Genomic DNA, 919,426 nt, shown 5'->3' with positions numbered 1-919,426 from the left:
ATCGTTCAAAACCCGTCCTAATGTTCTAGTCAAGGAGTCTGTCATGAAAGTCGTCAAAGCCGCCGCAGTCCAGATTAGCCCCGTGCTCTATAGCCGTGAGGGTACCGTTGCAAAAGTCGTGCAGAAGATCCATGAACTCGGTGAGAAGGGTGTGCAGTTCGCCACCTTCCCCGAAACGGTCGTGCCGTATTACCCGTACTTTTCAGCGGTGCAAACGGGCATCGAACTCCTGTCCGGCACCGAACATTTGCGACTGCTCGAACAGGCCGTGACCGTACCCTCTGCCGCAACCGACGCAATTGGCGATGCCGCGCGGAAGGCCGGTATGGTGGTGTCGATTGGTGTGAATGAGCGCGACGGTGGCACGCTGTACAACACGCAGTTGCTTTTCGATGCAGACGGTACGCTGATTCAGCGGCGGCGGAAGATTACGCCGACGCATTTCGAGCGCATGATTTGGGGCCAGGGAGACGGGTCAGGCTTGCGCGCCGTGGATAGTGCAGTGGGGCGTATCGGCCAGCTTGCGTGCTTCGAACACAACAACCCGCTCGCGCGCTACGCGCTGATTGCCGACGGCGAGCAAATCCACTCGGCGATGTACCCCGGTTCGGCATTCGGCGACGGCTTTGCGCAACGAATGGAAATCAACATTCGCCAGCATGCGCTCGAGTCCGGCGCATTTGTTGTCAACGCAACGGCGTGGCTCGATGCCGGGCAGCAGGCGCAGATCATGAAGGACACCGGCTGTGGAATTGGTCCGATCTCGGGCGGCTGTTTCACCGCCATCGTATCGCCAGACGGCACTCTGATGGCAGAGCCGTTGCGTTCTGGTGAAGGCGAAGTGATCGTCGATCTGGACTTCACGTTGATCGACCGCCGCAAGATGCTGATGGATTCCGCCGGCCACTACAACCGCCCTGAACTTCTGAGTCTGATGATCGACCGTACGCCTACGGCTCACGTTCACGAGCGCACTGTGCATCCGGTGGCGATCGACACGAAAAGTGCAGATGACGTTCACACACCGGTTGCATGACCGCCACCATTCTGACTGACCGTTCTATCGATGGTGGGACACGTTTCAACATTATCTGAGGTAAGTGCTATGACGACGAATGCGAGCCATGAACGGCCCATTCTTAAGCCCACGAGCATGTATGACTTCGTCAAGCTGTATGTCGCGGACTTCACGCGCGGCGCGACAATCTGAACGGAACCGGAGGCCGATACCATGTCGAACGACATCCCTCAATCCACATCTCGCCGGCACTTTGTCGGCATGACGGCTGCGGCGCTCGCCGCAGGCTCGCTAAGCCAGTTCGCTTTCGCCGACACGAATCAGGCCATAGGCAAGATCACGGAACCCGCGAATGGCGACAAGACAGCAATCCGCCCGTTCCGTGTTTACGTCCCCGAGTCGCAACTCGTCGACCTGCGGCGTCGCATCAACGCGACGCGCTGGCCGGATCGTGAGACGGTGCCCGACGAGTCGCAGGGCGTTCAACTCGCGACCATTCAGGGGCTCGCGCATTATTGGGCGACGGGCTATGACTGGCGCAAGTGCGAAGCACGGCTCAATTCGTATCCACAATTCATGACCGAGATCGACGGACTCGATATCCATTTCATCCACGTGCGATCAAAGCATGAAAACGCAATGCCGTTGATCGTGACGCACGGTTGGCCCGGCTCGGTGATTGAACAGTTCAAGATCATCGATCCGCTCGTCAATCCGACCGCATATGGCGCACCGGCGTCGGACGCGTTTCACCTCGTCATTCCGTCGTTGCCGGGCTATGGTTTTTCGGCGCGGCCTCAGACCACGGGCTGGGGACCGGAGCGTACCGCGCGCGCGTGGGTCGTCTTGATGAAGCGCCTCGGCTATCAGCGCTTTGCTTCGCAAGGCGGTGACCTCGGCGGAATTGTCTCGAACATCATGGCCAAGCAGGCACCACCCGAACTGATCGGCATTCACGTGAATTTCCCCGCATCAGTGCCGGCCGATATCCTGAAGTCAATCGCATCAGGCGATCCGATGCCAACGGGTCTTTCCGACGAAGAGAAACACGCATATGAACAATTGAGCGTCAACGCGAAGAAAAAGCGCGGCTACGCTTTCGAAATGGGTACCCGCCCGCAGACGTTGTACGGATTGGCCGACTCGCCCGTCGCGCTGGCTTCCTGGATGCTCGACCATGGCGACGGCTACGGTCAGCCCGCTGCGGCGTTGAGTGCGGCCGTGCTCGGTCATCCAGTCAACGGTCACTCTTCGGGGGCGCTGACGCGCGACGACCTGCTCGACGACATCACGCTCTACTGGTTGACCAATACTGGCGTGTCGGCGGCGCGCTTCTACTGGGAGTCGCGCGCCAACTTCTTTCTGGCGGCCGACGTCAACGTGCCTGCCGCGATCAGCGCGTTTCCGGGAGAAAACTACCAGGCACCGAAGAGCTGGACCGAAAAGGCGTATCACAATCTGATCTACTTCAATAAGCCCGAAACGGGCGGCCATTTTCCGGCATGGGAGGTGCCGACGATCCTGGCCAATGAAGTACGCACAGGGTTGAGGTCCTTGCGTACCTGAAACGCTTGGCGCGCATGTTGTCCGCGGCAACCGCGCGCTGTCTGAGAGAGCGGCGGCTTGCGACGCACTACGCGAACGACGCCGGGTCGGCGTTGCCACCGCAAATCACGACGGCGATCTTTTCACCGGGCGAGCGCACATAGGCGCCCGAGGTCAGCGCGGCGAAAAAGCGGTTGCGCCTCCGGGCTCCGCGGCGATCCTGAACTTTTGCCATAGCGCGATTTGCGATACGCGTTGGATGCGGAAGAACTGATCGCCGGTTTGACCTGCGTCGCGGGGCCGGTGGTGAGTGGAGGACAGGTTCGTGGCGCGCTATCCGTTGCGGGCCCAACGGCTCGCATTGGCAATCCAGCCGCCTTGGCGAAGATCCTGAAAGCGGCGGTTAACGCATTCGCGCAGTAAATGAGTAACAACGGATGCACCGGTACACCGCGATCGACAACGTGATATTCGTTGATCGGGCGCAAACCGGTGCGACAGGGGACCGCAGGGAAACGACCGGACGGAGCGTTAGCATCAATACGTCGTTGAACACAACACCTGTTGATCGCGTCGTGCACGCAAGAACAAAGCAGTGGTGTTGTAAACGTAATCGCGCTAACCGGGAGTATGAAATGTCTGCCACCTCTGTTCTCATCAGCATGATCCCTATGTGGGGAATCCTTCTAGTCGCATCCGGCACGGCTGTGTACCTGGTGTTCTGGCGCAAGGTCATCAAATAAGCGTGCCGTCCTGTCGGTCAGGTTCGTCTTTTGCTGCACATGACGCGCGCGAAAAGACAAGGCGCAAACTACTAACTTTTGACTGACTACGGCTGTTCCCCCTGCTAACCTTCAGATCAATGAACGTGCGCCGCTGGCCTGATGTCGAGCGCACTCGCTCAGGATGGCGAAACATTGATGCCGGAAAAAGGGGGTTCTATGACCGTTGCAGCGCTAGCGCGTGGCACGCGCGCACTCCATGATCGTCAGCGGTCGTTAGCCAAACGGTGGGCCGGGTTAGGGCTTGCCGCGGCGACGCTTCTCTACGGTCACGCGAGTGTCGCGGCAGGACCTCTACCGCAGGGCGGCAGTTTCGTCGGCACCACGGGCAGCATCGCGCAGAACGGCCGGAACCTGAACATCACACAAGCGGGCGGGCGCGGCATCATCAATTGGGACAGTTTTTCGATCGGTGCGGGGAACACCGTGTCGATCAACAACGGCACGGGCGCGACGCTCAACCGCGTGACCGGCAGCGATGTGTCCGCGATCTACGGCGCGCTCAACGCGACGGGCAGTGTGTATCTCATCAACCCAAATGGCGTGCTGATCGGTCGAACCGGCGTGATTTCGACGGGTGGCCGCTTTCTGGCATCGACCCTCGATGTTTCCGACGACAGCTTCCTCAATCCGCGCGCGATCGGCGGAACGGCCTACACCGGGAATTCCACGGCCAATGTCGTCAATCTCGGCAGGATTTCGTCGTCTGGCGGCGACGTTCTGCTTATATCGGCCAGCAAGGTCGTCAATGCAGGAAAGATAGATGCGCCCAACGGCAACGCGGAATCTGCCGTGGGGCGTCAGGTGCGCTTGTACGATAGCGCTTATCAGCAGCTTTCCGTCGATGTGGGAAGCGGCGGCACGATCAGGAACACGGGCACCGTCGAAGCGGCGACCATCAACCTTCAGGCGGCGGACGGCAACATCTTCGCGCTGGCCGGTCGCTCGGGTGCGCTGCGCGCGACGGGCACGGCGACGCGCGACGGACACGTCTGGCTTGTCGCGGACACCACCATAAACTACCGCGTCAACACAGGCAACATCGATGCACGCGGCGCTCAGATCAGCGCTCGCAACGCGGACGGCAGCCGCGGCGTAGTGGAGATGTCCGGCGGCAGCGTCAAGGTGGGCGGCGCAGACGTCCAGGCCAGACAGTGGAACATCACAACCGGAGATTTCACCGTCGATGCGCGCACCGCCGACACGCTCGGCGCCAGCCTGAGCCGCGGCGCGTCGGTCAACGTGCTGGCGAATGGCGCCGACGGCAAGCTGGGCGCGAACGGCAAAGGCAACATCGACGTGGAAGCGAGTCTGCGCTGGCGCGGTGACGCGTCGCTTAATCTCAATGCCGCGCACTCGCTGACCATCGCGCCGCGCGTCACAATCGCCAACATCGGCGCAGGCCCGCTGACGCTTTCCGCCGACAGCTATGGCTTCGACAGCGGCGGGAGCGTGATCAATCAGGGCACGCTCGACTGGTCGCGAAGCACCGGCATCATCACGGCGCTTTACGACATCAACGGCACTTTCACACGCGGCACGGTCGTCACGAATCCGTCATGGCAGGCCGCGCCGTTCAGTGGGCTGCTCACGCAATTCACGGCTTATCAGCTAATCGCGTCGCTGGACGACCTGCGCGCGGTGAACAACAATCTCGCGGGCAACTATGCGCTGGCTCCGCGCGGAATTGAATTCGTCGATGCGGGCGAGTTCGGCGGGATTGGCTCCGCCGACCATCCGTTCACCGGCCAGTTCGACGGCATGGGCCATCTGCCGGCAGATCTTCATCTCGCCGCTAATGCCGGAATGTTCAACGTGATCGGCAAAGATGGGGTGGTGCGCAACTTCACGCTGGCAGACGGCACGGGGACGTCGTCCTCGGGGCCTGTAGGTTTGCTCGCGGCAGTCAATTACGGGACGCTGATCAATGTCGGCGCGACAGGCATCATCACGTCCACGGGCAACGCGAACTCGGTGATCGGCGGGCTGGTTGGCGAGAATTTCGGCAACATCGAGCGGTCGTGGGCGGGTGTGAACATCACCGGCACGGGTGAACTGGGCGGGCTGGTCGGACGCAACGACGGGCACATCGATCGTTCGTATTCGCTCAACTCGATGACAGCCGGCGCGCCGAGCACTTTTGGCGGCCTGGTCGGCACGAACAATGGCGACATCGTGCGTTCTTACGCCTTCGCGTTCCAGATGAGCGGCGGCACGACGGTCGGCGGACTGGTTGGCAACAATACCGGCCGCATTGAGCAGTCGTACGCGTATGCGAAGCTCACGCCGGACGCCAACGCGACAGTGGGCGGCATCGCGGGCAACAATAGCGGCAGCATCGCCAACGACGTCTTCTGGAACAGTGAGTCGTCGGGCGCGCAAGCCGGCGTCGGTTCGGGCACGGCCGTGGCCAGTTCGAGCGGCCTCACCGACCTGGAATTGCGCGATCCTGCAAGCTTCGGACCGACATGGGACTTCGGTGCAAACGGCACTTGGGTGGCAGGCTATTTTGGGCCGTCGCTGAACCGGCTCGCGCAACCATGACGCGGTGTTACTTGCGAACTAGCTGTTGATGCGCGCGTCAGCCCGGCTACCTTAGTTTAGGAATTTCGGGCACCGCAGGTTTGTCCCGCTCGCGACGGTGAGCTTCCACCAAACGCATCCGGCTCATGATCGCCATCGTCATCTTGTATCTGGGACTTTGCCTTGATCTGCCTGGCGGCTCTTCACATGATCGATGAAGGCGCGCAGTTTCGGCATGACTTGCCGGCGGCTTGGATAGTACAGAAACACGCCTGGTATCACCGGCGCTAACGGCTTCAGCACTTCTACCAGTTTTCCGGTTCGCAGTCCTTCGGCGACCATCGGCTCAGGTAACTGGGCAAGGCCTATACCTTCCATTGCCGCACCCAGCATGGTGGGGAAATCATGGGCGATGAAAGGGCCGCTTACGGCGATCTCGATCGCATTGCCGCCGTTGTTGAATGACCATAGCGCGAGCGCGCCGCTGGATTTGCGCCACCGCAAGCATGCGTGTTGCCGCAGATCGTCGGTGTGCTCCGGCCGGCTGCGCGCCGCGAAGTAGGCTGGGCTGCCGACAACGACGAAACGAAGCGGCGGCGTCAACGGCACGGCGACCATGTCCGCCTCGACGAACTGACCCAGCCGGATACCGGCATCGAACCCTTCAGTTGCAAGGTCGACCAGATCGCTGCTTGCGGCGATCTCCACTTCGACCTCGGGATAAGCCTGGTGGAACGATGCGATCAGAGGATCGAGCAGCAGTGGCACCACCGCACGCGGCACCGAAAGACGCAGCAATCCGCTGGGCCGCTGGCCGAGGCCACGCGCAACGTCGCTGGCGGCGACGAGTTCCTCGAACGCAGGCTTTGCGCGCGAAAGAAACTGTTCGCCTGCTTCGGTCAGGCCGACGCTACGCGTGGTGCGTATGAAGAGCACTGCGCCAATGCGCTCTTCCAGCACACGCACCGCCTGACTGATCGCCGACGGCGTCACGCCGAGTTCCGCGGCTGCCCTGCGAAAACTGCGATGCCGGGCAACGCACAAGAACGCCTCCACGCCATCGAGCGCGCCCTGCCTGACTGTGAAGATCTGCTTCATAGCCCGTCAACATTGTGATGAATAGTCGCTCGCGAGAGACGATGGTACACCTATGCCTGTGGGCAAAGAGTCGTACCGATGTGGACTCGCAAGCTCTCGACAATGCGTCAGGACCGTGGAGGAACCTTGCAATGAAGGATGCACTTGATGGCGTGCGTGATCACTATCGTGCGACAGGACTGACCGAGCGGCTGAAGGTCGCGCTCGTGGCTTTCGGACCGGAAGATCAGCCGCTCACACCCGAGCAACTGGCCGCGCTCGACCAGTTTCACACCCGTGGTATTGCTGCCACCGCCGAGCTTGCCGCGCTGGCCGGCATCACCTCTGACATGTCGGTGCTGGACATCGGGTCGGGTGTTGGCGGGCCGGCCCGTTTTCTGGCTGCAACGTACGGCTGCCGCGTGACGGGTATCGATCTCAGCGAGCCGTTCGTGGATGCCGCACGCTATCTCAGCCGGCGCACCGGGCAGAGTGAACAGGTGTCGTTCCATGCCGGCAGCGCGCTGGATCTTCCCTTCGACGACAACTGTTTCGACGCCGTGTTGCTGCAGCACGTCGCAATGAACATTGCGGACCGCCCACGGCTGTACCAGGAGATCCGGCGCGTGCTGAAGCCGGGCGGCAGATTTGCGACGTTCGACGTCGTCGCAAACGGCGGCGAGCCGCACTATCCCGTTCCCTGGGCGCGGACGCCGGCAACGAGCTTTCTCCTCACGGCCGATGAAACGCACGCGGCGATCGAACAAGCAGGTTTCAGCACGCTGGCATCGCAAGACGACACCGGGACAGCGAAGGCCTGGTTTGTGCAGTTGCGTGCGTCAGGGCCGCCGTCCTCGCTCAATCTCGGCGTGGTGATGGGGTTGGACTTCGCCCAGCTCACCACCAACCTGGGCCGAAATCTCATGGAAGGCCGACTCGGCATCTTGACAGCGGTGTTCGAGAAAGCATCCGCGAAGACTGCAAATCACCTGGAGAACCGCTGATGACCGCCGTCCGCGTCCCCGTCGATATCGTCCCGCGCGCTCCCGCGTGGCGCAGCCTGTTTTGGCTCATCCCGTCGGTGGCGCTGTGGATCGTATTGATCTATTGGCAGCCGATCATCCCGACCAGCGGCGTACCGACCACTGCTCATCAGTTGACGGTTCATGCGTTAATCGCGGTGGGTTTGTGGCTAGGCCTCGAAAGCACGGACCTGACGCCGGGCGAACGGCGTACGACCTGGCTCGCGGTCATGATCCCAGACACGCTTTGGTTCGCTGTTGTCTGGAGCGCGGCGATCAATGGCGCCTTCCGCACGGATGCCTCGCCCTTGCCGATGTTGCCGTTGGCGATCTTCGTGCCGGTGATGGTCGGCGCTCCGCTGCTGCTGTTGTCAAAGCGGGTGGGACGGGTGCTCGATGCGATGCCGGCAAGCTGGCTTGTCGCTCTGCAGCTTTACCGGATATTCGGCAGTTGGGCGCTCGCTGCGTGGCTGCACGGGTTGCTGCCGGGCGTGTTCGCGTTACCGGCGGGAATCGGCGATGTGCTGACCGGTCTGCTTGCCGTGCCGGTGGCAATTGCTGTGGCCAGCGGTGCAGAACAAGGGCGGAAGGCGGCGATCGCCTGGAACGTGTTCGGCCTCGCCGACTTCGCCGTCGCGATTACCTTGGGGATGATCACTTCGCCCGGTCCATTCCAGTTGATCGTTCCAGCCGTGCCAAGCATCGGCGCCGGCGCTTATCCAGATGTGCTGACTCCTGCGTTCGTAGTGCCAGGGTCGATCCTGCTGCATGCACTGTCGCTGCGCCAACTGATGCGGCGACGCGCAGGCTGATCTGCATGACGCCCTTCAATGCGCCCGACGACACTTCGTGCCGGTCATTATTCCGCCGGGTGTCGTCAGTTTCGGACGTCTCAGACCGGGCTCGTGTCGGCGCTTGCCACGCAAGCGCATTCACAATGGAGTTTCTTTGCTAAGGGGAGCTGATTACTGACGGACGGAGTTGTCCGGTCACTCACAGATCGACTGCGAAGAGAAAAGCGGATCACACCAGCAAAGTAACGCCTGCCCAGACAATCAGCACGACGCCCAGCACGCGGCCGACTCGCTCTCCGCCGGGCAGGATTTTTTCCACGAATACGATCAGCGCCAGCGCGGCGATCCAGATGAGATTCATGATGCCGCCGACGAACAGCAATGCCATTAGCAGCCAACAACAGCCCACGCAGTAAATTCCATGACGCATTCCGAGCAGGAAGCTGCCTGCAACGCCAGGGCGCCAGTGCGCAGTGAGAAAGTTGACAGGTGAACGGCACTGCGCGAGGCAGGCGCGCTTAATCCGCGAGAACTGGTAGAGGCCCGCCGAGGCCAGAACAATCGCGGAAAGCGGAGCGCTCCTCGACCACAGCATCATTTCCGAAATGAGGCCGGTCGGTTGCAGCAGCTCCTGGAGCGATGCCGCGCAGATTGAGAAGGCCAGCCATGCGGTCAGGTAACCGGCCAGCAGAAACATCGACGGGACGGCCGAACTGGACTCGGTGGACGCGTGGTGCCGCAACACGCGTCGATATAACAGGATCAGCGGCGCCGCGCTGGGTGTCATCATTGCGATCATCATCACCCACCACATCAGGATCACGGTGGGCAACGACAGATCCATTCCCCCGCCGCCGTCTGCCAGTCGATGAGGGAACAGCGCGACGGCCGTCATCTCCAGCGCGGACATGCCGATTCCCGCGCCGGTCCACACGTAGGCCCACGAAAACGCGACAACGGCAACAATGCCGAGCGCGGTGATCACGCGCTCGCGCCCCACGGCAATTTCGAAGCTGCTCATGCCGCGGCGCGATGCCGGATCGGTCCTTTGTTATTCAGGTGAAGTTGCGCGAACTGCGCATAAGTCCCCTTGAGATCCAGTGCGATGTTTCCCTGCGAGCGGCTCGTGCCGGAGCCGATCTCGGCAAGTTCGTATTCGAACCCGTGAGGCAGGTCGATCCGGACGCGGTGCTCGTCGCCCGTTACTGGATTGCGAATCGGTTCGCCGACGACGTCGAATACGCCCTCGACATGAACCCGGCCGCGCCTGGCGTCGACATCGACGTCGAAGTCGATTTTCGTAAAGACCGGGTCGAATGCATGCTCGACCGTCGATGCAAAAACGGCGAACATCGTCGCGAACGGTTCGGTGTCCTGCCCCGTCATGATTTTCAGAATGGCTTCTCGTTGCGCGGGGCTAGCTCGTTCGTCGACGATCGGCTGGCACTTGCCCTTACCTTCGTGGATCGGCCCGGGCCACTGAAACACGACCGCAAGCTTGACGCCGTCTAGCGGCACGTCGCCGTAATAACCGTTGCTGATCGAGATGGCGCCCATTGCTTCGCAGAAGCCGTTGTTCGGCAGGGCGTTGAACTGGCAGGGGCAGCCGTATGAGCAATTGCAATTGACGAGTTCGGTGCCTTGAATTTCCCAGGGAGTCATGGTCGTCCTCCTTGTGCCCCGCGACGGGTCACGTGGCTCGAATCTAGTGTATGCAGGGGAAAAGGAAAGTTAAAGCCTGGGCTGAGGTGCGCGGTCTGTAAGTTGCTGCCGGCAACCGTTGTGCTCGACCGGTAGCGCAGCAAGTGATCCGTGCCGGACTCGGACAGCCAGACTTCTCCCGGGCGGCCCATCATCTGGCGTACGTTCGCATGTGAGCGAGGCAGCGCAAACGTCTCGAATCGTTCCGTTTGCGGGTCGAAGCGCACGAGCGCGTTAGCGCTCCATTCGCTGAGCCAGACGATGTCCTTGTCGTCGACGAATATTGCATACACATGCGGATCGGCGCCCGGCAGTTTCCATTCGCGCCACCGACGCGCCGCCGGGTCGAACACTCCCACCTTTCCCGCGTTCCACTCGCTGATCCAGACGCGACCTTTCGAATCGGACCATGCGCGGCGCGCTCCCTGTTCCGGTGTCGGCGGCTCGATGACTTGAGCCGTGCCGCTCACCGGGTCGATGCGGCCAAGGTAGTTGCCGGCCAGTGAAGCGAAGTACACGCTGCCGTCGGGGGTGACACAGATTCCATAGGCACCCGGCCCGCGCGGTGCATCGAACACGCGCATTTTGCCGGTTGCCGGGTCTAGCTCACCGTAGATTCCGCCTTGTCCTGTAAACCACAGATGCCCGCGTTTGTCGAAAACGGCGGTGTTCAGGTTGGCGTTCTGTCGGTCTTTGGGCAATGGGAAGCGCGTGACAGCGAGTGTCTTCGAATCGACACGTACGATCGCGTTCAACCCGCCATCGGTGATCCATGCGGCTCCGTCCGGACCGACGATCACGCCATGCGGCGCCGATCCGTTGCCGAGCGCAATCCGTTCCGTCTTGCCGCTGCGCGGGTCCAGCCTTCCGACCGCGCCTTGCCCCTGCGCGGTGTACCAGACGGCACCGCCAGGCTCTGGCGCGACATCGTGGGGTGCGCTACCGGACGGCACGGCAAACGAGTCGAACGAAGGGGACTGAGCCTGTACCGAAGCTGTGACTAACATCGCGCCAGCGAGTACCGACGCAAAGTATTGCGAGAAACGGAGCGCGTAGATTTTCTTCGCCGGTGCTCGCGCCGATGCGTTTGCGATGTGAATCACGTTTGCCTCCGTAACCAGAGTTGGCTTGCACATGCACGCCATGTTTATTGTGGCACTTACCGGAAGAATTCTCGGGTTCGTCACAGACGATGCGTGTGCAGACATTGGATTGCGGCACGCGCAATGACGCGACACGCGATGACAAAAACCGACCCGCCGCACACGTAAGGTGCACTGATCGACGAGACCTTTCCGGCGCTTCGACGAACGTAGATCTGGCTGGCGTTTGCGTCATACACACGTCATCAACTGGACACACGACCCATTGCGACGCATTCAACGTGGACAGTTTGATCCGTCCTTTGTAATTACGCACACACCTCTCGGCGACATCGGTCCCCGCAAGTACAAGAGAAAGCATCGGCCCGGCGCGCAACTTTGGCGTCGACGTTCGATGCCAGCGAACTGCTGCGTAAAGGTACGCTGCGATTGGCATGGGAAGCGCGAGGAGATGGCACGAAAATACACGTCGCGTCCGGCTCGCATCGCTTTCGTCTGGAATATCCATTGCTGCCCTAAACGACGTCTGTGCGAATCGACCAGCTGATCCGATGGAGAAAACCCTCCGCGGCTGGTTGCGTAGCATTGGGACGACGTCAAAGACGCTGGGAACCACGCGGTCGAACGGCCTGGCAACGCACAGGTATTCGAAACCGGTACGACGCCCGGGGGCATAAGCGGAGGGTCATGTGGTAGCGCTGCCCGCTCCGACTCACGACTTCCATCAATCGAGGGAGCAGGGTCGGGCAGGCTTGCGCGTAACCGGAGCAACCTGATGAAAGCTGTTGTCTATCGAGGGCCGCGCGATGTCAGCGTGGAGAACGTGCCCGATCCAAAAATCGAGCGTCCGACTGATGTGATCGTGCAGATCAGAAGCACCAATATCTGCGGTTCGGATCTGCATATGTTCGAAGGCAGGACCGACTTTGAAAAGGGGAGGGTTTTCGGGCATGAGAATCTCGGCCAGGTCACGGAAGTGGGGCAGGCCGTTGAACGTTTGAAAGTCGGTGACTGGGTGTGCATGCCGTTCAATATCAGCTGTGGGCATTGCAGGAATTGCGAAAAGGGATTGACCGCATTCTGCCTTGCTGCCAATCCTGAGCCCGGCATGGCAGGCGCTGCCTTCGGCTTCGCCGACATGGGACCCTATCAGGGCGGACAGGCGGAATACCTGCGCGTTCCTTGGGCCGATTTCAACTGCCTGAAGCTGCCTCCTGATGCCGAGGAAAAGCAGAACGACTATGTGATGGTGGCCGATATCTTCCCGACCGGATGGCATTGCACCGAGCTCGCCGGAATGAGGCCGGGCGATGCAGTCGTCATCTATGGCTCGGGTCCAGTCGGGCTGATGGCCGCGCATGCAGCGATGGTCAAGGGCGCCTGCAATGTGATGGTGGTCGATCGTCATCCCGACCGGCTCCGTTTGGCGGAATCAATCGGTGCAGTCGCCATCGACGATTCGAAGTGCAATCCAGTCGAGCGGATCAAGGAGCTCACTCATGGGCTGGGTGCCGATGTCGGCTGCGAGTGCGTCGGCTATCAATGCCATGATCCCGCCGGAAAGGAGGTTCCGAATCTGACCATGAATAATCTCGTCCAGTCGGTGAAGTTCACCGGCGGTATCGGTGTGGTCGGGGTATTCACACCGCAGGATCCCGGCGCACCCGATGACCTGGCCAAGAAGGGGCAGATTGCGTTCGACTGGGGAATGTGCTGGTTCAAGGGCCAGCATATCGCCACTGGGCAGTGCAACGTCAAAGCCTACAACCGCCAGTTGCGCGATCTGATTCATGCGGGTAGGGCGAAACCCTCTTTCATCGTTTCACACGAGCTCGAACTGAGCAGGGCGGCTGAGGCCTACCAGCACTTCGACTCGCGCGACCACGGTTGGACGAAAGTAGTCCTGAAGCCAGCGGGATGAGCGCGTTTTCTCATCAGTGAGTGCATGGCGGAGACCTGCATGCAAGCCGGGTTCGACGAAGGTCCAACCGGCCCGGTTTGCGCAGGTCGATCGCAGCCCGACCCGCGATTCGCGCGAGGAGCACGACTGCGCATTCGCGCGGCCACGCCTAATCATTTTCTTGTAGTGTGTTTGGGTTTGCGGTGCCAGAACAGTGTCTCTGTGCGTTCCCATCACAATCTGTTTTTGACTATTCAGATCCATCTACGCACTGCCGTAAACCCTGAGAGTAAGCGCCCGACCGCAGACCGCAACAGTGCCCGACACGATGCGCACGGTACGGTACCCACTCCTTCTCTCAGACTTGCATGAAACTCGCATTCAAGCTCCCCCTCGGTTTTGCCGCGGCACTCTTCCTGATGTTCGCCGGCGCGATGTACGGCCTGTACTCGATGCATCGCTCGCTTGGCGAGTACGACGAGCTTGTGCGCATACACGTCGCGAATGAGCGAATGGCCGCGAATATCCTTGTGAACTTCAAACTGCAAGTTCAGGAATGGAAAGACGTGCTGTTGCGTGGCAAGGACCCCGCGAAACTCGACAAGGGCTGGGCCGCCTTTGAAAAACAGGAACGCCTTGTCGACGAAGAAACGAAAGTGTTGCTTTCAGCGCTTGATGAACCTGGAACGCGTGCGTTGGTCGAGCGGTTTGGCAACGCGCATACAAGCATGGGCAACGGCTATCGCAAAGGACTGGAAGCGTTCAAGGCGAACGATTTCGAGCCGACAGTCGGGGACCGGGCCGTCGCCGGCGTCGATCGCGAACCGGCGCATTTGCTCGGTGAAGTGGTCGAGCAAATCGCGACGAAGACAGCGGCGATGTCGGCGCAAGCCGACCAAGACGCGCGTCGGGCCGGCGCAATCAGTCTGGTGTTGATGATGGGGGCCTTCGCCGCGGGATTGAGCGGTGCGATGCTGTTCAGCCGCTCAATCACGCGACCGCTTGCCACTGCGGTAGAGGTAGCGCGCACCGTTGCGCAGGGCGACCTCACTTCGAAGATAGATGTAGATCGCTCGGACGAACTCGGCGCTTTGCTGAGAGCACTCGCCGACATGCAATCCAGCTTGCTAAGCGTCGTGAGTACGGTGCGTCACAACGCGGACGGCGTTGCGATGGCGAGTTCGGAAATCGCGGCAGGCAATCTGAGTTTGTCCGCACGTACGGAAGAGCAGGCCGCCTCATTGGAGCAAACGGCCGCCAGTATGGAAGAACTGACAAGCACGGTGCGCCAGAATGCCGGGAACGCGGGACTCGCGTCGTCGCTTGCTGAAAAGGCATCTGACACTGCGAGCTCCGGCGGCACCGTGATGCTGAGCGTGGTCAGGACTATGGAAGGTATCAGCGAGAGCTCGTCGGAAGTGAGCGAGATCATCGCGGTCATCGAGGGTATTGCTTTTCAGACAAACATTCTGGCACTCAACGCGGCCGTTGAGGCGGCCCGCGCCGGCGAACAAGGGCGAGGTTTCGCAGTTGTCGCTGGCGAAGTGCGTGCGCTCGCTCAGCGAAGCGCGGCTGCCGCGAAGGAAGTAAAAGCATTGATCAGCCAGTCATCGCAGCGCGTGGCGGCGGGCGCTGAGCTTGTGCACAACGCTGGTGGAATCATCGACGACATCGTGCACTCAGTGCATCAGGTAAAGACAGTCATTGCTGACATCTCGGCCGCGTCGAGCGAGCAGAGTACCGGTATCGAACAGGTTAACCACGCCGTCGTACAGATGGACCAGGTGACCCAACAGAACGCTGCACTGGTCGAACAGGCGTCGGCGGCGGCTCAGGCGATGTCAGAGCAGGCGCGGTCTCTGCGCGACGCCGTCGCGGTGTTCCGCACGAACCATGCACCGCAGTTCGCTGCGCTCGTCTAGTGCGTACGAGGAAGGCCGGCGGCGCGGCGAACTACGGCCGACGCTGCCACCCCGGGCAAGTTTTATGAGTGGTGACTTCGTCGGCGCGCCTGGCGCGGCGAAAGACATACCCGGCGCCAAGCAGGTGAAGTCATCTTGAGCCGTATCCATTGATCCCCTGCATCTAGAGATGGCGGGCAATCCGTCAGCGACCGGCACGCGGCACTACGCCATCTGATATCGCCACCCGGCCCTGTGCTGGCGCTCGCGCGACACTCCTGCCATTCGCACACTGATTGCCAATGATCGGCCAGAACGGCCGTTCGACACTAGGGCCAACCTCCGGCCCCAAAACCGCACAGCCAACGCTCTCCCGCCTTTCCTCGGAAGAAAGGCGATTCTTCGTCTCTCGTCCCCCTTACAGCAAAATTCATACTATTCGCCGCAAACGCAGCAGTTCTCACATCTCAGGCCGATATAGAAAGTAGGAATTGCAGCCTGCAACACAGTGACCGGAAATAATTTCTGATTTCCTCCCTTCTTGAGGTCTGCGCCTAGTGCGTAGCGCAACGAAGGTCAATGTCAGCATCGCCAGGTCTTACGCGCTGAAGCAGGCCAAATCCGCAGTGGAGTTTGGGAAGCGATGTTCTTGATCGTTAGCAGCCCGAACGAAATTCAAAGCTATTTATCGATTGAGAAAATCACCATGGTTAAGCGGCGTCAATTTATTGGAGGGCTCGTTGCCCTCGGCGGAAGTTGTGTTCTTAGCGCCTGCGGCGGAGGTGGAGGTGAGGACAGCGAGGTTGCCGCGCGCACTGCGAGCGGCAATTCCGCCGCGCGTGCCACGGCGCGCACCACCGCCTCGCCTTCGGCAAACGGCACGGCCATGCCGCCCGCCAGCTCCATCATCGACAGCGCGGGCGCGGTCTGGACCATTACGGGCGGCGTGCTTTATAAGAACGGTGTAGTAGCGGGGAACAACTATAACGTTGCGCTCGCCATGTACTACACCGGAGCCGTCTACGCCGAAAACACATCCGGCGAGTTTTACCAATGGAACGGTACGGGCTGGATCAGGTGCGCCGATCCTCGGCTGACCGGCGGCACTTCGGCAGACGGCACCACGATGCCGTCCGCGCCTTACATCATCGACAGTACGGGCGCAAAGTGGACCCTGGTGAACGGCGTCGCGTATAAGAACGGCGTGGTGGCGGGAACGAACTACAACGTATCTCTCGCGCTGTGGTACGGCGGCAAAATCTACCTGCGCAATACCAGCGGTCAGTTCTATGTCAACGCTGAGGTCAAGGCTCAATGGCTCGCCTGCTCGGACCCGCGCGTCACTACCGCACCGGCCCCGGGTTCGTTCTACGGCATGAACGGTCACCACGACTACCTGTACACGCCCGCGCAACTCGTCACTATTCTCAAGACGATGGGCTGCACAATCTATCGTGTCGGCTGCACGGCGGACTCATCGCAACTCGGCCCAGTGACCGACATCGCGCGGACATTCCAGACGGCAGGGCTTCAGGTCTTCGCGTTGATCCAGCAAGGGATGTACGCCAACGACGGCACTCTCTATGCAAGCGAGTCGGCGGCTTACAACGCGGGCTTCAGTTCCGGCGCGACGGTAGCTCGCGCACTCATGCCATACGGCGTGACGATGTACGAATGCGGCAACGAACTGACCCGTGACAGAGCGATCATTCTCGACGACACCAACGCCGGCACCAAGGCTGCCGACTTCAACAACACCAACTGGCCGCTTCTGCGCGGCGTCTTGCGCGGCATGATAGACGGCGTGAAGTCAGTACAGCCATCGGCGAAATGCGGCGTCAATTTTTGCGTGAATGATATCGGCGCATCCGATGCATTGTGGGAAGGCAATCAGCCCGACAGCAGCACGGGTTACCCCAAGGTTCGTTGGGACATCACCACCTGGCATAACTACGAAGTTTATGGCGACATCTTCGCGATTCCCGCCGACGGCCAGAGTCCGGGGTTCGATCTGCCGACCTACTGCAAAGCGCGTTATGGCGTGCCGTTCATCATCAGCGAGTGGAACACGGGTCCGGAGCGGACGCAGGCCTATCGGGCAAATTACATCACGAGCCAGTTGAGCGAGTTCTATTCCGCGAGAAAGACTCACAGCATCCAGTCGGTCATGTTGTATGTGCTCGATAGCGGAAACGATACGTACGGCATCATGCTCGACGGTACGCCCATCACTCCGTCGTATAGCGCGTTCACCGGCTTTATAAAAAGCAATCCGGACGTGTGAGCGGGATCGACATTTAACGGATCAGCGCCGCTCGTTATCCTGCAATGCGCTTGAAACTGGCGTAGTAATCGTCGGTGTAATAGCAGTCGCTGGTTTGCTTGCGCGGTCCACCGCATACGATCCGGCGCGGCCCGCGATCCGTCGAGCCCGGGGTGCGAACCGTGTATGTGTGGTAGTAACCGCGCGGATGCTTGGGCAGCAAAAGCGCGCTGTTACGAAACAGCACACCGTCGTCCGCAAACGGGAAGGGACCGCCCGCTGCGATCAGCCGCAGTGTCTCGGCTGCTTCCCCCGGCAACTGCGCCTTGGTGACGGTGCCCAGTGCGCCCGTCGCCTGCGCGCCTGATGCGGTGAGTGTACCGCTCGCGCCCTGCGCTGGCTGAGCCGGTGATTGGCTCGCGGATGCGCTCGATGCCTCAGTGACGTTTTGCGAACCGCCCTTGCCGCATCCGCCGAGGATCGCGCTCATGGCGACGATGCATGAGAAAGCCCACGCGCTTTTCACGAAACGATCCTCCCTCGTTGACCAGCACTCGACGACCAGGACAGATGTAAAGGTATCGCTAATGGCGGAGCGAATCAACGTTCGACCGGAAGTCGGCATTCGGCACGCGACAACCATGCCCCCGCCATAAAGCGCCTTCAATTGTCAGTGGCCGGTTCGCGCCGGGCGCTCCTGCGCAGAATATCGGCGGGTACACCATACGTCCGCACGAACGCGCGGCGCATACGTTCGCGGTCCGCGAAACCTGTTTCCTGCGCCACCACGTTAATGGTGTGGCGGCCTTGCTCGATCATGAATCTGGCTGCTTCGAGGCGTAATTGTTCGACAGCTTTGGCGGGCGACTGACCGGTCTCGGTGGCGAAGGCGCGGCTGAACTGGCGCGGGCTGAGGTTTGCGACATTCGCAAGTTCCTCGATGGTGAGTGGATTGCGCAGGTTGCGGCGAATATGCGCGAGGACCAATTCGATCCGATCGGATTTCGGCGTCATGTCGAGCAGTGCTGAATGCTGCATCTGGCCACCCAATCGCCGCTGATTCATGACGAGAAGTCTGGCAACCATTTTTGCGGCGTCCGGGCCGAGGTCGTTGTCGAGCAAAGCCAGGGCGAGGTCGATCCCCGCCGTCATTCCCGCCGAAGTCCACAGTGGACCGTCGTTGACAAATATCCGGTCTTCTTCCGTGCGGACATTCGGGAAGCGCGCCCTGAATTCGGACGCGTGTGCCCAATGCATGGTTGCGCGTCTGCCATCCAGAAGTCCTGCCTCGCCGAGGACAAATGCCCCGCTGCAGATCGAGGCTACTCGTCTCGATGCTCTCGCTGCCTCTTTCACGAACGCAACCACGGGAGCATCGGCAGCGGGCATTTTCATTTCAGTAATAGAGCCCACGATGACCGTGTCGAATGCCGGATCGCCGAACGCTTCGGTTTCCAACGTCATACCGCCCGAAGATACAACCGGACCACCGTGTTCGGACAGCAGATGGACCTCGTAGCACGGGCCTCTCGGCGGCATGTTCGCGATCTCGAACACCGTAAGAGCCGCGAGGCTCAACATCTGAAATCTTCTTGGCACTACAAAGCCAATCCGGTGCATATCTGATTCCGCCGTACGCAGTATGAACGTGGTGTGAACGAACGCCGTCTGGGTCGAATTCCCCGATGGCGGACCTGTGAATCCAGATAGCCAGCTTACTGCGGTCGGGCCACGAATGTCTTGAATGGTGGCAACAACGACATGGATCGTAATGGCTCGCGACGTTAAGGTTCAAGCACTTCTCTTAATCGCATCGCAGCTAGCCAAAGGAACATCATCATGTCGAAAATCGTCCGCGCCGCAGCAGTCCAGATCGCGCCTGTCCTGTATAGCCGGGAAGGCACTGTCGACAAAGTCGTCAAAAAGATTCTCGAACTCGGCAAGCAGGGCGTCCAGTTCGCGACGTTCCCCGAAACCGTCGTTCCCTATTATCCGTACTTCTCGTTCATCGAATCGCCTTTTGCAATGGGCGCCGAGCATTACAAGCTGCTCGAACAGGCGGTGACCGTTCCGTCGGATACGATTCGCGCAATCGGCGAAGCGGCGCGCCAGGCCGGAATGGTCGTATCGATTGGCGTCAACGAACGCGACGGCGGCACGATCTACAACACGCAACTATTGTTCGACGCCGACGGCACGCTCGTGCAGCGGCGTCGCAAGCTCTCGCCGACCTACCACGAGCGAATGGTATGGGGAATGGGTGACGGCTCAGGCCTGCGTGCAGTTGATACCGCTGTGGGCCGGGTTGGTCAACTGGCGTGCTGGGAGCACTACAACCCGCTCGCGCGTTATGCGCTGATGGCCGACGGAGAGCAAATCCATTCGGCGATGTATCCGGGTTCGTTCGCCGGCGATCTTTTCTCAGAGCAGATCTCCGTGAACATCCGCCAGCACGCGCTGGAGGCGGGAGCCTTTGTGGTCAATGCGACCGCCTGGCTGACGCCCGAACAGCAACAGCAGATTCTGCACGATACCAATACAACCCAGATCGGCCCGATCTCGAGCGGCTGTTTCACCGCCATCGTTTCACCGGAGGGCGAGTACATGGGTGGCGCGCCGCTGCGTGAAGGAGAGGGCGAGATCATCGCCGATCTGGATTTCTGGCAGATCGACAAGCGCAAACGGATGATGGACTCGCGCGGTCATTACAGCCGTCCCGACGTGCTTGGGCTCGTAATCGATCGGACACCGAAGTTTCATGTCATCGAGCGCTCGGTGCGTGCAGCGGGAGAAGAGCCAGCCAGCGACCTGGAAGAGATCGCGTGAACCGCGTGTGCAATCGCGCAATACCGTCGTCGAATCCGCATCTCGCGAGTGCGATGCGCGAGACGCTTGTGAGTCAACCTGGCCACTTCGAGCCATCAACGCAGGAGTAAGCAAAAATGGACTTCAACGATGTCATGCTGGAGCGCAACGCCGACTTCGCAAACACCACGTTTGCGCCCGATCTGAAGATGATGCCGTCGACGGGAACGGTGGTGGTCGGCTGTGTCGATCCTCGCGTCGATCCCGCCAATGTATTGGGTTTGAAGCAGGGTGAGGCGGCCGTCATTCGCAATGTCGGTGGTCGGGTGAACAAACCGTTGCTTGAAACGCTTGCAGTGCTGAGCGTCGTCGCGAAAGCTGCAGGACGCCCGGACGGTGCGCGCAATCTCGTCCTGCTGCAACACACCGATTGCGGAATTATCGGCTGCTACAAGCACGCGCCCGCCTTGCTCGCGAAGCATCTCGATGTCGAGACGGACGCGCTCGATAAGCTCGCTGTCACGGAGCCATACGAGGCGGTGGCGCTCGATGTCGCCGCACTGCGCGCGAACAGCAACCTTCCCGATAACCTGATCGTGTCGGGACTGGTTTACGACGTCAAGACAGGCCTCGTCAAGGTCGTGGTTCCGCCTTCACCTCTGCGTGAGACGGCAGGCTGAAAGCCGCCTGGACGAAAGAGCCGGCACTTCGCCGAGCGAAGCGCGTCGCGCACGTGTTCACATTCCAATCTGGAGTATGAGATGAAGCATGATGTTTATCTGATTACGGGCGCTACCGGTGCAACGGGCGGTGCCGCTATCGAGGAGCTTTTGTCGAGCGGCGCACACGTGCGCGCACTGGTCCATCGCGACGACGAGCGCGCCGCATCGTTACGCACGAGCGACGTTGAAGTTGTTGTGGGCGATCTGCTCGACAGTCATGCGGTTCAGGCAGCGCTACGCGACGTGACAGGTGCCTATTTCGTGTACCCCATCATGCAACCGCAACTCGTCGATGCGACTGCGTATTTTGCTCACGCGGCGAAGCTTGCAGGGGTGCGCTCGATCGTCAATATGTCGCAGATTTCCGCGAGCGCCGACGCAAGGAGCCATGCATCGCTTGCGCACTGGTATGGCGAGCGAATATTCGATTGGTCCGGTGTTCCCGTTACTCATCTGCGGCCGACACTCTTCATGGAATGGCTGAGTTACGGATTTCAGCGCTCGGAGATCGCGAACCATAACGTGCTGCGCGTTCCCGCCGGTAGCGGCCGTCACGCACCGATCGCCGCCGCCGATCAGGGACGTGTGATTGCTCGCATCCTGCTAAACCTTGAGTCTCACGCGGGCAAGACATATCCGTTGTTCGGCGCGGAGGAACTGGATCACGATCAAATGGCGAGAATAGTCGGCGATGCGCTCGATCGCCCAATGCGTTATGAAGCAGAGAGCCTCGAATCGTTCGAGACGCGTCTCAACCAGTTTGGGTTGCCGCCGTATTTCATCCAGCACATTACGTCGGTGTATCGCGGCTATCAGGCGGGCGAGTTCGCCGGCACTAACGATCTGGTCGAACAGATAACGGGCCAAAAGCCGATTTCCGTCCACGATTACGTCATTGCTAACCGTGAGGCTTTCCAGCCGGGAACGCAACGTTAAGCGCCGCTGAGATGTTCGTTCGACGGTCGCCGCGGTTAAGGCGCCCGTGTGCGCCAGACTCGCGGACGAGTCCGGCGCAACGAAACCGAATCAAACGGCCAACCGCATCAGATCTTCGGATGCTGATCGCGCACGGGGCTCACGGATTCGAGCAATGACGCGATATGGAGGATGGTGGACTCCGCCTGCCAGCTGCCGACGATCTGCACATTGATAGGCAGTGCGTCCTTGCTCGTGCCGAATCGCATCGAAATGCCGGGCAAACCGGTCACGTTGAGCGGAACCGTTGCGCCCTGCAGATACCTGGCGTCGACGGTCTCACCGTTGATCGTGAACGTGTCGACGCCATGTTTGTGGGCAGGGATCGGCAGGACGTGGGTAATCAACGCGTCGTATCTCGTGAAGTATTCGGCGTAGCCGTCCCGCAGACGCTCGGCGGCCTGTTCGGCGTCGATATAGTCCTTCATGGACGTGTCAGGCAACGCGAGCATTGTTCTCGCCATCTTGTACAGTTCGTCCTGACCGTGGCCCGCCGTGGCTTCCGCGAACGCGGGCTTCATCTCCATAACGTGCAGGCGGTTGAACACATCCAGAGCGAAGTCACGTTCCAGCGCGGGAATACTGACGGGCTCGACGATGCAGCCCACGCTCCTGAGCGCTTCCGCCGCCGACTGCACAGTCGCGGCGACTTCGGGATCGACCGGTCCGAAGCCCGGCCCAACCATCCAGCCCACTCTCAACGGTCGATCATGCGAACGCACGACTCCGGCATCGAATTGCACGGTGCCGCTCGCAAAAGCGTCCTGCCCGTCGGGGCCCGCCAACTGCGAGAAGGCGAGTGCAAGGTCGCGGATGCTACGCGCCATGGGACCTACATGCCAGAAGCGGCGCGGTGCCCGCGGCCAGATGCCGGTCATTGGTACTCGCCCGTGCGTTGCCTTGAGCGAGACGATGCCGGTCTGCGCGGCCGGCCCACGCACCGAGATGGCGAGATCAGTGCCGAGTCCCAACGGCGACATACCTGCTGCAATGGCCGCCGATTCGCCGCCGCTTGATCCACCGGGTGTCCGGTCAAGGTCCCACGGATTGTTCGACCGACCGCTAAGCAGGTTGTCGCTCTCAATCCAATAAGAGAATTCGGGCAGATTGGTTTTTGCGAGGAGAATGCCGCCTGCCTTTTTCAGCCGCGGAACGCTCACTGCGTCGGCGTCAGGCACGCGCCCTTTGAAAATAGGCGAGCCGCGCTGCGTCGGCACACCGGCTGTGTCGATCGAGTCTTTGGCAGTGAAGGGCACACCGTGAAGCGGCCCGAGCGTTTGTCCGGATAGCACAGCCGCTTCGGCGGCTTTTGCGGCCTTTATTGCATCGTCTGCGACCGTAACAATGGCGTTGATCTTGGGATCGATCGCTTCAATCCGGTCAAGGTGCGCCTGCATGACTTCAACCGGGGAGATTTCGCGCTTGCGGATCAGTTCTGCCAGTCGCGTTGCATCCTGAAAAAAGATTTCCGAGCTCATAACTTCCTCTATCAGTGGTTGATTCAATGATGTGACTGACGTCCTACCTAACGTTCGATAGGCTGACGCCGCGTTAAAAAAGCCGACGGCTAGTCGGCCTCGAGTCGTTATACCTAACGTTTGTTAGATTGGACTTTAGGCGCTACAATCCGCGCAGTCAACAGTTTTTTTGCGGAGATTTGCCATGAAGAATCAGGCCGCCGGAAGTTCGAGCGACAGAATTGTCGTCGCGGCTACAAGAATGGCGCAGGCTCACGGGTACAGCGGACTGAACATTCGCGACCTTGCGCAGGACGTGGGGATCAAGGCTGCAAGCATCTACCATCACTTCGCAAGCAAGGCCGACCTCGCTGCGGCCGTTGCGAAGCGTTACTGGGAAGATTCCGCGGCGGTGCTGGAAGCGCTTGCGACCGAGTCGGCGGATCCGCTTGTTAGCCTGCGTCGATATCCGGAAACGTTTCGCAAGTCGCTCGAGAGCGACAACCGCATGTGCCTGAGCAGCTTCATGGCCGCAGAGTATGACGATCTCCCCGAAGGAGTGAAAAAGGAGGTTCAGGCCTTTGCAGACGTGAATGTCGCATGGCTGGAAAAAAATCTTCGAGAGGCGAAGATCGTCGACGCACAGCGGGCCCGCCAACGCGCCTGCGCCATCTATGCCGCAGTCGCCGGTGCGCAGCTCATGGCGCGTGGTCGCGCAGACATCGCGCTGTTTGACACGCTCATGGATAGTTATAGGCAGGCCGGGTTGTTGCCGAGCTGACGCTTTACCTCGGCGCGTCTAGACCCCAATGGCAGAATGCAGGCTGCCGGGAGCGAGCGGCGTCTGCATTTCCGTGCCATAACGTCGCCTGAGGACCCGCCCCATTATTGCCGTACGCAATGCGGCTATTAAAGCCATTGCATTGCCAGCATGTACGCGGAGCCGTATCTTCGTTTGCGTTCAAGGAGACGCATATGAAGATCGCATTTCTAGGGGCCGGAGCGCTGGGTTGCGCAATCGGCTCCGCGCTGACCGAAGGCGGCCATGAGACGTGGCTCGTCGACCGGTCCGCCGAGCACGTCGAAGCCATGTCCCGCGACGGTCTGCAAGTCGACGACGAGCGCGGCACGCGCCAGGTCAAGGTCCGGGCGACGATGAATCCGGCAGAAGCCGGTCCCGTCGACCTCGTTATCGTGCTGGTCAAGTCCTTTCACACCGATCAGGCGATGCGCGGCGCGCTCGCTCTCGTCGGTCCGGAAACGGTCGTGCTGTCGTTGCAGAACGGTCTCGGCCACGAAGACGTGTTGAGCGAGATCGTCGGACGCGAGCGCGTGCTCGCCGGCAAGACGTATGTCGGCGGCGTCCTGCGAGGGCCTGGCCATATCCAGGCCGGCGTGACGGGCAAGCTCACGATCATCGGAGAACTCGACGGCCGCATCACGGGCCGTGCGCAAGAAATCGCGGATGTGTTCAACGCCGCCGGTCTGACGACCACGGTCAGCGACAACATTCTCGGCACGATGTGGGACAAGCTGCTCATCAACGTCGCGACGGGCGCGATCACGGGCATCACGCAGCTCACCTATGGCCAGCTCTACGATGAACCTGTTCTGAAAGCGACGTCGCTCGCAGCCGTCGAAGAAGCAATGGCAGCGGCCCGGGCCGCCGGCATCACGCTTTCCATCACGAATGCCGAAGACGCCTGGAACATGGCCGCCGAAGGTCTTCCGCCCGCATTCAAGACATCGATGCTGCAAAGCCTCGAAAAGTCTTCCATCACCGAAATCGACTTTATCAACGGCGCGGTCGTGCGCTGGGGCGAGCGCCTCAACGTGCCGACTCCGGTGAACTCGACGCTCGTCGCCTGCATCAAGGGCATCGAACGGGCGATGACGGACCGCCAGAAACAAGGGGCCGCAGCATGAGCGCGACGAGAGCCTATCTGGAACACGTCGCCATCTGGGTGAAGGACATTCACTGGCACATCGGTTTCTTCGAAAATGTGCTCGGCATGACGATGCGAGAAGTCGACGGCACGCGCGAAGAGCCGCGTCAGTACTGGACGCTGGGCGGCCTGCAGTTCATCAGCGCGCCACAGCATGAGGGCCCCGAGGGACGGCTCGCGCATCTCGGCGTCATGTGCGAAGACCTCGAAGCCGCGCTTGCCGCCGCGCAAGCGTTCGGCGTCACAGAAATGCCGCAAGGCCGCAACTGGCTGCGTCTGCCCGACGGCCTCGCTGTCGAACTCATTCAGGCTAAACCTGCTACGTGCGTTGCGCAGGCGCTGGCGATCAACCCACGCGCGGAGGCGTGAGCATGAGCACCACTACCATCATTGAAAAATACTGGGACGATGCGCGGGAAGGCGACGAGTGCGTGAGCCCCAGCTATACCGTCACGAAAGAACGCATCCTCGCATACGCCGATCTCACAGGCGATCACACGCCGGTACATGTCGACGAGGAATACGCCAATGCGAGCCATTTCGGTTCGATCGTCGCGCATGGTCTGTTCGGATTGTCGATTGCCGACGGCCTGAAGACGCAAAGCGACTATCGCTTTCTGCCTGGCATGTCTCTCGGCTGGACGTGGGACTTTTTGCTGCCGATCAAGGCTAACGACGTACTGCATGTGAAGTTCCGCGTCGGCTCGATGCGCGCGAGCAAGAGCCGTCCGGACTGGGGCATCGTCGTGTTGCCGTCGGAGTTGATCAACCAGAACGGCGAAGTCGTTCAACGCGGCGAACATCGTCTGATGATCCCGCGCCGTCCGGGAGCGAAATGATGCAGGCGCGTCCACTCGAAGGTATCCGCGTTGTCGACTACAGCCACTTTCTCGCCGGTCCCTATGTCGGCCGATGCCTTGCGGCGCTCGGCGCGGAAGTCATCAAGGTCGAGCGTCCCGGCAGCGGCGACGCAGGCCGTCAGCACGCCACCGTCCTCGACGACCAGCAAAGCGCCTACTTCCTGCAGCTCAACATGGGCAAGCGCGGCGTGAGCGTCAACATGAAAGATCCGCGCGGCAAGGCGTTCATGCAGCGTCTGTGCGATTCCGCCGACGTGTTCATCGAGAACTACCGGCCGGGCGCGCTGGACAAGCTCGGGCTCGGATACGCCGCGTTGTCCGAGCGCAATCCGGGACTCGTCTACTGCTCGATTTCCGCGTATGGACATACCGGACCGGATGCGCATCGCGCGGGCTTCGGCCTGATTGCGGAAGCGAAGAGCGGCATCATGCAGATGATCGGCAACCCCGGTGAGCCGCCGCCGCTCATGCGTATTTCGCTCGGCGACATGTACACCGGCATTCATGCGGTCGCGGCTGTCAACGCCGCGCTGCTCGGCCGGGTGAAGAGCGGACGCGGCCAGCACATCGACATGGCGCTGTATGACGCACTATTTTCGATGCATGAATATGCGGTGCAGTGCTACACGATGCAAGGCGTGGTGCCGGAGCAAACGGGTCACGACATGCCGACATCGACGTTGTACGGCGTGTTTCGCGCGGCCGACGGCGATCTCGTCATCGCGGCGCAAGTGGACGATTCGTGGAGGCGCTTCGCCACACTCGTCGAGCAACACGGCGGTCCGGCTGGCTTCGGCAACGACGAGCGCTTCCATAGTCTGAACGGACGGAATGCGAATCGCGAGGCCATTCTCGCAGTCGTTCAACCGTGGGTAGCCGAGCGGCCTGTCGCGGAAGTGCTGGCCTTGCTCGACAGCGTCGATGTGCCGAGCGCGAAGGTTCAGCGCATCGATGAAGTTGTCGCCGATCCGCAGATCGTCGCCCGTGGCATGGTGATCGAGCAGGACCATCCGCGCTTCGGAAAACTGCGTCTGCCGAACCTTCCGTTCCGCTTCTCCGACTGCGATACGTCGATACGCGAAGTCGGCCCCGATCTCGGGCAGCACAACGAGGAAGTGGCTCAGTCGCTGGGCTTCAGCGCGGCAGAGATCGACGCGATGCAGACCGATGGCGTGCTCTTCTCGAAGCCGGGTGCGCAATGAGCGATCGATACGCGGTAATCGGCAATCCGATTGGACATACGAAATCGCCGCTGATCCACGGTCTTTTCGCAGAAGAGACCGGACAGGACATGACGTATGACGCCATCGAAGGGCCGCTGGAGCCGGCCAATGCCTTCGACGATACGGTGAGAACTTTCATCGCTGCGGGCGGCAAGGGCATGAACGTCACTGCGCCGTTCAAGCTACAGGCATTCGCCATGGCCGACGAGCGCAGCGAAAGGGCTGCCCTCGCGGGGGCCGTCAACGCGATGAAGTTCGAGAACGGGCGCATCGTGGCGGAGAACTTCGACGGCGTCGGACTCGTGCGTGACATTGAAATCAACCTGCATCAGCCGATGGCGGGCAAGCGCGTGCTGGTCCTGGGCGCGGGCGGAGCGGTGCGCGGCGCGCTGCTGCCGTTCATCGCGGCGCGGCCTGCACGACTCGTCATTGCTAACCGGCACGTGGACAAGGCGAAGGCGCTCGTCGAACAGGTTGCGGCTGACGCAACACTCGTCGCGTGCGGCTATGCGGAGCTTGAATCGATGGGACAGTTCGACCTCGTCGTCAACGCGACGTCCGCGAGCCTGACCGGGCAGCGGCCGCCTGTTCCGCCGAGCGTCTTCAGCGCGAGCGGCACGGCGTATGAACTCGCGTACGGGAAGGGTCTTACGCCGTTCCTGCGGCTAGCGCGTCACGCGGGCGTGCAAGGTGTCGCGGATGGCGTCGGCATGCTGGTCGAACAGGCCGCCGAAGCGTTCGCATGGTGGCGAGGTGTTCGTCCGCGCACGCACGCGATTATCGACCAACTGACCGTTCCGCTGGATTGACGCGACGAGAAAACGCCGCGTGCAAAGCGAGACATATGACGGAGTTTCGTTATCGCGAGTAGGCTGTGGCTTATAACCGGTCGTCGCGTTCGCTATCGTGTTCAATCTGATCTCGATGTGGGCGATTCACGCCGGCTCGGAAGACATGGAGAGTGATATGAAGAAAACGCGTATCGCCGTAGCGGGTGCCGGCTATATCGGTCTCGAGCATATTCGTGTCGTCCGGGAAAACGCGACTTGTGTCCTGTCGGCGGTGGTCGATCCGTCGGACGCCGCGGCCGACATTGCCGCGAAAGCACATGTGCCGCATTACCGCTCGCTCGATGAACTCTTCAGACAAGATCGTCCGGACGGTGTGGTTCTTGCAACGCCGAACACGCTTCACCTGGAACACGCGCGCTTGAGCATGCAGGCAGGTGTGCCGATGCTGCTGGAGAAGCCGATAGCGTCCACGGTGGACGAGGCAGAAGCACTCGTTGCCGATGCCGACCGCTATGGCGCAAGCGTGCTGATCGGTCATCACCGCGCGCACAGTCCGATCATGGCGCGCGCAAAGGCGATCATCGACGAAGGCAGGCTCGGCTCGATAGTCGCGGTTATGGGCAGCGCAATGTTCTTCAAGCCCGATCAGTATTTCGAGGACGCGCCATGGCGCAAGGAACCGGGCGCAGGCCCGATTCTGCTCAACATGATTCACGACATCCACAACCTGCGGATGCTATGCGGCGACATCGTGGCGGTCCAGGCGTTTTCGTCAAACGTGACGCGCGGCTATGCAGTCGAGGATACCGTCGCCGTCAATCTACGTTTCGCGAGCGGCGCACTGGGCACGTTCCTGTTATCGGATACGGCCGCCAGCGCGCGCAGTTGGGAACAGACCTCGCAAGAAAACAAGGCCTACGCGTCCTACGCTGACGAAGACTGTTATGTGATCGCCGGCACGTTTGGATCATTGTCGATTCCGACCATGCGCCTCAAGACCTACGGGAAAGCTGAGGATCGATCCTGGTGGAAGCCGTTCGATGTCGGCATGGAGGCCGTGATGCGCGACGATCCTCTCAAGTATCAGATGGAACACTTCGGGCAAGTCGTGCGAGGCGAGGCGAAACCCATCGTTACCGCGCGCGACGGCCTGCAAAATCTGCGCATTACCGAAGCGGTCGTGATGGCAGCGAAAACCGGCGCCGTTGTTGAAACGACGCCAGTCTAAACATCGTATGGATAACTCATGAAAACTTTCCTCATGCTGCACGGCATTAATCACAACATGTTCGGCAAGCGCGATCCGGTTCAATACGGAACTGCCACGCTCGCCGACATCGATGCTCAACTTCAGGCGCTGGCCACGGAGCTTGGCGTCACGGTGGAGAGCTACCAGACCAACAGCGAAGGGGACATGTGTGCGCGGATCCATCAGGCTTTCGTCGATAAAGTCGATGGCGTGCTGATCAATGCCGGTGCATGGACGCACTATAGCTATGGCATTCGGGACGCGCTCGCCATCCTGACCGTACCCATCGTCGAGATACATATGTCGAACATTCACGCCCGCGAAGCCTTTCGCCACCATTCGGTGTTCGCCGAAATCGTGAAGGGACAGATTTGCGGCTTTGGTATAGACAGCTACTCGCTCGGACTGCGGGCGGCAGTGTCGGCTGCCGCCTGATAGCTGATGCGCCGGGCGAGGCGCGGGGTGCAAGTTACAGGAATATGCGCTTAAGCATAATTCAATGAATACAATGGCGACATTACATTCGACAATATCGCCATGAATAGCCCCGAGCTACCTGATCTCAAGCTACTGCAGCTCTTCGACCTGCTGTACGACGTGCGGAGCGTCACGCGTGCTGCCGAGCAGCTTGGGCAGAGTCAGCCCACGGTCAGCATCTGGCTGGGGCGTCTACGGGAACACCTGCAGGACCCGCTGTTCGTCCGTACACCAGGCGGGATGACGCCGACGCCGCAGGCGGATGCGCTGATCGGACCGTGCAGGCAGATACTGGAGTCGCTTCGCCGGTTTTCGGCGTGGGAGATATCGTTCGACCCGAACACGGCAAAGCGCCGGTTTCGCATCTGCATGACGGATGCGAGTCACATCACGCTGCTTCCCAGGATGCTGGCACATGTGCGCGCCCACGCGCCGGGCATTCGGCTGGAAGCCGCGAGAATCGATGGGAACACGGAGCGCGCGCTCGAATCCGGCGAAGCCGATCTGGCGATCGGGCATATACCGTGGCTCGGCAGTGGCATGTATCAGCAACAGCTCTATATGCAGGACTGGGTCTGTCTCGCCAATCCTGACCATCCACGTGTGCGCACCAGGCTCAGCATCAAGCAGTACTGTCGCGAGGGGCACGTGACCATTGCCGCCGGGACGGGCGCGCAATTGCTCGAGCAGGCGCTGTTGCGCGAGAACATAGAACGGGATGTTGTGCTCGAGCTTCCGGGCATGCTCGGGCTCGGCTCGATCATCAAGTCGACCGATCTGATCGCCACGTTGCCACGAAACATCGGGGAGACATTGGCAAGAGTGAACGACATTGCAGTTCACTCCTGTCCGTTCCAGGTCGATAAATTCGCAGTCCGGCAGCATTGGCATGCGAAGTACCATCACGAGGCGGGCAATCGCTGGTTGCGCTCCGTTGTGGCCGACCTGTTTTCGAGCAGGAGTTAGCTCGTGTGAGCCGGCCGATATGAAATGACCTGAGCGCCGTGCGAGCCGACACACATCGCGCTCTCAGGTCACAGAGCTCTTGCCTGCAAGACGCAGCACATCTTCCAGATCGTCGAGACCGACCGGTTTGGTCAGATGCAAATCGAAGCCTGCTGCTGCGGTCCGCGCGCGGTCTTCGCTGGTGCCGAGTCCTGTCATCGCCGCGATCACCGCGCCGGGCTCCTGCAGGGCTGCGCGAATCTGCGGTAACGCATCGAAGCCGGTGATCTTCGGCATCGAAAGATCGAGAAGGACAAGCGCTGGTTGCCACTGTTTCGCGAGCTCGACGGCAGCGGCGCCGTCGTACACTGCGCGCGATTCATGGCCGAGCACTTCTACGAGCGCGGCCATGCTGTCCGCAGAGTCGTTGTTGTCGTCGACAACGAGTACGCGCAGGTTTGCTTGTTGCGGTGCGACGGGCGGATTCTCGCGTGTCTCTTCGTCGGCAACTTCGCTTTCGTACCCCGGCAGCCATACTGTGAACGAACTGCCTTTGCCGCGTCCTGCACTACGCGCGTCGATATGCCCGCCGTGCAGATCCACAATTGCACGCGCGAGCGTGAGTCCAATGCCAAGGCCGCTTTTATCGGCCTGTTCTTCGGTCGGCGTTTCCTGCACGAACAGATTGAACATCGCATCGATCGCATCGGGCTCGATGCCGCGGCCGGGGTCGTCAATACGAATGGCGAGTAGCCGTGCTGATCGAAATACCGTCAAGTCGATTGACGCACCAATGGGACTGAACTTCGATGCGTTGTTCAACAGGTTCTGCACGACCTGCACCAGACGCGTGAGGTCGCCGTTCACGCGCATCGGCTCTTCGGGCATCGACACGTTCAATGTCTGGTTGCGCGCTGCCAGAAGCGGCGCACTGCCTTCTATGCTGAGCTGAACGACTGCCTGCAACGTGCACGGCGTAGGCGTGATGTGTACGCGGCCGAGCGTCACGCGCCCGGCGTCGAGCAGATCGTCGACCAGACGGGTGAGGTGCGACAGCTGACGGTCTATAAGCTCGTGTTCTGGCAGAAATGCTTCGTGCCCCTTCGATTTGAGTTGCAGCATGCTAACGGCGTTGCGCAGTGGAGCGAGAGGATTACGCAATTCATGCCCCAGCAGGCCGAGGAACTGGCTCATACGCTGGCTTGATGCTTCGAGTTCTTCCATGCGCCGCCGCCGCGACATGTCGCGCGTGATCTTCGCAAAGCCTTGCAGCGCGCCGTTGGGATCGCGCAGCGCCGTGACGATGGTGTTGGCCCAGAAGTTCGTGCCGTTCTTGCGCACACGCCACTCTTCCATTTCGCTGCGGCCTTCGCGCGCGGCCTGGTCGAGGTCTTTCTGCGGCCTGCCCACTGACACGTCTTCGGGCGTGTAGAAAAGCGAGTGTGGCTTGCCGATTACTTCGTCGGCATGGTAGCCCATTACATGCACGGACCCGGCACTCCAGGTGGTGATGAGCCCGTCGGCGTCGAGCAACGTGATGGCGTAATCGCTGATCGCATCGACAAGCACACGAAAGCGCTTGTCGAGATCGCGCGCGTTAAAGCGCTCGGTGATGTCGCGAACGAAGTACGCGAGTTCTTTACTGCCGTCATATTGCACAGCGGCCACGGAAAGTTCTGCCGGGAATTCGCTGCCGTCGCTTCGCGCGGCAGTCAGTTCTGTGCGCGGACTGTGTCCGGGCTGCTTCCGGTCGAACTCGAAGATGTCCAACTGAGCGTACTCGGCCTTGCAGCGCTCGGGGAATAGCAGTGACAGCATGGGCTGGCCGATCACGGCGTCGCGTGAATAACCGAACGTGCGGTTCGCCGCATCGTTCCAGTCGATGATGATGCCGTTCGAGTCCGTGCAAATGAAAGCGTCATGCGTAGTGTCGAGCACGAGTCTGCGGCGGCGCAGGGAGGAAGCGAGTCTCTTGTCCGCGGCTTCGCGCAAACCGATTTCGGTACGCAGCTTTGCGATGGTGATCGCGTTTTCTTCGATCAGTGTCCGGTTCTCGGCAAATACGCGCTGATGCGCCATACCGGACGCGACGAGCGAAGTGATCCGCTCGAGAGTTTGAATGTCTTCGGCAGAGAACGCATCGTGAGTGTCGGCCATCAGCTTGACGACGCCTGCCACTTCCGCGTGGTAGGCAAGCGGCGCGACGATCATCGAAGCGGCTCCCACTCGCTCGCACGCCTGCCTGTCGACGCGAGGGTCGTTAGAAGTGTTGCGGCAATAGAGCAGCTTGTTCTCGACAGAGCACAGACCCGAGAGACTCCCCTCGCGCTTCAGGCGCAAACCGACGTGCCGCGCTATCGACCCGCTGCATGCGCGGTACACCATGTCGTCGCCGTCGACCCATTCCACTACCGATGCGTGGGCCGCGGGCACCAGATCGAGCAGCGCGTCGGTCACTACGGAAAAGAAGGTATCCAGATTCAGCTTGGTCGCCGCGATCTTCGAGTGGGCGTTAATGAGTTTGAGTAGCCGGGCGTTGGTAGAGCGCTCGGCTGCGAGTTGTACGGCGATATCGCTTTCGACTTGCGGATCTTGACTTGTGGTCATCTTCAATAACTCCATGCGAGTGTCGCTCGCGTGGCAGAGTAAAACACAGGCGATCTGAAATATTTATACACGTTTGCACGAGCAAGGTATGAGCCGAGCCGCAATTATGCTAAAGGCATGTCGTGACATGTCCACGTGCGGACTAAGGGACAATAGTAGCGGACCACTTTGATGGCAAGCCGACCGCGCGACTCCTTGCATGGTGCTGGAAGTTCGGAAAAACATGCGATCCGCACTCTCCTAAGTAGTCCTGATACGTAAATCGGATTTGTAGAGCGCACAGTGAATTACGTTGAAAGACGGGAGCGAGCGCACGAGCGCCTTGTAAGCGAGCACGCTTTCTTGCACGAGGTATTGACAATGGGAGAAAAAGCGAAATCGATGTTGATAGGCAACTTGCCGGTTTTCCATAGCGAGAATATTGCTGTCTATTGCCCGGCCGCTTGGTGCTGAGTTTGGATCTTGTTGAGGGTTACCAATGCAGTGGTTGCCGCGCTTGGGGACCGCGCCAATTCATGCACTCGCGCCCTTATCTTAACGGCACTCTGACGGCGGCGTCGAACATGGATCAGCGAACGCTCAGTCCGCTCTTTTTTCGGTACAAATTACGCGTACTTTTGTTCCATTTAGGTAAAAACAGGGTTTTTCTGGATACAAGGTAACGCGCCAGCGGACGATAGTGTGTACATGTTTAATTCGTCGGAGCAAAGCCGTGGCAGCGGGATTTCTTACTCATCAACAGATCTTCGATTCGAGCGTGGCGCATCTTATGAACCAGGGGAACGCCGCGCTGCTTCCGCGGGGCGGCGGCGCGTACCGCGGCCGTTGCGGCGGATGCCCGATCGGCGCAATGATCCGTCCGATTGATTACCGCACGTCGATGGAAGGAGTGCCGGTTCGCTATGTCCTCGCCGACGCGCTGCAGATTCCCACCTACATGGACGCAGGGGTCGCTGCACTGAAGCGCGCACTGTTGCGCGCACGCCTCAATATCTATTCGCCACAGACCGTCGAATTGTTGAGCTGTCTGCAGAACGTTCATGACGTCTTCGGCATCTGGGAATGGGATGAGCGGCTGCGCTCTATCGCGCGCAGATTCGGACTGTCGGCGAATAGCTTGCAGCGCGCTGCGTGAAGATGCGGAGCAGTTTCATGACAAGCCTCCAGCAGATCTTCACAACGGTGCGCTCGCATCTCCTCGCGCAAATGGCAGTGTCGGAAGACGACAGCGGCAGTTGTCGGTTGCGTGGGCGCGATGGCCGCCGCTGCGCGATCGGCGCGCTGATTCACGACGAGCACTACTCGCCCGCGTTGGAAGAATTCGGTATTGGGTACTACCAGGCGGGCGAGGGTGGTCCATTGCTTCACGCGTTGGCAATGTCGGGCGTCAATGCTTACGAACCACGCGTTATCGCGCTTCTGCAAGACCTGGAAGACGTCCATGATGGGGGCGACGTTGCACAGTGGCACGCACAGTTCGAGGACGTCGCGCGGCGACATCTGCACGAGCGTGCAGTCGAAACGGCAGCCTGGCCAGAGTTGGCAGAAGCCGCGTAAAGCTCGCTGCAATCGCGCCGGTCGTGCAGAGAGATCGTCATGCGCGGTTGAGGCCAATTCAGCGAAATTCACGCCTTCGGGTGGCCGTCTTAGCGCGTGATGCCAAGGGGTGCGAAATAACTGCATGCATGGTCGCTTTTGTCCGCGGGACGGCGAGGTCCGTCCAGTACTTCAGCGTACCGAAGATACTGCCGGCGGTACTTTGTCGGATCGTCCTTTCACCGTGCTCTCAATCGAGCCCACTACACGGCATTCCGGTGAGTTGCTTGATAAAGTCGGGCCCATTCATCGAGTGAGCTTGATATGCTTAGAGGAAAGCCATATTTCCTTGTATGGCATTCAGGTAATGGTCTATGCTTGAGCGACCAGACACCGACAATCCGTGTGAGATCAAGATGGCCACAGGTAGGGAAGCTACGGCGCGAGAGGCTGCAGAAGGGCAGGGTATGCGGCAGATCACCTCCGCGCCGGCAAAACTCGATGCGACAGATCGCAAACTGCTCAACCTGCTCGCAGACGATTCCACCCGAAGCTACGCCGAATTGGGAGCCCTGCTGTATCTGTCTGCGCCGGCGGTGCATGAGCGTGTCAAACGACTTAAGCGCGAAGGCGTCATCAAGAAGACAGCTTGTTCGCTCGACGGCTCTAAGCTGGGCAGGCCATTGCTTGCCTTCGTGCACGTCGACACGCCGAGTTATCTCGTCACGCGCCATCTCCTCAAGTTGAAAGAACTCCCCGATGTTGAAGAGATCCACACCGTGACGGGCGATAGTGCCATGCTGCTAAAGGTCCGTACGCGGGATACGCAGACGCTCGAGGATCTATTGGAGCGGATTCACTCTATCGAGGGTTTCACCGGCACACGAAGCTACATTGCGTTGTCTACCTATCTCGAGCGCGGGCCGAGCCCTGTCGAGTAACTTCGTGCGCGTGCTGCTTGGCACAAATGCGACATGACTGTCCAATGCGTCCTGCAGAAGCCTGCTGCTATCCATGCCACTCGGCAGTTGTAGCCAGACGAACATTCCGCTTTCCGGCCGAGTCCATTCCACACCTTCCGGCATAAACGCCTGTAGCGCGAGCAGCATATCGCGCAGTTAAGTTTGCGACGAGATCGGCTCAATTATGTGCCACCGTTTTTACGCGCGATGCGGCTTGTCGGTCCAATCGATGAATATCCATAAGCTGTTCGGCGGCGCGCCCACGGCTATGCTGTCTCTCGACCAATTCGATTAACGGTATCTGGTGGAACGCCGTTCGGAAGTTCTTATTGCCGCTTTGGCAAGGTGTCCTCTCGCATGAAGAGTGTCGGCCATATCTGCCATGAGCGAAAAAACGAATGGCATTCGAAAAAGAATCGATTCTCGCTGGCCGCCGAGCACTTTTTACTTCCGTACGGAGCTACAGATCACTTCCAGCTTAAAGCGATTAGTTTTGAGTAGCAGGTGTTGAAGACCGTTTAGCGCTTTCCGCCCGCCGTAGACATGCGGTGCTGTTTTCCTGAAGAAAGTCGAGTCCTATACTCGAACCCGGCTCGACTTCGGTCGATGAAAAAATACGGAAGGAGACGGCAATGAACAATCCGGTGATCGAAGTCGAGACAGCGCCAACTTCTGAGGTCAGCCTTGATGACAAGTATCGAAAGGAGCGGGGCTACGCGTACATGAGCGGCTCGCATGCGCTCATTCGCGTGATGATCAATCAGCGCATTCGCGACAATGACGCCGGACTGAGTACTGCCGGATTCGTTTCCGGCTATCGCGGCTCGCCGTTGGCGGGCTTCGACACCGCACTCTGGTCAGCCGAAGCTGTGCTCAAGCAGCATCAGATCAAGTTCCTTCCCGCTATCAACGAAGATCTCGCGGCGACCGCGGTGTGGGGCACCCAGCAACTAGCGCTCTTTCCGCAGGAGTCCACGGTCGAGGGTGTCTTTTCGATGTGGTACGGCAAAGGGCCGGGCGTAGATCGCAGCGGCGACGCCTTGAAGCATGGCAACGGTGCCGGCACATCGGCTCTCGGCGGTGTGCTGGTTGCGGCAGCGGACGATCACACTGCCAAGTCATCCACTTTTGGACATCAGAGCGAACAGGCATTGATTGCTGCGTTCATTCCGGTTCTCTATCCGGCGAGTGTGCAGGACTATCTCGACTTTGGTGTGCTCGGCATCGCAATGGGGCGATATTCTGGACTGTGGGTCGGATTGAAATGTGTGTCCGACGTGATCGAAACGTCCGCCGTTGCCGACGTCGATCCTCATCGCATCGACATTCGGTTGCCCGACAAAGAATTTGCCGCCGACGATGATCTTCACATCCGTTCGCCCGATGTATGGGCCGAACAGGAGCCGCGAATCGTACGCAAAAGGCTGCCTGCGGCGTTGGCGTTCTGCCGGGCGAATCGTCTCAATTCCATTCGGATCAAAGGGCCGAAATCGAAGCTGGGGATCGTGTGCGCCGGCAAGGCATACAACGACGTCATGGAGGCGCTCAGGTTACTGGGATTGAGTGACGACGATATCGAGAGAAATGGCCTGGCTGTGCTAAAAATCGGCATGGTGTGGCCTCTGGAGCCGACGATTCTCCGGGACTTCGCGGCAGGCCTCGATGAACTTCTTGTCGTCGAGGAAAAGCGTCCGATCATCGAACAGCAAATCAAGGACGAGCTCTATTCCGATGCATTGAATGGGCTTCCGCTGGTTCGCGTCTCCGGTAAGGGCAGTGGAGCGAGTGGTGGCGAATGGAATCGCTCTGGCGAAGCCTGCCTGTTGAGAAGCGACTATGAGTTGACGCCCGTGGAAGTTGCCAGCGCGATCGTCGCCCGGTTGCGAGCGCAAGCGGGCTGGACGGAAACGCGGAAGCGGGAGATCGAGGCGCGCTTAGCTGCGCTCGAGGCCGTTGGACGGGTACAGGCTGTCGCGGGCGCTATCAGAAAGCCTTTTTTCTGTTCCGGTTGTCCGCACAATACTTCTACTCGCGTCCCAGAGGGATCGCGTGCAACGGCTGGTATCGGCTGCCACTACATGGCGAGCTCGATGGACCGTCGTACCGAGTCGTACACGCATATGGGCGGTGAAGGTGTTCCTTGGGTCGCCCAGGCGCAGTTCTCTACGCGCAAACATATCTTCGCGAACATTGGCGACGGAACTTACTTCCATTCGGGTTCGCTCGCAATTCGTCAGGCGGTCGCGGCGCATGTATCGATGACCTTCAAGATACTCTATAACGACGCTGCTGCGATGACAGGCGGTCAGCCGGTCGATGGCGAATTAACCGTCGACGGCATCACGCGCCAGGTTGCCGCAGAGGGCGTGCGACGAATTGCCGTGGTCAGCGACGATATCGAACAATATCGCATACGTGGCACCACATTCGCGGCGGGGACCACCGTTCACGACCGTGCAGAACTCGACGCCGTGCAGCGCAACCTTCGTGATTACGAAGGGGTGTCAGTGCTCGTCTACGATCAAACCTGCGCTAGCGAGAAGAGGCGTCGCCGGAAGAAAGGCACTTATCCCGATCCGGCGAAGCGCGTTGCGATCAATAGCGAAGTTTGCGAAGGCTGCGGTGATTGCTCTGTCCAAAGCAATTGCCTCTCGGTCGAGCCGCTCGACACGCCGTTAGGGCGAAAGCGCCAGATCAATCAGTCGAGCTGTAATAAAGACTTCTCATGCGTGCAAGGTTTCTGCCCGAGTTTCGTCTCAGTCGAGGGTGGGGAGCTTCGATCGAGCCAAACGAAGAAATCGCCTGAAGCCACGATGGCAGACTGGCCTGAACTACCATATCCCGCTTCACCGCCAATGACCGACACCGTGGACATTTTGATCAACGGTGTCGGCGGAACAGGCGTCGTGACGATCGGCAATCTGCTCGGTATGGCGGCGCACCTGGAAGGACGTGGATGTACCGTTCTCGACATGGCAGGCCTCGCTCAGAAAGGTGGCGCTGTGTGGAGTCACGTGCGACTAGCATCGAAGCGGGAGCCCATGTACGCGTCGCGAATTCCATCGGGCTCAGCGGATGTCATCATTGGCTGCGATCTTGTCGTGACGGCGGCGCCCGACACGCTCTCGAGAATAAGAAAAGGCAAAACGCGCGTCGTTATCAATGGACAGACTTCCCCCACCTCAGCGTTTGTCGCCAACCGCGATTGGCAATTGCCTGAGGCGGAACTGAAATCGCATGTGGAGTCAGTGTGCGGTGACGACTTCGTCGACTGGGTCGACGCGCAGGATATTGCCAGACGACATTTGGGAGACACAGTATTTTCCAACGCGATCATGCTGGGTTTCGTGTGGCAGCAGGGTTTGATCCCATTGGCTCGCGAGTCGATAGAGCGCGCGATCGAACTCAACGGTCAAGCCGTCAAGAAGAACAAGCTGGCATTGCAGATCGGACGCTGGCTCGCGGTCAATCCTGCCCGCTTTGCCGCCGGTCAGGAAGTCGAATCGGTGATTGTCTGGCGCCAGAAGAAAAAGGTCGTGCTGGACGAACTGATCCAGTCGAGAGTGTCGTTGCTCGCTGCATATCAAAGCGAACGCTATGCGCGCGAGTATGAGACCTTTGTCAGTGAGATTGCGGCGCAAGTCGGATCGCACGGCAAGCGAGAGGCCTTTATCTTGGCTGTTGCCGAGGGCCTGTATAAGCTGATGGCCTATAAAGACGAGTATGAGGTAGCACGGTTGTACTCGTTGCCCGGATTCAAAAAATCCCTTGAAAACCAGTTCGAGGGAGACTTCAAGATTCGCTACTACCTTGCTCCGCCGTTGCTATCGCGCAAGAACGAGAAGGGCGAACTCATCAAGAAAGAGTTTGGGCCTTGGATCGGCCACGTTTTTCCATTGCTGGCACGACTGAAGATCTTGCGGGGAACACCATTCGACCCGTTCGGCCACACCGCGGAAAGGAGACAGGAGCGCGCGCTGGTCCGTGAGTACCGCTTGTGGATTAGAACCGCGCTAACGCATCTCGCCGATAAGCCGGACGTGTGCATCGAATTGGCAAAGCTTCCCGACTCGATTCGCGGTTACGGGCAAGTCAAAGAAAGAGCGATTGATGAAGCGATGGCAAAGCGGGATACGTTGTTGGCCGCTTTGTCGGCTCCTGCGCATCAATGGCGAGCGTCCGCATGAATAAACCAGGAGGAGGAAACGAATGAACCAGCATGTTTCCGTGCAGTGGCTCGACGGTGTCATGTCCATTAGCTTGAACCGACCTGAGAAGCGCAATGCGTTGGACGAGTCAATGTTCAGCGCGCTGGCCGACGCATTCGTCCAGGCCCGGTCCGACGACCGTGTTGCCTCCGTGCTGATCAAAGGAACGTCTGACTGTTTTTGTGCTGGGCATGATATCGGAGCTTTCGCGACGCTTTGGCCTCAGCCCGAAAATGGCGCGATCATACGGTGTATAACGGCGCTTCTCGGGCTCGATAAGCCGTTCACCGCGGCCGTGCGCGGTGCTGCGGTAGGGTTTGGCGCGACCTTGCTTCTGAGTGCCGACTACGTCGTCGCATCCCATTCCGCGACATTCTGTTTTCCCTTCGCTCGGCTAGGTATCGTCCCCGAGGCTGGCGCGAGCGCACTGCTTGCGCGACGGGTGGGAGATCTTCGTGCGCGCGACTGGCTTATGTCCGCGAGAGTGATCGGTGCAGAGGAAGCACTTTCAGCAGGATTTATATCGCGGCTGGCGGACTCTTCCGAGGTCGACGTCCTGGCGCAGGAATACGCCGCAGAAATCGCGGACAAACAGCCTCACGTCATGCGGCAAATACGGCGACTGATTGATGACGGTGCGCATCGGAGCGCAAAACAGGCAGCGTCGTTCGAACTCGAGGCGCTGAACGTTCTGATTCCAGAAGCGGCCAATCGTGTTCGCTATTCCGGTAAGCAATCTGGAGAGGTCGAATGAATAATGTCCTGATCGTCCATGCTCACCCGGAGCCGAAATCTTTCTGCACGGCCCTGGCTCACGCGGCTATCGAAGAGTTCGAAGGCCGGTCTTGCTCGGTGACGCTATCTGACCTCTATGCACAACGTTTCAATCCGGTCGCTTCAGCGAACGACTTCGAGTCGCGATCCGATCCCGACTACCTGGTCTACTCGCTGGAACAGCGCCACGGGCTGAAACAGGGCACTTTGAATGCCGAGATCGTGCGCGAAGTGGACCGGGTTCTCGCGGCCGATACAGTGGTATTCGTTTTCCCCGTCTACTGGTTCTCGACGCCGGCCATACTGAAAGGCTGGATCGACCGGGTGTTCCTATCCGGTGCGTTTTATGGCGGAAAGCGAATCTATGAGCGCGGCAGCATGGTTGGAAAGAGGGCGGTGACTGCGATTACACTGGGCGGCCGCGATCATATGTTCGGTCCACGCGCATTGCACGGCGAACTCGTGCGCGGCATGATGCGTCACTTCTTCCAAGGCACCCTTGGATATGTAGGATTCGATGTCGTCGAGCCGTTTGTGGGTTACCACGTTCCATATTGCCCGGACGCCGAGCGGGACCGCATCATGTCGGACTGGAGAGCGTATATCGCCACGCTCGATCAGCAGCCGCTTATGAAGATGCCCGATCTCTCGAAGTTCGATGATGTATTTCGTCCTTTGGAATGATGAGGTTTGCAAAGAAAGCGCTGAGTAGAGTTCGGCACGAATCAGTTCAAAAATCGCATTGGGCTATTTAAAGTCCGGGAAACGCAGTGCCTTACGCTGCGAGCCTTTTGCTCGTGGAATTTTCGCGGACTGAATCCGCGTGGCAGGGTCGGCTCGTTGAGAGAGGCTCCTTGAGGCATGTCGACCCACTTGGCGATGCCGGTAAACACTCGTTCGAGGTCGTCCGAGCGACCGTCGCACACCTGCTCATGAACGGCATGGCGCACGAGGTCGTTCTATTCGGCTGAATGCACGCCCCGGGGCCGCCTCCTCAGCGCACCTTCGCGCCGGACGTCTGCCCGAACGACGGATGCCTGCGCCGCACGTAGTACCACGCGACGATCGCGAGCGCCGTCGATACCGCGAACCAGAACTGGAAGCGCGATTCCGGGTTGAATGCCTGCGACCCGAGTACGGCGACCAGCGCAAGCAGCGCGACCCAGTTCGACACTGGATAAAACCACGCACGGAACGCAGCCGGGTCGCATTGCTCGTGCTTCGTCTGCCGGCGCATCGCGAAGTGCGCGACGATAATGAAGATCCACACGATCATGACGAACGCGCCGCTACTCTTCGCGAGCATCAGGAACAGGTCGCCGCCGCTCAGGAAGTGAATGCCGAGGATCGACACGCAAACCGCAAGGCACAGCACGAGCGCGTTCATCGGCACGCCTTTCGCGTTAGTGCGGCCGAACATCGCGGGCGCATGGCCGCGCTGGCTCAGCGAGAACAGCATGCGCGAATTGGAGAACAGGAACGAGTTCATCACCGACATGAACGACACGAAGAGTACGATCTTCATCGCAACGGCCGCGCCGGTGAAGCCCGCCATACTGAACAGCGAGACATACGGCGATTTCAGATTGGCCTTGTCGGTCCAAGGCATACACAGGATCAGGATCGACACCGAGCCGACGTAGAACACCATCACGCGTAAGATCACGCTCTTGATGGCGCGGACCACGTTCTTGCCCGGGTTCTCGGATTCACCTGCGGCCACTGCCGCGATTTCGCTGCCACCAAGCGAGAAGATCACGACCATCACGCCGGAGATCACGGGCGAAATGCCGTTGGGCATGAAGCCACCGTGGTCAGTCAGGTTCAGGAGCCCCGGCGCGGGGATGCCCGGCTGGAGGCCGAACAGGATCGACGCGCCGAGCACCATGAACACGATGATCGTTGCGACCTTCGCGAACGACAGCCAGTATTCGGCTTCGCCGAACGCGCGCACTGAATACGCGTTGGTCGCCATCAGCGCGATCAGCATGAACAGCGCGCCAGCCGGGACCGGTAGCCATGGCAGGAAGTCGTGGAGGATCGCGCCGAGCAGGATCGCCTCCACGGTGATCGTAATCATCGACTTGAACCAGTAAAGCCAGCCGACCGCGAAGCCGGCCCATTCGCCGAGATAGCTGTTCGCATACGTGGAGAACGAGCCGCTGTCAGGATTGCGGGACGCCATTTCGCCGAGCATGAACATGACCAGCGTCACCATCACGCCCCCGATCAGGTACGACAGAATCGCCGCGGGTCCGGCGGTTGCAATAATGGAGCCGGAGCCGACGAACAGGCCTGCGCCGATGACGCCGCCTAGCGCGATCATCGTGATGTGTCGTTGCTTGAGGCTCTTTTTTAATGAGTAATCCTGCATGTCTACCTCCACAGTGGATCTGGATTATTGGTGAAACGTGTTTGCACCTTGTCTTTTTGTGCTAGCGGGCCGAGATAGGCCGGATGTTAACGAGCGACGACGTGTGGGCGGAGATCCGCTTCACCGCATCAAACCTTCCTTTCCGGTTTCTTTACGACCCGGAGGATTGGACCGATGATGTGCCCGCTGCCAGTGCTGCTTCATACGCACGCTTCAGCCGCCTTGCGCCTTCCTGAATCTCCTCAACGCCGGGAGCAGCGAATGAAAGACGCAGTGATGCTGCGTCCAGCTTATCGGCGAAAAACGCCTTACCTGGGACGAAGATGACCTTATTTTCGATTGCGTGCGAGAGGAGTTCCGATGAATCGATACCTTCGATTCGCGCCCACACGAACATCCCGCCTTCGGGCTGATGAAACTGAATGGCATCGTCCAGTTGCCAGCGCAGTTCGTTGCACAGCGCGTCACACTTGCGTCGATACATCGTGGTGATGCGCGGCAGATGGCGCTCCAAAGCGCCGTCCGCCAGATACTCCGCCGCGATCGCCTGGGTCCATGGAGCGCTACACAGGTCCACCGTTTGCTTCGCGATGACGCAACGTCGCGTGATTTCAGTCGGCGCAATCGACCAGCCCACTCTCAGTCCCGGCGCGACAATCTTTGAGAGGCTTGCAAAATGAACCACCCAGTCGCGCGAACCCTCGACTTCCGCCGTCAACGCAAGAATTGATGGGACGGTGTCTCCCGAAAAACGCAGATCGCCGTATGGGTCGTCTTCAACGATAACGAACCGGTACTTGACAGCAAGCTTGAGCAACGCGATGCGTCGTTCTCGCGTGATGGTCGCGCCGGTCGGGTTCGCGAAAGTTGGCACCGTGTACAGCAGCTTCGGTCGCGGCACTGCTCCCGATTCAAGAAGCGCAGCGAGGTTGTCTACATCGAGGCCATGGCCATCTACTTGCGCCGTAACGATCTTGGCTTGTTGAAGCTTCAGAGCCTGCAACGTCGCGGGATAAGCTGGTTGTTCGGTGAGTACGACATCGCCTGGTGCGACGAGAACGCGCAACAGTAGATCCAGTCCTTGCTGGGAACCCGTCGTCACGAGCAGTTCGCCCGGACCGCAGGTTACGCCGCGACGGGCCATCAGATTTACCAGCTCACTCTTTAGCTCAGGCAGTCCGTCCGTCGGTCCGTACTGCAGACAGCGGTTCGAATTCCGGTAAGCGCGCTTTTGGGCAGATGCCAAACCGTCGACGTCAAAAAGATCGCTAGCTGGATAACCGCCTGCGAATGAAATCATCCCGGGTTCGGCAAGATACTTGAACAGCTCACGAATCGGTGAACCGGACGGGTCTTGAAAAGGGGCTGTAAACTCGTACATATCGTCGTTGGCTCGTCGCCGGTCAATTGCAGCATTTCCGCGTAGCAGGCATTGGACCGAATAATCCGATCGCAAGCGCTGTTGCTACGGCCCGATATCTATGCACGATGTAATGCGCTTCTATTACGCTCGTGTGCGCCTTGGCTCAAAAGATCCAGAGCCACGTCGACGATCATGTCTTCCTGTCCGCCAACCATCTTGCGCCGGCCGAGTTCCACGAGGATATCGACTGTTTTTAAACCATACTTGCTTGCAGCAAGTTCGGCGTGCCGCAGAAAGCTGGAGTACACGCCGGCATAGCCGAGCGCCAGCGTCTCCCGGTCAACGCGCACTGGACGATCTTGCAACGGACGCACCAGATCGTCGGCCGCGTCCATCAGGCGGTACAGGTCGCAGCCGTGATTCCAGCCCAGACGTTGCGCTGCGGCGATAAACACTTCAAGCGGTGCGTTTCCTGCGCCTGCACCCATCCCGGCAAGACTCGCGTCGATGCGATCGCAACCTTCTTCGACGGCGACCAGCGAGTTCGCGACGCCAAGGCTCAGGTTATGGTGTGCGTGCATACCGGTCTGGGTCTGCGGGTCCAATATGTCCTTGAAAGCGCGGAAACGGTCTCGGATGTCCGCCATGCCAAGTGCGCCGCCCGAATCCACGACATAGACGCAGGTCGCGCCGTAGCGCTCCATCAGCTTCGCCTGCATCGCAAGTTTCTGCGGCGTGGTCATGTGGCTCATCATCAGGAATCCGACGGAATCCATGCCGAGTTCGCGAGCAAATTCGAGATGTTGGCGGGACACGTCGGCTTCGGTGCAGTGCGTGGCGATGCGCACGACGCGTGCGCCTGCATCGTATGCGTTGCGAAGATCATGGATGGTGCCAATGCCGGGAATCAGCAGCGTCGCTATCTTCGCGGTTTTGACGCTTTCCGCCGCTGCAGCAATCCATTCGACATCACTGTGCGCACCAAAACCGTAGTTGAAACTCGACCCTTCGATGCCATCGCCGTGCGCGACCTCAATGCTGTCGACACCGGCCTCATCAAGCGCCCTCGCGATTGCCCGGACGTTGGCAATGCTGTACTGATGACGTACTGCGTGGCTGCCATCACGCAACGTTACGTCGGAGATATAGAGTTTCTTGTCGAGCGATGTCATTGAATAGGCTCCTTCTGGCCTCGGACCACGCCTGCGGCAAGGCGTCGGCGCGCCATCATGTCGCCGCACGCGAGCGCGGCCGACGTCATGATGTCGAGATTGCCCGCGTACGAGGGCAGGTAATGGGCGGCGCCTTCTACTTCAAGGAATACCGACGTCTTCAACCCGTGCTTTGCACCGAGACCCGGCACGTTCAGCGGCTTTTCCGGCGAGACGATGTCGAACTGAATCTTCTGTTTCAGGCGATAACCGGGAACATAAGCCTGCACGCTGGCAATCATCTGTGCGACGCTGTCCTCAACCGCGTTCACGTCTACCAGATCGGACAATACAAACACCGTGTCGCGCATGATCAATGGCGGCTCCGCTGGATTGAGCACGATGATTGCCTTGCCGCGAGTTGCCCCACCCAGCGTCTCGATTGCGCTACGCGTGGTCTCAGTGAATTCGTCGATGTTTGCCCGCGTGCCCGGCCCCGCAGATCTGCTCGAGATAGAGGCGACGATTTCCGCGTAGTGGACCTTCGCGACACGCGACACGGCTGCAACAATCGGAATCGTCGCCTGACCGCCGCACGTGACCATGTTCATGTTGGACGCATTTTCGGCCTCGAGATTGACTGCCGGAATCACATATGGACCAACCGCAGCCGGTGTCAGATCGATAACCTGCACGCCGTGTTTTTGCAGCACATCGTTGTGATGCTTGTGCGCACTGGCCGATGTGGCGTCGAAAACGATATCGATGTTCTTGAACACATCGAGTTTCAGCAGCCCGTCGATCCCCTCCGCTGTCGTCGCCACGCCCATCCGTTCAGCGCGCGCGAGCCCATCGGATTTCGGGTCTACACCCACCATCGCAGCCATTTCGAGGTGCTGGCTGTTGCGCATCACCTTTATCATCAGGTCGGTCCCGATGTTGCCGGGACCGATGATCGCAACTTTTACCTTTTCGTTCATATCCACTCCGAGATTTGGGGTCACGCCGCGACGTGAAATCCAACACTGCCGAGCTGCTCCATATCGACTGACGTGTACTGCCCTAGCTTGATCCACTCCGCCGGCGTAGCACCGCCCGCCATGACAATCCATCCGGCCTGAAGGGGCTCGCCAGCCTCCGCTGATAAACGGGCGGCGGCTACGAGCGAACGTAAAGGATGACCCAGCAGCGCTGCGGTGGATCCTACCTGGACGACCCGCCCGTCGATGCTTACTGTCAGCCCGAGGTTAGAAAAGTCGATCTTCGGATCGCACCAGGCGCCGATAACAAAACCGCTAGAGGACGCGTTGTCGGCAATCACTTCTGGCAGCGAGAACTTGAAATCCTTGTAGCGCGAATCGATGATCTCGATTGCCGGAGCGATCGCTTCCACCGCCGCGAGGGCTTGAGGTCCCGTGACATTCCCTTCGAGCGGCCGCTTCAGTATGAAAGCGATTTCCGGTTCGCAGCGGGCATGAATGAAGCGCGAAAGATCAATCGCTGTCCCTTCCTCGATCTGCATTGCATCGGTCAGTCGTCCCCAGATAACATCGGACAGGCCCATCTGGACCATCTTGGCCCGGCTGGTAAAACCCATCTTCACACCGACGCGGCGTTCACCGCGGTCGAGTCGACGGCGGATCGATTCGGCTTGAATACGGTATGCCTCATCAAGTGACAGACGGCCCTCGCGATCGAACCGCGTGACCTCCGTTGCGTTTAGCGCCGCATCGTCGAGCAGCTTGGCGAGTTCTGCAATGTTGCTCATGAGCGCACCTCGTTTTTTGATAGCGGTTCGAATACGGCACGCACGGACCCCAGTCCGTGGATGCGAGTTTCGAACACGTCTCCGGGAACGACGGGGACCATGGGTCCGAGGGCGCCTGACAGCACCAGGTCTCCGGCTTTCAAGGGTTGGCCTAGCGATGCCATCGTCCGGGCCAGCCAGACAACCGCATTGACAGGATTTCCCAGACAGGCGGCTCCTGCGCCGACCGATACTGGTTCGCCGCGTCGCTCCATCACCATGCCGCACAAGCGCAGGTCAAATTGAGACAATTTGCGTGGGATGGTGCCGAGCACATACGCCGACGAGGACGCGTTATCCGCAATCGTGTCGGTGATGCGAATATTCCAGTCCGCTATCCGGCTGCCGACAATCTCCAGCGCAGGCAGCGCGTACTCGATAGCGTTGAGCACGTCGACCTGAGTGGGGTTCTCCATTGTCATGTCACGTCCAATGACAAATGCGACTTCGGATTCGACCTTGGGCTGCGTGAGTATCGATGATGGAATCGGCTCTCCATCGCCATACCCCATATCGTCGAAGAGCATGCCGAAGTCGGGCTGGTCCACACCGAGCTGCCTCTGCACGGCGACCGATGTGAGGCCGATTTTGCATCCGACGACGCGGCGGCCTTCGGCCAGTCGACGCTCGGTGTTCACTCGCTGGATCGCGTATGCGTCGTCGATACTCAGTTGATCGTGCGTTTCGCGCAACGGCGCGAGGTATTTGCCGCTGCGCTGAGCAGTTGCAAGCGCAGCAGCTGCTTCCTCGATAAGGAGGGGCGTCATTTGCCGTTCTCCAGAGCGGGGGTGCCGAGTTCGTCCTTGGTACGCTCGCCTATTGCCCAGTGTGTCGAGGGCACCTCGTTTGCAAAGACTCGAATGCTGTCCAGGGGCACGCCGAGGGTTTCGTGCACGGTGCGGGCGATTGCCTTAAGGCACGCTTTGACGGCTTGGGCGTCGCGGCCCTCGACGAGCGAGATGTGGATGATTGGCATGACTCGTTTCCTGACGTGATATGAGCGAGGTCATGATGTACGATGCAAGCCATGACGGTCCAATACCGTTTGGACCCATATTGATACCGAATGGGTATCGGAGCCTGCGCAGTACGTGGAGGAAACATGGACCTGAAGCAGATGCGCTATTTCATGGCGCTGGCAGAGGAGGCGAACTTCGGACGGGCGGCGGAACGTCTGCACATGGCGCAACCACCGCTCACACGTAACATCCGTGCACTCGAACAGGAACTAGGTACGCAACTGTTCGTCCGAACCACGAAGGGCGCCGAGCTGACCGAGGCGGGGCGCGCGTTGATGGAAGAGGTGCCCAACATCCTGGCTCTTGCGCGGCGTGCGCAGGAACAGACTCAATTAGCTGGCCAGGGCTACCTGGGACGGCTCGACGTCGGCATTTTCAGTTCGGGGATTCTGAACGTCATTCCCCGGCTGCTCGCCGCGTTTCATACCGAACGGCCCGAGGTCAAAATTGGTTTGCACAATATGTCCAAGGCTGAGCAGATCAGTGCGCTGCGTGAGCGGCGCATCACGATCGGTTTCAATCGTCTCGTGCCCGACGAACCCGATATCGCGGTTGATTGGGTTCTAAGAGAACCGTTTCTGGTTGCGCTGTACGAAGGACATCGGCTGTGTGCGAAGAAGTCGGTGACGCTGCGGGATCTCGACAACGAGCGAATGATTCTTTATCCGAACGCGCCTGTGCATGGCCTCGCGCAGGAAGTGGCCGCTGCGTTTCGCGCCGAGAATGTGCAACTGCGTGTTGAGCAGGAAGTCGAGGACGTGGTGACGTGCATCGCATTGGTTGCGAGCCGTTTCGGCATTTGCGTGACCACGGAATCGGCAGTCAATCTTCGGCTGCCGGGCGTTGTGTACCGCCCGCTCAGATCGACACAGTTGCGGGAAATCGAGTTGTCCTGTCTTTATCGTCGTGGGGACAACTCCCCGATCCTGCAAGCCTTTTTAAAGTTGATACGGACTTCGCGAATCCACCGCGTTCGTGCCCAGCTTTGAGCGGCGGCCGCGAGTGATGCCGGGAGGTCGGGCAAGCGTCCGGTCGGCAGGGCAATACCTCGACGAAGCACGATCATCCGCAAGTTTGCCCAAGTCTATCCAGCATCGAGACTGGGGAAAGGAACTGCATCTCCGCGTGAGTCCGTCCGATGGTTCAGGATGCAAGCGGCCTTCGAAAGTACGGGGTTTCGACGGACCGCTTGAGCTCGTCAACCGGCAGTCGTGTCGGCGACTGTTGGCCCTGGTGACGCAGTAAGCGTGTCGCTGCCCGCATGACAAAGCGCAGCTGGCGCAAGGTCCGTTCAGCGACCGGTCGCGCCCTTCCACGCGCACGGCACGCGGTGAAAGTTGCGGTCGAAATAGATCAGGCTGTCACCGTCGCTGCGCACTCTGATCTCAGTCGTCTCCACGAACAGCACCGCATGCGAGCCGACATCCTTCGCTTCGACAATTCTTCCCTGCAAGCTCGCGAGCGCGCCGCGCAACACGGGCACGCCGTTGAGTCCTTCATACCACTCCGGCAGCTCGTCAATCGCCTCCGCACTGCGGCCGCTGCGTGATCGGGGGTTTTTCGCCTGACAGGGCGACGGCTGAATAGCCGGGCCGCATGCGCTCGTGCTGCTACGTCCTGTCAGACGTTCCAGTCAGCCGTCGCTTCGCCTGTCATTTCCGAGGCGGTCGGTCCGTGCGTTTAAATCTCGAGCCGGAGAGCAAGCTGACCAACAGTGCAGGGAACCTCACAGCAAGACGCGCAGGCAATCATGGACTCCGTAACGCCGCGCCTCAGCGGGACTTGCTGGAGTCGATGCCGAGGAAGGGAAACGCGGGTGCGCGTTGAAAGTCCTTGGAGACTTCGCCGCCGAATGTATTGCGCTGATCCTTGCCGAGGTCGAGACGTTTGACAGGCGCGCCGGCGGAGAAGTCGACCTTCTTGAGATCGACCCAGAAAGTACTCGGGGTGAGGGCCGATTCGAAGAAGTAAAGCATGCGTTTGTGATCCGCGACGGTGCGCCAACGTGTGGACGATATATTCGGCTCGCCGGGGGTAGTGATCCCGAACGGCACCGACGCGTTACGGATCACGCTAAAAACGCTGGCAAGTGCAATGGCAGGGTCTTCACTCTTAGGGATGGCGTTGACGTAGAACGAGGCGCGCGCGAACCGGTCAGCAGAGCGATTGGTGCCAGGCAGCCAGACGGTGCCTCCGATCTGTTTCCAGTATTCGTTCAGTGCAAGCTGCTCGTCGAAGGTCGGCGAGTTGGTCATCACCTGATACTGCCGACCATGATGGATGATCTGCTTACCGCCGATGTACTCGACGATGGCGCTGTCGCCAGTCGCGTCCGACATCGCGAGGTGCAGTGTGGTGAGGCGCTGTTCTCCGGGGACGTTGTCGGTGACGATTGTGAACGGCTCTTTCTCAAGCGCAGCTACGGCTTCCGAGACGGTCGCAAAGTTGTCCAGCACGTACTGCGCCCATGCGGCGATAGTGAGTCCCGGTTTCGAGTTTTTGTCGAAGGGAGGATATTGCGACTCGACAAGCCAGAGCAGTTGAGCGGCTAGCCCCTTTTCGTTCATGCCGTCGGTGGTGGAGACGTCATAACCGGTAGCCACGACGCTACCGTATTTTGCCGTCCATTTAAGAGAGTTCGGACCGGATTCACCGGTGCGGGCGATGCCACGCGGCAGGATGTAGAGATTGGTGGCGACGTCGAGCTTCCAGTCCATCGATCGGGCGGTGATAACGTCGTCGTTGTCGCCGAGATAGACGACGCGCGTGCAGGCTAGCGATGCAGCCGGATCGACAAGGAGGGTCGCTGCTGCGGCGAAACACGTCACAACTGCGGAAAAAGGGCGGCGCATGGCACTTCCTCACGCTGTGTTGGGAACTAATGCAGTTGTCGACGGGGCCGCTGCAGTCACCCGAACCAATCGCCTTATGCTTTATTCGCCAATCACCTCACGCACCGAAACCCCGCATAGACATACTGATAGTGCGGTTGAAACCAGTTTCGGAATGTCGGTCGTAACATGCACTGTGCGGTGCGCGCCGATCCGCCCTTCAGCACGTAATGCTTGCCGTCGAAGAAGTTGGCCGAATAACCCAGATAGAACGGAAACGGTTCGAACCCCGGCAATCCGTCGAACAAAGTGGAAGTCCACTCCCAGCCGTTGCCGTACTGGCCTTCAACGCCGAACTCGCTGACATTGTCCGGATAAGCGTCGACCGGACGCGGATCCCAACTGCGAAAGTCGAAGTTGCCGGAGCCCGCATGCGGCGCACCGTGTGCCGCGCGCTGCCATTGCGCTTCTGTCGGCAGCGCCTTCCCCGCCCAGCGCGCGTAGGCGTTCGCTTCCGCGTGGCTCACGTATGCCGGCCAGTCGGATGGAAGCGGTACTTCGTCGAACATGGTACGCAGCATCCATTCGCCACGTTCGCCGCTCGCCTCGCGTCGCGACCAGCACGCGGGATGCTCTATGCGCTCGGCTTCCTTCCAGGCCCAGTCTTCTTCCGTCCACCATTTCCGCTCGCGATAACCGCCGGCTTCGATGAACTCGCAAAACGCGGCGTTCGTGACCATATAGCGGTCGATCTCGAACGCAGGCACGTCCACGTGCAATTCACCGAACTCGTTGTCCCAGCCGAAGCGGCCGCTGTCGCGCGGCATGCCGATCACAGCCGGACCGGCGGGCACGCTGACCATCGGCGACAGGCTGTTCGCGCGCCCCGGACCGTGCACGACAGGCTCGCGCAAATCCGTCACCTTCTGCTCGATCGGCAATTGGTGAAGCATGTAGGCAAGCGTCTCGGCATGCATCAATCGATGCTCGATGGCCACGTTGAGCAATTGCCCGGACGCCTCGACTCGCGCGGAATCGGTAAGCGCCTGCAGTTCGCGGTCGATCTGTCGACGGGCGTTCAAACCGTATTGCCGCACGGTATCAAGCGAAGGCCAGTCGCCAGGCTGATCGGTCGGAAAACCGCCGTCTACGGGGTCGATACCGAATGCGAAAAGCTGATCGAGTTGCTCATCGAACGCGGGCAGATCGAACAGGCGCTTGTCGAACAGATTACGATCGAAAGCTTCGAGGTGTCCGATATAGAACACAATCCGGTGCCGTTCACGGATCGGTCTCTCGTACAGGAACTCAGGCTTGACGATGGAAAAGAGGGCGTCGGTAACTTGACGCGCGTCGCTCAAACGTTGAACGAGCGGATGATGTGGACCGGGGTCGCGGTTCATTTCGCCGGGTCTCCTTGCGGGGGGACGGACTAAACAAAGACTGTACCCGCTTGCAGATGCCATGCCAAGGCACGAACTCCACCGGAAAATCGTGGCAAACGACGCGGCCGCGCGGTCCGCGCCCTCGCGCCGAGCCTAAACCTGGCGCAATCCGTCCAGATCGACGATCCTAATGTGCTTGCCTTGCGTGTCGATCAGGCCGCGCTTTTGAAATCTTGACAGGGTGCGGCTCACGGTTTCGAGCGTCATGCCGAGGTAGCTGCCCATGTCTTCGCGGGTCATTCGCAGGTTGAACTCTGCCGACGAATAACCGCGTTGAGCGTTGCGCTCCGACACGTCGAGCAGAAAGGCCGCGACTCGTTCGTCCGCTGAAAGCGAGCCGAGCACCATCATCTGGGCTGCTTCGCGCACGATCTGCTCGCCCAACAGTTTGTGCAGGCGTTCCTGCATCGAGCCGATTTCGCGGCACAGTGACTTCAGCGCCGTGTAGGGAACGATGCACACCGTGCTGTCTTCGAGCGCCAGCGCGCTGCATGCGTGCCGGTCGTCGCTGATGCCGTCGAGGCCGAGCGCCTCGCCCGCAAGTCGCAATCCGGTGACCTGTTCGCGCCCGTCCCGATGCGCCATGACGGTTTTCATCGAGCCGGAACGCACCGCATAGATGTTGTCGAAACTGTCGCCGCTGCGGTACAGCGTGTCCCCGCGATGCACCGACCGCGCGGAGCAGATCAGCGTTTCGAGCTTGGACAACTCGTCGGGTGCCAACCCTTGTGGCATGCATAGCTGGCGCATCGCACAGCTGGAGCAGCGCGCGGCGCTGCGGGTGCCGGTGCGTCCAGCGGCCCGCGACGTGGCGCGGCGGCTGCGCTGCTGCGGCGGCGAACTGACGGCCGGGCCCGGCGAAGCAGCGGAGCCGGCGGCGAGGGCGGATTGTGCAGCGGTAGAGGTAAGCATGTCTGAGCCAATGTCAGGGGTAATGCACCAATTGTCCCACCGGCTCTGTCCCCTGTTTCGCGGCAAAATGACGCGCGTTCCCGCTTATGCCGTTTGAGCGTTGTCAGAGCCGACCGGCGCATAAAACCGTCCCCCCGCGTTCCGCAGACCGCATTCGCGCCTTCTCATCTTGTCGCTCCAACAGGGGCCTTTCCCGCGCCGACGCAAACGTTTGGCGAAATTTTCACTTTCTAGCGCAACCAGCTCTCAAGGTTTCCCAGAATGTGTCGTCATATTGTCTGAAGAAAGCGGCGGCAATGAGAAGGGGCGGATTACACGCGCCCGCGTCGGCGCGCGCCGGCGGTTCAAACGTCATCGAAATGAACCGCCTTGAGGCAGGGCGCACTTTTCAGGCTTAAGCAACGGCTGTTTCGCGACAACTTTTATCGTGCGGTAGGGCAAGGAATTAGACACATGAAGATTTCGAATTTGAAAATCGGGGTTAGGCTCGGCTCCGCCTTCGCGCTGATGGTCGCGCTGCTCGTCGGCACGGCTATCGTGGGTATCGAGCATCTCGAGTCCACGAACACGAAGATGGACGAGATCGTCAGTCATCGCTACACGCTCATTGCGCTCAGCAATCAGATCAAGAGCAACGGCTACAAGGCGAACGGCATTCTCAGCAATCTGCTGCTGACTACCTCGCCGGACAAGGCCAAGCAGTATATGGACGACTATGCGGCCATCCGCAAAGCCAATGCGCAAGCCTACGGGCAGCTCGAAAAGTTTCTGACGAGCGATGACACGAAGGCGTTGTTCAAGCAGCAGTTCGACGCGCGCTCGGCCTACGGGGTGAGCGTGAAAGCTTTCTTCGATCTGGTGAGCAAGAACCAGCAGCAGGAAGCGCGCGACGTCTATCAGGGCGACATGGCGCGGCTTCAGGACGCGTACTACCTGCTTGTCGACAAAATGGTCGACGTGCAGGCGGAGCGGATGGCGCACGACGTGGCCGATGCGGTTTCCGAAGCGCATCGCGCGAAAATCCAGATGATCCTGCTCGCACTGGTCGCGACGCTGATCGCAATCGCAACGGGCATCTTCATCACGCGCACCATCACGCGGCCGATCAACCGCGCGGTCAGCCTCGCGGAAGCGGTCGCGGCGGGCGACCTCACGCATCACCTGCATGTCGATACGACCGACGAAGTGGGGCGCTTGTTGACCGCGCTTGAACGCATGACCCGCAATTTGCACGGCATCGTCGCGCAAGTGCGTCAGGGCACGGACACGATCAGCCAGGCGACGCGCGAAGTGGCGAGCGGCAACATGGACCTGTCGAGCCGCACCGAGCATCAGGCGAGTTCGCTCGAAGAAACCGCGGCTGCCATGGAGCAACTTACGTCGACGGTCAAGCAGAACGCCGACAACGCCCGTGAAGCGAACCAGCTTGCGTCGAGCGCTTCGGACGTCGCAGTGAAGGGCGGCAACGCGGTGAATCAGGTCGTGAGCACGATGAGCGCGATCAACGAATCGTCGCGCAGGATCGTCGAGATCATCGGCGTGATCGACGGCATTGCATTCCAGACGAACATTCTTGCGCTCAACGCTGCGGTCGAAGCAGCGCGTGCAGGCGAGCACGGCCGCGGTTTCGCGGTGGTCGCGAGCGAAGTGCGCGGACTTGCGCAACGCAGCGCCGTCGCGGCGAAGGAAATCAAGGAACTGATCGCGGACTCGGTGAATCAGGTGGGTACCGGCGGCAAGATGGTCGAGGACGCGGGGCAGATCATCAGCGAAGTCGTCAAGAGCATTCGCCACGTGACCGAGATCGTGGCGGAGATCAGTTCCTCCAGCAAGGAACAAAGCGAAGGCATCGAGCAGATCAACCATGCGGTCACGCAAATGGACAAGGTGACGCAGGAAAATGCCGCGCTCGTCGAGCAAAGCGCCGCTGCCGCGCAAGCCTTGCAGGACCAGGCGCAACAGCTCACCGATACGGTCAGCACGTTCAAGCTGAACGGCGACACGGCGAAGCAATGGCGCGCCGCGAACGAACTGCACGCGCCTCGCACAAACGGCACGAGCGAAGCAGGCGCGTCAGGCGCGTGGCTCAACGCGCGCATGTCTCCGCAGTAGAAGTCGAGGCGGACAACGGACGGAGACACGAGCCGGTCGCACGGACCGGCTTGATAACAAATAGAAGACCGAGCGCTCTGCAAGCCTGCATCCGCAACGCGTTCCTTTCCGTTTCGCTGTCTGCCGAAGATCGCGGCCAACTGTCATGTTGCCGTGGAGGGCTTGCGCCCTGAGCATCGCAATGCGGACAGCGAAATCCGACTAACGGTTTCTTCCGCACGCTATCAAAACATGTCACACGTCTCTTCCGAATCGATTGTTCTTTCACGCTCGCCGGCCAGCGCGGTTATCGAACCGGCAGGCGACCTGTCGCCGGTAGCGCGGACGTTGCAGGTCCGGCGCTTCATCGACGCGTTCCGTCAACACGGTCATCGTCAGGCGTCGCTCGATCCGCTGCGCCTCACGCCCTTGCCCGACGTGCCCGAGCTCGACCCAGTGTTTCATGGACTGGACCCGGCGCAGCCGATTGGCGCAGAAAACCCGCTGCTGCCGCCGTCGGCGGCGGTGCATGAACTGGAGCGCCAACTGAGGCGCGTCTATTGCGGCGCGATCGGCCTCGATCTGACCGGCATTCGCGATCCGCAGCGTCGTGCGCGTTTATCCGCAATGCTCAAGTCGGAACAGCTTGCGCCGTTGCCAGGCCGCGAACAGCGTCGCGCTCTGTTGCGCCGCCTGATCTCCGCCGAAATGTGGGAGCGTCATGTGGCGGCGGTTTTCGAGCATGCGAAGCGCTTCTCACTCGAAGGTTGCGAAAGTCTCGTGCCGCTTCTCGAAGCAATTGTCGATCAGGCTGCCGCTCAAGGCGTTCAGCAGGTATTCGCGGGCATGCCGCATCGGGGGCGCCTCAATGTGCTCGTCAACGTGATGGGCTTCGATCCGGCGAAGCTCGTCGATTGCCTCGATCCGAATTCCGCTGTCGCGGCCACGCAGCGCGATCTGCCTTATCACCTCGGCGGCAGCACCGTCAGACAGACGCCCCATGGCGACACTGCGATTTTCCTTGCGCACAATCCGTCGCATCTGCAAAGCGTGTATCCGGTTGTGAGCGGAATGGCGCGTGCATACCAGGACGAACATCGCGGCTTTGGATGCCTGCCGGTGGTCGTGCATGGCGACGCGGCGTTCGCGGGCCAGGGCATCGTGATGGAAACGTTGAACATGACGCGTAAGGACGGTTACGCGTTGGGCGGCACGGTCCACGTCATCGTGAACAATCAGATCGGCTTCACTACGCCGAACCGGATGGACACCGAAGGCCATTCCTATTGCACGGACGTCGCGCGAATGATCGACGCGCCCGTGATCCGCGTGAACGCAGACCGTCCCGACGAGGTCCTGCGCGCCGCGAAGCTCGCATTGCAGTACCGGATGGAGTATGAAGCCGACGTCGTCATCGATCTGATCGGATATCGGCGCCTCGGTCATTCGGAACACGATATTCCTGCTCTGACGCAACCGTCGCAGCAGGCGGCAATCTCGGCGCATCAGACCGTCACCGAGCTTTATCACGCGGCCATCGGTGAGGAGACACCACTCGAGATGTTGCGCGCCGATGCATTGAAGGACCTTCTGACGCCGCCCACGCAAACGTTGTCGCAGCAACGCGCCGACCGGACGAGCGGTGCCGGACCCGCGCACCCCGCGAAACCGGCCAGGCGCACGAAGCGCACGCGGCCGTTGTCGCTCGCCCGCTTGCAGTCGCTGACTGCAGCGTTGACTCGCACGCCGCCGGGGTTGCGTCTACATGACTTCGTGCGCGACATCACGGCGAAGTGGCAGCGGAGCGTGGAAGCGGAAACCGCGACGGTCGACTGGTGTTTCGCGGAAAACCTCGCGTATGCAAGTCTGCTCGACGACGGGCACAGTGTGCGCATCTCCGGCATGGACGTGGGCCGCGGCACCTTCATGCATCGGCATGCGGTGTGGCACTCGCAAGGCGCAATTTCGGGCGCGGCTTCCGGCGCAACTGAGCCTTATGTGCCGCTGCAAAATCTGGGCGTGCATCAGGGCGAGTTCGACATCATCAATTCACCGCTGACCGAGGAGGCCGTGCTGGGTTTCGAGTACGGCTACAGCGTTCAGTCCACGTCGCACCTTGCTATCTGGGAAGCGCAGTTCGGCGACTTCGTGAACGGCGCGCAAGTGATCATCGATCAATATATCGCCGCGGGCGAGTACAAGTGGGATCAACCGTCCGGTCTGACGATGCTGCTGCCGCATGGTCATGAAGGCGTCGGTCCCGAGCATTCCAGTGCGTATCTCAGCCGCTTCCTGCAACTGTGCGCAGGCGGAAACATGAAGGTCGTGATGCCGTCGACGTCGTCGCAGTGGTTCCATATGCTGCGAGAACAGGCGCTGAGCGTCGAGCCGAAGCCGCTTGTCGTGATGTCGCCGAAGGGGCAGCTTCATGCCAATGCGCATTCGCATGCGCCGCTCGGCGAATTGATCGACGGTGCGTTTGCTCCGGTGCTGCAGGACAGTGGTGCTGCGTTGCCTGCAGACGTGACGCGCGTCGTACTGTGCAGCGGCAAGTTCTTCTACGACCTGCAGGCGGCGCGCGATGCTTCTCGCGAGACGCAGACTGCGCTCGTCCGGATAGAACAGCTGTACCCGTTTCCGACGAGCGAGCTTGCGCTTGCACTCGCCGCTTACCCGAATCTTGCGGAGGTGGTGTGGGCCCAGGAAGAGGAAAAGAAGCATGGCGCATGGCACTTCGTGCGCGATGACATAGAGGGAGCGGTTCCGGCGAACTGCCGCGTGTTCGACGTGTGCCGGCGCGAGAGTCCGTCGGGCGCGGATTCGTCGATACGCGCGCATCGCGTAGAACAGCAGCGCCTGGTGGCAGCCGCATTGGCGCGCGCCTGAAGTTGCGCCGTCAAGCAGTTTGCCCACCGGGTTGCAATTGAGTTGCTATTGTTAACAGCAACAGGCGAGGTGCTCGCGCGCGGCAATCAGTATGCTGCGACGCGACCGCTTCGCCATTTCCCGCTTCGCATGCATGTTGCGGCGCGTAAGCCGATTGGCGCGAATTGAGGAGCGCGTTGGCATGCGCGTTGCGACGCAGGTTGTCGAAGCGATAGGACAATTGCACATGGCAACCGTACTGCTGGTAGATGACGACGCCGAGGCGTTGGACGCATGGAGCGCGATTTGCTCCGCCGAGGGCTACGAAGTAAAAACTGCGCTGGACGGTAAGTCGGCGCTAGCTCAGTTCATGGCTTCGCCCGTCGATGTCGTGGTTGCCGACTGGCGCATGCCGACCATGTCGGGCAGTGAACTATGTCACCGCTTGCGCACACTGCCCGGGCTGGCCGACGTCGCTTTCATACTCGTTTCGGGAGAGCCGAGTCCTCCCGCCTTCGTCAGCTTCGACGGGTTTCTACGCAAGCCGGTGGACGGGCCCGCGTTGCTGGCCACGATGCGGCGCCTTCTCGACGACCACGTCACCCATCGCGCATTGCAGCGAGGCGGACCGACGTAGGATCGATCGTGCACGCGGCGCGGCTTGCCTCACTTACTTGCCACTTACTCTCTGGCGTGACGCTCGCGGCATCAGTCTGGCGTTTGCGCATCGCCGGACGATTTACTCGCCGCGGACGGGATCAGCAGCACCGGCAAGCGAGCCTGGCGCACACAACGCTCCGCGACGCTGCCGAGAATCAGGCGCTGAAATCCGCGCCGACCGTGCGTGCCCATGACGAGCAAGTCGGCGTTGAAGTCGGCGGCGGCTTTCAGCACGGCCGTGGAAACGTCGTCGAGCGACGGCGCTTCGGTCACGACGATCTCTCCCTTCACACCTTGCGCGTCCATTTCGCGTGCGAGCTCCACGCCGAGTTCCTTACCTTGTTCGATGAGACTATTGCGAAGCACTGAAGGGTCATAGCCCGGCGCTTCGAAATACATTGGCGTATTTTCGACGACGTACAAGGGCTGCAAAACAGCGCCGTTGGTTCGGGCGAGCGCGAGCGCTGCTTCGAAAGCACGGCGAGAAGTCTGGCTGCCGTCTACCGCCACAAGAATGCGTGTGTACATTTCCGCTCCAGGTCAGGTTGCGAGCTTTAATGATCGTTCAGAAACGCCGCTTCAGCCAGGATGTAAATCAACCGGTTCACAAATTTTGACGTTGCTCTCGCTAGACGGCCGCCGTTTCAAGACGCGTGGGCGCTCTTTTGCCCGATGCAGCGACCCCGAAGCGCGGCGATTGCCGCCGCGGTTTGCCTTACAATCGGGATCTACTCTGACAAGCTGCTGCGCCCGGCCGATGAATGAGCGAAAAACGACGGGCTTGCCCGACAAGATCTACGGCGACATCCTGAATCGCATTCTTGAAGGTGAATACAAGGAAGGCCAGCGGCTGCCTACCGAGCATGCGCTCGCCGAACGCTTCTCGACCTCGCGACCCACGGTGCGCGAGGCATTGGCGCGGCTGCGGGCTGACGGCATCATCGTGACGCGTCATGGCTCGGGTACGACAGTCGCGCGGCGACCCGACCCGGACGTGCGGCGTTTCGCGCCGCTCGAGACGCTGTCCGACATCCGCCGCTGCTACGAGTTTCGCATTGTCACGGAGACCGGCGCGGCCGAGCACGCGGCGCTCAAAGCGGACGCCGACGACATTGCGGCGATCGAGCACGCATGGGATCAACTCGAACGGATCATCGAGACGCGCGGCATTGGCGCGTCGGACGACTTCCTGTTTCATCTCGCGGTGGCGCGCGCGTCGAAGAACCCGTTTTTCATCACGGTCATGTCGTTCATCGAAGAACAGATAGTTTTCAGCATGAATTTGTCACGCAACCTGTCGCTCGTAAAAACGGTGGAGCGGCAGCGTCTCGTGCAGGCGGAACACCGGGCGGTGCTCGACGCGATCCGCCGCAAGGACCCGCAGGCAGCGGGGCAGGCAATGCGAGCGCACCTGGAAAACGCGCTCGAACGGATGTTTGGTTCGTGAGGCAAGCGTCGCGTGGCCCGCTGCGCGCCGTCTAACCGGCCGTTGCCAACACGGCGAAGCGCGGCCGGCGGCGAGCAGCGGACCAGCGAGGTGTAGCTAAGCGGCTGCGGCGATCGGCCCGAACAACGCCGTGCGGGTCTTCGGACTCACGGCGATATCCAGCGCCACCGCGCGTTCCACACCGATCTGCAGCGGTGAGCCGAGACGGCTTATCTCGATTCCGGTCTTGCGCAACAGCCGCTCGATGGGGGTGGTGGTCACCGTCACATAGCGCGTGATGCCCATGCGGTCGGCGAAAGTGACGAGCTCATGAATTGCCTGCATCGTCACGTCGGCGAAGCCGAACGACTTTTCCTCGCCGCTCGTGTCGATCGCGAAGCGGCTCAATTCCCAGATATGCCGCCCGACCGGCGCCGCAGCGCCATGCAGCAACTGAGGAAAGGTGTCCTTCAGCATGTTCGGTCCCTCGGTCGGCATCAGACGCCAACAGCCACGCACGCGCCGGTCGTCGGCCTGGATCAGCATGTAATGCGGTCCCAGCGCATCGTAGCCGTCGATTTCCATGCCCGCTATGGTCGGAATATCCCATCCGAGCCGTCCGTGAAACACCCGTGCCCGCAGGCGATACATCTCGTTGATGTCTTCGTTGTCGAACTCTTGACGCATTCCAATCCGGATCGCTGTTTGCATGACGTTCTCCTGAACGTGTTGGGGAAACCAATACGCAGGAAAACTTATGCATTCTGAATCGTTCCGCTACCTATCTACCTGGATAGGTGTGCATGCTTATCGGATATCGGAGAATTTGAGACAGGAAACAGCACTCAACCGACGGGACACAAAAATGGAACATCTCGACAATCACTGGCAACCGCAAACCGGTCTACAAACGCGCTCGGCGGAGCCGTCCACAGCGGTAGATCGGGTGTTGATCATTGCGTACCGCAAAAAGAAGAAAGAAAGCCAGCGCCGCTTCTGGGCTCGCTTCGGCGTCACGCAGTCGCGCGGCAGCCGCTTTGAGTCCGGTGCGGAAATCCCGGCGCCTGTCTCGATTCTGCTGGGCCTGTACTTCACGAAAACCGTTTCCGACGCCGACCTCGGCCGGGCTGAGCGGGTGCTTCACAGCCGCGACGCGGCGGCGTTGCTCAACCCGGGTCAATAAGCCCCAGTTGTGTCGCAATCACGGCTGCTGCGCGCCGCGAATTCACGCCGAGTTTGGTCCTGATGTTCTTCATGTGGAAGTTCACCACGGCTTCCGAACAGTTCAGGATATGGGAAATTTCCCACGTGGATTTGCCGCGCGCGGTCCATTGAAGGCACTCGCGTTCGCGCGGCGTCAGCTTGGGCAACAAACTTTGCGTGTGCGCATGCAAATGGCGCTGACTGGTATCGATCACCAGGTCGCGCAATAGCACGAGATTTGGCAATACCACGTCGATATGACGCCAGAAGGTATCCGTCGGATTGGCGTCGTTCACGAAGCACATCATGCCGGCCTCCTGATTCGGGCCGTGAATCGGCAGTGTCACGCCCGCGCGCAATCCGTGGGCGCGCGCTTCTTCGTACATGGACTGCTGCGGCGCGGTCGTGAAGATTTCCGGCGACCACACTAGCGGCGACGAGCGTGTCGCGCAATGTGCGACCGTTGGGTCTATATGAACCAGGCCTTGCTCATCGTAGGTGCGGCGCCACGCCGGCGCATAGGTGCTGCGAATGTAAGCGTCTTCAAGCCGAATGGTCGGGCGCGGAAGCATTGCGATCAGAAGCCGGTCGAATCCCCAGCTCTCCGCAAGACCGGTCACCGCGCTGAACCATTCCGCTTCGTCGGCGGCCTCCAGTAGCGGTGCCATCTGCTCGATAAAATGTAGCGCCAATTTCCACTCTCTCAGACTCGCAAATAGCCTGTATGGTTATTTGCGCAGGTTTTTATGTGCGACTGCTTTAGTGCGGACAATTTATCACTAAAAAATGTTTTGCAACCTGGAGCCGTCCGCTCTATACGCGGCCTTTAACTCACGTTTAACGGAACGCGAATAAACCTGCCTGCGCATTCGCCCTTCGTCGATTTGCGTGTATCGCGAATTTCGCTGCAATCCCCAAGCAGCAGGGTGTTGAGCTTCTGCCGGTCCATTCCTCTCATATCGCATTTCGCGAATGCCAAATAAACGGGCAAAACCGCTCCATTCGCCATGCCACGTCTTTGCTTGGCCCGGCCGCTTCTGCTGCGTGAATCACCGTTTCGCACTATGCAGTTCATTCCTTCTATTGTCATACGAAAGCGTGGTGAAGCGTCTTAACATTTTGCCGCACGCGACGATCGTGGAATCGTTGCGGACCAAGTTGTTTGACAACTTTTCGAAGCAGATGCTACCGTAGACGCTACGACTTTTCGGGTGTCCGCCTTATGAACGAATCTCCGTTTGACGACCGCGAATTCTCAGCCTCGGTCATGGCCGTGCCGCCGCTGGCACGCCGCGCAGACCTTGCGCTCGACGCCGACCAGAATGCCACGCTGATCCGCCATATCGAGGCAGGCGGCGTGCGCACACTGCTCTATGGCGGCAACGCGAACATCTATCACACAGCCGTGAGCGAATATCGCGATCTGCTCGACCTGCTGGCCGATGCGGCGAGCGCCGACACGCGCGTGATCCCCGCCATGGGGCCGGACTACGGAAAGATGCTCGACCAGGCGCGCATCCTCGCGCAGACCCGCTATCGCACGGCAATGGTGCTGCCGCTCGCCGGCTTTACGACGTCAGAGGGCGTCGAAGCAGGCCTGACGCGGATTGTCGACGCGGCAGGCATCCCGCTCACGCTGTACATCAAAAGCGAAGACTATGTGGAGGTGGAGACGCTCGCGCGCCTCGTCGAGCGGGGCACGCTGCTCGCCGTGAAGTATGCGATCGTGCGCCAGAATCCCGCCGACGATCCCTACCTGCGCCGCCTGCTGCAACATGTGCCGGCGGCCAAGATCGTGTCGGGCATGGGCGAGCGGCCTGCGCTCGTGCATGTGCGCGAGTTCGGCCTCGCGGCATGGACAACCGGCTCGGGCTGTATCGCGCCTCACATGGTGACGGCCCTGCTGCACGCAGTGAAAACCGGCGACAACGACGCCGCACAACGTCTCTACGACGCATTCCTGCCGCTCGAAACCTTGCGCGACGACATCTCGCTGATCCGCGTGCTGCACGACGCGGTGACGTTCTCGAAGATCGCCGACATGGGGCCGATCTTGCCGCTGCTCAGTTCGACGCCGCCCGAACATCATGCGAAGATCGCCGGCGCGGCGCATGCGTTGCTCGCGCTCGAAAGAGAGCACGCGCGCGTCCGGACCCATTGATCCAATCAGACAGAGGCAGCATGACCGACCACAGCCGACGCTATCCCGATCCTTCCGTACGCGTGCTCGATCCGCGCTTCAAGTCGCTGACCCTTGCGTCAGCGTCCGTCGAGTGTCTGTATCAAGGCGCGCGCTGGTCGGAAGGGCCGGTCTGGTTCGGCGACGGCCGCTATCTGCTCTGGAGCGATATCCCCAACGACCGCATCTTGCGTTGGGACGAGGCGAGCGGCGCGGTCAGCACGTTCCGTCAGTCGTCGAACAATGCCAACGGCCATACGCGCGACCGGCAAGGCCGCCTCGTGAGTTGCGAACATCTGACGCGCCGTGTCACCCGCACCGAATACGACGGCTCGATTACCGTGCTCGCCGATCGCTATCGCGGCAAGCGTTTCAATTCGCCGAACGACGTCGTCGTCAAATCCGACGGTTCGATCTGGTTCAGCGATCCGACGTTCGGGATAGACGGCTTCTACGAAGGCGAGCGGCAGGAGTCGGAGCTGCCTGCCTGCGTGTACCGCATCGACGGTCAGACGGGCGAGGTGAGCGTAGTCGCCGACGACATTCTCGGACCGAATGGCCTTGCGTTTTCGCTGGACGAGTCCGTGCTCTATATTGTCGAATCGCGAGGCGAGCCGCGCAAGATTCGCGCTTTCGACGTCGATTTAGACGGAAGCGGTGCGGCGCTGTCGAACAACCGAGTGTTGATCGACGCGGGCCCCGGCACGCCGGATGGCTTTCGCGTCGACGTCCACGGGAATTTATGGTGCGGTTGGGGCATGGGCACAGACGAACTCGACGGCGTGCGCGTCTTTACACCGCAAGGCGAGCCGATCGGCCATATTGCGCTGCCGGAGCGCTGTGCGAACGTGTGCTTCGGCGGACGTCATCGCAACCGCCTATTCATGGCGGCGAGCCACGGCCTGTACTCGCTCTATGTGAACACGCAAGGTGTACGCGGCGGCTGATCGCGTGCTTCTCCTACGGGCGGTCCGTTATAGTTGCCTGACAAGCCCTTCTACGCAGTCGCGCGGCTCGGGGTTTGCCCTCCTATACAAGCGCGCCAAATCATTGAGACCAAAGGCCTTCGGGCGAAAATGCGCGGAATGTCGGGGAAAACGCGAGCAATAGTATTTGCTTGACATCGGATGTGGCGCTTCGCTATGTTGCAGTGGTTGAACAAGACGCCCGGCGCAGTCGTCCGGCGGACTTCATACCAAGAAGCGAGGAGACGCAATGACTGTTCCGCACAGGTTGTCGCTCAGGCTGGTGTCGGTATGTCTCGCGGCGAGCGCCGCGTTCGGGTCGGCCGCCCACGCGGCTGATGCAGTCACACTCAATATCGTCGACGTCGCCGGCGATCTCCAACTTACGCGCGCCGGGTTCGAGGCGTTCAAAGCGAAGTACCCGAACCTCGTCGCGAATATCACCTACACCAACGCGCCCGCCCCGCAATTGCCCGGCAAGATCAAGGCTATGCAGGGCGCGGGCCGCTCGGACATAGATCTGGTATTGACGGGCACCGACGCCCTCGCAGCCGGCATCGAGCAGAACCTGTGGACCAAGCTGCTGCCCGACAACGCGGCGCAATTCCCCGGCGTGCTCGACAAATACGCGCCCGGCCCGCGCAAGATGCAGGATTTGGCGCAGGGCTATGGTCTTGAGGTCGCGTATATGCCGGCCGGGCCGCTACTCGAATACAACCCCGCCAAGGTCAGCGATCCGCCGAAAACGCCCGAGCAACTGCTGCAATGGTGCAAGGCTCATCCGGACAAGCTGATCTACGCGCGGCCCGCGAACTCGGGACCCGGCCGCACGTTTCTGATGGGCTTGCCCTATGTGCTGGGCGACAAGAATCCGCAAGACCCCATCAACGGCTGGGATAAGACCTGGGCGTTCCTCAAGCAGCTGAACGAATGCATTCCTTACTATCCGGGCGGCACGTCCGCGGTGATGAAAGAGCTGGGTGAAGGCACGCGCGACATGACCGTGACGGTAACGGGCTGGGACATCAATCCGCGCGCGCTCGGCATCGTGCCCGCCGATTTCCGCGTGCAGGCGTTCGACAACATGACATGGGTGAACGACGCGCACTACATGGTCGTCCCCAAAGGCGTACCGAAAGAAAAGCTGGACGTGCTCTACAAGCTGATGAACTTCATGCTCGAGCCTGCGCAGCAAGCCATGACTTACGACGACGGTTACTTCTATCCGGGGCCGGCGATCAAGGGCGTCACTGTTGAGCAGGCACCCGCGCATAGCCAGGAAGTCCTGAAGAAGTACGGGCGGCCCGAGTACGCGAAGCTGCTGGCGGAACGCCCGCACGTGTTGCCGCTCAATGCGGCTGCAATGGTGGCTGCCTTCAGGAAATGGGACACGGAAGTCGGCGCTCAAAAGACCAAATAACCGGGACCGGATAGCCGCGCCCACTCGTGCGAGTGCGATTCGCGCGTGACGCGTCACGCGCATCAGGGAACCGCCATGAAGCATCACTTCGAACAGTTGCGGCTCGACTCGGTGAGCCGCAGTTTCACGAATGCGGAAGGCCAGTCGATCGCCGCGCTCCAGGGGCTCGATCTGAACATCCGGCGCGGCGAATTCATTGCGTTGCTCGGGCCTTCGGGCTGCGGCAAGTCGACGGCGCTGAACTGCATCGCGGGTTTGCAGCCGCTGAGCGGCGGCGGCATCTGGCTCGACGACAAGCGTATCGATGTATTGCCGCCGGAAAAACGCGGCTTCGGCATGGTGTTTCAGAACTACGCGCTGTTTCCGCACATGAGCGTACTCGACAACGTCGGCTTCGGACTGAAGATGCGCGGCGTTGGCAAAAGCGAAATCATGCGGCGCGCGCGCGAGGCATTGCAACTCGTGCAACTGGTCGGCCACGAGCGCAAGCTGCCCGGGCAACTGTCGGGCGGTCAGCAACAGCGCGTGGCAATTGCGCGGGCGATCGTCATCGAGCCGCCGCTGATCCTGATGGACGAGCCGCTGTCGAATCTCGACACCAAGTTGCGCATCGAGATGCGCGCCGAAATCCGCCGCATTCATAGCCAACTCGAACGCGCGACGCTGTACGTCACGCACGATCAGGACGAAGCGCTTTCGATGGCCGACCGCATCGTCGTGATGAGAGAAGGCGTCGTGCAGCAGGTCGCCACGCCGAAAGAGGTCTATACGCGCCCGCAGAATCTGCATGTCGCGCGTTTCATGGGCTATCGCAACGTCGCTGAGTTCACGCTCGAAGGCATGCAAGGCGAAGGCGTCGCGGTGAGCGCGAACGGTGTCCGTCTGATCGGCACGCCGATGGCGGGTTTCAACGGCAAGCGTGTAAGCGTGGCGCTGCGCCCGGAGGACATGGAGCGCACGGCGCCCGGAACCGAAAATGCGTTCGACGCGTTGGTGACCGTCGTCGAATACGGCGGCAACAGTTCGCTGCTGCGCGTGAAGACCGCGTTCGGCGATCTGTGGGCACGCGTCGCGGGCGAGTTCGTCGAAGGACAACATATCAGCTTGCGTGTGCCGCCTTCGCGCACGCTTGTTTATGACGGCGAGGCGGCATGAGCACGCCCATGCCGTCGGCGCCTGTCGCGCCCGCCGCGCAGCGCGATAGCAAGGCGTGGCTGGTCACGCCGGCGTTGCTCGTCATCGTCGCGTTGTTTATCTATCCGTTTGCATACGGTCTCGCGCTGTCGTTCCGGCCGATGAACGGCGGCAGTGCATGGGCCAACTATCTGACGTTCTTCACCGACACGTCGATGTGGCCCACCATCATCGTCACGCTGAAGCTGGCCGTGCCGGCCACGCTGATCAACGTCGGCGTGTCGGTGCCCGTCGCATTCGCGTTGCGCCGGCATTCGCGGTATCAAAAGTTCGTGACCACGTTACTGGTGATTCCTGTCACGCTCGGCACGGTGCTGATCGCCGACGGCATGCTCACTTACTTCGGACCCAACGGCTGGTTTCCGCAGGCGCTGCACGGCATGCATCTCTATTCGAGCGAAGTGCGGCTCACGCATAACTTCTGGGGCGTGCTGATCTCGCTGATCGTGTCCGGATTTCCATTCGCGTTTCTGTTGACGCTGTCGTACGTGACCGGCATCGACCCGACGCTCGCGAGCGCCGCCGCGACGCTCGGCGCGAGTCCGTGGGAGCAGTTTCGTCGCATCTATTTGCCGCTGCTGGTTCCTGGTTTGACGATGGCCGCCTGCCTCTCGTTCGTGCAGGCGTTTTCGGTGTTTCCATCGGCAGTGCTGCTTGGCGCGCCCGCCGGGCCGACTCGCGTGATGTCGATTGCGGCAGCGGAGGCCGCGTTCGAAAGTTATGACTATTCGCTCGCGTCCGCGATTGCGATGGTGATGGGTTTCGTGCAATTACTGGTAGTGGCCGCGATGCTAGGGGCGCGCCGCTTCTTTTACAGCGGCCCTGCAACCGGAGGCAAAGGCTGATGACGACCGAGCGTGGCGGCGCGCCGGCTTCATGGTCCGCGTCCGAATCGAAACAGCAGGGCGACGACGCACGCGAGCCGAGGCGCGTAAAGCAGCAGCGTGCAAGCGTGCCAGGCCGCGTATGGCGCGTGATCGTGTGGGGCGCGATGGTGTTTTTCCTTGCCAACGTCGTGCTGCTGATCGCGACCGTGGCGGTCAATTCGATCGCGACCCGCTGGTTCGGCACGTTGCTTCCGCAGGGCTTCACGCTGCATTGGTATGCGCAGGCGTGGAGCGATTTCCAGCTGGCGAGCGTGCTGTGGGTGACGGTCGAGGTAGTCGGCGCGGTCGTGCTGCTGTCGGTGCTGCTCGGCGTGCCGGCAGCGTATGCGCTCGCGCGCGTGCAGTTTCGCGGCAAGCGCATTGCAATGCTGATTTTCCTCTTGCCGTTGATGGTGCCGCCGGTCACTTACGGCATTCCGATGGCGACCGCGATGTACAAGATCGGTCTGGCCGGCACGCTGAGCGGCGTGATACTTGCGAATCTCGTGCCCGCACTGCCGTTCGTGATTCTCGTGATGACGCCGTTCATCGAACAGATCGATCCGAACCTCGAAGCGGCCGCGCGGATTTTCGGCGCGAACACGTTCCGCTATTTCCGCTACGTGCTGCTGCCCCTGCTCGTGCCCGGCATGCTGGCGGCGGCGCTTCTGGTGCTGGTGCGCACCATCGGTATGTTCGAACTCACGTTCTTCACGGCGGGGCCCGGGACGCAAACGCTCGTGGTCGCCCTGTACTACGCGGTGTTCTCAACCGGCGTGCGCGCGCCGCAATCTATCGACGCCATGGCGATGATCTACATGGCGATCACGCTGGTCTGGGTGTTGATCGCGCTGCAGTTCGTGAGCCCCACCCAGATTGTCTCGCGCGTGAAGGAACAGAAGCATTGAGCGGCGCAACGCGTATCGCAAGCTGGGCGCTCAGTAGCCGACGCGATACACACGGCCCGTCTGCGCGCCTTCCACGCTGCGTAGGTACGCTTGTGCGGCGCGTTGCGCGGTGACCGGTTCGAAGCCGCGAAAGTACGGCGCATACGCGCCCATCGATTCGGTCAGCACTGTCGGACTTACGACGTTGATGCGGATACCGCGCGGCAGTTCGATCGCCGCGCCGCGCACGAACCCTTCGAGCGCGAGATTGACGGTCGTCGCATTCGCGCCCTCGCGAATCGGCTCGTCCCCCACGATGCCGCTCGTCAGCGTGAATGAGCCGCCGTCGTTCACGTAGTTCTGCGCCGCCAGCACGACATTGATCTGTCCCATGAGCTTGTCGCGCAGCCCGACCCAAAACTGTTCGATGCTCATTTGCTGGAGCGGGCCGAAATGCAGTTTGCCCGTTGTGGTGACGACGCCATCCACCTTGCCGAGTTCTCGGAAGAGCCGCTCGACGCTCGCCGGATCGGTGCTGTCCACCTGATACTGGCCGCGCGTCGCGCCTACTTCGATAACTTCATGGCGAGCCTTCAGCTCCGCAGTGACAGCCTGGCCCAGCGTGCCCGTGGCGCCAATCACGACGATCTTTTTCATCTACCGCTCCGTTGAGTTTGATGTGCCACGATTGTGCGCCGCGCCGGGTCGTACAAAAAGCCGCGACGGGGAGGAGGTCTTCGAACCGTCGGTTTCTAATCCACGCAAGGCGATAAAAAACGCGCATCGTTATTTAAACAATGCGCGCGTTGATATCCGCCGACAAATCGGCCTCTTCGCCCAGATTCAAACGCGAGTGCAAATCGGCAGATTATTTCACCCGCTGTATTTCGATCACCCGTGTAGGTCGCAAATGATTAAGGGCGTAATGGATACGGCCGCGTTCATGGCGGTTTTCGCCTGGGCGCGAATAGTCGAACAGATCATCGGTCGAATGAAGCGCCTGCGGCTCGAACATGCCTTTGTCGATCACCGTATAGCCCGGCTCGAGCGCGAGCAGCAGATGATTGCCGCCCACGCGGCTGTCGAACCCGGCCATGCCGTCGTGCGCTTCCGGCACGCTGTTGACGAGCGTCGCGTTGCTGGTCGTGATTTCGTCGACTGCTATCGGGCTCTGGCCCGCAATGCGCGCGGCTTCGTGATTCTTGCCGTCGGTGTCGACCGTGCTGTCGTGTGTCCGGTCATTGTGTGATTCGGCGGTACGCGGGCCGTTCGGGACAGTTGGCTTGCCGGCGTCTGCTGCCTTGTCGAAATGGGTGTTCATATGCATTCTCCTTTCAAGAAGTTGGGTTCAGAACTGCAAGGTCCGTTCCCTCACCAAGGCGATTGCGTGCGCGCGTCTTTCGTTTTTTTTAATGAACGCGCATTTTCTACAGAGTATGATCATACTCCGGCGAGCGGGGCGTGTTCTGCAACAGCGCTTAATCGGGTTCTCGCGAGATTCACATCGCTGTTTATCAACACCGGTGCAACGAGCGCGGGCTTACTCAAAACATTCTACGGGGCCGTCAGGGCGGGTGACACATGCACTTCGATGCTGCATTCACACATCGCGGCTATTTGTTAAATTGCGCACCGGCGCGCGCCGGCGACGGCACTTGGCAACCTTACGTCGTCATCTCGCGGTCGAGCGACGGTGAACTCGTCGCCAACCGTTTTTTCCCGACGGACCTGTGCTTTCGCGACGAGGCCGCCGCAATTGCTCATGCGCGCGACTGGGCGGTGCGCTGGATCGACGCGAGCAGTCTGACCATCTAAGCGCACCTTCGCCTTTGCCTTGCGCGCAACGCTGCGCGAGCCGCGTCAAAACGCGGTAATCTCTCGGGACACTCACTCGATACCGTGCTCCTCGCACGGCGCTGTCCCTCATGCCTAACGCGCCTACCCACAACTGGGGCCTTGAACAGATCGTCGCGGATCTGCGTGCGTCACGCGAAGAGTTGCATCGTACGCGGCATCCGCTCGGCATTCGCGAACTGCCGTCGCGCGAAGCGGTGGTCAACATCGTCGCGGGCCTGCGCGCGGCGCTATTTCCCACGCACTACGGCGCGCCGGATCTGACTGACGAAACCGTCGACTACTACGTCGGACACACGCTCGAAAGCACGCTGCGTTTGCTCGCGGAGCAGATCCGCCGCGCGCTGCGGTTTCTGCCGGAACACGCGCAAACGCCCGACACGGAACTGCGCGAGCGTGCCTTCGAGGTTGCGCGCCAGTTCGGCACGCAGTTGCCTGGCATTCGCGCGCTGCTCGTCAGCGACATTCAGGCGGCGTTCACGGGCGACCCGGCCGCGCAGCACATCACCGAAATCCTGCTCTGCTATCCCGGCGTATGGGCGATGACGCATCACCGCCTTGCACATGCGCTGCATCGTCTCGGCGTGCCGTTGCTCGCGCGCTTCATCAACGAGATCGCGCACTCGGCGACCGGCATCGACATTCACCCTGGCGCGACGATCGGTCCGAGCTTTTTCATCGACCACGGCACGGGCGTCGTGATCGGTGAAACGGCGATCATCGGTGAGCATGTGCGCGTTTATCAGGCGGTGACATTGGGCGCGAAGAGCTTTGCGGCGGATATCGACGGCGCGCTGATCAAGGGCAATGCGCGGCATCCAATCGTCGAAGACGACGTGGTGATCTACGCCGGCGCGACGATCCTCGGACGGGTAACAATTGGTCGCGGCTCGGTGATCGGCGGCAATGTGTGGCTCACGCATAGCGTCCCGCCGGGCAGCAGCGTGTCGCAAGGCAAGGTCCGCGAAGGGGAGCGGGGCGAAGAAGGGCGGCGTTGATGCGCGGGCGCGACGCGTCGCGTGGCCGCGTCCACATGCCTCGTTGCGCGATTGCAGGCGTTGAGGCGACGGTGGCGCAAACCGCGCATGCGTTTCCGCGTCATTCGCACGACCGCTTTGGGATCGGTGTGATTGTCAGTGGCGGGCATAAATCGGCGAGCGGTCGCGGCCCCGTCGAAGCGCGCGCCAACGACGCGATCATGGTGAACCCCGGCGAAGTGCATGACGGCAGTCCGCTCGATGAACGCGGCCGCGCGTGGCGCATGCTCTATTTCGAGCCTTCAATACTGGTGAGCGCGGCGGCGGAATTGAGCGGCACGGCGGCGCGCGAGATCGAACTCACGCAGCCCGTGGTGCACGACCCGCTGCTGAAACATCTTTTCGAACGATTATTCGCGGTGGCAGTAGAGGCGCCTGGCGCACCCGATGCGTTGGCGCGGGAACAGGCGTTGCTCGAACTGCTTGCGCATCTGCTTGACGCCCACGCAACCACGCAGGCGAGCAGTGAAACGCATGTTTTAGCGTTGCATCGCGCGGGGCCGATTGCACGCGCGAAAGCGCGCATCGACGACGATCCGTCAGCGCCGCTCACACTCGCCGATCTCGCCGGCGAAACCGGCATGAGCCGCTTCCAGTTGCTGCGAGCGTTTGCGCATGAAATCGGCTTGCCGCCGCACGCATACCGGATGCAGCGGCGCGTGGTGCTGGCGCGGCAATGGATAGCGCGCGGTGTGTCGCTCGCCGACGCGGCTGCCGCTGCGGGCTTTGCCGATCAGAGTCACATGACGCGCGCTTTTGTGCGCCTGCTCTGCGTCACGCCCGCGAACTACGCTGCGGCGATGCGTTGACGCGGACTCCACGCTGCGACCATACGAACGCGGGATTCACAAGCGCAGGTGCTGCCAGAGGTCTAGTCCGTGCATGCCGGGCAGTCCGACATGACGGCCGACAAACCAGGCCGCCGCCCACGAAGCCGCGACTACGATCAGGTCGCAATGTCCGCTATTCCATAGATTCAGCGAATGCCGTCCGGCGATCCACGGTACGCCGAGCGGGTTGGGCCAGTCGGCGAGCAGATGCATCAGGCCGCCGCATGCGAAGCCGAACGCGGGCGCCGCATAAATTGAATGCCCGAGCCCACGGTACGAAACGGCGAGTAGCGCGATCCAGCCAATGCCCCAATGCGTCAACGTGCGATGCGCGATCCACAGCCGGCGTGCGCGCGACCACCACGCGACTTCGAGCCAGTCCGGCGCGGTGCTTCCCGCTACGCCCGCGATAAAGCTCATCAGTACGCCGATATAAAACGCGCCGTCGTGACCGCCGCCGATGCGCGCCACAACCGCCGCGGCAATGACGCCCGCCGCGAAACCGGTTGCGTGATGTGCTTTGCTGGATGCCATCGGAATTCACGACGCAGCGCGTCGCGTGAAGAAGAGGGGCGGCTATGGTCGCAGATAGACGCGCAGAAAAATAGCCGGGACGTCGATAGAAACGTGTCGCGACATCGCGTGTCACGCATTAAACAACGGCGCATTCAACGCGGACCACGCGCGCCGGCTGCAATACTCAGGTCGCACAACGTGCGATATTGAAGCGCATTTCCGGTTCCGGCGGATCGTCGGGCGCGTTGGCCGGATGCATGACCTTGATCACGGAGCCCGCGTTCGACGGCGTCAACGTGACGAAATATGAATTGTTCGAGTCTGAGCCGACCGCGATCTCGGTCGCGCTGCCCACGCGCGACAGACGAACTCTCGACAAGCGGCTTTCCAGGCAACTGGCAATGTACGCGGGAGCACGTTGCGACGACACGTAGATCATGGGCTGCGACGCGTCGCGTGCGGAAGGCCCGTTAGAGGAACCGCAAGCCGCGAGAGTGGCGATCGCCACGGCGGCGGGAGCAAGCAGAAAAATTCGTTTCATGGTGAGGTCGTCGGCGTCCCCGAACTTTTTTGCGGGAACCTTGTGCGGGCGAAGCATAGCGCGGTCAATGCACCGAGTCATACAGCAATCAATGCAATGCGATGCTTCGCGACAAAGCCGCCTTTCACTTGCATTGAGCGCTCGCTGAAACCTCGCTGAAACCACACGCAGCGAACACCCCGATCGCGAAGAGAAATGCGGACGCCCGAGTATACCGAGCAGGCGCTCCCGCCGTCACTTTCGTTACAAGCTGAAACGTCGCGCCCACAAAAAAAACCCGCGACGTGATCGTGTCACGGGCGGGTCGGGAAGCAGCGCGAAACGGTAGGCTCGCGCTGCAAGCACTGCGTGGAGAGTTAGAAGCGGTGACGCAGGCCGACAGCGGCGGCAACCTGGTTACCCGTCGACGACGGCGCGAGCGTATTGATCGCCGCTACGTTCGAACCAAAGTTGCCGAGTTCGCCCGATGCATGCTGATACACGCCTTCAACGTAGACGTCGGTACGCTTGCTCAGCGAGTAGTCGCCTTGCAGCGAGACCGTATGCCACTTCGGATCGCCCGAGCCGTTGGAGCCCGACACTTTGCCGTCCGTGAACGTGTACGAAGCCGCGAGGCTCATTGCCGGCGTCAGCGCGTAGCGGCCGTTCACTTCGTAGTTGTCCATGTGCAGGTTGGTACCGGCGATGCCTGGCAGCGTTGCACCGCCGACGTCGATGCCGGTGATGCCGTCCAGTTGCGTATGCGTGTACACGAAGCCCGCGGTTGCCGGACCATATGTGTAGTTGATGCCCGCACCATACGTGCGCTGCAGGTTTGCCGCGATCTGCGCGGTGCCGTCGTCTTGCGAGACCGCGCCGCCCAGATTCGAGCTGCCGGACTTGTTCAGTTGCAAATATGCCGCCGCGACGCTCAACGGACCATCGTCATACGAAGCGCCCGCGCTCCATGCGCGATTGTTCGAGAACTGGCCGGCCGAATTGCTGAACCCGTACAGGCCGCCGAATTTCAGGCCCGCATAGTTCGCGCTCGTGTATTTGACCGCGTTCTTGATCGAGAACGAGTTGTCCAGGTTGTCGTTGTCGAACGGGTGGGCCGCGAGATTGTTGCCGTAGCCTGCGCCCGCTTCCGACAGCGGCGCGAGATAGTCGACCACCGAGTCGTATTGACGGCCAAGCGTGAGCGTGCCGTACTGGTCGCTCTTCAAGCCGACGAATGCCTGGCGGTTAAAGAGCGTGTTGCCTTCCGAGAACTGGCCGTTGTTCAGATTGAAGCCGCTCTCCAACGTGAAGATGGCGTGCAGACCGCCGCCCAGGTCTTCGCTGCCGCGCAAGCCGAAGTAGGTGTTCGACACCGAACCGCTACCTTGCTGCCAGTTGCTGTGGCCGCCCTGGTTGTTCGAATACACGAGGCCGGCGTCGAGTGTGCCGTACAACGTGACGCTGCTTTGTGCGTGTGCGTTGAGCGCGAATGCGCCCATGAGACCTGCTGCGATGAGGGTTCTTTTCATTTCATGACTCCAGGGACAATGCATCGAGAATCGCATTCGGGGTGGGGCCGTGGATCGCGCTGATTGCGTCGGCCACGTGCCGATCCGCTGCGAAGTGTATTCCCGCTATTCGCTTATCCAATTGCACAAATAGCGCAACACTCATTTCCAGAATCCGTAATGAACATATGCGAATGACGTAAGTGCGCAAAAATAAAGGAAAATAACAATGAACGTGATTATGGCTCCGCATTCAAGCTTATTGCATTGTTGCTGGCGCGCGACGGCTTTCAAAGTGTATTACTGCCAGAACTCTTGCTGAAGCTGCTGGCGTGAGGCCGAATTGCCGGCATTTCACGCAATAAAGTCTTCTTTGTCTGAAGCTCTATTCGACTCGTTGCAGGTTCTGATATCTGCATTGCCTTCCCATTACCTTCCATTAAAGGCCAACGTTTTATCGATTTTTATACGCGGCAAGACGCAAAATTTTTTCTATTTTTATAATGGGCTTATTAGTTCCGTTCAAATGGCGAAATGCAGTATTTCGACCGGCGAAACAACTGCCATGACTTGTCCGTTCGTCAGAGCGTGGCGGTCGGCGCGCCGGAGGCGGGTAGAATTGCATGCTCGATATGTGTTTCTAGTCCAGCGATAGTGAGTGAACCTGTAATGACCGACCCGACCCTTCCCTCGTCCGACCAAGCTGCTGATCCCACGACGGAAGGCGCGTCCGAACCCGATACCACACAGATCGAAGGTGAGCCCGAAACGCTGCACGAAGCGCGTCTTTGGCGCGACGACGGCTGGACCGCTCGCGTCATCAAGAATGAAGACGACGAAGGCTGGGCCGTCGAAATGATCAAGGACGGCGAAGCCGAGCCCGCGCTTGTCGGTCCATGGACAATGGGTCGCAACAAGAAAGACCCAAAGCCGCTCGACACGGGGGCGTTCAACACGCTCGTGAAAACCGCGTCTGAAGTGCTGCGCCGTCATGAGCAGCAACTGCGCGCGCAACTTCACAAGGAAGTACGCGTGTCGAGCGCGGACGGCAACAACGAACTCGACATCACGCTCGACATCGTGCCGGATGAAGACGAACCCTACGCGCTGCTGACAGCGCTCGACACATTCGGCGAGCAACTCGCGCAAGTGCAGGTCGCGCCTAACTTCAAGCTCAGCAAGGCGAGCGCTTCTGCGTGGGTCGAGAATGACTTCCGGCGTCCCGGCTAACACCAGTTGTTAACGTCGGTTGTTGTCGCGGCGAACATTACCAACGGCTGTCAATATACTTTCACATTCGCTTCATAGAATCCTCGCGTCATAGCGGCGCGAGCGCGAACCATGCGGTCTGAATCCGGGTCGTGCCGGCTGTGAGTTATCCACGCCACCCACAACCAGGATTACGACAACATGGCTGAGCCGTTCGACCCTTCCCGCCGCAAGGCCCTGAAACTATTCTCCGGCGTGCCGATGTTGCCGATGTTCCCGTTGGGCGGTCTCGCCACGGCTTCCATGCTGAGCGGGTGCGGCGGCAGCGACGACCTCGCTACGCCGGCCAAGCCGGTCGCCAATTTCGTGTCGGCGGCTTTCAGCGCAATGGCGGCGCCGACGCTGGCCGACCCCGCCGCAATGGCGAAAACCACGGTGGGCTCTTCGCTGACCGTACAGTTGAGCGACGGCAGCAGCCGCACGTTCAAGCTCTCATACCAGCCGTTCTTCGTTACCGGCGACATGGTGCCGAACATCAAGGGCGGGACGATTCTTGCCGGCGGCTACGTGGACATCAACAATCAGCCGATTATCGACAAATCGGTTGTGGGCAAGGAGCGTCAGTTCTACTCCGATTGCCCGGACGGCAGTTCGCTGATCCGTCTCGACAATCCGGCCGTGAAGGGCATCAAAGGCAACGCCGTGTTCGCAGTCGTGCAGTTCGAGTACGCGACGCGCGACCAGAGCCTCGTGTCGATGTACGGTCAGTTGCCGTCGCCGATCGCCGTGCTGACGCTCGACCAGGACCCAGCCACCGGCAAGCTCACGCTCGTCGGCTATCACAACGTCGATACGTCGAAGGTGCATGGCTTGTGGATCACCTGCGGCGCAAGCCTGTCGCCATGGAACACGCATTTGTCGAGCGAAGAGTACGAGCCGGACGCTGCGACTATCTCCTCCAATAGCCAGTTCAAGGGCTTCAGCCGCAACCTGTTCGGCAGCGAGACGACGGCGAATCCGTATCACTATGGCCATTTGCCCGAGGTCACCGTCAACCCGGACGGCACCGGCACGATCAAAAAGCACTATTGCCTTGGCCGCATTTCGCACGAACTGGTTCAGGTGATGCCGGACAAGCGCACCGTGCTGATGGGCGACGACGCCACCAACGGCGGGCTCTTCATGTTCGTTGCCGACCGCGAGGCCGACCTGTCGGCGGGCACGCTCTATGTCGCGAAGTGGACGCAGGTGTCGTCAAGCGGTGCGGGCGCGGCAACGCTTTCGTGGATCAACCTGGGCCATGCAACCAGCGACGAAATCGAGTCGCTCGCAAACACGCTGACCGCGGCCGACATCATGGACGTCAAGACCGCCGATCCGCTTGACACGTCGTACACGAAGATCAATTTCAACGGCACGTTCAACTGGATCCGCGTGAAGCCGGGCATGACCAAAGCCGCGACGTTCCTCGAGACGCATCGTTACGCGGCGCTCGTCGGCGGCAGCATGGGCTTCACGAAACTCGAAGGCACGACCGTCAATATCAAGGACAAGGTGCTGTATTCGGCGATGTCGCGTGTCGAAAAATCGATGGTGCGGGGCAATGCCGCGTCGACGGATGTGGCAGTCGACAAAGCCATCAGCGCGGGCGCGGTCTACGCGCTCAATATGAAAGGCGGCCAGACCGACCGCAGCGGCGGCGCGATCAATAGCAACTGGGTGCCGGTCGATATGGCGGCGCCCGCTGCGCTCGTCGGCGAAGACCTGTCAGCCGCCGACGCGCTCGGCAACACGGCGAACGCCGACCGTATCGCGAACCCGGACAACCTCAAGTTTTCGGAAAAGTTGCGAACCCTCTTCATCGGCGAAGACAGCAGCATGCACGTGAACAACTTCCTGTGGGCGTACAACGTCGACACGAAGACGCTCTCGCGCGTGCTGTCGTGTCCGGCAGGCGCGGAGTCGACGGGTCTGCACGCCGTCGACGAGATCAACGGCTGGACCTACGTGATGAGCAACTTCCAGCACGTGGGCGATTGGGAAAGCCCGTTGCACGACAAGGTCAAGGGCACGCTCGATCCGCTCGTGCGGGCCAACTATAAAGACCGCTTCGGCGCGACGGTCGGCTATCTGACGGCCGATCCGACGTCGATCAAGTTGTAATTTCGCGGGAGGCGGCGCGGATAGTGAAACGCCGCCTCAACTCCGCTTGCAGAAGATCGCCGTGATGAGCGGCGCTACGCGGTGCACGATTGCCGTGCCGCCGGTCGCCGTCACGGCGGCCCGTACCTTCGATTCGCTCCCGAACACGACCACGCCGTACGCCGAGCGTGCAACCGGCTCGCCTTCTCCAACGCGGAACATGGGATCGTCCTTCTCATACCCGACCACCGCGAAAATGTGAAATCCGAACGCGGTCAGGTCCGCCCCTTGCGCGGGAGAAAATGCGTTAATCGAGTTGCTTTCGACGCGGGTCGGCTTCGGGTCGATCAATTGATTGCCGGCAAGATCGGCGATGAATTGATGACCGCTTTCATTGCAGGCAAGCGGCGCGTCCAGCGCGGTCGCGCGAGCGGCTATCGGCATCGCGAGGGCGGCGGCAACGAGTGCGGCTATACAGAAGACGCGCGAAGCGGCAGATGGAAAAAAGCGTTTCATAGGCGAAAGGCGGCGAATTCGAGTACTGCGATGTGGTGCGCTGTAGTGCGTGCACAACGGGTCGCACGGATAAAAACAAATCCCGCGCAGAACGCGAAGACTGTCTGACATCGAGGCTATTCGCGGAGGCAGGCGCAACAGGATTCACACTTTATCGCGATTCGGCAAATCCTGCTTCATGTATGGGCAGTCGGCAAACCGTTCGCGAGTCCGATCAGGCACAAAGAAACGAACGCGAAGAAAGCAATCTTTCTCGATCCCGTATATATTTCCGGGTTATGAATTCGCGACCCCAGACTCCAATTAATGTTCCGCCGCCCCGAACCTGGGACGCGCGGTTAGCCCGCCGGCTCGTGACACCGCTTGTTAATACGCGTGTCGCGCCCAATCATCTGACCACGCTGCGTCTGCTGATCGGGGTCGCAGGCGCGCTGTGCCTCGCGCGCGGCGGTTTCGCGTGGTCCAATGCCGGCGCGATTCTGATCGTTCTGTCCAACTTCGTCGACCATACCGATGGAGAGCTCGCGCGCATCAGCGGCAAGTCAAGCCGGATCGGTCATTTTTACGACCTCGCTTGCGATGCACTCGTCACCGTCATGCTGTTTATCGGCATGGGTATGGGCATGAGCGCGTCGAATATCGGCGGGCTTACGGTTGCACCGGGTTGGTTGGGCGCGATTGCCGGCATTGCCGTCGCGCTGATTTTCTTCCTGCGCATGCGCATCGAGGAAATGGCCGGCAAGGCGGGTACGAAGCAGGCCGCCGTGGGCGGCTTCGAAACAGAAGACGTGTTGTATCTGCTGCCCATCGTCACGCTGACGAGCGTCGTGATGCCGTTCGTCGTGGCCGCCTCGATCGGCGCACCGCTCTTCGCCGTGTGGGTGATGATCGACTATTGGCGCGTCTCGCGCCGTACCGCGCAGCCGGCTGCAGCTGGCGCGGGTGCTTCTGAAACCCATCAAGTATTGGCTGGCAAATGAGTACACACGCCGAAGACGACGTGGCCGCATCGATTCACACAGAACATGCCGTGCCCGCGATGCAGGCGGCGCCCGCCGGGCCGGACGCCGACCGTGCGCTCGCGAGCCGCACGCGCACGTTCGACAATCCGCGCTTGCGCAAGGACTTCGCCGAGCAGGGCGCATTTCTCTATCTGGAAGATTTCCTCGCGCCGGAAGTCACTGCGCAACTGGTGCACAGTGCGCGTGCGCTGCTCGACGAGGTCAACCGCAACTACCTGCCGGGCCACAAGCAGGGCGGCAGCGTGAGCCGTCATACGATCGACCGTCTTGCGCCGTTCATCGCCGAACTGTATCGCTCGAAGGAACTGATCGGCTGGCTTGAACAGCTGAGCGGCGACAAGCTGCAAGTGTCGCCAGCGGACGATCCGCACGCGTACGCGCTGTATTACTACACGCGGCCAGGCGATCACATTGGCTGGCACTACGACACTTCGTACTATGACGGCCGCCGTTACACGCTTCTGCTCGGCGTAATCGACGAATCGTCCTGCCGTCTCGACTATGAATTGCACACGCGCAATCCGGATGTGCCGGATCAGCCCGGCTCGGTGCAGATTCCGCCTGGCGGCCTCGTGTTTTTCGACGGCGACAAGCTGCGTCATCGCATCACGCCGGCCGGCCCGAACGAGATGCGCGTGTCGCTCACTTTTGAATACGTCACCGATCCGAACATGCGTCCGTGGCGTCGTCTGATTTCCAACATGAAAGACGCCATTGCGTATTTCGGCTTCCGCCAGGTGTTTCGTCAAATGACTCAGGCGAAACCTCGCGACAAGGACCGCGCATGAGTCGCGCAGCCCTGATTCTGCTGTCGATCGGGACGGCGCTGTTTGTCGGCCTGCTCGCGTGGCAGGGTTTCGGTTCGGTGGTGTCGACGCTGCTCGCCGCCGGTTGGGGGCTCGCGCTCGTCGCCGCGTTTCACGTGGTGCCGCTCGCGCTCGACGCCGGCGCGATCTCGGTGCTATTGCCGCACGGCCTGGACGGCGGGCGTCACCATCTGTCGGTACGTGACGCGCTGTTCGCGCGCTGGATCGGCGAATCCGTGAACAGTCTGCTGCCGGCCGGCCAGATCGGCGGGCCGGTGGTGATGGTGCGGCAACTGTCGCAGCGCGGCATGCCGATGCGCGACGCGGCTGCGGCCATCACCGTGAGCACGACCGCCCAGGCGCTCGCGCAAATCATCTTCGCGCTCTTCGGGCTGCTGATGTTCGGCGCCTACGCGGCACATGGCGCGCTGCACGACCTGCAAACTGCCACGCTCATTGCAACGGCGGTGCTTGGCGGCATGATCGTCGGCTTTTATTATGCGCAACGGCGCGGGCTGTTCGGCCGGCTGCTCGGCGTGGCGTCGAAACTGTTCGGCAAACGCGACTGGTCCGGGCTGATGACACGCGCCGAAGCCGTCGACGCCGCCGTGCAGGCCATGTACCGCGAGCGGGCCCGCGTGGCCGCGAGCTTTGTGCTGAGTCTTGCTGGCTGGATCGTCGGTACCGTGGAAGTCTGGCTCGCGCTGCGTTTTCTCGGCCATCCGGTCGACTGGGTCGACGCGTTGCTGCTCGAAAGCGTCGGTCAGGCGATTCGTGGCGCGGCCTTCATGATTCCCGGCTCGCTCGGCGTGCAGGAAGGCGGCTACTTGCTGCTTGCGCCGCTGGTGGGTCTGCCGCCCGACGCGGCGCTCGCGTTGTCGCTGACCAAGCGCGCGCGCGAAATCCTGCTAGGCTTGCCGGGTCTGCTGGTCTTGCACTTCAGCGAACGAAGCTGGCAAAGGCGGCGCGCCCTTGGGCGCGTTCCCGCTGTCGATTAAACTCCGTATCTTTTCAAAGGACCGCGCATGCGTGCCATCATCCTCGCTGCGGGCCTCGGCCTGCGTCTCCAGCAACCGCCGGAAGCCCAGTTCCCGAAGTGCTTGTTGCAGTTCGACGGTATGAGCCTGCTCGAACGGCATCTGCAGATGCTCGAAACTGCCGGCGTAACAGAAGTCGTGCTGGCGCTCGGTTTCCAGCCCGAGTCGGTGCAGGCGGAACTGGCGCGCATCAACTGGCCGCACGAAGTTGAAACGGTGCTGAACACGCGGTACGACCTGGGCAGCGTGTTGACGGTGCACACGGTGGCCGAGGCGCTGACGCGCGGCGGCGACGTGCTGCTGATGGACGCCGACGTGCTGTACGACGAGCGCATCCTGAGCGCGCTGGTCGCGGGCGAGACGGTCAACCGTCTATTGATCGACCGCGATTTCGAAGCCGGCGACGAGCCCGTGAAGCTGTGCCTGAAAGACGGCGTGCCGGTCGAGTTGCGCAAGCAGCTGGCGGTCAATCTTGAGTACGACACCATCGGCGAGTCGGTCGGCTTTTTCCGCTTCCGTCAGGAAACGGCCGAGCGCTTTGCGCAGATCGTGGCGGGCTATATCGACAGCGGCCGGGCGAATCTGCCGCACGAAGAAGCTGTGCGCGACCTGCTGCTGGAGCGCAGCCAGGTGTTCGACACGGCCGACGTCACCGGCGCGCCGTGGATCGAAATCGACTTCCCGAACGACGTCGCCCGTGCGACCACGGAGATCTTGCCGCAGTTGCAGCCGCTCGTCAGCGCGTCGCGTTGATATCCGCTTGACGGCGAGACACTCAGCAAAAAGCCGGCTCAATGCCGGCTTTTTGTCGTTCAAGGGCTATCCAGCGCGCATCGCAACCTTCATTGCCGCTGCAATGCCATAATCGACGCTTTATATCGACGGCCTTGCCAACCGTCGCCCTGCCAATGCCTTTCGCTTTAGGCGCTTTCATTGTTCCGCTGATCGTCGCATGTGCGATGTTCATGGAAAACGTGGACGGCACGGTCATCGTGACGTCGCTGCCCGTTCTGGCGCGCGATCTCGGTCAGGACCCCATCACCCTCAAGCTGGCTGTCACCGCGTATGTGATCGGCCTCGGCGTCTTCATTCCGATCTGCGGCTGGGTTGCGGACCGCTTCGGTTCGCGCACGGTGTTTCGCACGGCCATCGGCATCTTCATGGCAGGCTCGCTGATGTGCGCGGCGTCCACCTCGCTCGGCATGTTCGTGGCCGCCCGCTTTGTGCAAGGCATTGGCGGCGCGATGATGGTGCCGGTTGGGCGCATCATCATCTTCCGTTCGGTGCCGAAATCGGACTTCATACGCGCGGTCAATTATCTGACGGTGCCCGCGCTGCTCGGGCCTGTGGTCGGGCCGCCGCTCGGAGGCTTCATCACCACGTATCTGCATTGGCGCCTGATTTTCTTCGTCAATATTCCGATTGGTCTGCTCGGCATCTGGCTCGCCAACAAGCACATCGCCAATGTGCGCGAAGCGCATCCAGGCCGGCTCGACTGGACCGGCTTCCTGTTGTCCGCGAGCGGCGCGTCGCTGTTCATGCTGGGGCTTTCGCTGGTGGGCGGCGAACTGGTGCCGAACATCGTATCGATCGGCATGTGTGCAGTGGGCGTCGTGTTGCTGGTGGGTTACGTGCTGTACGCGAATCGCGTCGAGTTGCCGGTGCTCGATCTGCGCCTTTTGCGTATTCCGAGTTTTCACGCAAGCGTGGCGGGCGGCTCGCTCTTTCGCATCGGTCTCGGCGCCGTGCCGTTCCTGTTGCCGCTCGCGTTGCAGGAAGGCCTCGGCATGACTCCGTTTCTGTCGGGTTCGATCACGTGCGCGTCCGCATTCGGTTCGATCTTCATGAAGGCGGCGACCTCGCGCATACTCGGACGCTTTGGTTTTCGCACGGTGCTGATGGTCAACGCAGGCTGCGCGGGCATTGCCATCGCGATATACGGACTGTTCTTTCCCGGCACGCCGCACTGGTTGATCTGGTGCGTCGTGCTGGTCGGCGGCTTCTTTCCGTCGCTACAGTTCACGTCGTTGAACACGTTGGCCTACGCCGATATTCCGAGCCGCGACGTGGGCCGCGCGACGAGCGTCGCAAGCGTGATCCAGCAGCTTTCACTTGGGTTGGGCGTGACGATCGCAGGCATCGTGCTGCAGATTTCGCACAACGTGCAGGGTCATTCGAGCATCGTGTTCTCGGACTTCTGGCCGGCGTTTGTCGTAGTCGGCCTGTTCTCATTTCTGTCCATTCCGATCACGGCACGCTTGCCGCACGACGCCGGCGACGAAATCGCCCGTGGCCGCCGCGGCACGGCTTGACGCAGACACGCGACTTACGTTTTTGTGTGCCGCAGCAGTGTTCCTACGGGCTACCGCTGCTTCGCAAAGAGCCTGTTCACATGTTATAAGCCCCAAGGGAACGGAAGTTATCGTCTGGTGAAACAGTCGTCTTGGGGGATATCAATGAAGTTGTTCCGCAACGCCAAATCGTCTGCTAGCGGATTCGCGCTGGCCGCACTGCTGTCTGTTTCGGTTGGATTTCTCGAGGCCACGCCGGCAGTCGCGAAGCCGCCCGCGAAAGCCCAGCCGGCTGTCCTGACCGCGTCCGCAATCGCGGTTGCCGACGAGTACAGCGCCGACGCCGCCGAACAGATCTTCAAGGAAGGCGGCAACGCCGTCGACGCCGCGGTCGCCATCGCCTTCACGCTTGCCGTGACTTATCCGGAAGCGGGCAACATCGGCGGCGGCGGTTTCATGACGCTGTACGTGGGCGGTAAGCCGTACTTCCTCGACTATCGCGAGCGCGCGCCGCTCGCGGCGACGAAGAACATGTATCTCGACGACAAGGGCGAGGTCATCAAGGGCATGAGCCTGTACGGCTACCGTGCCGTGGGCGTGCCCGGTACCGTCGACGGCATGTGGCAGGCGCAGCGCCGCTTCGGCAAGCTGAAATGGAAACAGGTACTCGCACCGGCCATCCACTATGCACGCGACGGCTTCACGGTCAGCGAGCAACTGCAGGAGCGTCGCGACGCGGCAGCGAAAGAATTCGCCGGCAAGACGAACTTCGACACCTACTTCGGCAACCTGAAGCAAGGCGTCAACTTCAAGCAACCCGATCTTGCCGCCGTTTTGCAGCGCATATCGGACCAGGGCGCGAAAGACTTCTACTCGGGCAAAACCGCCGACCTGATCGCGGAATCCATGCGCGGCCACGGCCTCATTACGAAGGCGGATCTGCAGCAGTACAAAGCCGTGTGGCGCCAGCCGATCCAGGCGGACTGGAAAGGCTACCGCGTGTACACCGCACCGCCTCCCAGCTCGGGCGGCATCGGCCTCGTGCAATTGTTGAAGATGAAGGCCGACCGCGAAGCCGACTTCAAGGACGTCCCGCTCAACTCGCCGCAATACATCCATCTGATTGCGGAAATTGAAAAGCGCGTGTTCGCCGACCGCGCGCAATATCTCGGTGACCCCGACTTCTACAAGGTGCCCGTCGCGCAATTGACCGACGACGCGTACCTCGCGAAGCGCGCCTCTGAGGTCAACCCGGAAACCCCGTCCGACACGAAGAGCGTGCAGCCCGGACTCGGCACGTCGATGCCGGAGAAAGCGGAAACCACGCATTTCTCGGTGGTCGACAAGTGGGGTAACGCAGTGTCCAACACCTACACGGTGAACGGTTACTTCGGTTCGGGCGTGGTCGCGGATCGCACGGGCATCGTGCTGAACGACGAGATGGACGACTTCTCCGCGAAGCCGGGCGTGGCCAACATGTTCGGCGTGGTGGGCAGCGACGCGAATTCGATCGAGCCCAAAAAGCGCCCGCTGTCGTCCATGAGCCCGACGATTCTCACGAAAGACGGCAAAGTCTCGCTCGTCATCGGCACGCCGGGCGGCTCGCGCATCTTCACGTCGATCTTCCAGGTGATCAACAACATCTACGACTTCAACATGCCGTTGCCGGCAGCGGTCGGCGCGATGCGTTTCCATCACCAGTTGTTGCCGCCGAATACGATTTTCTGGGAGCCGTACCAGCCGATCGACGGTGAACTCGCCAAGCAGGTCGAAGCAAAGGGCTATACGCTGAAGGCCCAGAACTTCAACGGTGACATTCAGGCCATCAAGATCAATGACGACACGCCGGAGCCCGCAGCCGACCCTCGCGGCCGTGGCGTCACGCGGATCATTCAGTAAGTGTTTTTCGAACGGTGTGGACGGCGTGTCGATCGCGATGCGCCGTTCACGAACACAAGACCTCGCGCTCGAAAGAGCCCGAGGTTTTTTTATGCGCGATCAGCTTGCCTGTTCCACCGGTGTCAGCGTCAGTTCGAGCCGCTGCGCACCCCGCAGCACCGTCACGTTGACGGGCTTGTCGATCCGCGAAGCGTCGAGTGTGCGTTGCAGCGCATCCACGTCCTGCACCGGCAGCGAGTCGATTGCGACGATGGTGTCGTCGGTGCGCAGACCGCCCGCCGCGGCAGGGCTGCCTTTCACGATTTCCATCACATGCACGGCGCTTTGCGCGCTCAAACCGAAGTAGTGCTGTACGCGGCGCGATATCGGCGTCGTCGTTCCCGCCACGCCGATATAAGCTCGCCGAACGCGGCCATGCGCGAAAATCTGCATGATGACCCACTTCGCCGTGTCGATTGCGGTGGCGAAGCAGATGGCCTGCGCGCCGGGAATGATCGCGGTGTTCACACCGATCACCTGGCCTGCCGAATTGATGAGCGGGCCACCGGAATTGCCGGGATTGAGCGCGGCGTCGGTCTGAATCACGTCGTAAATCATGCGGCCGGAATTGGAGCGCAGCGAGCGGCCGAGCGCCGATACGACACCCGTCGTCACCGTTTGCGCGAGGCCGAGCGGATTGCCGACCGCAATGGCGATCTGCCCGACGCGCAGCTTCGACGAGTCGCCGAGTTCCACATGCGGCAGCGGCTCGGGCGAGCCGATTCGCAGCACGGCCAGATCGCTGCCGGGGTCGTCGCCGACCAGATCGGCGTCGAACCTGGAGCCGTCGGCGAGCGTGACCTGGATGTGCGTCGCGCCATGCACGACGTGGCTATTGGTCAGCAGGTAGCCGTCGGGCGTGAAGATGAAGCCTGAGCCCGTGCCGCCGCGCGCGCCGCGTTCGCGCGTGGCGGTGCCCGCCAGCCGACGTTCGACGGAAATGAAGGCGACGGCCTGCTGCACGCGTTCCAGCGCGCCAATGACGGTGCGCGAATAGGCGTCGAGCAGGGCGTCGTCGGATAGAGAATTGAGGTGGTTTGGCCCGGGGGCGTCGGATGCGGCGCGCGACAGGTCATCGATGAAGCGTGGACGGCTTCCCATGGCGATGCTCCGGATAAACGGAATTGCAGATGCGGGGCGCGGCTGAGCTTTTCAAGTGCGAATCCGGCTGCGCCCGCGTGGCTCTCCTGGGCAGAGATCGACCGGAATCTGGCGTGGGCGGCCATCGCCGACGTCGAGCGAGCTTTCGGCGTGTGAGACACTGTGATGCCACCGCGAGCCGTCCGCGACCGCACGCCAAGGAGACCGCCGTCATGAACCTGCCCGCTCATCCATCCGGCGAGACCGATGCTTCGGCTTCGTCAGCTTCATCGTCCGGGGCCGAACCGGCCGAACCGCGGATCGAGTCGCTCAGCGCTATCACGCTCGCCACCGCCGACATGCGTGAAGCGGTGCGCTTCTACGAAGCCCTCGGTTTCCCACTCAAATTTGGCGGCGGGCAAGCCGAATTTACGTCGTTCGCGTTTGGCGGCACGTATCTGAACCTGATCGCCGATTCGCGTGCGCCGGTCAACTGGTGGGGCCGCGTGATCGTCTATGTCTCGGACGTCGATGCGATCTATCGCAAGGCGCTGGCAGCCGGATTCAAGCCCTCGCTCGAGCCCGCCGATGCGCCGTGGGGCGAGCGCTATTTTCACATCTCCGATCCGGACGGCCACGAGCTCAGCTTCGCAAAACCGTTGCGCTAGCGGGCGGCGTCGGCGTGAAACTCGCTATCATTAACAGGCTGCGGTAACACGGCTGACACCGGACGCACCGATAATCGGGCGCGCCCGCGTCGCTTTTGCCGCCGCGCGCCTGATCATTTTCGTCGCCAGGAGAGCCGCAATGAAAGAGCAGGATCCGAGACCTGAAGCTGAGTGGCTCGTGGAGCGGCAACGCCGTTTCGAGGAAGACCTCATCGACGCGTACGACGAGGAACTCGAGATGGAGGTCGACGACCGCATCCTCGACGGTGCGGAGAGCTTCACGCTTGAGCACCGCGAAGCACGCAAGATGTATTTTCGCGAACTGTTCCGCTTGCAGGGCGAACTGGTCAAATTGCAGGACTGGATCGTGCAGACGGGGCATCGTCTCGTGGTGATTTTCGAAGGGCGCGATGCTGCGGGCAAGGGTGGCGCGATCAAGCGCATCACGCAGCGGCTCAATCCGCGCGTATGCCGCGTTGCGGCATTGCCCGCACCGAATAACCGCGAGCGCACGCAATGGTATTTCCAGCGCTACGTGTCGCAGCTGCCCGCCGGCGGCGAGATGGTGCTGTTCGATCGCAGCTGGTACAACCGCGCGGGCGTCGAGCGCGTAATGAATTTTTGCACCGACGAAGAATACGAAGAGTTCTTTCGCTCGGTGCCCGAGTTCGAGAAGATGCTCGTGCGCAGCGGCGTGCAGATCGTCAAATACTGGTTCTCCATCACCGACGAAGAGCAGGAAATCCGCTTCCAGAACCGCATCCACGATCCGCTGAAGCAGTGGAAGCTCAGCCCAATGGACCTGGAAAGCCGGCGTCGCTGGGAGGCTTATACGCTCGCGAAAGAGGTGATGCTGCAACGCTCGCATATTCCCGAGGCGCCGTGGTGGGTCGTGCAGGCAGTGGACAAGAAGCGGGCGCGCCTGAACTGCATTCACCATCTGCTGAGCCAGGTGCCGTATCACGAGATCGAGCATCCGCGTGTCGAATTGCCGGCGCGTGTTTATCACGACGAGTACAGCCGTCAGCCCGTGCCGGCTTCGATGATCGTGCCCGAGGTGTATTGAGCGGTTCGACCGGGCCGATATCTGAAGTAGAAGAAACGAAAAAGCGCGGCATATGCCGCGCTTTTTTCGTTATGCCGGTCCATGCATGCAGATGCATGAACGACCGCGAACGGACTGCTTAAAACACGGCGCGGAAAACCCAGTACAAGCCGGCCGCGAGCGCGATAGAGGCGGGCAGGGTCAGCACCCACGCGAGCACGAGGCTGCGCACGGTCGCCCATTGCAAGCCCGAGCCGTTGGCTGCCATTGTGCCGGCCACGCCCGAAGACAGCACGTGAGTCGTGGACACGGGCAGGCCGTACATGTCGGCCGCGCCGATCGTCATCATCGCAACCAGTTCGGCCGACGCGCCCTGTCCATACGTCAGGTGTTGCTTGCCGATCTTTTCGCCGACGGTCACCACGATCCGCTTCCAGCCGACCATCGTGCCCAGGCCCAGCGCGATAGCCACAGCGACCTTCACCCACGTCGGGATGAACTTGGTGGCGTGATCGGTTTGCCCCTTGAAGTTGTTGATCGCCTTGGCGTCTTCCGGCGCAAAGGCGGGTTGCTTCGCCTTGTCCATCAGCCGAATCGCCTCCGACGCCACGTACATGTTGTTGCGCACGTTGTCGACGATGCCTTGCGGAACAGCCGCCATCGAACCGGATGTGCCGACCTGGTGCGCGATGATATCCGTGAGTTGCTTCAAGGCGGGCACCGTCGCGGGCGTCAGTTGATGCGTGCGCACATACGCTTCGACATCGGCGCGCGGATTGGCGGAAGGCGGCGCGCCGTTCGTGTAGCGCGCGAGGGCGCCCGACGTTTGCTCCGCGACCGCGACGAACGTCTGCGTCTGAGCTGGCGTCACCGCCTTGTTCAGCGCATACGCCGTCGGCACCGTGCCGATCAGGATCAGCATGATGAGGCCCATGCCTTTCTGGCCGTCGTTCGAACCGTGCGCAAACGAAACGCCGGTGCAGGTGAGGATCAGCAGACTGCGAATCCAGAACGGCGGCGGCTCTTTGCCCTTCGGTTCGGCATACAGCGCGGGAATGCGCACGACGGCTTTCAGGATCATCAGCAGCAGTCCGGCTGCGAGGAAACCTATCAGCGGCGAGAACAGCAACGACTTGCCCACGCCAAGCGCCTGGGTCCAGTCCACGCCACTCGTGCCGTTCACGCCGTGCATCAACTGATTCATCAGGCCGACGCCTATGATCGAGCCGATCAGCGTATGCGAGCTCGACGACGGCAAGCCGAAATACCAGGTCCCGAGATTCCAGATGATTGCCGCGATCAGCAGCGCGAACACCATCGCAAAGCCCGCGCTGCTGCCCACTTGCAGGATCAGCTCGACCGGCAGCAGTTGCAGGATGCCGAACGCGACCGCGCCGCTCGAGGTCAGCACGCCCAGGAAATTCCAGGCGCCGGACCACACGACCGCGAGATTCGGTGCAAGGGAATGCGTGTAGATTACGGTGGCCACGGCGTTCGCGGTGTCGTGAAAGCCGTTGACGAATTCGAATCCAAGTGCGATCAGCAGGGCGACGCCGAGCAGCAGATACGGCAGGATGGAACCCTCTCGCACGGGTTGGAGATCGCCCGCGAGCTGCACACCGCAATAGCCCACGCCGGCTACGATTACGGCGAGGAAGATCACGAGACCGAGATTGCGCCCCTTGCCACTGGCCGCGCTGGGTTGCGGGTACGAAAGTTCCGGCATGAGGTGTGCCCCTGGAGGAATGTCGGTGAATTGCCGATCCTGCGGGGCATATGTGTCTGTACGATGACATCTGCATCGGCGGACGCATATGAGCGGGCATCCACCGACATTTGGCGGGCGGCGCCTTGCCTCACGGCCCGAAGCCAGCTCTGCATAGCGCACAGGAATCGTTTTTGCTACGCTGAGGATGCGGGGTACACCTTTCGGGGGAAATTCGATGACGCGCGACAGTCGCAAGGAAAGCCGCAAGGCGGACGAAGGCGCGTCGGTCGCCGATCCGGTTGTGCAAGAGCCCACCGCGCACGCGGCGTTCGCGTCGTATGCGGCCCCGCTCGTGAACGACGCGATAGCGTTCGCGACTGCAGTACGTGAAGATCCATCGCCGGAAGCGCTGCACAAGCTGCGGGTTTCGCTCCGCCGCTTGCGGTCGTTGTGGTGGGCCTTCGCGCCGCTCCTCGAGAAGGGCGAAAACACGCGGCAGCGCGCGCTGTACAAGTATCTGGCCACTGCGGCCGGAAAAACCCGCGACTGGGACATCCTGATCGAACTGCTCGGCCAGGAAGATAGCGGTGCACGCAGCCTCGCGCCGAAGCTGGAGCAGGCGCGCGGCGATGCGCTTGCGACGAGCCGCGAAACGCTGTCGAACGCGGACGTCAAGCATCTGCTGCGCGAGGCTTTGACGAGCGCATCGACGGAAATCAACACGACGCACGAACGCGTTCCGCTGAGCAAGTTCGCGGGGAAACGGGTGGCAGCGTCGGAGCGTTCGTTGTTCAAGCGCGCGAGGCGCGCGCGCCGCGCAAAACCTTCTAATTACGCCGCTTTTCACGACGTCAGGAAAGCCGGCAAGAAGCTTCGCTATCTGCTCGAATTTTTTCAGCCGGTATTGAGCGGGAGCCACAAGCGCACGCTCAAGCGGCTCAAGCAGGTGCAAAAACGTTTCGGAACGCTAAACGATATTGTCGCGAGCGAAATGTTGCTGCGCGACAATGCGGCCTTGTTTGCCGGATCGGGCGACACCGACGCCGTGCTGCAGTGGTTGCACAAGGAGCGCAAACGCCGCATGCGTTCGGCGGCAGGACTGTTGCGCAAGCTATAGCGCGAACGCGGCCTGACACGCGGCAGGCAATGCACCCGCGCATAATTTCGAATGGCGGCCCGCACGCTCATGCGGCCCGCCTGCAATGGAGGCAACGCGCAGGTGGCAAATCGAGCGCATTTGCAGGGGCGACGCTGGCGCAGGACCTTCCGGCATGGAGCAGGCAGCGTCGCGCGTTATGTGGGCAATCGTCCGGTATTGGCGGGTGTGGCCGGTACGCTGGTCGCGGTGGCGATGGCGGCGCTCACGTTGCTGACGCTCCTTAGCGGCCGCACTGACGCGCTCGACCATGCGCGCGAAACGTCGCAGAACCTTGTGTCGATCATCTCCAGCGATCTGGAGAGGAACGTCGAAATCTATAACCTCTCGTTGCAGGCAATGGCTGATGGCGCGCAGCGTCACCTGGGCGCCGGGTTGCCTCCCGACGCGCAGCGAGCAGTGCTGTTCGACCGTGCTACGACGGCCGCGTATCTCGGCGGCGCGTATATCCTGGGCCCGCAGGGCGAGGTGATCGCTTCGCAAAGCGGCGATGTCAACCGGGACGCCCGCTTTACTGACCGCGACTATTTCATGGTCCATCGGCGCAACGCGGCCGCGGGTCTTTATCTGTCGCATCCGTTCCGCTCGCGCTTGCGCGACGGCAAGTTGTCGATCGGGCTCACACGGCGGATCAACGACGCCAATGGCAACTTTGCCGGCGTGGCGTTGCTTGCGATTCGCATCGAGTACTTCCAGCGCCTGCTCGAACGAATCAACATTGGCAAGCAGGGCTCGGTATTCATCGCGATGGACGACGGCACGCTCATCGCGCGCAAGCCGTACTCGCCGCAAGATATCGGCGCGAGCATTGCAAGGTCCCCGAGCTTCGTCCGCATGGCCGCGCACAACGCCGGTTCCTATGTTGCGCCGTCCGCGGTCGACGGTGTCGAGCGCATGTTCACCTACGCGCACGTGCCGGGCACCTCGCTGATTGCGGTTGTTGCGCCCGCCGTCGACGACGTGCTGGCGCCGTGGCGTCGTCGCGCGACGATTAGCGGCGCATTGACGCTCGCGTTCGGCGCAGTCTTCGTGGCGGTGTCGTGGCTGCTGGCGTTTGCGCTGCGCGGCAAGTTGCGCGCGCAGGCTGCGCTGACGCGCCTCGCCGCTACAGATCCGCTAACCGGGCTTAGCAACCGCCGTGTGCTCGATAACCGGCTCGACGAAGAGTGGCGTCGCGCACGGCGCACGGGCCAGCCGCTGTCGGCACTCTTTATCGACATCGATCATTTCAAGCACTTCAACGACACACACGGGCATGCAAGCGGCGATGAGGCACTGAGCGCGGTGGCCGAATGCATATCGACCGCGGTGCGCCGTTCAGTCGACGTGGTCGCGCGCTATGGCGGTGAGGAGTTTGCCGTGATACTGCCGGACACGTCGGCCGACGGAGCACTCACGGTCGCCGAAAAGATTCGCCGAAGAGTGCAGGCGCAAGACATTCTTCAAGGCGGCGACGACACAGTGGCGGTCACGGTGAGCGTCGGTTGCGCGACCTGCGTGCCCGCGCAAGGCGCAAACGCATTCGACCTGCTCGCCGCGGCCGACCGGCAGCTTTACGTGGCAAAAGCGGCGGGCCGCAATCGCGTCTCTGCCGCGCAGTCGCCCATGCGTTCGATGACTTAGCACGCGCTGCTATTGACTAGCTTGATGCACAAGAGGCGAGGTTAACCTGAACGGCGCAGCCAGCACTCATGCGCTTGCGCGGCTTCGCGGCGCGAAGCCGCGCAGTGTGACGGCGTTTCGTGCATCTCCATGTAGTCCGCCGCGCAATCCGCCAACTGACTGCGCTGGCCGGCTTGCGCCCTGCTCGTCGGCCAGCAGCAGGCCCACCGGGAAGCCGCGCCGCTGCCATGCATCCAGCCCTCCGCGAAGCGCACGAATCCGCGTATAGCCGTAGTTGCGCATGCGCACACTGATCTCGGCAGCCGTCGCGCTGTCCGGACACACGCAGTAAATCACCATGTCGTAAGCGCGCAGCGCGAAATCGATCTGTTCGGGCGAATGCGGGTCGAGGGCGAACGCGCCCGGAATCGGCGACGCTGCGTCGGGCGCCGCGCCCGGCGGACGTGCGTCGAGCACCTTAGGCGTCGGCTTGCGGGCCGCCGCGCGGCTCGACGCTTGCGGTTGCGCGCCTCCATCGGCAAGCGCCGATTGCCGGCGTGCCCGCCGCTGCAGAAAAAGGCGATAGGCGAGATACAGCAACGCGGCGCCCAGCAGCAAATCGATCACCGTGCCGCCTTGCGCTCTGACGAACTCGAACAGCATGTGCAGTTGCCGTTCCGCTGCCGCGCCGCCGAGCAGCCAGAAAGCGGCCCACGCCATTGCGCCAGTCAGGTCCCAGATCGCATAGATGCGGGCATCGACGGCCGTGGTGCCCATCAGCGGGGGCGTAATCAGCGCGAGGCCAGGGACGAACTTCGAGATCGACACCAGCGGCACGCCGAAGCGCTCGAACATTGAGCGCGCCTGTTCGACCCGGGCATCGAGAGCGGGCAGCAGTTGACCGAGTACGCCGATCAGCCTGCGGCCGTAGAGGCGGCCGGCCGTGAACCACAGGCCGTCGCCGATCAACGCGCCGAGCACTGCGGCGCATAGCACCGGCCAGAACGACAGCGTGCCCGCCGCGATTGCGGAGCCGGCAAACAGCAACACGGGGACGGCGGGAATCGGCACGCCGAGTCGCGTCAACAGCACGTTGCCGAAGACGACCGCGCCGCTCCAAGTGGATACCGCCGACGACGGAAACTCTACCAATTGAGCGGCTCCTGGGTTCTTGTTGGGAAGTTGAAAGCGCGCCTATTGTTGCCTGGCTCGACTGCCGATGCAAAGACCGTTCCCGTCGCGCTGTGGCTTCTCCCGTCGATCAGGATACTCGATCGATCTCCCGCAGGGCCACTGCGCGACCCGCTGCAATTTCGTTCAAGACCGCCTGCCGACGCATGTCTAAGCTGCGTGCTCGTCCCTTTGCCTCGGAGATGCCGGATGAACTCACGGTACATCGGTTATATGTGCTGCGCGCTGGCGATGGTCGGCGTCGGCAGCACCGTGGTGGTGAGCAAGTCGATCGCGGCGGGATTGCCGCCGTTCAGCGCAACCGCGCTGCGCTTCGCAATCGCATTCCCGTTGTTTGTGCTGATCATGCGCTGGCGCGGCGTTCGCTGGCCGCGTCTGGACCGGCGCGACGCCGCGCTCGTGGTCGCGCAGGCCGCGGCGGGCAGCGTCGGCTATACGGTGTTGCTCATCAGCGGGATGAAACTCGCCTCCGCCGGCGATGCTGGCGTGATCGCGGGCACGTTGCCCGCGGTGTCGGCGATAGTCGCGATGCTGGCGCTGGGCGAGCGGCCGTCGCCTTCGCTGCTCGGTGCGGTCTGTCTTGCCACGGCGGGCGTGCTTGCTTGCACCGTGCATCCCGGCGAAAGCGTTGCGTCCCATCCGGGCGGTTCTTCTATCGTGGGCAACGCGCTGGTGTTCGCGGCGATTGTCTGCGAGGCGCTCTTCATTCTGCTCAATCGCAAGCTGCGCACGCCGGTTGCGCCGCTGCCGTTGTCGGCGTTGATGTGCGGCATCGGCTTCGCGGTATCGATCGTGCCCGCGTACTTTGAAAGACCCTGGAGCTTGCCGCTCGACGCCGGCGCTCTGAGCGGCGTGCTGTATTACGCGCTCGTGCCGACCGTGGCCGGCTTCGTTCTCTGGTATGAAGGCGCCGCGCGCGTGAGCGGCGCGGAGGCCGGCTTGACGACCGCGCTCGTGCCGGTCAGTGCATTGGCGTTGGCCGCGCTGCTATTGCACGAGCCAGTTAGCGCGGCGCAACTCGCAGGCGTTGCCTGTGTGCTCGGCGCCGTGATGCTCGCGACATTCGGGCAACCGCGCAGCACGCGCAAGGCGGCGTGAGCCACGCGTGGTGTCGCGCGTTCGGCAGGAAACGTGCTCTTACGTGTTGGGCACCGCGACGGCGCCGGGATTGCCGACGATCGCCAGAAACTCGCGGCGCGTGGACGGGTCCGTGCGGAACGTGCCGAGCATGCGCGACGTGACCATTGTCACGCCGGCTTTGTGCACGCCGCGCGTCGACATGCACTGATGCGCGGCTTCGAGAATGACGCCGACGCCCGCCGGTTGCAGTACGTCGTTCAACGTATCGGCGATCTGCACGGTCATCTTTTCCTGGATCTGCAGCCGCTTCGCGAATGCGTCGACGAGACGAGCGAGCTTTGAAATGCCGACGACGCGGTGCTGCGGCAGATACGCGACATGCGCGCGGCCGATGATCGGCACCATGTGATGTTCGCAATAGCTTTCGAAGCGGATGTCCTTCAGCACGATCATCTCGTCGTAGCCGTCCACCTCGGAAAACGTGCGAGCGAGGATTTCGCGCGGATCGACCTGATAGCCCGCATAGAACTCTTCGTATGAGCGCACCACGCGCGCCGGTGTGTCGAGCAGGCCCTCGCGCTGCGGATCGTCGCCGGCCCAACGCAGCAGCACGCGCACGGCTGCTTCTGCTTCTTCACGGCTCGGACGGCCGTTCGTGGCCGCCGGTGTGGTTTGTTCTGTCTTGCTGCTGGTCATCCGTCGCTCCTCCGGGATCGCGCGTCGGGCCAGGATGGAGCGCGCGGGTTCATGAGTGGGGTCATTGTTCCATGTTTTAGGCCGGATCGTGCCGATGCCCCTTCCGACGTCGCGGGGCTGACGGTTTCATTTCGGCCACTCGTCCATTGCGTCGTTGAAGAGCTGCGCGACCACGCCGCGCAGCCAGCTTCCGCGCGGATCGTTATGAAACTTGCGATGCCAGTGCTGCCGCAAATCGAAACGCGGCAGCGGCAGAGGCGGCTCGACGAGCGTGATCGACGCATGTTCCGACACATAGGCGAAGCCGATCGCATGCGGCACGGTCGCGATCAGATCCGTGCGCGCGAGGATGAACGGCAGGCTCATGAAGTGGGGCGTCTCCAGCACCGCCCGTCGCTTGATGCGCTTTTTCACCAGATATTGTTCGAGGACTTCCTGGCTGCGCCCTTCGGCGCGCACCACCGCGTGCCCCGACGCGACGAATTGCGCGAGCGTGAGCGGCGCCTTTGAAAGCGGATGACCGGCGCGCATCAGGCAAATGAAGCGGTGCGTGAAGAGCCGCTGCTGGAAAAAGTTATTACCCGACAGGTCCGGAAAGTAGCCGACGGCCAGATCGACGTCGCCCGATTCGAGACCGCGTTCGACGTGCGCCGGCGACAGCGATACGGAGCGCAGGTTCGCATGCGGCGCGCGCTCGGCGAAGAGTTGCAAAAGCCGGGGCAAAAAGACGATCTCACCGACGTCGGAAAGCGCGATCGAGAACGTATGCGTGCTCGTGTCCGGGTCGAACTCCTGCGCGTCGAGCATGCCTTTCTCGATCCGCAGAAGCGCGTCGCGCGCGGCCGGGAGAATGGCGAGCGCGCGGGGCGTGGGCTCCATACCTTTGGAAGTGCGCACGAACAGCGGGTCGTCGAAATACTCGCGCAGCCTCCCGAGTGCCGTGCTCACGCGCGGCTGGCTCACACCGAGTTGCTCAGCCGCACGGCTGACGTTGCGGGTGTCCTCCATCGCGACGAGGTAGGGAATCAGATTCAGATCGAGGTTGGTGTCCGACATGCTTTTCGGCCAGCGGCCGTAGGTGCTATTCGATATAAGGATAAAGGGTAGCCGAATAATTGCCATGCGGGATAGTGGAGTTTCGTTTGCTGGCCGAGCCGCAAGAGTGCACGCGAGGCCAACAGGCGCGCACCTCGGACGTTGGCAACCTATGATTAAGGGAAAGTCCGTGCCTTGACAATGCAGTTAAAGCGCAACCATAATCGCCGAATCGTTCGCTAAACGAATCACTGTTCACTGTGCGAACAAAACGAGCGAGCTGGCAGATGATTCGTCGCACACAGAATCGCCGCGCGGACTCAATGGAACCAGGCGGCGGAGAACGGGCGAAAGCAGCCCCAAGGTTTGCACGGCCCGCATCTGTCTGGAGACCGCCCGCGTAGGCTGCCGTCACGGCGATGCCCAGCGTGCGTAGCGCCTCACAAGGAAATTCGACATGATCAACAAGATTTTCGAGTCACTTCAGTCGGCGGTCGCCGACGTCCACGACGGCGCGACTGTCATGATCGGCGGCTTCGGCACGGCCGGCATGCCGTCGGAGCTGATCGACGCGCTGATCGAGCAAGGCGCGCGCGAACTCACCATCGTCAACAACAACGCCGGTAACGGCGACATTGGCCTTGCGGCGCTGCTCAAGGCGAAGCGTGTCCGCAAAATCATCTGCTCATTTCCGCGCCAGACGGATTCGTATGTGTTCGACGCGCTGTATCGCGCCGGCGAAATCGAACTCGAACTCGTGCCGCAGGGCAATCTAGCCGAGCGCATCCGCGCAGCGGGCGCGGGCATCGGCGGATTTTTCACGCCGACCGGCTACGGCACGAAGCTCGCTGAAGGCAAGGAAACGCGTCTGATCGACGGCAGGCACTATGTGCTCGAGTCGCCGCTGCATGCGGATTTTGCGCTTATCAAGGCGTATAAGGGCGACCGCTGGGGCAACCTCGTTTATCGTAAGACGGCTCGCAACTTCGGGCCGATCATGGCAAGTGCGGCGAAAACCGCGATCGTGCAGGTGTCGGAAGTCGTGCCGCTCGGCGCGCTCGATCCGGAAAACATTGTGACGCCGGGCATTTTCGTGCAACGCGTGATCGAAGTGCCGCAAGCGGCACATGCTCCGCTGCCCAATCCCCGCGACGCTGCCGCCTGAACCGGAGACCGACATGAAGAAACTGACCCGCGATGAAATGGCCAAGCGCGTTGCACTGGATATTCCGGAAGGCGCGTATGTGAACCTCGGTATCGGCGTGCCGACGCTGGTGGCGAACCACCTCGCAGCCGACAAGGAAATCTTCCTGCACAGCGAAAACGGCCTGCTCGGCATGGGCCCCGCGCCCGCGAAGGGCGAGGAAGACGACGAACTGATCAACGCCGGCAAGCAGCATGTCACGCTGCTGACGGGCGGCGCGTTTTTCCACCACGCCGATTCGTTTGCGATGATGCGCGGCGGTCACCTCGACTTCTGCGTGCTCGGCGCGTTCCAGGTGTCGGCGAATGGCGACCTCGCGAACTGGCACACGGGCGCACCGGACGCGATTCCTGCTGTCGGCGGCGCGATGGATCTCGCCATCGGCGCGAAACAGGTCTACGTGATGATGGAGCACCTGACCAAGCAGGGCGAAAGCAAGATCGCCGCTGAATGCACGTACCCGGTGACGGGCGTCGGTTGCGTCGATCGCATTTACACGGACCTGGCCATGATCGACGTCACCGATCAGGGCCTCGTGGTGCGCGAGATTTTCTCGGATATCGACTTCGACGCGCTGCTCAAACTCACGGGTGTGCCGCTGATCGACGGTACGCAGGACGCGCGCGCCGCGTAATCATGGCGTGGGGGCGCGCGGCGGCACGCATGCTGCCGCGCGCCCCGCGTTTCGCCGAGCAGTGCTACATTCAATAAAATCATCCGATCATCCACGTCATCATGCTCGACTCCAGCGGTCGCCTCACCGGCCTTCTTTGCGGCACGCAGCCGATGAACGACATCTGGTCGCCGCGTGCCACGCTGCAACGCATGCTCGACGTAGAAGCGGCGCTCGCGCGGGCCTCGGCAGCGCACCATGTGATTCCTGAAACGGCGGTGCCGGCAATCGAAGCAGCGTGCCACGCCGATCAACTCGACGCCGACGCGCTAGCGCGCGACGCGGCGCTCGGCGGCAATCTCGCGATTCCTCTCGTCAAGCAACTCACAGCACGCGTGAAAGCGGCTGACGCCGAAGCGTCGAAATACGTGCATTGGGGCGCGACGAGCCAGGACATCATCGACACCGCAACGGTGCTGCAGCTACGCGATACCTTCAATCTGCTCGACAGCGGTTTGCAAGCCACTTGCGACGCAATCGCAAAACTTGCGGCCACTCATCGCGCGACGCCGATGATCGGCCGCACATGGTTGCAGCAGGCGTTGCCGATCACGCTCGGCCTGAAATTCGCGCAATGGCTCGATGCGTTGTTGCGTCACCGCGAGCGGCTCGATGCGCTGCGTGCGCGCGCGCTCGTGCTGCAATTCGGTGGCGCGGCCGGCACGCTGGCGAGCCTTCGCGATGCTGCGCCGCAAGTCACGCAAGCGCTCGCACAAGAACTCGGCCTCACGGTGCCCACATTGCCGTGGCATACGCAACGCGACCGGATCGCGGAGAGCGCATCGTTCTTCGGGATGTTGATCGGCACGCTCGGAAAGATTGCGCGCGACATCTCGCTGCAAATGCAAACCGAGATCGACGAACTCGCCGAGCCTGCCGCTGCGGGCAAAGGCGGATCGTCGACGATGCCGCACAAGCGCAATCCGGTTGGCTGCGCAGCGGTTCTCACGGCGGCCACGCGTGCGCCCGGACTCGTCGCCACGGTATTCGCGGGCATGGTGCAGGAACACGAGCGCGCGCTCGGCGGCTGGCAGGCCGAATGGGACGCGCTGCCCGATCTTGCACGGCTTGCTGGCGGCGCGCTCGCCAACATCGAACAGATCGCGGCCGGACTCAACGTGAACGTGCCGCGCCTTGCCGCGAATCTCGACGTCACGCACGGGCTGATTCTCGGCGAAGCGGTCATGCTTGCGCTCGGCGACAGCATCGGCCGGATGGACGCGCATCATCTCGTGGAGCGCGCGTCGAAAGCCGCGATTCGCGACGGCCAGACGCTTTTCGATGTGCTGTCCGCAGACGCGGCCGTGACCCAGCATCTTTCGGTCGAGCGCCTGAAACAACTGCTCGACCCCGCTCAATACGTTGGCCAGGCGCACGCATATGTGGACGCCGCGCTGGCGCTTCATACCGCGCGTTCAGAGCGCGCCCCTTCCAAGGAGTAACCGGCATGCCTTACGCCGCAGTCAACGGCACGGAGCTTCACTATCGGATCGACGGCGACCGTCACGGCAATGCACCGTGGATCGTGCTGTCGAATTCGCTCGGCAGCGACCTGTCCATGTGGACGCCGCAAGTCGCGGCGCTGTCGAAGCACTTCCGCGTGTTGCGTTACGACACGCGCGGCCACGGCCATTCCGAAGCGCCGAAAGGTCCGTACACGATCGAGCAACTGAGTGGCGACGTACTGGGCCTGATGGACACGCTCAAGATCGCGCGCGCGAATTTTTGCGGCGTGTCGATGGGCGGGCTGACAGGCGTTGCGCTGGCCGCTCGTCATGCGAATCGTTTTGAGCGCGTCGTGCTCGCGAATACGGCGGCGCGAATCGGCTCGCCTGAAGTGTGGGTGCCGCGCGCCGCGCGGGCGCGCACGGAGGGCATGCTGGCGCTGTCGGACGCGGTGTTGCCGCGCTGGTTCACCGCCGATTACATCGAGCGGGAGCCGGTGGTGCTCGCCATGATTCGCGACGTATTCGTGCACACGGACAAGGAAGGTTATGCATCCAATTGCGATGCGATCGACGCCACCGATCTTCGGCCCGAAACGCACGGCATCAAGCTGCCGGTGCTCGTGATCAGCGGCACGCACGACGTCGCGGCGACGCCTGCGCAAGGACGCGAACTCGCGCAGGCGATTCCAGGCGCGCGTTACGTCGAGCTGGACGCGTCGCATATTTCCAACATCGAGAAGGCCGATGCTTTCACGAAGACAGTCATCGACTTTTTGACGGAGCCGAAATGAACGACGAAGACCGATACGAAGCAGGAATGGGCGTGCGCCGTGCAGTGTTGGGCGATGCGCACGTGGACCGCTCGCTCGCGAATCGCACTGAGCTGACTGAAGAGTTTCAGAACTTCATTACGCGTTATGCGTGGGGCGAAATCTGGACGCGCGATGGCTTGCCGCGGCACACGCGCAGCCTGCTGACCATTGCAATGATGGTTGCGTTGAATCGCAGCGAAGAACTTGCGCTGCATTTGCGCGCGGCGAAAAACAACGGCGTGACGCGTGAACAGATCAAAGAGGTGTTGCTGCAAACCGCCATTTATTGCGGTGTGCCGGCGGCCAACTCCGCGTTTCATCTCGCCGACAAACTGTTCCGCGAGGACGACGCCGCAGCGAAGCAGTGAGTTGATTAGCTGCAGTCATGCTTTAACGATACGACGCGCGCCCGATACGGCGCGCGTTTTTACATGGCGCGCCGTGCGGGCTCGGTTCCGCGACGTGCATTGGCATCGACGTCAGTCCCGGCAGCTGCATCCGGGCGCACCTGAGCTACCGAGTCGATCCGGACAGCGCGCAATACGGTGTCCTTGATAACTTCGCGCCAATGCGCGAGCGCCGCCTTGTCCATTAGCGACTCGCCGAGAAACGCGCCCAACGTGTACTGGTTCGCGTTATAGAAATAGCCGAGCGATGCGATCAGCAGATACACGTCGCGCGCCTCTACGTCGGCGCGGAAAACGCGCTGTGCCTTGCCTGCATCCAACAGCTTTTGCACCACGGAGATCGCATAGCCCGAGATCTCCTTCAGCTTCGAAGACTTCTTGGCGTGCTTGCCTTGATGCAGATTTTCGCTCGACAGCAGCGTAACGAACTCGGGGTGGTCGAGGTAGTACTGCCAGACGAACTCGACCATCTGTTCGAGGCCGTGCACCGGATCGTCCAGGTCGAGATCGAGCTTGCTCTCCGCTTCGTTGAACTGCGTGTAGATCGTTTCCAGTACTTCGATAAACAACTGTTCCTTGCTGCCGAAGTAGTAGTAGATCATTCGGTCGTGCGAGCGCGCAGCCTTCGAAATACTTTCCACGCGCCCGCTCGCATAGCCTTGCTTCGCGAACACCTTGATTGCCGCTTTCAGTATCTTGGCGCGCGTGTCTTGCGCCTGTTTCGCACGAATGCCGGTGGCTCCCGGTTTGCGAGCGGCAGTGGAACTCATGGCGGTCCAATATCTCTTTTGGCGTCGTTAAACGGTTTGCACCTTGCGACCTTGCGTCTGCTGTTCGCCAGGGCAGATACCCGTCCTCATCATACAGCGGGCCTTGCATAGTGCGAGTGCTGCGGGTGTTATGAATGCTGCGAGTACCACGGCTTCGGCGCAAACTGGAAGATCGATCCAACCCGCGCTCTTTAAATGCCGCGTTGCACCATCCGCATACGCACGGGAAACACATTGCGCAGTCTATTTTGATCGAGTAGATTTGCAAGAACTTTGGTGTAGCGGATACTACACGAACGGTAAGTGATCGCAACATGAAATTCGCGAGTCACACGAAACGTCCCTTGAAACAAGGGCTATTCGTCAGCCGGGCAGGACCGATTGTAATGTCGTCGTATGGGAACCCCACCATGACAGAACATACGAAGGTCGATTTCGGTGCGGAGCGCGTCGACGGCGAAACCGCCTCGACGCCCGGCCCCACCGTGCTCGAGAAGGCGGCGCCGCGCAGCGAGCGAATGGCGTCGAACAAGATCGAATGCAATGCCTGTCCGGTGCTGTGTCAGATATCGGAAGGCCGTACCGGCGCATGCGATCGCTATGCGAATGCAAGCGGACGGCTGATTCGCGTCGACCCGGTGGTGTTTCTTTCCCGCGCAAACGGCGCGGACTCCACGGTCGAATTCGGTGCATCGTCAGATGCTCAAAATGATCCCGTCGAACAGGCGCTTTTCGTGACCGGTGTCGGCGCATCGTCCACTTACCCCGACTACAAACCCGCGCCTTTCATCGTTGCCTCGAAGCGCGACGACGTCGACATGATCACGGTCGTCACCGAAGGCATTTTCAGCTATTGCAGCTTCAAGGTAAAAATTGACACCGACCGTTTTCTCGGTCCGGAGCAGGCCAACGTGCGCTGTCAGGGTGAGATCGTCGGGCATGTGACGACGGCCGAATACGGCTCGCAAATGTTGAGCCTCGGCGGCGTGCATCATCTGACCGGCGGCAGCAAGAAAGAAGGCCGCGTGACTTGCGACATGATGCTCGCGCTCGGCAATAAACAGGCGGTGGAGTTGAGCATAGACGGCGGCGCGAGCCTCGCGATTCGCGCCGGTGCCGCGCCGGTTGTCGACGGTGTCGAAGAGCAGCGCATGCGCGTGGGTTGCGGGTCGGCGACTATCGGTATCTTCGCTAAACAATGGTTCGGACACGCGGACGAAGTCGTCGTGGTGGACGATCACATCACCGGCGTGCTGACCGAACATCAGGCGGGGCGCTGCCTCGGTATGACACGCTCGGGCATCAGGATTCGCGGACGCAAGTCGACGCCCGGCCGCTACTTTCAGGTGGCGAATCCCGGCATTGGCTGGGGCGGCACCGACATTCAGGACCCCCTTGCGATTATCGAAGGCTTCGATCCTGCAGTTGCGAAACCCGGCATGCGCCTGCTGATGGTGTCGACCACCGGCGAACACGCGCAGTGGTACGAGCTCGATCAGGATCTCGTTCCGCGCGTGGCCGGGATGCCCGATGCGGTGCGCAGAACAGTGGAGCGGATCGGCGAAAACTGCGAGCCGTCGCTTGCAACGGTGCTGTTTCTCGGCGGCGCGGGCGGCAGTCTGCGCGCGGGTGCGACCGAGAACCCTGTTTTGCTCACGCGCGCGATCAAGCAGAAGCTCGTCAACGTGACATGCGGCGGCGCGCCGGCTTATGTGTGGCCAGGCGGCGGCATTACCGTGATGGTCGACGTATCACGCATGCCTGACCGGTCGTTCGGTACTGTACCGACGCCTGCGATTGTCGCGCCGATCGAATTCACCATGACGTACGACGCCTATCGCGATCTCGGCGGCCATCTGGATGCAGTGCGTTCATTGGAAAACGTGTTGATCAATGGTCCGGAGCATACCGAAGGCGCGCCGCTTGCGCGCCGCATGGTGGCCGCCAATCCGGACAATCCGTGGCCACCCGTCATGCCGCCAATGCTCGGCTAACCGGACTGTCACGACAACGCTATGAGCCCAACCCGCATCCGCATCGACGCAACCCGCTGGCATTGGCAGCACGGGCCGATCGATCTGATCCTCGGCGCCGACGGAGAACCCGCCGCGCTGCAAGCTGCTTTTGATGCGTGCTGGACGCGTTTCGTGGACGTATTGCCTGAACTGGTCGGTGAATTGAAAATGCTTCGGCGGTCCATCAGCGCCGACGCGTCGCCTGATGATTGCGCGCTGCAAGGCCGCGTTGCGCGCCGCATGTGGTCCGCGTGCCATCCGCACCGCGCGCGTTTTATCACGCCAATGGCGGCCGTTGCGGGCAGTGTCGCCGACGAACTGATCGCTGCATTCGCGCGTGAAGGCATCTCTCGCGCGTTCATCAACAATGGCGGCGACATAGCGTTTTATTTGACGGAAGGCAGGCAATATCGCGTCGGTGTCTTTGCGGACGTCTCGCAAGCGCTCGCGAAGGTGCAGCGCCGAGGCGGCGAAGCGCTCGACGCCAATCTCACGCTCGACGCGAACGCGCCCATTCGCGGCATTGCCACGAGCGGTTGGCGCGGCCGCAGTTTCAGTCTCGGCATCGCGGACAGTGTGACCGTGCTCGCACGCAATGCGGCAAGCGCCGACGCTGCCGCGACGATGATCGCCAACGCCGTGAATCTCGATCATGCAGGCATCGTACGTGTACCGGCTTCGTCGCTGAAGGACGACACCGACCTGGGCGACCGGCTTGTTACCGCCAACGTGCCTTCGCTGCCACAGCCGCTCGTCGATTTCGCACTTGCACGCGGCGTTGAGGCCGCGCGGAGTTTGCTCGATAGCGGGATGATTGAAGGCGCCGCATTGTTCTTGCAAGGACGAGTGCGAGTCGCCGGTATGCACGGCACGAGCGGGTTGCTTTCGCATCGCGCTCAAACAACAAGGGAGGTTCCGTGTTCGAAATACGCCGCGTGCTGACGCACGTCGAAGACATCTTCCACGAGTTCGGCCCCGCGCCCGCACAGCCGTTGCGCCGCGGTGCCATTGCCGCTGTGATGACGAACCCGTTCGCCGGCCGCTATGAAGCGAACATCGAACACGCGATGGAAGCGCTCAAGCCTATCGGCGTCGACATGGCGCAACGGCTGCTCGCGGCGATGGCGGTCCCGCATGCGTCGATCGAAGGTTATGGCAAGGGCGCGATTGTCGGCTCGCGTGGCGAACTCGAACACGGCGCGTTGTGGCATGTGCCAGGCGGCTATGCGATGCGCGAGTTGCTGGAGAAAAACGGCGTGCCGACCAACGCAATCGTGCCGTCGACGAAAAAGGTCGGCGCGCCGTCCACCGCGCTCGACGTACCGCTTACGCATGTGAATGCGAGCTACGTGCGCAGTCATTTCGACGCGATCGAAGTACGCGTGCCAGGCGCACCGTCCGCCGACGAAGTGGTGTACATCCTCGCGATGAGCACCGGTCAGCGCGTGCATGCACGCGTCGGCGGACTGGCGAAAGAGGCGATTGTGGGCAAGGACGGCCTGCGCTAAACCACGGTGAAGATTGCAACGGGCGCACGCACAATACAGAGCAACACAGAGCAACGCAGGCATGGAAACACGGAGAGCGAAATGGCAATCAGGCTTCGCAAGCTAGTCGTGCAAGTGGACGAAACACGCATTGAAATGGGCCAGAACGTCGATCCGCCGGCACGCCGTGCGGTGGCGATCGCGGTAATCGACAACCCGTATGCGGGCCGCTTCGAAGCGAAGCTTGACGCACTGATCGAGGCCGGCGAGGAACTGGGCGCGCTGCTCGGCAAGAGGTGCGTCGATGCGCTCGGCATCGAACCGGGCGACGCGCAAAGTTACGGCAAGGCAGCGATTGTCGGCGAGGCGGGCGAACTCGAACACGCCGCCGCGATTCTGCACCCGAAGCTCGGCGCGCCGTTGCGCGCAGCGGTCGAAAAGGGCGCGGCGCTCGTGCCGTCGGCGAAAAAAATGGGCACGCTCGGCACCGCGATCGACGTGCCGCTCGGCCATAAAGACGCCGCTTTCGTGCGCAGTCATTTCGACGCGATCGAGGCGCGCGTGTCGGACGCGCCGCGCGCCAACGAGATCGTGGTCGCGGTGGCCGTGACCGCGTCGGGCCGGCCGTTGCCGCGTATCGGCGGTTTGCAGGCAAGTGAAATCAAGGGCGAGGACGGTTTGCGCTGACGCTTGCGCCGGGATTTGCATGCGATTTTTTCACGGCTTCCCGCAAGGGCTTTCTTTCAGGTAGTGTGCTGCCGTTGATGCGTGCGAGCACGGTGCCGTACGCGCCGCAACGTCTGCTGTTCGAGCCTCTTGCCGTTTGGCGCGTGGATCGTCAGCAAGCTGCCGAGGGTCTCGATGCTTTCGAATTTGCTGGTACAACTGGTCAACGGACTCGCCGATGCGTCGACGCTATTTCTCGTCGCCGCCGGCTTGTCGTTGATCTTTGGCGTAACGCGCATCGTCAACTTTGCGCACGGCTCGTTCTACATGTTCGGCATCTACGTGGCCTACAGCATCGCCAGCCGTTTCGGACACACCGCGGGCGGCTTCTGGCTTTCGGTGCTGGCCGCCGCGCTGGTCGTGGCGGTGCTCGGCGCGCTCGTCGAGGTGATCGTGCTCAGGCGCATTTATCAGGCGCCTGAGCTGTTCCATCTTCTTGCCACGTTTGCACTCGTACTGATCTTTCGCGACGCCGCGTTGTGGCTATGGGGACCGGAAGATCTGTTCGGACCGCGCGCGCCGCATCTTGCGGGCGCAGTCGATTTCCTCGGCCATCCGTTGCCGACGTATGACATCGCATTGATTGTCATCGGCCCGGTGGTTTTGCTCCTGCTCTGGTATGCGTTGACGCGCACGCGTTGGGGCACGCTCGTGCGCGCGGCCACTCATGATCGCGAGATGCTTGGCGCGCTCGGCATCAATCAGGCGTGGCTGTTTACAGGCGTGTTTTTCGTCGGCGCATTTCTCGCCGGATTGGGCGGTGCGCTGCAAGGGCCGCGTATGTCGGCAAACCTCTCGCTCGATCTGGAGACGATCGGCAATGCGTTCGTGGTCGTCGTGGTCGGCGGCATGGGGTCAATTCCGGGCGCGTTCGTCGCGGCGCTGATCATCGCCGAGATCAAGGCGTTGTGCATCGGGATCGGACATGTGACGTTATTCGGCGTCGGTCTCTCGTTGAGCCGCTTTACGCTGGTTGCGGAATTCGTCGTGATGGCCGTCGTACTCGTGGTGCGGCCCTGGGGTCTGCTCGGTCGCGCGAGTGCCGCGGCGCGGGGCATGGCCGCGCCGGAAGCGCCTCTGCGTCCTGCGGGAAAGCGGCTCAAATGGCTTGCCGTGATTGCACTGCTAGTCCTGTTGCTCGCGCCGCTCACGGCGAATGCGTTCCCGTATATGCCGGTGCTGCTCGTGGAAATTCTCATCGCCGTGCTGTTCGCGACGAGTCTGCATTTCATCATGGGGCCGGGCGGCATGCATTCGTTCGGTCATGCTGCGTATTTCGGGCTAGGTGCATATGGCGCCGCGCTCTTCCTCAAGGTGTTGAATCTGCCGATGGAAGCCGCCTTGATGCTCGGACCGCTTCTGGCCGTTGCAGGCGCGCTGGTGTTCGGCTGGTTCTGCGTGCGCCTTTCCGGCGTGTACCTCGCGATGCTGACCCTCGCGTTCGCACAGATCGTGTGGTCGGTCGTCTTTCAATGGGACGATGTGACGGGCGGCAGCAACGGCATTCTCGGCTTGTGGCCGTCTAACTGGCTGTCGTCGCCGGTGGCGTTTTATTACCTGACGCTTGCGTGTGCGGTGATCGGCGTATGGCTCCTGCGCCGCATGTTGTTCTCGCCGCTCGGTTATGCAATGCGCGCGTCGCGCGATTCGGTGCTGCGCGCGGAGGCGATCGGCATCGACGTGAAGCGCGTGCAATGGGCCGCTTTCGTGATCGCGTCGCTGTTCTGCGGTCTCGCAGGGTCGTTGTATGCGTTCTCCAAGGGCACGATTTCGCCGGAGGTGATCAGCGTGAGCCGTTCCGTCGACGGCCTCGTAATGGTGCTGCTCGGCGGCTTGCAGACACTCACCGGGCCGATAGTCGGCGCGGCTGTCTTCACGTGGCTGCAGGACACCGTCGCGCGGCAGACCGATTACTGGCAAGCGCTGCTGGGCTTCACGATTCTGTTGCTGGTGATCGCGTTTCCGCAGGGCATCGTCGGCTTTATCCGCGATCGTTTTGGCGATGACACGGCCGACAACGCTGAGAAGAGCGGCCCGCAACCGTCGCAACGCACGGCGATCAAGGAGGGGCTATGAGCTTGCTGCACGTATCCGGCCTCTGCAAATCGTTCGGCGGTCTGAAAGCGGTCGACGACGTTTCGTTCACGCTCGAAGCCGGACAGCTTCTCGCATTGCTCGGGCCTAACGGCGCGGGCAAGTCCACTTGCTTCAACATGGTCAACGGACAATTATCGCCCTCGTCAGGCTCTATCCGTTTCGACGGACACGAACTCGTCGGCATGCGTCCGCGCGACATCTGGCGGCTCGGCGTGGGCCGGACATTCCAGATCGCGGCGACCTTCAATTCAATGACGGTGCTCGAAAACGTGCAGATGGCCCTCGTCTCACGCGAACGAAAAACCTTCGGCGTGTGGAGGCCCGCGGCTTCGCGCTATGCGGACGAAGCGTTCGCGCTGCTCGAACAGGTCGGCATGGCCGCCGACGCGAACCGCGCATGCGGCGTTCTCGCGTATGGCGACGTGAAGCGTGTCGAGCTGGCCATTGCACTCGCGAACAGGCCGAAGCTTCTGTTGATGGACGAGCCCACTGCAGGTATGGCGCCGAAGGAGCGCAACGAACTGATGGCGCTGACCAAGCGGCTCGTCACGGAGCAGAAAATCGGTGTGCTGTTCACCGAGCACAGCATGGACGTGGTGTTCGCTTACGCCGACCGGATGATCGTGCTCGCGCGCGGCAAGCTGATCGCCGAGGGCGACGGTGACACGATCCGCAACGACCCGCGCGTGCAGGAAGTGTATTTCGGCACCGGCAAGACGTTTCAGCCGCACGCTGCGCTGCACGACATGGCGGCTGGCCATGCTGCAAGGGGAGCGCTGCAATGAGCGAGCCGATGCTGAAAGTAGCAGGCCTCAACGCGTTTTATGGGCGCGCTCACATTCTGTTCGATGTCGGCCTGGAAGTGGGCCGCGGCGAAGTCGTCGCGTTGATGGGCCGCAACGGCGCGGGCAAATCGACCACCATGAAAGCGGTAATGGGTCTGCTGCCGCGCCGCCAGGGAGAAGTCATCTTTCGCGGCCAGAACATTGCTGCGCTCGCGCCCTACAAGATCGCTCGCATGGGCATGGGCTTCGTCCCGGAAGACCGACGTGTCTTTGCCGATCTGACAGTGATGGAGAACCTCGACACTGGCCGCCAGCCGCCGCGCGAAGGCGCGCCGCAATGGACGCCGGAAAAGCTGTTCCGTCTGTTCCCCAATCTCGGCGAAATGCCGAAACGCCCCGGCGGCCAGATGAGCGGCGGCGAGCAGCAGATGCTCACCGTATCGCGCACGTTGATGGGTAACCCGTATCTCGTGTTGCTCGATGAACCGTCCGAGGGCGTGGCACCTGTGATCGTCGAGCAGATGGCCAATATGATTCTCGAACTCAAGCGCGAAGGGCTATCCATTCTGTTATCCGAACAGAACCTGCACTTCGCGGAGCTGGTCAGCGACCGCGCGTATGTGCTCGAAAAAGGGCAGATCCGTTTTAGCGGCACGATCGGCGAACTGGCAAGTAACGAAACAGTGAGGCGCGCTTATCTGAGCGTTTGATTCGCGCGTGATTAGGACAGTCGTTGCGAAAGGAGAGGCAGATGGCAGCAGAGACGTTGACAGGCTTGTCGGGCAAGGTCGCGGTAACGAACATCGGGCTGCTGTTATCCGGCGACATCGATCAGCCGATTCTCGACGCCGACACGCTGGTGATCGACGACGGCGTGATCGTTGCCGTTGGCAAAGAGAAAGACTGCGACCTTGAAGGCGCGCGCACCACGGTGGATTGCAAGGGTACGACCGTCGCGCCCGGCCTGATCGATTCGCATGTGCATCCGGTATTCGGCGACTGGACGCCGCGCCAGAACCAGATGGGCTGGATCGAATCGAATCTGAACGGCGGCGTGACAACAATGATCTCCGCTGGGGAAGTACATTTACCTGGTCGTCCGAAAGATGTGCTCGGCGTGAAGGCGCTGGCGATCACCGCGCAGCGTTCGTTCGAAGGCATGCGCGGCGCGGGTGTCGGCGGCGGCGTCAAGGTGATGGCGGGCGCGCCGGTCATCGAGAGAGGCATGGTCGAGGAGGATTTCAAGGAGTTGTCCGAAGCGGGCGTGAAGCTGCTCGGCGAAGTCGGTCTCGGCAGCGTGAAGGCCGGTGAGGAAGCCGCGCAGATGGTTGCGTGGGCGCGCAAGTACGGCATTCAGAGCACGATTCATACGGGCGGCCCTTCGATTCCCGGCTCCGGTCTGATCGACCGCGATGTGGTACTGGAAGCCGATGCCGACGTGATCGGCCATATCAACGGCGGGCATACGTCGCTGTCTTACCGGCATGTTTGCGATTTGTGCGAGCAGTCGAGCCGTGCGCTCGAGATAGTGCACAACGGCAACGAACGCATCGCATTGCTGACGGCTCGTCATGCGGTCGAACTGAAATGTCCGCACCGCATTATTCTCGGCACCGACAGTCCCGCTGGCTCCGGCGTGCAACCGCTGGGCATTCTGCGGATGATCGCGCTCATTTCCAGTCTCGCCGATGTGCCCGCTGAAATCGCGTTCTGCTTCGCGACCGGCAATACCGCGCGTCAGAGGAACTTGCGCCAGGGCTTGATCGAAGTGGGACGTCCCGCCGACCTCGTCTTCATGGACCGCGCACAACATACGGCGGCTGACACGCTGCTCGAAAGCGTGCAGCTCGGCGACATTCCGGGCGTGGGCATGGTGATGATCGACGGTTTGATCCGTTGCAGGCGCAGTCGTAATACGCCGCCCGCGACCGAAGTGCCGGTCGTGCTGTGAGCACGCAACGTTTAGCGCGCGCGGTGTGCTCGTGAACGGGCCGGCGCCGCTCGCGCTGAAAGTGAACGGCGCGACGCATCTTGTCAGCGCCGCCGCCGACACGCCGCTGCTTTATCTGTTGCGCAACGATCTCGCGCTCAACGGTCCAAAATTCGGCTGCGGACTGGGCGAATGCGGCGCATGCACGGTGCTGCTCGACGGCGTGCCGACGCGTGCGTGCGTGACGACCGCCAAAGTGGCATTGGGCCGCGAGATCACCACGCTCGAAGGATTAGGTACACGTGCCGCGCTGCATCCAGTGCAACAGGCTTTTATCGAAGAGCAGGCTGCGCAATGCGGCTATTGCCTGAGCGGGATGATCATGACGGCGAAGGCGTTGCTCGATCGCGATCCGCATCCCAGTGTGGAAACGATCCGGCGCGAGTTGTCGCGCAACCTGTGCCGCTGCGGCACACATGTGGAGATCGTGCGTGCTGTGCAGCGCGCCGCTGAACTACTCGCGTCGCAAAAGAATGCTTCCGAAGGGGCGCGCGCATGACAGGACCGGATATCAGCGTCGACCGCCGGACCACTGTGCCGTCGCGCAAGCAGTTGTATGACGCGCAGAGCGTGCTGATCGTCATGCGCGCGCCGCAAGCGCCGGTCAAGCCGGCTGTCGGGCAACCCGGCTCGCGGTCGTCGTTTGTTCCAGGCGAGCCCGATATGTTTCTCGCCGTCCGCGACGACGGCAGCGCAATCGCTTTCAACGGCCATGTCGATCTCGGCACGGGCATCGGCACCGCGCTGGCGCAGATCGTCGCAGAAGAACTGGATCTGCCTTTGACGCGCGTGTCGGTCGTGCTTGGCCATACGAACGAAACGCCGAATCAGGGGCCGACTATTGCAAGCGCCACGATGCAGATAACCGCAGTCCCGCTGCGGCATGCGGCGGCGCAGGCGCGTCAATGGCTCCTCGCGCAGGCGGCGGCGCGCTTCGGCGTGGATGTCGAAAAGCTCGCTGTACGCGACGGCATGGTGTTCGAACAAGACGGCGACAACGCGGTAGAGAAAGCAAGACGCATCGGCTACGGCGAGTTGATCGCAGGGCAGCGAGTCGAATTGCAGCTGACTACCGACGCGCCTTTGAAGTCGCCGCACGCCTACAAGATCGTCGGTAAGAGCGCGCCGCGCGTCGACATTCCAGCGAAGGCGACGGGCGAATTGAGCTTCGTGCACGACGTGCGTGTGCCCGGCATGATGCACGGCCGCGTTGTGCGCCCGCCGCATGCGGGAATCGCGCAGGGTGATTTTGTCGGCAACAGCCTGCTGCATGTCGACGAAGAATCGATTCGCGACTTGTCCGGCATCGTCAAAGTAGTCGTCATACGCGACTTTGTAGGCATCGTGGCTGAACGTGAAGAAGTCGCGCAGCAGGCCGCGAAGCGGCTCCATGTGCAGTGGAAAGCCGCCCAACCGTTGCCGCCGCTCGAAACCAGTGAAGAAGTAGAAGCCGCATTGCGTGCAAATCCGGCGAAACGGCGCGACCTCGTGATCGACGGCGATGTCGACGCGGCGCTTTCGCAGGACGCGAGCCGCACGCTCAATCGCACCTACGTGTGGCCGTTTCAGATGCACGCGTCGATCGGCCCTTCGTGCGCCGTCGCCGATTATCGCGAGGGCGCGCTGAAAGTGTGGTCGGGTACGCAGAATCCGCATTCGCTGCGCGCCGACCTTGCATTGCTGATGTCGATGGACGAGGCGCTCATCGACATCGTGCGGATGGATGCGGCCGGCTGCTACGGTCGCAATTGCGCGGATGATGTCGCCGCCGACGCCGCTCTGCTCTCGCGCGCGACCGGCGCCCCGGTGCGCGTGCAACTGTCGCGCGAGGACGAGCATGCGTGGGAGCCGAAGGGCGCGGCGCAATTGATGGATGTGCGCGGCGCGTTGAGCGCCGAAGGCGAACTGGCGGCTTACGACTTCGCGACGCGTTATCCGTCGAATGACGCACCTACGTTGGCGCTGCTGCTGACCGGCGTGCTGTCCGCGCAGCCGCAGGTCTTCGAAATGGGCGACCGAACGGCGGTGCCCCCATACGATTATCGGTCGATGCGCGTGGTCTGCGACGACACGCCGCCCATCGTGCGTGCGTCGTGGCTGCGCGGCGTGTCCGCGTTGCCGAACACGTTCGCGCACGAGTCGTTCATCGACGAACTCGCGGCCGAAGCGGGCGTCGATCCGGTCGAATTTCGCCTGAAGCATTTGAGCGACCCCCGTGCCGTCGACCTCGTGAAGGCGGTCGCCGAGCGTGCGGACTGGCAGCCGCGAGAGCCGCGGACCGACCAGCCGCGGGAGGAGGGCGACATCGCGCGCGGCCGCGGTATTGCTTACGCACGCTATGTGCACAGCAAGTTTCCCGGCTTCGGCGCGGCGTGGTGCGCGTGGGTCGCCGACGTCGAAGTGAACCGCCGAAGCGGCGAACTCGCGGTAACGCGCGTGGTGGTCGGCCAGGACACGGGCACCATGATCAATCCCGACGGCGTGCGTCATCAGATTCACGGCAACGTGATTCAGGCGACGAGCCGCGCACTGAAAGAGCGCGTGACGTTCGACCAGAACGCGGTGACGAGTCACGAGTGGGGTGCGTACCCGATCCTCACGTTCCGTGAAGTGCCCGTGATCGACGTCGTGATGATGCCGCGCCACGGCGAGCCGCCGATGGGCGCGGGCGAGTCCGCGTCGCTGCCCGGCGCGGCGGCGATTGCGAATGCGCTGTACGACGCGACCGGCGTGCGTTTTCGCAAGCCTCCTTTCACGCCCGAAACGATCCGCGCCGCGCTCGCCGATGCGCAGGCCGAAGACGCCGCGTCGCGCCGCAAGAAGCGCTGGCGCTTGGGTTTTCTCGGCGCATTTACCGCGGGCGCTGCGGGCTGGCTCGGTGCGTCGGCGTGGGCGCCGCCGCCCATTGCGCCGATCGCACCGCCGCTTGCCAGTGCGTTCGCGCCGGACCTCGTCGCGCGCGGCAAGCTGCTGGCCTCGCTCGGCAATTGTGCGGTGTGCCATACGGCGCGCAACGGTGTGCCGAACGCCGGCGGCAAGCCGCTCGAGACACCGTTCGGCACCGTCTACAGTACGAACATCACGCCCGATGCGCAGACGGGCATCGGCTCATGGTCGCTCGAAGCGTTCGTTCGCGCGATGCGCGAAGGCATTAGCCGGGACGGCCATCGGCTGTATCCGGCGTTTCCGTACACGTCGTTCAGGAACACTTCCGACGACGACCTCAAGGCGCTCTACGCGTACCTGATGTCGCAAACGCCGGTTCGCTTCCGTCCGCCGGAAACGAAGCTGCCGTTTCCGTTCAGCGCGCGTCCGCTGATGGCCGCATGGAATGGCTTGTTCCTCGGACGCAATACGTTCGTTGCGAGCGCGACGCAAAGCGCGCAGTGGAATCGCGGCGCGTATCTCGTCAACGGTCTCGGGCATTGCAGCGCATGCCACACGCCGCGCAACGCTTTCGGCGCCGAGAAGACCGGCGCGGCGTTCATGGGCGGGGGCAGCGCGGAAGGCTGGGAAGCGCCCGCGTTGTCGTCGCTCTCTAACTCTCCTGTGCCGTGGAGCGAAGACGAACTGTTCAGCTATCTGCGCTTCGGGCACGCGCCGCTGCATGGCGTTGCGGCTGGCCCGATGGCGCCGGTCGTCGCAGATCTCGCTGCGTTGCCCGACAGCGATATTCGCGCGATGGCAAACTACCTTGCGTCGCTCAATTCCGTTGAAGCGAATGTCGATACCGCCGCGATGGCGCGTCAATACGAACACGCAAGCGTGATTACCGGCACGCCGTCCGGCGTCGGCGCACGGCTTTTCGACGGTGCATGTGCCGCCTGTCATCACACGGGCAGCGGGCCGCAACTGTTCGGCGCGCATCCGTCGCTGGCGCTCAATACGAATTTGCACAGCGCGACACCCGATAATCTGATCCGCGTGATACTCGACGGCATCGGCTCGCCTGCACGGCCCGAACTCGGTACGATGCCGGCTTACCGCGACAGTTTCAACGACGCCCAGGTCGCCGAACTCGTGACGTATCTGCGGCAGCAGTTCGCGGGCGGCAAGCCGGCCTGGCAGGACGTTGCCGCAAGCGTCGCGCGGATTCGCGCAACGCCGGTCGCCGAGTGAGCGTGCCACGCAGCGACCGGTCGACCGTTCGCTCGATCGCCGCTGCAATGCCGGACAGAAAACCAACGCATTCCCGCAATCCCTTTGATACGGAGAAACGCATGACCACGCGCGCAAGATGGATCTCTCGCCTCACGCTATCGACGGTGCTGTCGTTCGCCGCCTTCGCCGCGAACGCACAGCAGACCATCAAGATCGGCGAAATCAACAGCTACAAGGCGCAGCCGGCCTTTCTCGGTCCTTACAAGAACGGCTGGAATCTTGCACTGGAACAGATCAACGCTGGCGGAGGCGTGCTCGGCAAAAAGCTCGAAGTCGTTTCGCGCGACGACAACGGCAACCCCGGCGACACGATCCGAGTCGCGCAGGAACTGATCGCGCGGGAACAGGTGCAACTGCTGTTCGGTGGTTTCCTGTCGAACACAGGGCTCGCGCTCACCGACTTCGCGAAGCAGAAGAAGATCTTTTTCCTTGCCGCCGAACCGCTGACCGACAAGATCGTTTGGGCGGACGGCAACAAGTATACGTATCGCCTGCGTCCTTCCACGTACATGCAGGTGGCGATGCTCGTGCCCGAAGCGGCCAAGCTGAAGAAGAAGCGCTGGGCGCTGGTCTATCCGAACTACGAGTACGGACAATCGGCGGTCGCGACTTTCAAGAAACTGTTGAGCGCCGCGCAACCTGACGTGCAGTTCGTTGCCGAGCAGGCCACGCCGCTTGGCAACGTGGACGCGGGCGCGGTCACGCAGGCAATCGCCGACGCCAAGCCCGATGCTATTTTCAACGTGCTGTTCGGCGCCGATCTCGGCAAGTTCGTGCGTGAGGGCAATACGCGCGGCCTGTTCAAGGACCGCAGCGTCGTTTCGCTGCTGACGGGCGAGCCGGATTATCTCGATCCGCTGGGTGCCGAAGCGCCGGCCGGCTGGATCGTGACGGGCTACCCGTGGTATTCGATCGATACGCCGGCCAACAAGAAATTTGTCGACGCGTATCAGGCGAAGTACCACGACTATCCGCGGCTCGGCTCGGTGGTCGGTTATTCGGCGCTCATGTCGATTGCGGCCGGCATCAAAAAGGCGGGTTCCGTCGATACCGACAAGCTCGCGGCGGCTTTCAAGGGCCTTGGCGTGGAAACGCCGTTCGGGCCGATCACCTATCGCGCGCAGGACAATCAGTCGACGATGGGTGCTTACGTCGGCGTGACCGGTCTGAAGGACGGCAAAGGCGTGATGACGTCGTATCGCTATGTCGACGGCGCGAGCGTTCAGCCGTCGGACGCCGAAGTGAAGAAGCTGCGGCCCGCCGAGTAAGCTTCCTGTGGCGGCGCGAGCGTGCCGCCACACCTGCGGCGGTCCATGCCGCAGGCGTCCATCCATGCCGGCGCCGATGAGGCGTGGATGAGGCGCCGGGCCGCCGGCCGATCTTCCGGCCGACTCGCTTGAGCCGAAGGCGCTATTCCTCGGCGTCGTGCTCGGCCACGAAGCGCCTCAGATACGCCAGCACGGCTGCCTCGGCCGCGCGATGATCCGCGGTACTCTTTGAGCCGGCGTTCTCCTCGTCGCCGAACAGCGACGAAGGCGCGTCGTGCACGTCGATTTCCTGCCCCTCGCGGAAGATGCGAATCTCGTGGACGTCTTCCGCGTATTCGGCAATCCAATGCACGCCTTCAATATGCGCACCCGCGCGCACGGTGGGGATCTTCATGGATGTCTCCCGTTCGAGCCGGTCAAGTGCCAACTCTTGATGACACCATACGCCGTCGACGTGAACGGCGCGAGTCCCGGCAGCTTGAATGACGACCCCGGCACACGCATTGCTCAGCGATGAGAGCCACATTCAACCGGAGAACCGTCATGCCCGAAAAGAAAACCGTGAAGCGTGCCGAAGCCGACAAACGCGCCGGCAAGTCAGCAAGCACGCAAGCTGGAGAGTTCGTCAAGGAGCAGGTGGACAAGGTGCGCGCCGGCAAGCACGGCGTGAGGTCGCCGAAGCAGGCGATCGCCATTGGCCTCTCGGAAGCGCGTCGCGCGGGCGTGGATCTGAAGGCGCCGAAGAAAGGTGCCGCAAGCGAGGCCACGCGCAAGAAAGCCGACAAGGACAGCGCTGCGGGGCAGAAGAAGAGCACCGCTAAAACGACGGCCAGCAAGGAGTCGACGGCGAAGCGCTCACGCGCCTCCACCAATGCGCTGAAGCGCGAGAGCAAGGCAGGCGCATCGCCTTCGGCGATGTCGAAGCAGGCAAAGACCGCCGCCGCGAAGCGTCCGGCGGCGAGCCGCTCGGCGGCCGCCAAGAAGGCTGCTGCGACCAAGGGTGCAGCCGGCCGTTCGGCGGCGGCCAAGAAGGCGGCTCAGACGCGCGCGGCTCGCGCGCATCATTGAGCCGGGGTGGACCTTACTGCACGGTGGCCAGTACGTCGCCGACAGTCTTGAAGATGTGCGCGATCTGCTCTTCGTTGATGATGAGCGGCGGCGAGAACGCAAGAATGTCGCCGGTGAAGCGCACCAGCACGCCCGCTTCGAAGCATTTGACGAATGCTTCGTAAGCGCGTGCGCCGGGCGCGCCGTCGCGCGGTTCGAGTTCGATGCCCGCAATCATCCCAAGGTTGCGGATGTCTTTCACGTGCTTCGCGCCGCGCAGCGAGTGAGCGGCGGCTTCGAACGTCGGCGCAAGCGACGCGGCGCGCTCGAAGAGTCCTTCGCGGCTATAGAGGTCGAGCGTAGCGATAGCCGCGGCGACGGCCGCCGGGTGCGCCGAATACGTGTAGCCGTGGAATAGCTCGATCGCGCCTTGCGCGCCCGCGTTGACGATCGTGTCGTGCACCGTGCGGCTTGCCGCAACCGCGCCCATCGGAATCGACGCGTTGTTGATCGCCTTGGCCATTGTGATGAGGTCCGGCGTCACGCCGAAATATTCACTTGCCGTGGCCTTGCCGACGCGGCCGAAGCCGGTGATCACTTCGTCGAAAATCAGCAGGATGCCGTGCTTCGTGCAGATTTCGCGCAGCTTCTGCAGATAGCCTTGCGGCGGAATCAGCACGCCCGTCGATCCGGCGACCGGTTCCACGATCACCGCGGCAATCGTCGACGCGTCGTGCAGCGTGACGATGCGCTCCAGTTCCTCTGCGAGATGCGCGCCCCAAGCCGGCTGGCCCTTCGAGAAAGCGTTGTGTTCCAGGTTGTGCGTGTGCGGCAGGTGATCGACCGCCGGCAGCAACGCGCCGGAGAAAGTCTTGCGATTAGGCGCGATGCCGCCGACCGAAATGCCGCCGAAACCCACGCCGTGATACCCGCGCTCGCGGCCGATCAGGCGCGTGCGCTGCCCTTCGCCGCGCGAGCGGTGGTAGGCGAGCGCGATCTTCAGCGCGGTGTCGACCGATTCGGAACCCGAGTTCGTGAAGAAGATGCGGTCGAGGCCCTCGGGCATCAGCTCGGCGACCTTCGTGGCCGCTTCGAACGCGAGCGGATGGCCCATCTGGAACGTCGGCGCGAAGTCGAGCGTGGAGAGTTGCTGCGTAATCGCGGCAACGATCTCGTCGCGGCTGTGTCCCGCGTTGACGCACCATAGACCCGCGCAGCCGTCGAGCACTTCGCGGCCGTCCGTGCTGCGGTAATACATGCCTTTCGCCGACTCCAGCAGGCGCGGCGCGGCCTTGAACTGGCGGTTGGCGGTGAAGGGCATCCAGAAAGACGACAGATCGTCGATGACGGGGCGCGAAGTCATGGGTTCTCCTCGAAGTGGTTTCCCGATAGGGACTTCCGTTGGGGCGCCCCTGACGCATTTCCGTCGAGGCACCCCGAGGGCACTTCCCGTGGGCATAGCCAAAACTGTAGCGTTCGCGGTTTAATGGCGGCATAAACAGTTGACGCAGTGTCGCGCTAACTGTGTTGGTGGATTCGCGGTAACTGTGTCGACGCGCATCGCGTGAATCTAGCGCGGATCGAGCGTCGAACGGCAGGCGGCCGCGCGCCGTTTCCCCTTCATTCACTTAGTGCCTGCCCGAGGCCGCCTTTTTCGTCCTGACCATGATCGAATTGAACCTCGAGCGCGACCGGCGCGCCGCTCCGACCCTGGTCGAACAGGTTGTGCAAGGCTTCACCCGGGCGATCGAGGCTCAATCGTTACGCGCGGGCGCGTTGCTGCCCTCCGTCCGGCAACTGGCCCAGAGTCACGAACTCAGTACGTTCACGGTGACAGAAGCGTACAACCGTCTCGTGTCGATGGGGCTCGTGGTCGCCCGGCGCGGCTCCGGGTATCGCGTGGCGGCGCGCCCGTCGTCCGCGCGGCCCGCGGTGACCGACTGGCAGCCGCCGAGCCTCACCGCGACCTGGCTCCTGTCCGACGTGTTCGCCGATCATTCGGTGCCGATCAAGGCGGGCGGCGGCTGGCTGCCGAACGAGTGGATCAACGAAACGGGTCTGCAGCACGCGCTGCGTGCGATGAGCCGCGTGCCTGCGGCGCGGTTCGGCGATTACGGGCATCCATACGGGTTCGCGCCGTTGCGCGAGCGCATCGCGGAGCAGCTCGACCGGCGCGGCTTGCCGGTCGACGTGTCGAACGTGTTGCTCACGCAAGGCGCGACGCAGGGGCTCGACCTGATCGTGCGTACCTTGCTGCGCGCGGGAGATTCGGTGATCGTCGAAGATCCGGGTTATTGCAACCTGCTGCAGATTCTCAAGCTGGCGGGACTGGTCGTGCATGGCGTGCCGCGCACGCCCGCCGGTGTCGATACCGATGTACTCGAAACGCTCGTCGCGCAGCACAAGCCCAAGGCCATTTTCGTCAACACGACGCTGCAGAATCCGACCGGCGCGACCTTCGGCATGTCAGCCGCGTTTCGCTTGCTGCAGATCGCCGAGCGTCAGCGCATGTGGGTGATCGAGGACGACGTGAGCCGCGAGCTGGCGCCGTCCGGTGCGCCGCTTTTCGCCGCAATGGAAGGCTTGCAGCGCGTGCTGTATGTCAGCGGTTTTTCGAAGACGGTAACGCCGGGGCTGCGCTGCGGCTATGTGGTCGCGGAGCGCGCGGTGTTGCGTGAGCTGGCGCGCACGAAGATGGCGGTGGGGCTGACGTCGTCGGAAGCGATCGAGCGGATCGTGGACAAAGTGCTGCTCGAAGGGCGCTACGCGCGCCACGTGGAAGCCGTGAACGAGCGGCTGAAGCTCGCGCACGCAACCGTCGAGGAGCGGCTGGATTCGCTCGGGCTCGAAGTGTTTCATCGCCCGCGCGCAGGGCTTTTTTTATGGGCGCGTTTGCCGATCGACGCCGCGCGCGCCGGCGACGTGGCGACCGCCGCGCTCACGCACGGCATCTGGCTTGCGCCCGGCTCCTACTTCCGTCCCGACGACGCGCCGAGCGCATGGTTCCGCTTCAACGCCCCGTATTCAACCGACGACGCGTTGTGGCGCTTCATCGAGCAGGTTGGGCGTGGCGTGATCTAGCCGCACGCAGGTGCCCGGATGAAAAGAGTGCCCACGCGCTCACGCGCGGATGGTGTCGATCAGCTTCAGTGCGATCGGATAGAGCGAGCAGACCAGCAGCAGCGCCATTGCGATATTGAAGACGCGCAGGCGCTTCGGGTCGGACAGCACGCGGCGCATAGCGGTGCCAAAACCGGCCCACAGGCAGATGCACGGAAAGCCGATCACATAGAACAGCGCCGCCATTGCTATCGCGTTCATGCTGTAGCTCTCGCTCAAATGGATCGTGGTGGCGGCGGTCAATACCATCATCCATGCCTTCGGATTGACCCACTGGAAAGCGATGGCTTCATAGAATTTCATTGGCCTGCGCTCGCCCTGCTTTACTTTCAATTCGCCGGACGTGCCGATTTTCCACGCGAGGTAAAGCAGGTACGCAACGCTCGCGACTTCGAGCACCGTGTAGAGCACCGGGAACTGAATGAAGGCTTCGCCGAGACCGATGCCCACCGACAGCATCAACAGCACCACGCCGGCGCTAATACCCGACAGATGCGGCAACGTGCGGCGAAAACCGAAGTTGACGCCCGAAGCCAGCAGCATGGTGTTGTTCGGACCTGGCGTGATCGTTGTGACGAGCGCGAACAGGATGCCGGCTGGCAGCGCGCTGAGCGTGAAGTAAGACATGGCGGACTCCAAAGGCTGGCAGAGGACTTTGGAGCATTCTAGCGAGCGTTGCCGGTACAGTACCTGTACGGATTTGAGGATGGTGTCCGGTACAGACGCCTGCGCACTGTTGGGACCGCACGTGACTACGGTAGAACGACGCGATTTACTTCCGGCCAGAACTGGACGTTCGTAACCGGATCATGGCAGACCGCAACCCATACTTGACTGGCCATTCGATATTGCCTCGCCAGTTCGCCGAAACAGCACTAGCGCGTGCCGGCGCGCTCGTGATTGCCTGTCAGTTCCACCACGAAGTCAAGAAAAGCACGGGTCTTTGCCGGCACGTGGTGCCGGGATGCGTAGTAGACGTATAACGGATACCGTTCGTCTACCCACTCGGGAAAGAGATTGACCAACCGGCCGTCGGCAATCAGGGGCTCGGCACCGAACAGCAACATCTGCGCAATCCCGGAACCGGCGAGACATGCGTTGAGCAAGGCACCCGGATCGTTGACCGTGAGTCGTCCCTGAGTGTCGACCACAATGCGTTTCCGCTTGCGATGAAATTCCCACTGGAACGGCTTGCCTGTCTCCGGGTTGCGGAATTCAAGGCATCTGTGGCTTCGACCTTGCAGGTCCTCGGGTTTTGCTGGCCGTCCCCAGCGAGCAACGTACGAGGGCGCTGCGACCGTCACGACGCGGGTGTCGAGCAGCTTTCTCGCGATCAGGGTAGACGCTTTGGGTTCGCCGAATCGCACGGCGAGGTCGAAGCCGTCCATGACGAGGTCGCCAAGACTGTCTCGCGCGATGAACTCGATTTCGAGTTCGGGGTGTGCGTCCATGAACGCATCGAGTTGTTGCCCGAGAATGGTCCGGTAGACGACAGGATCCAGATTGATTCTCAGCTTTCCACGCACAGCGGACGCGCCGCCTGCGGCAGCGGCCGCTGCTTCCTCAAGTCCGGCGAGATGGGGCATGACCTGCTCGTAAAAGCGGCGGCCCTCTTCAGTCAGGGAGACGGAGCGCGTTGTCCGGCTGAAGAGCCGGATGTTCAACCTTTTTTCCAGCCGCGCAATCGCCCGACTGACGCCCGGCGGCGTCATTCCTATTACCTCCGACGCGGCCACAAACGTTCCCGCATCCACTACGGCGGCGAACACGCTAATGCTGCCGGAAAGCTTCTCGCTACTGGATCTCATGGTTGCTCGAGTTAATACGTTTGGCGGAGCGCAATCGACCGCGTGAAATCGAACGCTGCGCCGCGCAGCAGTGGACGTGTCCGTTGATCATGCCAAATCGGTGACGCTCTGTCACTTATCTGATGACATCCATGTCATTTTGTTTCTTTAAGTGCTTGGCCAGAATACGTCTCACCGAAACATCCGCTGGACGCTTCAACGGAAACCGCTCGCGGCGCGCGTTTTCGCCCATCACTAAAGCACTGTAATGCCGCGATTCATTCATTCGGGAAGAAACGGAAAATGGCAGTTCAAACAGATCGTCGTCGTCTTCTGAAGGGTGCGTCGAGCCTGCTGGCTCTTGCGACACTTGGTGGCGTCGCAAGCCGCGACGCGCGGGCAGTATCGCCGCGCGCGAGTGGCGACGCCGCGCTGGCCCGTCACCCGGCCTACAGTTCGATCGATCAATGCCTGCAGCGGGCAGTGGACGATGGCACGGTTGCCGGTGTTGTCGCCATGGGCGCAACCGACCGCGGACTGGTTTACGAGGGAGCGTGTGGCCGGGCGAACGCCCGCACCGGCGAGGCCATTAGTCCCGACACAGTCTTCTGGCTCCTGTCGATGACAAAGGCGATTACCGCAACCGCGTGCATGCAACTCATCGAGCAGGGCAGACTGCGGCTGGATCAACCCGCGGGCGAAATCCTGCCGCAATTAAAGTCGCCTCAAATCCTCGACGGATTCGACGTCTCCGGGCAACCCAGGCTGCGTCCCGCTCGCAATGCGATCACGGTACGCCATCTCCTCACGCATACCTCCGGATTTACGTACAGCATCTGGAGCGACAAGCTCAGCCGGTACGAGACGGTGACGGGCATGCCGGACATCGGCTATTCGATGAACGGTGCATTCGCGGCGCCGCTCGAGTTCGAGCCGGGCGAGCGCTGGGAGTACGGCATCAGCATGGACTGGGTCGGCAAACTGGTCGAGGCCGTGACCGATCAGTCGCTGGAAGTCTACTTCCGTGAGCACATCTTCGATCCGCTGAGCATGCGCGACACGGGATTTCTCATCGGTAGCGAGCAGAAGCAGCGCGTCGCCACCATGCATAGGCGTCAGGCGGACGGCTCACTCGCGCCTGAGCCGTTCGAAACCAACCAGCGCCCCGAATTTTTCATGGGCGGAGGCGGACTCTTCAGCACGCCGCGCGACTACATGGCGTTCCTGCAGATGCTGTTGAACGGCGGCACGTATCGCGGCGAACGCGTGCTACGCGCCGACACCGTCGCGACGATGTTCCGCAATCACATTGGCGATCTGCAGGTCGCGGAAATGAAGACGGCGCAGCCGTCGTGGTCGAACAGCTTCGATCAGTTTCCTGGCACCGCGCACAAGTGGGGGCTGTCGTTCGACATCAATACAGAGCAAGGACCCCACGGACGAAGCGCAGGCAGTGTGAGTTGGGCCGGATTGTTGAACACCTACTTCTGGGTGGATCCGGTCAAGCGGGTCGCCGGATCGCTCTTTACGCAGATGCTGCCCTTCTACGATGCGCGCGTAGTGGACCTCTACGGACAGTTCGAGGAGGCGTTTTACGACGGTTTGCGTCGCGCCTGAGCGATTGACCGTCGGCACATTCACCCTGCGTCAACCGATATATCCACACATGGAGAACGAGCAATGTATGCAATCACAGGAATCACCGGCAAGGTGGGCGGCGCAGTGGCCCGCGAACTGCTGGCTGCTGGTCAGCCGCTCCGCGCAGTCGTGCGCGATGCGACGCGGGCAGAGGCGTGGGCAGAGCGAGGTTGCGAGATCGCGACGGCTTTCATGGAAGACCCTTCGTCGCTCGCTGCCGCATTCGAAGGCGCGACGGGCGTATTCATCCTGCCGCCTTCGGAGTTCGATCCGGAGCCCGGGTTTCCTGAAGCGCGCACAGTGATAGAGGCTGTGTGCGCAGCACTCCTGAAGGCGCGGCCCGACAAGGTCGTTTGCCTCTCGACGATCGGCGCACAGGCCGACGAGGTCAACCTGCTCACTCAACGCACGCTGATGGAGCAGGCGCTGCGCGAGATGCCGATGCCCGTGACGTTCCTGCGGCCTGGCTGGTTCATGGAGAACGCCGCGTGGGATGTTGCGTCTGCAAGCGACAATGGCGTCATTGCCAGTTACCTGCAGCCGCTCGACAAGCCTGTGCCGATGGTCGCCACCGCGGACGTGGGCCGCGTTGCTGCCGAACTGCTTCAGCAGACGTGGCGCGGTGTGCGCGTCGTCGAGCTTGAGGGTCCACGCCGGGCGAGTCCTAACGATCTCGCAGCGGCTTTCGCCAGTGTGTTGAGTCGTCCTGTACGTGCGGAAGCCGTCGAAAGGCAGACGTGGGAAGCGCTGTTCCGCACGCAGGGCATGAAACATCCTATGCCCCGCATGCGCATGCTGGACGGCTTCAACGAAGGCTGGATCGATTTCGAAAGCAGTTCTGACGAAATCTTGCGCGGCCACGTCGAACTGGAGACCGTTCTGGGCGAGCTTGTGTCGCGTCGCACCTGACCAGAGCCGATGCGGGATGCGTGGACTCAGGGTCTTACTTTACCGATACATCACGATTTCGTTTAAACCAGGAATACACGATGGAATACAGCACGCTTGGCAGAACTGGTCTACGGGTTTCACGGCTGAGCCTGGGCGCAATGACTTTTGGAGCTGGCTCGGGCATCTGGGGCAGTATTGCCGGCTTGGACAGCGATCAGGCCGCCCGGCTCGTCGCAATGGCCGTGGAACGCGGCGTTAACCTGATCGACACGGCGGACGCCTACTCGCAGGGTCGCTCAGAAGAGGTCGTGGGCCATGTCCTGAAAGCGCTGGGGCTGGACGAAGATCGAATGCTCGTCGCGACCAAGGTTCGGCTACGCACCGGCACCGGCCAGAACGAAGTAGGATTGGGCCGCTCACACATCATGCGCTCGGTCGAGACAAGCCTGAAGAGACTGGGTCGCGATCACATCGACCTGTTCCAGTTGCATGACCGTGACGCGCTGGTTCCGCTCGACGAGACGCTTCGCGTGCTCGACGACCTCGTCACCCAGGGCAAGGTCCGCCATATTGGTGTGTGCAATTTCAGTGCAGGCGATCTCGAGCGGGCCGTCGGCATAACGTCCCGTACCGATCGAGCTCATGTCGTCAGCAATCAGGTGCACTACTCGCTGACGAGCCGCGATATCGAACACGAAATCATGCCGGTTGCAGCGACAAACAGAATCGGCCTTTTTGTCTGGAGTCCGCTCGCAGGTGGCTACCTGAGCGGCAAGTACTCGCAGAATGACCAAGCCGCCGGGCGGCGTGCGAAGCTCGACTTTCCGCCGGTCGATACAGTCAGGGCGGAGCCGATCCTCGCAGTATTGCGTGAAGTCGCCGACGAACTGGGGGCCACGCCGGCTCAAGTCTCATTAGGCTGGTTGCTCGCGCGCGAGCAGATCACTTCTGTCATCGTCGGAGCCCGCACGTGTGAGCAACTCGCAGCTAATCTCGATGCACAGAATCTCGTACTAACCTCCGAGCAGTGCGCGCGGCTCGATAAAGTATCTGAACCATCAGTGCCGTTCCCCTATTGGATGCAACGCTTCCATGACCGGGATCGCGTGTTCGGATGAGTGGCGGGACGTTGGGAGTCTTGCCTGCGCGAGGCGGTTGAATGGGGAAAGTCTGTGGCACTGTCACGCCACTACTCTCGTCCTGATCGACATGCGGCAGATAGGCCACGTACCACCGGACACACAGCACAATCAGGGAATGTAGCGTTGCTCCCTGAGTTCGGTCAGCATCTCGATGTACATCTCCTCCGAATCGATGCAATCATGGAAGCCATGTTTGCGCGCCTTTATCGTGCTAGAGATGTTGTCAAAGGTCGTTTTGAAAATCATGTCGCCAAACTTCCACGACACGATCTGGTCGTACGGGTAGTGTCGAAGGTTGTGCTTCTCGACCAGACTGTTCCACAGCTCTGCCTTGTCGGCCATCATCTGTTGTAACAGCATGGGGAACGGCTCACCGGCCGACACATCGAAAAACTGCGCCAGACGCGGCCAAACGCGAGACCATCTGAAGTAATCGCCATTCGTGATGTTGTAAATCTCGCCTCGGCATGCGTCGGTCTCGCCCGCCCAATCGACGGCGCTCGCGAGAATTCGAGTATCGGTAATCTGGTAGAGCGCGTCGAAAGCGGCGCGGGGGCCGGGAAAAGACATTGGAACGCCCAGGGCCTTCGCTAACGTTCCATAGACTGCAATCACCATCAGCAGATTCATGGGATTGCCCACGGCAACCCCTGCAACACCCTCGGGACGCAATGCAGTCCAGGACCATGATTTGCCGACTGAACGTTCCCGAAGGAAATCCTCCTGGTCGTAATAGAAGTTCGGTGGCATATGGCGCGGATCGCTCTCCTTCGCGGGCGACGGAATCGGGCCAATATGCACGCCGTATGCCTTGCCTCCCTGCATCAGCGTGACGTGCTGCAGGTTCGGCGCGTGCTTCTCCATAACCTCAACCATGTTCTTCAGCATCCGCAGATTCACCTCGACCAGTTCCGCAGGCGTCGGCTTCTCCTGGTAGGCTGCGAACACGAGATGCGTCGCTTCCGGTACTTGTGCAAGTAGCGCCTCGCAGGACTCCCTGTCCAGCAGGTCGACCGCCAAATGCCTGGCGCGCGTCGGGAAATCAGGTGCGCGTCGGGAAACGGCGACCAGGCCGACGCCCCTCGGTTCATAGTGTGCGAGTACTCCGCGTCCGATAACTCCGACCGCGCCTGCTACGACCACTGTTTTCATGTTCGTCCGCTCTCCAGAGATTCGTCAATTGAATGCCGCGCGAGAGTATCGCGGTTCGCATCCTGGCCTTCTTCGGTCAGGTCTCGACCACCTGAGCGTGGGCTTCCCCGTGCGGTGCTTTCCAGCACCATGCCGGCTCATGTCGACATCACGAAGTCAGGTAGAACGAACTGACCGAGTTCCTCAATGACATCACCCGCGGAGCGTTGGCCGTATTTCAAATTGATGATCACATGGTTCACGCCGACCTCCTCCTGCAAGCTGTGCAGCAGCGCGGTCAGGTGATATCGCCCCAGTTGATAGCCCAGGTGGATCGGCCGTGGTGGTGTCTGCGGGTTATCTGTCAGGTCGATGTATAGCGACTGAGTGAAGGGTTTGAACTGTTCACCACATTCGGCACGAACCGCCGTGCGCCAGCGCTCGACAATCAGCTGCTGAGCCTTCGGTGCGCGCGGATAGGTGATCCAGCCATGACTGTAGCGGGCGATCCACTCAAGTGTCTGGCGGCTATGGCCGGTGACGAAAAAAGGAATTTCCGCCGTGGTCGGCTTGGGAATCAAATCTGCCCCCTCAAGCCTGCCGCCGGGCCAGGTCAAAGGCACGAAACTGGTGAGCTGAACCTCGCGAAACACCTTGAGGTATTCGCGGAACAGGCTGCCGCGTTGCTCCGGGTCGACACCGAATGCTGGAAACTCTACTGGACGGTCACCGGAAGCCACGCCGAGCAGCAGGCGGCCACCACTGAGCTGATCGACACTGGTTGCGGCCTTGGCTGTGTGTAGGGGATTGCGGATTGGCAGGATGACCGACGCGGTACCCAGCGCAATCGAGCGAGTGTGTGCCGTCATAAAACCCAGGTAGACCCAGGGATCGAAGACCTGGCCCGAATCACCGAAGCTGGGATCGCGTAACGGCACGTCGCGGAACCAGAGGGCAGAGAAACCCAGCTTTTCGGCACGTTGGGCCAAGCTCACCTGGTCCAACATACTCGGCGTATCGCCGGTGAAGGCTTCGAGGGGAAAGAAAAGACCCGGGCTCAGGCGGCCTTGGCGGTAGGTGCGCTGAAAGCCAGGTTGTTGCTGATAGGGAATGGAATTCGGAGTAAACATGCTCTGGCAGATAGACGATTTCGGGGAGCTAACGCCACCAGATCAGGACACCTTGTTGAGCAGCAGGACCAAATCCCAGGCGGTAGGCATGCTGGTATCTTTGAGGTACAGGCAATTCGGGCGAAATTGCCCCTTGCGAATGCGGTGCATCAACTCAATGCCCGCTACGGTGGTGGCCGCTTTCCTGAAACGTTTGAAGCTGGGCATCGCGTTTGTTCTGGACTTTACGTTGCGATGGTCCTGCTTGATCCGGTTGTTGAGACACTGAGCATCGAACCTTCGTGTCCTCGGGCAGCAGGGCTTTGCGCGAATACTTGCACCACCACCCTTCGGGTGACGGGATTAAGTCTAGGGGGAGAGGGCCGGCGTTTCTTTCCAGTTTCTGTCAAAACGTGTCGAAATCTTGCTTCATCGCGACTTGTCTGAAGTACTGAACCGATAAGAGGGACGGTCTTCGCGGGAGCACTGCACGATGTCGTTCACGACGCTGTCTAGCCGACGCTTCGCGTGCGGGCGTGAGTGAGCAGCATTTCGAAACAACTGTGGACGCGCATGGAGGTGGCGGCGCCGGAAACCGCGCCGCCAGATGTCTACGCGCCGTACAACGCGGCGCGGCCGGTTTGCAGATAAGCCGACATCTCAACCTCCGGCACCATGCCGCCGCCCGTCGCCCAGATGACGTGTGTCGCATTGCGCATGGCTGCGTCGCCTAGAGTCATGCGCGCGCGATAGCCCTGAGCTTCTTTCGATACCCGCGCGAAGCCCGGCGCGCCCGCAAGCGCGGACGGCTCCAGCCGAATGGCCTGAGTGTCCGCCATCAGTGCGAGAAGGGCGTACAACTCGCGGTCGTCGATCGTGTAGTAGCCGTCGATCATCCGCTGCATCGCGCGGCCGACGAAGCCCGATGGGCGACCGACCGCGAGTCCGTCGGCCGCCGTCAGGTTGTCGATACCGAAGTCTTGTACTGCGAGCTTCTCGTGCAAACCGGTAAGCACGCCCATCAACATGCATGGCGAGTGCGTCGGCTCCGCGAAGACGCAATGCACCGCATCGCCGAACGCGAGCTTCAGACCGAAAGCGACGCCGCCTGGACCGCCGCCGACGCCGCATGGCAAATAGACGAAAAGCGGATGCCCGGCATCGACAGCAACGTTCGCGAGATCGAGCTGGCGTTTGAGGCGTTCGCCCGCGACTGCGTAACCCAGAAACAGTGTGGTCGAATTCTCATCGTCGACGAAGTGGCACAGCGGATCGTTCGACGCGAGACGCCGGCCGCTCTCGATCGCTTCGCCGTAATCGCCCGCATATTCGATGACCGTTACGCCGTGCGCGCGCAGGCGGTCTTTCTTCCATTGACGTGCGTCGGCGGACATGTGCACGGTAGTTGTGAAGCCGAGCGTCGCGCTCGCGATGCCGATCGACATGCCCAGGTTACCCGTCGAGCCTACCGCGATGCTGTGCTTGCGAAAGAGCGCGCGGCACGCGTCGGTGGCGAGCACGCGGTAATCGTCGCCTTCATTCAGCAGGCCGTGGCGTATCGCGAGTTGCTCAGCATGAAAGAGCACTTCATAGATGCCGCCGCGCGCCTTGATCGAACCGGAAACGGGCAGATGACTATCCTGCTTGAGTAGCAGGCGACGAGGTGCCTCGACGGCGTAGCGCCGGCTCAATGCGTCCGCGAACAAGGGCACTTCGGTCAACGGCGATTCGATGATGCCGCCCGCTTCGCGCACATCGTCGAAGGTTTGCGCGAGCAGCGGTGCGAACCGTTGCAGGCGTGCGCTCGCATCGGCGACATCGGATGCATCGAGCGGAATGTCGTCAATCGCATCGACCAGCGGCGCGACAGCCGGGTTGAACCATTCAACAGGCTGAAGCTCCATGAGCGGTCGCAAGAGCGGATAGTCGCGAAGCCACGCGTCGAGCGGCTTCCCATAAATGGAATCGATCATGTTCGGTCAGACGGCGGACGTTGAAGAAGAAGCGGAATTGTTCGAAGGAGCCGCCGCATCGAACACGGGCGGGTGTGTGACGATGGACTTGAGATCGACATTCGATGTGCGCAGTTTCGCGGCATCGGGGATCGGACGGCGTGTTTCATCGGACGACGCGAAGAGCGTTTCGAATGCGCGCGCTGCATCGAGCAACGTGAGATCGCCGCGGAACGCCCCAATCATCTGAAGCCCGAACGGCATGCCGCGATGATCGACGCCGCATGGCAACGACAAGGCCGGGTTTGTCGCGAGCGTCACCACATAGGTCAACGCGAGCCAACGATAGTAGTTTTCCAGCTCGACGCCGTTCACGGACTTCAGATACGGCTGCGTCCAGGGGAACGGCGACACGGGCGTGGTTGGCGACAGGATCAGATCGTAGCGGTCGAACAGCGTCTGGAATTGGCGGAACAGCCGCGTTTGATCTGCGTGCGCGCGCACGCAATCGGCGAGTCCCATGCCGATGCCCATTTCGTAGTTCGCACGCGGATTCGGCCCGAGCAGTTCAGGATTGGTTTCGTAGGCCTTTTGCAGGCCCGCGACGAAAGCCTCCGCGCGCAGCACGTCGAAGCAGCGATGCGCGCCTTCGAAATCGACTTCGACCGGCTCGCAAACGGCGACATGGCCGCGCAGGAATTCGATCTTGCGGCGGAACACGGCGCGGATCTCATCATCGACTTCACAGACGCCGAAGTCTTCGGTGTAGCCGATACGCAGCTTCGACAGGTCGGTGAGCGCGCGGCCGTCCATCGTGGGCGCCATTGTGAACGGATAGCCGAGCGGATCGCTGTCCGATTGCCCGACCGTCGCCGCAAGTTGCAGCCACGTGTCTTCGACGTTGCGCCCCATCGGCCCGACAACGGCAATCGGTGTCCAGCCCAGCGGCTTGCGGTCGCTTGGCACGAGTCCCGGCGATGTGCGCAATCCGACCACACCGCACTTCGCAGCAGGAATGCGCAACGAGCCGCCCGTGTCGGATCCGCTTGCAAGCGGCACCATGTCGAGTGCGAGCGCAGCCGCCGATCCGCCCGACGATCCGCCGGCGTTCAGGCGCGGATCGAACGGGTTGCCTGTTGCGCCCCAAACGGGATTGAAACTGTTCGCGCCAGCGCCCAATTCGGGCACATTCGTCTTGCCGACGACGATCGCGCCCGCCGCGCGCAAACGCCGTACGAGCGTGTTGTCGCGTGCGGGCACGTTCGCCCGATACAGCGGCGAGCCGTACGTCGTCAGAATGCCTTCGGTCTCTTCGAGATCCTTGATGGCGATCGGCAGGCCGTGCAGCGGCCCCAGCGTGGCGCTACGCGCGAACGCGGCATCGGCGGCGCGCGCTTCGAGGCGAGCGCGCTCGAAGCTCGTTGCGGTGATCGCGTTCACATACGGATTGAGCGCTTCTATGCGCGCAATGCAGGCATCCAGCAATTCAACGGCGGAGATTTCGCGCGCCTGCAAGAGCGCACGCAGCGCGACGGCGCTATGACGCGTGAGTTCGTGACGGTCGGTCATCGAGCGATCCTTTGGCAATGATACAAAGAGTGCGCTCAATGTAGACGACGAGAAATTGAGCGGCTAGTGATGTTTATCGAACGCTGACTTCACTTTTGGACAACGCTCGCCGGCGGCGTTAGTTCGTCGCTCAAGCGCTCGACGAACGACTGCAGAAGCGGCGGCAATTCGCGCCGCGCGAGCGTTTGGATTTCGATGGCGCGTTCGCTTGTCGCGAACTCGGGCACAGGCAACGCGACCAGTTCCCCCGTCGCGAGACGCGGACGCACGAAGAGTTCGCCGCTGAACGTGACCGCGTCGCTTGCGAGCGTGAAGCCGAGCAGCGTTTCTAGCGTCGCGCTGCTCAGCACGCTCTTGCAAGCTACGCCTTCGCGGCTGCAATAGATATCGATGAGCGTATGCAGCGTCGAATGAGCGCCGGGCAACGCGAGCGGATAGGCGAGCAATTCGCGAAACGAAACCTGCGGCGATGACGCGAGCGGATGCGACGCCGCAACGATCGCGAACATGGGCGAAGGCGCTGAGAACGCGACATGAATGTCCTTCGCAGGACCGAAGCTGAAGGTCAGGCCGACATCGGCTCCGGCTTCGCGGACACGCTGGGTGACGCCAGCGGCGGTATCCACCACGACTTCGAACGATGCGGGCGCGACGGTGCGGCGGAAATCGGCCATTGCGCGCGGCAGAAAAGCTGCCGCGAAACCTTCGGTGCATGCAATGCGAATCCTGCGGGCCGCCTCGCCGCGAAGCGCGTCGATTTCGAGCGAAATCTGTTCGGCGTCCAGTTGCGAGCGCCGCGCATAGGCTGCGAGCATTTCTCCTGCTTTGCTCGGCACCATGCCGCGCGATTGCCGCACAAAGAGCGGCATGCCGAGTTCGCCTTCGAGCCGCGTGATTTGCCGGCTCACCGCCGACGGCACGACGTTCAGCCGATGCGCGGCGTCGGCGATGGACCCGGTATTGACGACTTCGAGAAAGTAACGGACAGCGGCTTCCTGAAGAATGCGGGCGTTCATGCTGGATCGATGTAGTGACGCGTAGTCCGCATCATAGCGCCCGCACACTGCGATCATGCAATCAGGCTTCTTCAGCGGTTCCCAGACGGCGCGCATCGTTTTCGCTTGCGAGTCCAATCGACAGGCTCGTGACCGCCGCGAGCGCCGTTGCCGCGATCAGGAAGCCGAACACGGCGTTGTAGTTGCCCGTCATGGACACGAGCAGCCCAATGACAGCCGGCGCGACGAAACCTGCTACCTGTCCGCCGAAGTTCACCATGCCTGCGCCCGTACCGATCAACTTCTGTGGGAGGAACTTCGTGGGCAGCGCGAAGACACCCGCGAATACGAAGGACTTGAAGAAATACACGATCGATTGATATGCGATCACGCCGGTCACGGTTTCAGCCGTATACATCTCGTAGAGGAAAAAGCCGGAGATCACGCAGCACGCGGCCATCAGCCATTTCTCGCGGCCATCGAACCAGCGTGTGAGAATCCAGCCGCCGAGCGCCGTCGAAATGCTCGCGGCGACGAAGGGCAGCGGCGTCAACATGCCGACCGCTTTCAGATCGAGATGACGTTCGGTCAGCAGATACGCGGGCATCCATGCATCCAGGCCTTTGTTGACGATGCCCATGCCGAACCACGTGAGCAGGATCTTCCACATCAGCGGCATCTTGAGGAGCGCGCGCGTCGCCGCACCGTCGATGCGCGTGGCACGGCCCGACGCATCGCGCTTCTGATGCGTGTCCTTGACGGCGAACAGGTAGAACAGCGCGAACACGACGCCGGCAATGCCCGCCACGACGAACGCGTGACGCCATCCCAGGTACAGAATGAGAGGCGCGATCGCAAGCGGAGCAATAAAGCTGCCCACGTAGTTCGACGACATCAGCAATGCGGACATTTTCGGGCGATCGGCACGCGCGCACGATTCGGTGACGCCCTTCACGGCGGCGCCGGGATAACCGCCTTCGCCGAGACCAAAGATAAAGCGGATCGCGATCAGCGAGGCGAGCGACCATGCGAGACCCGTCATCAGCGTGAACAGCGACCAGAATGCCACCGATACGACGATGACCTTTTTGCTGCCCCAGCGATCCGCGATCCAGCCGCCGGGTATCTGCATCGCGGCGTAGCTGATATAGAAGGTGCTCATGACGACGCCGAGCGCCGCCGATCCAACGTTGAATTCCTTGCCGATGGCGACGAGCGACAGCGCAATCGCCGCGCGATCTATGTACGAAATGCAGTAGCCGAGATAGAGCAGCGCGAATACCGCGATACTGGCGCGCCTGCTTTTATTGGGGTCGATCATCGTGAGAGTCTGTCTGAGAGGAAAGATCGGGCCCGCTCCGGCTGTACCGAGCGCTCCCACTGCGACTAGTCGGACTGATGCTAGGTAGCCACAAATGCATGGGCAAGTGACATATTCCGAACGCTTGCTTTCCGAAAAATCACGCATCGCGCATTGATCGGGCACGGGAATGACAGCCATCTAAATGGGCCGGAAACGGGTTGGGATAAAGTATCGAGGCCTTGATGCCGTTATCAGATAGCGGGTAGGCAAATTACAAAAGGCACGCGGACCGGGGCCGGTCGCTACCTGATTTAATGCATGCAGAATGAGAGATGCATGGAGCGTTGATGAATATTGTTTCCGGACACCGACGCGACTGGGGAAAAGGTCAGAGCGATAACCAGACCACCGATGTCGCAAATCCAGAGGCGGACCTGACTACGTCGGTAACGACGGCAGCGCGGATCGATACACTGCTTCAAGCCTCCCGCGATCGAATGCGCGGGCGGGACTGGGCATGGTATCGCGCGGGAGACAAGCTGCGCCTTGCGGCATATTCCGGGGCCGAAACGGTCTGGCCCGACGCCCTCGCGAACGACGCGTTAGTCCCGTTTTGCGAGTCGCAAGCATTACATTGCTGGCCGACCGGAACCGGCGACAAAGCGCTGGGCTGGCTGCTCGCGCCGCTAAAGGACGCGAACGACGAAGCGCTCGCGGCATTTGCCAACACATTGGGACTGCAACTGCTTGGCGACGCGCTCGTGCGCGCGCAACACACGCAGCGCGTGCTCCACGAAATCGCGTACCTGGCAAGTTCGACCGGCGAACGTTCCGCGTTCCTGCATGCCGTTCACCAGCAGCTGGCCACAATAATCGATGCAGAGAACTTTTATCTCGCGCTGTATGAACCGGAAAGCAGACGTATCACGTATCCGTATTATGTGGATGTGATCGACGTCGACGCACTCGAATCCGAAAGCTATGACATGCTCGATCCGGATCGTTTGTCGCTGACCGCGCAGGTCCTGACGACCGGACAGCCGTTATTGATCGACGCCGCCGGAATTCAGGAGGCGGAAGCGGCAGGCCGCTTCTTTTGCGTTGGAGATCGCCCCGAATTCTGGATGGGCGCGCCGTTGAAGAACGCGTCCGACGAAGTATTCGGCATGATCGCCATGCAGGTCTATGACGTATCGCGCATATACAGCGCCGACGACCGGGCGCTGTTTCTCGTGGTCGCGCGTCATGTGGCAATGGCGCTAGACCGCATTCTTCACCGGGCGAACCTCGAAAATATCGTAGCGCGCCGGACATCGGAACTCTCGGAACTGAATGACGCACTCCGGCAGGAAGTGGCCGAGCGAAAACGCGCGGAACATCTGCAAAGTGCGCTTTTCAGTATCGCGGAGTTGTCGAGCGCGTCGGGGGACATGGTCGAGTTCTTCCGCAGCCTGCATCGCATTCTGGGCGAGCTGCTGTACGTGCACAACTTCTATATCGCACTGTATGACGAGGCGACAGCAACGGTTTCTTTCCCCTATTACGTCGATGAACTGGTTGACGAGCAGCCGGCTCCGAGGCGCTATAAACGCGGCTTCACGGAATACGTTATTGCACAGCGTCGACCGTGTCTTTTCAATCGTACCGATGCGGAGCGCCTGATCCGCGACGGCAAGGTCGAACTCGACCACGACCACCTGAATCTGCGTTCGTGGCTAGGTGTGCCGCTTTTCGAAGCGGGTAAGGTGCGAGGCATGCTCGCGGTGCAGAGCTATTCGACCGACGTACAGTACACGCCCCGTGATCAGGAGTTGCTGACGTTCGTCTCGCGTCACATCGATACGGCATTGTCGCGACGAAGCGCCGCCGATGCACTGTATGCCGCGAACCTCGAACTGGAGGCGCGCGTGCAGGAGCGCACTCGCGAACTGGATAGGGCCAACGCGCAACTGTTGCATGAGAATTTTCACGACTCGTTAACCGGGCTGCCCAATCGCAGCCATCTTCTCGAGCGGCTCGGCGCGGAATGGATCCGGCATCTGGATTCCGGAAGACGGTTGGTCGTGATGTTCCTCGATCTGGACCGCTTCAAGGTAGTCAACGACAGTCTCGGCCATCATTTCGGCGATCAGCTGCTGGTGTCGGCGGCGAAACGGCTGCGCGACTGCCTGAGCAGAACCGATATGCTCGCGCGCCTCGGGGGAGACGAGTTTGCGATCCTCTCGCCCGAAGCGTCGCTCGAAGCGGCAGTCACCATCGCCGAGCGGATATTGTCGGTGTTCGACCTGCCGTTTCATATCGACGATCACGTCGTTTTCTCGTCATGCAGCATTGGCATCGTGACCGCCGAGCATGAATTCCATAGGGAACCGGCCGACCTGTTGCGCGACGCCGACACGGCGATGTATCGCGCGAAAAACGGTGGCCGCGATAGTTACGTGGTGTTCAATCAGGAGTTGCGCCATGAGGTCTCGGACCGGATGCGGCGCGAAGGCGCATTACGAAATGCGCTTAAACGCGACGACGAACTGATCCCGTTCTTCCAGCCGATCATCTGCACGATCACAGGCCGTCTGACCTCGCTCGAAGCATTGGTACGCTGGCGGCAGGAAGATGGCCGCCTGCTCGCGCCGGGAGAATTCCTGCCGGCGATGGAAGGACTGCGGCTGATCGGCCGGCTCGATCTCTACATGCTCAATTGCGTCGCGGCAATTCTCGCGCAGCCTGCGCACGCCGGCTGGCCTCCCGTCCATGTCAACTGTTCGAGCTACAGCATGACGCGCGCGGAGTTCGCCGGCGACGTACTCGCGCTGCTGCAACAGCACGGCGTCGCACCGTCGCGCGTGCGTCTGGAACTGACTGAAGGCGCGTTGATCGCGGAGCCGGAAGTCGCCCGGCAGACGATGCAGCATCTGATCGACAACGGCGTGTCGGTGGTGCTCGACGACTTCGGCACCGGCTTTTCATCGCTCAGCTATGTGCATCAGTATCACTTCAGTGCGCTGAAAGTCGACAAATCGTTCATCGTCGGCTTGACGTCGAGTCCGCGCACGCGCGCCATCGTCCGGGCGATCGTGCGGATGGCGGAATCGCTCGGTCTGGGCGTGGTGGCCGAAGGTGTCGAAGATGCGGTCGCTTTGGCTGCATTGCGGGACATCGGCGCAACCGAGGCGCAAGGCTACTACATCGGCAGACCCATGCCGCTCGCCGAACTGGTTGAGGCATTGAGCGCGGGCAAGGCGAGGCAATGGCTCGTACCCGCTGAGCAGCAGGTCAGCTAATCGCGCCGCGATCCAGCGGACCTTGTTGAGCCTTTCCGATACGTTGCCATGACGCGTGATGTCACGGCGCACGTCGGCTACGAACGGGCCATTGCCCTCGGCGGCAGCGTATTTATTGCGTCTTCAATGCGTCGACTCGAGATGCGCGTTAACGTGTTCCCGTCGCCCCGCTGCATAGCCGAACCATGCAGACACGACGCAGATACCCGCGCACAAAGCAGCGAGACTGTAAAGCGAGCCGGTTGCATGGAGCAGCGATCCGGCGATGAACGGCCCACACGACGCGATCAGATAGCCGATGCCCTGAGCCATGCTGGAGAGTTGCGCGGCCACGTGCGAATCGTACGAGCGCAAGCCGATGACGGTGAGCGCGAGCGTGAACGCCGCGCCTTGCGAGGCGCCGAGAAGCAGCGCCCAGATCCACATGGTTGACGCAGGCGCGAAGAAACAGCCCATCAGCCCCACGCCTGTCGACAGTAACGCCCCCACATTCACCGCGCGCTGATCGCGCAGTCGCGCCAGCAGAAACGGCAGCAGTAGCGACGACGCGGCCTGCGTGACCACGCTGAGCGACAGCATGAAACCGGCATCGACCGCACTCATGCCACGCGTGCGAAGCACCGTGGGCAGCCAGCCGAACACGATATACGCCAGCGACGATTGCAAACCCATGAACAGCGTGACCTTCCACGCAAGCGGATCCCGCCACAATCCGCGAACGACTTGCGCGTGTCTTCCTGCGTGGGTCGACTTCTTCGGCAGACGCACGCCCCAGACCAGCGTGGCCAACGCGACGGGCAACGCCCACAGCGCCAGTGCCCATGCCCAGGAGTTGCCGCTCGCGCCGCCCAGCAGGTATTCGATCGCATGGGCCGCGGGGACCGTCCCGGCCGCCGCCGCGGCGGCGCCGACGCACATTGCCGCGCTGTAGACTCCGGTCATCAGCGGAACGTGGTGCGTGAAGTCGCGCTTCACTACGCCCGGCAACAACACATTCATCAAGCCGATGGCGAAGCAGGCCACAATCTGGCCGAGATACAACGCCTCCCACACGGGAAAGACGCGCAACGCAGTACCCAGCGTGAGCAGCAACAGCAGCGCGAGCAATGCGCGTTCACTGCCGAGGCGCCGCGCGAGTAGCGGCGCGAGCGGTCCGAAAAGACCGAAGCATAGTGACGGCAATGTCGTCAGCACGCTCGCGCCCGTGCGCGAAAGGTTGGTGGCCCGCACTGCTTCGAGCAGGATCGGACCCACGCTCGTGATCGGCGTGCGCAGCGAAAAAGCGATCAAAGCGAGGCTCGCCGCGAGAGCGATGCTGCGAGCGCGCGAATCGTGCGGAGCGTGCGACCCATGCGGATCGTCCGGGTTGTGCGAATTGTGCGGTGCAATGGCGCCTGCGACCGGGCGTGCGATCTTGCCGCGGTCGGCCGCCGTGGGCTCAGCATTAGCAGACGTTTTGGGGACTTTCATCGATCACTGTGTTTTATACGGGCCGGTCGAAGCAACCCTTCTTCGTCTTGCATTGTATTCGGCGAAAGCTATGTCGAGCCCGGATGCGTCGTTGCACCTATGCAATGATGAACGTCTGTCCGGTTAGTCCACATGAAAACAGTTCAGCAGATCACTTCGGCCATCGCCACGACGGATCGGAAAGGTGTTCTGCGAAGTAGTCGGACAGCGCGCTCACTTTTGCGGGTCGGGCGCGCGCCGACGGCGTGACGAAGTAAAGGCCGCCTTTCGTCAAAGACCAGTCGGTGAGGATTGCTTCCAGGCGGCCATCGGCCAGATATTCGCCAGCGATGAACTCGGGCAACTCCGCAATCGCCAGACCATCGAGCAGCGTGGGCAACAGGGCGTCGGAGTTCGTCACGCGCAGTGGACCGATCGGCATGATCGGTTCCTCCTCGCCCGCTTCGTTCGTGAAGCGCCACACATCGCTGCGCGCGCGATACGCATACGAAAGGCAGGGGCGGTCCACCAGTTCGCGTGGATGCATAGGCCGTCCCTCACGCTTCAGATAGTCCGGTGACGCGACTACGTATTGCGTTACCGCGCATATCCGTCGCGCCACCAGCGACGAATCGGGCAGTGCCGCGATGCGCAGCGCGGCGTCGAAGCCGTCAGCAACCAGGTCGACCGGCGCATCGGACAGATGCAGGTCGATCGACACCTCCGGATAAGCGCGAAAAAATGCCGGCAGCAGCGGCGCGACCCAGCGCAGCCCGAACGACATCGGCACCGCCAGACGCACGAGCCCGCGCGGCTGCACCGACATCTCGCGGGCGGCACTTTCGGCTTCCTCGGCCTGCCGGTAAATCTGGCCAGCTTTCTCGCAGATTGTCCGACCGAACTCGGTGAGCGCCAGTTGACGCGATGTGCGATTGAAAAGCCGCGCGCCCAGCCGGTCTTCCAGGCGAGCGACGCCGCGCGACACCGTCGCAACGGACACACCCACTGCGCGCGCGGCGGCCGCGAACGATCCTTCCTCAGCGACCTTCGCGAACATCGCCAGTCCCTCGAAATCAGGCAGTTTCGCCATCTCGCCTCATCATTTCATTTTTGCAACGTTAGATTGCAATCAATTCTATTTCGAAAAGATGGCCGCGTCGATATTCTCCTTACATCGCAGCACGAAACACCTCACGTACTTTCCCGACGTAGTCATCATCCACTTATCGAATTGAAGGAGAAACACCATGGCACGCAAACTCGACAACAAGATTGCACTGGTCACCGGCGCAACGAGCGGCATTGGCCTCGCCACTGCTCAACGCTTTGCAGCAGAAGGCGCGCATGTCTATATCACCGGTCGCCGTCAGGCTGAACTCGACGCCGCAGTGAACGGAATTCGCGAAGCCGGCGGCAACGTGACCGGCGTGCGCGTCGATTCTGCGAAGCTCGATGAACTCGACGCGCTGTACGCGCAGATCAAGCAGGAGAAGGGGCGTCTCGATGTGCTGTTCGCCAATGCTGGTGGCGGTTCCATGCTGCCGCTGGGCAGCATCACCGAAGAACAGTTCGACGACACCTTCGACCGCAACGTGAAGGGCGTGCTGTTCACCGTGCAAAAAGCACTGCCGCTGCTCGCACAAGGTGCGTCGGTGATCCTCACGGGTTCGACGGCTGGCAGTTCGGGCACGGCTGCATTCAGCGTCTATTCAGCTTCGAAGGCCGCGGTGCGCGCCTTCGCACGCAGCTGGATTCTCGATCTCAAGGACCGCGGCATCCGCGTCAATACGCTTAGCCCCGGCGCAACCCGCACCCCTGGCCTGCTCGACCTCGCCGGCCCGGACGCGGCGCAGCAACAAGGCTTGGCCGATTACCTGGCCGCCCAGATCCCGATGGGCCGCCTCGGCGAGCCTGCCGAGATCGCGAGCGTGGCACTGTTCCTTGCCTCCGACGACGCGAGCTTCGTGAACGGCGCCGAGCTGTTCGTCGACGGCGGCCAGCAGCAGGTCTAAACGGTCCTTGAGCACGCGAGGGCGCGTCCGGTGCAGTCTTCGACGATTGCACCGGCGCGCACACGTATGCGCGCGATCCAACTCAGGCACATCATGATCGAACATCGTCCTTTTCTGTCGCTCGATGTAATCAGTCGCGACTGGCTGGAAGCGCGGCTGCATTTCCAGTTTGGCGGGTGCGGACGCGCCGGTCATGTGCCGCTCGGCGCGCTCTACGTGTGGAACGACGACGAGTTCGCGGCGCACTCGGGCTTCGGCCTTCATGCTCACCGCGAAGTCGAGATCGTGACGTGGGTGCGCTCAGGCGCAATTACGCACGAAGACGACGCCGGCAATCGGGCACGTCTGGTCGCCGACTCCGTGCAGGCAATGAGCGCGGGTTGCGCGGTACATCACGCCGAGCGCAACGAGGAGAGTTCGCCGGCGCGGCTGTTTCAGATCTGGTTGCACCCGCGCACGCTGGGTGGCACGCCGCGTTGGGCGACGCGTGTCTGTTCGCGCGAGTGTCGCGATGGCCGCTTCGTCACGCTGGCGAGCGGCGATCCGGACGACGTGCGTGCAGGCGCGTTGTCTATCAATGCCGACGCTCGCGTGCGCATCGCGACGATACGCGAAGGCGCAACGCTGCATCACGTGTTGCGTCCGCCAGGCCACGCGTATCTGGTTACCGATCACGGCCGCCTCGACGTGGGAGAGGTTCGGCTCGCACCACGCGATGGAGTCGTGGTTACCGGCGAATCGCAGCTTACGATGACAGCGCGAGACGACACCGACATCGTGATGGTCGAACTGGTTGGGTAACGACGCCGTTGCGATGCGTCCCGATTGATGTGTCCGCAGCGATGCGAAGCGTTATCACCGTCCTACTGCGGCCTGAGGTGTGTTCCGGAAGCTGATCGCCATGCGGTTATACGTGTTCATGAGTCCGATGGCGATCGTGAGGTCGACCAGTTCGCGCTCGTCGAACACTGCACGGGCTGCCTCGTAGGCTTCGTCGGGTACGCCGGTCTGTGCAACGCGTGTGACCGATTCGGCCCACGCAAGTGCGGCACGCTCACGTTCGTCGAACAGGTTGCCGGCTTCCGCCCAGGCCTGTACGAGCGCGAGCTTTTCGACTTTCACGCCTTTTTTCAGCAGATCGCGTGTATGCATGTCGAGGCAGTACGCACAGTTGTTGATCTGCGAAACGCGAAGGTAGACCAGATCCACGAGAACAGGCGAGAGGCCGCTCTGCAGAACATAGCCGTAAACACCACCGAGGGCTTTCGCGCCCGCAGGTGCGATGTGGTTGTAGTCCAGACGCATGCTCATACTTTTACTCCTTGATGTACTGATTACTCGACCGGGGTGGTCAGGGCCTTGTCGTTGCTGTCCACCACGAACACCGCCAGCAACTTCGCCGGCTTGGTTTTGCTTGCATTGCGGCTGACACGGTGAACCGCGCCGGGCTCCTCGAAGAAGCTTTCGCCGGCGTGGTAGATCCGCTTCGGGCCGTCGTCGACTTGCGACTCGATGGCGCCCGACACGACGTATGCATAGATAAAAGCCGACTTCGCATGCTCGTGTGCGTGCGACGCTGCGGCGGGCGCATAGTCGACAACGACCGCAATCAACGACTTGCCGGGGATGTTGGGAATCGCGTGCTGGAAGTTGGGCGTGACGGTCTCAGCCGTGTCATGCGCGGTAGCCGGTACGGCAATGGAAAGAGCAATGCCTGCGGCGACAGCACCGGCGATAGATCGAATGTTCATGATGTTGCATCTCCTTGGTGTTCTCGCATTGTGGGTCCGGGCTGGACCACAAGAAAGCACCAAGAATGAACATTCTTTATGTACCATTCAGCGGGCAGCAAGCCCGCATTGCCTGTCGCCTAGCTACCCTTGCGAACCACTTCCACCAGCCGGCGACAGTGTTCGACCATCTTGCGTTCATCCAGGTTGGTCACGCTCAGCAATAAGCCCTGTGGGCCAGAAGACTGGAGATACCAAGGCGACAAAGGCGCAGGCGCCAGGCGGGATTGCAGTGCTCGCATGGCAACGTCTACGTCAGATGTAGAGCGGGGAAGCGTGGTCACGATGGCCGTGCCCGCAGCCGCATGCACTCTTATCGAGTCCGGCGCCAACTCGTTGAGACAACGAAGCAGGCTATCGCGCCGCGTGGCGTAAAGGCGCTTCATATGCCGAAGGTGCCGAAGATAGTGCCCATCGCGCAGAAACTCTGCCACGGCGTGTTGCACGAACGACCCCGGTGCCGGCATCAGGCACGCTGCGATGTCGCCAAAACGGCGAACCATTTCAACCGGGACCACCAGAAAGCCAAGTCGGAGCGCCGGGCTAATAGTCTTGCTGAAGCTGCCGATATGCAACACCCGTCCGTCTGGATCCAGCGATGCCAAGGCCGGCGCTGCGCGACCCTTCAACTGGAGCTCACTGAGGTAATCGTCTTCGATGATCCATGCGCCGTTTCGTCGAGCCCATGCGAGCAACGCTAGCCGCCTGGGGAGCGACATGGCCATTCCGAGGGGCGCCTGCTGGCCCGGTGTTACGACCGCCAGAGCGGCTTCAGCAGAACTCCGGATGCCGGCTTCCACGTCGAGTCCGTCTGCATCGACTGGAATGGCTCTCACAGTCATTCCTGCCAGATCGAGCGCGGTACGCGTGAGCGGAAAACCCGGATCTTCCAGCCATGCTTCTTTGCCTTCAACACCGAGTCCCCTGATCGCGAGGCCGAGTGCTGCCGAGAATCCCGCAGTGACGAGAACCTGTGACGGACTGCACCGCAAGCCTCGTGCTACGCCCAGATAGGCTGCAATTTCCTTCCGGAAGTCCGGATCGCCCCGCGGATCAGGGTAGCCGACCGGCGCAGCCGCAGCCCGCCGCGCCGCGCGCGTGAGTACACGCGACCATAGCTTGAAAGGAAAGGCGTCCTCGGAAGGCACACCCATTTGAAAAGCCAATGGAGCCGCGCCGAATGCGTGGAACAGATCGGGAAACGGCGGCGCTTCCGGTGACCGCGCGGGCGATGCAGGCAAGGGCGGCCGCTCGGCAACCCGGGTGCCGGCCGCTCCACAAGCGACCGCGAACTGCTCATCGATCAGACGTTCATAGGCCACACGGACCGTGCCTCGCGAGACGCCGATCTGCGCGGCCAGATCCAGCCACGATGGCAGCCGTGCGCCGGCGGCAAGCTGCCCCGTCTCTATGGCGTGTCGAATCGCGCCGTAGATTTGTGTGGACAGCGATGTGCTCGCGGAGCGATCCAGGCCAATTGGGAGCGTCGTCATAGCCTTCAATGGTACATCCAGAATCGTCAATCTTGGGTCTGTATTGTGGCCCGATAGGAGCGTAACTTCCTCCCTATACAGCCGCTCGACAGTGGCGATTTCATTGAAGTACGCAGTCGGTGCGCGAGCCAGCGACAGGCAGCAGCCGTTGCCAGGTGCCCGTAAATGCAGGACCGAATGAATGGAGAAGAGCGATGCAGACGAACGGAAAATCCAGCGTGAAGATACCTGACAGTAAATTGGCGCGTGAGGTCACCGAGCTTGTTCGGGACACGGAAGATGAATTGCTGTTTATGCACTCCGCTCGCGTGTATCTCTGGGGCGCATTGCTCGGAGAACGCAAAGGCGTGATCTTCGATCCGGAGTTGCTTTATGTCGCCGCTATGTTCCACGACATTGGCCTGACGTCGATCTATCACGAGAGCCAGCTTCGCTTCGAAGTGGATGGCGCGAACGCCGCGCGGGATTTTCTGCGAAGCCACCGCATCGCCGAGGCGGATATCGACAAGGTCTGGAATGCCGTCGCCTTGCACACGACGCCTGGCATCCCGGAACACATGCACGGAGAAATTGCCCTGTTGCAGGCAGGCGCAGGAATGGACGTAGCGGGGCGCGGCTTTGAACAGTTCACCGACGAAGAGCGCGACGCGGTGATTGCTGCGTATCCCCGAGATCCCGGTTTTGCAAACAGCATCATCGATGCTTTCTATCACGGTATGAAGCATCGCCCGGGCAGCACGTTCGGCACATTCAACGACGACTTCCTCGCCTACAAGGACCCGGAATTCGTGCGAACGAACGTTTGCAGCATCATTCTCAACTCGAATTGGGAACAGCGAACTACCCGCTAAGGGTGCATTTCTTTGCGAGAAGGAGAACATCATGAAGTCCCGCAGTACTGTCGCTGCAATTTGCGCCGCTGTTGCTCTTGCGGTTGGGGGAATGGTCCCGACCCTCGACGCGCACGCGCAAGCGCAGCCCACGTTCAATCAATCCACGGCGAATGCCGGCGACGAGGTTTCTGGCGTAAAAATCCCCGACAGCAAATTGGCGCGCGACGCAGCAAAACTCATTCGCGAATCGGAGGGCGATTTTCTGTTTCAGCATTCCACGCGTGTCTATTATTGGGCTGCCCTGGCAGGAAAGCGCAAAGGTCTCGCGTTCGACCCGGAACTTCTCTACGTTGCGTCCATGTTCCATGATTTCGGCCTGACGGCCGGCTATGGGCAAAGCCACTTGCGCTATGAAGTGGATGGCGCGAACGCGGCACGTGACTTTTTGCGAAGTCACGGCGTTTCCGAGGCCAATAGCCAGATGGTCTGGCTTGCGATTGCATTGCACACGACCAATGGAATTTCCGCAAATCTGTTCCCCATGGCCGCACTGGTTGCCGAAGGCGCCAACATGGATCTCGTGGGCGCAGGCTATGACGACTTCACAGACGCTCAGCGGAGCGCCGTCGAGGCGGCTCATCCGCATCCGCCGCAATTCGCTGAGGACTTCATGCAGGCCCTCTACGATAGCCTCAAGCATCGTCCGGAGACCACGCAGGGAACAGGTCTGGCCGATGTCATGGCCTACAAGGACCCTGGTTTCGTCCGCAGAGACTTCAGCAAGCTGATGCGCAACTCGCATTGGGCTACTGGAAAATGACCGGCGCATTGTTGGTTGCGTTGGTTGCGTTGGTTGCGTTGGTTGCGGTCGTCGCGGTGGTCGCGGCACAGTTCGACCGCGACTTCCGTCGGCCCTTGATCATCGCCGGTTCCCGGCGGGCGCGTCGTCCGGTAACCCGTTTTCACCCAGTAGATCATGCCAACAGCAGATGCCGGGAAGTTCCACAGTCTTCTGCCAGGCATGCTTCCGCGCCTTTGGGCGTTCTCTATTCGCCTGTGCCGTAACCGGCATGACGCAGAGCGCGTACTTGAGCGCGCCTGTGCGCGGGGACTCGAGCGCGCCGAGCAGTTAGAGCCCGGCACTGCGCCGCTGAGCTGGATGTTCTTTGTTATTCATTCCACGTGGATCGAGGAACTGCGCACGCGCAAGCTGCCAAGCCGTTCGATCACGGAGTGCGATAACGACTTTCCAGTTACCGTGCGCGATTCCCGTGAGCGCGATCCGGGAGACGGCCTCGATCTGATTATCGCGGCCGTCGAGCGTTTGCCGGAAGCGCAACGGATCGTGATGCTACTGGTCGCGGTTGAAGGGCTCAGCTGTTCGCAAGCGGCCAAAGTGGTCGGCGTGCCGATCGGCACCGTCATGAGCCGGCTTTTGCGCGCGCGGCAGACCATTGGGGCTCAATTTATGCAAAGCTCGACTGCCGACGCTCGGTCATTCACGCCCGGGCGAGCGACGCGATGACGCGTAACGCGGTTGCGCCAGGCGCCACCATCGCGGATAAGCAATGCCAGTATGACGGACCGCCTGGCAGCGACGCTGTACGCCGAAGCACGATGCGATTTCATGGCATCATCGTACGCACCTTCCCACCAACGCAGGAGCGTATGTCATGGCCACATATATCGTCTTCACGAAGGAAAGCACGCAGGACCAGCAGGAACTCGACATTTATCAGAGCAAGGTCGGCGCCACTTTCAAAGGCCATCCCGTCAAGATTCTCGCTGCCTATGGACCTCAACAGGTTCTGGAAGGCGAAGCGCCAGAGGGTGTCGTGATCGTTGAGTTTCCGTCCACTGCGGAAGCGCGTGCCTGGTACGACGGTCCCGAATATCAGGAAGTCGCGCAGCACCGGTTCAAAGGCGCGCGCTATCGCGCCGTTCTCGTCGAAGGCGTGTAAGAAGGGCGACGATGCCCGGCCCATTGAATTGAGCGCGACCCCGCCCGCGAATGACGCGGGCACGCGGCAATTCCTCTTCGCGGCAGGACCGGGAGTCTCCGGTTAGCGCAATATTTGAAACATTGATGTCCAGCATCGAGCTTGGAGATATCTGACAATGCAGATATATTGCTCTCCAGGCAAGGAGCAAAGATGAACCACTACACGAGCGACAATTTCACCGTGACCGAGAGCGTGGGATTCGCCATCAACAAGGCGCGCAACCTTCTGGTGACGGAGATAGACGCAGAACTCAAGGATCTCGACATCACGGCCCAGCAAATGGGTATTCTTCTGTCCATGCGTCAGGACATTGCGAGCACTCCGTTCGAACTGTCCACGTTGCTCGGTATAGACACCGGCCTGATGACGCGCATGCTCGACAAACTCGAAACGAAAGGTTTGCTTCAGCGCTCCCGCAGTCTTGAAGATCGCCGGGTCGTCAACCTGAAGCTGACGAAGAAGGGCGAAGCAGTGGCAGACCACCTGCCCGACAGGGTGCCGGTCGTGCTGAACAAGCGGCTGAAGAAATTCACCAAGGCCGAATTCCGTGAGCTGCGCCGTCTGCTGTTCAAGTTTCTCGAAGATTGAGCGAAGCGTTCGCACAAAATTTTTTGTCCATATATCTGACAGGTCAGAAAATGAGTAGACAGTTAAATCGACGAATGATCGGAACGCGAATTGCGAAATCCGGCATGACGGTGATCTTCGCGGCAGTGCTATCGGCCTGCGCAAACTATGCAGGTATCTCGAGCGAGAAGCAGCTTGCGACGCCAGATACCTATGCGACGCAGCAAAGCATTCCTGCTGACAGCGGTCAGTGGCCCGCCGTCGACTGGGCCGATCAGTTCGGCGACGCCCAACTGAAGGCGCTGTTAGAGGAAGCATTGAAAGGCAACCCGTCGATCGAACAGGCGCGCGCACGCGTTGCCGCCGCCGCTGCTTACAGCGAGACGGCGAAGGCGAGCACGATGCCGCAAGTCGGGGCGACTTACTCGTTCACGCGGCAGCAGTATTCGAGCACGGCACTCGTGCCGCCTCCGTACGGCGGGTCATGGCAATCGGAGAACAAGGGTTTGCTGTCCGCATCGTATGACCTGGATTTGTGGGGCAAGAATCGCGAAGCCCTGAAAGCCTCGCTGTCGCAGTTGCAAGCAAGCAAGGCCGATGCGGAAGTCGTCAGACTCTCGCTGACATCCGCCACGGCGCGCGCGTATAACCAGCTTGCTCGTCTCTTTGCGTTGCGCGACATCGCGCAGCAGGAAGTGACGCAGCGCGAACAGATTGACCGAATTACGGCCGGCCGGATTGCAACTGGACTCGACACGCAGGTCGAGCGCAAGACCGCGCAGGCGAACCTCGCCAGCAGCCGGGCCGCGCTGGCGTCGCTGGACGGCAGCATTCTCACCACGCGATATCAACTTGCCGCATTGCTCGGCGCAGGACCTGACCGAGGTCTTGCAATTGCTCGCCCGTCGCTGGGTATCGGCGATGAAGTGCGTCTGCCGGCCAATCTGCCCGCTGACCTCGTCAGCCGGCGCCCGGATCTGGTCGCCGCTAAATGGCGTGTCGACGCGCTCGTGCACGACGTAAAGGAGGCCAAGGCCGAGTTCTATCCCGACATCAACCTGAGTGCAGCTATCGGCCTCGACGCGTTTGGCTTCGGCCGCTTCCTCACCGCGGCGAGCCGCACGGCATCGGTGGGTCCGGCGATCCATCTGCCGATTTTCGACGGCGGTCAGTTGCGGGCGCAACTTAAAGGCCGCTATGCCGATTTCGACTACGCCGTCGCTTCATATAACCAGACGCTCGTCACCGCGCTGTCCGAAGTTGCCACTCAACTCGCGCAGATCCGTTCCACCGACGAGCAGCTCGGCGACGCGCTAGCCGCGCAGGAAGCCGCCCGCAGCGCCGATCAACTGGCGCTTGTGCAATACAAGGCGGGACTCGCGAATCAACTCACGGTATTGAACGCCGATACCACAGCGCTTCAAGCCGACGAGCAGGTCGCGAATCTGAAGATGAACCGGCGTGATCAGCAGATCGCATTGGCAGCGGCGCTGGGCGGCGGCTATTCCGACAATGCCGGTGCCGATACCGACGCCGCTCGGCAGAGTGCCGGTGCCGCGCCTGCAGTCAAACCCAATCCAGTCGTCGCCGTGCGTTGAGCGCGACGTATTTCAGATCCTGTCAGGAGTCACACAATGAGCGATAGCATCAACGCCGACCGAGCGAAGGCGGACGCAGACCAACCCCAACAAACGCAAGGCACTATGCGGCGCAAGTTGCTGCTCGCGTTGCTGGCCGCCGCGATAGTGGCAGCCGGCGCAGCGTACGGCGTGTATTACGTGACGACCGGTCAGTATCACGAGGCTACCGACGATGCATACGTCAGCGGCAATCTCGTGCAACTGACGCCGCAGGTCAGCGGCACCGTCGTTGCAGTGAACGCCGACGATACTCAGATCGTCAAGCAAGGTGTGCCGGTCGTGACGCTCGACAACGCGGATGCCAGAGACGCGCTTGCCAATGCCGAAGCAACGCTGGGGCAGACCGTGCGGCAAGTCAGCGGTCTTTATGTGAACAACGACTACTACGCGGCAACGGTCGCGCAGCGCGAGTCCGATCTCGCGCGCGCCGTCAGTGATCTGAAGCGACGTCAGGCGGTCGCGGAAACCGGCGCGGTGTCCGGCGAGGACGTGGCACACGCGCGCGATGCGGTCAGCGCCGCGCAGGCCGCGCTCGACGCCGCGCGTCAGCAGGCCGAAGCAAACCATGCGCTGACCGACCGCACGTCGATCGAACAGCATCCGAACGTTCTGGCGGCGTCTTCCAAAGTACGCGACGCCTATCTGAACTACGCGCGCAACACCTTGCCTGCTCCGGTGACCGGCTATGTGGCACGACGTTCTGTACAGGTCGGTCAACGAGTCGCGCCCGGCACGCCGTTGATGGCGATCGTCCCCCTCAACGAGGTGTGGGTCGATGCGAACTTCAAGGAAAGCCAACTCAGGCGCATGCGTATCGGCCAGCCGGTCACGCTTTCCGCCGATGTCTATGGTTCGAGCGTCAAATACCACGGCCGCGTGGTCGGCTTATCTGCGGGAACAGGCTCGGCGTTCGCCGTACTGCCCGCACAGAATGCGACCGGCAACTGGATCAAAGTCGTACAGCGTCTGCCCGCGCGTATCCAGCTCGATCAGAAGGAACTGGACGCACATCCGCTGCGGATCGGATTGTCAATGCAGGTCGAAGTCGAAACTCGCGACCAGTCGGGAACCCAACTCGGTGCCGCGGTGAATACTACCTATCGCACCGATGTGTTTGCGCAGTACGGCGCGGATGCAGATGCGGAGATCGCCCGGATCATCGCGCAGAACATGCCGATGGCGCGCACAGCCGCAACGGCTGGCGTGCAAAAGAGTGCGACGCGCAAAGCAGGCTGAATACACGACGAGTGCTTTCCATTTTTTTTGTGCAATTAGCTGACGAGTCAGATATTAGCGACCTTCAACAGGTGATGAAATGAATCAATCGACGCGACCTGCAGCGCTTCCGCCTTTGACGGGCGGCAAGCTTGTGCTCGCAACGCTTGCCGTAGCGCTGGCCACGTTCATGAATGTGCTCGACTCCTCGATTGCGAACGTGGCTATCCCGACTATCGCGGGCAACCTCGGCGTATCGGTCGATGAAGGAACATGGGTGATCACGCTCTTCGCCGCAGCCAACGCAATTTCGATTCCGTTGACGGGTTGGCTCACGCAGCGTGTCGGGCAGATCAAGCTTTTCGTCTGGGCGATATTGTTGTTCGTCATGTCTTCGTGGCTATGTGGAATAGCACCGAATCTGCCGGTTCTGCTCGCCGCGCGCATTTTGCAAGGCGCGGTAGCGGGCCCGTTGATTCCGCTTTCGCAGGCCATTCTGCTGGGCTCGTATCCGAAGGAGAAGAGTTCGCATGCGTTGGCGCTGTGGGCAATGACAGCGACTGTCGGCCCGATTGCAGGGCCTGCGCTCGGTGGCTGGATTACGGACAGCTATTCGTGGTCGTGGATCTTCTACATCAACATTCCGGTTGGGCTTTTTGCTGCGGGTGTGACATGGGCGATCTACCGCACGCGCGAGTCCCCAACGAAGCGTTCGTCGATCGACAAGATCGGGCTGATCTCGTTGATCGCGTGGGTCGCTTCGCTGCAGATCATGCTCGACAAGGGTAAGGACCTCGACTGGTTCAATTCCCCGGTAATCGTGGCGTTGACTGTGTTTGCAGGGATCAGCTTTGCATTCTTCGTGATCTGGGAGCTGACCGAGAAGAACCCGGTCATCGATCTGAGGCTGTTCGGCGGCCGCAATTTTCTTGGCGGCACCGTTGCGATTTCGGTTGCGTATGCGGTGTTTTTCTCCAACCTCGTCTTGCTGCCGCAGTGGATGCAGGGTTACCTGAACTACCGGTCCGTCGATGCAGGTCTCGCCACGGCGCCGCTCGGGATATTCGCCGTGATCCTTGCCCCTGTGATGGCGAAGATCATGCCGCGCTCGGATGCGCGCGTTCTCGCAACGTTGGCCTTTGTCGGCTTTGCGGGCGTGTTTTTCATGCGTTCGCACTACACGACCGGCGTGGATACCTGGACGCTCGTATTGCCCACCTTGTTGCAGGGCATACCGACCGCATTGTTCTTCGTGCCGCTGACCGCCATCATTCTTTCCGGCCTCGCGCCTGAGAAGATTCCTGCCGCCGCGGGCTTGTCGAATTTCGTGCGGGTGTTTGCGGGCGCAGTGGGAACGTCTCTTGCCGCAACCGGCTGGAACGATCGCACCATCTTGCATCACGCGAGACTGGCTGAGCAGACGGGCGTCACCAACCCTGTTTTCACTACGGCACTGGATTCGGCGCAAGCTGCTTTGGGAGGAAGCCGGTCTCAAGCGATGGCTTTCTTCGAACACTCGATGAACACCCAAGCCGCCATGCTTGGACTCAACGACATTTTTTGGTTGTCGGCTGTGATCTTCGTACTGATCATTCCGTTGATCTGGGTGACGAAGCCGGGCAAGACGAATGCCGCGGCGGCCGCTGCAGCGGGGCACTAGGAACTGGCACGCCCACGCGCCATTCGTCGTGCCTAAGTCGACGAACTTCCCGCCAGGCAGTTTTGTCCAAATAACGTAGGCTGGAGTTGATCATGAAGCCCTTCTACGTTGCCGCTACTGCCGTTATTGCCGTCGCCACTATGCTGTTGGCCGGCTGTTCGTCGGCGTGGCCGCCGCCCGGCGAGCCAGTCGCCTCACACGTTTCGGCTACCACCGAAACTCGCACCTCGTCCGCTTATCAGGGCGCAAAGCCAGCCACGGCAGCCGCGCCGGTCGCAAGGCCGCCGGCGCTGAGCGTCGGTGTCACCGATCCCGGCACGCAGTTGATTCTTCCCTGGTTTCTGGCTGACATCGTCAATGCGGTCAATACGCGTCAGTCGTTCGGCGACTTGATGCACACGATGAAAAACGGGCTTTGATCTGCGGTTGGTCCGTCGCGTTGTCTCGCTGCTCGCAGGCGATTCCGGAGTTTCCGCGCACCACTTGTTCTCATACAGCGACGTGGCCGCGGCAGCGCATTACCTTCCGTCAAACGATAGCGACGCCGCATTCCTTGAACGCCCCGCGCAATCCCAATTGCGGGTACGCGCTCTCCAACGTGCGTAAATCGGCCCGCATTTCCTCGACGATCCAGTCGCGCACGTTCGCGACGATGGGCCGCAAAGGCCGGTTCGCGGGCGACACCAGACAGCAGCGCCTATTGGTCACGAGGATTTCTTCTTCAGCGGGGACGAGTGCGCGTTGCGACAGCCAGTGCGACACCACGTTCAGCCAGCCAAGCGCGATGCCCTGGCCGAGCAGTGCCGCCTGCACGACGATCGCGTAGTCGTTGAAGCTGAGCATGCTCGCCACGCGCCGGCCGTGCTGCTCGAACGCTCCGAAACGGTGGTGCCAGCCGCGCTCTTCGTCGTCCATCACGATGACCGTGTCGCCGTGCTCACGGCCGGCGTCTGTGAGCGACGTTTCCTGATAGCGTGGATTGCACACGGGCAACAGGGTTTCGGGCATAACCAGCACGCTGTTTTCGTCGATGTCGCCGGCGTGCATGAAGCGCATGCCCAGATCGACATCGACAAGCGGTCCACCAATGCGCCCGGAAATGAGCTGAAACCGCAGATCGATTGACGGGAACGCTTCGTTCAGGCGGCTCATGCGCGGCATCAGCCAGTGCGTCGTAAATCCCGTGGATACCGACAGCGTGACCGATTCCACGCCCGTAGCACGCGCTTCTATTTCACGTATCGCGCTTTCTATGCCGTTGAATCCTTCGGAGATCTTGGTGTACAGAATCCGCCCGCTTTCGGTGAGTTCAATGCCGCCGCGCACGCGCTCGAAGAGGCGCACTCCAATGTGATCTTCCATGCGGGCGAGCATACGGCTCACGGCAGGCTGGCTCACATAGAGTTCTTGCGCGGCACGCGTGAAGTTGCCGCAACGAGCGGCAGCCTCGAAGACGAACAGCGCATTCGCGCTCGGCAGTTTTTTGCGTAGATTCGGCATGACTTGATGTTATGCCCGATCCAACAATTTGGGAATTGCCGCCAAAAAGTTTGACACCTATATTTTCCCTAATGCAGGCCCTTCAGCGAGAGCAAACGCAATGGACGCACGAGCGAAAACAGGAGTCTCCATCCGGTCGGCAGCGAAGCGCTATGGACCCGTAATCGCGTTGGACGACGTCTCGCTCGACATCGAGCCAGGCGAGTTCGTGTCGCTGCTCGGACCGTCCGGGTCGGGCAAGACGACGCTGCTCGGCATCCTCGGCGGCTTTGTTCAGCCGAGTTCCGGCTCGGTGTGGGTCGGCGAGCGGGACATTACATTTGCGCCGCCGCACAAACGCAACATTGGCATCGTGTTCCAGAACTACGCGCTTTTTCCGCACATGACGGTGGGCGAGAACGTCGCGTTCCCGCTGCGCGCGCGCCGCGATCCGAAAGCGGGGTGGGCGGCGAAAGTGGCCGACGCGCTCGCGATGGTCGAACTGAGCGGCTATGAATCCCGCGGCATCAGCCAGCTTTCCGGCGGTCAACGTCAACGCGTCGCGCTTGCAAGAGCAATGGTCTTCGAGCCGCAACTGATCCTGATGGACGAGCCGCTTTCCGCGCTCGACAAGCAGCTGCGCGAAACGATGCAGATCGAGTTGCGGCGTCTGCATCGCAAGCTCGGCGCGACGATTGTCTACGTGACGCATGACCAGCGCGAAGCGCTGACCATGAGCGATCGCGTGGCCGTATTGAAGAACGGCAAGCTCGTGCAGATCGATACACCCGAGCGTCTTTATGACCGGCCTTGCGACGCGTTCGTCGCGAGCTTTATAGGCGAGGCGACGCTGCTCGATGTGCGCCGCGCAGGCGACGACGCCGTACGCCTCGGCGACGCGGTGTTGCGAACCGCGCACCCGTTGCCGCGCGGCGAGCGTTTGCTGCTTGCCGTGCAGACAGAAAAGCTCGTGATCGACGCCCGTCCGGCAGAGCCTGCCGCCAACCGGCTCTCGTGCCGCGTGACCGAAGTGCTGTACCAGGGAGAAAGCCTGCGCGTGTTCGCGACACTGGCTGACGGCACCTCGATCAGTCTGCGCCAGCCCGGCAATCACAACGCACGGAGCCGCATTCCGTCACCGGGCGAACAGATGACCGTTGTGCTCGATCCGCAGGACACGATCGTCGTGCCCGCCTGACTCTCCCCGCCCGCCCGGGCATACGTCTTACGAATTTAACGCAACCCGCAAAAGGATGATGCAATGAAGCTCACCGATTTCAAGGTCCTGACGTTCGACGTCGTCGGCACGCTGATCAACTTCGAACAGGGCGTGCTTACGTCCGTGCGGCGCCTTGGCGGCGCGGCGGCGAAAGATCTCACCGACGACCAGATCTTCGAGCCGTATATGCGCGGACGCGCGAAGTATCCGGGTCGTTCGAGCCACGAAATGGCGAACGTGTATCTGTATCTTGCCGGCGAGTTGGGCCTGCCCGACGACGCGCAATCCGCGGCGGCCTTCCAGCGCGACGTGCTGGAGTGGCCCGCGTTCGAAGACTCGGTCGAGGCCCTGAAGCGCCTGCGCAAACATTATCGCCTCGTCGCGATGACCAACGCGGACCGCGTCGCGTTGTCGGCCTACGCACATACCCTGGGCGACCCTTTCGACGACACCGTGTGCTGTGACGAAACGGGCGTCGCGAAACCTGACCCGCAGTTCTTTGCCTATAACCGCGGACGTCAGGCGGCATTCGGCTTCAAGTTCAACGAGATCCTTCACACCGCGCAGAGCCAGTATCACGACATCGGCATCGCGACGAAGCTGGGTTACTCGACCTGCTGGATCGAGCGACGCCAGGGCATGAAGGGTTTCGGCGCGACGCCGGTGCCCGAAGCCGTCACCGCGCCCACGTTCAAATTCGCAACGCTCGGCGCGCTCGCTGACGCGGTCGAAGCCGAAGCGCGCGCTGCTTAAGCCATGCTCGCGCCCGCCCTCCACAACGATTCGCAGCGGCCGCAGCCCGACTCGCTATGGCGGGCGATGGCCGCCCGCTCAGCGCAACGGCAGCCGCCCGTGAGCACGGGCGCGCCGCTCGCGCGCGATCTGGCGGTCGACGTGGCCGTGATCGGCGCGGGTTATTCGGGCCTGTCGGCCGCGTACGCGCTGCAAAAGCGCGGCGTCGATTGCGCCGTGTTCGATGCGAACCCGGTCGGTTGGGGCGCGAGCGGGCGCAACGGCGGGGTGGTGTCGTCGAAGTTCCGTTTGTCGTTTCCGCAGATCGACAAGCTGCACGGATTGGATACCGCGAAGCGCATGCACCGGCTCGCGCACGACGGCGTGCGAGTGGTCGAATCGTTCGTCGACGAGTTCAAGCTCGAACGAGCGCACTTCGAGCACACAGGCAGCCTGCGTTGCGCGCACACCGACCGCGCGTTCGCCGCGATCTGTGCGGAAGCCGACTGGGTGCGGACGCAGTTGGGCGACACGTCGATGACAGTGCAGTCGCCCGAAGAAGTGAGGCGCGAGACAGGATCGAGCGAGTTTGTGGGCGGCGTATTGAGCGCGGATGCAGGCACGATTTTGCCGCTCGAATACGTGTACGGGCTCGCGCGAGGCCTCACTGCGCGCGGCGTGCCGATTTACGAAGCCACGCCGGTTGTCGAAATGACGCGTTCGCAAGGCGGGCCTGCCGGCGTCGTGCTGCGAACGCCCGGCGGCACGGTGCGCGCGAGACAAGTCATTGTCGCGACCAACGCGTACTCCGATCTCACGTCCGCGACCGCTGCCTATCAGCGTGAACTCGTGCCGTTTCGCAGCGCGATGATTGCGACGGAACGCCTGCCCGCCGAACTCGATAATCGGCTCATGACGCAGCGCCGCAGCTATACGGAAACGCGGCGCATGATGAAGTGGTTTCGCAAGGTCGACGGCCGTATGCTGTTCGGCGGGCGCGACGCGTTCGGCAAGGAAGGCCAGGCGACCGGCTTCGACGCGTTGCAACGCGCGATGGTCGCGCTATTTCCCGATCTCGCGGATCTGCGTATCGAATATCAGTGGTCCGGCTATGTCGGCATGACGTTCAATGCGTTGCCGCATGTTGGCCGCAGCGACGACGCCACGACCTTTTGTCTGGGGTATAACGGAGCGGGCGTCGCGATGGCGAGCCTGCTTGGCCAGCATGCCGCAGCACTCGCACTCGGCGAGACGCCTGAGCTCGCGTTGCTCGGCCAGCAAGGCTTGCGGCCCGTGCCGTTCCATTCGCTGCGCGCGCCCGGCGTTCGCGTCGTTGCCGCGTGGTACCAGTTTCTCGACGCCGTGGGTGCATGATGACGACAGCCAAACGGATTCTCCAGGACCCCGCCCTGATGCAAACAGTTGCCACGGACCCGTCGGTGCGCCACCAGCAACGCGAAGACCGCGCGATGCTGCTGCTGCTCGCGCCCGCATTGTTCGTCGTGGTCGTGCTCCTGGTGGTGCCGCTTGCATGGCTGTCGTGGCAGTCCATCTGGCATGACGGCGGCTTTACGCTTGTCAATTACCGGCGCATTTTCACGGGCACCTATCTCGACACGTTCCTCATGACGTTCAAACTCAGCGTCATCGTGACGGGCGTGACGTTGCTGCTGGGCTATCCGGTTGCGTACTTTGCGGCGTCGGTATCGCCGCGATGGAGTGCGCTGATACTCGGCATGGTGATCCTGCCGTTCTGGACCAGCGTGCTCGTGCGTACTTATGCGTGGCTCGTGCTGCTGCAGCGCACCGGCCTCATCAACAAGGCGCTGCTTGCGACGGGTCTTGTCGATCGTCCGGTGCAACTTGCGTATAACCAGTTCGGCACCATTCTCGCGATGGTGCACATTCTGCTGCCTTTCATGGTGCTGCCGCTGTATTCGGCGATGCAGAAAATCCCCGCTAATCTTTCGCAGGCCGGCGCCAGTCTCGGCGGCTCGCCGCTGCACGTGTTCTGGCGCGTGTTCCTGCCGCTATCGATGAGCGGCGTCGTGGCAGGCGCGACGCTGGTATTCGTACTGTGCCTCGGTTTTTACATCACGCCCGAACTGATGGGCGGGGGCAAGTCCATCATGGTGTCGATGGTGGTGAGTCGCAACGTCGAGATTTATAACAGTTGGGGCGCTGCGAGCGCGGTCAGTGTCGTGCTGCTGCTCTGCGTGTTCGCGATTTTCTATGCCGCGAGCCGCGTGATTCCCCTGGAAAAGACCCTGGGCGCGAAATGAACAAGATCCCGTTCGGCAGAGTCGTGCTCGGCGTACTCGTCGTGCTGATTCTCGTGTTTCTAATGCTGCCGGTGCTGATCGTCGTGCCGCTGTCGTTCTCCGACACGCGCTTCATGACGTTCCCGCCGCCCGCCTATTCGTTGCGCTGGTATCACGCGTTCTTCGACAATCCCGCGTGGATCGACGCGGCTCGCACGACGCTCGTGGCGTCCGTATGCGCAGCGGTGCTCGCGACGCCGCTCGGCATCGCCGCGGCCTATGCGATCCAGCACGGCACGCACTGGTCGATGCGCTATCTGCGCACGCTGCTCATGTTGCCGCTGATGGTGCCGATCATCATCGTCGCGGTGGGCGTGTTTTTCGTATTCACGCAGGCCGGTTATGTGAATACGCTGGGCGGCCTGATCGTCGCCGATACGATGCTCGGCCTGCCCTATGTGCTGATTTCTGTGGGCGCCGATTTGCGCACGTTCGACCGCACGCAGGAGATGGTCGCGCGCAGCCTCGGAATGAATCGCCTGCGCAGCTTTCTTGCGGTGACGCTTCCGCAGATCAAGGCGAGCGTGATTTCGGGTGCGGTGTTCGTCTTCATTCAGGCGCTCGACGAAACAGTGGTTGCATTGTTCATCTCGGGCGGCACGAACCAGACGCTCACGCGCCGCATGTTCGTCACGCTGCGCGACGAGATCGATCCCACCATCGCCGCGATCAGTACGATGCTGACCGCGTTGACGTTGTGTCTCGTGATGATCGTCGTCGTGAGCCGCCGTTCTTCGGCGGCGCGGGCGTGATGTCTTTGAACTCTCTCTATGGGAAGCGGATGTCGAACGCACTGAAGTTTTATATCGACGGCGCCTGGGTCGAGCCGTCGGGCACCGCACGTCTGCCCGTGGTCGATCCTTGCACGGAAGAAGTCTTCGCTGAAGTCGCGCTAGGCAATGCAGACGATGTCGAGCGCGCCGTGGCCGCCGCGAAGCGCGCGTTCGAGTCGTTCTCGCAGATCGGGCCTACCGGGCGGATCGCGCTGATCCGCCGGATACTCGACGCCTATATGGCGCGCTACGACGACATGGCCGACATCATCTCGCGCGAGATTGGCGCGCCGAAAGCGCTTTCGCATGCGTGGCAGGCCGCGCTCGGCAAGCGTCACCTCGAAGAACTGCTCCGAACGTGCGAGACGTTCGCATGGCAGCGCAAGAAAGGGACGACGCTCGTCAATCATGAGCCGGTCGGCGTGGTCGCGTTGATCACGCCATGGAACTGGCCGATCAATCAGATAGTCTGCAAGGTTGCTCCCGCGATCGCGGCCGGCTGCACGATGGCGCTCAAGCCGAGCGAAGTGTCGCCGCTCAACGCCGTGCTGTTTGCCGAGATTCTCGACGCAGCCGGTGTGCCGCCCGGCGTGTTCAATCTCGTGAATGGCGATGGCCCGACTGTCGGCGCCGCGCTGTGCAGCCATCCGGACGTCGACATGGTGTCGTTCACAGGATCGACGCGGGCGGGCGTCGAAATCGCAAAGCTCGCCGCACCGTCCGTCAAGCGGGTGCATCAGGAGCTGGGCGGGAAGTCGGCGAACATTCTTCTCGACGATGTCGACTTCGAAGCGGCTGTGACGTCGGGCGTGAACTCGTGCTTCAGCAACAGCGGCCAGTCGTGCAACGCGCCGACGCGCATGCTCGTGCCGGCAGCGCGGCACGAAGAGGCCGTGCGCATTGCACAGCGCGCGGCGGCCGCGCATCGCGTGGGTCCCGCGGACGACGAAACGACGACGATGGGCCCGGTCGTCAGCCACGTGCAATATGCTCGCGTGCAACGGCTGATCGAAAAGGGCGTCGAGGAAGGCGCGCAACTGGCGGCGGGAGGCCCCGGGCGGCCCGACGGTTTGATGCGCGGCTACTACGTGCGGCCCACGGTGTTCGCGAACGTGGACCCGTCGATGACGATTGCGCGCGAGGAAATCTTCGGTCCCGTTCTCGCGATCATCCCGTATCGCGACGACGAAGATGCCATTGCAATCGCGAACGATACGCCATTCGGCCTCGCTGCCTACGTGCAGTCGGCGGACCTGGCGCGCGCCCGGCGTGTGGCGTTCCGTCTGCGCGCGGGCAGCGTCTATGTGAATTATCCGTCGTGGGACCCAGGCTCGCCGTTCGGCGGCTACAAGCAGTCAGGCAACGGCCGCGAGTACGGCGAGTGGGGCCTCGAGGCGTTTCTCGAAGTGAAGGGTATCGTCGGCTACGGCGATTAGGAGCCACTCGAACGGCCGCGCAGCAGGTCGGCAATGCGCTCGGCGATCATGATGGTTGGCACGTTCGTGTTGGCGCACGGAATCGACGGCATCAACGACGCGTCGCACACGTATAGATGTTCGACGCCGTAGACTGCGCCGCGCGCATCGGCGACAGCGAGCGGATCGTCGGCGGCGCCCATGCGGCAGGTCCCCGACGGATGCCAGGTGCCGCCCACGGAGCGCGTGACGAACTGCGTGAGCGCGGTGTCGTCGGCGAGCAGTTCGTTCAGCGTCACCCCTTGAGTCACCACGCGCCGCACGAGCGACGCCCGTAACGGGCCGGCGATATCGAGCAGCAAGCTCAGCGCGCCGCGCTGCAACGCGTTCCATGCGCCTGGCACTGCAACGGCTGCGACCCGCGGTGAATAGCTCGACGGGAATACTGTGCCGAGATGCGCGGCCATCGGCGGCGCGGACAGAGTGTGTGCGCCCAACCGCAGCGCGAGCTTCAGCCGTTCGAGATCGCGCGCATCGGACAGCATGGCGAAGTCGACCTCGGGTTCGTCGAACGCGCTCGACGATTTCAGTTTCAATCGTCCACGCGAATACGATTTGTTGACCCAGAAAAACATCGTGCCGAGACGGTAGCCGACCGAGTGCCAGCCCGAGCGCGACAGTATTGCGCCGTGCATGTCGCCCGGCACGGTGCCGGGCAAGCCCGACGAAAAGCGCACGATTGCCTGTTCGTGATGCTCGTGACGAAAGGGCGTGCGTGCCGCGCGAGGCAGATAGGCGGACACCGCAATAGACGGATGCTCCATCAGATTGCGGCCCACGCCTTCGCGATGTGCGAGCACGTCGATGCCCAGTGCGGCAAGCTCGTCAGCGGGACCGATACCGCTTCTCAGCAACAGCGCCGGCGAGTGAATGGCACCGGAGCACACGATCACGCAGCCGGCCCGAATGTCGTGATGCGTACCGTCCGGCCGGATCATGCGTGCGCCGACCGCACGCCGTCCGTCGAACAGAATGCGTTCGGCGGTCTCGTGGGTGCAAACGGCGAGGTTGGATCGCGCGCGCACGGCTTCGTCCAGATAGCAAACGGACGTGGGTATGCGTTCGCCGCCCGCGCTTACTGCGATCGACCCGATGAAGGTGCCGTCTTCCCACGCGCCGTTCTGATCGGCGCGCAACGGATAATCATGTTTCAACGTATCGAGCACGGCTTTCACGAACGGCGAGATGCGCGGCCACGCAGTGCGCTGAATGCGCAGCGGGCCGCTCGCGCCGTGCAGGGCGCTGATACTGACGTCGCTGGAATTGCCGAAATCGTGGTCCGTTTCGAGCTTGCGAAAGTAGGGTAGACACGTTTGCCAGTTCCAGCCCTGCGCGCCGAGTGCTTGCCATTCGTCGTAATCGGCGGGCGCGCCGCGGTTGGCCATTAATGCGTTGATCGCGGAGCCGCCACCGAGCAGCCGCGCCTGTTCATAGCGGCGCAATGCGGCAGGCGCGCTCATGCGCGCTTTCAATTGCTGCCAGATGTTCGTGCTGTCGAGGTAGGCGCGACCGGGATAGCGGCTGCGAATGTCGGCTGGCATTGTCGCCTGCGAGATGTCGCGACCCGCTTCGACGAGGCACACGGTCTTGCCGGCGTCTTCGGAAAGACGCGCAGCGAGCACGCAGCCCGCCGATCCGCCGCCAAGAATCAGATAATCGATCACGTTGGATAGATAAAGACTGTGGGGCTCGTGGCTGTAAATGCGATCGGTGCGATCCATGCGATGAATGCGCTGGATGCAATGAGCGCCGCAAGATACAAAACGCCCGCGATGAACCGTGTTCCCGCGGGCGCTTCAATCGTATGGGCGAGGAGTGCGCGAGCTATTGCATGAACTTCAGCCACCGCGCTTTTGCCTGGATGCCTGCATCCGACGCCCACCAATCTTCAGACATCAGTGCCTGTTTCGCGGCGTTCTCTGGCGAGCTTGGCAATTCGCTTGCGCGCTTGGCCGTGATCTTGCCGGTCTTGAACGCCGCGGGGTTCCCTGGACCGTAGTCGATGTAAAGCGGCAGGTTGGCCTGCAACTCGGGTGACATTGCAGCGTTCAGGAAGCGCATCGCGTCGGTCAGGTTCGGCGCATTCTTCAGCACGCACAACTGCGTGTTTTGCAGAATGCCGTCGTTGAATGTGAAATCGACATCGGAATTGTCCTTGCGCACAGCGCTCGCGCGGCCGTTCCAGATCATCGTCATGTCGACCTCGCCGTCGTGCAGCAATTGCGCGGACTGCCCACCGGAAGTCCACCACACGGTGATGTCGGGCTTGATCTGTTGCAGCTTCCTGAACGCGCGGTCGACGTCGAGCGGATACAGCTTGTCGCGCGGCACGCCGTCGGCGAGCAGGGCGGCTTCCAGTACCGTTTGCGGATCGTTGCGCAAGGCTCGGGTGCCTGGGAACGCCTTCACGTTCCAGAAATCGGCCCAGCTTTGCGGTGCCTTTTTCAGCGTTTTCTTGTTGTAGCCGATCACAGTCGAATAGAACTCATACGCGACCGAATACGGCGTGCGGTACTTTTCCGGCATCGCGGCAGCGTTGGGGATCTTCGAGAAGTCGAGCTTCTCGAGCAACCCCTCGCGGCCGCCGCGCAGACAGTTGGAGGTGGGCGTGTCCACTACGTCCCAGATCGGCTTGCCGGTAGCGGCCTGAGCCTTGATCTGCGGCCACGCGTCGGGAATGCTGTCCTGGTTGATGGTGATGCCCAGTTCCTTCGCAGCGGGGTCGAGAATCGCTTTGGTCTGGGCTTCCTGATACGTGCCGCCTTGCGACACGAAGGTGATTTTTCCTGCGGCGAGAGCAGGCGCCATGCTCATTGCGCTCAACACAAGAGTCATGGCAAACGGGCGCAACCTTGGCATGCTTATCACGACTTCTCCTCGATACGGTTGAAGCGAAAGACATCATCCAGGTCGGCGCGAATGCGCCTGCGGCTTGCGGCCGGAGGGGCAAATAGCGCTGGCTTGACTGGAAATATAGTGAGTCAATTTGACCGGGGCAACGCCGCAATTGTTGGAGCGGCCATGACATGGCGTTATGTCTGCCGGCGTCGCTTGCGGCGCATCAGCCGTCTAACTGTTTTCGCCGCGCGTGTCGATTCGCGACATCACATTCGCGACGATCCTGTCGCAGCGCGCGCCGGCGAACCCGAACAGTTCGCTCCCTGCGAGGTCGATGTCTCGCGCCAGTGATTCGCGCAGCAGGCTTTTCGCACGGAAATGCCTGCTACGCACAGTGGCTTCGGCAATGTCGAGGCATTGCGCGGTTTCCTCGACGCTCAGCTCTTCCACTGAACGGAGGACGAATACCGTGCGGAACGATTCTGGCAGCTCGTCGAGTTTGCGCTCGATCAGCGCACGCATTTCCGCGCGCGCCACGGCGCGGTCGGGGGATTCGGAGTCGGACGGATGCATGGCTTCGAGATCGAGGTCGGCAGTGTTCGAACTGACTATCGGAAAGACATTCTCGCGGCGCGCATGACGGCGCAGCCGGCCGTAGCACTCGTTGAGCACGAGGCGCGAAAGCCAGGTCGACAACGCGGAGTCGCCGCGAAACTGGCTCAGCGAACGATACGCGCGGAGGTACGCGTCCTGCAGGGCGTCTTCGGCTTCAGCGTCGTCGCGCAGCGTGGCGCGCGCGAGCCGGTAAAGCCGTCGATTATGGAGGCGCATCAACAACTCGAATGCGGGCCGATCCCCAGCGACGATGCGCCGTACGATCGCGAGATCGTCGTCGGCGCCGGATATCGACGGCACGGTGGCTGTCTCGGTCATTGCTAGCGGGCTCTCATCGAACGGTCAGTGCACCGTGCATGGTCGGGTGAAACGTGCATCCGTAGGGAAAAATGCCGGCCTTGCCCGGCTCGTACGACCATGATGCGCTCGCGGCAATGCTGCGCGAATCGAATGCACGAGTCTCGGCCGTCGCGGTATGGGGAAAGATGTCCTTGTTGATCCATACAACGCGGTCTCCTCGCTTCACGGTCAAATCCGGCGGATTGAATTGCATGTTCTCAATCGCGACCACATATGTCTTCGGCGCCGCAATCGCGTTTGCCGCAAGCAATGCCAGCATCGCGCAAGCGAGCGCCGTACATCCCCAAACGGCGGCGCCCCGCGCACACCGCCGCTTAACCACTGCTTTTCTCCAGCGACGCCTGCAGATGCTTCGCATGCTCGAGATGCGCGACGAAGGCGGGCCGGACCTTTGCGAGCAGCGCTTTCAGCTCTTCGTTCTTTGCGCTCGGAATCAGCGTTTTATCGAGCGCATCAAGCACGTTTTCATGGTAGGTCACTTCATGATCGATGTACGCGCGATCGAAGGCCGAGCCTTTCAGCTTCTTCAGAGCCGCGAGATTTGCATCGCCGCCTTGCTTCAGGCTTTGGCTCGTGCCGTTGTCCTCGGGCGTCACATTCAGCTTGTGCACGAGATCGCTGGCTGATTGATTGACCGCGCTGTGATCGGTGACCATCTGTTGCGCGAACGCCTTGACGTCGCTCGACTTCGAGCGCGACTCGGCGAGCTTGCCCGCGTCGATATCGACCTGATTGGCCGTGACGACAATCGCCGCGATCTGCGGATCGGTCGGACCGGCGCTTTGAGCCCAGCTAGCGAGACTGACGAGCGCCAGCGCGCCTAGCCAGTGAGGATGGATCAGTTTCATGCAGATTCTCCCGTTCGACCAACGTTTCGTTGCATACGACGTTGGATGTCACGACGGAGAATCCTGTTCCCAGTTCCCAGACGAGCGTATGCCGTCAGTGGCCGTGGCGCTCGCCGGCCGCCACCGGTGTCTGCTTCGACTGCCGGCTCAGCATCAGCGTGACGACAGCCGACAGAGCCAGCGTTGCGCCGACCACATAGAGGCCGGCCGAGTAGCCACCCGTTACGTTCTTGAGCCACCCGATCGCGAACGGACCGACGAATCCGCCGAGATTGCCGATCGAGTTGATCATGGCGATTCCTGCGGCCGCGCCGGCGCCCGACAGGAACATGCTCGGCATTGCCCACAGCGGCGCCTTCGCCGCGCTGATGCCGACGTTTACGATGACGAGGGCGAGCACGATCATCAGTGCTGTTGAGGCGTTACCTGCGAACACAAAGCCAAGGCAGGCCAGCGCGCACGGAATGACGACGTGCCACGTGCGCTCTTCGGTACGGTCCGAATGCCTCGCCCACAGGATCATTGCGACCACGGCGGCGATGCTGGGGATGCCGGCGAGCAGGCCCGTTTCGAACGAGCCGAAGCCGTACTGCTTGATGATTAACGGCGCCCATAGGCCGAGCGTGTACAAGCCCGCGGAGGTCCCGAAGTAGATCAGCGCCAGAGCGAGAACACGTGGATCGCGCAGTGCTCTCATTGCACCGGCCGTGTGGCCCGCGTGCGACTGGCGCGCGTCGGCTTCCGTCTTCAGTTTCGCGATCAGCCAGTCGCGCTCTTCCGGCGCAAGCCATTGCGCCTTCGACGGCGTGTCGGTCAGATACTTCAGCACGAAGAAGCCGAGTACGACGGCGGGCAGCGCTTCCAGGATGTAGAGCATCTGCCAGTCCGCGAAACCGGCTATCGATGGAAGCTTCATGATCGCGCCGGAAATCGGCGAGCCGATGGCGGTGGAAATCGGCGCGGCCGCCATGAACCATGCAGCGGCGACCGCGCGCTGACGCGTCGGAAACCACAAGCTCAGATACAGGATGATGCCGGGAAAGAAGCCCGCTTCGGCCACGCCCAGCAGAAAGCGCAGCGCATAGAAGCTGTTGGGTCCGACGACGAACGCGGAAGCCAGCGAGACGATGCCCCAGGACACCATGACGCGCGCAATCCAGCGGCGCGCGCCGACCTTGTGAAGAATCAGGTTCGACGGAACCTCGAACAGAAAGTAGCCGATGAAGAAGAGACCGCCGCCGAATCCGAATGCAGTCGGCGACAGACCGATGGCCTTGTTCATGGTCAGCGCGGCAAAACCCACGTTGACGCGGTCCAGAAAACTCACGAAGTACAGCAGCATTACAAACGGGATGATCCGCAGCATGAGCTTGCGGGACACCCGGCTTTCGAGGTCGGTCATCATTGTCTCCTCCTTGGAGGCGTGGGCTGTGCTCGCTTGCAAACGCAGCGCAGCGCCGCGCGCGCCGCAGCCGTCGGATGCGGCTGTTGGGCGGCTGTTGGGCGGCTGTCGTTAGGCGCTCGTGAAGCGCTTGCGGCGCGCGTTACACGGCGCGAACTGTGGTCGCGTGATCCAGACTTACGCGGCGTTGGCAGCGGGCGCTGCGGCCCGCTCGATGAACGCGCAGACGGCAGCGGTCACCTGCGCGGTAGTCGCCGTTCCGCCGAGGTCGCCGGTATGCAGCGACTTGTCGGCGGTGACGGCTTCCACTGCCTGCATCACGCGGTTTGCGGCATCGAGTTCGCCGAGATGTTCCAGCAGCATCACGACCGACCAGAAGGTGCCGACCGGATTGGCGAGACCCTTGCCCATGATGTCGAACGCGGAGCCGTGGATGGGTTCGAACATCGACGGAAAGCGGCGTTCCGGGTCGATGTTGCCGGTCGGCGCAATGCCGAGGCTGCCGGCGAGCGCGGCGGCGAGATCGCTGAGAATGTCCGCGTGCAGATTGGTGGCGACGATCGTATCGAGGCTCGCCGGACGATTGATCATGCGGGCCGTGGACGCATCCACCAGTTCCTTGTCCCATGTGACGTCGGGGAATTCCTTCGAGACCTGTAGCGCGATCTCGTCCCACATCACCATTGCGTGACGTTGCGCATTGCTTTTCGTAATCACCGTCAGCAGTTTGCGCGGACGCGACTGTGCGAGGCGGAAGGCGAAACGCATGATGCGCTCGACGCCGGCACGCGTCATGATCGACACGTCGGTGGCAGCTTCAATCGGGTGGCCCTGATGAACCCGGCCGCCCACGCCGGAATATTCGCCTTCCGAGTTCTCGCGCACGATCACCCAGTTCAGGTCTTCGGGCTTGCAGCGTTTCAACGGTGCGTCGATGCCGGGCAGGATGCGGGTCGGGCGCACGTTTGCGTACTGGTCGAAACCCTGGCAGATCTTCAGACGAAGTCCCCACAACGTTATGTGGTCCGCAATGTCCGGGTCGCCCGCCGAGCCGAACAGGATAGCGTCCTTGCCGCGAATCGCGTCGAGCCCATCCGCCGGCATCATCACGCCATGCTTGCGGTAATAGTCGCCGCCCCAGTCGAAGTTCTCGAATTCGAACGCGAACGACTTCGTGGTTCTGGCGAGCGCTTCGAGGACTTGCGCGCCTGCCGGCACGACTTCCTTGCCGATGCCGTCGCCGGGAATGGTTGCGATGCGATAGGTTTGCATGTCTCCGGTCCTTCAGATGTTGTAGATGTGAGTGACTCTATCGATATCTGGACGCAAAAACCGGTGCTAGACTCAAAGCATCTTTAACTCTAATTCACAAGTGACGCTGATGCGCGACACCGTCCAGCCGGCCGATTTGAGCTTTTTCTCTACGCTCGCCGCGTCCGGCAGCCTGAGCGCGGCGGCACGTGAGCTGGGGCTGACCGCAGCGGCCGTGAGCAAGCGGCTCACGCAGATGGAGAGCCGTGCCGGCGTGGCGCTCGTCAATCGCACCACTCGCCGGATGATGCTCACGCCCGAAGGCGAGTTGTATTTGCAGCATGCGCGCAGGATTCTCGACGAGATCGACGAACTCGCGGAGTTGCTCGGTTCGGCGAAGAAGAGTCCGAAAGGGCTGCTGCGCGTCAATGCGACGCTCGGGTTCGGGCGCAGCCACGTGGCGCCTGCTATCTCGCGTTTTGTCGCGAAGTATCCGCAGGTGTCGGTGCAGCTTCAGCTATCGGTCACGCCGCCGCCGCTCACAGACGATACATTCGACGTCTGTATCCGTTTTGGCGAGCCGCCCGATACGCGGGTCGTCGCGCGCCGCCTCGCAGGCAACCGGCGTCTGCTGTGCGCGGCGCCTTCGTATATCGCCTCGCACGGCTTGCCGATGACGCCGCACGATCTGACGCGGCACAACTGTATCGGCATTCGCCAGGGCGACGAAGCGTATGGCGTGTGGCGACTGACGTCGGGCAAGGGGGCGTCGCGCAAGACGGAAGCGGTGCGGATCAAGGGCACGCTGACCACCAACGACGGCGAGATCGCGGTGAAATGGGCGCTCGAAGGGCACGGCATTCTGCTGCGCGCGGAGTGGGACATCAAACAGTATCTGGCCGATGGCTCGCTCGTTGTGGTGCTGCCCGATCACGAGACGCCGAACGCGGATATCTTCGCCGTGTATTCGCAGCGGCATCAGATGTCGAACCGCATTCGCGCGTTTGTCGACTTCATAGCTCACGACTTGCAGGACGGAGCGGTTGGTTAATGAGGCTTCGACTATATTGATTCAATGCGTAGCTACCGGATGGAGGCGCAGCATGAGCGTGCAGCTAAACCATACTATTGTCTGGTGCCGGGACAAGCAGGCGTCGACACAGTTTCTGGGGGACATTCTCGGCCTTCCCGCTCCGATTCCGTTCGGGGAAATGCTGGTCGTGCAAATGGCTAATGACGTGTCGCTTGATTTCTATGAAAGCGATGATCCGATCGCCATGCAGCACTACGCATTTCTAATCAGCGAAGAAGAATTCGAGCGGGCGTTCGCGCGCATACGCGAGCGGGGGCTCGAATACTGGGCCGATCCCGGCAAACGGCGCGCTGGAGAAACGTACACGCACAACGGTGGCCGCGGACTTTATTTCGACGACCTCGATGGTCACTTTCTCGAGTTGATGACGCGGCCTTACAAGGTTGGCGCATAGGTTCTCTCGTAGCGTGGGTTAGATCGGCGACTGTTCTTCTCACTGCATCGGCATTGCCGGCATTGACTGCATTGCCGGTTGGCCGTCGACCGACGCGTTCTGCTGGGCCGCATGCATCGCGGCAACTTTTCGTTCTGCTTCCTGAATGCCGGCCGGATAGTTGGGGTCGTCGCCGACAGACGGGTTATATCCGGCGGCTTCGAGTTCTTCGAGTTCATGCATGACTTCAGCACGCGTAAGTTGATGCGAGCCGGGGGAGGGCGATGCTTGTGCGTGCGCCCATGTCGATGTGATCATCAACGCGGTGCTCGCCACCATCGTGATGAATGAGCGCGATACTGCGCGGTCTGCATACGTGCGTTTCATGGCAGTGCTCCTGGATTAAGAGCGTATCGACCGAACCCGGTTTGAGTTCGTTTTGACGTGCTCTGCATCGGTTAACCGGTGTAGCGGTAACTTATTCCCGGCTGCGAACGCCAATAACTCCGCCAGCTTAAGCAAGCGTTAACCTCGGGCGTTTAAATTGGCGTGCTTAATGCAGCTACGAAAAAAGGAGTGACTGATGAAAGACAGCGCCATGAACTTTGCAGACCAGGCCGTCAGCAAAGTGCCGCAAGTGACGTTGGGCTTCTGGGTGATCAAGGTCGCGGCCACCACGCTGGGTGAAACGGGCGGAGACTGGGTGTCGATGTCGCTGAAGCTCGGTTACCTGATTGGCTCGGCGATCTTCTTCGTATTCTTCGTCGCGCTCGTCTCCGCGCAGATCAAGGCGCGCGACTTCCATCCGTTCCTTTATTGGGCGACCATCATCGCGACCACGACGCTTGGCACGACAATGGCCGACTTCGCGGATAGATCGCTCGGCATCGGTTACCCCGGAGGCGTCGCGTTAGTCGTCGCACTGCTAGCGGCGAGTCTCGCCGCCTGGTATCGCTCGCAAGGCACGGTGTCAGTGGAAAGTATCGTCACGGCTAAAGCGGAGTGGTTTTACTGGGTCACCATCCTGTTCTCGCAAACGCTCGGCACCGCTCTTGGTGACTGGGTCGCGGGCGAAGATCGCGGCGGACTCGGCGTGGGTTACGAATACGGAGCAATGATTTTCGGCGCGGGCTTGCTCGTGGTGGCCGCCCTGTATTTCTGGTCGCGCGTGTCTCGCACGGCGCTTTTCTGGGCAGCGTTCATTCTGACGCGTCCCCTCGGCGCGACGCTTGGGGATCTACTCGACAAGCCTGTCGCGGAGGGCGGGTTGCACGTGAGCCGCTTATACGCGTCGGTGATTCTGCTCGTGTTTATCGTCGCCTGTATCGTGCTTCTGCCGCAGCGCCCCGCGAGACGTGCACCTGCTGTATAACGATGCGTCGATGCGTCGATGTGTCGATGCGAGGCGAACTGGAACGCCTCATGGCCATTCACTCGGATGGCAGCGAGCGCTACTCAACCTCGCTGTCGTCCGTGTCGGCAATTTGAGCACTCTGTTCATGACTCATGGCGGCACTCGCGAGCGCCGTTACGGTTGCCGGTGCCCGCTCCTTGCGCTCGCTGTAGCGGTCGGTCAGGTAATCGGAACGGTCGCGTACGAGCAGCGTGAACTTGAAGAGTTCTTCCATGACATCGACCACCCGATCGTAGTACGAGGACGGCTTCATCCGTCCGTTCTCGTCGAACTCCTGAAATGCCTTGGCGACCGAGCTCTGGTTCGGGATCGTCACCATGCGCATCCAGCGGCCCAGTAGGCGCAGCGCGTTGACTGCATTGAACGACTGCGAGCCGCCGGACACTTGCATGACTGCCAGCGTGCGCCCTTGTGTGGGACGGACGCTGCCGGAATCGAGCGGCAACCAGTCGATCTGATTCTTGAAAACGCCTGTGAGCGCGCCGTGACGCTCCGGGCTGCACCACACCTGACCCTCCGACCATATCGATAGTGCGCGCAGTTCCGCGACCTTCGGGTGGTCCGGCGGGACACTATCGGCAAGCGGAAGGCCGTGCGGATCGAACACCTTTGTCTCCGCGCCGAACTGCTGAAGAATCCGCTCTGCTTCCAGCGTCAGCAACCTGCTGTACGACGTTGGCCTGAGTGAGCCGTATAGAAGAAGAATGCGCGGCGGGTGTTGCGATAGCGCGCGTGGCTCGAGCTTCGTGAGATCGGGTATGTCGAGATGAAGAGGGCTGATGTTCGGCAGATCGGTCGGCATGGGCTATGGCGCTTAAAGGGTGATGGCACGCGAAAGCAGGACGGCGCTCGACGGACACAAGTCGGTAGCCTGACGTGTGGCCAGGATCGATGCGGGGGCCGCGTCGCGGCTGACCCGCTTGAAGCCGGACTTCTCGAAGAACGCCGATTCATTCGTGGTGAGCAGCCACCCGGTGCGGGCGCCCGCATCGAAAGCTTCGCGCAACAGAACGGCGAGCACGTTACGGCCGATGCCTTTGCCCCGCTGATCGGACACAACGACAAGCGACCGGATCAGTACATCGCGTGCGTATTGCTCGAATCCGCCATAACCAAGATGGACACCTGCCAGCGTCGAGAAGGTGAAGAACGAGCGGCCAGGCTCGCTCAGATCGTTGACGGGAAGTTCCGCATCGCGCAGTGCCTGCACAAACTCAGCGTTGTCACCTGCGATGCGCCGGGCCACGATAAAAGGCGCGCCTTCTTCCTTCAGAATTTCGCGGTCGGGCATGCTTGCAAGGAGGCCGGCCGCTGCATCGGAAGGGCGGCACAAGCGTGTGCCTTGCGGCGTCACGACGATCGGCCGGTTGATCAGAATCGGATGGGCGAGCATAGCGTCGACGAGTTCTGCGTCGCTCACTGCCGGATCGTCGAGTCCGAGTTCCTTGTATGGCGTGCCCTTCGTGCGCAGCATGTCCCGGACCGCCATTCCGCTGTCGGCTATCAGGTGTTCGAGCGTTGCGCGATCAGGCGGATTGTGCAGATACTCGATCACGAGCGGGTTTTCACCGGCTTCGCGCAGCAGCGCGAGCACGTTGCGTGACGTGCCGCAGTCGGGGTTGTGATAGATGGTCACGCGCATCGTTTGTCCTCAATATGTTCGGGTTTCGTACCAATGTTGCGTCCGGTTCACGACGCCGACGACCAGCAGCATGACGGGCACTTCGATGAGTACACCGACTACGGTGGCGAGTGCTGCGCCCGACTGGAATCCAAACACGCTGATGGCGGTTGCCACTGCCAGTTCGAAGAAGTTGCTCGCACCGATCAGGCTCGACGGACCGGCTACGCAGTGCGCGACACCGAGCTTGCGGTTGAGCAGATAGGCGAGGCCCGAGTTCAGCAACACCTGGATCAGGATCGGTACGGCCAGCATCACGATCACCAGCGGCTCGCTGACAATGGCCTGCCCCTGGAACGCGAATAACAGCACGAGCGTTGCGAGCAGCGCGCAGATCGAATAGGGGCCTAGTCGGGCGACCATGTGTTGAAAGCGCGCATCGCCATGCCGAAGCAGCCGGCGGCGCACGATCTGCGCAATGACAACAGGGATGATGATGTAAAGCCCCACTGAAGCGATAAGCGTGTCCCACGGGACTGCAATCGCGGACAGGCCGAGCAGCAGTGCAACGATTGGTGCAAAAGCGACGATCATGATGGCGTCGTTCAGTGCGACCTGCGAGAGCGTGAAGTACGGATCGCCCTTGCAAAGCTGCGACCAGACAAACACCATTGCCGTGCACGGCGCGGCGGCGAGCAGGATAAGTCCTGCGATGTAGCTGTCCAGCTGGCCCGACGGCAACCATGCGGCAAAGACATGGCGCACGAAGACCCAGCCGAGCAGCGCCATCGACAACGGTTTCACAAGCCAGTTGACGAACAGCGTGACACCGATGCCGCGCCAGTGCTCCTTCACCTGCGCCATCGCACCGAAGTCGATCTTGATGAGCATCGGCACGATCATGACCCAGATCAGCACGCCGACCGGAATGTTGACGTGCGCCACTTCCATGCGGGCAATTGCCTGAAACACCAGCGGTAGCCAATGCCCGAGCGCGATGCCTGTAACGATGCAAAGCGCGACCCACACCGTCAGATACCGCTCGAAGAAACCGATGCGAGGCGCCTGTGAATGACGTGCCGTTTGCTCGAGACTGCTCATGGGTGAATCCGTAATGGAATAGTGGCGGCTGCTGAGATGCGCTGCAAGATGGCGACGTTGGCAAAGTTCATGTCGCCGCTCCTTTACACTGCGGCGCGACTCCAACTCCACAGCCCGCACCCGCACAACAGTTCTCGGTGAGAAAACCGACGAGTCCGCTCATCGCGTCGAAGTTGGCCGAGTAATAGATAAAGCGCCCTTCCTGCTGACCTGTAACCAGCCCGGCGTGCGAAAGGTCTTTCAGATGGAATGACAGGCTCGACGGTGACAGTCCGACCTGCTGCGCAATGTCCCCTGCCGCCATGCCTTCGGGACCAGCTACCACCAGCGCCCGGAAAATGGCGAGTCGCGATTCATGAGCCAGCGCGCCGAGCGCGCGTACAACGAGGTTCGAGTCCATCGCAGCATGATAGGGCTGTCGATTCGATAATTCAAGTATTCTTGAAATGATAGGCGTGCGGACGCGGCTGAACGAATCGATATTGGTTGGCTTTGTACTGCGAGGGGAAGCGAAAACAGTAAGACGCCAGCGGCGCCGGCGTCTTACTGAGAGGAATAACTGCGTGATTGCGTAATGTCCAGCTGCAACGCCGGGCAATCGACTCCGCTACAACTTGTGGAACTGGTTCGAAAGCAGCGGCGTTTCAACACAGAGCGCCGGCGAGGCGCTGAGGCCTGCGCCGGCACGATTGCGCTTTAGAACTTGTGACGCACGCCCACGCGGAATGCCAACTGGTTGTCCGCACCCGTGCCCGACGTGTTGAAGTAGCTCGTGCTCGAACCGATCTGCGCCTGCAGATCCTGCGTGCCGTTGCGGCCCGCTGCGATCTGATAGATGCCCAGTGCGTACACGTCGGTGCGCTTGCTCAACGCATAGTCGACGCTCAGGTCGACCTGGTTCCAGTGACCGCGATTCGCGTTGCTCAGGTGCATGTACGTGTAGCCCGCGCCTGCCGTCAGTGCCGGCGTGAACGCGTACTTCGCGCCCGCTTCATACGCGGCGAAAGTCGTCGCACCGCCCGTGACCGTCTCGAGGCGCGTGTTCGTGTACAACGCCCACAGCGTCGCTGCGGCGATCGTGTAGCGGCCGCCCACGCCGAACGTGCGCAGATCGCGGATGTTGCCCGTCGTCACGTTTGCGATGGTCGTCGAGAATGCCGGCGTTGCCTGGCTCGGGTAGCGGATATCGGTGTATGCCGCGCCCACGCCGAACGGACCGTTAGCGTAGTTCAGGCCGAAGCTGTAAGCGCGCGACGAACCTGCGACCGGTGCTGCGGCCGTGCCCGTTGCGGGCGCGCCGGCGAATGCGCCAGCCTGGTTCGAGAAGCCATACATCGCGCCGAAGGTCAGGCCCGAAAAATTCGCGCTGCTGAACTTGACCGAGTTGTTGATACGGCTCGACGTCAACTGGTCGACGTCGTTGATGTGGTAAGCGTAGTTGCCCGCGACCGTTTGACCGCCGGTCGAGTAGCTGCCGCCGAGATAGTCGGTCGAGAACGAGTACTGGCGGCCGAACGTCAGCGAGCCGACATTGTTCTGCGACAGACCGACATACGCCTGACGGCCGAACAACGCGCCGCCCTGGCCGAGCGTGCCGTTACCGCTGTTGAAACCGTTTTCCAGCACGAACAGCGCCTTCAGGCCGCCACCCAGATCTTCGGTGCCGCGCAGGCCCCAACGGCTGCCTTGCGCCACGCCGTCGTCGTACTTGAAGAGATTGTCGTGACCGGTGGCGGTCTTCGAGTTGTTCACATAGCTGATACCGGCATCGATCACGCCATACAGCGTGACGCTGCTTTGTGCGTGTGCGACGCTGGCGAAGACTGCGAGGGTAGCGGCGGTCAATAGTTTTTTGTTCAAAGCGTTCTCCGATTAAAAATTAAGCGATCGCAATGCGATGCTCTTCGGCAAGGTCGTGCGACGGGCTGAAATTTAAGGGAACGCTGAGTAAGGTATGTGACAGACGCATTGATTTTGAAATCTGTCGCGCGCAAGCGACAGTCATGGCGATCTCGCGCATAAGCTTCTTCGCGCCCGTTCATATAAGCGTGTGAAAAACGATTGGTTTCGGGCGGCCGCTGCTGCATGCGACGATGCGCGCCTGTCAATCAAACCGCTTATGGGGAAACGCATGCAACGCCGCAATATCATCAGAAATGTGCTCGCGCTGGCCGGTGTCGCCGCTCTCTCGCTCACGACAACGTTTGCGCATGCAGACGGCCCGCAGCTCAAGGTCGGCACGATGAGCGGACCCGATGCACAGATCTGGTCGGTCGTGACGAAAGTGGCGGCGCGCGAGGGGCTCAACGTCAAGGTGATCGAGTTCAACGACTACGTGCAGCCGAATGCTGCGCTAGACGCCGGAGATCTCGACGCTAACGGTTTCCAACACCAGCCGTTTCTCGATAGCCAGATCAAACAGCGCGGCTACAAGATCGCTAATGTCGGCCTGACGTATGTGTCGCCAATGGGCTTTTATTCGAAGAAGTTCAAGTCGCTGAAGGACTTGCCCGAAGGGGCGAAAGTGGGCATCCAGAACGATCCGTCCAATGGCAACCGCGCATTGCTCCTGCTCCAGAAGTACGGGGTCATCAAACTGAAGCCGGGCGTCGGCACGAACGGCGTCAATGCGACTCCGCTCGACGTGGCTGAGAATCACAAGAAAATCCGGCTCGTGGAACTCGACGCCGCGCAATTGCCGCGCGCGCTCGATGACCTCGACGCGGCGTCGATCAATACCGACTATGCAGTAAAGGCAGGCTTGCAGCCCACCAAAGACGCGATTGCAATCGAAGACCTCAAGGGGCCTTACGCAAACCTCATCGCCGTGCGCGAGAAGGACCGCAATCAGCCTTGGGTGAAGAAACTGGTCGCGGCTTACGAGTCCGATGAAGTGCGCAAGTACATCGACACGCAGTTCAAAGGCGCGATCATCCCCGCGTTTTAAAGGACTCTTCCTTGCGTGTTGCGTGCCTCGCCGGCAGTGACTGGAACAGGAGCAGTAGCAATAAAAGCGAGGGCGCCTTCAGTGCGCCCTCGCTTTAGCGTCAAGCCGCGAATCAGTTGCTCAACAGCGAGCCGCTTCGAAACGCGGTCGCGCCGGCAATGCGCGCGAATTCGAGGCCGGCCGTGGCGAAACGCGTCAGATGCCGCGCATAGAGCACGCCGGCAACGTTGCTTTTGAGCGTCACGACGCGGTCAGTCAACGGATCGACGATGTCCGCGATTTCATGGCCCACGTCGACCCAGGTGCCCACTTCGCAGCGATACACCAGCACGCCGCTGATCGGCGCGACAATCGGCTCGGCGCCTGCGAGCGGCGTCGCAGCGAACTCGAGCGGCGGCAGCGGCGCGGCGGTGCCTTCGATGACGCCACGCGAGGTCAGATATTCGACGATCGCCTGCGCGTCGCGCTCCGCATACTCGTAAGACACTTCTCGCTGCCCGCGCAATTCGATCGTGACCGAAATCGAGCCGTTCGGAATCGGAAAACGCTCGCCGAAACGGCCACGCAAATCCGACCAGCAGAAGCTGTGAATTTCATCGAACGGATTGCCCACCGAATTAAGCGCAAGCAGCGACGCCTTTGCGTCGAGATAACGCGCGAGCGGCTCGACTTCGGGCCACAGGTCGGGGTTCGTGTACAGGTGCATGGCGGCTTCCCAGTCGCAATGCAGATCGAGCACGACGTCGGCGTCGTACGAAAGCTTTTGCAGCGCGAGACGTTGCGATTCGAGCTCGGTGGCCGGCGTCTGCGCGTCGAGCGCCTCGCGCATCGCGGTGCGGATCGCCGTGCGATTGGCGTCGATGTTATCCGTGAGGCGCCCTTCGATTACCGGTGCGACGAGTGCCGACAGATCATGGAAGTTACGGTTGAAGTTCTGCGCGGTGTTGGTTTCGAAGCGTCCGGTCAGGTGGCCGAGAAAGTGCTGGTTCAGGCCGATGGGATTGGCCACCGGCACGATGACCACTTCGCCGCGCAGCTTGCCGGCTGCTTCGAGTGCCGCAAGCTTGCGACGAAGTTCCCACGAGACGAGCATGCCCGGCAATTCGTCGGCATGCAGCGACGACTGGATGTAGATCTTCTGCCCGCCGCTGCGACCGTAATGGAAACTGGTCAGGTTGCGGGCGGTACCGAGCGTCGGGGCAATCAGCGGATGGGATTGGGTTTGCATGGTTGTCGAATTCGCGGGAAAGTGCGGCGCGCCGCTATCTCGTTGATTTGAGGGGAAAAGCCTGGATGACGCCAGCTGCCCGGCGCCATATCGATCGCACGATCTTAGCCGATACGGCGCGGGGCGTGGTCGTGGCGGCTTCAAAAACGAAACGGGCCCCGCGCATGGCGGGGCCCGTTTTTTCGAGCCGTTCAGCGCGCCGCTAGACGCGCGAGGCGGCCCTGGCTGACACAAGCCGGCCTATTAGCTGCCGTACACGTCGAAGTCGAAGTACTTCTTCTCGAGCTTCTTGTACGTGCCGTCCTTGATGATGTCGGCGATCGCCTTGTCGACCTTCGCCTTCAGATCCGTGTCTTCCTTGCGCATGCCGATGCCCGCGCCGTTGCCGAGGATCTTCGGATCGTCGAGGTTCTTGCCGACGAAGTCGAAGCCGGCGCCGCGCGGCGTCTTCAGGAAGCCGATTTCAGCTTGCACCGCATCTTGCAGCGCTGCGTCCAGACGGCCCGACAGCAAGTCGGCATACACCTGGTCCTGGTTCTGATACGGCACGACCTTCGCACCCTTCGGTTCCCAGTAGGTCTTCGCGTAGGTTTCCTGGATCGTGCCCTGTTCGACGCCGACCGTCTTGCCCTTCAGCGACTCAGCCGTCGGCAGGATGCCCGAACCCTTCTTTGCGACGAGGCGCGTCGGCGTATTGAACAGTTTCGACGAGAACGCGACCTGTTCGGCGCGTTGCGGCGTCATGGACATCGACGACAGCACGCCGTCGAACTTCTTCGCCTTCAGGGCCGGAATCATGCCGTCGAAGTCGTTTTCGACCCACACGCATTTGGCTTTCAGGCGCGCGCAGATTTCATTGCCGAGGTCGATGTCGAAGCCAACGAGCTTGCCGTCGGAGCCTTTGGACTCGAACGGGGGGTAGCTGGCATCGACGCCAAAACGGATGGTGGACCAATCTTTAGCGTGTGCGCCAATCGAGACGGTGGCAAGCAGAGCAACCGTCAAAGCCGCTAGCAGTTTTTTCACTGTTTTACTCCTCGGTGTAGTTCAAATACTCCCGCACGCGGTTGTGCCGCTGCGGGAAACCCGGCGCGACTCACGACCGGGCCTGGGTTGAAGCCGCCAGCCGGGGCGGCCAGCAGCGCGCGCCAAGCTTATCAGTTCAAAAATGTTGGGTAGTTAGTGAAATACCGGATGGCGCATGAGCGATGCCTTGGCAGTAGAGGTGCCCGGAGGAGCGCATTGTCGCGCGACGATGCGGGCGGCATCGAATGGCCGGCTGTCGGCGCATGTCGTAATAACGTCGTAACCCGGTCGTAATGCGAATCGTTAAATAGATTTAGCAATCACGCGTTCATTTAATTCGTCGAATTAATTAAAGAACGTTAAGCGCCTGCCGTTATCACGCGATGAATGCCCGTCGTGTCCCGCCGAGGGTCAGTTATTTCCAGGCATTGACGCGGTAATGAGACCAAAAACATATTGCTTGGGGCTATCATCGTTGCTCCTCGCGCTTCCACGCAGCGCACAGAGCAGTTCTGGTCAGAGGAAACGTCTCCAGTATTGATTCGCGAGTCATTTACGCGGGCTTCTGCTCGCGGGAACTGCCTTCTGCAAAACGGTGTTGCATATGCACATGATTTCGACGGCAGATGGAGTGCGCTGTTTTACGCAGCCCGGTCAGCAGCGAATTGCGCTTGCGTCCTCGCGCGCGCCATTAGCGCGTAGCGGGCGCGCGGTTTTCTTGCGACTCGTTGTGGGCGCGTTTCTCAGTTTCGGGCTGCTGTCGAGCGCGTCGGCCGAGGTCGCGAAAAAAGTCTTGCATGTGCTTGCGTGGCCCGGGTACGCCGATGCCGACGTCGTGAGGAACTTCGAGTTGCGTTACGACGTAAAAGTGGAAGTGACGCTCGTGGATTCCGACGAAGCGCTATGGGCCCAGCTGCATGCGAGGAACGCGCCGCGCTTCGACGTGCTCGCGGCGAACACCGCGGAAATCCAGCGCTATACGCACGCAAATCTGCTGGCGCCGCTCGATCTGCAAAGTCTGCCCAATACCGCAAGACAACTGCCGCGTTTTCAGGCGCGCTCGGCGATTGAAGGAATCATGTCGGACGGCAAGGTGTATGCGATTCCGTTTACCTATTCGTCGATGGGCCTCATTTACGATCGCAAGCAGGTCGCAGTCGCGCCGCGCTCGATGCGTGAACTGTGGAACCCGCGATACCGCGGCAAGGTGCTGGACTTCAATAGTGCGCAGCACAATTTCTCGTTCACGGCGCTCGCGTTGGGTTATCCCGATCCGTTCAATCTGAACGCCACGCAGATGCGCGCGATTGCGCACAAGCTCGTCGATCTGCGCCGCAACCTGCTGACCTATTACACGCTGCCTGAAGAGGCGACCGCGTTTTTCATCCAGCATAACGTTGCGCTGATGTTCGGCAACTACGGCACGCAGCAACTGGAATTACTGCGCCGCGCCGGCGCCGACGTGGGCTACGTGATTCCCGACGAAGGCGTGCTGGCCTGGCTCGATTGCTGGTCGATGACGCGTGCAGCCGCTGATCCGGCGCTCGCGCTCGCATGGATCAATTACATGCTCGAACCGGACGTGAGCCGGTTACTGACACAGCGGCAAGGACTCGCGAACACATTGACCGATCCGGCTGCGCATAGCGATAGCGCTCGCATCGTGTGGATCGGTCCGGTCGAAAACATTCAACGGCGCGAGGACCTGTGGATCAGAATCGTCTCCGGTGACCGCTCGGAGCGCTTCTGATGATCCGCCCCGGCCTCACCTTCAAGCTGTCTATTCTGCTCGCCTGCATTGGCGTGCTGGCATCGGGCGCGACCGGTTATTACGCGTATCACGCGAACCGCGCGATGCTCGTGAAGGAAGCCGGCCACAGTTTGCTGACGTCCACGGAATTGCTGGGTCAGCGTTTTTCCGCCTCCATCGACGACGTGGGCGCCGACGCACTCGTGCTCGCGAGCTTGCCTTCGTCGGCCGAGGTTCTGGCGACCGGCGACGGGTCTGCGGCGAGCGCGTCGCGCGAACGGCTCGCGCAGGTGTACTCGAGCTTCATGATCCATCACGCCGAATACCTGCAGATCCGGCTTATCAGCCGCGCGCATCACGGCCTCGAAATCATTCGCTTTGACCGCGACGCCGATGGACTGATGCGCGTGGACGGCGGCGATCTGCAGGAGAAAGGGCAGTTCCCGTATGTGTTCGAGCCACTCACATTTTCGCCCGGACGCATTTACACGTCGCCGATTGCCGTCAATCATGAGTACGGCGCTCACGCGGCGCAGGGTAAACCGACGTTGCGGGTCGGCACGCCCGTCGCGAACGCGCAAGGCTCGGTGATCGGCGTCGTCGTGATCGATATCAATCTCGCCGATTTGCTCAAACGCCTGCAAAGCGATTTGCCAAGCGACTATGAGGTCTATCTCGCCAACGAATGGGGTGACTTTCTGGTTCATCCCGATGCGTCGAAAACGTTCGGCTTCGATAACGGCCGCCGCGTGCTGATGCAGGATAGCTTTGCCGTCACCAAGCCGCTTTTCGAGCAGAAGGAAAGCGAAGTACTCGTGAATGGTCTCGCGCGACCGCGTCAGGCGGAGGGGCAAGTACTCGCCTTCGTGCGCCGGCCGTTCGGCGCGTCCGAGGGCAATCGCTTCATCGTGATCGGGCTTGGCAAGCCGCTTGAAGACGTGTTGTCGGGCGCGCAACTGCTGGGCGGCAGCATCATTCGCATGGTGTTGATCTTCAGCGCGCTCGCACTGCTTCTCGCAATTCTTTTTGCACGTGCGCTAACCAAGCCGTTGCATATCCTCGCGTATGCGGCCACGCATCTTTTCGCCGAACACGCGATGGAGACATTGCCCGTCAAACGCACGGACGAGATCGGCATACTCGCGCGCTGCTTCGATCGTTTGCGCCGCGAGATCAGATCGCAGATGGACGCGCTGCATGTAAAACAGCGCGAACTCGTGCATCTCGCCACTCACGACGTGCTCACCGGACTGCCGAACCGCATGCTGTTCATGGAGAAGCTCGAGCGTGCTATCGACGACGCGACGCGCCGCCGCGAAGGACTCGCGGTGTTGTTCGTGGACCTCGACCGCTTCAAGCAGATCAACGACCAGTTCGGCCATTCGGTCGGCGACAAGGTGCTCGTTGCGGTGGCGCTGCGGCTCAAGCAAGTGCTTCATTCGGCGGATGTCGTCGCGCGTCTCGGCGGCGACGAATTCATCGTGCTGATCGAGGGACCGCGCTCGGCGGAGGCGGCGCCGGGCATCGCCTCACGCATCATGACCACGCTCAACGAAGAGATCGTGATGGACGGCCAGGGCATGACGGTGGGCGCGAGCATCGGCATCAGCCAGTTCCCCGACGACAGCGGCACGGCGGAGGAACTGCTGCTGAACGCTGACGCCGCGATGTATGCGGCGAAATCGGGGGGACGTTGCGCATATCTGCGTTATCGCGACGTGCTCGAGGCACGCCGGCGCAAGCAGGCGGACCAGACCGAAGCCGTGCACTTGCAAGCCGGCGAAAATGCGACCGAGTGACACGAGGCCGAGCCCACGGCCTGGCTGACATATGAAATGCGGCGCGTTATTGCAATGCCGCTACCGCTGCGCGTGCGCCATTGTCTTGCAGCAACTGCAACGCATGAAGCAACGCCGCTCTGAACGCGGGCTGCGCGGCCAACTCCGCGGTGAATATTTCGCGCACGCCGAGCAGCGCATCCATCAGCGCCCGAGGATCGCCATTCGCAGATGCCGCGAGCGCCTTCAAATTTTCGGCGAGCGGGTCGCTGATGTCGTAGCGCGAACCGTCGTCTGCATAACCGCGCAAGAACGTCATCCATCCCGCGACCGCTAGTGCGAGGCGCGTGAACGGCTGCCCCGCGTCGATTCTCGCGGCGATGGTTCCAAGGAGGCGCGGCGGAATCTTCTGGCTGCCGTCCATCGCAATCTGCGCGCAGCGGTGCTTGAGCGCCGGGTTCGCATAGCGCGCGAGCAGTGCATCGCGATAGTTGGCGACATCGAATGACGCCGGCATGTTCAGCGTCGGCGCGATTTCTTCGGTCATCATCGCGTGGATGAGATTGCGCATGGCGGGGTCGGCGATCGCCTCGTCGATCGTGGCGAAGCCGCCAAGCATCGACAGATAGGCGAGGGTGGAATGCGTGCCGTTGAGCATGCGCAGCTTCGCCAGTTCGAACGGCGTGACGTCGTCGACGAGTTGTGCGCCCACCGCATGCCACGCCGGACGTCCCGCCGGAAAACGATCTTCGATCACCCATTGCCGGAACGGCTCGCAAGGCACGGGCGCGGCGTCACGATAGCCGAGCGCCGCTGCCACGGTGGCGTGCTCGGAGTCGGTCGTGGCCGGCACGATGCGATCGACCATGGTCGACGGGAACGCAACTTCCACTGCGATCCAGTCAGCGAGTGCCGGATCGAACTCGCGTGCAAAAGAACATACCACCTGGCGCAGAGCGGCGCCGTTGTGCGCGAGGTTGTCGCACGACAGCACTGTGAAGGGTTCTCTCGCTGCATCGCGGCGCTGGCGCAACGCGGCAACCAGAATGCCAGGCACGCTGCGTGGTGCGTGCGGATGCGATAGGTCGTGTACGACGGCGGGATTGTCGAGTGCGACATCGCCCGTCTTCGCATTGCGGCAATAGCCTTTTTCCGTGACCGTCAACGAAACGATCCGCACGGACGGATCAGCGAGCCGCTCGAACAATGCGTCGTGGTCGTGCGGCATTGCAAGCACTTCGCGCAATGCGCGCACAACCGTGACCTTTGCACCCTCGGGTCCACGTTCGACGACGCTGTACACACCTTCCTGCTCCATCAGCGCATTGCGCTTCGCCACGTCGCCTTGCAGCGTGACGCCGCAGATGCCCCAGTCGCCGCCTTCGGCGAGCATGGCTTCTTCCGTATAAAGCGCCTGATGCGCGCGATGAAAATTGCCGATGCCGAGATGCACGATGCCGATGGACGGCTCGCGCCACGCAGCATGCCCCGGTGACAACACGTGCCGACTCAGGGCGGACAACGCATGACGGGTAAGGCGAGGCAATGAAGCTGGCGTGCTCATGGTGTGAAGTCCCAATGACGTGACAGGCTTGAAACGCCGTGAATCAGCGGGAAAACCCTGATTTGACGTGTAAATATACTTGTATGGTAGCATCGTTCAAACGATTCGAGGCAAGCAGGCTGAAGCCGGATATGCAGTCGCATGCTTCGTTGAAAGCGCCATGACACCGCAGCCGTGAATTCAGTGTCAAGCTCGCGTTCGGTGTCACGCCAGACCTGATTGAAGCAAGGAAGGAAACATGAAAATCGTTCGCGCCGATGTGATCGTCACGTGCCCCGGCCGCAACTTCGTCACGCTCAAGATCGTCACCGATGAAGGCGTGCACGGTATCGGCGACGCCACGCTCAACGGTCGCGAACTGGCGGTTGCCTCGTATCTGAAAGATCACGTTTGTCCGCTACTGATCGGCCGCGACCCGGGCCGTATCGAAGACACCTGGCAGTATCTGTACAAAGGCGCGTACTGGCGCCGCGGTCCAGTCACGATGACGGCCATCGCCGCGGTCGACATGGCGCTATGGGACATTCTCGGCAAGGTCACGGGGATGCCGCTGTACAAGCTGCTCGGCGGGGCATCGCGCGAAGGCGTGATGGTGTACGGACACGCCACGGGTCGGGACATTCCAGAAGCGCTCGACCGTTACGCCGAGCACATCGAGGCCGGCTATCAGGCGATTCGCATCCAATGCGGTGTGCCGAACATGCGCTCGGTATATGGCGTATCGAAAGGCAGCGGCATGTACGAGCCGGCGACGAAGGGCGCTGTTGAAGAGCAAAGCTGGTCGTCGGAAAAGTATCTCGACTTCGTGCCGAAACTCTTCGAAGCGGTGCGCGACAAGTTCGGCTTCGACACGCATCTGCTGCACGACGTGCACCATCGCCTGACGCCGATCGAGGCGGCGCGCCTTGGCAAATCCGTTGAGCCGTATCGTCTGTTCTGGATGGAAGACCCCACGCCCGCCGAGAACCAGGCCGGCTTCCGGCTGATACGTGAGCATACGGTCACGCCCATTGCGGTCGGCGAAGTGTTCAACAGTATCTGGGACTGCAAGCAGTTGATCGAGGAGCAACTGATCGACTATATCCGCGCGACGTTGACGCACGCGGGCGGCATTACGCATCTTCGGCGCATTGCCGATTTTGCTTCGCTCTACCAGGTGCGCACGGGCTGTCATGGGCCGTCGGATCTCTCGCCGGTCTGCATGGGTGCGGCGCTGCATTTCGACCTGTGGGTGCCGAACTTCGGCGTGCAGGAATATATGGGCTTTCCCGAAGAGGCGCTCGAAGTGTTCCCTCATGCATGGCGCTTCGACCACGGCATGATGCATCCGGGCGATGCACCGGGTCATGGAGTCGACATCGACGAAGCCGCCGCTGCGCGGTTCCCCTACGATCCGGCTTATTTGCCCGTTGCACGTCTCGAGGACGGCACGCTATGGAACTGGTGACCAACGAGTGATGCAGCGCCGTCGCTGAGGTCTTATTTACCCCGCCTTTTTGCCGCGCTTAATCGAATTAATCGAATTCGCGCATCTGTCATACCGGAGTCCACCATGCTTGCAGCCGTGCTTCACGAACCCAAACTGATTCGCATCGACGAAGTCGATCCGCCGGAGCCGGGCCCCGGTCAGGTGCGAGTGCGCGTTCGCGCCGGCGGTATTTGCGGCTCCGATCTCTCGTATTACTTCAAGGGCAAGAGCGGCGATTTCGCGGTGCGCGAGCCGTTCGTGCTCGGGCACGAAGTGGCGGGCGAAATCGATTCGCTAGGTGAAGGCGTGAGCGTCGATGCACGCCTCGTGCCGGGTCAGCGCGTCGCCGTGAACCCAGGGCTCGCATGCGGAACATGCAAGTACTGTACGGTAGGGATGCCTAATCATTGTCTGAACATACGCTTCATGGGCAGCGCGTCCACGTTTCCTCACACGCAGGGCATGTTCCGCCAGTACATTGTCGTGGCGGCGCGCCAGTGCATTCCGGTCGCGAACAGCGTCGACTTCGCGCAGGCGTCGATGGCCGAGCCGCTCGCCGTCGCGCTGCATGCGGTGAAACGGGCAGGCTCGCTGGTCGGCGCAAGCGTGCTGTTGATCGGCTGCGGCCCGATCGGCTGCATCCTGCTTTCGGTGGCGCGGCGTGCAGGCGCACATCGGGTCGTCGCCGTCGATCTGTCGAGCCGGGCTTTGCAGGTTGCCGCTCAACTGGGCGCGGACCAGACGGTCAATGCCGCCGACAGCGCGACGATCGAGCAATGGTCTGCACAGCGCGGCACGTTCGACGTGGTGATCGAAGCGTCCGGCAGTCCCGCGGGACTCGAAACGGCTTTGCGGTCAGCGCGTGCGGGCGGCACGGTAATCCAGGTCGGCAATTTGCCTGCTGGACAGTCGCCGGTTGCGGCCAATCTTGTGATGTCGAAGGAGCTTCGCTATCAAGGTTCGTTTCGCTTCACCGACGAATATGCGATTGCCGCCGATGAAATCGCATCGGGCAAGGTCGACCTGCGTCCGCTAATGACGCACGCATTTGCGATGAGCGATGCAAACCAGGCATTCGAGGTCGCTCTGGACCGCTCGCAGTCCATGAAAGTACATCTGAATTTCGACTGAACCCGCACGCCCGCAGGCGCGTTGCAGACACGTTCCTCGATGGGCGCAACACATTCACAAGCCGTTCCAACGCCCGTCAAGAGGCGCAATGAAGGAGACATCGCATGATAAAGAGTCAACGCTGGTTTGTTGTCGCACTGCTCTTTCTGGCGGGCGTTATCAATTATCTCGACCGCTCGGCACTATCTATCGCCGCGCCGCTCATTCAGAAAGACCTGAACTTTTCGCACGCGCAAATGGGCGTTGTGTTCAGCAGTTTCTTCGTGGGCTATGCGTTGTTCAATTTCGTTGGCGGCGTGCTGTCGGACAAGGTCGGCGCGAAACGCGTGTTCGGCACTGCAATGGGCGTCTGGTCTTTGTTCTGCGGCGCCACGGCGCTCGCGACCGGCATCGGTTCGCTGATCGTGTTGCGTGTGCTGTTCGGCATGGGCGAGGGGCCGTTCAGCTCGTCGAACAGCAAGATGGTCAACAACTGGTTTCCTCGCAAGGAAGTGGCGAGCGCGATCGGCGTGATCAGTTCCGGCACGCCGCTCGGCGGCGCGCTGGCGGGCCCGGTGGTGGGTTTCATGGCGGTTCAGTTCGGCTGGCGTTGGGCGTTCGTCGCGATCATGTTACTCGGGCTGCTATGGCTCGTCTTTTGGGCCGCGACCACGACCGAGCATCCGCAACAGAATCCGCGCGTCACAAGCGACGAGATGCAATTGATTCTCGCCGGCCAGGCCGATGAACACGCGCTCGCGCATTCCGCCGACGGCTCGAAGCTCGGCCTCGGTCACTTTCTGCGCAAGCCGATTATTCTCGCAACTGCCTTTGCCTTCTTCTCGTACAACTACGTGCTGTTTTTCTTTCTCTCGTGGTTTCCTACCTATCTGACCGAGGCGCACCACCTGAGCCTGCATGACATGAGCATCGCCACGGTGATTCCATGGGTGCTCGGCAGCATCGGCCTCGCGGCCGGCGGCTTTATCTCTGACCTGATTCTGCGTTTGACGGGCAAGCCGCTGTTGTCGCGCAAGATCGTACTGGGGACATGTCTTGGCGCGGCGGCGGTGTGCGTTGCACTGGCGGGCCGCGTCGCCAGCACGGAAAGCGCGGTTGCGCTGATGTCGGTGTCCATCTTCTTCCTGTATGTGACGGGCGCCGTTTATTGGGCCGTCATTCAGGACACGGTTCCGCGTGAACACGTGGGCGGCGTCGGCGGCTTCGTGCATCTGCTGGCGAATCTTGCGGGCGTGATCGGGCCGGCTGTCACCGGCTTCATCGTTCAGGCGACCCACGGCGCGTATGGCAGCGCATTCGTGCTGGCGGGAGGGATCGCGGTACTCGGCGCGGTGTGCTCCCTCGTGTGGATTCGCGAGCCGCGCGCAAGCACGCTGGCGGTCGAACGTGCATGGTAGTATGGTGCACAGCTTCGCAGGGTGCATCACCGTGCATTTAGTAACGGCCAGGCACCGATGCGCCGAGGCAGCCATCCACTCGATGCTCTTTCGTAGTTTGCAAAATGTCGACCAGGAATCTCTCCGCCAGCAAGCCGCCCATTGGAGCGAACGCCACGCTCGCTGAACCCCGTGCGCGGCGTCGTGCGGGCGCGCAGGCTGGCGTGCATGTCCCACTGCCAGATCTAACCGAGAACGTATCGTTCGATTCGCACGAGCCCATCGGCAAGCAGATCTTCCGCGCTTTGCGACAGGCCATTTTCGTCGGCCAGATGGTACCCGGCACGCCGCTCTCGGAGAAGGAAGTGTCGGACATGTTCCAGGTGTCGCGGCAACCAGTGCGCGAGGCATTCATCAAACTGGTCGAAGCGGGCGTGCTGCAGGTCCTGCCGCAACGCGGCACCTTCGTGAAGCGCATCTCTCCGCGCCAGGTGCGCGAAGGGCGCTTTATCCGCGAAGCGATCGAGACGGCGGTAGTGCGCAAAGCAGCAGTGTCGATTACCGATGAGCAATTGCAGGCGCTCGCCGACAATCTGCGCGAACAGAAGCTCGCGGCAAAATCGAATGACACGGCCGCGTTCCTCGCGCTCGACGAAGCGTTCCACTACGCGATTTCGCAGGCGATAGACTGCACTGCCGCGTGGGAAACCATTCAGGACATCAAGGCGCAAATGGATCGCGTGCGCTACTTGAGTTTGCCGGACGTGTCGCCCCTCGATCTGCTGATCAAGCAACACGCGAAGATCCTGGCCGGTTTGCGCGCACACGATCCCATCGCCGCCGAAGACGCCATGCGCAGCCACCTGCGTGAAATCCTCGTGTCGCTCGGTCCCATCGCCGCGCGTAACCCCGCCTGGTTCGAGACCGACGAACCGGAGCGCGTGCCGCTTTCCACGTGAAAACGTCGCGCTGAGCGGGTCCCGCAAAGCGTCGCGTTGTGGCAAAGTGTGCCGTTTCAATGCCACGAGGTGAGGGGCCAATGACAGGTCGCCTGGTCTATGTGATGGGGCCGTCCGGCGCGGGTAAAGACGCGTTGCTGGGTTTCGCTCGCAAGCGCCTTGCGGGCGAGCCGATTCTCTTCGCGCATCGTTACATTACGCGGCCAAGCGGCAACGGCGAAGAACATATCGCGTTAAGCGTCGAGGAATTCGCCGCTCGTTCATTGCTGGGTCTCTTCGCGCTCGAATGGTCCAGTCATTCGCTGCGCTATGGCGTGGGTATCGAACTCGACGCATGGCTCGCGCGCGGTTGCACGGTAGTCGTCAATGGCTCGCGCCAGTACTTGCATCATGCGCTTGCGCGCTATCCTCGTACCGAAGTCGTGCATGTGGACGCTGCGCCTCATATTCTCGAAGCGCGTCTCGGTGCGCGGGCGCGGGAATCGGCGGAGCAAGTAGCCGCGCGGCTCGCACGGCACGCTCCTTTTTCTTTGCCCGACGGCGTTCGCTGCAAATCAATCGACAATTCAGGCGAGCTGGAAGAGGCCGGTCAGGCGCTGATCGCATTCCTCGAGGCTAAAGCCGGGCTATAGTTCTCGCCTTCGCTGCGTCAGCGGTAAGCAGGCGGCAGTCTTACTGCTGCCTTGGCATCCGCTTTCATACAGCTTCACTTCACGGAGTCTCTTGCAAATGAGCGAAAGCGCGCGTTACACCGAAGTAGCCGATCTGATCCCTGCCGCCGAAAGCCTGCGCGAAATTCGCCATCACATTCATCACCATCCCGAACTTGCCTACGAGGAGTTGCAAACCGGCGCGCTCGTCGCCGGGAAGCTCGAGGAATGGGGCTGGCAGGTCACGCGCGGTGTCGGTCAAACCGGTGTGGTCGGCACGCTCAAAGTAGGCGACGGCAAGCGCAGCATCGGCATTCGCGCCGACATGGACGCGCTGCCGATCATCGAGCAAACCGGTCTGCCTTACGCGAGCGGCACGCACGGCAAGATGCATGCGTGCGGCCACGACGGCCACACGACAATCCTGCTCGGTGCCGCGCAACGTCTCGCCGCCACGCGCAATTTCTCGGGCACGGTGCACTTGTACTTTCAGCCGGCCGAAGAAAGCGGCATCGACAGCGGCGCGAAGAAAATGATCGAAGACGGCCTGTTCGAGCGCTTTCCATGCGACGCCGTGTTCGGTCTGCACAATCATCCAGGCGCGGAACCGGGCGTGCTGCTGTTCCGCAAGGGGCCGTTCATGTCGGCGGGCGACAAGGCGATCATCACGGTAGAAGGCGTGGGCGGCCACGCGGCGCGCCCGCATCTGACGGTCGATCCGGTGGTGGTGGCGGCAAGCATCGTCATGGCGTTGCAGACCATCGTTGCGCGTAACGTCGATCCGTCGCAACCTGCGGTCGTGACAGTCGGCTCGATGCATGCGGGTACGGCAAACAACGTGATCGCGAGCACGGCGAGGCTCGAACTGAGCGTGCGTTCGTTCAGCCCTGAAGTGCGTGCGTTGCTTAAAAAGCGCATTACCGAACTCGCGCAAACGCAGGCCGCGAGTTATGGCGGCAAGGCCGTCGTCGAATATATCGAAGGTTATCCGGTCGTCGTTAATTCGGATGACGAAACAGATTTCGCGGTAGAAGTGGCGCGCGAACTGGTAGGCGACGACAAGGTCGTTGCGCAGACCGACATACTGATGGGTAGCGAGGACTTCGCTTTCATGCTGCAGAAGCGGCCGGGCACGTTTCTACGCATCGGCAACGGAGTGGGCGAGGACGGCTGCATGGTGCACAACCCGCATTACGACTTCAACGATCAGAACCTGCCGGTTGGTGCGGCATTCTGGACGCGGCTGGTGGAGCGGTACCTCACCCGCTGACCACAGTTGCGGGCGCGGGGCGTGAACATTCGAACAGCGGTGGCAAAACTGCCGCTGATTCAACCACGCCTTGCCACCATCTCCGATACGGTTTGCGCAGCCTGCTGCAGCGGCTCGAGAAACGCCTTGACCATCTGCCTGGCCGAATTGCGTTGCGCGTTGCCGCTGATATTCATTGCCGCGATCACGCGTCCCTGCCGATTGCGGATAGGCGCCGACAGCGAAATCAAACCGCCTTCCAGTTCCTGATCGACAATCGCCCATCCTTGGCGGCGCACCTGCGCGATCAGTTTCTTCAGCTCTTCTTTGTCCGTTACCGTGCGCGGCGTGTGGGCGTAAAGCGGCGACGAATTCAGCGTGGTTTCGAGCGTCTCGTCGTCGAGTGCGGAGAGCAGCACGCGGCCCATCGACGTGCAATACGCCGGCAGGCGGCTGCCGATCGACAGGTTGATCGTCATTATCTTGTGAGTCGGCACGCGCAACACGTAGACGATCTCCGTGCGGTCTAGCACGGCCGCCGAGCAGCTTTCGTGCACCTGTGCGGACAATTCTTCCATGACTGGCTCAGCCAGATTCCAGAACGGCATCGACGTCAGGTACGCGAACCCGAGGTCGAGAATTTTCGGCGTCAGCCGAAACAGGCGGCCCTCGGCTTCGACGTAGCCGAGCGTCTGCAATGTCAGCAGGATGCGCCGCGCACCCGCGCGCGTGAGGCCCGTGGCAGCGGCGACGTCGGTAAGCGTCTGCTCGGGGCGCGTCGCGTCGAACGCGCGAATCACCGCGAGGCCGCGCGCAAACGACTGCACGTACGAGTCGCCCGGTTTGTCCGGGGCCGGTTCGGCGCTGGCGGAAACGTCGGGGGACGGCGGCGGGGCTTTGCTCATGGACCTGGAAATGTGTGCGAAACGTGCGTTCGTAAGGCTTGGATACCGTCCGCGGTGACTCGATGGTCGCGACGGTGCGCAAAGGCGTGACGATAGCTTAAGCCTTCTGTTTCGCCAACTTCACGGGTCTTCGGACAAAAAACCCAGGGTTTGCGTGGATGTAACCGGCATCGAAAATTTGTATGATGACCCGATGACATGACAATCGAGAGATTCGATGTTCGACAAGATTCCAGCCCGCGCATTGAGCGACACCGTCGCGCAGCAGCTTCTCAAGCAGATCGACAAGGGCACCTTCGCACGCGGCGGCAAGCTGCCCACCGAGGCCGTGCTCGCGCAGCAATTCGGCGTGAGCCGCACGGTGATCCGCGAGGCGATTTCGCGGCTGAAGAACGAAGGTGTGGTCGAGCCGCGCCAGGGCAGCGGCGTCTTCATCGCGGCGCACGGCGCGATCCGGCCGCTGCGTATCGACTACGCCGAAGCGGTCGAGCCGGGGTCGGTCGTACAGATTCTCGCGCTGCGGCGGGCGATTGAAGCGGAAGTCGCATCCGAGGCCGCGATGCGTCGCACCGACGCCGACATGATGTCCATCGACGCGGCCCTCGCGAAGATCGACGAAGCCGTCGCGGAAGGCGAGGACGGCGTGACCGAAGACGTCGCGTTTCATCGCGCGATTGCGGGAGCAACCGGCAATCCGTATTTCCTCAAGACGCTGACGTTCCTGAATCAGTATCTCGAAGCCGGCACGGTTGTCACGCGCCGCAACGAAGCACTGCGCGAAGACTTCTCGCGTCAGGTGCGCGAAGAGCACGCGGCCATTGCAGCCGCAATTCGTGCCGGCGATCCCATGGCCGCGCGCAACGCGGCGCAAACGCACATGTACAACGCGGCAAGGCGGCTCGCGGAAGCGGGCATTCGCTGATGCCGAGATACGCCGGCGAGTGTTGCGAAGTCGGCGCACGCGATGCAATTCCCACAAGCGCGTAACAGATTCCATAGAGGTGCAGCATGTCCAGAAATGTCGGTGTCATCGGTCTCGGTGCAATGGGTTTGGGCGTCGCGCGTTCGTTGCTGCGTGCGGGCTTGCGGGTCCACGCGTGCGATCTGCGCAGCGAAGTCCTGCAGGCGTTCGTGAAAGAAGGCGGCGTGGGATGTGCGTCGCCAGCCGAACTCGGTGCGCAATGTGACGTGGTCATCACACTGGTCGTGAACGCCGCGCAAACCGAGGCGGTGTTGTTCGGCGAGCAGGGCGCGGTCGCGGCGATGAAGCCGGGCGGCGTCGTGATCGCGAGCGCGACGGTCGCGCCCGACTTCGCAATCGAACTTGGCAAGCGCATCGAGGCAGCAGGTTTGCAGATGCTCGATGCGCCGGTCTCGGGCGGGGCGGCGCGCGCCGCATCGGGCGAGATGACGATGATGACGTCCGGTCCCGCCGCCGCTTACGCGGCCTGTGAGGACGTGCTTGCCACGATGGCGGGCAAGGTTTATCGCCTGGGCTCCGCGCATGGCGCGGGATCGAAGGTCAAGATCATCAACCAGTTGCTGGCCGGCGTGCATATCGCCGTGGCCGCGGAGGCGATGGCGCTCGGCCTGCGCGAAGGCGTCGATCCGGACGCACTTTACGACGTGATCACGCACAGCGCCGGCAATTCGTGGATGTTCGAGAACCGCGTACCGCACATACTCAACGGCGATTACACGCCGCTGTCGGCCGTCGACATCTTCGTCAAGGATCTCGGCCTCGTGCTCGATACCGCGCGCCGTTCGAAATTTCCGCTGCCGCTATCGGCGGCGGCGCATCAGATGTTCATGATGGCGTCCACAGCCGGTCACGGCGGCGAAGACGACTCCGCGGTCATCAAGATTTTCCCCGGCATCGACGTGCCGGCGGCAAAGTGAACAGGAGCGCGTCATGACCGCTACGACACAACGCGCGCTGCTCGGCTGTATCGCCGACGATTTCACCGGCGCAACCGACCTCGCCAACATGCTGGTGCGCGGCGGAATGCGCACGGTGCAAACCATCGGCGTGCCGGAGAAGGGAGAAACGATCGAAGCCGACGCGCTCGTGGTCGCGCTGAAGTCGCGCACGATCCCCGCAGCTGACGCAGTCGCGCAATCGCTTGCCGCCCTCGACTGGCTGCGCGCCCAGGGCTGCCGCCAGTTCGTTTTCAAATATTGCTCGACCTTCGATTCGACTGACGCAGGCAACATTGGGCCGGTGACGGATGCGTTGCTGGATGCGCTATCCGCGCAAGGTTCTGCCAGTGCTTTCACGATTGCCTGCCCCGCGTTCCCCGAGAACGGCCGCACCATTTTTCGCGGTCATCTCTTTGTGGGCGATACGTTGCTCAACGAGTCGGGCATGGAGAACCATCCGCTCACGCCGATGCGCGACGCCAACCTCGTGCGCGTGTTGCAACGTCAGACGCAATCGAAAGTTGGGCTCGTGCGTTACGACGCGGTGGCCCAAGGTGTATCGGCCGTGCGCGAATCGTTCGACGCATTGCGTAACCAGGGCGTGCGCATGGCAATTGCCGACGCGGTCTCCGACGCCGACCTATACGTGCTTGGCGAAGCGTGCGCCGATCTGACATTGATCACAGGCGGCTCCGGTATTGCGTTGGGCTTGCCGGGTAACTTCCGTCGCGCGGGCCTGCTCGATTCGCAAGCTGATGCCGCGCAACTGCCCCACGTCGAAGGAACGTCCGCAGTGCTCGCCGGCAGCGCGTCGAAAGCGACCAATGCGCAAGTCGCCGCCTGGCGCGAAACACGGCCTGCGTTTCGCATCGACCCGCTTGCTGCTGCGCGCGGCGAAGCGGTTGTCGAACAGGCGCTGGCCTTCGCGCAAACATATCTCGACAAAGCCGAGCCCATGCTCATCTACGCGACCGCCACGCCCGACGAAGTGAAAGCGGTGCAACGCGAACTCGGTGTGGACCGGGCAGGACATCTGGTCGAATCGACGTTGGCGGCGATTGCCCGCGGCTTGCACGAGCGCGGTGTGCACAAGTTCGTCGTGGCGGGCGGCGAGACCTCGGGCGCGGTCGTGCAGGCGCTGAATGTCCGCACGTTGCGCATCGGCGCGCAGATCGATCCCGGCGTTCCGGCGACGGCAACCGTGGGCGCGCAACCGCTCGCGCTGGCACTGAAATCCGGCAACTTCGGCACGACGGATTTCTTCGAAAAAGCGCTGCGTCATCTGAACGGAGCCGCGCAATGAGCAACGCGCCCGCAGTCCACGCCACGAACGAAGCGCGCGTACGCGAGGAAATATGCGTGACTGGCGCGAGTCTTTATCAACGAGGCTATACGGTCGGCAGCGCAGGCAACATCAGCGCGCGGCTCGATGACGGCTGGCTGATCACGCCGACCGATGCGTGCCTCGGTCGGCTCGATCCGGCCGACATCGCCAAGGTCGACTTCGACGGCAATGCGGTGTCGGGCGGCAAGCCGTCGAAAACGCTCGCGCTGCATCGCGGCATCTATGCGCGCAACGGCGAAACGCGCGGCATCGTGCATACGCATTCGACGCATCTGGTCGCACTGACGCTCGCGGGCGTGTGGAGTGAGGCCGACGTACTGCCGCCGATCACGCCGTACTACGTGATGAAAGTGGGCCACGTGCCGCTGATTGGTTACCGCCGGCCCGGCGATCCGCAAGTGGCCGCGCAGATCGCCGCGCTCGCCGATAGCGTTCGCGCGGTGCTGCTCGAGCGTCTAGGCCCAGTGGTCTGGGAACGTTCGGTCGCGCATGCGTCATATGCACTTGAAGAACTCGAAGAGACCGCGCGTTTGTGGCTCATGACAAATCCTCGACCGGCGCCGCTCGACGAAGCGTCGCTCGAAGAACTGCGCAGCGCGTTCGGCGCGCGCTGGTAGCAACCGCTCACATCAATCAGATCGCCCAAGGCGACGCGTTATACAACCATCCCAGGAGACATTGCATGAGTTCGTATCAGGCCGTATCCAGCCAGCCGTTCGCGGCGGCCGCGGGTCAACCCGGCGCCGCGGAAGTCGAGCGTACATATAAGAAAGTGTTCTGGCGCATCGTGCCATTCTTGATGCTTTGCTACGTGGTCGCGTATCTGGATCGCGTGAACGTCGGCTTTGCAAAGCTGCAAATGTCGCAAGACCTCGCGTTCAGCGAAACGGTATTCGGCCTCGGTGCAGGCGTGTTCTTTATCGGCTACTTCCTGTTTGAATTGCCGAGCAACATTCTGATGCACAAGCTCGGCGCGCGCATCTGGATCGCACGGATCATGATTACCTGGGGTGTCATGTCAGCGCTATTCGTGTTCGTGAAGACGCCGACCCAGTTCTACATCCTGCGCTTTCTACTTGGTCTCGCCGAAGCAGGTTTTTATCCGGGCGTGATCCTGTATCTGACTTACTGGTTTCCGTCGCATCGGCGTGCAAAGATCATTGCGGTGTTCATGTCGGCGATTCCGGTGTCGGGCATCTTCGGCAATCCGCTGTCAGGCTGGATCATGCAGGCGTTCCATCACAGCTCGGGTCTCCAGGGCTGGCAATGGATGTTCCTGATCGAAGCAATTCCGGCGGTGGCGATCGGTATCGCCACGATCCTGTATCTCGACAACGGAATTGCGAGCGCAAAGTGGCTGAGCGAAAGCGAAAAGCGCCTGTTGACCGATGAAATCGCCGCATCGCAGCCGAAGGAAAAAGCAAACGCTCATTCGCTGCGCGCGGTGTTTCGCGATCCGCGTACATGGTGGATGTCGCTCATCTACTTCGCGTTCGTCACCGGGCAATACGGCCTGACGTTCTGGATGCCGACGCTCGTCAAATCCACGGGCGTGAGCGGCGCATTCAACATCGGTCTGCTGAGCGCGATTCCGTTTGTCTGCGCGATCGTCGTGATGAATCTGATGGGACATAGCGCGGACAAGCGCCGTGAGCGCCGCTGGCATCTGATCGTGCCGGCGTTGTTCGGCGCCGTGGGCTTCACGGTCGCGGCTTCGTTCGCGAGCAACACGGTGGTGTCCATCGCGTTTCTGTCGCTCGCCGCTGCCGGCGTGCTGACTTGCGCGCCGCTCTTCTGGTCGCTGCCGACGGCATTCATGTCGGGCGCGACCGCAGCGGCCGGCATCGCGATCATCAATTCGATCGGTAATCTCGCGGGTTTCGCGAGTCCCTACATGATCGGCTATCTGAAGGATCTCACGCACAGCACGCAGACCGGCATGTATGTGCTGGCCGGCATGCTGGTGATCGGCGCGATCGCTACGTGGCTCACGCCGGCCAGACTGGTCAATCGCTAAAAGCGCCGCGCGGCGCCTACGTTGCTGCTCCAGCTTCGGTTGCCGCGCGCTGAACACAGCTTCAAAGGAGTTGCCGCCATGCCTCGCTTCGCCGCCAATCTGTCGATGATGTACAACGAGCACGCTTTTCTGGACCGTTTCGCTGCTGCCGCAAAAGACGGTTTCAAAGCGGTCGAGTTTCTGTTTCCGTACGATTTTCGCGCCGCGGAGATCAAGGCGCGGCTCGACGCCAACGGTCTGACACAAGCGCTCTTCAACGCGCCGCCGGGCGACTGGGCGAGCGGCGAGCGCGGCATCGCAACGCTGCCCGGACGTGAAGACGAGTTCCGCCGCAGCATCGAAACGGCTCTCGACTACGCGCGTGTCATCGGCAACCGCAAGCTACATGTGATGGCGGGCCTGATCGGCGCAGATCAGCCGCGGGAGCGGCATCGCGAGGTGTATCTGCAAAACCTCGCGTACGCCGCGAAGGCCGCGCAAACCGAGGGCATCATGATTGTGATCGAACCGATCAATACACGCGACATGCCGGGCTTTTTCCTGAACCGGCAGGACGAGGCGCAAGCAATCTGTGCGGAAGTCGGCGAGCCGAATCTCAAGGTGCAGTTCGACTGTTACCACTGCCAGATCGTGGAAGGCGATCTCGCGGTGAAGCTCAAGCGCGATCACGCGGGCATCGGTCACATTCAGGTTGCAGGTGTACCGGAGCGGCACGAGCCGGATACGGGCGAGATCAATTATCCGTATCTCTTCGACGTCATCGACTCACTCGGCTACGACGGCTACATCGGCTGCGAATACCGGCCGCGCGCCGCGACTTCCGCGGGACTCGGCTGGCTCAAACCGTATCTGAACGCCGCTTGATCACAATATAACGAGGACACTAGCCAATCATGAAAGTACTGATAACCGGCGGCGCGGGATTTCTCGGCCAACGCCTTGCGCGCGAACTGCTCTCGCGCGGTTCGTTGAGCGACGCGCAAGGCGCGCCGCAAGCGATCACCGAACTCGTCTTGCTCGACGTCGTGCAAGCGAACGATTTCGGCGACAGCCGCGTGCGCACCGAAGTGGGCGATATCGCGGAGCGCAGCGTGCTCGAGCGTGCAATCGACAGCAACACCGCGGCGATCTTTCACCTTGCCGCGATCGTGAGCGGTCAGGCGGAAGCCGACTTCGATCTCGGCATGCGCATCAATCTCGACGCGTCGCGGCTGCTACTCGACGTTTCCCGCGAACGCGGACACCGGCCGCGCGTGGTGTTCACGAGTTCGGTCGCGGTGTACGGCGGCGACTTGCCCGACATCGTGCAGAACGATACTGCGCTGAATCCCCAATCGTCGTACGGCGCGCAAAAGGCAATTGCCGAGTTGCTCCTCAACGACTATTCGCGGCGCGGTTTCGTCGACGGACGCGTGCTGCGGCTGCCCACGATCAGCGTGCGGCCCGGCAAGCCGAATGCGGCGGCGTCGTCATTTGCGAGCGGCATCATCCGCGAGCCGTTGAACGGCGAAGAGGCTGTGTGCCCCGTCAACGGCGCCACGCGGCTGTGGCTGCTGTCGCCGCGCAAAGCGATCGAGTGCCTGATCGCCGGGCTCGAACTCGATGCCGCCGCGCTGGGCAATCAACGAGTGCTGAATCTGCCGGGCATCTCCGTGAGCGTCGACGAGATGGTGGCGGCGCTGCGCGAAGTGGCTGGCGACGAGGTCGCGAAGCGGATCGTCTGGCAGCCGGACGCGCGCATCGAAAAAATTGTCGGTAGCTGGCCGGGACGTTGGGACACATCGCGCGCCGAACAACTGGGCCTGCGCGGCGAGCAGACCTTTGCCGACGTGATCCGCGCCTATATCGCGGACGAGGGCGTGAAGGTTCGCTGAAGTTTCGCTGAAGGTCCATTAGAAGGTCACTAAAGCGCCCGCCGGACCTCGCGTTGCGGCCCCGCAGCGCGGCGGCGGCGCGGGCGCATCAATTGTCAGACGCTTGCCCGGCGCGGCTGACGCCTCTCACGTATTCCCTGATGACGGGCGGAGCGCGCTTGACAGCGTTTCCGCCACGCGCCTATTATCGAGCCTTGTTGTTCGATATATGACCGTATGTTCGCACAAAGAACAAAACGGCTGGCAACTCGAACGCATCGTTCACCATCCTGCGCTAAGCTGAATTCACGCGACGGCTGCCCGGCAGCCGCCCGGCCGATGCTCGACGCATCCGCCCGCGCCACGCATTCATGCTGACGGCACGGCGCGCGCAGCACATCACTGGAGACATGACATGACCGAAGCATTCCTGTGCGACGCGATTCGCACCCCCATCGGCCGCTATGCGGGCTCGCTGTCGTCGGTTCGCGCAGACGATCTGGGCGCGGTGCCGCTGAAGGCGCTGATGGAGCGCAACAAGAACGTCGACTGGAGCGTCATCGACGACGTCATCTACGGCTGCGCGAATCAGGCTGGCGAAGACAACCGCAACGTAGCGCGCATGTCGCTGCTGCTCGCAGGGCTGCCTAAAGACGTGCCGGGCTCGACCGTGAACCGCCTGTGCGGCTCCGGCATGGACGCGGTCGGGATCGCCGCGCGCGCAATCAAGTCCGGCGAGGCCGCGTTGATGGTGGCAGGCGGCGTCGAGAGCATGAGCCGCGCACCGTTTGTCATGGGCAAGGCAACGAGCGCGTTTTCGCGCCAGGCAGACATCTACGACACGACCATCGGCTGGCGTTTCGTCAATCCGTTGATGAAGCAGATGTACGGCGTCGACTCGATGCCGGAGACCGGCGAAAACGTCGCGACCGACTACAACATCAGCCGCGCCGATCAGGATGCGTTCGCACTTCGCAGTCAGCAGAAAGCCGCGCGCGCGCAGAAGGACGGCACGCTTGCGCAGGAAATCGTCGGCGTGACGATCGCCCAGAAGAAGGGTGATCCGATCACCGTGTCGCAAGACGAGCATCCGCGTGAGACGAGCCTGGAAACGCTCGCGAAACTGAAGGGCGTGGTGCGCCCGGACGGCACGGTAACGGCAGGCAACGCATCGGGCGTCAACGACGGCGCAGCGGCGCTGCTGCTGGCCAACGAAGAGACGGCCAAGCGGTTCGGCCTCACGCCGCGAGCCCGCGTTCTCGGCATCGCGACGGCGGGTGTCGCGCCGCGCATAATGGGCATGGGCCCGGCGCCCGCCGCACAAAAATTGATGGCGCGCCTGAACATGACCATCGATCAGTTCGACGTGATCGAGTTGAACGAGGCGTTTGCTTCTCAAGGTATTGCGGTGCTGCGCACGCTCGGCGTGGCAGACGACGACGCACGCGTGAACCCGAACGGCGGCGCAATCGCGCTGGGTCATCCGCTCGGCATGAGCGGCGCGCGCCTCGTGACGACCGCGATGTACCAGCTGCAACGCACGCAGGGACGCTTCGCACTGTGCACGATGTGTATCGGCGTGGGGCAGGGCATCGCAATCGCAATCGAACGCGTGTGATGGTCTAGCGCGCGTGCGTGCGTGCGCGTGTGTGCGTATGTGGCGCTTCGCGTTACCAAACAGCCTCTTCGCTGCCGCGAAGAGGCTGTTTCTTTTTGCGTCGCGCGTTTGCAAGCGTCGTACCGCCTCGCAATTGAAGCTTCCTGTAAGGCATGTACAATCGTTGCGCTACATCTTTAGTCAAGCGTCCTGAATATTTCCCATTGGACATTATGCGAAATGGGCAACATAGCCGGGACGATTTTTCAAGGAGAGCGTAAATGAATGCAGCGACGATAGGAGCAGCATTGACGGCAGCGGTGCTCGCCGCGGCTCAGCCGGCGTGGGCGCAAGAGCCCTTGGCGAGCGCCGCGCAAGGTGTCGTCAGTGCCGTGCAGCCTGTGCATATGAAGGCCACCATCGTGGGCATCGATCCTGGCAGCCGCTCGCTCACGCTGCAGGGGGCGAACGGCAACGTTGTGATCGTGCTCGTGGGCCAGCAAGTCGCCGGTTTCGAAAAACTGAAGGTGGGCGACCACGTGGATGCGCTGTATAAAAACGCGCTGCTGGTCAAGGCCGAGCGAGTGACAGGAAAAGGCAAGGGCATTCGTGAACGCGTCGATACGCAGGTCTACACACCTGCGTCGGGCGGCTTCGAATCGGCGCGTCAGGTCGAAGTGCTTGCCACCGTGCAAAAGATCGATCGCAAGCGGCGCCTTGTCACTCTGCGCGGCGCGTATCAGACCCAAACGCTCGAAGTCGGTCCGCAAGTCGATCTTGCAGACGTGAAGGTGGGCGACACGATTCACGCGGTATTCGTTTCGGCCGCAGCTGTACAAGTTACGCCGCAAGACGCAGCGCAAAGCACGCCTCAATGAAGCGTATGTCGTTGCGCGGCGCGAGGGCCTTCAGGCCATCGCGCCGTTGTTTTTTCAGGCTCGTGCTGCGCATGCAGCGAGTTCACGCGACATGCGCGGAGCCTGACAACGCATTTCAGCGCGGGCTCGGCGGCCCCAGGCTCAAACCGGCGAGCCGGCCGAGCCAGCGCGCGAGAATGCCTTTCGCGGGCAGCGCGGAGCTCAGCGAGACATGCGCTGTTCGTTCGCCGTCAGCGCTGAGCCATATGCGTTCGCCGCGCTGCAGGGTGAACGTTTGACCCGGCGCGATCCAGTGATCGTACGGAGAACTGATGCGGGTCAGCCAAAGGCGCGCCCCCTTCACCGTAAGCGTGCTGTCCGCCTCGATACGCCATGTCAGCGTGGCGCCTGGCACGACCGGGAAATGCACGACCACCTTCGGTAGACGCTCGTCCTGGTAATACGCATAACGATGTGCGTCGTCTTCCATGCACTGCGGGCTTGCCTGATCCATCTTGCTCTCCGGTTTGGAGCCGGCCGACAGAGGCGCCCACAAAACAAAAGGCCCCTTCCGTTACCGGCGGGGCCTTGGGGTCTTGCTTTGCAGATTCAGACTGCTAACGCAAACATGCTCCCATAGGCCAGCCGATGATGGCTCGCTTCGGGTGATTAATCGCTACGGCGATGGAGATGTGCGTCAACATGAACTGAGTGTGCCGTTTTGCCGCACACGTTGTCAACGGAAATCGGCCGCTATTTCCCGTAGCCACACTGCAGCCGCCTCGTCGCCTGGTCGCCCGGATAGCCATGCGGCACGATGCGTTTTCGCCGATGCAAAGTATGTCGGCGTATGTCACCGCCTCTGCAAAATGCTCGCGAAGCCTTGCCCAGAGGGCTTCTTTCGCGCTGAAACAGCGTGACATATCTTCACTGCTGACTGCCACGGCGCGTCCTCCTATAGTCCGTTCATCGCCACACAGCGCAGCAGCAGCAGTCGCACGACGTGGCCTGATTCCACGAAGGACATACCCGTGAAAACTCATTCGTTCGCAGTCCCGGTCAGCGGCGCTTCATCTGCGGCCGTCACTTCTTTTTCGCCTTCCGCTCGCCGCACACTGCGCAAGCTCGCGCTGACTGCGACAACGGCAATGCTCGCACTGGGCAGCGCGTCGGCATTCGCGTGGTCGCAGCACGGAACCGCCTACACGTCGCGCGGCGTCTATAGCGAAGGCCACTATGGCTCGTGCGGCGGCGGCAGCTGCTCGCATGCTGGCGGTGTCGTCGGACCTTATGGCGGTGCTGCGACCAACACCGGCACGGTCACCCGCAATTCGCCCGGTCAGTTTTCGAATTCGGGCACTGCGACGGGCCGCTACGGAAACTCGGTGCAGCACTCTGGCGACACCAGTTGCGCGGGCGGCACGTGTTCGCACACGGGCGCGCTCACCGGACCGGATGGCAAGACGGCGACCACCTCCGGCGAAGTAACGAAGACGGGCGCTGGGCAGTACTCGTCGTCGGGATCGGTGACGCGCTCCAACGGCGATACGGTAGATCACTCGGCGTCGACCAGCTGCGCCGGTTCTTCATGCTCGCGTTCGGGAACGGTCACTGGATCGGATGGAAACACGGTCGCACATTCCGGCACGGCGACGAGGGTAGCGCCCGGCGTAGTGACGACGTCCACCAGCGTGACCGGCACGCACGGCAATACGGTGAGTTCGAGTGGAACCGTGGTGAGCACGGGCGTTGTGGCGACGGGCGGCACGACGGTCGTCGTCGCGCCGAAACCGGTGGTGTATCCGCCGCCGGCCGTCGTCGTTGCACCCAAGCCGGTTGTCTATGTCGCGCCGCCGCCGCCCGCGCCCGCTGTCGTAGTGGCGCCGCCGCCCGTGGTTTATGCACCGCCGCCTGCGCCGGCTGTCGTCGTGACACCGAAGCCCGTGGTGTATGCACCGCCGCCGCCCCCGCCGGCTGTCGCGATCGCGCCGAAGCCCGTTGCTTATGTCGCTCCGCCAGTGGTCTATGCGCCGCCGCCGGTTGTCTACGTAGCGCCGCGCCGCGTTTATCTTGCGCCCGCGCCGCGTCCGGCAGTCTGGGTGCCGGGCCATTGGGTCGGCAATGTGTATGTACCGGCGCACTGGGCGTGAAGAGCGAACGCCATGCCATTAAGAATGCGCTTTACTCTAGCCAGCCGCGCCCGTCGGCCGAGCCGCGTCAAAGTCACACGAAGGATGCCGCCGGGCAGCGCGAACGCAGACGAGCAACGTGTTGCCGCGTCACGCCGGCGGCGCTTGCAGGTCTCGGATGCATCCACGGTTCGCAAAGCAAGCGTATGGGCGACGATCATCGTGGCGACCGCGCTGGTGATCGCCGTGCAGAGGTTCATGGCAAATCCGGAGTTGCCGCGCGAACTTCCTGAACTCGTTCCGTCTGCGGATTGCCCCGCGCGCTACGCCGCCTTGCTCGATCTAGCGGAACTGGCGCGCCGCGACGGGACATCTTCAGAGGTTGTGATGCATGGGTTGAACAACGGCGATGGCGCAATGAGCGCATGCCCGCGCATGACCAGCAGCGCAGCGACACGATGATCGCTGTCTGCCGCGTCTGCTGTTACGCCTCTTCTTCCGGTTCCGCGAGCGTCAACGGAAAGCGGATCGTGAAGGTGGTGCCCACGCCTTCGCGTGACGCGAAGTCGATGTGCCCGTCGAGCACGCGGCACAGTTCCTTGACGATGGCGAGACCCAACCCGGTGCCGGGAATTTCCTCGCCGGCGGCGCGTTCGAATTCGGCAAACACCCGGTCGGCATCGGCGGGCGCGATGCCCACGCCGGTGTCCGACACGCGGATCGACCAGTGCTGCGGACCGGCCGTCAGGAAGTACAGCTCGACCTGACCCGACTTGGTGTATTTGGTCGCATTGGTGAGCAGGTTGACGGCGATCTGCTTGATCTTCAGTCGGTTCGACGTGACGGCGGGCAGCGCCGGATCGAACGCCGCGCGCAGCGTCAGCCCCTTCTCTTCGATGGACGGCCGCGACGACGCCACAAGCTCCTCGTAGAGTTCATGCAGATCGACCTGTTCGAGCGTGAGCGGCGTACCGTCGCCGAGAATGACCGAGTACTCGACCATCTGCTCGACAAGCGCCTTCATGTCCGCCGCCTGCCGGTTCGCTAGCTGCAACGCGGTGTCGGCCTTGGCGGGTACGCGAGCGATTAGCTGCAGCGCCATTGAGAACGAATTCAGGAAGTTGCGCAAATCGTGCACGACACTGCGCGTGATGTGCATGCGCGACTCGTACAACTCGCTGACGAGCCCCTGTTTCAGCGTCAATTCGTGATTGGCGCGCTCCAGCCGACCGGTGTATTCGTCGATCTTGCGGTCGCGTTCGCTGACCACTTCCTTGATCGACGCAAGCGTGACCATGCTCAGCGCTTCTGCAATCAGGCGGCGCGCGCGCTTTTCGTGGCTGCGGGTGAATCCGTTGTCGCGCGTCGCGTACTCGTCGAGTACATCGGCGAGAACCAGGTGGAACAGATCCAGTTCGCGCACCAGTTCTTCGATCCGGTAGCCTTGACGCCAGCGCACTATGCCGTGCTTGCGCGCGTCGCGTTCGATCTCCGTTTCGACGTGTTCCAGATCGTCGACCTCCAGCGCCGCGCACAGGCCGTCGAGAATTTCGGGGAGGTGATCGGCGAGTTGCTGATACGTGAGCTTATCGGCTTCCACCAGATCGACGTCGCCAAAAACTGCGTTCATCCATTGTTCGGTCAAACGAACCCGCTCGGCGCGAACGAATTCGGCGAAGTTGCGCAGGGGGCTAACGCGTGTGTCGTTCTTCATGGTGCGGTGGATCTGAGTTCGAAAATGTGCGTGCGCTCCGGTGGCGGCAGCCCATTATCACAGCAAATCGCCCGCGCGGCGTCGAATTTGCGGCCCCGTCCACTCAACCGTTGCGGTCCTTCAAAAAATCGACGAACGCACGTAAGGGCGCGGGCACGTGACGGTGTCCGGGATAGTAGAGAAAGGGCCCCGAGAAGCTTTGCCACCAAGGTTCGAGAACAGGCTGCAATGCGCCGCTGTCGAGGTGCGGCTTCAGCATGTCTTCGAACAGGTGAATTACGCCCACGCCCGCGAGCGCTGCGCTGATCACGAGGTCGAGCGCTGCGCCGGGACGCACGAGCAACGGTCCCGACGGATTCAGTTGCACCACTTCGTCGTCGCGCTCGAAGATCCACGTCGGCGTCGCGCCGCCGGCAAACTGGACGCGCAGGCAAGCATGCTTAAGGAGGTCGCGCGGATGCTGCGGGCGTCCGCGTGCCTCCAAATACTCCGGCGCGGCGGCGGTGGCGACGCGTTCCACGCGCGGGCCGATCGGCACCGCGATCATGTCCTGCTCGAGCCGCTCGTCGTAACGGATGCCCGCGTCGCAGCCAATGGAAAGCACGTCGACAAAGCCGTCTTCGACGACCACTTCCACCCGTATGTCCGGATAGGCCTTTAGAAACGGCGCTATCACACCGGGCAATCCCATGCGCGCCGCGCTCGCCGGCACGTTCAGTTTGAGCGTGCCGCTCGGCCGGTCGCGAAACACGTTGAGCACGTCGAGCGCCGCTTCCATTTCGCTGAAGAGCGGCGTCAGTTTTTCGAGCAGACGCAGGCCGGCTTCGGTGGGCGCGACACTGCGGGTCGTACGGTTCAACAGGCGCAGACCGAGCTTCGTTTCGAGGCGGCGCACGGCAATGCTCAAGCTCGACGCGGAAACGCCGCTCGTGCGCGCGGCGTCGCGGAAGCCGCCCGCGCGCGCGACTGAAATGAAAGCGGTGAGGTCGTTTAGTTCCATGTCACTGTTCACAAAATTGAACAACCCGTGCACGTTAGCCCGCTTTATTAAACGGTGCAATCCCCGCCATACTGGGCTCACCTACAAAGACAGGAGAGCACCATGACAAACCTCGATATGACAAAGACATTTTTGCTCGGCGGCCGCGAGGTGCGACGCATGGGCTATGGCGCGATGCAACTCGCGGGACCCGGCGTGTTCGGGCCGCCGAAAGACCGCGACGCCGCAATCGCCGTGCTGCGTGAAGCGGTGGCTAGCGGCGTCAATCACATCGACACCAGCAATTTTTACGGCCCGCATATCACCAACCAGCTGATTCGCGAGGCGCTGCATCCGTATGCCGACGATCTCGTGATCGTCACGAAGCTCGGCGCGGTACGGGACAGCGACGGCGGTTGGCTGCCGGCGCAGGAGCCGGAGGATCTCGAGCGTGGCGTACACGACAATCTGCGCAACCTGGGGCTCGACGCGCTCGAAGTGGTGAATATGCGGATGATGGGCGACGTACACGCGCCGAGCGAAGGATCGGTCGAAAAGCAGATCACCGCGCTCGCCGAACTTCAACAGCGCGGCCTGATCCGGCATATCGGCCTGAGCAACGCCACGCCGGCGCAGATTGCCGAAGCACAGCGCATCGTTAACATCGTCTGCGTGCAGAACCACTACAACCTGGTGCACCGCGCCGACGACGCGCTGATCGACGAACTGGCGGCCAAGGGCATTGCTTATGTACCGTTCTTTCCTTTAGGCGGCTTTACGCCGATCCAGTCGTCCGCGCTGACCGACATCGCGGCAACGATCGGCGCAACGCCAATGCAAGTGGCGCTCGCATGGCTGCTGCAGCGCGCGCCCAATATCCTGCTGATCCCGGGCACGTCGTCCGTCGGGCATTTGCGCGAGAACCTGCACGCCGCACAAATCGAGCTGAACGACGAAATACTCGCGAAACTGGATGCCATTGGCCGCGCCAACGCTTAACGCAACGTGTCAACGTCACGTGTTAAGGCCGCGTCGCTTCAAACGGAATCTGCAATATGCGCTCGCAGCCACTGGTGAGCCGGATCCCGATGCGACCGTTCGTGCCACAGCATCGCCATTTCGTAGCCCGGCACCTCGACGGGCGGCTGGACCACGCATAGTGCAGCGTTGTCGCGGACCAGCCGCTCGGGCACCATCGCCACGAGGTCGGTGTGGGCAAGCGCGGAAATCATGAACAGAAAGTGCGGCACCGAGAGCACGACTCTGCGCGAGAGGCCGGCTTTGGCGAGCGCTTCGTCGGTCGCGCCGGCGAATCCGCCGCCGTCGGGCGACACGATCACGTGCTCGAACTTCGAGAATTGCGCGAGTGTCGGCCGCCGTTTCAGGCGCGGGTGACCGGCGCGGCCGGCGAGCACGTAACGCTCGGCGAACAGCACTCTTCGTCGCAAACCGGCGGGCGCTCCTTCGCTCGTGTGAAAGCCGAGGTCGATCTCGCCCTGTTCGGCCTGTCTCGCGATGCGGGGCGGCGCCGCCTCCACTATGGCGAGCCGTGTGCCTGGCGCCGCCGCGCGCAGGCCCAGCAACGCCGGCAAGACGATGGTCGATTCCGCGTAGTCCGTCGCGGCAACGCGCCAGGTGTGGGCAGCCTGCGCCGGGTCGAACGGACGCGCGGGCGCCACGGCTTGCTCTAATGCCTCCAGCGCTTGCCGCAACGGCTCGCGCAGCGCCTCGGCACGGGCCGTCGCACGCATGCCGCGCGGGCCAGGCAGCAGCAGGGGATCGCCCAGCAGATCGCGAAGCTTGGCCAGATGCACGCTCACGGAAGGTTGCGAAAAATTCAGCCGCTCAGCCGCGCGCGTGACGTTCAGCTCTGCCAGCAAAACGTCGAGCGTCACGAGAAGGTTCAGGTCCAGCTTGCGGAGATTATTCACGATAATACCTGTCATATCAGCAATTCATTTCTAATATACCGCGGCGACGCCTATTGTGTGTTCTTCCAGACATGAAAGAGGCAAGCGCAAATGAACGTTCTCATTGTTTATGCTCATCCAGAGCCACGGTCGCTGAATGGATCGCTGAAGGAGTTTTCCGTCAAGCGCCTGCGCGACGCGGGGCACGCTGTTCAGGTTTCCGATCTGTATGCGATGAACTGGAAGGCGGCGCTGGATGCAGGCGATAGCGTCGCTCACACAACCGGCGATCGCTTCGATCCTTCACGCGCGTCGAAATATGCGTTCGAAAACGGACTGCAAAGCGCGGACATCGCAGCGGAGCAGGCAAAGCTCAAATGGGCAGACGCGGTGATTCTGCAATTTCCGCTGTGGTGGTTTTCAATGCCCGCGATCATGAAGGGCTGGGTAGAGCGGGTCTACGCATACGGCTTGGCATACGGCGTGGGCGAGCACTCGGACGCGCGCTGGGGCGACCGCTACGGCGAGGGAAACTTCGCCGGGAAACGCGCGATGCTCGTAGTCACGACGGGCGGATGGGAATCGCACTATAGTCCGCGCGGCATCAACGGTCCGATCGACGACCTGTTGTTCCCGATCCAGCACGGCATACTGTATTACCCCGGCTTCGATGTACTGCCGCCGTTCGTGGTGCATCGCACGAGCCGCATCGACGAACAGAAATATGTCGAAGTGCGCAACGCGCTCGGCGAGCGCCTCGACAATCTCTGGAACACGGCGCCGATATCCTTCCGCGCGCAGAACGGCGGCGATTATCGGATTCCTGAGCTTACGTTGAAGGACGACATTGCGCCCGGTCGCGAGGGCTTCGGTGTCCACGTCAAATAGTTGCATTGCGCACGCATGCTTCGAAAGCATGCGCTGCGCATCGCGTGATACCAATCTTAGGGTTTACTGAAATTTGGCTGTAAGTCGCCGTTGCTAGAGTCGTCGCTGGATATTGCCGCCCCGTATGGCTTGCGTCGTTGGTATGCCCGCTGGGTTCCCGGACACATAGAAAGGGAGAGCGACAACATGAGTAAGGCGCGTCTTTGCTGGCTGATCGTGATGATGCTTGTCGCCGCTCCGGCGTGGGCCTTTCAGTCCCGTGTCGTGACGATTCCGAGCGCGGCCATGCACAAGTCGCTGGAAGCGACAGTCGTACTGCCCGACAGCTATGGGCGCGGCAACGCGGCTGACCGCTTTCCGGTCGTCTATCTGTTGCACGGCTCGGGCGGCGACTACACCGACTGGACCGCCAATTCGCCCATCGGCAAACTCGCCGACCATTACCACGTGATACTCGTGATGCCTGATGGCGGCCGCGAAAGCTGGTATATCGACAGTCCGGTCGACTCGCGCAGCCGTTACACGACTTACGTCGGTACCGAGGTTGTGGCGTACATCGACATGCATTTCCGCACCATTGCAACGAAAGAAGGGCGCGCGATCACCGGCTTGAGCATGGGCGGGTTCGGCGCGCTTCACATTGCGCTGGATCGGCCAGACGAGTTCGGGGCGGCGGGAAGCATGAGCGGCGCGGTGGATCCGCGCGGTTGCGAAGATGAACCGGGCATCGACCAGGTGTTCGGCGATCCTGCGAGGCATGCGGACTTCTGGAACGACGAGCCTATCGTCGAGCATGCGCGCAGCTTTGCGAGCGCGCATATTGCGCTGATGATCGACTGCGGAATGAACGATTCACTCGTGCAGTCGAACCGGATGCTGCATGCGCGGCTCATCGAACTGGGCGTGCCGCATCATTATGCGGAGCGGCCGGGCGGCCACACGTGGAAGTACTGGGCCAACGCGGTGCAGTATCAGGTGCAGTTCTTTGCAACTACCTTCAGGCGCAACGGCGGTACCACGATAGCCTGACGCTCATGCTTCGTGCCGCGTGTTTGCTCTAATTTTGCTTCGGTAACCGAACTAATGTTTTAGTTGCTTCAATCGATGCCGTGAAACACTGCATCATCGGGGCCGAGGTATGCGGGCGGACGCCATGCAGCGTCGCGCATGGAGTGCTGCACCAGTTTTTCGACGCCGAGCAGCACCGCAAAGATCGCCATCCGCACTGGAATGCCGTTATCGGTTTGCCGGAAAATGGCGAGCCGCGAGTCGTGATTGAGGTCGACGCTCAGATCGTTCGCTCCCGGCCGGCTGTCGCGCGGAAGCGGGTGCATGATGAGCGTATCGCTGCCGCACACGCTGTCTACCAAGGCCTGGTTGATCTGGAAGTCGGGCGTGTAGCCTTCGAACGATTCGTCGGTAAAGCGCTCTTTCTGAATGCGCGTGGCGTACACCACGTCGGCGCCGCGCAGTCCGGTTGGCAGATCGTGAGTCTGCTCGATCACATGCCCGTTACGCGAAATCTGCTCGATGATATAGCCCGGCATTTCCAGCATGGGCGGCGAAATCAGCGTGAACTTGATGCCGCGATATAGAGCCAGCAGCTTGACCAGCGAATGCACGGTGCGCCCGTATTTGAGGTCGCCGACGAGCGCGATGTGCGCCCCGTCGACGATCTTGCCGAGCCGCGAGAACTCGCGCTGAATGGTGTAGAGGTCGAGCAGCGCCTGGCTCGGATGTTCGCCGGGGCCGTCGCCGCCGTTGATCACAGGCACATTGGTCGCGCGCGCAAATTCGGCCACCGAGCCTTGCTCGGGGTGACGGATCACGAGTGCGTCGACGTAGCCGCTCATCACGCGGCTCGTGTCGTAGATCGACTCGCCCTTGGCCATGGAAGAGAACGTGAAGCCGGTGGTGTCGCACACCGAACCGCCGAGCCGGCAGAATGCCGCGCCGAAACTCACGCGAGTCCGCGTACTTGCCTCGAAGAACAGATTGCCGAGTACCGCGCCTTCGAGCACCCGCGAGATTTTGCGGCGCCGTGCGATGGGCTGCATGATGTCCGCGACGCGAAACAACGCCTCCACCGAGTCGCGCGAGAACTGGTCGACCGACAGCAACTGTGGCTTGCCTTCCCACAGCATCTGGCTCTCGAGCGACTGCGAATCTACGCTTTGCGTATATCTTTCGCCCGGCTCCCCATGCACGACGATTTCCGACACGAAGCGCTCGACGATCTCCGGCATGGCCCGCGATTCCTGGGAGTCGTCGGGCAACAACCACGTGTCCAGCGCCCGGCGGGAGACGCCGATGCGGCCCGCGAAGGTCTCGCGGGTCATGTTCAGGCGGCGCATGGCGTCGCGGAGAAAGGCTTGTTGCGGGACGCTCATGAAGGCACCTGTCGGAAAATGGCTGCGCCGGATATACGCGGTGCGTATATTAGTTCGCTTGTTGTAGAAGTCAAGCCATTTTGTCGGTAGGCGGGATTGGCTTGGTCTAGCGCGCGGTTTGTTGGCCAGGAAGGGGCGGGATTGCGTGGACTATCTGGAATCGGCAGCGACAGCTGGCAACACCAGCCGCTGTGGCGTGAGCGTTGGGTGGGCGGCTGGCGGTTCACGACCTGAAGAGACAGTCAATCCGCTCTATAGCTGTCAACGAGTATCACCATATCGGTGCTAATTCGCTCCACAAAGCACCGAAGACCCAGTCAGTTTTTTTTGGTTGTTCCCGACCTTTTGCGCCGATCAAGACGAGCGGGAGGCATTATGTCGAGTGCCCTCCACAACATCGGATGGACATTGATGGACGAGCTTTTTTTATAATGCCCCTCTGAAATGCCTCGATCATCGAGATGCGACCAGCTAACGCTCGAAGTTGCCTCTGGTTTTATCCCTATAATTGAAGTCGTGTACAGCACCTTCAAGATTTGAATAATGCACGCGTTTGCGGTTTTTTCATTGTTTAAATACTCTCTCGCAATTTTTCCCACTGGATCAGTCTCTGGGATTTCTGACCAGTGTTCTTGGATGCATTCCTGAAGCTGCTCCTCGGTGATCTCTGAGTATCTGAAGTGGGATTGCCGCCCTCTGAGCAACTCAGTACAAGCCGCAAGCGATGCATAGTGACTACTCCACTCATCCCGAAGCGAGCGCAGTCTGCCAGTTGAATATTTTCGTTCGGCGTCTTGCACGGTCGATGGAGGTACATACTCCTTTCCCTCGCACAATTCAATGCACTCGTTAACAAACGCAATCACGTCGCGTGGTCTTAGCAAGGTTCGGGTTAGCAGATATTCGAGTGCGGATTCTCCGCGCACGTCGCCACGAAAAACGTCATCGAACATAACTTTCTTCTGCGTGTACTGCTCACGAATTAATTTATCAACCCTTAGGTCGATCAATTGCTTGAGCTGCGCCTTACTCCAACGCAACCGTAGTATCAGTCCAGAAAATTTCTCTTCCTGAAAACCGGCATCACGTGTTTCCTCGAAAACCGATTGGAGCAGATCCTCCCTAATTGCGATCACCGTCTTAACGGCGCGAATCCGCTGGAAAGCCCGCACCGTCTCAATCAATGCGCGAATCAGTTTGTAACGAATTCGATCATCAACCCACGACTCGTCGAGCCGATCGATAACTAGATAGAATCGATTTTTAGGATCAGTAAAAATTTCATCCGCTAGAAGTGTGATTATTTCACCCAACTCCCGAACTTGATTTTCATTGACCACTGATTGTGCTTTGTGAAGAACCTCCGCTTTGACTTCGTCAGTGAGACTGCGCCCACCCGAAGCGTTTAACGTCACGCCATGAGCCTTCACATCTATCGCAGCAGATAGCTTCCTCTCAAGTTTCGACGTAAACTCTTTAACTCGTGTCTCGGTATCTTGCCAAAATTGATCGTTCCATTGCCTCAAATATTCGACAGCTCTTTTCTTTGCTGGGTCTCTGGAAAATAAATCTCTGAACTGTTCGAGAAAGCTCCATGGGTCGTCTCGGGATATACGATACCGTTTGCACAATAGTTCGACCACGAACACGTGCCGCCAAAGCAACTGGTAGAACAAGTCAAGCTTTACACCAGCGGATTCGAAAAACTGGATTACATCGGAGTTTGCAACGTAACTTAGCGACAACGCTTCTGCGCGAATCTCGATCGCATTTGATTGACTAGCAAGAAGTCGGCCGAGTAGGGCGCTTTTCCCTGCACCGACGCGACCAACAACGATTCTCTTCGGATCATCACAGTCTAGCAATGCCCCGAGATCGCCAGTGTCGAAAAAGCAATCGCGCAAAAATCTTTCGTCCGACTCGGCGTCCATCGCTCCGACCGAGCTATTCCTGCGAAATACGTAACGCATAGCGGCCCGTCCTAGTTTTTGTAGTGGTCTTTGATACTAATTCTAAGCTGAAGCGTGTCTTGCCCGATACGCACGCGAATGCTGACCTGGCGGCTCGCCAAATATGGGGTTCCCAAGTTGGTGCTTACGCGCGTTGATTGTCGACCATCTGGGCGGTCGTGTCGAATGTCTCGAACTGGCCGCACACAGCCTTTCACCAACCGGCGCAACGCAGGCCCTCTCAAACTCCGGCAAATCCAATGAATTCGCATCACAAATCCGGCGAGTCCAGTTTATGGGTTCTGAGTCACCAACCTATCCCGTTTCCCTGCAATTTTGAGCCGCGCTTTCCCAATCCGCCGCGGCCCCGGTTACACTGCGCTTCATGCGCCTTCGCCAAACACTCCGACTCTGCTCGTCGACCGCAACCCAGTCCGCTTTCGCAAGCGTTGCGAATGCGCACGCGCGCCGTTCGCTCCTTGCCTCGCAGAACGGCGAGCAGTCGAGCCGTGAGTTCAGCGTTAAAGCCAAAAAACAGCCGCTCATCTGACCGGAGCACGCTGTTCCGTCAGATGCGACGGAACGGCGGATCAAGCGCTTCAGCGGTCCTTTCTGTCTTTCTCCTTCGCATGCTGCCGGAATCGATACGGTCGCTCATCGACGTAAGAGGAAACACATGTCCATTTTTTCGGGTATCTGGGTTCCACTCATCACGCCTTTCGCCGACGCCGCGGTCGATCACGCCGCCCTGCGTGCGCTCGTGCGCCGCTATGCCGACGCGGGCATAGCCGGGATTGTCGCGTTAGGCACGACCGGAGAGCCGGCTGCGCTCAGCGCAGCCGAGCAGGACGCCGTGCTCGCAACGATCCTCGACGCGGCACAAGCGGGCGGCGCGCGTGCCGACGCAAGCACCGATGCCAAGCCGGCAATGCCCGTGGTCGTCGGCGTATCCGGCAATAACACGCAGAGCATGCGCGAGCGCATCGCGCAGTTGAATTCGCTGCCGATTGCCGGCGTGCTGATGGCCGCGCCTTATTACATCAGGCCGTCGCAGGCAGGCATCGTCGGACACTTCACGGCGCTTGCCGATGCGAGCGAAAAGCCAGTCGTGCTCTACGACATTCCGTATCGAACCGGTGTGCGGCTCGAACTCGACACGCTGATGACGCTCGCCGCGCATCCGCGCATTCAGGCGGTAAAAGATTGCGCGGGCTCGCTCGACACCACACTCGCGCTGATTCGCGACGGTCGTTTGCAAGTGCTTGCAGGCGAAGACATGCAGATGTTCAACACAATGTGCCTTGGCGGCAGCGGAGCGATTGCCGCATCAGCGCATGTGCAGCCCGAGCGGTTCGTCGCGCTGTATCGCGCGCTTGCGGCCGGCGCGCTGGAGGAAGCGCGTCACATTTTCCACACGCTCGCGCCGCTGATCGACGCGCTGTTCGCGGAACCGAATCCCGCGCCGGTCAAAGCGATGCTCGCTTCGCAAGGCCTGATACGCGACGAACTTCGCCTGCCGATGACGCGCGCGAGCGAAAAACTGGTGGAGCGCCTCGCCGCATTGGAAACAGCCTGAGCGAAGCGGGCCGCCGCGGACCGCGTATTTGAGATGCTTCTTGCGGCGGCAAGGCGATAATCGGCGCCCTCTATCGATTACCGCCGCCGGCATCTGCCCGGTCGATGCCGAATGCAGTCAGTTGAGTTCGCCCGTTTCATGCCCGCTTCACATACGACGCTAGCGCGCGCTGCGCTGGGCCATGCGCGCATTGCGCTTAGTTCGCGGCGGGGCACGCGCTGATGTCGTCCGTGTATCGCGCACGCACTCGGCTCGCTAGCGGTTCCGTCGGCCTCGTCACTCGCCGGTTCGCGTTGACGCGCGCGCTCGGCGCCGCCGGTGCGGCGGCGGTTCTTGCGCTAGTTGCGGGTATTGCGATCGGCGTGCGCTGGTCCGCGCGCGATGCGTCTGGAATGCAGACCGCGAACCGCATCGAGCGCGATTATGCGATCGACCAGCTCGGTAAGCTCAATGCGTCAATGGCGCAGATCGAGCCGCGCATCGCGCGTCTCAGCGCGCAAGTCGGTGCGTTGCGGGGCTTCGAAGCGCGTCTGAATACACCGCGCTCGGCGCCGGTTGCGCAGGGCGCGCCGGTTCCTGCATCGCCCGCTTCGGGCGGCGATGGCGACGCAACCGATAGCGAAGGCGAGGGCGGTCCGTCTCTGCCGCCGCGTCGGTGTAGCAGCGTCATGCGGCATCTGGGTGCCCGCGCGGATGCAAAAGACACCGGCGAGCAGATCGATTGCATGGCCGCCACGCTGCGTGCACTCGAACAGCAGACCGCCGCGCACGCGATGGCCTATGCTGCGTTTCCCGGCCGCATGCCCGCCGACGGCGCGCGTTTCGGTTCGCCGTTCGGCAACCGCGTCGATCCCTTCACGCATCGGCTGAGTTTTCATCCGGGTCTCGACCTGGTCGCCAGAACCGGCGTGCCGATACTGGCCGCGGCAGGCGGCCGCGTGGTCCTCGCGGGAGAGAAGTCCGGCTATGGCAACGCGGTCGAAATAGATCATGGCAACGGACTCATGACGCGCTATGGCCACGCGTCGCGCATCGTCGTGCATGTCGGCGATCTGGTGCTGCCGCGCCAATATATTGCCGACGTCGGATCGACCGGACGCTCGACGGGTCCGCATCTGCACTTCGAAGTGCTGGTCAACGGCGCGCCCGTCGATCCCGCGGCCTATCTCGCGCTTTTCGCCCCTGCATCTCATGGCTGATCCCATTCTTTCCCGCCATGTCGACGCTCTGACGCGTCGCGCTTACACGCTTGCGCCGGTCCGCTCTGTGCGTTTCCGTATCGCCGTATGGGCGCTGGTTTGCACGCTCAGTGCGCTCGCCGGCGGAGCGGGCGTGGTCATCGGCGAGACGCGCGGCAGCGGTAGGCCGCTCACTCAATGCCCCCCGGCTTCCGACGATCAGCGCGCAGAGCAGATCGAGCTGGCCCGCGCGCGCCTTGCTTTAGCGCAGGAGTCGGCGGCGCGCGCAGCAGTGCAGAAAACGGCCGATAACGCCGCTGCCGACGTCGCGCGGCTCAACGAAGAATTGCAGTTCCTGCGCGGCCAGAAGAGAAGCGCGCCGCCCACGCAGACGCTCGGGCAGACCGCGGCGTCTCGCCGCTAGGCGCCGCTAGACACCACTAGAAGCCGGCGCGGCATCGACATGATCCACGCGACACACCTCTACATTTCCGGAGTACTTATGTTCAGCAAGAAAAAAGCCGCGGGCATCCAGCAAACGAAGCTTGCCACACTGATCGCGCACGACGTGCGCATCGCGGGCGATCTTCAGTTTACCGACGGACTGCGCCTCGACGGTCACGTGAAGGGCAACGTCAGCGGCGAGCCCGGCGGCCAGACGCTGCTCGTGCTGAGCGACCGGGGATCGATTGAAGGCAATGTGCACGGCTACGACGTGATGATCAACGGCAAGATAGTCGGCGACGTGATTGCCGATCATTTCGTCGAGTTGCAGGTCAATGCGCATGTGACGGGCAACATCTACTATCAGCAATTGCGCATGGATTGCGGCGCGACGGTGGACGGCAAGCTCACTCGGCACGACGTCGCTCACGCGCCGGCATCGCTTACCTCGATAACCGACGTCGCGCGCGACTGAATCTGATCTCATCAAAGCAGCAACAGGCGTTCGCCGGTTGCGCCGTTAGCAGACCTCCGCCGTCACCGCGGTTCCCCGCAGGAAATCGCCGAAGTCGTCCGCCGTCAGCGGCTTGCCGAGCAGGAAGCCTTGCATCTCGTCGCACCGCATCGCCTTGAGCATGTGCAGTTGCGTCTCGGTTTCGACGCCTTCGGCCACCACATCCATTTCGAGCGAATGCGCGAGTGCGATGATCGCCGAGACGATCGCGCTGCCTTCGGCGCCGTGCGCATCGAGACCGTTGGTGAAGAAGCGGTCGATTTTCAGTTGCTTCACGCGAAACCGTTGCAGATACGCGAGGCTGGAATAGCCGGTGCCGAAATCGTCGATTGCGATTTCGAAGCCGCTTGCCTGGAATTCCCGAAGCATGTCGATGGTTCGCGCCGCGTCATGCATTGCCACCGTTTCGGTGATCTCGAACATGATCTGTTCGCATCTGACGCCCTCTGCCTTCACGATATCGAGCATGGTCGGCACGAGATCCGCCTGCAATAGCTGGCGCGGTGACAGATTGATCGCCACCTTGACCGGCGGCAGGCCTTGCGCGGCCCAGCGGCGAATCTGCCGGCACGCCTCGCGCAGTACCCAGTAGCCGATCTGCACGATCTGCCCGGAGCGCTCTGCAATCGGAATGAATTCGAGCGGAGCAAGCGTGCCCAGTTGCGGATGATGCAAACGGATCAGCGCTTCAGCACCCGCAAGCGACTCGCTCTTGCCGTCGAATTTGGGCTGGAAGTGCAGTGTGAAATGACGCTCCGCCAACGCCTCGCGCAACGCGTTCTGGATCTGCAGCGTGCGGGTCGCGGCTTCGTTCATGCTGCGTTCGAAGAAGCGGTAGGTGCTGCGGCCGGCGCGCTTCGCTTCGTACATTGCGGCGTCCGCATGCTTGAGTAGCGTGTCGACCGTGTCGCCGTCCTCGGGAAACAATGCAATGCCGATGCTCGGCATCACCTGAAGCGGTTGCGAGTCGGCCCATGTATCGCGCCGCATGCGCTCGAGCACGCCTTCGGCGAGCGCGGCCGCGTCGTTGCGCGAAGCCAGGTTCTCCGACAGCACCACGAATTCGTCGCCGCCGAGGCGCGCGACGGTGTCGCCGGCGCGCACGCAAACCAGCAGGCGTTGCGCGAACGCGGACAGTACCTGGTCGCCGGCCGAGTGGCCGAGCGAGTCGTTGATCGTCTTGAAACCGTCCAGATCCATGAAGAGGATCGCGAAGAGCGAACGTTGCCGGCGCGAGGCATGAATCGCTCGCTCGATGCGATCGGTCAGCGTGGCGCGGTTCGGCAGTCCGGTCAGCGTGTCGAGCGTGGCGAGACGCAGAATCTGCCCGTTGAGTTTCGACACCGCGCCGACGAGGAAGCTCGTGCGCGCATCGAAACGCGACAGCAGCAACGTGACGATCAGTATCGCGAACGTGAACAGGATCACCGAAGTGGCGAGCCATGCGGCATTCACGCCGGCCGCCGCGCCGCAGATCGCGTCTGGCGCGAACTCGGCGGCGGCCATGCCGGCGTAATGCATGCCGCTGATCGCGATGCCCATTACGAGGGCCGCGCCGAAGCGCTTGCGCAGCACGTGTCGTGCGTCGTCGTTACTGAGCGCGCGCGCCATCCACAGCGCGGCCGTCGAAGCACCCACGGCAATCGCGAGCGAAGCAGCGAACCACGCCGGCCGATAGCCGATGCCGGGCGACATGCGCAAAGCAGCCATACCGCTGTAGTGCATGCCTGCGATGCCTGCGCCCATGAAGGCGCCGCCTGCCAGCAGTCGCGTGGCTGTAATTCGAACCTGAGTGGTGAGGCACAGAGCGAGATACGACGCGCCCATAGCCAGTGCGAGTGAATAGGCCGTGTCCGCGAAATCGTAGCCGAGCGGAATGGGCAGCGAAAATGCCAGCATGGCCACGAAGTGCATCGACCAGATGCCGACGCCGAGCGCCGCCGCGCCGCCCATGCGCCAGACGTGCCGCAACCGCGGCGACGCCAGCACGAAGATGCGTCCTGTGAGATCGAGTGCCGTGTACGACGCGAGCGTCGCCACGACAAACGACATTGCCACTAGCCAAGGGTTGTATGAGCTCTGCATGTAAAGTCCAACCGCAACGGAAAAGCGGCTGAACCTGTTATCGACACATCGGGACGTTTATTTAATTATTTTCAATGTGTTAGTGACGGTGTCGTGCTCTGGCCGCGAGGCTTCCGGCCGGAAAGCCAGTCGCCTCGCGAGTGCCTGTCAGACGGTTTTCCCCGCAGCGGCCGGGAACGGCAAGTCGTAAAGCCGTTTGCCCGTGGCTGCAAAAATCGCGTTGGCAACCGCCGGCCCGACCGGCGCGACACCGGGCTCGCCAACGCCCGTCGGTGCTTCGCCCGACTGCACGATATGCACCTCGACCTTCGGCATTTCGGCGATTCGCAGCACCTGATAAGAGTCGAAATTGTTCTGCTCGACCTTGCCGTCTTTCAACGTAATCGCGCTGTGCAACGCCGCGCCGAGGCCAAAACCGATCCCGCCTTCCATCTGCGCCGCGATCACGTCCGGATTGATCGGCGTGCCGCAATCCACCGCACAGACAACGCGCTCCACTTTCACGTTGCCGTCCTGATCGACGGAAACCTCGGCCACTTGCGCGACGAACGTCTTGAACGCTTCGGCGACGGCGATGCCGCGCCCGCGGCCCTTAGGCAACGGTTTGGCGGGGTCCCAGCCGGCTTTCTGCGCGGCGAGTTCGAGCACGGCACGCATGCGCGGTTCGTGCGCGAGCAGATCGCGGCGGAAAGCGAACGGGTCCTTGCCTGCGGCGTGCGCGGCTTCGTCGATGAATGCCTCGACCGCAAATGCCGTATGCGAGCTGCCGACCACGCGCCACCACAGAACCGGCACACCGGTCTGGGTGGTCGTCAGTTCGACCGAGATGTTCGGGATCGCGTAGGCCAGGTTGGCGGCGCCCTCGACCGATGTCGCGTCGATCCCGTTTTTCACCATGACGCTCGCGAACGGCGTGTCGCCGAGGATCGACTGGCCGACGATCCGGTGCCGCCAGCCGACGAGCTTGCCGTCCGCCGTCAGCCCTGCGTCGAGCTTGTGGAAATACATGGGCCGATACAGGCCGCCGTGGATGTCGTCTTCGCGGGTCCATTGCAGCTTGACCGGCGTGCCGTTCGCGCCCAGCGCCCGAGCGATCGACACGGCCTCGACGATATAGTCCGAGCGCGTATTCGCACGCCGGCCGAAGCTGCCGCCCGCATACAGCGTGTGAATCTTCACCTGCTGCGGATCGAGCCCTGCCGTGCGCGCGGCATTCGCCTGGTCGACGGTCTGGAACTGATCGCCGGCCCAGATCTCACAGCTGTTGGCCGTGAGCTTGACGACGGCGTCGAGCGGCTCCATCGGCGCGTGAGCGAGATACGGGAACGAGTACGATGCGGAGATTTTCTTCGCCGCGCCCGAGAGTGCCTGCTCCGCGTTGCCGTCCTTGCGGGCGGATGCGCCCGGCTGCTCGGCGAGCCGCCGGTATTCGGCCATGATGGCGTCCGAGCTGCGCTTTTCCGCCTTCGACTCGTCCCATTCGACCTTCAGCGCATCGCGGCCCTGTTTCGCCGCCCAGAAGCCCTTTGCGACCACCGCGACGCCGGCCGGCACCTGCACGACCGACACGACGCCGGGCACTGCTTTGGCCGCCGATGCATCGAACGACTTGACCGTCGCGCCGAAGAGCGGCGGACGCTGCAGCAGCGCGACCAGCATGCCGGGAAACGTGACGTCGAGCGTGAACTGCGCGGTGCCGTCGGTTTTCGGCGGCACGTCGACGCGCGGCAACTGATGGCCGATCAAACGGAAATCTTTCGGCGATTTGAGCGCGACCTTCTGCGGCACTGGCAGCCGTGCAGCCGCCGACGCGAGCGAGCCGTAGGTTGCGCTGCGGTTCGTGGCCGCGTGATGCACGCTGCCGTCGCGCGTCACGAGGTCCGTTGCGGGCACCTGCCATTGCGCCGCCGCGGCCGAGACCAGCATTGCGCGCGCTTTCGCTCCCGCTTCGCGCAGTTGCATCCACGAGTTCGCCATGGCCGAGCTGCCGCCCGTGCCCTGCATCGTGCCGAAGGCCAGATTCGCGTAGCGCTTGGCGTCGGCGGGCGCGCTTTCGACACGTACGTCCTGCCAGTTCGCGTCCAGTTCCTCGGCGACGATCGTCGCGATACCGGTGTACGCGCCCTGGCCCATCTCGACGTGCTTCGCGATGACGGTCACGCTGTTGTCCGGCGCGACCCGCAGAAAGGCGTTGGGTGCAAACGTCGCGTCGGGCATGGTGGCAGCGAGCGCGCGGCGGCCCATGCCGGCCCACTCGAAGCCGATAGTGAGGCCGATGTTCGCGCCGACGGCAGCCACGGCGCCGGCTGCTTTGAGGAACGTCCGGCGCGACGGGCGCACTGCGTCGGTGAGATCAGATCCGGTCGTCATGGTCAGGCCTTCAGGGTAGCGGCGGCTTCGTGGATGGCCGCGCGTATGCGGGAGTAAGTTGCGCAGCGGCACAGATTGCCGTTCATCGCAGCGTCGATGTCCGCGTCGGTGGGCGTGGCATTGTGTTCGAGCAAGGCTGTGGCCGACATGATCTGTCCGGACTGACAGTATCCGCACTGCGGCACCTGCAACTTGACCCATGCGGCCTGGATCGCCTTCGCAGGCGGGCTTTCGATACCTTCAATGGTCGTGATGCGCTTGCCCGCCACGGCGGCGAGCGGCAGCACGCACGAACGCGTGGCCTCGCCTTCGAGATGAACCGTGCAGGCGCCGCATTGCGCCATGCCGCAGCCGAACTTGGTGCCGTGCAGGCCGGCGTTCTCGCGAATGGCCCAGAGGAGCGGCGTGGTGGGATCGGCGTCGAGCGTGACGTTCTTGCCGTTCAGGACAAACGATGTGGACATGGAACCTCTCCGTGGGGAAAGCCCGAACTTGGCGCCGGGTCTACGCGGCAGTGTGAACGACGGCTGCGCGTTCTGCTTACACAATCCTGCAAAAATATTGAACAATTCTGCAAATCCAACGAGCCGGAGGTGGCAGTCCGGCAGCGGTTGAGTATGCTCGCTTCCGTCAACGGAGTTCAATGCACATGAATCTGGCTTCTTCCGGGATGGACCCCTCGGCGTCGCGCGAAGCGGCACGCCGCGAACTGGCTGCGCTCGTCAGCCGGTTCGCTCCAGTCGACGGCGCGCATCAGACGGCGATTCCCTCGCTCGCTTTTTACCGGTACTCGGCGCCCGCCGATCTCGGCTGCGGCGTGACGAATTCCGCGTTCGTGTTCGCGGCCCAAGGGGCCAAGCGGGTCGTGGTCGCGGGCCAGGCTTACGACTACGATCATCTGCATTGCCTCGTGACGTCCGTCGATCTGCCGATGACGTCGCAGGTCACGCGAGCGTCGTCCGAAGCGCCTTATTTATGCGTGAAGCTCACGCTCGATCCGCAGGCCATCGCGGAACTGGCGACGCAGTTGTGTCTGCCGGAACCGGGGGCCGTGTCGGCGGGCGAGGGCATCGCGGTGGGCTCGCTGTCGGCACCGGTTTTCGACGCGGCGCTGCGGCTCGTGCGATTGCTCGATACTCCGGATGACATTCCGGTTCTCGCGCCGCTCATCGAAAAGGAACTGCTCTACCGGTTGATGACGAGCGAGCAGGGCAAGCGGCTCAGGCACATTGCCGTGAATGGGAGTCAGACCTACCGGATCGCGCGCGCGATCGAGTGGATCCAGAATCACTACTCCGAGATCTTGCGGGTCGAGATGCTGGCGCAAGAGGTGAACATGAGCGTGTCGTCGTTCCATCATCACTTCAAGAACGTCACGACGCTGAGTCCGCTGCAGTATCAGAAGCAACTGCGGCTTCACGAAGCCCGAAAGCTGCTGCTTGGACAGAAGGGAGATGTCGGGTCGGTGGCTGTCAGGGTCGGGTATGACAGCCCTTCGCAGTTCAGCCGCGAATATAGCCGGCTGTTCGGGGCGCCTCCGCTTCGCGATGTCGTGCAGTTGAGGCGCCGCAACGGCGTGGGATATGGGGAGTAGTTTCTTGGGCTTGCCGGCTCATATTGAGCCCTTCAACTCGAAGATGCTGTCGATCTCGACGGGGATGCCCATTGGCAACGTGTGCACGCCAAGAGCGCTTCGCGCAGGCAGCTTGCTCTGGCCGAACAACGTCAGCAGAAGGTCGCTCGCGCCATTGGCCACTTGGGGATGCTGCGTGAACGATTGTTCAGCACGCACGTAGACAGTCAGCCGGCTGCATCTGTCTACGTTGTCGAGCCCGCACGCCTGATCGACGCAGGCGAGGATCATCAGCATTGTCAGACGCGCCGCGTGCTGTGCCCTTTCGACAGACATGTCGCCGCCGACAATGCCGACCATCGGCTTGCCATCCTCGAACGGACCGAGACCGGAGACGTAGAGCTGATTGCCTGAAACGGATACCGTTCGATAGGAGCCGAGGGGGTTGATCGGCGGCGGCAACTGGAGCCCCAACTGCGCGAGGCGTTCGGATACGTTCATGTGTGGCTCACGGTAATGTGGAATGACGATAGAGGCGACTACAAGTTGCGCTTCGCCTGTTCGTCGAACCTCAGGCTACAGCTCGCCTCGTCCTTTGAACACCTGCAGCCCGTCATTTATTCCCGCTCATGTTCAACCATTCGGTCGGTGGTGCGGATTGGGAGATCGCACTCCCGGATTCGAGGGCACGCAGTCGCCGCTACGCGGCGATGCGGCCATTCGATTAAGGCTGATCAACCGCCGTCGGCCGAGACGCGCGCCGATTCGCTTATTAATGCGCCGCTATAGGTGTTCTCGCTCGCCGGACTCGCGTGACGAGCCGCATGCGCGCGGCGCATCGGCTTCAGCACCAGGAGCGCGAGCAGCGCGGAGGCTGCCGCCATGCCGGACGCCAGCATGAAGACGGCATGCCAGCTGCCGGTTGCCGCCGTAATGACGCTGGTGAACGGCACGAGCAGCGCAGCCGTGCCTTTTGCCGTATAGAGCAGGCCCGCATTCGTAGCCGCGAACTTTGGTCCATACGTATCGCCGCACGTGGCGGGGAACAGGCTGTAGATCTCGCCCCACGCGAAGAACACGATACCGGTCAGCACGACGAACGCCACCGGGCTCTGGCCGTATTTCGACAGCGCCAGAATGCCGACCGCTTCGATCGCGAATGCGATGAACATCGTATTTTCCCGGCCGATGCGATCCGAGATCCAGCCGAAGAACGGCCGCGTCAAACCGTTCAGCACGCGATCGATCGTTAATGCGAACGTCAACGCAGGCAGCGTCAACCCGAGCAACGAAACTGGAGAGTCGTGCAGGCCGAAGTCCTTTGCGATCGGTCCGAGTTGCGCGGTGGCCATCAGGCCGCCCGCAGCCATCATCACGAACATCAGGTACATGACCCAGAACACCGGCGAGCTGACCACTTCGCGCGGCGTGGCGTTGTAGACCACGCGTTTGATCGTGCTTTTTGCGGTGGCGAGCAGACTGGCCGGCGGCGCGAGCAAGGCAAGCCCGAGCAGGACGACGATGATGCCCTGGCCGAGGCCGAACGACAGGAAGGTCGCTTCGTACCCGCTGCTCTTGATCATGTTGGAGATCGGAATGACGGTGGCCGCGGACCCCGCACCGAAACCGGCTGCCGTGATCCCCGCTGCAAGGCCGCGACGAGTGGGAAACCACTTGAGCGCGTTGCCCACGCAAGTGCCGTAGACCGCGCCCGCGCCGACGCCGCCTATCGCCGCCGCGATGTAGAGCAAGGGCAGCGACGACGCCATCGAGTTAAGCACCCACGCAATTCCGCATAGCAGACCGCCCCCGACTACGACCGGACGCGGCCCGTACTTGTCGACCAGATAACCTTCAACGGGCACCAGCCACGTTTCGGTGACAACGAAGATAGTGAACGCGACCTGAATCGCCGCGCGACCCCATTGATATTTTTCGTTGATCGGATTGACGAACAAGGTCCAGCCGTACTGCATGTTGGCGATCATTGCCATGCAGATCACACCGAATACGAGTTGCACCCACGGTGACGCTATCCACGACGACGCTCCTTCCTGATGATCCGTTTTCATCACTGTCTCCTTTGGCATGCCTTGTCTTTTGATTGCGGTAGGTGGCACCGCGACCGACCTTTAGACGTCGTGAAAGCGTTGGTCGAACCCATACAGTATGTGATATATCAAGTAAGTCAAGCGAAAGAAACACTAGTCTCGTAACGCGACTTTCCTGATATGAAAGGCAAATGAAGGAGTTGTGGCGACTCATGCGTATGAGTCAAAAAAAGCCCGCCGGCAAGGCCGGCGGGCAGAGGGCATGCGGCAAGACAAGGCTGTTCGCCGCACTCCTGCTTTTATAGATGAAAGTTTTCTGTAATGTTAGTTTTTTGTTTGTAGGGATTTCGATAATGCGCGACGCTCGCCGGACGCGGTAGAAAGCTCGGTGCAAACGCGTCCATCTGCGAGGCGCGAGGCACTGCGCCACGCGCGCGGAGTATCGTGGTCGATGCACGCGCCGCACTCCGGAGACCCGCCATGAACGAAGCTCAACGACTCGCCGCCTTGCGTATCGTCCTGATCGTCGTAGGTCTGATCGCCCTGTTCGCGTTCGGGCCGCTCATGATCCTGTGGCCGTCCGGTTGGGCCTGGCATAGCGGTCACTCCGACTATCCGCTGATGATGGTCGGCATCTACGCGACGCTCGGCGTGTTCCTGCTGAGGGCGTCGCGCGATCCGCTCAAGCATCTGAGCCTGATCTGGTTCACGGTATGGTCGAGCGTCGTGCACGGCGCAATCATGGCCGTGCAGTCTTTTGGCGTTGAGATGGACGGAGCGCGCCATCTCGGCCATCTGGCGGGCGATGTCCCCGCGCTGTTCATTGTCGCCGCAGTGCTCGCTGTGTTGACGCCGCGCGGCGACAAAGCGCGCGCGCTGCTGGTTTGATACTGTAGCCGTTCATGTAGCCGCTTATGTAGCCACTCACCGCGCTACACGCGACGCCACCCCGACATCACAACGACTGCGCCGAGAACGTATCGCACTGGCGGACATCGCCCGTCGTGAGGCCGCGTCGCAGCCACCGCTGCCGCTGCTCACTGGTGCCGTGCGTGAACGCCTCGGGCACGACGCGTCCCTGCGATTGCCGCTGCAACCGGTCGTCGCCGATCGCGCCTGCTGCGGTCAGCCCCTGCTCGAAGTCGCCCGGTTCCATCAGCTTCGCATTCAACTGCTGCGCGACCGCTGCCCACACGCCGGCAAAACAATCCGCCTGCAATTCGAGCCGCACGGACAGCGCATTGGCGCGCGTCGGCGACATGCGCGCACGCGCCGCTTCGTACTTGTCCGAGATACCCACCACGTTCTGTATGTGATGCCCGACCTCGTGCGCGATGACATACGCCTGCGCGAAGTCGCCGCCCGCGCCGAAGCGCTCGCGCAGCTCGCGGTAAAACGACAGGTCGATATAAACGGTGCGGTCAGGCGGACAGTAGAACGGCCCCATTGCGGACTGTCCTGTGCCGCATGCCGTGGGCGTGGCGTCGCTGAAGAGCACGAGCTTCGGCGCCGGATAGTCCTGATTCAACTGCGTGCGAAAGATATGCTGCCAGGTACGTTCGGTGTTGCCGAGCACGCGGCGCACGAAGTGACTGCCGGCATCTTCGGCGGGCGGTGCGTTCGTCGTCGCACTGCGCTGCGGCGCGTTGCCTTGCAGTACTTGCGCACCGTTGATAATCGTCATCGGATTGATGCCGAAGAAGTACGACGCGGCCAGTGCGATCACAATCGTCCCAATGCCGATGCCGCCGCCCATCCGCATGCCTCCGCCTCGCCGGTCTTCGACGTTCTGGCTTTCTACTTCATCATCGAGGCGCATGTGCTTTCTCCATTGTGTCGCGCGACAAGCCGTGACGTTTCGCGGTCCGTGCTCGCGAGGAAGCAGTAAGCATACCCGCTGGGCGTTTCTGTGAGCGGTCGCGTACGCAGGAAACCGGGCGTGTTTGTTCGTGCGCAGTGGTTGTCAAACTTCTGACGTGGGGAGCGCGGTTTTCACCTGCCGCCGGCCGCCGTTTGTTCCGGTAATGCCATTTTCAGCACACCCGGTCAGCCCGCCTTGCTGAGCACGAACTGCATGACGTCGGTGCGGCCCTCGTCGAAACCTGCTTCGCAGTAGGCCAGATACAGCCGCCATGTGCGCATGAACACTTCGTCGAAGCCCAAGGTGCGGATCGTGTCGACCTCCGCTTCGAACGCAAGACGCCAGCGGCGCAAAGTCTCCGCGTAGTCGCGACCGAATGACAACGATGCGTGCGCTGCGAAATGGTTGCGCTGCGCCGCGTCGATGAAACGCTGCGGGCTCGGCAACATTCCGCCCGGAAAAACGAACTCGCGAATGAAATCGCTGCTTGAGCGATACGCGGCAAAGTGCTCGTCGCCGATCGTGATGGTTTGCACCAGCGCTCGAGCCGCCGGCCGCAAACAGTCATGCAACGTTCGAAAGTACATGGGCCAGAATTTTTCGCCGACCGCCTCGAACATTTCGATCGACACGATGCCATCGTACTGGCCGCTCAGCGTGCGGTAGTCGCGCAGTTCGAGGTGCACGCGCTCGCTCAAACCAGCCTCGCTTACACGCTGTTTTGCGAACTGCAGTTGCGCCGACGAGATTGTCACGCCATGAACATGAATTCCCTGGCGTGCTGCAAACATCGCAAAACCGCCCCAGCCGCAGCCGATTTCCAGAACATGCATGCCGGCGCGCAATTCGAGTGTATCGACGATGCGCTGATATTTGGCCTGCTGCGCCGCTTCGAGCGTCCGCTCGAAATGGCCGTCGAATAGACCACTGGAGTAGGTGAAGGTCGGGTCGAGCCAGCGCGCGTAGAACGCATTGCCGAGGTCGTAATGCGCGTGAATATTGCGCCGGCTTCCCGCGCGGGTGTTGCGCCTCAGCCGATGCCTGAGTCCATACCAGAGTTGGGCAAGCCAGTTGCCATACACAGTGCGCTGCAAAGCATTCTGATTGCGGATCGCTATTCGCAGTAGCGTGACGAGGTCGGGCGTATCCACCCAGAACGCGCGCCAGGCATCCGCGAAGCCGATGTCGCCTTTGCGCAGGATCGCGCCGCATGCCCGCCAATCGCGAAGTTCGAGCCGGGCGCGCGGCGAGCCATGGGGATCGCCGAAGGTGCGCTGCTGGCCATCGGGTGTAACGACGACCAGATGTCCGGCCTGAATCCGTTCGAGCAAGGACAGGAATAGACGCGCCGACGGCGGCGTGGCCTCGTCACCGCAAACGGTTCTCGAAAGCGCCATAAATGAAACTCCTCATTCGGACGAAATGGACTGTGCAGCGCAAGACGGTTTCGCAGTCACGACTGCGTCGATGACTTGTCAGCGACGGGATCAGGCACAGGACGCTTGCCATGAAACGGCACTTTCTTCATGGCCAGACGCAGCGCCTGCCAATGAATGCGGAAGACCACGCCGAGGCACAGGAACGGCTGACGCGCGAGCGCGGTTAGCGCGCCTGTGCCTGTTAGCGGAACGAGCGCTCCATGCAGCGCCGTGCGAATCAGGAGTCCCTGTGCGTCGTGGTAATCGATCGAGATCGATGTGTTGCCGCGCGTCTCGCCGACACGAAACACGTAGCCGCCCTCGACACGGCAAAACGGCGACACGTGCAGCACCTTCTTGCAGCGCAGAACGGTGGAGCGGGTGATCGCCTCACGATCAGGCGCATGCAGCAGATAACAGTGGCGCTCGCCAAACGTGTTGCGCACCTCAGCGAGCAACGCTCGCAGGCCGCCATCGCGGTCGTGGCAAAACCAGAATGCGATCGGGTTGAACGCATAGCCGAACACGCGCGGGAATGCTTGCAGCCAGATACGGCCATCCGCTTCGTGCAGGCCGGCGGCACGTAGTTGCGCCCGCATCCATATTGCGAGATCGCTGCCGTCGCATGGACCGTGGTCACGGCGGCGCAAGCTGAGCGGCCGGTGACGATCGACACCGAACCACCCATTGCCGATCGAGTGGAGCCGATCGAGGTCGACGCGCACATAGAACGCTGGATAAACGAAGCGATGACGCTTTGGCCGCAGACGCTCGTGCATGATCCTGCAGTTGAGCAGCCAGGCGGATGGCTCCTGTATAGCGGCGGCGCTCGCGCTGCCATCGGCGGTGCCGGGCTTCACAGCTTTGCCCATGCAGGAGACGAGTCGAAATCGGCGGCCACGCGCAGCGCGGATTTCAGACCGTCCTCGTGAAATCCATAACCGGTCCATGCACCGGCGAACCACGTGCGTCGCTTGCCCTGCAGCATCGGCAGACGTTGCTGCGCGTCGATCGCGCCGAGATCGAGAAGCGGGTGATCGTAGACAAAACGCCGTAACTCAGTACCCGGCGCAGGCGGGGTCAGCGGGTTCAGAGTCACGATGAGCGGCGTCGTAAAAGGCAAGCGCTGAAGCTGGTTGACGAGGTAACTCACACACACTGGCTGCGTACCGTCGTGGCAGCGGCTGCCCAGGTAATTCCACGCCGACCAGACGCGCTGACGCCGCGGCAGCAGACTCGTGTCCGTGTGCAACACCGCCACGTTGGGCCGGTAAGCGATTGCACCGAGCATGCGTCGCTCGTCGGCATCGGCGTCTTCCAGCATGTGCAGCGTGGTCGGCGCGTGCGTTGCAAGCACCGCTGCGTCGAAGTGCTGCGTGCCATCGTCGGTGAATACGTCGACGCCCTGGTCGCCGCGCCGGATTCCTCGCACCGAGGTTCTGAGCCGCACGTCGTCAAGCGTTGCGGCAATCCGCTGCACGTAACTTCGGCCTCCACCGATCACCGACTTCCACTGCGGCCTGCGGTTCACCTGAAGCAGCGCGTGGTTCAGACAGAAGCGCAGGAACGTGCTGGCGGGAAAAGCGAGGATGTCGGCGGTTGCGCTCGACCAGATCGCCGCGGCCATCGGCAGTAGATAGTGACGCTGAAACGCATGGCCGTAGCCGCCCATTGTCAGCAGTTCGCCCATCGACACGCGTGTTGCTGTGGCGATTTCCAGGTTGCGCTCCGCGCTGCCGTTGAAGCGAAATACATCGCGCAGCATGCCGATAAAGGTCGGCGAGAACATGTTGCGCCGCTGAGCGAATAGCGTATTCAGATTGGTGCCCGCCCATTCGAGGCGGCCCTTGTCGAGCGAAACGGAAAAGCTCATGTCGCTCGCATGCGACTTCACGCCCAGTTCCGCGAACAGCGCGATCAGGTTCGGATAGGTGCGATCGTTGAAGACGAGAAAGCCGGTATCGACGGGATGACTGTGCCCATCGAGCCTGACATCGACGGTATTGGTGTGACCGCCAAGGTAGCCTGCGGATTCGAACAGCGTCACCCGATGGTTGCGCGCGAGCAGATAGGCGCTCGCAAGGCCGGCAATACCCGCACCTATGACCGCCACGCGTGAGCCTCGCGTCAATGGGACGGTCCTGCTGGCCTGACTCATGTGCGCATCTCCCGATCATGGGACGCGCGTGGCTATTGGAAGTTAAAGGGGAGTGCGCGTCCTCGGGCAGAGTTACGAACGACAAGCGAAACCGGATGCAGCATGTGTGCCGGATTCGATGAAAGCACGCGGTGAGTCGGGATTTGCGTCATGCAAGGCGTCCAACCGACCCGCTCAGTCGTAGATAGGGATTCACGACACGAGAGCAGGAGGTCCCTTCATGCTTGATACGCGGCCTTCGTTGACTGGCAGGTCAGGTGTCGGGCCGACTGTCAGCCCAACCGTCAGTCCACCGCGACCGCGGCTGTCGATGCTATATTGCGCGAGGTTAATCCGTGAGGGCGATGCACGCCACTACCCGCGCATGAATGATGAGTCGAATAGCGCAGACAACGACGAACCGGTCTCGCCTACGCAGGCAGACCCGGACGGACGCGGCAATGACGCGCAGCGACGGGCGCACCTGAACGGATTGCTGCAGGCCACGGCGCACGGCAATCAAGCTGCATTCGCCGAGTTGTACCGTCTCGCTTCGAGCCGGGTGTTCGCGGTCATCTTGCGCATGACACACGACCGCGCCGAAGCCGAAGATCTCTTACAGGACGTTTTCACTGCCGCCTGGCAACGTGCCGATGTGTTCGATCCCGCGCGCGGCGGCGCGATGACGTGGCTGGTGACGCTGGCGCGCAACCGCACGATCGACCGCTTGCGTCAGCACCGCGAGGCACCGCTCGATAACGAGTCCGCGGAGGAAATCGTCGACGAAGGACTCACGCCGGTGGCGCTTGCCGAGGCGAGCGAAGAGCGCGTGCGACTCGAGCGCTGCATGGAGCAGCTTGGACCGCAGCAGCGGGGCGCGGTCCGCGAGGCGTTCTTCAGCGGCATTACTTATAGCGAGCTGGCTGCTCATCTGAGCGTGCCACTCGGCACATTAAAAAGCTGGATCAGGCGCAGCCTGATGCAGCTCAAGACCTGCCTCGAGCGATGAATACGCCCGCAGAAAACGAATCCGAACTGCGCTGCGCAGAATATGCGTTGGGCGTCCTCGACGCCGACGAACGCCGCGCGCTCGAAGACGCCGTGGCCACTGACCCCGTGCTTGCGTCGACCCTTGCGCGATGGCAGAACCGGTTTGCGCCGCTTGCCGAAGACCTGCGCTCCGTGGCCGTACCTGAGCGCGTGTGGACTCGCATCCAGCGCGATCTCGGTTTCCTGCCGGCGCGGTCGTCGGCCTTGGACACCGCGCGCGGGCAGGGCTGGTGGAATAACCTGGGCCTGTGGCGCTTCGTCGGTATCGGAGCGAGCCTCGCGACACTCGCGCTCGTCGCGGTGAACCTGGTCTCGCTGCGCGAGGCGCCGCGTCCCGCGAACGTCGCCGTCAATCCGGTGCAGGGCTATATGGTCGCGACGATCGCACGCCCAGATGGTGTCGCCCACTGGACAGCGACGGTCGATCTGCTGCGTCGCGAGATGGTCGTGGTGCCGGCCGTCAAGCCGACGTTCGCCGCAGACCGGGCAACCGAACTGTGGCTCATTCCGCCAGGCGACAAACCAATCTCGCTCGGTGTGTTTCCGGCTGATGCACCGGCGCGCATGACGCTTGCCGACGCCGTCGTTGCGCAACTGAGCGCACGCGCGGTGCTGGCCGTCTCGCTCGAACCGCTGGGCGGTTCGCAGACGGGGCAGCCTACCGGGCCGGTCGTTGCCACGGGTCAGGTCCGCTCGGGCGTCTGATAAGAAGAGAGCGGCGCGTTGCATCCGTTTGACCGCGGCATCCGTAGATTCCGTTATTCGTCGCTTCGGAATTCTGCATGCCAGTTGCCGCCACCCTTGCGCTCGCATTCGCGGGCCTCGTCATAACGTTTGTCGGTGTCTGGGTCGTTCAGTTGCGTACGCGCAATGCGGGGATGATCGATCCGGTCTGGGCGGGCACGCTTGGCGGTGTCGCGGTTTTTGTCGCGGCAGCCGGGCCCGGCGCGTCGCTGAATCGCGCCGTGGTTGCAGTCAGCGGAGGCGCGTGGGGACTTCGGCTCGCGATGCATCTTTGGCGCCGTAACAGCGGACACGCCGAAGACGCCCGTTACGCGGCGCTACGCGAGCGCTGGGGCGCTGCCGCCCCGCGCAACATGCTGGCGTTCTTCCTGCTGCAAGCGGTGATCTCGATGGTGCTGTCCATTGCATTCCTGGTGCCTTCGTACAGCGAGGCGATACCCTCGTTCGGGTTTATCGTCGCGGCACTTGTAATCGGCTTGACGGCGCTCGCAGGCGAGGCTGCCGCCGACCGCCAACTTCGGCGCTTCGTCGCCGATCCGGGCAATCGCGGCCGCGTCTGCACTGTCGGCTGGTGGCGCTACTCGCGACATCCGAACTACTTCTTCGAATGCCTGCATTGGTGCGCCTATGCGGCGTGGTCGATCAGCCTGCCTTGGGGTTGGGCGACGCTCGTGCCGCCCTGCGCGATGGCCTGGCTGCTCATGAAGGTATCGGGTGTGCCGATGCTCGAAGCGCGACTCGTCCAGACCCGCACCGGCTACCGCGAATACATGACGACGACAAGCGCGTTGATCCCGTGGCCGCCACGCGCGGGCGCCCGCGTACACGGTAACGATCTGGATTCGGACGACCGACACTCGAAGAGGAACTGAGATCATGACCTTTACCGTCACGCCCACGCCCACGCCTGCGTCCCGAGGCGTCGAACCGGCATCCGGCAGACCGGCCGCGAGCGCCTATGACCCGAACTGGACGATTCGCTGGTGCGAGCGCGGCTGGCTGCCGGACTTCGCGATTCGCGCCGGCATGCGGGCGCTGATGGCGAGGCGGCTCGCCGATGAACATGCAAACGACGGAGAGCGCCGTGGCGAGGCACTCGAACTGCTCATCGACGATCTGCGCGCAAAGCCGATCGCGATTGAAACGCAGGCGGCCAACGCGCAGCACTACGAAATCCCCGGCGAGTTCTTCGAGGCGCATCTGGGCCCGCGTCTCAAGTACTCCTGCGGCTATTATCCAAGGGGCAATGAAACGCTATCCGAAGCCGAAGATTCTATGCTGGCGCTGTACGCTCAGCGCGCAGGTATCGAGGACGGGCAGTCCATTCTCGACCTCGGGTGCGGCTGGGGCGCGTTATCGCTGTGGCTCGCACAGCGGTATCCGCGTGTACGGATCGTCGGGCTTTCGAATTCGCATGGGCAGCGCGCGTTTATCGAGCGTCGCGCGACCGAGCGCGGACTTTCCAATTTGCGCGTGGTGACGGGCGACGTCACGACCTTCGAGTTTGCACCGGGCGACGCGGGCTTTGACCGCGTCGTTTCCGTCGAGATGTTCGAGCACATGAAGCACTATGGCTTGCTGCTCGCGAAGATCGCGCGATGGCTGCGTGACGATGGGCAGCTTTTCGTTCACATCTTCGCGCACCGGCTGCTCGCATATTCTTTCGATGTGCGCGACGGCAGCGACTGGATGTCGCGCCATTTCTTCTCCGGCGGCACGATGCCTTCCGCAAACCTGTTGCTGCGTTTTCAGGACGATTTCTGCGTGACGCGTCAGTGGTGGATTGACGGCACGCATTACGAACGGACCGCCAATCAGTGGCTGGCTTCTCTCGATGCTGCGCGCGAGCGCGTGTTGCCACTTCTCGCGGGAAGCGGCAATGCGCACCTGGCGTTCCAGCGCTGGCGCATGTTCTATATGGCCGTCGCGGAACTGTTCGGCTATGCGCACGGACAGGAATGGGGCGTCGCGCATTATGTGCTGCGTAAGAGGGGTGAAGGAGCTTCATCCTTTTAGCGCAATGCTTTTCCAGACTGTGCCGGATTCCGGGCACGTCGCGCCCGTGCACAGCTCCATGTAGCCGTAGGTCTGCGGCTTTTTCTGGTTCTGTTCCTCGCGCTTTTTCTTGCGCATCGCGGGCGTGAGATAGGGGTAGTCGCGAGTGATGGTAATTTGATCGAGCCGTGCCTTCCTCGACAGATCATCGGGCGCGGGGTCTATGAAGAAGAATTCGACATCAACGGGAAACCGGCCGTGTTCGCCCGCATTCGCCCGGTAGCGATAACGATGCTCCCGCGCAAAGGGCGGCAGACTGTGGCCGATGTCGTTGCTTTCCTTCCTCAGCCCGTCCGCGTCTACCCAGTAGTTTGCAAGATCAAGGCGCTGTTCCAGCAGGCGGCGACTAACTCCGGCAAGGGCGTTATGGAATGCCAGTTCAAAGTAGGCGGGCACCGCTTGCACGCGCGTCCTGTCGTCAGAATTGTCGAGCGGGTCGGTCCAGGTTGTCAGTTCCACCGTCGCATCAGGAAAAGCGCGGTTCCGGAAGGAGTACCCTATTCCAGCTTCCCCAGGGACAAAGTGTTCCGCCGATTTGAGGTTCCCCAGATCGGGATCGTCGGGATTGATCGGCCTGTCATCCCGCATCACTTCCATGACCTTATCAAGCAGTCGGAGTAGCGCCCGTTCCTGCGACGGCGCAATGTCGTCACTCATTTCAGTGCGCTCCGATTGACTGGATGACGTGGGCGTAGGCGCTTGTGCATGTGCCTGGGTTACGCAACTGAGAACGGCCAATCCAGCAATACTGGACCACTTCACCACACAAGAATGCATCCTGTTCATGTAGAAAACCCGTATACGTGGAAGACGAGTCGCCTTCTCTTATCCCTTCAGCGCAATGCCCTTCCAGACGGTGCCGGTTTCCTCATTGATACTGCATAGCCAGAACCACTGGCCGGGAACCATCGGACATGAGCCCCCCTGTTCCAGCGACACGGTGCGCACAGCGTCAAACTTCTGCCCGCGTTCGAACCGCATCACGTCAGTCGGGCCGTCCTTTGTCCAGCCTTCCCATACGCCGGATTCCGGGCATGGCGCGTCAGTACACAGGTTCATGTACCCGTACGTCTGCCGCTTTTTCTGGTTCTGTTCCTCGCGCTTTTTCTTGCGCATCGCGGGCGTGAGATAGGGGTAGGCACGAACGATAGTGATCTTTATAAGCAGGACCTTACTGGAGAGATCATTGGGCAAAGCGTCCGAGAAGAAGAATTCGACATCGACGGGAAACCGGCCGTGCTCGCCATCATTCGCCCGGTAGCGGTAAGTGTGCAACAGGGTAGCGGGCGGCACACTATGGCCGAGGTCGTTTCCTTCCTCCCTCCGCCCGTCCGCGTCTACCCGGTAGTTGGCCAAATCGAGACGCTGTTCAAGCAGGCGGCGATTGATGCCTGCAGGAGGGTGTTGGAACCATAGATTGAAGTAGGCGGGCACCGCTTGCACGCGCGTCCTGTCGTCGGAATAATCAAGCGGATCAGTCCATGTAGTCAAATCCACTGTTGCGTCAGGAAAGGCATTGTCTCGGAACGTGTAAGTTTTTCCCGCCTCCGCAAGCTTGAAAAATGCGGCCGATTCAAGCTCCCCAAAAGCAGGGTCGTCCGGTTCGAGCGGCCTGTCATCCCGCATAACTTCCATGACCTTATCAAGCAGTCGGAGTAGCGCCCGTTCCTGCGACGGCGTAATGTCGTCACTCATTTCAGCGCGCTCCAATTGACTGGATGACGTGGGCGTAGACACTTGTGCATGTGCCTGGGTTACGCAACTGAGAACGGCCAGTCCAGCAATACTGGACCACTTCACCACACAAGAATGCATCCTGTTCATGTAGATAACTCGCATACGTGACTGCCATTACTCGGGCCTGCTCAGGTGTGACGTTTCTCACCTTGCAGACCTCAGCTTCAACCTTGTCTAGATCAACCTCAATGAATTTCCAGTACCCAACTCCCTTCATCTGGGTAATAACCCAGTAGTAATAGAACATCAGCATCGCGTGAATGCCTGCGCGGGCGAGACTGTCATTCGGGAATGGTGTGGCACAGGCTAGCCTGAACATTTCTTCGCCGGCGAGTTGCCGGAAACACTCCCGCATACCGGAGAATTCCCTGTAATCGTCGGGGAATGCGCTGAGCAGCGCCATCTGCCAGAATAGCTGCTGGCAGTGCCGCGCTTCGTGATAAATCGTGTCAGCGAAACCAATCAGCGTGACGTTCGTTTCTAGATCGCCCTTAACGCTCCTGATAATTTCATCAATGTCCCATCTCGACAGGCAGAGCGTCCACAACCCGGCTGTAAAAACCCCACGTGCAGCATTTGGAAAGTTATATTGCGGTGCGTTTTTCGCGGACACAATCACGATGTCGGGCATTGCACCGCCTTGCTTCGCGACCCTCTCCGGCAATCCAAACGGCCCCGCTTGCAACGCATTCCAGATCGGCCCCTGGACCGCAGGCACGATGACTGCCGCCAACTCCTTATCCGTCTTTCCCGCGAGACTCGCCCACTCGATTCTGCAAAGACTCTCCTTCACAGCGGCCGTGTAGCTCTTTGCAACCGGATACTCGATATCGCTCCGATACTGCAACGCCGGCGGCGTATCTGCGGCCTTCGCATTCCTGAGCAGGTGACAGGTCCGCAAACCCCAGTTCATCGGATCAGACCCAACGAACACAGGCGGCTTGCCATCCCCAGTCAGCCCTTCTCCCGGCGTTTCGGCTGACTTGCCGCCCACCTTCGTCGTGCGCTTTTCCGGCATCTCCACCGTTTAAGGTGTGGGCAGACTGTCATCGCGCCACACCGTTGTCGTGCTCGCCGATATGACCTTATCCGGTTCGCTTTGCGACATGAGTTCCACAAGGCCGAACGAGACAGCGTTGCTCGTCGCCACCTGCATCTCGCCGCGCCCGTTCGTCACGCCCTCGATCACCTGACCGTCATCCAGCGTGATCCGGTATGGCTGGCCACCGAGGATGAACCCGCCGCCGTCCTCAACCAGAACATGATGCGCAGCCAGCCGCCCCGGGTTCTCCTGCGTCACTGGCAACATGACCGGCGCAGCCTGCGGATCGTCTGTCGCGTGGCTCGCTGCGTGAACGAGGTAATGCCCGTTCGTGTGAACTGTGACGCCTTGCGGCGTCAACCGCAGCAGGGTTCCGCCCGCGTTGATTTCAATACCCTTCAGCGCGGCCAGCCGCAGCCATCCGTTCTGGCTGGTCACCGTCACGTCCTCCCGCGCGATTGCCTGGAGTGCATCGGTACGCGCTTCGAGGTGTATGCGTCCGGTCGCGGCGATCATTGTTATCGACTTGCCGGCATAAAATGCAATCGCTTCGCGCACGGAAGCAAACAGCGATTTAAGCGCAGCAATCGCGACATTACCGCCCGCCGTCAATGCCGTATGTTTCCCGCTGACGATATGCGTGTTGTCCTGCGCCGCCGTGTGCAGATTCGCCGCGCTGGACACTGCAATGTCAGGCTGCCCGAACTCGGGAAAGTCATGAGCACCGTCCGATGCTCTGCCACGTAGCGCGGCGTTTGCATCGCTGAGCGCCTTCGCAACGTCCCGTTGCGCCCCTGTGGCTTGCTGGGCGCCGTGCTGCTGTGCAGACAGCGCAAGTTCTTCGTGGATGCTGCGCGCCTCAGTCAGCCGGGCATGTGTCTCGTCCATGTCCTTGACCTTGCCCGCTGCCCCCGAGCGCCCCCATGAAGTGAATAGCAATCCCATCGAAGCGCGCAGAACGCCCCAGCGATCACTACGCAATTCGAAGCCTTCGCCGCGCGCGTCCTGTCGTCCCTTGTTACCGTCGATCCGCGTGATGTGCCCCAGGCTAAGACTCGACTTGGCGTGGTCGCTCGCAAGTTGAGCCTGAAGTTTTCCTGCTGTATCGTCCAGCGCCAGGTGGTTCGACTGCGCGCCGTGGTCAAGGCTCTTGCTTCGTATGCCGCTTAAGGCAGCGTTCGCGGGCAGTTCCCACGGTGGCGTATTGAAACGGTCAGCGACGAAGCCCGCCACAACGGGCCGGTCCGGGTCGCCGTGAATGTGTGAAATCACGACCATCTGCCCGGCACGTCCCGGCGTCACAACGCCGAGTTCGCTCCCTTGCCATTGCGTGACGACCCGAACCCAGATCGACGTTGCGCCGTCGAACCGGGCCTCGCGGTCCCAGTCAAACTGTATTAACAGGCGGTTCCGGCTGTCGATCCACATTTCCCGGCCTTGGGGCGCGACGATCACCGCATACTCGTAACCCTCGACGCGCGGTTTCGGCGTCAGTTGCGGCAGGCGGTAATACTCGCCAACCGGGTGGAGTTCGAACTCTGCCTTTACCGCATAGGTGCGCCACGCGCTCGTTGACGTGCCGACTTCGCTTATATCCAGTTCGCAGGCGAGCACCAGATACTCGCGGTGTGCGCTGTCCTGCGGATAATTGACAAGCCTGAATGTGCGACCCGGCTGCAGCCCCCGCAAACGACCCGTGCCCGTCGCACGCAATCCCTTGCAGCGCGCTGCTTCCACCTTCACGCGCGCCAGATACTGGCCTTCCTCCCTCGCGTCGTGGGGGTAGGACGATGGGAACGTATCGGGCTGCGCGAACTCGGCCGGCGCGTAAATTTCGATGTTCGGGTCGGCTGTGCCGCCAGCCGCTTCGTATGTGTGCCGGTTCGGCGCATTGGACCGGCGCAGACGTGGCCGCATGTAGTCATGGTCATTGACGCACGCCTTCCCCGCCGTCACGGTATGCGTTACGGCCAGGCTGCTGATGTGTTCCTCGTCAATCCGGCCACCCGTGTGAAAACGCAGTGCCTCATAGGCAATGCCGTGCCGGTGGAACCCGCCTGACGTGTCGGAAACGACGAGAGTATGCCGGTCCTTCGCGTGTTCGAACCAGAACACCAGACCCCACTCTTCCATGAGTCGGAGTGCGAAATTCCAGTCCGACTCCCACGCCTGCCGCACCATATCGCGCATCGGGTAGCGACGCATGCCGTTCCACGGGCCGCCAATCCGCCAGTCGACCGAGCCCAGATATCGCCCGAACACCTTTTGCAGAATATCCACGACAGTGCCGCTAAAAATTCGAGAGTCGGAATTCTGAGTAGCCCGCCACATGAAAGGCCGCAATACGAACTCATAAACGGCCGCTCGATCTTCCACACACTGAATGCGCGCCGAGACGATTTCACCGTTGATGTAACGGACATCGGCACCGATGTTCGAACGCCCGATGTCGCCCGGCTGGCCCGCTATAAACGTGCCAATGCCTGAAATTTCGATTGCAACAGTGCCGTCAGTGCCGACAATCTGCGTCAGATCGATCTGCGTCGCATCAGTGGCGTTTAGCAGAAGAGCAGCTTGGCTTTCCGCGACGACCACATACTCAAACAGTTCTCCCACCGCTTCACGCCCGCGCACACTACGCACGGCGAGCATCGGCTCGCGCACCTCATTGCGGGCGCTGGCAATGCCGACTATTTCAGGAAGGGCGTGTCCGCTGAACGTGATACTTCGCGTGTTGACATGCCAGATCATAAGTTCGTCATGCCCGGATGAGTGTGGCTCCGCATGCAGTCCTGTCGCCAATGAGCGCGACGCGGCGACCTGCATGCGTGGTTCTGCCGGTAGCGATAATTGGCCAGGCGCCGCCGCAGTCCGGGCACTTCACGAGGTGTCCGTCCAGTGCGACGCCCACGCCGAGATGTGTGAGGTTTGACGCTGCCTCGATGACTTCGCCGCCGTGGTCCGTCGAGTCGCCAAGGCGGCCCATTTCTCTACCGGTTGTTGCATCCTTCATCCGCGATTCCTGTTTCTATCAAGTGACCGACAGTCGAAAGCGGCGTGTCCTGCCGTGTCGAGGTGGTTGTCTTACTGGACAGAGCCCGTTTAAGACACGCGCAGCCGCGATCGTCGGCTCATGCCGCAATGATGTTGGACGTAGTGGCGGACCGCGACTATCAGACGAGGATTAAATAGGGGCGGTACATATGCGCGTGGCATATTCCGTTGGGGAATGTGGTTCGAACGCCGCTCGCGGCTCAGCGTTTAATGCCTTTGATGAGAGACGATGGCGTCAAGATATCTTCGATAGGCTCGCATCCGTGGGACCGCTCGCCTGAGCGTATTGCGCTGACGCGTGACAACGGTTCGCACATCGAAGAGTTCTGGTGTGGGACAGAGGCGGATCGTCGCTCGCCGAGCGCCTCAGGAAGGCGCTAGAACGCGCGTCCATGAACACTGGAGTAGGGCAGTTGAAGGCGACGATAAGCCTGGGTGCCGCGAGCCTGCTGGATGCCGCGTCGCTGCTGCAAGAGTTGTTAGCACGACGATGTTTAACTATCGTCCTTGCCCCTCCCGCTGACGGTCTCTGATGCGTAAGACCAGACACTTGCGTGCGAGGAGCCTTGGTGTTTCCCAGAAAGCGGGAAGGCCGCCGATGCGTGACAAGCGACGACGTTCCACGCCTACTCACTGTCCGGTCTTGACCGACTCTCCATTGCCGTCAGGCGACATGCTTTGCTTGTCCTTATCGGACCTTTTCGGCTGATTTGCCATGTCACCGGGAACGCGGTTCCATGGACTCGAGACGGGCTCGCTGTGATAAGTCATGCCTGCAGTCGCTGCTCCATGAGATCCACCGCTGCCGTTGCCGCCATTGCCATTGCCGCCTGCCTGAGCAAAAGCAGCGTTGCACGCGCACACCGTGGCGATAGTGATGCTGCCCCAGACCAGGTTTTGCCTCAACTTTTCCATGATTTCTCTCCATTGAAACCCGGCGCGGGCGGTGCCAGCGTCTGAGCCTTTTGTGCCGCTACGAAACGCCCGGTTGCCACGCGGCGAGGTGCAACCAGGTGCGCGTCGACGAACAACGCCTTGTCTTCCGGCTTTAGGACTGTATCGACGAGGTCGGCCGGCAACGCGGCCCCATGACGGATATACGGTCAGACCTCCGCTCTGGATGCGCGGTGTTATCGCGGGCGTGTCAGAGCTTGCTGTGCAGGAGGTCGCGACGACACCAGGCGTTATGCGTTCCCCTGCTAAGCATAGTTAAAACGCTCGCTTATCCGTGCGATCCGTCGTTGCTACGATCGCAGTTTGATCGTATTGACCTCGTCGGAATTTCGAGCCGTGACACTTTCTATCTTTCGATTTCTCGCCCGCGTGGCGTTGAGCACGTTGCTAGCCGTCGGCGCAGCCCAGGCGCAAACCACAGGGAGTGGTCCGGCTCCGCTGAAGTTGCGGATCGGCTATCAGAAGTCTTCGACGCTCATTACCATCCTGAAAGCGCGCGGCTCGCTCGAGCAGGCACTGGCGCCGTTGGGCGTGAGCATTAGCTGGAACGAGTTTGCGAGCGGCCTGCCGTTGACAGAGGCGCTCAATGCCGACGCGGTCGACTTCAGCGCCGACGTTGCCGACACGGTTCCGGTGTTCGCGCAGGCGGCTCGCGCGCGCTTCGTATATGTCGCACAAGAAGCGCCGTCGCCAGGCGCGCAGGCGATCATCGTGAAGCGCAACGGCCCCGTGCGCACGCTCGCCGACCTGAAAGGCCGGCGCATCGCGGTGACCAAGGCCGCCGGCAGCCATTACCTGCTTCTCGCCGCGCTCGCCAAGGCGGGCCTCGCACCCGCCGACGTGCGCATCAGCTATCTCACGCCCGCCGACGGACGCGCCGCATTCGAGCGCGGCAGCGTGGACGCGTGGGTCACCTGGGATCCATATGTCGCGTCTGTCGATCAGGCACCGGACGTACGCATCCTCGCCAACGGGGCCGGCCTTGCCTCGTATCAGCGGTACTACCTCGCGTCGAGTAGCTTTGCCGCAGCCCACCCGGAGGTGATCAGCACCGTGTTCGCGCAGTTGTCGTCGGCGGGAGCCTGGGTGCGCAGCCATCCCGACGATGCAGCAAAGCTGCTCGCGCCCATCTGGGGATTGGATGCTGCGACGATCGAGCGCGCGAACGCACGCCGCAGTTACGCGGTGCGCGCAGTGGAAACGCAAAACTTCGGTGAACAGCAAAAGATCGCCGACACGTTCTACCGGGCGGGGCTTCTGCCGGCGCCCGTGGAGACATCCGCTGCGCTGCGTTGGAATTTTGTCGCGAAGCGCGCGGAGGTGGCGGGGGTGGCGCTTACTGCCCGTTGAATTGAGCTGTCACATTAGAAGCGGGCGTGGCCCGTAAAATCCTGCTCCAGACATAGCGGTGACCTCGCACGGTCAGAAGCCGTGCTCTCCTGAATTGCAAGCAACGTAATGCGAAAGGCAGGTCTTGGCAGTCGATAAGCACATTGCAAGGCTCCACCATCGCGCCGCATTTCCGCTAACGCGCGACTGACAATGCATCGGGCATGCGTTGAAACGGCATGCCAGCACCGCTCCAGACAAACCCTGATTGCTGCGTCAAAGAGGCCCCTGATATTGTTCGCGAGCGCTGTGTGGAAGCGCTTCCACTTGCGCCTGCGCGGATGTCAACGCAGTCGCTCCTCGTATCTCGCCGTACCCGGTTCACTCAACTCAGCCGAGCATTCGCTTGCATGGAGAATCCGTGGCACACGACGCACTTTCCTCTCATTCGTCCGCCGATCCGTTTACGCCTGCCACCGACTCGGCACTGTGGCGCAAGAACTTTTTGTTGGGTGCAGCCACCGCTTCGTATCAGATCGAAGGCGCCGTCAACGAAGACGGCCGCCTGCCATCCATCTGGGACACTTTCTGCGCGACGCCCGGCAAAGTGCTCGCCGGCGACAGCGGCGCCGTGGCATGCGATCACTATCATCGCTGGGAATCCGACGTTGATATGCTCGTTGGCCTTGGCCTCGAAGGCTACCGCTTGTCGATTGCGTGGCCGCGTGTGATGGACGCCAACGGCGCGCCGAATCGCAAGGGGCTCGACTTCTACAAGCGCCTGCTGACGCGTCTGAAAGAGAAGGGCATTACCACCTTCGTGACGCTTTATCACTGGGACTTGCCGCAGCATCTGGAAGATCGCGGCGGCTGGCTCAATCGCGAAACCGCATACCGTTTCGCGGATTACGCGGATCTGATGAGCCGCGAGCTGGCCGGCACCGTCGATGCATGGGCGACGCTCAACGAGCCGTGGTGTTCCGCATATCTCGGCTATGGCAACGGCCATCATGCGCCCGGTCTCGCCAACGGACGCTTCGCCACGCAGGCAATGCACCACCTGCTGCTTGCGCATGGGCTCGCGTTGCCTGTGCTGCGCGAGAACGATCCCTCTTCGCAAAAGGGCATCGTCGCGAATGTCGGGCGCGGCACGTCCAACAGCGACAGTGCCGAGGACCAGCGCGCCGCGCAACTGTTCGAGATCCAGCACAATGCGTGGATTCTCGATCCGTTGCTGAAAGGTGCTTATCCTGAGGCGCTTTTCGAATTGTGGCCGGGCACCGAGCCGTTGATACTCGGCGGTGACATGCAGATCATTTCCGCACCGCTCGATTTTCTCGGCATCAACTATTACTTCCGCACCAATGTCGCGAGCGACGGCGCACATGGCTTCACGGAAGTGCCGCTCGAAGGCGTCGAGCGTACGCAGATGGGATGGGAAGTGTATCCGGACGGCTTGCGCGATCTGCTGATTGGCTTCAACCGCGAGTATGCGAACCTGCCACCGGTGTACATCACCGAGAACGGCATGGCCTCCGACGACACGGTGATCGACGGACGCGTGAACGACACTCAGCGCATTTCGTTTCTGAAGCGCCATCTTGCGGCGGTGGACGAAGCGATCAAGGCCGGCGTCGATATACGCGGCTATTTCCTGTGGTCGCTGATGGACAACTTCGAGTGGGCATTCGGCTATGAGCGCCGTTTCGGTATCGTACACGTCGATTACGTCACGCAGAAACGCACGATGAAGCGCAGCGCTGAACTGGTGTCGCAATTCCTCGAGGAGCGCAAAGAGAGAAGCCAACGCGCGTAAGAGGGAACGAGAAAGCAAAGAGCAACGATAGAGCAACGAAGAAGAAACAGAAGCCGATTTGCATGTCGACCTGAAACACGGGCGCGAGCCTTTGGAGGAGACGGGATGAACAGCAGAAAAACGGTCTTGCGAGCCATGGTTGCGGCATTGGCGATGCATGGAGTGCTCGCTTATGCGGAGCCTTTGAAAGCCAACGTCATTCACTGGTGGACGTCGGGCGGCGAGTCCGCCGCGATCCGCCAGTTCGCCGATGCCTATAACAAGGCCGGCGGTCAGTGGATCGACAACGCAGTTGCAGGCGCGGATCAGGCGCGCTCCACCGCGATCAACCGTATCGTCGGCGGCGATCCGCCCACGGCGGCGCAGTTCAATACGTCGAAACAGTTTCATGATCTGATCGATCAGGGGCTGCTCAACAACGTCGACGACGTCGCCGCGAAAGAGAACTGGAGCGGCGTGTTCCCGCAGTCGATACTCGACAGTATCAAGGTGAAAGGGCACTACTATGCGGCGCCCGTCGACATTCACATGCCGGCCTGGTTTTTCTACTCGAAACCCGCGTTTCAGAAAGCCGGCATTACCGCCGAGCCGCAAAGCTACGACGAGTTCATCGCCGATCTCGGCAAGCTGAAAGCCGCGGGCGTGATTCCGCTCGCATTCGGCGGTCAGCCGTGGCAGGAAAAAATCACTTTCGATGCCGTGCTCGCCGACGTCGGCGGCCCCGATCTATATCTGAAGGTGTATCGCGACCACGACGCGAATGCGGTGAAATCCGACGCGTTCAAAAAGGTGTTGATTGCATTCAAGCGCTTGCACGATTTCGTCGATGCCGGTTCTCCGGGCCGCAACTGGAACGATGCGACTGCACTTGTCATTTCCGGCAAGGCCGGTGTGCAGATCATGGGCGACTGGGCGAAGGGCGAATTCTCGGCGGCGAAGCAGAGCGCGGGCAAGGAATTTGGCTGCTTTCCAGGCTTCGGCCCGCATTCGCCATACCTCGTCGCAGGCGACGTATTCGTGTTTCCAAAGAGCGATAACGCCAGCACTGTAAAAGCACAAAACCTTCTTGCCACGGTGATGACCTCGCCGCCTGCGCAGGTCGCATTCAGCGCGAAGAAAGGCTCGATTCCGATTCGCCCCGATGTGGATGCGGGCAGTCTCGACATTTGCGCGAAGGAGGGCATTGCAATCATGAAGGACAAGTCGCGTCAGCTGCCGAATCCGGAAATGCTGCTTTCACCCGATACGCAAGGCGCTTTGATCGACGTCGTCACCAACTTCTGGAACAAGAGCCAGTCGGTCGACGACGCACAGAAAGCGTTTGCCGGCGCGTTGAAGAGCTAGGCGCAATATGCACGCGCTCAAGCTGCATGCGTCGCGGCCCGGATCCGCGTCCGGGGCCGGGTCCGGGTCGCCGAAAAAGCCCTTGAAAAAGCCGCTAAAGAAGCGTTTTTCGATTGCGGCATGGCTCGCACTGCTGCCGATGATCCTGACCGTCGTGTTCGCCTATCTAGGCACGATGGTCTGGACCGCGCGTGTTTCGCTTAGCAATTCGCGCACGTTTCCATCGGGCGACTTCGCGGGGTTGACGCAATACGTGAGGCTCTTCAACAACGCCCGGTGGTTGTTGTCGCTGCAAAACATCGTGATTTACGGTGCATGTTTCATTGTCGCGTGCATGGTGATCGGTTTGCTGCTCGCCATCTTTATCGATCAGCGTGTCGTCGCTGAAGGTGCATTGCGCACCGTGTTTCTGTATCCGTATGCGATGTCGTTCGTGGCTACGGGCCTTGTCTGGCAGTGGATTCTGAATCCGGAGCTCGGCGCGCAGGCAGTGCTGCACAAGCTCGGTTTCGTTCATGCACGCTTCGACTGGATCGTCGATCAGGACTGGGCGATCTACACGATTGTCATTGCCACCGTATGGCAGGCGTCGGGTCTCGTGATGGCGTTGCTGCTGGCGGGCTTGCGCGGAATAGACGACGAACTGTGGAAGGCCGCGCGTATCGACGGCATTCCGCGCTGGCGGGTCTATGCGAGCATCGTCGTGCCCATGCTCGGACCGTCGATCTCCACCGCGTTCGTGCTGCTCTTCGTGATGGTCGTCAAGCTCTACGACGCCGTCGTGGCGATGACCCAAGGCGGCCCCGGTACCGCGAGCGAGGTGCCGGCGAAGTTCATCATGGACTACCTGTTTGGCCGCGCGAACATCGGCCTCGCGTCGGCGGCTTCGATCGTTCTGCTCGCAACCGTGCTCGCGATTCTCACGCCGTTCTTCTATGCCCGCAGCCGCGCGGCGTTGCGCAAGGAGGTGTGATGAACACCCTCAGTTCTCCGCTGAAAAGCGCCGCGCCGCATAGCGCGTCAAAGCGGCGCCGCCGTACGGCATTCACACCGGCGCGCGTCGGCGTCTATCTGTTTCTACTCAGCGCGGCACTATTTTTTCTGCTACCGCTCTACGTGATGCTAGTCACGTCCTTCAAACCGATGAGCGAGATCCGCCTCGGCAATCTGCTCGCTCTCCCAGCGCATTTCACGCTACATGCGTGGAGCGCCGCGTGGGAGTCGGCGTGTACGGGGCTCGATTGCAATGGCATTCAGGTCGGCTTCTGGAACTCCGTGCGTATCGTCGTGCCGAGCACCGTGTTCTCTATTGCGATTGGCGCGGTGAACGGTTACGCGCTGTCTTTCTGGCGTCCGCGCGGCGCAGGCGTGCTGTTCGGCGTGTTGTTGATGGGCGCATTCATCCCTGTGCAAGTGATGGTCTATCCGCTCGTGCGAGTGCTTGCGAGCGTGCATCTGTTCAGTTCGCTGCCGGGTATCGTCGTGATTCATACGATCTTCGGCATGCCCGTGATGACGTTGCTGTTCCGAAACTACTACGCGTCGATTCCGCAAGAACTTTTCAAGGCGGCGCGCATCGACGGCGGCGGTTTCTGGCGTATCTTTGTTCAGCTGATGCTGCCTATGTCCACACCGATCATTGTGGTGGCGGTCATCATGCAGGTGACGGGCATCTGGAACGACTTCATTCTCGGCCTCGTGTTCGCCGGCACGAAGAATCTGCCGATGACCGTGCAACTGAACAACATCATCAATACGACGACCGGCGAGCGGCTTTATAACGTCAACATGGCGGCGACGATCCTGACTTCGCTGGTGCCGCTTGCTGTGTACTTCATTTCGGGCCGCTGGTTTGTCCGCGGCATTGCGTCCGGTGCGGTCAAAGGATAAAGCGATGACCTACGTGGTTAAACAGGCGAACACCCTCGCAAGTCCACTGACAGGCGCGGCTGACATGACAGAGTCCGCGGACACGGCACGAACAGACAACATGCCTGGCGTCGCAGACGCCGCCGACACCGCGCACGCGGCGAACGTTGCGGTGCGCAATCTGACCATCCGGCTCGGTGGCAACACGGTGATCGAAAATCTCGATCTCGACGTGCAACCCGGCGAATTCGTCGTGCTTCTCGGGCCTTCGGGCTGCGGCAAGTCCACGTTGCTGCACAGTATTGCCGGGCTGATCGACGTGACCGACGGCAGCATTGAAATCGCCGGCGAAGACATGACGTGGGCCGATCCGAAAGATCGGCGCATTGCACTCGTATTCCAGTCATACGCGTTGTATCCGACGATGAGCGTGGAGCGCAATCTGTCGTTTGCGTTGCGCATCAACGGTACGCCGAAGGCAGAGATCGCGCGGCGTGTGGCGCGTGCCGCCGAGATGCTGCAACTCGGCCCGCTGCTCAAACGCAAGCCGGCGCAACTGTCGGGCGGCCAAAGGCAACGCGTGGCGATCGGCCGCGCGATCGTGCGCGAAGCCGACGTGTTTTTATTCGACGAGCCGCTGTCGAATCTCGACGCCAAACTGCGGACCGAGCTGCGCCGCGAGTTGAAGCAATTGCACCAGCGTCTCGGCGCAACGATGATCTACGTGACGCACGACCAGGTCGAAGCGATGACGCTCGCCACGCGGATGGCCGTGATGCGAGGCGGCGCGATCCAGCAGTTCGGCACACCTGCCGAGGTCTATGCGCGGCCAGCCAATCTCTTTGTCGCGACGTTTCTCGGCACGCCCGCGATGAACCTGGTCAACGGCACGCTGGAGCAGCGCGACGGCGCGCTGCATTTCTGCACGGAGCAGTGGCGGCTCGACGTGTCGAACTACGCGTTCGTCGATCGATTCGGCGAGTCACAGCCGCAATCACAACTGCAATCGCCACCCCGCCGATGCGTGCTAGGTGTTCGCGCAGAAGACGTGCGCATTGGTCCGACGCAGGGCGAAGGCGCGGGAGAGCACGCGAAAATTTCACTCGTTGAGCCGATGGGCAACCACCGCGTCGTCTGGCTCGACTATCATGGTGTGCAGATCGCGTCGATCGATCAAAGCAAGACGCCGGTAATGCCCGGCGATACGCTGGCGTTCTCGCTCGACAGCACACATGTCTCGCTCTTCGACGCGGCGAGCGGCGCGCGGTTGTAGCGCGCCGGTGTGAGGGTCGTTGAAAACGGCAAGGTGTGACGGAGAACCGTGTGGCAACACTGAAAGATGTCGCGGCGCTGGCTGGTGTGGGCATGTCGACCGCGTCGCGCGTTATATCCGGTAAGGGCCCGGTCTCAGCCGACGCCGCGTCGCGCGTGCGGGCTGCAATCGAGCAGTTGAACTTCCGTCCGTCGTCCATCGGCCGCGCGATGGCCACGCAGTCGCTCGGCATGATCGGTATTTTCGTGCCGACGTTTTTCGGTTCCTATTACGGCACCATCCTCAAACAGACCGATACTGAGTTGCGCGCCGTGCGCCGGCATGTGGTGGTTGCAACCGGCTGCGGAGAAGTGTCGCCGCGCGAGCAGGCTATCGAGGCGGTGCGTTTTCTGATTGGCCGCGATTGCGACGGCGTCGTGGTGATCAGCCATGATCTGCATGATGAAGACCTGATCATGCTGCATCGAATGCATCCGAAAATGGTGTTCCTCAATCGAGCGTTCGACCAGGTCCCGGAGGCGTCGTTTTGCGCGGATCATCGGTACGGCGGGGAACTGGCGGCGCGCACGCTGCTTGAGCACGGGCACCGCGATATCGCCGTGATTTCCGGGCCTTTTACGGCTTCTGACAACCTGACGCGGCTCGAAGGCTTCTTCGCGGAACTCGAACGCGCCGGCATTTCGCGCAGCGACGTGACCTTGATCGAATCAGACTTCTCGCCGGAAGGCGGCTACGCTGCCGCGCAGAAACTGCTCGATTCGAAGCGGCGCTACACGGGTCTATTCTGCGCGAACGACACAATGGCGGTCAGCGCGCTCGCGCGTTTTCACGAAGCCGGCATTTCGGTGCCGGAGGAATTATCGGTGATCGGTTACGACGACGACTATTCCGCCGCTTATACGGCGCCCGGCCTCACGTCGGTGCACATTCCAACCGCCGAACTGACGCAAAACGCGGTGCGCTGGCTTCTCAACCAGTGTTATCGAACGACGTGGGAGATATTCCGCGAGTTTCCGGTGAGCGTCACAATGCGCGAGTCGGTGGGGCCGGCGCCGGGCGCCAAGCCCGCTTCGATTAGTGCGTCGTGCTTCGGCGGCGCTTGATCGTCTCTTCCGGAAGGCCGCCGGCAGCCCTTGTTGAGCGTTAGGCGCCGCTGCGCAGCGCTTCTTCATGGCGCTGGCGCGCCTCTTCTTCGAGCCGCGTGTCCTCGAGTTCCTGCAGCACCGCTTCCAGATCGACCGGCGTCGTATCGGCTTCGACGTGACCCGTCAACTGCGCATCCACGTGCAACGCGCCGGCTTCATAAAGCGACCAGATTTCCTTGCCGTAGTTCGTTTTCAGCAACGCCGGCGCGAACTGGCCGAAATACGTGGCGAGGTTGTTCACGTCGCGTTCCAGCATCGCGGGCGCTTCCAGGTTGCCGGCGGCGTCTACCGCTTGCGGCAGGTCGATGATCACGGGGCCGTCGGCGGCAAGCAGAATGTTGTATTCGGACAGATCGCCGTGAATCATGCCGGCACACAGCATACGCACGACCTGATTGACGAGCAGTGCATGCAGTTCAAGCGCGCGCGCCTCGCTCATATCGACATCGTTCAGACGCGGCGCCACATTGCCATCCGCGTCGGTCACGAGTTCCATCAGCAATACGCCGTCGGTGCAAATGAAGGGTTGCGGCACGCGCACGCCGGCGTTCGCCAACTGGAAAAGCGCACTGACCTCGGCGTTCTGCCAGGCCTGTTCCTGCACTTCGCGGCCGTAGCGGCTGCCTTTTTCCATCGCGCGTTGCTGACGGCTGTTCTTGACCTTGCGACCTTCGCGATACGAGGCAGCCTGACGAAAACTGCGCTGTTTGACATCCTTATAGACCTTCGCGCAGCGCGTGGAGTCGCCGCTGCGCACCACGTACACGGTGGCTTCCTTACCGCTCATCAATTGGGATATGACTTCGTCGATCAGGCCTTCTTCGACTAGCGGGAGCAAACGTTTCGGCGTTTTCATGCGACCGCCCGGAAGTGGCGGCAAGCGTGGCAGCCGTGCGCGGCGGGAGGCGGGGAGAAGTGGTGCGGGATTCGAGTCATGCCGGATTATAAACGCTGCGCTCGCGCGGCTCTTTATTGACGCGAGCCGCTGCTGCCACACGTTTCAGCACGATTCGCGGATGCCCGCGTCAAAAACACCTTCCTCGCGCACTGAGCTGGAATGTCGGCTCTCCTTGCGACGCGGTAGTCGCGACAACGTTTGCGCGAGCCCACTAACACCGCCGGCATCTGCTCCGACGAAACGCTTTGCACTTTTAGCCGCTATTTCACGGGCTAAAACGCGCCGCGGCCTCGCACTGGTGTAATAGTCCGCAACAGTGCTGTGCGGTTTTCGCGCATTGTCTCCGCGAGCTTATCGCGTAGACTCGTGAGCAACGAAAACTGGTTACGGGGTGTGAGATGTTGGCGGTTTTCTTTATCGCCTGTCCGATCTGCATTGCGGCGCTGTTCGGTTTCGCGCGGCATGTCGATCCGCGCACGGGTCACTTCAAACGTTGATTCTCAACGCTGCGATTTTCGCCGACACCGGCAGGTAAATGCCGTTGCCGGCGTTCAGTTGTGGCCGCTCCTGTCTGCGGGCCTTGCCTTCAGGTACCGAATCGCGGCACGATGCGCGATAACCTGAGTTTGGGGCGGCATCGCGTATGCAAGACTTTCTGGGGAATCTGGCGACACGCGCAGGCGTGCTCAAGGGCGTGCTTCCATTGAGCCGCGCGGCGGCGTTGCGCGATGCGCTGGCGGGCGTGCAACTCGCGTCGATGGACATCCCACAGGTGCTCGGCTACGCGCGCATTGCTGGCATGCCTGCTGTTACCGGCCTTTACACCGTCTTTCTGCCGCTTATCGCGTTTGCCTTCTTCGGTGCATCGCGGCATCTAGTCGTCGCAGCGGATTCAGCCACCGCCACCATCTTCGCGAGCCGCCTGTCGACCATGGCGCCGGTTTCGAGCGTGGAATACGCGTCGCTCGCCGCAATGGTCGCATTGCTCACCGCTGCCTTGTTGTTCGTCGCGCGCATCTTCAAACTGGGCTTTCTAGCCGACTTCCTGTCGCGCACTGTGCTCGTAGGCTTTCTTGCCGGAGTCGGCGTTCAAGTGGGCATTGCGATGCTGGGCGACATGCTCGGCCTGACAGGACACGCGGCGCGCAGTGTGGATCAGCTTGTTCTCGTCGCGCGTGACTGGGCGCGACTCGATGTTCCGACGTTTGCGATTTCCGTGCTGGTCGTCGTGGCGGTTCTACTCTTCAAACGTGTCTGGCCGCGTTTGCCGGTGCCGTTGATTGCGGTCGTGGCCGGAATCGCCGCGAGCGATATGTACGGCTTCGCCGCGCGCGGCATCGCAGTGCTCGGCCCGGTTGCCGGAGGCTTGCCGCCGCTGCGCATGCCGTCGGTGACGTGGGAGCAGATGCTCGATCTCGTGCCGGTCGCCGCGTCGTGTTTCGTGATGATCGTCGCGCAAAGCGCCGCGGCGAGCCGCGTGTTCGCCGAGCGTCACCGCGAAGCGACCGACACGAATGCCGACCTGCTCGGCATCGCCGCGGCCAACGCAGCCGCTGCGTTTTCCGGAGCGTTCGTGGTGAACGGCAGTCCGACGCAGACCGCGATGGCCGATCGGGCAGGCACGCGCAGCCAGTTCGCGCAGATCGTATTCGCGGCCGTCGTAGTAGTTGTTCTGCTGTTTTTCAGCCGGTTCTTGCAGTATCTGCCGCGCTGCATTCTGGCAAGCATCGTATTTACGATCGCGGTCGGGCTGATCGACCTGAAGACCTTGCTCGCGATTCGCCGCGAGAGTCCGGGTGAGTTCGCGCTCGCGGTGTTCACGGCCGCAGCCGTGGTACTGATCGGCGTGGAACACGGCATTCTGGTGGCGGTCGCGTTGTCGTTATTGCGCCATGTGCGTCACAGCTACCGTCCGCATACGATGATTCTCGCGCCCGGCGACGACGGCGTCTGGGTGCCGGTGCCCGCGATTCCGGGCTCACAGACTGCGCCGGGTTTGATCGTTTATCGCTTCGGCGCCGACCTGTTCTATGCGAATGACCACTTTTTCGTCGACGACGCCCGGCGTCTGATCGACCACGCGCCGAGCACGGTGCGCTGGTTCGTGGTGGATGCGAGCGCGATCACCGACCTCGATTATTCGGCGTCGCGCTCCGTGGGCGAGCTATGCGCGCTGCTGAAACGAAGTGGCATCAACGTGATTTTCGCTCGTGTGAACCCCTATTTACGCTCGGATATGGACCGGCACGGTATCACGCCGATCATCGACGGAAGCTGTATTTTCGGCACGTTGCACGAAGCACTGCGCGCGGCAGGCGTGGACCAGCCCGTGGCGAAATGAACGCGTTAGCTTTTCGACGTCAGCATCTTCAGGCCCGCAATGCCGAACATGATCGCAAGAGAGCCGTCCAGCCAGCGCCGGATCGCAACGTAGACGCGCCGCGCGGATGCCGTTGAAAACAGCAGCGCATAACTGCTGAACACGGACGCGCCAATGCACATGCAGCCGAGCACGATTGGCGCGATGTGCGACGTACCGCCCGCTGGCGACATGGCAAGCGACACGATAGACATCCACACGAGAACGGCCTTCGGATTGGTCAGATGCAGCAGCAGGCCACGCAGATAGAGCCGCGTGAGAGGCTCGTTGCGGCGAGCCTCGCTCGCGGGCATTGCACGGGGAGCGAAGGCTGAGCGCGCCGATTTAACGCCTAACCACAGCAGATAAATGCCACCGGCGACCTTGATCGCGGCGAGGCATTCGGAGCATGTAGCAAGTACCGCCGACAAGCCGAGTGAAGCCAGCAACGCCCAGAAGAACGATCCCGACACCACGCCCAACGCGAAGGTGAGCGCCGAGCGGCGCCCTGCGCTCATAGCGAGAGACATGATCGCCAGATTGCTCGGGCCGGGGCTTGCCGTGCCGACGAAGTAGGCGCTATAGGCGATCAGGACATCGGCGGTGAGAAAAGCAGTAGGCGTCATGGGCTGCGGCTCAGGGGCGGACAGTGGGAACGACGATTCTGCGCGCTGAAGCATGCAGCGCACAGATACAGTTGAACGCGCGTCGATCGGCACACTCGTGCGCAACTCTTCATCTACGCCGCGTTTTTATTGGTTCGCCGCCGTGCCGATGCACTCGGCGAGCGCACCCGCCACAGCCTGCCGGCTATGCCGCGGACGCTGTACGAGGCCGATCTCGCGGTGAAACGTAGCCTCTTCGAGCGATAGGGCGACCACGCCGGCGGGCCACTTGCCGAGGCCCGCAGTGTCAGGGATCAAAGCGACGCCGATGCCGCGCGCGACCAGTTGCACGATAGCCTGCAATTCGTCGAGTTCCAGCACGTCTTGTACATTCAGCCGCGAGCGCCGCAGAAAGCGGTCGACCAGGCGCCCGCCGAACGAGGTGCGGTCGTAGCGGATAAACGGCTCGCTTTTCAACAACTCGCGCCACGATCGCTTGCCGCGCGCAAGCGCTTTCGGTACGAGCAGCACGAACGGTTCAGTGACGAGCGTGCGCCATTCCAGTTCCGAGGGCAGTGCAAACGGCGGCTTGATGATGACGGCCAGATCCAGTTCGCCCGAGTCCACCTGCCCGAGCAGATTGAGCGATACGCCGGGCACGACGCGAATTCGCCAGCCGGGACGGTCCACCCTGAAGTGCGACAGTGCATCCGCGAGAAATGACACTTGCGCCGACGCAATGGCGCCTATCCGCAGCATGCCGCTCTCCGCTGCGACCGCGCCCCGTTCGGACAGACGTGCGTAGAGCGTCATCATTTCTTCGGCGAGCGCGAGCGTTTCGCGTCCCGCATCGTTAAGCGTGGCCGAGCGGCCCGTGCGGTCGAACAGCGCGAAGCCAAGCTCTTCTTCGAGCCGCTGCATCTGCGCGCTGACGGCCGACTGCGTGAGCCCGATGCGAGCCCCCGCGCCGGAAAAGGTGCCGTACTGGCTCACGGCAATGAAAGTCTTGAGTTCGGAAAGCATGCTTCGATTGATCGATTCTGGTGTTGGTCAGATCAAATATATATCGTTTTTCACCAATTTTAATTGTGGTTAAGCTAATGGCGACTCAGGCAACTCGCGCATGCGGGTTGCTCAGGCAGGTTGCCGTCGAAATCATCAACCGTAATACCCACTCAACCAGCGAGCCTCACATCATGAGCGTTGCCGACACCGTCTTGCCGCCGTTTCACCTGGCGTTTCCTGTTCATAGTCTCGCCGCTGCGCGCGAGTTTTATGGCGAATTGCTCGGCTGCCCCGAAGGACGCAGTTCCGAGCAATGGGTCGATTTCAATTTTTACGGGCATCAGATAGTCGCGCATCTCGCGCCGGAGGAAGTGGGCCACCGCCAGACCAGCAAGGTGGACGGCGACGCCGTGCCGGTGCGCCACTTCGGCGCCGTGCTTTCAATGGAGCAATGGCAGGCCGCCGCGGACAAGCTGCAGAAAGCGGGCATCGACTTCATCATCGAGCCGCATGTGCGTTTCAAGGGCGAGGTCGGCGAACAGGCGACCATGTTCTTTCTCGATCCGTCGGGCAACGCGCTCGAATTCAAGGCGTTCGCCGACATGTCGTCGCTGTTCGCGAAGTGAAGGTATCAGAAAAAGCGTAGGCTGACTGAAATATGACGGCGGCCGGCCCTAACGGACGGCCGTCCGTCCTTCGCTTTTCCTTACGGTTAGCTTCCTGACATTCTCGCCATTTTCGCGTCATGCAGGTGTTGGTGCTAGCGATCTAGCATAAGCGCCAGTTCCCCATCCTTACCTGCTCCCGGCAGTTACCTGCACTTTACTCAGGCGCGTTTCATGTGGATTGTCAACGTTGCGCTTAAGCGGCCGTACACGTTCATCGTGATGGCCATTCTGATCGTGCTGGCGACGCCTTTCGTGCTGTTCACCACGCCGGTCGACGTGCTCCCGGAAATCAACATTCCGGTAGTCAGCATCATCTGGACGTACAACGGCTTGTCCGCCGAGGACATGGCCCACCGGATCGCCTCGGTCAACGAACGCAGTTTGACCACCACCGTCAACGACATCGAGCATATCGAGTCGCAATCGCTCGCGGGTATCACGATCCTGAAGGTGTTTCTGCAGCCGACCGCGAACATACAGACCGCGATTGCGCAGACGGTGGCCGTTGAACAGGCGCAGCTCAAGCAGATGCCGCCGGGCGCCACGCCGCCGCTGGTGATCAGTTATTCGGCCTCCAGCATTCCGGTGATTCAACTGGGCCTGTCGAGCACCAAGCTCTCCGAGCAACAGCTCAACGATACCGCGCTGAACTTCCTGCGGCCGCAGCTGGTGACGATCCCCGGCGCGGCCGTGCCGTATCCGTATGGCGGCAAATCGCGGCTGATCTCCGTCGACCTCAATACACGCGCGTTGCTCTCCAAAGGTCTAACGCCGCTGGACGTGGTCAGCGCGTTCAACGCGCAAAACCTGATTCTGCCCACCGGCACGGCGAAGATCGGACCGAAGGAATACACGATCAACATGAACGGCTCGCCGGCCACGCTCGAAGGGCTCAACGATATTCCGGTGCGCACGGTCAACGGCGCGACGACCTATCTGCGCGAAGTCGCTCACGTGCGCGACGGCTTTTCGCCGCAAACCAATATTGTTCGTGAGAACGGCCATCGCGGCGTGTTGATGTCGGTGCTAAAAAACGGCAGTGCGTCGACGCTCTCTATCGTCAACACGCTGCATGGCTTGCTGCCGGCCGCGCGCGCGGCGCTTCCGCCGGATCTGAAGATCACCGCGCTGTTCGACCAGTCCGTGTTCGTGAAGGCGGCAGTGCAGGGCGTAGTCCGCGAGGCGGTGGTAGCCGCGGCGCTGACCGCCGCGATGATTCTGCTTTTTCTCGGCAACTGGCGCAGCACCTGCATCATCGCAATTTCGATTCCGTTGTCGATCCTGTCGTCGCTGATCGCTTTGCATGCGCTCGGGCAGACCATCAACATCATGACGCTCGGCGGCCTCGCGCTCGCGGTGGGTATCCTCGTCGACGATGCGACCGTAACGATCGAGAACATCGAACGGCATCTGCATATGGGCACCAACCTGCATGATGCGATTCTGGAAGGCGCAGGCGAAATCGCCATTCCGGCACTCGTATCGACGCTATGTATCTGCATCGTCTTCGTGCCCATGTTCTTTCTGACAGGCGTGGCGCGCTACCTGTTCGTGCCGCTCGCCGAAGCGGTGGTCTTCGCGATGCTCGCGTCGTACGTTCTGTCGCGCACGCTCGTGCCCACGCTGGCCATGCTGCTGATGGGCCACGCGCACAAGCCGAAGTCCGATACGAAGCCGAGTTTGTTCGCACGTCTTTATCGCCGCTTCGATAACGGCTTCGAGCGCATGCGGGCTGCCTACATTGTGATTCTCAGCAGTCTGCTCGTGCGCCGCGCCCGCTTCGGCAGCATTTTTCTGGGCTTTTGCGTGGTGTCGATGGGGCTCGCATTCGTGCTGGGCGAAGACTTCTTCCCGAGTGTCGACGCGGGCAATATCCGCTTGCACATGCGCGCGCCGACGGGCACACGGATCGAGGAAACCGCACGTCTCGCCGACGAAGTCGAGAAGGTGATCCGCGAAGTCGTGCCCGAGAAAGAACTCGGCACGATCCTTGACAACCTTGGTTTGCCGTACAGCGGTATCAACCTTTCGTACAGCAATGCGGGGACGATCGGCACGCTCGACGGCGAAATACAGATCGCGTTGAAAGAAGGTCACGAGCCGACGCAACTCTATGTGGACAAGCTGCGCGCCATGCTGCCGCAACGTTTTCCGGGCGTGGAATTTTTCTTCCAGCCGGCGGACATCGTCACCCAGATTCTCAACTTCGGGCTTCCGGCGGCCGTGGATATACAGATCGCCGGCGCGGATCAACAGGGCAACTTCGACGTCGCGCGCAAGCTGCTCAAACAGGTGCGCATGATTCCAGGCACTGTCGACACGCACATCCAGCAGAAACTCGACGAGCCTGCCATCAACCTGCAAATGGACCGCACCCGTTTGCAGCAACTCAATCTGACGGCCAGCAATGTCGCGCAAAACGTGCTGATTTCTCTATCGGGAAGTTCGCAGACGTCGCCGGGCTTCTGGTACAACGACCGCAATGGGGTCGAGTACAACGTTGCAGTGCAAACGCCGCAGTACAGCATTTCCTCGATCGACGACCTGTTGCGCACGCCAGTGTCGGCCTCCGCAACGGGGCCGACGCAACTGCTCGGCAACCTCGTGCGCGTGCAGCCGCAAAACCAGTTCGCGGTAGTCACCCACTACAACATCAGGCCGGTCATCGACCTTTACGTGAGCGTCGATAAACGCGACCTGGGCAGCGTCGCGGATCAGGTGGACAAGCTCGTCGAACAGGCGCGCGCGTCGCTTCCGCGCGGCAGCCAGATCACCGTGCGCGGCCAGGTACAGACGATGCGCAGTTCCTATTTCGGGCTCGGCCTCGGCGTGGCGATGGCGATCGTGCTCGTGTACCTGCTGATCGTCGTGAATTTCCAGTCGTGGGTCGATCCTCTCATTATCGTGAGCGCTTTGCCTGCGGCTCTCGCCGGCATTGTTTGGATGCTGTTCCTGACCGGCACGCATCTGAGCGTGCCGGCGCTCACGGGCGCGATCATGACGATGGGCGTCGCCACGGCCAACAGTATTCTGATGGTTGCGTTCGCGCGTCAGCGGCTTTCCGCCGGCGCGCCACCGCTGACTGCGGCGCTCGAAGCGGGAGCGAGCCGCATCCGCCCGGTGCTGATGACCGCGTTCGCAATGATCATCGGCATGATTCCGATGGCGCTCGGTCTCGGCGAAGGCGCCGAGCAGAACGCGCCGCTCGGCCGCGCGGTGATCGGCGGATTGCTGTTTGCGACGGTGTCCACGCTGTTTTTCGTGCCGCTGGTGTTCGCTGGCATTCATACGCGCCTCGCGCGTCGCCATCGCAACGATCACGAAGAGAGTGGCAACGACGGCGCCGGACAACCGGCCTGAAGTCGAACAGGCACGAACAGACACATTGCCGAAACGTGAAGAAAACGGCTACCCAGGCTAACGGAGCTAGCTAACCGAGATGGCTAACTGAGATGACCGAAAAAACTCATGCATCGCTGGCGATTCCGTCGCGAGAGACCGAAGGCGGCCATGCACTGCCGCCGCGCAATCGCGAATGGAAGCGCGCGAAGATCGCCATCTGGATCGTGCTCGCATTGCTCGCATTGGGAGCCTTGCGCACCGTAATTGCAAACCTCATGCAAAACCGCACCGTCGAGCAAACGACGAAGCAGAACGCCACGCAATACGTGACCGTGACGAGCCCAACGCGGGCCGAAGGCGGTGGCAGCACCACGTTGCCGGGCACGTTGCGCGGCAGTGTCGAATCGCCGATCTTTGCGCGCTCGACCGGCTATCTGCTGCGCTGGTACGCCGACATCGGCACGCGCGTCAAGCAGGGGCAGTTGCTCGCCGAACTCGATACGCCGGAAGTCGATCAGGAACTCGCGCAGGCACTCGCGCAACGCCAGCAAACCAGTTCGAGTCTTGCGCTTGCGAAAAGCTCGCTCGAACGCTGGCAACAATTGCGTCAGCGCGATGCGGTCTCGCAACAGGAGCTCGACGAACGGCAGAGCACGTACACGCAGGACGTGGCGAACCTGGCCGCCGCCGACGCCAACGTGCAGCGCTTGCGCCAGCTCGAATCGTTCAAGCGGATCGTCGCGCCGTTTGCGGGCGTGGTCACGCAACGCAACGTCGACGTAGGCGATCTGATCGATGCCGGTAGCGGTACGAGCCGGGCGCTGTTCGCGCTTGCGCAGTCGGACCCGCTGCGGGTTTATGTGCAACTGCCGCAGGCGTATGCGCAGAACGTCGCGGTCGGGCAGAACGTGGTGGTCACGCAGGCTGAACTTCCCGGCCAGCAGTTTCATGGGACCGTCACGCATATCTCGGGCGCGATCGACGTGCCGACTCGCTCGTTGCAAGTCGAAGTGACATTGCCGAATCCCGACAGCAAGCTGCGTCCGGGCGCTTATGTGCAAGTGGCCCTGCCGTCGGCTGCCCGCGCGCAATGGATGGTGCCTGGCAACGCATTGCTGTTTCGCGCCGAGGGCCCGCGGGTTGCAGTCGTCGACGCGCAAGGCATTGTGCAGTTGCGCAAGATCGTGATTGCGCAGGATCTCGGACAGACGCTCGAAATAGAAAGCGGGATCGACGGAAACGACAGAGTGATCATCAACCCGAGTGATTCGATCGCGGACGGCGATCATGTCCAGATCGCGCAACCGCAGAAGAACACGAAGGGGGCGTCGTGAAACTCACGCGCGGCGGCAGGGGCGTCGTCAGGGTTGCCGCGGCGGTCGGTGCGGCTGCCAGTGCGGCCATGCTCGCCGCGTGCACGGTCGGTCCGGATTACAAGCGGCCGCAGGCAGAGGTGCCGCCCGAATGGAAGACCGATTCGTACTGGCGTGTCGCGGCTCCGTCGCATGCGCCGATGGACCCTGACTGGTGGAACGTCTATCGCGACTCCACGCTCGCCACGCTGGAAACGCAGGCACTCGCACAGAATCAGACGCTGGTGGCCGCGAGCGCGCACTATGCTCAGGCGAAGGCGACGCTAGCGAATACGCGTGCGCAGCAGGTTCCCGAAGTGGACCTCGCCGCAACGGCGTCACGCTTCCGGATTTCTCGCGACAGACCGCGCACGAACTACGGCGTGCCGACCACGTCGACGGTGCAGAACAATCTGCAGATCGGTCCCACGATCAGCTACGACACCGATCTCTTTGGCCGCATACGCCGCCAGGTGGAAGGCGCGACGGCGTCCGCCGAGCAATCTGCAGACGACCTCGCCAACGCGCGGCTCGTGCTCACAACCGAGGTGGCGAGCGACTACTTCTCATTGCGAGAGCTCGACACCGAAATCGACGTGCTGAACCAATCGGTCACGCTGCAGCAGAAAGCACTCGATTATGTGAACTCCGAACATGAGCTCGGCGCCGTGTCGGGGCTCGACGTCTTGCAGCAAAAGTCGCTGCTCGACACGACACGGGTACAGGCGCAGTTGCTGCTGAACCAGCGCGCGCAGTTCGAGCACGCGCTCGCGGCGCTCGTCGGCGTGCCCGCGCCTCAATTCGCAATCGAACCGAAGGTACTGAACTTCCAGGTGCCGGCGATTGCGCTCGGCGTGCCGAGCGACGTTTTGCAACGGCGGCCCGACATTGCCTCGGCTGAGCGCGCAATGGCAGCGGCCAATGCGCAGATCGGCGTTGCCAAGGCGGCGTTTTTTCCGAGCCTCACGCTGACGCCGGGCATCGGCTGGGAAAGCACGCAGTTCGCGAGCTTGCTGAGCGCGCCCACGTTGATGTGGACGCTCGGGGCGGCAGCGAGCCAGGTTCTGTTCGACGGCGGGCGGCGCGCGGCCAACGTGCAGTTCGCAAGCGAAGGTTATAAAGCGACCGAGGCCGACTATCGGCAAACGGTGCTCAACGCATTCCAGCAGGTGCAGGACGGCATTACGGGTCTCGCCGTGCTCGACGGCGCGGCGAAGCAATCGGAGCAAGCGGTCGCCGATTCGCAACGTCTGCTTGCGCTTGCCAACGACCGTTATTCGGGCGGCCTCGTTGCGTATCTGGATGTCATCACCGCACAGCAGTCGTTGCTCAACAGCAAGCGTCAGGACGCGCAGATTCGCGGCCAGCAGATGACGCTTTCGGTCTCGCTCGTCAAGGCGCTGGGCGGCGGCTGGGACGCGAGCACGGGACCGGCGAGCGGCGAATCGAGGGTTGGACAACAGGACGTGCAGCCGGAGGGCGCCGGGCCCGTCCAGACGCGTGCAGCTGCGCAGTGAGGCGGCATAGTGCACGGGAAGCAATACGAGGCGTTTCGTATAATGCAGACACTAGGGGACGCGCATGAAATTGCTGATTGTTGAAGACGAGCACAAGGTGGTGGACTACCTGCGCTCCGGCTTGACAGAGCAGGGCTGGGTCGTGGACGTCGCGCTCGATGGCGAAGAGGGCATGCATCTGGCCACCGAGTTCGATTACGACGTGATCGTGCTCGACGTCATGCTGCCGAAACGCGACGGCTTCAGCGTGCTGAAGGCGCTGCGCATGCGCAAGTCGACGCCTGTCATCATGCTGACGGCACGCGATCATGTGAACGACCGCGTGCGCGGTCTGCGCGAAGGCGCCGACGACTATCTGACCAAGCCATTCTCATTCCTCGAACTCGTCGAGCGTTTGCACGCGTTGGCGCGCCGTACGCGCTCGCAGGAATCCACGCTCATTTCAGTCGGCGATCTGTTCGTCGACCTGATCGGAAGGCGCGCGACGCGAGAGGGCGTGCGTCTCGATCTCACCGCGAAAGAATTCCAGTTGCTAAGCGTTTTGGCCCGCAGGCAAGGCGATATTCTGTCGAAGACCGCGATCACTGAACTCGTCTGGGATGTCAACTTCGATAGTCATACTAACGTCGTGGAAACGGCGATCAAGCGATTGCGCGCGAAGCTCGACGGCCCGTTTTCTTCCAAACTGCTGCATACCGTGCGCGGCATGGGCTATGTACTCGAAGTGCGCGAAGAGGCGGAACAGCTATGAACCGTTCAATAGCACGGCGCCTCGCACTGATGTTCGCGCTCGTCGCGCTGTTCGTATTTACGCTCGTCGGCGCGGGGCTGTTTGCGGTGTTGCGCTCGCAACTCGAGAACCACTTGCGCGAGTCGCTCGACGACCGTGCCCAGATCGCGCGGCTCATCTGCAATCACGGGCTGACTCCTGAAAAATGGCGCATGTCGCGCGAGAAGCTCACCGACATGACGCCTCATGACCGCAGCACCGTATATGCGGTAACGAGCATCGAGCCGTCCTACAACTATGGCAAGCCCATCGAGGGTTCGACCGTGAAGACCTGGCCCGGCGGCTACGCGCGCGTGAGGCCGGTGGGTGGCGGTGAAGACATGCTCACCACTACGGTGTCCATTCCCGGCTATTCGACGCGGCCCCCCATGCAGTTGCAGGTTGCATCGAGCTATTCGCCGAACATTCGCACGATGCGCGTGTTCGGTTTCGCGCTTGCGGCGCTGTCGGCGCTTGGCAGCCTCGCGGTGCTGCTGCTCAGTTATTCGGTGACGCGCATCGGCCTCGCACCGTTGACGCGTCTCACCCGCGACGCGTCCGCCGTCAGTCCGAACAATCGCTCGCAACGGCTGAATACCACGTCGTTGCCGCATGAATTGAATGACCTTGCTAATTCTTTTAACGGCGCGCTTGAACGCCTCGACGGTGCGTACTGCCGCCTCGAATCGTTCAATGCGGACGTCGCGCACGAATTGCGTACACCTGTCACGATCCTGATCGGGCAGACGGAAGTGGCGTTGACACGCAACCGCTCCGTGGACGATTTGCGTCATACGCTGCAGTCGAATCTCGAGGAATTCGAACGCATGCGCGCGATCATCAACGACATGCTGTTCCTCGCGCGAGCCGATCAGGGCGAGCGCGCAACGGGCCTGGTAGAAGTATCGCTCGCGGCTGAAGTTGCGCACACGCTGGAGTTTCTGGAAATTCCACTTGAAGAAGCTCGCGTGCATGCGCGCTTGCATGGCGACGCCGCAGCGCATGTGAACCGCTCGCTGTTCGGTCGCGCCTGCACGAATCTGTTGATGAACGCGATCCAGCATTGCCAGCCCGGTGCGCAGATCAACGTGCGCATTGTGCGGGACGGGCAACAGGTGCGCATTGAAGTTGCCAATCCCGGCGAGCCGATCGAGCCCGGCGTGCTCGAACATCTGTTCGACCGGTTTTATCGTGCTGAAGCGTCGCGGACCAATAGCCGCGAGAATCACGGCCTGGGTCTCGCAATCGTTAAGGCGATTGCGGAGATGCATGGCGGCAGCGTGTCGGTGCAAAGCGCGAACGGCGTCAATACGTTTGCATTTTCGATTGCTGCTTCGCTTGCGGACAGCATCACGCTGTCAGTACGTTCGAATGCGGCGAAACTGCCGGGGAATGTTGTCGGAAATGGTCCGGCGAACGCAAACACGCCACCGGCACCGGCACCGGCACCGGCTTCATATTCGTCACTGGTAAAAGGAAAGTCCGCCTGAACGGGTTGCCACCGCTTCGGCGCGCCGTGTCACGCTGCATGCAACTGAACGCACGAACTAGAAATCAAGCGTGAACTGAGCCGGCTCGTCACGCGGAACCTGTCCGGCGGGTTGCAGGTTGCCGGCCTTGACTCCGAGCAGCCTGATGGATTTAACGAGCTCCACTCTCTTCAGGCAGTCGGTTGCCGCGCGACGCAACGCTTCCGCATTGGCAATGGGTTCGGGAAGCGTGATGTCGCGCGTGACTGTTTTGAAGTCGTTGAAGCGAAGCTTGATGCCGATCTTCTTCGCCAGATAGCCTTTTCTCTGCAGATCGGCTGCCACCTGTTCGCACAGACGGGTGAATGCGGCGCCCAGTTCCTGCCGATGCCGTACGGCATGAAGGTCCCGTTCGAATGTGGTCTCGCGGCTCATCGAGACCGGTTCGCTGTATGTCACCACGGGCCTCTCGTCAAGACCGTGGGACACTCTGCGAAGCCATGCACCGTAGCTTCGGCCGAAGTGCTCTATGAGCCAGGACTCGTCGCGCTTAGCGATTCCGCCGATGGTCGTTATTCCCAACGACGCAAGTTTCGCGCTGGCCTTGGGGCCAATACCGTTGATCTTATTCGCGGCCATTGGCCAGATCCTGGACTGCACGTCTTCGAACTTCAGGATCGTGATGCCGTCGGGTTTTTGCATATCGGAGCACAGCTTTGCAAGCAGCTTGTTGGGTGCGATTCCCACGGAGCACGTGAGATTCGTTGCTTCCAACACCGCCGACTTCAGCTTGCGCGCTACTTCCTCTGAACTGCCGCTCGTGAGCGAGACGTCTGCGTACACTTCGTCGATACCGACGTCTTCTATGCTCGAAGTGACCGACCGCACTGCATCTTTGAACAGTCGCGAATACGTTCGGTAGAGGTCGAAGTTCACCGGAAGGATAATCGCATCCGGCGCTAGCCGGGCGGCCTTCATGGTGGGCATGCCGGAGTGAACTCCGAACGCGCGCGCTTCGTAGGTGGCGGTCGTCAAGACGCCTCTGCCTACGTAGTCGCGTAAGCGCGAAAATTCGCGTGTGCCGTCCGGGTTGGTTCGCGGCGCGTCCGTGCGACGACCGGCGACCACCATGGCCTTGCCTCGTAGTTCTGGATACTGCGACAGTTCACAAGACGCAAAGAATGCGTCCATGTCGATGTGGGCTATGCGCCGTTCATCTGGCATGCCGTGTTTGCTCGATAGTGGCGTTCGGTGGTGCCGCCCGGGCCTAAGGGGCGCTCGTCCGCACTTCAGAAAGGAGCGTGCGGACGAAGGTACATGCGTTTGACGGGTATTTTACCGGGACTGTACGTTTGTACAGTATTTTTTGTCAGGGTTTCTGGAATCCGGTCTGCGGATTTGTCGGGAAGGAAGCCGGGGCGCCGACAATGTGCTCGCGTTGGCGGATGCGCGCAGCAAATTCAGACGCAATATAGCTATGAGCCGTATGGTGCGACGATGCAGACGGGGCTGGCCGATCCGAACATGCAGCAGTACACAGGACGGGAGAATGACGGGACCGGGTTGTATTACTACCGGAATCGGTATTACAGTCCAGGCGCAGCGCGATTCATCAGTGAAGACCCAATCGGTTACGCGAGTGCGCAGACGAATGCGTATGCTTATGTAGATGGGGATCCGGTTCAGTTCACGGATCCGTTTGGTGAGTCCAAACTCATGCCCGTTACGGGTGGGCCGCATGGCGGGTTTATCGTTCATCCTTTCAAACCCAACGTGAATTACTACGATTCGAATGGTGACTTGTCGGCTCAGTATCATGGTGACCATTCTCACGATGGGATGAGGCCGCACGGTCATAACGCCGGGCCGAATTTTGACCGCGACGAAGGGCTTCCGCTTTGTCCGATCCCTTGAAAATGGATTTTGATTTGGGCGTTGGCGCGCGATCAATGCTGTCGCCGCCCTTGTCAGAAGGTCGTCATGACGATCGCAATCTTGATGATTCGACGGGTGCAAACACCGTTGCGGAATGGGGCCAAATAATGTGTGAAGTAGATGACTATGGGTGGGGCGAGGTAGGCAACTCCATCTTGCTCAAGAAGCTATTCGGATACTGGCCGGCTTTCCACGATGCACATGTGCTGTCTATCAAGATGGGGTACGGAAAACGTGATGCCCGAGAGGTAGATGTCGCAATCGAATTGCGACATTGGGGCCAGGATGACCCAAACTGGGTTGCACGTGGACCAGACTGCGTCATTACGCTGACCCTACTTGAGGTAAAGATCGCAGACGTATCTATGGACGCTTTCGTTCAAGATAACTCCGTAGGTGACGTTTGCTTCACGAGGACAGACGACAACCTATTGCTTTTTGAACTTGATCCTAATAGTGGCGCCAGCGTTTTCATTGCGTGTACGTCTGCCGAGATTACTCGAATAGAGCCGTATTGCGCGCCAATTTCTTCGAGTACGACGTGACCGCCAACGTGTAGTTGGCGCGGGGGCGACACAGTATCGTTTGTTTACTCGCTCCGGCCTTCGCGAACCACCCTGACGCCAAGCCCGTCTGGGTCGCTGCGCACATCCAGAAGGGCGATTGCGACGACCCGCGACCACCTTGAGCACGCTACCCCGCCTTCAGATGCCGCGCAAGGGAAGCCCGCAGCACTGCCGCGCCTCATCTGGCGGCGAATACCGACACCCCGCCGTTGACGAACCCGTTTGCCGCGCAACCCGGACATCCCGCCGGCGATGTCGCGGAAGAATATGGAACGAAAATGAGCCCGGTCGCCGGGTCGATTGCAACCGAATGCGCGTTATTGCCCGTGTTAAGACGGGCGACGACACTGCGACTGCCCGCGTCGACGATGGTCAACACGGGCGTGCATGGCGACGCGGCCGAGCAGGCGCCGTTCGTCGACGCATTGCCAGAAGACGTCCACCGGCTCGCTGCGTTGTAGTAGCGATTGGTGGGCGCATCATATTCAAGCTGATCGCCGCCGCCGGCGTTCAGGGAGGCCACGAGTGCACCGCTCGAACGGTTGAAGATCTGCATGAGCAACGGAGCGCCAGTCGTACCTTCGCGACACCCGACCGCAATATCGTTGCCGGGGCCCAGTGCCAGCCCTGTGGGATCGCAATTGCCTTCCGGGTACATCGCTACGCCCGCAAGCGACGTGTAGTTTTGACTGCCACCGGTCGGAATTGCTCGAATGGACGCTCCCGGCAATTTCACCAGTTCGCCGTGAGGATTCGCTGTGCTGCCGTCAACGTTCACGTAGAAGTTGTCGCTGGCGGCGTCGTACCGGCACGCTTCGAGGCCCGCGGTGGGCTTGCCTGAGAGATCCGTGAACGTCACCTTGGCGACGACGGTCTGCGTGGACGTGTTGATGAAGGTGGCGAACGGGGGCGTCTCTTCCGGGCTGGAGATCATAAAGATGCCATGCGTGGGATCCAGACAACCTTCATCTGCGCGAACGCCCGTCGTGCTAACCGTGATTTTGTTCGTCACGGCGCCAACAGCGGGATCAACCACCTTCACAGAGTTCACGTCGCCCACGTAGATAAAGTTGCCGACAGCCGTCGCGCCGTCCGGACCCGCCTGCGAATTCGGCCCGGGGCCAAGCCCGGTGAACGCGAGAGGCCCGCTTCCCTGAATGGCTTTGACGAAGGTCTTCGACGGTATGTCGATCTGATCCAGAGATGCGTTATTCCTGTCGGTGAAATAGTATCGGCTACCCGAGACGACGCCGATGTCGAATGAGAAGTTTACGCCTGCCTTGATGTTGGGGACCGCGATGTCCGATACATGGTGCGGGCCGCTAATGCTGAGTTCGTCCCCGCCACAACCCGCAATCGCAATAGCCGCACACGCCACCAATGCATTCGCCAACAGGTGCTTCGGCATCGTACACCTCCCATCATCGTCGTTGGAGTGGACCTATCTCAACGGCGCGCCGGAAGAGATAGTAGACGTTGCTATAGCTTATGCATTCCCGTAAGCAGTTGTCCTTATCGTTTTCCCAGGTAGGCGGTACTGTGCTTAAGATTCCCATAAGGTTTGATATTTACCTGTGCATACCTGACGCTTGAATGCCATCTGGAATCAGAAAACCATGGCTGCTCGCTATGAGTGAATATGCGCGCTACCTGGAAAATTCGTTTTGGTTTTCAATGTGCCAGCGCGCGCCCGCATTTGAAACGGAGCGCTTATTGGATACTTTGCAATTAGACAATTGGTCGTATAACCTTTCCCGTGCCTCGTCCATCCGGAAACACGATGACCGATCTGCACGTCGCTCCTCGCCCATCAGATCACGACGGCCCGCTGCTCGTCGATTTCGCGCTGCAGGGCGGTGGCTCGCATGGAGCCTTCACGTGGGGCGTCCTTGACCGAATGCTCGAAGAATCCCGGTTGCAGATCGACGGTGTATCGGGTACGTCGGCGGGGGCAATGAACGCAGCGGTGCTTGTCAGCGGCTTCGAGCATGACGGCCCGGCCGGCGCGCGCAAGGCGCTCGAACACTTCTGGCGGCAAGTGTCGGATGCGGCCATTTTCAGTCCCTTCCAACGTAGTGCGCTCGACAGGCTCACCGGCCGCTGGACGCTCGATCATTCCCCACTCTTTCTTGCGATGGAAACCATCTCGCGGCTCGTTTCGCCGTACGATCTCAATCCGACCTCGTTCAATCCGCTGCGCAACATTCTGGCAAAGACTATCGATTTCGACTCGGTACGCGCCTCGCGTATAAAGCTTTTTGTTACGGCGACGCATGTGCGTACCGGTCAGGGCCGCGTCTTTCGCAATGCTGATCTGAATCCCGATGTGCTTCTTGCATCGGCGTGCCTGCCGACAATGTTCAAAGCCGTGAATATCGACGGCGAAGAGTACTGGGACGGCGGCTACGCAGGCAATCCGACAATCACGCCGCTCATCCGTGAAACGGATTCGACAGATACCTTGTTAGTGCAGGTTAATCCCGTCGAACGTCCTGACGTGCCGCGTTCGGCACGCGACATCATCAGCCGGCTCAACGAGGTCGCATTCAACGCGCCCTTGCTGAAGGAGTTGCGCATGATCGCACTGCTGCACAAAGTCGCCGACCCGGGCAGCGACGAAGGCCGCCGTTGGGCAACCATGCGTATGCACCGGATCGCGAGTCCGGTCATGACGTCGCTTGGCTATTCGTCGAAACTCAATGCCGAATGGCGCTTTCTCACTATGCTGCGCGACGAAGGGCGACGCGCCGCGCAGGTGTTTCTCGACGAACATGGCGGTGCGCTCGGCGAGCGTTCGTCACTCGACCTGGATGGGCTCCTCGAAGGAATGATCCAATGAGCGATCCCGTGTTGTCGTCCACTGCGCTGGGCCTCGGGCTCGTGGGTATGTTGGTGAGCCTCGGGTTGTTGATCTGGTTCGCATATCGCGGCTGGAGCGTACTGCTGCTCGCGCCGATTGCAGCGATGCTGGCCGCCCTGGTGTCGGGCGAGCCCGTGCTCGCGCACTGGACACAGACCTTCATGTCGAGCGCCGCGCGTTTTCTGGCGCAGTTCTTTCCATTGTTCCTGCTCGGCGCACTGTTCGGCAAGTTGATGGAAGACAGCGGTTCGGTCAATGCGATCGCACAGTTCATGACCGACAAGCTTGGACCGCGCCGCGCAATCCTCGCCGTAGTAATCGGCGGTGCGGTTGTGACGTATGGCGGCGTGAGCCTTTTCGTCGCTTTCTTTGTGCTGGCGCCGATGGCGCAGGCGCTGTTCCGTGCGGCGAACATTCCGCGCCGCTTGATGCCCGCTGCAATCGCGCTCGGCACATCGACATTTACGATGTCAGCGCTGCCGGGCACGCCTGCGATCCAGAATGCGATACCGATGCCGTTCTTCGGCACGACACCGTTCGCGGCGCCAGGGCTTGGCGTTATCGCGAGTGTTGTAATGATTGGATTTGGCCTGTGGTGGCTTTCGCGTCAGGAGGGCGCGGCACGGCGCGCGGGTGAGGGGTTCGGCGAGGCGCCGGACGCGTCGCCGAGTGCGCGGGAATCGAGCCTGGTGCGCGAACGTGCGACTGTCTCGCAGTCGTTCGATCCGGCCGAAATCGAACGCGGCCGCGTCAGCGAGCGACTGCCGCCGATCGGCATCGCGATTGCGCCGCTCGTCGTCGTGGTGTGCGCAAACTTTGCAATGAACATCTTCGTGTTCCGACATTACGATGCGTCGTATCTCGCCGAAGCACGTTGGGGCGGGACGACGCTGTCTGCTGTAAGCGGCGTGTGGAGCGTGTCAGTGGCGCTGGCGCTCGCCGTGGTGGTGCTCATCAGCATGAACGGCTCGCGGCTTGGAACGCTGAGAGAGAGCGTCGATGCGGGCGCAAATGCTTCTGTATTGCCCATTTTGAGTGTTGGTAGTCTTGTAGGATACGGCGCGGTAATCGCGGCACTGCCGGCGTTCGAGTTGGTGCGGGCGTGGGTACTCGGCATCGGCGGCGGGCCACTGGTGTCGCTTGCCGTCGCGGCGAATCTGCTCGCGGCACTGACGGGCTCCGCGTCGGGCGGCTTGACCATTGCACTCGATGCGCTCGGCGGCACCTATCTCCAACTGGCTGCGCAACATCACATCGATCCGGCGCTGCTGCATCGAGTCGCAGTCATGTCGTCGGGCACGCTGGATAGCCTGCCGCACAACGGCGCTGTGGTAACGCTGTTGTCGGTATGCGGTACGACTCATAAACAAAGCTATCGGGATATGTTGATGGTCGGAGTGGTTGGCGCGCTGGTGGCGCTGGCTGTGGTGATTGTGTTGGGATCGTTCGCCGGAAGTTTTTGAGTTCTTTTGTGTCCGCGACGGTTATTGCTTTGGTTTCTCGCGCGCAAGGTTCGCCAGTGGCGGAACGACGCGAACTGAGCGTTGCCGGTGCGCGCGAGGTGCGCAACGTGCAGAACTCGCTCGCCGGCTCGCAGGCATCCGCGGAACTGTAATCGCCTGGTGCATGTAGACAGGCCTTACATCTGCACGGGCATCTGCACATCGTTCAATGATTGACTGGCTCTGACGATGGCGCGAGACAGCCGTGCCACCTCGTTGAAATGCTCGATCATGTCATTCGCCAGACGGAAAATGACTGCACCTTCCTGACTCTGTAGTTGAAGCTCGGACATCATGTACTGTCGCGCAGTGTCGGCCAACACTTCAATCTCGGGCTTTGCATTGAGAATGCGTGTCACGACTTCCGCTTCCGGATGCGCGATCGCCCTCACGGCAAGCGCGAAATGTTCAATCACAGCCGTGACGAATCGCGAGGTTGCGGCGTTGCGTAACCGGGCAATGTCGGCGCCCTGCGCGAGCCGGCGCTCGCTCAGCGCAAGCATGCTGGTAGTGGCAACCTCGCGGATAGCGTCGAGGCAGGTTGCGATACGCGCCAGGTCTACCAATTGCCTCCCTTCGTCACCGGTATGTGTCGCATCCGACAATCCGCCGACATACGTGAGAATGGCCGTGCACAGAGTATCGGCGGCTTTGTCATCGTCCAGCAGCGTGCCGGCAGTCTGCGTGCTGCCGTCGACGACGAGCGTTGCACTACGATTGACCAGATTCTCGACCTGCTTGCCGAGGGAAACCAGTTCCAGCTGCACGCGGCTAATTGCTAGCGCCGGCATTTCGACCAAGGTGTCATCGAGATAGCGCGGCACGCCTGGATCATGCCAGCCCTTTTGTTTCGACGGGGCAAGCCGTTGTGCAAGCTTGCCGATGGGGCCCGTGAACCATATCAGGAAGGCGGTGGAGAACACGCTGAACACAGTATGCGCATTAGCTGCCTGACGCGGCGTTTCTGCTGCGAGGCGGGCAGCGCCTGTCAATTCGGGTGCGGATGGGGAAATCTGCCGAATGAAGTCCGCATACTGCGGGATCACGAAAGCGAGTAACAGCACGCCGAGCAGATTGAAGAGCAGGTGGACGATACCTACTTGTGCGGCTTCCGCTGATTTACCAATCGACGCCAGCAGCGCCGTGCCGCATGTGCCGACGTTAGCACCCAGAATCAGCGCGATGCCGGATTCAAGTGGAATCAATCCCTGGCTGCCTAGCGCAATCACGATCGCCAGCGTGGCAGCAGAGCTTTGCACGATCGCCGTAAACACCGCGCCAATCACGATACCGACCAATGGACTGCGCATGTCCTGCATGGCAGCGATGAATGGCTCGTAATTGCGCAGGGGGTGCGTGGCATTGCCCATGAACTCGATGCCGAGAAACAGCAGGCCGAGGCCAAGCAGAACGCCGCCGAGTTCGCGCACCAGTTCGCGCCTGGAGAAACCGTACAGCAAAAAACCGCCCGCGAGCAGGAATGGCGTAATCGCCGAGATATTGAACGCGATGATCTGCGCAGTCAGCGTCGAGCCGATATTGGCGCCCATGACCACTGGAATCGACTGCTGCAACGTCATGAGCCCGGCGGATACAAATCCAACCAGGAGTACGGTGGTAATGGTCGATGAATTTAGCAGCGCCGTGATGCCCGCGCCGGCGAGCACGCCGCGAAACCGGTTGGCCGTCAGCGTGCCGAGCAGCGCCTGCAAACGAGAACCGGCGATGGCCTTCAGCCCTCCCGTCATGAGTTCCAGTCCGAACAGGAACAGAGCAAGGCCGCCGACGAGCAAGCCAACGACTTCGATCAGGTTCAGATTGGCACCGGGCTGCATGGCGATGCGGACCCCTCAAATTGGAATCATTCCCCAATTGTACGAGGTTCTGTCACCGAGACCAGTAATGGAGCCGCCGCTTGAACGGCGGGATGGCGGCAACCTGATTACTTGTCCTTCGGCGCAGTCAACGGATCACGGATCCCACACGCGTTCCTGATGAACATCAGCGCTCGCTCGCAACCGGGTATCAAGAGAACCAGTCGAAGTCGAATCATGATCACCATTAGCATTGCAGAGAGCGTTGTCTCACCAATCACCCGGGCGAAAGCGAGTCCAACGGCGCCGTAGTGGGGAGCGAGCACAAGCGCGAGGATTATGTTCACGAACGCGGATGCGATTCCGACTGTGGCAAGCAGGCGATCCTTCTTCCGCGGCAAAAACACGTAACCGGCGATGAACTCGTTGAATGCAGCAAACGGGAACATCAAAGCAAAGATTTGAAGTATGTGAGCGCTGTGGGCGAAAGAATCACCGAGTATGAGAGGCAATACCAGAGGGGACAGGGTAAGCGCGGCGCAACATACTAGTAATCCGTATCCGATAAGCAGCATTGCGCCGCGCCGCGTTGTCTGGTTCGCGCCTTCCTTGTCGCCGTGGGCGAGTTGGCGCGTGATGGTAGGAATGAACACTTGAGCCGCCGGCCCCATCAATCCAAGGCTCAATGCTGCGAAACGTTCTGCCGCGCCGAAATAGCCCACCTGGGCGGGCGTAGATAGCAGCGTCAAAAGATAAGTGGATGAAGCTGTCAAAACCCTCGACGCGGAAGAGTAGATGAACAGCATCGTTGATTTCCGTATCAGGGAAATGGTGCCTGTCCATCGGAGGCGTGGCCACCCCAGTTGTGAGATTGCGAGCCCATAAGAAATAACCGAGGACGCTACACCTGAGATGAGTAGACTCGCGACGACCCATACTGCGTCGCGAGGGCCTCTTACGATTGTCAGCACCAGAACCAGGCTCAACGCGAAACCGAAGACTTCGATGATGATGGGCGTTCGAAACTGGTGACGGCCCTGAAAAAGCCAACCGAGGTTGGCCCCGGACACAATTCCCAACAGCGTGGCCATCACACCGATTAGAGGTGTCTGGGACAGTACAGGAGAGCACATGGTGGCGATGAGCCCGGCGCACCCACCCACGATTGCATGCACCAGACGCGCGCTCAAGTGCAAAGAAAGAATCTCATTACATTCTTCGGTCGTTTGGGCTTTCGATATGTCCCGCATGCCGACGGGCTCGAAGCCATAGGCGACCAGCATCCAGATCACGCTCATCAGCGACATGGACGCCAGCACGCGGCTGTATCCGTCAACGCCGAGCGTCCTGCTGTAAAAAGGTACGACGATGATGAGGTACAGATATCTCAACACATAGCCGCCGTACACGAACCCAACGGTACGGATGCTCTTTCGTCTATCCATTCTGCTTCTCCGGCTGGAGGGTACCTTCTCAGCGCAACACAGCGCGACGGCGGACCTGACGGGTTACTGCCTGTAGCAGGAAGCTAACAACGGGCCGCACGTCTGCTTGTTTTGGTCCGCGCCGTTGACATCGTTGAATCGCGGAAGTACTGCTGCGCTGCATGGACTCCGTTGGCCCGGCTTTGTGAGCTAGATGCTGGTGGGGCCGGAAGTGCCGCGCTGAAACCACGCGAAGGCTGTCTGAACGCGCGCAACCGCCTCCAGATGTCCCTTCTCTGCACGGTGCATGCCCACGACAGCCTGGCTGTGTCTCGGCATTATTACCGCATACCTGGACGCATGGGGCGGCACTATCGGGCCATCGCCCGGGTACGCAACCATCTTGCCACGCCAAGACTTCCCAGCATTAACCCGGCTCCGAGAGCGGGCACCGCCCGGACTACGCTGGCCTCGGGCCATTCTGAAATCAAGGGTTTTCCATCTTTGGCGCCCAGCCTCGACATCCACTTGCGGGCGCTGAGTGGCAGGGGCGGCGCGACCTCCTCGAACACTCTGTGCAACTGATCGCTCGCATGAGGAAAGGAGCCTAATGCGCTCGCCTCACTACGGGTGGGTGAGCCTATTACGAGTCTGGTTACGATGGCGGCTCCCTGCGTGATCCCTTGCAAAGAATCAAGTATGTCGATATCGGCCTCGCTGAGAACGGCCAGTACGTCATCGACATACGCATTGATCACATTGTGTTGAAGTCTCAAGCCCCACGCCATGGCCTGCGGATTGTCCTGAGTAAGGAGCTCTGCGTAAACGATGCCATCGTCTCCTCGTTTATAACCCGTCGTCGTGCCGTGGTCCGCTGCGCAAAGGGCCTCAAATATTGGTCCTCGGACAAAGGGCCGTAGAGGCGCCGCGAAGGGTTCGCTCAGATAGTCGTCGAGACTACCGCAGTTTTCCGGGCGACGATGAAGCCCAAAGTAAAAGCCCGATAGACGCCGACTGAAACCGGCTTCGCGGGTGGACGCCACCATTGCCAGCGACCGCTGTAGATTCCCCCGCCATCCAATATCGACGACACCGACGTTCCCGTCGGCGAGGAATCCCTTTTGTTCCAGATAGTCGAGAAGCAGTTGTCGAGCAGAAGAGGCGGTCGCATTGATGAGATTCACCACCTCGTCGTCCGCCTGCATATGCTGCATTAGTTGCTTCAGATCAGAGGCGCTCAGCGGCGCATCAGGGGAGCTAATGTGAAGACGTTGCTGCAAGCCGGCGATGGCCGGATGCCCGATATCCACGTCGAATTTTTCCAATATGTCAGAAAGAGAACTTCCCGGCGTAAAGCCGAAATGACTCAGATCTCCATCGGACACGTTGACGAGTGCGGGTAAGTGGAGCGATTGCCGCGATACGTGCAGATAGTGCAGCTCGATCGGAATGCCATATAGCGCCACGATCTTCTTTGCAATGGACATGAGGATCTGGCCGTCACGCGCCAGAAAAAACAGCTTATCGACTTTCCTGCTTTGGGCCTGTTTCAGAATCCACACAACGAACGCGAGGAGCAACGGGCCCATGAAGCCCGCCGATATTTCGGCAATCGACTGATCGTGGCTAGTAATAGCCGTAAAACGCAGCCGGGCGGTACGCGCGCTGCCCGACAGCGCAGATCCGAGCAGGTGCGGCTCAATCGCACCCTTGCCGAGTTCGCGCTCCAGGCGACTAGGTGCCCCGCGGAAGAACGGTGCTACGCGAGCGCCTGCACGCCACGCCTGGAAGACATCGGAAAATACGCTGTCGCCAACGTGCAGATGGCTCTTGCTACTGCCCTTTGCAAGCGGAAAGAGGGATCCTGTCCTTTTTGCGCGGCCCCTCTCGCATGAAACGAAAAGTTCACCCTCGCTGATATACACGCCGCAACTGCTCAACATCGTTTCCAGGTCCCGATGGGAAAAGTAGATGTCCGAAATAATTGCCGTTCTGCCGAGTGACGCAAAACGATTGAGAGTCTCAACCATACCGGCGATGGGTCGCATCAAACGCTTCTCGAGCTCGACTTCAATGGCCTGCGCTGTTTCCAGTAAATCGTGCGACAAGCCCGACGACGCTGCGATGGCCGCGTAGATGTCGTCGAGCGTCACTTCACGTTCAACTCCTGCCTTGCGGGCCCTGAACTCCGCTGCTTGCCGGATTTTCAGCCATTCACCGGGCTCGATGAGCGAGCCAAATTCGCGTTGCAGTCGATACCCCGTTAGCAGGAACATGTCGGATGGCCGCTGCAAAGGCCTCGTTATCAGGGTGTCGAAGGCGTCGAAAGAGACCAGGCCATTCCCGGTCCATATTCGCCGCGCATCGACCTCCTCCAAGGGAGGCTTGGCCGAGAAGAGCCGATGGATGCCCGCTGACACGAATCGTTGATTGATGACCCGTTCGAGCACAAGGTTCGTAGCATTCATCAGTGTCTTCCACCCTTCAGAAAGGAAATGGTTTTCGCCAACACCGCTTTCCTGTCGGCTACTCGATGTCGTCTTCTGGAACTTGAAACGTTGGAGGCAGCGTCAAAGGAGAGCTTACGCGGTGCACGACTGCCGTTGTCGCGTCGCTCGGTTCATAGGCCAAATGTTCTAGCGCGGCGCTTGCTCCGGGATATGAGGAGGGAAAGCCGTTTGTTGAAGAACTGCATAACGCAACTGAGAACTCCCGGGTGATCGATCACGTGTCTAACGGCGGTCACGAAACGCTTTTCACGAATCGCTTCGGTCACATCGACCCAGTGAAGAGACGCCTTGAGAGACCGATGCCGGCGCGCACACGCGGCGGCCAAACGTGCAGAGAGTGTGTGCGATGCGCGGAAACGTGCATTTGCGTCAAGCATGCCTCGTAGCGTCTGCCGGTCCGCTGACTTGTCAGAGGAGAGCGAACCACCACGGCGCCGGTAGCGGTAACCCATTGCCGGATAGACAATTATTCTTGCATCGTGCTTGGCCAGTAAGCGCAACAGGATATCGAAGTCTTCTCCGGAACGAAGCCGCTCTTCATACCGAAGTCCAGTCAGGAGCTCGGCATTGATCATAGGCTTAAGATACGCCAGGCGTGGCGCTTTGATCAAAGAGACGGCATCGAAACTTTTGAAGCTTTCAAGGCCCAGCAGGGAATGTCCGGTGAGCGAGCCCTCCTCGTCCACGATAAGTAAATCGTCCGCTACGATGCCTGCACCAGAACTCTCCGCGCGCTGCAGCAGCGATTCGAGGCGTCCTTCCGCGAGGACGTCATCACTGTCCAAAAACGTAATCCAGTGTCCTCGTGCGCATTCCAGCGCACGATTACGAACAGTGGACGGCCCCGCGTTGAACGATGCGGTCAGAAGCTTGATTCGGGAATCGTTATCGGCAAAGGCGCGAACGATTTCCACGCTAGCGTCAGTTGACGCGTCATCCGCGACGATCAGTTCCCAGTCTTCAAGGCTCTGTCTCTGGACCGACTGAATGGCTTCGCCGATCCAGCGTTCACCGTTGAAGTTCGCCATGACGACAGTGACAGATGGAGCCGCTGCATCCGTCATCCGTGTGACGGGTTTATCTGTCTGCGCGCGATCGTCCACAGATCGCGCCAAGGAGAGGTCTTCGCCCGCCATGTATTCGTTGCTGGACAGGCCGACGGTTGACTGTGACTGGTGATGAGGCATATCAGCGCCGTTCGAAGTTAGACAAGCTTAGTGAACGTCAGAGGAGGGCTTGGGTTCGAGCCTTCGTCATGCGCGAATCTTGCATAACGAGGGAACACCGTCCTTCTTCCTAACGGGCGGCGCTGGACCGGGCCAGGGGATTGCAGATGTAGCGAACCGCGTAGTCTGCGACAGGGGAGTATGGAAACAGACACAAACTGGATAGCGCGAGTGTCCCCAACTTCTTCTTCAGGCTCCAGAAAGGGTTCGCCACAATGGCATGCAGATACCGGTGCGAATCTCTTAGCATCCAACGCCAACGGGTCGTCAACGGAGCATGGTAGACGCTCGAATAGAAATGAGCTCGTTCGTATGCGAAATCGTGGAAGTCGGCCGGCAGTTGCATTCCCATGCGACACCAGGCCAGTTCCCGAAGGGTCACCCAGCGGGACGGGAAGGCCTTCGGGGCCTTTTCCTGCTGATCAGAGTTAGCAAACAATGCGTCTCTCCCTGCGCTTGCATATACGCGGTATCCGCCGAGTGACACCGGGATACTCGATACAGGTCCAACTAGAGCCGACCCATAAATTGCATAGAAATCTGCGCCATACCGGTCCTTGATCGTTTCGGGAACGGGAAAGATCTTTCTAAGAGCACTGACGCTGTAGGCGTTTCCAGACGCCGGCGGTGACGGATAGAGCCACCCATCGAGCAGAAGCTTTCGGCAATCGCCATCGATTCGAGAATGAGGCACATAAGCGCCCATCTGCTTGCTGGTGTGATCGATCACGTCTAGCTGAAACTGCACTTTTGCAAGATTTCCGTTCTCGAAGCGCTGCATCACTTCGGACACGGCGCCCTGATAAAGGACGTCGTCAGCATCGAGGAACAGCACGTAATCGGTTCTGGCGAGATGCAGCCCCAAATTGTAGGCAGACACCTGGCCACCGTTGTTCTTGAAGACGGAGCTAACGCGACCGCCATAGCCTTCAATGATTGCGCGCGAGCCGTCTGTTGATCCGTCGTCGATCACTATGACGTAAGTGCTCATGTAGTCCTGTGCAAGCGCCGAATCGATTGCCTCCGCCAGGAACTGTTCGTAATTGTGATTGCAGATGATGACTGTCATGTCCTTCATGATGTGTCACGCGCGAAGGTAAGGAGGGATCTGACGGCCTGCGACCGCTTTCATATGAACCGTCGGCGGATTAGCGTGCTGGCAATGTTTTTCGGCGCGAGCAACGTGGCAATGCTCCAACCGGCGATAAGACAGCGGAAAGCAGGGCGCTCGAAACTTGCGCGAAAAGGAATGGAAAGGGCGTCGCGCAGGGCTCTAATTCTGCTGTCGCCGGGCAAGGGATGCTGTCGCGGTGTGAGCCGTAAAGAGGCAACGCGCAATTGCAACAAGTGAGGCGCACAAAAAAGAGTGCTGAGCGGCGGTGCCGGCCGGCCGGTCATCGCACAGGCCTTGCAGGCAGCGCTGTGACGCTTGAGCGCACGCGCGATCTCTCGTCCGAAGTTGCTCGTGCTCGCGCTCATGGCGCTGTCATTCGCGCCGTGCATGCGATAGAGCACCAAGGGCGCAGCGATCGTTTCTACATCGCCGAGGTAGGGGGCCATGGCGATGCACGTTGAGTCCGTGAACGAATCGTAACTCGCATCCAGTGGAAAGATCTTTTCCAGAAAACTCCGTGCGTAGGCATTTCCCGATCCGGGCGGCGTAGGGTATTCGGACGTTTCATAAGCCCAGTGGCGGATCGCTTCCGAAGATAGTCCGGGCGGAATCTTCGGAATCACATTTCGAATCTTTGGAATCGCATTCTCGTTCTGTATGCGACGGCCCTGCGCGTCGACGCGCTCCATCAGCACCTGTACCTTGCTCAGGCCGGTCCGCCATACTGAAGCAATGGCGCGCAACGCACCGGGCATTAGCACGTCGTCCGCATCGAGGAATATGACGACGTCGCCTGTACTTCTCGCGAAGCCTACGTTGTTGGCGTCCCGCTGCCCGCCGTTCTTTTTAAAGATCGCCGTGATTTTTTCACCAAACGAGTGAATGACGTCGGCCGAGTTGTCGGTCGATCCGTCGTCCACAACGATGATTTCCAGCCGGTCCCAATCTTGCGTCAAGGCGCTTTCAATAGCCTGTCGAAGAAAATGCCCATAGTTGTAGTTGGCGATGACGATCGAGAAAAAGAGGCCCTTTTTAGCCATAGATCCGCTCCGTCCTGCGTTCATCGACTGCCTCCGGCTTCTCAAATGAATCAAGCGTCCTGAACCTGCGAGATGCGCCGCACCGACCAGCGCTATGGGCCAACCCGATTGATGTCGCCGCTCAAACTGACGCGGCCACCGGTGCCGCGTGTGGCACCCTGGATGCAACTATTTAAGAACAAAGGTTTCGGAGTATGCGATTGCGGCCTAAAATCGGGCGATAAAGGCGCAAAAAGTTGAAACGGCGGGGGTTTCGGCAGAGGATAAGTACTGCTTTTCAATCGCAAAACGCGAATTGCAAATGCCGCGCGGTAACGCGAATCTCGTATCTATTTGCTACTTGCTTCTTGAGATTCGGACACCGATATTGCTAACCGATCACTCAAAGGCAGTTACGTCAGACGACTAATCGTTAGATCTGCGCCGGGCAACGGCACGACGGTAGCCACCTGGATTGATTTACGGGCTTCATAGAAGGCAGAGCATCGGAGAGTGAAAATCGATCACGCAGCGGCGAATGTCACATTCGCGCAAGAAAGAATCAGCAGCTAGTGTTTCGGTTTAATTGACGACGATCGGCCGCGCGTGCGAGCTGACACTTGGAGCTAATCGATGAAGGTTGCTTTTTACAAGGGAACGCGTCCCGGCCTGGCCGGAAAATTAAACCGCCTGATCCGGTGGTGGACAAACAGTCCCTATTCGCATTGCGAACTCGTCGTCGCTCCAATCATCGACGCGCATTTGTGCGCATCGTCGTCGTTCGAGGATGGGAGCGTGCGCTTCATCACTACGAAGCTCGATCCGGCGCGATGGGATGTTGTCGGAGTCGCGGCCGATCCGGTGACGGAGCGGGCTGCGGTGGAGTGGTTCAACGATCATTTCGGCGAACCGTACGACTTCGCACCTGTCTTCGCTTTCCTGCGGCGCGGCGGCCGCCATCGAGGTCGCTGGCACTGTTCGGAGTCGATCGGGGCAGCGCTGGGTATGCCGGAGTCCTGGCGGTTCGATCCCGCTACGCTGCACGCTGCGCTGTCTTCCGATTCGGTGCAGTCGCCGCCCGACGACATGCCGCCACTGGTGTCGGCGTGATTTCGGGCGAGTCTCACTGACTGATGGTTGGTCTTCGTTGCGAAGCCGGTAGGGAAAACTGGAAAGATTCGGTGGCGCGAACCTCGATCGATCCTGTCGGAGAGCTTCGCCGTCCGCCTTTAATCTCTCCGCGCGCGCGTTCCGCACCAATCAATCTCAACGACATACTTCGCTGTCCAAATCAATGTGTTAATCGGACTTTGCACGTATGTCGGCGTGGCGAACCAGTTCCTCCCATCCAGCCATCGTCATCTCAGCGACGGCTTGGAGTTCTGCTCTTTCGGCGCCGTCCCGCGCTCGGATCGCCATACCGCTTTGAACTGTTTGCAGGAACCTCGCGAGTTTCGCTATATCAAGGGATCCCGGCAAGTCACCCTCAGCAACGGCCTTTTCCAGGCGCGACATGAGCACATCAAACGCTCCACCTCGCGTGGCCCGCATCAAGTCGTCAAGCTCGGCATGGCCATCGCTTCCGACGGTGGCCAGTGTGACCATGCAGCCGTGTGGCAGACCGCAATCTGCCCCGGTCATCGCCATGGCTGAGTCCCACAGATAGGCAAACGCCGCTTCGCGTGCGGTAACAGCCTGGCGAAACCTTCCCAGGACCAGATGCTCGTAGGTCGCCGAGTAAAGCCGCATCGCTTCGGCATATAGCTCGTCTTTCGATCCGAAAGCGGCATAGAGGCTGGTCGAGCCGACGCCGAGCGCGTTGGTCAGGTCTGCAATTGAGGTCGCCTCATAACCCTTGATCCAGAAAAGCCTCATGGCTTGCGCCAGTGCTGCTTCACGATCGAAAGCGCGTGGCCTGCCGCGGCCACGAGGTGGGCGTGCAATGGTCATGGAAGTTTTCTCTGGTTTTTTCTGCATCGATCACTACATAAATATCTTGACTGTCCGTGCCGCCGATCCTACCATTTGTGCATCGATCACTACATAAAAGGCGGACAATGAACAACAATCTAGTCGGAAAACGGGCATTGGTCACCGGCGGCTCGCGGGGCATCGGTGCCGCGATTGCACTGGCGCTTGCAGAAGAGGGCGCGGACGTTGCGGTAACGTTTCAGAACTCAGCCGAGCGGGCGCAGGCAGTTGTGGCCTCGATCGAGAAACTGGGCCGCCGCGGTGTCGGGATCAAAGCCGACAGTGCCGATCCGTCCGCCATCAGGCGATCGGTCGATGAGGCCGTCGGCGCGCTGGGTGGGCTCGACATTCTCGTCAACAACGCTGCCATCGCTCGCTACAACACGATCGCCGACTTCGACCTGGCGGACATCGACGCTCTCCTTGCGGTCAACGTCCGCGGTCCCATTCTCGCGACGCAGGCAGCCATCCCTCATCTCAAAGCGGGCGGTCGCATAATTACGATCGGCTCCGCCGGAGCTGATCGCATCGTGGGTTCACCGGGAACGGTCTACTACATGACCAAGTCCGCGCTGCAGTCGTTCACACGGGGGCTGGCTCAGGAGTTGGGCCCGAAGGACATCACTGCCAATCTGGTTCAACCGGGCTCGACTGATACCGAAATGAACCCGGCTAACGGCGAGAGCGCGGAATTCCAGCGCAGCCTTACGCCGTTGGGACGCTTCGCCGCACCGGCTGACATCTCCGCGGCCGTCACTTTTCTTGCAAGCCCGGCGGCAAGGCATGTCACTGGAACAATTCTCACGATCGACGGGGGCTTGCTGACTTAGGTCGGTAGTGCGGTTTGGTTATGACGCGAAGAAGGCGTGGAAATGGCCGATACCGGGCGGTTTGTGGGCTCAAACGCGGCTCATAAACCGTTGATGTGTGCTTGTTGCCTGGCCGCTGACCGGGCGTCATGGGCATTCACGATTCGAGGCTCTCGGCAGACATGAGTCTTCCTGTGAGTCCCTTTCCTCGTTGTCGTGCAGTTGCCGGTTAAGTAGATCAGGGATCTACGAGGTCTCACCACCAAGGCGAGGAAAACAAGATCCATTTCACACACGCTGACTTCCCTCTGAACTGGTCAACAGATCGATGGGACGTTGATTGTCCAACATCGGCACTTCGCTATACAGCCATCGGATCGCATCTGACTTCAGGCAACCCCAAAGAGCCGTGGCAATGGTGTGGTCCGCAACCAACCTCATCAGTTCGTCGGTGATGCTGTTCACCTTCCACGCTGGGGCCAATGCTTTGACAAACCCGTCCCAACCGTTAAGCTCCGGATTCACTTGCCTCCTGCAGTCCATGAATTCAGCTCCTTGGTTGTAATTGTCGGCAATCTACCCGAGATGCTCGACTGACGGAGAGTGGCCGATTGCCAAACACCGCGCGTGAACGCACGCATCCCCAGCGACTTCGGCCCCAGCTTTCGGACCCGACCGAACTCGGCCGCCCGCATGGGGCGCGGGCCGACTGCTCTCAGTACACATCAAAGCAGACGTAGTAGTGGCAAGCCTCGCCCTAATGTCTCCTTAGCCATCCTGCTTGGCGTGCAGTGTCGTCACAATGGTCCGTTTAATTCCGGGCCAATCCAAGCGGTGCCCGATCTTCGGCAAAAACGCCACGTACCTTTGTTTAGCGATGCATTCTTCGAGAAGCGCGCGCCCTTGACCTCCTAGAATGCCATTTGGTGCACGGGCAATTGTCGTACATACAAGCTTGCGGTTGGCATTGAAGCGGAATTCGTCATCCGAGGCGTAAGCGGCCAACTCCTCGAAAGAGAACTACATATCCAAAGGAGCGATCATGCAGCAACTGGTGAGACACCCATTTGTCCTCTTTGTCATCTCTTTCGTGCTGATGTCGATTGCGGCCCGGCTGGGTAGCCGCACTCTGCGCTCGCGGATACAAATCGACGAAGACACGCGTGATGACTTCAAGATCGTTCAGTCCGCAACGCTGACTCTGCTCGCGCTGGTCATCGGATTTAGTCTGTCCATGGCAGTGGGCCGCTATGACCAGCGAAAAAACCTCGAAGAGGAAGAAGCCAACGCGATCGGAACTGAGTTCGTCCGCGCTGAACTGCTGGCGGACGCCGAGGCGGCCGTGGTCCGCTCGCTCCTCGTGCAGTATCTCGCATTGCGTGTCGAGTTTTACCAGACCCGCGACCTTCAACGTGTCCAGCAAATCGATGCCGCGACCGCGGACCTGCAGGCCAAACTGTGGACTGCAGCCAAGGCCGGCGCCGTTAAACAGCCGAGCCCACTTAGCGCGCTAGCCATCGCGGGCATGAACGATGTAATCAACACACAAGGCTACACGCAGGCGGCATGGTGGAATCGAATCCCTGTAGCCGCATGGATATTAATGATCGTCATTGGCCTGTTCAGCAATCTGCTAGTGGGCTATGGCGTCAAAAATGCAAACGCCAAAAACCGCTTCCTCGTGATTATGCCTTTGACAGTGTCTCTCTCGTTTCTGTTGATCGCAGATATCGATAGTCCGCGCAACGGCATCATTCGGATTGTGCCGCAAAACCTCATTAGCACCGCGCAATCACTCCCGAAACCGTAGTGCCCGGAAACAGGACTATTGGACCCGAACGCATGTCAGTTAGCTGCAACGTCAAGTCGGATACCAGACCGTCCGACCGCCTGACAATGGCCGGTTTTTCGACGTTCAAACGCCTATGTACTGGAGTCGACAAATGAACGCTGATGGCCGGTTTTCTGCCTGACGGCGATTGGCCGCACGCGACCCACAAGCGACGGTCGTCGCTCTCAACAACGGACCTTCGCAAAGCGCAATGCGATTTTCTGGCTTAACGTCCCTGGCTCGCTCGCATGATGCCGAGGAGGCTTCAACTGCGGACCGCCACTGTAACCACGACGAGAGCCGAGAAGATCAGCGCCGGGGCGAGATGCCGGAACGGCTCCCTATTTCGTAGCAACGTGAAGAGCGCGCCGGTCATGATCGCACCGGCCAGCGCTAATCCCAGGACTCTGGTTTGTTGTCGAGAAAGAAGTGCTGCACTGAGCAACTCGAGAGCGCCACAAAACAACCGGAACCATGCCGGGTAACCCCAGCGTGCAAAGTCGCGCTTCACCGTGCCGAGCCCTGCGAGATTGACCACTCCAGCAATCGCAAACAGGACCGCTACAGCCGTCGCGAGAATCGATTGGAAAGATACCGTGGTGAGCACCATTGTCATGCTCCGGTGCTTTGCTGCAAGTTCTTCTGTGAAGAAAGGTCCGCAATCAAACCGGGGCCGCAGGGCTCCCACCCAAGAACCCGCCGGGCGTGCTGACCACTTACCGACTGGTCTAGCGCCAGTGCGTCGGCAAATGGTCCAAGCGATTTGCGAGCGTCGTCGAGCGCCCAGAATTCGACGCGGTTGGCGCCGATCGAGGCTCGAATCGCTTCGCCTATTTCGGCAACGGCAACGGCATCTTCCGCGACAACGTTCAAGATCTGTCCCGTGACTCGATCGTCCCCGCTTGCCGCCCGCTCCACCGCGCTCAGATAACCTGTGGCGAGATCATCGACATGCACGGCGGGCCAGTGATTACGACCATCCCCGACGACTCTTACACTGCCGGTCTGGCGGACCATGCCGGCAAGCATGCCGAAGACGCCGCCGCCGAAACCGTGCACCATCGCCGGCCGGAGGATCACTGCAGCAACCGAGCGGCGTGCTGCCAGCATCTGCACGTGTTGCTCAACTGCGGGACGCCAGGCGACGAGTGGTGTCGGGTTCAACGCCGTTGATTCGGTCGCGGCCACGCCCTCCGTGTTGCCGTAGACCCATGTGCCCGATGCATAGACGAACGACGCACCCGGATGCAAATGTGCAAGCATCGCATCAACCGCGGCCTTGTCAGCCGCAGCGGCGGAAGCATCGTTTGTCGACGCCATGTGCATCACGCCATGCGCGGCACCGGCAATTGCAGCGAAAGACTGAGGCTCGTGCAGGTCACCGCGATGCAGTTTCACGCCGAGACCTGCTAGCGCGCTGGCGGCCACCGATGTGTCGTTGCGCACCAGCGCCGTCACATGATGGCCCAGACTGATCGCCTTTCGCGCGACCGCCTGCCCGATGTAGCCCGTACCACCTGTAATAAATAGTTCCATAGCGTTTTCCTCGATGGGTTGCCTGCGAAGTTGACCGACCACGAAAACGAGACTAATGAGTCTCGTTTGTTGTCAGTGTGAACGAGACTGGTCAGTCTTGTCAACTGCACGGTGATCTGCTATTTATCGGACATGAGCACGAACCCTTCCCCTGACCTAAGCCCGCTGCAGCGCCGAAAGCGGTCCGCCATTCTCGACGGCGCGAAAACCGTTTTTTTAAGCCAAGGCTTCAGCCTGGCAACGATGGACGACGTCGCCGCGGCCGCGGGCGTCGGCAAACAGACGGTCTACCGCCACTTCAAGTCCAAAGAAGCGCTCTTCGTTGGTCTGGTGAGTTCGATGTGCGCTAAGGTGGGTGAACTTCTAGTCAGTGCTCTGGACGAGCAATCCGATGGATCACCGGAAGTCGAGTTGCACGAGTTGGGATGGGCGTTGGCACGAAGCCTTATCGAACCGGATTATCTAAGGCTTTACCGGGCCATCGTGGCTGAGGCCGAGCGCCTTCCCGAGCTCGGCCGGGTGTTTTACGAAAATGGTGCGAAGGTCGTGCGCGTCTTCTCCGCAAGAATTCTGCGAAAGCGGTTCGATGAATCGACTGCTGCATTGAGGGCGGCGACATTCGTGCAGTTGGTGCTCGGCGACGCGTATCTTGAACTGTCCATTGGCTACACGGTACCCGATGTTGAAGCGCGCTTTGCGCTGCAGATCGAGGAGGCGGTGTCGGCCGCACTTCGGTAAGGAATGCCCATAAAGATGTCGAGCAACCGCATGCGAGACACAACCGCCTGTAGCTCGATGATCGGGACGTTGCCCTCTTCATAGTGACTTTATAGTCAAGGTACACAACCAGCCCGAAACAAACATCCGCTCCTCTAGCCACAGGCTCCTCTAAAAGCCGCTCATCCTCGCTTGCTTACCACCTTGGCGGATAGAGGCATGAGTGAATCGCGACGCGAAGAGCCGCTGGCAGAGCGGATGCAGCGCCCGGGTTGTTGACGATGCGAGCGGCGACGGCGAATGGCCGCTCATGGCCGCCCGGAAACGAAGTTCGACAGCCTGACTATCAATCGGCGCTTATCCCGAGCAAGTCGGGATTATCGTCACGTCCGTCACCGGAACCAACTTGACGTGTTGGTCTTGTTGGGTGATTTGTGCGATTTGGATAGCGGCCTTTTCGCCACGCGGACCATCCGGATAGGTTGTCAGTACCTCGTAGTCCGCGCCAGCCCTCGGCGTGAAAACGACTTCCTGATACGACTGCGCATAGATGTTGTTACCGACGAAAACGCGAAAGCGTAGTGCGAGGGGATGTCCCGCGGCGACGCGTGTCTCCGCATACGATTGCTCGGGATACTCACCGGTGACAGGCATCCCAAGCCGGCGCGGCCCAGAAAACCGGATCAGCGTCGTGATGTTGGGGTCATACGACATGTCCATGATGGGTTGGATCGTCGGATCGGACGGCAGGAAACAGTCGCTGCTCTGCACTTCAAATATGCGCTGCGTCCCTGGAGCCTCAAACCGGAAGCTGATTCTCGAATTCGGCACATCCGCAGATGTCGTTGGCTGACCCGCGCAACCGCTTATAAGACCAATTCCCGCCGTAAAAATGGGAAGCAAGAAAGTCGACCATTCGCGCGAGCACTTCATTCCGACCTCGATAGAGTCACATCAATATTGCCGCTATACGCGAACGGTATTGCGAACCGATTCCCATTGGCTGAGCTAACAATGAGTCGCTTTGCCCGGGCATCGCCCGAATACACGATCAAATAGACGGCGCGCGCCGGAACGGCAAACATGGCTTCACCATAGATTCCCTGCCAGGTTGCTGCTGCCAATAGCAACGACGCGTCACGAGGCGAGTCGATGATATGAAAGTCCGCATCCAGGAACATTGCATTGGGTTTGACGAACGTTGCAACAGGTAGCACGCTCGAAGAGAGCCACGTTCTTATTCTCAGCGACGACTGAGGCACCTGGTCCGGAAGTCGAAACGCGGCGAATACACCGTTCCCTTCCGGGAAGCGTAAAACGGGTGAACTGGCCGCGTCGAAATGCACTGAGCGCACCTCGCCGATCTGCAGCGTCTCTGTCGGGATGCTTGCTAGCGATTTACAGCAAATGCGGGAATCGGACAAGGGCTCAGCGACAACAGGCGGTCGCGCACAGCCACTCGCTAGAAGAATCGAACCGATTAAGCTTACATATTTTAGACGTGACAACATGTTTGTTGGACTATTCGTTGTCGGAACGAGGCGGCCATGGAACGACCTCATCGCACTTAGCCGACGACAGTACCCGACCCGTCATGCCTGACGATAGTCGTTCATCGCTCGGCTGTATCTTCAACCGTTTTTAACCAGAGAGCCTCCGGTCGCCAATGAATATCGGCGTATTCGCCAGCTTTCTTGAGTCGATTTCAGAAATATTTCTGGTCCGACGCAGGCTGAGTCACTTTACGACTGGAATTTCAACGTGATCGTGCCGACGACAGAAGTGTGCCGTTGTTGCCGGGTTCCTCGATGGAGTACATGCCATTGGCTCCGGATAACCGCCCTTCAACTATCTTAGTTGGCATGTTTGATCGTCTGGAGGTGGCGTCGAAAGGCATTCGGGATTCCGTCCGAATAGATGTACCCTCCGCAATCTGTGGATTGTCGACGATCCAGGCACCCATCTCGAACGGCCGAAAATGGCCGACATTCGCCCGATACATTGATCCGATGCTGACTTTCGTCGCCCGTTACCATTGACAGAAAGCTAACCGTTGCACCTGGTGGTGTCGTGGAAGGGTTAGCTTTCGCGTTCTTGCAGCAGTAGCGCCTGGCGGATAGCTGCAGAGATCGCTATAACGTCGCTACGCACCGGGGAAGCATTCCAGATCACCAGCCAGCCAATCAGACAAACTACTCCTGACCATAACGACAGGAATGCGATGTATTGCAGCGGATCAAGCAGGTCCGGTCCCGGAGTAATCGCTCGGCGAATACCTCCAAGCACTCCGCCGCACAGCATGACGCCGAGGAAGAGCAAGGATATTGCCGCAAAAATGCGGCTGACTGTGGAGGACTTGAACGTTCCAACGAGTGACGACCCCCCGGCGCTTATTAGCAAACGCCCCTGAAACCGCGTGCCATTTCCACGCCTAACGTCATGCGCGACCTGCAACACGATATTGTCTGCACTGACTGCCTCGACCACGCAGAGCCGTCCCGCGCGCCAACTGCTGAGTTCCTGCAGCTGGGCAAGTGCGTTCGCTCTAGTCAAGGAACTTTCAAAACACGCTGGCTTCCCCTTGAATACCATTGAAATGACTACCCTTGAGTTACGCACGCATGGCTCCGCGGTTTTGGGCGACCGCGCACCCTAACAGTTATGCATGGATTGTTGACGATTTACGCATCGGCGTCGAGCCGCCAGAATTGGCCGCACTTCGTTCCATGACCAGGCTCGCCGCTCGTCCCCGACCCGCGTACTGGAGCGACTGCGCATAATCGACCCGTTACGGCCGATCATCCTTCCGGAAAGCGGGCGGCCCCTCCCTTATTCTTTCCTTCGTTATCTCAGTCATTCTCTTTGTAGCTGTCTTTCGCTTTCTTATAGCTGTTGTCAAAGGGCTTTATCTTCAGCAACGCGGCACGGCTTGTCATACCGCCGACAAGAGCAATTCCAAAGCCGAGAAGCAAGACGGTTTTCGCTGCTACTGGATACAGATTGCATTCAAGTGCTATCGCCCCCAATCCAGTGCCAACGAGGATAAGTAGCAATCGCAGCCACGACGGGAAATTCCCGTCCTCTATTAATTTAACTTTCACTGTCCTCGCTACGTGCTGTGCCACGAATATGTGCGTGGCAATTGTTGACGATTTTGGCCCGGATGTCGAAGGTCTGGTGATGGCCGCACTGCGTCCCAAGCCTGAGAGATTCAGCTTTCTTGTTAGCGGACAGTCGTGAGGATCAATTTGCGTGTCCGTTCAGAAGTCCGCCGATGGGGAGCTTGAACCGGCGGTAAAGCTGGGCGTTGTCAAAAATCTGTCCAGGCCTCAGAGCCGTTGAACGCACACCCTTCTTGTTCGCCAATCGCATCCAGAATTGAAGGCCATTCGATGCGGGGATGGTAGATGTATCGCGACAAAACCAAGTATCTGGAATGTCTCACGTCTATAACCGTCGTCAGCCTTTCGAATTTCTTTTCCATCCAACTGAAAGCAATGAAGTCCGAGCAATTGGACATCGCGAACATGCAGCCCCACGCATAGCCGGGAAAGCGATGCCCGGCGATATCAACGACGTGATATGAATCTCCATGCGGAGGTTCACCTTCATATCGCAGTGTCATCGCATAGCTTTGATCGGGCGGAATCAGCACATAGCCGCCCATGCCTGCCCAATGGCAGAGATTATCCACCGTAAATTGGATCTCGCAAGATTCCATCCGGATGCTTTCCGTCGCAAATGAAGGTTTTCCCCGGATTGTCGACGATTCCTGCCAGTGTGTCGAACGGCCGCTCATGGCCGCTACAGGCGCCCTGGTTGAGCCAGCTTCGCGAAGCGCACAAATCCTGACCACATTAATTTAGCAACATCGCGCACTCGGAAACGCGCAGGCAAACCAATCCGGCGACCTTTCAGATTTACACCGCCACCTGCAGCCAGCGATATCCACTCCACATCCACCCGCGCGTAGTCACAACGCCGCCGCTCCCATGGGCACAACGCTTGCGCACTTCCCCAGATGCTTACCGGAGGACCAGAAAATGAGCAAGCGGGATGTACCAGGAGTCGGGCCCTATGGCGGCCCGGCTGGCGGCTGGGGAGCGTTGCAGGCAGTGGCTCGCGCCGTGCGCCAGCAGATGGGTGTGGCGCGCGAGGCGACGATGCTGTTGAAGGTTAATCAACCGGCCGGTTTCGATTGCCCAGGGTGCGCATGGCCGGACCCGCGCAGCACGTCGTCGTTCGAGTTCTGTGAAAACGGGGCGAAGGCTGTGTCCTGGGAAGCAACGAGCAAACGTACGACACCCGATTTTTTCGCACGGCATTCACTCAGCGAACTGTGGCATTGGAGCGACTTCGCGCTTGAGGACGAGGGACGGCTGACTCATCCAATGCGCTACGACGCTGCCACCGACCGTTACGTGCCGATCGAGTGGGACGAGGCGTTCGCACGTATCGGCGCCGCGCTGCGCGCCTTACCCGATCCGAACATGGCGGAGTTTTACACGTCCGGCAGGGCCTCGAACGAGGCGGCGTTTCTGTTCCAGCTGCTCGCGCGCCGGTTCGGCACGAACAACTTCCCCGATTGTTCGAACATGTGCCACGAGCCCACGAGTGTGGGTCTTCCCGAATCGATCGGCGTCGGCAAGGGTACGGTCACTCTCGCCGACTTCGATCATTGCGACGCGATATTCTGCATCGGACACAATCCCGGCACCAACCATCCGCGTATGCTCGCGACGCTGCGCGCCGCCGCGCGGCGCGGGGCGAAAATCGTGGCGCTCAATCCGTTGCGCGAACGCGGACTGGAGCGTTTCACTTCGCCACAAGACGCTATGGAAATGGCGACCGGGCGTTCTACGCCCATTGCCACCGACTATGTGCAACTCAAGATCGGCGGCGACGTCGCGGTCCTGAAAGGGATGATGAAAACGCTGCTCGACATGGACCGCGAGAACCGCGGTAACGGAGGCGAGGGCGTAGTGGATCGCGCGTTCATCGACGAACACACGACCGGGTTCGACGAACTGGTGCGCGATCTGGAAGCCACGCCGTGGGACCAGATCGTGTCGACGTCGGGCGTTGCGCGCGACGAGATCGAAAAGCTTGCGCGCATTTATGCGGAGTCGCGCGCCGTGATCGTATGTTATGGCATGGGCATCACTCAGCATTGCAGCGGGACCGCGAACGTCCAGCAGATTGCGAATCTGTTACTCATGCGAGGAAACATTGGACGCGATGGCGCAGGCATCTGTCCGCTGCGCGGCCATTCCAACGTGCAAGGCGATCGCACGGTGGGCATCACCGAAGTGCCGCCGCCTGCGTTCCTCGATTCGCTCAAGCGCGTGTTCGGCTTCGAGCCTCCGCGCGAGCACGGGCACGGCGCGATCGCCGCGATGCAGTCCATGCGCGACGAGCGCGCGAAGGCGCTGATCTGTCTGGGCGGCAATCTGCCTGTCGCGATGTCGGACCCCGGCGTCTGCTTCGACGCGATCCGCAAGCTCGACCTGGCTGTGCATATCGCCACGAAGCTGAACCGCTCGCATCTGCTGGCCGCAAAAGAGACGCTGTTGCTGCCGTGTCTCGGGCGCACCGAACTGGATGTCCAGGCAAGCGGGCCTCAATCTGTCACGGTCGAAGACTCCATGTCGATGGTGCATGCGTCGCAAGGATCGCTGCCGCCAGCGTCGGAGCATCTGCGTTCGGAACCGGCGATCGTCGCGGGCATTGCCAAAGCATCGCTCGACGATCCGACGCTCGACTGGGATGGCTGGGTCGCGGACTACAGCCGCATTCGCGACCTGATCGAAGCGGTCTTTCCGCAATTCGAGCATTACAACGAGCGCATACGCGAACCGGGCGGCTTCCGGCTTTACAACGCCGCGTCTGCGCGCCGCTGGGACACGCCCGACGGCCGCGCGCGTTTCATCGCCCATAGCGGCGTCATGGAAGATCCGCGCGTGAATCGCAGCGACGCGCTACTGCTCGCCACGATACGCAGCCACGATCAATACAACACGACCATTTACGGCTACAACGACCGCTATCGGGGCATATCGGGTCGTCGCGATGTGATTTTCGTCAACGAGCAGGATCTCGACTCGCGCGGTCTGCAGCATGGCGATCTCGTCGATGTCGAAGCGATCGAAGACACCGTGAGCCTCGGCGGATCGCGCCGTCTGTGCGGGCTGACGGCGGTCGCTTACGACATTCCCCGCGGATCGATGGCCGCCTACTATCCCGAGGCGAACGGGCTCATCGCATTACACGACTGCGACGCGCGTAGCGGGACGCCGTCGTACAAGTCGGTGCCCGTGCTGCTCTCGCTCAGCACGGGAGATTGCTTGCCGGACGACCAGGCGTCGACGTGGCAGCAAGGCGACGTTCGCAACGACCGCACAGGAGCGGCCATCGCAGGCGAGACTCCCCATCGTCCGAACGATGGAGCGATGCCGACGTGATTAGTAGTGACTGCTACTGATGTCGTGCGCGGCATGTCGATTGCGCAGCCAGGTCCCATCAACTTGATGAACGGAGAGTCGCAATGAGCAAGGATCTCAAACCGAAGGATCGCGTCAGCTGGAACACACCGCAGGGCGAGACGCACGGGCACGTCACACGCGTCATTACTGAGCGCGCGAAGGTCGAGGGACATGTCGTTGCGGCATCGCCGTCCAGTCCGTCGTATGAAGTGGAGAGCGAGAAGAGCGGCAAGCGCGCGGTTCATAAAGGCGAGGCGTTGCGCAAGTCGCGTGGCTAGCGCGCACGCCCGGTATAAAACTTCCCGAGCGCCAGCGGCCGAAGGCGGTTGGCGGTCTTGTCCACATCGCATCGTCTGTGCATTTTTTGCGTCAGGCGTGCGGCTTCTCTGACGCAACTAACGGTCTGTCGCGCTTGCCGTCGCCGAAGTTGGTCGACCTCTTGCGCAAGTTGAACCAGGAAACGGCATGCTTGCATCGGAATTCCCGCCCGGACGTGCCGGTGACAAGCGCGTACGCAATTTTTGCGCGTGCGGGACGCTCACTATCCAGGCAACGGGACAAGTGACCGACGCCTGAAACGCCGTGATCTGGCACGCGGAAATTTTGCTCTCACGCGCGTCTTTTGCACTCTTTGCCCACCCCGATGCAAGGGCCGCGAAAGGGCCAAAGAGTCAACACGGAGGCAACGACAATCGTCCGACATGACCACACAACGAACCGCATTATTTGAAGGATAATGTCTGCCTTTTTGTCCCGTTGAGGTGGCCGTGAGCGACCAGACATCATCCGACGCAAAACGTGCAACAGTGTGTGTGGCTCATGATTTCCTTCATGGCGGCGGCGAAATGGGTGCGCTGTTGCGCGCGCATAACTGGAGCGCCACGCCTCTAGGCGAACCGGAAACGTGGCCACAAAGCTTGCGGTCCGCGTTGAGCATTTGTCTGGAAGCCAACTTCCCCATCGCCATCTACTGGGGACCCGAACTGGCGCTGCTCTACAACGATGCGTGGAGTTCGATTCCCGGCAAGAAGCACCCTGGTGCCTTGGGTCGGCCGGGCAGGGAAGTGTGGCCCGAGATCTGGGACACGATCGGTCCGCTATTCCATCAAGTGCAGGAGACCGGAGCCGGGGTTTGGCAGCATGACCAATTGCTTCCCATGCACCGCCATGGATACACCGAAGAGTGCTATTTCAATTTCACGTTCAGCCCGATCCGGGGTGAAGGTGGACAGGTAGAAGGAATCTTCAATGCCGTCCTCGAAACGACGTCCTCGGTTCTGGCAGAGCGGCGTGAGCGTGCGCTGCGCGAACTTGCCGAGGCCCTGGCGGCGAGGCGCGATGAGCTAGAGGTATTTGCAGTCGCGGCGACGCTGCTCGCCACGAAAAGCGTCGATGTGCCATTCAGTCTGCTTTACCGGATCGACGACCAGGCACAGCAGGCGCACCTGATGGGACTCACCGGCGTCGACCGGGACAGTGCGGCTGCGCCGACGGTGATCGACCTTGGCGACGCCGACACGCCGTGGCCTCTGGCCAGCGTGCTGCGCACAGGGCAGAAACGTCTCGTGGAAGATCTTGCCGAACGTTTCACGACGCCGCTCCCAGGCGGTCCGTGGCCCGAGCCGTGTACTCAGGCGCTCATCCTTCCGATTCAGGCGACGGCGCACCCGGGAACGGTTGCCGCCATTCTTGTCGCGGGGATAAGCCCACGCGGCGCCGCCGACGACGACTACCAGGCCTTCCTTGAGCGAGCCGCCTCACATATCGCGACCAGCCTGGCGAGCGCTCGCGCCTACGAGGAAGAACGGCGACGTGCCGAAGCGTTGGCCGAGATCGATCGCGCAAAGACGACGTTTTTTTCCAACGTCAGTCATGAGTTCCGTACGCCTCTGACCCTGATGCTAGGGCCGATAGAAGAGTTGCTCGCCGATCCGGAGCAACTTGGCGAAGAAGGCCTCCGGCAAATTCAGCTCGCCCATCGCAACGGCCTGCGGCTCCTGAAACTCGTCAATTCCCTGCTGGATTTTTCGCGTATCGAGGCAGGTCGCCTGAAGGCCAGCTTTCAAGCCACGGATCTTGCGCAACTGACCACGGACCTCGCCAGCAATTTCCGCTCGGCCATGGAGCGTGCGGGGCTGACCCTGACCGTCAATTGCGAGACGCTCACGCAGCCGGTCTATGTCGACCGTGACATGTGGGAAAAAATCGTTCTGAACCTGCTCTCCAACGCGTTCAAGTTCACGTTCGAAGGCGGGGTATCGGTCGAATTGAGGCAGCGCGACACGGCTGAACTGGTCGTTCGCGACACCGGGACCGGTATTCCCGAGGCGGAGCTGCCACGGATCTTCGAGCGGTTTCACCGTATCGAGGGAGCCCGCGGTCGCTCATTCGAGGGCAGCGGCATTGGTCTCGCGCTCGTCGAGGAACTCGTCAGGCTGCATGGCGGCACCGTTCGCGTAGAAAGCGAGATCGGCAAAGGTACGGTATTCACCGTTGCGATTCCTTTTGGCGCGAAGCACCTGGCGACTCCGCTGATCGAGCATGAAGGACCGGTCGGCTCGAGCGCCTTACGTGTCGAGGCCTACGTCGGCGAGGCTGAGCGCTGGTTGCCGGACGCGGAGGCGCCTCACGAGACTTCTGATAGAGAAAGAATTGGCGAGTCCGTTACGGCTGCGGCGCGGCCGGCTACCGATGGCGCCCACATTCTTCTGGCCGACGACAACGCCGACATGCGGGCCTACGTGCAACGTCTGCTAGGCGGTTCTCATCACGTGGAAGTCGTCGCGGATGGGCAGGCTGCACTGGAGACGATTCGCCGTCGCCGTCCCGACCTTCTGCTCACCGACATCATGATGCCGAGGCTCGATGGCTTTGGCTTGATACGTTCCATCCGCGGCGACGCGACGCTGAAGGACCTGCCCATCATCGCGTTGTCGGCGCGTGCGGGGGAGGAGGCGAGCCTCGATGGCTTGGCTGCCGGCGCCGACGACTACCTCGTCAAACCATTTTCCGCGCGCGAACTCGTCGCCCGCGTCGACTCGGCGCTGGCCATGGCGACACTTCGCAGGCAGATGAGCCACGCTCTGCGCGACGAGGCCAACCTGCTCGAGGTCCTCAATAAAATCGGCGCGACGATCGCGGCCGAACTGGATCTGGACCAGGCGGTGCAGGTCGTCACCGATGCCGCGAAAGAACTCACGGGCGCCGCTTTTGGAGCGTTTTTCTACAATGTGCTCGACGAGCGTGGCGAGCGCTATACGCTCTATTCGATCTCGGGCGTGCCGCGCGAAGCATTTTCGAAATTTCCAATGCCGCGCAACACGAAGGTGTTCGCGCCTACGTTCAACGGCGAGGCTATCGTGCGCTCCGCCGACATCAAGCGGGACCCGCGCTACGGCAATAGCGCGCCGTATTTCGGCATGCCTGAAGGGCATCTGCCCGTGTGCAGTTATCTGGCGGCTCCGGTCGTGTCGCGCTCCGGCGAAGTGCTGGGCGGGCTCTTCTTCGGTCATCCCGAACCGGATGTATTTACCGAGCGCGCCGAGCGTCTGCTGCTCGGCGTCGCGGCCCAGGCGGCGATCGCCATCGACAATGCACGGTTGTATCAGGCGGCTCAGACTGAGATCGCGCAACGAACGTTGACCGAGCAGGCTTTGCGTGAAAGCGAGGAACGGCAGCTACGCCTGAACGAGACGCTGGAAGCGAAGGTCGTCGAAAGGACGTTGGAACTGCAGGCCGCGAACGAACAGCTACTTACCGCGGCCGAGGAGCGTGAGCGCGTCGAAGAGGCGCTGCGCCACGCACAGAAAATGGAAGCGATCGGCAAACTGACCGGTGGCGTCGCTCATGATTTCAACAACCTGCTGCAGGTGATAGCGGGCAACCTCCAGTTGCTGGCGAGAGATATCAATGGTCATGAAGCCGGGGAAAGACGCTTGCGTAACGCGCTGGCCGGGGTCACGCGCGGCTCGAAGCTTGCCTCGCAATTGCTCGCTTTCGGGCGACGCCAGCCGATGCGGCCCAAGGTGGTCAACCTTGGCCGGTTCGTCCGCGATATGGACGATATGCTGCGTCGCGCTCTGGGCGAGGAAATAGAGATCGAAACCGTCATTTCCGGCGGTCTTTGGAACACCATGGTCGATCCGAGCCAGGTGGAGAACGCGTTGCTCAATCTCGCCATCAACGCGCGCGACGCAATGAAAGGCCGTGGCAAGTTGACGATCGAGGCTGGCAATGCGTCGCTCGATGCCGTCTATGCCGCGGCCCACCCCGACGTCCGGCCAGGCCAGTACGTGATGCTTGCCGTCACCGACACGGGCTCTGGAATGTCGGGAGAAGTCATGGAGCATGCGTTCGAACCGTTCTTCACCACGAAGCCGGAAGGGCAGGGAACCGGCCTTGGCCTGAGCATGGTGTGGGGCGTCGTCAAGCAGTCGGAAGGCCACATAAAAATCTACAGTGAGGTGGGCGAAGGCACCACCATCCGTATCTACTTGCCGCGGTCCCGCCAGGAGGAGGACCGCACGCCAGAGGCTGAAACTGCACCGGCGGTCGGGGGAACGGAAACTATCCTGGTCGTGGAAGATGACGAAGACGTGCGCAATACGGTCGTCGATATGCTCACGGACCTCGGATACAGGGTGCTGAAAGCGCGAGATGCGCAAAGCGGATGGGCCATCATAGAAAGCGGCGTGCCGATCGATCTGCTCTTCACCGATGTGGTGATGCCTGGCCCGCTACGGAGTCCCGAACTCGCTCGAAAGGCGAGGGAGCGGTTGCCGGACATTGCAGTGCTTTTCACGTCGGGCTATACGGAAAACGCGATCGTGCATGGCGGCCGCCTCGATGAAGGCATCGAGTTGCTGAGTAAGCCGTACACCCGGGAGGCTTTGGCACGAAGGCTCCGTCACGTGTTGGCAAATCAACGGCAACTGAACAGCCAGCGTCCGGCCCCGGCGGTCCGTGCGCGGCCTGCCCGTGAACGGCCTGTCATCGAAGTTGCGTCCCCCGCGCTGCGGGTGCTGCTGGTCGAGGACGAGGAATTGATCCTGATGTCCACCGGAGACATGCTCGAAAGTCTGGGGCACCGGGTGTTCACCGCGGCAAGTGGCGAACAGGCGCTGCCGATTCTGGACGCCCATCCTGTAGACGTGCTGGTCGTGGACCTGGGCTTGCCCGGTATGTCGGGCAGCGAGCTTGCAGTTCAGGCGCGCAAGAAGTACCCGAAGCTGCATGTCGTGATTGCATCGGGCAATCCAGACCCGAGCGTGTTGAGCAACGAATGGCTTGCCGGGGCGGTAGTTCTGGCCAAACCCTATGACGAGCAAGGCTTGACGCGAGCCATCAGGGGAAAACAGTAGCAGTAGCAGCGGCAGGAGCTGGCGCCATTGTTGTATGCGCGGGCGTCGCGAGCTGCACGGCGACGTGAGTTACCTACGCGGCAGTGTCGCCAGGTTCAGTCGCCGGTTACCGGGTTCTCGTTTGCAGCAACTCGCGCACGGAGTTCAGTGCGCCGTCGGCGATCTTGCCCGAATCGATCTTGTAGGTGCCTTGACGCAACTCGGCCTTGATCGACTCGACCTTCGCGGTGTCGATATCCGGGTCACTGAACGAGCGCAGCGCGGACATTGACGTAAGACTCACCTCGGCATTCTGCGCACCGGAAGTGCCGGCGGGGTTTACGGATTCGATCGCGCCATTCGTGTCGCTGTTGTTCGTTGCGCGCTGCGTAGTGTTGCGCGGCGCCGCGAGCGGGTAGTTGCTGGGTTCAATCTTCATGGTGTGTGTCCCTCACTTGTTAAGTTCTTTAACGGTATGGCGTTTGAAATCTTCACCCTGACGCGGCGAGCCTGGCCGCGCGCGAGCTGTTCCGATGGGTGAAAACCATTGCCGGGCGGGGACTTCGGCCGATTGAAACAAAGTGCAACAATTTGTGAGCAATCCCACATAAGGGCTCGAACGTACTTGGGAGAGCGTCCCGGACGCTGGTGACAAAGCGGCGCGCGCGCAGTTTTGGAGCGCGCCTGACCTAAGCCGGCACTCCGTTTGCCGAACACCGCTTCACGAGCGCGCGAAGCGCTGACGGCGTGTTACCCGCGGATGGGTGGCGGCGCCTGCACAATCGGAGCCGCCGCCGCGAAAAGATCCGCGCGGCTGCCGGTGCGGGGCGGATAGATCCGCTCAGTGTTGATGACCCGTTTGACGTTCTTCGCCTGCTGACCCTGTGCGGCGAGCCTGCGCTCCCAGCCTTCCGTATAGACCGCGCCCCAAGCGCCAAGGTCGAGAATGGTCGTGTACCAGTCGATGTCGAGCGGCAGCATCGGCAGACCGAGCAGATCGCAGACGACGTTGTGCCCCGCGAAACGCCCCATCGGTCTGCTGTGCTGGCAGGACATGACGGATTCATGCTTGCCGTCTTCGAACAGCGCGCGCGCCACGTCGCCGGCTGCGAAGACGTCGGAGACACCTTTTACGCGCAGCGTTTCGTCGACCGGTACCCGCCCGAGCGCATCGCGCTCGACAGGAATGCAGCGCGTCAACGGACTCGCATGCATGCCGCCACACCAGATAATCGTCGATGCATCGACGCGCTTGCCGCCTGCGAGCGTCATCCCCGTGTCGTCGATCTGCTCGATCTCGACATCGGTCATCATCTCGACGCCGAGTTGCGTCAATGCCTGCTCGATGACCGGTTGCGCACCGCCCATCGCCATCGCGATCCGTGGCGCACGCTCGATCAGCATGACGCGAACCTCACTCTCACGCAGGCGCTCACCGCTCGCGGCCAGGAGGTCGCGCACACGATGCGGCAACTCGGAGGCGACTTCCACGCCCGTGAGGCCTGAGCCGATAACAACGAAGGTCAGACTTCCAGCAGCGTGTGAATGCACCATTTTCAGAAGCCGTCGTTCGAGGCGTTCGGCGCCTTCGTATGTATCGACGTTGAATGCATGGTCCGCGAGCCCACCAATCGGCGCGTCGACAAGGCGGCTTCCCGAGGCCAGCACGAGCTTGTCGAAAGTCAGCGGCGTAGTGCGTCCGCGGACGCTCAACGTGACCTGTTTGCCGGCGACATCGATGTCCGTAACTGCGCCCTGGATCCATTGCACGCCGACGGGGCCGAGCACATCGCTCAGCGGTACGAGCGTCGCCGCGAGATCCGCTTCGTAGTTGCGCACCCGGATGCTGTGATGCGCGTGCGGGTTGATCATGACGACTTCGACCTGATTGCTCGCGCCTTGCTCATCGAGCTTGCGGGCCGCACCGATGGCGCTCCACAACCCAGCAAAGCCGCCGCCGATCACGACGATCCGTTTCATGGCCGCTCCTGTTCAGAGGTGTGTGCGCGGCCAATCTGCCCGACGTGCGGCGCGGCAACGCGGAGGAGATGCGCAAAACGCGACGGGACACGAAGCAAGGCTTGAAGACGAGGCGCAGCCCGTTGCGTGCAAACCTACCGTAGTTGATATGGTAGGACAACGAAACGCAAAGGCGAAGAACGTGGCCGAGCGGCGGCGACTATTCGCGACTCCATGCAAATGCGATCCGCGCTTCTCGTGCTTTTAGCGGTTCTCGCGGTTGCCGAATCATGGACTCGTGATTGTTTGTTTGATTTGAGTCTGCAGGTCCACCAACGGTGTCGCGGTCACTGTGGCGGCGACGCTTTCGGATTGGGGCAATAACCCGGCGAACGCAGCAATTCCAGTCGCGCATACCGCAACGAATGCGATAGCGCCAATGACGACGATTGCGTTGCCATACGTCGGTTTCGATTGCACTGAGTTTGCAAAGAGCCGCATCATGACTGTCTCCTGGTGGCGCAGCTACCGTTTGCAACTAGTGTGCCGACAACGCTTCGAAACCTCTGACGCGCCTGCGAAGCCCGCTGGTAAAGCAACGAACGACCAGAGCGGTTCCGCAGCAGCGGCCCGTTGTTGGACTCGATCGAACATGGCGAGGTGTTGTTGCGCGCCAAAAACCAACACAACCGTTCACTGTGCTCGGTCAGAGGCGACAGGGCCGCCCCGGCAACCATCGCCGGTTAAAACGTGGCGAAGAATCGCTTTGCGGTTTTCCGCGTGAGGGAGGTCGAATAATCACTAACGAATCGTCATCGCACGCGCTATAACGTAGTTGCAGGGCGACTATTCGTGTCGAGGGGTCCACAAAATCCATCGGCATTGCCAATGCGCACGCCAACTTGCGTCCCTGTCTCGGCCGGGCGCACTGCACTTCGTATCTTCCCAACTTTCCTGGATCACGGTCTCGGGCGATTCGACCCGCAGGCCGCAGGCGCGTTTCCCGAATCCGAAAATCGCGTGTTGGTTTTCGAGTTCGCCGCGCGAATAACGAAACGGCATGTATGGATAATCCAACGCGGATCAGGAGGCAATATGAAACTAGGACGGATGGTTGGATCGGTTGCTGGGCTGCTTTTGATCGCCGGGCTGGCGCATTCGCAAGGCACGCCCCAGGCGCCTCAGGCCGCTCCGCAAGACAGCGGTCAGGTGCAGGTTTCCAACCCAAGTGCGGGGATGGAAGCGTACGGTGGCACCTCCGATACGATGGTACAAAGCGGCTCGAAACATGCCCGGCCGTGCAGAGTGAACCCGCAATGCAACATCTTCTTTGGCGGAAGCTGACAATACACTGACGGCGCGCGAGCAAACGGTGAGACACCAGGTGCTCGCGCAAAACCATGGCCGACGAGGCTGGCCGCAATGGCTCAGTCCTGTTTCACGTCTATGTTCTGGGGCCCCCGATATTGGAGGTCTCTCGACTTACCCGATGCGAACCATTCCAACCGCAGCAGGCCCGCGAGTCCGCCATGGCCTTGCAGCGAGGCATTGTTCGGTCTGCAGCAATTGTGATTTCACCCTATGGGTATAGAAAAAGGATAGGCGCCGTCTACACTGACTCTTGTCAACGGCGCGTGTCTCACCGATTCGCGCTGCCTCAGAATCGCATCGGAGAGTCATCATGAAAAACAAACTTCTTGCAGCTGTGCTCGTCGCCGTCACTACTTCGTTTGCCGCTCCTGTGTTTGCCAGCGGCTATGGTCCTGCGCCTTCTTACCGCCCGTCAGTGGGGGCGCCTGCTTCGCAACGGGGCCCAAGTGCCCAAACGGTTGCAGCGGAACGCAACAGTGCGGCCGGTTCGGTCAATGATTCGTATGGCGGCGTAGCTGCGTCCTCTTCGGAATCCGGCGGCCGTCAAAGCGCCGACTCTGTCGGCCATGTGTACTCGGGCCATTAATCTGCAAGCCGTCTGCTAAGCGAAGCTGTCACGAGGTGTCGAAATGTTGAAAATTATCGAAGGTGCATTGTTTGTCGGCGCGCTGATGCTGTATCTGGTACCCGCAATGATCGCCGACGCCAGAGAACGCGAGGACGCGTTCGCGGTGACCATGGTGAACATTCTGCTGGGATGGACGGTTATCGGTTGGTTCGCAGCGTTGGTATGGGCGAGGCATCCCGTCAGTAACCGGCAACTGAAGCAGTTCGCGAGACGGGCGCAACGCGCGGTCGCACGAGTCACGATCGATGCAATCGTCGCGCGGGCGAGCGGTCGCGCCAGTTCGATACCCATGTTCAATCCTCGCCTGGTACCGGTTGTCGCGCGCATTGCCGCAAGCACTAATCGCCGCGAAAGGCACTAACGATTGCGGCGGATCTGCATCGTCCGCCGAATTCTTTCGAAGCCGAACGGCGGTCCGACTGCTGCCGGATTTCGTGTCAGCAAGGAGCCCGCTAGTGCGGTAGGCGGGCATTGCGTCGACTCTAATTATTTCGAGCGCCATCACGGCGATCATACTGACGCCGGATTCAAAAGCGTTCGCCCGAAGCGGCGTCGACGAAGCTGGCAACGAGCCCTACAGCGGCGCCTCGACCTCCAGTCACGCAGCTGACGCCTCTAGCCAGTCGCCCGGTAGCGCATCGGTTTTGGGTAGACGCCGCAAATGCGAGCCGCTGAACGATCACTTGACTCGCGGCAATCCCTGCTCGGCCAAAAATCTGATTCTAGCCATCACTCCACAGTTTCGAGCGTAGGACCTTCGTCCGATATGCTCGCGCCGCCTTCGCTCGCAACAATTTGAGGAAGGGCTCCGCGCAAAGACGGGACAGCGAGCACTCATCAGCGATGGGAGAAGTTCATGAATAGTCAGATCAGATGTGCGTTGATTTGCGCGCTGATATCCGGGCTCATGGGCTGCGTGCAACCTCATCAGCAGGTGGAAGCCGGCGCGGATCAGTCGACGGCGATTGCGCGGCTCGGCCCGCCCAAGGAGACCTACAAGCTGCCGGATGGCGGCCAGCGCCTGATGTGGCCGACGCAACCGATGGGCACCACGACGACCGTCGCGGATATCGACGCGTCCGGCAAAGTGGTGAGCATGCGTCAGGTGCTGCAGGAGAGCGAGTTCTATCGCGCGGAGGTCGGCAAGTGGACGCGCGACGATGTGCTCATCAACTTCGGGCGCCCGTTCGAAACCGCGCGCTTTCAGAGAATGCAGCGCGACGTGTGGTCGTATCGCTATCTGGAGAACAATATTAATCACATGATCTTCCACTTCTATTTCGACGACGCAGGCATATTGCGGCAAACGCAGAAGGCACCCGATCCTATGTACGACAACACGCGACGCGGACGGTTTTAGGCGTCGATCGACTCGCGGCTCGCGAAGTCAAGCTGCGGGAGATCGGTCCAAAGTCCTATTGCCGCGGCTGCGCGCGGCGGCGATAGTCGTTCTGGACGGGCTATGACCAGCGTTGCCGGCGTCGCCGCGCGCGGCACACCGACTGTCGCAATGCACGGGAGGAATCGTGGAGCGTACGCACGAGAAGTATCAACGGCTTATCGCGTTTTGCCAAAGCCAGCCGCCGCTAACGACTGCCGTGGCGCATCCATGCGATCGCGCATCGCTCGAAGGCGCCGTGGAGGCGGCGCAGATGGGGCTGATTGCGCCGCTTCTCGTAGGACCGCGCGAGCGCATTGGCGCCGTCGCCGAAGAATGCGGGCTGCAGATAGCCGGCTATCCGCTGATCGACGTGCCGCACAGTCACGCGGCGGCGGCGAAAGCCGTCGAACTGGTGCGCGAAGGCAAGGCCGAGGCGATCATGAAGGGCAGCCTTCACACCGACGAGTTGATGGCCGCCGTCGTCCACCGCGAGGGCGGCTTGCGCACCGAACGGCGTGTGAGCCACTGCTTCGTGATGGACGTGCCGGGGCACGCAAACGCGCTGATCATCACCGATGCCGCGATCAACATAGCACCGACGCTCGCGGAGAAAGCCGACATACTGCAAAACGCGATTGATCTCGGCCATGCGCTTCGCGTAGACGAAGTGCGGGTCGCGATTCTCTCGGCAATGGAGATCGTGAACCCGAAGGTTCCGTCGACGATCGAAGCCGCGGCGCTCTGCAAGATGGTCGATCGTCATCAGATCACAGGGGCGCTCGTCGACGGGCCGCTCGCGCTCGACAATGCAATCGACCTCGAAGCGGCGCGCATGAAGAAGATCGATTCGCCGGTTGCGGGGCGCGCCAATGTTCTAATGGTGCCCAATCTCGAAGCCGGCAACATGCTGGCAAAAAGCCTTTCGTTTCTGGCCGGCGCGGACGCGGCGGGCATCGTTCTCGGCGCGCGCGTGCCGATCATCCTGACGAGCCGCGCCGATTCGATTATCACGCGGCTCGCGTCGTGCGCGGTCGCGGCGCTGGTGGCGAGCAAGGGCCGCGAAGATCGGCTCGTGGTGTAGATCATGGCCGACGTCATCCTGGTACTCAACGCTGGATCGTCGAGCATCAAGTTCAGCGCCTTCGATGCGCAAACCGCCGAGCTCGCCTGTGTGCTGCGAGGTCAGATCGACGGGCTGTTCAGTTCACCGCACTTCGCTGCCTTCGATGCGGCCGGCGCGCAGGCCGGCTCTCATGCATGGGGCGACGGCGCGAGCCTGGACCACGCCGGGGCGATCGCGCATATCGCCGACTTCTTGCGCGGACATCGCGAAGGCCATCGCCTCGCGGCGGTCGGGCATCGCGTCGTGCACGGCGGCGCGCGTTTCGTCGCACCGGTGCTCGTCGATGCCAGCGTGCTCGCGGAACTGCACACGCTGACGCCGCTTGCGCCGCTGCATCAGCCACATAACCTGAAACCGATCGCAATCATCGCGGAGCGCAATCCGGCGATGCCGCAAATCGCCTGTTTCGACACAGCCTTTCACGCGACGCAACCCGAACAGGCGAAGGCCTTCGCGCTGCCCGCTGCAGTTATCGAACGCGGTGTACGCCGATATGGCTTTCACGGACTGTCGTATGAGTACATCGCCAGCAGGCTGCCGGAGATCTCGCCGGCAGCCGCGGCCGGCCGCACGGTGGTCGCGCATCTCGGCAATGGGGCGAGCCTGTGTGCGCTGTCGGCATGCCGCAGTGTCGCGACCACGATGGGTTTCACGGCGCTCGACGGCCTGATGATGGGTACGCGCTCGGGGAACCTCGACCCTGGCGTGATCCTGTATCTGCTCAACGAACTGAACATGACCACGCGCGAAGTGGAAAACCTGCTGTACTCGCAGTCTGGTTTGCTCGGCGTTTCCGGCATTTCCGGCGACATGCGCGTGCTGCTCGCGAGCGACGATCCTCGTGCCCGCTTCGCCGTCGAACTGTATGTGTATCGGATCTGCCGCGAGCTTGGCTCGCTGATCGCGGCGCTCAAGGGCATCGATGCATTGGTGTTCACGGCAGGCATCGGAGAGCATGCGACGCAGGTTCGGCAGCGTATCGGCGAATACGCGCAGTGGTGCGGTATCGACATCGACTCCGACGCAAATCAGGCGAACGACTCGTGCATCAGTACACCCACTAGTCGGGTCGGCGTGTGGATCGTCCCGACCAACGAGGAACTGATGATCGCCCGTCACACTCGCGCCCTGATCGGCAGCTGAGTGCACGAGAAGCACGCAAGAGAAACGCGCACGAGAAGAAGAGGCCGTATATCGAGTCACTGGGCGGCAGGCTTCGCAGCGTCGATCTTCATGCCGCTCTGCGTGTTCATGGAGAAAAGACCGGATGTATTTTGAAACGTATCGCGAGCCCTGCGCCTGTCGCTATTGCGGAGAGAGAGATGCTGCGGCTGACTGTATGGTTCACGCTCCTCATCTCGTTGAGCGCGAATGCGGCGGTTCATCTGGACTTCCACGATGAGTCGCCGGATGCTGCTGCAGCCGGGTCGGCTTCGCGCCAACGCGGCGCTGTCGATATCGATGAAATCCTGCGGCAGTACGGGATCAACCAGGGTTCGACCAAAGCCCGCATCATCTTCGAGTGGTTCGACAAGGTAGCGCGCGACCCCGTTATCGGTGCCCGTGTGCCAGGCGGCGCACCGGCGCTCGTTCATGTGCTGCTCGATCCGGAACAGCGTGAAGCCATGATGTCGAGTGGCCTTGCACGTCTCACGCCGGCCGACCGATCGCGCTACCTGGTGCTGCTCACCCGTGTGCTCGACGAACTGGTCCCGGTCAATTGTTTTGGGCTCGTCGACATCGTAACGATAATGAACCGCGTCACGATCGCGCAGATGTCCGACGCGCAAGCGGAGCTATACCTCGATCTTGTCTACAAGATCATGGTGAGCAGCGGTTCGGCGGCGCCGGTACGCGTGCCGACGCGGGAAGAATACGCGGCAGCGTCCGAGGCAATGTCTCGCGCCGTGGTCATCGAACTAGGCGGCGATCCAGCCAATGTCGATCGGTATATGGCATATACAGCGAATCCTTCCACTGCAACCCCGGCCGATGTCTGCTGGATGACAAGAGTGACGCTGCATGCTCTCGCGAGAATGCCGGCTCCCGAGCGCGATGTCATGCTACTGCCAGTATTCATCGGACCGCCTGCGGCATCGCTGGCGGATCCCGACGATCAACGACCCGCGCAGATGCCTTTTCCGGCTTCGGCCAGCCCGCCGGGCACGACGATGCCGTGATGGAACGTCTGAACAAGTAGGTGCTGTACGGCGGCGATATTCCCGCCACGTCGGCGCATTTTGTCTATTCTGAATTCGACATGTGCCCCGCCGACCTTGGGTGCTCGAATAAGCAAGGCAAACGTCATACGCCGCACGAGGCGTGTGTTTCGGAACCAGGAAGCAATGGCCCAACATACAGGAGTGTGCAATGTGCGTTCTGTACGCTGTGTGCTGGTTCGTACTGGGCGCGGACAGACTTACAGTCGATCGGACGATGCATGTACTGCGGCTCCATTGGCGACGCCGGGCGTCGTTGGCATGTGCAGCCATAGCCTTCAGCGTTTTGCCTTGCCTTTCGTTTGCTCAGGACCTTCCGGGCCGCTCGTCGGGACCGGCTGTGGTTGGGGGTAATGTGAAACAGCACGCGGACGCCGTGCTCGCCGTCATGAGTTATACGACTGTTCCGGACGTCACGACCAGTAACCTGGCGGTTAATAGCGGCACTACCGGCAATCCCAGCTTCGGCCAGACACAGCTTGGCGGCGGGTTCACGTTGAGCCGGTCGTTTCCTTTGTACATGGAGGGCACGCTCGCCTACAGTCGCTACGATCCGGTGTTCGTCGCGTCGGACGGCTCGGCACAGCGTCCAGTGCCGACAAAATGGAATACGTTCAGCGGCACGGTCGGCATCGGCTGGGATTTTCGGATCACGAATGAACTGGTGTTTCGTCCGATCCTTAACGGAACGCTAGGCCGCGTTTCCAGCGATCTGAAGGTCGGGCAAACGATCTTCAATCGCGCCACCGATGCCAACCTCCAGTTTCTCGACAACGGTTCGCTGGACGCGTATGGCTACGGCGGCTCGCTGATGCTCGACTATGAGCGCTACCGTGACAACTACGAAATCGACGCTGAGTTGCGGGCCACGGACATTTATCTGCGCAGCTTCGGCGGTTCTTCCCAGGCAGTGCAGGGTTCCGCCATGGCGCAGCAAGTCAGCCTGTGGACCCGCTGGCGCGCGCCTACCGGATGGCATGCGTTGGACCGGCCAGTCCGCTATGTGCTCGAAGCGGCTTACTCACATTATTTCGGCGAAAGCGCGGGTGTGCTGGGGTTCAACGACCTCACCTCGTTGGGCGTCGGCCTCGAACTCGACAGCAGCCGGTATCCGGTCATCATCACCAGGACGCGCGCGGTAGTGCGATATGTGTTCGGACACAATGTGCATGGCGTGTCGTTCGGATTTGCGGTGAGCTTCTAGTTCGCCTGCGGCGTGCGGCGGCGGCTGATTACCGGCAAGGACAGTATCTAACTCGCGGCGACCCAATATGCCGTTCGTCATACCGATCGGAAAAGGAGATGCTGATGCGTGCCCACCGCTGTCTGCCTGTGTTCGTTTTTCCCTTGCTGCTTGTCGGCTGCAATACGCCGCCGATTCCTCCAGGCAAGTCGGTCGATATTCCGACTGCCCTCGAACAGGTCCTCGACGGATTGTGCAACTTCAGGAAGCAGGAGGCGGCGCGCAAGCGGGACGGGGACGTCGATATCGACACCGTCACCGTCACCGTGCAGCTTGACCTGACGATCGATGGTTCACGCAATCCGCCTGTCGCGGTCGCGCCGGATATCCAGTTCATTCCGACCGTCAGTTACGGACAGATGATTACGGCGAACAGAGGAAGCACGCTCACCATTGCGCTCAAACACAAGGGCACAGGCAGTTGGGGCACTGGCGACTGCAATGCTTCCAAATGAGAACAGCCGGAGTGGAAACCGTGGTTCAAGTGGCGGCGTGGGAACGCGTGCGCGTTGCCACGCTTTGAAGGGCCTGCCGCATTGGATGACAGCATCGCGACGCGACTCAAGCCTGGCCGCGACTATCGACTAGAAGCGATAAGTCACGCCGATCTGAAGGACCGGATAGATTTTGTAGCGCTCCACCGTATTGCTGATTTTCTGTTCCTGCTCGTCGATGTTTGCCTGAGTCGTGAACATCGAGTAAATGGCGGGCACGTTGTAGTGCGTGCGCGGACGGCCGTAGGCAACGCCCAGATCGAACGTCAGGCCGAAGCCCTTGGAAACCGGCTTATGTCCATAGCCGATCCCGACATACGGCATTACCCGCGGCAGCGTGACCGTGGCCGAAGGCGCGGCGCCCACGGCCGGCACGTAGTCGTCGCCGATTTTGTAGTTGCCGTCCGCATTGGGCACGGCGTGAGCCGAAAGCTCGTTGTCGTTGATCAATGCGCCCGCCGTCAGGCGAAAACCGCTTGATTGGAACGGGAACACGTCGAGATAAAGACCGCCTTGTAGCAGCTTGAGATGGCCGTCGTATTTGTTCTGGTCAACGTTGACCGAATGCGAGAAGCCAAGACCTTCGAATTCCGCATGCACGCCAGCCCATGAATTGAGCGGCAAAGCCGCGCCGATGCCCGCGCCGAGCGTACCGCCGTGTACATAAATCTCCTGCGCGTGCGCCGTGCTTCCGAAGACCGCCAATGCGGCCATCGCGGCGAGAGCCGCATTCTTTACCTGCCGTTTCACCTGTCCCACCACTTGTCTCCCGACACGAACCAATTGCATGGCGAGGACTTTACGATTCCATCGCGAGGTTCAAATGAATGAACAGCGGGGGATTGTGGCGGCTCTTCGCGCTCAAGTATGGCGCTTTGCCGGAAGCGGAAATAATGCCCCGTAACTTGTTCCGAACCGGCGATTAAAGCGCGTTGCCTTGACGGATTAACCCCGTTTTAAAGGGCTATTCGGCAAATGAAACGAGCGGGCGCGCTTCGATAATCAACTCATTGAAGCCTTTCAAATCTGGAGTAGTGATGTCTGTTTCGAAAACGTTCCGCTCATCTGGTGCCGCGGTTGCGGTCGCCGTTGCCGCAGCCGCCGTTCTCGGCGCATGCGGCGGCGGCTCGGGCGGCAGCAGTGGCGGCAGTAACGTGCTGAAGTTGTCGTCGGCGGTGCAGAGCGAGCACGTCGCAAGGTATGCGGGCGCGTTCGGCATGTTGTCGGGCCCTGGCGTCGCGGCGATCTATACGTCGGTCGTGCAATCGCTGCTGACGGGCGTGACGGCGGGCGCGGGCAACACCATGACCTCGTGTCCGGCGAGCGGCTCGATCAGCGTCCTCGCACAGGGTGCGGGTGTGAGCGGACTGCAAAGCGGCGAGACGGCGACGGTCGGTTTCAATCAATGCGTAGGGCAGGTGAAGGCGCCCGGCGTGTCGGACAGCGCGTCGATTACCGGCACCGTCAGCGTGCAGATTCAGAACGTGCACGGCATTGTCGGCAACGCATCGAACGACTGGTCGTACAGCGCGATCGAAACGGCCAATGCGTTGACACTGGTGTCGTCGAACGGCAAGACCGTTGTCAACGGCACGGTCAGCTACACGATGAGCTACAACGCGGCAACCGGCATCACGACGACGACCGCGAGCAGCCCAACGGTGACGCTCGATCGCAACCAGACGGCCGGCTCCGGCAGCATCAGCGGAAAGATCACGATCACGTCGCTGACGTATTCGCGCGTGCATGGCGCCGATCCGGTCACCGATACACTCGCGACCAGCGGTGACATCAGCGTGAACGCCGCCGACGCGACGATCGCGTTCGCCGTGTCCACGCCCACGCCCGTCAAGGTCAACGGCGGCAAGGTCACCGCCGGCGTGATCCAGTTGGCGACGAGCGACACAGTGGAGACCATCACGCCGAAAGACGAGTCGAGCGTGACCATCACGGTCACGTCGAACGGAAAAACGGGGACTTACGCTGAGACCGTGGACGACTTCCGCTCGCTCGCGGGCGCCTGAGCGAAAGCGCGGCTGAATGCGCGCGCTGCGAGCGCGCGCGCGGGCAGGCGCGTGGCCGCGCCCGCCGTGACTTTACTGCTTGATGCCTTCGGCCTGAATGTGCAGCGTGGTCTGCATCTTGAAGCCGTAGGTCTTGCCGAAGTCGACGCCGAAGTCATCGCGATTGAATGTTGCGGTCGATTCGGTACCGCAAACTTCGCGCTTGAGCATCGGGTTCACGAAGCACTTGAACGACTCAATCTTCAGATTGACCGGCTTGGTCACGCCATGCATGGTCAGCGTGCCGATCACTTCAACAGGCTTGTCGCCGTCGAAGCGGATTTGCGTGCCCTTGTAGGTTGCGGTCGGGTACTTCGCAACGTCGAAGAACTTGTCGGTGACCAGTTCGGAATCGAGCTTGTCATTGCCGATATCCACCGAGCTCATGTCGATCGTCACGTCGACCGTGCCCGTCTTTGCCGCGCGGTCGAGCACAACGGTGCCGCTGCTCTTCTTGAACTTGCCGCGCCAGATCGACACGCCGCCGAAGTGATCGGTTTCGAAGCTCGGGGACGTGTGGGTCGGATCGAGCTGGTAAGTGTCGGCGGCCATTGCGTTGAACGACAATGCGGCGGCGAGAGCGCCGGCGGCGATCAAAAATTGTTTCTTCAAGATGTTCTCCAGGTTTCGAAAAGTGCTATGAGGCTTGCGGTTTTACTTCGGTTTTTTTAATCACTTCTTCGAAGCGACGAGGTGAAATTTGATGACGACTTCGTCGGCTACGACCGACGTGTCCTTCCATTCGCCAGTGCCGACGTCGAACTGGGAGCGTTTGATCGGCAGCGAGCCGTCGAACGTCTGCGTCGGGCCCTGGCTTGCAATCGTGACGGGCACCACCACGGTCTGCGATTTGCCCTTGATGGTCAGCTTGCCGGTGATCTTGTACTGATTGCCGCCCGCCGGTGCGATCGCGCTGGAAACAAACGTTGCGGCCGGATACGTGGCGCTGTCGAACCATTCCTTGCCTTGCGCCTGCTTGTTGTAGTCGTCCGCGCCGAGGTCGTAGCTGCCGGTGTCGATCGACACGTTCGCGCTTCCTGCGGTCGGCTTCGCCGGATCGAACGACAGTTGCGCCGAAAACTTTCTGAACTTGCCGTCGACAGGCACGTTCATCTGCTTCGTCGTGGCAATGACGGTGCTTTTGCTCGTGTCGACGTCGGCATGCGCGAGGCCGGCACCGAAGAGAGAAAGGGCGGCGACGCCGGCGAGAATGGAGTGATGGAGTGTGTTTTTCATGGTGATACGCATCCTATCGAACCCGTGCGCGTTCATTGCGCACAGTGAAGAATTTGATTGCCAACAGGCTGTAGCGAATGGGCGCCGATGAGTGTCACTTGAGGAACGGAATCATCCGTGCGAGCAGGCCGTCGCGGTCGACAAACTGGTGCTTCAGCGCCGCCAGCACGTGCATGGCGACCAGCGCGAGCAACGTGTAATTGAGCAGCACATGCAAAGTGCGCAGCGTCGCCTTCAGCGCCTGATCCGGGCCAATGAAGGTCGGCAGCGGCACGATGCCGAGATACACCACCTGAATGCCCGCCGCCGAACTGTAGAGGTAGCCCGACACCGGAATCGCCAGCATCAGCAGATACAGCAGGCCGTGGACGGCGTGCGCCGCCGCCTTTTGCCACGCGGGCGTTGCGCTATCCAGAGCCGGTGCGCGATGCGTCGCTCGCCACAAAACGCGCGCCACGGCGAGCATCAATACGGTGACGCCGATCCATTTGTGCCATGAGAAATACTTGAGCTTCGTCGGCGTGAAGCCGGGAATGTCCGTCATGATCCAGCCCAGATAAAAGCCGCCGACGATCAGCACGGCGATCAGCCAGTGCAGTGCGATTGCGGCGCCGTGGTAACGGCCTGTATCAGTGTGGCGGGATATGTCGTTCATACGCGTCGGTTATGCATGGTGGCAGTGAGTGCGAATAGTAGGCAGGTCAATGGAGACTGAATAGGCGGGGGCGCGAGAACACATTGTTGTACTGGTGACGGTAATGCGTGCTGGCTCGCGACTTGCAACGTCGGGCGAGGCAAGCGGAGCCGGGGCCGAGTTGGGGTATCCTGCGCACCGGGCCTTGCCCACGTACAACCATCCATTCAGGGCTTTCGTTGTGACTTCGATTTTCCTTTCATGGGGTATTGCCGCCTTTGCGACGGCCGGCGTGATCGCCCGTCCCTTCAAATGGCCGGAAGCGGTGTGGGCGGTGGCCGGCGCGCTGCTGCTGGTCTCGCTCGGCCTGTTGCCGTTGCATCTCGCGGTCGAAGCCGTGGGCAAGGGCACTGACGTCTATCTGTTCCTGTCCGGCATGATGCTGCTTTCCGAGGTGGGACGCCGGGAAGGGCTGTTCGACTGGGTCGCGGTGCTTGCCGTGAACCATGCGCAAGGTTCGCCGCGCAAGCTTTTCATGCTGGTCTATCTGGTCGGCGTGGTGATTACCGCCTTTCTGTCGAACGACGCCACCGCGGTCGTTCTCACGCCGGCTGTGTTCGCCGCCGCGAAGAAGGCGAAGACGGACCCGCTGCCGTTACTGTTCGTGTGCGCGTTCATTGCAAACGCAGCCAGCTTCGTGCTGCCGATCTCCAATCCGGCCAATATCGTGCTGTATGGTAATCACACGCCCGCGCTCGTGCCGTGGTTGATGCGCTTCGCGTTGCCGTCGCTGCTGTCGATCGTCGCCACGTATGTGCTGCTGCGCTGGACCCAACGCAAGGCGCTCGCAGGCAGCTGCGAGGCGAATCTCGAGCCGCTTCAGCTTTCGTCGAGCGGACGGGTGGCGCTCGCCGGCATCGCTGTGACCGCCGTCGTGCTGCTGGCGGTATCGGCGTTCGACATTCAGTTGGGGCTGCCCACCGCGATACTCGGCGCGGCGACCGCGCTCGTCGTGCTGATCCAGGAGCGCAAATCGCCGCTGCCGATGATCCGCGAAATTTCGTGGAGCGTGCTGCCGCTCGTGGCCGCGCTGTTCATTCTCGTCGAAATGCTCGATTACACCGGTGTGATCAGCACGCTGGCAGAGCTAACGCGTTCGGCGGCCGCGCACAACGAAATGACAACCGCCGGCTGGGCCGGCAGCGCCATCGCGATCGGCAGCAATCTGATGAACAATCTGCCGGCCGGGCTGATCGCCAGTTCCACGGTGATGCAGGCGCATAGCCCGGAGCGCGTGATCGACGCACTGCTGATCGGCGTCGACCTCGGACCCAACATGTCGATCACCGGTTCGCTTGCGACGATTCTCTGGCTCAACGCAATTCGTCGCGAAGGCGAGGACGTGAGCTTCGTGAAGTTTCTGAAGGTCGGCGTCGTGGTCATGCTGCCCGCGCTGGTGCTCGCGCTCGGCGCGCGGATTCTGATCGGCTGACGCACGGCTTGCCGCGAGGGCCTGTGAAGGCCGCCGCGGCGAGCCACGAGTGCCGCCGCATTTGCGGCGCCGAGCCGCCCGCGCAACTGAACGTGCTCAGCGATGGCCGTTTATTTCAGGCGCGATGGCCGCGTGATTGAGCAGCGCAACCAGCGACATCCCGCCCACGGTATTGCCCACGAGCGTCGGCACGAGAAAACGGAAGAAATAGTCGTGCAGGCTCGCGTCGCCGCTCAGGAACGCATAAGCAACCTCCGTCGATCCGGCGATGATGTGCGAGAGATGGCTGACGGCGACCACATAGGTGATCAGCAGCACGGTCAACAGACGCCCGGACCGCGCGCTCGGCAACAGCCACACCATCAGTGCGATCAGCCAGCCCGCGAAGACCGCCTTTACCATGGTCGGCAGCATGTGTTCCGAGCCGACTGCCGCACGCGATACCTCGCCGAGTGCATCCACCACCGCAGGCGAGAAGACATCGGGAATGCGTAGCATCGCCGCGAAGATCCATGTGCTGATGAGGTTGAAGACGAGCACCACGGCCCATAGACGCATCGCTTTAAGCAATGTGCGTGGATCGCGCCGCGTCAATACGGGCAGCACCACGGTCAGCGTGCTCTCGGTAAAAAGCTGCTGCCGTCCCATGATGACCAGCACGAAACCGATCGAATAACCGAAGCTCGACACCAGATGGCGCCATGGCGTGTCCGGCAACCCCGCATCGAGCACGGCTTGTGTGAGAAACGAAAATCCCATGGACAGACCGGCGGCGAGCGATGACCAGATCAACGCGCCGATGGTCCGCTCGAGCGCGGCTTCGCCCTCTTCGCGGACGATCTCATGCAGCACGAGCGCGTGCGGGGCGGTGTGATGCGCCGCCTGATCCTGCTCGCCCTCGTTCAGATGAGGCGAGTCTGCGCCGGCGTCCTGCGCGCGTGGCGCGCTGTCGCCGGCTGCTGCATCGGGTGCTTTGTGTTTCGGTTCCCTGGTCGCCTCGGTCATGAACGGACGTCCTTCGAGCGCATGCCAGGCGCTTCGCAGACGGCTTCTTCGGAATCCCGCAATGCGCCGAGCACGGCTTCGAGACGTGCCAGCCGGGCTCGTTGCACCGGCACCAGCGCCGCACGCGACAGGAGGCGCACGCGGTTTTCCCAATACGAAAGAGGAATGCGGTCATTGACCGAAATCCGCCCCAACACGAGTTCGAGATGGGCGATCTCGCTGTCCAGGTTCGGGTAGTTCATCGACGTGGTCCGGGAAAAAGAGGTGAACGGTAAATCTGCTCCGGCACTACCTGTGTGGGTGAGCAAGTAGTGTTCCCCAATTCCTCAGGACAACGGGAATTCACCAGGCGTTCTTGCAGTCCGCATGTCGTATGCTCAAGCACGCGCCACTGCCGCTATCGGCCCGTTCCATCACGGAGCGGCGCGAGATCAGAATTACGCAAATCGTCGCCTGACGGTAGCACTCGTTCATTTCATTCGATGTCACGCCGCGCCTGTCGCCGCGCGAGGCAATGGACAGCTGTGGCCGTCGATACGTCACTACAGACGGCCACAAACGGCAATGAGCAGCGATAAACGGCGGCAACAGGGCGGCACTCCGCCATGCGCCCCGGCGCTTCCCAAGGCGCCCCGGCGCTTCATGACATTAATCGACATAACTCTGCAATTGCTTTGGGGCGTGGGTTCCACAAGAATTCGGCCTGTCATTGGACGGATCGCGGCATAAGCAGGCGACGCTCGGTGGCTTATCGAAGGAGTCAGTCATGAAAAAATTGCTCGCCGCCGTCCTGCTGTGCTGCGCGTCCACCGTCACGTTCGCTCAGGCCGCGCCGCAAGGCGGTAATCCGCAGCGCATGGAGCGCATGGTTGCGCAGTTGCAAACGCGTTTTGCGAACGCCAATACCACGCACGACGGCAAGCTGACGAAAGAGCAGGCCGCGGCCGGCATGCCGATGGTCGCTAGTCACTTCGACGAGATCGACACGCAGAAGCTCGGCTACGTCACGTTGCCGGAGATCGAGGCGTATATGCGCGAACGCGGTGCAGCGCATTAAGTGGGGCACTGCGCGGTGCACTGAGCGGCGCGCCTTGCAGCGAAACCACACGATGCTGGCGCCGCGCGCTTGTCGCAACTGTCATGAACCCCTCCCTCAACCATTGACGCCCGATTCACGCGATGAAACCTGCCACGTCAAGCCGTTTGCGTCTTGTAAGCGCATCGATCGTCGTGTCGATGGGCGTGGCGTTGAGCGGTTGCATCAGCGTTGGCCCGGACTTCAGGGAGCCCGACGTCACGCTGGAAAACCAGTGGCTGGAGAGCTTGCCGCCTGCCGCGCAGAGCACGCCCGCCGGCGAGGCCGCGTGGTGGAAAGCGTTCAACGACCCGGTGCTGAGCGCGCTCGAACAACGCGCTTATGAGCGCAACCTGTCGCTGCAGGTCGCGGGGCTGCATATCTTCAAGGCGCGGGCGCAGCTTGCGATCAGCGGGGAAAATCTCCTGCCGCAATCGGGCAGCGCGTCGGTTGGCGCGAGCCATATCAACACGAGCGGGGTCGGGCCCATACCGCCGGCTCATTTGTGGGCCGAGCATCTGCACGTGAACGCCGGTTGGGAGATCGATTTCTGGGGGAAATACCGCCGGCAGATCGAATCGGATCGCGCGCAATTGCGCGTGTCGGAGGCGGCGTACGACAACGCGCTGGTGTCGATGTTCGCCGACGTCGCCAACGCATATATCGATCTGCGCGCGTTGGAGCAACGCATCGCCGTAGCGCGGCAGAACCTCAAGTCCGTCCAGGATAGCCTGACGCTCACGCAGGCGCGCTATAAACGCGGCGCGTCGAGTCAGCTCGACGTCGAGCAGGCCGCCACGCTGGTAGCCGAAACCGAGGCGCAGATTCCGCCGCTCATCAAGGCGCGTGTGCAGGATCGCGACACGCTCGCGGTGCTGCTCGCCGATCCGCCGGACGCCGTCGACGCGCAACTGAAAGGCAGCAGTGCGATCCCCGTGCCGCCGACGCAGATCGACGTAGGCATTCCCGCCGATCTATTACGGCGCCGTCCCGACGTGCGCCAGGCCGCACTCAACGCGGCGGCGCAGTCGGCGCTGATCGGCGCGGCGAAGGCGAAGCTGTACCCGTCGTTATCGCTGACGGGACTGTTCGGCTTGTCATCCGGCGAACAGCATGGCATTGGACTAACGCAATGGGGCGGCAAGACGATCGGCCTTTTCTCGGCGGGCATTTCTCTGCCCATTCTCGACCGGGCGCAACTTCAGAACGCGGTGCGAATCCAGGATGCGGCATTCCAGGAAGCGGTGCTCGACTACCAGAACACCGTGCTGCAGGCGCAAAAAGAAGTGGAAGACGCGATTGCCGCGCTTCGCACATCGCTCGATGCGCTGGCGGCGTCGTCGCGCGCTTCTGACGCATCGCAGCGCGCATTGCGGCTTGCCAACATTCAATATCGCTCCGGCTCCGTGACTTACGACTCGGTGCTGGACGCTTCACGCTCGGCGTTGCGCGACGGCGATTCGCTCGCGCAGAACCAGGGGATTGCGGCGCTTGCGGCGGTGTCGCTGTATCGCGCGCTTGGCGGAGGATGGGAAGTCGCGCAAGGTCAGCAGGTGGTCAGCGAGCGGATCGCCGAAGAGATGGCGCGGCGCACGGATTGGGGGCGTCTGTTGAACCCGCCTGCCGATTCCGCGCTGGCGCGTGCGAGCGCGAACTCGCCGCCGGGCAGTAAATAACGAAGCGGGGAATAACGACATGGCCAATCGAAGAGCAGTGGGCGAGGGCGCAGCGAATGCCCGCGTGCCGGCAGAGCCGCGACGTCCAGCGTTTCACGCCGCGTTGTACCGTCCGTTGCGCGCCTTGCCTCGCGTTGCCCTGCTGACGACATTGAGCGTGGCGTTGAGCGCGGCATTGAGCGGTTGCCACGACGGCAATGCGCCGGCTGCACAGGCCGCGCAGTTGCCGCAAGTCAGCGTCATGCACCCCGAGTCGCGCGAAGTGCGCGAGCAACTCGATCTGACCGGCAGCGTCGCACCGTCGGCAACCGTCACGCTGGTCGCGCGCGTTCAAGGCGTACTGAAGGAAATCGGCTTCACCGACGGCGCCAATGTAAAGCAAGGGCAACTGCTGTTTCGCATCGAACCGGATACGTATCGCGCGCAACTCGTCTACGACCAGGCCTCGCTCGATAACGCCGACCAGGAACTGAAGCGCCAGAAGGAGCTCACGTCAGACAACGCGACTTCGGAGTCGTCGCTGCAAAAGGCACAGACCACCCGCGACCAGGCGCTTGCGAAGCGGGACATGTCGCGCATCAACCTCGGCTACACGGAAATACGCGCGCCGTTCGCGGGCCGCATCGGCGCGCGCGCGTTCGATGTCGGCAATGTGGTGGGCGGATCGGATTCGACGAAACTCGCCACGCTGGATCGCATCCAGCCGGTATATGTGAACTTCACGTTGAACGAGCGCGACGCGAACCGCATCGGCCTCTTTACGCGAGCGCCGCGCACCGTGCGAGTCAATCTGATCGGCGCCAAGCCGGAGCAAGGTGAGGACGCCGCGCTGGAATTCGTCGATACGCGAGTCGATCCGGCGAGCGGCGCGATCAAGTTGCGCGCTGATATCATCAATCGCGACACGCATCTGATCCCGGGCATGTCGGTCGAGGTGCATATTCCGGTAAGTGAGCCGCAGAAGGTGCTGCTCGTGCCGGATACTGCGTTGCTGCGCGAGCAGGCCGGCGCATCGGTGCTGGTCGTGAATGCCGGCGGCGTGATCGAGAAGCGCGGCGTCACGACCGGCAGCCTGTATGGTTCGCTGCGCGCGATCAAAAGCGGCCTCGGTCCGGCAGACAGGGTCGTGACGGGCGGGGGGCTCGCCGTTGCGCCGGGCGTCAAGGTGCAAACAGTCGATGCCGTAGCGCAGGGCCGTTCATGATCCGCTTTTTCGTCGAGCGCCCCGTATTCGCCAATGTGATTGCGTTGATCGCGATGCTGCTCGGCGCGGTCGCGCTCATCAATCTGCCCATCGCGCAATATCCGCCGATCACGCCGCCTACCGTGCAGGTGGTCGCGCACTTTCCGGGCGCAAGCGCGACGACGGTGATCGACCGCGTTGCGTTGCCCATCGAAGCACAGGTCAACGGCGTGGAGAACGCGCTGTACATGCAGTCGACGAGTACGAACGACGGCACTTACACGCTCACCGTCACGTTCGCCGTGGGCACCGACGTCGACAAGGCGCAGGTGCTCGTGCAGAACCGTGTGTCGGCCGCCACCGCGCAACTGCCGCAAGCAGTTCAGCAGCAGGGCGTGACCGTGAGGAAGCGCTCCACCGCCATTTTGCAGTTGTACACGCTGCAATCGCCGAACCCAAAATACGATTCGCTTTTTCTCAGCAACTACGCGGTCATTTATCTGCGCGATACGCTTGCGCGTTTGCCGGGCGTCGGCGACGTCACCGTGTTCGGCACCGGCCAGTACAGCATGCGGGTCTGGCTCGATCCGCAAAAGTTGAGCGAGCGCAATCTGAGCGCGGCCGACGTAATGCAGGCCATACAGAGCCAGAGCAAGGACGTAAGCGCGGGTCAGCTCGGCTCGGAGCCCAACGCGGGAGGCCGGGCGTTCCAGCTCACCGTGACGATGCGTGGCGTGCTTTCCGATCCGCATGAATTCGACGACATCATCGTGAAGGCGGATTCGAGCGACGGCGGCCATTTCGTGCGCATTCGCGATGTCGGACGCACGGAGCTCGGCTCGTCGAGCTACGGACAGTTCTTCAATCTCGACGGCAAGCCCGCTGCCGGAATCGCGATCTATCAGTTACCCGAAGCAAATGCGCTCGAGGTCGGCAATGCGGTAAAGGAGACCATGGCGCGTCTCGCGAAAGATATGCCGCAAGGCGTCACCTATCAATTGCCCTTCGATACGACGACCTTCGTGCGGCAATCCGTGATCGACGTTTACAAGACTCTCTTCGAGGCGGCGTTGCTCGTGCTCGCGGTGATCCTGCTGTTTCTGCAGAACTGGCGTGCGATGCTCGTGCCTGCCACGACGATCCCCGTCACGATTGTCGGCACGTTTGGCGCCATCTATATGATGGGTTTTTCCATCAACCTGCTGACGCTGTTCGCGATCGTTCTTGCGATAGGCATTGTGGTGGACGATGCAATCGTCGTCGTCGAAGGCATTACGCAGCATATCGAACAGGGCAAGACGCCGAAGCAGGCCGCCATCGACGCCATGCATGAACTGCTCGGCCCGATCATCGGCATTACGCTCGTGCTGGTGTCGGTGTTCCTGCCTTCGGCGTTTCTTGGCGGCGTCACGGGCCAGATGTACCGGCAGTTTGCGCTCGTGGTGGTTGCGACCACGATCATCAGCGCGATCAATGCGGTGACGCTCAAGCCGGTGCAGAGCGTGCGCTGGTTGCGGCACCAGCGGCCCGGCAAACCGAACGTGGTGTACCGCGTGTTCGACAGGGCCTATGCGCGCGTGGAGAACGGCTACGTCAAGGTGGTTTCGTGGTTCGTCGCGCGCTGCAAGCTCGCGCTCGTTATCGCGCTTGCGCTGGGCGCGGCATCGGCGTTCCTGCTGACGCGCGTGCCGACCAGTTTCATTCCGCTCGAAGATCAGGGATACATGCTGATCGCCGCACAACTCGCCGACGCGGCGTCGCTCGGACGAACGCGCGAGGCCAGCACACAGATCGAGAAGCGGATCGGTGCGATTCCCGGCGTGAATCACGTGGTGTCGATCGGCGGTATTTCGCCGCTGGATAACAACGCGTCGTTGCCGAACTCCGCGCTGATCTACGTCACGCTCGACGACTGGAGCAAGCGCGGCAAGGGCGAGGACCTCCGCTCGCTGTATCTGCGCATGAACAGGGAACTGGCAAAGGTGCCCGACGTGCGTTCGGTTGTCATCGTGCCGCCGCCGATCCAGGGGCTCGGCAACAGCGGCGGCGTGCAGATGCAGGTAATGCTCACCGACGGCTCGCAGAACTATCGGCGGCTGCAAAGCGCGACCGATGCGCTGATTGCGAGCGTGTCGAAACGTCCGGAACTGCAACGCGTGTTCAGTCCGTTTCGCGCCTCGGTGCCGAGCGTCGAACTGACGCTCGACCGCACGAAGGCGGAATCGCTGCAAGTGCCGGTCGGCAATGTATTCGATCTGCTGCAAGATTATGTGGGCTCGGCCTACGTCAATCAGTTCACTGCCTTCAATCACACGTTCCCCGTATTCGTGCAGGCGGACGGCGCGTTTCGCCGCGAGGCCGACGACATTCGCCGCTTGCAGATTCGCAGCAATAGCGGACATATGGTCGAGTTGGGCACGTTCATCGACGCGCACACGAGCGTCGGTCCGGCGGTCGCGACGCTTTATAACCTTGCGCCGGCGGCGGCCATCAACGGTAACCCGGCTAGCGGCTACAGCACCGGGGACGCGATCCGGGCCTTCGAGCAGGAAGCCGCGCGCATCCTGCCGGCCGGCATCGGCTATGAATGGACGGCGATGTCGTACCAGGAAAAGCTGGTTGGCAACTCTGCTTACTGGGTCTTCGCAGTGGGTGTACTGCTCGTGTTTTGCGTGCTCGCCGCGCAATATGAGAGCTGGCTGTTGCCGATCGCGGTCGTGCTCGCGGTGCCGCTTGCGCTGCTGGGCACGGCCGGCACGCTCGCAATACTCGGCGCCGCGAATAACCTGTACACGCAGATTGGCCTCGTTCTGCTGATCGCGCTGTCGGCGAAGAACGCGATTCTGATCGTCGAGTTCGCCCGGCATTTGCGTATGCAAGGCGTGGGCATTGCAGAAGCCGCCGTCGAAGCGGCGCGCCTGCGTTTTCGGCCCATCATGATGACGTCGTTCGCGTTCATTCTCGGCGTCGTCCCGCTCGTGGTAGCTACCGGCGCCAGTGCGAGCGCGCGCCGCTCGCTCGGTATCGCGGTGTTCTCCGGTATGCTGGCTTCAACGTGCATTGCCGTGCTGTTCATTCCGTCGTTCTACGTGTTATTGCAGCGCATTGCCGAACGCCAGGCCGCGCGCAAAACACGAAACGACGCCTGAAACGAGGAGCTTTCGCATGGATCGCCCCGCTAAAATCATCGTGCTCGACGACGAAGTCGAACTGCGCAACATGCTGCAGCGTTTCTTGCGCGGGCAGGGCTTCGACGTCAGAGTCGCGGAAGACGGCAAACGGCTCGACCGCTATCTCGAGCGCGAGCCGTTCGATCTGCTGGTATTGGATCTGATGATCGGCGAAGAGGACGGGCTCGCGATCTGTGCGCGTTTGCGCGAGCAAGGGCAGACGTTGCCGATTCTGATGCTGACCGCGAAGGGCGATCCGCTCGACAGGGTGCTGGGTCTCGAAACCGGCGCCGACGACTATCTTGCGAAGCCTTTTCTTCCGCGCGAACTGGTGGCGCGAATCAATGCACTGCTGCGTCGTCAGAAAATGGCTTCGGGCGAAGTGACGGTCACGTCGCAACGCGTGCGCTTCGGCGAATTTGTGCTCGATGTCGGCAAACAGCAACTCATGCGCGGCGACGCGCCGCTGGAAATCCACTCGGCGCAGATGCTGCTGCTGGTTGCGCTCGCGTCGTCGCCGAACCGGCCGGTAAGCCGCGACAATCTGCTCGCTCGCGCGCGAGGGCGCGATCACGATGCGCTCGACCGCAGCATCGACGTGCAGGTGCTGCGCCTGCGGCAGATCGTCGAGAACGATCCGTCCAAGCCGCGCTTCATCAAGACAGTGTGGGGCGTCGGCTACATGCTGATCGCGGACGTCGATTCATGAGCCGTCCACTATTGCAACGGGTGCTGCCGCGGACACTGCTCGCGCGCAATATTGCATTGTTGATCGCGCTCGTCGTATTGAGCCAGGTGTGCTCGCTCGGCGTGCTGCTGCATTATGTGCAGCGGCCTCGCGTGGAGCGCGCGGCCGCTGTGTTCGCCACCTATGTGACGACGCTCGACAACCTGCTGCAAAGCACGCCGCGCGCCGCGCGCGATGCGCTGGCTGCGCGTCTTGACGCGCGTGCACGGCTTCCCGGCAGTGCGCTGGCGGAGCCGCCGTCGAGTGTCTTGCGCGGATATCGCAACTATCAGCGCAAGGTGTTTCTCGAGAGTCTGCGTGAACATCTTCCGGCCGACATGGAGGCGCGCTGGCAGACCGAAGGAGGCCAACGCCTCTGGATTCGCATGCATGCGCCCGCCGATGGACCGGGCGGCGCGGCTTCGGCAGCCGTCGCCTCGGGCGCCGCCGCGTCCGAGGCCAACACATCCGCTGCACCGTATTGGATTGCACTGCCGATTCCCGAAGACGCCCAGGGCAATGGGCTCGATGCGGCCATTCTGCTGTCGCTCGGCCTTGCCGCGCTGGCGGCGTTGACAGGCTACGCGATTCAGCTTCACCTGAACCGGCCGCTTCAGGAGTTGACGCGCGCGGCGCAGCGCCTGAGCGACGGCGACGCGCCGCCGCCGTTGCCGACCACCGGCCCTTTGGAAATTGCCGCCGTCAGCAGCGCTTTCAATCAGATGACGCACGCGTTGCAACAAGCGGAAGCGACCCGAGCGCTGATGTTGGCCGGCATCTCGCACGACATCCGCACGCCGCTCACCAAGCTCCGCCTTTCGATGGCCATGGCGATGCCGGAGAGCAGCGACAGCAGTTTCGTGGTGGCGGCGGAGTCCTACCTCGACCAGATCGAAACCATCTTGCAGCAGTTCATGGACTACGCAGGCAGCGGCGAGCGGGAGCCAGCCGAACCCGGCGATCTGAACGCGTTGATCGAGCGGCTTGCAGGCGACTTCGCGGGACTCGGGCATGAGTTCGAACTGTCGCTCGCACGCTTGCCGCTGATTCCCTATCGGCCGGTGAGCATGATGCGGCTCCTGATGAATCTGATGCAGAACGCAATCGTGTACGGCGGGAGCGGACTGGCGGTGCGTAGCTGGGCGACCGACGAGTCGGTGTATGTCGCAGTGGGCGACCGCGGCAAGGGGTTATCGGCGGAAGAACTCGAGCAGTTGAAGGCGCCCTTCCAACGCGGCAGGAACGCGCGAGCGCATAGCGGCGGCACGGGGCTTGGGCTCGCGATTGTCGAGCGGATCGCGCGGCTGCACGGTGGCAGGGTGGAGTTTCACGCGCGCGAGGGCGGCGGCCTCGAGGTGTGGGTGGTGGTGCCGGGTGGGGCGGGGTAGCGACCCGCTGCCCGCTCTTCTATTACTCGCGGTCGAGCCACGCATCCAGTCCCACCCGGAACGCGACGCCCGCGATTACCGGCACCGTCAGCATCAGAATGATGCCGAAGTTGGGGATTGCATCGCCATAGGCGATCGGCTGATACAGCACCACACCCGAGACTATCGCGAAGACGAGCACGCCGACGGCTACCATCAGAAGATTGCGCGCCGTGATGGACAACTCTTTGCGCCTCGCCTTGGTCGGGCTTGGGCTCGCAGCGGGGGCTGGGTCGTGTTGGGAAGGCATGATGGCTCTCGTGACAAAAAGCGGCGGAAGGTCAAGCGCCCATGCGACAGGAAAGCAGGCGCGCGCCCGGCATCATACCAGGGCGCGTATGCGCTGCGCGCTTCGCGCCGCGTGCGGCTTCATCGATATAAACCAATATATGCCGCATTCCGGCTTGCGGTGCGAAAAGCGCACGCCGCGCCTGGATGCACGCGGCGTCACCAGGCGGCTTCGATTGGATCGAGCCACTGCGCAAGCTCGCGCCGCAGCTGGGCGAGGTCGAGCGGTTTGCCGAGCATCCGCGCGCCGGGAATGCTGTCGCCGATCGGCGCATGCGCGCCGTAGCCGGACACCAGCAGCACTTGCACGTCCGGCTGTGCGCGCAGGACCGCGCGCGCGAGATTGTCGCCCGACATGCCAGGTAGTGTGATGTCGGTGCACAGAATGTCGTAGCGTTGCGCCGGCACGAGCGGCAGCGCTTCTTCCGCGCTCCCCACCGACGTGCAGTCGAGACCCAGCGCGCCGAGCAGGCTGCTCAGCGCCTCGCGCGAATCGGCGTCGTCCTCGACGAGTAGCACGTGAGCCGGCGAGCGCGCCGGCGCAGCTTCGGGCGCGACGTTTTGACGAGCTTCAAGCCCACGCGCGGCGCCGTCCGGCGTGCAGACGCGCGGCGTCTCGGCGCTCGACGGATCGTAGGCCACGGGCGGCACGCACGCAGCGATCTGCCGGTCGGTCATCTTGCCGACATGCGTTGCACCGGCAACCGGCCCTGCCGACGGGCGCAGCACACTTCGCACCTTGCGCGCGAGATCGTCGCGTCGATACGGTTTCGACAGCAACGTAATGCCGGCATCGAGTTTGCCGTGATGGACGATCTCGTCGCGCGTATAACCGGACGTGAACAAGGTCGGCACCGCGGGCGAGCGCGCCGCGGCACGGCGCGCCAGTTCGACGCTTTTGATCTTGCCCGGCATCACCACATCGGTGAACAACAGGTCGATCGGCATGTCGCTGTGGATGAATTCGAGCGCCGCATCGCCACTGGATGCAGTCAGCACCTTGTAGCCGAGTTGCGCGAGCATTTCGACAGCGGTCAGACGCACGTCCGCATCGTCTTCGACAACGAGGATCGTTTCGCCGCCGCCTACCGGCGTGGCGGTCTGATCGACGGTTTCGGGAGTTTCGGGCTCGCAGCAGCGCGGGAAGTACAGCGACACGGTCGTACCCTGTCCCACCTCGCTTTCAATCAGCGTATGGCCGCCGCTTTGCCGGACGAAGCCGAACACCATACTGAGGCCGAGGCCCGTTCCATGACCGTTCGGCTTGGTCGTGAAGAACGGTTCGAACGCGTGTTCAAGCACCTCTGGCCGCATGCCTGCGCCGGTATCGGTGATGGAGAACACGACGTATTCGCCCGACGACAGCTCCGCGTGGTCGTTGCAAAACGCGGCATCCAGCACACGATTCGCGGCACGGACAGTGAGCGTGCCGTCGGCTTTCATCGCGTCGCGTCCGTTGATCGCGAGATTGAGCAGCGCGTTTTCGAGCTGGTTCCGATCGGCCTGCACGTTCCACAGATCGTCGCTCAATACCGTTTTGATCGTGATGGTCTCGCCGAGCGCGCGATGCAGCATCTCGCTCATGCCCGCGAGCAGCCGGCGCGGATTGAGCACCGTCGGCGAAAGCGGCTGGCGGCGCGCGAACGCCAGCAGATGCGCGGCCAGTTTCGCGCCGCGCTTCACGGCATCGGTCGCCGCCGACAAACGGCGCAGCGTTGCGGGATTATCCCCGGCGTCGGCGGCCATCATTTGCAGATTGCCGTTGATCACTTGCAACACGTTGTTGAAATCGTGCGCGACGCCGCCCGTCAGGCTGCCGATCGCTTCCATCTTTTGCGCCTGGCGTAACTGTTCCTCTGCGAAGGCGCGTGCGGCGACCGCATCGGCAACGCGCTGTTCAAGCGTCTCCGTCAACTGGCGCAGCGACTGCTCGGCGATCTTACGTTCGTGGATGTCGATCAGCACGGCGGGAAACCGGGTGGGCACGCCGTTATCGTCGAACTCGCACTGGCCGTTCGCTTGCACCCACACGTAGTCGCCATTGGGGCGGCGAATCCGGTACTCGGCGCGAAACGGTTTTCCGCCGGACAGCGCCTTGAAGGTCAGATGTTGGAGCAGCGATTGATCGTCCGGATGGATCATTTTTGTCGCCGCGCGGTGATCGACGCCCCGAGCGGCTTCGTCCACCGACAACGAAAAAGTGCGGGCAAAGCGCTCGTCGCCAGTGATCTTTTGGGTGCGCATATCGACGACGCACGTGCCGAGCACGGCGCCCGTATTCAGCGCGAGTTGCAGGCGTTCGTTCGTCTCGTGCAACTCGGCTTCGGCGCGTTGCCGCCAGCGTTCGGTCAACACACGCCCCGTCGTCTCGACAACGATGGCGAGTACGCCCGCAGGCGCGCCGCTGTCGTCTGCAACGGGGCTGTAGTACAGATCCATCCACACGTCCTCGGGCTTACCTTCACGCAGCAGCACGAGTTCCTTGTCGCGATACGACAGCGTGCCGCCGGCAAGGCACGTATTCATGACGTGACGATTGAAGTCGGCGACCTCGGGCCAGCCTGTCTCGACGGGACAGCCCAGCAGGTATGGATGGCGTCCGCCCGCGAAAACCGCGTAGGCGTCGTTGTAAATCATGTGGCCGGCTTTCCCCCACAGCAGCATGAGCGGCACAGGCGAGGCAAGCAGCAGCTGCACGGTTGCGGTCAGGCTGCGAGGCCAGTCCGGGATCGCGCCGACGTCGGTTGCGGACCAGTCGAATTCGCTGATGCGCCGCGCCATCTCGCCGCCCCAACCAGGACAGCCGTGATCTTGTGCCGGAAATGGCATGCTGCGCTCCACAGAGGGTCACATGGATGAGTGGGCCTCCAGTCTGCCGGTTCACATAGCTCGCGTAAAGGCTTCGTATGGCGCCGGCACGCTTTAGCCTTCGGTCGCCCTATGCTCTCGCAAGTTTTACCTGCGCACTGTGCGCAAGCGCATCCGGAAGCGGAAAGAAGCGCCGATGCCCATACGTTGGAGAGAACCTCAGAACGTATTCTCCGGCGGCGGTTTATATCTCGCATGAGTAACCGTTAAAGCCTCATGTGCCCTTACAGAATGCTTCACACGATAGGCGCGATTCCTGCTGAAGGTCGTTGCTTGCGCACGCGACAATGCGCGCGACAAGCGCTGGCGAGGACACGTGCCGCGCCGGCTTCGAATATCGATAAGAGCGGACCGTACAAATGGCGAAGAAGCCCGTCACAACAAACAAGCTGTCCAAACCGCTCAGCAAGCGGGCGAAGAAGCTCCCCGAAGCCGAAGCGCGCCAGCCGCTTCTGACCGCGCGCCGCAACGCGAGAATGGCGCGCTCCGCGCATGCGTATGTGCGAGGCAGCACGAACAGATTTTATGAGTGGCTCGACGGAATCGAAGGGCACGCGCTACCCGAAGGTCCCGCTGTGTGGATCTGCGGCGATTGCCATACGGGCAATCTCGGGCCCGTCGCCGATGCGAATGGCCGCGTCGAGATCCAGATTCGCGATCTCGATCAGACGGTGATCGGCAATCCCGCGCACGACCTCATCCGGCTCGGGCTGTCGCTCGCGACGGCAGCGCGCGGCTCCGACCTGCCAGGCGTGACGATCGTTCAGATGATGGAGGCGCTGGCCGACGGCTATGAACGCGCCTTCGACGAAAGCGCGGGTGAGGCGGACATTCACGCGGAGAAACCGGAGGCGGTGCGCGTCGTGATGAAGGAAGCGGTGCGGCGTTCATGGCGCCATCTTGCCGAAGAGCGTATCGAAGATAGCGAGCCGACTATTCCGCTCGGTTCCCGTTTCTGGCCGCTTGCCAAAAACGAGCGGCGCGAGATCGACGAGCTGTTCAGTAAAACGTCAGTTGCCGCACTCGCGACTGCATTGCGTGGCGCAGGCGACGAGGCGGACGTCGAAGTGCTCGACGCCGCCTACTGGGTCAAGGGCTGCAGTTCGCTCGGACGGCTGCGCTACGCGGTGCTGCTCGACATCGACGGCGCTGCAGTGGACGGCGACGATCTGTGCCTGATCGACATCAAGGAGGCAGCGCCCGCTGCGGCGCCTCGCTATGCGGGCGTGAGAATGCCACGCGATAACGCGGAGCGGGTGGTGGAGGGCGCGCGGCATCTGTCGCCTTCGCTCGGCGACCGGATGAGATCGGCGCGCCTTGCGGATCGCGCGGTGGTGATACGCGAGTTGCTGCCGCAGGACATGAAGCTGACTATCGAGCAACTCACTCGCGACGAAGCGACGAAGGCGGCGCGTTTTCTTGCGCTGGTGGTGGGCAAGGCGCACGCGCGGCAGATGCATCTTGCCGAACGCAAGGCATGGCTCGCCGAGTTGCGCAAGAACCGTTCGAAGACACTCGACGCACCGGGCTGGCTCTGGAAAAGCATCGTGCAACTGGTGAGCAGTCACGCCGCCGGATACCTCGAGCATTGCCGCAAATACGCAACCGGCTCCGACGCGGCCTGAAACGGCCGTGACGGCGGTCCAGCGAATCGGGCCGCCGCCGGAATCAGACGCGCGAGCCCGATCAAACGTGCGCTAGTTGGACAGCGACAGATACGGCGAACTGAGCGGTGTGGGCGGGAACGGCTGCAGGCCTGTCTGCCTCGTAAAGCTGTAGCGAACGTAGACTGCGGCAAGCCACTCGCGATATTGATAAGCATTGCCGAGCGAAGCCGTTGCGCCGAAGGCCAGTTGCGGCGCGAGTTGGTATTCGCCTACAGCGCTCAGCGAATACGACACGCCGGTTTTGCTTTGCCCCGGGTATTGAGCGCCGCTATCGACACTGCTGCCGATTAGCGCCGCCTGACCCGCAGCCGCCGCTTGCAACGAGCCCGAGCTGCCGAGCGGGAAGTAGTTCGATGCATCCTGCCGGTAATGCTGCACGCCAATTGATCCCTTCAGGTCATACGTGAAGGCGCCGTTGCGGCCAGTCCATTCGATCGGCAGATTCAGGATCACGTACTGTTGCGGACTGAAGTAGCCGCCCTGGCCATACGTGAAGTACGACAGGTTCTTGTCGTAGCCCATCAGCGTCGTGTTCACACCGATGGTGAACGTCTGGTCGGCGTCCTTGAAGAGGCGCGTGTAGATGCCGCCGCCGCCCTTCCAGGCGGTATTCGTCACGACGTTGTGTCCATCGTAGTACTGGAACGCCGCATTCACGTACAGACCGCTGGTGCCGTCGTCCCACGCAAGGCTCGCGAGGCCGCCGGTCGATGTGACGCCGCCCCATTCGAGGCCGGACGCAGCATCGCGCGTGCCGGCGTACGACAAGAGACTGTCGGTGACCGCGCGCCGCGCGACGGCGAGCGAATAGGAGACCTTGTCGGTGATGCCGCCGTTGTACTGCGCGCCGCCTACTATGTTCGTCTCGCGAAAGCCGATGGGCGTCACGCCGATATCGCCGCTCAGCTTGCGGCTTTCGTAGCCGACTGAAAGGCCCACGCCGCTCGCCGTCTGGCTGCCGTAATTGTTGGTGCCCGCAACGGCCGCCGCTGCCGACGTGCTGTTCGACAGCCCCGCGCCGAAACGCGCGAGCGTCGACACGTTGCCTGCCGCGGTGCCGGCATCCAGCGTGACGGGAGTTGCCGTCACCACGACATGGCCGTTGCCTGCCTTGATGCGGCCTTGGATCGGCGCTTCGATGTCGGTGAGCGTGGACAAGCCGTCCTCGCCGCTGCGGTTGCGAAACACAATGCCGCCCGAGACCGTGCTCGCCTGCTCGCGATTGACCTGCGCCAGTTCCTCGGCTACGCCGAGGGTCTGCGCATTGGCGACGTTTGGCTGCGCGTAGTTCGCGCCATTGCCGCCGCTGCCGTTCATGCCCGGCTGTTGCGGGTAATACGCTTGCGCATAGCCGCTCGGCGGCTGCGGAATGTAAGGCTGTTGCTGCCCGTAATAGCCCTGATTGCCCTGATTGCCATAGGCCTGCTGCTGCGGCGGATAAGGTTGATACGGCTGCTGGCCATAACCCTGCTGCTGCGGATACGACTGATAAGGCTGTTGCGCGTAGCCTTGCGGTTGCTGCTGTTGCGGATAAGCTTGTTGTCCGTAATACGGTTGCTGTTGCTGTGCATAACCGGCTGCGTTGCGGCTGTTCTTCGACGCGTTTTGCTTTTTGCTCGCGGTGCGTTTGCCGTTCGCTGCGGCTGCGGTTGTCGAGCCATACGGCTGCGGCTGCATCGCCCCGGCGTTGGCCTGCGCCTCGCGCGCGGCGGGCGACATGGGCCAGGGCGTCGGCGCATAGCCATCGGGCGTGCCGTATTGCTGCTGCGGATACGGCGCCTGCTGCGCGTAAGCCGGGTTGTATTGCTGCTGCATCGGCTGCATCGGAGCCTGCGTCGGCATCTGCGGCTGGGCGGCCTGGCCGTTCTGCCCAGGGTAAGGCTGCAACGGTGCGCCGGACTGGCTCGAGCCGTAGCTGTCCTCGCCGTAGCCGCCAGCGTCGGCCCCCTGACGAGGCGCGTTATACGGCAGCGCGGCGGGCGCGCTGTTCGGCGTGTAGGGCTGCGCGGGTGCCGCGTAAGGTGCGACGTACGGCGCGGGCTGCATGGGCGGCGGATAGTTCGGCACGGTCTGTGTCGGCAAGGAAGACTGCGAGTACGGAAGGGAAGCTCGCGCGGCGTTCGAAGAAGCATTGAAGCCGGGCGCTGCGTTATCGGCGTCGGTCGGCGCGAGCGTCGCGGTTTTTCCCTCGAAAGGATTGGTGCCGGGCAACGGCGTCGCGCCGATACGGCGCATCGCCGCTTCCCAGCCGCGCGGCACGTTGCTCGCCGCGGTATTGCGCGGCGCATTCGCCATCAGCGGTGTGTTGGCGGCGACCAGTGAGCGCTGCAGATAGGTCGACGCGAGCGACAGCTTGCCTTCCGACCGATACATGCGGCCAACGGTGGCAAGCACGCCTGGGTCGTTGGGCGCCGCATTCAAGGCCTGCGACGCGAGCGATTCGGCGTAGCTGAACTGCTTTGCACCAGACGCGGCGGAAATCGCCGCCTGCAGCAGATTGAGGTCGTCGGGCTTGCGCCGCAATGCGACGCGATAGCTTTCGAGCGCGTTGCGGTCGTCGCCCGCCGACGCATACAGGCGGCCCAAGGCGGCCTGCAGATCTGGATTGTCGGGCATCGCCGCGAGCCACGGCGCGATCACGTCGTAGGCGCTGGCGAGGTCGCCACGCTGGCGCACGGCGTCGCATTGTTTGATGACGATGCCGAGATTCAGATTGGCGAAGTCGGTGCGCTGCTGAGGCGTCAATTGCATCGACGACAGACGGCGCATCACCATGCCGAGCTCTGCTTGCTGCTGCGTGGCCGACAGAATGCCCGCGTATTGCAGCAGCAGATCGGTATTGCCGGGTGCCGCGTTCATCGCGCCGCGCACCAGACTCAGCGCGCGGTTCGGATCGCCGGCCTGCTGGTAGGCCGCCGCGATGACGCCGATCAGTTCAGGACTGTTCCCCGCCACCGGCTCGGCTGCATGCAAGGTTGCGAGCGCCTGTTGAGTCTGACCGCTGCGCGCCATGCGCGTGGCGAGATCGGCTTGCTGATGCACCCACAGCCGATGCTGCAACGCCGCCATCGCGTCGGTGCGTTGCGCGGCGGGAATGCGTTCGAGTTGGGCGAGACCGGCTGACCAGTCCTGCGTTTCCGCCGACAGCAGCGCGCTCGCATACAGCGCATCGGTCATGTCAGGATGCGCGGCGAGCAGGCCGTCCATCATGCTGCGCGCGTTCGCGACCGCGCCCTGGCGCACATAGATACGCGCGAGGTCCAGACGCAGCCACGGGTCGTCGGGCGTGTTGAGCAGCGCGTCTTCGAAGAGACTGCGTGCGCTGCCCAGGTCGCCGTGCGCTTCGGCCGCGCGCGCTTGAGCCGCCTGCGCTTCTCCACGCAGACGATTGATGCCGCCAGCCTTCGACTGCTGTTCCGTGTTCAGTCGATTGGCGAACTGCAACGCTTCGTCGCCGCGACCTTGGGCGGCCAATGCGCCGACGAGTCCGCGAATGGCGTCGGGGTTGTCTGCCTGGCGGCGCAGCGCCATCCGGTATGCCTGTTCGGCGCCGGCCGCGTCACGGTTCGCAAGCAGCATTTCACCGAGCAGCACTTGGGCGGTGACATCTGAAGGATTCATCGCAATGGCGCGTTCGAACAGCGACTTCGCCTTCGCGAACTCGCCGTTGCTGCGCGCGCCGATTGCGTCGCTCGTGTAGGTCCAGTACGTCGCGCTATCCAGCGCGGTTTTCCAGCGAGCCGGGTTGCCGTTGCGCGACGCGCGCTCCAGATAGTTGCGCGCTTCGGCGAAGTGCTCCTGCTTGAGCGCGGCGATGCCCATGCCGCCAAGCGCGTCGGTGTCGTTCGGACTGGTGGCCAACACCGACGAAAATTTCGCGCGCGCCGTGGCCGCGTCGTTGCGATCGAGTGCGGCGAAGCCCTCGGCGACGGTGCGCCCGCGTGCGTCGACGGAGGCGTTTTCCTGCGCGCGCTCACGTGCTGCCTTGTCCTGCTGCACCATCGAATCGAAGCGCGCCTTGACCGCGGCGTCGTCGTTCGCGCTTTGCAAATACGCCTGGTACAGCGCGGCGTCCGACGGCCGCGCGTCGAGCCAGAGCAGTGCCTGCCGCCAGCTCTTTTTCGCCGCCGCGCCCACCGTGCTGTCGCCGGCAAGCTTTTGCAGCCGCGCGATACCGTCCCGGCGCGTGACGTCGCGATAGGTCAGATGCTGAGCGTAGGCGAGCGCGTAACGCGGATCGTCCGGATTATCACGCGCGAGTTGTTCGAGTCCGCGACGCGCCTGATCCCAGCCTTGCGGCGTAGCCGACAGCGCCTGGTAGTACTCGAGCTGCAATGCCGGCGTGGCGGGCTTGCCGCTCAACGCGCGCTGATACTCCTGCACCGCGCTCGCGCTCTGGCCGCTTTGCGCGAGCCGCCGCGCGTCGTTCACGGTCTGGTCGCGCAGGCTCGATTCACCGAGCCGCCGACCGAGTTCATCGAGGCTCGGGTAGTTCGGCGCCACCGCCTTCAGTCGCGACAGATACTGCTGTGCGCCCGCGCCGTCCTTGCGGTCGGCGAGCACCATGCCCATTCCGAACAACGCGTCGGGCTGTTTCGGGTCGATGCGCAACACCTTCAGCCAGGCCTGCTCCGCGAGGTCGCCGCGTTGATGCGATTGCCAGTACTTGCCCTGATCGATCAGCACGCCCATTGGATCTTTCGACCCTGCTGCCGGCGCCTGAGCCAACGCGTCGGGTGCGGCCGCCGCGAGGCAGCAGGCGAGCGGGAGGCTCAGCGCGAAGCGCATTGACAACGCGAGGGCGCTCAATCGCATGCGGTTCTCCAGCTGGGCACGAGGCGTCCGCTTTCGTCGAAGCGATAGCGTCCGTCGATGAAACCCGTGCCGAACAGGCCCAGCACCCTGTCGTAGTAAACGGGCTCGCGGCCAGGCACGCTGGCGTCGAGCGCCGCCAGATGCGTGCGCGCGAGGCCGAGGCCGTGCGCGTCGCCGAGCGCCTTGAAGTACGGCGCGAGCGCGGCCCAGTAGCTGAGCGGGCCTTCGCCGCTCGCCGAGCCGTTGGTCGACGACACCTTCTCCGGTGGGAAGCCGTTTTGCTGGACCTTTGCGCGCACGCCGCCGAGCGCGGCGAGCCACGGCTTCGCAAGCGGATCGGCAGGAGACGCCATGCCCGCCCACAGATAGACGCGGATCGCGTCGTAGCTGCCGGTGTCGCCGTTTTTCGGGTCGACCACGAACTGGCCGTTTTGCCATGCCGCCCAGTCGGGCGCGAAGCCTTGCGGCGCTGTTGTCTTGACGAACTTGTAGGCGCTGTCGGCGAGCTTCGCCCACGGACCGTTCGGCACTTCATGGGCAAGCGCGCGCAGCACGGGCAGCGGCAGATAGCTCGGATTGAGGCGCGTCACGCCGCCGCTTTTGAAACCTTCGGGCCCGGGCAGCAGCATCGGACCGACGCCAGGCAGGTTCGTCATCTCGTCACGCGCGATGCGCGCCGCGAGCGCCTGGCCAAGCTGCGTGTAGCTCGCGTCATGCCACAGGCGCCCGGCCTGCAGCAGATCGTAGGCGATCCACAAGTCGGAGTCCGACGCGGAATTCGGATCGAGCACGCCGTAAGAGCCGTCCGCTTTCCTGCCCCATTGCCACGACGGCAAGCGCAGGTTTTGCGGATCGAACTGATTGGCCGCGAGGTTGGTGCGCGTCCAGTTCAGCAGCCGGTCGAACGTGGCGCGGTCGTTCGCAACGAGTGCGAAGAAGAGGCCATACGACTGGCCTTCGGAGGTGGTTTGCTGGGTAGGCGTGGAGTAATCGATCACGCGACCGTCGGCTTGCACGAAGCGCTCGACGAAAGTTCGATAGCCAGTCCAGTCGCCGCACGCGCCGGGCGCGGCTGCATTCTGCGCGACCTTCAGCACGTTCGCGCACGCCGCCGATGCCGCGACGCCCAGCGCCAGCGAGACGGCCAATTTCACACCTTGTTTTCTGTTGATTCGAACCCGCATGTCAGTCCTGTTAGTCCTTCAAACGGCGCGCCGCGACCGAGCGCAGCATCCGGTAGAACAGCGCCGCGATGATCAGCGCCGCGAGCACGCCGCCCAGCATCAGCAACAACGGATGCGACGAGAGCGCCCAGCGCAGATACTCCTGCGGCGATAAATGGCCGACATAGTACGCATCGCCGTTCGACGTGATCGTGACCGTGCGGCCGTGGATCACGGCCATTGCGCCTTGAATCTCCGGCAGCACGTCGGCGTCGAGCAGGGCGGCCGACAGATCGGCGTCCGACTGCCCGGCCGCGCTCACGAGAGCCACCGCGCTGCGGGTCTTTTTCAGCGGCGATTCGAAGCCGGTCAGGAGCGCGTCGCCGTTCGAGCTGACGAGCGTGAGGTCGGCGCGCGCGGGCAGGCGCTCGACGCCGCGCTCGCCATGCCACCAGTCCTCGAGTTTGAAGACGATGTCGGACAGCTGGAACGTGCGCGAGTCGCCGTCGCTCGAAAACGGCATCGACTTGGCCCAGCGTTGAAGTAGCGGTTGCTTGCCGGGCGCGCCGAAAATCAGCAGGTCCTTGTCGGCGTATTTGTCGACGTCGTCGGCGGTGCCCACTGTCACGCCCGCGACCGGATAGCCGGTCGACGCGCCCATGCGTCCCATGGTCAGCAGGTAGAGGCTGTAGTCGCTCGAGTCGGCGTCGTTCGGCAGGATCACCGCCGTTTCCGACAGATCCGCCATGCGCGTGAACGGAAAGCCGCTGTTCGCGAACGCCGCGAGATCGGGCAACGCCATGTAGTGGGGAAACGACGACAGGTCGATTGTCGAATTTGGATCGACCGCGCCGATCACATTCTCAAGGAGTCGCCCATGACATTCGCCGGTATTCGGAATGTCATAGTAAAAGTGCAGGCGCAGTTGCGCGCGCGGGGTCAGCAGCAGCGGCGGAATATGCAGCGTGCGGCGCGCCTCGGCGGTCTTGTCCGGCAGCACGCGCGCGAAATAATGGCTCAGGTCGAATACCGAACTGGACTCGGCCGGAATGGGCAGCGCCTGCACGAAGCCGCTGTTCACGCTGACGTTCAGTGACGAGCGGTCGCGCTGCGGACGCACCGTGTAGCGGTAGCGCAGGTCGATCGGCGCGCCCTTGGTATGCCACATGAACAGGTCGGGCGGTACGCGCAGATTCACATGGACCGCGTCGGCGTCGTAGCCCGACACGGTCAGGTCGCGCGCGTCGGCAAGCTCGCCAAAGCGAACCGGTCGATGGGTCGGCAGCCAGTTGGGCGCGTCGTAGGGCGCGCGCTTCGCGAGTTCGGTGAGCCGCGTAATCGTCACACTTTGTCCGGTCAGCGTGTTCTGTCCGATACCGAGCGCCCGCGCGGCGATCTTCAGTTCGGCGTCGGTGCGTCCGAGAACCAGCAGCAGCTTGCCGCGCGCCGGCGCTTCACGGTCGACCACGGCGATGGTCGGGCCGGAGATAGCTGGAGTCGTGACGCCGGCGGGGCGCTGGTCGTCGGTGGCGAACACGACGGCGTTGCCCGACAGCGGCACGTTGTCCTGCTGCGCCGGGAACAGCGCACCGCGATAGCCGGCGAGCGCGCCGAACCACGAGGCCACGATGCCGCCTGCCTCGAGCGTGCCGGCTGTCGGCTTCTGCGGGAATACGAACGGCAGTTCGAGGCGCCGCACGTCGCGTCGGTCGAAGAACGGTTGCGGCAGGGCCGCGAGATCCGGCTTGCTGGCGAGCGACGCGTACGTCAGATCCAGCGAGCTTGCATTGCTGACGGTGGCCCATAGCGACGAGTTCGCCGGGTCCTCGCAACTCGCCGTGTAATGCCCGATCAACTGCACGTTCAGGTGATTGAATTCGCTGACGAAGCGCGGATCGAGCGACACGTCGCGCGCGACCAGCATGCCGGCCTGGTCGCGCGGCACGGGCAGCGTTGCCGCGACTTCGCCATTTACCAGCACCTTGAGTTGCGAGATGTTCGGCAGCAGGGCGGGCGAGTAGCTGTAAATCAGATGCAGGATCGCGCCCGTTACCACCTCGTCGCCGCGCACGGAGAACGCGACGCCGTTCTGGCCGTCGGTGCCGCGCAACTGCAGCGGATCGAGCGCGCCCAGGTCGGCGAACGTGAGCGTCTGGCGACGGCCGCCCGGCACCAGCGTGCCCGGTTCGGCGGTGGTCGGCGTCTTGACGCCCAGCGCTTTGACCGCCGACGCGGCGAGCGCCGGCGTAGGCGTCGCCAATGGCGCTTGCGCGATCATCGCCGGGTCGTAGGGTACGGCGGGGCTCGGCGCGGGGCCGTTGCCCGTGCCGGTTGCATGTGTTGCCGTGTTCCCAGCCGCCGCTGCGGGCGGCGTAGCCTGCGCTCGAAGCGCGGCTTGCGCGCGCGGCGCGGCGGTGTCGGCTGCGTTGGCTGAGTTGGCCGTGTCTGCCTTTCCGACGGTGCCCGACGCCGCAGCGGCCGCTTCGGCCACCGACGCGAGCGGCGCGCCCAATGCGGTCTGCAACGCGAGCCAGCACGCGACGCCGCGCGTCAGCCGTGAAGAGCGAGGGCGCTGCGCGTCGCGGCGCTGCAAGTTTGTGTCACTGTGCGACTCGTAACGCTGCTGATTCGAGCGTTCGATGCTTCCCTTCGCCATCCAGTTGCGCATAGATCAGTCTTTGGTTTTTAGCTTCTTGACGTCCACCGGACGGCTTTTCATCGAGCTTCGCAGGTCGTTGTAGAGGTGCTCGAAGAGGCCTGCGATGCCGCGCACGCCCACCGTCAGCACGTGCGAGAGCCCGCGCAGCGGCGTGTCCTGCTGGCGCCCCTCGGCCCAGCCGGTCCAGGCGTCGGCGCGTGCAAACGTGGTCTTGACGAACTCGTATTCCTGCTCGCGCGTCATCGCGGAAAAGCGCAGGCCCACCCGGCCCGGCGCCGTGAAGCCGACCGTGGCGGGGAACGCGTATTCCTCGTCGCCGCGAAAGAGCGACACGGTGACGCGCTCGTGCATCGGCACCTGAATGGCCGCGGGCAACGCGACACCTACGCCGCCTTCCGAGTAGTCAATGGTCTTGCAGGCGAGCGTGCGGCCCGTGGAGAACTTGAGCATGACCGGCATTTCCATCGCCACGCGATGCACCGCGCGAATCTGCCGGCGCTCGCTCGCGGCAGCCACGCTCGCGCCGAGAATCAGCATGTTGTACGTGGTCCAGCCGAGGTTCAGCACGGTGGTCTGCACGATGCTGCGGGTATGCCAGTTCAGATAGATATGCACGATGCCCACGCAGAAACCGATCAGGTTCAGCAGCAGCAGGAACAGATACGGTCGCGAGATCGCCCAGTCGAAATAGTTCTTCTCGATCTGGCCGCCCTTAGCCGTCACGTTGAACTTGCCGAGCTTCGGGTTGATGAGCGCGAGCAAGGTGGGCGCGGTGATATACGACGCCAGCACCGATTCATAGACCTCGGCCCAGAACGAATGGCGGAACGAGCGCTGCATGCGCGAATTGGTAATGCTCGCGTGCATCATGTGCGGCAATGCGTAGATGGCGATGGTGCTCGCGGCGGCTTCGATCACATGCGCGCCGAAGAACAGATACGACAGCGGCGCGGTGAGAAACACGAGACGCGGGATGCCGTAGAAGAAGTGCATCATCGCGTTCAGATAGCAAAGCCGCTGGCCGAACTTCAGGCCCTTGCCCGTGAGCGGATTATCGATCCGGAAGATCTGCGTCATGCCGCGCGCCCAGCGAATCCGCTGGCCGATGTGACCCGACAGGCTTTCGGTCGCGAGCCCCGCGGCTTGCGGAATCGCCAGATACGCTGTGGTGTAGCCGAGACGGTGCAGCTTCAGCGCGGTGTGAGCGTCTTCAGTGACGGTCTCTACCGCGATGCCGCCGATCTCCTCGACCATGGTCCGGCGCAGCAGTGCGCACGAACCGCAGAAGAAGGTGGCGTTCCACAGATCGTTGCCGTCCTGCACGAGCCCATAGAACAGTTCGCCTTCGTTCGGCACTTTGCGGAACGTGCCGAGGTTGCGCTCGAACGGGTCGGCGGAGAAAAAGTGGTGCGGCGTTTGCAGCATCGACAGCAGCTTGTCGCGCAGGAACCAGCCAAGGCCGATCTGCAGGAACGAGCGCGTCGGAATGTGATCGCAATCGAAAATGGCGAGGTATTCGCCCTTGGTGATCTTCAACGCTTCGTTGATGTTGCCGGCCTTTGCGTGGCGGTTGTGCGTACGGATCGTCCAGTTGACGCCGACTTCCTCGCAGAACGCCTTGAACTCGGGACGGCGGCCGTCGTCCAGCACGTGGATGGACAGTTTTTCGGCCGGATAGTCGAGCGCGAGCGCTGCGTAGATGGTCGGCTTGACCACCGAAAGCGGCTCGTTATAAGTGGGAATGAAGACGTCGACGGTAGGCCAGTCGCTGCGCGAGGCGGGCAGCGGCATCGGCTTGCGTTTGAGCGGCCATGCGGTCTGAAAGTAGCCGAGCAGCAGCACGAGCGTCGAATAGACTTCCGCCGACACGAGCAGCAGACCCCACGCGGCGTCGAGCGGATGCTCCCAATAAGTTGTCGAGGTCAGCCGCCAGTACATATAGCGACCCGACGTCACCACTGAGAGCATGATCATCACCATCGTCGCGTAACGGCCTTGCAGGCGTCGAAACAGCAGCGCGGTGACGAAGCAGCAGGTGGCGAACGTGAGTTGCTCGTAGAAAGCGAGCGGCACCGTGAAAACGAAGTACAGCATCACCAGTGCGAACAGCGTGACGAGACCGGTGACGATGCGGCTATTCCAGAAACGTGCGTCGACAAAGCGTTCGAACCGCGACGGTTCGCTCGCTTCAATGCCTTCGGGATGAGTCGTGCTCATGCGACATTCCTTGGCGAGACAGCGATCGCGTCGACCGCCGACATCAGCCACGTGCCGCACGCGCGGAAGTCGGCGGCGGCCTGGCTAAGCGGATCGTAGTGGATGAGCGTGGTGTCGCAGGCGAGTGCTTCGCTCACGCCTTCGTCGAGATGGATCACGCCGGGAAAGAGTTTCTCGCCGAGCATCTGGCGCAGAACCTTGAGTACGTCTTTGGTCAGTTGGCGCGACTGGTCGATCTGATTGACCACATAGCCCACGCCGCCGAACTCGGCGCGCGGCGCAGCGTAGGTGTCGATCAGCCGCTCCATCTGCGGAATCGCCGCGTAAGAAGCGGCGTCGGCCAGCACCACGTTCAGCGCGAAAGTGGCCGCGCACAAGGCGGCGCGCACGTACGCGGACGAACCCGGCGGTGTGTCCACGACCACGACGTCGGATGCCTCGAGCCTCAAGCTGCGCAACGCATGCGCGAGCCACAGCGGGTCCTGGTCGACATGCGCCTCGAAGCGGCGGCGGTCGTCTTCCAGTACCGCGCCGTAGGGCAGCACGGTGACGCCGTCCACGCCGTCGAACATGACCGACTGCCATGCGTCGCCGGTCAGCGTGGCACGCGAGATGCCGTCGATGCTGTCGAGCGGCACGCCGAAGTGCAGGCGCAGCGCATTCTGCGGATCGAGGTCGAGCGCGATCACACGCCGGCCGCTCGCGGCGAGCACCGAAGCGAGGTTCGCGGCGAGGGTCGTCTTGCCGACGCCGCCCTTGGCGGACACTACCGCGATGACTTTCATGAGCGACGCGGGCGGTTGACGAGCCACGATCCGGACTCGGCGGGTTCGGCGCTGACTGCCGACGCCGCGGCTGCGCGCGGCGTGCCGCGCAGGCGGTCGAACAGCGATTGCAGCGGCACCGCTTGCGTGGCGGGCGCGGCCGCGTGGAGCGGCGCGGTCTCCGCTTGTGAGCTAAACAGTTTGCCGAGGATCGACGTCGGTTGGGATGCTGCCATGGACGTTGGCGCAGACATGAAGGGCTGCGTGCGGGCCGAGGCGGGGGCAGGCGCGGGCGCGGCGTGGGGCGTGCGGGCGGCGCCCGGACCGGAACGGACAGGCGCCGGCGCTTGCGCCCATGCCGGAGCGGCCGCAGACGTTCGCGCCGATGCCGCGGGCGGATTGCTCGCAGCAGCGATGGCCGGCGCACTCTGCATGAAGGGCAGGATCGGCGGGATCGGCGGGATCGGCGGCACGGAGGAAACGGGCGCGAGCGGCGCGATAGATGCGATCCTGACAGGAGGGACGACGGCAGCCACCGGCTCGGCCTGTCTCGTTGCCGGTGGAACCGGAGACGAAACCGGCATCGACGCAGCATCAGCCGCCTTCGAAGCCGTTGCCTGCGTGAGCTCGCCATGCGTTTCGGGCGCACCGAAGCGCGATGCGCCGCGCGGCGCGGCCGGCGTTGCCGCAGCCACGACAACCGGCGGAATGTCGCGCCGATGCGAGCGCGTGAAAAGCGGTGCCTTTGCGCGCGTCACCGAGGCCGCGTCTTTCGGCGTGGCCGGGTCCTGACGCTCGACGGCGAGCGCGGCGGCCTCATCGGCCACCGGTTGAGGTCTTGCTTGTGCGCGCTGCCCGATTGGGGGAATCAGCGGCTGCTTGAGATCGAGCGTCACCAGCAACGGCCAGCGCGTGCGCGCCGAATGCGCCTCGTTCTCGCGCCCAATCTCCTGGTACGCGTTGGCGTCGCCGCCGAAGTGATCGAATAATTTTTCGATGTCGCTTGATGAACTCATGTTGCCGCCATTCATTTAGTACTTTACGTTGCCCGGTCCTTACTTCCGGTCGCGGCGCGAAACCAGTGCCCAACCTGACTGCCCGTTGCTGATTGCGCACCGGTCCTGCGCGCAGCTCGGCCCTGGCCTGTTACGGCTTTCACGCTGCATGACGGCCGAGACGGAACTCGAGCGCCGTGTCTTGCGAATACTCGCTGGTTTGTGCGACTGACAAGCCCTGCGCGCCAAGCGCGCTCAACCAGGTCTGATACGCGCCTTCCAGAAATGCCGGGGTCCACGCGAGCGCATCGTTGCCGAACGCCGGCAGCGGCGCGCAGTAGTGAACGATGCGTAGCGACTCGGAGTCGTCGGCGAGTTCGACATATCCCCAATCGATTTCCTGCCAACGCTCGTTCAGGGTCCGCTCGAGGTCGGTGGTCGAGTCGCAGGCAGGCAGCGGATGGGCCGCGGCAAAACGAGTTCCCACGCGGTGCATCAGTTGACGCAATTCATCGCGGCCGATCTGCGCCTCGAACTCCGAGGCCAAGGCGCAAAGCAAGCCCCGCCATTGCGGTGACATCTGGCGTTCGAGCAGGTAATCGAGGATTGGAACCATGTTTTCTGGAAAATGGCCGTCGATGCCAACTGGCTAAAAAGGACCGCGACGACCGGGTGCAGGGACAGTGCTCGCATGACTCGCGCAAGGCCGCGTAGGTTAGTTTTACCGCTTTCACCAGGCGCTTCCGCACACTTTGAAGCAGTCTACTTAAGACATTAACTTTTAGCCACTTTCGGTCACCTGGCCGATACGTGCGAACCCTATGCTGCATACAGAAGGACCACGAAGCATTACAACTTCTGCCATGAGTCTGTGGCTCGGAAACGACTGTTGCGCTCACAACTTCCAGGTGTATTAACGGCCACTTTGTTCAACGCATTGAGGATCTTCGCCTTCCTTTTTCTACCGACGTGCATTTCCGCAAATGAGTTATTTCCCGTCGGAATTAATTTCCGGCCGGGAGTATGATCGCCGAGCCCCGAGCATTGCGGATTCAGCGCGCGGGCGCGGCCCAGTCACTGCGTCGCGCGGTCTGAGCGAGCGCCCGCGTATTTATTGCCGGATATTTTTGGAAAGGCTCAACATTCGTCAGAGGTTTGCCGATATACATGGATAGAGTGACCGGACCTGCCCTGTAGCCCATCCTTATGCTCCTCACTTCGACGCAGCACTCATCCGATGCCAGTCTGCGCGAGCGCTTTCACCGGCGCTCGCTCGAACATCAGCGTCCGCTGTCGACCGTGACAATGGCGTTCACCGTCGTTGCGTTCCTCTCTCTCGTCGCGGCGCGCGCGTTTGTCGGCGGACCGGCGGCGCCGCTTGCGTATCGCCTTGGCTATGCGCTAGTGCTGGCTTTGCTGGTGCTGGCCATCCCGCGTGCGAAGTCGACGTGGACCTTCGGGGCAATCGGCGTCGCGTTTTCGCTCGCGCTCGTCGGCGGACTCGCGCTGAATGTTGTGGGCTTGCAACAGCCGCTGCTGTGGACGCTGCCGGCGATGGTCGTGATACCGGTTTGCGCCGCGCCGCTCTGGCTCACGCCGACGCATTTCTTTGTCGGCAGCGCGCTCTTCTATGCGGCAGCGATCCCGCTGCTGCCTGGCGCGCCGCGCACGGCCGACGTCGACGTCGTCATGTGGATGTGGATCGCGGCGATCGGCTTGCCGACCTCGGTCGTGTTTCATTTCGGCTTCTACCGGTTCCGGCGGAATCACTTCCTGCTGGAGGACCAGTTGGCTCAACTGGCGGCCACCGATCCATTGACCGGTCTGCAAAACCGCCGCGCGTTCGTCGCCCAGGCGGAGCGGCGGCTCGCGGACGTGGCGCAGGGCGGAGAGGTCAGCGCGATCTTTCTGGACATCGACAACTTCAAGTCGTTGAACGACCGGTTCGGTCATGGGGTGGGCGACCTTGCGTTGCGCGAGGTCGCGCAGGTGCTGCTCGACGGAACCGGGGGCACGGACAGCGTGAGCCGGATCGGCGGCGAAGAATTTGCCATATTGCTATGCGACGGACTGGCCGGCGCGCTGCGCCTCGCCGAGCGGCTGCGCGGCGCAATTGCCGAGATTGAGCGCCCGGACGGCAATCTGACTGCCAGTTTCGGCGTGGCCGAACACCGCAGCGGCGAAAGCATCATGGTGCTGCTCGACCGCGCCGATGAAGCGTTGCTGCGCGCCAAGCATTCGGGCAGGAATCGCGTGTGCTCGGAGCGTCCGCTGCCGCAGGCACCGCTGCAGTCGCTGATCGAAGACGCCTGCGGTGGGGCGGGCTCGGCGGGCGCGTCGAGCTCGCGGCATCGATGGGAAGACTATTACCTGACCTCTCATTTTCAGCCGCTTTTCAGCTTGTCGCATCAGAAGCAGGTCGGCTTCGAGGCGCTGCTGCGGGGTGAGCTGGACGACGGCACGCTGCTGCCGCCCGCGGCGCTGTTCGCGCCCAAGCCCTCCAACGACGAAGGCGTGCTCGACCGCGCGAGCCATGCCGTGCACCTTGCCAACGCACGTGCGTCACTGCCCGCGGACGGCTGGCTGTTTCTCAACATTCTGCCGGCCACGTTCGTCGCCGACGGTTATGCGGATGACCTCGCCGCCATCGTGCGAAGGGTGGGACTCGCGCCGCAACAGGTGATTCTCGAAATTCTCGAGTCGCACGGCGGCAGTGTCGGCGAGATGTCGCGCGCGGCGGCGCTGTATCGCGAACACGGTTTCCTGATTGCTGTCGACGACTTTGGAGCCGGCCAGTCGAACCTCGACCGGCTGCTGCGCATCCGTCCGGATATCGTCAAGCTCGACGGCGAACTGATACGCGCGACGAGCCACGGCACCGAACAGCCGATCTTGCCGAAGCTCGTGTCGCTGTTGCATCAGGCCGGCATGCTGGTGGTAGTGGAAGGTGTGGAAACGACCGAGGAGCTGATTCTCGCCGTCGAATCGAACGTGGACTTCGCGCAAGGTTATCTGCTTGGGCGGCCGGCAGCGCAGATCGTTTCGCCTGGCTCCGTGCATCTACGAATTGACGATGCGTTCGACATGATCGCGCAGGGCCGCGCGCATCAGCATGCGTTGTTCGAATCCGTGGTCGAGCCGTACCGCGTGGCGTTGCGCGAGGCCGCGGACGCGTTGCATGCCGGCGTAGCCATGGATCGCGCGTTCTCTTCTCTGGCGACGTTCGAGCGTTGTGTCAGCTGCTTCATCCTCGACGCTTCCGGACGCCAGCTCGGTCCCGAAGTGCCGGGGCCGGCGTGGAGCATGGAAGGCGCTTCGCTGCATCCGGTGGCGAATCCGCGAGACGCACGCTGGGATCATCGGCCGTACTATCGCAATGCAGTGCTGTTGCCGGGTGTCGCGATCGCCAGCAATCCATATCTTTCGCTAGCGAGCGGCAGGCCGTGCATCGCAGTGACCCTCGCTGCGCAGTTCGCGGACGAGCGTTCGGTGATCGGCGTCGAACTCGACTGGTCGGCGCAGGGTTTGCCCTGGCCGGCGCGGGAATGACGGCACCCAAGCGGCGCCGTGCGACGACCGTTCACCGCAATCCAGCGAGCCCCGCTGCATCGCGCCCCGCCGAGCCCTTATTCGGCGATTGAGAAGCGCGCCGGACGGCTTTGTGTCGACTTCCTGGGGCGCTCGACGCGCGCCGTGGCGCCGCGGATGAACAGCACCGCGCAGAACGCAACCATTGCCCAGATGCAGAGAATTACCGTCAAAGCGCTCATTTCTTGTCTCGAAGATTGGAAACCGCGGTTATTGCTGTCGGCCTTGTTTTATTGAGGGCCGGTCAGTGCATCGTGGGCTGGTCGGCCCCGCCGGAAACAAGCTCGTCGATCAGACGCGTGGTCAGACCCAGTTGCTGTTCCAGCGACGCGCGCGCTGCCTGTGCCGCTGCATCGTCGCCGCGCGCCGCAGCATTGTACGTCTGCGTCGCGAGGTGCAACACATTCTGCGAAGCAATGTGCAGGCCGTGCATGGTTTGCGCATCGGCGTCGGGCGCAGGGTTGGTCCATTCGGCCGTTGCCGGCTCGAGCGAGTTTTCGTCGAACGGGCGATTCTGGCGATGACGGGAAGACATCTGAAGCTCCTGACGCAATTGGCACGACGTCAGTGTGCGCTGGGTGGCCGAGCTTCAATTGGTCGAATAGAAGGCGGTTTTGAAGCCAATCCCCGGCGATGGGCAAATGCGCGCATTTCGTATGGAGAAAACGGTTTCACGCGGACCTTGCGTCAACGCATGCCCGCAAGCTCGCATTCGTGCCATTCCAGGCGGCTTGCAACGAGGCTGCAGATCGCCATCAGGCATAGTCGATAAACAGATTGGATGGACTTGCAGGCCGCTTTAGGTGCTGTGCCGGCGGCATCGAAAACTACAATGAGAGCCGCCTATTAGCGATGGAGACTCGCGATGCAAAGCCGCACCCAGACCCGCATTCCCTGCATGATGATTCGCGGCGGCACGTCCAAAGGCGCGTTTTTCATGGCGTCCGACTTGCCCGCCGATCCCGCCGAACGCGACCGTGTGCTGCTCGCGGTGATGGGCTCGCCCGATCCGCGGCAGATCGACGGCATCGGCGGCGCGGACCCGCTGACCAGCAAGGTCGCGATCATCTCTCCATCGTCGCGCGAGGACGCCGACGTCGACTATCTGTTCGCGCAAGTCGTCGTCAACGAGGCGCGCGTCGATTTCGGCCAGAACTGCGGCAACATTCTCGCGGGCGTCGGGCCGTATGCGATTGAACGCGGACTCGTCAACGCTGAAGACGGCAGCACGCGCGTGGCGATTCACATGGTCAACACCGGGCAGATCGCGGTTGCAACGGTCCGCACACCGGGCTGTCGCGTGACGTATGAAGGTGACGCGCGCATCGACGGCGTGCCGGGCGGCGCCGCGCCGATTCCGCTCGAGTTCCGGGATACAGCCGGCTCGACGTGCGGCGCGCTGCTCCCGACGGGACGACTCAAGGACACCGTGGAAGGCGTCGAACTGACGTGCATCGACAACGGCATGCCGCTCGTGCTGATGCGAGCGCGCGACCTGCAACGCACCGGTTACGAAACGCGCGAAGAACTCGACGCAGACGACGAGCTGAAGGCGCGCATCGAAAAAATCCGGCTTGCCGTGGGCCCGATGATGAACCTTGGCGACGTCAGCGCCCGAACGGTGCCGAAGATGTGCCTCGTCGCGGAGCCGCGCAACGGCGGCACCATTTCCACGCGCAGTTTCATTCCGCACCGCTGCCATGCATCGATTGGCGTGCTCGGCGCAGTGAGTGTGGCGACGGCGGCGGTGCTGCCCGGCACGGTGTGCGACGGCATTGCGAAAGTGGAACTCGAACGCGCACGCAAGCGGGTTTCCGTCGAGCATCCGACCGGCGAGTTCACTGTCGAACTCACGCTCGGCGGCGATCCCGAGCGACCCGAAGTGCTGAGCGCGGCGTTGCTGCGCACCGCGCGCTGGCTGTTCGACGGTGTGGTCGGCATTCCTTCCTCGGTATGGGAGCCGCAGGTCTAGCGACTGATATCGCCGCGGTCCTCGCTGCTGGTCGTTAGCGGACCATCAGCGGGCAGTCGCCGCAAGCCGCCGCTAACTTGCCGCGACGCTGACTGTGCGCGTGAGCTCGACCACCGACAGACGAATTGCGTCGATCAGCGCCCGAGCCGCCGGCGAGGGTGTACCTGCCGCGCGCATCGTCAGCCCGATCTCGCGCCGCGTGTTGTGCAGCGGCACCTTGAGCACTGCGAGTTGCCCCGCTTGCACCTCGTAGTGCAACTGCTGCGCGGATAGCGCCGCCACCATGTCGGTGCCGAGCAGCAGGCCGCGAATCACGGCGAGGTCTGCGGTTTCGACCGTGGGCAGTGGCGGTTTGATTTTCATCCGCTTGAACTGGGCTTCGAACAGCGCTCGCGCGGGCGCGTGACTGCGTGGCAGGATCCACTGCGCGTCGCGCAGATCCGCGATGTTCGGCTCATGAGCGCGCGTAAGCGGATGATCGCGCCGCACGAGAAGCACCATGTCTTCCGACATCAAGCGCTCGTTCTTCAGGCCGCTCGTCGAGTCGTTCTCGCGCAGCGCGCCGAGAATGAAGTCGATGTCGCCCGCTCTCAAGCCCGCGACCAGCGCTTCATACGCGCTTTCGTCGGTGACTACCCGCACGCCCGGATTGTCCGCGCTCAATTTCGCGATCGCTTTGGGAAGGATCAGCGTGCGCCCGAGCGGCAGCGCGCCGACCGTTACCGCGCCCCGGATATTGCCGCGCAGGGCCGCGATATCGTCGGGCACGTGGCGCAATTCGTTCAACGCGCGCCGCACATGCAGCAGAAACGTTTCACCTTCGGCGGTGAGCAGAATGCCGCGCGGGCTCCGGTGAAAGAGGCTCAGTCCCGAGCCGCTTTCGAGCACACGAACCGCGGTGCTGACGGCGGGCTGACTGATACCGAACGTTTTGGCCGCGCTCGGCATATGACGGTGCCGTGCAAGCGCGACGAAAATCTGCAGCCGCCGTGTGTTCAGCAGATAGGCCGGCAGTGCGCCTTCAGCAGCAGGGCGGCGGCGTGCCTGCCGCGCAGCGCACCATTGTGCGAGTTCTTCGAGTTCTACGAATATCCGTTCGCAGCGAAGCAGCACCGCCCGGCCAACGGGGGTGGGCAGCATGCCCGAAGGACCGCGATCGAATAGCGGTTCTCCAACTGCCGACTCGAGTTCCTGAACCGAGCGCGTCACCGCCGATTGCGCGCGAAACAGCGCGGCGGCCGCACGCGTTGCACTGCCCATATCCGCGACAAGGCGGAAGGCGCGCAGTTGCGCGAGATTGAGCAGGTCCTTGCTGCTTGCGGGCGCCGTGGTCTTCGCAGGCGCTTTGCCAGGCGCGTCGTTTCTGACGGCAACGAGCGATGCGTCGCGCGTCATGCGGCGCCCGCGATCAGATGCAATGCCGGCAGCGACAGATTCAGACTTTCCTTCGATATGTGCGTGTGCTCTTTCATCAACGCTTCGACGCGCGCGCCTTCGCCTTTCTTCAACGCGTCCACGATTGCGTGGTGCTGTCGGTGCGCATACATCAGCATCATGAATTGACGCTCGCGTGCGGCTTCGTCGAATGCGATGGTGGAGGGCGAGACGAACGGAATCTTGTCGTTCAGACTCAACGCTGCACTAACCGCCGTGTTCTGCGCTGCCTCGATGATGAGCGAGTGGAAGCGTCCGTTCATCGCTGCATAGCGCACGTCGTCGCCGGGTTGAAGGTTGCCGTTGCGAAAGATGTCGTCGCCTTCGCGCAGGCAATCGTCGAGCGCGGCGGCAAGTGCAACGTCCACGCCGCTCTCGGCGACCGCACGCGCGGCGAGACCTTCGAGCACGCCGCGCACGTCGATTGCGTTCAGTACGTCGCGTACGCTGAAGCGGCGGACTATATAGCCGCGCGCGCCCGAGCGGTCGAGCAGTCCTTCGGAAGACAGCACACTGAGTGCATAGCGCAGCGGCGTACGTGATACACCGAGCGATTGCGCGAGTTGCGCTTCGACGAGGCGTTGGCCCGGCGACAGTTCTCCTGCCAGGATCTTCTCGCGTAAGGTCTGAACAATAGCCTGCTGTGTCGTTTCGTTCATCGTCATCTGCTCATTGGACGTCGTCCAGTATAGCCACGCAAAACGCGCGGCACCACGGTAGAGACACACCTTGCGAGTTGGTTTCAGAGGCATCTATTTTGTTTATGGCTGCCTGTCACCAAAATTCGTTGGAAAATGCGGCGTACAGGGAATTGGGATACAAAACGCTCCAAGCGGAGGAAGGCTTTCAGGGCTGATAGAAGGCGCATACAGCCTGCATTATGGCTTGATATAGGCACTCATTGACCCCATAACGTTGGTTTACCCGTACTTCCTAAAAAGCCGCGCAACTCTTATCTTGGTATCCCAAGTGGAATGCGAGAAGGTGTTCAGCCTTCCTGCAACGTATCCGATTGGCCCGCAGTAATTGCGCAGCACGAAGCGACGGAAGACAAACGAAATGGCAAGGATCATTGGTGGTATCGGCACCTCGCATGTGCCGACTATCGGCATGGCGTACGACAAGGGTAAGCAGAACGACCCGGCATGGGCGCCGCTCTTCAAGGGCTACGAGCCGGTTGCGAACTGGCTCGCCGAGCGTAAGCCGGACGCTATGGTGATGTTCTACAACGACCACGCGAACAGCTTCTTCTTCGACTGTTACCCGACCTTCGCTCTGGGCGTCTCGGGCAATCATGAATTCGCGGACGAGGGTGCGGGCAAGCGTCCTCTTCCGGATATCGCGGGTCATCCCGATCTTGCGATCCACATTGCCGAGCAACTGGTCAACGACGAGTTCGACCTCACCATTTTTCAGGACCGTCCGCTCGATCACGGCTGCAATTCGCCTCTCTCGTTGATGCTGCCTCATGCCGGCGGCTGGCCGCTTGCGCTGGTGCCCGTGCAGGTCAACGTGCTGCAGTATCCGCTACCGACCGCGAACCGCTGCTATCGCCTTGGCCAGGCATTGCGCCGCGCGATCGAATCGTTTGAAGAAGATCTCGACGTGGTAGTGGTCGGTACGGGCGGTCTTTCGCATCAGGTGCACGGCGAGCGCAGCGGCTTTAACAACACCGAGTGGGACATGGAGTTCCTCGACCTGATCGTTCATGAACCGCAACGTCTTGCCGCGATGAAGCATGTCGATTACGTGCGCCTCGGCGGCGCGGAAAGCGTCGAAACGATCATGTGGCTCGCCATGCGCGGTGCGCTCGGTTCAAAGGTCCGCGAGCTGCATCGCAATTACTACCTTGCAACGAGCACGGCAATGGCCGTGACGATTTACGAAGACGAGGTGGCGCAATGAATCCGCAACTGATCGGTGTCGAAGAACTGACGGGCACGTATCCGTTCGATATCCGCCAGAGCATCAAGGCGATGCGCCTGAACCGCTTCTTCTGGCAGATGCGCGAAGCGGCGGCGCGCTCACTGTGGCTCGAAAATCGTCAGGCGGCGTATGACAAGGCAGGTCTCACGCCGCAGGAACGCACGCTGGTCGACAACGCCGACTGGATCGGCCTGATCCGCTACGGCGTGTGCTTCTTCGTGCTCGAGAAATTCGCGCGCGTGGTGAAGATCACCAACCTGGGCATGTACGCAAGCATGCGTGGCGAAACCCTCGAAGCGTTTTTAAAGACGCGCAACGTGCCCGACGCCGTTTAGCGCGCAGCACCTGAGCCGCGCGCTGGCGGCTTCTTCATTTCGATGCAAGAACAAAACCCGGCTTCCACGGAAAGCCGGGACGGGAAACTATTTTCTTCGGAGACATGCATGAAATCTGCAGATTCAGTCGACATCAAGGCGTTTATCGACGCACGAAAGGTGTCGCCCTACCAATGGCTCGTGCTCGTTCTGTGTTTTCTGATCGTCATGATGGACGGCCTGGACACGGCCGTGATGGGCTTCGTTGCGCCCGTCATCATGCATGACTGGAATGTGAGCCGCACCGCGTTCGGTCCGGTGATGAGCGCTGCCATGGTCGGCCTCGCGGTCGGCGCGTTGGCTGCGGGCCCTGTTGCCGATCGCATTGGACGCAAGAAGGTGCTCATTGCTTCGGTGTTCTGCTTCGGCTTGTTCAGCCTGATTTGCGCATTTGCCGAGACGCCTGTGCAACTCGTCGCGCTACGTTTTCTCACGGGCCTCGGCCTTGGCGCCGCCATGCCGAATTCGACCACGCTGCTCTCCGAATATGTGCCGTCGCGCAATCGCTCGCTGCTGCTCACGATCATGTTCACGGGCTTCAATTTCGGCTCCGGCGCGGGCGGCTTCGTCGCGGCTTCGTTGATTCCGCACTACGGCTGGCGCGCGGTGTTCATGTTCGGCGGAATTCTGCCGATTGTGAGCGTGCCGCTGCTGCTGTGGCTGCTGCCTGAATCCGCGCGTCTGATGCTGGTGCGCAAACTACCCACTCAACGTATTGCGGCGACGCTCGGGCGCGTATGCGGCCACGAATTCAGCAGCGACGTGCGCTTTACGGCGCCTGAACCGGTGGTCGCCGCCAAGGCGCCCGTGCGGATGCTGTTCGCAGACGGCTACGCATTCAGCACGCTGATGCTGTGGCTTACCTATTTCATGGGACTGCTGATCATTTATCTGCTGACCGGCTGGCTGCCGACGCTGATCAAGGACGCCGGTTTGCCCGTCGAACGCGCGGCCGCGATCACCGGCATGTTCCAGTTGGGCGGCACTGTCGGCGCGGTGGCGGTGGGCTTCGCGATGGACCGTCTGGACCGCAACGGCGTGATCGGTGCGGCCTACCTGCTGGGCGGCGTATTCATCTTTGCGCTCGGCATGGGCACGCTCAAGTCCAGCCTGCTGCCGGTTCTCGTCACGTGTGCCGGGTTCTTCATGAGCGGCGCGCAGACCGGCTTGAATGCACTGGCGCCGAGCTGCTATCCGACGCGGGCACGGGCGACGGGCGTGAGCTGGATGCTCGGGTTCGGGCGCCTCGGCGGGATTCTGGGTTCGCTCGTGGGCGGTGCGCTGCTGTCGCTCGGGTTCAGTTTCCAGGTAGTGTTCTCGGTGCTGGCTGTCCCCGCCATCATCGCGGCCGTTGCAATCGTGATGAACCGGCTTGCGCTGCGCTTCATCAGCAGCCCGGTTGCCGACGCATAAGGCCTGAACCTGGAGCTTTGCGAAGGCTTGCAGCAGGCCGCCGTTTCCGGCCGTGCTGCATCGCTCAGGCCCGGCGCGGCGTGGGCATCTAATTCACCGTTTTCCATTGCTGGCCCAAACCTGTTGCCGTGCGAGAAGCCGGGCTGCGTTGTTAGCCCGGCTTTTCTTTTTAGCGGAACAGTAATTGCTCCCTCGTTGCACGAAATCGCCCGGCGGTAAAAATCCGCCACGCGAATTCTTCCACGAAAACAGCAAGCAGCTAACAAAGGGAGACGATCATGACGACCAGGCCAACCAATCCGCCCGATGCAGGCCGCCGCAAGGTTCTTGCCGCGCTGGCAGGCTCAATAGCACTGTCGGCGTGCGGAGGAGGCGGCGGAGGCGGTAACAGCGGCGGCTCCGGAGGAACGCCAGCCGTCGGCACGATTCCTCCCGGCCGCGCAAATCTGCCGCGTCCCGCGCTACCCGATCCGGCCACCTCGGGCATCGACCACGTGGTGCTCGTCACCATGGAAAATCGCTCTTTCGACCATCTGCTAGGCTGGGTGCCCAATGCGGAAACTGCACAGAGCGGTCGAAATTTCAAAGATGCATTTGGCGAAACTCACACGCCGTTCTCGCTCCCCTCGAATGCCGCCTATGGTTTCCAGGCCTGCTCGTTCGCCGACCCCAATCACTCATATGACGCCGGACGCGTTCATCTTGCCAATGGCGCAATGAACGGCTTCCTGCTCACGCCCAACACAAGCCTTACGCGCGGCGACCTGTTGCCGATCGGTTATTTCCAGGCGGCAGACCTCGACTTCTATCGCGGCGCGGTACCGCAGTACACCGTCTGCGACTATTACATGAGCGGCATTCTCGCCGACACTTATCCGAACCGCGTCTATCTGCACAGCGGCGAAACAGACCGCTTATCGGACACGCTCGCCACGTCGACGCTGCCAACGATCTGGGATCGCCTGGACGCGAAAAACGTCTCGTCCACCTACTACTTCCACGACGTGCCGTTTACCGCGCTCTACGGCACGCGTTACGTGGGCCGCTCGAAGCTCTTTGCCAACTTTCTCTCCGACGCAGCCGCGGGCACGTTGCCGTCGTTCTGCATGGTCGAGCCGAGCTTTGGCGGCGAGGCGCAGGGCACGTCGAACGACGACCATCCTCATGCCGACGTGCGCAACGGCCAGGTGCTGCTCGGCCAGATCTACGATGCGCTACGCACCAGCCCCAACTGGAGCAGGACGCTGATGATCATCGTGTATGACGAGTGGGGCGGCTTCATGGAGCATGTCGCGCCGCCCGTCAAGCCGGTGTCCGCCGCCGAGGCCGCGCTCGGCAACGACGGCCGGCTCGGTTTTCGCGTGCCCTGCATGCTGCTCGGACCGCGTGTGCGTGCCAACTACGTGTCGCGTTATCCGTTCGACCCGAGTTCCATTCACCAGTTGCTCGCATGGCGCTTCGGTCTGGACCCACTCGGCGTGCGCGCGAGCGATTCGACAACCTTCAACCTGGCCTATGCGCTCGACTTTACCGACGCCGCGCGCACCGACGCACCGGCGATCGCGGTGACGCAAGGCACCTTTGGCTCTGCCTGCTCGAATCTATCGACGGCGACTTCGGGCGCGAGCGGCATCGAGCAACTCGACAAGAGCCAGACCGTGCCGAACACGGCGATCAGTGCGCCAGGTGGCCGTTTTGCCGAGTTGCGAACCAAAGCGGACGCGCTCGGCTTTCCGGCGCCGCAGTAAGCCTGAATGATATGGCTTGCCCGACTTTACGCTGCTGGCACCGCGTCAGAACAACTGTTTCTGGCCGGACGTCAGCCGCGTAAAGTCGTCGCGCAGCAGCGGCAAGATTGCGTCTGCAACAGGTTGCAATTGACGCGTCAGATAGTGCTCGTAGTCGATGGCAGAGCGTAGCGTTTCGAGCGGCTCGGGTCCGGCGATCGTCATGACGTAGCTGATCCAGCCGCCGTTCTGATATTGCAGCGGACGTCCTTGCCGGCGGTTGAATTCGTCGGCGACACGCGCTGCGCGCACGTGAGGCGGCACGTTGCGCTCATAGTCGCCAAGCGGCCTGCGCAGGCGCTTGCGATAGACGAGCTGATCGTCGAGCTTGCCTGCGAGCGTATCGCGCACATAGTCACGCACGTAGTCCTGATAAGGCTGCTGTGTGAAGATGCGCCGATAGAGCTCCTGCTGAAACTGCTGCGCGAGCGGAGTCCAGTCCGTTCGCACCGTTTCGAGTCCTTTGTAGACGATCTCTTCGCTGCCGTCCGGCAAAACAGTAAGCCCCGCATAGCGCTTCTTGCTGCCTTCTTCGGCGCCCCGAATGGTCGGCATGAAGAACCGCCGGTAATGCCGCTCGAACTGCAGTTCGAGTGCGCTCTCCAGCCCGAAACGCTGTTGCAGATTCTGCCGCCACCATGCGTTGATGTGGTCGACAAGCGTTCGTCCAATGCGGCTCGCTTCTTCTTCGCCGTGCGCGTGCTTGAGCCAGACGAAGGTCGAATCCGTATCGCCGTAGATGACTTCATAACCTTCGGCCTGAATCAGCTCGCGCGTGCGGTGCATGATCTCGTGACCGCGCATCGTGATCGACGACGCAAGCCGCGGGTCGAAAAAGCGGCAACCTGTCGAGCCGAGCACGCCGTAAAACGCATTCATGATGATCTTCAGTGCTTGCGAGAGCGGCTTGTTCTGCTCGCGCTTCGCTGTTTCGCGGCCTTGCCAGACCTGGCTCACAATCGACGGCAGGCAATGGCGCGTGCGAGAGAAGCGGGCGCCGAGAAAGCCCGGCACCGATTGATCGTCGGCGGGATTCAGCATGCCTTCTACCAATCCGACCGGGTCGATCAGAAACGTACGAATGATCGACGGGTACAGGCTCTTGTAATCGAGCACCAGTACCGAATCGTAAAGTCCAGGGCGCGAGTCCATGACGAATCCGCCGGGACTTGCTGCGCCCGCCACGTCGCCGAGATTAGGTGCGACATAGCCTTGCCGATGCATTCGCGGCATATACAAATGCGTGAACGCCGCAACCGAACCGCCGCTGCGGTCGGCAGGCAGGCCGGTTACGGTGGCGCGTTCCAGCAGAAACGGCAGCAGTTCTGTCCTAGCGAAAATGCGCGTGACGAGCTCGCAATCCTTCAGGTTGTACCGGGCGAGTGCCGGCTTGTCTTCGTCGAAGCGGCGCTGGATCTCATCCATGCGCTGATAAGGATTGTCGATAGCTTTGCCTTCGCCGAGCACCGCGCGCGAAACGTGTTCGAGACTAAACGACGGGAAGCTCCACGTCGCGGAGCGTAACGCCTCTATGCCGTCGATGATTAGCCGCCCGGCCGCGCCCGCAAAATAATGGTTCTGCTTGAGGCCATGTTCGCGCCATTCCATCGCGGCGCCGCCACGTCCAAGCCGAAGCGGCACGCGGTATTGTTCGGCATGCTGCTGGAGTACACGCAAATCGAACTGCACGAGATTCCACCCGATGATCGCATCGGGATCATGTCGCTCCATCCACGTGTTCAACTTTTCGAGCAACTGTGCGCGCGTTTCGCAGTATTCGAGGTCGAAGTCGAGTTCACTTGCGTCGCCGTTCGGCGGCCCGAGCATATACACCTGACGCTGCCCGCAACCTTCGAGTGCAATCGAATAGAGTTCGGCGTGGACGCTCGTTTCAATATCGAGCGACACGAGTTTCAATGAAGGACGATAGTCCGCTGCCGGTTTCAACTCGCCATTCACGAGCGCGCCGTCGCGTGCATGATCACCGCTGAACACGACCGGCGCGGTGATGAAACGCTCCATCATGTAGCGCTCGGGCGGAAAGATGTCGGCTTCATAGACGTCGACGCCGCCTTGCTTCAGGCGCTTTTCAAAGCCGGTCAACTGACGATATTGCGGACAATACAGTCCCATCACGGGCCGATGATGAAAGTCGCGCAGTTCGAGTGAACGAAGATCGAGCGGCGCTTCGCGACGCAGAATGGTTTCGGCGCGCTCGCGCTGTTCAGCCGGAATGAATGCAACCGATGTTTGATGGCGCAGACGGATATGACGAGGCCCGCCGTCCGTTGCCAGCCAGAAATCGACTTCGGTGCCGGCGGGTGTGTCCCGCCAGTGCCGCGTCAAGATGAAACCCTGTTCAAGCTCAGTCAAACTCACCACCCCGGAAACAGCGCGTTATCGCCCGATGCGATTTTACCGCCCTGTGTATGCAGCGCGCTTCGCCCCTGTGTCACCGAGCATGCAGCCGCGCGTCGCAGCCGGTATGATGCTTTCGCAGCGTTTCGTTCGGCGCGGTTATGCGCCGGTCAGATCTTCTAAAAAGGGAGTAAATAGAATGACTTTGGGCAAACTTCTGGTGGCTGTCGCGGTAGCTGCAACGAGCTTCGGCGCGCAGGCGCAAGTCGCCGGCACGCAACCCCTGAGTGTCACCGTCGAGCAGTCCAATGCGCTGCTGAACGGCTGGAGCGTGAAGAAGAGCATTCTTGGCAAGGCTGTGTACAACGACCAGAACGAGAAGATCGGCTCGATCCGCGATCTGGTGGTCGCACCGGACGGCTCGCTTTCAGCAGCAATCGTCGCTGCGGGCGGTTTCCTTGGCGTTGCGTCGCATGACGTAGCGGTGCCTATCGCAGCACTCGACATTCGCTCGGGCAATTTCTATCTGGCCGGCGCGACGAAGGCAGCCTTGAAGGCAACGCCGGAATTCCAGTACAACAAGGTCCAGGCGCCGGCGAAGCCGAAGAAGCTGTCGACACAGTGATGCAGGTGGCGGCGGATTCGCGGGCTCTACGAGAGGTCCGGCTTGAGGCGCGCGATTTGCCGCCTGATTTGTGAGTTGATCCGTCGCCCCACGCAGATCTGATTTGCAGGCCGGACATAGCCGGCCTGCACCCAACTCACGCTTCCAGTGCGAGCGTAGCGAACGTGCCCAGCCAGTGCTCGCCCATGTAATCTCCCGCCACGTGAGGCAGTGCGCTTTGCAAATGCCGCTCGGCCGAATCGAACAGCACTGCGCGCCTTATGTCTTGCGCCGGTAACGCGCGGGCCAGCGAGCGTTGACACCATGCACGGCTCAGATTGAGGCCGTCGAGGTGAGCAATCTTGCCGTCGGTGCGATCAGTGACGGTAACCGGTTCAAACAGCGTCGTGGGCTTTTTCGCACCCAGATCGGGAAGAAAGCGGCCGAACCAGTCGACGAACTGAGCGGGCGGCAACACACGCCGCATCAACTCGGCTTCCATCAGCGAAGGGGACAGAAACTCGTCGCCCGCGGGCTCCCATGCCTGGCACCCCACGTCGTGCAAAAACCAGCGCTCCGCGGTACTGACGATCAGCGCTTCGAGCTGGCTATGTGACGTTTGCCGCGCGAAATCCAGTGTGAGTGCAAGCGCGAACGCCATGTTGAAGTGCGTGCCGACACGTAACGGATAGGTGGCCTTGGGAAGGAACGTCTGGAAGCGTTCGACGAAAACTTCGGTCAGCGGCGCGAACGTTTTCGCCCACCGCGCAGCATCCGAGAGCTTCAACGAATGCAACTGTGCGCTGAGCGCGAGCAGCCATGCCCAGCCATACGGCCGCTCGAAGCCAAGGTTGTGCGGCAAGTCCAGATAAGCGCGCTCGCCGGCCACGTTTGCCGCGGTGAAATGCTCGTCGACCACAGCGACGATACGTGCTGCCTCCGGCAGGTCCGGAAAGCGCTCTATTAGATGAAGAACCAGCCAGTAGCCGTGCACGCACGAGTGCCAGTCATAGCTGCCATAAAAGATCGGATGCAATGCACGAGGGCTTTTGACGTCTTCGGGGCCGGCAAGCGAATGCGTGAGTTTGTTCGGATATTCGCGCGTGAGGTGGGCGAGCGCAAGGTTGGCGAATTTCGAAGCGAATTCGCGAGTGAGCAGGGCAGTCATTAGCAGTTCCTCGAAGGCGGAATACGAACAGGCTACTAGTATCGTATTGGCGGCTGACAATAGCAAAGCGGCAAGCGTCGCGCGCTGCCAGATGCGCTCCGGGCAATTCCGTCGCTACGGCCGGATTGGCGCGATGTTGGCGTTTGCGGCCGCGAACAGAAGGCAATTGCAGTTAAAGCGGCGCTTAAATTTTCGAATGCTGACCGGGAGGGGCGAGAGCCGAAAAAGACAGACGAGCGGTGTTCCTTTCGAGTTCTTTGCGCCGCTCTTTTGCTCCATATGCGCGTGCTATGGTCGCTTTCCAGAACAAGCAATGCGTTGATCACACGAAGATGGAGCAGTTCTTTATGCGGCGTACTAGTGCCGTGAATTTCCTGCTGGCGCGCCGGCGCATGTGCCTCGACAAGATTGCGGCCGCAACCAGCGACGACGTGCCACGCCAACGCGAAGTGGAATTTCTCGAGCGCCTGGTACTCGACGTTCGCGCGGGCCGGCTCAGTACATTTGAATTGACCCACGCAAAAGCGGTTGCCGTGGTGATTACGGATTAGCGATTTAAAGTACTGCAAGCTTATGGCGAAGACGTCCCCCTTTTCTACCTGCTGCGTACCGCACTGTAGAGGGGCAATGCCCGCTCTTCGAGCATTGCAATCGCCTGAACCGCCAGTTGCGACAACGTATGCTTACTGCTCGTCGCAATAGCAAGGCGGCTGAATAATGTCGGCTCGGTAATCCGTGTGACGCTAAAGCGCCGTTTGAGCGCGTCGCTCACGGTTGCGTTGAGCGGCAGCACTGCGTAGCCGATGCCTTCGCTGACCAGATCGAGAATCGACGACACCGCATCCACCTCCAGTTCGATGTTGAGCCTTACCCCTTGCTCGGCAGCGACTGATTCGAGCATGCGCCGGATTGCGTGCATACGCCCGGGAATTACCAGCGGATAACGCGGAATATCGCGCAACGCGATTGCATCCACCGGCTCGCGTGCGGATTCGGCTTGCGCTTCGCTGTTATCAGCACCGATCAGAAAGAGTTCTTCGGTGAATACGGTGCGTTTGTCGATCAGCGGTGTATCGAACGTGTCGTAAAGAACTGCCACATCGACACGACCCATCATCAGCCATTCGATCAGATAGGTCGACAGACCTTCTGCAACGGAAATGGTCGCGCCGGGAAACGACGTACGAAAGCTGCGCACCAGTTCGTTGGTCGCCACTTTCGCGAAGCTCGGCGTAATGCCAATGCAAAAATGCCCGCCGACGGTACCGCGCAACTCGTCCAGATCTTGCGACGCGCGCTGGACCTGCGAGAGGATCCCTTTCGAATGAGCGAGCATTCGCTGACCTGCCGGCGTGAGAGCGACGCCGCGGCCATTTCGCTCAAGCAGCGTATGGCGCAATTCCACTTCGAGTTGTCGCACGAGCCTGCTCAGCGCAGGCTGGTTGGTGTCGAGCGTAATGGCGGCGCGGGTAAAGCTGCCGAGTTCGGCCACATGCACAAACGCTTCCAGCTGCTTGAGGTCCATGGCGGGAGGTATGTGAATTTCACATATCAGCTAGTTTGGTATAGCGATTGTATCGAGCGACGCTCCCCGCGACAATCGGCTTACTTCAGCTTACCTGGCAGCTCATTTGCCAGCTTATCTGCCAGCTCATTTGCCAGCTCATTTGCCAGTCACTTGCCAGCTTACATAGAGAGCCGCGCCGCGCGGCCACCCAGATAGAGACGACGCTTCCATGAAATCCTGTTTGCCGCCCGATCCCCATCCTGTCCGGCCCGCACAGCAATTGCCCGCCAACGCCTGCGACGCGCATTGCCATGTGTTCGGTCCCGCCGAAGTTTTTCCGTATGCGCCCGATCGCAGCTATACGCCGCCCGATGCGCCTTTCGATCAATTGGTCGCGTTGCATGATTTTCTCGGCCTGAGCCGCGGTGTGATCGTGCAGGCGAGCTGTCACGGCACCGACAACACCGCGATGCTCGATGCGATAGCGCGTGGCAACGGCCGTTATCGCGGTGTCGCGATAGTCGACGGCGATGTGACCGACGCACAACTCGCCGACCTCGACGCACGCGGCGTGCGGGGCGTGCGCTTCAACTTCGTCGCGCATCTTGGCGGCGCGCCGGATCTCGACGTGTTCGACCGGGTACTGCAGCGGATCGAGCGGCTGGGCTGGCATGTCGTGCTGCATCTGGATGCGCAGGATATCCTGCAGTACGCCGAGCGGATCGAGCGTATCAAGGTGCCGTTCGTGATCGACCACATGGGTCGCGTGCGCGCCGAAGCAGGCCTCGATCAACAGCCGTTCCGGCAACTGCTCGAACTGATGCGCAATCCGCTCGCATGGGTCAAAGTCTGCGGTTCCGAGCGCGTGTCTGCAGGCCGCCGGCCTTTCGACGATGCGATTCCGTTCGCCCAAACGCTGATCGAAGCCGCGCCGGACCGTGTGCTGTGGGGCACGGACTGGCCTCATCCGAACATCAGCAAGGACATGCCGAACGACGGCGAACTGGTCGATCTGCTATTACGCTTCTGCCCGGACGAGGCATTGCGTGAAAAACTGCTGGTGACGAATCCCGCGCGGCTTTACGGCTTCGACGTGTAGTTGCAGCCGCAATCATGTCCTGAACTGCCGCGTGAGACGGCAGGCATGCGGAAGGCGACATTTATCGACTTTCCGCTCATCAATTTCGATGGAGACGAAGATGACTAGAACTGATTCCCGGGTTTGCCGATTCGGAGCCGCTTCATGAGCGAGAGTGCCGTCATGACCTCGTCCGCGCCGGGCGCGAAGAAGCCGTTTTACAGAACGCTGTATTTCCACGTGTTTGCCGCGATCGTTATCGGCGTGCTGCTCGGGCATTTCGCGCCGTCGCTCGCCGTGAAAATGAAGCCGCTCGGTGACGCATTCATCAAGCTCATCAAGATGGTCATTGGCCCGATCATCTTCTGTACTGTGGTGACCGGCATTGCCGGAATGGGCGACATGAAGAAGGTGGGGCGAGTCGGCGGCAAGGCGCTGCTGTACTTCGAGATCGTGTCGACGCTCTCGCTCGTGATAGGTCTTGTAGCAGGGCACATCTTTCACCCGGGCAGTGGCTTTAATCTGGATCCGGCCACCATCGACACAAAAGCTCTGGCCGGTTACACGACTGCTGCACATCAGCAGAATACAGTCGAGTTTCTGATGCACATCATTCCCGACACCGTCACGGGCGCCTTCGCGTCGGGCAACGTGCTGCAGATCCTGCTGATCTCAGTGCTGTTCGGCGCGGCGCTTGCAGCGACCGGAGAGCGCGGGCGCCCGCTGATTGCAATGATCGATTACTTTGCCCATACGTTTTTCGGCATCGTTCACATCATCATGAAGGTGGCGGCAATCGGCGCATTCGGCTCCATTGCGTTCACGATCGGCACCTACGGAATCGGCGCGGTTGTGCCGCTGCTGAAGCTGATCGGCGCGTTCTATGCGACGCTCGCCGTATTTGTGATCGTCGTGCTCGGTGCAATTTCGCGGCTGCTGGGTTTCAGCATTTTTCGTTTCATGAGCTATATCCGCGAAGAGATTCTGGTCGTGCTCGGCACGAGTTCTTCTGAGGCCGCGCTTCCGCAAATGCTCGAAAAAATCGAGCGCCTCGGCTGCTCGAAATCGGTCGTTGGACTCGTTATTCCGGCGGGCTATTCGTTCAATCTCGACGGCACGAACATCTACCTGACGATGGCGGTGCTTTTCATTGCCCAGGCGTTCAACATCGAACTCAGCTTGACGCAACAGTTGACGCTCGTGGGCGTGGCGATGCTGACGTCGAAAGGCGCAAGTGGTGTGGCCGGTGCCGCGTTCGTGATGCTCACTTCCACGCTGCTGGTTTTCCCGCTGATTCCAGTGTCCGGCATGGTGCTGATTCTCGGTATTCACCGTTTCATGGGTACAGGTCTCGCGATTGCGAACACGATCGGCAACGGCGTTGCCACGCTCGTCGTGTCCGCGTGGGAGCACGAACTCGACCGTTCGAAGCTGAATGCAGGCATGTCGCGTCGACGGGCGGATTGACCGCATGCTTTGACCACCTAGCCGCTGCAAAACAATAGAGATCGTTCTGGTTGCGTGCGCCTACGCGCACGCAACAGGGGCAGCTTGCGCTCAAAAAATACAAACTGGTCTGGAGACATAATCCATGTGCACAACAACAAACGGCATGCGCCACGGGGCACGCTTTAAAGCAACATGCATTGCATCGGCGCTGCTCGCGTTAGTGAGCGGCACAGCGAACGCCGATTCTTCGCAAGCCGCGGCAGGCGCTGCGTCGTTATCGACTTCGTCGGTTCAGATGTACGGCTTGATCGGCATGTATATCGACAGCGCGAAAGTCAGTACGGCCCGCGCAAGCACGGTGCAAATGGGCGGTGGCGGAATGACCACGTCGTTCTGGGGCATCCGCGGCCGTGAAGATATAGGCGGCGGTAACGCGGTGATCTTCAGCCTCGAAAGTTTTTTCCGTCCGAACACCGGACAGATGGGACGCAATACGACCGACGGGCTCTTTTCGCGCAACGCCTACGTTGGACTCACCGGCGCATACGGTACGTTCAAGTTCGGCGAGCAAACTAATCCAACGTACATCAACCAGCAATTCGTCAACCCGTTCGGCTCTTCCGTGGTCTTCTCGCCATTGATCGTGCAGTCGTATACGGCGAGCTACAACAATACGGTGATCGGCGACACCGTCTGGCAAAACGCAATCGAGTACGTATCGCCGAATTACGGCGGACTGACGGGCACGGCGATTTATAGCGTAAGCAGCACGACGGGCCATCAGGGGCGCGACAACGTCGGCCTGCATTTGACGTATGCGAATGGACCGCTGACTGCGGTGTTTTCTGCGCAGCGCGTGCGGACGGCGGCGGTCGCGCCGTCAACGGGACAGTATCTTTACCTCGCCGGCGCCGCGTACGACGCGAAGTTCATGAAGGTCTACGGCGCCGCGCAAATGACCAGCAACAACAACGTCGAAACTGGCTCGCATACTTATGAACTGGGTGTTTCCGTTCCGCTCACGCCGTCCAACGTGATTCTCGCCGAGTGGGCGCGCACCAAACACAGCGCGCCGAGAGACCGCAGCGATGTGCGCAACACGGGGAGTCTGGCCTACGAATATATTCTTTCTAAACGCACCTACGTGTACACGGTGTATTCGTACGACAAGCTCACGGCCAATCCTTCCGGCAGCACGTATGGCGTGGGCATCCAGCATACCTTCTGAAAAGGCTGCGGAAGTTCGTTGAATGGACCTCCGTACGCTGCCTCAGGAGTTCGCCCGCCCCGCGCGGTTGCATGAGAACACGCGTGCGAATGAACGCGCGAGAAAGCCCTGCGATGGCTGCGGCGCCTTAACCGGCTCAACGACATTGCGCCACCAACGCTCGCCTCGATGCGGCGCGGCGAGATCTAACAGCTGGCCCATGCGCGGGGTGGAAAGCGCGATGCCACGCGCGGCGGCAAGCCCGAGCACCCGTTCGAATGGTTCGTACCATTTGTGCATCGCCAGATCGAACGTGCCGTTATGAATCGGCACAAGCAACTGGCCGCGCAGGTCGATATGCGCCTGTACGGTGTCTTCGGGCTGCATGTGGACGTAAGGCCATTGCGCGTCGTACGCGCCCGTTTCGACGAGCGTCACGTTGAATGGACCCAGGCGTTCGCCGATGGTCCTGAAGCCGTCGAAGTAGCCGGTGTCGCCGCTGAAAAATACGCGCAGATCTTCGTCGACGATGACCCACGACGCCCACAGCGTGCTGTTGCCGTCGAACAGGCTGCGTCCCGAGAAATGCTGGGCCGGCGTCGCCGTGAATGCGATGCCGTCAATTTCAACGCTTTGCCACCAGTCGAGCTGGCGCACCTTGCTCGCGTCAATGCCCCAGTCGATCAGCCGGTCGCCCACGCCGAGCGGCGTGACGAACACCTTCGTCGTAGCGGCCAGCGCGCGCACCGTTTCCCGATCCAGGTGATCGTAGTGATCGTGCGAAAGAATCACGCCGGCAAGCGGCGGCAAATCGGCAAGCGCGATGGGCGGCGCATGGAAACGCTTCGGGCCGAGACGCTGGAACGGCGATGCACGTTCGGCGAACACCGGATCGGTCAGCCAGAATCGGCCGCGCAGCTTCAGCAGCACCGTTGAATGACCGAGCCGGTACAGGCTGCGGTCGGGCGCTGTATCGAGTTGCTCTTGCGTCAACGTGTCGACAGGCAGTGCGCCGGCCGGAACGGTTCCCTGCGGCTTGTTCAGCAGCACATTCCACGCAATGCGCACGGTTTTGCCGAATCCTTCGACGGGACGCGGCTTGACGTTGCGAAAACGCTCGCCGTCGTGCTGCGGCGACAACCCGGAAAGCTCGCGCCCGCGCTTCGCAGCGGTGAAACCGAGAACACGGCCGATCGAATCGATGAGCGCTGTCATGTGTGACGTCCTGACGTGGAAAGTAGACTGGGTAGTGTAATTTATAATCTCGAAAAGTAAACCACTCGGTGTAAAATTTCCGGATGGACCCGAGCCTCACTCATCAACGCCTGACCGACCGCAAGCGCGTCGCCGTGGTTTCCGCGGCTATCGAAGAATTCCTCGCGGCTGGCTTCGACGCGACCAGCATGGATCGCATCGCCGCGCGCGCAAACGTCTCGAAGCGGACCGTCTACAACCATTTCCCCAGCAAGGAAGCGCTCTTCGCGGAGATATTGCGGCAGTTGTGGGACGCGAGCCATTCGGGTGAGGCGTTCGCTTATCGGGCGGCAGCGCCTTTGCGCGAGCAACTGATCGAACTGTTGATGCGCAAGCTCAGGCTGATGAACGACGAGGCCTTCGTGGCGCTGGCGCGCGTAGCTATCGCCGCCGGCATCCATTCTCCGGAACGCGCGCGCGATATGGTGGCGCGCCTCGGCGAACGCGAGGAAGACCTGACTGTGTGGATCCGCGCGGCAGCCGCCGACAAACGTCTGCGGATTTCAGACCCCGTGTTTGCCGCGCATCAGTTGCAGGGTCTCGTGAAAGCATTCGCTTTCTGGCCGCAGGTGACAATGGGACAGCCGCCGCTTGACAGTGCCGAACAGCAGGCAATCGCGGACTCAACGGCCGATATGTTCCTCGCGCGCTATGCGTGAATGCCGATCCTGTTGAGGAATGCGTTTCGGGCGTCCTGAAACAGCGTCTTCAACTTCTCACAACGGGCGCAAGTCATGCATGTGTGACTGATATGCGTGGCCGTCTCTTCCCTGAACTGCGAACTCCTAAGCAATGTGACGGCCTGTGCGAGCATGCGCGGGCAGTCGTGCGGTGAAACCAATGGATGCGGCGACGCGCATGGCACTTGAACGCTGCCCGTTTTTTACATGTGATTGCAAGTTGTACCAGGGCAGCAAACGGCCGCGTTTTATCACCGTGTCGCGTTCGCATGCGGATCGTGGGTCAGGTTCTCTTGCGTTCGCGCTTGCAGTGACCGACGCCCGCACATTTCATCAAAGTGGTTGCGCTTTTTGCCGACGATGAAACGTGCGACGCGCCCGACCCGTGAGGAGAGGATGATGGAACCAGTGCTGAGAAAGGTAATGACCGCCGTGTTGATCGCGGCGCTGGCAGGCGGCACCGTGGGGTGCAAGCGCTCGGGCTCGAACGATACGGCCGGAACCGCGGGCACAGGCGGGCCGGCGGCCATGAGCAGCGGCACGGCGGCACCCATGGGCGGTGCATCGGCCGCGAGCCAGTAAGCCCGCACCGCAAGCGTTCGCTTCGCAATATCGCGGCATTTCCGCGCGACCCATTTGCAATGGGCCGGCGTGTGGCCCGTCGCGCATTGCATCGCTCCGATGCCACGCGGTCATGCGTCTGGGAGAAGCGGCGCGCGCTCTGCGTCTCCGGCAGGGTCATACGGCACGACGCGTTCGTGCTCGTCCGGCTGATTGCGGGCGACTATCGCTCTTGCTGCGACTGTGTCGTCAAGATTGAACGGCTGATGCGGCATGCCCGGAGGAATAAAAAGGAAATCGCCGGCTTCGGTAATGACCGACTCGCGCAAACCGGGACCGTAGCGGGTTTCGACTCGTCCTTCGAGCATGTAAATCGCCGTTTCATAGTCGGCGTGACAATGCGGTTCCGCATGCCCGCCGGGCGGCACGACGACCATGTACATCGACAAACCTGTTGCCCCAGCCGTGCCTCGCGAAATGCCGACAAAATACGGCAAGCGCTGGCTTGTCGTGATCGCCTCGTCCGGGCGAACCCTGACGACGGTTTGCTGTGCGTCGTGCAAAACGTTTGACATGGCGGCTCCTTGGCAACAGCGGGAAGGTTCGTCGTGGTCCGCGTTGTGAAGTGAAGTCTACGCGATAGATGCGTTGCTTTCGAACCTGAAGCTGAGCGCTGTCAGGTTCGCGATGCGCGTTTCTGCCTGCTGCGCGGTATGGCTTTCGCGCTCAGCATGTCCTTGTCTCGCGCCAAAGCCGCGCGCAAACGCGGCACCGCGAAATCAATGAAACTGCGCGTTTTCAGCGGCAATTTTCCTTGCCCCGCATGCATGATGCTCACGGGTATGGGTTCCGGTTCGAAGCTGCGCAGCACCAGTTTCAGCTTGCCTTCGTCGACGGCTCGCGCCGCCTGATACGACAGCACGTTGGTCACACCGACACCCGCCATGGCGGCGTCGATGGCCGCCTCCGCTGTATTCACCGAGAGCCGCGCGTGAATCGGAACGGCTTCGTGCGGGCCGCTGCTCGTGGCGAAGTTCCACACGTCGCCCAAAGGCAGCGAATCGAAATTCACGCACGAAAAGCGCATCAGATCGGCGGGTGTTTCAGGCTCGCCCGCCTGCGCGAGGTAGTGCGGACTCGCGCAAGCCACGCGGGTCACTGTGCCGACCTGCGTCGCGACCATGCTGCTGTCGGGAAGCTTGCCGATGCGCAGCGCAACGTCGATATGGTCGTCCAGCAGATGCAGGTTGCGGTCGGCGAGCACGAGCCGCACCGCTATCTCCCCAAACGTCGCGAGAAAATCACTGACGATGGGCAGCATATGCAGCCGCCCGAATACGATGGGTGCCGTCACGACGAGTTCGCCGCGCGGCGTGCTGTACTCGCCCGCCGCGGCGCTTTCCGCTTCGCTGACCTGCTCGAGAATCTGCTTGCACGCGGCGAGGTACGTTACGCCCGCTTCGGTCAGCGTGAGCTTGCGGGTCGAGCGTACAAGGAGACGCGCGTTCAGATGCGCCTCCAGTTCAGCGACTTTGCGGCTGACGGTGGGCAGCGGTATACGCAGCTTGCGGCTCGCCGCGGAGAAACTGCCGGTCTCAGCCGCGGCTACCAGAATCGACATTGCTTCAAGACGGTCCATGAATCCGCGCGCTCATCGAATATGAATCGATGGAAAATACCGGATTGCAGCTACTTCTGGAAGAGCGTGGGCGCGGTTATGCGAAACGGGCTGCTCGCGCTGCGCCCATGCTAATGCGCGCGAGCGCTACAATCGTCATGACATAAAGCACTATAACGGAGACACAGCATGGCCAATCTTCAGCCAATCAGCCGCTACCCGGTGCCCGATCCGAGCGAATGGCCCGACGACATCAGCGCACGCATTCTCGAAGTACAGCAAAAAGCCGGGTTCGTGCCCAATGTATTTCTGACGCTTGCGCATCGGCCCGATGAGTTTCGTGCGTTCTTTGCGTATCACGATGCATTGATGCTGAGAGAGGGCGGGCTCACCAAAGGCGAACGCGAGATGATCGTGGTCGCCACCAGCGCGGTGAACGATTGCCTCTATTGTGTGGTTGCGCACGGCGCGATTCTGCGCATTTACGAAAAGGCGCCGCTGCTCGCGGATCAGGTTGCCGTGAACCACCGCAAGGCAGACATTACCGCGCGGCAGAAAGCCATGCTCGACTTCGCGTTGAAGGTATGCCGCGAATCGGGCAGCGTCGACGATGCCGACTTCCAGACGTTGCGAGAACACGGATTCACGGACGAAGACATCTGGGACATTGCCGCGATTACAGCGTTTTTCGGCTTGTCGAACCGCATGGCCAATGTCATTTCAATGCGCCCCAACGACGAGTTCTACCTGATGGGGCGCGTGCCGAAAGCCGCTTCCGAGTCACCGCAGAATTCACCGCAGAAATAGACCTCGAACTGCTTATGCAGTGCTCATGCGCTCGCCGGTTCTGAACGCAGTGCGGGCGTGTGCAGCGCAGTGTCGTCAATCGGAAAGTGCAGCAGTGCGGCGACAAGACCGCTTGCTACGGTCGCTTGCCACAGCAGCGAGTACGAGCCTGTCAGGTCGAAGACCACGCCGCCCAGCCACGCGCCGAGAAACGATCCGATCTGATGGCTCAGAAAGCAGAGGCCGAACAGACTCCCGAGATGGCGTGTACCGAATACTTTCGCAACGAGGCCGCTCGTCAGCGGAACAGTGCCGAGCCAGGTGAGGCCCATGACGGCCGCAAATACGACTACGGTCAGCGCACTTTTCGGTAGCAGAAAGAATGCGCCGATCGTCACGCTGCGAATCAGGTAGAGCCAGCCAAGCACGTAATGCTGCCGGAACCGGCCGCCTAACCAGCCGCAAGCCCAACTGCCGATCATGTTGAACAAGCCGATCAACGCAAGGGCGGTCGCGCCGAGTCCGAGGGGCATGTGGCATAGCGACAGATAGCCGGGCAAATGCGTGGCGATGAACGCAAGCTGAAATCCACAGGTAAAGAACCCGAGTGTGAGCAACCGGTATCCGCGATGCTGCGCGGCTTGAGCAAGCACGTTGCGTAGCGGCGCGAGCGGCGGCTCGGAAAGCGGTGTTCCGGTTCGTGCGCGCCGGTCCAGTACGATGCCGAGCGGAGCCACCATCAGCATCAGGAAAGCCAGTACGAATAGCGACGTGGCAATGCCCGCGTTGAGCCTGATCCCCTGAACGAGCGGGACCATCAGTACCTGCCCGGCGGACCCTCCTGCGCTGACCAGGCCCATCGCCATGCTGCGCTTTTCCGCCGATGCCACCCGGCCGACCGCCGGCAACACGACGCCGAACGTGGTGCAGCTCACGCCAATGCCCACCAGCAAGCCCATGCCGACGATCAACATCGGCCCGCTCGGCGCGACGGCCGCGAGGCCGAGGCCCGCCGCGAAAGTCGTCGCGCCGAATGCGACCACCGGCGCGGAACCATAGCGGTCCGCTGCCGCGCCGGCGAACGGTTGCGCGAAGCCCCACACCAGATTGTGCAGCGCAATTGCGAACGCGATCAGCGTGACGGGCAAACCTCGATCGAAAGAAAACGGCCCTATGAATAGCCCGAACGTTTGCCGGATCCCCATTGCCGCGCTGAGAATGAGCGCGGCGGCGAGAATGACGAGTGTCGTGTGATTGAACGCGGGCGCGATGCGTTTGCTGTTGGCGGTCGACATGGTTCTGATCTCCTTCGACACAATGGTCGCAGCGAGCGTCGCAAGCAGCAAAAGAAAAGTTTTTGACGACAGGTGAGCGCCGTTCACCTGTGCGATTGACTGGGGGCGCCGATCGGCGAGATCCGGTGAGTATCAATAGCCTTTATTGCGGTGCGTGCGCGCTAACGCTTAAGTCGCACGAAGACTGCCCGGCCTCTGCGAGCATCCATTGCCTGAAGTCGAGTAGTTCCGGCCGACGTTGCGCGTCCTCCGCGCTGACGAGCCAGTAGGCGGTGGACGAAGCGATCGTACTGGAAGCCGCCTCGACGAGCGCGCCGCTTACGAGGTCGCGATCCACCAACGGCCGGCGGCCGAGCGCAACGCCGAGCCCCATGCTTGCAGCTTCAAAGGCGAGCTGGATCGTGTCGACATGCAAGCCGTCGCTGGGATCGACGCCTTCCATGCCGGTGGTTTCGAGCCACGTCTGCCAGTCTTCGCTCGCGGCGTTCACGTGAATCAACGTGGCCTTGCCCAACAGCGGCGTGCCGTGCGTGTCGCGAAGCGACTCCAGATAGGCGGGGCTGCATACAGGAACGAGTTGCTCTCCAAAGAGCCGGGTCCACGCCGTGCCTGCGACGGGCGCGCGGCTCATGCGGACCGCGAAATCGAATCCGTCCACAGGAAAGCCGACCTGGCGGTGCGATGTATCGACAGTCACATTCACGTGTGGCCAGCGTGCCCTGAAATTCTGCAGGCGCGGCAGCAACCAGCGGGACGCAAAGGTCGGGGCGCAACTCAGCGCGATGGGGCGGTTCGCGCGATAGTTCGGCAGACGCTGGGTGCCGATAGCAATCAGCGAAAACGCTTCTGAAACGTATGACAGATAGTCCGCGCCGCTGGCAGTGAGCGAAATTCCGCGAGGCTCGCGCACGAAGAGTTCAACGCCTAGCGTTTGCTCCAGACCGACGATCCCGTGACTGACCGCACTCGGCGTGACATTCAGTTCCGAGGCGGCGAGCTTGAAACTTTGATGCCTGCCGGCCGCTTCAAAAAAGCGAAGCGCTGGCAAAGGCGGTAGACGAAGCGGCATGTTTTGCATCTCCCCTGGCGGCGCAGCGCGGGCAGGGCCACGTGGCTGCTGTTTCGCGACAGCATACCGCGTCGCGCCGGTCACAACGCGTACGGTTTCGTTGCGGTGCGCAAAGGCTTGCGCAAATGCGGTGTGGAAAATGCAATGTGGAAATGTTCTCGCCGGCTGTCGATTCGCCGTCGCTTCGATCGTCGTGTATATGGGTGGCGGGGCGCGGAGCGCACGCTACGCATTGGTCCTTTTCCTCGACAGGGAGATTGCACATGACCGAATTGAACGAAGCAGCACCGGCCCTCAAGCCGGCCCGCGAACTGGCGGACTCGCCGCGGCGCTTTCCTGGCGAAAGCGCGGAATATCGCCGCGCGCGCAACGATCTGCTCGCCGAAGAAATAGAGCTGCGCCGTCATATCGAACGTGTTGCCGCGCAGCGTCGCGCGTTGCCGCCGGGCGGCATCGTACCGGAAGACTATCGTTTTGAAGGCGAGAGCGGCTCCGTTACGCTATCCGACATGTTCGGCAGGCACGATACGCTCGTCACGTATAACTGGATGTTCGGGCCCGGACGCGAACGACCTTGCCCGATGTGTACGTCGCTTCTGAGCGCCTACGACGGCGAAATGCCCGACATGCTGCAACGTGTCGCGTTCGCGGTGATCGGCCGCTCGCCGATAGAGAAGCTCGCCGCCTTCGCGAAAGAGCGAGGCTGGCGTCATTTGCAGCTGTATTCGTCGGCAGGCAATACATTCAATCGCGACTATGCGGGCGAAGATCCGGATGGCGACGACGTTCCCGCGTTCAACGTATTCACGCGGTCCGGCGGTACGGTACGGCACTTCTGGGCAGCGGAGATGGGTCCGTGGACGGCCGACCCCGGGCAGGACCCGCGCGGCGCACCCGACGTGATGCCTCTTTGGACCGTGCTCGACATGACGCCCGGCGGTCGGGGCAGCGACTGGTACCCGAAACTCGAGTACAACACCGCGCTGCGTTAGCTCGGGTTGCGCTGCGCCGCGCGGCGTCCTTTTGCGACCGTTGCGATTACGCGGCCCCGTCTTCCACGTGGCGTTGCTCCCGTGCTGCCTGCAAATAGCCCGAGACCGCGCCCGACCGCATGGGCCGGCTGAACAGGTAGCCTTGCACTGCGCGAGCGCCCAGTGCCTTGACTACTTCCGCCTGTGACGACGTTTCGAGTCCTTCAACCACGCATTCGAGTCCGAGGTTCTTGCATAGGTCGAGCACCGATTTGACGATCTTCTTTGACGCGCTGTTCGAATCCACGTCGGTCATGAAACTGCGGTCGATCTTGATCGAATCGAAGGGCAGACGGTGCACGTAACTCAGGCTCGAATAGCCGGTGCCGAAGTCGTCGAGAGAAACGCGGCAGCCGGCCTGCTTGATCATCGTGAGGGCGGAGCGTGCTTGCTCGAAATCGCGAGTGAGCGCAGTTTCGGTGATCTCGAACGACACGCGATGTGGCGGCACGCCGCTTGCCGCGACAATGTCGATCAGGCGGCGCGCGCGTGCGGACGTCGAAATGTCGATTGCAGAGAGATTGAACGACAGATAGAGCTCGCTCGGCCAATGCGGCACCTCGGCGAGCGCCTTGTGTAGCAGCACCTCGGTGATGCGCAGAATGATCTCGGTCCGTTCCGCGATCCGGATGAACTCTTCCGGCTTGACAGCGCCGAGTCTTGGGTTGTGCCACCGCCCCAGTGCTTCGAGACCGATGGTTCGCATCGTGACGACATCGGAAATCGGCTGAAACTCCAGAAAGAGTTCCGACTCCAGTTCGGCGTGACGCAGCTCCTGCGTAACCAGGCTCGAACGACGGATACGTGTTTCGTGCTCAGTCGAGAAGATCACAGCCGTGCCGCGCCGGCTTTCCTTGCCGACATAAAGCGCCGCGTCCGCGCGCTCGAATACCTGGGTAACGGTTTTGCCCGCATCCGGGAACGCGGCCCAGCCGATCGTGCCCGACAGTTCCGCAATATTGCCTGCCACACGATACGGTTGACTCAGCGAGTCGCAAATGCGCTGGCCCAGTTCGAATAGCGTTTCATTCGACTGCGTGTGTTGGGCCAGCACGCCGAATTCGTCGCCGCCAAGCCGTGCGAAGAAGATGCCGGGCTCGGCCAGCGCGAGCAGCCGCAAGCCGACTTCCTGCAACACGAGGTCGCCGCTTGCGTGACCGTAGATGTCGTTGACCTGCTTGAAGCCGTCCAGATCGATGAGGCCGACGTTGAAGCCGCCGCCGGTGGCAAGTGCCTGCTCGGACAACGCCCGAAGCGAAGCGAAAAAGCTGCGGCGGTTGGGCAGGTCGGTCAGGCTGTCGATGCTCGCAAGGCGAAAGTTCTCGTCGCTGAGCCTTTGAGTTTTCTCCTGACTCGCCTGCAATTCGCGCTGCGCATATACGACGCCGGAGAATGTCCGGTGATACAGCTCGATGATAAAAGCGAGTGCAAGTCCGACGAGCGTCATGTCGATCGCCATCGCGATGAACACCGGTGACCCCGTGAAGACGAGAAACGTCGAAAAACTTAGGATCACTATGGACAGGAGCAGCAGGGCGGCCACGCGCAAGTGCATCAGGCAGAACACGCAGCCGACCACGGTAGTCGCCATGTAGAACGCAACCTGCGCCTGCTCGTACGGAGTGCCATACGGCAGCAGCATCAGCGACCAGGTGGTAAAGGCAATGCCGAATGAGCTCGAGAGCCAGACGAGCTTGCGTACCTCGGGCACGGCTTTTTCATGCGTCAGCACGCGATGCCGCGCGCGCCACCACCGTATGCATCGCACGACGCACAACGTGCACAGCGCGCCCGGCGCGTAGATCGAAAGCCATGCCGGCGCACTATGCACGTGCGTGACCGTGACCGCCAGCGTATTGACGAACAGGATGAAGTAAAGAAGCGGAATCTGGCGGCCGACCGCCTGGAGCTGCGAACGCACGAGATCGGGGTCTGTGTCCGCCCCGGAAAATGCCTGCCTCAAAGTGGCTAGTCCAACCATTCCTGTCCCTTAACGTTTGCGCCGCATACGCAGCCTGGTATATCGGCACATACTGATCAGACCTTGAGTGCGCTTGAGTGCGCTTGAGTGCGATTGGGTGCGCCGGATGCATCGGATGCATCGGATGCATCGGATGCATCGGATGCGTCGTCCAGCATTCACCGTGGTCCGGTAATTAAGACCTGCACCACCTTAGGCGGCAGGCGCTTCGGGCTCCGTGTGGGTAACTTTGACCTTGAGGCGGCCTTCAAAGCTTGGGACAGGACAGTACTTGCAATGGTCCGAGGGTGGTGCCCGGTTCGCCTTGCGCGGCCGGATTACCTTGCGGAGGAGTGGATATGAGGCGCACTGCATTGTCGCCGGCATTCGCCAGCACATATTTTTCGGCGCCGTTTTCCGCTTGCCAGTAAGCGCGAAACACGCCGTTTTCGCCGAATACGAGCAGCTTGCCGTGCACTGTTTTTGCGCCGCTGATCAGGTCGACGGGTTCGCCGTCGCGCACCCGGAACGGCTGGAGCGAGGTCGAATTCGTCGTTCCCGCCAGCGTCGCGCAGCTGTTTTCTTCGGCTGAGACGGTCGTGCATAAGAGCGCGCCGACGAGTGCACATGTTGCTATATGGCGAAAATTCATTTTTTTCTTTCTCCCAATTGCAAACTCAAAACCCGCTCGGCGCTGCCCGAATCACGGTAGCCGATGGAGTACTCCGCCAAAGCAAAAACTTGTCCACGACCCTTTTGCGTCGCGCTAAAGCACTGAAATTGCAACGGATTGTGATACGCGATCGATGCCGGCCAAGCGGGCAATACACGTAAGCACGCGATTCTTAGGGCACTTTGCAGCACAAATTCGTCAAATCGGCTGTGGGCGGGTGATACAAGGCTTACACGCAGGGTTTGCGCGAAAGCGCGCCTATGCGTTAGTGTGTCGGTCCCGGCGCGACAGATGTAGCGCCGGTTCCATGATTACCATACGGGAAGTGCTATGAACAAACAGGAACTGATTGATGCAGTCGCCGCAGCCACGGGCGAAAGCAAAGCGGCCACCGGCCAAACCATCGACGCTATCGTTGAAGCGGTGACCAAAGCCGTTGTTGGTGGCGATACGGTGCAACTGGTCGGTTTCGGTTCTTTCTCGACCGGCGCGCGCGCAGCACGCGTGGGCCGCAATCCGTCGACGGGCGCCGAGATCCAGATCGCTGCTGCCAAGACGGTGAAGTTCACCGCAGGCAAGGCGTTCAAGGAAGCCGTCAACGCGTCGTAATGCAACGCGCTTCACGCCGGAGCATCCGCAATGCGCTGTCACGGCGCGGCGCGAGCGATGCCTCGGGTGTGAGGAATCACGCGCTGCCCAGCCCCGGTAGGACGAATCCATCGGCGGATGGCGCGGCGCGTGTGCCTGCTTGCTGCATGCAGTTATCACGCGTGTCCGCGATCAGCTCGCGCGGCGCTTGCGTGTCGCGTCGGCAAGTGTATCGAGCACCGGTTCGGTTTGCGCCCAGCTTACGCAAGCATCTGTAATCGACACGCCGTAACGCAACGGCTCTCCCGCCTTCAGATCCTGACGGCCTTCTTCCAGATGACTTTCAAGCATGACGCCGATAATGCGGCGCTCCTGCGCAGAAAGTTGTTGCGCTACGTCCTGCACCACGTCCAGTTGACGCAAATGCGATTTGCCGGAATTCGCGTGCGAGCAGTCGATCATCACCTGTTCGCGCAGACCCGCTGATTTGAGTGCGGCACAGCTCGCGGCGACCGACGCGCTGTCGTAGTTCGGCCCTTTTTTGCCGCCGCGCAGAATCACATGGGCGTCGTCGTTGCCGCGCGTTTCGAAGATGGCTGCCATGCCCATCTTGGTCATGCCCATGAACGCGTGGCTGGCACGCGCGGCCACGATCGCGTCAGCGGCGATCTGTACACCGCCGTCTGTGCCGTTCTTGAAACCGATCGGACAACTAAGCCCCGAAGCGAGTTGACGATGACTCTGGCTTTCCGTTGTACGTGCACCGATTGCGCCCCACGCGATCAGATCGGCAATGTATTGCGGACTGAGCAGATCGAGGAATTCGGTGGCGGTAGGTAAGCCCAGGCCGTTGATGTCGAGCAGCAATTGCCGCGCGCGACGCAGGCCTTCGTTGATACGGAAACTGCCGTCCAGACGCGGATCGTTGATATAGCCTTTCCAGCCCACCGTAGTGCGCGGCTTTTCGAAGTACACGCGCATCACGATCAGCAGGTCGTCTTTGTACGCATCGGCCGCAGCCTTCAGCTTGTGTGCGTATTCGATCGCCTGGTCATGGTCGTGGATCGAGCAGGGCCCGACGATCATCACCAGCCGGTCGTCGCGTTCGTGCAGGACGTCTGCGATTTCCGCGCGTGTCTTTTCCACGAGCGATTGCACGGTGGCGGGCACGGGCAATTCGTCCTGCAATAGCGCAGGGGAAATCAGCGGGCGGACCGCGCCGATGCGAACGTCGTCAATGCGCGTAGTGTCCTGCGTGGCGTCGGCCGAGCCGACTTCCCGGTCGTGCAGAGGATTGTCGATGGCGCTCAAGGTATTCTCCCGGACTTTCGATGTGAGGTGGCCTCGCGGCCTTGAATGTAGTGTCGTTGCGTGTGGTTCGCTGCCGGGATTATGACACTCGCATGCCGCCGCCGAAACGGCGCCGCTCAAAGCCGCTCGATCAACGCCATCGCAGCGGCCGGATTGCGTTCCTTGAAGCCACTAATCACGTAGAGATAAACATCGCGCGGAACCGCTTTTGCGGACGGCTCGGCGCACGTTTCCAGATCGGCGGGCGTCGTGCCCGCAGCCAGTTGCCGAGCACGTTCGACCCATGCGTCGAGTGCTTTCGTCGCGTAGCCCTTCGCCTGTTTATCGGTCGTACCCATGATGCGGGCGTAGACGAACGGCGCGGTGATATCCGCGATCTGCGGGTACTCGCTGTCGCCGGCCAGCACGACTGCGACCTTATATTTACGCGCAAGCGAGATGAATTCAGGTGTCTTGAAGCTGTCGTTGCGCACTTCGATTGCATGCCTGAGCTTTATGCCTTCGATGCTCGCCGGCAGCAGTTTGAGGAAGGCCTCGAAATCTTCGCTGTCGAACTTCTTGGTCGGCGCGAATTGCCAGTTGATGGGCCCGAGCTTCTGTTTGAGAAGCAGCACGCCGCTTGCGAAGAAACGTTCGATAGTCTCGCCGGCCTCTGCGAGTACTTTGCGGTTGGTCGAGTAACGCGGCGCCTTCAGCGAAAAGACGAAGTCGTCCGGCGTTTCCTGATACCACTTTTCATAGCTCGCCGGCTTTTGCAAACCGTAAAAGGTGCCGTTGATTTCGATTGAACTGAGATGCCGGCTCGCGTACTCGAGTTCGCGGCTTTGCGTGAGATCTTCAGGGTAGAAGGTGCCGCGCCACGGCGCATAGGTCCAGCCTCCTATGCCGATCCTGACGTTGCCGGCCTTCGCAGCTTTCGTAGTCTTTGCGCTCGTTGAAGATTTTGCGGCTTTCGCGGGCTTGAGATCTGCCACCTGGTGTTCTCCTTTTGGCTGCGCTTTATCTACCGTGAGACCGGTAGATTAGCGTCTTTTTCGCCGCCAGACAGAACTCGCGAGAACTACGAATAGTAGGGGAAACAGAAACCGAAACGCCAGAAGCTATTCGCCGCTTGCCGGATCGGCGTTGCGCGCAGTGGCCTCACGCGTGGCTTCCTCGAAACGACGGTTTGCTTCCGCCACTTCCGCCCTGAACTGTTGCAACGCATTCACCGCGAGATCGGGCGGTGTCAACGCGGCCCACAGGACGTCGATCAACTGATCCGCGGTTGCTTCGATGTCGGTGTGCCGGTTCGCGAGCGTCGCGTCCCACAACACATGTTCCATTGGCCCGAACACCATGGAGCGCAACAGGCGCAAAGGCATGTCCGCGCGAATCTGGCCGCTTTCCTGGCCTTGAGCGAGGACGCGCATTAGCGGTGCGGTATAGCGGCGCTGCAACTCGGTCAGCGCCTCGCTCAACTCATGATGACGCGCGCGTCCTTCCGACAACACCAGCGCGCAGAGGTCGGTGCCGTTCACGAGCATCAGCCGCAAATGCGTCCGCACGATAAACGCGAATTGCTGGCGCACCGAGCCGTCGCGCGGCAGTCCGGATTCGATTGCGTCGATGATCTCGTCGTACCAGTCGCCGATAACGCGCGCGCACAACTCGCGCTTGCCGCGAAAGTAGCTGAAGACGGTCGCCTCGGAAACGCCCAGGCGTTGGGCGATCTCGGCGGTCGTGGCGCGCTCGTAGCCCTTCTCGGAGAACACGTCGCGGCCCGCCTGAAGAATCTCTTTGACCCGCTGCTGCGACTTGCGCCCGGCCGGCTGGCGGCGCGATGCGGGCAATTCGGCCTTGAGAGCAACCGTCATATGAGTCGAAGTCAATTTACTGGAATGGTTCGGCTGAAAACGCCGCTTTGAGTCCATGCTATCACAGCATCAGCGGCCATGAACCGATTCGATGAGTTTCTGAGTGAGACTCAGAAATACCTATTGACGCTTACGGAAATCTAGCGTGAAATGCGTCTTGAACGTCGCGCGCCTCAGGTATGGCGAGAGACGCGGCCCAGCAGGCGGCCGCCGTCCGCCAGGCCGCGATCGAATTCGCCGGCATCGTTGTCCGGCCGCCAATGAACTCTGGAGACACCGCAATGAGCAACCTGCCCGGATTGCAATTCCCGCTCGGCGAAGAAATCGAAATGCTGCGTGACAGCATCGCGGGATTCGCTGCGAAAGAAATCGCGCCGCGCGCGGCTGAGATCGATCGCACGGACCAGTTCCCGATGGACCTGTGGCGCAAATTCGGCGATCTCGGCGTGCTCGGCATGACGGTCTCGGAGGAATATGGCGGTGCCAACATGGGCTACACCGCGCACATGGTCGCAATGGAGGAGATCTCGCGCGCGTCCGCTTCGGTCGGTCTTTCATACGGCGCGCATTCGAATCTGTGCGTGAACCAGATTCATCGCAACGGCACCGAGGCGCAAAAGCAGAAGTACTTGCCGAAACTCGTGTCGGGCGAACACGTCGGCGCGCTTGCAATGAGCGAGCCCAATGCGGGTTCGGACGTGGTCAGCATGAAGCTGCGCGCCGACAGGAAGGGCGACCGCTATGTGCTGAACGGCACGAAAATGTGGATTACCAACGGCCCGGACTGCGATACGCTGGTCGTCTACGCGAAGACCGATGTCGAAGCGAATTCGCGTGGCATTACCGCGTTTATCGTTGAGAAAGGCATGAAGGGTTTCTCGGTTGCGCAAAAGCTCGACAAGCTCGGCATGCGCGGCTCGCACACGGGCGAGCTCGTCTTTCAGGACGTGGAAGTGCCTGAGGAAAACATTCTCGGACAATTGAACGGCGGCGTGAAAGTACTCATGAGCGGCCTCGACTACGAGCGTGCGGTGCTCGCGGGCGGCCCCACGGGCATCATGGTCGCGGTGATGGATGCGGTCGTGCCGTACATTCACGACCGCAAGCAGTTCGGTCAATCGATCGGCGAATTCCAGCTGATTCAAGGCAAGGTTGCCGATCTCTACACCACACTGCAGGCGTGCCGCGCGTATCTCTACGCGGTTGGCCGTCAACTGGACACGCTCGGCACCGGCCACGTGCGCCAGGTCCGCAAGGATTGCGCGGGCGTGATCCTCTACACGGCCGAAAAAGCGACATGGATGGCGGGCGAAGCGATCCAGATTCTCGGCGGCAACGGCTATATCAACGAGTATCCGGTTGGGCGTTTGTGGCGCGACGCGAAGCTGTATGAAATCGGCGCGGGCACGAGCGAAATCCGCCGCATGCTGATTGGCCGCGAGCTGTTTGCCGAGACTGCGTAAGCGTTCACGCGCCAACTTCCAAACAAGCGGCATGAGATCGCAGTAAGCGCTAAAGCGCCGACTCCGATTCTCCGATCGACACAGGAGAAGCCACGCAATGCCGATCATCGAATCCAAGCTGAACCCGCGCTCCGACGACTTCCGCGCGAACGCGGCTGCGCTCGAGGCGCTGGTCGCCGATCTTCGTGCGAAGGTCGAACAGCTCGCGCTGGGCGGCGGGCAGGCCGCACGCGAAAAGCACACAGGGCGCGGAAAATTGCTGCCGCGCGAGCGCATCGAAAAGCTGCTCGATCCGGGCACCCCGTTTCTGGAGTTCTCGCAACTCGCAGCCTACGGCATGTATAACGACGACGCGCCGGGCGCCGGCGTGATCACCGGTATCGGACGGATTGCGGGCCACGAGTGCGTGATCGTCTGCAACGATGCGACGGTCAAAGGCGGCACGTACTATCCGGTCACGGTCAAGAAGCACGTGCGTGCGCAGGAAATCGCGGCGGAAAACCACTTGCCGTGCGTGTATCTCGTCGACTCGGGCGGCGCGAACCTGCCGAATCAGGACGACGTGTTTCCCGACCGCGACCACTTTGGCCGCATCTTCTACAACCAGGCGAATCTGTCCGCAGCGGGTATTCCGCAGATTGCGGTGGTAATGGGCTCCTGCACCGCAGGCGGCGCCTATGTCCCGGCCATGAGCGATGAATCGATCATCGTGAAGAACCAGGGGACCATCTTTCTCGGCGGTCCGCCGCTCGTGAAAGCCGCAACCGGCGAAGTGGTCAGCGCGGAAGACCTCGGCGGCGGCGACGTGCATACACGTCTGTCCGGCGTGGTCGATCATCTCGCGCAAAACGACGCACATGCATTGGCGATTGCGCGCAGCATCGTCGGCAATCTGAACCGCACGAAGCACGTGGCGCTCATGTTGCAGGAGCCGAAGCCGCCGCGCTACGACGTGAAAAGCATGTACGGCGTGATTCCGGTGGATACGAGAAAGCCGTTCGATATTCGCGAGGTGATCGCGCGCATTGTCGACGACTCTGCATTCGACGAATTCAAGGCACGTTACGGCACCACGCTTGTGTGCGGCTTCGCGCATATCTGGGGCCATCCGGTCGGCATCATTGCAAACAACGGCATTCTGTTTTCCGAGTCCGCGCTGAAGGGCACGCACTTTATCGAACTGTGCTGCCAGCGCAAGATTCCACTCGTATTTCTGCAGAACATCACAGGCTTCATGGTGGGCCGCAAGTACGAGAACGAAGGCATCGCACGTAACGGCGCAAAGATGGTGACGGCGGTGGCCACGGCGAAAGTGCCGAAGTTCACGGTGATCATTGGCGGCTCTTTCGGCGCGGGCAATTACGGCATGTGCGGTCGCGCGTTCTCGCCGCGTTTTCTGTGGATGTGGCCGAACGCGCGTATTTCGGTAATGGGCGGCGAACAGGCGGCGTCGGTCCTGGCTACGGTCAGGCGCGACGGTATCGAAGGCAGAGGCGGCTCATGGAGCGCCGACGAAGAAGAGGCCTTCAAACAGCCGATTCGCGAGCAATACGAGCATCAGGGCCATCCGTACTATGCGAGCGCGCGTCTTTGGGACGACGGCGTCATCGACCCGGCGCAAACACGCGACGTGCTCGGTCTCGGTCTGTCGGCTGCGATGAATGCGCCGATCGAAGATACGCGCTTCGGCGTGTTCCGGATGTGACGCAGCACGACGCATGGGAGCCGACACGATGCACTATGAAACACTGAATGTCGAATTCGCCGGGCACGTTGCAACCGTTACGCTGAATCGTCCGGACGTGCGCAACGCGTTCAACGAAACGATGATCGCCGAACTGACATCGGCCTTCACGGCATTGGACACGCGCGACGACGTGCGCGCGGTCGTGCTCGCCGCAAACGGCAAGGCTTTTTGCGCGGGCGCCGATCTGAACTGGATGAAGAAGATGGCCGCCTACTCCGACGAGGAGAACCGCGCCGACGCGATGCTGCTCGCGAACATGCTGTCGTCCATCTATCGTTGCAGCAAGCCGGTAATCGCCCGTGTAAATGGCGACGCCTATGCGGGCGGCATGGGACTCATCTCGGCGTGCGACATCGTTGTGGCGGTGGAAAGCGCTCGCTTCTGCCTGTCGGAAGCGCGGCTAGGGCTCATTCCGGCGACTATCGCGCCCTACGTGGTTCGCGCGTTGGGCGAGCAGGCGTCGCGCCGTTATTTCATCACCGCCGAGCAGTTCGACTGCGCGACGGCGCTGCGCCTCGGGTTCGTCGGCGAAGCGGTCAGCGCCGGCCAACTGGATGCCGCCGTGCAGCAGATCGCGCAAACGCTGTGCGCGAACGGTCCGCAAGCGGTGCGCAATTGCAAGCGGCTCGTGCAGGACATGGCGGGCCGCGAGTTGAACGATGCACTGATCGAAGATACCGCCGCGCGCATCGCGCGCACGCGAGCCGGCGCGGAAGGCCGCGAAGGCGTCGCGTCGTTCCTTGAAAAGCGCACGCCTGCCTGGCGTGATTGAAGCGCGGCTCACTGACATTCCGAGGCGCCCGCAGGCCTTCACCAGAAGAATATCCCGAGATCGAGACAACTCATGTTCAACAAGATCCTGATTGCAAACCGGGGCGAAATCGCGTGCCGCGTCGCGGCGACCTGCAAGCGGCTCGGCATTGCGAGTGTGGCCGTTTATTCAGACGCGGACGCCGATGCAAAGCACGTCAGCGCCTGCGACGAAGCCGTGCATATCGGCGGCGCGACCGCGGCGGAAAGTTATTTGCGCGTAGCGCGCATTATCGAGGCGGCGCGCGCAACCGGCGCACAGGCCGTGCACCCCGGCTATGGCTTCCTGTCGGAGAACGAAGACTTCGCGCATGCATGCGAAGCCGCCGGCATCGTATTCATTGGACCGCCGGTCGAAGCGATCGCCGCGATGGGCTCAAAAGCGGCGGCAAAGGCGTTGATGCACGCGGCGGCGGTGCCGCTCGTTCCCGGTTATCACGGAGATGATCAGAACCCCGAAATATTGCATCGCGAGGCGGATGCGATCGGCTATCCGGTGCTGCTCAAGGCGAGTGCGGGCGGTGGCGGCAAGGGCATGCGTGTTGTCGAGCGCAGCGAAGACTTCCTCGCGGCGCTCGCTTCGTGCAAGCGCGAGGCGGCAAGCAGTTTCGGCAACGATCGAGTGCTGATCGAAAAGTATCTGACGCGGCCGCGTCACGTCGAAGTGCAGGTCTTCGCGGATCGTCACGGCGGCGCGGTTTATCTGTTCGACCGCGACTGCTCGGTGCAGCGGCGTCATCAGAAGGTACTGGAAGAAGCGCCCGCGCCGGGATTGTCCGCGCAAATCAAGCGCGAAATGGGCGAGGCCGCAGTGGCCGCCGCGCGCGCCGTGAACTACGTGGGTGCCGGTACCGTTGAATTCATCATGACGGCCACGGGCGACTTCTATTTCATGGAGATGAACACCCGCTTGCAGGTCGAGCACCCGGTGACGGAAATGATCACGGGTCAGGACCTGGTGGAATGGCAACTGCGTGTAGCCGCCGGCCAACCGCTGCCGCTAACGCAGGACCAGTTGAAGATTGACGGCCACGCAATCGAGGCGCGCATTTACGCCGAACATCCGGCGCGCGGGTTCCTGCCTTCGACCGGCACGCTCAAGCATTTGCGCATGCCTGAAGGCGTGGAATTCACGATCCATGCGGGCGCAGGTGAAAGCCGCAAGGCGCCCGTGCGCATCGACAGCGGCGTGCGCGAGGGCGATACGATCACGCCGTTCTACGATCCGATGATCGCGAAGCTGATCGTACACGGCGCGACGCGAGAAGAAGCGCTCGCGCGAATGAGCCGTGCGCTGCATGCGTGTGAGGTGGTCGGTCCGCACACCAATGTCGAGTTCCTGCAACGCATTGTCGAGAGCGAGCCGTTCGCAACGGGGGACCTCGATACGGGCCTGATCGAGCGGCATCACGAGGCGTTGTTCGCGCCTGTAAAGAAGCCGTTCAAGGAAGCGCTCGCGCTCGCGCTCGCGTGCGCCGCGCTGCTCACGCGCGAGGGCGGCACCGCGCACGGCGCGTCGCCGTGGGATGCGCTATCGCACTGGCGCCTGAACAGCGGCTTCGCACAAACGCTGGGCTGGCTCGCTATCGAAAGCAGCGGGGAAACCGGCAGCCCGTTCACCGTCGCTTTTGCACGCGACGGCGCGACGCAAACGCTCGAACACGACGGCGTGCGCGAAGCTTTCTCATGGTCCAGCGGCGCGGGCTTGCATGAATACCGCGCGACGATAGGCGATGCGCGCGCCACGGGCCGTGTGTTCATCGACGGCGATACGTTCCATGTGTTCTGCCTCGGTCACGCGCTGGCCTTCGAGTGGCAGAACCTGCTCGCACATGCCGCGGACGCCGAACATGGCGAAGGACGCTTGACCGCGCCGATGCCCGGCAAGGTCATCGCGGTCCTGGTCGAGCCGGGCGCGGTGGTGGAGAAAGGCACGCCGCTAATCGTGATGGAAGCGATGAAAATGGAGCACACGATCGACGCACCGGCAGCAGGCACGGTGTCTGAAGTGCTGTATGCGGTCGGCGATCAGGTGGCCGACGGTGCACAGCTTCTGGTGCTGGACGTGCAATAGGCACGATCATTTCCGGCTGCGTAAAAGCCGCAACGAAACCTCAGCCGAGGCGCGTATACCCGGCCGCGCGCGCCTCGTTTTCCAGTTGCGCAATGCGTTTATAGTCGTCGAGCGGCAACGTGGAAAAGCCCTGCAAACGCAGGCGTCTTGCGCGATCGGGCCGCAGTGCGAGCGCTTCGTTAAGCGCCTCGCGCAACGCTTCCACCGTTGCGGCGGGCACCGTGTCCGATGCGATTAAAGGCAGACCCGGCGAGGCCGCTGTCATGCCTATGCGCCTGACTCGCCGTGCGAGTTCCGGCATTTCATCGCAGACAAAAGCGAACGTCACACAATCTATCGCGGCGACATCCGCCCGGTTCTCCGCGACGGCACGCAGCGAGCCGACATGCGAACCGGTGCGGACCGCAGCGCGAAAGAACGCACCCTCGTGCGAGTGCGGCGCGACTGCATGGCGTAGCGCATTCATGCCGCTGTTCGAATCGTCCTGGTTGTAGGCGGCGCGTGCGCCTCGCAGCGACGCGAGCGTATCGAACGGCGCGTCCGAGCGCGTGACCAGCACGCTCGAGTAATGCGCGCCTTCGCAACCAGGCGCGTCGAAGCGCGGCGTGGCGATCAACTGCACCTGTTCGTGCAAGCCGTGCATCAACGGATAACCGCAGGTTTGCGACATCAACAGATTGGGCCGGCGCCAGAAGCCGTGCAATTCTTCGTCGGGTTCGACGATGCGGCACGCGGGCTTGACCATGCGCAAGACGTCGGAAAGCCATCCGCGCCACTCGGTCTCGAGCGAGGGCGTGACGTTGTACATCGGCAGGGCGGCGATCCAGGTCATGACGCGAGTCTTGCTTACCTATTTTGCTGACTAATGCGTGGTCATACTAATGCAAGATCATACGGAATTCGTCGACACCCAGCCGAACGGGCTCGCTCGGCGTGAAGGTCCACCTCTGTGCGGCCACGGTGAGAATCTCGTTTTGCGCGCCTTCGAATGCGAGCAGTAAGTCCTTCTTTCGCGCGCTTGCCGCGCCGCAAAAGGCGATCAACGCATCCGCGCTCACTTCGAAAATCTGCGCCCGGTCGTCGCGGCACACTCTGAACGCGACCGTCGCGCACTCCGTGACACAGGGCCGGAACCCTTCATCTACATAAACCGACATGGCGACCTCCTTTCGCGCGCGCGCCTGAGTTGTCAGCATGACAACCTGTAAGCCGCCGGTATGTGGGAGAGCCAGCATTCGCGGTGAAATCGGCCAGCGGTGCGGACACGTGCTGCTGAGGCCCAGGCAAAGATGATGGATACCACTCCGGCACGCGGAGTGGGACTACAACGGGTACCGATTCGCAAGCGTGGGCGCTTGCCGGTGTCCGTCGCAGGTTCTAGTGCGGAAGAAGCAGGGCAGGCAGTTTCGCAAACGAATCGATCAGCGCATCGCATTGCAACGCCTCGGGGCCATCCGGGCCGCCATACCCGTAGCTCACGATGAACACCGGCATGCCGGCGGCTCGCGCCGCGCTAACGTCGACCGGAGAATCGCCGACCAGCACGCTGCACTCCACATCTACGCCCAGCAATCGGCAAGCGTGCAACAGCGGTTCGGGATCGGGCTTCATGCGCTCGATCGAATCGCCTGCGACCAGCAGGTCGAGATGATCCGCGAGGCCTGTCATCAGCAGCAACGGCGCTGCAAGCGCCTCCGGTTTGTTGGTGACGCATGCAAGCCGGTAGCCGAGCTGTCGAAGCTCGTCGAGACCCGCGGCGACGTGCGCAAACACATGGCCATGCTTGCCATTGGTCTGCTCATAGTGCCGATGAAAAGTCGCCAGGCCGTCGCTCATACCTACTTGCCGGTCCAGCGCCGCCGCCTCGAGCGTGCGTCGAACGAGGTTCGGAACACCTTTGCCGATAAAGCCGCTGACCGTGTCGAATGGCAACGGCGCCCGACCGAAGTCGGCGAGCATGCGGCTCGCCGCTTCGACGATATCCGGCGCGGTGTGAACCATCGTGCCGTCGAGGTCGATCAGCACGGCACGTGTTCGCGCTTGCGGCGATAAAACAGGTTGCGCGCTCATACGGCAGCGGCCTCGTTCAACGCATTGCGGTGCCAGCGGCGCAACGTGTCGAGGTCCACCCATGCGGGCCGCTCGCCTGTCGTTCCGGATGGGATCGGCGTATGAGGATCGCCGAGATGAGGCAGCACGGCTAACGCGCCGTCGAAATAATCCTGCGATGTGTATGCGGTCGATGTTACGACAGTCGGTATCAGCGCCGCGCGCGCGGCCCGCAGACCGTTGGCGGAGTCTTCGAACGCCATGCAAGCCGCGCCTGGCAGGCCGAGTTGCCGAAGCACGTCGAGGTAGACATCGGGCGCAGGCTTCTTTTTCTGCGTGGTGCTCGCGTCGCAGATCGCAGCGAAACGGCTCTGCCAATCGGTGCCGAACGGACTTTGTAGAAGCACATCGAGATTCGCCGGCGTGGTGGTCGTCGCGATTGCCACGGGAATGGAGGCGTCGGCGGCTTCGTCGATCAGCCGCACAATGCCGGGCCGCAACGGCAACCCGCCGTTGCGCACGCGGGCCGCGTAATGACGGGTCTTGATCGCGTGCACCGTGTCGATGACGCGGCTCACGTCCGAGCCCTCGGCTTCTTGCGGGTCGGCAATGCGCCAGTAATGCAGCATACGCTCCTTGCCGCCCGCTACCGCGAGAAGACGCGAGTAGAGCGCTTCGTCCCACTGCCAGTCGAGACCGGCTTCCGCGAATGCCGCATTGAACGCGTGCAGGTGCGCGCTTTCGGTATCGGCAAGCGTGCCGTCCACATCGAAGATCAAGGCTTGCATGAGCCAGTCCTCTTCATGTTTGCAGAGCGGCGTCATGCATGTCGCCGGTGTGCAGTCACGATAGCGGAGCGACACGGCAATTTGAACTCAGAGTTTCTTTGGACCGCGATAACCGATCCTTTAACGGCTTTCAACGCTGCGAGCGCGCCGCGTGAGCGGCATGCTCGTGCGCTATCGGGTCACGCGCGCGGCAGTTGCAGGCCGGTGACGAAGTACGCGTGCAATCCATGCGCAAAGCGCTTGAGCCGGGTGACGATCGACTTGTTCGCGCGCGTGAGGCCGTTGTACCCGAGCACCGCGGGTATTGCGACAAAGAGCCCGAACGCAGTCATGATGAGCGACTCGCCGACCGGTCCGGCAACATGATCGATCGATGCCTGTCCCGTTTCGCCGATCACGATCAGCGCATGGTAAATGCCCCACACGGTGCCGAAGAGGCCGACGAACGGCGCGGTGCTGCCGATCGACGCCAGCACGGCGAGACCGCTTTGCATGTGGGCGATGATGTCGTCGATGGTGCCCTGCAGACGGCGCGCAATCCAGTCCGACACGCCGATGCGGTCTTGCAGATGCGGCCTGTTTTGCCGGTGATGAGCCGCCGCTTCCGCGGCTGCCACGGCAAGCGCCAGAAGCGGATTGTCGCGCAGCACTGCCGCCGATGCGTCGCCACTATAACTATTAAGGCCGCCCAGGTCTTCGAGCCCGTGTTCGAAGCTGTCCGCTTGCCAGAACAATGCGTCGGTGCGGCCGGTCACACGCTTGATGCGCATGACGTGCCACAGTTTGACGACGATGACCGTCCACGACACGATGGACATGATGAAAAGCGTGCCGAGGATCGCGCGTGTGACGAGATCGCCGCTCTGCCAGACATTCGCGACACCATAGTGCTGCATACCGTTTCCTTCAAGTCGCTTCGCATGAAAAGCGAAACGCAGGCAACTAGCGGACTAGAGGCAGGCGACGTGCGTCGCATCGTCGATGTCTGCGCATTCATTCTCCGCTGCGGAGCGGCGTTTTAGAACGGCTACTGCAGTTGCTAAGTCAATTCGGGAAAATTTCCTGCCCCTCTGCGTTGCCAAACGTTCCTTCAATGAACTACTTTGCTTGAATGCCGGGCTTGCGCGGCACAGCGCTTTCACAACGGAGTAAAAAATATGCTGGAGACACGCGTTCGTATAACAACAGGGGGACGTCCCATCGTTTTAGCTGCGGCTGCCGCGGCTGTCTTTGCCGCATTCACAGCTGCCCCGGCGCTAGCCGCGGCCCCAACGGCGTATGTGACGAGCGAGAAGGCCGGTGTCGGTGTGATCGACCTCGACAAGATGACGCTAACGAAGACGTTTCCTGTCGGCGAAGCCGGTCCGCGCGGGCTGAGCCTGAATGCGGACGGATCGCGCCTTCTGGTGGCCAACAAGAATACCGGCGACCTCGCCGTCATCGATACGGCTTCCGGGGAAGTCGTGCAGCGCGTGAAAATCGGCAAGAATCCGGAGTTTGTGCGTGTGCACAACGGCTATGCGTACGTCACATACGAGCCGGGCGAAGACGGCGGGCCGCCCGCCGCGAACGCGCAGCCCGGCAAGCCGGCTAACGAGTCAGGCAACAAACCGCATGCCGACGACGATGACGATGCGAACAAGCCGCCCGCCGAGATCGCGATCGTCGATATGAAGACCTGGCGCGTGGTGCGTTCGGTGACGAGCGGTCACGAAACCGAGGGCATCGAGTTTTCGCGTGACGGCAAGAGCATGCTCGTCACGAACGAAGGCGACGACACGGTTTCCGTCTATCACGCGCGCACCGGAGCACCGCTCAGAACCGTGAAGCTCGCGGCGGGCGGGCGTCCGCGCGGCATCCGCCTGTCGCCGGACGGCAAGGAATACGTGGTCACGCTCGAGTCGTTGAGCAAGCTGGTCGTCATCGACGCGCACACGTTCAAGGTCGTCCGGACCGTGGATACCAAGCTGGGTCCATACGGCGTGGCCTACGGTCCGGAGGGCAAGAGGCTCTTCGTCGCCGCGGCGCGCGACAAGACGGTCCAGGTGTTCGACGGCCACAGCTACGAGCATCTCGCCGACGTTCCGGTGGGACAACGCTGCTGGCACTTCAGCTTTACGCCGGACGGCACGAAACTGCTGGTGGCGTGCGGGCGCTCAGACGCCGTCTATGTGCTCGATGCGCGCAGCTATCAGCCGATTACGCAGATCGGCCAGTTGCCGCTCGCATGGGGAATCGTTACCTATCCGCATAGCGACGGCTCGATCGAATCGCGCTGACTGCCCGTCATTCGCGGGGCGATGACAGGTCCATCATGTGTCATCGCCTCGCGTATGCATCGTGTCGCATCGCGTCACTTCCACGCATAGCGCAGGCCGACCCAGAACCCGCGCGGCGCGCCTGGCCCGACGAACTGCTCGTTGCTCGGGTTCGCGCCGTCGAACGTATGATTGGGGCCGTTGAAGAAGTTCTCCCCTAGCGTGCCGAAGCTCGCATACCGCTTGTCGAGCAGATTCATGATGTTCGCGAAGACCTGCAACTGTTTGGTCACCTGGTACGACGTATCCAGATCGATCAGCAGATAGCCGGCGATCTTGCCGTTCACGTCCTGGTTGTTTTCGTCGCCCTGTGCATAGATGCCGCCGCGCCACGTGAGGTTCGCGCCAACCTTCCACTTCGCGGTGGCTGCATAGTCGAGCTGCAGCTTGACCGTGTTCGCCGGGATTCCGGGAAGATGGTCGCCCGGCTTCACATCAATGTTGCCGTTCGCGTCCGCGCTCGAATTGCTCGGGCTGCTCTCGGTCCAGGCCGACCGGTAGGTTGCGTCGATATAGCTGTAGCTCGCCGTCACGGCGAGCGGGCCCAGCTGGCTGCGCCCGGAAAGCTCGAAGCCTTGCCGGCGCGTGCGGCCGACGTTCTGAAAGAAGCCACGATTGCTCGCGGCGCCGTTGCTGCTGATGAACTCTATGTCGTTATCGAGCGTCGTTCTATACACGGCCGCGCTCCATGTCGTCGCCTGACCGACCCGTCCGCGCGCGCCGAACTCGAAGGTCTTCGAAATCACCGGTTGCAGCGCCGGGTCGGATACGAAATCGTTCGGCAGCGAGCAGGGCGCGGCGGGGTCTGCGCAGGCGAGTTCGATCGCGGTGGGCGAGCGCATGCCTTCGTTGTAGGTGGCATAGGCCGTGAACGTCGAAGTCGGATTCCAGTTGATGCCGACTGCCGGATTGAAACGGGAAAACGTATGGTGTCCGTTCAGCTGCGGCTGAAGGCCGCTCGAGTCGCCGATGGTGGCATCCGCCCAGTTGTAGCGGCCCGCAAGCGTCAGCGACCATTGCTTCGTCAGCGACAACGTGTCTTGCATGTAGATGCCGTAGTTGCCGTTATGCGTTTTCGCCGCGGTCTGCTGCGTGAAATCGCCGATGCCGAGCGTCGCGCGCGAGTCGGTGAACACCGCGTCTTGCGACGATTCCGTGTAACGCGAATTTGCAATGTCCGCCGACACGCCGGCGACAAACTGATTCTCCATGCCGCCGAGTTTGCCGAGCAACGTGAGCTGCAGGCTCGCGCCGTAGCTCTCGGTCGAGACCACCGATTTTTCGTTGGTCGCCTGCGTGGTGTCGAGGTCGCCGTCGTCCCCGATGGAGCCGAAGTTCGGATTGGTGTTGCTGCTCAGGTTGCTGTTGCGGAAATGCCGGTAGTACGCACTGCCGCTCAGTTCCACGTTATCGCTGAAGTAGTGTTCGCCGGAGAGCGTCAGGTAGCCCGCCGTGTTGAGGTTCTGGTCGGGATAGGTGTACGGCTGCTTCGGGTTGCCAAGAAACGAACGCGGAATAGTCTGCGTGCCGTGCAGATCGTTGTCCGCGCCACCTGCCGACAGCGACAGCGTGGTGTCCGCATCGGTATAACGCAGCTTGCCGAAGATCTGGCGCACGCGGCTTGCATTCTGTTCGGCCCAGCCGTTGTCGTTGGCCACGTTGCCGGTCACGTAGTAGTCGAGGTTCTGTCCGATCGTGCCGCCTTGCTCGATCTGCGCGCTCTTGCGGCCCCACGAGCCGAGCGCCACTTCGGCCGCCCCGCCGGGGCTCGTCTTGCCGTTCTTCGTGGTGATAGCAAGCGCTCCGCCGAGCGTGTTCAGGCCATAGGTCGGATTGGAACCCGGAATCAGTTGAATCGTGTCGATGGCTTGCTGCGGCAGCACGTCCCAGTTGACCACGTCGCCGAACGGCTCGTTCACGCGCACGCCGTCGACGAACACCGAAATGCCTTGCGGTGTGCCAAGCAACGGCGACGCGGTGAAGCCGCGATAGTTGACGTTCATCTGATACGGATTGCCCTGCGCGTCGGCGATATCGACGCTCGGCAGATTCTTCGCGAAGTAATCGGTGAGCGTGCTGCGGTGCTGTTGCGCGATGTCTTGCGCGTGGACCGTTTGCACATTGGCCGGCACCTGAGCGAGCGGTGTGCCGATGCCGAGAAGCGGCGTGGTGCCGACCACCACGACCGGCGCGAGCGTGGTTACCTCGCCGTCCGCACCGGTCTCGACAACTTCTGCCGATGCCGCTGCCGATGCCGATGTCGGTGCCGACACCTCGGCCGGCGGTTGCCCGTCAGCCCACGCGCCGACCGAAATGCTCGCGAGAACGCTGCCGAATCCCAGCGTCAGGCCGGCGCGTCGCCGCAGTTTGAGCACGGTATTGGGACGACGCACGCGTGATGCGATATTCATTATTCTGTCTCCTGCCGGGGCGACGCTTTCTTCGTGACGCAGCCGCGTTGCGGCATGCGTAGCGCTTTCTTTCAAGGTGTGCAAAGCTTCGCATGCGCCATCGCGCGGAAGCTCGGGAGCTTTTCCCGAAATCGCGAGGAAGCGTTCCCTAACTCGTTGCAACCAGAGTTCGTGTCCGACCGGCCTGAGTAGAATGCAAACGTGATGTCGAGCGATTCCTCCAAACCTTCGTCAGCGCGCCGCGAGCCATCGCATTCGACGGTTCCGCGCGATCTCGCATGTGTGCTCGCACTGACTACGCTCGCTGCGGTGTTGAGTTCGGTGTTCGATGTCAGCGAGCACGCGTATCGCTGGACGCGAGGTCTGGAGCGCTTCCAGCTCGACGAATTGCCGGGCACGCTGTGCGTGCTCTCTTTGGGCCTCGCCTGGTTCGCGTGGCGGCGCTATCGCGAGACGCGCCGCGAGCTAGCCTATCGCCGCGCGCTGGAAGAACAGGCCGAACGTCTGCTGGCCGACAACCGGCGTCTCGGCAATCAGGCGTTGCAGGCGCAGGAGATCGAGCGCCGCCATCTCGCGCGGGAACTGCACGATGAACTCGGCCAATACCTGAACGCCATTTCACTCGACGCGGCGCGCATTCGCGATCTTTCAGCGGCACGCGAACCGGAGGTTCATCGGATATCGCTCGGTCTGATGCAGAGCGCGAGCCATGTGTACCGTCAGATCGGCGGCATGATCCGGCGGCTGCGGCCTATCGGTCTGGATGAATTCGGCTTGCCGAGTGCACTTGAACATTGCATCGACGGCTGGCGCGAGCGGCTGCCAGATGCGTCGTTCTCGCTGACAATAGAAGGCGATTACTCGGGCCTTAGCGACGCGTTGACGATCACGCTTTACCGGCTCGTGCAGGAAGGGCTGACGAACGTGTCGAAGTTCGCGCGCAACTCGCGCGTGGAGGTGTTCATGGTGCGCGCGCCGCGCGAAGCACACATGTCAGAAAACACTGCGAGGGCGAACGAACCGATCGACGAAATCGTCGTGACCATGGCCGACGACGGCCCCGGTGTCGATCTGGATGCACCGCGCGACGGCCTCGGCCTGATCGGTATGCGCGAGCGCGTCGAGGCACTCGGCGGCGAATTTCATGTGGCGAGCAAGCCCGAAGGCGGCTTCCTGTTTTGCGCGCGCGTGCCCGCTCAGGCGGGGCTTGCCGAACCGGTGAACTGAAGTCCGAGGCGGCTTGCCATTTGCGCGAGTTGAACACCGTTGTCGGCACCGAACTTCTGCCGGATCACCGACTGATGATTGGCCACCGTCTTCTGGCTAAGACCGAGTTTTTCGGCGATGCTCGGCAGCGTGTAACCCTGCACGAGCAGACGCAGCACTTCGAATTCACGCGCGGATAACTGCCGCCCAGGCGGGCCTTCGCTGAAGGCGTTGCGCAGTGCGAGCGCCTGCGAGACGTCAGGGCTCAGATAGCTCGCGCGTCTCGCGATCGTGCGAACCGCTTCCACGAGCACATCGGGTGCGCTGGCCTTGGTCACATAGCCGAGCGCGCCGGCATCCAGCGCGCGGCGCACGAAAATCGCTTCTTCATGCACGCTGAAAATCAGCACTCGGGCATCGGGCTCGCGCGCGAGAATGCGCCGCATCGCCTCGATGCCGCTTGCTCCCGGCAGCGACACGTCCATCACGACGACATCGGGCCGCAACGCACAGAAGCGCTGATAGGCGAGGGTGGCGTCGGCCGCCTCGCCGCACACATGCACGTCGGCATTCACTTCGAGCAGACGCCGGTAGCCTTCGCGCACCACGGCGTGATCGTCGACGAGCAACACTGAAATGTCCGCCCCTGCCATGTTCAGCCTCCATGCAACGCGGTCGATCAGAGTTCGCGCTTCAGCGCGTTACTCCGGTACCCTGCAGCACTGTCCCTTGCCACTTACTCGTAATGGCCGCCGTCATGCGGCTTATCCGCCGCTTGCGCAGCCAGAAGCTTGCGCGAGTTCGCGTCGTTCCGGAACAGGATGGGTTGCTCACGCGGCGCGCTGGCCGATGCCGCCAGGCGCGTCACGTTCACCACTTTTTCATGCGACGGTGATTTGTCGCAAACCGGGTCGGCATTGGCTGCGTCGCCGGTGAGCAGATACGCTTGGCAGCGACAGCCGCCGAGATCGCGCTCCTTCTCCTCGCAACTGCGGCACGGTTCTTTCATCCACTGCAGACCGCGAAAGCGGTTGAATGCGTCGCTGTGGTACCAGATCTCGCGCAGCGGCGTCTCTTTGACGTTCGGCAGCACGAGTCCCGGCAGACCGCGCGCGGCGTGGCACGGCAGCGCTGCGCCGTCGGGCGCCACGCCAAGGAAGACCGCGCCCCAGCCATTCATGCAACGCTTCGGGCGTCGTTCGAAGTAGTCAGGCACGACGAAGAAAATCTTGCACCGGTCGCCATGCGTGCGTCGATAACGTTCCACCACGGCTTCTGCTTCGTCGAGCTGCTCGCGTGTCGGCATCAGTTGAGCCTGATTCTGATGCGCCCAGCCGTAGTACTGCGTGTTCGCGAGCTCCAGATATTCGGCGCCCATCGCGAGTGCCATCTCGATGATCTTGTCGACGTGCGGCAGGTTGTAGCGATGCAGCACGCAGTTCAGCACCATCGGAAAGCCGTGCCGCTTGATCGACGCGGCAACGCGCTGTTTCAGATCGAACGTGCGTGTGCTGCTCAGAAAGTCGTTGAGTTCCTGCGTCGAATCCTGAAACGACAGTTGAATGTGATCGAGACCGGCTGCCTTCAGATCGCCGAGGCGCTTGTCGGTCAAACCGATGCCGGACGTGATCAGATTCGTGTAGAACCCGAGCCGCCGTGCTTCTTCGACCAGCACTTCGAGATCGTCGCGCACCAGCGGTTCGCCGCCCGAAAATCCGAGTTGCGCGGCGCCGAGCGCGCGCGCGTCGCGCAGCACGCCGAGCCATTGCTCGGTGCTGAGTTCGCGACTGTGATCGGTATAGTCGACCGGGTTGTAGCAGAACGCGCAGTGCAGCGGGCAGCGGTAGGTCAACTCCGCGAGCAGCCACAGCGGCGGCGCGACGCCCTCCGGCACGGCTTGAGACCGTGCGTCGGCAACGGGTTGCGAAAGATCGGTCATCGCGCTACTCCAGCCATCCACGTGAATGCGCTTCAGCGACGAATGCGCGCACGTCGGGACCGAGTCCGGTGGCGTTGAACGCCTGCTCGAGATCGGCAATCAGCGCGTTCATGTCGCGCGTGCCGTCGCACCGTTTGAGAATTTCCGCCGCGCTCTGGTTGAGCTTCACCATCCCTTCCGGATAGAGCAGCACGTGAGCGTCTTGCGCCGGTTCCCATTGCAGGCGGAACAGCTTGTTGAGGGCGGGACGTTCCGCGTTGGACATGTCGTTCATTGTGGAAACGCCTTTTCGATCGAGTCCAGCATGGTCCACAGAATGTCGAGCTTGAATTGCAAAATCTCGAGCGCACGTTCCTGCTGTTCGCGACGTGTGAAATGATCGAGCGTGACCTGGAGTCCGTGCTCCACGTCGCGCTGCGCGAGCGTGATGCGTGAGCGGAAATACGCGAGGCCGGACGCTTCGATCCACGGATAGTGTTCGGGCCAGCTTGCGAGCCGGTCGCGATGCACCTGCGGCGCGAACATTTCCGTCAGCGACGAACACACCGATTCCTGCCATGGTGCGCGGCGTGCGAAATTCACGTACGCGTCGACGGCAAAGCGCACGCCCGGCGTCACATGCTTGAGCGACCACAGTTCTTCGCGCGACAGGCCGACCGCGTCGCCAAGACGCGCCCATGTTTCTATGCCGCCTTCCTCGTCGCCATAGCCGTCGTGATCGAGAATGCGCAGCACCCAGCGGCGACGCGTCTCGCGATCCGGGCAATTGGAGAGCACCGCTGCGTCTTTCAGCGGAATATTGATCTGGTAATAGAAACGGTTCGCGACCCAGCCGCGAATCTGTTCGCGCGAGCTGCCGCCGCTATTCATCTTCACATTGAACGGGTGGTGAATGTGATACGCCGTGCCCTTCGCGCGTAACTGCGCTTCGAATTCCTCGCGCGTCCAGGCTTCGTCGCCGGGCTTTTCACCGCTCTGGGCAGCGTTGCGCGGTGCTGCACTCAAGGTGTCTTTCGCGTTCATGCGATCTCCGGTTCGTGCGCAGTCAGTGCTTCCTGCGCACGCTTCATAGTTCGAACGTCATGCCGTCGTACGCAACTTCAATGCCGTGCTCCATGAGGATACGGCGCTCGGCGCCGTCCTCGATGAGAATCGGGTTCGTGTTGTTGATGTGGATCAGTACCTTGCGGACCTGCTGCCCGCCAAGCGAGTCCAGTACTTCGATCATGCCACCAGGACCGGATTGCTGCAGATGACCCATATCCGCCGCGGTTTTCTTCGAGAGACCGAGCCGGATCATTTCATCGGCGGTCCACAGCGTGCCGTCGACGAGCAGCAGATCCGCGTCGCGCATCGCATCGAGCACGTGTGCTTCGATCGCGCCGAGGCCCGGTGCGTAGAACACGCTCTTGCCTGTCTGCCGGTTGGTGATGACGAGCCCGATGTTGTCGCCGCGCTCCGGTGCGTTGCGATGCGGCGAGTAGGGCGGCGCCTTGCTGGTGAGCGGCAACGCGTGGATCTGCACGCCGGGTAATGCGTCGACGGCGAGCGGCGCGCCGTCCAAAGCGATGCGGCAGTGTTCGACGCCGCAGTAGTGCGAGAGCATCGGCGCGATCGGAAAGCCGCTCGTCAGGTCTTGCCAGACGGCATCGGTCGCATAGAGCGGCAGCGGCGTGTCGCGTTCGCGCAGCATCAACAGGCCGGTGACGTGATCGATCTGCGCGTCGATGACGAGCACCGCCGCAATGCCGCTGTCGCGCGCGCGTCGAGCCGGCTGCAGTTCGGGGTTTGCGGCAATTTGCGCGAGCAGATCGGGCGACGCATTGACGAGCAGCCAGTCTTCGCCGTTCGCGCTGATCGCAATCGACGATTGAGTGCGGCGCGTCGCTTTCAGCGTGCCGCGCCGCACGCCGTCGCAATTGCGGCAGTTGCAGTTCCACTGCGGAAAGCCGCCGCCCGCGGACGAGCCCAGTACCTTGATTTTCATGCCGCGCGGCGCAGCGTGCGCCCCTCGTGAGTAGATGGAAGAAACATGGCCGCGAGCGCATCAGCCACGCGTTCGCGCAACGCGGGATCGCTTGCCAGGTGGCCTGCGCGCACGCACTCGACATGTGCGGAGGGCACGGCCCGCGCGAGCCGGCGCAGATTGTCCGGTGGACACACCGGATCGCGCGAGCCGTGCACGGCGGCAAGCGGCACACCGGCTGCGGCGGCGACGCGCGCAAGCGACAGCAGTCGTGTCGCTCCAAGCCAGCAGCGATGCGTCAGGTAATGAGCCTGAATGCGATATTTGTCGACCAGCTTGCGGCTTTCCTTGTGTGAGATTCTGGCTGGCACGAGCTTGCGTTGCGTGCTTGCACTGGCAAGCACCGCGTTTTCATAGCCGCGCCACGCGAGCGCGAGCGCTCGCTGTTGCACGCCACTCGCGTCACTCGTGCCGCCGCGTCGCAAGCGCGCGGCGCAGCGCGCGAGCAATCCGGCAGGCTGCGTGCAACCTGCGGCGGCACACAGCTTCGCCCATGCATGCGGCGCGCGTCTGCGCGACGTGACAAAGAGACCGCGAACCTCGCGCGCCGATGTGAGGAAGAGGCCGCGTAGCACCACGCCCGTCACGGATTGCGGATGCCGTCCCGCATACGTGAGCGCGAGTGCCGCGCCCCACGAGCCGCCGAGCACGCCCCACCGTTCTATGCCGAGCCGTACACGCACCGCCTCAATATCTTCAATCAGCCGGTCCGTGCGGTTGTGGCGCACGCCGCCACGAGGCGTCGAGCGACCGGTGCCGCGCTGATCGATCAGCACGACTTTGAAGCGCGTCAAGTCGAAGAGCCGCGTTGCGTCGGGCTGGCTGCCGCTGCCGGGACCACCGTGCAATACGACGACGGGCACGCCGTCCGCGGCTCCGGTCACCGTGAACGACACGCAGTGAGCGTCGCGCGTGCGCAGCGCGTGCACAGTCGGCGCCGTTTGCGGACGCATACGTGTGTGCATTTGCGTGGCTGAGCGCGGCCGCCTCATGGCAACATCCTCGCGAGCAGATTGTCACGGTCGATCCATTGATGCTTGAGCGCGCCCGCCACATGCAACGCGATCAGCGCGATCAGCACATAGGCGGTCGCTTCGTGAATGCCGAAGAACAGTTCGCGCAGCCCCGCGTCGTCCCAGCCCCACTTGGGCAGCGGGATACCCCAGAAGCGCGTTCCATAGCGGTTGAATGACGAGCCCAGATAGCCCGACACGGGCATTGCCACCATTGCCACGTATAAAAGGCCCTGCGTAGTGCGCGCGGCGGCGCGTTGCCACGGTCGCATCGGCGGCAGGGGCGGCCGATGAAAGGCCACACGCGCCACGATGCGTAGAAGCACCAGCAGGAAAACCGTCAGTCCGATGGACTTGTGAAGGTTCAGAAGCGTCGCCTTGACGGGCAGGCCCTTCGGCAGTCCGACCATATACAGCCCGAGCGCGAGCAGGCCGATGATGCCGAAGGCGATCAGCCAATGCAGTGCGATCATCGAGCCGGCGTAGCGCGGTGCGGCGCTGGCGCGTGAGGGCGCGGAAGAAGAATGCGCGGTCGTCATGTCTGCCTCCTTTGGTTAGCCCACCACGAGGATTTCGCCCCGTCCGTCGACGGCGACATCGCCTGCATAGCGGCGCGGCAGACGGGCCGCGCGCCACTGTGAGAAAGGCGCAATCTCGCTGGCGAGACTGCGCACGAGCAGAGACCAGAATACGTCGAAACCACGGCCGCCGTCGGTGAAGGTGGGTGGCACACTGGTGGGACGCTGGGCGAGCAGCAGGGTTCCGCGCCTCATCCCATACGCATAGTGTGCGCCCAGTTGACCCGCGATGCCGATGGTGCCCGCGACGAGCCGCGACGCTGCGAAATCGCCCGCGTTGCCGCCCACCAGCACGAGCCCGCGACGCATGCGGTCGGCGAGCCGCGCGCCCGCGTTACCGTGAATCGTCAGCGTGCCGCCCGTCATGCCTTCCATGTCGCCGGCGAGCGCGCCCGCCGCGAAATCGCCGCAATTGCCCGCCACCGTGAGCCGTCCGCCGCGCATTTCGCAGGCGGTGAAATGGCCCGCGTCGCCGTCGATTCGCAACACGCCGCCGGCCATCTGCAAGCCGCATTGATCGCCTGCCGAACCGCTCACGATGAGGTGGCCTTGCGTCATTCGCGCGCCGATGCGGTCGAGCCACGGTCCGGCGTCTTCGATCATCAGCGCGCAGTCGGCGCCGCCCTGGCCCGCTTCGTCCGACGCCGCCGCATCGCCGCTGCGCGAGACGTCGAATACATCGCCGACGGCGCAACTATCGTTGCCTGCGGGCAGCACGATGCGCTCGACGTCCGCGATGGAGAGCGCCGCGAGCGCCGCCGGCAGCAACGCCGAGGCGTCGACGCGAAAACCCGGCGCCGTCCTGACGCGCAACGTGGTCACGACGCTCATGTGCCGCTCCCGCCGAGACCGGCCGCCAGTTGGTGAAGATGGAAGTGGTAGGGACCGAGCTTGCCGCCGTAATTGCCCGCCGACACGCGCAGCAGCCCCGCCGCGCGCCCCAGTCCGGCGGCTGCGACGATGCCCGCCGTCATCGCCGCGCCGACGTCCGCTTCGGTGAGCCCGTCGATCACGATTTCGAGCACACAGCCCACTTCCGCGCTTAGTTCGCTGCGCGCTGAGAGGCCCGCGAGCGTCGGACAGAACGCGTCGTTCGTGGACGCGGCGGCGCCTTTGTACTTCGAGCCGACCTTCGAGCCCGAACGCACGACGCCGCCTGGAAACGGCATGATCACGTTCGGCAACATGCGCATCGCGGCGACCGCCGCTTCGGCAGCGGCCAGCGCCGCGTCGATATCGCGTGCGAGAAGAATCAGATTGCCGCCGCCCACGGCCTTCACGGTGGGCGCGGTTTCCTCGCAGACGAATTCGCCGTCCATTACCGGCACTCGCCAGTAGCGCGTGTCGCCGAGCATCTTCGAGATCTGCCAGCCGTCGCCGAAAAAACGCAGGTTTTTGCCGAGCGGTGCGAGATCGGAGAGCGGCGCTCGGCTCGTTTCCGGGTCGATGCCGCGATAGACGGCAGTGGTCGGGCAAGTGAGCACGCATTGTCCGACACGCCGTTCAATCTGCTTGGCCAGTTCCTTCGACGACACGGCGAACAGCAGCACGGCGGCGCCCGGCCGTCCATCTGGTGTTTCGTCGCCTTCGAGCGTGCGTTCGATGCCGGCCTCGCAGCCGCAGCCGATCACCGAGGTCGCAAAACCCGTCAGCGAGCGCGCCGCGTTCATTGCCCACGCCGGCGTATGCGCGGTGATGACGAGCCGCGTCGCCTTCATCGGAAACGCTTCCGCGAAGGTGGCGTCGATCGTGGTGCCGTTGATTTGCAGGGTCGCCGTGTCGCTCATCGTGTGCGGGTCGCTGTTCAGGTCAGCCATGTCAACCGTGCGCAAAGCATTCGACCGGCAGCAGCTTGCCGCCGCGGCAGCAGTTGCAGATTTCGTCGTCGCTGATTGCCGCATGCGCGAAGTTGCTCGCGAGATTTTTTTCGCTGTAGGCGCGTATCCGCTTCTCGATGCCCCGGTCGAATTCCGGCGACACGAAGTGGATGCCGCCCGTCGGGGTCGCGACGAGCGTGCCGTCGCGCGCCACCAGCTCGCCGTCCTTGAACACGTAAGCGGGCGACGTGAACATCCGTTCGCGGTCCGGATTGTCGCGATAGACGGCAATGTCCGCCGCCGCGCCCACGCCGAGATGGCCGCGGTCGCGCAAGCCGAGCAGGCGCGCCGGTCCCGCACGCGTGATGATTGCGATCTCGTACAGCGAGAACTCGCGTGTCAGTTGCGGTAACGCACTCGCCACTTGCGCGTCGGCATGGAGCTTCGCCAGTTGTTCGTCGCGAAACGATTTGTCCATCAAGAGACGGATCAGATGCGGATAGCTCGTGAAGGGGCCGCCGTTGGGATGATCGGTGGTCATGGCGACGCGCCACGGATCGTCCACGAGAAGAAAAATCTCCAGCCCGATGATCCACTGCAATGCATTCACATAGCTCTGCTCGCGATAGCGGAACGGCACCACGCCGCAACCGGCGTCGCATTCGATGTCGCCCACCACCCACTTGTGCGGCCGGGCGAGCGGCGCGTTGCGGAACTGCATCATCGTGTCGCCGGAGGCCGTCACGGTCTGGCCGAAGATAATCTGGCCGACGTCGATCGACACGTTCGGCCGCGCGTTCACGGCCTCCGCGATCTGGCGCGCGCCCGACGAGAATTTCAGCGGTCCTTCCACGCCATAGCTGTGAAACTGAATATGAGTGAGGTGCACGGGGAGACCGTCGGCGGCATCCATCGTCGCGATGGTCGAATCGATGTTGCCGGGCACGCCGAGATTGCTCGCATGCACATGCAGCGGATGCGGCACGCGCAACTCGGTCAGCGCGCGCGTCAACGTGTGCAGCACGTCGCGCGGCGTGATGCCGTAATGCACGTGCGGTTCGTCGACATTCAACGCGCGCTGGTTGAACTTGAAGGCGGAAATGCCGCCGGGGTTCACGACCTTGACGCCAAGCGCCTTGCTGGAATGGATCGTCCAGCCGACATAGTCGCGCAGGCGCTCGAAGTCGTCGCGCGCGGCGAGCATCTGCAGGAACAGTTCGTCGTTGCCAAGCATCACGTAGGCGCCGTGATCGATGATCGGCGTGTCGCCCATCTCCAGGTGCGTGTGCCGCGCGTTGGACGGCATCATCGCCGGCTCGAACGCTGCGGTGTAGCCCATTTCCGCGTAACGGTAGCCGGTTGCCAGCGTGCCGGGCGCGCAGACGCCGCACGAAGGCAGCCTCAGATAGCGGCCGCTTGCGTCCTGCACGGACTCATAGGCTGCGTCGCGCACGGGGTCGTCGCGGTGATCCTCGGGCAGCAGAAGGCGCGACAGATTCGTCTTGCCGCCGCCAATATGCGAATGCATGTCGATGCCGCCCGCCATTACGATCATGCCGGTGGCGTCGTATTCGCTGTCGGCCGGGACGTTGGCAGGCACATCGACGATGCGGCCGTCGCGAATGGCCAGGTCGCGGCGCTCGCCGTCGATGCCGTTGGCTGGATCGAAAACCGTGCCGCCCTTGAGCCGGATCAGCGTCATGGCCGCACCTGCGCGGCGGAAGGTGCTGGATCAGGCGCTGGGAAGCTGGTGGGTATCCGCGCGGCAAGCTGCGCCGCCACGGTCGCGACCGTGGCAAGCGGCGCGCCGCGCGCGGCGGCGAGCGGCATCACCACCGAACTGTCGACCCGGAACAGATGCCCGCCGCTATCGACGCCAGGTGTGGCGACCGGAATGAACACGGTGCCCTCGCCACGCGCCGCCGCGATCTGCGCGAGAGCGGGGTGGCCGAGCACGATGGTCGGCAGGTCTTGAGGCAATGCTTCGGGCCATGCGGGCGGCGCGAAACTGGCGACCCACAGCAGCGCGTCGATTTCGCCATCGGCGAGCAGCCGTTCGGTGCGATAGCGATACGGGTCGTGATCGAGCGGTGCGGTGCCGGCGGTGCGTGCTGGCTTTGAGACCCGCGTGCGAAGCGGCAGGCCCGAGAGCCACGTGACGGTCTGGTTGACGCTCAGCGCGCCGTCGTCGCCGCCGAGCGCGAGGCCGCCCGCGCGCGACTTCAGATTCGACGCCTTGACGATCCGGTTCAGCGCTTCGATCAACAGTGCGGCATGCGGGCCGGGCAACGAAGCGGGTTCATAAACGAATACGGCGTACCGCGCCGCCGCGATGCGAGCCTGAAGCGCCTGCAACACGTCGAGCGACTGCTTCGAGTCCTGGGCATCTGCAATGTCTTCAGGGAAGGCGTTTGGCACACGCGCGTCGCTGATGGTTGACCACAGCGCGAGCGTATCGAACGGATCGGCGTCCGGCAGGATCGACTCGACTCGCGTGTTCGCGAGCCGGCTTGCCGCCGGATCGGGCTCGCAGCCGACGAACACCAGTTCGCGCGCCGTGTCGGTTCCTTCAATCGTGCGGGCGAAGAAGCGCGGATAGCGGCGCGACGGCTGACAGCCGAAAAAAATCAGCAGATCGGCGCGGGAGCGCACTTCGGAAAGCGTCGTGAAAAACGAGCCGCGGTCCTGCAAGGCGAGCGTGGCCGCGCTCATCGCATCGCCATGCTGATGATCGAGGATCGCGCCGCAGCCTGCAGCAAGCGTGTACAACGCACGCGCACCTGCCACATCGGTCGACAATCCGCCGAACAGCGGACGCCGGGCCGACGACAGAATCCGCGCCGCATGAGTCAGCGCTGCGTCCAGTTCCACGTCGTGTCCGTCAACGCTCGCACCGCACTGCTCATCTGCCGCACCGTAGCACGCGAGCGCTTGCAAGAGGCGAGGGCAGTCGGTGTTCTGCACGGCGAGCGTTGCGTCGCCACGCGATTCGATCGCAAGGTCGTCGCATAGCAGCGGACAGAACGGGCAGGTCCAGTCGCGTGTGATCGACGCGGCGGGCACGTGGGCCGCGCCTGAAGGCATGGTCGTCGACGGGTCAGTGGGCGAGAGGTGCATGGGGCGACATTTAGCAAGCTCCATGCCGATGCGTCGGACTGCACAGCGTGAGCGGCGGCACGTAGCGCTCCGGCTGCCTATGCAAGCTCTCGTTCGCTGGATCGCGGAGACTGGGCGAGACGCGACCAAGGGCCGAGGGCTCGCGACCTTGTCACCACAGGCCGCGCAACTCTGACGCAGCGCACAGGTTGTGTGTCGTTCTGGAGCAGAGTGTCACGCGCGGCTCTTTAAAGCTCGACAAACCTTGCCGTTTGTTTACCGCCACACCCCGTTCGCCGATTGGCATGGAACTTGTTTTGCTCGCCTACGTGGATGCGGCGAGCGGCATGCCGACGCGGCCGTCGTGCAGCGCAGACGCCACGAGCCACGCGCTTGCGCCGGTGCGAGCCGCCGCCTCGATGTCGTCGCGATGGCGAATCCCGCCTGCGCCGATCACGTCTGTATGGGCTGGAGCAGTGGCGCGAACACGCTCGAAAGTGGCGAGATCCGGGCCGTCGTAGCTGCCAACCTGATCGAGTGTCATCGCGATCACTCTTCGCGGCCACGACGCGGGCGTGAGTGTCGAGATGTCGGAGGGTGTTGCGGCTGTCAGCAGTTGACCGGCGCGATGGTCGAGTGAGAGTAGCGGCGAGAGCCCGGCGGTTTCGGCGGCGTGCAGGGCTTGCGGGTCTTGCAGCGATTCGGTGCCGAACACCGGCACGAGCGTCGCCAGATCGTGGGTCGCGGCCTTGCTGCCAGCGTCGATACGGTCGAAGAGCGCGAGCATCGACGCGTAGTCGGCGTAGCCAGCGTCGAGCCAGATGTCGATGCCCGGCAGCGCGGCATGCAGAGCAGTGAGCGTTTGAATGTGGGCGCCCTGTTGGAGGATGGCGCCAAGGTCGGCGATATAGAGCGTGCGCGCGCCGCTCGCAACAAGCAGCGCGCGGGCGACGGCAAGCGGCTCGCTGGTGGCCGTCAGCGACGAGCGTATCGGCAGATAGGCAGTCCGTTCGCCGCGCACCGCACGAACGACGTGGCCGTCGAGCAGATCGAGAACCGGTATCACCTGCATAGGGGCGCATCCTTTGACCAAGATCTTTGTCTTCGAGTATCTCACCGGCGGCGGCATCGACCCCGCGCTTGCTGGGGCTGGCAGCCTCGCCGACCTGAGCGCGCTGATCGTCGAAGGCCGCGTGATGCGCGACGCGCTGGTCGCGGACCTGCGCGAACTCGACGGCGTTCAGGTCAGCTTTGCGAGTTCGCGCTTCGAGACCGTCGATCCCGCGTTGGCTCATTGTATGGCCGCGCCCGGTGAATCGATGACGGCCTTCGTCGCGCGCGTGGCCCGCGAGCACGACTACGCATGCATCATCGCGCCGGAATGCGACGGCTTGCTGCTGCATCTGTACGACGCGGTCGGCGCGGCGCGCTGGCTCGGCTGTGCGAAAGAGGCGATTCGCGTCGCGTCGAGCAAGAGCGCGACGGCGGCCTGTCTGGCGGCGCGCGGCATCGCGACCACGCCGGCCATCGAACCCGGCCAGGCGGTGACCCACACGGGCAACAAATGGGTCGTCAAACCCGACGACGGCGCGGGCGGACTCGACACATTCCTGTTCGACGATTTCGCGCAGGCTTGCGCCGAATTCGACGCACGCGCGGCGCAAGGGCGCAACCCGGTATTGCAGGAGTGGGTCGACGGCGAGCCGCTCAGTCTTTCTCTGATCTGCGATGGCGAGCGCGTCGAACTGGTCAGCATCAACCGGCAGCAGATTGGCTTGAGCGAAGGCAAGGCGCATGGGCAGCATGCGCGCATCGTCGAATTCGACGGTGTGGCGGTCAATCAGATCGACACGGCGGGCGAGCAGGGCGAGGCGCTGCGCGAGCTTGCGAAACGCGTCGCGACGGCGATGCCCGGGCTGCGCGGCTTTGCGGGCATCGACGTGGTGTGGCATCCGTCGCGTGGGCCGGTCGTCATCGAAGTCAATCCGCGTCTCACTGTGGCTTATGCAGGCCTTTCCGCCGCGCTGGGGGGCAATCTCGCGGCGGCTTTGCTGGCCGCGCATGGCGTGCGCGTTCAGCCGGGCAAAACCGATGAAACCGGTGAAACCGGTGAAACCCGTGAAACCGGCCAATCAGGCGAATCGCGCGGGCCGGGCGAATCGGCAACAGGCGGCCGACCTACGGCTGCGGCGGCGCGCGCCCACGACGCCCGGCCTCTTTGCGGAGTTCGGCCATGAACGCGCCGCGCATGAACCCCGTGAGCGCCGCGCCGGTGTTCGGCTGGGACGTCGGCGGCGCGCACGTCAAGGTGTCGATGAACGATGCGAGCGGCGTCGTGCTCGAGGTCGCGCAGTGGGCTTGCCCATTGTGGCAAGGGCTCGAACATCTCGAACGCACCATCGACCTCGTGTTCGAACGCTGGCCGGTCGCGAAAACCTACGCGGCGCGCCACGCCGTGACGATGACGGGCGAGATGGTCGATCTTTTCGAGGACCGCGCGCAAGGCGTGCGGGCAATCGCAGCGGCGCTCGCCCAACGGCTCGGGCCACGCGTCGCTTTCTATGCGGGCGAGTCTGGTTGGTTGACGGCGCAGACGTGCGCGGCCGGCTGGCGCAGCGTCGCGTCGGCGAACTGGCTGGCGACCGCTCGCTGGATAGCGACGCGCGTACCGAATGCATTGCTGATCGACATCGGCAGCACGACGACCGACATCATTCCGCTTGCGAACGGGAGAGTCGTTGCGCGTGCATCGACGGATGCAGGGCGGCTCGCGACCGGTGAACTCGTCTATCAGGGCGTCGTGCGCACGCCGTTGTGCGGAATCGCGCAGCGCATCGAGTTCGGCGGGGCGGCGGTCAACGTGATGAACGAATGGTTCGCGACCACCGCAGACGTCTACCGCCTCACCAGCGAACTCGCGCCGCAATACGACCTTTACCCGAGCGCCGACAACGGCCCGAAAGACGAACTCGCTAGCAGAAGGCGGCTCGCGCGGATGATCGGCCGCGACGCGCATGAAGCGAGCCCCCCCGAATGGCGCGCGTTCGCGCAGCGTTGGCGCGAGCTGCAGCTGCGCGAGATCGGTGCCAACCTGACACGCGTGACGGCGGCGCATCCCGAGCTTGCCGCCGCACCGCTCGTGGGCGCTGGCTGCGGACGCTTTCTGGCGGCGGCGCTCGCGCGTGAAGAGGCGCGCGGCTATATGGATTTCGGCTCGCTGGCGGGAGGCGCGGCCGATCAGGCGGACTGGATAGCGACGTGTGCGCCGAGCGTGGCGGTGGGGCTACTCGCGGCGACGCGTTATGCGCAGGCCGGCGGCGGCGTTCGAAGCGTCGATGCGGCTACACGCGCCGCATGAACCACATGAGACATCCGGAGGAGGCGGGCGCAAAGAGCAAACAGGCGGGCCAGCAGGCAAGCGGACAAGCAAACGAGGTTAATCGCAAACGAGGACAACGATCATGTGGGTGGTCAAGATCGGGGGCAGCCTGAGTCATGAGCCGGCGCTGCGCCAATGGCTCATCGAGCTATGCGAAGTGGGGGGCGGGCGCGTCGTCATCGTTCCGGGCGGCGGCGATTTCGCGGACAAGGTGCGGCAGTATCAAAGCGAGTGGAGCTTCGACGACCTCGCCGCGCACAACATGTGTTTGCTGGCCATGACGCAATACGCGCTCCTCATGCAAGGAGTCTTGCCCGAACTCGTGCTCGCCTCCAGCGAGGCGAAGATCCGTCGCGCGCTGCGCGACGGCCACGTCGCCGTGTGGGTGCCGACTGCGCTGATGCGCCACACGCCCGACGCGATGAGCAACTGGGACACAACTTCCGACAGCCTGGCCGCGTGGCTCTCGACGATGCTGAACGCCGAGCGGCTGATCGTCGTGAAGTCCTGCCCGATCCTGGGAAACGAACGGCTCGAGACGCTTGCAGCCGCGGGCGTGGTAGATCGAAGCTTTGTCGATTACGTGAACGAGGCGAACTACGTCGTCGAGCTGTTCAATAAGGACAATGTCGAACTGATGCGCGACCGGTTGCTGAATACGCCGGTGATCTGACTCAGCTGCCTCGCAGAGGCGGTGAGCTTGCCAATCTAGCCGAGCCGAGGTTAGGGCATAGAGCGCATTCAGCCATGCCGCCCATGCAGCGTGCTATACGCGGACCGCGTCGGCCGCAGCCCGATCCGCCGCTATACCGGCCGCGCCAACATTGCCTGAGCCGCGATGCAATGCGTCCGCCCATTGCGCGACGCGCTGCGGGTCGAGCCGCGAACGCCTGCCGTCGACGCACAATGCGGTCCGAAAACCCGCCACGTCAGGCGCGAGCGCGCGAATCTGTTCCAGCTGCGCCCAGCCGAGCGAACCGGCAACGCCGCACATTCCGCCTCGTTCGCGCGTGAGCCGCAGCCATCGCCCGAGCGTGTCGGTGTCCACATGATCGAACAGCGTGCTGCCGTCTTTGGCGGAGGTGTCGAACATCACGCCGACAAAACCGAGCGACGCCGCGTGCGCGGCCAACTCGCCGTTCATGCCGCCATCGCAAAGCAACACCGGCACGACAGCCGCCGGCAGGTTCGCCAGTTGGTCGAGGCAACGGCGGGCGGCCGGTCCAGGCGTCACACCTACTTTCACGTAATCGACGCCCGTGTCGCTCACTTCGATCACGCGCGCGGCGATTTCATCCAGCGCGTCCGCAGGCAAATCGCCGATCGTCGCGCTAATCGGCTTGACCGGATAACGGGCGCGAAGCTCGCGCACGATCCGCGCGATGTCGCCGATATCGAGCCCGCCCAGCGCGCCCGCGTGCGGTTCCTTCAGGTCGATCAGATCGGCGCCTGCGCGGGCGGCATCCAATGCTTCGTCGTACGAGCGGACGCTCGCAAGCAATGCGGTCATCGGTGTTCTCCGAAAAAAGCGGGAAAAACGCGAGTGGTACGCAACTAATACGTGTCAGGCGGCCTGGCCACCCGGCGATGCAAGACGTTCGCGGTGCCGCGCGATCGCGGCGGTGAGCCAGCCCCACGCGGTGCGTTCGGCGTCGCCGGCTGTTTTGTCGATGGCGATCTGCAGATACGCCATTTCGCGATCGACCTTGTCGGCCGGCAGCATGAAGAGCCGGCTCACGAGAATTGCGCCTTCCACCACGGCGGCCTGCGCGCGGTTGAAACCGGCGAACGGCGCATGCGTTTCGCGGTACACGCATTTCATGCGCAGTACCGGGCGCTCGTTGTCGTCACGCAATTCATCGAGTTCGAGTTCGGCATGCGCAAGCGACTCGGCGAGCCGCACGCCTGCCACATGGCTTGCCGCGAGCGTCGGCCAATCGGTCGCGCAATGCGTGACGCAGCCGGCAAAGATGCGGACATCCGTAGTGAAATTGAGGACCGCCGCGCGCGAGGCGACAATATTGTCGAGCGTCACGGACGGACGGAACGGCGAGAGAATGGCGAACTCGCCCTCGTAACGGGCTCCCATCGGCGCGACATGAGGACGGCCATCGCACGCTGCCGTAGTGACGATCGTTTCGTGAATCATGGATGGGAACGCGTGTCCTGGCAGCGCTCTAGGCCGCCCGTTCAGCTAACGATTAACAATCGATCCGCAGAGGGGCCGCATCACGCGGCCCATGCGGGCTTTAACGCGTAGCGATATACATCGTGATTTCGAAACCAAAACGCATATCGGTGTAGCTCGGAATCGTCCATTGCATAAGGTGCTTCCTCCATCGAGTTGATACAGCGTTGCGCCGTCGGCCCGACACACTGCCGGACTGCATTGGCGTAATCGACTACGCAAGCTCCGTGCCGGACCGGCAACGAAGACTGGAGCAGCCTATGCCGCGCCGCAATACAGCGTTCGCCGAATAACGGCGGCGGGCAGGCCCGCGCGGCACGGGCGCCGCACGAGCTTCTTGCGCGGCGCACTGTTCCGATAATGCAGCAAAGTGTTCCACCGCGCACGAAAGACCCTGATGCGCGTGTCACATACGGCGCGCATGCAACTTCACACTTTCGGCGGCCGTTCAGGAGCGCGGAGCCGGCATTATGCTTACGCCGCGATTTCACTGAAGCAAGTTGCATACGAGTGGGTGACAGGTTCCTTTCTTCGCACTTGCCGAAAGCGCACTCCACGATATGCGATCGATAACGGATCGATTAAGTCTGCCAAATAAAATCGTGAATTCTCAACCATGACGTCCTTGCCTACAGTGCACTCAAGCGCTTCGTTCTTCCGGCAGCGCGCCTGTTCACAATCGAGGATACGTCATGAACGATTTCAGTCAACCGGTGATCGAGTCCCTGCACAAGCCGCGCGATGCGGGCAATGCGCGCGAGCGCTATGCCGCCGGCGTCATGAAGTATCGCGAGATGGGCTACTGGCAACCGGATTACACGCCGAAAGACACGGACGTGATCGCACTCTTTCGCATCACGCCGCAACCGGGCGTCGAGCCGGAAGAGGCTGCGGCGGCAGTGGCCGGCGAATCGTCAACGGCAACATGGACCGTGGTGTGGACCGACCGGTTGACTGCGTGCGACATGTACCGCGCAAAAGCGTATCGGGTCGATCCGGTGCCCGCGTCGAACGCGGCCGAGCCGCAGTACTTTGCGTACATCGCGTATGAACTCGATCTGTTCGAAGAAGGGTCGATCGCGAACCTGACGGCGTCGATCATCGGCAACGTATTCGGCTTCAAACCGCTGAAAGCGCTGCGGCTCGAAGACATGCGCATACCTGTCGCTTATCTGAAGACCTTCCAGGGACCGCCGACGGGAATCGTCGTCGAACGCGAGCGGCTCGACAAGTATGGCCGTCCGCTGCTGGGCGCCACCGTCAAGCCCAAACTCGGTTTGTCGGGCAAGAACTATGGCCGCGTCGTGTACGAAGGTTTGCGCGGCGGCCTCGATTTTCTGAAGGACGACGAGAACATCAACTCGCAGGCTTTCATGCACTGGCGCGACCGCTTTCTGTTTTCCATGGAGGCGGTGAACCGCGCGCAAGCGGAGACCGGCGAGGTCAAGGGCCACTACCTGAACGTAACGGCGGGCACGATGGAGGAAATGTATGAGCGCGCCGAATTTGCGAAGGAACTGGGTTCATGCATCGTGATGATCGACCTTGTGATCGGTTGGACCGCGATTCAGTCGATGTCGCGCTGGGCTCGCAGAAACGACATGATTCTGCACCTGCATCGGGCGGGGCACAGCACATACACGCGTCAGCGCAATCACGGCATTTCGTTTCGCGTGATCGCGAAGTGGCTGCGCATGGCGGGTGTCGACCATGCGCATGCGGGCACGGCGGTGGGCAAGCTCGAAGGCGATCCACTGACCGTGCAGGGGTTTTACAACGTGTGCCGCGAGGCGCGCAACGAAGTCGACCTGTCGCGCGGCATATTCTTCGAGCAGCCATGGGCGGGCTTGCGCAAGGTAATGCCGGTGGCCTCGGGCGGCATTCACGCGGGACAGATGCATCAACTGCTCGACCTGTTCGGCGACGACGCGATCCTGCAGTTCGGTGGCGGCACCATCGGTCACCCTGGCGGCATTCAGGCGGGCGCCGTGGCCAATCGCGTCGCACTCGAGGCGATGGTGAAAGCGCGTAACGAAGGACGCGACATTCGTCACGAAGGCCCGGACATTCTGGAGGCCGCGGCGCGCTGGTGCGGGCCGCTGAAGCAGGCGCTCGATACCTGGCGCGACGTGAGCTTCAACTACGCATCGACCGATTCACCGGATTTCGCCGCCACGCCGACCGCGGCATAAGCGGCGCATCGAAAGATTCCCGGCGCAGGTTCGCAGCAGTGCCGACGCACTGCGCGGGAGACCGTGTGCGCCGTCTGAACGTTGCAGTCAATCAATCGCGAGGTACGTCATGCGCATTACACAAGGCACGTTTTCTTTCTTGCCGGAACTCACGGACGAAGAGATCGGTTTGCAGATCGACTACGCGCTCGGCCAGGGCTGGGCCTGTTCCGTCGAATTCACCGATGACCCGCATCCGCGCAACACGTATTGGGAAATGTGGGGGCTGCCGATGTTCGACCTGCACGATGCGGCCGGCGTGCTGCAGGAAGTGAAGGCGTGCCGCGCCGCGCGGCCGCAGCACTACATCAAGGTCAACGCGTTCGACTCGGTGCGCGGATTCGAGACGATGCGGCTGTCGTTCATCGTCAACCGGCCCGATGACGAGCCGGGTTTCCGGCTTACGCGTAATGATGGACCCGGGCGTGTGCAGCGATATGGGTTGTCGGGCTACGCGAGCGACAGGCCATCGGGCGAGCGCTACGGCCCGGCGCGCTGATAGCGGCGACGGGAGCGTAATGAGGTGCCGCAAATGCGCGACTAAAGCGCGATGACCGGAGGGAGAAAGCATGACCGAAGCTGCCGTTATTGACGCCGACGCACCGTCGTCCGCAGCCGGGCACGACGCACCGGACGACCACGCGGCAAAGCACGCGAGCCGTGTGTTGCCGCCGCATATCGACCTCGCCGCGCTTTATCGCGATTCCGGCATCGGCGACGTGCTCGCGGAACTCGACCGTGATCTCGTCGGCCTCGCGCCGGTGAAAACGCGCATTCGCGAGATCGCCGCGCATCTGCTCGTCGAACGGGCGCGCGAATCGCTCGGTCTCGCGAGCGGCGCGCCGACGCTGCATATGTGCTTCTCTGGCAATCCCGGCACCGGCAAAACGACGGTGGCACTACGCATGGCCGAGGTGCTGCATCGGCTTGGCTACATTCGCCGCAATCATCTCGTCTCCGTCACGCGCGACGATCTGGTCGGCCAGTACATTGGCCATACCGCGCCGAAAACGCGCGATGTGCTGAAGCGCGCGATGGGCGGCGTGCTGTTCATCGACGAAGCGTATTACCTGTATCGCCCCGAGAACGAACGGGACTACGGACAGGAAGCCATAGAAATTCTGCTGCAGACAATGGAAAACCAGCGCGACGATCTGGTGGTGATCCTCGCCGGCTACGCGTCGCGCATGGAAGTGTTCTTCGAAAGCAATCCGGGTTTTCGCTCGCGCATTGCGCATCACATCACGTTTCCCGATTACGGCGACGCCGAACTGCTCGACATTGCCGAGCGCATGCTCTCGACCTTGAATTACCGCTTCGACACCGATTCACGGCGCGCTTTCGCGGATTACCTCGCGCGGCGCACCCGTCAGCCGAATTTCGCCAATGCGCGCTCGGTGCGCAACGCGCTGGACCGCTCGCGGCTGCGCCAGGCGAATCGTCTTTTCGCCGCCGCGATGCAGGGCGGCGCGCCGATCGACGCGGCCGCGTTGACACTCATCACGACCGAAGACATTCGCGCAAGCCGCGTATTCGCCGAGCCGCTCGCGCAAAACGCCGAGCCGTCCGGGCCCTTTCTTCCGTCGGGCGCGGATGAGCCGGGAGCCGCTGAGTCGGGCGCCGCTGCGTCGCGAGCCGTAACGGCGCCGCCAGGCTGAAACAGAACAACCTCAGGAGATCGCCATGCAAGACGGACGCACGACCCTTTCGAAGTTTCTCATCGACACGCTCGACCGCCAGCCTTGCACGGCGGGAACGGCACAGAACGCCGGGCTATCCGCGCTGCTGATCGACGTAGCCGCGGCCATCAAGTCGATCTCCGCGATGCTGACCAAGGGGGCGCTCGGCGGCAATTACGGGTCGGCGCAAAGCATCAACACACATGGCGAGGAGCAGAAGAAGCTCGACGTCGCCACCAACGAAATCTTCGTGCAGCAGTGCGAGTGGGACGGGCTGCTTGCCGCGATGGCCTCCGAAGAAATGGAGAGCGTCTACACGATTCCGCAAGGCTACCCGCGCGGCGACTATCTGCTCGCGTTCGATCCGCTCGACGGCTCGTCGAATATCGACATCAACGGCGTGGTCGGTTCGATTTTTTCGGTGCTGCGCAATGTGGATGAGCGTTCCGCCGACACGGATCGACCGGTCGGCGAATCCGCGTTTCTCAGGCCGGGGCGCGAGCAGGTCGCGGCGGGCTACGCGATTTACGGCCCTTCGACGATGCTCGTGCTTTCGGTCGGCAACGGCACGCATGGCTTCACGCTCGAACGGGAGATCGGCAATTTCGTGCTTACGCATTCGAACATTCGCATTCCGGAGAACACCGCCGAGTTCGCGATCAACGCGTCGAACGAACGCTTCTGGGAGCCGCCCGTGCGCCGCTACGTGCAGGAATGTAAGGACGGCCGCACGGGTTGCCGTACAGAGGACTTCAACATGCGCTGGATTGCCTCGATGGTCGCGGAGGTGCATCGCATCCTGATGCGCGGCGGCGTGTTCATGTATCCGCGCGACTCGAAAACGCCGGTCATGGAAGGACGCCTGCGGCTGCTGTATGAAGCAAACCCGATGAGCTTTCTGGTCGAACAGGCTGGCGGCCTTTCCATCACGGGCCGCGAGCGCATTCTCGACGTGGTGCCGCATGCGCTGCATGGGCGCGTACCGGTGATTCTCGGCTCGCGCAACGAAGTGGAGCGCATTGGCCGCTATCACGGCGAATACGACCGTGGCGAAGATCGGCCATTCACGTCGCCGCTCTTTGGCCGCCGCTCGCTTTTTCTGCCGGGTTTCACCGCCTGAGCGCAAGACGCCAAGGCTCGCACAACCGGCCGAACAGAACACTACTATCCGGAGACAAACGCATGTCAGTCAAACACCCGATCATCGCGGTGACCGGTTCGAGCGGCGCCGGCACCACAACCGTGATGAAGAGCTTCACCCATATCTTCAGGCGCGAGAAGATCAACGCACAGATCGTGGAAGGCGACGCCTTTCATCGTTACGACCGCAACGGCATGCGCGAAGCGATGAAGCAGCACGAGCGCGACGGCGTACCGAACTTCAGCCATTTCGGACCAGAGGCAAATCTGCTCGAAGAACTGGAGGCGCTGTTCGCGAGCTATGGCGAGAACGGCACCGGCAAATTTCGCCACTACGTGCACGACGAAACTGAAGTGCGGCTCTACAAGCAGGATGCCGGGACGTTCACACCGTGGGAAGACGTGCAGCCCGGCACGAACCTGATGTTCTACGAGGGCTTGCACGGCGCGGCAGTGACCGATCGCATCGACATCGCGCGGCATGCCGATCTTCTGATCGGCGTCGTGCCGATCATCAATCTCGAATGGATTCAGAAACTGCATCGCGATCAGACCATGCGCGGTTACTCGCACGAGGCGGTGGTCGATACGATCCTGCGGCGTATGCCTGATTACGTGAACTACATATGTCCGCAATTCTCGCGCACGCACGTGAATTTTCAGCGTGTGCCGACTGTGGATACGTCGAACCCGTTCATCGCGCGCGAAATTCCTCAGCCCGACGAGAGCTTTGTCGTGATCCGCTTCGCGCGGCCCAAAGGTATCGACTTCCAGTACCTGCTGACGATGCTGCACGACTCCTTCATGTCGCGTCCCAACGTGATCGTCGTTCCGGGCGGCAAGATGGGGCTCGCCATGCAACTCATCTTCACGCCGATGATTCTGCAACTGATCGACCGGCGATCAAGGGCATGAGTCGAAGCGGCATGAGCCGCAAGGGTCTGAGCCTTCCACGCTCCGGCTTTGCAGCGAGACATTCAGTGCAGGTTTTGAAGGAGACATTCGATGAGTGCCGTCGCAGAATCCATTGCATATCCTGAGACCCGCGTGATGGCCAACGCGCTGCGCATGCTCGCGATCGACGCCGTCGAAGCGGCGAAGTCAGGCCACCCCGGCATGCCGCTTGGCATGGCAGAGATCGCCGTCGCGCTATGGGACCGGCATCTGAAACACAATCCGCGCAATCCGGCATGGCCCGATCGTGACCGCTTCGTGCTGTCGAACGGACATGGCTCGATGCTGTTGTACGGACTGCTGCATCTCACGGGCTACGACCTTGCTATTGACGAACTGAAGCGCTTCCGTCAATTGCATAGCAGGACGCCGGGACACCCCGAGGTTGGCGTAACGCCGGGTGTCGAGACGACGACCGGTCCGCTCGGACAGGGCCTCGCTAACGCGGTCGGCATGGCGCTCGCCGAGGCACTGCTCGCGCGCGAATTCAACCGGCCCGGTCATACGATCGTCGATCATCGCACGTATGTGTTTGCCGGCGACGGCTGCCTGATGGAAGGTATCTCGCACGAAGCGGCGTCGCTCGCGGGAACGCTGAAGCTCGACAAGCTCACGGTGCTTTACGACGACAACGGCATCTCCATCGACGGACATGTCGCGCAGTGGTTCAGCGACGACACGCCCGCGCGTTTCGCCGCATACGGCTGGAACGTGGTGCGCGACGTGGACGGCCATGACGTCGACGCTGTCGACCTCGCGCTGCAAGACGCGCGCGCGGCTGGCAAGCCCACGTTGATTTGTTGTAGGACGGTAATAGGCAAAGGGTTTCCGTCAAAAGCAGGCACGCACGACGTGCACGGCGCACCGCTCGGCGCTGAAGAGGCAGAGAAAACGCGGCGCGCACTGGGCTGGCCGCATCCGCCCTTTGCGATTCCGCAAGAGATCCGCGCGCAGTGGGATGCGAGCGGGCGCGGCGAGGCCGCGGAGGCGGACTGGAAGCGCCGCTTCGAAGCCTATCGCGAGCACTATCCGCACGAGGCTGCCGAATTCGAGCGCAGAACGCGAGGCGCGCTCCCCGCGCATTGGAGCGATACGGTTCGCGCGATGCTGCGCGACGCTGACAGCGCGGCTCAATCCATCGCGACGCGCAAGGCGTCGCAGCAGAGCATCGCCGTCCTCGCCCGCGCGTTGCCGGAATTGCTGGGCGGCTCGGCCGATCTGACCGGCTCGAATCTCACCAACTGGCCTGCCGCTGTGGACATTCACGCCGACGAAGCCGGCCTGCAAGGCGGCAACTATCTGCACTACGGCGTGCGCGAGTTCGGCATGAGCGCGGCGATCAACGGTATCGCGCTGCATCGCGGGCATATAGCATTTGGCGGCACTTTCCTCACGTTTTCTGACTACTCGCGCAACGCGCTCCGCATGGCCGCGCTGATGAAGACGCGCTCGATCTTCGTGTTCACGCACGACTCGATCGGCCTTGGAGAAGACGGGCCGACTCATCAGTCGATCGAACACGCAGCGAGCTTGCGGCTGATTCCCGGACTCGACGTCTGGCGTCCGTGCGACACGGTAGAGACTGCTCGTGCGTGGGCTAGCGCGGTAGAGCGCGAGGGACCGTCGTGCCTCCTGCTGAGCCGGCAGAACCTGCCGTTTGTTGCACGGGAGAGCGAGCAGATCGACGCGATCGAGCGGGGTGGTTATGTGCTGCGGGACTGGCACGATGCGTCGGAGTCCGCGCATCCGCACGTAGAGTCGCGGGTGATACTGATCGCTACGGGATCCGAAGTTTCTCTCGCGCTCGACGCGATTGCGCCGCTCGCTGCCCTGGGTATCGCTGCTCGCGTCGTGTCGATGCCGTCGACGAGCGTGTTCGACCGGCAGTCCGATACATGGCGCGATGCAGTGTTGCCGCCCGGCGTGCCGCGCGTCGCAGTGGAAGCGGGCGTGCGCGCGTTCTGGCGTCAGTACGTGGGTCTGGAAGGGGGCGTGGTAGGTATCGACACCTTTGGCGAATCCGCCCCGGCCGCCGATCTGTTCGACCATTTCCAGTTGACCGCGCAGGCTGTGGTGGACGAAGCCCGTCGCGTCGTGCTGCACGCTAGGTGAACAGAATTCGATTCGTCTTCGAGGAGTTTGCAATGGCCTTCATAGCACTGCGTCAACTATTGGATCACGCGGCCGAGCACGGCTACGGCGTGCCCGCGTTCAACGTCAACAACATGGAGCAGATTCACGCGATCATGCAGGCCGCGGAAGAAACCGCGAGTCCGGTGATATTGCAGGCGTCGGCGGGCGCGCGCAAGTATGCGGGGGAGCCTTATCTGCGCCACCTCGTGCTGGCCGCACTCGAAGCGCATCCGGACATTCCGCTCGTGCTGCATCAGGACCACGGCGCGAGTCCGGCGGTGTGTCAGCAGGCAATCCGTTCGGGCTTTACATCCGTGATGATGGACGGCTCGTTGCTGCCCGATCAGAAAACACCCGCAACTTATGACTACAACGTCGACGTGAGCCGGCGCGTGGTGGACGCAGCGCATGCGGTGGGTGTTTCCGTCGAAGGAGAACTCGGTTGTCTCGGGTCGCTGGAAACCGGTATGGCCGGCGAGGAAGACGGCGTTGGCGCGCAAGGGCAGCTCACGCGCGACGATCTGCTGACCGATCCGCGCGAGGCGCAGATTTTCGTGGAATCCACTGGCGTCGACGCATTGGCGATTGCGATCGGCACCTCGCACGGCGCCTATAAATTCAGCCGGGAACCGACCGGCGATATTCTCGCCATCGGCCGGATCGTCGAAATTCATGAGCGGATTCCGAACACGCATCTCGTGATGCACGGTTCGTCGTCGGTGCCGCAGGAATGGCTCGCGATAATCCGTGAATACGGCGGCGAGATTCCCACCACGTACGGCGTACCGGTCGAAGAAATCCAGCGCGGCATTGCGCACGGAGTACGCAAGGTGAATATCGACACCGACATCCGGCTCGCAATGAGTGGCGCAATGCGCAAGTCGCTGGCGAACGCGCGGGCCGAGTTCGATCCGCGCGCCGCGTTGAAGGCCGCAACGGCGGCCGCGCGCGGTGTTTGCGTGGAGCGCTTCGAGGCATTCGGCTGCGCCGGGCAGGCGCCGCGCATCAAGCCATTGCCGCTCGACGCGATGGCGCGCCGATATCACTGAGCAAGGAGACCGGCATGCGTGATTTTCTGATTGCCCCTTCGCTGCTGTCTGCCGACTTTGCGCGTCTCGCCGAAGAGATTCGCGACGTCACCGCAGCCGGCGCCGACTGGATTCATCTCGATGTAATGGACAACCATTACGTGCCGAATCTCACGGTCGGGCCACTCGTTTGCGCGGCGATCCGGCCGCATACGCGCGTGCCGATCGACGTGCATCTGATGACCATGCCGGTCGATCCGCTCGTCATCAGCTTTGCGGAAGCCGGTGCGAACACGATCAGCTTTCATCCGGAAGCATCGCTGCATGTCCATCGGACCATCGAACTGATCAAGACGCACGGCGCGCGCGTCGGACTCGCGCTCAATCCTGCGACGCCGCTCGCAGTGCTCGACCATGTGATCGAGCGGCTCGACGTGATACTGGTCATGTCGGTGAATCCCGGCTTCGGCGGCCAGGCCTTTATTCCCGAGACGCTAGAGAAGCTACGGGTACTGCGCGAACGCGTCGACGCAACCATGCAGCGCACCGGACGCGCGTTGCTGATCGAAGTGGACGGTGGCGTGAAGGCGTCGAACATCGCACCGATCGCGGCGGCGGGTGCCGACGTGTTCGTGGCCGGCTCGGCGGTCTTCGGCGCCGACGACTATGCGCAGGCCATGGGCGCGATGCGTGCCGCGCTCGCGCAGCTGAGCGAAGCGAACGAAGCGTTAGCGGAAGCGCGCTGAACGGTCGTACCGTGCGGGCTCACCGTTTTTTCATCGTCTCGCCGGGCGCGCACCAGGCGGACAGGTCCTGATCGGGCCGATCGACGGCGCAGCCCCAGTCGAGCGGCTGATCCTGGTCGAAGCGCTTGCCGAGCCGCCACGCGATCTCGGCGCGTGCAAGCTGCACGCCCATATAGAACGCGTGGCCGCCGTCTGCTTCCAGATGAAGGTTGGGATAGAACTCGAATGGATCGCCGCCACGAAGATGGCCGTCGCGGTTGTAGACGTGAATGGCTTCGGCGCTCACCTGCACGCGGAAATTCGGGTCGCGCACCTGCCGGGCAAATTCGTCGATCTCGGCGGGACTGTATGGAAACGGGCGCTTCGCATGCACTGTCGCAAGATCGCCGTCGATGCCCTTGGGCAGCACCTGCGCTTCGCGGGCGGCATGCATCACACGACGCGCAATGTCGGCTTCGCGCACGGCCCGCCGAGCATGCAGACTGACGGACGTGGTAAGCACCGCACTCACACGAAGCTCCGCCGCCATGCCGAGCAACACGGCGTTAATGCCGCTGGTGTCCGCTTCGGTCAACTCGGTCACGTTGCCGATGCCCATCATGATCGCAACGTCTGGATAGCGTTCGCGCAGTCTCACGTAACGCGCGATCGACGTAGCGAGGCCGAACGGGATCGGATCGAGAATCGGATCGGCAAGAAAAGCGCGGCCGCGCGCGGTGAACCGCTCGATGGCTGCGTCGAGCGAAGCGGGATCGCGTGAATCGCGTGCGACGAGAATCGGCGTAGACGGCACTTCGTCCGCGATCCACAGCGTGTCGAGGTTCAGGCTCATCAGATAGTCGGCGCCTGCGCGGCCGCCGCGCAGCAACTCGTCGGTGTGCATCGAATCGACGCTCACGCGATAGCCTTCGGACTTCAGCCGGCGTACCGCGTCTTCGAGATGCGGGAATGGTGTTTCCGGCAAGCAGCCCAAGTCGATCACATTCGCGCCCTGTGCGGCATAGTCGCGAGCACGCGCGGCAATGCCGTCCAGGTCGAGGCGCGGCGCGTCGACGATCTCCGCGAAGATCTCGGTTTCGTAGCGCGAGAGGTCCACCGGCTTTGCCTCGCGGCCGAAGAACTGCGGCAGGTCTTTCACTTCTTCCGGGCCGCGTTCGAACGGCACGCCATAGTGTTCGGTCAGCGCCGCGAGGTCGCCTCGGCATCGACCTGGCACGATCACGCGCTGTGCCGCGAGCGGCGCTGGCACGCGGCGCCGGATCATGTCGGCCGTCATCAGTGCGGCGACTTGCAGACCGATTTCGCGGATTTCCCAACTGAACGGCGCCGGCGCCATGCTTTCGAGCACGCGGAGCAGGCTCTTCTCGGCGAGCCGGCCGGTCAGGAAGACGATGTGGTCCATGTCAGTGAGCGCCGAGTGGCAGGGTCATACCAGGCCGAGCGTCGCGAGGCGTTGATCGAGCGCCGTCTTCAGTTCATCCAGCGAGCGCACGACCGTCGTGTATTCGATGCGCGACAGGCGCTCCACGTTGTCGAGTTCGATCGTTCGCGGTCTTAGTTCGACCCATTCGTTCGGGCTTTGTGTGACGACCGTCGGTTCCGTGTCGCATGCAAAGACGATGCCCGGAATGCACTGCTTGCCAGCCTGCGCGTACATGTTGGTGGGCAGCGTGTCGGAGATGCCGAACGCGCATTTGGCCACCGTGTTGCTGGTGGCCGGCGCGATGATGACAGTGTGATACATGCCGTGATACAGCATGCCGACCGGCACGCCGCTCGCGCTCTTGTCGCGGAACACGTTGAAGCGCTCGCGCAGTCTGGGCAGTTTCCAGCCGTAAAGCGGCAGGACTTCCTCGGCTGCGGCGGAGAGAAAAAGGTCCGTGCGCGGCAAAGCCAGCGCGAGCTCGATCGACTCTTCAAGCAGATGGCCCGAGCCCGTCACGCACCACGCAAAACGCGCGTCAGGCTTGAAATCGGCGAGCTTGCGAGCGGGCGCCTGGGTCATGCGCTATGAGCGTGCGGCGAACCGTCGGGCGGCGTGCCGTCAAAGGACTGTTCGTCGGCTGGGTCGTCCAGATCGGTGCCGTCGTGCCCCGAGCCGTCATGCGACAGACGGATTTGCAGCCGGCGCATCTTGCGATACAGCGTATTGCGGCTGATGCCCAGCGCCTTCGCCACGTTACTCACGTTCCAGCGATTTTCTTCGAGCATCGCAAGAACGGTCCCACGTTCGTTCAACTGGATTGCGTTCAGCGCGGAAAGATCGGGGTCGTCGTCCGGATGGGGCGCCGGCTGCGCAACCGGGTGAGACACGGCGGGCGTCGTCACCAGCGGATCGCGCTGCGTGACTTCCACGGGCAGATCTTCGCAGCGGATCGGTTGTCCGTCGCATAGCGCAATCGCCATCTGCAGCACATGTCGCAACTGACGGATGTTGCCAGGCCATGCATAGCTCAACAACGCCTGCTCGGCTTCTTTCGTTAGCTCCGGCGGATCGTTATCGGTTTCCGCCTCGAGCAGATGATGAATTAGCGGCAGCTTGTCGACGCGCTCGGCGAGCGGCGGCAGATTTAGTTCGACGCCCTTCAGCCGGTAATACAGATCCTCACGGAACTGCCCGCCGTGCACGAGCTCGAGCAGATTGCGGTGGCTTGCGCTGATCAGCTGGAAATTGACCTTGACGGTAGTTTCCGCGCCGAGCGGCGTGACCTCGTGCTCTTCGATCACACGCAGTAGCCGCGCCTGCAACGCGAGCGGCATGTCGCCGATCTCGTCCAGAAACAGCGTGCCGCCGTTGGCCTGCACGATCTTGCCACGGCGTCCTTCGCGCTGAGCGCCGGTGAACGCGCCCGCACGATAGCCGAACAGTTCGCTTTCGATCAGGTTCTCCGGCAACGACGCGCAATTCACCGGCACGAACGGCCCCGACGAATGCGGGCTGATGCTATGCAACGCCTGCGCGAAGACTTCCTTGCCGGTGCCCGTTTGCCCTCTGAGGATGATCGGAATCTTGCGTTGGACCACGCGCACGCCTAGCTGGATCTGCGAGGCCATGCGTGGATCGCCGAACTCCAGATGCGCGATTTCATCGAGCCGGGCCGGCGGTGGGCGCTTTTCGGGTGCGCTCGTGCGCGCCACGGGCGCTGTCACGGCGACGCGCGTGCCGCGTGCCGCCGCATTTTGCGCAGTCTGCGCGACCAAGAAAAAGCGGTTCGTCGCGTTGGCGCTGTACACGGTGACCGGATGAAACGAGCCGCGAATGCTGCGCGCGATCATGTCTTCGAGCGACGCGTTGAACGCCTCCTCGATACGCCGTCCGCGCAGTTCGCTAAGCGAGCGGAAGCCGAGCTGGAAGAGGGCGCTGCGGTTCGCCGCCAGCACGGTACTGTCGTCCGCCACTGCGAGCTTTCCGCCATGCAGTGTGCCGACGAATTCCGGGCGGCTGTGAAAGTGAATCATGTTCGCATGACGATAGCGTGCGTCGAGCAAGCGGTTTTCGATCATCTGGCGCGACATGCCGACGAGCACCAGCGAGTGCTGCTGCAGCAGTTTCGAGCGGCTCGTGACGTCGAGTACGCCGGCAATCTCGCCGCGGTCGTCGAAGATCGGCGCGGCGGAGCAGGTGAGCGACGTGTAGCGCGGATAGAAATGCTCGTGCTGGCAGACGGCGATGCAATCGCGTTCGGCGAGGCACGTGCCCATTCCGTTGGTGCCAGCTTCGCGCTCGCTCCACAGCGCGCCGACGCGGAAGCCGTCGGAGGCGACCGCTTCCGCGAACGGTACCGACGACACCTGGTGGACGATCACGCCGCCCGAGTCGACCAGCACCACGGCAAGTTCGGGATCGGCCAGCTGTTGATAAAGCGTGGTCATTTCCAGCTTCGAACACGCGATCAGATCGCCCATGGCCTCACGGCGCGAGCTTAGTTCGTAGTCCGTCAGGATGGGCGGCGTGACAAAGCGGGAAGGGTCGAGCTGAAACTCGTTGACACAACGCGCCCACGATTGAGCGACTGGCTCGCTCGTCGGACGTGTCGCCAGTTGATGATTGACGACGTTGAGAATTTCACGGACGTGCATGGAGCTGTCAGCAAGCAACGACATGGGGTTCGTCTCCGTTGCGGCAACTTCACGCGCGCCGAACGTTGCCTTGCGAAGTGTTGCATTCGCGTGGGCTTCGCCTGCGTGTCACGAGTGCCGCTTTATCGATAATGTCATCCCCTGGCGCCGCGGCTTCTGTGTCGTGCCCTGTCCGTATGCGCACTGAGTAATACGCCCGCTGTTTCCGTTTACTGTCAGGCGTTGGCTTAAAACTTTACGCTCGATGTCGCTCACGTTCAATAAGAAGTCGCATCAATAGTACAAGGTGTGCCCGCTTTTTGCTTTTAATGTCGGCATGCCCTGCCCGGGGCCTGCATTGACGTTGCGCGGCACAGAGCGCTTCGCGCGCGAGTCATTATGTGTTGCTTTGCGTTTACCCGGGTTGCGTCTCTTAACTTGTTGCCGCTACGCGGCGGAGTACACCATGGACCGTATCGATACCGTTCGCCTTGCCAGCTTCTGCGCCGCCGATGCGCAGGCGCCTCGCGCGGGTATGCCCTGGGGTGCGCCTTCGGAAGGCCTAACCTCGGGCACGCCCAAGCGCATGGACATCGTGTTTATCGAGAACTTTATCGGTCAGACGATTATAGGTATCGACAGCAGCGAGTTGCATGTGCCGCAGTCCGTGCGGATGAACCTCGCGATCGGCGTGCCCGCGATTCGCGCCTGTACGACGGATCGCATCGAGGACACGATCAACTATGCTGCGGTGCGCAGCGCGTTGCATGCGCTGCTGGAGTCGCACGGTGTGCGTCTACTCGAAGCGCTTGCCGAAGCGGTGGCGCGCCTGCTGATCACCGATTTCGGCGCGCACTGGGTCCGCGTGTCGCTCGCTAAACCGGCAAAATTCGACGACGTAGCCGCCGTCGGCGTGCAGATCGAGCGGCAGCGCAGCGATATGCCAAAAGCGGGTGGACCTGCGAGTTATGCGTCGCTTGGCGAGGGGCTGATTCCGGACTGAACCCGCGAAGCCCGGACCATGCATCGTCCGGGCGCACCCGCGCCCACTCCGGGTTAACCTGCCACATCCGCTATTTAGACGCCGCGGTTTTATCGCTGCCCAGTCCGCAACTGCGGTAGGCGTCCGCTTGCAACGTGCGGAATTTCTTCGTCTGCGCTTTCGCGTGGTCGACCCGGAACTCCGAGCCGCCTTCGCCGCCGAGCGTCGCATACTTGGCGAAGGTGGATTGATCGACGAACTCGTCATACGGGAGCGCGGTCGCCATCTTGTCGATCACACACGAGCATTTATAGACGTTCGCGAAATCGTGCCCGTTGTCGTCCATGCAGGACAGCACATATTCGACGCGTCCCTGCGTCGGGTAGTTGTAGCCTGACGACGGCGCCGGCGTTTGTTGCGGATCGCCGTCCGCCCAGGCGAGCGGCGCGGCAAGCGCAATGCAGGCAAAGGCCGCCAGCGCGCGACATCGTAGGGTCATCTCATGCCTCTGTGAGAGCAATTGCACGATGGCATCATGCGAGGCCCGCGCGGACCCGTTTTGCGGCTGTGTCCGCGCGGGCCGTGAGTCATCAGTTCGGAGCGAACGGATGCGCGACGCTGCTCTTCTTCGACACGACCTCCGCAGCGCTCGGTTCGCCTTTGACGGCACGCTGGATCGCCTCGCGCGTCGCCTTGTAGTTGTACTCCTGAATCTTCTTGTCGTCGTCCGCCTGCCAGTGAATAAAGACGCCGACGCATAGGAACAGGTCGTCCGCCTCGTCCTGCGGGATCGTGCCGTCCTCGACGCTGTCGGCGACAGCGAGCGCGACGGCATGCTGCGCCGGCCCGAACATCTGCACCGCCTGTTTCGCGCCCTTGATCGTGACCTTGTTGAAAAGGATCGTGTTGGGCTTGGTGAGCAGATTCGGCGCGACGACCGCGAGCAGCGATGTGAAGCCATCCTTATTGTTGGTTAGCGCATGACAGAATGCGGTTTCCGCAGCGGAACCTCGCGGTCCCATCAGCAAGTCGATGTGTGCGACCTCGTTGCCGTCGCCGACGAGCGACTCGCCTATCAGGACGCGGTTGATCTTGGCCATGCTGTTCCTCCGATGAGTGGAATGGGGACTTGCCGACTGACTGACACGCCGCCTGAGCGGTCCTGGTCCGCGATCGCCTGGCAGCGGTTGATGCACGGTGGCATTAACTAACAGAATCCGTGCCAGTGCGGGGCGCGTCAGCCTCGGATGGCGCGCCGTTTGAGGTGCCCGGCTCATCTAGGCAAAGTGCGACGAACAGCGTCGCCACCGTCAGGTCCGCGCTGGTACCGGGATTGATGGCAGCCGCTTTCATTTCGGCATCCCATGTATCGAGGGGCTGATTGCCCGCGGCGGCGCTCGTTTGCGTGAGCGTGCGGCGCCATTGCGCGTGCCGCTCGCGTGCCGTTCGCGTGACACTCTGCGCCACCCCAAGTCCGTGCTTACGCACAATGTGCGAGTCGGGCCACGTGCTCAGGAACGTGAGGTACACGTTCAGCGTGGCGATGCGCGGATCGTCGGCTGGAACTTCGCGCCACGCGGCGAGGCCGGTTTCGAAAATGTCGCGGAAGCCCTCGGCGTACTGGCGCGCGATGCTGTCGCGCGAGGCGGCGAGTGCCATCGCGGCGCGCAACGCGACTGTCGGCGCGTCGTGCACCGATTGCTCGGGAGCCTCGCCGAGACCGCCCGGATTGGCAAGCGCGATCGCGCGGTATGCGAGGCGGGAGTCGTCGATATCGAGGCGCGCGAGCACGCGCCCGGTTGCCGCGTGCCACGCGTGGGCCGACAGCGGGTGCGCGGTTTCTTCGAGCGCTGCGGCGAGAGGAGCGACCAGCAGCAGGATGCCCAGGTTCGTATTGCAGCCGACCGTGGCGCGCGTGCGCGTGACAGCATCGAGCAGGCGCTGGCCGACGGGCATGCCGCGCGCGAACAGCGCGTCGGCGGCCGCGTCGGCGCTGGCAACGAACTGCGTCGCGCTCATGCCATGGCCTTCGCTATCCACGCTGACATTGCCTGGCTTCGGCGTTTCGACGTCCAGCCGGCAGGCTGTCAGGAAGGCCGCGCGAGCGTGCTTTGAGTCGGTGACGGATCGGGGCGTGTTCATATCGGCGGGCGCGCCAGAACCGCTCGAACTCGCCGCGAACTGAAGCGGCTCTTGCAGGTGCTTGTGCAGTCGCTCAGGCTCATCGTGCGCTGAAAACCCCGCAGCCGCTCAGCCATGGCGTCCGTGCAGCGCCACCACCGCCGCCGCCTCGCCGCGCTGCGCGGGCAGCTTGCGGAACAGCATATCGTCGGCGAGCGCTGCTGCAATGTCGATCGACGTGACCGATTGCAGGCCGCGCCACGCCGCCACGCCGTTGACCTCCAGCACGAGCGGCCGGGCGGCGTCGTGAGGGTCGGGAATCAGGTCGACGCCCGCGTAGTCGAGCCCGAGCGCCTCGGTGGCGCGCACGGCCGTTTGCGCGAGCGCGGGGTCCAGCTCGGCCGCCTCGCACGTGGCGCCCTGCGCGAAGTTATGAATCCAGCCTTTGCCGCCGATGCGCCGCATCGCCGCCACCGCGCGTCCGCCGATCACGAGGACGCGCCAGTCGAAGCCAGGCCTGCCGCCGTCGATAAAACGCTGCAGATACGCCACCTGGCTGTACGGCTTCAGCGAAGGCAGCGGCGCCAGCGCGCGCGGCGGCGTGCTGCGCAAGCCGAGCCGTTTCAGCCCATGGCCTTGCGAGCCGAACAGCGGTTTGAGCACGACCTGGCGTCCGGCCGCCGCCTCGCGCATCAGCACGCGCTGCGCGAATGCTGCCGATTCGCCGGCCCACGTGGCGGGCGTAGGCACGCCGTGGCGATGCAGCAAAAAACTCGTCATCGATTTGTCGACGCTGCGTTCGATCGCGCGTGCGTCGTTGTAGACCGGCACGCCCGATTCGCGCAGCGCATGCAGGATGCCGAGCCGCAACGTCACCTGCTCGAACGTGCCGCCTGCGATGCCGCGCACGAAAACCGCGTCGGGCAGCCCGTGGCCGAAGCCCGGCAGCACGAGCCCATGCGGTTCCCACGTCGTGTCGATGCGGCAATCGGCGAGGTCGATGCAGCGCGCCTCCGCACCACGCGCGCGAAACGCTTTTTTCAGGCGCCCGGTGTGCCAGCCGGTTTCGTCGGTCATGATCGCGATGCGCAGCGGGGCCTGCGCGCCGGGCGTGTCGGTGCCCGCGTCCATGGCCGTTGAGTCGCTGGGCAAAGGCAGACTCATGGCTTGCCGCTCCATTGACCGTGCAGCAGATCCGCGTCGACGGCGCCGCCATGATAGGTCGCGCCGCTTTCGAGGCTGCTCACCCACACTTCAGCCGGGGCGAACAGCGCGGGGTCGATCTGGTAGAAGTCGAAATTGAACGATGTGAAGATATCCGCGAACGGCCGGCCGTGATCGCGCGAAGTCGATGCGGGCAGTTCCGCGGCGAGCCGCCGTGCCACCGCGTCGTGCTTCACCGTGAGATGCACGCGGCCGCCGTACAGGATTGCGTCGTTGGTGCGGCCCATTGCCTGAACGCCGTCCGGCGCCGGCGGCGGCAACGGCGCGGAGCCGCCGGCTTCAACCACCTCGTCCAGTGCGACGCCCAGCACATGCGTTTTGTGCAATGCAACCTCGACGATCCGCGCCACTACCTGCACCGTTCCCGCGACAGACTGTGTCGGCGTGGTGACGACTGTCAACCGCTCGGGCGCGAGACCGCAGTCGTGCACCACCTTGTCGATGATGAACTGCGGCGGCAGACGGTCCACTTCGAGCACGAGCACGCCGCGCTCGTGACGATCGCGATAACCGAGTTCGGCGAAGAGCGGCTCCTTTACCGCAAGCGCGCGAGCCGGGCCTGATCCGAGAGAAAAAAACTTCTTGCCACCGGTCTGCTCCTTCGTTGCCGCGAGGCTCCATCCCGCGTATTGACTGGCGAGGCAGGCCAGCACCGGCCACGACGTGCGCACTTCAATCGTGCTCGGCCACAGCGGCCTCGCATCCAGGCTCTCGCGCACGGTCACGTGGCCGAGGCCGCCCATGCAGATGCGAGCGATCAGCACGCCCGCCGCGACGCTGCCGGGCGCAGCCACGCCCGCGTCGACGAGCACCGTGCCGTTCGCAGTGCGGCTAATCGCGGCGCCGAAACGCGGGGCGTCGTCGACGAGACGGGCGACCAGACGTTCGCTGAGCGCGTTGACGCTCAGTGCGGCGGCGTCCGCGAGCGGCGGCCTGGGTTCGTCAGGAGTGGCAGTGGATGAAGGCACAGTCGGGTTCATAGCAGGGCTCATGGCAGGTTTCGATTCGTTGCAGCACCAGCGTGTGCTGGGCGTCGAGCGCATGCCGTACCGCGTCCACCGAAGCGGCGCGCACGATGAGCGTACAGACGGGCTGGCCGGCTTCGACCCATGTGCCGGGCATCGGCACGTCGCGGCAACGCGGATCGCGCATGCAGGCATCGCTGAACGCTTGCGAGACAGCGAACGGACGCGGCGCGAACAGCACCTGTTGACCGGCGCGCCACGTCGCACGCGCGGGTTCGGCGGGCAGACGGCCGTGACGGCAGGCGTCGACATGACTGGCGACGAGCCCGCGTGCCCATGCATCGGGAGAGGCGGTTTCGTAAAGCGTCATCGTCGACGAAGGGCGTGTGTTGATTTCGAGCAGTTCGAACGAATCGCCGTCGAGCAGAAAGTCGCAGCTATTGATGCCGCTAAGCCCGACGCGCGCGCACAACGCGGCGATTGCCGCTCGAACGCGCACCTCGACAGCGGGCGGCAGCTCGATTGGGCCGATGGAGCCCGCATGCACGAATGGCAAGTTGCCCATCGCGCACGTGAGCTGGTGCGCGAAGCCGATCACGCGCGCGCTGCCGCGCGCCGCGATAAAGAGCGCCGACATCGCGACGCCTCGGCTGTGGCGCTGGAAATAGACTTGCGCGGGAACGCGTGCGTCGGTGACCGCGGGGAGCGGCTCGACGTGCGTTCCGCCGCAGCCGTCCGCGCGTTTCGCGAGCCAGCCCTGCGGCGCGGCGGGGCGCGTGAAGGCGACCGGCGGATGCGGAATGCCGAGTTCGTCGAGCAGCGCGAAGAAGCGCCGCGGATCACGCACGGCAGCGGTGGCGTCGACGGAATTGCCGATGAAGCGCGGCAGGCCCGGCGCGCTGCGCAACTGCGCAACGAACGGTTCGAGCCCGCTGCCGTCGATCCAGCCGATCATGCCCGGCAGGCGCGCGCTGCGTTCGAGCGCGTCGGTGAGCCGCGCGGCGTCGATCGACAACGGGCCGCCGCCGATGTCGAACCACAGTTCGGAGGCCTCGCGCGTATCGCGGTCGCCGAACACGTCGAGCGCGACGACCCGCAAGCCCGCACGCGCGGCGGACTGCGCGAGCATCCGCGCGGACAGGCCCGCCACCGCGACGAACGGCGCACGCGCTGGAGATGGACGCATGGTCATGGCTGGTGCTCCCGCACAGTTTGCCGCTCAGCCAAGACCGGCCGCGACGGCGCGCGCCTCGTCGAACGCTTGCGGGAAGCTGAGGTAGACGGGTTTGCCGCCCGTGCGCATCCGCGTGAACAGCCGGTGTTCGACCTGATATTTGACATTGCCGATCGCCAGTGCGCCGATGCCGATTGCGCCGCCCGTGGTGGGCACACCTTCGATCGGCTTGCCGTCGTTCATCACGTTGACGCCGGCAATGCCTTCGGGCGGCACCGCGTTGACGTCGGCGGCGATCAGCAGACGGCGCGCGTGTTCGAGGTCCTCGCGGGTGACCACCTGCACGCCCGCAATCGCCGTGGCCAGCACGATCTCGGCCTCGCCGAGCACCGCGCGCAGTTCGGCGGGCGTCGCCGTGCCCACGCCTTTGGTCACGATGCCAAAGCGCTGATTCAGATCGTCGCTGACCCGTACCGCGCGCGCCTGGTCGGTGTGGCTCCCGATCGACACGTCCGCGCCGAGCGAAGCCGCCATCGCCGCCGCCACGCGTCCGACGGCGCCGGTGCCGCCGAGAATCAGCACGCGTTTGCCGCCCAGTTCCATCCCGTAGGCCTTGCCCAGATGCCGCTCAGCCAGCGCGACGAGCGCGGCGGCGGTCGTATACGCACCGCTCGGATCGGCGAACACGGACACCTCGAACGGCGGGACCATGGCTTTGCGCGCGGTGTCGAGCATGTCGGCGGCGAGCATCACATCGCGTCCGCCGATGAAGATGCCAGTGCGCGCCACGCCTTTCCGGCCGCGCGAAAAGATCGCGTCCTGAGTGAGGTTGGCGACCATTCCGGCGTCGACATTGCAATACGGCACGATGATCTGGTAACCGGCGTCGGCGGCCATATTGACGTCGAACGGACTCATTTGCGGCGTGGCCGTGAACATGTGCAGGATGTAGGGCCTTTCGGCAGGTTTTTCAGCGGGTCTTTCAGTAGTGTCGGACATGGCAGGGGCTCGTTTCAGTGACGATGTCATGAACTGCGCAACGCGAGGACTAGGGCGTTGCCGCGCGTGGGCGTGGCGAGTATGAGTCGGATCGATGGCGCGTGTGCCGCGCCTGTTGCATGGGCCGCCGGCGCCATATGTGCATGCGCGAGGCTTTCGCGAGCCGGACGTTTATAGATCGCGCGTTCGAGCGCGCTCCATTTCGACGCGCCCGTTCGCCGCCTGGCCGGTCCGTAACTCGCGGCGCGGAATAAAGGCACATCATGCGGCGTCGATGCGCCGATGCCGCCGCGCTTCGGCGGAGCGCACGGTCGCGCCGCGATTGCGCCCCGTCACGATCGTGCATTCGATGTGCGGCATGCCGCGCGTGGCTTCGCGCGCTGTAGCGAGCGCGCCTTCGGCGTCGCGGGCGCTGCCGACGATCGCAAAGCCCGTCGGCCCCCACGAAGTCTGGCCAATTCCGGCGGTGCGCTGCGCGGCCACGGCGCGCAGCGCACGCTCGACGCCGGGGCTCGCGAACACGCCGCCTTGCACGGGCGCGAAATATTCGCCGATGGTCTGCTGCATCTCGGTCAACCCATGTGCGAACGGCACGATGTTTCGCTCGGCGGCGCCAGGCAGGATCTTCATCAGCACGAGGTGGCACAGATGCGCGGCAAGTTTCTGCGGAAACGGCGCGAGCGCGGCGAGGCCGCGCCGTTCGTCGGCGCCGTGGAGGCCTTCGCGTGAATTGTCGCTGACAAGCAGCACGCGCCAGTCGTCGGGAAACGGCTGACGTGCGAGCAGCGGCGGCACGCCCGGATGCAGATCGCCCGACGGGCCGCCGTCCACCAGCAGGCCGCCCGAATCGAAACCGAGCACGCCGATGCCCGAGCGCGCGCCGCGTCCGAGCAGGGCCGCCAGTTCGGCGCTTGCCGCGACATGGCCGAGCAGCCGGACGAACGCCACGCCGACTGCGAGCGCGAGTTGCGTCCCCGATCCGAGGCCGGTGTGGGCGCGCGGTGTCTGGGTGACGTCGATCGCGACGGGCGTGGGGTCATAGGCGGCGTGCAGCCGTTCGAGACATACCGCGATGCGCTCGCGTTCCGCATCGGACACCGCACCGTCGATGCGGTCGCGTTCAGCGAGCCGCGCTTCGACGCGAGTGCCGCCGCCGTCGATCACGAGTCCGACGCTGCCGAACGCGCGTCCGAGCGACGCATTCGGGTCGAGGAAGCCCAGATGCAACCGCGCGGGGGCGTCGACCGTCACGGTGGCGTCAGGCGGAAGGCGGCGAACGTGAAGCTGCATCGCAAGTGTCCTTGTTCGGGCGTGATCCGGTGTTGACCGGGTACGGCGAGCGGCACACGCCGCCATGGCGACGGCGTGTGCCGTCGCGTGGACGGCCGGCGCAGGACGTTAAGCGAAAGCCGTACCAGGCACGTGCGGGGACGTCCGCTTTCAGAGGTGCCAGATGACATACGGACCGCTTCCGCTGTCGCCGCTCCCGGCTCAGCCGCCCTCGGCGGCTCCCTCCGCTTTCGACGCGTCGTACTTGATGTAGCGAAAGCGCTGGTCGTCGCTCGGCGTGCCTTCCAGCGGGCCGCCTTCGGTGGCCGGCTGCCACTGGATGAACGACTCGATCTTGTTCGCGAGGGCGAAGTCCTTGTCGGTGATGCCTTTCGCGGAGTGCGTCTTCAGCTTCACGATCACGAATGCATAGGAGACCGTGAGATCGGGGTGATGCCATGCGGCTTCCGCGAGATGGCCCACTGCGTTCACCACCATCAACGTTCCCTTCCAGCCCTCGGTGCGGTATTTGCGCCGCAGCCAGCCGTCTTCCACGTACCAGTGCTGGAGCGGTCCGACGAGCCGTTGCTGGATCTCCTCGTCGGTATAGGTCTTTTCGGTTTTTGCCATGATCGCTTCTCCGCGGATGTTGGTTCGATCGATAACACTCATGTTGCGCTGCAAATGACCCGCCACTGGATGCGCCGTACTCGCGCGAACCCGATACAGCGCTTTTGCGAAGCGGTTCTCCCGCGGCCTGCGACGCGACGGACACGCTTCGTATCGGGCAATGACACAGTATGTTCCACATGCCCGGATTAAGTGGTGTGACGGCGTGACACCGCTGAACGGCGTCTCGCGTCATTGCCGTTTGATACAGCCTGCACGCGGCGACTCGAACGGTACCCGACGCGCGGCGCGTAGCCTGATGCGGTGTGCCTGTGCGGCGTTTTCAGACCGGCTTGTGGCGGCGAAGGCGGCGCGTGCCGCTGCGCGACCGGCATGGAATATGCGTTGGCCGTCATGCGCCGCAAACCCGACAACGATTGGGAATGGCGCTGATCGTTACCCTGCATCCGTGGAGGGCGCGCCCGGTGCGACGAGGTAGCGTGGGTCATTCGTGAGTTGAACAGCAAGACCATTCTGGAGGAGACATGAACTTACGCACCACGGTTCTTGGGCTCGCGATCCTCGCGTCGGCAGCCATGAGCTCTATCGTTGCACAGGCCGATTCGCAGCTCGATGGGCTCATGAAAAGTCCGTCGAACTGGGCGGCGCAGGCAGGCGATTATGCGAATCACCGCTACAGCCCTCTCAAGCAGATCAACGAGAACAACGTCGGCAAACTACAGGTCGCGTGGACCATGTCGACCGGCGTGCTGCGCGGCCATGAAGGCGCGCCGCTCGTGATCGGCGACACCATGTATATCCACTCGCCGTTCCCTAACAAGGTGATTGCGATCAACCTGAAGGATCAAACATTCCTCTGGCAGTACCAGCCGAAGCAGGACGATTCGGTTGTCTCCGTGATGTGCTGCGACACAGTCAATCGCGGGCTCGCCTATGGCGACGGCAAGATCTTCCTGCAGCAAGCCGATACCAAGCTCGTCGCGTTGAACGCCAAAACGGGCGACGTGGTCTGGACCGCGCAGAACGGCAACTCCAAAGCCGGCGAAACGAACACCAACGCGCCGCACGTTTTCGGCGACAAGGTGTTGACGGGCATCTCGGGCGGCGAGTTCGGCGTGCGTGGACGTCTGATCGCGTATGACATCAAGACCGGCAAACCGGCCTGGACCGCGTACAGCACGGGTCCGGATAAAGACATGCTGATGGACCCCGACAAAACGATGACCTACGCCGACGGCAAGATGGTGCCGGTGGGCGCGGACTCGTCGCTGAAGTCCTGGAAGGGCGATCAGTGGAAGCTGGGCGGCGGCACCACGTGGGGCTGGTATGCGTGGGATCCGAAGCTCAACCTTGTCTACTACGGCACCGGCAATCCCGGCACATGGAACCCGACGCAACGTCCGGGCGACAACAAGTGGTCGATGTCGATCATGGCCCGCGATCTGAATACCGGCATGGCGAAGTGGGTCTATCAGATGACGCCTCACGACGAGTGGGACTACGACGGCGTCAATGAAATGATCCTGTCGGATCTGACGATCGACGGCAAGAAGGTACCCGCCATCGTTCACTTCGACCGCAATGGTTTCGGCTACACGTTGAACCGCGAGAGCGGCCAACTGCTCGTTGCGCAGAAGTTCGACCCGGCCGTGAACTGGGCCGACAGCGTCGACCTGAAGAGCGGCAAGCCGATTCGTAACGCGGCGTATTCGACGCAGGCAGCAGGTTCGGATCACAACGTGAAGGGCATCTGTCCGGCGGCGCTCGGCTCGAAGGATCAACAGCCCGCAGCGTACGACCCGAACTCGAGCCTCTTCCTCGTGCCGACGAATCACGTTTGCATGGACTACGAACCGTTCGATGTCGACTACGTGTCCGGTCAGCCGTATGTGGGCGCGACGCTGTCGATGTATCCGGGTCCGAACGAGAACAATGCGATGGGCAATTTCATCGCGTGGGATGCGGCGAAGGGCAAGATCGTCTGGTCCAAGCCGGAGAAGTTCTCGGTGTGGTCGGGCGCGCTCGCGACCGCCGGCGGCATTGCGTTCTACGGCACGCTGGAAGGCTACCTCAAGGCGGTTCGCATCAAGGACGGCAAGGAGTTGTGGCGCTTCAAGACCCCGTCGGGGATTATCGGCAACGTGTTCACGTACCAGTATCAGGGCAAGCAGTACGTCGGCGTCTACTCGGGCATTGGCGGCTGGGCCGGCATCGGCATGGCAGCAGGACTCGAGAAATCGACGGAAGGCCTCGGCGCGGTGGGCGGTTATCGCGAGCTCGCGAAGTACACGGCGCTCGGCGGTACGCTCTTCGTGTTCGCCATTCCTGGCGGCAACAGCTGAGCGCAGGTCGTTCGAATCGCGCGGCCGGTTCGCTCCTGGTGAAGCACTGGGGGCAGCCGGCGGCGCCGGTTCGGTCAGAACGGTTCAATGCGGGTTCGAACCACGAGTTGCATAAGAATCGCATACGAGTCACATACGAGTTACCAGGTCCGCGCGCTTGCAGAGATGCAGCAATGCGTCGATGAAACGCATCGGCGCGCGGCTCTAACATCAGGAGACATCTGTCTATGAAACGCCGAGCAATCTTGTTGCGGGCGGCACTGCCCGTCGTTTTCGTCATGCTGCCTGTCACGTACGCCCAGACCAATCCCGCGATGGCCCAGGTGGCGTACAAGGTGGTCGACGGCAGCAAGGTGGACGCCAATACGTTGCAAGGATGGAAGACCTGGCGCGCGCTTGCATGCGAACGCTGCCACGGCGCGCAGCAGCAGGGCATGGTGGGACCCTCGCTTGTCGACGCCTTCAAGACGCTCGACAAGAACGAGTTTCACCGCACGGTGTTCGGTGGGCGGGTCGACAAGGGCATGCCTGACTTCAGTTCGAGCCAGATGATGCAAAAGAACTGGGAGAACCTTTACGCCTATCTGAAAGGGCGCTCCGACGGGCAGATCAAGCCCGGCGATCTGCAGGCCATCGACGCGAAATAACGCCGGCGCCACAACTTCAGGAGGTGATCGATGCGTCATCGCAAACTCATGCACGCGCACGCCGCACTCGTGGCAGGCGCGCTGTGCTATGCGGCGCTCGCAAGCGGCGCGGTACGCGCCCAGGGCGAGGCGGCGCTGCCGAACAACGACGGCGCCGACGGCGTTCTGCGAGTGTGCGCGGACCCGAACAACATGCCCCTGTCGAACAACAAGGGCGAGGGTTACGAGAACCGCATTGCGAGCCAGATGGCGAGCGACTTCGGCTACAAGCTCGAATACACGTATTTTCCGCAGCGCATGGGCTTCGTGCGTCACACGCTGCGCGAGAAGGTGGCCGACAGCGAGCGCTATAAATGCGATCTGATCATCGGGGTGCCGAAAGGCTACGACATGACTTCGACGACGCAGCCGTATCTGCGCTCCACCTATGCAATGGTGTTCAAGAAGCGGCCCGAGCTGGCCGGCATCAATACGCCGGACGATCTGCTCAAGCTGCCGCCGGATCAATTGCACAAGCTGCGCTTCGGCATCTTCTCGCAGACGCCCGCGGTCGACTGGCTGCTCGGTCTTAACCTGATCGATCAGGCTGTGTCGTATCAGGTGCAAAGCGGCGATCCGCAGGAATATCCCGGCCAGATGATCGAAAAGGATCTGCAGGCTGGCAACGTGGACGTTGTGTTCCTGTGGGGGCCGATTGCCGGCTACTTTGCGAAACGTTCCGGCGATTCGGTGAAGCTCGTGCCTTTTCCGGCCACGCCGGGCATCCGTTTCGACTATACGATCTCGATGGGCGTGCGCTACGGCGAGAAGGCGTGGAAAGACAAGGTCGATCAATGGATCGGCGCGAACCACGACAAGATCGACAGCATCCTGACCAGTTATGAAGTACCGCTTCTGAAGCCCGTCGATGCGCCGTCCGGCAAGCCCGCGGACGCATCGCCATGACGGCGGCGCAAGCCGGTGTGCGACGTGAATGGCGGCGCATGCTCGCGGCAGGTGCCGCGAGCATCGCGTGCTTTACGGGTTTTGCGTGCCTGATCGGTGACGTGCACGCGGCCGCGCCGGCCGCGGGCAGCAATGAGATATCGCCGGCCGAGCGGCTGATCTTCACGACCGATCATCTGCATGGCGTCGCGCAGCAAACCGAACTCGACTACGCGCTGCTCAGTTCCGACCCGCCCGCGCGCGGCACCGACATCGTCAAGGTGCTCGTGACGAGCCCGGACAACGCGAAGGGCGACGCCCAGGTGTCGGATCACAGCGGGGCCGTATCGTTGCCGAACGGCGGCTTGCAGTGCAACCCGGTGATCATCTATTTCCTCGAGCGCGACATCGCTGAAATGGAGCAGTTGACGGGCGGACAACGGCGCTATTTCCAGCAGCGCTTGCGGCTCGCGCTTGCCGCCGGACCGAAGATCGAAACGGTGACGAGCCAGATCGACGGCAAGCCGGTGAAGGCTCAGCAGATCGTCGTACAGCCCTATCTCGACGATCCCAATGCCGAACGTTTCGCTCAGTACACCGCGAAGCGCTACACGTTCCTGATCGCCAGTACAGTACCCGGCGAGGTCGCGTTGATTCGCACGGAGGTGCCCGGCGCGAACAACGACTTCGCGCATCCGCTGCATAGCCGCACCCTGAGCTTCCAGGCTGCGTTGCGCAAGCTGCCGCCGCCGGGGAATGCGCCGAACGTACCGAACACACCGAACACACCGAACGCGCCCGTCAAGTCGTCGAACGCGCCGCGCGCGAGCCGGTAGCGGACGCGCGGCCGTGAACTTCATCCGCTCGCTCACGCTGCGTCAATTGCAGATCTTCGTCGTGGCGAGCCGCTATACGAGTTTTGCGCGAGCCGCCGAAGAATTGCATCTGACGCAGCCCGCGGTGTCGATGCAGATTCATCAGCTGGAGGAGGCAGTCGGCCTGCGTCTCTTCGAGCGGATCGCGCGTAAGCTCGCGCTGACCGAGGCCGGCGAGATGTTCAGCCATCACGCGAGCCGGATTCTCGGTGAGATCAAGGACGCGGAGGACGCGATGAGTTCGCTCAAGCAGGCCGATAGCGGCTCTATTGCAGTGGGCATCGTCAGTTCCGCAACGTATTTCGCGCCCAAGTTGCTCGCGATGTATTCGCATCTCTATCCGAAAGTCGACGTGCACTTCTCGGTCGGCAACCGCGATGCGCTGTTGCGCCTGCTTCAGGACAACGCGATCGATCTCGCGATCATGGGACGTCCGCCGCCTGAACTGGATACGACAACGGAGCCGCTCGCGTGGCATCCGCAAGTGCTCATCGCGCCGGTTGACCATCCTCTCGCGGGCGCGCAGCGCTTTGACTTGCAGGAGTTGCGCGGCGACACGTTTCTGCTGCGAGAACCCGGCTCGGGCACCCGCATGGCCGCGGAGGAAATGTTCCGGCAGCATCTTTTCACGCCCGCGAAAGTCGTCACGCTCGGCAGCAACGAAACGATCAAGCAGGCAGTGATCGCCGGAATGGGCGTGAGCCTCATTTCGCTGCATACGCTGCTGCTGGAATTGCGGACGAAAGAACTCGCATTGCTCGATGTGAACGGCACGCCGATCGAGCGCACGTGGCAGATCGTGCATTTGCGCGCCAAGCAGCTTTCGCCGACCTGCATGATGTTCCGGCAGTTTCTGCTGGAACAGGCCGCGGCTTATCTGGAGCGCGAGTATGCGGTATTCGTACGGCCGCCCAGCAAGCCGAAGGTCCTCATCCCCGCAGTCGACGATGCGTCCGCGTGACTCGCAATTTTGCCGGCGGCGCAGGGTGTGCCGGCCATAGGAGATTGCACCGATGGGATCCAGCGAACAGCTTCAGGACTGGCGTCTGCATGCGCTGCAGATCGAGGAGGAAGTCGCGAGCGCCGTGATCGGCCAGGCGGAGGTGATCCGGCTCATCACCGTTGCGTTGTTCGCGCGCGGGCATGTGCTGCTCGAAGGCGGCGTGGGCGTCGGCAAGACGACGGTGCTGCGCGCGTTTGCGCGTGTCGTAGGCGGCGATTTCGAGCGCGTGGAAGGCACGATCGACCTGATGCCGGGAGATCTCGTGTATCACACGTATGTCGATGCCGAGGGCAGGCCGCGTATCGATCCAGGCCCGCTTCTGCGACACGGCGAGGGTCTTACGACATTCTTCTTCAACGAAATCAATCGGGCGCGTCCGCAGGTTCAGTCGCTCTTGTTGCGCGCGATGGCCGAGCGCTCCGTCTGGGCGTTCGACCGCGAATACCGCTTCCCGCACATGACGGTATTCGCCGATCGAAACAAGGTCGAGAAAGAGGAAACCTTCGAGCTCGCCTCGGCGGCGCGCGATCGTTTTCTGTTCGAACTGAGCATGCCGACACCGGACGACACCGACGTGCGGCGCGCGTTGGTGTTCGATGCGGATTATCACGACGTCGACCGGCTGCTGGCACGGCTTTCTGCGGCTATCGTGCCGTGGGAACAGCTGAATCAGGCTGGCGCGGCCATTCAGCACAGCGTGCAGTCGAGCGAAACGATCGAACGTTATGTGCTGGACATCTGGCAGGCAACCGAAACGCCGCAGCGTTTCGGTATCGCACTCGACGGTGTGGACATGGATCGGCTCATTCTGGCGGGCGCGAGCCCGCGCGGCATGAGCGCGCTGTTGCGCGCGGCACGCGTGGTTGCGTGGCTCGCGGGACGCACGCATCTGATTCCCGAGGACATTCATGCGGTGTTGCTGCCGGCGCTCGGCCACCGCGTGTTCTTCACGCCGATCTACGAGTTGCGCCGTCAGGAACTCGCGGAGGCGCTGACCGCGCAGATCGTCGACAGGCTTGCAGTGCCCTGATCCATGAAAGAAATCGCGGAATTCCATTACCGTTTGCCGATGCGTTCGTCGGGATTTCGGCCCGGCTCGCATCGCGGATCGAGCTTTGGTGCCGGCCAGGAATTCGCAATGCATGGCCGCCTGTTCGACTATCCGGATCCACGTCGCATCGATCTGCGGGCAAGCGTGCGCGCGGCCCGTTCCGAGTGGCTCGTGAGAGTGCATCTGCAGCGCGCCGCAGTGCCCGTGCAGGTGCTTGTGGATGTGTCGGCGTCGATGCGTTTCGGCACGCGCCGCAGCAAGTTGCAGGTGGCTGCGGATTTCGTCGAAGCATTGGGGTACAGCGCGTTTCGCGTCGGCGATCCGTTGGGGATGCTCGCGTTCGATAGCGGCGCGCGCGACGACCTCTTCATGCCGCCACGCTCCGGGCGCGGCATCGGCAATTTGCTTGCGGGGATGTTGCGCGAGAGCGAAGGTGTGGACGCGGGAACGGGCGCGGACTTCGCTGCGGCAGCGGTCTCGGGTAACCGCAGCGGCAACCGCAGCGGCGATGGCAGTGGCATTGGCAACCGCAACGGCAGCGGCAGCGTCGGCGCGTTGCAGCGCATTGCGTCGACGCTTGCGGGCCGTCAGGCGCTGGTCTTTCTCGTCTCCGATTTCCACTGGCCGCTTACAGCATTGCCGGCGGTGCTCGATCTGCTGGTGCATGCGTATGTGGTGCCCATCGTCGTGTGGGATGCTGCCGAGATTGCGCCGCCCGCGGGCGGTCCGCTGCTTGCGGTGAGGGACGCCGAGTCCGGTGCGCGGCGCACGCTGTGGTTAAGCGCCGGCGCGCGCGAACGCTGGCACGAAGGCGTTGCACGGCGCCGCGCGGAACTCTCGCAGATGTTCGGCAAACGCGCGATGCAACCGTTCTACATCGAAGGCGAGTTCGACCCCGAAGCGATGTCACGCTATTTTCTGGAGGCAGTCGCATGAGAGCAGATGGATCGTCGCGCCGCCTCCGGTTCGCCTTCGTGCTAGCTGTCTCACTGATGCCGGCCATGATGCCGTCCACCAGCAGCGCAGCGGCGAGCGGCGCGGCCTTGCAGCCGACGGTGCAGGAACCGCGCGCATTCGGCTATCTGCTGGGCGACGTCCTCACGCAACGCATTCTGCTGAAAGGCGACGGCTACGATATCGGCACCGTAACGCCGCCTTCGCCCGGTCGCACCGATTCGTGGCTCGAACGCCGGCGGGTTCGTAGCGAAACCGACGCCGACGGTCGCCGGTGGATGGCGATCGACTACCAGGTCGTCAACGTGCCGACGACACTCACGCAGGTTGCGTTGCCTGCGTTATCGCTGACGTCGTCGTCCGGCGCGACGCTTCAGGTCGGCGAATGGCCGCTCAGCATCGGTCCGGCAACGCCCGCGAATCCGTTCAACGTCGGCGACCTGCAAGCGCTGCGTCCGGACCGCCAGGCGCCCGCGGTGCCCACAGCCCCGCTTCGGCGGCAGGCGGGCTTCGCGCTTGGCTTGCTCATGCTGACCTTGTTGTCGTGGGCTGGCTGGTGGTTCTGGCGCAACGCGCGCGAGTCGGCGCGTCTGCCGTTTGCACGCGCCTGGCGGGAGCTGCGGCACATGCAGCGCAAGCCACGAGCGAGCGGGCCGCCTGGGGACGCGTCTGCCGAGGCATGGCTTTGCCTGCATCGCGCGGTGAACGAAACGGCGGGCCACGTAGTGCATGTGGGCGCGCTGTCTGGCCTCTTTGTTCGAGCGCCCTATCTGCAACCGTTGCGCGCGCAACTGGAGCAGTTCTACCGGCAATCGGCCGAGCGCTTTTTCACGCCTGCGCCCACGGGCGACGCCTATCCGCTGCGCAGTCTGTGCGAGGCGCTGTATCGCGCGGAGCGGCGCCACCAGCGATGAACGATATGGCGCTCGACCTGGCTCACCCCTGGCTGCTTGCGCTGCTGCCGCTCGTGTTGCTGCCGCTGTTGCCTCGCCGCGCCGACACGCTCCCGTTCTCGTGGATCGCATGGCTGCCCGACGATCGCGCCGGGCGATGGATCGGCGCCGTCGCGCAGGGCAGTGCGGTGCTGGCGATGCTGGCGATTGTCATCGGTCTGGCCGGTCCTGGGCGTTCGCCTCGGGAAGTGGTGCGCACGGGCAGCGGCGCGCAGATTCTGATTCTGATGGATCGCAGTGCCAGCATGGACGAGCCGATGAACAGCAAAGGTGTCGAGGTGAGCGCAGGGGAATCGAAGAACAGAGTGGCGCGCGCTTCGTTGACGCAGTTCGTCGCCCAAAGGCCGAATGACCGGCTCGCATTCATGATGTTCGGCACGAGCCCGTTGCTTGCAATGCCGTTCACCTACGACCATCGCGCGATCGACGCCGCTATCGCCGGTACTGCGGTAGGCCGCGGCATGCCCGATACGCAACTCGATCTCGGGCTGCTCACGGCAATCGGTGAATTCAATCAGCAGCATTCGTCGAGCCGCCGCGCGATCGTTCTCGTTTCGGACGGCGGCGCGAAGCTCGACGCACGCGAGCGGCAGTTGATCGAGGACGGCCTGCTGCGCAATCAGATCGCGCTGTACTTCATCTATTTGCGCAGCAGCGTTTACAGCCCCGATCTGAACGCGGCCGTACCTGCGAGCGAGTCTTCCGCTGAAGCTGAGCTGCACCGTTATTTCCTGTCGCTTAAAACACCTTATCGTTTGTTCCAGACCGGTAACGCAAAAGCAATGAGGGACGCGATGGCCGAGATCAACCGCCAGCAAAATGCGCTGACTACGTTTATCGAGCGTTTGCCGCGCGAGGACTTCAGTCCGTACTGCTTCGCGGTCGCGCTCGCAAGTTGCGTGCTGCTGATGGCACTACGGCTCTTTCAGGTGCGGGTGTGGTCATGAAGCGCTCGTCGGTACATACGATCTTCGGAGCCGTGGCGCTGTGCTGCGCGGCCGTAGCGGCTTACAACTGGATCGAAGTGCAGCGTGCGGAGCAGGTGAACCGGACCGTTGCGGCAACCGTCGTTGCGACCAAAGCGGGGTCCAAAGATGCAAAGCGCAGCGTTGCCAGCACCGACGATGCGCCCCAAGTCAGGCTCGCGCGTGCAGTGGCTTTGTCGAAAGACGGCGCCTACGATGCGGCGGGCCCACTCTTCGAGTCGCTGATTCGGGAGCAGCCCGAAGGCGAGGTCGGACGCGCGGCGCTGTTCGATCTCGGCAACCTGTACCTGCGGCAGGGCATCGGACATAGCCCTTCCGGCGCGATCGAATCGCTTGCAATGGTCGAGGAAGCCAAGGCGCGCTACCGCAGCCTGCTACGCATTGCACCGGACGATTGGGATGCGCGCTACAACCTGGAACGGGCGTTATGGCTCGCCCCCGAAACGCGTTCCGCGTCGGGCGCGCCGGACGTCAAGGAGCAGCACGACGTCAAGGTGCGCGATCCCGAAAGCAAGGATTTGCCGTGAGCCTCGGGGCACAAACACGTGGTTTTCTCGCAGGCCGTCACTGGACGATGCCAGCCGCGCTCGTGCTGCTGATTCTCGCGCTTACCTTGCCGCCGGTGGCGTTGCCGCGCGACACGTCGAGCTATGTTGTCACGTTCGATATCACGCAGAGCATGTACGTTGAGGACGTCGTGCTGAACGGCGCGCCGGTGAGCCGGCTCGCGTTCGCGCGCGCCGCGATGCGCGATGCACTCGGTCAATTGCCGTGCGGCTCGAAAGTCGGCTGGAGTGCATTCACCGGGCAACGGAGTTTTCTGCTCGTGGCGCCGGTCGAAGTCTGCGGCAACTATGACGCGCTGCTGTCGTCGCTCGATCGGATCGACGGGCACATGCGCTGGACGAACTACAGCCGTATTGCCGAAGGCGGTGTGTATTCGGCGGTTCGCGTGGCGCAGGAGATCGGCGACAGCACAGCCGTCGTGTTCCTCACCGATGGACAGGAGGCGCCGCCGCTGCTGCCCTCCGATGCGCTCAAGCAGGATATCAATCCCGCTCACGTGAAGGGCTGGTTGATCGGCGTCGGCGGCGATCAACCCGCGCCTATTCCGCGCAGCGATGCCCACGGAAACCGCATCGGCTACTGGCAGGCGGACCAGGTTGTACAGGTCCCGCAGATGCACGCGTCCGCGACTCATGCCGAGAGTCGCGAGGAGTTGTCGGCGTTGCAAGGGCACTATCTGTCGTCGGTGGCGGGGCAAGTCGGTTTCGGCTATGGGCGCCTCATCGACGCCGCGTCATTGCGCGACGCGTTGCTCGATGCACGGCTTGCTCACCGGGAAAGCGTGCCGACCGATTTGCGCTGGTGTCCCGCAGCGCTCGCGCTGCTGCTGCTCGTCTGGCGCTTCATGCCGGATATCGTCGTTGTCTCCGCGTGGATGCGCGCCGGCGCGCGCCTTTTCCGTCCTGCGCGAGGCGCTCGCGCAGATAGCGCACCGCTTGCTGGCAACGTGCGGACAGCGGCCACCCGAAGCGAGGAATCGATCACGACGTAGCAATGACAGCTGCGCCTCGTTCTTCACCGCTGATCAAGTGAGGATACAGATACCGACGCTTCAGATGGTCCCCGCGACTTCTTTCAGTATGCTCATCGGACCGCGCGTCCGGATGATGTCCATTTGTGTTTCGTCGCGCACGAAAAGCGATCCGGCAAACCCCAACGCGTTGATCGAAATGCCGTCGCTGTGTTCGGCGCGGCGAGGCACGAGCATCATCCATCGCGTGGTGACGAGCAGGTTATAAGGTGCCGATTGCAGCGGTTCACCGTTCACATCGACAGCGTGCAATCCGGTTGCGGCGAGCAACGACATGTACCGCTCGAAAGCACTGTGCGCCAGTTCCAACGGACGCGATACAAGCGCCGGATCGAAGCCGACAAACGCATGCGCAAAGCCGAGGCCCGGCACCGTACCGACGGAGCCGTCCATGCGCGCCGACGCCAGCAGCGGTTCTATCGGCAGTGGTGACGTAGTGTCGTCGAGCGGCAAGGGCGCGATCTGTAAATGCTTATGAAGCTGACTTGCGCCGGCTTCGGGGCCGCCGTTGTAAAAGCCGAGACTGTCGAACTGCGTCATGCAAGTGAAGAGCGCGCAGAAGTCCGCGAGATTCAACAGCGCTCGCTGTAGCTCGAAGCGGCGCGTAACGATCAGCACATGGTGATCGATAACGTTGAATTTATTGAGCAGGACGAGATGCGTGCCGGAAATGTCGGCGACGAACAGATCCGGGTCGTAGGGCAGGAAAGGGTTGGACGCGCGAGCGCCGCTCGATCCGGCTTTGCGCTGCTGCGCGTCCTTTTCTTTGCGGGCGAGGCTTGAGATTTGCCGGACCACAAACCGCACGCCGCCGTCATCGATGGTAGTGCGGCTCGTTTGTATCGGAAGCAGCGCGCCGCGATCGAGCGCATGTGCGGTTTGGCGGACGATGGCCGGCCATAACGCGCCGGCTTGCTCGGGAAGGGACGTGTTCATCGGAAGAGGCAAGCCCTGTTTGGACGACATGCAGCTTCCTTTATACACTCGGCCGACCTGCCTCGCGCGGCGAAGGTGCCGCCTGTCACCGTTCAGTTTTCTGCGACGAGTTAGCGCCTCAGTTCTGCGATGATTTTCTCCGCGAGAAAATCGCACGGCGGCCGTTTCGAAGCCGTGCTTCGCGCGAGCACGACTTCGAGCGCTGCGATTTCGGGCAGCCCCTGCGCATGACCGAGCAGCGCGAAATGCGCGGGTACGGCGCATTGTGCGAGCGGAACGATCGCGAGGCCGGCTTCGGCCATCGACACGAGACCCATCAGACTCGGACTTTCATACGAGGTCCGATAGCTGATCTTCGCGTGTTCGAGGCTGCGGATCGCGTTCTCCCGCGCGACGCTGCCGGGCAAAAACACGGCTATCGGCAACGGCCTTTCGCGCCAGATGTCGTGTGCGCTCGGCGACGCCGCCCAGACCATCGGCTCGAGCCGCAAAAACTCGCCCGACAACCCTTTGACCCGCGTTGCGCACACGAGATCGACGGAACCGTCCTTCACCATGGGCGCGAGCGCGACGCTCGGCAGGCCGACTACCCGGATTTCGACCTTCGGATAAGTTGCGGAGAATTTTTTGAGGATTGGCGGCAGTAGGGAGGACGCGTAGTCGTCCGGCACGCCGATACTCACGCGGCCGGTGACGTCGGGCCGAACCACGGCGGCCCAGGCTTCGTCGCGCAGCGCCAGCATTCGCCGCGCGTAAGCGAGCAGCACTTCGCCGTCCTGTGTCGGTATGACGTTCCTCGGCTTGCGCACGAAAAGCGGCTTGCCGAGCGCGGTTTCGAGCGTCTTGATCTGCATGCTCACCGCCGATTGCGAGCGGTGCACGACTTCCGCCGCGCGGCTGATATTGCCGGTGTCCGCGACGGCGACGATCATCGTCATCACATCGAGATCGAGTGCTTTCAAGGTCTGGTATCAGAAAATCAAATAGATTCCATCAATATTACGCGATTTTCTTAAATGTTGACGTGCGGCATAGTGCAGGCAAAGGAGCCAGTGTATGAACGCCCGAACCGATTTCTCCCTGCTTGCCGCGCCCGAACTCTCGTTTGCGACCATCGCATCGGGCATTAGCGTGCCGTATGTCGAGTGCGGAACGGGAGAGCCGCTCGTCTTCGTGCATGGCTCGCTGTGCGACTACCGCTACTGGAGTGCGCAGACAGCCGCGCTGTCCGGGCATTTCCGCTGCATCTCGGTGAGCTTGAGCCACTACTGGCCCGCGGCCTACGCGTGCATTCAGGGCGAGTTCGGCTGGCAGACGCATGTTGCCGAACTGGCCGAATTCATCGAGGCGCTCGGCATCGCGCCTGTGCATCTGGTCGGCCACTCGCGCGGCGGTTGCGTCGCGTTCAACCTGGCGCGCGAGTACCCGCGACTCGTCAAGACGCTTACGCTTGCGGACCCAGGCGGTCCGTTACAGATAGACGGTATGCCCGACGCGTCGCTCCCCACCGCGACGAACGCGCTGCGCGCACGCGTTGTTGACTTGATAGAGGCAGGCGAGATCGACGCGGGTCTTGAACTGTTCGTGGACTCGGTCAGCGCGCCGGGATCATGGCGCAAGAGTTCGGTAGCCTTTCGCACGATGGCTACGGACAACGCGGCCACGTTGCCGAAACAGCTGCGCGATCCGCTGCCCGCATATTCACGCGACGCGGCGCGCGGTGTGAAATGCAGGACGCTGTTGATCGAAGGGCAACGCAGCCCTCGCATGTTCCGCAATAACGTCGAAAAACTCGCGGACTGGATCGACTTCGCGGACAAGCAGACCATTGCGGGCGCGTCGCACGGAATGAATGTGTCGAACGCTGCAGCTTTCAATCGGCTCGTGCATTCGTTTGCGAGCTTTTGAAGGTGCTTTTAAAGGTGCTTCTGAAGGCCGCCGCCTTGCGCTGAAACGCCTCGCGGCGGCGTCAATCCTCAAACACTTCCCGGCTCCGCTGCCGGAGCCCTCGTCCTCGCTCTGAGGAACCGGCCGCGAATCCAGTCCCTCAACGGAGCGACCAGCCGCTCCTGGAAATACACGGCCGCAATCACCGTTCCGATCAGATACAGCGGATAAGTCGCCATACTGGGTATGACTTCTTTCGAAGCCGCGACGCATTCGGAGAAGTGCGACGCGCACCATAGGGGCGATTTGCCGATAGACAGCAGTTTCAGCACCTTCATCATGACGAGGAAGATCGGCACATGAATCGCAAATAGCGAGAGTGCCGAGTTCCCTAAACGAGTCGATAGCGCCGCGAATCTGGACGGAACCGAAAGGCCGGCGAATACGGCGACGAGCAACAGCTCCGCAGGCATCAATGCGCCGTTATGAACGAGATAACGTGTATTGATGGATCCATGCGACTCGAACCACGCAGCGGCTGCGAACGAGCCTGCAAACACCAGCAACGCTGCGGCAATCTTCATGCCGCTGCGGTGTATGGCGGTCAGATGTCCCTCGCGAAACAGTCCATACAGGACGATACCGCCCAGAAATTCCGGTAGTCGCAGCACCGGGTTGCGGGTGACTATGCCGACCGCGGCGGGACCGTACCAGTGCATCAGCGTCGCAAGCACAGGCGGGACGAGGTAAAGCACCCACAAAATCAGTAACAGCCGGTGTTTGTTTCGGGCTTTGAGAAGCCGCGGCGCGAAAAACGGAAACGCGAGATAGAAGAAAAACAATGTCGCCAGCGACCAGGATGGCGGATTAACCGACCCGTATAGCGGATTCCACACCTGCAGCAAGAACAGGTTCAGCACGAAATTGATAGCGGTCTCGGTGGGGCCGAGCGTAACGTAGTGCTCTGCGTCGTCGAGCGACATGATCGCGAACTGCTGGTATCCGCGCGTGCCTGCCGCCGAGACGAGAAGCACCAGTACGAGCGCAATGAGATGCACGGGATAAAGATTGGAAAGGCGCTTCACGAAAAACTCGCGCGTGCCGCCCCGCAATTCGATGCTTCGCCCGAAGTAGACGTGGGCGAGAATGAAGCCCGACAAGATGAAGAACGAACTCGTGGCGAAGCCGCCCAGGTTGGCCAACTCAACGAACGGAAGCGTCACGTACTGCGGATACTGATGTATCGAATGAAACACCATCAAATACACAGCCAGCGCGAAACGCAGTACATCCAGGCCAACGAACTTGTTCATCATCACTTCCATGCAAATTGTTGCGGTGACATCAGGTGCAACGCACCGGGCATGCTTTGAAGATTGAAACGAACCGCAAACAACAATTGATCTTGCTTCGGATGACTAAAGGCGACGACGGGCAAGAGGATTTGCAATGTAACGAACGGCGAAATCGGAGAGCGTCGAGAAAGGCAGCAAACAGAGACTCGACAAAGCGAGCGTGCCAATCTTTTTCTTGTAGCTCCAGAACGGGTTCCCCACGATAGAGCGGAAGTAACTATGCGACTGCCGGCTGACCCATCGCCAGCGTTTCGTGAACGGCGCCTGATAAACGGCAGAGCAAAAATGGGCCTTCTCAAGCGAGAAGTCATGAAACGACAGCGGAAGTTCGATCCCCAGACGCGCGCGCGCCATTTGCCGCAGAATGGCCCAGCGTTTGGTCAGCGCCTTGGGCGCTTTGTCGTTGCTTTCGGAGTTTGCGAAATCAATGCCCGAGTTCTCGGTGCGATGCACGCGGTAAGCACCGAGCGATTCCGGAATCGTTGCGACGGCTCCTAACAAGGCGACGCCGTAGATCGCATAAAAGTCCGCTCCGTAGCGATTGATATCAGCCTCTGGAACGGGAAATATCTTCTTTAATGCGCTTGTGCGGTAAGCGTTGCCCGATGCAGGCGGCGACGGATATAACCATCCCTGGCGCAAGGGGCTGCCGCAGTCGCTGGGAGCCGCGGAGTGCGGTACATATGTACCCGACGGCTTGCCTGCGGGATCGATGACGTCGAGCCGGAATTGGACCTTGACGAAGTTGCCGCTATCGAACACGCGCATGACTTTCGACACCGCGTGAGAATAAAGCAGATCGTCGGAATCGAGCAGAATGACAAATTCTGTCTCTATCAGGTTCACTGCATCGTTATATGCGGATACCTGGCCGCCATTTTGCTTGTAAAGCGCTTTAACGCGGCAGCCGTAACTTTCTATGATTTCACGCGAGCCGTCGGTCGATCCGTCGTCGATTACGAGCACCTGAGTAGCCGGATAATCCTGATCGAGGGCTGAGTTGATGGCCTTCGCGAGGAAGCGGCCATAGTTGTAATTGCAGATGACGATTGTCACGTTTTGCATATTTATTCACCACCTGTCATGAACCGGGAGCGCAGCGTACCCGCGACTACTGCCCGCCTTGGGTTCGCTCGCGCTGGCCTCTGAAGCCAGCACGAATCAATTTACCTTTCCGTTCGTTGCCCCGCCAACGGGCGGTAGTGCGATATGTGCGGTTGATAACACAACTGAACGCGGCTCGCGTGAGCTTCGGTAAAGCGGGGAAAATGCCCTTATGCGGCGCGCGTCACGTGCCAAAGTTGCCGAAATAAACCGGCAAACGTTACGCCGCTTGCGTCGACGGGATCGGTAAAGGTGGCCTCGCTGAAAGGAACGCGTCGGGCACGAGTTTTCCCCACTCGTAGTCGACCTTGTCAGGCGTGAATGGCAGTACGCCCGCGCCGGGCGTAAACGTTAATTCGCCGAAGTAAATCTGGTTATCCGGCGCATACAGGTCCACGCGAACATAATCGAAATCGCTGCATAGCCTGGTGGCGGCGTCCAGAATGGCTTCCAGGTTCTCCGGGCGGGGCGACGGCTCTGCACTGGGTTTGTAGGCGCCAATCGCCATGTCCAGATGGTTCCAGTTGGCGTCGTATATGTCGCCATGCGTATTCGAGCCGAACCGGTCCGAGATCACCAGAATGTAAATGGTAGGCCTTCCACTTCGGCCGCCGAAGCAGTGCAGTTTGTAGTCGGCGGGAATCTGGCCGCTCTTGTCGAGCAACAGGTGTTCGAAGAAAACCCGTGGCTCGATCTGGCGATAGTGTTTCTCTCGCGCGATCTTGTAGAAGTCGAGTGTCAACCAGTGATCGGCAAGCTCTCGCAGTTCTTCGAAAGAGCGTGTGGACTTGTCTCTCACCACTTCCACATAGCTGCTGCCGTGATTGGCTTTCATCACGAACGAGTTCGGCAGCGCATCGAATACTTCTTTCGAAAAGGTGTCTGGCGCTGCGAGCAACGGAATTACGTGCTCCTCGCCCAGCACTCTCGCTACATATTTTCTAACCGTAAGCTTGTCGGTCAGCTCCGCGAACCACGGATCGGGCCGCAGGCTTTTACGCAAGATCTTCTCATTGAAGGTAGTAGGGCGCAGCAGGCTCGGATAGCGGCCAATTTCTTTGTGATGCAGCAAGCTCAGGAACAGTGGCGCCGGTAATAGTGACTTGGCCGCTTCCTTTATCTTGCGAACTGTCGATTGGCGCCGCAGTGGGGCGGTACTTGTGGACGATGGCGCTTTTTGTTGAGGTACAGAAGGGCCGGATTCACCCGGAAACTGGACTGAATTGGTCGTCGTCATTTTTCGAATTCCCGTAAGTTATTCGCGCTACATCAGGGGCCCGGCCAGGCCTGCCGATGTATCACGATGCGAGGTTAACGTACGGAAGTCGCGCTAATTGCCAGCGTCGCTAAACGAAGGTGTTTTGGCCTAATCCCATGAAGGCGGCCGATTGTGCGCGAACATGTTTTCGAACCGAAAGCATGTGGCTGCAGGGTACCGCGCGCCTTGCGGGGCGTTGGCCCTTAAGGATGAAACCTTTCGGTTTGTTATTTTTAAGAACGATTAAGGACTTGGACAAGGACTCGGCGCAAGCCCGTCGATAGACTGCATTCCAGTTTTTCCTCGCTTGTGAAGCGAATGCGGCATGTTTTCCCTGATCAGCAAACCCTTATCGACACTTAGGACGTACAAAGCCATGGCTAATCCGAAACTGCAAGTCCTCACGCCTGCGAACTCGCAGATCATCTTTATCGATCACCAGCCGCAAATGGCTTTCGGCGTCCAGTCGATCGACCGGCAGGTGCTGAAGAACAACGTGGTTGGCCTTGCCAAGGCCGCGCGCGTGTTCAACATTCCCACGACCATCACGACGGTGGAATCGGAAAGCTTCTCCGGCTATACGTACCCGGAGCTGCTGGACGTGTTCCCCGGTCAGAAGGTGCTGGAACGCACGTCGATGAATTCGTGGGACGACCAGAAGGTTCGCGACTCGCTCGCCGCCAACGGCCGCAAGAAAGTGGTGGTGGCGGGTCTGTGGACCGAGGTCTGCAACAACACCTTCTCGCTGTGCGCAATGGACGAAGGCGACTACGAGATCTACATGGTGGCAGACGCGTCGGGCGGCACCTCCAAGGAAGCGCATGAATATTCGATGCAGCGCATGATCCAGGCCGGCGTTGTTCCTGTGACGTGGCAACAGGTGCTGCTCGAATGGCAACGCGACTGGGCTCACAAAGAGACGTACGACGCAGTCATGGGCATCGTCAAGGAACATTCGGGCGCATACGGCATGGGCGTTGACTACGCGTACACGATGGTCCACAAGTCGGCGCAGCGCGCGGTCGGAACGCACGAACTTCTCGCGCCCGTGCCTGCACGCAAGTAAGCGCTTAGGCCGCATGCTGCGGCCAGCGCGTCGCATTGCCCGGCTTCAGGTCTGGACATGCGGCGCGTAAATCACGGCCGGGTCCCGCTTGATCGGGTCATGCAGCGCTTGCACGAGTTCAGCGCGATGTGTGAGCACGGCGCGCTGATTGATCGAGCCTTTGTCGGTTATTTCACCGAGATCGAGCGACGGCGCGACGTCGAGCAGACGCATCCGTGCGATCGTGGTCGCGCCGCCTGTCGACTCGCGATTGATCCGATCGAGCAATTCGACGAAGAACTGCCGCACGGCGGGCGCGCTGACGACTTCGGACGCGCTCGCCGACGAAGGCAGTTGCGCGAGGCGCCGGCAGTCGTCGAGTCGTGGGAACACGAGCAAGCCCACGTCGTCGCAATTCAATCCAGAGACGACCACGTCCTGCACATATGGTGCGCCCGCCGAGATAACACGCGCGCGCATCGGGCCGACGCTGACAAAGGTGCCGGAACTGAGCTTAAAGTCTTCGGCAATGCGGCCGTCGAACATCAAACCCAGTTCGGGCTGTTGCGGGTCGACGAACTTCAGTGCGTCGCCACTGCAGTAATAGCCTTCGTCGTCGAATGATTTTCCAGTGGCTGCACCGTCCATTCGCCAATAGCCGCGCATGACGTGGGGACCGCGAAAGCGCGCCTCCAGCTTGTCCCCGACGGGCACGAGCTTCACTTCACAGCCCGGCGCGGGTACGCCCACATAACCGGCGGCCTTCGCGGGCAGCGTCGTGAAGAGGCACGACGGCGAAGTCTCCGTCATGCCGAGACCCGCCATGATGCGAATACGCTCGCCGCAAAAGCGCTCCGTAACCTGTTGAAGCCGATCCCACGCGGCTTGCGAGAGTCCCGCTCCCGCAAAGAAATACACCTTCACACGTGAGAAAAATGTCTCGCGCAGCTTGGCGTCGGTTTCAAGCGCGCTCGTCAGTTCTTCCCAGCCCTTGGGCACATTGAAGTAGATCGTCGGAGCGATCTCGCGAAGATTGCGCAGCGTTTCTTCGAACTTCTTGCCGACGGGCTTGCCGTCGTCGATATAAAGCGTGCCGCCGTTATAGAGCGCGATGCCCGCGTTGTGACTGCCGCCGAACGTGTGATTCCACGGCAGCCAGTCGACGAGTACCGGCGGCTCGTCGGCGAACTCGGGAAATGTTTCGCGCAGCATCTGCTGGTTGCTGCATAGCATGCGATGCGTCGTCGGAACGGCCTTCGGCAGCGTCGTCGAGCCTGACGTGAAGAGGAATTTGGCTATGCTGTCCGGGTCGATCGCTTCGTGCGCGGCATCGACCGTAATGGGCGTTGTGTCGAGCAGCGCCGACAGCTTCGTCACAGGGCGGGCACAGCAGCCCGTGGACGTCACGACTTCGACATCGGCCGCAACAGTCGCGTCGATTGCAGCGGCAAATGCAGAGGCATCGGTCGCGAAGACAAGACCGGGCGTGAGCACATCGAGCGTATGCCTCAGCTTGCCAAAATCGCTGGAAACGAGCGAGTACGCCGGCGAAATGGGCGCGTACGGTACGCCGGCCCACATTGCGCCGAGCGCGATCATCATGTGTTCGAGATCGTTGCCGGAGAGAATCGCAACGGGCCGCTCGGCTGACAGGTTGCGCTCGAGCAGCGCCTGGCCGATGGCACGCGCACGCTGCAGCATCTGCGCGTAGCTGATGCCTTGCCATTCCCCGTTCGCGCCGCGGCGCGCGACGAGCCAGCGGTCCGGATGCGCACGCGCGCCGCTTGCCAGCCGGTCGGTCAGACGCTGCGGATAGTTGCCGGGCATCGCGGCGGACTCCATGTACCACACGTCGCCGTCACGGCGAACGCGAGCGGACGCCGAACCGATCCGCACTTCGCGATAGCGCACGGGCGTTTCTCTATCGACACTGGATTGCGTCGGCTGCAAATTCACTTATTGTCTCCTTCCCGCAGTCTTCGTCTGCTGCGAAGCATGCGGGATTCGAATGATGCCGCTGAACGGCATTCGTGTCAGATCGAGATGTGTTTGATCGAGCGGCCTAGATCGGATAGTGACGCGGACCCGTCTGGATCGTAATCCAACGCAGATCCGTGAACTCGGCAATCGACGCCTTACTGCCGAAACGTCCGTAACCGCTTCCCTTCACGCCTCCGAACGGCATCTGCGCTTCATCGTGAACGGTCGGTCCATTGATGTGGCATATGCCCGACTCCACACGTTTCGCGACGCTCATCGCGCGCGCGATATCGCGACTGAAGACAGCGGCGGACAGGCCGAACTCGCTGTCGTTCGCCACTTTTACGGCTTCGTCGTCGGTATCCACGCGCAGCACGGTCACGACCGGCGCGAACGATTCTTCGGCGTAGAGCTTCATAGCCGGGAGAACGCCGTCGACGATGGTCGGCTGCATGATTGCGCCAGTCAACGTGCCGCCGCCGAGTACTTTCGCGCCATGTTCCCGGGCGTCCTGCACGAGCGCCGTTGCGCGTTGCGCGGCTTGCGTGCTGACCATCGCGCCGAGCTTGGCATCCTTCGCGGTGGGTGCGCCGGCAACCAGCGTGCGCGCTTTCTCAGCGAGCTTGTCGACGAGCGCATCGGCCACGCTGCGATGCGCGATCACGCGTTCCGTCGACATGCAGATCTGCCCTTGATTGAAGAAGGCGCCGAACGCAATGGCGTCCACGGCCGCGTCGAGATCCGCGTCTTCGAGTACGAGAACGGGTGCCTTACCGCCGAGTTCGAGCAGTGCGGGCTTGAGATGTTTGGCTGCATGCATCGCGATGATGCGGCCCACGTGGGTCGATCCTGTGAAGTTCACGCGACGCACGGCAGGGTGAGCGATCAGCCGTTCGACGATGGCAGGCGCGTCGTCCGGCGCGTTCGTCACCACGTTGACGACGCCGTCGCCGAGTCCCGCATCCTGCAGAACGCTGCCGATCATTCTGTGTACGGCCGGACAGGCCTCCGATGCTTTCAGCACGACGGTGTTACCGCACGCGAGCGGCATCGCAACAGCGCGCGTGCCGAGAATCACCGGCGCATTCCACGGCGCAATGCCGAGTACGACGCCGCAGGGCTGGCGCACCGCGAGAGCAATGTTGTCAGGCGTGTCGGTCGGAATCACGCTGCCGTCGATCTGTGTGGTCATGGCTGCCGCTTCGCGCAACATGTTGGCTGCGAGATGCACGTTGAAGCCGTACCAGTTGGCCATCGCGCCGGTTTCGGCCATGCCGCATTCGATGAACGCGCCCGCTCGCGCGTCCATGATGTCGGCGGCTTTCAGCAGGCGCGCACGACGTTCGGTCGGCCGTAGCGCGGACCACGCGGGAAACGCGGCGGCGGCGGCTTCGACAGCGGCGTCCGCATCGGCGAGCGTCGCAGCAGGCGCGCGCGAAGCCACGCCGCCGGTCACCGGATCAATCCGCTCGAAGGTGGCGCCGCCCGACGCCGGACAGTCCTTGCCCCCGATCAACATACTTACTTCGTTCACGATGGCTGTCTCCTTTCCTTTTTCCCGTGCTGCGCGCAGGTGCGGGCAGGCTACGGGATCAATGTTTACCTGTTCGTCACTCGGTGCGCTTATACGCCTGAAGGCCAGGCTTGATCGACTTCTGGTCGAGGAATTGCCGCAAGCCTTCTTCACGTCCTTTCTCGGGATCGCGCAATTGCGCCTGGTCAAGCTTCGCATACAGATAGTCTTCGTTCTGCTCCCACGTCAGTTCGCGCGAGCGTTTGAAACCGTGCTTGGCGGCGCGCAGAACGACAGGGTTTTTCTCGAGCAGCTTCGCGGCCAACGCGACTGTTTTCGCACGCAGTTGTTCGAGCGGCACGCTGCTGTTGACGAGTCCCATTGCAGCGGCTTCTTTCCCGTCGAACGTGTCGCCCGTCATGATGTAGTACAGCGCCTGACGATGCCCGACCGTATCCGCCATTGCCTTGCTGACCAGATTGCCCGGCGGAATGCCCCAGTTGATTTCGGAGAGGCCGAACACGGCTTCGTCGGCCGCGATAGCCAAATCGCACGCGACGAGCGGAGAGAAGCCGCCGCCGAAACACCAGCCGTTGACCATGGCGATAGTCGGCTTCGAGTACATGCGAAGCAGTTTCCACTGCCATTGGCATGCGTCGCGGCGAATCTTTTCCTGCAGGATCTCCGGACCTGCATCGACTTCGCGGAAGTACTCCTTCAAGTCCATGCCCGCCGTCCATGCGTCGCCGGCGCCTGTCAGCACCAGTACCTTTGCGTCCGCGTCCAGTTCCAGCGTTTCCAGTACCTGGATCATTTCGCTGTTGAGCGTGGGACTCATTGCATTGCGTTTCTCGGGGCGATTGAACGTCACCCATGCAATGCCTTCCTGGACTTTCACGTCCACCGTCTTCCAGCGACCCTCATAACTTGCCATTTCGTAGCTCCAGCGCGCCTGTGCGCGTATCGATGTTTGTCGTGATGTGCGAGCACCCGACAGCGTTTGCTTTAAAGCTTCAATGCATGCGCCGTATCAGGTAGCCTGATACAAGTCTATTATCAAGCGGCTTTGGACACAATCGCCGCGTGATCGGTGAAAACCCTTGCGTTGAAAGTACCTGGGGTATTCACCAAAGACGCTCACCTTGTTTTGTCAGGTCGCCTGATATTTAATATGCTCCATCGCGACTGACCGTAGCGCGTTCTCATGAACGCGCTTTTGTTCACCCATGATGTCAGGAAGCCTGATACATGGGGCGATAAGGATGCATCGGCGGCCATCGACACAATAAACAGCAATCAACTTGCAGTGACCGGAGCAGGACGTGGAAGCGCCGGCTCCGGCCGACAGGAGACAGACATGAAATCCACCAGAACAGCACTGCCGGCAGACGGCATGGCGCAAGCCACCGCGCGAACGGGCGCCGCCGTCACGTTGAGTCTTTGTTTTGCGGTTGCCTTGCTCGAGGGGCTCGACCTTCAATCGGTGGGCGTCGCGGCGCCGCGCATGGCACGCGAGTTCGGCCTGAGCGTCGCGCAAATGGGGCTTGCGTTCAGCGCGGGCACCTTCGGGCTATTGCCGGGCGCGATGTTGGGCGGAAGACTCGCCGACCGCATCGGTCGCAAGCGGATACTGATTCTGTGCGCGTGTCTGTTTGGTCTGCTGTCTATTGCGACTGCGTTCGTCAGCAGCTTCGGCATGCTTGTTTTTGTCCGCGTGTTGACGGGTATCGGGCTGGGCGGCGCGTTGCCGAACCTGATCGCGCTATCGTCGGAGGCGGTCTCGCCGAAGTTGCGCAATACCGCGGTTAGCGTGATGTATTGCGGTATTCCTTTCGGCGGAGTGATCGCCTCGATTGTCGGCATTGTCAGCATCGGCGATACGCAATGGCGACACATCTTCTATGTGGGCGGCGCGGGGCCACTCATTCTGGTGCCGCTTCTGCTTGCATTCCTGCCTGAGTCCTCCGCGTTTCGCCGCGCGTCACACGGCATGAACGCGAAGCCCGCGCCCGTCGGCGAAGTGCTGTTCGGCGGGAGCCGGGGGCTCTCAACGCTGCAAATCTGGATCAGCTACTTCTGCACGCTGATCGTTCTGTACTTCCTGCTGAACTGGCTGCCCTCGTTGATGGCGGCACGCGGACTCGCGCGCGCGGAAGTCGGTTATGTGCAGATCTTCTTCAACATCGGCGGCGGCCTGGGCGCGCTTTTCATCGGCATGTTGATGGACCGTTTGCGCGGCGGTGTGGTGGTGTCCGGCATGTATATCGGCATTATCGCGTCGCTCGCGGCGTTGTCGATCGCGCCGGGTTTCGCGGCGCTGACGGTATCCGCGTTCTTCGCAGGGATGTTCGTGATCGGCGGCCAATCGGTGCTGTATGCGCTCTCTGCTGCGTTCTATCCGACAGCGATGCGAGGCACGGGTGTCGGCGCAGCGGTCGCGGTGGGGCGCGTCGGCTCGGTGGTCGGCCCGCTTGCGGCCGGCCAGTTGCTGGCCATGGGCCGCAGTTCGTCGACGGTGATCGGCGCGAGCATTCCGGTCACGCTGATTGCCGCGGCGGCGGCTCTGATGCTGATCCGCCGTCCGCGCGCGAACGACTGATCAGACATCCTTATCAAATCAACTGAAAAAGAAAACACAACGTTTGGAGACGACAACGATGCAAACAGTCACGACCCGCCTTTTTATATCCGGCGCCCTGTGCGCGCTGAGTACGACCGCGCTCGCGCAGTCGAGCGTCACGCTGTACGGGATCATCGATACCGGTGTGGAATACGTATCGCATGCGAATGCCGCAGGCGGCCATGTGTTTCGCATGCCGGCGGTAACGGGCGAGCTGCCTTCGCGTTGGGGCCTGCGCGGTACCGAGGATCTCGGCGGCGGCTATAGCGCCGTCTTCACACTGGAAAGCGGGTTCAACGTTCGCGACGGCAGTTCCGGCCAGGGCGGGCGGCTGTTTGGACGGCAGGCGTTTGTCGGCCTCAAGGGGCCATACGGGACCATGGCATTTGGCCGGCAATACACGATGACGTACCTCGCGCTGCAAGGCGCCGACATTATCGGCCCGGACATCTACGGCATGGGTTCGCTCGACGCATATGTGCCCAATGCGCGTGCCGATAATTCGGTGACGTACATGGGCACGTACAAGGGCTTCACGCTCGGCGCCGGGTATTCGTTCGGCCGCGATTCGGCCGGCACGGGCAACTCGCCAGGGCAGGGCACTTGCGCGGGTTCGGTAGCGGGCCACCCGACCGAGTGCCGCGACTGGTCGGTAATGCTCAAATACGACGCGCCGAACTTCGGCGTTGCAGCTTCGTATGAGGAGCAACGCGGCGGCACAAATGCGCAGGCGAACTTCTTCGACGGCGTCGCTCCCACGCCGCTTGGCAACGCCGCCGACAAGGACGCCCGCACGCATGTGAGCGCCTATGCGCAGTACGCGGGCGCTAGGCTCGGCGCGGGCTGGCTTGGTCGGCGCGTCGTGACGGACTCGCCAGCGGTGCCGAACGTGCGCTCGGATCTGTTCTTCGTCGGCGCGTCGTACTTCGTGACGCCCGCGTTCCTGGTCGACGGAGAAGTGTTCCGCATCGTCAACAGTGTGCACGACTCCCGCGCGACGATGGGCGCGCTGCGCACCACGTATCTGCTGAGCAAGCGCTCGTCCGTGTATGCGCAGGCCGCCTATCTGGCCAACAGTGCGAAGGCGCGCTATTCGGTGAGCGGCGGCGGTGGCGGCACGACGCCCGCCGCCGGCATCGGTCAGACAGGTGTGATGGTCGGTATCAAGCACGCGTTCTAGGAGACATTGAATGAGAAAGTCTGTGATTGCGGTATCCGTGTGCGCGACGCTTGGAGCATGCGGCGGCTCTTCCGATAACACATTGACGTTGCCGCACCTGAGCGCGGCCACACCGGCAACGCTGGTTGGAAGCTGCGCGGCGCTGGCGAGCAAATTGTCCTTCGCCAACACCACGTTCAATTCCGTGCAGGACGTACCGGCCGGAACGCTGACGGTGGCGAGCAAGCCAATCGCCGAGCATTGTGTCGTTCAAGGGCAGATGAATCAGCGCGTGAGCGCTGTCGACGGAAAGACCTACGCAATCGGCTTCGAGATGCGTCTGCCCGTTGCATGGAACGGAAGGTTTTTCTATCAGGCCAACGGCGGGCTCGACGGCAACGTGGTGACGGCGACCGGCGAGATCGGCGGAGGCGGGCCGCTCAACGATGCGCTGAACATGGGGTTTGCCGTGATCAGTTCCGACGCGGGACACTCATCGTCGCAGAATCCGCTATTCGGCCTCGATCCGCAGGCGCGTATCGACTACGGCTATAACGCGGTAGCGACGCTCACGCCGATGGCCAAGCAGGTCATTCGCACCGCCTACGGCAAGGCGCCGGATCGCAGTTATTTCGACGGTTGCTCGAACGGCGGGCGTCACGCGATGGTGGCGGCGGCGAGATCGTCGGCCGAATACGACGGGATCATTGCGGGCGATCCGGGCTTTCATTTGCCGAAGGCGGCCATCGGCGAAATGTGGGGCGCGCAGCAATTCGCAAAGGTTGCGACTGCGACAACCGCGAATGGCCTGCCCGACATCAAGACCGGCTTTACTGCCGCCGAACGCCAACTGGTGGCGTCGCGAATCATCGCAAAGTGCGATGCACTAGATGGTGTCGCCGACGGCATGGTGCAGGACATTAAGGCATGCCAGGCGAATTTCAACCTGGCCGCGGACTTGCCGACCTGCTCGGGCAACGTGCGTGACGGAACGTGCCTGACCACCGCGCAAAAAGAAGCGATCGGCAATGTGTTTTCGGGCGCGCGCAACAGCGCCGGCACCGCGTTGTACGCGAGCTTTCCCTACGACGCCGGCGTGAGCGGCGCGGGCTGGGCGGCATGGAAGCAGAGCAACTCCATCACGCTCGACCCCGCCGCCGCTGCATTTACGTTCACGACGCCGCCGCAAAGCGCTTCGCTGCTGAGCCAGTTGTCATCGTATGCATTGAACTTCAGCATGGACACCGACGCACCGAAGATCTTTGCGACGAGCGGCGCGTACACGGAATCGTCGTGGTCGTTCATGACGCCGCCCGACGAGGCCAATCTCGGCGCGCTCAGGCAACGCGGCGCGAAGCTGATGGTGTATCACGGCACGAGCGACCCGGTGTTTTCGTCGAACGATACGACCGACTGGTATCAACACGTGATGGCGGCCAATGGCGGCGATGCGAGCAGCTTCGCGCGGCTCTTCACGGTCGCGGGAATGAACCATTGCTCGGGCGGCCCCGCAGCCGATCAGTTCGACATGCTGACGCCAATGGTCGCCTGGGTGGAGCAGGGCAAGGCACCGGATAGCGTGATCGCGACCGCTCGCGATGCGAGCAATGCGATACCGAATAGCGAAGTGCCTGCGCAGTGGGGCGCGGGCCGCACGCGGCCGCTGTGTCCGTATCCGAAAGTCGCGCGCTATAAGGGCGGCGATGTGAACTCAGCAGCGAGCTTTTCGTGTAGTTGATGCATGCGTGAGCCGCGGTTCCACGGCCCGTTACTGGTGACGACAGTAATGATGTTTGCGGTCTTGCGGCGTCGGCTGGACGCGTTGTTAAGCGTCACCGCCGTCGCCGCTATTGTCCGCACATCGCGCATGCCGCGAACGTTTCAGTTATTGCGACTCGTACCACGAGTATGTCGGAAGCGAACTGATTGGCGGCGTGCCGATCTGCAATGTGACGTCGCGTAACGACGTCAACTCGATATTGCGCAGATCGCCCATGTAACGGCGCGAATCGCCGTTGTCGTTGATATACGCCACTACGTTCCCGGTGATGCCCGCGACGTTCGTGCTGGAGAGCGGCTGCCCCCAGATGTCGAAGAACTGACCCAGCGTGAACGTCTTGAGGGTCGGCGTTTCGATATGAATGATGCCGGTCTGGTCGTGCGTGTGCATTTCATAGTTGCACTGCGACAGTATGCCCACGTTCGCCGGCATGGCGAGCCATTGGCCGTCCTTGATGATCGCGAGATGCGCATGCACGTGGTACAGCTCGCTCATCCCGGCAGCACAGATCAAACCGTCGACCGTGGCGCCGTTCCCGCCGGTCGCCGTATTGCCGGCCGGCCAGTACTGGCTTCCCACCACGCCCAGATAGGCGAGCGTGACCGGATTCGGGTCGAAGGGCGGCGGATCGGTCCATGTGTAGGTGGGGATCTGCGTCAACGGCGTGCCGGTCATGATGGTTACTTCGCCATGCGGCGGAAGCACGAGACTCGCGGGATCGCCCTTGTATTGCGAAAGCGTGCCGCCGTCGTTCACATAGATCGTAACGGGTGATCCGTTCAGGCCCGCGACGTTCGACGCACCGAGCGTTTCGCCCCATATCGCAAAGAACTGGCCGAGTGTGTACGACGCGCCGGTGGTCGTATCCATGCGGATTTTGCCGCTTGCGTCGACGGTGTGCAGCGGATACGCGCAACCTGTCTGCGCCGTCATGGTCGGGCCGACCGTGCCGATGTTGGCGGGCACCGAGAGCAGGCGGCCGTTCTGATAGATCGACAGATGCGTGTAGGTATAGGCATTGCTGCGCAACCCGCAGTTCAGCCCGCCGACCGGCTGTCCGAGGCCGCCCGACGATGTCGAGCCCGTGGGCCAGTTTGCATCGCCTAGCGTCGTGCCGTCGATCACAGGCGTAGCGGCGGCCAGTGTCGGTGTAGTCGCGCTCGTGCCCGATGCGCCGGATGCCGGTGCAGCGGCGCCCGTGTTCGAGGCACCCCCGCCGCCTCCGCCGCCGCAACCTGCGACGATCAGTAAAACACCAATGGCGACAAACCGTGAGCCCAGCCGTTCCAACATCGCTTACTCCATGCGGTGGTTGAAGAGGAATTCGTAGAAGTAGATATCGCGCAGACGTCGCAGAGTCGCTTCGCTGCGTGGACCAGCTGCGAAAGAGAGGCGGCAATGAAGCCGGCGCATGCTCGCGAGCCCGCACGAAATCGGCAGGTTGAGGGTAGCAGATGCGGTTAAAAAACGAACCCGATGAATCACAACGTTTTGCGACTATTTCTGTCGCATTTAGGGGTGTCGGGCGATGCATCGATGCGATTCACTTGAAATGCACTTATGGTTCAGCGGCACTTCGTCGAGTGCTTTTAGGCGCAGTGGTTAATGGCGCATTGAGATATCGGCAAGCTCCCAGAAAAGAGTGCATGCCTCCATTAGCGGAGCACTTCGTTCCGATCCAAGTAAAATGCCGCAGTCGCCGCATCCTGCCGGCGTGGAACTGTCCGGTCAGCGATGCATGTCGATCTCCTCACCCTTTACCTGCTTTTAATCGGAACGCTATTCGCCAGTTCCGGAATGACGCTTTGGGAACACCAAAGCCATCCGCGGCGAAGCCGGGAGTTGCGAGTACTGGCAGCGGGATATGCGACGCTCGCAACCGGTTGCGCAGCGGCCGTGTTTCGTCACGATCTGCCCGCCCCGTGGGGCTCCGCGCTGAGCAATCTGGTCATTCTGACGGGCTACCTGCTGGTCCTGCACGGTGCCGCGTTGCTAAACGGGCGTCGATACCCGGCCGGTTCGCTCGGGTTGCTCCTTCTCATGGCGCTGACATGGGCAGTGGGCGGTGCGCGCTGGGAGAGCACCGTGTGGGCTTACGTGAGCGCGGTCGCAATCGCGGTGGCGAGCGGCATGACGTCCCGCGAGTTCCTTAGAAGCGACGACTTCAAAGCCTTCCAGTCACGGCGTATCGCGGTGGCGGTGACGGCAATCCACGCGCTTTTCTATGCCTTTCGGGCTCTCGTTCTTCCTTGGCTCGTGACGCGGTACGGAATGGGCCTGCTGCCCACCATCGGCGCAATCACGATGTACGAGGGCGTCCTGTACTCGGTCATTCTGCCGATGACCGTGCTGAAGATGATCCGCGAGGAAACGCATGGCCAACTCCTGCAAGAATCGCAAACTGACTACCTGACCCGTCTCGGGAATCGCAGATGGTTCTTCGAGGAAGGGATGCGTGTGCTCGGTGAGGGTCATGAAAGCGGTTCCGTGTCGCTGCTTGCGCTCGACCTCGACCACTTCAAGAAGCTCAACGATCGCTACGGTCACAAAACTGGCGATGAAGTGCTCAAATCATTCGCGCATGTCGCGCGCAGCGTGGTGGGGCGCGAGGCTGTGCTTGCCAGAATCGGCGGAGAAGAGTTCGCTGTGCTGTTGCCGCGCCATGACGAACGCCGCGCGCGCGAGGTGGGCGAGGCTATCGTCAGGGGTTTTGCACAGACCGTTTCGCACAGGGTGGATGGCGTTGATATTCAGGCTACGGTGAGCATCGGCCTCGCGCATTCCGGCGACGCGGGGCAGTCGCTTGCCGAACTGCTGGCCGCAGCCGACGAGGCGCTATACCGCGCCAAATCGTTGGGCGGCAACCGGCTCGAATCGGCACAGAATGCTGCGCGCCTCAGAGTGGTTAGATAACGATCTTTCCCCAACGGCAACGTGCGTTTCATCGAGCACAGGTCTTTCCACCGACGCCCAGTCAGCCTGCCGCCTTTGACCGGCTGAGCCATTCTTCCAGCCCGATGCGGCCGAGGCGCGCTTCGCCCAATGGCACAAGCGATAGCTCCTCGACGCGACCGCCGAAGTAGCGCGCCTCTGGATCGCGCACGACTTCGCGCGGATCTCCGATCGCCTTCAGGTAGCTCGCGATGATTTCGTCGAATGGGGCTCGTTGCGGACCCGCAATCTCGACAATGCCGTTGCGCGGCGCAGCAAGCGCGACATCGGCAACAAAGGCCGCGACGTCGTCGGATGCAATTGGCTGGAAGAATCCGGGCGAAAGCCTGACCGTGTTGCCCTCGGCGCTCGACGCGGCAATGCCGCCCAGAAATTCCAGGAACTGCGTCGAGCGAATGATGGTGTAGGGAATGCCCGAGGCCTCGATCAGCTTCTCCTGTGCGACCTTGGCGCGGAAATAGCCGTTCTCCGGCGTCCTGTCGGTTCCCACGATAGAAAGGGCGACATGATGGCCGACGCCGGCAGCGGCCTCCGCGGCGTGAAGGTTGCGACCGGAAGTCTCGAAGAATTCGAGCACTGCGCTGTCTTCGAACGACGGCGAATTGGCCAGGTCGATGACCACTTGCGCGCCTTGGAGCGCCTCCTGAAGGCCTTCTCCTGTGAGCGTGTTGATACCGCTTCTGGGCGACGCAGGGAGCACGTCGTGGCCGGCGTCGCGCAGAATCGTGACGGTCTTCGAGCCGATCAGGCCGGTGCCGCCGATAACAACGATCTTCATGATCGAGACCCCTCATAATTGACGGCAAGACGCCGCATAGCTTCATGGTAGGCGGACGCCGGGCGTGACGCCATGCGCGTGCAGGCACTCACGGTGTTGTCTTTACCGCACCAATCGCGGCCCGGCACCGCGCGCATCCGTCTGACGAACTCACGGTTCACTCGACCGTCGATAAAGCCGGCGCCGACGTCACCGTCGTGTCGCATGGCGGGTTCATCGCGCGCGTTTGCTCGATCATGTAGTCGACGAACACGCGGATGCGGGCCGGAAGGTGCTGGCGGCTCAGATAGCAAATGTAGTGACCTTCGTCGTCGGGCGCATATTGCGCGAGGCAACTCAGCAACTGGCGGTCGCCAAGCAGGTCACGCACCTGATAAGCCGGCAATTGTGCGATCCCGAGACCGTCGAGCACCGCCTGCAGGATCAGGTCAGGGTCGTTGTACGTGTGCTGTGCGGCGGGCTGATGCCGCAGCGGGTTGCCGTCCACCTTGAACTGCCAGTCCTTGACGCGGCCGGAGGCGTTGCGCAGGTTGATGCAGCGATGATCCGCAAGCTCGTCGACGTGGCGCGGCAGGCCGTGCTGGCGCGCATAGGCGGGCGATGCGCAGACGATCATCTGCATCGCAGTGAGCTGCCGCGCGACGATGCCGCTGTCTTCCATGCGCCCGTCGCGAAACGACACGTCCACGCGGTCGGCGGTGAAGTCGGCGGGGCGATCGTTCAGCAGCAGTTCGAGCGTGATGCCGGGATAGCGTGAGTGGAAGTCTCGCAATAGCGGCGCGACGATCTTGCGGCCGAAGCCGGAGGTCGACGCAATGCGCAAATGCCCGCGCGGCGGCCCGCTGCGCAGATCGCGCATGCCGTCGAGCGCCGCCACGATACGCTCGATGCCAGGCTGGCAGCTCTCGTAGAAGAGTTCGCCCTCGCGTGTGAGCGACGTGCTGCGGGTCGTGCGCAGGAACAGGCGCACTTCGAGTTGCGCCTCGAGCTTCTGCACATTGCGGCTAACCGAGGAGCGGCCGATGCCGAGGCGATCGCCCGCGCGGGCGAAACTGCCTTCATTGGCGACGGCCAGGAATGAAACGACGCCGGCATAGGTGGTCGCAAAGCTGCTCGCGAACGGGTCCTGGCTGCCGGCTACAGGGCGAGGTGATCGGTAATCTGACATGCGGCGCGACTCGTGAGGTCTAAAACCGGCTAGACGTATCAGTCGCGTCGTTTGTGACATCGCCCGTGGTTTTGCGGCGCCGGCGCCGCGCGCCGCATGTGGATTCAACCGTTCGAACAGGCCGCGGCAAGGCGCGCGAGCTTCTCGGGATTGCGCTGCACGAGGATGCGGACAATGCGCTCATTGTCCGTTTCGACCGCTTGTGCCGATTCGAGCTTGCCTTCGAAAAAGCGCAGCAGCGCCCACTCACCGTTGAGCACCACGAGCCTGATACTGAGTTCGCTGCCATAGCGGCGCGACGACGCGTAGAACAGCTGCGCGATTCTGCGGCCGCCGAGCATCGGCTGGGGCGCACTCGGCACTTTGCCGCCACCGTCGCCGATCAGCATGGCGTCTTCGGCGAGTAACGCATTGATCGCGGGGAAGTCGCCGCGCTCGACGGCCTGCGCGAACATCTGCAAAAGCCGATGATGCGTCTCCTGCGGCACGGCATTACGCGGACGCTCTTCGCGAAGTTGGCCTTTGGCACGGCTCACGAGCTGGCGGCAGGCCGCCTCGCTCTTGCCGATTGCGCGGGCCACTTCGTCGTAGTCGGCATCGAAAACTTCGCGTAAGAGGAAGGCGGCGCGCGCTTCGGGCGTCAGCCGTTCCAGCAGCATCAGGAACGCGACGGACACGTCGTCGCTGCGTTCGACCGCCTCCTCGGGCGTGGCGGGCGAGCCGGTCATTTGCGGTTCGGGCAACCAGATGCCCGTATAGTGCTCGCGCTGCGTTTTGGCAGCGCGCAAACGGTCGATGGACACGCGGGTCGTGACCGCGACGAGCCATGCTTCCGCGTTGTCGATTTTTTCGCGCGCGGCCGCATGCCAGCGCAGCCAGACGTCCTGCACGATGTCTTCGGCTTCCGCTACGGAGCCGAGCATTCGATAAGCGATTTTCTGCAAGCGCGGGCGCAGGCCGTTGAAGGCGCTGACGTCGTCGTCCATGGAGGTTTCCTGTTGCGTTGATACAGGCCTCGCTCGAAGAGCGGGCCGGCAACCGAATATTGCCATGGACGATCTGTCTTGCGAGCGACAGCCTTAAACGCCGGGTCGGCTCGACGGGAATCCGGGCAGGATCGGACTCCGGCGCGTGAGCGAACCAGCAGTCGCGCTCACATACCGCCTCTCGACCGGTTTCAGCCGAGCGCCACCACGGCGATCTCCACCAGCAATTCCGGCGCGGCAAGCTGCGCTTGCACGGTCGCGCGCGTGGGCGCGCAGCCTTGCGGAACCCACGCGTCCCATACCTCGTTCATGCCGCCGAAGTCGCGCGCAATATCCGCGAGCCATACCTGGGCGGAAACGAGTCTCGTCTTGTCGATGCCGGCCTTCTCCAGGAAGCCGTCGATCTTCTCCAGCACCTTCGCGGTCTGCACTTTCACGTCCGGCGCGTGATCCGCGGAAGTCTGGCCGCCGATGAATACGAGGCCGGCAGCCTTGACGACGCGGCTCATACGTTGATTGGTTTCGATGCGAACAATATCGGTCATGACAATGTCTCTGGTTGAGGTCGAACGAAGCCGCCGCGCGCGCTCATGAAACGCGCGACGGAGCAAAAAGGGAACCGCTTATTGCGTGACGAGATGCGCCGGGCTTCCAGACGAAGACGAAGAAGACGCCGCGTTGCGCTCGAACCGGTCGATCCGGAATGCATCCAGCGAAATGGAAGGCGTGCCGTCGAGCATCAGCTCGGACACGAGCTTGCCGCAACCGGGTCCTAACTGAAAGCCGCTGCCGCAATAGCCGAACGAGTAGTACAGGTTCGACGCCTTGCGGCTTGCGGAGATGACTGGCAGTTCGTCTTCGGTGAAGGCCTCGACGCCGGCCCACGCACGGTTCACGCCGAGATTGCGCAGATGAGGGAACAGGTCGGTTACCGTCCGTGCACTGCGCACGAGCCGCGCGAAGTCGACTTCGCCGTGACGGTTCGACAGATCGGCGATACCGATCAGCTTCCCGCCGATCACCACGGTACCGTTGTCGAACTGCTTGAACGACAACGGGCGGCCGGTTGCACCGAGCGTGGCACGACAGAACGGCGCGACGCGATGCGTGACCATCAGCATCAGACCTTCCGGGTGCACCGGCACGGGCTCGCCCACCTGCTTCGCCAGTTCGCCGGACCACGCGCCCGCGGTGACGAGCAGCTTCTCCGCGCTGAAGGTGCCGCGCGGCGTGAAGGCGAGCCAGCGCGTGCCGCGTTGTTCGATGCGGTGCACGGCGGTGCCTTCCAGGAAACGGGCGCCGAGACGCTGGGCCGCGAGGCGGAATGCCGTCGTGGTTCGAAAGGGCAGCGCATAGCCGTCACGCTCGACCCAGATTCCACCTGTGACGTGCCGCGCGAGCGCCGGTTCGAGTTCGAGCACGGTGTCGCGGTCGATTACTTTCTCGTGTGTGAATCCGTGCGATTCGAGCAGCGCAACGCGCTCGCGGCATGCCTGCAGTTCGTCGTCGGTCTCGGCGATCTTCAACTGGCCTGAAGGCACGAAGCCGCCATCCTCGCCGAGCAGGTCGGTCATGCCATGCCAGATTTCGCGCGACATCAGAGCGAGCGGAATCTCGGGCAACGGACGGCCCAGCGTTCGCACGCCGCCCGCGTTGACGCCCGACGAATGACGCGCGACGTAATCGGCTTCGAGCACGATCACTTTCGCGCCGCGGCGCGCGAGATGAAGCGCGCTGCTCGTGCCGTGCAGCCCGCCGCCGACCACGAGCACATCGGCTTCCTGGATGACGGTCGTGTCATTCACCGGCCAGTTCTCCAAGCGTGAGCGGCTTGATCGGCGGACGGATGCGGTAGTAGCCGACTTCGGCGGGCGAGACGCGGCGCGCATCGGCGATCACCTCCGTCACCGTCAGACCGCACATGCGCCCCTGGCACGGACCCATGCCGCAGCGTCCGAACGACTTGGCCTGATTCGGCCCGACGCAGCCCAACTCGACGAACTTGCGCAACTCGCCCGCAGTGACTTCCTCGCAACGACACACAATCGTCTCGTCGCGCGGAATACGGTTGATGTCGCGAGGGCGGTACAGGCTGTCGAGAAACGGCCGGATACGCATGACGCCCGCGAGGTCGCGGCGGTGCTCGACGGCTTGCGCATCGCGTGCGGCGGCGGTGATCGCGCCGAGCTGCGCGGCTGCCGCGAGGCCGGCGAGTGCGCCCTGCAAGGCCGCCGCCTGCGCGCCGCCAATGCCCGCGCCATCGCCGGCGATGAAAATGCCGGGCACGTCCAGTTCGCCCCATGCGTTCACTTTCGGGGTGAAGCAGAGTTGGTCGTTGTCCCAGCGGTGCGACGCGCGCAGCGCCTGCGTGAATTGCGTGTTCGGCACCACGCCCTGATGCAGAAGAATCACGTCGGCTTCAAGACGATGCGCGTTGCCTTGGGTCGTGAAGTGCAGCGCGGCGGCGCGCTCCACATGATCTGCGCCGACGCGCGCTTCCACGCGCAAGTCGTCGGCCGCCTCGAAAATGGGCACGCCGGCATTGCGCAGCGTGCGGATCAGTTGCAGGCCTTTGCTCAGGAACGGCCATGCGCGCAGCGCAGAAAGCATGTGACGTTTCGCGCGCCAGCGATCCTCGTGGCGCGTGGTATCGACGAGCGCTCGAATCGGCACGCCGGCGCGGACGTATTGCCAGCCGAGCAGATACAGCAGCGGTCCGCAGCCCGCTAGCACCGGCGGTGCGGCAGGCACTTCGCCCGCGCTCTTCAAAAGGATCTGCGCGGCGCCCGCCGTCAGCACTCCCGGCAGCGTCCAGCCGGGGATAGGAAACGGGCGCTCGAGTGCGCCGCTCGCGAGAATCACGCGTTGGGCGTCGAAGCTGCCGATCTTGCCGTCCTTCAGATAATTGATGCCCCGCTCGCGCGTGACTTGCCACACAGTTGCGTTGGTGACGTGACGCGCGCCGGAGGCGGCGAATGCATCGGCGATCGCCGCGCCCGCCGCGTAATCGGGTCCGAGTATCTCCTTGCGGCGCGCATCGGCGCGGCCGATGCCGCGATAGATCTGGCCGCCCACGGCGTCCTGTTCGTCGATCAGCACCGTCTTCAGTCCGGCGCGCGCCGTGCGCGTGGCCGCGCTCATGCCGGCGGGACCGGCGCCGATCACGACGACGTCCACTGCTTCGGAAACAAAATCAGCGGCCATGGGCGTTCTCCAAAGGTACATCTGTCAAATCTGCGGGCGGCAGATCGCGCGCGCCTTCCTGCGAGCGGATTCGCATGCCCGCCTTGACCTCGACCATGCAGGCCTGGCGGCTCGGCACGCCGTCTATCTCGACGAGGCATTCGAAGCACGCGCCCATCATGCAGAACGGTGCGCGCGGAGCGCCCGACACCGGCGTCGCGCGAAACCGCGAAACGCCCGCGGCAAGCAGCGCTGCCGCGACGGAGCGGCCATCCGGCACGGTCAGCGGCTGATCGTTGAACCAGATTGCGACGGGTGTGGCGGCCGGGCCTTGCGCGCCGTCGAGCGGCTTGAAAAGGGCGTGAGTCGGCATTTGAGTCGATTGAGTAGTCATGTCGAATTCAATGTGCGGGAATCAGCTCTCGCGCGTGCTCGAAGCGTCGCGCGGAGAAGGTGGGCAGTTCGCCGGGCATCGGCGCGCCCATGATCCACGTCGCGACGCGCAGCGCATGCGCGGCTGCCAGCGTCACGCCGCTATGGCAAGTGACGACGAACGCGCCGGGATGCGCCACGGACTGGTCGTAGATCGGAAAGCCGTCGGGACTGTAGACGCGCAACGCGGCCCACATGCGCACGAGCCGCACGTGTTGCAGCATCGGGAATGCACGCACGCCACGCCGGGCGATGTCAGCAAGCACATGGGTAGTCGTGAAATCGTCGAAGCCGACTTCTTCCATCGAATCGCCGAACTGCAGGCTGCCCTCGTCGGTCTGGCGCACGTTGAGCGTCGGATAGTGGAGAAACGGCGCAACGCGCTCGCTCACCAGCACCTGGCCGCGGTTCGGCGCGACCGGCGCGTCGAGCCCGACGAACGGCGCGAGCGCGCGATTGCCGAGTCCCGCCGCAAGCACGACCTTTGCAGCACGATAGGTCCCGCGTTTTCCGTGCACGACGAAGCCGTGCGCTTGCGGTTCGATGCGCTGCGCCCGCTCGCTCGACACGAGGCGCACGCCGCGAGCCTGCATTGCGGTATGCAGCGCGCGCAGCAGCTTGAGCGGATTCACATGGCCGTCCATCGGCGTGTAGCTCGCGCCGATTACTGCAGGCCCGACTTGCGGAATGCGCGCGCGGACTTCGGCGGCATCGAGCATCTGATACGGGTAATCGCCCAGTTCGGCTTGCAGAGTAGAGAGGCGTTTGTTGCGTTCGGCGAGTTCGTCGTCGTTGAAGCAGAAGTGGAAGCCGCCCGGCTGCTTCAGCGCGACGTCTATGCCGCTCTCCTCCAGCAGCGCCTTCGCGAGTTGCGGCCAGCGCGTGGCCGAACTGCGCGACCAGCGTGCGTATGGAGACAGGCCGTAACCCTTGCCCTGGATCCAGACCAGGCCGAAATTGCCGCGTGACGCGCGAAAGCCGCCGTCGTCCTCGTCCAGCACGGTTACGCGCGCGCCTTCGCGGGCAAGTCCGTAGGCCACGGCCGAACCCACGAGGCCGCCGCCTATGACGACCACGTCCGCGAGCGTATCGGGACTCGCGGCGGTGCTTGTCAATGTCATTGCGCTTCTCCGATCAGAATGCGGTCCAGTCCGACCATGCGGTCGAGCAGGACCATCAGCAGGACCGTGCCCACGATCAGCACCGCCGACACCGAAGCGACGAGCGGATCGATCGTCTGCGCGATCTGGTTGTACATGGCGACGGGCAGGGTGGTTGTGCCCGGAGTTGCGACGAAGATGGTCATCGTGAGTTCGTCGAAACTCTGGATGAACGAGAGCACCCAGCCGCCCGCTACGCCGGTGCGGATCATCGGCAGGACCACGCGGCGAAACGCGGTAAAGCGGCTTGCACCGCAGGAGAGTGCGGCGCGTTGCGCATCGCGATCGAGTCCGACTGCCGACGACAACGCGAGACGCAGCGCATACGGCAGCACGATGACCACATGCGCGCACACCAGCGACCAGAACGAGCCCGACAGATGCAGCAGCGACAGAAAGCGCAGAAACGCGATGCCGAGCACGACGGCGGGAATCATCATCGGTGAAAGAAAGAAGCTCGTGAGCGCGGCGCGGCCAGGAAAGCGATAGCGCGCGATGGCGAGCGCGGCGGGCACCGCGAGCAATACGCCGATGGTCGCGGCCGCGAACGCAAGCCGCACCGACAGCCAGAAGGCCGAGACAATGTCGCCGTTCTCGAAGATCGCGCGAAACCAGCGCAGCGACGCGCCGTCGAAAGGCATCGAGATAAAGCCCTTGTCGGTGAAAGCGACGAGCATCACCACGACGAGGGGCGCAAGAATGAAGCTCAGGAAAAACGCGTTGTAGACGAGCCCGAGAATGCCGTTCTGTTTCATGATCGCTCTCCTTCGCTCAATCGAAGATGTGCCGGAAACGGCGTTCGGCGACTCGACTGCAGCCCATCACGATGGCCACGTTGGCAATCAGCAGCAGCACGGCGATGCTCGCGCCGAGCGGCCAGTTGAGCGTGCCGAGGAATTCGTCGTAGGCGGCAGTGGCGACCACCTTCAGGCGCCGCCCGCCGATCAGCGCAGGCGTGGCGAAAGCGGATGCCGACAGCGCGAACACGATGATCGAGCCCGACAGCACGCCCGGCATGATCTGCGGCAGCACCACGCGGCGAAACACCGCGAACGGCGAGCCGCCGAGCGAGCGGCCGGCCCATTCCACTTGCGGATCGAGCTTCTGCATGGTCGCCCAGACCGACATCACCATGAACGGCACGAGCACATGGGTGAGCGCGATGATCATGCCCGTCATGGTGAATACCAGACGGATCGGCTCGCTGGTGACGTGCAGCGACTGGAGCACGTTGTTCAGCACACCGTTGTTGCCGAGCAGAATCTGCCAGCCGAGCGTGCGCACCACCACCGAAATCAGCAAAGGCCCCAGTACGACCAGCAGACACAGCGACTGCCACGGACGCTTCATCCGTGCGAGCACGATGGTCTCGGGCACGCCGAGCACGATGGACAGCAGCGTGACGGCGAAGGCCAGCCCCGCGGTGCGCAGGAAGATCGTGCCGTAGTACGGGTCGCTGACCACCTCCCAGTAGTTCTTCAGCGTATAGGCTGCGGTGACGCCGGCCGTATCGCTGAACACGCGGAACGACAGCATCAGTGTGAGCAGCAGCGGCACCAGTAAGAGACCGACAAAGAGCAGCAGCGCCGGCCCCGACAGCAACCACGGCGCCGCGCCGGGGCGATCGTCGTCAAGCGTGGCCATGAGCGCCCTCCGGACGGTCTTGCGTCAGCACGCGCAGGTCGTCGTCGGTCCATGCGAGGCCCACTTCATGGCCTTCCTCGGGCGGCGGCGCACCGTGGTTCGGCTGCGCGACCCGCAGCTTGCCGAGTTCGGTGTCTACCTCGAGCAGCCACTGATTACCGACGAACACACGCGTCGCGATGCGCCCGCGCAGCCGGGCATCGCCGTTGGCAAGGTGCACTTTCTCCGGCCGGATATACACATGCACTGCGCCGTCCACATGGCGGCCTTCGTGCGGCACATGCAGTGTGGTGCCCGCGACGTCGACCTCCGCGCAACGTGGATTACGGCGCAACACCTCGCCGGAGAACGCGTTGGTGCGGCCGAGAAACGTGGACGCAAAAGGCGTAGCGGGGCGCTCATAGGCGTCGTAGGGCGTGCTCAGTTGCGCAATGACGCCGCGATGCATGACGGCGATGCGATCGCTCATGGTCATTGCCTCGACCTGGTCGTGCGTAACCAGAATCGTCGTGATGCCGAGGCGCTTCTGGATCGCGCGCAGTTCGATGTGCATCTCTTCGCGCAGCTTGGCGTCGAGATTGGACATCGGCTCGTCGAGCAGCAGCAGTTCGGGTTCCATGGCAATGGCGCGTGCGATTGCGACGCGTTGCCGCTGGCCGCCCGACAGTTCCTTCGGATAGCGATGCCCGAGGCCCTTGAGGCGCACGAGAGACAGCGCTTCGGCAACACGCTCCTCGCGCTCCTTGCGCCTGACCTTGCGCATCTCCAGCCCGAAGCCGACGTTGCCTGCGACCGTCATGTGCGGAAACAGCGCGTAGCTCTGGAACACGACGCCGATGCCGCGCTTCTCAGGACGCTCGTTCGTGATGTCGCGTCCATCGAGCAGGATGCGGCCGGTGGTCGGCGAGACGAACCCGGCGACCATCTGCAGCGTGGTGGTCTTGCCGCAGCCGGACGGGCCGAGCAGCGCAAGCAGCTCGCCGCGTTCGACGTCCAGATCGATGTGCTCGATCGCGGTGAAATCGCCGTAGCGTTTCGAAATGCCTTGCAGAGTCAGGAAGGCCATACGCCTCGCTCCTTCATCAGATCGCGCGCCGCGCGAGGGACTTGCCGGTGCCGCGCATCAGCGCTCGACCGAACGGTTCCAGCGCTCCGTCCATTCCGTGCGATGCTGGTTGATGGTCGCCCAGTCCATCGAGGTCAGCTTCGAGATCTGATCGGGACCATAGGGCACGCGGGCAGCGATTTCCGGCGTCAGCTTCACCGTCTTGTTGACCGGACCGAGACCGATGCCTTGCGCCTGCACGGTTTGCACTTCCGGGCTCAACAGGTATTGCACGAACTGTTGCGACAACTGCGGCTGCGCATTCTCGGCGACGACGCACGCCGCTACCTGCAACGCGACCGCGCCTTCCTTCGGGTAGATGAATTTCAGCGGGAAGCCGGTGTTCTGCAATGCCACCGCGCGGCCACTGCCATACGGCGCGAGAATCACATCGCCGGATTGCATATGGCCGTCCATCTCGCCGGGCGTCGGCGCCCAGGACAGCACGTTCGGCGCGACCTGTTTCGTCATTGCGGCAAAGCCCGGATCGATATTCTTTTCGCCGCCGCCGGACAGACGCGCGAGCATCACGAGCGTGTGCAGGCCGTATGTGTTGGTGATCGGCGGCACGCCAAGCTTGCCTTTGATGCGACTGTCCGTGAGCGACTTCCACGAGTCGGGCGGCGGCAAGCCAGCCTTTTTAAATGCTTCCTCGTTGTAGCCAATGCCCGTTGCGACCATGCCGACGCCTATCGCCGTGGGGCCGAGCCTCGCGAGCGGGTAGACGTCCTGCATCACGGGCGCGTCGTCGAGCTTCGCGCACAGATTCAACTGCATCGCCTGATACATGGGGCCGTCGTCCATTACCGCGACGTTGATCTGCTGGTGGCCTTTCTGCGCCTGGAGCTTGGCGAGCGTATCGCTCGAATTTCCCGCGACGTAGACGATCTTGACGTTATGCGCCTTTTCGAACGCCGGAATGATTTTTTGCCGGTAGACCTGCTCGTTCGAACCGCCAACGTTGGCGACATAAAGAGTAGTCTCGGCTTGCGCGAGAAGCGGCGCGGCGAGGCTCAAGGCGAAGGATACGGCCGCGATTGCGGTGTGGGACGGGGCGGACAGACGGCGATGCAACGCTCTTTTCATGACGACGATCTCCAGTTCCGATGTGTGGGGGCGGGCTTCGCTGCCCGTCGGTGAAAAGCAGTGTCGCGCCGGCTGGTCATGTCGTCCAATACGAATAAAATACCTATCCATGCATGGATGATATGGATTGGCACGCTTTAGCCTGGGGAAAACACGCATGAATCTGAAGCATATCGAGGCGTTTCGCGCGGTGATGGTGTCGGGGTCGATGACCGCCGCGGCCAAGGCTCTCTTCACGTCGCAGCCGAACGTGAGCCGCCTCATCGCACAACTGGAGCGGGATACCGGCCTGCAACTCTTTCAGCGCAGCGGCGTGCGTCTGATTCCGACGAGCGAGGGCGAGGCGTTCTTTCGCGAAGTCGACCGCGCTTTCGTCGGCTTGCAGGGGTTGGCGAATGCGGCCGCGCAGATTCGGAACCTCGGCAGCGGACGTCTGCGCATCGCAGCCATGCCTTCGGCGGGCATGACGCTGGTGCCGCATGCGATCAAACGCTTTGTCGAGCTATTTCCCGACGTGACCGTGTCGCTTCATGTGAACACGTCGGCCACGGTCAACCATTGGACGGCTTCGCAGTTTTGCGACCTGGGTGTGGCGGTGTACGTGAGCGAGGCATCCGATTGCGAGGTCGAGCAGCTATCGGACGTGGCCGCCGTGTGCGTGATGCCGGCTGCGCATCGGCTCGCCGCAAAACGCATCATCAAGCCGGAGGACCTGGAGGGCGAGTCGTTCATTTCGCTTTGTCACGGTGACGGCACGCGCGCGTTGATGGACGAGGTGTTCCTGCGCGCGGGCGTGCAGCGCGTGCTGGCAATCGAGGCGCAATACACGGCAATGTGCTGCGAGATGGTCCGTCACGGGATGGGCGTGACGCTCGCGCATCCGATCGTCGCACGCGACTATGCCGGGCCGGACATCGCCATTCGCCCGTTCGTGCCGGCCACGCGCTTTCAGACCTATCTGCTGTTTCCTCCGCACAGGCCGCGGGAGCGCCTAGCTTTGGCGTTCGTGGAAGTCTTGCGTGGACTACATGACGAGCTGCTCGCGGAGGTTGTGCCGCCGGCGCGCAGCGGCGCGCCGCGCGGGCGGGCAAAGCAGCGGGTGGGAGTTTGACGGGCTTCGCCTTCAGGGGCGTGGGTCAACCGTTCGTGTGACAAAGACTAAAACAGCTTGCGCCACTGATCGTCCTGCATGTCGGCGCGAGTGTTGACCTCGATCAGCAGGCCGCCAGGCGCGCGGCAGAAGAACCGCGATCCGCGTGTGTTATTGAACACGCCCGTTTCCATTTGCACGCCGCCCTGAAGGAATTCGTCATGCAAAGTGTGGAGATCGTCCAGACTGGCAACCTCCAGCCCGAAATGGAAGTTGTTCGGCCAGACGGGTGCTTCGCCCGTGGTGTGCTCCAGAACAATGTCGAAACCATTGCGCTTGAGCAGACGGTGCTCGCCGGCGGCGACGACTTCGCAGCCCAGGTATTTTTCGAAAAAGGCAGCGGTCTCGGCTACGTCGGTAGTGGGAAAGCTCAGGTGGTTGAGCTTCGCTTCTTTGTGAAGATTCATGATTGCGCTCGCAGAATACGTTGAAGATGTCGTGGAGAACGCGGCGTCCGGCCTATAACCGGCTGACCCGACTGTGTTGCGCCCACGGAATCTATTTTGCGAGTGATCGCTCAGTTTTGAAACTCGCATTGCGCAGCGCGTCTTTACGTCTGCTACGGCCAGCAATGGCAAGGGCTGCGCCGTGTTACAACGTTTTCGATCCGAGCGTTTGCTCGTATTTGAGCGTGTTCTTCATTTACGGGATCGCGGCTTCTCAGGCTGTCGATCCACGATACCCAAATATCCGCTCAATGCCCGGCCGACCCGTGCTTCCAAACCCGCACGATCCGACTCTCCACGTTCGCCCGCACCGTCCACGATTGCACGGATGATCGCAACAAGATCGTCCGTGGCGATCTGCATGTCGGTCTGCGGCGGAATATCGTCGCGCGCCAGAATCTGCTCGATCACCTCGCGAAATGCTGCTTTCGATTTGGCGAGTTCTCTTGCGATGGCAGGGCGGTTTTCTTCGAAGTCGAGCACACGGGCCAGCGCGGGGCGACGTAGCTGCTGGCGCACAGAGACGGTGATCAGGTGCTTCAATGCGCTCTGCCCCGTCGGCTCGTGCAACGCGCCTTGCGCTTCCGCAAAGAAGACGGCCAGCTCCCGTTTGCTCAGCGCAACGATAAGCGCGTCCTTGTTGGGGAAATACTGATACAGCGTGCCGACACTGACGCCCGCGCGCTGCGCGACGAGATTGGTATTCAGACCGTCCGAGCCTTTGACTTCGAGTACGAGCGCTGCCGCTTCGAGAATGGTGGCGACGGTTTGCTGGGCCCGGGATTGCTGCGGAACCTTGCGCGGTTTGAGTGACTGGCGCCTGCTTGTCTTCACGATGCTGCCTGGTAGAAGCGAGTGTAAGCTCGGATTTTACCGTGAGCAGTCCGCGCGTAAGTTGGCCGCTGTTGACCTCTAGCGGCTTTCCAGTTTCTCGCGCCGCGTGTTGACGAAGCGCGCGTTTCCTACGTGAGTTCGGCTTCTGTCGATACGGGCTCGAAACGGCGCGATCCGTCATGCAGCGGCTTCTCGGCCGGCGTGAACGCGTGGAGCGTGAGCCATTCGCCATAACCCGCGACCAGAAAACCTCCGGATCGCTCGATGTATTGATCGCGTGACGCTTGATAGACTGGTTTCAGCGCGAACCACGGCACATGCGGCAAGTCGTGATGGACCAGATGAAAATTGTTATTCAAAAAGAGCAGCCGCCAGAAGAGGGCCGCCTCGTTCAAAACCGTGCGATGTTCAATATCGTTTGCGGCACGGTGCTCGCGAAATGAACGAATCGAGCCGAGCGACATCGACCCATACCCCACGCCGACGATGAACACCCACGCCGGAATAGAGCACACGTAGTGCAGCCACGCGGTGAGCGCGGCCAGTGCGATGAGGTGCGCGAGCCAGGCGGGCACGTCGCGCCAGTCGCCGAGCTTTACCTTGCGCAATGCATCGACGCCGGTTGCCGCAATCGCAAACGCCGGTCCCACGACCAGGCGGCCTACAAACGTATTGCGCCAGATGAGCAGCGCGCGCATCGCCCAGCCTGCGCGGTGCCACACACGAGCATCGACGAAATAGCTCTCCGGATCGCGCCCGGGCTGCGTCAAATGCGCGTCGTCATGATGCTGAAGATGCGACTCGCGATACACGCGATACGGAAACCACACGGCCAGCGGCGCGAAGCCAAACAGTGCATTCACGCGCGCTGAGCATGTCGGGTGGCCGTGGAGCAGTTCATGTTGCAGCGACATGTACCACGCGCTGACCAACGCGAGCAGGGCTGCGGTCAGTGGCAAGCCGAGTGCGCGCGCATGGGTTGCAACGCCGAACCATGCGCTGTAGATCGCGACGATCAGTAGCCATGTGGGCCATTGCGTGCGCCAGGTCCAACTCGTTGCCAGCCTTGCGATGGCTTTGCGTTGCGTGTCGTCGAGGTAGATCGCCATCGGCTGAATCGGTCGGATGCATGTTTGAAGCGATCCTACCGAGCCATGCGCCGCGTCTGAACCAATTTGTTCAGGATTGCATTTTCGCCGCGACGGGTAAGGGCGGCCAGGGTCCGGCCCGACTGCGACCGGGCAACGACCGGGGCAAATTCACTTTGTCGGAATAGTGAACGATCCTTCTGGATACTGGCTGCACATGAACTCCACGAAGGCCCGCACTTTGGGGCTTTGCAAACGACGGGACGTGTGCAGGACCCAAAGCTCGACGTCGTTGCCCGCGATTCCCCATGTCACCAGTTTGCCGCCCTCAAGCAGACCGCCGATGATCGACTCCGGCAACATGGCCGCCCCGGCGCCGGCGGCAATGGCGTCGCGGACCATCAACAGCGAAGACAGACGTAGAACAGGTTGCGGCTCGACGGTGAATTGACCATTGCGGACAGACCAGACATCTCCGTCGCGATAGCTCGGCATGACGACGGCCGGAACCGGGACAGGTTTATCGCCGTTGCCTTGCGGCATTTGAACCGATGGTGCAGCGGCAAGTACCAGCCGGTCCTTGGCGAAGCACCTGCCGACCAGTGTGCTGTCGCTGTGTGGATTGATGCGGATGGCCGCGTCGAAATGCTCGTCGATGAGATCGACGGGGCGATCGTCCGCGACCACTTCGAGTTCCACTTCGGGATAGCTGGCAATGAACTGAGCGGCGAGATGTCCCAGCGCCATCTGCGAAAACAGCAACGGTGCCGCGACGCGTAGGCGGCCTCGCGGCGTGGCGAGCCCGTCTCGTGCCGCCGCGACTGCTTCGGCTACCTCGTGCATCGGCCCTTCGGTTCGGGTCAGCAGCAACTGGCCGGCCTCGGTCAACTCCAGGCTACGAGTGCCTCGCTCGATGAGCCGAACGCCCAACGCTTCTTCGAGGTCGGCGACGCGGCGCGACAGCGTGGCTTTGGAACGGCCGCTGGCGCGGCTCGCTTTGCCGAAACCGCCGCGAGCGGCCACGAGTTGAAAGTCGTCTAGCGCGTTCAGGTCCATGGTGTCTCAATTGTGATACGGCGAGTCTCGATTCTATGGTCTTTGTTTTGAATGTGAAACTCCTTATTGTTGGGGTGTACGGCAACCAAACGCTCAAAGGAGTTTCTTATGAACAACGTTCGCGCAGTCGTCCTGACTAGGTACGGCGGCCCCGACGCCATCACGATTTCTTCCGTCGCCGCACCGGTGGCGGAAGCTGGCCAGGTTCTCGTCCGTGTGCATGCCGCCGGTGTCAATGGACTGGATTGGAAGGTTCGGGAGGGTTACGTGAGGGACGCTTTTCCGCTGGAGTTGCCGACCGTTCTCGGCATCGAGCTAGCCGGCGTCGTGGAAGAAGTGGGCCCCGGCGTCACCCGGTTGCGCAAGGGCGACCGCGTCATGGGTGCGCCGGGCGCGCTGGGCGCCTACGCCGAAATGGTGGCGGTGAACGCGGCTAACCTTGCCATGGTGCCCGACTCGATGGGCTTCGTGGAGGCGGCGGCGTTACCGGTCGCAGCGGTGGCGGCATGGCAAAGCCTTAACTTCGCCGGACCGATACGTGCCGGACAGCGCATCCTGATTCAGGGCGCGGCCGGCGGTCTGGGCGGATTCGCAGTGCAGTACGCGCATCGGGCCGGCGCCGAGGTGTTTGCGACCGCCCTAAGCAGCGATGTGGACTATGTCCGCAGCCTCGGCGCGGACCATGTCATCGCCTACGACCAGCAGCAGTTCGAAACCTTGGTAAGCGGCGTAGATCTTGTTCTCGACTATGTCGGCGGCGACGTGCTTGCCCGCTCGTGGTCCGTGCTTTCTGCAGATGGGGTCGTGGTGAGCACCGCGTCGCCGGACATTCTGACGAGCGCCCCGGCCGGGCGTCGCGGCTTGTGGTTCGTGAACACGCCGGATGCCGCGCGGCTGCAACAGATCGCCGACGACGTGACGCACGGGCGTTTGCAGTCCAAGGTCAGTGCCGTCGTGCGCTTCGAAGAGTTGCCCACGTCGATCGAACGCAATCGGACCCAGCCACAGGTCGGCAAAACCGTGGCGGATTTTTTCCTTTAAATCGACTTTCCAGAATTGGAGCAAATCATGAGTATCCTCGTCACCGGTGCATCGGGCACCGTAGGTATGCAGATCGTCCAGCGCCTCGCTTCCAGCGGCGTCGAAGTCAAAGCGCTGGTTCGAGCGCCGGGTAAAACGGCGCTTCCGTCGGGCGTGGCGGAAGTCGTCGGCGACATGAGCAATGTGAGTTCGATGCGCGCGGCGTTGTCGTCGGTGCGCACGCTGTTTCTGCTCAACGCGGTCGTCCCGGACGAAGTCACGCAGGCACTCGTCACGTTGAACCTGGCGCGAGATGCGGGCATCGAGCGCATCGTCTATCTGTCAGTGATTCACGCCGACCTCTATACCAATGTGCCTCATTTCACAGGCAAGCACACCGTCGAGCGGATGATCCAAAGCCTCGACATGCCCGCGACCATTCTGCGTCCCGCCTACTTCATACAGAACGACGAACGCATCAAGTCCCTCGTCGAGAGCCACGGCATTTATCCGATGCCTATCGGCCACGCTGGCGTGAACATGGTCGACGTGCGGGACATTGCGGACACCGCCGCGGCCGAACTGCTGGCGCGGCACCGCGCATCCGATGCACTGCCCGGCCGCACGCTCGAAGTTGTGGGACCCGAAGCGTTGACCGGCGAGTCGGTCGCGCGCATCTGGAGCGAAGCGTTGCAGCGCGAAATCCGCTACGCAGGCGACGCCCTGGATGGTTTCGAGCAGCAACTGGCGGGAAATGGGCCCGACTGGATAGCCTACGACATGCGTCTGATGATGGCTGGTATCCAGCGCCACGGTATGCGCGCGGATGACAATGCAGTTGATGAACTCTCGAAGATGCTCGGACGGCCGTTGCGGACCTATCGTGATGCCGTGCACGAGATGCTTGGCTCGAGTGAGTAGTCGGCGGGTGACGGAGCGTGATGAGTGGGCGGCGGAACGGTCGAAGGGGGGGTAGTGGCGAAACGCGTTAGCGAACCGGTCGCACAGCGCATATCGTTATGTGATGGACACGCGTCCGTTACCGAGCCCGCCTCCCGGCGTATCGTGCAGTACGCCGGCCTGCTGCTCATCCGGCGAATGGGCGCGACCAAACGTGTGAAGAGAGTGCCGATGATAGGCAGCTAGCGTCCGCGACGGGGCATCGACCGGAAACACATCATGTTAGTCGAATGGAAGCAACGGCTCAGGCTCTTCGTACGGCGATTCTGGCAGCCGACCAGCGCATGTATGACGTGCATGCCCGGGAGTTGGGGCAATCTGCTGAGCCTCGCGCATTGGGCGATTGCACTGCAGACGGGACTGTTCACCGGCGTGCTCGCCGTACTGCTGACTTTCACACCGGCGAGGAAACTCTATGCGCACCGATACGGCAATGCATTGGTCGTCGGCTGCCTGACAGCGATTGGCGATGCCTATTCGCATCCGAGTCACTACCGCATCCCCGTCGTCGAGCACGTGTTGACCGGCATCATTTCAGGTCTATTCGCGCTGGGCGGCTCATATCTCTTCGAAGATCGCGGGCGGCGCATCCGCGCGGCCTGGGCGCGGTTTTTTAGTTGACCCGTGCGCGGCCTGCGTGTTTCGCACGGTAAGACGTCGAGGCAAATTCCCCACTGATCATATAAACGCGGCGTAACGCTGATCTACACAGCGCCGCGCAACGACTACGCGTGGCCGCCCACAACCGTAATGGCCCCCATTTTTCATGTTGCACCGCATCCGAAAGAAGCCTATAACCATCCCATTGGATGGTGTTCGGATGGAAACATGGAAAACTCGACAGCGAACGTCGCGACTCGTCCGAAGGGCGGTGAGTCGGAAAAAATCACGATCAACCTCGGCCCCGTTGACCTGGGGCAAATCGATCTGCTGGTGCAGGAAGGTTTCTATTCGAACCGGACCGACCTGATCCGCACGGCTATCCGCAACCAGCTTACGCTGCACGCGCAGGTTGTTCAGGAGACCGTGAGCCGCCGCGCGCTCGTGCTCGGGCTACAGCATTTTTCGCGAGAGGATCTCGAGGCGGTTCGTGCGGCGCATCAGCGTCTCACGATTCAGGTGCTCGGACTGGCCAGCATTGCTGCCGACGTTACCCCTGAACTCGCGCTTGCGACCATTGACAGCGTTGTCGTGCTCGGAGCGTTTCACGCATCCGCTGCGGTCAAGACGGCGCTCGCCGGCAGAATCCGCTAACTGCCGACGCACGACACTCAACACTTTTACCGGACATAACAGATGAAACTCGATGAAGGTTTTTTGACCTCGATGCGCGAAGCAATGACCTTGCTGCGCACCCATGGACCCGCCGAAGCGACTGAAGCAATACAACGTGCTCTGGGCGGCAACGCCGAGGGCTCTACGCATGGAACAGCGTCCTGGCATGCCACGCCGGAAGCGTTCACCGTTCCGTTCGAGCGGCCGGCGGCAAAGCACGCCGAGACGGTCAATGCGCGCGAAGCCCGCGCCGATATCCAGGACCGGGGACACTTCAGCACGCACGCATTTTCGAACGCCGCCGGTCGCCGGCAATATCGGCTGTATGTGCCGGCGGAAAGCCAGGGCGAGCCGCTTCCGTTGATCGTCATGCTGCACGGTTGCACACAGAACGCCGACGATTTCGCCGCGGGCACACAGATGAACGCTCTTGCGGAGCGGCATCGATTTCTGGTCGCTTACCCGGAGCAGCCGCAGCAGGCTAATCCGTCGAAATGCTGGAACTGGTTCAAGCCCGGTGACCAGCAATGCGAACGCGGCGAGCCCTCGTTGATCGCCGGCATCACGCGCGAGATCATTGCGGAGCAGAACGTCGATCCCGCGCGCGTGTACGTCGCGGGGCTCTCGGCCGGTGGCGCAATGGCGGCGATCATGGTTGCCGAATATCCGGAACTCTATGCGGCGGCCGGCGTGCATTCGGGTCTTCCGGCACGATGCGCGCACGATCTTCCGTCCGCACTCGCAGCGATGAAAGGCGGCAAGCGTCCGGTACAGGCACGGCGCGGCGCGCACAGCACCGCTTCGTTACCGAAGCGGCCGGTGATCGTCTTTCACGGTGACGCCGACGCCACGGTTAACATACGCAATGCGGCGCAACTCGTCGACGGCTTCTCAGCGCGGCCCCAAGGCGACGGCGAGCAGCGTCGGACCGATGCAGGCGGACGCGCGTGTACCGTCTCGCGGCTCGTGTCAGCGGACGGTATCGACGCAGAACTGTGGACCATTCACGGCGCCCCGCACGCATGGGCCGGCGGCAATGCGCGGGGCAGCTATACAGATCCCGCGGGTCCCGACGCGAGCGCGGAAATGCTGCGATTCTTTCTTGAACATCCGCAGCGGCGATAGTGCGGTTGGTTTTCGGTTGGTTTTCGGTTGGCGCGCGGTTGGCGATTTGGCCGACCGATGAATTGCTGTCACTCTGGACAAAGGCAACATGAGACGACTACTAGTTGCTGCGCTCGCAGCCATCTCTTTAGCCACTGGCGTTCATGCGCAAAGCAACGACTCGGGCCCGCTCGATACGCCGTCGGGCAAGCTGCAATTCGTTCGCGCAGGGCATGATTTCACGGCGATGCTCGACAACGAAGTGTTCGATCGCTTCGGCGCGAATACGCTCACGCATTTCGACGACGTGGGCAACGCCGATGACGCGGTCAGACGCATGCTCGTGCAGACCGATTCGGGCCCGGTGCTATACGACTTTCGCCACCGTCCTGCACTTGTGCAGCGCATTGGCGCGCGTATGACGGTCAAGCGCGTGTTCTGGCAAGGCGAGGAAGTCGTGATGCAAGGTTCCCAAGGCTGGTTCGCGTTCAGACGCGGCGTGCTGACGAAACTGCAGTCGTCCACGACTATTTACCACTGATACCCGCAGCAGCAAAACAGCACAGACGCAAAGGTACTTCGATCCTTTAGCACAGAACGTCTCTAGCTTTTCACTAAACCTTGGTTGGGCGGCGAATTACCGGTTGCTACCATCTCGCGCTCAGACAACCACGGCCGATACAACAATGAAAAGCTCGAGTTCGCATCCGGCGGCGTTCCCCACCATTCCCAGGCTGCGGGCACTCGGTGCCGCCGTTGCCAGTATCGTTGCGCTTGCATCGTGTTCCGGCGAGGTTTCTCCAACACCGCCGGCTGCCACGCCGGTGGCCGCGAAACGCCCGAACATTCTGTACATCATGGCGGACGATCTCGGCTACTCGGACATCCACGCGTTCGGCGGCGACATCGACACGCCGAATCTCGATGCGCTCGTGCAATCCGGACGCATTCTCACGAACCATCACACAGGCACGGTTTGCGCGATCACGCGAGCGATGCTGATTTCGGGCACCGACCACCACCTGGTTGGCGAAGGCACGATGGGTGTGCCGACCGACGAGCGCAAAGGTCTGCCTGGCTACGAAGGCTATCTGAACGATCGCGCGCTGTCGGTCGCACAACTACTCAAGGACGCCGGCTATCACACGTACATGGCGGGCAAGTGGCATATCGGCTCGGGCATTGTGGGCAGCGCAACGGGCAGCGGACAGACGCCGGACCAATGGGGCTTCGAGCATAGTTACGCGCTGCTCGGCGGCGCCGCCACGAATCACTTCGCACACGAGCCCGCCGGCTCGAAGAACTACACCGAAGACGGGCAGTACGTTCAGCCCGGTCAGCCGGGACAACCGGGTGGCGCGGGCGGCAGACCGGCCGTGTTCTATTCGACCGATTTCTATACGCAAAGACTGATCTCGTACATCGATTCGCACAGAGGCGACGGCAAGCCGTTTTTTGCGTATGCGGCGTACACGTCGCCGCATTGGCCGTTGCAGGTGCCTGAGCCGTACCTGCACAAGTATGCGGGCAAATACGACGCCGGCTACGACGCGGTTCGGGCGGCGCGCATCGCGCGACAAAAGGCGCTCGGTATCATTCCCGCCGATTTCAACCCGTATGCAGGCGCGCCTGAAACGCTCGCGGCTACGCCGGCGACCGCGGGCAACGGCACCGTCAACGCGAAATACGTCAGCGCCGTCCACAGCGCCGCGCAAGGTTATAGCGACTACGGTCCGGGCAATGTGAACAAGTCGTGGGCCAGTTTGTCAGCCGATGAAAAGAAAGCGCAGGCGCGCTACATGGAAATCTATGCAGGCATGGTCGACAACCTCGATCACAACATCGGCTTGCTGATCCAGCATCTGAAGGACATCGGCGAGTACGACAACACGTTCATCATGTTCCAGTCGGACAACGGGGCCGAAGGCTGGCCGATCGACTCCGGCGCGGACCCGACGGCGACGGATACGGCGAACGCAGCGGAGCCGGTCTACTCGACGCTCGGCACCGACAACGGGCTGCAGAACGCGAAGCGCTTGCAGTACGGCTTGCGCTGGGCCGAAGTCAGCGCGGCGCCATTCCGTCTGACCAAGGGCTATTCCGGCGAGGGCGGCGTATCGACGCCGTTGATCGTGCATTTGCCCGGGCAGACCGTGCAGAAACCGACCTTGCGTGTTTTCACGCACGTCACCGACAACACGGCCACGTTCCTCGCCGTCGCGGGCGTTACGCCGCCGACGCAGCCCGCTCCGCCGCTGATCAATTCTTTGACGGGCGTCGATCAGAACAAGGGCAAGGTGGTCTACAACAACCGCTACGTGTATCCCGTCACGGGGCAATCGTTGCTGGCGGTTCTGAACGACCAGTCGAACAGCGCCGTGCATACCGCGTCGTTCGGCGATGAAGCGTACGGGCGCGGCTATCTGCGCAGCGCAGACGGCAAATGGAAGGCGTTGTGGACGGAGCCGCCGCTCGGTCCCGTCGATGGTCACTGGCAGCTGTACGACATGACCACGGACAGAGGCGAGACGACAGACGTGGCGGCGCAGAATCCGTCGATCATCGACGGACTCGTGCAGCAGTGGAACGCCTACATGTCCACTGTCGGCGGCGTCGAACCGCTGCGGCCGCGCGGCTACTACTGAGCGGAATTGCCACGGTCATGAGCATCAGAGCAAGAACGCTTGCCGGCTTTGGCGGCCTGTTCGCCGCCGTTTTCTGCGTCGCGTTCGCGGTCGCGGCGTGGCCCGCGCGAACGGCGGGCTTCGACGATATGAACCGCGCGCGCCCGCTTGCGCCGCTCGGCTCAGAAGCGCAGTGCGAGCGCTACGCGGGTCTGCCCGCCGGCTGGCGCGACGACGCGAAGGCCGGCATGGTGCATCTGCATGGCGGCACCTTCGTGCTCGGCAGCACACGCGGTTATGCAAACGAGCGGCCGGTGGGCGACGGGCTTACGCGCGTCGGCGGTTTCTGGATCGATCAGACCGATGTGACGAATGCGCAATTCGCCGAGTTCGTCCGCGCGACCGGCTACGTCACCGACGCTGAAAAGCAGGGCGGCGCGGCGGTCTTCCACATTCCGACGCGGGAAGAAATGAACGCACGCGACCTGGCGTGGTGGAGCTGGGTCAAGGGGGCATCGTGGCGGCATCCGACGGGCGAGGGCAGCAACATCGACGCGCAGATGAGTCAACCGGTGACGCTCGTCACGCAAGCCGATGCGTTCGCGTATGCACGGTGGCTCGGCCGCGACTTGCCGACCGAGGCCGAATGGGAGTACGCGGCGAAGGGCGGGCAGGAGGGCGCGGACCTCGACACGGCGCCGCGCGATGCGCACGGCAAGCCCGCCGCAAATTACTGGCAAGGCGTGTTCCCCGTTCTCAATACCAACGAGGACAAGCATGTGGGTCTGTCGCCCGTCGGCTGTTATGCGGCCAACAGGTTCAAGCTGTACGACATGATCGGCAATGCATGGGAGTGGACCAGGGACGTCTACACGGGAGAACACCAATCGCATACGAATGGCGATACCGCGGCAATCGCACCGCCCACGCGCAGACACGATACGCCGATGGTCATTAAGGGCGGCTCGTTCCTGTGCTCGCGAGATTATTGCGTGCGCTACCGTGCGTCTTCGCGCGAGCAACAGGAAGCGGACCTGCCGGCATCGCATATCGGTTTCAGGACCATCTTGCGGGACATCAAAGGATGAATCCGCGACGTATTGTTAAAGCAGCGATCAGCGCGGTATTGATCGGCGCGGCGGCTATGTGGGGAGCAACAGTTTTCGCGGATGCCGCGCAGCCGGTTCTGAAAGTCGGCGTCACGCGCGGCACGCATGCCGAAATCATGAACGAAGTGCGGCGCGTCGCAACCGCTCGCGGACTCGATATCGACGTGGTGACGTTCGATAGCGGTGCGCAGATCGACGCGGCGCTTGCCGCGCATCGTATCGACGCCGCGAGCTTCGAAGACGGCCCAGCTTTTGAAGCGTCGCGCGAAAAACACGGCTATCCGCTCTATGAAGTGGCGACGACAGTCACCCTGCCCATGGCGCTCTACTCGCGCCAACTGACGAGCCTCGCGCAAATCCGGCGTGGCGCCAGCATCGTCATTCCTGACGACCGCGAAGGCATGGCGCGCGCGCTAGTCCTGCTGCAGAACTACACACTGCTAACGTTTGACGACCGCGCCGGCCTTCACGCGACGTTGCGAGATGTGACGGGCAACCGCCTCAATTTGACGCTGCGTGCGCTGCCCCGCAACCGGCTCGTCGCGGCGTTGAATGCGGCAACGATTGTCGTGATGGACAGCGAGAGCGCGCAACGGGCCGGACTTTATCCTGCACGCGACAGCATCGGCATTGAGGACGCCCGCTCACCGTACGCCGGCGTGCTGGCGGTGCGCGAGGCCGAGCGGGGCGAGCCGTGGGTCGCGCAACTGGTCTCGGCTTATCACTCGAACGATGTAGCGCATTTCATTCTGACGCGTTATCAGGACTCTGTGCGCCGGCCATGGTGAGCGCGTTCCCGCTCGCATCCTTCGCGGGCACGGGATCGCCCCTCGAATCCGCTGCTGCTATGAGGCGTCGGCCACGTGGCATGAGTGATCGAGCAGACCTTCGGCGGACCCGCTGCCATTGTCTGCATCGAGGCCGCTGTTCACGACGAGCCAGCCATCTTTCTCTGCCGATGGTCCCGCACCCGTGACAAGGATGGTTTGCAGCGCCATTGCATCGGCGTTACGGTTGTCGCGCGAAACAAGGCGAAACGGATCGCTCGTGCCGCTCAGCGCGGTAATTCGCATGATCCGGTAACGGTTGCCGTCGAGCGTGTCCCAACGCCATTCGCCGGGCGCGTCTTTCGCGTGGCGCGCGAGCGCGTCGCTGATATCGCGGCGCATGCAATCGATATGAATATGCAACTGGTTTTGCGAGCGGCGGAATTGGGAGTTGATTTCGAGCCCCAACTGATCGTCGCGCAGCGTTCGCTTGACCGAGCGATTCACGTAGTCGCGTGAGGTCCACGCGTCGGCCCAATAGCTCTGCGCATGTGGCGCGAGCACGAGCGGACTTTCAATGCCGCTGATACGGTCGGTCGGAATCAGCAGATACTGCGAGCGGCCGACGATATCCTTCAGGATTGCATAGTGTTTGTCGAGATCCACGAACGTGCATTGACCGGGCGTGCCGGTCGCCTGTTGCGAAGGCACGCAGCGCATGTCGACGATCTTCCATAACGCATTGGAATCGACGGCCGCAAGACGCGCGCATCCGGCGGCGGCAAGCGCGATGCCCAGCGCCGCAACGACGCGCCGGAAGTAACGTGTGCGTGTCTCCGTTGGTCGGCGACCATCGGATCCGGAAAATCGAGGCGTATCTGGAGGTGTTCTTATCGGCGCTTGAGCCTGAACGTGAGCATGATCTTGAGCGTGAGCTTGAGGGCGAACGATTTCTATCGGCATGTTTTATTTTGCTTAAAGCACGGGCGGCGGCAATGTGCCCAATAACTGTTCGAACGCCACGCCGATGGCGAGCAGACGCCTGTCACTGCCAAGCGGCCCGTCCAGTTCGAGACCGACCGGCAAACCGTGTGCGCTCATTCCCGCGGGCAAGGACAGTCCGGGAATGCCCGACGTGCTGGCCGGATCGGTATTGCGCAGGAACGCTTCCATCGTATCGATGGGCGGCGCGCCGTCGATGGAGACCGTCGATGAACCGTTGATCTCGTCCATCGGCACCGCAGTGAGCCGTGTGGTGGGAAACAGCAGCGCATCGAGACGTTCGTCGGCGAAAGTAGCGGCGATATAGGCCTGCAGCAATGGCCGCCAGTGATTGAGCGCCGCCTCGTAATGCGCGTCGAGCGAGCCTGCGATCACCGCGTCATAAATTGCACGCACATCGGGGCTCGCGATGCGAGCCGCCAGTTCGCTGACGGTCTGCACCGGCGCCTGGTTGGCGACGAGCCAGGCGTTCACATCGTCGCGCGCTTCGTGAATAGCGATCGGGCCGCCGACCATACTGTTGAGGTCGTTCAGCTCGCTCATCGCCACCGGCACGAAAACAACGCCCGCTGCTTCGAGCCGTTTCAGCGCGGCGCGCGCCACGTCCTCGACCTGCTGCGCGAGACCTTCCCACAGCGGCGCCGGCAAGCCGATGCGCAAGCCGTTCAGCGCGACGGTGGGCAACGCACCCTCGCCGGTAATCACGCCGTCGAGCAGCGCGATATCGGCTACTGTGCGCGCCATCGGTCCGACGGTGTCGCGGGTATGGCTGATCGGCACCACGGCGTCAGGGTCGTGATAGCGCCGCTCGGCACCGCCATTGCCAACCGACGGACGAAATCCCGCGGTGCCGGTCAACGCGGCGGGGATGCGAGTCGAGCCGCCGGTGTCGGTGCCGAGCCCCGCGGGCGCGATGCGTGCAGCGATTGCCACCGCCGTTCCGCCCGACGAGCCTCCGGGAATCAGCGTGGGATCGTACGGATTGCGCACCGGCCGGGCATGCGTCGCGAGATTGGTACTCGTGATGCCGAACGCGAGCTCGTGCATGTTGGCCTTGCCGAGAATGATCGCCCCGGCGTCGATGAGACGTTGCACCGAACGCGCGTTGGTGCTGGGCACAAAAGCTTCCAGAGCGGGCGTGCCTGCTGAGGTCTGCAGTCCCGCGGTATTGATGTTGTCCTTGACGACGATCGGCAGTCCGGCAAGCGGCAGTTGCGCTCTCGCCGACGCGGGCAGCGCGTCGATGCGCCGGCCGGCGGCAAGAGCGCCGTCGAGATCGATCACGGTCAGCGCGTTGAGCGTGCCGAGCGCCGCCGCTCGCGCGAGAAGTGTCGCGACGTAATCTGTTGCCTTGAGCCTGCCCGACTGGATCGCGGCGACTGCGTCGGTTGCACTCAACGCAAGCTGTTCATCGACGGTCCATGTCATGGACGTGCTCCTTGTCATGCAATGTTTGTTCGACGCGAACGGGTGATCAAACGCAACGCGAATCGCGCGAGCGTGGGCACGAGCCGCGGACGCAGCAGCCGCACGTCGTAGCCGCTCATGCGGCGCTCGTTCTCCGCGAGGCAAAGCTCGATCAGTTCGGGCGTTTCGAGCCCTTTGCCGATCACACTGCTGTTCGCGGGCAGGAAGTTCGAGTCGTGCGCGACGCCGTTCGCGTCGATGCCTCTCGCGATCGCCACGCGCTCCCAGATCAGCACGGCCCAGATCGCGGCCACGCGCAACGCGTGCCACGGCCTGCGCCACAGCGGCATGTTATGTCGATGCCACGCGACCCAATTTACGAAAAACAGGATGTGGCGCGCTTCTTCCTGGATCACGGGCTCGAAAGTTTCGACGAGTGCTTCGGGAAAATAGCCGGACTGCTGCGCGGCGCGAAACAGGCCGAACGCAAAGAAACTGTCGATGCACTCGCTGTAGCCCGTGCGCATCCATGCCCATTCGGAATCGCGCGGCGGCGGATAGTGCGGTTCGGGCGCGATCTCGATGCCGTATGCCGCAATCAGTTTTGCAAGCACGCGTTTGTGACGGGCCTCTTCGTCGCCGTCCATCGTGATGGCTTCGCGAAGCAGCGGGTCGCTCAGTCGCTCGGCGTAAGTGTGAACGTTGATCGACGCGCGGCCTTCGGTCTGCACCGCAATGTCCCAGATGGGCAGCGAGCACAGCCGCTCGAGCGCACCGGGCGACAGCGCAGGCCAGTCGATCACGGCGGGTTTGTAGGGATCGTGAGTCTCGAGCAACATGCGGCAGAACATGTGCTTGTGCGCCTCGGAGCCGATCTTCACGCGGGCGGTGCCGGTGAAGGTCCAGTGGCGCAGGCTGTGGTCTTCGGCTACATCTATCAATGAGTCGGACATGGCAAGCGTACAGAGAGCGAACTCGATGTGTCGCCTATTCTGTCACATTGCCCCGGGATACGGCGCCTGCGGTGCACTGCAGGCGCCCGACGATCGTGGCCACTGGGCGGCACTGCGGGTCACTGCGGGGTCACTGCTGATTATCGACCCACATGCGTCCCCAGCGAAACGCGTAGTCGAGTGCGTGTTCTTCGTCGAAGAAATAATCGAGCGCGTCGAAACAATATGCCTGGCTGCGGCTCGCGCTGGCTTTTTCGATGGTCAGGTTGGCGGCGAACAGCCCATTGGGCAAACGTTGCGCGGCCGGTGCAACTTCGTAGCCCTTGTAGCGAATATGTGAATTCATAGTTGTGGCAGTGAAGATGCCCGCTTATGTTGCAAGGAGCCGGTGCATATGACGCCACGCGTTTGCGTGGGCATCAGGCGGCGGATGAGTCGGCGGGCAGGCTCAAGCGTAGGCCGCACTGAAGGGCCCGTGAACCAATCTTTCTTCGCAAGCAAATTAGCGGAGGTCCGCAACGCTTGTCAGAAGACCGGGTAACGGCATGTTTGCCGGGTTCGGACACACTATCCCGCGCGCAACGTTATTAGTCTGTTATGTGGCGCACGGTTCGTACAAGCGCGAGTGCCCCCGGTCCGCGAATGCGGCCGGGGGCGTCGTAGGCGAGGGTATTAAACCGCGTGCAGCAGACGCGCGGGTTGTGCGTGCTGCTGTGAGGTGCCCGATGCATTCGGGCTTGCCGCGCGATGCGCGTTGAAGGCCAGCGCGAATTGCGCGGCCTGCTGGCCGACAGTAGCGAGTTGATCGACCACCTTTGGGTCGGAACAGGTGTCGACACTATCGAACCGCGTTTCGAGCGTGTTGATGCCGGCCCCGAATGGCGTCGGCCAGCCGCGCAACGCGTGCACGATCGAGCGCAGAGACGTCAGCACAGAACCCGCGGCTTGCCAGCCATAGGCGGTCACGATGCAGCCGACCGCGCGGCCGTCCAGATACGGACGCTCGTCGGCGCGTAGTTCCTCCAGCGTGTCGAGCGCGTTCTTGACGAGTCCGGAGACGCCGCCGTGATAGCCCGGCGTCGCGATGATCAGCGCGTCGGCGTGGCGCACGGCTTCGATCAGTTCGAGCTGTTCGTCGGTGCGTTCGCTGTGTTCCGGCGCGTAATGCGGCAGGCTATGCAGGAACGTGCCGCCGAACAGCCGGGTGGTGGCACCCGCCGCCTGAGCGCCGCGCAGCGCAAAGCCGAGCGCTCGCTCGGTCGACGAGGCCGCCCGCGTCGTGCCGCCAATGCCGACAACGAGCGGCCGGCGGTTATGGTCCAAACTGGTCAACGAAATGCTCCTTCTGTAGCGGATCACGGCGCTTTTGCGCGAGTCCGCGCTGAGGCGGGCCCGGCTAAACCGGACTTTGAAGCACCATCTTAATGAGCGCGAGGCCCCGCACGAAGCGACTTTTTGTTCTAACCATATAACCGCGAGGCGTGGGTGTGCGCCTGGGTGGCTCCGCCCGTGTCGATTTGCGCCGATCGCATCTGATTGTCCGCACTTCACCGACCCCGATAAGCATATGGCGAACAATTGGTTGGGGGCGCAAGTGGTGGCCGCTATGATCGAAGCGTCTCCTCCATGACACTCCTTGACATGGGACTCGGCCTCGCCACCTTCGTGGCGGGGCCTTTTTTTGTCCGCCGGTTCGTACGACGCGCAGAAGCCGCGCGTTCACGGTCCAGCCGTTTATCGCGTGCTACGATGGTCCGCGACACGATACCCGGCGAGTTCGAGCAGGCAAATGGCAACCCTCTATGACACCCTCGGCGTGCCCATGCACGCCACCGGCGAAGAAATCAAGCGCGCGTACCGCAAGGCCGCGATGAAGTGGCATCCCGACCGCAACGTGGGCTCCGAGGAAGTTGCGCGCGCCACCTTCCAGGAGATCAGCGACGCCTACGCGATTCTGTCGGACGCGCAGCAACGCAAGGTGTACGACGCGGTCTACGCCGAGCAGATGCGGGAATGGGAGCGACAGCGCTCGCGCCATCAACAGGCACAGGCGGAGCGCGAGGCAGCGGCACGCGCGGCAGAAGAGGCGGCTTACGCCAGAATGGTCGCACTTGCAATGCGTTTCGCCGACGAAGGCCATAACCGCGATGTCGTGTTCGGCGTACTGCTCGGGCGGGAATGCGATCCCGCGCGCGCCGCGCAGATCGCGGATAGCGTGGCGGCGTTGCAGGCTTCGCGGCGCGAGACAACGTTGAACGCAACTGCCACTGAGGCCGCGTCCGGCGAAGCGGGCGCCGACAGGTCATTTGAACCGGCAACGGCGGGCGCTCATAGCGAAGAAACTGCCGATCGCGACGCGCATGCCGCTCGCGCAGCCCACGGCAAACGCGAGGAAGCGGCAGGGGAGACACATCCGGCCGGAGGCTTGGGCGGGCTGTGGTTTCAGTTCCTCAATGGGCTGAAGTTCTGATTATCTGGCTTCGCACGCCCTCTTCAGGGCGTTTCCAGGGGCAAATTCCCGTAGCGCGCGGATTAAAGACATCGTACTGTCACGGGGGCGCAAGACTCAGCGGGCACAATCGCACATAGAAGATACAAAAAACAGAGTACGGGGTAAGCGTGACCAGGAAATATAAAGTGCTGTTTCTCTGTCGTGAGAATTCAGCACGCAGCATCATGGCGGAAGCTTTGCTTCGGGAACTGGCTGGGCACCGGTTCGAGGCATTCAGCGCAGGGCCCGAGCCGGCCTTGCGGGTTCATCCATTGACGGTCGCGCAATTGCGGCCCGGCGTGTCGGATCTCGGCGTGCTATGCCCGAAAAGCTGGCTTGAATTCACAGGCGAATGGGCGCCCCGCATGGACCTCGTGGTCGCGCTCGACGCGAGCGTTGCGGCTCCACATGCGCCCGCCTTTCCGGGAGACCCCGAACTCGCTGCCTGGCATTTTGCCAATCCGCTCGCCGACGGTATATCCGAGTCAGAGCGCGTTCGCCTGTTTCAAAAGGTGTTCTGGCAAATCGTGCGTCAGTTAAGCGCCTTTATTGAAGCGCCGCAAGATGCGCTGCTGTCGCGAGCGATGTCGGCCCGCGGTGCACGCACTCGTGCTCCTGCCAGTTTGCCCAACCTGTAACGTATAGCGATAGCGCGGCGCCGGCCACTCAGTGCTCGTTCGAGCGCGCGAGCGGACTGCCTGCAAATGGATCGTTCTTCCAGTCGACGCGCTTTTTCGGCTGCGGCGCGGGTGCGGGCGGAGCCGATAATTCAAAATGGTCGATTGATTGGCCTGCGCTGATTGCCTGCTTGAGCCATTGGGGCATTTCCCCCTGGCCGTCCCAGCTGTCTCCTGTCGCGCTGCGGTAGCGTGCATTCTTTTGCACGGCAGGTTCGGATGCTAGCAGGGCGGCAAGGTCTTCCGGTTTGATGCCAAACTCTTCCATGCGATGGCGGAGATACGCAATCATGCTATCTCGCTTCCTTTCGTCCATAAGATATTAGTCCTTCTAAAGCGTCCAGCGTTCTGTCAAATGCAGATTGCGAGGAAAACCCGCGAGAGCTTCGAGTCCAATTAAATGGCGCCGGTCCGCGGTGAGGTTATTGATCGAAATTGGAAACAACGATGATGACGATGCACTGATTTGGGCGGCTGGTCTCGCGTCCACGCACTGTCTTACGACGGCGTTCCGCGCGCGGCCCTTTCTTGTGGTTATGACAGCATCATAACGCACTGCGCGCGCAATGCACGCACCGTTTTAACTGATTTTGTCGCATTTGAACGCTCATGCGAAGGTTGTTCGCTCCGCCCCCAGTATTGTTCACCGTTTCCGTGCGCCAATTTGAATTCCGTGGCGGCCGAACTATAAAAGAATAGCGGAGAGAACAATCCGTGTTTTCCAGCCTGAGGCGCCTGATCCCGCATCGTACTAGCGTATCCGGCGCCGGCCAGGGCGCGGGCGACTCGTTGCTGGTTGCATTCGACGGGTCGACGCAGCGGGCCCGCGTCGCTATTGGCACTTGCGTCGGCCTCCATCGGCCAGAAAGTTTTTTACGCAGATCGATTATTGGGGAGGGGCGATACTGCTGCGCCGGATTCAAGGAGTCTGGACCATGAAACTTCGTTTATTGATGGCGGTGGTGAGCGCCGTTCTTTTCCTCGCGCCGCGAGCCGCAATCGCCGACGACGCGCCAACTCAGCCGGGTGCCGGCACAACGTCCGGCCACAGGCTGATGCAGCACGCGAACGAATCGGCACAGGCAACGACCGACATGTCGTTGATAGAACCCGCGGGAACGGCTTCTCAGTCCGTTCAGAATGTCTCTTATGGCGGGACGGCGGCAGGGCGCTCAGAATCGGGAACCCGGCAAAATATGCCCTGTTCGGGCGGCCCGCAATGCAGGATTTACTTCGGGCGGTAAGCCGCGCAATACGTCGAGGTGGCGCGCTCCGAGCTGGCGCACCGCCTCGCGTTTCCGTTCATGCCAGCGCGGGTTGCGCGCTTGTGTCTTCGGAGCTTTCGACGATGCGGCTCACCATCGCCTCGACTCCCGGTCCTTGCATCGCGGCGCGCTCGCCGAAGCGGCGAAACTCGTCGAGCAGCGAACGCCACGACGCATGCCAGCGCGTTTCCTTGATACATGTACCCGACGGATCGGCGATCCGCAATATGCCGCTGTCGGGATAAAAGGTCAGGGTGACCGGCATGCCGTCGATGACGCAGGTCGCGGTGCAGGGGCGGGTGCTAACCATGTTCAAATTCCTTTGAGTGAGCGATGAGTGCGCTAGATGCTGTCCGCGCATTCAGCAAGCGTCATGCCCAACGCTGCCGTGCGTCGCCGTCGCAGGAAAGGTGAGCGCACAACGACGCTCGATTCGCTCGAATAACCCCACCCGCAACTGCAATTTTTCGCAGGGCTCAGCGAGCGATTTAATACGATGTTAAGGTGTGTTCCGTCCAGCATGCACCCACCACTTCGTCGATCGAAATTCAGAGCAGGCCAATATGGCCTGCTTTTTTACTCGTGCCGTACAGCCCGCGAGTCGATCTTCGAAGGTGATTAGCAATGTGCAGTTGCTCTAATCCCATTCGTTGTTAATAACTCGCAAACAATACTATGTTAAGAGAAGATAATCTGCCGGCGAGCGCCGTCGCGCCCGGCGATGCGCCATCGTCGTCGCTACGCTCGTGGCTCGCAGTCGTGGCCGTTGCGATCGGCGCCTTCGCGTTCGTCACCACAGAGTTTTTGCCGGTCGGCCTGTTGCCGCGCATCGCCGCGGATCTCGGCGTGTCTGCTGGTACGGCCGGTTTAATGGTCACTGTGCCCGGCGTTATCGCCGCGATCTCGGCGCCCGGCTTGATGCTGGTCGCCGGTCGAATGGATCGGCGGCTCGTGTTTCTGTTACTCACGGCCTTATTGCTTGCGTCGAATCTGATTTCCGCATTTGCGCCGAACTTCGGTTTGATGCTGGTGGGCCGCGCATTGCTCGGCGCCGCGCTGGGCGGTTTCTGGACACTCGCAACTGCGGCGTCCGGGCGCCTCGTGCAGCCGAAAGACTCGGCCCGCGCAATGGCCACCATTCTCACCGGCGTGACCTGTGCGACGGTGATCGGCGTGCCGCTCGGAACCTTCATTGCGAGTTTCGCGTCGTGGCGTGCGTCGTTTATGGCAACGGGCGGTCTCGTCGCGGCTGCGCTCATCGCGCAGTTCCTGTTCGTGCCGTCGTTGCCGTCGAGCGTCGCATTGCGGCTGAACGATCTGGTTTCGCTGCTGCGCAGGCCCTATCCGCGCCGGAGCATGTTGATGGTCGGGCTTGTGTTCGGCGCGCATTTCTCGTCGTACACGTACATCACGCCGTTCCTGCTGCGCAATGCAAATCTCTCGATGGCGACTGTCACCTGGTTGTTGCTTGGCTTCGGCATCATCGGGTTCTTCTCGAACTTTGCGGTTTCGTCCACGGTCACGCGCAGCCTGAAAATCTCGCTCGGCGCAATGATCTCGCTGCTGATGTTCGCGCTCATTCTGCTGCCCATGTTGCAGCATTCGTCGATCGGTGTCGTCGCGCTCGTGCTCGCGTGGGGCGTTTCTTTTGGCGCGTTGCCGCTGTGCTTCAGCATCTGGATTCAGCAAGCCACGCCCGATTCACCGGAAGCCGGCTCCGCGCTTTTTGTGAGCATCATTCAGGTGGCGATCGCGGTGGGCTCGCTAGTCGGCGGTATCGTGGTCGATCAGGTCGGCATTTCCACCGACTTTCTGTTCGGTAGCGGCCTCGCGTTGCTCGGCCTGGCGGCGCTCGTGAGCTTCGGCCGAAGCGGCGCGGGCAAACTCGCGCCGAAAGCGGTAGCTTGCGCCGAGTGCAGTGCGGCGTGTGGAGACTAGTCACGCAATCAGGTCTGCGGGCGTCGATGTGGTATTGATTTTCAAGCGCGCGCCCGCAATTTCGTTTGCTGACTATCTATACATTTGACACGCCCGGCGAGTGCTGATGAACGAAGCACTCGCCGTAAGCCTGGCGAAAGCCGGACGCCACCCACGCAAAAGACAAGCGGATGAAACACACGGAATCGACACGACCCTCTGCCACGCGCGCGGAACTGCTGTGCTTTCTCGTAGCGATCGCAGCGGCCTCCTATGCACTCAGTGCGGACTGGCGTGTGGATCACGTCGTCCAGTGCTGCCGCCAGTGGCTCGCGAAAAACAACATGAGCATGGACTGGCTCGAACGCGTGAACATCGGGCAACTCGCTTTGAAGATCGCGAGCCGGGATCTGAAGGACGCGGGCGTTGCCGTGCGACTGTCGAATGTACAGGCGCTCTTCACTAGCGAAATGGAGCTGAACGAAGCAAGCACGATGGTTCAGCGAATGATGGCGCTTTGCCAGGAAGCGCTTTGATGTGGCCTTATTGATGTACGGCCGCGACGGCGCTCGCGGCCAGACCACGCAGTTGCCGTAACCTTCCCCCAGTCCTTTCCCAAAGTCCTGTCGCATTGGCGCCTTGTGCGCCGCCACGCCCCGATCCGCTTTTGTTATCGACCTTTCCAATTCTCGGATTGTTGAGGCATCGCGTCGCTCGTATATTGGCGTGAAACGCAACACGGACGCTAACGGCTACAACAACTTGGGCGCACGTGAACCGTGCGACAGGAGACACAAATGAATCGAATCGATCTGGACGGACGCGTTGTCGCCATTACTGGTGGCGCTCGCGGCATCGGCTACGCGGTGGCGCAACGGGCGCTGCAATCGGGCGCGTCGGTTGCACTATGGGACGTCGACGCCGAACGTCTCGCGCGGAGTCAGCGCGAACTCAGCGAATTCGGCAAGGTGACGGCAGTGACCGTCGAGCTCACACAGGAATCGGCTGTGGCGCAAGCTGTCGAACGGACCGTCGCCGATCACGGCGCGATCGACGTACTCGTCAACTGCGCGGGCATTACTGGCGGCAACGGCACCACGTGGGAACTTGAGCCGGACGTCTGGCGCCGCGTGATCGACGTAAATCTGATCGGCCCGTACCTCACGTGCCGCGCGGTCGTTCCGCAGATGCTGAAGCAGGGCTATGGACGCATCGTTAACATCGCGTCGGTGGCGGGCAAAGAGGGCAACCCGAACGCCTCGCATTACAGCGCGTCGAAGGCGGGGCTGATCGGTCTAACAAAATCGCTCGGCAAAGAGCTTGCGACGAAGAACATTCTCGTCAACGCGGTCACGCCCGCTGCGGCCAAGACCGAGATTTTCGATTCGATGTCGCAGCAGCACATCGACTACATGCTCTCGAAGATTCCGATGAACCGTTTTCTGTTGCCCGAGGAAGCGGCGTCGCTGATTCTGTGGCTCGCATCCGAAGACTGCGCGTTCAGCACCGGTTCGGTATTCGACCTTTCGGGCGGACGCGCCACTTACTGAGCATTCGCGCGGGCGTCGCGCGGATATACGGCGCCCCGAAAAATACGAGCCGCAAGCAGCACGATATACAAGAACCGCGCAGCCGCCAACGCGAGTTGCCCGAAGGAGACGACATGGACCCGCATGCGAGCGCTTCACTGGAGGCGATCAACAGCAAGGTAATGCGCCGGCTGTTGCCCTTCCTGCTGCTGATGTACGTGCTGGCGTTTCTCGACCGCGCGAACATCGGCTTTGCGCAAAAAGCGCTGCAACACGACACGGGGCTCTCGAATGCGGCGTTCGCATTCGGCGCGGGCGTGTTCTTTGTTGGCTATGCATTGTTCGAAGTGCCAAGTAATCTGCTGCTGCATCGTGTCGGCGCGCGTGCCTGGATGTGCCGCATCATGGTGACATGGGGACTCGTATCGGCAGCAATGTGTCTCGCTCATACCGCCACCACGTTCTACACGCTGCGCTTCTTGCTGGGCGTTGCCGAAGCAGGCTTTTTCCCCGGCGTGATCTATTACCTGACGCACTGGTTTCCGCAGCGCGCGCGTGCCCGGGCCGTCGGCATGTTTTATTTCGGCGCACCGTTGGCGTTCATTTTCGGCAGTCCATTGTCGGGCTTGCTGCTCGAACTGAATGGCGCGCTGGGTCTCGCGGGCTGGCAGTGGCTTTTTCTCGTCGAAGGCATTCTGGCAACGCTCGTCGGCGTCTGGGCGTTCTGGTATCTCGACAATCGTCCGGAAAACGCCCGCTGGCTTAACGAGCAGGAGCGCACAAGCCTGCGCTCGGCTCTCGACGAAGACGCGCGTGCGGCGTCCGCGCATGGGCCGCATCGCCTTCTCGCCGCGCTAGTGGATCGTCGCGTGCTGCTGCTCTCGCTGATCTATCTGCTGATTCAAATGAGCGTGTACGGCGTGATCTTTTATCTGCCGCAACAAGTCGCAGCTCTGCTCGGCACGACAGTGGGATTTCATGTCGGCCTCGTCGCGGCATTGCCCTGGCTCTGCGCGCTCGTGGTGACCTGGTATGTGCCGCGCCGCGCGGATCGCACGGGCGGACACCGTCTGTGGGCGTCGGCATTGCTTGTCGTCGCGGGCCTTGGCATCGGCGTGTCGGGTCTCGCTCATGACCCCGCGATCGGGCTTGTTGCGTTGTGTTGCGCGGCGAGCGGCTTCATCGCGGCTCAACCGCTTTTCTGGACCTTCCCGACACGCCTGCTAACCGGTGCGGCCGCCGCGGGCGGCATCGCGCTGATCAACTCGCTCGGCAGCCTTGGCGGCTTTATTGCGCCCAGCTTGCGCACCGTTGCGGAACACGCGTTTTCCTCGACATCTGCGGGACTGGTCGTGCTGGGCGCGTCGAGTCTCATCGCCGCGCTGCTGATCGGCACGCTGCTGCGTGGTCACGCACAGGCACCCGGCAAAACCCACGATTTGCTGCACCGCGCCCGCTAAGGGCACATTTCCGGCGACACGTTCGACGCCTATCACGGAGCCCCTCTCTCATGGCCATGCCTACTATCCGGCACGTGCGTGCCTTCATCGTCCGCGGCGGCGGCGCGGACTATCACGATCAGCCCGGCGGACACTGGATCGACGATCACATCTCCACGCCGATGGCGCGCTATCCCGAGTATCGCCAGAGCCGCCAGTCGTTTGGCATCAATGTGCTGGGCACGCTTGTGGTCGAAATAGAAGCAAGCGACGGCACGGTCGGCTTCGCGGTGACGACGGGCGGCGAAATCGGCGCGTTCATCGTCGAGAAACACCTCGCGCGTTTTCTTGAAGGTCAGCTCGTGACCGACATCGAGAAGATGTGGGATCAAATGTACTACGCGACGCTTTACTACGGGCGCAAAGGCGTGGTTCTCAATACGATCTCCGGCGTCGATCTCGCCTTGTGGGATCTGCTCGCAAAGGTGCGTAAGGAGCCTGTGTATCAGCTATTGGGCGGTCCCGTGCGCGACGAACTCATGTTCTATGCGACCGGCGCACGTCCCGACCTTGCGAAGGAGATGGGTTTCATCGGCGGAAAACTGCCGTTGCAGCATAGCCCGGCAGAAGGGGAAGCCGGGCTCAAACTCAACCTCGAAAAGCTCGCGGACATGCGCAGCCGCGTGGGCGACGACTTCTGGCTGATGTACGACTGCTGGATGAGTCTCGACGTGCCGTACGCAACGCGCCTCGCGCACGCCGCGCACGAGTACGGGCTCAAATGGATCGAAGAGTGCCTGTCGCCCGACGACTACTGGGGTTACGCCGAACTGCGCCGCAACGTGCCGCGCGGCATGATGGTGTCCACGGGCGAACACGAGGCGACGCGCTGGGGCTTTCGCATGCTGCTTGAAATGCAATGCTGCGATCTGATCCAGCCGGACGTGGGCTGGTGCGGCGGCATCACCGAACTGATCAAGATATCGGCACTTGCGGATGCTCATAACGTGATGGTGGTGCCGCATGGTTCGTCCGTGTATAGCTACCATTTTGTCGTCACGCGTCATAACTCGCCTTTCTCCGAGTTCCTGATGATGGCGCCCAAGGCCGACGAAGTGGTGCCCATGTTCACGCCGCTTCTGCTCGACGAACCGGTGCCCGTGAATGGACGAATGAAGGTGCCGGACACACCGGGCTTCGGCGTGAGGCTCAATCCGGAATGTGCGCTGGTGCGGCCTTATCCGCGTTGATGGGCCGCAGTCAGGATCACCCAGCATAGGAGAGTGACGTGCTTCTCAAGGACAAGGTCGTGATCGTCACCGGCGGCTCACGCGGCATTGGCCGCGCGATAGCCGTTGCGTGCGCAACGGAAGGCGCGGATGTGGCGATCAACTACTGGGGCGATAACGACGCGTCGTACGGACGCCGTTCCGCGGTCGCCGAAGTGGTCGAGCAGATCGAAGCGCTCGGGCGGCGCGTGATCGCAGTGGAAGGCAACGTTGCCGCGCGCGAAACGGGCCAGCTACTCGTGCGCCAGACCGTCGAAGCGTTCGGCAAGGTCGACGTGCTCGCGAGCAACGCGGGCATTTGTCCGTTCCATGCGTTTCTCGACATGCCGGCGGAGGTGCTGGAGTCGACAGTCGCGGTCAATCTGAACGGCGCGTTCTACGTCACGCAGGCGGCCGCGCAGCAAATGAAAGCGCAAGGCACCGGCGGGGCGATTGTGGCGACCAGTTCGATCAGCGCGCTAGTGGGCGGCGGCATGCAGACGCATTACACGCCGACCAAGGCAGGCGTTCATTCGCTGATGCAGTCATGCGCGGTTGCGTTAGGACCGTACGGCATCCGCTGCAATTCAGTTATGCCCGGCACGATCGCAACAGATCTGAACGCCGAAGATCTCGCCGACGAAGCGAAGAAGGCCTATTTCGAAAAGCGCATTCCGCTGGGCCGACTGGGCCGTCCCGAAGACGTGGCCGAATGCGTGGTGTTCCTCGCGTCCGACCGCGCGCGTTATGTGACGGGCGCGTCGTTACTGGTGGACGGCGGCCTGTTCGTCAATCTGCAATGACGCGCGATGCCGAAATCAACTGACCGGAGCGGATGCAGCAGCGGCTTGCGCGGACGCAACGGTATCTTCGCGTGCGAGAAGCCGCGAGAAGCCGCGCAGCAGTTCGATGAAGCGCAGCGCGGGTTCGGCGAGCGTTTCTTCCTTGCGCGTAAGAATGCCGAAGCCCGCAAGGCTCTTGCCGATCTCGAGCGGCAGCGCAACGAGCAGCTTGCCGCGCAAATGATCGCGCACTACCGACTCCGGCAGCATCGCGACCGCATCGTAGTTTTCCAGCAATTGCAGTGTGGCGAAGATCGACGCGCATTCGGTGAGATTGACCGGCGTGGCAAGTCCTGCACGCGCGAGTTCTTCCTCGAACAACACGCGCGCCGGACTGCTTACCGGCTGTGCAACCCAAGGCCAGTCGATCAGTTCGCGCAGTGTCATGCGCGCGCGGCTCGCAAGCGGATGCACCGAACGCACGACGAGCAGCAAGGTCTCGCGCGCGAGCGGCTCGAAACTGAAATCGTTGTGTTGCAACGGACTCGTCAGTCGTCCAAGCGCAAGGTCGACTTCGCGGCGATGCAGCAATTGCACCACCTGGTCGCTGGTCTCGCCGAGAATGCGCACGTTCAGCAACGGGCTTTCGGTTTTCAACGCGGCGACGGCCATTGCCAACAGATCGGGCGCCGCGCCCATGATCGCGCCAACGGTCAACTGTCCATGTCCGCCGCGTCGTTTGACTTCCAGGTCTTCGGCGAAACGCGTGAGTTCGGCGAGCGCACGCCGTGCGTAAGCCAGCGTGACGACGCCCAGCGGCGTGGGCGTCATGCCGCGCGCGTTGCGCTCGAACAGCAGAAAGCCGAACGCCTCTTCAATATCGCCCAGCATGCGGCTGGCGCTCGGCTGTGCAACGTTCACCGCTTCGGCAGCCTGGTGGAGGTTGCGCGCGTCGTCGAGCGCGACGAGCAGCGCAAGGTGCTTGAACTTGAGCCGATTGACGAGTGCGACAGTTGCTGAGAGTTGGCTCATGGTTGCCGTGCGATTCGGTTTGTGGATCGCCCAATCCCAACTACGGATTGAGATGCTATCGACGCACGAATTATAGTCTTTGCAGGCGCCTCGCCGCGAAGGCGCCAATAACGACGAGACAGCCGCAATGGAGACAATCGCTTTCCGGATGGTGCTCAACCCCGGCATGCGCGAGGAGTACGAGCGCCGTCACGCCGAGATCTGGCCAGAACTTGTTGACGCGTTGCACAACGCGGGCGTGCGCGAGTACCGGATTTTCTTCGACCCCGGCACCGATCATCTATTCGCCGTGCTCACGCGAACCACGCATCACACGATGGACGCGCTCCCCGAACTCGAAGTCATGCGCAAATGGTGGGATTACATGGCCGACATCATGCATACAGCGCCGGACCACACGCCGCATCAGCAACCGCTCGAACAGGTGTTTCGTCTGAGTTCGCTCGGCTGAACTTCGGGCTGACGTTCATGCTGAATTACACGCTTGAAACGACGGAGGCATCGCATGCAGGTTGTCGATTCGCATATTCACTTGTGGGACCTGAAGACGCATCGCTATCCGTGGCTTGAAAATCCCGGCGTGTCGTTTGTTGGCGATGCGCGCGACCTGAAGCACGATTATCTGCTCGCCGATCTGCTCGGCGAAGCCGGGGATATCGATGTGAAGAAAGTCGTGCACGTGGAAGCGAATCACGATCCCGCCGACCCCGTCGAGGAAACGCGCTGGCTGCAAGGCATTGCGGATCGTCATGAATCGCGCGGCATGCCGAACGCGATTGTCGCCGCGGTGGATCTTTCTTCAGCGGATGCGCCCGCGTTGCTCGAAGCGCATGCGTCGTTTGCCAATACGCGCGGCATCCGGCAGATTCTCAACGTGCACGAGAACAGGCTGTTCGACTATGTGGGCCGCCATTTCATGCGCGAGCCGCAATGGCGTGAGAACTTTGCGTTGCTGCGCCGTTACGACATGTCGTTCGACCTGCAACTTTATCCGTCGCAAATGGAAGAGGCCGCGGCGTTGGCGCGCGCTTATGGCGACACGCGCTTCGCCGTCAACCATGCCGGCATGTTCGTCGATCGCGACAGCGTCGCCGGTTACCGGGCATGGCGCGACGGCATGCGCATGCTGGCGGATTGCGAGAACGTCTGCGTGAAGATCAGCGGACTTGCGATGTTCGATCATCAGTGGACTGTGGAAAGCTTGCGGCCCTACGTGCTCGAAACGATCGACACGTTTGGAGTCGAGCGCGCAATGTTCGCGTCGAACTTTCCCGTCGATCGTTTGTTCGGCTCCTACGCGGGTTTGTGGCATGCGTATGCAACGATTGTCGAAGGTGCGAGCGCTGCAGAGAAAGAGGCGCTCTTTTGCGGTAACGCCGAGCGTTTCTATCGCATCTGAAGCGGGTCGCGTGGACACAAGCAGGACGGGCACGCCGTAACGTAAAAGAAGGAGACACGCAGTGCAGCAACCTATATCCGCCGTGCCGAGGCTCGAATTGCGGCATGCGAGCAAATCGTTCGGCCGGGTCCGCGCGCTATCGGACGGCGATCTCTCGTTGTGGCCGGGGGAAGTGCACGCGCTGCTCGGCGAGAACGGCGCGGGCAAGTCGACGCTCGTCAAAATCCTTGCAGGCGTGCATCAGCCGGATAGCGGGGAACTGCTGGTGGACGGCGTCGCGCGCCGCTTCGCCACGCCTGCTCAAGCGCGCGATGCCGGGCTCGCGGTGATCTATCAGGAACCTACACTGTTCTTCGATCTGTCGATCGCCGAAAACATTTTCATGGGACGGCAACCGGTCGACCGGTTCGGGCGCATTCAATACGACGCGATGCGCCGCGAGGTAGACGGACTGCTCGCCTCGCTCGGCGTCGATCTGCGCGCGGATCACCTGGTGCGCGGCTTGTCCATTGCAGATCAGCAAGTCATCGAAATCGCAAAGGCGTTGTCGCTGAACGCCAATGTACTGATCATGGACGAACCGACAGCGGCCTTGTCGCTGACGGAAGTGGAACGTCTTTTTGCAATCGTGCACAAGCTGCGCGAGCGCGACGTGGCGATACTCTTCATTACGCACCGTCTCGATGAAGTCTTCGCGCTGACGCAACGCGTCACCATCATGCGCGACGGCGCGAAGGTGTTCGACGGCATGACCGCCGATCTGAACACCGACGCGATCGTGTCAAAAATGGTCGGCCGCGATCTGGAGACGTTCTATCCGAAAGCGGAGCGACCGCCTGGCGAAGTGCGCCTGTCGGTGCGAGGGCTCACGCGCGTGGGCGTTTTCAAGGACATTTCTTTCGACGTGCGGGCAGGCGAAATCGTGGCGCTGGCGGGGCTGGTCGGCGCGGGTCGCAGCGAAGTCGCGCGTGCGATTTTCGGCATCGACCCGCTCGACGCCGGCCACATCCAGATAGGCGGCAAGCCACTTACGGCCGGCAGTCCCGCTGCTGCCGTGCGCGCCGGCCTCGCGCTCGTACCGGAAGACCGCCGGCAGCAAGGACTCGCGCTGGAGTTGAGCATCGCGCGCAACGCGTCGATGACAGTGCTCGGCCGTCTCGTCAGACATGGTCTCATCACGACACGCAGCGAGACGCAGCTCGCGAACCAGTGGGGCACGCGCCTACGGCTGAAAGCGGGCGATCCCAATGCGCCGGTCGGCACGCTGTCGGGCGGCAATCAGCAGAAAGTCGTGCTGGGCAAGTGGCTCGCCACGAACCCGAAGGTTTTGATCATCGACGAACCCACTCGCGGTATCGACGTCGGCGCGAAAGCGGAGGTGTATAGCGCGCTTGCCGAACTGGTGCGCGACGGCATGGCAGTGCTGATGATTTCGAGCGAATTGCCGGAAGTACTGGGCATGGCCGACCGCGTACTGGTCATGCACGAGGGGCGTATCAGTGCGGACATTGCACGTGCCGAGGCCGACGAAGAACGCATCATGGCCGCGGCGCTGGGACAACCGATTCCACCGTTAGGGAACGCGGCATGATGCGCCATTCTTCGACTCACCCCGCGCCGGTCCAGGCGCCGCCGCCATCCAAGCGCCCGCCGGCCACAGCGGGCGGCTTCGCAGCGAACCTCGCAAAGAGCCGCGAGACGACGCTGTTCGTCGTGCTGATTCTACTGATCGTAGGCACCGCTCTGGCGAGGCCGCAGTTCCTGAATCTGCAGAATCTGCGCGACGTGCTGCTCAATGTGTCGATCATCAGCCTGCTGACCGCGGGCATGACGGTGGTCATTCTGATGCGTCATATCGATCTGTCGGTGGGCTCGACGGTCGGCATCAGCGCCTATGCCGTGGGCAGCCTGTACGTCGCGTTTCCGCAGATGCCGGTGGTCGTCGCCCTCGCGGCGGGGCTCGGCATCGGTCTCGTGGCAGGCGGCATCAATGCGCTGCTCGTGGCGGTGGGGCGCGTGCCGTCGCTCGTTGCGACGCTGTCCACACTTTATATATTTCGGGGTGCAGATTATGCGTGGGTGCACGGCGGACAGATCAACGCCACCAGTCTGCCCGATACCTTTTCGCGGCTTGCGACTGGCACCTTTTTCGGCATACCGACGCTTGCGCTGATCGCGCTCGTCGTGCTGCTTGCTCTCGCTATTTACCTCAAGCAGTTTCGCGGCGGCCGTGAGCACTATGCGATCGGCTCGAATCCCGAGGCGGCGCGTCTCGCGGGCGTCAACGTCGAACGACGGGTCATGGCGGGTTTTCTGCTGTCCGGTGCAATTGCTGGCTTCGCGGGCGCGCTCTGGCTTGCGCGTTTCGGCACCGTCGACGCCAGCACCGCAAAGGGCATCGAGCTGCAGGTCGTCGCGGCTGCCGTTGTCGGCAGCGTCGCGATCACGGGCGGCGTCGGCACGATACTCGGTGCGACGCTCGGCGCGCTCGTGCTGGGCGTGATCAGCATTGCACTGGTCGTGCTGCACGTCTCTCCATTCTGGGAGCAGGCGATCGAAGGCGCGCTGATCGTCGCGGCTATTACCGCCGATACGTTGCTCGCTCGCTCCGTCGCCAAACGCATGATGAGGAAACGCGATCATGGCTAAACCCGATTCCGCGCTGCTCACGCGCAAACGCGAAACGCCGCTGCAATGGGAAGTATTGCTCGTGATCGTGCTGATTCTGTCGATCGCGCTCGGGCGAGTGCTGTCGCCGGTCTTTCTGACCGGTGCGAATCTCAGCAACGTGCTGGCGGATCTCACCGAGATCGCGTTGATGGCACTGCCGATGACGTTGATCATCGTTGCCGCTGAAATCGATCTGTCGGTGGCTTCGGTACTCGGTGCATCCAGCGCGTTAATGGGTGTGCTGTGGCACATGGGCTTGCCGATGCCTGTCGTGATCGCGCTCGTACTGGTTGCCGGCGCGTTGGCGGGCCTGCTGAACGGGCTCGTGATCGTCAAGCTGAACCTGCCATCGCTCGCGGTGACCATCGGCACGCTCGCACTCTTTCGCGGGCTTGCCTACGTGCTTCTCGGCGACCAGGCCGTCGCCGATTTTCCCCCGGCCTATACGGCGTTCGGCATGGATACGCTCGGCGGAACTTTTATCCCGTTGCCGTTTGCGATCGTGATTGTCGGCGCAGTGCTGTTCACCGTGTTGCTGCAGTCCACAGCGTTTGGCCGCAGCTTGTACGCAATCGGCGCCAATCCGACTGCCGCCGCGTTCTCCGGCATCGAAGTCACGAAGATCAGGTTGCGTCTTTTCGTGCTGTCCGGTCTGATGAGCGCGCTTGCGGGCGTGGTCTACACGCTGCGTTTCACCAGCGCACGGGGCGACAACGGCGAGGGCTTCGAGTTGTCGGTGATCGCAGCGGTACTGTTCGGCGGCGTGAGCATTTTCGGTGGACGCGGCTCGATGATCGGCGTGCTGCTGTCGCTGCTGATTATCGGTGTGCTCAAGAACGCATTGACGCTCGACGACGTTTCGAGCGAGACGCTCACCATCGTCACCGGCGTATTGCTGCTTGCATCGGTGCTGATACCCAATCTGGTTGCGCGCTGGCGCGCGGCGCGTGACCGGCGCTTCATCGCGAGGTCCGCTTCTTCTCAATAACGTCATCATCAAACCCGGACAGTACAACGTCCAACTACACGGCAGGAGACACTTCATGTTCAAACCACTACGTCACACCGGCGCGGCGGCGCTCTGCGTTGCGTTGCTCGCGATCAGTTGCGCGGCGCCCGCCGCGGGACTGAAAAACGGCCTGAAGATCGCATTCGTGCCGAAGCAGATCAACAACCCATACGAAGTGATTGCCGACGACGGCGGCCTTGCCGCAATCAAGGAGTTCGGAGGCGTGGGCAAGGTGGTAGGGCCGTCGGATGCCGGGGCGTCGTCGCAGGTGCAGTACATCAACACGCTGATCACCCAGCGTCAGGATGCAATCGTGATTGCCGCCAACGACGCCAACGCGGTCGTGCCCTATCTGAAGAAGGCGATGTCGCAAGGCATCAAGGTCGTCACATTCGATTCGGACACGGCACCCGAGGGTCGTCAACTGTTCGTGAACCAGGCGAACGCGGAAGGCATCGGCCGTGGTCAGATTCAACTCGTGTCGAAACTGATGGGCGGCGAGGGCGAATTCGCGGTGCTGTCCGCGACGCCGAACGCGACCAATCAGAACACGTGGATCAAGTGGATGCAGGAGGAGTTGAAAAAGCCCGAGTACTCGAAGATCAAACTGGTAAAAATCGCTTACGGCAACGACGACGATCAGAAGTCGTTTGTCGAAACGCAAGGTTTGCTGCAGGCATATCCGAACCTGAAGGCGATTGTCGCGCCCACTACGGTCGGCATTGCGGCGGCGGCGCGTTACATCTCGTCGTCGTCGAGCAAGGGCAAAGTCGCGGTAACGGGCCTCGGCACGCCGAACCAGATGCGCGCGTTCGTGAAAAACGGCACGGTCAAGGCATTCCAGTTGTGGGACCCGAACGAGTTGGGCTATCTCGCCGGCTACGCGGCGGCAGCGCTTGCGTCGGGAACGATCAACGGCAAGGAAGGCGAATCGTTCGATGCGGGCAAGCTCGGCAAGCGCACCATCGGTCCGCAAGGCGAGATCATTCTCGGACCGCCGACAACGTTCGATGCGAGCAATATCGACAAGTTTAATTTCTGAGCGCGGCGGTCGGGGCGGAGAGCGAGGTGCACAGGGCGCGGTGCGATACACCGTGGTGCACCTCGCGCATTGTTTGATGACACCGACCTGAATATCTGCGTCTATCGCCTTTACCTTGCTCCGGATCGGAGTTCGCGCCCGGTATGCAAGCTTATCGTCGAACTTCGAATGCACGCGCAAAACCAGCGGACGGCGTCGCGCTGTCCCACACCTTGCCGTCCATGAACGTTCGCGCGTTCTCTTGCGCGGGCACCGCCACCTTGACCTGCGCGGCGGCTTCGCGATAAAGCTGGGTTTGGTTGATGCTCTCCGCGATCTGCGTGTAATCGCTGCGTGCGTCGATCATGCCCCAGCGCTCGAACTGCGTCAGAAACCACGCGCCTTCGAATGCGTGCGGGTAGTTCACCTCGCCGTTGTCGAAGAAGCGCATTGGCAAACCGCGCGGCACGGAGGCAGGAATTTTGTCGCCAAAGCGCGCCGCGATCAGGGCCTCGTCGATGCCGATATAGTCCGGCCGGGCAAGCCAGCGCGCGATTTCAGTGCGATGACCGGGGCCGTCGAGCCAGCGGCACGCTTCGAGCATCGTCTGTACGAGTGCGCGCGCCGTATTCGGATACGCGCTCACAAAATCGCGCCGGCATGCGAGCACTTTCTCTGGGTGATCGGGCCACACTTCGCTCGTATACGCGACCGTTCTGCCGACGCCTTCCGCTTCGGCCATCGCGTTCCACGGCTCGCCGACACACAGGCCGTCGAGCTTGTCTTCTGCGAGCGCCGCGACCATTTGCGGCGGCGGAATCACCACGCTTTCGATGTCGCGCAACGGGTGCACGCCCTGCGCAGCGAGCCAGTAATACAGCCACATCGCATGCGTACCGGTCGGGAACGTCTGCGCGAATACCGGCTTGCGGCCGAGCGTAGCGAGCGCTTTGGGCAAGTTGCCATGTTCGGCGAGTGCATCCGCGAGACGGCTTGACAGTGTGACCGCCTGGCCGTTGCGGTTGAGTACCATCAACACGGCCATGTCGGTTTGCGGACCGCCCAGCCCGAGTTGCACTCCGTAGACGAGGCCATAGAGCGTGTGCGCCGCGTCGAGATCGCCGGATAGCAGCTTGTCGCGCACGGCTGCCCACGAAGGCTGGCGCGACAGTTCGAGCGTGAGGCCGTGCGCGTGACCGAATTCAAGCAGCTTCGCGGCGACGAGCGGCGCGGCATCGGCGAGCGCCACGAAGCCGAGCCGCAAGTGGGTCTTCTCCAACGGCGCTAATGCTGACGATGCGAGGTGACTGGGAGTGTTCATGGACGTGCTTCACTTGAGCGATTCAGCCGACGCGACGACCGCGCGCGCGACCTCGGCGAGCTTGACGCCCTGATTCATCGCGCGTTTGCGCAGCGTTGCGTAGGCGGCGTGCTCGGTGATTTTCTGCTGATCCATCAGCAGGCGTTTGGCGCGGTCGATCAGCTTGCGCTCCGCAAGTTCGTTTTCGACTTGCGCGAGGCGTTCGCGCAGCTGCGATTCCTGCGCGAACCGCGCAAGCGCGACTTCGAGAATCGGCGCAAGCCGTTCGGTTGCCAGCCCTTCGACGAGATAGGCGGTCACGCCCGCGCCGACGGCGTCGCGGATCAGCTGCTGGTTGGCGTCGTGACTGAACATCAGGACCGGGCGCGGAGCGGTCGCGTTCATCACCGCGAGCTGTTCGAGCGTATCGCGCGAAGGCGAGTCCGTATCGATGATGATGACGTCCGGCCGTTCGCTCTGAACCACGCTATGCAACGCGTGCGGCGTCGCAGTGCTGGCGAGCATCTCGTAGCCGAGGCGGGCGAGCGCGTCACGCAGGTCGCCTATCGGCTTGTCGGTATCGGTGACGAGGAGAACACGCAGCATGGAGTAGTGGCAATCGACGACTGACCATCATTCAAGCAACGTCTATGCCATTAACCGCGAAGCCTTTGTACGCGCGGCGTCTCGGGGATTCAACGTAAGCTTGACAACTGAAGTCATGCACCACAAAAGGGCGTGCAAGAGCCATGCACCGAAGCGGCGCGAAAAGAAGCGAGCATGGGGGTACAGCCAAACGGCAGGAGCGCATCAAGCGCGATTGACATCGCAACGATCGTCGCGACGAACTGATGAGATAAAGCGCCGCCGCTGCGCGCCGCTCAGATTCGACTGGAGCCGAACCGGAGAAGGCGCGCGAAAGGCTTCGCGAACTACGTTGCTGCAGGGGCACGCCAGCTAGCCCGAACGGGGCCGCGTGCCGTTCGCCTTAACGGCGACGGAATTGCGAGTTGCTACGGGCAGCGCCGCCACCGCCTGCGCGCTCGTCTTTGTGACGGAAGTTGATCCGTCCTTTGGTCAGGTCGTAGACCGACAGTTCCAGCGTCACGCGGTCGCCCGCGAGAATACGAATATGGTTCTTGCGCATGCGTCCGGACGCGTAAGCGCCAACTACGACGCCGTTGTCGAGCGTCACGCGGTAACGACTGTCCGGAAGTACTTCGTCGACGATACCGTCAAGTTCAAGCAGTTCTTCTTTCGCCATGCATAACTCCTGGTCGATGGGATAAGGGGTGCGCGACGCCTTGCGGCGGCGCTGCATCTGATACGGTTGCCAGCGGGTTCGAGCCCGCCGCTTGCGGCACCGGCTTATGCGCCGATTTATGCGCAGATACTAGTGCCGCGCGTGTTGCCGCGGCTCGTGCCGCTCAAAGATCGGCGACCGACTGGCCGTCCACGCGGCCGTCGATCAGTTGTTCGGCGTGAGCCATGCACGCAATGCGCGCCTTGCCCGTGCCGTCGAACGGAAACAGATACTGCAGGCGGAACACCCGGCCTTCGGCCGCCGCATTGGCGCCGACACGGCAGATGCGCACGGACGCGTCGTAGCCTGCGTCCGGATTGCGGCTCGTCTGACCGTCTGTCGGACGGCGCGGATAGACGAGCGGGTGAATCTCATAACCCTTGTACGTCTTGACTGCTGAGTTCATAAGCATATAAGTATCCTGTATTACGTGGCCGGTGTGTCACGCGTGTTACGCGCGGCACGACTGGCCGGGCAGCGCAGCACCTTGAGGCGCGCCGCCATGGAAAAAGGTTGGCACAGGCCCAATGGGAAGGGCTTGAGCGCGCCGCGCAAAGTCGCGGATTCGATGGAGAAAAAACACGCTGATGTCGCGCGGACAGCGGGTGGGAAGCGGAAACCCGTTGAACAACACAGCTGCACAACTCGCGACGGCTAATGCAGGCGGCGCATTGCCGGAGTGACGGGATCGCCGGCGGGCGGCGGCCGAACAGTCGGGGGTGTTGCGGAGATGCCGCGAAAAAATGCCGGGTTGAGACTGCCAGTGCTGCAAATGCGGAATACGACTATTCCAATATGATGCACTAAATAGGGCTAATTGGATAGCAAAAAGTTCCCCGCACGAACAGACCGCCCGCCCGAAGGGCTTCCGGCGGGACGCCAGAAAGCCCGAAAGAGCGGAAAAGACCGGGAAAGCCTAGGAAAGACCAGAAAAGCCGGTTAGCCGGACGTTTCGGCAATGCGCTTCTGCAATTCACGGGACGCCGCGAGCGGAATGCGCGCGTCGTCCCACGCGGCGAGCCATTCGACTTCCTTCGACGTAAAAATCTGGCCGTGATTGCGCAGCGCGTATTGCAGCGAATCGATGATGTGGTTGCGAATGATTTCCGGCGTTCTCTTGTCGTCGAGCACGGCGCGAAATGCTTCGAGCGTTGCCATCTGCTGCTCCGTGAAGTAGATCGCCTTTTATCGCACGAAAAAATAGCGCTTGCCACGAGGACAAAATTCGCCGCGCTCCGCCGGCCATGCGGGTGGCTACAATGGCGAGTTGCCGGGCGGGCCGCGCATCGCTGGAACTGCCCGATTTTCGATCATTCGCCTTCAACACAGCGCCCTCGAACGCTGCCATTTTCAATGCGCCAGACAACCGTGTCTCCTGTGAAAGACCTGCTGCTCGAGCGTTACGCTCCCATCGCCGACGGCATCGCTGCGCTTTTCTACCCGTGCGCGGAGGTTGTGATTCACGACTTGCGGGATCAGACCATCGCCTACCTCGTGAATAATCTGTCGAAGCTGGAAGTAGGCGGCCCCTCCGTGCTGGACGAAGTGCATTATGCGGCGCGCGGCCGCACCATCGGCCCGTACGAGAAGCTCAATTGGGACGGCCGGCGCATGCGTTGCGTGAGCAACATTCTGTTCGACGACAACGGCAAGCCCGCCGGCATGCTGTGCATCAACTTCAATATTGCGGTGTTCGAGGACGTGCGCTCCACGCTCGATCTGTTTATCCGCGGTGGCAATCTGACCGATGCACCTGCCGAAGACCTCTTTCGCGACGACTGGCAGGACCGGATCAATACTTACCTGCATACGTGGCTGCGCGAGCGGCAAATCGGCATCAACGCGCTCACACGCGAGCATAAGCGTGAAATCGTCGAGGCGCTGCATGCGCAGGGCGCGTTTCGCGGACGCAGTTCGGCGAATTACGTAGCCGCCGTGCTGACGATGGGGCGCGCGACCGTCTATAAAATTCTGAAGCAGATGAAAGAGGGCGGCTGAATCTGGCGCTTTCTCACAAGGACAATTGAATGGTGCAGACCACACGTTACCGGCATTACAAAGGCGGTATTTACGAACTGATATGCGAGGCGACGCTGGAGTCGGATCCGGCTATCACGATGATCGTCTACAGAGCGGCCAATGGCACGATCTGGACGCGCCCGGCGTCGGTGTTCTTCGAGCAAGTGGAGCATGAGGGCGCGAAGGTGCCGCGCTTTGCTGCGATAGAGTGAACGCGCGCCCACCGGACGCATCCGCATCGAGGACCCTTTCGCCGCGCTGTTTAGCGGGATGGCGGGACTTCTGTCGCTTCCGGCGCTTCAATCACCACGTCCGTTTCGGCGATCGCAACGCACGGCAAGATGTAGCCTTCCTGTTTTTCCTCACGGCTGAGTCCGGGCCATTCGATCGTATAGCGCACGCGTCCAGCTGTCATTTTGCACAGACATGTTCGGCAGGTACCGTTGCGGCACGAGCGGGGCAGACGCAGGTTCGCAAAGCCGGCGGCTTCGAGAATCGTCAGTGTATCGGGTGCTTCGAAGCTGCAGCCGAGCGGCTCCACGCGAACGAGAGGCGGGCGGTTTTGATCGGACATCGTGTGAATGTGTTGCTGGACGCGTCACACTTTACACGGCGGATGGAGAACGCGCGGGGCCAATAGGCGGGCGGCGCCGTGAACCGGCCGCCACGCGGTTGCCGACCGCAGTGCGAAGCTTATGAGGCGAACACTCGACGAGCGGCACTCGACGAGCAGCACTCGACTAGCAGCATGCGGCTGGCGGCTCGCGGTGACACGGTCGCAGCGCGTGCACTAAGCAACAACCCCGCACCAACAACCCCGCACCAACAACACCTAATGAGCCGCCCCACCGCGCCGCAAATACCGGTACACCGTATTGCGCGCGAGCCCCAGTTCTCGTGCCGCGGCCGACACGTTGCCGTCGAGGCGCGCCAGCGTCTGCGCGATTAGCGCTGCCTGCCAGTCGTCCATTCGCGAAGGCTGAGGCGTGTGCGCTCTGCCTGCATCGCCTGTCGCATCATCAACGGCTTCGAGGGTTGACGGCGCGTTCTCGTCGGCCGTCGCGTCGTCGCAATCGTGCAGAAAGTCTTCGGGTAGATCGTCGAGTTCGATCTGATCCGTGCCCTCGGCCATGATGCTTGCGGTGCGCAGTACATTGGCCAGTTGCCTCAGATTGCCGGGCCAGCGGCATTGCATGAAGCGCTCGAGAACCGCCGCAGAAACGCGGCGCGGCAAGCCGTCGGCCTGGGGCTGGAGTTCGAGCATCCGCTCGACCAGCGCGGCGAGATCCGTGCGCTCGCGCAGTGCGGGCAAGGTCACTACGAGTCCATTGATCCGGTAGTACAGATCTTCGCGGAAGGTGCCTTCTGCGATCATTGCGCGCAGATTGCGGTGCGTCGCGCACACGATCCGCAGATCCACCGGAATCGCGCGAGTACCGCCGAGCGGCAGCACCGTGCGTTCCTGCAGCACGCGCATCAGCCGTACTTGCTGGGCGAGTGGCATATCGCCGATTTCATCGAGAAACAGCGTCCCGCCGTCGGCTTGCACGATCTTGCCGACGCTGCCCCGCTTTTTAGCGCCGGTGAACGCGCCGTCCTCATAGCCGAACAACTCCGCTTCGATCAACGTATCGGGCAGCGATGCGCAATTCAACGCGACGAACGGCGCCGCGCGCCGCGGCGAATCGTGATGGATCGCGCGCGCGAGCCACTCCTTGCCGGTGCCCGTTTTGCCGAGAATCAAAATGGGAATATCGCGACCGCGAACCTTGGCCACCCGCGCCAGAATCGCGGCCACTTTCGCGTCGCCGGTGTCGAGCGTTTCAAGCGTAGCGAGGGGCGCCGGATCGGCGGTATGCGGCACACCACGTGCACTTTTCGACGCAACGCTGCGCGACCCTTCCGTCTCGCCGATTGACGGCGTCACATAACGCTGCGCGGAATATTCGCCGCGCGCGACGACCCGCACTCCGCTGGGCAACGTAAGCACGGTGTTCTCGCCGGGCGCGCGCGCGATCTGCTGCAGCACGTGGGCGAATGGGACGCCGAAAAGCGCGTGGAACGGTTGTCTCTGCAAAGCGGCGAGCGGCTGGCCGAACTGGAACAACGCGCTCCTGTTTGCCGAGAGAAACGTACCGTCCGCGCCGAACGCGGCAAGCCCTTCGAAGAGCGTACCGATGAATTCGGCGCGCGCGTGGAAGTGCACGCGGACCGCATCGGCGAATTGATTGGAGAACAGATGATTTTCGATCATCTGCGCGGACATGCGCACGAGCGCGAGCGTGTGTTTGTGAAAGCCGCGTGTGTCGCCGCTGACGTCGAGTGCGCCGATGGTGTGCCCGAACGGATCGGCAATCGGCGCGCATGAACAGGTGAGAATACGGTTAGCGTGCAGAAAGTGTTCATCTGCGTGAACGACGGTCGGCTGCGCGTCGACGAGCGCAGTGCCGATAGCATTCGTGCCGCGATCGGCCTCCGCCCACGACACACCCGGACAGAGCGCGACACGGTTCGCCTTCTCGACGAAGTCGCTGTCCCCGAGACTGTGCAGGATCACGCCGCGGCTGTCGGTCAGCAGCACCATGCTTTGCGTGTCGACGATCTGCGCGTGCAGCGTTTCCATGACCGGCAATGCGTGCGTATAAAGCGACTGATTGCGATCCACCAGTTCGCGCAGTGCAAGCCGGTTCAGCGGATGAAAATCCGGCGTTTCCGATGCGCGCAGCCCGAGTTCGACCGAGCGCGCGTGAGCTTGCGCGATGACGTCGGGCCGACCCACGGTGGGCGGCGTTGCAGTGCGATGGGTCAAGGCATGTCTCCGGTAATCGGACAGGCGGGTACATTGCCCGCCTTTCGATGCCGCAGCGCAGCATGCACGCTTGCGGCCCAGCACCGATAGTACAGGACGTCAACGCTTGTGTGCGGCAGGGAAAATACCGCGGCGGCTCGACGCACCGTGCACAATCTGTGCGCGCGCCGCACCGCGATCAGGCAAACAAAAAGGAAAACTTGCGCCGCGCGCGAACTCGTCTAAAGTGAATCAAATCATCCTCGCGGGGCGCGAACTGCGTCCGCATGCGACAGATGACGAGCCCGCGTCGCCAGCATTAGACAAGGAGGAAGAAGCTGAAGGCGCGACCAGCTGCAACCGGCGTGCGCATTACCCATGCGAATCATGCGCAGTGCCCAACTTCCAGGTGACTCCCATGCAGATACTTTTCCCGAACGAAAGTCCTGAATATTCAGGTCGCGAACTCACCCTGGCGTTTCCGGCGCTGGTCGATGGGCAGAGGGTCGAGTGCATGATCACCGCGGAAGCGCTGGAAGATCATTTTGGCGCCGCCTCTCCGCGTCTCGAAGACATGGTGGGCGCATTCGACACGCATCGTGAGCGAATCGAAGCAGCCACGCGGCGCCTCCTGTCGGAAACGAGCGCGCAGTGCGTCGTGCTGCGAAGCGGCTATGTGCGCTTTTATGAAGCGAACTGGCGTGCCTGAGGAGAGCGGCACGCCGGGCCTGGTGTGAACTTATTCGCTGCCTAGATAGAAGTAGCGGAACAGAAAAATCGCGGCGATGATCCACACCACCAGCTTCACCTGACGCGCGCGGCCCGTGAGCAGCTTCAGCCCCGCATACGAGATGAAACCGAACGCCACGCCATTTGCGATGGAGTAGGTGAACGGCATCAGCAATGCGGTGAGCGCGGCCGGTACGACTTCGGTTGCGTCGTCCCACGGCAGGTCAACCATTTCGCGCAGCATCAGGCACGACACGTAGAGCAGCGCCGGCGCCGTCGCGTAACCGGGCACCACGCCCGCGAGCGGCGCGAAAAACAGCGCCGCGAGGAACAGCACGGCCACGGTAATCGCGGTGATGCCGGTGCGCCCGCCTGCCTGGACGCCCGACGCGCTCTCGATGTAAGCAGTGGTGGACGATGTGCCCAGCATCGAGCCGGCCAGAATGGCCGTGCTGTCAGCGAGCAGCGCGCGGTTCAGGCGGTGCATCTTGCCTTCCACCAGCAAGCCCGCGCGATTGGCCACGCCCATCAACGTGCCGGTTGCATCGAACAATTCGACGAGGAAGAACACCAGAATCACGTTCAGCACACCGGTAGACAATGCGCCGCGAATGTCGAGCTGGAACAGTGTCGGCGAAATTGACGGCGGGGCCGAGACGATGCCGTGAAACTGGTTGCCGCCGAAGAAAAAGCTCAGCACCGTCACGCCGACAATGCCGATCAGAATTGCGCCGCGCACGCGTAGGTAGTCGAGCGTGACGATGGCAAAGAAGCCGATGACCGCGAGCACCACATGCGGGTTATGCAGATCGCCAAGCGTGACGAGCGTGGCCGGATTGCCGACCACTACGCCGGCCGTCTTCAGCGAAATGATCGCGAGAAAGAGGCCGATGCCGCCGGTAATCGCAATGCGTATGGAGTGCGGAATTCCGGTGACGATCACTTCGCGCACGCGAAACAGCGTGACCACGAGGAACAGGCAACCGGAAATGAACACTGCGCCGAGCGCGGCTTGCCACGTGAAACCCAAGCCCTTGACCACGGTGTACGCGAAGTACGCGTTCAACCCCATGCCGGGCGCGAGCGCTATCGGGTAGTTCGCATAAAGGCCCATGATCAGCGAGGCCAGCGCCGCGACCAGACAGGTCGCAACGAACACGGCGTCTTTCGGCATCCCTGCGTCGCCCAGAATTGCCGGGTTGACGAAGATGATGTAAGCCATGGTCAGAAAAGTCGTCAGGCCGGCCAGCACTTCCGTGCGCAGGTTCGTGCCGGCCGCGTCGAGGCCAAAGTAGCGTTTTATGGAATCCATATGGCGGGTCTCTCGTCGTAGGGGCGAGATGATACCTTGCCAGCGCCCCCGCCGGAGCCGCAAGCGAATTTACGATGTCGCGCCGAGATGGCCGGAGATGGCCGTGATGGCCGAAGCCGGATTCGAGCGAAGAGCGGCAGACCGCGTTCGAGCCACCCGCCGCTCGCGACCGTTGCAATCGCGGGTGCGGGCAGCAGCCTGCCGTTCGGCAGCAAGACGCTTATTGCGTGACGCTCGGCGCCGGCTGCTGCGAGCGCCGTTCGGCGACGATGCTCGCGGCGCGCTGCGCGTTGTACGGGTAATCGATCCAGTCGAGCGGGTCGTAGCCGGCGGCGAGCCACTCGACCAGATCGGCCTTGACCTCGGCGCGCGTCTTCGGCGCGGAGGGGTCGTAAGGCCGTGTTGACGACTGCGCAAACGCGGCGTTCATGCTGGCGGCGGCCAATAGCGCGCCGAGTACAAATCGAAAGAACACTTTCATGACAGGCTCCCTGGGAGCGGTGATAGACGATTCAAACATTTTAGATTTCGCAGGTATCCGGAATAAGGCGTTGCGAGGCAATGCACCGTTTCATCCGGTGAGCGAAAGCAGGGTGCGGGATCAAGGCGGCGGCGGTCTGGTGAGACGCTCGACCACCGCGTTCAGCAGATCGACCGGTAACGGGAAAACGATGGTCGAGTTCTTATCGGCGGCGATCGTCGTGAGGGTTTGCAGATAGCGCAACTGCATCGCCTGCGGCTCGCGCGCAAGCGTCTGCGCCGCTTGCAGCAGTTGTTGCGACGCCTGCAATTCGCCTTCCGCGTGAATCACCTTGGCGCGCCGTTCGCGCTCCGCTTCGGCCTGACGGGCAATTGCGCGGATCATGGTTTCGTTGATATCGACATGTTTGATCTCGACGATCGCGACCTTGATGCCCCACGCATCGGTCTGCGCGTCGAGCACTTTCTGGATGTCGGCGTTCAGTTGCTCGCGGTCCGCGAGCAGTTCATCGAGTTCGTGTTTGCCGAGCACTGCGCGTAGCGTGGTTTGCGATAGCTGGCTGGTCGCCTCGAAATAGCGCGCCACCTGAATCACGGCTTTTTCCGGATCGACGACGCGAAAGTACACGACGGCGTTGACCTTCACCGAGACGTTGTCGCGCGTGATGACATCCTGCGGCGGCACGTCGAATACGACGGTGCGCAGATCCATGCGCACAGCCTGCTGCACGACCGGAATGATAAGCACGAGCCCCGGCCCCTTGACCTTCCAGAAGCGCCCGAGCATGAACACGACGCCGCGTTCGTACTCGCGAAAGATCCTGATTGACGAAGCGATGAGCGCGGCCGCCATCAGGATCAGAATGCTGGAGAAACCAAAAGTGAACCCAATCATGAACTGTCTCCCATGCAGAGCGGTCGACCAGAGTTACCGCTTCAGCCCATCACCCCGATCCCACGCGCACCCTTTGCTCCACCATTCCCTCAACGGGCGCCACGGGCACAACCGTTAGCGTCAGCCCATTGCGCGCGGTAACCCGCACCGCCTGGCCCGCCGCGACGGGAACCGCGCTCGACACCTGCCAGCGCTCGCCCTTGACCTGCGCCCAGCCGGCGGCCATGCCATTGGCCGCGGTGGTGCCAACAGGCAGACCGCCTTCGAGCACCACGCCCACGCTGCCGATCAACCCTTCCGAACCGGTCACGACCGGCCTGCGCCGCGCGCGCAGCGCGAGCCTCGACACGCCGAGCACGAACAGCACGCTGAATACGACGACGGCGGCGATCATCGGCAACGGGATGCCGTAACCGGGCACATCGGTGTCCATCAACATCAACGCGCCGATCACGAACGCGACGATCCCGCCGAAGCCAAGCGAACCGAACGTCGGCAGGAATGCCTCGCCGATCAGAAACGCAATGCCGAGAAAGATCAAACCGAGGCCGACGTAGCTGATCGGCAGCATCTGCATGGCAAACAGACCGATCAGCAAGCTGATCGCGCCGACCACGCCCGGCAGCACGAAGCCAGGATTGGCAAACTCGAAGAAGAGGCCGTACATGCCCAGCATCAGCAGCATCAGCGCGACGTTCGGATCGGTGATCACCGCGAGAAAATGGCTGCGCCAGTCGGCTTCGAGCATCACGACGGGGGCCTGGGCTGTCGCGAGCTTGACGTTGCCGGTGGTCGTCGTGACCGTGCGGCCATTGAGCTGGCGCAGCAGATCCGGCACATCGCGCGCGTTCAGATCCACGACATGTTGCGCGAGCGCGTCGCTTGCGCTCAGGCTCACCGCTTCGCGCACCGCGCGTTCGGCCCAATCGGCGTTGCGCCCGCGCATTTGCGCGAGGCCGCGGATGTAGGCAGCGGCATCGTGGACCTGCTTGCGCAGTTCTGTCGATTGAGTGTCGAGCGGGAGCGCGCTTGCGGCGCCGGTAGCGGCGTCACTTGCCGCGCCGCGCGAAGCGTTGCCCGAAGCGCCGGCGGATGCAGTGCCGGAAGCTGCGCCCGCTGGACCGGCCGGCGCCTTCGGCTGCCGGTCGTCCGTGCCGGGCAAGCCGGGCAGGCCCGGCTTTTCGCGGCCTGGCGGCTCCGCGCCGCCAATGCCCATCTGGATCGGCGTCGCCGCACCGAGATTGGTGCCCGGCGCCATCGCCGCAATGTGGCTCGCATAGACGATGTAGGTGCCCGCGCTCGCTGCCCGCGCGCCGCTCGGGGCGATGAACGTCGCGACCGGAACCGGCGAGCCGAGTATTGCCTTGATGATCTGCCGCATGGACGTATCGAGCCCGCCCGGCGTATCCAGTTGCAGCACCGCGAGCTGGGCGTGGTCGTCGGCGGCGCGCTGCAGGCTGCGCACAATGAAGTCGGCGCTTGCCGGACCGATCGCGCCGCTCACCGGAATCACGACGACGCTATTAGGCACATGCCCGGTGGCGGCCTGTGTAGTGACCGGCGCCGCTTGGGCCGCGAGCGCCAACGAGTATTCGCGCGACGCGAACAGGAAGCCGGACACCCACGCAAGCGCGACCCCGATTACAAACGTCAAAAGCATCCCGCGCGCGGTCATGCCGCGCATGAGCCGGCGCACAACATCGCCGTGGATAAACGGCCGATGCGCGCCGGATTGCCGGAACGGGCGACGCGGATACGTGCTCATCGCTAAGGGCGCCGCGCGCCGTCGACGGGTATCGACCGGCGCGGGCCGACACTCCAGTAAGACTGGCCTGCTGCTTACAGCTTAGTCCGATTCCAGGCGCCGCGTGAAGTCCGCACGCACCGGCCGGTAGTCGGTGGGCCGCATGCCTGTCCATTTGCGGAATGCGCGATGAAATGCGCTCGGCTCGGCGAAGCCTACCGACGCGGCGATGTCCGCGATCGTCCGCCCGGATTGCTGCAGTTCGCCGATTGCAATGTCGCGCCGCAGGTCGTCCTTGATCGACTGATAGGTATGACCTTCCTGTTTCAGCCGCCGCCGCATCGTCGCCTCGGCGACGTGCAGGCGCGCGGCCATCTCGTCAGCCGCGGGCCAGTTCATCATGGGCAGCGCGCGCAGCGTCTTGCGAACGCGCGCGGCGAACGAGCCGGGATTACGGTATTTGACGATGAAGCTTGCCGGCGCGTCCCGCAGGAACGGCTTGGCCGACTTCGCCGTCTGGATCACGGGTAGCTCGGCGAATACGGGTGAGAGATCCACGTACGACTCCGGTTGCCCGAATGCCATGTCGTCGCAGAACATGAGCCGGTACTCGTGCGCAGCGGGAGGTTCCGCGCAGCGAAAGCGCGCCTCGATCAACGGTATGCGGCGTCCGACGAGCCAGCACAGGAGCCCGTAGACGACGATGAAATACGTCGCGTAAGCGAACATCGCAGGCGGCTTCGCGCCTTTGCGTTCGACGAAGCGTAGCCGCACGCGCTGGGCGTCCGTCTCGATGCACGCGCCCAGGTCGTCCAGCACGAGCCGCATGAAGCCAACCGCTCGCGCCAGCGCCTGCGCGCCGTTGCGCGCCGTGAGCGCCGTCTGCGTCATCGCGATGAAGCTGCCGCATTTCATGCGATGCGAGTCCTGACCGAAGAACTCGTCGTCGAGCGCGCGTGCTATGCCCGCCCACAGCGCGCCGTATTGCGCGGACGACACGCGGCTTTTCGGCGACGCCAGCATGGGTGCGGCGATGCCGGCCGCTTCGGCGATCGGGAGCGCGTCGAAACCGCGTGCCCTGGCAAGCGCGAGTGTTTCCTCGACGAGACTCACGGAGATCGTGCCTTTATCGGTCTTCATCGGCGTTTGTTCACAAGCGTGGAAGAGTGGCAATCGCGCTCAACGTTTTCCCTATGGAAATCGACATGGGTCGAGGCAGAGGCCGCGCGGACAGTACTGCATCGTACCAGTATGGCAAATGCGCTCAGACACAATGATCGGGCTGAGCATCGAAGCCGGCGAGTCGCTTGCCTACACTTGGCCCCGAACGCAAGCAAAGGACTCGGACCCATGGACAGCTTCTACACCGAAGAACAACGCATGATCCGCGACGCCGCGCGCGACTTTGCGACCGAGCGCCTCGCGCCGAACGCTGCCCAATGGGATCGCGACGCGCAACTGCCGGCGGACGTGGTCAGGCAAATGGGCGATCTGGGGTTTCTCGGCATGATCGTGCCGTCGCAGTGGGGCGGCTCGTACACCGACTACGTGGCCTACGCGCTCGCCCTGGAGGAAATCGCCGCGGGCTGCGCCGCATGCGCGACGCTGATGAGCGTGCACAACTCGGTCGGCTGCGGGCCGATCCTGAACTTCGGCAGCGACGCGCAAAAAGACCGCCATTTGCACGACCTTGCGACCGGTCGGCGCATCGGCGCGTTCTGCCTGACCGAGCCGCAGGCGGGCTCCGAAGCGAACAATCTGCGCACGCGTGCGGTGCTCTGCGACGGCAAATGGATACTCAACGGCAGCAAGCAGTTCGTGACCAACGGCGCGCGAGCCGACATCGCGATCGTGTTCGCGGTCACGGATCCCGACCGCGGCAAGCGTGGCCTGTCCGCGTTCATCGTGTCGACGGATACGCCGGGTTTCAACGTCGGCAAGCCGGAACACAAGCTCGGCATTCGCGCCTCCGACACGTGTCCGATTTCACTCGACGACTGCGCGGTGCCTGAAGCGAATCTGCTCGGCGAACCGGGCGAGGGCTTGCGCATCGCGCTGTCGAATCTCGAAGGCGGGCGCATCGGCATCGCGGCGCAAGCCGTGGGTATTGCGCGAGCCGCGTTCGACGCCGCGCGAGCCTATGCGAGCGAGCGCATGCAATTCGGCAAGGCGCTGAAAGACCACCAGACCATCGCGAACATGCTCGCCGACATGGCCACGCGCCTGAACGCCGCGCGTCTGCTCGTGCATCACGCGGCGCGCCTGCGCTCGGCGGGCGAGCCGTGCTTGTCGGAGGCATCGCAGGCGAAACTGTTCGCCTCCGAGGTCGCCGAAGAAGTCTGCTCGAACGCGATCCAGATTCACGGCGGCTATGGCTATCTCGAGGATTACGCGGTGGAACGCCACTACCGCGACGCCCGCATCACGCAGATTTATGAAGGCACCAGCGAAGTGCAGCGCATGGTGATCGCGCGTCACGTTTGAACGCTGCGCGAACGGCGTTTGAGCGCAAAATAGCTTGCGGATAAAACTAAACCCGAGCAAACGCGGATTCATACCGCGCCCATCAGGAGACGACCATGACTGCAGCGAAAGCCTTTTTCGACGCGCGTGACCTGTTATTGCGCCATCGAACCGATTACGAGCGCGCTTACCGCGAATTCGCATGGCCCGCGTTGGAACAGTTCAACTGGGCACTCGACTACTTCGACGTCATCGCACGCGACAACGACAACACCGCACTGTGGATCGTCGACGACCCGGCCAGCAAAGGGCTGCGTCTCTCGTATGCGCAAATGTCGGAGCGCTCCGCGCGCATGGCGAACTTCCTGCGCAGCGTCGGGGTGAAACGCGGCGACCGTGTGCTGCTGATGCTGCCCAATCGCGTCGAACTGTGGGACGTCATGCTCGCCGCAATGAAGCTCGGCGCGATCGTGCTGCCGGCCACGACCCAGCTTTCCGCCGACGATGTGCGCGACCGCGTGCAGATCGGCGGCGCGAACTTCGTGGTGGTCGACAGCGCGGAGCTATCCAAATTCGATTCGCTCGACGTGCCGTTGACGCGTCTTTCGGTGGGCACACCGCGCGACGGCTGGACCGATCTTGCGGCGGCGTATGACGCATCGCCGCAATTCACGCCCGACGGTGTGACGCGCGCCACCGATCCGCTGCTGCTTTACTTCACGTCGGGCACGACGTCCAAGCCGAAGCTCGTGGAGCATACGCATCAAAGCTATCCGGTCGGCCACCTGTCGACGATGTACTGGATCGGCCTGCAACCGGGCGACATCCATTGGAATATCAGTTCGCCCGGCTGGGCGAAGCACGCGTGGAGTTGCTTCTTCGCGCCGTGGAACGCGCAGGCCTGTGTATTCGTTTTCAACTTTGCGCGGTTCGTGCCGAAAGACACGCTGGATGTGCTGGTGCGCTTCAACGTCACGACGGTGTGCGCGCCGCCCACTGTGTGGCGAATGCTCGTGCAGGAGCACCTCACCGATTATCCGGTGAAGCTGCGCGAAATCGTCGGCGCGGGCGAGCCGTTGAATCCGGAGATCATCGAGCGCGTGAAGCACGCTTGTGGCATTACGATTCGCGACGGTTTTGGGCAGACGGAGACCACTTGCCAGATCGGCAATTCGCCGGGGCAACCGGTCGTTGCGGGTTCGATGGGCCGTCCGCTGCCGGGCTACAGAATCGAGCTGCTCGATGCCGACGATCAGCCTGTGACCGAAGGCGAGATCGCGTTGCCGATTGGACCCGACGGCAAGCAGCGGCCCCTCGGTCTGATGACAGGCTATGCGAACAGCGAGCAAGCGACCGCGCAAGCCATGCGCAACGGTTTTTACCGCACGTCAGATGTGGCGCTGCGCCGCGAGGACGGCTACTACGTGTATGTCGGTCGTGCAGACGACGTCTTCAAATCGTCCGATTACCGGCTCAGCCCGTTCGAGCTCGAAAGCGTACTGATCGAACACGAGGCCATCGGCGAGGCGGCTGTTGTGCCGAGCGCCGATGCGCTGCGCCTGTCGGTGCCCAAGGCATTCGTCACGGTGCGCCACGGCTATCAGGCAGGGCCTGAGCTCGCGCGCGCCGTATTCGCGTTCTCGCGCGAAAAACTCGCACCGTATAAGCGTATTCGCCGTCTGCAATTCAGCGAGTTGCCGAAGACCATCTCCGGAAAGATTCGCCGCGTCGAGTTGCGGCGCCGTGAAATGGAGCGTCAGGCGGAACCGGCACGCTTGCCGGACGAGTACTGGGAAGAAGATTTCCCGGACCTGCGCTGAGTCGCGCAAAGCGTTATCGAACATTTTCTGTTTTCAGTCACTGTCCGGCCGTCACGCGGCCAACGCACAGGAGTTTCAGCATGAGCGCAATTGCTTCGAATACCGTCAAGCTGCTGATCAACGGCGAGTTCGTCGAATCCAGGACGACCGAATGGCGCGACGTCGTCAACCCGGCGACGCAACAGGTGCTGGCGCGCGTGCCGTTCGCTACCGCCGGTGAAGTCGACGAAGCGATCCGCTCGGCGCATGCCGCGTTCAAGACGTGGAAGGACACGCCGATCGGCGCGCGCATGCGCATCATGCTCAAGTACCAGGCGTTGATCCGCGAACATATGCCGCGTATCGCGAAGACGTTGAGCGCGGAGCAGGGCAAGACGATTCCCGATGCAGAAGGCGACATCTTCCGCGGACTCGAAGTGGTCGAACATGCGTGTTCTATCGGTAGCTTGCAGCAAGGCGAATTCGCGGAAAACGTCGCCGGTGGCGTCGACACCTACACGCTGCGCCAGCCGCTCGGCGTGTGCGCCGGCATCACGCCGTTCAACTTCCCCGCAATGATCCCGCTATGGATGTTCCCGATGGCGATCGTATGCGGCAATACGTTCGTGCTGAAGCCTTCTGAGCAGGACCCCATGTCGACAATGCAGCTGGTCGAACTCGCGCTGGAGGCGGGCGTGCCGAAAGGCGTGCTGAACGTGGTGCACGGCGGCAAGGACGTGGTCGATGCACTCTGCACGCACGAACTGGTAAAAGCGGTCTCGTTCGTCGGCTCGACGGCAGTCGGCACACATGTGTATCGCCTCGGCAGCGAGCACGGCAAACGCGTGCAATCGATGATGGGCGCAAAGAATCATGCCGTCGTGCTGCCCGATGCAAACCGCGAGCAGACCTTGAACGCGCTTGCGGGTGCGGGCTTTGGCGCGGCCGGGCAGCGCTGCATGGCGACTTCGGTGGTGGTGCTGGTGGGCGCCGCGCAGCAATGGCTGCCGGACATCGTCGCCAAGGCGAAGACGCTGAAGGTGAACGCGGGCAACGAGCCGAACACCGATATCGGCCCCGTTGTCTCGCGCGCGGCGAAAGAGCGCATTCTGGGCTTGATCGAAGCCGGTGTGAAAGAAGGCGCTACGCTCGCACTCGACGGCCGCGGCGTGACGGTGCCCGGCTACGAGCAAGGCAACTTCATTGGCCCGACGATATTCGCGGACGTCAGCACGGAGATGGAGATCTATCGCACGGAGATTTTCGGGCCGGTCCTGCTCGTGCTGAACGCGGCGACGCTCGACGATGCGATCGCGCTCGTCAACAGCAATCCGTTCGGCAATGGCGTCGGCCTCTTCACGCAGAGCGGCGCGGCGGCGCGCAAGTTCCAGAGCGAAATCGACGTGGGCCAGGTCGGCATCAACATTCCGATTCCGGTGCCCGTGCCGTTCTTCAGCTTTACGGGTTCGCGCGGCTCGAAGCTCGGCGACCTCGGCCCCTATGGCAAGCAGGTCGTGCAGTTTTACACGCAAACCAAGACCGTCACCGCGCGCTGGTTCGACGACGACACGGTCAACGACGGCGTGAACACGACCATCAGCCTGCGCTGAACGACGCCGCGAGAACGGAGACGAGATCATGAAAATAGGCTTTATCGGGCTCGGTAACATGGGCGCGCCGATGGCGCACAACCTGCTGAAGGCCGGCCACGCTGTCAATGTATTCGACCTCAATGCGCAAGCGGTGCAGGCGCTCGTCGACGCGGGCGCTCACGCTGCCGCTTCGCCGAAAGCGGCGGTGGCCGACGTCGAATGCGTGATCACGATGCTGCCTGCGGCAGCGCATGTGCGCAGCGTGCTGACCGCGGACGACGGCGTGTTAGCCGGCATCGCGCAAGGCGTGACCATCGTCGATTCGAGCACGATCGATCCGGCAAGCGTGAGGGCGTTTGCCGAACTCGCGCAGCAACGGGGCAACACCTTTGTCGATGCGCCCGTGTCGGGTGGAACCGGCGGTGCGGCTGCGGGCACGTTGACGTTCATGGTCGGCGGCAGTGCCGGTGCGTACGAGAAGGTCAAGCCGGTGTTGTCGGCGATGGGCAGGAACATCGTGCATTGCGGCGATACCGGCACGGGCCAGGTCGCGAAGATCTGCAACAACCTCGTGCTCGGCATCACGATGGCCGGCGTGGCGGAAGCCATGTCGCTGGGTGAAGCGCTCGGCATCGACGTGAAAGTGCTGGCCGGCATTATCAATACGTCGACGGGGCGCTGCTGGAGCTCCGACACGTATAACCCGATGCCGGGCGTAATCGATAGTGCGCCGTCGTCGCGGGAATACAGCGGCGGCTTCGGCACGGATCTGATGCTAAAAGACCTCGGGCTAGCCACCGACGCCGCCAGGTTCGCGCGTCAACCGGTCTATCTCGGCGCACTCGCGCAGCAGCTTTATCAAACGATGAGCGCAAAAGGCGCGGGTCGTCTGGACTTTTCCGCAGTCATCAAGCTCTATCGTCACGAGACCGTGGAAAACACCGCCAAAGCCACCGGTAATGGAGATGCGCGATGATCGAACTCGACTACGCACATGAGGGCGCCGTCGCGCAACTCACGCTGAAGCGTCCCCCTGCGAACGCATTCACACCTGACGGTCTGTTGCAGTTGCAGCAGACGGTGGAGCGCCTGAACGGCGAGACTCGTGTCCGCGCAATAGTCATTACCGGCGAAGGTCCGAAGTTCTTCAGTGCTGGCGCAGATCTGAATGCTTTCGCCGACGGCAATCGCGAAATGGCGCGCGTCGCGGCAGCGCGCTTCGGCGCGGCCTTTGAAGCGTTGCAGAATGCGCGGCCCGTGGTGATCGCTGCGATCAACGGCTTTGCGATGGGCGGCGGGCTGGAATGCGCGTTGGCGTGCGACATACGGATCGCCGAACAGCACGCGGTGATGGCGCTGCCCGAAACCGCAGTTGGCCTGCTGCCTTGCGGTTGCGGAACGCAAACGCTGCCGTGGCTCGTCGGCGAAGGCTGGGCGAAACGCATGATTCTCACCGGCGAACGCGTGGATGCAGCGACCGCGCTGCGCATCGGTCTCGTTGAAGAAGTCGTGGAGAAGGGCGCCGCGCGCGAGGCTGCATTGAGCATGGCGGCGCGCGTCGCGACACTGAGCCCGCAGGCAGTCGGCTTCAGCAAGACGCTGATTCATCAGGCGCGCAATGGCGTGCCGCGTTCAGCCGCGCTTGCAGTGGAACGTGAGCACTTTGTCGATCTGTTCGACGGCGCCGATCAGCGCGAGGGCGTTAATGCGTTCCTCGAAAAACGCACGCCGCGCTGGCAGATCGCGCAAGGCGAACACACAACGAGTTCGACGCAAGCAGCACACGCTCGCGGGGAGACGCAACGATGAGCGCCTTGCAGAGCGTCGTGCCCGAGAACGCGTCCGTTACAGGCGGCGAAGCTCAACGAGAAATCCAGTTTCGCGTGATCAACCGTGTCGCCGTCATCACGCTGAACCGGCCGGCAGCGCTCAATGCGTTGTCGCACGCGATGATTCGCGAGCTCGCGGTGCTCGTCGAGCATTGCCGCAACGACGACAGCATTGTCGCGATTGCCTTGAAAGGGGCTGGAAACAAGGGCTTTTGTGCGGGCGGCGATGTGCGCGAAGTGCACCGGCTCGCCACAAGCGGCGACAGCCGCTGGCTCGCGTTTTTCGTCGACGAATACCGGCTCGATTACGCATTGCACACTTTCCCGAAGCCGGTGGTGGCAATACTCGACGGTATCGCGATGGGCGGCGGCATGGGCCTCGGACAGGCGGCGCGTTTGCGCGTCGTCACCGAGCGCAGCAAGATTGCGATGCCGGAGACGCGCATCGGCTTCCTGCCGGACGTCGGCGCAACGCGTTTTCTGAGCGTGATGCCCGCGGAGCTCGAGTTGTACGTGGGCCTGACCGGCGCGACTTTGTCCGGCGCCGATGCGTTGCGGCTGCAACTGGCCGATCAATGTGTGCCTGCCGACTGGCTGGTTTCTTGCGAACAGCGATTGCAGCACATGTCGCACGAGGGCGATCTGCTGAGCGCTTTGCGCGGGGTCGTCGAGCCGCCGTGCAACATCGTGCCGCACGCGGCGATCACGCCATTCACGCAACTGGTCCAGCGGCACTTCGACCGCCGTTCCGGTGTCGACAGGATCATGGCGACGTTGCGGCACGATCTCGAACGCGACCCGCCGCGCGAAGTCAGGCAGTGGCTGCAGTCCACTTACGACGCGCTCGCCGCGCATTCACCCACCATGCTTTACGTCACACGTGAGGCGTTGTTACGTGGCCGCCAGATGACGCTTGCCGAGTGTTTCCGGATGGAACTGGGCATCGTGAAGCGCGCGATCGAGGAGGGCGACTTCTGCGAAGGCGTGCGCGCGCAGCTGATCGATAAAGATCGCAAAGGACGCTGGGCGCCTGCCACGCTCGCAGAAGTGCGGCCCGAGCGCGTCAGACACTTTCTGAGTTCGCCGTGGAAGCAGGAGGCACATCCGTTGGCGGATCTCGGCGCGGAACCGGTGTGATGATCGCGCCGAGACCGTGCGGTAGGGACCGCGAGCCTTAGCTTTCGCCGACGACCTCACCGTGCACGACCGCGGGTGCCGGTGCGGCGCCGTCGCTGCGCGCGCCTCGAACTCGCGAAACCCACAGCACGCCGCTGACCGCGACCGCGACCGACACCCATCCGACGGTTCCATAGCCGACTATCTGGCCGGCGGACGAACTGCCGAGCATGAGACCGCCGATCCACGCGCCGCATCCTGTGCCGAGCGCCTGGAGCGCGCTGTTCGCGCTGAGAAACGCGCCGCGTCGATCGGGCTGCGGCACGGTGGTCAAGAGGGCCTGCATCGGCACCATTCGCCCCGACATCAACACCATGAAAACCGGGAAGAACAGAAGCAGCGCATAGAACGGCAGGTCCGGCAGGTGAGTGACGAAAAGGACTGGCAGACAGGCAAGCAGCGCCGTGATACGGAAGACGCGGCGTGCACCGAACCGGTCTGCGAGCCTGCCGACCCGTCGCGAGGTGAAGAACGTTGCTGCTCCACCGGCCATGTATAGCCACGACAGTTGTTCGGGCGACACGCCGTGATTGGCAACGAGCACCGGCGAAATGAACGGGATGACCAGCATATGCGCGACCATCATCACGAAGGTCAGTGCAAAGGCCGACATATGCCGTGGGTTGCCGAGAAGCCGCAACAGATCGGGCAGTATTTCGGCGAGCGGCGGTTGGCGCCGGCTGAGATGTCCGGCCAGCGAAGGCACCAGTTTCCAGCCCGCCACCCACACGGCGAACGACAGCCCGACCAGCAGGAAGAACGGCGCCGCCCAACTGAAATGCGCGCCTAGCATCACGCCGGCCGGCACGCCGGCGATTGCGGCGAGAGAGAAGGCCGTCATGATGGTGCCGGTTGCGGCGCCGCGTCGTTGCACGGGAATCACGTCGGCGACGATCGCCATGATCACCGATGCCAGCACGCCCCCCGTTATTCCTGCGAAAGCCCGCGCGGCCAGCAGCAACGCGAAGCTGCTCGCCAGCGCGCACGCGAGATTCGACATCGCGAAGAGCGCATACATGGTGAGCAGCAGACGCCGCCTGTCGAAGCGGTCGATGTAGGTAGCCGCAAAAAGTCCGGACAGGCCCGAGCACCACGAATACGCCGACACCGCGGTGGCGAAGCCGGCCGGCGCAATGCCGAACGCGTGCATGATCTGTGGACCGAGGGGCATCATCACCATGAAGTCCATGATGATGGTGAACTGGGTCAGCGCGAGCAGCCAGAGCAAACGGCGCTCGTGCTTTGCGTCAATTGAATACATTGGCAAGGTTCCTTGTTGTTGTTATAAGCGCGCCGCTTGCACGCGTCTGGCCGCTCATCGCATAAGCCGGATGCTCGTACGGCGCTCAGTCGTCTATCGTTTCATGCACGGCCGCCGCGCCCTGCTTCCAGTAGCTCGCCGCGCGAATACGCGCTTTGTCGACGCCGCGTTCCATGCACAGATGATGACGAATCGCGCGGATGGTCGCCGATTCGCCCGCAGCCCATACATAGCCTTCGCCGTCTTCGGGCAGATACGTTTCGCGGACCGCTTGCAGCAAAGCCTCGCCGCGAGAGCCGGCTTCGCTGCGATAACGCCACACCAGATGCAGCTCGGCCCGAGTCTCGAACTCGATGCGAGCCGACGGGTCGGCCACTTCGATCACGGCGGCCACGCGCTTGCCGGCCGGCAGCTCCTCAAGTCGGCGCGCGATTGCGGGCAGCGCGGTGTCGTCGCCGATCAGCAAATGCCAGTCGAAAGCGGCAGGGATCACGAGCGAGCCACGCGGCCCGCCGATGCCGAGGTACTGCCCGACGTGCGCTTGTGCAGCCCATGTGGCTGCCGGGCCGGCTTCGTGCATGGCGAATTCGATGTCGAGTTCGCGAGCCTCGCGATCGAAGCGGCGCGGCGTGAAGTCGCGTGCGGTGGGGCGGCGCCCTTCGGGAAACACCGGGCCGTCGGGGCCGGCTTCGGGCAGCACGGGTTTGTCCGCGCCCGGTTCGGGGAAGAACACCTTGATGTGATCGTCGAACGAAGCGGACACGAAGTCGTGCAAGTCTTCGCCGGTAAAGGTCACGCGGATCAGATGCGGTGTCAGCGCCTGCACTTTGCTCGCTTGCAGCAGGCGGAATTTGAGCGGGTGCCGCACGCGATGCACGGCGAGGTCGGGTCGGTTTTCTGAAGTCGTCATTGAGCTGGTCCGATGCAAAGCGGTAGGTTCGGTGAGCCGCGTACCGCGCGTTAGCGCGGCGTGCGGTGAAGAGCGGCGCGTGAGACGCCGGCGTTCGCGATGTCACGCGGTGGATGCGTCGTCGCTATGACCGCTGCCCGGATTGCGCTCGCCTTCGATCTCCTTCACCGCGCGCATCAGGATCGCGGCAATGCGGCGCTGTTCGTCGGCCGGCGCATTGTCACGACGCAGCAGCGCGTTTTTCAGCGCGCGGCGTGCTTCATTCAACTCGGGCGCCCAACCGCCTTCGCTGATGTCGGCCGGCTCTTCACCGGCAAACGCGCGGCGCACCGAATCCATCTTGCGCGCGATGTGGCTGAGCTTCGCGAGCATCAGCTCGACGCGGTCGCGGTTGGCCGCGAGATAGTCGCGCCCCGCCTGCGCCAGTTCATAGCGCTTGCGATTGCCTTCGAGTTGCACGGTGACGTAGCCGAGTTCTTCCAGATACGTGAGCGCCGGATAGACCATGCCGGGGCTCGGACTGTAGAAGCCGTTCGAGCGTGTTTCCAGCGCCTTGATGAGTTCGTAGCCGTGGCTCGGTTGCGCGTCGATCAGCGAGAGCAACAGCAGTTGCAGATCGTCGGAGCTGAATTTACGGCCGCGCGGAAATCCGTCGCCTTCGCCGCCGAAGCCGCCCGGCCCGCCGCCGAAATGGCCGCGCCCGCCGCGGTGGTCATGGTGGCGTCCAATCGCATGCCAGAGCGCATGCGGTGAGAAGCGATGGTCCGCATCGGCGTGTTCGCCGGGACCCTGGCCGTGAGCCTCACGATGATGGCCGAACGCATGCCACCACGCGTGCAGCAACCGGCGCTCGAAACCCGCGCCCGAAGGAAAGTCGCCGCCGTGCGGGCGGCCTGAACGATGGTGATGACGCATCTCGCATCTCCATTTGTGTCTTAAGATGTGTCGTAAGATATATATCTAAAGATAGGTTGTCAAGTTTTTGAGGGGAGGTATGGGCGCATAACAAAGTCTGCGGGAACGCAAGGCAGCGACCGTGCTTGGTAACAGTGCCCAGATTCTGTGTGCAGCGCTTCCCAAACGCGACTCTATGCAGAAATCGTCGTCGTCAGCGCGCCACGGAGACAAGACGGCCAGATAAGCGCTGCCTAAAATTCCCGGCATAAATACTGTCACTGCGACCTGCTTCCAGTACAGGCGCTTAGCGCGAGTCGTCCCTTGTTGAGTGCATCGGCTTACCTGGGCGCTTGCTCAGCTTGAACAAGCCTCGTAAAGCAAATCGGGAAAGCGGCTTCCAAACCTCCCAAATCAAAAGGAAACAGCATGAGCAACAACATCTTCACTGGCACGATTCCGGCCCTCATGACCCCGTGCACCGCCGACCGCCTGCCCGATTACGACGCACTCGTCGCCAAAGCACGCGAACTGGTTGATCTCGGCATGTCCGCCGTCGTTTACTGCGGTTCGATGGGCGACTGGCCGCTACTGACCGAAGCCCAACGTCAGGAAGGTGTCGCGCGGCTCGTGGCCGCCGGCATCCCCACCATCGTTGGCACGGGCGCGGTCAACTCGAAAGAAGCGATTTCTCATGCTGCGCACGCCGCAAAAGTAGGGGCGAGCGGCTTGATGGTTATCCCGCGCGTGCTGTCTCGCGGGGCGTCGCCCGCCGCGCAGAAAGCGCACTTCGCCGCGATTCTCGAAGCGGCTCCGGCACTACCCGCCGTCATCTATAACAGCCCGTACTATGGTTTCGCTACGCGTGCCGACCTGTTCTTCGAACTGCGCGCCAGGTATCCGAATCTGATCGGCTTCAAGGAGTTTGGCGGTGCTGCGGACATGCGTTACGCAGCCGAGCACATCACGAGCCAGGACGACACGGTGACGCTCATGGCAGGCGTTGACACGCAGGTGTTCCATGGCTTCGTCAACTGCGGCGCCACGGGCGCTATTACCGGCATTGGCAACGCATTGCCGCGCGAAGTCCTTCAACTGGTCGACCTGTGCCGCAAGGCGGCGAAGGGCGATGTCACCGCGCGCCGCCAGGCGCGGGAACTGGAATCGGCGCTGGCTGTGCTGTCGTCGTTCGATGAAGGAACCGACCTGGTGCTTTACTACAAGTACCTGATGGTGCTCAACGGTGACACGGAATATTCGCTGCATTTCTACGAAACCGATGCGCTGAGCGAGGCGCAGCGTCGTTACGCGCAGACGCAGTACGAGTTGTTCCGCAACTGGTATGCGGAGTGGTCGAAGGAAGTGAATGCTTGAGGCTTGAGCAACTGCAGTGCATGCAACATCGGAAAGCGCCCCACGTGGGCGCTTTTTTCATTGGAAGCCGCGAGAGAAAACCCTTAGTGACAGCCGCGCCTCCTCCGGTTAAAGCGACGCGCGAGTGCGCCGACGACTATGCAGATTTCTGCCTGGTTGCTGTCGATTTCCCTCAAGACTCCGCGATTTTTGGACTCTTATATTGCTCAAGCCATCCACCGGTCGGACCGGAAGGCGACAGGCATGTGCCTGCCACACCAGTGCGGGCGCGGGTACCGCGGTAATCCACTAAACGAGGAGCACAAGAACAATGCAATTCCATAGGACCGTCATCTCCAGCGCAATCGTCATGGGCCTCGCCCTGGCAGGCGCACCATGCTCCTATGCCGCAACGCCGGTCGATGTCAAGATCGGCTTCGCTGCGCCCCTCACCGGCGGTCAAGCCCACTATGGCGCGGATTTCCGCAGCGGGGTGCAGCTCGCCATCGAGGACATGAACGGGACGAATCCGGTTATCGGGGGCAAACCTGTGCATTTCGTACTGGATGCGCAGGACGATCAGGCCGATCCTCGCACCGGCACGACGGTTGCACAAAAACTCGTGGACGACGGCGTGGTCGCCGTGATTGGCCACTACAACTCGGGCACCAGCATTCCGGCCGCGCCGATCTACGCGAAAGCGGGCACGCCGCAAGTTGCGATGGCCACTGCCCCCAGCTACACGCGCCTCGGGCTGCCCACCACGTTCCGCCTGCTGACTTCCGATACGCAACTCGGCGCGGTGCTCGGTGACTTCGCTGTGAAGGGGCTCAAGTTCAAGCGCCTCGCGATCGTCGACGATCGCACCGCCTACGGACAAGGCGTGGCCGAAGAGTTCGCCAAGGCCGCGAAGGCGGCGGGCGCGACGGTGGTCACCGAGGAATACACGAACGACAAGGCCGTGGACTTCCGCGCGATTCTCACCAAGATCAAGCAGGCGAATGTCGACGCGGTGTTCTACGGCGGCGCCGACACTCAGGCTGCGCCGATGCTGAAGCAGATGCGCTCGCTCGCAATCAAGTCGACTCTGCTCGGTCCGGACATGCTCCAGTCGGATAACCTGATCAAGATTGCAGGCGAGGCGTCCGAAGGCACGTTGGCCGCGTCCGAGGGCAGCCCCCTCTCGCAGATGCCGGGCGGTAAGGCGTTCGCCGAGCGTTACCAGAAGCGCTTTAACCAGCCGGTCGAGCTTTACGCACCGTATGCCTACGACGGCACAATGGCCGTGTTCAATGCGATGAAGAAAGCGGACTCGACCGATCCGCATGTGTTCCTGAGCGCGCTGAAGGCTACGAATATGAAGGGCGTCACGACAAGTGAGCTCTCTTACGACCAGTACGGCGACCTCAAGTACGGCGGCGTGACGGTGTACAAGGTCGTCAATGGCACATGGAAGCCGCTGCAAACGGTGGGTACGAAGTAAGTCACCATCGAAGATGGGCGGTGCGCTCAGACACCGCCCGCGCAGACTGCTCACGTCACCGGAAGCGCGGAACACGTGAGCGATTCGCCTCCAGTTACCGCGACGATGCCCGTCGAGATTCCCTCGCAAGTTTCTACTCTCGCATGGCTCGCGTGGTTGAGTACTGGCAGTGCTTACCGGTGCGTCCCGGTGCCGTGGCGCACTTCCCTTTGCTGTGCCCAAATCGTCATTGCCATAGCGGCGTTCGAACAAGACGGCCTTGCGGCCGATGCGTAGGATGGTGGACATGAACTCCATTACCGTTATCGACTCCCACACCGGCGGCGAGCCTACACGGCTCGTCGTTGAAGGCGGCCCTGATCTGGGCCGTGGCCCGCTCGCTGAGCGGCTCGACATATTTCGCCGCGATTTCGATCACGTGCGTGCGGGCGTGGTCAACGAACCGCGCGGCTCCGACGTCATGGTCGGCGCGCTGCTTTGCGAACCGCATGATGCGAGGTGCTCGGCGGGCGTGATTTTCTTCAACAACGTCGGTTATCTCGGCATGTGCGGACACGGCACGATCGGCCTGATCGTGTCGCTCGCGCACATGGGTCGCATCAAGCCGGGCGTACATCGCATCGAAACGCCCGTGGGGGTGGTTGAAGCCGAATTGCACGGCGACGGCAGCGTGAGCGTCCGTAACGTGCCCGCGTATCGCTATCGCACGGAAGTGCAGCTCGACGTGCCGGGACTCGGCCGCGTGCATGGCGACATCGCATGGGGTGGCAACTGGTTCTTCCTCGTCGCCGATCACGGGCAGACGCTCGAATTTGCAAACGTCGAATCGCTCACGAATGTCACCTGGGCAATTCGCGCCGCGCTCGAAGCCAACGGCATCACTGGCGAAGGCGGTGCGCTCATCGATCACATCGAATTGTTTGCGGATTCGAGCACGCCCGGTGTCGATAGCCGAAACTTCGTGTTGTGTCCCGGCAAGGCGTACGACCGCTCGCCATGCGGCACCGGTACGAGTGCAAAGATCGCTTGCCTCGCCGCCGACGCTCACCTCGCACCCGGCGCGACCTGGCGGCAGGAAAGCATCATCGGCAGCATATTCGAAGCGAGCTACGAGCCTCATGAAGACACGAGTAATGACGTGGACAATGCCAGCCGCCGCTACGTGCGTCCCAGCATTCGCGGCACGGCGCACGTGAGCGCGGAGGCAAAGCTGATTTTCTCCGCCGACGATCCTTTCGCATGGGGCATTCGCGCGTGATTCAGCCGGGTCAGTCGAGTCCCGACGTCGTGGTGGTCGGCGCGGGCATCGTCGGCGCGGCTTGTGCACACGAACTGGCGAAGCAGGGCGCTGACGTGCTCGTCCTCGATCGCGCGGGCGTGGGCGGCGGAGTGACGGCAGCGGGTATGGGCCACCTCGTGCTGATGGACGACTCACCTGCCGAATTCGCGTTGTCTGCGTGGTCGCGCGATCTGTGGCTCGAGCTCGCGCCGCGACTGAGTGAGCGCGAGGCGTTCGTGCGTTGCGGCACACTCTGGGTCGCCGTAGACGACGAGGAATACGAACTCGCGCAGACGCGCCAGCAGGCACTTGTGCAGGCGGGCGTCGACTGCTCGTTGCTGGACGCACAGCAGATGCGCGAAGCGGAACCCGAACTGCGCGAAGGCTTGCGTGGCGGCATGATGCTCCCCGACGACGCCGTGGTGTACGCGCCTGCCGCTGCCGCATGGCTACTCGCGCAGCCAGTGAAAGGACGCGTGACGTGCAGGCTCGATACGCAGGTTGCGCGCGTGAATCGCGAAGGCGTCATGCTCGAGAGCGGTGAGGCGATCGCAGCGGGCGCCGTGCTAGTGGCCAACGGTCTGCAAGCGGCCGATCTGCTGCCCGGGCTACCGATGCAGGCGAAAAAAGGGCATTTGCTGATCACCGATCGTTATCCGGGCACGATCCGTCATCAAATACTTGAACTCGGCTATATCAAGAGCGCCCACAACGCGAGCGGTACGTCGGTGGCGTTCAACGTGCAGCCGCGTCCAACCGGTCAGATCCTGATCGGATCGTCGCGGCAATTCGACACCGTCGATCCGGCTATCGAACCAGACGTTCTCGCACGCATGCTACGCCGCGCCGCGGAGTATCTGCCGGCATTGCCGACGCTCAACGCGATTCGGGCCTGGACCGGCTTTCGTCCGGCCACGAGTGACGGCTTGCCGTTGATCGGGCCCGCAGCACCGTTCTGGGACGACTCCTGTCACCGTTCTACGTGGCTCGCGACGGGTCACGAGGGCCTCGGCGTCACGACGGCACTCGCTACGGCCAAACTGATCGCCGCGCAGATGCTCGATCTGGGCGACGTGCTGCCAATCGACGCTGCGCCGTACCTGCCTGCACGCTTCGAAAACGTGGGAGCCAGTCATGCGTGACCCCGTGACGATTAGCGTGGACGGACGCGACGTGCAGGTCGAGCGCGGCAGTTCGGTCGTAGCGGCTATCGCGCTCGTAACGGGCGGTGCGGACGTGGTGACGCGTGAATCCGTGAGCGGCGCGCAACGCGGGCCGCTGTGCGGAATGGGTGTGTGCCAGGAATGCCGCGTGACGATCGACGGCGTGCGCCATCGGCTCGCCTGTCAGACGCTCTGCACCGACGGCATGAACATCAGGACAGCAAGGTCTGCATCATGAATTTCGATATCCTGATCATTGGTGCGGGGCCTGCGGGACTGCATGCTGCAAGTGTCGCTGCGCGAGCAGGTGCTACAGTTGGCATCGTCGACGATAACGCACTGCCTGGCGGTCAGATCTGGCGCCAAGGACCGCATCATAGACCGCAAGGGCGCGGACGCGCAGCAATCGATGCGGTGGCTCAAGCCGCAAACGTCGCGCGTTTGCACGGTACGCGCGTCGTGCAGGCGCTTCGTGAACACGAGTTGCTCGTGGAGGATGCTACGCGCGGCTATGCGATCGGTTACGACAAGCTCATCATCGCAACCGGCGCGCGCGAGCGGTTTCTGCCGTACCCGGGATGGACACTCCCTGGCGTGACAGGGGCGGGCGGTTTGCAGGCGCTGGTGAAGGGCGGCATGCCGGTGCGTGGCGAGCGCATCGTTATCGCAGGAACAGGCCCGTTATTGTGGGCGGCGGCCGTGACCGCGCGCGAACAGGGCGCGCACGTTGCGGCGATTGTCGAGCAGGCGCCGACGCATGCAGTGCGGCAGTTCGCAATGTCGCTCGTGAGCACGCCAGCGAAACTCGCCCAGGCGGCGCGCATGCGGTTCGCTTTGCGCGCGACGCCATATCTGTGCGGCGCCTATGTGAGCGCCGCACACGGCGATCAGAAGATCACGCAGGTCGTGGTGCAGCAGGGTACGAAGCAAACGCAGATCGATTGCGACAGGCTCGCCTGCGCGTATGGTCTCGTCCCCAACACGATCCCGGGCACGGCGCTTGGTTGCGATGTCGCCGAAACGGACGGCGTGCTCGCCATCGTCGTCGATGATTTTCAGGCAACCACCCAGCCGGGCATCTATGCGGCCGGAGAATGTACGGGCGTCGGCGGCATGGAACTGTCTGCTGTCGAAGGGCGAATCGCCGCGCTTGCTGCGATTGGCAACGCAGCCGATGCGCGTGCTCTCTTTGCGGAGCGCGAACGCTACCGCCGCTTTGCAGCGAAAATGCATACGGCCTTCGCCCTCGATCAGCAACTCCGCGGACTCGCCACCGCAGACACTGTGATGTGCCGCTGTGAGGACGTCAGCTTCGGTGAGGTCGCGCAGCATCGCGGCTGGCGCGATGCCAAGTTGCACACACGCTGCGGCATGGGGCCTTGCCAAGGCAAGATTTGCGGGGAAGCAGCAGCGTTTTGCCTCAGCTGGTCGCGCTATGGGCAGCGTCCGCCGTTCTCGCCTGCACGCGTGAGCACTTTAATGAGCTTCCAGACGCCGGTCTGAACGCCGGGAACCGCGAGCGTTCGAGTGACCTGGGCGTCGGCATAATCAAGCCAATCCTGATCCGCAACACTTAGCCATGAACCAACTGCTCCTTTCCGCTGTCACTGGAAACACGACCCTGCAGCAGATGGTGGCGCATTACGCGCTGCTCGTGCCGCTCTTCGATGCCATGCCCGATGTGGTTTTTTTCGTAAAGGATCACGAGGCACGGTATGTGATCGCCAATGCGACCCTCGCGGCCCGCTGCGGTTACAAGGACCGGCAGTCATTGCTGGGGAAGGCAGCAGCAGAAGCATTTCCTTCGCGCTTTGGCCGCATCTATATGGAACAGGACAAAGCGGTTGTGCGAGATAACAACCGGCTGGTCGATCAACTTGAACTGCATCTCTATCCAGGTCGCCAGCCCGGTTGGTGCCTTACCTCGAAAGTACCGCTGCGCGATATAAAGGGACGCGTCCTGGGCGTCGCAGGTATCTCGCGCGATCTTCGAGCGGCTGCAAGTACACATCCCTCGTATCAACGTGTTGCGATTGCAGTAAAGCACATTCAGGATCATTACGCGCATCCGCTGAAGTTAGCGGATCTTGCAGCACTTATCGACATGTCAGTTGCGCAGGTCGAGCGCTATTTCTTCAGAGTGTTTCACCTTACGCCTCGACAGATGCTGCTGAAAACGCGGCTGGATGCAGCTTCGCAATTGCTCGCGGGTGACCTTAACATCACCGACATTGCGACGCGTTGCGGCTACACCGATCACAGTGCATTCACGCGTCAATTCAAGACGACGGTGGGGATTACGCCGACCCAATATCGCTCGTTGCTGCAACCGGCGACGACGTCGGTCGGTAAGCATTGAAAAGCAGTGAAGTCCAGATACCGTTTCGTCGTTGTTGAAGCGTCGCCGCAAAACCCATGGGAGCAGACGAAAGGTTGGGGAATGATCCTTCAACGGTGAACGGCCTCGGGCGACCTGAAATGCGGCTATTGTTTTAGCGCAGCGTTCGAGTCTCACATCGAGCATTTCACCGCTTGTCGATGTCTGCAGCCGCTGGGTCTGCATGACTACGCCATACGACGGCTCGATGACGGAGCGCAAACGCGAACGCGGGAATGCACGACGGGCAAGCATATTCTCTTGGGCGCGCGTCGATGGCCGACCTCTACGAGCGCGGCATCGGCACGGGCAATATGTCGAAGACGCATTCGCTCGCGGGACTACGTCTTGCCTGGATCGCCGGTCCTTCCGCTCTCAGACGGTAAATTCGCTGAATTGAGCAACGGGCCCATTTCCGATTGCACGGCATCAGAACTTGTGCCGAATGCCCAATTGCACGAATGTCTGCCGGTCCGTCGATGAAGCCGTCAGAGCATTGAGCGTCGCGCGCGCCGCACGGCCGGTCGAATCGGTTCCGCTCGCGAACTGGGTGCTGCCGATCACATAGACGTCCGTGCGTTTCGAAAGGTAGTAGTCGAGCGACAAAGAAAGCGTGTTGTAGCTCGATGAGCCAATCGTGCCGACACCCGAACCGTGTGTATAGCTGTAGACGAACTCGCTCGCCAGTGCGGGCGTCCAGAAATATGTGAGGTTGAATTCACCGGTATTGAATTTTGCGGTGCCCGTCAGCCGGAGCGGATTGGAGCCGGACGACGTATCGCCGAGATCCTTGAACTGCACGTTGCTGTAGACGAGCCCGAAAGTCGCCGGACCGAGCGTATAGCGACCGGCTGCCGCTATCGCCTGATACGAGTGCGCCGACGCATAGCCGCTATAGACCGGGCTCGCGGTCATGTTGTTGAGATTTGCGCCCGGCACGTTGGTCGGCGTGCTTGTGAAAAACGACTGGTTCGGGTTGCGCACGTTCATATACGCCGCGCCCGCCGAGAAGTTGCCGTAGTCGTAACCGGCGCCAACGGACCAGATCTGGTTGCGTGTCAAATCGCCCGCCTGTCCGCCGAAGCCATATACGCCACCCACGGTGAAGCCGCCGAAATTCGGGCTCGCATACTTCACCGAGTTGTTCACGCGCTTGCTGTTGTTGAGGTTGTCGAGATCGCCCGGATGCGCAGTCGTGCCGCCGCCATAATTCGCTGAGTTCATGCGCGATTCGACGAAGGTGACGAGCGAATCGTACTGACGTCCGAGCGTGAGCGTGCCATACGCGTTGCTCGACAACCCGACATACGCTTGCCGCCCGAAGAGCGTGCCGCCCTGCAATGCAGTGCCTTTGCCAAGATCGAAACCGTTCTCCAGCTGAAAGATCGCCGACAGACCGCCGCCCAGATCCTCGACGCCCTTGAAGCCCCAGCGCGAGCCTTGCATGATGCCGCTGGCACCGCCGATGATGCGACCGCCGGCGCTGTTGCTCTGGTAGTTCACACCGTAATCGATGAGCCCGTACAGTGTCACGGAGCTGACATCGGCATGAGCAGCGCCGCAGACCGCGAGTAGCACGGAAGCCGAGAAGATTTTAGTATTCATTGGCATGACGAAGTAATTTAAGTGGGAATTCATCGCGTGCGGAGCGGATATGTCGGTGGCTCCTGATGCAACATTACCGGCTCGCTATCGATCGAGTATTCGCAATCAATCAAGCAGGGTTTGCGAGATTCGCAACGCTCTATCACGCACGAGAAGAAGCGCGACGTCCGAGCCGGTTCGTCGCGCGGTTCACGCGCGCGTTGTTGATGAGCAGCGTAGTGATTCTTCAGGCGAGCGAGAAGTCGGCGGGCAAGGTGACTTCCAGCAGTTCGAGATCGGCGCTGCACTGCGTGAATGTGTAGGGCAGGTTGCCCGGAATTGCGATGCTGTCGTCGGCCGTGAGGCGCCAGTGCTGCTTCCCCTGCGCGACATCTAAACTGCCCGCGAGCACGAAGAAGAAGCAGAACTCGGTGTCGTGCATGCGCGAGGCTTGCTGTCCATCGCCCAGAGGACGCACGACGCGCACGCCGGCGAGGCCATCGGTAGCCGCCCCGATGCCTGTATCTGCAACGACGAATCCCGGCGATTTCCACGGTTTCCACGATGCATTTTTGGCGACATGCCGCACGAAACGCTGGCCGTTGAATTCATAGTCGGGATCGTAGACGCCGTTCGGCAAGGTCATGTCGTGCTCGGCCATCGTGATGTGTTCGGCGGGACTGCCGAGCTCAATCACTTCCGCACCCGCCGAGCTTTCGAGCACGCGATGCCGGATCTCGGGCGGCTGCAACACGCAATCGCCCGCTTCGAGAATGAACGGTTCGCCTTGTCCTTCGTACACGAGACGCACCCAGCCCTTGCGGCAGAAAATCGTCTGAAAGCGGATCTTATGAAAGTGCACGTAATCGGGCACGGGCCCGCCTTCGAGTATGCGGATATGCGATGCAATGAACGCGCCGCCGTGCCGCTCAGGCAGCAGATCGCGATAACGCATGCCCGCGCGCCCGACGCTCCAGTGTGCGTCGCTGCCTGCATGCGACAGCACGAGTTGCTGGCGCGTGGGCGGCAGCATCATCGGCGGATTCGCGTGCATGAGTCGCACGACGACGCCGTTGGGTGCGACGAGTTCGGATATCTCACCTGGCAATTGCGCGGGGTCGTCGCAGAGCACGTTCAGCGTATCGATGCCATTGCGCACATCGAGGCCGAGCCTCAGGCGGAAGCCATCGCGCGAAAGTATTGCGTTGCGCGGGCCATCTGCGGGAAAGATCGCATCGAGCCGAAAACCGAGCCGAGCGATGAAGAACTGCATCGTGGCGGGAAGGTCGGTGCAATGCATCGGCACGATAAAGCCTTGTACGCCCGCGATAGGCGCATCAGACGTCATGGAAGATGTGTTCATGGGATTCGCATAAGCGGTGAAAGGGAAGCGGCGGCGCGTCATTTACGCGCGCGACGGCGGTCCCGTCAGCACACAAGCGATGCCGATGCGTCGCGGCGCGCTGGAAAGAATGCGCGAGCCCTGACGCTTCATCGCGGCAGACATTGCGCCAGTCTCGCAAGTCCTGCGCGGGTCGTGCAGACACCCGGCGAAAAGCGCAACGTGCGGCTGCGCGAATCGACGAAGAGGCCCGCTTCCTTCAGTTGCACGACGATGCTCGCGGCATCGAGATGCGCGGGCGCTTCGGCCATGATGCTCGCACCGCGTTCGTCATCGGCTCGCGGAGAGAGCAGGCGATAACGCTTGTCGTCGAGCATCGCGATGAGTTCGTGGCACAGCGCGAGGTTGTGCGCGCGCACGCTTCCCGCCGGTTGCGCCAGCATCCACGACATGCCCGGCTGCGATGCGACGAACGGCAGCACGGAAGGCGTGCCCGTGTCGAAGCGGCGTGCATCCGATGCGTACGAGAATGCGTCGATGTTCCAGTTGAACGGATTCTGCTGACTGAACCAGCCGCGCACCGCAGGCTCGACGCCGAGCGCGAGCGCATGCGGCGCGATGTAGCCGAGGCCCGTGCCCGGTGCGCCGCACAGCCATTTGAGCGTCGAGCCGCAGACAAAGTCGAACGGTGTGTCGTTCAGATCGAACGGCAGGATGCCAATGCCTTGCGTCACGTCGAGCGCGGCGAGGCTGCCGCGGCGGCGGGCCTGCTCGCACATCGCGGAGAGGTTAACGCGCTTCGACGTGAGCGACGATATCCACGTGACGAGCGCAACTGCGACATCGCTGGTCCATGCCTCGATGAAGTCCTCGTCGCGCACGTAGTCTTCGCCATCGCGCACGGGCACGGTGCACAGCGTGAAGCCGCGGCGGGCGGCGAGACCCGACAGCAGGAAATGCAGGCTCGGAAAGCAATCAGCGGCGACGAGCACGGTGCGATCGCGCAGCACGTCGTCGGCGAGACCGTCGAGAAAGCGCGCGAAGCAATCGGTCACGTTTTGCGCGCCGAACACATCGGCCTCGCGTGCACCGATCATCGTCGCCCAGTCCGCGAGCAGACGGCCGCGCGCGGCGAGCGCTTCGTCCCAGCGCGTGTCGTCAGGCGCGCACCAGTTCGTTGCGAAGCGGGCGAGCGAGTCGGTCATCGCTTCGCGATGTCCCGGATACACGCCGACGGAGTGATACATCAACCAGCCGCTGAAATCGTCGTTACGAGTATTCATGTTAGATGTGCTTGACGAGCTTGAAGTGATAGACCGCGATGCAGCCGAGGCTCAGCACGGCGCACGCCATCAGATAGAACGCGGGAGAGAGCGGATCGTGCGTCACGCCGATCATCGCGGTCACGAGCCACGGCGTGAAGCCGCCGAACACCATCACGCCGATGTTGTAGCTGAAGCCGAGACCCGTGCTGCGGATGTGAGTCGGAAAGAGCGACGACAGCACGGCGGCGAGCGGCCCGAAATAGATCGCCTTCAATGCTCCCGCGAGCACCATGATCGTCATCAGCACGGTCAGGGACGGACTGGCCAGCAGCCACGCGAAGCACGGGTAGATCGTGAGCAGCGTGACGAGCGCGGAGACGACCATCATGCGGCTGCGTCCGTAGCGATCGGCGAGATGGCCCATCAGCGGCGTGAACAGCATCAGGATCATGCCGGTGACGACCGTCGAGGCGAAGCCCGTGGATGCCGGCAGATGCAACTGCTTCACCGCGTACGTCGGCATATACAGAATCATCAGATAGCTCGCGGCGGTCGATACGGCCATGATGCCTGCGGCGAGCAGGATGCGGCCTTTGCTGTGCGCGAGCAGTTCGCGCACGGGCGCATTGCGCGCGGCGGCATTCACGTCGGGCGTATGCGCGGGCAGCGTATCGTCGATATGCTTGCGGATATACAGTCCCACTGGCGCGACCAGCAAGCCGAAGATAAATGGCGCGCGCCAACCCCACGATTCGATCTGCTCCGGCGACAACTGCGTGCTGAGCACGAGCCCCGCGCAAGACGCGAGCACGGTGCTCATGCCCTGACTCGAAAACTGCCAGCTCCCGAGGAACGCTTTGCTCTTGCTCTTCTGCTCGATCATGAGCGCGGTGCCGCTGCCGAATTCACCGCCCGTCGAGAACGAAATAAGGATGCGCGCCGTCATCAGGCCGATGGGCGCGGCAACGCCGATTTGCGCGTATGTCGGAATGACCGCGCAGATGAGCGTGCCGATGGTAGTCAGCCCGAGCGCCATGAGCAGCGCCGCCTTGCGTCCGCGACGGTCCGCATAGCGCCCGAGCATGAGCGCGCCGAGCGGGCGAAACACATACGAAAGACCAAAGGTGCCGAACGTCATCAGCAGCGAAACGGTCTCGTCGTGCGCGGGAAAAAACAGTTTCGACAACGTGACGGCGAAAAAACCGTACGCGGCGAAGTCGAACCATTCGAGCGCATTGCCGATGCTCGTCGCGACGATAAGGCGCCGCATGGGTGTCGCGCCAACCTTCGGCGGGCTTTCCTCGATGACAGTCGAATCCATGTCTTGGGGTTCCATTAAAGGGACGGTTAGCGAGCGTGCGGCGCGTCGGTTTCGCCGAGATCCCAGAACACGCCGGTCATCAGTTGCAAAGCCTCACGCATGACCGGCGCGAGCACATGTTCGTCGGGTGCATGCTGACGGCAGCCCGGATAGGAGTGCGGAATCCAGATCGTCGGCAGGCCGAGCGTGTCGGCGAAGCATTCATTCGGGATGGTGCCGCCGAGATTCGGCAGCAAGGTCACGCGCTTGCCCGTCGATGCCTCGATCGAACCCTCCGTGAATGCGACCCACGGATCGTTCGGATCGAGCCGCGTGGCCGCGCCCGATGCCTCGATGGTCACAGCGATGCCCTCGAAGCCTTCGCGCGCGAAATGCGCTTCGATGAGCTCCTTCGCGCGCTTCCACTCGGTGCCGACGACGAAACGCAACTGGCAGACAGCTTCCGCCGCGGCCGGGATCGCGCTCACCGCGTTTGCGACGTTGCCGGACTGCATCGCGAGCACTTCGAGTGTGTTCCATGCGAAGACGCGCTCGGCAGGCGTGAGACCCGGCTCGCCCCAGTTCGATGACAACGGCGGATCGCCTTCGTCGGTGCCGATTTCCAGACCGGCAACGCGTTCGCGCACCTGCGGCGGGATCGCTGGCGGCAGCAGACCATTGATGCGAATGCGGCCGTGACCGTCGACGAGACTCGCGATAGCGTTGGCGAGCACCGTCGCGGGATTGGCGAGCACGCCGCCCCAGTTGCCGGAGTGACGCGCGCCGAACACATTGGCGATACGCAGCCGGAAGTGCAGGGCGCCGCGCGAGCCGAGAAACATCGTGGGCGATGTGGCGCGCTGACGCGGCCCGTCCGATGCAATCAGCAGGTCCGCTGCGAGGCGTTCGCGCAACAAGCCGCAAAGCGCGTCGAGTCCGGGCGAGCCGACTTCCTCGCCCATTTCGAAGACGATCTTCGCGTTGAAGCCAAGCTCGCCGCGTTCCGCGAACACTGCCGCAAGCGCGGCGAGATTGATGGAATGTTGCGCCTTGTTGTCGGCGATGCCGCGTCCGTACCAGCGCTCGCCTTCGACGCTCACGCGCCAGGGCGAACGCGCTTGCGTCCAGTTGACGGCGTCGCCGTCGATCACATCGCCGTGGCCGTATAGCAGTACCGTGGGACGCGACGACGATTCGATGCGCTCGCCGACGAGAAACGGGGGCATGCCTGCCACAGGGTTTTCCACGATCTCACAGGTGAATCCGAGAGATGACAGTGAGGCTTCGATTTCTTCGCGAAGATACCGACGCAGCACGGGCGCTGCGTCGGCGCGCTGGCTTTCGGTGGCGAGCGCGACGCGCCGGCTCAAGGTGACGAGGAACTCGCCGCTGTCAAAGTGCGATTGGGCGAGAGCGAGAGCGCTGTTTCGGGACATGTCGTGGAGTCGAAGTAAGGCCGGTGACACCAGATTAGCGCCGCGCGAGCATCCGTGTATTCGCAATCAAACAAGGTACATTTGCGTTTTACTCAAACCTTGAGTCACACTGAGCGCACGCTCGTCCACCTGATCGTGATTGCTATGCGCAAGCTGCTGGAGCCGTCGCTTTACTATTTCTCGGTCGTCGCTCAGGCCGGTTCGCTGACGTCGGCGACCGAAAAGCTCGGGCTGACCGTGTCCGCGTTGAGCCGGCATATCGCCAAGCTCGAAGGCGATATCGGCGTGCCGCTCTTCGAGCGCCATGCGCGCGGCATGGTCCCTTCGCAAGCCGGGCGTCTGTTGCTGCGCCACGCGCAACGAACGCTATCCGACGCGCAAGCGGTCTTCGACGAAATCCAGGGCGATGAACGGCGGCGCGCGCGCACGCTGATCATTGCGTGTACCGAAGGCTTCGCGTTCGACTTTCTGCCCGTGTCGCTGGGCGCGTTTTGCCGTGCGCATCCGGACATCGTGATTCAGCTCGAAGTTGTGTCGTCCGAGCGGGCGAGTCAGTTGCTGCTGTCGGGCGAGGCGTCACTCGCGCTCGCGTTCAACTTCAAGCCAGAGCCGGGCGTCACCGTGCAGTACACGCAGCGCGCGCCGGTCATGGCGCTGATGCACGAGACGCATCCGCTCGCGAGCAAGGCGAAGGTCGCGCTGAAGGATCTGACGGCATATCCCGTGGTGCTGCAGGACAAGGGCACGACCAACCGCCAGCTCTTCGACATCGCGTGCAATGTCGAGAACATTGAAATCGTGCCGATGATGACGAGCCGCTACGTCGCGGCGCTGTACCGTTTCGCGCTGGTGGTACCGGAGGCGATCATGCCGTCGGGATATGTGTCCGTCGCGAAGCGGCTTGGCGTGGACCGCATGAAGGCGATTCCATTCGATAACCCGCTGCTGACGCAGCGCCGTCTCCAGGTGCTGACGCTTGCGGGCCGCAGCCTGGACGATCTTGCGTCATCGTGTCTTGAATGGATCATCGGTGATCTGAAGCAGGCGTGATCTGTGGTTTGGCCGAGGCTTGCCCTTGTTCCGAGTCGCGGTCGTCGAGCCGTTAGGGCCGGCGAAAATTCGTCTGAACTCCCGATTCGCGGCATTATTATTGGCAGCGCCGCATGACCGTTTTCCGGAAGCCGCCTTCAATGAACATCGCCTATCCCCTTACGACGCAGTCCGATGCCGAAACACTCGTTGCCATTCGTATCGCTGCGATGCGTGAGAGCCTGGAGCGTGTCGGTCGTTTCGACCCGCAGCGCGCGCGGGAGCGGTTTCTAACGTCGTTCGATCCTGCGTTGTGTCGATTCATCGAGGTCAATGGTGTTCGCTCTGGCTTCATTGTCATTCGCCCGCAAGTAGACCACTGGTCACTCGATCACTTTTATATTCTGCCGGAGCACCAGGGACAGGGTATCGGCGCGACCGTCCTACGCGACGTCTTCACGAGCGCGGACGGGCAAGGCATGCCAGTCCGTCTCGGCGCCTTGCGCGGCAGTGATTCGAACCGCTTTTACAGACGGCACGGCTTCGTACATACTAGTGAAGACGAATGGGACATCTACTATGCTCGTCAACCGGCGGAGCGAAAGGCAAGCAGCAAGGCTCCATTCAACTTTATAGAAACAGGCGCGGTTGTATCGCGGTCACAGACCCAGCTGTAAGGGCCGTCCATGCCGCACTGAGATCGGCACCACCCGAAACGGCACGCGTAAGACCTCGGCGTCGGGATGGATTGCAGTTCGATCTTTCGACAGATCGGGTCTTCTTCGCATTTCGGCCACAAACTGCTGCTCACATGCGCCGCCTGTAGGCCGCTTACGCGTCGGCTCTGCTTCGCAACGGGCCATCTGATTGTCACAAGGCGAGTGCTCGTTCATCGGCCAGAAGGCACATCAATCTCTGCGGCCAACGGCGCCTAGCTCCACCGCGCAGGGGCGTCTCCCCTGATAGTCCCTGTCAGCTTGCCGGATTGCGTGCCGTGACGATCCACGCCGCGCCGTCGATCATCACCGACCGCTCACCGGGGAGGCCCGCGAAGGCGGCACGAACTGCGGCCGACGCGCGGGCGCGGATGTCGTCGGGCTGATCAGCGAGCACGCGCGACAGCGGGCCGACCTCGAGCGTCATCTTCACCGCGTCGTCAATCGCAGCGTCCCGCGTCCCGCCCTCGCCAAACGGGACGGAAGCATCGAAGGGCGCGATGGCGATATCGGTGAAGCCGGCTGCCGTCAGGATGCGCGACACCCGCCCCCGGTCGCCGAACGAAAATGGGCCGGGCGCTTCGGGATCGGGCGGCGCGCTCGACGGCAGGATGCCCTTGATCGCGCCCATCGGCAGGCGCACCCAAGCGTTCTCGGCCGCGCCGCGCCAGCAGACGAAAGCGACCCGGCCGCCCGGCCGCAGCGCGCGTCGCATATGGGCGAACGCCGCTGTCGGATCGTCGAAGAACATCACGCCGAAACGTGAGAACAGAATGTCGAACGCACCCTCGGGCAGCTCGGCGCTGCTGGCGTCCGCCACCTGGAACAGGGCCGACGTACCCTGTGGCGCAAGCGCGCGCGCCCGGCCGATCAGCGGTTCGGATATGTCCACGCCCAGCACTTGGCCCTCCGGGCCGACGCGAGCGGCCAGTGCCAGACTCGACGCGCCCGCGCCGCAGCCGACGTCCAGCACGCGTTCGCCCGTGACGGGCGCGGCGGCTTCGATCGCGGCTTGGCCGAACACCGACGCCATAGCGTCGAGCCGGGCCTGGTTGGCGACCCAACGCTTCCCGCTTTGACCATTCCAGTCGGCGACCTGATAAGCATTTTGCTCTGCCATGTCATCTCCTTGGGCTGATTCGTTCTTAGCTGAGCCATCCGATCCCAAAGTGCGCATCGTTTCCAGCGATCCCGCCTCCAGCTACCTGGTCACTGGGTGCCGCAGTGCCATCGACTCCAGGTGCGCGACCACGTGTGCGGATGCGCCAATGGACCGCAAACTCTCCAGCCACGGTTCCAACGGGATGTCCATGTAGGTGATTGGACGCCCCAAGACTCTTGTGAAATCTTCGGCGACCTCGCGAAGAGTCTCCGCACGGGGACCGGTCAGCTCGTAAGCCTTTCCAAGGTGAGACCCGGGATTCGCCAACACCTCTGTCACGCACCGCGCAACATTGTGGGCGGCGATTGGCGAGGTCTGCACCAAGTGCTCTCAGCGATTCTGCCCGGCCGGCATCCTGGCGGACCATGGTGCGCACCTTCCTCTCAAACCAGCATCGACTGCTGGGCGAAGATGCCCGCCATCGCGCCCTGCGATGACGCCTGGGTGACCGAGGGCAAGAAGGGCGTTGCGAGGTCGCCGGCGGCGTAGATGCCGGGCGTGCTGGTTTGGCGGCGCTCGTCGACCTTGAGAACGATGCCGAGGGGCGTATCCAACGTGGCGAGGCCTAGTGATTCATGCAGTATCGCGGACGGCTTGTTACGCGGATGGGCGAACAGGACGTCGACCGCAACATTGCGGCCTGTATCGAGATTGACGGTGGCGATATGGCCCTCGTGATGGGCGATCTCGACGATCCGGCCATCGACGACAGGTATCTTGCGGCGCGCCAGATCGGCCTGGATATCGGATGGAATGTCGTGACCATCGGAGAATACAGTCAACTTGTCGGTCCAATCGTGGAACAGCCTGACAGACTGGTGCGACTGCGGGCCGGACCAAACGAGGCCCCAATGCTGGCTGGCGACTTCAAAGCCATCGCAGTAGGGGCAGGGCACGATGGACGTGCCCCAGCTTTCGGCAAAGCCCGGAACATCAGGCATCTGGTCGGCGACGCCATAGCTCAGGATCAGACGGCGCGCCCCTAGCCTTTCGCTATCATCAGTGACCACGCAGAAATCGTCGATGGCGCCAGACACGCTCTCGGCACGGGCATTGACCAGCCTGATCGTTGGATAGCGCGCAAGTTGCTGCCGCGCCTCGAGCAGTATGTCCAGTGGCGGCTTGTGATCGTGGCCGAAGAGGCCATGGGAGTGACTAGCAAAGCGGTTGCGCGGACGGCCGGTGTCAAGAACGGTGACGTTGCGGCGGGCACGGCCGAGTTGCAGGGCGGCCGCGAGGCCGGCAAAGCTGCCGCCGATGATGATGACGTCATTCATGGTGATGGGCTCCGTGTTGTGGATGGAGGGGGCTGGGCCTGGTGCGCAATATCGTCCAGCGATCCGCGGTCAAGATGGGCAGCGAGCAGGGCTTCGGCGTCGAGGAGAAGGTCGCCCATCACTGTGGACCGGCGGGCCATTGCCGCTTCGATATCACCGGGCGCCCTTTGGGAAAACCTCTTCGGAGGACGCCAACCATTGGCTTGCGCATTCAAGATACTGCGTGGTATCGTAATTAAATAATTGAGATACTGTCAAGTACTGGAATTGTCGTGACCGAAAATAAACAGGCCCGACGTGGCCGGCCCGCCAATGAGGCGCTTGCCCAAACGATCGTTGACGCAGCGAGCGAACTGTTTGTGGAATTGGGTTTTCAAGCGACGACGTTGGACAAGGTCGCCCAGCGGGCGAAGATATCCAAGCTCAGCATCTATCGGCACTTCGAGAACAAGGAAGCGCTGTTCAGCGCGGCCATCGCGGCCGGCTGCCATCAGCTGTTTGCACCTCAGGTCCTTCTTGAAGGCGTCGACGGTTCGGTCGAAGATCAGCTCATGGCGGTGGGATCATCACTGCTTCGCACGCTGTTGAGATCAGATGTTCGCAGTGTCGAGGCCATGGTCATGGCCGACAAGACGAATCAAAACTCGTTAAGCAAGCTCCATTACGAAGCTGGCCCCGCCCATGTCATCGCCCAGATCGAGGCCCTGTTGCGTCAATTGCACGCGAAGGCGCTTCTGAACGTGCCCGATCCTCTCCGGTCGGCCCGCTTGTTTGCCGCGCTTTTCAAAGGATCCGATCTTCTGATGGTCGCACGCTTCGATCCGGTGAGAGCAGCGGACGACAACGAAATCGAATCCTATTGCCGGTCGGCCGTCGCCATGTTCATAGCCGCGCACGGTGGCATCTGAAGGTGCGCTATCGTGGCTTGATGAAGAACCCGCAGCAGTTGTTTCGATCCGTTGAATGACAAGCTGATTGGTTCGAGAGCAATTCGTGGGCGAAAGACGTCATCCTTGCGAGGCGTAAGCCTCCCCGCCAAATCACCGATCTGAGCGTCGGCAGAGGCCGATGATTTGTCCTCCAGGCGACGGCCCTGAATGACCGTTCCACTCCGATACCTACCCTTAGAACGGAGACTGCTCGACCAGCTGCAATGGGTGGGTCCGCAAGTTCTAGCCCAGTTACATGAGGACGCGCGGCGCTTGCATGGAGACCTTAGGCAACCGGCCAAAAGCGCTCATACCAGGTCGCAGACAATTCGAACGCTTCCTCTGCAACTTCCCATGACAGGATGTAATCCAGACAGTCCAACGAGGATTGTGCGTGCTGTGCCGGGAGGAGCAGTCCGGCTTGCGCGAAAGGACTCACGTGATGCTACGTAATAGACGTAACCAACCTGCCGACGCGCAAACGCATGGTGCCGAGCGCGGACTTGACCGCTTCGAGGGTTTCAGCGACGCGGTTTTCGCAATCGCGCTGACCCTGCTGATCGTCGAGATCAAGGTCCCCGGATCTCCCGAAGGCACGCATGGCTACAGCGACCTGGCACGCGCCATGGCGGAGCAGTGGCGCGAATTTCTCGCGCTCATTCTGTGCTACGTCGTGATTGGGGCGTACTGGCTGCAACACCATTATTCGGGTCGCATTTACGCCAAGAGTGATCACTGGTTCGGCGTGATCAACCTCCTGTTCCTGCTGGCGATCGTCGTCATTCCTTATCCAATCCGCGTCTGGTGCTTCCACCTCGGCACGGGTTTCGAGCCCGTCGCGTCAGTGACCCTTGTTGCCGGTCTTGCCCTGACCGCCTGCACGTGGATGGCGAAGTGGTTCTACGCAATGCCAGGCCGCCGGCTGATGGACGAACGGCTCGCGCCCGATTTCCTCCAGCAGATGACACGTCGCTACGGCGTCGCGACGTTGCTCCAGATCGCTGCAATTCCCGTCGTCATCGCGGCGTCGCGCATCGGAGTCGCCATTGCACTGCTGTGCGTCGCCTTCTTTCTGCTGCCACAGCCCACGCCGCGCTACAAGCCCAGAGAGGAGCCGAGCGAGGCTGAGAAATTGAACAAGTAGCTATTGCGCGAGGTGAATCCAAAAACATTGACGCTGCGATGCGGCTCAGAACGCCGTGAACAGGCTCCGCAACACGACTTGCGCGTCGGTGAAGTTCTTCACATCGTCCATGACTTGCTGTGTTTTAGGGCTCGCCAGCGCGTCATGGACGCCTTGTTCCGAGGAAAAGGTGTAGACGCCAATGGATTTCCAGCCATCGGCTTCAGCGTAAGGAAAAAACGCCTCCGCAGATTGCATCCCGTACTCTTCCCAGCATGAGCGCGCCAGGTTGAAGTGATCATTCGCGTAGTAATCCCGATCGAACTTCGTGTTGGCGTCGCCGGTGCAGACCACGATCATCTTTGTCATATGCCTTTCTCTCTCTCCATTACCGTCATAAGGGCAACGTCGCCCGGCCCACCATCGTTGAAGGGGGAGGGGCGTTTCTGGACGCTCTGATAGATTTTGCCGTGGGTGCAACGCCCGGGGAGGTCAGTTGTCCTCTCAGGACATCCACTCAGGCGCTGATGCCGCCATCGACGAGAATGCCCGAACCGGTCACATAAGCGGCACCAGGTCCGGCAAGGAAGGCGACTGCCTCGGCAACCTCCCAGGTCTTGCCATAGCGGGCAATTCCCAGGTTCGGAAGAATGGAAGGCGCGAGCGGGCCGTCGGCGGGATTCATGTCGGTGTCGATCGGGCCGGGGCGCACCAGATTGACGGTGATGTCACGAGGGCCCACTTCACGCGCAAGACCGCGCGTGAAGCTCTCCATCGCCGATTTGGTGGCCGAATAAACGGCTATGCCAGGAAACGGGACGGACAGGCCTGCGTTGCTGCCGATAGTGATGATGCGGCCGCCGTTCGGGAGGTGCTTCAACGCAGCCTGGGTCGCCACGAAGACGCCGCGCACATTGACGTTCAACTGCAGATTCATCTCCTCCAGCGACTGCTCGGAGAAGGGGCCGGCGATGAGGACACCAGCGTTGTTCACCAGGATGTCCAACCCGCCAAGTTCGGCGACGGCCTGTTCGACCGCGGTCTGCGTGGCGTCCGGGCTGCCGGCATCGGCCTGGATGGCGACGGCCGTGCGGCCCAGGGCGCGGATTTCAGCGGCGAGCGCCTCGGCCTTTGCGGCCGATTTCTCATAGGTGATCGCGACGTCGGCGCCGTCTTCGGCCAGCTTCAGTGCGATGGCCGCGCCGATGCCACGTGCTGCACCGGTCACAAGCGCGCGCTTGCCGGCGAGAGGAAGGGCGGAACTGTTCATGGCAAGAATTTCTATGTTTGGATAATTTCGTATCGATCTTGATTCTTCATGATTCCCGGAGTCTCCAACTTAGTCCGGCAGCCAGTGCCAGTGACGCGCCTATGGCCAATGAAGCCACCGCAAAGCCCAGTTGCACGTCCTGAGCGCTTGCACCATCAGGCGCGATCGCGATGAATAGACCGCCGAACAAGGCGACGCTTACTGCAGCGCTGATCTGCAACGTAGCGCTTACCAGGCCCGAGGCCAGCCCCGCCCAACGTGTTTCCACATGGTCTACGTTCAGGCGCACTAGCGCAGGAAGGGCGATACCTTGCCCGGCGCCAATCAAAAACAGGGGCAACGCAAGCCAGGACGACGCACCGGCGAAAGCCAGCGCTGCGACCATGATCAGACCGAGCACCTCCAGACCCATGCCAAATGCGGCAGTGCGCGTGCCGATACGCCGGGCGATGTACGGGCTGCACAGTGGACCGAGGAAGAACCCGATGCCGAGCGGCACGATGGCCAGGCCGGCCGTCAACGCATCGTGACGCAGGCTGGCCTGTTCATACACGGCAAACACCAGGAAGAACGCAGCGAGCGCGTAGAAGAAGAACGTTGACGCCAAGCTTTGTCGCAACTTGCGCACGGCTAGAAGCGAGGGCAGAACCAGAGGAGTTCTGCCGGCGCGCTCCTGTGCCTTTTCATACTGCCAGAAGGCCCATAGCAAGGGCATGCTCAGGACCAGCGGCGCTATGCACCACCACGGCCAGTGGTGTTCTTGCCCTTCGATAAGCGGAACCACGAGCGCCAGCAAGCCAACCGCCAGCAGCAACGCCCCTGGCACGTCCAGGCGAGGCGAACGCTCGGCTCGGCTTTCACGCAGCAGCATCGTTGCAGCTGGAACGGCAACGATGATGATCGGCAGGTTGATCAAAAATACGCTGCGCCACCCCAGTCCCCACGGACTGGCGGAAACCAGCATTCCCCCCAGCAGCTGACCGCCCACAGAGGCCAGGCCGAACGTAGCGCCGTATAGACTCAACGCGCGATTCTTTTCTCTTTCCGGGAAGATGGCGTGTATCGAGGCCAATGATTGCGGTGCCATGATCGCTGCGGAGATCCCTTGCAGCAGCCGGCCGACGACAAGCATGTCCGACGAAGGTGCCAGGCCACACCACGCCGAAGCGACCCCAAAGCCAAGCATGCCAGCGATGAATACGCGCTTGCGGCCATAAAGATCACCGAGGCGACCGCCCAGGATCAGGGTGACGGCATAGGCCGCGGCGTACACCGAGATCACCAGCTGCGAGACATCTGAAGATGCTTGCAGGCCTGTACGTATGGTAGGTAGCGCCACGTTGACGATGAAGAAGTCCAAAGGTGGCAGCAGCGTGCCGGTCAACAGCACGGCCAGGGCGAGCCAGCGCCGGGAGTCAGAGGCTGCTGACCCAGTGGTAACAACCTGCCGGGCTTCGGTATTCATATCTTGAGGTTCCAGATCAGACTGGCTTGGGATTGGCGCGCAGTCGGTTCGCGGGGACATCCGTTTATCGAGCCGTATAGTGCTCCGAACAACATTGTTCGAATACTGACGTCCATGTATATTTGCCGTGCAATTTTGTACGGAGATCGGGCATGGAATGGAACGACGTTCGCATCTTCCTGGCAGTAGCTCGCAGCGGGTCCTTCGGCGAGTCCGCCCGGATGCTGGATGTGAGCCATCCGACAGTGGGTCGGCGAATCAAGGTGCTCGAGGACGAAGCAAAGCAGCCGCTTTTTCGTCGGACAAAGGACGGACTCGTGCTCACGGACGCCGGGGACACCGTGCTCGCGCTGGCAGAATCCATGGAGGATGCCGCGCTGTCCATGGAAAGGCGTCTGAGCGGCAACAACCAACGCCTCGAAGGCATCCTGCGGATCTCATCGGCGGACTGGTTTGCCGGCTATGTACTGGCTCCCGTCCTGGCCGAGTTGACGCGCCGTCATCCTGCTGTCGTGCCGGAAGTGATTGCAAGCTATCGACTACTCGATCTCTCACGTCGTGAGGCGGACGTAGCCTTTCGCATCGTGCCGTTCAGCGAGCCGGATATTGTTCAGCGCCGTCTAATGCGGATTCCATACGGTCTCTATGCGTCGGCGGCAACCGCACAGGCGTTGCAGGACGATCCGGCATCCGTAGGGCTCATTCTCATGAATACCGCGCAGTCGCACTTTCCCGACGTCAGTTGGGTGCTGGAAAGGTTCCCGCTTTCACGACGAGCCTTCACAAGCACAAATCGAACGGTCCAGGCACAGATGTGCCTGAGAGGGGTAGGTATCGCGGTGCTGCCAAGGCCACTTGGCGATGCAATCTCCGGATTGCATCGCATCGACACGCCCGATCAACCTCCCATGCGGGATTTGTGGGTTGGCTATCATCAGGACCTGCGACACATGGATCGCTTGCGCGCGATGCTGGATATCGCCGAGACGATGCTGTCGGATTCGATGACTGCAGCCCAGTGAGTAAACCGATCACGATGCTGCACTGATAGGTGGCTCAAGCCCGCCGATTATTTGTTGCCGAGTCGGCTGAACGCGTCGACGCGCGAGTACGCCCGCATTTGGGCCAATGAGCTCGTAGGTGAATAACTACGGGTACTGCAGGATGTTGATGATCGTACCGTCGGGGTCTCGAACCATCGTCGACCGCAAGCCGTCTGCAGAGAGAGGCTTGAGCTTCCATTCGAAGACCGCGCCTTCATTCTCGAGGTGAGATGTGACGGCTTCGAGGCTCGATGTGCGAAAAACGATCGCCTTCGCCCCGGTCCGGTCGATGTGCGGCCCCGGCACAATATTCGCGTCGGGATTGCGAACGGTCGTTGCACGCGAAAGAAGTTCGATCCGCATGTCGTCTCTTTCGAGGATCTGGAAATCGGCCTCGAGTGGTTCGATGTAGGTCGAGTATCCTCGACGAAACCCGAAGAGGCGCCCGTACCAGTCTGCGGATCGATTGATGTCAGTCACCGAGACAGCGACGTTATCGAATTCAATTAGTTGCTGCGTCGGCAACTCCGATTTGCTCAGGTCAGTCATTCATATTTCTCCACAGGTGGCGCGTCGCGTCACTCGCGACTGCGCACGCTGCGAGTCGGTGTGTTCGCGACGGTGCCGGCTTGCGATTTCTTCGTTCGACCACTCGAAGGCTTGGCGACGCGGCCTTCGGGCTCCTTCGATCGTGCGTTCGTGCCCGATTCGTTGCGCACCAACTCACGTATGCCCGCCGCCGCGAAGCGCACGAGGTCGGAATAGTGCGCCGTCGACTTCCTCGCGCGGTCCCGTGCGCCCAGGCGCATCGCCCGGCCATTGAGTGCATGGGCCTGCTGCCGCGCTCCCACCGAAAACAGATACGCCCACACCGCCTGCTCGCGTGCAATGCCAGGCAAGACCGTATGCAGGGCGTCGATGAATCGCTCGGCGATCGGGTCATAGTAGGTTTCGCGAATGCGCCGTGAACGCTCGTCGCTGCCGAGACTGACGGACGCGACGAGTTGCACGTAAAGCGCGAGATTCACCGCATCCTCGCCATGAAAAATTTCCGATAGCGGGGTGAAGGCGATCGTCAGCACGTCTTCGACGGTCGCGGTGCGTTCGCTCGCGAACAGGGCGTCGAGCAGCTTGCCACGGTGCTGATTGATCGCCGACGACCGTCGCTCGAACACGGCCTCGTAGAGCTTGTCCTTGGTCGCATAGTGATAATGCACGAGCGCCTGCGCGACGCCCGCTTCCTCTGCGATGTTCCGCATGCTCGCGCCGGCGTAGCCATGCTCACCGAACACCCGTTCGGCCGCATTCAGGATCGCGGAGAGGCGGGTGCCCGGCGCGTGCTCTGGTTCCTGAGCACTGTTGCCCATGCGTGCCGACGCTTTCTTTTCGCGTTCTGTCTTCATCCAGTCGACTCCCTCACCGTACTATTCGATCGATCAGTCAGTATATCGCGATCCTCATACGATGCGATATACCGGGCAGCGCGCGCCGTTACCCAAGAAATTCCGGTTCGGGCAGGCCTTTCACGCCGGGACGTACCGCGAGCACATTGCCCGCGAGCGGTTGCTGCGCGAGTTCCTTCTCGCTCATGCGCCGGCGCGCCGTAGTGATAAAGAGGGTGTCGAGATCGGGACCGCCGAAGCACAGGCTGCTCACGCGTCGCACCGGGAGATTGATGACCATGTCGATTCGTCCGCGCGGGTCGTAGCGCGTGACGCACCAGCCGTCCATGTTCGCGCTCCAGAAGCACCCGTCGGCATCGACGGTCGAGCCGTCGCAGATGCCACGTCCGAGCGGAACTTCGGCGAACTTGCGGCGGTTATAGATGGCGCCGTCGACGGAGTCGTAGTCGAACACGTCAATTTGGCAACTGAACGAGTCGGTCATGTACATAAGGCGGTTATCCGGGCTAAAGCTGAGCCCGTTGATGCACGTGATGCCTTCCATGATGAGTTTCGGCTTCAGATCGGGATCCAGCCGGAACAAACGTCCGCGTGGGGTGTAGGCGGCCGCTTCCACGGTGCCCGACCAGTAGCGGCCGTGCCTGTCGCATTTGCCGTCATTGAAACGGTTCTTCGGACGCTCGGCATCGGGACGCGCAACTTCGGTCAGCTCACCGGTTTCGGGCGAGAAGAAGTAGAAGCCCGAGCGCATGCCTACGATCAGGCCGCCTTTGGCGCGCAGGCCGATGCTGCCGATCTCTTCCTGCATCGGCCAGCTCTTCTTGGCGCCGCTTGAAATGTCGAGGCGATGGATCGATTGACCGATCCCGTCCACCCACCAGAGAAGTTGCGTTTTCTCATCCCAGATGATCGACTCGCCGAGCACATCGGGCGTGGAATCGACCACATCGATGACCGAACCTACCATATCGATCGGTCTGGTAATACTGCTGACAGTCATGCTGCCTCCTTGATTTGTGAAGTGATGCAGATAGGAAGAATCGGGTCCCGCTCAGGCGGCCACTTCTCTCATGCGGGCGATGCCTTCCAGCGCGAGTCCGTATCCGAGCACGTCGTGCAGTCGTGCTTTCAGTTCCTGGTTCAGGCAGGTGCGTGTATAGCGTCGCACGAGACGCGGCTGCTTGAGCATCAGTCTGGCGAGTTCGCGGGCGCGCGGCAAAAGCTCGGCCGACGGCAGCACTTCGTTCACTAATCCCATTTCAAGCGCCGCGCTTGCGGGAATGCTCTGACCTGTCAGAAGAAAGTAATGGCCGCGCGCGCGACCCATCAGCAGCGGCATGATCAGATGCATGCCGTCGCCCGGCACCATGCCTCCCTGGAAGTGTGCGGTGTCCTGGATCGTCGCGGTGTCGGATGCGAGCACGATGTCTCCGAGCAGCGGGATCTCTGCATGCCGCACGGCCGGGCCGTTGATGACGCTGATCACCGGCGCCTCGATGTTGAGCAGGTTGATGAGCAGATGCTTCGCTTCCCAGTAGATCGGATCGTAGACCGTGGGCGTCATCGAATTGCGGTTCTGATGCATGCCGGGCGCAATGGCCGGTCCGCTGAAGGCATCGCCCGTGCCGGTCATGATCACGACCTCGTTGTCGCGATCTCGTCCTACATCGAGAAAAGCCTGCTCGAACTCGCGATGGGCTGTCAGATTCCATACCAGTGGCTCGCCGTGCGTGTGGAAGTGCATTTCCAGTACGCCATCGGTACGTGTCATGCGGATGGTCTCGAATTTGTCTGAGTACTCGTTGAAGGTGCTCACGGCTCTTTCCTCTGATGAAGGTTGAAAAGTCCCTCTGACGCCTGTCGCAAACGGGTCGCTGTTCGCGAGGCGATGTGTTCAGCTGCCGATACTAGTCCTGACTGATCGATCAGTCAACAAGGGAAAGTCCCCGGCGAGATCAGCCGTGTTTCGGGTTGACCGGAAGTTGGCGCGTCGGCTACTGTGCTGACTGTTCGATCGATCAGTTTTCGGCGCGAACGTTCCGCCGCCTTCGGGCGCGCCCCCCCAAGAAGAGCAGACGCCGCCGGATCATCAGCGCGCCGACAGGCTCAAGGAGACAGCCTCATGAAACGCTTTCCGTCATTCACGTGCCGTTCCGTTCCACTTCATTGAGAGGGTCATCATGTCGCGCAAAATCGCTCTCGATGTACACGCCCCCGCTCAGGTAACGGCCCCGGAAGACATGCAGCACGCGCTTTACCTCAAAGTCGCGATGCGACTCGTGCCGCTTCTGATCGTCTGCTATGTGATCGCGTATCTGGACCGCATCAACGTCGGCTTTGCGAAGCTGCAGATGCAGGACGCGCTCGGCTTCAGCGATGCCGTGTACGGACTAGGCGCGGGAATATTTTTCATCGGCTACTTTCTGTTCGAAGTGCCGAGCAATCTGCTTCTGCAACGCATCGGCGCACGTAAGACCATCACGCGCATCATGGTCCTATGGGGTCTCACCGGCTGCGCAATGGCGACCGTATCGAGCCCGACCGCGTTCTACGTACTGCGCTTTCTGCTCGGCGTGTTCGAGGCGGGCTTTTTTCCCGGCGTCGTCTACTTCCTGAGTCAATGGTTCCCGCGCAACCGTCGCGGGCAGATTCTCGGTCTCTTCATGACCGGATTTCCGATCGCGGGGATGATCGGCGGCCCGGTGTCGGGTTGGGCGATGTCGCGGCTCGCGGGCGTTGCGGGTCTGGCGGGCTGGCAGTGGCTCTATATCGTAGAAGCGGCGCCGGCGGTGCTGCTCGGCATCGTGACCTGGTTCACCCTTTCGGACGACATCGAGCGAGCAAAATGGCTCACCGAACCGGAGCGCGACACCTTGCGCCACGCATTGCGCGACGACGGCCGCGAAGCCGGCGCGGAACACGCCGGGCAGCTGCGGCAGGTCATCGCCGACCCGAAGGTGTACGTGATCAGCTTCGCCTATTTCACCTTTATTTGCGGCACTTATGCGCTGAGCTTCTGGGTGCCGACGGTACTGAAGAGCGCAGGCGCGACGAGCGTGGAGCGCATTGGCTGGCTCTCGGCCATTCCGTACGGCATCGCCACCATCGGCATGGTGCTGATCTGCCGCAACTCGGACAGGCTTCTCGAACGTCGCTGGCACGGCGCACTGGCGGCCCTGGCGGGCGCGACCGCACTTTCACTGCTACCGCTTCTGGCGCATGATCTGACTGCGACCATTGTGCTCCTGACGATCGCATCGACCACGGTGTTCGTCACGATTCCGCTGTTGTGGTCGCTCGCGTCCGACTATTTCGCCGGGTCGCCCGCCGCTGCTCCGGCGATCGCATTCGTCAACAGCCTCGGTCTGCTCGGCGGTTTCGCCAGTCCGTTCGCGATGGGCTGGCTCAAGACGCTGAGCGGCACACTCAACAGCGGACTTTTTCTGATGACGACACTGCTGGCGCTCGGCGCATGCGCGATGCTCTGCGTGCGCGTGGGACGCCAGGCGAGCCGATGAGCAACCAACGAACGGCGAGGTCCGGGCAATCGGGCCGTCGCGCGACAAACATGGAACAGACTTTCAAGGACGCGTCGCCGGGCAGCCTGCTCGGGGAGAACGTGGCGCGTCTGGACGCAGCGCGCTTCGTTTCGGGGCGCGTCGATTACAGTGCCGATCTCATTCCCGCAGGCGCGCTCCATCTTGCCATCCTGCGCAGCGCTCACGCGTGTGCGACGATCGTCTCGATCGACCTCTCCGGTGCGCTCGCCATGCCGGGTGTCGTCGCGGGCCTCACGGGAGAAGACGCAGCGCGCATGAGCGATGCAATGCCGCCGGCCATGGACCTCCCCGCACAAGGCGCACGCGGGCCTTTACAAAGTCGTTGCCTTGCACTTGAGCACGCAACGTATTTCGGCCAACCGGTGGCGGCGCTCGTGGCGACGTCGGTGCACGACGCGCAAGCCGCGCTCGCGAAGATTCGCGTCGAATACGAAGTGCAACCGGCAACCGCGGACGCGCGCGACGCCCTGCGCGAAGGTGCGCCGGTGGTTCAGCCTGGCTGGGATACGAACCTGTTGGTGCGCGACCGCATTCGTTCGGGGGACGCCGATGCTGCATTCGAGCGCGCGGCGCACATCGCACGAGGGGAACTGACGGTTGGCCCGTCGACCAGTGCACCAATGGAAACGCTGTGCTATGTCGCCCAGTGGGACGCGCGCGGCGAGCGCTACACGTTGACCGGCACGTTCCAGAACCCTCATACGAGCCGCTGGCTGATTGCAGCGGCCTTGCGCGTGAAGGAGTCGCAGGTCCGCGTGATCGCGCCGCGCATCGGCGGTACGTTCGGGCTGAAGATGGCTGGGCATCCCGAAGAAGTGCTGGTCGCGCTGTTCAGCCAGATCACGAAACGCCCGGTCGCCTGGGTCGAGGAACGGCGCGAAACACTGCTTGCCGGTGCGCGTTCGCAGCATCACAGCTATGAGATCGCGGCGGATGAGCAAGGCAGGCTCATCGGCTGGCGTGACCGCATCATGGTGGATGTCGGCATTATTGGCGCCGGTCATAGCTGGGCGATGGCGCTCGTCACGCCGGCCGTGTTTCCGACCGTCTACACGATTGAGCACTGCGACGTCGAGTGCTCTCTCGCGATCACCAATCGACCGCCCTGGCAAGCCATACGCGGTTACGGCAAAGAGATCGGCAACCTCGTGCTGGAACATGCAATCGATCGGCTGGCCCGGCAAACTGGCATGGATGCAGTCGAATTGCGGCGTCGCAATCTGGTCGCACGGGACGCCTTGCCGCGTTTGCTGCCGTCCGGGCTGAACGTGGATAGCGGCGACTATCCGGGCGGCCTTGAGCAGTTGCTGACGATGTTCGATTACGAGCAATGGCAGGAGCGCGCAAGCGCGGCGCGAACCAGCGAGCGTCGCATCGGTATTGGCATTGCGTTCGAACTGACGCCGGAAGGCGGCGCGCGGCCCGGTAACTTCCCAAATGGATACGAGACATCCACCGTTCGCATGATGCCGTCGGGCGACGTGCAGGTGCTGACGGGCGTGACGTCTCCGGGCAGCGGCAGCGATACCGGCATTGCGCAGATGGTCGCCGGTGAACTCGGCCTGCGCGCGGACCAGGTCAGCGTGATCGAAGGGGACACGGACGTGACGCCGCTCGGTACCGGCAACGCGAGCAGCCGTGCGCTGATGTACGGCGGGACCGCCGCGTATCTCGCCGCGCAGGAGTTGCGCGGACGGCTCTGTCAGTGCGCCGCCAACCTGCTCGGCGGTGCGCCCGAAGACATTTCACTGCGCGACGGTCATGCGTGGCGCGAGTCGAACGGCACGAGGATCGCAGTGGCCGAACTCGCGCTCGGGGCGCATCTGCGGCCATTCACCGTGGCCGCCGGCGTGACGCTGCCGCTAGAAGTGACGCGCAGCTTCGCGCCGCAGAATGTGCGCGTGGAGCCGGATGCGCAAGGCCGCATCGCGACATACCCGACATTCTCATATTCCGTGCATGCCGCGGCGCTCGAACTCGACATGGCGACTGGCAACAGCCGGCTGCTCGACTATGCCGTGGTGCACGACTGCGGCGCAATGGTCAATCCGGCGCTCGTCGAAGCGCAACTTAGAGGGGCGGTCGTGATGGGCATCGGTGCCGCGCTGTGGGAACTGATTAAGTTCGATGAACATCAACGCATGATTACCGATCGCTTCAAAAGTTATTTACTACCTCGCGCTAACGATCTTCCGTCCATTCGCGTCGGACATCGCGTGACGCTGAATCCGTTTCATCCGCTCGGCATGAAGGGCGCGGGCGAATCGGGGCTAGGCGGTGCGCTCTCAGCGGTGACCAATGCCGTGGCGAATGCACTCGGTGACGACGCGCGCCTGACGCACGTGCCCGCGACGCCGGCGCGCGTGATGGCGTCCCTCGAGGAGCGACGCGCGTGATCGGCCATTACTTCGATTTTCACCAACCGAGGGACCTCGACGAAGCGGCTGCCTTGCTAGCCGCCTTTCGCGAGGATGCCTCGGTGCTCGGCGGCGGCACGATGCTGGTGCCGTCGATGTCGGCGAATCTCGTGTGTCCCGGACATGTCATCAGTCTTGGTGCGCTCCGTCTGGATGAAATCGCGCTCGACGATACGCATCTGCACATCGGCGCGATGACGACCTATGCGCAATTGCTCGCTTCACCGCTCGTGGCACGCCAGGCGCCGCTGCTTGCGGCGATGGCCGCGCAGGTCACCGGTGGTGCATCGATCGTCAATCAGGGCACGCTCGGTGGGGCAGCAAGCTTCGCGAATCCTTCGTCCGACGCACCGGGATGTCTCGCGGCGCTCGAGGCAGAGTTCGAGTTGCGCTCGTCACAGGGCGTGCGTCATGTCGCTGCGCGAGAGTTTTTTATCGACGCCTTTTGCACCGCGCGCCGCGCAGACGAGTTTCTCATTGGCGTACGCGTGCCGCGCGACACGACGCTCGTAGCCTGTGAGTATCAGAAGTACAAGGCGAGTGCGAGTTCGTGGCCCATCGTGACCGTTGCGTGCTCCCTGCATCGGGGCGAGCAGATCAGTGTGCGGCTTGCAGTCGGCGCGGCCGGCCGACGGCCGGCGTATCGCCGCTTCGCGATCGACGAACAGGTTTTGCTCGCGCCCGATGCGTTTATCGAGCATGCGGCAACGAGTGCGCAAGATCTTGTCGGCGAAGGTTGGAGCGATGAACTCGCGGACGCGGACTATCGGCGCGCCGTTGTGCCTGGCGTCGTGAAACGGCATTTACGCATCCTGCTCACGGGAACGAAGACATGAAAGGAACGATCGAGGTGCGGCTCACGCTCAATGGCGAGCCGCGGTCTGAACGAGTGGACTCGCGACTGTTGCTCGTCGAACTCATCCGCGATGCACTCGATGCGAAAGGCACGCGCATCGGATGCCTGACCGGCGATTGCGGCGCGTGCACGGTCTTGATCGACGGCGAGGTAAGGAAGTCCTGTCTTGTGCTTGCGGCGTCGATATCTGGAAACGACGTGCGGACGATCGAAGGCCTCAGCGGAATCGAGGCGCTGCAGGAGGCGTTCATTGCGGAGAACGGGTTTCAGTGCGGATTCTGCACGAGCGGCATGCTGATCGCGGCGGCGGACCTCCTGAGGCATAACTCGTCGCCGAGTCACGAAGAGATACGTCACGCGATCAGCGGCAATCTGTGCCGGTGCACCGGCTACGAGAGCATCGTCAACGCGATCCATCGCGCGGCGCACGGCGACAAGACGTGCGCTCCGGCCGGCGGCCCAGGCTAGCAGCGTTCTCGCGGTCTTTATCACCATGCCGATCGGTCCGCCGCGATAAACGGTGAAGCCGCGAGACGCGCCTGAATCTGGCATCGGCGCCCGCCCGCGACATCACCGGTGCGATGCATCCGATCGATGCCAGCTTTCACGCCTTAGTCAATGGAGAACAGCATGTCGAGAGATGCCAACGTCACGATCTATGTCACCTACGAAGGCAAGGCCGGTGCGCGCTTCGATCGCGCGTATTACGTCGACCGTCATTTGCCCCTTGTGATGCATCACTGGTCGCGCTACGGCCTTGTCGGGGTCGCGGCCTTTTTCCCCGCCGAGCAGCAGGCCGGGACGCTTGCGATCTGCGAATGCAGGTTTCGTGACGAAGCATCGGTCGATGCGGCTTTTACGTCGCCTGAAGCGCCCGCCGTGATGGCCGACGTGACACGCTTCACGGATATTGCACCGCGCCGCGTGCGTGCGACGGCGCTATAACGAGGCACCTGCGAAGCGAGTTCGGACGCAGCGCTCACTTCTTTCCTCGAATGGCTCATTGGGCAGTCCAGGCGACGCCCGACACGCGCGTTGGCTAATACGGTTCATCTGAAACGCAGGCTGAAGCAGCGTCGTCTCATGTTACGATCGACAAGCTCACTCGTGTGCAACCTTTGTGAACCGCCCCCCGATACCGAACTGATCCGCATGCCCATCAATTACCTTCGCGGTTTCACGGCGCCTGAGCGCAGCGACGTCGCGAATCGTCGCCTCGGGCGATCGCTCGCGTTCGTCGCGGGAGCAGCCAATGCTGGCGGATTCCTCGCTGTGGGCCAGTACACCTCACACATGTCCGGCATTGTTTCGTCGCTTGCCGATAACGTCGCGCTTGGCGACATGAATGTGGCTGTGGCGGGATTGAGTTCCTTGTTGTCCTTTCTGGTCGGCGCGGCCACGTCAGCGATCCTGATCAACTGGGGGCGACGCAGGCGCTTGCAGAGCCAATATGCGATGCCGTTGATGCTCGAAGCGTCGCTGCTTCTGATCTTCGGTGTTCTCGGCTCGAATCTCGAATCGCACCACGTGCTCTTCGTGCCGGCTACCGTCTGCCTTCTCTGCTACGTGATGGGACTGCAGAACGCTATGATCACAAAGGTTTCAAAGGCGGAAATCCGGACGACACACGTCACTGGTCTCGTGACAGATATTGGCATCGAGCTCGGTAAGCTGTTCTATTGGAACGTCGGGGCAATGCGGGGCGACCTGGTCTGCGGAGATCGACAAAAACTAAGGCTTCTCGGATCGCTGTTACTGTCGTTCCTGGTAGGTGGACTTACTGGCGCAGTAGGCTTTAGACACCTGGGATTTGCGTCGACCGTTCCCCTTGCCATCGTCCTTGTTACTCTCGCCGTTGTCCCCATCGTCGACGATGTGCGTGGTTATCGAGGTTAGGCGAAACGCGAGGCCGCATGGCTTGACGGGTTTCTGCATTCGCACGCGAAGCGGACGCAGATCGGCGGTAAGTTCATGCGGAATTCGCCAATCGACCAATCCGCCGCCACGCCATCACGATGAAAGCCAGCCACGCCCGATAGGCCATGCCAGCAGCTTTCTATACACCGCTATGAGACCGCGAGTCAGTGCAGCGCCAGACATCTTCCATAGCGGAGCGACCAGCGCATAGGCTATGCATGCAACGGCGACAGCGCCTGCCATGTCCAGCGGAAAATGCACTCCGACAAACACGCGCGCCCATGCCACGGCCAGACCCGCGAGCAACATCGACAAACCGTAGCGGCGCTCGCCGGCGAGCAGCAAGGTCAGGGTCCCGCTTGCCAACACGGTCACGTGGTCGCTCGGAAACGATGAATCTGGCGCGTGCTCGATAAAGGTATGGCCCAAGCCGATCATGAATGGCCGCGGATGCATCCACCCAAGACCGATCAGCTGATTGATGCCGAGCGCCAGCAGAACCGCACAACACACTCGCACTGCGGCGGCGCGTCGACGTTCGCCGCCCGAGAGCCACAACGCGGTGAGAAAAAGCGGCACGAGATAGATCACGTCATCGGCGATAAAGCGGGCTACGTCGATAAGCCAGGCGGGCGCCGACGGTGTCGCGTTGATCGACAGAAAGAGTGCGCGGTTCAGCGCTTCCAGTGCATTCATCGGTCTAGATCGCAGTGAAAATTAGTCGATCTTAGCCGCCAAATCTTATGGGAAGCTTAGGGCGCCACCAGTACAGTTTCGTGGTCCGGCGAGACCCCCCAGTGTCCGGCCGCGTGCTTCATCACATTAAACGAGTTTATGATTCGGCCTCCTACGGGAAAAGCGCGATCTCGAGTCGTTCGGGCTTTCGGTACCAAATCAACTGCGTCGAACACATACCGACAGGTTGCCAACGGTCGATCAGAGACATCCTTAAGAAAACCTTAAGCAAACCTAACGCTCGCACGCAATTAATTCTTGTGCAACCGGGCAAAATACAGCTAGTTGTAAGTCAACGTTCACGGACTCGACGCAAACACATTGCACATTGATGGTCCGGCAGGTTGTTCTGTTACCCATCAATAAGGACGAGACATGAACCGAAGAAGACCGCAATGGCCGTTGCAAAACGTGTTCTCCACTGTAGCCCTGACGCTGGCAGTATCTTGCGCAGCGAATGCATCTCCCGCCGAGGACCATCATCGCGGGCGAGACGGCGATCACGGCAGGCACAACGAGGTCGAACATGTGCTTCTAATCAGTTTCGACGGTTTGCACGAACAAGACGTAGCGCGATGCATCGCTTCTAATTCATGTCCCAACATTGCGCTTCTTGCAAAGGCCGGCACCACTTATACGGACGCTCATACGCCGGGTTTGTCGGACTCTTTCCCGGGGCTCGCCGCGCTCGTTACCGGCGGGTCGCCTAAGAGCGCAGGGCTTTTCTACGACGTGTCATACGACAGAACGCTATTCGCGCCTTCGGATTCGACGTGCAGCGGTCCGCAAGGCTGGAACGTCGTATTCGACGAAACCACCGGCATCGACGCCGAGAATGGCGGCGCACTGACGCATCTCGATGGCGGTGGCGGATTCAATCCACAGGCTATCCCTCACGCAAAGATCGGTGGCGTCTGCAAGCCCGTTTATCCGCACGATTATGTGAAGACCAACACGGTCTTCGAAGTCGTCAAACAGAACCTTCCTGGCGCGCGCACGGCCTGGGCGGACAAGCATGCATGGGGCTATGACTGGCTGAACGGCCCGTCTGGGCGTGGCGTCGACGATCTCATGCGAACCGAAATCAATTCGATCGACCCCGCGACCGGCACCGACTACACGGACGTCTATAGCCATACCGAGAAATTCGACGACTTCCACGTCGCGGCAATCATCAATCAGATCGACGGAAAGACATCGAAGGGCGATGCAGCGGCCAGTGTGCCTGCGGTACTCGGCACGAACTTCCAAACGCTGAGCGTCGCACAGAAGGCGCCGGTGGCGAAGGGCGGTGGCTATCTGGACGCGAGCTTCACGCCCGGCCCGCAAGTTGCGGCGGCCATCGCGTACATCGACGCATCCCTCGGTCGAATGGTGGCCGAATTGAAGCAGCGCGGGCTCTATCAGTCCACCGCGATCATCGTCACATCCAAGCACGGGCAGTCGCCCACGGATCACTCGAAGCTCGTGAAAAACGGCGACACGCTGTCGAAGCTCCTTGAATCGAGCAACTATTTCGATCCGGACGGCAACATTGGACAGGCGAATACCAAAAGCGGCAACCTCAACGACGGGACCGGACTCACAGGTACGGGCTTCATACAGACCGACGACGTCGGGCTCGTGTGGCTGCGCGATCAGAGTCAGCTCGCCGCCGCCGTCAAGACGCTTAAGGACAACCTGAGTTGCAATGCGCCAGGGATTTGCGCGGACGGCCCGCAGGCATATATTCTGTACGGCCGTCCGCTCGCCGCGCGCTTTGGCGATCCAGCGGGTGGCCGAACGCCTGACATCATCGTTCAGCCGAACCCTGGCGTCATCTACACGACGAGCACGAAGAAGGACGAGGAGCACGGAGGCAATGCGCCGGATGACAGCCACCTGGGCCTTGTCGTCTACATGCCTGGCGCGCCGGGTGCAGGCCGGGAGGTCAGTGAGCGCGTGCAGACAACGCAGGTCGCGCCGACGATTCTGCGCTTGCTCGGGCTCGATCCGAAGCTGCTCAATGCAGTGGTAATGGAGGGCACGCAGCCGTTGCCGGGTTTCGACGCGCGAAGGTTCTAGACGGTTCTGGCTGCGGACGCCGCTCGCAGCGTCCGCAGCCGCCGGGAACAGTAACGGTCCCCAACCACAGGCAATCGCCAGCGCGCCGTTGGCGATTGGTCTCGCAGCGGTGGGGGTCCGTTCACTCCGGCCTCGGTCGCGGCCAATGCGGCTCTGATCTGTCAGGATGCGCCCGGGGTTGATCGCGCGGAGGTGCATCGCCAGATCGACAATGAGGTCGTGGACTTCTTACGTTCAAATCTATAGCTCATCGGGGCGGTATCGTTTCACGGAGACGGCGGTGTCGACCGGGGCGCCATGACGCGCAGCACCGGACGTCCGTCGACGTTCTTCAGCGGGAAATAGGCACGATGCGTTGATGGATCGACAGCAACCACATGCGCATTGGGTCCGATGCGGCCTTCGCCGATTTTCGACACCGTTGAAGGCCCAACGGCAAACATCGACACGATGCCTGCCTCGCCGGCGATATAAAGCGTGCCCGCACCGGGATCGAATGCAATCACGTCGGGATCGGCGCCAACGTCGAATGACTGGATGACCTGCCTGGTGAGCAGGTTCAGCGTCAGCAGTCTGTCGTTGCCTTCGCACGCGACGAACGCGAGGTGTGGCTGCGAAACAATATAGAGGCCGTGATTGCCTCGCGCGCCCGGCAGATCGATCCGCGCGACGATTGCGTCCGTCGTTGGATCGATCTCGACGAGTTGTCCTCGTGACTGGACATTGACGAAGATATGACGGGACACTGGGTCGTACTGCGTGTTGCCGACTTCGCCGCCCAACGAGATCGCCTTGATGCGGCGATTGGACTGGGTATCGATTACGGTTTCAGTCCCACCTGTCTCGTCCGATACATAAAGTTTCCGGGTGTCCGGTGCATGGGCCATTCCGTCCGGATAGACGCCTCCCGGCATACGTGCAGTGATTTTCAGGGTGGTCTCGTCGATGGCAACAACTTCGTTCGTGCCGGTCGCGGACGCGTACACGCGCGACTGTTCACGTACTACCAGGACGCCATGAACGGCGGCGATGTTGCCAATTCGGGCGACAACGCGTGAGTGTTGGGTGTCGAAAACGATTACTTCGCTGTCGCCAAGGTGCGCGATGAACAGCAGATGTCGATCAGGATCGTAGCTTTCGTAATCGAGCCGGGTGGGGCGACCTGGCAGCGGGATGTCGGCGACGTGGGTCAACGGTAGGTCGGCCGTGAGTGGAGTCTCCGCAGCGGCCGTGCTGTCATGGATGGCCATTGCAGCAAGTCCGATCATCGAAAGAACGCCGAGCAGCTTCGCAATGCAGCGACGGTTCGAGAGAATACGGTCTTTCATGACGAATCTCCGCCGGACCTGGCATGACGAAATGCGGCGAGTACCAGTACCGGGAGAGCATAGGCAATTTTCAGCACACCGCACGCGACATCGGACGGAATATTTCGAAGCCCGCTCACGTTCTATTACCGAGGTTCGCTAGCCTTCGGCGCCGGAGAACCCGGCACCGTCGCTCGACGAGTCTCGCGGCAGCGCGGCCCTTTCGCGGAGAAACATCATGAACGACAGAAGCCATACCGTTTTTGTTCTGGCGGCGCTTGCGCTCGGCGTTGTGCCGCTGAGCAGTCATGCGGACCAAACGATCCACGTCAAACTCTCGGACAACATGATTCAACTCGATTCCGCCACGGCGAAGGCTGGGCGCGTCACGTTCGAGGTGAACAACGCAGCGAACGGCAATACCGAACATGAGTTCGTGGTGCTGAGGACAGACCTGGACGACGCGCATCTGCCGGTCCATAAAGGCGTGGTCACGGAAAGCCGGTTCAGGAAGATGGGCGAGGTGGAGGACCTTGCGCAGGGTTCGACCAAGCGCTTGTCATTGAAACTTGCGCCAGGACGCTATGTGCTGATTTGCAACCGGCCGGGGCACTATGAGATGGGCATGCACACATCGTTCGTTGTTGCGCGCTGAGGTTCGGGCCACAAGCGGCGTGACATCCGCCATGACTGCAAAGACGGTCTGGCATCAAAGGCGGTGATGTGAACATCAGCGTTACGGAACGAGCGGAGCAGGCAGGCACGGAAGGGATCGATGCCAATCCGGGTAAACTGCAGAGAGCCCACTGCTGCACACGGATCCGACAGATGAAAGATGAAAGATTGCTGGAGATGCGCGTCTTCAAGGCGGTCGTGGAGGCCGGGGGCTTCACCGCTGCGGCAAATATGTTGGGAGTGAGCCAACCGTTCGTCAGCCAAAGCGTCAACGCTCTGGAGCGAAGGCTCGGCGTGCAGTTGCTGCATCGTTCAACGCGCACGCAACGGCTGACCCATGAGGGCGAGCGCTTTCTGCTGTCCTGCAACGACATTCTCGAAAGCCTGGAGGAAGCGGAAGCGCAGGTCCGGTCCAGCGAGCCGAGCGGCAATCTGCGCGTCAGCGCGCCTCACGCGTTCGGCATGGATCAACTGGTGGCCGCGCTGCCAGGTTTTCTGTCGTCCTACCCAAAGGTATGCGTGCATTTTTCCCTGTCGGACTCCAACGTCAACCTGATCGAGGACAACTTCGACGTCGCAGTCCGCATGGGCCGGCTGCAGGATTCCTCTTTGCGCAGCCGAAAGCTTTGCGATCTCCAGCGCATCGTCGTGGCGTCTCCGGGCTATCTTGCCGCACACGGCACACCTGTGACTCCGCTCGGCCTGGCGAGGCACGCCTGCCTGACATGGGAGTCACCGCGCGAGCATCTCAACCTGTGGCCATTCATGATCAACGGCAGGCTCGAACGGGTCGCGGTACAGGGCAGTTTCCGCAGCACCGACGGCACCACGCTTTTTCAGCTCTGCGTGGCCGGCGTGGGCATCATGCGCCTCGCCGAACACCTTGCATTGCCCGCGATCCGCCGAGGGGATCTGGTGCCGCTCCTCCCGGAGTACCAGGCGAAGGACGACACCGCGATCCATGTCGTCTATCTGCCCGAGCGCCAACTGGTGCCGCGCATTCGCGCTTTTATCGATTACTTCGTCGACGTCTTCCGCGAGCCGCCCTGGCAGAAGCCATAGGCGCCGGAGATTTATATGGCGGCGTAATAAATCCTATTGCCCGCCACGCCTAGATCGGCGGCCGGTCTTTCCCTATCGTTAGCGACGCACGATCACCGCTACGACAGGAGACAGCATGAGCACCGGCACTGGAAAAATCGATATCAGCGCGCAGCAGGCCGAACTGCGCCGCACGATTTCGCATCCCTCGAACAATTCCATTTATCGCCCGAAGCAGGCAGGGCTGAAGTTTCCCGAGCCGCCCGACTTTTCGTCGTTCGCGCAGGAACGCCAGCACCGCAAGGAACGCCTCGTCGCCGCATGCCGCGCTTTTGCGCTGCATAAGCTCGACTATGGTTTCGCCGGCCACCTCACGGTGCGCGATCCCGAGTTTCCGGAGTTGTACTGGACCAATCCGATGGCCGTGCATTTCTCCCAGGTGAAACTTTCCAACCTGATTCTCGCTGACCATACCGGCAAGGTTGTGGAAGGCAAGTACGCACTCAACCGCGCCGGCTTCGTGCTGCACGCAGCGGTGCATGAAGCCAATCCCGACATTGTTGCGATGTGCCATGCGCACACGGTCTACGGCACTGCGTTCGCGGCGCTCGGACGGCCGCTCGACCCCATCACGCAGGACGCGGCGGCCTTCTATGAGGACCATGTCGTGATCAGGGACGAGGCCGGCGCGGTCGCGGTGGAGGAGGAGGCCGGGCTGTCGGTTGCCGACTATTTCAAGAACGTCAAGGCAGCCATTCACCAGAATCACGGCTTGCTGACAGTCAGCCGCCACAGCATCGAAGCCGCCGCGTTCTGGTTCATCGCGCTGGAGCGCTGCTGTCAGCAGCAGTTACTGGTGGAGGCGACCGGCATCAAGCCCGTCATGGTGCCGGAGCACAGTTCGCGCTACAGCCGTGAACACGTCGGCAGCGAATACATCGGCTGGCTGCATTTCCAGCCGATTTATGACCAGCTCGCGCAGACCAGCCCGGACATGTTCGACTGAACGGCCAACATAGGCCGTCACATACACAACAGACCGCACCGGCGCGACCAGAGCGCACCGGCCGCGGATCAAGGAGACAACGATGTTGAAGTCCACTTACGGCGATGTCGTCTCGCCGGCTCACAGCGAAGACCGGACCTATGCGAAGGTGACATGGCGGCTGATTCCTTTCCTCTTTCTCTGCTACGTCTTCGCTTACCTCGATCGGGTCAACGTAGGCTTTGCCAAGCTGCAGATGCTGACTGACCTCAAATTCAGCGAAACGATCTACGGCTTAGGCGCGGGAATTTTCTTTATCGGCTATTTCATCTTCGAAGTGCCGAGCAACATCGCGCTGCATCGCTTCGGCGCGCGAAAATGGATCGCCCGCATCATGCTCAGCTGGGGTGTGCTTTCCGGCGCGATGATTTTCGTGAAGACGCCCACCGCCTTTTACGCGTTGCGCTTTTTGCTCGGCGTCGCCGAAGCCGGCTTCTTTCCAGGCATCATCCTCTACCTGACCTATTGGTATCCGTCGTCGCGCCGCGGGAAGATTACCGCGATGTTCATGACCGGAATTCCAATTGCCGGCGTCATTGGCGGTCCGCTGTCGGGCTGGATTCTGAACAGCTTCAGCGGCGTGCACGGCATGGCGGGCTGGCGCTGGCTGTTCCTGCTCGAAGCGTTGCCTTCCATCTTCGGCGGCATTGCTGTGCTGCTGTATCTCGACGACAGGATCAGCGCGGCGAAATGGCTGACCGATGAAGAAAAGTCGCTGCTCGAGACGGGGCTAACGAAGGAGGCGGGGCACATCGAGGTGCATAGTGCGAGCGGTGCATTCACCAACAAACGCGTCTGGGTGCTGTGCCTGTGCTACTTCGGCATCATCATGGGCCTTTACGGCATCAGCTTCTGGCTTCCCACGCTCATCAAGGCATCCGGCGTAAGCGACGCTTTCAATGTCGGCCTGCTGACGATGATCCCCTACGGCGCCGCGGCCATCGCAATGGTGCTGCTGGGACGCAGTTCGGACCGGAGCAAGGAGCGTCGCTGGCATGTGGCGCTGCCGGCCGTGATCGGCGCGGCCGGCCTCGTGGCGAGCACGCTGGTACCGCACAACGTCACGTCGGCTGTCGTGTCCCTCACGTTCGCCACGATTGGCATTCTGGGAGCACTGTGCCAGTTCTGGTCGATTCCGCCCGCATTCCTCGGGGGCGTGGCAGCGGCCGCGGGTATTGCACTGATCAATTCGGTCGGCAACCTCGCGGGCTTCGTCAGTCCCTATCTGGTTGGCTGGATCAAGGACATGACGCACAGCACCGACATGGGCCTGTATTGCGTGGCGGTCTCGTTGCTCGTGGCGGCGGTCGTTGTGCTGACGATGCCAAAGGGCGTGGTCAACCGCTAAGGTTCTGCGGCAGCCGATCGACCTGAAAAGCGCCCATTTCCGGGCGCTTGCTGCCCGCAGCAACGGAGGAGCCGCGCTGGCACGAGCATGGCGTTGTGCGAATGCGTCAGCAGTCAGGCGACGAACGGCTCGTCCACCTGAACCCTGCCTTTGGCAAAGCGGCGATCAAATGCCGTAGATGTTCTCGCAAAACGCAACACTGGCGCCCAGCTTCCGGGACAGATCAGCGGCCGCATCCAGTTGCGGCCGATCCAGCTCGCCGGACGTGTGCGCCGCGCTAAGCCGCGACGCGGGACCGGAAAGCGTCAGCGCCGCCATGAACTTGTCGCCGGCGCCGAAGATCGGTACAGCGAACGCTGCTGTGTGCGCATCGCGCGCACCCGCGGTGAATACGGGCAGTGCTGGCGGCTTGTCGTAGATCGGTTCGCCGAGTCCCCAGAAACGTATCACCTGGCTAATGGCCGTGTCGTCGAGCGGCAGCGTCGTTCCGGCGAGCCGCGTTTCACGCAGACCTTCGGACGGCTCGACGCGAAACAGGCACAGCCGCTGCCCATTGTGATGAACGTAGTACGATGCGCTTTCTTTCGTCACCGTGGCGAGCGCATGCAGCGCCGGTTCCACGACCGTCGAAAGATGGAAGGACTGCTCGTACAGCTTGCCCAGGTACAGCACGCGATGTCCGAGCGAATAGTTGCCGGATTGAGCGCGCACGACATAGCCCATTCGCTCCAGCGAGTTCATCAGTCGATAGACCGTCGTCTTGTGCATGCCCGACGCTTGCGCGAGCATCGCGAGTGACTGTGACTCGGCTCCCGGCTTGAAGCAGTCCAACAGCGAAAGCGCTTTCTCGACTGCGACGACACCTTCGTTTCCCATTCCCGCCTCCCGTCATTCATCTCCGTTGATTGTACACAGTAAAACGACGGTTTATACCGTAAAATGGTAAACGCCAGTGGATCGGCGTGGCTGCTCTGGCTATAGTGATTTCACCCCGTACACTACTGTTGTACACAGTAAAACTCACGAACTGAGGTTGAATCCATGAGCACTATGTCCGCAGGCACTTCTCCCATTAATCGCAATATCGAGCGCGTGTCGCCGGAACTGGTCGAGGCAGCGGCGCGATATCAGGCCGCCATCCTCGCTGACGTCGCCGGCCGTCGCGGCACGCTCCATGGCCGGGTCAAGCCGCTGTCGCCGACCATGAAAGTCGCGGGCCCGGCCGTCACGGTCGAAGTGCGTCCCGGCGACAACCTCGCTATTCACGCCGCGCTGTCCATCGCGAAGCCGGGCGACGTGATCGTCGTCGACGGAAAGGGTGATCTCTCGTGCGCGTTGATCGGCGAAATCATGGCGACGCAGGCAAAGGCGAGCGGTATCGCGGGCATCGTCATCGACGGCGCCGTGCGCGACGCCCACGAACTCGCCAGAGGCGACTACCCGGTCTTCGCGGCCGGCCTGAATCCCTGCGGCCCAACCAAAAGTGTCGCGGGCCTCGTCAATGCGCCGATCTCGGCGGGCGACACGGCCATCAACCCGGGCGACCTCATCGTCGGCGACGCGGACGGCGTCGTCGTGATTCCGCGTAACGACGTCGCACGCATCATCGAACTCGCGCAGAAAAAGCTCGACATGGAAACAGCGCGCATCGCGGCGATTCATAAGGGCGACGTGCGTCCGGGCTGGATCGAGAAGGAACTGCGTGCCGTGGGCATGCTGGCCGAAGGCGAGGCGCTGTGATGCAGACGGCTTCGCATAAACCCGTCGTCCTCGTGACGGCCGCCGATCTCGCGCCGCAAGCGCTCGACATGCTGACCCAGTTCGACGTCGTGTTCGCGGGCAAGCAGCCCACCGAAGACGACATCGTCGCGCTGTGCGCCGAGCACAAGCCTGTTGCGATCATCGTCCGATACGGCAAGGTGAACGCCCGCATCATGGATGCCGCCGAAAACCTGCAAGTGATTTCGAAGCATGGCAGCGGCATCGACGTGATCGATCAGGCAGCGGCGGCCGCGCGCGGTATCGCGGTGCGCGCTGCCGTTGGCGCCAACGCGGCCGCCGTCGCGGAGCATGCATGGGCGCTGATTCTCGCGTGCGCGAAGTCCGTGCCGCAGCTGGATGCGCGCATGCGCCAAGGCCACTGGGACAAATCCACGCACAAGTCCGTCGAACTGGACGGGCGGACCCTAGGCCTCGTCGGACTGGGCGCGATCGGCCGACGCGTCGCAGCGATCGGCGCGGCGTTCGGCATGAACGTGCTCGCGTTCGATCCGTACGCGAAAGAAACGCCCGCAGGCGTGAAGCTGGTGTCGCTCGACGAGTTGTACGCGGCTTCCGACGTCGTCTCGCTGCATTGCCCGCTGACAGCGGAAAACCGCCAGATGCTCAACCGCGACACGCTCGCGCGGTTCAAGCGCGGCGCGATCCTCGTCAACACCGCGCGCGGCGGACTGATCGACGAAGCGGCGCTCGCCGAGGCGCTCGCCAGCGGCCAGTTGCGCTTTGCCGGTCTCGACAGCTTCGACGTCGAACCGATGACGCACCCGCATCCGTTCCAGCAGATCCCGAACGCAATCCTGTCGCCGCATATCGGCGGCGTGAGCGATGCCGCGTACGTGAACATGGGTAAGGGCGCCGCCGCCAATGTTCTCGCCGTCGTCGAAGAACACGCCCGCAACACAGCCTGAAGTCCGCAAGAGAAGACCCATCATGTTCTATCTCATCTCGCCCGAAATACGCACTGCGGAAGTCTTCACGCGTATGCCGGACAAATTCCGCAAAGGCGACGTCCAGACTGATTGGGCGCGTGCCAATCGCGGCGGCGTCGCCACGGACTCGTTTCTCGAAGGCCCCGTGTGGGACCCGGCGGGCTATCTGTTCGTCACGGACATTCCGCACGGCCGGGTTTTCCGGATTTCGCCGTCGGGCGAGTGGGAACTCGTCGTGCAATACGACGGCGAGCCGAACGGAATGAAGCGCTTCGACGATGCGCATCTGCTCATCACCGACTATCGCCAACGGCCTGATGCTGCTCGACATCGCGCGCGGCGAAGTGCGCCCGTTTCTCGAGCGGCGCAATTCCGAGCGCTTCAGGGGCGTGAACGATCTCACGTTCGACTCGAACGGCAACCTGTACTTCACCGATCAGGGGCAAACGGGACTGCACGATCCGACGGGCCGCGTGTACCGGCTGTCGGCGGACGGCAAGCTCGACTTGCTGCTCGGCAATTGCCCGAGCCCCAACGGACTCGTGCTGTCACCCGACGAAAAGATTCTCTTTGTCGGGATGACGCGCGGCAACTGCGTGTGGCGCGTGCCGCTTCAGGCAGATGGTTCCGTCAGCAAGGTAGGGCAGTTCTTCACGTCGTATGGCCCGAGCGGTCCGGACGGACTGACCATCGACACGCAAGGGCGACTCTTCGTCGCGAATCCGGGGCTTGGTCGCGCGTGGGTGCTGAACCATCGCGCGGAGCCCGTCGAAATTCTGACCAGTCCAGAAGGCGCTTCGCTCACGAATCTGTGTTTCGGCGGCGCGGACATGAAGACGCTGTTCATGACCGAGTCCGTTTCGGGAACGGTTCTCAAAGCTGAAATGACGATTGCCGGCCCGCTTCCGAAGCGGGCCGGGCGAACCGTCTGATCGCGCAGCGGGCGCGAGCGCCCGCGATACATCAATACATCTGCGCCGACAGAAGCGCGATGGAGGAGCAAGCATGACCATGTCGCACACCCTGCGCGCCGACGGTGCCACGCGCCAGACAGAAGCGCCGCCCATTGCCGGCATCGCGAGCGAGGACTACGCGGCCAGCGAGCGCACGCTCGCCAAGGCGTTCAGGCGAATCCTGCCGTTCATCTTCATCTGCTACGTCATCAGCTATCTCGACCGGACCAATGTCGGGTTTGCCGCGCTGACGATGAACAAGGATCTCGGTCTGACGTCCGAGCAGTTCGGCTTCGGAGCAGGACTGTTCTTCGTCGGCTATTTTCTGTTCGAGATTCCGAGCAACCTGATCATGCAGAAGGTCGGTGCGCGCGTGTGGATCGCGCGCATCATGATCACGTGGGGTCTCTTTTCGATGGCGACGGCGTTCGTCGTCGGACCGAAGAGTTTTGCCGCCGCGCGCTTCCTGCTCGGTCTCGCCGAAGCGGGCTTCACGCCCGGCATCTACCTTTATTTCACGCACTGGTTTCCGGGCAAGTGGCGCGCGAAAGTGACGGCTGCGTTTCTGGTCGGCATCCCAGTCGCGAACATGATCGGCTCTCCCGTTTCGGGCGCGCTGCTCGAACTCGGCGGCCTGCATGGATTGCGTAGCTGGCAGTGGTTGCTGCTGATCGAAGGCGGACCGGCCGTGTTGCTCGGCATCGCCTGTCTGTTCGTGCTGGCCGACCGCCCCGAAAAAGCGAAGTGGCTCACCGACGAAGAGAAGTCGTCGCTTGCGAAGCGCCTCGCGCTCGAACAGGGCGACATCGGCGCACGTCACGGCAGCACGCTGCGCGACGCGATGACCAACTGGCGCGTGTTCGTGCTCGCGTTCATCAACTTCTGCGGCATCGTCGGGTCGCTCGGCGTCGGCCTGTGGATGCCGCAAATCATCAAGCAGTTCGGCGTCGCGCACACGGTCGTGGGCTGGCTCACGGCGATTCCGTATGCAATCGGCGCAGTCGCGATGCTCTGGTGGGCGCGCGTCGCGAATCGCTCGCAGAACCGCATTCCGTATGTGGCCGGCGCGCTGGTCGTGGCGGCCGCCGCGCTGTGCGCGAGCACCTTCCTCGACGCGCCCGTGCTGAAGCTCATCGCACTCTGCTTCACGGTGAGCGGCATCCTCGCTTTCCAGGCGACCTACTGGGCCATTCCGTCCAGCTTTCTCACGGGGCGGGCCGCGGCCGGCGGCCTCGCGCTCATCGTCTCCGTGGGCAACCTTGGCGGCTTCGTCGGTCCGTCGATGATCGGCGCGCTCAAGCAGCTCTCGGGCGGGTTCACCGTGCCGCTGCTCGCCGTGTCTGGTGTGCTGCTGCTCGGTGCGCTGACCATCGCCTGGCTCGGTGACCCGGGCGCCGACGCAGGCGAAGCGCCGTCGGCTCACAAGGTCTGATCCACGCATTCAAAACCAATCCATAAAACTCTGTTTGGAGACTCCATGCTGTTCAAAAAAGCCAGCCACAACGTCAACACGAACGTCCGTTTCATGCTCGGCGCAGTCGCCGCCGCAGGCGTCAGTCTTACCTGCGGCGCTGCGCATGCGCAAAGCAGCGTCACGCTGTACGGGATCGCGGATGTTGGCGTCGAACACATCAACAATACGAGCGCTGGCGGCGCACAGACGCGCGAAGTGTCGGGCAACCTGTCCGGCTCGCGCTGGGGATTGAAGGGTGCCGAAGACCTGGGCGGCGGCATGAAGGCCATTTTCCAGTTGGAAAGCGGTTTTAACATCAATGACGGCACGACCGCTCAATCGACCAGAGGTCTGGGCGCCAATGCTGCGACGACCGCCCGGCTATTCGGCCGGCAGGCGTGGGTCGGTCTTTCGTACAAAGGTCAGCAACTGACTTTCGGCCGGCAGAACTCGCTGCTCTACGAACAGGCCGTTGCGTTCGATCCGATGGGCGCATCGTCGCGCTACTCGGTGCTGTCGCTCGACTACGCGATGGCCGGACGCATCGACAACTCGGCGAAGTACACGGGCGCGTTCGGGCCGCTGACGGCGCAGGCGATGTACAGCACGCGCTACGACACGGGCTATGGCGCCGAAGTGCCGGGCGCGGAAATCACGGGGCGCTTCTTCAGCGGCGCGCTGACTTTCGCGCAAGGCCCGTTCGCGGCGAGCGTGTCATACGAGCAGCGCAACAGCAACACGGTCGCGACCAACACGGGCACCGAGCGTCGCGCGACGGCAGCTGCTTCGTATGTGATCGGACCCGTGAAGGGCTTCGCGGGCTACCGCTATCTGCGTGCATCTAATGCGTTCCTGCCTGTGAACCCGATCGTCGTTGCAAACGGCTCGCAAGCCAGCGCTGCAAACCTCTACTGGGCGGGTGCGCAGTACAACGTGACGCCCGCGTTCATTATCACGGCCACCGGCTACTACCAGGACGTGCATTCGACGGGAGCCGACCCGTGGCTCGCGGTGCTCTGCGCGGACTATTTCCTGTCGAAGCGCACTGACCTTTACGCAACCGCGGGCTTCGCTCACAACAAGGACAAGTCCGCACTTGGTGTCAATGGCTACGGTACGGTCGCGCCCGGATATAACCAGACGGGCATCACGATTGGCATGCGCCAGAAGTTCTGACGAGAAAGCGTAATGCAGATAGTCCATGCGCCCCATCTTCCGGTTCGAGAGGAGTGGCTTGCCTTGCGAAAGGAGCCTGTTCTCGAGCCTGAACTGCCGATTGTCGATGCGCACCATCATCTGTGGGACCGCCAGACCGGGCGGTATCTCGCGGATGAGTTTCGCAACGACGTGGCGAGCGGGCATCGGGTCGTGTCGACGGTCTACGTGCAATGCCGCTCGATGTTGCGCGAGGACGGTCCCGAGGCGATGAAGCCCGTTGGCGAAGTGGAGTTCGCCAACGGAATCGCCGCGATGTCCGCGAGCGGCGCGTATGGACGGACGCGCTGCTGCGAGGCGATCGTCGGCGGTGCGGACCTGACGTTGGGCGCTGAACTCGATGCGGTCCTCGAAGCGATGTTGCAGGTATCCGGCGGACGCCTGCGCGGCATCCGCAATCCGCTCGCGTGGCATGCGAGCCCTGAAGTAAGTTCGAGCCCCGTGACGCCGCCGCGCGACCTGATGGCAAATCCGGCTTACCGGCAGGGTGTGAGAGCGCTCGGCCGCTTTGAGTTGTCGCTCGATGCATGGGTCTATCACACGCAACTCGACGATCTGTATGAACTCGCGCGTGCCGCGGATCGCGTGACGGTCGTTATCGATCATTTTGGCGGTCCGCTGGGTGTCGGTCCGCACGCTGGTCAACGCGCGGCGGTTCGCGCCGAATGGCAGCGAAAACTCGCGCGCCTCGCGAGCTTGCCCAACACGCGCATCAAGCTCGGCGGCGCGGGCATGAACGTATTCGGCTTCGATTTCGCCGCGCGCGAAGTGCCGCCTTCGTCCGAGGAACTGGCCTTTGCGTGGCGGCCGTATTTCGACACGTGCGTCGAACTGTTCGGCGTGAATCGCTGCATGTTCGAAAGCAACTTTCCCGTCGATAAAGGGATGTTCAGTTACGGCGTGCTGTGGAACGCCTTCAAACGACTCGCGTCCGCGATGTCCGCCAATGAAAAAGCCGCCCTGTTCAGCCGGACTGCGGCGGCAACCTATCGCCTCGCGATTGCCGGAGACAACACATGAAAACGAGTGCAACGGTTGCGACAACCGAATTCAAGGACGGTGCGGAAGCCCGAGGATTGAGGAACATCACGGGCATTGAGTGGCGCTCGCTAACACTTGCGGGACTCGGCTGGACGTTCGAAAGCTACGACTCGTTTTTGCTTTCGCTTCTGCTGCCGACGCTCGCTCTTCAGTTCGGTCTCAGCAAGGCGCAGCTCGGCCTGTTCACGAGCATCACGGCGGCAGGGCAGATCGTCGGCGGGATTCTGTTCGGTTATGTATCGGACCGGTTGGGGCGTGTGCGTACCGCGTTGCTCTGCGTCGGCATTTATTCGCTGTTCTCGGGTCTGCTTGCGTTCGCGCCGAACGAGCACTGGTTCGCGACGTTGCGCTTCTTCGGCGCGTTGGGCATGGGCGGCACGTGGACGGCGGGCGCCGCGCTGATTGCCGAGACATGGCACGCGAGCCGGCGCGGCAAGGGCGGCGCGCTGATGCAGATGGGATTGCCCATCGGCGCGATCCTCGCCATCACGATTTCGGGCATCGTCAGCGGCGTGAACGCCGGACTCGGTGGAAATAGCTGGCGTCTGCTTTTTCTGATCGGTGCGTTGCCGTTCTTTATCCTCTTCTGGGTTGCGCGAAAAACGCCTGAATCGCCGATCTGGCTGGAACGCAAGCAGGCGAAGACATCGGTTAAAAACGTGCACGCGACGAGCAGCGACACGCTCAATGTGCGCGGACTGCTGACGGCGTTCGGCTTTATCTTCTTTCTGCAGTACCTGTACTGGGGTGTGTTCACGTGGACACCGACGTTCCTCGTCACGGTGAAGCATCTCGACTTCGTGCATAGCCTGAAGTTCGTGCTTGCGCTGCAGTTCGGCGCGATCAGCGGTTTCCTGCTGTTTTCTGCATTCGTCGACCGGCTTGGTCGACGTCCGATGTTTCTTGCCTATCTGCTGGTCGGGGCGGGGGCCGTGGGCGTGTACATCGTGTCGTCGAATGCACTGCTGCTGATGGTCGCGATCTTCCTGACGGGCTTCAGTGTGAACGGCATTTTCGCGGGAGCGGGTCCGTTCCTCGCGGAGATCATCGGCAATACGGCGTCGCGCGGATTCCTGATGGGCCTCGCGTATAACGGCGGCCGTCTGGGCGGCTTCATCGCGCCGTTGATTATCGGCGCGCTCGCATCGACCTCCGGCGGATTCGTGCTCGGACTCGCGACGACCATCGTCGCATTCGTCGCCGCCGCCGTCGTCGTGTTCTTCGCGCCCGAAACGCGCGGCAAGGCATTGTCATGACGATGGCCGCGCAAACCGGTTTCGTCAGCAGACTGTTTCCGGCGCTTGCCGAGGCGTCGCTGCGACGCTATCTGAGCGGACAGGTCGCGTCCGTGCTCGGAAGCTGGACGCAGAACGTCACGCTGAACCTGCTCGTGTATCACCTGTCGGGGTCGGCGGCGATTCTCGCGCTGCTCAATTTTCTGCTGTACGGACCGCAACTGATCGTCGCACCGATCGCCGGCTCGCGCATCAGTTCGGCCAATGCGAAGCGCGCGACGCTGTGCGTGCTCACGGCGTCGCTGGTGCTGACGGCCAGTCTCTTCACGCTGTCGCTGCTCGGCGTGCTCGGCGTGAAGCTGATACTCGCGCATGCGCTCGCCATCGGCGTATCGAGCGCCGTTGAGACGCCCGCGCGTCAGGTTTTGCTGCTGACGAGTCTCGAAGATCCGACGCATACGTCGAACGCCGTGGCGATGAACACGATGGTTTACAACGTCGGCCGGATGGTCGGCCCGACGATTGCGGGTTTCGTCTATCCCACGCTCGGACCGAGAACATCGTTTGTGATTTATGCGGTGGCGCTCTGCTTCATGGCGACATGCGTGCGTTCGATCAGAACGGCCTCGGCGGCTCGGCCCGCGCGCGCGGACAGCAGCCTGCGCGACGCAGTCGGCTACGTGATGTCCGATGCGTTCTCCGCCCGCTATCTGCCGATACTCGCGTGCATCGGTTTGTTCGCGGGCAGTTACCAGACACTCGTGCCGCTGCTCGCGGACCAGGGGTTCCACGACGCGGCGCGCTTTACGGGCGTGTTCTTCGCGTGCGCCGGCGCGGGTTCGCTGAGCGCGGCAATTCTGCTTTCTTCGGCGATCGGCACGTCGGCGTCGCGAAGATTCATCGCGTGGGCGCCGTGGACGGCCGTCGGCGCGCTCGCGTTGCTTGCCGCGACATCGGAGGCGGCAGCCACGGTGCCGGCGTTTTTCGCACTCGGTTTCAGCCTTACGTTCGCGGCCACGTCGACGAACGCGACCATCCAGCGGCAATGCCCGGAACACGTGCGCGGCGGACTCGTCGGCATGTATGGGATGGCCTACAACGGCACGATGCCATTCGGCTATCTGCTCGTCGGGACCGCGTCCGAAGCGCTGGGCGTACGACACACATTTGCATCCATGGCGGTGGTGCTCGCCAGCGGTGTCATCGCCGTCATTGCATGGCAACGATTCACGAATCAGCGCGCAGGCGCACAATAAACGGAGACGACGATGCAAACTGGATTCATGGACAAGTCCGCGATCGAGCGCCGGACGATACGAAAGGTCGTCTGGCGACTCATTCCTTTTCTGATGGTGTGCTATCTGCTTGCCTTTATCGACCGGGGCAACGTGGGCATGGCGTCGCTACAGATGAATCATGACCTTGGCATGTCGGCGAAGGTGTTCGGCTTCGGCAGCAGCCTGTTCTTCATTTCCTACTTCTTTTGCGAAGTGCCGAGCAACCTCGCGCTGCAAAAGTACGGCGCGCGTATCTGGATCGCGCGAATCATGATTACGTGGGGCATCGTGTCGGCGGCGACCGCGCTCGTGCATAGCGCGACGTCGTTCTATGTTCTGCGCTTCCTGCTCGGCGCCGCCGAAGCGGGTTTCTTTCCCGGCGTGCTGCTGTATCTCTCGTACTGGATTCCGGCGTCGTATCGCGCTCGGATCGTCGCGACGTTCATGGTCGCAATTCCCGCCGCGAGCTTCATCGGCTCGCCGATTTCGGCGCTGCTCCTGCAGATGGACGGCTTCTGGGGGCTGCGCGGCTGGCACTGGCTGTTCATTCTCGAAGGCGTCCCGACCGTGCTGCTAGGCGTTGCGTGTCTGTTCATGCTGACCAACAAGCCGGAGAACGCGAAATGGCTCGACGACGACGAGCGCACATGGCTCGTCAATGCGCTCGTCAGCGAGCAAAAGGCTCCGAAGAAGGTGCCGTCGCTTCCGCTCACGCAACTGTTCCGCAATCGCTATGTGTTGTGTCTCGCACTCGTCGACACATGCGCGTCGGCGGCGGGGAGCACGCTGTCCGTGTGGCAGCCGCAACTGCTCAAGTCGTTTGGTTTGTCTGTCATGCAGACAGGCTTGCTGAACTCCGTGCCGTACGCGGTCGCTTCCGTCCTGATGGTGTACTGGGGCCGCCGCTCGGACCGGGTCGGCGAGCGTCGCTGGCACACTGTAGTACCGATGCTGCTGATCGGTGTGGGTCTGTTCGCGACGTCGCTGAGCGGCTCACTTGTACCGACGGTCTGCATGCTGTGCGCGGTACTCGTTGGCGCCTATTCGTTCAAGGGCCCATTCTGGGCGCTCGCTACGGACATGCTGTCCAACAGTGCCGTGGCAGCAGGCCTCGCGACGGTGAACGCGATTGCAAATCTGCTTGGCGGCGGACTGATGGTGAACGTATATGGATGGGTGAAGGAGGCGACTGGAAGTTATGCGCTGGCGTTGATGCCACTCGCCATCCTCACGCTCGTCAGCGTCGCGACTTTGTTGCTGTTGACCCGCAATAATTCGGCAAACCGTCTGGTCAGCAAGACGGGGACCATTTGAGCATGACTGTTCCCACGAGACGCGAATTCCTCCAGTTCGCAGGCGCTGCACTGATGTCGGCAGCGCTGCCGAAGCTGGCCGCCGCTGAAGAAACGTGGTCGAGCGGCACGGAGCGGCCGGCGTTCAGGTTGCCCGAAGGCGCCATCGACTGTCACATGCATATTTACGACGATCGCTTCCCGGTCGCGCCGGGCACGACGCTGCGTCCGCCGAATGCCACGGTCGCGCAGTACCGGCTTCTGCAGGCGCGCCTGGGTGTGAAGCGCAATGTGGTCGTCACGCCGTCGACGTATGGAACGGATAACCGCTGTACGCTGGAGGCCATCCGGCAGTTCGGCGGCAACGCGCGCGGCGTTGCCGTCATCGACAGTTCCGTGACCGATGCGGAACTGCAGAACCTGGATCAAGGCGGCATTCGCGCGATTCGCTTCAACCTGAGCTATCCGGGCGCAACGACGCTCGACATGCTTGCGCCGCTTGCCACGCGCATAGCCAATCTCGGCTGGCATATCGAACTGGTGGTGCAGGGCGCGCGACTGCCGGAACTCGAGCGGCATTTGTCGGCACTGCCTTGCCCGCTCGTCATCGACCATATCGCGCATGTTCCGGAACCCGGCGGCCTGTCGTCGGACGCTTTGCGCACCGCGCGGCGCCTGGTCGAGAAAGGCAATACGTGGATCACGTTGTCGGGGCCGTACGTCGACAGCAAGGCGGGCGCCCCAGCATACGGAGACGTTGAGCCTGTCGCGAAAGTGCTGATCGAGATGGCGCCGGAGCGGATGCTGTGGGGGACCGACTGGCCTCATCCGACGGAGAAGATGCATAAGCCGGATGATGCGAGCTTGCTGGACACGATCGCGAACTGGATAGGGCGGCCGGATTGGCAGCATCTGATCTTCGTCGCTAACCCTACGAAGTTGTATGGATTCGCGTAGCGTGCCTCGACCTCGGCACGGATGCGACGCAAAGCACTGCGAGGCAGAGCGCGAGTCAGTTCGACGTGACTCTGGCGCCGGGCGGACCCCACGACGCGACCGACGACCACCGGGGTCGCCCGATCTTCCAACTGAAACCGGAACGTAACGTCAATCGCGAAGCAACGGCGGCATCGAGTCAGAAGAATAGGCCGCCGCACACACTTGCATCACTTCTGCGCGAAACCAGCGATGGGCCGGGTCCTGATCGAGGCGCGGATGCCAGATCGCCGAGACGCTGAAGGCGGGCGTGCGCACTGGAAGCTCGAAGCTGTCGAGGCCGTTCGCTAAGGCATGATCGGGCGTGAACGGGTTGGCCAGACACGAATGCGGGACAACGGCGAGCAGGTCCGACTGGCGAGCAATTTGCATCGCACTGGTATAGGTCGGCACCTCCATCAGCACTGTTCGCTGTACATCCAGTCGTGCCAAAGCCGCATCGACCGCAATGGTGCGTGAGGTGTGCACATGGCCGTATGCACTCCAGCGCTCGAGGCTGATTCCGGTACCGTCCAGGAGCGGATGGCCACGCCGGCAGACGCCCACGTAGCGGTCCCTGAAGAGCAGGCGCGTAATCATCTCGGGAGCCGTGGTCCTCACCGTGCCGATCTCCAGATCGATCGCGCCTTCCCGCAGCGGCTGCGCAGCCCAGTCCGGCTTGGGCGTGAATCGAAGCTGCACACCGGGCGCTGCCCGGTGAATCCTGTCCATCAAGGCCGCGCCGAGCAGGTCGATGAAACCCTCGCCCGCGCGCACGACGAAGCTTCGATTCAAGGTAGTGAAGTCGAACCGGCGGCCGGCGGGACTGAGTGCCGCCTCCGCTTCGCGAGCCAGTGAAGAGACGCGCTCACGAAGCTCTTCGGCATACGGAGTAAGGATCAGCGCTCGCCCGGCCTGCACCAGCAGCCGGTCTCCAGTGAGGGTGCGCAGCCTGGTCAGCGTGCGGCTCATTGCCGACACGCTGAGGTTCAGCTGCCGGGCGGCTCCTGTAACGCTGCGTTCGCTCAGCAGCGCGTCCAGGGCGGGAAGAAGGTTCAGGTCGACACGTGGCATCTGTCGAGGATAGTGCAAATCTGGCCAGGCAGGGCGTGCGGTGCAATCGTGGATTGCAGGCGAGGCGTCTGGTGCAAAGCAGACGCCGCGATCAGAATTGCTGAGACCAACCGACGAAGAAGGAAAGCCCTATGCCCCAAGCTGCTCAACCTGCTCATGTTCCTTCCATCCTGCTGATCGGCGCCTCTCGTGGCCTCGGTTACGCAATGGCCGCGGAGTTTCTCAAACGAGGCTGGCACGTCATGGGCACTGTACGTGGCGGGCGCACGTTGCTGCATGACCTAGCCGATGCGCATCCGGGACAGGTCGAGATCGAAACGCTGGACATCACCCGGCCAGAGCAGATCCAGGCGCTGCGCGAGCGCCTCGCGGGCCGCACGTTCGACGCGCTGTTCGTGAACGCCGGCACGACCAATCCGGATCCGACTCAAACAATCGGCGAGGTGTCGACCGAGGATTTTGTGAACCTGATGATCACGAATGCGCTCAGTCCCATGCGCGTTGTCGAAAGCTTGTGCGACCTCGTCGATGCGGCGGGTTTGATCGGCGTGATGTCGTCGGGGCAGGGCAGCATTGCCGACAATGAGTCGGGCCAGCGCGAGGTCTATCGCGGCAGCAAATCGGCGCTGAACCAGTTCATGCGCAGCTTTGCAGCACGTCGCGCGGAACCGCCGCGTGCGATGGTGCTGATGGCGCCGGGCTGGGTACGCACAGACCTCGGCGGGCCAGAGGGGCGGTTGTCGATCGAAGAGAGCGTTCCCGGCGTCGTGGATGTACTGCTGGCCAAACGTGGCCGCCCCGGCCTGGAATTTCTCGATTATCGCGGCCGCACCGTTCGGTGGTGAGCCGATCGGGGCGGCCGCTCGTTGCGAAGACCGCGCGGCGCCCTGCGCGGAGAGCCGGAACGCAACTGTTGGAGCGCGCTATTTTTTGCCGTCCACTACTGCGACCACTTCGTCGCGCGTGTACTCCTTGTTCGCAAGTGCGCCGCTCGGCGTTTTCGCAAGGACCGCATCGAGCTCGTCGGGCTTCACTTCCAGCACCGGCATGCGAATGTCGTGCGGCACCTTCTTGCCCGCGAGAACTTGCTGCGTGACCCAGAACGCGAACGACGACGCGCCTGGCGGTATCGTCACCGACATCGTTTCATAGCCGCTCTTGCGCTGCTCCGCCCACCACGCCAGCTCTTCCTGACGATTACCAAGGATGATGATCGGCGTAGGCCGCCCAGCCGCCTTGATTGCCTGCGCGGCACCATAGCCGTCGCCGCCTTGCGTCACGACGCCATCGATCTTCGGCAGTGTCGGCAGGATTCCCGCGACCTGTTTTTGCGCAACGGTCTGCGTCCAGTCGCCATGCACCGAACCGACGATCTTCATGCCCGGATACTTTTTCATTTCGTCGACGATGCCCTGATGAATCTCGTCGTCGACAGAGACGCCTGCAAGCCCACGAATCTCCAGCAGGTTACCCTTGCCGTTCAGGCGCTTCGCCAGATAGTCGACTTGCATCCGGCCCATGCCCTGAAAGTCCACCGCGATGCGATACGCGCACGGCTCGGTGGCGATGCCATCGAACGATACTACGGTCACGCCTGCGCCGCACGCCTGCTTGATGACGCCGTTGAGTGCGGTCGGCGATACGGCGTCGACGGCAATCGCCTTGAAGCCTTGCAGGATGAGGTTTTGTATCTGCTGGACCTGCTCGGTCGCCTGGCTTTCCGCGGTCGTGAAGCTGGGCGCAGCCGCGACGACCTTCTGTTTGACTGCGGCGTCCGCGACGTTGGCCCAGCTCTTGAGCATCTGCTGACGCCAGCTATTGCCGGCGTAATTGTTCGACAGCGCTATCTTCACTGACGATGTATCGCCGGTTGCGATTTGCGCCGACGCGGATGCAGCCGCTAATGCAATGCATGCCGCCGTCACTACCTTGATGAAAGTGTGCACGTACCGTCTCCTTTGTTATCGATCAGCGCACCGCGCCCCGCACGCCTACATGCAGCGCATATACGGATGAAGTCGCGGTTATGAAAAGCCGATTGCGCCGCGGCCCGCCAAAGGTCAGGTTCGCAACGACTTCGGGAATCAGGATTTTGCCGAGCAGCGCACCGTCCGGCGCATAGCAATGCACGCCGTCTTCGGCGCTCGTCCATACGTTGCCGTGCTCATCGACACGCATGCCGTCGGGCACGCCGCTTTGCATCTCCACGAACACGCGGCCATTGCGCAATGCGCCGTTGCTCGCGACATCGAATACGCGTATGTGACGTGGCGCATTGTCGTCGTGCGATGCGGCCGAGTCGGCGATATAAAGCTTCGATTCATCCGGCGAAAACGCGAGACCGTTCGGCTTCACGAAGTCGTCGGAAACGAGGCGCACCTGCGTATCGCCGGGCGACACGCGATACACGTTGCATCGCCCAATCTCGCTGTCAGAGCGATATCCTTCGTAGTCGCTAATGATTCCATAGTCGGGGTCGGTGAACCAGATCGCGCCTTCGGAATCGACGATCACATCGTTTGGCGAGTTCAGCCGCTTGCCTTCGAAATGCGAGGCGATGACGGTGATGCTGCCGTCATGCTCGGTGCGCGTGACACGCCGCTCACCGTGCTCGCAACTGACGAGCCTGCCTTCGCGATCGCGCGTATTGCCGTTGCTGTAGTTCGACGGCGCGCGGTACACGCCGACGCCCATTCCCGGCGCCCAGCGCAGCATGCGGTTGTTCGGAATGTCGCTCCAGATGAGCAGATCGGTCGCCGGAAAATACACGGGGCCTTCGGCCCACAGGCATTCGCCGGTTAGCTTGTCCATCGACGCGTTCGGCTGAAGCAGCAGCCTGAAGCGTGGATCATGCACTTCGTATTCGTTGTTTTTCATGTCTCCTTTTCCTTTTTGCTGTTTGGACTCAGCGCACGACCTTGCCGCCCGCCGCCACCGTCACGGCGATGATGAGCGCGCCATACACGATGGAGCGCACGCCCGCATCCGCGCCAACCGCGTTGAGCACGGCGTTGGTGAGAAAGAGGAACATCGATGCGCCCCAGACGCCTGCGATCGTCGCTTTCCCGCCGGCCACGAGGGTGCCGCCGATCACGACGACCGCAATCGAAATCAGCATGTATTCGACGCCCATATCGAGCGAAGCGCCGCCGGACGTCGCCGATATGAGCAACGCAGTCAGCGATGCGATCATCGACGACATGACATACGCGAGGCATCGCGTGCGGTGCACGTCCACGCCCGCAAGCCAGGCGGCGCGCGCATTCTGGCCGATGGCCGACAGTCTGCGTCCATAGACCGCGCGATGCAGTAGCACGGCGAGCGCGATCGACAACGCGAGCGCCAGCAGCGCAATGTACGGCACGCTCAGGAAGCGTCCGGTCGCGAATGCGCCGAGCGCGGGCGGTGGCGGCGGAAGCTGTCTGCCTTGCGTGATCGCGATCGACTGGATGATGAAACTCGACGACAGCGTCGCGATGATCGGCGGAATGCGCAGCATGCGAATGAGCGCGTAATTCACGAGGCCAATGGCGATGCCCACGCCGAGCGCCGCCGCGATACCCGCGACGATCTGACCGTTCGCGCCGCCCATGGTATGCATGCCGACCACGCCGGCAAGCGCGATTGTCGACGGCACCGACAGGTCGATGTTGCCCACGCCCGATGTGATGACGAGCATTTGCCCCAGGCCCACCAGCACCATGAAGACGCCATACGTGAGCGCCGTTTGCGCGACATTGCTCGCGATACCGAAGCCGAAGATCGCGACGATGGCGAGCCATACCAGCACCGCACCGATAAAGGACCAGACCCAAGGCGCCTGAATCGCCTTGATGCGCGACCATGCGCTCGTATTGTTTTCAGCGAGGGTATTCATCGGCGCTCTCCGCGTTGCAGCAGCACGCGTAGTGACAGGACCACGATCAGAATCGCGCCCTGCATGCCGACCTGCCAGTCGGAGGAGATGTTCAGGAACGCAAGGAACGATGCCGCGAGCGTCAGCGTGATCGCGCCGAGCACCGCGCCGATCACCGACACGCGACCGCCCATGAATTCGCCGCCGCCGAGTATCACGGCGGCAATCGAGAGCAGGGTGTAGCGCAACGCGAGGTTTGCATCGGCGGATGTGGTGAGGCCGAGCAGCGATAAGCCCGATAGAACGCCGAACACGCCCGCGACGCCATAGAGCGTGGCCTTGCTGCGCACGAGCGACCAGCCGAAGCGGCGCATCGCGCGCGGATTGCCGCCTGCACCGCGCACGCGCACGCCCGCCGACGAGCGCATCAGGAGCAGATGCCCGACGATCGCAATCAGCACCGACCACACGATGGGCGCCGCAATGAACGGCGTCTGATAGTTCATCGCCGCGCCGAGCCACGTCGGGCTCGTGCCGCCCGGTGAAGGGAGCAGCACGATGGCGAGGCCGCTCCACACGAACGACAGCCCGAGCGTCACGACGATCGACGGAATCTGGCGCAACTCGACCAACGCGCCGACGGCCGCATAAGTGAGCACGCAGCCGACGAGCGCGAGGGTGCCGAGCCACGGTGTCTTCACGAGCAGCGTCGCGCCGATGCATGCGACGAGACTCACGAACGGCCCGATCGACAGATCGAGATCGTTGACGGTGATGATCGCGAGTTGCGCGAGCGTCGCAAGGACGATCGGCACCGCAAGATTCAGCAGTAGGCTCGAGCCGAAGTAGCTCATTACCGCGGGCTGCATGACAAGGATGGGTATGAGCACCGCGACGAGCGATATGGCGGGAAGCATCGCGCGCAAACGTGCTTGCGTGATGGCGAGTGTCATGCGGCCTGCTCCTCGAAGCTGGCCGCGAGCAGTGCTTCTTCCGTGCATTCGTCGGCATGAAGCATGCGCGTGACGGCGGCCGAGCGGAACACGTAAGTGCGGTCGCAGTGCGACAATTCCTCGTTTTCCGTGGTGTACCAGACGAACGTGCGGCCCTTTGCGGCTTCGTCGTGAACCAGCTGATAGATGTCGCGCTTGGTGCCGACATCGACGCCGCGCGTGGGATCGTCCATCAGAATCAGCTCCGCGTCCGATGCAAGCGCGCGCGCAAAGAGTACCTTTTGCTGATTGCCGCCCGAGAGCGACAGAATACCCGCGTTCATCGCCGCCCCGCGTATGCCGATCTTCGCGCGCCACTCCTCGACGATGGCCCGCGCCGCCGCGAAATCGACGAGACCGCGCTTGCGCGGCGCACCGCCCGCGAGCCAGCGCAAGTCGAGATTCTGAGCGATGGACCAGATCGGGAAGACGCCGTCGCGCCCGCGGTCGCCTGCTACGAAAGCCACCTTCGCGCGGCTCGCTCCGCGCTTCGTCGCGGCTTCGTAGATCGCAATAAGCGCCTCGGTTTGCCCCTGGCCCGCCAGTCCCGCAAAGCCGATCACTTCGCCGCGCGACGCTTCAATCGACGTATGGCGCTTTGCGCCGATGTTCCATATGAAGTGCCGCTCCCGTTCGCGATCCGCCTGGACGCGAGTCACGACAGACGCCTTGTCCGCTTCGAGATGCTGCCCCATCGCCTGGATAATGGACTCGCGGCTCGACTGTTCACGCGAAAGCACGCTGACGATGCTGCCGTCACGCATGACCACCACGCGGTCGGCCACGCGCTCGATCTCGCCGAGCATATGCGTGATGAGCAGGCAGGTGACGCCGCTTGCCGCCGCCTTGCGCACAAACGCGAGCAACTGTTCTGCGGTATGCGCATCGAGCGATGACGTCGGCTCGTCGAGAATCACAAGGCGCACGGGCGTGTCGGTGACGGTAAATCCGCGCGCAATCTCGACCATCTGCTGTTGCGTCAGCGTGAGGTCGGAGACAAGTTCGTTGCCCTTTAACCCGTTGCCCGGGAAAATCTCGTCGAGCTTCTCGCGCATCAGCTTCGTGGCCGTGCGGCGCCATCCGCGCCCACGCAGTTGTGGATGCACGATGCACATGTTCTCGGCGACCGTCAGGTTTGCGCAGAGCGACAACTCCTGAAACACGCAGCGTACGCCGGCATCGCGTGCGGCGTTGGCGTCGTAATGCGGCGCGTCTTTGCCTTCGACTTCGATGCGCCCTTGCGTCGGCGCATGGACGCCCGCCAAGACGGCCGTGAGCGTCGATTTTCCCGCGCCGTTATGCCCGGCAATGCCGACGCATTCGCCCTGCATGAAGGTGAAGTCTATGTCGTTGAGCACGCGCACGCGCCCGAAGTTCTTACTAATGCCTTCGAAGCGAATCAGCGCCTCACGTCGGGCAATCGCGTCTCCTGTTCCGCCCATTCACATGCTCCATGCGTGGCGATACTTCGATTCAAAAGATTTATTTCTTCTTGTCCAGAAGCGCGACCGTCTGAGGGAGCGTATAGGTGACGTCGCTGATGCCGCCCGGCGGCGTCGCCGCAAGCTTCGCCGGCAACTCCTGCTGCGAAATTTCGAGCAGCGGCACGTTGATGGTCACGTCCTTCGGGATTTTCTTTCCTGCGAGAACCTGCTGCGCGACCCAGAACGCGAATGTGACCGCGCCCGGCGGATTGGACAGCGACCGCGACTGATAGCCGTTCTTCGTCTGCTCGTTCCACCAGTTGAGTTCGGGATACGTGCTGCCAATGATCATCGGCGGCGTGGTGCGATTGGCGGCTTTGAAAGCCTGCGCGATGCCGAACGACATCTCGCCTTCGGTCGCGACGCCATCGACTTGCGGCAGCGTCGGCAAGATGCCCGCGACGGCTTTTTGCGCGACCGACTGCGTCCAGTCGCCGTTCACCGATCCCACGAGCTTCATGCCGGGATGCTTTTTCATCGCATCGAGCACGCCTTCATGCATCAGGTTGTCGACGGAAATGCCCGCCACGCCCCGCACTTCGAGAATGTTCCCCTTGCCGTTCAGCCGTTGCGCGAGATAGTCCACACCCTGCTCAGCCCAGCCCTTGAAATCGAAGTTCACTCGATACGCACACGGCTCGTCGACGATACCGTCGAAGGACACGACGACCACGCCCGCTGCGCACGCCTTCTTGATGGTGCCATTGAGCGCGGTTGGCGACACGGCGTCGATGACGATCGCGTTATAGCCTTGCAGGATCAGGTTCTGCACCTGCTGCGCCTGCTCCGTCACCTGGTTTTCGGCAGTGGTAAATGCGGGAGCCGCACCGATTTTCTTGTCCGCGACGGCCTGTTGCGAGACCGTGTTCCAGCTCTTCAACATCGACTGCCGCCAGGAGTTGCCCGCAAAGCTATTCGACAGCGCGATCTTCTTTTGCGACGTATCGCCGGTGGCCACTTGCGCGTGCGCTGCGCCCGCGAACATACATGACGCTGCGGCGAGCGTGATCGTCACCTGCTTGGCTGAGCGGAACATGGTGTCTCCTTGTTGTTTTGCTGACTGCTCGGACTGCTCGGATCGGCTTCGTCGATTCAATGCGCGCGCAAGCGCCTTCAGGGCGGCGCTGATTGAAAGCTGGACGAAAAGCGGGAGGGGGCGGGTACGTGCGTGACGCGAGCGGACCGCATGCGGGCAAGGCGGCAAGCGCCGGTGCTGAAGCACTGAAATGACATCGTCATGAGCACGCCTTTTTTGAGCGCATCCGCGAAATCGCCGATGCTATGCTTTCAAACGGTTGCTTCCAGGGACTGCCTTCAATTTCATTGCGGTCAGGCCATACGAGTGGTCAGGCCACCGGACCGCCGAGGCAGTATAGCGACTGTCTTTGAGTGATGCAATTCGATCGACGAAACGGGTAAAGGAGCGCGAATGAACCTGCCAATGGACCTGCCCACTCTCAAACCCGAGCGTCTGTATCAGCGAATCTCGAGCCTGATCATTGGGCTCATCGAAGACGGAACTTACGAGCCGGGACAGGCGCTGCCTGCCGAACGCGATCTGGCCCGGCAACTCGGCGTGGGGCGTTCTTCCGTGCGCGAGGCATTGATTGCGCTCGAAATCGCGGGGCGAGTGGAGATACGCACGGGGACCGGCGTTTTCGTGCGCCAGTTGGACAAGTCACGCGAACAGGCGCCGGTGCAAGACGCAGCCTTCAGCGTTGCCGATCTGCTTTCCGCACGCGCGATGATAGAAGGCGAGATCGCGGCGCTTGCTGCAAAGAACGGCACCGGCAAGCAGCGGCGCTTGCTTACGCGCATCATCGGCAACCTGGAGGCACAGTCGGTGAACGACGCCGCGTTTCTCGAAGAAGACAGGCGCTTCCATCTGCTCATCAGCGAGATGACGGGCAACCCGCTACTAACCGAGGTGATGACAATGCTATGGAACAAGCGCTATAGCCCCGTGTTCACGCACCTCGAAGCTTTTTACGCTGACAAGCAGATTACGCTGGCGATGAACGCGGATCACCGCAGGATTGGCGAGGCCATTCTCAATCGCGATGCACGCGCCGCGAAGACCGCGATGCGGGCGCACTTGCGCAACGTGCATCGCCGTCTCTTCGCGGCGTAGCAAACGCCGTTGGGTTCGCGCTGTACTCGTCGCAATCGATACAACCCGAAGCGTTGCCGGCACGGCTGCAATCGTTCGGCTCACCGAAGTCTGTCACTGAACAGTCTGCCTCCGGCACGGTCGCGTCGCACAACGAGCAGGACTCCAAGGCCGGAAATCCCCATTCCGATAGCCATGGGCCATGACAGTGGCTCGCGAAACATCGCCCATGCCCAGATCAGCGTGATCGGAGGACTCAGAAAGAGTACGCTCGTGACGCGAGCAGACGACGAGCGCCGTAGACACGTCCAGTAAAGCCCCCATCCGCCAAGCGTCGCCAGAATGGCAGTCCAGGCGACGCTGGCAGCAAACCCCACGGTTGCGATCGGCATGACGTTGCCATGCGATGCCTGCAGCCATAGAAAGACCGGGCAGGAGACGACGCTTTGCAGCCAAAGCATGCCCAGCGGACTCAAACTTCCCGCGCGAGCCGTTGATCGTTGCTGCCAAACCGTAGCCGCCGCGAGTGAAACCATACCTGCAACCGGCAGTGCGTATGCCCATGCCGGCGCTTTTCCGAGCGCGACCGCGTCGCGACAGACAATCAACATTCCTGCAAGGCCAAGCGCCAGTCCGGCCCACACGCTCTTCGGGCTGTGCTCACGGAAGACGCAGGTCGAAATGATTACTACGGCCACTGGAAGCAGGTCTGCAATGAGGGCGGCGAGACCGGTCGGAACACCAAGCTCGATTCCTCTCGCGACGCCGGCGAGATACCCCGCCGTCGCGAATACCCCGATGATCGACTGCCGGATCAATACGGGCAAAGGCGCACTCCGAATCTCGCGAGCGACGAAGGGAAAAAGACAGAGCGAAAGTGCTATGAACCGCCACAGCAGCACGAGGAGTACTGGAGCGTAATCCGCGGAGAACCGCATTCCAACAAAGCCGGAACTCCACGTCAGCACCATCCCCGCCTCGAGCATGGGCAGCGGCACGCGATTCGCGTCGCGCGAATTGGGGTTCAAGCTTGCATTGTGTGTCGATGTTCTCGCCATTCATGCAGATTAGACCGCCGGGATGGATTCGAAAATTGAAATATACTGACTCAGTCATTTAACAGAATTAAACCATGAGCACCGTTCTCGACATCGATCTGCTGCGGACCTTTCACGCTGTCGCCCGGTTAGGACGCTTTCGCGCGGCGGCAGAACTGGTCAACAGGAGCCCCGCGGCCGTAAGCATCCAGATTCAGCGCCTCGAGGCTATTGCGGGCGGGCGGCTCCTCGAACGGGACAATCAGTCGGTCACGTTGACGGCGCTCGGCAAGCGGCTTCTGTCCAGTACGGGCGAGGTGCTTGCGGCGCACGATCGCGTTGTGGAAGACATCAAGGGGAAGAGACTGGCCGGCCGGGTCATATTCGGCATACCGGATGAATACGCTGCGCATGTGATCCGCGATATCTTGCCGGGTTTCGCGACCAGTTGGCCCAACGTGGTTCTCGAAGTCAAGACTGCACCGAGCTTCAAGCTTCGCGATCAGATCAGTCGCGGCAAGCTCGATCTGGCGATAGTCGTTCAGCCCGCAAAGGAAAGCAGGTCTGCGGATGTACTGACCGTGACAACGCCGGTTTGGGTCGGCAGCCCGAGCTATGTCGTGGATGACACCCGTCCGCTTCCGTTGGCGCTTTATGCGGAGCCGTGTCCTTATCGTGCAGCAATGATGAGTTCACTGCAGTCAGCAGGACGGAAGTGGCGGGTGATCCTCGACAGCGGCTCGACTCAGGTGATCAAGGCTTGTGTCGAATCCGGTCTGGCCGTGACGCTTCTCGACCGTGCACGGGTCAGCGCCGATATGCGGGTGCTCGACGGCCTGCCGCAGATTGAAGACCACGATGTGGTTCTGATGCGCGGCGATAGGGGCCGCGCAACGGAGGCAATGGAACTCCTCGCAACCACGCTGCGGCAACGATTCAGACTTTAACGAAGGCATTCGCCATCAACAGTCATCACAACATGTTTTTGTCGGGGCATCCGGGTGTGCGCCATTATGGCAATTGCGGCGCACACCTATCCACGATCGATCAAAGTTCAGGCTTCAGCCGATACAACTCCGGCACGAGCGCGAGCAACAGGCGCTTCGCGGAAAAGAGGCGAGGCGAGATATGGGTGGCGACGTACCATGTCGCTGCCACGTTCATGCTTCGCAGTTTGAAGTCGGGGCCGACCATCGCGCTTGCGAAATGCAGATCGCCCAGCGTCTTGCCGATGATCTCCTGCTTGATCCTCGCGCGCGCCGGCGGATCGAGCGCAATGAACGACAGTTCCGACATTTCGTGAAGCAGCCGGTACATGCTGTTGTAATGGTGCAGCGTTTTCGTCGTGAACATTGTCGAATCCATTCGCAGGCGTCTTTTGAATAGCGCCTGATTCAGCACGGCCACTTTGATCCGTTGTTGCAGCAGCAATGCGGCGAAGAAGTGATTGTCTTCGTACACGATGCCTTCCAGGAAGCGGAGGCTTCCGATCGCCGAACGCCGCGTAATGAAGCAGCATGGCGATACGAAATAGCGTCCTTGCCGCAACGACTCGACGACGAACTCATCCGACCAGAACGTCGCGGTTCCCAGCGGCCGCCGGTAACCATTCACTTCCTGCTTGTACATGGGAGCGTCGTTCGGGAACACAGCAGCCTCGAACATGACGGCGTCGATCTCGGGATTGCTGAATTCCCGATGGCACACGCTCAACGTGTCGGTGTCGATAATGTCGTCGCTGTCCATGTAGTACACATAGGAGCCGGTCGCGAGCGAGGTGCCCAGATTGCGCGCCGCGGATTGCCCGCGATTGGGCTGATAGACATAGGTGAAACGCGGGTCGGTATCGCAATAGCGCTGCGCGATCGCGGCGGTGCCATCCGTGGAGCCGTCATCCACGATGATCGCTTCGAAATCCGTGAAGGACTGGCCGGCGATGCTTGCGAGCGCATCGTCGAGATAGGCCTGCACGTTATAAGCCGGCACGATGATGGAAAAAGCTGACATAGGGCACCTTGATTGTTTGATGAACCAGAACCGCACTCAACCCGCATCCGCGCCGCGTGGCTCCTGACCCGCCGACGGCGCAACAGGCGACCGACCCGCACCGCGCGAAGAGGGAGCGACGCCGCGAAAATACAGCCACACGAAGGCCACTGCGCCGACCACTTCGGTCAGGATCACGGCCACGATCGTCCCTTTGGCGCCGCCGTAGCGAGTGAGTGGAACGACATAGAGAAGATGCAGAACGGTTGCGCCGACAAACACATTGGTCAGTGAGCGCGCCCGTCCTTGCGCGAGCAGTCCCAGGTCGCCGAATACAACTGCCACGCTGATGATCGGCGGCAACACGGCCTCTAGTCTCAGCAGAGGAATCGACGCGTGAAACTGCGGCCCAATCCACGTTTCGATGCCCCACGCCGCGAGCAATTCAATACCGATAAAAAGGCTGATCGAAGTCGAGAACACGGCAAGCATTGCCATACGCATCAGACGCTGCGCGGCTTGAGGATCGGTCGCATGGTATTGGCTGATGCGTGGATAGAAAGCCTGGCTGATCACCATGAACATGGCTTGCGCCGCCACGCGGATCTTGTCCGCCATTGCGAACTGGCCGACTACTTCCGGTCCGTGAAAGTAATTCAGCAGAATGGAATTGAAGTTCACATAAAAGCTGATCAATACGAAAGAGAGAAAAAGCGGGAACCCGTCTTTCAGCGCCTCGACGATCTTTCTCGTGGATGTACCGACGAGTTTCACCAGTCGATTGCGACGGAGAATCCACAGCGCACAGATCGCGAGCAGCACATTGCCGAGACTCACACCAAGCGCGGCGAGCGCCGCGTCGCCCGGACCTCTTACTGCGAGGTACACGAAGACCAGTCCGACGAGCCGCGAAAGAAACGTCGGTAAAACTAGCGCGCGCATGCGCTCCAGGCCCTGGAACAACCATATCGGCGTGACGGCGTTGGCGACGATCCCAAGAAACAACGCGGCCAGCACGTCGGCATGCTCTCGCAGGTCCGGCACGAACAACACACCCGCAACGATCAGCACGAGTGCTCCCATGACGAGCACGAGTCGCGCAGCGGAAGTGCTCGTGTAGACCTCTGCCAAACCGCGAGGGTCGCCGCGGTTCACGGAGACGTGCCTCGTTGCCGTGAAGTTGAAACCGTAGTCGGTCAACAAGACCATGTATTGGGCAACCGCCTGACAATAGGCGAGGACCCCGAACTCTCTCGCACCGAGTACATGACCCAGGTACGGCAACATCAGCAACGGTACGATATAGTTGCCGCCCTGGATAAGAATGAGATAAAGCAGCGTCTTACGAATCGGAGTAGTCATAAAAATTGGTCTGATGCGATGTGGCTTTCCTCCTGCGTGAGCCGCTCTACAGGATCAGGTGACGCTGTGCGCGGAATTCGGTGGGCGACATGCCGTACCTTTCCTTGAAAAGACGGCCAAGCCGGTTGCCGTCGCCCATTCCACACCGGCGTGCAATCTTCCCGATAGGAACGTTGGTGGAACTCAGCATTGCGCGGACAACTTCAAACCGCGTGCGCAGCAGGTACTCCAGCGGCGTCATGCCGAACTCCTGCTTGAAGCGTCGCCGAAAATTACGCTTGCTCATCGCTGCGGATTCCGCTGCTTGTGCCACGGAAATAGGCTTGCTGTAGTTTTCTTTTATCCAGCGCGCCGACTCTCGAACCTTGCTCGTCGTGGTGAGCGACTTCGCGTCACCTTCGCGGGGCCTCGTGGGCTTGACCGCATTGGTCTGCAGGTCGAGCGCGACCTTGCGGGCAATCTGCGGGCCGAGGTCGCGTTCGATCTGGGCGACGGCCAGTTCAGCTGGTGTCGCTCCGCTCGCGCGCGGTCCCGCAACCTCGTCGTCGAACAGAACGACGGGTACTGCCAGCCGCGAAGCGTTTTTATAAACCACCGCGAGCTTCGAGCCTTGCGTAATGCGAAGCGATGCAATGGCTCCCTGACGGGTGATCCACGAATGAAGGCGATCTGTCGGCTCGGTTGTCACCGTCGAGTCGCGGCAGGCCACGAAGAACGCATGGAAGTCGCTGATGCTGTAATGATTAAGTTGTTCCGTGCCAATGCAAATGCCACAGGAGCTGGTGACAAGCCCCCCCTGGTCGGACAATACCGTTAGACGGTAGGGCGCCTGCTCGCCCCGGGCGAGTTCCGCCGCGTTAGCCAGACGGAAAGCGTCCCCAATGGCGCCCGCGGTCGCCGTAAAGAAGTTCTGGGAAACGAGAAGGCCAATGTGCTTCGACGGTTGTGAGTAGTCGATTTTCTCATTGACACGCAGACTTGAGAATTCAACAAGATCCATCACGATTAGGGCTCCCAATATATTTATCAAATGCACATAGCCGGTCAGACGATAGCTGCATTGTAGTAACAGCTGATTCGACAAACTTCCGCCCAATCGGCGGCACAGCCGCCAATTGCTTGTCGCGCATCGCCACTACGCGGCCCTTCGAAACGCCGTCATTCACGCCGCATTGCGGCCCTGACAGCTGCTGCAATCGTCGATACGATCCGTAGCGGAATCATTACGATCGCCACGACCGCGAAAACGACAATCACCGCCAATACATAAACAGTTGCAAACCCAATCAATATCGACGTGAACGCGAACCTTTCGGCACGCGATGCCAACGGCAGATCACGCCAATTGCCGTGCGGCCTGCCTTCTTCCATAGCTACTCTCGCTCAGGCGGTACCTGTGCGGGCGCGGCGGCGGAATTCTGTTGGCGAGACCCTGAAACGTTTGCGAAATAGCTTCGCGAGCTGCGATCCATTGCCCATGCCACTGCGGCGCGCAATCTTGTCGACGGGCAAATCGCCCTCGGCCAGCAAGCGGCACGAGCGCTCGAGACGTGCTCTCAGCAAATACTCGGAGGGTGTCGTGCCGATCTGCTGCCGGAATCTGCGCAGAAAAGTCCGCTCGCTCATAGCGGCGGCTTGAGCGACCTCGGCGATCGAGATGTCGTGCTCGCAGTTTTCGGTGAGCCATTGCGCGGAAGCGTGGATTTTCTCGTCTTCCTTTTTCGGTGCTCCCGACTTTGCAGAACTTAAGGGACTTGAGTATGGAAAGAAGCTGATGCGTATTTCCGCAGGTCGCGCAATGACTGCGCCATGCTCTGTGTGGTCCAGGATCCATACGGGAGCAATTAAGTCTTGACAATCCAGAGTGGACCTGACGATAGACGCAAGCGTTGCATCCGTATCGGGCGCAATAAGCATTTGCAACTGATCGGTGCCACCGTGCGCGCGGCGGCGAATAGCCGCAGTACTTCCGGCAGCGACGCTTTCGAGATCGATTTCGTCGAGGCCGGCTTCAAGATCACGGCTCGAAACGATATCTATATGTGCATTCGTATTAATTAGACGAAGCACTTGTGCCGCATTATCCGTTGGTAGGAGGCAACTAGCGGGGCCGACTTTATTCATGCTGTCTCCTGTTGTTCAAGGTCTAACTATTTATTGGTTGAATGCCGGTCAGGTATGACAGTGCTTTATAGGGACGTGGGCGAAGAAGCGTCGAGGACGATGCTTACGCAATCTTTCTTCGCTGGGAGTTGAATGAAAGGATACGCTGTAAGGCTGGTTGCGTGCTCACCTAAATTCAGCCTCAAACAGCCAACCTTGGCTGACAACGCAGACGTGCGTTAAAACCTGCCGCTCAGTGCGGGAGAGCGAACGCGGAGGCGTTGAAAGTTCAACTTCATTGCCCTGAGAAAGCCTCTAGATCCGCTGAAAACGCGGCATGAAGAGAGTGTCATCCATAAACCTTAAAGAAATATGAGTAGGAAGCCGAAGTAATTTCTGCCGCCGCATGGGTAAGCCAGGTATTACCCGATCGTGTCACCTTCCGACAACATCGGGTGTGTAACGGTCATTGCTTTCATTCCGTACACGGTGTACGGCTCAACCGGCGTCGGTGTGCAATGCAGCCTCCTTTGTGGCGCTGGCCGTCTCCGAAGCAGGTAGCGGCAATTCATTTGCCGCTTCGAGTCCTGCGTATTTGCGGATCACGTTGCGGGTAATCTGCTGAACTACGCCATTGCTCTTCGCCGAGCTATCCATTAGCGCGCGAGCCCAGTCGGTCGTGCCTACGTTAAACACTTCTCCCACGCTGCGGCGACCGTCACGAAGCAACGGTCGGAAGATGCCGATCGCGCCTGCTCCGCCCATCTCCCAGCCCGCAAGCGGATCTGTAATCGCCAGCGTTTCAAACGCATCGTCACTCCATTCGGGCGGGATGCCGTCGGCTTCATATCCGACGAGACGATCTTCCGCGCCAAACGTGTCGTCCTTTTGCAACTGAGTACCGGCGAATATCCAATGTTCTGGCCGCTTGACGGTAAAGCCGACCGCTCGACGCTCGCATTTGACCCACCGGCGACGCCAGCGTGACCATGTACCCCAGTGGCCGCCACCGTGCTTATAAGTCAGTCCTATCAGATTGCTTTCATTGCCGCTTACACGCGGATCGAGGTCGATCCGTTCCTTGAGTACGTCCCAGTTGTCCGCGAGCTTGCGCATCTCGGTGAGCTGACCGGGTTCCGAGCCGACGAACCTCACGGGCCGATAACACGTATTGCCGCTGAAAACCGCAAGGTTTCCGCCTTGCGTGACGAAATACGCGACATGCGCGCGCATTTCTTCGCTCCAGTACTCGTGGTGACCGACGCTCAGCATGCAGCGGTAGCGTGTCAGATCGAGCGCAGTCGCGCTGTGAAGATCGAGATCCGTGTAGAAGTCGCAAGCAATGCCTTCCTTGCGCAGCCACCGGATGAACTTGGCGTCCCAATGTGCGAACTGCTGACGGGTCGAGCGCGTATCGTACGGATCGACCGGTTCGCCGAGCCGTGCACCTAGCCCGCCGCCGGGGCGACGCAGGCTGACTTTATTCGCTGCCCGATAGCGGTGGACGCGATCGTCATAGAAGCTGCCGCCGCCCGTCGAGTTATACGCGTGATAGGTAGCCGTAGGCACAATGTACGCAAGAGCCGCCGTCGGATTGCGCGGACGCGCGATTACTAGCGCCATGCTGTCGCTGTCGGGGCGTGCCGCGAATATTGGCCGATGTGCGGCGCACGACTGCCCGAGCTCGTGAACGGGCTTGCCGTCGGCATCGACCTCATAGGCGATCGCTACATAGGCGCCGGTCTCCAGGTCCGTCACGTTCGGCCGGATTGTGATTGTCGGCCAGTTCCAGTCCTCGTCGAAGCGCATCCGCACGTTATTGCCCGTGGATTCGAACAAGTACTTGCCGTCCTTCAACGTGGCCGTTACACCGTTTTTTCCTTCGACAACAACGCCGCACAGACTCGTCAGAGAGTCGTCGTCCTGTTGCTGATAAAGAGCAACGCTAAAGCGCGTGTTCGGCTGCACGGCGAGTTCGAAGCACGCTCCCGCCGTAAAGCTCGGATTGATCGGATAAATCTGCATGCTTGCTTCCTCGCGCTATCAAGCCGGCGTTGGCCGGCTCAATGAATTTCAATTACATGTGCGGCGCACGTTCGTCGTCATGCATCCGTTTGCTTGTACACACAAACTGTCAACCCATCTGTGCGCTACGCCTCATTCGACAGTGACCGACTTCGCCAGATTGCGCGGCTTGTCGACGTCGGTGCCGCGCGCGCAGGCCGTGTGATAAGCAAGCAGTTGCAACGGCACCACGTGCAGGATTGGCGACAAACAGCCGTAGTGGTTCGGCATGCGGATTACCCTTAGGCCATCTTCGCTCGCAATCCGCGAATCCTGATCTGCGAATACATACAATTGGCCGCTGCGGGCCCGCACTTCCTGTATGTTCGATTTCAGCTTGTCGAGCAGTGCGTCGTTGGGGGCGATCGCCACAACCGGCATCTGGCTTGTCACCAGCGCGAGCGGTCCGTGCTTCAACTCGCCGGCCGGATAGGCTTCCGCATGTACGTATGAGATCTCCTTCAGCTTCAAAGCGCCTTCCAGGGCGATTGGATAGTGCAAGCCGCGGCCGAGAAAGAGCGCATGCTCGGTCCGCGCGAATGCTTCGGCCCAGGCAATGATTTGCGCTTCCAGCGCGAGTACGCTGTTCAGGCGTGCCGGCAACTGATGCAACTGATCCAGATACTCGGCCTCCTGCGCCGCCGGAAGGCGCCCGCGCTGCTTACTGAGCGTAAGCGCCAGCAGAAATAATGCGACGAGTTGTGTCGTAAAGGCTTTCGTCGATGCCACGCCGATTTCGGGTCCGGCACTCGTCAGATGCTGGAATTGCGCCTGGCGCATCATCGTGCTGCTTGCGACGTTGCAGATAGCCAGCGTGTGCCGGTGTCCCTGCGATTGAGCATGTTTCAGAGCCGCGAGGGTATCCGCCGTTTCGCCTGATTGCGACACGACCACGACTAGCGTATGAGGATTGGCGACACTGCTGCGATACCGGTATTCGCTGGCGACTTCTACCTGCGTCGGTACTTTGGCAAGCGATTCGAACCAGTACTTTGCGGTCATGCCCGCGTAATAACTCGTGCCGCACGCGACGATCAGTAATGAGTCGATTTCGCGGAAAGCGTGCCTTGCGCCGGGTCCGAATAAGTCAGCCGAGATCGAATGGACTGCCTCAATTGCGTCCGCAATCACGCTGGGCTGTTCGAAGATCTCCTTATGCATGTAATGCCGGTACGGGCCGAGCTCCACCGCGTGGGTGTTCGAATGTTGGAGCTTGACGTCGCGCTGGACGGTATTGCCGCGTTGATCGACGACCCGCACGCCGTCCAGCGTCAATTCCGCCATGTCGCCTTCTTCCAGATAAATGAACTTCTCGACCGTACCGGCGAGCGCCATTGCGTCAGACGCCAGATAGTTGCCTTGGTCGCCGAGTCCGACGACGAGCGGCGAGCCCGCGCGCGCGCCGATCACGCGGTGCGGATCATTTCTCGCGAATACCGCAATGGCGTATGCGCCATGCAGCCGTGCAAGCGCATGGCGCACGGCCGAAAGCAGGTCGCCCGAAGACTCCTTCTGCCAGGCATGATGAATCAGATGAGCGACGACTTCCGTATCCGTATCCGATTCGAAAATGTAGCCGAGTACTTTGAGTTCTTCGCGCAGCGACTCATGATTTTCGATGATGCCGTTATGGACGATGGCGATTTCGCCGCTGGAGAAGATCGGATGTGCATTCCTTGCGACGGGTGCACCATGTGTGGCCCATCTTGTATGTGCGATACCGATCATTCCGGACAAGTTTGCGTGCGCAACTTCTGCGGCGAGATTCGCAACGCGCGCAACACTTCGTACCCGCCGCAGCGCGCCTTGCTGAAGGACGGCAATACCGCACGAGTCGTAGCCGCGATATTCGAGGCGTCGTAATCCCTCGGTCAACATCGAAGTCACATCGCGCCGATCCACTGCTCCTACGATTCCGCACATGAAAAGCCCCTTATTCGCAGCGGTTCAACACCAACGGACTGAACTATCAAGTCTGTTGCATTGCAACCAAGCATAGACACCGCAGTGCAAACCGCGTTAAGCGCGGCGCGAAACGTTGAACCGTTGTCCGGTAAATAAGCACGCAGCTTTCACGCGCAACAAACATGAAACATAAGCATGCTATTTCGTCATTGAACAAATGATATCGATGCTATCGCGAAATGCTTGTTAAACGGTGAGAATGCGTCGCACTACCGCATTTACCATTTAAGGAGCGATCGAACATGTATGCGATTACCGGTGTGACAGGGCAGGTTGGCGGCGCGGCGGCACGCGCTCTATTAGCTGCCGGACATGAAGTGCGCGCAGTCTTGCGCGACGAGAAGAAGGCCGCGCAGTGGGAGGAGCGTGGCGCCCAGGTGGCGATCGCATCGTTCGAGGACGCCGAAGCGCTCGCCGCAGCCTTTCGCGGCACGGCAGGCGTATTCGTGATGATGGCGCCGAACTTCGCGCCGGAGCCTGGTTATCCAGGTGCACACGCGGGAGCCGCTGTACTCAAAGCAGCGCTGACACAGGCGCGGCCTGAGCGCGTTGCGGTATTGTCTTCGGTTGGCGGTCAGCGTGTGTCCGGCCTTGGCCTGATCACGCAGGTTCATATTCTCGAAGAGGCGCTCGCTGACCTGCCGTTGCCCACCGCCATCATGCGGCCCGCCTGGTTCATGGAAAACTCGCTGTGGGACATCGCGCCGGCTCGCGACACGGGCGTCATGTCGAGTTTCCTTCATCCGCTCGAGCGCGCGTATCCGATGGTCGCGACGGCCGATATTGGCCGCGTCGTCGCAGATACGCTTGCACAGTCCTGGCAAGGGCGGCGCGTGATCGAGATCGAGGGCCCGCAGCGCTACACGCAGCACGAAATCGCGGCGCTGCTTGGGCGGGTACTGGAGCGTGACGTGAAGGCGCAAGCGGTGCCTCGCGATCAATGGGAAGCGCGGTTTCAGGCGCAAGGCACGGCCTGGCCGGCGCCGCGCATTGAAATGCTCGACGGCTTCAACTCGGGCTGGATCGATTTCGAGCCAGGCGTAAACGAGCACGTAGTGGGCAACACTGCCTATGAGACAGTGCTCGCCGAACTCGTCAAGCGCGCTGGCTGACCGGTTCGAAAGGTTGCCAACGCAAACGGCGAATAGCGCGGCGCAGTGTGTCAACGTCGCGCGGTGACGCGCTATTCGCACTGCGTTAATTCGCCCTGAATGTCTGTGCGCCAACGCTCATTGGCAATCAGAAAATTGACTGGCCCGTATAGGTCGTCAGCCATTCGAGTGCAAGAACTCCGGCCAGTGAATTGCCGTTTGCATCGAGCCCTGGCGACCATACGCACACTGCCATTTCTCCGGGCAATACCGCGACGATTCCGCCGCCCACGCCGCTCTTGGCGGGCAGGCCGACGCGATATACGAAATCGCCGGCTGCGTCGTAAGTACCGCACGTTAGCATCAGCGCGGAAAGACGTTTCGCGGAACTGGTGTCCAGAATGCGCTCGCCAGTGGACGGCGCCACGCCATGATTGGTCAGGAACAATGCTGCCTTTGCGAGTTCAACGCAGCTCATGGAAATCGCGCATTGACGGCAATAGGCATCGACCACAACTTCCGGCGCCATTTCCATATTGCCGAAACTGGCCATGAAATGCGCCATCGCACGATTGCGGTGGGCGTGCTGCAACTCCGATTGGGCGACGCGCAGATCGTAGTCGATGCTTGCTTCGCCTGTTAAGCGCCGCATGAATTCGACGAGCGCGGTTTCGGCCTGAACGAAGCGCCGGCACAGCACGTCGGTCACGATCAATGCGCCTGCATTGATGAACGGATTGCGCGGCTTTCCGTGCTCCGCTTCGAGCTGAACCAGTGAATTAAAAGCATTGCCCGACGGTTCTCGACCGACACGTTGCCACAACTCGTCGCCAAGCAGCCGGAACGCCATTGTGCAGGCGAATAGCTTCGAAATGCTTTGAATGGAAAAGCGCGTGTCTGCTTCGCCGATCGTAAATACTTCGCCGGATGGCGTGACGATCGCCATGCCGAAGCTGTCGGCGGGGACTGTCGCCAGTTGCGGAATGTAATCGGCGACTTTGCCGGTGCCGAGGAACGGCCGCAAGTCGCGATGGATCTGTTCGAGGATGGATGCGTAGTTCATGAGGCTCAACCCTGTGGAGCCGCGATTCTACTGGCAAGCATCCGCAATGTGTCGAGGCGGGCGCCGCGCGAAGCTTTGAGAGCCGCTGCGACGCCCGCGCTGCCGTCAATGCGCGCCTGCTGCGTCCTGACCGCCGCCCTTTGCGGGCCGGGTGATCCAGATCAGCGGAATGATCAGGATGAAGATGACCGCCGATATAAAGAAGATGTCGTTTAGGCCCATCATCGCCGCCTGCGTATTCACGGTGAAATCGAATAGCGCGTGCGCAGATTGCGTGTTCATATGCAGCAACGACTGCGTCGAATCGATCTGCTGGTTGAACAACGGGTTGTTGACAGATGCGCGTTCGGTGAGCCTTTCATGATGCAGCACTGTGCGGTTGTTCCAGGCATTGCCCGCTACCGAAGTACCCACCGCGCCGCAAAACACGCGAGCGAAGTTCGACAGGCCGGCCGCCGCCGGGATCTTCGCGGGCGGCTGTCCCGAGAGAATGATCGACGTGAGCGGCACGAAGAAGAGCGCCATTGGAATGCCTTGCAATAGCGTCGGTATCACGAGGTGCCAGGTGTCGATCTCGATCACGTACTTCGAGCGCATATAGAAGACGATCGCGAAGCCGACGAAAGCCATCGTCGCGATGATGCGCGCGTCGGAGCGCGGCAGCACGCGGCCCATTACGGGCGCGAGAATCACGGCGAAAATCCCGAGCGGCGCGGTGACGAGACCTGCGTCGACCGAGCGGTAATTCAGATACTCCTGCATCCACTGCGGCAACAGCACGAGATTGCCGAAGAAAACGCCATATGCGACGGAGATCGCAATCGTGCCGCCCAGAAAGTTGCGCTGCTGGAAAAGCCGCAAATCGACGATCGGGTTCTCTTCTGTCAATTCCCACACAAGGAAGAATGCGAAGCTGATCAGCGCGGTAATGCCGAGAATGACGATAACCGGCGACGCGAACCAGTCGAGATCCTTGCCCTTGTCGAGCATGATCTGCAACGAAGCTACCCATGTAATCAGCAGGCCCAGACCGACCACGTCGATTGGCGGCTTACGGGTGGGCGACTCGCGAGTGCGATAGATCATCCACGTGACGCCGGCAGCAAACAGGCCCACCGGAATATTGATGTAGAAGATCCATGACCAGCTGTAGCTGTCCGTGATCCAGCCGCCGAGCGCCGGGCCGGCGATCGGACCGACGGTGGCGGTCATTGCCCATAACGCGAGCGCGGTCGACGCTTTCTCCTTGGGATACGAGCCGAGCAGAATGGCTTGCGACAGCGGAATCAGCGGGCCAGCCACGGCGCCCTGGAAAACCCGCGCGAGCAGCAGGATCGGCAGTGTCGGCGCAATGCCGCACAGCCACGAGGCGAGCACGAACATCAGGATCGCGCCGACGAACAGCTTCACCTGGCCGATGCGCTGTGTGAGCCAGCCGGTGAGCGGAATCGAAACCGCATTGGCCGCAGCGAACACGGTGATGACCCAGGTGCCCTCGTCGACTGAAACGCCCAGGTTGCCCGAGATGGTCGGAATGGCGACGTTCGCTATCGACGTGTCGAGCACGTTCATGAATGTGGCGAGCGCGACGGCAATCGTCGCGAGCACCAGTTGCCCGCCTTGCAGCGGCGGTGGAGGGGCGGGTGGGGCGGACGCGGGCGCGGAAGGCGCCGCGGACGGTGGTTGGCTCAAGAGATTCTCCCGGATCGATGTGCCGCGGACCTCGCGCGCCGATACCCCAGCACTGCTGCGTGGGCATGCGCCGCTTTCTGCCGCTAATGTGCCGCCACGATGCCGCTAAGTTGCCACGAAGTTGCCACTCAGGGTGCCATTCATGCGCCCCAATGCGACGCTCATGCGACATGCTGCGACAGGCAGCGCCATACGGTGAGGCGGGTCCGCTGGATGCTCGCAAAAGGATACCTGTATTCATCTTTCGACGTCGCCGACGCGCGCAGGCAGAGGCGGCACGAGCAAAGCCGACAGCGTATGCTCGCGGCTAGGGCCGATCCAGACTGCATATGCTGCAGTTTGCGACGCAGCAGGCGGCCGCCATCAACCGCAATTCAAATACAGCAAAGGAACAATATGGCCTGGGAGCAATTCGAACACGGCTGGCGGCGTGCGCCGCTGACTGCGCCTGCCAAGGGACTGGTGGTGCTGATGCACGGCGTGGGCAGCAATGCGCGCGATCTGATGCCGCTCGCGGACATCTGGAGCGAGCGTTTGCCCGATGTGGCCTTCACGTCGCTCGACGGCACCGATCCCTTCGACGGCGGTTTCGGCGGGCGCCAGTGGTTCAGCTTGCGTGACATTAGCGAAGGCAACCGCGAAGCGCGCGCTGCGACGGCCTACGCCGCGCTGCGCCGCATGCTCGAAGCCGAGCTGGCTCATTGGCAAATTTCTTTCGGACGGCTTGCGCTCGTCGGCTTTTCGCAAGGTTCGATCATGGCGCTTCATCATGTGGCGACGAGCGCCGAGGGCGCTGCATGCGTCGTCGCCTACTCGGGGCGGCTTGCGTCGCCCGTCGGCGCGCATAACGGCACACCGCTCACCCTGATTCATGGCGAGGAAGACGAGGTGATTCCAGTGCAGGAGCTCGAATACGCCGCCGACGCGTTCAGCGCGGCCGGCTACACCGTCGACGCCTATGCGTTGCCAGGCGTTGGCCACACCATAAGCGCGGACGGCGTCGCGCTCGGCGAGCAGGCACTCGAGCGCACGCTGGGCGCTTTGTCGCGCGATTGATACAGATCGCTTGAAAAGCGGGGCTAAAGATATCGATCTATTTGCCGTTAACTGCTCATAGCACGAAAATCACGCCCGTCGCGGGACTGCGCAGTGCCCGCGGCAGGGGTGACCGGGGGCGCATTTTTCATGCTGCCGTGCATGGGCGCTAACGACGCAAACAAGCGACGCAACTGAGCGAAGCCACCACGCGACGCTACAGAGCGACACAACAGAGCCTTCTTATGGCCAAACCGACGCCGCATCACCCGCTTTTCGACCGACTGTTCCGCCAGGCCGTGACGGTGGACCTCGGCACGGCCAATACCCTCATTTACACCGACGACGGCGGCATCGTGCTGAATCAGCCGTCGGTTGTCTGCTTCGAAAAAGATCACTCGACCGGCCCAAAACGCGTCACGGCGGTGGGCGCCGAGGCGCGCCAGCTTCTCGGCCGGGAGCCGCGCAATCTGGAAGCCGTGCGCCCAATGCGTCATGGCGTGATCGCCAACTTTTCCGCCGCTGAGCACATGATCCGGCAGTTCGTCGATATGGCACGCCCGCGGCAATTGTTCAGCCGCCGCGCGGCATTCACGCTGTGCGTTCCTGCGAGCGCGACTCAGGTCGAACGTCGCGCGATCAAGGAAGCGGCCGTCGCGGCAGGCGCGTGGAAGGTGAGTCTGATCGACGAATCGCTCGCGTCGGCTGTCGGCGCGGGTTTGCCGGTGTCCGATGCGACTGGCTCGATGGTCGTCGATATCGGCGGCGGCACCACGGAAGTCGGCGTGATCACTCTCGGCGGCACCGCGTATAGCGGTTCGATCCGCGTGGGCGGCGACACCTTCGACATGGCGATTATCAGTTACGTGCGGAATCTGTATGGCGTGCTGCTCGGCGAGCAGACCGCCGAGCACGTAAAGAAAAATATCGGTTCGGCTGTGCGCGACGTGCCGGCCGAGCACATGAACGCGACCGGGCGCAGTGTTGACGACGGTTTGCCGCGCACGGTGCAACTGAGCAATCATGACATTGCCGACGCGATAGAAGGACCGCTGCGCCAGGTGGTCGGCGCTGTGAAACGCGGGCTGGAAATGGCGCCCGCCGAACTCGCCACCGACATCGCGCACAACGGCATCGTGCTCACGGGCGGCGGCGCGCTGCTCGGCAATCTGGAGCGGCGCCTCTCGAACGAGATCGGCCTCGAAGTGCGCGTGGCCGACGAGCCGCTGACGTGCGCCGTGCGCGGCGCGGGCGCGGCAGCCGCCGCCGGCTTGCTGGAAGAGTTTGCTTACGAGTGAGTCGGCCGTAGCCTGCCGCGCGTTTTCGGCAGCACTCCAGCCGCGAATCTGCCGACCGGCACCGTAAGACGGGGCTATGTGACAATACATGTCACGCGGCGCTGGCAGATTCCTGGAAGCGCTCGATCCTCCCACTCAATTCATCCGGCCGGCGTTGCGGCGCTGCCGCGAACCATCTGTGAATCGATCCGCTTCTGAGTCCTTCGGTACTTCCGCTTCCTTCATCGAACTGGAAAGCGGTTTGCGCATGCCCTATGTCGAGGCTGGCGAAGGCGAACTGCTGCTGTTCGTGCACGGCTCGCTTTGCGATTATCGATACTGGCAGCCGCAACTCGCCGGCCTTTCGAAGCATTACCGTTGCGTCGCGGTGAGTCTCACGCACTATTGGCCGATGACCGATACCAGACCTGACGCCCCGTTCAGCTGGAGCGCGCATGCGGATCAGGTTGCGCAGTTCATCGAACGTTTCGGCGTGGGAGCGGCCCACGTGGTCGGTCATTCGCGCGGCGGCTGCGTCGCGTTTCATTCCGCGCGTCGTTACCCGCAGCACATACGCACCCTGACCCTGGCGGACCCGGGCGGCCCGTTGCAGATCGCCGGGCGGCCACCCGCAAGCGTGCCCGAAACGGTCAATGCGTTACGAGCGCGGGCGGCACAGTTGATCGAGGCCGGCGACGTGGAGGCAGGCCTGCAACTGTTCGTGGATTCGGTAAGCCGCCCCGGTTTCTGGGCGATGAGCACGCCGGCTTTTCGCCGGATGGCAACCGACAACGCGGCCACGCTCCCGCTGCAACTGCGCGATCCATTGCCGCCTTACGTGCCGCAAGAGGCCGCCGACGTGCGTTGCCCCGTGCTGCTGATAGACGGCGAAAAAAGTCCGGAGATGTTTCGGCGCACTGCGGCCGCGCTGCAATCGTGGTTGCCCGACGCACGGCGCGAAACGGTGCGCGGCGCGTCGCACGGCATGAATCTCGCGCATCCGTCGGCCTTCAATCGTTACATCGACGAATTCATTCGCGCGACAAACGCCAGGTGACCGGCGGATCTTTCAAACGGATTGCTTAGGCCTTGCGATGCGCGTCCTTGTCGAGCGCGCGTTCTGCCGCTTCGCCAACCAGGCCGTGATAATAGAGATGCACGCCGATCGCGAGCGAGTCGTTGCGGATCTCGTGGAACGCTTTCCACGCTTTGGCCGGATCCTTGAACAGCAGGTAGTGCGCTTCGTGCGCGATCAGATCCGCGACTTCGTGCAGCCCGTGCCCATGCAACACGTCGACTAGCGCGTCGAGGCTGCGATGCGTGCGCGCGTCGGTGCGCGGATACAGCATGTGCAGCACCGCGACGTCCTGCGTCTTCAAAGCCGCCGAGAGGGCAACGACGATGTCCTGATGGTTCAGCGCGCTGACGGCGCTGTCTTCGCTATGGACGTGGTCCGGAAAAAGCGTTTCAAGAGAGGCGTTCATTCGGGTTCTTCCTGTTCTTCTGGCTGATTAAAAAGGCCCGCCTAAGCGCGGCGGGCCATGACAGCGATGTGTCCGCCGGGCAAGCAGAACACGAATTCAGTATCGCAGATGCATCGCTGCGTACTCAGTCCTGCCAAAGCAAAACATTGTTGCTGTTTAGCGTCTCAAGGCAGGTCTCAAGGCCGCGGCTGATCGACCCAGGGCGCGCGAGGTTGCGGGTGCAACAGGTCCGCAACGCGCCAGAACGCGGGGCGCTCTGCACGTCCTGTGCCACCGAAAAAAAACCGAAACTCCCCCGCGAGAACTTCGTCTGAAGAGACCAGACCTTCTACAATCGGAAGCGACCGGGCACCACCCGCCGCAACCGGAAGTGAAGCGAAACGCAGCAGCGAACCATAGGAGCGACCCTGATGCAGCAGCCTGAAGCACTCGGCGGCCTGTCCCACTCGGGCGGAATCGATCACCGCGAACCCGAGCAGGACGGCGTTTTCATCCCGACGGAAAACCTCAACGTTGCCAGCGCCACGCAGCACGTGCTGAAGTCGGGCGACACCTTCATCGTCAACGATCCTCTCGGCGATATCACCGGCCACGACGACGGCCTGTTCGTCAACGACACCCGCGTGCTTTCGCAACTGCGCCTCACGTTCGGTGGCCGCGCGCCCTCGCTGCTGTCGGGCAGCGTCAGCAGCGACAACACGTCGTTTACCGCGCATCTGACCAACCGTCCGTTGCCCCCGCTCGGCGGCGACAGCACGCCTGAGGGCGTGATCCACGTGGAGCGCGTGCGCGTGCTGTCGGGCACGGTGCTCAACGAAGCAATCGAACTCACCAACTACGGCGCGAGCGACGCGATCGTGCCGCTGTCCATTTCGTTCGGCAGCGACTTTCGCGACATGTTCGAGGTTCGCGGCCTGAAGCGCACGAAGCAGGGGCGCATCGAGGCGCCGCGCGTGGAGAACGACGAAGTGCTGCTGGGTTACGTCGGTCTCGACGACGTGGCGCGTAATGTGCAGATCGCTTTCGCGCCGCAGCCGGACAAGCTGTTCGCCGACCGCGCCGACTACACCGTCAAGCTGCCGGCTCAGGCATGCGTGTCGATCTATCTGTCGATCGCGGTTCAGGTGGTCGCACAATCGCCGGATGCGCCAAGCGCCGGCGTGTCGTCGCCGACCCATCCGGTGAGCGAAGCGCATATGTCGCAGATCGACACCGAGCGGCCGCGCGTCGGCCGCACGGCGGTGCGCGCCGCGCTGGTGGATGCGCACCTCGTCATGCGCGAACGGCGGCGCGTGACCGCGCGCGTGCGTTCCAGCAATCCGCTTTTCAACGCGTGGATCGACCGTTCGCTTGCCGATCTCGGTTTGCTGACCACCGACCTCGCGACCGGCCCGTATCCGTATGCGGGCATTCCATGGTTCTCCACGCCGTTCGGGCGCGATGCCGTGATTACGTCGTTGCAGACGCTCTGGTTGCAGCCGCAACTCGCGGCCGGCGTGCTGCGTTTTCTTGCCGAGCATCAGGCAAGCGAGAACTCGCCGTTTCGCGACGCCGCGCCCGGCAAGATCATGCATGAGATGCGCAAGGGCGAAATGGCGGCCACCGGCGAAGTGCCGTTCGCGCTGTATTACGGCGGCGTCGACACCACGCCGCTCTTCATCGTACTGGCCGGCGCTTATGCGGCTCGCACGGGCGACATCGCGCTGATCGACGAACTGTGGCCGGCGCTGGAGCGCGCGGCAGGCTGGGTCGCGGGTGTTTGCGACAAGAATCGTTATGGGCTGCTCGACTATCAGCGCGAGTCGGACGGCGGCCTCGCGAACCAGGGCTGGAAGGACAGTCACGATTCCGTGTTTCACGCCGACGGTCGCTTCCCCGATGGTCCGATCGCGCTCGTCGAAGTGCAGGCTTATGCGAGCGCCGCGTTCGACACCATGTCTCACTTTGCAAAGCTGCGCGGCTTGCACGACGCAGCCGCGCAATACAAGGCGCGTTCGAAGAGACTGCGCGAGTGTGTCGAAGAAAAGTTCTGGATGGAAGAGTCCGGCTTCTATGGGATCGCGCTCGACGGTCACGGTGAACTGTGCCGTGTGATGGCGTCGAACGCGGGTCACCTGCTGGCTTTCGGTTTGCCTTCGCGTGAGCGTGGCGAAGCGGTGGTTCGCGCGCTCGACTCCACGCTGTTTCACACAGGCTGGGGCGTGCGCACGCTGGCCGCGAGCCAGTCGCGTTTCAATCCGATGGCGTATCACAACGGCTCGGTCTGGCCGCATGACAACGCAATCTGCGCGCGCGGGCTGTCGCACTACGGCGGCAAGGCAGCGGCGGTGCGGCTGTTGCAGGCGCTGTTCCAGGCGGCCGTCAATTTCGACATGCGTCTGCCCGAGCTGTTCTGCGGCTTCCCACGCCGACGCGGCGAGCCGCCCACCGCCTATCCAGTCGCCTGCCTGCCGCAGGCGTGGGCAGCGGGTTCGCCGTTCATGATGCTGGAGGCGTGCCTCGGCATTACGATCGACGCCGAACGCCGTGAAGTGCTGATCGAGCAACCCATGCTGCCTGAGGGCATCGACTGGCTCGAAGTCGGCGATCTGCGGGTCGGCGACGCGTCGGTGTCGATCACCTTCCGCCGCATCGGCGAGAAGGTGGTGGCCTCCGCTGAGCAGGGCGACGTCCGCGTCGTGGCGCTTCTGTGACGTCACCTGCGTCATCCGCGGCGGTACGGCCCGCCGCCGGTCGGCAGCAGGTTCTGCGCCCTGAGTGCGTCCGTTATCCGGCCTCGGCTCAATCGGGCTTCTTCAGGCCGCTTGGATTGGCAGGCGTGCCGGGCGATGCGTCAGGGCGCGGCGGGCGGGCGCCTTCGTCTGGGGCCACGATGATGCCCGAGCCGATCGGCAGCGACGTACTGCCGGTCGCCGGCGCGGAAGCGGGGGCTTGGGGCTTCGCGCTGCCCGTCGAGCTTGCGTCCGTGCGTGCGCGGCTGGTCCCTGAGCCCGCCGTGCCGCCCTGTGCATGTGCTGTCCCTGCGAACGCGAGCGCCAATGCGATTGCGACGAGTCTCGTGAGCATGACGGCTTCCTCCGTCTGAAATCGGCGATGGCGCGCGGCGGCACGCATGTGCATCGCCGGATATGCATATCGGATTCATAGCCCAGCGCAGAGGGTGGGTCAATCAGGGGGAAATACTCCGTTTTAATTGCAGGCCGTAGCGCACGGCGGGCAGGCCTGCGCAGGTTGCGCTTCGTGCAGCGGCATGCGGATTGCGAGTGGGGGAACGCCTAAGCGCTGCTTACGCCGAGGTCTTCGACACGGGCGGCATTAGCCTACGTGTGAACGGAGGAGAGCGTCGCGAGAGTCGCTATTAATGCGTCGCGCGCGCTCACGCTGTACCGACGCTCGCATCCCGATCCGTGTCCGCGTCCGGCTCCGGCTCGGTTTGCCCGCGCGAAATGCGGTAGGTGCCTTTGCCGGCCTTTTTTGCGCTGTACATGGCCTCGTCGGCACGCCTGATCAGGTCGTCGACGGGTTCCTGGGCGTCCGCCAGCGCAATACCGATGCTCGTGCCGATATGGACGGTGCCCCCCGCCGTTAGCGGATAGGGCTTCGCTATTTCGCGGATCACGCGCTCGGCGATTGCAACGACCGCGTGCAGCGCGGCATTCTCGACGATCACGGCAAACTCGTCGCCGCCGAGGCGCGCGGCAAATTCGCCATGCCGCAGCGTTTCGATGAGCCGCGTCGCGACTGCTTCGAGAACTTCGTCGCCGGCGGTATGGCCATGCTTGTCGTTGACCTGCTTGAAGCCGTCAAGATCCAGGTAGAGCACGGCGGTCCGCGTATCGCTGCCGCGGCGCGCGCTCGACAGAATCTTCCCAAGCCGCTCGCGCAGTTCGCGCCGGTTCGCAAGCCCGGTAAGCGAGTCGTGGCGAGCCAGATACAGCACCTTCGCTTCGCTGTGCCTGCGCTCGGTCACATCTTCGATAATCACGACGGCGCTGCCGTCCGGCACAGGATTTCGCGTCAATTCCAACTGGCGGCCGTTGGGCAATGCGAGTGCGAGGGGGCGCCGTTTTTCGCGGAGCCACGCGGAGCATTTTTCCGTGAACTGCTGTCCCAGTCGTTCGCCGAACTGCACAAAGCCGAGATGGCCGATGAACTCGGGTAACGGCACGTTCAGTTTCAGCGTGTCGAGCGTCGCGCCGAACAACTGGGCGGTGCGGCTATTTGCAATGGCCACCTTTCCCGACCGGTCGATGGTGCAAAGCCCATGCGGCATGTGCGTGAGCGCGGCGTCGAAGCGCACTGCGAGTTCGGCGTGATTCTGCTCCGCGATCATGAGGGCGACGAGCCCCCTGTAGTGGCGCTGCACGATAGATATCATGGCGCCGACGTAGAGAAGCAAAGGGGGCACGAGGATCCACGAGCCGGCGATAGGCGAGAACAGTGCGCCCAACCCGATGGGTATCGTGACGAGGCATATCTGTGCGATGGCGAGGCGCGGTACCGAAGCGTTCCGCGAAGCGACCCCGCCCAGAATGCCCGATGCGACCATGAGGGCGAGCGATGCCAGAGTGGTGTCGGCGGTGCCGACGCACCCCATGGTCCCCAGTCCGAGCATGAGGCTCGTCGTGAGGCACAACGGGGCGTACGTCGCTGCCCACGGACGCGGGTTGAGCGGGCTGTTCCGGTTATGCGACGTGTACGCGTGGATGATGCTCAGGCGTCCTAGCAAAACCCACGCGTCCGCGAGCAGCCAGAGAATCGCCCACGGCTGATGCAGGCGCGCGTAGGCCACCGCGGCGACGAATGCGCTGGCAACCACTGACATGAGCAGAGGCCGCCTGTTGTCGAATAGCGTCGCCAGCAGCCGGGCACGAATGGACGGCGATACGGCCGCGCCAAGCTCGGGCGGAGTCGCGAGAATCGACTTCGAAACGGAAAGATTTACTGCCATGGTACCGCTGGGGTCAGTGCTGGGGCGGAGCTACATTTCCTGTCTTAACGGCGAAGGAGGGCGGTTCTTTATGGGGAATTGCCCGAGGGGCGCGCTCGCGGTTCTTTGGCAGGTTGCAAACGGAAACTGGTGCGGTTCGTTCCCGTCAGCGTTGCGTTGCCGAATTACGCGCGTTATCGGCTACGCAACGACTTGCTCGGGTTAGTCGCTGCCTTGCGTCGCGAACAGGGACATGGAGCTGGGGCCGTGACGCATCATTAGCGAACGACAGGCATCCACAAGGTGTTCCGCATCCATCGGCTTCGTCAGGAAATACCCCTGGACGTGGTCGCAGTTTGCGTCGCGCAGCGTGCGTAGCTGCTGCTCCGTTTCGACACCTTCGGCCGTCACTTGCATACCGAGTTCGTGCGACATCTGGATGATGCCCCGGATAATCGACGCGGTGGCTGCGTCGCGACCCAGCCCTGCGGTAAAGGAGCGGTCGATCTTCACCGTATCGGGTGAGAAGTCTGCAAGATAGCGCAGGCTCGAATAACCGGTGCCGAAATCGTCGATGGCAATGCGCACGCCAAGGCGCTTGAGTGCCATCAGCGTTTCCTGCGCGAGCGACGGGTTTTCCATCAATGCGCTTTCGGTCAATTCGATCTCGAGGCAACGTGGCGGCAATGCATGCTTGCGCAGCGCGTGGTCGACCACCGCGACTATCGTGTCGTCCCTGAGTTGACGCGCCGACACATTCACCGACATGCAAAGCCCCCTGCGTCCGGCAGCGCGCCAGATCGCCAGTTGCGCGAGGGCCGCATCCATGACCCATGCCCCGACTTCGACAATGAATCCGCTTTCCTCCAGTATGGGGATGAAGCTTCCCGGTCCGACCATTCCTCGTGTTGGATGATTCCACCGAACGAGTGCTTCAACGCCTTTCACCGCCAATGAAGCCGTCTCGTGAATACCCTGGAAATGAAGGACGAACTGCTCTGACGCAAGCGCCATAGGCAAACTGCGCTCGAGTTCGAAATCGCCAAGTACATCGCTCGACGCTTTGTCGGCAAAGCGGAAGCCGTTGCGGCCACCTTTTTTCGCCGCATACATTGCGATGTCCGCGCTTGTGAGGAGCGCCTCGTGATCCCGGCCGTGCTCGGGAAAGAGAGAGATGCCGATCGATGCCGTAACGAATGGCGCAGCGTTGTCTTTCCGGACGTCGGTAGAAAAGACATTCAAAAGCGACTGTGCCAACGCTGCCAACGCAGCCTTGTCAGTCTCGCCGCTGATGATGACCGCGAACTCGTCTCCTCCGAGACGCGCAATGCATGCGTCGGAAGGCAGTGCCTGCTGAATAGTATTCGCGATGTCCTGCAACAGACGGTCGGCGGCCGTATGACCCAACGTATCGTTGAGCACCTTGAACCGGTCAAGGTCGATAAACATGAGGCCGAACGGAACGTTCTGTCTGCACAGTGTTTTCATCCGCCGAACGAGGGCGGTACGGTTGGCGAGACCGGTGAGTCCATCGGTGTAGGCTAAACGGTCGAGTGCCGCGAGGCGTTCCTGCTCCGACGTGATGTCCTCGCTCACGCCGATAATGCGCACCACGGTTCCGGACCCATCGCGGACCGGGTAGGCCGTGCTTCTGATCCAGCGCAGGCAACCATCGGGGCGCCGGATGCGGTATTCCGAGCGGCCTTCGACCCCTTCAGACGCGATACGATGCATTTCAGCCAGCAACGGCTCCAGGTCCTCAGGCAATACCAGGTCGAGCCACGCCGAGGGCCTCGTGCTGAGCTCTTGAGCTTTGATGCCGAACACGCGCTCGACGCCCGCACTCACATGATAAAAGTGTTCGAAATGCGCGCTGTACGAGTAGAACACGAGCCGAACATGCGACTCCATCTCGTGCATGAGTTCATTGCGTTCGCGGAGTGCTTTTAGCAACTCGCTCTGCTGAGTGACATCTTCTGAAGCACACAGAAGCGCGACTACCGCGCCGTTCTCTGCAGTAACGGGTGTCAGCGTCGAATTCCACCACTTGGTGCGTCCCTTGGTCGTCGGGCAACTGCCGGTGAAAGAAGCGCTCGTTCCGGCAAGAGCGGCACGCCACGCGTGCTCGGCGGCCGTGCGCTCGTCGCCGCTCCAGAAATTGAGCCAGTCCGCGCCGCTGAGTTGTTCCGGCGACTCGGCTTCCATCAACGCGGCTCCGTGCTCGGACACCCGCAGCATTTTTGCATCGGTATCGAGCACCTTCAGGCAGTCGCGATTCGCGTTGAGAAGCCCGCTCGCCAGTGCAATTGCGGCGCGCTGCCGGGCGTGGTCAGAAGCGAGCTTTCGACCGATAGCCACGAGCCCGACGACGCCTGCGGCCAGTGCCAGTGCAAGACGCAAGGTGGTTGCCGCTTCGCTGGCGACGCGATGCGCCAGAATGCCTAAGCCGATGCCGGCGGCGGCAGCAATGAGGAGACTGGCAAGCGGTAGAGTGCTGCGTTGACCGTACTGGCCAAGAAAATAGGACAGAAACTGCTGGTTGCGGGCCGACGAACTGGTGACGCCTGCGTCAGCATTGCCCTGAGACCGATCTCGACTGGAAGGTTTAGGGCGCCATGCCGCTTTGATTCTCACGCTGTTCTCCGACTGCCTGTTCGCGTGACCGTTCGAATGCCGCGTGCCACTACGTCCCTAGTATTACGGTCCATTCGCGCGAATCTTTAATGACGGGGCGCTGGAGAACGGGCGGTTCTTCGTCGGGGCGCGTGGGCGCGCGCCTCTGCTTTGTTGGAGGGCCGCTCTACAGATCTATTGCCGGCCGCCGATAAGATGCTTAATGCGTGCAGTTGTTAACAATGGACGATAAGTCCAAAGCTGTGCGGATAAGCGAGCGAGGCTCAACGCCGAGCGGCGAGATACTGTGACTTCCGGCGTTATCGGCTCGACGCCGAAGCAGACAATGACGGTAAATACGAAATGGCTTCTTTCAAGATTCACGATCACGCGGCGGAGCAGCCGCAAAAATGTTCCGGGTGCCGGGACACAACGCGCCCGCCCGTTGAGATCGGGTTCGCGTTTCAGCCCATCGTCGATATAAGCGCAAGCACCGTGTTCGCGTGCGAGGCGCTGGTGCGCGGCCCAAATGGCGAATCTGCCTATTCGGTGCTGTCGCAAGTCGACGACGCAAACAAATATCAGTTTGACCAGCACTGCCGGCAGATCGCCATTGCCAGTGCAGCCGCGCTCGGTCTCGACGCATTTCTCTCCATCAATTTCATGCCCAACGCGGTCTATAAGCCCGAGGTTTGCATAAGGAGCACCCTCGATGCAGCGCGAACGCATGGCTTTCCTATTGAGAGAATTATCTTCGAGACGGTGGAAGGCGAGCATTTGACTGATCGCACCCATCTCGTCGACATTTTCCGGACGTACAAGCAGTTTGGCTTCCTGACGGCAATCGATGATTTCGGAGCCGGCTATTCCGGGCTTTCCCTACTGGTCGATTTCCAGCCTGACATCATCAAGCTCGACATGGGACTTTTACGCGGCATCGACACTGACGGTGTGCGTCAGCGCGTTGTGCGAGGCGTGCTATCGATCTGTCAGGATTTAGGTATTCGCGTGGTTGCGGAGGGCATTGAAACCAAGGGCGAGCGCGACTTCTTCATTGCGCATGGCGTCAGTCTCATGCAAGGCTATTTTTTCGCTAAACCGGGTTTCAAGTCTATTCCGACCGTCGATGCGTCCGCGTATTTAACCTGACGGCGGGCAACTCAGCCCGGACTTTGCAGGCCAGACCATCAGCAAGGCGCCGCAAGCGCCGTACCCGAGGCGAGCTTCCGCTCGCTTTTGATGCTTCGTGCCCATGCCACTCTTTCGAGCGGCATGCGGCCTCGTGCGCCTTCCTCTTCTCCATACACAACGTATCCGGCGGCAGGCATAGCGGTTGCGTATCGCTTACCGCCCATGCGACGTGATGCATGCCAGGTCGATCAGAGTACGACTGCGGCCAATGGGTCGACGACGCGCAATGTCGGGCCTGCACCGACGGCGCTATCTCACGTGCACGAAAAGGAGCGCCGACCTGGAGACTGGTTCGGTCGTTCGAATACTCAGGGAGGTAATCATGGAAGCAATGAAGAAAGCAATGCTCTGTTCAGTGTTGGTGGCAGCTTCTGTTGGCGCCGCATTTGCGCAAGGCGCGGGTGGCGGCGGGAGCGGCGGTGACGGTGGCGGCAGCGGCGGCGGAACCGGCGGCACCAGTGTCGGGACAGGCGGTGCGGGCGTAGGTGGCGCGAACGGCGCGGGTCAGGGCGGCGCGGGAATGAGCGCACCCAATACGGGTGGCGGAGCGACGTCCTCGTCCAAGGGTTCCCATTCGACAATGGCGCCTACCCGCAAGCCCCAGAAGAACGCACAGGGCAAGGGCGCGTCCGATACGGCTGCCTCCAGCGCGCAATGAGCGCCCTTTAGCGTCGCTCGCGCAGGTGCGCGAATCTGATGCGTTGTAGAAGAACAGCGGCCCACCGAATGGTGGGCCGCTGGCGGTGAATTGCGTCAGTTCGTTCTCAACCGCACTCGCTACGATTTCCTCACGCGCGCTCGACCGAATCCCTGTTCAGCATGCTTCGCGGAATCGACAGAATGAGAACGCAACTGACGAGCAGGCACGCGCCAAGAGCATAGGTGCCATTGTTGATATTGCCGGTCAGATCTTTAGCGACACTGGTAATCATCGAACCGGTGAAGCCGGACAGGTTTCCAACGGAGTTGATGAGTGCAATGCCGGCGGCCGCCGCGGTGCCAGAAAGAATCTGTCCCGGGAACGTCCAGTAAATCGGCATCAGACCAAGAATCGCACACGTGGCAATCGTCAGGAAAACAATCGACAAAGCAACGTTGTTCGCGAACGCGGCACTCAGGATCAGGCCGATACCACCAATACAGGCAGGAATAGCGGCGTGCAGTCTGCGCTCGCCGGTCTTACGCGAGTGCCAGGCGTTCAAGATCATCGCCGCAACCGCACTGAGGTACGGAATAGCGGTCAAGAGCCCAATGTTCAAAGTACTCTTCACACCGGAAGCTTTGATGATTGAAGGCAGCCAGAAGGCCAAGCCGTAGAAGCCAGTGTTGAATGTGAGAAGAATAAAGGTCAGCAACCAGACACGTGGGCTTTTCAACGCCGCTGCAACGCTGTGGGTCTTTTTCGAGCTTTCCTGTTCAAGATTCCTTTGCAGCAGAGCTTTCTCGGAAGCCGTCAGCCAGTTTGCCGATTGAATTCCATTGCCCATGCGGAAAAGCACGACGAACGCGACGAGAATAGAAGGAATACCCTCCAGCAGAAGCATCCATTGCCAGCCTCCCATGCCGAGCAGACCGTGCGTGTTTTCCATCAGCCAGCCGGAGATGACGCCGCCCGAGTGTCAGGCTGACAGGAATGGCAATCAGGAAGCCCGACATCGCCACGCTTTGGCGCCTCGCGGGAAACCAGTAGTTCATATACAGGATGATCCCCGGGAAGAACCCGGCCTCGCACACTCCCAGCAGAAACCGGAGAATGTAGAACATCGTCGAAGTCTGTACATGGAAGAAATGCGAAAGAGGCGAGATGAACGCCAGTGACGAGGAGACAATGCCCCACGTCACCATAATGCGTGCAATCCAGAACCGCGCACCGTATTTGTGAAGAAGAAGATTGCTGGGCATTTCAAAAAGGAAATACCCCCAGAAGAAGATACTGGCGCCCACGGCGTAGATGCTGTCGCTGAAGCCGAGCGCGTCGAGCATCTGCAGCTTCGCAAATCCCACATTGACACGATCCAGATACGCGACCACGTAGCAGAGAAGCAGCAGCGGCAGGATGCGCTTCAATACCTTTCGATACAACTGTTCTTCGGCCTCGCTGGCTACGGCGGGTGCCGCCGCTGCCTGAGTAAGGGTTGGCATTGGGACTGTCTCCTTTTGGTATGTCCTCTGCGAGGAATGCCCGACTTGATGTTACCGATAACATCGGCGGGCAAAGCTTTCCCCATGGGAAAATGTTATCGGTAACGAAGGTAGCATGATGCGCCCTCGAACGGCAAGCCAGGGGAATCTACCTAGGCGGCCAATATCGGGTGCCGTATCATGCTGAGTCGTTGCGAGTCGTTTATGCCGCTGTTCCGGCTGACTCGCTCATGAAAGCAAACCACGCCGAGACCGATGGGCAATCCCCGCATCAACGACCGTACCGTCAGCGACCCGCATCCTGGTCCACCTCGCATGTCGGACGTCGCGCGTATCGCGGGCGTTTCGAAGATGACGGTGTCTCGCGTACTGGCGGGGCACAGCGTGGCGCCGGCAACCCGCGAGCGCGTACAGCAGGCAATCGACGACCTCGGCTACGTGGCCGACGCCGCCGCCGGCGCGTTGTCGTCCGGGAAGTCGGAATTCGTCGCGGTGCTCGTACCGTCTCTCGCTAGCTCGAACTTCTCGGACACCGTGCGTGGGCTATCCGCCGCGCTAGAGCCTCATGGCTTGCAGATCCTTCTGGGAGACACCGACTACGACCTCGCTCGCGAAGAGCGACTGGTTCGTTCGATGCTCAGATATCAGCCTCGCTGCATCGCGCTGACCGGGTCGCAGCATACTGAAGGAACGCGGCAAGTACTCGAGCGCTCGCGTATCCCCGTGGTGGAAATGTGGGACCTGCCAACCAACCCGATCGACATGGCGGTCGGCTTTTCAAACGCCCGGGCAGCGCGTGAGATGGTGCGATATCTGAAGGACCGGGGTTACCGCAAAATCGGTTTTCTGGCCGGCGCGAGTGACCTGGATCGACGCGGTCTGGAGCGCCTGAAGGGTTACCAGCAGGAGATGAAGGCACAAGGGCTCGGCGAGCCCCGGGTGATCCGGTTTGGCGAATCGCCTATCACCATGAGTCACGGCGCTCCCGCGCTAGATGCTCTTCTCGAACGATGGCCCGATACGGATGCTGTCATGTGCGTGAGCGACATGTCCGCGTTTGGCGCCATCATGCAATGCCACCGTCGCGGACTTCGCGTTCCCGAAGATATCGCAGTGGCGGGCTTCGGCAATTTCGAAGTGTCCGTTTGCTGTAACCCGACGATTACGACGGTGTCGGTCGACGCGTACGGTATCGGCTCCCGCGCGGGACAGCTGTTGCTGTCGTCAGTCGCGTCGGCTACTCCGCGCGCGATACCCGAGCGCCGCAAATTCACTATCGATTACACGGTGATTTCGCGCGAAAGCGCGTAACCTTTCCTGGTGCACAGCGTCTGCGCAGCGTGATAACATCAATGGATGTTACCGATAACAGATCTGACCGATCTGACCGATCTAACCGGTCTGTCTGCACGGAGACCGCAGCGAGCGCCTCGGCGCTAACGCTGTCGCAGCAACGGCGATCGTCGCTATCGGATTGCACGACATCGCCACGACATGGACACGACGGAGTACAACGCATGACTCAGCTCAATGCCAGGCGCTTGCGCAGCCAGGAATGGTTTGACGACCCTGCCAACGCGGACATGACCGCGCTTTACGTAGAGCGCTTCATGAACTATGGCCTCACGCGGGAGGAGCTGCAGTCCGGGCGGCCCATCATCGGTATTGCGCAGACAGGCAGCGATCTGGCGCCCTGCAACCGTCACCATATTGAACTCGCGACGCGTACTAAAGCAGGCATTCGTGACGCAGGGGGAATTCCGATGGAGTTTCCGGTTCACCCGCTCGCGGAACAAAGCCGCCGTCCTACTGCCGCACTCGACCGCAATCTTGCTTATCTTGGTCTCGTTGAGATCCTGCATGGATTTCCTCTGGATGGCGTCGTCCTGACAACAGGCTGTGACAAGACGACGCCCGCGTGCCTGATGGCCGCCGCAACGGTCGACATGCCGGCGATCGTCTTGTCAGGCGGTCCGATGCTGGACGGTTGGCATCAGGGCAAACGAGTGGGTTCGGGAACGGTCATCTGGCATGCGCGCAACCTGCTCGCAGCGGGCGAGATCGACTACGAGGGGTTCATGGAACTGACCACCGCGTCGTCTCCGTCTATTGGGCACTGCAACACGATGGGAACCGCGTTGTCGATGAACAGTCTCGCCGAAGCGCTGGGTATGTCGCTTCCGGGTTGTGCGAGCATCCCCGCAGCCTACAGGGAGCGCGGACAGATGGCGTACGCTACGGGCAAGCGTATCGTCGACCTGGTGCGAGACGACGTGCGGCCGTCAAAAATCATGACGAAGGCCGCGTTTGAGAACGCGATTGTCGTGGCTTCGGCGCTAGGCGCATCGAGCAATTGTCCGCCGCACCTCATCGCGATTGCTCGTCATATGGGCGTTGAGCTGAGTCTGAACGACTGGCAACGTGTCGGCGAAAAAGTACCGCTCATCGTGAACTGCATGCCGGCCGGCGAGTATCTGGGCGAGAGCTTTCATCGCGCGGGCGGTGTTCCGGCGGTGCTGCGCGAGCTCGACCGCGCTGGGCTCGTGCATCGTGACTGTCTGACCGTTTCGGGCCAGGTCATTGGCGCTATCGCTGACAATGCGGCTCAACCCGACCGCGACGTCATCAAGACGACCGACGAGCCGTTGAAGCACGGCGCTGGATTCATCGTGCTCTCCGGCAACTTCTTCGACAGCGCCATCATGAAGATGTCCGTGGTCGGCGATGCATTCAGAAATACCTATCTGAGCGAACCCGGTGCAGAAAACAGCTTCGAAACAAGGGCAATCGTGTTCGACGGACCCGAGGACTATCACTCCCGCATCAATGATCCGTCGCTCAACATCGACCAGCACTGCATTCTGGTGATTCGCGGTGCGGGCACCGTGGGTTACCCAGGCAGTGCCGAGGTCGTGAACATGGCGCCTCCTGCCGAACTCGTGCGTCAAGGCATAACGTCGCTCCCCACAATGGGCGACGGCCGGCAAAGCGGAACGTCGGCCAGCCCGTCGATTCTGAACATGTCGCCGGAAGCGGCCATTGGCGGCGGCCTCGCTCTTCTGCAAACGGGCGACCGCATTCGCGTCGACCTGAATACGCGGACCGTGAATGTTCTGGTCGATGAAGACGAGCTTGCACGCCGTCGTGAGACGGTGAGCTTCGACATTCCGCCGGCGCAGACCCCGTGGCAAGAGCTATATCGGCAGACCGTCGGTCAATTGTCCACGGGCGGATGCCTCGAGCCCGCAACGCTTTACCTCAAAGTCATAGCAGAACGCGGCAACCCGCGACATTCCCACTAAACCGGCAGCGCTGGCATCGCATCGCGATGCCAGTCCGGCCGACTCGATCTGCCTGTGTGAACGGAGACAACCCTCATCATGACGTCACAAAACCCCACCAGCTATCTGCCTGACGACTTGCAGCGGGCGCTGCTTGTCGGTCGTGTCTGGCGCAAAACGGCCGCATACGAAGGGCCGTCTGTCGTCGTAGTGCGTAACGGCGAAGTACTGGATATCACCGCGAGTGTGGCGACCACTGCCGACCTGTTCGATCGTGAAAACGTCGTTCAGTTTGCCCGGACGGTTGCGGGTGAGGCGCTTGGTTCCGTTGTGAAACTGGTCGAAGCAAACCTGGGCGCAGTGCAAGAGGACGCGCCCCGGTTGCTTGCTCCCAATGACGTACAGGCAATCAAGGCGTGTGGCGTCACGTTTGCAGTGAGCCTGATCGAGCGGGTGATCGAAGAGCAGGCGGGCGGAGATCCCGCTAAAGCCGAAGAGGTTCGAGGAACCATCGCCGCCACCATCGGCACCGACCTGTCGAAAATCAAGCCGGGTTCGGAAGCGGCAATGAAACTCAAGGCGGAACTCGAACGACGCGGCGCATGGTCTCAGTACATGGAAGTCGGCATCGGGCCCGACGCGGAAGTTTTCTCGAAGTCGCAGCCGATGTCTGCAGTGGGTTTCGCGGCCGACGTCGGCCTGCTCGCGGCGTCGAAGTGGAACAACCCGGAGCCGGAAATCGTCCTTGCAGTGAATAGCCGTGGCGAGGTTGTCGGCGCAACGTTAGGCAACGACGTCAATCTGCGCGACATAGAAGGGCGCTCGGCTTTGCTGCTGGGCAAGTGCAAGGACAACAACGCGTCATGCGCTATTGGTCCTTTCGTGCGTCTGTTCGACGACTCGTTCGACCTCGACTCCGTCCGCAAGACCAGTGTTTCCCTGCGCGTGGAAGGTGCGGACGACGGCTTCGTCCTGGAAGGCGTCAGCCATATGAGCGAAATCAGCCGGGACCCGGCGGATCTCGTCGCGCAGACATGGGGACGTCATCACCAGTATCCGGACGGTTTCATGCTGTTCCTCGGCACGATGTTCTCGCCGATCAAGGACCGCGACACGAAGGGCGGCGGCTTCACGCATCATCTTGGCGACAAGGTGACCATTTCGGCTCCCGAACTCGGCGCGCTGATCAATACCGTGCGACTGAGTACGGAGGTCTCGCCATGGACTTTCGGTGTGCGCGCGCTTTATCGCAATCTGGCTTCCCGGGGCGTGCTTTAAGCTGCCTTTGAGCGGCTTCGTGCGGGCGCACGAAGCCGGGACGTCTTACTGCGCCTGTGCGGCCTGACGTTGAGCGGCCTGGTGCTGTGCGGCCTGCTCCTGAGCGCGTTGTTTGGCGAGGTGTCTGCCCACCATGCAGCCGCCGACCGCGCCGACGACAGCATGGTGCCCCGCGTAATGCCCGGCGACGCCGCCCACTACCGCACCCTTGATGCAGCCTGCGGCGTTCGCCGTGCCTGCCGCTCCGAAGACCAGCGTGGTTGCAATCAGGGCGATTCTTATCGGGCTAGCTTTCATTCGAAGATACTCTAAGGTTGGATAGTGGGATCTGGCGCTTTAGGGCGCCATTTCAATACCCGCGCCATTCATGACGCTCACGCCATTCGTGCTCGCGCCATTCGTGGCGACGCCACTCACGTTCACGCCATTCGCGACGCTCACGCCATTCACGCGCCCGCCAGCCATCGTCGCCGTATGCGACGGCGACAGGGGCGGGAGCATACACGACCGGAGGCGGCGGTGCGTAGACCGGTTCAGCCGGCGCATAGACTCCCACCGGGATGCCAATTCCAACGCCGACGTTGACATGAGCCGAAGCGGCCGTCGACGCTGCCAATGCAGCAAGACCGAGTACTACGCCGAAAATCTTCTTATTCATTTTCGCTACTCCCTTGCACGCGTTGCGTGCCGTGTCGGTGAACATGGCTCGAAGTGTAGGAGACGAGTCCGGACACAGGTGCAACGGCTCTGCGAGATTGGTAACACGACATTACGCGCTCATCGGGACTGCCGGCCCGCGTCGCAGAAAGCCTGTTGCAATGTCACGTCAGAGCGCCACAACTTTCGCCCGCCGATGTGCCATGATGGCAACAGAAGAGAGGGCGCAAGACGGTCACGTGGCCAATCGGGCAAGGGAGGCAAAAGTGACGAATGACGACAACTTGTTGGGCGAGCAGTCGGCGCAGATACCGGAAGCGCTACAGACACTCGCTGGATACCTGGAACGGTCTCTTGACGGCGCTAGCAGCGTCGTCATGATGCGGCACACGAACGATCTCTGCACCGTCTATCTGGGCAATCCCGAGGGGCCGCGTGAGGAACTCAGGCAGATTGGCGCGATAACCACGGCGCTTGCCAATGAGATGCTCGAGTCGACTTCTTCGGGGGTGAATCTCATGCAGATCGACGGGCAGACGTATCGCTTCGCACGCAGCTTCACCGAGGTCGGCGGCGTGGCGGCTGTTGTCTTTTCAACCGAATGATGTTGCTCGCGGCGTTGCTTTTGACCGTCGAGCAACGCTCGGTGATCGTTTCAAATGGCGTCATGCGCCTGATCGGTTAAAGGAGGATTGGTGCGTTCGAGAAAGTATTTCGGCCTTCTGCTGTTCATGGCAGCCCTCGCTTCGACGCGTGCGTGGGCGAGTGACATTCAATGCGCTGCAACCCGGCAGCCGGCAGAGCGCGTCATATGCGACCACGCCATTCTGAATAACGAGTACGACGATATCGTCGCTGAGCAGCAAGCGCTGCTTAGCAGCGGAAAGCTGTCATCCGGGCAACTCGCACAATGGCGGCAAGCGCGCAATGCTTGCACCGACGTCCACTGCATCGACACAGTGTTCGCGCAATGGAAAACGATGGCCCGGTCCATTTCAGCGAACGCCGCGGCTGCTCCGGCGATCGCTTCGTCAACAGATTTCGCTCCTGTCGGACCGGCATCCGATGCAGGCGCTCTCGCGTCCGACGCCGGAACGTTGCCTGCGTCACAGGCATCGCCAACATCCGAGGCATCGCTCGTGCGTCAAGGCAGTGCGGCCGGCGTAGCGCTTCCGCAACCTGTCGCCAGTCAGGCGTCGTCCCCGGCGGCCGCTGCGGTTGCCACAGGCGCCCGCGAACCTCGAAGTGCGACAGGGTTGGCAACTGCACTGACGGTGCTTGTCCTTATCGCGGCCGCGTTTGGCGCGTTTGTCATCCGTCGTAAGCGAAGTGGCGGCTCGCCTAAGCGTCGTTGATAAGCGGTCGCAAGAGAACCGTCATCAAGCCGCGAACCCCGGCACACGAGTAAGCTTGCGGGTGCGCAGCGTCGCCTTCTCAAGGCGAGAACAACCTTCGCAACGAGCAAGGGCGGCCCGCGCGACTCCTCGCAAATCATCGACAACTGACAAATGGACCTTTGGATTCAACCCTGTGCACGGTGCGCCGACCTCTACGGAATGCCGGCGACCGAGCCCCCGCATCAGGACCTGACGCTCAACGGTGCGGGCGCCGTTAAAGACGCGCGAGCCGAGGAACACTACACGTGCCTTCGTTGTCGCGGTGTGTTTGCGCGAATCCTCGCGGGTCCGCCGACGCGGCGGATCTGGATGCTGCTGAACGCCGGACAGCATTGATGCGTGTGTCTTTAGTGCGTGCTCGCAGAGTCTTTCAACGTCACTGAGGGGAAAACCATTTCCCGGAATCGACTGCGATAAGACGAGGGAGCTTCGATGCACGCCGGCGAGCCGACCTTCCACTGTGCTCAGACCGGTGCAGCGAACGTTTCGTTTACCATCTGCTCGCTCTTACGCCAGAGCGCCGCTGCGTTGGCCGGGTCGAGCGCATAGCTTCGAACGCCCTCGCTAACAGGGGTAATCACTGCATCGTCAGGAACAACGCCGCTCACATGACAGTTCTCGCAGTACCGGCCGCCTATGTCATCGGCCGACGCGACTGCAGCAGTCCACACAGACGTCGCCGCGCCCTGTGGGATGGTCTTGAACTGGAAAGGCGCCTTCCCTTCAGACGCGAGTTGCTTGTTGATCGCCTCCACCATATTTGTCAGCTGTTCTTCGCCCATGTGTCGTCCCAGTTCAGTCTGGATTCCACCGGGATGGACAGCCGCCGCTCGTACGCCTCGGGCTCGATGACGCTGGTCGAACGCAACCGCGAAAAGAATGTTTGCTGTTTTGGATCGGCCATATGCCACGAACGGGTCGTAGGGCGTGCGCTCGAAGCCCGGGTCATCGAGGTCGACATTCGCGAACCGGTGCCCCGAAGATGCGAGCATCACCACGCGTCCTCCGTCCGGGAGCAGGGACGCGAGCCGGTTCACGAGGACGAAGTGCCCGAGGTGATTGGTGCCGAACTGCGTCTCGAAGCCGTCCGCGGTCTTTCCCGGAGGTGTAGCCATGACGCCCGCATTGGCGATGATGATGTCAAACGGCTTGGCTTCGGCGAGCAGTTTGTCGCTGCAGGCCCGAACGCTGGCAAGGCTTGCCAGGTCCAGTTCAACCAGTTCGATGCTGCCACCGACCGCAGCGGCTTCCTGCCGCGCACCGGCGATTGCGCGTGCTGCTTTGTCCAGATCTCTCGCAGCGCCGACCACGGTGGCACCGTGTGCTGCGAGGGCTCGCGCGGTCTCAACGCCAAGCCCCGCGGATGCACCCGTGACGAGAATCCGCTTTCCTTCGAGCCGTATGCCCGACAACACATCGTCAGTCGTCGATGTCGCTCCTAGCTGCTTCGTCATGCCTTCTCCCGTCACTGTAAGATGAGGCCACTTTTACAATTCATTAAAACGGAGGATGTCTCCGTTTTCAATATACTAAGCGGAGTGTCCCTCCGTTTGCAAGTGCGAATTGCACCATGACTGCGTCCACGCCCAAAGAGAAAAAGCCACGAGCCGACGCGCTACGCAACCGTGAGCGCATCCTTGAAGAGGCAAAGAAAGCCTTCACCAGTGAAGGAGGTGACATTAGCCTCGAGGAGGTTGCGCGGCAGGCTGGCGTAGGCCCCGGGACGCTCTATCGCCACTTCCCAACCCGCGAGGCCTTGCTCGAGAGCGTCTACCGCGCCGAGGTCGAAAGCCTGGCGGAAGAGGAGCGACGGCTTACCCAGGAGTTGCCAGCCGACGAGGCGCTGAGAGAATGGATGCTGCTCTTCGTCGACTACATTGCGACCAAAAAAATAATTGCGCCGGCGCTGAACTCGATCGTCGGTGGGGCGACGAGCGAGCTGTTTGAGTATTCCGGAAAGCAAATCAAGGCGGCAATTCAGACGCTTGTGTCGCGTGCGGTCGAGAGTGGAGACGTCCGGGCAGACCTGGAACCGCTTGATTTGCTGCGCGCACTGGTCGGCGTGTCGAATGTCGCTTCGGCTCCCGACTGGCAGCAAAGTGCGAAGCGACTGGTGGATATTCTGTTGCTCGGGTCAAAACCGGGTAACTGACACCTGCATACCTGGCTGTCTTCCGCATGCGTCAGCAAGCGCTTGCGTATCCGCAAACAATCAGCGGAATAAGGCACGAACTATGCGCCTAGGGTCGTGTGCACGGCAGACGCTTGCACGAGACGTTTTCTTCCCAGGTGCATCATGAACTACATCGTTAAGACTTTTTGCGCTTCAGTTCTCGCGGTCGCGCTGTCGGTCGCAGCGTACGCACAAACTGGCCGGCCTGCTGGCGGGACGGCAACGCCCGGTGCCGGCGCCGGTTTGGCAAAGTCCCCAACCGCGAGCACGGACAGCTCCCCTGATGCCAAGGGCACTGGCGCCAATGAGGCGCGCATTGGTCCGTCGATAGGTCGTTCCACTCACAGCAAGACTAATGGTCTCAATATGGGCACTCGTAGTGGCGCGAACAGCGACGTCAACATGCCGCGGAACGCCCCGAAGCAAGGCGGCCAGTAGCTTGAACGCCACGAGGGCAGTGGGTCAACGCGTTGTCTTCGGGTCGGGCCAGGGCCAGCCCCTTCGCGCCTGGGGCGCATTCTGCTCGTCGGACGGCGCGGCCGCGACTGAAGTTACCGCCTCCGCGGCGCGATGCGATCGTGCGTCCCCCGCGTCATCCGCTTTGCCGGCAAGCCCGTCCCCAAACCATGCGACCTTTTTCCGAAGGTGGCCGACATAAGCGTTCCAGCCGTCGGGGTTCCCGTCAAAGAGCTCGTGCTGAACGGTCGACGCAAGAGCTTTGCGGTTGAGCTCGGTATCGAGCAGTTCCTTTGGCCACAGGAAGAACGCGCTGGCGACGCGTGTGCTGAAATCGGCCACCGTCATCTTCGGCGCAAGCGTTCGCAGGAACCCAAAATCCCGGAACAAATGCAGTTCCGCCGCAAGCTGTACCACCGGCGTGTCGGGTGTACCGGCGCGGCTGAGGCAGCTCAGAGCTTCGAGCATGTCTCCGAGGTGCAGTAGCAGTTCTCGTCTGTCAAATCGGTCGTCCATCGAATATCTCCATTCGCTGCATCCGCTTCAGAATAGATCAGCCTTTCCGGCGCAACGCTTCGTCCCGCAGCATCTTATCCTTGCGCGTCATCGTCGGCCAATTGCGACGCCATGCTCTGGTTGAAGGACTGAGTTCCGCTGCACCGTAGACAAGGCGAGAGGTACGGGACCTCGCTAGCCGGCTTACGCATATCGTTGTCGCGCGGTGCGAAGGCGCGACTCAGTCACTGAAGCTTCAGTACAACTTCTCGCATACGGAGCGCTCCAGGCACGACCCATGCGCGCCTGCAAAGCAGTTATGCGGGGAAGCCATGAGCAGAATATTGTTGGTAGGCAAAGAGCCCGATCTGATTGAGGTCCTGCGACTTTCTCTGGAGGCCGACGGTCATCACATCATGACGGCGCTCGATTGCCTGGAGGCGTTGGAAATGGTGGCAGGGAGACTTCCGGACATCGTCGTCACTGACTCGAAGACGGTAGACGCAATCGCCCTTTGTAAATTGCAACGACACGCGCAGCCGGGCGAACGCTTCCGTGTCATCCGGCTCTCCGATGGCCCGCAGCCGACCGACACCCACGCGTCCCTTTTCGACGCCTACGTTCAAAAGCCGGTGGATGTTCAGCAGTTGCTATCGCTGGTTTCGCAACTGACAATAGAGAGACAGAATTTGAGTTCCGACAGCAGTATCGACATGAGATCACGCTGAAGTCTGCGGATGGTCGTGTGGGCTTTGTTGTCGTAATGCGAACTCGCTGGTGAGCGCCGGACGAGTTTGTGAGGGTGCGCACATAATTCGCCGTCACCCATTGCTAGCCTTGCAGACTTGGGAGGTACCTAGCCATGCACGCAACGCCGGTCGAGTACGCGGGCGCAACCATAGTGCCCGTGGCGTCCCTATCCGGGAACGGTTATGCCGCAATTGCCATCGTTACCACCAGCCTCGGCAAACAGCGCGCCTATGGGCCGCTGAAACGCTTTCCTACCGAAAAAGCCGCATGCGAATACGCCGTGTCTTACGCGAAATCCCGGCTTGACCGCCGATGGAGACGCGCCAAGAAATGACAGGGCGCGACGGCGCTGCCTGCTGAGACGACGTCCGCTTGACGGCTTCGCGGCGTGGGCGGCGAGGCAGCGCGCTCCAGGTTGCGAAGCGACAACGCAGTGCGCGTTGGCTGCACCCAATCGCGCAATCTGCGAAGCGCAAATTGATGTTGTCCGCGCCTCGAGTTGCGCTGCGTGCGCAGCGACCGTCCCTGCGTCAGCGAAGCGAGACGTTGATTTCTCCCGAGGCTACAACCCCAGACGAAACGGTAAAGCAACACGACTTGTTCAATGCCCTTCAGAAAACAGCACGCCTTGCGCGCTGGCGTGCGAAGCGGCTTTCTTGTCCGTTAAGAACTCATTGCGGTCCTTGCCTGCAATCCAGGCGGGTGCTCGGCCGCGGCCGCTCCACGTCGAGCCGCTTACGGGGTCGCGGTACTTTGCTTCCAGCTCATTTGCCTGAACGCCTACCTTGCGCCCCGTCAGCTCGGAGACGGTGATGCCATACTCACCCATCTTTTGCACGATTTCGTTCAACACGAGGAGGGTCTCTCGTTCCCTGGCTTCAGCCAGTTGCTTGTCCAATGCTTCTTGTTGAGCGCGCAGTTGAGCGATTTCAATACCCTGATATGCCATATGTTCTGAACTCTGTTGCCGATTTGTCCGTCGATTGATTTCGGCGGATGGTTCGCAAGTATAGGCGGTTTAGATGCCCGCACGTGATACGGTCGAGCAATACGAAAAGAGGGCAGCGGTGTCGCCGGCACGACAACCATAGCGACCGCTTGAAGTGACTTCGCGGGTAATCGAACGCATGGCCAGCACAGACGGACATTGCGTTGAGAAAACGTAAGTTTTTCATGCTGAAGCTCACTTGCAGTGAAATCAGTTGGACGGGTCGTGATGATGGTGATGCGCGTTGTCATGAGCGGCGTGATGCCCATGAGCGGCGTGTTCGTTCTCGCCTCTCTCCATCATGCTCATCATGCGGGGACCGCCGGTTCTGAAAAAGACAATGCCGAGAGCGATGAATACGATGCCGAAAACGATGTTCAGCACGGTGGTGTAGTTGAAGGTAATTGCTGCGTCCACGACTGCTGTATGCCGTTCCGTCGGGACCCATCCGAGTGACTGGAACAGTGCTTCGACCACGAGGGCCGCTGAGACCATCGCAAGATAGAAGGTCACAGCGAGGAACACCGTCATCCGGCCGCCGTAGTATTTCCGATAGATGTTGAGAATAGGAAGGATGATGAGGTCGCCAAAGATGAAGGAGGCGACACCGCCGAAGCTGATACCGCCATTGCACAGCACTGCAGCGAGCGGCACATTTCCAACGGAGCAAGTGAACGACGCAACCGCAATAAAAGGGCCGACAAAAGCGCCCCAAATCATTGCCACCGTCGGATGACTGACAAGGAAGAATTTCTGCCAGAAGCTGTCCGGCACCCAGGCGCCGAGTGCGCCAGCGATGAGCAACCCGATCCCGATGTCGCGCCACAGCATCGCCCAGTTCATCACGTAACTATGGCTGATTGCAATCCACCCGTCTCGCGATGAGAGACGTTCCTTCCAGGTGCCGTGCTGTTCGCCCATCGACATGGCCGCATGCCCCTCCATACTGCCCGCGATGCCCTTATCTGCTTGCTCAATAGCTTCCTTCTTCAGCGACTGCCTGAGGAAGAAACGGAAGAGCAGCACTAGCACGATAATCATGATGGGGCCGCCGATGAATTCAGCAGCGGCGAACTGCCAGGAAATCAGCACCCACATCAGCACGCCAAGTTCGAGCACCAGATTCGTGGCTGCAAACTGGAACGCCATTGCGGAGGTGAAGTCGCCCCCCTTACGCACAATGGAGCGGGCCATCGCGACGGCCGCATAAGAACATGATGAGGACGCGGCACCGAGGAGGCTGGCGACCGTCAGCGAGCGAGGCGACGCGTCAGGCAGAAGCTTCGACATCTCAGACTTCGAGACAACAACTTCAATCACGGCAGAGAACAGGAAGCCAAGACTCAATCCCCAGAAAATCTGCCACAACATCGTGAAGGCCATCCACAGCGCATGACCCAAGGCAGTGACAATCTGCATCGCAACCTCCTGGTAGACATCTATACCAACGGCGCCCGGTTATAGAAGTAAATGCCGTGATGTTCATGCCGTCGGTTTCGCAGATGTCTTCGAAACCCCTCAGCGATTGAGAGGCCAGAAGGGTGGATGCTGACACCGACATGGTCACATTGAAGTACGGCGCACTGGAGGACGCCCGGATGCCGTCTATGAGGAAGGCGGATATTACCCGAGAGCGGGGAATTGCCGCACCTTTTCGAGTAGACGTTCCAGTGCCATCAAGAAAGATGAAATTTGGTCGATATTTAGCCTGTTGTATCTATTGACAGAGAGAAGACGTGGAGGACAACGATTATCTGGCGGCCTTCGCATTCTGCGTCACCGTCGACGCCATTCGGAAGGCGCAAGGGAAGATGATGCCAGAGGACCTTCCGGTTGGGTCTATGGAGCGCATGCAGGCGGAGGTCGACCTCATAGAAGACACGCTCCGCATGCTTGGCATAGCCCCGGACGCGGCGAACGGCTTCCAGGACGGGCCGGAAGAGTAGTTGGCGCACTCGATGCATCTGGCTCTTGCGGAAACTTCTCCCTCCGCCCGGAAGGCGTGCTTTCGAATCAACGGGCTACGGCTCCCCAGGCCAGTTTGAACTTCGAATCTTGGTCTGGTCTAGCGAACCCTAGGCCAGCTTGATTTGCGAAGTTTTGCTGGGACAAGTTGAATTGCAACAGCACAGATATCGTTAGCAACCCACCATTGCATCAAGCACCAAAAAAACCGGCCCACCCCAGGTGGTAACATTTGTTGTCACTCATCCCCGTTTCTCAACTCTGCTCCGGGCCATCGCATGCCAGACAGTTTCGACCAGCTCGCCGCCCTGATCCGGGCGCGCTTTTCCGAACTGAGCCCGCAATTTCAGATGGGCGCGGCATTCCTGCTTGACCATCCGGACGAGGTCGCGGTCTCGTCGATGCGCAAGGTCGCCGAGCGTGCGCAAGTGCAACCGGCGTCGCTCGTACGCCTGTCACAGCAACTCGGCTTTCCCGGCTGGAACGAACTGCGCAACCTGTTCGTCGCGCGCGTGCGCACGCGGCCCGAACCGCTCACGAGCCGCGCTCGCTCGCTGGTCAAATCGAAGGACGCGCTGGCCAACGATCTCCTCGTCGCGCAGCAACACAATCTCGAAGTCACCGCGGCACACAACGGCCGCGTGATCGTGGAGGCAGCGCGCTTGCTGCGGCGTGCGCCGCACGTTCATGTTGCCGGTTTCCGCTCGTGCTATCCGGTCGCGTTCGGACTCGTGTACGGCTACCGGTTTTTCCGCTCGTCGGTGTCGCTGCTCAACGGCGAGGCCGGCACGCTCGAAATGCAAGTTCGCACGGTGGAGCGAGATAGCGCCACCATCGTCATCAGCTTCGCGCCGTATTCGGTCGAAGCCGCGCGCGTCGCGGAAGCCGCGCTCGAAAAAGGCAGCAAGCTCATTGCCATTACCGACAGCGCCGTTTCGCCGGTTGCACTGAACGCGGACAAGGTGCTCATCTTCGCGCACGAAAGCCCGTCTTTTTTTCCATCGCTAGTCGCGGCCACGGCGATCGCAGAATCGCTCGTTGCGCATCTTCTTGCACTGGAAGGCGCGGACGCCGTCGAACAGTTGAGCATCGCCGAGCAGTCGCTGCACGCGAAAGGCGTGTACGTGCCTTGATGTGAACCCTTTGTGGAATTGCCAGTGGTGCGGTCACGCACCGTTTGACAACAAATGTTGTTGAACGGTATAAATGTGTATCGGTTGTTGATCGAGCGCGCGCCGCAGCTTGATCGGCCGCCGCCGTCCACTACAGGTGAAAGCCATGTCCACTGTATTTCATCGTTCGCCAAAGCAGTCGTTACCGGTTGCCGTTGCTGGCGACGGCATCGAGATTATCGACTCGACGGGCAAACGTTATATCGACGCTTCGGGCGGCGCCGCCGTGTCGTGCCTCGGACACAGCAACCAGCGCGTAATCGACGCCATTAAACGGCAGGCGCAACAGTTGCCGTACGCGCACACTTCGTTCTTCACGACCCAGCCCGCCGAGGAACTCGCCGACCGGCTCGTCGCGAGCGCGCCGCAGGGCCTCGAACACGTGTATTTGGTGTCGGGCGGTTCGGAAGCGGTAGAAGCCGCGCTTAAGTTAGCGCGTCAATATTTCGTGGAGAAGGGCGAACCGCGGCGGCGCCATTTCATCGCCCGGCGGCAGAGCTATCACGGGAACACGCTCGGCGCGCTGGCAATCGGCGGCAACGCGTGGCGGCGCGAGCCCTTCCTGCCGATGCTGATCGAAGCGCATCACGTGAGCCCGTGTTATGCGTATCGCGAGCAGCGCGCCGACGAAAGCGAGACCGAATTTGCGCAGCGTCTTGCCGACGAACTGGAACAGAAGATCATCGAACTCGGCTCGGATACGGTTGCGGCTTTCGTCGCCGAAACTGTGGTCGGAGCGACCGCGGGTGCGGTGCCGCCGGTGCGCGAATATTTCCGCAAGATTCGCGCGGTGTGCGATCGCCATGGCGTGCTGCTGATTCTCGACGAAATCATGTCGGGCATGGGCCGCACAGGCTATCTGTACGCATGCGAAGAGGACGGCGTCGCGCCGGACATCCTGACCATCGCCAAGGGATTGGGCGCGGGCTACCAGCCGATCGGCGCGACGCTCGTAAGCGACCGGATTTATCAGACCATCGTCGGCGGGTCGGGTTTCTTTCAGCATGGCCACACGTATATCGGGCACGCAAGCGCGTGCGCGGCAGCGCTCGAAGTACAGCGCGTGATCGCCGACGAAAACCTGCTCCCCAACGTGCTGGCCCGCGGCGAACAACTGCGTGGGCTGTTGCGCGAGACTTATGCACGACATCCGCATATCGGCGATGTGCGCGGCCGCGGGCTCTTCGTCGGCGTCGAACTGGTTCGGGAGCGGGGCAGCAAGACGCCTTTCGACGCGAGCCTGAAAGTGCATGCCGCAATCCGGCGCGAGGCGTTCGCGCGCGGCTTGATGGTCTATCCGATGGGCGGCACGGTGGACGGCAAGATCGGCGATCATGTGTTGCTCGCGCCGCCGTTTATCTGCACCGCGAGCGATATCGACGAGATCGTCAGCCGGCTGGCCGATGCGATCGATGCTGCGTTGGTTGCCGCGTTGGCCGTTGCTCCCGTCGCGCGATAACCGTACGCGGCGATCCGCCGTTGATCATCTCAGCCATTCACCTCAACTTGCGAGACCGACAATGACCGAGCGTTTGCCCCCTTTCGATGTCGGCGCTGCCACGCCCGAACAGAAGGCCGTTCTCGACGAGATTTTGTCCGGTCCGCGCGGCAATCTGAACGGACCGTTTCTCGGCTGGATTCACAGCCCCGAACTCGCGCAGCAGGCGCAGCGTCTCGGCGCGTTCTGCCGCTATCGCACCGGCTTGCCGCTGCGTCTTTCGGAACTCGCCATTCTCATGACGGCGGCGCGCTGGCAGGCGCAGGCGGAGTGGTACATCCACTATCCGATCGCGCTAGAAGCAGGCGTTGACGAAGCGGACGCCGAGGCGATCCGCGCAGGCCGGCGGCCCGATTTCGCGAACCCGGACGACGCGCTGATTCACGACTTCGCAAGCGAGCTGTACGACACCAGGCGCGTGTCGGACGCGACCTATGCAAAGGCGGTCGAGCGTTTCGGGCACACGGTGGTGATCAACCTCGTCGGGCTGCTCGGCTACTACGCGCTCGTCGCGATGACGCTCAACGTGTTCGGCATGCGCGCCATCGGCCAGCAAAGCCTGCCGTTCGCCGAGTAGCCTTCAACGGCCGCGGCGCGGCGGCGTATGTCACCGTCACGGCATTGGCACACGGAAGCGCCTATCATGAAGGTCGGTCCACGTCCGCGCCTGTCACGCAGCGCCGCACTCGCGACCCATGCCAAAGCCGCGGAACATCCGGGCGGGACCGTTGCGGCGGGCATTGCGATCAGTCGTGCAGCGCGTGAAGCAGGGCACAACAGGAGAGAACGATGAAGCGCAAGGCATCAGCAGTCTGGCAAGGCGGTCTCCAGGACGGCAAGGGCTCCATTTCCACCGACAGCGGCGTCCTCAAGGAGACTCAATATTCGTTTTCCACGCGTTTCGCGGACGGCATCGGCACAAATCCGGAAGAGTTGATCGCGGCTGCGCACGCGGGCTGCTTTTCGATGGCGCTTTCGGCGGAGTTGGGTAAGGCGGGCATTTCGCCGGAACGCATCGGCACCACTGCAACGGTCACGCTCGACAAAGACGGCGGCGGCTTCACGATCACTGCCGTGCATCTGGACGTAGCGGTGAAAATTCCTGGCGGCGACAAGGCTGCGTTCGACAAAGCCACCGCGGACGCCAAGGCGGGTTGTCCGGTGTCGAAGGTGCTGAACGCCACCATCACAATGGACGCGAAGCTCGAAACCTGAGCCGGGCATCGGCAACCGGCGGCGCGCAATGCTGCCCTGCATTGTTCGCCGCGCATCGAAACTTCCGCGCAACCCACGCCGCAGTGCCGGCATCTTTCGCCGGCGCGGCGCTTCTCCAATGGCATCGCCATGACAACCCAGGCCGAAAAAGCAGCGCAATTCCAGGCGCTGCATGCAGCGCAGGACGCGTTCGTTATTCCCAACCCGTGGGACATCGGTTCGGCGCGGCTCCTCGCGCTGGCCGGCTTCAAGGCGCTCGCGACCAGCAGCGCAGGCTACGCGTTTTCGCGCGGCTTGCCGGATAACGCCGTGGGCCGCGCGCAGATGATGATTCACCTCGCTGAAGTCGTGGCCGCGACCGATTTGCCGGTCAGCGCCGATCTGGAAAACGGTTTTGGCGATGCGCCGGAAGACTGCGCGGAAACCATCCGCCAGGCGGCTCGGGCAGGCGTGGTGGGAGGCTCGATCGAAGACGCGACCGGCCGCGCCGACGAACCGATCTACCCATTCGAGGCCGCTGTCGAACGCGTGCGCGCCGCCGTCGAAGCGTCCCGCGCACAGTCTTTTCCTTTCACGCTGACCGCGCGCGCGGAGAACTACCTCGCTGGACGTCCGGATCTCGACGACACGATTCGCCGCTTGCAGGCCTACGAGGCCGTCGGCGCCGACGTGCTGTACGCACCAGGCCTCAAGACGCGCGAGGAAATCGCCGCCGTGGTCGGCGCGCTGAAGCGTCCCGTCAACGTGTTGATGGGTTTGCAGGGCGTTCTGCTCAGCGTCGACGAATTGCGCGCGATGGGCGTGCGGCGCGTGAGCGTCGGCGGCTCGCTCGCGCGCGCGGCACTTGGCGCGTTCCTGCGCGCCGCGAATGAGATACGCGATCACGGCACCTTCGGTTACACGAAAGACGCGGCGAGCGGCAACGAACTCAACCAGCTTTTCGCCAAGGCCGAGGAAAAGTGGCCGACGCCGGGCTAGGCGGGCTGCTGTCCCTGATCGGCAGTCAGGGTGACGGCAATGCGGAAGTTATCGGTCGTTTGACCGGTACCGCCGCGATTGCTGACATGAGATCCTTTTGCCGTTGCCGTTGCCGTTGCCGTTGCCGTTGCCGTTGCCGTTGCCGCCGCGCTCGCATTCTCTTCTAACTCTTCACGGAATCATCAGGATGGACGATAAGGACATTCCTCTTGCCAATAGCAACGTCGCATATCAAACCTTGCTACGGGAGAACGGCTACACCGTCGCTAAAACGACTGTCCGCGCGGGCGGCGAGACGCAATGGCATCACCACAGCAACGTCAGTGACCGCTTTCTCGTAGTCAGCGGAGTGCTGACTGTGGAGACGAAAATCGGCGGCCTGGTCAAGAGCACAAAAGTGCGTGATTTCTTCAACGTCGATCCGGGTGTCGTTCATCACGTCAAGAACGAGACGGAAGACGATGTCGTCTACATCATGGTTCAGGCGGGAGGCGCCCCGGACATCGTGCTAGCCGCGGCTCCAGGTTGAGCGTCGGAGCCGCTGCACGGGTCGAGCGATCACAGCAAGCCCATTGCCGATGCCCTGAGCGTGGCCACCGCGCGCGTTGAGCATTCGAGCTTGCGAAACACGCTCTCCACGTGCGTGCGCACCGTGCTCGGGCTGAGCGCCAACTCCTGCGCGACTTCCTTGTTGCTCGCGCCTCGCGAAATGGCGCGCAGCACGTCGATCTCGCGGGCAGAGAGGCGTGCGCCTTGAGACGCGCCGCTGGGGGCGCGTCGGGCGACGGCCGCGCCGTCACCCAGCACTGCCTCCACCGCGTGGCCATCCAACCGGCCGCTTGCCGCCTCGTCGCGCAACTGCTTCGCCGCAGCGTCGGCGGAGAATGCCGCACGCCACGGACGCGGCGAGCGCAACGCCACCCACACCACCGACGCCGCCAGTATCCGCGCCTCGAGCGATAACGCCGCATTGCGCGCCGCACGAAAATAGCCGGAGCCGTCCAGCCGTTCGTACGCATGCGACGCAAGCTCGGCCGCTTCGCCGAGCGCCCCGGCCTGCTGGCCCGCGCGCCATGTCCAGTAAGGGACGAGGCGCACTTTTTCCCAGGCGCTCGGCGGCAGGCCTCGGGCCATGTTCCAGACGTTGTTTGGAACCGCCGCGCGGCCAATACCGTGAATCAAACCCGCGCGATAGACGCGCCGGTGCGCCGCTTCGTCCGGCGTGAGCCGCGCACAGCCAGCAGCTGCCGTCGCGGCCACTGCGCGCGAGAAGCCGGTCATCCACGGCAGCTTCAGGTCGATCACGTCGGCGATCAATTCAGCCGACGTCGCCTGTTGCATTCGCGACGTCGTCAACGCGGCGTCGAGATCCGCAGGGGACAGCTGATCCAGTTCCGTCAGCCAGGAGGGCGCATGGCGCGCGGCGGTGTCGACGAGCCGCGCCGGATAGCGGGTGTCGGCGCGTTGTGCAAGCAGCCCGAGCGCCCGTTCCACACCATACGTGCGGGCGAAAACCTCCAGATCGCCGGCGAGCCCGATTACGTACACCGGAACCGGCACCGCCGCTCCCTCCAGACGCGCGGGGAGCCCGTTGCCGTCCCACGTTTCGAAGATGTGCCGCAATGCAGTTTCGGTTGCGGGTGCGAGGCCCAGCATGCGCGCGATTTCGCCCGACACCTCACAGTGAATTTGCGCGAGCGGCGTGAGCACCGCGGCCACGCCGCCTAGCGCCTCGAGCGGCTCGATCCAGTCCACGCGACCTTCGAGCATCGCGACGCGGCTTGTGATGTCATCGCCGAAAACGTCGGCGAAGCCCGCTGCGTTCGCCGTGCACCCTGACCAGCGCAGCATCGACGCCTCGCGGACGGTGTCGCATGCCGTCGCGTCGATGCCGGCGGCCTCGGCAAGGCGCGCTGCGAGCCATCCTGTGCGCAGCGAATGGTCGGTTGGCTGGCCCATGCTCAGATCGCCGATGAAGGCGAGCGCCTTCACGGAATCGAATACGCGCAGCGGCGTGTGACCAGCATCGTCGTCGATCGTTGGGGTCATGTGAACAATCACTTTGGGAACGACTGGTAACTATATGCGATCCCGCGTTTTGAAGAAGGGTCGGTCATCTGACCGATGCCGCCGAAGAGCGCGAAATGCGATGCTGTCATGCGATTGTTACCACCGATCAGACCCGACTACACACGGAGTATCCATGTCCTTCCGACTTCAACTCGTCGTTTCGGCGATTGCCCTCACGCTCGCTAACGCCTCGTTCGCTCAACCCTCGGCGGACAAGCCCGAACGGATCAGGGGCACCATCCAGTCGTATTCGGCCGGCACGCTCCAGGTACACCGGCGCAGCGGCGAAACGGTCAGCATCGCAGTAGACGATTCAACCGGCCTGAATGCGGTGAAAGCCGTACAGCTTTCGGATATCAAACCCGGTACTTACGTAGGGGCCGCCGCAATGCCGGGCGCCGACGGCAAGCTCGTGGCGAAGGAAGTGCTCGTATTTCCCGAGGCCGCGCGCGGAACTGCCGAAGGTCACTATGCATGGGACCTCGGCGCGAATAGCTCGATGACAAACGCGAACGTCGATACGGTCGTGCAGGGTACCAGCGGTCGCGACCTCAAGCTTTCGTACAAGGGCGGCAACAACACGGTTACGGTGCCCGCGAACGCGCCGGTCGTCACGCTCATTCCCGCTACACGCGACGAACTGACCTCGGGCAAACGGGTGTTCGTCGTGGCGAGCCACGGCGCAGGTGCCGCCTACAAGGGGCTGCAGATCGTCGTGGAGAAGGACGGAGTGGCACCCCCGATGTAAGTTGGGCCGTCACGAGCGTTACGTATGAAAGCCGCTGACGAGGCGCCACCGTAGCGGAGATCAGAAAAGGAATTGCAATGAATGAACATCCCATGAATGCCAATAGCGTTCGCGAAGAACACTGGCTAACGCGTTACTACTTTATGCGGACCGCGTTTTCAGCGGTTTGGGTCGCGCTTGCTTTTTCGGTCGGGCAACGCTCACCGGAGGCGACAGCGGCTCTGCTTTTCGTCTATCCCGCGTGGGACGCGCTGGCCAATTACTTCGACATGTCGCGCAGCGGCGGAATGGCGGAAAGCCGCACGCAGGCAATCAACATTGTCATCAGCGTCATCAGCGTCATCACGGCGATCGCGGTAATTCTGGCGTTGAGAACCAGTATGAGCTGGGTGCTTGGCGTCTTCGGGGCGTGGGCGATACTGTCAGGGCTCTTGCAACTCGGAACTGCGCTGCGCCGTTGGAAGCGCTCTTCGGCGCAATGGGCGATGGTTCTGAGCGGCGCACAATCGGCGCTGGCAGGTGCTTACTTCATCGTGCAAGCCGGAGTGGCGATGCCCCCGGCTATCTCACGCATAGCGGGATACGCCGCGGTGGGCGCAATCTATTATCTGGTTTCCGCGGTGTGGCTCTATGCACGCCGGCTGCGCCGCAAGGTCGCCTGACCGGCGGAAAGAACTGGCCATTCTCACGACACCATTCGCTCTGCATGTGCTTCATGAGTCGTTCGATATTGGCCGGATGTTCGATTTCCGCCGCACCTAGAACCGCTTTATAGAGGCGAGATTCCGCTGACGCCGGCCTTGCCGCCGACGTCGGGCGAACATTCGCCTGAGAGAAAACTCGCTTCGGCCGAGTCGGACATCGAATCGTGGCCGTCCGTCGTCAAGTGGCTGCGTCGCCAACTGGCGGGCGGCAAACCGAATTCACGCTTGAATGCGCGATTAAACGCCGCCTCCGACTCATAGCCGACCCGCTCCGCAATAGCCGTAAGCGACTGCGCTCCGTCACGTAACGCCTGTGCCGCGATTTGCAGACGCCAGCGCGCCAGATATTGCATCGGCGGCTGGCCAAGCAATTGAGTAAAGCGCTGTGCAAGCGCCGAACGCGAGAGGCCCGCTTTGCGGGCAAGTTCATCGACCGTCCAGCCATGCGCCGGTTGCGCGTGCATCAACGCGAGCGATCGTCCCACGAAACGATCACTGACGCCGGCCAGCCATCCTTTGCGGTCCGCAGGCAGCGAATCGACACAACGCCGTACCGCCTCCACGAAAAGCAGTTCGGACAAACGACCGAGCACGATCGCGCTGCCTACGCGCCATTCGGCTGCTTCTAAAGCCGCGAGTTTCAACGATGACTCAAGCCACGCGGATCTCGCGTCGTTGCGCATGTCGATCTTGAACATACGGGGCAATGCCGACAGCACCGGATTGGTCAGCGTGTCGTCGCAGGCGAGGAAGCCGCAAATGAGCCGCGTTTTCGCACCACCCCCACCGTAACTCAATCTGATCACGTCGCCCGGTGTGGTTTCCAGATACTGCGACAGCATCTGGTGAGAGGGCGCCGGTTCGAGTTCTAGAGAGCTGCCCATTAGGTGCGCTTCACCCTGCGGTACCACGAGAAGTTCTCCGGCATCGACGCAGATAGCGGAGGAGGGGTCGTCGACGAGTCGTGCGCGACAGCTTCCTTCGGTGATGAGGTGATAGGAGACGATGCGCTCCGCGCGCGGCAGAAACGACACGCACAACTCCCGGGTCGCCTCGCCGAAAACACACCAGGGTGCAGTGAAGTCTGCGCTTAGATACACCGCTCCACTTAGATGCACGAGGCGAAGTACGTCGGAAAGAGCATCCATGGTGTTGTCCATCAGTTTCGGCGTCCTGCGCAAAACATCTGGACGACCGGTCATTCACCGATATGGCTTGCGTCCCGATACTAGCACTCACGCGAATCCGCAACAACGAACGGTAGAGCGTCGACTTACACCATCAGGAGAACGACATGAGTTACCCAGAGACCTATCGCGGTCAATGCTTTTGCGGCGCAGTGCAATTCACCGTAACCGGGGAGCCTGCGGGCATGGGCTATTGCCATTGTGAGTCGTGCCGAAGCTGGTCGGCAGCGCCCGTCAATGCATTCACGCTGTGGAAGCCCGAGGCGCTGAACGTTACTCGCGGCGCCGATGATATCGGCACTTACAACAAGACGCCGCATAGCTATCGCAAGTGGTGCAAGTCATGTGGTGGACATCTCTTTACCGAACATCCCGGGCTCGAACTGATCGACGTGTACGCCGCGGTCATCGCCGACTTCCCATATGAACCCGGTGTGCACGTTCATTACACGGAGTCGCGCCTTCGAATGAAAGACGGTCTGCCCAAGCAAAAAGATCTGCCGGGGGAAATGGGCGGCTCGGGTATCAGCGTCGCCGAATAACCATTGCACCTCGCGGTTCAGGTTCGATTCGCCCGATCGTCGCGCGGGCCTTCTCGCAGTGCAAGTTCGCGGCGTCATCTGAATGGCAGCAACTTCGAGCATTGACTCACCGCTGCCCTTGGTTCTCAGGAGTCGTTTATGTCCGCAGTCGATTCTTCTTTTTCGCCCGTCGCAGATTTCGCTGCCGTCAAGGTCCGTCAACAGGCCGCGTGGTCGACCGGCAATTACGCTGTCGTCGGCACGACGCTGCAGATCGTCGGTGAAACTCTGTGCGAAGCGCTAGACCTACGCGCCGGTTCGAGCGTGCTCGACGTTGCAGCAGGCAATGGCAATGCAACGTTGGCGGCCGCGCGCCGCTGGTGCGATGTCACCTCCACTGACTATGTCGCCTCACTGCTGGACGCCGGCCGTGCCCGGGCACAAGCAGAGGGTCTTGCCGTCAAGTTTCAGGAAGCGGACGCGGAAGCGCTGCCGTTCCCGGACGCCTCGTTCGATATCGTCATGTCGACGTTCGGTGTGATGTTCGCTCCGGACCAGGAGAAGGCAGCGGCTGAACTGGCTCGTGTTTGCAAGCCGGGTGGCCGCATCGGCCTCGCGAACTGGACACCGGATAGCTTCATCGGACAGGTGTTCAAGACAATCGGCATGCACATTCCGCCACCCGTGGGCGTAGCATCGCCTGCGCTGTGGGGCACGAAGGCGCGGCTGGAAACACTGTTCGAAGGGAAGACCAAGAAGATCGACGCGAACAGCCGCCATTTCACGTTCCGTTACCGCTCCCCAGAACATTTCGTCGAAGTCTTCCGCACGTTTTATGGACCGGTGAACAAGGCATTTGGCGCACTCGACGGCGAGCGGCAAGCAGCGCTTCTCAGCGATCTGATGACCTTGATAAAGAGCCGCAACCGGTCCGGCGACGCGACGCTCGTGCTGCCGAGCGAGTATCTCGAAGTGGTGGTGGAACGATCATGAACGGCGTCGAGCGCAGCGTCGCCGTCCTGCTCGGATCCGCCTCGCGCCTCTGGTCGATCGCTTGCGTGATCGGTCTCCGGCACGGTTCGGTGATGATTGCGTTGCCACTGTGCTCGTCGGCGTGCTTTTTCGGTCTTCGGTTCGTCCTGACGGTGTTGGGTCTTTCGGCTTGACTGCCGCTTCATTGCAATCTGATGCTTTACCGCGCCTTCGTGCGCGGTAAAGCTCAATTCATTTCCTCATACCACGCACGCCATGCATGACACTCATGCGGAGACGCAGCGCATTCGTGCTGTCAAAAATGATGCGTTTACTGCTGCGAAAAAACTTGCATTTCACGCGGGAAAAACTACCTTGATTAAACAAAGCAGTTCGGGCTCGGCAGCGGAGGAGACACATGCCGGCTACACGTATGATGATTGCGCGTCGCGCGGGCGTGAGCGTTGCCACGGTCGATCGTGTGTTGCGCGACGACCAGGCCGTGCGTCCCGAAACGGCAGAGCGCGTGCATCTGGCACTCGCGGCGCTGCGGGACGACCGCGCGAGTCGCGGTCGTCCCGCCAAGCTCAATTCCTATCGCGTCGCCTTCGTTCTCCCTCAAGTCAATTCGCGCTTTCTCGATCACGTCGAGCGTGACATCGCACTGTCCGCGAGCTTCTTTCGCGAGCACCGGATCGTTCCGTCGTTTTACCGGTGCGACTTCTCATCTCATCGCGACACCATTGCTTTCGCGCAGCAGGTCATCGACTACGACGCGCTGGTACTCGTGCCGCTCGACTATCCCGCGGTCGAACGTCTTATCGAAGACACGAGCGATGCAGGCGTGCCCGTTGTCACGGTCTTCTCCGATTTGCCCGCCAGCCGTCGCGCAGCATATGTCGGCGTCGATAACCGGATCGCAGGACGCATGGCCGGTGCGTTGATGGGCCGCTTTCTCGGTGCGCGCATCGGCACGGTGGCGGTCCTGTCGGGCTCATCGCGCCTGCACGATCAACTCGAACGGCGCACCGGGTTTTCACAGGTGCTCGAAGAAGACTTCCGCAATCTGCGCTGGATCGCGGAACCGGACTTCACCGAAGACGACGACGGCGCGGGCCTCGCCGCGCAAGGTCTCATTGCGCGTCACCCGGATCTGGTCGGCGTTTATGCAACGGGCGGCGGCATTTCGGGCATCGCAAGAGCATTGCAGGAATCCGGCGACAAGGCTCGCCTCGTGTTGATCGGCCATCAATGCACTGCGGCGACGCGCACGCAGTTATCAGAACGTGCTATCGACGTGATCCTCGATCAGGACGTGCGCGGCATCGTCCACTGGTCGGGCCTCGTTGCGATCAATTGTCTTAACGACGTGCGTGGCGCGCTCGCCATTCCAGCGCCGGAAACCAGAATCTATCTTCGTGAGAATGCGCATGCCTGAAGCTCGCGACACGCGGATTGCAGTGCGAATCCGCTGAGCTCAAATACAGCACCCGGCGCATGGGCGCTGTTCCACAGCAGGTTGGAGACCCGGGAAAGACAAGGAGAAGACAAATGTTACGTCTTACGTCAGCAAGGGTAATAGCGGCGGGCATCATTGCGTTGGGACTCGGCATGGCACCGGGCGCGCAGGCACAGGACAAGCAGTTGACGCTATGCTGGGCAGCATGGGACCCGGCCAATGCACTCGTCGAATTGTCGAAAGATTTCACCACGAAAACCGGCATCAAAATGAAGTTCGAGTTCGTGCCGTGGACGAGTTACGCGGATCGCTTCATTAACGAACTTAATTCGCATGGCAAACTGTGTGACCTGATCATCGGCGACAGCCAATGGATCGGCGGCGCGGCAGTCAACGGGCACTATGTGAAGCTCAACGATTTCTTTGCGAAGAACAAGATTTCGATGAACGACTTCGTGCCGGCGACTGTAGTGGGTTACGCGGAGTGGCCGAAGAACACGCCTAATTACTGGGCGTTGCCGGCCATGGCGGACGCAGTGGGCTGGACGTATCGAAAGGACTGGTTCGCTCGCCCTGAATTGCGTGCCGAATTCAAGCAGAAATATAAACGCGAACTCGAACCGCCCACCACACTGGACGAACTCAAGCAAACCGCGGAGTTCTTTCAGGGCCGCAAGATAGACGGCAAGACGGTCTACGGTGTCTATATCTTCACGGAGCGCGGTTCTGAAGGCATCACAATGGGCGTGACCAATGCGCTTTACAACTTCGGCTTCGAGTATCAGGACCCGAAGAAGCCGTACCACCTCGACGGCTTCGTCAACTCTCCGGGCGCGGTCAAGGGACTGGAGTACTACAAGGCGCTTTACAAGTGCTGCACGGCGCCGGGCATGACCAACGCGTACATGCAGGAAGGGCTGGATGCCTTCAAGTCCGGCCAGGTGGCCATGCAAATGAACTGGTTTGCATTCTTCCCCGGACTCTACAAAGACCCGAATGTGGGCGGCGACAAGATCGGTTTCTTCGTCAACCCGCGCGAAACGAAGCAGTACACGCAGCTTGGAGGGCAGGGCATTTCTGTCGTCGCTTATTCGGATCATAAAGACGATGCGCTCGAGTACATCAAGTGGTTCGCGCAACCGGACGTCCAGAAGAAGTGGTGGCAGCTCGGCGGTTATTCGGCGGCGAAATCAGTGGTCGATGCGCCCGACTTTCCGAAAAGCGCGCCCTTTGCGCCGGCGTTCCTGAAGTCTATGTCGATCGTCAAAGACTTCTGGGCCGAGCCAACTTATGCGGAACTCCTGCTCGACATGCAAAAGCGGGTGCATGACTACGTGGTGGCCGACAAGGGCACGGCCAAGGAAGCGCTGGACTTGCTCGTCAAAGACTGGAACAAGGTCTTCAAGGCGGAAGGCAAGAACTAGCGCGTATCGAGGACGGGACCGGCGGCGCCTGCACGGATGCCGCCGATGCCTTTAAAGGAGCGAGGCATGCTGGCAAACAAGCCTTTTTCGTCGGCGGGAATGAAGTCGCCGGCGGCGGCGCGCGCGCACACGCGTCTGACTGGATTGTCGGACAGGACCATTGCGTGGCTGTTCATTCTTCCAACAATCCTGCTGCTGCTCGCGATCAACATCTTTCCGTTGATCTGGGCACTGCGTCTGTCGTTCACGAACTTCAAGTCGAACATGCCGAGCGTGCCGGCGCGCTTTGTCGGAATCGACAACTACGTCGACATTCTCACCGACGAAGACATCTGGTACGCAATGCAGGTAACGGCGCGCTTCGTGTTCTGGTCGGTTGGCCTCGAAGTGCTATTGGGATTCGGCCTCGCGTTGCTCATCAACCGGCAGTTCCGCGGCCACAGCTTCTGGACCACGCTGATCCTGCTGCCGATGATGCTGTCGCCGGCAGTGGTCGGTAACTTCTGGACCTTTCTGCTGCAACCGCAAACGGGGCTCTTCAACGATATCGTTGGCTTCTTCACCGGCATTGCGCCGGGCTCGTTTCAGATGATCGGCGACGTGTCGCTCGCGCCGTGGACCATCGTGATGGTCGATACATGGATGTGGACGCCGTACGTGATGCTCATCTGCCTCGCAGGCCTGCGCTCGATTCCCGACTATATCTACGAAGCCGCCGAGGTGGATCGCGCCACACCGTGGCGGCAGTTCTGGTCGATCACGTTACCGATGACATTGCCGTTCCTGATGCTGGCGGTGCTGTTTCGCGGTATCGAGAACTTCAAGATGTTCGACATGGTGAACCTGCTGACTTCGGGCGGACCCGGTTCAGTAACCGAAACCGTATCGATCACACTGAAGCGCGCTGCTTTCGAGAAATGGCAGACAGGCTACTCATCCGCATTGGCAATCATTCTGTTCGTGACGGTATTTGGTGCGGCGAATATTTACGTCAAGGCGCTCAACCGGGTGAAACAGCGATGAGACCGACTACCGCTCAACATTCGGTGGTGGCTTCTTCGCCACGCGGCAAGCGCTTTGCCGCTGCGATTGTCATCACTTACGCATTGATCGCGATCTTGCCGATTTTGTGGATCTGCCTGACCAGTTTCAAGACGCAGGAAGATGCCATTGCCTATCCACCAGTCGTGTTGTTTCAGCCGTCGATGGAAGGCTATGTGAATCTGTTCACGATCCGTTCGCGGCAAACGCCGGAATTCATTGCGAGTCTTCCGCCCGCGCAGACCTGGTATGAGCGCGATGTACGCAAGCGAAACATGGTGATTGCCGGCCCGTCCAAAGTACTCCCGCGCTTCGTCAATTCACTCGTGATCGGTTTTGGCTCGACTTTTCTCGCGGTATTTCTCGGCACATTGGCGGCCTATGCATTCTCCCGTTTCAAGGTGCCGCTTGCCGACGACCTGCTGTTTTTCATTCTGTCGACGCGCATGATGCCGCCGATCGCAGTCGCCATTCCGATTTACCTGATGTATCGGGCTCTCGGCCTGAGCGACAGTTACGTCGGCATGATCGTGCTCTATACAGCGGTCAATGTATCGCTGGCGGTCTGGCTTCTGAAGGGCTTCATGGACGAGATTCCGCGCGAGTACGAAGAGGCCGCGCTCGTGGATGGCTACACGCGGCTTCAGGCGTTCGTTAAGGTCGTGCTACCGCAGGCCATCACGGGCATTGCCGCGACCGCTATTTTCTGCCTGATCTTCGCATGGAACGAGTACGCATTCGCGTCGCTACTGACCAGCGGCGATGCCCAGACCATGCCGCCGTTCATTCCGTTCATTATTGGCGAGGGCGGTCAGGACTGGCCGGCCGTCGCGGCCGCGACGACGCTTTTCGTGGTGCCTATCCTCATCTTCACTGTCGTGTTGCGCAAGCATCTGCTGCGCGGCATCACCTTCGGAGCGGTGCGCAAATGAAACGAGAGTCCGTTTTGCCACAAAGACATTATCTGCGCCGCGGTTACAGCGAGGCAGTGTCGACCGCACTGATCGGTCTCGGCATGGCAATGCTGGTGCAGCCGTTTTCGCTGACACTGTTCACGTGGTCCTTTCCCGTGATCCTGGTGGGCGCCCTGGCGTTTGTCGTGACCAGTCATTTCCCGGACTGACGCCATGTCGACGATCGTTCTTGCCAACCTTCACAAGCGTTTCGACGACTTCGTCGCTGTGCGCGACACCAGTTTGACTATTGGCGCGGGGCGCTTCGTCGTGTTGCTGGGTCCGTCGGGCTGCGGCAAAACCACGACGCTGCGCATGATAGCGGGCCTGGAATTGCCCACCTCCGGCCAGATCCTGATAGACGGTGACGACGTGACGCAATTGCGCGCGCGTCAACGTGACATTGCATTTGTGTTCCAGATGTTCGCGCTCTATCCGCATATGACCGTGCGCAACAACATCGCTTTTCCGCTCAGGAACGAGCATGTGTCGCGCAAGGAGATCGCGGCGCGTGTGGATGCCGCCGCGCACATGCTGCGTATCGAGAACATTCTCGATCGCAAAACAGGCGGCCTGTCCGGCGGCGACCGGCAGCGCGTGGCGCTGGGACGGGCGATCGTACGGCAACCGAAAGCGTTTCTGATGGACGAACCACTCGGCACGCTCGATGCGGATTTCCGTGAACTGATGTGCCTCGAGTTGCGGAAGCTACATAACGCACTGGGCGCGACGACCGTTTATGTCACGCACGATCAGAGCGAAGCGATGGCGATGGCCGACGACATTGTCGTGATGAACAAAGGCGAGTTACTGCAAGCCGGACCCCCTCACGAGATCTACCACTTTCCGGCGACGGTGTTCGTCGGCAATTTTATCGGCAGTCCGCCCATGAATTTCCTCGCGGCAGATGGCGGCGTGAATGCGGGCGACGAACAAGTCCTGCTGCACGGCGCAGCAGTGCCGGTGCCGCGCTCGGAGGCTGGCGCTGAACGCGTGCTGCTGGGCATTCGTCCCGAGCATGTGACGATCGATCAGCACGGCCCGCTGCGCGGCAAGGTCATTGCCGACGAATACCTCGGTTCGCATCAGGTGCTGGTGGTGGAAACCGCGCTGGGCGTCGTGCGGGTGCGAGTCGGCAAAGACGATGGCTTGCCGGCCGGATCGCCGGTCGGTTTGTCGTTTCGCAAGGACCGCACGCTGCTGTACGACGCGCAGAGCGGCCGGTTGCTGCCGGGCGCCGCTCGCACGATTCCTGCACACGGAGAAGCTCATGGCTGAAATCCAGTTGCGCAACGTGTCCAAACGCTTCGGCGACATCGCGGCGGTGGACGATATTTCGATCGACGTGGCCGACGGCGAGTTCGTGGTGCTGCTCGGACCGAGCGGCGCGGGCAAGACCACGACGCTGCGTCTGATCGCCGGACTCGAGCGGCCCGACGCGGGCGACGTGCTGATCGACGGGACGATTGCGACGGGTGTGCATCCGTCCGATCGCGATGTCGCTTTTATTTTCCAGCAATACTCGCTTTACCCGCACCTGACTGTGTTCGGCAACCTGGCGTTTCCGCTGCGCTCGCCGAGACGGCGCAGCAGCGAGGCGGATGTGCGTTCGCGGGTTCACGCGGTAGCGGAAATGCTGCATATGGAAGCGAAACTCGACAACATGGCCACACATTTGTCCGGTGGCGAGATGCAGCGCGTGGCGATTGGGCGGGCGCTCGTGCGGCAGCCCAAGGCGTTTCTCATGGACGAGCCGCTGTCGTCGCTCGATGCGAAGCTGCGTGAGGAGTTGCGTATCGAACTGAAGCGCCTGCATCGTACGATCGGTGCCACCATCGTCTATGTCACGCACGATCAGGTCGAAGCGACTACGCTCGCGGATCGCATCGGTATTCTCGATCATGGGCGTCTCGTGCAACTCGGCACGCCGCGCGAGGTGTATGGCAATCCGGTCTCGCTGAGCGCCGCGCAACGGCTCGGCTCTCCGCCGATCAACCTGTTGCCGCCCACACTGTTCGACTCGGCACACATGCCGGCGGGCACGGCGACCGTCGGGATTCGTCCCGAAGACATCGTGCTGCACGACCCGGCTGAAGGTCACGCGAGCGGCGCACAGGATGCACTCGATCTCACGGTGCTCGAATATTCGCCGCTGCGTCATCTGCTGATTCTGGATCGCGCCGGAACCGCCGTGGTCGCCACGACCGTCACCGAGCGCAGTTTTTCACCGGGGCAACGGGTCGGCGTGTCATTGCCTTCACGCAGCCTTTTATATTTCCATGCCGACGGCAGGAGGATCCCGACATGAACGGCGAAACGGTCATGGCGTGCATCGACGCTGCGTATGCGGCTTTGAAGGAGCACACCGACGAGATTGCGTCGCTCGACCAGCAGATCGGCGATGGAGATCACATTTTCAATCTGCTGCGCGGCATGGAAGCGCTCCTCGCGGTGCGCGCGGAGATCGCGGCGCAAGCACTCGGCCCCGCGCTCGAGATCGCGGCGTCCAAGGTGCTGTCCACGGTGGGCGGATCGTCGGGTCCATTGTTCTTCTCATTGCTGAACGGTATGGCGAAAGCGTCCGCGAACAATGTAATGGATGTGGCTGGCTTCGCTCGCATCTTTGCGGCGGGGGTCGAGGCCGTTGGGCAACGAGGCAAGACCGGCGTCGGCAGCAAGACGATGATGGACGTATTGATACCAGTCGCGCAGCGCTTCGAGCAGTTGGCGGCAGAAAACGCAGCGGCGCGAACGGTGCTCGACACCTTGCCGCGAGTCGCCGAGGAAAACATGCTGGCAACGCGCGACATGCTGGCAACCAAGGGACGCGCATCGTTTCTCGGGGAGCGCTCGCGCGGGCATATCGATCCGGGCGCGCGCTCCAGCCAGATCATGATTGCCTCGGTATGCGCGCGACTCGCGCAACACAACGGACAAGGAGCATGACGATGAAAAAATTCATCAATCATGTGGACGACTTTCTCGCCGAGAGCCTGGCGGGATTCGCCGCGGCGCATAGCGACCTGGTCGTACTCAATCGTGAACCGGTGTTCGTGCGGCGCAAGGACCTGAAGCCGGGAAAGGTCGCGCTTATTTCGGGCGGCGGCTCCGGGCACGAACCGCTGCATTCGGGATTTGTCGGCCACGGCATGCTCGACGCCGCATGCCCAGGCCAGATATTCACGTCGCCGACACCCGACCAGATGATGGCTGCCGCCAAGGCCGTCGATACCGGCGCGGGCGTGCTGTTCATCGTGAAGAACTATTCGGGCGATCTGATGAACTTCGAAATGGCCTCGGAGATGTCCGAGGTGCCCAACGCGATGGTCCTGATCAACGACGACGTTGCGGTGGAGAACTCCAGCTATACGACCGGGCGCCGTGGGGTTGCGGGCGCGGTCATCGTCGAGAAGCTGGTGGGCAGCCTCGCGGAAAGCGGCGCGAGCCTCGACGAATGCAAGGCGTTTGGCGATCGCATCAACAAACGTACGGCTTCGATGGGCGTTGCGTTCTCCAGTTGCACGGTGCCGGCAGCCGGCACGCTGACCTTCAAGATCGGCGACGATGAAATCGAAGTCGGTGTCGGCATACATGGCGAGCCGGGCAGGCGGCGTGCGAAATTTGCGTCCGCCGATACGATCGCGGCGGAGTTGCTCACCGCGATAGTGGACGATCTGAAGCCGGCTGCGGGCGCGGGCTTGCTGGTGCTGGTGAACGGCCTTGGCGGTACGCCGCTTGGCGAGCTTTATCTGCTCTTCAATTCGACGCGCGCGTGGCTCGAAAAGCGCGATCTGAAAATCGCCCGTGTGCAGGTTGGGTCGCTGACCACGTCGCTCGAGATGGCCGGCGCTTCAATCACGCTTTGCATGCTCGACGAACAGATGACGAAGCATTGGGACAGCGCGGTGCATACGCCGGCGCTGAGATGGGGCGTGTAACACCGGGCGGCGGCGCGAGCCGCCGCGCTTTGTGGTCGCTTCAAGCCGCCGCGCCTCGCAAGTCCCTGATATGTTGGTAGACGGTAGCACGTCCCATCCCCAGCACATTCGCGACGTAGTTGGCCGCGCTTTTACCTTTGAATGCTCCTTCCGCCCACAGCGCCTCAACGATCTCGCGGCGATGGTCTCGAGTCAGGGAATTGAGTGCCAGCTGGCGCTCCTGAAGCCACGCGTGAAGGAAAGTGTTGATGCGCTCCTGCCAGTCGTCCTTGAATAGTTCTTCGGGCTGTTTAACCACGCCGGCGCCGGAAATCACGCGATCTATGACACTCTTGACGTCTTCAAACACGGAGATGTTGTAGTTCACGCACATCATGCCAACAGCAGTTCCGGCGTCGTCGAACAGGACGGTGCTCACGCAGCGCATCCGCCGCCCGTCCCAATTGGTTTTCTCGTAGGGACCGACCGTACCGGAGTCCGCTGAGTGATCGATTTCTTCCAGTGCAGAGTCGTCGCCCAGTTCGCGCTTTGAAAGGTTATTGGCGATGTAGGCGACCGTCTGGCTAGCGAGGTCATGAATGACGATCTCGACGTATGGAAAGAACAGTAGGGCAATGCCATCAGCAACGCGACTGTATCGATCGAGGAGTAGCCGACGGCTGGCCGTTGTCTTAGTTTTTCGCATTTGGGTGACTGCTCGCAATTTTCTCAAGATTCGCACGGGCACAGAGTCCGCATTTTGCCACGATGGGCGCCCCCATCATTCCAGCGAGCAGGTGCCTTCATCGTCTTCATTTGGCAGCCGCTTACGCGCGAGCTCGCTCATTCAGGTACGTAAAGAGTTCATAGGCAATGGCGACGTCTTCAAGGCCCAGACCGATCGAGCGGAAGAACGCATGCTTTCGGTACGATGGCTTGGCGGCCTTGCCACACATCAGTTCCGCGAGATCACCCACAATCGATTCGGCACGCCAGCCATGGTGTTCAGCGGCCAGTTTCATCTCGCCCGCGCTCGAGGGTGTGGTGTTGCGGTAGTCGCAGTAGACGTCCATGCTGGCAAGCCAGGCGGGTGGGACTTCGTGAGCGTTCGCGACGTTGGTACTGATAGACGTGATAAGCGCTGGCTTGTCCAGCATGCTTTCGTGCAGAACCGGTGCGCCGGAGGATGTACACAGCGCAACCACGTCAGCGGCAGCGACACACTCCTGAATTCGTTCACAAATGGCGACTCTCTGATCGAGCGCCGCCAACTGCGCACACTTCGCAGTGTCGCTGGCAAGCTCCGCCGAAAAGATTCGAATCGACTCCCACGGCCTGACCGGTGCGAGATGGCGCAAATGAGCCTGTCCTACCGCGCCCGAACCAATGATCGCAAGGCGTGTCGCCGTGCCGCTGGCAAGCTGTTCGACAGCCAGTGCCGTTGCGCCGGCTGTGCGCTCCACCGTCAGCAGGCCCGAGTCACACCACATCATCGGTTGTCCCGTTTCCATGGACATCAGGGCCGTCCATGCGGTGATGACGGGCTTCGCCTGCGTGACGATGTACGGCGAGAGCTTTGCACCGAACACCTTCGCATCCGCCATCACGCCCAGGTAGGTAATGAAGTCACCGGCGCCTTGCGGAAACGGAGTCAGCGTCTGCTCCGGTTGCACGGCCATGTCACTGCCAAGCGCGCGAAACATGCGTGCAAGCACGTTGCGCACGCCGAGATAAGGCAGTGCTTCCAGCACTGCGTGTTGATCGACGATCAGGGGTAACCCTCTATCTGACATGCTCATTGACTTGCGCTCCGCAATGTTGCCGGGGTCGGCGATGAAGGCATTCTAAGTCAAAACGTCCAGACTGGACTTTTATTTTAGAAAACACTTGATTTTCTGTTTGTCCAGAATAGACTGTCATTCCAGAGCAAGTGTGAGGCGACGATCCTGCCGCTTCATCCGATGTCTCAAACCAGGCCTATCGGCCGTTGTCCATGCAGTCAACCGTCGCCGCCCGACCACACAGGGGACCTCTCATGTTCCGGAAGCTCCAGCTCTCACTTCTCCTTGTCGCTGCCACCGCAGCTTCTCTGAGCACGGTTACCACCCAGAGCCAGGAAACCCTGCGCTTTGGAATAGAGGCGGCCTACCCGCCGTTTGAAAGCAAGTCCCCCACTGGACAACTGCAAGGCTTCGACGTCGATGTGGGCAATGCAGTTTGTGCAAAGCTGGGCATGAAGTGTGTGTGGGTCGAGAACGCGTTCGATGGACTGATCCCGGCATTGCAAGCGCGAAAATTCGATGTGATCAATTCCGCGATGAACATCACTGAGAAGCGCAAGCAGTCGATTGAATTCACGAAACCGATCTACGTCGTGCCGATCGTGATGGTGGCCCGACGCGCATCCGGCTTGCTGCCGGACGCGAAGAGTCTGCAGGGCAAACGTGTTGGCGTGCTGCAGGCCTCCTCACAGGAAGACTTCCTGAAGCGTCATTGGGCGCCTGCCGGCGTGACCGTCGTTCCGTATGCGGACCAGGATCAGGTCTACGCCGATCTCGTTGCCGGACGCCTCGACGCCGCGGTTCAGGAAGCACAAACGGTGCAGGATGGATTCCTCATAAAGCCCGCAGGCCACGAGTATGCGATCGTCGGCAAGCCGCTGAGCGATCCTGCTACTCTCGGAGAAGGCACCGGTTGGGGCCTTCGCAAGGGCGACAAGGTGTTGGTCGCGAAAGTCGATGCCGCGCTTGATGCGTTGAAGAAAGACGGCACGTTGAGCAGTCTTTCGCAGAAGTACTTCAAGCAGGACATCATCGCTAAATAACGCATCGACGAGCCGGCGGAAGGTCATCGCGCAGCCCGCTGCCAGGTGCACGAATCTTTCGCCGTGCGCCGTCAGGGACACTAAAGCAACCCTATGGATTTCGACGTCATCGTGCTGGGCGGGGGGATAGTGGGCGTGTCGTGCGCGCTACATCTTCAGGACCGCGGCCGCCGCGTGGCACTTGTGGACCGGCGCGCTCCCGGCGAAGAGACCAGCTTCGGCAACGCGGGGCTGATTGAGCGGGCCGCCGTGGTTCCGTACGGTTTCCCTCGGGACCTCAGAACGTTGCTGCGCATCGCAAAAAATCGTTCGACCGACCTGTACTGGGACTACCGTGCGGTGCCGCATTTCGCAACGTGGCTTGCGCGTTTCTGGTGGGAGTCTTCCGCCGAGCGATTGATGGCTGCCGCGCGGGACATGTTGCCGTTGATTGAGCGAAGCGTCACGGAACATGAGCGCTTGATCAAGCGTGCAGAGCTTCAGCATCTCGTGCGCGCTACGGGCTGGATAGACGCCTATCGCACGCCAGCAAGATTGGCGCGCGAAGCCGCGGTGGCCGAGGCCACCGCCGGTAGCTACGGTTTGCGCGTTTCAGTGCTCGATGGTGCGACGCTCGCCGCGCGGGAACCGGGCGCGGTTGGCGGATTTTGTGGTGCGCTGCATTGGCAGGACCCGATGAGCGTCGTCAATCCCGGCGCGTTGACAAAGGGCTACGCACGCCTTTTCGAAGCGAGCGGCGGAGTGGTCCTTGCTGGAGACGCTGCCACGCTAAGCGGACAAGCGGGCGCATGGACGGTCCAGACAACGTCGGGGCGAATCAGCGCAAAGGAAGCCGTGGTGGCGCTCGGTCCGTGGTCGGACTGCGTGTTCGCGCCGCTTGGCTATCGCATCCCCCTTCGCGTGAAGCGCGGCTATCACATGCATTACCGCCCGACCCGACCCATGCTATCGATGCCGTTCGTCGACGCAGAGCAGGGCTATGTAGTGGCGCCGATGGAAGGGCGTCTGCGGCTGACCACCGGAGTGGAAATCGCGCGACGCGACGCGGAACCGACGGGCATCCAGCTTGGAAGGGCGGAACGTTTTGCGCGGCCGAGCTTCGGTCTCGGCGAGCGGCTCGATGACAGTCCGTGGCTCGGCCTGCGGCCTTGCACGCCCGACATGCGTCCTGTTATCGGACGCGCACCGCGTCACACCGGGCTCTGGTTTGCCTTCGGACACAACCACCACGGGCTGACGCTCGGCCCCGCGACTGGGCGATTGCTAGCGGAAATGATGACCGGGGAACCGACATTTGCAGATCCGCATCCGTTCCGTGTCGAACGGTTCAGTCGTTAGCGCTATGAAAACGCTTCGCTGCGACGGGCGGCGTGGCGAGATGTCCTGATCGTTTTACCGCTTTCGGTGAAACGGCAATTCCATGTATGTCCTGGGAGTATGAGATGAAGATCAAGGATTTCGGGGTTGAGCGGTGGATGGATGAGTATGAAACGAAATGCACCTATAACCTTGCGGAGACGTGCGTCGAGTCGCTGACGGTCGATCAGTTGCTCACGCTTGCACACAAGCAGGACAGCATCCTGGACGAGTTGCGCTCGCTGAAGCTCACCTATGGCGCGATAGAAGGGTCGGCGCGCTTGCGCGAAGCAATTTCGACAATGTACGACCATCAGTCACCCGAGAATGTGATCGTGACGCATGGCGCGATCGGCGGAAACGCGTTGGTGTACGAGACGCTGGTCGAACCGGGGGACACCGTGATTTCAGTGCTGCCCACTTATCAGCAGCACTACTCGATTCCGGAAAGCTACGGTGCTGATGTACGCATTTTGAAGCTGCGCGAAGAGAACGGCTTTCTTCCTGATCTCGCGGAACTGCGCAGTCTGGTGAATGACAGGACACGGCTGATCGCGATCAACAATCCTAACAACCCCACCGGTTCGTTGATGGACGAGAAATTTCTAACAGAGGTGGGAAACATCGCGCGCTCGTGCGGCGCGTATGTTTTGTGCGATGAGGTTTATCGCGGCACGGATCAGCAAGGGAGCGGCTATACGGCGTCGATGGCCGACCTCTACGAGCGCGGCATCAGCACGGGCAGTATGTCGAAGACGTATTCGCTCGCCGGACTGCGTCTCGGCTGGATCGCCGGGCCGAAGGATCTTATCCGCGCGGTAGCGATACATCGGGACTACAACACCATTAGTGTGGGGATGATCGACGATCATTTTGCATCGATCGCGTTGGAGAATCGCGCGGCCATTCTTGCCCGCAACCAGGACATTGTGCGGACGAACCTTGCTATCGTGGACGCTTGGATCGCAAAAGAACCTGCTATCAGTTATCTAAAGCCAAGGTCGGGAACGACTGCACTTCTGAAGTATGACCTGCCCATGTCGTCACGCGAGTTTTGCACCGCGTTGATCGAGCGGACGGGTGTAATGCTGACACCTGGCAGCGCACTCGACATGGAAGGCTACGTGCGGCTTGGCTACGCCAATAACCGCAGCGTGCTAGAAGCGGGGCTCGGTAGGTTGTCGGAATTTCTCGCTGGTCAGAGTCATTGAGTTGGCGAGGTGCGCTAGATTGCACCTCGGTGACCGTGGGGCCCCATGACATGCGAGCCCAAATGACTGGGCTAGTCAATGCGCAGCAGCAGCCGAGGTTCCGGGCAAGCAGAAGCGCCGCTGGCGTCGTTCACGTTGTCGAGCGTTTTCATATCCCGAACCACGTGAAAATGATCGCGCATTGAATCGAGATCGATCAGTCGCACAAACGCAAAGGTGTCCTGATAGGCACGCATCCAGGGGATCATTGCTGAAGCTACGGCTTTTCGGCCTTCGGTCGTCACGACGAGCTGGCGTTTCCGTCGATCTCCTTCGTGGGCAATAGCGGCGACAAGACCGCGGCGGAACAACGGCGCCAGATTGGCCGAGAGACTTGATCGGTCCATTTCCAGTTGCGCTGCCATGTCGCCGAAAACGAGTGGTTCGCGCAGATGTAGCAAAGCGAGCATGCAGAACTGCGATGCGTTGACGTCCGTATGCCGCAGTGCTTCGTCGAAATGAGCCCCGAATGCGCGCATTGCGCGCTGGGCGAAAAAGTGATTGAGCGCGAGCGCGGAGATCTCTGCGATTGCGGGCATCGACGACTCGCAATTCTGACTTTCCATATCTGCGATTCCGGCCATCTTGCGACAAAAAGAGGACATCACGCGAGCCCGAATGTCTTCCTCAAGCTGGCGTCGACGGGGCCGGAGCGCATAAAGCGGCGCAATGTGCCAAACACGCGGCAACCTCGCCTCGCAAACTGTTCGTCGGTGGCGCGTCCGATACCCGACGACACGCCGGTCACAACGACGACCGTGGAATTCGACATGAACAACTCCGTTTGGTGAACTGATGGTTGTTTAACGCGCGTCGACTGCATCCTGCGTTATCGGTTCATAACGCGATGACAGGTGATCCCGGCTCTTGTGCGCACTCGCAGCGCTGCCGGGGCGGATCTTGAACCAGATCGCGAACATGGCCGGCAGAAATACGAGTGTGAGAATCGTCCCGGCGAACGTGCCGCCGATCAGCGTGTAAGCGAGGGTTCCCCAGAACACCGAATGCGTCAGCGGGATGAAGGCCAGGATCGCCGCCATCGCCGTGAGGATCACCGGGCGCGCGCGCTGCACAGTGGCTTCGACGACCGCATTGAACGGATCGAGTCCGGCATTTTCGTTCTGGTGAATCTGCCCGATCAGGATCAGTGTGTTGCGCATCAGGATGCCCGAGAGCGCAATGAGTCCGACCAGTGCGTTGATGCCGAACGGCTGCCCGAACAGGATCAATGTCGGCACTACGCCGATCAGGCCGAGTGGGCTCGTCATGAACACCATCACCATTGCGGAGATCGAACGCACCTGAAAGATGATGATGACCAGCGTGATAGCCAGCATGATCGGAAACAGCGGCAACATGGCGGTCGTGGCCTTGGCCGATTCCTCGATGGAGCCCGCCTGCTCGATGCGATAGCCGCTGGGAAGCTTCGCGATGATCGGCTGAAGCTGCGTGGTGATAGCCGTTGAGACGTCCGGTGGCTGGAGGTTGTCGGCAATGTCGCCGCGTACCGTGATTGTCGGCACACGGTCTCGCCAACGCGAGATCGGCTCCTCCATGCGTACATCGACTTTACCCACCTGCGACAGCGGAATACGCTGCCCGTTCGCGCCGGCCAGCGTGAAGTCGCCGAGCCGTGCAGGGTCGAGACGCACATCGCCGGCCGAACGGGCGATCACCTGCACGGTACGGATATCTTCACGCACCGCAGTGACAGGTGTGCCGGTGAGCAGGAACTGCAACTGTTGTGCGACGGCGCTGGACGTCAGTCCCACCGCCTGCAAGCGGTCCTGTTGCAAGACGAAATGCAACGCTGGTGAGCGCGTGCCCCAGTCGGTATTGACCGTGCGCATCATCGGACTTGCCTGCATCACCCGCTCAACTTCAGCCGCGATTCCACGCAGCTTGTCCGGGTCCGGACCGGTGACGCGATAGGCGACCGGGAACGGCGAATACGGCCCGAACACGAGTTGCGTGACGCGCACGCGTGCTTCGGGAACAAGACCGTCGGCGATGGCTCGACGCAGTCGCGCCTTCAATGCATCGCGTTCCTCCTGACTGTCCGTGCGGATCACGATTTTCGCGAACGATGGATCGGGCAGTTCCGGTCCCATGGCCAGGAAAAAGCGCGGCGCACCTTGCCCGACGTAAGCCGTGACGATCCTGGCTTCCTTCTGTCCGGACAACCATGCCTCCACCTTTTGCGAGGCGGCGCTGGTCTGTGAAATCGATGTGCCGTAGGGCATCTGCACTTCGACCAGCACTTCGGGACGGTCGGAGATCGGGAAGAACTGCTTCTTGACCACGCCCATGCCGAGGATGGCCAGGGCGAAGAGGGTAACGACCGAACCGGCGACCAGCCATTTGCGTGCGATGACGCGCGTGAGCACCTGACGGAAGCGGTTGTAGCGCGGCGTGTCATAGATTGCGTCGTGCCCGCCTTCGACCTTTTTGAAGTCGGGCAACATCTTCACGCCGAGATAGGGCGTGAAGACCACGGCCACGACCCACGATGCGATCAGTGCAATGCCGACGATCCAGAACATGTTGCTCGTGTATTCGCCTGCGGTGGACCTCGCGAAACCGTTGGGCATGAAGCCGACCGCCGTCACCAGCGTGCCCGACAGCATGGGTGCGGCAGTATGGCTCCAGGCATAGGCAGAGGCGGCCACACGGCTGTAGCCTTCCTCCATTTTCACCACCATCATTTCGATAGCGATGATCGCGTCGTCCACCAGCAGGCCCAACGCCAGGATCAGGGATCCCAGGGTGATGCGGTCGAAGTTCTTGCCGGTCGCGGCCATCACCACGAACACGACGGCCAGCGTCAACGGCACGGCGGCGGCAACCACGAGGCCCGCGCGCCAGCCCATGCTCACGAAGCTCACGAACATGACCACTAGCAGGGCGACGAAAAACTTGAGCATGAACTCGTCGACCGCCGAATGAATGTTGACGGCCTGATCGGTGACCTTCGTCAGACTCATGCCCAGCGGCAGCCCGCCGTTGATTGCGCTGACCTCGCTGTCCAGTGCCTTGCCGAGATCGAGCCCATTCCAGCCGTCGCGCATGACGATGCCGAGCAGCAGCGCGGGTTCGCCGTTGTTGCGGATCAGGAATGTCGCCGGATCTTCATAACCGCGCTCGACGGTGGCAATGTCCGACAGCTTCAGCGTGCGGCCCTGCACGACGACCGGCGTGTCGCGGATCTTCTGCAGGTTGTCGAAGGCGCCGTCGAGGCGAATGAACACTTCCGGACCTTTGGTCTCCACCGAGCCGGCCGGCGTCAGCGCGTTCTGGCCATTGAGCGCGGCGAACACGTCCTGAGGGCTGACGCCGAGCGTTGCCAGCCGGTCATGCGAGAACTGGACGTAGATGCGCTCGGCCTGCTCGCCAATGATGTTGACCTTCTTCACGCCCGGCACGTGAAGCAACCGCTGGCGCAGCGTCTCGCCATCGCGCACGAGCAGCCGTTGCGGTTCGCCCCGCGCCTTCAGTGCAAAAAGCGCAAACGTGACATCCGCGTATTCGTCGTTGACCATCGGGCCGATCACGCCAGCCGGAAGGTTGGCTGCCTCGTCGCCGATTTTTTTGCGGGCCTGGTAAAACTCCTCCTGCACTTCCGACGGAGGTGTGCTGTCGAGCAACGTCAGCGTTGTGAACGCCAGGCCGGGCCGCGTGTAGGTCTCGGTGCGGTCGTACCAGCGCAACTCCTGCATCCGCTTTTCGATTTTCTCGGCGACCTGATCGTGCATCTCCTGCGCGGTGGCCCCTGGCCATACACTGACGATGGTCATCACCTTGATGGTGAACGCCGGGTCTTCAGCGCGGCCCAGCTTGAAGAACGACAGGAGCCCGGCCAGCGATATCAGGCATATCAGGAACAGGGTGATGGAACGCTCGCGCACGGCGAGCGCCGAGAGATTGAATCGGCCTTCGCTCACGGACGTGCTCCTTCGTTCGCCATCGCGACGGCCTGGCCGGACACGCGCACCTGCTCGCCTTCGCGCAGCAAATGGGCACCGAGGGCAATGACGCGATCGCCTTGCTCCAACTTACCGGACACGCGCGCACTGTCGTCGCCCAGATGAAGGACCGTCACCGGCCGCCATGCAACCTTGGCCGGCTCGCCGTTGACGACCCACACGCCGGACCCTTTGCCCGCGTCGAGCACCGCGCCGATCGGCACCTGCATGCCGTCCTGGAGCGCCACACGTGCGTCCGGTATCTCGATCGTGACGGTCGCGCCTAGCGGCGCGTCGGCCAGCGCACCCTGCAACACGTAACGCGCTTCGAAGGTGCGGGTACGCGGATCTGCCGTATCCGAGAGCTGGCGCAGCGTGGCTGGCACGCTGGCGCCGCTGTCGCTGAACAGGGCCGCCTGGGCGACCGACCCGATGACGGGACGCAGAGTTTCCGGAAGCTGGATCACAGCCTCGCGGCGGCCCGCGTGGGCCAGTCGCAGCACGGGCTGTCCGGCGCTGACGACCTGGCCCGGTTCGGCCAGCGTTTCCATCACGACGCCATCGCCGTCTGCCACGAGATCGGCGTAGCCCGTCGCATTGCGCGCCACGTCGGCGTCAGCCTCGGCCGCGCTGAGCTGCGCCTTGGCTGCGTCGGCGGCCGCCTTGGCCTGGTCGTAGGCCGAAGCCGAAATCGCACCCGTGCCGCGCAGGTCTCGATACCGCGCCTCGTCCTGCGCGGTCTGCTGCGCTCGCGCCCGCGCAGCGGTGACCGCCTCCTGCCGGGCCTGTGCGGCCAGCTTGAGATCGATGGGGTCGAGGCGCATCAGCAGCTGGCCGCGCCTGACCGTTTGGCCGGCGTCCACCCGTCTCTCCAGCACCTTGCCGGAAACACGGAAACCCAAGTCGCTTTGGACGCGTGCCGCGACGGTCCCCGTGAATGAGCGGTACGCGGGCACGGCGCGCTGGACGATGGCGGTGCGCACCAGCGGCACCTCGGTGCGCGGATCGGGCGGTGCTTTTTCGCCGCAGGCCGCTAGCGCAAACGGCAGCGCACAGGCGAGTGCGGAAGTGGCGAGGCGACGCGAGAACATGAAAGTCCCATCGGTGAGGTGATGAAGGACTTCATTCTGGTTCTAGTGACCAATTAAGTCAAGAGTCACAGCTAGCGATCGCGTCAGGGCGACAGACTTCGCAGTACCAGACTGGACAGCTGTGCAGGCGCGACATCGGTGGTGTCGCGGTTGTGCTGCAGAAGCAACGGGTTGAGGTAAGGGCGCAATACCAGATAGATCGCCATTGCGGTTTCGTCCAATGGTGTCTTGCGCTCGAAGTCTCCGCTTTGCCTGCCTTCCTGCAGAATTTCCTGGAGCAACTGCTGAACACGCGCTTCATAGGCTTGCACGGCCTGCCAGTTTTCCGTGGCGGCCGACGCCGCGATGTCATAGAGCTTGCGGTCCCGGAAAAACAGCCTGAGGCTCGCATCGGTAAAGACCTCGAAGATCCGTCGTAACTTCTCAGGCGGCAGATCGGTCTCTGCGACGGCTGCACGCACCTCGCTTTCGATTTCGCGCAGGCAGTTGATGCAGATCATCTCGCCAATGGCCTGCTTGGACTCGAAGAACTTGTAGATATAGGCCTTGGAAAAACCGATTGCCTTGGCAAGGTCGGAGACCGTTGTTTTCTCGTAGCCATACCGGCTGAAGTGCTCGGTAGCGGCGGCAACGATCTGGTCCCGTACTTCGTGATCAGCCGGGCCGCGCGCGGGAACTGCGGAAGGCGTGGGAGTGTTTTTCATGGACTAAGCATACAGGAATGGACAACTAGTGACTATTTGGTATTATAGTCACAGTCAGAATCACGCAGAGACGCTCATGCTACCCAAACATCTCCTCGCCGCGCTCATTGCTGCCAGCCTGTCGGCGGGCTGCGCTGTCGGTCCCGACTATAGCCGGCCTGATGTAGCCATGCCGGACCATTTCCTGGGCCAGGCCGCGGTAGATCACCGCCAGGCAGCCGGGAGTGCAGACTTGATCACGTGGTGGACGGGTTTCGGCGATCCGCAACTCGCACGATTCATTACGCTCGCGCTGGAGCAGAACCTGGACCTCGCGCAAGCCGCCGCGCGCGTCTCGCAGGCGCGCGCGGGACTCGGGGCAGCGAATGCGGCGCTGCTGCCTTCTGGCAATGTCAGCGGCCAGGCGGCCCGGGTCTACCAGTCGGTTGAAACTCCGCTGGGACGTGTCCTGAATTCAACGCCCGGTTTCGATCGCTACGGCAACGACTACGAAGCCAATCTCAGCGCGAGCTGGGAACTGGATGTGTTTGGCGGCCTGCGCCGCGGGCGGGAAGCGGCACTTGCCGACTATCAGGCTTCAGAGGCGGGCGAAGCGGCCACGCGCCTGGCTGTGGCAGCGCAGACTGCCGACATCTACATCACGATTCGCGGATTGCAGGCTCGTCTGCAGGTGGCCCGCAAGCAGTTGCAGACGCAGCAGGATTTGCTCTCGACCATCAACCTTTTGTACGGAAAGGGGCTGGCGGCCGATCTTCAGGTGAGCCAGGCAGAAGGCGCGCTGGCGCAGGTGAAGGCATCGATCCCGGTGCTGGAGGCCGGTCTCGATGCGGCCATGAACGCGCTGGACGTGATGCTGGGTGCACAGCCCGGCACGCATCGGGCGGAACTCCTCGAAGGCGGCGATATTCCGGCCGCTCCGCGAATCGCAGACACCGGATCGCCAGGCGAGTTGCTCAGGCGTCGCCCCGATCTGATCGTGGCCGAGCGGCGCCTCGCTGCATCGAACGCGCGTATCGGCGTGGCAATCGCTGAGTATTACCCCAAGCTGTCGCTCAGTGGACTGATTGGGAGCGCCACCTCGGTGGCCAGCGGCAACCTGTTCAGTAGCGGCGCCAGTCAGGGCGCTGGCGTGCTGGGTCTGCGCTGGCGTCTGTTCGACTTCGGGCGCATCAATGCGCAGATCAATGCAGCCAAAGGACAGGACGCCGAGTTGCTCGCCGCATACCGGCTTGCCGCATTGCACGCAACGGAGGACGTCGAGAATTCTTTCTCTGCACTTGTGAAGCGCGAGGAGCAGGCCGCCGTTCTCGCGCAAGGTGTGAACTCGCTCGGCCGGGCGCGAGCCGCCTCGTTTGCGGCCTACCAAAAAGGTGTCGTCAGCCTGATCGAGGTCCTGCAGGCCGACGACAACCTGCTACGCGCGTCGGATGCGCGCGTGCAGGCGCAAACGGAATCGGCACGCGCAGCGGTTGCCGCGTTCAAGGCGCTCGGAGGAGGGTGGCAACCTACCGATCCGGGGGCCGTTGCAAGCCGATAGGACTACCGCTGCCAGCGGGCTGCAGTCGGCACTTCCGTTTGCAAAAGGCCCCCTTGAGCGCCGCGTTCTCGTGTTCCAGCTCACCGACACGCTGAAGCCGTGCATCCATATCAGCGATGCGAAAGCGCCTGCGCCGACTGAAGTAGATCCTCCAGCATCGACTGACGGCGGTCGGGATCTGTGTCGCGGCCCGTCATGAAGCACAGCGCCGCGATCGGTATGCCCGCGCGGTCGCGAACGGGCGCGGCCATGCAAAGCCGGAACGCGTTGGACAGGCCTTCCGTGCAGCAATAGCCACGTGCTTTCGCGTTCTGCACATCGCGCATGAATTCGTCGAAATCGATGCGCACGCCGTTGTCGAGCACGAAGTCATCTGCAGGAATGAGGGCGCGGATGGCGTCGGCGCTCATGTGACCGAGCAGCAGGCGTCCGGTCGCGGTCCATGGAATCGGCACACGCACGCCGATATCCGAGCTGATGTTGAACGGCCGCGCACTGTTCTCCGATAACACGACCGAGTACTTGTTCCCTTCGAGCATGCACAACTGCGTGGTCTCGTCGTACTTGCGAACGAGCGCGAGAATAGACTGATGCGCGCGGCTGATGAGGTCGTTGTGCGTCGCGTAGTCCGAGCCGTAGTAATGCATCTCGCGCCCGAAGAACACATTGCCGTCCGCCGATGTTTCGAGCCAGCCCACTTCGGTGAGAATGGCAACGAGTTCGTAGATGCTCGAACGCGGCGAGCTGGTCGCTTCGATTAGCTCGCGCATCGTCATGGGCCGCTGCGCCTGATGCAGCTTTCTGAAGATATCGATGACACGGTCCACGCCTCGCGCGCGCGACGATTCCGTTACTGCCATTCGTTCACCCTTCAATGATCGAGCACACGGCTGAGAAACTGCCGCGTGCGTTCGTTCGACGGGTTGACGAAGATCTGCTCCGGGTCGCCTTGCTCTGCAATTACGCCCTTGTCCATGAACAGGACGCGATCCGCCGTCTTGCGCGCAAAGCCCATTTCATGGGTCACGACGACCATCGTCATGCCGTCGCGCGCGAGGCCGCGCATCACTTCCGTCACTTCGCCGACGAGTTCGGGATCGAGTGCGGACGTGGCTTCATCGAAGAACATGATGCCGGGTTCGACCGCAAGTGCCCGCGCAATCGCGACACGCTGCTGCTGTCCGCCCGACAACTGGCTCGGATAATGCAATGCGCGATCCGCGAGACCCACGCGGTCGAGCGAATCCATTGCGCGTTTGCGGGCATCGGCGGGCGACATGCCGCGCGCCTTGATCAGCGCAAGGGTGACATTGCCGAGCGCGGTCTTATGCGGGAACAGGTTGAACTGCTGAAACACCATGCCGACGTGGCCGCGAATTTCTCGCGCGCGCTTCGGATCGTGCAGGGGCACTTCGTTGACCCACACTTCGCCGGAGTCCGCCGTCTCCAGTCCGGCCATGATGCGCAGCACCGTGCTCTTGCCCGAACCGGATGCGCCGATCAACACGAGTACTTCGCCTGCGCGCACGTCGAGATTGATGTCGTTGAGAACGCGCGTCGCGCCGAATGACTTGCTCACGCCCGACAGCGAAATGACGGGTTTGTTCTGAATGGAATCGCTCACGTGAGTCTCCGGCGGTCATGATGGCGCACCCATTGCGAAAGCGGGAAGCACACGACGAAATAGATCAGCGCGACGAGTCCGTAAATCTCGACCGGCTTGCCGACGCGATCCACGATCGCCTGGCCACCGTGCATCAGTTCGGACATGCCGATCATGCTGACGATCGACGTATCCTTGATGAGCGACAAATACTGCCCGACGAGCGGCGGCAACACGATGCGTCCGGTCTGCGGTAACACGACCGAAGTGAAGGTCTGTGTGCGCGATAAGCCGAGAATCTGCGAGACTTCCCACTGTCCCTTCGGCACTGACTCGATGCCCGCGCGAAAAACTTCCGCGATATACGCGCCCTGATACACGCTCAACCCGATCACGCCCGCGGCAAAGACATCGATTGCATAGCCGAAGTACGAGACGCCGAAGTAGATGAACATCAGCGTGATGAGTACGGGCGTACCGCGAAACAACTCCGTATAGAGCTTCGCGATCCGGTCCGTGCCCCACGGCCCGAACGAGCGCAACACCGCAGCGAGCAGGCCGATGAGCGTGCTCCCGACGATCGCCGCGATCGATAGGAGCAGCGTCGTCAGGAGACCTTGCAGCAGAATTGACAGACTGTTTTTCAGCAGTTCGAGTGACATGACTCAATCCCTCATGCACGGTTCGCACGACGCAGCGTGAATCCGGCCCAACGCGCACCCGGCCTCACGATGAGCGGCGGATGAAACATGCGTGCGCCGAGTTGACTGGCAATCCACGACAGCACATTGCTCAGCACCAGATACGCGACGAGCACGACCGCAAACGTCTGGACGTACAGGAGCGTGCGCGAATTGATCACGGTGGCGGTGCCGGTGAGTTCGGGCAACGCAATTGCCGACAACAGCGAAGTGCCGAGCAACAACTGAATCAGATAATTGACGATGGCCGGATACACCGCACGCGCTGCCTGCGGCATCACGATCTCCTTGAAGATCTGCCCGCGTTCCAGCCCAAGAATGCCGGCTGCTTCAATCTGTCCGCGCGGCACCGATTGCATGCCCGCGCGAAACACTTCCGACAGATACGCGCCCACGTTCACGCCCAGCGCGATGACACCGGCCCAATATGCATCGAGCGCAATGCCCATCGACGGCAAGCCGAAGAACACGATGAAAATCTGTAGCAGCACCGGCGTATTGCGAATGGCTTCGACGTAAGCTCTCGCGATGAACCGCACGATGGCCGACGGCGACATGCTGGCAAGCGCCGCGATCAGACCGAGCGCGAGCGCCAGCACGAACGACAGCAACGTGACCTGCAAGGTCAGCCAGCCGGCCTTCAGAAACTCGGGGACGTAGCCCCATAGCGTCAGCCATTGATAGCTCATCTGCGCCTCCGCCTCAGAACTGCGGATTGAGCGGATATCTCGGATCGACGCCGAACCACTTCTTGTACAACTGCGCATTCAGCTTCGATGCATTGATGTTGAACAGGAACAGGTTCAGATAGTTGAGCCACGCCTGGTCGCCGGCTTTCACGCCGAACGCGTTGTACTCGAGCGGCACGAGTGCTTCGTTCGTCACGGTCAGTTCCGGATCGAGCTTCGCCTGATACGCAAGGAAGTTGTTGTCCTCGATCATCGCATCGGCTTGGCCCTGCTTGACGGCGAGAATGGCCGCCTGCGAACTGTCGTATTCCTGAATCTTGACGGGGATGCCCATCGAGCGGACTTCGTCGCCGTTGGTCGAGCCTTTCACCGTGGCGATGGTGCGCCCGTTCATGTCCTTCGCCGACTGGATGCCGCTGCTCTTCTTCACGAGCATCGCTTCGCTCGCGACAACGTACGGCGACGTGAATTCGACGACCTTCGCCCGTTCGAGGTTGCGCGTGAAGTTGCAGAACACGACATCGACCTTGGCGGTCTGCAGGTTCGGGATGCGGTTCGCGCTAGTCGTGTTCACGACTTCGAGCTTCACGCCCATTTGCTTCGCCAGTTCCTTGGCAAGGTCGACGTCATAGCCGTCCGCATTGCCGTCTTTGTCGTAGAAGCCGAACGGCGCGAACGTGAGGCAGTCGCCGACGCGCAGCGTGCCGCGCTGAAGCACGGCTTGAAGCGTCGATGCAGGCGCCGCCGCCGCTGGACCCTGCTCGGGCGTCGCCACTTTCGTGCAGGCGGAGAGCGCGAGCAGTCCGCTCACAGCGGTTGCGGCAAACAGCAAGGCGGCCTTGGCGCCCTTGGTGGCGAGCTTCATGTTCAGGTCCTGATCGAGGGGTTGGTCTGAGAACCGCTCCCAGCGTGGCCTCGCGTTCGCGACATTTACCGTCGAAGCACTAGGTCGTCCGATATACCGGACAGTTATCTGGCGAGCCGGATTGATGGCCCAGTGTTGGACGCTAAAAAGGGCCGCGCAAGCGGCCCGAACCCTTATTGCTTCTGGAATTTTGTCGGGCTAGCTAACCATCGCGTTCGCGTGATCGTCTAGGGAGCCTGACGATTTTTTGCGCGGCCGACGATGCGTTGCGCAGCGCGGGCCGACAACGACACGGTTTCCTTCTGCGACCGGATTCTTTCGAGAACTCGCCGCGGTGCTAATTCCTTCATCGCTGGTCCCAAGGTGGCTCGTCGCCGAACGCTTCTGCCAGATAATCGACAAAGCGGCGCACTTTCTCCGGTATGCGCCGCGCGCTCGGGTACACCGCCTGGATTGCAAGTTCAGCAGCATGATATTTCGGTAAGAGCGCGACCAGTTCGCCCCGGCGGATATGCTCGCCAAACACAAACGTGGGGCCATACGCGATTCCAGTTCCTGCAACTGCGGTGGCGAGCAGCATTTGAGTGTTGTTGGCAGCCATTCTGCAAGGACCATCGATCAAATGCGCGCGTTTCTTTGCGTCGAACAAAGTCCAGTCACCTGTCGACACAGCTTCGCTGAATGCAAGGCGCTGCGCGCGACGAAGATCATCGGGTGTCCGCGGCGTTCCGTGTCGCTTCAGGTAGGCAGGCGAAGCGCACACGACCATTTTGCAAGGCGCGAGACGCCGCACCACGAGACCCTCGTCGCGCAGGCGTCCAATACGGATCGCCACGTCAACGCCGGCATCGATCAGATCGATATAACGATCTTCAAGCTGTATTTCCACATTCACTTCGGGATGATCGTCCAGATAGCGTCCGACGACCGCACCCAAATGCATCGCGCCAAAAGTGACGGGAGCCGCAACGCGCAGCACGCCTCGCGCAGCGACCTGTGAGTCACTTGCTTCGCGGTTTGCTTCGTCGAAAGACTCCAGAATGCGCTTACAGCGTTCGTAGTATCTCTGCCCCGTATCGGTAAGACTCAGGCGGCGCGTTGTGCGATGAAACAGCCGCGCGTTCAGTTCCGTCTCCAGCGCACTGACATGCTTTCCCGCCATGGCTGCCGATAGTCCGAAACGTCTCGCGGCTGCGGCGAAGCTGCCGTCCTCCACGGCGGCAACGAAAACACCAAGACTGGTCAATCGGTCCATTCGCCATCCCAATTCGATAATCACGTTATCGACTGTACGTACGGAACACGGAATTATCAAGCTACGGGTTTGAATCTACGATTTGTACATTCCGAAACAGAGAGAGGCTCGAAATGGACATCGAAACGAACGGCACGCGAATTCATGTGTCGCTGCGTGGCAGTGGCAACGTGGCGCTGGTTTTCCTGCATTACTACGGCGGCTCATCCCGGACATGGGATCGGGTTGCTGACGAATTGTCGGATCACTACCGTGTCGTCGCGCCTGATCACCGCGGCTGGGGCCGTTCCTCTGCACCAGCAACCGGTTACCGGATCGCAGACCTTGCCGACGACGCCGAGGGTGTGATTGCAGCGTTAGGTCTGCAGCGTTATGTGTTGGTCGGACATTCGATGGGCGGCAAGGTAGCGCAACTCATCGCGTCCAGACGGCCAGCCGGGCTGATAGGTCTGGTCCTCGTTGCGCCGTCGCCTCCGTCTCCGACTTTGCTTACCGAAGAGGCGCGTGCAACTTTGGCAGGCGCGTATCAATCCCGTGAGTCAGTCGAGTTTGTAATCGATCACGTGCTCACGTCCAGGACGATTGATGAGGAACTCCGGGCACAGGTGATTGACGATAGCCTGAGAGGCGCGCCGCAGGCCAAGGCGGCATGGCCCAACGTCGCCATGAGCGAAGACATTACAAAAGAAGTCGCGTCGATCAACGTGCCGACGGTTGTCATTTCGGGCGAGCTTGACCAGGTCGATCGCATCGCAACATTGCAGGCTGAACTGCTCACTCGCATCCCTCATGCGGCCATGCAGGTTATCCCCGAAACCGGGCATTTGTCGCCTCTGGAAGCTCCGAAAGAGGTAGCGCAAATCATTGCCGGTTTCGTTAAGGCAGTCGTAGATGAGCTTGTCGTGTGACCGTGTCGACGACGATTGACGGGAACAGCATCATGACGACCACGAAGGCGTCGGCGCTCGGGGTCTTTCCCTCGCAGCAGGAATAGGAGCTATTCCCCGCCCGCTACTTCCGCGTGAGGTCGCGCGAGCGGAGGATACGTATCAACCAATGCACGAAATCATTGGCTCTCATGCAGCAGTACCTTTCGGCCGTCCAGGCGAGAGGATCGCTTCCAAACCTATCTGTTGAGGAAAACCATGACCCAAGCTCTGAAAGGCAAACTCGCCCTCGTTACGGGCGCTTCGCGCGGAATCGGCGCAGCCATTGCGGCACGTCTTGCGCATGACGGCGCATCGGTGATCGTTCACTATGCGTCAAGTCAGGCGCGGGCCGAAGCGGTCGTCAAGGAGATCCGCGATGCCGGCGGCGAGGCTCAAGCTGTGGGCGCCAACCTGTCGGAGCCGGAAGGCGTCAAAACACTGATCGATTCGTTGAACGGTGCGTTCGGTGGCCGCTTTGAGGGGCGGCTCGACATCCTCGTGAATAACGCAGGCACGGTCGAGTATGGACCGTTTCTCGAGTCTTCCGAAACGTCGTACGACACGCACTTCAACCTGAATGTTCGTGCGCCGATTGAGCTGGCAAAAGACGCGGCGGCACGAATGGCGGCGGCGGGCTGGGGACGCATTATCAACGTGGGCTCGGCCTTTGGCGAAGCCGCGCCGCTACCTGGCGTGACGCTCTACATAGCGTCGAAGTTCGCTCTCAGAGGCTTCACTCGCGGGTTGTCCCGCGAAGTCGGCAAATACGGCGTGACCGTGAACGCGGTGCAGCCTGGTCCGATCGACACAGAACTTGCTCCGCAGCCCGGCACTGAAGATCACGCAACCATGACGAAGCTCGCAAGCGTGGGCCGTTTCGGCAAGCCGGCGGAAATCGCGGCGGCCGTAGCTTATCTTGCCAGCCCGGAAGCAGGCTATACGACCGGCGAGAGCCTGACTGTGGACGGTGGATGGATTGCCTGAAGCGGGCTGCCAAGCTGAGTGCTATCCGAATGCCGCGTGCATTTCGGAAAGCGTCGAACGGGTAAGAGTGCCAACGCGTGCTGACTGAAAGCGCGTGAAAAGAGCCCGCCGGGCGGAGTGGCCGGCGGGCTCCGAGATCCGAACCTCGGTGACAAGTCCCGAGAATTCGGAAGGATAACGAACTACAATGGCTGGACCAACCGCCTGGTCTTGCCACTGCGCTTCCCTTGTATGAAGCTGTCAGACACTGCAGTGCATCCGTCATGCGATCCGGGATTACGACTCCCAATCCGTGGACTCACGCCTTGGCAAGCTGCAGGCCGCCGAAATTCTGGATCGTGGGGATCTCGACTTTCGTGTACGTGTCAGTCTGCGTGACGGGTGCCACTACGACGCCCGGGCTGGCGAAGCCGCCGCCATAGGCAACATTGGCGTTGCCGAAGTTGTAGTTGCTGCCGCCGCGTACAGCGGACAAGGCCTTGGCGGACAGTTCTTCGGTATGGGCGATATCTTTGATGGTCAGTGAGGTCATGGTAGGTCTCCTGGGGCTGTTTCAGTTTCGGTTTAACGAGTGTGGTTCGACGTGCAAGCGGGGAGAGCGCACCTCGACGGGATCGAACGGCATCCGCTGTCAGCGCGACTCTCCGCGGCGCTTAACTTACGCCTTGGCAAACTGCAGGCCGCCGAAGTTCTGGATCGTCGGGATCTCGACTTTCGTGTACGTGTCCGTCTGCGTGACGGGTGCGACCACGACGCCCGGGCTGGCGAAGCCGCCACCGTAGGCAAGGTTGAGGTTTCCTGCGTTGTAGTTGCTGCCGCCGCGTACAGCGGACAGAGCCTTGGCGGAAAGTTCTTCGGTGTGGGCGATGTCTTTGATGGTCAGTGAGCTCATGGTAAATCTCCTGTGAGGGTCTTCGGTCTGGATGGAAGAGCACTATTTGTCGCGCTCACAGGAGTATTTGCATAGGGTGTGCCAACGTGAACCTGCTGAGCTGCCAACACTCGCATAAGTATCTGAATATAAAGGAAAAATAAATCGCCCGCGAGGTATTTAATGCGGTTGCGGGTCGCGAGGCAGCAAAAGGTGTCGTGGGATAGCAAACACGTTTTGGCTGAGTGTCTGCCTTGAGTGAACGGCTGCCCATTCAAGCGCATTGTTTGAATGACGGGGACTCGTCAGCCCCGACGGCACACAAGGGACAATTGCATTTGCCGATCGTGTCGAAGGACGACGTTCCCGAGCCGCACGCCAGCGCAACCGACGCTCCCGCAATCCCGCACCGCGCGAGCGCATCCGCAACAAACCCCGACGCCTTCATGTCCTCGGCGAAGTCACGCAGCGCTAATACCGCCGTTGCTTCAGAGGCTTCTTCGGTGCGCTCACGTTCGGACTGTTCGAGCAGATGCAAGCGCTGCCTCGCGTGTTCGATAGCGCTCGCGATGCTGCATCGACCGGTATGAAACATCGATGACGTATGCGGCCGTCCGACGACCGCATACGTCATCGTATCGTCAAGCAGATTGAGGAGGATCACCTGATCAAGGGCGCACGCGGTCGCCGACCACGAGCGGCGCTCCTTCCGGGCTCTGTAGCGAATGGGCAAAGCTTTCCGAATCCGCCCGACGGCGATCGGCAAAATGCCTTAAAGTGCTATCGCGCCATCGGTAAGTAAAAAAGACATGAAAAATATCATTGCCCCATTACCGGCTGAATTCGATATTCACCCGCTGCGAGTGGAGTTTCGAAACAAAGATGTCGAACGGAATTTCCAGGCTCATCACTTGCCACGCAATCAGGCAACATTGCGTACGACGCTTGTTTTTTGTTCCTTCTTCTACCTGGCGTTCGCTCTGACCGATGCCAGTGTTCTCGGTTATACGAGCGAGACGCTGCTGTTGTTTTTCGCCCGGATGTTCGTTGCGGTCACCGCGATGACCGGGCTGTATCTGGCGCGCACGCGGCCGGCATCGAGTGCAGTGCTTCAGCTCGCCGCAACTGCCGCTGAGATCGTCGGGATGGGTACGTTCATGCTCATCGTGCAGCATCGGCCCGGCGAGATACCTTGGCATGCGATGTCCTTCAGCATCATGCTGATCGTTGTCTATGTCTTCATTCCGAACCGGCTGATCGTCTCGCAGACCATTGCCTTTTCCGCGACGGCGCTCTTCATCATCGTCGTCTCGAGCATGTTGACGCTCAGGTTCTCCGACATGCTGACCATGTCCATGTTGCTTCTGCTGACAAACAGCTTCGGGCTGGTGGCGGCGCGCCGTTACCATCGACTGTGGCGGGATGAATATCGCGTGAGAGCGCTTTTGACTGATCAGGCAATGAAGGACCATCTGACCGGGTGCTATAACCGGCGCCATTTGCATGGTGTTCTTCTTCCGACTGAACTCAAGCGGGCACAGCGCCACAGGCTTTCGTTCGCCGTCATCCTGTGCGACATCGACCACTTCAAATCCATCAACGACACGTTCGGCCACCTGTGCGGAGACGCTGTTTTACAGAATTGCTCTGCGGTCCTCCACAACTGTGTTCGTCGGCAGGTCGATTGCGTCGTTCGCTACGGTGGCGAGGAGTTCTTGCTGTTGCTGCCTGAAATGGACAAGACGGACGCGGTGCGTCTTGCCGAGCGCTTGAGGCTTTCTTGCGCGCAAACGCCGATCGAAGTTGGCGGACAGAGCGTTGCAGTCACGGCGAGCTTCGGGGTACTGGCGGTGGATCTCACATCCGGTGACGCAGATGTCACAGAAGAAGCCATCATCGCTGCTGCGGACAAGCTGCTATATCGTGCGAAGACGGAAGGGCGGAACAACATTCAGGCGGATAGTTGCTTGACGGGATGGGCAGGCGTCCGGTTTAGAGGGTGCTTCTATCGCTCACGGATGGGCGGCATCGGACCCAGCTACGGCCAAACACCGCACCGAGGGGCAGGAGTCGGCAACATCTCGCGCCAGTCGATCACGAAGCCGGCTCCCTGCAACAGCTACGCGTCCATCCAGCTGACATGTGCGCTCACCACGCGCCATCCCTCCTGCGTTCTGATCCAGGTCTGGCTCTGCCTGCCGACACGCGGCTCGTTATCGCGCCGAAACTCGATGTTGGCGACCGCAAACGAATCGCCATACGTAGTGACGACACGCGCCACGACAGTCCGCGCTAGCCCCTTGCCGGGGCGCGCGGCGCGAAATGCACGGATCGCGTCGTACCCGTACAGGTTTTCCGTCGCGCCGTATCGGAGCGTGTGCGGCGAATCGAAGAACAGCGTGTCGAGCATGGCGACGTCATTGGTGACGAGAGCCTGCTCATAGATGTCGAAGGCCGCGTTGACTTCGGCGAGCACGTCGGGCCTGTTGATGTCGTTCATCGCTGCGCTCCCGCATGGGCGGCCAACTCGCTGAACGGCGGCGGAGGAGACACGGCAAGCTGTGCGGCTTCGAGACGCCGCGCCGCTTCGAAAGCGAGATCTTCGCGCCAGGGCGCGGCGATCAGTTGCACGCCGACAGGCAGTCCGCCGCGGGTTCGCATGGGGGCCGCAACGACAGGCAAGCCCAGACATGAAACAGGCTGCGTCAGCATGCCCAGATTGGGCCTCACCGCGAGCCGCTCGCCGTTGACCTCCATGAACTCGTCGCCGATGCGTGGCGCAACGACAGGCGTGGCCGGCGCGATCAACACGTCATAACGCTCGAAGAGTTCGAGCACACGGCGCCGCAACGCCGCGCGCACGCGCTGCGCCTGCACGATCCACGCGGCGGGCAGCAGCGCACCCGCGATCAGCCGATCGCGCGATAACGGCTCGCGAGCGCCATAGTGCGTGCGCAGGTTTTCCATGTGCAGTTGACCGCCTTCAGCGGCAGTGATCAGAAACGCTGCACCGCGTGCTGCGTCGGCGTCCGGATACTCGACGGTGTGCGTGGCCGACAGCGCATTCGCGGCGGCGTGCGAGGCTTCGCGCGCATCATCGTTTGCGTAGGTGTCGAAATAGCCGCCGAGACGCGCAACGCGTAGCGGGCCCGGACGGGTGTCCACGGATTCGAAGCCGCGCTGCGCACAGGCCGGGTCGAGCGCGTCCGTGCCTTGCAGCGCATCGTAGACGGCCGCGAGGTCGTCCACGGTGCGCGCGAAAGCGCCCATGTGATCGAGGCTCGCGACGAACGGCCATGTGCCGTGCCGCGACAGGCGACCATAGGTAGGTTTGACGCCGAACACGCCGCACAGCGAAGCCGGCACGCGCACTGAGCCGTTTGTGTCGGTGCCGAGCGTGAGCGGCACGAACCCTGCCGCGACGGCCGCCGCGCTGCCGCCCGACGAGCCGCCCGCCGTGCGCGTCAGGTCGTGCGGATTGCGGCACGGTCCAGCGTGATGGTTCTCGGTCGTGAAGCCGTATGCGAACTCGTCCATATTGAGCGCGCCGACGAGGATCGCCCCCTGCGCGCAAAGGCGTTCGACGAGAGTCGCATCTGCCGCGGCGGGCGGTGCGCCGGCCAGCACGCGCGAACCGGCAAGCGTCGTCACCCCCGAGATGTCGAACAGATTCTTCGCCGCAAACGGAACGCCTGCCAGCGGCGGCAAGTTGTGGCCGCTGGCGCGGCGGGCATCGAGCGCGTCGGCTTCGGCGAGTGCGCGTTCACGCGTGACGGTGGTGAATGCGTTGACCTGCGTGTCGTAGGCGTCGATACGCGCAAGCGTCGCTTCGATCAACTCGCGTGCGCTGAACGCACCTTGGGCGTACGCCCGCGCAATGGAGAGGGCGCTTTCCGCGCCGCTGCTAGAGGGTGTCATGGGCGATATACCGGAGCGGGTTCGTCATTCGTGTCGACGGGATAGGCAAGGACAGGTGCTGCAAGCTGCGCGATGCGCGCGAACTGGGCTTTCACCTGCGCGGCGGCTTCGGCGGGAAGCACCGGGAAATGCAGTGCGAGCGCGGCGTCGACGTAGCGCTCGAGTGCGGTGTCGAAAGAAGAGGACATGACGTATCCGTTCACGAAAGAGTGGGGAAGAGTTCGCGCGCGCGAGCGATTAACGCACGGTCGCTGCCGCGAGGCCCGATCAGCGACAACGCGAGCGGACGTTCGCTGTCGTTCGCGACGGGCACGCTGACTTGAGGCAAGCCTGCAAACGCGGCGATCGTGTTCATGGTGAGCGCGTCGCGATAGAACGCGTCGATCAGTTCAGGCCTTTCCTGTTTGCTCAACAGCGAACGTGGTGTGGTCGGCAGCACGATCAGCGCATCGCCCACGATTCGCTCGATGCGTTGCGCGAACGCTTCGCGCATCGCGCGACAGCGTTCGACTTCGGCGGCGTCAAGCGTTTTGAGGCGCGCGAAGCGTGCCGCGATGTCGGCGCCGAAGCGCGGCGCGTTCGCGTCGATCCACGCGCCCAGCGACGCAGCGATCGAATCGTCCTGCAATTGCTGGTACACGTGCAGCCAGCGCGATCGCTCACCCGCGAAGACTTCGACCTCGTCGCGCGTTGGGAGGAGATCGCGCAGGCGCTGTGCATCGTCGGGCTCGTTAGCTGCGCGGGCCTCGAATGCTTCCTTGCAATGTACGAGAGACAAAGGCGCCTCCACAGCAGGCGCTCCATCGAGCAATACGTCCGCGACGCGCGCGAGCATTTCGCCCGTGCGCGCAAACCAGCCGACCGTGTCGAAGCGCGGCGCAAACGGCAACACGCCTTCGAGCGCCACGGCATCGTAGGACGGCCGGATACCCCAGAGCCCGCAGAACGCGGCGGGCACGCGGACCGAGCCGCCGGTGTCCGTGCCGAGCGCGAAGTCCACATCGGCGCTCGCGACGGCTGACGCCGAGCCGCTCGACGATCCTCCCGGCAACGCGTGCGGCCAGCGCGGATTGAGCGGCGTGCCGTAATGCACGTTGACGCCTTCGAGGCTGTAGGCGAGTTCGTCCGTGATGGTCTTGCCGTCCACGCTGGCGCCCGCTGCCAGCAGCCGGGCGACGCAGCGCGCGTGACGCGGCGCGGGCCCATGGGTGGCGAGCCAGTCGGGATTGCCGCCGCCGGTCGTTGCACCCGCAACGTCGATCAGATCCTTGACGGCAAAACGCAAGCCGTCGAGCGGACCGCTCATCGTCGCGCCAACCCGCAAGCGCGTGCCTGGAATGAACGCGCTCATGCGGCGGCCCCTTCGAGCGCAGCGCCGAATTGCAGCGAATCCGCGACGAAGCCGAAGCACTTCTTCACGTTCCAGATGCTCGCCTCCGTGCAGAACGCGGGCGACGAGGTCGCGCAGCAATCGCTCAGCATCACGCAGCCATAGCCGAGGAAGTTGGCGTCGGTCAGGGTGTGCATTACGCACTGATCGGTGTTAACGCCAGCGAAGAACACCGTACGCGTGCCGAGATTACGCAGGATGCTGTCGAGCGGCGTGTCCCAGAAGCCGCTGATGCGGTACTTGTCCACGCAGATGTCCTGCGGCTCGATCTTCAGTTCGTCGACCACGGCGGCGGCCCACGAATCTTTCTCGAGCACCCGCGCGCCATGCTCCGGCAAGGGCTCGCCGAGGCCGACGCCGGTGCCTGTCGGCTTGTAGAGATGAAGCTGGTTCGGCGGCATGTTGGCGAGATCGGGCCGGTTGCCCCAATTGACCCAGATCACCGGCACGCCACTGTTTCGCACCACGGGAAGCAGGCGCTGCAACGGTGCAATCGGCGCACGATCCGCACCGAAATCGCCCCCGATGTGATCGACCCAGCCGCCTTTGGTGCAGAAGTCGTTCTGCATGTCGATGATCACGAGCGCCGATCTGCCGATGTCGAAGCGCACTTTTTGCGGTTCGGAATCGAGCACGCCAATGCGCGGCGCGGGCGTCGGCGCAGCCATGTCGATGAGCGTGCCGGTCGCGGTCCAGCGCGTGTGAGCGAAGGCGCCGAGTGTGCCTTCCGTGCTTGCCAGGTCTGGGTTTGCAGCGAGGTTCATGGAGTTCTCCGGAGCGTCTTGCGGGTGTTGTTCGAACGTCGGTCGAGGATTGCCTTGCACGGTGTCCGCCCGATCAACCACACGGCGAGCGCCTGGCGTTTCGGGCGCGACGGATCGCGCATTGGCATCGAAGTTGCAACGTGCATTTCAGTCATGAATAACCTACTTACCGAAATTCAACGCAAAAGGAGTGCCAATGATGGTCAGTTCACAACAGGCATCGCGTGCGAGACTGCGCCGCCATCTCGTGTCCCGCTGCCTCGTCACGGCAGGGATCGTCGCGCTCGCCGCGCCTTCGTTCTTCATTCCCGCCGCGCACGCCGCCGATGACGCGATGCGCGTCGGCGTGCTGATTCCCGGTTCGAAGACCGACAAGGGCTGGATGGAATCGGGTTATGACGGCGTCGTGGCCGCGCAGAAAGAGTTCGGCCCGAAGCTGAAGACGCAGGTCATCGAGAACATCAACTACGCGGACATGGAGCAGGCGCTCACGAATCTCGCGAGCCGGAATCAACTGGTGATCGGCATCGGCGGACAGACGCAGGCCGCCGTGCTGAAGATCGCAAAGCGCTTTCCCAATGTGAAGTTCTCGATCGTCGGCGGCAACAAGGGCGACAACATGCCGCCGAACGTGGCCGGGTACGACGTGAAGCAGGCTGAAATCGCATTCGTCGCGGGCGCTGCCGCCGCGATGCTGTCGAAGAACGGCGCGGTGAGCTATGTAGGCGGCATGGAGATTCCGTCTATCGTCAACGCAGGCAAGGAGTTCGGCAACGGCGCGCATTACGTGAACCCGAAGGTGAAGTACTTCGAGGCCTATACCGGCGACTTCGACAACGTCGCGAAAGCGCGTGAAGCAACCGCCGCTGCGGTCGCGCAGGGCGCCGACGTGCATTACCACATTCTCAATCTCGGTTTGCGCGGGCTGGAGCAGGCGGCCAAGGAGAAGAACACGCATATCATCGGCAGCTATACGGACCGTTGCGGCAGCGATCCGCTGTACGTCGCGTACAGCATCACGGGTGTCGGCTATCAGGCGCAGTACGCGATCGAGCAGCTCGAAAAGGGGCAGTGGCAGCCGGGCTACAAGGCGTTCGGCCTCGCGATGGGGCCCAAGGCCTCCGGCATGGTGATCTGCAAATCCACACCCGCGATGGATGCGAAGCTCAAGCAGATCGAAGAAGACATCCTGAGCGGCAAGATCAAGGTTTCCGAAGGATGAGCGCGCTCGCTGCTGCCGCCGCGCGCGCGGAGCCGATTCTCTCGCTGACGGATATCGGCAAGCACTTTGGCTCGTTTACCGCGCTCGAAGGCGTGTCGCTCGACCTGATGCCGGGCGATGTGCACTGCCTGCTCGGCGAAAACGGCGCGGGCAAGTCGACGCTGTGCAACGTGATCTTCGGCGTTCATCAGCCGGATGCGGGCGCGATGCATGTGAATGGCACGCCCTATCGCCCGAAGAATCCGCGCGAGGCGCTGGCCCACGGCATCGCGATGGTGCATCAGCATTTCAGTCTCGTCGACGACGCGAGCGTGCTCGACAACCTGCTGCTCGGCCAGGCGCGCGGCTGGCTCAACCGTCAGCGCGAGGCGGCGCGGCTGCGCGAAGTGCTGGAGAGCGTCGGGCTGACGTTGCAGCTCGATGCGAAGGTCGCGGATCTGTCGGTGGGCGAGCGGCAGCGCATCGAAATCGTCAAGTGCCTGATGCGCGAACCGCGTCTTCTGCTGCTCGACGAGCCGACGGCGGTGCTGCTGCCTGCCGAGATCGACGCCTTGCTCGATACCTGTGAGCGTGTCGCGAAGCGGGGCTGCGCCGTGGTGCTGGTCACACACAAACTGAAGGAGATCTGCCGGATCGCCACGCACGCGACGGTGTTGCAGTCGGGCCGGGTGGTCGCGCGTTCGGCGGCGCCATCGGCGGAGATCGATCGGCTCGTGCACGCGATGATTCATCGTCCGGATCACGAGCGCGGCGAGACGGACGACGATATGGCTAGCCGCCTGTCGCTTGCGGAATCGCGCTCGCCGTATTCGCGGCCGCTCACGGAAGAAGTGCTGCAGATCGACGGACTGAGCGCGCGCGATGCCGAAGGCGTCACGCGTCTTGAGCATTGCACGCTCGTCGTGAATCGCGGCGAGATCGTCGGCATAGCGGGCGTGGAGGGCAACGGGCAAAGCGAACTCGGTGCGGTGCTGGCGGGCATGGCGAGCGCATCTGCGGGACGCTTCTTCGTTGCGGGGCAAGACATGACGCATGCGAGCCCGCGCGAACTCACGCAGGCGGGCGTGGGCATCGTGCCGGAAGACCGTCACGCGGTGGGCTGCGTGACGGGCATGAGTGTCGCCGACAACCTGCTGCTCAATCATCTGGATCGCTACACGCGCGCCGGTTTTTTGCGCCGCCGTGCGATGCGCGCCGCCGCGCTGGACCTGATGCAGCGCTTCGACGTGCGGGCAAGCGGGCCCGACGCGCTGTTCGGCGGGCTGTCCGGCGGCAATCAGCAGAAGGCCGTGCTGGCGCGCGAGCTGACGCTCGATCCGCTGCTGTTCCTGCTCGCCGCGCAGCCGACGCGCGGACTCGATGTCGGCGCGGTCGCCGCCGTGTACTCGCACATTCGCGCCGCGCGCGATCGCGGCGTGGGCGTGTTGCTGATTTCCTCGGAACTCGACGAACTGATGAGCGTCGCCGATCGCATCGTCGTGCTGTATCGCGGCCGCATCATGGGCACCTGCACGCCCGAGGCGAGCAATCGCGGCCGCATCGGCGCATGGATGGCGGGCGCGGGAGAACCTTCATGAATCCGCATATGAAGTCGCAGACCTTGTTTGGCGCCGCGCACGGCGCGCAAGGCTGGCGCACGCGTTTGCCGCATTGGCGCGTCGCCGGCGTGATCGCAGCGGCCGTGGCCGTCGCGATGCTTGCCGCGCTTCTGTTGATCGCGCTGATGGGCGTGCCTGTCGGCGATGCGCTCGCCGCCTTTGCCGACGGCGCATGGGGCTCGCCTTATGCGATCGGCGCGTCGATCAATCGCAGCCTCGCGTTCGCGCTCGTCGGCACGGGCTTTGTGATCGCGAACCGCGCGAAGCTCACCAACGTGGGCGGCGAAGGACAGATCGCGATTGGCGGCATCGTCGCGACAGCGTTGAGTCTCTACGGCGGTTGCTCGCACCTGCCGATGGGCCTGTCGTTCATCGTGCCGATGCTGGGCGCGGCGATGGCGGGCGCGGTGTGGGGCGGCGTGCCTGGCGTGCTGAAAGCGAAGGCGGGCACCAATGAAGTGATCAGCACCTTGTTGCTGTCGTTCATCGCCGTGTGGCTGCTCTACTGGTGCGTGCAGAGCGAAGCCTTGCTGCGCCAGCCGATGAGCAACGCGGCGACCCTGCCCGAATCGCTCGAAATCCCCGACTTGACCAAGCTCCCGGCGATCTTCGCCGCGAGCGGCATGAACCTCAATATCGGCCTGCCGGTGAGCGTCGCGCTCGCGTTCGCTTCGGCAATTCTTCTCACGCGCACACGCTTCGGACTGTCGCTGCGCGCCGCGGGCCTCAACGCGATCGCGGCAAAACGCGCGGGCTTGCCGATCACCTCGTCGATCGTGGGCGCGCTTGCGCTCGCCGGTGCGTTCAGCGGCCTCGCCGGCGCACTGATGCTGCAAGGCGACCAGTACTCGCTGAAAGCAGGCTTCTCGTCGGGCTACGGCTTCGACGGCCTGGTGGTCGGCCTGCTCGCGCGCGGTTCGATCACGGGCGTGTTCGCGGCGGCGCTGCTGTTCGGCTTTCTGCGCTCGGGCGGCATCAACATGGAGATGATCGCGCAGGTGCCGTCGGCGCTCGTGCTGATCGTGCAGGGCATCGTCACGATCGCGCTCGCAGGCGGCGCGATGTGGCTCGACAGGGGAGACGCACGGCAATGAATCTCGAACTTCTCGCGGTATTCGCGGGCGCGTCGATCCGCCTTGCTGCGCCGATGATGCTCGCCTCGACGGGCGAACTCGTGAGCGAGCGCGCGGGCGTGCTCAACATGAGCGTCGAAGGCATGATGCTGACGGGCGCGTTTCTCGGCGCGACGTTTTCGTGGCTCACGGGCAATCCCGTCATCGGCTTGTTGTGCGGCATGCTCGGTGTGATTCCGCTCGCGCTGCTGCAGGCCTTTCTCAGTGTGACGATGCGCGCGAACCAGATCGTGACGGGCATCGGCATCAACATTCTGGCGCTCGGCGGCACCACGCTCGCGTACCGGAAGATATTCGGCGAACGGTCGAGCGCGGTGATCCCGGGGCTCGCGCATTGGTCGCCGCCCGTGCTCGGCAAGATTCCCGTGCTCGGCGAACCGGTCTTCGGGCAGGTCTGGCTGCTGTATGCGGGGCTTGCCGTGCTGATCGGCACATCCGTCGTGATGCGGCGCACGGCGTTGGGCGTCGCGCTGCATGCGACCGGCGTCGCACCTCGTGCGGTGGATCAGTCCGGACTTGGCGTCGCGCGGCTCCGCTACGGCGCCGTGGTGTTCTCGGGCGTGATGTCGGCGGCGGCGGGCTGCTTTCTGTCGATCGGCGATATTCACACGTTCACGGAAGGCATGACCAACGGCGCAGGATATCTGGCGATTGCCGCGATCATCTTCGGCAACTGGAAGGTCGGCCGCACGGCGCTTGCGTGCCTGCTATTCGGGGCGGCGACGGCCATGCAATTCCAGCTGCCGATGTTCGGCCTGCATGTGCCGACGGCGCTGCTGATCATGCTGCCGTATCTGCTCGCGCTGGTGGCCGTGGCCGGCCTGATTGGCCGCCAGTCCGCGCCGCCCGCGCTCACCCAGCCGTTCCGGCGCTGACACGGTGCGAGCGCTCGGGGCGCGGCGGAGTACCATAGCGATTCGCCGCGCCATCTCCCCACTTTGATCGATACCATGCCACGCAACGCCCCTGCATCCAGCGCACGCTCCCGGGACACGAAGGAAGCGCCAACGCGTCGCCAGCAGCTTGCGGCGAAGACACGCGAGCGCATCTTCCGGATCGCGATCAAGGAGTTCGCCGACAAAGGCTTCAGCGGCGCGCGCGTGGAAGGCATCGCGAGCCGCGCGAAGGTCAACATTCGCATGATCTATCACTACTTCGGCGGCAAGGAGATGCTGTACGTCGAAGTGCTGGAGCATGTGCTCGAGCGGCTGCGCGAAGCCGAACTCGCCGTTGCGCCGGACGTGCAAACGGTCGAACCCGTAGCGGGCATCATCAAGCTTTACGATTTCATCGAAGGGCACTTCGCCGCGCACCCCGAACTGCTGTGTCTGCTGTCGTGGGAGAACCTCAACCGCGCGCGCTACCTGAAACGTTCGAAGGCCATTCCGGAGATGTCGTCGCCCGTGCTCGACAAGCTGCGCACGCTGCTCAAGCGCGGCGAGGCCGCGCGCACGCTGCGCAAGGGGATCGACCCGCTGCACATGTACGTGACGCTCGTGAGTCTCGCGTACTTTCACAAGTCCAATGCGTACACGCTCTCTCGCATGTTCGCGACGGAAATGCTCGAGCCTTCATGGCAGGCTGCGCACAAGGCGCAGGCGCACGAACTGGTGCGCGCGTTTCTCGCCGGCGCACACGTGCCGGAACTGGCGGCGCATGCCTGAGCGGATGCCTGAGCGGATGCCGCAGGTTGCGTGCGGCGCGCTTCAACGAACGCTTGCCCGCTTGCGCGCGATCGACCTCGCGATGAGCAGCCCGCCAATCATTACCAGCAGCGAGATCAGGGTCGTCATCGTGCCGAGCGCGTAAATGACGGGGGTGGTCACCGATGTCGTCAAGCCCTGCAATTCCAGCGGCAACGTGTTCTGATCGCCGATTGCCTGCGAGGTGCGGGCGATTTCGTCCCAGGACAGCGTAAAGCCGAACATCGCGACGCCGATGACGGAGGGCCCGATGATGGGAAGCACGACATTCTTGAACGATTGCCACGGCGAGGCCCCGAGATCGCGCGCGGCTTCTTCGAATGCGGGATTGAAGCGGTTGAACACGGCGAACATCACGAGCAGGCCGAACGGCAGGGTCCAGGTGAGATGCGCGCCGAGCGCGGACGTGTAGAGACCCATCGACGTCGTCCAGCCGTCCGCGAACGACTGGAAGCCCCACGCGTTCGCCAGATACTTGATGAGCGTGTCGAGCAGACGGAACGTCAGCCCGATGCCGAGCGACACGATGATCGACGGCATGATGAGGCTCGCGACCGACACGTAAAAAACCGCCGTGTCGCCGCGAAAGCGGCGCCTGAATGCGAGGCCCGCGCTCACCGAGAACAGGACCGTCAACACGGTGACGGCAAGAGCGAGTTTGACTGAACGCCCGAATGCGGCCCAGATATCGACATCGCCGACGCCGTCGCGCAAGACGGCGAACCAGTGTAGCGACACACCGCGCATCGGAAAGGTCAAGCCGCCCTCGGGACCCTGAAAAGACAGAATGAAGATCGTGATGACCGGGCCATACAGAAACAGCACGAAGAGCCCGAAGAGCAGCGCGAGCCAGTAGAAGCTCGCGGGCCGCTGCTCGCGGTGGCGGGCGAGAAGTCGCATGTCACAGTTCCTTTCTGATGTCGACCGCGCGCGTCAGCGTCCATACGATCATGAGCACCACGGCGAGCAAAATGATCGCGTTGGCTGCCGCGGCGGGGAATTGCAGATATCCCGTTTGCACCTGGATGATCTTGCCCACCGAAGCGATCTGCTGCCCGCCCATGACACCGACGGTGAGGAAGTCGCCCATCACGATCGTGACGACGAAAATGGAGCCGATCACGATGCCCGTCTTCGACAGCGGCAACACCACGTCGCGGATCACCTGCCAGCTGCTCGCACCGCCGTCGCGCGCGGCTTCGAACAGCGAGCGGTCGATGCGCATCATTGCGTTGAAGATCGGCACGATCATGAAGAACGTGTACAGATGCACGAACGCGAGCACGACGGAGAAGCTGGAATACAGCAGCCAGTCGAGCGGCTGATCGACGAGATGCGCGGACATCAGCGCCTGATTGACGAGCCCGTTGCGGCCGAGCAGCGGAATCCACGAGATCATGCGGATCACGTTGGAGGTCCAGAACGGAATGGTGCAGACGAGAAACAGCACCGTCTGCATCGCGGTCGTGCGAACGTGAAACGCGAGGAAATACGCGATCGCGAAGCCGAGCACGAGCGTCACCGCCCAGACGATCGCGCAGAACCTGAGCGTCGACCAGTAGGTCTTGAAGGTGACGCACACATCCGTCAGCGAGCCGCAACCGTCGAATATCGCCGCGTAATTCTTCAACGTGAAGGCCGGGATGATCTGATACTCGTTGAAGTCCCAGAAGCTCACGATCAACGTGATCACGAGCGGCACGATGAAGAAGAACGCGAACGTCAGCGTGAGCGGCGTGGCTTGCAGCCAGGCGCTCACGCGTCGATGGCGCGCGGGCATTCGCTTCGTTTGCTGCAGATAGTCGACCGAGGCCATCGTTACACTCCGGGCTGATGCGTGAGGACCGTCATGCCGCGATGAATTCGTTCCACTTCTGAACCATGTAGATGTTCTCGTCCATCACGGCGTTCCAGCACGCAATGGCGCCCATGCGCTGGTTGTACGAGCCGCCGTCGCGCACGCTGCCCGCCTTTTCGAGCAGCTGTCCGTCGGGCGCCTTGATGGCCTGCGCGGCGGGCTTGCCTTCCATCCAGTAGTCCCATTCGTAGGCCTGCATATGCGACTTCGCCGTTTCCGTGACGCCGGGGTAGTAGCCCTGGCGCATCAGATAGGCGCCCGCCCAGCCGTCCTGAAACCAGTTGACGAACTCATACGCCGCGTCGAGCTTCTTGCCCTGCAGCGAGCGCGGAAAGCCGAAGCCCGATGCCCATGAACGATAGCCTTCCTTGAGCGGCTGGAACTTGCAGGCGATGCCCATCGTGCGCACTTTCGTGACGGCGGGAGACCACATCGACTGGATCACGACTTCGCCCGAGGCCATCAGGTTCACGCTCTCGTTGAAGTCGCGCCAGAATGCGCGGAACTGGCCGGCGCGCTTCGCTTCAATCAGTATCTTGATGGTCTGGTCGATTTCGGCTTTGGTCATGTTGCCCTTGTCGCCGTACTTCACGCGGCCCGTCGCTTCGATCGCCATGGCCGCATCCATGATGCCGATGGCGGGAATGTTCAGCAGCGCGGCCTTGCCCTTGAATTGCGGATTGAGCAGGTCTGCCCAGCTCGTCACGGGACGGGCGATCAGATCGGGGCGAATGCCGAGCGTGTCGGCGTTGTACGTGGTCGGGATGAGCGTCATCCATTCCGTCGGCGTGGTGGAAAACTCCGTCGAGCGCGCGCCCTTGAGGAACATCACCTTTTTCGGCGCGGTGCCTTGATCGCCGATCTTCTTGCCGTCCACTTCACCTTTCGTGAGCACGGGGGTGATCTTGTCGGCGAGCTTGATGCGCTTCGCGTCCATTCCCGCGAGCGTGCCCGCGGGAATGAGTTTTCTGAGCGCGAAGTACTCGGTGTCGACGATATCGAATGAATTGGGTTGCGTGATGATGCGCTTGGTGACGTCGTCGGTGGTCACGGGGATGTATTGAATTTCGATGCCCGTGTCTGCCTTGAACTTCTTTGCGATCTCCGCGCTCTGGTTGACGGCCGTGCCTAGGTAGCGCAGCGTGATTTTTTCTTGTGCGTGCACATACGGAAAGCCCGCGATGCCCGCCGCCGCGACGGCGCCCTTGACGAACGTGCGGCGTGACATGCCCTTGCTGACGGTCTCTTCTTCAACGTGTTGCGCGGGTGCTGCCAGCTTGTCGTCGTTCATTGCTTTCTCCTCGAAGGATTATCGTTGGGTTGTGATTTTGGGCATTACGCCGCGAGCGGATGGGCGTTCTGCTCGTCCCACCAGACAGTCACGCGCGCGTCCGGTCCGAGACGTTGCGGGTCGTAGTCGGCGTCGCTCATCAGCGAGACCAGCGCGGGCGAACCATCCAGCGGATCGAGCGTGATGCGCAGGTGCGTGCCCTGGTACTCCGCTTCGCGCACCGTGCACGCGAGCCCGCCGATGCGGCTCAAGCCGCTTTCGCTCGCACTCGTGCCGGGCGTGACGCCTTGCGGCGCGATGCGCAGACGGTCGGCCCGTACGGTGAAGAGCCGACCATTCGCGCCGAGCACGTTATGACCGCCGAGAAAGCGCGCGACGAATTCCGTGCGCGGCTGGTTGAAGACCTGGAACGGTGTGCCCGTCTGTTCGATATGGCCGTGACTCATCACCACCACGAGATCGGCGAGTGCCATCGCTTCTTCCTGTGAATGCGTGACGTGCACGAAGGTAATGCCGAGTTCCTTCTGCCAGCGTTTCAGTTCGGCTCGCATCTGCACGCGCAGAAAGGGGTCGAGCGCCGAGAGAGGTTCGTCGAGCAGGAGGCAGCGCGGTTCGTTGAGCAAGGCGCGCGCGAGTGCGACGCGCTGCTGCTGGCCGCCCGAAAGCTCTGCGGGCCTGCGGTGCGCATAGGCTGACATCTCGACGAGTTCGAGAAGTTCGCCGGCGCGGTTTCTGCGCACCTCTTTGGCGACGCCGCGCATCTTGAGGCTGAACGCGACGTTGTCGAGCGCGGACAGATGCGGAAACAGCGCATAGCTCTGAAAGACCATTGCCGTGCCGCGCGAGGCAGGCGGCTCGCGCGTGACATTGCGGCCGCCGATCAGCACGTCGCCGTCGGACACCGACTCGTGACCCGCGATCATGCGCAACGTCGAGGTCTTGCCGCAACCCGACGGACCGAGCAGGCAGCAATAAGCGCCGCCGGGAATGCGCAGGTCGATGGCGTTCACGGCGAGCGAATCGCCATAGCGCTTCGATACATGCACGAGCTCGATGTCGGCTGGGCTTGCATGAACCACAGTGGATGCCGGCTGAACCATGAAGGTTTGTCCTGAGTGTAGACACGAGTGGAATACGGCGAGCGTGCAGGGGCACGGCGCATGCAGCCCGGGGGCTTTTGCAAGTCGTATGCCATTCGCGATGGTGTCGACCGCGTGCGGGACCGGCAACGAGCGCCACCGTGCCTGCTGACCGCATGTGTCGACACGTTGGCGCACATATTGCACACGATTGCAGGCCCCGATCGTCAGCACTTGCCGATGCATTCCGTGTGCGATCGCAGTGCAGATTCCGTTCGGATTGGGGCACGAACTAACCAAACCGGATCATTCACACGTGACAATGAACGACGACAAGCGAGAGCCGTGTGCTTCGTTGGGTTTCCTAAAGACACATGGCCGGTTCGACTATCAGCCGGTTCATGAAGGCAACGGCTACGCCTGGCCGAATGGCGCGCGGCTCGCGGTCTACCTTGGCTTCAACCTGGAGCACTTTGCGTTCGGCGAAGGGCTGGGCGCGGCGCTCGGGCCGCTGTCGCCACAGCCTGACGTGTTGAACTACAGCTGGCGCGAGTACGGCAACCGCGTCGGCGCGTGGCGGTGCATCGAATTGTTCGACTCGCTCGACATGCCGGCGGGCACGCTCATCAATACGTCGCTGTACGATCACTGCCCCGCGCTGATCGACGCATGCGTGGCGCGCGGCGACGAACTGATTGCTCACGGCCACACGAACGCGCAGCGTCAAAGCGATCTGGATCGGGACGACGAGCGCGCGCTGCTCGCGCATTGCCGCGCGCGCATCCGCGAGTGTTCCGGTGTCGTGCCGCAAGGCTGGCTGTCACCGTGGATTTCGGAGTCGCATGCGACGCCGGACCTGCTTGCGGAAACGGGCTATCGCTACACGCTCAACTGGTGTCACGACGATCGCCCCGTGCGCATGCACACGAGCGCGGGGCCGCTCTGGTCGATTCCCTATCCGCAGGAGTTGAACGATCTGCCGATGATCATGGCGCGGCAGATGGACATGCGCGATTTCGCGGACATGATCGTCGACCAGTTCGACGAAATGCTCGAGCAGACCCAGCGTACGCGCGAGTCTCAGGCGCTCGTGATGGGGATTGCGCTGCACCCGTACATCGTCGGCCAGCCATACCGGTTGCGGCATTTGCGCCGAGCGCTCGCGCATGTTGCCAACGCGCGCGACGACATCTGGCTCACCACGCCCGGCGCGATTGCGCGTCATGTCGAGGAGGCCGTGCCCGCACCGGCGCAAGCCGCATGAGCACCGTGCGTGCGGTTGCGCGGCACGGCCAGCGCGACGAGGTGAGCGCGGATGGACGGATCTATCAGTCGATCTTCGAAGGGGTATTGAATCAGAGGCTTACGCCCGGTACCAAGCTGCCCGAGCCGGAACTGTGCGCGCTGTTCGGCGTGGGCCGCGCGGTGGTGCGGCGCGCGCTGGAGAAGCTCGCTCATGACGGCGTCGTCGTATTGCGCCCGAACAAAGGCGCGGTGATCGCGCAACCGACGCGCGAGGAAACGCGCGAAATTTTCGAGGCGCGGCGTGCGGTCGAACGGGCGCTCGTCGAGCTTGCGGCGCAGCGCGCGAGCGTCGAGGACATCAGCGCACTGCGCAAGCAGCTTGCCGACGAACACGAAGCGATGCATCGCTTCGATCAGCCGTCGTGGGCGCGGCTTGCCAGCGAATTCCATCTGCGTATCGCCGCACTGTCCGGCAATGCGATTCTGGAGCGCTATCTGACGGAGCTGATCTCGCGCAGTTCGCTGATTGTCGGCGCCTACGAGCGGGTGGGCAATGCGCCCTGCGAGCATGACGAGCACACGGCTATTCTCGACTGCCTCGAATCGCGCGATGCGGCAGCCGCGATTGCGCATATGACCGCGCATCTGCAAAGTCTGGAAGCGCGCATCGAGACATCGGACATGCCGGGAACGAAGCGGCTTGCGCATCTGCTCGGCATCGAACCGCATCGATCAACCTCTACGGAATGACATGCAAATCGACTTCGAAGCGATCACCGAATATCAGCGCTACAAGCTGATGGCGAGTCTGATCGTGCCGCGGCCCATCGCGCTCGTGACCACGCTTGGCGCGGACGGCACCGTCAATGCGGCGCCGTTCTCGATGTTCAACATGGTTGGTGAGGAACCGCCGATCGTCATGTTGAGTATCAACCGGCTGGCAGACGGCACGCTGAAAGACACCGCCGTGAACATTCCGCGCGAAAAGGAGTTCGTCGTGCATCTCGCCGACGAGCCGATTGCGCAGCAGATGCATCGGTGCGGCGAGCGCTTTGCGCCCGACATCAGCGAACTCGATGAGGTGGGTTTTTCAGCGATGGCGTCGACGCGCGTGAAGCCGCCCCGCATCGCGCAGGCGCCCGTCGCGTTCGAATGCGCGCTGTGGGAGACCCTTGAAACGCCGAGCCGCCACATCTTTATCGGCAAGGTGCTGATGCTGCACGTGCGGGACGAGTTGATCGACATCGAAACGTGGCGAGTGCGATTGCAGCACTACTTTCCGGTGGGCCGCTTCGGCGCGAGCGACTATGTCACGACACGCGATCGCTTCCAATTGTGATGCGGGTCGCTGCCACGACCCGATGCGCACCGGCCATGCCGAACAAGGGCTTGCAGAAGCGGAAGGAAGGTCGGTACAGTCCTTTCATATCGTCTGCAATCGTTTTGGCCAACTATCATGCTTCTCCGCATTCATCACGCTGCAATCATTTGTTCGAATTACGAGGTGTCTCGCCGCTTCTACACGGAGATTCTTGGCCTTCAGATCGTGGCCGAGCACTACAGGGAGCATCGTCAGTCATACAAGCTGGACCTTATGCTTCCCGACGGATCGCAGGTCGAGCTGTTTTCGTTTCCGGATGCGCCGCTTCGACCGTCCTATCCGGAAGCGTGTGGCTTGCGTCATCTTGCTTTTGGTGTCAGCGACGTAGATGTATGTAAAGCGTTGCTTGAATCTAAGGGAGTTCTGGTTGAGGACGTACGCATCGACGAATATACAAACAGGCGTCTCGTTTTCTTCGCGGACCCTGATGGGCTTCCACTGGAGTTATACGAGGTGGGGGCTGGGCTTAGTCACAAGCAGTCGGTCAAAACCGTTGGGTAGGTCGGCGACGATCTTCGCGCTCCCATTCTCGCTACATTGTGTTTGGACAACTTCGATCTGTTGTTCGAACTAGGCGTCACTATCCGAATCGATGGCAGCGAGGCTTAGGCCTGAGAGTCAAACGGTCGGCAAGACGATCGCAAGCTCGCCCTCCGATGCGAATGACTTTCATTTTTCGGGTCCATTGCCCGCACATTCGACCCATGCCTCCCTATGAAACCCCGGATTTGCTTTATTGAACGGTTAGTCATAATATCCGTGAAATGAAATCAACCGGTCATCCGCAATCTTCGTCAAAGCCTTCATCGAAGAAAGGCGAGGTCTGCGCGCGCGGCCGCCCGCGCGAGTTCGACACCGAGGCCGTGCTCGCGAGCGCGAGCCAGGTGTTCTGGAACCACGGCTACCACGCCACCTCGATCGAGGACTTGTGCAAGGCCACCGGCCTGTTGCGCGGCAGCCTGTATGGCGTGTTCGGCGACAAGCACGGCATCATGCTCGCCGCGCTGGACCATTACGCCGAGGGCTCGGTCGCGCGTCTCGCCGAGCGCCTCAATGCGCCGGTGCCGCCTGAAGAGGCGCTGCGCAACGCGTTGCTCCATTACGCGCGCGTTGCATGTGCACTGACGGGCGAGCGCAGTTGCTTCATTACGAATACCACCCTCGAAATGCAACCCGGCGACGAGGAACTGCGCAGCCGCGTTGCCGCGGTTCAACGCCGAATGGCGACGTTGCTGGCGGCGTCGGTGATCCGCGGCCAGGCGAGCGGCGCATTCAAGTCGACGCTCGACGAAAAAGCTGTCGGCGACTTCCTGCTGTGCATCATGCAGGGTCTGCGCGTACTCGGGCGAGTCGCCCATAGGGAAGACGCTTTGATCGGCATCGTCGATGTCGCAATGCGAGCCCTCGTCTAATTTTTTTGCCGAATTATTGAACGTTCAGTCATGAAATCGGAACGAAATGGATCTCCCTCAGCTGCGACCTTCGCCGATGCGGACGTCGCAAAAGCCTGGCCGGCTGAGAGCATCGCGGTTTGCCCCGGCTCCGTCGCTGCCACCGCCGCGATGACAAGCGCTGCCGGCGCCGCAGCCCGAAAGGCGCCGGCCGGCGAACAGCCGGCGCCGCGTTTCGAACGTCAGGGGCTTGCGCTTGCAGTGCTGTTCGTCGGCGCTTTCCTTGCGCCGCTCGACTACTTCATCGTCAACCTCGCGCTGCCGTCGATCCGCGTCGGTCTGAACGCGACGGACGCGCAGTTGCAACTCGTCGTGTCAGCCTATTCGTCCGTGTACGCGGTGCTGCTCATCACCGGCGGGCGGCTCGGCGATCTGTTCGGCCGGCGCCGCATGTTCATGACGGGCATGGCCGCGTTCGTGGTCGCGTCGGCGCTGTGCGGTTTTGCGACCAGCGGTCACATGCTCGTGATCTCGCGCATCGTGCAGGGTATGGCGGCGGCGATCATGGCGCCGCAAGTGCTCGCGACGATCCGCGCGGTCGTGCCGCTGCATCAGCAGACGCGCGTGATGAGCTTTTACGGCTTCGTGTTCGGCCTCTCGTCGATCGTCGGGCAACTGGGCGGCGGCGCGCTGATTACCTATCACCCGTTCGGGCTCGACTGGCGCGTCATCTTTCTGATCAATATTCCGATTGGGATCGCCGCGTTTCTCGGCACATGGAAGTTTGTGCCCGAGAACCAGCCGGCTACGCACACCGGCCTCGATCTGAAGGGCGTCGCGCTGCTCTCAGCCGTGCTGCTGCTCATAATCTATCCAATGACGCATGGCCGGGAAGCCGGCTGGCCCGCATGGACCTTCGCGATGTTCGCGCTCGCCGTGCCCGCGTTCGCGCTCTTCGTCGCCACCGAGCGGCGTGTGGAGCGCCGCGGCGGCCATCCGCTCGTCGATCTGCAACTGTTCCGCAACCGCGCGTTCGCGCTCGGCCTGGTGCTCGCGTTCCTCTTCTATTGCAACAGCGCATTCTTCCTGACCTACGGCATCTTCTTGCAAACGGGCTTGCACTGGACGCCGCTCGCATCAGGTATCGCGATCATGCCGTTCGCCATTGGCTTCGTGATTGGACCGCTCGCGTCGCCCGCGGTGGTCAAGCGCATCGGCGCTCATGTTCTCACGCTCGGCTTTTCCATGATGACGCTAGGCTTCACGGTCACAGGCTGTGCCGCAGGAGCAGCCGCAGGCGCCGCGCCGGACCTCCCGTTCTACGCCGGCCTGGTATGCGCGGGAGTCGGTCAGGGTTTGCTGCTGCCGTCGATCATGCGCATCGTGCTGCTGGAGGTCGCCCCCGAAAAAGCAGGGCTCGCGTCGGGCGTAATCTCGTCGACATTGCAGATCGGCTCGGCGTTCGGCACGGCCGCTATCAGCGGCGCGTTCTTCGGCGCGGTGGGAGCGGCCGGCGCCGAGGCGGCGCCTGCCCGCTACGCCCACGCGTTCCAGCTGAGTCTCGCGATCAACGCCGTGCTGATGTTCGTCTGCATCGGCTTGAGCGTGCTGCTCGTGCGGCACCAGCAACTCGCGTTGCGGCGGGCCGCCGCAGCCGCTTGAAAATTGCCGCGCAGGTAATCGTTTTCATAGCTGTGTCTCCGGGAAAATCATTATGCTTTTCACACGGAATTCATTTTAATTACGATTGCATTTACCGGTGATTGAGTAGTTCACAGGTAATTCGGCGCCGCGAGGCAAATGGAAGGCGACCGCCCGACATTCAAAATTGTTTCAGTAATGAAGCATTTTGGGCCATGCATTTTCTACTCGACGCCAGCGCTGGAGCAGTAAGTCTTGCGGTCTGTGCGTTGCCGCACCGTCAAGGCTGCGGCGCGGCGCGGAGGCCGCTCCGGTTTAACCCGGCATTGCAGTGCGTCAAATTGTCTTTCCGGGTTTTATGAAATCGGTATCAATAAAAAGCACTTGCCGTATTTAATTTCGATTGTTAATCTGAACGCGTTTAGAGGTATCCCTCAATAGGTCTTAGTCGATAGACGGCGCAATGACTTGAATACTGCTAACGGTTCCGTAGAGGATTGATATGCTGACCGCTACCATTGACACGCTTACACCGCCTCCCGCCCGGTTCTCAATCGGCGACGTGGTCACGTTGAAAGACGGCGGCCCGCGCATGACTGTTACGTATGCGGGCCCGGTGGCGCTCAATCCCGGCGACTGGCTGATCTGCGAGTGGTTCGACGACCACGGCGAACTGCGCCGCGAAGTATTCGCGCCTTCCAGCGTGCGCGCCGAGCCGCGTTCCATTCCGGCGGGCTCCGTGCAGTGGAACCGGATAGGCCGCGCGGCATAACGGCTGCTGTTTCTGCTTCTGCTGCCGCTTTCCCGGGCTTACTCCTGCGAGCCATTCCGCGTTGTGCTGCGCCGTTGCACGCGCAGCAACAGCGCGGACGAAAACGCGCGCATGCGCACCACCTTGCGTTGTTCCTCCACGTCGCCCGCAAGGTTCTTCGGCGGGTTCGGCTGCAAGGACCAGTAGAGCGCGAGCAGCCATCCAAGAACGGTCCACCCAAGGCACGCGTTGAATAGCGCGAGCGTCAGCACGTCGACGCGTTTGCGCCGATCGGCCAGAATCGCCGGCAGGAAATACAGCGCCAGCGCGATCATCACGGCGATGATCTGAACGACGGCCGTGTCATTCATATGTCGCCTCCCGGAAATACGGCTCGCCTCGCGGTGGCCAAGTCTATGCTGCGCTTACCGAGCGGGCCTGCACCCGCAGTTCATTCACCCGCAGTTCATTCACTAATTGTCGCGCGATTGTCTGACGCGTGCAGCCTGAATGAAAGCATGGCGATGCAGACGCCGGTGGTGCACGCCGCCGTCCAGCAGTCCGACAGCACGCCCACGGCACGCACTACTGCACGCCCCACAGCACACCGACGTGCGACGAGGACTTCAGCACCGCGGGCATCAGGACTATCATGTTCGTTTCGCTCGAACGAAACCGAACCCTGTTACGGACCGCCATCATGATCTCCGACGATACGACCCAGCAGGCTGAACGCCTGAACCCCGACACGCTCCGCGAATTCGTGGACCGCAAATGGAACGACGAGATCGTGCCTGCGCTGACCGACTACATTGCGGTGCCGGCCAAGAGCCCGGCATTCGATCCCGAGTGGGTCAAGCACGGTTACCTTGAACGCGTGATCACCGACGCCGCACAATGGGTCGAGCAGCAGCCTGTACGCGGCTTGAAACTCGAGATCGTCCGGCTGCCGGGCCGCACGCCGGTGATTTTCTTCGAGACGCCGGCAACACGTTCAGGTAGCGATGAAACCATCGTGCTGTACGGCCACCTCGACAAGCAGCCGGAATTCGACGGCTGGCGCAAGGACCTCGGCCCGTGGACGCCGAAGCTCGAAAACGACAAGCTCTACGGCCGCGGCGGCGCCGACGACGGCTATGCGATCTACGCGAGCATCACCGCGCTCGCCGCCTTGGACGCGCAAGGTGTCGAGCGGCCGCGCTGCGTCGGGCTGATCGAAACCTGCGAAGAGTCGGGCAGTTACGATCTGCTGCCTTATGTCGACGCATTGCGCGAACGGCTCGGCAATGTCGGCCTCGTCGTCTGCCTCGATTCCGGAGCGGGCAATTATGATCAGCTGTGGCTCACCACGTCGTTGCGCGGGCTCGTCGCCGGCGACCTGGAAGTGCAGGTGCTGGACGAAGGCATTCACTCAGGCGGCTACGGCGGTATTGCGCCGTCGAGCTTCCGCATCATGCGGCAGTTGTTCGACCGTCTGGAAGACTCCGCTAACGGAACCCTGCTGCCCAAGGGGTTCCACAGTCCGATTCCCGCCGACCGTCTGCGCGAAGCCGAAGCCACCGCGCAAATTCTCGGCGACGACGTGTGGAAGAAGCTGCCGTGGGCATGCGGCCAGGACGGCCGTCAGGTGCTGCCCACCACGACCGATCCGAAGGAGGCGTTGCTCAACTCGACGTGGCGTCCGTCATTGTCGGTGACAGGTGCCGCCGGCTTGCCCGCACTCGCCGACGCCGGCAACGTGCTGCGCCCGCGCACCGCGTTCAAGCTGTCGCTGCGTCTGCCGCCGCTGATCGAAGCGGAAAAGGCCGTTGCGGAACTCAAGGCGCTGCTGGAACTCGACCCGCCGTACAACGCGAAGGTGACATTCAAGCCGGACGCCGGAGCGGCGAGCGGCTGGAGCGCGCCCGATCTTGCGCCTTGGCTCGCAACCGCGCTCAACAATGCATCGCGCGAACATTACGGCGCCGACGTCGCGTACATGGGGCAGGGCGGCACCATCCCGCTGATGAACGTACTGAAGGCAGGCTTTCCGAAGTCGCAGTTCATGGTATGCGGCGTGCTCGGACCGAAGTCGAATGCGCACGGGCCTAACGAGTTCTTGCACGTGCCGTACGGCAAGAAGCTCACGGCCGCGGTTGCGCAGGTGATCGCCGCCGCGCCCTGAGCGTTTTTTTGCCGGCCTGTTACGGCTCCCGTTCCGCTTGCGGTGCCATTATTGCGTTGCCTTTATTGCGTTGCCATTACTAACTAACTAACGCCCCGATCCGAATGACCGACAAAGAGTTCGCTGGATCCACCACGCCCCGCATTGCGGCCGATCAACTACACGCCTTCGTCCGGGCGATCTGGGAGCAGGCGGGCAGCGCGCCACGCGAAGCAGAACTGGTCGCGGATCATCTGGTGGCGGCGAACCTGACCGGGCACGATTCGCACGGCGTCGGCATGATTCCGCGCTACGTGGCGTCGCTTGCCGACGGGCAGCTGCAACTGAACCTGCATGCCGACGTTGTAAAAGACGCGGGTGCCGTCCTCACGGTCGAAGGCCGCAAAGGCTTCGGCCAGGTAGTCGCGTTCGAGGCGATGGAAGAGGGCATCGCGCGAGCCCAGCGCATCGGCATCTGCGCCGTCGGGCTGCGCGATGCGCATCATATTGGCCGCATCGGTCATTGGGCCGAGCAATGCGCGCGAGCGGGGCTCGTGTCGTTCCATTTCGTCAATGTGGCGGGCGACCCGCTCGTCGCACCGTTTGGCGGCGCCGACCGCCGCATCGGCACCAACCCGTTTTGCGCAGCTTATCCGCGGCCCGGCAAGCCGCCACTCGTGCTCGACTTCGCGACGAGCACGGTTGCTTACGGCAAGACGCGCGTCGCTTACAACCAGGGCAAGCAGGTGCCGCCGGGCGCGTTGATCGACCATGAAGGGGTGCCGACGGCCGATCCCAAAGTCATGCACGAGGAGCCGTTCGGTTCGCTGACGCCGTTCGGCGGCCATAAGGGTTTCGGGCTTGCCGCGATGTGCGAGATATTCAGCGGCGCGCTGGCGGGCGGCTTCACCACGCACGCGGACACGCTCGGCACCACCAACGCAATCATTAATTGCATGCTGTCGGTCATCATCGACCCGGCGGCGTTCGATGCCCCTGATGCGCAAGCAGAAGCCGACGCGTTCATCGCGTGGGTGAAAGCCTCACCGCTCGCTGCGGGCGTCGATCATATCTACGAGCCTGGCGAGCCGGAGCGCGTGACGCGCGCGGAGCGCGAAGCTCAAGGCATTCCGGTCGATGCCGCCACATGGACGCAAATCTGCACGGCCGCGCTTGCTGTCGGCATGCACGCCGACGAGGTCGCGCGCTGGTCGGCGTTGCTCAAATAGCATTGCCTGGATAATGGGCAAATTGCCGCTTATGCAATATAGATATTCCGTCTGTTGGACCACGAATAAAAAAATATTCGCAAGCGGCATTTTCGACTGCGTCGCCTAATCGGCGTGTCTTGCTTTTTCTTTCGAATTCGCAGGCGAATTCCGGCTTCGCTCGTCCGCTGATTGCATGGCGCGCCTGCACTCAATGTCGGGCAATGTCGCGCATCTTCGCCGCGCAAGCGTTTGCGGTGCGGCGCACGCCGGGCGGCTTTCACGTGCCGCTGTGACGCCCGTCGCGCAAGGCTTCGAGATTTCGTTGCATTGATCTGTTGGTTATCCCGCTCCCATCCGAATCCGGTCTGCTTTAGGCTCGCATTGCAATATCAGTGTTTAACCCTAAAGGACCGTTCAAAATGAATCTGCATAACCACCACGCCTGCCGCCCGTTCCTCGAAGCCGGCAATCTGTCGCAAGTTTCGGCTTACTACGAAGAAGGCCGCAATGTCATGTGGATGATGCTGCGCGCGCAGCCGCGTCCGTGTTTCAATCTGGATCTGGTCCACGACATTCTCGGGCTCGCGCAAGCCGCACGGGAGTCCGGCTTGCCCATCGACTTCTGGGTGACCGGCTCCCTGATCCCCAACATCTACAACGTGGGCGGCGACCTGGATTTCTTCGCCGATGCAATTCGCTCGGGCAAGCGTCAGGCGCTGATGGCATACGCACGTGCGTGCGTCGATTGCGTGCATGCGGCGGCGCGCGGCTTCGATACCGGCGCGATCTCCATTGCGATGGTCGAGGGTACGGCGTTAGGCGGCGGCTTCGAGGCCGCGCTTGCACACCACTTCCTGCTCGCGCAATCGGACGCGCGCATGGGCTTTCCCGAGATCGCGTTCAATCTGTTCCCCGGCATGGGCGGCTATTCGCTCGTCGCGCGCAAGGCCGGCATGCGTCTCGCCGAGGAACTGATCGGCGTGGGCGAACCGCATACGGCGGAGTGGCATCGGGAGAAGGGGCTCGTCGACCAGTTGTTCGAACCGGGCGACGCGTACGTCGCGACCCGCACGTTCATCGATACGCTGAAGCCGAAGATGAACGGCATCCGCGCGATGTTGCGGGCGCGTCAGCGCGTGCTGCAATTGCCGCGGGCCGAATTGATGGAAATCACCGAAGATTGGGTGGACGCCGCCTTCATGATCGAAGAGAAGGACCTGGCCTTCATGGAGCGGCTCGTGACGCTGCAAAACCGTCGCACGGCCAACTTGCGGCAGACGGCTGCCAGCGCGGCCAATTTCGGCTGACTCAATCCACCCGCGGCCGAAGTGCGCCCGTTGCGACGCTCATGCCGCAAGCTCAGGCGATCAGCCTGAGCTTCTGCCTGTCCTGCAACCAGCGCTCGAAGTCCGCGGCCGGCATTGGGTGAGCGTACAGATAACCCTGCACGTATTCGACGCCCAGCCCTTTCATGAAAGTTTCTTCGGACTCGGTTTCGATTCCTTCGGCGACGACCTTGAAATCGAGTTCCTGCGCAACTACCACCATGGAGCGGACGAGTGCTTGCGCTTTGGTGTCGGCGTTGATTGAACGCACGAAGCTGCGATCGAGCTTGATTACATCGAGCGGAATGCGGCCCAACTGCGATAGCGACGAATAACCGGTGCCGAAGTCGTCCAGATGTACTTGCGCGCCCAGTTGACGGAACTGCTTGATCAGGTCGATGGCCGCGGCTTCGTCCTCGATCAGGCAACTCTCGGTGAGTTCCACGTCGACAAGACATGGTTCGAGCTTCGCCTGCTGAAGCGCTTCGGTGAAGTGGCGTACTACCGCCGTATCCACCAGTTGCCGCGCCGACACATTGATCGCGATGCGCAGGTTGTAGCCGTCCGCTTGCCATTTGGCCGCCTGTTTCGCAGCCGTTTGCATGACCCAGCGGCCGAGTACGCCGATCAGGCCGGACTCTTCGGCATAACGAATGAACTCTGCCGGCATGATCTGCCCGCGTTCCGGCGAATTCCAACGCACCAGCGCTTCCACGCCTTGCACCGCGCCGGTTGAAAGCAGCAGCTTGGGTTGATAGTGCAGCGTCAGCTGGCCATCTTCGAGGCCGCGCCGCAGGTTCGTGTCGAGCCACATGTACTCGGCGACCTTGCGGTTCATCTCCGGCGAAAACACACGATGCGTGCGTTTGCCTTCGTCTTTTGCGACGTACATGGCCGTATCGGCCGAGCGGATCAGCGACTCCAGGTTGTCGCCGTGTTCCGGATAACGCGCAATGCCGATCGAGCAGCCCGTATAGACTTCGACGAGACCGAGACTGAACGGCGTGCGCATGCGTTCGAGGATGCGCTGCGCGGTCGCCTCCAGTTCATGCGCCGTGCCTTTTGCCGCGAGCACGATGAACTCGTCGCCGCCGAGCCGCGCGAGCGTGTCGCCTTCGTTCAGGCACATGCCGATCGCCGCCGACACGTCGCGGATCAGACGGTCGCCGAACACGTGGCCGTAGTGATCGTTGACCTTCTTGAAGTTATCCAGATCGAGAAAAAGCACGCCCACCGATTCGCCCGGCGCCGTCTCCTCGATCGCGGTGCGGATCATGTCCTGGATCGCGTTGCGATTGGGCAGGCCCGTGAGCGAATCCGTGTTGGCAAGTTGCGTGAGACGCTCTTGCGCAAGGCGTTCCTCGGTGATGTCCGTGCCCGAGCAGATCAGGTACTGCTCGTCTACGCCGCTGCCGCTCTGAACGAACTTGTTGCGAAAGAGAAAGAGCCGTTCGCCGTGCAGTGTCTTGATGCGCCGTTCGACTTCGTACGACACGCCGCGATTGAAGAAGCCCGCAATGTTCTGGCTCGACGCCGCGCCGTCTTCCGATGACATGAAAAGCGCCCACACGTTGCGCCCGACAATGTTCTCTTCCTTGACGCCCGTGAGTTCTTCGGCCAGCCGGTTAAAGCGCTGGATTCGCCCGTGCCGGTCGACGATCACGACAACCGAATTCACTTCAGACACGACCTGCTCGGCGAACGACAAGCCATGCATCAGATCGCGCGCGACAGATTCGGTGTCGTCATAAGCCGAAGCGGTGCCGGCCCAACTGCCGCTGTTGATCTTTCTGCCGACGAGGTGCAAACGCAGAGGCTCGCCGAAGAGCCGCACGTCGAGAACCAGGTGAGACGTAATGCCAGTGAGGCAACGAATTTGCGATGCCTGCTGAGGATTGAGCGGAATGGCAACATTGGCTGGCATATCGCCAGTGACTGGTGTCAGTTCGAGCGCGTTGCTGTCGCTCGACAGACGCCAGCAAGGGCTGCTTGTGCCGAACTGCGCAAAAAGCACCTGCTCGTGATGGTCGTCATTCATGGGATCCCCGGGCGGTGTGCCGTTTCGGCCCTGATGGCGGATGACGGCAGACAGTCTCATCATACTTAAAGACGGCCCATTGTAGCGAAGCGGCTGAAATTCGGGCCATAAACATGAAAGGTTCGTGGTTTGGCCGAACCGTGTGCGTCGGTAAAAAAGCGCGGGTAAAGATGCTGCGCCAGGCAGTCTTTACAGGTGTGGCGCGTCAGAACCTGCGAGTGAGCCAGCTGCGCGCGCGCTCGCGCTCCGTCGGGCTCGTCTCGACCGACGGTTCGAACCAGAACGCGCCTGCTGCGAGCGTCGCGATGACGACGCCATCGCGGTACAGCACACGGTTGCCGGCGACGGCCGGAACGCGTTCCCCGACCAGCAGCGTGCCCACCAGATTCAGCGGATCGGTGCCGCCGACGCATACAAAAGCACCATCGTTCGCATGCCGTCGAACCTCGCGCAACAACGGGATTGCTTCGGGCAACGCGAACTGTTCGCCAGCGAGTCCATTGACGAAGCGCCCGCCGCGGATCACGCCGCGCGCTTCGAGCCGCTGATAGACGCGCAGCAGATCGCGCCATGGCGGCAGCCAGTCGGCTTCGCGTTCGAGCACGCGCCAGAACACGACGCCGTAGCGCCGCAGCAACGTCATCGCGACATGTTCGAGCGTCTCGGCTGGCAACTGACGGCGCCGCTGCTGCTGCGGCCGGCCCGGTTGCGCGGCGGTTTCTTCGCTCGTGGCAACAGACGCGCGCCGGTTGACGAGCGCCCAGCGTCCCGCGTCGTCCATTCCGCCGATCAGCGCGCCCAATCCCATACTCGATCTTGCGCGCCGGCTGCCCGAATACGCATTGCGCTTCGCTGCCGGTTTGAGCAGCGCGCGCAGTCCCGCGAAACTGTCGGAGTTGACGAGACCTGCCGCCACCAGTTCGCCCAGTGCATTCTCGAGTTCGATCCGCAATACGCGAAGTTCGTGCAGCAGTTCATCGAAGAACATCGCGCCGTGTTGCGACAGCGCGTCGTACACAGATTGAGCACGCGCCGATAGCTCCGGCTGCCGCTCGGCGTCGATCAGCGCGCTCCACGCACATACCTGCGGGCGGGGCAGCAGCACGATAGGCGTGCTGCGCACCGGACCGGCCGCGCTGCGCGAACGCTCCGTCAAGCGCGTCCAGACGATCTTGCCAGCGCGGCACAGTTCGTCGAGCGAAGTATTCGAATAGGCCTTCACGCGCGCGGGCAGAATGTCTTCTTCCCAGGCACTTGCTGCAGCCTCGAAGCCTTCCATCTGTTCCAGAACGGCGGCGAGCGCGTCGCGCCCCTCGCTGCGCGTGTCCGGCGTCAGGTGCTGCCATTCGAACAGAAAGCGCATGAAGTCGTGCCGTTCCACGGGCTCGATCTCGCGGCGCAGCCGCTTGACGGTGTAACGGTGAATGCGCGCAAGAAGGTGGCGCTCACACCATTCCTCTTCCGACGTGTTCGGCGTGAAACGTCCACGCATCACATAGCCTTCTGCTTCGAGACGTCCGAGCGCCTGTTCGACCGATGTCCGCGGCAGCTTGAGCGCATCTGCAATCGCGTCGGCGGGCAGCGGGCCGAAACCGGTCAGCCGGGCGCGCAGTACGTCGAGCAGCGCGTCGTCGGCGCTCCATTCGTCGGTGTAACCCTTCGGCGCGGTGAGCGGCGGCGCGAAGAGGGCGCCACCGTTCGTAGTGCCGCTGTTCCCGCTGCGATAGAGCGCGTCGAAACACGTCAGCCGTTCGGCAGGAAGCCACAGTGCCGCGTCGGCGGCGATCTCGAGGCGCGTGGCTCGGCCCGATTGAGCGAGCGACGCGAGCCATTCCGGCCAGCCCTCGTTGTGCTGCGCCTCGGCCTCGGTAATGCACGCAAGGCCTGTCAGCGCTTCGTGCATTTCGTCGATGCTGCGTGCCTGCGGCCATGCTTCGTCGCGCACGCTCGCGATCGCGTCGGCGTCGAGCGCGCCGAGGTCGTCGGCGCTCGCCGGATCGGTCCAGCGGCGATTGAGCACGGCCTGCGTGCGGCGCTCCTCGATGGGGGCGTCGTCCAGATACGCGTAAGGTTTTGCGTTGAGTATTTCGGCGGCAAGCGGCGAGGGCGCCGGCAGATCGCGTGCAACAAGCCGCACGTCGCCGTTTTCCATACGGCGCAGCAGTGCGAGCCAGCGCTCGCTGTCCATTGCGTCGTGCAGGCAGTCGTCGACGGTCTGATCGACTAACGGATGATGCGGCAGTTCGCGCTCGCCGACCACGTTCTCCAGACACGCGGCCTGTTCGGGAAAGACGCTCGTCAGCAGATCTTCGCTGCGCATGCGCTGCAATTGCGGCGCCGTTTTGCGGCCGCCGGTGTAGCGCGGCAAACCGAGCGCGGTGGTCGCGTTCCAGCGCCAGCGCACGCCGAAGAGCGGCGCGTCGAGCAAGGCCTGAATCAGCAGACGCTCGGCACTATTCGAATGGAGGTAGCGCCACACTTCATCGAGCACGAACGAATGGCTGCCGGTCAGGGACAGCACGATCGCGTCCTCGGTGGCCGCGGCTTGCAGTTCGAAATTGAACTGGCGGCAAAAGCGCTTGCGCAGCGCTAGGCCCCACGCGCGATTTACGCGGCTGCCGAACGGCGCATGAACGACAAGCTGCGTGCCGCCCGATTCGTCGAAAAAACGCTCCATCACCAGCGTGTCTTGCGTCGGCAGAACGCCGAGGGCGGCGCGCGCCCGCGCGAGATAGTCGACGATCTGGCGCGCGGCTGCTTCGTCCAGACCAAGTTCGGCGATGAGCCAGTCGATCGCGCGTTCGAGCCGCGCGGGCATGGGATTCGGAGCTTCAGCGGTTGCGTCAGGTACGTGTTCCGAAGCCGTCGCCTTCGAAGCGGCGTTGCTCGCCTGTGCGTTGTCGAGCGGCGTCGTTGCGTCGTCGTCGGATGCGAGCAGACGCGCGATCTGCTCGCGCAGGCGCGCGACGCCGAACGACAGTTCGTCGCTGCGGCCAGGCGCTTCGCCGAGCCAGAACGGGATGTTGGGCGGCTGCCCTTGTGCGTCTTCGACACGCACACGGCCGCTTTCGATGCGCAGAATCCGGTACGACGCGTTGCCGAGCTGGAACACGTCGCCGGCGAGACTTTCTACCGCGAAGTCTTCGTTGACCGTGCCGATATTGACCGCCTGCGGTTCCAGCACCACCGCATAGTCGGCGTTCTCGGGAATCGTGCCGCCCGAGGTGACCGCCACGAGCTTGCCGCCGCGCCGGCCGCGCAGCGTGCCGCTGACCACGTCGCGATGAATGTACGCGGCACGCGGTCCGTTGCGGCTCGTGTAGCCCTCGGCAAGCATGCGCAGCACTGCGTCGTACTGCTCGCGAGCCAGTTCCGCGTACGGCGCGGCGCGGCGTATCAGGTCGAATAGCGCGTCCTCGCTCCATTCGGTGCTCGATACTTCAGCGACGATCTGTTGCGCGAGTACATCGAGCGGCGCACGCGGAATGCGCAGCGCGTCGAGCTCGCCGCGCCGCACGCAATCGAGCAGCGCTGCGCATTCGATCAGATCGTCGCGTGAAGTGGGGAAGAGTCTGCCTTTTGGCATGCCGCCGACGTGGTGACCCGAGCGCCCCACGCGTTGCAGGAACGGCGCGATGGCGCGCGGCGAACCCATCTGGCAGACCAGATCGACGTCGCCGATATCGATACCCAGTTCGAGCGAAGCGGTCGCGATCAGCACCCGCAGTTCACCGCGCTTGAGCCGCTGTTCGGCGTCGAAGCGATGCTCTTTGGCGAGACTGCCGTGATGCGCGGCGACCGCGTCCTTGCCGAGCCGCTCGGTCAGATGACGCGCGGCGCGCTCGGCCATGCGCCGCGTGTTCACGAAGATCAGCGTCGTGCTGTGCAGCGCGACGAGTTCCGCGAGTCGGTCATAAACGCGCTCCCAGACTTCGTTCGGCATCACCGCTTCGAGCGGCACCGGCGGAATTTCCAGCGCCAGGTCGCGTTCACGGATGTGGCCTACGTCGATGATTGCGCAGTCGGCGGGTATGTCGCTGTCGACCGGCGCGCCGCCTACGAGAAATCGTGCTACTGCGCTCACCGGCTTTTGCGTCGCGGACAGGCCGATGCGCGGCAGGCGTCGCCCGCACAGCGCGTCGAGCCGTTCGAGACTGAGCGCGAGGTGGCTGCCGCGCTTGCTGCCGGCGAGCGCATGAATTTCGTCGACGATCACGGTGCGCACCGTGCACAGCATGCGCCGGCCGGAGTCGGAGCCGAGCAGCACGTAAAGCGATTCCGGCGTGGTGACGAGGATATGCGGTGCGCGCTTTTTGAGCGCGTTGCGTTCCTGCTGCGTGGTGTCGCCGGTGCGCACGGCGGTGCGGATGTCGAGCGGTGGCAGGCCGCGCGCGTCGAGTTCGGCGGCAATGCCCTGTAGCGGCACTTGCAGGTTCAGGCGAATGTCGTTCGACAATGCCTTGAGCGGCGAGACGTAGACCACCAGCGTTTCGTCGGGCAACGCGCCGTTGTTCGCAAGACCTTGCTGGACCAGATCGTCGAGTGCGGACAGGAAGGCCGTGAGCGTCTTGCCGGAGCCCGTGGGCGCGGCGACCAGCGTCGAGCGGCCCTGGCGAATCTGCGGCCAGGCAGCGGCCTGCGCGTCGGTCGGCGCGGGGAAGGACTTCAGGAACCAGCCTGCAACCGCCGGATGAAAGCCCGCGAGCGCGTCGTGCGCGGCGGCGCGGTCCACCAGCGGGGCCGGGAGCGCGCGAGGCGAGTCGGCTGCGGTGGGTGCGGTGGTTGGATTTGCGGTCGTAGTGCTCACTGAGGTGGTCACTGAGGTGGTCACTAGGGTCATGCGTGGTTAGATGGGGACGCGACGCCCGATATCCAGACGACGGCATTGCTCGCAACCGTTGCCGGTGCGAATCGAAGTCGCGGAATCAGGGGCCAGTCTGGCAGGTTTGGGCGCCGTTTGCCAAATGGTCGGGCAGCGGTTGCCGGTGGGTGTCGGCGTTCCGAAAGCGACGGCAGCCCCCGCCTGCTCGACGGCGCCAATTGCAGTACCCTTTACGGCTCACCTGTGCACTCATCCACGATGGAGTTTCGACAATGCGATACAACCAGCTTGGCCGTACCGGGGTTTTTGTTTCAGAACTTTGTCTGGGCACGATGACCTTCGGCGGCGGCGAAGGCATGTGGAAGCAGATCGGCGATTTGCAGCAGGCCGACGCGGAGCGGCTCGTCGGCCGGGCGCTCGATGCGGGCATCAATTTCATCGACACGGCCGACGTCTACGCCGAAGGCCTGTCCGAGCAGATCACCGGGCAGGCGCTGAAAAACCTCAAGGTGCCGCGCGACAAGGTCGTGGTGGCGACCAAGGTTTTCGGCCCGACCGGCGAGTTTCCGAACGCGCGCGGCGCGTCGCGCTATCACATCATCGACGGAATGAAGGCCAGTTTGAAGCGCCTGCAGCTCGATCACGTCGACCTGTATCAGATCCACGGTTTCGACCCGGCCACGCCGATCGAAGAAACGGTGCGCGCGCTCGATACGCTCGTGCAGCACGGTCACGTGCGCTATGTCGGCGTGTCGAACTGGGCGGCGTGGCAGATCGTGAAGGCGCTCGGCATTGCGGAGCGTTTGGGAACCGCGCGCTTCGAAACGCTGCAGGCGTACTACACGATTGCGGGCCGCGACCTGGAGCGCGAACTCGTGCCGATGCTGCAAAGCGAAGGGCTCGGGCTGATGGTGTGGAGTCCGCTCGCGGGTGGGCTGCTGAGCGGCAAATACGGGCGTGAGCAGCAGGGCGAAGCGGGCAGCCGCCGCACGACATTCGACTTTCCGCCGGTCAACCGCGATCGTGCGTACGACTGCATCGACGCGATGCGCGAGATTGCCGAGGCCAAGCGCGTGTCGGTCGCGCAGATCGCCCTTGCGTGGCTGCTGCATCAACGGGTGGTGACGTCGGTGATCGTCGGCGCGAAGAAGGTCGAGCAACTCGACGACAACATCGCGGCGACCGGCGTCGCGCTCAGCGCGGACGAGATCGCAAGGCTCGATCAGGTGAGCGCGCTGCCTGCCGAGTATCCCGGCTGGATGCTGGCGCGCCAGGGCGAAGCGCGCCGCAAACAGCTCGAGGAGGCGCGCCGTCTGGTGGTCTGAGGCGACCGGAGGCGCCCGGCGCGTTAAGCCGATGCTTCGGCGGAATACGCCGCGACCGCGTCCATCGTGCGGGCCGAGTAGACCATCGTCGCGCCGGCGTTCATCGCGACCGCTACGCCGAGCGCTTCGGCTATTTCCTCGCGGGTGGCGCCCTGCTTCAGCGCTTCGGCCGTATGCACCGTGATACAGCCGTCACAGCGCAAACTCACGGCCACCGCGAGCGAGATCAGTTCGCGCGTCTTCGCGCCCAGAAGGTCGTTCTTCTGACCGGCGTTGGATAACGTCTGATAGCCCTTGACGGTGTCCGGCGACAGCTTGCCGATTTCGCCGATGCGGCCAAACAGCTGCTTGCGGTATTCGGTCCAGTTCAACATGGCAATGCTCCTTCGTCTGTGGGGCGTCGGCGGTTGCCGGCGCCATGGACAAAGTATTGCGCGGGACGGCGACATCCTGAATACTCGACTGGCTCAACATTTAGCGCGGACGTCTCATGGATACGCTCAGCCGGTTACTCGACCTTGCGCGGCCGCAGGCCAGTCTGGATTTGCGATGCCTGCTCACCGGTGCATTCGACGTCGACCATGCGCCTATGGAGCCGGGCATTGCGCCGTTCCATCTGGTGCTGGCAGGGTCGTGCGTGATCGAGATGGCGGACGGCGCGCAGGTGCACCTGCAGACCGGCGATTTCATGCTGTTTCCACGCGGCGCGGCACATCGTGTGAGAGATGTCGAATTGAGCGCCGTCAGCGCGCCGCTGGTCATGAGTCACGACGGCCTGCTGCCGGTCAAGCGAAACGACGGCCGCGGCATTGGCAAGGCTGCGGAGCGCGAAGGTCTGGGCGGCAAGTCCGTGAGCGGCGAACAAGCCGACGCTGATGTCATGACCGAAGCCCGCACGGACGCTACCCGCGGCGGCGCAGAACACGCCACGGCGGACGCCGCCGATCTCGACCTGCTCTGCGGCCGCTTCGCGTACACGCCGGGTTCGTCAGCGTTGCTGCTGAATGCGCTGCCCGATCCGTTCCATGTGTCGCTCGGCGGCGTTCGCACGCTCGCCCCATTGCAGACGGTGATCGGGCTGATGCGCGACGAGGCGGGCCAACGCCGGCCCGGCGCGCTCGCCATCGTCACAGCGCTGAGTCAGGCGCTCTTCGGCATGGCGTTACGCGTACACGGCGAGCAGGCGGATTCGACGCCCGGCATGCTGTCGCTGCTGGCCGACCCGCGTCTATCGGCGTCAGTGCAAGGCATGTTGAGCGCGCCGCAGCGCGCGTGGACCATTGCTGAACTGGGCGAGCTTGCCGCGATGTCGCGCGCCACTTACGCACGGCGTTTCAACGAATGCGCCGGTATGACCGTGATGGATTTCCTCACGCAGATTCGCATGACGATCGCTTGCGACCTGCTGCGCCGCACGCAGCGCAGTGTGGCGGAAATCGGCGAAGCGGTGGGTTATCAGTCTGAAGCCGCGTTCGGCAAGGCGTTTCAGCAAAGCGTCGGCGTAACGCCGGGACGCTACCGGCGCCATCCACAGCAAAGCGCGTTGGACGTGTCTTCATGAACCGGCGATGCCGCTCAGCGCGCCTTGCCGGGCGCGCTGAACCAGCGCTTCTCCGCACGCGCCATCAGCCACGCGACCAGCAACGCACACACCGTGCCGAGCGTGACTTCGCCGAGGCGCAACAAGGCCTTGTCCCACGCCGGGCCAATGCCCGGTACCAGCAGCATGATGGTAGCCGTGATCCCGCCGAGCCGCGCCGCGCTGCCGACGTTCACGATCCAGCACAGCACGATGGCCACTGCCACCGTCGCCGCGTAGGCCGCGAAATAGCCGTGGCCGAGCGTCGCGCCGGCAAGGCCGCACAAGCCGCCGACCATCGCGCCGATGAACTGGTCGCGCGACAGCTTGCGCGTGTCGACGTAGCTGTGCTGGCTCACTGCAATGGCGGTGATCGCGGCCCAGAATGCCTGCTCGGTATGCAGCGCCTGGCCGATTTCGAACGCGAGGCTCGCGCCCGCCACGGCCTGGAACGCCATCAGGCTGCCTTCGGTGAGCCGCTCCGCGAACGGCAGCGATTTGAGGAACGCGAAAAGCGATTCGGCGGCGCTTGCGCGCGTCGTTTGTGCTGGATCGTCGTGAGGAGTCATTGAATCGCGGGGTTCAGAAGCTGCGAAAGCTGCGAGGGAGCCGGACGCCGCAAATGCTGCACGTGCAGCGAACGGGCTCCGTATTCTAACTTTCGCTATGACGCAGGCGCCGATAGCGGTTCATGAGCGGCGTCGCCGATACCCCGTGGATGACCACCGAAGCCGTGACCACGGCGAGCGCGAGCGGCACGAGCGGCGTGATAGACGCGGCCGGGCCGTGTTCCAGCGAATAAGCCAGATAGTAGAAGGAGCCCACGCCGCGGATGCCGAACCAGCTCATCAGGCGCCTTTGCGTCGGCATGGCGTCGGAGCCGAGCAACGACAACTCGACCGACGCGGGGCGCACGAAAACGAATAGCGCGACGATAAGCGCAAACGCCTGCCATGTGAAAAGCGGCACGCTCAGCGTCGCGAGCACGTTGCCGACCATGGCCATGATGACGACCTCGGCAATACGTTCGAGTTCGATCGTGAATCCCAATACGGACTCCGTCATGAACGCGTGGGCTTTCTCGGGATCGGACGCAGTGGCTTCGACATTTTTCGAATCGACGGTGCCGATCGTCTCGCGAGGCGAGGCTCCGCCGCTCGCCCCATATTCGACGCGACGCATCGACACGCCAGCCGCGAACACGGCGAGAAAGCCATAAGTCTGGGCAAACTGCGCGGCGCCGAACGACAAGCCGATCAGCCCGAGCGCAAAGAAGCCTTCCAGGCCGAGCGCGTGTGCATGGCGCGTGCGCAGCCAGGCGACCGCGTGCGTCGTGACCCAGCCGAGTACACCGCCTATTGCGAGTGCGCCCAATACACCCCACACGACACTGCCGGCAAACTCCAGATTCAGCACGTCGCCAGCGTCGGCTCCTTGCACTGCGCAGATGGCGAGACCCACCATCGCAAACGGCAACGCGATGCCGTCGTTCAGGCCGCCTTCGCCGGAAAGCGCGAAGCGCAGCAAATCGTGGTCGCCGGGGTCGTGCACCTGGACGTCGTGGGCCAGCACCGGGTCGGTCGGCGCGAGAATGGCGGCCAGCAGAATGGCCGGCCCCCAGCCCAGATTCAGCACGTAGACGCAGAAGAGGGTGAGGAGCGGCACGGTCGCCAGCATCGCGAGGAAGCCGAGGCGCAGCGGCACCATCCACAGTCGGTCGAGCACGCCCACGCGCAAGCGCAGTCCAATGGCGAACAGCGACACCAGCAGCGCGATTTCGGTGACGGTGCGCAGCAGATGCGCATCGGCGACCATGCCGAGATGCAGCAGGTCGAAGCCGGGCGGCCCGAGCGCGTAGCCGAGCGCAACATAGAACATGGCCGCGCTGACGGGCAGCCGGCGGAGGGTTGTCGCGGCCACGCCCATGAAAACGAGCACGGCGCCGACGATGAGGAACCACAAAGTTTCGTGCATGAGCATCCGGTTAGGGCCGACATGCGAACGGCGCATGACCGGCCGGGGTAATGGGACCAGCGCCCGGGTGCATCACGTCGCGACAATCAACGCGCGACAGCGCATGAATGTCAGGGCGCGCGCCCGAATGCTTCGCGCAGTTTGCGCTTGGCTTGCTCCAGCGTTGCACGGCGGGTTTTCGGCAGGTTCTTGCCTGCCCGGTTGATATAGAAATTGAGCATCGACATCGCCGACTGAAACGGCGTGCCTTTGCGGCGGCTGCTTTTTGTCGACGACTGTTTCAGCGATTTCGCAATCTCCTCGGCGTTGCCTGTCTTGAAGATGTCGTGTTCGAGGTCCATCGCGTCGCTCGTTTCCATCACATGATGCGACCACCGGTGTGAACTCTTGCCGCCTGCGCGCGAAGCTTTCTTCTGCTCAGCGGCATGCGCTTGTGCATGGCGCTGACGCGGCGGCCGCCCCGATTTGCCGCGTGCCGGCGAGCGCCGCGACTTGCTGGTCGATTTGCTGGCCGATTTGCTGGTGGTTTTTCGGGCCGCCATTCGAGCCGCCTCCTTTTAGAGTCTTTGCTTTTACAGCTTTGCCGCGCGGCCCTTCTCGCAGGATTGCGCGCGATTTTCCAAGGCCGTCCGCGTCGTCGAATTCGACGCGGTGAAAGTCAAACGCGCCGGCCGCCGCGATGACGGCGTGCCGGCGCAAGTGAGGACGGTGCGCGAACTGCGAACGGCAAACTGCTTCACGCACTCGCCGCGGCTCGCCGATTACAGCTTGACTCCACCGGCTTCGGGCGCATCCGACGAACCGGCCGGAATATCGCCGACGCCTACGTCATCGCGCATATCAAACTGGTCGCGGCCCCAATAGGGCTCCCTGCCGTAGTACTGGTGAACAGACGTGGCCCATGTCTCATCCGCCATCGACGGCCAGTGGTCCTTGTCGAAACCCGGGGCGCTTTTCACGCGCTCCGCCGTCATGTCCAGCACGAAGCACTTCTGCTCGGTGTCCAGCGTGAGCGCGCCCCATGGAATTGCGAGCAGCTTGTCGCCGATGCCGAGGAAGCCGCCGCTCGACAGCACTGCGTACGCAACGCGGCCCGAGCGCACATCCAGCATGATGTCTTTGATCTTGCCGATGTCCTCGCCGTCGCTGCTAAGCACTCTGTTGCCGTCCAGCGTATCGGCCGCCATCACATCCGGGCCCGGGCCTTCTGCCGTCGCGCTGCCTTTACCGACGATACGTGCGCCTTGTGTGCCTTGCGTCTGACTTTGCATGACCATGATGTGCCTCCTTTGCAGGTTAGGGTGACGATCACTGCAGCAACGCGCGTTCCTCGCCCGGAGTAACGGTCGCTTTACGCAGGTCGGGACAAACGCCTTCACGTGGGCGGAAAGTGCTCGCGCATGGCGCTGCGGCGATACCCGGATATGCATCGCACGATGGCGGCGCCGTCCGCGGGAATTTAGCCTCTGTCCGCGTAAATGATGCGTGCGCCGTTGCAGTTCCTGCTTGCTATGAGCGGCGTTAACTCGCGGCCGTCTTCTCGGCGCGCTGCGCGGAACGGGCGCCCGCGCTCGCAGCCCGCCGGGCAGTTCGCGCGCCGGCTTTTGCGCTTGGTTTGACGCTATCTTTGGCAGCGGCTTTCGCCGCCTTGTTCGCTTCGTTGCGAATGGTGCGCGACTTCTTGAGCAACGTCGTAATGGAGCCGTTAATGCTCTCGGCGGTGTCGGTTTCGCGCAGCTTGCGGCCTTTTGCTCCCGCCTGACGCGCGAGCCTGGCGGCGCGCTTCTCCGCATGCGCGAGCAATGCAGCAAAAGCGACCTCGTCGACTTTCAGACCCCGGCGCGACTGACCCGGCGGCAAGGTTTGCAACTGGTCGCTTTCGAATGCGCTAATCACTGCAGGATGGATGTAGCAACGCCGGCAAACGGCCGGCGTGTTGCGCAGCAAGCCCGCGACTTCCTTGACGGTCGCCACGATATGACGCCGCGCTTCGGCAGCGCTGCCGCACACGAGGCGCCGCAGCGCCGCGAGTGCGTAGACGCTGCCGGCCCATGTCCGATAGTCCTTCGCGGTGAAGTCCGCGCCGCTCGCGCGGCGCAGATAATCGTTGATGTCGGCTGAACCGACGGTACGGCGTGTGCCGTCGTCGTCGAGATACTGAAACAGGTCGTGACCCGGCAGGTCCGCGCAGCGCCGCACGATGCGCTTCACGCGCTGGTCGTCCACCGTCACGTCGTGTTCTATGCCGCTCTTGCCGCGGAACTTGAAGCGCAATTGTCCCGCTTCCACTTTCACGTGTTTTTTACGCAGTGTCGTCAGTCCGTATGACTGATTTTCGCGTGCGTATTCGACGCTGCCGATACGAACCAGCGTGGTATCGAGCAGCCGCACGACCGCTGCGATCACTTTGTCGCACGGCATGCCGGGCAGTTCGAGGTCGCGGGCGACGCGCGCGCGGATTCGCGGCAGTGCGCGCCCGAACTCGGCCATGCGTTCATATTTGTCGGCGTCGCGCGTTTCGCGCCAACGCGGGTGATAACGGTATTGCTTGCGCCCGCGCACGTCGCGGCCGGTTGCCTGAATATGGCCGCGCGGGTCTGGACAGATCCATACGTCTTCGTACGCGGGCGGAATCGCGAGCGAGTTGATGCGCTGAATCTCCGCTTCGTCTTCAATGCGCTTGCCTTGCACGTCGAAATACGCGAAGCCGTCCTTCTCGCGCTTGCGCGTGTAGCCCGGCTTGCTGTCGTCGGCATGGCGCAAGCCGGGCGGCATGGCGGCTGTCGCGGGCTGCTTCACGCTGTCGTCGGCCGATGCATGACCGTTTTGCGTCGTGCTCGTTGTGCTTGTGCTTGTGGTTGTGCTGTTTGCCATGGCTTTCTTTGCAGGTAGAACTTTCAAGCGTGAAGCGCGTTGCGCCAGTGATGGCCCGGAGCAAAGCCGGTGCCCGGCACTCCCGGCGCGGGCGAGCGGGCGGAACAGTCCTTGCGGAGAACGTCATACGTATCAACCGATAAAGGAGAGCGCCATGAGCAGCACGCTGAACCCCGATGAAGAGCCGCAACAGGTCGTCAAACAAACGTCAGGCACGACGGGCGCGTTGGGACCGAGCGATTCATCCGATAGCGGCAGCGACGTCGCGGGCGCGAAGCGCCATGAGTTCGACGTCGATACGGAACTCGACAACCACGCGCTCGAACTGGGCGAGTCGGAAATGGGCAGCGACACCGACCGGGCGGGCACCGGCGAGCGGGCGGCGGCGGACGGCGATTCGACGCTGGACCCGGATAGCGACATCGAGCCTGATCGCATTCTGACGCCACCGGCAGCCGACGAAGACGACGACGGTCTCGACGACGACCCGAGCGGCCTGTAATCGCGTTGCACCTCTCCGCTTCTCGCAAGCATCCGAGCTTCGAGTCCCGTCGCAGCGGGCGTCGAGGCCGGAGCGATCACGCAGTAGGCGGGCCCGGAAGCAGCAGGCACAAGCCTTGCTGCAGCATCGTTAATCAATGATGAAAGGGGTTTGGCGCATTACATGCGCGGCCCCGGCATTCGAACAAAGGAGAGAAAGATGGCAAACAGTCTCGACGGTCTGAAGGTAGCGATCCTGGCGGTAGACGGTTTCGAACAGGCTGAACTGGTCGACCCGAAACGTGCGCTCGCCGAGGCCGGAGCGACCGTGCACGTGATCTCAGCGAAGCCCGGCAAGATCCAGGGGTTCAAGCACGTCGATAAAGCCGACACAGTCGAGGTCGATTCGACTTTCGACAAAGCGATCGCGGACGACTATGACGCAGTCGTGTTGCCCGGCGGCGTGGTAAACGGTGACGCGATTCGCGTGTTGCCGCAGGCGCAGGCATTCGTGAAAGCGGCTGACAACGCGAAGAAGCCGATCGCGGTGATTTGCCACGGCACGTGGCTGCCCGTGTCGGCCGGAATCATCAAGGGGCGCACGGTGACGAGCTGGCCGAGTCTGCAGGACGATATCCGCAACGCGGGCGGTACATGGGTCGATCAGGAAGTGGTCGAAGACAGCAATCTGATTTCGAGCCGCAAGCCGGACGACATTCCCGCCTTCAACAAAGCGTTGATCGGGCAACTGTCGAAACGCAAGGCTGCATGAGCGGCGCAGGTGGGCGATGAGACGCGCCGGTGACTCCGTGAACAAGGGAGAAAACGCATGAAACTACGGTATTCCCTACAAGCGATGACTGTCGCGCTTGCTCTTGGCACGGCGCCGGCCTGCGTCGTGTATGCGCAGGCAAGCGACGCTCCCGCGAGCGACGCGCCCGTCGGCGGCACGAAGCTCTCGCCCGCCGACCAGCAGTTCATCCAGGATGCTTCACGGTCCGACGCCACCGAAATCGCGGCAAGCAAGATCGCGTTGAAGAATTCCAGCGATCCGCGCGTGAAGAAATTTGCACAGCAGATGATCGCCGAACATACGAAGCTCTCGCGCAGCATGGGTGCGCTCGCAGCGAAGAAGGGGCTTGCCACCACGCCGTCGGCAGACTCCGCGCTCGTTGGCAAGCTGCAAACGCTCAAGGGCCAGAAGTTCGACGAGGCGTATGTCGAGCAGGTCGGCCTCGAGGCGCATCAGCGGGCAGTCGATCTGTTCCAGCAGGAGAGCCAGAGCGGCACCGACTCGCAACTGAAGGCTGCGGCCGCGCGCGCGCTGCCGGTCATCAAGCATCATCTGGAGATGGCGCAGCAGCTCGCCGGCGCAATGAAGGGCGCGTCATCATGAATGCGATCCTGCCGCGGCCTGCCTATGAGGATTCCCTTATGCAGATCACTTTTTCCGACGACAAACCGACCTTCGACGGCGCCAACCTGACGGTTCGCTTCATGGCGCGCGTGGACGGAGAACCGGTCGTCTGCGCCATCACGGTCGAGGCGCTGGAAGATCATTTCGGCGCCGGTTCACCGCTCGAAAGCGAGTTGATGGAGGCCTTCGACAAGGGCCGCAACCGGATCCGTTCGGTGTGTGCCGAGGCGCTCGACCAGAACGACGGCGAGGGCGTAATCTTGCATAGCGGATTGTTCAGAGTGGAAGGCATGGAGCCCGACCGCGGCACGGCGGTGTAGCGCCGCCGCTTCTTCTGATCGCGCACCGCGACTACTCGCGACCGCCGTCCGTCAAAACGCAATCACGATGCAAGGAGGCCTCATGTCACTCATCGTCGCAGCACGCTTCACGACTTTTCCAGCCGCGGAAGAAGCGGCGCAAAAACTTTTCAATGCAGGCTTCGTCGAGGAAGACGTCACGCTGTTCTTCGTCAATCCGCGTGGCCAGCATGCGCGTTTTCCCATTGGCGGCGACACCCACACCGATGCCGGTGCGAAAGGCGCACCGAAGGGCGCGGGACTCGGCGTGACGATCGGCGCGGTGGCGGGCGCTATTGTTGGCGTCGGCATCTTCGCGGCGTTTTCTGCGCCGTTGCTCGTTTCGGCGATCGCTGCGGGCGTCGGCGCCTATATCGGCTCGCTGGCCGGTGCCATGTGGCGCACGCGCGATAGCAGTGAAGCCGGGCATCGCACGACGTTCCACGAAGAGGCGCGCGATTCAGGCGTGCTGGTCGCGGTGCACGTGTCGCCGGACAATCAGTTCGACGCCGCCCGTTTGCTGCGAGAAGCAGGGGGCGTGTCGATTGAACGCGCGACGGGTCGTTGGCAACAAGGCCGTTGGGCCGACTTCGATCCGCTGAAGAAGCCTGTTCCGCTCAACGAGTACAACGAAACGCGCGCCTGATACAGCGGCGACGGCGGCGACAGCGCCGAACGGCAGCAAGCGAGAAGGCAATCGAAAAGGGCCCGACAGACGTCGGGCCCTTTTCTTTGGCGGGACGAAAACGCAAGGCGCGCTAATCGTCGGGAAAGTTATACCCAGATACGCGCGGCGCCGCGTTGCGGCACGAGTGCGCGGTCAGCAGGGCGTTGGTCGCGCGTGGGCTCACATGCGGCCGGCATGACGCCTTTGCGAGAACCTTCGCAGGTCGAAGGCACGGCTTGCGCGCCAGCGCTCGTACTCGCCGCAGCGCTATCGTGCGGCTGCATATGCTCGCGGATCTGCAACACACTGGCCGACGAGACGATGGCGACGGCGACCAGCCATTCTGCGCTGCGAATCTTCATGATGTTCTCCCTGTCATTGTTGCCTGCCCATTCTTTTCAATTCGTCGATACGTCATGCAGCTTTTCAACTTGTGCGTTGCATGGCATTACTCGGGCGAAGCAATAAAAGCAACGGGTGTGCCACCGGCGAAAGCCGCGCTCAGAGAGGCTTTCACGCCGCTCAAGACAGTTCGCGCCGCGCAACAATTACCCACCTCTGCAACAAAGACGGCCGCGCAGACAGAGTGCGCGGGCGCAATGCATCCTGTGAACTTTCGGGCACGCGCCATGCGTATCAAACAGTGAACCCCGTTGCCTTGCGCAGGCGTTGGCAAAGCAGGCGGCACGCGAACCGCGATACATGCGGGCGTGCCGGCAACGGATTCCGCGATTAACGAAACCCTGGAGGTATTGAATGACTACGAATGTTGTCTCCGTTCTGAACGATCTCATCGAAACATCGAAGGATGGTGAAAAGGGCTTTCGCAAGGCGGCCGAAGATGCGCGTGACACACAGTTGAAGACGATGTTTCTGACGCGCGCCGAAGATTGCGCGCGCGGCGCACGCGAGCTGCAGGATGTGGTTCAGCGCCTGGGCGGTAAGCCGGAAACGGGCGGCAGTGTGAGCGGCGCGCTGCACCGGGGATGGGTCGATGTGAAGTCGGCGGTGACGGACCGCAGCGACCATCAGATCCTTGTCGAGGTGGAAAAGGGCGAGGACGTCGCCAAGAAAAACTATCACGACGCGCTGGAAAAAGAACTGCCCGCCGACGTGCGCGCGATTGTCGAGCGCCAGTATCAAGGCGTGCTGCAGAATCACGACCGCGTTCGCGATCTGCGCGATCAATACGCGGCAAAGAGCTAATCGGGTAGCCGGCCGTCAGGCCGGCCTCTAAAGCAGAAAGGCCGTCCGCACAATGTGCGGACGGCCTTTTTTCTCTCGGGCGCCTCGGGATTATTCTGCGGCGATTTTCAGGCGGTTCTTCACGCTGCTCACACCCTTCACGCCTTCCACGACGTCTTGGGCGGCGGTCTTGTCTTCAGCCGAAGGCACCGTACCCGTGAGCCACACCACGCCCTTGCGGGTCTTCACATGGATATGCGTGGACTTCACGTTCTTCGCGCCGAGCAGTTCGGCCTTGACCTTCGTGGTGATCGTGCCGTCGTCGACGTGCTGGCCGATGGTTTCAGACGAAGCCGACGGAGCCGAGGCGCTCGTTTGTGCGGTGGCGTTCAGTGCGAAAGCAACGCACGCGATGCTGCCGGCAGTCTTCAGGAATTGGATGGTCTTCATGGTTTTCTCCTTCGGGTGTTGATGAAATTGCGGTCTTGTTGCCTGCGGTCGATCGCGGCCTAAGCCGCCGATGACTCGCGTGGGGTCGTTGCCGCTACGGTTCCGTCAGGGCCCGTTATCGACACCGGGCGGGTCTTCACAGTCGTTGCGCGTTCGCGCCGGATGCGAAGAGAGCCGTCCGTCCACATGCTCGTTACCGCAAAGTGCGTGCCCGCACCTCGTGACTGAGGACCAGAGAAGTTGCGAAGCCCGCGCCGGCGGGCGCTTTTCCGCTGATGAATAGCGCTCGCACATCGTGTTCGCGCGCGCGCCGAGTCGTGTGGAGCGGATGCGGAATTTGCCGGGTCGCTTGTAAAAAAGGCCCCGCGCCGCGTTGCAATTCGCGGGCCTGGAAAAATAAAGGCCAAAGAAAACAGTGCGTTGCAAAAGCTGGTACGCGTGTTGCTCTACTGAGGGCACTCCTTTACTTCAGCTTTCAACGGGACCTGAACACGATGCCTTCAATTGAACTTCGCACAAGGCAGTCTCTTGCACTTACGCCGCGTTTGCAGCAGTCGGTGCGTCTGTTGCAGCTATCGTCTCTGGAGTTCCAGCAGGAATTGCGAACTGCGCTCGATACGAACCCGTTCCTCGAATATGACTCGTCGGATACCGAGGACGTTGCGCTTGCAACCGCCACGTCCGGCGAAGAGCAGGGCGCGTTGCCGGCAACCGATGCAGTCGCGGCCGCCGAGCCCGACTCGCTGCCCGCTGAAGCCGCTAGCAGCGAGAGCCTCGACAGTGGCGGCCCCGACGACATGCCCGGCGACTTCTCGGGCGATTACAGCAGCCGCAGTTCGGCCCGCCAGAACGGCGATTCCGACGGCAGCGATCCGGCCGAATGGGCACGCTCGCAGCCCACGTTGCGCGAGCAACTGCACGACGCCCTGCGTCTTTATCGTCTGGATGACCGCGATCGCGCGGTTGCGCGTTTCATTATCGAGGCGCTCGACGACGACGGTTATCTGCGCCAGGACCTGGCGGATCTCGCCGACAGCGTCGATCTCGAACCCGAATTGACAGAGGAAGAACTGCTGGTCGCGCTGCGCCTCGTGCAGTCGCTCGACCGGCCTGGGCTTGGCGCGCGTTCGCTGTCCGAGTGTCTGCTGCTGCAGGTCAATGCGTTGCCCGCGGACACACCGGGGCGCGATGTTGCACGGCAGATTGTCGAACATCATCTGGAGCGGCTTGCGCGTCGCGAACAGGCGGAACTGCAAAAACAGATTGGCTGTACTGCGGAAGAGCTGCGTGTGGCCTGCGCTCTCGTGCGCAAGCTCGATCCGAAGCCGGGCAACTGCTACGGCCGTACCGAAGACAACTACGTCGTGCCCGATGTGATCGTGCGCCAGGTGCGCAACAAGTGGGTGGTGACGATCAATCCTGCCGTGCAGCCGCGCGCACGCATTCACCGCATGTATGCCGAACTGTTTGCGCAATCGGCTGGGGCTAGCCGTTCGCCGCTCGCCCAGCAGCTTCAGGAAGCGCGCTGGTTGATCAGAAATGCGCAGCAGCGCTTCGACACGATTCAACGCGTCGCCGAATGCATCGTCGCGCATCAGAAGGCGTTTTTCCAGTACGGTGAAATCGCGCTCAAGCCGATGGTGTTGCGCGATGTCGCCGACGAACTCGGCCTGCACGAATCGACGATCTCGCGCGCGACCGGCAACAAATATATGGCCACGCCGCGCGGCATTTTCGAATTCAAGCATTTCTTCCCGCGCGAGCTTGGCACCGAAAGCGGCGGTACCTGTTCCGCCGCCGCGGTGCGGGCGCTGCTGAAGGAAATGATCGCTGCCGAAAACACCCGCGACCCGCTCTCCGATGTGACGCTGGCCAAGATGCTTGCGGATCAGGGCGTGCTCGTCGCGCGCCGCACGGTGGCCAAGTACCGGCATCTGATGAAGGTACCGCCGGCGGAGTTGCGCCGCCAGGTGTGAATTTGCACGGCCCCTGCAAGCGGGGCTTTGATACGAAGCGCTACGCGAGGCTGTCTGCCCGCGTGGCGCTTTTTCGTATCTGGACGTTTTGCGCACGCCCCATTACATTGGCGGGTCAATCAGAAACGGGTGAGCGCGATGAAGTATTCGAGTCGGGTCGAGGGATTGCAAGGCAGACGTACGTCGGCGTGGGAGATTCATCGCGTGGCGCAGCAGGCCGCGGCAAATGGCGACGACGTCATCGTGCTGAGCGTGGGAGACCCTGACTTCGCTACGCCCGCACCGATTGTCGAGCGTGCCATCGACGCGTTGCGTGGCGGCGATACGCATTACAGCGCGGTGTCCGGGCGCGATCCGCTGCGTGCGGCGATTGCCAAAGAGCAGGCGCGCATGACCGGTTGCACGGTCAGCGCGGCAAATGTGATCCTCACGGCGGGCGCGCAAAACGGCGTGTTTGCCACGTCGCTTTGTCTGCTCGAAGCAGGCGACGAGGTTATCGTGCCCGAGCCGATGTACCTCACCTACGAAGCGTGCGTGCGCGCCGCAGGTGCGACGCTCGTGCCGGTGCCGGTCGATCCTGCGCGTGCATTTCACCTGGATTGCGACGCGCTCGAACGAGCCGTGACAGCGCGCACCAAGGCGATTTTCTTCGCCACGCCGTGTAATCCAACAGGTGTCGTGATGCCGCGCGCGGACCTCGAACGCATTGCGCGGCTCGCGTGCGAGCACGACCTGTGGGTGCTGTCCGACGAGGTCTACGCCGATCTCACTTTCGAGCGCGAACATGTGAGCATCATGTCGCTGCCCGGCATGGCGGAGCGCACGGTCACGCTCGGCAGCCTGTCCAAATCGCATGCAATGGCGGGGTGGCGCGTAGGCTGGGCGATCGGACCCACGCAACTGATCGAACACATGGGACGCCTCGCGCTTGCCATGCTGTATGGCTTGCCCGGCTTCATCCAGCAGGCCGCATTGACGGCGTTACAGGAGAAGTCGCGGATCGTCGCACAGATGCGCGACATCTACAGGCGCCGTCGCGACGTCGTGTTCGAGCGTTTGAGCCGGGTCCCGCGATTGCGCTGCCTGCTGCCCGAAGCGGGCATGTTCATGATGGTCGACGTGAGCGGCACGGGCCTCGATACCGTCGATTTCACATGGCAGTTGTTTCGCGGGCAGGGCGTGTCAGTGCTCGACGCGAGTGCGTTTGGCGAGACCGCGAACGGTTTCGTCCGGTTGGGCTTTGTCGTCGACGAAGCGCGGCTTGCCGAAGCGTGCGAGCGGATTGCGGCGTTTGTCGCGGCGTTGCCGTTGCCGTTGCAATCTAACCCGTGAATACGCGCTCGCAGCGAAAATCGCGCAGAGCGCCCAACGGTATAATTCATTCGCTCCCGTTTAGCTCTGTCGCGTCGCATACTGCCGCTAACGAATCATCCTGAACAACCGGCTTTGCCAGCCGTAGCCTATGCACTTTCGCCCGATCCAGTCATTCACGCGCAAACGGCTCTCCGACGTCGTCGCAGATCAGATCAAGCAATTGATCTCCGACGGTACGCTGATGCCGGGGGACCGGCTGCCCGCTGAGCGCGATCTGGCGACGCAACTGGCGGTGTCGCGGCCTTCGTTGCGCGAAGCGCTGATCAGGCTGGAATCGGATGGCTATATCGCCACGTCGGGGCGGGGCGGCTTTACGGTGGTCGATCTGACGGCGCCGATCATTTCGAAGCCGCTCGCCGAACTGCTTTTGCAAAATCCGCGCACTAGTGCCGACATTCTCGAGTTGCGCCAGGGGCTCGAATCGATTTCGACCGTATATGCCGCGGAGCGCGCGACCGCCGCCGATCTTCGCAAGATCAAGACTGCGTTCGATGCACTGAAGGCGGCTTCGCAGTCGCAAGATCGCGTCAATCTGGCGGAGCTGGATGCCGCTTTTCACCTCGCGATTGCCGACTCTACGCACAACATCGCGCTTGCCCATGTCATGCATGGCATCCACACGCTGATTCGCGAAGGCATGCGTCAATACCATCGGCTGATCGATTACGACGAGGCGATGGAAAAGCAGTTGATGAGTCAGCATCAGGCCATCTACGACGCCGTCGTCGCACGCGACGCCCAAAAGGCACGCAAGGCGGCCGAACGGCACCTGGCCTTCGTGCGCGAGATCTATCAGGAAGACGCTGCGAAGCTTTAGGCGTCGCATTTCGCGTGGCCATCTAACGATTGACACGCTCGGGCGACTTCCTTATATTTTGGTCAGACCAACAATACCAGTCTGACTGGCGACGATCTTACGCGTCCCGAGTCCGCGTGCCCCATTCCCTGTAATGAGCTTATGAAAGTCGCCCTCTTTATCCCTTGCTTCATCGACGCGTTTTATCCCGAGGTCGGCATTGCCACGCTCGAATTGCTCGAACGCTTTGGCCTCCAGGTCGATTACCCGCAGGAGCAGACCTGCTGTGGTCAGCCCATGGGAAACAGCGGCGCGCATGCAGAAGCGGCTGGCGCGGAGCGGGTGTTCGCGCGCAACTTCGCGGGCTACGACTACATCGTCGGACCATCGGCGAGCTGCATTCACCACGTGCGCGAGCATCTCACCGCGATCGATCAGACGGACGAAGTCAAAAAGGTGCGGGCGAGCGCTTATGAACTCGTCGAGTTTCTGCACGACGTGGTGGGCGCGCGTGAATTTCCGTGGGCCGAGTTTCCGTATCGCGTCGGGCTGCACAATAGTTGCAGCGCGTTGCGGCATCTGAAAGAGGCGTCGATCTCGGAAGTAGCGGGCCAGCCGTTTTCCAAGCCGCGCGCGTTGCTTGAAGGCGTGAAGGGTATCGAGTTCGTCAAGCCGTCTCGCCCCGACGAATGTTGCGGTTTCGGCGGCACGTTCTCGGTGACGGAAGAGCCGGTGTCTGTCCGCATGGGGCAGGACAAGGTCCGCGATCATCTGAATGCGGGTGCACAATACATTGTGTCGGGCGACATGTCGTGCCTGATGCATCAGCAAGGCTGTGCGGAACGCATGAAGGCGGACGCACGCTTCATTCATATTGCACAAGTGTTGAACGGGGCGCGCGCATGAGCCGGATCGACCACGCGAAGGCAGCAGGCGAGTTCATCAAAAAGACGGAACATGTGGCGTTTCACGACAAGCGCCTGTGGGATTTGCGCGAGAAACGCGACGCCCAGGCGCACGGCATTGCCGAGTGGGAGACGCTGCGCGAACTGGCATCCGGTATCAAGGAACACGCGCTGTCGCATTTGTCGGAGTACCTCGAACAGTTCGCGGCCTCGGCCGAGGCGAACGGTGTCGTGGTCCACTGGGCAGCGACGGCCGAAGAGCACAACGCGCTCGTACACAAGATCATGTCCGAGCGCGGCATGACCACGCTCGTCAAAAGCAAGTCGATGCTCACCGACGAATGCAAGATGCGCGAGTATCTCGAACCGCGCGGCATTACGGTAATGGAAACGGATCTGGGTGAACGCATCCAGCAACTCGATCATCAGGACCCGAGCCACATGGTGGTGCCGGCGGTGCACAAGCTGCGCGCCGATGTCGCGGAACTGTTTGGCCGAACCATCGGCACTGATCCGCACAATAGCGACATTCACTACCTCGCGGAAAGTCAGCGCATGAATACGCGGCCGTATTTCGTACGCGAGAAAACGGCCGGCATGACCGGCTGCAATTTCGCGGTCGCGGAAACGGGCACGGTCGTGGTTTGCACGAACGAAGGCAACGCCGATCTTTCGGCTAACGTGCCGCCGCTGCATATCGCATCGATCGGTATCGAGAAGCTGATTCCAAAGGTCTCGGATCTCAGTGTGTTTATTCGCATGCTCTCGCGCAGTGCGCTTGGTTCGCCGATCACGCAATACACCTCGCATTTCCGCGCGCCGCGTCCGGGCACGGAGATGCATTTCATCCTCGTCGATCATGGCCGCTCGGAACGGCTCGCGATGGACGACTTCTGGTACTCGCTCAAATGCATCCGCTGCGGAGCCTGCATGAACACGTGTCCCGTGTATCGGCGCAGCGGCGGGCTGTCGTATGGCGGTACTTACTCGGGGCCGATCGGCGCGATCATTAACCCAACCTTCGATTTGAAACGTTATAGCGCGCTGCCGTTCGCGTCCACGCTCAACGGCAGTTGCACGAACGTGTGTCCGGTGAAGATCAATATCCACGAGCAGATCTATAAATGGCGCACGGTGATTGCCGAGCGCCACGAAGTGCCGTTCGTGAAGCAGGAAGTATTGAAGATGGCAGGGCGGCTGCTCGCGAGCCCGACGCTGTATCGGGCAACCGTAGCTTCAATGAGCGGCGCATTGCGGCGGCTACCGAACTTCGTACTCTATAACCCGCTGAATATCTGGGGCAGACAACGCGAATTGCCCGAGGCGCCGAAGCAGACCTTCCATGCCTGGTACAAGCAAAATCGCGGAGGTGGCGATGGCAACGCGTGAAGCCTTCATCGCGAAAGTGCGGCAGGCACAACCGGCGGCGCGCCCGCGCCCCGACGTGCCGTTGTTTAGCGCGGTCGGCGGCGATTTGCGCGCGCGCTTCACGTCGGCATTGCAAACGATGGGCGGGACCTGCGTCGAAGCGGGTGCCGCGTCGGAAGTTGCGAGTCTGATCCGCGAGCGATTTGGCGCAACGGTGTCGATCGCTTCAGCCACTGCCGAAGTGTCCGGCACGCGCCTGCTCACGGCCGACACCGAGCCTTCGTCGTTGCAGGATATCGACGTCGGCGTGGTGCGTGCGCGTTTCGGTGTGGCGGAGACCGGCTCGGTGTGGTTCAGCGAACGCGAGTACGTGGTCAATGCGTTGGGCTATATCGTGCAGCATCTCGTGGTTCTGCTCGATCCGGCGCAACTGGTCGACGGCTTACAGGACGTTTATCGCCGCGACGACTTTCGCGACGCACGTTACGCGGCACTCGTCACGGGACCTTCCGCGACCGCGGACATAGAAGGCGTTCTGATTCGCGGCGCGCAGGGTGTGCGATCGCTGACGGTGGTGTGGCTGGCCGCTGAGTAGGCGCGGCGGTGGAGTTTGCTATCATTACTGTATAAACGTACAGGTCATGCAAACTCCGTGGCAACAGATGCTCCGCCGGATTCCCTCGCCGGCGTCCCTTACTATCTGCTGAATTTCGAGCGTGCGCTCGCCTGGCTCGCGCAACGTTACGACGATCTGCTCGATGCGAGCGAGCGCGCTTTTCTCGGCACATTCGCGCGCTTGCCGCAGGCGTCGCGCGCATTGCTGGTCCGAATGCTCATGCGCAAAGGCGCATTGTTTCGTGCCAGTCGTCTTGCCTACGACGAAATCGGCTGCCCGTTGCAAGCCGCTGCGCCCGTCTCGGCGCTCGGCTGGCTAAATCCCGCGCCGCACCTGACACTCGACGATCTATTCGCCCTCACCACGCGCGCCGAATTACTGGACATCTTCGCCGAGGCGCTTTCACTGATTCCGGGCGCCCGGAGTCTGCGCAAGCCCGATCTGCTGGAAGCATTACGTCCGTTCTATCCCGAGCGGGACGAGTTGGACGGGCATGACACCGATAGCTGCATCGCGCGCCCGTTGTCCGCATGGCACCCCCAGACGACCGATTGCGTGTTTCGCGTGGACATTGCGCCGCTGTGCGACCGTCTGCGTCTGATGTTCTTTGGCAATCTGCAGCAGGACTGGTCCGAATTCGTGCTCGCCGATCTCGGCGTATTCAGGTACGAAAGGGTGGCTTTCGGGCCTGCGTCGCGAGCGTTTCAGCAGCGCGCAGATGTCGATGTTTACCTTGCGTTGCAAGCATGTCGTGACGAACTGGACTCGATAGCAACGTCCGGCGCGCTGATCGGTCTGGAAGTAGAAAACGCTGCGCTCAATGACCTCGTGGCTCGGGTTCAAAGCGTGGAAACGTGCAACTCGTGGCTCGAATTGCGACGCGCCAAGCTGCTCTTTCGCATCGGCCAGCATTGCGAGCGCCGACAGATGTGGCCCTCCGCGCTCGCCGTGTACGAGGTTTGCGCGTGGCCCGGCGCGCGACATCGGCGTGTACGCGTGCTTGAACGAGCCGAGCGCTTCGAAGCTGCGCTTTCGCTAGCGTTGAGCGCTGCAGCGTCGCCCGAAAGCGAGGAAGAGGCACAGCGCATCGCGCGCATGCTCCCGCGCCTGCGTCGCAAGCTTGGTGGGCCGGCGGCGCGCGCGGCCGCTGCGCGAGCGGCCGAACGCAGCACGTTGATATTGCCCAGGCCCCAAGCGCCGCAGTCCGTTGAATACGTGGTGCGCGATCATCTGACATGCGAGTCGGCGCCGGTGCATTACGTCGAAAATGCATTGATCAACTCGCTGTTTGGACTGCTTTGCTGGGAACCGGTATTCGTGGCGCTGCCCGGTGCGTTTTTTCATCCGTTTCAACGCGGCCCCGCTGATCTTCACGCGCCGGACTTTTATGCGCGTCGAGCCGAACAGTTCGCTGCGTGCCTTGCTCAACTCGATAGTGGCGCGTATCGCGAGACGATTGCCCGGCATCTGCACGGCAAAGCAGGCGTGCAATCGCCGTTCGTGTTCTGGGGAATGCTTACGCCGGAGCTTGTCACGACGGCGCTCGACTGCTTGCCCGCCGCGCATCTGAAATTGTGGTTCGAGCGTTTGCTGCTCGATATTCGCGGCAATCGCTCGGGTTTGCCCGATCTGATCCGCTTCTGGCCCGCCGAGCGGCGCTATGAATTGATCGAAGTGAAAGGGCCCGGCGACCGCTTGCAGGACAACCAGATTCGCTGGTTAGCCTACTGCGTGCAGCACGGCATGCCGGTGCGCGTGGTCGACGTACGTTGGGCTGACGAAGCGCTTGACCATGCGATCGCCGATCCATCCGTCGGCGCGCTGGCGCTCACCACGCTGAACGCGGAGCGCACCGCATGAGTTACGTCGTCGCCGTGCGAGCCATGTGCGAGTTCACTGCGCGACGCGGCGACCTCGATCTGCGATTCACACCCGCGCCAACTTCGCTGGAAGGCATGGCGGGGCACATCACGGTCGCGGGTCGCCGCGCAAGCGGCTACGAAACCGAAATCACGCTGACCGGTACGCATCGCAATCTCACCGTGAGGGGTCGTGCGGACGGCTACGATCCGGTGGCGCACCGCCTGGAAGAAGTGAAGACGTATCGAGGCGATCTCGAGCGCATGCCTGACAATCATCGCACGCTGCATTGGGCGCAGGCGCTGGTGTACGGACATTTGCTGTGCCGCGCACGCGGATTCACGGAGTTGACGGTCGGGCTGGTTTACTTCGACATCGGCAGTCAGAAGGAAACGTTGCTCACGCAAGCGCACACGGCGCGCGAACTGGAGATTTTTTTCGTCGAGCAATGCGAGCGGTTTCTGGATTGGTCGGTGCAGGAGGAGGCGCATCGTGTCGCGCGCGACACGGCGCTCAACGCGTTGCAGTTTCCGCATGCGCAGTTTCGCTGCGGGCAGCGCGAACTTGCGGTGTCCGTCTACCGTGCGGCGCGCGACGGTAAGCCGCTGATGGCGCAGGCGCCAACCGGCATCGGTAAGACACTCGCCACGATCTTTCCGCTATTGAAGGCGTGCGCGACGGATCAGATCGATCGCGTGTTCTTTCTGACCGCGAAGACGCCTGGCCGTGCGCTCGCGCTCGACGCGATCGAAACGCTTCGCCGGAGCGCCGGGTCTTTACCGTTGAGAACGCTTGAACTGGTTGCGCGCGACAAAGCCTGTGAGCACCCCGACAAAGCCTGCAACGGTGAGTCGTGTCCGCTCGCGCGCGGCTTCTATGACCGGCTCGACGCGGCACGTAGCACGGCGCTCGCGGGCGAAAGGCTCGATCGCGCCGCAGTGCGCGAAGCGGCGCTCGCGCATGACGTCTGCCCGTATTATCTGGGCCAGGAACTCGCGCGTTGGGCCGACGTGGTGGTGGGCGACTACAACTACTACTACGACAGCAGCGCAATGCTCTACGCGCTCACGCAGATCAACCAGTGGCGCATTGGCGTGCTGGTGGACGAGGCGCATAACCTGCTCGACCGTGCGCGCCGCATGTACACGGCGTCGCTCGATCAGGCGGCGTTGCGGATCGCGCGCAAGACGGCGCCGCCCGGCTTGCGCAAGCCGCTTGAACGGTTGCAGCGCGAATGGAATGCGGTCAAGCGGGCGCAAACTGCGTCGTATCAGGTCTATGCAGACGTGCCTGGCAAGCTGCTCTCGGCCGCGCAGAATCTGATTGGCGCCGTGACGGATCAGCTCGCGGACGCGCCGCTGTCAATCGACGAGACGTCGCTGCGTTTCTTCTTCGACGCGATGCATTTCGTCGCTCTCGCAGAGCAATTCGGCGAGCATTCCATTTTCGATATCACGCTGACAACAGACCGCCACGCGCCACGCGACAAGACCAGTTGCATGCTCTGCGTGCGCAATGTGATTCCTGCTCCGTTTCTCGCGCCGCGATATGCAGCGGCGCGCACGACCGTGATGTTTTCGGGCACGCTTAGTCCGCATCATTTCTACCGCGATACGTTGGGTCTTGCACAGGAGACGCAATGGCTCGACGTTGAAGGGCCGTTTCGCGCGGAGCAGTTACAGGTGCATGTCGCGGGGAACGTGTCGACGCGTTGGCGTGACCGCGAACGTTCGCTCGATCCCATCGTCGATCTCATCGCAAAGCAGTACACCGCGCAGCCCGGCAATTACCTGGGTTTCCTGAGCAGTTTCGATTACCTTCAGCAGGTGGTCGCGCTCATGCGAGAGCGTCATCCCGGATTGCCGGTCTGGGCGCAGGAACCGGGCATGGACGAAGCGGCCCGCGACGCGTTTCTCGCGCGGTTTCGAAGCGCGAACCAGGGCATCGGATTTGCGGTGCTCGGCGGCGCGTTTTCGGAAGGTGTCGACCTGGTCGGGCAACAGCTGATCGGCGCTTTCATTGCGACGTTGGGCCTGCCGCAAATGAACGAGGTCAACGAACAGATGCGGCGCACGATGGACGCGCGTTTTGGCAATGGCTACGAATACATGTACCTGTACCCCGGTCTGCAAAAGGTGGTGCAGGCGGCGGGGCGCGTGATCCGCACCGAGCTCGACGAAGGCGTCGTGCATCTGATCGACGACCGGTACAGGCGGCCCGAGGTGCGCCGCCTGTTGCCTCGGTGGTGGCAGGTCCGGTAATTCATTCGACGCACGCAGCCCGTACCTCATTCGTGCGGCGACGTTGCTCCCGGGTTTGACGGTGTGCCGGGTCCGCCCGCAGGCTTCGAGTCGACAGGGATCTGGTCTTCCACTGGCGCGTCACCCTTTGAGGCGCCGTCAGGCGATACACCAGGCGATGCGCCGTCGGCGGACGGGCTGCTCGAAGGCGCTTGCTCAGGCTCCTGTTTCGGAGGCTCGCCCGCTTCGACGCGGGGCGCGACGCTGTCCGGGTCCCACGTCAGCAGATTGCGCTGCGGGTTCGCGATCTCGATGCCGCGCTCGCGGAACTGGTCGAGAATGCGCCGGTTGAATTCGCGCTGCACACCCCAGCGCGCCGAATCGCGGCACTGCATCTGTCCGGCCAGCGTAACGGCCGAGCCGTCCACGGCGTCCACGCCCCAGAAGCTGAAGTCGGACAGAATGCCGTCCTTGAATTTCTCGTCTTCGCGCAGCGCGGCGCCGATTTCCTTGAGCGTGTCGATCGCGAGATCCACGTCCTGGCCGAATACGATGTTCACGCGAACCGCCGCATTGCCGATGCCACGATTCGTATTGTTCACTGTCGATACCGAACTGAACGGCACGGTGAAAAGCGAACCGTCGCTGCCGCGTAGCCGCACTGTGCGGATCGACAGATATTCGACGGTGCCGGATACGCCCGCGAGCGTCACCCAGTCGCCCACTTGCATCGCGTTTTCCATCAGCAGGAAGATGCCCGTGATGAAATCCTGCACGAGTTTTTGCGAGCCGAAGCCGAGCGCCACGCCGAAGATACTCGCGCCTGCAAGAAGCGGCCCGATGTTCACGCCAAGTTCGCTCAGGCCCGTGAGCACGACCACCAGTGCGATCACGCAGAAAAGCCCGGTGCGCAACATGGGCAGCAGCGTGCGCAGACGTGCGGCGCGCACGAGGTCGCCGCTCGTCGTCCAGCGATCCAGCCGCTGCTCGACCGACACATTTACGCTTTCCCACACGATGAGCGCGATCACTGCCGCGACGCCGATCGTCACGATGGCCGACGCGAGGCGGTGGCCGACACTGCCGTCGCGGAACAACTCGCCCACATCGACGCCCCACACCTGGAGCAACGCGAGCGCGGTGACGATGCCGATGATCCACGAGACCACTCGCCGCAGCAGCGGGTAATAGCGGAACGCGTGCCGATGCACGAGCGACTTGCCGGCGGCGTCTTCGTGTCCGTTGAAGAGCCGCGCGAGACCGCCGAAGATGACGATGGCGAGCACCCGAGCGCCCACCAGCACGGCGAGCGACATGCCGCCGAGATGCAGCAGCGCGTGATAACCATTTTGCACGTCGAGCGCCCAGATGAACCACAACGCCATTACGACGAAGACCGAGAGCCACGCCCATGCATCGGCGAGTGCATTGCCGACCATTTCAAGCGACTTGCGCGCGGCCATGCGCTGGCGAATGAGTTCGCCGACCGGTTTCGCGCATTGCAGAATCAGGATCGAGATCATCACGTGGCCGGCGAGCGCCACGACCTTCATCAACGCGAGATGCGCCGCCTCGCTCAGGCCGAGCGAGTGCGCGATTTCCGCAATCGCGGAGCCCACGCCGACGACGCTGACAATACGGATTACCCAGCGATGTACGAACGCGGCCCATGCATCGCTCATGCGCAGCAGACGCAGACGCGGTGCCGTGGGCTGCAGGAAAAAGCCGCTGATGATCACGATCACGCGGCACAGCACGTAGATATCGACGAGCGAATCGAGGGCGCGGTCTTGCGGCGTGCCGTCGTCGGTGAAGATCGACATGAGCGCGCTCGCTGCGCCGACGAATACCGCGAGCGGCAGCAGACGCAGAACCGTGATCAATAGCGCGCGCGGCAGGCGCTGCAGCAGCGTCCAGTGATGCGTGGCGTTCTGCTTGCCCTTGGCTTCAGTGACTTTGCCGTTCGCGGCCGTCGTTGACGGCGCAGGCGTGACGGCAGGCTGCCCGGTAGCCGGTGAGGTTGCCGCGCTTGCTGCGGGTTCTGTTTTCGCCTCCGCTCTAGCCTGCGCTTCGGCTCGTATCTCGGCGACCGGCGGGGCAGGCAGAGGCGGCGCGGCGTTCGCAGCGTCGGCGGGCTGCGGTTCGACGTCTACCGGCAAGTCGGTGCGCGGTGCGTCTGCGGCGTCGCCACGTTCGCGGCGCGCGGCGAGCGCGAGATACGCGCGACGCAACAGGCGGCGCGCGAGCCATTCGAGCACGAGCGCGGGCAGCAGTGCGGCCAGCAGCGACCACGCAACGTGCGCGAGAATCGAGCGCGCCTGCGGATTTGTCGACTGCCAGTTCCACCACGCGCGCACCGAAGCGACGTCGAGGAGCGCCGTAATCGAGTTGCGAAGCGACGCACCCAGATTGACGGCCCAGTGCGCGCCTTGACGAGCCAGTTGGGACGCGAGTCCGTTGGACTTGAACGCGTTCGGCACGAGAGCGGCGGCGCCGCTTGCCGCAGCCGGCGCCGACGCGGCCGGCGCGGCGGAGGCCGGTGTGCTCAGCGCGCCGGCAGCAGCGATGGCCTGCAAGGTATCGGCCACCTGCGCGCGGCGCTTGGGATCGTTGAGGACTGAGAGCGCTTGGCGCGCCTGTTCAGGGGTCAGGGTGACAGTAGCGCCCGAGGCGGGCGTGGCAGCCGTCACCGCCGCGAAGACGGCCGGGGCGCCAAGAAGGAGGAAAACGAGGAAGCAGGCGTGTAGTAATTTGCGCATAGGGTGTAAGACGGGCTGCGGGTGCCGATGGCGTGCGAAACATCGGTCGGTCTGGCGGTTTGATCGACGCCTTAACCGACACGGCTTTTGTCGCACAAGTTCCTTTGACTGCGGCCGCGTTGTAAAGGAAGACCGCGCTGGCGGGCGTGAGCCGGCCCAAGGCAATTGGCGAAAGCAAATTGCTTGCCTGAGTCTGCCTGACTCTACGCGAAGGGGATCATAACAATGCGTGCCGCGGTGCCGCGCGGCACCGACGAGTAGGAGCCTGACTGCCCGGACGGGCAGGGAGGTCGATGCGGGCATGCTGCTGCCAGTGGCAGACTTGCCGCAGCCGATCGCCGGAGGGCTGCGGCCCGCCCAAAAACCCCGCTCGAACTAGGCAGAAGCCGCCGACATAGGAATAGGCATGCGAGGCTCGCGTTCGCCGTCTGCGTCCCCGTCGAGGTCCGCGTTCGACGTGCGCCCGCCGGACGGTTCCGCATGCAGCCGATCCGCGTGCATCAGCCGGTATAGCGTGGCGCGGGAAATGCCGAGCTCGGCCGCCGCCTCCGACAACTTGTAGCCGTGCCGCTGCAGCGCATGTTCGATCGCGTCTTTCTCGGCTTTGCTGCGAATTTCCGCGAGCGTGACGGCCGGCCCATTGTCCGTCTCGGGCAAGCCCAGGTCGCTCGCGTTGATGAAGCGGCCTTCGCTCATCACGACGGCGCGGCGCACGCAGTTGATCAGTTCCCGCACGTTGCCCGGCCACGCATAGTTCGACATCGCGACGATCGCGTCGCTAGACAGTCCGCGCAGCTTGCGCGCGCCGTCCTGCTTGTACATGCTCAGCGCATAGTTCGCGAGCAGCTTGATGTCGCCGCCGCGCTCGCGCAACGGCGGCTCGACGAGGCGCAGCACGCACAGCCGGTGATACAGGTCGGACCGGAAACGGCCTTCTTCGACCGCCTTGTCGAGGTCGACGTGTGTTGCCGAGATGACCCGCACATTCACGTGGATCGGCCCATTGCCGCCGAGCCGCTCGATCGTGCCTTCCTGCAGAAAGCGCAGCAACACGGCCTGGCATTCGTGCGGCATGTCGCCGATTTCATCGAGAAAAAGCGTGCCTTCATGCGCGCTTTCGATTCGCCCGATCTTGCGTTGAAGGGCGCCGGTAAAGGCGCCGCGCTCGTGGCCGAACAGTTCCGCTTGCAACAGGGTCGGCGGAATCGCCGCGCAATTGATGGCGACGAACGGCCGGCCGGCGCGCGGCGAGCGTTCGTGGATCGCGCGCGCGGTCAACTCCTTGCCCGTGCCCGACTCGCCGGCGACGAACACCGGCGCTTCTGTCGTGCCGCATTTGTCGATGCGCCGGTACAACTGCTGCATAGCCTCGCACTGGCCGACCATGCCGTGCCGTCCGAGCGACGGTTCCGGCGTTACATGCGCTTGTCGCAGCGCCGACAGCCCGTGCGCATGACCCAGCGCGAATACGAGCCGCTCATTGAGCCACGGCCGGGTGACGAAGTCGAAGCAGTAATCGAGGATGAAACGGCTGATCAGTTCGTCATCCGCCTGGCCCGGCGCGATTTGAGCGACCCAGTTCGTTTCTGGCCGGCGCATGCACGAGGCTAGGGCGGACAGTTGCTGCGACGTGCAGTCTTCCGGCAGCTCAATGAGGCCGACCTTGATATTGTCGCGCTCGATCATGCGTTCCGCGCTCGCGGTGGTTTTTGCGTGTACGGCGTGCCATGCGGATGCGGCGAGGAAGTCGGCGAGTTTCTTATCGGGCGAGTTCGACACGTAAAGAACGGTGCGTTCGGTGTCCGCGGATGCGAAAGTCATATTCATTACCCCCGATTCGGTGCTGCTTTCAAGACTGCTGTTCGACGTTGTCAAGGATCGCAAGCCTGACCGGGCATGCGGAATAACTGTGCCAGCAGCCAAGTAGCAAACCCGGGCACGAAGCTCTGAGCCGTCGCGGGCGCTACTGCGCTACTGGGGCGACGGCCGATCGACTGTAAGATCATAGCGGGGCAAGCAGCGCAGCGTGAACTGCGAGGTGCAGCCTATTGGCGGCAGACAGGTGAACGTTTCGCGTTGCACCGGCCGGAGTATTTCATCCCCGAATCACTTGTACCGTTTCTTATCTCCTTGGCTTTTTTGATCGCGCTCTAAACGGCGCGTGACTTAAACATAAGCGAAAGCGCTTTGGAATGCTATACAAACAAATCAGGAAGCCGGCAGTTTGCCCTCCTGACGGGCGTTTATTCGATTCCGGCTGATAGCGGCGCGATTGCGGCCGGACAGTTGCCCGATTGCCGGCCTAATGCGCGCATAACCGGAAGCCGTTCGGACAGCACACGTCAAGCCCCGTTATGCGCGGTGGAGTACACAACGCGTGGACGAACCCTGAGCGAGCAGGTCCGTTATGCGATTTCGATGTTTCAGGTATGCAACATAATCGACAGTGCGTTTTCCACGGAATCTGGATCGATTCTATCTGCTGCTATGTCGGCAGTTGCGTTCAGAACTTGAACGCAAACCGCGAAGGGGCGCGGTGTACCCGGCGTCGACGCTTATATGAAGCGCATATTCCGTGCGTTCAATTGACGTTTTACGCACGATGGCGGCCTCGATGAGCGTCTCGTATACGAATCATCGGAGCTATGGCACGGCGGCGAAAAAACCGGCCAAAGCCGCGCATGCCGGCAAACGCCTTGTGGCACAGGACTTCGACCCGCATGGCATGGCCATTGCAATAAGCGAGTCACAGCGAATCTGTTGCTGCCGGTCGGTGAGGGAGAGGGGAAGTCGAAAAAAACGACCGGCAGCACAACGACTCGCGGACGCGGCCGGGGAAAGCCAATGCGTTCTGCGAGGCTGCGGCGGGGTCATGGACAAGCGGACGTCACATAACACGGGGCGAATGACCGATGCGAAACGGTCGTTCGCCACCCGGCGACGCAAATCTTTGACCTCGTCGATTTTTTCGTCTGTGGAGGTGAAGGTGGCGGAGACATAACGACAGGTACCTCGCGCGGCAACGTTTGCGCGAGCGACATGCAAACGGGGAAAGGGCAGCGCACGGTCTGGACCAACCGGCGCGACGAAACGGGGAGAAGGCCAGAGCTTCCATAGAGAAGCGCACAAGCGAGGTGGACCGGGCGCCGTGTTCGCGTGTTTAGCGTGAGCACGGCGGACCTGGAAGGCTGCATGCAGCCGTCAGCATGTCACCGAACGGGGGATGTCATGAAAACGCACGTTATCGGCCCGGTGTGCAGACACCGCCACGACCATCCAGCCACGGCACGTAGTGGCGAAGTTATCCGTCTTCGTTACCGGGTGCACGTTGGTGCGCCGCGCGGACTGTTTGCCGCACCGCCGGTGGATCAGCTCACGCTCGTGATCGCCGACGCAATGAAGCGCAAGGCGCAGGCGGAGATCCAGCGCCCGGAATTGCGCGATGCATACGAGATGCCGGTTTCGCGCGAGAGGAACGCCGATCGCGATGCTGACATAAGTGAGCGGGAATACGACGAATCGGACTGAGCGCTGCTGGTGGGTTGAGGGAGTTGGGGGTGGCTTGCGCGAGCATCCGAACGAATGACAGAACATTCAACCCGCTGCGCCCGCGTGCTGGCCGCTTCACGCTTCGTGGCATCATGTAGAGACTGCCACAGTCAGCGAGCCGCGCGCGGCGTCCTCCATGGCCAACGAATCCAGCGGTTTTAGCGGCATTTCTTCGATCCTCTCGAATCCGATTCTCAACACGGACGCGTATAAGGCATCGCACTATCTGCAGTACCCGCCGGGAGCGTCGGCGATGTTCTCGTACATCGAATCGCGCGGCGGGCGCTACGATTGCACGCTCTTTTTCGGCCTGCAGATGCTGATCAAGGAGTATCTGTGCCGGCCCATCACAGCGGCAATGATCGAACAGGCGAAGGCGTTTTTCAGCGCGCATGGCGAGCCGTTCAACGAAGCCGGTTGGCACCATATCGTCGAGCATCACAACGGGTATTTGCCGGTGCGGATTCGCGCAGTGCCCGAGGGTTCGGTGGTGCCTACGCATAACGTGCTCGTCACCGTCGAGTGCGACGATCCGCTGGTATTCTGGCTCGCCTCATATCTGGAAACCATGCTGCTGCGCGTGTGGTATCCGGTCACGGTAGCGACCCAAAGCTGGCATCTGCGCAAGACGATTCACGCCTATCTGTCAAAGACGAGCGACGACCTCACGCAACTGCCGTTCAAGCTGCATGATTTCGGGGCGCGCGGCGTGTCGAGCGCGGAGTCGGCGGCAATTGGCGGCGCCGCGCATCTCGTGAGCTTCATGGGCTCCGACACGGTGCTCGGCGTGGTCGCGGCGAATCACTACTACAACGAGAGCATGGCCGCTTTCTCGGTGCCGGCCGCCGAGCACAGCACGGTCACCTCATGGGGCCGCGAGCGCGAGACCGACGCGTATCGGAACATGATCGCGAAGTTCGCAAGACCGGGCGCAATCGTTTCGGTGGTATCGGACTCCTACGACCTGTACGCGGCGCTCAAGGTTTGGGGCACCGATCTGAAGCAGGCCGTGCTCGATTCCGGCGGCACGCTCGTCATCAGGCCGGATTCGGGCGATCCGCAAACTATCGTCTTGCAGACCTTGCATGCGCTGGAGGCGTCGTTTGGATCGGTGCTGAACAGCAAGGGGCGCCGCGTGCTCAACAACGTGCGAGTGATTCAGGGCGACGGCGTGAATCCAGACTCGCTCGAGGCCATTCTCGCCGCAATGGACCATGCGGGTTTCGCGGCGGACAACATCGTGTTCGGTATGGGCGGCGCGCTGTTGCAGCAGATCAATCGCGACACTCAGCGATTTGCGATGAAGTGCTCGGCGATCCGCCTCGGGGATACATGGCACGACGTATCGAAAGATCCGGTCACGGACACGAGCAAACGGTCGATGAAAGGACGCCTCACGCTGTTGCGCAACCGTCGAACGGGCGACTACCGCACGGCGACGCTGCCGCTCGCGCCAGCAGTAAACGCGGCGGCAGCCGAAGGCGATTGGGAAGATGCGATGATCACCGTATTCGATTCGGGCAAGCTGCTGGTCGACGTATCGCTGTCGGAAATCCGCGCTCGCGCGCATGCGCACGAAGCATAGCGGCTGCGCATGCAGGCCCGCAGCGGCGAGGATTCGATACAATCCGGCGAGTTGCGGTTAGCGGTTATCGCTGGCTGTAACGCGGCTTCAACGCGGGTGCAACTCGGCTGCGACTCGGCTTCAACTCGCGCTCCAATACGGGCAACGCAAATACCAGAACAATGAGCCACTCCAATATCCAACTGATCGAGCGCTTCTACACCGCGTTCCAGCGGCGCGACGCTGACACCATGATCGCCTGCTACGCCGACGACATCGTTTTCAGCGACCCCGCATTCGGTGAACTGCACGGCGACGAAGTGCGCGACATGTGGCGCATGCTCGTCACGCGCGCACAGGATTTTTCGCTGACATTCGACAGCATCGAAGCCGACGAACATAGCGGCCGCGCGCATTGGACCGCAGGCTACGTGTTTAGCCAGACGGGCCGGCCGGTGGTCAACCAGATCGATGCGCGCTTTGCATTCCGCGATGGGCTGATCGTCGAACATCGCGACAGTTTCGATTTGTGGGCGTGGATGCGTCAGGCGCTGGGCGCGCGAGGCGCGCTACTCGGGTGGTCGCCGCTCGTGCATCGCTCGATCCGGTCGCGGGCGAGAAGAGGGCTTGCGCTCTATCGGCGCCAGGACCATAACACCTGACGCGTGGGTTGCGGCCGATGCAGTATCCTTGTTTCATCGATCAGCGGGGACACGTATGCCGGTAGTGGATGCCGCGTGGCACGAATGGCTGCGCACGAACGCAGCGCGTGGCTGCACGATCGACTCGATGATCGAGGCCATGACGCAAGCCGGTTTTGCCGCCGAGGCAGCCGGCGAAGCGGTGCGCGCCGCCTTCGGATCGAGTACTGCGAACGTTGCGAGCGCAGCCACAGGGGCGGTCTCAGCGGCGGGCGGCACCGAAGCGGCGTTGCCGCAAAAGACGCCACACACATACCGGTACGACGACGCGCCGGTCGCGCACGGCAATACGATCCACGCCCATGACCGGGACGTGCAGGTGTTGGCGCGCTGCGAGCGGCCGCAGGTGATCGTGTTCGCGAACGTGCTGTCCGCGCAGGAGTGCAGCGAGATGATCGAACGCTCGCGGCATCGGTTGAAACGATCGACCACCGTCAATCCTGCGACCGGTCAGGAAGACGTGATCCGCAACCGCACGAGTGAGGGCATCTGGTATCAACGCGGCGAAGACCCGTTGATCGAAAGGTTGGAACAGCGCATTGCGAGCCTGATGAACTGGCCGGTCGAGAACGGCGAAGGTCTGCAGGTTCTGCACTATGGCCCGACCGGCGAATACCGGCCGCATTACGACTATTTCCCGCCCGATCAACCGGGCAGCGCGGTCCATACGGCGCGCGGCGGCCAGCGCGTGGCGACGCTCGTCATCTATCTGAACGACGTGCCTGAAGGCGGCGAAACGATTTTTCCTGAAGCGGGCTTGTCGGTGGCGGCGAACCGGGGCGGTGCCGTGTATTTCCGCTACATGAACCGCCAGCGCCAACTCGATCCGCTGACCTTGCACGGCGGCGCACCAGTGCTTGCCGGCGAAAAGTGGATCATGACCAAGTGGGTGCGCGAACGCGCGTACGTCTGATTTCAATATCTGGGCGCGCGTTGGCGCATTTGAACTTCGTGCTCAGGTGCTGCCGTAGACATCCGGGTCGTGTACTTCCATGAACAGCGCCGGGTTCGACAAAGCCTTGAACCCGTGTGGCCGATAGACGTGGTGCGCGTCTGTCGTTGCCAGCATGATTCTCCTCAAACCCTGCAGCGACTCGCTCGCGAAAAGTTGCGTGAGCAACGCGTGTGCGTATCCGTTGCCGCGATACTCGGGCAGCACGAACACATCGCACAGGTACGCGAACGTCGCGTGATCCGTGACCACGCGCGCAAACGCGACCTGCTTGCCCGCGACATAGCCGCCAAAACACAGCGACCCGGCAATCGCGCGTTCGAGCGTTTCGCGCGGCATGCCCTTCGCCCACGGCGTTTCCTGCGACAGAAACGCGTGCACCATTGCGACGTCGAGTTTGTCCTTGTCGCTGGAAATTTCAAGTTCGCTCAGTTCATTAGAGGTCGCCACGCCGTCTCCTGAAATCTGTTAACCCTTGGCCGGGCCTTCCGCGCCGCGCGAACCGCCGCCGATGCTCTGGCCAGCATCGCGTGAAAGACCCATGTAGCCGATCACCGACACGAGCGTCAATACGCCCGCAAGCAAAAACGCGAGGCGGAAATCGTCGAGCGTGAACACGCGGCCCGTCGTCTCGCCGTTGAAGAACGCCGCGGCCCGCAGTGAAACCGCGCCGAACGCAATGCCGAGACCGATGGTCATCTGAGCCGCCGCGCTCCATAGCGTGCTGGCCGCGCTCATTTGCGGCTGCGCGACGTCGGCGTAAGCCAGTGTGGCGAGTGTCGAAAACTGCATCGAGCGCGCTACGCCGTACACGAACACGACGATCAGCACGAGCGCAAGCGGAACGTCCGGCGTCAGCAACCCGCACGCGATGATGAAAATGCCGGCCACCGTCACATCTACGATCGACACCATGCGAAAGCCGAAGCGCTGCAAGATTCGCGTGGTCAGCGCCTTCATGCCGAGATTGCCGAGCGCGCTGGCGAGCAGCAGCAGCCCGGACTTGAACGCCGACAAGCCGAAGCCGACCTGGAACAGCAGCGGCATCAGATAAGGTACGGCGCCAATGCCAATGCGCGTGAAGGAGCCCGTTATCACCGTGACCGAAAACGTAGGGATTTTCAGCGTGGAAACGTCGATCAACGGATGCGGATGCCGCTTCTCATGCTGGAATGCGACGGCGCCCACCACCAGGCCCAGGACGATGATCGCCCCACCGATCCACGGGTTCTCGGCGGGCTGGCTTGCCAGTTCCGCGCCGTACAGAATCGCAGTGAGCGCGGTGCCGCTCAGCAGCAAACCGACGACGTCGAGCGGCTTGCGTTCGCTGCCGCGCAGGTTGGGCACCAACGCGAGCGCCACGGCCATGGCCGCGAGACCGAACGGCACATTGAGCAGGAAAATCCAGCGCCACGACGCATAAGTGGTAATGAAGCCGCCGACTGGCGGGCCGATTACCGGCGCGGCGATTGCGGGCCACGTTATCGTTGAAATGGCCTGCATCATGCGGCTTTTCTCGGTGCTGCGAACCACGATCAGCCGGCCGACCGGCACCATCATCGCGCCTCCGATGCCTTGCAGCAAACGCGCGGCGGTGAATTCCGCGACGTTCTGCGACAGCCCGCACAGCACCGAGGCGACCGTGAACACGCCGATCGCGCTGAAGAACACGGTGCGCGAGCCGCAGCGGTCGGCGACCCAGCCGCTCGCCGGGATGAAAATCGCCAGCGCCAGCATGTAGGCCGTCATGCCGAGACTGATGCTGTTGGGCCCGACGCCGAACGAGTGCGCCATCTGCGGCAGCGCCGTCGCGATCACCGTGGTGTCGAGATATTCCATGAAAAACGTCGCCGCGACGATATACGGCAACCGGCCGGCATGCTTCAGAGGCGTGCTGCTTGCGTTCATTGCATGGCCCCCGCCAGCGCGTGCGTGTGGGCGTCGCGAAGGCCGCGAACGCATGGGCGAATTCCACGCGAAATACGCAATGCTATGCACTTCATGTTTTTGACTTTCTCTCGAATACGTGTTTTCGCCGTCCCTGCAAAGCGGACGAGCGACAGGAGCGGGGCCGGGGGAACGCGTCGGTCATGCTGCTAGCAGAATGACTTGCACTGGGCGCGTGCCGCGGTGATATATCGCCGGCTCTGAATCCTATCGCAATCGGGGGCGCTGCATAGGTGATGCGTGGCACAGACCAATGCGTCCGGTCCAAACAGCGCACTGACTCGTGCTGACTCATGTATGACTCATGCCGAGCACGTCGCGTGCCGTGCCCGGCCGTCAGCAAACACGTTTCGATACGACCCGCGGTTCAGTCCTTCGCCGCGTATTCGCGGTCCAGCCGGTCATACAACGGCTTGTTCACGAGACGCTGGCGCTCGCTGAACGGAGCGACGAGCGTCGCGTCCTCGTCGAGGCGACCGTTGCTCTTCAGGCTGCCGAGCGCGCGTTGCATGCCGAGCACCGCACCTTGCAAGGCGGCGTTTGCGTACAGCACGATGCCGTAGCCGAGTTTCGCGAGCGCTTCACGCGATTGCACCGGTGTCTTGCCGCCGATCACGATGTTGATCAACTGCGGCTTGTCGAACAGCGACGGCAAACGCTCGATGTCCGCCAGCGACTCCGTCGCTTCGATGAAGAGAATGTCGGCGCCGGCCTCGATAAAGCGATGACCGCGCTCGATCGCGTCTTCGATACCGTGGACTGCCGCGGCGTCGGTGCGCGCCATAATCTGCAGATTCCCGTCCTCGCGAGCGTCGACCGCCGCGCGGATCTTGCCTGCCATTTCGCTGGCGCCGATCACTTCCTTGCCGGAAAAGTGCCCGCATTTCTTCGGCATCACCTGGTCTTCGAACTGGATCACGTCGGCCCCGCTGCGCTCCAGCACGCGCACGGTCTGGCGTACGTTCAACGCGTTGCCAAAGCCGGTGTCGGCGTCGACAATCAGCGGTAGCGCAACCGCATCGCGGATTCGCGCGGTGTGCTCGGCGACCTCTGCAAGACCAATGAAGCCGAGATCGGGCAAGCCGAGCGACATGTTGGTGACGCCCGCGCCGGTGATGTAGATCGCCTCGAAACCGGCGTCCTCGATAACACGAGCGCTCATCGCGTTGAAGGCGCCCGGCACGAGCAGGCCTTGGCGTTCGTTGACCTTGGCGCGGAAGGCGGCGCGGCGCGCGGCGGAAGTTGTCATGGCGGGTGTCTCCAGAGAAAAGGGTGGCCTCCAAAAGGCAGAAAGTATGCCAAGGAGTCGGCGCTGACAAGTAACGTCGTGAAATCAATCGCTTAGTGAAGCGAGGCTCGCAATCGGCGTTTCGTGGCAGAATGGTTGAATGTTCCATGAAACGTTTCCTGAAACGATTGTGGAACGTTTCAACTGCCTCTTCTGGAGCGTTTCACATGTCGACCTTTGCGCCGTCTCTTGTCAACGCTGATTCGAGCCGCCCGGGGATTGCACTGGTAAGTATCAGCCGCCTCGAATCGCTTTGCGAGACGATTGCGCCGCGCTACGCCGGCCGCGCGAGATTTTTCTCGATTCGCGAAGGCTATGGCTCCGCTGTCACCGCGTTGCAGGCATACGTCGACGCGGGCTCCGTCGACGTCGTCCTCGCGGCGGGCTCAAACGGCGCGTATTTGCGCGACCACCTGAGCGTGCCGGTCGTCATGGTGAAGGTGAACGGCTTCGACGTCCTGAGCGCGATCACCCGCGCCACCACCGTTTGGCCCAACGAGCCGATCGGGCTCGTGCTGCACGAAACGATCTCGCATGAACTGGCCGATCTCAGCGGCTGGCTGAGCGTCGGCCTGAAACAGCGCGCCTACCGCTCGGTCGATGAAGTCAGAACCGCAGTGAGGGATCTCGCCGCCGAAGGCTGCCGCGTAATCATCGGGCCGGGCATGGCTTGCGATCTCGCGCAGCAGGAGGGTCTGGAGAGCGTGTTCCTGTACTCGCTTGGGGCCGTCGAGGAAGCGTTCGAGCGCTCGGTCGAACTCGCGCGCGTGAGCCGCCAGAAGGAGTCGAAGCGCGTGCGCCTGAACACGATCGTCGCGCATCTGCGCGACGGCGTGGCCGCCTTCGACGACGCAGGCCAGCTCGAAGCGGTCAACCCCGCGATGCTCGAGCTACTGGGCCTCGACCGTGACCGGGACGTTTCGGCGCAACTCGCGCGGACGGTCGGCCCGTGGCTGCGCAAGGCGCTGCAAGGCGACGGCGCGCTCGACGAGCGCATCGAGCAGATCGGCGAGCGTTCGCTGATCGTCAATTGTGTGCCGATAGTCGAGCAGGGCGCGCGCTCGGGCGTTGTCGTGACGGTGCAGGACGCGCTGGTCGCGCAGCGGATCGACCGGTCGTTGCGCACCAGTCAGCGGCCGATGCATCTGGTTGCGCGGCATCGGCTGGACGATCTGATCGGCGAATCGGCGGCGCTCGAACGCGTGCGCCGGCTCGCGCGCGCCGGCGCGGCGCACGACGTCACCGTCTTATTGACCGGCGAAAGCGGCACCGGCAAGGAACTGGTGGCGCAGGGCATCCACAATGCAAGCCCGCGGCGCGGCAATCCGTTCGTCGCGTTCAATTGCGCGGCGCTTCCCGAGGGGCTGATCGAAAGCGAACTGTTCGGTCACGAGGAAGGCGCGTTCACCGGCGCGCGGCGCGGCGGCAAGCCCGGCCTGTTTGAAATGGCTCACACCGGCACTATTTTTCTCGATGAAATCGGCGAAATGCCGCCCGCGCTGCAAAGCCGGCTGCTGCGCGTGCTCCAGGAACGCGAGGTGATGAAGCTCGGCTCGGGCCGCGCGACACCCATCGACGTGCGGGTGATAGCCGCCACGCACCGAGACCTGCACGCGCTCGTCGACGAGGGCGGGTTTCGCGCGGATCTGTATTTTCGTCTGAATCTGCTTCAGATAGAATTGCCGCCGCTGCGTGAGCGGCGCGCCGACGTCGCTTTGCTGGCGCGGCACTTGTTAAGCCGCAATGCGCTCCAATATGGATTGTCTGAAGCGGCAAGCGACCGGGTTCTGCAGTTTCTGACGCCGCTCTTCGAGCGCTACGCGTGGCCAGGCAACGTGCGGGAACTGGAAAATCTGCTGGCGCGCGCAGCGATCTATCTCGGCGATGCAGCGAGTGAGCAGCGCGTCGATCCTGACGGCAACGTTCAGCCCGACCTGTTGGCGCTGTTTCCCGAATTCAGCCGTATGGAGCAAGCGGGCGGCAACGGGAGGCTTGTTAGAATTTCCGCAGACGCCGCCACGCCTGGCGCCGCCCGTGCCGCGCCGAGCCGCGACGACGCACTGGAAGCACTGGCACGCTGCGGCGGCAACCGTGCAGCGGCAAGCCGGGCGCTGGGCATCGGCCGCACGACGCTGTGGCGGCTGCTTAAAGCGGATGGCGCGCGATAGCCGACGGGGCCGGATCAGATAGCACAAATCTATCAATATAATTAAAACAATCCACTTTACCTATTAAGCGCTGTCTGACATACTGACTCCACTTTCCAACCACTCAGAAAGAGGACTCAGTAAATGCCGATCATCAATAGTCAAGTCAAACCGTTCAAGGCACAGGCTTATCACAACGGCGATTTCGTGACCGTCACTGAAGAAAGCCTGAAGGGCAAGTGGTCGGTTTTCGTTTTCTATCCGGCCGACTTCACGTTCGTTTGCCCGACCGAACTGGGTGACCTGGCCGATCGCTACGCCGATTTCCAGAAGCTCGGCGTTGAAATCTACAGCGTGTCGACCGACACGCACTTCACGCACAAGGCATGGCACGACACGTCGGACACGATCCAGAAGATCAAGTATCCGATGATTGCTGACCCGACCCTCGCGATCTCGCGCAATTTCGACGTGCTGATCGAAGAAGAAGGTCTGGCGCTGCGCGGCACGTTCGTGATCAACCCGGAAGGCGAGATCAAGCTGTGCGAAGTCCACGACAACGGCATCGGCCGTGACGCTGGCGAACTGCTGCGCAAGGTGCAAGCTGCGCAATACATCGCAGCACATCCGGGTGAAGTCTGCCCCGCCAAGTGGACGCCGGGCGCTGAAACGCTGACCCCGTCGCTCGACTTGATCGGCAAGATCTAAGGTTCAGCAGCTTCAAAGCCTCAGGCAGTACTAGCGCCCTAGCGGCGCATCGGCGTGCGGGCCGCTTCTTACAGCGGTTCGCGCGTCCCCGGTTCGCCTGTGTTCTATCGGACACAGGCGGGGCCGGGAACCCAACACCCCATCGTCACGGAATCGAATAGCCATGCTTGATGCCAATCTCAAGACTCAGTTGAAAACGTACCTCGAAAAGGTTAGCAGGCCTATCGAGATCGTCGCCTCGCTCGACGACAGCGCGAAATCGCAAGAGCTGCTGGCATTGCTGAACGATATCGCGACGTTGTCGGAACGTGTCACCGTGATCGAACGTCGCGGCGACAGCGAACGCAAGCCGTCGTTTTCGATCGGCGAGCCCGGCAAGGACATCGGCATCCGCTTCGCGGGCATTCCGATGGGGCATGAATTCACGTCGCTCGTCCTCGCATTGCTGCAGGTCGGCGGCCATCCGGTCAAACTCGACGATGCGGTGATCGAACAGATCCGCAGTCTCGACGGCGACTATCAGTTCGAAACGTATTTCTCGCTGTCGTGCCAGAACTGCCCGGAAGTCGTGCAGGCGCTGAACGTCATGGCGCTCATTAACCCGCGCATTCGCCACGTGGCGATCGACGGCGCGCTGTTTCAGAACGAAGTCGACGCACGCCAGATCATGGCCGTGCCGACCATGTTTCTCAATGGCGAAGTGTTCGGCCAGGGTCGTAGCGGCGTGAAGGAAATTCTCGCAAAGCTCGATACCAACGCCGGTGCACGTGCCGCGAAGGAACTTGAAAATAAGCCGGTGTTCGACACGCTGATCGTCGGCGGCGGTCCTGCTGGCGCGGCTGCCGCGATTTATTCGGCGCGCAAGGGAATTGCGACCGGCGTCGTCGCGGAACGCTTCGGCGGTCAGGTACTCGACACGCTGGCGATCGAGAACTTCGTCTCCGTCACGGAAACCGAAGGGCCGAAGTTCGCTACGGCGCTCGAACAGCACGTGAAAACGTATGAAGTCGACATCATGGACGTGCAGCGCGCCGAAGCGCTGATTCCCGGCCGCATCAACGAAGTGCGCCTCGCAAACGGCGCGGTGCTGAAGGCCAAAACGATCATTCTCGCCACGGGCGCCCGCTGGCGCGAAATCAACGTGCCGGGCGAGCGCGAGTACCGCAATCACGGCGTGGCGTATTGCCCGCACTGCGACGGTCCGCTCTTCAAGGGCAAGCGTGTCGCGGTGATCGGCGGCGGCAACTCGGGCGTGGAAGCGGCAATCGACCTCGCGGGTATCGTGCGTGAAGTCACGCTGTTCGAATTCGGCGCGACGCTGCGTGCCGACGAAGTGCTGCAGCGCAAGTTGCGCAGCCTCGCAAACGTGACCATCGTCACGCAGGCGCAGACTACCGAAATCACCGGCGACGGCAAGAAGGTCAACGGTCTCGTCTACAAGGACCTGCGTTCTGGCGAAGTGAAGAACGTCGAACTGGAAGGCGTATTCGTGCAAATCGGTCTGGTGCCGAATACCGAGTGGCTGAAGGGCACGGTGGAGTTGTCGAAGCACGGCGAGATTGTCGTCGACGCACGCGGTGCGACGTCGGTGCCGGGCGTGTTCGCGGCCGGCGACGTCACCACGGTGCCGTTCAAGCAGATTGTGATTGCAGTGGGCGAGGGCGCGAAAGCATCGCTCTCCGCGTTCGATCACCTGATCCGCAACAGCGAAGAAACGGAAACCGTTAGCGAAGTCGAAGCGGAAGCTGCGGTTTGACGATAAGACTTTGCTGGTAATGACAGACGGCGGCCCGCGGGCCGCCGTTTTTATTTGTGGACGCAGATGTGTACTGGACATCCCGCCAGACTGCGCTGACAGCCAGCGCCAACGCGCAAAAAAAGCCGCCCGGTTGTGAAACCGGGCGGCTCTTGCTCAAGCGTAAGCCTGTGAAGACGAACGGCTTAGCCCCACAAGTCCGACACTTCGTTATCGCGCAGGTCGAACACCAGTACTTCTGCGTCGCGGCCTTGGGTGAAGGTCAGTGCTTCTTCGCCGCGCACACGGGCGCCGTCGCCCTCGCCGAGTTCCACGCCGTTCACAGTGACGCTGCCGCGCGCCACATGGACGTATGCATAACGGTTGCTCGCCAGTTGCAGCTGCGCCGTTTCGTCGCCGTTGAAGAGTCCGGCATAGACGCGTGCGTTCTGTTGCAACACCAGCGAACCGTTCGCGCCGTCCGGCGACAGAACGAGGCGCAGCACACCGCGCTTGTCGTCCGCGCTGAAGTGGTGCTGCTGATAGCGTGGCTCGGTTCCCTTTTTCGCCGGCGCTATCCAGATCTGCAGGAAGTGCACCGGCTCGCTCTTCGAATGGTTGTATTCGCTGTGCGCCACGCCGGTTCCTGCGCTCATCAACTGGACGTCGCCGGGCACGATCACCGAGCCGGTTCCCATGGTGTCCTTATGCTCGAGCGCGCCTTCCAGCACGTACGAGAAAATTTCCATATCGCGATGCGGGTGCTTGCCGAAGCCTTGAGCCGGCGCGACACGGTCGTCGTTGATCACGAGCAGATCGGAGAAGCCGTTTTGCTTCGGATCGTGATAGTTCGCGAACGAAAACGTATGACGCGAGCTGAGCCAGCCGTGTTCCGCGCGGCCGCGTTGATTGGCGTGTCTGATTTCAAGCATCTCTTTCTCCTGTCGACCAGAGGTTGCGCGACGCGCATGTTCTGGGTCCATGCAACTTTCGTTGCGGGCGATCCGGGCAACTGCTTGTCCGTGATCCATGAACGACAGTTTAGGTCAACTTGAACGGCTTTAATCAGGCTAAAATCAGAAACACCGTCTCATATCAGTAGACAATGACAATGCAACTCGATGACATGCGGATCTTCGTCGCTGCGGTCGACGCTCATAACTTCACTGCTGCCGCCAAGCGCCTGTCGCTGTCGAAGCAGTTCGTCAGCCGCCGGGTCATGGCGCTCGAAGAAGCGCTCGGCGTGCCGCTCCTCGTCCGGAACACGCGCAAGCTGGCCGTGACAGAACTGGGGCAGGAGTTCTACGAGCGCGCCAGACGCATTCTGGGCGAGGTGGAGGAAGCGGAGCAGGCCATGTCGCTGCGGCGAGCCGGGCCGCGTGGGCTGCTCAGGGTGAGCGCGCCGATGTCGTTCGGCATGATGCATCTGTCGCCGCTCGTCGCCGACTTCCTGCGCGAGCATGGCGACGTGCGCTTCGACATGGAGCTGAGCGACCGCACCGTCGACGTGGTCGGCGAGGGCTTCGACATGGCGGTGCGAATCGGCGTGCTGCCTGACTCCACGCTCATCGCGCAAAAACTGGTGGATGTGAATCTCGTCGCGTGTTGCAGCCCGGGCTATCTGCGCCGTCGCGGCGCGCCCGCTACGCCTGCCGACCTCGCGCGCCATTCATGTCTGCTGTACGGACACGGCGGCGTGGTGACGTGGGATTTTGCAGTAGATGGCGCGTTGAAGGGCTTCGAAGTACACGGACCGCTGCGCGCCAACAATGGCGACCTGATCCGCGATGCGGCGGTAGCCGGCCTCGGAATAGTTCGGCTTCCTGATTTTATTGTCGCCGACGCGCTGCGAAGCGGCCAGCTCGTCACCGTGCTCGATGACTTCTTGCCAAGCGCGACGGGTGTCTATGCCGTCTACCCGCAGCATCGGCAAAGCTCGCTGACCATTCGTGCGTTCGTCGACTTTCTGCACAAACATCTGAAAAAGCGTCTTGCAGCGTAGCGCCCGGCGGCAACGGCCCCCGTTCGAAAACGGACGCGGGCCGCTGCATGTCTCGCGACGATCAGCCGTCGCGGAAGATAAAGCTATAGCCGTTCAGAGCAGGCACGCCGCCGAGATGCGCATAGAGCACGCGCGAGCCCTCGGGAAATTCGCCGTTGCGCACCATGTCGATCATTCCGTGCATCGACTTGCCTTCGTACACCGGGTCGGTGAGCACGCCTTCCAGGCGGGCGCACAGGCGGATCGCCTCTAGCGTGCCGTCGTTCGGCAGGCCGTATTCGGGGCCGCCGAAGCGTTCGTCGAGCACGACGTCCTCAGCCGTGATATCTCGTCCGAGGCCCACTTTCTCTGCGGTGCGGCTCGCGATTCGCGTGATCTGCTCGCGGGTCTGCGTCGGTTTCGCCGACGCGTCGATGCCGATCACGCGATCTGCGCGGCCGTCGGCGGCGAAACCCACCACCATGCCTGCCTGCGTGCTGCCCGTCACCGAGCACACCACGATGTAGTCGAACTTGAAGCCGAGTTCCGCCTCCTGCTGGCGCACTTCTTCGGCGAAACCGACAAAGCCGAGACCGCCCAGCGGATGATCGGAGCAGCCTGCCGGAATCGCGTATGGCTTGCCGCCGGCGGCGCGCACGCTTTCGAGCGCGTCTTCCCAGCTCTTGCGAAAGCCAATGTCGAAGCCGTCCGGCACGAGGCGCACGTCCGCGCCCAGAATGCGCGACATCTGAATGTTGCCGACGCGGTCGTACACGGCGTCCGAATAGTTGACCCAGTTTTCCTGCACTAGCACGCATTTCATGCCGAGATGCGCGGCAACCGCCGCGACCTGGCGCGTCTGGTTCGACTGGATGCCGCCAATCGACACGAGCGTATCGCAACCTTGCGCGAGCGCTTCGGGAATCAGGTATTCGAGCTTGCGCGTCTTGTTGCCGCCGAACGCGAAGCCGCTGTTGCAGTCCTCGCGCTTGGCATAGAGATGCACCTTGCCGCCCAGATGATCGCTCAGCCGCTTGAGCGGCTGGATGGGTGTTGGCCCGAAGGTGAGCGGATAGCGGGGAAATCGTTGCAAGTTCATGGTATCTCCGGTGTCGGTTGGTTCGGCGCGGTGCGTGGCAACCGCGGTCAACACATGGTAGGAAAAACGCCGGGAAATGAGCTTGCGAATAAAATCGCGCAAGCAAAATTTTGGTAATGTAACAATGAGATAGGCCTATCGAAATTGTGCACGGAAGCAGATGAACAAAACTAAAGTTCGCGGCCTTGCCGCAACCCGCGCCACGGCAACTGCGGAAGCCGATCCGCTGCAATCGCTCGATCGCATCGACCGGGCGATCCTGCGTCAATTGCAAACGGACGCGTCAATCTCGAACGTCGCGCTGGCTGCGAGGGTGAAACTGAGCGCGCCGGCTTGCTTGCGGCGAGTCGAGCGGCTCAAGGAATCGGGATTGATTCGCGGCGTTGTCGCGTTGATCGACCCGAAGGCGGCGGGCGCCGGCATGCTCGTCATCATCGGCGTGGTGCTCGATCGCTCAACGCCCGAATCGTTCGCCGAGTTCGAGAAAGCGGCGCAGAAGGTGGCCGGTTGCATGGAGTGCCACGTCGTGACCGGCGAATTCGATTACTTCATGACGATTCGCACGCGCGACAGCGACAGCTTCAACCGCCTTCACGCGGAACAGCTGCTTTATTTGCCGGGCGTGCGGCAAATTCGCTCGTTTATGGTGCTCAAGGAGATTTTGTCGACCACCCGGTTCCCGCTCTGACGCCAGTGGTCATCAGGCACGAAGCCGCAAACGGGCGCATGCTGTCCGGGTGCATGCTGTCGGGGTGCATGTCATTAACGCGCCGCATGTGCGACTAACACTGTGGACACTCGGGTCATACGCAATCCGCGCCGGCAAGAGTGAACCGCGTGCCTTTGCGAAGGCGGAATCAGGACAGGACATCATGAACATGGACAAACATATCGACCGCAAGAGCGTCCGCTCGCGCGCGGCCAGACTTTCACTCTCCGTTGGCTTCGGTGCACTCGCGCTGCTGCTTGCACAACGAATGGCGTTTTCATCCGAGGGCGCGGTGGCGATCGCACCGCCCGCGCTCGATGAGCCGGTCGCCGCGGCCACGGTTCACGAAGAAACCGCAGTGTTTGCGGGCGGCTGCTTCTGGGGCGTGCAGGGCGTATTCCAGCATGTGCGGGGCGTAAAGCAGGCCGTGTCAGGCTATTCGGGCGGCCAGCGCGACACCGCCAACTATGAAACGGTGAGCGGCGGCGCGACCGGGCACGCGGAATCCGTGCAGGTCACGTTCGACCCCACTCAGGTCACCTACGGCCAGTTGCTGCAGGTGTATTTCTCGGTCATTCACGACCCGACGCAACTCGATCGCCAGGGGCCCGACAGCGGCACGCAGTATCGCTCGGCGGTGTTTCCGCTGAACGATATGCAGCGGCGCGTCGCACAGGGCTACATCGCGCAGCTCCAGAAGGCGCATGCATTCGCAGCGCCAATCGTGACGAAGGCGGAGCCGTTCAAAGGCTTCTACCCCGCGGAGTTCTATCACCAGAACTACCTGACGCAGCATCCGAACTCGGGGTACATCGCGCTATATGACATGCCGAAGGTGGCCAATCTGAAACGTATGTTCCCCAATCTGTATCGCGACACGCCAGTGCTGGTTCAGGCAGCGCAATAGAAACGCTCGATTCGCTGAAGTCGTGCCTATTGTGCGCGTGTAGGAGCGCCGCCCCTGAGGCGGCGCTTTTCTTATTACAAGGCTTTCTACGGACGATCGCCGCCCGCGCCCGGCAGCCATCGACCGTGACCCGCCAAGCACCGTCTGCAAGGCAATGGAGGCATGCTTCAACCGCTTGGGCCCATATCTTGCACTAGCTCGTCCGTCGGCAAAACTTTCGCATGGTCTGTTATGACGAATACGTGGGCAGGAAGCTTGTTCCTCCCATCGGCAGACCTTCAATGTGCGCGTTTTGCCGTGCAATGCGTGTCGGTTGCTGAAAAACTTACATGCTGCGCGTAGCAACGCGGCGGTCGGCCAGGCTCTTGTGCTGCGCGGGTGAGCCGGGCCGGAAAAGATAAACCCTCTTCGCGATACGCGAGATTGGAGGCATTGGTGTTGAACAGCCGTAGAAAGCGGATCGGCAAGGTCCGCAATAAACAAACAGGCATCGCGGCTACTTCCATGGTGGCCATGACTATTGGCGGCTTTGCCGCGCTACCGGGGGTTGCGTCTGCGCAGACGCCTTCGCCGTTGGGCGAGTGGCAATACTCGGTCGGTATTCCGCTGCAAAAGATGTGGCAGCCGAACATTCCTGACTGGCAGGTGCGCGTTGGCGCCGCTACGTCTTTCCAGCCGCGCTACGAAGGCTCGGAGCGGTATCACCTGATGGCGGGTCCCAGCATCGACGTCCGCTATAAAGACCTGTTCTTCCTGTCGAGCGGCGAAGGTTTCGGGGCGAACTTCGCACAAGGCGAGAACTGGCGTGCAAGCCTCGCCGTGGTGTACGACCTCGGTCGTCGCGCTCACGACGATCCGCAGGAACTGAACGGTCTGGGCAACATCAATCCGGCGCCGGGTTTAAAGCTTTCGGGCGAATACGTTGTATCGAGAGACTTTCCGCTCGTGCTGCGCGCAGCCGTGCGCCGCTATTTCGGCGGCTCGAACGGGTGGATCGGCGATCTCGGTGCGTATATGCCGATGCCGGGCAGTTCGAAGAAATTCTTCTGGTTCGCCGGCCCCAACGTGACGCTCGCGGACTCCACTTATATGAACAGCTGGTTCGGCGTGAACCAGAACCAGGCCGCCCATTCCAACTTCCCGCAGTACCACGCGAGTGCGGGTTTCAAGTCGGTTGGCTTCGGCGTTAGTGCTGTATGGCTGTTCGACAAGCACTGGTTTGCTACCGCCGACGGCGCGTTCCAGCAACTCGTCGGCAGTGCCGGGAATAGCCCGATCACGCACCGCAAGGCCAATGGCGTTGCGGACGTCTCGATCAACTACCGGTTCTGAGCGAAGCGCAACCGTGGCGGTTGCGCAACCGTCACGGTTACGGATTCACGCGCGTGCCCTGCAGCCGGTGCGTGTTTTTGGACGCGGCAGCGGCGGACGCTGCCGCTGCCGATACACCCGCCGGACCCGCTGGAATATCGCTCGGGCGTGAAGTGCCCGCGGCTTGCGGATAAAGCGCAAGCAATGTGCGCAACACGCCGTTTGTCCAGCCGAAACCGTCCTGCAACGGATACTCGCCGCCGCCCGCGGACACGCCGGGCGACGCTGCGTCCACATCGTATTTTTCGACGAGCTTACCCGTGTGCTGATAGTACGAGACGTTGGTTCTGATCCAGCGCGTCGCGATGGTTTGCGCGAGCGCCGGTTCGCTATAACGACGCAGCCCGATCACCGCGAGGTATTGCAACGGCGCCCAGCCATTCGGCGCGTCCCATTGCTGACCGGTCGCGACCCTGGTGGTTGCAAGGCCGCCGGGGCGCAGCAGCTCGCGCTGCAACGTCGCGGCCACGGCCTTAGCCTGCTGACGGCTCGCAACCCCCGTGTACAACGGATAAACAGTGGCCGCGGTAAGCCTGTGCGTGAGCGTGCGATGTACGAAGTCGTAGTCGCCGAATGCCTGCAATTGCGGGTCCCACAGCACGCGTCGAATCGTGTCGGCTCGTGTGGCGGCGCGCTGCGACATGTTCTCCGCATGCGTGACGTCGCCCCGCACGCGGTACGCCTTTGCGAGTGCGCGTTCGAGATCGACGATCAGGCAATTCAGATCGATCGGCGCGAGCGACGTCACATCGACCGTGGCAAGCGTCTTGCCGTCGGCAAACCAGCGCGAGCTGAAATCCCAACCCGTTTCGCCGCCTGCGCGCAGGTTGCGCCACAGATCGTCCGCGTTGCGTTGCGGCGTTTGCTGCGAGGTCGCAATGTCTTCACGATACGACTCGTCGCGCGGCGCCGCGCGTTCGTCCCAATAGCGGTTGAGGAGCGAGCCGTCCGCGAGGCGCACCACATGCCGGTTAGCGTGACCCGCGGGCAGCCCCTCGCTGCCGTCCATCCAGTAAGCGTATTCGCGTTGCAATTCCGGCAGGTATTGCGCGTAGACGGCGTCGCCGTCTTTCTCGGCCACGAGCCGCACCATCTGCGCGAAGAACGGCGGTTGCGAGCGGCTCAGGTAGTAAGTGCGATTGCCGTTCGGTATGTGGCCATAGCGATTGATCAGCGTCGCAAAGTTCTTCAGTTCGTCGACGACCCACGCATGGTGTCCGCTTGCTTCCAGACCCAGCATGATGAAGTACGAGTCCCAGTAGTAAATCTCGTCGAAGCGGTCGCCCGGCACGATGTAGGCATCGGGCAGCGGCAGCAGCGAGGACCACGGACTCGCCGCGGCATCCGGCTCACGGCGCAGCACGTTCCACAGCGTATCGATATGACTCACCACGTCCTCGTTCGGATCGGACACGTAGCTCTTCGACATACGAACGGGCAGCGTGAAATTGCGCTTCACGAAATCGCCGAGGCTAAAACCCGGTTGTTGCCTGGCGGTTTCATACGCCGCGGCAATCTGTGCCGGCGGCGCGAGCGGCACCATGTCGGCGAAGGTCTTGCTGTCGGGAAAGAGGTGAGCCAGTTGCACGTCCCGATAGAGGTCGGGGTATTGCTCGGAGGGCGGCACCGGCACCACCGGCGACGCCTGCACGGGGGGCTCGACGTGCAATGCGACACGCGTGATGCCGCTTGCTCGCGGCGCTGCATCCGCAGCCGGGGCTGCAGCCGCGATCGACGCATGCAACATGAGCGCGGCGGCGAGCGCGGCGACATGGGCGGCCCCAGGCGTGGTATCAAGCCAGGCGCCAGGCCAGGAGACCTGCAGGGCGCCCAGCGCGCGACGCAGATGGTGACGGGCAACAGCGGCGAAAGCGTGAACTGTCATCGGCAGGAGAAAGGACGTCGAAGCATGAATGGGTCAAAGAGGTGGACAGGGTTCGCATCATTGACCGCGCGCGCCCCGGCAAAGTTGCGTGTATCTGCTCGGCCTTGTCCAGCAAGGCGGAGCGCGGTGGCGCACGCAAAATGCAAAGCCCGTCCTGTATGATTATGCGGCTGTGTAAGAACCCGAAAACACCACGCGGAAAACCCGAAAAATATTCCGGATCGCAATGATCCGTTTTGCTGAATATAGAAAAAATGACCGCATCCCAGGTTGTCGACGAACGTTACTTTCGCGGCATCGTCCGCCGCAACATCGCCTTACCTCTCTTTGTCGGCCTGATCACGATAGCCGTGTTCGTCGGGCTCATCGGATACCTGGTTTCCACCACGAATTGGGCCGAGCATTCCGAGCGCGTGGTCGGCAAGGCCAACGAAATGTTGCGGCTCGCCGTCGATCGCGAATCGTCGATGCGCGGCTTTCTGATCACCGGAAACGAAAGTTTTCTCGCGCAGTACGAAAACGGCGGACCGCAGTTCAAGGCGCAAATGGAAGACCTGCAGCGCCTCGTTGCCGATAATCCGCCGCAAGTCGAGAAGCTCAGGCAGATTCAGGCAATACAGGACCGCTGGACTCGCTTCGCCGAAAGCATGATCGATGCGCGCCGCAGAATGCAGGACGTCACGAGTGCCGTGGCGAGCGGGCGCGGCAAGATGGAATTCGACGAGACTCGAAAGGAGTTCAACGATTTTCTCGAAGTCGAATTGCGCTTGCGTCAGGAGCGCAGCGAGGCATCGCGCCGCGTCACCGGAATACTGGTCAGCGTGTTCCTGATCTTCAGCATCGGCGTGAACGGTCTCCTTGCATGGATGGGCCGGCGCGAGCTGCTCAACCTGGCGGGGATCTACGACAAAGCGATACGCCAGCAAGCCGAACAGACGGAAGCGCTGGAAAAGCAGGTCTGGCTGCGCTCCGGTCAACGCATGCTGGCCGAGCGAGTGGTTGGCGCGGCCACGCCGCAACTCGTCGGCCGTGCGATGCTCGACTGCCTTGCGCAGTACATGGAGGCTGCCGTCGGCGCCGTTTATGTGCGCGACAAGCGGCACGGCACGTTGCGCCGCATTGCGACTTACGGCTTCAGCCGCGAGAGCGAGCAGGCCACCGGGCGCGATCTCAGCGAGGCCGACACGCTGGTCGGCGAGGCCGCACTCTCGCGCCGTATGGTCGTGATGCGCGACGTGCCGGAAAACTATGTGCAAGTCGTTTCTGCAACCGGCAAAGCTGCGCCGAAGAACCTGATCATCATGCCGATCAGGAGCGAAGGCGAAGTCAACGGCGTCGTGGAACTGGGTTTTATCCGGGCACTCGCGCCGCGCGACGAAGAGTTCATCGAATTCGTCAGCGACAGCATGGGCGATTTCATCGAAGCGGCGCTGTATCGCGAGCGCCTGCAAGATGCGCTGATCGAAACGCAGCAGTTGAACGAGGAGCTTCAGGTTCAGCAGGAGGAACTGCGTGTTTCGAATGAAGGGCTCGAAGAGCGCGGCCGCGCGCTGCTCGAATCGCAAACGCGCCTTGAAGCGCAGCAGGCCGAGCTCGAACAGACGAACGTGCAACTCGAGGAGTATGCGCAGCGCCTCGAGCGGCAGAAAGCGGATCTGCTGCGCGCACAGGACGACCTTGAGGCAAACGCCGAGCGCCTCGAGCAATCGAGCCGCTACAAATCCGAGTTCCTCGCCAACATGTCGCACGAGTTGCGCACGCCGCTGAACAGTTCGCTGATTCTCGCGAAGTTGCTGCAACAGAACCGCAGCGGCAATCTGACCGAGGAGCAGGTGCGCTATGCGGAAACCATCCACGCATCCAATAGCGACCTGCTGGTGCTGATCAACGACATCCTCGATCTGTCGAAGGTCGAGGCGGGGCAGGTGACAGTCGAACTCGAAACCGTGTCGCTCGACGCAACGCTGCAATCGCTCGAAGAAATGTTCAAGCCGATGGCGGATGCAAAGCACCTGAACCTCGCGTTCGACCGCTCGCCGGGTGTGCCGGATACGTTCATCGGCGACGGCCAGCGTGTCACGCAGATATTGCGCAATCTGCTATCCAACGCGATGAAGTTCACCCAGCGCGGCGAGGTTGCGCTATCGGTCGCGCCTGCGGACGGCGACATGCTGCGTATCGATGTGCGCGATTCCGGCATCGGCATCGCGGCCGACAAGCTGGAGATGATTTTCGAAGCGTTCCAGCAAGCTGACGGATCCACCAGTCGTCAGTACGGCGGCAGCGGACTCGGCCTGTCCATTTCGCGGGAATTTGCGCGACTGATGGGCGGCCGGATCACCGTTGTCAGCGAAGTGGGCAAGGGTAGCGTCTTCACGCTGTGGTTGCCGCTCGACGCGCGCGCAGCGCTGGCGGCCGACGGCGAGAACACAGCCGCCGCGGCGGGTACGGCTACGGCAACCGCCGCGGCGCAGGGTCGGACGGCAGGCAACGCAGAGACCGCCGGTGACACGCGGGGCGAGCCGCTGCTTGCTGCCACGTCATGGAACGGCGGTGCGTCGACGGTCATTACTCCGGCCAACGGATTAATGACAGAAGCGCGTCACAACGGAGCAAGCGTGGCGTATGTTAGCGACGCGGGGAGCGCGCCGGATTCGGCCGCGGCGTCGATTGCCGACGACCGCAACAACCGCACGCGTGCGGGCCGTCTGATCGTCGCGGTGGAAGACGACCTCGCGTTCGCCGAAATCCTTCGCGATCTCGTGCATGAACTCGACTTCGACTTCGTGCATGCGAGCAGCGCGGCGAGCGGTCTCGCTCTCGTGCGCGACATGCGCCCTGCGGCGGTGCTGCTCGACGTGGGCTTGCCGGATCGTTCGGGGCTCACCGTGCTCGAATGGCTGAAGAACGATCCGCTCACGCGTCATATTCCAATCCATATCGTGTCTGCCACCGACCACGCGGATAAGGCGCTGCATCTCGGCGCAATCGGCTATACGCTCAAGCCGACGGCGCGTTCCACGATGGAAGCCGCGATCCGCCGGCTCGAAGCGCGCTTGCAGCAGCACCTCAAACGCGTACTGGTGATCGAAGACGACGCAGCGATGCGCGAAAGCATCCGCGCGTTGCTGCAAAGTGAAAACACCGAGATCGTGGCGGTCGCCACGTTGGCCGAAGCGCTCGAACACATCGAAACTTTCTCGTTCGATTGCGTGGTCACCGATCTCGCGCTGCCCGACGGCACCGGCTACGATCTGCTGGAACGCCTGGCCGGAAACGCCGAGCATGCGTCATTGCCGGTGATCGTCTACACGGGGCGCATGCTCTCCGATGAAGACGAACACCGCCTGCGCCGCTATTCGAAATCCATCATTATCAAAGGCGCAAAGTCGCCGGAACGCCTGCTCGACGAAGTGACGCTGTTCCTGCACAGCGTGGAGTCGTCGCTCGCGCCGGAGCAGCAACGCATGCTGCGCACCGTGCGGCAACGCGACAACGCCTTCGAAGGCCGCACGATCCTGCTTGCCGAAGACGACGTGCGCAATATCTTCGCGCTCTCGCATGTGATCGAGCCGCTCGGTGCGAAGTTGCAGATTGCGCGCAATGGCCGCGAAGCGCTCGAAGCGCTGGAAAACGGCCCCGAAGTGCATCTCATACTGATGGACATCATGATGCCGGAGATGGACGGTTTAACCGCAATGGGCGAGATTCGGCGCAATCCGCGCTTTGCGCATTTGCCGATCATCGCGTTGACGGCAAAGGCGATGGCGAACGATCGCCTGCGTTGTCTCGAAGCGGGCGCCGACGACTACGTGTCCAAGCCGATCGACGTGGACAAGCTCGTTGCGCTCTGCCGTGTCTGGCTGCGCCAACGCTAACAGGCTGAGACAACGGTCCAGACACGGAAACAGCAATGAGCCAGTTCGAACTAGACGCACGGCAACGCATGAGCGATTTCGACATCGAGTTGAAATTGCTGCTGGAGGCTATCTACCTCAAATATCAGCACGATTTCCGTCACTACGCGATGTCGTCGCTGCGTCGCCGTCTGTCTCAGGCACTGGATGAATTTGGATTGAGCACGTTATCGCAATTGCAGGACCGCATCATGCGCGATAGCGATCAGTTTTCGCGGCTGTTCCAATACCTCACTGTGCAGGTCAGCGACATGTTTCGCGATCCTGCATATTTTCTCGCGCTGCGCGAGCATGTGCTGCCGCGTCTTCGCACGTATCCGTCCATCAAGGTGTGGGTGGCCGGTTGCAGCACGGGCGAGGAGCTATGGTCGCTAAAAATCCTCTTCGACGAAGAGGGCTTGACCGAGCGCACGCTGTTCTATGCAACCGATATCAGCCCGGACGCGCTCGCGCGCGCCGAAGCCGGAATCTACGCGCTGGATCGCGTTCAGGGCTTCACGCAGAATTACCTCGCGGCCGGCGGCAAGCGCTCGCTGTCGGACTATTATCACGCGGCCTATAACGGTGCGCGCTTTGCCGGTTCGCTTAAAGGCCGCGTGGTGTTCGCCGACCATAGCCTCTCGACCGACGAGGTCTTTCTCGAAGCGCATCTCGTGTCGTGCCGCAACGTGCTGATCTATTTCGATCGCGGTTTGCAGGACCGCGCGTTGGGGCTCTTCCAGAATGCGCTGGTACGGCGCGGTTTTCTCGGCCTGGGCAGCAAGGAGACGCTGCGTTTTTCAAGCCATTACGAAGCCTTCGACGAGTTTCGTCCGGGCGAGCGTATTTACCAGAAGCGCTGAAACCACCGTGATCCCACGCACAACGATCCAGTCGCCCGAAGACGCTCCGCGAGGCGCGCGAAATGGGCGCACTTGCGAGCTCGTCCTGATCGGCGGCTCGGCAGGCGGCATGGAAGTCCTCAACCTGCTGCTTGCCTCGCTGCCAGCGAGCTTTGCGCCCGCCGTGATGGTCGTCATGCATCTGCCGCCCGATCCGCCGAGCTATCTCGTTCACGCGTTGGCGCACCGCTGCCTGCTTCCCGTGGTCGAGCCCGACGCGGGCGAACAGATCATGCCGGGCCGCGTGCATGTAGCACCGCCCGGCTATCACATGCTGGTGGAAGTGGACCGGACGGTTGCACTGTCAACGGATGCAGCAGTGCGCTTCTCCCGGCCTTCCATCGACGTGTTGTTCGAGTCCGCGGCGGGCGTCTACCGCGATCAATTGCTGGCCATGCTGCTCTCCGGCGCCAACGACGACGGCGCGCGCGGTCTGCAGCGAGTGCGCGCGTTCGGCGGCCTTACGTGGGTGCAGGCACCGGACACCGCCACTTCGCCGGAAATGCCGCGTACCGCAATTGAACGCGGTGCGGCCGATTACATCTTCTCTCCCGAAACAATGGCACGGCAGCTTGCAGCTCTGCCGGCCTCTCTCTGACCCGATGCCATGTCGAACCCACCCGTGAACATTCTGATTGTCGACGACATCGCTCACAACATTACTGCGCTCAAGGCGTTGCTGACACGGCCAGACGTCGCCGTGCTGGTGGCCGATTCCGGCACCGCCGCGCTCGATCTGCTGCTCAAGCACGAAGTCGCGCTCGCGATTCTCGACGTCAACATGCCCGGCATGAACGGTTTCGAACTGGCGGCGCTGATGCGCGGCAGCCCTCGCACGACACATGTGCCGATCATCTTTTTGACGGCAACCGCGCACGACGCGTCGCGCACGTTTCGCGGCTATGAAGCAGGCGCAGTCGATTTTCTTTACAAGCCGTTCGACCCGCGCATTCTGCAATCGAAGGTGGACGTGTTCGTTCAGCTCGAACAGCAGAAGCGCCAGCTTGCCGCGCAACTCGTGACCACGCGTCAGATGCTCGAAGCGAATGAGATGTTGATGGCGGTGCTTAGCCACGATCTGCGTACGCCGCTCGGCGCGGTGCTCGCGTCTGCGGAATATCTGATGCGCACCGCTGCCGACCCGCAATCGGCAACGGTTGCCGCGCGTGTGAAAAACAGTTCGCTGCGCATGGCGCGCATGGTCGAGCAGTTGCTGAACCTCGCGCGTCTGCAAGGCGGACGTCTGCCGTTGCAACCTCGTTCGATCGAACTCGCGACGCTATGCAGATCGGTCATCGACGAGTTTACTTCGCGCGAGAACGGCAAGCGTATCGTGTTCGCGAGCCGCGGTAACACGGCCGGCGCATGGGATACGGATCTCGTCTGGCAGGCAGTGTCGAATCTGGTGAGCAACGCGCTGCATCACGGCGCGGAAGGCGGCGACGTCAGCGTCGAGGTGGACGGCGAAGCCGCCGACTGCGTCCGCCTGAAGGTCGCCAATCGCGGCGTCATTCCCGCTGAAGTTTTCCCGCATCTGTTCAAGGCATTCGGCCCGAACAACAGCGGCTCCCGCTCACGCGAAGGCCTCGGGCTCGGTCTGCATATCGTGCAGGAGATTGCGCGGATGCACGGCGGTGGCGTCAGCGTGAAGTCGGACGAAGCGGACGGCACGGTCTTCACGATCGAACTCCCGCGAATGGTGACGCTGCAACGCGGCTCGTTTTCAGGAAAATAAGCGCGAAGATAAATGCGGCGCATACGCGGCAACGGCGCTGCGAATACGGCCGTCGATACCAGCGCCGCGCTGTGCTACGCTTGGCGGAACACAATCCACGCCGCGCGAGCACGAAGCCATCATGCGTTCATGGCGCATTTCCCCGCCGCATCGAAGCGAACAGGTCAGCACCGCGCGTGCGGCCGAGCTCGTCATGTCGATTTCGCACAGCGACGCCGACTCGCTCGCCGCCAGCATGCTCAAAACCGTGGGCGATATGCTGCCGGTTTCGCAGTGCACCGTGTTTGCGTACGAATTCGACGCGCGACCGCGCACTATTTCCGCCGCCGATCATCGGGGCGGACGTTTTCTGCGCGACGTTGCTGACCGCTACTCGACGCACTTTTATGCACTGGACGGCAATAGGGCGATCATCGGAAACGCGCGCGGTGCGCGATCGAACGACGCGCTAGTTCTGCATCAGCAGCAAAGCGAAGAAATCCCGAACGAAGCGTATCGCGCAGCGTGCTACTCGCAGCCCAACGTATCCGACCGCTTGTCGCTGCTCCTGCAGCCCGTGGAAAACGTGTGGCTGTCCATCAATCTATACCGTGACCGCGCGTACGGCACGTTCAGCGCGGGCGAGCTGGAACGGGTCGAGAGCCTCGCGCATCTGTTTGCGCACGCTGCGAAAGGGCATTACGCGCTTCATGGGCAGCATCAGGAAGGCCCGGCAGCGGCCATGCTTGCACGCGTCAGACGAATCTGTCCCGCGCTTACGCCACGTGAGCTCGACGTGCTTCGCGGCACGCTCGAAGGCGCGACAGCGGTCGAGATCGCCGCGCAAATGGGCGTCAAGCCCACGAGCGTTATCACTTATCAGAAGCGTGCATACGCGCGGCTTGGCATTTCCAGTCAGAGGCAACTGTTCGCTCTGTGCTTAGCGCCTCAACGTGGCTGAGATTGGCATCTTGCCGAGCCGTACTCAACGCTTTTTCAACCGCGTCTCGCGCGCGCATCGGCTTGCGTCTCGCGGTCCCAGCGTTTGAGCCACGGCAACAGGAAATCAGCAAAGCCGGCCGCAGGCGGTGACAGCGCGCGTTCGGTCGAGCGATACACGCAAACCTCGCGGATGGTCTCCGGCTCGACGATCCGCTTCATGATCAGCCCGAAAGTGCGCGCAAGCGGCGCGACGTAGGCCGGCGCGAGCGTCACCGCAAGTCCGCGCGAAGCGATGCCGAAAGCGGTCGTCACGTTGTCCACCACATCGACTGGAACGATGCGTGCCTCGACCGGCAGGTTTGCAAGCATCTGGTCGACCGCGCGTTCGTGATCGCGGCCTGTAGCGACGATAGGTATATCGCGCAACTGCTGCCACTGCACACGCCTTCGCGTGCCGAGCGGATGCGACGGCGCGCACCACATCACCCACGGACTTGCGAATGCGGAGTCGCGGCGCACGCGTGCACCGCTTGGCCTGTCGGGGCCAACCGCGAGGTCCACGTCCGCGCTCTCCACACGCTCCACGAGTTGCTCGACCACCGTGTCGCAAATGCGCACGACCACCTTCGGCTTGTCGCGCGCGTACTCGGCGATCGCCTCCGGCAACGCAGTGGACGCCAGCACCAGCGGCGCGCCGATCCGGACAATGCCGGCCGCGCGGTTGCGGATATCGTCGGCGGATTGGGCGGCAGCGCGCACGTGACGCAATACCGATTCCGCCGACGCGAGGAAGTCTTGCCCCGCGCTCGACAGATTCACACGCCGCGTGGTCCGGTCGAACAGGCGAAAGCCCAGTTCCGTTTCAAGCTCGGCGAGCAGTTGACTGACTGCCGACGAAGTGAGGCCGAGCCGCTGCGCCGCCGCGCCGATGCTTTGAAGATCGACAATGGCGAGAAACGCCTCAAATTGACGGATGGTGATGCGAGTAAGTGCCATTGCCCGATTCTAAAGAAAAACTTACGAATCGTGAAAAATCCGTTGATTGTGGATTGGGGTGCGTTCGTCGACACTTGTCCCAATCGACGGGAGCACGTAAAGACGCTTAGACTTTCAGTCTCGCCCGGCCGTCGACGCAATGTCGGCGCAACATCTCAGGGCTCCTTTCAAGGAAATGCCATGTTCGAACATATCCCCGCTTATCCCGGCGATCCGATTCTGAGTCTCAACGAAGACTTCCAGCTCGATCCACGCCAGAACAAAGTCAACCTGAGCATCGGCATCTATTTCGACGACGCCGGCAAGCTGCCCGTCATGGACGCGGTGCGCCGCGCAGAAACGGCGTTGCTCGACGCAATCGGTCCGCGTTCCTATCTGCCGATGGCGGGCTTGCCGCTCTATCGCGAGACCGCACAGGCGCTGGTATTCGGCGAAGACAGCGAAGCACGCGCCGCAGGCCGCATCGCGACGTTGCAGACCATTGGCGGCTCTGGCGCGCTCAAAGTCGGCGCCGATTTCCTGCGACGCTATTTCCCGGGTTCGCAAATGTGGATCAGCGACCCGAGCTGGGAGAATCACCGCGTCGTATTCGAGGGCGCGGGCCTAACGGTCAACACCTATCCGTATTACGACGAACAGACGGGCGGCCTGCGTTTCGCCGATATGATCGACACCATCGACCGTTTGCCCGAGCGCAGTGTCGTGTTGCTGCATGCGTGCTGCCACAACCCCACCGGCGTCGATCTCAGCGTCGAGCAATGGACCGAACTCGTGCCGGTGCTGCAGCGTCGCAAGCTGATCGCGTTTGTCGATATGGCTTACCAAGGCTTTGGCGCGGGCCTCGAAGAAGACGCCGCTTGCGTCCGTATGCTGGCTGAGGCCGGCGTACCGCTGATCGCTGCCAATTCGTTCTCGAAAAATTTTTCGCTGTACGGCGAGCGGTGCGGCGCACTGAGCGTTGTCTGCAAGGACGCCGACGAAGCGAGCCGCGTGCTCGGTCAGCTGATGTCCGCCGTGCGCGCGAACTACAGCAATCCGCCGACGCACGGCGCGCGCCTCGTCGCGAACGTGCTGTCCGATGTGTCGTTGCGCGCTTCGTGGGAAGCGGAACTCGCCACCATGCGCGAGCGCATTCTTGCGATGCGCGGCACGATTCACGCGGGGCTCGCCGGCCGCGTCGACGAAGTGATGCGTGCGCGTTACGTCGCGCAACGCGGCATGTTCACCTATACGGGCTTGACCGCAAGCCAGGTCGAGCGTTTGCGCGACGAACACGCGGTGTACGTTTTGCGCTCAGGGCGCATGTGCGTAGCAGGCTTGAATGCGCGCAATGCGGACTACGTCGCATCGTCCATTGCCGCGGTCGTGTCCGGCACGTAACGGCGGCGCATAACGGCGGCGCACAACGGCGACGCACAACGGCGGCGCACAACGTCAGATACGCACATTTGCAGCCAGCAGATAACCATGGAGAGATCGATGACGACACTTGATATGCCAGCGGCGAGTGCGCCGAAGAGCACCGGAATGCACCCCGACGAATGGCAGTCGCGCGTTCAGCTGGCTGCGTGCTACCGGATTTTCGACATGCTCGGGTGGACCGAGATGATCTACAACCACATCACGTTGCGTGTGCCGGAAAGCGTAAGCGGCGGCGAGCGGCAGTTTCTGATCAATCCGTTCGGCTTGCACTACAGCGAAGTCACGGCGAGCAATCTCGTGAAGATCGACGCGCAGGGCCGCGTGCTGGACGACTCGCGTTATCCCGTCAATCCGGCCGGCTTCGTCGTGCACGCGGCAATCCACGAAGGCGTGCCCGACGCCCATTGCGTGATGCATACACACACCACGGCGGGCGTCGCGGTGGCGTGTCTCGAAGACGGCTTGCAGCAGACCAATTTTTACAGCGCTCAGTTGCACGACCGGATCGCGTATCACGATTTCGAGGGCATCACCGTGCATGCGGAAGAAGGGCCGCGGCTCGTCGAACATATCGGCAACCGGCAGGCGGTGATTCTGCGCAACCACGGACTGCTTGCGTGGGGCCGCACGTTGCCGCAGACTTTTGCGATTCTCTGGACACTGAACCGCGCGTGCGAAATTCAGATGGCGACGTTCTCGATGGGCAAGGCGCGGCCGGTCCCCGAAGAAGTGGCGATCCGCTGTTCGCGCGACGCGCTCCAGTTCGATCCGCGTCACGGCGCGGGGCAGGATGTGTACGATGCGCTGGTGCGTCGCGTGGAACGCATCGACGCGAGTTACAAGGAATGAATCAATGAAAGCAGTGATTTACGGCGCAGGCGCAATTGGCGGATGGATGGGCGTGAAGCTCGCGCAAGCGGGCCACGATATCGGTGTGGTGGCGCGCGGCGCGACGCTCGCCGCGTTGCGCGAGCATGGCCTGCGTTTGATCGAAGGCGGCGAGACGCAGACGGTTCGCGTGAGAGCAGCCGAAGATCCCGCGGAACTCGGTGTTCAGGATCTCGTGGTGGTGGCGGTAAAGGGTCCTGCCATGGCGTCGGTGGCCGCGCATATCGCGCCGCTGCTCGGGCCGCAAACCCTCGTGCTCACCGCCATGAACGGCGTGCCGTGGTGGTTCTGCGACGGGCTCGGCGGCGATTTCGCGGGCAAGCGGCTCAAGTCGGTCGATCCCGACGGCGCCATCGCCGCGGCGATTCCGGGCGAGCAGACGGTGGGCTGCGTGGTGCATGCGAGCTGCCTCGTCGAGGCGCCTGGCGTGATCCGGCATCATCAGGGCAATGGGTTGATCGTCGGCGAGGCTGCCGGCCGGCCGAGCGAACGCGTCAAAGCGTTGACTGAAGCGCTCGTCGCAGCCGGCTTCAATGCGTCGATGTCGGAGCAGATCCAGCGCGATGTCTGGTACAAGCTCTGGGGCAACATGACAATGAACCCCATCAGCGCAATGACCGGCGCGACCACCGACCGCATTCTCAGCGACGAACTGGTGCGCAACTTCGTCACGAGCATCATGCTCGAAGCGAAGGAGATCGGCGCGCGCTTCGGCATTCCGATCGATCAGGCGCCGCAGGACCGGCACGCGGTCACGCTCAAACTCGGGGCGATGAAAACGTCGATGCTGCAAGACGTAGAGGCGCGCAAGCCCGTGGAACTGGACGCACTCGTGAGCGCGGTGCGCGAACTCGGACAACTGACCGGTGTTCAAACGCCATACACAGACGCGCTGCTCGGTCTCGCGCGTTTGCATGCGAGCACGCTGGGTTTGTACTGAAGCCGATATAGCCGATCTGGCAGATATAGCAGTGGTGCTTCGCTGAAGCTGAAAGCCGCCGCGGGTCAAGTCGCGGCGGCTTTTTTTGCGCCTGGTTCGTCGTGCTCTCTTCAACCTATGTCGCCGCCGTGACTGCCCTCGGCGAAGGCAGGCGAGCTGCCTCGATCAAAGACAAAGCCCGTTGCGTGTCATCGAGTTCGGTCACGCAGAGCAGTGCGAGGCGGGCGAGATAGAGCGGTGCCTGCGCTTCACCTTCGGCCGTGATGTTCTGGCAAAGCGTCGTATAGATGCGCTCGAGATCGCTATCGGTCATGACTGTCTCTCCTTGCTCCGAATGTTCAGTGCGGCGATAAGCGCGCTGTGTGTCGCGGCTGCCGTGCCGTCGCGCCAGCGCGCGAGCACATGGCCATCCGGGCGGATCAGATAGACGGTGCCCGGTGTTGCGTCGAGCATGTGATGCAGGCGGCCGTTGTGATCGATAACGGCAGTGCTGTCTGCACCCAGCTTGACGTTCGTGTCGACGACGGTGATCGTGTTGAATGGAATCGCACGACTCTTCAGATCGTCCTGTATGCGTTGCCACTCGGCATCTTGCGAAGCATCCATGCCGAAGCGCAGCGCCGTGAAACAGGGTGCCAGCAGATCGGTAACGTGCATATCGACCGTCTTGCCGTCGCTAATGCGCCGCAGCCTGCACTCCGGTAACACGCTGCCAGGCGCGGGACCGCTGGCAAATCGGCTCGCCACGGGCACTGCGCCGGTTGCGTGCACGCCGTCTGCTGCAACGCGATTGAGCGGCGATTCGACATACGCGATCGGGTGCGTTTGCCGCGGATTGATCAGCGGCCGCACAGCGGGATGATGTTCGGCGAGCCCAAGCACCGCTGTTCTCATCAACTCGAACCCGAACGTGGGCGGCGCCATGAACTCGGTGCTTTTCATCCCGTAGCTCAGGTTCTCGCGCGCGGCGAACACGCGCTCGTCGCTATAACTGTCGAGCAGATCGGGCGATGCAATGCCGTTGACCACGCAGCCGAGTTTCCAGCCGAGGTTGTCGGCGTCGTCAATGCCCGAATTGGCGCCGCGCACGCCGAAGATCGGCACAAGATGCGCCGCGTCGCCGGCGAACAGTACCGAGCCGTGGCGATAACGCTCCAATGTCAACGCGTTTGCCTTGTAGACCGTGATCCAGATCGGCGACCATTCGCCCGTTTCGCCCATTGCGTCGAGCACGCTCTGAACGCGTGGAATTACGTTATCCGGCTCGATGGCCGCCTGCGGGTCTTCGTCGTCGCGAAGCTGATAGTCGATACGCCAAACGTCGTCCGGCTGTTTGTGCACGAGCACCGTGGAACCCGGATTCGACGGCGGATCGAAGTAGGCGAGACGTTCGGTCGCGCGCTCGCTGTGCAAGGCGATATCAACGATCACGTAGCGTCCTTCGTACGTGGTGCCGGTGAGCTTCAGACCGAGCGCTTCACGTACGGTGCTGCGCCCGCCGTCGCACGCGACGACCCAGTCGGCGTGCATGCGCCACGCGGTGTCGCCGGTGCGCAGCGCGAGTGTTGCGCCACGCTGCGCGTCGGAACCGTCGGATTGCTCGATGCCGGTCACACGAGTTTGCCAGCGGATGTCGATCAGATCCGCATGCCGCTCCAGTTCGTCGAGCAGGAACTGCTCGATCTGGTATTGCGCGATGTTGATCATCGGCGGCAACGATTGCTCGTCGTCGTGATGCATCGTGAAGCGGAACACTTCGGTGTCGCGATAGAAGCTACGGCCTCCCGTCCACGGCAGGCCTTTTTGCAGGAAGCCTTGCACGGCGCCAAGGCGCTTGAGTATTTCCAGGCTGCGCCGCGAAATGCAGATTGCGCGGCTGCCGGTGCATACGCTGTCGTCGGCCTCGATCAGCACCGAGCGCACGCCTTGCCGGGCGAGGGCGAGCGCGAGCGTCATGCCGACCGGCCCGCCGCCGACTATCGCCACGGGCCGCCGCACGGGATCGTTTCCGTCGATGAGCGGGGGCGCCGCGCCCTCGTAATGGCGCGGCGCAAAGGGGTAGGGTTTGAAACTGCGCGTCATGCATGTCTCCTCGATTTTCGCCGCGTTTTCCGGTGCGCCGCGCCTGTGAGTGTTTTAGACGCGCGGCGATACGAAAGAAGCGATGAGCGAAGTATGGAGGAGAGCTTACGCGCGCCTGTCCTCATTTTGGGTACAGGCGCGCCACGATTCGATCCACGCTAACGGGCGTGCGGTTGGCCCATCACCGTGCTCAATCCGCGCTGCTCGCCACGTGCGAATGCTGACGCGTGTGCAGCGACGACGCGGCCAACTGGCATTCCTCGATCATCGCGCGGAAGGTCGGTGCCGAATGTGAAGCGGCAGTCGCACCCGCTCCGGTCTCATGCCCGTTTTCCGCGGTGCCGCCGACGCCGACCACGAGTGCCGCTCTCGGCCGCCATTGGCGTGTGCGTCGAAGCATATTGCGCAGATACGGCGGCGATTCCGGAGCGTCGAGCGTGACGATGCAGATGATCGGCGCATTCTTGTAGCTCGGCTCGTCGGCGTGCGCGCTGCGATAGCCCGAGTGCGTCGCCATGATCGGCGAAAAACCGAAGCGTCCGAGCAGTTGCACCGCGATGGCCGTCGTGACTTCGTCGAACGCGCCGCGTCCGGGCACGCAGAGCACCGCCGCTTTTTCGCTGTCACTCTGTGGTGAAGCATGCGCTCGCGCCGCACTGTCGTGCCGCTCGGAAAGATCCGCTGAGGAAGCCGCGACGAGCGCTTCTGGAGACTCGGCGCGGATCAGCCGGTCCGGCAGACCATCGGCGATTTCCAGATTTTCGACGATGTCCACCAGCGCTTCGTTCACGCGGGCCAACTGGTCCGGCATCAGCACGCCGCGCATCGCGTCGTTGCGCGCGAGCTTGAGCCCTTCGAGCGCGACGGTGTCGTAGTAGTCGATTAGCGACATCTCGCGCAGCAGACGCTCCGCCTGCACGATCGCCTCATGCGGATCGTCCGCAAGAAGCCGCTGATAGAAATTCTGCGCGGGCGTGAGCGCCGGCTGGTCGCCGAGCAGCACCGTGAGAAAGTTCAGACGATCGGCATAGCGCCCAAGCGTGACGACGCACAGCGTGAGCGGCGTGGACAGCACGAGGCCGATCGGCCCCCACAGCCAGCTCCAGAAAATCGCCGCGACAACCACTGCGAGCGGCGACAGCCCCGAACGGTGGCCATATAGCAGCGGCTCCGCGATCTGCCCGGCTACCACATCCACGACGATAAAAAGAATCAGTGTGTAGACCGCCATCGTCCATTGCGGCTGGATGGCTGCCGCGAGAAACACCGCGAGAATCGCCGCGATCCAGATGCCGATATATGGCACGAAGCGCAGCAGCGCCGCTATCACGCCGAACAGCAACGCGCCTGGCACGCCGATGATAGCGAGCCCGATGGCAATCACACCGCCTGCGCTCAGGTTCACGCCGAGTTGCGCGACAAAATAGCGGCTCAGGCGCACCGCGGCGTCGTTGATGGCTGTCGTCGTGCGATGCAAATCGCGAGAGCCGAAGAGGCTGATCAGGCGGTCGCGCAGGTCCTCGCGCTGCAGCAGAATGAAGATCGTGACCACCAGCACGATGAAGGTGGTTTCAATCGGCGCGATGGCTGGCGACAGCGCACGCTGCGCGAGTTGCAACGGCGTGGGCGAAGGCTCGTGGACTTCGACAGGCGTGGGCACAGCAGGGGCGTTGCGCGCGGCCCGGCCAGTGGGTCGCGGCGGCGGCTTCGAAGGCGCAACGCGTTGCAGCGTGGCCGCCGCGCGGCTCATCAGCGAATCGGCGCGGCCGATCGTTTTCTCCTGCACGGTTTCGATCTTGCGTTCGATGGCGACCTGGTACTGCGGCAGGTCGCCCGCCAGTTGAACGAGCTGCGCGCCGATCAGCGCCCCCACGGCGAGCAGTGCGGCCAGGGCGAACAGCACCGCGATGAAAATGGACGGAAACTGGCCCATATGCAGCCGCCGCAACATCTGCACGAGCGGCGCGAGCAGAAAACTGAGCAGCACGGAGAGCGTGATCGGAATCAGCACCGCGCGGCCGAAGTAAAGCGCGCAGACCACCACCACGCCGGTAATCACCGACGCGAGACCATGCAAACTCGGAGCGGCGGGCGGATAAACGCGGTTCGACCGCCCATGCGGCGGTAAGGATATTTTCATGAGCACACTGTCCGTTTGAGTGGCGCGGCCGCGTCCGCGGTCGCTTGTAGTCTCGCGCGCGGTAGATGCGGCGGCGGCACGGTGCCGTATGGGCCACTGCGGCTGAGCAAACCCTATGCCCGGATTGTAGGCGCTTTGCGTCGCGGTTCGCCAGAACTGCCCGCTCAGCCGATATGCATGCGCAGCAAGTCGAATACTAGCGAGCTTCCATAAAGCAGCAGGCCGATGAAGCCGCCGACCACGGTCCCGTTGATGCGGATATATTGCAGGTCCTTGCCAATGTTCAGTTCGATCTGCCGCGACATCTCATGCGGGTCCCAGTTCTTCACGGTGTCGCTGATATGCCGTGTGAGGAATTGCGCGAACTCGGGCGCCATTGCGCGTGCTGCGTCTTCGAGGTGATCGTTTAGCGACTGGCGCAGCGCCGGGTCGTTCGCGAGTTCGCGGCCCACCCATTGGCCCGCCGCGACGACTCGCGCATGCAACGCCGATTCGCTGCTTTGCAGATCGCGCTTGAGCCACGCGCGAAGTTCGCCCCACATGTCCTTCACATACAAGGCGAGCGCTTCGCCTTCCACCAGATAACGCTTGAATTCCTCGCCTTTTTCCAGAAAGGCCGGATCGCTTTTCAGCTTGACGATCAGCTTGTGCGCGGCGTCGTCGAACTTCTGGCGCAACTGGTGTGTGGGGTTTTCGCTGACCTGTTCGAGCATCCGGTTCACCGCGTTCGCGATAGTCTCGGCACCTTTCTCGCCGAGCCACGCGGAGGGCAGGATTTTTTCCATCTTCGGATATTCGCTCTTGACCCAATCGACAATACGTTCCGCAATGAACTGGCGCGCCTGCGGTTCGCGCAGCAATGCGACGACCTGTTCGATGCCCGCGTCGAGAAGTTCCTGGTGGCGGCCGTCTTTGGTGAGCGTGTCGAGAATCGAGCCCATTGACTGCGAGAGGTCGACCTTGGCGAGCACATCGCGCAATGCGTCCTTGATGAACACCTGAATCCGCACGTCGTCGGTCAGATCGAGAATGCCGCTCGTCAGTTTCACGACGTAATTGCCGAGGCGCGCGGTGTTGGCGGGCTCGGTCAGCCAGCGCGTGATGCTCTGTGCCGGATCGTGCTTCTTGATCAGACCGACGAGCGACGGCACGTCGAGAAACTTGTCCTGGACGAACACGGCGAGGTTGTCGGCAATCTTGTGCTTGTTGCGCGGAATGATCGCCGTGTGAGCCGATACCACTGGAATCGGCACGCGCCTGAACAGCGCAGCGACTGCGAACCAGTCGGCGAGCGCGCCGACCATCGCGGCTTCGGCCACCGCCTTGATACCGTCGATCCAGACGCCGCGCGGCATCAATGCCGTGACGACGAAAACGCAGGCCGCCGCGGCAAGGAGCAGCAGCGGCGTGCGTTTGGCCTTCTTCAGTTCGAGTGCTTTATTCATCGGCGAGAGAGCCAGGGTCCGGAAACGCGAGTTTAGCGCCGCGCGCCGCGCGGTGTGTAGGGCGAGTCGAGCCGCGCTGAATGATGCCGGATGATGGCGAATGACGTTGAAGAGCGCGGCATCGCGCCGCTTGAGCGCGATCCGGCCGTATCGGTCGCTGTTTGCGCCGCCGGCGCGGTAACATCGAGGGTTGAACCGCGGCGGCCTGAGCAGCATGCGCCGCGCGGCAATGCATTTGAACGCAATGGGAGGCACAGTGATCAGGTTTCTGCATACCGCAGACTGGCAAATCGGCACGCAGTTCGGTCAGTTCGAGCCGGAGGAGGCCGCGCATCTGGCACAGGCGCGCTTCGACACCGTGCGCCGCATCGCCGACGAAGCAGCCGCGCGCCAGGTCGACGCGGTGCTGGTGGCAGGCGACGTGTTCGATCTGCAGACGGTGTCCGATACGGTGATCCGCCGCCTGTTCGCCGCACTGCAAGCCTTCGCGGGCCCCTGGATCATGCTGCCTGGCAATCACGACGCGGCGCTCGTGGAAAGCGTCTGGACGCGTGCGCAGCGTCTCAATTGCGTGCCGCCCAACGTGCGCCTCGTGCTCGCACCCGGCGTCGTGTTGCTGGACGCATGCCGTTGCGCGGTGCTGTGCGCGCCGCTCACGCAGCGTATTACTTACGACGACACCACCGGCTTTTTCGATACCGTCGAGACGCCGGCGGGTTATCACCGTGTGGGCCTCGCGCATGGCAGCGTGAGCGGCATTCTGCAGGAAGGCATCGACTCCTCGAACCCGATTTCGCCGACGCGCGCCGCGAGCGCGCGTCTCGACTATCTCGCGCTCGGCGACTGGCACGGCCACTTTCGCGTCGACGAGCGCACCTGGTACGCGGGCACGCACGAGCAGGACCGTTTTCGCGCGAACGATCCCGGCTTCATGCTCGACGTCACGCTGAGCGAGCCCGGCGCACAGCCCGCGGTCGAGGCGGTGCGAGTCGGGCAATACCAGTGGCATCGCTGGGACGAAACGATTTCCGTGCCGACCGATGTGGATTCGCTGAAGACGCGCCTCGCCACGTTGGGCAGCAGCGACGTGCTGCGCGTATGGGTGAGCGGCACGGCCGCGCTGGCCGACGCCGAGGCGCTTCATGTCGCCGTCGAAGAGACCCGCGCGCGCGTGCGTGCCTTGCGTGTCGATCTGAGCGGTTTGCAGGTGCTGCCCACTACAGAGGATCTCGCAGAACTCGGCGCGCAAAGCGGCTATCTGGCAAAAGTCGTCGCGCGTTTGCGAGGCATGCAGGAGGACCCGCAGTCGGACCCGCAACAGGTCAAGCGCGCGGCAGAGGCATTATTGCTGCTGGCGCGGTTTCAACGTGAATTGCCGCGCGAAGCGAGGTCCGCATGAAGCTTCAGAGCATCGCAATAGAGGAATTCAAACAGTTCACCGGGCGTCTTTTTATCGACGACCTGCAGCCCGGCCTCAATCTTTTCGTGGGACCGAACGAGGCCGGTAAGAGCACGATTGCCGAGGCCGTGCGTGCGGTATTTCTCGAACGCTACAAGGCCTCGCATCTGAAGGAATTGCTGCCTTGGGGCAAGGCGAGCGGGCAGCCGTCGGTCGAGGTGAGCTTCGATCTCGATGGCGTTGCGTGCCGCCTGTCGAAGCAGTTCGTCACGCGTCAGCGCTGTGAGTTGAAGATCGGCCAGGCCGTTTTCGGCGAAGACGAAGCGGAAGACAAGCTCGCCGCACTGCTCGGCTTTTCGCGTGCCGCGCGCGGGCCGTTGAAGGCAGAAAACGCGGGCGTTCCGGGGCTGCTATGGGTGCAGCAGGGCGGCACGCAGGATATGCGCGACTCGACCGGTCACGCGGCGCAGTATCTGCGCGATGCGTTGTCGCAATTGTCCGGCAGCCGCGAATCGGCGGGCGAGGATGCGTTGATCGCCGCCGTGCAACGCGAGCTTCGGCAACTGCTGACCGCACGCACGCAGAAATCCACGGGGCCGCTGGCGGAAGCCGAAGCCGCGCTCGCCGCGCTGATCGCGGAGCGTGACGATCTAAACCGGCAGCGCGAACAGTTCGATGAAAACATCGCGCGGCTTGCCGCGCAGCAGCAGGCCTTCGAGGAAACCGAACGCAAACGGCCGTGGGAACTCCACGAGGAGAAGGCCGTGCTCGCGCAAAAACGCGCCGATGCGGCTGCGGAACTCGAGCGCAGCGTAGACCAACTCGCGCAGGCGTTGAAAGTCAGCGAGGCTGAACTCGCGCTACCGTTGCAGCACGAACAGGCCGCGGTGGAACTGGAAACAGCGGTGATGCGTGAACGTCAGCAACTCGACACGGCGCGCGCGAACGTGGCGGCGGTCGAAACCGGATATGCGCAGGCGGCAACCCGCGTCGCGCAACTTGAGCAGGCTTTTACCGATGCAAACCGCGCGCTTGAACTGGCGAATGCGGCGGTGAGTGCCGCGGATCTGCGCAACCAGATCGGTCTTCATCGTGCTGAACTGGAACGGCTCGAAACGGCGATTGCCGCCGCGAGCGAAGCCAACGAAGCGCTCGTAGCAGCCGCGCGCGCCGCAGCCGCCCTTGAAATAGACGAGGCGAAGCTCAAGCGCCTTGCATCGCTCGATGCGTCGCTGACCGTGTTGCGTGCGCGCACCGAAGCGGCCATGACGCGCATCGAATATCGGCTTAGCGGCGCGATTACGGTGGGCGATGCGTCCATCAGCGGCACGGGCGTATTGCGTGTCGACGAAGAAAAGCGGATTGGCCTCGGCGAGCTTGGTGAACTGCACGTGATTCCGGGCGTTTCGGATCTGTCCGCGCGACTGTCGGAACTCGCCGCGCTCGAAGCGCAGCATGCGCAGTTGTTGCAAGCGCTCGGCGTCGCTTCGCTTGCCGAAGCCGAATCGAGGCACGAACAGTGGAAGGCGCTCGTCGCGCAGCAGAAAAGTTACGCGAAGGTGCTGGAAGCGTACGCGCCGCAGGGCATCGACGCGCTGCGCGCCGCGTTGGCTTCGGCCACCGCGCGATCGCAGGCCGCCAACGAGCGTTTGACGAGTTTGCCCGACGTCTCGGCCGCGCTGCCGCTCGACGAAGCGCGGCGCAGCGCCGAAATCGCAGCCTCCGCGCTGGAGAGTGCCCGCAAGATACTGAACGAGGCAACCGAGAAGCGTTCCACCGGCATTGCGACGGCTGAATCGCTCGCGCTCCAATTGCAGCGCAAGGAAGCGCAACTGAGCGACCCGGCGTTCTGCCGCAACCGCGCGCAGTGGCAGGCGAAGATCGTCGAACAACGTGTGCAGGTCGAGGCGCTGACGAAGCAGCGCGAAGCGCGGGCGCGCGAACTCGAAGCCGTGCGTCTGGACGACCCGGCGACCGAGGCGAAGCGCTATCGCGCGTCGGCGGAACTTGCGCGTCAGGACCAGCACGAGCGGCAGGTCAGCATCGCGCGTTTGCGCAGCCAGCTGGAGACCGTGGGCGCGTCAGGGCTCGGCGAGCGTCTTGCAGCGCTCGACGCAAAAGTGGAACAGGCCACCCGCCGCAAAGAGGAGCTGAGCTTGCGCGCCGGCGCGTTGAGTTTGCTCGACGAAGTGCTCGTCGCGGAACGCGATGCGGCGGTCGCCCAATTGCGTGCGCCGTTGACGGAACGGCTCGGCCACTATCTGAAGCGGATCTTCCCGCAATCGACCATCGCGCTCGGCGACGATCTGAGTCCCGCGACGCTCGATCGTTTTGGCCGCGCAGACACGCTCGAAGCGCTGAGCTTCGGCACGCGCGAGCAACTCGGCATTCTCACGCGGCTCGCGTATGCCGATCTGCTGAAGGCGTCCGGCCGGCCCACGTTGCTGATGCTCGACGATGCGGCTGTGCATACCGACGCCGCACGGCGGGATGCGATCAAGCGGGCGCTGATCGACGCTGCCACGCGGCATCAGATTCTGGTGTTCACCTGTCATCCGGAACTGTGGGACGACCTGGGCGTGAGGCAGCGCGCGATCGACGATATGAAGGCCGCGGCGTAGCTACTCGTCGTGGCTTACTCGTACCAGCGCGGCGTGTAGACCCACTGCGCGCCCCTGGTGAAGCGGCGCGTGGTGGAGGAGCCCACGATCAGCATCGTGCGCATATCGACATCCGCTGAGCGCAGTTCGCCTAAGGTTACCGCGCGCAGCGTTGCGCCCGGTCTGCCGATGTCGCGGCCGAGCACGACCTGCGTATGCGCCGCGCGATATTCACGAACGATATCGAGCGCCTTATCGAGTTGCCACGGACGTGCGCGCGAAATCGGGTTGTAGAACGCCATGACGAGGTCCGCTTGCGCGGCATGTCGCAAGCGTTTCTCGATGATGCTCCAGGGCTTCAGGTTATCCGACAGCGACAGCATGCAGAAGTCGTGGCCGAGCGGCGCGCCGGCTTGCGCGGCGGTAGCCATTGCCGCCGATACACCCGGCACGATGCTGAGCTCGACAGCGGCCCAAGCGCTGTCCTCAGAGGCGTCGAGCGCTTCGAGCACAGCCGCGGCCATCGCGAACACGCCGGGGTCGCCGGACGACACCATCACCACTGACCGTCCCGTGCTCGCGAGTTCGAACGCATGGCGCGCGCGCTGCATTTCCTCGCGATTATCGGTGCCGTGCACGCGTTGGCCGGCGCGCAGCGGGCCGGCCATTTTCACGTACGTCTCATAGCCGAGAATATCGGTGGCCTGGTCGAGCGCCTTACGCGCCGCGGGCACCATCAGTTCCGCGCTGCCGGGGCCGAGGCCGATCACCGTCAGCCGGCCGCGCGCCCGTCCTATCGTGCCGGGATCGACCGCGAGCGGCGATAGAGCGAGGGCGATGCCTTGCACATGATCGTCGTGCAACGTCTCGTAGGGAATGCGCAGGGCGGCGCGTAAAAGGCTGGCCGGTGATTCGCCGATTGCGGCGTCGCAACCCGTAAAACGCAGCGGCACGTTCAGCAGCGCGGCCGCTTCGGCAAGCGCCGGTTCTGCCATGTGTTCCGATGAGCCAAGCAACGCGGCAAGCGAAAGAGACGCGAGGCCGTGCGCTTCGAGTGAGTTGCGCACACGAGCCGCGATTTCGGGGGCGGCGTTCTTGTCTGCGGTTGATGTCGCGGCGCTGTTCGCCTGTGCGGGCGTTGAAGCGACAGCCTCAAGCGTCACCGCTGCGACCACACTGCGAGGGTGAATCACAAGCTCGTCGTCGCGTCCATTCCACGCGCGCGGCGTGATGCGAATCGCCAGCCGCGCCGATGGCGAGCGCGGCAGTTGCGCATCGTCGAGCCACGGCGCGTCGCCTTCGACCCGCGTGCTTTCGCCGGCGAGCAGGTCCGACACGAAACGCTTACCCTGGCCGATATCGGCAAGCGCATAACCATCCGGCGGATTGAGCACACAGGTGCCGAACCGCAACTCGCCACTCGTGGTAATTGCAGGCGATATGGCAAGTGCGGCGGCAATCTCGCGCGCCATCACGTTGACGCCGGCAAGGCCGCCGAGCAACGGCACGACGGCGCTGCCGTCTTCGGCGACGGCGAGCACCGGCGGCTCGGCGCCCTTGTTCGACAGCAGCGGCGCCACGCAGCGAATCACGATGCCGGCCGCGCACAGCGCGACAATCGGCGTGCCGCGTGCATAGAGGTCGCGCAGATGCGGGCTCAGTTCGGCGTACGCGACGTCGGCTTCAACGCGGCCTTGCAGCGCATGCACCTGCGAATCCGCATACAGCGTCTGAATGCGCCGCGCGGTATCCAGCGCGCCCGCGCCGAGAATGACGATGGCGGGCGGCATCATCCTTGCCATTTTTCCCCCGGCACGACGAGCAGCGAGAAATACGGCGACGCCATCGGGTCCACTTCGGCGAGCGGGACGATACGCTGGTTGCCCATCGTCGCCCGCTCGACGTACAGCGCGCGGTGCGCGAGTCCGAGTTCGCCGAGCACGCGCCGCACCTTGTCGAAATTGCGTCCGAGTTTCATCACGACAGCGGCGTCTGCATCCGCAAGACGGCGGCGCAGTTCGTCTTCCGGCAGTACGCCCGAGAGCACCGACAGGCTCTGGTTGCGATATACGAGCGGCGCACCGAGCACGGCCGCGCCGCCTAGCATCGAGCAGACGCCCGGCACCACTTCGCTCTCGTAGCGCGCCGCGAGCCGGTCGTGCAGATACATGTACGAGCCGTAGAAGAACGGATCGCCTTCGCAGATCACGGCGACGTCGCGCCCCGCATCCAGATGTGCCCCGACTATGTCAGCCGCAGTGTCGTAGAAGTCGGCAATGATCGCTTCATACGACAGAGGCGGCTCAAGCGCTTCGGTCGTGACGGGATACACGAGCGGCAGTTGCTGCTGCGTGTCGTGCAAATGCGCCTCGATGATGCTGAACGCGTTGCCCTTCTTGCCCTTCGCGACGAAGTAGGCGACCACGGCCGCTGCCTTGAGCAGACGCAATGCCTTTAGCGTGATGAGTTCCGGGTCTCCTGGACCGACACCGAGTCCATATAGACGCCCTGCACGTTGTTGCGCCGTCATTTATTCGATCTCCGTTGCGAGCGCGTTGACAGCGGCCGCAGCCATCGCACTGCCGCCGCGCCGGCCATGCACGACGACATACGGCACGCCACGGCTATTCTCTGCGAGCATCGCTTTCGATTCCGCCGCGCCGACAAAGCCGACCGGAAAGCCCAGAATCAGCGCGGGCTTCGGCGCACCGGCGTCGAGCATATCGAGCAGATGGAAGAGGGCAGTCGGCGCATTGCCGATCACGACGACGCTGCCGCCCAGATGCGGGCGCCACAATTCGAGCGCGGCGGCGGAACGCGTATTGCCGAGTTCGCGGGCGAGTGCAGGCACTCGTTCATGTGTGAGCGTGCAGATCACGTCGTTGTTCACCGGCAACCGCGCGCGCGTGATGCCTTGCGCCACCATGCCGGCGTCGCAGAGAATCGGCGCGCCTTGCGCGAGCGCCGTGCGGCCTGCTGTGCCGGCATGTTCGGAGAACGCGAGATCGTCGATCACATCGACCATCCCGCACGCGTGGATTACGCGCACCGCGAGTTTTTCGAGGTCGGCAGGAATGCGCGACAGGTCGGCTTCGGCGCGGATCGTCGCGAAAGACTGGCGATAGATCTCCTGACCGTCGCGAATGTAATCAAGCATCGGTGTCACTCATGTGTCGCTTCGAACAAGGCGCGCGATCGTGTCGGCGGCCTGTTCGACTGTCAGTTGGCGCGCGACGCATCGACCGAAGCCGGGGCCCTGGTCGCGTCGAAAAAGGTCGTACATGCCCGGCGCCGCAGCGAGCAGCGTAAACGGCGCGCAATGCGCGGCAGCACATGAGCGCGGGCATCCGCTCAAATGCACGTCGACGCTGGCGGGTAGGCGCTTCGCGAGATTCAATGCGTCGGCTTTGGTATCCGCGAGGCCTTTCGCGCAGCCAGTGGAACCGGCGCACGCGATCAGGTGTGTGATGGCTTCGGCGCAATCGCATGCGAGGCCCAGCGCGTTCAGCGCGGCAAGCACAACGGGCACTGAGAGCGTCCGGATATCGGGCAGCAGCACGCTTTGCCACGGCGTGATGCGCAGCGTGCCGTCGCCATGTTGTTGCGCGAGCGCGGCGAGGCCGTGCAGCGTGGCCGCATCGATACGGCCGAGCGGCGGTTGACCGCCGGCATGCCATGTATCCGCGGCGCGTTGCGCATGTGCGCCGAGGCGCAGCGAGGCATCGGCGGTCGTGCTGCGACGCCAGCCGCCGAGCGTCGCGTCGCGTGTCAATGGAAAATCCACGTAGGTTTGCGCATGCTGCAATATCGCGTCCGCCGAATGCGTGTCGAGCAGATGACGCATACGCGTGGCGTCGGCAGCGGCAAGATCGAGAAACGTATGCAGCAACGCGCGCACGAGCGCCGGAACTTGCGACGGCAGCACCGAGGCCAACGCGCCTGTCGCATCCGCATGCAATCTTTCGGACGAGTTCGCAGCGTTGCCTGATGATGGTGACTTCCCGCCGATGTGCGTGTTTGCGCTCGCGTTTGCATCCACGGTCGGGCAGCCCGCGAGCCCGAACACGAAGCGCACCGCTCCGGCCGAATCTTGTGCTGCCGCGAGCCACACGTCATGCGGGTGGTCCACTCTCGCGAGCCGCTCGCCGCCGTCGACCAATAACGCGAATTTCGGCGATAGTGCCGCGAAACGCGCTTCACTTTGCAGCAGCGTGAGAAGGGCGGTGCACAGAGGTCTGGTGTCGAACAGTGCGCATGGGTCGCGTCCGGCAGTGGGGCTGATCATGACGTTGCGCACGTCGTCAGCGGCGGCTGCATCGAGTGCGTGCGCGTTTCGATCGCGATCGCGATCGCGATCGTGACCGTGATCGTGATCGTCTTCGGCGGAATCGGTCGGCGCTCTATCGCCCATTCTTTCAGAGCCGCTTGCAGCGCCCGGTCCGAGCCCCGCATCGATCAGCGTGGCGACCAGCGCAGCTTCATGGCCGGCCCGAACACCGCGCAATTGCAGATTCGCGCGATTCGTCAGTTCGATCACACCCGCCGTATGCTGCGCGCTCGCGTTGGCGACCGCCTCGGCCTGAGCCGCGCTCAATTCGCCGCCTGGCAGCTTGATCCGACAAATGCCGCCGTCGCGCGCCGCCACGATCCGCAGCAGGCCCGGACACGCCGAGGGCCGCAGCGCAGATGCCGCGTCGGCCAAGAGAGTGGAGGGCGAAGCTGGATTCAAGACGGACACCGGGTTAGCGTCGCGCGACGGCCCGAGCAAGCGGTCAAAACGGCATTGCTGCGGCATCGGTACACCCCGCCCGATGTTGGCTGGCACGAACAGTCTGGCCGGCAGGTCTCCTGGCTGGCAGGTCGTCGTCCGCTGCGGCCTTCCCGGTTGAACCAGTGGCGCCAAGCGCAGGCGGACTCGCTGCATACAGTTGCGGGGGCAGCCACAGCGGCAATCTTCCCGCTGTGTTCCCTGTTAGGCCCCGAAGGGCACCGGCGGCTGTATTATGCCCTTTTTCGGATAGCACAACGAGGCTGGACGCTTTGACCGGCGTGGCGCAGTGCATTGTTTGAGATACAAAATGAGGAAGGGTGCATGTCGGCGTGGCTGACGGTAGTGGGCATTGGCGACGACGGCTTCGCCGGTTTGGGGCGGCCCGCACGGCGTGCGTTGCTCGAGGCGTCGGTGATTTACGGCGGCGAACGTCATCTGTCGATGTTGCCCGCGCGGCTGGCGGCGCGGCGCGCCGAGTGGCCGCGCCCATTCGATCTCGCGCCGCTTCTGGCCGAGCGCGGCGGTTCGGTGTGCGTGCTGGCGAGCGGCGATCCGATGCTGTTCGGCGTCGGCGCGACGCTGGCTCGACAGTTGCCGCCCAGTGAACTGCGCGTGTTGCCCGCGCCGTCGTCGTTATCGCTCGCGGCGGCGCGGCTCGGCTGGCCGTTGCAGGATGTGGCCATGGTGTCGGTAGTTGGGCGGCCGTTGCCCACGCTGAACGCTTATTTGCATGACCGCGCGCGCGTGTTCGTGCTCAGCGCGGACGGGCGCACACCCGCCGCGCTTGCCGACCTGCTGAGCGCGCGAGGTTTCGGCGCAACGCGGATGACCGTGTTCGAACACCTTGGCGGCGACGACGAGCGGCGCATCGACGGCCGTGCGGATCAATGGTCCCCGGGCGATGTCGCCGCGCTGAACCTGGTCGCGCTCGAATGCCGCGCCACCGAAGGCGCGCCGCGCCTGCCGCTCACCTGCGGTCTGCCCGACGACGCGTTCCGTCACGACGGCCAGCTCACCAAACGCGATGTGCGAGCGATCACGCTCGCGCGACTCGCACCGACGCCCGGCGAATTGTTGTGGGACGTGGGTGCGGGCAGCGGCTCGATCGGCATCGAGTGGATGCGCGCGCATCCGACTTGCCGGGCGATCGCCATCGAAGGGCACGCGGAGCGTCAGCGCTTCATCGAGCACAATCGCGATGCGTTGGGCGTGCCGGGTTTGCAACTCGTGGCGGCCCGCGCGCCGCAAGCGCTCGAAGGGTTGGCCGCGCCGCATGCGGTGTTTATCGGCGGCGGCGTGACGGTGCCCGGCGTGCTCGAAGGGTGCTGGGACAATTTGCGCGACGGCGGCCGGCTGGTCGCGAACGCGGTCACGCTGCAAGGCGAGGCGGCGCTCGCTGCATGGCGTGACAAACATGGCGGCACGCTCACGCGAATTGCGCTTGCGGACGCTCAGCCGCTCGGTGGCTTCGATACGTGGCGGCAAGCGCTGCCGATCACCTTGTACGATGTGGTGAAGCGTTGCGCTGCCGATGGCGTCCATAGTGTTGCCGATAACACCAACGCTGCTTCATCGGCGTGACGCTCATGCGCGACGAAACGCCTGAACAACCCGCACCGCTGCGCAGCGGCTACACGACCGGCAGTTGCGCAACCGCCACGTCGCTGGCGGCCGCGCGTCTGCTGCTCGCGGGTGTGGTCAGCGAGGTGGCCGAAATCGTGTTGCCCAAGGGCCAGCATGTGCCGATGCCGCTCGTCTTCTGCCGGTTGACCGATGACGGCGCCGAAGCGGGCACGATCAAGGATGCCGGCGACGATCCCGATGTCACGCACGGCGCCGTGGTGTTCGCGCGCGTGCGTCTGGTCCCTGAGCCAGGTGTGGTGTTCCGCGCCGGGCCGGGCGTGGGCACGGTGACGCGTGCGGGGTTGACGCTCGCCGTCGGCGAACCGGCGATCAACCCGGTGCCGCGCAAAATGATGAGCGAGCATCTTGCAGAACTCGCTGCCGAGCATGCCTATGGCGGCGGTTTCGAAGTGACGATTGGCGTTGAGGACGGCGAAGCGCTCGCGCTCAAAACGATGAACCCGCGGCTCGGGATTGTGGGCGGCCTGTCGATATTGGGCACGACCGGCATCGTGCGGCCGTTTTCGTGCTCGGCCTACATCGCGTCGATTCATCAGGGCATCGACGTTGCGCGCGCTAACGGCTACATGCATCTCGCCGCGTGTACAGGTAATGCAAGCGAAGACGCGATGCGCTCGCACTACGCATTACCCGATATCGCGCTGATCGAAATGGGCGACTTCGTCGGCGCGGTGCTCAAACATATGAAGCGCGCGCCGGTCGAGCGCCTGAGTATTTGCGGCGGCTTCGGCAAGCTGAGCAAGCTCGCGGCGGGCCATCTCGATCTGCATAGCCGCAACTCGAGCATCGATCTTGAACGGCTCGCCGCATGGGCCGCCGAACAGGGCGCCGACGACGCGTTGCAATCCGCGATCCGCGCGGCCAATACGAGTCAGCAAGCGGTCGCGCTAGCGCACGCGGAGCAGGTGCCGCTCGGCGATATTGTCTGTGCGCACGCGCTTGCCGTCGCACGCGAAATCGTGCCGCCGCAGGTGAACGTGGAGATGTTCGCGATCGACCGCGCGGGGAAGCTGATCGGAGTCGCGCGATGACAAAGGTTCTGCTGCTCGGCGGCACCGGCGACGCTTTACGCATTGCCCGCCAACTTACTTCCGTCGACGTGTACAGTCTCGCGGGACTCGGCAAGGTGCCCGACGATCTGCCATGCAGCGTGCGGGTCGGCGGCTTCGGCGGCAGCGAAGGCATGGCACGGTATATCGCAGATGAAGAGATCGGCCTCGTGATCGATGCGACGCATCCGTACGCGGCGCAGATCAGTGGGAATGCTGTGAATGCGGCCCGTCACGCGGGCGTGCCGTGTTGGGCGCTGCGTCGACCGGCGTGGCAGCCGCGCGCCGGCGACGACTGGCGCATGGTCGACGGCTGGGACGAACTCACCATGGCGCTCGCGCCGTTCAAGCGACCGCTCTTCACGCTCGGACGCGAACCGCTCTCGCATCTCGACGAGATTCCGCCACATCAATTCTGGCTCGTGCGCTGTCTCGACTCGCACGAAGACACGGAACGCGCCCGCATAATCGCGGCACGCGGACCGTTTACGCTCGAAGGCGAGCGTGCGCTCTTCGCGCTGCAACACGTCGACGTCGTAGTCAGCAAAAATAGCGGCGGCAGTGCGACCGAGGCCAAGCTTGAAGTCGCACGTGAGCGCCGCCTGCCTGTCGTGATGCTGCGTCGACCTTCATTGCCCGCGGCGGATCGTGAATTCGAAAGCGTGGCGGAGTTGCTTGACGCGCTGCATCTGTCACGTTGAGTCGTCCGCTTGAATCAATGGAGTATTGAATGACGGTGTTTTTTATCGGCGCGGGTCCTGGCGATCCGGAGCTGATCACGGTGAAGGGGCAGCGTCTCGTGCGCAGTTGTCCCGTGATTCTCTACGCAGGTTCGTTAGTGCCGGCTGCGGTGCTCGAAGGGCATTCGGCGGCGCAGGTGGTGAACACGGCCGAACTCGACCTCGACCAGATCGTGGCGTTACTAAAAAGCGCGCACGATAAACGTCAGCACGTAGCGCGCGTGCACTCCGGCGACCCTTCGCTGTACGGCGCGATCGGCGAACAGATTCGCAGGTTGCGCGAGCTTGCAATTCCCTACGAAATCGTACCGGGCGTGACCGCGACCGCTGCTTGCGCGGCGGCGCTCGGCTGCGAACTCACATTGCCAGACATTTCGCAGACGCTGATTCTCACGCGCTACGCGACCAAAACCACGATGCCTGAGGGCGAACAGCTTGCCGATCTGGCGCGGCATCGTGCGACGATGGCCATTCATCTCGGCGTGCGGCACCTTGCGCGCATCGTCGAAGAACTGCGGCCGCATTATGGCGGCGCATGTCCGATCGCGGTGATCTATCGCGCGAGTTGGCCGGACGAGGAAAAGATCACGGGCACACTCGACGACATTCTCGGGAAGGTCCAGTCCACGCAGATCGAGCGCACCGCGTTGATTCTGGTCGGACAGGTGCTCGCGGCCGAAGGCTTTGCGAATTCGACGCTGTACGCGAAAGCCTGACGTATCGGAAGGCTTTCGATTGCATTCGCGCGTCGGCCATTCGACATACACGTCCGTCCATCTACCGGCAACAGCTAGTCTTCGAGCGGTGCAAGCGCTTCGACCGGCATCTTTTTCTCCGTGCCGATGATGATGGCCGGCACGAGAGTCAGCAGCAGCACCACGAAAATCGCGATTGCGAAGATCGAAATGAACGTGAGGTGCAGCGATTGATGCAGCACCATGCGGATTGCTTCGCCACCACCGAGGCTCGCGGCCTGATTTTGCAGCAGGCTTTTCAGTTGGTCCGACGTTACGACGGCGACGCCGTGCGAGTGGCTGAGGCCGAAGTTGAGCACAGCGCCGAATAGCGTGGCGCCGAGCGTGCTGCCCAGATTGCGCGAGAACAGATTCGACGCCGTTGCACTGCCGCGTTCGTCCATTTTCACGATTTCCTGAATCAGAATGAGACAGCTGACGCTCGACGTGCCCATGCCGAAACCCATGATCAGCGAACCGAATGCGGCGACGAGCGGCGAGCCGCCCGGCGCGAGAAACAGCAGCAGCACCGCGCCGATGGGAATGAAAGCACTGCCGCAAATCAGCATGCGCCGCAAGCCAATGCGATGAAACGACTTGGCGGCGAGCGTGGCGCCGGCCGGCCAGCCGACCATCATCATCGTGAGCGCGAGGCCCGCTATCACCGGCGAGCGATTGAGCACGCCTTGCACATACATCGGCAGGAACGTGGTCGAGCCCATCAGGATCATGCCGGACAGCAAGGTCGCGCCGTTGCACGCGGCAATCGGGCGGCGGCTCCAGAGCGCGAATGAGATCATCGGTTCTTTTGCGCGGCGCTCCTGCAGCACGAACAGCAGCAGGCACACGACGAATGCACCGCCGGCCATCGATGCGTGCGCGAGGTCGTCGTCGCCCGCACAGGTAAGCGCAGTCATCAACGCGGCTATCGCGGCCATGAAAAGCGCCGCGCCCGCGAAGTCGATAGAAGGGCGCGCATGCCGCTCGGACTCTCGTAGAAACGCGATAAATCCTGCTGCGGATGCGAGGCCGATCGGCACGTTCATCCAGAAAATCCACGCCCACGACAAGTTGTGGATGATGAAGCCGCCGACCATCGGTCCCACCACCGCTGAAATCGCCCACACGCTTGCAAGATAACCTTGCACCTTGCCGCGTTCGCGCGCAGGGTAGAGGTCCGCGACGATGGTCAGCGTGACCGGCTGGATCGCGCCCGCGCCGATGCCTTGAATCAGCCGGAACGCGATCATGGCCGGCATCGACCATGCGAAGCCCGCGAGCACGGAGCCGATCAGGAAGATCGCGATGCCGGCCAGCATGACCGGCTTGCGGCCGTACAGATCGGCGAGTTTGCCGAACACCACGGTCATTGCCGTTTGCGTGAGCAGGAACGAAGAGAATACCCAGCTATACAGATGCAGATCGCCGAGTTGCGCGACGATCTGCGGCATGGCGGTGGAAACGATGGTGGCTTCGATGGCGACCATCGCCATGGAAGCCATCACGGCGGCAATGACTAAAGGACGCGACGATTGCGGATTGCGGGACATGGGGCGAAGTTGGATCAGAATAGTGGGTGCGTCCGGCCGCCTGGCGCTCGACCTGCACGCGGCGACGCATGAGCACGGCCGTTCGGAGGCGGCCGACCCCGAGTATGCACCTTGCACAGAATCTTCGCATGCGAGCGGCGCCATCGGCGCCCTGCGCCGTTTGGCACAGCACTTGCGACTTGCAAGGTTCTTTCGACACATGGAGGGTCATTATGAGGATCGAATTCACCGGACGCCGTGAAGTGGTGGCGGCGGCACGCGTCGCCTTCGAAGCCAATGTCGATGGAAAAGACGTCTGGTGCAGCGTCTCGCTCGACGCGCTAAACGACCATTTCGGCAACGGCGGGCCGTCGGCTCACGATCTCGTAGGTACGTTCGAAGCCAATCGCGCGCAGATTGAAAAGGCTACCCAGCGGGTGCTGGAAAAGAACGGCGGGCAGTCGGTGGAACTGGAGACGCGCGACTTCGACAAGACGGGGCCTTAGCATTGGCGCTGCCGCGGTCATTGCCGTCGACGGGTCCGGCATGCGCCGGGCTCGACGGTTGTTCTAGCCGATGAATCTGCGGTGGCTCGGCGGCTCAGCGGCTCAGCGGCTCGGCGGCTCGGCGGCGCTTATGCTGCGAGCCGTTGCAGCACTTGTAGCCAGTCCATGCGCCAAGCGGTGAGTTCACGAGTGCCTGGCCGATTGCGCCGCCCCGATAGCCCACCGCCATGCCTGCCGACGCCACGGCAACGCGATATAGTTCGCGCGAACCGCCGCGGCCATGCAAGGCGTGCCGCGTATCTTCGATTATCGGGAGAACATCGTGCAGGAAATCATCGAGGGCTTGATCCGCTTTCAACGTGAAGTGTTTCCACAGCAAAGTGCTTTGTTCAAGCGCCTGTCGACCGCGCAAAGTCCGAGCACGCTTTTCGTGACGTGTTCGGACAGCCGCGTGGTTCCTGAACTGCTGACGCAAGCGGAGCCGGGCGCGCTCTTCGTGATCCGCAACGCGGGCAATATCGTGCCGTCGTATGGTCCGGAGCCTGGCGGCGTATCGGCGACAGTCGAGTACGCGGTCGCCGTGCTCGGGGTACGCGACATCGTGATATGCGGCCATTCGAACTGCGGCGCGATGACCGCAATTACGACCAATACGAACCTGGAACATTTGCCGGCAGTGGCCGGCTGGCTGCGTCACGCCGATGCGGCGAAGGCGATCAATGCGTCGCGCACCTATCAGTCGCCCACAGAGCGTCTGGACGCGCTCGTCAAGGACAACGTGGTCGCGCAACTGGCCAATATCCGCACGCATCCGTCGGTCGCTGTCGGGCTCGCGAACAAGACGCTGCAATTGCACGGCTGGATCTTCCAGATTGAAAGCGGCGTAATGCTTGCACTCGACGGCCGCACCGGCCAATTCGTGCCGCTGCTCGAGAATCCGAACATTTACGCGGTCTGATTGACGGTATCTCAGTGCGCCGCGCACGCGGCATGCAGCTCGTGCCGCTAGCCGCTGTAGCAGCGGAACGCCAGGCTGATGCGCGGCCCAACGCGCTCATTGAGCTTGGGAATGCCGTGGTCATGGGTGAACTGCGATGCGTAGCTCATGACGAGGCAACTGCCCGGTTCGAGTTCGACATGCACTGCGCGGCCCGGGCCTTTCTTTGGACGGACCGTCATGCGGCGGCTTGCACCGAGCGACACGATCGCGATCGGCTCGCCGCGCACCAGATTCGCCGTTTTGTCGCTATGCGGCGCGACGCTGTCGTGCTCGTCGCGATAAAGGTTGAGCCCCACGCGATTGAACGGCGCGCCGACCAGCGAACGCACCGTCTCGAACGCTTCGCCAAGCGGCGTGGGCAGGTCAGCCGATTCGCGCAGGAAGGTCGCGATCAGACGGGGCACGAGCACCTCGCGCTCATACATCATGCGCTGATAGCTGCTCCAGCCTATGTTGCGTAACGCCTCGTCGAACCACCGTTGCGCGAGAACGGGCGGGACAGAGTCGGGCAGGTAGCGTATTCCGCCGTCGCTGTCGCCGAATAGCGCAACGGGTTCAGGAGCAAACAGGCATTGCTGGGACGCCATGGTTCAATGCCGGGCGCGAGCGGCCCGGCCGGCAAATAGTCGGTTCATGCAAGGCATTATACTGTGTTTTTATACAGTATTGCTGCCCGCAGGCTGGACCTCTTGCCCGTGTCCGCGCTTGAGCCTGTTTGCGTCCCTGGAAACGCCGCTACTCGCCGGGGCTGTACAGATCGAGCAGTTTGAGCGTTACGCCGTTGGTCCAGCCGAAGCCGTCCTGAAGCGGATATTCGCCACCGCCGCCGCCGCCCGTGCCCGCTCCCTCGACTACGTATTTTTCGACCAGTTTCTTATCCGACGCATAGACGCCTTTCACGTCGGTAAGAAATCGCGTGCCGATCTGTTGGGCGAGGGCGTCGTGGCCATAGCGCTTCAAGCCCTGAATCGCGACCCAGTGCAGCGGCGCCCAGCCGTTCGGCGCGTCCCACTGTTGGGTGGTGTTGTAGGTTGTCGTCGCGAGTCCGCCGGGTTGCAATAACGTCGACTGCACTTGCTGTGCAGTCTTTTGCGCGCGCTCCGGCCATGCCGCGCCCACGAACAACGGGAACACCATGGCGGCGGTCTTGTTGTCGCGCGGTTTCGCGAGCTGCCAGTCATAGTCGCCGTAGTAGCCGTTCGGATTCCACAGGTAGCGATTGATGCCGAGCGCGCGCTTCGCGGCGCGTCCTGCGAATTCGCCGACACAGCGGAAGTCGCGCGTCTCGCTGCAGCCTTTCGCAATGCTGATCTCCAGGTGGAACATCAGGCTGTTCAGATCGACAGGGATGATCGACGTCGTGCGCACCGTCGCGAGCGTCATGTTGTCGCCGAACCAGCGCGAGCTGAAATCCCAGCCGCTTTCCGCAGTGGCGCGCAGTTCGCGGTAGACGTCGTTCGGATTGCGCCCGGTGGCTTTCTGCGCGGTCTGTATGTCCTCCAGATACGATTCGTCGCGAGGCGTGTCGAGTTCGTCCCAATAGCGGTTCAGTACAGTCCGATCGGGCATCACTACGACATTGCGGGTCGCCGAGCCGGCCGGCGTGGACTTCTCGCCCTGCATCCAGTAGCCATACTCCTTGCGTAGCGCGGGCAGGTACTTCTGATAGACGCCGTGGCCTTCCACCTTCGCCGCGAGTTCCACCATGTGCGAGAAGAAGGGCGGCTGCGAGCGGTCCAGGTAGTAGGTGCGATTGCCGTTTGGAATATGGCCGAACGTGTCGATCATGTACGCGAAGTTGTCGAGCATGTTGTCGACGAGGTCCTCACGGCCCGCTTCCTGCAAGCCGAGCATCGTGAAGTAGGTGTCCCAGTAGTAGCCCTCACGAAAACGGCCGCCCGGCACGACATAGGGTTTTGGCAACGGAATCAGCGAACTGTTCGGCGGCGCGCTCGTGGTCGTGCGGGTGAGGGCAGGCCATAGCCAGTTGATGTGCTCACGCAGCGTCTGATTGGCGGGCGGCGTGATGACCGGCTCGCTCGGCGGCGTGAAGTACTGGTTCACGAAATTCGCCAGCGAAAACCCGGGCTTGCCTCGCTGCTGCTGATAAAGCTGCACGATGACGGCGGGGTCCGCATTTGGCGTTGCATCGACAAAGGTCTTCTGGTCCGGATAGATCTGCGCGGTTTGCACGGCAACGAAGAGGTCGCCGTACAGAATATCGGGCGCGGGCGGCAGAGTGCCACCTACTTGCGTGTCGGCTCGACAGACGGATGACAGCCCAACGAGGAAGGCAAAGCCTGAAACAGCAGCCGCGCGATGCAAGTACTTCAATCGCGCGGCGGGGAGGGAGGGCTGAACGAGGACGCCGGGAACGCCGGACACATTCCCGGCACGGCTAATGCTGCGCGCTTGCGATGACACAATCATGTCTCCTCCTGAGGAATGGACAACAGGATTGGTCTGCCTCTTACGCCCTCTGTTTTCATGGCCCGCGTTGGGGCGTGGCTAGCATGGCATAAAACCGGGCGCGCTTCAAACTATGCACGGTGAATGCGTTGAGCGCATTGTCGAAGAGTCATGGTTGACGGTCGTTTAGTTCGGATGCCGAAACGATTGCGTCGAATGTCTGTGTCGGCGAACTTTGATCGACGCTGGTAGCTGCTACCACTGACGTGCCCACAACGCTTTTCGAATCAGGCGAAATGTCTTTGCTGTTAAATAAATAACCAATGGAATTGTTTCAATCGCTGATTCATTATTTCCATAACTTACTAATGCAATAATGTGGAAGAATAAAGCGATTGAATCTGCGTTGTTGTGAGACTGTCCATATGCTATTCTCGATTTGCCTGAGATTCCGAGCGCTTTTGTAAATCAGGCACTTGGGGCGCGTCTTCCGCGAGACGCGCCCCATTTCATTTGGCGCGGAGGTTAAGCGTGTTAAAGGAAATAAAACGAAAGTTAAATCGCAATGACGTCGCTAAAAAGCAACGTCGTAATATAGTGAAAAATAGGTTTTGAATTTCTGCGGTATTCTCCGCCGCTCAATAGCAGCCGCTATTGGATTCAGGAGATATTCAATGAACAAATACGTATTGTCGAGCCTCTCGCTCGCTCTTGCCGGCGCCGCGGGCGTCGCTCATGCACAAAGCTCCGTCACGCTCTACGGCCTGATCGATACAGGCTTGACCTATACGAGCAATTCGGGCGGCAGCAGCAACTTCCAGCAGGCAAGCGGCATTCTGAACGGCAATCGCTGGGGCCTGCGCGGTGCGGAAGATCTCGGCAATGGCCTGAAAGCAATTTTCGTGCTTGAAAACGGCTTCAATCTGTCTACCGGCAAGCTTGGTCAGAACAGCCGCGAGTTCGGGCGGCAGGCGTTCGTCGGTTTGTCGAGCAACCAGTACGGCGCCGTCACGCTGGGTCGCCAGTACGACAGCGTGGTCGATTATCTCGCGCCGCTTGCGCTAAACGGCACGCAGTATGGCGGCACGCTGGCGTCACACCCATATGACAACGACAACCTGAACAACTCGGTGCGTATCAACAACGCTGTCAAATTCCAGAGCGTCGATTACGCCGGCTTTAAATTCGGCGCGTTATACGGATTCTCGAACGCGGCGGGCAGCTTCGCCGATAGCCGCGCGTACAGCGTCGGCGCGTCGTACGTGTTCGGCGGCCTGAAGGTCGCGGCGGGCTATCTGCAACTGAACGGCGGCGGCTCGTCGACGAACACCAGCGGCGCCGTTGCGACTGGCGACTCGACCTTCACGGCGGCGCGCCAACGCACGTACGGCGCCGGTTTGAGCTATGCCTTCGGCCCGGCGAACGTCGGTCTCGTCGTGACGCAAACGCAACTGAACGGCGCGAGCGCGATCAGTTCGTCGGCATCGGGCACGAGCAGCGGGTTGGCTCTGACGGGCGGCAGCGCACGCTTCACGAACTACGAAGTGAACGGCCGTTACGCGTTGACGCCGGCGTTGTCGGTGTCGGGCGCGTACACGTTTACCGACGCGCGTCTGGACGGCGTGAGCCCGAAGTATCATCAGGTCACCGTGCAAACGGACTACGCGTTGTCCAAGCGTACCGACGTCTATGCTGAAGCCGCATACCAGCATGTGGGCAGCACCGGCAACTCGGGCATTACTGCGGACATCGTCGGCGTGAGCGCTTCGTCCACCAGTTCGCAAGTGGTTGGCACCGTCGGTATCCGCCATCGCTTCTAAGCAGTGGCGTCGAGTGCCGCATTAGCGGCACTTTGAAAAAAAGCCCGCAATTTGCGGGCTTTTCTGCGTCGTAGAGACAATGAACACCTTGCGCTCAGGCGCCGATCCAGCGCGCAATGAGCGGCATCAGCACGGGAACCACGAACGCGGTGAACACACCATTGAGACCCATGCCGAGCCCCGCGAACGCACCCATTTGCTCGCTGACCTGAAAAGCGCGCGCCGTGCCGATGCCATGCGACGCAACGCCGAGTGCGAACCCGCGCACTTCAGGCTCGGCGATTTTCAGCGCGTTGAGAATAGCGCGGGCGAACACTGCACCGAATACTCCCGTCGAGATAACGAGTACAGCCGTCAACGAAGGAATCCCGCCGATTTCGGAAGCGACGGCCATTGCAATCGGCGTTGTCGCGGATTTCGGCGCGAGCGACGCAACCGTCTGATGCGAGGCGCCGAAGAGCGCAGCCACGGCGACCGCGGACAGTATCGCCGTCAACGAGCCGGCGACGAGTCCGCCGATCAGCGGAAACGCAAAGCGGCGCAGCTTCGGCCATTGACGATAAAGCGGCAACGCAAGCGCGACCGTCGCGGGCCCGAGCAGGAAGTGCACGAACTGCGCGCCCTCGAAGTAGGTGGCGTACGGAGTGCCCGTGATTTCGAGCAGCGCGACCAGCAACGCGACCGCGATCAACACCGGATTAGCCAGCGGATTGAAGCGCGCCTTCGCATACAGCGTCTGGGCGATCAGGTACGCGATCAGCGTGATGGTCAGGCCGAGCAAAGGGCTTGCTGCGAGATACACCCAGAGTGCGCCGAGTTTTGGTAAGGCGGTCATTGTGCGGCCTCGCGGTCGGCGTCATTGTGCAACTGCCGGCGCATCAACGCGCGCGTGACGAGCGCGGCCACCGCAATCGCGAGAGTCGTGCTGACGGCAATCGACACGATCACCGCAATGGCGTCGCCGCGAATGCGGCTTGCCGAGACCATGATGCCGACGCCTGCCGGCACGAACAGCAGCGACAGGTGCCGCAACAGTTCGAGCGCGGTGGGTTCGATCGCATCGGCTGTCCGCGGACGCATCATGACAAAGCCGAACAGCAGCAGCATGCCGATCACGGGACCCGGCACCGGCAAATGAAACACGTAAGACACACCTTCTCCGAGGCATTGAAAAGTAAGCAGGACAGCCAGCGCGGCAAGCATGTAGATCTCCAGCAGGAAACGGAAATGCGGCCATTGTGTACCATGCAGATAGTTCCGTGGACCCCGCGAGCAGATTGCGGCGAGCCTTGCGCACAGAAAGTTCTTCATCAATGACTTGTTGCAGGACGACAGCCATGCAAATCGAGCCGTTTCAAATCGCCGTGCCTGACGAGGACGTCGACGATCTGCGTCGACGCATTCGCGCGACACGTTGGGCGCCCGCTACGCCGTCCTCAGCGTGGCAGCAGGGTGTCGATTCGAACTGGTTGCGTGAGCTCGCCGACTATTGGGCCGGTCAGTTCGACTGGCGCGCGTCGGAACAGCGCCTGAACCGGCAGCCGCAATTCGTGGCCGATGTTCAGGGGCAGCGCGTGCACTTCCTGCATCGGCGCGGTACGGGACCGGCACCTTATCCGCTCGTCGTTACACATGGCTGGCCGGGCTCGTTCGTGGAGTTCGAGGCGTTGATCGAGCGGCTCTGCGAACCGGCAGCGTTCGGCAGCGATCCCGCCGATTCCTTCGACGTGGTCGTGCCTTCTCTGCCGGGCTTTGCTTTTTCGCCGCCGCCCGCGCAGTCCGGCATGTCCGCGTTTCAGGTCGCGGATCTCTGGACATCGCTGATGCGCGGCCTCGGTTATCAGCACTTCGGCGCGCAAGGGGGCGACCTCGGCGCCGGTGTGTCGGTTGCGCTCGCGGCACGGCATCCGCAGATGGTCGACGGTATTCACCTCAATTTTCTGCCTGGGTCGTATGAGCCCGCAATCGGAGCGGCCCAACAACCGTTGACGCCGGAAGAAGAGCGCTTTCTGCGTGAGAGAAACGAGTGGGTAGCGCTCGAAGGCGGCTACGCGCACATGCACGCAACGAAGCCATTGACGGTCGCAGCTTCGCTGAACGATTCGCCGGTGGGGCTCGCCGCTTGGATCGGCGAAAAATTCCGCGCATGGAGCGATTGCGAAGGCGATGTCGAACGGGTGTTTTCAAAAGACGATTTGCTGACCAACATATCGCTTTACTGGTACACGCAAAGCATTGGCCCGGCGATGCAGATGTATTGGGAGAACCGCCTCGCGCCGATGCGATTTGCCGATGGGCAACGTGTCGTGCCGCCCGTCGGCTTCGCGCGTTTCCCGAAAGAGATCAGTCGTCCGCCGCGCAGTTGGCTCGAACGAACCTTCAACGTGGTGCAATGGACCGACATGCCGAGCGGCGGGCATTTCGCAGCCATGGAGAAGCCAGATCTGCTCGCCGCAGAAATCCGCGCATTCTTCCGGCCGCTGCGGACGTAACGCATTGAACGAAGTGCGAAGAGCCGCGCGTGGCTGTCGTGGCAGTTCATCGGATAACCGCGATGTATGTTCGACAAAGCATGCGCCGCGCGCTTGTGGATAAACATTGTGCGAGGTTCGGCAATGCGGTGGAACCGCCGGGGGCCTGCGGGCGGCGTCTAGACGCCGAACCGGTGCGAGCAGACATGCACGGTCCTACGCGGACGATGCCTCATGAAAGCCGTGATAGCGGAAGTCGCGCGCGTCCACCGGTTCGTCAAGGCGGACGGCGGCGCCCACTGACAGCAGCGTCTCCACCGTAACACTGCGGTTCGATACAAACGTCCATTCCGCCGATGCGGGTGGCACATCCGGAGTCGCGCGAACTCGTTCGAGAGCCGCAAGTAGTTCGCTGCTTCGCGGCGCATGAATAACAAAGCCTTCGTTTGCAAGCGACGCATGAGTAATCGCCAACTCGTGACATAAGCGCATACGAAGCGGTGCTTCATTTTCCGCCGTGCGGCGCGATAGTTCGATCAGCCGCCGCGTCGTCTCCTCCACCAACACACCGTGCCGCTGCAACGGCTTCGTATTCCATGCCTCGGGCGGACACGCCTTGTTTGCAGGCGTCAGCGAGACGAAAGGATTGATCTCCGCCGGATAGATACGGCACACGAGTGGCCGCTCTTCATAGATGCCGCACAGCATGTCGGCACGAAGATTCGGACATGGACCCGCGAACGCGGCCGCGAGAATGATCGACACGCGCACGGGCAGCGAACCGCTCGCCGCGGGTGTCGAGCGCGCTTTTCTATAGTCCGCTTGCGCATTGGGCGGCTCGGGATCGGCCGGCCACGGAATCGCCTCGCAAATCAATTCCATCTGTCCGCCTCGCGCGAGCCAGTCGCTCGCCTCGGCCAATGTCAGCGGCAAGCGCAAGTCGTGGCAGCACTTGCCGCACGCGGTGCATTCGAAGTCGATGTCGTCCACGCGAAAGTCCTTTTTCAATTCGACGTTCGGCTTGGTCGCGCGAACGGCGAACTTCTGACAGCAGACTGCGGAAAAAGTATCGCGCAAAAATCCTTGACACTGCCCGTCGAATCTCTATAGTTCACCACATGGTGAAGTGTCCAGTCAGTCAACTCGATCGTACTTTTTCCGCGCTGGTAGATCCGACCCGGCGGGCCATCCTCGCTCGTCTGGAGCGAGAGCCGGGCCTTTCGGTCACGGAAATCGCGCGCCCGTTGCCGCTCAAGCTGCCGGCCGTCATGAAGCATCTCGACGTGCTGAGCGACGCCGGCCTCATCACGCGCGCCAAGCATGGCCGCACCGTGTCAGTCGATCTGGTTGCCGGCCCCATGGAAGAGGCCATGGCGTGGCTTAAACGCTATGAACGCTTCTGGTCCGCGAGCCTCGACCGGCTTGCCGATTTTGTCGAAGGAGGAGAGTGAGCGATGCAGAAACCCAGTTTAACCATCGTGCGCCGCCTCAAGGCGCCGCCGCAAAAAGTGTACGCAGCGTGGACGAGGCCGGAGTTGATGGCGCGCTGGTGGGGACCTGACGCCGGCCCGGTGTTGAGCGCTGAAGCCGATCCGCGTGTGGGTGGCCGGTTTCGCGTGGTATTCCAGACGCTCGACGGCGAAACGCATGACTGCCGCGGCGAATATCAGGAAGTCGAGCCGGACCGTAAGCTCGTCTTTACGTGGGAATGGGTGACGTTGCCCGAGCGGCGCTCACTTGTCAGCATTACGTTCCGGCCGATCGACGATGGCACGGAAATGAACTTCACACACTCGCAGTTCTTCGATGAAGCCGCACGCGACGGTCACGACGCCGGGTGGAAGGGCGCGTTTGAGAAGCTGGATGCATTGATTGCGGAACTCGGCAATACGGAACTTTGAAGGGGCAGCATCGAATGAAGTGAATCATCACGGAGACGTCAAATGAAGCTTTACTATGCGGAGTCGTTAGCGCCGCGCAAGGCATGCGCAGTGGCTAAATATTTAGGGTTGCCAATTGAATACGCCTATGTCGATCTGGGCAAAGGCGAGCACACTGCGCCCGCTTATCTGGCGCTCAATCCGAACGGCAAGGTGCCTTGCCTTGTCGATGGGCAAAGAAGCATCTGGGAAGCGGACGCGATCATTTGCCATCTCGCGCAACGAGAGCAATCGCCATTGTGGCCGCAGAACGCCGAGCAGCAGACCGACGTGCTGCGTTGGCTAAGCTGGAATAGCCAGCACTTTTACCGCCACGGCGGTTTGCTTTACTTCGAACACCTGATAAAACCGGCAATCGGTCTGGGCGCGCCTGACAGTGCGAAAGTCGCAGAAGCACAAGGGTGGTTCCGCAAACATGCGGGCGTTCTCGACCGGCATCTGCATGGGCGTAAATGGTTGCTTGGCGATCAGATGAGCATCGCTGACTTCTCGGTCGGCGTCACGCTGCCTTATGCGGCAAGCGCGAACATGCCGCTAGACGAGTTTCCCGAGGTAATGCGCTGGCACGATCGGCTGAGCGAGCTTGAGGCGTGGCGCGATCCGTTTCCTTTGAGGCGGGCCCAGGCGGTTGCGGCCTGAGACGTTCAGCTGCGGTGCGATCGTTGCATCGACGGTGACGTGCACCACGTCCGTTCTTAGCCGCGGGTCGGCAGTGCGCCGACTCGCGGCCATGTGCCCCATGACCCATTCGCACACCGGTCTTTTTGTGCGCTGCGTGAACTCAATAGCTAGTACAAAAATCGATTCGCAATTCGTTATTTGCGTCCTGTTCGCCATAGCACATCCGGCATTGAAAAATAAAAAGTTTCTCGTAGACCAATCCGGAAAAACCGCTATTTAGAGTATTAACTCGGATGGATTACGTCCGGCATCCAACCCGCATACATCGCGTGGCAATTCAGGAAAGATTGTGAAAGGAAGTTGACACGATAACGTTTGCCAAACTAGGCTACGCACTGTCGTCGAAAACTGATCCTGTTTCCGGTTCTGCCTGTGAGGTCCGGTGGGCGGCGCTTTGCCCGGCGATCATCAGAGCGTAGTCATTACGTTTCTGAAAGCTTTGTAATAAATAAGCATTTGAATCTTAAAATCAGCCAATTAGTGCTGAGGACGTAACACGTCCATATTCTGGCTAGCAATTCGGTGCTAGTGCGGGAGACCTTTGTCGCTGAAAAAACAGAAACACGGCTCAAGTGGCTCAACGCACTTCTTTATACCGATATTGTCAGTCGAGGATTAAAATGCGTATAAATTTCCGATCGCAGGTGCAGTGCCTGGCGTTAGCCGGAATAATGGTAACGGCCGGGTGCGGTGGAGGAGACGGCTCTTCGTCATTGACGAGTAAATCCGCACAGGGGCCGGCGGGCGCGTCCGAAGTCGCTCAGGTGCCGCCCGCAAGTACAGTGCTCGCGGATACGTCGATCGACAAGACCGTGCAGCCGGTCGAATTGCCGAACACTGTCATGCCGGTCAACTACAAACTATGGTTCCGGCCCAACCCGGCGCTGTCGTCGTTCGACGGTCGCGCAGACGTGCAGATCAAGGTGCTCAAGGCCGTCAATGCGATCACGATCGCAGGCCATCGCGTCAAGTTCACCAACGGCACCATCACGCTTCAACCGGGTAACATCGCGTTGATCGCCACGCCGCAAGACGACGGCGACTTCTATCAGCTTCGGCCCGTGAGCGGTCAGATCGCCGCCGGCAACTACTCGCTCCACATGGAGTGGAGCGGCATCATCAACTTCAAGAGTTATGACGATCCAGTCGCGAAGACGGGCGGCAGTTGCGGCGACGATCATTACCCCGGCTGCTCTGCAGCGGAGGGCGTATTCCGCGTCGATCTGAAGGCGACCGACGGCACCACGAGCGGCGCGATCCTCACGCAAGGCGAGTCGAATCTGGCCCGGCAATGGTTCCCGGGCTGGGACGAGCCGGCTTTCCGGCCCACCTATGAGGTGAGCGCGGAGGTGCCGCGGAACTGGAACGTCGTGTCGAACGCGGCGGAAAAGCCCGCAGTGAATGTGGATAGCGGCTACAAGCTGGTGTCATTCGAAAAGACGCCGCCGATGCCTTCGTATCTGCTCTTCTTCGGCGGCGGCCAGTTCGACATTCTCGAAGACGACTTCACGAGTCCGCTGCCTGACGGCAAGGGGCTGCATCTGCGCATTTTCACGCCGCCGGGCATGCGGGACTGGGCCAAGCCGGCGATGCAGCAGACCAAGCAGGCGCTGGATTACTACTATCGCTACACCGGCATCCCATTGCCGCTCACGAAGTTCGACACGGTGGCCGCCAATGACGCGTTCAAGGAAGAGAAGGACCTGAACTTCGGCGGCATGGAGAACTGGGGCGCCATTCTCGAATTCGCCGACGACATCCTGCCCGCGCCGGGCACGACCATGTCCGACTATGGCGTGACCGTGCTCACGCACGAAGCGGCGCACCAATGGTTCGGCGATCTGGTCACGCTCGACTGGTGGGACGATGTGTGGCTGAACGAATCGTTCGCAACGTTCTTCGAAAACAAGACGAAGGTGCGTTTCTTCCCGGACCGGTTCAGCTGGGTCGACGACGTGAAGAACAAGTATGCGGTGATCAACGCGGACCTGAAGTCGACCTCGTTCCCGGTGCAGCCGAACTTCAACGGCTGGGCGTCCAACGACTTCGTGCTGAGCGCGAGCGCGTTCACGTACGACAAGGGCGGCCATGTGCTGAAGATGATCGAAAACTATCTCGGCGAGGAAACCATGCGCCGCGGTCTGCAGCAGTATCTCGCCGACTATTCGCTCGGCAACGTCACGCCGAAGCGTCTGTGGGATGAGCTGGCAAAGGCGAGCGGGGAGCCGATGGTCGCGATCGGCGACAGCTTCGTGCGGCAAACCGGCGTGCCGTTGATTTCGCTCGACACGCAATGCGATCTGACGACGAACCAGACCATCGTGACGCTGAAACAGTCGCCGTTCCCGAATCAGAACCAGTATCCGGGGACGCAGTGGACCGTTCCGCTGACGCTCGCGTATGGCGACGGACTGACCTCGCGCAAAACGCTCGCGCTGAAAGATCCGCAAACGCAGGTGCGGCTCAACGGCTGCTCAGCGGTGCTCGCGGACCCGAGCGGTCTCGACTACTACGTGACGAACTACAGCAACAACGCGTGGAGTCAGTTGCTCGCACAGGGCAATGCGCTGAAGGATCCTGTCCTGCTGACGAGCTTGCAACTCGAAGCAAAACTGCTCGTGGCACACGGTCTTGCGGACCCGTCGCGTGAAACGAGCATCGGCTCGTTCAGTTCCGCTAACGCCATGGTTGCCCGTCAGTTGCTGAAGACGCCGGCGCCGACGACGCAGTCGCTGCGTCCGACGATCCGCTATCAAGGCAAATTGCGGCAAAAGGCGCAAGGGGAGTAACGCGCCAAGCCGGCGGCCTCTACCAGCGTGTTAGCCGCCGGAAGTACAGTGGCCCGCATCGTTCACGCGATGCGGGCCACTGCGCTTTTGCAAGCGAAGTCAGCGTTACCGCATTACCGGCCAAATCCGCTTAACGTATGGGCAAGCGGCTCCACTAAGCGATAGCACAATAGCGCCGAAATATCGTCGATGTACGCCACTCGCGCCTGCGCGTGTCAGCAAAAGGCGTGCAGCCGCGCGCGGCCGCTCCGGTGAGAATGTGTGACTCCTGTGTGCGCCGGACGTGGCGTTAAACATTTCTCGTTTAGTGGATGGCGCAACCATTTCTGGCACCGCTCGGCGCAGCTATTCGACGCGAGGCGTAAACGGCAAGCGCGGCAAGCGCGCCGCGCGTTCAGTTAACCGGCCTGCAGGCGCGAAAATTGCATGGTACTGAGCCCCTGGCGCATTCTGCCGACCGAGCATCAAGGCTGGCGGCGCTTTGCGCCCGCTCCGACGTCAGTTGAAAGGCCACTGCGTTGTTGTATATGCATGGGCGTTGAACGTTTTACCCGGGTTTCAGACGCGAATGCGCGCTGCCGAACAGACGTCGGCAGCCGCGCCGCGTGTTGTTGTCGCTACCGGACGAGCGAGTTACATTCTTTCAGCAGCGTTTGCATCGACCGTGCGAAATAGTGAGACCCAGCCTGATGGAGCGTCAGACGGAAGAATTCCGGAGCGTATTGCGATGTATAACGATCCCGACTTGCCTCCTGTCCGCGGACATGGAGACGATGCGCGCTTCGATAGCGGCGATGTGGAAGACTCAGGCGTGACGCCCCGCTTCGGACGCCTCGCGCTATGCGTAGCGGCGGCGAGCGCGCTCGCGTTCGGCGTGGTGGGCACCGTGGCCTATGGCGTCTGGTTCAATAGCGACCAGCAGACGTATGCCGAGGCCATCGCCCGCGCGCGCCAGGCGTTGCGTATGCCCACGCCGAACAACGTGGCGTCGGCGCTCGCGAAAGCGTCCGCGCAGGCAGACACTGCGCTCGCGACCAGCGCGCAGGCTGCACCGCCTGCAGCCGCTATCGTGGGAGCACCGCTCGTGACATCCGCGATCAGCGCCCCGGCACCGGCCCCGTCACCTGCACCGATGCAGGCATCGATGCAGGCACCGACACAGATTCCCAGACCCGTCACCAGCTCGCCCGCAGATGCGATTGCACTGCTTGACCTGCCGGCGGTCCCCGCGAAGTCGCCGGTGTCGAGTACGGAGAGCCGGAAGCCGTCGGTGTGGTCCGGACAGATCAGCCGTCCGGAGGACGAAGAGGAAGTGCTCGCGGATAATGCCGAGGCTGTGCCGTCGGGCACGGAAACCGGCGCGGCCGTTTCGCCTCGCTCAATGCAACGTACTGCCGCCGCGGCAGATCCGGCCTCGCCGCAGCTGGCATCAACACGTCCCGCGCGAGCGGCGAAATACGTGCAGCAGGAGCGCCGCGCTTCAGGGACCAGCGCACGACGTAAGCCCAATCTGTTTGCAAGAATGAGCTCCTTCTTTCGACGCGTAAGCTACCGACAACATGGCAGCGGAAGTCAGCAAGACCCCTACTCGCATCCCTGAAACGCTCTTTGCGTTGCCCCGGGAATCCGGCCGCGCCAACGGATGGCGTCTCACGCCCGGTCCCGCAACCGTCGCCGTGGCGTCGCTGCTGTGCCTGCTGATCGGCCTGCTGTATCTGGCGTTGCAGATCAGAACGGTATTCGCTGATCAGGTCAAACAGGAATATGCGGGCCTCGTGCTCGAAGCCGTCGAGCGAGCCGAGACCGCGCGTGCGCGCGTGGGCGTATGGGACCAGGTGCCGCACGCTCACGATGCCGCAGCGGAAGGCTACGGGCAGGCGCGCGCCGAACTGACGCGGCGTCTCGCGTCGCTAGCCGCGCTCGTGAACGCGAGTCCTGCGAATGCGCCGCGTATTCCGTCGTCGGTGTTATTGCCCGACGCGACGTTCGGCGAAATGGACAGGTTGCTCGGCGACGCGTCGTCCTACTGGCACACACAACGCGATACCTATAGCGCGGACATGCGCAAGCGAATCACGGGGATCGCGCACATGCTCATCGCGGTGGCGGCGCTGCTTTTCTGCCTGCTGATTACGGCGCTGGGCATGTATGCCAAACGCAACCGGCAGTTGGCCGGCCAGTCGCACGAATTCAAGCACGCAGCGCTGCACGATCCGATGACCGGGCTCGCGAACCGGCGCAAGCTTTTCGCCGCGCTGGAGGAGGCCGCTGCCCAGGCGTCGATGTCGGTCAGCCCGCGCAAGATGGCCGTGCTGTATGTGGATCTCGATGGCTTCAAGAAGGTCAACGATTCACGCGGTCACCGTGTGGGCGACGAGTTTCTGGTCGCAGTGTCGCGGCGTTTTCGCGAATCGGTGCGCAAAGAAGACGTTGTCGCGCGCATTGGCGGAGACGAATTCGCGGTGCTGGTTCAGGAGTTCGCCGAGCAGGAGGAGTTGCGGCAGATCGCGCAGCGCCTGATCGCCTGCGTGGCCCGCACCGACGAACAAATGGGCATGGGCATGGTTCGCGCGAGCATCGGTATAGCGAGCTACCCCGATCTCGTCGACGACTATTGCCGCCTCGTCGCTGCCGCCGACGAAGCAATGTATCGTGTCAAGCGAAGCGGCAAGAACGGCTTCGCGTTTGCCTCGCGCGCATCTGAGGCGCGCGTCGGGTAGCTCGGGCGTTGCGCCTTTAAGCGAAGCGGCTGCACTTTTAAGCGAAGCGCCTGGACCTTTGATAAAGCGGCTGCGCCCTCGCGGCGCAGGCCCTTCATTACCGCCAGACTCCAGCCATCGCGCCGTCAATCCATCACGCGGTTCGCGCCAACTCGCCCACACCCGCGTTGAACGTATCTTCGCTGCGAACTCGCCGTGAGTTCGCCGGGGCTGCAGTTCTTGCGCGGACAGGCGCCTTGCGAACACGCGTATCGGGCACCGCAGGGTGTGCGTCGACGAGACCCGCATATAACGCAAGATAGTTCGCTGTCGACACTTCCCAGCCCGAGTCGCGGTTCATCGCATTGCGCTGCAACGCATGCCACGACGCGGGCCGCACGAACGCGGCCAACGCACGGCCGAGTGCATGCATGACGTCGTGCGGATGTTCGCCATCGAACAGGAAGCCGGTCGCGCAATCTTCGTCCCGCGCTTCGTGCGGTGCGTAATCGACGATCGTATCCGCGAGACCGCCTACGCGCGAGGCCACCGGGATCGTGCCGTAACGCATCGCATAGAGTTGCGTGAGTCCGCACGGCTCGAAGCGGCTGCCGTGCAGCAGAATGTCCGCGCCCGCGTGCAGCATGTGCGCGCGCGGCTCGTCATAGCCGATCTGCACACCCACACGCGCTGGCCACGCGGTGGCGAGTTCCTGCATCGCATGTTCGAGTCCGCGTTCGCCTTGTCCGAGAATTGCGAACTGCAGACGCGGATGCTCTTCGAGCAGTCGGGGCAGCGCGTGCACCACCACGTCGGCCAGTTTCTGTTCGGTGAGACGGCTGCCTATCGCGACGAGCGGGGCGAACGGGTCGCGCGTCAGACCAAATGCCTGTTGCAATTCGCGCTTGCATGCCTGCTTGCCGGCGGTGTCGTCGACGGAATAGGGGCGGGCGATGTATTCGTCAGTGGCCGGATTCCACACGGACATGTCGATGCCATTCACGATGCCGCTCAGTTTTCCTATCTGTGCCTGCAGCACGCCTTCCATTCCGTGGCCGAAGTGCGGCGTGAGAATTTCGCGTGCATAGCGCTGACTGACGGTCGTCACGCGATCCGCATGGACGATCCCCGCCTTCATCATGCTGAGCGAACCGTAGAACTCGATGCTGCGCTCGTCGCTCAGTGCAGGCGCGAGCAACTCCGGCGGCACACCGATCCAGCCGCCCATCGCGAGCGGATGATTGCCCTGGAACGCGAGGTTGTGAATCGTATAGACGCTTTTCGCGGCGACGCCTGCGAGCCGCATGTAAAGCGGCGTGAGCCCTGCATGCCAATCGTGCGCGTGCACGATGTGAGGGCGTTTCAGGTTGCGAACGCCGCGCGCGACACGCGTGGCCGCCGCCGCCAGCGACGCAAATCGCGTGAGGTTGTCGAGATAATCGTGCCCTTGCGGGTCACGGTACAAGCCTTCGCGCGCAAAGAGGTGATCCATTTGAAGCAGCAGCACGGTTACGCCGCTATCGGGCATGCGGGCGCGCAGCAAACGCGCGTCGCCGCCCGGCAGACCGGTCATGCGCGCAACGTAAGTGACATCGACGGCACGCTCGAGGGCGTCCGGATAAGCGGGCATCAGAATCGAGACGTCGACGCCGGCATCGCGCAAAGCTGCGGCATAGGCGCTGACCATGTCGCCGAGTCCACCCGACTTGGCGAGCGGTAGGGCTTCGGAAGCGACAAGTAGTACGTTAAGCGGCAAGGTGGCCCCCAGAGGACGCGTTTTTTGCACTTGTGCAGTGCGGCGGATTCACAGGGCCAACTAACAGCAAGCCGTGTGCCCAGCACCTGCATTGGGTTTGCGGCTGGCTCGCGGCCATGCTGCAGTGCGTGACGTTCGCTCTCCGACGCACCCGGTTCGTTCGGGCCAGGCTTTTCTTCATGCGAATGTAGTTTTGACCTCCTGATTGCCTGGCGGCAACAAAAAAGCCGTCGCACTAGGCGACGGCTTCAGTAAGCGCAAGGTGCGCTCGATTCAATGCGCCGATGCGTGCGTATGCTCGACGCGTCCGCTTTGCGTCATCGCACTGACAATGATAAATACGACGATGTTGACCGCCAGCGCCACGAAGCCGATGTTCACGTCTTTCAGCGCGTCGGGCAGGAACGGCATTAATTGCCCGATCGTCAGATGCATGGTCGTGGTAATTGCCACCACGGCGACGCCCGCAACGATGCCGCAAAACGCGCCCTGTTTGGTCGCGCGATTTCGCGGGAAAAGGCTGCAGATAACCGCGGGGAAGAGCTGCGTGACGAAGCTGTAGCCCATCAGCAGCAAGGCGACGATGGTTTCGCCGCCGTGCAGCGTGAAGGCGACCGCCACGAGCGCGACGACCGGCACCAGGATTCGCGCGAGATTGGCAACCGTGGCGTCCGTCGCGTTGCGGTTCACCATGCCGCGATAGACGTCGTTGGCGAGCAGCGTGGATGCCGAGGTGAGGATCATCGAGCCCGGCACGAGCGCAGTCAGAATACCGGCCGCGCCGATCACGCCGACGAACCATGGGTCGAAGGTCTGCAGCGACAGGCGGAACAGCGACAGGTCGATGTCGCCGCCCTTCAGACCCGGCACCTTCAGCGTCGCGGCAAAGCCCACGAAGAACACGAACAGCAGGATCAACTGGTAGAGCGGCAGCACCATCGCATTGCGGCGGAAGATGCGCTCGTCCCTGGCGGTGAATATCGAGCCAAAAGTGTGCGGCCACATGAAGAAGCCAAGCGCCGTCAGCAGCACGGTGGACTGGAACCACGTGACGCTCGAGCCCTTGGCGGGGAAGGTCAGAAAGCCGGGGCGGGCGGCGTCGATTGCATGGAACATTTCGCCCAGGCCGCCGTAGTAGTGCAGCGGCAGATAAATGCCGAGGAACAGCACGATTGCCAGAATCAGCAGATCCTTCACGACCGAGTTCCATGCGGAGCCGCGCACGCCGGACACGATCACATACACCGTGACCACCGCCGCGCCGATCCAGATCGCAGCGGTCGACGAGATCGCGCCATACGAAGCGGTTGCGACGATGATGCCCAAGCCCTTCAACTGCAGCACGAGGTAGGGGATCAACGCGGCCACGCCGACCAGCGCGACGAGCGTGCCGAGCGCGGGGCTTTCGTACTTGCGGCTGAAAAAGTGCGGCTGCGAAACGAGATGGTGCTGTTTTGCGTAGCGCCAGATCGGCGGCAGCATCCAGTAGGAAAGGATGTACGCGAGCGTGCCGTAGGCCAGAATGTAATAGACAGGCGCGCCCTTGCCATAGGCAAAACCGCTGCCGCCAAGGAACGTGAAGGTCGTATAGATTTCGCCGGCCATCAGCAGGAACACGAAGGCGGTGCCGAAGCTGCGGCCGCCCACTGTCCACTGTTCGAGGCTCATGTCATGGCCATGCTTCGCGCGCACGCCGAGAAAGAGCGCAAAGAGCGTAATGGCTGCAATGATAACGAGTGCGCTCATGGCCGGACCTCCTCGCCGTCAGCGGCGACGTGCCGGTTCGACGCGTCGAGCCGGTACACGATCGCCATGATGATCGAACTCAACACCACCCACGCGACGATCCAGCCCAGCACGAACGGCATGCCGAGCACAAGCGGCTCGACCCGGTTCACAAACGGGACACCGAGCAAAATGCCGATGAACGGCAGCGCGGCGAGTACACGAAGCAACATGGGGCAACTCCTCGAACTGTAAGTACGTCTCGTTGAAAGTGCGGCTTCGCTGGCGACTGTATGCCGGATGCTTCGGTCCCGTAAAGTAAGTCAAAAAAGTGTAGGCTTTTCGAAAGTTGCGGACGCATCGATCGGCACATCGAATGTGAGCTTGTGTTGCGCCGCAATGTGCGACGCGCGCGAGTGGAAGTCGGGATGCATCCAGAACATTCACGCCGTTCTATATAGGTTCGCGTTCTACCGGGTTCATATCGCGCCGCGCTATGATCTCGCCACGCAACGCGCGCAGGTCTGAGGCTTCGGCGCTTCAGTTCAACTACACGGCGCGGCGCACCAGTGTGCAGCAGTCGCAGTGCCTGGGCCGCCGCTCGACACGGATCGCATATGGTCGAAAGTCTGATCTCGGACATTCTGTTCGGCTTTACCGGGCTGATCAGCATCATCAACCCGATCGGCATTGCTTTTGTCTTTCTTGACCGGACAGCCTCACTGACCACCGAGGAACGCACCGCACTCGCAAGAAAGATCGCGATCAATGTCGTGTGCGTGCTACTGGTGGCGTTTTTTATCGGCACGCCCATTCTGCATTTCTTCGGAATTTCGATGCAGGCGCTGCGGATTGGCGGCGGACTTGCTGTGGCGGTGGGCGGCTGGCAAATGCTGAATGCGCCCGATACACAGCCCGCCGAACAGCCGACCGTCAAGCGCGTGGATGCCGAGAACGCGAAGGCGAGAGCGTTCTTCCCGCTGACCATTCCATTGACCACCGGACCGGGCTCGATTGCCACGGCCGTCGCGCTGACCGCGAACCGTACGCACAAGCTGTCGGAGTTCGTGCTGTCGAGCATCGCGTCGGTTGTGATCTCACTCGCGGTCGCGCTCACGGTCTATCTGATCTACAGCCGTGCCGTCATCTTCGCGCGGTACCTCGGCGTGGAAGGTACCAAGGTAGCGATGCGCGTTTCGTCCTTTCTGTTGCTGTGCATCGGCGTGCAGATCATGCTGACCGGTTTCTCGGAGTTCCTCATTCCGATCGCGACGATGCAGCCGGCGGTGAACCGGTAATCGATGCGGTACTCAGACGGCAGCCTTGCAGTCGAGTCCATGCGTCGCAAAAGTCTATTGCGCGAAACGGGTAGTTCGCCGAGCGCGCATCGCCTATAGTTCGGCGGCACTGCGTGTAGTTTTACAACATCGCGCGTGCCATCTCCTCTGGCAGCACCTGGCGTCGAGCCGCATTACTTCGAGCCGCATTACTTCGAGCCGTCCGCAGTTCGCATTGCGTCATGCAGTGCTCATGCTTTGCCCCATACCGCGTCACACGAACTCACGCCAATACAATGAGACTACACACAAAACTGGTGGCCGCTCTTGCGGTGGCAAGTCCGCTTGCATATGGTCAAACAAGCGTAACGCTATATGGCCGTCTGGATGCCGGCGTCGAATATCTGAATCACATTAACAACGGCACGGGCGGAAGCTCGAACCGCTGGCGCGCCGAAGGTGGCGATTGGGGCACCAGCATGCTGGGTCTCAAGGGCAATGAAGAACTGGGCGGCGGACTGAAAGCGATCTTCACACTGGAGACCGGTCTGCAGGTGATGGACGGCACGACGAGCGGCGGACGGCTCTGGTCGCGGCGCGCCTTCGCCGGACTCAGCAGCCAGCAATGGGGCACGTTGCAAGCGGGTCGTAATCTTTTCATCGACAGCGACGGCGTTTGGGAATTCGATCCGTTCGTGCAGCAGGCGTTTTCGTCGGCGTCGCTCGTGCGGGGGCGCAACTGGCAGCAGACCAGCAATAACGTCGAGTACCACAGCCCGGTGTTCTGGGGCTTCGACGTGCAGGCGCAGTACGCGTTCGGCAATCAGCCGGGTGCCTTCAACAGCGGCGCGAGCGGCGAGTTCGGCCGCTCGGACGGCATCATGCTGACCTACCATTCGCAGCTCTTCGACGTGCGCGGCATCTACGACGAACTGCGCGACAGCAACGGCCGCTTCTCGAACATTTTCCAGAGTTCGCGCGAGTACTTCGTGGGCGCGAACGTGCATTTCGACGCGGTCAAGATTCAGGGCGCCTATACGCATTACTCGGCGCCGGACTCGCCAGCGGGTGTCGCCGATACCGCCGACCACTACTGGCTTGGCGCGACATACAACTTTCAGCCGCGCTGGGCCGTCACCGCGGGCGGCTATTACGTGAAGGTCGGCGACGGCAGCGGCGACGCCGCGCATGATCCCTCGGGCCACGCGATGATGTACGTACTCGGCACGACGTACAACCTCTCGAAGCGAACATTCCTTTACGGCACGGTAGGTTACGTGCGCAACAGCAGCAACGCGAACTTCTCGCTCGAAGCCTCGCCGCGCGATTCGACCAGCAACACGAGCCCGCTCGTCGGCGAATCGCAGACGGGTGCCTATGTCGGCATGCTGCATCAGTTCTGACGCGCGGCCTGATTGTCAGGCAGCGGCGTTTCGTTCAATCGCATATCACACGCTTCATTTCATTACCGGCATTACCGCATCAACAAGTTTTGAACCACGCCTCACAAGGGATAAGAACATTGACTCCACAAGACTCTCTCGGCGAGCGCGCCGCGAGCGGTGAGCCGTCGACCATGACGCGCCGCCGCTGGCTGCAGGGCGCGCTCGCGTTGACGGCCGCGGGCCTGACCGGCTCGCTCACGCTCAAGGCACTGGCCGACGACTCGTCGTCCGCTCCCATCGACACCTTCATGACGTTGTCGCAATCGCTGACCGAAAAGTCCGCGCTCGATCGCGACGTCGGCACCCGGCTCTTTGCCGCGTTGCAGAAGTCCACGCCCGAACTCGCGCAGCAATTGCCGAAGCTCGCGGGCGCGCTCGCCGCCGGTTCCGCCGATGCCGCTCAACAAGCGCTTGCGCTGAAGATCATGGAAGCGTGGTATCTAGGCACCGTCGATGACGTCGTCATTACCTATGAGCAGGCGCTCATGTTCGGCGTGGTATCCGACACGCTGATCATCCGCTCGTATTGCCCGAACAAGCCCGGCTTCTGGGCTGCAAAACCCGTCGAGAGGCAAGCATAAGCCATGGCCGATAAACAACAGAGCACTGAGCAAGCCGATATCGTCGTTGTCGGGTCGGGCGTCGCCGGGGCGATCGTCGCGCATCAGCTGGCGCAGGCCGGCAAGTCCGTGATCCTACTCGAAGCCGGGCCGCGCATGCCGCGCTGGGAGATCGTCGAGCGCTTTCGCAATCAGGCGGACAAGATGGATTTCATGGCGCCGTATCCGCCGAGCAAATGGGCACCGCACCCTGAGTACTATCCGCCCAACAACTATCTGATCCTCAAGGGCGAGCACAAATTCAACTCGCAGTACATTCGCGCGGTCGGCGGCACGACATGGCACTGGGCCGCATCGGCATGGCGCTTCATGCCGAACGACTTCAGGATGAAAACCGTCTATGGCGTGGGCCGCGACTGGCCGATGCAATACGAGGAACTGGAGCCGTATTACCAGCGTGCCGAAGAAGAACTCGGCGTGTGGGGCCCGACTGACGAAGAACTCGGCTCGCCGCGCAGCCAGCCTTATCCGATGGCACCGCTGCCGCTGTCGTACAACGAGCAGACCATCAAAAGCAAGCTCAATGCTTTCGACTCGCGCTATCACGTCGTGACGGAACCGGTCGCGCGCAACAGCCGTCCGTACGATGGCCGTCCGACCTGCTGCGGCAATAACAACTGCATGCCGATCTGCCCGATCGGCGCGATGTACAACGGCATCGTGCACGTTGAAAAAGCGGAGCAGGCCGGGGCCAGGCTGATCGCCAATGCGGTGGTCTACAAACTCGAAGTCGGCACGGACAAGCGCATCACGGCGGCCCTGTACAAAGACGCGCAGGGCAACGAGCATCGCGTGGAAGGCAAGTATTTCGTGCTCGCCGCGAACGGCATCGAGACGCCGAAGATCATGCTGATGTCGCAGAGCCACGACTTTCCGAACGGCGTTGGCAACAGCTCCGACATGGTAGGTCGTAACCTGATGGACCATCCGGGCACGGGCGTCACGTTCTACGCTGACGAAAAACTGTGGCCGGGGCGCGGCCCGCAGGAAATGACCTCGCTGATCGGCTTTCGCGACGGCGCGTTCCGCGCGACGGAAGCGGCCAAGAAGATCCACCTGTCGAACATGTCGCGAGTCGATCAGGAAACCCAAAAAATCTTCAAGCAAGGCAAGCTCATCAAGCCCGCCGAGCTCGATGCGCAGATTCGCGACCGCTCGGCGCGCTTCGTCGAGTTCGACTGTTTCCACGAAATTCTGCCGCAACCGGAAAACCGCATCGTGCCGAGCCGCACCGAGACCGACGCGATCGGCATTGCGCGGCCCGAGATCACTTATCGCATCGACGATTATGTGAAGCGCGGCGCCGCGCACACCCGCGAAGTCTATGCGAACGCGGCAAAGGTACTGGGCGGCAGCGACATCCGGTTTGACGACGAATTCGCGCCGAACAACCACATCACGGGCGCGACGATCATGGGCAGCGATCCGCGCGATTCCGTGGTCGACAAGCATTGCCGCACGTTCGACCACCCGAATCTGTTCATTTCGAGCAGCGCGACGATGCCGACCGTCGGCACCGTCAACGTGACGCTGACCATTGCCGCGCTGGCACTGCGCATGGCCGACCAGTTGAAGAAGGAAGTGTGAACGTGTTGAAGAAGACTTTTTTCTGGATGCTGGCCGGCGCCTTCGCGTGGTCTTCGGCGCTGCCCGTTTGCGCACTCGCGCAGGACGCTAAAGCGGTGGACGGCAACGACGCGGCGTTGATCAAACGCGGCGAATATCTGGCCACCGCCGGCGATTGCATGGCGTGTCACACCACCGCGAAAGGCAAGCCGTTCGCGGGCGGCCTGCCGCTCAAGGTGCCGATGCTCGGCACGATCTATTCGAGCAACATCACGCCCGACCCGCAAACGGGTATCGGCACGTGGTCGCTCGAAGACTTCGACCGCGCGCTGCGCAAGGGCGTGTCGAAGGACGGCCATAACCTGTACCCGGCGATGCCGTATGTCTCCTACGCGAAGGTCAGCGACGGCGACGTGAAGGCGCTATACGCGTATTTCCGCTACGGCGTGGCGCCGGTGCAGCAGGCTACGCGCGCGAGCGACATTGCATGGCCGCTCAACATGCGCTGGCCGCTCACCGTATGGAACTGGATGTTCCTGAAGAGCGGCCCATATCAGGCGAAGCCTCAACAGAGCGCCGAGTGGAACCGTGGTGCGTATCTCGTGCAGGGACTCGCGCATTGCAGCACGTGCCACACGCCGCGCGGCTTTGCCATGCAGGAGCAGGCGCTCGATGAAACCGGCAGCGGCTTCCTCGGCGGCTCGGTGCTCGCGGATTGGGACGGCTACAACATCACGTCGTCGCCCGATAGCGGCATTGGCGGATGGAGCCATACGCAGCTCGTGCAGTATCTGCAAACGGGCAGCGTGCCCGGACTCGCACAGGCAGCGGGGCCGATGGCCGAGGCGGTCGAGCACAGCTTCTCGAAGATGAGCGACGCCGACATCGGCGCCATCGCGACGTATGTGCGCACGGTGCCGCCGGTCAACGACGGCGGTGCTCAGAGCGGTTCGCGCTCGCGCAGCGCGTGGGGCAAACCGTCGACGGACGTGGCGCGCCTGCGAGGCGTTGCGATGAACGACGGCACGCTCGATCCCGCGCGGCTCTATCTGGGCAACTGCGCGACGTGTCACCAGGCGAGCGGCAAGGGCACACCGGACGGCTACTATCCGCCGTTGCTGCACAACTCGACGGTAGGTGCGTCGAATCCGGGCAACCTGATGCAGGTCATTCTGCACGGCGTGCAACGCAAAGCCGCAGGCAACGACGTCGGCATGCCGGCCTTCGCCGCACAACTGAACGACGCGCAGATTGCCGCGCTCACGAACTACGTGACGACGCAGTTCGGCAACCCCGCAGCCCGGCGCGTGAGTGAGAAGGACGTCGCCCGTCTGCGCTGAGCACCGCTCAATGACCGCCTTGTCACGCGAGCCGTGACGAGGCACGCATTGGCGGCGGCTTCGCAGGCGGGTCGCCTTCCGGCGCGGCCGGCGGCAGCCCGCCTGGGTCGTCGTCGGGCGTCGCGGGTGGATCGGGATCGATGTTCGGAGGCGGCGGCGCCTCGGGATCGACCTCGGGCGGCATCGGCGTGTGCATGACGAACGCCGTCCCATCGTGCGAGTTTGAACCGGCCATCGTTACCTCCAACTTTTCTCTCTGATCATGCGTGCAACGCGCATGTCCCTTTGTCCCCAATCGCCCTTTGCGTAGTGCCTTTCGCGCGTGGAACGGCCATTGCTGTGTTTCATCGCGCAATGCACCAGGCATTGCGCGGTTAAGCGTGGGGTGCTCATCGAGCATCGACAGGGATAGGGAATACACAAATGGCGCGACATAAGGCCGACGTTGCTGACGACGAATTCGAGATTTTCGCCAGCTATCACGGAACAGGCGACGGCCGTTACGTAGGTGGACTGAAGGTCGTCCGCAGAGCGGATCGAAGGATACTTTTTCCGTTCGACGGTGCGCCGGAAATCGGACCGTACGAGACGGCCGATCAGGCGCGCCGTGCCGCCATCGAGTACGGCAAGCAGATCGTCGCGGCCGACCGCAAATCGCCGGAACGTTGACTGCGGCGCGTGTGCGCTCGTCAAGGCATGCCACCGAGCGACGGCGAGATCGTGCTGCCGCGATTCGGATCGTCCGGATGTTCGTCGGGTACGGTGGGCCGCGCCGAGAGCGGCGGATGACTGCGATAGCAGGTGTCGATCGAATCGTTCACTACGCACTGCGCGAACGCGTCGGCATCGCTCTTTTGCGCGAATGTGTATAGCGTTCGCTCGACCTGAACCTCCGTGTCGGAGATGCGAATTGTCGTCACTGTCATGAAGTGCTCCTTTTTACAAAAATGAACCGAAGCTTCAGTTCTGGCGACGCAATGCACGTGCCCACTTGCCAGTGTGCGCGACGCTTGCGAGCCGTAACGGGACGCCCCTCGGCGTGCGGTCCGATGCAGTCCGGCAGGGTCCGTATGTTGCTGCACTCACGAGGTAGCCGATAAAAGGAGAGCGATATGCAGCCTGACACACCCAGCGAGAATTCCGGCGCTCCCGAGGTTTCGCCGGAAGTGAAAGAACGCAACAAGCCGAGCGGCGCGCAGTACGTGGAGCCGAGTCCCCTCGGCATCGAACCGGTCGTGCAGACCGGAGTCGACAAGCAAACCAATCCGCCGCGCTCGAACGAACGTCCGGAGCAGACCGCCGAGGTGCCGCTCGGCACCGGCACGCACGGCGAGCCTGCGGGCGGCGGCGGCCGCGCGTCGCACAAGAACTGATGCGGTCAACAGCGAACGGAGAGACATATGCAACAGGACAACCAACCCCTGAACCCCGGCGATGAAGCGCCCCCCGACGCGCCCGGCGTCGGCGAAGATATCTGCCCGGCATGCAAGGGAACCGGCAAGGTAGAGGAAGTACAGTGCACCGTGTGTGGCGGCACCGGCAAAGTGCTGCAGGGCATTGGCGGCGGTTGAGCGGTTTGCTCAAGCGTCGCTGTGATGGTGTGATCGCCGGGCCAAGGCGTGGCTGCCGCCCGTCGCGGCAGCTTCGTGCGAGTTGAATGCGTCGTGGGATCAACCCGGGCAGCGACATGCCGCGGAGCGGGCGCGCTTTATGCGGCGCTGCAATATCGCGCCCTCCGGCACACGCACGCCGGACGCGCCCCGCTACCCACAGGAGCCAACCATGCAGGAACATTCGAAGCACGGATTCGACGCAGCGCAGACCGAGTACGAAGCCTTCATGCTCGAACCGCACGACTGGGTACCCAATAACAGCAAGCTGCCGGTCGTGATCTACAGGCAGGCAGTGGACCCGGCTATCGGCGACCTCGCCAAGGCGTTCGAACTGCTGTTCGCACGCAACGAATGGCCGCCGCAGTGGCGCGACGGCATCTTCGACTACCACCACTTTCACTCGACCGCGCACGAAGTGCTCGGCGTGTCGGACGGCTCCGCGGATGTGATAGTCGGCGGTCCGGGCGGCAAGGTGGTCAGCGTGTCCGCGGGCGACGTCCTGCTGCTGCCCGCCGGCACCGGCCATTGCCTGCAATCGTTCGAAGGCCGCTTCCGCGTGGTGGGGGCCTATCCCGCGGGCCAGCAGTGGGATATCCGCCGCGAAGCGCTGACCCCGCAGGAGCTTGCAGCAATGCATGCGCTGCCGTTCCCGAGGATGGATCCTGTGGACGGCAAGCATGGCCCCCTTTGCGAGCATTGGCTGAACGCGGCCTAGCCGCGCCCGTCGGCACGTCCGCCAGAGTTCCAGCAACGAGCCCGATGTCACGCAGCGTGCAGATTTGCGCGCATCGGCGCATCATCCATGAGGCTAGCTGAGCTCTTCATGCGTTGTTTCCCTGAACACCGCTTGCCGGCGACGTCGCGGCAGCGCGCGCCGGCAATGTTTCCAACGGCCGAACAAGGAGTGTCCCATGCAAAACGATCCCGCCCTCGATCAGTTGTGCATCAATACGATCCGCACGCTGTCGATGGACGCTGTCCAGAAGGCAAATTCAGGCCACCCCGGCACGCCAATGGCGCTCGCGCCGGTCGCCTACCATTTGTGGCAGAACCATCTGCGCTACGACCCGGACGAGCCGTTGTGGCCCAATCGCGACCGCTTCGTGCTGTCGGTCGGGCATGCATCGATGCTGCTGTATTCGCTGCTGCATCTGGCAAACGTGAAGGCAGTGGACGAAGAGGGCAAGCCGACCGGCAAGCCCGCCGTGTCGCTGGAAGACATCGAGCGTTTTCGCCAGATCGACAGCAAGACGCCGGGCCACCCTGAATACCGGATGACGACCGGCGTCGAAACCACGACAGGTCCGCTCGGCCAGGGCCTCGGCAATAGCGTCGGCATGGCGATGGCGGCCCGCTGGTACGAGAACCGCTTCAACAAGCCGGACGCGCCGCTTTTCGACTACCGCGTCTACGCGCTGTGCGGCGACGGCGACATGATGGAAGGCATCTCGCACGAAGCGGCCTCGCTCGCGGGCCATCTGAAGCTGTCCAATCTGATCTGGATCTACGACAGCAATCGCGTGACGATCGAAGGACATACCGATCTCGCCTATAGCGACGATGTCGAAAGCCGCTTCCGCGGTTACAACTGGCATACGCTGCATGTGAACGATGCGAACGACGCCGCTGCGCTGGAAGCCGCATTCGTCGAAGCAAAAAGCATCACCGACAGACCGACGCTGATCGTGGTGAACAGCATCATCGGCTGGGGCGCACCCAACAAGCAGGACACGTCAGCGGCGCACGGCGAGGCGCTCGGCGTCGAGGAAGTCGCGCTCACTAAAAAGTTTTACGGCTGGCCAGAAGACAAATTTTTCTATGTGCCCGAAGGTGTGCACGAGCGTTTCGCCGCGGGCATCGGCGCGCGCGGCAAGGCGGCGCGCGCCGAATGGCAGGCGAAGTACGACGCCTACAGCAAGCAATATCCCGAACTGTCGCGCGAATTCGCGCTGATCGAGGCGCATGATTTGCCGGTTGGCTGGGACAGCGACATTCCGACTTTCGATGCGGACGCCAAAGGCATGGCGTCACGCGAGTCGTCGGGCAAGGTGCTCAACGCGATTGCCGCGCGCGTTCCGTGGATGCTCGGCGGCGCGGCCGACCTCGCGCCATCCACGAAAACGAATCTGAAATTCGAGGGCGCGGGCAGCTTCGAGTATGACAATTATGGCGGCCGGAATCTGCATTTCGGCATTCGCGAGCATGGGATGGGCGCGGTGGTCAACGGCCTCGCGTTGTCGAATTTGAGGCCGTTCGGCTCGACATTCCTGATTTTCAGCGACTACATGAAGCCGCCGATCCGCCTGTCGGCGATCATGGAAGTGGAGTCGATCTATGTGTTCACGCACGATTCGATCGGCGTCGGCGAAGATGGCCCGACGCACCAGCCTATCGAGCAATTGGCGTCGCTGCGCGGCGTTCCTGGCCTCACCGTGCTGCGTCCGGGCGATGCAAACGAAGTAGCCGAAGCGTGGCGCGTCGCAGTCACGCAAAAGCGGCGTCCTTCGTGCATCGTCGTGTCGCGGCAGGCGTTGCCGACTCTCGACCGCAGCCGTTATGCCTCGGCCGAGGGCGTGAAGAAGGGCGCCTATGTGCTAGCCGACGCGCCAGACGGACAGAAGCCGCAAGTCATTCTGCTCGCGACGGGCAGCGAGTTGTCGATCTGCGTCGACGCGTACGAGAAACTGAAGAGCGAGGGCATTGCCGCGCGCGTGGTGTCGATGCCGTCATGGGATCTGTTCGAGCGGCAGGACGAAGCCTATCAGGACGCGGTGCTGCCGCCCGACATCGATGCGCGCGTGGCCGTCGAGCAGGCCGCCTCGCTGGGCTGGGACCGATACGTCGGCCGGCTTGGCGCGCAAGTGGTGATGCACACGTTCGGCGCATCCGCGCCGCTTTCCGATCTGAAGAAGAAATTCGGCTTCACGCCCGAGCATGTTTATGAAGCGGCGAAGCAGCAGATTGCGCGGGTACAGGGAAAGCGCAGCCAGGAGTAGTGCGTAAGCTGTAACCTGAGCAGCGGCGAAAAAAGCCGGCGGTATGAAAACCGCCGGTTTTTTTTCGAGCGTCGGCGCTGACTGTGAGACGGCGCAAACCGCCGCTTCCGACCCGCTTCAGTTCAATTCAATTCGCCGGAATCGTCACAACGGGCGCTTTGCTGCTCGTATCCGCCTCGGCGAGCGCCATCAGGTTTTGCACGACCGTGAACGCGTATTTCGAGTCGAAGTCGTTGCGATCGACCCAGTACGACGACGTCCCGTACGGAATCATCACGTATGCATTGTCGGGCGCGCTCTCGCCCGAGTGAATGATGATCGTCGGTCTCGTCTCTCCGCCGATCAGGCCCACGGTCGGCTTCGTCGAGCCGTCGGTTATGCGCTCGACGGGCACCTGCACCTGTGCACCGAGATCGGTCAGGATGCCGAGCACCGAGCGCGTCACCATCGGAATCTTGTCCGCTTTCTGCCATGCGGAAGAAGGCCCGTAGACGATTTCATAGCTGCGCGTTTTCGACGACAGATGCAGCAGCTTGCGCACGCGGGCCAGATCGGCCGCCGTTTGCGGCGACTCGCCGCTCGTGGTTGCTCCCATCACCAGAAACACGCTCATCTGCTCATTCTTCGTGCCCACGTTGCGCGATTCGACGTTCAACTCGCCGGCGAGTTGCAGGCGGCGCAGCGAACGCAGCAACTCAAAAAAGCCGGGTGCGCCCGCGCTGTTTTCTCCGCCAAGCGCATTGCCGTTCTGCAAGCCTCCGACCGATTGCGCGGTGATGCGCAACAGCAGGTCGATAGGAATGCCGCCTTCGGCGAGCGGCAGCACGAGTGCGGGCGCTAGCGGCCGGATGTAAGCGGACGCGAACGCTTCGCCGGTCGTCGGCGTGAACGTGAAGGTAGGGTGATTCGAATACGACACGCTGCCGGTGGCGAGTGCGTAGTTCGGCTGGCTGCCGGAGCCCGCGTTAGCGGTTGCGCCGCCGCTGGCGTCGAACGTGTAGGCGGCGATGATGCTGCTGACGGTCAGAAACGCAGGCGCGTCGCCGTAACGAAGGCCGACCACGGCCGCAAGAATCTCGCGTTTCTTCGCGTCGCCGAGTGCACGCGCATAGTCGACCTGATCGGCTTTCAGGCGCGAGGGTCCGATATGCACGCAGGCGGAGGAAAGACATGCCGCGCAAAGCGCGGCGGCGACCGAAGCGGTTCTGATCATGTCGGCAAAAGGGCGGAACGCATATCCGCTGAAGAATGAGGGCGCAACGGCGGTAGCAGGTCGCATTCCCGGACGCGCGGCGTGCGTGCGTGAAGAAGGGTGTCATCAAGGCTGCACGGCGCGATCTGCGGCACTACGCAGTGAGGAACGCTTCGCGAACCGGTTAGGCGAATGACGCGAACGCGCACGGTCTTTGCAAGATTTGCAGCCGCGCTTTGCGCATAGCCACACCCGCTGAATTAGCGCTAGGGCGCACTTGCGGCGGACGCGTCCGTCGCTTCTTCGAGCGTGCTGCGATAAGCGCGCGATTGCATCTCCGCGAGCCGGCTCAGCGTTCTCGATAGATCATGTGCGCCTTCGAGTCCTCGCAAGGCCGAATGAATCGGCTCGTCCGATGCGATGAAAAGCGCACGCTTGCGGTCGTAAAGAATGTCGACCAGCCACACGAGCCGCTGCAACGTGTGCGCTTTCGTGAGCCATTCAGTATGTAGATTATCGACTATGAGTCCATGCCATCGCTCGGCGAGGTCCAGATAGTCGAGGTGCGAACGGCTTGCCACACATAGTGATTCGAAGTCGGTCCACAGCAGCGCCGCGCCCACCGCGTGTGCCGCAAGCGGACGTCCCGCGACACTGATCTTCGTCGATTCGAATGCGCCGCTGCTGTCGTAACGCAGGAAGATTTCACGCAGCGCGTCGTGAGCGGCCGCATCGAGCGGGGCGAAGAAGTGCGGCGTGTCATGCTGTTCGCCGCCGAACCGATAGTCACGCGCGCCGTCGAAATGGATCACGCGGAAATGCCGCTTGATCTGCTCGATGGTGGGCAGGAAACGCTCGTGAAACTCGGGGTCGGACAAAAGGCCGTCGGGCGCATAGTTCGATGTCAGCATGATGCGTGTGCCGAGCTTGATCGCCGTGTCGAGAAAGCGGCCCATCAGGAACGCGTCCGCGATATCGTGCACGTGGAATTCGTCGAAGCATAGCAACTCAATGCCGTCGAGCCATTGCATCGACACGGAGCCGAGCCTGTCGTCTCCACGCGGTTCGCTCACGAGGCGTTGATTCATCTCGCGGAGAAACTCGTGAAAATGCAGGCGCCGCTTGCGGCAATCCGCGAGTTCGAACGCGGTATCGACCACGAGACTTTTGCCGCGTCCAGGCAGTCCATGGCAATACACGCCTTGATAACGCGATTCGACGCGGCTGGCTGTGGACCCAGCCAATGCGGAGAGCGCCGCGATTGCATCGCGCTGCCTCGCATCCGGCACGATGCCGCGCGCGGCGAGACTGCTGGTAATCTCCGCTTCCTCGAACATGCGCGCGCTCATTTCACCTGATGTCCGCTGAGCACGCGCTGCAGTTCACTCGGGTCCACCGGCTTCGTGAAGTGATGATCGAAGCCGGCTTCCACCGCTGTCTGCTTGTCCTGCTGTTGCCCCCAGCCCGTTACCGCAATCAGGCGGATGCCGGCGTCCGGATAGTCGTTGCGAACCCGTCGAGCGACTTCATAGCCGTTCAGGAGCGGCAGACCGATGTCGAGAATGACCGCCTGTGGGGCGAATTCGGCGATCACCGCAAGTCCCGCGACTCCGTCGCTTGCCGTGCGCACCTGGTGACCCTCCAGTTCGAGCACCATTGCGAGGCTGTCGGCGGCGTCCGCATTGTCGTCGACAATCACGATCCGCAGTCCGGCGGCCGGCGGCTTGTCGGGTTCTGTGCTGTCAGCGGGTGCATCGGCGGAACTGGACAGCGGCAGCCGGATCACGAATTCGCTGCCGGCGCCGGGCCCATTGCTGAATGCCGCGACCGTGCCGCCGTGCAATTCCGCAAGACCGCGCACGAGGGCGAGCCCAATGCCGAGTCCGCCTTGGGAGCGATCGAGCGCGGGTGCGAGTTGCGAGAACATTTCGAAGACGCTGTTCAGATGTTCGCGAGGAATGCCGATGCCCGAATCGCGCACCGCAATCACGGCCTGGTTGCCTTCGCGATGTGCGGTGAGCGAAATGCTGCCGCCCGGCGGCGTGTATTTCGCTGCGTTGTTCAGCAGATTGAGGATCATCTGCGAAAGGCGGGTAGGGTCAGCATCGAGAAAAAGCGGCTCAGGAGACAGCGTCACGCTCAGACGATGGTCGGACGCCTGCACGATTGCACGCGCGGCTTCCACCGCGGATTGCATCGCGCGCGCGAGTTCGAGCCGCTGCTTGCGCAGTTCCAGTTTGCCTTGGGTAATACGCGAGACCTCGAGCAGATCGTCGACAAGATGGGTCATGTGCTGCAATTGACGGGAGAACACGTCGCGCGACCAGTTCAGTTGCGGATCGCTGAATTCTTTCGCGCGCAGAATTTCAAGGACATTGCGCATCGGCGCAAGCGGATTGCGTAGCTCATGCGCAAGCGTCGCGAGGAATTCGTCCTTGCGGCGATCCGCGTTGGAAAGCTCCGCGTTAAGCCGTGTGAGTTGCTGCTCGGCATGCCGCCGCTCGGTAATGTCGCGATTGATGCTCACCGCGCCGTAGATGTCGCCGCGCTCGTTGGCGAGCGGTTTGACCACGGTTTCGCAAACGCCGCGCGAACCGTCGCGCCGCACGAACGGCAACTCGCCCCGCCACGTGCCGTACGCGCCGAGACTCGCGAAAACTTCGCGTCGAATGCGCAGCGCATCTTCTGGCGGATGAAAGATCGAGACGTGCTTGCCGAGAATTTCGCGCAGCCGGTAACCGAGCATGCGTTCGCCGCCGACATTGAAGTCGGTGATGTTGCCGCGCAGATCGGTGATCACGATTGCATCGCTCAAGTGCTCGAAGATCGCGGCCTGGCGTAGCAGCACCGTCTGCGCCTGCTTGCGTTCGGTAATGTCGATGCCGAGCCCGTAGACCGTCAGCGGCTCGCCACGCTCGTCGTAAGTGGCGCGGCCGCGGCCTTCCATCCAGCACCAGTCGCCGCTTGCATGCAGGAAGCGGAACTCGGCGACGTAGTCGTCGCGGGTTCGCACCGCATGATCGACGGCTTCGTTGAGCGCGAGCAGATCGCCCGGATGGATCAGTTCGAAAAAACCGCGCGTTGTAATGGCGAGGCGTCCTTCGGCGTAACCCGCGAGCGCTTCCAGTTCGCGGCTCCACCAGAACTTGCCGGTCTTCGGTTCGTGCGACCACGCGCCCATGCGCGCGCCGCGCATGGCCAGACTCAATACGTCGCGGCTTTCCTGCAATTCCCGTTGTGCCCGCTGATGCGCGGCCACCGAAGCCTCCGCATTACGCCGCGCGAGCACGAGTTCCTGCTCGTACTTATGACGATCGGCGACGATGAGCACTGCGACTTCGATGTAGCTCTGGTCGCCGTGCACGCGGCGCACTGCGTTGAGCAATGTCGGCACCGTGTGGCCGTCGCGATGCAGCATGCTCAGCTTGACCTCGGCGACAGAGCCCTGCATTTGCAGCAGCGGCGCCCAATGCGTCTGATAAAAGACCTTACCGCCCGTTGTCAGCAGGTCCTGAAGGCTGATGCCGCTCGTAAGCTCTGCGGCGCCATAGCCGATCCATTCGCAAAACGTTGCGTTAGCGCGCACGATGCGCCCGTCGGTATCGGTCACGACGAGGCCGCAGGCGGCGTGCTCGAACAACGCATCGGCGAGCGGCAAGTGGCGGTCGGTACTTTGCATTGCGTTAAGTTGGGGTCGTCCGCAGGAAAGCGCTGATGGCCTCCGCAGTGGCGATAGGCGCGCTTACGTGCGGACAGTGTCCATTATTCTCGACGACGCGAAGCGTGCTGTTACGCATCGTGCGATGCATGTACTCGCCGACCGCGCGGGGCGCGACGACGTCTTCGCTTGCTTGCAAAATGAGCGTGGGCGTGACGTTCAAAGGCAGCACACCGCGATAATCGGAGAGAAACGTGACACGTGCAAACTGAGCGGCGATCCGCGGATCGGTCCGGCAAAAGCTGTTAATTAATTCAGCGCCGAGTTCCGGCTGATCCGGCACGCCCATGATAGCGGGTGCCATTGCGCTGGACCAGCCGAGGTAGTTGTGCTCGAGCGTGAGCAGCAGGTCGTCGATGTCCTCGCGCGTGAAGCCGCCGATGTAATCGCCGTCGTTCACATAGCAGGGCGAGGGAGTCACCATCGCCTGAGCGGAAAAAAGCTGCGGTGCTTCGAGCGCGGCGAGCAGGCCGATCATGCAACTCACCGAATGGCCGACGAACACGACTGGCCCGTCGGACACTTCGCGGACGATCTCGATCAGGTCGCGCGCATAGCCGTGCAGCGAATCGTATTTGTCGACGTCGTACGCGGCGAGGTCCGACGAGCCGCTGCCCACGTGATCGAACAGCACGATGCGGTAGTCGTCATGGAATGACGGTGCGAGGCGGCGCCACATGCTCTGGTCGCAGCCGAAGCCGTGCGCGAACACCATGGTGCTCGCGCCGCGCCCGGAAATATTCACGTTGTTGCGCTGGATGATGCTCATTGTCGAGTCCTGGAGCGTGCCGGGATAGAAGCGGCGGATGCGCTCGGTCCGGCCTCCGACAGAATGTTACCGCAGTCTCGCGGCGGCGCCGCCACTGCACGTCCGCGCCGATTCGCCGCGCTGCGGCCTGAAGGTTTCATCCGGTCTTTATCGGCTGCTTTGGCGCGTTCTGCGGCTCGATGCCGAAGCGCTCGTATTGTGCAATCACCTGTGCGCCGAAAAGCAGCAACGTGGCGAGCCATTCCAGACTGAAGAGAATGACGATTGCCATGGTGAGCGAACCATACACCACGCTGACCTGTGAAAGCGTCGCGAAGTACCAGACCAGCACATGCCGTGTGATCTCCCACAACAGCGCAGCGACGATGCCGCCGAACAGCGCATGCTTGAGCGATGGCCGTCCGACCGGCATGACCATATAGATCGACGTCAGCAGAAAGACTTCGCCGGCCAGACCCAGCAGATACAGCAGAACGCGCGAAGCGCCCTGCAGCGACACATGCAGCCCGAACAGGTCGATGCCTTCGGCGCCCACGGCCTCCAACCCGCTCGACACGAGCGTGACGATCAACGCGCCGACGCCGAGGAACAGGATGTAACAGTAGGGCAGCAGCGCCGAGAGTAGAAAATGCCGCCGCCGTATAACCACTCGGTGTACGAAGATCAGCGACATCGCGTTTTCGAGTACCGTGAATGCAAGTGAACTGAAGAACAGCATCGTCACGAACAGCACCCAGCCGATCACCGCACGGTGAGCGAGAAAATTGGCAAGCTCGCGCACGAGTGCTGCGGACTGGCCCGGCACGAGCCATTGCAGCAAGTGCCCCAGCGCCGGAAGCAGAATGTGTTGCGGCACGATGCGGGACAGCGCGATGACAATGAGGATCATCAGCGGCACGATGGAAAGCAACGCGTAGTACGCGACCGCGCCGGCGAGCAGCAAACCCTGATTGGCCCGGAACGCCTTCATCGTTTCGAGGAGGAATCTGCCCGGATGCTTCGCGACATTGAGTGTGCGTTGATCGATGATGGAGTACATGGGGCCTCGCCATGCGCGCGGCGGGCCGCCGACGGACGGCGCATGCCGGTGCGCTTCTGCATAGGTTAAGCAAGAAAGCCGCCACGCGCACCGCCACCGCGAAGAAAAGTGTGCAGGAATACGCCTTGCTGTCGAGGTGCAACATGGCATCCGAATCGTCATCGAACACGTTCAGCTCATCGAACATCGCAGCGGAAAATGCGGACTCCGGGGACCTCGTTATCGCGCGGCCCGAGGGTCTGTACTGTCCGCCCGGTGACTTTCATATCGACCCCTGGCGCCCCGTCGAGCGCGCGGTGATCACGCATGCGCACTCCGATCACGCCCGCTTCGGGCATCGGCGTTATCTTGCGTCGCGCGCGGGCGCAAACGTGCTGCTGTCGCGCCTGCCTGACATTTCGCTGCAAACGCTTGCGTACGGCGAACGGCTCGATATCAACGGGGTGACCGTGTCCCTGCATCCCGCCGGACATGTGCTGGGGTCCGCGCAATTACGCATCGAGCACCGCGGGCGCGTGTGGGTCGCATCCGGCGATTACAAACTCGACCCCGATCCGACCTGCGACGCATTCGAGCCCATGCGCTGCGATACATTCATCACCGAGTCGACTTTCGGTCTGCCGATCTACCGCTGGGACGCACCGCAAACCATATTCGACGGCGTCGATTCATGGTGGCGCCATAACGCGGCGCAAGGGCGCGCGTCCGTGCTGTTCTGTTATTCGTTCGGCAAGGCGCAACGCGTGCTGGCAAGCGTCGACGCGGGCATCGGCCCGATCTTCTGTCATGGGGCGGTCGAACCGCTCAATCGGGCTTATCGCGAGGCGGGCGTGCGGTTGCCGCGAGTACGTCTCGTCAGCGAGATTGCACTCAAGGACAAGGCGGCGTTCAGCCAGGCGCTGATCGTTGCGCCGCCGTCCGCACAAGGCAGCGCGTGGCTCAAGCGTTTCGGCGACTATAGCGACGCGTTCGCGTCGGGCTGGATGCGCTTGCGCGGCGCGCGCCGCAGGCGCGGCGTCGATCGTGGGTTCGTGCTTTCCGATCATGCGGATTGGCCGGCGCTGCAAACGGCGATTGGCGCGACCGGCGCGGGCCGCGTGATCGTCACACACGGCTCGGTCGAACCGATGGTGCGCTGGCTGCGCGAGCAGGGACTGGATGCAGGCGCCTTCGTGACCCAATACGGCGACGATACGGTCGAAGCGGATGCATTGGGCGGCGACGAGGCCGTGCCGGGCAATGCGCCGCTCCCGCCAGGCGATGTTGCGCCCGTGCATGAGTTCGACGATGCCGCGAGCCGTTCATGAAGCGCTTCGCTGCTCTTTACACCGCGCTCGACGCGACGACGTCCACGCACGACAAACTCGAAGCGCTGACGAGTTACTTCGCCGTAGCGGAACCCGAAGACGCCGCGTGGGCGTCGTATTTCCTGGCCGGCGGCAAGCCGCGGCAATCGGTGCCCACGCGTCTTTTGACCGAATTCGCCCGCGAACGCGCGGGATTGCCCGCGTGGCTTTTCGAAGAGTCGTATCACGCAGTCGGCGATCTTGCGGAGACCATCGCGCATATTCTGCCGCCCGCGCAGCGCAGTTCCGAACTCGGCCTCACGCAATGGATCGAGCAGCGTGTGCTGACGTTGCGCGGTCTTGCGCCTGAGGAGTTGCGCACACGTTTGTTCAGCTATTGGGACGAACTGGATTGGGGCGAGCGCTTTCTTCTCACGAAGCTGATTGGTGGGGGCTTTCGCGTCGGCGTGGCGCGGCAGTTGGTGGTGCGTGCGCTCGCACAGGTCGCCGGAGTCGATCATAAGCGGATTGCGCAGCGCATGGTCGGATGGACCGATTCGCGGCAGAAGCCGGACGCCGCGCGTTATCTGCGTCTCATCGCACCCGACGCGCCCGACGCCGGCAACGCGGGCGAGCAGAAATCTGCGGATCGACACGACAGCGATCTGGGCCTTCCATATCCGTTCTTTCTCGCGCATCCGTTGCAAACCGATCCCGAGACGCTTGGCGATCCGTCGCGCTGGCTGATCGAATGGAAGTGGGACGGCATACGCGCGCAACTCGTCAAACGCGGCGGCCGTGTGTGGTTGTGGTCGCGAGGCGAGGATCTGATCACCGACCGGTTTCCGGAAGTGGCCGCGCTGGGCGAGGCCTTGCCCGACGGTTTTGTGATCGACGGCGAAATTCTTGCCTGGGAGCCGGGCGCCGCTGCGCCATTGCCGTTCGCGCGCCTTCAACCGCGCATCGCACGAAAGACCCTGACGAAAAAAATCCTCGCCGATTCACCCGCCGCGCTGCTTGCTTACGATCTGCTGGAAGCGCACGGCGAAGACTTACGAATGACGCCGCTGGCCGAACGGCGCGCGCGTCTGGATGCGTTGGCTGCATCGCTAGACGGGACGCTTTCGGGCGACTTGCTTCGTGTATCGCCGCAGGTGTCCGGAGCCGACTGGCGCGCGTTGGCAGCGCTACGCGAAGAGAGCCGCGCGCGGGGTGTCGAGGGCTTCATGGTGAAGGAGCGCGAGTCGATGTACGGTGTTGGTCGCACGAAAGCTTCGGGCACATGGTGGAAGTGGAAGATCGATCCGTATGCAATCGACGCCGTACTGGTTTACGCGCAGCGCGGACACGGCAGACGTGCGAGCCTATACACTGATTTCACGTTCGCGGTGTGGGACGAAGCCAATGGCGTGCGCACTTTGGTGCCGTTCGCCAAGGCGTATTCGGGTCTTACCGATGAGGAAATGCGCCAGGTTGACGCCATCGTACGCAAGACTACGATCGAGAAGTTCGGGCCGGTGCGCAGCGTGACGCCGACGCTCGTATTCGAAATCGGCTTCGAGGGCATTCAGGCGAGCACGCGTCACAAGTCCGGCGTGGCCGTGCGGTTCCCTCGCATGCTGCGCTGGCGCACCGACAAGCATATCGACGACGCGGATACGCTCGCGATGCTCAAGGGTTTCATCGACGATCGCGCGGCCTGACCGCCGCGGTGGCGCATAAGCAACAGACACGCAACGAATCCGTAAGACGCATCGGCAACGATGCGTTCACGAAACACGACGGCAAACACGGCCGCTGCGAGATCGCGGCTCATTCAGAAAGCATGTCACCAGTGATGCAGCGCAGCGCGGGAGCGAATCTTGCAACCGGGCGGCGGGTGCCGTGATGCGGCGCGCGCATGCACCAGGGAGAACGTAGTGATGCTCGACAACCAGTTCGACAACCAGCTCGACAACCACTTCGACGACAGCGAAGACGTGGTCGTGTGGCGGCCAATCCAGTACGCAATGGCGTCGCACCGGCGCGTACTCGTCGTGGACGACTATCGAGAGGCGGCGGACGCGCTGCAAATGTTGTTGAACGCGGACGGGTTCGAATGCCGTGCGCTCGAAGATCCGCACGCGGTCTGCGAAATGGCGTCGCAATGGCAACCGTTCGCCGTGGTGCTCGACATCAAGATGCCCGGCCTGGACGGCCTGGAACTGGCGCGGCGCCTGCGCGCGCATCCGTCCACCGCGCATATGCTGCTGATCGCCTGTACGGCGTTTGCATCACGCGACGACCGCGCTCGCGCGCGCGCCGTGGGCTTCGACGCGCACTGCGCGAAGCCGTTGACGCCGGAGCGTCTGCTGCGCGTGCTGGAGTCGGCTGCGGCGCTGCACGCGGTGGGCGCGCCGTAAAGCGTGCGCGCCGTTTGAAAAAACTGCGGTGTGCAAGACGCGGTTCCGACATGCGTTCCGCCGTGTTCTACGTGTTGCCGACTCCCTCCGTTTTGCTCGAATTGCCGCGCAGCGCATCGCATTTCCTTGCGCGTTTGCTTCGTCGATGCCCGACTCATGTCCCATTGTGCAGCGGCAATGCACCAGAAAACCGCGTTATGCGCGGGCCCGAGGGTTGCTGAATCTGTCGCACCGCCGTGCTTTTTGCACGCCGCGCAGGTTAAACAGCTTTCTGGAGGTTTTATATGAGCGACACAGAACGTCCCACGCCGCCGTTCAAAGGACAGCAGCAGGATCAGACGCCGGGCCGCACTGCGGAGATGAACCCGCAACCCGATCACGGCGAGAAATCGTATAAGGGCTCGGGACGCCTCGCTGGCAAGGCAGCCATCATCACTGGCGGCGACAGTGGCATTGGCCGCGCGGTCGCCATCGCATTCGCGCGTGAAGGCGCAGACGTTTTGATCTCCTATCTGAACGAAGACGACGATGCACGCGAGACCGCGCGCTGGGTCGAAGAGGCCGGCCGGAAAGCGGTGCTGGTGCCAGGCGACATCGCGAATCCGGCGCATTGCAACGCGATTGTCGACAAGGCGATCGAGGCGTTCGGCCGGCTCGACGTGCTCGTGAACAACGCGGCATACCAGATGACCTATCCGTCGCTGGACGAAATCACCGACGAGGAATGGGATAAGACGTTCGATACCAACATCGGCGCGATGTTCCGGATCACACGCGCTGCAGTCAGGCACATGAAGCCGGGCGGCGCCATTGTCAACACCACGTCGATTAATGCGGACCATCCGAATCCCGGGTTGATCGCGTACGCGACGACCAAGGGCGCGATCCAGAACTTTACGGGCGGCCTTGCGCAACTGCTGGCTGAAAAGGGCATCCGCGCGAATTGCGTCGCGCCGGGTCCGATCTGGACGCCGCTGATTCCGTCGACGATGCCGCCGGAAAAAGTCGAAAAATTCGGAGAGCAGGTACCGATGAAGCGTCCGGGCCAACCGGCCGAGGTCGCGCCGGCCTACGTGATGCTGGCGTCCGACGAAGCGAGTTACATCTCTGGCGCGACGATCGCCGTTACAGGCGGTTCGCCGATTATCTAGGCCTGTTCTGCGGGCGCCGACTGGCCGCTGCTTGCGCGACTAAGCGCAAGCAGCGGTTCTCAAAGTTGCGCGTCAAATCTTTATCGACGCCACGCTGGATGAGCGGCGCGCAGTATTGCAACGCTGTGCTGCCGGGCACGCCGCTTGCGCGCGTCATGGGTTCGTCTTGCGCTCGCCGTACGTACCCATCGTCAGGAGAAACCCCCATGAATTCACCCACAGCGGAAACGCTGCTGGACGTTGCACCGAGCGACGTCCAGCGCGTGCCGGTGAGCTTCGACATCAACGGAAAAAAGCACGAGTTCGAAGTGGAAGCCTGGACCTCGCTGCTCGACTTGTTGCGCGAGCACTGCCATTTGAGCGGCACGAAGAAAGGCTGCGATCACGGGCAATGCGGCGCGTGCACCGCGATTGTGAACGGTCAACGTATCAACACATGTCTCGCGCTCGCGGTGGTTCACGACGGCGCGTCGATTACGACAATCGAAGGACTCGCGGACGGCGAAACGCTGCATCCGGTTCAACAGGCGTTCATCGACCACGATGCATTTCAGTGCGGCTACTGCACGCCAGGACAGATCTGCTCGGCCGTGGCGATGCTGCAGGAAGGCCATGCTAAAACCGCGGACGACGTGCGTGAACTGATGAGCGGCAACCTGTGCCGCTGCGGCGCTTACACGAATATCGTCGCCGCGATTCTCGACGCAGCGGAGCTTGCGGATAAGGACCGCCAGGGAGTGACGCCATGAACCGGTTCTCGTACACGCGCGCGAATGAAGTGTCGCAAGCGATCGAACAGCATCGTGCAAAAGGAGCCGCAGCGTTTATCGCGGGCGGTACCAATCTGGTTGATTTGTGGCGCGTGAACGTCGCGCATCCGCAGGTCGTGATCGACATCAACCGCTTGCCGCTTAAGCAGATCGAGCCGACTGCAGCGGGCGGACTGAAAATCGGCGCTCTCGTGACCAACAGCGCGGCCGCTTACGACCCGCAGATTGCCGCGCGTTACCCGTTGCTCTCCAAAGCGATTCTCGCGGGCGCTTCGCCGCAGATTCGCAATGTGGCGAGCGTGGGCGGCAACCTGCTGCAACGCACGCGCTGTGTCTATTTCTACGATGCGGGCACGCGCTGCAACAAGCGCGAACCCGGCACGGGTTGCCCAGCATTGGAAGGCGTGAACCGGATGCATGCGATTCTCGGCGCAAGCGAACACTGCATTGCGGTGCACCCGTCCGACATGTGCGTGGCATTGGCCGCGCTCGACGCAACGGTGCATCTGTCCGGGCCCGACGGTTCGCGCGTGTTGCCGTTCGCCGACTTTCACCGCTTGCCGGGCGACACGCCGCACATCGACACCAATATTCGTGACGACGAATTGATCACTGCGGTCGAGTTACCGAAGCAGGGCTTCGCGCAGCATCATGCGTACATCAAGGTGCGTGACAGGGCGTCCTATGCGTTTGCGCTTGTCTCCGTGGCATTGGGACTGGAACTCGACGGCGACGTGATCGTGAATGCGCGTTGCGCGCTCGGCGGCGTTGCGCACAAGCCGTGGCGCAATACGGGCGCTGAAGCGTCGCTGCAGGGCAAGACGTTGAGCGCGGAGACGGTACGCAACTTCGCTACCGACCTGCTGCGCGACGCGCAGGGCCGCCGCGGCAATGCGTTCAAGGTCGAATTGACGGCGCGCGCGATCGAGCGCGCATTTCTGGGCGCGAGTCAACGTTCGTTCGAGGAGTCTGGGCTATGAACCGTGTTGAATCTTTGCCTGCTCTGCGCGCGAGCGGCGTGCCGCACAAGCGCGTCGACGGCAGACTGAAGGTGACCGGCGCCGCGCAGTACGCGGCCGACTTCACCGCCAATGGACTCACGTATGGCTTCGTCGTGTCGAGCACGATCGCGGCGGGGCGTATCGTGTCGATTGATTCGTCGGCCGCGCTTGCGTTGCCGGGCGTGCTGCATGTGCTGACGTATCAGAATCGCCCTGAGTTGCCTCGCGAGGACAAACCGTACAAAGACATGGTTGCGCCCGGCGGCAGCCCGCTCAGGCCGCTGTGGGACGACCGTGTGTGGTACAGCGGTCAGCCCGTTGCGCTCGTGCTTGCGGAGTCGCTCGAACTGGCGCGTCATGCGGCGTCGCTCGTGGATGTGCGCTATGAGTCGGCGCCGCATCGAACGGATATGGGCGAGGCGCTCATGGACGCAGAGCCGCCTTCGACGGAGAAGGGCGGCTTCGACCCGCCGCCCCCGCCGCGCGGCGACGCCGACGCTGCGTTGGCCAGCGCCGTGGCGCGTGTCGATGCGTTCTACAGCACGCCGGCGGAATATCACAACCCGATGGAAATGCATGGCTGCACAGTCGTGCCCGACGAGCACGGACACTTGACCGTGTACGAAAAGACTCAAGGCGTCGTCAACACGAAGTCGTATCTGACGGCAGTGTTCGGCTTGAGCGACGATCAGGTGCAGGTGGTGTCGCCTTTTGTCGGCGGCGCATTCGGCTCGGGCTTGCGGCCGCAATATCACCTCGCGCTTGCGGTCATGGCGGCGCTCGAATTGAAGCGCCCCGTGCGAGTGACGTTGACGCGCCAGCAGATGTTCACGTTCGCGCATCGGCCGCAGTCGATTCAGCGCGTGGCACTGGGCGCGGGCGCCGACGGCAGGCTGCAGGCGGTGATTCACGAAGCCGTCTCCGAGACATCCCAATACGAAGATTACTGCGACGTGGTGGTGAACTGGGCCGGCCAGCTATATCAATGCGAGAACGTGACGCTCGGCTACAAGGTCGTGAGGCTCGACGTGCCGACGCCCGCCGACATGCGCGCGCCGGGCGCCGCGCAAGGTCTTTTCCCACTCGAAGTGGCAATGGACGAACTGGCCGAGTCGTTGCAGATGGACCCGCTCGAACTGCGCCTCGTTAACTACGCCGAACGCGATGCGAACAAGAATCTGCCGTTCTCCAGCAAGGCGCTGCGCGAATGCTATCGCGAAGGCGCCGCCCGCTTCGGCTGGGACAAGCGGCCGCTTGCGCCGCGCGCGCGACGCGAGGGCACTGAGCTGATCGGCTGGGGCATGGCGACGGGCGCATGGGACGCGATGCAAAACGAAGCGTCCGCGCGCGCGGTGCTCACGCGCGACGGCCAGGTGACTGTGTCGAGTTCGACTGCGGATATCGGCACCGGCACCTACACCGCAATGACGCAGATCGCGGCGGACGCGCTCGGTGTGCCGCTTCACGACGTGGTGTTCGAACTCGGCGATACGCGCTTGCCAAAAGCGCCGCTTGAAGGCGGATCATGGACGGTGTCGTCGGTGGGAAGCGCGGTCGATGTCGCGTGCAAGCGGCTTCACAACCGTCTCGTTGAACTTGCGCGGCAACATGGCGGCGCGCGTTTCGCGAGTGTCGCGCGCGAGGACATCAGGCGTGCGGGCAAGCAGATGGTGTGCGGATCAGGTACCGAAGACGCCATCGCAATCGACACGCTGCTGGAGCGCGCCGGCCTCGAATCGCTCGAAGAGCAAGCCAGCGTGAAGCCGCACGAGAAGCAGCAGGCGTATTCGATGGGCACACACTCGGCGGTGTTTGTCGAAGCGCGCGTGGACGAAGCGCTGGGCACCGTGCGCGTGACTCGCGTGGTGAGTGCCGTGGCCGCGGGTCACATCGTCAATCCGAAGACTGCGGCGAACCAGGTGGCGGGCGGCGTGGTGTGGGGCATCAGCATGGCGCTGCACGAGGAAGGACAGTTCGACCACGATATCGGCCGGCAGATGAACCACAACCTTGCCGACTATCACGTGCCGGTCAACGCGGACATTCATGACATCGACGTGCTGTTCGTCGAGGAGCACGACGATATCGTCAATCCGCTTGGCGTGAAGGGCGTAGGTGAAATCGGCGTGGTGGGCGTGGCGGCTGCAGTTTGTAATGCGATCTGGCATGCGACCGGCAAACGCGTGCGGGAATTGCCGATCACGTTGGACAAACTGTTCGCGTGAGTGCCGGTTGTCGCGCGGGTCGAAGCGGGTCAGTGCAGATCAACGCGCAGGAAGTGTAGAAACGCCGGGAGAGGCAGAGCGGGGCTCGTTAGCCGCGCTCTGCTTCGTCCATTGCGCTGCGGATCAATCTTCGCGCTGTGCGTATTCGCGCAGCGCGAGGCACGACGAAACGTGCCCAAACATCAAGACACAATGCTAGTCGGCGTATTTGAATTCCGGCAGCGCTTCGAGCGACTTTTTGGTCGCCTCCGGCAGTACCACGCGACGATTGGTGATCTGCAGATCGTTGAACGGAACCGCCACGAGATGCTTGCCCAACCCTAGAAAACCGCCAACCGACAGAATGGCGTAGGTGCCGCGGTCGCCGCCTGGCGAGACGATCAGATCGTCGACTGTTCCAATGGTGTCCTTGTTCTTGTTGAAGACGTCGGCCCCGGCCAGCTTCGACGCGCGATAGCCGCTCGCAAGCTGAACCACGTCGGTGCGCCTTTCGGTAATGGATTGCGGAGCGCCCTGCGCATAAGCGTTGCCTTGCGACGCGAGTGTGCCGAGCAGCAGTGCTGCTGCAAGCAGCGGTCTGGCTTGCGTGCTTCCCATGATCGTTTCTCCTTGTTATGTATGGCGCCGTTCGTGGCGCGTCCAGTAGCTTTAAAACCCGTTACCGCAAATTGCGTGCCGCGTCTGGCGCTCCGCCCAGTCTCAGGCCCAAGGATTGCTACAGGAGCGAGCCTGCTATTCATATTGCCTACACAGGAACCGCGCGCAAGCGCTTTTGCTTCTCACAGGAATCCCTATGTCATCCCCGGCCAATTACTCCACGCGCATCGCGGAGGGCACCCCTTTTCCGCTCGGCGCGACATGGAATGGAAACGGTGTGAACTTTGCGCTGTTCTCAGCGCACGCGACCAAGGTCGAACTGTGTCTGTTCGATGAAACCGGTCAGCATGAAATCGAACGCATTGAACTGCCCGAATATACCGACGAGGTCTGGCACGTGTTCGTGCCGAACCTGAAACCCGGTGCCGTGTACGGTTATCGCGTGCATGGTCCGTATGAGCCCGAGAAGGGCCATCGTTTCAATCCGAACAAGCTGTTGCTCGACCCTTATGCGAAGGCGCACATCGGCGAGCTGAAATGGGCGCCTGAAATTTTCGGCTATACGCTCGGTTCCGAAGAGGGCGACCTGTCGTTCGACGAGCGCGACAGCGCGCCGTTCGTGCCGAAGTGCAAGGTGGTGGACGCAACCTTTTCGTGGTCGCACCCGGAGCGCAATCCGCTGCCGTGGGACCGCGTGATCTTCTACGAAACGCATGTTCGCGGCTTCACGAAGCGTCATCCGGAAGTGCCCGAGGAGTTGCGCGGCACCTTCGCGGGGCTCGGACAGAAACCGGTGATCGACTACATCAAGAGCCTCGGCGTGACGTCGGTCGAACTGATGCCAGTCCAGACATTCGTGAACGACAGCTATCTGCTGGAGAAGGGACTCACCAACTACTGGGGCTACAACACCATCGGCTTTTTTGCGGCCGATCCGCGTTTCTTCGCTTCGTCGACGGATTCCGTCAGCGAGTTCAAGGGAATGGTGGACAGCTTCCACAACGCGAACCTCGAAGTCATTCTCGACGTGGTGTACAACCACACCGCCGAAGGCAACGAACGCGGGCCGACGCTCTCGTTCAAGGGCATCGACAACGCGTCGTACTATCGCCTGATGCCGGACGAGCCGCGTTACTACATCAACGATACGGGCACCGGCAACACGCTCAATCTGTCGCATCCTCGCGTATTGCAAATGGTGACCGACAGCCTGCGTTACTGGGTGACGGAAATGAAGGTCGACGGTTTCCGCTTCGACCTCGCGACGATTCTCGGCCGCGAGCCGCACGGCTTCGACGAGGGCGGCGGGTTTCTCGACAGTTGCCGGCAAGACCCGGTTCTCTCCAGCGTGCGGCTCGTCGCGGAACCGTGGGATTGCGGCCCCGGCGGCTACCAGGTGGGTGGCTTTCCGCCCGGCTGGGCCGAATGGAACGACCGCTTCCGCGATACCGTGCGCGCGTACTGGAAGGGAGACGAGGGCATGGTTGCCGATCTCGCTGCTCGGTTGACCGGCTCGGGGGACAAGTTCAACCATCGCGGCCGGCGCCCTTGGGCCAGCGTGAATTTCATTGCCGCTCACGACGGCTTTACGTTGAACGATCTTGTCTCGTACAACGACAAGCACAACGAGGCGAACGGCGAAGACAACAAGGACGGACACTCGGACAACAAGTCGTGGAACATGGGCGTGGAAGGTCCGACCGACGACATCGATATTCGTCAGCAGCGTGAGCGTCAAAAGCGCAATCTGCTGTCCACGTTGCTGCTTTCGCAAGGCACGCCGATGATTCTTGCGGGCGACGAGTTCGGTCGCACGCAGAAGGGCAACAACAACGCGTATTGCCAGGACAACGAGATCAGCTGGGTGGATTGGGAAGGTATCGACGAAGACGGCCGCGCGCTGACCGAGTTCGTGAGAAACCTCACGACGCTGCGTCACCGCTTGCCGGTGCTGCGTCGTAGCCGCTTTCTCACCGGCGAGTACAACGAGGCGCTCGACGTGACCGACGCGCGCTGGCTCTCGCCCGACGGCACCGATCTCACGCCTGAACAATGGGCCGATCCGCTGATGCGCTGCTTCGGTCTCGTGATCGACGGCCGCGCGCAGGCAAGCGGCATTCGTCGTCCCGCGTCGGACGCCACGCTGTTGCTGGTGCTGAACGCGCATCACGACGTCGTCAACTTCACCTTGCCTGAGGTGCCCGAAGGCGAACGCTGGACCTGCCTGCTCGACACGAACATGCCGGTGCGCGCGGAACTGCCTCAGTTCAGCGCTGGCGACGACTATCAGGTGACAGCGCGCTCACTTCTGCTGTTCGCGCTCGAGGCACCGAGTCGCGCGACGCAACGCGTGTTCGACCGGCTGGAAGAGCAGCTCACTTCGGATGAAAGCGAAGTCCCGCCTGCACCCTGATCGGGGATAGCACTTCGGGAATAGCACTTGCTGTTTGCTTCAAGGCCGCGCGTATTCACTCAGTGATTGCGCGCGGCCTTTCGCCATGCCGGCATCCGCTTGACCTTTACTGTAGGTGACCAAATGGAACAGGAGCAGACCTCTCAGGAGGAACAGATTCGCATGCGTGCTTATTACCTGTGGGAGCAGGCGTCGGAGCCGAAGGGCACACCCGACGAATACTGGGAGCAGGCCCGCAGCGAGATTGAGAAGGAAGCGCCGCCAGTGGAAAGCGGGCCGATTGCGGAAGAGCCGAAAAAATAAGCACATGCAAGGGAGCACTACAACAGATAACCACAAGCGGCACGCATCGCCATGAAGGACTTTCCTGAACCGTCACGCGGCAGGCATCCCACGCGCATCGACGCGCCGCCTGCCGCGTTCGGTCTGGATGCGCTGATCGCGTTGGCTGTCGGCGCAGGTCTCGTAGCGTGCCTGTATTTCGCGCGAGCGGTTCTGATTCCAATGACGCTCGCAATTCTGTTGAGCTTTCTCGTCGCGCCACTTGTGAAGTCGCTGGGCCGTTTGAAGCTTGGCCATGTCGCGTCGGTGTTCGCCGCTGTGGTGATCTCGGTGTCGGTGATCGGCGTGCTCGGCGCGGTGATCGCCATGCAACTGACCGATCTGGCGGCCGGCATGCCACGCTATCAGGCAACCATCGAGCATAAGATGGAAGCCGCGCATACGCTGACGGTAGGCAAGCTCGATCGCTTCGCCAAAGCCGCGGGTCAGGCGCTGCAGCGTGCCACCGTTGAACCGACGCCGCCCGCGCCGCGGCGCGATGCGTCTTCTTCCGATGGCCGCGCGCCTGCCGCCGTTCCCGTCGAAGTGCGCGAGCCGGTACCGACGCCGCTGGAACTCGCGCGCCGCGTGTTGTCGCCGGCAATCAGTCCACTGGAGACGGCGTTCATCGTCTTCGTCGTGATGGTGGTGATCCTCCTGCAACGCGACGATCTTCGCGATCGCGCGATCAGGCTGTTCGGCTCGCGCGACCTGCATCGCACCACTACTGTGATGGACGAAGCAGCGCGGCGCCTGAGCCGCTACTTCGTTTCGCAGCTTGGATTGAATGCGGGGCTCGGTGTCGTAATCGGCGCAGGGCTTTTCTTGATTGGCGTGCCGAGTCCGATCTTGTGGGGCATCCTCGCGGCGTTGCTTCGGCTCGTGCCGTATGTCGGTATCTGGATCGCGGGCGGCCTTGCTACCGCACTCGCCGCCGCGGTGAGTCCCGGGTGGGACATGGCGATCTGGTCGATAGCGCTTTTCGTGACGGTCGAGCTGCTGGTGGGCCAGGTCGTGGAGCCGCTTCTGTATGGACGCAGCACCGGACTCTCGCCGTTTTCGGTCGTCGTGGCGGCGATCTTCTGGAGCTGGATCTGGGGGCCAATCGGGCTTATTTTGTCGACGCCTTTGACGCTCTGCCTGCTCGTGCTCGGCCGGCATATCAGGCGTCTGGAATTTCTCGACGTGATGCTGGGCGACCAGCCCGCGCTCACGCCCGTCGAAAACTTTTATCAACGTGTGCTCGCAGGCGACCCCGACGAAGCGCTCGCGCAAGCGGAACTCCTGCTGCGCGAGCGTTCGCTGTCGGCGTACTACGACGAGGTGACGATCCCGGGCCTGCAACTCGCCGCCAACGACGTCGTGCGCGGCAGCGTGACCTCGGTGCAGCTCGCGCGCATCGAGTCCACCACGAACGATCTGATCGATGGACTCGACGGTTATCCGGACGAGCAGCCGCCGCGGCTCATGGCGGAGGATGCGGGCACCGATATCGGACCGGTGGCGCCGTCGCATATCGCGCCGGCTGCATCGGCGGGCATGCATGCGTTGTTTGCAAACCATATGTCGCGTGGTGCCGCGCAAGGGCCGCGCGACGATAGCGCTCAACAAGCCGCTGAAGATGCGCTGGAGGAAGCAGAAGATCCGCCGCGCGCAGCGAATCAACGTGTCTTGTGCATTCCCGGGCGGGGCCCGCTCGATCCTCTGGCGTCGACCATTCTGTTGCAACTGCTCGGCAAGCATGGTTTCACTGCACGCGCGCTACCGCATGAGGCCGCTTCACGCGCCTCGATCGAGCAGATGGATGCCGACGACGTGGGCATCGTCTGCATCGTCTATTTGCGGATCGACGGTGTGCCCTCGCATTTGCGCTACATGGTGCGGCGCATTCGCGCACGCTTGCCGAACGCGTCGATTATCGTCGGACTGTGGGCGCGCGAGGATCTCGAGAAGTGGAGCGTCGATCTGCAAAACGCAATGGGCGCCGAATGCTATGTCACTTCATTACAGGAGATGCTGGCGGCTTGCCGCATGTGCGCCAGCACGGCAAGCGGTGAACCGCTCGCAGTCGCCGACGTCTAGAAAAGCACCGGAAAAGCAGGCAAAAAAACGCCCGGCGCTTGCGCGTCGGGCGATTGTCGTTGGAGCAGTGCTTACTTGCCGGTGGCTCCGCCTTCTGAGGTCTTGCCTTCGTCGTCAGTCACGATTTTCGTCGTGCCGCCGGTAGAGGGCGGGTCGCTCGCCGGAAACGTGTCCTCGACTTCCTTGTCGATCTGCTTCTCGGTCTTGTCGGCATTCGGATGCTGTTCCTTGGGTTCTGCCATGACGCTTCTCCTTGAGCTGATAGGTGTGATGGGTGGACGGCCATGCTGCTCGCACGGCCTGCTTGGGGTGCTTTTTACATCGGCATGTAGAGTTGAATGAAAGGTGAGCGCTCCATGAGCTAAACATCGACACGCTTCAGACTGTCCCGCACGACTCGCGCCCGACAATCCGCAATGCGTCGGCGCGCGTGAGCGGACCTCGGTGCATGGCGTCGATCAGGTGCGCGGTCTGTGCGTCGCGTTCACACGCGAGCACGGCGAGAACCTTGTCGTCCTTCACGTAAAGCACAGCGAACTCGTAACTGTCCAGGTCGCCGTCTATCACCAGCTCGTCCCAGTCGCTTGCATGGCCGAGATATTCAAACGTCTTGCCGAAGTGGTAGGTCCAGAAAAACGGCACGCCGTCATAACGGTTGCGTGCACCGCACATGTTTTGCGCGGCGATGCGCGCGTGCTGTTGCGCTACTCGCCAGTGCTCGATCCGCAGCGGCTCTTCGTTCTCGCGCAGCGGAAACATCGCAATGTCGCCGGCGGCGTAAAGACCGGGCGCGGCCTGCATACCTGCATTCACGATCACGCCGCCGTCCTTTTGCAACGGCAATCCTTGGACAAAGCCGGTGGCCGGGGTCACGCTTGTGCCTAACAGCACGACATCGGCGGCGATATGCTCGCCGCTTTCCAGCATCACTTCATGCACGCTGCCTTCTTCCCCTTCGAGCGACGCGACCTTCGCTTCCGGATAAAACTTCACGCCATTGCTTTCGTGCAGCGCGCGGAACATCGCGCCCATGCGTTCGCCGAACTGCTTCGCAAAGGGCACCTTGTCCGGCGAAATAATGGCGACTTCGACGCCGCGTTTGCGCAGCGATGCGGCGGTTTCGAGTCCGATGAAACCGCTGCCGATAATCGCTACCCGCGTGGAGGTGGTCGCGGCGGTAGACGGGGCGTCGGTCGCGAGTTCGTCGGTCGGCCCGTCGCCAAGCGCGTCGACGATCGCCGTGGCGTCGGCGAGATTGCGCAGCACATATACGCCGCCAAGCTCGCAGCCAGGAATAGACGGGACTTTCGGCACACCGCCGGTCGCGAGCAATGCGGTGTCGTAGGTCAATGCGCCACCGGGTTCCAGATGAACGGTACGGTTGGGAACATCGAGGCGCACCACCTTTGCGACGATCCGTTCCACGCCGTGCTGCTCGAACCACTCGTGAGCGAGAAGCGGCGGCACATCGGCGGGGGACATCTCCGCGGAAGGGACAAACTTGCTGAGCGACGTGCGATCGTAAGGCGCGTGCGGTTCGTCGCCGATCAGCGTGATGCGCCCGCTAAAGCCGTACTCGCGCAGCGCCGCGCAAGCCGCGGCGCCGGCCGCGCCCGCGCCGATTACCGCGAAATGCGGTTCCTGTGTGCGGGCAAGCTCTGTTTCGTTCGGCAGCTTGCCTGGTGTCACCATCACGTCATCGCCGTCGACGATCACCGCATAGCGTTCGAGCGGCACGAGCGGCGGCGGCTCCAGCACCTGGCCGGTGGATGCGTCGAACGTGCCCTTATGCCACGGACAAATGATCCGGCCGCGGCACAACGCGCCTTTCTCGAGCGGCCCGCCTGCGTGCGGACAATCGGCGGAATAGGCGCGCACGGTGTCGCCGTCGCGGACCAGCAGGATTTTTTCGTCACCCACTACGACGCGTTGTGCCCGGTCCTCGCGTAGCTGCGAAAGCTGGGCGACGTGTACTGCGGTCGTGGGCATGCGGGTTCCTTGAGGCGTTGTCTGATGCGGCCCGCAGCGGTAGGATCGCGCGCCGAGGCCACAGGACCAAAATGAGAAAAGTGCTACATGAGCGAGCAATTGCCGTGCCCGACATCGGCTAAATCCAGTCCATGCAAAAACATTTCTCGTTTCTTCGCTTCTCGCTATGTGAATGGTCGGAAAGTACGCTAGATTCCTTTTAAGGAAATAGCGCACGATCAGAAGGCACGATATGTGCTACGAATCAGATGACTTCCCATGACTTTGTGGAGATGTTGGCCGTGCAGCGTGCGGAGCGAGTTGCAGTTGATGTCCCAATGCCGTCGCGCAATTTTGCGGCGACGCGGCGTGTGTTACTTGTTGTGCTTGCTGTTTCGATTCTCTTCCCGCTTGCATGCCTCGCCGGCTACGGTTATTTCGATTACCAGCGGCGCATCGCCGATTCGAACGACATGATCGACCGGCTAGTGCGTGTGACCGAGGAACAGGCGGTCAAGGTGCTCGACCTGAACCAGCAGATGGCTTCGCGCATCGTCGAGCTGATCGGCGACGAAGACGATCAGCAGCTTCGTGCGCGTGACGCGCAGTTGCACAAAGCCCTGCGCGAAATCGGCGGGGACTTTCCGCAAGTGGCGTCCATCAACCTGATTGGTGTGAACGGCGATCTGCTCGTGTCGAGCCGCGCGTATCCGGCAACCGGCATCTCCATCGGTCATCGCGAAGACTTCGTCTCCGCGCGAGCGATGCGCCCGCATCCGTACTTTTCGTTGCCCATGTTCGGTCCGTTATCGCAAACGGACGTGTTCAACACCACCATCGCCCGCACGGACACCGACGGCAACTTCCTTGGCGTCGTGTCGGTCGCGTTGCGCAACGAGTACTTCTCGCGCTTTTATCGCGAGCTCACTAACGGCGACTCATCGCTCGCGTTGGCGCTCTATCGTCAGGACGGCAATCTGCTCGTGCGCTATCCGCCGTTGCCGGCAGGCGTGGCGGATAGTGCGTCCGACGCATTTGCCTCCGCGTTGCGCGACAAACAGCTGTCCGGCCACGTGCGCGTCAAATCGGCGGAAGACGGCGGCGAGCGGCTCGTGGCGTTTCGCCGGGTCGGCGACTATCCGTTGTATGTGTCCAGCGCCTATGCAACAGGCGCGATCGTCGACGCGTGGCGCCAGCACTTCATGGTGATCGCCGCGTTGACCGCGGTGCCGTGTATCGCGATCTGGATCCTCGTGCTCTACTCGCTGCGTCAACTCGACGGCGAGCGCGTCGCATGGGAGCGCTGGCAGGGCGAGGTTGCGATGCGGCTTTCCGCGGAAGCTTCGAGCCGGCAATTGCAGCGCATGGGCGCGCTAGGCAATCTGGTCGCGAACGTCGCGCACGATTTCAACAATCTGCTAATGGTCGTCTCCGCGAATATCGAGCTTGCCCGTCTCAAGCGGTTCAACAACCTCGAAAAGGAAATGACGGCGGTTCAGCGCGCCACCGCGACTGCGGAATCGCTCACGCGCAGGCTTTTGAGCGTCGCAAAGAAGCAGCCGCTGAAGCAGGAGCCGATCCACCTGAAAAAGTGGATTCCGGGCGCGGCGCCGCTCATCGAGGCGGCGCTCGGCGATCAGATCGAACTGGCGCTCAGCATTGTCGACGACGTATGGGACGTGCTCGCGGATCCGACCGACCTCGAACTTGCGATCATGAACCTGGCGGTGAATGCACGCGACGCGATGCCGCGCGGCGGACGCTTCGTGATTCGTTGCCAGAACAACCGGCTGGTCGGCAGCGATACCTTGCTGCCCGATGGCGAATACGTGCTGATCGCGTGTTCCGACGACGGCGAAGGCATGCCCGAATCAGTCGCGCGGCGCGCGTTCGAGGCGCTGTTCACGACCAAACTGAGCGGCTCGGGCGCGGGCCTCGGTTTGGCGCAGGTGCTGTCTATGTGCGAACAGGCGGGCGGCACCGCGAAGATCGACAGCGTGCCCGGCAGCGGCACGACGGTGCGGATGTATCTGCCGCGCTATCGCGAACGCCGCCAGCCGCGCGCCGTGAAAGAAGAAGTGGTGGAACAGGCAACACTGCAGCATGCGGGCATGGTGCTCCTCGTGGAAGACAACGAAGACGTCGCGGCGGGCGTCGCAGCCGTGCTGGAAACGTTCGGCTGCGCAGTGCGTCACGAGCCCACAGCCGATCAGGCGTTCGACGTCCTGACCGGTGGCGAGCGCTTTGAACTCGTGTTGTCGGACATTCAGATGCCAGGCAAGCTGAACGGCATTGACCTGGCTGAAAAAGTGCGCAGTGCATGGCCCACGCAGAAGATCGCTTTAATGACGGGCTACGCGGACGAACTCGAACGCGCGAGGCGCTTGGGCGTAGCCATATTGGCGAAGCCATTCAACATCGAGGAACTGCACGCGCTGGTGGCCTGCGAACCGTAATGCGTTGCAATCTTGAGGCACAGCCCTTGCTGAACTCCTGACGAGGCATGCGCGCCTGGCTCGCCTACGCGCGCAATCCGCTTCTTTTTCGCGTCCATTCCGACAGGAGAACAGTCATGAAGATCAAGAAGGCACTGCTTATTTCCACATTGCTCACGGCTTCCACGCTTGCCATGGCACAAGGTGCGGGCGGTTCGGGTGGGGCTGGCGGCGGGCCGGCCGGCAACGATCCGGCCACGACCGGCGGCGCGAATGCTTCCACGCGCGAAGGCGGTGACGCTACGTCATCGGGCGCTATGTCGCATTCGAAGTCGAAGAAGCACTCGTCGAAGTCGAAGGCCACGAAGCCCGCGACCGACACGACCAACATGCCGGGCGCGAACGCAAGCAGCGACACGAAAGGGCAATAACCGGCCGCGTTCCGAGTGAGCGCCTGTAGCGCGAATGCGCTACAGGCGTCTCACGAATCGAATGCTTTACCGGCGCGGCCTGACTGACTAATTTTTTTCTTGCGACGCGTCGTACTTGCCGAGTGCCGCCGCGCTGTTCAGGCGCGCCCGCTTCAGTAATGCCTGCTGCGCTTCCTCGACGTTGCTTGCCGCGCCTTTCCAGGCTTGTAACGGCGGTTCCTGCAACGCACGTCCATACGAGAAGCTCAGATTCCACGGCAGCGGTCCGAGGCGATTCATTGCGTCGAGGTTCGCGGTAGCTTCTTCGGGCGACTGCCCGCCAGACAGAAATACGATGCCCGGCACGGCCGCGGGCACGGTGCGTTTCAGAATCCGCACCGTGTAAGCGGCGATATCCGCAGTGGACGATTGCCGCGCGCTCTCCGAACCGGCGATCACCATGCTCGGCTTCAGCAGCATATGTTCAAGCACGACGCGATGCCGTTGCAGCGCGACGAACACCTCGTGTAAAACCGCCTCGGTCACTTCGGCGCTGCGCTCGATCGTGTGGTCGCCATCCATCAACACTTCCGGTTCGACGATCGGCACGATGCCCGCTTCCTGCGCGATCGCGGCGTAACGCGCGAGCGAGTCCGCATTCGCTTCTATCGCGAGACGGCTGGGCAGATTGGCCGTGATGTTGTAGACCGCGCGCCACTTTGCAAAGCGCGCGCCTTGTTTTTTGTAATCGACGAAGCGGCGCGCGAGGCCGTCGAGGCCTTCGGTGATTTCATCGCCCGGAGCATGAGCAAGCGGAACCTTGCCAAGGTCCACCTTGATGCCCGGCACGATCCCGTTCTTCGCGGCGACCTCGGGGAACGGCGTGCCGTTGTCCGCTTTCTGGCCGAGCGTTTCTTCGTAGAGAATCACGCCGCTCACAAATTCGCCGAGGCCCGGCGTGGTGAGCAGCAGATTGCGATACGCACGGCGGTTTTCCTCGGTGGAGTCGAGTCCGATCGTCTTGAAGCGTTTGGCGATGGTGGGGCCGCTTTCGTCGGCGGCGAGCAGGCCCTTGCCGGGCTGAACCATTGCGTCGACGGTGGCTTGCAGTTCGCTACGGGTGTCCATGAGATGTGCTCCCTTTGTTCCGGTTGCGGAAGGAAAACTGCGGCCGCGGCGCATTGGCGGCCGCTGCATGACGCGCGTTATTCGCCTATCAGATGCAGCACGATGTCGCGATGCTGCGTGTGACGCCGATGCTCGAACAGATACAGCCCTTGCCACGTGCCGAGCACCATCTGCCCATGCTCGACCGGTATGCTCAATTGAACCTGTGTCAATGCGGTGCGCAAATGCGCAGGCATGTCGTCGGGGCCCTCGGCGTCGTGCTCGTAGCGTTGCTTGTCTTCGGGCGCGAGGTTCGCGAAGTAGCGCTCGAGATCCCGCTGCACCGACGGGTCGGCATTCTCCTGAATCAGCAATGAAGCCGACGTATGACGGCAAAACAGCGTCAGCAGTCCGGTGTCGATGTCCTGCGCCGCGACGAAGCGGCGGGCTTCATCGGTGAATTCGACGAGTCCGCGAGTGGGCGCCTTGACGCTCAGATGGTGGATGGCCTGTCGCATGATGAAAGTGCTCGACTCCGGTTCAGAGCGACGCGAACGCGTCGGCGATCTGTTCGACACTCCCTGGGCGAACGACGCGCGCTACTTCAGTGCCGTCGCGCATGAAAATCAGCGTGGGCCATAGCTTGACCTTGAACGAGCGGCCTAAGGGGCGGCCGGGACCGTCCTCGATCTTCAGGTGCCTGACGCCGGCATGCGCTTCGAACGCCTTTGCAATGGACGGTTGCGCACCCTGGCAGTAGCCACACCAGTCCGTGCCGAACTCGATGACGGTGGCGCCTGGCAGCGCGTCGATTTCGGCTCTTGATGGGGCTTTGGTGGAATAAGGCGTCCGGATTGCCATGCATGCTCCGCTGCGGGTTCAAATATGCGCTCTGGGGTTGGAAAGGCGCGTCCGCTGCCGCGGACACGCGCCGCACTCTGGTTTGATAAGAGTACCAGCTATTGGTTCGGGAGTCGGCGGGGCGGGCATTGACACAACCGCACAAGCTGGGCGGGTGCTCGAAAAGCGGCTATCGCATGCTCCGAACCGGGTGAGGGGCGCTTGCGGGAGTAGATATTGCTAGCGTCTGGCCTCGACTACCACGCATGGGGCCGGTGAGCGGGCGCCAACGCGTGGACGCGCAGGTTCAACCGTCATGGAGGCATGTCATGCCATCAGCATTGATCGTCAAGCGGTCCGTCGGACTCCCTGCAAAGTTACGCCGCGGCGTGAAGTGCGCGATGCTCGCATGCTCGCTCGCGGCCGCGCTGCCAGGCTACGGCGCGGATGTAGCGTCTGCGCCTTCCGGCGCGTCGCAGGAGACACCGGCTGCGGCCTCCGCCGCGCGCGCCGCCAACGCACCCGACGACACCTTCCTGCTGACGATCTTTTTGCGCCACGACGAATCCAGGCCGCTCCCGAAGATCAACGAGCAATTGCGCGCACAGGGTTTCTTCAAGACTTTCCCGCCGCCCGGCATAGAAGTGGTGTCGTGGTACGTGATGATGGGCATCGGTCAGGTGGTTACCCTGCGTGTGCCCGCGAGCCGCTTGCGCGAGGTCAATCGCGCGATTGAGACAACCGCGTGGGGCGGCTACCGCACCGAGTTCTATCCGACCTACGACTACAAGGCGCTCGCGCAGCAGATGCGCGCGAACGACGGCAAGTAACTTGCGCGGGCGGAGCGGTAAGCTCGCTATCCGGCATAACGGTCGCTGTCACAAATTTGGGATACATCCCCGCGCCTTTACGCGCCCTCACGCGCGGCCGATAATGCCCCGTCATTCCCGCCACGAAGCCTGTCGCGCGCGCCGCGCCTTGCAGGCTTGCTTGCTCTGAGCCCACAGCCGCCCGTGTTGAAAACCTCACGTTTTTTTGGTCTGCTGCACATTACCGGCTTCAAGCCGCTCGCCGCCGCCACGCTGATGCTGGGCGTCGCCATGTCGTTCACCGCTCCATATCTGTCGCTATTCGGTGTCGAGCGCGCCGGTATGACGCCGTTCCGCCTTGGCGTGTTCATGACGCTGATTGCGGCAAGCGGCGTGCTGGCGAGTACCTTCGCCGGCCGCTGGAGCGACGCGAGCGGCCGGCATCGGCCTTTGCTGCTGGCGGCATTGGTTCTCGCCGCCCTCGGTTACCTGTGTTTATGCGTGGTGCGCGACTACCGGCTGTTGCTCGTCGTCGGCATTGTCTTCATAGGCGCCGGCGGTTCGGCCATTTCAATGGTGTTCTCGTTCAGCCGTGCCGCGCTGCCCGTGCCTGACGCGGCCGAGCGCGTGTTCGCCAGTGCGACGCTACGAACGATTCTTTCGGCGGCGTGGGTGTTCGGGCCGTCGGTGGGCGCGCTGGTGCTGGCGGCAACGAGTTTCTACGGGCTCTTCCTGTTCGCCGCGGCCAGCTTCGCCGCGTGCGCCGCCATCGTCTGGCGCATGCGCGAGCCGCAGGGCCATCTCGGCGATCACACGGTGCAGGACACGGCCTCCGAGCCGTCTTCCTCGATCACGGTACCGCCGCTGACCGAGCCGGGCGAAGACGCGCACGAGGACTTGCCGGGCGTAGCATCGGCGAACGATATTGGCCGCGCGGTCGCGGCGCTGACCTTGCTCGGGCTCGCCGCGAACGCCACGATGATCGTGTTGCCGCTTTACATCGTGCATGGTCTGAGCGGCACGCATCTGGACGTGTCGGTGATGCTCGGCCTCGGCGCATTGACCGAAATTCCGATGATGCTCGCACTCGGCGCGAAGTCTTCGCGCTTGCACAAGCCGAACTGGCTGGCGGCATGCGCGGCGGTTCACGCTCTGTATTTCGTCGCCATGTCGCTCGCTGGAAACGTGCATGTGCTGATACCGATGCAGATTCTCAACGCGTTCGTGGTGGCCGTGACCTCTTGCCTCGGCATGACCTACGTGCAGGATCTGATGCCGCATTCGCCGGGGCGTGCCACGGCGCTTTTCTTCAACGCGGCGCGGGTAGGCTCGATTCTGTCGGGCGTGTTGTCCGGTTTGCTGGTGCAGGCTTTCAGCTATCGAGGAACCTTTCTTTTCTGCGGTTTGCTGGCGCTGTGCGCTCTCGTGCTGTTTGCCGTACCTGGTTATCGCTATCCGCTGATGTGGCGAGCGGTGCGGCGTTTCGCTCGTACGCAATACGGCAAGCTTCAATCTGCGCGCTCGCTGCGCGGCGGCCGTGAGCGTTGATCTGCGGTGCCACGCATCGCACGCGCAGCCGAAGCTTGCATCGAGCTGAACGCGAGGAACTTTACGCCGCACAAAACCTCTGCAATGAGGCGTATCGTTCTTGCGATGGACAGCGGTTGCTGTCGTTACCGCAACCGGATCAGTCAATGCGGAATCGCCGGAACTTGCAGCAATCGCATCATGATCATCTAACTGAACCAGGCAGCGTCACGAAGCACTTTCGGGAGCGGTGAAATGCAGCTAGGCATGATTGGATTGGGACGTATGGGCGCCGACATGGTGCGGCGGCTGAGCAAGGGCGGTCAACAATGCATCGCCTACGACGTACAGCCCGCTGCCGTCGAGCGGCTCGGGCAGGAAGGCGTAATGGGCGCATCGTCGCTCGAAGATCTCGTGGCGAAACTCGAGAAGCCGCGTGCGGTCTGGCTGATGGTGCCCGCCGCCGTGGTCGACGGCACGCTCGACAAGCTCCTGCCGTTGCTGGAACCGGGCGACATCGTGATCGACGGCGGCAATTCCTATTACCACGACGACATCCGCCGGGGCGCCCAGCTGGCCGAGCGCAAACTGCACTATGTGGACGTCGGCACCAGTGGCGGCGTCGCCGGACGCGAGCGCGGCTACTGCCTGATGATCGGCGGCGAAGCGGAGGTCGTTCAACGGCTCCAGCCGATTTTCTCGATGCTTGCGCCAGGCGCAGGGGCCGCGCCTGCCACGCCGGGACGCACCGAGGGCAGCAGCACGGCCGAGCAGGGCTTTCTGCATTGCGGCCCGATAGGCGCGGGGCACTTCGTCAAGATGGTTCATAACGGCATTGAATACGGCTTGATGGCCGCCTATGCCGAGGGCCTCAATATTCTGCGTCATGCCGACGCCGGTAAGCACGCTCGCGACGCAGATGCCGAGACTTCGCCGCTACGGCGTCCGGAGCTTTATCAGTACGATCTGAACCTGGCCGATATTGCCGAAGTGTGGCGGCGCGGCAGCGTGATCGGCTCGTGGCTGCTCGACCTGATCGCCGGTTCGCTGGTTGGCGACGCCGATCTGAAAAACTACGCAGGACGCGTATCCGATTCGGGCGAGGGACGCTGGACGATGGCGGCGGCCGTCGACGAGGGCGTGCCGGCGCCGGTGTTGAGCGCGGCGCTCTTCGGGCGTTTCAGTTCGCGCGGCGAAGCGGACTTTGCAAACCGCGTGTTGTCGGCCATGCGCCACGACTTCGGCGGTCATGCCGAAAAACCGCCTGCGCCGTCGGGCAGCCAGCAGGGCTGATCGTCCCGATCCTCCGGCTCACAGCACAGCCGATTTCATGGAGCCGCACATGCAAGCCACACAACCCACTGAAAGCGCGCCGCACGACGTCGTGTTCCTGTTCGACTGCGACAACACGTTGCTCGACAACGACCACGTGCTATCGGATTTGCGCGCCCACATGATGCGCGAGTTCGGCACTGAGAACAGTAGCCGCTATTGGGAGATTTTCGAGCAATTGCGCGGCGAGCTCGGCTACGCGGACTATCTTGGCGCGTTGCAGCGTTACCGCACCGAGCATCCAAGAGACACACGGCTCTTGCTGATGTCGTCGTTCCTGATCGACTATCCGTTCGCCAACCGGCTCTATCCAGGCGCGCTGGACGCGTTGCAGCACGTGGCGAAACGCGGGCCCACGGTGATTCTGTCGGATGGCGACGTTGTGTTCCAGCCGCGCAAGGTCGCGCGCTCCGGCTTGTGGGAAGAGGTGGAGGGCCGCGTGCTGATCTACATCCACAAAGAGCTGATGCTCGATCAGGTGATGGAATGCTACCCGGCGCGCCACTACGTAATGGTCGACGACAAGTTGCGCATTCTTACGGCAATGAAGAAAGTCTGGGGCAGCAGATTGACCACGGTGTTCCCGCGCCAGGGGCATTACGCTTTTGACCCCAAGGAGATATCGAGCAATCCGCCCGCGGATGTGACTATCGAGCGGATCGGCGATCTCGCGCAACTCGATGTGGAATCGCTGCTGGCCGGGAAGACCTAAGCGTTGCGAATGCGCTGTCCGTTATCTGGACAGCGATCGCGCGCGGCGCACCGCGGATATCGTGAAGCGCGGTTAATCGAGCATCACGAGTCTTGCGCTTTCAACCTGGCTTGCGCATCCGCGGCGCCCATTCTGCCGGCCGCATCGAGTGCGCTCGTTCCGCTGGCGTCGCGTGCATTGGGGTTTGCTCCGTGCGCGATCAGCATGTCCATGATCGCCGTGCGGTTGAACATCGCGGCCACCATCAGTGCAGTGCGTCCGTCGGGCGATGCACCTTCGACGTCGGCCCCGTGCGAGAGCAAGGTTTCGACCACAGCGTCGAAGCCCTTGAAAGCCGCGCCTGCGAGAGGGGTCTGCCCGTTATTGTTGCGCAGGTCGGGATCTGCGCCGCGTTCGAGCAGCGTGCGCACGGCATCGACATGTCCGTGATAGCTTGCGAGCATCAACAGACTGTCGCCTTTGTCATTGCGCAGATTCGGCGGCACGCCTTTTTCGATCACCGCTGCGAGCATCGCGGCGTCGCCGGCACGGGCAAGATCGAACACCTGCTGCGCTACTTCGAGCAACTGCGGGTCGATGGGTTGCGGGGAAGGAGGGGACGGGTCGGCTGGGTTAGTCAATGAAATCTCCTTGCAATAAAGCCGCGCGCCTCGGCGCATGAACATCGGCAGCATACACAGATTGCGCAGGCACCGCGCGTTGCTAAACGGCGCCAAAAAGTTTGACCAGCAAGCCGAACACGCCAACCAGAACGGCCACGCCCGCGCACAGCAGTAGAAGCGTGACAAGAAGAACGAGCGGCGCTTTAAAACGGTTGGGTGTCGGCATGATCAATGTGTATGGTTAAGAACGAATAAGCGAACAGACGACACTGCAGTGTGACGGGAACAACGAGATGTGGTCGTCGCGGTCCACAGCTTAAGCGTTTCGCGCAATACCTGCAGCAAGGCTGGCGTAAGACTTGCAGCGCGATGCGCGGCGACGGCGAGTCTTGACCAGCATCAAGCTTTCGCAAAGAGTCCCGAACGATGATGCGTGCATCCGGTCACACCGCTGGCGACCGGCGCGCAACGGCAAACTATCCTCCATTAGCGCTCTACGCACCACGCGGCTGTCGTGTCAAATGCATGACGCTCATCCGCGAAGCTTCGCAACCTCCGTCAACCTGCCTGACAGTCCTTACGAGGAGTGACGCCATGGCTGAGACAACCTCCCGTCCCACCCCGCCGCAAACGCTAGACCCCGATACGCTGCGCAACATGGATCGCTACTGGCGCGCGTGCAACTATCTGTCCGCCGGCATGATCTATTTGCGCGACAACCCGTTGCTGCGCGAGCCGCTGAAGCCCGAGCACATCAAGAATCGTTTGCTCGGACACTGGGGCTCAGACCCTGGGCAGAGCTTTCTGCTCGTGCATCTGAACCGGTTGATCAAGAAGCTCGACCTGAATGTGATCTTCATTTCCGGTCCAGGCCATGGCGCGCCTGCCACGCTCGCCAATTGTTATCTGGAAGGACACTATTCGGAGATCTATCCCGACCGCAGTGAAGACGAAGCCGGAATGCGGCGCTTTTTTCGTCAGTTTTCGTTTCCCGGCGGCATCGGCTCGCATTGCACGCCCGAAACGCCCGGGTCCATCCATGAAGGCGGCGAACTGGGCTACAGCCTGTCGCACGGTTACGGCGCCGCGTTCGACAACCCGAACCTGATCGTCGCGGTAATGGTCGGCGACGGCGAGGCCGAAACCGGTCCGCTCGCCACGTCGTGGCATTCGAACAAGTTCCTCAATCCGATTCGCGACGGCGCTGTGCTGCCGGTTCTGCATCTGAATGGCTACAAGATTGCGAACCCGACCGTGCTCGCGCGGATTCCACGCGAAGAACTCGAAGCGCTGCTTACCGGATACGGACACAAGCCGTATTTCGTCGAAGGCGACAATCCCGAGGTCATGCATCAGCAGATGGCAGCCACGCTCGAACAGTGCGTCGGCGAAATCCGCGCGATCCAGCAGCATGCACGCGATAACAACGACCCGACGCGGCCGCGCTGGCCGATGATCGTGCTGCGCTCGCCGAAAGGCTGGACCGGTCCGAAGGAAGTAGACGGCCACAAGGTGGAAGGCTCATGGCGCGCGCATCAGGTGCCGATTGCCGATCCCGTGACGAACAGCAAAAGCCTCAAACTGGTAGAAGCCTGGCTGCGCAGTTATCAGCCTGAAGCGCTGTTCGACGCTTCCGGCCGCCTCGTCGAAGAATTGCGCGAACTCGCGCCGAAGGGCGCGCGCCGCATCAGCGCCAATCCGCATGCGAACGGCGGCGCGCTATGCAAGACGCTCGACATGCCCCCGTTTCGCGACTATGCGGTCGACGTGAGAAAGCCCGCATCCGCATACACGTCGCCGACTCAGGTGCTTGGCGAGTTTCTGCGCGATGTCATGCGCAACAACATGACCAACTTCCGCGTGTTTGGGCCGGATGAAACCGCAAGCAACAAGCTGACTGCCATCTACGAAGCATCGGGCAAGACGTGGCTCGCGGCGGGCGACCCCGGCGACGCGGACGGCGGCGCGCTGTCGGCGGACGGCCGCGTGATGGAAATGCTCAGCGAACACACGCTGGAAGGCTGGTTCGAAGGTTACGTGCTGACAGGGCGGCATGGACTCTTCGCCACTTATGAAGCCTTCGTGCACGTGATCGATTCGATGTTCAACCAGCACGCGAAGTGGCTGGAAAAAGCGAAGCGCGAGTTGGCTTGGCGTCAGCCGGTGCCGTCGATCAACCTGCTGATCACGTCGCTCGTATGGCGCCAGGATCACAACGGTTTCACGCATCAGGACCCCGGTTTTCTCGACGTGGTGACGAACAAGAGCCCGGACGTGGTGCGAATCTACATGCCGCCCGACGCGAACTGCCTGCTGAGCGTGGCCGATCACTGCCTGCGTTCGCGCGACTACGTGAACGTGATCGTCGCCGACAAGCAGCCGCACCTGCAGTATCTCGACATGGATGCAGCCGTTACGCATTGCACGAAGGGCATCGGCATCTGGGACTGGGCGTCGACCGATCAGGGTGCCGAGCCGGATGTGGTGATCGGCTGCGCGGGCGACATCGCAACGATGGAAGCGCTCGCCGCCGTCGAGATCCTCAAGGAGCGTTTCCCGGATCTGAAAATCCGTTTCGTCAACGTGGTCGATCTGTTCCGGCTGATGCCCGAGCATGCGCATCCGCATGGGCTGACGAACCGCGACTTCGATTCGCTGTTCACGACGAGCAAGCCGGTGATCTTCAATTTCCATTCGTACGCGTCGCTGGTTCACAAGCTGACCTACAACCGGACGAACCACGAGAACCTGCATGTGCACGGTTATCACGAGAAGGGCAACATCAACACGCCGCTCGAACTCGCGATCATCAATCAGGTGGACCGTTTTTCGCTGGCTATCGACGTGATCGACCGCGTGCCGAAGCTGCGCGGTGTCGGCGACCATGCGAAGGAATGGCTGCGCGGCCAGATTATCGAGCATCTGAATTACGCGCATGCCGAGGGCATCGACAAGGAAGAAATCCGCAACTGGACGTGGAAAAGCTGAGCGAGGCCCGTTATGACCACTCAGGACGGCGCTTCGCCGCATACCATTCTCGTGCTGAACAGCGGATCGTCGTCGCTGAAGTTCGGGTTGTTCGAACATTCCGGCGACGACGAATCGCTGCTGCTCGAAGGCAGCGCACAAGGCATCGGCCGCCGCGACGGCCGCTTGCGGATCGCGGCTCCCGACGGGCGCGTGCTCGTCCAGGAGGAGCATGTGCTGGAGTCGCAAACCGACGCATTGCAAAAGCTTTCCACCGTGCTCGCCCAGCAACATCATGAGCAACCGACGGCGGTGGGCCACCGTGTGGTGCACGGCGGCCCGCACTTACGCTCGCATCAGCGGCTGACGCCCGAGGTCCGCCGCCGCTTGCAGGACGCAGTGCATTTCGCGCCGCTGCATATTCCGCCCGCGCTCGATCTGATCGACGAAGCGCAGAAGATTTTCGGCGGCGCCCAGCACTTCGCCTGCTTCGACACCGCTTTTCATGCGACGCTGCCTCCGCGTGCCGCGCAACTCGCGTTACCGCGGCGCTATTCGGAAGCCGGCGTGATTCGCTACGGATTTCATGGGCTGTCGTATGAATCGCTCGTCGCCCAGCTTGGCGCCACGTTGCCGGCGCGGGTGGTGTGCGCGCATCTCGGGAACGGTTCGAGCGTGTGCGCATTGCGCGACGGCCGCTCGGTCGATACGTCGATGGGCATGACGCCCACCGGCGGCGTGCCAATGGGAACGCGTTGCGGCGACCTCGACCCGGGCGTGCTGTTATATCTGATGCGAGTGGAGAAACTAGACGCAAACGGGCTGGAAACGCTGCTGAACCGGCACAGCGGCCTGGCCGGTTACGCCGATGGCGAGAGCGACATGCAGGCGCTCGAACAACGCGCGGCGGCGGGCGACCCGCATGCGTCACTGGCGCTCGACGCGTTCGCGACCGCGGTGCGCAAGACCATTGGCGGATATGCGGCTTTGCTGGGCGGCATCGATATGCTGGTGTTCACCGGCGGCATCGGCGAACACAGCGTGCAGATGCGCAAACGGATCTGCGAGGGGCTGTCGTTTCTCGGTCTTCATGAAGGCGACGTCTCGGGCAAGGTGAGGGTGCTTCATACCGAAGAAGAGAAGCAGATCGCGAGGCATTGCCGCGCGTTGCTGCGTGCAGATCGAGGTTGAGCGGGTTGGATCTTGGCCCGCTCACGGGTGCTTCACGACCAGTCGATCGCATACGCCTGCGACGCCGAACAGGCGCGTCACGTCTTCGAGCGCCGCGATTCGCTGGGCGTTGTGTTCGAGTTCGCCGTTGAGCACGATGCGCCCGTTGCTGACTTCCACCGTGATCGTACGTTCAGGAACCGCGGCGTCCCATGCGAGCCGCCGCGTCGCCTCTTCGCCAATCTGCTCGTCGCTCAGACGAGCGCCGTCCGCGCCGTCGGGGGCGGCGCTGTCCGGATTGGGAAAGCCCGAATGAGCCATGGTTTTCAAGGTCAAGACGCGGATAGCACAACACTAGCAGATGCCGCGTCTTCGTGGCGGCGGGCTATTCAATCGCGCGCGCCACCGCCTGTGCCGTTGCGGCCGACAGCGTCCAGCCGAGGTGGCCGTGCCCCGTGTTGTAGAACACGCCGCGCCGTTTTCCGCGTCCGACCTTGGGCAGCATGCTCGGCAGCATCGGCCGCAATCCAGCCCACGGAATGACGCGCGCGGTCGATACCTCGGGGAAATGCCGCCGCGTCCAGTCTACTAGCGGAGCAATCCGGGCGGAGCGGATATCGCGATTGAAGCCGTTGATCTCCGCCGTGCCCGCGACGCGAAAACGGTCGGCGCCGAGCCTGCTCGTCACGATCTTCGCGCTGTCGTCGAGCAGGCTGACCCACGGCGCACGCTGCCTGCTCGTTGCATCGTCGAGACAAACGGTAATCGAATAGCCTTTGACCGGGTACACATTCACGTGATCGCCGAGCATCGCAGCAAAGTCACGGCTTTTCACGCCGGCACACACGACGATCCGCTCGAACCCGAAGCGCTGCGTCTCGCCTTCGAGGTGGGCTGTGAGCGAGAAGCGACCTTCGGCGGGTTGCTCGATCGACATGATTTCCGCATCGTAATGAAACTGCACGCCGTGGCGCACGCATGCATCGGCGAGACCGCGCGTGAACTTGTGGATGTCGCCAGTCGAATCGGACGGCGTGAAAAAGCCGCCGTAAAAATCGCCGTGCAGCGTGGGCTCGATGCGCTGCACTTCGCTCGCCGTCACCGCGCTGCGTTCGAGTCCGCCTTCGCGCAGCAGGTCATTCACCTTGGCCGCCGCGTCGAACTCCTTGCGCGTCTTGTAGACGTGCAGAATGCCGCGCCGTTCGAGATCGAAGTCGATGCCTTCCTGCTCGGCGATCGAAAACAGATGCTCGCGCGCGGCGATGGCAAGCCGCACCGTTTCGACGGTGTTCGCCCGGTAGTGGGGAATCTGCCGCAGGAACTCGCCCATCCACGAATACTTGTGCCACGTGGGCACGGGATTGAGCAGCAGCGGGGCGTCGCGCGTGAACATCCAGCGCAAGCCTTTCAGAACAGTGGCCATGCTGTTCCAAACTTCTGCATTGCTGGCCGACAGCTGGCCTCCGTTGGCGAACGAGGTTTCCATCGCAGCATAGCGATGACGTTCGAACACGGTGACGTGGTGGCCGCATTGGGCGAGGGCGTGCGCGGTCGTGACGCCGGTAATGCCGGCGCCGATAATGGCGATTCGTGACATGACATGGTCCAGAGTAGTTGAGCATCACCGGGTTCGATTTCGTACGAAACCGGTGCCGATGCCCCATCTGTCCATGTACCTGAGAGTTTCTTCCCGCGCTGCGCGAAAGCGCTGTATGTGCGCGGGAATCCCCTTCGGTGGGCGCGCGCGGCGCCGCTCTCCAGATGTTCCTGCTGCGCGGTCCTTTTGCCTGAGAGTTTCCGGGGCGGTTGCTCCGTCGGCGTCGCCCTGGCTTCAGACGATCTCTCCCGCGCTGCTTTGCAGAACGCCACGACGATACCGGGCAAAATTTCTCCCGGCAAGTGTTTTCTGGCGCGTTACGTATGCTGCGTGATGCGCAACATCGACGTGTCGTAGCCAAGCGCACGCACTCGCTCGATCAACATGTCTTTCACACTGGCGACCGGTTTCGCTTCACGCGTCAGAATCCACAGATAGCGTCCGCTCGGTTCGCCGACGATCGACCAGCTGTAGTCGTCGGCGTGATCCAGCACCCAGTAATTGCCGACGAAGAACGGGCCGAAGAACGACACCTTCAGCTTCGCGTTGTTCGATCCAGCTACCACCTTGGCGCGCCCCTTCGAGGCGTCGAGCGGGCCTTCAACGCCACCCTTGCGGCAACTGTTGGTCACGTCGATCAGGCCGTCTTCACGCGCGGCGTAGTCGGCGGTCACCGACTCGCAGCCTTTTTCAAAGCGGTTTTCGTAGCGTGCCAGTTCGTACCAGCGGCCCAGATAGCGCCCGAGGTCGACCGGCTTGGCGGGCTCTGGCACACGCGCATTGCCGCTCTTGCCGCCTGGGTTTAGCGCACAGGCGCCGAGCAGGCACACGGCGCCCACCGCGAGGGAGATAGCGCTCACGCGCAGGACCGACTGTGAACGCATTGGCATTAAACACTCCGTGTCGAGAAAGACGATGAGAAAGCAGACCTCGTGCCCAGCGCACGTTTACGCGCCGCAGTCCGTCGCGACGATTCATACGTCGTCAAGGCGCGGGCCGTTTATCATAGTGCCCACCAGGAGAAAAGTGCCGCCTCGCAGAGCGATGGTAAGGCGTGTTATCCACGACCACACCGGCACATGCCGCTACATCAAATGAACTCGACTCCCGACGCTCCGTCCCGTCCCGCCATCCGCGCATTGACCCTGCTCGAGGGGCGCGTGCTTGGCGTGCTCGTCGAAAAACAGCACACGGTGCCCGACAGTTATCCGCTCTCGCTCAATGCGCTGACATTGGGCTGCAATCAGAAGACCGGCCGCTCGCCCGTCATGAACGCGACCGAGGCAGAAGTACTAACGGCGCTCGACGGTCTGAAACGGCTAAGCCTCGTGATGGAAGCCAGTAGCAGCCGTGTGCCGCGCTTCGAGCACAACATGAATCGCGTGCTCGGTCTGCCGAGCCAGTCCGCCGCGTTGCTGACCACATTGTTGCTTCGCGGCCCGCAGACGGCGGCGGAGTTGCGCCTGAACAGCGCGCGCTTGCATGGCTTTGCCGATATCTCGTCGGTCGAGGCGTTTCTCGACGAACTCGCCGCGAACGATCCGCCGCGTGTCGTCAAACTGCCTCGCACGCCGGGCGAGCGCGAAAACAGATGGATGCATCTGCTATGCGGCGAAGTGAACCTGAGCGAGTTCGCGCAGTCGGGCGGAGGCGAGGACGAAACCGTGCCGCTGTCCACGTTCGAAGCGGTGAAGGCTGAACAGAAACGGCTTGCCGATCAGGTCAACCGTCTTCAGGGAGTGGTACGGCGCATGGCAGCCGAACTAGGCATCGACGCGAACGATCTCGACGCCTGACGCCGGCCGCTCAGGTTTCGGCGCCGCGCCGCGGATCTGCGGATAACGCTCGCTGAGTACGGTAGAAGTTGCGCGGCGGCACATTGGGCGAGTCTTGTGCAAGCCGGTCGAGTTCGTCGCGAATCGCGGTCAGATAGTGGCCGTCGCGCGCGTCGGCATCGCCCGCAAAAACCGATTCGAGCCGCCGCCGCACCGCGCCATAACGCGCGCCTGCGGCGCGATGTTTTTCTGCGCGCTCCGCATAACGCATATACGTTTGCAACGCCGACGACACCGCGGCGATCACGCTCACGAGGCCGACCAGAATCCTGATCTCCAGTGAGACCGCGTTCGTGTTCAGCGATGCAAACACCGCCGTGCCCACGAACGCGGCCAGCACGGTAACGAGCCAGCCCAGCTTACGATCACGTGCGGACAACAGATCGGCCATGTCGTAGTGGCTCATTTGCGATTCGCGCGCTCGCCGGATCCATTTCAGCAACAGTTGCTGTTCATCGACTGGCGGCTCATAGGCTGGCAGATTCTTCATGGGGCTCGTCAGGGCAGTTGCGTGCCGCGCGCCGCGCGCATGCACTGACGCTACTGTGCCACATGAAAGCGCGGCCTGGCGCGCTGCCGGTCACGCGGCCACGGCTGTCGGCCGGGCAACGGCAAAGCGCTCGTTGTGCGCGTTGCCATTCAGGTAGAAGTCGCCGATGGCGGCCTCGCGAATGATCGCCGGGTTGTGCGACGCGAGCACTCGCGCATTGCGCCAGTAGCGGTCGAAGCGCCGCGTTTCACTGGTCGCGGACGCGCCGCCCACTTCGAATAGCAGCGTGGCCGCCTGCAAGGTCTGCTCGATCGCGATCTGCTGCGCCTGAAAGGTCTGAATGTCGAGGCGAATGTAGGTGTCTTCGGTGGTGCGTCCTTCCTGTCGCGCAACCAATACCTCGTCGATGGCCCGCGCGAGCGACGCACTAACGCTTTGCGTCGAATAGGCGAGACTCGCAAGCCGGCCGACCACGCGATGCACGAGCGGATTGTCGCGGGGACTCGATTCGCCTGGGATACCGAAGGTTCTCGTCTTGCCCTGCGTAAAGGCCACTGCATCGCGCAGCGCGGCACGGCTGATGCCAGCCAGATTCGCGACGTGCAGGGCCTGGTAGTACGAGGTGAGCACACTGTTGCGGCGCGGCGCCGACGCGTCGTAGCGCCGGTACACGTTCTCTCGCGCAACAGGTACATGATTGAAGCGCGCGGTGCCGCTGCCCGTCAGACGCTGGCCAAAACCGTCCCAGTCGTCGATACGCTCGAGGCCCGGCGTGTCGGCGGCGACCAGCACGCGCACGTCGCTTTGTCCGTCGTACGCGGTTACGTCCACCCAATCCGCGTACAGCGTGCCCGTGGTGTAGTACTTCTCTCCGTCCAGATGCCACGCGCCGGCGGATTGCGTCAACCGCACACTGTTGTTCGTGCCGGCCGTGCGCTCGGCCACTGCGCCGCCGATTATCTGCCCTTGCGCGACGCGGGTGAGCCAGCGGTCGCGTAGCGCGTCGTCGCCATATTCCAGCAGCGATTCGATGAAGCCGCCGTGCACGCGCAAAATCTGCGGCAGGTTCGAGTCGGCTTCGCCAAGGCGTGTGACGAGCGCGAGGAATTCGCTCAGCGACACGCCTTCGCCACCATATTGTTCCGGCACGCGCAGCTTCGTATAGCCGGCTTCACGCAGCCACTGCACGGGTTCGTAGGCTAGCTCGCGATGGCGTTCGCGATGCACCGCGCCTTGCGCGATGCGTGCGAAGACCGGCGCGAAACGGCGGGTCAGCGCGTTGTCGTCGAAAAGCTGGGCGGCGTCGGCAATGCCGGCCGCAGAGGCCGGCTCGGCATGCGATGTGGGCGCGGACATGGATTCTCCGTAGTGAGGCGCGCAATGCGCAATCCGTCAACGGTACGGCATGACACGCGCCGCGAGCAACGAAGCATTTGGCCGATTCTTAGCAGCGGGAGAGAAATGGCTCGGGCGCATTCCTGCTGCATGGCCCGTATGGTCCGTACTGGTCCGGATGGTCCGCGTAGTCCCCATGCTCGCGGCGCACTCACGACCCGCGCAGCGTGCGGCCCCGCACACACGCTGCGAGGCGTGCGGTGCATGCTCGCAATACCGGCAATACCAGCGATACCCGCCATACCTGCTTGAGCCCGGGCGGCCGCTTGCGCCTGATCCGTCGAGCGCTCAGCAACACCGGTGCAAAAGCGCCAACCGTATCCTGCACTCTGTGAGACCGCATGAACGAGACAACGCATCGTACGCGGCGCTACGACATCATCACCGACGAAGCGCAATTCCGCGCGCTGCAGCCAGAATGGGACGCGCTGTGGACGCGTGCGCAAGGCTACTACTATCAATCGTTCAGTTACTGCTGGCTCGCATGGCAGCATGTGTCGAAGCCGCACGGACGCATGCTCAAATGCATCGTCTGCCGCGAAGACGGGCAGCTCGTCATGATCTGGCCGCTCGAAACAGTCAAGCGTGCGTTATGGACGTACCTCGTGCCGCTCGGACCCGAAGGCGGCGACTACACGAGCGTGCTGGTTACGGACGACGCATCGGCCCCGGCGCTGATCGAAGGCGCATGGAACATGGCGCGCCGCCGCTGTGGCGCGGACTTCATTCATATGCCGTATGTTCGCGAGACGCTCGATCTTCACAAGCTCGTGTCGCGCGAACGCCGGGTGCTGTTCTGCGAGCCTCACCAGGCGTCGGCTGCGCGTTTGCGCGGGCAGGGCACGTGGGACGAGTATTGCCGGTCGCTTGGCACGCTATTCGGCAAACGGCCGGGCGGCTTCGTCAAGCGTTTGTCGAAAGAAGGCACGGTGGCCGTGCGCGTCGTCGATCCGGCCGACGAGGGCGAGACCGCGTCGATCATCGAATTGATGTTCAACTGCAAGCGCAGCTGGAGCGACCGCGTCCGCAAACGCAGCGTGTGGCTCGACTCACCGGAGTTCGAGCGCTTTCTAGGCAAGCTGATTTATTCGCCGGACGTGCCTTCGATGGCGCGCCTGATCGTCGTCACGCTGAACGAGGCACCGGTGGCGGGCATTATCGTGAGTCTCGGCAATCCTTGGGCAAGCGCGATTTTTGCCGGCTACGATCCCTACTATGGCAAATGCTGTCCCGGTCTGATCGCGGTCGAAGAATGCGTGAAGTGGGCGTTCAACAACGGCTTCGATCTTGACTTCGGCGTCGGCGCGGAGCGCTTCAAGGCCTATTGGGCGCGCGGCGAAGCGTCGACGGCATGGACCACGCAGATCGTCAACTCGCACTGGGGATGGCTGGCGATTCGAGCGCGCCGGGTCGCCCGCGCACTCGCGGCCCGCGCGAGCGGGCCGGCTCAAAACGCTACGACCGATCCCGATTCCGCGCTCGCGTCGCGCCGGTGATCACGGCGATACCGAAGAGAATCACGGCCACGATCGCGATCACGTGCTGCGCGACATGTAGCGCCGTCAATCCCCACGCGACGCCGCCAATGAAAATGATCCATCCGGCGAGGTAGATAAGCAGAGTCATCGTTTCTCCTTGTAATTTTCGGCCGATGGCGCCGGTCGTCTGCGTTGCAGAATTTACCGTGCGCGCCGATGAGCCGCTGGCATCGCCCTGACACGGCGGGCGGGTGTGCAGAAACGCTACCGCCGCCATGCGATCAGCGGGACTAACTCCAAGCACATTGCGCGCCTGCCCTCGGCGCAGTGCTCCCGCAGTGCTCCCGCAGTGCTCCACTACGACCGGAATGCGGTTTGCTTCGCCACGGTGTCAGCAGCACAAAAACGCGATGCATTGAACCATGGTCACGACCAAGCGAACAACCCGACGCACGCCGGCAGCCGAGGACGAAACATCGGCGCAGCCCGAAGTCGATCCCGACCAGCAGCCGGCGACGCTCGACGATTGCCGCCGCTGTCCGCTTTGGGCCAACGCCACGCAAGGCGTGCCCGGCGCCGGCCCGCGCCGCGCGCCGATCATGATGGTCGGCGAACAGCCCGGCGATAAGGAAGATCTGCAAGGCTTGCCCTTCGTCGGACCCGCCGGAGCATTACTCGACGACGCACTCGTTGAGGCCGGCGTTGGCAGGAAAGAAGTCTATGTCACCAATGCGGTCAAGCATTTCAAGTGGACGCCTCGCGGCAAGCGCCGCATGCACAAAACGCCGGCGCAACGCGAAGTGGACGCATGCCGTTACTGGCTCGATCGGGAACTGGAGAGCGTGGGCGCTCACGTGATTGTCGCGTTGGGCGCGACCGCGTTGAGGGCCGTGCTCGAAGATCCCAAATCGCGCTTGCAGGATGCGATCGGCAAAGTGATCGAACATGGCGGCCGTTTGGTGATCGCAACGTATCACCCGTCGTTTGCACTGCGTGCGCCCGATCCCGAGACGCGACACCGCGCCTATGCGGCGATTGTCGCCGCGCTACAGGACGCGAGGAAACTCTCGCAACGGCACAGGTAAACGCGCGCCGGCAGGGTCTGGCCGCGCCATGTCGCCCTGACGCCGCCGCCCGTCACGCGGCCTTCATTCCGTCGCCCTGGTGTGCGTGCAGGCCCAGGCGCTCCATCAACCGTTGCGCGTCGAAGGGCGCATTCGTCTTCGCGTCGTTGTCGAAATAGCAGTACACGTCGCGCGTTGCCGCGCGTGGCGGCTGCAGATCCGGTGCAGCGAGGCGGGCATCGGCGGGCTGAGTGCCGCGGCTCCACGACTCGATTCTCCGCGCCCACCGTTCAAGCGATGCATCCGAGTATTCGCCCGAGTATTTGGTTTCGGTGCCATGCAGCCTGATATAGACGAAACCCGCGCTCAGGTCTTCGAACTGCGGCCATGCTTCGGTCGAATCCGACACGACGAGCGCGACCTTATGACGGCGAAGCAGCTTGATGAACGCAGGGTCGACGAAGCTCTCATGACGCACTTCCACCGCATGACGCAGTTTGCGCTTGCGGTCGATTTCCAGGTACGGTGTCTTGACACGCTGATCGTGCTGTTGCGCGAGCGACAGCGCCGCTTCCGTGTCGCGAGGCAGCAGCGTCAGGAAACGTTCCATGTGCTGCGGGTCGAAACGCAACGAGGGCGGAAATTGCCACAGTATCGGCCCGAGCTTGTCTTTCAGCGCGAGCAGTCCTTGCGCGAAAAAATTCGCGCACGCGACGGTTGCCGTTTCGTCGCGAAACCGCAAAAGATGAGTCAGATAACGCGCGCCTTTCACGCTGAAAACAAAACCCGGCGGGCTTTCGTCGTACCAGTGCTGCCAACTGTCGAGCGATTGCAGGCTGTAGTGCGTGCCATTGATCTCGATCGTCTGCATCAGTCCCGACGCGTACTGCAATTCGGTGGCCTGTTTCAGCCCTTCGGGATAGAAGGTGCCGCGCCATCCTTTGTAGCGCCAGCCGGAAATGCCTATGAGAACCTCGCCTGTGGTGCTTTTCACGTCAATACTCGAAGGGTCTTGGGCCTGGACTTGAGTCTGCCGAATACCGGCGAGCAACGGTCGTGCCATCGCGCGGCACATGCGTTGCTGCATAGACATACTGAGCAGCACATTTGGCGATACCGTGTAGCTCGAACAAGGCTGGCACACACACTCGGAGGCACGCATGGATGGCACCGGTTCCCGCAGCACGGACATCGAGACGCAAAGCGACGGCACCCTGCGTGTGACGCATCGCGGCGTGCAGATCGTCGTCAGTGCGAAGCAGAACGATCGCGGCGCATGGGTCGCGCAAATCGGCGCGTCCGTCGACGGAAAGCCGTTTGCGTTACCTGATGTCGAACCGGTTACGCCGGAATGGACGACACAGGCCGAGGCACTGCGCGACGGGCTCGAGCGCGGCTGCTACCTCGTCGATCGAAGCAGCGCCGGTCGAGGCCTTGAAGACTCCGCGCACGGATCGGGAGAAAGCTGATGAACCGCCTTGCCAACCTCGTATGCCGCGCGACGGTGTCGGGCACCGCGGCGGGCAGCGCCGCCGCCGTCACGGCAGCCGCACGCGCCACCAACGACGGCAGCACGCCGTACGCGCCGCTGAACGCGGTCACTCATTGCTTGTGGCCGCGCCGCGCGTTCACTGAAACCGGCTTGAGTGCAAGGTTCACGCTTACGGGTCTGACGATTCATCAGGCGTCGGCTATCTTCTGGGGCGTGCTGTTCGAAGGACTGCTGGATCGTTGGCAATGCCACGTCAATCGCAAACCTCGCGTCGTGGAAGTCGCCGCTACTGCTGCGACCACGGCGGCCATTGCCTATGCCGTCGACTACCACGCGGTGCCGAGCCGGCTCACGCCCGGATTCGAGGCGCATCTGTCGAAACGCTCGATGTTTTACGTGTACGCCGCGCTCGCTGCGGGCTTTGCCGCCGCCGCGCTGTGCCGCGGAAGTCGCGACGAATGAGTTGATATTCGCTGCACCGCACGGCGGGGCGCACTCACGCGGCTTGCGCCTTGCGTGCATCGGTCGCACGTTCGACGAGAATCACGAAAGGCTCACCCTCGTGTATTTCAAAGCGCCGGATTTGCGCGACCTGCTCGGCGGAAAGTACTTTGCCTTTTGTCATCAGCAGCGTGCCGCGCGACGTGCGCAGATCGTCGGCGAGTTTCATCCCTTCTTTCAGATTCGAAGCATCCACGCGGTCGGGCACGCCTTCGGGCGTCAATTCGGCATGCTGCATCAGCAACTCGATGTACTTCTCCGCAATCGCGGGGTCGTAGCGAATACCCGTCTGCGCTCGCACTGTGGAAATGATCTGCGCGTCGCTCATCTTTTGCGGTGCAATTACGCCGATGCGCAAGTCTTCGGCGTCGCGCGCCAAAGCAAGCACGCGCGCGCCCAACGGAATCAATCCGCCGACGAGGCCATCGGGCGTACCGCGTCCATCGTAACGCTCGTACTGGTGGCGGATCATGGTTTGCACCGCGCTCAATTGCGAAACAGGCGTGAGCGCCATCTGGCCATGCAGCGGATGAAGCTGGTACAGCTTCGCTTCCTGCGGTTGCAGCTTCGCGATCGGCGTTTTCAGCAAAGCGTCGGGCAGAAATAGCTTGCCGATGCCGTGCAGCAACCCCGCCATGAGCAGTTCGTTGCATGCGTAGTCGCTCAGGCCGAGCGCGGCGCCGATCTGCCTTGCTGTCTCTCCGATCCGTGCTGAATGGCCGGGCAGGCCGCAGCGCATTTCGACCATGTTCGCGCAGACCTTCACCATCGTCAGGAAGTTGCTTTTCAGGTCGTGCTCGGCACCTTCGAGAAACATCACGGTCTGGCGGATCTCTTCAGTGCGCGCGTGAACCTCGCGTTCGAGTTCCATGTTGAACGACGACAGCTTGTCGTTCTGCTTCTGCAACAGCAGCGTTAACCGCTCGGCCTTGCGTTGCAAAGCGAGTTGTTCCAGCGCGCGCTGAACCGTCAACAGCAGATCCTGATCGTCCCAGGGCTTGTGCAGATAGTGATAGACATGACCTTCGTTGACAGCGCGCACGACCGCCTCGACTTCTGAATAGCCGGTAAGCAGGATGCGGATCGTATCTGGCGCAACGGCTCGCGAGCGCGACAGGAATTCGGCGCCGTCCATGTTCGGCATGCGCATGTCGGAGATGATCACGTCGACCTGCGCGGATTCGAGCAGGGTAAGCGCTTCCGCGCCGCTGCTGGCGCTGAGCACCTCGTATTTGAGTGGCCGCAGCAAGCGTTTGAGTGACGAAATCACGCCGGGCTCGTCGTCCACCAGCAACAGCGTGGGCACGGGCGAGGTATCGGCCTTGAGAGCTTGAATGCAAGGGTCGGCGGGGATCGTCGAATTGCCGGTTGCCTGTAGGTCAGACATGGTCATCCTCATCGATTATTTTCGCGTCGCAGCGCGCGTTGCATCATTAGCCCGAACTACAGCGCTTCGAGAAAGTGGTCGAGCGCTTCCATCATTCCGCGAATGGCCGCATCCGGCAGCAGCAGCACCATGCGCGCGCCGAAGCCGCCTTCCTCCATCGTGAAGTGAATCTCCAGCAACAGCGCCATCTGCCACCGGCCGCCAGGCACCAGTCCGCCTTGTTTGTTCCCGGAAGGCGGCAACAACGTGGGCTGCGAGAAGCAGATATGCCACCCCAGCTGCTCGAAGACGCTTCGCACACATGCGCCGACCAGCAGGTTCGTGATGTCGCACAGCACTTCAACCTGCGTGTCGGGGTCGCCGGCGTCATGTCCCATCAGTTGCCGCAGTTCGCGCTGACCGTCTTTGCCAACGAGCACGATTGCTTCGCCGGATATGTCGGACTGGAACGCCTGGCGCACGGGCGGCAATTCGCCGTCGCCCTGCGGACTCAACAGGACGCGCAACTGGTCGACGCCGACGAGCCGGATATCAGGCACCGCAAGCGTAACGAACGCGCCGAGCAGTTGTGCCAGCGCAGCGGCGGCCTTGCCCATGCCGACGTTGCAGATTTCCTGCAACGCGTCGCGCTGGTCTTCGTTTAGAGTCTGTTCATTCATGGAGACCGTACTCCGCGAGAATCGGCCGGATCGCCTCGGGCGATACCGGTTTGGCAACAAAGCCGATCGCGCCGAGCGCCTTTGCGCGCTCGACAGCGCCGGACTGCACGTCCGCCGACACGACGATCACGAAAGTGTCGAGTCCTTCGTGCTGGATCGCTTCGAGCACCTGGAAGCCGTTCATTACCGGCATGGTCAGATCGAGAAACATCACCGCGGCCTTGCCCGCGCGATATAGGTCGAGTGCGGCCGCTCCATCGGATGCCTGAGTAATTTCGATGTCCCAGCCCTCGGGCAGCGAGCGGATCAAGAGCTTGCGGGCGAGCGTCGAATCGTCGACTACGAGGACGGGCAATGGCATGGAATCACCTCACGTGGCTGCCGGTAACTGCGCTGTCGGCGCGATTTGCTTCACCGGACCGGCTTGCGCAAGCACATCGGGATTGGCGGCTTCTTCGCGCACGGCGCCATCGACCGGCAGCGTCACGCGAAACGTCGTGCCCCGGCCCACGGTGCTGGCCACCGAAATCGTGCCGCGATGCGCGTTGACGATTCCATAGGTCACCGATAAACCGAGGCCGGTCCCCTGACCAACGGGCTTCGTCGTAAAGAACGGGTCGAAGATTCGTTTCAGGTGTTCAGGCGGAATTCCGCATCCCGCGTCGGCGACTTCGAACCACACGCGTGACGCATCGGCTGGATCGACGCCGGTGCGTACCGTGATCGTGCCGAGCGGCGCGCCGTGCTGCTCGTGATTGCTGCCTTAGGCCTGCGCGGCGTTCACCACGAGATTGAGCACCACCTGGCTGATCTGCGAGGGGATGCAGTGCACGAGCGGAATCTGCGCATAGTCGCGGACGAGATGCGCGCAGTACTTCACTTCGTTATGGACGATGTTGAGCGTCGATTCGATGCAGCGGTGAATGTCGGCGCGTTCCCACACGTGCGTGCTGTCGATGCGCGAGAAGTCGCGCAGATCGACCACTATCGTGCGCACGCGTGCGAGTCCTTCTCTCGACTCCTGTACGAGCGTCGGCGCATCGCCGAGCAAATAGTCGAGGTCCGCCTGTTCCGCGAGTGCGCGCATATCGCTCTTCAGTGCGGGCGCAGTGTCGCTTACCATGCGCTCGATGTCCGCTGCATAGCGGATCAGCGTCTTCACATAACCGTCGAGCGTGTTCAGATTCGACAGCACGAAGCCGACCGGATTGTTGATCTCATGCGCGACGCCCGCCGCGAGTTGACCAATCGCGGCGAGTTTTTCCGATTGCAGCAATTGCTGGTGCGCGTGCTCCAGTTCCTCGTTGAGCGAGGTGAGCTGTTCGTTGCGCTCGGTCAATTCGGCGAGTGTGCTGGTGACCGCTTTCTCGCGATCCTGAAGCTCGCCGTACGCGATGCAGACATCGGTCGTATCGACGATCGCGACGCCGACCGCGACCACCTCGCCGTGCTCATCCTCGATTGGAATGAAGCTGCAGTTCTGGCGCATTGCGTCGATCGTGCCGGTGATCGGGCGCGAATGCTCGAAGCGGAACAGATACGGCCGATGCTCCCACGACGAGTAAGCGGGCGTGCCTAATACGAACACGCCCTCGATCTTTCTTTGAAGCCACTGCCGCGGCAATTCCGGGAAAGTGTCGAGCAGATTTTCGCCGACCACGGACTGCGCTGAACGTCCGCTGTGCGATTGCATGAAGCGATTCCACGTGAGGATGCGCAACTCGCGGTCGACCGAGAAAACACCGCTATTGATCCGCTCGACAATGGCTTCCGACAGATTTGTTTTCACCGAAAAGGCCCGTGAATGACAACGCCGGCAACGTGTGATCGCAAGCCCGTCAAGCGCTCATGGTCTGAAGACCGGCGTCGCTGCCATAAGTGAATTAACGGAGCGTATGGCGCCGGGACTAAGCGGTATTTACCCTGAGTCAAAGCGCATGGCGGGCGGTGCAGGGCATTAGAGCGGAGATGGATGAAGCCTTAACGACGCTTCGGCCTGCAGCGAAAGAGGGTACGCGCGGGCGAGTCAACGTGAAGGAGTCAACGTGAGGCTCAGATAGCGGCAATGATCGCCTCCGAACCGGCCAGACGATAGCCGCTTTCAGGGAGTGCCTGCCCCTCGCGGCCCGCGAGCGTCGATAACAGCACCACACCTGAACGCGGCTGCATTACCGCATCCGCTGCACCCATATTCAGCGCGATAAATAACCGCTGACCGCGATAGTGACGCTCAAAAGTGAGCACATCGCCCGTGGCGGCGACGTTTTCGATCGCGCCCCGCACGAGCGCCGCATTGCTGCGCCGCAACTCGAGTAGCCGGCGATAGAGCGGCAGCATGCTCGATGGGTCGCCGTCCTGCGCGCGCACGCTGGTGTCTGTCGAGATCGGTAACCATGACCTGCCGTTTGTAAAACCGGCACCCGGCAGCGCGGCATCCCATTGCATCGGCGTGCGCTCCGGATCGCGTCCCTGGCCGATACCGGGCTGCCGGATCTCGGCCGGGTCCTGCACCTGATCGGGCGGAATCTCGCCGTCTGTCATGCCGATTTCATCGCCGTAGTAGAGCGTCGGCGTGCCGCGCAGCGTCAGCAGCAGCACAGCCGCCACGCGTGCCTGTACCTCTCCCACGCGCGACGCCACGCGCGGATTGTCATGGTTGCCCAGCACCCAGTTGGGCCAGGCATGTTCGGGCAATGCGCCGTCGTAATCGCGGATCATGCGTGCGATTTCGCCCGCATTCCACGCCGCATTGAGCAACTGAAAGTTGAACGGCATGTCCGCGCCATCGCCGTTCGCGCCGTAGTACCGGACCAGTTGTGGAACGGGCAGATAGATTTCGCCGATCAATACGCGCTCTCCGTACTCGTCGAGCGTCGCACGCATGGAACGTACGATCTCATGCACTTCGGGCTGGTCTTCGGTGTAGGTCTGCAATTGCTGATGATGCTCCGGCTGGCCCGGCTCATAAGCGGGATTTGGCGGGTTGTCGCGAAACTGCGCGTCTTTGATCAGCAGCCACAGCACGTCGACGCGAAAACCGTCCACGCCGCGATCGAGCCAGAACCGCAACACGTCGTCCATGGCCCGGCGCACCTGCGGGTTGCGCCAGTTCAGATCCGGCTGCTCGCGCAGAAACGCGTGGTAGTAGTACTGGCCGGTGCGCTCATCCCATTCCCACGCGGAGCCGCCCATGCGGCTCAGCCAGTTGTTCGGCGGGCCGCCATCGGGCGCGGGATCGCGCCACAAATACCAGTCGCGTTTGGGGTTCTCGCGTGACGAGCGGCTTTCCTCGAACCATGGGTGCCGGTCCGACGAATGGTTCGGCACGAAGTCGAGCAGCACCTTCAGGCCCAGTTCGTGAGCCCGGTCCGCGAATTGCTTGAAGTCGCCGAGGGTGCCGAACATCGGGTCGATATCGCAGTAGTCGGCGACGTCGTAGCCGAAGTCGGCCATGGGCGACGGGTAGATCGGCGAAAGCCAGACTGCGTCGATGCCCAGCCCGGCGAGATACGGAAGACGCGAAGTGATGCCGGCGAGATCGCCGATGCCGTCGCCGTTGCTGTCCTGAAACGAGCGCGGATAGACCTGATAGATCACCCCGCGTTGCCACCATGCCAGTTCCGACATTGCAATTCCCCTCAACGATCGATTGTTTTGGTGCCACTCAAAGACCGCATGCTCAACGATCTCTGGTACAAGAACGCCATCGTCTATTGCCTTTCGGTGGGCACGTTCATGGATGCGAACGGCGACGGCGTCGGCGATTTTCAGGGCCTTCTGCGCCGGCTCGACTACCTGCAAGGCCTCGGAGTCACGACGATCTGGCTGATGCCTTTCCAGCCGTCGCCGGGCCGCGACAATGGCTACGACATCTCCGACTATTACAACGTCGATCCGAAGTACGGCACGCTTGGCGACTTTTCCGAGTTCACGCATGCGTGCCGCGAGCGCGGCTTGCGCGTGATGATCGACCTTGTCGTCAATCACACGTCCGATCAGCACCCCTGGTTCCGGGAAGCACGCAGCGATCCCGATTCGCAGTATCGCGACTGGTATGTCTGGTCCGACAAGCAGCCGCCGAATGCGAAAGACGGCGTGGTGTTTCCCGGCGTGCAGAAATCGACGTGGACTTTCGACAAGCAGGCGAAGCGCTGGTATTTCCATCGCTTCTACGAATTCCAGCCTGACCTGAACACCGCGAATCCGTATGTGCGAGCCGAATTGCTGAAGATCATGGGCTTCTGGATTCAGCTCGGCGTGTCGGGATTCCGCATGGACGCCGTGCCTTTCGTCATCGCCACGAAAGGCCCGAAGGTGCGCGAGCCCGTCGAGCAATACGACATGTTGCGTGAGTTTCGCGAGTTCCTGCAATGGCGTCAGGGCGATGCGATCATCCTCGCGGAAGCCAACGTGCTGCCGGATACCGATCTTGAGTATTTCGGCGACGAAGGCGAACGCCTGCAGATGATGTTCAACTTCCAGCTCAATCAGAACACGTTCTATGCGCTTGCGACCGGCGACACTGCACCGTTGAAAAAGGCGCTCACGGCGACCAGACCACGCCCGGCGACTGCGCAGTGGGGCGTGTTCCTGCGCAATCACGACGAACTCGATCTCGGCCGTCTCACGCCCGAACAGCGCGAGGCCGTGTTTGCGGCGTTCGCGCCCGAGCCCGACATGCAACTGTACGAGCGCGGCATTCGGCGCAGGCTCGCGCCGATGCTCGCGGGCGACAGGCGGCGGCTCGAGCTTGCCTACAGCCTGATGCTGACCTTGCCCGGCACGCCCGTCTTCCGTTACGGCGACGAGATCGGCATGGGCGACGACTTGCGGCTACCCGAGCGCGAATGCGCGCGCACGCCAATGCAATGGTCGACGGAACCGGAAGGCGGTTTCACGAAGCATGCGAAGCCGCCTTGCCGCGTGATAACCGGCGGCGCTTACGGCTTTGAGCGTGTGAATGTGGCGAGCCAGCGGCGCGATCCGAACTCGTTTCTGAACTGGATGGAACGCATGATCCGCATGCGCCGCGAGGTGCCCGAAATCAGTTGGGGCGACTTCGACGTGCTGCGCACGTCGCGAAGCGACGTACTTGCGCTTCGTTTCGACTGGCGCAACAACTCGGTTCTGTGCCTGCACAACTTCGGCGCGGAGGCCTGCACGGTGAAATTCCGCTCCGGCTGCAACGAGCCGGGCCAGAACCGGCTCATCAACCTTCTCTCCGACGAGCACAGCGAGGAGCAGGACGACGGCCGTCACGCGGTCGTACTCGAACCGTATGGCTACCGATGGTATCGGGTCGGCGGGCTCGATTATCTGTTGAGGCGCAGCGAGATCTAGACACAGTTACGGAGTCCGCAACATGCAAGGCGAATGCAATGAATAATCACGACGCCGGATGTAGCAAAGCGCGCCTGAGCAGGTCTGCCGGGATGCTCGCACTGAGTCTGTCGCTGAGTCTCACTTTAAGTCTCGCGGCCTGTGCGTCCGGTGCGGTCGATATCGGCGATACCGGGCTGGGCCCGCATCCGCCACTGCCCACGCCGCAAACGTCGCTGTTCCCGACGGTGAACATCGCGCCCGTTCAGGCGCGCGACAGCCAAAGCGTGCCCGTTGCGCCCCAAGGCTTCAAGGTGACGGCTTTCGCGAGCGGGCTCGACCATCCGCGCTGGGTGTATCCGCTGCCGAACGGCGATCTGCTGGTCGCCGAGAGCAATGCACCAGCTCAGCACGACGAGGATCAGGGCATTGTCGGCTGGATCCGCAAACAGGTGATGAAGCAGGTGATGAAGCGCGCGGGCGCGGGCGTGCCGAGCCCCGATCGGATCGTGCTGCTGCGCGGCGAGGGCGATAGCGCACAAAGCCGCAGCGTGTTTCTCTCGGGGCTTCACTCGCCGTTCGGCATGGCGCTCGTCGGCGACTACCTTTATGTCGCCGATACCGACGCGCTGCTGCGCTTTCCGTACCACGCCGGCGACACGCAGATCACTGCGGCGCCCGAGAAGGTCGCGGACCTGCCGGCGGGGCTGATCAATCATCACTGGACCAAGAACGTCGTGGCGAGCCGCGACGGACAGCGCCTGTATGTCACGGTCGGCGCGAATAGCAACGTCGCGGAGAACGGTATTCAGGCCGAAGAGGGCCGAGCGCTCATCCTGGAACTGACGCTTGCGAGCGGGCAGTCGCGCGTATTCGCGTCGGGCCTTCGCAATCCGAGCGGGATGGACTGGCAACCCGATAGCGGCGCACTGTGGGCCGCGGTCAACGAGCGCGACGAACTGGGCGACGACCTCGTGCCCGACTACATGACCGCGGTGAAAGACGGCGGCTTCTACGGATTTCCCTATAGCTACTATGGGCAACATGTCGATACGCGCGTGAAGGAGCAGCGCCCCGACAAGGTGGCGAGCGCGCTCACGCCGGACTATGCGCTTGGCAACCACACCGCGTCGCTCGGACTGGCGTTCTATACCGGCAGAAGTTTTCCACGGCACTACTGGGGCGGCGCATTTGTCGGCCAGCATGGGTCATGGAATCGCAAGCAGCATAGCGGCTATAAGGTCATTTTCGTGCCGTTCGCCGACGGGCGGCCAGCGGGGATGCCAGAGACGTTTCTCAGCGGCTTCCTGAGCGCGGACGGGCATGCGTTGGGGCGGCCGGTCGGTGTGGCCGTCGACAAGGCGGGCGCGTTGTATGTCGCCGACGACGTTGGTAACGTCGTCTGGAAAGTCGTTTATAGCGGCAACTGACGATGAAGCGCGAACGCAACACGGCGGCGCCGCATTCGGGGCCTGCCGGAATTGCCCGGTAAAATACCGCCCACTACCGACGGCGCGGAAGGCCTGATCTCCGCCTGCTTACTTTGAATTTCGAGGCGTTCATGTCCATGGAAACAGACACCGTCACCGATGAACGGGTGGCTCACATTGCAGACCGCATGGTTGGCGAAGGCAGGAAAGTTTCGGCGCTGGCGGTCTGGACAGAGGTGCGCAGCGGCTCGATCGTCGCCGTGTCCGCGGCTCTGGAGCGCTGGCGCGCGGCGCGGCAACCCGCGCCGGAGGCTGCGCCTGTCGCGGCCGGCTTGCCGGAAGACGTTGCCCAAACCATGCTGAACGCCGCAGGCAACGTGTGGGCGAGCGCCCGCGAGGAAGCCGAGCGCGTCGTCAATCAGCGTCTTGCCGTGGCAAGTGAGCACGCCGGTGCGATTGCCGCGGAGCGCGACGAGGCGCTGGTCGAATATCAGAACACGCTGGCCGAAGCCGAGTTGGCGCGCGAGCGCGTCGCGACGCTCACGAACGCGCTGAGCATTTCGGAAGACGCGGTGAATCGCCTCGCGACGGAACTGTCGGGGTTGAGGGACCGGGCGAAAGCTGCCGAGGAGCGCGTCGCCGAACTCGAGGACCGCACCGCGGAGGCGGAAGCGCGCGTCGCCCAGACCGAGGAGCGCGAAGCGGCGGCCGAGGCGCGCATCGCCGAGGCCGAGCAGCGTGCGGCGGCTGCGGAGGCGCGTGTCATGGAGGCCGAGGAGCGGGCTTCGACTGCGGAGGCGCGTGTGGCACAGGCCGAGGAACGGGCTTCGACCGCAGAGGCGCGCATTGCACAGGCTGAGGAGCGTGCTTCGACTGCGGAATTGCGGGTTGTAGAGGCCGAGGAGCGGTCTTCGAATGCAGAGGCGCAGGTCGCCCAGGCCGAAGAGCGGGCAGCGGACGCCGGACGGCGCATCAGGGAAGTGGAAGAACGTGCGGCGGCAGCAGAGGCGCGTGTTGCACAGGCAGACGAGCTGGCAGCCACGGCAGAGACGCGTGTCGCGCAAGCCGAGGAGCGCGCAACGACCGCGCAAGCGCGCGTGGCAGAGGCTGACGAACGCGCATTAGCGGCGCAGGCGGGCATCGCGCAGGCCGAGGAACGCGCCTCGGCAGCAGAGGCGCGCATTGCAGAGGCAGAGGAGCGTGCAGCCGGTGCGGCGGCGCGAGCCGCAGAAGCCGAAGAGAGTGCGTCGACAGCGCAAGCGCGCATTGCCCACGCTGAAGAAAGCGCCGAGGAACACGCTTCGGCGGCGCAAGCACGCATTGCAGAGGCTGAAGAACGCGCGTCGGCAGCCCAAGCCAGGCTGCAAGCCGTCGAAACATCCCTGAACGAAGAACGTCAGGCGCGCGAAGCGTTGAGTAACGCCACTGTCGCCAAGGACGAGGAGATCGCGCGTCTTATTGAAGAGCGCGATGCCGCGCGCCACGAGGCGGCCACGCTCGGTGAAGCCGGTCAGACACACGCACGCGAAGTGCAGAAATGGGCGGACGAATCCAGCGCGGCGTCGTCGCGTGCGCAGGACGCCGCGTTACAGGCAAGCGAAAGCCTCGCGCAGCTTGCCGCGTTGCAGACCGAACTGGATCAGGCCCGCGCCGAACTGGCGGCACACCGCGAGGCGAACTCAGCTCACGGCGACGAAGCAGCCGCCCAGCGCGCCGAGGTCGAACGTGTGCAGCAGGAACTCGATGCCGCCCGCGAACAGCTCGTCGCCATGAGCGAAGCCAATGCGACCGCGACGGCGGAGACTAGCCGGCTGGCGGAGCAGGCATCGTCGGCGGCGAGCCGCGCAGAGGCGGCCGAACAGCGCGCCGCAGACCTCGAGCGCCAGCTTGCCGAACTCGAAACAGCACATGCGCAACGACTTGAACAGGCGCAGCAACACCCCCTGTCGCCGGATACTGTGTCGCCGGATAGCGCGTCGCCGGTCTCCGAATCGAAGGAAGCGGTGATGGCCGACGAAATCGCGTCGCTGCGCCGTCAGATGTCCACTCAGGCGAAGGCCCACGAGAAGGCGTACAGCGAACTTCGTACGCTGGCCGAGCAGTGGGTCGCGCACGCCAAGGAACTCAAGCAGCGGCTCAGCGCAACGAATCAGAAGGTGACCTTCCTCGACGCGCGCAGCGCGGCGGAAGTCGCGCTTCTACGGCGGCTGTCGTCCGAGCTTGAACGGCTGAAGCCGGACCACGATCTGGTGTCGCGCGACGCGCAGCAAAAGCTCATCAGCGCGACGCTCGCCGAACGCCTCGAACAGAAGGGCTATCGGTACGATCCGGCAACCGCGGTCATATCGAAGATCGAAGCCTGACGCGTCGGGGCGTCGGGGCGTCGGCGCGTCAGGCAGGGCCGCGTGCTTATAACGGCTTGGGCGGCGAGCCTTCGTCGTCGACGCTGTGACTGCCCGCGCCCGGCGGCGAGGTCGTGTCGCGCAGTTGCGTCTCTTCTGGATTTTTTGGTACGACCTTGTCGGCGTCGGCTTCGTCGATTGCGTTGAGCTGATTGCCGCCCGGCGTGCACGGCGTGCCCGGCGCGGGCGTCGGCACCGCTCGTGGCTGAGCCGGCCCCGGCCCCGACAACCCCTCTTGCGAAGGCGTGTTCGGCGAGGGCGGGGCGGCGGGGTCGTTGTTCGAAGAAGAGGAAGAAGCGTCCTGGTGGTCGGTCATGGGGTCATCTCCTTGGCTGGGGTCGTTCCGAGGTGCACGAACGACATTTGCGTGCAATGCGTACCGCAGACGCAGCACGCGCCGTTCCATCAGGCCTCGCCTGCAACTGTTGCGAACGGCGGACCGGCTCAGCGCAGCACGCGCGCGACGAGCGGCAGATGATCCGACGCGATTCGTGCGGGCTTGCTCCGATCCACCTCAATATCGACGAGACGCGCGGCCGGATGCACCCACACGCGGTCCAGTGCAAAAGTCGGAAAGCGCGAAGGAAACGTGCGCGGCGCGGCCACCCGGCCGAAACGGGTGAGAAGCGCGCGCAGCGGCCATCCCCAAACGAACCATTCATTCAGATCGCCGAGCAGGATGACGGGGAGATCGGGCGTATCGAACGCTTCCAGCAGCAGCCGCACCTGCGCGCGGCGTTCGCGCGCCGACAGGCCCAGATGCGTCGCGACAATGCGCATCACGCCACGGCCCGTTTCTATGTCGACGTCGAGCGCGCCGCGCGCTTCGCGGCTGCCGAACGACAGGTCCAGCGTGCGCACGGCTCGTACCGGGAGATTCGTCAGCACCGCGTTGCCGAAGCGCCGGTCGGGACCGTCGAGCGTCGGCCCCGGCACCGCGTGCATGCCGGTCAGATCCTGCAGTTCGCGGAGCACGTCGATGCTCGCCGCGCCGCCGAGCGGCACTTCCTGCAACGCGACCACATCGGCCTTCAAAGCCGTGATCACTTCCGCGATACGGGCCGCCGAGCGTTTGCCGTCCGTGCCCACGGCCCCGTGAATGTTGTACGTGGCGATGCGCAGCGGCTCGCCCGCATCGCTCGAATGTGCGGGCATCGTTCGCACACGCGGCGCTGGCTGCGCTTCGTCGAGCGTCACTGTATCGTTCGCGCGGCCAGTCATTGGCGCCTCATCAGCACGCGCCGCAGGACAAGCGACATCGAGACGAGTGCGACGCCGATCGCGGCGACGAGCAGCAAGGAAAGCGGCGTCGGATGCGTGAGCGCCGTCACCAGTTGACGGGCGAACGACGTCGCGAGCACCACGCCTGGCGCCATGCCGATCGCAGTGCCCGCCATGAAGTCCCAGAAGCGGATATGCGATGCGCCCGCCGCGAGATTCACGATCGAAAACGGCGCAACTGGCACGAGCCGCAGCAGGATCATTGCGACCAGCCCTTTGCTGCGCAGCCGTTCGCTGAGCTGATTCAGGCGTTCGCCAGCCAGTTCGCGCACGGCGTCGCGACCGAGCCAGGCGCCCGCGGCCCAGCCCGCCGCCGCGGCGATCAGCGTCCCGGCGAGCGCGTAGGCGGCCCCGGCGATCGCGCCGAATACCAGCCCGGTTACGGCGATCAGCAAGGTGACCGGCACCGACAGCAGAGCGGCCACTGCGTACATCGCGACTACGGCAATCGGACCGAAATGCGTTGCGGCGAGCCGTTGTGCGTCGGCGGTCAGTTTGGCGAAGGTCAACTCATGACCGAACGGCGTGAAGCGCCAGGCAATGGTCAGCGCGACGACGCCGAGCGCGAGCGCGCCGAGCACCAGCAGTTTCGCGATGACGGGACGACGCGTGGGCTCGGGCAGGAATTGCGCGAGCAGTTCATTGGCCTCGATCGGCGCTTCGGGATCGAGAACGTGAACCCGATCGGCGATGTCGCGCAGCTCGGGCGGCACCTCCGGCGTCAACGGTACAAGCGTGCGCGCCGAATGTCCTTTCAGGCTCGCGATGGCCGCGTTGAGACGCCCATGGCGCGCGAGCGCCTGCTCCACGTCTGCCTCGCTCGAATCGAGATGTTCGGCGAGCAACCGGTTGCGAATGCGTGCAATCGCTGCTTGCCTAAGCGGATTATCGCGCGCGTCGATCACGATGCAGCACTCGGAGTCGAGCACCATCGAGCGGTTGTTCAGATTCGCACTGCCGATCACGAGCAAACGGTCGTCGGCGATCATGATCTTGCTGTGCACGTTGATGAACCGGCCGTTCGGCGCATCGACGGCCGGCGCATACATGGCATAGCGGCCGTTGCTATCCGCGGCCTCAAGCAGCTTGTGCAGACGCGCACGCAGAACGCCCATCGTCGCTTCCTGGAGCCAGCCGCTTTGCCGGTAAGGGCACACAACCGCAAGGTCGGGGCCGTTTTCTTCCGCGATGCGTTTTTGCAGCGCCGAGCCGACCGAATTGGCCGTGAAATACTGATTCTCGACATAAATATTGCGGCGCGCGGCGGCCACGGTAGCCAGATGCAACGCTTTCACTTGCTGGATCGCGGGCCTGCCGTCGTACGCAGGCTCGGTGAGCGAAATGCCCAGGTCGATATCGGCGAAATCGGGTTCGATGCGCGACGGCCACAAATCGGTTCGCGGCGGCGGCTTGCCGTTGAACGGGCGGCCGGCCTTGCTGCTGCGGCGCGAGCGGCGCCAGCGTTCGCGGGCCAGATGCGCGATGGCGGCGGCAGCGGGGCCGTCGAACATCAGTTGCGCGTCGTGCATCGGCTCGTAACTCGTCTTGCCGAGATTTTTGCGCAGCGGGTCGTCGGGCCGATGTTCGGGCGTGTCCCAACGCGAGCCGGTGAGGTCAATGCCGCCGGTGAACGCGAGGCTGTCGTCGATCACGACGATTTTCTGATGATGCGACGCACCCAGCGGATGACGCCCGTCCAGCCGGAACCAGAGGCGCCGATGCGCGTGCCACGCGGGCTTGTAGGACGGCAGCCATTCGCGCTCGAATGCGTACAGCATCGCGAAATCCCAGCCGAGCAGATAGATGCGCAACTGCGGATTCGCGTCGAGCACGGCACACAGGAACTCGGAGAGTTTAGGCGGAAAGCCGTCGTCGACGCCGCCGGGGACGAGTTCGATGCGGCTGTCGATATCCCATCCCAGGATGAAAATGGAATGACGTGCGCGCGGAATCATCTCGCGCAACACCGCGTAGTAGGAGGCGGCGTCGATCAACACGCTCGCGCGGTGCGCCCTCAGAATCCATTCGCAGGTCGAGCGGGTGTCCATCACCTCGCCGTTGGGGACGGCGGGCGGCGCGTCGGCGGTGTCTCGCGACGGCGACGGCGCATCGAGCAGAGCGGATTCTATCGGGTCAGGTTCACTCATGGTGGTCCGTGCGACTGTCAATGGGTATATGCGGATGCAAGTGGCATTCCATGGCGCGGCGGGCGCTGCTGTCAGCCGTTTTCGCTTGTCAGTGGGCGCGGCTTGTAGTTGCGCTTTGTAAGGTTTGAAATTTTGGCGGCGGTGGGCGCTGTTTTTTCAGTCGCGAGGGTTTCGGCGTTTTGCGCTGGAGTGGTGCGCGATGTTTCGTGGTTCGTCGTGTAGCGGTGGTTGATGGCGATCAATCTTCTGTGGCGTCAGATTTTCGAATGATGCCGTGGCGAATTTTCTGAATTTGCAGGGGTGGGTGGCTTCAGCGTGCGGATGGGATCGGATCTGTTCTAGAGTGATTCGGGCGCGAATAGGTGAGCGGCTGCGTCCACGGGTCGTTTTTTGTGGGCGAGCGTTTGGGTTGATGTTGCTTCTGGTGGTTGCTGCTACGCGGTAAAGGCCGGGATCGATTCAAACATGCAGAGGCGAGCCAACACTGGAAAAGGGGGCGTCGTAGAGACATTTAGTAGGATTCCAAAATGTCTGGACAGCCAGCGGCATATGAAACATAACTTTTGGAGGGGGCTGACAATGTTGTGGCTTATCCAGCCGCATACGCCGGACACGACCGGCGACGCGCGGACGCAATGGGCGGGGAAGCCGCTTCCCACTGTTCCCCGACCCGCTGAAGCGAGGCACGCATGACCCGGTGGACAACCCAAACGCGCACCCTCACGTTCAACGGTGCCGCGCTTCCCGAAATCGTCGGCGTCGATTACCGCAGCCGGCAGCGCATCGAAACCCGGGAGCCGATGCTGACGGTCCGCAGTCTGCGCGGACGCGAGGCGGTGGGCGAGCTGTTCGAATACATCGTGGAAACCGAGGTCGAAAACCCGGACTTCCTGCAGGACCCGGCGAGTGCCGCGCAGCTCGACCTGGCGAAGATCGTCGGCACATCGGGCACCGTCGCGATCCAGGTTGCGGGCATCGGCACTTTCCGCGCCGGCGCGACAGGCGATACCGGGCGCGTGAACGTCGGTGCCGATACCCGCCATATCAATGGCGAAATCGTTTCAGCGCGCATCCGCTGCGTTGAGGATCGCGCGGCGGTTTTCGAATTCGTGCTGCGCCCGTTCGTGTGGCGTGCGACGCTGAACTGCGATTCGCGCATCTTCCACGGTACCGTGATCGAGGTGCTTGAACAGGTGCTGCAACCCTACGAGGGCACCGTCGAGTGGCGCATTGGCGGAATGTGGCCCGGCAGGGGCAGGGCTTACCCCGCGCGCGACATGCTCCGGCAGGCGTGGGAATCGGACTGGCAATTTGTGTCCCGTTTAATGGAGGAGTTCGGACTCTTCTACTGGTGGGAACACCGGAACAACTATCATTCGCTCGTCATCTCTGACCTGCTCGGTGGCTTCCGTCCGCATGGCCTGGCCTATGAAACGCTTCGCTATCACACCGGCGGCCGCATTGACGAGGAACACATCAGTGAACTGTCGATCGCCTACACGCTGACACCGGGCAAGGCGACGGTCAACGACCATAACTACGCACAGCCGCGGCTGGCAAAAAGTCTGGTGCCGAACCGCGAGTCATTCGAGGACGCGCGCGGTACGGCGAGCCAGCGCATCGAGCTGTACGAGCCCGCTGACTTTGCCCAGCCCGAGGCGCGACGCACGTCTGCCCATCCGAACGACGAGCAGATCGAAGGCCAGTACCTTGCGCGGGTCAAGCTCGAAGCGCGGCGCTGCCAGGGGCTGCGCGCAACCGGCAGGGGGCATCTCCAGGCCCTTCAGCCGGGCCGCACGTTCAAGCTTGCGGGCTATCCGCAGGAGCGCGCGAACTGCGAATACATCGTGCTGCGCTGTGATCTGGACATCTCGGAAGTCGGCACGTCATCGGGCGCATGGCGTCAATACACCGTCAACACGGAGTTCGAACTGCAACCGGCGAACGAGTATTTCCGGTTGCCGCAGATCACGCCCAGGCCACGCATCGACGGCTATGAATATGCGGTGGTGGTCGCGCCGCAGGACAAGGAAATGTTCATCGACCACCGGAACCGGCTGCGCATCCAGTTCGACTGGGACCGGCGGGCGAATCTCGATGGCGCAAGCTCGATCTGGGTGCGCGTCATGACGCAATGGCAGGGTGGCGAACTGGGTGTCGTCGCTCCCGGCCGCGCCGGTCAGATGGTGCTGGTCGCGCACGTGCACGGCGATCCTGACCGGCCTGTAGTCGCGGGATTCGTGGTGGACAGATTCAACATGCCGCCGTGGGAGCTGCCGGCCAATGCGGCACTGAGCGGCATCCGGAGTAAAAGTCTTGAGCGTGGTCTACGCTCCAACCATCTCGCGCTGGACGATACACCCGGCATGATGCAGGCGCAGCTTGCGAGCGACCAGGCGAATTCGCGGTTTGTGGCGGGGTTCAACACGCGCATCGACGGCACGAAGGGGCGTACCGAAGCGCGCGGCGAAGGGATCGAGGTGGCCACCGATGCGCATGCGGTGATGCGCGCTAACAGGGGCATGTTACTGACGACGGAAGCGCGTGCGGGTGCGAGTGCGCCGGTGAAGGACATGGGCGAGACGGTGGCGCGGCTCACGCAGGCGCGGCAGCAGCATGAGGAGCTTTCACAGCTCGCGCAGAAGCACAACGCGCAGACACTGGCCTCGGGCCAGACCGATACCACCCATACCATCAGGACGCAGAACGAGGCGATCAGAGGCGGGCAGAAGACGGCGGACAACCCGTCGCCCGAAATGACGCGGCCGGACGTCGTGATCGCGAGCGCAGCGGGCATCGCGACGACCGCGGCCGACAGCACGCACATGGCGAGTGCAAACGATCACGCGATCACGGCGGGACGCGATTACAGCCTGTCTGCGGGCCGCTCGTATCACGTGTCGGTACGCGGCTCGGTGTCAATATTTGCGCATCAGGCCGCGATGAAATTCGTCGCCGGGAAAGGGCCGTTGATTCTGCAGTCGCAAAGCGACAACATTGAGATCATCGCTGATCAGGTGCTGAAGCTGATTAGTGCAAAAAAGCGCATTGAAATTTCTGCGGCAGAAGAAATCCTATTGCAGGCGCGAGGCAGTTACATCCGCATTAGTGGCGCAGGAATCGAGAATGGTACGCCCGCGAACTGGATCGCACACGCTGCTAATCATGATTTGCCGGGACCGAAGTCTCTGCCGGCGTCGCTGCCCGGCATTGACATGCCGAAGGCATTTAGCAACCGGCTCGACGCTTACGACATCTACTGGCTCAGGGAATTTCACGACGTTGAATATATGGCCCGCAGAGCCAACGGTGATCTTATTGCGGAGGGAACGCTTGACCAGGATGGGAGAACGGCTCGCCTTTCAACAGACGAGTCGGAAACTATCCAGGTGCTCGTTGGGACGCGCGGAGCATGGCTTGTCGAGATTGACGGAAGCGCAGCCACAGGTCGATCAGATGAAACCTTGCCAGACGATCCGAATCATTACGTCAATCTGAGCACGTAAAAAATCCTGTTTGATCCGAGGGATGAATGCAAAGTTCTAATGTTCGCAATAACGACAGGTCCGCAGTAACGGTATTTTTTAAAGACCACTTCGGCGTGCCCATCCAGAATTTAAAGGTTGAGATCAAGGGTATGGAAGAGCACTCAAGCCACGTGTACCACGCGGCGTTGACAAATGTTCGTGGTGCCATTCAGTTTTCTGTACGGAAAGGCGAGGCGCTTTCAGTGCATGTGAAACGTTGGACCAGCGAAAGCATGAAGGAGGTAGCCCGGCTCGACGCGGCGTTATCCGAGATCTGCTTCAACCTGACGAGCCCGAAGACCAGGCATGATCTGTCGACCAAAGTCGATGCCTCGACGAAAGGCGACTATCGGCGCGGCACCTACATTGTCAAGGCACATGACAATTTGACGACGATCGCGAAGAAGTATCACACCAGCGTCGATCTGCTTAAACGCGTCAACGGATTAAAATCGGATTTGATCGTAGTCGGCCATAAACTCAAGGTGCCACCCGTTGAATCGCGCAGGTCGAATGAGCCAGCGCCGAAAAAACCTGCACCAAACGGTACGCCGCCGCAGAACGATCACGCAAACAACGCCCACGGAGCACCAACATCCGTGCCTCGCCAAAGTGCCGCGCCAATCATCTTCCCGATCGGATGCCGGCCACTCAATGACGAAGGCGGTATTTACGGTACATCGTCGTGTGACTATACGTGGACCAAACCATCAAATGGCGGCGGTCACGATCAGGCGAGATACCGTGCAAACCGACCCGGAGGCCGCAAGCACGCTGCACGGGATCTTTACGTACAGGCACATACGCCGATCGTCGCTATCGCGCCGGGTGTCGTCATTAAGTGCGAATTCTTCTACTGTCATACTTGGCAGATCAGTATTCATCATAAAACCACCGACGGCCGCGAGTTTATCGCACTATACGGTGAGGTCGATCCGTCATCGACAACGGTAAGAATTGGGGATACGGTAAACCAAGGACAAATTCTTGCGGACAGCGGCGTGCTGCTGAAGGCAAATGGTACGCCGCTGCACGTCGTTGGCAACGAAAACGTATCAATGCTGCACTTCGAGGTGTATTCGGGCTCACTCGGATTCGACTCTCACTCCCAACTGAACGGTTCGTCGATGGCCCTGCCGTTCCAGCGGCGCGCAGACCTGATCGATTCGCTCGCAATTCTGCAGGAAGGTTACAGAGCGACCTTTCTGGATGCGCCCGCGCTACAGCCCGCCGGCCAGCGGATTCCAATAGCCCAGTTGAAGATGACGGACCAAGGTAGGGCGTTTATCAAGGGCTGGGAAGGGGTGCACTACGACGCTTCCAAAGCGAATACGTTCTATTACAACGACAGCAAAGGCTATTGCACGGTCGGCTGGGGTCATCTGATTGCCGAAAGCAGTTGCGCCGCAAATGGACACGTCGCGATGTCGAGCACGATAACCATCGCTGAAGCACAGACGTTGTTCAACAATGACATCGCAGTGATCGAGGGACGTGTCAAGAATGCAATCAGCGTACCGCTTTATCAGCATGAATACGATGCGCTTGTTTCGCTCGCCTTTAACATGGGCAGCCTCAGCAAGGCCCCCAGTCTATGTCGAAAACTTAATAGCGGAGACTATACCGGTGCCCCCGTCGAGTTTCTGGATATCGAAAACAGGACTCGGCGAGAACGAGAGCACGACATGTTCTGCTTGGGCACTTACAATTCAAACCACTAAACGAACGATGTTTATATAAGCCATGAAGAAACTTAAGCTGTGTCTGCTTCTCGTGATGTCGGCACTTCTGTTGCCAATTCACGCGGTAGCGCAAGACATATATCGAATGACAGGGGCTGCGCAATTCGAGCACGGACACGACTCACACAATCTCCCATTTCCAGTCAATCCGCTGACAGCGGGTTTTCTGACATTCAACGGCAGCGCGTTCGTGTTTCACTATACCGGCCACGATTGCAGCGTGAAAGTCAACAAGAGGGTGAACTTCTACGTCGACCCGGTCATCTCCCACTCATTCGGCTCGCGAAATAAGTTCAATGCTTTTCTGAGCACCAAGTTTCGTGCGAAAGGTGATGTGCTAACCGATACTCATATTCTCGGCGAGGCTGACGCGCCGCTCTGCTCAGGATTACGTTCGGCAATGATCTACAGTTCGCCGGATGAAATGGTACTGCTAGATGGCTCCTGGGCCTATGTGTTCGAGCGTCAGACGCACACGCCCACGAATGCCGAGCAAAGTTTCGATTGCACGAAAGCCAACACGAATGTCGAGCATCTCATCTGCAAGAATCCGGACCTGGTCAAGCTGGACGCGACGGTTAATCGTGGTTACATCGCGATGCTACTGACTGACTCAAAGGAAATTTCGTATCAGGATCCTGTTCGGCTGGACCAAATCAACTGGATCAGGAAGGTGCGGAACGTATGCAACGACAACGCGTGCTTGCTGAACGCATATCACACGCGCATCCAGTATTTAAAGGGCAAGATAGCGACCACCGATCCGTCATATCCGAACGAGGACTCCAACGATGAGGGGGACTGACTGGCGCGTTTCGTTGCGATGGACAGCGTACGGATCCCATTCTGAAATTCAAACGAGGGACATCATGTGTATTAGCTTGGTCTGCACCTGATAGCTGGTCTCATCCTGTACATTTGGCGGTGAGAGCGTCGCGCGCAAAGGCGATACCGGTTGCCTGACTAAAGATGCTGGACTGAGGACGCGCATGGAAGATCCATGCGACAGCCGCCGAAAAGCAATCAACCGCGCCGCAAGTTGACCAAACCGGCCCGGACCCTCGCGCCCGACATCAACAGAAACAACCTGCCCATTCCGCACCCGCGGCACGACACACGTTAAAGTCTTCCACGGAGTGCCCGCATCCAGTCCACAGTACCGACACACCCCGCACCACCATCACAACTCCCTCCCGAGCAAACCCCGCCAAACCCCGCCAACCGCTCGCAACCTCAAGGCGTCCCAGCCTGATAGCACGACTGCGTGCCGCTCGTCTGATAGATAAGCCGATAACCACTCGTAGCCGTCGAACCCGCTTGCCTGGAGGCAAGCGTCAGCCAGCCTTTCCTCGTCTGCGGCAAAGGCTTGATCACATAGGCGGCGAGGTGCGGATCGGTTGTGGCCGCGTCGGCCCCGACAATGCGCCGCACATGCGACAGGCGCTCCGCATACCAGCCGAGAAACGGACGATATGCGGGACCGGCGTAATGGCTGTCGATGATCATCCACGGATCGTGTCCGGGCTGTCCCAGGTTCGCGGCGGTGTCGGTCGGGCCCAGCAGCGCCAGGAAGTCGCCTCCAAGCCGCGAATCCGGCTGGCCGATGCGGCTCAGGTCATACTTCGCGCGGTCGGCACCGGCCTGTAGATCGCTGAAGCGCTTACCCGTCCACGTGATGACGTGTGCGAGCTTGTAATCGGCGGCGAACGTGCCACTGCCAACCGTATCCTTTTGCGTCACATAAAGCAGATCGCCGGGCAGCAGGTATTGCTCCATCGTCGTGAGATTGCCGCGGTTGATGTCGAGCAGTACGCCCGTCAGCGGATCCACACCCGAAGACGGCGTGCTGCACGCCTGCACGCCGATCGCTCCAGACAATTGATTAGTCGCGAGTCCCGCGAAGTTGTAGACCCACGACGTGAAGTTGGAGCAGTCCGCGGCGTTCCACATCAGCGCCGACGTGATGGCGGGCGGCGTTTGCGCCGTGGAGGTCTGGACACTCTGCGAGCCGTCCGCCCCGCGCTGCGCGGTGCAGGTCATTTTCGGCGAATGCGGATCGGCCGAGCCGCCGCTGGTGCTGCCCGCCGACGAATCGCGATAGTCGATGCTTGCGGTGTTTTCCGGCGGCGTCCAGCCCGGAACGTGATGGTGGCAGTAGTTGAGGTTCTGATCGACCCAGTAGTTTTCGATCGCCATCACGAGTTCGCGCCTGAACGTATCGATGTCCGTGCAGGCAGGCGGCGCCGAGATCGCGCCATAAATCGCCGCGTGCGGTCCCCACGTGCTCGTGGTCGGGTAGGTCGACCAGTTCGTGCTCGTCATGCCCGGCACGAGCGACGCCTGCACACTGTTCTTGCGTCCCTGGAAAAGCCACAGGTTCTCATTGAGCAACGCCACACGGTCGCCGCACGCACTCGCCGACGCGCTAGCGGTCTGGTGGTCTGAAGCCCGCGTGGTCCCAAGCATCGAGAGCGCGGTGACGCCCGAGTGGTTCAGCGGGTTCGTCGCGAAGTTGGCGGCGCCGGTGGTGACGTAGCAGGCGTCGTCCGCGGGAGCGACGAGCGAGCCGTCCGCGGCGATATTGCCCGCCCCAGCGTGGCAGGCCGCGAGCGTGTCGCCATTCGCGGATTGCGCGACGATGCTCTGCACGCTCGCAGCCACGGTCAGGTCGTTATCGACACGGCTTTGCGATTCGGCGCCGAGCGCGAACGCCATGCGGTTGCCTTCAGCGATCGTGCTGCTACTGCTGGCCGTGGCGCCGGTCGCCATGAAGGCGGGCGGCGTCTGCTGCGGATCGATGCCGCCGAGGAACGCGGAGACTCGTGTGGCTGCGGCCGCGACATTCGACGCCGTGAGCCCGCCCGCCGTCTGCGCATCGACGACCACCGCGCTCGAATACGGCGTGATCACCATCGTCGACGGCTCGGCGAGATACACCGCAGACAACACGGATTGTCCGACCGGTGCTCGCACGCCGGTCGCTTCCTCGGTATAGCTGCCGCCCGTCGATTGCACGAGCAGCGGCCAGTGCGAGGCGCGCGGCAACACGAAGTGGCCGTCGGCGTCGGTCACGACGGTCGCGAGCGGTGTCGCTGCCGGATGCCCGTTTGCGTCGACGGCATAGGCGGAAACCGTCGCGCCCGAGACCGTCCCGAGATAGACGCTGCCGCTGATCGAAGGCTGCGGGCTGGCAGTACCGCCGCAGCCCGCAAGGGAAACTGGCAGCAGTGGGAGCAGGGTGAGGAGGGCGGTAAAAGCGCCCGAAGCGCGCGGGAAATGCATTGTTGTCTCTCAGCTTCTCGTGAATCTGTTTGGAACGTCATCAAGATTAACGGCAGCTTACAAAACAACTTAATGCAGATTGACAAGCGCGGCACACATTATGCGAATTATCGGAAGAAGCTTTCTCAACCGGCAAGGAGATGAAAATGGCTCAGCATCCGGCTCGTTCGCAGAACCACCGCCATCCGGACCAACCGCGAATGGAAGAAATTACGCGTGCGCTCGAAGGTGCCGCGTTTCCTTCCACGCGCGACAAACTGGTCGAGTTTGCAGAGCGCCAGGGCGCCGACGGCGAGGTGCTAGCTGTGCTTAGGAGAATGGGCGACCGCCATTTCGACAGCATCTCGGCTGTCGTTCGCGAGGCATCGAACGTGGAGTAGCGCTGCATGTCTTTAGAGATCGCGGCGGCTTGTGCAGGCCTCGCGTGCAATGACCTGAAAAGCCTGACAGGAGTTTGCGATGTCGAAGCCCCGGGGCAATCAAGACCCGCGTAAATCGCCAGAATTGAGCACCAGCGCAAGCGTGCCGACGAGGATGAAACTGAACGCCCACAAGGCGTCAAGGTTGAACCAGCTGCGCGACACGAACTTGAGCCCTAGATAGCGATACACGAGCCACGCGATCAGTCCGCCGGCGAGCACCATGGCCGCGGCATGCACGCCGGAGACCAGCAGCGCCATGCCGAGTCGCGCTTCCATCAATGTCTGCGCCGCCTGGTGCGCCCGGTCGGCATCGTCGGCGCGGCAAAGGCCCAGGTAGATCGGCACGAGCATCAGCCCGGCGCCGTGCGCAATTGCGATCGCAAACGACCACAGCGCGAGCCGCGATGGCGCGATCCGGGCGAGCACGCGCGGATGCCGTCGCCAGAGCAGCAGGACAACGCCGAAGCCGATCACGAGCACGCTCGCGCCAGTCTGGATCTCGCGCTGCCATGCAAACACGACGGCGAGCATGGCAAACGGCATCACCATCAGAAAGATGGCCAGCACATGTCCGGCCGCGAGATAGAAAAGAGCGGTGAAGAGCGCACGCGAACGCCTTTGCATCAGGGCGTTCGACACCGCAAGCGGCCATCCCATCGCCGGATTGGCGCCGTGATAGCAACCGCTCGCGACGACCGCGAGCCAGAGGCCGGTCTGCGACCAGCCGCCGCTCAAATGCCCACCGACGGGTAGCAGAACGAATCCGTCGAGCAGTCCCCCCCTTCGAGACGAATCTGGTGCGCGCGGTAGCCATCGGGAAACTTCACCCAGAAGTCGTCGGCGAGCGTCAGGCCGCCGCCAGGATCGGCGTGCGCCATGACCTGCGCGGCGGGCACGCCGTTCGGATAGAACTGGTTGTCCCACGTCGAGTAGAGCGAGTTGGTCCAGTACACGCGCTTGCCGTCGCGGCTGATCTCGACCATCTGCGGGCCGCCTGCAAACGCCTCGCCGTTCGGATGCGGCGTGCGACGCACAATTCCGCCGAGATGAACCGAACCGGCGAGCTTCGGCTTGCGCGGCTCGGTCACGTCGTACTGGCGCATTTCGCCGGTGCCCCAGCAGGCGACGTAAAGAAATTTGTCGTCGATGGAAAGATCGATGTCGGTGACGAGCGGCGGCACCGCGCCGAAGCCCTGCAGCAAGGGCGGCAGCGACGCCGCGTCGGCCGGCTCGGGCGGAATGGTCGCCGTCTTCTCGATGTGGAACTGGCCGCCTTCGCGCCACCATGTCCAGATCGAGCCTTCCAGATTGGTCGTGTCGACCACCACGCCGATAAATCCATATTCGCGGCTCGGATCGTGAGCGGGACGCACTTCCAGCGCCATTTGATGATTCGCGCCGAGGTCGATCGTCTGGACATTGCGCCGGGCGCGCAGATCCCAGAAGTGGACTGCGTGTCCGTATTTGTTCGACAACAGATCCTCGGGCACGATGCCGTTCTCGAACTGCGGCGGCAACGCCCACTCGCTCGACACCATATAGTCGCGCGGCAGATTCCACCAGAAATCGTAATGTTTCTCCTGCGGTCCGCGATCGATTTCCCAGCGGCCGAGCACGTCGAAGGTTTCACAGTCCATGATGAAGATGCCCGGCGGCCCGTCGGTCCCATCCGGCCCCGCGCCACCGAGCGTACTGACGTAAATGCCCTCGGGGCCGCAATGAACCGTGTGCGGACGCGAGTAACCTGTCTTGCGAAAAATTTCCTCGGGCTCGATGATTTTGTGAATCCGCGCCTGCGTCGGATGCGGCTTCGTATCCACGATGTAAATACGCGACGAGCGCATACCCGGAATAATCAGAAAGCGCCGCTCGAGGAACGCGTGGCCGGTCAGCGGCGACAGCGCCGACGAACACGCGTTCCAGCCGAAATGATGGAATTCGTCGCCCTTGTTCGGCACCGGCACTGTGTGCACGACCTGACTGTAGGTCGGCGAGCCGGGCTTGACGTCGATAACGGCGAGCGCGTCGGGCTGCGAAAAATCGGGGCTGAGCAGGAGCGTGTACGCGTATTCTTCCGCGGGCGCATCCATTGCGAGTTTTGGCGACGCGTGGAACGTGGGATCCGGGCGCATACCCATGACGGCTCTCCTCTGTCTGACCGCGCGCGGGCTGCCGCCGAGCGCGCTCCGGCTTTAGATGTAGTTCACGGCGGCGCCGAGAGCAACCGGAACTTTCATGGAGCTTGCTGGCGCCGATCTTGCCAGCGTCGTGCGTCGCAGCGCCTTAAGCGCTCCGTCGGCCGCCATCGGGCGTCCGCGCTGGCGTCTTTACGCGAGGTTCGGCGGGCCGGCCCGCAGCACGTCGACGTGTTTGGGGATCAATCCAAGGTCGAGAAACGCATCCGCGATCTGCTGCTGCTCGGCGAGAATGGCGCGAGTGATCCGCTCCGTGCCGAACTGCTGACGCGCCACGACGACATCCACGACCGGTTTCGGCAAGCCCCACAGCTGCGCCAGTTCGCTCGACATCTGATCCTTGTTGAGGCTGCCCCATTGATCGACTTTCTCGATCTCTTCGATCACGATCCGTATCACGTCGGGGTTCTTGGCCGCATAACTCTGCGACGAGAAGTAGTAGCCGCGATTGCCCACGACGCCGCTGGCATCCGCCAGTACCCGCGCACCGAGCGATTTCTGCGCGGCCGCAAAGAACGGGTCCCAGATCACCCATGCGTCGATGGACGCGCGCTCGAACGCAGCGCGTGCGTCGGCGGGAGCGAGGAAGGCGACATTCACGTCGGCATACTGCAAGCCATGCTGACGCAGCAGCTTGACGAGAAAATAGTGAACATTGCTGCCGCGATTCAGCGCAATCTTTTTGCCCTTCAAATCCGCTATCGAACGGATTGGCGAACCCGGTGGCACGAGCACGGCTTCGGATTGCGGTCGCGGAACCGTCGCTGCGACATAGGCGAGCGGCGCGCCGGCCGCTTGCGCGAAGATTGGCGGTGCTTCGCCGACATCGCCGAAGTCAATCGAGCCTACGTTTAGCGCCTCCAGTTGCACGGGGCCCGCAGCGAACTCGGTCCAGCTCACCGACACGTTCAGCGGCGCCAGCCGTTTTTCGAGGGTGCCGCGCCCCTTCAGCAGATTCAGATAACCCTTCTGGTTGCCGATTCGCAAAGCGCGTGGCCCGCGCGCTGGTGCCCCTGGCGCCGGCGCTTGCGCAAGAGCGAGCGGTGCGGCCACTGCGGCTGCCGCGGCTACGGCGGCGCCGGTGGAAAGCTTGAGAAAGGCGCGGCGATTGGGTCGTGTCGTTGTCGTGGCCATGGCAGTCGGGAAGGTTAGGGATGCATCTGGCGAGCCATCCTACCTGCGGGCGCGAAGTTGACGAACCGATCTTTCGCCGTAAGCAAATGACGACAGATGGAATAGACGGGAGCCTGGATTGCGCGGGGCGCGGTTCCCGGTTGCGCTGAAATCAGACGACCATTGAACCGCCATATGGTCTACCGCACATAACGCGGCAATTGGCCCATGACAAACTGTAAGGCAGAAGCCGGCGATTCCCAGGACGAAACCACCATCCACTCTGCGCCCACACTGCATGAGGAGCTATGGAAAGTGCCTCTGATCAAGCTTTGGACTCCGTATTGAAGCAGGTGACCGACGCAAGGCTCGACGCATTGAGCGAGGAGATGGACACAGTCGGCATAAGCGCACTTCGGGACGTCCTTTCGCCGGCTGAAATTGCAATGGCGGGCAACTACGTTCAGCGCGAACTGGACAAGCATGAGCGCCAGCACTTTATTTACGCCGGACGCCCGTGGCTCGATGCCTCACCGCTCGCGACGTTTGGGCAATCTCCGCATCTGCGGCGCATACTCGCGGGGCTGTACCGGCGAGGCACCGGGCGAGCCGCACCCGATATAGACATTGTCGCCGCGCTTCGCGTGCTGTCGGGCGACCTGGGACTCAAGGCATCGAACCTGTTCCACTACGACACCTATGTCGTCACCGCGCTATTGCCGCTGATCATTCCGAACGCCCCCAACGAGCCGCGCGGCGATCTCGTGATGTATCCGAACCTGCGCCGGGTGCGGTCTTCATCGGTGATTAATCTGGCCGAAAAAGCACTGGTGCAAAATTCGCTGACGCGCTCGGTACTCGCGCGAGAAACGGTGCAGCGTGCGCTCGGCGCACGCATCTTGCCGCTGGAGCCGGGCAATCTGTATTTTTTCTGGGGGATGCGGTCGCTCCACGCGAACCAGGCGTGCCTGCCGCACAGCGTGAGATCCACGGTCCTGTTCCATTTTTCCAACCCGCACTCGGGAGGCACAGTGGACAGACTGCGCGAGTGGGCTCATCACAGGAATTCCGCGCCGTCCGAGCGTGCGAGGGTTCCGCTCACTCAGGCTCGGAACACATTCGACGACCAGCAATGAATCTGGATCGATCGTGCGACCGTTTCTTCGGAGTAAGGAAGCGTTACGTTAGAAGCCGGCCCCACTCGAAATCGACGCGATCGGGCCTCATAGGGACCACGCCTGCGCCTGGCGTGAACGTGAGTTCGCCGAAGTACACGGCATTGCCCGGCGCATACAAGTCGACGCGAACATAGTTGAAGTCTTCGGCCAGTACAGCGGCCATGTCCAGTATCGAATTCAGATTCTCCGGAGGCGGTGGCGGCGTCGTGCTGCGGGCGTACGGGCCAATGCCCACGTCGAGATGATTCCAGTGAACGTCGAATACATCGCCACGTGTGTTATTGCCGAACCGGTCCGAGATGACGACGATGTACATCATCGGTCGTCCCGACTTTCCGCCGAAGCAATGAACCTTGTAGTCGGCGGGAATCTGGCGATGCTCGTCGAGAAGAAGTTCTTCGAAGAAAATCCGCGGCCGAATCTGCCGGTAGTGACGCTCCCGTGCAATCAGGTAGAAGTCCGTAGACATCCAGCGATTGGCCATAGTCCGCAACCCGTCGAACGTGACTTTCGACTTGTCCTGCACGATCTCCACAAAGCTACTGCCATGATTCGCCTTCATCACAAAGGCGTTGGGTAGCGCATCGAAGACCGACTGCGTGAAAACGTCGGGCGACGAAATCAGCGGGACCAGATGTTGTTCGCCAACTTTCGCCTTGACATAGTCTCTCACGGTCAATTTATCGGTCAACGCGGCATATCGCGGGTCTGGCCGCAGGCTGCGCTGCAGGATTTTCTCGTTGAATGTCGTGGGACGAAGCAATCTCGGAAAGCGCCCGATGTGCTTCCGATGCAGAAGGCTGAGGAACAGCGCATCTGGAAGCAACTGTTTTGCGTTGTCCTTCACCAGCTGAAGGATCGCACTGGACGGCTGCCACATGGTCTGTCTCCGAATAGAGGGCACTCAGTTATGAACCATCGCGACAGGTCGGTCAGTGGACGCGACCTGTCGCACGCGCGAACCGACCGTTTCGTTGGGGTCGGCCGCGCGCGATATGTCCATTGCTTCGCCAGGTTTCTGGCGGTCAGCAATGGATTAGGTGTCCTGGCATCTAATTGTCATACTCAAACGCCCGCCCGCTCGTGCAGTAGCCAAAGCAGCGGGGTGGTTCAGCATAGCCCGGAGAAGGCCTCTCGAAAGCTAGTGGCGCAAATCGTAGAGATATCGGCTAATTTGGTTGTATGGTTCGCGGAAGGCGGTCGGTGGCTTGTCTTCATTGGCTCCAGCCGAGCGGGAGAGAGGCGAGGTCAGTCTGCACAAATGCCGCAATTCCGCCTTCGTCAACAATCTGTCATATCCGTTTACGGATACCGCGTTTTGGCCGTTCTGGCAGGTGGATCGTGCTCATATATCTGCCGCGCGGTCTGAAGTCCGTCGCCATGGCATCCCCCAGACGTTCCTTAGTCTGAACATTGTTGTCTGAAGCACAACACGGTGATCGCCGCGAGGGCTCTACTGACAACTAAAGCTCGAACCTACAATTCGTTTCGACAAAGGCACTCCGTGCAACGAGTTAAACGTTGGACTGAGCGGCCCCGATATGCATGGCTCCATAACGAAGAATCGCGGTTTCGATTCGTTAGTAGTCCAGCGGAGCATGTCCATTCGGCTGACTGAACGCGCCGACCAAACCCTTCACCTGTCTTCTTTACAACGGAGTTGAGCATGAAATTGCGTGCCGCTTTGCGAGCCACCGTCTGTTCCACAACCTTGCTGGCGATTGTGCCGGCCCCTGCGTTTGCCGAGCCGTTTTCAGTGAAGGTCGATGGTTTGAATCGAGGGCAATTCGCGAACGAACAGGTGTACGGCGGATTCGGCTGCCGAGGTGAGAACGTCTCTCCACACATCTCGTGGTCGCATGTTCCGGCGGGGACGAAAAGCATCGTCGTCACTATTCACGACCCTGATGCGCCGACCGGCGGTCTCGGCTGGACACATTGGGAAGTAGCCAACATTGCACCGTCGCAGACGTCGATCGAAAAGGGCGCGTCCGGAAATGCAAACCTGCTGCCGGCGGGTGCTGTTGAAACACTGACTGACTTTGGCGACTCGAAATACGGTGGACCGTGTCCGCCTCAAGGCGAGTCGCATCGATATGTCGTCACGGTTTCCGCGCTCTCTGTGCCGGGCATCGATGTAAATGCGGCGTCGAGCCCGGCACTCGTCGCATACCAGATGCACGGAAAGGTCATCGGGCAGGCGCGCTTTGTCGCGCGATATCACCGTTCGGTGGAGTGACTTCGCCTTTCAGCGGAGGTTGTCATGCGGTCTTCCGCCATGCGCCTTCAGTCATCTAACCAGGAATTCTTGTGTCAGTGTCACACGGTGCAAGATCAAACGTCTTGTGAGAGTGCGGTCATTCGACCAGACCTCATTTAATCGAACGTCTCACACACGACATGCACCTTGGCAAATCGTATCGCCTCACTGAGTTCCTCATCTGGACACGAAGGCAGATCTACGCACTCGTTATTTGTGGCTCGGTGCCCGTCATTCTCTACAAGTACGCGTCGATGACGTGGCTCTCGGTGCCGTTCACCATCGTCGTACTGCTCGGCACGGCGACGTCGTTCATCGTGGGCTTCAAAAACGTGCAGACGTATAACCGTGCAATGGAAGCACAGGACGTCTGGACCGAGATCGTCGGCGCGAGCCGCAAGTGGGGACAACTGTCGTGCGCGTTTCCGTCTGAACGGAATTTGAGCCGCGAACTGATCTGCCGGCATCTCGCGTGGCTAACCGCATTGCGATACGAACTGCGTAGCCCTCGAATCTGGGAAAGCATGACCCGGCGCTTCAATCTCGAGTATCGGCGTCACTATCATGTTCCCGAATGGGAAACAGCGATCGAAGAGGTTCTGACGAACTATCTTTCCAGCACCGAGAGTACGCGCGCGCTCGCCTCACCGTCGGCGACAACGGCGGTATTGAGCATGCAAAGCGATTGCCTTAAGTCACTGCACGTCGCCGGGCATCTGAACCTGTCGTTCTATCTCGAACTTCAGCGGGCGACTGGCGATTTCATCGCGCTTCAGGCGAAAGCCGAGCGCCTGAAAAACTTTCCTTACCCTCGCCAATACGCGACCATCAGCGCGTTGTTCGTGCGGTTTTTCTGCTTTCTATTTCCGTTCGGTCTGTTGCAGGAATTCGACAAACTCAATAGCGGCGCAAGCGGACTCATGCACGGCAACATGATCTGGCTCGTCGTGCCATGCAGCGTCATGGTTTCGTGGATGTACACGTCGCTCGCGCAAGTGGGCGAAAGCACGGAAAACCCTTTCGAAGGAAGCGCGAACGACGTCCCCATTTCCACGCTGTGCGCCGCGATTGAGCGCGATCTGCGCTGGATGCTCGGGGAGCCGGTCGAACATGCGGCGCGCCAGGTCATCGCGCTTTAGATTGGTGTCTCACGGACAACACAGTGAGGCGCTTCGTATGGCTTCCGACCGTCTGCCGCCAGGACTACGATGGTTCTGTACGGCATCTCGCCGGCGCCGGTGCGTGGCTCGTGTGCACCGGTTTTATTCTCGCTGGAGCAACCATGACTCAACGCATCAACTATATGCAGCAATCGCCGGAACTGTTCAAGAAGTTCGTCGCGTTCGGCCTCGCGGTGAAAGAGACTGGCATTGAAACGTCGATCTGCGAACTGGTGTCGCTACGCGCATCGCAAATGAACGGCTGCGGATTTTGCGTCGACATGCACGTGAAGGAGGCGAAGATTCACGGCGAGCGCGAACTGCGTTTGCATCATGTCGCCATCTGGCGCGAGTCGACGCTGTTTTCGCCGCGTGAACGCGCAGCGCTCGCATGGACGGAGATCCTGACGAAGCTGCCGGAAGGCGGCGTGCCCGATGACATTTTCGAACGCGTTCGCACTCACTTCACGGACCAGGAACTGTCGAACCTGACATTTCACGTGATGGCGATCAATGGCTGGAACCGCGTTAACGTGGCGTTCAGGACTGTGCCAGGATCAGCAGACGCGGCATTCGGACTCGGCAAGGCGAACCTGTCCTGAGCGACGAGTCCAGTCGCGTATCTTCAGCAACACGGAGGACACCATGCCTGAATTCAGAAAGCTTGCGATGATCGCCGCGGCGTGTCTCGCGCAAGCGGCTCACGCCGCGCCCGACGCCGTCGTCACGCCCTTGATGGAGAAGCCCCTAGCGGATTATCCGGGCAAGGAAGCGCTGATGATCACCGTTGTGTATCCGCCGGGCGCCGCCGATCCGGTGCATGTGCATCGCGCGCACGGTTTTATCTACGTGCTCGAAGGCACCATCGTGATGGGTGTGAAGGGCGGCAAGGAAGTCACGCTGACGCCCGGTCAGACTTTCTATGAAGGCCCGAACGACGTGCATACGGTCGGCCGCAACGCCAGTGCCACACAACCAGCCAAGTTTCTCGTGCTGCTGTTGAAGGACCAGAACGCGCCAGTGCTCGTGCCCGTGAAGTGACGTATCGATAGTACTCGCGGCGCGCTCAGCAAAGAGGCGCCGCGGGCCTCAATGACATGGCCTGGCAATTCAACGCGCATCAGTGAATGCGTATCCGTGCTTTCCACATGACGCTTGCCGACGTCGCGGGCAATCAGACCGACAGCTAAACGAAGGGTCCGGGCATGGCTAATGCAACGGCATCCAGACCGGTTCTGATACAGAAATGGAAAGCCATGTCCACCACGCACACCGTCACCAGACGTCCATCGACGATCGCTCCCGCCATCTTCGAACTGTTCAACCCCATACCCTACGGACTGTTCGTCGGCACCTTGATGTTCGACGTCATCTACATGGCGACGCGTAATGTGTTCTGGGGCAAGGGCGCCGCCTGGCTCGTGACAGTGGGCCTCATTATCGCGATCGTGCCGCGCCTTCTCAATCTGGGGCACGTATGGGTGCAACGACGCCGCCGGGTATCGCGCATCGAACGGCTGGACTTCTGGCTCAATCTGCTTGCAATCGTCGCAGCAGTCATCAATGCATTCGTGCATAGCCGCGACGCCTATGCGATGGTTCCGGAAAACGTCATTCTGTCCGTTATCACTGTCGTGCTGCTGAGCATCGCTCACGTTGCGATGGCAATTTACAGACTTCATCGCGTGGAGGCGACTCATGAGTAAGCTCGCCCCGGCCAGCGCGCTCATCGTCGCCATGTCGGCGCTGATGAGTGGGTGCAACGAACACGCGCAGTACGATGCGTCGCATCAGGCTGGCGCCAATCCGCCGATGCCGGAGGCGCGCAACTTCTTCGCGCCGCCGATGCAGGTTCCCAAGTACGTGGGTTGGCAGAACGGCGCCACGCCCAAGGTCGCTGACGGCCTGAAGATCGAGAAGATCGCCTCGGGGCTCGAGCACCCTCGTCAGGTCTATACGCTGCCCAATGGCGACATTCTCGTGGCGGAATCCAATAGCCCGAACGAAGAGGCTGTTACCACGCCGAAGCAGGTCATCGCGGGGCTTATCGAAAGCAAGTCAGGGAAAAAGGCGAAAGGCGCGAATCGCATCACGCTGCTGAGAAAGTCTGCGAATGGCAGTGGCGAATGGGAGCGCCACGTGTTTATCGACAATCTGCACTCGCCATTCGGCATGCAACTGGTTGGCGACACGCTCTACGTTGCCGATACCGATGCAATCCTGAAGTTTCCGTATAAGGCGGGCGCAACCAGCATTAGTGAGCGGGGCGTCGAGCTTGCCGATCTTCCCAATACGGTCAACCACCACTGGACGAAATCGTTGCTGGCCAGTCGCGATGGCAAGAAGCTGTACGTAGGCGTCGGATCTAACAGCAACGTCGGAGAGAACGGCCTGGAAGTCGAGTACCGGCGCGCAGACGTACTGGAAGTCGATACGGCTACCGGTGCAAGCCGCATTTACGCAGCGGGCATTCGCAATCCGACGGGGCTGCAGTGGGAACCGAAGACGGGACAACTGTGGGCCATCGCGAACGAGCGTGACGAGATCGGCGCAGACCTGGTGCCGGATTATCTGACGTCGGTGAAAGAGAACGCCTTTTACGGCTGGCCATACAGCTACTACGGCCAGCACGTCGATCCCCGCGCTCAACCGCAGCGCCCCGACCTGGTCGCCAAGGCGATTGCGCCGGACTTCGCAATAGGTTCCCATGTCGCACCGCTTGGACTGACGTTCTATACCGGCAACAACTTGCCGGCGCAGTATCGCGGAGGCGCGTTCATCGGCGAGCACGGCAGTTGGGACCGCTCGCCGTTGAGCGGCTACGTGGTCTCGTACGTGGCGTTCGAGAACGGCAAGCCGGTGAGTGCGCCCAAAGATGTCGTGACGGGTTTTACATCCGCCGATCAGAAGCAGTTGTATGGCGCGCCCGTGGGCGTCGCTCAGGATCGGGACGGTGGCCTCCTGATCGCCGACGACGTCGGCAACGCTATCTGGCGTGTGACCGGCACAGGCGGCTGATGCACAGGTAACGTGGCGCGCCTTCATTCGGCCGGGGCGCTCGTCATGCTGGAACACGCCGAAGTGCGCTGCGACGACAGGCATCGGCATATCGTCTCAAGGCACGAGATCCATCATTCGTACCGGAGTTTCAATGCCCACTCGCAACCGCACCTCGCATTCCGACCAGCCGACGTCCGACGTACCGACGGAGGCGACTGCGCCTGCAGAAACCGCGCGACGCCTCTTTCTCAGGCGAGGCGGCGCGAGCCTGGCCGCCGCACTCACGGCCGGCTCGACCAGCAGCGTGTTGGCCGCAGGTCCAAACGGTGCCGATACGAACCAGGTGAAACTGCCGCTGATTCAGGACCCGGACACAGAGCAAAAGGAAGAAACGCCAGACGCGAACTTGCCGCCTGATGAGCGTGTGGGCTACGCCATCGTCGGACTCGGCCGGCTGTCGCTGGACCAGATCCTGCCTGCGCTTGCGCAGTGCAAGTACTCGAAGGTCGCCGCGCTGGTTTCCGGCGACAGGGCCAAGGCACTTCGCGTCGCACGTCAGTACGGCGTGCGGGAAGCGGACATTTACGACTATCAGAATTTCGAGCGCCTCGCCGACAACCCGCGCGTACAGGTCGTGTATATCGTGCTGCCGAACGGCATGCATAAAGAGTTCACGCTGCGCTCCGCGAATATCGGCAAACATGTGTTGTGCGAAAAGCCGATGGCAAACAGCGCGGCGGACTGCGAGGCAATGGTCCGGGCGATGAAACGCGCCAACCGCAAACTCATGATCGCGTACCGCAGCCAGTACGAGCCGATGGACCGCATGATCGCGAAAATGGTGAAGGAAAAGCAGTTGGGGCCATTGCGTGAGTTCGTCGCCGGAAATTCGCAAAACGTCGGCGATCCGGGGCAATGGCGGCTGAAGAAATCACTGGCGGGTGGCGGCGCCATGCCCGACATCGGACTGTATTGCCTCAACGCGGCGCGCTTCCTGTCCGGCGAGGAGCCGCTGGAGGTGTTTGCGTCGGTGCACCGGCCGGAAAACGATCCGCGCTTCGTCGAAGTGGAGGAATCGGTGCACTTCATTCTGCGCTTTCCGAGCGGATTCACGGCAACGTGCATGTCGAGCTACGCGAGTCACGAGTCGCGCTTCTTTCGGCTGCAAGGCTCGAAAGGCTGGGTCGAAATGGATCCCGCATTTGGTTACAACGGCCTGCGGCTGCGCCACGGCATGCTCGTGGAGGGCAAGTCCGCGACAACCGAGTTGCAGATCGATCCGCAGAACCAGTTTGCGCGGGAGATCGATCACATGTCCGTGTGCGTCAAGGACGACATCCAGCCGCACACGCCAGGCGAGGAGGGCTTGCAAGATCAGCGCATTACCGACGCGATCTACGAATCCGCCCGCACCGGGCGCGCGGTCAAGCTTGCGCCACCGTCAGCGCCGACGCGTGGCCCCGAGCCGCAGCAGGAGACGTTCTGAAGCGCGCGTGCGAGCAGAACGGGCTTTGCGGCACGCACACCGAAGTTCGACTTTCGCACTACCTAGAAGCGGTAGTTGAGAGACGCCAGCGTGTTCAGTTCGCTGCGGCGCTCGGTGATCGGGCTCGCCGCCGCATAGTGCTGCAGTCGCCCGACAGTGACCGCGACCGAGCCTACCCAGTGCTTCGAAAAGTCGTAGCTGAAGTAGCCGTTCAGATGAATATCCCGGACGCCAGAACCGGTTCTATAGACCGGCAGTCCTGATGCCGCGCTCTGCTGGCTGGACACGCCGAAGAACGTCCGCGTGTAGAGCGCATCGGCCCACGTAAAGCCCGGGCCAATAGAGAAAAGGCCGCTTCCCAGAGGCACCGACGCAAGCAGGTCCACCGGAACGGTTTTGCCCTGGCCGTGCCCTGCAATGTCCTGGTACAGGGCGACGGAGCCCGTGAACATCCATACCGTGTAGTCGGCGAACAGTTTGAGTTTCGGGCCGCCATGCACGTTGCCCAGACCGTGCAGGTGCGGATCGTCCTTCTCGTTGCGTGACTGGAAATCGAAACTCAGCGCCGCGCCGATGTGATAGTTCGTACTGCGCAGCGCATTGACGCCCAGCACGTCCGGCCCCTGCGAGAAGACCCGGTCATCGTAGGAGATATCGAGCGAAGGAAATGGGAACACCCTCGTATGCTGCGAGCCGGGCGACTCCGGCGTCACGATGACGCCCGGCCCGACCGCCACTTTCCATTTGCTGTCACCGGGGGCCGCTGTTGCGTCGGCCGCGCGCGCGGTCGTAGCGCTCAGGAAACCCGCCAGCGATAGCGCGAGCGCTGCGGCGCCCACGGTTCGATGCGTGAACGTCCGCGCTTTCATGCGTCGTCCTTGCCGATGGCAGCAAGCTGCCGCAAGCGGCGCGCGAGCGCTTTGGATACAACGGGGCTACGCGGCTCTCCAGATCCCGAAGCCGCTTCGCTCTCGCGCAGAAACGATGCCGTTTCGCGCGCAACGATCTCGCGTTCGTTGTCCGATGTGATCATGTGGTACGAATCGTCGAGGTAGATGGTGCGCAGAAAGGTCGAACCGAGCGCCAATGCCGCGGATTGGGCGGTACGCGGGCTCGACGTTTCGTCGTCGATCGCGTGGATGACGAGACAGTCGTTGCGGATACCACGAATCTGCGAGCGGACGAGCGATGCAAGGCGGCTTGCTTCGTGCAATGCGGGCAGTGCAATCGTCGACGGACCGACTTCGCTGAAATTCGAGCGCTGCATCGAGCGCGCGATCTTTGCACGCAGCGCTTCGTTGCGCAGGCCGTAGGGTTCCGACTCGCGATACTGCCAGCGCGAACGTAGGGGCGTGTAGTAAGCCCAGCCAAGAAGAAAGCGGTACCAGGGAATGGCCCAACCGTTGTAGGCGAGTGTAAGTGACAGCAGCACGACCGCCTGCGCTTGCGGGCGTCGATGGGCGAGTGCGAGCGCTAGCGCCGCGCCCATCGACAATCCACAGATAGACACCCGGTCGAATCGCGCGGCGAGCGCATCGAATTCGCTGGTTGCGGCGTCGAGCCAGTGTTCCATGGTCTCGCCGCCCGTGCCGGCGCTATAGCCGTTGAGCACCGGGGCGCACACCGTGAAGCCCTCGTCGCGCAGGAACCGCCCGAGGTAGCGCATTTCGAGCGGCGAGCTCGACAGACCGTGCAGCAATAGCACCGCGTGTCCGCCGCCTTCGAGAAAGATGGACTGCGTTAGTGATTTCATGTGTCGGTCGCCACGCGCAGCACGAGGAAATCGCCTGCGTGAGTCGTAAATTGTTCGCAGATGCAGTCGACGACGCGCGCAGTGCCTCCGGCAAGGTTCGAACCGGCGGCGAATCGCACGCGATGTGAACCGGCCGAGAGCCCATTCGAGAGCCGTCGGATATCGTCCGGATCGACTTCGGAAAGGCGGGGCCCCGGCGCCAGATCGGCAGGCAATCCGGCGAAAGCGTGCGATGCGACGGCCAGCGCCGACGCTGTGCCGGCGCCGTTGCGCCGCAGCGGCTCACGTTCGAGTGCCTGAATCAGAATGAACGTCTTGTGATGGTGCGATAGATGCCTGAGAAGCCGGTGCGTTTCGTCAATGGCACGACGGGCGATTGCGCGCTCGTTGTCATGGCGAAGCAGCATTTCGTAGCGCGATTGCGCCACTGCAGCGATCAGTTCGGCGCGAAACTGCACGCGCCGTAGTTTTTCGAGCAACGTGATCACCACGAGCGTGACGACTGGATACGACACCAGCAATAGCAGGTCTGCCCGGTCGAAGACTGCGATGGTCACGTAGGGCGGCACGAACAGATAATCGGCGAGGCCCAGTCCTGCCAGCATCACGGTCAGCGCCGGAGCAAGGCCGAAGTGGTATTGAACGAGCACCGCCGCAATGCAGAACGCGGTGCCAGGCATGACGGGCCCGAGCAACGGATGAAGCAGCATGCGTACTGCGCTCGCGATGGCCAGCGCGGCAGCAGCGGCGAGCCACCGCCGCTTCCCTTGAGGTGCCCAGCAACGGGCGTTACGGACTTTCATATGCTATTCGGGGCCGCGTCGGCTGCGCTATTGAAGTAACGGTGTTTCTGTTCAGCGGGCTGAGTCTCGCCAAAGCCTGCACCATTAGCAGTGCAGGGAATTCGCGCTTCCCGGTAATTTGGTTCGAGGTGTTTCAGACGCTGCTCCCGGTTTCGATCCGTTGGAGCGCATTTGCTAACGGCATCAAGCTTGTCATGCAGAAAATGGAGTTTGTTTCCTGGGCGAAGTCCAAACTGGCGCTTGCAAGATTTAACTTGAGTCCGCTTACTCATGTACGGTCCGGAACTCCGGCAAAGCTGTGTCTTCGTCAGCCGCTGCGTCTATTCCTGCGCCTTAATGGGTTTACGGCTTCGGGCGCGAAAAGTTGAGCTGGGAATAATGTCCGGACGATGTGCAGAAGCCCGCTCCGGCTATTCGGAGGGTTAACCCAGGCGACGATATGGGCAACCCGACCTGTTCGAACTACTTCAAAAGCAAACGCCCGAGAATCAGTAATTCTTCGAATTGGGTCACCAGTTCAAAACACACAGCAAATAGCAACGTATAACCTGGCCCCGGAGATTTTCGTAGCCATCGCAGGATCGGAACTGCAAAACGGGTTCTGACTGCGTCTCGCGTCATTGTCCACGTGGTGGCCGCTCCGAACGCCGCGCCCGCCAGTATGTCTGTCGGATAGTGCCAGCCGAGATAGACGCGCGGCAGGCATATGAAAATCGCCGTGTGCAGTAGCGCAAGTACACCGACGGCGCGCCAGACGAGAAAGATGCCGGTGGCGACCGACACCCACAGCATGGCGTGATCGCTCGGAAACGAACTCCACGTCGGCAAAACGGCAGCGCCCAGATCGTCCGATGGAAACTGCAGGTGCAGCTCCGGGTTATAAACCGGACGCATCCGGAACGGTAAGAAGTGAGCGACGATTCTGAACGTTGCGAGCGCGAGCAACGCGCTCAGGATCGTCGCAACGACCATTTCTCGTTCCCATTCTGCCCGCTGACCGGGTTTGAACCAGATCCACCATAACACCGCCACGAGCGCCAAACCTTTGAACGTGTATAGAGCCGCAAGGACTCTGATCGGGTGGTTCAGTATGGGCAGATCTGCAGCAACGCCGGTCAGGAAAGTCTGGATTGCGGTATCGAAGACATTCATCGGCAACCCTCGTAGCCTGTTTGTTATAACCAGAGTTCTTTTTTGCCGGTGGCCATGCCGTCATGGCGGAAGAAAAAGACGTGACCCACGCAGTTGCGTCCACGATTTATAGGCCTTGTTCTCAATCCGGTATGTGGGAAGAACCACCTAAGTCTTCGCCCTTGACCTCGCGAGGCAAGATTGTATTCGGCGTGGCGGGCCGCTTTAGGTGGCAAATGCCCAATAGTCTTTGGGAATTTCGGAGCGTTGGCTGGGAATTTGCCACTCGTCTTCACATGAATGTCATCCACTATCTGCAATGCATTTAAAACGGTAATTCCGCGCGATTGTTAAATCTTGCAAGACGCCCCAATAGCCACGTCTTTCTGTGGACAAATGAAAAATCGTATGAGAAAGTTGCGCGGAATTTGCAACTTTCTTTTCATTACATTGGAATTTGCACTGCAGCGGCTGTAGTGCAACGCACCACGAAAAAGTCCCAACAGGCTATTAAGGGGCAATACAAATGAATATGGGAAGCGAAAAACGATCAGGCATGCGTCTGGCCGAAGGAGACCCTTTTCCAGGCCGCCCGTTGCAGCTGATGCCTGCCTTTGCTCCCCTTATGCCGCGATCATTCGGACCTTCGTAAAACCATTGCCTGACAGGGCGGCAGGCCGGCTGCATAGCCGTTCAGCAGCTTTCTAGTCGAGGCTCAGCCATTACCCCGTAACTTGAATTCCTGCACGGCGAGGACGGCTTCGCTCGCCCTGGGAAATCTCGTTACCCATGAACACCTGAAGGGGAAAAGGGCTAGTCGCGCCTGTCCAAAAGACACACGGCTGAAGTTCTTCGTCCATCCAATATAAATAGTCATCCTAAATGTAATGGCTGTAAACAAACACGCTTGTCTTTTCCAATTCGAATTGTGAATCCTTACAGGAAAATAACCATGAATAAGGCATATCGGACAGTCTGGAACGCGTCACTAGGGGCTTTTGTGGCCGCCTCGGAACGGGACAAAACGCGCGGCAAAGGGAATTCGGGAACCTGTGCCCCGGTATTCGATGGACAAGACGGCGATCGTCGCAGCACGTTGTTGCACGGAGCGAGTCTGCGCATCTTGCCAGCGCTCGTGTTGGCGGCCCTCGGCGCATGGGGCACGCAGGCGCAGGCACAGGTCAATTGCTCGTCGTCACCTTATAACTTCTTCAACGGCAGCGATTCGTGCGCGGGCTTTTTGTCCACGGCCAGTGGTGGCGGTGCGACTGCGCTGGGTTACGCCGCTAACGCTACAGGAATCAATGCCACGGCCGTCGGCTATCAGGCGATCGCCAACGCAACGAATGCGCTTTATCTGGGGGCGCGCAATGCTCCGGGCACCGGCGCGACCGCTGAATCGGCGATTGGGATCGGTACCGATGTTGCCGCTACCGGATCGGCCGCCATTGGTATCGGCGTCGACGCAGTCTCCAGCGGCAACCTGTCGACAGCCGTCGGCCCGTCGGCGAAGGCGACCGGAGACAACGGCGTTGCACTGGGCGCGAGTTCCAGCGCAGCCGCGTCCGGCGCAGTGGCATTGGGCAGCGGAGCCATCGGTTCGCAAACCAATGGTGTAGCCGTTGGTTCGGGAGCCAATGCTGCCGGTGTCAATGCAATCTACATGGGCTCGCGCACCGCCGCGGGCACCGGTTCGTCCGGACAATCGTCGATTGCGATCGGCACTGACGTCACCGCTACCGGCGACTATGCTGCCGCGTTCGGCTTCCAGTCGGTGGGGAGCGGAGCCGCAGCTGTTGCAATGGGTTATATCGCCGACAGCTCGGGCACGCATGCCGTGGCCGTCGGCTTCCAGTCGATCGCGAGCGGCCTCAACTCCGTGTATCTGGGAGCGCGCACCGTCGCGGGCACGGGCGCAACGGCGGCGGGGGCGATTGGCATCGGCACCGATGTGCGAGCTTCGGGTCCCTCTTCGCTGGCTGCGGGCACGGTGGCCGCCGCCACTGCCCAGAATGCCGTGGCCTTGGGGGCGGGAGCCGCCGCGTCGGGGCTCAACTCGCTCAGCATGATGAACGGCTCCAGCGCCAGTGGCGCCAATTCGATAGCGTTGGGCGGGGCGGATTCCGTCGCCGAAGGCGGGTCGTCCGCACCGGCGGCAGTAGCGGGCGCCGCAGCGTCGGGCATTCGTGCGGTTGCGATCGGCTCAGGCGCGAGTTCGGGCGGGTCCTCGTCGATTGCGATAGGCGATTCTGCTTCGACGGGTACCAATGCGAATGCCATTGCGATGGGCACGGCTTCGACGGCCTCGGGAAGCAGCGCTGTCGCATTGGGCAACCAGACCGTGGCGAGCAACGCGAACGCGACGGCGGTTGGCTCTTCGTCGCAAGCCCTCGCGGCGTCGACGGTTGCGATCGGCGATAGCAACAAAGTTGCCGCAGCGGCCGGCGCCGGTTCCATAGCGGGCGGCCAGAACTCTCAGGTGCTGAGCGGGACGGGCGCTGTCGCGCTCGGTCAGGCGCAGACGGTCAGCGGCAATGGCGCCGTCGCCATCGGCGACCCGAATAGCGCGACCGGCAATGGCGCGATTGCGGTCGGCGCGGATAACACGGCGACCGGCAATGGAGCGATCGCCCAAGGCAACGGCAACATCGCGAACGGTCAGGGTGCGGTCGCCCTGGGCAACGCCAGCAATGCGAGCGGCGCGAGCGCGCTCGCATTCGGCGATACAGCAGTCGCGAACCAGGCCGGCGCGATTGCACTCGGCGCCGGCGCGTCGGCCGGCAACGCCAACAGCGTGGCGCTCGGCTCGGGCTCCCAGACCGGCACCGCAACGCCGACCGCGAGCACGACCATCAACGGTACGGTCTACAACTTCGCCGGCACCGCTCCGACCAGCGTGGTGAGCGTTGGCGTGGCAGGCACGGAGCGCCAGATCCAGAACGTGGCGGCGGGCCGTCTGAGCGCGACGAGCACGGACGCCGTGAACGGTTCGCAGTTGTACCAGAGCAATCAGGCGATCGACGCTCTCGCAGCGACCGTCGCGACTGACAAGACTCACTACTTCAGCGTCAACGACGGCGGCACGCAAGGCGGCAATTACAACAACGACGGTGCCACGGGCGTCAACGCGTTGGCGGCAGGCGTGGGAACCGTCGCTGCCGGCGCGGGCAGCACCGCTATGGGCCAGGGCGCGACGGCGAACAATGCAAACGACGTGGCGCTCGGCAGCGGCTCGACGACCGACGTGGCCGTGGCGACCACTGGCGACACCATCAACGGCACTGCATATGCGTATGCCGGCACTTCGCCCACGAGCACTGTGAGTGTCGGCAGCCTCGGTCACGAGCGCACCGTGACGAACGTGGCCGCGGGCCGTGTCAACGCGAACAGTACCGATGCAGTGAACGGCTCGCAGCTTTACGCCACCGATCAGGCAGTGGATAACCTCGCCAGTGTCGTGACGGCGAATGCGAAGCACTACTACAGCGTCAACGACGGCGGCACGCAGGGCGGCAACTACAACAACGACGGCGCCACTGGCCTCAATGCGCTGGCCGCGGGCGTCGCGGCGACGGCGAGCGGCGCGAGCAGCTTCGCGGGCGGCAACGGCGCTTCCGCACTGGCCAATAACGCCGTTGCGCTAGGTTCGCTGTCGAGTGCGTCGGTCGCGGGTGCCGTTGCGATCGGTGCCGGTTCGGTGTCCGACCGGGCGGTGCTCTCGGGCGTCGGCTCGATCGCCAACGGCTCGCATGCGATTCCGTTCGATACCAGCGACCAGACGTTGCTCGGCGCGGTGTCCTTCGGCAGCGCAAGCGGCAACACGTATCGGCAGTTGACGAATGTCGCCGACGGTACGCAGCAGCACGACGCCGTCACCATCCGCCAATTGGCAGGCGCACTGTCGTCGTTTGCGGTGACTGGCCAGATGTACTTCCATGCGAATTCGACGGCGGCAGACTCGCTCGCGGTCGGCGCGGAGTCGATCGCCGTGGGACCGACCACGGTCGTCAACGGCGACAGCGGCGTGGGCATGGGCAACGGGGCGATCGTCGACGCAACCGCGCCCGGCGGCGTCGCGATCGGCCAGGCCGCGAATTCCGCGCAGGCGGACGCGATTGCGGTGGGCAGCGGCTCTGTCGCGAGCGGCGCGCAGTCGATCGCTCAAGGCGCGAATGCGAGTGCCGCAAACGCCGGATCCGTTGCGATCGGTTCAGGCGCGCACAGCAGTGCAATCGACGCGCTT

Annotated in this window: 818 protein-coding genes, 8 pseudogenes and 2 riboswitches (1 of these 828 cut by a window edge); of the genes and pseudogenes, 449 read left to right on the top strand and 377 right to left on the bottom strand. The window is 62.1% G+C overall.

Annotation, left to right across the window (positions count from 1 at the left end):
* The first annotated feature begins 43 nt into the window (after positions 1–43).
* Entirely contained in the window at positions 44–1,036 is a 993-nt protein-coding gene (locus tag SB753_RS05720; protein ID WP_088174142.1) for a carbon-nitrogen hydrolase family protein, read from the top strand.
* Between the two features lie 195 nt (positions 1,037–1,231).
* Positions 1,232–2,584, top strand: coding sequence for an alpha/beta fold hydrolase (locus tag SB753_RS05715; RefSeq protein WP_410799408.1), 1,353 nt, complete (start codon positions 1,232–1,234; stop codon positions 2,582–2,584).
* A gap of 67 nt (positions 2,585–2,651) precedes the next feature.
* On the opposite strand, the gene SB753_RS05710 is transcribed toward SB753_RS05715, so the two are convergent.
* Complete coding sequence (locus SB753_RS05710) at positions 2,652–2,798, bottom strand: hypothetical protein (protein ID WP_410799406.1); 147 nt, start codon at positions 2,796–2,798, stop codon at positions 2,652–2,654.
* A gap of 8 nt (positions 2,799–2,806) precedes the next feature.
* Between SB753_RS05710 and SB753_RS05705 the strand changes: the two genes are divergently transcribed.
* Both SB753_RS05705 and SB753_RS05700 read left to right on the top strand, forming a co-directional pair.
* Complete coding sequence (locus tag SB753_RS05705) at positions 2,807–2,986, top strand: IclR family transcriptional regulator C-terminal domain-containing protein (RefSeq protein WP_410799404.1); 180 nt, start codon at positions 2,807–2,809, stop codon at positions 2,984–2,986.
* A 518-nt stretch (positions 2,987–3,504) separates the two neighbouring features.
* Positions 3,505–5,889, top strand: coding sequence for a filamentous hemagglutinin N-terminal domain-containing protein (locus tag SB753_RS05700; RefSeq protein WP_410799402.1), 2,385 nt, complete (start codon positions 3,505–3,507; stop codon positions 5,887–5,889).
* A 138-nt stretch (positions 5,890–6,027) separates the two neighbouring features.
* On the opposite strand, the gene SB753_RS05695 is transcribed toward SB753_RS05700, so the two are convergent.
* Complete coding sequence (locus SB753_RS05695; RefSeq protein ID WP_410799400.1) at positions 6,028–6,966, bottom strand: LysR family transcriptional regulator; 939 nt, start codon at positions 6,964–6,966, stop codon at positions 6,028–6,030.
* Positions 6,967–7,097: 131 nt separating this feature from the next.
* On the opposite strand from SB753_RS05695, the gene SB753_RS05690 reads away from it, so the two are divergent.
* Together SB753_RS05690 and SB753_RS05685 are read left to right on the top strand one after the other, a co-directional pair.
* The gene (locus SB753_RS05690; protein ID WP_410799399.1) at positions 7,098–7,949 is read left to right on the top strand and encodes a class I SAM-dependent methyltransferase; all 852 of its coding nucleotides are present in this window, start codon (positions 7,098–7,100) and stop codon (positions 7,947–7,949) included.
* Positions 7,949–8,779, top strand: coding sequence for an MFS transporter (locus tag SB753_RS05685; protein WP_410799397.1), 831 nt, complete (start codon positions 7,949–7,951; stop codon positions 8,777–8,779). The genes SB753_RS05690 and SB753_RS05685 overlap by 1 nt, the downstream gene beginning before the upstream one ends.
* 211 nt (positions 8,780–8,990) lie before the next feature.
* Here the strand turns inward: SB753_RS05685 and SB753_RS05680 are convergent, their stop codons facing one another.
* From SB753_RS05680 to SB753_RS05670, 3 genes are read right to left on the bottom strand one after another with little or no spacing between them, the layout of a single operon-like run.
* Positions 8,991–9,782, bottom strand: a complete 792-nt coding sequence (locus SB753_RS05680) for a DUF2182 domain-containing protein (protein WP_410799395.1) — start codon at positions 9,780–9,782, stop codon at positions 8,991–8,993.
* On the bottom strand, positions 9,779–10,423 hold the full coding sequence (locus tag SB753_RS05675) for a DUF1326 domain-containing protein (RefSeq protein ID WP_204521933.1): 645 nt from the start codon (positions 10,421–10,423) through the stop codon (positions 9,779–9,781). The genes SB753_RS05680 and SB753_RS05675 overlap by 4 nt, the downstream gene beginning before the upstream one ends.
* Positions 10,420–11,469: a lyase gene (locus SB753_RS05670; protein ID WP_410799632.1), complete on the bottom strand. Its 1,050-nt coding sequence runs from the start codon at positions 11,467–11,469 to the stop codon at positions 10,420–10,422. The genes SB753_RS05675 and SB753_RS05670 overlap by 4 nt, the downstream gene beginning before the upstream one ends.
* 871 nt (positions 11,470–12,340) lie before the next feature.
* On the opposite strand from SB753_RS05670, the gene SB753_RS05665 reads away from it, so the two are divergent.
* The 3 genes from SB753_RS05665 to SB753_RS05655 all read left to right on the top strand — a co-directional run bounded on the left by SB753_RS05665 (position 12,341) and on the right by SB753_RS05655 (position 17,650).
* A complete protein-coding gene (locus SB753_RS05665; protein WP_020066725.1) occupies positions 12,341–13,486 on the top strand; it encodes a glutathione-independent formaldehyde dehydrogenase in 1,146 nt (381 codons plus the stop codon).
* 347 nt (positions 13,487–13,833) lie between these two features.
* A complete protein-coding gene (locus SB753_RS05660; RefSeq protein ID WP_410799393.1) occupies positions 13,834–15,387 on the top strand; it encodes a methyl-accepting chemotaxis protein in 1,554 nt (517 codons plus the stop codon).
* Between the two features lie 685 nt (positions 15,388–16,072).
* Positions 16,073–17,650: a hypothetical protein gene (locus SB753_RS05655; protein WP_410799630.1), complete on the top strand. Its 1,578-nt coding sequence runs from the start codon at positions 16,073–16,075 to the stop codon at positions 17,648–17,650.
* A 34-nt stretch (positions 17,651–17,684) separates the two neighbouring features.
* Here the strand turns inward: SB753_RS05655 and SB753_RS05650 are convergent, their stop codons facing one another.
* Entirely contained in the window at positions 17,685–18,155 is a 471-nt protein-coding gene (locus SB753_RS05650) for a ribonuclease (protein WP_410799391.1), read from the bottom strand.
* A 137-nt stretch (positions 18,156–18,292) separates the two neighbouring features.
* Positions 18,293–19,249, bottom strand: coding sequence for a GlxA family transcriptional regulator (locus tag SB753_RS05645; RefSeq protein WP_027804418.1), 957 nt, complete (start codon positions 19,247–19,249; stop codon positions 18,293–18,295).
* A gap of 219 nt (positions 19,250–19,468) precedes the next feature.
* Between SB753_RS05645 and SB753_RS05640 the strand changes: the two genes are divergently transcribed.
* From SB753_RS05640 to SB753_RS05630, 3 genes are all read left to right on the top strand, one after another.
* The gene (locus tag SB753_RS05640; RefSeq protein ID WP_410799389.1) at positions 19,469–20,455 is read left to right on the top strand and encodes a nitrilase-related carbon-nitrogen hydrolase; all 987 of its coding nucleotides are present in this window, start codon (positions 19,469–19,471) and stop codon (positions 20,453–20,455) included.
* A 116-nt stretch (positions 20,456–20,571) separates the two neighbouring features.
* Positions 20,572–21,114: a carbonic anhydrase gene (locus SB753_RS05635; protein ID WP_088174152.1), complete on the top strand. Its 543-nt coding sequence runs from the start codon at positions 20,572–20,574 to the stop codon at positions 21,112–21,114.
* 81 nt (positions 21,115–21,195) lie between these two features.
* A complete protein-coding gene (locus SB753_RS05630) occupies positions 21,196–22,092 on the top strand; it encodes an NmrA family NAD(P)-binding protein (RefSeq protein WP_410799387.1) in 897 nt (298 codons plus the stop codon).
* A gap of 107 nt (positions 22,093–22,199) precedes the next feature.
* On the opposite strand, the gene SB753_RS05625 is transcribed toward SB753_RS05630, so the two are convergent.
* Positions 22,200–23,609: an amidase gene (locus SB753_RS05625; RefSeq protein WP_410799385.1), complete on the bottom strand. Its 1,410-nt coding sequence runs from the start codon at positions 23,607–23,609 to the stop codon at positions 22,200–22,202.
* A gap of 184 nt (positions 23,610–23,793) precedes the next feature.
* Here SB753_RS05625 and SB753_RS05620 point away from each other — a divergent pair, with 184 nt between their 5' ends.
* The 9 genes from SB753_RS05620 to SB753_RS05580 all read left to right on the top strand — a co-directional run bounded on the left by SB753_RS05620 (position 23,794) and on the right by SB753_RS05580 (position 31,100).
* The gene (locus tag SB753_RS05620) at positions 23,794–24,369 is read left to right on the top strand and encodes a TetR/AcrR family transcriptional regulator (RefSeq protein ID WP_410799383.1); all 576 of its coding nucleotides are present in this window, start codon (positions 23,794–23,796) and stop codon (positions 24,367–24,369) included.
* A 194-nt stretch (positions 24,370–24,563) separates the two neighbouring features.
* Positions 24,564–25,514 carry a ketopantoate reductase family protein gene (locus tag SB753_RS05615; RefSeq protein ID WP_410799381.1) on the top strand — a complete coding sequence of 317 codons (951 nt, stop codon included), beginning with the start codon at positions 24,564–24,566 and terminating at the stop codon, positions 25,512–25,514.
* Complete coding sequence (locus tag SB753_RS05610; protein WP_087751956.1) at positions 25,511–25,903, top strand: VOC family protein; 393 nt, start codon at positions 25,511–25,513, stop codon at positions 25,901–25,903. The genes SB753_RS05615 and SB753_RS05610 overlap by 4 nt, the downstream gene beginning before the upstream one ends.
* Before the next feature lie 2 nt (positions 25,904–25,905).
* Positions 25,906–26,373: a MaoC family dehydratase gene (locus SB753_RS05605; protein WP_088174157.1), complete on the top strand. Its 468-nt coding sequence runs from the start codon at positions 25,906–25,908 to the stop codon at positions 26,371–26,373.
* On the top strand, positions 26,373–27,596 hold the full coding sequence (locus SB753_RS05600; protein ID WP_410799379.1) for a CaiB/BaiF CoA transferase family protein: 1,224 nt from the start codon (positions 26,373–26,375) through the stop codon (positions 27,594–27,596). Before SB753_RS05605 ends, SB753_RS05600 begins: the two co-directional genes overlap by 1 nt.
* Positions 27,593–28,426 (top strand): shikimate dehydrogenase, encoded by an 834-nt coding sequence (gene aroE, locus SB753_RS05595; protein ID WP_088174159.1) that lies wholly within the window; start codon positions 27,593–27,595, stop codon positions 28,424–28,426. Before SB753_RS05600 ends, aroE begins: the two co-directional genes overlap by 4 nt.
* A gap of 157 nt (positions 28,427–28,583) precedes the next feature.
* Positions 28,584–29,636 carry a Gfo/Idh/MocA family protein gene (locus SB753_RS05590; RefSeq protein WP_410799377.1) on the top strand — a complete coding sequence of 351 codons (1,053 nt, stop codon included), beginning with the start codon at positions 28,584–28,586 and terminating at the stop codon, positions 29,634–29,636.
* An 18-nt stretch (positions 29,637–29,654) separates the two neighbouring features.
* Complete coding sequence (gene aroQ / locus SB753_RS05585) at positions 29,655–30,092, top strand: type II 3-dehydroquinate dehydratase (RefSeq protein WP_020066709.1); 438 nt, start codon at positions 29,655–29,657, stop codon at positions 30,090–30,092.
* Between the two features lie 102 nt (positions 30,093–30,194).
* Positions 30,195–31,100: a LysR family transcriptional regulator gene (locus SB753_RS05580; protein ID WP_020066708.1), complete on the top strand. Its 906-nt coding sequence runs from the start codon at positions 30,195–30,197 to the stop codon at positions 31,098–31,100.
* Positions 31,101–31,163: 63 nt separating this feature from the next.
* Here the strand turns inward: SB753_RS05580 and SB753_RS05575 are convergent, their stop codons facing one another.
* Complete coding sequence (locus SB753_RS05575) at positions 31,164–33,686, bottom strand: PAS domain S-box protein (RefSeq protein WP_410799374.1); 2,523 nt, start codon at positions 33,684–33,686, stop codon at positions 31,164–31,166.
* 769 nt (positions 33,687–34,455) lie between these two features.
* Between SB753_RS05575 and SB753_RS05570 the strand changes: the two genes are divergently transcribed.
* The 6 genes from SB753_RS05570 to SB753_RS05545 all read left to right on the top strand — a co-directional run bounded on the left by SB753_RS05570 (position 34,456) and on the right by SB753_RS05545 (position 41,850).
* Positions 34,456–34,821, top strand: a complete 366-nt coding sequence (locus SB753_RS05570; RefSeq protein WP_051120923.1) for a hypothetical protein — start codon at positions 34,456–34,458, stop codon at positions 34,819–34,821.
* Positions 34,822–34,838: 17 nt separating this feature from the next.
* Entirely contained in the window at positions 34,839–35,243 is a 405-nt protein-coding gene (locus SB753_RS05565) for a hypothetical protein (protein ID WP_310066263.1), read from the top strand.
* A 446-nt stretch (positions 35,244–35,689) separates the two neighbouring features.
* Positions 35,690–36,163, top strand: coding sequence for an Lrp/AsnC family transcriptional regulator (locus tag SB753_RS05560; protein ID WP_288826526.1), 474 nt, complete (start codon positions 35,690–35,692; stop codon positions 36,161–36,163).
* Positions 36,164–36,816: 653 nt separating this feature from the next.
* Positions 36,817–40,371 (top strand): indolepyruvate ferredoxin oxidoreductase family protein, encoded by a 3,555-nt coding sequence (locus SB753_RS05555; protein ID WP_410799372.1) that lies wholly within the window; start codon positions 36,817–36,819, stop codon positions 40,369–40,371.
* A 22-nt stretch (positions 40,372–40,393) separates the two neighbouring features.
* Complete coding sequence (locus tag SB753_RS05550) at positions 40,394–41,146, top strand: enoyl-CoA hydratase/isomerase family protein (RefSeq protein ID WP_410799370.1); 753 nt, start codon at positions 40,394–40,396, stop codon at positions 41,144–41,146.
* Positions 41,143–41,850 carry an NAD(P)H-dependent oxidoreductase gene (locus tag SB753_RS05545; RefSeq protein ID WP_408424218.1) on the top strand — a complete coding sequence of 236 codons (708 nt, stop codon included), beginning with the start codon at positions 41,143–41,145 and terminating at the stop codon, positions 41,848–41,850. The genes SB753_RS05550 and SB753_RS05545 overlap by 4 nt, the downstream gene beginning before the upstream one ends.
* A 310-nt stretch (positions 41,851–42,160) precedes the next feature.
* Here the strand turns inward: SB753_RS05545 and SB753_RS05540 are convergent, their stop codons facing one another.
* From SB753_RS05540 to SB753_RS05510, 7 genes are all read right to left on the bottom strand, one after another.
* On the bottom strand, positions 42,161–43,540 hold the full coding sequence (locus tag SB753_RS05540; protein WP_410799368.1) for an amino acid permease: 1,380 nt from the start codon (positions 43,538–43,540) through the stop codon (positions 42,161–42,163).
* Between the two features lie 151 nt (positions 43,541–43,691).
* Entirely contained in the window at positions 43,692–44,921 is a 1,230-nt protein-coding gene (locus tag SB753_RS05535) for a PLP-dependent aminotransferase family protein (protein WP_410799628.1), read from the bottom strand.
* A gap of 98 nt (positions 44,922–45,019) precedes the next feature.
* Complete coding sequence (gene dmpG, locus SB753_RS05530; RefSeq protein ID WP_410799366.1) at positions 45,020–46,075, bottom strand: 4-hydroxy-2-oxovalerate aldolase; 1,056 nt, start codon at positions 46,073–46,075, stop codon at positions 45,020–45,022.
* Positions 46,072–47,034 carry an acetaldehyde dehydrogenase (acetylating) gene (locus SB753_RS05525; RefSeq protein WP_410799365.1) on the bottom strand — a complete coding sequence of 321 codons (963 nt, stop codon included), beginning with the start codon at positions 47,032–47,034 and terminating at the stop codon, positions 46,072–46,074. Before SB753_RS05525 ends, dmpG begins: the two co-directional genes overlap by 4 nt.
* A gap of 20 nt (positions 47,035–47,054) precedes the next feature.
* A complete protein-coding gene (locus SB753_RS05520; protein WP_204521912.1) occupies positions 47,055–47,822 on the bottom strand; it encodes a 2-keto-4-pentenoate hydratase in 768 nt (255 codons plus the stop codon).
* Positions 47,819–48,628, bottom strand: a complete 810-nt coding sequence (locus tag SB753_RS05515; protein WP_410799363.1) for a 2-keto-4-pentenoate hydratase — start codon at positions 48,626–48,628, stop codon at positions 47,819–47,821. The genes SB753_RS05520 and SB753_RS05515 overlap by 4 nt, the downstream gene beginning before the upstream one ends.
* The gene (locus SB753_RS05510; RefSeq protein WP_087751942.1) at positions 48,625–48,837 is read right to left on the bottom strand and encodes a tautomerase family protein; all 213 of its coding nucleotides are present in this window, start codon (positions 48,835–48,837) and stop codon (positions 48,625–48,627) included. The genes SB753_RS05515 and SB753_RS05510 overlap by 4 nt, the downstream gene beginning before the upstream one ends.
* Before the next feature lie 126 nt (positions 48,838–48,963).
* Here SB753_RS05510 and SB753_RS05505 point away from each other — a divergent pair, with 126 nt between their 5' ends.
* Positions 48,964–49,869: a LysR substrate-binding domain-containing protein gene (locus SB753_RS05505; RefSeq protein ID WP_410799361.1), complete on the top strand. Its 906-nt coding sequence runs from the start codon at positions 48,964–48,966 to the stop codon at positions 49,867–49,869.
* A gap of 302 nt (positions 49,870–50,171) precedes the next feature.
* Here SB753_RS05505 and SB753_RS05500 read toward each other — a convergent pair.
* From SB753_RS05500 to SB753_RS05485, 4 genes and pseudogenes are all read right to left on the bottom strand, one after another.
* Positions 50,172–50,396: pseudogene (locus SB753_RS05500) on the bottom strand (flavin reductase); the annotation flags it as partial.
* Positions 50,397–50,652: 256 nt separating this feature from the next.
* Positions 50,653–51,732, bottom strand: coding sequence for a linear amide C-N hydrolase (locus SB753_RS05495; protein ID WP_410799360.1), 1,080 nt, complete (start codon positions 51,730–51,732; stop codon positions 50,653–50,655).
* Between the two features lie 92 nt (positions 51,733–51,824).
* The gene (locus tag SB753_RS05490) at positions 51,825–53,114 is read right to left on the bottom strand and encodes an SUMF1/EgtB/PvdO family nonheme iron enzyme (RefSeq protein WP_410799358.1); all 1,290 of its coding nucleotides are present in this window, start codon (positions 53,112–53,114) and stop codon (positions 51,825–51,827) included.
* Between the two features lie 135 nt (positions 53,115–53,249).
* Complete coding sequence (locus SB753_RS05485) at positions 53,250–53,906, bottom strand: helix-turn-helix domain-containing protein (protein WP_027804412.1); 657 nt, start codon at positions 53,904–53,906, stop codon at positions 53,250–53,252.
* A gap of 615 nt (positions 53,907–54,521) precedes the next feature.
* Between SB753_RS05485 and SB753_RS05480 the strand changes: the two genes are divergently transcribed.
* From SB753_RS05480 to SB753_RS05470, 3 genes are all read left to right on the top strand, one after another.
* On the top strand, positions 54,522–56,180 hold the full coding sequence (locus SB753_RS05480; protein ID WP_408490285.1) for a methyl-accepting chemotaxis protein: 1,659 nt from the start codon (positions 54,522–54,524) through the stop codon (positions 56,178–56,180).
* Positions 56,181–56,411: 231 nt separating this feature from the next.
* Positions 56,412–59,045, top strand: coding sequence for a 2-oxoglutarate dehydrogenase E1 component (locus tag SB753_RS05475; RefSeq protein WP_410799356.1), 2,634 nt, complete (start codon positions 56,412–56,414; stop codon positions 59,043–59,045).
* Between the two features lie 226 nt (positions 59,046–59,271).
* A complete protein-coding gene (locus SB753_RS05470; RefSeq protein ID WP_027776302.1) occupies positions 59,272–59,661 on the top strand; it encodes a two-component system response regulator in 390 nt (129 codons plus the stop codon).
* A gap of 71 nt (positions 59,662–59,732) precedes the next feature.
* Here SB753_RS05470 and SB753_RS05465 read toward each other — a convergent pair whose 3' ends face one another.
* A complete protein-coding gene (locus SB753_RS05465) occupies positions 59,733–60,212 on the bottom strand; it encodes a universal stress protein (RefSeq protein WP_204521896.1) in 480 nt (159 codons plus the stop codon).
* A gap of 229 nt (positions 60,213–60,441) precedes the next feature.
* Here SB753_RS05465 and SB753_RS05460 point away from each other — a divergent pair, with 229 nt between their 5' ends.
* Positions 60,442–61,131: a FadR/GntR family transcriptional regulator gene (locus tag SB753_RS05460; RefSeq protein WP_131318327.1), complete on the top strand. Its 690-nt coding sequence runs from the start codon at positions 60,442–60,444 to the stop codon at positions 61,129–61,131.
* A 96-nt stretch (positions 61,132–61,227) separates the two neighbouring features.
* On the opposite strand, the gene SB753_RS05455 is transcribed toward SB753_RS05460, so the two are convergent.
* Positions 61,228–61,821, bottom strand: coding sequence for an acyl-homoserine-lactone synthase (locus SB753_RS05455; RefSeq protein WP_110403842.1), 594 nt, complete (start codon positions 61,819–61,821; stop codon positions 61,228–61,230).
* 154 nt (positions 61,822–61,975) lie between these two features.
* Here SB753_RS05455 and SB753_RS05450 point away from each other — a divergent pair, with 154 nt between their 5' ends.
* Positions 61,976–62,293, top strand: coding sequence for a hypothetical protein (locus SB753_RS05450; RefSeq protein ID WP_020066662.1), 318 nt, complete (start codon positions 61,976–61,978; stop codon positions 62,291–62,293).
* On the opposite strand, the gene SB753_RS05445 is transcribed toward SB753_RS05450, so the two are convergent.
* Positions 62,277–62,981: a helix-turn-helix transcriptional regulator gene (locus SB753_RS05445; protein WP_020066661.1), complete on the bottom strand. Its 705-nt coding sequence runs from the start codon at positions 62,979–62,981 to the stop codon at positions 62,277–62,279. The two genes, SB753_RS05450 and SB753_RS05445, sit on opposite strands and share 17 nt — an antisense overlap.
* Before the next feature lie 554 nt (positions 62,982–63,535).
* Here SB753_RS05445 and SB753_RS05440 point away from each other — a divergent pair.
* From SB753_RS05440 to SB753_RS05415, 6 genes are all read left to right on the top strand, one after another.
* Positions 63,536–64,474, top strand: a complete 939-nt coding sequence (locus SB753_RS05440) for a dihydrodipicolinate synthase family protein (RefSeq protein WP_410799353.1) — start codon at positions 63,536–63,538, stop codon at positions 64,472–64,474.
* A gap of 20 nt (positions 64,475–64,494) precedes the next feature.
* Positions 64,495–65,439: an SMP-30/gluconolactonase/LRE family protein gene (locus tag SB753_RS05435; RefSeq protein ID WP_410799352.1), complete on the top strand. Its 945-nt coding sequence runs from the start codon at positions 64,495–64,497 to the stop codon at positions 65,437–65,439.
* 268 nt (positions 65,440–65,707) lie between these two features.
* A complete protein-coding gene (locus SB753_RS05430; protein ID WP_410799350.1) occupies positions 65,708–66,877 on the top strand; it encodes an ABC transporter substrate-binding protein in 1,170 nt (389 codons plus the stop codon).
* A gap of 75 nt (positions 66,878–66,952) precedes the next feature.
* The gene (locus tag SB753_RS05425) at positions 66,953–68,032 is read left to right on the top strand and encodes an ABC transporter ATP-binding protein (RefSeq protein WP_027776294.1); all 1,080 of its coding nucleotides are present in this window, start codon (positions 66,953–66,955) and stop codon (positions 68,030–68,032) included.
* Positions 68,029–68,916, top strand: a complete 888-nt coding sequence (locus SB753_RS05420; protein WP_020066656.1) for an ABC transporter permease — start codon at positions 68,029–68,031, stop codon at positions 68,914–68,916. The genes SB753_RS05425 and SB753_RS05420 overlap by 4 nt, the downstream gene beginning before the upstream one ends.
* Entirely contained in the window at positions 68,916–69,845 is a 930-nt protein-coding gene (locus tag SB753_RS05415; RefSeq protein ID WP_410799348.1) for an ABC transporter permease, read from the top strand. The genes SB753_RS05420 and SB753_RS05415 overlap by 1 nt, the downstream gene beginning before the upstream one ends.
* A gap of 30 nt (positions 69,846–69,875) precedes the next feature.
* Here the strand turns inward: SB753_RS05415 and SB753_RS05410 are convergent, their stop codons facing one another.
* Positions 69,876–70,481 carry a short chain dehydrogenase gene (locus SB753_RS05410; RefSeq protein ID WP_310066274.1) on the bottom strand — a complete coding sequence of 202 codons (606 nt, stop codon included), beginning with the start codon at positions 70,479–70,481 and terminating at the stop codon, positions 69,876–69,878.
* A 211-nt stretch (positions 70,482–70,692) separates the two neighbouring features.
* On the bottom strand, positions 70,693–71,145 hold the full coding sequence (locus SB753_RS05405) for a DUF3005 domain-containing protein (protein ID WP_087751049.1): 453 nt from the start codon (positions 71,143–71,145) through the stop codon (positions 70,693–70,695).
* Between the two features lie 260 nt (positions 71,146–71,405).
* On the opposite strand from SB753_RS05405, the gene SB753_RS05400 reads away from it, so the two are divergent.
* The 3 genes from SB753_RS05400 (at position 71,406) to SB753_RS05390 (ending at position 73,524) form a co-directional block, all read left to right on the top strand.
* Positions 71,406–71,639 (top strand): hypothetical protein, encoded by a 234-nt coding sequence (locus SB753_RS05400; RefSeq protein ID WP_020066652.1) that lies wholly within the window; start codon positions 71,406–71,408, stop codon positions 71,637–71,639.
* A gap of 110 nt (positions 71,640–71,749) precedes the next feature.
* Entirely contained in the window at positions 71,750–72,676 is a 927-nt protein-coding gene (gene epsC / locus SB753_RS05395; protein WP_020066651.1) for a serine O-acetyltransferase EpsC, read from the top strand.
* Entirely contained in the window at positions 72,676–73,524 is an 849-nt protein-coding gene (locus SB753_RS05390) for an AraC family ligand binding domain-containing protein (protein WP_410799345.1), read from the top strand. The genes epsC and SB753_RS05390 overlap by 1 nt, the downstream gene beginning before the upstream one ends.
* Before the next feature lie 36 nt (positions 73,525–73,560).
* Here SB753_RS05390 and SB753_RS05385 read toward each other — a convergent pair whose 3' ends face one another.
* The 3 genes from SB753_RS05385 to SB753_RS05375 all read right to left on the bottom strand — a co-directional run bounded on the left by SB753_RS05385 (position 73,561) and on the right by SB753_RS05375 (position 76,110).
* Positions 73,561–74,079, bottom strand: coding sequence for a metal-dependent hydrolase (locus SB753_RS05385; protein WP_020066649.1), 519 nt, complete (start codon positions 74,077–74,079; stop codon positions 73,561–73,563).
* A gap of 166 nt (positions 74,080–74,245) precedes the next feature.
* A complete protein-coding gene (locus SB753_RS05380; RefSeq protein ID WP_027776285.1) occupies positions 74,246–74,602 on the bottom strand; it encodes a hypothetical protein in 357 nt (118 codons plus the stop codon).
* Between the two features lie 356 nt (positions 74,603–74,958).
* Positions 74,959–76,110 carry a porin gene (locus SB753_RS05375; RefSeq protein WP_410799343.1) on the bottom strand — a complete coding sequence of 384 codons (1,152 nt, stop codon included), beginning with the start codon at positions 76,108–76,110 and terminating at the stop codon, positions 74,959–74,961.
* Positions 76,111–76,758: 648 nt separating this feature from the next.
* Here SB753_RS05375 and SB753_RS05370 point away from each other — a divergent pair.
* Positions 76,759–77,319 (top strand): hypothetical protein, encoded by a 561-nt coding sequence (locus tag SB753_RS05370; protein ID WP_088174183.1) that lies wholly within the window; start codon positions 76,759–76,761, stop codon positions 77,317–77,319.
* A gap of 180 nt (positions 77,320–77,499) precedes the next feature.
* Positions 77,500–79,461, top strand: a complete 1,962-nt coding sequence (locus SB753_RS05365; protein ID WP_408198514.1) for a PhoX family protein — start codon at positions 77,500–77,502, stop codon at positions 79,459–79,461.
* A gap of 36 nt (positions 79,462–79,497) precedes the next feature.
* On the opposite strand, the gene SB753_RS05360 is transcribed toward SB753_RS05365, so the two are convergent.
* The gene (locus tag SB753_RS05360; protein WP_410799341.1) at positions 79,498–79,956 is read right to left on the bottom strand and encodes a hypothetical protein; all 459 of its coding nucleotides are present in this window, start codon (positions 79,954–79,956) and stop codon (positions 79,498–79,500) included.
* A gap of 278 nt (positions 79,957–80,234) precedes the next feature.
* Between SB753_RS05360 and SB753_RS05355 the strand changes: the two genes are divergently transcribed.
* Genes SB753_RS05355 through SB753_RS05340 form a run of 4 tightly spaced genes read left to right on the top strand, consistent with a single transcriptional unit; the run spans position 80,235 to position 83,574 of the window.
* The gene (locus SB753_RS05355; RefSeq protein WP_408412050.1) at positions 80,235–80,936 is read left to right on the top strand and encodes a CDP-alcohol phosphatidyltransferase family protein; all 702 of its coding nucleotides are present in this window, start codon (positions 80,235–80,237) and stop codon (positions 80,934–80,936) included.
* Positions 80,933–81,766, top strand: coding sequence for a 2OG-Fe(II) oxygenase (locus SB753_RS05350; protein ID WP_410799339.1), 834 nt, complete (start codon positions 80,933–80,935; stop codon positions 81,764–81,766). Before SB753_RS05355 ends, SB753_RS05350 begins: the two co-directional genes overlap by 4 nt.
* The gene (locus SB753_RS05345; protein ID WP_410799337.1) at positions 81,763–82,782 is read left to right on the top strand and encodes a flippase-like domain-containing protein; all 1,020 of its coding nucleotides are present in this window, start codon (positions 81,763–81,765) and stop codon (positions 82,780–82,782) included. The genes SB753_RS05350 and SB753_RS05345 overlap by 4 nt, the downstream gene beginning before the upstream one ends.
* A gap of 27 nt (positions 82,783–82,809) precedes the next feature.
* The gene (locus SB753_RS05340) at positions 82,810–83,574 is read left to right on the top strand and encodes an NTP transferase domain-containing protein (protein ID WP_020066640.1); all 765 of its coding nucleotides are present in this window, start codon (positions 82,810–82,812) and stop codon (positions 83,572–83,574) included.
* A gap of 22 nt (positions 83,575–83,596) precedes the next feature.
* Here the strand turns inward: SB753_RS05340 and SB753_RS05335 are convergent, their stop codons facing one another.
* Positions 83,597–83,788, bottom strand: coding sequence for a hypothetical protein (locus SB753_RS05335; RefSeq protein ID WP_164701831.1), 192 nt, complete (start codon positions 83,786–83,788; stop codon positions 83,597–83,599).
* Between SB753_RS05335 and SB753_RS05330 the strand changes: the two genes are divergently transcribed.
* Together SB753_RS05330 and ggt are read left to right on the top strand one after the other, a co-directional pair.
* Positions 83,730–85,133, top strand: coding sequence for an MFS transporter (locus SB753_RS05330; RefSeq protein ID WP_410799335.1), 1,404 nt, complete (start codon positions 83,730–83,732; stop codon positions 85,131–85,133). The genes SB753_RS05335 and SB753_RS05330 overlap by 59 nt on opposite strands.
* Positions 85,134–85,277: 144 nt before the next feature.
* Positions 85,278–87,011 carry a gamma-glutamyltransferase gene (ggt, locus tag SB753_RS05325; RefSeq protein ID WP_020066638.1) on the top strand — a complete coding sequence of 578 codons (1,734 nt, stop codon included), beginning with the start codon at positions 85,278–85,280 and terminating at the stop codon, positions 87,009–87,011.
* A gap of 99 nt (positions 87,012–87,110) precedes the next feature.
* Here ggt and SB753_RS05320 read toward each other — a convergent pair whose 3' ends face one another.
* Positions 87,111–88,151: a S1C family serine protease gene (locus SB753_RS05320; RefSeq protein WP_410799333.1), complete on the bottom strand. Its 1,041-nt coding sequence runs from the start codon at positions 88,149–88,151 to the stop codon at positions 87,111–87,113.
* A 212-nt stretch (positions 88,152–88,363) separates the two neighbouring features.
* On the opposite strand from SB753_RS05320, the gene SB753_RS05315 reads away from it, so the two are divergent.
* Positions 88,364–88,798, top strand: coding sequence for a VOC family protein (locus SB753_RS05315; protein ID WP_088174187.1), 435 nt, complete (start codon positions 88,364–88,366; stop codon positions 88,796–88,798).
* 139 nt (positions 88,799–88,937) lie between these two features.
* Positions 88,938–89,864, top strand: a complete 927-nt coding sequence (ppk2, locus tag SB753_RS05310; RefSeq protein WP_410799331.1) for a polyphosphate kinase 2 — start codon at positions 88,938–88,940, stop codon at positions 89,862–89,864.
* 118 nt (positions 89,865–89,982) lie between these two features.
* On the opposite strand, the gene SB753_RS05305 is transcribed toward ppk2, so the two are convergent.
* Complete coding sequence (locus tag SB753_RS05305) at positions 89,983–91,569, bottom strand: inorganic phosphate transporter (protein WP_087751038.1); 1,587 nt, start codon at positions 91,567–91,569, stop codon at positions 89,983–89,985.
* A gap of 217 nt (positions 91,570–91,786) precedes the next feature.
* Between SB753_RS05305 and SB753_RS05300 the strand changes: the two genes are divergently transcribed.
* Both SB753_RS05300 and SB753_RS05295 read left to right on the top strand, forming a co-directional pair.
* Positions 91,787–92,668 (top strand): CHAD domain-containing protein, encoded by an 882-nt coding sequence (locus tag SB753_RS05300; protein ID WP_131318308.1) that lies wholly within the window; start codon positions 91,787–91,789, stop codon positions 92,666–92,668.
* Between the two features lie 102 nt (positions 92,669–92,770).
* Positions 92,771–94,330: a GGDEF domain-containing protein gene (locus SB753_RS05295; RefSeq protein WP_087751054.1), complete on the top strand. Its 1,560-nt coding sequence runs from the start codon at positions 92,771–92,773 to the stop codon at positions 94,328–94,330.
* A 66-nt stretch (positions 94,331–94,396) separates the two neighbouring features.
* Here the strand turns inward: SB753_RS05295 and SB753_RS05290 are convergent, their stop codons facing one another.
* On the bottom strand, positions 94,397–95,461 hold the full coding sequence (locus SB753_RS05290) for a VTT domain-containing protein (RefSeq protein ID WP_410799329.1): 1,065 nt from the start codon (positions 95,459–95,461) through the stop codon (positions 94,397–94,399).
* A gap of 228 nt (positions 95,462–95,689) precedes the next feature.
* Between SB753_RS05290 and SB753_RS05285 the strand changes: the two genes are divergently transcribed.
* Entirely contained in the window at positions 95,690–96,598 is a 909-nt protein-coding gene (locus SB753_RS05285; protein ID WP_131318306.1) for a DMT family transporter, read from the top strand.
* Positions 96,599–96,637: 39 nt separating this feature from the next.
* Here SB753_RS05285 and folE read toward each other — a convergent pair whose 3' ends face one another.
* Together folE and SB753_RS05275 are read right to left on the bottom strand one after the other, a co-directional pair.
* Positions 96,638–97,276 (bottom strand): GTP cyclohydrolase I FolE, encoded by a 639-nt coding sequence (folE, locus tag SB753_RS05280; RefSeq protein ID WP_020066629.1) that lies wholly within the window; start codon positions 97,274–97,276, stop codon positions 96,638–96,640.
* Positions 97,277–97,402: 126 nt separating this feature from the next.
* The gene (locus SB753_RS05275) at positions 97,403–98,332 is read right to left on the bottom strand and encodes a LysR family transcriptional regulator (RefSeq protein ID WP_088174192.1); all 930 of its coding nucleotides are present in this window, start codon (positions 98,330–98,332) and stop codon (positions 97,403–97,405) included.
* 436 nt (positions 98,333–98,768) lie between these two features.
* Here SB753_RS05275 and SB753_RS05270 point away from each other — a divergent pair, with 436 nt between their 5' ends.
* From SB753_RS05270 to pcaC, 5 genes are all read left to right on the top strand, one after another.
* Entirely contained in the window at positions 98,769–99,476 is a 708-nt protein-coding gene (locus tag SB753_RS05270) for a 3-oxoacid CoA-transferase subunit A (protein ID WP_020066627.1), read from the top strand.
* A gap of 13 nt (positions 99,477–99,489) precedes the next feature.
* Positions 99,490–100,149, top strand: a complete 660-nt coding sequence (locus SB753_RS05265; RefSeq protein ID WP_410799327.1) for a 3-oxoacid CoA-transferase subunit B — start codon at positions 99,490–99,492, stop codon at positions 100,147–100,149.
* A 101-nt stretch (positions 100,150–100,250) separates the two neighbouring features.
* Positions 100,251–101,630 carry a 3-carboxy-cis,cis-muconate cycloisomerase gene (locus SB753_RS05260; RefSeq protein WP_410799325.1) on the top strand — a complete coding sequence of 460 codons (1,380 nt, stop codon included), beginning with the start codon at positions 100,251–100,253 and terminating at the stop codon, positions 101,628–101,630.
* A 5-nt stretch (positions 101,631–101,635) separates the two neighbouring features.
* On the top strand, positions 101,636–102,427 hold the full coding sequence (gene pcaD, locus SB753_RS05255; RefSeq protein WP_020066624.1) for a 3-oxoadipate enol-lactonase: 792 nt from the start codon (positions 101,636–101,638) through the stop codon (positions 102,425–102,427).
* Positions 102,424–102,816, top strand: a complete 393-nt coding sequence (gene pcaC, locus SB753_RS05250) for a 4-carboxymuconolactone decarboxylase (RefSeq protein WP_020066623.1) — start codon at positions 102,424–102,426, stop codon at positions 102,814–102,816. Before pcaD ends, pcaC begins: the two co-directional genes overlap by 4 nt.
* A 59-nt stretch (positions 102,817–102,875) precedes the next feature.
* Here the strand turns inward: pcaC and SB753_RS05245 are convergent, their stop codons facing one another.
* Complete coding sequence (locus SB753_RS05245) at positions 102,876–103,625, bottom strand: TetR family transcriptional regulator (RefSeq protein ID WP_131318304.1); 750 nt, start codon at positions 103,623–103,625, stop codon at positions 102,876–102,878.
* A 410-nt stretch (positions 103,626–104,035) separates the two neighbouring features.
* Here SB753_RS05245 and SB753_RS05240 point away from each other — a divergent pair, with 410 nt between their 5' ends.
* The 11 genes from SB753_RS05240 to SB753_RS05190 all read left to right on the top strand — a co-directional run bounded on the left by SB753_RS05240 (position 104,036) and on the right by SB753_RS05190 (position 118,154).
* On the top strand, positions 104,036–105,619 hold the full coding sequence (locus SB753_RS05240) for a 6-hydroxynicotinate reductase (RefSeq protein WP_410799323.1): 1,584 nt from the start codon (positions 104,036–104,038) through the stop codon (positions 105,617–105,619).
* A gap of 21 nt (positions 105,620–105,640) precedes the next feature.
* Entirely contained in the window at positions 105,641–106,582 is a 942-nt protein-coding gene (locus tag SB753_RS05235; protein ID WP_410799322.1) for a UPF0280 family protein, read from the top strand.
* Entirely contained in the window at positions 106,558–107,148 is a 591-nt protein-coding gene (locus SB753_RS05230; protein WP_020066619.1) for an amino acid synthesis family protein, read from the top strand. Before SB753_RS05235 ends, SB753_RS05230 begins: the two co-directional genes overlap by 25 nt.
* An 81-nt stretch (positions 107,149–107,229) precedes the next feature.
* Complete coding sequence (locus tag SB753_RS05225; protein ID WP_087753585.1) at positions 107,230–107,814, top strand: amino acid synthesis family protein; 585 nt, start codon at positions 107,230–107,232, stop codon at positions 107,812–107,814.
* A gap of 174 nt (positions 107,815–107,988) precedes the next feature.
* Positions 107,989–109,929 carry an ABC transporter permease gene (locus SB753_RS05220; RefSeq protein WP_410799319.1) on the top strand — a complete coding sequence of 647 codons (1,941 nt, stop codon included), beginning with the start codon at positions 107,989–107,991 and terminating at the stop codon, positions 109,927–109,929.
* Entirely contained in the window at positions 109,926–110,735 is an 810-nt protein-coding gene (locus SB753_RS05215) for an ABC transporter ATP-binding protein (RefSeq protein WP_288828023.1), read from the top strand. Before SB753_RS05220 ends, SB753_RS05215 begins: the two co-directional genes overlap by 4 nt.
* The gene (locus SB753_RS05210; RefSeq protein WP_020066615.1) at positions 110,732–111,445 is read left to right on the top strand and encodes an ABC transporter ATP-binding protein; all 714 of its coding nucleotides are present in this window, start codon (positions 110,732–110,734) and stop codon (positions 111,443–111,445) included. The genes SB753_RS05215 and SB753_RS05210 overlap by 4 nt, the downstream gene beginning before the upstream one ends.
* Positions 111,446–111,486: 41 nt before the next feature.
* Positions 111,487–112,686 (top strand): amidohydrolase family protein, encoded by a 1,200-nt coding sequence (locus tag SB753_RS05205; protein ID WP_410799318.1) that lies wholly within the window; start codon positions 111,487–111,489, stop codon positions 112,684–112,686.
* Between the two features lie 31 nt (positions 112,687–112,717).
* A complete protein-coding gene (locus tag SB753_RS05200) occupies positions 112,718–113,224 on the top strand; it encodes a (2Fe-2S)-binding protein (protein WP_027776255.1) in 507 nt (168 codons plus the stop codon).
* Complete coding sequence (locus SB753_RS05195; RefSeq protein WP_410799317.1) at positions 113,221–116,844, top strand: molybdopterin cofactor-binding domain-containing protein; 3,624 nt, start codon at positions 113,221–113,223, stop codon at positions 116,842–116,844. Before SB753_RS05200 ends, SB753_RS05195 begins: the two co-directional genes overlap by 4 nt.
* Before the next feature lie 101 nt (positions 116,845–116,945).
* Positions 116,946–118,154 (top strand): ABC transporter substrate-binding protein, encoded by a 1,209-nt coding sequence (locus SB753_RS05190; RefSeq protein WP_087753582.1) that lies wholly within the window; start codon positions 116,946–116,948, stop codon positions 118,152–118,154.
* Positions 118,155–118,296: 142 nt separating this feature from the next.
* On the opposite strand, the gene SB753_RS05185 is transcribed toward SB753_RS05190, so the two are convergent.
* Entirely contained in the window at positions 118,297–118,548 is a 252-nt protein-coding gene (locus tag SB753_RS05185; protein ID WP_020066610.1) for a hypothetical protein, read from the bottom strand.
* A 149-nt stretch (positions 118,549–118,697) separates the two neighbouring features.
* Here SB753_RS05185 and SB753_RS05180 point away from each other — a divergent pair, with 149 nt between their 5' ends.
* Positions 118,698–119,222 (top strand): DUF6496 domain-containing protein, encoded by a 525-nt coding sequence (locus tag SB753_RS05180; RefSeq protein WP_410799315.1) that lies wholly within the window; start codon positions 118,698–118,700, stop codon positions 119,220–119,222.
* 13 nt (positions 119,223–119,235) lie between these two features.
* Here the strand turns inward: SB753_RS05180 and SB753_RS05175 are convergent, their stop codons facing one another.
* Positions 119,236–120,564: an aspartate aminotransferase family protein gene (locus SB753_RS05175; protein WP_087753581.1), complete on the bottom strand. Its 1,329-nt coding sequence runs from the start codon at positions 120,562–120,564 to the stop codon at positions 119,236–119,238.
* Between the two features lie 302 nt (positions 120,565–120,866).
* Here SB753_RS05175 and SB753_RS05170 point away from each other — a divergent pair, with 302 nt between their 5' ends.
* Positions 120,867–122,282 (top strand): PLP-dependent aminotransferase family protein, encoded by a 1,416-nt coding sequence (locus tag SB753_RS05170; RefSeq protein WP_410799313.1) that lies wholly within the window; start codon positions 120,867–120,869, stop codon positions 122,280–122,282.
* A 39-nt stretch (positions 122,283–122,321) separates the two neighbouring features.
* Here the strand turns inward: SB753_RS05170 and SB753_RS05165 are convergent, their stop codons facing one another.
* Together SB753_RS05165 and SB753_RS05160 are read right to left on the bottom strand one after the other, a co-directional pair.
* The gene (locus tag SB753_RS05165) at positions 122,322–122,948 is read right to left on the bottom strand and encodes a LysE family translocator (protein WP_020066606.1); all 627 of its coding nucleotides are present in this window, start codon (positions 122,946–122,948) and stop codon (positions 122,322–122,324) included.
* Between the two features lie 248 nt (positions 122,949–123,196).
* The gene (locus SB753_RS05160; protein WP_410799312.1) at positions 123,197–124,129 is read right to left on the bottom strand and encodes a LysR family transcriptional regulator; all 933 of its coding nucleotides are present in this window, start codon (positions 124,127–124,129) and stop codon (positions 123,197–123,199) included.
* 282 nt (positions 124,130–124,411) lie between these two features.
* Between SB753_RS05160 and SB753_RS05155 the strand changes: the two genes are divergently transcribed.
* From SB753_RS05155 to SB753_RS05145, 3 genes are all read left to right on the top strand, one after another.
* A complete protein-coding gene (locus tag SB753_RS05155; RefSeq protein ID WP_410799311.1) occupies positions 124,412–125,725 on the top strand; it encodes a serine hydrolase domain-containing protein in 1,314 nt (437 codons plus the stop codon).
* Positions 125,726–125,788: 63 nt separating this feature from the next.
* Positions 125,789–126,655, top strand: coding sequence for an NmrA family NAD(P)-binding protein (locus SB753_RS05150; protein ID WP_410799309.1), 867 nt, complete (start codon positions 125,789–125,791; stop codon positions 126,653–126,655).
* A gap of 80 nt (positions 126,656–126,735) precedes the next feature.
* Complete coding sequence (locus SB753_RS05145) at positions 126,736–127,755, top strand: aldo/keto reductase (protein ID WP_410799308.1); 1,020 nt, start codon at positions 126,736–126,738, stop codon at positions 127,753–127,755.
* Between the two features lie 132 nt (positions 127,756–127,887).
* Here SB753_RS05145 and SB753_RS05140 read toward each other — a convergent pair whose 3' ends face one another.
* From SB753_RS05140 to SB753_RS05110, 7 genes and pseudogenes are all read right to left on the bottom strand, one after another.
* The gene (locus SB753_RS05140; protein WP_410799306.1) at positions 127,888–128,931 is read right to left on the bottom strand and encodes an SDR family oxidoreductase; all 1,044 of its coding nucleotides are present in this window, start codon (positions 128,929–128,931) and stop codon (positions 127,888–127,890) included.
* Between the two features lie 137 nt (positions 128,932–129,068).
* Entirely contained in the window at positions 129,069–130,040 is a 972-nt protein-coding gene (locus tag SB753_RS05135) for an LLM class oxidoreductase (RefSeq protein WP_410799304.1), read from the bottom strand.
* A 42-nt stretch (positions 130,041–130,082) separates the two neighbouring features.
* Positions 130,083–130,301 (bottom strand): annotated as a pseudogene (locus tag SB753_RS05130) (DDE-type integrase/transposase/recombinase); the annotation flags it as partial.
* Between the two features lie 329 nt (positions 130,302–130,630).
* Positions 130,631–131,992 (bottom strand): D-serine ammonia-lyase, encoded by a 1,362-nt coding sequence (gene dsdA / locus SB753_RS05125; protein WP_087753573.1) that lies wholly within the window; start codon positions 131,990–131,992, stop codon positions 130,631–130,633.
* A gap of 6 nt (positions 131,993–131,998) precedes the next feature.
* Positions 131,999–133,540, bottom strand: coding sequence for an amidase (locus tag SB753_RS05120; RefSeq protein WP_410799303.1), 1,542 nt, complete (start codon positions 133,538–133,540; stop codon positions 131,999–132,001).
* Between the two features lie 89 nt (positions 133,541–133,629).
* Positions 133,630–134,556 (bottom strand): LysR family transcriptional regulator, encoded by a 927-nt coding sequence (locus SB753_RS05115; protein ID WP_227471191.1) that lies wholly within the window; start codon positions 134,554–134,556, stop codon positions 133,630–133,632.
* Between the two features lie 61 nt (positions 134,557–134,617).
* Positions 134,618–135,856 (bottom strand): MFS transporter, encoded by a 1,239-nt coding sequence (locus tag SB753_RS05110; protein ID WP_020066595.1) that lies wholly within the window; start codon positions 135,854–135,856, stop codon positions 134,618–134,620.
* A 329-nt stretch (positions 135,857–136,185) separates the two neighbouring features.
* Here SB753_RS05110 and SB753_RS05105 point away from each other — a divergent pair, with 329 nt between their 5' ends.
* Positions 136,186–139,119 carry an EAL domain-containing protein gene (locus tag SB753_RS05105; protein WP_410799301.1) on the top strand — a complete coding sequence of 978 codons (2,934 nt, stop codon included), beginning with the start codon at positions 136,186–136,188 and terminating at the stop codon, positions 139,117–139,119.
* Positions 139,120–139,242: 123 nt separating this feature from the next.
* Here the strand turns inward: SB753_RS05105 and SB753_RS05100 are convergent, their stop codons facing one another.
* Together SB753_RS05100 and SB753_RS05095 are read right to left on the bottom strand one after the other, a co-directional pair.
* Positions 139,243–140,589 carry an MFS transporter gene (locus SB753_RS05100; RefSeq protein ID WP_410799299.1) on the bottom strand — a complete coding sequence of 449 codons (1,347 nt, stop codon included), beginning with the start codon at positions 140,587–140,589 and terminating at the stop codon, positions 139,243–139,245.
* 151 nt (positions 140,590–140,740) lie between these two features.
* On the bottom strand, positions 140,741–141,658 hold the full coding sequence (locus tag SB753_RS05095; protein ID WP_408474554.1) for a LysR family transcriptional regulator: 918 nt from the start codon (positions 141,656–141,658) through the stop codon (positions 140,741–140,743).
* 157 nt (positions 141,659–141,815) lie between these two features.
* Here SB753_RS05095 and SB753_RS05090 point away from each other — a divergent pair, with 157 nt between their 5' ends.
* On the top strand, positions 141,816–142,580 hold the full coding sequence (locus tag SB753_RS05090; protein ID WP_410799297.1) for an SDR family NAD(P)-dependent oxidoreductase: 765 nt from the start codon (positions 141,816–141,818) through the stop codon (positions 142,578–142,580).
* Between the two features lie 93 nt (positions 142,581–142,673).
* A complete protein-coding gene (locus tag SB753_RS05085) occupies positions 142,674–143,381 on the top strand; it encodes a pirin family protein (RefSeq protein WP_410799625.1) in 708 nt (235 codons plus the stop codon).
* Between the two features lie 54 nt (positions 143,382–143,435).
* On the opposite strand, the gene SB753_RS05080 is transcribed toward SB753_RS05085, so the two are convergent.
* From SB753_RS05080 to SB753_RS05070, 3 genes are all read right to left on the bottom strand, one after another.
* A complete protein-coding gene (locus SB753_RS05080) occupies positions 143,436–143,891 on the bottom strand; it encodes a carboxymuconolactone decarboxylase family protein (protein WP_088174220.1) in 456 nt (151 codons plus the stop codon).
* A 23-nt stretch (positions 143,892–143,914) separates the two neighbouring features.
* Positions 143,915–144,331 (bottom strand): cupin domain-containing protein, encoded by a 417-nt coding sequence (locus SB753_RS05075; RefSeq protein WP_087753566.1) that lies wholly within the window; start codon positions 144,329–144,331, stop codon positions 143,915–143,917.
* 119 nt (positions 144,332–144,450) lie between these two features.
* The gene (locus SB753_RS05070; RefSeq protein ID WP_410799295.1) at positions 144,451–145,863 is read right to left on the bottom strand and encodes a PLP-dependent aminotransferase family protein; all 1,413 of its coding nucleotides are present in this window, start codon (positions 145,861–145,863) and stop codon (positions 144,451–144,453) included.
* Between the two features lie 194 nt (positions 145,864–146,057).
* Here SB753_RS05070 and SB753_RS05065 point away from each other — a divergent pair, with 194 nt between their 5' ends.
* The 9 genes from SB753_RS05065 (at position 146,058) to SB753_RS05025 (ending at position 154,200) form a co-directional block, all read left to right on the top strand.
* Positions 146,058–146,714: an HD domain-containing protein gene (locus SB753_RS05065; protein WP_410799624.1), complete on the top strand. Its 657-nt coding sequence runs from the start codon at positions 146,058–146,060 to the stop codon at positions 146,712–146,714.
* A gap of 31 nt (positions 146,715–146,745) precedes the next feature.
* A complete protein-coding gene (locus tag SB753_RS05060) occupies positions 146,746–147,516 on the top strand; it encodes an HD domain-containing protein (RefSeq protein ID WP_410799293.1) in 771 nt (256 codons plus the stop codon).
* Between the two features lie 156 nt (positions 147,517–147,672).
* Positions 147,673–148,221, top strand: coding sequence for an RNA polymerase sigma factor (locus SB753_RS05055; protein WP_410799292.1), 549 nt, complete (start codon positions 147,673–147,675; stop codon positions 148,219–148,221).
* 148 nt (positions 148,222–148,369) lie between these two features.
* Positions 148,370–148,657: a DUF1330 domain-containing protein gene (locus SB753_RS05050; protein WP_020066583.1), complete on the top strand. Its 288-nt coding sequence runs from the start codon at positions 148,370–148,372 to the stop codon at positions 148,655–148,657.
* Positions 148,658–148,849: 192 nt separating this feature from the next.
* Complete coding sequence (locus SB753_RS05045) at positions 148,850–149,287, top strand: MarR family winged helix-turn-helix transcriptional regulator (RefSeq protein WP_410799290.1); 438 nt, start codon at positions 148,850–148,852, stop codon at positions 149,285–149,287.
* 50 nt (positions 149,288–149,337) lie between these two features.
* A complete protein-coding gene (locus SB753_RS05040) occupies positions 149,338–150,864 on the top strand; it encodes an efflux transporter outer membrane subunit (RefSeq protein WP_410799289.1) in 1,527 nt (508 codons plus the stop codon).
* A gap of 36 nt (positions 150,865–150,900) precedes the next feature.
* The gene (locus SB753_RS05035; RefSeq protein ID WP_410799288.1) at positions 150,901–152,142 is read left to right on the top strand and encodes an HlyD family efflux transporter periplasmic adaptor subunit; all 1,242 of its coding nucleotides are present in this window, start codon (positions 150,901–150,903) and stop codon (positions 152,140–152,142) included.
* Positions 152,143–152,221: 79 nt separating this feature from the next.
* Complete coding sequence (locus SB753_RS05030; protein WP_410799287.1) at positions 152,222–153,781, top strand: DHA2 family efflux MFS transporter permease subunit; 1,560 nt, start codon at positions 152,222–152,224, stop codon at positions 153,779–153,781.
* A 92-nt stretch (positions 153,782–153,873) separates the two neighbouring features.
* Positions 153,874–154,200, top strand: a complete 327-nt coding sequence (locus SB753_RS05025) for a hypothetical protein (protein WP_088174228.1) — start codon at positions 153,874–153,876, stop codon at positions 154,198–154,200.
* 109 nt (positions 154,201–154,309) lie between these two features.
* On the opposite strand, the gene SB753_RS05020 is transcribed toward SB753_RS05025, so the two are convergent.
* On the bottom strand, positions 154,310–155,281 hold the full coding sequence (locus SB753_RS05020) for a LysR family transcriptional regulator (protein ID WP_087753557.1): 972 nt from the start codon (positions 155,279–155,281) through the stop codon (positions 154,310–154,312).
* A gap of 100 nt (positions 155,282–155,381) precedes the next feature.
* Between SB753_RS05020 and SB753_RS05015 the strand changes: the two genes are divergently transcribed.
* The 6 genes from SB753_RS05015 (at position 155,382) to SB753_RS04990 (ending at position 161,741) form a co-directional block, all read left to right on the top strand.
* Entirely contained in the window at positions 155,382–156,458 is a 1,077-nt protein-coding gene (locus tag SB753_RS05015) for an ABC transporter ATP-binding protein (protein ID WP_410799285.1), read from the top strand.
* Positions 156,459–156,521: 63 nt separating this feature from the next.
* Entirely contained in the window at positions 156,522–157,232 is a 711-nt protein-coding gene (locus SB753_RS05010; protein ID WP_408411801.1) for an HAD-IA family hydrolase, read from the top strand.
* A gap of 3 nt (positions 157,233–157,235) precedes the next feature.
* Entirely contained in the window at positions 157,236–158,585 is a 1,350-nt protein-coding gene (locus SB753_RS05005) for an NAD(P)/FAD-dependent oxidoreductase (protein ID WP_410799283.1), read from the top strand.
* The gene (locus SB753_RS05000) at positions 158,582–159,493 is read left to right on the top strand and encodes an ABC transporter permease (protein WP_204521849.1); all 912 of its coding nucleotides are present in this window, start codon (positions 158,582–158,584) and stop codon (positions 159,491–159,493) included. Before SB753_RS05005 ends, SB753_RS05000 begins: the two co-directional genes overlap by 4 nt.
* Entirely contained in the window at positions 159,490–160,284 is a 795-nt protein-coding gene (locus SB753_RS04995) for an ABC transporter permease (RefSeq protein ID WP_087753552.1), read from the top strand. The genes SB753_RS05000 and SB753_RS04995 overlap by 4 nt, the downstream gene beginning before the upstream one ends.
* Positions 160,285–160,313: 29 nt before the next feature.
* On the top strand, positions 160,314–161,741 hold the full coding sequence (locus SB753_RS04990) for an aldehyde dehydrogenase family protein (RefSeq protein ID WP_410799282.1): 1,428 nt from the start codon (positions 160,314–160,316) through the stop codon (positions 161,739–161,741).
* Here the strand turns inward: SB753_RS04990 and SB753_RS04985 are convergent.
* From SB753_RS04985 to SB753_RS04955, 7 genes are all read right to left on the bottom strand, one after another.
* Positions 161,738–163,444 carry a GMC family oxidoreductase gene (locus SB753_RS04985; RefSeq protein ID WP_410799622.1) on the bottom strand — a complete coding sequence of 569 codons (1,707 nt, stop codon included), beginning with the start codon at positions 163,442–163,444 and terminating at the stop codon, positions 161,738–161,740. The genes SB753_RS04990 and SB753_RS04985 overlap by 4 nt on opposite strands.
* A 160-nt stretch (positions 163,445–163,604) precedes the next feature.
* The gene (locus tag SB753_RS04980) at positions 163,605–164,615 is read right to left on the bottom strand and encodes an ABC transporter substrate-binding protein (protein WP_410799280.1); all 1,011 of its coding nucleotides are present in this window, start codon (positions 164,613–164,615) and stop codon (positions 163,605–163,607) included.
* Between the two features lie 234 nt (positions 164,616–164,849).
* Complete coding sequence (locus SB753_RS04975) at positions 164,850–165,551, bottom strand: RNA polymerase sigma factor (RefSeq protein WP_410799279.1); 702 nt, start codon at positions 165,549–165,551, stop codon at positions 164,850–164,852.
* 13 nt (positions 165,552–165,564) lie between these two features.
* The gene (locus SB753_RS04970) at positions 165,565–165,915 is read right to left on the bottom strand and encodes a cupredoxin family copper-binding protein (RefSeq protein WP_410799278.1); all 351 of its coding nucleotides are present in this window, start codon (positions 165,913–165,915) and stop codon (positions 165,565–165,567) included.
* Entirely contained in the window at positions 165,908–166,441 is a 534-nt protein-coding gene (locus SB753_RS04965) for a DUF4142 domain-containing protein (protein ID WP_410799276.1), read from the bottom strand. Before SB753_RS04965 ends, SB753_RS04970 begins: the two co-directional genes overlap by 8 nt.
* 94 nt (positions 166,442–166,535) lie before the next feature.
* Positions 166,536–167,846 carry an MFS transporter gene (locus tag SB753_RS04960; RefSeq protein ID WP_027776185.1) on the bottom strand — a complete coding sequence of 437 codons (1,311 nt, stop codon included), beginning with the start codon at positions 167,844–167,846 and terminating at the stop codon, positions 166,536–166,538.
* Between the two features lie 174 nt (positions 167,847–168,020).
* Positions 168,021–169,115, bottom strand: coding sequence for a tartrate dehydrogenase (locus tag SB753_RS04955; RefSeq protein WP_020066563.1), 1,095 nt, complete (start codon positions 169,113–169,115; stop codon positions 168,021–168,023).
* A 109-nt stretch (positions 169,116–169,224) separates the two neighbouring features.
* Here SB753_RS04955 and SB753_RS04950 point away from each other — a divergent pair, with 109 nt between their 5' ends.
* Together SB753_RS04950 and SB753_RS04945 are read left to right on the top strand one after the other, a co-directional pair.
* Positions 169,225–170,145, top strand: coding sequence for a LysR substrate-binding domain-containing protein (locus tag SB753_RS04950; RefSeq protein ID WP_027804395.1), 921 nt, complete (start codon positions 169,225–169,227; stop codon positions 170,143–170,145).
* 52 nt (positions 170,146–170,197) lie between these two features.
* On the top strand, positions 170,198–170,581 hold the full coding sequence (locus SB753_RS04945) for a VOC family protein (RefSeq protein ID WP_131318247.1): 384 nt from the start codon (positions 170,198–170,200) through the stop codon (positions 170,579–170,581).
* A 39-nt stretch (positions 170,582–170,620) separates the two neighbouring features.
* Here SB753_RS04945 and SB753_RS04940 read toward each other — a convergent pair whose 3' ends face one another.
* The gene (locus SB753_RS04940; RefSeq protein ID WP_410799273.1) at positions 170,621–170,947 is read right to left on the bottom strand and encodes a DUF4148 domain-containing protein; all 327 of its coding nucleotides are present in this window, start codon (positions 170,945–170,947) and stop codon (positions 170,621–170,623) included.
* A gap of 196 nt (positions 170,948–171,143) precedes the next feature.
* Between SB753_RS04940 and SB753_RS04935 the strand changes: the two genes are divergently transcribed.
* The gene (locus tag SB753_RS04935; protein WP_020066559.1) at positions 171,144–171,932 is read left to right on the top strand and encodes a membrane protein; all 789 of its coding nucleotides are present in this window, start codon (positions 171,144–171,146) and stop codon (positions 171,930–171,932) included.
* Positions 171,933–172,011: 79 nt separating this feature from the next.
* Here the strand turns inward: SB753_RS04935 and arsH are convergent, their stop codons facing one another.
* From arsH to SB753_RS04910, 5 genes are all read right to left on the bottom strand, one after another.
* Complete coding sequence (arsH, locus tag SB753_RS04930) at positions 172,012–172,776, bottom strand: arsenical resistance protein ArsH (RefSeq protein WP_410799272.1); 765 nt, start codon at positions 172,774–172,776, stop codon at positions 172,012–172,014.
* A 12-nt stretch (positions 172,777–172,788) separates the two neighbouring features.
* A complete protein-coding gene (gene arsC / locus SB753_RS04925) occupies positions 172,789–173,616 on the bottom strand; it encodes an arsenate reductase (glutaredoxin) (RefSeq protein WP_410799270.1) in 828 nt (275 codons plus the stop codon).
* A gap of 9 nt (positions 173,617–173,625) precedes the next feature.
* Complete coding sequence (gene arsB / locus SB753_RS04920; RefSeq protein ID WP_410799268.1) at positions 173,626–174,696, bottom strand: ACR3 family arsenite efflux transporter; 1,071 nt, start codon at positions 174,694–174,696, stop codon at positions 173,626–173,628.
* A gap of 67 nt (positions 174,697–174,763) precedes the next feature.
* A complete protein-coding gene (locus tag SB753_RS04915) occupies positions 174,764–175,096 on the bottom strand; it encodes an ArsR/SmtB family transcription factor (protein WP_410799266.1) in 333 nt (110 codons plus the stop codon).
* Between the two features lie 296 nt (positions 175,097–175,392).
* The gene (locus SB753_RS04910; protein ID WP_410799265.1) at positions 175,393–176,556 is read right to left on the bottom strand and encodes a porin; all 1,164 of its coding nucleotides are present in this window, start codon (positions 176,554–176,556) and stop codon (positions 175,393–175,395) included.
* A gap of 271 nt (positions 176,557–176,827) precedes the next feature.
* On the opposite strand from SB753_RS04910, the gene SB753_RS04905 reads away from it, so the two are divergent.
* Complete coding sequence (locus SB753_RS04905; protein ID WP_033379493.1) at positions 176,828–177,643, top strand: MetQ/NlpA family ABC transporter substrate-binding protein; 816 nt, start codon at positions 176,828–176,830, stop codon at positions 177,641–177,643.
* Positions 177,644–177,755: 112 nt separating this feature from the next.
* On the opposite strand, the gene SB753_RS04900 is transcribed toward SB753_RS04905, so the two are convergent.
* Positions 177,756–178,871, bottom strand: a complete 1,116-nt coding sequence (locus tag SB753_RS04900) for a succinylglutamate desuccinylase/aspartoacylase family protein (RefSeq protein WP_087753540.1) — start codon at positions 178,869–178,871, stop codon at positions 177,756–177,758.
* Between the two features lie 243 nt (positions 178,872–179,114).
* Positions 179,115–179,897 (bottom strand): ABC transporter substrate-binding protein, encoded by a 783-nt coding sequence (locus tag SB753_RS04895; protein WP_020066551.1) that lies wholly within the window; start codon positions 179,895–179,897, stop codon positions 179,115–179,117.
* A 604-nt stretch (positions 179,898–180,501) separates the two neighbouring features.
* On the opposite strand from SB753_RS04895, the gene SB753_RS04890 reads away from it, so the two are divergent.
* Together SB753_RS04890 and SB753_RS04885 are read left to right on the top strand one after the other, a co-directional pair.
* Positions 180,502–181,647, top strand: coding sequence for an extracellular solute-binding protein (locus SB753_RS04890; protein WP_410799263.1), 1,146 nt, complete (start codon positions 180,502–180,504; stop codon positions 181,645–181,647).
* Positions 181,647–183,446: a diguanylate cyclase domain-containing protein gene (locus tag SB753_RS04885; protein ID WP_410799261.1), complete on the top strand. Its 1,800-nt coding sequence runs from the start codon at positions 181,647–181,649 to the stop codon at positions 183,444–183,446. Before SB753_RS04890 ends, SB753_RS04885 begins: the two co-directional genes overlap by 1 nt.
* A gap of 46 nt (positions 183,447–183,492) precedes the next feature.
* Here the strand turns inward: SB753_RS04885 and SB753_RS04880 are convergent, their stop codons facing one another.
* Entirely contained in the window at positions 183,493–184,989 is a 1,497-nt protein-coding gene (locus SB753_RS04880; RefSeq protein WP_410799259.1) for a mannitol dehydrogenase family protein, read from the bottom strand.
* A 238-nt stretch (positions 184,990–185,227) separates the two neighbouring features.
* Here SB753_RS04880 and manD point away from each other — a divergent pair, with 238 nt between their 5' ends.
* From manD to SB753_RS04850, 6 genes are all read left to right on the top strand, one after another.
* Positions 185,228–186,436, top strand: coding sequence for a D-mannonate dehydratase ManD (manD, locus tag SB753_RS04875; RefSeq protein WP_131318228.1), 1,209 nt, complete (start codon positions 185,228–185,230; stop codon positions 186,434–186,436).
* 105 nt (positions 186,437–186,541) lie between these two features.
* Positions 186,542–187,588, top strand: coding sequence for an L-idonate 5-dehydrogenase (locus tag SB753_RS04870; protein ID WP_410799257.1), 1,047 nt, complete (start codon positions 186,542–186,544; stop codon positions 187,586–187,588).
* Between the two features lie 104 nt (positions 187,589–187,692).
* A complete protein-coding gene (locus SB753_RS04865; protein ID WP_410799256.1) occupies positions 187,693–188,985 on the top strand; it encodes an MFS transporter in 1,293 nt (430 codons plus the stop codon).
* Positions 188,986–189,089: 104 nt separating this feature from the next.
* Positions 189,090–189,923, top strand: a complete 834-nt coding sequence (locus tag SB753_RS04860) for a GntR family transcriptional regulator (protein ID WP_020066544.1) — start codon at positions 189,090–189,092, stop codon at positions 189,921–189,923.
* Between the two features lie 80 nt (positions 189,924–190,003).
* Entirely contained in the window at positions 190,004–190,555 is a 552-nt protein-coding gene (gene phnN, locus SB753_RS04855; protein ID WP_310066338.1) for a phosphonate metabolism protein/1,5-bisphosphokinase (PRPP-forming) PhnN, read from the top strand.
* A gap of 97 nt (positions 190,556–190,652) precedes the next feature.
* Positions 190,653–191,843, top strand: coding sequence for a M20 aminoacylase family protein (locus tag SB753_RS04850; RefSeq protein ID WP_410799254.1), 1,191 nt, complete (start codon positions 190,653–190,655; stop codon positions 191,841–191,843).
* Positions 191,844–191,902: 59 nt separating this feature from the next.
* Here SB753_RS04850 and SB753_RS04845 read toward each other — a convergent pair whose 3' ends face one another.
* Complete coding sequence (locus SB753_RS04845; protein WP_020066541.1) at positions 191,903–192,727, bottom strand: IclR family transcriptional regulator; 825 nt, start codon at positions 192,725–192,727, stop codon at positions 191,903–191,905.
* Between the two features lie 217 nt (positions 192,728–192,944).
* Here SB753_RS04845 and SB753_RS04840 point away from each other — a divergent pair, with 217 nt between their 5' ends.
* The 9 genes from SB753_RS04840 (at position 192,945) to SB753_RS04800 (ending at position 202,337) form a co-directional block, all read left to right on the top strand.
* Positions 192,945–193,649 carry a FadR/GntR family transcriptional regulator gene (locus SB753_RS04840; RefSeq protein ID WP_020066540.1) on the top strand — a complete coding sequence of 235 codons (705 nt, stop codon included), beginning with the start codon at positions 192,945–192,947 and terminating at the stop codon, positions 193,647–193,649.
* 86 nt (positions 193,650–193,735) lie between these two features.
* A complete protein-coding gene (gene ltnD, locus SB753_RS04835; RefSeq protein ID WP_410799252.1) occupies positions 193,736–194,626 on the top strand; it encodes an L-threonate dehydrogenase in 891 nt (296 codons plus the stop codon).
* 13 nt (positions 194,627–194,639) lie between these two features.
* Entirely contained in the window at positions 194,640–195,950 is a 1,311-nt protein-coding gene (gene otnK, locus SB753_RS04830; protein WP_410799250.1) for a 3-oxo-tetronate kinase, read from the top strand.
* Positions 195,947–196,609 (top strand): aldolase, encoded by a 663-nt coding sequence (locus tag SB753_RS04825; RefSeq protein WP_410799248.1) that lies wholly within the window; start codon positions 195,947–195,949, stop codon positions 196,607–196,609. Before otnK ends, SB753_RS04825 begins: the two co-directional genes overlap by 4 nt.
* A gap of 65 nt (positions 196,610–196,674) precedes the next feature.
* Positions 196,675–198,009 (top strand): MFS transporter, encoded by a 1,335-nt coding sequence (locus tag SB753_RS04820; RefSeq protein ID WP_020066536.1) that lies wholly within the window; start codon positions 196,675–196,677, stop codon positions 198,007–198,009.
* Between the two features lie 78 nt (positions 198,010–198,087).
* On the top strand, positions 198,088–198,873 hold the full coding sequence (otnI, locus tag SB753_RS04815) for a 2-oxo-tetronate isomerase (protein WP_410799246.1): 786 nt from the start codon (positions 198,088–198,090) through the stop codon (positions 198,871–198,873).
* A 29-nt stretch (positions 198,874–198,902) separates the two neighbouring features.
* Positions 198,903–199,883, top strand: a complete 981-nt coding sequence (gene denD / locus SB753_RS04810; protein WP_408162817.1) for a D-erythronate dehydrogenase — start codon at positions 198,903–198,905, stop codon at positions 199,881–199,883.
* 394 nt (positions 199,884–200,277) lie between these two features.
* Positions 200,278–201,480, top strand: coding sequence for a 3-oxoadipyl-CoA thiolase (gene pcaF / locus SB753_RS04805; RefSeq protein WP_020066533.1), 1,203 nt, complete (start codon positions 200,278–200,280; stop codon positions 201,478–201,480).
* Positions 201,481–201,740: 260 nt separating this feature from the next.
* Complete coding sequence (locus SB753_RS04800) at positions 201,741–202,337, top strand: hypothetical protein (RefSeq protein WP_020066531.1); 597 nt, start codon at positions 201,741–201,743, stop codon at positions 202,335–202,337.
* Positions 202,338–202,452: 115 nt separating this feature from the next.
* On the opposite strand, the gene SB753_RS04795 is transcribed toward SB753_RS04800, so the two are convergent.
* Complete coding sequence (locus SB753_RS04795; protein ID WP_410799244.1) at positions 202,453–202,830, bottom strand: DUF2917 domain-containing protein; 378 nt, start codon at positions 202,828–202,830, stop codon at positions 202,453–202,455.
* 517 nt (positions 202,831–203,347) lie between these two features.
* Here SB753_RS04795 and SB753_RS04790 point away from each other — a divergent pair.
* Positions 203,348–204,466, top strand: a complete 1,119-nt coding sequence (locus SB753_RS04790) for a hypothetical protein (RefSeq protein ID WP_410799242.1) — start codon at positions 203,348–203,350, stop codon at positions 204,464–204,466.
* A gap of 144 nt (positions 204,467–204,610) precedes the next feature.
* Positions 204,611–204,907 carry a hypothetical protein gene (locus SB753_RS04785; protein WP_410799240.1) on the top strand — a complete coding sequence of 99 codons (297 nt, stop codon included), beginning with the start codon at positions 204,611–204,613 and terminating at the stop codon, positions 204,905–204,907.
* A gap of 22 nt (positions 204,908–204,929) precedes the next feature.
* On the opposite strand, the gene SB753_RS04780 is transcribed toward SB753_RS04785, so the two are convergent.
* Together SB753_RS04780 and SB753_RS04775 are read right to left on the bottom strand one after the other, a co-directional pair.
* Positions 204,930–206,159, bottom strand: a complete 1,230-nt coding sequence (locus SB753_RS04780; protein ID WP_410799238.1) for a sensor histidine kinase — start codon at positions 206,157–206,159, stop codon at positions 204,930–204,932.
* Between the two features lie 103 nt (positions 206,160–206,262).
* Positions 206,263–207,159 (bottom strand): LysR family transcriptional regulator, encoded by an 897-nt coding sequence (locus SB753_RS04775; protein WP_410799237.1) that lies wholly within the window; start codon positions 207,157–207,159, stop codon positions 206,263–206,265.
* A gap of 102 nt (positions 207,160–207,261) precedes the next feature.
* On the opposite strand from SB753_RS04775, the gene SB753_RS04770 reads away from it, so the two are divergent.
* Entirely contained in the window at positions 207,262–208,137 is an 876-nt protein-coding gene (locus SB753_RS04770; RefSeq protein WP_410799235.1) for an aldo/keto reductase family oxidoreductase, read from the top strand.
* A 38-nt stretch (positions 208,138–208,175) separates the two neighbouring features.
* On the opposite strand, the gene SB753_RS04765 is transcribed toward SB753_RS04770, so the two are convergent.
* Positions 208,176–209,084, bottom strand: coding sequence for a LysR family transcriptional regulator (locus SB753_RS04765; RefSeq protein ID WP_410799234.1), 909 nt, complete (start codon positions 209,082–209,084; stop codon positions 208,176–208,178).
* 75 nt (positions 209,085–209,159) lie between these two features.
* On the opposite strand from SB753_RS04765, the gene SB753_RS04760 reads away from it, so the two are divergent.
* Both SB753_RS04760 and SB753_RS04755 read left to right on the top strand, forming a co-directional pair.
* Positions 209,160–209,936, top strand: a complete 777-nt coding sequence (locus SB753_RS04760) for an NAD(P)H-dependent oxidoreductase (RefSeq protein ID WP_410799232.1) — start codon at positions 209,160–209,162, stop codon at positions 209,934–209,936.
* 186 nt (positions 209,937–210,122) lie between these two features.
* Positions 210,123–210,965 (top strand): alpha/beta hydrolase, encoded by an 843-nt coding sequence (locus tag SB753_RS04755; RefSeq protein WP_410799231.1) that lies wholly within the window; start codon positions 210,123–210,125, stop codon positions 210,963–210,965.
* Positions 210,966–211,033: 68 nt separating this feature from the next.
* Here SB753_RS04755 and SB753_RS04750 read toward each other — a convergent pair whose 3' ends face one another.
* Both SB753_RS04750 and SB753_RS04745 read right to left on the bottom strand, forming a co-directional pair.
* Positions 211,034–212,326, bottom strand: a complete 1,293-nt coding sequence (locus SB753_RS04750) for an aspartate carbamoyltransferase (protein ID WP_410799229.1) — start codon at positions 212,324–212,326, stop codon at positions 211,034–211,036.
* Between the two features lie 317 nt (positions 212,327–212,643).
* Positions 212,644–214,296, bottom strand: coding sequence for a P-loop ATPase, Sll1717 family (locus SB753_RS04745; protein WP_410799228.1), 1,653 nt, complete (start codon positions 214,294–214,296; stop codon positions 212,644–212,646).
* Between the two features lie 655 nt (positions 214,297–214,951).
* Here SB753_RS04745 and dapA point away from each other — a divergent pair.
* The 4 genes from dapA to SB753_RS04725 all read left to right on the top strand — a co-directional run bounded on the left by dapA (position 214,952) and on the right by SB753_RS04725 (position 217,948).
* Positions 214,952–215,851 carry a 4-hydroxy-tetrahydrodipicolinate synthase gene (dapA, locus tag SB753_RS04740; RefSeq protein ID WP_410799227.1) on the top strand — a complete coding sequence of 300 codons (900 nt, stop codon included), beginning with the start codon at positions 214,952–214,954 and terminating at the stop codon, positions 215,849–215,851.
* 221 nt (positions 215,852–216,072) lie between these two features.
* A complete protein-coding gene (locus SB753_RS04735) occupies positions 216,073–217,050 on the top strand; it encodes a M23 family metallopeptidase (RefSeq protein WP_410799225.1) in 978 nt (325 codons plus the stop codon).
* The gene (locus SB753_RS04730; protein WP_410799223.1) at positions 217,043–217,453 is read left to right on the top strand and encodes a hypothetical protein; all 411 of its coding nucleotides are present in this window, start codon (positions 217,043–217,045) and stop codon (positions 217,451–217,453) included. The genes SB753_RS04735 and SB753_RS04730 overlap by 8 nt, the downstream gene beginning before the upstream one ends.
* Before the next feature lie 78 nt (positions 217,454–217,531).
* Positions 217,532–217,948: a bactofilin family protein gene (locus tag SB753_RS04725; protein WP_410799221.1), complete on the top strand. Its 417-nt coding sequence runs from the start codon at positions 217,532–217,534 to the stop codon at positions 217,946–217,948.
* Positions 217,949–217,993: 45 nt separating this feature from the next.
* Here SB753_RS04725 and SB753_RS04720 read toward each other — a convergent pair whose 3' ends face one another.
* The 3 genes from SB753_RS04720 to SB753_RS04710 all read right to left on the bottom strand — a co-directional run bounded on the left by SB753_RS04720 (position 217,994) and on the right by SB753_RS04710 (position 222,906).
* A complete protein-coding gene (locus SB753_RS04720; protein WP_027804384.1) occupies positions 217,994–220,072 on the bottom strand; it encodes a putative bifunctional diguanylate cyclase/phosphodiesterase in 2,079 nt (692 codons plus the stop codon).
* 147 nt (positions 220,073–220,219) lie between these two features.
* Positions 220,220–222,442, bottom strand: coding sequence for a molybdopterin cofactor-binding domain-containing protein (locus tag SB753_RS04715; protein ID WP_410799220.1), 2,223 nt, complete (start codon positions 222,440–222,442; stop codon positions 220,220–220,222).
* Positions 222,443–222,444: 2 nt separating this feature from the next.
* The gene (locus SB753_RS04710) at positions 222,445–222,906 is read right to left on the bottom strand and encodes a (2Fe-2S)-binding protein (protein ID WP_410799218.1); all 462 of its coding nucleotides are present in this window, start codon (positions 222,904–222,906) and stop codon (positions 222,445–222,447) included.
* A 185-nt stretch (positions 222,907–223,091) separates the two neighbouring features.
* Between SB753_RS04710 and SB753_RS04705 the strand changes: the two genes are divergently transcribed.
* The gene (locus tag SB753_RS04705) at positions 223,092–224,036 is read left to right on the top strand and encodes an AraC family transcriptional regulator N-terminal domain-containing protein (protein WP_410799217.1); all 945 of its coding nucleotides are present in this window, start codon (positions 223,092–223,094) and stop codon (positions 224,034–224,036) included.
* A gap of 18 nt (positions 224,037–224,054) precedes the next feature.
* Here SB753_RS04705 and SB753_RS04700 read toward each other — a convergent pair whose 3' ends face one another.
* Positions 224,055–224,516: a RidA family protein gene (locus SB753_RS04700; RefSeq protein WP_410799215.1), complete on the bottom strand. Its 462-nt coding sequence runs from the start codon at positions 224,514–224,516 to the stop codon at positions 224,055–224,057.
* Positions 224,517–224,749: 233 nt separating this feature from the next.
* Positions 224,750–226,087: an oxalate/formate MFS antiporter gene (oxlT, locus tag SB753_RS04695; protein ID WP_020066498.1), complete on the bottom strand. Its 1,338-nt coding sequence runs from the start codon at positions 226,085–226,087 to the stop codon at positions 224,750–224,752.
* A 459-nt stretch (positions 226,088–226,546) separates the two neighbouring features.
* Between oxlT and SB753_RS04690 the strand changes: the two genes are divergently transcribed.
* The gene (locus SB753_RS04690) at positions 226,547–226,954 is read left to right on the top strand and encodes a DUF6632 domain-containing protein (protein WP_131318189.1); all 408 of its coding nucleotides are present in this window, start codon (positions 226,547–226,549) and stop codon (positions 226,952–226,954) included.
* 67 nt (positions 226,955–227,021) lie between these two features.
* Here SB753_RS04690 and SB753_RS04685 read toward each other — a convergent pair whose 3' ends face one another.
* The 4 genes from SB753_RS04685 to SB753_RS04670 form a co-directional block, all read right to left on the bottom strand.
* Positions 227,022–227,885 (bottom strand): neutral zinc metallopeptidase, encoded by an 864-nt coding sequence (locus SB753_RS04685; RefSeq protein ID WP_020066496.1) that lies wholly within the window; start codon positions 227,883–227,885, stop codon positions 227,022–227,024.
* A gap of 227 nt (positions 227,886–228,112) precedes the next feature.
* On the bottom strand, positions 228,113–229,324 hold the full coding sequence (locus tag SB753_RS04680) for a class I SAM-dependent methyltransferase (protein ID WP_410799213.1): 1,212 nt from the start codon (positions 229,322–229,324) through the stop codon (positions 228,113–228,115).
* Positions 229,325–229,380: 56 nt separating this feature from the next.
* On the bottom strand, positions 229,381–230,217 hold the full coding sequence (locus tag SB753_RS04675) for a DUF1365 domain-containing protein (RefSeq protein ID WP_410799211.1): 837 nt from the start codon (positions 230,215–230,217) through the stop codon (positions 229,381–229,383).
* On the bottom strand, positions 230,202–231,503 hold the full coding sequence (locus tag SB753_RS04670; RefSeq protein WP_410799210.1) for an NAD(P)/FAD-dependent oxidoreductase: 1,302 nt from the start codon (positions 231,501–231,503) through the stop codon (positions 230,202–230,204). The genes SB753_RS04675 and SB753_RS04670 overlap by 16 nt, the downstream gene beginning before the upstream one ends.
* Before the next feature lie 364 nt (positions 231,504–231,867).
* Between SB753_RS04670 and SB753_RS04665 the strand changes: the two genes are divergently transcribed.
* From SB753_RS04665 to SB753_RS04650, 4 genes are all read left to right on the top strand, one after another.
* Positions 231,868–232,491 (top strand): sigma-70 family RNA polymerase sigma factor, encoded by a 624-nt coding sequence (locus SB753_RS04665; protein ID WP_410799208.1) that lies wholly within the window; start codon positions 231,868–231,870, stop codon positions 232,489–232,491.
* On the top strand, positions 232,488–233,237 hold the full coding sequence (locus SB753_RS04660; RefSeq protein WP_410799206.1) for an anti-sigma factor domain-containing protein: 750 nt from the start codon (positions 232,488–232,490) through the stop codon (positions 233,235–233,237). The genes SB753_RS04665 and SB753_RS04660 overlap by 4 nt, the downstream gene beginning before the upstream one ends.
* A 77-nt stretch (positions 233,238–233,314) precedes the next feature.
* Positions 233,315–234,148 carry a DUF1295 domain-containing protein gene (locus SB753_RS04655; protein WP_410799205.1) on the top strand — a complete coding sequence of 278 codons (834 nt, stop codon included), beginning with the start codon at positions 233,315–233,317 and terminating at the stop codon, positions 234,146–234,148.
* A gap of 4 nt (positions 234,149–234,152) precedes the next feature.
* Positions 234,153–235,292: an SAM-dependent methyltransferase gene (locus SB753_RS04650; protein ID WP_410799203.1), complete on the top strand. Its 1,140-nt coding sequence runs from the start codon at positions 234,153–234,155 to the stop codon at positions 235,290–235,292.
* Here SB753_RS04650 and SB753_RS04645 read toward each other — a convergent pair.
* The 6 genes from SB753_RS04645 to SB753_RS04620 all read right to left on the bottom strand — a co-directional run bounded on the left by SB753_RS04645 (position 235,281) and on the right by SB753_RS04620 (position 242,079).
* Complete coding sequence (locus tag SB753_RS04645; protein ID WP_410799201.1) at positions 235,281–235,988, bottom strand: hypothetical protein; 708 nt, start codon at positions 235,986–235,988, stop codon at positions 235,281–235,283. The genes SB753_RS04650 and SB753_RS04645 overlap by 12 nt on opposite strands.
* 168 nt (positions 235,989–236,156) lie before the next feature.
* Complete coding sequence (locus tag SB753_RS04640; protein ID WP_410799200.1) at positions 236,157–237,026, bottom strand: hypothetical protein; 870 nt, start codon at positions 237,024–237,026, stop codon at positions 236,157–236,159.
* 1 nt (position 237,027) lies between these two features.
* Positions 237,028–238,086, bottom strand: a complete 1,059-nt coding sequence (locus SB753_RS04635; RefSeq protein ID WP_410799199.1) for a hypothetical protein — start codon at positions 238,084–238,086, stop codon at positions 237,028–237,030.
* Positions 238,087–238,095: 9 nt separating this feature from the next.
* The gene (locus SB753_RS04630; protein ID WP_410799197.1) at positions 238,096–240,861 is read right to left on the bottom strand and encodes a type VI secretion system Vgr family protein; all 2,766 of its coding nucleotides are present in this window, start codon (positions 240,859–240,861) and stop codon (positions 238,096–238,098) included.
* Between the two features lie 7 nt (positions 240,862–240,868).
* Complete coding sequence (locus tag SB753_RS04625) at positions 240,869–241,123, bottom strand: PAAR domain-containing protein (RefSeq protein WP_087753494.1); 255 nt, start codon at positions 241,121–241,123, stop codon at positions 240,869–240,871.
* A 671-nt stretch (positions 241,124–241,794) separates the two neighbouring features.
* Positions 241,795–242,079, bottom strand: coding sequence for a hypothetical protein (locus SB753_RS04620; RefSeq protein WP_410799195.1), 285 nt, complete (start codon positions 242,077–242,079; stop codon positions 241,795–241,797).
* Positions 242,080–242,493: 414 nt separating this feature from the next.
* Here SB753_RS04620 and SB753_RS04615 point away from each other — a divergent pair, with 414 nt between their 5' ends.
* From SB753_RS04615 to SB753_RS04585, 7 genes are all read left to right on the top strand, one after another.
* Positions 242,494–243,468 (top strand): aliphatic sulfonate ABC transporter substrate-binding protein, encoded by a 975-nt coding sequence (locus SB753_RS04615; protein ID WP_410799621.1) that lies wholly within the window; start codon positions 242,494–242,496, stop codon positions 243,466–243,468.
* A 400-nt stretch (positions 243,469–243,868) separates the two neighbouring features.
* Entirely contained in the window at positions 243,869–245,263 is a 1,395-nt protein-coding gene (locus SB753_RS04610; protein WP_410799193.1) for a GH1 family beta-glucosidase, read from the top strand.
* 105 nt (positions 245,264–245,368) lie between these two features.
* Entirely contained in the window at positions 245,369–246,607 is a 1,239-nt protein-coding gene (locus tag SB753_RS04605; RefSeq protein WP_088174288.1) for an ABC transporter substrate-binding protein, read from the top strand.
* A 7-nt stretch (positions 246,608–246,614) separates the two neighbouring features.
* Positions 246,615–247,580: a carbohydrate ABC transporter permease gene (locus tag SB753_RS04600; RefSeq protein WP_392393831.1), complete on the top strand. Its 966-nt coding sequence runs from the start codon at positions 246,615–246,617 to the stop codon at positions 247,578–247,580.
* Positions 247,580–248,497, top strand: a complete 918-nt coding sequence (locus tag SB753_RS04595) for a carbohydrate ABC transporter permease (RefSeq protein ID WP_020066479.1) — start codon at positions 247,580–247,582, stop codon at positions 248,495–248,497. Before SB753_RS04600 ends, SB753_RS04595 begins: the two co-directional genes overlap by 1 nt.
* Positions 248,498–248,597: 100 nt before the next feature.
* A complete protein-coding gene (locus SB753_RS04590; protein WP_410799619.1) occupies positions 248,598–249,749 on the top strand; it encodes an ABC transporter ATP-binding protein in 1,152 nt (383 codons plus the stop codon).
* 50 nt (positions 249,750–249,799) lie between these two features.
* Entirely contained in the window at positions 249,800–250,852 is a 1,053-nt protein-coding gene (locus SB753_RS04585) for a LacI family DNA-binding transcriptional regulator (RefSeq protein ID WP_408192837.1), read from the top strand.
* Positions 250,853–250,892: 40 nt separating this feature from the next.
* On the opposite strand, the gene SB753_RS04580 is transcribed toward SB753_RS04585, so the two are convergent.
* Positions 250,893–251,750, bottom strand: a complete 858-nt coding sequence (locus SB753_RS04580; protein WP_408173459.1) for a PA4780 family RIO1-like protein kinase — start codon at positions 251,748–251,750, stop codon at positions 250,893–250,895.
* Between the two features lie 685 nt (positions 251,751–252,435).
* On the opposite strand from SB753_RS04580, the gene SB753_RS04575 reads away from it, so the two are divergent.
* Positions 252,436–254,133 carry a SulP family inorganic anion transporter gene (locus SB753_RS04575; RefSeq protein WP_410799191.1) on the top strand — a complete coding sequence of 566 codons (1,698 nt, stop codon included), beginning with the start codon at positions 252,436–252,438 and terminating at the stop codon, positions 254,131–254,133.
* 5 nt (positions 254,134–254,138) lie between these two features.
* Here the strand turns inward: SB753_RS04575 and SB753_RS04570 are convergent, their stop codons facing one another.
* Together SB753_RS04570 and SB753_RS04565 are read right to left on the bottom strand one after the other, a co-directional pair.
* Complete coding sequence (locus SB753_RS04570) at positions 254,139–254,777, bottom strand: LysE family translocator (protein WP_020066473.1); 639 nt, start codon at positions 254,775–254,777, stop codon at positions 254,139–254,141.
* Between the two features lie 126 nt (positions 254,778–254,903).
* Positions 254,904–255,779 (bottom strand): LysR family transcriptional regulator, encoded by an 876-nt coding sequence (locus SB753_RS04565; RefSeq protein ID WP_020066472.1) that lies wholly within the window; start codon positions 255,777–255,779, stop codon positions 254,904–254,906.
* Positions 255,780–255,952: 173 nt separating this feature from the next.
* Between SB753_RS04565 and SB753_RS04560 the strand changes: the two genes are divergently transcribed.
* From SB753_RS04560 to SB753_RS04535, 6 genes are all read left to right on the top strand, one after another.
* Positions 255,953–256,387, top strand: a complete 435-nt coding sequence (locus tag SB753_RS04560) for a VOC family protein (protein ID WP_027776038.1) — start codon at positions 255,953–255,955, stop codon at positions 256,385–256,387.
* A 213-nt stretch (positions 256,388–256,600) separates the two neighbouring features.
* Positions 256,601–259,789 (top strand): efflux RND transporter permease subunit, encoded by a 3,189-nt coding sequence (locus SB753_RS04555; RefSeq protein WP_392393828.1) that lies wholly within the window; start codon positions 256,601–256,603, stop codon positions 259,787–259,789.
* A 92-nt stretch (positions 259,790–259,881) separates the two neighbouring features.
* A complete protein-coding gene (locus tag SB753_RS04550; protein ID WP_088174296.1) occupies positions 259,882–261,105 on the top strand; it encodes an efflux RND transporter periplasmic adaptor subunit in 1,224 nt (407 codons plus the stop codon).
* 68 nt (positions 261,106–261,173) lie between these two features.
* Complete coding sequence (locus tag SB753_RS04545) at positions 261,174–262,640, top strand: efflux transporter outer membrane subunit (RefSeq protein WP_310352023.1); 1,467 nt, start codon at positions 261,174–261,176, stop codon at positions 262,638–262,640.
* A gap of 64 nt (positions 262,641–262,704) precedes the next feature.
* Positions 262,705–263,391: a heavy metal response regulator transcription factor gene (locus tag SB753_RS04540; protein ID WP_087753479.1), complete on the top strand. Its 687-nt coding sequence runs from the start codon at positions 262,705–262,707 to the stop codon at positions 263,389–263,391.
* Positions 263,388–264,899 (top strand): heavy metal sensor histidine kinase, encoded by a 1,512-nt coding sequence (locus tag SB753_RS04535; RefSeq protein ID WP_410799189.1) that lies wholly within the window; start codon positions 263,388–263,390, stop codon positions 264,897–264,899. Before SB753_RS04540 ends, SB753_RS04535 begins: the two co-directional genes overlap by 4 nt.
* Positions 264,900–264,956: 57 nt before the next feature.
* On the opposite strand, the gene dinB is transcribed toward SB753_RS04535, so the two are convergent.
* The gene (dinB, locus tag SB753_RS04530) at positions 264,957–266,102 is read right to left on the bottom strand and encodes a DNA polymerase IV (RefSeq protein WP_410799187.1); all 1,146 of its coding nucleotides are present in this window, start codon (positions 266,100–266,102) and stop codon (positions 264,957–264,959) included.
* Positions 266,103–266,375: 273 nt separating this feature from the next.
* On the opposite strand from dinB, the gene SB753_RS04525 reads away from it, so the two are divergent.
* Both SB753_RS04525 and SB753_RS04520 read left to right on the top strand, forming a co-directional pair.
* A complete protein-coding gene (locus SB753_RS04525; RefSeq protein ID WP_410799186.1) occupies positions 266,376–266,792 on the top strand; it encodes an RHS repeat-associated core domain-containing protein in 417 nt (138 codons plus the stop codon).
* 2 nt (positions 266,793–266,794) lie between these two features.
* Positions 266,795–267,358 carry an Imm50 family immunity protein gene (locus SB753_RS04520; protein WP_410799617.1) on the top strand — a complete coding sequence of 188 codons (564 nt, stop codon included), beginning with the start codon at positions 266,795–266,797 and terminating at the stop codon, positions 267,356–267,358.
* A gap of 199 nt (positions 267,359–267,557) precedes the next feature.
* On the opposite strand, the gene SB753_RS04515 is transcribed toward SB753_RS04520, so the two are convergent.
* A complete protein-coding gene (locus SB753_RS04515; RefSeq protein WP_410799184.1) occupies positions 267,558–268,787 on the bottom strand; it encodes a YncE family protein in 1,230 nt (409 codons plus the stop codon).
* 372 nt (positions 268,788–269,159) lie between these two features.
* On the opposite strand from SB753_RS04515, the gene SB753_RS04510 reads away from it, so the two are divergent.
* The gene (locus SB753_RS04510; protein ID WP_410799182.1) at positions 269,160–270,218 is read left to right on the top strand and encodes a patatin-like phospholipase family protein; all 1,059 of its coding nucleotides are present in this window, start codon (positions 269,160–269,162) and stop codon (positions 270,216–270,218) included.
* The gene (locus SB753_RS04505; RefSeq protein WP_410799180.1) at positions 270,215–271,702 is read left to right on the top strand and encodes a GntP family permease; all 1,488 of its coding nucleotides are present in this window, start codon (positions 270,215–270,217) and stop codon (positions 271,700–271,702) included. The genes SB753_RS04510 and SB753_RS04505 overlap by 4 nt, the downstream gene beginning before the upstream one ends.
* Positions 271,703–271,878: 176 nt before the next feature.
* Here the strand turns inward: SB753_RS04505 and SB753_RS04500 are convergent, their stop codons facing one another.
* The 6 genes from SB753_RS04500 to SB753_RS04475 form a co-directional block, all read right to left on the bottom strand.
* Positions 271,879–273,576 carry a Na/Pi cotransporter family protein gene (locus SB753_RS04500; protein WP_410799178.1) on the bottom strand — a complete coding sequence of 566 codons (1,698 nt, stop codon included), beginning with the start codon at positions 273,574–273,576 and terminating at the stop codon, positions 271,879–271,881.
* Positions 273,577–273,683: 107 nt separating this feature from the next.
* Positions 273,684–275,000: an oligosaccharide flippase family protein gene (locus SB753_RS04495; protein WP_410799176.1), complete on the bottom strand. Its 1,317-nt coding sequence runs from the start codon at positions 274,998–275,000 to the stop codon at positions 273,684–273,686.
* Between the two features lie 350 nt (positions 275,001–275,350).
* Positions 275,351–277,447 carry an HAD family hydrolase gene (locus SB753_RS04490; protein ID WP_410799174.1) on the bottom strand — a complete coding sequence of 699 codons (2,097 nt, stop codon included), beginning with the start codon at positions 277,445–277,447 and terminating at the stop codon, positions 275,351–275,353.
* Between the two features lie 152 nt (positions 277,448–277,599).
* A complete protein-coding gene (locus tag SB753_RS04485) occupies positions 277,600–278,676 on the bottom strand; it encodes a glycosyltransferase family 2 protein (protein WP_410799173.1) in 1,077 nt (358 codons plus the stop codon).
* Between the two features lie 109 nt (positions 278,677–278,785).
* On the bottom strand, positions 278,786–279,793 hold the full coding sequence (locus tag SB753_RS04480) for a glycosyltransferase family 2 protein (RefSeq protein WP_410799172.1): 1,008 nt from the start codon (positions 279,791–279,793) through the stop codon (positions 278,786–278,788).
* A gap of 50 nt (positions 279,794–279,843) precedes the next feature.
* A complete protein-coding gene (locus SB753_RS04475) occupies positions 279,844–280,869 on the bottom strand; it encodes a glycosyltransferase (protein WP_020066453.1) in 1,026 nt (341 codons plus the stop codon).
* A 612-nt stretch (positions 280,870–281,481) separates the two neighbouring features.
* On the opposite strand from SB753_RS04475, the gene SB753_RS04470 reads away from it, so the two are divergent.
* Positions 281,482–281,958, top strand: a complete 477-nt coding sequence (locus SB753_RS04470) for a hypothetical protein (RefSeq protein WP_410799171.1) — start codon at positions 281,482–281,484, stop codon at positions 281,956–281,958.
* Positions 281,959–282,147: 189 nt separating this feature from the next.
* Here the strand turns inward: SB753_RS04470 and SB753_RS04465 are convergent, their stop codons facing one another.
* Positions 282,148–282,825 (bottom strand): TetR/AcrR family transcriptional regulator, encoded by a 678-nt coding sequence (locus SB753_RS04465; protein ID WP_410799170.1) that lies wholly within the window; start codon positions 282,823–282,825, stop codon positions 282,148–282,150.
* 80 nt (positions 282,826–282,905) lie between these two features.
* On the opposite strand from SB753_RS04465, the gene SB753_RS04460 reads away from it, so the two are divergent.
* Positions 282,906–283,649 (top strand): SDR family NAD(P)-dependent oxidoreductase, encoded by a 744-nt coding sequence (locus SB753_RS04460; RefSeq protein WP_410799615.1) that lies wholly within the window; start codon positions 282,906–282,908, stop codon positions 283,647–283,649.
* A gap of 267 nt (positions 283,650–283,916) precedes the next feature.
* On the opposite strand, the gene SB753_RS04455 is transcribed toward SB753_RS04460, so the two are convergent.
* Complete coding sequence (locus SB753_RS04455) at positions 283,917–284,153, bottom strand: antitoxin Xre/MbcA/ParS toxin-binding domain-containing protein (RefSeq protein ID WP_165572815.1); 237 nt, start codon at positions 284,151–284,153, stop codon at positions 283,917–283,919.
* Positions 284,154–284,670: 517 nt separating this feature from the next.
* Between SB753_RS04455 and SB753_RS04450 the strand changes: the two genes are divergently transcribed.
* A complete protein-coding gene (locus SB753_RS04450) occupies positions 284,671–285,438 on the top strand; it encodes a hypothetical protein (RefSeq protein WP_288831062.1) in 768 nt (255 codons plus the stop codon).
* 286 nt (positions 285,439–285,724) lie between these two features.
* Here SB753_RS04450 and SB753_RS04445 read toward each other — a convergent pair whose 3' ends face one another.
* Both SB753_RS04445 and SB753_RS04440 read right to left on the bottom strand, forming a co-directional pair.
* Positions 285,725–286,069, bottom strand: coding sequence for a DoxX family protein (locus SB753_RS04445; protein WP_408192817.1), 345 nt, complete (start codon positions 286,067–286,069; stop codon positions 285,725–285,727).
* A gap of 2 nt (positions 286,070–286,071) precedes the next feature.
* Positions 286,072–286,995 (bottom strand): NAD-dependent epimerase/dehydratase family protein, encoded by a 924-nt coding sequence (locus tag SB753_RS04440; protein WP_410799168.1) that lies wholly within the window; start codon positions 286,993–286,995, stop codon positions 286,072–286,074.
* Positions 286,996–287,127: 132 nt separating this feature from the next.
* Here SB753_RS04440 and SB753_RS04435 point away from each other — a divergent pair, with 132 nt between their 5' ends.
* Positions 287,128–287,733, top strand: coding sequence for a TetR/AcrR family transcriptional regulator (locus SB753_RS04435; RefSeq protein WP_410799166.1), 606 nt, complete (start codon positions 287,128–287,130; stop codon positions 287,731–287,733).
* A 336-nt stretch (positions 287,734–288,069) separates the two neighbouring features.
* Here SB753_RS04435 and SB753_RS04430 read toward each other — a convergent pair whose 3' ends face one another.
* The 5 genes from SB753_RS04430 to SB753_RS04410 form a co-directional block, all read right to left on the bottom strand.
* Positions 288,070–288,645, bottom strand: a complete 576-nt coding sequence (locus tag SB753_RS04430) for a hypothetical protein (protein ID WP_131321281.1) — start codon at positions 288,643–288,645, stop codon at positions 288,070–288,072.
* Positions 288,642–289,136 (bottom strand): MalM family protein, encoded by a 495-nt coding sequence (locus SB753_RS04425; RefSeq protein WP_165572759.1) that lies wholly within the window; start codon positions 289,134–289,136, stop codon positions 288,642–288,644. The genes SB753_RS04430 and SB753_RS04425 overlap by 4 nt, the downstream gene beginning before the upstream one ends.
* 655 nt (positions 289,137–289,791) lie before the next feature.
* On the bottom strand, positions 289,792–290,199 hold the full coding sequence (locus tag SB753_RS04420; protein ID WP_131321261.1) for a hypothetical protein: 408 nt from the start codon (positions 290,197–290,199) through the stop codon (positions 289,792–289,794).
* Between the two features lie 362 nt (positions 290,200–290,561).
* Positions 290,562–290,813 (bottom strand): hypothetical protein, encoded by a 252-nt coding sequence (locus SB753_RS04415; RefSeq protein WP_131321259.1) that lies wholly within the window; start codon positions 290,811–290,813, stop codon positions 290,562–290,564.
* A gap of 209 nt (positions 290,814–291,022) precedes the next feature.
* Positions 291,023–291,511 (bottom strand): hypothetical protein, encoded by a 489-nt coding sequence (locus tag SB753_RS04410; protein WP_410799164.1) that lies wholly within the window; start codon positions 291,509–291,511, stop codon positions 291,023–291,025.
* Positions 291,512–291,755: 244 nt separating this feature from the next.
* Between SB753_RS04410 and SB753_RS04405 the strand changes: the two genes are divergently transcribed.
* The 3 genes from SB753_RS04405 to SB753_RS04395 all read left to right on the top strand — a co-directional run bounded on the left by SB753_RS04405 (position 291,756) and on the right by SB753_RS04395 (position 299,554).
* Complete coding sequence (locus SB753_RS04405; protein WP_410799163.1) at positions 291,756–294,173, top strand: FdhF/YdeP family oxidoreductase; 2,418 nt, start codon at positions 291,756–291,758, stop codon at positions 294,171–294,173.
* Between the two features lie 83 nt (positions 294,174–294,256).
* Positions 294,257–294,472 carry a DUF2945 domain-containing protein gene (locus SB753_RS04400; RefSeq protein WP_410799161.1) on the top strand — a complete coding sequence of 72 codons (216 nt, stop codon included), beginning with the start codon at positions 294,257–294,259 and terminating at the stop codon, positions 294,470–294,472.
* A gap of 483 nt (positions 294,473–294,955) precedes the next feature.
* On the top strand, positions 294,956–299,554 hold the full coding sequence (locus SB753_RS04395) for a response regulator (protein ID WP_410799159.1): 4,599 nt from the start codon (positions 294,956–294,958) through the stop codon (positions 299,552–299,554).
* A gap of 106 nt (positions 299,555–299,660) precedes the next feature.
* Here the strand turns inward: SB753_RS04395 and flgM are convergent, their stop codons facing one another.
* Together flgM and SB753_RS04385 are read right to left on the bottom strand one after the other, a co-directional pair.
* On the bottom strand, positions 299,661–299,972 hold the full coding sequence (flgM, locus tag SB753_RS04390; protein ID WP_408162721.1) for a flagellar biosynthesis anti-sigma factor FlgM: 312 nt from the start codon (positions 299,970–299,972) through the stop codon (positions 299,661–299,663).
* 311 nt (positions 299,973–300,283) lie between these two features.
* Entirely contained in the window at positions 300,284–301,513 is a 1,230-nt protein-coding gene (locus SB753_RS04385) for an NAD(P)/FAD-dependent oxidoreductase (RefSeq protein WP_410799157.1), read from the bottom strand.
* Between the two features lie 1,660 nt (positions 301,514–303,173).
* On the opposite strand from SB753_RS04385, the gene SB753_RS04380 reads away from it, so the two are divergent.
* The 8 genes from SB753_RS04380 to SB753_RS04345 all read left to right on the top strand — a co-directional run bounded on the left by SB753_RS04380 (position 303,174) and on the right by SB753_RS04345 (position 309,912).
* Positions 303,174–303,449 (top strand): hypothetical protein, encoded by a 276-nt coding sequence (locus SB753_RS04380; RefSeq protein WP_410799155.1) that lies wholly within the window; start codon positions 303,174–303,176, stop codon positions 303,447–303,449.
* Between the two features lie 43 nt (positions 303,450–303,492).
* The gene (locus SB753_RS04375; protein WP_204521774.1) at positions 303,493–303,852 is read left to right on the top strand and encodes a superinfection immunity protein; all 360 of its coding nucleotides are present in this window, start codon (positions 303,493–303,495) and stop codon (positions 303,850–303,852) included.
* A 495-nt stretch (positions 303,853–304,347) separates the two neighbouring features.
* Complete coding sequence (locus SB753_RS04370; RefSeq protein WP_087753455.1) at positions 304,348–304,851, top strand: hypothetical protein; 504 nt, start codon at positions 304,348–304,350, stop codon at positions 304,849–304,851.
* 166 nt (positions 304,852–305,017) lie between these two features.
* Positions 305,018–305,953 carry a phosphate acetyltransferase gene (locus SB753_RS04365; RefSeq protein WP_310066401.1) on the top strand — a complete coding sequence of 312 codons (936 nt, stop codon included), beginning with the start codon at positions 305,018–305,020 and terminating at the stop codon, positions 305,951–305,953.
* Between the two features lie 3 nt (positions 305,954–305,956).
* Positions 305,957–307,138 carry an acetate/propionate family kinase gene (locus SB753_RS04360; protein ID WP_410799153.1) on the top strand — a complete coding sequence of 394 codons (1,182 nt, stop codon included), beginning with the start codon at positions 305,957–305,959 and terminating at the stop codon, positions 307,136–307,138.
* Positions 307,139–307,317: 179 nt separating this feature from the next.
* A complete protein-coding gene (locus SB753_RS04355) occupies positions 307,318–308,175 on the top strand; it encodes a hypothetical protein (protein WP_310066403.1) in 858 nt (285 codons plus the stop codon).
* 256 nt (positions 308,176–308,431) lie between these two features.
* Positions 308,432–309,418 (top strand): hypothetical protein, encoded by a 987-nt coding sequence (locus tag SB753_RS04350; protein WP_027804375.1) that lies wholly within the window; start codon positions 308,432–308,434, stop codon positions 309,416–309,418.
* A gap of 104 nt (positions 309,419–309,522) precedes the next feature.
* Entirely contained in the window at positions 309,523–309,912 is a 390-nt protein-coding gene (locus SB753_RS04345) for a hypothetical protein (RefSeq protein WP_410799151.1), read from the top strand.
* Between the two features lie 129 nt (positions 309,913–310,041).
* Here SB753_RS04345 and SB753_RS04340 read toward each other — a convergent pair whose 3' ends face one another.
* Positions 310,042–310,740: a hypothetical protein gene (locus SB753_RS04340; RefSeq protein WP_394340531.1), complete on the bottom strand. Its 699-nt coding sequence runs from the start codon at positions 310,738–310,740 to the stop codon at positions 310,042–310,044.
* Between the two features lie 248 nt (positions 310,741–310,988).
* Here SB753_RS04340 and SB753_RS04335 point away from each other — a divergent pair, with 248 nt between their 5' ends.
* Positions 310,989–311,975: a hypothetical protein gene (locus tag SB753_RS04335; RefSeq protein WP_410799149.1), complete on the top strand. Its 987-nt coding sequence runs from the start codon at positions 310,989–310,991 to the stop codon at positions 311,973–311,975.
* Between the two features lie 72 nt (positions 311,976–312,047).
* Here the strand turns inward: SB753_RS04335 and SB753_RS04330 are convergent, their stop codons facing one another.
* The 3 genes from SB753_RS04330 to SB753_RS04320 all read right to left on the bottom strand — a co-directional run bounded on the left by SB753_RS04330 (position 312,048) and on the right by SB753_RS04320 (position 313,905).
* The gene (locus tag SB753_RS04330; RefSeq protein ID WP_087753449.1) at positions 312,048–312,626 is read right to left on the bottom strand and encodes a YceI family protein; all 579 of its coding nucleotides are present in this window, start codon (positions 312,624–312,626) and stop codon (positions 312,048–312,050) included.
* 60 nt (positions 312,627–312,686) lie between these two features.
* The gene (locus SB753_RS04325; protein WP_088174362.1) at positions 312,687–313,250 is read right to left on the bottom strand and encodes a YceI family protein; all 564 of its coding nucleotides are present in this window, start codon (positions 313,248–313,250) and stop codon (positions 312,687–312,689) included.
* A gap of 94 nt (positions 313,251–313,344) precedes the next feature.
* Positions 313,345–313,905, bottom strand: a complete 561-nt coding sequence (locus tag SB753_RS04320; protein ID WP_410799147.1) for a cytochrome b — start codon at positions 313,903–313,905, stop codon at positions 313,345–313,347.
* A gap of 220 nt (positions 313,906–314,125) precedes the next feature.
* Between SB753_RS04320 and SB753_RS04315 the strand changes: the two genes are divergently transcribed.
* Complete coding sequence (locus tag SB753_RS04315; RefSeq protein WP_410799145.1) at positions 314,126–315,376, top strand: arsenic transporter; 1,251 nt, start codon at positions 314,126–314,128, stop codon at positions 315,374–315,376.
* Between the two features lie 96 nt (positions 315,377–315,472).
* Here the strand turns inward: SB753_RS04315 and SB753_RS04310 are convergent, their stop codons facing one another.
* Together SB753_RS04310 and SB753_RS04305 are read right to left on the bottom strand one after the other, a co-directional pair.
* Positions 315,473–316,381: a formate/nitrite transporter family protein gene (locus tag SB753_RS04310; RefSeq protein WP_410799143.1), complete on the bottom strand. Its 909-nt coding sequence runs from the start codon at positions 316,379–316,381 to the stop codon at positions 315,473–315,475.
* Positions 316,378–316,623: a hypothetical protein gene (locus SB753_RS04305; protein ID WP_020066425.1), complete on the bottom strand. Its 246-nt coding sequence runs from the start codon at positions 316,621–316,623 to the stop codon at positions 316,378–316,380. Before SB753_RS04305 ends, SB753_RS04310 begins: the two co-directional genes overlap by 4 nt.
* 524 nt (positions 316,624–317,147) lie before the next feature.
* Between SB753_RS04305 and SB753_RS04300 the strand changes: the two genes are divergently transcribed.
* The 6 genes from SB753_RS04300 to SB753_RS04275 all read left to right on the top strand — a co-directional run bounded on the left by SB753_RS04300 (position 317,148) and on the right by SB753_RS04275 (position 325,600).
* Complete coding sequence (locus SB753_RS04300) at positions 317,148–317,438, top strand: EF-hand domain-containing protein (protein ID WP_020066423.1); 291 nt, start codon at positions 317,148–317,150, stop codon at positions 317,436–317,438.
* 122 nt (positions 317,439–317,560) lie between these two features.
* Entirely contained in the window at positions 317,561–319,132 is a 1,572-nt protein-coding gene (locus tag SB753_RS04295; protein ID WP_410799141.1) for an efflux transporter outer membrane subunit, read from the top strand.
* 19 nt (positions 319,133–319,151) lie between these two features.
* Positions 319,152–320,336: an efflux RND transporter periplasmic adaptor subunit gene (locus SB753_RS04290; protein WP_410799139.1), complete on the top strand. Its 1,185-nt coding sequence runs from the start codon at positions 319,152–319,154 to the stop codon at positions 320,334–320,336.
* Complete coding sequence (locus tag SB753_RS04285; RefSeq protein WP_410799137.1) at positions 320,333–323,464, top strand: efflux RND transporter permease subunit; 3,132 nt, start codon at positions 320,333–320,335, stop codon at positions 323,462–323,464. The genes SB753_RS04290 and SB753_RS04285 overlap by 4 nt, the downstream gene beginning before the upstream one ends.
* 16 nt (positions 323,465–323,480) lie before the next feature.
* Positions 323,481–324,194, top strand: coding sequence for a response regulator (locus SB753_RS04280; RefSeq protein ID WP_408162697.1), 714 nt, complete (start codon positions 323,481–323,483; stop codon positions 324,192–324,194).
* The gene (locus SB753_RS04275) at positions 324,191–325,600 is read left to right on the top strand and encodes an ATP-binding protein (RefSeq protein ID WP_410799135.1); all 1,410 of its coding nucleotides are present in this window, start codon (positions 324,191–324,193) and stop codon (positions 325,598–325,600) included. Before SB753_RS04280 ends, SB753_RS04275 begins: the two co-directional genes overlap by 4 nt.
* 22 nt (positions 325,601–325,622) lie before the next feature.
* Here SB753_RS04275 and SB753_RS04270 read toward each other — a convergent pair whose 3' ends face one another.
* Together SB753_RS04270 and SB753_RS04265 are read right to left on the bottom strand one after the other, a co-directional pair.
* Positions 325,623–325,889: a hypothetical protein gene (locus tag SB753_RS04270; protein WP_027804371.1), complete on the bottom strand. Its 267-nt coding sequence runs from the start codon at positions 325,887–325,889 to the stop codon at positions 325,623–325,625.
* Positions 325,890–326,086: 197 nt separating this feature from the next.
* Positions 326,087–328,756: a response regulator gene (locus tag SB753_RS04265; protein WP_410799133.1), complete on the bottom strand. Its 2,670-nt coding sequence runs from the start codon at positions 328,754–328,756 to the stop codon at positions 326,087–326,089.
* 398 nt (positions 328,757–329,154) lie between these two features.
* On the opposite strand from SB753_RS04265, the gene SB753_RS04260 reads away from it, so the two are divergent.
* Positions 329,155–330,420, top strand: a complete 1,266-nt coding sequence (locus tag SB753_RS04260) for a DUF2252 domain-containing protein (protein ID WP_087753439.1) — start codon at positions 329,155–329,157, stop codon at positions 330,418–330,420.
* 72 nt (positions 330,421–330,492) lie between these two features.
* Here the strand turns inward: SB753_RS04260 and SB753_RS04255 are convergent, their stop codons facing one another.
* From SB753_RS04255 to bcsD, 7 genes are all read right to left on the bottom strand, one after another.
* Entirely contained in the window at positions 330,493–335,277 is a 4,785-nt protein-coding gene (locus SB753_RS04255) for a cellulose synthase subunit BcsC-related outer membrane protein (RefSeq protein ID WP_410799132.1), read from the bottom strand.
* The gene (gene bcsZ / locus SB753_RS04250; RefSeq protein ID WP_410799131.1) at positions 335,268–336,461 is read right to left on the bottom strand and encodes a cellulose synthase complex periplasmic endoglucanase BcsZ; all 1,194 of its coding nucleotides are present in this window, start codon (positions 336,459–336,461) and stop codon (positions 335,268–335,270) included. The genes SB753_RS04255 and bcsZ overlap by 10 nt, the downstream gene beginning before the upstream one ends.
* A 10-nt stretch (positions 336,462–336,471) precedes the next feature.
* Positions 336,472–339,108 (bottom strand): cellulose biosynthesis cyclic di-GMP-binding regulatory protein BcsB, encoded by a 2,637-nt coding sequence (gene bcsB, locus SB753_RS04245; protein WP_410799129.1) that lies wholly within the window; start codon positions 339,106–339,108, stop codon positions 336,472–336,474.
* A 3-nt stretch (positions 339,109–339,111) separates the two neighbouring features.
* Entirely contained in the window at positions 339,112–341,316 is a 2,205-nt protein-coding gene (bcsA, locus tag SB753_RS04240) for a UDP-forming cellulose synthase catalytic subunit (protein WP_020066409.1), read from the bottom strand.
* Entirely contained in the window at positions 341,313–342,101 is a 789-nt protein-coding gene (bcsQ, locus tag SB753_RS04235; protein WP_020066408.1) for a cellulose biosynthesis protein BcsQ, read from the bottom strand. The genes bcsA and bcsQ overlap by 4 nt, the downstream gene beginning before the upstream one ends.
* Positions 342,098–343,096, bottom strand: coding sequence for a cellulose biosynthesis protein BcsP (gene bcsP / locus SB753_RS04230; protein WP_410799127.1), 999 nt, complete (start codon positions 343,094–343,096; stop codon positions 342,098–342,100). The genes bcsQ and bcsP overlap by 4 nt, the downstream gene beginning before the upstream one ends.
* A 139-nt stretch (positions 343,097–343,235) precedes the next feature.
* A complete protein-coding gene (bcsD, locus tag SB753_RS04225; RefSeq protein ID WP_410799125.1) occupies positions 343,236–343,691 on the bottom strand; it encodes a cellulose biosynthesis protein BcsD in 456 nt (151 codons plus the stop codon).
* Between the two features lie 590 nt (positions 343,692–344,281).
* Here bcsD and SB753_RS04220 point away from each other — a divergent pair.
* On the top strand, positions 344,282–346,624 hold the full coding sequence (locus SB753_RS04220) for an EAL domain-containing protein (RefSeq protein ID WP_410799123.1): 2,343 nt from the start codon (positions 344,282–344,284) through the stop codon (positions 346,622–346,624).
* Between the two features lie 77 nt (positions 346,625–346,701).
* Here the strand turns inward: SB753_RS04220 and SB753_RS04215 are convergent, their stop codons facing one another.
* Both SB753_RS04215 and SB753_RS04210 read right to left on the bottom strand, forming a co-directional pair.
* On the bottom strand, positions 346,702–346,845 hold the full coding sequence (locus SB753_RS04215; RefSeq protein ID WP_020066404.1) for a hypothetical protein: 144 nt from the start codon (positions 346,843–346,845) through the stop codon (positions 346,702–346,704).
* A gap of 62 nt (positions 346,846–346,907) precedes the next feature.
* Entirely contained in the window at positions 346,908–347,198 is a 291-nt protein-coding gene (locus SB753_RS04210; RefSeq protein WP_410799121.1) for a hypothetical protein, read from the bottom strand.
* Positions 347,199–347,528: 330 nt separating this feature from the next.
* Between SB753_RS04210 and SB753_RS04205 the strand changes: the two genes are divergently transcribed.
* Positions 347,529–348,635, top strand: coding sequence for a 4-oxalomesaconate tautomerase (locus SB753_RS04205; protein WP_410799119.1), 1,107 nt, complete (start codon positions 347,529–347,531; stop codon positions 348,633–348,635).
* Between the two features lie 72 nt (positions 348,636–348,707).
* On the opposite strand, the gene SB753_RS04200 is transcribed toward SB753_RS04205, so the two are convergent.
* Both SB753_RS04200 and SB753_RS04195 read right to left on the bottom strand, forming a co-directional pair.
* The gene (locus SB753_RS04200; protein WP_020066401.1) at positions 348,708–350,030 is read right to left on the bottom strand and encodes a LysR family transcriptional regulator; all 1,323 of its coding nucleotides are present in this window, start codon (positions 350,028–350,030) and stop codon (positions 348,708–348,710) included.
* Entirely contained in the window at positions 350,027–350,728 is a 702-nt protein-coding gene (locus tag SB753_RS04195) for a GntR family transcriptional regulator (protein ID WP_410799117.1), read from the bottom strand. The genes SB753_RS04200 and SB753_RS04195 overlap by 4 nt, the downstream gene beginning before the upstream one ends.
* A gap of 400 nt (positions 350,729–351,128) precedes the next feature.
* Here SB753_RS04195 and SB753_RS04190 point away from each other — a divergent pair, with 400 nt between their 5' ends.
* From SB753_RS04190 to SB753_RS04175, 4 genes are all read left to right on the top strand, one after another.
* Complete coding sequence (locus tag SB753_RS04190) at positions 351,129–351,974, top strand: gallate dioxygenase (RefSeq protein ID WP_310066427.1); 846 nt, start codon at positions 351,129–351,131, stop codon at positions 351,972–351,974.
* Positions 351,971–352,330: a protocatechuate 3,4-dioxygenase subunit alpha gene (locus SB753_RS04185; protein ID WP_020066398.1), complete on the top strand. Its 360-nt coding sequence runs from the start codon at positions 351,971–351,973 to the stop codon at positions 352,328–352,330. The genes SB753_RS04190 and SB753_RS04185 overlap by 4 nt, the downstream gene beginning before the upstream one ends.
* 108 nt (positions 352,331–352,438) lie before the next feature.
* On the top strand, positions 352,439–353,782 hold the full coding sequence (locus SB753_RS04180; protein ID WP_410799115.1) for an MFS transporter: 1,344 nt from the start codon (positions 352,439–352,441) through the stop codon (positions 353,780–353,782).
* A 278-nt stretch (positions 353,783–354,060) separates the two neighbouring features.
* Complete coding sequence (locus SB753_RS04175; protein WP_204521751.1) at positions 354,061–355,530, top strand: alkaline phosphatase family protein; 1,470 nt, start codon at positions 354,061–354,063, stop codon at positions 355,528–355,530.
* Positions 355,531–355,575: 45 nt separating this feature from the next.
* Here the strand turns inward: SB753_RS04175 and SB753_RS04170 are convergent, their stop codons facing one another.
* A complete protein-coding gene (locus tag SB753_RS04170) occupies positions 355,576–357,942 on the bottom strand; it encodes a DNA polymerase II (protein ID WP_410799113.1) in 2,367 nt (788 codons plus the stop codon).
* Positions 357,943–358,126: 184 nt separating this feature from the next.
* Between SB753_RS04170 and SB753_RS04165 the strand changes: the two genes are divergently transcribed.
* Entirely contained in the window at positions 358,127–358,552 is a 426-nt protein-coding gene (locus tag SB753_RS04165; RefSeq protein WP_020066394.1) for a PRC-barrel domain-containing protein, read from the top strand.
* 136 nt (positions 358,553–358,688) lie between these two features.
* Here SB753_RS04165 and SB753_RS04160 read toward each other — a convergent pair whose 3' ends face one another.
* Positions 358,689–359,699, bottom strand: coding sequence for a DUF2891 domain-containing protein (locus SB753_RS04160; protein ID WP_410799111.1), 1,011 nt, complete (start codon positions 359,697–359,699; stop codon positions 358,689–358,691).
* Positions 359,700–360,046: 347 nt separating this feature from the next.
* Between SB753_RS04160 and SB753_RS04155 the strand changes: the two genes are divergently transcribed.
* The gene (locus SB753_RS04155; protein ID WP_087753600.1) at positions 360,047–360,250 is read left to right on the top strand and encodes a hypothetical protein; all 204 of its coding nucleotides are present in this window, start codon (positions 360,047–360,049) and stop codon (positions 360,248–360,250) included.
* Between the two features lie 44 nt (positions 360,251–360,294).
* On the opposite strand, the gene SB753_RS04150 is transcribed toward SB753_RS04155, so the two are convergent.
* On the bottom strand, positions 360,295–361,224 hold the full coding sequence (locus tag SB753_RS04150; protein ID WP_020066391.1) for a LysR family transcriptional regulator: 930 nt from the start codon (positions 361,222–361,224) through the stop codon (positions 360,295–360,297).
* A gap of 211 nt (positions 361,225–361,435) precedes the next feature.
* Here SB753_RS04150 and SB753_RS04145 point away from each other — a divergent pair, with 211 nt between their 5' ends.
* The 3 genes from SB753_RS04145 (at position 361,436) to SB753_RS04135 (ending at position 364,961) form a co-directional block, all read left to right on the top strand.
* Positions 361,436–362,305 carry an amidohydrolase family protein gene (locus SB753_RS04145; protein WP_088173980.1) on the top strand — a complete coding sequence of 290 codons (870 nt, stop codon included), beginning with the start codon at positions 361,436–361,438 and terminating at the stop codon, positions 362,303–362,305.
* A gap of 144 nt (positions 362,306–362,449) precedes the next feature.
* Positions 362,450–363,751, top strand: a complete 1,302-nt coding sequence (locus tag SB753_RS04140) for a dicarboxylate/amino acid:cation symporter (protein ID WP_410799109.1) — start codon at positions 362,450–362,452, stop codon at positions 363,749–363,751.
* A 124-nt stretch (positions 363,752–363,875) separates the two neighbouring features.
* Positions 363,876–364,961 (top strand): porin, encoded by a 1,086-nt coding sequence (locus SB753_RS04135; protein ID WP_374726800.1) that lies wholly within the window; start codon positions 363,876–363,878, stop codon positions 364,959–364,961.
* Positions 364,962–365,003: 42 nt separating this feature from the next.
* Here the strand turns inward: SB753_RS04135 and SB753_RS04130 are convergent, their stop codons facing one another.
* Positions 365,004–366,155: an MBL fold metallo-hydrolase gene (locus SB753_RS04130; RefSeq protein ID WP_410799107.1), complete on the bottom strand. Its 1,152-nt coding sequence runs from the start codon at positions 366,153–366,155 to the stop codon at positions 365,004–365,006.
* Between the two features lie 83 nt (positions 366,156–366,238).
* Between SB753_RS04130 and SB753_RS04125 the strand changes: the two genes are divergently transcribed.
* Entirely contained in the window at positions 366,239–366,853 is a 615-nt protein-coding gene (locus SB753_RS04125) for a TetR/AcrR family transcriptional regulator (RefSeq protein WP_214879095.1), read from the top strand.
* Between the two features lie 272 nt (positions 366,854–367,125).
* On the opposite strand, the gene SB753_RS04120 is transcribed toward SB753_RS04125, so the two are convergent.
* The 3 genes from SB753_RS04120 to SB753_RS04110 form a co-directional block, all read right to left on the bottom strand.
* The gene (locus tag SB753_RS04120; protein ID WP_410799105.1) at positions 367,126–367,428 is read right to left on the bottom strand and encodes a hypothetical protein; all 303 of its coding nucleotides are present in this window, start codon (positions 367,426–367,428) and stop codon (positions 367,126–367,128) included.
* Positions 367,429–367,566: 138 nt separating this feature from the next.
* Complete coding sequence (locus tag SB753_RS04115) at positions 367,567–368,010, bottom strand: cupin domain-containing protein (RefSeq protein ID WP_088173978.1); 444 nt, start codon at positions 368,008–368,010, stop codon at positions 367,567–367,569.
* 101 nt (positions 368,011–368,111) lie between these two features.
* Positions 368,112–369,074, bottom strand: a complete 963-nt coding sequence (locus tag SB753_RS04110; RefSeq protein WP_410799103.1) for a LysR family transcriptional regulator — start codon at positions 369,072–369,074, stop codon at positions 368,112–368,114.
* A gap of 168 nt (positions 369,075–369,242) precedes the next feature.
* Between SB753_RS04110 and SB753_RS04105 the strand changes: the two genes are divergently transcribed.
* Positions 369,243–369,860: a peroxidase-related enzyme gene (locus tag SB753_RS04105; protein ID WP_410799102.1), complete on the top strand. Its 618-nt coding sequence runs from the start codon at positions 369,243–369,245 to the stop codon at positions 369,858–369,860.
* A 23-nt stretch (positions 369,861–369,883) separates the two neighbouring features.
* Here SB753_RS04105 and SB753_RS04100 read toward each other — a convergent pair whose 3' ends face one another.
* Entirely contained in the window at positions 369,884–371,134 is a 1,251-nt protein-coding gene (locus SB753_RS04100; RefSeq protein WP_410799100.1) for an MFS transporter, read from the bottom strand.
* Positions 371,135–371,276: 142 nt separating this feature from the next.
* Entirely contained in the window at positions 371,277–372,203 is a 927-nt protein-coding gene (locus SB753_RS04095; protein WP_410799099.1) for a LysR substrate-binding domain-containing protein, read from the bottom strand.
* 263 nt (positions 372,204–372,466) lie between these two features.
* Between SB753_RS04095 and SB753_RS04090 the strand changes: the two genes are divergently transcribed.
* Positions 372,467–373,195: a DUF899 family protein gene (locus tag SB753_RS04090; protein WP_410799098.1), complete on the top strand. Its 729-nt coding sequence runs from the start codon at positions 372,467–372,469 to the stop codon at positions 373,193–373,195.
* Between the two features lie 46 nt (positions 373,196–373,241).
* Here SB753_RS04090 and SB753_RS04085 read toward each other — a convergent pair whose 3' ends face one another.
* Both SB753_RS04085 and SB753_RS04080 read right to left on the bottom strand, forming a co-directional pair.
* Positions 373,242–375,215: a putative bifunctional diguanylate cyclase/phosphodiesterase gene (locus SB753_RS04085; RefSeq protein ID WP_410799097.1), complete on the bottom strand. Its 1,974-nt coding sequence runs from the start codon at positions 375,213–375,215 to the stop codon at positions 373,242–373,244.
* Positions 375,216–375,462: 247 nt separating this feature from the next.
* A complete protein-coding gene (locus SB753_RS04080; protein WP_410799095.1) occupies positions 375,463–375,846 on the bottom strand; it encodes a hypothetical protein in 384 nt (127 codons plus the stop codon).
* Between the two features lie 351 nt (positions 375,847–376,197).
* On the opposite strand from SB753_RS04080, the gene SB753_RS04075 reads away from it, so the two are divergent.
* Complete coding sequence (locus tag SB753_RS04075; protein WP_006049832.1) at positions 376,198–376,476, top strand: HU family DNA-binding protein; 279 nt, start codon at positions 376,198–376,200, stop codon at positions 376,474–376,476.
* Between the two features lie 171 nt (positions 376,477–376,647).
* Here the strand turns inward: SB753_RS04075 and SB753_RS04070 are convergent, their stop codons facing one another.
* The 3 genes from SB753_RS04070 to SB753_RS04060 all read right to left on the bottom strand — a co-directional run bounded on the left by SB753_RS04070 (position 376,648) and on the right by SB753_RS04060 (position 379,622).
* A complete protein-coding gene (locus SB753_RS04070) occupies positions 376,648–377,766 on the bottom strand; it encodes a 3-deoxy-7-phosphoheptulonate synthase (RefSeq protein ID WP_410799093.1) in 1,119 nt (372 codons plus the stop codon).
* A gap of 116 nt (positions 377,767–377,882) precedes the next feature.
* Positions 377,883–378,740: a DUF72 domain-containing protein gene (locus SB753_RS04065; protein WP_410799091.1), complete on the bottom strand. Its 858-nt coding sequence runs from the start codon at positions 378,738–378,740 to the stop codon at positions 377,883–377,885.
* 126 nt (positions 378,741–378,866) lie between these two features.
* Complete coding sequence (locus tag SB753_RS04060; RefSeq protein ID WP_408198245.1) at positions 378,867–379,622, bottom strand: TetR/AcrR family transcriptional regulator; 756 nt, start codon at positions 379,620–379,622, stop codon at positions 378,867–378,869.
* Positions 379,623–379,903: 281 nt separating this feature from the next.
* On the opposite strand from SB753_RS04060, the gene SB753_RS04055 reads away from it, so the two are divergent.
* From SB753_RS04055 to SB753_RS04040, 4 genes are all read left to right on the top strand, one after another.
* Positions 379,904–381,085, top strand: a complete 1,182-nt coding sequence (locus SB753_RS04055; protein WP_392393777.1) for an isovaleryl-CoA dehydrogenase — start codon at positions 379,904–379,906, stop codon at positions 381,083–381,085.
* Positions 381,086–381,182: 97 nt separating this feature from the next.
* Positions 381,183–382,790 carry a carboxyl transferase domain-containing protein gene (locus SB753_RS04050; protein WP_020066372.1) on the top strand — a complete coding sequence of 536 codons (1,608 nt, stop codon included), beginning with the start codon at positions 381,183–381,185 and terminating at the stop codon, positions 382,788–382,790.
* 28 nt (positions 382,791–382,818) lie between these two features.
* Positions 382,819–383,604 (top strand): enoyl-CoA hydratase/isomerase family protein, encoded by a 786-nt coding sequence (locus tag SB753_RS04045; RefSeq protein ID WP_087753596.1) that lies wholly within the window; start codon positions 382,819–382,821, stop codon positions 383,602–383,604.
* A gap of 72 nt (positions 383,605–383,676) precedes the next feature.
* Positions 383,677–385,716: an acetyl/propionyl/methylcrotonyl-CoA carboxylase subunit alpha gene (locus tag SB753_RS04040; RefSeq protein ID WP_410799090.1), complete on the top strand. Its 2,040-nt coding sequence runs from the start codon at positions 383,677–383,679 to the stop codon at positions 385,714–385,716.
* Between the two features lie 40 nt (positions 385,717–385,756).
* Here SB753_RS04040 and SB753_RS04035 read toward each other — a convergent pair whose 3' ends face one another.
* The 5 genes from SB753_RS04035 to SB753_RS04015 all read right to left on the bottom strand — a co-directional run bounded on the left by SB753_RS04035 (position 385,757) and on the right by SB753_RS04015 (position 389,449).
* Positions 385,757–386,548, bottom strand: coding sequence for a phosphate/phosphite/phosphonate ABC transporter substrate-binding protein (locus SB753_RS04035; RefSeq protein ID WP_204521733.1), 792 nt, complete (start codon positions 386,546–386,548; stop codon positions 385,757–385,759).
* A 46-nt stretch (positions 386,549–386,594) separates the two neighbouring features.
* Positions 386,595–386,873 carry a DUF1488 family protein gene (locus SB753_RS04030; protein ID WP_027804359.1) on the bottom strand — a complete coding sequence of 93 codons (279 nt, stop codon included), beginning with the start codon at positions 386,871–386,873 and terminating at the stop codon, positions 386,595–386,597.
* Between the two features lie 220 nt (positions 386,874–387,093).
* A complete protein-coding gene (gene gph / locus SB753_RS04025; RefSeq protein WP_410799088.1) occupies positions 387,094–387,786 on the bottom strand; it encodes a phosphoglycolate phosphatase in 693 nt (230 codons plus the stop codon).
* Positions 387,783–388,553, bottom strand: coding sequence for an HAD family hydrolase (locus tag SB753_RS04020; RefSeq protein WP_410799086.1), 771 nt, complete (start codon positions 388,551–388,553; stop codon positions 387,783–387,785). The genes gph and SB753_RS04020 overlap by 4 nt, the downstream gene beginning before the upstream one ends.
* Before the next feature lie 179 nt (positions 388,554–388,732).
* Positions 388,733–389,449 carry a MotA/TolQ/ExbB proton channel family protein gene (locus SB753_RS04015; protein WP_410799084.1) on the bottom strand — a complete coding sequence of 239 codons (717 nt, stop codon included), beginning with the start codon at positions 389,447–389,449 and terminating at the stop codon, positions 388,733–388,735.
* Between the two features lie 261 nt (positions 389,450–389,710).
* Here SB753_RS04015 and SB753_RS04010 point away from each other — a divergent pair, with 261 nt between their 5' ends.
* Positions 389,711–390,832, top strand: a complete 1,122-nt coding sequence (locus tag SB753_RS04010; protein ID WP_408162633.1) for a beta-propeller fold lactonase family protein — start codon at positions 389,711–389,713, stop codon at positions 390,830–390,832.
* Positions 390,833–390,906: 74 nt separating this feature from the next.
* On the opposite strand, the gene SB753_RS04005 is transcribed toward SB753_RS04010, so the two are convergent.
* Positions 390,907–393,282, bottom strand: a complete 2,376-nt coding sequence (locus tag SB753_RS04005; RefSeq protein WP_410799082.1) for a TonB-dependent receptor — start codon at positions 393,280–393,282, stop codon at positions 390,907–390,909.
* 204 nt (positions 393,283–393,486) lie between these two features.
* Here SB753_RS04005 and SB753_RS04000 point away from each other — a divergent pair, with 204 nt between their 5' ends.
* Complete coding sequence (locus SB753_RS04000; RefSeq protein ID WP_410799081.1) at positions 393,487–394,509, top strand: histidine kinase; 1,023 nt, start codon at positions 393,487–393,489, stop codon at positions 394,507–394,509.
* Here the strand turns inward: SB753_RS04000 and SB753_RS03995 are convergent.
* The 12 genes from SB753_RS03995 to SB753_RS03940 form a co-directional block, all read right to left on the bottom strand.
* A complete protein-coding gene (locus SB753_RS03995; RefSeq protein WP_410799079.1) occupies positions 394,479–395,141 on the bottom strand; it encodes a response regulator in 663 nt (220 codons plus the stop codon). The two genes, SB753_RS04000 and SB753_RS03995, sit on opposite strands and share 31 nt — an antisense overlap.
* An 83-nt stretch (positions 395,142–395,224) precedes the next feature.
* Positions 395,225–396,427, bottom strand: a complete 1,203-nt coding sequence (gene pqqE, locus SB753_RS03990; RefSeq protein ID WP_410799078.1) for a pyrroloquinoline quinone biosynthesis protein PqqE — start codon at positions 396,425–396,427, stop codon at positions 395,225–395,227.
* Between the two features lie 4 nt (positions 396,428–396,431).
* Complete coding sequence (gene pqqD, locus SB753_RS03985; RefSeq protein WP_131320564.1) at positions 396,432–396,701, bottom strand: pyrroloquinoline quinone biosynthesis peptide chaperone PqqD; 270 nt, start codon at positions 396,699–396,701, stop codon at positions 396,432–396,434.
* Positions 396,698–397,450 carry a pyrroloquinoline-quinone synthase PqqC gene (gene pqqC, locus SB753_RS03980; RefSeq protein WP_410799076.1) on the bottom strand — a complete coding sequence of 251 codons (753 nt, stop codon included), beginning with the start codon at positions 397,448–397,450 and terminating at the stop codon, positions 396,698–396,700. Before pqqC ends, pqqD begins: the two co-directional genes overlap by 4 nt.
* A 43-nt stretch (positions 397,451–397,493) precedes the next feature.
* Positions 397,494–398,414 carry a pyrroloquinoline quinone biosynthesis protein PqqB gene (gene pqqB / locus SB753_RS03975; RefSeq protein WP_410799074.1) on the bottom strand — a complete coding sequence of 307 codons (921 nt, stop codon included), beginning with the start codon at positions 398,412–398,414 and terminating at the stop codon, positions 397,494–397,496.
* Complete coding sequence (locus tag SB753_RS03970; RefSeq protein ID WP_410799072.1) at positions 398,411–399,406, bottom strand: alpha/beta fold hydrolase; 996 nt, start codon at positions 399,404–399,406, stop codon at positions 398,411–398,413. The genes pqqB and SB753_RS03970 overlap by 4 nt, the downstream gene beginning before the upstream one ends.
* Before the next feature lie 35 nt (positions 399,407–399,441).
* The gene (locus SB753_RS03965) at positions 399,442–400,005 is read right to left on the bottom strand and encodes a cytochrome b (RefSeq protein ID WP_020066354.1); all 564 of its coding nucleotides are present in this window, start codon (positions 400,003–400,005) and stop codon (positions 399,442–399,444) included.
* 15 nt (positions 400,006–400,020) lie between these two features.
* Positions 400,021–400,875, bottom strand: coding sequence for a formylmethanofuran dehydrogenase subunit C (locus SB753_RS03960; RefSeq protein WP_410799070.1), 855 nt, complete (start codon positions 400,873–400,875; stop codon positions 400,021–400,023).
* Positions 400,872–401,831, bottom strand: a complete 960-nt coding sequence (gene fhcD / locus SB753_RS03955) for a formylmethanofuran--tetrahydromethanopterin N-formyltransferase (protein ID WP_410799613.1) — start codon at positions 401,829–401,831, stop codon at positions 400,872–400,874. Before fhcD ends, SB753_RS03960 begins: the two co-directional genes overlap by 4 nt.
* 31 nt (positions 401,832–401,862) lie before the next feature.
* On the bottom strand, positions 401,863–403,563 hold the full coding sequence (locus SB753_RS03950) for a formylmethanofuran dehydrogenase subunit A (RefSeq protein WP_410799068.1): 1,701 nt from the start codon (positions 403,561–403,563) through the stop codon (positions 401,863–401,865).
* Positions 403,560–404,978 carry a formylmethanofuran dehydrogenase gene (locus tag SB753_RS03945; protein WP_410799066.1) on the bottom strand — a complete coding sequence of 473 codons (1,419 nt, stop codon included), beginning with the start codon at positions 404,976–404,978 and terminating at the stop codon, positions 403,560–403,562. The genes SB753_RS03950 and SB753_RS03945 overlap by 4 nt, the downstream gene beginning before the upstream one ends.
* A 304-nt stretch (positions 404,979–405,282) precedes the next feature.
* Positions 405,283–406,029, bottom strand: a complete 747-nt coding sequence (locus SB753_RS03940; protein ID WP_408474285.1) for a HisA/HisF-related TIM barrel protein — start codon at positions 406,027–406,029, stop codon at positions 405,283–405,285.
* Positions 406,030–406,042: 13 nt separating this feature from the next.
* Here SB753_RS03940 and SB753_RS03935 point away from each other — a divergent pair, with 13 nt between their 5' ends.
* From SB753_RS03935 to SB753_RS03925, 3 genes are all read left to right on the top strand, one after another.
* The gene (locus tag SB753_RS03935; RefSeq protein WP_410799064.1) at positions 406,043–407,194 is read left to right on the top strand and encodes an ATP-grasp domain-containing protein; all 1,152 of its coding nucleotides are present in this window, start codon (positions 406,043–406,045) and stop codon (positions 407,192–407,194) included.
* Complete coding sequence (locus SB753_RS03930; protein ID WP_410799062.1) at positions 407,191–408,315, top strand: hydantoinase/oxoprolinase family protein; 1,125 nt, start codon at positions 407,191–407,193, stop codon at positions 408,313–408,315. The genes SB753_RS03935 and SB753_RS03930 overlap by 4 nt, the downstream gene beginning before the upstream one ends.
* Positions 408,316–408,418: 103 nt before the next feature.
* Positions 408,419–409,009 carry an aspartate kinase gene (locus SB753_RS03925; RefSeq protein WP_410799060.1) on the top strand — a complete coding sequence of 197 codons (591 nt, stop codon included), beginning with the start codon at positions 408,419–408,421 and terminating at the stop codon, positions 409,007–409,009.
* A gap of 93 nt (positions 409,010–409,102) precedes the next feature.
* Here the strand turns inward: SB753_RS03925 and SB753_RS03920 are convergent, their stop codons facing one another.
* The 3 genes from SB753_RS03920 to pqqA form a co-directional block, all read right to left on the bottom strand.
* Positions 409,103–409,846, bottom strand: coding sequence for a (5-formylfuran-3-yl)methyl phosphate synthase (locus tag SB753_RS03920; protein WP_410799058.1), 744 nt, complete (start codon positions 409,844–409,846; stop codon positions 409,103–409,105).
* A 54-nt stretch (positions 409,847–409,900) separates the two neighbouring features.
* Positions 409,901–410,485: a DUF447 domain-containing protein gene (locus SB753_RS03915; protein WP_410799057.1), complete on the bottom strand. Its 585-nt coding sequence runs from the start codon at positions 410,483–410,485 to the stop codon at positions 409,901–409,903.
* A gap of 100 nt (positions 410,486–410,585) precedes the next feature.
* Positions 410,586–410,660 carry a pyrroloquinoline quinone precursor peptide PqqA gene (gene pqqA / locus SB753_RS03910; protein ID WP_410799612.1) on the bottom strand — a complete coding sequence of 25 codons (75 nt, stop codon included), beginning with the start codon at positions 410,658–410,660 and terminating at the stop codon, positions 410,586–410,588.
* Between the two features lie 556 nt (positions 410,661–411,216).
* On the opposite strand from pqqA, the gene SB753_RS03905 reads away from it, so the two are divergent.
* The 8 genes from SB753_RS03905 to rpe all read left to right on the top strand — a co-directional run bounded on the left by SB753_RS03905 (position 411,217) and on the right by rpe (position 420,435).
* On the top strand, positions 411,217–412,716 hold the full coding sequence (locus SB753_RS03905) for a ribulose-bisphosphate carboxylase large subunit (RefSeq protein WP_020066343.1): 1,500 nt from the start codon (positions 411,217–411,219) through the stop codon (positions 412,714–412,716).
* A 109-nt stretch (positions 412,717–412,825) separates the two neighbouring features.
* The gene (locus SB753_RS03900) at positions 412,826–413,254 is read left to right on the top strand and encodes a ribulose bisphosphate carboxylase small subunit (protein WP_410799055.1); all 429 of its coding nucleotides are present in this window, start codon (positions 412,826–412,828) and stop codon (positions 413,252–413,254) included.
* Between the two features lie 70 nt (positions 413,255–413,324).
* Entirely contained in the window at positions 413,325–414,413 is a 1,089-nt protein-coding gene (cbbX, locus tag SB753_RS03895; RefSeq protein WP_410799053.1) for a CbbX protein, read from the top strand.
* Between the two features lie 25 nt (positions 414,414–414,438).
* Positions 414,439–415,554 (top strand): class 1 fructose-bisphosphatase, encoded by a 1,116-nt coding sequence (locus SB753_RS03890; protein WP_027775927.1) that lies wholly within the window; start codon positions 414,439–414,441, stop codon positions 415,552–415,554.
* Between the two features lie 62 nt (positions 415,555–415,616).
* Positions 415,617–416,489, top strand: coding sequence for a phosphoribulokinase (locus SB753_RS03885; RefSeq protein ID WP_020066339.1), 873 nt, complete (start codon positions 415,617–415,619; stop codon positions 416,487–416,489).
* A gap of 90 nt (positions 416,490–416,579) precedes the next feature.
* Positions 416,580–418,640 carry a transketolase gene (gene tkt / locus SB753_RS03880; protein WP_410799051.1) on the top strand — a complete coding sequence of 687 codons (2,061 nt, stop codon included), beginning with the start codon at positions 416,580–416,582 and terminating at the stop codon, positions 418,638–418,640.
* A gap of 32 nt (positions 418,641–418,672) precedes the next feature.
* Positions 418,673–419,710, top strand: a complete 1,038-nt coding sequence (gene fba / locus SB753_RS03875; protein WP_087753392.1) for a class II fructose-bisphosphate aldolase — start codon at positions 418,673–418,675, stop codon at positions 419,708–419,710.
* 14 nt (positions 419,711–419,724) lie between these two features.
* The gene (gene rpe / locus SB753_RS03870; protein WP_410799050.1) at positions 419,725–420,435 is read left to right on the top strand and encodes a ribulose-phosphate 3-epimerase; all 711 of its coding nucleotides are present in this window, start codon (positions 419,725–419,727) and stop codon (positions 420,433–420,435) included.
* A 19-nt stretch (positions 420,436–420,454) separates the two neighbouring features.
* On the opposite strand, the gene SB753_RS03865 is transcribed toward rpe, so the two are convergent.
* The 3 genes from SB753_RS03865 to SB753_RS03855 are packed head-to-tail and all read right to left on the bottom strand — an operon-like array spanning position 420,455 to position 424,539.
* Positions 420,455–421,837: a DUF6513 domain-containing protein gene (locus SB753_RS03865; protein ID WP_410799049.1), complete on the bottom strand. Its 1,383-nt coding sequence runs from the start codon at positions 421,835–421,837 to the stop codon at positions 420,455–420,457.
* 24 nt (positions 421,838–421,861) lie between these two features.
* Positions 421,862–422,440 carry a flavoprotein gene (locus SB753_RS03860; RefSeq protein ID WP_410799047.1) on the bottom strand — a complete coding sequence of 193 codons (579 nt, stop codon included), beginning with the start codon at positions 422,438–422,440 and terminating at the stop codon, positions 421,862–421,864.
* Positions 422,437–424,539, bottom strand: a complete 2,103-nt coding sequence (locus tag SB753_RS03855; RefSeq protein ID WP_410799045.1) for a sigma-54-dependent Fis family transcriptional regulator — start codon at positions 424,537–424,539, stop codon at positions 422,437–422,439. Before SB753_RS03855 ends, SB753_RS03860 begins: the two co-directional genes overlap by 4 nt.
* A 421-nt stretch (positions 424,540–424,960) precedes the next feature.
* Between SB753_RS03855 and SB753_RS03850 the strand changes: the two genes are divergently transcribed.
* The gene (locus SB753_RS03850; protein WP_020066332.1) at positions 424,961–425,497 is read left to right on the top strand and encodes a dihydroneopterin aldolase; all 537 of its coding nucleotides are present in this window, start codon (positions 424,961–424,963) and stop codon (positions 425,495–425,497) included.
* 70 nt (positions 425,498–425,567) lie between these two features.
* Here the strand turns inward: SB753_RS03850 and SB753_RS03845 are convergent, their stop codons facing one another.
* The 9 genes from SB753_RS03845 to SB753_RS03805 form a co-directional block, all read right to left on the bottom strand.
* Entirely contained in the window at positions 425,568–425,975 is a 408-nt protein-coding gene (locus tag SB753_RS03845; protein ID WP_020066331.1) for a hypothetical protein, read from the bottom strand.
* Positions 425,976–426,066: 91 nt separating this feature from the next.
* Positions 426,067–426,576: a formaldehyde-activating enzyme gene (gene fae, locus SB753_RS03840; protein WP_020066330.1), complete on the bottom strand. Its 510-nt coding sequence runs from the start codon at positions 426,574–426,576 to the stop codon at positions 426,067–426,069.
* A 103-nt stretch (positions 426,577–426,679) separates the two neighbouring features.
* Complete coding sequence (locus SB753_RS03835; protein ID WP_410799044.1) at positions 426,680–427,618, bottom strand: triphosphoribosyl-dephospho-CoA synthase; 939 nt, start codon at positions 427,616–427,618, stop codon at positions 426,680–426,682.
* A 108-nt stretch (positions 427,619–427,726) separates the two neighbouring features.
* Positions 427,727–428,761, bottom strand: coding sequence for a RimK family alpha-L-glutamate ligase (locus SB753_RS03830; RefSeq protein ID WP_410799042.1), 1,035 nt, complete (start codon positions 428,759–428,761; stop codon positions 427,727–427,729).
* Positions 428,758–429,801 carry a methenyltetrahydromethanopterin cyclohydrolase gene (gene mch / locus SB753_RS03825; RefSeq protein ID WP_410799040.1) on the bottom strand — a complete coding sequence of 348 codons (1,044 nt, stop codon included), beginning with the start codon at positions 429,799–429,801 and terminating at the stop codon, positions 428,758–428,760. The genes SB753_RS03830 and mch overlap by 4 nt, the downstream gene beginning before the upstream one ends.
* The gene (locus tag SB753_RS03820) at positions 429,764–430,978 is read right to left on the bottom strand and encodes an ATP-grasp domain-containing protein (protein ID WP_410799039.1); all 1,215 of its coding nucleotides are present in this window, start codon (positions 430,976–430,978) and stop codon (positions 429,764–429,766) included. Before SB753_RS03820 ends, mch begins: the two co-directional genes overlap by 38 nt.
* Positions 430,979–431,005: 27 nt before the next feature.
* Complete coding sequence (locus SB753_RS03815) at positions 431,006–431,959, bottom strand: NAD(P)-dependent methylenetetrahydromethanopterin dehydrogenase (protein ID WP_410799037.1); 954 nt, start codon at positions 431,957–431,959, stop codon at positions 431,006–431,008.
* A gap of 261 nt (positions 431,960–432,220) precedes the next feature.
* Positions 432,221–433,249, bottom strand: coding sequence for a beta-ribofuranosylaminobenzene 5'-phosphate synthase family protein (locus tag SB753_RS03810; RefSeq protein ID WP_410799035.1), 1,029 nt, complete (start codon positions 433,247–433,249; stop codon positions 432,221–432,223).
* Between the two features lie 201 nt (positions 433,250–433,450).
* A complete protein-coding gene (locus SB753_RS03805) occupies positions 433,451–433,858 on the bottom strand; it encodes a 4a-hydroxytetrahydrobiopterin dehydratase (RefSeq protein WP_088174011.1) in 408 nt (135 codons plus the stop codon).
* Between the two features lie 575 nt (positions 433,859–434,433).
* Here SB753_RS03805 and SB753_RS03800 point away from each other — a divergent pair.
* The 11 genes from SB753_RS03800 (at position 434,434) to SB753_RS03750 (ending at position 445,151) form a co-directional block, all read left to right on the top strand.
* Positions 434,434–436,200 carry a methanol/ethanol family PQQ-dependent dehydrogenase gene (locus SB753_RS03800; RefSeq protein WP_370687530.1) on the top strand — a complete coding sequence of 589 codons (1,767 nt, stop codon included), beginning with the start codon at positions 434,434–434,436 and terminating at the stop codon, positions 436,198–436,200.
* Between the two features lie 227 nt (positions 436,201–436,427).
* Positions 436,428–436,847, top strand: coding sequence for a c-type cytochrome (locus SB753_RS03795; protein ID WP_020066320.1), 420 nt, complete (start codon positions 436,428–436,430; stop codon positions 436,845–436,847).
* Between the two features lie 30 nt (positions 436,848–436,877).
* The gene (locus SB753_RS03790) at positions 436,878–437,792 is read left to right on the top strand and encodes a substrate-binding domain-containing protein (protein WP_410799033.1); all 915 of its coding nucleotides are present in this window, start codon (positions 436,878–436,880) and stop codon (positions 437,790–437,792) included.
* Positions 437,789–438,607 carry a hypothetical protein gene (locus SB753_RS03785; protein WP_410799031.1) on the top strand — a complete coding sequence of 273 codons (819 nt, stop codon included), beginning with the start codon at positions 437,789–437,791 and terminating at the stop codon, positions 438,605–438,607. Before SB753_RS03790 ends, SB753_RS03785 begins: the two co-directional genes overlap by 4 nt.
* 13 nt (positions 438,608–438,620) lie before the next feature.
* Positions 438,621–439,607, top strand: a complete 987-nt coding sequence (locus tag SB753_RS03780; protein WP_310351100.1) for a LysR family transcriptional regulator — start codon at positions 438,621–438,623, stop codon at positions 439,605–439,607.
* 52 nt (positions 439,608–439,659) lie between these two features.
* Complete coding sequence (locus tag SB753_RS03775; protein WP_027775908.1) at positions 439,660–440,679, top strand: AAA family ATPase; 1,020 nt, start codon at positions 439,660–439,662, stop codon at positions 440,677–440,679.
* A gap of 3 nt (positions 440,680–440,682) precedes the next feature.
* Positions 440,683–441,636 (top strand): DUF58 domain-containing protein, encoded by a 954-nt coding sequence (locus SB753_RS03770; protein ID WP_410799030.1) that lies wholly within the window; start codon positions 440,683–440,685, stop codon positions 441,634–441,636.
* Positions 441,633–442,568, top strand: coding sequence for a calcium incorporation protein MxaA (locus tag SB753_RS03765; RefSeq protein ID WP_410799028.1), 936 nt, complete (start codon positions 441,633–441,635; stop codon positions 442,566–442,568). The genes SB753_RS03770 and SB753_RS03765 overlap by 4 nt, the downstream gene beginning before the upstream one ends.
* The gene (locus SB753_RS03760; RefSeq protein ID WP_410799027.1) at positions 442,565–443,554 is read left to right on the top strand and encodes a vWA domain-containing protein; all 990 of its coding nucleotides are present in this window, start codon (positions 442,565–442,567) and stop codon (positions 443,552–443,554) included. Before SB753_RS03765 ends, SB753_RS03760 begins: the two co-directional genes overlap by 4 nt.
* Positions 443,551–444,120, top strand: coding sequence for a tetratricopeptide repeat protein (locus tag SB753_RS03755; RefSeq protein ID WP_410799025.1), 570 nt, complete (start codon positions 443,551–443,553; stop codon positions 444,118–444,120). Before SB753_RS03760 ends, SB753_RS03755 begins: the two co-directional genes overlap by 4 nt.
* On the top strand, positions 444,117–445,151 hold the full coding sequence (locus SB753_RS03750; protein ID WP_410799023.1) for an MxaL protein: 1,035 nt from the start codon (positions 444,117–444,119) through the stop codon (positions 445,149–445,151). Before SB753_RS03755 ends, SB753_RS03750 begins: the two co-directional genes overlap by 4 nt.
* A 60-nt stretch (positions 445,152–445,211) precedes the next feature.
* On the opposite strand, the gene SB753_RS03745 is transcribed toward SB753_RS03750, so the two are convergent.
* Together SB753_RS03745 and SB753_RS03740 are read right to left on the bottom strand one after the other, a co-directional pair.
* Positions 445,212–446,156 carry an ATP adenylyltransferase family protein gene (locus SB753_RS03745; RefSeq protein WP_410799022.1) on the bottom strand — a complete coding sequence of 315 codons (945 nt, stop codon included), beginning with the start codon at positions 446,154–446,156 and terminating at the stop codon, positions 445,212–445,214.
* 80 nt (positions 446,157–446,236) lie between these two features.
* Positions 446,237–447,058 (bottom strand): LysR substrate-binding domain-containing protein, encoded by an 822-nt coding sequence (locus SB753_RS03740; protein WP_174447015.1) that lies wholly within the window; start codon positions 447,056–447,058, stop codon positions 446,237–446,239.
* Between the two features lie 124 nt (positions 447,059–447,182).
* Here SB753_RS03740 and SB753_RS03735 point away from each other — a divergent pair, with 124 nt between their 5' ends.
* The gene (locus SB753_RS03735; protein ID WP_410799020.1) at positions 447,183–448,034 is read left to right on the top strand and encodes an alpha/beta fold hydrolase; all 852 of its coding nucleotides are present in this window, start codon (positions 447,183–447,185) and stop codon (positions 448,032–448,034) included.
* Positions 448,035–448,102: 68 nt separating this feature from the next.
* Here the strand turns inward: SB753_RS03735 and SB753_RS03730 are convergent, their stop codons facing one another.
* The 3 genes from SB753_RS03730 to SB753_RS03720 all read right to left on the bottom strand — a co-directional run bounded on the left by SB753_RS03730 (position 448,103) and on the right by SB753_RS03720 (position 451,709).
* Positions 448,103–449,326 carry an acyltransferase family protein gene (locus tag SB753_RS03730; RefSeq protein ID WP_410799019.1) on the bottom strand — a complete coding sequence of 408 codons (1,224 nt, stop codon included), beginning with the start codon at positions 449,324–449,326 and terminating at the stop codon, positions 448,103–448,105.
* Between the two features lie 105 nt (positions 449,327–449,431).
* Positions 449,432–450,433: a glycosyltransferase family 2 protein gene (locus tag SB753_RS03725; protein ID WP_020066306.1), complete on the bottom strand. Its 1,002-nt coding sequence runs from the start codon at positions 450,431–450,433 to the stop codon at positions 449,432–449,434.
* Between the two features lie 259 nt (positions 450,434–450,692).
* Entirely contained in the window at positions 450,693–451,709 is a 1,017-nt protein-coding gene (locus SB753_RS03720) for an ATP-grasp fold amidoligase family protein (RefSeq protein ID WP_131318801.1), read from the bottom strand.
* 397 nt (positions 451,710–452,106) lie between these two features.
* Between SB753_RS03720 and SB753_RS03715 the strand changes: the two genes are divergently transcribed.
* Positions 452,107–452,796 carry a hydrolase gene (locus SB753_RS03715; RefSeq protein WP_410799017.1) on the top strand — a complete coding sequence of 230 codons (690 nt, stop codon included), beginning with the start codon at positions 452,107–452,109 and terminating at the stop codon, positions 452,794–452,796.
* Between the two features lie 45 nt (positions 452,797–452,841).
* On the opposite strand, the gene SB753_RS03710 is transcribed toward SB753_RS03715, so the two are convergent.
* The 3 genes from SB753_RS03710 to SB753_RS03700 all read right to left on the bottom strand — a co-directional run bounded on the left by SB753_RS03710 (position 452,842) and on the right by SB753_RS03700 (position 457,202).
* Positions 452,842–454,731 carry a feruloyl-CoA synthase gene (locus tag SB753_RS03710; protein WP_410799015.1) on the bottom strand — a complete coding sequence of 630 codons (1,890 nt, stop codon included), beginning with the start codon at positions 454,729–454,731 and terminating at the stop codon, positions 452,842–452,844.
* Positions 454,732–454,837: 106 nt separating this feature from the next.
* Positions 454,838–456,289 (bottom strand): aldehyde dehydrogenase, encoded by a 1,452-nt coding sequence (locus tag SB753_RS03705; RefSeq protein WP_410799013.1) that lies wholly within the window; start codon positions 456,287–456,289, stop codon positions 454,838–454,840.
* Between the two features lie 76 nt (positions 456,290–456,365).
* Positions 456,366–457,202: a p-hydroxycinnamoyl CoA hydratase/lyase gene (locus SB753_RS03700; RefSeq protein ID WP_020066301.1), complete on the bottom strand. Its 837-nt coding sequence runs from the start codon at positions 457,200–457,202 to the stop codon at positions 456,366–456,368.
* Between the two features lie 423 nt (positions 457,203–457,625).
* Between SB753_RS03700 and mhpT the strand changes: the two genes are divergently transcribed.
* From mhpT to SB753_RS03685, 3 genes are read left to right on the top strand one after another with little or no spacing between them, the layout of a single operon-like run.
* On the top strand, positions 457,626–458,867 hold the full coding sequence (mhpT, locus tag SB753_RS03695; protein ID WP_165572649.1) for a 3-(3-hydroxy-phenyl)propionate transporter MhpT: 1,242 nt from the start codon (positions 457,626–457,628) through the stop codon (positions 458,865–458,867).
* 58 nt (positions 458,868–458,925) lie between these two features.
* Entirely contained in the window at positions 458,926–460,068 is a 1,143-nt protein-coding gene (locus SB753_RS03690) for a porin (protein WP_087753372.1), read from the top strand.
* Between the two features lie 10 nt (positions 460,069–460,078).
* The gene (locus SB753_RS03685) at positions 460,079–461,785 is read left to right on the top strand and encodes a tannase/feruloyl esterase family alpha/beta hydrolase (RefSeq protein ID WP_410799011.1); all 1,707 of its coding nucleotides are present in this window, start codon (positions 460,079–460,081) and stop codon (positions 461,783–461,785) included.
* 147 nt (positions 461,786–461,932) lie between these two features.
* Here the strand turns inward: SB753_RS03685 and SB753_RS03680 are convergent, their stop codons facing one another.
* A complete protein-coding gene (locus SB753_RS03680) occupies positions 461,933–463,120 on the bottom strand; it encodes a hypothetical protein (protein WP_408414025.1) in 1,188 nt (395 codons plus the stop codon).
* A gap of 441 nt (positions 463,121–463,561) precedes the next feature.
* On the opposite strand from SB753_RS03680, the gene SB753_RS03675 reads away from it, so the two are divergent.
* The gene (locus tag SB753_RS03675; protein ID WP_410799009.1) at positions 463,562–464,740 is read left to right on the top strand and encodes a diguanylate cyclase domain-containing protein; all 1,179 of its coding nucleotides are present in this window, start codon (positions 463,562–463,564) and stop codon (positions 464,738–464,740) included.
* Between the two features lie 61 nt (positions 464,741–464,801).
* On the opposite strand, the gene SB753_RS03670 is transcribed toward SB753_RS03675, so the two are convergent.
* From SB753_RS03670 to SB753_RS03615, 12 genes are all read right to left on the bottom strand, one after another.
* Complete coding sequence (locus SB753_RS03670; RefSeq protein ID WP_410799007.1) at positions 464,802–465,557, bottom strand: SDR family oxidoreductase; 756 nt, start codon at positions 465,555–465,557, stop codon at positions 464,802–464,804.
* A 157-nt stretch (positions 465,558–465,714) separates the two neighbouring features.
* Entirely contained in the window at positions 465,715–466,725 is a 1,011-nt protein-coding gene (locus SB753_RS03665) for a LysR family transcriptional regulator (protein WP_288827324.1), read from the bottom strand.
* A 104-nt stretch (positions 466,726–466,829) separates the two neighbouring features.
* The gene (locus SB753_RS03660; protein ID WP_131318788.1) at positions 466,830–467,711 is read right to left on the bottom strand and encodes an RNA polymerase sigma-70 factor; all 882 of its coding nucleotides are present in this window, start codon (positions 467,709–467,711) and stop codon (positions 466,830–466,832) included.
* Between the two features lie 191 nt (positions 467,712–467,902).
* On the bottom strand, positions 467,903–468,256 hold the full coding sequence (locus tag SB753_RS03655) for a RidA family protein (protein ID WP_020066291.1): 354 nt from the start codon (positions 468,254–468,256) through the stop codon (positions 467,903–467,905).
* Positions 468,257–468,334: 78 nt separating this feature from the next.
* Positions 468,335–469,516: an NAD(P)/FAD-dependent oxidoreductase gene (locus SB753_RS03650; protein ID WP_410799005.1), complete on the bottom strand. Its 1,182-nt coding sequence runs from the start codon at positions 469,514–469,516 to the stop codon at positions 468,335–468,337.
* Complete coding sequence (locus SB753_RS03645; RefSeq protein WP_410799004.1) at positions 469,509–470,915, bottom strand: FAD-dependent oxidoreductase; 1,407 nt, start codon at positions 470,913–470,915, stop codon at positions 469,509–469,511. Before SB753_RS03645 ends, SB753_RS03650 begins: the two co-directional genes overlap by 8 nt.
* Complete coding sequence (locus SB753_RS03640; protein WP_410799003.1) at positions 470,905–471,288, bottom strand: (2Fe-2S)-binding protein; 384 nt, start codon at positions 471,286–471,288, stop codon at positions 470,905–470,907. The genes SB753_RS03645 and SB753_RS03640 overlap by 11 nt, the downstream gene beginning before the upstream one ends.
* Positions 471,289–471,295: 7 nt before the next feature.
* Positions 471,296–472,447: an NAD(P)/FAD-dependent oxidoreductase gene (locus SB753_RS03635; RefSeq protein ID WP_410799001.1), complete on the bottom strand. Its 1,152-nt coding sequence runs from the start codon at positions 472,445–472,447 to the stop codon at positions 471,296–471,298.
* Entirely contained in the window at positions 472,444–473,241 is a 798-nt protein-coding gene (locus tag SB753_RS03630) for an ABC transporter permease (protein WP_410798999.1), read from the bottom strand. The genes SB753_RS03635 and SB753_RS03630 overlap by 4 nt, the downstream gene beginning before the upstream one ends.
* Before the next feature lie 16 nt (positions 473,242–473,257).
* Positions 473,258–474,130 (bottom strand): ABC transporter permease, encoded by an 873-nt coding sequence (locus SB753_RS03625; protein ID WP_020066285.1) that lies wholly within the window; start codon positions 474,128–474,130, stop codon positions 473,258–473,260.
* Positions 474,117–475,196 (bottom strand): ABC transporter ATP-binding protein, encoded by a 1,080-nt coding sequence (locus SB753_RS03620; RefSeq protein WP_087753361.1) that lies wholly within the window; start codon positions 475,194–475,196, stop codon positions 474,117–474,119. Before SB753_RS03620 ends, SB753_RS03625 begins: the two co-directional genes overlap by 14 nt.
* 57 nt (positions 475,197–475,253) lie before the next feature.
* The gene (locus SB753_RS03615) at positions 475,254–476,321 is read right to left on the bottom strand and encodes an ABC transporter substrate-binding protein (protein ID WP_020066283.1); all 1,068 of its coding nucleotides are present in this window, start codon (positions 476,319–476,321) and stop codon (positions 475,254–475,256) included.
* Positions 476,322–476,478: 157 nt separating this feature from the next.
* Here SB753_RS03615 and SB753_RS03610 point away from each other — a divergent pair, with 157 nt between their 5' ends.
* On the top strand, positions 476,479–477,432 hold the full coding sequence (locus SB753_RS03610; RefSeq protein WP_204521686.1) for a LysR substrate-binding domain-containing protein: 954 nt from the start codon (positions 476,479–476,481) through the stop codon (positions 477,430–477,432).
* A 47-nt stretch (positions 477,433–477,479) separates the two neighbouring features.
* Here SB753_RS03610 and SB753_RS03605 read toward each other — a convergent pair whose 3' ends face one another.
* The 4 genes from SB753_RS03605 to SB753_RS03590 form a co-directional block, all read right to left on the bottom strand.
* Positions 477,480–477,878: a VOC family protein gene (locus SB753_RS03605; RefSeq protein ID WP_020066281.1), complete on the bottom strand. Its 399-nt coding sequence runs from the start codon at positions 477,876–477,878 to the stop codon at positions 477,480–477,482.
* 231 nt (positions 477,879–478,109) lie between these two features.
* Complete coding sequence (locus SB753_RS03600; RefSeq protein ID WP_288827365.1) at positions 478,110–478,751, bottom strand: TetR/AcrR family transcriptional regulator; 642 nt, start codon at positions 478,749–478,751, stop codon at positions 478,110–478,112.
* Between the two features lie 128 nt (positions 478,752–478,879).
* On the bottom strand, positions 478,880–479,860 hold the full coding sequence (locus SB753_RS03595) for a fatty acid desaturase (protein WP_410798997.1): 981 nt from the start codon (positions 479,858–479,860) through the stop codon (positions 478,880–478,882).
* A 150-nt stretch (positions 479,861–480,010) separates the two neighbouring features.
* Positions 480,011–480,895 carry a LysR family transcriptional regulator gene (locus tag SB753_RS03590; RefSeq protein ID WP_410798996.1) on the bottom strand — a complete coding sequence of 295 codons (885 nt, stop codon included), beginning with the start codon at positions 480,893–480,895 and terminating at the stop codon, positions 480,011–480,013.
* A 108-nt stretch (positions 480,896–481,003) separates the two neighbouring features.
* Between SB753_RS03590 and SB753_RS03585 the strand changes: the two genes are divergently transcribed.
* The 9 genes from SB753_RS03585 (at position 481,004) to SB753_RS03545 (ending at position 489,775) form a co-directional block, all read left to right on the top strand.
* Positions 481,004–481,936, top strand: coding sequence for an NADP-dependent oxidoreductase (locus tag SB753_RS03585; protein WP_410798994.1), 933 nt, complete (start codon positions 481,004–481,006; stop codon positions 481,934–481,936).
* Positions 481,937–481,963: 27 nt separating this feature from the next.
* Positions 481,964–482,836 (top strand): SDR family oxidoreductase, encoded by an 873-nt coding sequence (locus SB753_RS03580; protein WP_410798992.1) that lies wholly within the window; start codon positions 481,964–481,966, stop codon positions 482,834–482,836.
* A 258-nt stretch (positions 482,837–483,094) separates the two neighbouring features.
* A complete protein-coding gene (locus SB753_RS03575) occupies positions 483,095–483,496 on the top strand; it encodes a hypothetical protein (RefSeq protein WP_087753339.1) in 402 nt (133 codons plus the stop codon).
* Positions 483,497–483,703: 207 nt separating this feature from the next.
* On the top strand, positions 483,704–484,129 hold the full coding sequence (locus SB753_RS03570) for a CopG family transcriptional regulator (protein WP_410798990.1): 426 nt from the start codon (positions 483,704–483,706) through the stop codon (positions 484,127–484,129).
* A gap of 42 nt (positions 484,130–484,171) precedes the next feature.
* On the top strand, positions 484,172–485,275 hold the full coding sequence (locus SB753_RS03565; RefSeq protein ID WP_410798988.1) for an alpha/beta hydrolase family esterase: 1,104 nt from the start codon (positions 484,172–484,174) through the stop codon (positions 485,273–485,275).
* Between the two features lie 88 nt (positions 485,276–485,363).
* On the top strand, positions 485,364–485,795 hold the full coding sequence (locus SB753_RS03560; protein ID WP_410798987.1) for a hypothetical protein: 432 nt from the start codon (positions 485,364–485,366) through the stop codon (positions 485,793–485,795).
* 145 nt (positions 485,796–485,940) lie between these two features.
* Complete coding sequence (locus SB753_RS03555; protein WP_410798985.1) at positions 485,941–487,899, top strand: arylsulfatase; 1,959 nt, start codon at positions 485,941–485,943, stop codon at positions 487,897–487,899.
* A gap of 17 nt (positions 487,900–487,916) precedes the next feature.
* Positions 487,917–488,966, top strand: a complete 1,050-nt coding sequence (locus tag SB753_RS03550; RefSeq protein WP_410798983.1) for a formylglycine-generating enzyme family protein — start codon at positions 487,917–487,919, stop codon at positions 488,964–488,966.
* Positions 488,963–489,775, top strand: a complete 813-nt coding sequence (locus tag SB753_RS03545; RefSeq protein ID WP_410798981.1) for a MetQ/NlpA family lipoprotein — start codon at positions 488,963–488,965, stop codon at positions 489,773–489,775. Before SB753_RS03550 ends, SB753_RS03545 begins: the two co-directional genes overlap by 4 nt.
* Positions 489,776–489,832: 57 nt before the next feature.
* On the opposite strand, the gene SB753_RS03540 is transcribed toward SB753_RS03545, so the two are convergent.
* The 5 genes from SB753_RS03540 to SB753_RS03520 form a co-directional block, all read right to left on the bottom strand.
* Positions 489,833–490,717: a CDP-diacylglycerol diphosphatase gene (locus SB753_RS03540; protein WP_410798979.1), complete on the bottom strand. Its 885-nt coding sequence runs from the start codon at positions 490,715–490,717 to the stop codon at positions 489,833–489,835.
* 12 nt (positions 490,718–490,729) lie between these two features.
* Positions 490,730–492,184, bottom strand: a complete 1,455-nt coding sequence (gene iaaH / locus SB753_RS03535) for an indoleacetamide hydrolase (RefSeq protein ID WP_410798977.1) — start codon at positions 492,182–492,184, stop codon at positions 490,730–490,732.
* Between the two features lie 14 nt (positions 492,185–492,198).
* Entirely contained in the window at positions 492,199–493,116 is a 918-nt protein-coding gene (locus SB753_RS03530; RefSeq protein ID WP_410798976.1) for a ferritin-like domain-containing protein, read from the bottom strand.
* Between the two features lie 130 nt (positions 493,117–493,246).
* Entirely contained in the window at positions 493,247–493,462 is a 216-nt protein-coding gene (locus SB753_RS03525; RefSeq protein ID WP_020066265.1) for a hypothetical protein, read from the bottom strand.
* 326 nt (positions 493,463–493,788) lie between these two features.
* Positions 493,789–494,448, bottom strand: a complete 660-nt coding sequence (locus tag SB753_RS03520) for an NADPH-dependent FMN reductase (protein ID WP_410798974.1) — start codon at positions 494,446–494,448, stop codon at positions 493,789–493,791.
* A 457-nt stretch (positions 494,449–494,905) separates the two neighbouring features.
* Here SB753_RS03520 and SB753_RS03515 point away from each other — a divergent pair, with 457 nt between their 5' ends.
* A complete protein-coding gene (locus SB753_RS03515; protein WP_410798973.1) occupies positions 494,906–495,586 on the top strand; it encodes a J domain-containing protein in 681 nt (226 codons plus the stop codon).
* A 206-nt stretch (positions 495,587–495,792) separates the two neighbouring features.
* On the top strand, positions 495,793–496,245 hold the full coding sequence (locus SB753_RS03510; protein ID WP_288827385.1) for a low molecular weight phosphatase family protein: 453 nt from the start codon (positions 495,793–495,795) through the stop codon (positions 496,243–496,245).
* A gap of 28 nt (positions 496,246–496,273) precedes the next feature.
* Here SB753_RS03510 and SB753_RS03505 read toward each other — a convergent pair whose 3' ends face one another.
* Positions 496,274–496,600, bottom strand: coding sequence for an H-NS family nucleoid-associated regulatory protein (locus tag SB753_RS03505; protein ID WP_410798971.1), 327 nt, complete (start codon positions 496,598–496,600; stop codon positions 496,274–496,276).
* Positions 496,601–497,219: 619 nt separating this feature from the next.
* On the opposite strand from SB753_RS03505, the gene SB753_RS03500 reads away from it, so the two are divergent.
* Positions 497,220–497,528 carry a hypothetical protein gene (locus SB753_RS03500; RefSeq protein WP_087753328.1) on the top strand — a complete coding sequence of 103 codons (309 nt, stop codon included), beginning with the start codon at positions 497,220–497,222 and terminating at the stop codon, positions 497,526–497,528.
* Positions 497,529–497,586: 58 nt separating this feature from the next.
* Here the strand turns inward: SB753_RS03500 and SB753_RS03495 are convergent, their stop codons facing one another.
* Positions 497,587–497,859: a hypothetical protein gene (locus SB753_RS03495; RefSeq protein WP_087753327.1), complete on the bottom strand. Its 273-nt coding sequence runs from the start codon at positions 497,857–497,859 to the stop codon at positions 497,587–497,589.
* Positions 497,860–498,224: 365 nt separating this feature from the next.
* Here SB753_RS03495 and SB753_RS03490 point away from each other — a divergent pair, with 365 nt between their 5' ends.
* The 6 genes from SB753_RS03490 to SB753_RS03465 all read left to right on the top strand — a co-directional run bounded on the left by SB753_RS03490 (position 498,225) and on the right by SB753_RS03465 (position 504,505).
* On the top strand, positions 498,225–499,487 hold the full coding sequence (locus SB753_RS03490) for an MFS transporter (RefSeq protein ID WP_408493116.1): 1,263 nt from the start codon (positions 498,225–498,227) through the stop codon (positions 499,485–499,487).
* Positions 499,488–499,657: 170 nt separating this feature from the next.
* Positions 499,658–500,002 carry a hypothetical protein gene (locus SB753_RS03485; protein ID WP_020066256.1) on the top strand — a complete coding sequence of 115 codons (345 nt, stop codon included), beginning with the start codon at positions 499,658–499,660 and terminating at the stop codon, positions 500,000–500,002.
* Positions 500,003–500,263: 261 nt separating this feature from the next.
* A complete protein-coding gene (locus SB753_RS03480) occupies positions 500,264–501,016 on the top strand; it encodes an SDR family NAD(P)-dependent oxidoreductase (protein ID WP_020066255.1) in 753 nt (250 codons plus the stop codon).
* 113 nt (positions 501,017–501,129) lie between these two features.
* Positions 501,130–502,455 (top strand): MFS transporter, encoded by a 1,326-nt coding sequence (locus tag SB753_RS03475; RefSeq protein ID WP_410798969.1) that lies wholly within the window; start codon positions 501,130–501,132, stop codon positions 502,453–502,455.
* Between the two features lie 50 nt (positions 502,456–502,505).
* Positions 502,506–503,684, top strand: coding sequence for an L-rhamnonate dehydratase (gene rhmD, locus SB753_RS03470; RefSeq protein WP_020066252.1), 1,179 nt, complete (start codon positions 502,506–502,508; stop codon positions 503,682–503,684).
* A 38-nt stretch (positions 503,685–503,722) separates the two neighbouring features.
* Complete coding sequence (locus SB753_RS03465) at positions 503,723–504,505, top strand: SDR family NAD(P)-dependent oxidoreductase (RefSeq protein ID WP_087753323.1); 783 nt, start codon at positions 503,723–503,725, stop codon at positions 504,503–504,505.
* A 15-nt stretch (positions 504,506–504,520) separates the two neighbouring features.
* Here SB753_RS03465 and SB753_RS03460 read toward each other — a convergent pair whose 3' ends face one another.
* Positions 504,521–505,516 (bottom strand): LysR family transcriptional regulator, encoded by a 996-nt coding sequence (locus SB753_RS03460; protein WP_408419030.1) that lies wholly within the window; start codon positions 505,514–505,516, stop codon positions 504,521–504,523.
* Positions 505,517–505,643: 127 nt separating this feature from the next.
* Here SB753_RS03460 and rhaM point away from each other — a divergent pair, with 127 nt between their 5' ends.
* From rhaM to rhaS, 6 genes are all read left to right on the top strand, one after another.
* On the top strand, positions 505,644–505,967 hold the full coding sequence (rhaM, locus tag SB753_RS03455; RefSeq protein ID WP_088174007.1) for an L-rhamnose mutarotase: 324 nt from the start codon (positions 505,644–505,646) through the stop codon (positions 505,965–505,967).
* A 54-nt stretch (positions 505,968–506,021) separates the two neighbouring features.
* The gene (locus SB753_RS03450) at positions 506,022–506,915 is read left to right on the top strand and encodes an amidohydrolase family protein (protein WP_410798967.1); all 894 of its coding nucleotides are present in this window, start codon (positions 506,022–506,024) and stop codon (positions 506,913–506,915) included.
* 61 nt (positions 506,916–506,976) lie between these two features.
* A complete protein-coding gene (locus SB753_RS03445; protein WP_410798965.1) occupies positions 506,977–508,506 on the top strand; it encodes a sugar ABC transporter ATP-binding protein in 1,530 nt (509 codons plus the stop codon).
* On the top strand, positions 508,503–509,564 hold the full coding sequence (locus SB753_RS03440; RefSeq protein ID WP_131318747.1) for an ABC transporter permease: 1,062 nt from the start codon (positions 508,503–508,505) through the stop codon (positions 509,562–509,564). Before SB753_RS03445 ends, SB753_RS03440 begins: the two co-directional genes overlap by 4 nt.
* Positions 509,557–510,573 (top strand): ABC transporter permease, encoded by a 1,017-nt coding sequence (locus tag SB753_RS03435; protein WP_088173882.1) that lies wholly within the window; start codon positions 509,557–509,559, stop codon positions 510,571–510,573. Before SB753_RS03440 ends, SB753_RS03435 begins: the two co-directional genes overlap by 8 nt.
* A 55-nt stretch (positions 510,574–510,628) precedes the next feature.
* Positions 510,629–511,636, top strand: coding sequence for a rhamnose ABC transporter substrate-binding protein (gene rhaS / locus SB753_RS03430; protein ID WP_027775846.1), 1,008 nt, complete (start codon positions 510,629–510,631; stop codon positions 511,634–511,636).
* A gap of 151 nt (positions 511,637–511,787) precedes the next feature.
* Here rhaS and SB753_RS03425 read toward each other — a convergent pair whose 3' ends face one another.
* The 5 genes from SB753_RS03425 to SB753_RS03405 form a co-directional block, all read right to left on the bottom strand.
* Positions 511,788–512,936, bottom strand: coding sequence for a CmpA/NrtA family ABC transporter substrate-binding protein (locus tag SB753_RS03425; RefSeq protein ID WP_410798964.1), 1,149 nt, complete (start codon positions 512,934–512,936; stop codon positions 511,788–511,790).
* Between the two features lie 9 nt (positions 512,937–512,945).
* Positions 512,946–513,521 (bottom strand): ANTAR domain-containing response regulator, encoded by a 576-nt coding sequence (locus tag SB753_RS03420; protein WP_020066242.1) that lies wholly within the window; start codon positions 513,519–513,521, stop codon positions 512,946–512,948.
* A gap of 382 nt (positions 513,522–513,903) precedes the next feature.
* On the bottom strand, positions 513,904–514,179 hold the full coding sequence (gene infA / locus SB753_RS03415) for a translation initiation factor IF-1 (protein ID WP_013343004.1): 276 nt from the start codon (positions 514,177–514,179) through the stop codon (positions 513,904–513,906).
* Positions 514,180–514,342: 163 nt separating this feature from the next.
* Complete coding sequence (locus SB753_RS03410) at positions 514,343–514,624, bottom strand: hypothetical protein (protein ID WP_027775843.1); 282 nt, start codon at positions 514,622–514,624, stop codon at positions 514,343–514,345.
* A gap of 533 nt (positions 514,625–515,157) precedes the next feature.
* Positions 515,158–515,376, bottom strand: a complete 219-nt coding sequence (locus SB753_RS03405; protein ID WP_020066239.1) for a hypothetical protein — start codon at positions 515,374–515,376, stop codon at positions 515,158–515,160.
* 195 nt (positions 515,377–515,571) lie between these two features.
* On the opposite strand from SB753_RS03405, the gene SB753_RS03400 reads away from it, so the two are divergent.
* Both SB753_RS03400 and SB753_RS03395 read left to right on the top strand, forming a co-directional pair.
* The gene (locus SB753_RS03400; RefSeq protein WP_020066237.1) at positions 515,572–516,216 is read left to right on the top strand and encodes a transcriptional regulator; all 645 of its coding nucleotides are present in this window, start codon (positions 515,572–515,574) and stop codon (positions 516,214–516,216) included.
* 29 nt (positions 516,217–516,245) lie between these two features.
* Entirely contained in the window at positions 516,246–516,449 is a 204-nt protein-coding gene (locus SB753_RS03395) for a DUF1653 domain-containing protein (protein WP_020066236.1), read from the top strand.
* Between the two features lie 50 nt (positions 516,450–516,499).
* Here SB753_RS03395 and SB753_RS03390 read toward each other — a convergent pair whose 3' ends face one another.
* Both SB753_RS03390 and SB753_RS03385 read right to left on the bottom strand, forming a co-directional pair.
* Positions 516,500–516,811: a 2Fe-2S iron-sulfur cluster-binding protein gene (locus SB753_RS03390; protein WP_408167026.1), complete on the bottom strand. Its 312-nt coding sequence runs from the start codon at positions 516,809–516,811 to the stop codon at positions 516,500–516,502.
* 258 nt (positions 516,812–517,069) lie between these two features.
* Complete coding sequence (locus SB753_RS03385; RefSeq protein ID WP_410798961.1) at positions 517,070–519,046, bottom strand: sigma-54-dependent Fis family transcriptional regulator; 1,977 nt, start codon at positions 519,044–519,046, stop codon at positions 517,070–517,072.
* Positions 519,047–519,443: 397 nt separating this feature from the next.
* Between SB753_RS03385 and SB753_RS03380 the strand changes: the two genes are divergently transcribed.
* Entirely contained in the window at positions 519,444–519,734 is a 291-nt protein-coding gene (locus SB753_RS03380; RefSeq protein WP_025597272.1) for a DUF1488 domain-containing protein, read from the top strand.
* A gap of 30 nt (positions 519,735–519,764) precedes the next feature.
* On the opposite strand, the gene SB753_RS03375 is transcribed toward SB753_RS03380, so the two are convergent.
* The 5 genes from SB753_RS03375 to SB753_RS03355 all read right to left on the bottom strand — a co-directional run bounded on the left by SB753_RS03375 (position 519,765) and on the right by SB753_RS03355 (position 525,325).
* Positions 519,765–521,066 carry an NCS2 family permease gene (locus SB753_RS03375; RefSeq protein ID WP_410798959.1) on the bottom strand — a complete coding sequence of 434 codons (1,302 nt, stop codon included), beginning with the start codon at positions 521,064–521,066 and terminating at the stop codon, positions 519,765–519,767.
* A gap of 220 nt (positions 521,067–521,286) precedes the next feature.
* Positions 521,287–521,547 carry a DUF4148 domain-containing protein gene (locus SB753_RS03370; protein WP_408129633.1) on the bottom strand — a complete coding sequence of 87 codons (261 nt, stop codon included), beginning with the start codon at positions 521,545–521,547 and terminating at the stop codon, positions 521,287–521,289.
* 120 nt (positions 521,548–521,667) lie between these two features.
* On the bottom strand, positions 521,668–522,441 hold the full coding sequence (locus SB753_RS03365) for a slipin family protein (protein ID WP_020066230.1): 774 nt from the start codon (positions 522,439–522,441) through the stop codon (positions 521,668–521,670).
* Between the two features lie 49 nt (positions 522,442–522,490).
* Entirely contained in the window at positions 522,491–524,206 is a 1,716-nt protein-coding gene (locus tag SB753_RS03360; protein WP_410798957.1) for an NfeD family protein, read from the bottom strand.
* Positions 524,207–524,287: 81 nt separating this feature from the next.
* Positions 524,288–525,325 carry an AraC family transcriptional regulator gene (locus SB753_RS03355; protein WP_410798955.1) on the bottom strand — a complete coding sequence of 346 codons (1,038 nt, stop codon included), beginning with the start codon at positions 525,323–525,325 and terminating at the stop codon, positions 524,288–524,290.
* 210 nt (positions 525,326–525,535) lie between these two features.
* Between SB753_RS03355 and SB753_RS03350 the strand changes: the two genes are divergently transcribed.
* From SB753_RS03350 to SB753_RS03325, 6 genes are all read left to right on the top strand, one after another.
* On the top strand, positions 525,536–526,669 hold the full coding sequence (locus tag SB753_RS03350; RefSeq protein ID WP_410798953.1) for an acyl-CoA dehydrogenase family protein: 1,134 nt from the start codon (positions 525,536–525,538) through the stop codon (positions 526,667–526,669).
* 95 nt (positions 526,670–526,764) lie between these two features.
* The gene (locus tag SB753_RS03345) at positions 526,765–528,468 is read left to right on the top strand and encodes an AMP-binding protein (protein ID WP_410798952.1); all 1,704 of its coding nucleotides are present in this window, start codon (positions 526,765–526,767) and stop codon (positions 528,466–528,468) included.
* 80 nt (positions 528,469–528,548) lie between these two features.
* Positions 528,549–530,057: a CoA-acylating methylmalonate-semialdehyde dehydrogenase gene (locus tag SB753_RS03340; RefSeq protein WP_088173872.1), complete on the top strand. Its 1,509-nt coding sequence runs from the start codon at positions 528,549–528,551 to the stop codon at positions 530,055–530,057.
* A gap of 28 nt (positions 530,058–530,085) precedes the next feature.
* Positions 530,086–531,015, top strand: coding sequence for a 3-hydroxyisobutyrate dehydrogenase (gene mmsB / locus SB753_RS03335; protein ID WP_410798950.1), 930 nt, complete (start codon positions 530,086–530,088; stop codon positions 531,013–531,015).
* Positions 531,012–531,848 carry an enoyl-CoA hydratase gene (locus tag SB753_RS03330; RefSeq protein WP_410798948.1) on the top strand — a complete coding sequence of 279 codons (837 nt, stop codon included), beginning with the start codon at positions 531,012–531,014 and terminating at the stop codon, positions 531,846–531,848. Before mmsB ends, SB753_RS03330 begins: the two co-directional genes overlap by 4 nt.
* Positions 531,845–533,005, top strand: a complete 1,161-nt coding sequence (locus SB753_RS03325) for an enoyl-CoA hydratase/isomerase family protein (protein ID WP_410798947.1) — start codon at positions 531,845–531,847, stop codon at positions 533,003–533,005. Before SB753_RS03330 ends, SB753_RS03325 begins: the two co-directional genes overlap by 4 nt.
* A 37-nt stretch (positions 533,006–533,042) precedes the next feature.
* On the opposite strand, the gene SB753_RS03320 is transcribed toward SB753_RS03325, so the two are convergent.
* The 3 genes from SB753_RS03320 to SB753_RS03310 form a co-directional block, all read right to left on the bottom strand.
* On the bottom strand, positions 533,043–534,305 hold the full coding sequence (locus SB753_RS03320) for an MFS transporter (RefSeq protein WP_410798945.1): 1,263 nt from the start codon (positions 534,303–534,305) through the stop codon (positions 533,043–533,045).
* An 85-nt stretch (positions 534,306–534,390) separates the two neighbouring features.
* Complete coding sequence (locus SB753_RS03315; protein ID WP_410798944.1) at positions 534,391–535,215, bottom strand: siderophore-interacting protein; 825 nt, start codon at positions 535,213–535,215, stop codon at positions 534,391–534,393.
* A gap of 102 nt (positions 535,216–535,317) precedes the next feature.
* The gene (locus tag SB753_RS03310) at positions 535,318–536,130 is read right to left on the bottom strand and encodes a PadR family transcriptional regulator (RefSeq protein ID WP_410798943.1); all 813 of its coding nucleotides are present in this window, start codon (positions 536,128–536,130) and stop codon (positions 535,318–535,320) included.
* A gap of 408 nt (positions 536,131–536,538) precedes the next feature.
* Between SB753_RS03310 and SB753_RS03305 the strand changes: the two genes are divergently transcribed.
* From SB753_RS03305 to SB753_RS03275, 7 genes are all read left to right on the top strand, one after another.
* Positions 536,539–537,483 (top strand): dihydrodipicolinate synthase family protein, encoded by a 945-nt coding sequence (locus SB753_RS03305; RefSeq protein ID WP_087751113.1) that lies wholly within the window; start codon positions 536,539–536,541, stop codon positions 537,481–537,483.
* A 310-nt stretch (positions 537,484–537,793) separates the two neighbouring features.
* A complete protein-coding gene (locus SB753_RS03300; RefSeq protein ID WP_020066217.1) occupies positions 537,794–538,945 on the top strand; it encodes a branched-chain amino acid ABC transporter substrate-binding protein in 1,152 nt (383 codons plus the stop codon).
* Between the two features lie 277 nt (positions 538,946–539,222).
* A complete protein-coding gene (locus tag SB753_RS03295; protein ID WP_410798941.1) occupies positions 539,223–540,203 on the top strand; it encodes a 4-hydroxyproline epimerase in 981 nt (326 codons plus the stop codon).
* Positions 540,185–541,366, top strand: a complete 1,182-nt coding sequence (locus tag SB753_RS03290; RefSeq protein WP_410798940.1) for an NAD(P)/FAD-dependent oxidoreductase — start codon at positions 540,185–540,187, stop codon at positions 541,364–541,366. Before SB753_RS03295 ends, SB753_RS03290 begins: the two co-directional genes overlap by 19 nt.
* A complete protein-coding gene (locus SB753_RS03285; RefSeq protein ID WP_088173864.1) occupies positions 541,359–541,625 on the top strand; it encodes a (2Fe-2S)-binding protein in 267 nt (88 codons plus the stop codon). The genes SB753_RS03290 and SB753_RS03285 overlap by 8 nt, the downstream gene beginning before the upstream one ends.
* Positions 541,622–542,890, top strand: coding sequence for an FAD-dependent oxidoreductase (locus tag SB753_RS03280; RefSeq protein ID WP_410798938.1), 1,269 nt, complete (start codon positions 541,622–541,624; stop codon positions 542,888–542,890). Before SB753_RS03285 ends, SB753_RS03280 begins: the two co-directional genes overlap by 4 nt.
* A gap of 76 nt (positions 542,891–542,966) precedes the next feature.
* Entirely contained in the window at positions 542,967–543,746 is a 780-nt protein-coding gene (locus SB753_RS03275) for a helix-turn-helix domain-containing protein (protein ID WP_410798937.1), read from the top strand.
* A gap of 447 nt (positions 543,747–544,193) precedes the next feature.
* On the opposite strand, the gene SB753_RS03270 is transcribed toward SB753_RS03275, so the two are convergent.
* From SB753_RS03270 to SB753_RS03250, 5 genes are all read right to left on the bottom strand, one after another.
* Positions 544,194–545,375, bottom strand: coding sequence for a porin (locus SB753_RS03270; protein ID WP_204521645.1), 1,182 nt, complete (start codon positions 545,373–545,375; stop codon positions 544,194–544,196).
* A 220-nt stretch (positions 545,376–545,595) separates the two neighbouring features.
* Positions 545,596–546,711 (bottom strand): cupin domain-containing protein, encoded by a 1,116-nt coding sequence (locus SB753_RS03265; protein WP_410798936.1) that lies wholly within the window; start codon positions 546,709–546,711, stop codon positions 545,596–545,598.
* Between the two features lie 128 nt (positions 546,712–546,839).
* A complete protein-coding gene (locus tag SB753_RS03260; protein ID WP_410798934.1) occupies positions 546,840–547,973 on the bottom strand; it encodes an aminotransferase class V-fold PLP-dependent enzyme in 1,134 nt (377 codons plus the stop codon).
* Position 547,974: 1 nt separating this feature from the next.
* Positions 547,975–549,276: an MFS transporter gene (locus SB753_RS03255; RefSeq protein ID WP_410798933.1), complete on the bottom strand. Its 1,302-nt coding sequence runs from the start codon at positions 549,274–549,276 to the stop codon at positions 547,975–547,977.
* Between the two features lie 26 nt (positions 549,277–549,302).
* Positions 549,303–550,691 carry a M20 family metallopeptidase gene (locus SB753_RS03250; protein ID WP_410798932.1) on the bottom strand — a complete coding sequence of 463 codons (1,389 nt, stop codon included), beginning with the start codon at positions 550,689–550,691 and terminating at the stop codon, positions 549,303–549,305.
* Positions 550,692–550,772: 81 nt separating this feature from the next.
* Between SB753_RS03250 and SB753_RS03245 the strand changes: the two genes are divergently transcribed.
* Entirely contained in the window at positions 550,773–551,741 is a 969-nt protein-coding gene (locus SB753_RS03245; protein ID WP_410798931.1) for a LysR family transcriptional regulator, read from the top strand.
* 140 nt (positions 551,742–551,881) lie between these two features.
* Positions 551,882–552,397 (top strand): GNAT family N-acetyltransferase, encoded by a 516-nt coding sequence (locus tag SB753_RS03240; RefSeq protein WP_410798930.1) that lies wholly within the window; start codon positions 551,882–551,884, stop codon positions 552,395–552,397.
* A gap of 295 nt (positions 552,398–552,692) precedes the next feature.
* Here the strand turns inward: SB753_RS03240 and SB753_RS03235 are convergent, their stop codons facing one another.
* Positions 552,693–553,556 (bottom strand): class I SAM-dependent methyltransferase, encoded by an 864-nt coding sequence (locus SB753_RS03235; RefSeq protein ID WP_087751122.1) that lies wholly within the window; start codon positions 553,554–553,556, stop codon positions 552,693–552,695.
* Between the two features lie 425 nt (positions 553,557–553,981).
* The gene (locus tag SB753_RS03230) at positions 553,982–554,875 is read right to left on the bottom strand and encodes an NAD(P)/FAD-dependent oxidoreductase (protein ID WP_410798928.1); all 894 of its coding nucleotides are present in this window, start codon (positions 554,873–554,875) and stop codon (positions 553,982–553,984) included.
* Between the two features lie 272 nt (positions 554,876–555,147).
* Here SB753_RS03230 and SB753_RS03225 point away from each other — a divergent pair, with 272 nt between their 5' ends.
* Together SB753_RS03225 and SB753_RS03220 are read left to right on the top strand one after the other, a co-directional pair.
* The gene (locus SB753_RS03225) at positions 555,148–555,783 is read left to right on the top strand and encodes a TetR/AcrR family transcriptional regulator (RefSeq protein WP_088173859.1); all 636 of its coding nucleotides are present in this window, start codon (positions 555,148–555,150) and stop codon (positions 555,781–555,783) included.
* Between the two features lie 415 nt (positions 555,784–556,198).
* Positions 556,199–556,948: a TMEM175 family protein gene (locus SB753_RS03220; protein ID WP_410799610.1), complete on the top strand. Its 750-nt coding sequence runs from the start codon at positions 556,199–556,201 to the stop codon at positions 556,946–556,948.
* A gap of 45 nt (positions 556,949–556,993) precedes the next feature.
* Here the strand turns inward: SB753_RS03220 and SB753_RS03215 are convergent, their stop codons facing one another.
* The 3 genes from SB753_RS03215 to SB753_RS03205 form a co-directional block, all read right to left on the bottom strand.
* The gene (locus SB753_RS03215) at positions 556,994–557,296 is read right to left on the bottom strand and encodes an EthD family reductase (RefSeq protein WP_310066666.1); all 303 of its coding nucleotides are present in this window, start codon (positions 557,294–557,296) and stop codon (positions 556,994–556,996) included.
* A gap of 148 nt (positions 557,297–557,444) precedes the next feature.
* Positions 557,445–558,197, bottom strand: coding sequence for an SDR family oxidoreductase (locus SB753_RS03210; RefSeq protein WP_410798926.1), 753 nt, complete (start codon positions 558,195–558,197; stop codon positions 557,445–557,447).
* Between the two features lie 46 nt (positions 558,198–558,243).
* Positions 558,244–559,662, bottom strand: coding sequence for an MFS transporter (locus tag SB753_RS03205; RefSeq protein ID WP_410798924.1), 1,419 nt, complete (start codon positions 559,660–559,662; stop codon positions 558,244–558,246).
* Positions 559,663–559,814: 152 nt separating this feature from the next.
* Here SB753_RS03205 and SB753_RS03200 point away from each other — a divergent pair, with 152 nt between their 5' ends.
* A complete protein-coding gene (locus SB753_RS03200; RefSeq protein ID WP_408192560.1) occupies positions 559,815–560,684 on the top strand; it encodes a LysR family transcriptional regulator in 870 nt (289 codons plus the stop codon).
* Between the two features lie 126 nt (positions 560,685–560,810).
* On the opposite strand, the gene SB753_RS03195 is transcribed toward SB753_RS03200, so the two are convergent.
* The 4 genes from SB753_RS03195 to SB753_RS03180 all read right to left on the bottom strand — a co-directional run bounded on the left by SB753_RS03195 (position 560,811) and on the right by SB753_RS03180 (position 563,924).
* Entirely contained in the window at positions 560,811–561,254 is a 444-nt protein-coding gene (locus SB753_RS03195) for a VOC family protein (RefSeq protein ID WP_131318555.1), read from the bottom strand.
* Positions 561,255–561,283: 29 nt separating this feature from the next.
* Complete coding sequence (locus tag SB753_RS03190; RefSeq protein ID WP_410798923.1) at positions 561,284–562,108, bottom strand: TetR/AcrR family transcriptional regulator; 825 nt, start codon at positions 562,106–562,108, stop codon at positions 561,284–561,286.
* 88 nt (positions 562,109–562,196) lie between these two features.
* On the bottom strand, positions 562,197–563,108 hold the full coding sequence (locus tag SB753_RS03185) for an SMP-30/gluconolactonase/LRE family protein (protein ID WP_020070961.1): 912 nt from the start codon (positions 563,106–563,108) through the stop codon (positions 562,197–562,199).
* Positions 563,109–563,159: 51 nt separating this feature from the next.
* Positions 563,160–563,924 carry an enoyl-CoA hydratase/isomerase family protein gene (locus SB753_RS03180; protein WP_006047399.1) on the bottom strand — a complete coding sequence of 255 codons (765 nt, stop codon included), beginning with the start codon at positions 563,922–563,924 and terminating at the stop codon, positions 563,160–563,162.
* Between the two features lie 364 nt (positions 563,925–564,288).
* On the opposite strand from SB753_RS03180, the gene SB753_RS03175 reads away from it, so the two are divergent.
* The 6 genes from SB753_RS03175 to SB753_RS03150 all read left to right on the top strand — a co-directional run bounded on the left by SB753_RS03175 (position 564,289) and on the right by SB753_RS03150 (position 570,837).
* On the top strand, positions 564,289–565,626 hold the full coding sequence (locus tag SB753_RS03175; RefSeq protein WP_410798922.1) for an MFS transporter: 1,338 nt from the start codon (positions 564,289–564,291) through the stop codon (positions 565,624–565,626).
* 50 nt (positions 565,627–565,676) lie between these two features.
* Positions 565,677–568,064, top strand: a complete 2,388-nt coding sequence (locus SB753_RS03170; RefSeq protein WP_410798920.1) for a xanthine dehydrogenase family protein molybdopterin-binding subunit — start codon at positions 565,677–565,679, stop codon at positions 568,062–568,064.
* Positions 568,061–568,921 (top strand): FAD binding domain-containing protein, encoded by an 861-nt coding sequence (locus tag SB753_RS03165; protein WP_410798918.1) that lies wholly within the window; start codon positions 568,061–568,063, stop codon positions 568,919–568,921. Before SB753_RS03170 ends, SB753_RS03165 begins: the two co-directional genes overlap by 4 nt.
* Positions 568,918–569,409 (top strand): (2Fe-2S)-binding protein, encoded by a 492-nt coding sequence (locus tag SB753_RS03160; RefSeq protein WP_410798916.1) that lies wholly within the window; start codon positions 568,918–568,920, stop codon positions 569,407–569,409. The genes SB753_RS03165 and SB753_RS03160 overlap by 4 nt, the downstream gene beginning before the upstream one ends.
* Positions 569,410–569,571: 162 nt before the next feature.
* Positions 569,572–569,886: an EthD family reductase gene (locus SB753_RS03155; protein WP_310066678.1), complete on the top strand. Its 315-nt coding sequence runs from the start codon at positions 569,572–569,574 to the stop codon at positions 569,884–569,886.
* A gap of 207 nt (positions 569,887–570,093) precedes the next feature.
* Positions 570,094–570,837, top strand: coding sequence for a YoaK family protein (locus SB753_RS03150; protein WP_408475778.1), 744 nt, complete (start codon positions 570,094–570,096; stop codon positions 570,835–570,837).
* A gap of 114 nt (positions 570,838–570,951) precedes the next feature.
* On the opposite strand, the gene SB753_RS03145 is transcribed toward SB753_RS03150, so the two are convergent.
* The gene (locus SB753_RS03145) at positions 570,952–571,554 is read right to left on the bottom strand and encodes a phosphatase PAP2 family protein (RefSeq protein WP_204521630.1); all 603 of its coding nucleotides are present in this window, start codon (positions 571,552–571,554) and stop codon (positions 570,952–570,954) included.
* 414 nt (positions 571,555–571,968) lie between these two features.
* Here SB753_RS03145 and SB753_RS03140 point away from each other — a divergent pair, with 414 nt between their 5' ends.
* The gene (locus tag SB753_RS03140) at positions 571,969–573,657 is read left to right on the top strand and encodes an alkaline phosphatase family protein (RefSeq protein ID WP_204521629.1); all 1,689 of its coding nucleotides are present in this window, start codon (positions 571,969–571,971) and stop codon (positions 573,655–573,657) included.
* Positions 573,658–573,923: 266 nt separating this feature from the next.
* Here SB753_RS03140 and SB753_RS03135 read toward each other — a convergent pair whose 3' ends face one another.
* The gene (locus tag SB753_RS03135) at positions 573,924–574,985 is read right to left on the bottom strand and encodes a hypothetical protein (protein ID WP_410798914.1); all 1,062 of its coding nucleotides are present in this window, start codon (positions 574,983–574,985) and stop codon (positions 573,924–573,926) included.
* Positions 574,986–575,202: 217 nt separating this feature from the next.
* On the opposite strand from SB753_RS03135, the gene SB753_RS03130 reads away from it, so the two are divergent.
* The 4 genes from SB753_RS03130 to SB753_RS03115 all read left to right on the top strand — a co-directional run bounded on the left by SB753_RS03130 (position 575,203) and on the right by SB753_RS03115 (position 579,073).
* Positions 575,203–575,619 carry a cupredoxin domain-containing protein gene (locus SB753_RS03130; RefSeq protein WP_088173844.1) on the top strand — a complete coding sequence of 139 codons (417 nt, stop codon included), beginning with the start codon at positions 575,203–575,205 and terminating at the stop codon, positions 575,617–575,619.
* A gap of 173 nt (positions 575,620–575,792) precedes the next feature.
* On the top strand, positions 575,793–576,701 hold the full coding sequence (locus SB753_RS03125; protein WP_020070950.1) for a LysR family transcriptional regulator: 909 nt from the start codon (positions 575,793–575,795) through the stop codon (positions 576,699–576,701).
* A 115-nt stretch (positions 576,702–576,816) separates the two neighbouring features.
* Entirely contained in the window at positions 576,817–577,686 is an 870-nt protein-coding gene (locus SB753_RS03120) for a class II aldolase/adducin family protein (protein WP_410798912.1), read from the top strand.
* Positions 577,687–577,768: 82 nt separating this feature from the next.
* Entirely contained in the window at positions 577,769–579,073 is a 1,305-nt protein-coding gene (locus SB753_RS03115) for an MFS transporter (RefSeq protein WP_087751142.1), read from the top strand.
* A 165-nt stretch (positions 579,074–579,238) separates the two neighbouring features.
* On the opposite strand, the gene SB753_RS03110 is transcribed toward SB753_RS03115, so the two are convergent.
* Positions 579,239–579,949, bottom strand: coding sequence for an IclR family transcriptional regulator (locus SB753_RS03110; protein ID WP_410798910.1), 711 nt, complete (start codon positions 579,947–579,949; stop codon positions 579,239–579,241).
* Between the two features lie 165 nt (positions 579,950–580,114).
* Between SB753_RS03110 and SB753_RS03105 the strand changes: the two genes are divergently transcribed.
* The 10 genes and pseudogenes from SB753_RS03105 (at position 580,115) to SB753_RS03060 (ending at position 591,204) form a co-directional block, all read left to right on the top strand.
* Positions 580,115–580,813: an RraA family protein gene (locus tag SB753_RS03105; protein WP_027805086.1), complete on the top strand. Its 699-nt coding sequence runs from the start codon at positions 580,115–580,117 to the stop codon at positions 580,811–580,813.
* Positions 580,813–581,760: an NAD(P)-dependent oxidoreductase gene (locus SB753_RS03100; RefSeq protein ID WP_408166496.1), complete on the top strand. Its 948-nt coding sequence runs from the start codon at positions 580,813–580,815 to the stop codon at positions 581,758–581,760. The genes SB753_RS03105 and SB753_RS03100 overlap by 1 nt, the downstream gene beginning before the upstream one ends.
* 22 nt (positions 581,761–581,782) lie before the next feature.
* Positions 581,783–582,713 (top strand): annotated as a pseudogene (locus SB753_RS03095) (SMP-30/gluconolactonase/LRE family protein).
* A gap of 73 nt (positions 582,714–582,786) precedes the next feature.
* Positions 582,787–584,166: an MFS transporter gene (locus SB753_RS03090; RefSeq protein WP_408166492.1), complete on the top strand. Its 1,380-nt coding sequence runs from the start codon at positions 582,787–582,789 to the stop codon at positions 584,164–584,166.
* A 45-nt stretch (positions 584,167–584,211) separates the two neighbouring features.
* A complete protein-coding gene (locus tag SB753_RS03085) occupies positions 584,212–585,363 on the top strand; it encodes a porin (protein ID WP_410798908.1) in 1,152 nt (383 codons plus the stop codon).
* Between the two features lie 12 nt (positions 585,364–585,375).
* The gene (locus SB753_RS03080) at positions 585,376–586,422 is read left to right on the top strand and encodes an amidohydrolase family protein (RefSeq protein ID WP_408166488.1); all 1,047 of its coding nucleotides are present in this window, start codon (positions 585,376–585,378) and stop codon (positions 586,420–586,422) included.
* Entirely contained in the window at positions 586,419–587,699 is a 1,281-nt protein-coding gene (locus SB753_RS03075; protein WP_410798906.1) for an MFS transporter, read from the top strand. The genes SB753_RS03080 and SB753_RS03075 overlap by 4 nt, the downstream gene beginning before the upstream one ends.
* The gene (locus SB753_RS03070; protein ID WP_020070939.1) at positions 587,696–588,934 is read left to right on the top strand and encodes an MFS transporter; all 1,239 of its coding nucleotides are present in this window, start codon (positions 587,696–587,698) and stop codon (positions 588,932–588,934) included. Before SB753_RS03075 ends, SB753_RS03070 begins: the two co-directional genes overlap by 4 nt.
* Positions 588,935–588,946: 12 nt before the next feature.
* Entirely contained in the window at positions 588,947–590,269 is a 1,323-nt protein-coding gene (locus SB753_RS03065) for an MFS transporter (protein ID WP_392393647.1), read from the top strand.
* Positions 590,270–590,271: 2 nt separating this feature from the next.
* Positions 590,272–591,204: an amidohydrolase family protein gene (locus SB753_RS03060; protein ID WP_410798904.1), complete on the top strand. Its 933-nt coding sequence runs from the start codon at positions 590,272–590,274 to the stop codon at positions 591,202–591,204.
* 150 nt (positions 591,205–591,354) lie between these two features.
* On the opposite strand, the gene SB753_RS03055 is transcribed toward SB753_RS03060, so the two are convergent.
* Positions 591,355–592,296 carry a LysR family transcriptional regulator gene (locus SB753_RS03055; RefSeq protein ID WP_410798902.1) on the bottom strand — a complete coding sequence of 314 codons (942 nt, stop codon included), beginning with the start codon at positions 592,294–592,296 and terminating at the stop codon, positions 591,355–591,357.
* A gap of 131 nt (positions 592,297–592,427) precedes the next feature.
* Here SB753_RS03055 and SB753_RS03050 point away from each other — a divergent pair, with 131 nt between their 5' ends.
* Complete coding sequence (locus tag SB753_RS03050; RefSeq protein WP_410798900.1) at positions 592,428–593,141, top strand: SDR family NAD(P)-dependent oxidoreductase; 714 nt, start codon at positions 592,428–592,430, stop codon at positions 593,139–593,141.
* A 78-nt stretch (positions 593,142–593,219) separates the two neighbouring features.
* Here the strand turns inward: SB753_RS03050 and SB753_RS03045 are convergent, their stop codons facing one another.
* From SB753_RS03045 to SB753_RS03020, 6 genes are read right to left on the bottom strand one after another with little or no spacing between them, the layout of a single operon-like run.
* Complete coding sequence (locus SB753_RS03045; RefSeq protein WP_410798898.1) at positions 593,220–594,242, bottom strand: ABC transporter substrate-binding protein; 1,023 nt, start codon at positions 594,240–594,242, stop codon at positions 593,220–593,222.
* A 22-nt stretch (positions 594,243–594,264) separates the two neighbouring features.
* Positions 594,265–595,173, bottom strand: a complete 909-nt coding sequence (locus tag SB753_RS03040) for an SMP-30/gluconolactonase/LRE family protein (RefSeq protein ID WP_410798896.1) — start codon at positions 595,171–595,173, stop codon at positions 594,265–594,267.
* A 28-nt stretch (positions 595,174–595,201) separates the two neighbouring features.
* Positions 595,202–596,173 (bottom strand): ABC transporter permease, encoded by a 972-nt coding sequence (locus tag SB753_RS03035; RefSeq protein WP_131318594.1) that lies wholly within the window; start codon positions 596,171–596,173, stop codon positions 595,202–595,204.
* Positions 596,170–597,105 carry an ABC transporter permease gene (locus SB753_RS03030; RefSeq protein WP_410798894.1) on the bottom strand — a complete coding sequence of 312 codons (936 nt, stop codon included), beginning with the start codon at positions 597,103–597,105 and terminating at the stop codon, positions 596,170–596,172. The genes SB753_RS03035 and SB753_RS03030 overlap by 4 nt, the downstream gene beginning before the upstream one ends.
* On the bottom strand, positions 597,102–598,586 hold the full coding sequence (locus tag SB753_RS03025; RefSeq protein ID WP_410798893.1) for a sugar ABC transporter ATP-binding protein: 1,485 nt from the start codon (positions 598,584–598,586) through the stop codon (positions 597,102–597,104). The genes SB753_RS03030 and SB753_RS03025 overlap by 4 nt, the downstream gene beginning before the upstream one ends.
* A 40-nt stretch (positions 598,587–598,626) precedes the next feature.
* A complete protein-coding gene (locus tag SB753_RS03020; protein WP_087751159.1) occupies positions 598,627–599,664 on the bottom strand; it encodes an ABC transporter substrate-binding protein in 1,038 nt (345 codons plus the stop codon).
* 393 nt (positions 599,665–600,057) lie between these two features.
* On the opposite strand from SB753_RS03020, the gene SB753_RS03015 reads away from it, so the two are divergent.
* Complete coding sequence (locus SB753_RS03015; protein WP_020070928.1) at positions 600,058–600,759, top strand: FadR/GntR family transcriptional regulator; 702 nt, start codon at positions 600,058–600,060, stop codon at positions 600,757–600,759.
* An 80-nt stretch (positions 600,760–600,839) separates the two neighbouring features.
* On the opposite strand, the gene SB753_RS03010 is transcribed toward SB753_RS03015, so the two are convergent.
* A complete protein-coding gene (locus tag SB753_RS03010) occupies positions 600,840–601,766 on the bottom strand; it encodes a DMT family transporter (protein WP_410798892.1) in 927 nt (308 codons plus the stop codon).
* Between the two features lie 104 nt (positions 601,767–601,870).
* Here SB753_RS03010 and SB753_RS03005 point away from each other — a divergent pair, with 104 nt between their 5' ends.
* A complete protein-coding gene (locus SB753_RS03005; RefSeq protein WP_410798891.1) occupies positions 601,871–602,722 on the top strand; it encodes a LysR substrate-binding domain-containing protein in 852 nt (283 codons plus the stop codon).
* 100 nt (positions 602,723–602,822) lie between these two features.
* On the opposite strand, the gene SB753_RS03000 is transcribed toward SB753_RS03005, so the two are convergent.
* From SB753_RS03000 to glmS, 7 genes are all read right to left on the bottom strand, one after another.
* Positions 602,823–603,782 (bottom strand): glycosyltransferase family 2 protein, encoded by a 960-nt coding sequence (locus SB753_RS03000; protein ID WP_020070925.1) that lies wholly within the window; start codon positions 603,780–603,782, stop codon positions 602,823–602,825.
* A 36-nt stretch (positions 603,783–603,818) separates the two neighbouring features.
* Positions 603,819–605,123 (bottom strand): flippase, encoded by a 1,305-nt coding sequence (locus SB753_RS02995; RefSeq protein WP_410798890.1) that lies wholly within the window; start codon positions 605,121–605,123, stop codon positions 603,819–603,821.
* Between the two features lie 46 nt (positions 605,124–605,169).
* A complete protein-coding gene (locus SB753_RS02990) occupies positions 605,170–606,123 on the bottom strand; it encodes a GlxA family transcriptional regulator (protein WP_410799608.1) in 954 nt (317 codons plus the stop codon).
* Between the two features lie 158 nt (positions 606,124–606,281).
* Positions 606,282–606,494 (bottom strand): hypothetical protein, encoded by a 213-nt coding sequence (locus tag SB753_RS02985; protein WP_410798889.1) that lies wholly within the window; start codon positions 606,492–606,494, stop codon positions 606,282–606,284.
* Positions 606,495–606,506: 12 nt separating this feature from the next.
* Positions 606,507–607,247, bottom strand: a complete 741-nt coding sequence (locus SB753_RS02980; RefSeq protein WP_087751163.1) for a helix-turn-helix domain-containing protein — start codon at positions 607,245–607,247, stop codon at positions 606,507–606,509.
* Between the two features lie 477 nt (positions 607,248–607,724).
* Positions 607,725–609,251 carry a N,N-dimethylformamidase beta subunit family domain-containing protein gene (locus SB753_RS02975; protein WP_410798887.1) on the bottom strand — a complete coding sequence of 509 codons (1,527 nt, stop codon included), beginning with the start codon at positions 609,249–609,251 and terminating at the stop codon, positions 607,725–607,727.
* A gap of 132 nt (positions 609,252–609,383) precedes the next feature.
* Entirely contained in the window at positions 609,384–611,213 is a 1,830-nt protein-coding gene (gene glmS, locus SB753_RS02970; protein ID WP_410798885.1) for a glutamine--fructose-6-phosphate transaminase (isomerizing), read from the bottom strand.
* Between the two features lie 284 nt (positions 611,214–611,497).
* On the opposite strand from glmS, the gene SB753_RS02965 reads away from it, so the two are divergent.
* Complete coding sequence (locus SB753_RS02965) at positions 611,498–612,367, top strand: NmrA family NAD(P)-binding protein (protein ID WP_087751166.1); 870 nt, start codon at positions 611,498–611,500, stop codon at positions 612,365–612,367.
* Between the two features lie 127 nt (positions 612,368–612,494).
* Here SB753_RS02965 and SB753_RS02960 read toward each other — a convergent pair whose 3' ends face one another.
* A complete protein-coding gene (locus tag SB753_RS02960) occupies positions 612,495–613,409 on the bottom strand; it encodes a glutaminase (RefSeq protein WP_131318608.1) in 915 nt (304 codons plus the stop codon).
* Positions 613,410–613,514: 105 nt separating this feature from the next.
* Positions 613,515–615,101 carry a DHA2 family efflux MFS transporter permease subunit gene (locus SB753_RS02955; RefSeq protein WP_214880152.1) on the bottom strand — a complete coding sequence of 529 codons (1,587 nt, stop codon included), beginning with the start codon at positions 615,099–615,101 and terminating at the stop codon, positions 613,515–613,517.
* Between the two features lie 396 nt (positions 615,102–615,497).
* On the opposite strand from SB753_RS02955, the gene SB753_RS02950 reads away from it, so the two are divergent.
* From SB753_RS02950 to SB753_RS02940, 3 genes are all read left to right on the top strand, one after another.
* Positions 615,498–616,157: a dienelactone hydrolase family protein gene (locus SB753_RS02950; RefSeq protein WP_204521599.1), complete on the top strand. Its 660-nt coding sequence runs from the start codon at positions 615,498–615,500 to the stop codon at positions 616,155–616,157.
* A 224-nt stretch (positions 616,158–616,381) separates the two neighbouring features.
* Positions 616,382–617,434, top strand: a complete 1,053-nt coding sequence (locus tag SB753_RS02945) for a rod shape-determining protein (RefSeq protein ID WP_410798882.1) — start codon at positions 616,382–616,384, stop codon at positions 617,432–617,434.
* 247 nt (positions 617,435–617,681) lie between these two features.
* Positions 617,682–618,470 (top strand): alpha/beta fold hydrolase, encoded by a 789-nt coding sequence (locus tag SB753_RS02940; RefSeq protein ID WP_288824305.1) that lies wholly within the window; start codon positions 617,682–617,684, stop codon positions 618,468–618,470.
* A gap of 25 nt (positions 618,471–618,495) precedes the next feature.
* Here the strand turns inward: SB753_RS02940 and SB753_RS02935 are convergent, their stop codons facing one another.
* Complete coding sequence (locus SB753_RS02935) at positions 618,496–618,897, bottom strand: hypothetical protein (protein WP_020070910.1); 402 nt, start codon at positions 618,895–618,897, stop codon at positions 618,496–618,498.
* A gap of 410 nt (positions 618,898–619,307) precedes the next feature.
* On the opposite strand from SB753_RS02935, the gene SB753_RS02930 reads away from it, so the two are divergent.
* Positions 619,308–621,590, top strand: a complete 2,283-nt coding sequence (locus SB753_RS02930; RefSeq protein WP_020070909.1) for an amylo-alpha-1,6-glucosidase — start codon at positions 619,308–619,310, stop codon at positions 621,588–621,590.
* An 88-nt stretch (positions 621,591–621,678) separates the two neighbouring features.
* Here SB753_RS02930 and SB753_RS02925 read toward each other — a convergent pair whose 3' ends face one another.
* The 3 genes from SB753_RS02925 to SB753_RS02915 all read right to left on the bottom strand — a co-directional run bounded on the left by SB753_RS02925 (position 621,679) and on the right by SB753_RS02915 (position 626,461).
* Entirely contained in the window at positions 621,679–621,963 is a 285-nt protein-coding gene (locus SB753_RS02925; protein WP_410798880.1) for a hypothetical protein, read from the bottom strand.
* A gap of 310 nt (positions 621,964–622,273) precedes the next feature.
* Entirely contained in the window at positions 622,274–623,848 is a 1,575-nt protein-coding gene (locus SB753_RS02920; protein WP_410798878.1) for a diguanylate cyclase domain-containing protein, read from the bottom strand.
* A gap of 201 nt (positions 623,849–624,049) precedes the next feature.
* The gene (locus tag SB753_RS02915) at positions 624,050–626,461 is read right to left on the bottom strand and encodes a putative bifunctional diguanylate cyclase/phosphodiesterase (protein WP_410798876.1); all 2,412 of its coding nucleotides are present in this window, start codon (positions 626,459–626,461) and stop codon (positions 624,050–624,052) included.
* 342 nt (positions 626,462–626,803) lie between these two features.
* Here SB753_RS02915 and SB753_RS02910 point away from each other — a divergent pair, with 342 nt between their 5' ends.
* Positions 626,804–627,589: an EAL domain-containing protein gene (locus SB753_RS02910; RefSeq protein WP_087751173.1), complete on the top strand. Its 786-nt coding sequence runs from the start codon at positions 626,804–626,806 to the stop codon at positions 627,587–627,589.
* Positions 627,590–627,953: 364 nt separating this feature from the next.
* Positions 627,954–628,289 (top strand): hypothetical protein, encoded by a 336-nt coding sequence (locus SB753_RS02905; RefSeq protein WP_020070904.1) that lies wholly within the window; start codon positions 627,954–627,956, stop codon positions 628,287–628,289.
* Between the two features lie 130 nt (positions 628,290–628,419).
* Here SB753_RS02905 and SB753_RS02900 read toward each other — a convergent pair.
* A pseudogene (locus SB753_RS02900) lies at positions 628,420–629,773 on the bottom strand (MFS transporter).
* Between the two features lie 255 nt (positions 629,774–630,028).
* Between SB753_RS02900 and SB753_RS02895 the strand changes: the two are divergent.
* From SB753_RS02895 to SB753_RS02885, 3 genes are all read left to right on the top strand, one after another.
* Positions 630,029–631,084 (top strand): LacI family DNA-binding transcriptional regulator, encoded by a 1,056-nt coding sequence (locus tag SB753_RS02895; protein ID WP_408174876.1) that lies wholly within the window; start codon positions 630,029–630,031, stop codon positions 631,082–631,084.
* A gap of 206 nt (positions 631,085–631,290) precedes the next feature.
* Positions 631,291–633,075: an IlvD/Edd family dehydratase gene (locus SB753_RS02890; RefSeq protein WP_020070901.1), complete on the top strand. Its 1,785-nt coding sequence runs from the start codon at positions 631,291–631,293 to the stop codon at positions 633,073–633,075.
* 78 nt (positions 633,076–633,153) lie between these two features.
* Complete coding sequence (locus SB753_RS02885; protein ID WP_410798873.1) at positions 633,154–634,332, top strand: fumarylacetoacetate hydrolase family protein; 1,179 nt, start codon at positions 633,154–633,156, stop codon at positions 634,330–634,332.
* A 45-nt stretch (positions 634,333–634,377) separates the two neighbouring features.
* Here SB753_RS02885 and SB753_RS02880 read toward each other — a convergent pair whose 3' ends face one another.
* On the bottom strand, positions 634,378–634,629 hold the full coding sequence (locus SB753_RS02880; protein WP_088173811.1) for a hypothetical protein: 252 nt from the start codon (positions 634,627–634,629) through the stop codon (positions 634,378–634,380).
* A 52-nt stretch (positions 634,630–634,681) separates the two neighbouring features.
* Positions 634,682–634,990: a hypothetical protein gene (locus SB753_RS02875; protein WP_392393622.1), complete on the bottom strand. Its 309-nt coding sequence runs from the start codon at positions 634,988–634,990 to the stop codon at positions 634,682–634,684.
* A 202-nt stretch (positions 634,991–635,192) separates the two neighbouring features.
* On the opposite strand from SB753_RS02875, the gene SB753_RS02870 reads away from it, so the two are divergent.
* A complete protein-coding gene (locus tag SB753_RS02870) occupies positions 635,193–635,594 on the top strand; it encodes a hypothetical protein (RefSeq protein WP_410798871.1) in 402 nt (133 codons plus the stop codon).
* A gap of 1,256 nt (positions 635,595–636,850) precedes the next feature.
* Here SB753_RS02870 and SB753_RS02865 read toward each other — a convergent pair.
* A complete protein-coding gene (locus SB753_RS02865) occupies positions 636,851–637,840 on the bottom strand; it encodes an SDR family NAD(P)-dependent oxidoreductase (protein ID WP_410798869.1) in 990 nt (329 codons plus the stop codon).
* A gap of 116 nt (positions 637,841–637,956) precedes the next feature.
* On the opposite strand from SB753_RS02865, the gene SB753_RS02860 reads away from it, so the two are divergent.
* Entirely contained in the window at positions 637,957–638,538 is a 582-nt protein-coding gene (locus tag SB753_RS02860) for a TetR/AcrR family transcriptional regulator (RefSeq protein WP_020070893.1), read from the top strand.
* Between the two features lie 483 nt (positions 638,539–639,021).
* Here SB753_RS02860 and SB753_RS02855 read toward each other — a convergent pair whose 3' ends face one another.
* Positions 639,022–639,531: a hypothetical protein gene (locus tag SB753_RS02855; RefSeq protein ID WP_087751181.1), complete on the bottom strand. Its 510-nt coding sequence runs from the start codon at positions 639,529–639,531 to the stop codon at positions 639,022–639,024.
* A 311-nt stretch (positions 639,532–639,842) separates the two neighbouring features.
* Here SB753_RS02855 and SB753_RS02850 point away from each other — a divergent pair, with 311 nt between their 5' ends.
* Positions 639,843–640,238, top strand: a complete 396-nt coding sequence (locus tag SB753_RS02850) for a response regulator (RefSeq protein WP_087751182.1) — start codon at positions 639,843–639,845, stop codon at positions 640,236–640,238.
* 623 nt (positions 640,239–640,861) lie between these two features.
* On the opposite strand, the gene SB753_RS02845 is transcribed toward SB753_RS02850, so the two are convergent.
* Entirely contained in the window at positions 640,862–641,209 is a 348-nt protein-coding gene (locus tag SB753_RS02845) for an H-NS family nucleoid-associated regulatory protein (protein WP_087751183.1), read from the bottom strand.
* A gap of 249 nt (positions 641,210–641,458) precedes the next feature.
* The gene (locus SB753_RS02840; protein WP_410798866.1) at positions 641,459–642,667 is read right to left on the bottom strand and encodes a permease; all 1,209 of its coding nucleotides are present in this window, start codon (positions 642,665–642,667) and stop codon (positions 641,459–641,461) included.
* Positions 642,668–642,984: 317 nt separating this feature from the next.
* Between SB753_RS02840 and SB753_RS02835 the strand changes: the two genes are divergently transcribed.
* The 7 genes from SB753_RS02835 (at position 642,985) to SB753_RS02805 (ending at position 648,605) form a co-directional block, all read left to right on the top strand.
* Entirely contained in the window at positions 642,985–643,194 is a 210-nt protein-coding gene (locus SB753_RS02835) for a hypothetical protein (protein WP_020070887.1), read from the top strand.
* Between the two features lie 297 nt (positions 643,195–643,491).
* On the top strand, positions 643,492–644,346 hold the full coding sequence (locus SB753_RS02830; protein ID WP_410798864.1) for a MurR/RpiR family transcriptional regulator: 855 nt from the start codon (positions 643,492–643,494) through the stop codon (positions 644,344–644,346).
* Positions 644,347–644,491: 145 nt separating this feature from the next.
* Positions 644,492–645,844, top strand: a complete 1,353-nt coding sequence (locus SB753_RS02825; protein WP_410798862.1) for an aspartate aminotransferase family protein — start codon at positions 644,492–644,494, stop codon at positions 645,842–645,844.
* A 61-nt stretch (positions 645,845–645,905) separates the two neighbouring features.
* Positions 645,906–646,460, top strand: coding sequence for a carboxymuconolactone decarboxylase family protein (locus SB753_RS02820; protein ID WP_410798860.1), 555 nt, complete (start codon positions 645,906–645,908; stop codon positions 646,458–646,460).
* 212 nt (positions 646,461–646,672) lie between these two features.
* On the top strand, positions 646,673–647,098 hold the full coding sequence (locus SB753_RS02815) for an OsmC family protein (RefSeq protein ID WP_020070885.1): 426 nt from the start codon (positions 646,673–646,675) through the stop codon (positions 647,096–647,098).
* 129 nt (positions 647,099–647,227) lie between these two features.
* On the top strand, positions 647,228–648,076 hold the full coding sequence (locus SB753_RS02810) for an oxaloacetate decarboxylase (RefSeq protein ID WP_410798858.1): 849 nt from the start codon (positions 647,228–647,230) through the stop codon (positions 648,074–648,076).
* A gap of 187 nt (positions 648,077–648,263) precedes the next feature.
* Positions 648,264–648,605 (top strand): cupin domain-containing protein, encoded by a 342-nt coding sequence (locus SB753_RS02805; RefSeq protein ID WP_114200215.1) that lies wholly within the window; start codon positions 648,264–648,266, stop codon positions 648,603–648,605.
* A gap of 29 nt (positions 648,606–648,634) precedes the next feature.
* Here SB753_RS02805 and SB753_RS02800 read toward each other — a convergent pair whose 3' ends face one another.
* The gene (locus SB753_RS02800) at positions 648,635–650,125 is read right to left on the bottom strand and encodes an HD domain-containing phosphohydrolase (protein ID WP_410798855.1); all 1,491 of its coding nucleotides are present in this window, start codon (positions 650,123–650,125) and stop codon (positions 648,635–648,637) included.
* A 154-nt stretch (positions 650,126–650,279) separates the two neighbouring features.
* On the opposite strand from SB753_RS02800, the gene SB753_RS02795 reads away from it, so the two are divergent.
* Complete coding sequence (locus SB753_RS02795) at positions 650,280–650,894, top strand: hypothetical protein (RefSeq protein WP_020070881.1); 615 nt, start codon at positions 650,280–650,282, stop codon at positions 650,892–650,894.
* Between the two features lie 77 nt (positions 650,895–650,971).
* Positions 650,972–651,556, top strand: a complete 585-nt coding sequence (locus SB753_RS02790) for a DUF308 domain-containing protein (RefSeq protein WP_410798852.1) — start codon at positions 650,972–650,974, stop codon at positions 651,554–651,556.
* Positions 651,557–651,663: 107 nt separating this feature from the next.
* Here the strand turns inward: SB753_RS02790 and SB753_RS02785 are convergent, their stop codons facing one another.
* Positions 651,664–652,746, bottom strand: coding sequence for an AraC family transcriptional regulator (locus SB753_RS02785; protein WP_410798850.1), 1,083 nt, complete (start codon positions 652,744–652,746; stop codon positions 651,664–651,666).
* 146 nt (positions 652,747–652,892) lie between these two features.
* On the opposite strand from SB753_RS02785, the gene SB753_RS02780 reads away from it, so the two are divergent.
* The 12 genes from SB753_RS02780 (at position 652,893) to dhaK (ending at position 663,093) form a co-directional block, all read left to right on the top strand.
* Positions 652,893–653,327, top strand: a complete 435-nt coding sequence (locus SB753_RS02780) for a GFA family protein (protein ID WP_020070878.1) — start codon at positions 652,893–652,895, stop codon at positions 653,325–653,327.
* A gap of 138 nt (positions 653,328–653,465) precedes the next feature.
* The gene (locus tag SB753_RS02775) at positions 653,466–654,299 is read left to right on the top strand and encodes a class I SAM-dependent methyltransferase (protein WP_408166422.1); all 834 of its coding nucleotides are present in this window, start codon (positions 653,466–653,468) and stop codon (positions 654,297–654,299) included.
* A complete protein-coding gene (locus SB753_RS02770; RefSeq protein ID WP_020070876.1) occupies positions 654,296–654,472 on the top strand; it encodes a hypothetical protein in 177 nt (58 codons plus the stop codon). The genes SB753_RS02775 and SB753_RS02770 overlap by 4 nt, the downstream gene beginning before the upstream one ends.
* A gap of 224 nt (positions 654,473–654,696) precedes the next feature.
* Complete coding sequence (locus SB753_RS02765) at positions 654,697–655,716, top strand: LacI family DNA-binding transcriptional regulator (RefSeq protein ID WP_410798848.1); 1,020 nt, start codon at positions 654,697–654,699, stop codon at positions 655,714–655,716.
* 113 nt (positions 655,717–655,829) lie between these two features.
* Positions 655,830–657,161: an ABC transporter substrate-binding protein gene (locus tag SB753_RS02760; protein WP_020070874.1), complete on the top strand. Its 1,332-nt coding sequence runs from the start codon at positions 655,830–655,832 to the stop codon at positions 657,159–657,161.
* Positions 657,162–657,227: 66 nt separating this feature from the next.
* Positions 657,228–658,184 carry a carbohydrate ABC transporter permease gene (locus tag SB753_RS02755; protein ID WP_027778466.1) on the top strand — a complete coding sequence of 319 codons (957 nt, stop codon included), beginning with the start codon at positions 657,228–657,230 and terminating at the stop codon, positions 658,182–658,184.
* Complete coding sequence (locus SB753_RS02750) at positions 658,181–659,134, top strand: carbohydrate ABC transporter permease (protein WP_027778467.1); 954 nt, start codon at positions 658,181–658,183, stop codon at positions 659,132–659,134. Before SB753_RS02755 ends, SB753_RS02750 begins: the two co-directional genes overlap by 4 nt.
* Positions 659,131–659,325, top strand: coding sequence for a hypothetical protein (locus SB753_RS02745; RefSeq protein ID WP_087751195.1), 195 nt, complete (start codon positions 659,131–659,133; stop codon positions 659,323–659,325). Before SB753_RS02750 ends, SB753_RS02745 begins: the two co-directional genes overlap by 4 nt.
* Before the next feature lie 4 nt (positions 659,326–659,329).
* Complete coding sequence (locus SB753_RS02740; protein WP_410798846.1) at positions 659,330–660,433, top strand: ABC transporter ATP-binding protein; 1,104 nt, start codon at positions 659,330–659,332, stop codon at positions 660,431–660,433.
* Positions 660,426–661,463 carry an ABC transporter ATP-binding protein gene (locus SB753_RS02735; protein WP_410798844.1) on the top strand — a complete coding sequence of 346 codons (1,038 nt, stop codon included), beginning with the start codon at positions 660,426–660,428 and terminating at the stop codon, positions 661,461–661,463. The genes SB753_RS02740 and SB753_RS02735 overlap by 8 nt, the downstream gene beginning before the upstream one ends.
* The gene (dhaL, locus tag SB753_RS02730; RefSeq protein WP_410798842.1) at positions 661,460–662,101 is read left to right on the top strand and encodes a dihydroxyacetone kinase subunit DhaL; all 642 of its coding nucleotides are present in this window, start codon (positions 661,460–661,462) and stop codon (positions 662,099–662,101) included. The genes SB753_RS02735 and dhaL overlap by 4 nt, the downstream gene beginning before the upstream one ends.
* Before the next feature lie 2 nt (positions 662,102–662,103).
* Positions 662,104–663,093, top strand: a complete 990-nt coding sequence (dhaK, locus tag SB753_RS02725) for a dihydroxyacetone kinase subunit DhaK (protein WP_410798840.1) — start codon at positions 662,104–662,106, stop codon at positions 663,091–663,093.
* A 40-nt stretch (positions 663,094–663,133) separates the two neighbouring features.
* Here the strand turns inward: dhaK and SB753_RS02720 are convergent, their stop codons facing one another.
* Positions 663,134–663,778, bottom strand: coding sequence for a PAS domain-containing protein (locus SB753_RS02720; protein WP_204521571.1), 645 nt, complete (start codon positions 663,776–663,778; stop codon positions 663,134–663,136).
* Between the two features lie 121 nt (positions 663,779–663,899).
* Positions 663,900–664,871 (bottom strand): ornithine cyclodeaminase family protein, encoded by a 972-nt coding sequence (locus tag SB753_RS02715; RefSeq protein WP_410798838.1) that lies wholly within the window; start codon positions 664,869–664,871, stop codon positions 663,900–663,902.
* A 236-nt stretch (positions 664,872–665,107) separates the two neighbouring features.
* On the opposite strand from SB753_RS02715, the gene SB753_RS02710 reads away from it, so the two are divergent.
* From SB753_RS02710 to SB753_RS02700, 3 genes are all read left to right on the top strand, one after another.
* Entirely contained in the window at positions 665,108–665,896 is a 789-nt protein-coding gene (locus SB753_RS02710) for a transporter substrate-binding domain-containing protein (protein ID WP_410799606.1), read from the top strand.
* 93 nt (positions 665,897–665,989) lie between these two features.
* Complete coding sequence (locus SB753_RS02705; protein ID WP_410798837.1) at positions 665,990–667,234, top strand: NAD(P)/FAD-dependent oxidoreductase; 1,245 nt, start codon at positions 665,990–665,992, stop codon at positions 667,232–667,234.
* Positions 667,235–667,338: 104 nt separating this feature from the next.
* A complete protein-coding gene (locus tag SB753_RS02700; protein WP_410798836.1) occupies positions 667,339–668,463 on the top strand; it encodes an aminotransferase in 1,125 nt (374 codons plus the stop codon).
* A gap of 71 nt (positions 668,464–668,534) precedes the next feature.
* Here SB753_RS02700 and SB753_RS02695 read toward each other — a convergent pair whose 3' ends face one another.
* The 5 genes and pseudogenes from SB753_RS02695 to SB753_RS02675 form a co-directional block, all read right to left on the bottom strand.
* Positions 668,535–669,068, bottom strand: a complete 534-nt coding sequence (locus SB753_RS02695) for a MarR family winged helix-turn-helix transcriptional regulator (RefSeq protein ID WP_410798834.1) — start codon at positions 669,066–669,068, stop codon at positions 668,535–668,537.
* A gap of 74 nt (positions 669,069–669,142) precedes the next feature.
* Positions 669,143–669,274, bottom strand: a pseudogene (locus tag SB753_RS02690) (short-chain dehydrogenase/reductase); the annotation flags it as partial.
* Positions 669,275–669,305: 31 nt separating this feature from the next.
* The gene (locus SB753_RS02685; protein WP_410798833.1) at positions 669,306–672,443 is read right to left on the bottom strand and encodes an efflux RND transporter permease subunit; all 3,138 of its coding nucleotides are present in this window, start codon (positions 672,441–672,443) and stop codon (positions 669,306–669,308) included.
* Positions 672,440–673,555, bottom strand: a complete 1,116-nt coding sequence (locus SB753_RS02680; RefSeq protein ID WP_410798831.1) for an efflux RND transporter periplasmic adaptor subunit — start codon at positions 673,553–673,555, stop codon at positions 672,440–672,442. Before SB753_RS02680 ends, SB753_RS02685 begins: the two co-directional genes overlap by 4 nt.
* Positions 673,556–673,638: 83 nt before the next feature.
* Complete coding sequence (locus SB753_RS02675) at positions 673,639–674,259, bottom strand: TetR/AcrR family transcriptional regulator (RefSeq protein ID WP_410798829.1); 621 nt, start codon at positions 674,257–674,259, stop codon at positions 673,639–673,641.
* Between the two features lie 76 nt (positions 674,260–674,335).
* Between SB753_RS02675 and SB753_RS02670 the strand changes: the two genes are divergently transcribed.
* Positions 674,336–675,796: an efflux transporter outer membrane subunit gene (locus SB753_RS02670; RefSeq protein ID WP_410798828.1), complete on the top strand. Its 1,461-nt coding sequence runs from the start codon at positions 674,336–674,338 to the stop codon at positions 675,794–675,796.
* Positions 675,797–675,906: 110 nt separating this feature from the next.
* On the opposite strand, the gene SB753_RS02665 is transcribed toward SB753_RS02670, so the two are convergent.
* From SB753_RS02665 to SB753_RS02640, 6 genes are all read right to left on the bottom strand, one after another.
* On the bottom strand, positions 675,907–676,656 hold the full coding sequence (locus SB753_RS02665) for an IclR family transcriptional regulator (RefSeq protein WP_410798826.1): 750 nt from the start codon (positions 676,654–676,656) through the stop codon (positions 675,907–675,909).
* Positions 676,657–676,667: 11 nt separating this feature from the next.
* A complete protein-coding gene (locus SB753_RS02660) occupies positions 676,668–677,420 on the bottom strand; it encodes an amino acid ABC transporter ATP-binding protein (RefSeq protein WP_410798825.1) in 753 nt (250 codons plus the stop codon).
* Entirely contained in the window at positions 677,417–678,061 is a 645-nt protein-coding gene (locus tag SB753_RS02655) for an amino acid ABC transporter permease (protein WP_410798823.1), read from the bottom strand. Before SB753_RS02655 ends, SB753_RS02660 begins: the two co-directional genes overlap by 4 nt.
* An 11-nt stretch (positions 678,062–678,072) precedes the next feature.
* A complete protein-coding gene (locus SB753_RS02650; protein WP_087751210.1) occupies positions 678,073–678,789 on the bottom strand; it encodes an amino acid ABC transporter permease in 717 nt (238 codons plus the stop codon).
* 13 nt (positions 678,790–678,802) lie between these two features.
* Positions 678,803–679,654: a transporter substrate-binding domain-containing protein gene (locus SB753_RS02645; RefSeq protein ID WP_020070852.1), complete on the bottom strand. Its 852-nt coding sequence runs from the start codon at positions 679,652–679,654 to the stop codon at positions 678,803–678,805.
* Between the two features lie 346 nt (positions 679,655–680,000).
* On the bottom strand, positions 680,001–680,909 hold the full coding sequence (locus SB753_RS02640; RefSeq protein ID WP_410798821.1) for a LysR family transcriptional regulator: 909 nt from the start codon (positions 680,907–680,909) through the stop codon (positions 680,001–680,003).
* Positions 680,910–681,022: 113 nt separating this feature from the next.
* Here SB753_RS02640 and SB753_RS02635 point away from each other — a divergent pair, with 113 nt between their 5' ends.
* Together SB753_RS02635 and SB753_RS02630 are read left to right on the top strand one after the other, a co-directional pair.
* Positions 681,023–681,817, top strand: a complete 795-nt coding sequence (locus SB753_RS02635; protein WP_410798819.1) for an alpha/beta fold hydrolase — start codon at positions 681,023–681,025, stop codon at positions 681,815–681,817.
* Positions 681,818–682,054: 237 nt separating this feature from the next.
* A complete protein-coding gene (locus SB753_RS02630; RefSeq protein WP_410798817.1) occupies positions 682,055–682,822 on the top strand; it encodes an SDR family NAD(P)-dependent oxidoreductase in 768 nt (255 codons plus the stop codon).
* 298 nt (positions 682,823–683,120) lie between these two features.
* On the opposite strand, the gene SB753_RS02625 is transcribed toward SB753_RS02630, so the two are convergent.
* From SB753_RS02625 to SB753_RS02610, 4 genes and pseudogenes are all read right to left on the bottom strand, one after another.
* Positions 683,121–683,354 carry a hypothetical protein gene (locus tag SB753_RS02625; protein ID WP_020070439.1) on the bottom strand — a complete coding sequence of 78 codons (234 nt, stop codon included), beginning with the start codon at positions 683,352–683,354 and terminating at the stop codon, positions 683,121–683,123.
* Positions 683,355–683,480: 126 nt separating this feature from the next.
* Complete coding sequence (locus SB753_RS02620) at positions 683,481–683,714, bottom strand: hypothetical protein (protein ID WP_087754404.1); 234 nt, start codon at positions 683,712–683,714, stop codon at positions 683,481–683,483.
* Between the two features lie 253 nt (positions 683,715–683,967).
* A pseudogene (locus SB753_RS02615) lies at positions 683,968–684,174 on the bottom strand (hypothetical protein); the annotation flags it as partial.
* A gap of 349 nt (positions 684,175–684,523) precedes the next feature.
* Entirely contained in the window at positions 684,524–685,309 is a 786-nt protein-coding gene (locus tag SB753_RS02610; RefSeq protein WP_410798815.1) for a hypothetical protein, read from the bottom strand.
* Here SB753_RS02610 and SB753_RS02605 point away from each other — a divergent pair.
* Positions 685,193–685,591: pseudogene (locus SB753_RS02605) on the top strand (GGDEF domain-containing protein); the annotation flags it as partial. The gene SB753_RS02610 and the pseudogene SB753_RS02605 overlap by 117 nt on opposite strands.
* A 221-nt stretch (positions 685,592–685,812) precedes the next feature.
* Here the strand turns inward: SB753_RS02605 and hpxZ are convergent.
* From hpxZ to SB753_RS02580, 5 genes are read right to left on the bottom strand one after another with little or no spacing between them, the layout of a single operon-like run.
* Positions 685,813–686,193 (bottom strand): oxalurate catabolism protein HpxZ, encoded by a 381-nt coding sequence (hpxZ, locus tag SB753_RS02600; RefSeq protein WP_088173771.1) that lies wholly within the window; start codon positions 686,191–686,193, stop codon positions 685,813–685,815.
* On the bottom strand, positions 686,190–687,611 hold the full coding sequence (locus SB753_RS02595) for an AtzE family amidohydrolase (protein ID WP_410798813.1): 1,422 nt from the start codon (positions 687,609–687,611) through the stop codon (positions 686,190–686,192). Before SB753_RS02595 ends, hpxZ begins: the two co-directional genes overlap by 4 nt.
* Positions 687,608–687,799, bottom strand: coding sequence for a DUF4089 domain-containing protein (locus SB753_RS02590; RefSeq protein WP_087754915.1), 192 nt, complete (start codon positions 687,797–687,799; stop codon positions 687,608–687,610). The genes SB753_RS02595 and SB753_RS02590 overlap by 4 nt, the downstream gene beginning before the upstream one ends.
* Positions 687,800–687,810: 11 nt before the next feature.
* Entirely contained in the window at positions 687,811–688,962 is a 1,152-nt protein-coding gene (locus tag SB753_RS02585) for an amidase (protein WP_410798811.1), read from the bottom strand.
* Positions 688,959–689,765: a cysteine hydrolase gene (locus SB753_RS02580; protein WP_410798809.1), complete on the bottom strand. Its 807-nt coding sequence runs from the start codon at positions 689,763–689,765 to the stop codon at positions 688,959–688,961. The genes SB753_RS02585 and SB753_RS02580 overlap by 4 nt, the downstream gene beginning before the upstream one ends.
* A gap of 196 nt (positions 689,766–689,961) precedes the next feature.
* Between SB753_RS02580 and SB753_RS02575 the strand changes: the two genes are divergently transcribed.
* From SB753_RS02575 to SB753_RS02555, 5 genes are all read left to right on the top strand, one after another.
* Entirely contained in the window at positions 689,962–690,987 is a 1,026-nt protein-coding gene (locus SB753_RS02575) for a BMP family protein (RefSeq protein WP_020068001.1), read from the top strand.
* On the top strand, positions 690,984–692,564 hold the full coding sequence (locus SB753_RS02570) for an ABC transporter ATP-binding protein (protein WP_288824152.1): 1,581 nt from the start codon (positions 690,984–690,986) through the stop codon (positions 692,562–692,564). The genes SB753_RS02575 and SB753_RS02570 overlap by 4 nt, the downstream gene beginning before the upstream one ends.
* On the top strand, positions 692,561–693,679 hold the full coding sequence (locus tag SB753_RS02565; protein ID WP_410798808.1) for an ABC transporter permease: 1,119 nt from the start codon (positions 692,561–692,563) through the stop codon (positions 693,677–693,679). The genes SB753_RS02570 and SB753_RS02565 overlap by 4 nt, the downstream gene beginning before the upstream one ends.
* Positions 693,676–694,593, top strand: coding sequence for an ABC transporter permease (locus SB753_RS02560; protein WP_020067998.1), 918 nt, complete (start codon positions 693,676–693,678; stop codon positions 694,591–694,593). Before SB753_RS02565 ends, SB753_RS02560 begins: the two co-directional genes overlap by 4 nt.
* 75 nt (positions 694,594–694,668) lie before the next feature.
* Positions 694,669–695,382: a TetR family transcriptional regulator gene (locus SB753_RS02555; protein WP_020067997.1), complete on the top strand. Its 714-nt coding sequence runs from the start codon at positions 694,669–694,671 to the stop codon at positions 695,380–695,382.
* A 42-nt stretch (positions 695,383–695,424) separates the two neighbouring features.
* On the opposite strand, the gene SB753_RS02550 is transcribed toward SB753_RS02555, so the two are convergent.
* From SB753_RS02550 to SB753_RS02535, 4 genes are read right to left on the bottom strand one after another with little or no spacing between them, the layout of a single operon-like run.
* Positions 695,425–696,321 (bottom strand): ABC transporter permease, encoded by an 897-nt coding sequence (locus tag SB753_RS02550; protein ID WP_020067996.1) that lies wholly within the window; start codon positions 696,319–696,321, stop codon positions 695,425–695,427.
* A gap of 1 nt (position 696,322) precedes the next feature.
* Positions 696,323–697,237: an ABC transporter permease gene (locus tag SB753_RS02545; RefSeq protein WP_020067995.1), complete on the bottom strand. Its 915-nt coding sequence runs from the start codon at positions 697,235–697,237 to the stop codon at positions 696,323–696,325.
* Positions 697,238–697,268: 31 nt separating this feature from the next.
* Positions 697,269–698,570, bottom strand: coding sequence for an ABC transporter substrate-binding protein (locus tag SB753_RS02540; RefSeq protein ID WP_410798806.1), 1,302 nt, complete (start codon positions 698,568–698,570; stop codon positions 697,269–697,271).
* 44 nt (positions 698,571–698,614) lie between these two features.
* Entirely contained in the window at positions 698,615–699,670 is a 1,056-nt protein-coding gene (locus tag SB753_RS02535) for an ABC transporter ATP-binding protein (protein ID WP_408173177.1), read from the bottom strand.
* 301 nt (positions 699,671–699,971) lie between these two features.
* Between SB753_RS02535 and SB753_RS02530 the strand changes: the two genes are divergently transcribed.
* From SB753_RS02530 to SB753_RS02500, 7 genes are all read left to right on the top strand, one after another.
* Complete coding sequence (locus SB753_RS02530; RefSeq protein ID WP_410799605.1) at positions 699,972–700,913, top strand: polysaccharide deacetylase family protein; 942 nt, start codon at positions 699,972–699,974, stop codon at positions 700,911–700,913.
* A complete protein-coding gene (locus SB753_RS02525) occupies positions 700,910–701,644 on the top strand; it encodes a GntR family transcriptional regulator (RefSeq protein WP_410798804.1) in 735 nt (244 codons plus the stop codon). Before SB753_RS02530 ends, SB753_RS02525 begins: the two co-directional genes overlap by 4 nt.
* Position 701,645: 1 nt before the next feature.
* Positions 701,646–702,233: a flavin reductase family protein gene (locus tag SB753_RS02520; protein ID WP_020067990.1), complete on the top strand. Its 588-nt coding sequence runs from the start codon at positions 701,646–701,648 to the stop codon at positions 702,231–702,233.
* 117 nt (positions 702,234–702,350) lie between these two features.
* Entirely contained in the window at positions 702,351–702,776 is a 426-nt protein-coding gene (locus SB753_RS02515; protein ID WP_410798802.1) for a VOC family protein, read from the top strand.
* A gap of 263 nt (positions 702,777–703,039) precedes the next feature.
* A complete protein-coding gene (locus SB753_RS02510; protein WP_410798801.1) occupies positions 703,040–703,687 on the top strand; it encodes a TetR/AcrR family transcriptional regulator in 648 nt (215 codons plus the stop codon).
* Positions 703,688–703,717: 30 nt separating this feature from the next.
* Complete coding sequence (locus tag SB753_RS02505) at positions 703,718–705,328, top strand: MFS transporter (protein WP_410798800.1); 1,611 nt, start codon at positions 703,718–703,720, stop codon at positions 705,326–705,328.
* 481 nt (positions 705,329–705,809) lie between these two features.
* Positions 705,810–706,079, top strand: a complete 270-nt coding sequence (locus tag SB753_RS02500; RefSeq protein WP_020067965.1) for a YodC family protein — start codon at positions 705,810–705,812, stop codon at positions 706,077–706,079.
* 38 nt (positions 706,080–706,117) lie between these two features.
* Here the strand turns inward: SB753_RS02500 and SB753_RS02495 are convergent, their stop codons facing one another.
* On the bottom strand, positions 706,118–706,429 hold the full coding sequence (locus SB753_RS02495; RefSeq protein WP_087754900.1) for a superinfection immunity protein: 312 nt from the start codon (positions 706,427–706,429) through the stop codon (positions 706,118–706,120).
* A gap of 329 nt (positions 706,430–706,758) precedes the next feature.
* Between SB753_RS02495 and SB753_RS02490 the strand changes: the two genes are divergently transcribed.
* The 3 genes from SB753_RS02490 (at position 706,759) to SB753_RS02480 (ending at position 710,719) form a co-directional block, all read left to right on the top strand.
* The gene (locus tag SB753_RS02490; protein WP_214880281.1) at positions 706,759–708,222 is read left to right on the top strand and encodes a M20 family metallopeptidase; all 1,464 of its coding nucleotides are present in this window, start codon (positions 706,759–706,761) and stop codon (positions 708,220–708,222) included.
* A 104-nt stretch (positions 708,223–708,326) separates the two neighbouring features.
* On the top strand, positions 708,327–709,430 hold the full coding sequence (locus tag SB753_RS02485) for a malate/lactate/ureidoglycolate dehydrogenase (RefSeq protein ID WP_088173754.1): 1,104 nt from the start codon (positions 708,327–708,329) through the stop codon (positions 709,428–709,430).
* 401 nt (positions 709,431–709,831) lie between these two features.
* Complete coding sequence (locus SB753_RS02480; RefSeq protein ID WP_020067960.1) at positions 709,832–710,719, top strand: crotonase/enoyl-CoA hydratase family protein; 888 nt, start codon at positions 709,832–709,834, stop codon at positions 710,717–710,719.
* Positions 710,720–710,771: 52 nt separating this feature from the next.
* On the opposite strand, the gene pdeR is transcribed toward SB753_RS02480, so the two are convergent.
* The gene (pdeR, locus tag SB753_RS02475) at positions 710,772–712,775 is read right to left on the bottom strand and encodes a cyclic di-GMP phosphodiesterase (RefSeq protein WP_020067959.1); all 2,004 of its coding nucleotides are present in this window, start codon (positions 712,773–712,775) and stop codon (positions 710,772–710,774) included.
* 205 nt (positions 712,776–712,980) lie between these two features.
* Positions 712,981–717,615, bottom strand: coding sequence for a DEAD/DEAH box helicase (locus SB753_RS02470; RefSeq protein WP_410798799.1), 4,635 nt, complete (start codon positions 717,613–717,615; stop codon positions 712,981–712,983).
* A 254-nt stretch (positions 717,616–717,869) separates the two neighbouring features.
* Between SB753_RS02470 and SB753_RS02465 the strand changes: the two genes are divergently transcribed.
* Positions 717,870–718,922, top strand: coding sequence for an aldo/keto reductase (locus SB753_RS02465; RefSeq protein ID WP_410798798.1), 1,053 nt, complete (start codon positions 717,870–717,872; stop codon positions 718,920–718,922).
* Positions 718,923–718,945: 23 nt separating this feature from the next.
* Here the strand turns inward: SB753_RS02465 and SB753_RS02460 are convergent, their stop codons facing one another.
* A complete protein-coding gene (locus SB753_RS02460; RefSeq protein ID WP_087754895.1) occupies positions 718,946–719,296 on the bottom strand; it encodes a carboxymuconolactone decarboxylase family protein in 351 nt (116 codons plus the stop codon).
* A gap of 116 nt (positions 719,297–719,412) precedes the next feature.
* Here SB753_RS02460 and SB753_RS02455 point away from each other — a divergent pair, with 116 nt between their 5' ends.
* Positions 719,413–720,483 (top strand): AraC family transcriptional regulator, encoded by a 1,071-nt coding sequence (locus SB753_RS02455; RefSeq protein WP_410798796.1) that lies wholly within the window; start codon positions 719,413–719,415, stop codon positions 720,481–720,483.
* A gap of 14 nt (positions 720,484–720,497) precedes the next feature.
* Here SB753_RS02455 and SB753_RS02450 read toward each other — a convergent pair whose 3' ends face one another.
* From SB753_RS02450 to SB753_RS02430, 5 genes are all read right to left on the bottom strand, one after another.
* Positions 720,498–721,070, bottom strand: coding sequence for an FUSC family protein (locus SB753_RS02450; protein WP_408192130.1), 573 nt, complete (start codon positions 721,068–721,070; stop codon positions 720,498–720,500).
* 85 nt (positions 721,071–721,155) lie between these two features.
* A complete protein-coding gene (locus SB753_RS02445) occupies positions 721,156–722,475 on the bottom strand; it encodes a cation:proton antiporter (RefSeq protein ID WP_410798794.1) in 1,320 nt (439 codons plus the stop codon).
* 110 nt (positions 722,476–722,585) lie between these two features.
* A complete protein-coding gene (locus SB753_RS02440) occupies positions 722,586–723,017 on the bottom strand; it encodes a DUF3175 domain-containing protein (RefSeq protein WP_410798793.1) in 432 nt (143 codons plus the stop codon).
* A gap of 219 nt (positions 723,018–723,236) precedes the next feature.
* Positions 723,237–723,752 (bottom strand): PRC-barrel domain-containing protein, encoded by a 516-nt coding sequence (locus tag SB753_RS02435; protein WP_020067951.1) that lies wholly within the window; start codon positions 723,750–723,752, stop codon positions 723,237–723,239.
* 244 nt (positions 723,753–723,996) lie between these two features.
* Complete coding sequence (locus SB753_RS02430) at positions 723,997–725,349, bottom strand: DNA topoisomerase IB (RefSeq protein WP_410798792.1); 1,353 nt, start codon at positions 725,347–725,349, stop codon at positions 723,997–723,999.
* 154 nt (positions 725,350–725,503) lie between these two features.
* Here SB753_RS02430 and SB753_RS02425 point away from each other — a divergent pair, with 154 nt between their 5' ends.
* The 5 genes from SB753_RS02425 to SB753_RS02405 all read left to right on the top strand — a co-directional run bounded on the left by SB753_RS02425 (position 725,504) and on the right by SB753_RS02405 (position 728,230).
* Entirely contained in the window at positions 725,504–725,851 is a 348-nt protein-coding gene (locus tag SB753_RS02425) for a chemotaxis protein (RefSeq protein WP_410798790.1), read from the top strand.
* A gap of 198 nt (positions 725,852–726,049) precedes the next feature.
* Complete coding sequence (locus SB753_RS02420) at positions 726,050–726,601, top strand: type 1 glutamine amidotransferase domain-containing protein (protein ID WP_020067948.1); 552 nt, start codon at positions 726,050–726,052, stop codon at positions 726,599–726,601.
* Positions 726,602–726,658: 57 nt separating this feature from the next.
* Positions 726,659–727,225: a DUF4142 domain-containing protein gene (locus SB753_RS02415; RefSeq protein WP_027804618.1), complete on the top strand. Its 567-nt coding sequence runs from the start codon at positions 726,659–726,661 to the stop codon at positions 727,223–727,225.
* Positions 727,222–727,566: a DUF1488 domain-containing protein gene (locus tag SB753_RS02410; protein ID WP_214880313.1), complete on the top strand. Its 345-nt coding sequence runs from the start codon at positions 727,222–727,224 to the stop codon at positions 727,564–727,566. The genes SB753_RS02415 and SB753_RS02410 overlap by 4 nt, the downstream gene beginning before the upstream one ends.
* Before the next feature lie 82 nt (positions 727,567–727,648).
* Complete coding sequence (locus SB753_RS02405; protein WP_410798788.1) at positions 727,649–728,230, top strand: hypothetical protein; 582 nt, start codon at positions 727,649–727,651, stop codon at positions 728,228–728,230.
* 128 nt (positions 728,231–728,358) lie between these two features.
* Here SB753_RS02405 and SB753_RS02400 read toward each other — a convergent pair whose 3' ends face one another.
* Positions 728,359–728,613: a hypothetical protein gene (locus tag SB753_RS02400; protein ID WP_410798786.1), complete on the bottom strand. Its 255-nt coding sequence runs from the start codon at positions 728,611–728,613 to the stop codon at positions 728,359–728,361.
* Positions 728,614–729,007: 394 nt separating this feature from the next.
* Between SB753_RS02400 and SB753_RS02395 the strand changes: the two genes are divergently transcribed.
* Positions 729,008–729,457, top strand: a complete 450-nt coding sequence (locus SB753_RS02395) for a ferritin-like domain-containing protein (RefSeq protein ID WP_020067942.1) — start codon at positions 729,008–729,010, stop codon at positions 729,455–729,457.
* Positions 729,458–729,547: 90 nt separating this feature from the next.
* On the opposite strand, the gene SB753_RS02390 is transcribed toward SB753_RS02395, so the two are convergent.
* A complete protein-coding gene (locus SB753_RS02390) occupies positions 729,548–729,886 on the bottom strand; it encodes a BON domain-containing protein (RefSeq protein WP_020067941.1) in 339 nt (112 codons plus the stop codon).
* A gap of 494 nt (positions 729,887–730,380) precedes the next feature.
* Here SB753_RS02390 and SB753_RS02385 point away from each other — a divergent pair, with 494 nt between their 5' ends.
* The 8 genes from SB753_RS02385 (at position 730,381) to SB753_RS02350 (ending at position 741,042) form a co-directional block, all read left to right on the top strand.
* Positions 730,381–731,862 (top strand): RNA polymerase factor sigma-54, encoded by a 1,482-nt coding sequence (locus SB753_RS02385; RefSeq protein ID WP_087754883.1) that lies wholly within the window; start codon positions 730,381–730,383, stop codon positions 731,860–731,862.
* A 138-nt stretch (positions 731,863–732,000) separates the two neighbouring features.
* Entirely contained in the window at positions 732,001–733,194 is a 1,194-nt protein-coding gene (locus SB753_RS02380; protein ID WP_410798785.1) for a pyridoxal phosphate-dependent aminotransferase, read from the top strand.
* A gap of 130 nt (positions 733,195–733,324) precedes the next feature.
* Complete coding sequence (locus SB753_RS02375) at positions 733,325–734,053, top strand: FadR/GntR family transcriptional regulator (RefSeq protein WP_020067938.1); 729 nt, start codon at positions 733,325–733,327, stop codon at positions 734,051–734,053.
* Between the two features lie 141 nt (positions 734,054–734,194).
* Positions 734,195–734,938, top strand: coding sequence for a (Fe-S)-binding protein (locus SB753_RS02370; RefSeq protein WP_410798783.1), 744 nt, complete (start codon positions 734,195–734,197; stop codon positions 734,936–734,938).
* Positions 734,935–736,326: a lactate utilization protein B gene (locus SB753_RS02365; RefSeq protein ID WP_410798781.1), complete on the top strand. Its 1,392-nt coding sequence runs from the start codon at positions 734,935–734,937 to the stop codon at positions 736,324–736,326. Before SB753_RS02370 ends, SB753_RS02365 begins: the two co-directional genes overlap by 4 nt.
* A complete protein-coding gene (locus tag SB753_RS02360) occupies positions 736,313–736,900 on the top strand; it encodes a lactate utilization protein C (protein ID WP_087754879.1) in 588 nt (195 codons plus the stop codon). The genes SB753_RS02365 and SB753_RS02360 overlap by 14 nt, the downstream gene beginning before the upstream one ends.
* 57 nt (positions 736,901–736,957) lie before the next feature.
* Positions 736,958–738,781, top strand: coding sequence for a VRR-NUC domain-containing protein (locus SB753_RS02355; RefSeq protein ID WP_410798780.1), 1,824 nt, complete (start codon positions 736,958–736,960; stop codon positions 738,779–738,781).
* Positions 738,778–741,042, top strand: a complete 2,265-nt coding sequence (locus SB753_RS02350) for an ATP-dependent DNA helicase (RefSeq protein WP_410798779.1) — start codon at positions 738,778–738,780, stop codon at positions 741,040–741,042. The genes SB753_RS02355 and SB753_RS02350 overlap by 4 nt, the downstream gene beginning before the upstream one ends.
* 26 nt (positions 741,043–741,068) lie before the next feature.
* Here the strand turns inward: SB753_RS02350 and SB753_RS02345 are convergent, their stop codons facing one another.
* On the bottom strand, positions 741,069–743,780 hold the full coding sequence (locus SB753_RS02345) for a mechanosensitive ion channel domain-containing protein (RefSeq protein WP_410798778.1): 2,712 nt from the start codon (positions 743,778–743,780) through the stop codon (positions 741,069–741,071).
* Between the two features lie 375 nt (positions 743,781–744,155).
* Entirely contained in the window at positions 744,156–745,607 is a 1,452-nt protein-coding gene (locus SB753_RS02340; protein ID WP_088173740.1) for a sigma-54-dependent transcriptional regulator, read from the bottom strand.
* Positions 745,608–747,008: 1,401 nt separating this feature from the next.
* Here SB753_RS02340 and SB753_RS02335 point away from each other — a divergent pair.
* The 4 genes from SB753_RS02335 to SB753_RS02320 all read left to right on the top strand — a co-directional run bounded on the left by SB753_RS02335 (position 747,009) and on the right by SB753_RS02320 (position 750,507).
* The gene (locus SB753_RS02335) at positions 747,009–747,308 is read left to right on the top strand and encodes a hypothetical protein (RefSeq protein WP_410798776.1); all 300 of its coding nucleotides are present in this window, start codon (positions 747,009–747,011) and stop codon (positions 747,306–747,308) included.
* 157 nt (positions 747,309–747,465) lie between these two features.
* On the top strand, positions 747,466–748,914 hold the full coding sequence (locus SB753_RS02330) for a nicotinate phosphoribosyltransferase (RefSeq protein ID WP_410798775.1): 1,449 nt from the start codon (positions 747,466–747,468) through the stop codon (positions 748,912–748,914).
* Between the two features lie 161 nt (positions 748,915–749,075).
* On the top strand, positions 749,076–749,555 hold the full coding sequence (locus SB753_RS02325) for a nuclear transport factor 2 family protein (protein WP_410798774.1): 480 nt from the start codon (positions 749,076–749,078) through the stop codon (positions 749,553–749,555).
* Between the two features lie 55 nt (positions 749,556–749,610).
* Positions 749,611–750,507, top strand: coding sequence for a 2OG-Fe(II) oxygenase (locus tag SB753_RS02320; RefSeq protein WP_410799603.1), 897 nt, complete (start codon positions 749,611–749,613; stop codon positions 750,505–750,507).
* Between the two features lie 42 nt (positions 750,508–750,549).
* Here the strand turns inward: SB753_RS02320 and SB753_RS02315 are convergent, their stop codons facing one another.
* From SB753_RS02315 to SB753_RS02305, 3 genes are all read right to left on the bottom strand, one after another.
* Positions 750,550–750,996, bottom strand: coding sequence for a GNAT family N-acetyltransferase (locus SB753_RS02315; RefSeq protein WP_410798772.1), 447 nt, complete (start codon positions 750,994–750,996; stop codon positions 750,550–750,552).
* An 18-nt stretch (positions 750,997–751,014) separates the two neighbouring features.
* On the bottom strand, positions 751,015–752,454 hold the full coding sequence (locus tag SB753_RS02310; RefSeq protein WP_410798770.1) for an MFS transporter: 1,440 nt from the start codon (positions 752,452–752,454) through the stop codon (positions 751,015–751,017).
* A gap of 406 nt (positions 752,455–752,860) precedes the next feature.
* Complete coding sequence (locus SB753_RS02305) at positions 752,861–753,742, bottom strand: oxaloacetate decarboxylase (protein ID WP_020067924.1); 882 nt, start codon at positions 753,740–753,742, stop codon at positions 752,861–752,863.
* 206 nt (positions 753,743–753,948) lie between these two features.
* On the opposite strand from SB753_RS02305, the gene prpR reads away from it, so the two are divergent.
* The 3 genes from prpR (at position 753,949) to ahpF (ending at position 758,392) form a co-directional block, all read left to right on the top strand.
* Positions 753,949–755,949 carry a propionate catabolism operon regulatory protein PrpR gene (prpR, locus tag SB753_RS02300; RefSeq protein ID WP_410798768.1) on the top strand — a complete coding sequence of 667 codons (2,001 nt, stop codon included), beginning with the start codon at positions 753,949–753,951 and terminating at the stop codon, positions 755,947–755,949.
* Positions 755,950–756,072: 123 nt separating this feature from the next.
* Complete coding sequence (gene ahpC / locus SB753_RS02295) at positions 756,073–756,636, top strand: alkyl hydroperoxide reductase subunit C (RefSeq protein ID WP_020067922.1); 564 nt, start codon at positions 756,073–756,075, stop codon at positions 756,634–756,636.
* Between the two features lie 163 nt (positions 756,637–756,799).
* A complete protein-coding gene (ahpF, locus tag SB753_RS02290) occupies positions 756,800–758,392 on the top strand; it encodes an alkyl hydroperoxide reductase subunit F (RefSeq protein WP_020067921.1) in 1,593 nt (530 codons plus the stop codon).
* 185 nt (positions 758,393–758,577) lie between these two features.
* Here the strand turns inward: ahpF and SB753_RS02285 are convergent, their stop codons facing one another.
* Complete coding sequence (locus tag SB753_RS02285) at positions 758,578–759,303, bottom strand: pirin family protein (protein WP_410798767.1); 726 nt, start codon at positions 759,301–759,303, stop codon at positions 758,578–758,580.
* 179 nt (positions 759,304–759,482) lie between these two features.
* Here SB753_RS02285 and SB753_RS02280 point away from each other — a divergent pair, with 179 nt between their 5' ends.
* Complete coding sequence (locus SB753_RS02280; RefSeq protein WP_088173999.1) at positions 759,483–760,373, top strand: LysR family transcriptional regulator; 891 nt, start codon at positions 759,483–759,485, stop codon at positions 760,371–760,373.
* Between the two features lie 61 nt (positions 760,374–760,434).
* On the opposite strand, the gene SB753_RS02275 is transcribed toward SB753_RS02280, so the two are convergent.
* Positions 760,435–761,451, bottom strand: a complete 1,017-nt coding sequence (locus SB753_RS02275; protein ID WP_131315729.1) for a 1-aminocyclopropane-1-carboxylate deaminase — start codon at positions 761,449–761,451, stop codon at positions 760,435–760,437.
* A gap of 160 nt (positions 761,452–761,611) precedes the next feature.
* On the opposite strand from SB753_RS02275, the gene SB753_RS02270 reads away from it, so the two are divergent.
* From SB753_RS02270 to SB753_RS02260, 3 genes are all read left to right on the top strand, one after another.
* Positions 761,612–762,139, top strand: coding sequence for an Lrp/AsnC family transcriptional regulator (locus SB753_RS02270; RefSeq protein WP_310066792.1), 528 nt, complete (start codon positions 761,612–761,614; stop codon positions 762,137–762,139).
* A gap of 184 nt (positions 762,140–762,323) precedes the next feature.
* Complete coding sequence (gene msrA / locus SB753_RS02265; RefSeq protein WP_204521529.1) at positions 762,324–763,067, top strand: peptide-methionine (S)-S-oxide reductase MsrA; 744 nt, start codon at positions 762,324–762,326, stop codon at positions 763,065–763,067.
* Positions 763,068–763,502: 435 nt separating this feature from the next.
* Positions 763,503–764,399: a MipA/OmpV family protein gene (locus SB753_RS02260; RefSeq protein ID WP_087754865.1), complete on the top strand. Its 897-nt coding sequence runs from the start codon at positions 763,503–763,505 to the stop codon at positions 764,397–764,399.
* A gap of 37 nt (positions 764,400–764,436) precedes the next feature.
* Here the strand turns inward: SB753_RS02260 and treF are convergent, their stop codons facing one another.
* Positions 764,437–766,185, bottom strand: coding sequence for an alpha,alpha-trehalase TreF (gene treF, locus SB753_RS02255; RefSeq protein WP_410799601.1), 1,749 nt, complete (start codon positions 766,183–766,185; stop codon positions 764,437–764,439).
* Positions 766,186–766,577: 392 nt separating this feature from the next.
* Between treF and SB753_RS02250 the strand changes: the two genes are divergently transcribed.
* From SB753_RS02250 to SB753_RS02230, 5 genes are all read left to right on the top strand, one after another.
* The gene (locus SB753_RS02250) at positions 766,578–770,201 is read left to right on the top strand and encodes a response regulator (protein ID WP_410798765.1); all 3,624 of its coding nucleotides are present in this window, start codon (positions 766,578–766,580) and stop codon (positions 770,199–770,201) included.
* 35 nt (positions 770,202–770,236) lie between these two features.
* On the top strand, positions 770,237–771,082 hold the full coding sequence (locus SB753_RS02245) for a CheR family methyltransferase (RefSeq protein WP_410798764.1): 846 nt from the start codon (positions 770,237–770,239) through the stop codon (positions 771,080–771,082).
* A 7-nt stretch (positions 771,083–771,089) separates the two neighbouring features.
* On the top strand, positions 771,090–771,719 hold the full coding sequence (locus SB753_RS02240) for a chemotaxis protein CheB (RefSeq protein ID WP_410798762.1): 630 nt from the start codon (positions 771,090–771,092) through the stop codon (positions 771,717–771,719).
* Between the two features lie 9 nt (positions 771,720–771,728).
* Positions 771,729–772,856 (top strand): hybrid sensor histidine kinase/response regulator, encoded by a 1,128-nt coding sequence (locus tag SB753_RS02235; RefSeq protein ID WP_027804612.1) that lies wholly within the window; start codon positions 771,729–771,731, stop codon positions 772,854–772,856.
* Between the two features lie 121 nt (positions 772,857–772,977).
* A complete protein-coding gene (locus SB753_RS02230) occupies positions 772,978–773,796 on the top strand; it encodes a helix-turn-helix transcriptional regulator (protein ID WP_410798760.1) in 819 nt (272 codons plus the stop codon).
* Between the two features lie 35 nt (positions 773,797–773,831).
* On the opposite strand, the gene SB753_RS02225 is transcribed toward SB753_RS02230, so the two are convergent.
* On the bottom strand, positions 773,832–774,773 hold the full coding sequence (locus SB753_RS02225; protein WP_087754859.1) for a LysR family transcriptional regulator: 942 nt from the start codon (positions 774,771–774,773) through the stop codon (positions 773,832–773,834).
* Between the two features lie 180 nt (positions 774,774–774,953).
* On the opposite strand from SB753_RS02225, the gene SB753_RS02220 reads away from it, so the two are divergent.
* The 3 genes from SB753_RS02220 to SB753_RS02210 all read left to right on the top strand — a co-directional run bounded on the left by SB753_RS02220 (position 774,954) and on the right by SB753_RS02210 (position 778,023).
* On the top strand, positions 774,954–776,153 hold the full coding sequence (locus SB753_RS02220) for an aromatic amino acid transaminase (protein ID WP_408196210.1): 1,200 nt from the start codon (positions 774,954–774,956) through the stop codon (positions 776,151–776,153).
* Between the two features lie 99 nt (positions 776,154–776,252).
* A complete protein-coding gene (locus tag SB753_RS02215; protein WP_020067906.1) occupies positions 776,253–777,044 on the top strand; it encodes a class II aldolase/adducin family protein in 792 nt (263 codons plus the stop codon).
* Positions 777,045–777,048: 4 nt separating this feature from the next.
* On the top strand, positions 777,049–778,023 hold the full coding sequence (locus SB753_RS02210; protein ID WP_131315719.1) for a 2-dehydropantoate 2-reductase: 975 nt from the start codon (positions 777,049–777,051) through the stop codon (positions 778,021–778,023).
* 115 nt (positions 778,024–778,138) lie between these two features.
* Here the strand turns inward: SB753_RS02210 and SB753_RS02205 are convergent, their stop codons facing one another.
* The 4 genes from SB753_RS02205 to SB753_RS02190 all read right to left on the bottom strand — a co-directional run bounded on the left by SB753_RS02205 (position 778,139) and on the right by SB753_RS02190 (position 783,690).
* Positions 778,139–778,336 (bottom strand): hypothetical protein, encoded by a 198-nt coding sequence (locus tag SB753_RS02205; protein ID WP_410798757.1) that lies wholly within the window; start codon positions 778,334–778,336, stop codon positions 778,139–778,141.
* Positions 778,333–780,105 carry an FAD-dependent oxidoreductase gene (locus SB753_RS02200; protein ID WP_410798755.1) on the bottom strand — a complete coding sequence of 591 codons (1,773 nt, stop codon included), beginning with the start codon at positions 780,103–780,105 and terminating at the stop codon, positions 778,333–778,335. Before SB753_RS02200 ends, SB753_RS02205 begins: the two co-directional genes overlap by 4 nt.
* 190 nt (positions 780,106–780,295) lie before the next feature.
* Positions 780,296–782,245: an AI-2E family transporter gene (locus tag SB753_RS02195; protein ID WP_410798753.1), complete on the bottom strand. Its 1,950-nt coding sequence runs from the start codon at positions 782,243–782,245 to the stop codon at positions 780,296–780,298.
* A gap of 164 nt (positions 782,246–782,409) precedes the next feature.
* Entirely contained in the window at positions 782,410–783,690 is a 1,281-nt protein-coding gene (locus SB753_RS02190) for a DUF445 domain-containing protein (RefSeq protein WP_204521519.1), read from the bottom strand.
* A 256-nt stretch (positions 783,691–783,946) separates the two neighbouring features.
* Here SB753_RS02190 and SB753_RS02185 point away from each other — a divergent pair, with 256 nt between their 5' ends.
* Both SB753_RS02185 and SB753_RS02180 read left to right on the top strand, forming a co-directional pair.
* Positions 783,947–785,089 carry an exonuclease SbcCD subunit D gene (locus SB753_RS02185; protein ID WP_392393540.1) on the top strand — a complete coding sequence of 381 codons (1,143 nt, stop codon included), beginning with the start codon at positions 783,947–783,949 and terminating at the stop codon, positions 785,087–785,089.
* The gene (locus SB753_RS02180) at positions 785,086–787,710 is read left to right on the top strand and encodes an AAA family ATPase (RefSeq protein ID WP_410798751.1); all 2,625 of its coding nucleotides are present in this window, start codon (positions 785,086–785,088) and stop codon (positions 787,708–787,710) included. The genes SB753_RS02185 and SB753_RS02180 overlap by 4 nt, the downstream gene beginning before the upstream one ends.
* Before the next feature lie 14 nt (positions 787,711–787,724).
* Here the strand turns inward: SB753_RS02180 and cobJ are convergent, their stop codons facing one another.
* From cobJ to cobG, 4 genes are read right to left on the bottom strand one after another with little or no spacing between them, the layout of a single operon-like run.
* Positions 787,725–789,482 (bottom strand): precorrin-3B C(17)-methyltransferase, encoded by a 1,758-nt coding sequence (gene cobJ, locus SB753_RS02175; RefSeq protein WP_410799599.1) that lies wholly within the window; start codon positions 789,480–789,482, stop codon positions 787,725–787,727.
* Positions 789,479–790,219: a precorrin-2 C(20)-methyltransferase gene (locus SB753_RS02170; protein WP_020067897.1), complete on the bottom strand. Its 741-nt coding sequence runs from the start codon at positions 790,217–790,219 to the stop codon at positions 789,479–789,481. The genes cobJ and SB753_RS02170 overlap by 4 nt, the downstream gene beginning before the upstream one ends.
* On the bottom strand, positions 790,220–790,846 hold the full coding sequence (locus SB753_RS02165) for a precorrin-8X methylmutase (protein WP_410798749.1): 627 nt from the start codon (positions 790,844–790,846) through the stop codon (positions 790,220–790,222).
* A gap of 9 nt (positions 790,847–790,855) precedes the next feature.
* Positions 790,856–792,427 (bottom strand): precorrin-3B synthase, encoded by a 1,572-nt coding sequence (gene cobG / locus SB753_RS02160; protein ID WP_410799597.1) that lies wholly within the window; start codon positions 792,425–792,427, stop codon positions 790,856–790,858.
* A gap of 82 nt (positions 792,428–792,509) precedes the next feature.
* A riboswitch (cobalamin riboswitch) is annotated at positions 792,510–792,698 on the bottom strand.
* Between the two features lie 83 nt (positions 792,699–792,781).
* Here cobG and cbiE point away from each other — a divergent pair.
* Genes cbiE through cobM form a run of 4 tightly spaced genes read left to right on the top strand, consistent with a single transcriptional unit; the run spans position 792,782 to position 796,609 of the window.
* Positions 792,782–794,041: a precorrin-6y C5,15-methyltransferase (decarboxylating) subunit CbiE gene (gene cbiE / locus SB753_RS02155; protein WP_410798747.1), complete on the top strand. Its 1,260-nt coding sequence runs from the start codon at positions 792,782–792,784 to the stop codon at positions 794,039–794,041.
* Between the two features lie 5 nt (positions 794,042–794,046).
* Positions 794,047–795,135 carry a cobalt-precorrin-5B (C(1))-methyltransferase gene (locus SB753_RS02150; protein WP_020067893.1) on the top strand — a complete coding sequence of 363 codons (1,089 nt, stop codon included), beginning with the start codon at positions 794,047–794,049 and terminating at the stop codon, positions 795,133–795,135.
* Complete coding sequence (locus tag SB753_RS02145; RefSeq protein WP_087754844.1) at positions 795,132–795,854, top strand: cobalt-precorrin-6A reductase; 723 nt, start codon at positions 795,132–795,134, stop codon at positions 795,852–795,854. The genes SB753_RS02150 and SB753_RS02145 overlap by 4 nt, the downstream gene beginning before the upstream one ends.
* A 29-nt stretch (positions 795,855–795,883) precedes the next feature.
* Positions 795,884–796,609 carry a precorrin-4 C(11)-methyltransferase gene (cobM, locus tag SB753_RS02140; RefSeq protein ID WP_410798745.1) on the top strand — a complete coding sequence of 242 codons (726 nt, stop codon included), beginning with the start codon at positions 795,884–795,886 and terminating at the stop codon, positions 796,607–796,609.
* A gap of 74 nt (positions 796,610–796,683) precedes the next feature.
* Here the strand turns inward: cobM and SB753_RS02135 are convergent, their stop codons facing one another.
* Positions 796,684–798,177 (bottom strand): MDR family MFS transporter, encoded by a 1,494-nt coding sequence (locus SB753_RS02135; protein ID WP_410798743.1) that lies wholly within the window; start codon positions 798,175–798,177, stop codon positions 796,684–796,686.
* A gap of 212 nt (positions 798,178–798,389) precedes the next feature.
* Here SB753_RS02135 and SB753_RS02130 point away from each other — a divergent pair, with 212 nt between their 5' ends.
* Positions 798,390–798,662, top strand: a complete 273-nt coding sequence (locus SB753_RS02130; protein ID WP_020067889.1) for a DUF1488 domain-containing protein — start codon at positions 798,390–798,392, stop codon at positions 798,660–798,662.
* Positions 798,663–798,756: 94 nt separating this feature from the next.
* Here the strand turns inward: SB753_RS02130 and SB753_RS02125 are convergent, their stop codons facing one another.
* On the bottom strand, positions 798,757–798,906 hold the full coding sequence (locus SB753_RS02125; protein WP_410798741.1) for a hypothetical protein: 150 nt from the start codon (positions 798,904–798,906) through the stop codon (positions 798,757–798,759).
* A 78-nt stretch (positions 798,907–798,984) separates the two neighbouring features.
* Between SB753_RS02125 and SB753_RS02120 the strand changes: the two genes are divergently transcribed.
* Entirely contained in the window at positions 798,985–799,620 is a 636-nt protein-coding gene (locus SB753_RS02120; RefSeq protein WP_027778561.1) for a carbonic anhydrase, read from the top strand.
* 47 nt (positions 799,621–799,667) lie between these two features.
* Here SB753_RS02120 and SB753_RS02115 read toward each other — a convergent pair whose 3' ends face one another.
* Complete coding sequence (locus SB753_RS02115; protein ID WP_410798740.1) at positions 799,668–800,249, bottom strand: alpha-ketoglutarate-dependent dioxygenase AlkB; 582 nt, start codon at positions 800,247–800,249, stop codon at positions 799,668–799,670.
* A 148-nt stretch (positions 800,250–800,397) separates the two neighbouring features.
* The gene (treA, locus tag SB753_RS02110; protein ID WP_204521508.1) at positions 800,398–802,092 is read right to left on the bottom strand and encodes an alpha,alpha-trehalase TreA; all 1,695 of its coding nucleotides are present in this window, start codon (positions 802,090–802,092) and stop codon (positions 800,398–800,400) included.
* A gap of 653 nt (positions 802,093–802,745) precedes the next feature.
* Here treA and SB753_RS02105 point away from each other — a divergent pair.
* Positions 802,746–803,891, top strand: a complete 1,146-nt coding sequence (locus SB753_RS02105; protein WP_020067885.1) for a porin — start codon at positions 802,746–802,748, stop codon at positions 803,889–803,891.
* Positions 803,892–803,985: 94 nt separating this feature from the next.
* On the opposite strand, the gene SB753_RS02100 is transcribed toward SB753_RS02105, so the two are convergent.
* Both SB753_RS02100 and SB753_RS02095 read right to left on the bottom strand, forming a co-directional pair.
* Entirely contained in the window at positions 803,986–804,726 is a 741-nt protein-coding gene (locus tag SB753_RS02100; protein WP_020067884.1) for an LrgB family protein, read from the bottom strand.
* A complete protein-coding gene (locus SB753_RS02095) occupies positions 804,723–805,094 on the bottom strand; it encodes a CidA/LrgA family protein (protein ID WP_410799595.1) in 372 nt (123 codons plus the stop codon). Before SB753_RS02095 ends, SB753_RS02100 begins: the two co-directional genes overlap by 4 nt.
* Positions 805,095–805,228: 134 nt before the next feature.
* Between SB753_RS02095 and SB753_RS02090 the strand changes: the two genes are divergently transcribed.
* A complete protein-coding gene (locus SB753_RS02090; protein ID WP_408473210.1) occupies positions 805,229–806,383 on the top strand; it encodes an epoxide hydrolase family protein in 1,155 nt (384 codons plus the stop codon).
* 195 nt (positions 806,384–806,578) lie between these two features.
* On the opposite strand, the gene SB753_RS02085 is transcribed toward SB753_RS02090, so the two are convergent.
* Positions 806,579–807,352 carry a YkgJ family cysteine cluster protein gene (locus SB753_RS02085; RefSeq protein WP_410798737.1) on the bottom strand — a complete coding sequence of 258 codons (774 nt, stop codon included), beginning with the start codon at positions 807,350–807,352 and terminating at the stop codon, positions 806,579–806,581.
* A 128-nt stretch (positions 807,353–807,480) separates the two neighbouring features.
* Between SB753_RS02085 and SB753_RS02080 the strand changes: the two genes are divergently transcribed.
* The 6 genes from SB753_RS02080 (at position 807,481) to SB753_RS02055 (ending at position 814,492) form a co-directional block, all read left to right on the top strand.
* Positions 807,481–807,813 (top strand): ArsR/SmtB family transcription factor, encoded by a 333-nt coding sequence (locus SB753_RS02080; protein ID WP_020067880.1) that lies wholly within the window; start codon positions 807,481–807,483, stop codon positions 807,811–807,813.
* Positions 807,814–807,816: 3 nt separating this feature from the next.
* Positions 807,817–808,263 carry an SRPBCC domain-containing protein gene (locus tag SB753_RS02075; protein ID WP_204521504.1) on the top strand — a complete coding sequence of 149 codons (447 nt, stop codon included), beginning with the start codon at positions 807,817–807,819 and terminating at the stop codon, positions 808,261–808,263.
* A 42-nt stretch (positions 808,264–808,305) separates the two neighbouring features.
* Positions 808,306–808,941: a glutathione S-transferase family protein gene (locus tag SB753_RS02070; protein WP_410798735.1), complete on the top strand. Its 636-nt coding sequence runs from the start codon at positions 808,306–808,308 to the stop codon at positions 808,939–808,941.
* 662 nt (positions 808,942–809,603) lie between these two features.
* The gene (locus SB753_RS02065; RefSeq protein ID WP_392393529.1) at positions 809,604–811,772 is read left to right on the top strand and encodes a M1 family metallopeptidase; all 2,169 of its coding nucleotides are present in this window, start codon (positions 809,604–809,606) and stop codon (positions 811,770–811,772) included.
* Positions 811,773–812,499: 727 nt separating this feature from the next.
* On the top strand, positions 812,500–813,372 hold the full coding sequence (locus tag SB753_RS02060; protein ID WP_410798734.1) for a hypothetical protein: 873 nt from the start codon (positions 812,500–812,502) through the stop codon (positions 813,370–813,372).
* Positions 813,332–814,492, top strand: a complete 1,161-nt coding sequence (locus tag SB753_RS02055) for a GGDEF domain-containing protein (RefSeq protein ID WP_020067875.1) — start codon at positions 813,332–813,334, stop codon at positions 814,490–814,492. The genes SB753_RS02060 and SB753_RS02055 overlap by 41 nt, the downstream gene beginning before the upstream one ends.
* A 133-nt stretch (positions 814,493–814,625) precedes the next feature.
* Here the strand turns inward: SB753_RS02055 and glgA are convergent, their stop codons facing one another.
* The 3 genes from glgA to SB753_RS02040 all read right to left on the bottom strand — a co-directional run bounded on the left by glgA (position 814,626) and on the right by SB753_RS02040 (position 818,185).
* Positions 814,626–816,227, bottom strand: coding sequence for a glycogen synthase GlgA (glgA, locus tag SB753_RS02050; RefSeq protein WP_410798733.1), 1,602 nt, complete (start codon positions 816,225–816,227; stop codon positions 814,626–814,628).
* 273 nt (positions 816,228–816,500) lie between these two features.
* Positions 816,501–817,973, bottom strand: coding sequence for a sodium:solute symporter (locus SB753_RS02045; protein WP_088173702.1), 1,473 nt, complete (start codon positions 817,971–817,973; stop codon positions 816,501–816,503).
* Entirely contained in the window at positions 817,970–818,185 is a 216-nt protein-coding gene (locus SB753_RS02040) for a DUF3311 domain-containing protein (RefSeq protein ID WP_020067872.1), read from the bottom strand. Before SB753_RS02040 ends, SB753_RS02045 begins: the two co-directional genes overlap by 4 nt.
* A gap of 384 nt (positions 818,186–818,569) precedes the next feature.
* Here SB753_RS02040 and SB753_RS02035 point away from each other — a divergent pair, with 384 nt between their 5' ends.
* From SB753_RS02035 to SB753_RS02015, 5 genes are all read left to right on the top strand, one after another.
* Positions 818,570–819,250, top strand: a complete 681-nt coding sequence (locus SB753_RS02035; protein WP_027804607.1) for a MarC family protein — start codon at positions 818,570–818,572, stop codon at positions 819,248–819,250.
* Between the two features lie 275 nt (positions 819,251–819,525).
* A complete protein-coding gene (locus tag SB753_RS02030) occupies positions 819,526–820,632 on the top strand; it encodes a porin (RefSeq protein ID WP_027804606.1) in 1,107 nt (368 codons plus the stop codon).
* 173 nt (positions 820,633–820,805) lie between these two features.
* Entirely contained in the window at positions 820,806–821,255 is a 450-nt protein-coding gene (locus tag SB753_RS02025) for a sugar dehydrogenase complex small subunit (protein WP_088173701.1), read from the top strand.
* A gap of 3 nt (positions 821,256–821,258) precedes the next feature.
* Positions 821,259–822,881 carry a GMC family oxidoreductase gene (locus SB753_RS02020; protein ID WP_020067867.1) on the top strand — a complete coding sequence of 541 codons (1,623 nt, stop codon included), beginning with the start codon at positions 821,259–821,261 and terminating at the stop codon, positions 822,879–822,881.
* A gap of 2 nt (positions 822,882–822,883) precedes the next feature.
* Positions 822,884–824,200 carry a c-type cytochrome gene (locus SB753_RS02015; RefSeq protein WP_410798731.1) on the top strand — a complete coding sequence of 439 codons (1,317 nt, stop codon included), beginning with the start codon at positions 822,884–822,886 and terminating at the stop codon, positions 824,198–824,200.
* Positions 824,201–824,222: 22 nt separating this feature from the next.
* On the opposite strand, the gene SB753_RS02010 is transcribed toward SB753_RS02015, so the two are convergent.
* Entirely contained in the window at positions 824,223–824,435 is a 213-nt protein-coding gene (locus SB753_RS02010; protein WP_087754828.1) for a hypothetical protein, read from the bottom strand.
* A 188-nt stretch (positions 824,436–824,623) separates the two neighbouring features.
* On the opposite strand from SB753_RS02010, the gene SB753_RS02005 reads away from it, so the two are divergent.
* Positions 824,624–824,869 (top strand): DUF6723 family protein, encoded by a 246-nt coding sequence (locus SB753_RS02005; protein WP_020067864.1) that lies wholly within the window; start codon positions 824,624–824,626, stop codon positions 824,867–824,869.
* Between the two features lie 20 nt (positions 824,870–824,889).
* Here the strand turns inward: SB753_RS02005 and SB753_RS02000 are convergent, their stop codons facing one another.
* Positions 824,890–825,126 carry a hypothetical protein gene (locus SB753_RS02000; RefSeq protein ID WP_020067863.1) on the bottom strand — a complete coding sequence of 79 codons (237 nt, stop codon included), beginning with the start codon at positions 825,124–825,126 and terminating at the stop codon, positions 824,890–824,892.
* 186 nt (positions 825,127–825,312) lie between these two features.
* Between SB753_RS02000 and SB753_RS01995 the strand changes: the two genes are divergently transcribed.
* The 4 genes from SB753_RS01995 to tkt (SB753_RS01980) all read left to right on the top strand — a co-directional run bounded on the left by SB753_RS01995 (position 825,313) and on the right by tkt (SB753_RS01980) (position 828,809).
* A complete protein-coding gene (locus SB753_RS01995; RefSeq protein WP_020067862.1) occupies positions 825,313–825,573 on the top strand; it encodes a hypothetical protein in 261 nt (86 codons plus the stop codon).
* 27 nt (positions 825,574–825,600) lie between these two features.
* Positions 825,601–825,771, top strand: coding sequence for a hypothetical protein (locus SB753_RS01990; protein WP_020067861.1), 171 nt, complete (start codon positions 825,601–825,603; stop codon positions 825,769–825,771).
* Positions 825,772–825,982: 211 nt separating this feature from the next.
* Positions 825,983–826,528: a cupin domain-containing protein gene (locus tag SB753_RS01985; protein WP_410798729.1), complete on the top strand. Its 546-nt coding sequence runs from the start codon at positions 825,983–825,985 to the stop codon at positions 826,526–826,528.
* 196 nt (positions 826,529–826,724) lie between these two features.
* Positions 826,725–828,809 carry a transketolase gene (gene tkt, locus SB753_RS01980; RefSeq protein ID WP_087754825.1) on the top strand — a complete coding sequence of 695 codons (2,085 nt, stop codon included), beginning with the start codon at positions 826,725–826,727 and terminating at the stop codon, positions 828,807–828,809.
* A 127-nt stretch (positions 828,810–828,936) separates the two neighbouring features.
* Here the strand turns inward: tkt (SB753_RS01980) and SB753_RS01975 are convergent, their stop codons facing one another.
* From SB753_RS01975 to SB753_RS01955, 5 genes are all read right to left on the bottom strand, one after another.
* Complete coding sequence (locus tag SB753_RS01975; RefSeq protein WP_088173996.1) at positions 828,937–830,022, bottom strand: hypothetical protein; 1,086 nt, start codon at positions 830,020–830,022, stop codon at positions 828,937–828,939.
* A 245-nt stretch (positions 830,023–830,267) separates the two neighbouring features.
* A complete protein-coding gene (zapE, locus tag SB753_RS01970; RefSeq protein WP_410798726.1) occupies positions 830,268–831,338 on the bottom strand; it encodes a cell division protein ZapE in 1,071 nt (356 codons plus the stop codon).
* Positions 831,339–831,346: 8 nt separating this feature from the next.
* Entirely contained in the window at positions 831,347–833,680 is a 2,334-nt protein-coding gene (locus tag SB753_RS01965; RefSeq protein WP_087754823.1) for a PAS domain S-box protein, read from the bottom strand.
* 4 nt (positions 833,681–833,684) lie between these two features.
* A complete protein-coding gene (locus SB753_RS01960) occupies positions 833,685–834,488 on the bottom strand; it encodes an alpha/beta fold hydrolase (protein ID WP_410798724.1) in 804 nt (267 codons plus the stop codon).
* A 136-nt stretch (positions 834,489–834,624) separates the two neighbouring features.
* Positions 834,625–835,527, bottom strand: a complete 903-nt coding sequence (locus SB753_RS01955; protein ID WP_020067854.1) for a YihY/virulence factor BrkB family protein — start codon at positions 835,525–835,527, stop codon at positions 834,625–834,627.
* A gap of 143 nt (positions 835,528–835,670) precedes the next feature.
* Here SB753_RS01955 and SB753_RS01950 point away from each other — a divergent pair, with 143 nt between their 5' ends.
* The 7 genes from SB753_RS01950 to SB753_RS01920 all read left to right on the top strand — a co-directional run bounded on the left by SB753_RS01950 (position 835,671) and on the right by SB753_RS01920 (position 844,362).
* On the top strand, positions 835,671–836,834 hold the full coding sequence (locus tag SB753_RS01950; RefSeq protein WP_410798722.1) for a ligase-associated DNA damage response exonuclease: 1,164 nt from the start codon (positions 835,671–835,673) through the stop codon (positions 836,832–836,834).
* On the top strand, positions 836,831–838,516 hold the full coding sequence (locus tag SB753_RS01945; protein WP_410798720.1) for an ATP-dependent DNA ligase: 1,686 nt from the start codon (positions 836,831–836,833) through the stop codon (positions 838,514–838,516). The genes SB753_RS01950 and SB753_RS01945 overlap by 4 nt, the downstream gene beginning before the upstream one ends.
* A 219-nt stretch (positions 838,517–838,735) precedes the next feature.
* Positions 838,736–839,215: a response regulator gene (locus SB753_RS01940; protein WP_204521492.1), complete on the top strand. Its 480-nt coding sequence runs from the start codon at positions 838,736–838,738 to the stop codon at positions 839,213–839,215.
* A gap of 284 nt (positions 839,216–839,499) precedes the next feature.
* The gene (locus SB753_RS01935; protein WP_087754821.1) at positions 839,500–840,366 is read left to right on the top strand and encodes an SDR family oxidoreductase; all 867 of its coding nucleotides are present in this window, start codon (positions 839,500–839,502) and stop codon (positions 840,364–840,366) included.
* A gap of 206 nt (positions 840,367–840,572) precedes the next feature.
* Positions 840,573–841,115 (top strand): (2Fe-2S)-binding protein, encoded by a 543-nt coding sequence (locus tag SB753_RS01930; RefSeq protein WP_410798718.1) that lies wholly within the window; start codon positions 840,573–840,575, stop codon positions 841,113–841,115.
* Entirely contained in the window at positions 841,112–842,116 is a 1,005-nt protein-coding gene (locus tag SB753_RS01925) for an FAD binding domain-containing protein (RefSeq protein ID WP_088173692.1), read from the top strand. The genes SB753_RS01930 and SB753_RS01925 overlap by 4 nt, the downstream gene beginning before the upstream one ends.
* Complete coding sequence (locus SB753_RS01920; RefSeq protein ID WP_087754818.1) at positions 842,113–844,362, top strand: xanthine dehydrogenase family protein molybdopterin-binding subunit; 2,250 nt, start codon at positions 842,113–842,115, stop codon at positions 844,360–844,362. The genes SB753_RS01925 and SB753_RS01920 overlap by 4 nt, the downstream gene beginning before the upstream one ends.
* A 195-nt stretch (positions 844,363–844,557) precedes the next feature.
* Here SB753_RS01920 and SB753_RS01915 read toward each other — a convergent pair whose 3' ends face one another.
* Positions 844,558–844,959 carry a PRC-barrel domain-containing protein gene (locus SB753_RS01915; protein ID WP_088173690.1) on the bottom strand — a complete coding sequence of 134 codons (402 nt, stop codon included), beginning with the start codon at positions 844,957–844,959 and terminating at the stop codon, positions 844,558–844,560.
* Between the two features lie 196 nt (positions 844,960–845,155).
* Between SB753_RS01915 and glgX the strand changes: the two genes are divergently transcribed.
* From glgX to SB753_RS01900, 3 genes are all read left to right on the top strand, one after another.
* Positions 845,156–847,372, top strand: coding sequence for a glycogen debranching protein GlgX (gene glgX / locus SB753_RS01910; RefSeq protein WP_020067844.1), 2,217 nt, complete (start codon positions 845,156–845,158; stop codon positions 847,370–847,372).
* Positions 847,373–847,495: 123 nt separating this feature from the next.
* Complete coding sequence (locus tag SB753_RS01905) at positions 847,496–847,675, top strand: DUF2934 domain-containing protein (RefSeq protein ID WP_020067843.1); 180 nt, start codon at positions 847,496–847,498, stop codon at positions 847,673–847,675.
* 51 nt (positions 847,676–847,726) lie between these two features.
* Positions 847,727–849,775 (top strand): AI-2E family transporter, encoded by a 2,049-nt coding sequence (locus tag SB753_RS01900; RefSeq protein WP_410798717.1) that lies wholly within the window; start codon positions 847,727–847,729, stop codon positions 849,773–849,775.
* Between the two features lie 71 nt (positions 849,776–849,846).
* On the opposite strand, the gene SB753_RS01895 is transcribed toward SB753_RS01900, so the two are convergent.
* Both SB753_RS01895 and SB753_RS01890 read right to left on the bottom strand, forming a co-directional pair.
* Complete coding sequence (locus SB753_RS01895; RefSeq protein WP_020067841.1) at positions 849,847–850,017, bottom strand: hypothetical protein; 171 nt, start codon at positions 850,015–850,017, stop codon at positions 849,847–849,849.
* Positions 850,018–850,153: 136 nt separating this feature from the next.
* A complete protein-coding gene (locus tag SB753_RS01890) occupies positions 850,154–851,764 on the bottom strand; it encodes an FAD-dependent oxidoreductase (RefSeq protein ID WP_410798716.1) in 1,611 nt (536 codons plus the stop codon).
* Positions 851,765–852,045: 281 nt separating this feature from the next.
* On the opposite strand from SB753_RS01890, the gene SB753_RS01885 reads away from it, so the two are divergent.
* Positions 852,046–854,199 (top strand): ATP-binding protein, encoded by a 2,154-nt coding sequence (locus SB753_RS01885; RefSeq protein ID WP_410799593.1) that lies wholly within the window; start codon positions 852,046–852,048, stop codon positions 854,197–854,199.
* 116 nt (positions 854,200–854,315) lie between these two features.
* Positions 854,316–854,609 (top strand): hypothetical protein, encoded by a 294-nt coding sequence (locus SB753_RS01880; RefSeq protein WP_020067838.1) that lies wholly within the window; start codon positions 854,316–854,318, stop codon positions 854,607–854,609.
* An 87-nt stretch (positions 854,610–854,696) separates the two neighbouring features.
* Here SB753_RS01880 and SB753_RS01875 read toward each other — a convergent pair whose 3' ends face one another.
* The 3 genes from SB753_RS01875 to SB753_RS01865 form a co-directional block, all read right to left on the bottom strand.
* Positions 854,697–855,716 carry a class I fructose-bisphosphate aldolase gene (locus tag SB753_RS01875; RefSeq protein WP_310066831.1) on the bottom strand — a complete coding sequence of 340 codons (1,020 nt, stop codon included), beginning with the start codon at positions 855,714–855,716 and terminating at the stop codon, positions 854,697–854,699.
* A gap of 77 nt (positions 855,717–855,793) precedes the next feature.
* A complete protein-coding gene (locus tag SB753_RS01870) occupies positions 855,794–856,213 on the bottom strand; it encodes a secondary thiamine-phosphate synthase enzyme YjbQ (RefSeq protein WP_131315677.1) in 420 nt (139 codons plus the stop codon).
* A gap of 22 nt (positions 856,214–856,235) precedes the next feature.
* Positions 856,236–856,556, bottom strand: coding sequence for a thioredoxin family protein (locus SB753_RS01865; RefSeq protein WP_020067835.1), 321 nt, complete (start codon positions 856,554–856,556; stop codon positions 856,236–856,238).
* A 308-nt stretch (positions 856,557–856,864) separates the two neighbouring features.
* On the opposite strand from SB753_RS01865, the gene SB753_RS01860 reads away from it, so the two are divergent.
* The 4 genes from SB753_RS01860 (at position 856,865) to SB753_RS01845 (ending at position 860,915) form a co-directional block, all read left to right on the top strand.
* A complete protein-coding gene (locus SB753_RS01860) occupies positions 856,865–857,365 on the top strand; it encodes a hypothetical protein (RefSeq protein WP_288825477.1) in 501 nt (166 codons plus the stop codon).
* 183 nt (positions 857,366–857,548) lie between these two features.
* Positions 857,549–858,892, top strand: a complete 1,344-nt coding sequence (locus tag SB753_RS01855) for a sugar efflux transporter (protein WP_410798715.1) — start codon at positions 857,549–857,551, stop codon at positions 858,890–858,892.
* Positions 858,893–859,126: 234 nt separating this feature from the next.
* Positions 859,127–860,164, top strand: coding sequence for a phosphogluconate dehydrogenase (NAD(+)-dependent, decarboxylating) (gene gnd / locus SB753_RS01850; protein ID WP_310350518.1), 1,038 nt, complete (start codon positions 859,127–859,129; stop codon positions 860,162–860,164).
* Positions 860,165–860,213: 49 nt separating this feature from the next.
* A complete protein-coding gene (locus SB753_RS01845; RefSeq protein WP_020067830.1) occupies positions 860,214–860,915 on the top strand; it encodes an HAD family hydrolase in 702 nt (233 codons plus the stop codon).
* A gap of 83 nt (positions 860,916–860,998) precedes the next feature.
* Here the strand turns inward: SB753_RS01845 and SB753_RS01840 are convergent, their stop codons facing one another.
* Positions 860,999–861,535, bottom strand: coding sequence for an ankyrin repeat domain-containing protein (locus SB753_RS01840; protein ID WP_087754922.1), 537 nt, complete (start codon positions 861,533–861,535; stop codon positions 860,999–861,001).
* Between the two features lie 576 nt (positions 861,536–862,111).
* Here SB753_RS01840 and SB753_RS01835 point away from each other — a divergent pair.
* A complete protein-coding gene (locus SB753_RS01835; protein WP_410798714.1) occupies positions 862,112–864,505 on the top strand; it encodes a phosphoketolase in 2,394 nt (797 codons plus the stop codon).
* 12 nt (positions 864,506–864,517) lie between these two features.
* Positions 864,518–865,675, top strand: a complete 1,158-nt coding sequence (locus tag SB753_RS01830) for an acetate/propionate family kinase (RefSeq protein WP_410798713.1) — start codon at positions 864,518–864,520, stop codon at positions 865,673–865,675.
* A gap of 21 nt (positions 865,676–865,696) precedes the next feature.
* Here SB753_RS01830 and SB753_RS01825 read toward each other — a convergent pair whose 3' ends face one another.
* The 3 genes from SB753_RS01825 to SB753_RS01815 form a co-directional block, all read right to left on the bottom strand.
* Positions 865,697–865,975, bottom strand: coding sequence for a BON domain-containing protein (locus SB753_RS01825; protein ID WP_410798711.1), 279 nt, complete (start codon positions 865,973–865,975; stop codon positions 865,697–865,699).
* A gap of 64 nt (positions 865,976–866,039) precedes the next feature.
* Positions 866,040–867,251, bottom strand: coding sequence for a D-amino acid dehydrogenase (locus tag SB753_RS01820; protein ID WP_204521479.1), 1,212 nt, complete (start codon positions 867,249–867,251; stop codon positions 866,040–866,042).
* Positions 867,252–867,419: 168 nt separating this feature from the next.
* A riboswitch (glycine riboswitch) is annotated at positions 867,420–867,512 on the bottom strand.
* 56 nt (positions 867,513–867,568) lie between these two features.
* Positions 867,569–868,141, bottom strand: coding sequence for a lipocalin family protein (locus SB753_RS01815; protein WP_410798710.1), 573 nt, complete (start codon positions 868,139–868,141; stop codon positions 867,569–867,571).
* 204 nt (positions 868,142–868,345) lie between these two features.
* On the opposite strand from SB753_RS01815, the gene SB753_RS01810 reads away from it, so the two are divergent.
* Positions 868,346–869,047, top strand: coding sequence for a YceH family protein (locus SB753_RS01810; RefSeq protein ID WP_410798709.1), 702 nt, complete (start codon positions 868,346–868,348; stop codon positions 869,045–869,047).
* Positions 869,048–869,057: 10 nt separating this feature from the next.
* Here SB753_RS01810 and SB753_RS01805 read toward each other — a convergent pair whose 3' ends face one another.
* Entirely contained in the window at positions 869,058–869,576 is a 519-nt protein-coding gene (locus SB753_RS01805) for an SLATT domain-containing protein (protein ID WP_020067821.1), read from the bottom strand.
* Between the two features lie 90 nt (positions 869,577–869,666).
* Positions 869,667–870,932: an acyl-CoA dehydrogenase family protein gene (locus SB753_RS01800; RefSeq protein ID WP_410798707.1), complete on the bottom strand. Its 1,266-nt coding sequence runs from the start codon at positions 870,930–870,932 to the stop codon at positions 869,667–869,669.
* Between the two features lie 380 nt (positions 870,933–871,312).
* On the opposite strand from SB753_RS01800, the gene SB753_RS01795 reads away from it, so the two are divergent.
* Positions 871,313–872,467 carry a GNAT family N-acetyltransferase gene (locus tag SB753_RS01795; RefSeq protein WP_410798706.1) on the top strand — a complete coding sequence of 385 codons (1,155 nt, stop codon included), beginning with the start codon at positions 871,313–871,315 and terminating at the stop codon, positions 872,465–872,467.
* Here SB753_RS01795 and SB753_RS01790 read toward each other — a convergent pair.
* A complete protein-coding gene (locus SB753_RS01790) occupies positions 872,427–872,597 on the bottom strand; it encodes a hypothetical protein (protein ID WP_193610918.1) in 171 nt (56 codons plus the stop codon). The two genes, SB753_RS01795 and SB753_RS01790, sit on opposite strands and share 41 nt — an antisense overlap.
* Positions 872,598–872,871: 274 nt before the next feature.
* Between SB753_RS01790 and SB753_RS01785 the strand changes: the two genes are divergently transcribed.
* The gene (locus SB753_RS01785; protein WP_288825499.1) at positions 872,872–873,534 is read left to right on the top strand and encodes a UdgX family uracil-DNA binding protein; all 663 of its coding nucleotides are present in this window, start codon (positions 872,872–872,874) and stop codon (positions 873,532–873,534) included.
* A 52-nt stretch (positions 873,535–873,586) separates the two neighbouring features.
* Here SB753_RS01785 and SB753_RS01780 read toward each other — a convergent pair whose 3' ends face one another.
* Entirely contained in the window at positions 873,587–874,507 is a 921-nt protein-coding gene (locus tag SB753_RS01780) for a DUF72 domain-containing protein (protein ID WP_410798705.1), read from the bottom strand.
* A gap of 166 nt (positions 874,508–874,673) precedes the next feature.
* Between SB753_RS01780 and SB753_RS01775 the strand changes: the two genes are divergently transcribed.
* Complete coding sequence (locus SB753_RS01775) at positions 874,674–874,982, top strand: DUF6566 family protein (RefSeq protein WP_410798704.1); 309 nt, start codon at positions 874,674–874,676, stop codon at positions 874,980–874,982.
* Positions 874,982–875,467 carry a hypothetical protein gene (locus tag SB753_RS01770; RefSeq protein WP_204521473.1) on the top strand — a complete coding sequence of 162 codons (486 nt, stop codon included), beginning with the start codon at positions 874,982–874,984 and terminating at the stop codon, positions 875,465–875,467. Before SB753_RS01775 ends, SB753_RS01770 begins: the two co-directional genes overlap by 1 nt.
* Before the next feature lie 34 nt (positions 875,468–875,501).
* On the opposite strand, the gene SB753_RS01765 is transcribed toward SB753_RS01770, so the two are convergent.
* The 5 genes and pseudogenes from SB753_RS01765 to SB753_RS01745 form a co-directional block, all read right to left on the bottom strand.
* The gene (locus SB753_RS01765) at positions 875,502–876,893 is read right to left on the bottom strand and encodes an HD domain-containing phosphohydrolase (protein ID WP_410798703.1); all 1,392 of its coding nucleotides are present in this window, start codon (positions 876,891–876,893) and stop codon (positions 875,502–875,504) included.
* A 56-nt stretch (positions 876,894–876,949) separates the two neighbouring features.
* Positions 876,950–877,552 (bottom strand): chemotaxis protein CheC, encoded by a 603-nt coding sequence (locus SB753_RS01760; protein WP_088173669.1) that lies wholly within the window; start codon positions 877,550–877,552, stop codon positions 876,950–876,952.
* A complete protein-coding gene (locus SB753_RS01755; RefSeq protein ID WP_020067811.1) occupies positions 877,545–877,913 on the bottom strand; it encodes a response regulator in 369 nt (122 codons plus the stop codon). Before SB753_RS01755 ends, SB753_RS01760 begins: the two co-directional genes overlap by 8 nt.
* A 9-nt stretch (positions 877,914–877,922) precedes the next feature.
* A pseudogene (locus SB753_RS01750) lies at positions 877,923–879,341 on the bottom strand (ATP-binding protein).
* A gap of 263 nt (positions 879,342–879,604) precedes the next feature.
* On the bottom strand, positions 879,605–881,179 hold the full coding sequence (locus tag SB753_RS01745; RefSeq protein ID WP_410798702.1) for an alpha-amylase family glycosyl hydrolase: 1,575 nt from the start codon (positions 881,177–881,179) through the stop codon (positions 879,605–879,607).
* Between the two features lie 48 nt (positions 881,180–881,227).
* Here SB753_RS01745 and SB753_RS01740 point away from each other — a divergent pair, with 48 nt between their 5' ends.
* The 3 genes from SB753_RS01740 to SB753_RS01730 all read left to right on the top strand — a co-directional run bounded on the left by SB753_RS01740 (position 881,228) and on the right by SB753_RS01730 (position 886,664).
* Positions 881,228–882,892 carry an alpha-amylase family protein gene (locus tag SB753_RS01740; protein ID WP_020067808.1) on the top strand — a complete coding sequence of 555 codons (1,665 nt, stop codon included), beginning with the start codon at positions 881,228–881,230 and terminating at the stop codon, positions 882,890–882,892.
* Positions 882,893–882,984: 92 nt separating this feature from the next.
* A complete protein-coding gene (locus tag SB753_RS01735) occupies positions 882,985–884,301 on the top strand; it encodes a PQQ-dependent sugar dehydrogenase (protein WP_410799591.1) in 1,317 nt (438 codons plus the stop codon).
* Between the two features lie 137 nt (positions 884,302–884,438).
* Complete coding sequence (locus SB753_RS01730; RefSeq protein WP_410799589.1) at positions 884,439–886,664, top strand: DNA-binding protein; 2,226 nt, start codon at positions 884,439–884,441, stop codon at positions 886,662–886,664.
* Positions 886,665–886,710: 46 nt separating this feature from the next.
* On the opposite strand, the gene SB753_RS01725 is transcribed toward SB753_RS01730, so the two are convergent.
* From SB753_RS01725 to SB753_RS01710, 4 genes are all read right to left on the bottom strand, one after another.
* Positions 886,711–887,019, bottom strand: coding sequence for a hypothetical protein (locus SB753_RS01725; protein ID WP_410798700.1), 309 nt, complete (start codon positions 887,017–887,019; stop codon positions 886,711–886,713).
* A gap of 128 nt (positions 887,020–887,147) precedes the next feature.
* A complete protein-coding gene (locus tag SB753_RS01720) occupies positions 887,148–887,924 on the bottom strand; it encodes an endonuclease/exonuclease/phosphatase family protein (RefSeq protein ID WP_087754790.1) in 777 nt (258 codons plus the stop codon).
* Positions 887,921–890,131, bottom strand: coding sequence for a VTT domain-containing protein (locus SB753_RS01715; RefSeq protein WP_410798698.1), 2,211 nt, complete (start codon positions 890,129–890,131; stop codon positions 887,921–887,923). Before SB753_RS01715 ends, SB753_RS01720 begins: the two co-directional genes overlap by 4 nt.
* A gap of 71 nt (positions 890,132–890,202) precedes the next feature.
* Entirely contained in the window at positions 890,203–890,373 is a 171-nt protein-coding gene (locus SB753_RS01710; RefSeq protein WP_408131128.1) for a hypothetical protein, read from the bottom strand.
* A 447-nt stretch (positions 890,374–890,820) separates the two neighbouring features.
* On the opposite strand from SB753_RS01710, the gene SB753_RS01705 reads away from it, so the two are divergent.
* The 3 genes from SB753_RS01705 to SB753_RS01695 are packed head-to-tail and all read left to right on the top strand — an operon-like array spanning position 890,821 to position 896,205.
* Positions 890,821–893,637 (top strand): type VI secretion system Vgr family protein, encoded by a 2,817-nt coding sequence (locus SB753_RS01705; RefSeq protein WP_410798696.1) that lies wholly within the window; start codon positions 890,821–890,823, stop codon positions 893,635–893,637.
* A gap of 26 nt (positions 893,638–893,663) precedes the next feature.
* The gene (locus SB753_RS01700) at positions 893,664–895,379 is read left to right on the top strand and encodes a glycoside hydrolase family protein (RefSeq protein WP_410798695.1); all 1,716 of its coding nucleotides are present in this window, start codon (positions 893,664–893,666) and stop codon (positions 895,377–895,379) included.
* Between the two features lie 22 nt (positions 895,380–895,401).
* On the top strand, positions 895,402–896,205 hold the full coding sequence (locus SB753_RS01695; protein WP_410798693.1) for a lysozyme inhibitor LprI family protein: 804 nt from the start codon (positions 895,402–895,404) through the stop codon (positions 896,203–896,205).
* Between the two features lie 428 nt (positions 896,206–896,633).
* Here SB753_RS01695 and SB753_RS01690 read toward each other — a convergent pair whose 3' ends face one another.
* Positions 896,634–898,682, bottom strand: a complete 2,049-nt coding sequence (locus tag SB753_RS01690) for a hypothetical protein (protein ID WP_410798691.1) — start codon at positions 898,680–898,682, stop codon at positions 896,634–896,636.
* 146 nt (positions 898,683–898,828) lie between these two features.
* Between SB753_RS01690 and SB753_RS01685 the strand changes: the two genes are divergently transcribed.
* A complete protein-coding gene (locus SB753_RS01685) occupies positions 898,829–899,062 on the top strand; it encodes a DUF2795 domain-containing protein (RefSeq protein ID WP_020067797.1) in 234 nt (77 codons plus the stop codon).
* 99 nt (positions 899,063–899,161) lie between these two features.
* Here the strand turns inward: SB753_RS01685 and SB753_RS01680 are convergent, their stop codons facing one another.
* The 3 genes from SB753_RS01680 to SB753_RS01670 all read right to left on the bottom strand — a co-directional run bounded on the left by SB753_RS01680 (position 899,162) and on the right by SB753_RS01670 (position 902,433).
* On the bottom strand, positions 899,162–899,839 hold the full coding sequence (locus SB753_RS01680; protein ID WP_020067796.1) for a hypothetical protein: 678 nt from the start codon (positions 899,837–899,839) through the stop codon (positions 899,162–899,164).
* Entirely contained in the window at positions 899,836–901,242 is a 1,407-nt protein-coding gene (locus SB753_RS01675) for a selenium-binding protein SBP56-related protein (RefSeq protein WP_310066856.1), read from the bottom strand. The genes SB753_RS01680 and SB753_RS01675 overlap by 4 nt, the downstream gene beginning before the upstream one ends.
* A gap of 189 nt (positions 901,243–901,431) precedes the next feature.
* Positions 901,432–902,433, bottom strand: coding sequence for a sulfonate ABC transporter substrate-binding protein (locus tag SB753_RS01670; RefSeq protein ID WP_410798689.1), 1,002 nt, complete (start codon positions 902,431–902,433; stop codon positions 901,432–901,434).
* 287 nt (positions 902,434–902,720) lie between these two features.
* Between SB753_RS01670 and SB753_RS01665 the strand changes: the two genes are divergently transcribed.
* A complete protein-coding gene (locus SB753_RS01665; RefSeq protein WP_410798687.1) occupies positions 902,721–903,548 on the top strand; it encodes a hypothetical protein in 828 nt (275 codons plus the stop codon).
* A gap of 43 nt (positions 903,549–903,591) precedes the next feature.
* Here SB753_RS01665 and SB753_RS01660 read toward each other — a convergent pair whose 3' ends face one another.
* Entirely contained in the window at positions 903,592–904,470 is an 879-nt protein-coding gene (locus SB753_RS01660; RefSeq protein ID WP_131315634.1) for an ATP-grasp fold amidoligase family protein, read from the bottom strand.
* A 786-nt stretch (positions 904,471–905,256) separates the two neighbouring features.
* Here SB753_RS01660 and SB753_RS01655 point away from each other — a divergent pair.
* From SB753_RS01655 to SB753_RS01625, 7 genes are all read left to right on the top strand, one after another.
* Positions 905,257–905,829, top strand: a complete 573-nt coding sequence (locus SB753_RS01655) for a YbhB/YbcL family Raf kinase inhibitor-like protein (RefSeq protein ID WP_410798685.1) — start codon at positions 905,257–905,259, stop codon at positions 905,827–905,829.
* 161 nt (positions 905,830–905,990) lie between these two features.
* Positions 905,991–906,989, top strand: a complete 999-nt coding sequence (locus SB753_RS01650; protein WP_410798683.1) for a bestrophin family protein — start codon at positions 905,991–905,993, stop codon at positions 906,987–906,989.
* A 143-nt stretch (positions 906,990–907,132) separates the two neighbouring features.
* Entirely contained in the window at positions 907,133–907,612 is a 480-nt protein-coding gene (locus SB753_RS01645) for a carboxymuconolactone decarboxylase family protein (RefSeq protein WP_410798681.1), read from the top strand.
* A 43-nt stretch (positions 907,613–907,655) separates the two neighbouring features.
* Positions 907,656–908,051 (top strand): cupin domain-containing protein, encoded by a 396-nt coding sequence (locus SB753_RS01640; RefSeq protein ID WP_087753720.1) that lies wholly within the window; start codon positions 907,656–907,658, stop codon positions 908,049–908,051.
* Positions 908,052–908,266: 215 nt separating this feature from the next.
* Entirely contained in the window at positions 908,267–908,716 is a 450-nt protein-coding gene (locus tag SB753_RS01635) for a DUF2231 domain-containing protein (RefSeq protein WP_410798679.1), read from the top strand.
* A complete protein-coding gene (locus tag SB753_RS01630; RefSeq protein WP_410798678.1) occupies positions 908,709–910,028 on the top strand; it encodes a PQQ-dependent sugar dehydrogenase in 1,320 nt (439 codons plus the stop codon). Before SB753_RS01635 ends, SB753_RS01630 begins: the two co-directional genes overlap by 8 nt.
* Positions 910,029–910,161: 133 nt before the next feature.
* Positions 910,162–911,496, top strand: a complete 1,335-nt coding sequence (locus SB753_RS01625) for a Gfo/Idh/MocA family protein (protein ID WP_410798676.1) — start codon at positions 910,162–910,164, stop codon at positions 911,494–911,496.
* Positions 911,497–911,558: 62 nt separating this feature from the next.
* Here SB753_RS01625 and SB753_RS01620 read toward each other — a convergent pair whose 3' ends face one another.
* Genes SB753_RS01620 through SB753_RS01610 form a run of 3 tightly spaced genes read right to left on the bottom strand, consistent with a single transcriptional unit; the run spans position 911,559 to position 914,052 of the window.
* Positions 911,559–912,365 carry a MipA/OmpV family protein gene (locus SB753_RS01620; RefSeq protein WP_410798675.1) on the bottom strand — a complete coding sequence of 269 codons (807 nt, stop codon included), beginning with the start codon at positions 912,363–912,365 and terminating at the stop codon, positions 911,559–911,561.
* Positions 912,362–913,249: an alpha/beta hydrolase gene (locus SB753_RS01615; protein WP_020067782.1), complete on the bottom strand. Its 888-nt coding sequence runs from the start codon at positions 913,247–913,249 to the stop codon at positions 912,362–912,364. Before SB753_RS01615 ends, SB753_RS01620 begins: the two co-directional genes overlap by 4 nt.
* Positions 913,246–914,052, bottom strand: coding sequence for a DUF4118 domain-containing protein (locus SB753_RS01610; protein ID WP_288825549.1), 807 nt, complete (start codon positions 914,050–914,052; stop codon positions 913,246–913,248). Before SB753_RS01610 ends, SB753_RS01615 begins: the two co-directional genes overlap by 4 nt.
* A 41-nt stretch (positions 914,053–914,093) precedes the next feature.
* Here SB753_RS01610 and SB753_RS01605 point away from each other — a divergent pair, with 41 nt between their 5' ends.
* Positions 914,094–914,420, top strand: a complete 327-nt coding sequence (locus tag SB753_RS01605; RefSeq protein ID WP_410798674.1) for a hypothetical protein — start codon at positions 914,094–914,096, stop codon at positions 914,418–914,420.
* Positions 914,421–914,514: 94 nt separating this feature from the next.
* Here the strand turns inward: SB753_RS01605 and SB753_RS01600 are convergent, their stop codons facing one another.
* Positions 914,515–915,204, bottom strand: a complete 690-nt coding sequence (locus SB753_RS01600; protein WP_410798672.1) for a phosphatase PAP2 family protein — start codon at positions 915,202–915,204, stop codon at positions 914,515–914,517.
* Between the two features lie 931 nt (positions 915,205–916,135).
* On the opposite strand from SB753_RS01600, the gene SB753_RS01595 reads away from it, so the two are divergent.
* Positions 916,136–919,426, top strand: partial view of a YadA-like family protein gene (locus tag SB753_RS01595; protein ID WP_410798670.1) — the 5' portion only. 894 nt of this gene lie beyond the right edge of the window; 3,291 of the gene's 4,185 nt are visible here — the first part of the coding sequence; the start codon lies at positions 916,136–916,138; the stop codon falls past the right edge of the window.

It is taken from the genome of Paraburkholderia sp. SIMBA_053, assembly GCF_046534895.1.
Lineage (GTDB): Bacteria > Pseudomonadota > Gammaproteobacteria > Burkholderiales > Burkholderiaceae > Paraburkholderia > Paraburkholderia caledonica.
This window is presented reverse-complemented; position numbering and strand designations above follow the sequence as displayed.

What these genes read in the sequence shown, in the direction of transcription:
- SB753_RS05720 (WP_088174142.1), top strand. Translation starts at nt 44, where the DNA reads ATGAAAGTCGTCAAAGCCGCCGCAGTCCAGATTAGCCCCGTGCTCTAT.
- SB753_RS05715 (WP_410799408.1), top strand. Translation starts at nt 1,232, where the DNA reads ATGTCGAACGACATCCCTCAATCCACATCTCGCCGGCACTTTGTCGGC.
- SB753_RS05710 (WP_410799406.1), bottom strand. Translation starts at nt 2,798, where the DNA reads ATGGCAAAAGTTCAGGATCGCCGCGGAGCCCGGAGGCGCAACCGCTTT.
- SB753_RS05700 (WP_410799402.1), top strand. Translation starts at nt 3,505, where the DNA reads ATGACCGTTGCAGCGCTAGCGCGTGGCACGCGCGCACTCCATGATCGT.
- SB753_RS05695 (WP_410799400.1), bottom strand. Translation starts at nt 6,966, where the DNA reads ATGAAGCAGATCTTCACAGTCAGGCAGGGCGCGCTCGATGGCGTGGAG.
- SB753_RS05690 (WP_410799399.1), top strand. Translation starts at nt 7,098, where the DNA reads ATGAAGGATGCACTTGATGGCGTGCGTGATCACTATCGTGCGACAGGA.
- SB753_RS05685 (WP_410799397.1), top strand. Translation starts at nt 7,949, where the DNA reads ATGACCGCCGTCCGCGTCCCCGTCGATATCGTCCCGCGCGCTCCCGCG.
- SB753_RS05680 (WP_410799395.1), bottom strand. Translation starts at nt 9,782, where the DNA reads ATGAGCAGCTTCGAAATTGCCGTGGGGCGCGAGCGCGTGATCACCGCG.
- SB753_RS05675 (WP_204521933.1), bottom strand. Translation starts at nt 10,423, where the DNA reads ATGACTCCCTGGGAAATTCAAGGCACCGAACTCGTCAATTGCAATTGC.
- SB753_RS05670 (WP_410799632.1), bottom strand. Translation starts at nt 11,469, where the DNA reads ATGTTAGTCACAGCTTCGGTACAGGCTCAGTCCCCTTCGTTCGACTCG.
- SB753_RS05665 (WP_020066725.1), top strand. Translation starts at nt 12,341, where the DNA reads ATGAAAGCTGTTGTCTATCGAGGGCCGCGCGATGTCAGCGTGGAGAAC.
- SB753_RS05660 (WP_410799393.1), top strand. Translation starts at nt 13,834, where the DNA reads ATGAAACTCGCATTCAAGCTCCCCCTCGGTTTTGCCGCGGCACTCTTC.
- SB753_RS05655 (WP_410799630.1), top strand. Translation starts at nt 16,073, where the DNA reads ATGGTTAAGCGGCGTCAATTTATTGGAGGGCTCGTTGCCCTCGGCGGA.
- SB753_RS05645 (WP_027804418.1), bottom strand. Translation starts at nt 19,249, where the DNA reads ATGCACCGGATTGGCTTTGTAGTGCCAAGAAGATTTCAGATGTTGAGC.
- SB753_RS05640 (WP_410799389.1), top strand. Translation starts at nt 19,469, where the DNA reads ATGTCGAAAATCGTCCGCGCCGCAGCAGTCCAGATCGCGCCTGTCCTG.
- SB753_RS05635 (WP_088174152.1), top strand. Translation starts at nt 20,572, where the DNA reads ATGGACTTCAACGATGTCATGCTGGAGCGCAACGCCGACTTCGCAAAC.
- SB753_RS05630 (WP_410799387.1), top strand. Translation starts at nt 21,196, where the DNA reads ATGAAGCATGATGTTTATCTGATTACGGGCGCTACCGGTGCAACGGGC.
- SB753_RS05625 (WP_410799385.1), bottom strand. Translation starts at nt 23,609, where the DNA reads ATGAGCTCGGAAATCTTTTTTCAGGATGCAACGCGACTGGCAGAACTG.
- SB753_RS05620 (WP_410799383.1), top strand. Translation starts at nt 23,794, where the DNA reads ATGAAGAATCAGGCCGCCGGAAGTTCGAGCGACAGAATTGTCGTCGCG.
- SB753_RS05615 (WP_410799381.1), top strand. Translation starts at nt 24,564, where the DNA reads ATGAAGATCGCATTTCTAGGGGCCGGAGCGCTGGGTTGCGCAATCGGC.
- SB753_RS05610 (WP_087751956.1), top strand. Translation starts at nt 25,511, where the DNA reads ATGAGCGCGACGAGAGCCTATCTGGAACACGTCGCCATCTGGGTGAAG.
- SB753_RS05605 (WP_088174157.1), top strand. Translation starts at nt 25,906, where the DNA reads ATGAGCACCACTACCATCATTGAAAAATACTGGGACGATGCGCGGGAA.
- SB753_RS05600 (WP_410799379.1), top strand. Translation starts at nt 26,373, where the DNA reads ATGCAGGCGCGTCCACTCGAAGGTATCCGCGTTGTCGACTACAGCCAC.
- aroE (WP_088174159.1), top strand. Translation starts at nt 27,593, where the DNA reads ATGAGCGATCGATACGCGGTAATCGGCAATCCGATTGGACATACGAAA.
- SB753_RS05590 (WP_410799377.1), top strand. Translation starts at nt 28,584, where the DNA reads ATGAAGAAAACGCGTATCGCCGTAGCGGGTGCCGGCTATATCGGTCTC.
- aroQ (WP_020066709.1), top strand. Translation starts at nt 29,655, where the DNA reads ATGAAAACTTTCCTCATGCTGCACGGCATTAATCACAACATGTTCGGC.
- SB753_RS05580 (WP_020066708.1), top strand. Translation starts at nt 30,195, where the DNA reads ATGAATAGCCCCGAGCTACCTGATCTCAAGCTACTGCAGCTCTTCGAC.
- SB753_RS05575 (WP_410799374.1), bottom strand. Translation starts at nt 33,686, where the DNA reads ATGACCACAAGTCAAGATCCGCAAGTCGAAAGCGATATCGCCGTACAA.
- SB753_RS05570 (WP_051120923.1), top strand. Translation starts at nt 34,456, where the DNA reads ATGAACCAGGGGAACGCCGCGCTGCTTCCGCGGGGCGGCGGCGCGTAC.
- SB753_RS05565 (WP_310066263.1), top strand. Translation starts at nt 34,839, where the DNA reads ATGACAAGCCTCCAGCAGATCTTCACAACGGTGCGCTCGCATCTCCTC.
- SB753_RS05560 (WP_288826526.1), top strand. Translation starts at nt 35,690, where the DNA reads ATGCGGCAGATCACCTCCGCGCCGGCAAAACTCGATGCGACAGATCGC.
- SB753_RS05555 (WP_410799372.1), top strand. Translation starts at nt 36,817, where the DNA reads ATGAACAATCCGGTGATCGAAGTCGAGACAGCGCCAACTTCTGAGGTC.
- SB753_RS05550 (WP_410799370.1), top strand. Translation starts at nt 40,394, where the DNA reads ATGAACCAGCATGTTTCCGTGCAGTGGCTCGACGGTGTCATGTCCATT.
- SB753_RS05545 (WP_408424218.1), top strand. Translation starts at nt 41,143, where the DNA reads ATGAATAATGTCCTGATCGTCCATGCTCACCCGGAGCCGAAATCTTTC.
- SB753_RS05540 (WP_410799368.1), bottom strand. Translation starts at nt 43,540, where the DNA reads ATGCAGGATTACTCATTAAAAAAGAGCCTCAAGCAACGACACATCACG.
- SB753_RS05535 (WP_410799628.1), bottom strand. Translation starts at nt 44,921, where the DNA reads ATGTACGAGTTTACAGCCCCTTTTCAAGACCCGTCCGGTTCACCGATT.
- dmpG (WP_410799366.1), bottom strand. Translation starts at nt 46,075, where the DNA reads ATGACATCGCTCGACAAGAAACTCTATATCTCCGACGTAACGTTGCGT.
- SB753_RS05525 (WP_410799365.1), bottom strand. Translation starts at nt 47,034, where the DNA reads ATGAACGAAAAGGTAAAAGTTGCGATCATCGGTCCCGGCAACATCGGG.
- SB753_RS05520 (WP_204521912.1), bottom strand. Translation starts at nt 47,822, where the DNA reads ATGAGCAACATTGCAGAACTCGCCAAGCTGCTCGACGATGCGGCGCTA.
- SB753_RS05515 (WP_410799363.1), bottom strand. Translation starts at nt 48,628, where the DNA reads ATGACGCCCCTCCTTATCGAGGAAGCAGCTGCTGCGCTTGCAACTGCT.
- SB753_RS05510 (WP_087751942.1), bottom strand. Translation starts at nt 48,837, where the DNA reads ATGCCAATCATCCACATCTCGCTCGTCGAGGGCCGCGACGCCCAAGCC.
- SB753_RS05505 (WP_410799361.1), top strand. Translation starts at nt 48,964, where the DNA reads ATGGACCTGAAGCAGATGCGCTATTTCATGGCGCTGGCAGAGGAGGCG.
- SB753_RS05495 (WP_410799360.1), bottom strand. Translation starts at nt 51,732, where the DNA reads ATGCGCCGCCCTTTTTCCGCAGTTGTGACGTGTTTCGCCGCAGCAGCG.
- SB753_RS05490 (WP_410799358.1), bottom strand. Translation starts at nt 53,114, where the DNA reads ATGAACCGCGACCCCGGTCCACATCATCCGCTCGTTCAACGTTTGAGC.
- SB753_RS05485 (WP_027804412.1), bottom strand. Translation starts at nt 53,906, where the DNA reads ATGCGCCAGCTATGCATGCCACAAGGGTTGGCACCCGACGAGTTGTCC.
- SB753_RS05480 (WP_408490285.1), top strand. Translation starts at nt 54,522, where the DNA reads ATGAAGATTTCGAATTTGAAAATCGGGGTTAGGCTCGGCTCCGCCTTC.
- SB753_RS05475 (WP_410799356.1), top strand. Translation starts at nt 56,412, where the DNA reads ATGTCACACGTCTCTTCCGAATCGATTGTTCTTTCACGCTCGCCGGCC.
- SB753_RS05470 (WP_027776302.1), top strand. Translation starts at nt 59,272, where the DNA reads ATGGCAACCGTACTGCTGGTAGATGACGACGCCGAGGCGTTGGACGCA.
- SB753_RS05465 (WP_204521896.1), bottom strand. Translation starts at nt 60,212, where the DNA reads ATGTACACACGCATTCTTGTGGCGGTAGACGGCAGCCAGACTTCTCGC.
- SB753_RS05460 (WP_131318327.1), top strand. Translation starts at nt 60,442, where the DNA reads ATGAATGAGCGAAAAACGACGGGCTTGCCCGACAAGATCTACGGCGAC.
- SB753_RS05455 (WP_110403842.1), bottom strand. Translation starts at nt 61,821, where the DNA reads ATGCAAACAGCGATCCGGATTGGAATGCGTCAAGAGTTCGACAACGAA.
- SB753_RS05450 (WP_020066662.1), top strand. Translation starts at nt 61,976, where the DNA reads ATGGAACATCTCGACAATCACTGGCAACCGCAAACCGGTCTACAAACG.
- SB753_RS05445 (WP_020066661.1), bottom strand. Translation starts at nt 62,981, where the DNA reads ATGGCACCGCTACTGGAGGCCGCCGACGAAGCGGAATGGTTCAGCGCG.
- SB753_RS05440 (WP_410799353.1), top strand. Translation starts at nt 63,536, where the DNA reads ATGAACGAATCTCCGTTTGACGACCGCGAATTCTCAGCCTCGGTCATG.
- SB753_RS05435 (WP_410799352.1), top strand. Translation starts at nt 64,495, where the DNA reads ATGACCGACCACAGCCGACGCTATCCCGATCCTTCCGTACGCGTGCTC.
- SB753_RS05430 (WP_410799350.1), top strand. Translation starts at nt 65,708, where the DNA reads ATGACTGTTCCGCACAGGTTGTCGCTCAGGCTGGTGTCGGTATGTCTC.
- SB753_RS05425 (WP_027776294.1), top strand. Translation starts at nt 66,953, where the DNA reads ATGAAGCATCACTTCGAACAGTTGCGGCTCGACTCGGTGAGCCGCAGT.
- SB753_RS05420 (WP_020066656.1), top strand. Translation starts at nt 68,029, where the DNA reads ATGAGCACGCCCATGCCGTCGGCGCCTGTCGCGCCCGCCGCGCAGCGC.
- SB753_RS05415 (WP_410799348.1), top strand. Translation starts at nt 68,916, where the DNA reads ATGACGACCGAGCGTGGCGGCGCGCCGGCTTCATGGTCCGCGTCCGAA.
- SB753_RS05410 (WP_310066274.1), bottom strand. Translation starts at nt 70,481, where the DNA reads ATGAAAAAGATCGTCGTGATTGGCGCCACGGGCACGCTGGGCCAGGCT.
- SB753_RS05405 (WP_087751049.1), bottom strand. Translation starts at nt 71,145, where the DNA reads ATGAACACCCATTTCGACAAGGCAGCAGACGCCGGCAAGCCAACTGTC.
- SB753_RS05400 (WP_020066652.1), top strand. Translation starts at nt 71,406, where the DNA reads ATGCACTTCGATGCTGCATTCACACATCGCGGCTATTTGTTAAATTGC.
- epsC (WP_020066651.1), top strand. Translation starts at nt 71,750, where the DNA reads ATGCCTAACGCGCCTACCCACAACTGGGGCCTTGAACAGATCGTCGCG.
- SB753_RS05390 (WP_410799345.1), top strand. Translation starts at nt 72,676, where the DNA reads ATGCGCGGGCGCGACGCGTCGCGTGGCCGCGTCCACATGCCTCGTTGC.
- SB753_RS05385 (WP_020066649.1), bottom strand. Translation starts at nt 74,079, where the DNA reads ATGGCATCCAGCAAAGCACATCACGCAACCGGTTTCGCGGCGGGCGTC.
- SB753_RS05380 (WP_027776285.1), bottom strand. Translation starts at nt 74,602, where the DNA reads ATGAAACGAATTTTTCTGCTTGCTCCCGCCGCCGTGGCGATCGCCACT.
- SB753_RS05375 (WP_410799343.1), bottom strand. Translation starts at nt 76,110, where the DNA reads ATGAAAAGAACCCTCATCGCAGCAGGTCTCATGGGCGCATTCGCGCTC.
- SB753_RS05370 (WP_088174183.1), top strand. Translation starts at nt 76,759, where the DNA reads ATGACCGACCCGACCCTTCCCTCGTCCGACCAAGCTGCTGATCCCACG.
- SB753_RS05365 (WP_408198514.1), top strand. Translation starts at nt 77,500, where the DNA reads ATGGCTGAGCCGTTCGACCCTTCCCGCCGCAAGGCCCTGAAACTATTC.
- SB753_RS05360 (WP_410799341.1), bottom strand. Translation starts at nt 79,956, where the DNA reads ATGAAACGCTTTTTTCCATCTGCCGCTTCGCGCGTCTTCTGTATAGCC.
- SB753_RS05355 (WP_408412050.1), top strand. Translation starts at nt 80,235, where the DNA reads ATGAATTCGCGACCCCAGACTCCAATTAATGTTCCGCCGCCCCGAACC.
- SB753_RS05350 (WP_410799339.1), top strand. Translation starts at nt 80,933, where the DNA reads ATGAGTACACACGCCGAAGACGACGTGGCCGCATCGATTCACACAGAA.
- SB753_RS05345 (WP_410799337.1), top strand. Translation starts at nt 81,763, where the DNA reads ATGAGTCGCGCAGCCCTGATTCTGCTGTCGATCGGGACGGCGCTGTTT.
- SB753_RS05340 (WP_020066640.1), top strand. Translation starts at nt 82,810, where the DNA reads ATGCGTGCCATCATCCTCGCTGCGGGCCTCGGCCTGCGTCTCCAGCAA.
- SB753_RS05330 (WP_410799335.1), top strand. Translation starts at nt 83,730, where the DNA reads ATGCCTTTCGCTTTAGGCGCTTTCATTGTTCCGCTGATCGTCGCATGT.
- SB753_RS05335 (WP_164701831.1), bottom strand. Translation starts at nt 83,788, where the DNA reads ATGAACATCGCACATGCGACGATCAGCGGAACAATGAAAGCGCCTAAA.
- ggt (WP_020066638.1), top strand. Translation starts at nt 85,278, where the DNA reads ATGAAGTTGTTCCGCAACGCCAAATCGTCTGCTAGCGGATTCGCGCTG.
- SB753_RS05320 (WP_410799333.1), bottom strand. Translation starts at nt 88,151, where the DNA reads ATGGGAAGCCGTCCACGCTTCATCGATGACCTGTCGCGCGCCGCATCC.
- SB753_RS05315 (WP_088174187.1), top strand. Translation starts at nt 88,364, where the DNA reads ATGAACCTGCCCGCTCATCCATCCGGCGAGACCGATGCTTCGGCTTCG.
- ppk2 (WP_410799331.1), top strand. Translation starts at nt 88,938, where the DNA reads ATGAAAGAGCAGGATCCGAGACCTGAAGCTGAGTGGCTCGTGGAGCGG.
- SB753_RS05305 (WP_087751038.1), bottom strand. Translation starts at nt 91,569, where the DNA reads ATGCCGGAACTTTCGTACCCGCAACCCAGCGCGGCCAGTGGCAAGGGG.
- SB753_RS05300 (WP_131318308.1), top strand. Translation starts at nt 91,787, where the DNA reads ATGACGCGCGACAGTCGCAAGGAAAGCCGCAAGGCGGACGAAGGCGCG.
- SB753_RS05285 (WP_131318306.1), top strand. Translation starts at nt 95,690, where the DNA reads ATGAACTCACGGTACATCGGTTATATGTGCTGCGCGCTGGCGATGGTC.
- folE (WP_020066629.1), bottom strand. Translation starts at nt 97,276, where the DNA reads ATGACCAGCAGCAAGACAGAACAAACCACACCGGCGGCCACGAACGGC.
- SB753_RS05275 (WP_088174192.1), bottom strand. Translation starts at nt 98,332, where the DNA reads ATGTCGGACACCAACCTCGATCTGAATCTGATTCCCTACCTCGTCGCG.
- SB753_RS05270 (WP_020066627.1), top strand. Translation starts at nt 98,769, where the DNA reads ATGATCAACAAGATTTTCGAGTCACTTCAGTCGGCGGTCGCCGACGTC.
- SB753_RS05265 (WP_410799327.1), top strand. Translation starts at nt 99,490, where the DNA reads ATGAAGAAACTGACCCGCGATGAAATGGCCAAGCGCGTTGCACTGGAT.
- SB753_RS05260 (WP_410799325.1), top strand. Translation starts at nt 100,251, where the DNA reads ATGCTCGACTCCAGCGGTCGCCTCACCGGCCTTCTTTGCGGCACGCAG.
- pcaD (WP_020066624.1), top strand. Translation starts at nt 101,636, where the DNA reads ATGCCTTACGCCGCAGTCAACGGCACGGAGCTTCACTATCGGATCGAC.
- pcaC (WP_020066623.1), top strand. Translation starts at nt 102,424, where the DNA reads ATGAACGACGAAGACCGATACGAAGCAGGAATGGGCGTGCGCCGTGCA.
- SB753_RS05245 (WP_131318304.1), bottom strand. Translation starts at nt 103,625, where the DNA reads ATGAGTTCCACTGCCGCTCGCAAACCGGGAGCCACCGGCATTCGTGCG.
- SB753_RS05240 (WP_410799323.1), top strand. Translation starts at nt 104,036, where the DNA reads ATGACAGAACATACGAAGGTCGATTTCGGTGCGGAGCGCGTCGACGGC.
- SB753_RS05235 (WP_410799322.1), top strand. Translation starts at nt 105,641, where the DNA reads ATGAGCCCAACCCGCATCCGCATCGACGCAACCCGCTGGCATTGGCAG.
- SB753_RS05225 (WP_087753585.1), top strand. Translation starts at nt 107,230, where the DNA reads ATGGCAATCAGGCTTCGCAAGCTAGTCGTGCAAGTGGACGAAACACGC.
- SB753_RS05220 (WP_410799319.1), top strand. Translation starts at nt 107,989, where the DNA reads ATGCTTTCGAATTTGCTGGTACAACTGGTCAACGGACTCGCCGATGCG.
- SB753_RS05215 (WP_288828023.1), top strand. Translation starts at nt 109,926, where the DNA reads ATGAGCTTGCTGCACGTATCCGGCCTCTGCAAATCGTTCGGCGGTCTG.
- SB753_RS05210 (WP_020066615.1), top strand. Translation starts at nt 110,732, where the DNA reads ATGAGCGAGCCGATGCTGAAAGTAGCAGGCCTCAACGCGTTTTATGGG.
- SB753_RS05205 (WP_410799318.1), top strand. Translation starts at nt 111,487, where the DNA reads ATGGCAGCAGAGACGTTGACAGGCTTGTCGGGCAAGGTCGCGGTAACG.
- SB753_RS05195 (WP_410799317.1), top strand. Translation starts at nt 113,221, where the DNA reads ATGACAGGACCGGATATCAGCGTCGACCGCCGGACCACTGTGCCGTCG.
- SB753_RS05190 (WP_087753582.1), top strand. Translation starts at nt 116,946, where the DNA reads ATGACCACGCGCGCAAGATGGATCTCTCGCCTCACGCTATCGACGGTG.
- SB753_RS05185 (WP_020066610.1), bottom strand. Translation starts at nt 118,548, where the DNA reads ATGAAGATCCCCACCGTGCGCGCGGGTGCGCATATTGAAGGCGTGCAT.
- SB753_RS05180 (WP_410799315.1), top strand. Translation starts at nt 118,698, where the DNA reads ATGCCCGAAAAGAAAACCGTGAAGCGTGCCGAAGCCGACAAACGCGCC.
- SB753_RS05175 (WP_087753581.1), bottom strand. Translation starts at nt 120,564, where the DNA reads ATGACTTCGCGCCCCGTCATCGACGATCTGTCGTCTTTCTGGATGCCC.
- SB753_RS05170 (WP_410799313.1), top strand. Translation starts at nt 120,867, where the DNA reads ATGATCGAATTGAACCTCGAGCGCGACCGGCGCGCCGCTCCGACCCTG.
- SB753_RS05165 (WP_020066606.1), bottom strand. Translation starts at nt 122,948, where the DNA reads ATGTCTTACTTCACGCTCAGCGCGCTGCCAGCCGGCATCCTGTTCGCG.
- SB753_RS05160 (WP_410799312.1), bottom strand. Translation starts at nt 124,129, where the DNA reads ATGAGATCCAGTAGCGAGAAGCTTTCCGGCAGCATTAGCGTGTTCGCC.
- SB753_RS05155 (WP_410799311.1), top strand. Translation starts at nt 124,412, where the DNA reads ATGGCAGTTCAAACAGATCGTCGTCGTCTTCTGAAGGGTGCGTCGAGC.
- SB753_RS05150 (WP_410799309.1), top strand. Translation starts at nt 125,789, where the DNA reads ATGTATGCAATCACAGGAATCACCGGCAAGGTGGGCGGCGCAGTGGCC.
- SB753_RS05145 (WP_410799308.1), top strand. Translation starts at nt 126,736, where the DNA reads ATGGAATACAGCACGCTTGGCAGAACTGGTCTACGGGTTTCACGGCTG.
- SB753_RS05140 (WP_410799306.1), bottom strand. Translation starts at nt 128,931, where the DNA reads ATGAAAACAGTGGTCGTAGCAGGCGCGGTCGGAGTTATCGGACGCGGA.
- SB753_RS05135 (WP_410799304.1), bottom strand. Translation starts at nt 130,040, where the DNA reads ATGTTTACTCCGAATTCCATTCCCTATCAGCAACAACCTGGCTTTCAG.
- dsdA (WP_087753573.1), bottom strand. Translation starts at nt 131,992, where the DNA reads ATGATCGATTCCATTTATGGGAAGCCGCTCGACGCGTGGCTTCGCGAC.
- SB753_RS05120 (WP_410799303.1), bottom strand. Translation starts at nt 133,540, where the DNA reads ATGACCGACCGTCACGAACTCACGCGTCATAGCGCCGTCGCGCTGCGT.
- SB753_RS05115 (WP_227471191.1), bottom strand. Translation starts at nt 134,556, where the DNA reads ATGAACGCCCGCATTCTTCAGGAAGCCGCTGTCCGTTACTTTCTCGAA.
- SB753_RS05110 (WP_020066595.1), bottom strand. Translation starts at nt 135,856, where the DNA reads ATGATCGACCCCAATAAAAGCAGGCGCGCCAGTATCGCGGTATTCGCG.
- SB753_RS05105 (WP_410799301.1), top strand. Translation starts at nt 136,186, where the DNA reads ATGAATATTGTTTCCGGACACCGACGCGACTGGGGAAAAGGTCAGAGC.
- SB753_RS05100 (WP_410799299.1), bottom strand. Translation starts at nt 140,589, where the DNA reads ATGAAAGTCCCCAAAACGTCTGCTAATGCTGAGCCCACGGCGGCCGAC.
- SB753_RS05095 (WP_408474554.1), bottom strand. Translation starts at nt 141,658, where the DNA reads ATGGCGAAACTGCCTGATTTCGAGGGACTGGCGATGTTCGCGAAGGTC.
- SB753_RS05090 (WP_410799297.1), top strand. Translation starts at nt 141,816, where the DNA reads ATGGCACGCAAACTCGACAACAAGATTGCACTGGTCACCGGCGCAACG.
- SB753_RS05085 (WP_410799625.1), top strand. Translation starts at nt 142,674, where the DNA reads ATGATCGAACATCGTCCTTTTCTGTCGCTCGATGTAATCAGTCGCGAC.
- SB753_RS05080 (WP_088174220.1), bottom strand. Translation starts at nt 143,891, where the DNA reads ATGAGCATGCGTCTGGACTACAACCACATCGCACCTGCGGGCGCGAAA.
- SB753_RS05075 (WP_087753566.1), bottom strand. Translation starts at nt 144,331, where the DNA reads ATGAACATTCGATCTATCGCCGGTGCTGTCGCCGCAGGCATTGCTCTT.
- SB753_RS05070 (WP_410799295.1), bottom strand. Translation starts at nt 145,863, where the DNA reads ATGACGACGCTCCCAATTGGCCTGGATCGCTCCGCGAGCACATCGCTG.
- SB753_RS05065 (WP_410799624.1), top strand. Translation starts at nt 146,058, where the DNA reads ATGCAGACGAACGGAAAATCCAGCGTGAAGATACCTGACAGTAAATTG.
- SB753_RS05060 (WP_410799293.1), top strand. Translation starts at nt 146,746, where the DNA reads ATGAAGTCCCGCAGTACTGTCGCTGCAATTTGCGCCGCTGTTGCTCTT.
- SB753_RS05055 (WP_410799292.1), top strand. Translation starts at nt 147,673, where the DNA reads ATGCCAACAGCAGATGCCGGGAAGTTCCACAGTCTTCTGCCAGGCATG.
- SB753_RS05050 (WP_020066583.1), top strand. Translation starts at nt 148,370, where the DNA reads ATGGCCACATATATCGTCTTCACGAAGGAAAGCACGCAGGACCAGCAG.
- SB753_RS05045 (WP_410799290.1), top strand. Translation starts at nt 148,850, where the DNA reads ATGAACCACTACACGAGCGACAATTTCACCGTGACCGAGAGCGTGGGA.
- SB753_RS05040 (WP_410799289.1), top strand. Translation starts at nt 149,338, where the DNA reads ATGAGTAGACAGTTAAATCGACGAATGATCGGAACGCGAATTGCGAAA.
- SB753_RS05035 (WP_410799288.1), top strand. Translation starts at nt 150,901, where the DNA reads ATGAGCGATAGCATCAACGCCGACCGAGCGAAGGCGGACGCAGACCAA.
- SB753_RS05030 (WP_410799287.1), top strand. Translation starts at nt 152,222, where the DNA reads ATGAATCAATCGACGCGACCTGCAGCGCTTCCGCCTTTGACGGGCGGC.
- SB753_RS05025 (WP_088174228.1), top strand. Translation starts at nt 153,874, where the DNA reads ATGAAGCCCTTCTACGTTGCCGCTACTGCCGTTATTGCCGTCGCCACT.
- SB753_RS05020 (WP_087753557.1), bottom strand. Translation starts at nt 155,281, where the DNA reads ATGCCGAATCTACGCAAAAAACTGCCGAGCGCGAATGCGCTGTTCGTC.
- SB753_RS05015 (WP_410799285.1), top strand. Translation starts at nt 155,382, where the DNA reads ATGGACGCACGAGCGAAAACAGGAGTCTCCATCCGGTCGGCAGCGAAG.
- SB753_RS05010 (WP_408411801.1), top strand. Translation starts at nt 156,522, where the DNA reads ATGAAGCTCACCGATTTCAAGGTCCTGACGTTCGACGTCGTCGGCACG.
- SB753_RS05005 (WP_410799283.1), top strand. Translation starts at nt 157,236, where the DNA reads ATGCTCGCGCCCGCCCTCCACAACGATTCGCAGCGGCCGCAGCCCGAC.
- SB753_RS05000 (WP_204521849.1), top strand. Translation starts at nt 158,582, where the DNA reads ATGATGACGACAGCCAAACGGATTCTCCAGGACCCCGCCCTGATGCAA.
- SB753_RS04995 (WP_087753552.1), top strand. Translation starts at nt 159,490, where the DNA reads ATGAACAAGATCCCGTTCGGCAGAGTCGTGCTCGGCGTACTCGTCGTG.
- SB753_RS04990 (WP_410799282.1), top strand. Translation starts at nt 160,314, where the DNA reads ATGTCGAACGCACTGAAGTTTTATATCGACGGCGCCTGGGTCGAGCCG.
- SB753_RS04980 (WP_410799280.1), bottom strand. Translation starts at nt 164,615, where the DNA reads ATGACTCTTGTGTTGAGCGCAATGAGCATGGCGCCTGCTCTCGCCGCA.
- SB753_RS04975 (WP_410799279.1), bottom strand. Translation starts at nt 165,551, where the DNA reads ATGACCGAGACAGCCACCGTGCCGTCGATATCCGGCGCCGACGACGAT.
- SB753_RS04965 (WP_410799276.1), bottom strand. Translation starts at nt 166,441, where the DNA reads ATGAAACTGATCCATCCTCACTGGCTAGGCGCGCTGGCGCTCGTCAGT.
- SB753_RS04960 (WP_027776185.1), bottom strand. Translation starts at nt 167,846, where the DNA reads ATGATGACCGACCTCGAAAGCCGGGTGTCCCGCAAGCTCATGCTGCGG.
- SB753_RS04955 (WP_020066563.1), bottom strand. Translation starts at nt 169,115, where the DNA reads ATGCAAACCTATCGCATCGCAACCATTCCCGGCGACGGCATCGGCAAG.
- SB753_RS04950 (WP_027804395.1), top strand. Translation starts at nt 169,225, where the DNA reads ATGCGCGACACCGTCCAGCCGGCCGATTTGAGCTTTTTCTCTACGCTC.
- SB753_RS04945 (WP_131318247.1), top strand. Translation starts at nt 170,198, where the DNA reads ATGAGCGTGCAGCTAAACCATACTATTGTCTGGTGCCGGGACAAGCAG.
- SB753_RS04940 (WP_410799273.1), bottom strand. Translation starts at nt 170,947, where the DNA reads ATGAAACGCACGTATGCAGACCGCGCAGTATCGCGCTCATTCATCACG.
- SB753_RS04935 (WP_020066559.1), top strand. Translation starts at nt 171,144, where the DNA reads ATGAAAGACAGCGCCATGAACTTTGCAGACCAGGCCGTCAGCAAAGTG.
- arsH (WP_410799272.1), bottom strand. Translation starts at nt 172,776, where the DNA reads ATGCCGACCGATCTGCCGAACATCAGCCCTCTTCATCTCGACATACCC.
- arsC (WP_410799270.1), bottom strand. Translation starts at nt 173,616, where the DNA reads ATGCGCGTGACCATCTATCACAACCCCGACTGCGGCACGTCACGCAAC.
- arsB (WP_410799268.1), bottom strand. Translation starts at nt 174,696, where the DNA reads ATGAGCAGTCTCGAGCAAACGGCACGTCATTCACAGGCGCCTCGCATC.
- SB753_RS04915 (WP_410799266.1), bottom strand. Translation starts at nt 175,096, where the DNA reads ATGGACTCGAACCTCGTTGTACGCGCGCTCGGCGCGCTGGCTCATGAA.
- SB753_RS04905 (WP_033379493.1), top strand. Translation starts at nt 176,828, where the DNA reads ATGCAACGCCGCAATATCATCAGAAATGTGCTCGCGCTGGCCGGTGTC.
- SB753_RS04900 (WP_087753540.1), bottom strand. Translation starts at nt 178,871, where the DNA reads ATGCAAACCCAATCCCATCCGCTGATTGCCCCGACGCTCGGTACCGCC.
- SB753_RS04890 (WP_410799263.1), top strand. Translation starts at nt 180,502, where the DNA reads ATGCACATGATTTCGACGGCAGATGGAGTGCGCTGTTTTACGCAGCCC.
- SB753_RS04885 (WP_410799261.1), top strand. Translation starts at nt 181,647, where the DNA reads ATGATCCGCCCCGGCCTCACCTTCAAGCTGTCTATTCTGCTCGCCTGC.
- SB753_RS04880 (WP_410799259.1), bottom strand. Translation starts at nt 184,989, where the DNA reads ATGAGCACGCCAGCTTCATTGCCTCGCCTTACCCGTCATGCGTTGTCC.
- manD (WP_131318228.1), top strand. Translation starts at nt 185,228, where the DNA reads ATGAAAATCGTTCGCGCCGATGTGATCGTCACGTGCCCCGGCCGCAAC.
- SB753_RS04870 (WP_410799257.1), top strand. Translation starts at nt 186,542, where the DNA reads ATGCTTGCAGCCGTGCTTCACGAACCCAAACTGATTCGCATCGACGAA.
- SB753_RS04865 (WP_410799256.1), top strand. Translation starts at nt 187,693, where the DNA reads ATGATAAAGAGTCAACGCTGGTTTGTTGTCGCACTGCTCTTTCTGGCG.
- SB753_RS04860 (WP_020066544.1), top strand. Translation starts at nt 189,090, where the DNA reads ATGTCGACCAGGAATCTCTCCGCCAGCAAGCCGCCCATTGGAGCGAAC.
- phnN (WP_310066338.1), top strand. Translation starts at nt 190,004, where the DNA reads ATGACAGGTCGCCTGGTCTATGTGATGGGGCCGTCCGGCGCGGGTAAA.
- SB753_RS04850 (WP_410799254.1), top strand. Translation starts at nt 190,653, where the DNA reads ATGAGCGAAAGCGCGCGTTACACCGAAGTAGCCGATCTGATCCCTGCC.
- SB753_RS04845 (WP_020066541.1), bottom strand. Translation starts at nt 192,727, where the DNA reads ATGAGCAAAGCCCCGCCGCCGTCCCCCGACGTTTCCGCCAGCGCCGAA.
- SB753_RS04840 (WP_020066540.1), top strand. Translation starts at nt 192,945, where the DNA reads ATGTTCGACAAGATTCCAGCCCGCGCATTGAGCGACACCGTCGCGCAG.
- ltnD (WP_410799252.1), top strand. Translation starts at nt 193,736, where the DNA reads ATGTCCAGAAATGTCGGTGTCATCGGTCTCGGTGCAATGGGTTTGGGC.
- otnK (WP_410799250.1), top strand. Translation starts at nt 194,640, where the DNA reads ATGACCGCTACGACACAACGCGCGCTGCTCGGCTGTATCGCCGACGAT.
- SB753_RS04825 (WP_410799248.1), top strand. Translation starts at nt 195,947, where the DNA reads ATGAGCAACGCGCCCGCAGTCCACGCCACGAACGAAGCGCGCGTACGC.
- SB753_RS04820 (WP_020066536.1), top strand. Translation starts at nt 196,675, where the DNA reads ATGAGTTCGTATCAGGCCGTATCCAGCCAGCCGTTCGCGGCGGCCGCG.
- otnI (WP_410799246.1), top strand. Translation starts at nt 198,088, where the DNA reads ATGCCTCGCTTCGCCGCCAATCTGTCGATGATGTACAACGAGCACGCT.
- denD (WP_408162817.1), top strand. Translation starts at nt 198,903, where the DNA reads ATGAAAGTACTGATAACCGGCGGCGCGGGATTTCTCGGCCAACGCCTT.
- pcaF (WP_020066533.1), top strand. Translation starts at nt 200,278, where the DNA reads ATGACCGAAGCATTCCTGTGCGACGCGATTCGCACCCCCATCGGCCGC.
- SB753_RS04800 (WP_020066531.1), top strand. Translation starts at nt 201,741, where the DNA reads ATGAATGCAGCGACGATAGGAGCAGCATTGACGGCAGCGGTGCTCGCC.
- SB753_RS04795 (WP_410799244.1), bottom strand. Translation starts at nt 202,830, where the DNA reads ATGGATCAGGCAAGCCCGCAGTGCATGGAAGACGACGCACATCGTTAT.
- SB753_RS04780 (WP_410799238.1), bottom strand. Translation starts at nt 206,159, where the DNA reads ATGAAGAACGACACACGCGTTAGCCCCCTGCGCAACTTCGCCGAATTC.
- SB753_RS04775 (WP_410799237.1), bottom strand. Translation starts at nt 207,159, where the DNA reads ATGGAACTAAACGACCTCACCGCTTTCATTTCAGTCGCGCGCGCGGGC.
- SB753_RS04770 (WP_410799235.1), top strand. Translation starts at nt 207,262, where the DNA reads ATGACAAACCTCGATATGACAAAGACATTTTTGCTCGGCGGCCGCGAG.
- SB753_RS04765 (WP_410799234.1), bottom strand. Translation starts at nt 209,084, where the DNA reads ATGACAGGTATTATCGTGAATAATCTCCGCAAGCTGGACCTGAACCTT.
- SB753_RS04760 (WP_410799232.1), top strand. Translation starts at nt 209,160, where the DNA reads ATGAACGTTCTCATTGTTTATGCTCATCCAGAGCCACGGTCGCTGAAT.
- SB753_RS04755 (WP_410799231.1), top strand. Translation starts at nt 210,123, where the DNA reads ATGAGTAAGGCGCGTCTTTGCTGGCTGATCGTGATGATGCTTGTCGCC.
- SB753_RS04750 (WP_410799229.1), bottom strand. Translation starts at nt 212,326, where the DNA reads ATGAGCGTCCCGCAACAAGCCTTTCTCCGCGACGCCATGCGCCGCCTG.
- SB753_RS04745 (WP_410799228.1), bottom strand. Translation starts at nt 214,296, where the DNA reads ATGCGTTACGTATTTCGCAGGAATAGCTCGGTCGGAGCGATGGACGCC.
- dapA (WP_410799227.1), top strand. Translation starts at nt 214,952, where the DNA reads ATGTCCATTTTTTCGGGTATCTGGGTTCCACTCATCACGCCTTTCGCC.
- SB753_RS04735 (WP_410799225.1), top strand. Translation starts at nt 216,073, where the DNA reads ATGTCGTCCGTGTATCGCGCACGCACTCGGCTCGCTAGCGGTTCCGTC.
- SB753_RS04730 (WP_410799223.1), top strand. Translation starts at nt 217,043, where the DNA reads ATGGCTGATCCCATTCTTTCCCGCCATGTCGACGCTCTGACGCGTCGC.
- SB753_RS04725 (WP_410799221.1), top strand. Translation starts at nt 217,532, where the DNA reads ATGTTCAGCAAGAAAAAAGCCGCGGGCATCCAGCAAACGAAGCTTGCC.
- SB753_RS04720 (WP_027804384.1), bottom strand. Translation starts at nt 220,072, where the DNA reads ATGCAGAGCTCATACAACCCTTGGCTAGTGGCAATGTCGTTTGTCGTG.
- SB753_RS04715 (WP_410799220.1), bottom strand. Translation starts at nt 222,442, where the DNA reads ATGACGACCGGATCTGATCTCACCGACGCAGTGCGCCCGTCGCGCCGG.
- SB753_RS04710 (WP_410799218.1), bottom strand. Translation starts at nt 222,906, where the DNA reads ATGTCCACATCGTTTGTCCTGAACGGCAAGAACGTCACGCTCGACGCC.
- SB753_RS04705 (WP_410799217.1), top strand. Translation starts at nt 223,092, where the DNA reads ATGAATCTGGCTTCTTCCGGGATGGACCCCTCGGCGTCGCGCGAAGCG.
- SB753_RS04700 (WP_410799215.1), bottom strand. Translation starts at nt 224,516, where the DNA reads ATGAACGTATCCGAACGCCTCGCGCAGTTGGGGCTCCAGTTGCCGCCG.
- oxlT (WP_020066498.1), bottom strand. Translation starts at nt 226,087, where the DNA reads ATGAAAACGGATCATCAGGAAGGAGCGTCGTCGTGGATAGCGTCACCG.
- SB753_RS04690 (WP_131318189.1), top strand. Translation starts at nt 226,547, where the DNA reads ATGAACGAAGCTCAACGACTCGCCGCCTTGCGTATCGTCCTGATCGTC.
- SB753_RS04685 (WP_020066496.1), bottom strand. Translation starts at nt 227,885, where the DNA reads ATGCGCCTCGATGATGAAGTAGAAAGCCAGAACGTCGAAGACCGGCGA.
- SB753_RS04680 (WP_410799213.1), bottom strand. Translation starts at nt 229,324, where the DNA reads ATGGCGCTTTCGAGAACCGTTTGCGGTGACGAGGCCACGCCGCCGTCG.
- SB753_RS04675 (WP_410799211.1), bottom strand. Translation starts at nt 230,217, where the DNA reads ATGGGCAAAGCTGTGAAGCCCGGCACCGCCGATGGCAGCGCGAGCGCC.
- SB753_RS04670 (WP_410799210.1), bottom strand. Translation starts at nt 231,503, where the DNA reads ATGAGTCAGGCCAGCAGGACCGTCCCATTGACGCGAGGCTCACGCGTG.
- SB753_RS04665 (WP_410799208.1), top strand. Translation starts at nt 231,868, where the DNA reads ATGAATGATGAGTCGAATAGCGCAGACAACGACGAACCGGTCTCGCCT.
- SB753_RS04660 (WP_410799206.1), top strand. Translation starts at nt 232,488, where the DNA reads ATGAATACGCCCGCAGAAAACGAATCCGAACTGCGCTGCGCAGAATAT.
- SB753_RS04655 (WP_410799205.1), top strand. Translation starts at nt 233,315, where the DNA reads ATGCCAGTTGCCGCCACCCTTGCGCTCGCATTCGCGGGCCTCGTCATA.
- SB753_RS04650 (WP_410799203.1), top strand. Translation starts at nt 234,153, where the DNA reads ATGACCTTTACCGTCACGCCCACGCCCACGCCTGCGTCCCGAGGCGTC.
- SB753_RS04645 (WP_410799201.1), bottom strand. Translation starts at nt 235,988, where the DNA reads ATGAGTGACGACATTGCGCCGTCGCAGGAACGGGCGCTACTCCGACTG.
- SB753_RS04640 (WP_410799200.1), bottom strand. Translation starts at nt 237,026, where the DNA reads ATGAGTGACGACATTACGCCGTCGCAGGAACGGGCGCTACTCCGACTG.
- SB753_RS04635 (WP_410799199.1), bottom strand. Translation starts at nt 238,086, where the DNA reads ATGCCGGAAAAGCGCACGACGAAGGTGGGCGGCAAGTCAGCCGAAACG.
- SB753_RS04630 (WP_410799197.1), bottom strand. Translation starts at nt 240,861, where the DNA reads ATGATCTGGCATGTCAACACGCGAAGTATCACGTTCAGCGGACACGCC.
- SB753_RS04625 (WP_087753494.1), bottom strand. Translation starts at nt 241,123, where the DNA reads ATGAAGGATGCAACAACCGGTAGAGAAATGGGCCGCCTTGGCGACTCG.
- SB753_RS04620 (WP_410799195.1), bottom strand. Translation starts at nt 242,079, where the DNA reads ATGGAAAAGTTGAGGCAAAACCTGGTCTGGGGCAGCATCACTATCGCC.
- SB753_RS04605 (WP_088174288.1), top strand. Translation starts at nt 245,369, where the DNA reads ATGAACAGCAGAAAAACGGTCTTGCGAGCCATGGTTGCGGCATTGGCG.
- SB753_RS04600 (WP_392393831.1), top strand. Translation starts at nt 246,615, where the DNA reads ATGCACGCGCTCAAGCTGCATGCGTCGCGGCCCGGATCCGCGTCCGGG.
- SB753_RS04595 (WP_020066479.1), top strand. Translation starts at nt 247,580, where the DNA reads ATGAACACCCTCAGTTCTCCGCTGAAAAGCGCCGCGCCGCATAGCGCG.
- SB753_RS04590 (WP_410799619.1), top strand. Translation starts at nt 248,598, where the DNA reads ATGCCTGGCGTCGCAGACGCCGCCGACACCGCGCACGCGGCGAACGTT.
- SB753_RS04580 (WP_408173459.1), bottom strand. Translation starts at nt 251,750, where the DNA reads ATGAAAACGCCGAAACGTTTGCTCCCGCTAGTCGAAGAAGGCCTGATC.
- SB753_RS04575 (WP_410799191.1), top strand. Translation starts at nt 252,436, where the DNA reads ATGCAAGACTTTCTGGGGAATCTGGCGACACGCGCAGGCGTGCTCAAG.
- SB753_RS04570 (WP_020066473.1), bottom strand. Translation starts at nt 254,777, where the DNA reads ATGACGCCTACTGCTTTTCTCACCGCCGATGTCCTGATCGCCTATAGC.
- SB753_RS04565 (WP_020066472.1), bottom strand. Translation starts at nt 255,779, where the DNA reads ATGCTTTCCGAACTCAAGACTTTCATTGCCGTGAGCCAGTACGGCACC.
- SB753_RS04560 (WP_027776038.1), top strand. Translation starts at nt 255,953, where the DNA reads ATGAGCGTTGCCGACACCGTCTTGCCGCCGTTTCACCTGGCGTTTCCT.
- SB753_RS04555 (WP_392393828.1), top strand. Translation starts at nt 256,601, where the DNA reads ATGTGGATTGTCAACGTTGCGCTTAAGCGGCCGTACACGTTCATCGTG.
- SB753_RS04550 (WP_088174296.1), top strand. Translation starts at nt 259,882, where the DNA reads ATGACCGAAAAAACTCATGCATCGCTGGCGATTCCGTCGCGAGAGACC.
- SB753_RS04545 (WP_310352023.1), top strand. Translation starts at nt 261,174, where the DNA reads ATGCTCGCCGCGTGCACGGTCGGTCCGGATTACAAGCGGCCGCAGGCA.
- SB753_RS04540 (WP_087753479.1), top strand. Translation starts at nt 262,705, where the DNA reads ATGAAATTGCTGATTGTTGAAGACGAGCACAAGGTGGTGGACTACCTG.
- SB753_RS04535 (WP_410799189.1), top strand. Translation starts at nt 263,388, where the DNA reads ATGAACCGTTCAATAGCACGGCGCCTCGCACTGATGTTCGCGCTCGTC.
- dinB (WP_410799187.1), bottom strand. Translation starts at nt 266,102, where the DNA reads ATGCCAGATGAACGGCGCATAGCCCACATCGACATGGACGCATTCTTT.
- SB753_RS04525 (WP_410799186.1), top strand. Translation starts at nt 266,376, where the DNA reads ATGCAGACGGGGCTGGCCGATCCGAACATGCAGCAGTACACAGGACGG.
- SB753_RS04520 (WP_410799617.1), top strand. Translation starts at nt 266,795, where the DNA reads ATGGATTTTGATTTGGGCGTTGGCGCGCGATCAATGCTGTCGCCGCCC.
- SB753_RS04515 (WP_410799184.1), bottom strand. Translation starts at nt 268,787, where the DNA reads ATGCCGAAGCACCTGTTGGCGAATGCATTGGTGGCGTGTGCGGCTATT.
- SB753_RS04510 (WP_410799182.1), top strand. Translation starts at nt 269,160, where the DNA reads ATGACCGATCTGCACGTCGCTCCTCGCCCATCAGATCACGACGGCCCG.
- SB753_RS04505 (WP_410799180.1), top strand. Translation starts at nt 270,215, where the DNA reads ATGAGCGATCCCGTGTTGTCGTCCACTGCGCTGGGCCTCGGGCTCGTG.
- SB753_RS04500 (WP_410799178.1), bottom strand. Translation starts at nt 273,576, where the DNA reads ATGCAGCCCGGTGCCAATCTGAACCTGATCGAAGTCGTTGGCTTGCTC.
- SB753_RS04495 (WP_410799176.1), bottom strand. Translation starts at nt 275,000, where the DNA reads ATGGATAGACGAAAGAGCATCCGTACCGTTGGGTTCGTGTACGGCGGC.
- SB753_RS04490 (WP_410799174.1), bottom strand. Translation starts at nt 277,447, where the DNA reads ATGAATGCTACGAACCTTGTGCTCGAACGGGTCATCAATCAACGATTC.
- SB753_RS04485 (WP_410799173.1), bottom strand. Translation starts at nt 278,676, where the DNA reads ATGCCTCATCACCAGTCACAGTCAACCGTCGGCCTGTCCAGCAACGAA.
- SB753_RS04480 (WP_410799172.1), bottom strand. Translation starts at nt 279,793, where the DNA reads ATGAAGGACATGACAGTCATCATCTGCAATCACAATTACGAACAGTTC.
- SB753_RS04475 (WP_020066453.1), bottom strand. Translation starts at nt 280,869, where the DNA reads ATGGCTAAAAAGGGCCTCTTTTTCTCGATCGTCATCGCCAACTACAAC.
- SB753_RS04470 (WP_410799171.1), top strand. Translation starts at nt 281,482, where the DNA reads ATGAAGGTTGCTTTTTACAAGGGAACGCGTCCCGGCCTGGCCGGAAAA.
- SB753_RS04465 (WP_410799170.1), bottom strand. Translation starts at nt 282,825, where the DNA reads ATGCAGAAAAAACCAGAGAAAACTTCCATGACCATTGCACGCCCACCT.
- SB753_RS04460 (WP_410799615.1), top strand. Translation starts at nt 282,906, where the DNA reads ATGAACAACAATCTAGTCGGAAAACGGGCATTGGTCACCGGCGGCTCG.
- SB753_RS04450 (WP_288831062.1), top strand. Translation starts at nt 284,671, where the DNA reads ATGCAGCAACTGGTGAGACACCCATTTGTCCTCTTTGTCATCTCTTTC.
- SB753_RS04445 (WP_408192817.1), bottom strand. Translation starts at nt 286,069, where the DNA reads ATGGTGCTCACCACGGTATCTTTCCAATCGATTCTCGCGACGGCTGTA.
- SB753_RS04440 (WP_410799168.1), bottom strand. Translation starts at nt 286,995, where the DNA reads ATGGAACTATTTATTACAGGTGGTACGGGCTACATCGGGCAGGCGGTC.
- SB753_RS04435 (WP_410799166.1), top strand. Translation starts at nt 287,128, where the DNA reads ATGAGCACGAACCCTTCCCCTGACCTAAGCCCGCTGCAGCGCCGAAAG.
- SB753_RS04430 (WP_131321281.1), bottom strand. Translation starts at nt 288,645, where the DNA reads ATGAAGTGCTCGCGCGAATGGTCGACTTTCTTGCTTCCCATTTTTACG.
- SB753_RS04410 (WP_410799164.1), bottom strand. Translation starts at nt 291,511, where the DNA reads ATGAGCGGCCGTTCGACACACTGGCAGGAATCGTCGACAATCCGGGGA.
- SB753_RS04405 (WP_410799163.1), top strand. Translation starts at nt 291,756, where the DNA reads ATGAGCAAGCGGGATGTACCAGGAGTCGGGCCCTATGGCGGCCCGGCT.
- SB753_RS04400 (WP_410799161.1), top strand. Translation starts at nt 294,257, where the DNA reads ATGAGCAAGGATCTCAAACCGAAGGATCGCGTCAGCTGGAACACACCG.
- flgM (WP_408162721.1), bottom strand. Translation starts at nt 299,972, where the DNA reads ATGAAGATTGAACCCAGCAACTACCCGCTCGCGGCGCCGCGCAACACT.
- SB753_RS04385 (WP_410799157.1), bottom strand. Translation starts at nt 301,513, where the DNA reads ATGAAACGGATCGTCGTGATCGGCGGCGGCTTTGCTGGGTTGTGGAGC.
- SB753_RS04380 (WP_410799155.1), top strand. Translation starts at nt 303,174, where the DNA reads ATGAAAAACAAACTTCTTGCAGCTGTGCTCGTCGCCGTCACTACTTCG.
- SB753_RS04375 (WP_204521774.1), top strand. Translation starts at nt 303,493, where the DNA reads ATGTTGAAAATTATCGAAGGTGCATTGTTTGTCGGCGCGCTGATGCTG.
- SB753_RS04370 (WP_087753455.1), top strand. Translation starts at nt 304,348, where the DNA reads ATGAATAGTCAGATCAGATGTGCGTTGATTTGCGCGCTGATATCCGGG.
- SB753_RS04360 (WP_410799153.1), top strand. Translation starts at nt 305,957, where the DNA reads ATGGCCGACGTCATCCTGGTACTCAACGCTGGATCGTCGAGCATCAAG.
- SB753_RS04355 (WP_310066403.1), top strand. Translation starts at nt 307,318, where the DNA reads ATGCTGCGGCTGACTGTATGGTTCACGCTCCTCATCTCGTTGAGCGCG.
- SB753_RS04350 (WP_027804375.1), top strand. Translation starts at nt 308,432, where the DNA reads ATGCATGTACTGCGGCTCCATTGGCGACGCCGGGCGTCGTTGGCATGT.
- SB753_RS04345 (WP_410799151.1), top strand. Translation starts at nt 309,523, where the DNA reads ATGCGTGCCCACCGCTGTCTGCCTGTGTTCGTTTTTCCCTTGCTGCTT.
- SB753_RS04340 (WP_394340531.1), bottom strand. Translation starts at nt 310,740, where the DNA reads ATGCAATTGGTTCGTGTCGGGAGACAAGTGGTGGGACAGGTGAAACGG.
- SB753_RS04335 (WP_410799149.1), top strand. Translation starts at nt 310,989, where the DNA reads ATGTCTGTTTCGAAAACGTTCCGCTCATCTGGTGCCGCGGTTGCGGTC.
- SB753_RS04325 (WP_088174362.1), bottom strand. Translation starts at nt 313,250, where the DNA reads ATGAAAAACACACTCCATCACTCCATTCTCGCCGGCGTCGCCGCCCTT.
- SB753_RS04320 (WP_410799147.1), bottom strand. Translation starts at nt 313,905, where the DNA reads ATGAACGACATATCCCGCCACACTGATACAGGCCGTTACCACGGCGCC.
- SB753_RS04310 (WP_410799143.1), bottom strand. Translation starts at nt 316,381, where the DNA reads ATGACCGAGGCGACCAGGGAACCGAAACACAAAGCACCCGATGCAGCA.
- SB753_RS04305 (WP_020066425.1), bottom strand. Translation starts at nt 316,623, where the DNA reads ATGAACTACCCGAACCTGGACAGCGAGATCGCCCATCTCGAACTCGTG.
- SB753_RS04300 (WP_020066423.1), top strand. Translation starts at nt 317,148, where the DNA reads ATGAAAAAATTGCTCGCCGCCGTCCTGCTGTGCTGCGCGTCCACCGTC.
- SB753_RS04295 (WP_410799141.1), top strand. Translation starts at nt 317,561, where the DNA reads ATGAAACCTGCCACGTCAAGCCGTTTGCGTCTTGTAAGCGCATCGATC.
- SB753_RS04290 (WP_410799139.1), top strand. Translation starts at nt 319,152, where the DNA reads ATGGCCAATCGAAGAGCAGTGGGCGAGGGCGCAGCGAATGCCCGCGTG.
- SB753_RS04285 (WP_410799137.1), top strand. Translation starts at nt 320,333, where the DNA reads ATGATCCGCTTTTTCGTCGAGCGCCCCGTATTCGCCAATGTGATTGCG.
- SB753_RS04280 (WP_408162697.1), top strand. Translation starts at nt 323,481, where the DNA reads ATGGATCGCCCCGCTAAAATCATCGTGCTCGACGACGAAGTCGAACTG.
- SB753_RS04275 (WP_410799135.1), top strand. Translation starts at nt 324,191, where the DNA reads ATGAGCCGTCCACTATTGCAACGGGTGCTGCCGCGGACACTGCTCGCG.
- SB753_RS04270 (WP_027804371.1), bottom strand. Translation starts at nt 325,889, where the DNA reads ATGCCTTCCCAACACGACCCAGCCCCCGCTGCGAGCCCAAGCCCGACC.
- SB753_RS04265 (WP_410799133.1), bottom strand. Translation starts at nt 328,756, where the DNA reads ATGCCATTTCCGGCACAAGATCACGGCTGTCCTGGTTGGGGCGGCGAG.
- SB753_RS04260 (WP_087753439.1), top strand. Translation starts at nt 329,155, where the DNA reads ATGGCGAAGAAGCCCGTCACAACAAACAAGCTGTCCAAACCGCTCAGC.
- SB753_RS04255 (WP_410799132.1), bottom strand. Translation starts at nt 335,277, where the DNA reads ATGCGATTGAGCGCCCTCGCGTTGTCAATGCGCTTCGCGCTGAGCCTC.
- bcsZ (WP_410799131.1), bottom strand. Translation starts at nt 336,461, where the DNA reads ATGCGGGTTCGAATCAACAGAAAACAAGGTGTGAAATTGGCCGTCTCG.
- bcsB (WP_410799129.1), bottom strand. Translation starts at nt 339,108, where the DNA reads ATGCGCAACTGGATGGCGAAGGGAAGCATCGAACGCTCGAATCAGCAG.
- bcsA (WP_020066409.1), bottom strand. Translation starts at nt 341,316, where the DNA reads ATGAGCACGACTCATCCCGAAGGCATTGAAGCGAGCGAACCGTCGCGG.
- bcsQ (WP_020066408.1), bottom strand. Translation starts at nt 342,101, where the DNA reads ATGAAAGTCATCGCGGTAGTGTCCGCCAAGGGCGGCGTCGGCAAGACG.
- bcsP (WP_410799127.1), bottom strand. Translation starts at nt 343,096, where the DNA reads ATGAGTTCATCAAGCGACATCGAAAAATTATTCGATCACTTCGGCGGC.
- bcsD (WP_410799125.1), bottom strand. Translation starts at nt 343,691, where the DNA reads ATGGTTCCAATCCTCGATTACCTGCTCGAACGCCAGATGTCACCGCAA.
- SB753_RS04220 (WP_410799123.1), top strand. Translation starts at nt 344,282, where the DNA reads ATGCTCCTCACTTCGACGCAGCACTCATCCGATGCCAGTCTGCGCGAG.
- SB753_RS04215 (WP_020066404.1), bottom strand. Translation starts at nt 346,845, where the DNA reads ATGAGCGCTTTGACGGTAATTCTCTGCATCTGGGCAATGGTTGCGTTC.
- SB753_RS04210 (WP_410799121.1), bottom strand. Translation starts at nt 347,198, where the DNA reads ATGTCTTCCCGTCATCGCCAGAATCGCCCGTTCGACGAAAACTCGCTC.
- SB753_RS04205 (WP_410799119.1), top strand. Translation starts at nt 347,529, where the DNA reads ATGCAAAGCCGCACCCAGACCCGCATTCCCTGCATGATGATTCGCGGC.
- SB753_RS04200 (WP_020066401.1), bottom strand. Translation starts at nt 350,030, where the DNA reads ATGACGCGCGACGCATCGCTCGTTGCCGTCAGAAACGACGCGCCTGGC.
- SB753_RS04195 (WP_410799117.1), bottom strand. Translation starts at nt 350,728, where the DNA reads ATGAACGAAACGACACAGCAGGCTATTGTTCAGACCTTACGCGAGAAG.
- SB753_RS04190 (WP_310066427.1), top strand. Translation starts at nt 351,129, where the DNA reads ATGGCAAGGATCATTGGTGGTATCGGCACCTCGCATGTGCCGACTATC.
- SB753_RS04185 (WP_020066398.1), top strand. Translation starts at nt 351,971, where the DNA reads ATGAATCCGCAACTGATCGGTGTCGAAGAACTGACGGGCACGTATCCG.
- SB753_RS04180 (WP_410799115.1), top strand. Translation starts at nt 352,439, where the DNA reads ATGAAATCTGCAGATTCAGTCGACATCAAGGCGTTTATCGACGCACGA.
- SB753_RS04175 (WP_204521751.1), top strand. Translation starts at nt 354,061, where the DNA reads ATGACGACCAGGCCAACCAATCCGCCCGATGCAGGCCGCCGCAAGGTT.
- SB753_RS04165 (WP_020066394.1), top strand. Translation starts at nt 358,127, where the DNA reads ATGACTTTGGGCAAACTTCTGGTGGCTGTCGCGGTAGCTGCAACGAGC.
- SB753_RS04160 (WP_410799111.1), bottom strand. Translation starts at nt 359,699, where the DNA reads ATGACTGCCCTGCTCACTCGCGAATTCGCTTCGAAATTCGCCAACCTT.
- SB753_RS04155 (WP_087753600.1), top strand. Translation starts at nt 360,047, where the DNA reads ATGCGGCGTACTAGTGCCGTGAATTTCCTGCTGGCGCGCCGGCGCATG.
- SB753_RS04150 (WP_020066391.1), bottom strand. Translation starts at nt 361,224, where the DNA reads ATGGACCTCAAGCAGCTGGAAGCGTTTGTGCATGTGGCCGAACTCGGC.
- SB753_RS04145 (WP_088173980.1), top strand. Translation starts at nt 361,436, where the DNA reads ATGAAATCCTGTTTGCCGCCCGATCCCCATCCTGTCCGGCCCGCACAG.
- SB753_RS04140 (WP_410799109.1), top strand. Translation starts at nt 362,450, where the DNA reads ATGAGCGAGAGTGCCGTCATGACCTCGTCCGCGCCGGGCGCGAAGAAG.
- SB753_RS04135 (WP_374726800.1), top strand. Translation starts at nt 363,876, where the DNA reads ATGTGCACAACAACAAACGGCATGCGCCACGGGGCACGCTTTAAAGCA.
- SB753_RS04130 (WP_410799107.1), bottom strand. Translation starts at nt 366,155, where the DNA reads ATGACAGCGCTCATCGATTCGATCGGCCGTGTTCTCGGTTTCACCGCT.
- SB753_RS04125 (WP_214879095.1), top strand. Translation starts at nt 366,239, where the DNA reads ATGGACCCGAGCCTCACTCATCAACGCCTGACCGACCGCAAGCGCGTC.
- SB753_RS04120 (WP_410799105.1), bottom strand. Translation starts at nt 367,428, where the DNA reads ATGGGTGCCGCCGTGCCGCTGCTCATGGCCGCCGGCCCGCCTGTGCCC.
- SB753_RS04115 (WP_088173978.1), bottom strand. Translation starts at nt 368,010, where the DNA reads ATGTCAAACGTTTTGCACGACGCACAGCAAACCGTCGTCAGGGTTCGC.
- SB753_RS04110 (WP_410799103.1), bottom strand. Translation starts at nt 369,074, where the DNA reads ATGGACCGTCTTGAAGCAATGTCGATTCTGGTAGCCGCGGCTGAGACC.
- SB753_RS04105 (WP_410799102.1), top strand. Translation starts at nt 369,243, where the DNA reads ATGGCCAATCTTCAGCCAATCAGCCGCTACCCGGTGCCCGATCCGAGC.
- SB753_RS04100 (WP_410799100.1), bottom strand. Translation starts at nt 371,134, where the DNA reads ATGTCGACCGCCAACAGCAAACGCATCGCGCCCGCGTTCAATCACACG.
- SB753_RS04095 (WP_410799099.1), bottom strand. Translation starts at nt 372,203, where the DNA reads ATGCCGCTTCGTCTACCGCCTTTGCCAGCGCTTCGCTTTTTTGAAGCG.
- SB753_RS04090 (WP_410799098.1), top strand. Translation starts at nt 372,467, where the DNA reads ATGACCGAATTGAACGAAGCAGCACCGGCCCTCAAGCCGGCCCGCGAA.
- SB753_RS04085 (WP_410799097.1), bottom strand. Translation starts at nt 375,215, where the DNA reads ATGGTTGGACTAGCCACTTTGAGGCAGGCATTTTCCGGGGCGGACACA.
- SB753_RS04080 (WP_410799095.1), bottom strand. Translation starts at nt 375,846, where the DNA reads ATGAATTTTCGCCATATAGCAACATGTGCACTCGTCGGCGCGCTCTTA.
- SB753_RS04075 (WP_006049832.1), top strand. Translation starts at nt 376,198, where the DNA reads ATGAACAAACAGGAACTGATTGATGCAGTCGCCGCAGCCACGGGCGAA.
- SB753_RS04060 (WP_408198245.1), bottom strand. Translation starts at nt 379,622, where the DNA reads ATGACGGTTGCTCTCAAGGCCGAATTGCCCGCATCGCGCCGCCAGCCG.
- SB753_RS04055 (WP_392393777.1), top strand. Translation starts at nt 379,904, where the DNA reads ATGAGCAACCTGCCCGGATTGCAATTCCCGCTCGGCGAAGAAATCGAA.
- SB753_RS04050 (WP_020066372.1), top strand. Translation starts at nt 381,183, where the DNA reads ATGCCGATCATCGAATCCAAGCTGAACCCGCGCTCCGACGACTTCCGC.
- SB753_RS04045 (WP_087753596.1), top strand. Translation starts at nt 382,819, where the DNA reads ATGCACTATGAAACACTGAATGTCGAATTCGCCGGGCACGTTGCAACC.
- SB753_RS04040 (WP_410799090.1), top strand. Translation starts at nt 383,677, where the DNA reads ATGTTCAACAAGATCCTGATTGCAAACCGGGGCGAAATCGCGTGCCGC.
- SB753_RS04035 (WP_204521733.1), bottom strand. Translation starts at nt 386,548, where the DNA reads ATGACCTGGATCGCCGCCCTGCCGATGTACAACGTCACGCCCTCGCTC.
- SB753_RS04030 (WP_027804359.1), bottom strand. Translation starts at nt 386,873, where the DNA reads ATGTCGGTTTATGTAGATGAAGGGTTCCGGCCCTGTGTCACGGAGTGC.
- gph (WP_410799088.1), bottom strand. Translation starts at nt 387,786, where the DNA reads ATGAGCGCGCAACCTGTTTTATCGCCGCAAGCGCGAACACGTGCCGTG.
- SB753_RS04020 (WP_410799086.1), bottom strand. Translation starts at nt 388,553, where the DNA reads ATGCAAGCCTTGATCTTCGATGTGGACGGCACGCTTGCCGATACCGAA.
- SB753_RS04015 (WP_410799084.1), bottom strand. Translation starts at nt 389,449, where the DNA reads ATGCAGCACTATGGTGTCGCGAATGTCTGGCAGAGCGGCGATCTCGTC.
- SB753_RS04010 (WP_408162633.1), top strand. Translation starts at nt 389,711, where the DNA reads ATGCTGGAGACACGCGTTCGTATAACAACAGGGGGACGTCCCATCGTT.
- SB753_RS04005 (WP_410799082.1), bottom strand. Translation starts at nt 393,282, where the DNA reads ATGAATATCGCATCACGCGTGCGTCGTCCCAATACCGTGCTCAAACTG.
- SB753_RS04000 (WP_410799081.1), top strand. Translation starts at nt 393,487, where the DNA reads ATGTCGAGCGATTCCTCCAAACCTTCGTCAGCGCGCCGCGAGCCATCG.
- SB753_RS03995 (WP_410799079.1), bottom strand. Translation starts at nt 395,141, where the DNA reads ATGGCAGGGGCGGACATTTCAGTGTTGCTCGTCGACGATCACGCCGTG.
- pqqE (WP_410799078.1), bottom strand. Translation starts at nt 396,427, where the DNA reads ATGACCGATCTTTCGCAACCCGTTGCCGACGCACGGTCTCAAGCCGTG.
- pqqD (WP_131320564.1), bottom strand. Translation starts at nt 396,701, where the DNA reads ATGAACGACATGTCCAACGCGGAACGTCCCGCCCTCAACAAGCTGTTC.
- pqqC (WP_410799076.1), bottom strand. Translation starts at nt 397,450, where the DNA reads ATGAACGCGAAAGACACCTTGAGTGCAGCACCGCGCAACGCTGCCCAG.
- pqqB (WP_410799074.1), bottom strand. Translation starts at nt 398,414, where the DNA reads ATGAAAATCAAGGTACTGGGCTCGTCCGCGGGCGGCGGCTTTCCGCAG.
- SB753_RS03970 (WP_410799072.1), bottom strand. Translation starts at nt 399,406, where the DNA reads ATGCGTCCGCAAACGGCGCCGACTGTGCACGCGCTGCGCACGCGCGAC.
- SB753_RS03965 (WP_020066354.1), bottom strand. Translation starts at nt 400,005, where the DNA reads ATGACGACCGCGCATTCTTCTTCCGCGCCCTCACGCGCCAGCGCCGCA.
- SB753_RS03960 (WP_410799070.1), bottom strand. Translation starts at nt 400,875, where the DNA reads ATGAGCGTCGTGACCACGTTGCGCGTCAGGACGGCGCCGGGTTTTCGC.
- fhcD (WP_410799613.1), bottom strand. Translation starts at nt 401,831, where the DNA reads ATGAGCGACACGGCGACCCTGCAAATCAACGGCACCACGATCGACGCC.
- SB753_RS03950 (WP_410799068.1), bottom strand. Translation starts at nt 403,563, where the DNA reads ATGACGCTGATCCGGCTCAAGGGCGGCACGGTTTTCGATCCAGCCAAC.
- SB753_RS03945 (WP_410799066.1), bottom strand. Translation starts at nt 404,978, where the DNA reads ATGCACCTCTCGCCCACTGACCCGTCGACGACCATGCCTTCAGGCGCG.
- SB753_RS03940 (WP_408474285.1), bottom strand. Translation starts at nt 406,029, where the DNA reads ATGCAGGTGATACCGGTTCTCGATCTGCTCGACGGCCACGTCGTTCGT.
- SB753_RS03930 (WP_410799062.1), top strand. Translation starts at nt 407,191, where the DNA reads ATGAACGCGCCGCGCATGAACCCCGTGAGCGCCGCGCCGGTGTTCGGC.
- SB753_RS03925 (WP_410799060.1), top strand. Translation starts at nt 408,419, where the DNA reads ATGTGGGTGGTCAAGATCGGGGGCAGCCTGAGTCATGAGCCGGCGCTG.
- SB753_RS03920 (WP_410799058.1), bottom strand. Translation starts at nt 409,846, where the DNA reads ATGACCGCATTGCTTGCGAGCGTCCGCTCGTACGACGAAGCATTGGAT.
- SB753_RS03915 (WP_410799057.1), bottom strand. Translation starts at nt 410,485, where the DNA reads ATGATTCACGAAACGATCGTCACTACGGCAGCGTGCGATGGCCGTCCT.
- SB753_RS03905 (WP_020066343.1), top strand. Translation starts at nt 411,217, where the DNA reads ATGAACGATTTCAGTCAACCGGTGATCGAGTCCCTGCACAAGCCGCGC.
- SB753_RS03900 (WP_410799055.1), top strand. Translation starts at nt 412,826, where the DNA reads ATGCGCATTACACAAGGCACGTTTTCTTTCTTGCCGGAACTCACGGAC.
- cbbX (WP_410799053.1), top strand. Translation starts at nt 413,325, where the DNA reads ATGACCGAAGCTGCCGTTATTGACGCCGACGCACCGTCGTCCGCAGCC.
- SB753_RS03890 (WP_027775927.1), top strand. Translation starts at nt 414,439, where the DNA reads ATGCAAGACGGACGCACGACCCTTTCGAAGTTTCTCATCGACACGCTC.
- SB753_RS03885 (WP_020066339.1), top strand. Translation starts at nt 415,617, where the DNA reads ATGTCAGTCAAACACCCGATCATCGCGGTGACCGGTTCGAGCGGCGCC.
- tkt (WP_410799051.1), top strand. Translation starts at nt 416,580, where the DNA reads ATGAGTGCCGTCGCAGAATCCATTGCATATCCTGAGACCCGCGTGATG.
- fba (WP_087753392.1), top strand. Translation starts at nt 418,673, where the DNA reads ATGGCCTTCATAGCACTGCGTCAACTATTGGATCACGCGGCCGAGCAC.
- rpe (WP_410799050.1), top strand. Translation starts at nt 419,725, where the DNA reads ATGCGTGATTTTCTGATTGCCCCTTCGCTGCTGTCTGCCGACTTTGCG.
- SB753_RS03865 (WP_410799049.1), bottom strand. Translation starts at nt 421,837, where the DNA reads ATGGACCACATCGTCTTCCTGACCGGCCGGCTCGCCGAGAAGAGCCTG.
- SB753_RS03860 (WP_410799047.1), bottom strand. Translation starts at nt 422,440, where the DNA reads ATGACCCAGGCGCCCGCTCGCAAGCTCGCCGATTTCAAGCCTGACGCG.
- SB753_RS03855 (WP_410799045.1), bottom strand. Translation starts at nt 424,539, where the DNA reads ATGTCGTTGCTTGCTGACAGCTCCATGCACGTCCGTGAAATTCTCAAC.
- SB753_RS03850 (WP_020066332.1), top strand. Translation starts at nt 424,961, where the DNA reads ATGGACCGTATCGATACCGTTCGCCTTGCCAGCTTCTGCGCCGCCGAT.
- SB753_RS03845 (WP_020066331.1), bottom strand. Translation starts at nt 425,975, where the DNA reads ATGACCCTACGATGTCGCGCGCTGGCGGCCTTTGCCTGCATTGCGCTT.
- fae (WP_020066330.1), bottom strand. Translation starts at nt 426,576, where the DNA reads ATGGCCAAGATCAACCGCGTCCTGATAGGCGAGTCGCTCGTCGGCGAC.
- SB753_RS03835 (WP_410799044.1), bottom strand. Translation starts at nt 427,618, where the DNA reads ATGAACACGCCCCGATCCGTCACCGACTCAAAGCACGCTCGCGCGGCC.
- SB753_RS03830 (WP_410799042.1), bottom strand. Translation starts at nt 428,761, where the DNA reads ATGAGTCTGCCTTTGCCCAGCGACTCAACGGCCATGGACGCGGGCACC.
- mch (WP_410799040.1), bottom strand. Translation starts at nt 429,801, where the DNA reads ATGAACCCGACTGTGCCTTCATCCACTGCCACTCCTGACGAACCCAGG.
- SB753_RS03820 (WP_410799039.1), bottom strand. Translation starts at nt 430,978, where the DNA reads ATGACCATGCGTCCATCTCCAGCGCGTGCGCCGTTCGTCGCGGTGGCG.
- SB753_RS03815 (WP_410799037.1), bottom strand. Translation starts at nt 431,959, where the DNA reads ATGTCCGACACTACTGAAAGACCCGCTGAAAAACCTGCCGAAAGGCCC.
- SB753_RS03810 (WP_410799035.1), bottom strand. Translation starts at nt 433,249, where the DNA reads ATGCAGCTTCACGTTCGCCGCCTTCCGCCTGACGCCACCGTGACGGTC.
- SB753_RS03805 (WP_088174011.1), bottom strand. Translation starts at nt 433,858, where the DNA reads ATGGCAAAAACCGAAAAGACCTATACCGACGAGGAGATCCAGCAACGG.
- SB753_RS03800 (WP_370687530.1), top strand. Translation starts at nt 434,434, where the DNA reads ATGAGCTCTATCGTTGCACAGGCCGATTCGCAGCTCGATGGGCTCATG.
- SB753_RS03795 (WP_020066320.1), top strand. Translation starts at nt 436,428, where the DNA reads ATGAAACGCCGAGCAATCTTGTTGCGGGCGGCACTGCCCGTCGTTTTC.
- SB753_RS03790 (WP_410799033.1), top strand. Translation starts at nt 436,878, where the DNA reads ATGCGTCATCGCAAACTCATGCACGCGCACGCCGCACTCGTGGCAGGC.
- SB753_RS03785 (WP_410799031.1), top strand. Translation starts at nt 437,789, where the DNA reads ATGACGGCGGCGCAAGCCGGTGTGCGACGTGAATGGCGGCGCATGCTC.
- SB753_RS03775 (WP_027775908.1), top strand. Translation starts at nt 439,660, where the DNA reads ATGGGATCCAGCGAACAGCTTCAGGACTGGCGTCTGCATGCGCTGCAG.
- SB753_RS03770 (WP_410799030.1), top strand. Translation starts at nt 440,683, where the DNA reads ATGAAAGAAATCGCGGAATTCCATTACCGTTTGCCGATGCGTTCGTCG.
- SB753_RS03765 (WP_410799028.1), top strand. Translation starts at nt 441,633, where the DNA reads ATGAGAGCAGATGGATCGTCGCGCCGCCTCCGGTTCGCCTTCGTGCTA.
- SB753_RS03760 (WP_410799027.1), top strand. Translation starts at nt 442,565, where the DNA reads ATGAACGATATGGCGCTCGACCTGGCTCACCCCTGGCTGCTTGCGCTG.
- SB753_RS03755 (WP_410799025.1), top strand. Translation starts at nt 443,551, where the DNA reads ATGAAGCGCTCGTCGGTACATACGATCTTCGGAGCCGTGGCGCTGTGC.
- SB753_RS03745 (WP_410799022.1), bottom strand. Translation starts at nt 446,156, where the DNA reads ATGTCGTCCAAACAGGGCTTGCCTCTTCCGATGAACACGTCCCTTCCC.
- SB753_RS03740 (WP_174447015.1), bottom strand. Translation starts at nt 447,058, where the DNA reads ATGATCGTCGCCGTCGCGGACACCGGCAATATCAGCCGCGCGGCGGAA.
- SB753_RS03735 (WP_410799020.1), top strand. Translation starts at nt 447,183, where the DNA reads ATGAACGCCCGAACCGATTTCTCCCTGCTTGCCGCGCCCGAACTCTCG.
- SB753_RS03730 (WP_410799019.1), bottom strand. Translation starts at nt 449,326, where the DNA reads ATGAACAAGTTCGTTGGCCTGGATGTACTGCGTTTCGCGCTGGCTGTG.
- SB753_RS03725 (WP_020066306.1), bottom strand. Translation starts at nt 450,433, where the DNA reads ATGCAAAACGTGACAATCGTCATCTGCAATTACAACTATGGCCGCTTC.
- SB753_RS03720 (WP_131318801.1), bottom strand. Translation starts at nt 451,709, where the DNA reads ATGACGACGACCAATTCAGTCCAGTTTCCGGGTGAATCCGGCCCTTCT.
- SB753_RS03715 (WP_410799017.1), top strand. Translation starts at nt 452,107, where the DNA reads ATGGCTAATCCGAAACTGCAAGTCCTCACGCCTGCGAACTCGCAGATC.
- SB753_RS03700 (WP_020066301.1), bottom strand. Translation starts at nt 457,202, where the DNA reads ATGGCAAGTTATGAGGGTCGCTGGAAGACGGTGGACGTGAAAGTCCAG.
- mhpT (WP_165572649.1), top strand. Translation starts at nt 457,626, where the DNA reads ATGAAATCCACCAGAACAGCACTGCCGGCAGACGGCATGGCGCAAGCC.
- SB753_RS03690 (WP_087753372.1), top strand. Translation starts at nt 458,926, where the DNA reads ATGCAAACAGTCACGACCCGCCTTTTTATATCCGGCGCCCTGTGCGCG.
- SB753_RS03685 (WP_410799011.1), top strand. Translation starts at nt 460,079, where the DNA reads ATGAGAAAGTCTGTGATTGCGGTATCCGTGTGCGCGACGCTTGGAGCA.
- SB753_RS03680 (WP_408414025.1), bottom strand. Translation starts at nt 463,120, where the DNA reads ATGTTGGAACGGCTGGGCTCACGGTTTGTCGCCATTGGTGTTTTACTG.
- SB753_RS03675 (WP_410799009.1), top strand. Translation starts at nt 463,562, where the DNA reads ATGCATGTCGATCTCCTCACCCTTTACCTGCTTTTAATCGGAACGCTA.
- SB753_RS03670 (WP_410799007.1), bottom strand. Translation starts at nt 465,557, where the DNA reads ATGAAGATCGTTGTTATCGGCGGCACCGGCCTGATCGGCTCGAAGACC.
- SB753_RS03665 (WP_288827324.1), bottom strand. Translation starts at nt 466,725, where the DNA reads ATGTCAGATTACCGATCACCTCGCCCTGTAGCCGGCAGCCAGGACCCG.
- SB753_RS03660 (WP_131318788.1), bottom strand. Translation starts at nt 467,711, where the DNA reads ATGGACGACGACGTCAGCGCCTTCAACGGCCTGCGCCCGCGCTTGCAG.
- SB753_RS03655 (WP_020066291.1), bottom strand. Translation starts at nt 468,256, where the DNA reads ATGACCGATATTGTTCGCATCGAAACCAATCAACGTATGAGCCGCGTC.
- SB753_RS03645 (WP_410799004.1), bottom strand. Translation starts at nt 470,915, where the DNA reads ATGGCCGCTGATTTTGTTTCCGAAGCAGTGGACGTCGTCGTGATCGGC.
- SB753_RS03640 (WP_410799003.1), bottom strand. Translation starts at nt 471,288, where the DNA reads ATGACTACTCAATCGACTCAAATGCCGACTCACGCCCTTTTCAAGCCG.
- SB753_RS03635 (WP_410799001.1), bottom strand. Translation starts at nt 472,447, where the DNA reads ATGACATTGACAAGCACCGCCGCGAGTCCCGATACGCTCGCGGACGTG.
- SB753_RS03630 (WP_410798999.1), bottom strand. Translation starts at nt 473,241, where the DNA reads ATGAAACAGAACGGCATTCTCGGGCTCGTCTACAACGCGTTTTTCCTG.
- SB753_RS03625 (WP_020066285.1), bottom strand. Translation starts at nt 474,130, where the DNA reads ATGGCCACGCTTGACGACGATCGCCCCGGCGCGGCGCCGTGGTTGCTG.
- SB753_RS03620 (WP_087753361.1), bottom strand. Translation starts at nt 475,196, where the DNA reads ATGGCCTTCCTGACTCTGCAAGGCATTTCGAAACGCTACGGCGATTTC.
- SB753_RS03615 (WP_020066283.1), bottom strand. Translation starts at nt 476,321, where the DNA reads ATGAAAAGAGCGTTGCATCGCCGTCTGTCCGCCCCGTCCCACACCGCA.
- SB753_RS03610 (WP_204521686.1), top strand. Translation starts at nt 476,479, where the DNA reads ATGAATCTGAAGCATATCGAGGCGTTTCGCGCGGTGATGGTGTCGGGG.
- SB753_RS03605 (WP_020066281.1), bottom strand. Translation starts at nt 477,878, where the DNA reads ATGAATCTTCACAAAGAAGCGAAGCTCAACCACCTGAGCTTTCCCACT.
- SB753_RS03595 (WP_410798997.1), bottom strand. Translation starts at nt 479,860, where the DNA reads ATGGCGATCTACCTCGACGACACGCAACGCAAAGCCATCGCAAGGCTG.
- SB753_RS03590 (WP_410798996.1), bottom strand. Translation starts at nt 480,895, where the DNA reads ATGGACCTGAACGCGCTAGACGACTTTCAACTCGTGGCCGCTCGCGGC.
- SB753_RS03585 (WP_410798994.1), top strand. Translation starts at nt 481,004, where the DNA reads ATGAACAACGTTCGCGCAGTCGTCCTGACTAGGTACGGCGGCCCCGAC.
- SB753_RS03580 (WP_410798992.1), top strand. Translation starts at nt 481,964, where the DNA reads ATGAGTATCCTCGTCACCGGTGCATCGGGCACCGTAGGTATGCAGATC.
- SB753_RS03575 (WP_087753339.1), top strand. Translation starts at nt 483,095, where the DNA reads ATGTTAGTCGAATGGAAGCAACGGCTCAGGCTCTTCGTACGGCGATTC.
- SB753_RS03570 (WP_410798990.1), top strand. Translation starts at nt 483,704, where the DNA reads ATGGAAAACTCGACAGCGAACGTCGCGACTCGTCCGAAGGGCGGTGAG.
- SB753_RS03565 (WP_410798988.1), top strand. Translation starts at nt 484,172, where the DNA reads ATGAAACTCGATGAAGGTTTTTTGACCTCGATGCGCGAAGCAATGACC.
- SB753_RS03560 (WP_410798987.1), top strand. Translation starts at nt 485,364, where the DNA reads ATGAGACGACTACTAGTTGCTGCGCTCGCAGCCATCTCTTTAGCCACT.
- SB753_RS03555 (WP_410798985.1), top strand. Translation starts at nt 485,941, where the DNA reads ATGAAAAGCTCGAGTTCGCATCCGGCGGCGTTCCCCACCATTCCCAGG.
- SB753_RS03550 (WP_410798983.1), top strand. Translation starts at nt 487,917, where the DNA reads ATGAGCATCAGAGCAAGAACGCTTGCCGGCTTTGGCGGCCTGTTCGCC.
- SB753_RS03545 (WP_410798981.1), top strand. Translation starts at nt 488,963, where the DNA reads ATGAATCCGCGACGTATTGTTAAAGCAGCGATCAGCGCGGTATTGATC.
- SB753_RS03540 (WP_410798979.1), bottom strand. Translation starts at nt 490,717, where the DNA reads ATGCCGATAGAAATCGTTCGCCCTCAAGCTCACGCTCAAGATCATGCT.
- iaaH (WP_410798977.1), bottom strand. Translation starts at nt 492,184, where the DNA reads ATGACATGGACCGTCGATGAACAGCTTGCGTTGAGTGCAACCGACGCA.
- SB753_RS03530 (WP_410798976.1), bottom strand. Translation starts at nt 493,116, where the DNA reads ATGTCCGACTCATTGATAGATGTAGCCGAAGACCACAGCCTGCGCCAC.
- SB753_RS03525 (WP_020066265.1), bottom strand. Translation starts at nt 493,462, where the DNA reads ATGAATTCACATATTCGCTACAAGGGCTACGAAGTTGCACCGGCCGCG.
- SB753_RS03515 (WP_410798973.1), top strand. Translation starts at nt 494,906, where the DNA reads ATGGCAACCCTCTATGACACCCTCGGCGTGCCCATGCACGCCACCGGC.
- SB753_RS03510 (WP_288827385.1), top strand. Translation starts at nt 495,793, where the DNA reads ATGGCGGAAGCTTTGCTTCGGGAACTGGCTGGGCACCGGTTCGAGGCA.
- SB753_RS03505 (WP_410798971.1), bottom strand. Translation starts at nt 496,600, where the DNA reads ATGGACGAAAGGAAGCGAGATAGCATGATTGCGTATCTCCGCCATCGC.
- SB753_RS03500 (WP_087753328.1), top strand. Translation starts at nt 497,220, where the DNA reads ATGAAACTTCGTTTATTGATGGCGGTGGTGAGCGCCGTTCTTTTCCTC.
- SB753_RS03495 (WP_087753327.1), bottom strand. Translation starts at nt 497,859, where the DNA reads ATGGTTAGCACCCGCCCCTGCACCGCGACCTGCGTCATCGACGGCATG.
- SB753_RS03490 (WP_408493116.1), top strand. Translation starts at nt 498,225, where the DNA reads ATGTTAAGAGAAGATAATCTGCCGGCGAGCGCCGTCGCGCCCGGCGAT.
- SB753_RS03485 (WP_020066256.1), top strand. Translation starts at nt 499,658, where the DNA reads ATGAAACACACGGAATCGACACGACCCTCTGCCACGCGCGCGGAACTG.
- SB753_RS03480 (WP_020066255.1), top strand. Translation starts at nt 500,264, where the DNA reads ATGAATCGAATCGATCTGGACGGACGCGTTGTCGCCATTACTGGTGGC.
- SB753_RS03475 (WP_410798969.1), top strand. Translation starts at nt 501,130, where the DNA reads ATGGACCCGCATGCGAGCGCTTCACTGGAGGCGATCAACAGCAAGGTA.
- rhmD (WP_020066252.1), top strand. Translation starts at nt 502,506, where the DNA reads ATGGCCATGCCTACTATCCGGCACGTGCGTGCCTTCATCGTCCGCGGC.
- SB753_RS03460 (WP_408419030.1), bottom strand. Translation starts at nt 505,516, where the DNA reads ATGAGCCAACTCTCAGCAACTGTCGCACTCGTCAATCGGCTCAAGTTC.
- rhaM (WP_088174007.1), top strand. Translation starts at nt 505,644, where the DNA reads ATGGAGACAATCGCTTTCCGGATGGTGCTCAACCCCGGCATGCGCGAG.
- SB753_RS03450 (WP_410798967.1), top strand. Translation starts at nt 506,022, where the DNA reads ATGCAGGTTGTCGATTCGCATATTCACTTGTGGGACCTGAAGACGCAT.
- SB753_RS03440 (WP_131318747.1), top strand. Translation starts at nt 508,503, where the DNA reads ATGATGCGCCATTCTTCGACTCACCCCGCGCCGGTCCAGGCGCCGCCG.
- SB753_RS03435 (WP_088173882.1), top strand. Translation starts at nt 509,557, where the DNA reads ATGGCTAAACCCGATTCCGCGCTGCTCACGCGCAAACGCGAAACGCCG.
- rhaS (WP_027775846.1), top strand. Translation starts at nt 510,629, where the DNA reads ATGTTCAAACCACTACGTCACACCGGCGCGGCGGCGCTCTGCGTTGCG.
- SB753_RS03425 (WP_410798964.1), bottom strand. Translation starts at nt 512,936, where the DNA reads ATGAACACTCCCAGTCACCTCGCATCGTCAGCATTAGCGCCGTTGGAG.
- SB753_RS03420 (WP_020066242.1), bottom strand. Translation starts at nt 513,521, where the DNA reads ATGCTGCGTGTTCTCCTCGTCACCGATACCGACAAGCCGATAGGCGAC.
- infA (WP_013343004.1), bottom strand. Translation starts at nt 514,179, where the DNA reads ATGGCGAAAGAAGAACTGCTTGAACTTGACGGTATCGTCGACGAAGTA.
- SB753_RS03410 (WP_027775843.1), bottom strand. Translation starts at nt 514,624, where the DNA reads ATGAACTCAGCAGTCAAGACGTACAAGGGTTATGAGATTCACCCGCTC.
- SB753_RS03405 (WP_020066239.1), bottom strand. Translation starts at nt 515,376, where the DNA reads ATGGCAACGCTCGAAGCATTTCGCGCCGTGCTCGACGACAAGAGAACG.
- SB753_RS03400 (WP_020066237.1), top strand. Translation starts at nt 515,572, where the DNA reads ATGCGCCAGACAACCGTGTCTCCTGTGAAAGACCTGCTGCTCGAGCGT.
- SB753_RS03395 (WP_020066236.1), top strand. Translation starts at nt 516,246, where the DNA reads ATGGTGCAGACCACACGTTACCGGCATTACAAAGGCGGTATTTACGAA.
- SB753_RS03390 (WP_408167026.1), bottom strand. Translation starts at nt 516,811, where the DNA reads ATGTCCGATCAAAACCGCCCGCCTCTCGTTCGCGTGGAGCCGCTCGGC.
- SB753_RS03380 (WP_025597272.1), top strand. Translation starts at nt 519,444, where the DNA reads ATGCAGATACTTTTCCCGAACGAAAGTCCTGAATATTCAGGTCGCGAA.
- SB753_RS03375 (WP_410798959.1), bottom strand. Translation starts at nt 521,066, where the DNA reads ATGGATTCCATAAAACGCTACTTTGGCCTCGACGCGGCCGGCACGAAC.
- SB753_RS03370 (WP_408129633.1), bottom strand. Translation starts at nt 521,547, where the DNA reads ATGAAAGTGTTCTTTCGATTTGTACTCGGCGCGCTATTGGCCGCCGCC.
- SB753_RS03365 (WP_020066230.1), bottom strand. Translation starts at nt 522,441, where the DNA reads ATGATTGGGTTCACTTTTGGTTTCTCCAGCATTCTGATCCTGATGGCG.
- SB753_RS03360 (WP_410798957.1), bottom strand. Translation starts at nt 524,206, where the DNA reads ATGAGCACGTATCCGCGTCGCCCGTTCCGGCAATCCGGCGCGCATCGG.
- SB753_RS03355 (WP_410798955.1), bottom strand. Translation starts at nt 525,325, where the DNA reads ATGAAGACCGATAAAGGCACGATCTCCGTGAGTCTCGTCGAGGAAACA.
- SB753_RS03350 (WP_410798953.1), top strand. Translation starts at nt 525,536, where the DNA reads ATGGACAGCTTCTACACCGAAGAACAACGCATGATCCGCGACGCCGCG.
- SB753_RS03345 (WP_410798952.1), top strand. Translation starts at nt 526,765, where the DNA reads ATGACTGCAGCGAAAGCCTTTTTCGACGCGCGTGACCTGTTATTGCGC.
- SB753_RS03340 (WP_088173872.1), top strand. Translation starts at nt 528,549, where the DNA reads ATGAGCGCAATTGCTTCGAATACCGTCAAGCTGCTGATCAACGGCGAG.
- mmsB (WP_410798950.1), top strand. Translation starts at nt 530,086, where the DNA reads ATGAAAATAGGCTTTATCGGGCTCGGTAACATGGGCGCGCCGATGGCG.
- SB753_RS03330 (WP_410798948.1), top strand. Translation starts at nt 531,012, where the DNA reads ATGATCGAACTCGACTACGCACATGAGGGCGCCGTCGCGCAACTCACG.
- SB753_RS03325 (WP_410798947.1), top strand. Translation starts at nt 531,845, where the DNA reads ATGAGCGCCTTGCAGAGCGTCGTGCCCGAGAACGCGTCCGTTACAGGC.
- SB753_RS03320 (WP_410798945.1), bottom strand. Translation starts at nt 534,305, where the DNA reads ATGTATTCAATTGACGCAAAGCACGAGCGCCGTTTGCTCTGGCTGCTC.
- SB753_RS03315 (WP_410798944.1), bottom strand. Translation starts at nt 535,215, where the DNA reads ATGACGACTTCAGAAAACCGACCCGACCTCGCCGTGCATCGCGTGCGG.
- SB753_RS03310 (WP_410798943.1), bottom strand. Translation starts at nt 536,130, where the DNA reads ATGCGTCATCACCATCGTTCAGGCCGCCCGCACGGCGGCGACTTTCCT.
- SB753_RS03305 (WP_087751113.1), top strand. Translation starts at nt 536,539, where the DNA reads ATGAGCAACAACATCTTCACTGGCACGATTCCGGCCCTCATGACCCCG.
- SB753_RS03300 (WP_020066217.1), top strand. Translation starts at nt 537,794, where the DNA reads ATGCAATTCCATAGGACCGTCATCTCCAGCGCAATCGTCATGGGCCTC.
- SB753_RS03295 (WP_410798941.1), top strand. Translation starts at nt 539,223, where the DNA reads ATGGTGGACATGAACTCCATTACCGTTATCGACTCCCACACCGGCGGC.
- SB753_RS03290 (WP_410798940.1), top strand. Translation starts at nt 540,185, where the DNA reads ATGGGGCATTCGCGCGTGATTCAGCCGGGTCAGTCGAGTCCCGACGTC.
- SB753_RS03285 (WP_088173864.1), top strand. Translation starts at nt 541,359, where the DNA reads ATGCGTGACCCCGTGACGATTAGCGTGGACGGACGCGACGTGCAGGTC.
- SB753_RS03280 (WP_410798938.1), top strand. Translation starts at nt 541,622, where the DNA reads ATGAATTTCGATATCCTGATCATTGGTGCGGGGCCTGCGGGACTGCAT.
- SB753_RS03275 (WP_410798937.1), top strand. Translation starts at nt 542,967, where the DNA reads ATGAACCAACTGCTCCTTTCCGCTGTCACTGGAAACACGACCCTGCAG.
- SB753_RS03270 (WP_204521645.1), bottom strand. Translation starts at nt 545,375, where the DNA reads ATGCCAATGAATACTAAAATCTTCTCGGCTTCCGTGCTACTCGCGGTC.
- SB753_RS03265 (WP_410798936.1), bottom strand. Translation starts at nt 546,711, where the DNA reads ATGAACACATCTTCCATGACGTCTGATGCGCCTATCGCGGGCGTACAA.
- SB753_RS03260 (WP_410798934.1), bottom strand. Translation starts at nt 547,973, where the DNA reads ATGAATACTCGTAACGACGATTTCAGCGGCTGGTTGATGTATCACTCC.
- SB753_RS03255 (WP_410798933.1), bottom strand. Translation starts at nt 549,276, where the DNA reads ATGGATTCGACTGTCATCGAGGAAAGCCCGCCGAAGGTTGGCGCGACA.
- SB753_RS03250 (WP_410798932.1), bottom strand. Translation starts at nt 550,691, where the DNA reads ATGTCCCGAAACAGCGCTCTCGCTCTCGCCCAATCGCACTTTGACAGC.
- SB753_RS03240 (WP_410798930.1), top strand. Translation starts at nt 551,882, where the DNA reads ATGAACATCGCCTATCCCCTTACGACGCAGTCCGATGCCGAAACACTC.
- SB753_RS03235 (WP_087751122.1), bottom strand. Translation starts at nt 553,556, where the DNA reads ATGGCAGAGCAAAATGCTTATCAGGTCGCCGACTGGAATGGTCAAAGC.
- SB753_RS03230 (WP_410798928.1), bottom strand. Translation starts at nt 554,875, where the DNA reads ATGAATGACGTCATCATCATCGGCGGCAGCTTTGCCGGCCTCGCGGCC.
- SB753_RS03215 (WP_310066666.1), bottom strand. Translation starts at nt 557,296, where the DNA reads ATGACAAAGATGATCGTGGTCTGCACCGGCGACGCCAACACGAAGTTC.
- SB753_RS03210 (WP_410798926.1), bottom strand. Translation starts at nt 558,197, where the DNA reads ATGAACAGTTCCGCCCTTCCTCTCGCCGGCAAGCGCGCGCTTGTGACC.
- SB753_RS03205 (WP_410798924.1), bottom strand. Translation starts at nt 559,662, where the DNA reads ATGAATACCGAAGCCCGGCAGGTTGTTACCACTGGGTCAGCAGCCTCT.
- SB753_RS03200 (WP_408192560.1), top strand. Translation starts at nt 559,815, where the DNA reads ATGGAATGGAACGACGTTCGCATCTTCCTGGCAGTAGCTCGCAGCGGG.
- SB753_RS03195 (WP_131318555.1), bottom strand. Translation starts at nt 561,254, where the DNA reads ATGACTGACCTGAGCAAATCGGAGTTGCCGACGCAGCAACTAATTGAA.
- SB753_RS03190 (WP_410798923.1), bottom strand. Translation starts at nt 562,108, where the DNA reads ATGAAGACAGAACGCGAAAAGAAAGCGTCGGCACGCATGGGCAACAGT.
- SB753_RS03185 (WP_020070961.1), bottom strand. Translation starts at nt 563,108, where the DNA reads ATGACTGTCAGCAGTATTACCAGACCGATCGATATGGTAGGTTCGGTC.
- SB753_RS03175 (WP_410798922.1), top strand. Translation starts at nt 564,289, where the DNA reads ATGTCGCGCAAAATCGCTCTCGATGTACACGCCCCCGCTCAGGTAACG.
- SB753_RS03170 (WP_410798920.1), top strand. Translation starts at nt 565,677, where the DNA reads ATGGAACAGACTTTCAAGGACGCGTCGCCGGGCAGCCTGCTCGGGGAG.
- SB753_RS03160 (WP_410798916.1), top strand. Translation starts at nt 568,918, where the DNA reads ATGAAAGGAACGATCGAGGTGCGGCTCACGCTCAATGGCGAGCCGCGG.
- SB753_RS03155 (WP_310066678.1), top strand. Translation starts at nt 569,572, where the DNA reads ATGTCGAGAGATGCCAACGTCACGATCTATGTCACCTACGAAGGCAAG.
- SB753_RS03150 (WP_408475778.1), top strand. Translation starts at nt 570,094, where the DNA reads ATGCCCATCAATTACCTTCGCGGTTTCACGGCGCCTGAGCGCAGCGAC.
- SB753_RS03145 (WP_204521630.1), bottom strand. Translation starts at nt 571,554, where the DNA reads ATGAATGCACTGGAAGCGCTGAACCGCGCACTCTTTCTGTCGATCAAC.
- SB753_RS03140 (WP_204521629.1), top strand. Translation starts at nt 571,969, where the DNA reads ATGAACCGAAGAAGACCGCAATGGCCGTTGCAAAACGTGTTCTCCACT.
- SB753_RS03135 (WP_410798914.1), bottom strand. Translation starts at nt 574,985, where the DNA reads ATGAAAGACCGTATTCTCTCGAACCGTCGCTGCATTGCGAAGCTGCTC.
- SB753_RS03130 (WP_088173844.1), top strand. Translation starts at nt 575,203, where the DNA reads ATGAACGACAGAAGCCATACCGTTTTTGTTCTGGCGGCGCTTGCGCTC.
- SB753_RS03125 (WP_020070950.1), top strand. Translation starts at nt 575,793, where the DNA reads ATGAAAGATGAAAGATTGCTGGAGATGCGCGTCTTCAAGGCGGTCGTG.
- SB753_RS03120 (WP_410798912.1), top strand. Translation starts at nt 576,817, where the DNA reads ATGAGCACCGGCACTGGAAAAATCGATATCAGCGCGCAGCAGGCCGAA.
- SB753_RS03115 (WP_087751142.1), top strand. Translation starts at nt 577,769, where the DNA reads ATGTTGAAGTCCACTTACGGCGATGTCGTCTCGCCGGCTCACAGCGAA.
- SB753_RS03110 (WP_410798910.1), bottom strand. Translation starts at nt 579,949, where the DNA reads ATGGGAAACGAAGGTGTCGTCGCAGTCGAGAAAGCGCTTTCGCTGTTG.
- SB753_RS03105 (WP_027805086.1), top strand. Translation starts at nt 580,115, where the DNA reads ATGAGCACTATGTCCGCAGGCACTTCTCCCATTAATCGCAATATCGAG.
- SB753_RS03100 (WP_408166496.1), top strand. Translation starts at nt 580,813, where the DNA reads ATGCAGACGGCTTCGCATAAACCCGTCGTCCTCGTGACGGCCGCCGAT.
- SB753_RS03090 (WP_408166492.1), top strand. Translation starts at nt 582,787, where the DNA reads ATGACCATGTCGCACACCCTGCGCGCCGACGGTGCCACGCGCCAGACA.
- SB753_RS03085 (WP_410798908.1), top strand. Translation starts at nt 584,212, where the DNA reads ATGCTGTTCAAAAAAGCCAGCCACAACGTCAACACGAACGTCCGTTTC.
- SB753_RS03080 (WP_408166488.1), top strand. Translation starts at nt 585,376, where the DNA reads ATGCAGATAGTCCATGCGCCCCATCTTCCGGTTCGAGAGGAGTGGCTT.
- SB753_RS03075 (WP_410798906.1), top strand. Translation starts at nt 586,419, where the DNA reads ATGAAAACGAGTGCAACGGTTGCGACAACCGAATTCAAGGACGGTGCG.
- SB753_RS03070 (WP_020070939.1), top strand. Translation starts at nt 587,696, where the DNA reads ATGACGATGGCCGCGCAAACCGGTTTCGTCAGCAGACTGTTTCCGGCG.
- SB753_RS03065 (WP_392393647.1), top strand. Translation starts at nt 588,947, where the DNA reads ATGCAAACTGGATTCATGGACAAGTCCGCGATCGAGCGCCGGACGATA.
- SB753_RS03060 (WP_410798904.1), top strand. Translation starts at nt 590,272, where the DNA reads ATGACTGTTCCCACGAGACGCGAATTCCTCCAGTTCGCAGGCGCTGCA.
- SB753_RS03055 (WP_410798902.1), bottom strand. Translation starts at nt 592,296, where the DNA reads ATGCCACGTGTCGACCTGAACCTTCTTCCCGCCCTGGACGCGCTGCTG.
- SB753_RS03050 (WP_410798900.1), top strand. Translation starts at nt 592,428, where the DNA reads ATGCCCCAAGCTGCTCAACCTGCTCATGTTCCTTCCATCCTGCTGATC.
- SB753_RS03040 (WP_410798896.1), bottom strand. Translation starts at nt 595,173, where the DNA reads ATGAAAAACAACGAATACGAAGTGCATGATCCACGCTTCAGGCTGCTG.
- SB753_RS03035 (WP_131318594.1), bottom strand. Translation starts at nt 596,173, where the DNA reads ATGAATACCCTCGCTGAAAACAATACGAGCGCATGGTCGCGCATCAAG.
- SB753_RS03030 (WP_410798894.1), bottom strand. Translation starts at nt 597,105, where the DNA reads ATGACACTCGCCATCACGCAAGCACGTTTGCGCGCGATGCTTCCCGCC.
- SB753_RS03025 (WP_410798893.1), bottom strand. Translation starts at nt 598,586, where the DNA reads ATGGGCGGAACAGGAGACGCGATTGCCCGACGTGAGGCGCTGATTCGC.
- SB753_RS03020 (WP_087751159.1), bottom strand. Translation starts at nt 599,664, where the DNA reads ATGTTCCGCTCAGCCAAGCAGGTGACGATCACGCTCGCCGCAGCGTCA.
- SB753_RS03015 (WP_020070928.1), top strand. Translation starts at nt 600,058, where the DNA reads ATGAACCTGCCAATGGACCTGCCCACTCTCAAACCCGAGCGTCTGTAT.
- SB753_RS03005 (WP_410798891.1), top strand. Translation starts at nt 601,871, where the DNA reads ATGAGCACCGTTCTCGACATCGATCTGCTGCGGACCTTTCACGCTGTC.
- SB753_RS03000 (WP_020070925.1), bottom strand. Translation starts at nt 603,782, where the DNA reads ATGTCAGCTTTTTCCATCATCGTGCCGGCTTATAACGTGCAGGCCTAT.
- SB753_RS02995 (WP_410798890.1), bottom strand. Translation starts at nt 605,123, where the DNA reads ATGACTACTCCGATTCGTAAGACGCTGCTTTATCTCATTCTTATCCAG.
- SB753_RS02990 (WP_410799608.1), bottom strand. Translation starts at nt 606,123, where the DNA reads ATGGATCTTGTTGAATTCTCAAGTCTGCGTGTCAATGAGAAAATCGAC.
- SB753_RS02985 (WP_410798889.1), bottom strand. Translation starts at nt 606,494, where the DNA reads ATGGAAGAAGGCAGGCCGCACGGCAATTGGCGTGATCTGCCGTTGGCA.
- SB753_RS02980 (WP_087751163.1), bottom strand. Translation starts at nt 607,247, where the DNA reads ATGAATAAAGTCGGCCCCGCTAGTTGCCTCCTACCAACGGATAATGCG.
- SB753_RS02975 (WP_410798887.1), bottom strand. Translation starts at nt 609,251, where the DNA reads ATGCAGATTTATCCGATCAATCCGAGCTTTACGGCGGGAGCGTGCTTC.
- glmS (WP_410798885.1), bottom strand. Translation starts at nt 611,213, where the DNA reads ATGTGCGGAATCGTAGGAGCAGTGGATCGGCGCGATGTGACTTCGATG.
- SB753_RS02965 (WP_087751166.1), top strand. Translation starts at nt 611,498, where the DNA reads ATGTATGCGATTACCGGTGTGACAGGGCAGGTTGGCGGCGCGGCGGCA.
- SB753_RS02960 (WP_131318608.1), bottom strand. Translation starts at nt 613,409, where the DNA reads ATGAACTACGCATCCATCCTCGAACAGATCCATCGCGACTTGCGGCCG.
- SB753_RS02950 (WP_204521599.1), top strand. Translation starts at nt 615,498, where the DNA reads ATGGCCTGGGAGCAATTCGAACACGGCTGGCGGCGTGCGCCGCTGACT.
- SB753_RS02945 (WP_410798882.1), top strand. Translation starts at nt 616,382, where the DNA reads ATGGCCAAACCGACGCCGCATCACCCGCTTTTCGACCGACTGTTCCGC.
- SB753_RS02940 (WP_288824305.1), top strand. Translation starts at nt 617,682, where the DNA reads ATGCCCTATGTCGAGGCTGGCGAAGGCGAACTGCTGCTGTTCGTGCAC.
- SB753_RS02935 (WP_020070910.1), bottom strand. Translation starts at nt 618,897, where the DNA reads ATGAACGCCTCTCTTGAAACGCTTTTTCCGGACCACGTCCATAGCGAA.
- SB753_RS02930 (WP_020070909.1), top strand. Translation starts at nt 619,308, where the DNA reads ATGCAGCAGCCTGAAGCACTCGGCGGCCTGTCCCACTCGGGCGGAATC.
- SB753_RS02925 (WP_410798880.1), bottom strand. Translation starts at nt 621,963, where the DNA reads ATGCTCACGAGACTCGTCGCAATCGCATTGGCGCTCGCGTTCGCAGGG.
- SB753_RS02920 (WP_410798878.1), bottom strand. Translation starts at nt 623,848, where the DNA reads ATGGCAGTAAATCTTTCCGTTTCGAAGTCGATTCTCGCGACTCCGCCC.
- SB753_RS02910 (WP_087751173.1), top strand. Translation starts at nt 626,804, where the DNA reads ATGGCTTCTTTCAAGATTCACGATCACGCGGCGGAGCAGCCGCAAAAA.
- SB753_RS02905 (WP_020070904.1), top strand. Translation starts at nt 627,954, where the DNA reads ATGGAAGCAATGAAGAAAGCAATGCTCTGTTCAGTGTTGGTGGCAGCT.
- SB753_RS02895 (WP_408174876.1), top strand. Translation starts at nt 630,029, where the DNA reads ATGGGCAATCCCCGCATCAACGACCGTACCGTCAGCGACCCGCATCCT.
- SB753_RS02890 (WP_020070901.1), top strand. Translation starts at nt 631,291, where the DNA reads ATGACTCAGCTCAATGCCAGGCGCTTGCGCAGCCAGGAATGGTTTGAC.
- SB753_RS02885 (WP_410798873.1), top strand. Translation starts at nt 633,154, where the DNA reads ATGACGTCACAAAACCCCACCAGCTATCTGCCTGACGACTTGCAGCGG.
- SB753_RS02880 (WP_088173811.1), bottom strand. Translation starts at nt 634,629, where the DNA reads ATGAAAGCTAGCCCGATAAGAATCGCCCTGATTGCAACCACGCTGGTC.
- SB753_RS02875 (WP_392393622.1), bottom strand. Translation starts at nt 634,990, where the DNA reads ATGAATAAGAAGATTTTCGGCGTAGTACTCGGTCTTGCTGCATTGGCA.
- SB753_RS02870 (WP_410798871.1), top strand. Translation starts at nt 635,193, where the DNA reads ATGATGGCAACAGAAGAGAGGGCGCAAGACGGTCACGTGGCCAATCGG.
- SB753_RS02865 (WP_410798869.1), bottom strand. Translation starts at nt 637,840, where the DNA reads ATGACGAAGCAGCTAGGAGCGACATCGACGACTGACGATGTGTTGTCG.
- SB753_RS02860 (WP_020070893.1), top strand. Translation starts at nt 637,957, where the DNA reads ATGACTGCGTCCACGCCCAAAGAGAAAAAGCCACGAGCCGACGCGCTA.
- SB753_RS02855 (WP_087751181.1), bottom strand. Translation starts at nt 639,531, where the DNA reads ATGGACGACCGATTTGACAGACGAGAACTGCTACTGCACCTCGGAGAC.
- SB753_RS02850 (WP_087751182.1), top strand. Translation starts at nt 639,843, where the DNA reads ATGAGCAGAATATTGTTGGTAGGCAAAGAGCCCGATCTGATTGAGGTC.
- SB753_RS02845 (WP_087751183.1), bottom strand. Translation starts at nt 641,209, where the DNA reads ATGGCATATCAGGGTATTGAAATCGCTCAACTGCGCGCTCAACAAGAA.
- SB753_RS02840 (WP_410798866.1), bottom strand. Translation starts at nt 642,667, where the DNA reads ATGCAGATTGTCACTGCCTTGGGTCATGCGCTGTGGATGGCCTTCACG.
- SB753_RS02830 (WP_410798864.1), top strand. Translation starts at nt 643,492, where the DNA reads ATGCCAGACAGTTTCGACCAGCTCGCCGCCCTGATCCGGGCGCGCTTT.
- SB753_RS02825 (WP_410798862.1), top strand. Translation starts at nt 644,492, where the DNA reads ATGTCCACTGTATTTCATCGTTCGCCAAAGCAGTCGTTACCGGTTGCC.
- SB753_RS02820 (WP_410798860.1), top strand. Translation starts at nt 645,906, where the DNA reads ATGACCGAGCGTTTGCCCCCTTTCGATGTCGGCGCTGCCACGCCCGAA.
- SB753_RS02815 (WP_020070885.1), top strand. Translation starts at nt 646,673, where the DNA reads ATGAAGCGCAAGGCATCAGCAGTCTGGCAAGGCGGTCTCCAGGACGGC.
- SB753_RS02810 (WP_410798858.1), top strand. Translation starts at nt 647,228, where the DNA reads ATGACAACCCAGGCCGAAAAAGCAGCGCAATTCCAGGCGCTGCATGCA.
- SB753_RS02805 (WP_114200215.1), top strand. Translation starts at nt 648,264, where the DNA reads ATGGACGATAAGGACATTCCTCTTGCCAATAGCAACGTCGCATATCAA.
- SB753_RS02800 (WP_410798855.1), bottom strand. Translation starts at nt 650,125, where the DNA reads ATGACCCCAACGATCGACGACGATGCTGGTCACACGCCGCTGCGCGTA.
- SB753_RS02795 (WP_020070881.1), top strand. Translation starts at nt 650,280, where the DNA reads ATGTCCTTCCGACTTCAACTCGTCGTTTCGGCGATTGCCCTCACGCTC.
- SB753_RS02790 (WP_410798852.1), top strand. Translation starts at nt 650,972, where the DNA reads ATGAATGAACATCCCATGAATGCCAATAGCGTTCGCGAAGAACACTGG.
- SB753_RS02785 (WP_410798850.1), bottom strand. Translation starts at nt 652,746, where the DNA reads ATGGATGCTCTTTCCGACGTACTTCGCCTCGTGCATCTAAGTGGAGCG.
- SB753_RS02780 (WP_020070878.1), top strand. Translation starts at nt 652,893, where the DNA reads ATGAGTTACCCAGAGACCTATCGCGGTCAATGCTTTTGCGGCGCAGTG.
- SB753_RS02775 (WP_408166422.1), top strand. Translation starts at nt 653,466, where the DNA reads ATGTCCGCAGTCGATTCTTCTTTTTCGCCCGTCGCAGATTTCGCTGCC.
- SB753_RS02770 (WP_020070876.1), top strand. Translation starts at nt 654,296, where the DNA reads ATGAACGGCGTCGAGCGCAGCGTCGCCGTCCTGCTCGGATCCGCCTCG.
- SB753_RS02765 (WP_410798848.1), top strand. Translation starts at nt 654,697, where the DNA reads ATGCCGGCTACACGTATGATGATTGCGCGTCGCGCGGGCGTGAGCGTT.
- SB753_RS02760 (WP_020070874.1), top strand. Translation starts at nt 655,830, where the DNA reads ATGTTACGTCTTACGTCAGCAAGGGTAATAGCGGCGGGCATCATTGCG.
- SB753_RS02755 (WP_027778466.1), top strand. Translation starts at nt 657,228, where the DNA reads ATGCTGGCAAACAAGCCTTTTTCGTCGGCGGGAATGAAGTCGCCGGCG.
- SB753_RS02750 (WP_027778467.1), top strand. Translation starts at nt 658,181, where the DNA reads ATGAGACCGACTACCGCTCAACATTCGGTGGTGGCTTCTTCGCCACGC.
- SB753_RS02745 (WP_087751195.1), top strand. Translation starts at nt 659,131, where the DNA reads ATGAAACGAGAGTCCGTTTTGCCACAAAGACATTATCTGCGCCGCGGT.
- SB753_RS02740 (WP_410798846.1), top strand. Translation starts at nt 659,330, where the DNA reads ATGTCGACGATCGTTCTTGCCAACCTTCACAAGCGTTTCGACGACTTC.
- SB753_RS02735 (WP_410798844.1), top strand. Translation starts at nt 660,426, where the DNA reads ATGGCTGAAATCCAGTTGCGCAACGTGTCCAAACGCTTCGGCGACATC.
- dhaL (WP_410798842.1), top strand. Translation starts at nt 661,460, where the DNA reads ATGAACGGCGAAACGGTCATGGCGTGCATCGACGCTGCGTATGCGGCT.
- dhaK (WP_410798840.1), top strand. Translation starts at nt 662,104, where the DNA reads ATGAAAAAATTCATCAATCATGTGGACGACTTTCTCGCCGAGAGCCTG.
- SB753_RS02720 (WP_204521571.1), bottom strand. Translation starts at nt 663,778, where the DNA reads ATGCGAAAAACTAAGACAACGGCCAGCCGTCGGCTACTCCTCGATCGA.
- SB753_RS02715 (WP_410798838.1), bottom strand. Translation starts at nt 664,871, where the DNA reads ATGAGCATGTCAGATAGAGGGTTACCCCTGATCGTCGATCAACACGCA.
- SB753_RS02710 (WP_410799606.1), top strand. Translation starts at nt 665,108, where the DNA reads ATGTTCCGGAAGCTCCAGCTCTCACTTCTCCTTGTCGCTGCCACCGCA.
- SB753_RS02705 (WP_410798837.1), top strand. Translation starts at nt 665,990, where the DNA reads ATGGATTTCGACGTCATCGTGCTGGGCGGGGGGATAGTGGGCGTGTCG.
- SB753_RS02700 (WP_410798836.1), top strand. Translation starts at nt 667,339, where the DNA reads ATGAAGATCAAGGATTTCGGGGTTGAGCGGTGGATGGATGAGTATGAA.
- SB753_RS02695 (WP_410798834.1), bottom strand. Translation starts at nt 669,068, where the DNA reads ATGGAAAGTCAGAATTGCGAGTCGTCGATGCCCGCAATCGCAGAGATC.
- SB753_RS02680 (WP_410798831.1), bottom strand. Translation starts at nt 673,555, where the DNA reads ATGTTCTCGCGTCGCCTCGCCACTTCCGCACTCGCCTGTGCGCTGCCG.
- SB753_RS02675 (WP_410798829.1), bottom strand. Translation starts at nt 674,259, where the DNA reads ATGAAAAACACTCCCACGCCTTCCGCAGTTCCCGCGCGCGGCCCGGCT.
- SB753_RS02670 (WP_410798828.1), top strand. Translation starts at nt 674,336, where the DNA reads ATGCTACCCAAACATCTCCTCGCCGCGCTCATTGCTGCCAGCCTGTCG.
- SB753_RS02665 (WP_410798826.1), bottom strand. Translation starts at nt 676,656, where the DNA reads ATGGCAGTAACGGAATCGTCGCGCGCGCGAGGCGTGGACCGTGTCATC.
- SB753_RS02655 (WP_410798823.1), bottom strand. Translation starts at nt 678,061, where the DNA reads ATGTCACTCGAACTGCTGAAAAACAGTCTGTCAATTCTGCTGCAAGGT.
- SB753_RS02650 (WP_087751210.1), bottom strand. Translation starts at nt 678,789, where the DNA reads ATGAGCTATCAATGGCTGACGCTATGGGGCTACGTCCCCGAGTTTCTG.
- SB753_RS02645 (WP_020070852.1), bottom strand. Translation starts at nt 679,654, where the DNA reads ATGAAGCTCGCCACCAAGGGCGCCAAGGCCGCCTTGCTGTTTGCCGCA.
- SB753_RS02640 (WP_410798821.1), bottom strand. Translation starts at nt 680,909, where the DNA reads ATGGACCGATTGACCAGTCTTGGTGTTTTCGTTGCCGCCGTGGAGGAC.
- SB753_RS02635 (WP_410798819.1), top strand. Translation starts at nt 681,023, where the DNA reads ATGGACATCGAAACGAACGGCACGCGAATTCATGTGTCGCTGCGTGGC.
- SB753_RS02630 (WP_410798817.1), top strand. Translation starts at nt 682,055, where the DNA reads ATGACCCAAGCTCTGAAAGGCAAACTCGCCCTCGTTACGGGCGCTTCG.
- SB753_RS02625 (WP_020070439.1), bottom strand. Translation starts at nt 683,354, where the DNA reads ATGACCTCACTGACCATCAAAGATATCGCCCATACCGAAGAACTGTCC.
- SB753_RS02620 (WP_087754404.1), bottom strand. Translation starts at nt 683,714, where the DNA reads ATGAGCTCACTGACCATCAAAGACATCGCCCACACCGAAGAACTTTCC.
- hpxZ (WP_088173771.1), bottom strand. Translation starts at nt 686,193, where the DNA reads ATGAACGACATCAACAGGCCCGACGTGCTCGCCGAAGTCAACGCGGCC.
- SB753_RS02595 (WP_410798813.1), bottom strand. Translation starts at nt 687,611, where the DNA reads ATGACACCCTCTAGCAGCGGCGCGGAAAGCGCCCTCTCCATTGCGCGG.
- SB753_RS02590 (WP_087754915.1), bottom strand. Translation starts at nt 687,799, where the DNA reads ATGTCCTCTTCTTTCGACACCGCACTCGAGCGCTACGTCGACGCCGCG.
- SB753_RS02585 (WP_410798811.1), bottom strand. Translation starts at nt 688,962, where the DNA reads ATGAGCGCGTTCATTCCAGGCACGCGCTTGCGGGTTGGCGCGACGATG.
- SB753_RS02580 (WP_410798809.1), bottom strand. Translation starts at nt 689,765, where the DNA reads ATGAACCTCGCTGCAAACCCAGACCTGGCAAGCACGGAAGGCACACTC.
- SB753_RS02575 (WP_020068001.1), top strand. Translation starts at nt 689,962, where the DNA reads ATGATGGTCAGTTCACAACAGGCATCGCGTGCGAGACTGCGCCGCCAT.
- SB753_RS02570 (WP_288824152.1), top strand. Translation starts at nt 690,984, where the DNA reads ATGAGCGCGCTCGCTGCTGCCGCCGCGCGCGCGGAGCCGATTCTCTCG.
- SB753_RS02565 (WP_410798808.1), top strand. Translation starts at nt 692,561, where the DNA reads ATGAATCCGCATATGAAGTCGCAGACCTTGTTTGGCGCCGCGCACGGC.
- SB753_RS02560 (WP_020067998.1), top strand. Translation starts at nt 693,676, where the DNA reads ATGAATCTCGAACTTCTCGCGGTATTCGCGGGCGCGTCGATCCGCCTT.
- SB753_RS02555 (WP_020067997.1), top strand. Translation starts at nt 694,669, where the DNA reads ATGCCACGCAACGCCCCTGCATCCAGCGCACGCTCCCGGGACACGAAG.
- SB753_RS02550 (WP_020067996.1), bottom strand. Translation starts at nt 696,321, where the DNA reads ATGCGACTTCTCGCCCGCCACCGCGAGCAGCGGCCCGCGAGCTTCTAC.
- SB753_RS02545 (WP_020067995.1), bottom strand. Translation starts at nt 697,237, where the DNA reads ATGGCCTCGGTCGACTATCTGCAGCAAACGAAGCGAATGCCCGCGCGC.
- SB753_RS02540 (WP_410798806.1), bottom strand. Translation starts at nt 698,570, where the DNA reads ATGAACGACGACAAGCTGGCAGCACCCGCGCAACACGTTGAAGAAGAG.
- SB753_RS02535 (WP_408173177.1), bottom strand. Translation starts at nt 699,670, where the DNA reads ATGGTTCAGCCGGCATCCACTGTGGTTCATGCAAGCCCAGCCGACATC.
- SB753_RS02530 (WP_410799605.1), top strand. Translation starts at nt 699,972, where the DNA reads ATGAACGACGACAAGCGAGAGCCGTGTGCTTCGTTGGGTTTCCTAAAG.
- SB753_RS02525 (WP_410798804.1), top strand. Translation starts at nt 700,910, where the DNA reads ATGAGCACCGTGCGTGCGGTTGCGCGGCACGGCCAGCGCGACGAGGTG.
- SB753_RS02520 (WP_020067990.1), top strand. Translation starts at nt 701,646, where the DNA reads ATGCAAATCGACTTCGAAGCGATCACCGAATATCAGCGCTACAAGCTG.
- SB753_RS02515 (WP_410798802.1), top strand. Translation starts at nt 702,351, where the DNA reads ATGCTTCTCCGCATTCATCACGCTGCAATCATTTGTTCGAATTACGAG.
- SB753_RS02510 (WP_410798801.1), top strand. Translation starts at nt 703,040, where the DNA reads ATGAAATCAACCGGTCATCCGCAATCTTCGTCAAAGCCTTCATCGAAG.
- SB753_RS02505 (WP_410798800.1), top strand. Translation starts at nt 703,718, where the DNA reads ATGAAATCGGAACGAAATGGATCTCCCTCAGCTGCGACCTTCGCCGAT.
- SB753_RS02500 (WP_020067965.1), top strand. Translation starts at nt 705,810, where the DNA reads ATGCTGACCGCTACCATTGACACGCTTACACCGCCTCCCGCCCGGTTC.
- SB753_RS02495 (WP_087754900.1), bottom strand. Translation starts at nt 706,429, where the DNA reads ATGAATGACACGGCCGTCGTTCAGATCATCGCCGTGATGATCGCGCTG.
- SB753_RS02490 (WP_214880281.1), top strand. Translation starts at nt 706,759, where the DNA reads ATGATCTCCGACGATACGACCCAGCAGGCTGAACGCCTGAACCCCGAC.
- SB753_RS02485 (WP_088173754.1), top strand. Translation starts at nt 708,327, where the DNA reads ATGACCGACAAAGAGTTCGCTGGATCCACCACGCCCCGCATTGCGGCC.
- SB753_RS02480 (WP_020067960.1), top strand. Translation starts at nt 709,832, where the DNA reads ATGAATCTGCATAACCACCACGCCTGCCGCCCGTTCCTCGAAGCCGGC.
- pdeR (WP_020067959.1), bottom strand. Translation starts at nt 712,775, where the DNA reads ATGAATGACGACCATCACGAGCAGGTGCTTTTTGCGCAGTTCGGCACA.
- SB753_RS02470 (WP_410798799.1), bottom strand. Translation starts at nt 717,615, where the DNA reads ATGACCCTAGTGACCACCTCAGTGACCACCTCAGTGAGCACTACGACC.
- SB753_RS02465 (WP_410798798.1), top strand. Translation starts at nt 717,870, where the DNA reads ATGCGATACAACCAGCTTGGCCGTACCGGGGTTTTTGTTTCAGAACTT.
- SB753_RS02460 (WP_087754895.1), bottom strand. Translation starts at nt 719,296, where the DNA reads ATGTTGAACTGGACCGAATACCGCAAGCAGCTGTTTGGCCGCATCGGC.
- SB753_RS02455 (WP_410798796.1), top strand. Translation starts at nt 719,413, where the DNA reads ATGGATACGCTCAGCCGGTTACTCGACCTTGCGCGGCCGCAGGCCAGT.
- SB753_RS02450 (WP_408192130.1), bottom strand. Translation starts at nt 721,070, where the DNA reads ATGACTCCTCACGACGATCCAGCACAAACGACGCGCGCAAGCGCCGCC.
- SB753_RS02445 (WP_410798794.1), bottom strand. Translation starts at nt 722,475, where the DNA reads ATGCACGAAACTTTGTGGTTCCTCATCGTCGGCGCCGTGCTCGTTTTC.
- SB753_RS02440 (WP_410798793.1), bottom strand. Translation starts at nt 723,017, where the DNA reads ATGGCGGCCCGAAAAACCACCAGCAAATCGGCCAGCAAATCGACCAGC.
- SB753_RS02435 (WP_020067951.1), bottom strand. Translation starts at nt 723,752, where the DNA reads ATGGTCATGCAAAGTCAGACGCAAGGCACACAAGGCGCACGTATCGTC.
- SB753_RS02430 (WP_410798792.1), bottom strand. Translation starts at nt 725,349, where the DNA reads ATGGCAAACAGCACAACCACAAGCACAAGCACAACGAGCACGACGCAA.
- SB753_RS02425 (WP_410798790.1), top strand. Translation starts at nt 725,504, where the DNA reads ATGAGCAGCACGCTGAACCCCGATGAAGAGCCGCAACAGGTCGTCAAA.
- SB753_RS02420 (WP_020067948.1), top strand. Translation starts at nt 726,050, where the DNA reads ATGGCAAACAGTCTCGACGGTCTGAAGGTAGCGATCCTGGCGGTAGAC.
- SB753_RS02415 (WP_027804618.1), top strand. Translation starts at nt 726,659, where the DNA reads ATGAAACTACGGTATTCCCTACAAGCGATGACTGTCGCGCTTGCTCTT.
- SB753_RS02410 (WP_214880313.1), top strand. Translation starts at nt 727,222, where the DNA reads ATGAATGCGATCCTGCCGCGGCCTGCCTATGAGGATTCCCTTATGCAG.
- SB753_RS02405 (WP_410798788.1), top strand. Translation starts at nt 727,649, where the DNA reads ATGTCACTCATCGTCGCAGCACGCTTCACGACTTTTCCAGCCGCGGAA.
- SB753_RS02400 (WP_410798786.1), bottom strand. Translation starts at nt 728,613, where the DNA reads ATGAAGATTCGCAGCGCAGAATGGCTGGTCGCCGTCGCCATCGTCTCG.
- SB753_RS02395 (WP_020067942.1), top strand. Translation starts at nt 729,008, where the DNA reads ATGACTACGAATGTTGTCTCCGTTCTGAACGATCTCATCGAAACATCG.
- SB753_RS02390 (WP_020067941.1), bottom strand. Translation starts at nt 729,886, where the DNA reads ATGAAGACCATCCAATTCCTGAAGACTGCCGGCAGCATCGCGTGCGTT.
- SB753_RS02385 (WP_087754883.1), top strand. Translation starts at nt 730,381, where the DNA reads ATGCCTTCAATTGAACTTCGCACAAGGCAGTCTCTTGCACTTACGCCG.
- SB753_RS02380 (WP_410798785.1), top strand. Translation starts at nt 732,001, where the DNA reads ATGAAGTATTCGAGTCGGGTCGAGGGATTGCAAGGCAGACGTACGTCG.
- SB753_RS02375 (WP_020067938.1), top strand. Translation starts at nt 733,325, where the DNA reads ATGCACTTTCGCCCGATCCAGTCATTCACGCGCAAACGGCTCTCCGAC.
- SB753_RS02370 (WP_410798783.1), top strand. Translation starts at nt 734,195, where the DNA reads ATGAAAGTCGCCCTCTTTATCCCTTGCTTCATCGACGCGTTTTATCCC.
- SB753_RS02365 (WP_410798781.1), top strand. Translation starts at nt 734,935, where the DNA reads ATGAGCCGGATCGACCACGCGAAGGCAGCAGGCGAGTTCATCAAAAAG.
- SB753_RS02360 (WP_087754879.1), top strand. Translation starts at nt 736,313, where the DNA reads ATGGCAACGCGTGAAGCCTTCATCGCGAAAGTGCGGCAGGCACAACCG.
- SB753_RS02350 (WP_410798779.1), top strand. Translation starts at nt 738,778, where the DNA reads ATGAGTTACGTCGTCGCCGTGCGAGCCATGTGCGAGTTCACTGCGCGA.
- SB753_RS02345 (WP_410798778.1), bottom strand. Translation starts at nt 743,780, where the DNA reads ATGCGCAAATTACTACACGCCTGCTTCCTCGTTTTCCTCCTTCTTGGC.
- SB753_RS02340 (WP_088173740.1), bottom strand. Translation starts at nt 745,607, where the DNA reads ATGAATATGACTTTCGCATCCGCGGACACCGAACGCACCGTTCTTTAC.
- SB753_RS02335 (WP_410798776.1), top strand. Translation starts at nt 747,009, where the DNA reads ATGAAAACGCACGTTATCGGCCCGGTGTGCAGACACCGCCACGACCAT.
- SB753_RS02330 (WP_410798775.1), top strand. Translation starts at nt 747,466, where the DNA reads ATGGCCAACGAATCCAGCGGTTTTAGCGGCATTTCTTCGATCCTCTCG.
- SB753_RS02325 (WP_410798774.1), top strand. Translation starts at nt 749,076, where the DNA reads ATGAGCCACTCCAATATCCAACTGATCGAGCGCTTCTACACCGCGTTC.
- SB753_RS02320 (WP_410799603.1), top strand. Translation starts at nt 749,611, where the DNA reads ATGCCGGTAGTGGATGCCGCGTGGCACGAATGGCTGCGCACGAACGCA.
- SB753_RS02310 (WP_410798770.1), bottom strand. Translation starts at nt 752,454, where the DNA reads ATGAACGCAAGCAGCACGCCTCTGAAGCATGCCGGCCGGTTGCCGTAT.
- SB753_RS02305 (WP_020067924.1), bottom strand. Translation starts at nt 753,742, where the DNA reads ATGACAACTTCCGCCGCGCGCCGCGCCGCCTTCCGCGCCAAGGTCAAC.
- prpR (WP_410798768.1), top strand. Translation starts at nt 753,949, where the DNA reads ATGTCGACCTTTGCGCCGTCTCTTGTCAACGCTGATTCGAGCCGCCCG.
- ahpC (WP_020067922.1), top strand. Translation starts at nt 756,073, where the DNA reads ATGCCGATCATCAATAGTCAAGTCAAACCGTTCAAGGCACAGGCTTAT.
- ahpF (WP_020067921.1), top strand. Translation starts at nt 756,800, where the DNA reads ATGCTTGATGCCAATCTCAAGACTCAGTTGAAAACGTACCTCGAAAAG.
- SB753_RS02285 (WP_410798767.1), bottom strand. Translation starts at nt 759,303, where the DNA reads ATGCTTGAAATCAGACACGCCAATCAACGCGGCCGCGCGGAACACGGC.
- SB753_RS02280 (WP_088173999.1), top strand. Translation starts at nt 759,483, where the DNA reads ATGCAACTCGATGACATGCGGATCTTCGTCGCTGCGGTCGACGCTCAT.
- SB753_RS02275 (WP_131315729.1), bottom strand. Translation starts at nt 761,451, where the DNA reads ATGAACTTGCAACGATTTCCCCGCTATCCGCTCACCTTCGGGCCAACA.
- SB753_RS02270 (WP_310066792.1), top strand. Translation starts at nt 761,612, where the DNA reads ATGAACAAAACTAAAGTTCGCGGCCTTGCCGCAACCCGCGCCACGGCA.
- msrA (WP_204521529.1), top strand. Translation starts at nt 762,324, where the DNA reads ATGAACATGGACAAACATATCGACCGCAAGAGCGTCCGCTCGCGCGCG.
- treF (WP_410799601.1), bottom strand. Translation starts at nt 766,185, where the DNA reads ATGTTGCATGCGTCGATCGCGGCTGCAGCCCCGGCTGCGGATGCAGCG.
- SB753_RS02250 (WP_410798765.1), top strand. Translation starts at nt 766,578, where the DNA reads ATGACCGCATCCCAGGTTGTCGACGAACGTTACTTTCGCGGCATCGTC.
- SB753_RS02245 (WP_410798764.1), top strand. Translation starts at nt 770,237, where the DNA reads ATGAGCCAGTTCGAACTAGACGCACGGCAACGCATGAGCGATTTCGAC.
- SB753_RS02235 (WP_027804612.1), top strand. Translation starts at nt 771,729, where the DNA reads ATGTCGAACCCACCCGTGAACATTCTGATTGTCGACGACATCGCTCAC.
- SB753_RS02230 (WP_410798760.1), top strand. Translation starts at nt 772,978, where the DNA reads ATGCGTTCATGGCGCATTTCCCCGCCGCATCGAAGCGAACAGGTCAGC.
- SB753_RS02225 (WP_087754859.1), bottom strand. Translation starts at nt 774,773, where the DNA reads ATGGCACTTACTCGCATCACCATCCGTCAATTTGAGGCGTTTCTCGCC.
- SB753_RS02220 (WP_408196210.1), top strand. Translation starts at nt 774,954, where the DNA reads ATGTTCGAACATATCCCCGCTTATCCCGGCGATCCGATTCTGAGTCTC.
- SB753_RS02215 (WP_020067906.1), top strand. Translation starts at nt 776,253, where the DNA reads ATGACGACACTTGATATGCCAGCGGCGAGTGCGCCGAAGAGCACCGGA.
- SB753_RS02210 (WP_131315719.1), top strand. Translation starts at nt 777,049, where the DNA reads ATGAAAGCAGTGATTTACGGCGCAGGCGCAATTGGCGGATGGATGGGC.
- SB753_RS02205 (WP_410798757.1), bottom strand. Translation starts at nt 778,336, where the DNA reads ATGACCGATAGCGATCTCGAGCGCATCTATACGACGCTTTGCCAGAAC.
- SB753_RS02200 (WP_410798755.1), bottom strand. Translation starts at nt 780,105, where the DNA reads ATGACGCGCAGTTTCAAACCCTACCCCTTTGCGCCGCGCCATTACGAG.
- SB753_RS02195 (WP_410798753.1), bottom strand. Translation starts at nt 782,245, where the DNA reads ATGAAAATATCCTTACCGCCGCATGGGCGGTCGAACCGCGTTTATCCG.
- SB753_RS02190 (WP_204521519.1), bottom strand. Translation starts at nt 783,690, where the DNA reads ATGAATAAAGCACTCGAACTGAAGAAGGCCAAACGCACGCCGCTGCTG.
- SB753_RS02180 (WP_410798751.1), top strand. Translation starts at nt 785,086, where the DNA reads ATGAAGCTTCAGAGCATCGCAATAGAGGAATTCAAACAGTTCACCGGG.
- cobJ (WP_410799599.1), bottom strand. Translation starts at nt 789,482, where the DNA reads ATGATGCCGCCCGCCATCGTCATTCTCGGCGCGGGCGCGCTGGATACC.
- SB753_RS02170 (WP_020067897.1), bottom strand. Translation starts at nt 790,219, where the DNA reads ATGACGGCGCAACAACGTGCAGGGCGTCTATATGGACTCGGTGTCGGT.
- SB753_RS02165 (WP_410798749.1), bottom strand. Translation starts at nt 790,846, where the DNA reads ATGCTTGATTACATTCGCGACGGTCAGGAGATCTATCGCCAGTCTTTC.
- cbiE (WP_410798747.1), top strand. Translation starts at nt 792,782, where the DNA reads ATGTCGGCGTGGCTGACGGTAGTGGGCATTGGCGACGACGGCTTCGCC.
- SB753_RS02150 (WP_020067893.1), top strand. Translation starts at nt 794,047, where the DNA reads ATGCGCGACGAAACGCCTGAACAACCCGCACCGCTGCGCAGCGGCTAC.
- SB753_RS02145 (WP_087754844.1), top strand. Translation starts at nt 795,132, where the DNA reads ATGACAAAGGTTCTGCTGCTCGGCGGCACCGGCGACGCTTTACGCATT.
- cobM (WP_410798745.1), top strand. Translation starts at nt 795,884, where the DNA reads ATGACGGTGTTTTTTATCGGCGCGGGTCCTGGCGATCCGGAGCTGATC.
- SB753_RS02135 (WP_410798743.1), bottom strand. Translation starts at nt 798,177, where the DNA reads ATGTCCCGCAATCCGCAATCGTCGCGTCCTTTAGTCATTGCCGCCGTG.
- SB753_RS02130 (WP_020067889.1), top strand. Translation starts at nt 798,390, where the DNA reads ATGAGGATCGAATTCACCGGACGCCGTGAAGTGGTGGCGGCGGCACGC.
- SB753_RS02115 (WP_410798740.1), bottom strand. Translation starts at nt 800,249, where the DNA reads ATGGCGTCCCAGCAATGCCTGTTTGCTCCTGAACCCGTTGCGCTATTC.
- treA (WP_204521508.1), bottom strand. Translation starts at nt 802,092, where the DNA reads ATGATTGTGTCATCGCAAGCGCGCAGCATTAGCCGTGCCGGGAATGTG.
- SB753_RS02105 (WP_020067885.1), top strand. Translation starts at nt 802,746, where the DNA reads ATGAACAAATACGTATTGTCGAGCCTCTCGCTCGCTCTTGCCGGCGCC.
- SB753_RS02100 (WP_020067884.1), bottom strand. Translation starts at nt 804,726, where the DNA reads ATGACCGCCTTACCAAAACTCGGCGCACTCTGGGTGTATCTCGCAGCA.
- SB753_RS02095 (WP_410799595.1), bottom strand. Translation starts at nt 805,094, where the DNA reads ATGCTTGCCGCGCTGGCTGTCCTGCTTACTTTTCAATGCCTCGGAGAA.
- SB753_RS02090 (WP_408473210.1), top strand. Translation starts at nt 805,229, where the DNA reads ATGCAAATCGAGCCGTTTCAAATCGCCGTGCCTGACGAGGACGTCGAC.
- SB753_RS02080 (WP_020067880.1), top strand. Translation starts at nt 807,481, where the DNA reads ATGGTGAAGTGTCCAGTCAGTCAACTCGATCGTACTTTTTCCGCGCTG.
- SB753_RS02075 (WP_204521504.1), top strand. Translation starts at nt 807,817, where the DNA reads ATGCAGAAACCCAGTTTAACCATCGTGCGCCGCCTCAAGGCGCCGCCG.
- SB753_RS02070 (WP_410798735.1), top strand. Translation starts at nt 808,306, where the DNA reads ATGAAGCTTTACTATGCGGAGTCGTTAGCGCCGCGCAAGGCATGCGCA.
- SB753_RS02065 (WP_392393529.1), top strand. Translation starts at nt 809,604, where the DNA reads ATGCGTATAAATTTCCGATCGCAGGTGCAGTGCCTGGCGTTAGCCGGA.
- SB753_RS02060 (WP_410798734.1), top strand. Translation starts at nt 812,500, where the DNA reads ATGTATAACGATCCCGACTTGCCTCCTGTCCGCGGACATGGAGACGAT.
- SB753_RS02055 (WP_020067875.1), top strand. Translation starts at nt 813,332, where the DNA reads ATGGCAGCGGAAGTCAGCAAGACCCCTACTCGCATCCCTGAAACGCTC.
- SB753_RS02045 (WP_088173702.1), bottom strand. Translation starts at nt 817,973, where the DNA reads ATGAGCGCACTCGTTATCATTGCAGCCATTACGCTCTTTGCGCTCTTT.
- SB753_RS02040 (WP_020067872.1), bottom strand. Translation starts at nt 818,185, where the DNA reads ATGTTGCTTCGTGTACTCGCCGCGCTGCCGTTCATCGGCATTTTGCTC.
- SB753_RS02035 (WP_027804607.1), top strand. Translation starts at nt 818,570, where the DNA reads ATGGTCGAAAGTCTGATCTCGGACATTCTGTTCGGCTTTACCGGGCTG.
- SB753_RS02030 (WP_027804606.1), top strand. Translation starts at nt 819,526, where the DNA reads ATGAGACTACACACAAAACTGGTGGCCGCTCTTGCGGTGGCAAGTCCG.
- SB753_RS02025 (WP_088173701.1), top strand. Translation starts at nt 820,806, where the DNA reads ATGACGCGCCGCCGCTGGCTGCAGGGCGCGCTCGCGTTGACGGCCGCG.
- SB753_RS02020 (WP_020067867.1), top strand. Translation starts at nt 821,259, where the DNA reads ATGGCCGATAAACAACAGAGCACTGAGCAAGCCGATATCGTCGTTGTC.
- SB753_RS02010 (WP_087754828.1), bottom strand. Translation starts at nt 824,435, where the DNA reads ATGGCCGGTTCAAACTCGCACGATGGGACGGCGTTCGTCATGCACACG.
- SB753_RS02005 (WP_020067864.1), top strand. Translation starts at nt 824,624, where the DNA reads ATGGCGCGACATAAGGCCGACGTTGCTGACGACGAATTCGAGATTTTC.
- SB753_RS02000 (WP_020067863.1), bottom strand. Translation starts at nt 825,126, where the DNA reads ATGACAGTGACGACAATTCGCATCTCCGACACGGAGGTTCAGGTCGAG.
- SB753_RS01995 (WP_020067862.1), top strand. Translation starts at nt 825,313, where the DNA reads ATGCAGCCTGACACACCCAGCGAGAATTCCGGCGCTCCCGAGGTTTCG.
- SB753_RS01990 (WP_020067861.1), top strand. Translation starts at nt 825,601, where the DNA reads ATGCAACAGGACAACCAACCCCTGAACCCCGGCGATGAAGCGCCCCCC.
- SB753_RS01985 (WP_410798729.1), top strand. Translation starts at nt 825,983, where the DNA reads ATGCAGGAACATTCGAAGCACGGATTCGACGCAGCGCAGACCGAGTAC.
- tkt (WP_087754825.1), top strand. Translation starts at nt 826,725, where the DNA reads ATGCAAAACGATCCCGCCCTCGATCAGTTGTGCATCAATACGATCCGC.
- SB753_RS01975 (WP_088173996.1), bottom strand. Translation starts at nt 830,022, where the DNA reads ATGATCAGAACCGCTTCGGTCGCCGCCGCGCTTTGCGCGGCATGTCTT.
- zapE (WP_410798726.1), bottom strand. Translation starts at nt 831,338, where the DNA reads ATGTTCGAGGAAGCGGAGATTACCAGCAGTCTCGCCGCGCGCGGCATC.
- SB753_RS01965 (WP_087754823.1), bottom strand. Translation starts at nt 833,680, where the DNA reads ATGCAAAGTACCGACCGCCACTTGCCGCTCGCCGATGCGTTGTTCGAG.
- SB753_RS01960 (WP_410798724.1), bottom strand. Translation starts at nt 834,488, where the DNA reads ATGAGCATCATCCAGCGCAACAACGTGAATATTTCCGGGCGCGGCGCG.
- SB753_RS01955 (WP_020067854.1), bottom strand. Translation starts at nt 835,527, where the DNA reads ATGTACTCCATCATCGATCAACGCACACTCAATGTCGCGAAGCATCCG.
- SB753_RS01950 (WP_410798722.1), top strand. Translation starts at nt 835,671, where the DNA reads ATGGCATCCGAATCGTCATCGAACACGTTCAGCTCATCGAACATCGCA.
- SB753_RS01945 (WP_410798720.1), top strand. Translation starts at nt 836,831, where the DNA reads ATGAAGCGCTTCGCTGCTCTTTACACCGCGCTCGACGCGACGACGTCC.
- SB753_RS01940 (WP_204521492.1), top strand. Translation starts at nt 838,736, where the DNA reads ATGCTCGACAACCAGTTCGACAACCAGCTCGACAACCACTTCGACGAC.
- SB753_RS01935 (WP_087754821.1), top strand. Translation starts at nt 839,500, where the DNA reads ATGAGCGACACAGAACGTCCCACGCCGCCGTTCAAAGGACAGCAGCAG.
- SB753_RS01930 (WP_410798718.1), top strand. Translation starts at nt 840,573, where the DNA reads ATGAATTCACCCACAGCGGAAACGCTGCTGGACGTTGCACCGAGCGAC.
- SB753_RS01925 (WP_088173692.1), top strand. Translation starts at nt 841,112, where the DNA reads ATGAACCGGTTCTCGTACACGCGCGCGAATGAAGTGTCGCAAGCGATC.
- SB753_RS01920 (WP_087754818.1), top strand. Translation starts at nt 842,113, where the DNA reads ATGAACCGTGTTGAATCTTTGCCTGCTCTGCGCGCGAGCGGCGTGCCG.
- SB753_RS01915 (WP_088173690.1), bottom strand. Translation starts at nt 844,959, where the DNA reads ATGGGAAGCACGCAAGCCAGACCGCTGCTTGCAGCAGCACTGCTGCTC.
- glgX (WP_020067844.1), top strand. Translation starts at nt 845,156, where the DNA reads ATGTCATCCCCGGCCAATTACTCCACGCGCATCGCGGAGGGCACCCCT.
- SB753_RS01905 (WP_020067843.1), top strand. Translation starts at nt 847,496, where the DNA reads ATGGAACAGGAGCAGACCTCTCAGGAGGAACAGATTCGCATGCGTGCT.
- SB753_RS01900 (WP_410798717.1), top strand. Translation starts at nt 847,727, where the DNA reads ATGAAGGACTTTCCTGAACCGTCACGCGGCAGGCATCCCACGCGCATC.
- SB753_RS01895 (WP_020067841.1), bottom strand. Translation starts at nt 850,017, where the DNA reads ATGGCAGAACCCAAGGAACAGCATCCGAATGCCGACAAGACCGAGAAG.
- SB753_RS01890 (WP_410798716.1), bottom strand. Translation starts at nt 851,764, where the DNA reads ATGCCCACGACCGCAGTACACGTCGCCCAGCTTTCGCAGCTACGCGAG.
- SB753_RS01880 (WP_020067838.1), top strand. Translation starts at nt 854,316, where the DNA reads ATGAAGATCAAGAAGGCACTGCTTATTTCCACATTGCTCACGGCTTCC.
- SB753_RS01875 (WP_310066831.1), bottom strand. Translation starts at nt 855,716, where the DNA reads ATGGACACCCGTAGCGAACTGCAAGCCACCGTCGACGCAATGGTTCAG.
- SB753_RS01870 (WP_131315677.1), bottom strand. Translation starts at nt 856,213, where the DNA reads ATGCGACAGGCCATCCACCATCTGAGCGTCAAGGCGCCCACTCGCGGA.
- SB753_RS01865 (WP_020067835.1), bottom strand. Translation starts at nt 856,556, where the DNA reads ATGGCAATCCGGACGCCTTATTCCACCAAAGCCCCATCAAGAGCCGAA.
- SB753_RS01860 (WP_288825477.1), top strand. Translation starts at nt 856,865, where the DNA reads ATGCCATCAGCATTGATCGTCAAGCGGTCCGTCGGACTCCCTGCAAAG.
- gnd (WP_310350518.1), top strand. Translation starts at nt 859,127, where the DNA reads ATGCAGCTAGGCATGATTGGATTGGGACGTATGGGCGCCGACATGGTG.
- SB753_RS01845 (WP_020067830.1), top strand. Translation starts at nt 860,214, where the DNA reads ATGCAAGCCACACAACCCACTGAAAGCGCGCCGCACGACGTCGTGTTC.
- SB753_RS01835 (WP_410798714.1), top strand. Translation starts at nt 862,112, where the DNA reads ATGGCTGAGACAACCTCCCGTCCCACCCCGCCGCAAACGCTAGACCCC.
- SB753_RS01830 (WP_410798713.1), top strand. Translation starts at nt 864,518, where the DNA reads ATGACCACTCAGGACGGCGCTTCGCCGCATACCATTCTCGTGCTGAAC.
- SB753_RS01825 (WP_410798711.1), bottom strand. Translation starts at nt 865,975, where the DNA reads ATGGCTCATTCGGGCTTTCCCAATCCGGACAGCGCCGCCCCCGACGGC.
- SB753_RS01820 (WP_204521479.1), bottom strand. Translation starts at nt 867,251, where the DNA reads ATGTCACGAATCGCCATTATCGGCGCCGGCATTACCGGCGTCACGACC.
- SB753_RS01815 (WP_410798710.1), bottom strand. Translation starts at nt 868,141, where the DNA reads ATGCCAATGCGTTCACAGTCGGTCCTGCGCGTGAGCGCTATCTCCCTC.
- SB753_RS01810 (WP_410798709.1), top strand. Translation starts at nt 868,346, where the DNA reads ATGAACTCGACTCCCGACGCTCCGTCCCGTCCCGCCATCCGCGCATTG.
- SB753_RS01805 (WP_020067821.1), bottom strand. Translation starts at nt 869,576, where the DNA reads ATGAAGAATCTGCCAGCCTATGAGCCGCCAGTCGATGAACAGCAACTG.
- SB753_RS01800 (WP_410798707.1), bottom strand. Translation starts at nt 870,932, where the DNA reads ATGTCCGCGCCCACATCGCATGCCGAGCCGGCCTCTGCGGCCGGCATT.
- SB753_RS01795 (WP_410798706.1), top strand. Translation starts at nt 871,313, where the DNA reads ATGAACGAGACAACGCATCGTACGCGGCGCTACGACATCATCACCGAC.
- SB753_RS01790 (WP_193610918.1), bottom strand. Translation starts at nt 872,597, where the DNA reads ATGACTCTGCTTATCTACCTCGCCGGATGGATCATTTTCATTGGCGGC.
- SB753_RS01785 (WP_288825499.1), top strand. Translation starts at nt 872,872, where the DNA reads ATGGTCACGACCAAGCGAACAACCCGACGCACGCCGGCAGCCGAGGAC.
- SB753_RS01775 (WP_410798704.1), top strand. Translation starts at nt 874,674, where the DNA reads ATGGATGGCACCGGTTCCCGCAGCACGGACATCGAGACGCAAAGCGAC.
- SB753_RS01770 (WP_204521473.1), top strand. Translation starts at nt 874,982, where the DNA reads ATGAACCGCCTTGCCAACCTCGTATGCCGCGCGACGGTGTCGGGCACC.
- SB753_RS01765 (WP_410798703.1), bottom strand. Translation starts at nt 876,893, where the DNA reads ATGTCTGACCTACAGGCAACCGGCAATTCGACGATCCCCGCCGACCCT.
- SB753_RS01760 (WP_088173669.1), bottom strand. Translation starts at nt 877,552, where the DNA reads ATGAATGAACAGACTCTAAACGAAGACCAGCGCGACGCGTTGCAGGAA.
- SB753_RS01755 (WP_020067811.1), bottom strand. Translation starts at nt 877,913, where the DNA reads ATGCCATTGCCCGTCCTCGTAGTCGACGATTCGACGCTCGCCCGCAAG.
- SB753_RS01745 (WP_410798702.1), bottom strand. Translation starts at nt 881,179, where the DNA reads ATGTCGGAACTGGCATGGTGGCAACGCGGGGTGATCTATCAGGTCTAT.
- SB753_RS01740 (WP_020067808.1), top strand. Translation starts at nt 881,228, where the DNA reads ATGCTCAACGATCTCTGGTACAAGAACGCCATCGTCTATTGCCTTTCG.
- SB753_RS01735 (WP_410799591.1), top strand. Translation starts at nt 882,985, where the DNA reads ATGCTCGCACTGAGTCTGTCGCTGAGTCTCACTTTAAGTCTCGCGGCC.
- SB753_RS01730 (WP_410799589.1), top strand. Translation starts at nt 884,439, where the DNA reads ATGGAAACAGACACCGTCACCGATGAACGGGTGGCTCACATTGCAGAC.
- SB753_RS01725 (WP_410798700.1), bottom strand. Translation starts at nt 887,019, where the DNA reads ATGACCGACCACCAGGACGCTTCTTCCTCTTCTTCGAACAACGACCCC.
- SB753_RS01720 (WP_087754790.1), bottom strand. Translation starts at nt 887,924, where the DNA reads ATGACTGGCCGCGCGAACGATACAGTGACGCTCGACGAAGCGCAGCCA.
- SB753_RS01715 (WP_410798698.1), bottom strand. Translation starts at nt 890,131, where the DNA reads ATGAGTGAACCTGACCCGATAGAATCCGCTCTGCTCGATGCGCCGTCG.
- SB753_RS01705 (WP_410798696.1), top strand. Translation starts at nt 890,821, where the DNA reads ATGACCCGGTGGACAACCCAAACGCGCACCCTCACGTTCAACGGTGCC.
- SB753_RS01700 (WP_410798695.1), top strand. Translation starts at nt 893,664, where the DNA reads ATGCAAAGTTCTAATGTTCGCAATAACGACAGGTCCGCAGTAACGGTA.
- SB753_RS01695 (WP_410798693.1), top strand. Translation starts at nt 895,402, where the DNA reads ATGAAGAAACTTAAGCTGTGTCTGCTTCTCGTGATGTCGGCACTTCTG.
- SB753_RS01690 (WP_410798691.1), bottom strand. Translation starts at nt 898,682, where the DNA reads ATGCATTTCCCGCGCGCTTCGGGCGCTTTTACCGCCCTCCTCACCCTG.
- SB753_RS01685 (WP_020067797.1), top strand. Translation starts at nt 898,829, where the DNA reads ATGGCTCAGCATCCGGCTCGTTCGCAGAACCACCGCCATCCGGACCAA.
- SB753_RS01675 (WP_310066856.1), bottom strand. Translation starts at nt 901,242, where the DNA reads ATGGGTATGCGCCCGGATCCCACGTTCCACGCGTCGCCAAAACTCGCA.
- SB753_RS01670 (WP_410798689.1), bottom strand. Translation starts at nt 902,433, where the DNA reads ATGGCCACGACAACGACACGACCCAATCGCCGCGCCTTTCTCAAGCTT.
- SB753_RS01665 (WP_410798687.1), top strand. Translation starts at nt 902,721, where the DNA reads ATGGAAAGTGCCTCTGATCAAGCTTTGGACTCCGTATTGAAGCAGGTG.
- SB753_RS01660 (WP_131315634.1), bottom strand. Translation starts at nt 904,470, where the DNA reads ATGTGGCAGCCGTCCAGTGCGATCCTTCAGCTGGTGAAGGACAACGCA.
- SB753_RS01655 (WP_410798685.1), top strand. Translation starts at nt 905,257, where the DNA reads ATGAAATTGCGTGCCGCTTTGCGAGCCACCGTCTGTTCCACAACCTTG.
- SB753_RS01650 (WP_410798683.1), top strand. Translation starts at nt 905,991, where the DNA reads ATGCACCTTGGCAAATCGTATCGCCTCACTGAGTTCCTCATCTGGACA.
- SB753_RS01645 (WP_410798681.1), top strand. Translation starts at nt 907,133, where the DNA reads ATGACTCAACGCATCAACTATATGCAGCAATCGCCGGAACTGTTCAAG.
- SB753_RS01640 (WP_087753720.1), top strand. Translation starts at nt 907,656, where the DNA reads ATGCCTGAATTCAGAAAGCTTGCGATGATCGCCGCGGCGTGTCTCGCG.
- SB753_RS01635 (WP_410798679.1), top strand. Translation starts at nt 908,267, where the DNA reads ATGTCCACCACGCACACCGTCACCAGACGTCCATCGACGATCGCTCCC.
- SB753_RS01630 (WP_410798678.1), top strand. Translation starts at nt 908,709, where the DNA reads ATGAGTAAGCTCGCCCCGGCCAGCGCGCTCATCGTCGCCATGTCGGCG.
- SB753_RS01625 (WP_410798676.1), top strand. Translation starts at nt 910,162, where the DNA reads ATGCCCACTCGCAACCGCACCTCGCATTCCGACCAGCCGACGTCCGAC.
- SB753_RS01620 (WP_410798675.1), bottom strand. Translation starts at nt 912,365, where the DNA reads ATGAAAGCGCGGACGTTCACGCATCGAACCGTGGGCGCCGCAGCGCTC.
- SB753_RS01615 (WP_020067782.1), bottom strand. Translation starts at nt 913,249, where the DNA reads ATGAAATCACTAACGCAGTCCATCTTTCTCGAAGGCGGCGGACACGCG.
- SB753_RS01610 (WP_288825549.1), bottom strand. Translation starts at nt 914,052, where the DNA reads ATGAAAGTCCGTAACGCCCGTTGCTGGGCACCTCAAGGGAAGCGGCGG.
- SB753_RS01600 (WP_410798672.1), bottom strand. Translation starts at nt 915,204, where the DNA reads ATGAATGTCTTCGATACCGCAATCCAGACTTTCCTGACCGGCGTTGCT.